This window comes from Limimaricola hongkongensis DSM 17492 (genome assembly GCF_000600975.2).
In the GTDB taxonomy this organism is placed as follows: Bacteria; Pseudomonadota; Alphaproteobacteria; order Rhodobacterales; family Rhodobacteraceae; genus Limimaricola; species Limimaricola hongkongensis.
Window position 1 is genome coordinate 286062 of sequence record NZ_KK088653.1, and the last position, 734815, is coordinate 1020876.

Sequence of the window (734815 nt, forward strand, 5' to 3'; positions counted from 1 at the left end):
TCGCCGCCGGCAACGCGGTGCTGGCCAAACCCGCCGAATCGACGCCGCTGGTCGCGGCGCTGGGCACGCGGCTGCTGCACGAGGCGGGGGTCCCGCGCGAGGCGCTGCAGCTCTTGCCGGGCGAAGGTCGCAAGGTCGGCGCGGCGATCACCTCGGATGCGCGCATCTCCGGCGTCTGCTTCACCGGCTCGACCGAAACCGCGATCGGCATCGACCGCGCCATGGCCGCCAACATGGACCCGACCGCGCCGTTGATCGCCGAAACCGGCGGTCTGAACGCGATGATCGTGGACAGCACCGCGCTGCCCGAGCAGGCGGTGCGCGACATCGTCAACTCGGCGTTCCAGTCGGCGGGCCAGCGCTGTTCGGCGCTGCGCATGCTCTACGTGCAGGAGGACGTGGCCGACCGGTTCCTCGACATGCTCAAGGGCGCGACCGAGGAAATGGGCATCGGCGATCCGTGGCAGCACGCCACCGATGTCGGCCCGGTCATCGACGCCCGCGCCGAGAAGGGCATCATGGACCATGTCGAGAAGGCCCGGCGCGAAGGCCGCCTCGTCTGGCAGCTCGGCACGCCCGAAAAGGGCCATTATGTCGGCCCGGCGCTGATCAAGCTGAACGGCATCGAGGAGCTGGAGCGCGAGGTGTTCGGCCCGGTGCTGCATGTCGCCACCTTCAGGGCGGGCGAGATCGACGAGGTGATCGACGCGGTCAACGCCACCGGCTACGGGCTCACCTTCGGGCTGCACACCCGCATCGACGAGCGGGTCGAGCAGGTGACGCAGCGCGTAAAGGTCGGCAACCTCTACGTCAACCGCAACCAGATCGGCGCCATCGTGGGCTCGCAGCCCTTCGGCGGTGAAGGGCTGTCGGGCACCGGGCCCAAGGCCGGCGGCCCGAACTACGTCGCGCGCTTCACCGAACCGCCGCGCATCCCGTCGCTCGCGGCCAATGGCCCCGAAGTGCCGAGCGAAAAGGTGCAGGCGCTGCTCGACCAGGCGATGCCCGATCCCGATCGCAGGGACACCGTCACCCTGCCGGGGCCGACCGGTGAATCGAACCGGCTGTCGGTCGTGCCGCGCGGCACCGTGCTCTGCCTCGGCCCCTCGGTCGAGGAGGCGCAGGCGCAGATGGAGGCGGCGCGCGCCGCTGGCAACGCGGCCATCGGCATCGCGCCGGGGCTGGAGGGCGAGAACACGCTCGACGGCACGCTCGATCCGGCGGCGCTGGAAAAGCTCGACGGCTTCGACGCGGTGGCGCTGCGCGGCGGCACCGAGGCCCTGCGCCCGTTCCGCGCGGCACTCGCCACGCGCGACGGGCGGCGCATTCCGCTGCTGGCCGAGGAGGACATCGAGATGCGCCTGCATCTCGAACGCCATGTCTGCGTAGACACCACCGCGGCAGGGGGCAATGCCAGCCTGCTCGCCAGCGTCGGCTAGAACCTGGCGGGGCCGCGACAGGCCCCGCCCACCGGATCGGCCCGGGCGGCGGATCGGCGTATTTATGGAATGGTGAAGGGAAACGGCGCGCGCCAATCGGCGTGACGCCGTTTTCTTTTGCGCCGGATATGCGTGACGCTGTCACGGCGAAGTGTCGAGGAGTGGCAAAAAACAGGGACCGCGTTTCGCGCGATCCGGTCTAGGATTCGATCGTCATTAGCCAGGGGAGGGGCGCATGACGATGCAGATGTCGCTCGACGACAAGTACACGGCCGAAACCGGCCACGTCTTTCTGACCGGAATCCAGGCGCTCGTGCGCCTGCCGATGACCCAGATGCGGCGCGACCGCGCCGCCGGGCTCAATACCGGCACCTTCATCTCGGGATATCGCGGCTCGCCGCTGGGCGGCTACGACCAGCAGTTGATGGCCGCGCGCAAGCATCTCGACCCGCTCGACATCCATTTCCAGCCCGGCGTCAACGAAGACCTCGCCGCCACCGCCGTCTGGGGCAGCCAGCAGCTCGGCCTGTCCGAAGGCGCCCGCAAGGACGGCCTTCTGGGGCTGTGGTACGGCAAGGGGCCGGGCGTCGACCGCTCCGGCGACGTGCTCAAACACGCCAACGCCGCCGGCACCGCGGCGCGTGGCGGCGTGCTGGCCTTCGCGGGCGACGACCACACCTGCAAATCCTCCTCGATCCCGCACCAGTCGGACCATGCCTTCATCTCGGCGCTGATGCCGATGCTCTATCCGTCCTCGGTGCACGAGTTTCTTGAACTCGGTCTCCTCGGGATCGCGATGTCGCGCTATTCGGGCTGCTGGGTCGGCTACAAGGTGATCTCGGAGACGGTCGAAACCTCCACCGTCGTCGATCTTGGGCAGGAACGGCGGCAGTTCCTGCTGCCGCAGGATTTCGACATGCCCGAAGGCGGGCTCAACCTGCGCTGGCCCGACGCGCCGCTGGTGCAGGACGAGCGGCTGCAGGAGCACAAGGGCTTCGCCGCGCTCGCCTTTGCCCGCGCCAACCGGGTCGATCAGGTGACCATCGACACGCCCGATGCCCGCTTCGGCATCGTCGCCTCGGGCAAGGCCTACGAGGATGTGCGCCAGGCGCTGGCCGAAATGGGGCTGGGGCCGGATGAATGGAAGGCGATCGGCCTGCGGCTTTACAAGGTGCGCATGCCCTGGCCGCTGGAGCCCGAGGGCATTCGCCATTTCTCCGAAGGGCTCGACGAGGTGCTGATCGTCGAGGAGCGCCGCGAGATCATCGAGAACCAGATCAAGCAGCAGCTGTTCAACTGGCGCGCCGACGTGCGCCCGCGCATCATCGGCAAGCACGACGAAAAGGACCGGCCCTTCCTGTCGCTTTCCCAAGGGCTGACCGTGGGATCGGTCGGCCGCGCCATCGCCGACCGGCTGTTGCATATCGACCTGCCCGAAGGGTTGCACGACCGGATCGAGGCCGAACTGCGCCGTCTGGAGGCGGGCCATGCCCGTGGCGCCGCGCATGAGGCGCCGATCACCCGCCTGCCGCATTACTGCCCCGGCTGTCCGCACAACACCTCGACCAAGGTGCCCGAGGGCTCCAAGGCGATGGCGGGAATTGGCTGCCACTACATGGTGCAGTGGATGGACCGCAACACCGAGACCTTCACCCATATGGGTGCCGAGGGCGTGCCATGGACCTCGATCGGGCTGTTCACCGACGAAAAGCATCGCTTCGTGAACCTCGGTGACGGCACCTTCTTTCATTCCGGCCACCTCGCGATCCGCCAGTCGGTCGCGGCCAAGGCCAACATCACCTACAAGATCCTCTACAACGACGCCGTCGCCATGACCGGCGGCCAGAAGGTCGACGGGCCGCTTTCGCCCGAGCAGGTGACGCATCAGGTCGCGCATGAGAACGTGGCCAAGATCGTGCTGCTCTCGGATCACCCGGAGAATTACGACCGGGTCGATCTCGCGCCCGGCACCGAGATCCGGCACCGAGACGACGTCGACGCGGTGATGAAGGAGCTGCGCGAGATCGAGGGCGTGACCATCATGGTCTATGTCCAGACCTGCGCCGCCGAGCTGCGCCGCCGCCGCAAGCGCGGCAAGGCCGACGATCCCGACATGCGCGTGCATATCGACCCGGCGGTCTGCGAAGGCTGCGGCGATTGCTCGGTGCAGTCGAATTGCATCGCGGTCGAGCCGCTGGAAACCGAGCTGGGCCGCAAGCGCCAGATCAACCAGTCTGCCTGCAACAAGGATTTCTCCTGCCTCAAGGGCTTCTGCCCGAGCTTCGTCACCCTGCGCGGCGCCAAGCCGCACAAGCGCCCGGCCGCCCAAGGCCCCGACGTCTCAGGCCTGCCCGAGCCGGTGCTGCCCGAGATCACCCGGCCATGGAACGTGGCCGTGACCGGGGTGGGGGGCACCGGCGTGCTGACCATCGGCGCGCTCCTGGGCGTCGCGGCGCACATGGAGGGTCTCTCGCCGATGATCCTCGACATGGCGGGTCTGGCGCAGAAGGGCGGCGCGGTGCTGAGCCATATCCGCATCTCCACCCATGAGCGGCCCGCCACCGCGCCGCGCATCGCGACCGGCACCGCCGACCTGCTGCTCGCCGCCGACAGCGTCGTCGCGGCCTCCAAGGACGGGGTGACGCTGTGCGACCCCGAGCGGACCCACGCGGTGATGAGCACCAAGCTCTCGCCAACTTCGGATTTCGTGCGCCAGCGCGATTTCGACTTCCGCTCGGCGGGCGTGATGCGGGCGGTGGAAAAGACGGTGCGCTCTTCCGCGCATTTCCACGACTTCGCCCATGTCGCGCGCGAACTCTGCGGCGACGAGATCGCGGTCAACATCATGATGCTCGGCTATGCTTGGCAGCAGGGCTTCATCCCGGTGGGCCGCGAGGCGATCGCCGAGGCCGTGCGGCTCAACGGCGTGGCGGTGCAGTCGAACCTTGACGCCTTCGACTGGGGCCGCGTCATGGCGGCCGAACCCGAACGCGTGATCCGCGAGATGGGCGAGACCGACGAGCCGCCGCATATCCCGCAGGCGCAGATGTCGCTCGACCAGCTCGTCGCGCATCGCACCGGCCACCTGACCGACTATCAGGACGCCAAGCTCGCCCGCCGTTACACCGACCGCGTGGCGCAGGTCCGCGCCGCGGTCGAGGGCCACGCGCAGGCCGACAAGATCACCCGCGCGGTCGCGCAGAACTATGCCAAGCTCCTGTCCTACAAGGACGAATATGAGGTGGCGCGGCTCTTCACCCGGCCCGAGTTCTCGGAAAACCTGAAAAAGCAGTTCGACGGCGACTACAAGATCGCCTTCAACCTCGCGCCTCCGGGCCTGCCGGGCACGGATGCCGAAGGCCGCCCGAAAAAGCGCGAGTTCGGGCCTTGGATCCTCAAGGCGTTCGGGCTTCTGGCGCAGGGCAAACGCCTGCGCGGCACCGCGTTCGACGTCTTTGGCCGCACCGAGGAGCGCCGCGCCGAGCGCGCGTTGATCGGCGCCTATGAGGACGACATGGATCTGGCGCTGTCGAAGCTCGGGCAGGGGCACGACGCCGAGATCCTCAAGCTTCTGGAACTGCCCGATCAGATCCGCGGCTTCGGGCCGGTGAAACTGGCGGCGATGGAGCAGGCGGCGCCCCGGCGCGACGCGCTCCGCGCCGCGATCATGAACGATGCGCCGCAGCAAGTCGCGGCGGAATGAGGGGATGGCAATGTTCGATCACGCGATGAAGTTCGATCTGGGTGAAGATGGCGAGGCGCTGCGCGAGACGGTGCATCGCTGGGCGCAGGAGCGGCTGAAGCCCCGCGCCGCCGAGATCGACAAATCCAACCTGTTCCCCGCCGATCTGTGGCGCGAAATGGGCGATCTGGGGCTGCTCGGCATCACGGTGCCCGAGGAATATGGCGGCGCGGGCATGGGCTATCTGGCGCATGTCATCGCGGTCGAGGAAATCGCGCGGGCCTCCGCCAGCGTCTCGCTCAGCTACGGCGCGCATTCGAACCTCTGCGTGAACCAGATCGTGCTCAACGGCAACGACGCGCAAAAAGCAAAGTACCTGCCTAAGCTGGTCTCTGGCGAACATGTCGGCGCGCTGGCCATGTCCGAGGCGGGGGCGGGCTCCGACGTGGTGTCGATGAGCCTGCGGGCCGACCGCGTCGATGGCGGCTGGAAGCTCAACGGTACGAAATACTGGATCACCAACGGCCCCGACGCCGAAACGCTCGTCGTCTATGCCAAGACCGACCCTGAGGCCGGCTCCAAGGGCATCACCGCCTTCATGATCGAGCGCGGCATGGCGGGCTTCTCGACCTCCGAGCATTTCGACAAGCTCGGCATGCGTGGCTCCAACACCGCCGAGCTGGTGTTCGAGAATGTCGAGGTGCCGGACGAGAATGTGCTGGGCGCGGTCGGCGGCGGCGTGAAGGTGCTGATGTCGGGGCTCGATTACGAGCGCGTGGTGCTCTCGGGCATCGGCACCGGCATCATGGCGGCCTGTCTCGACGAGATCATGCCCTATCTCGCCGAGCGCAAGCAGTTCGGCAAACCCATCGGGGATTTCCAGCTGATGCAGGGCAAGGTGGCCGACATCTATACCAAGCTCGGCTCGGCCCGCGCCTATGTCTATGCCGTGGCGCGCGCCTGCGATGCGGGCCGCGTCACCCGCGCCGATGCCGCCGCCTGCGTGCTCTATGCCTCCGAGGAGGCGATGGTCGTCGCGCATCAGGCGGTGCAGGCGATGGGCGGCACAGGCTTCATGAACGAAAGCGCGGTGAGCCGGATCTTCCGCGATGCCAAGCTGATGGAGATCGGTGCGGGCACGAGCGAAATCCGCCGCATGCTGATCGGGCGCGAGCTGATGGCAAAGGTGCGCTGATGGGCCTGCTGCGATCGGCGTTGTCCCCGTCTTCGGAATCGTTTCGCGAGAACCGCGAAGCGCAGCTTGCGGCGATGGAGACCGTGCGCGAGGCCGTCGAGGCGGCGCGCGCGGGTGGCGGCGAGAGAGCGCGCGACCGGCATGTCTCGCGCGGCAAGCTTCTGCCGCGCGACCGGGTCACGCGGCTACTCGATCCGGGCAGCCCGTTTCTCGAAGTCGGCGCCACGGCGGCGCATGGCCTCTATGACGGGGCCGCCCCCGGCGCGGGCATGATCGCGGGCGTGGGCCGGATCGAGGGCCAGGAGGTCATGGTGCTGTGCAACGACGCCACCGTGAAGGGCGGCACCTATTACCCGATGACCGTGAAGAAACACCTGCGCGCGCAGGAAATCGCCGAGGCGAACCACCTGCCTTGCGTCTATCTCGTCGATTCCGGCGGCGCCAACCTGCCCAACCAGGACGAGGTGTTTCCCGACCGCGATCATTTCGGGCGGATCTTCTACAACCAGGCCCGGATGAGCGGGCAGGGCATCCCGCAGATCGCCGTGGTCATGGGGTCGTGCACCGCGGGCGGCGCCTATGTGCCCGCGATGTCGGACGTGACCATCATCGTGAAGGAACAGGGCACCATCTTCCTCGCCGGCCCGCCCTTGGTGAAGGCCGCGACGGGCGAGGTCGTCTCTGCCGAGGACCTTGGCGGCGGCGACGTGCACACGCGGCTGTCGGGCGTGGCCGATTACCTCGCCGATGACGACGCGCATGCCTTGGCACTGGCGCGGCAGGCTGTGGCCGGGCTCAACCGGCGCAAGCCCGAGACGGTGGTGACGCAAGCGGTCGAGGCGCCGCTCTACGACGCCGAGGAAATCCTCGGCGTGGTGCCCGCCGATCCGCGCAAGCCCTATGACATCCGCGAGCTTCTGGCCCGCGTGCTCGACGGCTCGCGCCTCGACGAGTTCAAGCCGCGCTACGGCGAAACGCTGGTGACGGGCTTTGGTCACATCATGGGCATGCCGGTGGGGATCATCGCCAACAACGGCGTGCTGTTCTCCGAGGCAGCATTGAAGGGTGCGCATTTCGTCGAGCTGTGCTCGCAGCGCAAGATCCCTCTGGTGTTTTTGCAGAACATCACCGGCTTCATGGTGGGGCGCAAATACGAGGCGGGCGGCATCGCCAAGGACGGGGCGAAACTGGTGACGGCGGTGGCCTCCACCGAGGTGCCCAAGGTGACGATGATCGTCGGCGGCTCTTACGGTGCGGGCAATTACGGCATGTGCGGGCGGGCCTATTCGCCCCGTTTCCTGTGGACATGGCCCGCGAGCCGGATCGGCGTGATGGGCGGCGAGCAGGCGGCGGGCGTCATGGCGCAGGTGCGCGGCGAGGCGCTGTCGCGGCAGGGCAAGCCGTGGACCGAGGAAGAGGAAAGCGCCTTCAAGCAGCCGCTGCGCGACCGGTTCGAGGAGCAGGCGCATCCGCTCTATGCGAGCGCGCGGCTCTGGGATGACGGCATCGTCGACCCGCGCCGCACCCGCGAGGTGCTGGCCCTGTCGCTTTCGGCGGCGCTGAACGCGCCGATCCCCGACACGCGCTTCGGCGTCTTCAGGATGTGAGGCGGGCATGGTGAGTTTGGATGATCTCAAGGCCCGGTACCCGGATCTCGAAAGCTTCCGCTTCGGCGATGGCCCGCAGATGTGCGCCGAGCTGCTCGCGCTGGTCCGTTCCGGTGCCAAGACCGCAACCTGCGGCGCGCTGCGTGATTTCGAGGCGGGCGAGCCGATGCCGAAGGTCGGCCGCCGCGACGTGGCGCTGAACTGGGATGGTTCCCCGGCGCTGATGATCGAGACGATCGAGGTGACACAGCGCCGCTTTTGCGACGTGGACGCCGATTTCGCGCTGGCCGAGGGCGAGAACGAAACGCTGGAGGGCTGGCAGGCGGACCACCGCCGCTACTTCGAGCGCAACGGGGGCTGGTCCCCTGAGATGATGCTGGTCTGCGAGAGATTCCGGCTGGTGGAGGATTTCGCCTGATGTTCGACAAGATCCTGATCGCGAACCGCGGCGAGATCGCCGCGCGGGTCATCACCACCGCGCGAGCCATGGGGCTCAGGACCGTTGCTGTGCATTCCGACGCCGATGCCGACGCGGTGCATGTGCGGCTCGCCGACGAGGCGGTGCGCATCGGCCCGGCGCCGGTGGGCGAGAGCTACCTGAGAACCGAGGCGATCCTCGAGGCCGCGCGCGTCACCGGGGCGGGCGCGATCCACCCGGGCTACGGCTTTCTCTCCGAGAACCCCGAATTCGTCGAGGCGGTCGAGGCGGCGGGGCTGGTCTTCATGGGCCCGCCCGCCAGCGCCATCCGCGCCATGGGCCTCAAGGACGCCGCCAAGAAGCGGATGGAGGAGGCCGGGGTGCCGGTCGTGCCGGGCTATCACGGCGAGGGGCAGGACGCGGCGATGCTGGCCGAGGAGGCCGGGCGCATCGGCTACCCGGTGCTGATCAAGGCCCGCGCCGGTGGCGGCGGCAAGGGGATGCGGCTCGTGGAGCGGGCCGAGGACTTCGCCGACGCGCTCGAAGGTGCGCAGGCCGAGGGTCGGGCGAGCTTCGGCGACGCCGCCGTTCTCGTCGAGAAATTCATCACCTCGCCGCGCCACGTGGAGATCCAGGTCTTCGCCGACGCGCATGGCAACGTCGTGCACCTGTTCGAGCGCGACTGCTCGCTGCAGCGCCGCCACCAGAAGGTGATTGAGGAGGCCCCCGCACCGGGCATGCCCGAACATGTCCGCGCCGCCATGGGCGCCGCCGCCGTCGAGGCGGCGCGCGCCATCGGCTATGTCGGCGCGGGCACGATCGAGTTCATCGCCGACGGCTCAAAAGGGCTGCGCGAGGACGGGTTCTGGTTCATGGAAATGAACACAAGGTTGCAGGTCGAGCATCCCGTGACCGAGGCGATCACCGGGCTCGATCTCGTCGAATGGCAGATCCGGGTGGCACGCGGTGAAACCCTGCCGCTGTCGCAGGACGAGCTGACGATCAACGGCCACGCGGTCGAGGCGCGGCTCTATGCCGAGGATGCCGATCGCGGCTTTCTGCCTGCCACCGGCCGGCTGGAGCGGCTGCGCTTTCCCGAGGCGGCGCGGTTCGCGCGCGGCGCGCTGCGCGTCGATGCCGGTGTCGTCGAGGGCGACGCGATCACCCCGCATTACGACCCGATGATCGCCAAGGTCATCGCCCATGGCGCCACCCGCGAAGAGGCGCTGTCGCGGCTGCACGCGGCGCTGGAGGCCACGCAGGTCGGCGGGACGGTGACCAATCTCGCATTTCTCGCGGCGCTTCTGCGACACGAGGGATTCGTCGCGGGCGATCTCGACACCGGGCTGATCGGTCGCGATCTCGACGCGCTGACCGCGAAGCCGCCGATGCCAGATCACGTGCCGGTGCTGGCCGCGCTCGCCGCCGCCGGGCTCGATCATCCGCCCGCCGGGGACGGTCCCTGGGATGCGCTCAGGGGGTTTCGCAACTGGGGCGCCTCCGAGGTGCATGTCGTGCTGGAGCACGAGGGCGAGGCGCTTGATGTCGCGCTGCGCCGTGACGGGCCGGGGCATTGGCACCGCGCCGGCACCGGGATCGGCGTTTCACGTGACACCGGCGGGCTTGTCGTCACCGTGGCGGGTCGGCGCTTTCGGGCCGAGGCCGCGCGGCATGGCAACCGGGTCACCGTCTGGGATGCGGGGCGGGCCTTCGGCTTTGCCATCCCCGATCCGCTCGCCGCCGCCGATGCGGCGGGCGCGGGCGGCGATGCCATCGCCGCGCCGATGCCGGGGCTGGTCAAACGGATGCGCGCCGAGGCCGGGCAGAAGGTCGAGAAGGGCCAGCCGCTCGCCATCTTGGAGGCGATGAAGATGGAGCACACGCTCACCGCGCCGCGCGACGGTGTGGTGGCCGAGGTGCTGGCGCAGGAGGGGGCGCAGATTTCCGACGGCGATCTGCTGCTGACATTGGAGCCCGAAGATGAGTGAGCGCGCCGAGATCGTCGAGGTCGGCCCCCGCGACGGGCTGCAGAACGAAAAACGGATCATCCCCGCCGAAACCAAGATCGCGCTGGTCGACAGGCTGAGCGCCTGCGGTTTCGGGCGGATCGAGGTGACGAGCTTCGTGAACCCCAAGCGAGTGCCGCAGATGGCCGACGCGGTCGAAGTGTTGGCGGGGATCGCGCGTGACCCGTCGATCCGCTACGCGGCGCTGACCCCGAACCTGCGCGGCTTCGAAGCGGCGCGCGAGGCGAAAGCCGAGGAGGTCGCGATCTTCGCTTCCGCCTCGGAGGGCTTCAGCCAGGCCAATATCGGCTGCTCCATCGCCGAGAGCATGGAGCGTTTCGCGCCGGTCATGGAGGCCGCACGAGCCGCCGGGCTGCCGGTGCGCGGCTATGTCTCCTGCGTCACCCATTGCCCCTATGACGGCAAGGTCGCGCCCGAAGCGGTGGCCGATGTCGCGGCGCGGCTGCTCGACATGGGCTGCTACGAGATCAGCTTGGGCGAAACACTGGGCCGGGCGCTGCCCGAGGACACGGGCGCGATGCTCGATGCCGTGCTCGCGCGTGTGCCTGCCGAACGGCTCGCCGGGCATTTTCATGACACCTCGGGCCGCGCGCTCGACAACGTCGCCGTCTGCCTCGACCGTGGGCTGCGGGTGTTCGACGCCAGCATCGGCGGGCTTGGCGGCTGCCCCTTCGCGCCCGGCGCGGCGGGCAATGTCGCGACCGAGGCGCTGGCGCTGATGCTGGAGGAGCGGGGCTTCGAGACGGGACTGGATGCCAAGCGGCTGGCCGAGACGGCGGCCTTCGCAAAGGAGTTGCGGGCATGAGCTACGAGACGCTGGACCTCGAGGCCGACGATCGCGGCGTGCTCACCGTGACGCTGAACGCGCCCGAGCGGCGCAACGCGCTCTCGGCGAAGATGATGGACGAGCTGACGGCGCTGTCGCGGGCCGAGGGGGCAAAGGCGCGTGCCGTGGTGCTGCGCGGTGCGGGCGAGGTGTTCTGCGCGGGCGGAGATCTTACCTGGATGCAGGCGCAGATCCGCGCCGACCGCGACGGGCGCCGGGCCGAGGCGCGGCGCCTTGCGGGGATGCTCGACGCGCTCAACACCATGCCCAGCCCGCTGATTGGCCGGGTGCATGGCGGTGCCTATGGCGGTGGCGTCGGCCTCGCCTGCATCTGCGACGTGGTGGTGGCCGAGGAGGCCACCCGCTTCGGCTTCACCGAGACCAGGCTCGGGATCATCCCGGCGACGATTTCGCCCTACGTGCTGGCGCGGATGGGCGAGGGACGGGCGCGGCAGGTCTTCATGTCGGCGCGGATCTTCGGCGCGGAGGAGGCGGTGCGGCTCGGCATCGCAACGCGCGCGGTGCCGGAGGCGGATATCGACGCCGCTGTCGAGGCCGAGGTCGCGCCCTATCTGAAGATCGCGCGCGGGGCTGCGGCGCGGGCCAAGGCGCTGGCCCGCAGCCTTGGTCCGCGCATCGACGAGGCGGTGATCGAGGCGACGATCGACCGTCTGGTCGAGGCGTGGGAAAGCCCGGAGGCCGAGGAGGGGATCGCGGCGTTCTTGGAAAAACGCCCGGCGCGCTGGGCATGAACGGCGCGCCCATTGACGCCACCCCCGCCGGACGAGAGGATCGCCGCCGGGGATGGGGCATGATGGGCGACACGATCACATTGGACGACACCGACCGGCGGCTTTTGCGGCTGTTGCAAGCCGAGCCGGAGCTGACGCTGCGCGAGGTCGGCGAGCGGCTCGGCCTGTCGCATACGCCGTGCTGGCGCAGGCTGGCGCGGATGCGCGAGGCGGGCGTGATCGAGGAAAAGCGCCATATCATCGACCCGGTGGCGGCCGGGTTCGACATCACCGTGTTCTGCGCAGTGCGGATGAACGGCCATTCGCGCGGGCATCTCGAGGAATTCGAGGCCGCCGTGGCGGGCATCGCCGAAGTGGTGCAGTGCTACTCGGTCTCAGGCGATCACGATTACCTGCTGCGGGTGCTGGCCCGGTCGATCCGGCACTATGAAAGCACGGTGAAGAACGCGCTGGTGCAACTGCCGCACGTGCTGTCGATCTCCACGAGCGTGACGCTGCGCGAGATCAAGAACACCACCGACGTGCCGCTCTAGGGGCAGCTCTCGCCTCTGTTTGCCTCGACCGGCCCCTTCGAGGCGTTCGGCGATCGCATTTTTCTCTTTGCCGCGGCCATGCGCCGCGCCCGCGGAACCCCGCGATCCGCGCCCCGGTTGGATCGACAAAAGGAGATCCTGCATGACCGAACCCCGCCACCAGACCACCCGCGCGGCGGGGATGCCGTCCAACGACGTGCCGATCCGCGATCTCGGCGTGGTGGGCGACCGCCGCACCGCCGCCGTGATCGACCGGATGGGGCGGGTGCTGTGGTATTGCCCCTGCCGCTTCGACGGGCCGAGCCTGCTGGCGGGGCTGCTCGACCCGCAGGGCGGCGAATGGCGGATCGAGATGGAGGGGGCGGCGCCGGGACCGCGCCGGTATCTCGATGGCAGCGGCATGCTGGAGACGGTCCTGACCGCGCCCGCGGGCGATCTCGTCGTGCTGGACTGGATGACCTCCGGCCCGCAGGCGCCGAGCGGCGTGCTCGTGCGTGAATTCGGCCCCGCGCCTGCCGGTGTGCGGATCGTGCTCGATGCGCGGCCCGGCTATGGCCACCGGGCCGCTAAACTGGCGGTGACGGAAAATGGCGTCTCGGTCGAAGCACTGGGCCTGCACGGCTCGCACCCCTTGCGGATCGAGGGCGAGACGGTGGTGATGGAGCTGCCCGCCGGGGCGCGCGGCTGGATGCTGCTTTCGGACACGCCGCTTGCGCGGATCGATCACGAAACGCTCGACAACTGGCGCGGCCACACGCTGGGCCATTGGCGCGCGCTCGACGAGGCGGTGAATTACGGTGGCGTCTTTGCCGACGAAGTTCGGCAATCGCTGCGTGCGATCCGCCTGTGCACCCACGAGCAAAGCGGCGCGACCGTCGCCGCCGTCACCACCTCGCTGCCCGAAATCGTGGGGGGCGGGCGCAATTACGACTACCGCTACGTCTGGCTGCGCGACGCGGGCATGATCGTCTCGGCGCTTTTGCGGCTGTGCCGCGAAGACAGCGAGGGCGAGGAATACCTGCAATTCATCTGCCGCGGCACCGGCACGTCGGAACGCTATCCGATGGCGGTCTTCACCGATCTCGACTGCGAAACCGCCCCGACCGAAACCGAGCTGCCGCTCGAAGGCTGGCGTGGATCGCGCCCCGTGCGCATCGGCAACGGCGCCGCCGACCAGCTGCAGCTCGACGCCTATGCCAACGTGGTGCTGGCCGCCAAGCTGCTCTACCGCGAAGGCAGCTCGGAGGAGCGCGCGCATTGGGACGTGGTGTCCGACATTTGCGACTTTCTCTCGGAGTGCTGGCGCGAGCCCGATCACGGGATCTGGGAGGAAACGCCCCCCAAACCCTATGTGTCGGGCAAGGTCGTGGCGGCCTGCGCGCTGGAATCGGCGGCCGAGTTCGGCAGCGCTTCGGAGGCCGACCTCTGGCGCGAAGCGGCGGCAGAGATCCGCGACTGGGTGGCGCAAAACGGGCTGACCTCGGAGGGGGCCTATGCCGTCTACCCCGGGTCCGAGGAGGTCGACGTGACCGCCGCGTTGTTTCCGGTCTGGGATTACTGCGCCGCCGACACGCCGGAAATGATCGCCACCATGGCGGCGCTGGAGCGCGACTGGAGCCCGGATGGAAAGCTGTTCCACCGCCGGCTCGAATGCGACGACGGCACGCGCGAGGGCGTCTTCATCGCCGCCGGGTTCTGGGTCGCGCAATACTGGGTGATGCGCGGCGAGCTGGAGCGCGCGCAGCAGGTCATCGCGGCGAATATCGCGCAGGCCAACGATCTCGGTCTTCTGTCCGAAGAGGCGCACCCGCGCTCGGGCGAGATGTTGGGCAACATTCCGCAGGCCTTTGCCCATGCCGGGCTGATCGGGGCGGTGATCGATCTCAACCGCGCGCTCGATGCGCGCGCGGCGCAAGAGAAATCGAACGGCTGAGGCTTTCGCGTGTTGAGCCTGCGACAGTAGCCACACCAGTTGCGGAGACGCCCCATGACATCGACCAGCGACTACGTTTACGATCACGTCGAGGCCAGCACCCTGCACAAGGACATGGCCTTCCGGCCCGGCACGCCGGGGCCGGGCGACCGGCTGCCGGTCTTCGACCTGCCCGCCGCCACCGGCGGCCGCATCCGCAGCAATGCCATCACCGGGCACAAGCCGATGCTGCTTGTCTGCGGGTCCTACACCTGCCCGATGACGGCGGCCTCGAACCCGGCGCTCAAGCGGCTGCACCGCCGCTATGGCGGGCAGGTGGTCTTCGTCATGCTGCATGTGCGCGAGGCGCATCCCGGCGAGCGCTTCGACCAGCCGCACGACATGGATACCAAGATCCGCAACGCCCGCATCCTGAAGGAGCGCGACAGCCTGCCATGGGCGGTGGCGGTGGATGACACCCAAGGCACGCTGCACCAGCAGCTCGACGAGAAACCCAACGCCGTCTGGCTCACCGATCGGGAGGGCACGGTGGTCTACCGCGCCCTGTGGGCCGGCGATGACGAAAGCCTCGGCGACGCGCTCGAGGCGGTGTCGCGCGGACGGCTGCCGAAAAAGCGCGAGAGCACGGCCCGGCTAAAGCCGATGGCCGCCGGAATCGGGGTGATGCGCGAGGTCACGCAGCGCTCCGGCAAACGGGCCGAGGCCGACCTGTGGAAGGCGGCGCCGCCGGTCGCCGCATTGGCGCGGATCGCCGATTTCTACCGCCCGCTGCCGCCGCATTGGCGCACCGCCGCCGCCGCCGCGACCATCGGGCTTGGCGTGACGGCGCTGGTGGGGGCGCTGACATCGGCGCGCCGCTCCACCCGCCGCAGGTAAGGCGGGGCACCGCGTCCATGCGGTCCCATCCCCGCCCGGCGATCCGTCGCTGGGCGGGGTGGCGCTTTGCCATGCGCCATGCATTATGCGCCTCGACCGGCCCGCCGGGCAGAAGCGGGCCACCTTAACGGGAGGCACCACATGAAGATCGCGATCCTCGGCGGCGACGGTTTCGTCGGCTGGCCGACCTGCCTGCACCTGTCCGAGCAGGGCCACGAGATCCACATTCTCGACAATCTCAGCCGCCGCTGGATCGACACCGAGCTGGGCGTGCAGTCGCTCACCCCGATGGATTCCATTCAGGAGCGCTGCCGGATCTGGCACGAGGTGACGGGACGGCGGCTCAATTTCCACCTGATCGATCTCGCCAAGGAATACGAGCGGCTGAAATCCTGGCTGGCCGAGGAAAAGCCCGACGCCGTCATCCATTTCGCCGAGCAGCGCGCGGCGCCCTATTCGATGAAATCCGACCGCCACAAGGTCTACACGGTCAACAACAACACGGGCGCCACGCACAACCTGCTGGCCGCCCTAGTCGAGACCGGCATCGACGCGCATCTCGTGCATCTGGGCACCATGGGCGTCTATGGCTATTCCAGCGTCGGTGCGGCGATCCCCGAAGGCTATCTCGATGTCGATGTCGAGACGCTTTCGGGCGACAAGGCCAGCCAGGAGATCCTGTATCCGACCAAGCCGGGCTCGGTCTATCACATGACCAAGAGCCTCGATCAGATCCTGTTCCAGTTCTATGCCCAGAATGACGGGCTTCGGATCACCGACCTGCATCAGGGCATCGTCTGGGGCACCCATACCGACCAGACGCGGCGCCATGAACAGCTCATCAACCGTTTCGATTACGACGGCGATTACGGCACCGTGCTCAACCGCTTTCTCATTCAGGCGGCGATCGGCCATCCGCTCACGGTGCATGGCACGGGCGGTCAGACGCGGGCCTTCATCCATATCCAGGATTCGGTGCGCTGCATCGAGCTGGCGCTGCAGGACGCGCCGAAATCGGGCGAGCGGGTGCGGATCTTCAACCAGATGACCGAAACGCACCGCGTGCGCGATCTCGCCGAGATGGTGGCGAAGAAGACCGGGGCGAAGCTGTCCTTCCTGCCCAACCCGCGCAAGGAGGCCGAGGAGAACGACCTCGTCGTGAAGAACGACAAGTTCCTCGCGCTCGGCCTCGACCCGATCACGCTGCAGGAGGGGCTTCTGGACGAGGTGGTCGAGGTGGCGAAGAAATACGCGCACCGGATCGACCGCAGCCGCGTACCGGCTGTCTCCGCCTGGACCCGCGATCTCGGGGCCCGCGTCGAGCGCGACCCCGAGGGGCGGGCGCTGCGCACCGTCTCGTGAGCGAGGGGCTCGGACCCGAAGGCCCGGCGCAGAGCCGCCGGGCCTTCGTCACGCTGGTCACCAACGCCGATTTCGCGCTGGGGGCCAAGGCGCTGCTGCGCTCGCTGCGGCTGAGCGGGACGCAGGCCGATCTCGTGGTGCTGCATACCGGCGGCGTGACGGAGGCCAATCTCGCGCCGCTGCGCGCGCGTGGGGCGCGGCTGGTGGCGACGGATCTTCTGCCGACCTCCGCCGCCTTCGACGCCGCCCATGCGCGCGAGGCGCTGCACGGGGCCGCGCCCTTCACCAAGGGCGAGAAGCCCGCCTTTCACACGCCCTTGGACAATTTCGCCAAGCTCAGGCTCTGGCAGCTCGACTATGAACGCGTCGTGTTCCTCGACGCCGACACGCTGGTGCTGCGCAACATCGATGCGCTGTTCGACTATCCCGAGTTCTGCGCCGCGCCGAATGTCTATGAAAGCCTCGCGGATTTTCACCGCATGAATTCCGGCGTGTTCACCGCGCGGCCATCGCGCGCCACCTATGACGCGATGCTGTCGCGGCTCGACGCGCCCGGCGCGTTCTGGCGGCGCACCGACCAGACCTTCCTGCAGGAATTCTTTCCCGACTGGCACGGGCTGCCGGTGACCTTCAACACGTTGCAATATGTCTGGTTCAACCTGCCGGAGCTGTGGCGCTGGGATCAGATCAAGGTGCTGCATTTCCAGTATGAGAAGCCGTGGCAGGACCATGCCAAGGCCGACCGGCTGCGGCCCCTGATCGATCTGTGGCGCGCCCATGCGGGCGAGGGGCCGGTGCCCGATCTCGCAAGCCTGCCGAACCCGTCGTGAGGATTGCGCTGACCGGGGCCTCGGGACTGGTCGGGCGGTTCCTGCTGCGCGGTCTCACGGCGCGCGGTCACGAGGTGGTGACGCTCGGGCGGCGACCGGTCGAAGGCGCGGAGCACCGGCCATGGGCGCTCGGTGAAGCGGCGCCGCTGTCGGGCTGCGACGCGCTGGTTCACGCGGGGTTTTCCCACGTCGCCGGGCGCTACCGCGGCGGCGAGGGGGATGATCCCGAGGGTTTTGTCGCGGCGAACCGCGATGGATCATTGCGCCTGTTCGAGGCGGCGCGCGAGGCGGGGATATCCCGCGCGATCTTCCTGTCGAGCCGCGCAGTTCATGATGGCTACCCGCCCGGCACCAAACTGGCCGAGGATCTCCTCCCGCGCCCCGACACGCTTTATGGCGCGGTGAAATGGGCGGCGGAGCAGGGGCTCGCGGCGCTGGCCGGGCCGGGGTTCGCCACCGCGAGCCTGCGCGCGACCGGGATCTACGGGCCGGGGCCGGTGCATAAATGGCGTGGGCTGTTCGACGCCTTCGTGGCGGGCGAGGCGATCGCGCCGCGCGTGGCGACCGAGCTGCATGGCGACGACCTGACGGCGGCGGTGGCGCTGCTGCTCAAGGCGCCGGAGGCGGCGCTCGCACCACGCAGCTTCAATGCCTCGGACATCCTGCTCGACCGGCGCGACCTGCTGGATCGGGTGGCGCGGATCACTGGGCGGGGCGGGGCGCTGCCCGAGCGCGCCGATGCCGCCCATGTCAGCGTCCTGCGTTGTGATCGGTTGCACGGCCTCGGCTGGCGGCCGCGCGGCATCGAAGGGCTCGACGCCGCGCTGCGCGAGATGCTCTAGCGGGCCGGGCCGGTCAGCCGGTTGACATGGCCCATCTTGCGGCCGGGCCGGGCCTCGGCCTTGCCATAGAGATGGATCGCGGCCTGCGTGGCGGCGATCTGCGGGATGCGGTCGACATCGTCGCCGATCAGGTTCTCCATCACCACGTCCGAATGCCGCGCCCCGTCGCCCAGCGGCCAGCCCGCGACGGCGCGGATGTGCTGCTCGAACTGGTCGATCAGGCAGCCATCCTGCGTCCAGTGACCGGAATTATGGACCCGCGGCGCGATTTCGTTGACCACGAGGCCTTGGTGCGTGACGAACAGCTCCACGCCCAGCACGCCGACATAGTCGAGCTCGGTCAGGATCTTCGCCGCCAGCAGCACCGCGTCGGTGCGCTGCGACGCCGAAAGCCGCGCCGGCACGGTGGTCTCGCGCAGGATGCCGTCCTCGTGCCGGTTCTCGCCGGGATCGAAGCAGGCGACCGCGCCGTCGAGCCCCCGCGCGCCGATCACGCTGACCTCGTGGTTGAACGCGACGAAGCCTTCGAGGATCGACGCCGCGCCGTTCATCGCCGCCAGCGCGGAGGCGGCATCGCCCGCCGCCATGATCCGCGCCTGTCCCTTGCCGTCATAGCCGAAGCGGCGGGTCTTGAGGATCGCGGGCGCGCCGATCCGGGCCAGTGCCGCGTCGAGGCTTTCGGCATCGTCGACGGTGGCGTAGGGCGCGGTAGCAAGGCCGAGATCGCGCAGAAAATCCTTTTCGTCGAGCCGGTCCTGCGACACCGCGAGCGCGCGGCGGTTCGGGCGGATCGGCACGATCGATTCGATCAGGTCGAGCGAGGCGGCGGGCACGTTCTCGAATTCGTAGGTGACGACGTCGACGGTTTCGGCGAAGGCGCGCAAAGCCGCCTCGTCATCCCATGCGGCGGTGGTCGCGCGCGCCGCGACCTCGGCGGCCGGGCCGCCCTCGGCGGGGTCGTAGACGTGGCAGTGCAGCCCGAGGCGCGAGGCCGCGACGGCCAGCATGCGGCCCAGCTGGCCGCCGCCGAGGATGCCGATGGTCTGGCCGGGGCGGAGCGCGTCAGTCATCGGTCGGCTCCTCGGGGATGGAGGCGGAGAGCGCGGCGCGCCAGTCGTCGAGCCGCTGCGCGAGACCTTCGTCCTGCAGCGCGAGAATGCCCGCGGCCATCAGCCCGGCATTGGCCGCGCCCGCGGGTCCGATCGCCATGGTGGCGACGGGAAAGCCGCGCGGCATCTGCAGGATGGAATAGAGCGAATCGACACCCGAGAGCGCCTTGGTCTGCACCGGCACGCCGATCACCGGCACCCGCGTCTTCGACGCCATCATGCCCGGCAGATGCGCGGCGCCGCCCGCGCCCGCGATGATGACCTGAAGCCCGCGCGCCACGGTTGATTTGCCGTATTCCCAAAGCCGATCCGGCGTGCGGTGCGCCGAGACGATCCGGGTTTCATAGGCAACGCCCAGCTCGTCGAGCATCATTGCCGCCTCGCGCATCGTGGCCCAGTCCGACTGGCTGCCCATGATGATGCCGATCTTCGCGCCCATCCGCTGTCCCCTTCGCTGCCGATGGGGCGGGGTTACACCGGGACGCGACGTGGCGGCAAGCGGATCGCGGGGCCGGGCCCGGCCTCAGGCGATGATGTCGGGAAAAATGCGGTCCTCGATCCGGGCGATCCGGTCCTTGAGCTGCAGCTTCTGCTTCTTGAGCCGCCGCAGCCGCAGCATGTCGGTGCCGCCGCGCTCCTCGAGCGCCGCGATCGCCTCGTCGAGGTCGCGATGCTCGTGCTTGAGCACCTCCAGCTCCACCCGGAGCACCTCGATTTCTTCCATCTTCGCCGACTTGTTCATGCAGGTGTCCCACGTCTTTCGGGCATCATAGAGGGTGTGACCGGACCCGCCTAGCCCCGCACCTTGCAAGGCGGAATTCCGCTTCCCATATTGAACGCAGGCGGCTGCCGATGTCGGGGCCGCTGATGGACGGTCGCTTGGCTTGAGGACGTGTCGCATGACGAAGCTCACATTGGGGACGCACCCCTTCCTTCTGGGGTTCGAACAGCTCGAACGGCTGGTCGAACGTACCGCGAAGGCGTCGGGAGACGGATATCCGCCCTACAACATCGAGCAGACCTCGGAGCGGTCCTACCGGATCACGCTCGCCGTGGCTGGCTTTGCCGAGGCCGACCTGTCGATCACCGTGGAGAACAACCAGCTCGTGGTGCGCGGACGCCAGTCCGACAGCGGCGACGAGCGGGTGTTCCTGCACCGCGGCATCGCCGCGCGCCAGTTCCAGCGCAGCTTCGTGCTCGCCGATGGCGTCGAGGTGGGCGAGGCGGTGATCGAGAACGGCCTGCTGCATATCGACCTGTCCCGTCAGCCCGCCGACAGCGTCGTGCAGACGATCCGCATCAAGAGGAGTGGAAAATGAACACCCAGTTCCGCCATCACAAGCTCTCCGCCGATGACGAGAGCAAGCTCGTCTACGTCAAGCCGGTGCCCGTGGCCGACCTTCCCGAAGAGGTGCGCGAACAGGCCGAGGGGCTCGACGTGCTGTTCGCCGTTCATGACAGCGACGGCCAGCAGCTCGCGCTCGTGGCCGATCGCGGGCTGGCCTTCACGCTGGCGCGCCAGCACGACATGCAGCCCGTGACACTGCACTGAACGCGCCGCGGATCATCTGAACGAAAAAGGCGCGCCCCGCGGGGCGCGCCTTTCTTTTTGCGGACAGGTCGCGATCAGCCCGCGATCAGGCCCATCTGTTCGAGCTTCAGGATCACCTGATGCGCGCAGTTGTCGACATCGGTGCCCTCGGTCTCGACCCGAAGCTCGGGCGTCTGGGGCACGTCATAGGGGTCACTGATGCCGGTGAACTCCTTGATCTTGCCTTCGCGGGCGAGCTTGTAGAGCCCCTTGCGGTCGCGGCGCTCGCATTCCTCGATCGAGGTGGCGACATGCACCTCGACGAAGGCGCCGAAATTCTCGACATCCTCGCGCACGGCGCGACGGGTCGCGGCATAGGGCGCGATCGGCGCGCAGATCGCGATGCCGCCGTTCTTGGTGATCTCGCTCGCCACATAGCCGATGCGACGGATGTTGAGGTCGCGGTGCTCCTTGGAGAAGCCCAGCTCGGAAGACAGGTTCTTGCGCACGATGTCGCCGTCGAGCAGCGTCACCGGGCGACCGCCCATCTCCATCAGCTTGACCATCAGCGCGTTGGCGATGGTCGATTTGCCCGAGCCCGAGAAACCGGTGAAGAACACGGTGAAGCCCTGCTTGGCGCGCGGCGGCTTGGTGCGACGCAGCTCCTTGACCACCTCGGGGAAGGAGAACCACTCGGGGATCTCCAGGCCCTCGGACAGGCGGCGGCGCAGTTCGGTGCCCGAGATGTTCAGGACCGTGGAGCCCTCGGGCACCTCGTCGATCGGGTAGTACTGCGCCTTTTCCTGCACATAGACCATGTGCTTGAAGTCGACCATCTCGATGCCGACTTCTTCCTGGTGCTGGCGCACCAGCTCCTGCGCGTCATAGGGGCCGTAGAAATCCTCGCCTTCGGAGTTCTTGCCCGGGCCGGCATGGTCGCGACCGACGATGAAGTGGGTCAGGCCGTGATTCTTGCGGATGATCGCGTGCCACAGCGCCTCGCGCGGGCCGCCCATGCGCATGGCCAGGTTCAGCAGCGACAGGTGGGTGGTCGAGGAGGGGTACTTGTCGAGCACCGCCTCGTAGCAGCGCACGCGGGTGAAGTGATCGACATCGCCCGGCTTGGTCATGCCGACCACCGGGTGGATCAGCAGGTTGGCCTGCGCTTCCTTGGCGGCGCGGAAGGTCAGTTCCTGATGCGCGCGGTGCAGCGGGTTGCGGGTCTGGAAGGCGACGATCTTGCGCCAACCCATCTTGCGGAAATAGGCGCGCAGCTCGTTGGGCGTGTCGCGCCGCGCCTTGAAGTCGTAATGCACCGGCTGCTGGATGCCCGTGACCGGGCCGCCGAGATAGACCTTGCCGGCGTGGTTGTGCAGGTAGTTCACCGCCGGGTGCGCGCTGTCATCGGCGCCGAACACCTTCTCGGCTTCGCGCGACTTGTTGGGGACCCACTTGTCGGTGACGGTCATGGTGGCGAGAATCACGCCTTCCTGGTCGCGCAGGGCGATGTCCTGGTCGAGCTCGACCTTCTCGGCGAACTCCTCCGAGACATCGAGCGTCACCGGCATCGGCCACAGCGCGCCGTCCTTGGTGCGCATGGTCTCGACGACGCTGTCGTAATCCTCTTGGGTCAGGAAGCCCTTGAGCGGGTTGAACCCGCCATTCATCAGGAGTTCGAGATCGCAGATCTGGCGCGGGGTCAGATCGTGGGAGACGAGAGAGCCGGCTTCGACCTTCAGCTTCTGGGCGGACTCGTACGAGACATAGAGTTCGGGGATCGGGGCGAGGTTCGAGGCCATCAAAACGGTTCTCCAGGGCCGGGGGGCAATTGCGCCGCTCCTAGACCGGGGGTCGGCTGCTGTTCAAGTGCGCGGTGCCGCGAAACGGACCGATTTCTGCCGATGGCGGGGATCGGGGAACAGGCGGATGCGGCGCGGCGCGGGCGGCGAACAGCGCGTCTCGGGATCAGGCGCGCGGCAGGCGCCATGCCCGCGGCGGGCCCGCGCAACGCAGCCCCGTCGCGGCGAACAGCACGAGATGCGCATGCTCGGGCGATTTGCGAGAGGGGTAGATGGCCCCGGTCGCGCCCAGATCGCGCAGCCGGTCGGAGGCGCGCCAGCTGCGTGCCGGGCGCCCCGCCGCCCGGTCCATGGCCCGGCGCGCCACGAGGTCGTCGGGATCGATGCCCAGGCCCGTACAGATGCGGGCGCGGCGCAGATCGGCCAGCGCCGTGGTCGCCAGGTCGAGCGGCCAGACAAGACGCGGCGGATCTTCCGGCGTCACGTAACTGGCCAGCGCCACGCCCGCGCCCTCGGGGCTGAGCGAGGCATAAAGCGCGGGCTGGCCATCATGGTGGAACCGCCCCTCGGGGGAGGTGACGGTGGACAGCGGGTCGATCCCTTCGACGCAGATGCGCCAGAACCGACCCGCGAAGGGGCGGAGAAACTCCGCCCGCCGCGTCACTTCGCGCCGACGGATTCGGGCGCGCCGTAGCCCAGGGGCAGGGTCTCGTCCTTGGTATGGCCGTCGACCTCGGCGGCACCGCCATGCTCGGCGAGGAACTTCTCGGCATCCAGCGCCGCCATGCAGCCCATCCCGGCGGAGGTCACCGCCTGGCGATAGACATGGTCGGTCAGGTCGCCCGCGGCAAAGACCCCCGGCACGGAAGCGCGGGTCGTGCCCGGCTCGACCTTCACATAGCCGCCGTGATGCGTCTCGAGCTGATCCTTGACCAGTTCGGAGGCGGGAGCGTGGCCGATGGCGATGAACACGCCCTTGGCCGGGATCTCGGTGATCTCGCCGGTTTCGACATGCCTGGCGCGGACCCCGGTGACGCCCTTGGGATTGTCCTCGCCCACGACCTCCTCGATCTGGTGGTGCCAGAGCGTTTCGATCTTGGGGTGATCGAACAGCCGCTTTTGCAGCACCATCTCGGCGCGCAGCTCGTCGCGGCGGTGGATCAGCGTGACCTTGGAGGCGAAGTTGGTCAGGAACAGCGCCTCCTCGACGGCGGTGTTGCCGCCGCCGACCACGACGATCTCCTGCCCGCGGTAGAAAAAGCCGTCGCAGGTCGCGCAGGCCGAAACGCCAAAGCCCTTGAACGCCTCTTCGGAAGGCAAGCCGAGCCATTTCGCGCGCGCGCCGGTGGCGAGGATCACCGCCTCGGCGACGTATTCGGTGCCGCTGTCGCCGCGGGCCACGAAGGGCCGCTTCGACAGGTCGAGATCGGTGATGATGTCGGTGATCACCTCGGCGCCCATCTCGCGGGCATGGCCCTCCATCCGCACCATCAGGTCGGGGCCCTGCACGGTGGCGTCGCCGGGCCAGTTCTCGACATCGGTGGTGGTGGTGAGCTGGCCGCCCGGTTCCAGCCCCTGCACGAGGATCGGGTTGAGCATGGCGCGGCTGGCATAGACCGCGGCGGTGTATCCGGCGGGGCCCGAGCCGATGATGAGAACCCTGGTGTCGCGGCGCGTGGTCATGGGACATCCCCTTGCAAGCCTGAAGTCGGCTGCATATAGCCGCTGTCCCTGCCGGTGCAAACCCCGGGCCGCGTTCGGCCCGACCGCCCGCGGCAGTCGGACCATGCGTTGGGTCACGATGTTGCGCGAATGCGCAATATTCTTGCGGTTCTTGCGCCCATCGCATAGGTCATGAGCAACATTCACGGAGACGACGATGCCCGGGGCAAAACTCGACGAGATCGACAGGATGATCCTGGCCGAGCTTCAGGCCGATGGCCGGATGACAAATGTGGAGCTGGCGCGCCGCGTCGGCATCTCGGCGCCGCCCTGCCTGCGCCGGGTGCGCACGCTCGAGGAGCAGGGCTATATCCGTGGCTACCACGCCGATGTCGACCCGCGCGAGCTGGGCTTCGACGTGTCGGTCTTTGCCATGGTGCGGCTGGTGAGCCAGTCCGAGGCCGAGCTGTCGGCCTTCGAGGCGCGCTGCGGGGGCTGGCCGCTCGTGCGCGAGTGCCACATGCTCAACGGCGAGGTGGATTTCGTCCTGAAATGCGTGGCACCCGACCTGCGCAGTTTCCAGGCCTTCCTGACCGGGGAGCTGACGGCGGCCCCCAACGTGGCGAGCGTCAAGACATCATTGGTGATCCGCAACGCCAAGGCCGAGCCGGGCGTGCCGTTCGACGTGCTGGAGGCCCGGCTGGCGCGCAAGGCCTGAACCGGGCGGCGCGGCGCTTCAGGCGGCGAGATCCAGTTCCGCCAGCCGCAGCCGGGGCAGGGTGGGAGGGCCGAAATCCTCGATCCGCTCCAGATGCGGAAAACATGACAGGAACAGCCCGCGCTGCTCGGGCGCGAGCCGGGCCAGCTGCGCCGGGCCGGGATGGTAGCTTTCGATCTCGACCCCATTGGCCAGGATGCGCTCGTGCCGCTCGAAGCCCAGGTGGAACACCTGCACCGCCGAAGGCGGGGTCAGTTCGACCACCCCGATGCCGTCGATCAGGTCGCGTGCCGGGATGGCGGCGGCGCGCCGCCCGGTGAGCCGCTCGATCGCCGCACCCTGCCGCACCAGATGCGCCATCGGCCCGAGCACGAGGTCGTGCATGGGCCGCGCGATGCCCAGCGCGTCGGCAGAGATCCGGGTCAGGCGGCCCATCTCCGGCGATTGGCCGGGCACGCCGGCCACCAGCGTCGTGGCCCCGCGCCACAGCAGCGTCCGAAACCCCCGGTCGACGGTCTTGACCCGGTCGCCTGGCAGCAGGTCTTCTACCGCGACGAGGCCGCGCTCGGTCGGGATCTGGGCGCCATGGGCCAGCGCCGCGACCGCCTGTTCGAAAATCGGGGCGGCAGGCACGCGCCGCGTCGTCTCGACGATGTCGCTGCCGTGATGCGGACACAGGGTGAGAATCTCGATGCGCCGCATCAGGGAAGCGGGCGGCGGCGCGGCGGGCGCCAAAGTGGTCCGGGAGGGCAGGGGCAATGCCATGCGAGCACCTTTCGGTCATCACATCGGCTGTCGGCCCCCACCGACAACACCCGAAGCTGTTGTGTTCGCCGCGACAATGCGCCGAGCCGGACCTGCTTGTCAAAGAGGGGCCGTGAAACGCACTGTTTCAGGGGGCTTGTGGAACCGGTCGAAAATCGCCCGCCCCGGCGGTCAAAGCCGGATCGCGGCGATCAGCCGGCCGTAATCGGCCTCGCGCGCATGGGTCGAACGGCGGTAGCTGAAAAAACGCGCCGGGTCCGAATAGGTGCAGTGGCGGGTCCATTCGGCCGAGGCGATCCCCGCCTTGCGCAGCCGCCGCAGCCCGAAGCCCGGCAGGTCGAACAAGAGCCGGTCGCCTTCGCCTTGGGCGAAGTGCCGCGCCGCCTCCGGGTCCTCGGTGAGAAAGGCGTCGAGCAATTCGGGGCCGACCTCGTAGCGGCGCTGGCTGATCGAGGGGCCGATCACCGCGTGGATGCGCTCGCGCCGGGCGCCCGCCGCCACCATCGCCTCGACCGTGGCTTCGAGCACGCCTGCCAGCGCGCCCTTCCACCCGGCATGGGCGGCGCCGATCACGCCGCCTTCGGCATCCGCGAACAGCACGGGCTGGCAATCGGCGGTGAGAATGGTGAGCGCGAGGCCCGGCGTCGCGGTGACCAGCGCGTCGGCGCGGTGCCGCTCCGGCGACGGGGCGTCGATGGTGACGACATCGGCGGAATGCACCTGGTGCACGCCGATCAGCGCCTCGGGCGCCACCTCCATCGCCTGCGCCACCTTGTTGCGGTTGATTCGCACCGCCTCGTGCTGGTCCGAGCTGCCGGGCCCGCAATTGAGCCCGGCGAACACGCCCGACGAGGCCCCGCCGGCGCGGCCGAAAAAGCCGTGGCGCAGCGATGCGAGGCTGTCTGCGGTGATGATGTCGAGCGGTGTTGCGGCGTTCACGTCTCGGTTCCGGGTGGGGGCGGTGCGGTGCGTGGATGGAGGGCGGCTACCTTGAACAGGTCGCCCATTTCTTCGGGGTGGGTCAAGCGGCGATGCGCGGCGACATGGGCATCGAGCGCGGCGCCGTTCAGCCGGGCCGCCAGCGCCTGTGCCCGCGCGGTGATGCCGAGCCGTTCGAGAAACACCCCCTGCGGCACCGGCCCGGCACAGGCGGCGGGATGGGCCGCGCGCGCCAGCGCGTCGAAATCCACATGCGCGGTGAGATCGGCCTGACCGGGATCCGAAAGCGGGTCGACCTTCTCGTGGCCGCGCACCGCCTGAAAGCTGTCGCCGGTCGTGCCGCGCCCGCCGTAATCGACGATGAGCGCCGCGCCGCCATTGCGCGCGATGCGCCCGCCGATCTCGCCCGCCAGGGCGGGCAGGGCGGGCGAGGTCTCGACCATGTCGCCGTCGCGCGTGTCACCGAGCCGGGGCTCCAGCTCCGCCAGCGGCACCGGCGCGGTCAGGCCAAGCACCAGCCGGTCTTCTTCGCGGCCCACCACCCGCTCGCGCCAGCCCACGCCGTCGCGGACGAACTGCCGGATCGGCAGCGCGTCGAAGAACTCGTTGGCCACGAGAAAGAACGGCAGGTCGTCGGGGACCTGGTCGAGCCGGTCGTGCCACGTGGCTTCGGGCAGGCGCGCGGCCTGCGCCGCGCGCAAAGCGGGCGATGCCTCGACGAGATGCAGCCGCGCGGCATCGTGGAAACCCGGCACGCGGGCGGTGGCGCGCAGCATGTCGGCCATCAGCGTGCCGCGTCCCGGCCCCGGCTCGGCGAGGATGAAGGGGGCGGGCGCGCCCTGGTCGAGCCAAGCCTGCGCGAGCGCAAGGCCCATCAGCTCGCCGAACATCTGGCTGATCTCGGGCGCGGTGGTGAAATCGCCGCCCGCGCCGAGCGGGTCGCGGGTGGTGTAGTAGCCATGCTCGGGGTGGAGCAGACATTCGGTCATGTAGTCGGCGATGCTGATCGGGCCGGTGGCCGCGATGCGCCGCAGCAGGATTCCCTTCAGCGCCGTCATGCCGGAGCCGTGCGGCGGCGGCGCGCATAAGCGATCACCGCCACCCCGGCGAAGATCATCGGCAGCGACAGGATCTGTCCCATGGTCAGCCCCCAGCCATCGACATGCAGCGCGAGCCCGAGCGGGTTGCCGGGCGTCACGAATTGCGCGTCGGGCTGGCGCACGAACTCCACGAGGAAGCGGCCGATGCCATAGACCAGGAAAAAGGTGCCCGAGAGCAGCCAGGGCCGTTTCAGCGCGCCCCGGCGAAACGCCATGACGATGAACAGAACCAGCAGAAACAGCCCCTCGATCGCGGCCTCGTAGAGCTGCGAGGGGTGGCGCGCGCAGGCGCCGACGATGCCCGCGCAATCCTGCGCCGCCGCGCCCGGAAAGATCACGCCCCATGGCAGGTCGGTCGGGCGGCCCCAGAGCTCGGCGTTGATGAAGTTGGCGAGACGGCCCAGCAGGATCGCGGGCGGGGTGGCGAGCGCGATGGTGTCGGCCACCCCGCCCAGCGGCAGTCGATGACGGCGCGCGAAGATCGCAATCGCGAGGATCACGCCGATGAAGCCGCCATGGAACGACATGCCGCCCTGCCACAGGAACGGGATCTCCCAGGGGTGCGACAGGTAGTAGCCGGGCTGGTAGATCAGCGCGTAGCCGAGCCGCCCGCCGCCGATGATGCCGAGGATGATCCAGCTCAGCAGGTTCTCGAGCTGCGGCGGCGTCATCGCCGGGTGGCCTTCGGGCCACAATTGCGGTCGCCTGAGCGCCGCGACGGCGAGCCGCCAGCCCAGCACGATGCCGACGATATAGGCCAGCGCGTACCAGCGCAGCGCGAAGTCGAACCCGCCGAGCGAGATCGAGAAGATCTCGGGCGAGATCTCGGGGAAGGGGATGCCATTCATGGCGCGATACCTGCGGCGTGGTGCCGGGGCTTGTCAATCCGGGCGCCCGCGCGGCGAAGGCGGCGGCCTGCCGATCCCTGGGCGGGCAGGGTCTGCTTGTCGCACGCGCCCCGACCGCCCATATAGAGGGCCAGTCCAAACAGCGGAGACCCGCCATGCAATCGAGAAACAAGATCTTCGACGATCTGTCGCAGCTGATGACCAACGCGATGGGCGTGGCGCAAGGCGCGAAGGACGAGGCCAACAACGCCATGAAGTCGATGCTCGACCGCTGGCTGGCCGAACGCGATCTGGTCACGCGCGAGGAATTCGACGCGGTGCGCATGATGGCGCAGAAGGCGCGCGAGGAGAACGAGGCGCTCAAGGCGCGGATCGCGGCGCTGGAGACCAAGACCTCGAATTGATCGCGGATCCGGTCACGCCACGGATCAAACCGATGTGAAAGGGGCGGCCCGTCGGGCCGCCCCTTCGCGTGTCGGGCGCGGCTTAGCCCTCGAAGCTTGCGAGATAGGCGCTCAGGATGTCGCGCGCGGCTTCGAGGTCGGCGCGGTCGACCATCTCGGTCACGGTGTGGATGTAGCGGGTGCCGACCACCACGCCCACGGCGCGCGCGCCCGCCGCCGCCTGCTGCGCCGCGGCCCCGTCCTGACCGCCCGCGGCCAGCATGGTGCGCTGGAACGGGATGTCGCGGTCGCTGGCGAGCTTTTCGAGATCGGCGACGAGACCGCGATCGGCGATGAAGCTGCTGTCGCGCACATGCAGGCCGAAACCCTTGCCCTGCACCGTGGTGCGGTCCTTGTCGGGCACGCCGGGCGTGTCGCAGGCGATCGTGGTGTCGACGCCGATGCCGATATCGGGGCGCACCTTGTAGGCCGCGGTGCGCGCGCCGCGCAGGCCGACCTCTTCTTGCGTGGTGAACACGACGTGGATCTCGGCGCCGCGCCCCTTGTCGGCCAGCTGGCGGATCGCCTCGATGCCGAGCCAGCAGGCGACGCGGTTGTCGAGCGCCTTGGACACGAACTTGTCGCCCATCTCGAGGAAGGGTTCGTCCATCACCACCATGTCGCCGATCTTCACCTTGTCGGCGGCGGCCTTGCCGAGCCCGGTGTCGACGAAGAACTCGCCCACGTCGGGCACCTTCTTGCGATCCTCGGGCTTGGAGATGTGCAGAGGCTTGCCGCCGGGGTTCATCACGCCCTTGATGTCGCCGTCATCGGTGCAGACCAGCACCCGGCGCGAGAACAGGTTGCGCGGATCGAAACCGCCGACCGGCTGCAGCCAAAGAAACCCCTTCTCGTCGATGTGGCTGACGAGAAAGCCGATCTCGTCCATGTGGCACAGCAGCATGATCTTCGGCGCGGCTTCGGCGCGCGCGTCGCGGCGGCAATGCAGGCTGCCCATCGCGTCGGTCTCGACATGATCGAACAGGTCGCCGATCTCGGCGGTGATCAGGTCGCGGACCCGGTGTTCGTGGCCCGGCACGCCGGGGGTTTCGCACAGGCGCTTCAAGAGGTCGGTGTTCATGGATGTCTCCCGTTTTGCCGCGAAGGCTGACGCAGGCGGGGTGCGGGTGCAACGCCCGTCGCGACGGCAGCATGCCGCCAAGGCAGCGCCACGGGGCGATTCGGTTATCCACAAGAAATGTCGGGAGTGATTCTCGAATCGACCGAATCGGGAAGATTATCCCCAAGAAACGGCTTTACAGCGACTCGGTCGAGACTCACCATATACACCCGAAGCGCGGTGGGCGAAAGCACCTCGGCTACCGCATCTCAGATGGGCGCTTGCGCGCCCCTCGCCGCAAAGAAAAGAGGCCGTCATGGCGCTGTCAGAGTCCTATCTCGACGACGAGATCCACCCGATCGACCTGGTCGAGCAGGTCGCGGACCTGCACGAATGGGCGGTCGAACGGGTGGCCGAGGACCAGATCGCCATGACGCTTTCGGGCCAGTGGCGCGACTATACCGTCACGCTGGCCTGGCAGCCGGCGGACGAAACCCTTCGGCTGGCCTGCATGTTCGAGATGGAGCCGCCCGCGCCGCGGCTGCCGCAGATCTACGATCTCATGAACCGCATCAACGACCGCTGCTGGGCCGGCGGGTTCAGCTGGTGGGGCGATCAGGGGATGATGGCCTATCGCTACGGGCTGGTGCTGTCGGGCGGGCAGATCGCGGGGTCCGAACAGGTGGACACCATGATCCACACCGCCTTCAACGCCTGCGAACGCTTCTACCCGGCGTTCCAGCTCGTCTCCTGGGCGCACCGCGACCCGGCGGCGGCGATGCAAATCGCGATCGCCGAGGCCTACGGGCGGGCCTGATCGCTCAGAACCATTGCCCCGGCTCGATCAGCCCCAGGTCGAGCAGCTGCCGCGAGCGCCATTCGAACCGCACCGAACCGGGCCAGTCGAACCCCTCGATTGCCTCGCGCGTGGCGGGGTTGCGGCGCAGTGCCTTGGCGGTGCGAAACGACATCGTCGCCGCCATGGGCGAGCGGTGCCACGGGCCCTGCAGCGTGTTGTATTCCTCGCGGTTGAACCGGTGATCGGGCCCGAGCCGCAGCCCGGATGCCGCGCGAAACAGCGCGATGCGCAGGATCTGGCGCCGCGCCTCGGGGATGTGCTCCTCAAGCCGCCAGCGCAGCCCGCCATGGATCTCCTGTTGCCGGTCGAGCGCGCGGCCCCGCGCGTCGAAGCGATCCCGCGCGGCGTAGCCGATCCGGTCGAGATGCGCGCCTTTGCGCGAGACCCCGTCGGGGTGCGCCCGCAGGTCGGTGGCATAGAGATCCACCGTCACGCAGGGCACGGTGTCGCGCCGCTCCTCGGCGACGAAGGCGCAAAGATCGGCGATGCCGCGATCTTCGCCGAAGGGAAAGAACAGGTATTCGGCGTTGTAGCCATAAAACAGCCACTGCCCCGGCGCGGCGGCGGCGATCACCGCGTTGACGATGTCGAGCCCGGACTGCGGTCCCCGGGTTTCGGCGCGCAGAACGTCGAGGCGCGGCGCCTCGAAGCCGGGGCGCGGCAGGTCGTCGGGTATCACCGCCACCACCCGCGAGAAGCCGAGGTCGAGGTGGTGGCGCAGCGTGCTGTCGAGCTCGACCGCGTCTTCGACCAGCACGAGGGCGATGGGGCCCTGCGGGGTGCCGCGCGTCCGGCGCAGCATGCGCGTGAACCGCTCGATCCCATCATGCTTCATCGCCGTCTCCCGTCGTTTCGTCACAGGGATGGCCGGGCGGGGACGACATTGCAAGATGCGGGGCTTTGGCTTAGAGCGGGCCCCTGATCTCGCAAAGGATGGACGCGATGGACCAGGCGCCCAAGAAGCTCTTCATCAAGACCTATGGCTGTCAGATGAACGTCTATGACAGCGAGCGCATGGCCGAGGCGCTCGGCGCGTCGGGCTATGTCACCACCGAGGTGCAGGACGAGGCGGACATGGTGCTGCTCAATACCTGCCATATCCGCGAGAAGGCGGCGGAAAAGGTTTATTCCGATCTCGGGCGGCTGCGCCCGCTCAAGGAGGCCAAGCCGGACCTCAAGATCGGCGTCGCGGGCTGCGTGGCGCAGGCCGAGGGCGAGGAGATCCTGACGCGGATGCCGCTCGTGGATCTGGTGGTCGGGCCGCAGAGCTATCACCGCCTGCCCGAGATGGAGGCCCGCGTCGGGCAGGGCGGCCGCGCCGTCGACACCGATTTTCCCGAGGACGACAAGTTCGAGGCGCTGAAGACCCGCCCCAAGGCCAAGCGCGGGCCGACCGCGTTTTTGACCGTGCAGGAGGGCTGCGACAAGTTCTGCGCCTTTTGCGTGGTGCCCTATACCCGTGGCGCCGAGGTCAGCCGCCCCGCCGCGCGGATCGTCTCGGAGGCACGCGGGCTCGTGGAGGCGGGCGTGCGCGAGATCACGCTGCTGGGCCAGAACGTCAACGCCTGGCACGGCGATCTGGAGGGCGCGGAGGGCGGCCTCGCGGCTCTGGTGGGGCAGCTGGCGCGGATCGACGGGCTGGAGCGGATCCGCTACACCACCTCGCACCCCAACGACATGGACGAAGGCCTGATCGCCGCGCATGGCCACGAGGCCAAGCTGATGCCCTATCTGCACCTGCCGGTGCAGTCGGGCTCGGACCGCATTCTCAAGGCGATGAACCGCAAGCACACCGCCGAGCAGTACCTCCGGCTGATCGAGCGCATCCGCGCCGCGCGGCCCGACATCCTGCTCACTTCGGATTTCATCGTGGGCTTTCCCGGCGAGACCGACGCCGATTTCGAGGCGACGATGGATCTGGTGCGCGAGGTCCGCTACGGCTCGGCCTATTCGTTCAAGTATTCGCCGCGCCCCGGCACCCCCGCCGCCGAGCGCAAGACGCAGGTCGAGCCGTCGGTGATGGACGACCGGCTGCAACGGCTTCAGAAGCTCCTGGGCGATCAGCAGCGCGCCGCGCAGGAGGCGATGGTGGGCCGCGAGACCACCGTGCTGTTCGAAAAGCCGGGGCGGCTTCCGGGGCAGATGGTCGGCAAGTCCGAGCATCTCTTCGCGGTGCATGTCGCCGCCCCCGAAAGCCTGCGCGGCGAAATCGCCCGCGTCCGCATCACCGCATCGGGGCCGAATTCGCTGGCGGGCGAACTGGCGGGGTAGACAGGCGCAGAATCGTTCCGGCGCGCCTCTCGGAATGCGGCAATATCAGGGCGCAATCGGCGTGGCCTGGCGGCGTCTGGCGCGATCATGTCGCCGTGACGCCGACAATCCCCGCCCCTGCGCGGGCACTGTTGCGCCGCGCCGCGGCAAAATCCCGTCGGGGCCTTTCCAAGGACATGATTGCCATTAACACTCTGTCGGCAAAGCATTCGTCCGGCTGCCATGGGCGGGTGCCATCGCGACAAGCGTTCGGGAAGGATCAGAACAAGTGGCCTCATTCATGACAGACAAGTTGCGCGCCGCGGCCGGGGGGATCGTGGCGCTCGGGCTGGCGATTGGCGCGGCGGGCGCCCCGGCGATGGCGCAGGACACCCGCATCGTCGACGCCGAGCGGTACAGCCCGAGCATCTGGATCGACCCGGATGGCTGCGAGCACTGGGCCATGGATGACGGGGCCGAAGGCTACATGGGGCCGCGCCGCCGCCGCGACGGCTCGCCGGTCTGCCACCGTTCCGAGATCTGCGGCGTGGTGCCGACCGACACGCTGTTCGCCACCGACCGTTTCAACATCTCCACCGCGGGCCGCGACCGGCTGCGCGAATTCTTCACGCAGGCCGATGCCTTCGGCTTCCTGATCTATGGTCATACCGACAGCCGGGCCAGCGACGAATACAACATCACCCTGTCGGATAACCGCGCCCGCGCGGTGGCGCAGGTGGCGCAAGGGATCGGCGCCCGCGTGGTCGATGTGCGCGGCTTCGGGGAGCGCAGGCCAAAGGCGTCGAACGCGACCGCCGCGGGCATGCAGGCGAATCGCCGCGTCGAAATCTACTGCCTGCGCTGAGGAGCGACATCATGACCATTCTCAAGAGCTTCGCGATCCTCGGCCTGCTGGGCCCGGTGGCGGCCTGCACCTCGATCAGCTCGAACAAGACGGTCGATCGCGGCATCAATTCGCACGATCTGAGCACCTTGGTCGCCGGGATCTGGGTCGATCCGGACGGCTGCGACCACTGGATCATCGATGACGGGGTCGAGGGCTACATGAGCGAGCGGCTGACGCCGGACGGGCGACCGGTCTGTTCGGGCGTGGCGCAGCCGGGCGTGGCGGTCGGCCCGTTCAAGGACGGCTCGCCCGTTCCCGACATCCTCTGATCCGGAAGACGTGATGTCTGAACGGGGCCGTCCCTCGGCGCGGCCCCGTTCACGTGTCCGGGATCGGGGCGGTGCGGTGCCGCACGCGCTCGCGAACACGCCTTGCGGTTTTTCTGTCAGCGCCCATGTCATGCGCTTGCGCGGCCTGCCGCGAATTGCGACCATCGGGTTGCCCATCGGCACCACCCGGCATGAGGAGTTCTGCTTGTCCATCGCCACCCCGACCGAGACCGTTCTCGAGTTTCCGAACAATTTCCTTCTGATAGATCTGTGTGGCGAGCATGATCGCCACATCGCGGCCATCGAGGAGCGGCTGGGGGTGCAGATTCTGCGGCGCGGCAACCGCCTGTCGGTGATCGGTGACGACGAGGCGGGGGCCGATGCGGCGCGGGTGCTGAACGCGCTTTATGCCCGGCTCGAAGCCGGGCGCCCGGTGGAGCCGGGCGACGTGGACCGCGAACTGCGCATGGGCAGCCTCGAGCCTTCGGGCACCAGCGAGGCCGATCAGATCGACCTGTTCAAATCCGACCCGACCGCCGAGCGGATCGAGATCAAGACCCGCCGCAAGCTCGTCGAGCCGCGCACCGAGGCGCAGAAGGCCTATGTGCGGTCGCTGTTCGACAACGAACTGTGCTTCGGCATCGGCCCGGCGGGCACCGGCAAGACCTATCTCGCGGTCGCGGTCGGCGTGTCGATGTTCCTGCAGGGCCATGTCGACAAGATCATCCTGAGCCGCCCGGCGGTCGAGGCGGGCGAAAAGCTCGGCTACCTGCCCGGCGACATGAAGGAGAAGGTCGACCCCTACATGCAGCCGCTCTACGACGCGCTGAACGATTTCCTGCCGGGCAAGCAGGCCGCCAAGATGATGGAAGAGAAGGTGATCGAGATCGCGCCGCTCGCCTTCATGCGCGGCCGCACGCTCAGCCGCGCCTTCGTCGTGCTCGACGAGGCGCAGAACGCCACGACCATGCAGATGAAGATGTTCCTGACCCGTCTGGGCGAGGGCTCGCGCATGGTCGTCACGGGCGACCGCTCACAGGTCGACCTGCCGCGCGGCGTCACCTCGGGGCTGCACGATGCCGAACGGCTTTTGAAGAACATTCCCAAGATCAGCTTCAACTACTTCACCTCCAGGGACGTGGTGCGCCACCCGCTGGTCGCCGCGATCATCGACGCCTACGAAGCCGATGGCGCAGCGTAGCCCCGCCCGACCGCCGCTGGTCGATTGCCTGATCGAGGATCACCGCTGGGAGAGCGTCGGTCTCGAAGAGCTGGCCGAGGCGGCCTGCGTCGCTGCGCTCGGAGGGCTGGGGCTGGACCCCGGCCATTACGAGATCAGCCTTCTGGGCTGCTCGGATGCGCGGATCGCCGACCTCAACGCCGATTTCCGTGGCAAGCCCAAGCCCACCAACGTTCTGAGCTGGCCCTCCGAGGAGCGCGGCGCGGCGCGTCCGGGCGCGCGCCCCGCGCCGCCGCGGCGTGACCCGATGGGGCCGACCGAGCTGGGCGATATCGCCATCGCCTATGAGACCTGCGCCCGCGAAGCGCGGGAGGCCGGGCGGACAACCGCCGATCACGTGACGCATCTGATGGTGCACGGGACCCTGCATCTTATGGGGTTCGACCACGAAACCGACCCGGACGCCGCGCTGATGGAAGGGTTGGAGACGGAAATACTTGGCAAGATGGGGGTAGCGGACCCATATGCCGCAGAAGCCACAGCAGCACCGGAAGGAGACGATGGGCGACGCGTTTGACACGGCCGCCGCGGGAAGCCCCCGCGACGCCGACGGAGACGGCCCCGAGGGGTCAAGTAGCGCCACCGCCGAGAACGGGGGAGGGCGCGGTTTCTTCAGCCGCATCATCGGGGTTCTGAACCCCGCGGAGTCGGACCTGCCCGCGGTCGAGGTGCCGCGCGGCTTTGCGCCCGTGCTGCCGATGCCGGGCATGCTCAACCTGCGCCGGATGCGGGTCGAGGACGTGATGGTGCCGAAAGCCGACATCACGGCGGTGCCGGTGTCGATCCCGATGGACGAGCTGATCGAGGTGTTCCGCGACAGCGGCCTCACCCGCATCCCGGTCTTCGACGGCACGCTCGACACGCCGATCGGGCTCGTGAACCTCAAGGATTTCGCGCTGAGATATTGCTTCGTGCCCGAGCGGCCCGATTTCAGCTTGCGCGACATGCTGCGCTCATTGCTTTACGTGCCACCCTCGATGCCGCTGGGCGTGCTGTTGCAGAAGATGCAGACCGAGCGGATCCACATGGCGCTCGTCATCGACGAGTATGGTGGCACCGACGGGCTCGTGACGATCGAGGACCTGATCGAAACCGTCGTGGGCGAGATCGAGGACGAGCACGACGTCGACGAAGCGCAGAGTTTCCTGCGCGAAAAGCCCGGCGTCTGGCTGGCGCTGGCGCGCACGCCGCTCGAAACCTTCGAGCGGGCGATCGGCATGGACCTCACCGATCACGAGGAGATCGACGAGGAAGAGATCGACAGCCTCGGCGGTCTCGTCTCGATGCTGGCGGGTCACGTGCCCGCGCGCGGCGAGGTGATCGAGCATCCCGCGGGCATCGAGTTCGAGGTGATCGACGCCGATCCGCGCCGGATCAAGCGGCTGCGCATCCGTCTCCCCGAGAGCCGGGACGTCTGAGGCCCATGCGCATCGGCGCGCTGCGGGCCGCGGCCCGCCCCGCCGCGTGGCGGCTTGCCGCGCGGCCCTGGCCCCGCGCCGGGCTGGCCGGGTTCGCGGGGGCGGTCGCGGCGCTGGGGCTCGCGCCTTGGGGCCTGTGGTGGCTGACGCTTCCGACCGTCGCCCTGGCGCTGGTGCTGCGCGATCACGCCGCAACGCGGGGCGGGGCGTTCCTCACCGGCTGGGGCTTTGGCGCGGGCTGGTTCGGGCTCGGGCTGTCCTGGATCGTCGAGCCGTTCTTCGTCGATGCCGCGCGCCATGGCTGGATGGCGCCCTTTGCGGTCCTGCTGCTTTGCGGCGGGCTGGCGCTGTTCTGGGGTGCGGCCTTCGCGCTGGCGCATCGGCGGGGTGGGGCGTTGCTCGTGGCGCTCTGGGTGGCGGTCGAAATGGCCCGTGGCGTGGTCTTCACCGGCTTTCCATGGGCGATGCCCGGCCACGTCTTCATCGACACGCCGGTGGCGCAGCTGGCCGCCTTGGGTGGCGCGCCGCTTCTGACGCTGATCGCGCTGGGGCTTCCGGCGGCGGCGCTGGCGATTGGCCGCAGCCTCTGGCTCGCCATTCCGGCGCTGGCCTGCGCGGGCGCGTGGGTCGCGCTCGATCCCGGCCCCGCGCCCGCGCCGGACGCAGGCGCGCCACTGGTGCGGCTGGTGCAGCCAAACGCGGTGCAGGCCCTGAAATGGGATCCCGAGTGGCAGCCGGTGTTCCACGAACGCCTGATGCGGCTGACCGGGCAGGGGGCGGTGCCGGATCTCGTGGTCTGGCCCGAAACCGCGTTGCCATGGCTTCTGGATCAATCCGGCGATGCGCTGGCGCAGGGCGTGGCGGCGGCGCGCGGCGCGCCCCTGGCGCTCGGCATCCAGCGGCGCGAGGCTGCGCGCTACTACAATTCGGCCATCGTGGTCGACGCGGCGGGCGAGATCGTCTCGCTTTATGACAAGACGCATCTGGTGCCGTTCGGCGAATACATTCCCTTCGGCGAGATCGCGGCCCGGTTCGGCATCCATGGGCTGGCGGCGAGCGAGGGCGGCGGTTACACGCCCGGCCCCGGCCTGCACCCGGTTTCGGTGCCGGGCCTCGGCCTCGCGCTGCCGCTGATCTGCTACGAGGGCATCTTCGCGCGCGAGATCAACGCCGCCGCCGCGCCGGGGGCATTGCGCCCGCGGCTGATGCTCTTGATGACCAATGATGCGTGGTTCGGCACCGTCTCCGGGCCCTACCAGCATTTCGCGCAGGCCCGGCTGCGCGCTATCGAACAGCGGATGCCGATGGCGCGGGTGGCCAATACCGGTGTGACGGGCATGATCGATGCGCAGGGCCGGGTGACGGCGCGGATCGGTTTGGGAGAAACCGGGGCGGTGGATGCCCCCCTGCCGCCGCGTGGGGCCGCGCCGGGCTATGCGCGCTGGGGCGATGGACCGATGCTGGTAATGCTGCTGGCGCTGGGACTGGCGGGTATGCGCCGAAATCGGCTTGACCGGGAACGGGCCGGGGCGTAGCGAAGCCGGATTCCCGGCACAACGGCTTCCTGGCGTGCCGGGCGATTTTCAATGGAGCACCTCCCCATGTCCCGCCAGAACTACATCTTTACCTCCGAATCGGTGTCCGAGGGTCATCCCGACAAGGTCTGCGACCGGATCTCCGACGCGGTGCTCGACGCGCTGCTGGCCGAGGAGCCCGAGGCGCGTGTCGCCTGTGAAACCTTTGCCACCACCAATCGCGTCATTGTCGGCGGAGAGATCGGCCTGAAGGATCAGAACCGTCTCGCGGACGTGCTCGGCGGGGTCGAGGGCATCGTGCGCGACTGCATCCGCGACATCGGCTACGAGCAGGACGCCTTCCACCACCGCGATGTCGAGGTGACGAACCTTCTGCACGCGCAGTCGGCGCATATTGCCCAAGGCGTGGACGCCGCCGAGGACAAGGAAGAGGGCGCGGGCGATCAGGGCATCATGTTCGGCTATGCCTGCTGCGAGACGCCCGAGCTGATGCCCGCGCCGATCCATTACGCGCACCGGGTGCTCAAGCGGCTGGCCGAGGCCCGCAAATCCGGCGCCGAGCCGACCCTGCGCCCCGACGCCAAGAGCCAGATCTCGCTGCGCTACGAAAACGGCATGCCGGTCGAGGCGACCGGGATCGTGCTGTCGACACAGCATTCGGACGAGGGCCAGACCAGCGCCGACATCCGCGCCATCGTCGAGCCCTATGTGCGCGAGGTGCTGCCCGAAAGCTGGATCACCGACAGGACCGAATGGTGGGTGAACCCGACCGGCAAGTTCGTGATCGGCGGCCCCGATGGCGATGCGGGCCTGACGGGGCGCAAGATCATCGTCGACACCTATGGCGGCGCGGCCCCGCATGGCGGCGGCGCGTTTTCGGGCAAGGATCCGACCAAGGTCGACCGTTCCGCCGCCTATGCCGCGCGCTACCTCGCCAAGAACGTCGTCGCCGCCGGTCTGGCCGAACGCTGCACGATCCAGCTTTCCTATGCGATCGGCGTTGCCCGGCCGCTGTCGATCTATGCCGACACGCATGGCACCGGCGAGGTCGCGAATGCCGAGATCGAGCGCGCCATCGCGCAGGCGATGGACCTCACGCCGCGCGGCATCCGCACGCATCTCGGGCTGAACCGTCCGATCTATGCCCGCACCGCCGCCTACGGCCATTTCGGTCGCGCGCCGGAAGAGGATGGCGGCTTTTCGTGGGAGCGTACGGACCTGGCCGCGGCGCTCAAGCGCGGGTTTTGAGGCGCGGCGCGACAGGCTGGATGCCGCGCCGGCCCCAATGGCGGGATTGCGTATTTGGAGAATGGTGAAAGGTCAGGGCGCGCCTTGCCTTTCACCATTCCATAAATACGCATGGCGACCGGCCGGACGGCTGTGCGCCGATGGAGATGTTGCGCAGATGTGCTGCCCGCGCTAACCCGCGCGCCATGACAAAAGGCTCGCACACCCCCGGCGCCCCGTGGCGCAACTTTTATGGCCGCATTCACGGCAAGACCCTGCGCCCGACGCAGAAGGATCACCTCGAACACGATCTCGACGCGCTGTCGCCGGGGCCCGTGGGCTGGGACGTGAACCCCGCGCGTGAAAAGCTCGATCTCGACGCGCGTTTCGGCGGCAAGCCGGTCTGGCTCGAGGTGGGGTTCGGCGGCGGCGAGCATCTCGTGCACATGGCCAAGAGCAATCCCGACATCGCGATCATCGGGGCCGAGCCCTATATCAACGGCGTCGCGATGCTCTTGGGCAAGATCCGCGATGCGGGCGTCGACAACATCGCCGTGCATCCCGGCGACGTGCGCGACCTGTTCGACGTGCTGCCCGATGGCAGCGTCGAGAAGGCGTTTCTCAACTACCCCGACCCGTGGCCCAAGGCGCGTCATCACCGGCGGCGCTTCGTGACGCAGGAGCATCTGGAACCGCTCTTGCGGGTGATGGCGCCGGGCGCCGAGTTCCGGGTCGCGACGGATATCGAGGATTACGTGCGCCAGACGCTCGAAGAGGTCCCCGCCGCGGGATTCGGGCGGATCGATCACCCGGATGATGCCGCCTGGGCCGACTGGCCCTCCACCCGCTATGAGCAGAAAGCCCTGCGCGAGGGGCGGCGGCCGCATTACCTGACTTTCCGCCGACCGTGAGGCGACAGCCGGTCGTCTTGCGTATTTGGGGAACAAAGTAACCATGGGCGTGGACCATGGCCCGGCGGCGGTCTAGGAACGCAGGCGACCAACAGACGAGGTGCCCCGATGTCCGGCCATGGCGATCCGATCCCGATGATGTCCCAGCGCGGCCCCGGCCTCGCGGGCGAAGCGCATGTGCCCGGCGACAAGTCGATCAGCCACCGCAGCCTGATCCTCGGCGCGATGGCGGTGGGCGAAACGGTGATCGAAGGCCTGCTCGAAGGGCAGGACGTGCTCGACACCGCCAAGGCGATGCGCGCCTTCGGGGCCGATGTGACCGACCATGGCGGGGGCCGCTGGTCGGTGCATGGCGTCGGCGTCGGCGGTTTTGCCGAGCCGGATGGTGTCATCGATTGCGGCAATTCCGGCACCGGTGTGCGGCTGATCATGGGGGCGATGGCGACGTCGCCGATCGCCGTGACCTTCACCGGAGACGCCTCGCTCTGCTCCCGGCCCATGGGACGCGTCACCGATCCGCTGGCGCTGTTCGGTGCGCGCGCCGAAGGCCGCGAGGGCGGGCGGCTGCCGATGACCATCACCGGCGCGACCGACCCGATGCCAGTGCGCTACACCGTGCCCGTGCCCTCGGCGCAGGTGAAATCGGCGGTGCTGCTGGCGGGGCTCAATGCGCCGGGCAAGACCGTGGTGATCGAGCAGGAGGCCACGCGCGACCACACCGAGCGGATGCTCGCGGGCTTCGGGGCCGAGATCGTGGTCGAGGAAACCGCCGAGGGGCGGGTCATCACGTTGACCGGGCAACCGGAGCTGGCGCCGCAGCACATCACCGTGCCGCGCGATCCGTCTTCGGCGGCCTTCCCGGTCTGCGCCGCGCTGATCGCCGAAGGTTCGGACGTGCTGGTGCCCAATATCGGGCTCAACCCGACCCGTGCCGGGCTGTTCGAGACGCTGCGCGAGATGGGCGCGGACCTCACCTACGAGAACCCGCGCGAGGAGGGGGGCGAGCCGGTGGCCGACCTGCGGGCGCGGTATTCGCCCGACATGAAGGGGATCGAGGTGCCGCCCGCGCGCGCCGCGTCGATGATCGACGAATACCCGGTGCTGTCGGTGGTCGCGGCCTTTGCCGACGGCCCGACGGTGATGCGCGGGGTCAAGGAGCTGCGCGTCAAGGAAAGCGATCGGATCGATGCCATGGCGCAGGGGCTGCGCGCCGCGGGCGTCGAGGTCGAGGAGGGCGAGGACTGGTGGATCGTCCACGGGCGCGGGCAGGGCAACGTGCCCGGCGGCGCCACGGTGGAAAGCCGTCTCGACCACCGTATCGCCATGTCCTTCCTCGTCATGGGGCTGGCCACGAACGCGGCCATGCGCGTCGATGATGGCGGGCCGATCGCGACCTCCTTCCCGGTGTTCGAGCCGTTGATGACGGGGCTCGGGGCATCGGTGGCGCGGGCATGATCTTCACCGTCGCCATCGACGGCCCCGCCGCCGCGGGCAAGGGCACCGTGGGCCGCGCGGTCGCCGCGCGTTTCGGCTTTGCCCATCTCGACACCGGGCTTTTGTACCGCGCCGTCGGCGCGCTGGTGCTCAAGGGCGCCGACCCGGTCGCGGCGGCGCGCGGGCTGGTGCCCGAGGCGCTGGAGCAGCCCGGCCTGCGCGGCCCCGACGTGGCGCAGGCCGCCAGCGAGGTCGCGGCGATCCCCGAGGTGCGCGCGGCGCTGCTGGCGTTCCAGCGCGGTTTTGCCCGGCGCGAGGGCGGCGCGGTGCTCGACGGGCGCGATATCGGCACGGTGATCTGCCCGGGCGCCGAGGTGAAGCTCTTCGTCACCGCCAGCGCCGAGGCGCGGGCGGGGCGGCGGCTGGCCGAATTGGTCGAGGCCGGTCACGAGGTCAGCTTCGACAGCGTGCTGGCGGATGTGAAGGCCCGCGACGCCCGCGATTCCGAGCGCGCCGAGGCGCCGCTCAAGCCCGCCGGGGATGCGCACCTGCTCGACACCTCGGAGCTCGATGTCGATCAGGCCGTGGCCGCCGCCGTGGCGCAGGTCGCGGCGGCGCTGGGCCGCTAGCCGAGCGCCACGTCGCGCAGCACCGCGAGCAGGTTGCGGGTCGAGGTGAACATCGTGCCGAGCTGGTGCGTCACGAGAAACATCAGCGGGTAGCTGAAGCCGGGCCGCGCTTCGAGCCAGTCCAGCAGCCCGGTGCCGAGCAGAATCCGGCGCAGCAGCGGGACCGCGACGAGCGCCAGCGCCGCGCCGATCAGCCCGCCGACGAGGATGTCGCTCGGCCAGTGAAAGCCGAGGATCACGCGCGGCGCGGCGATCACGAACAGCGCATGCGCCAGCGCCACCGCGCCCCAGCGCCGGTCCACCAGCGCGATCCCGGTGGCCAGCGCGAAGAACAGCACCGCGTGGTCGCTCGGCATCGAGGACCAGCCCCCCAGCGTGTCCTGGCTGATCGTGTCGGCCATCCGCAGCGGCACGTCCGGGTCGTGGATCGGCCGGGCCCGGTAGGGCAGGCCGAGCGACATCAGCCGCCCCGCCACCAGCGCCAGCACCGCGACCACCAGCGTCGCCGCAAGCCCCGCACGGCGGCGCGCCGGTCGCGCCTGCGGCAGCATCCACAATCCCCAGACCAGCATCATCAGGGGCAGGCCCTTGAAGATCGGGCTCGCGGAAATCTGCACGGTCAGCGCGTCGAGCGCGGTGTCGCGTCCGGCGAGCCGGTTCAGGGCAAGAAGAATGTCGAGATCCACCGGGCCTCCCTCGTCGATCCGCCCATAGGGACGACCCCGGCGGCGAAGGGCAATGGCCGGTGACGACGCCGACCCGCAGGTGTGGCCGCGCTGCTTGATCCGCAGGGCGGATCACACTATAGACGCAGGCGTCGGGAGAGCGACGCGCAGCTTGCGCGTGAGCAGGACAAGACAAGGGTCGGCTTCACCGGCCCTCGTGGCGTTGGTCCGCTCTTTCCGGCAAGCCGTAATCCAAAGACCGGCGGAGACAACCGCCTGGCCCGTATAGCGACTTACAAAGGAAAAACTGACCGCATGTGCGCTAAAGCATCCATGGAGGAATTCGAAGCCCTCCTGAACGAAAGCTTCGAAATCGACACGCCGTCCGAAGGCAGCGTCGTCAAGGGCCGCGTTCTCGCCATCGAGGCGGGCCAGGCCATCATCGATGTCGGCTACAAGATGGAAGGCCGCATCGATCTCAAGGAATTCGCCAACCCCGGCGAGCAGGCCGATCTCAAGCCCGGCGACACGGTCGAGGTCTTCCTCCGCCAGGTCGAGAACGCCCGCGGCGAAGCCGTCATCTCCCGTGAGATGGCCCGCCGCGAAGAGGCGTGGGACCGTCTCGAGAAGGCCTATGCCGACGAAGAGCGCGTCGAAGGCGCCATCTTCGGCCGCGTCAAGGGTGGCTTCACCGTCGATCTCGGCGGCGCCGTGGCCTTCCTGCCGGGCTCCCAGGTCGACGTGCGCCCCGTGCGCGACGCCGGCCCGCTCATGGGTCTCAAGCAGCCGTTCCAGATCCTCAAGATGGATCGCCGCCGCGGCAACATCGTGGTCTCGCGCCGCGCGATCCTCGAAGAGAGCCGCGCCGAGCAGCGCGCCGAGGTCATCGCCAACCTGCACGAAGGCCAGACGGTCGACGGCGTGGTCAAGAACATCACCGAATACGGCGCCTTCGTCGATCTCGGCGGTGTTGACGGCCTGCTGCACGTCACCGACATGGCGTGGCGCCGCGTGAACCACCCGAGCGAGATCCTGTCGATCGGCGAGACCGTCAAGGTCCAGGTCATCAAGATCAACAAGGAAACCCATCGCATCAGCCTCGGCATGAAGCAGCTGCAGGACGATCCGTGGGATTCGGTGGAAGCCAAGTTCCCGATCGAGTCGACCCATACCGGCCGCGTGACCAACATCACCGACTACGGCGCCTTCGTGGAGCTGGAGCCGGGCGTCGAGGGTCTGGTCCACGTCTCCGAGATGAGCTGGACCAAGAAGAACGTGCACCCCGGCAAGATCGTCTCCACTTCGCAGGAAGTGGAAGTGATGGTGCTCGAGATCGACAGCGCCAAGCGCCGCGTCTCGCTCGGCCTGAAGCAGACCCAGCGCAACCCGTGGGAAGTCTTCGCCGAGACCCACCCCGAGGGCACCGAGGTCGAGGGCGAGGTGAAGAACATCACCGAGTTCGGCCTGTTCGTCGGCCTGCCGGGCGACATCGACGGCATGGTCCACCTGTCCGACCTGACCTGGGAAGGTCGTGGCGAGGACGTGATCGGCGACTTCCGCAAGGGCGACGTCGTGAAGGCCAAGGTCACCGAGGTCGACATCGAGAAGGAGCGCATCTCGCTCTCGATCAAGGCGATGGACGGCGACCCGTTCGCGGATGCCATCGGCGGCGTGAAGCGCGGCTCGATCATCACCGTCGAGGTGACCAAGATCGAGGATGGCGGCATCGAGGTGACCTATGAGGGCATGAAGTCCTTCATCCGTCGCTCCGACCTGTCGCGCGACCGTGCCGAGCAGCGCCCCGAGCGTTTCGGCGTCGGCGACAAGATCGACGTGCGCGTGACCAACGTCGACAGCAAGACCCGCAAGCTGGGCCTGTCGATCAAGGCGCGCGAGATCGCCGAAGAGAAGGAAGCGGTCGAGCAGTACGGCTCCTCCGATTCGGGCGCCTCGCTGGGCGACATCCTCGGCGCCGCCCTCAAGGGCGACCGCTGAACCGTGCCGGGGCCCCGCGGGGCCCCGGTCGAGCCTGGACCCCGTCGCCCTTGCCGGGCGGCGGGGTCTTTTCGTGAACGTTTCCCCAAAACTGCGCCGTTGATTTGTCTGCACTATTTATTGGAACCCGCGGAGCGCCTATAGTCTTGATGTCACAGCCCCGTGACGCGCCGCACCGGCGGTGCGCGACGGGCAGGGAGGTCCGCTCATGATTCGATCCGAACTGATCCAGAAGATCGCGGATGAGAACCCGCATCTCTATCAACGCGATGTCGAGAAGATCGTGAACACGATCTTCGACCGGATCACCCAGGCCATGGCCGATGGCAACCGGGTCGAGCTGCGCGGCTTCGGGGCCTTTTCGGTCAAGAAGCGCGACCAGCGCCTTGGCCGCAACCCCCGCACCGGAGAGGCGGTCGAGGTCGAGGAAAAGCACGTCCCCTTCTTCAAGACCGGCAAGCTCTTGCGCGACCGGCTAAACGGGAAATAAAACACCGACATGAGAGCACTCCGCATCGCCTTTTGGGGCATCGTCGCCATCTGTCTCGTCATTCTCGGCCTTGCCAATCGCGGCATGGTCACGCTGCGGCTGTTGCCGGAGGGGCTGAGCGGGTTGTTCGGCATCACGCCGGACATCACCATGCCGCTTTATGCCGTGGTGCTGATCGGCGTGGCGCTGGGGCTGCTGATCGGCTTCGTCTGGGAATGGCTGCGCGAATACCGGCACCGCTCCGTGGCGCGCAAGCGCGCCCGCGAGGTGAACCGGCTGGAGCGCGAGGTCGACCGGCTGCGCCACGAAAAGCATGAAGGACAGGACGACGTGCTCGCGCTCGTTGATCGTCCGGCCACGCCCGCGCGCAGCTGATGCCGGTTTCGGTGAAGATCTGCGGCCTGTCCGACAGGGCGGGGCTCGATGCCGCCGTGGCGGCGGGCGCGCGTTACGTGGGTTTCGTGTTCTTCGCGAAATCGCCGCGCGCGGTGAGCGTCGAGACGGCCGCCGCGCTTGCCGTCGAGGTGCCGCCCGGCATCGCCAAGGTGGCGCTGGTGGTCGATGCGGACGACACCACGCTCGACGAGATCGTGGCGCGGGTGCCGCTCGACATGCTGCAGCTGCACGGGCGCGAGACGCCCGCGCGCGTGGCCGAGATCCGCGCGCGCCATGGGCTGCCGGTGATGAAGGCGGTGGGCGTGGCCTCCGAGGCCGACCTGCCCATGCTCGACGCCTATGCCGCGGTGGCCGACCAGATCCTCGTCGATGCCAAGCCCCCCGCGGGCGCGGCGCTGCCGGGCGGCAACGGGCTGGCTTTCGACTGGCGGCTGATCGCGGGGCGGCGCTGGAGCGTGCCGTGGATGCTTGCGGGCGGGCTCACGCCGGAAAACCTCGCCGAAGCCGTGGCCCGCACCGGCGCCCGGCAGGTGGACGTTTCCTCCGGCGTCGAGAGCGCGCCGGGGATCAAGGACGCGGTCCGCATCGGCGCTTTCCTGACGGCGGCGCATGGCTGATCCGCGCGCGATTGCGCCCGGCCCCCGGCTCCCCTACATGCGATCCATGAGCAGACCCGTCGATCACGAACGCGAGAAGGCCCGGCTGCGCCGGCAGATGCGGGCCATGACGGGGAGCTCGCCGAAGCTGCACGGCCTGACCGAACGGCTGATGGCCGACCGGGCGCGCTGGCTGCGGATTCCGGCCGGGCTTTTGCTGATCCTGGGCGGTTTTGCCGCGATCCTGCCGGTATTCGGGCTGTGGATGCTGCCGATCGGGGTCGCGCTGCTCGCGGTGGACCTGCCGATGCTGCGTCCGGGCGTCAACTCCACCCTGATCCGCGGCCGCCGCTGGAGCGACGGCATGCTGCGCCGCTGGCGCGACCGGCGCGACGACCGGGGCTGACGCCTTGGCCCTTTACCCCCGCGCGGGGCAGGGGTAGTCCGGGAGCCGAACGCGAGGAGGCCCAGCACATGGCGGACGATCTCATCAACAGCTTCATGGCCGGACCCGACGAGGGTGGCCGGTTCGGCGAATTCGGCGGGCGCTTCGTCTCCGAGACGCTGATGCCGCTGATCCTGTCGCTCGAGGCCGAATACGACAAGGCCAAGACCGACGACAGCTTCTGGGCCGAGATGAACGATCTGTGGACCCATTACGTCGGCCGTCCGAGCCCGCTCTACTTCGCCGAAAGGCTGACCGAGCACCTGGGCGGCGCGAAGATCTATCTCAAGCGCGACGAGCTGAACCACACCGGCGCGCACAAGATCAACAACGTGCTGGGGCAGATCATCCTCGCCCGCCGCATGGGCAAGACCCGCATCATCGCCGAGACCGGTGCCGGGCAGCACGGCGTTGCCACCGCGACCGTCTGCGCCAAGTTCGGCCTGAAATGCGTGGTCTACATGGGCGCGCATGACGTGGAGCGTCAGGCGCCCAACGTGTTCCGCATGCGGCTTCTGGGCGCCGAGGTTGTGCCGGTGACCTCCGGTCGCGGCACGCTCAAGGACGCGATGAACGATGCGCTGCGCGACTGGGTCACCAATGTGCGCGATACCTTCTATTGCATCGGCACCGTGGCCGGCCCGCATCCCTACCCGGCGATGGTCCGCGACTTTCAGTCGATCATCGGCAAGGAGGTGCGCGACCAGATGCACGACGCCGAGGGCCGTCTGCCCGACACGCTGATCGCCGCCATCGGCGGTGGCTCCAACGCGATGGGGCTGTTCTTTCCGTTCCTCGACGACCGCGACGTGAACATCATCGGCGTCGAGGCGGGCGGCAAGGGCGTCTCCGACAAGATGGAGCATTGCGCCTCGCTGATCGGGGGGCGTCCCGGCGTGCTGCACGGCAACAAGACCTACCTGCTGCAGGACGATGACGGGCAGATCCTCGAAGGCCATTCGATCTCGGCGGGTCTCGATTATCCCGGCATCGGCCCCGAGCACGCCTGGCTGCACGAGATCGGCCGCGCGAAATACGTCTCGATCACCGACATGGAGGCGCTTGAGGCGTTCAAACTGTCCTGCGCGCTCGAAGGCATCATCCCGGCGCTGGAGCCGTCCCACGCCCTGGCGCATGTGATGAAGATCGCGCCCGAGCTGCCCGCGGATCACCTGCTGGTGATGAACATGTGCGGGCGCGGCGACAAGGACATCTTCACCGTGGCCAGGCATCTCGGCGTCGACATCACGACCTGATCGTCTTGTCCTCACGTTTATGTGATCGCTTGCCCCTGAACAGAGTTGTCAGGCGGCACGTTGGATGGCGAACTCACAATTCGAGAGGACACGACATGCTGAACAAAATGACCGCGACCCTCGCCACCACCGCCTTCGTTCTCGGTGCCTCGACCGCCGTGGCCCAGAGCATTCCCTTTGCCGAGGTCGACACCGACAGCGACATGATGCTCTCCAACGAAGAGCTGGTCGCGGCCTTCGGTGAAGACGGCGCCGCGATCCTGATGGCGGATGATGCGGATGGCGACGGCATGTTGAGCGTTCAGGAAATCCGCGTGGCGACCGACATGGGCGCATCGGACATGGACGAGACGCTGGACCCCGAGGACCGCGCCGAATCCGATGACAGCGACGACCCGGATTACCGCGACGAGGACGAGGATCCGATCCAGCCCAACGACACCGAGACCGAGGGCTTCCTCGAGGAAGGTGAAGACACGATGGGCGAAGGCGACGAGGATGACGGCCAGTAAGGGTCAGTAAGACCCTTTCCTGATCATGGCGAAGGGCCGGTCGGACAGATGTCCGGCCGGCCCTTTTCGCGTCTGCGGGTCGGGGGCGGGCCGATAACGACGCTCACACGTCCATGTGTTGAAGTGTAACGAACCTGAATGATGTCCGCGTGTTGCCCTCCCGAACTCATATCGGAGACTGACATGCTGAAGAGCTTTACCACTGCTGCCGCCCTGACCGCTCTCATGGCCGGTGGCGCCATGGCGCAGGACGAGATGATGATCGACGCCGATGACACCGCGATGCGCATGGCCGTGGCGGAGGGCCAGACCACCGTGACCTTCCCGCGCATCGCAACCCGCCAGAACGGCTATATCGTGCTGCATGAAGTGGCTGACGGCGCGCCGGTCGTGCCCGAATCGATCGGCCACGCGATGGTCATGGCGGGCGAGAACACCGATGTCACCGTGACGATCCCCGAGGCGCTGCCGGCTGGGACCGAGCTGGTCGCGATGCTGCACACCGAGAGCAACGGCAACGGCATCTATGATTTCGGGCCCGGCATGACCGATGTCGATACGCCGGTTCTGGCCAATGGCGCACCGGTGACGGCGATGTTCACGGTGCCCGAGGGGCTGATGGTGCAGACCGCCGAGGCGACGTCGCCCGCGGTGGCCGATCCCGAGGCACGGGCGGAATCGGATGATGATGACGATCCCGATTACCGTGACGACAACGAAGACCCGATCCAGCCCAACGACCTCGATACCGAGGGCTTCCTCGAGGAAGGTGAGGACACCGGTGGCGCTGGCGACGAGGATGACGGCCAGTAAGCGATCCTTGCATGACCCGTTTTCGGCCCCGGTCGGTTTCGCACCGCCCGGGGCCGTTTCGTGTCAGCGATGCGCATGCGCTTCGAGAACCTCGAGCGGAACGATGTCGAGCGCGCGGGCATGCGTCGCATCCAGATGCACCCGCGGCGCGCAGCCTTCGTCATGCGCCTGCAGGAACCGGCCCGCGCACAGGCACCAGCGATCCCCCGGTTTCAGCCCGGCAAAGCCGAATTCCGGGCGCGGCGTGCTCAGATCGTTGCCGACATATTTCGAATAGGCGAGAAACTCCGCCGTCATCACCGCGCAGACGGTATGGCTGCCCGCATCCTCGGCGCAGGTGTTGCAATGCCCGTCGCGAAAGAACCCGGTCAGCGGTTCGGTCGAGCAGGACGCGAGATCGCCGCCCAGAACGTTGCGTTTGTCATCCATCTCCATGCCGTTCTCCGTCGGTTGTCGCGCAGCGCTCGGTCTGCCGGTCAGGTCAGGCGGTCGGGGCCGGTCCAGCGCAGCCAGCGGCCGTGAAAATCGATCCGGCCAAGCGTGAGGTCAAGATCCCCGGGCCAGAGTCGCAACCCGATCCGTGCGCCGGGCGTGCCGGAATCGGCCTCCATCGACAGCCATGCGAGCGGCGCGTCCTCGCTTGCGCGCGCCCCGGCGGCTTCGATCAGGGCGCGGCCGCGCGACTGGCTTTCGGGCGGAAAATACTGCCAGGCGATCGAATGGAACAGAAGGTGCAGATGGCCGGGCAGGGGCGTGGCAAGGCGGGCTTCGAGCCAGTCGATCGCATCGCCCCGGTCGACGATGCCCGGCGCGCGCAGCGCCATCGCGGCGCGGGTGCGCGCGATGCGGTCTGGCTGATCGGGCCAGAGATAGGCGGTGAGGCGCAGCGCATCTTCGGCCCGCGCGGGGTCGAGCGGTGCCAGATCGACGCCACGCCGCTCCGCGACGGTGATGTCGGCTGCGGGCGGGCAGGCCCCCTCCCAGTCCGGGCGCAGCGGAACGCCGCTGTCGGCCGGGCCGTAACTGTGCCCGCAGGCCTGCAGGGCGAAATTGTCGAAGCCGAGGTTCAGCCCGCCGCTCGCGCCCAGTTCCGACAGGCGGATCGGCAGGCCGAACCGCTGCACGACCAGATGCGCCCCGGCGATGAGCGCCGCGGCGCGCCGCACCTCGTTTGTCTGCGGCGGGCTTTGGATCCAGTCGAGCAGGAACGTCTCGTGCCGCGAAACCGCTGCTTGGACCGCGCCGAGCAGGTCGGTATCGGAGACCGTGCGGGGCGGGTAGGCGGCGGCGAGATCCGCATCCCGTTCCTGCAGCACCAGCGCGTGCAACCCGCCCGCGAAACGCAGTGGCAGGGCCGCGCCGCGCGGTCCGATATCGCCGGGCCATTCGTCGAGACGGCGCGCCACGGCGCCTCTGAGCGGCCAGTGCGCGGCCATGATCGCCATCAGCCGCGCCATGAAGGGCGAGCCCAGCGCCGCGCAATGCCGTGACTGGTCGGCCAGCGCCGCGCGCATCCGGTTCACCTGAAGCGGTCCGCGAGCTTTTGCAGGGGCGAGCGGTCGTCGGTGGGCGCCGGTTCGGAAGCGGCGGGCGCGGGTTTCGCCGGTGCGGGGGCGGGCCGGGCCGTGGCGCCATCGCCGCCCTTGCTGCCGCCGCCCGAGCGGGGCGGGGTCAGCCGGAGCGCCACGGCATTGAGAAAGCGCGCCGCATCGCCCGCCGCCAGCGCCGCCGCGCCGTCGGACACGCCGCGCAGCATGTCGTCGAGCCAGGCCTCGTCGGCCTTCGGAAAATCCTTGAGCACATAGCCCGGCACCGCGTCCTTGTGGCCCGGATGGCCCACGCCCATGCGCACCCGGTCGTAATGCGGTCCCAGATGCTGGTGGATCGAGCGCAGCCCGTTATGGCCCGCATGCCCGCCGCCGGCCTTGGTCTTGATCCGGCCCGGCGCGAGATCGATCTCGTCGTGAAAGACGGTGATGTCGGTGCTGTCGATCTTGTGAAAGCGCGCGGCCTCGCCGACCGACTGGCCCGACAGGTTCATGAAGGTGGCCGGTTTCAGGAGCAGCACCTTTTCGGTGCCGAGCCGGCCTTCGGCGACCTCGCCCTGAAACTTCGCGCGCCATGGCGAGAACCCGTGATCGGCAGCGATCCGGTCCACGGCCATGAAGCCGATATTGTGACGGTTCTGGGCGTATTTGCCGCCCGGGTTTCCAAGTCCGACGAAGAGTTTCATGACGCGCAGCCTAGCGCGCGGCCCCGGTGGGGGCCAGTGGCGCAAACGCAAAACGGGGCCCCGAAGGGCCCCGTTTCACCGTCCGGTCGCAATGGCGATCAGCCGTCGTTCTGCTCGGTCGCCTCGACCTCGTCGGCGGCGGCCTCATCGGCCTCCTCGGCGGCGGCGGCCAGCTTCGAGGGCGCCGAGATGTTGGCGATCACGAAGTTGCGGTCGATGGTCGGCTTGGCGCCCTTGGGCAGCTCGACGTCGTTGATGTGGATCACGTCGCCGATTTCCTTGCCGGTCAGGTCGACGACGATCTGCTCGGGGATCTCGCCGGCGAGCACGTTCAGCTCGACCTCGGGGCGCACCACGGTGAGCACGCCGCCCTTCTTGATGCCGGGCGCTTCCTTGTGGTTCTCGAACTCGACATGGATGAACAGGCTGATCCGCGTGGTGCGGCGCAGGCGCAGCAGGTCCACATGGGTCGGCAGGTCCTTGACCACGTCGCGCTGCACCGAGCGGGCGATGACGCGGACGTCGTCCTGGCCTTCGACCTTGAGGTTGAACAGCGTCGACAGGAAACGGCCCGCCTTCAGCTTCTTGATCAGCGCGTTGTAGGGCAGGTTGATGGGGAGCGGATCGGCGCCGCCGCCATACACGATGCCCGGAACGAGGTTCTCGCGACGTGCCTGACGAGCGGCCCCCTTGCCTGTCCCCGTGCGTGCCGTGGCGACGAGATCCGGAATCTCTTTGGCCATTGGTAAGTCCTTTCAGGTGATGGGCCATCCTCCAAGGGTGTATGGCCCGATTCAGAACCTGTGCCCTTAGCGCCGAATCCCCCGTTTGGAAAGGCCGCATGGGCAGAAAATGGCGCATCGGCGGCACGCCTGCGGGCCGTGTCTCTGGACTGTGCGCGCGGGGCGTGTCACGCCCTTGGTCCATGTCCATTCGTTCCGCCATCGCCCTGACCCGCGCGCCGGGAGCCGCCTTCGTCGTGATGGGGCTCTACTGGGGTGTCTTCGCGGCGCATGTGCCGGTGTTCCGCGCCCGGCTCGGCGTCGATGACGCGCTGTTCGGCACGCTGCTTCTGGGCTCCTCGCTCGGGCTTCTGACCACGATGTGGCTGGCGCCGCGCCTGGACCGCGCGCTTGGCCGGGCGGCGCTGCCGGTGGCGGCGGGGCTTCTGGCGCTGGCCTGGATCGCGCCGGCGCTGGCAACGGCGCCCATCGCCTTCGCGATCGGCATGGTCGGGGTCGGCATGGCGTCGGGGATCTGCGACGTGGTGATGAACGCGCGGGTCAGCCAGATCGAGGCGCAGTCGGGCCGCTCCTTGATGAATGCCAATCACGGGCTGTTCTCGCTGGCCTACGGCCTCGCCGCGCTGGCCTCTGGCATAACCCGCGAGGCGGGGCTGCCGATGGTGATGGTGTTCGGCGCGATGGGCGTGCTGACATCGATGTTGATACCGCTCCTGTCGCGCGCCCCGGCCCCGGTCGAGGCGCCGGACGAGACCACGGCGGCCCGGCGGTTGCCGCTCTGGCCGGTGGTGCTGTGCGGCGTGGTGGTGATGATCGCCTTTCTGAGCGAGGCCACGGTCGAAAGCTGGTCGGCGCTGCATATCGAACGGACGCTGGGCGGCGGGGCGGCGCAGGGCGCGCTGGGCCCGGCGCTGCTGGGAGTGACGATGACGCTGGGCCGTTTCGGCGGTCAGGCGATCTCCGAGCGGTTCAGCGAGACGGCGGTGATCCGCATGGCGGCGATGGTGTCGGCGTTGGGGACGGCGATCGCGGCGATGGCGCCGGTGCCGATGGTGGCCTATCTGGGTTTCGCGATCACCGGGCTCGGCATTTCGGTGATCGGTCCCATGGGGCTGGCGCTGGCGGGCCGGATGGTCGCGCCGCACCAGCGGTCGCAGGCGATCGCCCGGGTCGCGGTCATCGCCTTTTGCGCCTTTCTCGTGGCGCCGGTGCTGATGGGGGGGCTGTCAGAGGTCTTCGGATTGCGCGCGGCCTTCGGCGCCGTTGCGGCGCTCTTGCTGCTGATCCTGCCGCCGGTCATGGCGCTGCGCCGCCGTGCCGCCGCCCCGGCCGCCGTTCCGGCCTGATCCCCTTCACCATTCCCCAAATACGCATGCGCCCGGCCCATTGCGGGGGCGACATGCGACAAGGCGGCGTGACCGCGTTGCTTGTGGTGCCGGGATGCGGGGTCTAGACAGCCTTGGCAACGATCCAAGCGAGGCGCGCGATGGCCCGATCCCCCAAGACCAGTGACGAGGAGCGCGCGGGGTCGCGCGATATCGGGGCGCTGCGCGCGCTCTGGCCGTTCCTCGTGCCGTACAAGGGCATCATGACGCTGGCCGTCGCGGCGCTGGTGCTGACCGCCTGCGTGAGCCTCGTGCTGCCGCTCGCGGTGCGCCGGGTGGTCGACAATTTCGAGGTCGATGCGGGCGCGCTGCTCGATCGGTATTTCGTCGCGGCACTGGCGATCGCGGCGCTCTTGGCGCTGGGCACGGCGGCGCGTTACTATCTCGTCACCCGGCTCGGCGAGCGGGTGGTCACGGATATCCGCAAGGCCGTCTTCGCGCGCATGGTGGCGATGAGCCCGGCCTTCTACGAGCGGATCATGACCGGCGAGGTGCTGAGCCGGATCACCACCGACACCACCCTGATCCTGAGCGTCATCGGTTCATCGGCTTCCGTGGCGCTGCGCAATTTGCTGATTCTCGTGGGCGGCCTCGTGCTGCTGTTGCTGACATCGGCCAAGCTGACCGGTCTGGTGCTGTTGATCGTGCCCGCGATCATCGTGCCGATCGTGGTGCTGGGCCGGCGTCTGCGGGTGCTGTCGCGCCAGAACCAGGACTGGATCGCGGCCTCGTCTGGCAATGCGTCCGAGACGCTGTTGTCGGTGCAGACGGTGCAGGCCTACAGCCACGAGGCGCGCAGCCGCGCGCGGTTCGACGAGGTCACCGAGAAGAGCTTTGCCGCCGCGCGCCAGCGGATCGGCACGCGGGCGGTGATGACGGCGATCGTCATCTTCCTCATCTTCGCGGGCATCGTCGGGGTGCTGTGGATCGGCGCGCGCGACGTCAATGCGGGCGCGATGACGGTCGGTGCGCTGGTGCAGTTCGTCATCTACGCGGTGATGGTGGCGGGTGCCGTGGGCGCGCTGACCGAGATCTGGGGCGAGCTGCAGCGCGCGGCCGGCGCCACCGAGCGGCTGGTCGAGCTTCTGAACGCCGAAGACAGCCTGCGCGAACCCGGCGCGCCGCGTCTCGCGCCACAGGCGCGCGGCGAGATCACGTTCGAGGACGTCTCCTTTTCCTACCCGTCGCGGCCCGACGTCTCCGCGCTCGATCATGTCGGCGTCACCATCCGCCCCGGCGAGACGGTGGCGCTGGTCGGCCCTTCGGGGGCGGGCAAGACGACGATGATCCAGCTTCTGCTGCGCTTTTGGGATCCGGCGACGGGGCGCGTCCTGCTCGACGGGATCGATCTGCGCGACATGGCGCGGCCCGATTTCCGCCGCCAGATGGCGCTGGTGCCGCAGGACCCGGTGATCTTCGCCGACACGGCGCGCGAGAACATCCGCTTCGGGCGGCCCGACGCCAGCGACGCGGAGGTCGAGGCCGCGGCGCGCGCCGCGGCGGCGCATGACTTCCTGATGGCGCTGCCGCAAGGCTATGACAGCCAGGTTGGCGAGCGCGGCGTGATGCTGTCTGGCGGTCAGAAACAGCGCATCGCCATCGCCCGCGCGATTTTGCGCGATGCGCCGGTGCTGCTTCTGGACGAGGCGACGAGCGCGCTCGACGCCGAGAGCGAGCGGCTGGTGCAGCGCGCGGTCGACCGGCTGGCGAGGGGGCGCACGACGCTGATCGTGGCGCACCGGCTGGCCACGGTGAAGAAGGCCGACCGCATTCTCGTCTTCGATGGCGGGCGGATCGTGGCGCAGGGCAGCCATGACGATCTCGTGGCCGAGGACGGGCTTTATGCCCGGCTGGCGCGGCTGCAATTCACCGACGGGATGGTTCAGGCGGCGGAGTAGCCGCGCCGGCCGGGAAAATCCTTGCGCCGGGCGGAGCTTTCGCGGCGTCATGCTTGCGTGACGCGAAGGTCAGGCCCGATGCTCGTGTCAGGGATGGAGCCGCTTGGCGGCGGAAGATCGAAACCGACAGGGGAGGAACGGGAATGGGCTTTGCGGGCATGGTCGATCGCGCGGCGATCGAGGCCGAGGGCAATTGGGAGGCGCAGGGCCAGCCCCAGACGACCCATGGCCTGCTGGAGCGCACGGCGAAGGCCTTTCCAGAGCGCGCCGCGCTGAGCTTTCAGCTCTTGTCCGATCCCAAGGCCCCCGCCGAAACGCTCAGCTGGAGCGAGCTGCACGCGAAATCGGCGCAGACCGCGAACCTGCTGCGCGAGCTGGGCGTGGGCGAAACCGACGTGGTGGCGTTTTTGCTGCCGAACTGCTCCGAGGTGATCCTGAGCTATCTCGGCGGCCAGATCGCAGGCGTGGTCAACCCGATCAACCCGCTGCTGGATGCGGGCCAGATCGGCGCGATCCTGCGCCAGACCGGCGCCAAGGTGCTGATCACGCTCAAGGCGTTTCCCAAGACCGACGTGGCGCAGAAGGCTGCCGAGGCGGTGGCGCTCGCCCCCAATGTCGAAACGGTGCTCGAGGTCGACCTGCACCGCTACCTCACCGGCGTCAAAAGGCTGATCGTGCCGCTGATCCGGCCCAAGGTCGAGGTTCGCCACAAGGCCCGCGTGCTCGATTTCAACCGCGAGATCGCCAAGCGCCCGACCACGCTGGCCTTTGCCGACAGCCCCGGCGACCGCGTCGCAGCGCAATTTCACACCGGCGGCACCACCGGCATGCCCAAGGTGGCGCAGCACCGCTATTCGGGCATCGTCTACAATGGCTGGCTCGGCGCGCGGCTGATGTTCACGGACCGCGACAACATCATCTGCCCGCTGCCGATGTTCCACGTCTTTGCCGCCATCGTCATCATGGGCTCGTCCCTGGCGTCGGGCGCGCATGTGATTCTGCCGACGCCCGCCGGCTATCGCGGCGACGGGGTGTTCGACAATTTCTGGAAGCTGGTGGAGCGCTGGAACGTCACCTTCATGATCACGGTGCCGACCGCGATCTCGGCGCTGATGCAGCGCCCGGTCAATGCCGACATCTCGTCTCTCAGCCTTGCCTTCTCGGGCTCGGCGCCGCTGCCCGTGGAGCTGTACAAGCGCTTCGAGGAGGCGGCGGGCGTCACCATCTGCGAAGGCTACGGCCTGACCGAGGCGACCTGCCTGGTGTCGATCAACCCGCCCGAGGGCGAGAAGAAGGTGGGCTCGGTCGGCGTGCCGTTTCCCTATACGCAGGTGCGGATCATCCACCCCGACACCGGCGAGGATTGCGCCCCCGACACGGTGGGCGAGATCTGCGTGTCGAGCCCCGGCGTGTCGCGCGGGCAGACCTATACCGACACGGCCAAGAATGACGGGCTCTACTGGCCCGGCCCCGAGGATGAACGGCAGTTCCTGCGCACCGGCGATCTGGGCCGGATCGACGCGGATGGCTATGTCTGGATCACCGGGCGGGCCAAGGACCTGATCATCCGCGGCGGCCACAACATCGACCCCGCCGAAATCGAGGAGGCGCTGGCCGCGCATCCCGCCATCGCCTTTGCCGGCGCCATCGGTCAGCCCGATGCCCATGCGGGCGAGGTGCCTTGCGTCTATGTCGAGCTGGTCGAGGGGGCCGAGACGACCCGCGAGGCGCTGCTCGACTTCGCGCGCGACCACGTGCCCGAGCGCGCGGCGCGGCCGCGCCATCTCGAGATCCTGCCCGAGCTGCCGAAGACGGCGGTGGGCAAGATCTTCAAGCCGGCGCTGCGCAAGCTGGCGATCGCGCGCATCTATGACGAGGCGCTGGCGACGGCGGGGGTGGGGGCCGAGGTGGCCGAGGTGGTCGAGGACAGCCGCCGCGGACTGGTCGCCAAGATCCGTCGCACCGGCACCGCGACCGAGACCGATGTCGCCCGTGCGCTGAACGCCTTTACCCGGCCATGGGACTGGATCGGCGATTCCGAAGGCGCCTGAGAGGCAGGACGGTCCTGTCACCCTTCAGGGACCGCGCATGGCCGGTGCACGGCATCGGCCATGCGCGGTCCGGCCGCACGGTGCGGCGCGCCACCGCAAGCGCCGCGCGCCCGAACAGCAGGTCGGCGCGCGTCATCCCGCGAAAGCGGTCATGCAAGGCCGGATCCCTGCGGTTTGCGGTGATTGAAAGGGGTAAGATGGTGCTGCAGGAGAGGATTGAACTCTCGACCTCACCCTTACCAAGGGTGTGCTCTACCACTGAGCTACTGCAGCATCTCGTCTGGGCGGGCTTTTACCTGCCATGGCGGCGAGCGCAAGAGCTTTTTGCCGAGGTTGACGCTGCGGCGGGCAATCTCGGTGCGAAGACGCGTGTCCGGGGCGCGGGCCGGGCAAGGAACTGGACGGATCGGGGGGAGGACGCTATCTGCGAACCTCATGAAAACACCCCGTCAGGAGCCGCCCCGCGCGGCCGATCGCAACGACCGGCTCAAGGCCGCTCTCAAGGCCAACATCGCCCGCCGCAAGGCGCAGGCGCAGGCGCAGGCGCGCGCCGCCGACCCGCGGCCCGACGACGAACAAGAGAAAGAGTAGCAGGCATGGATTCGATCATCGTACGTGGCGGCGCCGAGCTGCGCGGACAGATTCCGATCGCGGGCGCCAAGAACGCCTGCCTCGCGCTGATGCCGGCCACGCTGCTGTCGGAGGAGCCGCTGACGCTCACCAACGCGCCGCGGCTGTCGGACATCCGCACCATGACGCAGCTTCTGGAATCGCTCGGGGCCGAGGTCTCGTCGATGCAGGGCGGCAAGGTGATCGCCATGTCGACCCATGACCTCGCCTCGACCCGCGCCGATTACGAGATCGTCCGCAAGATGCGCGCCTCCAACCTCGTGCTCGGCCCGCTGCTGGCGCGCGCCCACGAGGCGGAGGTGTCGCTGCCCGGCGGCTGCGCCATCGGCGCGCGCCCCATGGACATCCATATCGAGGCGCTGACCGCGCTGGGCGCCGAGATCGAGCTGCGCGACGGCTACCTGCACGCGGTGGCGCGCGGCGGGCTCAGGGGCGGACGCGTGGCGCTGCGCTTTGCCTCGGTGGGCGCGACCGAGAACGTGCTGATGGCCGCGACGCTGGCCAAGGGCAGCACGGTGATCGAGAACGCCGCGCGCGAGCCCGAGATCGTCGATCTCGCCCGCTGCCTGCGGGCGATGGGCGCGCAGATCGAGGGCGAGGGGACATCGACCATCGAGGTGCAAGGCGTGGACCGGCTCGGGGCGGCGACGCACCGCGTCGTCACCGACCGGATCGAGCTTGGCACCTACATGCTCGCCCCCGCCTTCACCGGCGGCGAGGTGGAGTGCCTGGGCGGCAAGCTGGAGCTGGTCGGCGCCTTCGTCGAAAAGCTGGATGCGGCGGGCATCGACGTGAGCGAGACCGAGGCCGGTCTGAAGGTCAAGCTGCGCGGCGAGCGGCCGCGCGCCATCGACGTGACGACCGAGCCGTTCCCCGGCTTTCCCACCGATCTTCAGGCGCAGATGATGGCGATGCTGTGCACCGCGCAGGGCACCTCGCGGCTGGAGGAGAAGATCTTCGAGAATCGCTTCATGCACGCGCCCGAGCTGGTGCGCATGGGGGCGCGGATCGAGGTGCAGGGCGGCCATGCCACGGTCACCGGCGTCGACAAGCTCAAGGGCGCGCAGGTGATGGCGACCGACCTGCGGGCTTCCGTGTCGCTGATCCTCGCCGGTCTCGCGGCCGAGGGCGAGACGGTGGTGAACCGGGTCTATCATCTCGACCGCGGTTACGAGCATGTCGAGGACAAGCTCGGCGCGGTCGGCGCAAAGATCGAGAGGGTGACGGCATGAGCGAGACGCGCGACGCGACATTCGAGGAGGGCGTGCAGCGCCCGCTGCGGCTCAAGGCGCTCGATGGTGACGACGTGCAGGTGATCTCGGCGCTGGTGCAGGATTCGGTCCTGCCCGCCTCCGAGATGACCTGGAAGAAAAGCGACCGGCGTTTCGCGATGCTGCTCAACCGCTTTCGCTGGGAAGACCCTGCCACCACGCGCGAAGCCGAACGCGTGCAGGCGGTGCTGTGCATCGAGAACGTGATGGCGGTGCGCAGCCAGGGGCTCGATCCGCGCGAGCGTGACACCGTGTTGTCGGTCCTCGCGATGGTCTTTTCGCCCGGCGAGGACGGGGCCGGGACGCTGCGGCTCATTCTTGCCGGGGATGGCGAGATCGAGATCGAGATCGAGGCGCTGGAAGTGATCCTGCGCGACGTGACGCGGCCTTACGGTGCGCCGTCGGGCAAGGCGCCGAAGCACCCCGAATGACGATCCGCCCGCTCGGTCCCGATGATCTCGCCGCCTGGCGCGCGATCCGGGCCGAGGGGCTCGGGCTGTTTCCCGAGGCCTATCTGACCACGCTCGAAGAGGAGCTGCGTCAGAGCGATGCCGAGGTCGCGCAGAGGCTGGAGCAGCGGCTGCTTCTGGGGGCGTTCGATGCGGATCGGCTGGTCGGGACCGCCGGGCTCGATCCGGTCGGGCAACAGGCCGCGGTGGCGCACCGCGTCGCGCTCACCGCGTTCTATGTCAGCCCCGATCACCACGGCACCGGCACCGCCGCGCGGCTGATGCGCGCCGCGATCGCGAAGGCCACGCAGGCGGGTTTCCTGCAGGCCGAACTCTACGTCGCCGCCGACAACCCGCGCGCCATCCGTTTCTATGAACGCGAAGGCTTCGTGCGTCATGGCGTGTCGCCGCGCGCGGCGCGGGTGGCGGGGCGTTTCATGGATGACCTGTTCTACGTGCGGCAACTGGACGGTTGAGCAGGGGGGCGGGCAGGGCTATGCCCATGAGCCGAAGGAGACCGCCATGCCGCACCGCCTGTCCAGCACCGAGTCCGATTTCGAGGCCCGCTTTTCCGCGCTTTTGACCATGAAGCGCGAGGACAGCCCCGACGTGGACGACACCGTGGCCGCGATCATCGCCGATGTGCGCGCGCGCGGCGATCTCGCGCTGGCCGATTACACCGCGCGCTTCGACCGGCTGCAACTGCCGCCCGAGCGGCTGCGTTTTTCGCCCGAGGAGATCGAGGCCGAATGCGCCAAGGTCTCGGAAGAGGACCGCGCCGCGCTGGAGCTGGCCGCCGCGCGCATCCGCGCCTACCACGCGCGCCAGCTGCCCCGAGACGAGAGCTGGACCGACGAGACCGGCGCGATGCTCGGCTGGCGCTGGACACCGGTCTCGGCGGCGGGGCTCTACGTGCCCGGCGGGCTCGCCTCCTATCCCTCGTCGGTGCTGATGAACGCGGTCCCCGCCAAGGTCGCCGGGGTCGAGCGGCTCGCCGTGGTGGTGCCGACGCCGGACGGGATCGCCAACCCGCTGGTGCTGATGGCCTGCCGCATCGCGGGTGTGGACGAGATCTACCGCGTGGGCGGCGCACAGGCGATCGCGGCGCTGGCCTATGGCACCGAGACCATCGCGCCGGTGGACAAGATCACCGGGCCGGGCAACGCCTTCGTCGCCGCGGCCAAGCGCCGGGTCTTCGGTCGGGTCGGGATCGACATGATCGCCGGGCCGTCGGAAATTCTCGTGATCGCGGATGCCGACAACGATCCCGACTGGATCGCGCTCGACCTGATGAGCCAGGCCGAGCATGACGAAAGCGCGCAGTCGATCCTGATCACCGACGATGCCGCCTTTGGCGAGAGGGTCGCCGCCGCCGTCGAGGCGCGGCTGCAGACGCTGGAACGGCGCGCCATCGCCGGGGCGAGCTGGCGCGATTTCGGCGCCATCGTCACGGTGCGCGACATGGACGAAGCCGCCCGGCTGGCCGACCGGATCGCGCCCGAGCATCTCGAGCTGTGCGTGGCCGATCCCGAGGCGCTCTCTGCCAAGATCACCCATGCGGGCGCCATTTTCCTCGGGCACTGGACGCCGGAGGCGATCGGCGACTACATTTCGGGACCGAACCACGTCCTGCCCACGGCACGTTCGGCGCGGTTCTCCTCTGGGCTGTCGGTGATGGATTTCGTGAAACGCACCACTCTCGCCAAGATGACCCCCGCCTCGCTGGCCGCGATCGGCCCGGCGGGCGCGCGGCTGGCCCGGGCCGAGAGCCTCGAGGCGCACGGGCTGTCGCTGACGGCGCGGCTCGAAAAGCTGAACCGGGGCGAGCCGTGACCCGCATCGCCGAGATCCGGCTCGACGATGCGGGCCAGCCCGCGCCGACGCCCGAGATCGAGCAGGAGCGCCGGGTCGCCGTGTTCGATCTGCTGGAGGACAACAGCTTCTGCCTGCCGGGGCGCGAGGCGGGGCCCTATCACCTCGGTCTCGCGATCCGCGAAAAGCGGCTGGTCTTCGACGTGGCGAGCACCACGGGCGAACCGGCGGCGGAGTTCCATCTGTCGCTCGGGCCGTTCCGGCAGGTGGTGAAGGATTATTTCCAGATCTGCGAAAGTTATTACGACGCGGTCAAGACCATGCCGCCGAGCCAGATCGAAACCATCGACATGGCGCGGCGCGGCATCCACAACGAAGGCGCGCGGGTGCTGCAGGAGCGGCTCGAAGGCAAGGCCGAGGTCGATGTCGACACCGCCCGGCGGCTCTTCACCCTCATCTGCGTGCTGCATTTCGGGGCCTGAGATGGAGCTGGCCGCAACATCGCAGCCGCTCCCGCAATCGGTCCTGTTCTGCTGCGACCACAACGCCGTCCGCTCGCCCATGGCCGAGGGGATCATGAAGAAGTTCTACGGCACCGACTGCTACATCCAGTCGGTCGGCGTGAAGAACGATCTCGAGATCGACGGCTTCGCCATCGCGGTCTGCGCGGAAATCGGCGTGGAGCTGCACCGGCACCGTTCGCGCAGCTTCGACGAGATGCATGACTGGGGGGATGATCTGTCCTCCTTCGACCTGGTGCTGGCGCTGTCGCCCGCCAGCCAGCGCCGCGCGCTCGACCTGACGAGCGTCTATCACCTCGATGTGGAGTACTGGCCGGTGCTCGATCCGACCGGGCTGGGGGAGGGGCGCGAGGACCGGCTGCGCAGCTACCGCCAGACCCGCGACATGATCATCGAGCGGCTGATCGGCCGTTGGGGCCCGCCGCGCGGCTGAACCTGCGGTTCGTTCGCAGGTGCTTCGGGCACGGCGCAGACGAAAAAGGCCGCCCCGAGGGGCGGCCTTCTCGTTCAGGTCGGGACGGAGCTTACTGCTCGACTTCCTGCATCGATTCGAGCTCTTCCTCGGTAGCTTCGATGAAGACGCGCACTTCACCGGCGTCCGAGCGCAGAACGCTCATCTGGTCGAAGGGGATCGCGACCGGCTTTTCGCCGATGCCGAGGAAGCCGCCGACTTCGACGATCACTTCCTGGATCTGGCCGTTGTCGTCGACCATGATCTCGCCGATGTCGCCGATCCGCTCGTCATTGATGCCATAGACGGTCGAACCCTCGATGTCGGTCAGGGCGATCTCGTTGGCCGGGATCATCGCGAAGCCTTCACGCTCGACGGTCGGGCCGGCGCTTTCGATCATGGCTTCGTCGGCCATCTCGGCGGTTTCGGCCTCGACGTTCTCGATCTCGGCTTCGGCCTCTTCGACGGCGTTCTCGGTCGCGACCTCGGCTTCGGCGACTTCGCCTTCGATCTCGGCCTCGGCTTCGGCCATCTCGGATTCGACCTCTTCGACGGCGCCCTCGACGGCGGCTTCACCCTCGGCCATCTCGGATTCGATCTCGGCTTCCATCGCCTCGTCGGTGTCGATGGCGGCTTCGCTTTCCATCTCGGCTTCGGCTTCGGTGTTGTCCATCGCCGGGGCGGCTTCGCCTTCGCCCGCCTCGTTGAAGGTCACCACCGGCTCGCCGGTCTGCACCATTTCGATCTGCGGCTCACCGGCCTGGGTGAACTCGATCACCGGCTCGGCGCTCTCAAAACGGATGTTCGGCTGGGCGCGCTGGACCGAGACATTGGCGTTCTGGCCGTCGCGGGTCTCTTCGTAGGTCACGGTCGGTTCGACCGTGGTGAGCTGCACCTCGGCGTCTTCGACGGTGCGCGGCTCGCCCACCGCTTCGCCGGTGGCATAGGTTTCGCCGGTGGCGCGGTCGGTCACCTGCACGCCGCCCTCGGAGCCTTCGGGCGCCCGCTGCAGCTCAAGATCCACCTTGGGACGCGACTGGGTCACCGACACGATCGGATCGGCCTGGCGCACTTCGACCTGCGGCTGGGTGTTGGCCACGTCGACGCCCGGCTCGGGCATGGTGATGATGATCTCGGGCGCCGGTTGCTCGATGCGGATCGTCGGCTGCGGCATGTCCATGGAAATGGTCGCCGGGGCCTGACGGATCACGATCTCGGCCTGGCCTTCGTTCACGGTCACGTCAGGCTGCGCGTTGGAAACCATCACGTCGGTCTGGCCGCTTTCGACGGCGACCGTCGGCTTTTCCTGCTCGAGGAACACCATGCCCTCGATCACCACCTCGTCCTCGAGCCGCACGGTCGCGGTCTCGGTCTCCGCCAGCTCGGCCTCTGCCTCGGCATCGGCTTCGGCGGTTTCGCCGTCCACCGCGACGAGCTTTTCCAGCTCGACGAAGACGACGGCGCATTCCGCGTCGTTTTCGGCTGCGACCAGGGTGTTGATCTCGTCGGCGTTCATGCCGGCCTCGGCGGGCACGCCGTCGGCCATCTGCTCGGTGAGCAGCAGTTCGAGGTCGGAGCAGGTGGCATCGGTCGTCTGCGCCTGGGCGCCCGCTGCCAGCGGCAGGGTCAGCGCCGTGGAAAGCAGCAGCTGTTTCATCCGCATGGTCATGGAATGTCTCCCGTGGTTGTGCTTCGCTTTGGCCACACAACGGCGTGCCCGCCGGGTCGTTCCCCTGCTTCGGCACGAAATTTTGATTGCGCCCGCCGCCATCCCGCGAGAAGATCGGGCCAAAGCCGCACGGCCAAGGCCGGATCGCGGCTTGTTTGCACTTGAAACTCGGGGCCTGAAAGCGCATCTACTCCGCATGGCCCGCGAGTTTCGCGGGTACCACTGGACGGAGAGACCATGGCCAAGGAAGAACTGCTCGAATTTCCCGGTGTCGTGAAGGAACTCCTGCCGAATGCGACGTTCAGGGTCGAGCTGGAAAACGGCCATGAGATCATCGCGCACACGGCGGGCAAACTTCGCAAGAACCGGATCCGCGTCCTCGCCGGCGACAAGGTGCAGGTCGAGATGACGCCCTATGATCTGACCAAGGGTCGGATCAACTACCGCTTCCGCTGATTCCAGCGATGAGCGCGCTGCCGCCCGAGACCGGGCTGAGGCTGATCCTCGGCTCGGCCTCGCCGCGCCGCCGCGACCTGTTGGCGCAGATCGGCCTCGTGCCCTCCGACACCCGCCCCCCCGACATCGACGAGACGCCCGCCCGCGGAGAGCTGCCGCGCGCCTATGCGCGCCGCATCGCCGACCAGAAGGCGCGCGCCGTGCCGCTGGACGAGGGCGAGGTGCTGCTTTGCGCCGACACCACTGTCGCGCTTGGGCGCCGCATCATGGGCAAGCCCGTGGACGCCGCCGAGGCCGCGCGGTTCCTGCATCTGCTGTCGGGGCGGCGTCACACCGTCATCACCGCCGTCGCGGTGCGGCGGGGCGACCGGATCTGGGCCCGCGAGGTCGAAACGGCGGTCAGGATGAAGCGGCTGTCGAACCCCGAGGTCAACGCCTATCTCGCCACAGGCGATTGGCAGGGCAAGGCCGGGGGATACGCCATCCAGGGGCCTGCCGGGGCTTTCATCCCATGGATCAACGGCTCGTTCACCGGTGTCGTCGGCCTGCCTTTGTCGGAGACCGCCGGGCTGCTGACGGCGGCCGGATATCCCGTGCATGGAGAAATGCAATGAAGGGACGCCGCATCGTCCTCGACCACATCGGCCACCGCGAGGCCGCCGCGCTCATGGTCGACGGACAGCTCGATGACCTGCTGATCGAGGAGGGTGACGCGCCGCGTCCTGGCGCGATCTACCGCGCGATCTGCGACCGGCCCCTGAAGGGGCAGGGCGGCATGATGGTGCGCCTGCCCGAAGGCGGTACCGGGTTCTTGCGTCAGGGCAAGGGGCTGCGCCCCGGACAGCCGCTGCTGACGCAGGTCACCGGCATCGCCGAGGACGGCAAGGCCGTGCCGCTGACCGACCGGGTGCTGTTCAAGAGCCGCTACGCCATCGTCACGCCGGGCGCGCCGGGGCTCAACGTGTCACGCCGCATCGCCGAGGAAGAGGAGCGCGCCCGCCTGCGCATTCTCGCCGAGGAGGGCATGGAGGGCGCGCCCGAGGGATTCGGCCTGATCCTGCGCTCGGTCTGCGAGGGCGCCTCCGAGGACGACATCGTCGAGGACATCGCCGCGATGCGGGCGCTGGCCGAGGCGGTGCACGAGGATGCCGATGGCACGGAGCCCGAGGCGTTGACCGAAGGCGACGGGCCGCATCTTCTGGCATGGCGCGACTGGAGCGCCGATGACGTCGTGACCGAACCCGGCGGTTTCGAGCGCGAGGGCGTGCTCGACCAGGTCGAAGCGCTCAAGAGCGCGCGCGTCGCGACCGGCGAAGGGTCGATCTTTGTCGAACCCACCCGTGCGCTGGTCGCCATCGACGTCAACACCGGCGGCGACACCACGCCCGCCGCCGCGCTCAAGGCCAATCTCGCCGCCGCCCGCGCGCTGCCGCGTGCGCTGCGCCTGCGGGGCCTGGGCGGGCAGGTCGTGGTCGATTTCGCGCCGATGTCCAAGGCGCATCGCAAGCAATTGGAGCAATCCCTGCGCGCCTCGTTCCGCAACGATCCGGTCGAGACCTCGCTCGTCGGCTGGAGCCAGATGGGGCTGTTCGAGCTGCAGCGCAAGCGCGAGCGCCCCGGTCTTGTGCGGCTTCTGGGGCGGCTGTGATGGCCTGCCCGATCTGCGGCAAGGAGACGGTGCAGGCCTATCGCCCGTTCTGTTCCAAGCGCTGCGCCGATGTCGATCTCGCGCGCTGGCTGGGCGGCGGCTATGCCGTGCCGTCGCAGGACCCCGACGATGCCGAAGAGGCGCGCGAAGCGGCCGCGAAGGCGGCCGAAAAGGGGGTGCCCCGGCGGCATTGAGGCAGGTTGGATTTTTCCTGCGAAATCCTCTGGACACCCCCCCGCGCCTCGCCTAGAAGGCCCACACCCGATGAGGGCGACGCCTTCATCCCCGTGCCCGGGTAGCTCAGGGGTAGAGCAGTGGATTGAAAATCCTCGTGTCGGTGGTTCGATTCCGCCCCCGGGCACCATTAGATTCCATGCGTTCAAACCGTGACAGCGAAGACGTCTTGTGGACGCGCCGCGATGCTACCGATGGGGTCCGCTGACACTTGTGTTTGCAGCTCGGCGAGCATTCTTGATGTGGGGTCCGATGCCGTCTGGCGGGTAAGCTCAAGCCAAGATCGGTCTCGTAAAGTGTTTGGCTGAGCGAATATCCGTCGTAGGGTCAACCGCATGAACGATTCTGCGATCTTTGACGAGATGTGGGGCCACGGCGAGACCCCGCGCGCGCCATATGCCGACATCGACGGCTGGTTCAACCAAGAAGACCCGGCGCGGCTGCGCCGCAAGGCGCGCGAGGCCGAGGCGCTGTTCCGGCTGACCGGCATCACCTTCAACGTCTATGGCGACAAGGCCGCGGGCGAGCGGCTGATCCCCTTCGACATCGTGCCGCGGGTGATCGCCGGGCGTGAATGGGAACGGCTCTCACGCGGCATCGAGCAGCGGGTCCGGGCGATCAACGCCTTTTTGCACGACATCTACCACCGGCAGGAGATCCTGCGCGCGGGCCGCGTGCCTGTCGAGGCGATCGCCCGCAACGCCGCCTTCCTGCCCGAGATGATCGGCGTCGACCCGCCCGGTGGCGTCTATACCCACATCGTGGGCACCGACCTCGTGCGCACCGGCGAGGACGAGTTCTACGTGCTCGAGGACAATGCCCGCACGCCCTCGGGCGTGAGCTACATGCTCGAGAACCGCGAGACCATGCTCGCCATGTTCCCCGAGCTCTTCATGAAGACCCGGGTGCGGCAGGTGTCGTCCTACCCAGCGATGCTGCACCGCTCGCTCTGCGCCTCGGCGCCGACCCATGCCAACGGCAAGCCGGTGGTCGCGGTGCTGACGCCGGGCAGCTACAACTCGGCCTATTACGAGCACAGCTTTCTCGCTGACAAGATGGGGGTGCAGCTCGTCGAAGGCCACGACCTGCGCGTGGTGGACGGGCGCGTGGCCATGCGAACGACGCAGGGCTACCAGCCGATCGACGTGCTCTACCGCCGGGTCGACGACGACTGGATCGACCCGCTCAACTTCAACCCCGACAGCGCGCTCGGCGTACCCGGGATCATGGATGTCTACCGCGCCGGCGGGCTGACCTTGGCCAACGCCCCCGGCACCGGCATCGCCGACGACAAGGCGATCTATTCCTACATGCCCGAGATCGTCGAGTTCTATACCGGCGAGAAGGCGATCCTGAAGAACGTTCCTACATGGCGCTGCGCCGAGCGCGAGGCGCTGGCCTACGTTCTCGACAACCTGCCCGAGCTGGTGGTCAAGGAGGTGCACGGCTCGGGCGGCTACGGCATGCTGATCGGGCCAACCGCCTCCAAGAAGGAACTCGCCGCCTTCCGCCAGAAGCTCAAGGCGCGGCCCGGCAATTACATCGCCCAGCCGACGCTGTCGCTCTCGACCGTGCCGATCTTCACCCGCGCCGGTCTCGCGCCGCGCCATGTCGACCTGAGGCCCTTCGTGCTGGTTTCGCCCGAGGGGGTGACGATCACCCCGGGCGGGCTGACACGGGTGGCGCTGAAGAAGGGGTCTTTGGTGGTCAATTCCAGCCAGGGCGGCGGCACCAAGGACACCTGGGTGCTCGAGGAATGACGACGCTGGGCAAGACCGCGGGCGGGCTCTACTGGATGTTCCGCTACCTCGAGCGTTCGGAGAACACCGCGCGGATGGTGGATGTGGGCCAGCGCATCGCGCTGACCCGCTCGTCGGATGACGACGAATGGGCCAGCGTGCTGCAGGCCGCCGGCACCTATGAGGGCTACCTCGCCAAGCACGGCGAGGTCACCCGCGACCACGCGATCGACTGGATGCTGCGCGACGCCGACAACCCTTCCTCGGTGCTGTCGGTGGTTTCGACCGCGCGCGACAACGCGCGGGTGGTGCGCACCGCGCTGACCCGCGAGGTCTGGGAGGCGGTGAACGAGGCCTACATCACGCTGAAGGGGGCCATGGCGCGGCGGATCGGCGACCGCGAACTGCAGGACGTGCTGCGACTGGTGCGCCAGCGCGCCGCCTTCGTCCGCGGCGCGACCCACGGCACCATGCTGCGCAACGACGTCTACGACTTCTGCCGGCTCGGTATGTTCACCGAGCGCGCCGACTGCACGGCGCGGATCCTCGACGTGAAGTATTTCGTGCTGCTGCCCGCGGCCGCGGCGGTGGGCTCGCGGCTCGACGACATTCAGTGGGAGACGATCCTGCGCTCGGTCTCGGGCGTCGGCGCCTACCGCATGCGCTTTGGCCAGCAGCTGCGCCCGCGCGAGGTTGCCGACTTTCTGATCCACGATCGCACCATGCCGCGCAGCCTTGCCTTCTGCGCCCGCAAGCTGCGCGAGAACCTCGACTATCTCGCCGAGGATTACGGCGCGCGGATGCATTCGCACGAGGTGGTCGCCGACATGAATGACAAGAAGCTGGCGCAGCCGATCGACGAGATCTTCCAGTCCGGGCTGCACGAGTTCCTGGTCGATTTCCAAGGATGCATCGCATCGCTCAGCAGCCAGATCGAGATCGACTACAGGTTCTACCGCTGATGCCCGCGATCGCCGACATGCCGAGAGGAGCCAAGGGATGCGCCTGAGCATTTCCCACCGCACCGTCTACAGCTACGACGCGCCGGTCGAATACGCGCTGCAACAGCTGCGGCTGACGCCGAAATCCACCGGCGGTCAGAGGGTGCTGAACTGGCACACCAGCGTCACCGGCGGCCGGCGCGAGGTGAGCTTCGAGGATCACCACGCCAACACGGTGGAGCTGGTCTCGGTCGAGCCCGGCGCCACCGAGATCGCGATCCTGTCCAAGGGCGAGCTGGAAATCGAGAACCGCCACGGCGTGCACGGGCCGCATGCGGGCTTCATGCCGTTGTGGCTGTTCGAAAGGCCGACCAGGCTGACGAAATGCGGTGCGCGCTGCCGCAGGTTGGCGCATGGCATCGACGAGAAGCTTTCGCCGCTCGACCGGCTGCACGCGCTCTCTGCCGCCATCTCCGAGGCGGTCACCTATCGCACCGGCAGTTCCGAGGTCGGCACCACCGCCGAGGACGCGCTCGAGATTGGGGCCGGGGTCTGCCAGGACCACGCGCATGTCTTCATCGCCTGCGCCCGCGCGATGGGCATTCCGGCGCGCTATGTGTCCGGCTATTTGATGATGAACGACCGGGTGGCGCAGGAGGCGACCCATGCCTGGGCCGAGGCCTGCGTCCCGGATCTCGGCTGGGTCGGATTCGACGTCTCGAACGGCATCTCGCCGGATGAACGTTACGTCCGGATCGCGACGGGGCTGGACTATGCCGAAGCCGCACCGATAAATGGCTTTCGCCTCGGTGCCGCGCGTGAGGATCTCTCGGTGGCGGTCGAGGTGCGCCAGGACTGATTGGATCCGTCATGACCTATTGCGTCGGCCTCCGTCTCGATCGCGGCTTGGTCTTCATGTCCGACACCCGCACCAATGCCGGCGTCGACAACGTCGCGAGCTGTCGCAAGATGTTCAGCTGGGCCGATGACGACTCCGTGGTGACATTGCTCACGGCGGGCAACCTCGCGACCACCCAGGCGGTAGTCAGCCTGATCGACGAGCGGTTGAAATCGCCCGGCGACCGCAGCCCGTCCATCCTCGGGCAGCCCTCCATGTTCGCGGTGGCGCGGATGGTCGGCGACCTGCTCAAGCAGGAGATCGCGCGCGCCGGCAGCGGCCAGATGAGCGCCGACGCGGGCACCTTTGCCGCGACGCTGATCCTGGGCGGGCAGGTGCGCGGCAGCGCGCCGCGGCTGTTCCTGATCTATCCCGAGGGCAACTTCATCGAGGCGGGCGACGACATGCCCTGGTTCCAGAGCGGCGAGACCAAATATGGCCGCCCGATCCTGGTGCGCGCCTTCGATCCCGCCATGAACTTCGAGGCCGCGGCCAAGCTTCTGATGGTGAGCTACGATTCCACCATCAAAGCCAACCTTTCGGTGGGCCTGCCGCTGGATCTGCAGATCTATGAAACGGACAGCCTGCAGACCGGCAGGACCCTGCGGATTGAGGCAGACGACCCGCAATACCGCGCGATTTCGGATGGCTGGAGCGACGCGTTGCGTAGCGCCTTCGACGCGCTGCCACAGGTCCGCCTCTGAAACGCGACCCACTAAACGTTTTGGATGGGTGGAAGGTTGTCGATGGCGTCCCTTCAAGCGCGAGGGGAGGACGGAGCGCGGCACGGGCTTCGTGACAGGCAAATCATCTTCCATGACCTGACCTGGTGCTGTGGACGGCCTCTGCACCACCGTGGTGTGCGATGATTTGGCCGTTGAGCCAAGTGTGGACGGCCTCTGCGGTGCAAGGGATTTCAATGGCAATGCGCACCAGTCGGGTGCATCCATGTGTTCGGCCTGTTTGCGCAGGTTGAATAGCCCCGCGTTTTTGAATAGCCCCGCGTTTCTTAGACGCCTTCGTGCCTCAGTTTCTGCTGCCGCTCGAACTCGAGGGGCGACAGCATTCCGTTTCGCGCGTGCTTGCGCTTCGGGTTGTAGAACATCTCGATGTAGTCGAACACATCCCGTCGGGCTTCCTCGCGCGTGCGATAGCTCCGGCGCCTGATCCGTTCGCGCTTGAGCAGGTTGAAGAAGCTCTCAGCGACGGCATTGTCATGGCAGTTGCCTCGCCGGCTCATGGAGTGCTCGAGATCGTGGGCCTTCAGGAAAGCGGCTCAGTCCATGCTGGTGAACTGGCTACCTTGATCCGAGTGGATCAGCACTTTGGCCTTCGGCTTCCGGCGCCAGACAGCCATCAGCAATGCTTGCAAGACGACGTCGGTCGTTTGGCGGTTCTGCATCGACCAGCCGACCACGCGGCGTGAAAAGAGATCGATGACGACGGTCAGGTAGGCGAAGCCTTCCTGCGTCCGGATATAGGTGATGTCGGTCACCCAAACCCGGTCTGGAGCTTCCACGTCGAACTGTCGATTCAGGGTGTTGTCGACGACGATCGACGGCTTGCCGCCATACTTGCTGGGGCGGCGCTTGTAGCCGATCTGCGCCTTGATGCCAGCCAGCTTGGTCAGGCGCGCAACACGGTTCAGGCAGACGTTTTCGCCCTGCTCGAGAAGATCGTCGTGCAGCTTCCGCTGCCCATAGACCTTGCCGCTTTCGACCCAGGCCTCCTGCAGCAACTCGGTCTGGCGGCGGTCTTCTTGGGCACGCTTGCTTAACGGCGCCTGCAGCCACGCATAGAAGCCGCTTGGCTGGATGCTCAGGCACCGGCACATCGCCCGGACGGAGAACTGCCCGCGATGCTCGGCCACGAACGCGTATCTCACTTTGCATCCCTGGCGAAATACGCGTCGCCATTGTCGCTCGGACCATTTATGGATGGCTCCCGCGTGGCAAGGGCTTTCATGGCGTTCCGGCGACTGGTCGGTTGCGGCCATTTATTCGGCGTCGGGATTGCAGCTCGAAGGCTGCGCGCCCTGATGAAACTCCGCGTCTCGCCTTGGGTCCCGATCAATGGCACGCGCTCGATGGCGCTCCGGTCCGAACTGGGTGTCCCGGCGATCTGTCCGTCAGTTGGCCATCATGCCACCTTGCACCTCACCATTTCGTCCGAGGCAAAAGGCCTCGTAGCTCTCAGGCTGCGCGCGCGGCCTCGTATTCCGTTCCGTTTCTCAAGAGCGCCCAGACGATCCGGGCCATGCGGTTGGCCAAGGCAATGGCGGCCTGCTTCGCGGTCTTCCGCTGTAGGATCCGCCACAACCAGTCCTCGCCGGGCTGCCCGCGCCGGCGGGAGGTGATGACACCCATGGCGCCGAGATACAGCAGACGGCGCAGGTAGCGGTTGCCCATCTTCGAAATGCGTCCTAGCCGTTCCTTGCCGCCGCTCGAATGCGGCTTTGGCGTCAGGCCAAGCCAGGCAGACAGATCGCGCGAGGTCCGGAAGCCCATCACATCCGGCAGGGTCGCCACCAGCGCGGTTGCGGTGATCAGGCCGACGCCGGGGATGGTCTGTAGTCTCTTGGCCGGCGCGCTGGCCTCAGCCTCCCGGCGGATCTCCCGGGTCAGCTCGCCGATCTTCTCCTGGGTCTGAAAGAACTGCTCGGCCAGCAGGCGGAGCGGTTGTCGCGCAGAAGCCGGAAGATCGGCGCGGTCTCCGGCCTCCAGCAGCCTGCCGATGTTGTGGACGCCCTTGGCCACGACGATGCCGAACTCGCCCAGATGGGCCCGGATGGCATTGGTGACCTGCGTGAGCTGACGGACCAGGAACTCGCGAGCTTTGTGGCAGAGCAGCAGCGCCTGCGTCTCCTCGCTTTTCACCGGAACGAAGCGCATCGAAGGACGTGTGACCGCCTCGCAGATCGCAACCGCGTCGGCCCGGTCCGTCTTGCCGCGCCGGACATACGGCTTGACGTAGGACGGTGGCATCAGGCGAACATCATGCCCGAACCGGCCAAGGGCGCGGGCCCAGTGATGGGACCCGGCGCAGGCTTCCATGCCGACGAGGCAGGGTGGCAGGTTCTGGAAAAACGCGAGCACTTGGCTGCGCCGCAACTGTCGCCTGAGAACGACCGCGCCCTCGGCATCGACGCCGTGAAGCTGGAAGACCGATTTGGCGAGATCGACACCGACCGTGATAGGCTGTTCCATGGATGGCTCCCTTCATGGGTTCAGCATGACAGCACCCAATGTGGCACATTGCGATGCCGGGAGCGGGAGCCATCCACTCCATCAATGGCGCCCCAATGGCGACCCTTTTTTAGGATGTCGCGCTCCTCCGAAACCCGCGCCAGCTCCTTCTTCAGGCGCCGAATCTCGGTGTCCTTCTCCACCTCGCCCGAAGAGTTCTTCGCGAACTTCTTCTTCCAAGCGTAGAGCGAATACGGGCGTAAGCGGCTCCTGCGCCCCACTCGGGATCAGCTTGACGGGTTGAAGTTCCAAGGGAGGAGCTCTTCGATCCGGCCTTGCGGATGGCCGGCGGCGATGGCTTCGAGTGTTGCCTTGAGGTAGGCGAACGGCTCGACGCCGTTGATCTTCGCGGTCTCGATAAGAGAGGCGATGCGGCCCCATGCCTTTCCACCTTCATCATGGCCGGCAAAGAGCGCGTTTTTTCTGTTCAGAGCAATCGGACGCATGAGGTTTTCGACGCAATTGGAGTCGATCTCGACGCGCCCGTCATGAAGGAAGGTCTGTAGCCCGTCCCAGTGGCGGTGGATGTAGGCGAGCTTCTCGCCAAGGCGCGATTTGGCGGAGATGCGCAAGCGCTGCTCTTGCAGCCATTCGCCAAAGGCGGCGACAAGCGGTGCTGTTCGCGCCTGCCGAGCCGAGAGCCGCAGCTCCGGCACCATGCCGCGGATGTCAGTTTCGATCTTGTAGAACTCGGCAATGCGGCGCAGCCCTTCGGCCGCGATCTCCGAGCCGTCGCGGTCGAACACTTCCTTCAGTTTGCGCCGGGCATGTGCCCAGCAATACGCCATGCGGATCGGCTCACCGCCCTTGCGGGAAGGGCGGGCCAGGCGGTTGTAGCCTGTGTATCCATCGACCTGCAGGATGCCGTCGAAGCCGGCCAGGAACGTCTCTGCATTCTCCCCGCCCCGGCCTGGGGCGTAGAAGTAGACCACGCCGGGTGGATCGTCGCCGCTCCAGGCGCGATCATCCCGGGCCAGGGCCCAAAGGAAGCCGGTCTTGGTTCGGCCGCGTCCGGGGTCAAGCACCGGTGCCGTGGTTTCGTCCATGAACAGCTTGGTCGAGGTCTTCAGGTGTTCTGCCAGCCGGTCCACCACCGGCCCCAGATTGAATGCCGCGACGCCGACCCAATCGGCCAAGGTGCTGCGATGGATGTCGATGCCGGAACGGGCGAGGATCTGGCTCTGGCGGTATAACGGGAGGTGGTCCGCGTATTTGCCGACCAGCACATGGGCGATGGCCCCCTCGGTCGGCAGGCCGCCCTCGATCAGGGCGGCGGGTGCCGAAGCCTGACGCACGCCATCGGTGCAGGCACGACAGGCGTATTTGGGGCGAACCGTGACGATCACCCGCAGTTGGGCGGGCACGATGTCCAGCCGCTCGGTGCGATCCTCGCCGATCTTGTGCATCTGCCCACAGCCGCAGGGACATTGCAGGCTGTCGGGCTCGATCACGCGCTCGATGCGAGGCAGGTCCCGGGGCAGGTTACCGCGATTGCGTTTGGCCGCACCTCGAGGCCGGGGATCGGAAGGCGCCTGCGCTTCCTTTTGCTCATTGGCTTCGGCGACCGCTGCCTCAAGATCCTCAAAGGCCAACTGTCGTTCATCTTCGCTGAGCTTCTCGGACCGCTTGCCATGGATGAGATGGTTGAACTCGGCCACCAGGTGCTCGAGGCGCTTGATGATCTCCCTGAGACCGGCCGTTTCGCTCTTGAGGCTTGCCGTTTCGTCCTTCAGCTCACCTCGCTCACGCAGCAGCGCGGCGACAGCTTCACGCTGGTCCTCGGGGATGGCCGACAGGTTTATTTCCATAGCGGAAGGCATGCTTAAAACATACTATAAGCCGCTGGAATTGCACCTTAATTCTTCTGCCGCATCACTCTGCGGCAGCGGGTCGGCGCGCCTCCAGTGCCCGGACCTTCCGCCAGTCCAAGCCGGAAAAAAGAGCCTCGAACTGCACCCGGTTCAACGTCATCACGCCGTCCCGAACCGCCGGCCAAGTGAAGGTGGTTTCCTCCAGCCGCTTGTAGGCCATCACCAGTCCGCTCCCGTCCCAGAACAGGATCTTCAATCGGTCGGCCCGCTTCGCCCGAAACACGAACACGGTGCCGGTGAACGGATCTTCCTTCAGGACCGACTGCACCAGCGCAGCCAAGCCGTCATGGCCCTTCCTGAAGTCCACAGGCTGCGTGGCCACCAGAATACGGACGGTATGGGATGGCATCATCGCGATGACGCCCCGAGCGCGTGGACGATCTCGGCAATGCGCTTCGCCCCGGTGTCGGCGGCGAGTTCGATCGTCACATCGCCGAAGACGAGGCGCAGCCTGTCGGCGGACTGACCCGAGGGCTGCGATGGCTGCGGCGGCCCCGCCTCGCACAGGACGAGCGGTGCGAAGGCCATCGGCTCATCCGGCATCTCGGCGGCGGGCAGGACAAGCTTCCCCTGCTTGGCCAGGCATCGCCATGCCGACAGTTGGTTCGGCTTCACCCCGTAACGCGCGGCGACAGCGTTCACTGTCGCGCCCGGCTCCAGCGTTTCCGCCACCGCCTGGGCCTTCACCGCATCCGGCCACCGCCGATGCCCACTCTCAAAGACCTCGACGCCGAGCGATCTGAGAAACGCAGTTGTAGCTCCCATTGCAAAACGCACTCCCACCTTGCGATGAGTATCACCTCGCAAGCCGGGCGAAGCGCTACAACGTGCCGCTCAAACACCGCTTACATACGGGCTGACCCCAAGCCGCTGCGACACCTCCCTGACCGGGTAGCCTCGCTCGGTGATCTGCGCGACCGCGTCCCGCTTGAACTCGTCGCTGAACTTGCTGCTGCTCATCATGGCCTCCTTGCCTCAAAATTAGCGAAGAAGGCGTCCACAAGACACGGGGCTATTCAATTCGAACTTTGTCTTCCCGCCTGTCGATCTCTGTCGCGGCACGAGGCCCAGCTAGGCCGCGAAGTTGCGCCCGGTGTCGAAGGTGTCGAGATCTGGCGCAAAGGCCGCGACGGCGCCCGCGGTCACCGGCCCGATCCCAGGAATGGTGCACAGCCGGCGCAACTTCTCATCGGTCTTCGTCGCCGCCTCCAGTTCGGCCGCGAGCCGCTCGATCACCTCCGTGAGGTTCGCGATCTGCTCAAGGTAGACCGTCCCCATCTTGCGGACCGGATCGGGCAGGTCCGTGGTCTCGTCGTCGAGGGCGTTCTCCAGCAGCTTCAGGCTCGCCGGTCCCTTGGGCGCCACGAGGCCGAACTCCGTCAAGTGCCCCCGCAACGCGTTGATCAACTGCGTGCGCTGCCGGACCAGACACTGGTGGGTGCGAAACGCGACCGCCCGAGCCTGCGTCTCTGCGCTTTTCACCGCCACAAACCGCATCGTCGGGCGCATGGCCGCCTCCGCGATGGCCTCTGCGTCAGCGCGATCGTTCTTCTGCCGCTTTACGAATGGCTTTACGTAAGCCGCCGGCACGATCCGAACCTCGTGGCCATGCGCTCGCGCGATCCGCCCCCAGTGATGCGAGGTCGCGCAGGCTTCCATCGCCACCATGCACACTGGCTGCTCGGCGAGCAGCGACGCCAGCCGCGTCCTCAACATGGCCCGGTTGGAGAGGACCGCCCCGTTTGACCCAACGGCGCAGGCTTGGCAGCTACCCTTCGCGAGGTCGATCGCCAGCATGCTGATCTTCGTCTTCGTCATCGGTGTACCCTCCACATGGTTCTATAGAACCGTCATGGCATACGAGACGCCGTCCGGCTCCAGGGGCATCCGCTGCATCAGTTCACTGGAACGGCCGTAACCGCGTAGCAAACAAGAGCTAGGCCAGCTCACCGTAGAAGATAGTTGACCCGCCCCACATACCTCTTAAGTTGATTTGCACTGCTATAATGTTGGGGGTGAAGCTAAAATGGCTAAACTATATGCACAATATAGTATAGATATAAATTTTCCTGATTTGAACTGGTATCAAGACTACTGGTGGGACAGTTATTTCTATAATGACTCATACGGCAGCCTCTATGGCTCAACCTACGAAGACCTTTACATAATAAACGGATTTGACGCTTATAACAATTTCGATTTTGGATTGGCTATAACTGGCCGAAATATTGGGGTTAACTATTATTCCGACATTATTGACGGTACAATAACTGGCATCGGAGAGTACTTTTGGGACGACGATGACATATGGTTTATACAAGGAATTTCACTCCCTGCGGTAGAAGTCTACCAAGCGTCACTGACAACAAGTAATGCTGATGATGTGAGGCTGTTGGCTTCCGCACTTTCAGGCAATGATCAATTCTATCTATCAGACTATGATGACGTTATGTCAGGCTTCGAAGGCAACGATATGCTGGACGGCGGCGGTGGTAACGATAAGCTGATTGGTGGAAGCGGCCGCGATGTCCTCGATGGTGGTAATGCGAACGACAGGCTGATTGGTGGTGGTGGGAACGACCGGCTTGAAGGCGGAGCCGGTAACGACAAGCTGAGTGGCGGAAGCGGCCGCGATGTCCTCGATGGCGGTAACGGGAACGATAGGCTGATTGGTGGTGGCGGAAACGACCGACTCGAAGGTGGGGCCGGTAACGATAAGATAAAAGGTGGCGGTGGGACCGATACGTTTATCTTCGACAAAGGCAGCGACAAGCTAGTGGGCGGCGGTGGCCGCGATACGGTCGAGTTCGACGGTGCGTTCGAGGACTACGGCGTGATCTTCGGCAAGAAGGTGATCGTGACATTTGAGGACAACCGCGACGTGCTCATTGGCATGGAGCGGCTCGAGTTTGACGATGTCACCTATGCGCGTCAGAGCGGCGAATGGGTTGAGGTCGGCTAACCCGTATAAAACATGCTGGGCGGAACGAGTGCGTTCCGCCCCGCCATACGATACGCGACTTGCCTGTCGTAGCTTCTATCAGGCGGGCCGTCCAATGACTGCTTCTAACATCTCTTCAGAGACCAGCGGGCTAGGGCGCATCAAGGTCTTCGCCCCGCATGAGATATAAGGTTGGTTGCCTCATCGGACTTGGCTGACTGCAACACCTCGATATACGAACTTACTTTTTCTAGGACTTCGCGTTCTTGCACCTCGCCACGTTCGGGGCAGGGCGCGGGTCTAGAGCCACTGATGAGCTGTCAGGTTTTGGTAGCGGGACTTTTGCTCAAAACATTGAAATGGCTAGGCGCCCGCCACATCTGCCCAACTGACAATGGTTGAAGGGAGGCGGCATGCTGGATTACCACGAACGATCGTATCACGCGGAGAAAGAAGGCCTGCGCGAGTTCGTTGGCCGGGTCCCATGGACCCATTTCGTGACACTGGCCTTCAACGATCCGACCGTCAGTATCGACCAAATGCACGAGCGCCTCAAAAACTGGGATCAGCGGGTCAATCGTCGCATGCTGGGGTCGGCATATAGGCGGAAGCCGCATGAGCGGGTGCTGTGGATGGCCTTCCTCGAAAAGCCAAGGTCAAATCCGCATTGGCACCTCGTGCTGGAACTGACTGAGGAGCAGCTCGCCCGCGAAAACATCGTCGCCAAACGTTCATTCTCTCCTGCTGCCACTCGCGCATGGAGGATCCTGATGCCCAGCGGAACAATTGATATCCAGCGCGTTGAAGACGTCGGCGTGAATGCCTATGTCACCAAGGCGGCAGCATCTGGCATTAGCTTCGAGAACTTCGTTCACTCGCGGCAAATGCTGAAACTCTGATCGACAGCATGTACGCCTAGGTGACGCCTTAGCGTGACAGCAACTGATCGGTTCTGGTCTCGATCATGCGGCTTGGATTTCCAGGCAGCAATTTGAGGCTATGGGGAAAGGCAAAGTCGCCGTGACATCGCGGCATAGCTATCTACCTTCTACTTCTTCTGTCTTATCCGCCGACGAAGTCGGCACGCGCCCGAAGGGCGCCCCCGCCGAAGGCGGGGTATGCAGATCACAAAGGCCCAATGCCGCCATTTCTGGCTCAGATGTCGTCTAGCAGCCGATCCAAGTCATCCTGCTTCTCCTCTTCAATCTGGAAGTGATCGGCAAGCTTGGATAGCTCAACGATGATCGAGGCAAGCGACCGCTTCTGAGGGCGGAAAGGGGCTTTGGTGCTCGCATGCCCCGTGAGGTAGCGCCACCCTTCGACAAGCTTCTCTTCATCCTCGGTCAGGTTGGCCCCGAACTCCGTCTCCAGCATGTGCCAGATCTCAGAGTGGTACTCGGTCATGGCGATGCGAATGAAGCTGGCGGCATCGACCCCGCAGGCCTTAGCCAGCGCCGGGATGCGGTTCAGCGGCACCTTGGTCTCGCCGGTCTTCATCATCGACAGCACGTTCGGCTTGGGCAACCCGGCCTGCTGGGCGATCTCGCGCTGGGTCAGCTCGCTGTTGGCGATGGCGAGCTTCAGGAAAGCGGCGGTGGGGCTGGTGGTCATGGGCATCTCCTTGGTGTTGGCGGCGTTCGACGTCGCCGTGATGCCTTGTGTTAGTCAGCCGGGCTGTGACCGTGCTTTGGACAGTGGCCACGATGCCAGAGTTGGCTGGATATGGCCGGGCTTGGTGGCCCCACCAATACATTCTTGTCGCGCTCTCCAGCTTGCCTTGGATGTGCTATCGTCTCCAAGAGCGAGAGGTTGTCGGGAGGGCTTGTGATGGACGAGGCCGCCACTAGAGACGCGTTGCTTGCAGCTGTCGAAGATGGCGCTGGGCGGCACAGCTCGCTCATAGTGCTCGATGCAGCCCCGCTTCACAGCCTCTGGATCGCCCGCCATCTGCATCTGCTCTTGGAACTGGATCTGACCGTTGCCATTCCCGAGGCAGTCCGAGGGATCTTCGCGGCACATCAGGACTGCCGAAAGGGGCGGGAGGTGATCGCTTTTCTTGATCGAAATACGCCGCCGTTGGAGATCCGCCAGATCGCCCTACATGAATTCTATGGTCATTTTGGCCCCCCGACAGACGCGGCTGAGCCAGTCCCTGTCTTCGCACTTGTTGAAGCCCCGCCTGTTTGGCGGTGCGCAAAGGCACTGCAGCATGTTCAGTTCGTCGATGTCCGCGATCTGGCTTGGGTGGCGGAGGAAGCCGGGCTGCTAGAGAGTGTTCATGAGATTGCCCATGCAATCGAACTTCCAGGCGAAGTCCACGCATGGCGCTGATTGCATCCAAAAGTCATCGCAGGTGAGGCCAAGGTGCCCTGTGCGATCGGAGGCGTCGCGCTGATAAACCCACGGGCGGTGTAAACGTGGAAGGGCGACAAAGTCCGCCGGAGCATTGAATGTTGAGCTTTGACCCGACAATCCTGCTCTTATGCCTCGGGGGTGCCTGCCTGAAGTCGCTCGCCTGTTCGGTGCCAGGCGATCGCCGTGCTAGAGACCCTCAAGCGGGAAAGGTGGCGCAGGTAGGTCAGAGAAGCTCAGAACGCGACGGAGGGCGCCAACTCGGGTTTCTAGGCCGCGGGGCTGGTGATGACAAGATGGCGCTCTATACAACGCTCAGAGCCATTTTGATCTTGGATAGAGTGGCGCGGCGTTGTTGCAGAACTCGGGCTTAAGTCGTATTTGCCCTTTTCCCCAATGAGGTCATCCCACGCGAACGATCTTGGCAGTGCCGAGGGCTGAGAAGCGGTTCATGAGGGCGATGCGGATGTGGACTTCGGCGGTCTGGCGTTCGGGGTCTCTTGCGGCGATGCGCTCCCCGAACGCCTTGAGGCATCGCATCTTGGCCTCGACGCGGCTTCGGACATGGTAGCCGGCCCAGCGTTTCCAGAACGCTCGACCAAAGTGTCGTGTGGCCCGGAGGATGTCGTTGCGGGCGGCAGCTGCCGGCCCATCCTCTTTCCAGGGTCGTCCATTCTTGCGGACCGGGATGATCGCCGTTGCCTGGCGTTCGATGATCGCGATGTGGCAGCGACGCGTGTCGTAGGCGCCATCGGCGGTCACGGTGGCGATTGGCTCATCGTCGGGGATCTGGTCGAGCAGGTCTGGAAGGACCGGGCTATCGCCGTCGCGGCTGGGTGTGAACTCCACGGCGCGGATATCAGACGTGGCCGGGTCCATCGCCAAATGGATCTTCCGCCACTGGCGACGGCCCTGCGGCCCATGCTTGCGGGCCTGCCATTCGCCATCGCCCAGGAATTTGACCCCGGTGCTGTCGACGAGCAGGTTGAGCGGGCCGCCGGCCCGCCGATACGGGACTTGGACGGCTAGGGTCTTCTGCCTCCGGCACAGCGTCGAGTAGTCCGGCACCGGCCAGTCCAGACCCGCCATCCGCAACAGGCTGGCCACCATCCCGGCCGTCTGCCTCAGCGGCAGCTTGAACAGAATCTTGATCGACAAGCAGAACTGGATGGCTCCATCGGAGAAGACCGGCGGACGTCCCGGCCGTCCCTCATGCGGCGCGAGCCACGTCATCTCCCGATCCAGCCAGATCAGCAGGGAGCCTCGCTTTCGCAGCGCGGCGTTGTAAGCGGACCAGTTCGTCGTGCGGTAGCGGGCAGGCATGGGCTTCGTCATGCCGCCCACCTAAGCGGCTGATCCGCTGTGTGAACCGTCAGGCGGGGAGTTCTGCAACAACGCCGAGTGGCGCCTCGCGGTGATGGGGAGAGAGCTGGGAAAGTGTCTGGTGGCGAGACCATCGTTTGATCCGCATTCCCCTTATCCATGCCCGGGCTTGATGACCACCTTGCCGATCCGATGCATGTGCTGATGGCGCCGAGCAGCTAGGCCCACCATCGGTCGTCCCGGCTTGGCCTCCGATCCGGCGGGTTTTGATCTGCTTGGCACGATTTCAGCCCCGACAAAGGCGCGCGGAGTAAGTCTAGAGGTGCGTGAGCGCCGCGTAGGTCGCGATACGATCGAGAGCGGCCATCAAGCCAAGGCGCGCCCCCAATGGCGCTCTTTCGCGAGCTCCCAGCTGGCGGTCGGCAGGCTAGACGGCTCTTGGCGCGCTCGGTTATTTGGAGCGCCGTGCCTGCTAGCCTGCGGCTCTAAGTGCCACTTGCAGACGCAGCCCGCCTGAGGCCTTCATGCCGACTGTCTTCATCGAAGTACCAGGCTGCGCGATGTCCCCCGCGTTTCGCCTGGCTGCCCTCGTCCTGCATCGCCCGCAATGGTTGCGGACAAATGGGTCTTTTGCACTAATTCTTAAGTATAGTTTCATAGATTACTTGATTTGCATGAGGTCAATACTTGTCGGCAGTAAGTCTTCCTATGGAAAAGTGGGAAATGACTTTCGACCGAGCTGCTCTCGCTCAAGAGAGATGCCGTTGGACGAAGAAACGGCCGGGGCGGACCCCGGCCGAGTAGCGCGAATTCTTACAGGCAAAAGGTTCAGTACATACAGGCAAAGGGCATTCGCGTAGTTCATCGTACTCCATGTTGCCACGTCGACTGTTGATGATTTCACAGTTGGCCGGCGATTTTACGTAGCGTAAGTAAGTCGCAATGCGAAGGAAGGACGGTGCTTGTACCGATAGTTGAGGGGCCACCCGGTCGAAGCTGAAAACGGGAGGCCCCGCAACAAAGTATCTTTGGCTATTGCGGTCAGGACGCTACCACCAAGTCGGCGGCTGGCCGAAGATGCGCAGAGGGCGCGAGAGAGCGGCATAGGGCGCGATGGTGCCAAAATATGAGCTGGAGTGGCCGCGGGGCCGGGAGGCGCACCTACGGCGCTCCCTCACGCTTATCTGCATTTGCTTTGATGGCTGTCCTATCGCCGGCCCAAGTCGCTGATGTCTTCGGGCACCGTCTAATAGGTGCAGGATCAGCTCTTCTGTCTCGGTGAAATTGCCTACTTGGTGCTTGGTGCTGATCGTTGCCATCGTGACTGACCTCTTGCGGCGGCGCGGGGTATAGGCCGCCGAATTCGGCCAGCAGCTTTGCGATACTTTCGCGGCGATCTGGTCCATTTGGTAACTCGCAGAGCCGATCTACGAGCTCGGCATGGCGTTCGGCCGCAATGTGGTGAACCGGGGTAGGCGTCTGCATGTCTGACATCCTGACCTTGCCAACCGCACCCGATGTTCGCTGCGCTGTCGCGTGGGTGAACCCCTAACGCTCGCGCGGGGTCGGGCCAAGTGTGGTATTCGAACGTGATCAGGTCTGAAGGTGTACGGGGCGGCGCGCGAACTGGCCGCAATCGGCTGTCTGGCGTGGCGCATATGGTCAGCTGTCGCTAGAACCGTGGCGTTACCCACTCCCATATGCCTCGTAGGTCGCCAAAGCGCGCCATAGGTGGCGATGGTGCCGAAATGTGGGTTTGGGTAGCCGCCGAGGCGGGACGCGCACCTATGGCGCGCCCTGAAGGCGCCGCAAAGTTCGGCCGACGGTCGAGGCCGTCCAAGGCTTGTTGCGCGTGGTGAGCAGGCCGCGACGGTTTGCTTCGCTCGCCAAGGCGGTGTGGTTGGGTGCGATGCCATTGGTCGCCGCGATCTTGGCGCGCAGCTCCTGCAGTTCTCGCGCCTTGCCGTCGGCCTGCGCGCTGCGGGCACGTCGAGAAGCTGCGGCCGCTTCTGCTGTGTGATCGGACGTGGCCAGGTGAGGCCGTGAGCGCCGCGGGACAGGGTTGCTCTGGGTATCGCGCAGTGCGCCGTGTTGGATGATAGCGCGGACCATGGCGGGCGGCATCGCGGACAGTAATGCCTGACGGCTCACATCGATGATCCGTTCGGCATGCTCATGGAGGGCATCTGCCAGAGTGAGGCGGCCCTCGGGCGTCGCATGCTTGAACAGCAGCGAAAGGTCCGACACGAGCAGTGATGTGGGCATGCCGGGCGAACCTAGGTGCTCTAGCGTGCGCTTGAGCACAGGGAGATCCTCGAGGCCACGAGCACGGCGTGCATAGTCTGAGCACCATATCAGCTGCGTGCCTTTTGGTGGGAATGCCCTGATGTGGCGGCCTTGGACTTGCGCGGCTGGATGGCTGCTGAGCTCGATGCCATGCCGGGGGCCATATGTCAGCAAGATGTAGGCGAACGGCATGTGTAGCTCCGTGCATTTACGTATTTTCGGTAAGTGCATGAATCTGTCTCGTCAACCGTCGCGAATGGTCGATCCCACATGGGGGTGCTGAGGGGATGCTGCGGGGTTCAGTCATCTCGAATCGAAAAAACGGAATTTGAGCCCGTTATGCTGCGCGAAAAAACCCCTTAGGAGCATGGGTTTAGGCCCGACGGGCCTCTCCACGTCTCGTATAATGGCGTCAGATGCAGCAACGAAAGATCTGGCCCATGCCGACCGCCCCCAAGACCGTCAATGACGCCTGCCTGAGCTGGCTCAAGACCTGCGAACGCAACCAATTGGAGCGCGCCACGCTCAAGGCGTACCGCAGTCATGCCAACATTCACATCGTCCCGAAGATTGGTGATCTCTACCTGTGCGATCTGTCGCGCAGCCAGGTGCGCGACTTCATGCATGACCTGCTCGATGCGGGCGTGTCGCGCGCGCAGGTTAAGAAGGTGATGATCAGCCTGCGCTCGATCCTCTCCGAGGCGATGGAGCGCGAGTGGATGGAGCACAACGTCGCCACCGACGTGAAGCTCAAGCGTCAGTCGCGTGTGGCCGGTGATGGCAAGGTGATCCCGACCAAGGACGAGATCCGGCTGATCATCGACAAGGCCCCGGCCTCGCACCGCGTCATGCTGATCACCGCCATCTTCACCGGCATGCGGATCTCGGAGTTGCGCGGGCTGAGTTGGACAGGCGTTGACTTCGATCGGCGGGTGATCTGCATCACCCAGCGCGCCGACGAGTTCCAGCAGATCGGCGCGCCGAAGAGCAGGGCAGGGCGACGCGAGATCCCGATGGCGCCGATGGTGCATGACGCGCTGCTGGCGTGGCGCAACGAGGTTGTCGAAGGCGAGCTGAGTCTGGTCTTCCCAAACTCGAAAGGCAACGTGCAGAGCTACTCGAACATCAACAACCGCGTCTACCGGCCGATGATGCGCGAACTCGGCCTTGTCGATGAGGCAGGCAGGCCGCGCTTCGGCTTCCACTCGCTACGCCACGCGGCCGCGTCGCTGTTCATCGAGCAGGGCTGGAACCCCAAGAAGATCCAGACGATCATCGGCCACGCCTCGATCACCATGACGATGGACACCTACGGGCATCTCTTCGAAAGCGCCGATAACGACGTCGCCCTGTTCGAAAAGATGGAGCGCGACTTGATGGCGGCGTGAGAAGCTTGCGGCCGAATGGCCTTGCACCCTATGGGTGAGAGATGACTCCACGCCCGCACTTCTTCGGCTATGGCAGCCTCGTGAACCGCAGCACGCATGACTTCGTCGAGGCCCACCCGGCCCAGGCGCGAGGCTGGCGCCGGACATGGTGCCTGACTGGGCACCGCGACCATGCCTTTCTGAGCGTGGTGCGCGACGCGGCGACCACGATCGATGGCCTGATGGCGCATGTGCCGGGTGGCAACTGGGCTGCGCTCGACGCCCGTGAAGCAGGCTATGCCCGTGTGCGCGCCTGTGACGATGTCGACCACGCTGTTGCTGACCCAGTCGAGGTGGCGATCTACTCAGTCGTGCCGGGCCGCTGGCCTATGAAGGAGCGCATGCCAATCTTGCTGAGCTACCTCGATGTCGTGGTGCAAGGCTTCTTGCATGAGTTCGGCGAGGCCGGGGCGCAGCGCTTCTTCGAGACGACGGACGGCTGGGGGGTCGGCATCGTGAATGATCGTGCCACGCCACTCTATCCGCGGCACCGCGTGTTGACCGCCGAAGAAGGCGCTTTCGTTGACGGCGCGATCGCCATGCGCGGCCTTCAGGTCGAAGCCTTATAGCAGTGGCTCAAGGCCGCGAAGCTGGTCGTGCCTGTAGTTGAAACCGACACCAGATGTTTTCGACCGAGATGCCTGGTAATGCTTTAGTGAAAATCCCGGCTCGGAAACAGCTGCTTCGCCTGATCGCGCGGGTGGTGGATGCGGGGGGCATGCCGCGCGGGTCGGGGCGTGTCGTCGGCCTGCGGCTGGGTGATGCCGATCATCTCGCCCAAGGGGTGACCCAGATCGGAGAGGCGTGGGGAGAGGTCCTCGATCTGCTCGGCGATCAGATGCACGACGATGCCCTCGCGCTGCAAATACCCGGTGACGCGCAACAGCCGCCCGCCCATCACCGCGTGGCGGAAGCGGTCGTAGGTCTTGGGCCAGACCACCACGTTCGAAATGCCGGTCTCGTCCTCGAGCGTCAGGAACACCACGCCCGAGGCGGTGCCGGGGCGCTGGCGGGTGATGACGACGCCGCAGACGGTGAGGCGATGCAGCCGGGTCGTGGCAAGATCGGCATGCGGGGTGAGGCCGGGCAGGCCGGGGCGCAGAAGCTCCATCGGATGCGCGCGCAGGCTGAGCCGCATCGAGACGTAATCCTCGACCACCTCCTCGCCCAGATGCATCGGCGGCAGGTCGACCTGCGGCTCGGCCAGCCCCTCGCCGTCGAGCGGGTCGGCAAAGAGCGGCAGCGGCGCGGGCGCGCGCAGGCCGCGCACCTGCCACAGCGCGTCGCGCCGGGTCAGACCCATCGCGGCGAAGGCGTCGGCCTCGGCGAGCCGCTCCAGCGCGGCGGAGGCGAGCGCGGTGCGCAGCCACAGGCTTTCGGGGTCAGGATAGCCGTTGCGGCGCGCCGCCGCGATGCGGGCCGCGTCGTCCTGACGAAAGCCGCGGATCTGGCGAAACCCGAGGCGCAGCGCCAGCTGCCCGTCGGTGCGCCGCTCCAGCGTGTTGTCCCACGCGCTGGCATTGACGCAGACGGGCCGGATCTCGACCCCGTGCTCGCGCGCATCGCGCACGATCTGGGCGGGGGCGTAGAAGCCCATCGGCTGCGCGTTCAGCAGCGCGCAGGTGAAGATCGCCGGGTGGTGGCATTTCAGCCATGAAGAAACATAGGTGAGCAGCGCGAAGGCGGCGGCGTGGCTCTCGGGAAAGCCGTAATCGGCAAAGCCCTCGATCTGCGCAAAGCAGCGCGCGGCGAAATCGGGCGCGTAGCCATTGGCCAGCATGCCGGAGACGAACTTCTCGCGAAAGGCACCGATCGTGCCCATGCGGCGGAAGGCGGCCAGTGCGCGGCGCAGACGGTCGGCCTCTTCGGGCGTGAAGCCCGCCGCGACCACGGCGATCTGCATCGCCTGTTCCTGAAACAGCGGCACGCCGAGCGTCTTGCCGAGCACGCCCTCCAGCGCCTTTGAAGGAAAGCTCACCCTCTCGATCCCCTGCCGGCGGCGGATATAGGGCTGCACCATGCCGCCCTGGATCGGGCCGGGGCGAACGATGGCGACCTGTATGACCAGATCGTAGAAGGCCTGCGGCCGCATCCGGGGCAAGGAGTTCATCTGCGCCCGGCTCTCGACCTGGAACACGCCGACCGCATCGGCGCGGCACAGCATGTCGAAGGTGGCGCGGTCCTCGGACGGGACGCTGTCGAGCCGCGGGCGGTGCCCCTCGTGCCGCTCCATCAGGTCGAAGGCCTTGCGGATGCAGGTCAGCATGCCGAGCGCGAGGATGTCGACCTTGAGAATGCCGAGCGCGTCGATGTCGTCCTTGTCCCATTCGATGGTGGTGCGTGCCTCCATCGCGGCATTCTCGATCGGGCAGAGCGCGTCGAGACGGCCGCGGGTGATGACGAAGCCGCCGGTGTGCTGCGACAGGTGACGCGGAAAGCCGATGATCTCGCCGATCAGCCGCACCGTCTGGGCCAGCCGCCGGTCCTCGGGGTCGAGGCCCAGCTCGCGCAGGCGCTCGGGGTCGGCGCCGCCATTCGACAGGCCCCAGATCTGCGAGGACAGCCCGGCGGTCAGGTCCTGGCTCAGCCCCATCACCTTGCCGACCTCGCGGATCGCGGCGCGCGAGCGGAAGTGGATCACCGTGGCGCAAAGCCCGGCGCGGTGACGGCCATAGCGGGTATAGATCCACTGGATCACCTCCTCGCGCCGCTCATGTTCGAAATCGACATCGATATCGGGCGGCTCGCCGCGATGGCGAGAGACGAAGCGCTCGAACACCATGCCGATCAGGTCGGGGCTGACATCGGTGATGCCGAGCGCCCAGCACAGGATCGAATTGGCCGCCGAGCCGCGCCCCTGGCACAGGATGCCGATGGAGCGGGCATAGGCCACGATGTCATGCACCGTCAGGAAATAGGCGGCGAAGCCCAGCTCGCCCACGAGCCGCAGCTCGCGATCCGCCATGGCGTGGTAGCGCGCCGGGACGCCATCGGGGCAGCGCCGGGCCAAGCCTTCCTGCGCCAGCCGCGCCAGCCGGTTCTGCGACGGCTCGCCCTCCGCGACCTCGTCGGGATACTCGTAACTCAGCTCCGACAGGCAGAAACTGCAGCGCCCCGCGATTTCCAGCGTGCGGCGGATCGCGGCGGGGTGATTGCGAAACAACCGTGCCATGTCGGGCGCGCCCTTGAGCCGGCGCTCGGCATTGGGCAGGGCACGGGTGCCGATGGCGTCGATGACGCAGCCCTCGCGCAGGCAGGTCAGCACATCGGCGAGCTGGCGCCGCGCGGCGGTGTGCATCAGCACGTCGCCCACCGCGACCATCGGCGCGCCCGTGGCCAGAGCCAGCCGCGCGCAGGCGTCGAACCAGTCCTGATCCGAGCCGTCATAGCGCGGCACGGCGCCCAGAAAGACGTGGCGTGGAAACCGGCGTTGCAGCCGCCGCATCGGCGCCATGGCGCGACCAAGATCGGCGGGGGGGAGCGCGATCAGGATCATGCTCTCGCAGCCCTCGGCCAGATCCTCGAGATCGAGATGGCATTCGCCCTTGCGGGCGCGGCGCTTGCCGAGCGTCAGGAGGCGGCTCAGCCGCTCATAGGCGGCGCGGTCGATGGGCAGCGCGATCCAGTCGGTGTCGCTGTCGCGCAGCACGAGACGCGCGCCGACGATCAGCCGGGGCAAGGTGCCGGTGACCGGGCGCGGCAGGGCGGCGGGCGCGCCTATCGGCTGGCGCGAGGAGGCGTCGGTGCGGTGCTGCGAGCGAATGCGCAGGCCCTCCTCGACCTCGCGCCGCAGCTCCTTGAGCGCGGAATAGGCGCGCACCACCCCGGCGAGCGAATTGCGATCGGTGATGGCGATGGCCGAGAGTCCCAGCTCGGCGGCGCGCAGCACCAGCTCCTCGGGATGCGACGCGCCGGTGAGAAAGGTGAAGTTGGAGGTGACGCCAAGCTCGGCATAACCGGCGGGCTGGGGTGCGGATGTCATGCGAATTCTCCATGCACGAACCAGCCCGGCTGCTGCGGCGTGTAGAACAGCCAGAGCCTGCGCCCCTGCCGGGTCTCGATGCGCCAGTAATCGCGCAGGCCCGAACGCCACGCCGCGTCCTCGTGCCACCATTCCGGCGCGATGCGCTCCGGCCCGATGGCGCGGGCCACGTCGAGCGTCATGCGCCGCCAGCGCAGCCGGTCCGGCGGACGCGGGCCGGTGCCGGGGATCGGCTCGGGCGAAAACAGGCGCAGCGGGCGGGGTGGATGGCCGGACCAGCCGCCGCTGCACGGCGCGCTGCCGGCGGCGGGCACGCGGCGAAAGCTGCGCTCGGGGATGTGACTATCGACCGGCACGAAGCGTTGCACGTTCTCGATCCCGATCCGGGCGCCGATCCGGGTGATCAGGTCGTCGAGCCGCGCCGTGTCGCGCCCCGCCGTGGCGGTGCCGAGCTGCTGCACCGGCAGCTTCTCCACCTGCACCGCCTCGAGCCGCATCCGGTCGATGCCGAACCCCGCATCGACACCCGCGACGCCGCGCTCGAACAGCGGCAGGATGCGGGCGGGATCGCGCATGGCCCGCGCGAGACGCAGCGTGACCTGCTCGGCGCCGCGATCGACCCGGCGCAGCGACAGCTGCAGCGCCCGCGCCCCCGCCTCCTGCGCCGCGAGCCGCGCGCAGAGCCGGTCGAGCAGGCGCTCGACCCCGGCCATCACGTCCGCGGTCAACCCGATCGGATCGGGCAGGCTCAGGCTCACGGCATAGCTCGGCGGGTCGGGCTCGGGCTCGATCGCCTCCGGCTGATCGCCGAGCGCCTGGTCGAGCCGCAAAAGCAGGCCGGGGCCGAAGCGCCGCGCCAGCGGCGGGCGCGCCGTCTCGGCCAGATCGCGGACGCGGCGCAGCCCGAGCCGCTGCAGACGGGTGACCATGTCCTCGTCGAGCCGCAGCGCCGCGACCGGCAGCGGCCCGATGGCCTCCAGCGCCGCGCCGGGCGGGGCGATGCCTTCGCCATGATGCGCCAATGCCCAAGCTGCGCCACGCGTGTCGCCCAAACCCAGCCGCACCGACAGCCCGGCCCGGTCGAGCCGGTCGCGCATGTCGTCGAGCATCTCCGCCTCGCCGCCCCACAGATGCGCCGCACCGGTCACGTCGAGCACCAGCCCGTCGCGCCCCTCGGGGCCGACCCAAGGCGCATAGCGCGTGGCCCAGCGGCGCAGCGCCGTCAGGAACCGCGCGTCCAGATCGGGGCGCGCCGGGGCGCTTTGCAGATCGGCGCAAAAGCCGCGCGCCTCGGTGAACCGCATGCCGCGCCGCAGCCCCGCCGCCTCGGCCCGCGCGTTCAGGCAATAGACCCGCTCGGTGTTGTCGGTCTTGAGCGTCAGCGCGAAGGGCGCCTCAACCGGGCACGCCCGCAGAACCCGGTCGCTCGCCAACCGGGGATACCACATCGAGACGACGCGCCGCGTGATCCCACCGAACATTCCAGGCCCCTTCTGTTCCTGATTTGTTCTTAATAAGAGTCCAGCGCATCAAAGTCGAGTTGGCGCTTTGCGCATCATGCAGCGGCGCGACATGCCAGCGCGTCTCGGCGGCGAGACTGCCGCCGCCCTCCGGCGTCAGGCACAGCCCCGTCGACCCGCCCGCCTTGGCCGCGAGTTGCAGCCGCCGTCCCAGCCGCAGATCGAGCGGCCGGCTGATCTCGATCACCACCAGCGACACCGCCCCGTCGCGCAGCGCCTCCTCGGCGACGGCGAGAAGATCGGCCGGATCGTCGGCGACGGCGCAGAGCAGGTTTGCGGGATCGAAGAACCGGCTCAGCCCGGCGGGGTTGATTGCGGAGGCATGCCAGCGCTCATGCACCCATAGCACATCGCCACCGGCCTGCGCGCAGGCTGCGACAGCGAAGCCGGTCGCATCGGGGCCGGAGGCGTCATGCACTCGGGTTGGGCGCAGGGGGAAGCTGTCGAGCGAACGGGTCATCACAGGTAGGATCTATACCACATTGGAATTTTAGCAGAATAACTGTCCTAGACAGATTCTTGAAATATAGCCGGATGACCATCTCCTGGAACCTGTAAGAGCTCTGCTGACATCTTTTGCAACGATTTGGCTACGTAAATGCACATGCTGCGCCATGTGACGACCTGAGCCTAATGGATTGAAAATCCTCGTGTCGGTGGTTCGATTCCGCCCCCGGGCACCATTCTCTCGGTTTAGCAAGATGCTGGGTTCTGACGCGGGTTGGGGCCTCGACCTTCCCGACATGGTCGGCGCGTCTCGAATGGGATGAACGCCCCGCGAAACCCGCTGCCTCGTGACCCCCTCGCCGCGACATCTCGCGCTGTCATTCGTGGCGCCGGGTGCCGTCGCATTCCTGCGGGATTCCTGCGCATTGCCTGAGCCCCGTATGACGCCACCGGCCCCCTTGATGGATGACCTGGAGGCGCAACTTATATGCCACCCTGTTTCCTGCACCGCTGGCCCGGCGCCGCGGCTGAAAACGGGTCATTCACTAGATTTCAGGAGCGCGGCCCCAAGCAGGCCCCTCCGGACCGAAAGCGAATGATACATGATCCATTCGACCACTTCCCACTACGATAGCCTCACCATCTCGCGCAGCATTGCCGATGTGGTGCCGTGCTGTCGCTGTTGTGCCATCAGGCCGACACGCTGCGTGTGCGCCATGCGCTCGATACAACGGCGCGGACGATTGACACCAGCAGCCAGCAAGCGATCGGTTCGTTGGCGCAGGCACGAACGGCACTGGCGCATGTGGAGCGCGCGGCATTGCGCGACGGGGACAGCTCTGATGGTGGATGGTGCGCTGGCGCGCGGGTTACAGATGCTGCGAAAGAGCGTACGACTGCTTCGCAGTGAGGCCGCTGTTGGCGTGGCAGAAGCCTGCCCTCCCTCTCCCGGAGGGCCAGCGCTATGGGGCTACACCCAACCATGCGCGGCTGACACGATATCTTTTGGCGTGAGGCGGACGGGGAATGCCGGGGGGGGCAGCGTCCCACCAGCGGTTCCCCGGTCCCGAGGCAACTCCAAGGGGCATCCGCAAACCATGTCGATCCCACGCGACGGAATCATTAATCGGCCACCTGTAGGGCGGGTGTAAGGAGGGTTTATTTCAGCTCGGGATTGAAAGGGGGCTTATTTCTCGGGTCGTCTGCTGCACAGGGAGAGATATCTCGGGAGGAGGTCCACATGAGCCGCATTCTGGCGACAGGCGCAGCCGCGCCACTGCTTGCAACTCCCGCCATGGCCGACATCACAGTTGAGCTCCGGCTAGCATGTTGGATTCTCAAAATGAATTCCGTCAGTCCGTTTGCGCAGCCGAGCACTTCTAGACCCAATCACCAAAAAACGATAAAATTAGAATGTGCATCACATCAGCAAGATTCGCGGCTCTTGCTCGCGGAATAACTACGGTAGCCAATTTTAACTAGTAATCGCATTCAAGGAGGTGGTTTTTTCCCCCCTTATTCTTGGTGTTTTTGAGGATTTGATATGCTGGGCCACCCATTCGGCGCCTGGCTCGTGCACAGCGCGCGGAATGCCGGCCGGCAGGTCAGCGGTGGGCTGGCGGAGCGCGTCTTTCTTGCGCTCCTCGCGTTCTTCACAGCCTTCACTTTGCAGGCACAACTCCTCAGCCTGCTCGACGCGCCGTTCGCGTTTCTCTACGCGGCGCTCATTCTGGCCATCGGCGCCGCATTGCTTGGGGCCTTTCTTGCGCCAGCCTTGACGTTGCGGCTGCGCGGCGGCGCGTTCGCGCTCCCCCCAATAACGCGCGAGGCGTTCGCGCTTGGCCAGCCGAACCGCGCCATCTGCGCCGCCGGCGGGCTCGCTCTCGCGCTCGCTTTGCTCGCCGCTATCGCTTTGCAGAAAGCGGATGCCTTCACGCCGTTCTGGGCCGCCATCCTCGCCTCTTCCTTGTTGGGCGCCTCTCAGGCTGGGCGGCTCACCGAGCCGCCCGCCACCCTACATCCGCCGGCTGCCACGCCGGTGGAACCGCCCTCCGGTCTCGGCTTTCTCGCCGTCCTGCTGGCAGCGCTGCTGCTCTACAGCGTGACGCTCGTGCCGAACGTCGACGACGCGCTGTTTCTCAGCCTCGCCGCAGGCGCGAAGGATGCGCCCGGCGGGATCATGGAATTTGATACCATGCTCGGCGTGCCGGGCATCGGTGTAATCAAGTCGACCTACCAGATCGAATCCTACCTGCTCCTGTCATCGGTCCTGTCGAAGCTCTTCGGGTTGGAGACGATCTTCGTCGCCCACGCAGTCGTTCCGGCGCTATCCATCGCATTCGGCGTCAGCGTGCTGGCCATCATCTTCTCCACGCTGTTCGGCCGGCACTGGATGGTCTGCATGGGCTTCTACCTCGCCATCTTCGTCCTGCTGAACGGGGAGATGCGGAGCTTCGGCAATTTCGGTCTGTTCCGCATGTTTCAGGGCAAGGCCGTGCTGGTGATGGTGATGATCCCCGCGATCATCGCCGCCACGATCTGCACGATCCGCCAAGGCGGCGCGTTCTGGCTGGCGATAACCGGCGCGCTCATGGTCACTGCCGTCGGCTTCTCGGCCAACGCGCTTTATATCGGCCCGCTCGCGGCGGGGCTCGTCGCCCTCGTCGCGCTCATCAACGGCGGCACGGCGGAGCGGATACGCGCGCTTAGCCTGGCCGCTGCGGTGCTCTATCCGCTGGCGCTCGCCCTCTACCTGCTCGCCTTTGACCCGCCCGGCCCGTCGGAATACGCGGATGCCAGCGCCCCGGCCGCCGTGATGTGGCGGCTCTTGGGCGAGCCCTACCTGCATGCGGCCTTTCTCGTCGTACTGATCGCGGCCGCGCTGTCGGGCCTCGTACTGCGGCCTCTCAGGGCGGTCTCGCTCTATGTCGGGCTGTTCTTTCTTGTCGTGTTCAACCCGTTCCTGTGGGAACTCTACGGGGCGTCGGTCACGGGCAATGTCAACGAGCGCCTGCTCTGGGCGGTCCCCGTGCCGCTCATCGCCGCGACCGCGCTCGGGCTCGCCTGGGTCAGCCTCCGCGCGCCCCTCGCTCGGGCCGCGCTCGGCCTCGCCGTTCTCGCCACGACCGCGCTGCCTGGCTCGCTGCTGCTGCAGCAGGAGCGGTTTGCCTGGCGCGTCTCTCCCATCAAGGTCATGCAACCCGCCTACGACACCGCGCGCGAGGTTAACGGCGTGCTGCGCGACGATCAGGTGGCGCTCCTGCCCGAGCCGCTCGCGATCTGGGTTGTCACCCTCGATGACGCGCGGCCGGTGGTGGAGGCGCGGGCGATCTACACGCCCCAGCGCCGCCATCTGCTGCCCGACAACCACCTGCAGACGCGCCGGGCGCTGTTCGACTGGGTGTCGTGCCGCGGCGAGGGCGCGATCTCGGAGCGCGCGCTCAGCGAGATCGGCGTCGGCCTCGTTGTCATCCCCACAGGCGCCTGCGGCCCGGACCTCGCCGCAACGCTCGATACCATCGCCACGCTCCGCCCAGTGGGCGAGTTGGGCAATTTCCGCCTCTATCACCGCGCGCCCGATGCCGGCGCGGCCCTCGACGCGGCGCACGGCTCCCTCGAAAGCGCCGCCGGCGCACCGATTTTCAGCACGCACAGGATTCCCGGACATGCAGACGATAGAAATTCCGCAGGACAATGACTGCCTTCTGCCGGCGAACCTAGAAATCGCCGTCATCATCCCCTGCTACAACGAGGCCGTCTCCATCGGGAAGGTCGTTCGCGATTTCCGCGCCGCGCTCCCGCAGGCGACGATCTACGTCTATGACAACAATTCCAGCGATGACACGGTGGGCGTGGCCAGCCAGGCCGGCGCGGTGGTCCGGCGGGAGACGCGTCAGGGCAAGGGTTTCGTCGTGCGCCGCATGTTCGCGGATGTCGAGGCCGACATCTACGTGATGATCGACGGCGACAACACCTACGACGCCAGCGCCGCGCCGCGGCTCGTGGGCCGATTGGTCTCCGAAGGGCTCGACGTGGTCAACGGCGCCCGCGTCGAGACCGAAGCCGTGAGCACCGCTTACCGGCCTGGCCACGCCTTCGGCAACGCCATGCTTTCGGGCTGCGTGCGCACCATCTTTGGCACCGGCTTCGATGACATGCTGTCGGGTTACCGTGTGTTCTCGCGCCGCTTCGTGAAATCCTTCCCCGCCGTCTCCACCGGCTTCGAGATCGAAACCGAGATAACCGTGCATTCGCTAGAGATGCAGATGCCTGCGGCCGAGATGGGCGTGCCCTTCCGTGACCGCGAGGCCGGCTCGGAGAGCAAGCTGCGCACCATCTCCGACGGCATCCGCATCCTCTGGGCCATCGCCAAGCTGCTCAAGCGCGAGCGCCCGGTGATGTTGTTCGGCGCCGTTGGCCTGCTCTTCGTTGCCGCCGCCCTTGCGCTGGTGCTGCCGGTCCTCGCGGAATATTTCGAGACCGGCCTCGTGCCTCGGGTGCCCAGCCTGATCGTAGGCGGCAGTTTCGGCATCATCGCGTTGCTCTGCCTGTTCTGCGGCATCATCCTCGACACCGTCACCATGGGCCGCAAGGAGGCCAAGCGCATCGTTTACCTTGCCGTGCCCGGCGTGCTGGAGGCCATTGCGATGCGGCAGCGCTCCGGAACCTTCCGGGAGAACGCCTGATATGCGCATCGCCAAGTTCGCTGCGGTCGGCGGCATCGGCTTTCTCATCGATGCCGGCATCGCCCAAGCCCTCGTTGCAGCGACCGAGATCGGCCCCTACCTGACGCGAATCATCAGCTTTCCCGCCGCGCTGACGGTCACCTGGTATCTCAACCGCGTCTGGACCTTCTCGGCCACCGGCGTGGGACGCGGCCGGCAATACGGCCGCTATGTAGCGGTGCAGGTGCTCGGCAACGGCGTGAACCTCGCCGTCTACGCACTGGCAATCCGCCTGGGGCCCGACTGGTTCGCAACCTACGTGATCGCACCGCTGGCCATCGCTTCGGGCGTGGCGATGGTCGCCAACTATCTGGGCGCGCGGCATTGGGCCTATGCGAAACCCGCGCCCTGCAGCGCAACCCGTGCCTGTCGGCGGCACAGCGTCGAATAGTCCGGAACCGGCCAGTCGAGTCCCGCCATCTGGATCAGGCTCTCGACCAGCCCGACCGTCTGCCGAAGCGGAAGGCCGCAGAGTATTTTCAGGGTGAGGCATATCAAGATCGCAGCGCCCGAGAAGGTCTCGGGCCGCCCGCGCGTCGCAGTCTTGCCGGCGTGCCAGACCATCTCGGGATCGAACCAGACCGATAGCGAGCCTCGCTTGCGCAGCGCTGCATTGTGGTCGGATCAGTTCGTGGTGCGATAGCGGGTCGGGGAAGGCTTCGGCATCCCCTCGAGCTAACCCTCAGGACGCGCTCAGTGAATCCCCCTCACTGATATGTGCAACAATACCGAGTCGGCTTATTAGGCATCCTGCTAAAGCCCGAGAACCGTCTTGGCGTATGAGCCAAAAGTGCGGACATCATTAAACATCGATCCCATTTGAAATATGTAGAGGAAGGCAAGGGTCCAGAGTAAAGGCACCCACTTTTCGTTGACGGCAAGAGTAACTCTGCGAGAGGCTGTACGAAGAATTATTGGAGATGCGCCGAAGGTGCAGAACAATCCGATTAATGCACCGCCTATGAGGTCGCTTGGGTAGTGCAGCCCTGCATAAGCGCGCGGAAAGGCGACCACCACAACTACCCATGAAAAGGCTGCGACACCCAATCTTTTAGAGGCCAAGAAAATTCCTGCAGCAATCGCAAAGGCGAGCGCGCTGGTGTCGCTTGGGAAAGAGCTCCACCCCTCAAGGGCGGATGTTCCGATGCCGTACGGCAGCTCGTACGCAAGATCAGAATTGTGAAGGGGGCGTGGCCGATATGCAGAAAAATTCTGAAGCACTCGAGACAAGATCATCGCAAGAGTTGAGCCCAAAAGTAGTTGGCCGAAGAAAGAAATGCTCCGTCCTTGCCGCTTTAATTCAAATACAAGCCAGACTATACAGGCGAGTAATGGCGCGATCTTGAAGGTGTTCGTTGTGAATATTTGAACGGCCATGGTGTCGAACGCCCAAGACTGTTGGGTTATGCTGCCGAAGGCGAGAAAGAAACGGTAGTCCATGGCGATGATCCAAGGACTTTGAGGCCATCTTGTGAGGAGATATGTAAAAATAATTGCGCAAACAAGAGATATAATAATCTCTTTCCAGAGGCCATTATTGCGGTGCGGCTTTTCAGTCGTTTGCTTGAACTTGAGCGTCACCAAACTCATCCTCGTTTTGCTATCATTTTTTTACAAAAACGCCACGTAAAGCAAGGGACTCGTTAGATAGCTGTCACATCCCTGCAGGTATTATGTCTGTTTCTTGACCAGCTTCGTGGTTTGCCCCCAATGAAGTGCTCCGCCCACTGAGATGGATTTATCTCGCCAGAAGGAGGGCGAAGCTGAACTGCCTCACCTGAGTGCTCCAGATTAATTGTTAGTGCATGGTCGGCCTTCGGTCGACGGGCACGACGCTTTCCGGCGCCGGCGGGCGGTATCCCAAGGCGCTGTGCGGTCGTTCGTTGTTGTAGAGCCTTCGCCATCGCTTGATCAGGATCTGGGCCTCGCGCAGCGTGTAGAATATCTCTCCGTCGAGCAGCTCGTTGCGGGATGACCATGTCGCGCCATGGGTCCGAGCGACCATGGCGAATGCGTTGAAGCCCAGTGGTCATGTCCCGTGGCGTGGTGTAGCTGAGGCGGCCATCGGGTTCCAATCGCTGCTGCTTGTCAACGGACATTCAATGCATGTCATGGGCCGTTTTGACGGCTGAACCCGTCGCCCGAAGAAGACGATACGCGGCCGGATCTCTCAGAGAGGCAAGGTTGCTCAGCGAGGCAGCCGGCCGCGTATCATTTCAGGGTCAGTCGGACAGAGCCGCCTGCAAGGCAAAGTAGGAGCCCTTGGGCGTCCGCTCCAGCGTTTCGAAATCCACATGGATCAGGCCGAAACGCTTTTCGTACCCCCAGGCCCATTCGTAGTTGTCCAGAAGCGACCAATAGAAGAAGCCCTGCACATTGGCGCCATGCTCGATGGCATCGAGTGCCGCGTCGAAATGCCCGGCGATGTAGTTCGTGCGCTCGGTGTCGGGCACGGCACCGTCGACGATCTCATCGGCCCAGGCCATGCCGTTCTCGGTCACATAGATCGGAAGATCCCCAACGTAGTCGCGCGCCATCCGGGCCAGCAGGTTGCTCAGACCCTCAGGGTAGATCTCCCAGCCCATCTGCGTCTTCGGCAGCGGGCCTTCATGCCCCTTGGTGGACGGCCACGGCGCGCCGGGGTCGGCGGAGACGATGCCGCGCGAGTAGTAGTTCACGCCGAGCCAGTCGATCGGCGTGGAGATCGTCGCCATGTCGTCCTGCCAGTTTTCCGGCAGGTGCGGCTCGAGCCCTTCGAGCGCGGCTTCGGGGTAGGTGCCCTTGGCGACGGACTCGATGAAGAAGCCGTTGTTGATGGCATCCGCCGTCGCCACGGCCTTTTCGTCGCCCTCGCCGAACGGCAGGATGTCGGCGAAGTTCAGCACGATGCCGAGGTTATCGTGGCCGAGGCCGCGCAGACGCTCGACGCCGAGACCATGCGCCAGCTGGATGTGGTGCATGGCGCGGGCGGCGGCGCGGATGTCGCGCAGGCCCGGCGCCTGTTCGCCCAGGTAGTGCGACAGCCAGCTGACGCACCACGGCTCGTTGATCGTCGCGGTGCGCTCGACCCGGTCGCCGATCCGCGCCATCACCGTTTCGGCGAAATCGGCGAACCGCAGCGCGGTGTCGCGGTTCATCCAGCCACCGTGATCGGCGAGAGCCGAGGGCAGGTCCCAGTGGTACAGCGTCAGGAACGGCCGCAGCCCGCGCGCGCCCATGCCGTCGACGAGGCGGTCGTAGAAATCGAGCCCCTCCGGGTTGACGGTGCGGCCATCGGGCATCACCCGCGCCCAGCTGGTCGAGAAGCGGTAGGCGTCGAAGCCGCCGTCGCGGATCAGGTCGAGATCGGCCTCCCAGCGGTGGTAGTGGTCGCAGGCCAGCGCGCCGTCCTCGCGGTTCACCACGTTGCCGGGCGTCGCGGCAAAGCTGTCCCAATGCGACGAGCCGGCGCCGCCGAACTTGTGGCCTTCGATCTGGTAGGCAGCGGTCGCCGCGCCGAAGGTGAAGCCCTCGGGAAAGCTGGAGCGGCGGGGGATCGTCATGCTCCGCGCGCCGGGGCGCTCAATAGAGATGGCATCTGACATAGTGGTCCTCTTGAAGTTGGGTGATGGGCGGCATGTCGGCATGGCACCGGTCCATGACTTTCAGGCAGCGCCCGGCAAACGGGCAGCCCCGGCTTTCGGGGGTGCGCATCGGAATTTCAGCCTTCTTGGCCTTGCGCTCGCGGGTCTTTCTGATGCCGGCCTCCGGGACCGCGCTGATCAAAAGCTGAGTGTAGGGGTGGCGCGGCGACTGGGTGACGCTGTCGCTCTCGCCCCATTCGACCATGTGGCCGACATACATGACCGCCGTGCGCTCGGCGAAGTAGCGCGCCGTGGCGATGTCGTGGGTGATGTACATGAAACCGATGCCGTCGCGCTTCATGTCGTCCATCAGGTTCAGGATGCCGAGCCGGATCGAGACGTCGAGCATCGAGATCGGCTCGTCCGCGAGGATGAACCGCGCCCCCACCGCCAGCGCCCGGGCGATCGCGACCCGCTGCCTCTGGCCGCCCGACAGCTCGTAGGGGAACTTGTCGGCGGTCTGGGCGGCGGGCGACAGGCCGACCCGCTCCAGCGTCGCGATGATCCGCTCGTCCACCTCCGTAGAGCTCAGCTTTGGCGCATGGATGCGGATCGGCCGTGCCAGATGATGGCGGATCGTGTGCACCGGGTTCAGCGAGCCGAACGGGTCCTGGAAGATCATCTGGACCTTGGCGGCATAGTCGCGCTGGCTCTGACGGAAGCCGGGATCGGTGATCTCGGCGCCGTCGACGCGGATCGTGCCGCTGGTGGGCATGTTGATCCGGGCGATGGCGCGGGCGCAGGTGCTCTTGCCGCTGCCGCTTTCGCCGACGATGGCCAGCGCCTCGCCGGCGCGCAGCGTCAGGCTGACGCCGTTGGCGGCGCGCAGGTACTGCTTGCGGAATAGGCCGCCGCCGACGGGGAAGTCGATGACCATGTCCTCGACGGTGATTTCGGCGATGTCGCTCATGCCGTGGCCTCCGCGTCGGTGTCCACCAGGTGGCAGGCGGCGAAATGCGGCGGCTGCTCCGCCACCTTCTCGAGCGCCGGCTCGGTTGTCGTGCAGGGCGCAAAGCACGAGGTGCAGCGCGCCTGAAAGTTGCAGCCCTTTGGCAGCTCGAGCAGGTTCACCGGGCTGCCGGGGATACCGTGCAGGCGTTTCTTCGGGCCGTGGATGGTCGGGAAGGAGCCGACGAGCCCCTTGGTGTAGGGGTGCCGGGGCCGCTCGAGCACCTGCTCGGCGACGCCCATCTCCACGAGGTTGCCGGCATACATGATGCCGATCCGGTCGCAGATCTCGCCCATCAGGCCGAGGTCGTGCGAGATGAACAGGATCGCGAAGCCGTAGCGGTCCTTGAGGTCCTGCAGCTCGTCCATGATCTCGCGTTCGACCACCACGTCGAGCGCGGTCGTCGGCTCGTCCATGACGATCAGCTTGGGGCGCAGCACCAGGGCGATGGCGATCACCACCCGCTGCCGCATGCCGCCCGAAAGCTGGTGCGCGTAGGAGGTCATGCGCGACTTAGAGATGCCCACGGTCTCCAGCAGCTCCTCGCCGCGCGCCCATGCGGCGTCGCGGCTGACGTCCTGATGCGCGAGGATCACGTCGATCAGCTGCTCGCCGATGGTGATCACCGGGTTGAGCGCGTTCATCGCGCTCTGGAACACCATCGCCGTTTCCTTCCAGCGGAACGCCCGTAATTCCCGGTCGGACATCTTCAAAACGTCGCGGCCCTCGAACAGGATCTCGCCTTCGGAGATCAGCGCGGGCGCGTTGTGCATCCGGGTGATGGCGAAGGCGAAGGTCGACTTGCCGCAGCCGGATTCGCCCGCGAGGCCCACGGTCTCGCCGGGGTGGATGTCGAGCGTGATCCGGTTGCAGGCCCGGGCGCCGCGCTGGCCGACGACGTAGTCGACAGAGACGCCGCGACAGCTCAGCAGCGGCTGGGTGAGGGGGGGCGGGTTGCCATCCATGGGGTCAGGCCTCCTGTCGCTTGGCTTCGACCTCGGCGTTCAGCTTGCGCCAGGTCCTGAGGTAGGAGCCGGTCTTCAGCTTCGGGTTCGAGATCTGGTCGATCGAGATGTTGATCAGCGCCAGCCCGCCGCCGACCAGCGCGATGAAGGTGCCGGGCACGATGAAGTCCCACCACGCGCCGACGAAGAAGGCGGCGGAGGATTGCGCCCAGTAGAGCATGGTGCCCCAGCTGGTCACCGTCGGGTCGCCGAGGCCGAGAAATTCGAGCCCCGCCTGCGCGCCGATGGCGTAAAGCGCGGTGCCCACGAACATGCCCGCCGCGAGGCTGATGAGGTTCGGCATGATCTCGATGACGATGATGCGCCACTTGGCCTCGCCCATGATCTCCGCGGCGGTGATGAACTCCTTCTTGCGGATCGCGAGGGTCTGCGAGCGCATCACCCGCGCGCCCCAGGGCCACGAGGTGAGCCCGAGGATCAGCGCGATGATGAATGGCCCGACATTGCCGAGAAAGGCCGCGAGGATGATCAGCAATGGCAGCTGTGGAAACACCAGCATCACGTTGGTGACGGCCATCATGATCTCGTCGGTGCGGCCGCCGAAATAGCCCGAGGAGACGCCGACGGCGAGCGCGATGATCGAGGTCACGGTCGCGGCGGCAAAGGCCACCATCAGCGACACCCGGCCGCCGTAGAGCGCCTGCGACCAGATGTCCTTGCCGGCGCGGGTCGTGCCCATGACGTGCTCGGCGCTGGGCGGCTGGTGGCCGCGGGCCACGCGCTTGTCCGGGTCGTACCCGGTCAGCGCCGGGGCGGCGAGGCACATGGCAAGGATCAGCGCCACCAAGGTCGAGCCGACGATGCCGGCGGTGTTGCCGCGATAGAACCCGGCGATGCCGCCCAGAAGGGAGAGAAGTCGTGTCATGTCGGCCTCACTTGCGCAGTCGGGGATCGAGCCAGACGTAGAGGATGTCGGCGATGAAATTGGCCACCAGCACGCAGATCACGATGAGCAGGAAGCAGGCCTGCATCAGCGGGTAGTCGCGCGCCGCCACGGCCTTGATGATCAGCTGGCCGATGCCGGGGTAGTTGAACACGGTCTCGATGAAGACCTGTCCCGCCACCGCGAAGCCGAGCGCCATGGAGACCGCCGTGACCACCGGCAGGATCGCGTTGCGGGCGGCGTAATGGCTCATGATCCGGCGCGAGGACAGGCCCTTGGCCTTGGCCATGGCGATGTAATCCTCGCCCAGCACGTTCACCATCGCGTTGCGCATGGTGAACACCCATGTCGCGATCATCGACAGCATCAGCGTCACCAGCGGCAGCACCGCGTGATAGGCGACATTGGCCAGGAACCCCGGTCGCAGGCCCGGCTCGAGGTCCGGATCGAAGCCGAAGCCCAGGGGAAACCAGCTCAGGGTCAGGGCGAAGATGAAGAAGATCATCAGCGCCGTCACCGCTTGCGGCATCGAGGCGATGAACTGCCAGAACACCGGCATGAAGCGGTCGACGAAACCGCCGCGGTTGTAGGAGGCGTAAAGCCCGATGAAGCAGCCGATCAGGATCGACAGGATCGTCGCGATCCCGGCCAGGAACACCGTCCAGGGCAGGGTGTTCGACAGAACCTCGGTCACCGGCGTCGGGAACAGCATGATCGACGGGCCGAGATCGAAGGTGACGACGCTCTGCAGATACTGGAGATATTGCTGCCACAAGGGCGCGTCGACGAAGCCGAGCATCTCCTTGTAGGCGGCGATCGTCTCGGGCGGCATCTTGCCCCCCGCGGCGGCGAACATGGCGGCGACGGGATCGCCGGGCATCAGCCGTGGCAGCACGAAGTTGAAGCTGATCGCGACGAAGATCGCCACGCAGTAGAACACCAGTCGTCTGAGGATGAAGGCCATTCGGGGGCTCCTCCGGGCAAGGGGCGGGCGCAGGCGACCGGGCCGCCGGCGGCATCGCCGGGGCCGGTCGTCGGAGCGGAACCGCGGCGCGGTTCTTGCGTCACGGGCCGGGCGGGCGACCGCAGGGCCGCCCGCCCGCGGGCTCATTTCTGGTAGAGACCTTCGAAGACGATCAGCTTGCGGCCGCTCGAGTAGAAGACCGGCTGCACGGTCGGGTTCTCGGCCGAGGGCCAGCCGCCGATCCGGCTGGCGTTGTACTGATACCAGGTCGGGTTCGAGAACAGCGGGATGAAAGGCATGGTCTCACCGGTGTAGGTCATCAGCTCGCCGAGGATCTCGTCGCGGCGCGCCGTATCGGTGGTCTCGCCGTATTCGTCGATCAGCGCCCCCATCTCCTCGGACGCCTTGCCGTGGTTGGCGTGCCAGCTCTGGCCGACCCGGTCGGGGTGGAAGTAGTCGTTGTAGGCCTGGATCGGGTCGACGTTGGCGACCGACCAGTTCATCGAGGCCTCGTAGGTGCCGTCCTTCAACGCGGTGTCGTAAACCGACCAGTCGACCGTCTCGGTGCTGGCCTTGATGCCCACCTCGGCGAGGTACTCCGCGACCATCTGCGCCGACTGCACCCAGTCGGTCCAGCCGTTCACGACCTGGATGCCGAAGTCGATCGGCGCGCCGTCGGGGGTTTCGCGGAAGCCGTCGCCATCGACATCGACATAGCCGGCTTCCTCCAGAAGCGCGATCGCGGCGTCGGGATCATAGGCGACGTATTGGTCGTACCCGGCGTCGATCTCTTCGTCGAAGCTGGCCGCGTAGTATTCCCCAAGGCCCGTCGCGTGTGTGGCGACGGTCGGGTAGCCGTAGGCCGCCAGATCGACGATCGTCTCGCGGTCGAGCGACATCGACATCGCCCGGCGGAAGTCGATGTCGTCGAACGGCGCCTCGCGGGTGTTGAGATAGAGGTGCACGAGGTCGTTGGCCGGGTACCAGAAACCGTGGTTCTCGGGATCGCGCGCGACGAAGGTGCTCTCGATGTCGGCGACGAAGTTCGAGCCCCAGTCGATCTCGCCGGCCATCAGCGCCGGCTGGATCTGCGAGTTGTCGGAGTACTGCCGGAACTTGATGCAGTCGAGGAAGGGCAGGCCGTCATCGGCCTTGTAGTAATGCGGGTTGCGGCAGATCTCGACCTGGTTGTCACGCATCGTCGTGACTTCGGTGATCGGGCCGGAGCCGACCGGATCGGCGTTCTTGAAGGTGATCTTGTCCTCGACGTCGCGCCAGACGTGCTCGGGCACGATGTAGGCCTGCTCGACATACCAGTCGAAGGTGGAATCGGGGCGGTTGAACGTCACCCGTACCGTCGTCGGATCGACCGCCTCGACCGAGGCGAGCAGCCCGTCGGCCCATTTGCCGGTCTTGTCGAGTGTCGCGTCCTCGTGGCCCAGCGCCAGCGAGTAGGCCACGTCCTCGGCGTCGAGCACCTCGCCGTCCGACCAGGTCAGGTCGTCGCGCAGGGTGATGGTCATCGACATCAGGTCGTCGGCGTAGGCGAAGCTCTCCGCGAGGCGATAGTCGATTTCGCCCTTCATCACGTTGTGCGCCCAAAGCGGCTCGAACATCGTGCCGCGGACCAGATCCTCCTGCGCGTTCGAGAACGGGTTGAAGTCCTCGACGAAGGTCGCGGTGATGATCGGCACCGTCAGGGTGCCGCCCTGGGGATGCGCGCCTTGCGCGTTCACGGTGGCGGCCGTGGTTGCCAACAATACCGACATGATCAGGCTCGAACGCTTCATGATGCTCCTCCCAGCGTCGTCTGTAACGTTACAGTTAGATCTATATCGTTACAGATTGGCAAATCAAGCTCTATTGAGGCAAACTTTCCTTTCGGGTAGCAACGCGGAACCGAGCCGGAGGCCGTCATGAACGATATCAATGGCCAAGCCCGCGCCGGGCGCGAGCGGCCGACCCTCAAGACGATCGCGCAGCTGAGCGGTCTGGCCGTGACCACGGTGTCGCGGGCGCTGGGCGATGCCCCCGACATCAGTGCCGAAACCAAGAGGAAGGTGCGCGAGATCGCCGATTCGGTCGGATATACGCCGAACCGGGCCGGGGTCCGGCTGCGCACCGGCCGGACCAACGTGATCGCCCTTGTCCTCGAGGCCGAGCCGGACGGGCTGAACATGACCTCGCGCATGATCGCCTCGATCGCACGCGCGCTCGCGGGCACGCCCTACCATCTGGTGATGACGCCGGAGATGCCGGGCCGGACGCCGCTCGACGCGGTGCGCTACATCGTCGAGACCCGCTCGGCCGATGCGGTCATCATCAACCGGATCCAGCCCGAGGACACGCGGGTCGCGTATCTGCGCAAGCAGCGGTTTCCCTTTGTCACCCACGGCCGGACGATCTGGGCCGCGGAGCACGCCCATTTCGATTACGACAACCATGCCTTCGGGCGCATCGCCGTCGAAACGCTGGCGCGCCACGGCCGCAGCGACCTGCTGCTGCTGGCGCCACCGCAGGACCAGAGCTACGCCAATGACATGATCGACGGGGCTTTCGCGGCGGCGGGGGATTTCGGCGTGCGCGTGACCCTTGCCGAGCAGATGACCAGCGACAGCGGCGAAAGCGAGATCCGGCATGGCATCGCCAGAAGCATCGCCGCGCATCCGAAGCTCGATGCCCTCGTATCGGCCTCCCCGAACGGCGCCATGGTCGCCACCGCCAGCCTGGAGGCCACAGGCCGGGTCATCGGCAAGGATTTCGATGTTTTCTCGAAAGAGACCATACCGTTTCTGAAGCTGTTCCGCCCACAGATACTGACCCTGGTCGAGGACATCCAAAAGGCTGGCGAGTTCCTGGCCAAGGCAGCGGTCCATGAAATCGCGACGCTGGGCAAGGATCACATGCAGATGCTCGATTGCCCGACTGGTTGCGCAACCGGGACTTCACGGATCTGAGGCCAAAGCACCGATGGACGCCCTTCTGTTTGTCGAGCCGCGATGCCGGTGGTGTTGATCTGTTTCTGATGCTGCATGGTGACGCCGTAGGTCTCGCGAGCGATGTCGCGCTTCAGGGCGCGGATCGCTTCGAGCTTGGAATGGCACTCGGCAACGCAGCGCGCGACTTGGGCCTTGGTCCGGTCATCCGTCTTCAGGCGCCCAGATGCAGGTGATGTCACTCGGCCATTGCTCTTGAACCGATGGCAAACATGGCCTCGTCCCAGACCTTATCCGAAGCCTCGACATCGAATGGCCGATCCGGGATGTTGTCGGCCACGATCGACGGCTTGCCGGCATGCTTGCCGGGATGGCGCTTGTAGCCGATCTGCGCCGTGATCCCGGAAAATCTGAGACCTTGCACCGCAAGAATAGCCTCCCTCCAACAGAAAGAGGCCGCCCAGGGGGGCAGCCTCAATCGCGTTCGTGCCGGTTCGATCAGATCAGGAAATCGTCGCGATCGATTGCGCCTGCATCGATCCCGAGAAGCGTGATCTGCGAGTCGCCATATCTGATCACGGCATCGTCGCCCTGGCTCTCGATGGTCAGATCATTGAACTCCAGCGACGTCCTGGTGAAATCGAACAGGTCCGACCCATCTTCGAAATCGGTTACGACATCGTCGCCATCCTTCTGGCTGCGGAAGGCGAAGATGTCCGCCCCGTCGCCCCCGGTGAGCATGTCGTTGTGCCGACCGCCGTTCAGAGTATCAGCACCATCGCCGCCGTTGAGCGCATCGCGTCCTAGATTGCCAAGAAGGCGATCATCGCCCGAACCGCCGTCTAGAAGGTCACGCCGTTGGTTGCCAATGAGAACATCTGTGCCGGCCTTGCCCTGCAACGTGTCGTGGCCCTGACCGCCGGCAAGAACGTCCGCACCGGCGCCACCGGCCAGAAGGTCGTCCCCGGTGCCGCCATCCAGGCGGTCATCACCGGCAAAGCCGCGCAGCACGTCGTTGTCGGCGCCGCCATCGAGCACGTCGTTGCCCTTGAAACCCTTCACGACATCGTCGCCGACACCGGCCGCGAAGACATCGTCACCCGCACTCAGCCTGAAATTGCCGCTGGCAGACGCGCGCTGTCCGCCGAGAAGGTCGAGGGCCTGTTCGAGATCGATCTTCATGATCTCGCCCGAAGCAACAGGCAGGATGCCGACATAGCCATTCTGCTCGCCGTTGATCTCGCCGTCGGTGCCTTCGCCATAGCCGCCATCGACGTTCTGCCCGTGCAGCACGATCTCGCGCAGCACCAGCGGCATCAGGTCTTCCATGTCATACTGGTTGCCGGTGACCGGACTCATCAAGTTGTCCATGTCGGTCAGATCGAAGCTCTGGATATAGGAGAGCTGACCTTGGAAATCCGCCATCGGGCTCATGCCGTCGGCACCGGTCAGCGACAGCAGGATATCGCCATAGGCCGGCACGCCCTCGAGCACTTCGACGAAGCCGTCGCCATCGGCATCGTCCGGCAGTGTCGGGGTGCGTGAATTCGCAGGGTTGCCGTCATCGTCGAACACGCCGTGAATGTGCTGGGCATGGGCCATGTCGGGCGTCAGGTTTTCGGCCAGGATCGCCACGTTGATGTAAGGCGTATTCTCGGCTTGGCCGAGCGAAACGATGGCGCTGCCATAAACGCCCGAATTGTTCAGTGCCGTCAGATCGACGGCCCAAGTTCCTTCGGAACCTTTCAGGAATGTTTCGAAGGATCCATAAGAACTATCAAGATGAGCCACGAGCTCTCCTCCCTATCGATTTTTGCGATAGCTTTCGCCACCAGAAGTTGACCTCGAATACACGTTGAGCAGTGTCGGGAGTTTCATCACGAGCCCGTGTCCTCGGTCGGCCGAAGCTATTTTGCGGGCGCTTGAGCGCCGCGTGGGGCGCGGTGGTGCCAGGATATGAGATGGGGTGACTACCGATGCGGGGCGCGCACCTACGGCGCTCCCTCTGGGTGGCGCAACGTGCGGCCGACAATGGAGGCGGTCCATGGCTTGTTGCGCGTGGTCAGCAGGTCGCGGCGGTTTGCTTCGCCCGCCAATGCGGTGCGGTTGGGTGCGATGCCATCGGTCGCCGCGAAGCTCCTGCAGTTCTCGCGTCTTGCCGTCGGCCTGCGCGCTGCGGGCATGTCAGGTTTTTATTCCGCGCGCCGGGTGGAACGCCTGTGCAACTTGCGGGCTTGATCCAAGGATGATGTTCCATCTGAGGCTCTCATGGAAAACAGAAATCCGGTTTCCATGATCCGGCGCAGGAACCGCCGCTTGAACTCGGCCGGAACCTTCCAGATCTAGGTGGTATCCCCTGAACCGAAAGGCCGGTCCGATGAACAGGTTTGTCCAAGTCGCGGTCGCCGCGACCCTTCTCTCCAGCCCCGCCCTTGCGCAGGAAGTAGATGGCTTCGGGCCGCTGGTGTCCGCCGAGGAACTGGCCGGGCTGCTCGATACGGCGGCACCGCTGGTGCTCGACATCCGTGGTGACGCTTATGCCGAAGGCCATGTCGAAGGCGCCGTCTCCGCGCCCTACGGGCTGTTTCGCGGGCCCGCCGAGAACCCCGGGCAGGTGCCCTCCGACGATGCGCTGACCCAGGTGCTGCGCGATCTCGGCGTCACCGCCGACCGCCCCGTGGTCATCACCCATCAGGGCCGCGACGAGACCGATTTCGGCGCCGCCGCGCGGGTCTACTGGACCTTGAAGTCGAGCGGCGTCAGCGATCTCGCGATCCTCAATGGCGGCGTCGGCGCGTGGCAGGCTGCCGGGAACGCCCTGTCGACCGAGCCGGTCGACCCCGAGGAGAGCGCGATCACCGTCAGCTTCTCGGACCAATGGCTCGCCACCCAAGACGACGTGCTGCAGGTGGTCGAGGGCGATGCGCAGGCGACGCTGGTCGATGCGCGGCCCGAAAGCTTCTGGGCCGGCGAAGACGCGCACCCGGCCGCGGCGCGGCCCGGCACTCTGCCGCAATCGGAGTATTTCACCCATTCGAACTGGTTCTCCGACGACCCGACGCTGATCGACGCGGTGGCGGCGCGGGCGCTGGCCGAAGAGGGCGGTTTCGCCGATGACGACACGCTGATCTCGTTTTGCAACACCGGCCACTGGGCCGCGACCAACTGGTTCGCGCTGAGCGAGCTGGCCGGGCTCGACGACGTGAAGCTCTACCCGGAATCGATGGTCGGCTGGTCGCATGCCGGTCTGCCGATGCAGAACACGCCGGGCGTGATCGAAAACCTCTGGAACCAGATCACCAACGCGCTCTGAGGAGGGCCACATGGCCGAAACAAGCATGGCCGCGACGGGCGGCGGATCCGACATGGCCCGGCGCGGCCTGCTGGTCGGCGGGGTGCTGATCGCGGCGCTCGCGGTCGCGGCGCTGGCGGGGGCGCGCTACGGCGCGCTGCTGCTGGTGGGGCTCGGCTTCGGCATCGCGCTCGAAGGGCTGCGCTTCGGCTTCGCGGGGCCGTGGCGCGCGATGATCCTGCGGCGCGACCCGGCGGGGCTTCTGGCGCAGCTCGTCTCGATCGGTCTCGTGGCGCTGGCGGCGTTTCCACTGCTGGCCAGCAATGGCGAGGAGCTGTTCGGCGCGCATGCCCCGATCGGGGTCGCCATGGTCGGCGGCGCCTTTGTCTTCGGCGCCGCGATGCAGCTGGTGATGGGCTGCGGGTCGGGCACGCTGGTCAATGCCGGAAGCGGCAATGTCGTCGGCGCGGTGGCGCTGCCCTTCTTCGCGCTGGGCAGCTTCGCGGGGGCCTACAACCTCGATTGGTGGATCTCGCTCGGGACGGCGCCGGTGGTGGTGCTGGACGGCACCGACGGGCTCATCGCGACGCTGGCGGGGCTGGCGGCGGTGGCGGCTGTGGTGCTCTGGCTCGCGCCCAAGGAAGCGCGGCGGATTCCCCGCAGGCTCTGGGTCGCCGCGGCGGTGATCGCCGCTCTGGCGATTTTGAACCTCGTCATCGCGGGCCAGCCTTGGGGCATCGTTTATGGTCTCGGGCTCTGGGCCGCCAAGGGCGCGCAGGCGGTCGGCGCGGATCTGTCCGGCTCGGCCTTCTGGACCGCGCCCACCAATGCCGAGCGGCTGCAGCAGAGCATCCTCACCGATGTCACCTCGCTCACCAATATCGGCCTGATCGGCGGTGCGTTCCTGGCGAGCGTCTGGCGCCGGGGGCTGGGCAAGGGCCTGCCGAAGCTTTCGGCGCTGGCCTGGGCTTCGACCATCGTGGCGGGGTTCCTGCTGGGCTATTCATCGCGGCTCGCCTTCGGCTGCAATGTCGGCGCGTTCTTTTCGGGCGTCTCGACCGGCAGCCTGCATGGCTGGGCGTGGTTCGCCGCCGCGTTCTTCGGGGCCTATTGGGGCGTGAAGCTGCGCCCGAAACTCGGATTGGAGGTGTAACCATGACGCGGACACCCGTCGCGCTTGCGGTCATGGGGCTGGTGGTGGCGCTTGTTGCCGCGGACCTCGCGGGCAGTGCGCCGCTCAACCCCTATCAGGCGCCGCCCATGCTGGCGCTGGGCTCCGGTCTTGCCGCGACCGGTGCGCATTGCGCGGCCCCCGTGGTCGATTGACCAAGGCAGGCGCGGCGGGGGCCGAGGCTTCGCCGCGCCGCATCCGGTGGTGACACGGCGGGCGCTGGCCTGCCGTCGTCACCCCAGATCGCGCTGCGTCCGCTCAGGTGGTGAGCAGCTTGCGGTACATCTCCAGCAGGAAAGCCTCGGCATCGGCGAAGCGGTCCTTGGCCTTGTCCGGCGCGATCTCCTCGATCTGCACGTCGAAATCGGCGTAATGCTGCGTCGTGGCCCAGATCGAATAGAGCAGGTGGTGCGGATCGACGGGCGCGATGCGGCCCGCGCGGATCCACTCCTCCAGCACCGCGATCTTGGCGTTGTAGAGCTCCTTGAGCGGCTCGAAGATCTCGCTCTTGGACTGCGGCAGCCCGCTCAGGATCTCGTTGGCGAAGAACTTGCTTTCCTTGGGAAAGTTCTTGGAGATGTCGAGCTTGCGGCGAATGTATTCGCAGATTTCGTCAACCGGCTCGCCATTGGGGCTGAGCATGTTCAAAGGCGCCATCCACAGCTGCAGCGTCCGGGCCAGCAGCTCGCGCCGGATCGCGTCCTTGCTCTCGAAATAATAGAGCAGGTTCGGCGTGGTCAGCCCCGCCGCCTTGGCGATCAGGTTGATCGAGGCGCCGGACGAGCCGTGCTGGGCAAAGGCGTCGAGCGCCGCGCCGAGGATCTGTTCGGTGTTCTTGCGCTGGATCCGGGTCCGGGGCTTGGTGCCCGCCATGCGTGCCATGAGCCGTCCAAGCCCCTCATACAGGTCAATGCCTGTGCCCTATCGCACACCTCCCGCGGCAAGACCAGCGGTCCCGCGCACGGGGGCGGTGTCGTTCCGGCGGGCAGGGCGGGCTGCCCGCCGGTCGGCGTCCGTGTCAGGGGGGCTTAGGACACGGCCTTCAGCTTGGTGACGTTGTTCGCTTCCTTGCGGAAGGCGGGGATCACCGTGTCGCCGTAATCGGCGATGATCTTCTCCTCGTCGCCGCTGTCGAGATAGATGTTGAACTGCGTGGTGCCCGCCTCTTCGAGTTCGCGGATCTTGGTGATGTGCTCCTCGGGCGTGCCCAGCACGCAGAAGCTCTTGATGATGTCCTCGGTGATGAAGTCGAGATACGGGTTATCGCTCTGGCCGTGCTTGGAGTAGTCGTAGCCCTTGCGGTTCTCGATATAGGAGGTGAGCGAGGAGGGCACCTGGTCGCTGTCGGCGCCGTATTTCTCGACGATGTCGGCGACGTGATTGCCGACCATGGCGGGGAACCATTTCACCTTCTCGATTGCCTCGTCGATCGGCCCGGTATGGGCGGGGGCGGCGGCCATGACCTTGTAACCCGACATGTCGAGCCCGGCCTCGGTCCCGGCGGTCTTGGCCTGGTCGGCCAGCCACTTGACGATCTTGGGCTCGGCGATCTGCAGCACCACGCCGTCGCCGACGCGGCCCGCGGAGGCCAGCGCCTTGGGGCCGTAGGCGCCGATCCAGACGGGCAGCTCGTAGCCGTCGGCCCAGGGGAACTTCACCGGCTCGGGGCATTCGCCGTACTGCACCTCCTCGCCGCGGATCAGCGCCTTCACCACATGGGTGAACTCCTCGAGACGCTTGAGCGTCGAGGGCTTTTTGCCCATGACGCGCACCGCGCTGTCGCCGCGCCCGAGGCCGATGTCGAAGCGGCCATTCGACTGCTTGGCGAGCGAGCCGAACAGCGAGGCCGCGACCGACCATTCGCGCGAGTTGGGGTTGGTCACAAGCGGGCCGAAGCGCATGCGTGTGGTGTGCTCCATGCACATCGCCATGGCGACGAAACTCTCGCGCCACAGGATGTGGCTGTCGTAGAACCAGCAATAGTCGAAGCCCGCGTTCTCGGCCTGGCGGACGAGAGCCTTGGCGCGTTCGGGCTCGACGAAGCCCTTGAAGCAGATGCCGAATTCCATGTGATTTCTCCTCCCTAGAGAATGGATGGTGTTGTTTTTGGTCAGTGATCGGGCGGGCAGATGCGGATGCCCGCATGGCTGAAGGGCACGGCCTTCGAGATGTTCAGCCGGATCAGGATCGGGGTGATCGCCTCGATGCAGCGCGCGGACTGCGCGTCGCCCGCGTTGTAGGCCTCGACGCCGAGCTTGCGGACCAGCTCGATCACCTTCTTGCGGGCGTCGAGGCTGTTGCCGCAGACGAGGATGTCGCAGTTGATCGTCTGATCGAGCGCCTTCAGTGTCACCGCCGAGACGTTGTGCAGCGCGCCGATCACCGGGATCTCGTCGCCAAGGAGCGCCTGCGCAGCCTCGGTGGCCGAGCCCTCGGGCGGCATGGCGACTTTCTTGGGGTCGCCCTCGGCCAGCGGGACCACGATGTCGACGAGGATCTTTCCGGCGAGGGCGGGTTTCAGCGCTTGAAGCGTCGCGTTGTGGGCCGAGAAGGGGACGGCAAGGATCACCATTTCCTCGGCGGCGGCGGTGGCGCCCTCGTTGTCGAGGCCGCGGATCTTCGCGGCATCTGTGGGCAGCTGCGCCTGCAGTTCCTCGGCGATGGCGGCGGCGCGCACGCCGTCCCGCCCACCCAGCACCACCTCGACGCCGGCGCGCGCGAAGCGCAGGGCGAGGCCCTGTCCCTGCGGCCCGGTGCCGCCAATGATCGCGATTGTCATCTGAACATGTCCTCTTGTTTCTGGCGGAGTATGTCGGCTCCGCGGCTCTCGGCGGGCGTCCAGTCGAGGCCGCGCAGCAGCACCGCGGGGGTCTTGCCGTCCTTGCGCACCACCAGCCCCGAGGCGGCGGCGATCTCGTCGGCCAGCGCCGGTTCGGTGACCTGCAGCGGGCGGCCCCAGGCGTCGGTGTTGCCCTGCTCGCGGATCGTGGCGGGGACCTTCGACAGGCCGATCGCGACATTGACCTGACCGAGCCGCCAGGGCCGGCCGAAGGTGTCGGTCATCACCACGCCGATCCGCGCGCCGAAGCGTTCGGCCAGCGCCTCGTGCAGCGCAGCGCAGCTGGCATCCGGGTCGGGCGGCAGCACCATGACGGCGCTCTCCTCGCTGAAATTCGACTCGTCCACCGCGGCGTTGGCCGAGATGAAGCCGAGCCGATGCTCGCAGATCATCGTGCCCTCGTTCTGGTCGGGGCGGCGGAACGAGCGCACCACGCGGGTGCTTTCGCGCAGCACCACCTCGACCTTGCGGGGGTCCTTGTTGAGCTCATTGGCGTAGCGCAGCGCCTCGTCGGAGGGCGTCACCGTGTCGAGCGGAATGATGCAGCCCTCGGCCTTGGAGAACACCTTCTGCGCGACGCAGAGGATGTCGCCGTGGCGCAGGCCGAGATCAGCCGCGTCGAGCCGGTCGCCGATGATCGCGGCGAGGTCGTCGCCATGGCCGATGTCGGGGATGCCGGGGATGGCGGTGAGAGAGACCGACAGGCTCATTGTGCATTCTCCCGGCGGGGGCGGCGCAGATGGTCCGCGGGCAGGTGGTCGAGATCGGCCACCGTGTCGATATCGATGCGCAGGCTGCCCAGCGGCATCATCACCGGCGTCAGCCCGGCACCTTCGGCGGCATGGCGGTGCCGGATCGTCGATCTGGTGCCATAGGCAAAGGCAAAGGGGCAGGGCAGCGGCACCATCAGCGCGTTGGTGCCGAGATCCTTGGCCGGGCAGATCACCGCCGTGCCGCCATCGAGCGGATGATCCAGCAACCGCGCGAGATCGACCGGATCGGGATCGGCGATATCGCCGGGCAGGACGCAAAGCGCGTCGTATCCCTGCCCGGTCGCCCAGTGGGCCGCGGCCTCGACCGCCAGCGACAGCGAGGGCGCGCCGCCATCGTCGATCACGGTCAGGCCGAGCGTCTCGGCCACGTCGCGAATGATCGGGCTGCCGCTGACCACGGCGAGGTCGACTTGGGCGTCGAGATCCTCCACCGCCTCGCGCAGCCGGGCGACCGTCGCCCGGAACAGGCGCAGCGCCAGCTTCCCGCGCTGGTCGGGCGTCAGCGCGAGGCCGAGCCGGGTCTTGGCATCGCGCGGATCCTTCATCGGGATCGCGACGAGGCGTTTGCCCGCGCCGCTCATGCCACCGCCTCCACGGGCGCGAAGGCGAGATCGAGGATCTCGCGCGCCAGCCGCGCCTTGTCGGCCTGTGTCTTCATCAGGATATCGCTGCACTGCGGGGCGGGGCCCTCGGCGGCGATCTCGGCGCCAAGCGCGGCGTCGGCATGGTCGATGACCAGCCGGTCGGCCAGCGCGCGATAGCGCCGCGCCACGCCAAGCGCGTCGGCGCGCAGCCCCAGCGCCGCCATCATCCGGTCGGCGGGCCCCTTGACCACCTTTCCTGCGATGAAGGGGCTGACCGCGATCTTGGGCGCGTCGGCGGCGCGCAGCGCCTCGCCAATGCCGGGAATGCCGAGGATCGGGGCGATGCTTACCAGCGGGTTCGACGGCGCGATGACGATCAGGTCGGCCCCGGCGATGGCGGTCAGCGCCTCGGGCGTAGGCCGCGCCATGTCCATGCCGGAAAAGGCGATCTCGCGGATTTCGGGCGCGCAGCGCTCGCGCACGAAATATTCCTGAAAGCTCAGCCAGCGCCCGTCGGTCGTGCGCAGCCGGGTCTGCACCACGTCGTCGGTGGGCAACAGGATCGCAGGTTTCACGCCAAAGGCGCGGGCCACGTCGCGGGCGATGTCCGAGGGCCGGTCGCCGCGTCCGCGCCGCATCGTGCGGTGGATGTGCAGGCCGAAATCGCGGTCGCCCAGCGACATCCAGGTCTCCGCGCCGAGAAGATCGAGCGTCTCCAGCGCCCGGTGCCCTTCATCGGCGACGCCCCAGCCCTGCGCGCGGTCGATCCGCCCGGCGAGGCTGTAGGTCAGCGTGTCGATGTCAGGCGAGACCCAGAGCCCGTGAAAGCTGTCGTCGTCGGCGACGTTGCCGATCACCGACAGCGCCACGTCGTCATGGGCGGCAAGCCCCTCGGCCATCTTGGCGCCGCCGACACCGCCGGCGAGCAGGCAGACCTTGCGCGGGCTCATCGGGCTACCTCGACCGCGGCGGGGGCTTCGGGGAACATCTCCATGAAGGCCAGCGGGTCGCGGCCCTTGCGGTCCACCAGCGGCGCCAGCTCTTCGGGGTCGTGATGCTCGAATACCTCGCGCACGTCATAGACGGTGTTGCGGCGCACCGGCACGCGGCCTGCCGCGCGGATCATCCGCACCAGTTCCTTCGCGGTGATCTCCTGACCGTGGTTCGATCCGGCCGCGCGCGAGATGCTCTCGTTCATCAGCGTGCCGCCCAGATCGTTGACCCCGCGCGACAGCATCTGTTGGGCCCGCGCCGCGCCGAGCTTGGTCCAGCTCACCTGGATGTTGTCGATCCAGCCATGCAGCATGATCCGCGACACCGCGTGCATCAGGTCGACCTCCTGCGCCGTCGGGCCGGGGCGGACCTTGTCGGGGTTCTGGGCGTAGAGCGGCGAATCGGTGTGCACGAAGGACAGCGGCACCAGCTCGGTAAAGCCGCGGGTGTCCTTCTGGATGTCGCGCAACAGCGCGATATGCGCGGCCCAGTGCTCGGGCGCGTCGACATGGCCATACATGATCGTCGCGGTGGTGGGGATGCCGACCTCGTGGGCGGTGCGGATGATCTCGACCCAGCGCTCGGCCGAAAGCTTGTTGGTGGTGAGCTGCATCCGGACCTCGGTGTCGAGGATCTCGGCCGCGGTGCCGGGCATCGAATCGAGACCGGCCTCCTTCAGATCGGTCAGGAAGTCGCGATAGGACATCCTGGTCTTGGACGCGCCGTACCAGATCTCGAAGGGCGAGAAGGCGTGGATGTGCATGCCGGGCAGGGCGGCTTTGATCGCACGGATGATGTCGCGATAATAGGTGCCCTCCATGCGGGGGTGCAGCCCGCCCTGGATGCAGACCTCGGTCGCGCCGCGATCCCAGGCCTGCTGCGCGCGCTCGACGATCTGCTCGGGCTCCAGCCACTCGGCGGATTTGTCCTCGCTCCGCTTGGCAAAGCCGCAGAATTTGCAGCCCATGTAGCAGATATTGGTGAAGTTGATGTTGCGGTTGACGACGAAGCTGACCCGGTCGCCATTGGCACGGCGACGCAGCGTGTCGGCAGTGCGAAAGACGGCGTCGATATCCGCCCCTTCGGCCCGGAACAGCGCGACGCCTTCCTCCACGCTCACCTCGCCGCCAGAGAGCGATTTTTCGAGAATCGCGCGGATGGCCGGCGAGGCGCCGCCCACGGCGGCGGGATCGCAGGCGAACTGCCGGGTCTTCGACTGGTAGGTCATGCTGTCTCTCCGATGTGCCGCTGTTCGCGCGCCAGCCCGGTATTGCCGGCCATGCCGAGCGCCCGGGCCCGCACGGAGGCGTTGATGAAGCCCGCATCCCCGGTGAGGTATCGCGGGTAGACGGTGAGCCTTTCGCGCAGCTCGAAACCGGCCTCGTCGCAGGACCGCGCGAGGCTGCGGATCTCGGGCCAGTCGTGCTGCGGGTTGATGAAGTCGATGGTGACGGGCGAGATGCCGCCCCAATCGTTGATGCCCGCGTCGAGATAGGCGATGTGACGCGCGCTCAGGTTCGGGGGCGCCTGCAAGCTGATCTCGGGCGACAGGATGATCCGCGCCGCAGCGATGGTGCGCAGCATGTCTTCGAGCCCCGGCTCGGGGTGGTTGGCCATCTCGATGTCGGGCTTGCGCTGGAAATTCTGGATGATGACCTCCTGCACGTGGCCGTGCCGCGCATGGGCGGCGTTGATCGCCTGCAGCGCCTCGATCCGTTCCTCCCATGTCTCGCCGATGCCGATCAGCAACCCGGTGGTGAAGGGCACGCGCTTTTGCCCCGCGCGCTCCAGCGTGCGCAGCCGCTGCACCGGCGTCTTGTCGGGGCAGGCGTGGTGCGGCTGGCCCTTGCGGGTCAGGCGGCGGCTGACGGTCTCCAGCATCATGCCCATCGAGGCCGAGACCGGTTTCAACAGGTCGATCTCGTCATCGGTGAGCGTGCCGGCATTGACATGCGGCAAGAGGCTGGTCTCGCGCAGCACCAGCGCGCACATGTCGCGCAAATAGTCGGTGAGCTTCGAATACCCCAGCCGTTCCAGCCCCTTGCGCGCCGCTTCGTAGCGCAGCTCGGGCTTTTCCCCGAGACTGAACAGAAGCTCCTTGCAGCCCTCGCGCTCGCCGCGCAGCGCCTCGGAGAGCACCTGTTCGGGCGTCATGATCCGCGCCTCGGGCGAGGAAGGGTGCTTGACGAAGGTGCAGTAGCCGCAGGTGTCGCGGCACATGTTGGTGAGCGGCACGAAGGCCTTGCGCGAATAGGTGACCCGGCGGCCCCAGGCCGCGTCGCGGATCTGGCGGGCCTGGGCCATCAGGGCGTCGAGATCCCCGGTTTCGGCAAGCGGCGCGCCGCTGCTGGGCAAGTGGCTGGTCATGATCTCCTCCTGCCCTCAAGGCTGAGCGATCTCGACGCGACTTGTCAAAACTATTTTTAGCAACAAGTCAAAAAACAGATTAATCAAAATTAATATTGTTTCTTATCAGTGGCATATGTCTTGCTCATGTCTTCTGATCATCAAAATAATTGACTACTAGATAAAACAACGCGGATAGTCCGGGGGAGCTTCACGCGGCGCTTGGGAGGGCGCCCGGAGGCAATGGGAGGGCAAGGCCGTGATGATGGAAGCGCCAGAAGCGCTGGCTGCCGGCTGGCCGGTGGCCGCCCGCCGGGCAGGCCCGGCGGGCCATTGCCATGCGGCATGGTCACGGTGCCGGAGGCTTCCGGCCACGGGGCCACGCCCTTTTTCGCGACCACCCCGCGCGCGGCGCCGCCCGCAGGCCGCGAGACGGGCTGCCCGCCCGATCGCCCGAGGAGACCATCGTTCAAGGGAATGACGAGATGAACGCAGAAACCAGGATCCGCAACGACCTCGGCGCCTACTGGATGCCCTTTACCGCCAACCGGCAGTTCAAGGACAACCCGCGCATGATCGCCAGCGCCGAGGGCATGTATTACACCACCACCGACGGGCGACGCGTCATGGACGGCACCGCCGGGCTGTGGTGCGTCAATGCCGGCCACCGCGCGCCGCGCATCACCGAGGCCGTGCAGCGGCAGGTCGAGGAGCTCGACTACGCGCCCGCCTTCCAGATGGGCCATCCCAAGGCTTTCGAACTGGCCTCGCGGCTCGCCGATCTGGCGCCGGGCAAGCTCAACCACGTCTTCTTTACCAATTCCGGCTCGGAGTCGGTCGAGACCGCGCTGAAGATCGCGCTGGCCTATCACAAGGCGCGGGGCGAGGCCGGACGCACCCGCCTGATCGGCCGCGACAAGGGGTATCACGGTGTCAATTTCGGCGGCATCTCGGTGGGCGGCATGGTCAACAACCGCCGCGCCTTCGGCACGCTTCTGGGCGGCGTCGACCACCTGCCGCACACGCATGACATCGCGCGCAACGGTTTCACCCGCGGCCAGCCCGCGCATGGCGCGGAGCTCGCCGACGATCTGGAGCGGATGGTGGCGCTGCACGGCGCGGAGACCATCGCCGCGGTGATCGTCGAGCCGATGGCCGGCTCGGCCGGGGTGATCCTGCCGCCCAAGGGCTACCTGCAAAAGCTGCGCGAGATCACCCGCAGGCACGGCATCCTGCTCATTTTCGACGAGGTGATCACCGCCTATGGCCGGCTCGGCCGGGCCTTCGGCGCGGATTACTACGGCGTCGAGCCGGACATGATCACCACCGCCAAGGGGCTGACCAACGGCGTCATCCCGATGGGCGCGGTGCTGGCCAGCGAGGCGATCCACGACGCCTTCATGACCGGGCCCGACCACATGATCGAGCTGTTCCACGGCTACACCTATTCGGGCAACCCGATGGCCTGCGCCGCCGCACTCGCCACGCTCGACACCTACCGCGAGGAGGCGCTGTTCGAGCGCGCCGCGAGCTTGGAGGATTACTGGGCCGAGGCGCTGTTCAGCCTGAAGGACAAGCCCGGCGTGATCGACATTCGCGCCGTCGGCCTCGTCGGGGCGGTGGAACTCGAGCCCTTCGCGGACCAGCCCACCAAGCGGGCCTTCGACACCTATCTGCGCGCCTGGGACAAGGGCGTGCACCTGCGCACCACCGGCGACACCATCGCCATGTCGCCGCCGCTCATCATTGAGAAATCCGAGATCGACCAGCTGGTCGGCACGCTCGGCGCGGCGCTCGACGCCTGATCATGGCCGGGGCGCGGTGGCCGGGAGGGCCGCCGCGCTTCGGTCCGTAACGGGAGGACCTATGAAAGACATCCAGACCAACACCCGGATCGACGGGGCCCGGCTGTGGGACTCGCTGATGGAGATGGCCAGGATCGGCCCCGGCCTGCGCGGCGGCAACAACCGCCAGACGCTGACCGATGCCGACCGCGAGGGGCGCGATTTGTTCAAGCGCTGGTGCGAGGAGGCCGGCATGCGCGTCGGCGTCGACAGCATGGGCAACATGTTCGCCCGGCTCGAAGGGGCGGAGCCCGATCTCGACCCGGTGATGATGGGCAGCCATCTCGACACCCAGCCCACGGGCGGCAAGTATGACGGCGTGCTGGGCGTTCTGGCCGGGCTCGAGGTCGTCCGCTCGATCCGTGACCGGGGCCTCACCCCGCGCCGCCCCATCGTCGTGGTCAACTGGACCAACGAAGAAGGGACGCGCTTCGCCCCCGCCATGCTGTCGAGCGGCGTTTTCGCGGGCGTGCATACGCAGGACTGGGCCTATGCGCGCGAGGATGCCGACGGCAAGCGCTTCGGCGACGAGCTGGCCCGCATCGGCTATGTCGGTGACGAGCCGGTGGGCCAGCGCAAGATGCACGCGATGTTCGAGCTGCATATCGAGCAGGGCCCGATCCTCGAGGCCGAGGGCCGCGATATCGGCGTCGTCACCCACGGGCAGGGGCTGAGCTGGACCGAAGTGACCGTCACCGGCAAGGAGAGCCACACCGGCTCCACCCCGATGCCGATGCGCCGCAACGCGGGCCTCGGCATGGCGCGCATCCTCGAGAAGGTCGACGAGATCGCGTGGAGCCACAAGCCGCACGCGGTGGGCGCCGCCGGTCACATCGAGGTCTTCCCGAATTCGCGCAACGTGATCCCCGGCAAGGCGGTCTTCACCGTCGATTTCCGCTCGCCGGAGCTTTCGGTGATCGAGGACATGGAGGCGCGGCTGCGCGTCGAGGGGCAGCGTATCGCGGACGAGATGGAGCTGGAGATCGCCTTCGAGAAGGTCGGCGGCTTCGACCCCGTCCCCTTCGACAAAAGCTGCGTCGATGCGGTGCGCCGCGCCGCCGAGAAGCTGGGCTTCTCGCATCGCGAGATCATCTCGGGCGCGGGTCACGACGCCTGCTGGATCGCCCGCGTGGCGCCCACCGCGATGATCATGTGCCCCTGCGTGGACGGGCTGAGCCACAACGAGGACGAGGAGATCAGCCGCGACTGGGCCGCCGCCGGCTGCGACGTGCTGCTGCACGCCGTTCTCGAAACCGCCGAAATCGTGGAGTGAAGACATGAGCAAGAGAACCGTGATCAAGGGCGGCACCATCGTCGCCGCCGACCGCAGCTTTGAGGCCGACATCGCCATCGAGGGCGAGACCATCGTGCAGATCGGCGCCGATCTTTCCGGCGACGAGGTGATCGACGCCACCGGCTGCTACGTGATGCCCGGCGGGATTGACCCGCATGTGCATCTGAAGATGCCCTTCATGGGCACCCATTCGGCCGATGATTTCGAAAGCGGCACCCGCGCGGGCCTCGCCGGCGGCACCACGATGGTGGTCGATTTCTGCCTGCCCAGCCCCGGCCAGTCGCTTCTCGAGGCGCTGGAGGGCTGGCACGCCAAGTCGCAGCGCGCCTGCGGCGATTATTCGTTCCACATGGCGGTGACATGGTGGGGCGAGCAGGTGTTCGAGGAGATGCAACAGGTCGTCGATCTGGGCATCAACTCCTTCAAGCACTTCATGGCCTACAAGGGCGCGCTGATGGTCGATGACGACGAGCTGTTCGACAGCTTCCAGCGCTGCGCCGCGATCGGCGCGATGCCGATGGTGCATGCCGAGAACGGCGATGTCGTCGCCACCATGCAGCAAAAGCTGCTCGGGCAGGGCATTCGCGGGCCGGAAGGCCACGCCATGTCGCGGCCGCCCGAGGTCGAGGGCGAGGCCACGAACCGCGCCATCATGATCGCCGACATGGCGGGCGTGCCGCTCTATGTCGTCCACACCTCCTGCGAACAGGCGCATGAAGCGATCCGGCGCGCGCGGCAAAAGGGCATGCGGGTCTATGGCGAGCCGCTGATCCAGCACCTCGTGCTCGACGACAGCGAGTATCGCAACCCCGACTGGGACCACGCCGCCCAGCGCGTCATGTCGCCGCCCTTCCGCGACAAGTCGAACCAGGACAGCCTCTGGGCCGGGCTGCAGGCGGGCTCGCTGCAGGTGGTGGCGACCGATCACTGCGCCTTCACCATCGACCAGAAGCGCACCGGCATCGACGATTTCACCAAGATCCCGAACGGCACCGGCGGGCTGGAGGACCGGATGCCGGTCCTCTGGACCGAAGGGGTGAACACCGGGCGGCTGACCAAGAACGAGTTCGTCGCCGTCACCTCGACCAACATCGCCAAGATCCTCAACATCTACCCGCAGAAGGGCGCGATCCTCGAGGGCTCGGATGCCGACATCGTGGTCTGGGATCCGAAGAAGTCGAAGGTAATTTCGCCCGAGACCCAGCAATCGGTCGTGGAATACAACGTCTTCGCCGGGCGCGAGGTCACCGGCCTGCCGCGCCACGTGCTGAGCCGTGGCACGCTCGCGGTCGATGACGGGAAGGTCTGCGCCACGCCCGGCCATGGCCGCTTCGTCAAGCGCCCCGCCTTCCCGGAGGTGAACAAGGCGCTGTCGAAGTGGAAGGAGGTGACCGCGCCGCGCAAGGTGGAGCGGCGCCCGGAGAACATGCCGGCCTGCGTCTGACACGAAATGCCCCCATTGCTTTTGGGGGCATTTTCTTTTCCGGCAAGAAAAATAAAAGACGCCGGAAGACCAACAACAAGGAGGAGACGGAAATGACGGATATCACTGCCGGGATCGCCGCGGCACGGGCGGGGGCGCAGGCGCGCCACGATACCGCCGGCATGGACCCGAGGCTCTATAACGAGGACCAGCTGCCGACCACGGCGGCCGAACGGACATGGAACTGGCTCGCCATCGCCGCGCTCTGGGTCGGCATGGTGGTCTGCATCCCGACCTATCTTCTGGCCTCCTACCTGATCAATTCCGGCATGAGCTGGGACCAGGCGGTGCTGACCATCCTCGCGGCCAACGCGATCGTGCTGATCCCGATGGTTCTTCTGGGCCATGCCGGGACGAAATACGGCATCCCGTTCCCGGTGCTGCTGCGCTCCTCCTTCGGTCCCACCGGCGCCAAGATCCCGGCCGTGGCGCGCGGCATCGTCGCCTGCGGCTGGTTCGGCATCCAGACATGGGTCGGCGGCTCGGCGATCTTCGTGATCCTCAACACGCTCACCGGGGGCGCTCTGGCCGGCGAGGCGCTGGCCTTTCTCGGGATCAGCCTCGGCGAATTCGTCTGCTTCCTCGCCTTCTGGGGCCTGCATCTCTACTTCATCACCCACGGCACGGAATCGATCCGCTGGCTTGAAACCTATGCCGCGCCGTTCCTCCTGGCGATGGGTCTCGCGCTTCTGGCATGGGCCTGGTTCGCCGCCGGTGGTTTCGGCCCGATGCTCTCCACGCCCAGCGCCTTCGACCCCGGTCAGCCCCGCGAGGGCGAGTTCTGGATGGCGTTCTGGCCGGGGCTTACGGGCATGATCGGCTACTGGGCGACGCTGGCGCTCAACATCCCCGACTTCACCCGCCACGCCAAGAGCCAGAAGGACCAGTTCCTCGGCCAGCTGATCGGCCTGCCGATCCCGATGGCGCTGTTCGCCTTCATCGCCTCGGCGGTGACCTCGGCGACGATCGTGATCTATGGCGAGGCGATCTGGGACCCGATCCAGCTGGCCGAGCGGATGGGCGGCGTCTCGATCGTCATCGCGCTCTTCGCGCTGATCGTGGCGACGCTGACCACCAACCTCGCGGCCAATGTCGTGGCCCCCTCGCACGGTTTCTCGAACCTCGCGCCGAGCAGGATCAACCTCAAGCGCGGCGGCTATATCACCGCCGGGATCGGGATCGCGATGTTCCCGTGGATCCTCGTCGACCATATCGGCGGCTGGCTGATCGCCTATTCGGCGCTTCTGGGTCCGATCGGCGGCGTGATGCTGGCGGACTACTACCTGCTGCGGAAAACCAGGCTGGAGGTGGCCGAGCTGTTCCGCATGGATGGCATCTATGCGGGCCGGGGCGGTGTCAACTGGGCCGGGATCGGCGCTCTGGTGATCGGCATCCTGCCGAACCTGCCGGGCTTTCTCGCGGGTGTCGGGCTGACGGCGGGCACCGCGCCGGTCTTCGCCACGATCTACACCTATGCGTGGTTCGTCGGGCTGTTCGTGGCGGGCGCGGCCTATCTCGTGCTCTCGAAGATCCTCAACAAGTGACGCGATGCGCGTGACGGGCCGGGGCGGCGGGTGTCGCCCCGGCCTTTTCATGTCCAGATGACGGAGACGACGACATGCCCAAGGCCTATTGGATCGCCCATGTGACGGTCACCGATCCCGATCCCTACAAACTTTACGCGACAGGCGCGACGCAGGCGTTCCGCGACCACGGCGCGCGGGTGCTGGCGCGCGGCGGCCGGATCGAGGCGCTGGAGGGCGAAAGCCACCCGCGCAACGTGGTGATCGAGTTCGATACGATGGAGGCCGCGCTCGCCTGCTACAACTCCGACGCCTATCAGGCGACCAAGCGCCACCGCGAAGGGGCGGGTATCGCCAACATCATGATCCTCGAAGGCGCGCCGGACTGATCCCTGCCACGGGCGCGGTCACTCCAGCCGGTAGGGGAGATCCTGCCGCAGATCCGCGTCCACCTTCAGCCGCCCCTCGAGCGGCGGCACCGCGCGCTGGTGGCAATTCGTGCGCTCGCAGATCCGGCAGGAGATGCCGACCGGCTCGAAGGCCTGCGCCGAATCGAGGTCCATGTGATCGGCATAGACCAGCTCGCGCGCGTGTCGCACCTCGCAGCCCAACCCGATCGCGAAGCGCCGCACCGGCGCGCCCCAGGCGCCGCCGCCGCCGCTGATGTCGCGCGCCAGCGAAAGATACCGCACCCCGTCCGGCGTCTCGGCCAGCTGGCGCAGCCAGCGGGTCGGTGTCTCGAAGGCCTGGTGCACGTTCCACAAGGGGCAGGCGCCGCCGTAGCGGGCGAATTGCAGCTGCGTAGCCGAATGGCGCTTGGTCACGGTCCCGGCCTGATCGACCCGCACGAACCAGAACGGCACGCCGCGCGCACCGGGGCGCTGCAGGGTGGAGAGACGGTGCGCCACCTGCTCGAGGCTGGCGCCAAAGCGTTCGGCCAGAAGCTCCAGATCGTGGCGCGTCTCCTGCGCGGCGGCGAGAAACGGGCCATAGGGCAGGAGCGCCGCCCCGGCGAAATAATTGGCCAGACCGATCCGGGCGATGTCGCGCGCAGGCCCCGGTTCGAAACGGCCCAGATCGAGCGTGGCCTCAATCAGATCCCGGTGCTCGATCAGCGCGAGCTGTACCAGAAGCTGGAACCGCCGCGTCGGGCGCGGCGCGCGCGACGACAGGGCGAGGGTCCGGCTCTCGGCGTCATAGCGGCGCAGCGGCCCCTCGGCCTGCTCGGTCAAGGTGATGCCGCGCGCTTCGAGCGCGCGCACCGCCGCCTCGGGCGCGTCGTGCCCCTCGCTGGCCGCGCGCCGGGCGAACTGCTCGGCGGCGCGGTCGATCGCGTCGATGTAGTTGTCGCAGTAATGGAAGAAGTCGCGCACCTCTTCCCATGGCGAGGCGGCGGTGCCCGCCCGGCCCAGCGCCTCGTCGAAGGAGGCGAGCCGGTCCTGCGCGCGGCGATAGGCGGCGTGCAGGTCCAGCAGCGCGCGCGCGACCGACGGCGCGTTGCCCGCCACAAGCCGCAGATCCGCCACCGTGGGCTGCGAGCCGCTGAGCACCGGGTCGGCCAGCGCCTCGCGCATGTCGGAGGCGAGCCGGATCTCCTCGCCCGAGGTCAGCTCGGTCACGTCGAAACCGAACTCGCGCGCCAGCGCCAGCACCACCCCCGCCGAGACAGGGCGGTTGTTGTTCTCCATCTGGTTCAGATAGGGCAGGGAGACCCCGAGCCGCTCGGCAAAGAGCTTCTGGGTCAGGCCGAGCCTGCCGCGCAATTCGCGCAGCTGCGTGCCCGCGTAATGCTTCTGAACCGCCATCGCGCCCCGCTTTGCTGATTTGCATAAACCTTGCTCTGCATAATGCCGAGTTTGCAAATTCGCGCAATCGCGCTGGGAAGGCGGAGGGTGTTTTCCCTAGTCTGGCGTCCGAAGGAGGACGCCGATGCAAGAGATTTTGCGCGAGCTCGAAGAGCGCCGCGCCTCGGCCCGACAGGGCGGTGGCGAAAAGCGCATCAAAGCGCAGCACGCCAAGGGCAAGCTGACCGCGCGCGAGCGGATCGAGCTGCTGCTCGACGAGGGCAGCTTCGAGGAATACGACATGTTCGTCGCCCACCGCTGCACCGATTTCGGTATGCAGGACAGCCGCCCCGCGGGCGACGGCGTTGTCACCGGCTGGGGCACGGTCAATGGCCGGATGATCTATGTCTTCAGCCAGGACTTCACCGTCTTCGGCGGATCGCTGTCGGAAACCCACGCCCAGAAGATCTGCAAGATCATGGATATGGCAATGCGCAACGGCGCGCCGGTCGTGGGCATCAACGATTCCGGCGGCGCCCGCATCCAGGAAGGCGTGGCGTCCCTGGGCGGCTATGCCGAGGTGTTCCAGCGCAACGTGCTGGCCTCGGGCGTGGTGCCGCAGATCTCGTTGATCATGGGCCCCTGCGCCGGCGGCGCGGTCTATTCGCCCGCCATGACCGACTTCATCTACATGGTGAAGGACTCGTCCTACATGTTCGTCACCGGCCCCGACGTGGTGAAGACGGTGACCGGCGAGGTCGTCACCGCCGAGGAGTTGGGCGGCGCGCTGACCCATGCGCGCAAGTCGAGCGTCGCCGACGCGGCCTTCGAGAACGACGTCGAGGCGCTTCTTGAGGCGCGACGGCTGATCGATTTCCTGCCGCTCAACAACCGCGAGAAGGCGCCGAAACGCCCCTTCTTCGACGATCCCGCGCGCGAGGAGCCGAGCCTCGACAGTCTGATCCCGGCCAACCCCAACCAGCCCTACGACATGCACGAGCTGGTCACCAAGATCGCCGACGAGGGCGATTTCCTCGAGATGCAGGCCGAGTTCGCCAAGAACATCCTCACCGGTTTCATCCGGCTCGAGGGCCAGACCGTCGGCGTCGTCGCCAACCAGCCGATGGTGCTGGCGGGCTGCCTCGATATCGACAGCAGCCGCAAGGCCGCGCGCTTCGTGCGCTTCTGCGACGCCTTCGAGATCCCGATCCTGACGCTGGTGGACGTGCCGGGTTTCCTGCCGGGCACCGGTCAGGAATATGGCGGTGTGATCAAGCACGGCGCCAAGCTCTTGTTCGCCTATGGCGAGGCGACGGTTCCGAAGGTCACCGTCATCACCCGCAAGGCTTACGGCGGCGCCTATGACGTCATGGCCTCCAAGCACCTGCGCGGCGACGTGAACTATGCCTGGCCCACCGCGCAGATCGCGGTGATGGGCGCCAAGGGCGCGACCGAGATCCTCTATCGCTCCGAGCTCGGCGACCCCGACAAGATCGCGCAGCGTACCAAGGAGTACGAGGATCGCTTCGCCAACCCCTTCGTCGCGGCCGAACGCGGTTTCATCGACGAGGTGATCATGCCGCGCGCCACCCGCCGCCGCGCCGCCCGCGCCTTTGCCGCCCTGCGGAACAAGAGCCTCGAGAACCCGTGGAGGAAGCATGACAACATCCCGCTCTGAGGCCCGCGCGCCGTTCCGCAGCCTGCTCGTCGCCAATCGCGGCGAGATCGCCTGCCGGGTGATCCGCTCTGCCCGCGCGATGGGGATCGAGACCATCGCGATCCACTCCGAGGCCGACCGCGACGCGGTGCATGTCGCCATGGCCGACCGCGCGGTCGAGATCGGGCCCGCGCCAGCGGCGCAGTCCTATATCGACATGGAGCGCGTGCTGCGGGCGATCGAAGACACCGGCGCCGAGGCCGTGCATCCGGGCTATGGCTTTCTTTCCGAGAACCCGAAATTCGCCCGCGCGCTGGCCAAGCGGGGCGTGGTCTTCGTCGGCCCGCCGGCGGGCGCCATCGACAAGATGGGCGACAAGATCGCCTCCAAGAAGATCGCCGCCGAGGCGGGTGTGTCGACCGTGCCGGGCCATATGGGGCTGATCGAGGACGCCGAAGAGGCGGTGAAGATTGCCCGCGAGATCGGCTACCCGGTGATGATCAAGGCCAGCGCCGGCGGCGGCGGCAAGGGCATGCGGATCGCGCATGACGACGACCAAGCGCGCGAGGGCTTCGAGGCGTCGAAGCGCGAGGCGGCCTCCTCCTTCGGCGACGACCGGATCTTCATCGAGAAGTTCGTGGTCGGGCCACGGCATATCGAGATCCAGGTGCTGGCCGACCGGCATGGCAACTGCGTCTATCTGGGCGAGCGTGAATGCTCGATCCAGCGCCGCAATCAGAAGGTCGTCGAAGAGGCGCCGTCGCCCTTTCTCGACGAGGCGACCCGCACCGCCATGGGGGAGCAGGCCTGCGCTCTGGCCCGCGCCGTGGGTTACGAAAGCGCGGGCACGGTCGAGTTCATCGTCGACGCGGAGCGCAATTTCTACTTTCTCGAGATGAACACGCGGCTGCAGGTCGAGCATCCGGTGACCGAGCTGATCACCGGCATCGATCTCGTCGAGCAGATGATCCGCGTGGCCGCCCAAGAGCCGCTGCCCTTCGCGCAGCAGGACATCAAGCTCAATGGCTGGGCGATCGAGAGCCGGCTCTATGCCGAGGATCCGTATCGCGGTTTCCTGCCGTCGATCGGGCGGCTGACCCGCTATCGCCCGCCGCAGGAGTTCGTCTCGGACGCGGAGGTCGTGCGCAACGACACCGGCGTCGCCGAGGGCGGCGAGATCTCGATGCATTACGACCCGATGATCGCCAAGCTGTGCACATGGGCGCCCGATCGCGCCCGCGCCATTGACGCGATGGAGCGCGCGCTCGACGGCTTCGAGCTGGAGGGCATCGGCCACAACCTGCCGTTCCTCTCGGCGGTGATGGCGCATCCCAAGTTCCGCTCGGGCGACATCCACACCGGCTTCATCGCCGAGGAGTGGCCCGAGGGCTTCGACGGCGTGGCGCTGCCCGGCGAGACGCTGCGCCGGATCGCCGCCGCCTGCGCCACGCTGCAGCGGATCGAGGAGATCCGTCGCGCCCGCATCTCGGGCCGGATCGACCACCACGAGCGCCGCGTGGGCAAGGCCTTCGTCGTGCAGGTCGCGGGCGAAAGCCATGCCGTGACGCTCAAGGCCGGAACGGGCGCCACGGATGTGCGCTTCGAGGACGGCACGGTGATGCGGGTCGAGGGCGACTGGAGGCCGGGCATGCGGCTGGCGCGGCTGGTGATCGACGGGGTGCCGACGGTGCTCAAGGTCGCGCCGCGCATCGCGGGCTTCCGCCTGCGCCATCGCGGCGCCGATCTCGACGTGAAGGTCTGGACCGCGCGGCAGGCCGAACTGGCCGCGTTGATGCCCGAGAAACAGGGCGCCGACACCTCGAAGCTGCTGCTCTGCCCGATGCCGGGCGTGGTGGTGCATGTCGATGTGGTGGAGGGGCAGGAGGTCGAGGAGGGCCAGCCGCTCTGCACCGTCGAGGCGATGAAGATGGAGAACGTGCTGCGCGCCGAGCGCAAGCTCAGGGTCGCCAAGCTGCACGCGGCGGCGGGCGACAGCCTGTCGGTCGACCAGACCATCATGGAGTTCGAATGACACTCGGGAGGAGCGCGAGATGACCGGCCACAACGACCGCCGCGCCGCATGGGCCGCGCGCGCGCAAAAGGAGCTCAAGGGCCGCGACCCCGAGGCGTTGCGCCGTGACACGCTGGAGGGGATCGGCGTGAAGCCGGTCTACGACGCGGGCGACCTCGAAGGGCTGAGCTTTCTTGACGCCATGCCGGGCGAGGCACCCTATGCGCGCGGCGTCCGCTCCACCATGTATGCGGGCCGCCCCTGGACGATCCGGCAATATGCCGGGTTCTCCACCGCCGAGGAATCGAACGCCTTCTATCGCCGGGCGCTGTCAGGCGGACAGCAGGGCGTCTCGGTCGCCTTCGATCTCGCCACCCATCGCGGCTATGACAGCGACCACCCGCGCGTCGAGGGCGATGTCGGCAAGGCGGGTGTCGCCATCGACAGCGTCGAGGACATGAAGATCCTGTTCGACGGCATCCCGCTGGGCGAGGTATCGGTCTCGATGACGATGAACGGCGCGGTGATCCCGATCCTCGCCAATTTCATCGTCGCGGGCGAGGAGCAGGGCGTGCCGCCGGAGAAGCTGTCGGGCACGATCCAGAACGACATCCTCAAGGAGTTCATGGTCCGCAACACCTATGTCTATCCGCCCGAGCCCTCGATGCGGATCGTGGCGGACATCATCGAATACACCGCCGATCATATGCCGAAGTTCAACTCGGTTTCGATCTCCGGTTACCACATGCAGGAGGCGGGGGCGGACCTCGTGCAGGAGTTGGCCTTCACGCTGGCCGACGGGCGCGAATATGTCCGCGCCGCGATCGCGCGCGGCATGGACGTGGACCGCTTCGCCGGACGGCTGTCGTTCTTCTTCGCGATCGGCATGAACTTCTTCATGGAGGCCGCGAAGCTGCGCGCGGCGCGGCTGTTGTGGCACAGGATCATGGAGGAGTTCGCGCCGAAGGACCCCAAATCCCTGATGCTGCGCACCCATTGCCAGACCTCGGGCGTGTCGCTTCAGGCGCAGGACCCCTACAACAACGTCGTGCGCACCGCCTACGAGGCGCTCTCGGCGGTCTTGGGTGGCACGCAGTCGCTGCACACCAACGCGCTCGACGAGGCGATCGCCCTGCCGACCGACTTCTCGGCCCGCATCGCGCGCAACACCCAGCTGATCCTGCAGGAAGAGACCGGCATCACCGATGTCGTCGATCCGCTGGCGGGGTCGTATTACGTCGAGAGCCTGACCAATGAGCTGGCCGAGAAGGCCTGGGCGCTGATCGAGGAGGTCGAGGGCCTGGGCGGCATGACCAAGGCGGTGGCGTCGGGCATGCCCAAGCTTCGGATCGAGGAGACGGCGGCCAAGCGGCAGGCGCTGATCGACCGGGGCGAACAGGTGATCGTCGGCGTCAACAAGTACCGCAAGGAGCGCGAGGACCCGATCGACATCCTCGACATCGACAACGTCAAAGTGCGCGAGGGGCAGGTGGCGCGGCTGGAGAAGATCCGGACGACCCGCGACCAGGCGGCCTGCGACGCGGCGTTGGCCGGGCTGGAGCAGGCGGCGCGCGAGGGCGGCAACCTGCTCGGCGCGGCGGTCGAGGCGGCACGCGCCCGTGCCACGGTGGGAGAGATCAGCATGGCGATGGAAAAGGTCTTCGGGCGGCACCGGGCCGAGGTGAAGACGCTCGCGGGCGTCTATGGCAAGGCCTATGAGGGCGATGCGGGCTTCGAGAAGATCCGCGCCGAGATCGACGCCTTTGCGGAGGAAGAGGGCCGCCGCCCGCGCATGCTGGTGGTCAAGATGGGGCAGGACGGGCATGACCGCGGCGCCAAGGTGATCGCCACCGCCTTTGCCGATCTGGGTTTCGACGTCGACATGGGGCCGTTGTTCCAGACGCCCGAGGAGGCGGCGCAGGACGCGCTCGACAACGACGTGCACGTGGTCGGCATCTCCAGCCAGGCGGCGGGGCACCGCACGCTCGCGCCCAAGCTGGTGGCGGCGCTGCGCGAACAGGGCGCGGGCGAGATCCTCGTGGTCTGCGGCGGGGTCATTCCCGACCAGGACCACGCGATGCTGAAAGAGGCGGGCGTGGCCGCGATCTTCGGGCCGGGGACGAACATCCCCGAAGCGGCGTCCGAGGTTCTGGCGATGATCCGCAAGGGCGCGGCCGCGCGCGGCTGATGACACCGGGGCCGGGCTGGTCCGTATTTTCGAACAGGGGCGGCGCCGTGCCGCCCCTGTTCGCCATTGGCCATGTCGTCCGGCGACATGGACATGAGAGCTGCTCGCGCGTATAAACGAAGGCCCGGACGCGCCGTCAGAGATGATGCGCCGCGCCGGAGCCGATGACAGGGCGATGCTGGATCGCCGCCCCTTCCGCAGCCAGAGCCGCGCCCCGTTTCGGCCGGGTGGTCCCGACATCCGGTCGGGAGAACAGCTCGGAGAATGTCATGAAGACAAGACACACGCTTATCGAAAGACTGGACGAGGTCGGCCACAAGATCGATGCCGCCGAACGCGCGCTCAAGGACCGCGCCGAATGGACCCATGGCAACGTGCTGACCCAAAAGGAGCTTCTGGCCCGCTACGCGGTGATCAAACGCAGGCTGAACAGCGAAATCGAGGATCTCGAAGCGCATGGCCACCATGTGACGGCGCTTGAGGCGTCGCTGCGCGAATGGTGGCTGTCGATGAACCTGTCGATGAAATGAAGCGCCGCGCCCGCCGGTGATCACGCCGACCCGGTCGCCAAGTCTCGAAGGAGCTTGGTTCGTCCGCCGTTCCGCGCGGCGGGGCGCGTCTCCCGAGGGTGCTCCGTGTCGTGGCTTGACAAGGCGGGCCGGCGCGGCCCGAAAGGAGGTCGCGCGGCGCGGACATGCCGCAAGGTGGTCCGTGTTTGCCCTGTGCAAGGACGCGTCTTGGTGAAATGACCGGGGCGATATTCGGCACAGGACAGCGAGGACACAGGTGATGAATGACGGCTACGGCTACCGGCTGTTCGGCAGGGGCGATCTGGGGGCCTTCTGGGCGCTGTTCACGGACAATCTGGTCAACCTGATCATCCTGTCGGGCATCTGCCAGTTCGTGTTCCAGATGCCGGCGGAGATCGTCTTCGGGCGGATCGTGCCGGGGGCGGCGGTGGCGATCGTGGCGGGCGTTGCGGTCTATACCTTCCTAGCCCGGCGCACGGCGCAGCGGCTGGGCCGCGACGTGACGGCGATGCCCTACGGGCTCTCGACACCGGTGATGTTCGTCTATCTCTTCGGGGTGATCGGGCCGGTCTACTGGACCACGGGCGATCCGCTGGTGGCATGGCAGGTCGGCATCGCCGCGGGTCTTCTGGGCGGCGCGGTCGCGATGGCGGGCGCTCTGGTCGGCCCGTGGCTCAAGCGGGTGACGCCGCGCGCGGGCATGCTCGGCACGCTGTGCGGCATCGCGCTCGTCTTCATCGGTACCGTGCCGCTCGCCACCATCTTCGAAAGCCCCTATGTCGGCTTCGTCTCGATGGTGGTGGTGCTGTGCGGCCTTCTGGGCCGGGTGCGGCTGCCATTCGATCTTCCGGCGGGCCTGCTGGCGCTGATCCTCGGCACCGGGGTCGCGCTCGCGATCGGCGAGGCGCGGGTCTCGGTCGAGGGGGTGGGGTTCTACCCGCCGGTGCCCTATTTCGGCGACATGGCGGCGGGGCTCGCCCATCTCTTCGCCAACCCCGAACTGTTCCTCGTGCTGATCCCGGTGCAGATCTACAACTTCATCGAGACCATGAACAACGTCGAGAGCGCCGAAGCCGCGGGCGATCCCTATCCGGTCGCGGTCTGTCAGGTGACCGACGGGGCGGGAACGATGATCGGCGCGCTGTTCGGCTCGCCCTTTCCGACCACGGCCTATATCGGCCACCCGGCCTACAAGGCGATGGGCGCGCATGCGGGCTACGTGGCGGGCGTCGGGCTCGTCTTCGCGGCGGCGGCCTTTCTCGGTTTCCTGGCCTTTCTCAACAACCTCGTGCCCGTCGCCGCCGCGGCGCCGGTGCTGGTCTTCGTGGCGCTCAGCCTGATCACCAACACCGCCGCCTCGCTCAGGCCCACCCACATGGCGGCGGTGACGATCGCGATGATCCCGCATGTCTCGGCGCTGTTGGTGACCAAGTGGGGCTCGATGATGTCGGCGCTCGCCGATAGCGGGGCCGAGGCGCTGCCGCGCTTGGGAGATGCCGCGCTCACGGCCGCGATGCTGCAGCAGGGCGCGCATTACGAGGGGCATCTCGCGCTCAGCCAGGGCGCGATCCTGACCGGGCTGATCTGGGGCGCCGCGGTGGCGAACATCATCGACAACCGTTTCCGCGCGGCTGCGGCCTTCATGGGGGCGGCGGCGGTGATGTCGCTGTTCGGGGTGATCCACGCCGCCCGGCTGCACTGGCCGGAGCTGTCGCCGGTGACGACGGGGTATTTCGTCATGGCGCTGTTCCTCTATGCCTACCCGTTCCTGCAGCGCGACGATCGGGCCGGGACCGTTTGCTCCGCTCCTTCTTCCGCTCCGGCCGAATGAAGGCGATACGACGCCCGCGTCATGCATGACACCCATGTCGCGAGGCGGGCGGTCGGCGGGCGGCGCTGTCGGTGGCGCGCCGTCAGCTGTTGGCGGCGGGCCGCACGTCGCAGGGCATGGCAAGCATGTCGGGCGCGGGCGGCCACGAGGTGACGAGCGCCTCGCCCGCCTGCAGGAAATCCTTCAGCTCCTCGACCCGGCCAGCCTGCACCATTGCCACCGGGGTCAGCCCTCCGAAACGGGCCAGGCGCTTGCCGTGATACCACGACCATGTGTCCGAGGCGGATCTCGCCCAGGGGCGGACGATGCTGATGATGCTGTAGGTTTCGCGCAGCCGCGCCTGATCCGGCGCGGCCTGCCGCAATTCCGAAATGTCGATCCCGAGCGCCCGGGCCATGATCCGCGCGTTGATCGAGCCGTCCGGCTCGGTGCAGTGGTCCAATAGCAATCCGTGTTCCATGTTCATGCTCCGCCTTCGTCGGCGCTAGGCGCCGATGCTGGGTTCGAAAAAGGGTCGCACTGGCATCGAGACCTGCAGCCGCGCCCCGCCGGGGAACCGCCCTGCGGGTTGCTCCACCGGGCTTGCGCCGCCTGTTGGCGAGGCCAGTTGGCGCGGGTTTCCGCAGGGTCAATGATTGCAGGGCATTTTGCTGCCCTTGGTTGCCGGGGCGATTCCCGGTTTCAAGCGCAGTGCGTTCCGAGGGCGGAACAAAACCGCAACAAGTCCCGCGCCGTCCGCGACCGCCGTCCGCCGGGGGCATGCCTCGCGGCACGGGGTGGGGCCGCTCCGTGAGGCGGCACCTCGCGCTCCCTTGACCCTGCAGGGCGCGGCCCCATCTGTCCGGGATGGAAGCGGCGCGCCCCCGGCGCGCCGGCACGACCCGTGCCGACCGAAATCATGCGATGGGGAGACCCGGAAATGCTGCAGGTTTTGGGGGGCGTCTGGGCGCTTCTGCTCGGCATGGTGCTGATCATGATCGGCAACGGCATGCAGTCGACGCTGATGGGCGTGCGCGGCGGGATCGAGGGGTTCTCGACCTTCGAGCTGTCGGTCATCACCTCGGGATATTTCGTGGGATTTCTCGCCGGGTCGCGCATCGCGCCGCGGCTGATCCGCCATGTCGGCCATGTCAGGGTCTTCGCGGCGCTGGGCTCTTTCATGTCGGCGGGGCTTCTGGTGTTCCCGCTGATCGTCGAGCCGTGGCTGTGGACGCTTTTGCGCGTCGGGCTCGGCTTTTGTCTGTCGGGGGTCTACGTCACCGCCGAGAGCTGGCTTAACAACGCCGCGACCAACCGCACCCGCGGCACGGTGCTTTCGGCCTACATGATCGCGCAGACGCTGGGCATGATCGCGGCGCAGGGCGCGCTCAACCTCGCCGATGCCGGGGGCTTCGTGCTGTTCATCCTGTCCTCGGTGCTGGTTTCGCTGTCCTTCGCGCCGATCCTGCTGTCGGCCCAGCCGATGCCACCGACGCAGATTTCCAAGCCGATGTCGCTGCGCCAGCTCTATGACCGCTCGCCGCTCGGCACGGTGGGGACGTTCCTGCTTGGCGGGGTCTTTGCCGCGCAGCTCGGCATGGCGGCGGTCTACGGCACGGCGGCGGGCTTCGGCGTGCGCGAGGTGTCCACCTTCGTGGCGGCGATCTTCGCGGGCTCGATGCTGCTGCAGCTGCCGATCGGCTGGTTGTCGGATCGGATCGACCGGCGGCTGCTGATCCTGTCGGTGAGCGCGATCGGCGCGCTCACCTGCGGCGCGGGGTTCTGGGTGGGCGAAGGCGCGTTCGGGCTGCTGCTGGCGGCGGGTTTCGTGATGGGCGGCATGGCGAGCCCGCTCTATTCGCTGCTGATCGCCTATACCAACGATTATCTGGAGGTCGAGGACATGCCCGCGGCCTCTGGCGGTCTCGTCTTCATCTACGGGCTCGGTGCGATCGTCGGGCCTCTGGCCACCGGCCAGATCATGCAGGCGGCGGGCCCGGCCGGGTTCTGGGCCTTTCTCGGCGTGGTCTTCGCGGCCATCGCGGTCTACGCGGCATGGCGCATGCTGCGCAGGCCGGTCACCTCGGACGAGGCGCGCGCCTATCTCGGCGTGCTGCCCACCGCATCGCCCGTGGCGGTCGAGGCTGCGCAGGAATGGTATGCCGAAGAGGCCGAGCGCGAGGCCGAAGACGCCGCCGCCTCCTGACGGCGCCCGGTGCGGGCATGTCTCGTACCGCCCGCCGGAGAGGAGACCCCCGCGAAAGGAAAGCGGCTTTGCCCGGCCGCGCGCGGGGGCTGTCAAAGGCGCTGGCATGGCTCTGGGGCGCGCCGCCGATCGCCCCCGCGCCGCGCCGGGGCATTGCGCCGGGCAGGAGGGCTGGCTAGCGTCGCCGCAGATCAGGATGACGAGGGGAATTCCGATGACCGAACAGCGCAAGCTTGGCTTCGACACGCTGCAGATTCACGCGGGCGCCGCACCCGATCCGGCGACGGGCGCGCGGCAGGTGCCGATCTACCAGTCGACCTCCTACGTCTTCAAGGATGCCGACCACGCCGCCCGGCTCTTCGGGCTCGAGGAGGTGGGCTACATCTATTCGCGCCTGACCAACCCGACCGTCTCGGCGCTCGCGGACCGGCTTTGCGCGCTCGAGGGTGGGGCGGGGGCGGTGTGCTGCTCCTCGGGCCATGCCGCGCAGATCATGGCGCTCTTTCCGCTGATGGGGCCGGGCTGCAACGTCGTGGTCTCGACCCGGCTTTATGGCGGCTCGGTCACGCAGTTCAGCCAGACCATCAAGCGTTTCGGCTGGTCGGCCCGCTTCGTCGATTTCGATGATCTCGACGCCATCGCGGCGGCGGTGGACGACGACACCCGCGCCATCTTCTGCGAGTCGATCTCGAACCCCGGCGGCTACATCACCGATCTGCCGGAGGTGGCCAAGCTTGCCGACCGGGTCGGCCTGCCGCTGATCGTCGACAACACGCTGGCCACGCCGTATCTGTGCAACCCGATCGCCCAGGGCGCCACGCTGGTCGTGCATTCGACCACGAAATACCTGACCGGAAACGGCACCGTGACCGGCGGCGCGGTGATCGACAGCGGCAAGTTCGACTGGTCCGCCTCGGGCAAGTTTCCCTCGCTCGCCGCGCCCGAGCCCGCCTATCACGGGCTCAATTTCCACGAGGCGCTGGGCGCGATGGCCTTCACCTTCCATTCCATCGCGGTGGGTCTGCGCGATCTCGGCATGACGATGAACCCGCAGGCCGCGCATTACACGCTGATGGGGGTCGAGACGCTCAGCCTGCGCATGGCGCGGCACGTCGCCAACACCGAGAAGGTCGCCAGCTGGCTCGAGGCGGACCCGCGCATCGACCGGGTGACATGGGCCGGCCTGCCGTCGTCGCCGTGGCACCACCGGGTGGCCAAGGTCACGCCCAAGGGGGCGGGCGCGCTGTTCACCGTGGGCGTGAAAGGCGGCTACGACGCCTGCGTGAAGCTCGTCGACAGCCTGCAGCTCTTCAGCCACGTCGCCAATCTGGGCGACACGCGTTCGCTGATCATCCACCCCGCCTCGACCACGCATCGCCAGCTCACCGCCGACCAGCAGATGGCCGCCGGGGCGGAGGCCGACCTCGTGCGGCTGTCGATCGGCATCGAGGATCCCGAGGATCTGATCGCCGATCTCGACCGCGCGCTCGACATCGCGACGGCGGGCTAGCCCGCTTCGGGCGCGGCCGGCCTCGCCCGCCCGCCGCGTCTCGATCGCCGCCCCTATCGGGGCGCGCGGTGCCGCGGGCACGCAGCGGCGATAAAAACATTCGCGCCGCGCCGCGCTGCGCCGGGCCCGGCTCGACTTTCCGGCAGGCGGGCCCCGAAGATGTCGCTTCTGACGCCGTTGGCACGGTGCGCGTCCTTGTGGGTGACGCCGGTCGCGACATGCTCCAGAGCCATGGATCCGCGCCGCGCATAGAACCGCGCCGCCATGCGCTGCCAGCCCGGCGCCCGGCCCGGCGCTGGGTGAACCGGCGTGGCGCGAAGCCAGCCCTTGCGGACCGCATCGTCCGCGTCCGCGACCGGGGCAGGGGACGCGCGGCGGTTCGGCCACAGCTCATTCGATATTTCGCGACAAAGGCGGCGATGACATCCCGTTGTGCATGATGCGTCAACTTTCCGCCCCATTGCTCGTCACAAGTTAACCAATGCGCCGACTGCTGGCGTCGGCGGGCCATGCGGCGGGCCGATACGGGTGGCCCGGCGCGCGACCATGCCTCTTCAAGCGAACGGATCTCTCATGCGGACAATGCTCTATGCCTCGCTCCTGACCCTTGCCGCCGCCCCCGCCTTGGCGGGCATGCCGTGCGGCAGCGGGGCTGGCGGGGACTGGATGCGCCGCGAGGCCGTGGAGCGGCTGGTACAGGAAATCGGCTATGACATCGAAGAATTCATGTTGGTGGTCGAGGATGGCTGCCTCGAAGCCCGGCTGATCCATGAAGGCGCGCGCATCGAAATCCGTTTCGAACCGGTGACGGGCGAAATCATGCAGATCAAGCAGGGCTGAGCCGGGCCGTCATTGACCGATCCAAGGAGCGTCGATCCCATGATCTTCGGTATCACGTCGAATGTCTTTCATTCGCTGCGGTTCAGGGTGCTCGCGGCCCTGATGCTGGGGCTCGGCCTGTCGTTCGGCCTGATGATCCTGCATCTCAGCTCGACCAAGCTCGACGCGGTGACCGAGCTGGCCGAGACCGCCAGCCGCCACCAGACGATGCTTGCGGCGGGACAGGCGCGCGCCGGGATCGAGACCCGCGACGAAGCCTATCTCGAGAACATCTATTTCGACCTCGTCTTCGGGCGGGAAACCGACGAGGGCGACTCGCCGCGGGTCCAGACCCTGCGCGTGATCGACCGCGACGGGCGCAGGCTCAAAAGCTACGAGACGCTCGAAGGTCCGCATGTCGCGCCGGGCCGGATCGAGAAAATGGCCGGCCTGGCGATGGAGGGCGGCGCGGTGCAGCAGCATCATCAGGGCGACCTGCTTGTCGTCTCGGCGCCGGTGTTCGACCAGATGGGCCGCGAGGTGATCGGCGCCATCAGCATCGCCTGGGATCACGGGCACCTGCATGACAGCGTGGTCAACGCCACCCTCAAATCGGCCTTCATCGGCCTTGCCGCGGCGCTGGCGATGATGCTGGCCATCGGCTCGGTCATGCAGCGGCTGGTGCTGCGCCCGATCGGCCGGCTGGCCCGCGCCGTGGAACGCATCCAGGAAAGCGGCGACCTGTCGCGGATGCCCTCGGCGGTGCTGGACCGCCGGGACGAGATCGGCAGCCTCGCCAACCGGTTCCAATCGCTGCTGTCGCAGTCGAACGCGCAGATCATGACCCGCCGCAAGCAGCTCGACACCGCGCTCGAATGCATGGCGCAGGGGCTGTGCCTGTTCGATGGCGCGCACCGGCTGGTGATGAGCAACCCGCGGGTCGAAGAGATCTACGGGCTTCCCGAAGGGGCGTTGCGGCCGGGCATGCATATCCGGGCGGTGCTCGAAGCCTGCCGCGACGCCGGCAGCTACCCGGCCAGCCGGATCGCCGATATCGAGAAGACGCTCGTGCGCCCGGCGCGCTCGCGGCGCCCGCTGACCTATCTCGAAACGCTCGGAAACGGCACGATCATCGCGGTGGTGCGCGTGCCGATGCCCGATGGCGGCTGGGTCGCCACCTTCGAGGACGTCACCGAGCGCAAGCGCACCGAGGCCAAGGTCGAGCACATGGCGCTGCATGACGCGCTGACCGGCCTGCCCAACCGGCTGAGCTTTCGCGGCAAGCTGGAGGAGGCGCTGCGGCAGACCGGGCGCGACCAGCAGCTCGCGGTGCTGTGCCTCGATCTCGATCACTTCAAGGCGGTCAACGACACGCTGGGCCACCCGGTGGGCGACGCGCTGCTCAAGCAGGTCGGCCAGCGCCTGCAGCGCAACCTGCGCCAGTCGAGCGTCGTGGCCCGGCTGAGCGGCGACGAGTTCGCCATCGTCGAGAAGAACGTCGCCACGGTCGCGCAGACCGGCCAGCTCGCCGAACGCCTGGTCCATGCGCTGAGCGAACCGTTCGAGATCGACGGCCACCACATCGTCATCGGCAGCTGCATCGGCATCGCCCTGGCGCCCACCGACGGGACCGATGCCAACCGGCTGGTCAAGGCCGCCGATCTCGCGCTCTACCGTGCCAAGTCGGAGGGCCGCGGCACCTATCGCTTCTTCGAGGCGGGGATGGATGCGCGGATGCAGGAGCGCCGGGCGCTCGAACTGGACCTGCGCGCGGCCTTCGCGCGGGAGGAGCTGGAGCTGCATTACCAGCCGATCGTCAACCTCGAAACCGGCACGGTCAGCTGCTTCGAGGCGCTGTTGCGCTGGACCCATGAAAGCCGCGGCGCGGTGTCCCCGGCGGAATTCGTGCCGCTGGCCGAGGAGATCGGCCTGATCACCCAGCTTGGCGCATGGGTGCTGCGCGAGGCCTGCCAGATGGCGGCGCAATGGCCCGGCGACGTGCGCGTGGCGGTGAACCTGTCGCCGGTGCAGTTCCGGTCGCTGGCGCTGATCACCGAGGTCGAGACCGCGCTCGAAGCGTCCGGTCTCGCGCCGGGCCGGCTGGAGCTGGAGATCACCGAAACCGTGCTGCTGCGCCAGACCGAGCTGACGCTGTCGATCCTGCAGCGGCTGCGCATGCTCGGGGTGCGGATCTCGATGGATGATTTCGGCACCGGTTACAGCTCGCTGAGCTACCTGCGCACCTTTCCCTTCGACAAGATCAAGATCGACCGCTCCTTCATCAAGGACGTGGTTCATCACGGCGACGCCGAGGCCATCGTGCGGGCGATCTCCAGCATGGGGGCCAGCCTCGGCATGGTCACCACCGCCGAGGGCGTCGAGACGCTGGACCAGCTCGAGAAGCTGCGCCGCGAGGGCTGCACGGAGGTGCAGGGCTATTACTTCAGCCCCGCCGTGCATGTCGACGAGGTGCTGACCCTGCTCGGGCGGATCGGCGCGGCGACCGCCCCCGAGCCCCGTCTTCCTTGCCCGGCCCATGCCGGGACCGACCAGCCGCAATTTCTACCGGAGATCCGCCATGCGCTTCCGTGATCATCGCTTTCCGACCGACCGAGAAGTGCGCGTGGCGCATGGCCGCGAGGTCCAGCGCGCCCGCCTCTCCAATATCAGCGCCACCGGCGCGAGGCTGTGGCAGCTTTCGCCGCTGACGCCGGGGGGGCTGGTGATCCTGTGCCAGCTGGACATGAAGATCCCCGCCAAGGTGGTCTGGTCCAACGAGCGCCAGACCGGCGTGACCTTTCTGAAACCGCTCAAGCCCGCCGATCTGCAGGCGTTGGCCGGCACGGTCGGGCAGGCCGCGCCCCCCGCTGGTGGCTGGCGGCATCACGGCTTTCGCGAGATCAGCTGAGGCGGGCCAGGCGGATTGCCCGCCCGGCGTCCCGAGGGCGCGGCGCAGTCCGGTTCGGCCGAAGCCCCGCCCCGTCGCGGTTCGCGGGGTGGGATCGTTGACCAGGCAATATTTCACCATCTGCAGGGCGACATGCCGAATCGGCTTGCCATGGCGACGGCGCGGCCCCATGTAGGGCATGCGAACGTTATTCCATCGACCACTGTTCTCCATCACCGGCTGCAGTTCCCCTCGTTGCGACACTGACCAAGCCGAGCTGCCGCATTTTCGCGGGCAGCGATTGATAGGAGATCACACGATGGCCACCGGCACCGTGAAATGGTTCAACACCACCAAAGGCTTCGGCTTCATTGCTCCCGATGGCGGCAGCAAGGACGTTTTCGTCCACATCTCCGCCGTCGAGCGCTCGGGCCTGACCGGCCTGCGCGACGACCAGAAGGTCAGCTTCGACATCGAAGCCGGCCGTGACGGCCGCGAGTCGGCCGTGAACCTGGCTCTCGCCTGATTTGGCTGCGGCGCTTCGGCGCCGCACCCTGCAAACGCCCCCTGCGCTGCCGCGCGGGGGGCGTTTCGCGTTTCAGGATCGCTTTTGCCGGTCGCCCGCGGCCCGGCGCACCCGCGCGCCCCCTTTATGTCGCCGCCGCATGTCTTCATACCTTCGGCACGCGCAAGAGGGGGAGACAGGCCGATGGCCGCACGGATTTTCATTCTCAACGGGCCGAACCTGAACCTTCTGGGGCAGCGGCAACCCGAGATCTACGGCCACGAGACCCTGGACGACGTGGCGCGCGACTGCGCGGCGCTGGCGGCCCAGCTCGGGTTGGAGACGGAACTGTTCCAGTCCAACCACGAGGGCGAGATCATCGACCAGATCCACCGCGCCCGCGCGGCGGCGGCGGGGATCATCATCAACCCGGCCGCCTATACCCACACCTCCGTCGCCATCCTCGACGCGCTCAACGCTTTCGAGGGGCCGGTGCTGGAGGTGCATATCTCCAACGTCCACAAGCGCGAGAGCTTCCGCCACCATTCCTATGTCTCGCTGCGCGCCGACGGGGTGATCGCGGGGTTCGGCGTGCAGGGCTACGCGCTGGCGCTGCGCCGCATGGCCGTGCTCTTGGGCTGATGCCCGTGCCCCGGCCCCCCGGGCAGGGGGGCCGGGGCGCCGCCTCATGCCGGGGCGGCGAGGGCCGCTTCCCGCGCCCGGCGTTCGCCGCGCGAGAAGAACAGGTCGTAGAACACCGGCGCCGCGATCAGGGTCAGCACGCTGGCAAAGGCCAGGCCGCCCATGATCGTGACCGCCATCGACACGAAGAACGCATCCCCCAGAAGCGGCAGCATCCCGAGGATCGTCGTCGCCGCCGCCAGCACCACGGGCCGCAGGCGCGACACGCTGGCGGTGACGATCGCCTCGCGCAGCGCCACGCCCTCGGCCCGGACGAGGTCGATCTCCTCGACCAGAACGATGCCGTTCTTGATCAGCATGCCCGACAGCGACAACAGGCCCAGAAGCGCCGTGAAGGTGAAGGGCAGCCCGGTGCCCAAGAGCCCCAGCGCCACGCCGTTGACCGACATCGGCACCAGCAGCCAGATGATCACCGGCTGGCGCACCGCGTTGAACAGCAGCACCGAGATCAGCACCATCACCAGAAGCGACAGCGGCAGCTGTTGCCCGAGGCTTTCCTGCGCCTCGGCGGAGTTCTCGAACTCGCCGCCCCAGTCGAGCGAATAGCCCGGCGGCACCTCGACGGCCTCGACCGCGTCGCGCACCTGCACGAACACCTCCGCCGCGGTGCGTTCGGGCGGGATGTCGGCGCCGACGGTGAGCGTGGGCACCCGGTCGCGGCGATGCACCAGCGTGTTGCGCACCTCGTGGCCCAGCTCGTCGATCACCTGCTCGATCGGCAGGAAATGCTGCCCGGTTTCGGACCAGACCGGTTGATCGCGCAACCCGGTCCCGGCGTCGCGCGGCTGGCGCACCACGATCGGGATCAGCCTCTCGCCTTCGCGGTAGAGTCCGCCCGCGATGCCGTCGGTGGCAAAGCGCAGCGCGGTGGCCACGTCGTCGCGGTCGACCCCGGCGCTCTGGGCGCGCTCGGTGGCATAGTCGGGCCGGATCACCAGTTCGGGCTCGCGCCAGTTGGTGCGCGCGTCGAGGATGTCGGGCGAAGCGCCTTCCATCACCTCGATCACCCGGTCGCCGATCTCGCGCAGCACTTCCGGGTCGGGGCCCGAGACGCGCATTTCGATCGGGTCGCCGCCGCCCGGCCCGAAGACCAGCCGCCGGGTGCGGAACTCGCCCGCGGGCAGCGCCTCGCGGCCGAATTCCTCGAGCGCGGCGGCCAGCGCCGGGATTTCCTCGATGCCCTCGGTGCGGATGATCATGTGCCCGTAGCTCGGGTTCGGCTTCTCGGCCGAGTAGGTGAGCATGAAGCGGGTCGCGCCGCCGCCGGCATAGGTCGTGTAGGAGACGACCTCGTCGCGCGCCGAAAGCCAGTCCTCGACCCGCGCGAGATCGCGCGCGGTCTCCTGCACGGTGCTGCCCTGCGGCAGCTTGTAATGCACGAAGAACAGCGGCGTGTTGGAATTGGGGAAGAACTGCTGCCGGACCTGTCCGAAGCCGGCAAAGCAGACCACGGTGATCCCCACCAGCGCCGCCACCACCAGCCAGCGCGCGCGCAGCGCACCGCGCAAGGTCGCGGCATAGGCCCGGAACAGCGCGCCGTCATAGGCGCCCGCGCCGCCCGCCGCGCCGCGCTTGAAGAAGTAATGCCCCAGCAGCGGCGTCACCGTGATCGCCAGCACCCAGCTCAGCAGCAGCGAAATGCCGATCACGGCAAAGAGCGAGAACATGAATTCGCCCGTGGCGTCCGGGCTCAGCCCGATGCCGGCAAAGGCCATGATGCCGATCACCGTCGCCCCCAGAAGCGGGATCTGTGTCTTGCCTGCGGTCTCGGTCGCCGCCTCGCGCGAGGATTTGCCGCCCAGCATCGCGATCTGCATGCCCTCGGCCACGACGATGGCGTTGTCGACCAGCATGCCCATCGCGATGATCAGCGCGCCGAGCGAGATGCGTTCCATCTCGATCGCGAAGATCGCCATGAAGAACAGCGTGCCGACCACGGTCAGCAGCAAGGTCGCGCCGACCACCACCGAGGCGCGCCAGCCCATGAACAGCGCCAGCACCGCCACCACGATGCCGACCGACATGGCGAGGTTGACGAGAAAGGCGTTCGACGCCTCCTCGACCACCTCGTGCTGCTGGTAGATCGGGTTCAGTTCGACGCCAGACGGCATGTCGGCGAACAGCGTCGCGAGCCGCGCATCGACCCGCTTGCCGACCTCGACGATGTTCTCGGTCGACAGCCCCGCGACGCCGAAAGTGAAGGCCTCCGTGCCGTCATGGCGCACGATCAGCGACGGCTGCTCGACCCGGCCGCGCTGCACCCGCGCCACGTCGTAGAGGTTGAGCACCTCGCCGCCGACGCCGACCGACAGGCCGGAGATGTCCGACACGCTGTCCGAGCCTTCGGGCGCCTCGATCACGGTGCGCTGGCCCTGGGCCTCGATCGAGCCCGCGGGCACGACCTCGTCGGCCTCGGAAATCGCGCCGACCACCGCCTGTATCGGCAGGTTCTGCGCCACCGTGAGCGCCAGCTCCGGCTCCACGAAGATCGCCTCCTCGGGCAGCCCGGCGAGATCGACATCGGCCACGCCGTCCACCGCCAGAAGCTCGCGCCGCAGATAGGTGGCGAGACGATGGATCTCGGCATCCTCGAAACCCGGCGCGGTGACGGCGTAGTACAGGCCGAACACGTCGCCGAAGCTGTCATTGACCAAGGGCTCGCGCGTGCCGGGTGGCAGGTCGCGCGCCGCGTCGCGCACCCGCGCGCGCAGCTTGGTCCAGATGCCGGGCAGCTCGGTGCTGTCATAGGTCGATTTCATCTCGACCTCGATCAGCGACCGGCCCGGCTGGTTGACCGAGGTGATGCGGTCGACCTCGCCCATCTTCTGGATCGCGGATTCGAGCGGCTCGGACACCTCGCGCGCGACCTGTTCGGCCGAGGCGCCGGGATAGCCGGTGGAGATCACGGCGGCCTTGATGGTGAAGGCGGGGTCTTCGAGACGACCCAGCGTGGCAAAGCCCCACAGCCCGCCCAGAAGGCAGCCGAGGATCAGAAGCCATGTCAGGATCGGTTTCTCGATCGAGGCGCGTGCGATGTTCATGCCGTCCCCTCCTATTGCGGAAAGCCGGTGAAGCGGCGCACCGCCTCGCCGTCTTCGAGCCGGGACGCCCCCGCGGCGACGATTTCCTCGCCGCCCGAAAGACCGTCGGTGACGACGAAACCGCCATCCGCGCCCGGTTCGACCTCGACCGGGTGGGCGATGACGCGCGCGCCGTTTTCATCCTCCTGAAACAGCATGACCGACACGCTGCCATCGGCGGCGGGAACCAGCGCGGTCGTCGGCACCGGCAGCCCGGCCGCCCCGCCCGCGAGCTTTGCCGTCACCGTGACGGAGGAGCCCGGAAGCACCTGCGGTGCCGCGGCGGCGTCGAAGGAGAGCGTCAGGCGGAAGGTCTGGCCCACGGCGGTGGATTGCGAGGTGACCTCGGCGAGGCTCAGCGGATAGCTGTCGCTTCCGCCGGGAAACCGGGCGCTGAGCGCCATGTCGGGGTCGCGCCCGGCGCGCTGGAACAGGATCTCGGGCACTTCGATCTCGACCTGAAGCTCGGACATGTCGTGCAACCGCGCGACCGGCGTGCCCGCCGCGACAGTGGTGAAATTGGCCACGAGCCGTTCGGCCAGAAGCGCCTCGAACGGCGCCTGAAGACGCGCCTTTTCGCGCGCCCGCTCGGCGTCGCGCAGCTCCACCTGCGCCAGCGACGCGGCGGTGCGTGCGTCCTGCAGCGCCGCCTCGCTCACCGTGGAGCGGCTGAGCTGGCTCAGCCGCTCCAGGTCGCGATCGGCCTGATCCTTGCGCAGCTTGGCCTGCTCATGGGCCAGCTCGAACGGCTCGGGGTCGAGTGCGGCGACAAGGCCGCCATCGGCGACGGTTTCGCCTTCGAGCACCGGGTACTCGACGATCTGTCCGCCAACCTGGAAGGCGAGATCGACGGTCTGGCGCGCGGCGATGCGGCCAAAGAACTGGCGGCTGAGCCCGCCGGTCTCGGGCGACACCGTCACCAGCTTGACCGGACGGGGCGCGTCCTGTGCGACAGCCTGCCCCGCGCCGAGCGCGACGGTCAGGGCGGTGAGAAGAATGCGGATCATAGCGAAAATTCCTTCGGCAGGCCGGTGGCCCTGATGTGGTCGCGGCTCTTGAGAAGCAGCATGCCCAGCGTGTCGAGTTCGGTCTCGTCGAGGCCGGTGACCTCGCGCGAGACCCGGTCGAGCTGCTCGATCATCTCGCGCCGCGCGGCGCGGCCGGCAGGCGCGAGTTCGAGCAACCAGGCGCGCCGGTCCTCGGGGTCGCGGCGCCGCGCGACCATGCCGCGCGCCTCCAGCCCGTCGGCCAGCGCCGTGACGCTCGATGGCAGGGCCTGCATCTCGCGGGCGAGATGCCCCATGCGGCACGGTGCGCCGAGCTTGAGCAGCAGAATACGCTCCTGGTTCGACAGGTCGGCCAGGGGGCAGGCGAGACGCTCATGCAGCGCGCAATAGAGCAGCATGAGGGTGAGAAGCATCTCACCCCGCGCCGAATCGTCGGTGTCGTTCGCCACGCTGTCATCTCCTGAAAACTGAACCGAACGGTATAGTTCATGATTTGAAACGTTCAAGCCGGGAAATGATCGCCTTGTCGTGATCGCGACCCGGCGCGGCCTAGCTCCGCCTTGCCGCGCCCCGGCGCATGGCGGCAAGGACGAACAGCGCCGCCAGCCCGGCTCCGGTCAGCCCGGCATAGACGGGCAGGGCGCCCCAGAAGCCGCCGGGCAGCCCCGCCACGACCGGCGCCGCGCCGATCAGCGGGGGCCCGAGCAGCACCGCGAACAGCGCGGCACAAAGCCCCGCGCCGAGCCACCCGGCCCACAGCCCCCGGCGCAGCAGCCGCCGCGCCGACCGGATCATGCGCCCGATATCGGCACCGATCACCACCAGCGCCGGCACCACGAACAGCACCAGCACGAAGCCGAAGCCGAGACCGTAGACCAGCGTCACCACCGTCGGCTTGAGAAATTGCGCCTGCGCCGAGCCTTCATAGAGCAGCGGGCTCAGCCCCAGCACCGTGGTCGCGGTGGTGAGAAACACCGGGCGCAGCCGTTCGCAGGTGCCGTCGATCACCGACGGCACGAGACCGCGGTCGCGGGCATGTTCGTCGATCGTGGTGACCAGGACGATGGAGTCGTTGATGACGATCCCCACCATGCCGATCAGCCCGACCACCGAGAACATCGACAGCGGGATGCCCCACCACGCATGGCCCCAGATCGCCCCGACCAGGCCGAAGGGCACGATCGACATGACGACGAGAGGCCGGCTCCAGCTGCCGAAGATCCAGGCCAGCACGAGATAGATCCCCGTCAGGCACAGGATCAGCGCGACCTGCGCATCGCCGAGGAATTCGTCCTCCTGCTCGCTCAGCCCCGACAGCGCCGTCTGGACGCCGAAGCGGGCCTCGATGCCGGGCAGGATCTCGTCCTCGATCGCGGTCATGACCGCCGTCGCGCGGTCGGGGTCCGCATCATCGAGCCCGCCATTCACCGACACCAGCAGCACGCCGTTCTCGCGTCGGAGCGTCGAGAAGCCGTCGCGCCGTTCGACCGTGACGATGTCGGCCAGCGGCAGCCAGTCGCCCGCGGCGCTGCGCAGCAGGGTCCGGTCGAGAAAATCGGCGGCGATCTCGTCCTCGGGCAGCTCGACCCGGATCGTCGCCTCCCGCGCGCCCACCGGGTAGCTCGCCGCTTCGATGCCGCCCAGCCGGTCGCGCAGCTCGGCCCCCAGCGCATCGATGTCGAAACCAAGCGCCCGCCCGCGCGCGGTGAGCGTCAGCCCGATCTCTTCCTTGTCCCAAGGCAGCGAATCCTCGAGCCCCGAAACCTCCGGGTAGGTCGCGAGCCTTGCCTTCAGCGCCTCGGCGGCGCGCTTGAGCGTTTCAGCCTGAGCCCCCGACAGCTGGATGTCGATGGCGTCGCCGCCGGGGCCGGACCCCCAGCTGCGAAAGCTGATGGTTTCGGCCGAGGGCAGGGTGACGATCTCGGATTGCAGCGCGGCGAGAAATTCGCCGCTGGAGACCGGGCGCAGGTCCGCCTCGATCAGCTCGACCGACAGCCCGCCGATCTGCCACGGCTCCCGGTCCTCGATGCCCGACAGGCCGCGCCCGGCATTGCCGCCGATCTGGCCCAGCACGCTCGACACCGGGTTCACGCCGGTCTCGGCCTCGATCCGCGCGGCGACGGCATCGGCGGCGCGCTGCATCTCGCGCAGCTGCGCCATGCCGTCGGCGCGCGTCGCACTCGGCAGCATCGCGAAATTGCCGGTGACCGAGCCGCGCTCGGGCGCGGAGAAGAACCGCCATTGCACATCGCCCGAAACCACCAGCGCCACCTGGCTCGACAGCGCGAGGATCGCGCCCGCGACGACCGCGTAGCGGGCGCGGATCGCGAAGGTCATCAGGGGCCGGAAGCCGCGCTCGCGGATGAGCCGAAAGCCGCGATCCACCTGCCGCGAGGGCCAGTCGTACCAGCGCCGCCGCGCGGCCCCCGCCGCCGCGTGCGACAAGTGGTTCGGCAGCACGACGAAGCATTCGACGAGGCTTGCGGCCAGCACGAGGATGACGGTGACGGGGATGTCGCGGATCAGGTCGCCGAACCGCCCGCCGATCAGCACCAGCCCCCAGAATGCGATGATCGTGGTCAGCGTCGCGCAGAACACCGGCAGGAACATCCGCCGCGCCGCGCGTTCGGCGGCGGTGGCGGGATCTTCGCCAAGGCGCCGCGCGCGCCAGTCGGCGTGTTCGCCCACCACGATGGCGTCGTCGACCACGATGCCGAGCGTCAGGATCAGTGCAAAGAGCGAGATCATGTTGAGCGTCAGGCCAAAGGCCTGCATCAGCGCCAGCGCCGCGAACATCGACACCGGCAGGCCCAGCGCCACCCAGATCGCCGTGCGCGCGTTGAGAAACAAAAACAACAGCGCCAGCACCAGCGCCAGCCCGGTCAGCCCGTTGTCGAGCAGCAGCGCGAGGCGCCCCGAGATCCGCTCGGCCTGGCTGTTGGTAAGCTGCAAGGTGACGCCCTCGGGCAGGCCCGCGCGCATTTCGCGCGCCACCGTTTCGACCTCGCGCTGCAACCCGATCGCATCGCCCGCCGCCGAGCGGTCGACCCGGATCAGCAGCGCGGCGTCGTCGCCGACGAAATAGGCGCGGTCGCGCTCCGGCCCGAGCGGACGGATCGCCGCCACCTCGCCCAGTCGCAGGCTGCCGCCATCGGCCTCTTGGCGCAGCACGATGGCGGCGATTTCCTCGGGGTCGCGGGCCGGTTGGCCGGTGCGCAGCCGCGCGGCGCCCGACACCTCGCCCGCCGGATCGGCGCGCGCCTCGCGCGCCACAGCGGCGGCGATCTGCGACAGCGAAAGGTCGTGGCGGATCAACGACAGGGTCGGCACCTCGACCAGCGTCTGCGGCGCGGCAAAGCCCTGCACCGTGGCCTGCGTCACCCCCGCCGCGAACAGCTGCGCCACGGTTTCATCCGCGATCCGCCCGAGCCGGTCGAGCGGCACCGGGCCGGTCAGCACCAGATCGGTGACCCGGTCGCTCCAGCTCGCGCGGCGCAAGTCGGGCGTCTCGACCCCGTCGGGCAGGCCGGTGACGCCGTCGATGGCCGCGGCGACGTCCTTTTCGGCGCGGTCCATGTCATGGCCGGGCGCGAAATCGAGGCTGACCGAGGCGCGTCCCTCCGCCGCCGTGGCCTCCGAGCCGGTGACGCCGTCGACCGCGCGCAGCGCCGGCTCCAGCACCTGCACGATGCCGGTGTCGACATCCTCCGCGCCCGCGCCCTCCCATTGCGCCGAAACCGAAATCCGGTCGATCACGATGTCGGGGAAATACTGCGCCCGCATGTTCGGAAAGGCGAGCACGCCCGCCACGATCATCAGCGCCAGAACGAGGTTCGCCGCGGTCGGGTGACGGGTGAAATAGGACAGGATGCCGCCCGCCGGACCCGCGCCCCCGGCCATCAGCCGCCCATCCTCTGTTCCAGCCGTGCCACCAGCGCCGCCGGTACACGTTCGGCTTCGATCTGGTCGAGCAGCGCGGCGCGCCGGGCCTCCGGCAGCGCCGCGTCATCGCGCAGAAAGCTGCGCAGCCGCGCCCGCCGCGCGGCGTCGAGCGCGATCATTTCCTCGGTTTCCCGTGTCTCCGCCGCGCCGCGTCCGCTTGCCTGTGCGCCGTCGCGGCCAGCGGGCGGCGCGGCGTCCGGCGCGTCCGAGGCCGACCTCGCCTTGACGCCATCGCCCAGAAGCGGCGTGCGGGTCGCGACCACCTCGGCGCCATCGAGCCCCTCCGCGCGCAGCAGCACCTCGTGGCCCTGCCTTCGCAAGAGCGCCACCGGCACCGCCCGCAATTGCCCCTCGCGCAGCACCAGCACCGTGCCATCCGCGCCCAGCGCCGTCGCCGGAAGCCGGGCCACGCCGGTGAGCGGCGGCTCCTCGATCTCGACGGTGACGAAATCGCCCGGGCGCAGCTGCGGCGCCGCGTCGAGCCGGGCGAAGAGCAGGCGCCCGGTCTGCCCTTCGGCCACCGCGGCGCCTTCGCGCACGATCCGCCCCGGCACCCGGAGCGTGCCGGGACCGGTGTCGAGCATCACCGACAAAGGCGCGCCGACAGGGCTGTCATCACCGGCGGCGAGCCGGGCATATTGCGTGGTCGACAGCCGCAGCGCCAGTTCGAGCCGCGCCGGGTCTATCAGCTCGGCGACCTGTTCATTGGCGGTGACCCGCGCGCCTTCGCGCGCCGACACCCCCGCCAGAACGCCGTCGAACGGGGCCTGGAGCACCGTGCTGTCGCGCAGCCGCCGGGCTTCGTCGCGGGCGATCGAGGCGCGGCGGCGCGCGGTCGCGGTCTGGTCGATCCGCGCCTCGGCGGCGCGCACCGCCTCGCGCGCCGACAGCACCGCGCTTGCCGCCGAGGACGCCGCGAGACCGGCGGTTTCGAGATCCGAGGCGGTGGCGATGCCGCGGCTTTCGAGATCGCGCTGCCGCGTCAGCGCCGCCTCGCGCAGCGCCGCCTGCGCCTTTGCCTGCGCCAGCGTGTCGCGCGCCAGGTCCAGCGCCCGCGCGGCGTCGCGCTCCGCGGCCTCGGCCTCGGACAGATCGGCCTCGGCGCGCTCCAGCGCCGCCTGCGGTTCCACCGGGTCGATGACGAGCAGCGTCTCACCCGCCGCGACAGCGCCGCCCTCGATCATGGTCGCGCCGGTTTCGGCCACGATGCCGCCCAGCGGCGCGCGCAGCGCCAGCCGCCGCACCGCCCGCAATTCGCCGTAGGCGGTCATCACCGGGACGACCTCGCGCGGAAGGAAAGGAAGCGTCTCGACGATCTGGGCGCGCTCCTCGCGGGTGAAACCGCGCGGCTCGGACGACATGGCGTCGGTGACGGCGAGATAGAGCTGACGCCCTGCCTGCCCGAGCAGGGCCGCCGTCAGGGCCATCAGGAACAGCCCTGCAAGCCCCCGCTGCAGAAATCGCATCGGCTCTTCCTCCCAAAGCTGTCGCGGGTGCCGTCACGGGGCGCCGGATGCCGCGCGAAAGACCGGCCCGCCCTCTGAAATAGCAGGTTTCGCGGCCCCGGCCATGCACGTGGATGCGAGGCGCGCGCGGATCAGCCCGTCGCGGGGCGCGGCGCCACCGACGCCGCGACGATATCGGCCAGAACCGACACGGCAAGCACCTTTGGATCGCGGGTGCCCTTGATGAGTCCGATCGGCCCGCGCAGCCGCGACAGCGCCGCTTCGTCCCAGCCCCCGGCGCGCAACAGGTCGAGCCGCGCGGCCTGCGCGGTGCGGCTGCCCTGCGCGCCGATCCAGAAGGCGGGGCTGCGCAGCGCCGTGTTCAGGATCTCTGGCTCGCGCTCGTGATCGTGAAAGAACAGCACCACCGCCGTCTCGGCGTCGATATCGGCGGCATTGGCTCGGTCGGGCCGGGCGACCGGATAGCCCGCCGCCTCCGCGAGCCGGGCGAAACAATCGGCTTCGGGGCCGGTGCCGAACACCGCCATCTTCGGATCGGGGCGGATCGCCAGCGGCGGCAGGCCGGGCAGGGCCAGCACCGTGGCGCGGCGACCGGCGATGTCGTCCAGCACCGGGGCGATCCCGTCGCCGCCGGGCACGCGCACCAGCGTCACGTCGATGCCGCTGCCGCAGGGCAGCCGGATGTCCACGAAGGGCGAGCCCCGGCCATAGCGCAGGCGGCGCGGCTGGCCCGAGGCGCGCGTTTCGGCGGCATGGATGGCGAGATCGCCCTCGATGCAGCCCGAGGACAGCCGCCCGACCGGGTCGGCGCCGTCGGGAAAGCTCATCACCGCCCCGAGCGGGCGGTAGAAGGCGCCGTCGATGCCGGTGAGCATGGCCAGAACGCCGCCGCGTGGCGCCAGCGCGGCCAGTTCCGGCGCGACCTCGGCGGCGGCGAGGCACGGAAGCGGCGCTGCCGCGCCGTGATCGTCGTGGCTATGTGGCGCGGGGTTGTCGAGCATTCTGCGATCCCTTTCGAGGCGGGCGGGGGCGCGCCCCCGCGGGATGCCGGGGCCCGGCAGGAAGGGGCCGCGGTCGATGCCGCGGCCCGGACCGGGTCAGTTGGCGCTGCCGGCCTCTTCGTCCATGGCCTCGTCTTCCATTGCCGCGTCGCCTTCCATGGCGGCGCCCGGAAGCTCGAAATCGGGGCTGAAGGTCGCGAGATAGGCCTGGATGTCGACCGCCGCCTGCGCATCGCGCACCTTGTAGGCCATCTTGGAACGGGCGCGCGGATCGTCGAGCGCGTCGCGCAGGAACGCGGTCGGATCCTCGAGATAGGCGATGGTGTTGTCCTTGCCCCAGACCACGGTGTCGAAATCGTCGCCCTGCGGCGCGGCGCCGGTCTTGTCATCTGCCGGGGCCAGTTCGCCATAGGCGACGATCGCATCGCTGTAGCGGAAATCCTCGACCGCGCCGGGCTGGCGGCCGATCACCCCGTGCAGGTTCGGGCCGATGCGCCCGGCGCGCCCGGCAAGCACTTCGCCCGACTCGTCGGCGATGACGTGGCAGCTCACGCATTGGCGCGCGAATTCGGATTCGCCATTGGCGACATCGGCTTCCATCGCTTGGGCGAAAGCCGGGGCGGTGAGCAGCGTGGTCGTGGTTGCAAGGGCGGTGAACAGTCTCATGGTGGGTCCTCTCGGCCGGAATTGCCTGATCCGCGGCGCCCGCCATTGGCGCACCACCGCTGGTCCCAATTCCCGCGAGGCGCCGCAGGTTCCGTGTCGCCGTTCGGGCAACCCTGCGTCAAGTGACGAAAATATTCCATTGTGACTGGACGGACCCGATCCGCGGACCAGTTGTCGCGGGCAATGACACGCGGTCGGCCGCGCGCCGGACCGGGACCTGTGACAAAGGAGAACACCGGGATGGTCAAGCTAGTCATCAATGGCGAGGAGCGCCAGTTCGACGGCGATCAGGACACGCCCCTGCTGTGGGTCCTGCGCGACGAGATGGGCCTGACGGGCACCAAGTTCGGCTGCGGCATCGCCGCCTGCGGCGCCTGCACCGTGCATATCGACGGCGCGCCGTCCTTTGCCTGCGTGACGCCGGTGGGCGTGCTCGAAGGCGCGAAGATCACCACCATCGAGGGGCTGTCCGAGAACGGCGACCACCCGGTGCAGGAGGCATGGCGCGATCTCAACGTCGCGCAATGCGGTTATTGTCAGGCCGGGCAGGTCATGCAGGCCGCCGCCCTCGTCGACCAGTACGACACCGTCACCGATGAAGACATCGACGCGGTGATGAGCGCGAACCTGTGCCGTTGCGGCACCTATCCGCGGATCCGCGCGGCGGTGAAGCAGGCCGCGGCCGCGAAGTCCGGCACCAAGGAAGCGGAGGCCCAGTGATGCGCAATTCCTCGATCACCAATGTCAGCCGCCGCGGTCTTCTGGGCGGCATGGGCGCGGGCGCCTTCGTGCTCGCCGTGGGCCTGCCGCGTCCGGGCCGGGCGCAGGAAGAAGAGCCGGAGTTCGGTCGCGACGCCATGCCCAATGGCTGGCGCGACGACCCGAAGATCTTCATCGCCATCGCCGAGGACGGCACCGTCACCGTGACCTGCCACCGGCAGGAAATGGGGCAGGGCGTGCGCACCTCGATCGCCATGGTCGTCGCCGACGAGCTGGGCGCCGAATGGGACAATGTCCGCGTCACCCAGGCGCCCGGCGACGAAGAGAAATACGGCAACCAGGACACCGACGGCTCGCGCAGCCTGCGGCATCATTTCATGCCGCTGCGCCGCGCCGGTGCGGCCGCGCGCACCATGCTGGAGCAGGCCGCCGCCGCGCAGTGGGGCGTCGACGTCGCGGAAGTGAAGGCCGACGGCCACAAGGTGAGCCATGCGGGCTCGGGCAAATCGCTGGGCTATGGCGAACTGGCCGCCGCCGCGATGGATCTCGAGGTGCCGGCGCGCGACAGCCTGACCCTCAAGGACCCGTCCGAGTTCCGCTATATCGGCAAGAATTCGATCGGTCTCGTCGACAACATGGACATCACCACCGGCAACACGACCTACGGGATCGACGTGCGGCGCGAGGGGATGCTCTATGCCGTGGTCGCGCGCCCGCCGGTCTATGGCGGCAAGGTGGCCTCGCTCGATGACAGCGCGGCGCTTGCTATCGACGGCGTCGAGAAGGTGGTGCAGATCGACCCGGCGGAGTTCCCGACCGAATTCGCGCCCTTGGGTGGCGTCGCGGTGATCGCGAAGAACACCTATCTCGCGATGAAAGGGCGCGATGCGCTCCAGATCGAATGGGAAGACGGCCCCAACGCCGAGTATGACAGCGAAGCCTACCGCGAAAGCCTGTCGCAGGCGGCGAACTCGGATGGCGGCAAGGTGATCCGCGACGAGGGCGATTACGACGCGGCGGCGGCGGGCGCCGCGCAGACCGTCGAGGCGGAATACTACATCCCGCATCTTGCGCAGGCGCCGATGGAGCCGCCCGCGGCGGTGGTCGAGATCAAGGACGGCAAGGCCGAGGCCTGGGCCTGCGTGCAGGCGCCGCAGGTGACGCGCCTGCGGCTGGCCGAACGGCTCGGGCTGTCCGAGGACGCGGTCAAGGTCAACGTGACGCTGCTCGGTGGCGGCTTCGGGCGCAAGTCCAAGCCCGATTTCGTGCTCGAGGCGGGCATCCTCAGCCAGGCGATGGACGGCGCGCCGGTAAAGCTCACCTGGTCGCGCGAGGACGATATCCGCCACGGCTACTACCACACCGTCTCGGTCGAGAAGATGACCGCCGGTCTCGACGCGGATGGCAAGACGATCGCATGGCGGCACCGCACCGCGGCGCCGACCATCGGGTCGATCTTCGCGCCGGACCCGGCGCAGAAGCTGCCCTTCGAGCTCGGGATGGGGCTTCTCAACATGCCGCTGGCGATCGAGAACATCCGTGCCGAGAACCCGCAGGCGCAGGCCCATGTGCGGATCGGCTGGTACCGCGCGGTGTCGAACATCCCGCACGCCTTCGCGATCCAGTCCTTTGCCGCCGAACTGGCCAATGCGGCCGGGCGCGACCAGAAGGATTACCTGCTGGAGCTGATCGGGCCCGCGCGCCAGATCGACCCGACCAACCAGGGCGACGTGTGGAACTACGGCGAGAACCCCGATGTCTACCCGGTCGACACCGGCCGCATGGCGGCGGTGGTCGAGGCGGCCGCCGACGGCATCGAATGGGGCCGCGAGATGCCCGAGGGGCGGGGCCTCGGCATCGCCGGGCATTACAGCTTCGTCTCCTATGTCGCGGTGGCCGCCGAGGTCGAGGTGGTCGATGGCGAGGTGATGGTGCCGCGCGTGTCGATCGCGATCGACTGCGGCGCGCATGTGAACCCCGATCGCATCCGCAGCCAGATGGAGGGCGCGGTGATCATGGGCGTCGGGCAGGCGCTGATGACCGAGGTGAACTTTGCCGAAGGCCGGGCGCAGCAGGGCAATTTCGACAGCTACCTGATCCCGCGCATGGACCGCGCGCCCAAGCGGATCGACGTGCATCTCGTGGGTGACGATGCGGCCTATGACCGTCCGCTCGGCGGCGTCGGCGAGCCGGGGCTGCCGCCCGTCGTGCCCGCGATCACCAACGCGGTCTTCGCGGCCACCAAGAAACGCATCCGTCGGCTTCCGATCGCCGACCAACTGCGCAGCTGAAGGGAAAGCCATCGTGATGAAGTTCAAATCGACACTGGCGGCGGCCACCGCCGCGACCCTGCTCGCGGGGCCTGCGCTCGCGCATGACTGCGCCGGGCGGATCGGCGATTTCGAGCGGTTGCTCGATCTTGCTGCCGAGCAGGCGATTTCGGCCTCGTCGAGCGGCCAGGCCGTGGCCGGCGCGCGCGAGGCGCAGGCGGTGCAGGGCACCGGCGCCGTTTCGGACGACGCCGCCACCGGCACCGCACCCGAGTCCGATGACGAAGAACCGGTAGTTCCCGTTCAGGAGGAGGTCGAAGAGGCCGCCGCGATCGAGGAGGCCGAAGAGGCGGGCAATGCCGGAGAGAACGTCATCGACGCCCGCACCGCGCTGCAAGAGGCGCGCGAGATGGCCAAGGCCGGCGACGAGGCGGCCTGCACCGAGGCGCTCGACGAGGTCATCGTCCGGGTCATTTCGAACTGATCCCTTGCCCGCATCCCCGTCCGGGGGTGCGGGCCGGTCTGCGGGGCCATGCCGGGAACAGGGATGGCCCCCGTTGTCGCCCTGCCGGGGGCAGCCTAGAATGACGGGGAACGCGCGCGGCCATGCCCGCCGGAACGCGCGGGAGAGCGCCCATGCCCAGCCCTTCTTGCCCGGAAGACCGCATCCCGGAGCTGTCGGCGCAGGATGATTTCGAAGAAATCGCCTGTTTGCTGACCACTTGTGCCTTTGCGTGGGACATCGAACGCGCGCTCGAATTCGCGCTGTTCCGCACCTATGCCATCCCGTCGATCTCGGGGCTTCTGGCCCGCACCGGCGAATTCGAGCGCCGGGCCGAAAAGCGCTACGACGACACCGAGCTTTTGCTGTCCGCGCCGATGGAGAACGGGCTCGACAGCGCGTTTGGCCGTGCCGCGATCGGGCGGATCAACGAGATGCATGACTGCTACCGCATCGCCAATGACGACATGCTCTACGTGCTGGGCAGTTTCGTGCTGGAGCCGATCCGCTGGCTCGACCGGTTCGGACGGCGTCCGATGACGGCGCATGAAAAGGTGGCATGGACCAATTACTATCGCGGCCTTGGCGCGCGCATGGGGATCGCGGAGATTCCAGACGATCTGGCGGGCTTTGCCGCGATGAGCGCCGCCTATGAACGACAGCACATGCGCTTTGCCCCGAGCAACCGCGCGGTGGGGAAGGCGACGCTCGACCTGCTCTTGGGGTTCTACCTGCCGAGATGGCTGTTCGGCCTCGGGCGGCCCGTGGCGCTGTCGCTGATGGATGCGCCGCTGCTCGACGCGATGGGCTTTGCGCCGCCGCCCGGCTGGCTGCGGCGGGGCGTCATCGGCGCGATGCGGCTGCGGGCCCATGCGCTGCGCCTGTTGCCGCGCCGCCGTCGCCCCCGCCTGATCTCCGCGCGGCCCCGCCGGGGCTATCCGCAAGGCTACGAGATCGCCGGGCTGGGTGTCTGGCCACGGGCGCGGGGCCGTGCGCGAGACGCCGCGAAAGGTTAGCGTGCCGCCGCATCGGTCATGTTGACGACGCACCATTCATGGCGCTACTTCTCCGGCGTGACGGCGCGAGGCCCGTCACCCCGCGGGCCGGGCGATTCCTTGACAGCATGGTGGGGCACGCAACCCATGCGCATATCGAGGAGGACCACATGGGACCGTTTCCGCATGATGCGCCGAAAGCCAAGATCGACGCGCTGAACAAGGCCGGGACCGACGGCTTCGAGTTCGTCGAATTCGCGCATCCCGAACCCGGCAAGCTCGAGGCGCTGTTCGAAAGCATGGGCTATGTCGAGGTCGCGCGGCACAAGTCCAAGGACGTCTCGCTCTATCGGCAGGGCAACATCAACTACCTCGTCAACCGCGAGCCGGGCAGCCACGCCGCGCGCTTCGTCGAGGATCACGGCCCCTGCGCCCCCGCCATGGCGTGGCGCGTGGTCGATGCGCAGCACGCGCTGAAATGCGCGCTCGATTACGGCGCCGAGGAATATACCGGCCCGGGCAAATCGCTCGACGTGCCCGCCGTGATCGGCATCGGCGGCTCGCTTTTGTACTTCGTCGACACCTATGGCGAGGACGGCTCGTGCTACGAGGCGGAGTTCGACTGGCTGGGCGAGGCCGATCCCAAGCCCGAGGGGGCGGGGTTCTACTATCTCGACCACCTGACCCACAACGTCGAGCGCGGCAACATGTCGACCTGGTATGATTTCTACGCCAAGGCGTTCAATTTCCGCGAGATCCGCTTCTTCGACATCAAGGGCAAGCAGACCGGCCTGACCAGCCGGGCGCTGACCTCGCCCGACGGCAAGATCCGCATCCCGATCAATGAGAGCGCCGACGAGAACAGCCAGATCGAGGAATACCTGCGCGAATACAAGGGCGAGGGCATCCAGCACATCGCCGTCGGCACCGAGGACATCTATGCCGCGACCGATCGGATTTCCGAGAAGGGCATCGCGTTCATGCCGCCGCCGCCCGCGACCTATTACGACATGAGCCACGACCGGGTGACCGGCCACGAGGAGCCGATCGAGAAGCTCAAGACACACGGCATCCTGATCGACGGCGAAGGCGTGGTCGATGGCGGCCACACCCGCATCCTGCTGCAGATCTTCTCCAAGACGGTGATCGGGCCGATCTTCTTCGAGTTCATCCAGCGCAAGGGCGATGACGGCTTTGGCGAAGGCAACTTCAAGGCGCTGTTCGAATCGATCGAGGCCGACCAGATCCAGCGCGGCGTGCTCAAGGCCGGGGCCTGATCGGTGGGCGCGCGCGACTGGCGCGACCTGCCGCGCGCGCCCGCTCCCGGCACCCCGGTCTGCGCCGCCGACGCGCTGGCGGGGCCCGGCACGCTCGGGGTCGAGATCGGGGGCTTTCCGCTGCTTCTGGTGCGGACGCCCGCCGGGCTGTTCGGCTATTTCAACGCCTGCCCGCACCAGCATCTGCCGCTCGACTGGCGCGGCGGGCAAATACTGTCGGAGGACGGGCGCCGCCTGCGCTGCTCCAACCACGCGGCGGGGTTCGACGCCGCGACGGGGCAGGGGGTCGAGGGCTTCGGCGAAGGCTGCGCGCTGATCGCGGTGCCGGTCGAGACGGCAGGCGGGCAGGTCCGCGTGGGGACGGTCTAGCGGGGTGCTCCGCCCGCCGTCCGCCCCGAGACGGGCGCGGCGTCGGGCGTCTCCAGCGTCTCGGCGAGGTGGCGGGTGATCTTGTCCACCGCCGCGTTGAGCCCGCGCAGCTCGTCCTCGTCGAGCAGCTCCTCGAACACCTTCTGCCGCTCCAGCAGCCCCGGCTCGAACGTGCCCAGCGCCGCTTCGCCCGCCGCCGTGAGCCGCAGAAGCTTGCGGCGGCGATTGGCGCCGTCGGGGCGCTGCTCCAGCAGGCCCTGACCCAGCAGGTCCGACACGGAGCGGCTGATCTGGGCCCGGTCGATCACCATCAACCGGCTCAGATCCGCCGCCGTGGTTTCATGAAAGATGCCGAGCACCATCAGGATGCGGTAGGAGGTGAGCCCGGTGCCATGCACCGCCAGCTGCCGCGCGGCATGGGTGTCGAGCAGCTTCGACAGCCGGCTGATCCGGAACGACAGCCGCTGTTCCAGTTCGGCCAGGGCCCTGAGCCGGTCGGCCATGCGCTGCGGGTCGTCGATCAGGGCCATGTCGCATCCTTTGCCTGCCATGCGCGCCGGGTCGGCCCGCCACCGATACCAGAGCCCCCCCGGCCCGACAATCGGCACCCCGCCGGGATCCCGACGGCGCCGGACAGCGTTCCGCAGATGGCCGGGCGGACAAGACAATGTTTCGAAGGCGTGGCCCCGGGGCGAACGCCCGGTTCTTATTGCGCGAACTTATTGATCCTTCCCCATCCGGCGCATTACCTCCGCCGTTCCAACCGAAAGGACGCCCCATGCTGAAACAGATCGCCTTCGCCGCCGCCGCCACGTCGCTTGCCTCCATGGCCGCCGCCCAGTCCGAGAGCGAGGGCACGCTGCGGGTCGGCATGTCGGGCGGCTATTTCCCCTTCACCTTCGTCGAGCAGGACGTGCTGCAGGGCTTCGAGGTCGACGTGATGGACGCGGTGGCCGAGGAGACCGGGCTTGAGGTCGAATACGTCACCATGTCCTTCTCGGGGCTGATCGGCGCGCTGGATTCGAACCGCATCGACACCATCGCCAACCAGATCACCATCACGCCCGAGCGCGAGGAGAAGTTCGCCTTCACGCAGCCTTATGTCTTCGACGGCGCGCAGGTCGTGGTGAAGGCCGGCAACGAGGACGAGATCACCGGCCCCGAAAGCCTCAAGGGCCGTTCGGTCGCGGTCAATCTCGGCTCCAATTTCGAGCAGCTTCTCAACGAGCTGCCCTATGCCGACGAGATCGACATCCGCACCTATGAAAGCAACATCGAGCAGGACACCGCGCTGGGCCGGGTCGATGCCTTCGTGATGGACCGCGTCTCCTCGGCGCAGGTGATCAAGGAAAGCCCGCTGCCGCTGGCGCTTGCCGGTCAGCCGTTTTCGGAGATCCGCAACGCGCTGCCGTTCCGTGACGACGAGGCGGGCCGCGCGCTGCGCGACCGGGTCGACGCGGCGCTGAACGACCTGCGCGAAGACGGCACGCTGGCCGAGATCTCGCAGAAATGGTTCGACGCCGACATCACCGCGGTGGAGTGACACCATGCGGGCGCTCGACATCGACTACATGCTGGGTCTGGTGCCCGTTCTTCTGGGCTACGTGCCTTTGACGCTCGCCATGGCGGCCGCCGCCATGGTGCTGGCGCTGGTGCTGGCCTCCTTGATGGCGGTGGAGCGGGTGGTGAAGATCCCCGTGCTCGACAGCTTCGTGAAGCTGTTCATCAGCTTTTTCCGCGGCACGCCGCTCTTGGTGCAGCTGTTCCTGTTCTATTACGGGCTGCCGCAGGTGGTCTCGGCGCTGTCGCAGATCAACGGCGTCACCGCCGCGATCATGGGGCTGACGCTGCATTTCTCGGCCTACATGGCCGAAAGCATCCGCGCCGCGATCCTGGGCGTCGACCGCAGCCAGTGGGAGGCGAGCCAGGCGGTGGGCATGACCCAGGGCCAGATGATGGCCCGGATCGTGTTGCCGCAGGCGGCGCGCGTCGCCGCGCCCACGCTGGTCAATTACTTCATCGACATGATCAAGGGCACCTCCCTGGCCTTCACGCTCGGCGTCACCGAGATGATGGGCGCGACCCAGAAGGAGGCCGCGGGCTCGTTCCTCTATTTCGAGGCGTTCCTCGTGGTGGCGGTGCTCTACTGGATCATCGTCGAGGCGCTGTCGCTTGTGCAGCGCGGTGTCGAAACCCGTCTCGGAAAGGCCTTCGCGCGATGATCGAGATCACCGGACTGACCAAGAGCTTCGGCGGGGCGAAGGTGCTCGCCGGGATCGACCTGTCGATCGCGCCGGGCGAGCGGATCGTCATCATCGGCCCCTCGGGCACCGGCAAGTCGACGCTGCTGCGCTGCCTCAATTTCCTCGACCGGCCCGAGGCGGGCACGATCCGCGTGGGCGACATGACGGTGGATGCGGGCGGGGCCAGCAAGGCCGAGATCCTCGCGCTGCGCCGCCGCACCGCCTTCGTGTTCCAGAACTACGCGCTGTTTGCCAACAAGACCGCGCGGCAGAACATCACCGAGGCGCTGGTGACGGTGCAGAAGAAACCCCGCGCCGAGGCCGAGGCCCGCGCCGATGCGATCCTGCGCGAGATCGGGCTTGCGGAAAAGGCCGGCAGCTACCCGGCGGCGCTCTCGGGCGGTCAGCAGCAGCGGGTCGGCATCGGCCGGGCGATGGCGCTCGACGCCGAGCTGATGCTGTTCGACGAGCCGACCTCGGCGCTCGACCCCGAATGGGTGGGCGAGGTGCTCGACCTGATGCGCCGTGTCGCGCAGGAGCGCCAGACCATGCTGATCGTCACCCACGAGATGCAATTCGCCCGCGAGATCGCCGACCGGGTGATCTTCATGGAAGGCGGGCGGATCGTCGAGCAGGGACCGCCGGCGCAGATCTTCGACGCGCCGCGGGATGCGCGCACCCGCGATTTCCTGCGCAGGGTGGGCTAGGGGCGGTCGGGCGTCAGACCATTTCCTGGTCGCGCGCCATCATCGCCGCCTGGGTGCGGTTCTTGGCGCCCATCTTGCGGCACAGCGTCTTGACGTGCAGCTTGACCGTGACCTCCTGGATGTCGTGGTCGAGCGCGATCTCCTTGTTGGACTGACCCTTCTTGATGCCTTCGAGCACCTGCTTCTCGCGCGGGGTGAGATGCGCGAGCGCCGGGTTCTCGACCTCCTTGGCGGTCATGAAGTCGACCGGCACGAAGGTTTCGCCCATGGTCATGAAGCGCACCGCGTTGGTCATCGAGCGGGCCGACATGGTCTTGGGCAGGAAACCCGCGGCCCCGGCGGCCAGCGCCTCTTCGGCCACGCTCTTGTCGGCGCTGCCCGAGATCAGCGCCACCGGGTTGCCGCCCGAGGCCTTGAGCGCGTCGCGCAGCCCGTCGAGCCCGCGCATCCCCGGCATCCGGTAATCGAGCAGCACCAGCTCGAACGGGCCGCTGCGGGCGATCTCGGCCATCGCGTCGTCATAGCTCGAACTCTGTACCACCTTCATGCCGCAGTCGCGTTCGAGATAGGCGGCCATCATTTCGCGTACCAGGTCATGGTCATCTGCGATCAGGATACGCATGTTCCGTCCTCTCGATATGTTTTTGCAGGCTGGCCGGGATGGGCGAGACGGCGGTCAAACCAGGATACTGGGAATAGATACGCCTTGAAACGGGCGAATCCGAGGCCGATGGCCGGATTTCCTCACGGCACTTCGAAATGGGTCCTTGTTGCCACGGCAGGCGGTCGATGGGACGATTGGGAATCGCAAATTCCGCGCGGATCGCGCATTCTGCGGGAAATGCGACGGGACAGTTAGGGACAGCTTCGCGAATGAGGCCGACATGCACATAGCCAGCAAGAGCGCCATCGCCGCCTGGATCATCGCCGCCACCATGAGCGGCCCCGCCGCCGCCGAGTTCAGCATTCCGATCGTGATCGAGCCGAACGTGCTGCAGGTCGGGCGGGAAGGCGAGGAGACGACGAGCTTCGATCTTCAGGCGCTCGACGCGCTGCCGCAGGTGCGTTTCGAAACCAGCACGATCTGGACCGACATGGTCAACACCTATTCCGGGGTGCCGGTGGCGGTGCTGCTCGAGGAGGCCGGGCTGGGCGACAGCCTGTCGCAGGACGACGCCATGCTGGAGCTGGTCGCGCTCAACGATTACCGGGTTCGGATTCCGCTCGCGGATATCGAGGACGACCTGCCGATCATCGCGACGCGGGTCGATGGCCGGACCTTCTCGATCCGCGACAGGGGGCCGTACTGGCTCGTCTACCCCTATGACCGCGCCCCCGAATACCGCACCGAGGACACCTACAAGCGTAGCATCTGGCAACTGACGCAGATGGTCGTGCTGGAGTGAGCGGGCCGCGCCTGTGAGCATCGAGCCTCCCTTTCCGACGCGCCGCCGGCGGCGCTTCAACGTCCGCACCGGGCTCGGGATCGCCGCGGCGATCGTCCTGACCATGGTCCTGTCGCTGGGCTGGATGCTCGGGCGGCAGATCCGGGAGCTCGAAAGCGCGGGCGTCGACAACACCAAGTGGACGCTGGCGCAGCTCGAGCTTGAAACGGCGATCTTCGCCCGCGACGTGATCGCCATCGCGGATGGCGGGGCGGTCGACAATATCGGCGGGTTGCAGCTGCGTTTCGACATCCTGATGAGCCGGCTCGGGCTGGTGCGCCACGGCGAGATCGGGCGCTCGTTGCTTGAATACCCGCAAGTGCCGAGGCTGCTGGACCAGATCGACAGCTATGCCGCGCGGATCGACAGCCTGTTCATGGGGCCGGTCGGGCACGACATGCTGGTCGAGATCTACGAGGAAACGCGCGCGGTGCAGCCCGTGATGCGTGAGCTGTCGCTCAACGGGCTCGACATCCTCGCCGCGGATGCCGAGGCTTATCGGCACCAGGTGCGCCGGCAGGCGGAGCTGACGGCGCTGGCGGGCGGGCTGCTGCTGGTGCTGCTGGGCGCGTTGTTGCGGCTGATCGATGTGCAGCGCCGCCGGGTGATGGAGCGCGACCGGGTGCTGTCGCGCACCGCGGAGCGGCTCAACTCGGTGATCGGCTCGTCGCTCGACGCGATCGTGGTGACCGATCGCGACGGCAGCATCACCGATTTCAACCCCGCCGCCGAGGCGATCTTCGGCTGGAACAAGGACGAGATCCTGCATCGGCCGGTTTATGAAACCATCGTGCCGGAAGCCCGGCGCGAAGGGTTCAAGGCGCGGCTCGGCCGGTTCCACGACACCGGCATGGGGCAGCTCGTCGGCGCCGGGCGGATGGAGCTGGCGGCCCAGCGCAGGACCGGGGAGGTGTTCCCGATCGAAGCCGTGATCACCAGCGTCGAAGGGCCGAGGGGGCCGGTCTTCATCGGCTATCTGCGCGACATCACCGATCTCAAGGCGGCGCAGGCCCGGCTGATCGACGCGCGCGATGCCGCCGAGCGGGCCGATCGCGCCAAGTCGCGGTTCCTGTCAGTCATGAGCCACGAGATGCGCACGCCGCTCAACGGCATCATGGGGGTGCTCGACCTGCTAAGCACCTCGCCGATGACGTCCGAGCAACGCCGACAGGTGGGCATTGCCCTCGCCTCGGCCGAAATCCTGCTGCAGCTGGTCAACGAATCGCTCGACATCACCCGGATCGAGACCGGCGAGGAGACGATCGAGGCGGTGCCCTTCACCCCCGTCCCGATGCTGGAGCGGCTGATGTCGGTGCTGCGTCCGCTGGCCGCCGAAAAGGATCTGCCGCTCGAACTGGAAACCGACGAGGCGGATCACGGCATCTGGTACGAGGGCGATCCGAACCGCGTGGCGCAGATCGTCACCAACCTGATCGGAAACGCGGTGAAGTTCACCGAGCATGGCGGGATCACCGTGATCCTGCGGCTCGAAGCGGCGGCGATCGAGATCGCGGTGCGCGACACCGGCATCGGCATCGCGCCCGAGGATGTGGAAAACGTCTTTGCCGAATTCGTCACCCGCGCCCGCCCCGAGGGGCGCCAGGGCCGGTCCGACGGGCTCGGTCTCGCGATTTCGCGGCGGCTGGCGCGGATGATGTCGGGCGACATCACCGTGTGCAGCACGCCCGGACGCGGCAGCACCTTCCGGCTGCGGCTGCCGTTGCAGCGGGTCGCGCCGCCGGTCGATGCGCCCGAACCCGAAATCCTGACCGCCGCGGCGCCCGGCACCGGCCTGTCGGTGCTGGTGGTCGAGGACAACGCGGTGAACCGCATGGTGCTGCGCGGCATGTTGCAACAGCTTGGCCACGAGGTCAGCGAGGAGCAGAACGGCGCCAAGGGGCTCGCGCGGTTGCGCGATGAGACGTTCGACCTCGTGCTGATGGATTTCGAGATGCCGGTGATGGGCGGGATCGACGCGATGCGGATCTTTCGCGACAGCGCCCCCGCCCAAGCGCGCCCGCCGGTGATCGGCCTGACCGCGCATGGCTCGGCCGAGGCGCGGACGGCCGGGCTTCGGGCCGGGATGTCCGAGGTCTATGCCAAGCCGCTGCGCCTGCCTGTGCTGCGGCGGATTCTCGATGACATGGCCGCTGCGCCCGCCGCATCTGCCGTCTTGCCGGACACCGCGCCCGAGACCGATCCCGATCCCGATCCCGAGACCGGCCCCGACACCGCGTCGGAAGAGGGCGCGGCGATCGATGTCGATGATTTCGACGACATGCTCGGCATGCTCGGGGCCGAAAGGCTGACCCGCGCGCTCGATGGCTTCGAGGCGGAATGGCACGAAGCGGTACCGGGACTGACCGGGCAGGTCGACACCGCGGGCGGCGTCGCGGCGCTGGCGCACAAGCTGCGCGGCGGCGCGGCGATGCTTGGCCTGACCGGACCGGTTATCACGCTGGGCGAGATGGAGACCCGCGCGCCCGAACGCTATGGCACCGACGAGATCGCGGCGCTGGGCCGACAGGTGGCCGCCGCGCTTTCGACGGCCCGTGCCCGGATCGAGACACAGGCCGGGGCGGAGGCCGAGGCCTGAGCCTCGGCCCGTGCGGCCGGGTCAGCCTTCGATGCGGGCGGCCATCAGCGCGATTGCCTTCTGGTAGACGCCCGCCGCGTTCCATTCCTGGATCACGCGGAAATTGGGCTGCCCCTCCTGGTAGCCCGCGCCGGGCTGCCAGCCCTTCTGGCGCAGGTAGTTGGCGGTCGAGGCCATGGCATCGGTCAGGTTGGTGAGATCGACCCGGCCATTGCCGTCTCCGTCCACGCCGTAGCGCAGGATGTTGCCCGGCAGGAACTGGGTATGGCCCAGCTCGCCATGCATCGCGCCGATCGAACCGGGTGACACCGCGCCGCGATCCACCAGCTGTAGCGCCGCCAGCGCGTGGCGCGAGAAGAACTCGGAGCGGCGGCAGTCGTAGGCCAGCGTCGTGATTGCCGAGAGCACGTTGGAATCGCCCATGAAATTGCCAAAGCCGGTTTCCATGCCATGGATCGCGATCAGCACGCCGGAGGGCACGCCGTACTGGCTTTCGAGGCTTTGCCAGAAGCCGGGATTGGCGGCGAGCTTGTCGCGGCCCTGCGCCACGATGGTGTCGGCGCCGCGCACCTGCATGAACTTGTCGAGCGAATAGTCGAAGCTTTTCTGGTTGCGGTCGGCATTGATGGTCCGCTGCGCGTAGCTGGTCTGCGCCAGCGCGTTGAGCCCGGACTGTCCGACGCCCTGCGCCGCCGCCTCGGCGGCGAATTCCTGTTTCCAGCGTTCGAAGCCGGAGGCGTCGTTGCCGCAGGTGGCGGCGGCGGCGGCCCCCGCGCCCAGGCCGAGAACCACGAGGGTGGAAAGCACGTGTCGCAAAGGATAACTCCCGTGAAATTGGCATCGGCCACTTGGCGGCCGGGATCATCGCTCCAGCTAGCACGGGCCGCTGGAGCGGCAATGTGGAACGAGGGAGCGATCATGCGTGCCAGCCTTGCCGGGGCCATTCTGGTCCTGATGCTCATCGCGGCCTTCTTTGCCGGGCGCTTCGCGGGCAGCCCCGAGCCGCCGCCCGCGCCGTTGCCGCCCGCCTCGGCCGCGCTGGAAACCGCCGAGCAGCGCACCATCGCGGTGTTCAAGAGCGCCCGCGACAGCGTCGTGGCGATCACCACCTCGGCCCGCACCGTCGATCCCTTCACCCGCCGGACGGGCGAGGCGCCGCTTGGTTCGGGGTCGGGTTTCCTGTGGGACGCGACGGGCCATGTCGTCACCAACGACCACGTGATCCAGCGGGCCAGCGGCGCGACGGTGCAGCTTGCCGACGGGCGGTCGCTTGCGGCGCGGGTGGTCGGGCGCGCCCCGGGCCACGATCTTGCTGTGCTGCGGATCGAGGGGCGCGCGCTGCCCGCGCCGCTGCCGCGCCCCGAAATTGGGGAGGGGGCGCTGGAGGTCGGCCAGTCGGTGCTGGCGATCGGCAACCCGTTCGGGCTCGACTGGACGCTCACCACCGGGATCGTCTCGGCGCTGGAGCGGGACCTGCCGGGCGAAGCGGGGCGCACGATCCGCGGGCTGATCCAGACCGACGCCGCGATCAATCCGGGCAATTCCGGCGGCCCGCTGCTCGATGCGCGCGGCCGTCTTGTCGGGGTCAACACCGCGATCTTCAGCCCCTCCGGCGCCAGCGCCGGGATCGGGTTCGCGGTGCCGGTCTCGACCGTGGCGCGGGTCGTGCCGCAGCTGATCGAGACGGGGCGCTACACGCCGCCCACTCTCGGTCTCGGCTTCGACGCGCGGCTCAACGCCGCGGTGAACCGGCAGGGGCTTTCGGGCGTGGTCGTTTTCGAAGTGGCGCGCGGCTCCGAGGCAGCGCGCGCCGGCATCGAGCCCGCCCGGCTCGGCCGGGGGCGGCTGTTGCCGGGCGACGTGATCGTGGGCATTGGCGGCACGCCGGTTTCGACTCTCGAAGACCTGCTCGCCGAGATCGACCGCCGCCGTGTCGGCGAGACGGTGGTGGTCACGCTGGAAAATGACGGCGATCGGCGCGAGGTCGAGCTGACGCTGCAAGCCGGGCGCTGAGGCGGACTTTGTTCCCCAAATACGCCGAGGCGTCGCGCCAGCGGCGGGGGCGGAGCCCCCTTGCGCGCTTTCGGCCCGACCGCACACAGGCCGAGTGCCGCGCCACCGATACCCCAAGGGACCGGTGGCGCGGGAAGAGTCTTAGCCCCGCGTGCCGGCGAAGCGCGCCTGCCAGTCCTCGCGCTCCTCGTCGGTGATCTTGCGGAAGGTCACGTCCGGCACGGTAAAGCCATGCCCCACCGGCAACACCGACAGCGCCCCGGTCACGTCGCCGGGCCACGCGTCGTCCTCGGTGTTCATCGCCGTCATGAGCTGCGCGCTCGCATCGGGGATGAACGGCGCCGACAGCACCGCGTAGAGCCGGATCAGGTTGAGCGCGAGGCGGATCTGCATCGCCGCCGCTTCCGGGTCGGTCTTGAAGGTGGCCCAAGGCGCGGCGTCCTGCAGGTATTCGTTGCCCGCCACCCAGATGCCGCGCAGCTCCATCGCCGCCTTGCGCACCTCGATCGCGTCCATGTGGCCCTCATAGGCGCGCAGGCGGCGCTCCAGATCGGCGATGAGCTGCTCTTCACGTTCGCCATGAGCGCCGCCGGCGGGCACCTCCTCGCCGAACTTGGAGCGGCAGAACTTGGTGACGCGGCTGACGAAGTTGCCCAGCACGTCGGCGAGATCCTTGTTCACCGATTGCTGGAAGTTCTCCCACGTGAACTCGGCATCCGAGCTTTCGGGCGCATGGGACAAAAGCCACCAGCGCCAGTAATCGGCGGGCAGCACCTCCAGCGCCTGATCCATGAACACGCCGCGCCCGCGCGAGGTCGAGAACTGGCCGCCGTCGTAGTTCAGGTAGTTGAACGACTTGATGTAATCGACGAGCTTCCACGGCTCGCCCGAGCCGAGGATGGTGGCGGGGAAGGACAGGGTGTGGAAGGGCACGTTGTCCTTGCCCATGAACTGGGTGTAGCGCACGTCGTCGGCGCCGCGATCGGTGCGCCACCAGCGCTCCCAGTCGTCCCCCTTGCCCGCATCGACCCATTCCTGCGCGCAGGCGATGTATTCGATCGGCGCGTCGAACCAGACATAGAAGACCTTGCCCTCCATGCCGGGCCAGTCGGCCTCGCCTTTCTTGACCGGGATGCCCCAGTCGAGATCACGGGTGATGCCGCGATCCTGAAGCCCGTCGCCGTCATTGAGCCATTTGCGGGCGATCGAGGTGGTCAGCACCGGCCAGTCGGCCTTCGAGTCGATCCAGTCCGACAGCTCGCCGCGCATCTTCGACTGGCGCAAATAGAGATGCTTGGTCTCGCGCGGCTCGAGATCGGTGGAGCCCGAGATCACCGAGCGCGGCTCGATCAGGTCGACCGGGTCGAGCTGCTTGGTGCAGTTGTCGCACTGGTCGCCGCGCGCGCTCTCGAAGCCGCAATTGGGGCAGGTGCCCTCGATGTAGCGGTCGGGCAGGTAGCGGCCATCGGCCTTGGAGTAGATCTGCGTCTCGACCCGCTCCTCGATCAGCCCGGCTTCGTCGAGCCGGGCGGCGAAGGCTTGGGTCAGCCTGTGGTTCTGCGGGCTCGACGAGCGGCCGAAATGGTCGAAGGAGAGCCGGAAGCCGCGCGCGATCTCGGCCTGCGTCTCGTGCATCTCGGCGCAGTATTCGGCCACCGGCTTTCCGGCCTTGGCGGCGGCGAGCTCGGCGGGGGTGCCGTGTTCGTCGGTGGCGCAGAGATAGAGCACCTCGTGGCCGCGCCCGCGCTGGTAGCGCGCGAAGAGGTCGGCCGGCAGCTGGCTGCCCACCAGGTTGCCCAGATGCTTGATCCCGTTGATGTAGGGGATGGCCGAGGTGATGAGATGCCGTGCCATGCTGCTGGTGTCCTTCGCTGCGTCCGGGGCCCCGTTTAGCGATCCCGCCCGCCCAAGACCAGTGGGCGTGACCGCTTGCCGATCCGCCCGCCACGCCCTACCTCTGCGCTTCGCAGCCGGGCCGTGCGCCCGGCCCGAGGACAGGAAGGCCCCGACATGAAGAAGATCCCCCTTGGCCGCAGCGGCATCGAGGTCAGCGAATGGTGCCTTGGCACCATGACCTATGGCAGCCAGACGCCCGAAGACGACGCGCATCGCCAGCTCGACATGGCGCTCGATGCCGGCATCGATTTCCTCGACGCCGCCGAGATGTACCCGGTGAACCCGGTCAAGGCCGAGACCGTGGGCCGCACCGAGGAGATCATCGGCAACTGGATCGAGAAGACCGGCCGCCGCGACGCCTACAAGATCGCCACCAAGGCCTCGGGCCCGAACCCGGGCTTCGTGCGCGATGGCGGCGGCTATGATGGCAGCAACATCCGCGAGATCGTCGAAGGCTCGCTCCGCCGCCTCAAGACCGACGTGATCGACCTCTACCAGCTGCACTGGCCCGAGCGCGGCTCGTATCATTTCCGCCAGTACTGGTCCTATGACCCGTCGGGCCAGAACCCGGCCCGCACCCGCGACCACATGGACGGCGTGCTGGCGACGCTCAAGGATCTGGTCGCGGAGGGCAAGATCCGCGCCTTCGGCCTGTCGAACGAAAGTGCATGGGGCACCACCCGCTGGATCGACCGGGCCGAGGCGTCGGGCGCCCCGCGCGTGGCGAGCATCCAGAACGAATACTCGCTGCTGTCGCGGCTCTACGACACCGACATGGCCGAGATGGCGGTGAACGAGGACGTGCTGCTGCTGGCCTATTCGCCGCTGGCCTGCGGTTATCTCACCGGCAAGTACCAGGACGGCATCCCCGAAGGTTCGCGGCTCGCGATCAACGGCGATCTGGGCGGGCGCAAGACCGACCGGGTGCTGGCGGCGACACAGGCCTATCTCGACATCGCCGACCGCCACGGTCTCGACCCGGTGCACATGGCGCTGGCGTGGCAGCGCACGCGGCCCTTCGCGGTCTGCCCGATCTTCGGCGCGAGCAACACGGACCAGCTGGCACGCATCCTCGCGGGCCGTGACGTGGTGCTGTCGGACGAGGTCACGGCCGAGATCGACGCCGCCCACAAGCAGCACCCGATGCCCTATTGAGTGAGGCGTGGCGCCCGTGCAAGGCTCGGGCGCCGCAACCGTCCGCGCCGCCACTGCCCGCAAGGAGAAAACGCGATGCCGCCGAGCATGACCCGCGAGGTTGCCGTCATCGGAGCGCGGAAAGCAGCGCCATGCCCGGCGCGCGCGGGCAGAGCCGTGACGCGGGTGGCGGCGCTTTCGGCGCTGGCGTTGCTCGCGGCCTGCGGCGCGGTCGAGGCACCCGATCCGGCGCCGGTCTTCCGCGCCGCCGACACGCCCATCGCGTCGAGCCTGCGCGGCGCCGCCGATGACCTTGGCGGCGACTGGGTCGTCACCGCCGCCTATCCCGGTGGTCCGGTTGCACCTGGCGACCGCGTGACGCTGCAGCTCGACGCGGCAGGGGCTGGCGTCGCCCGTCTTGTCGGGGCGGATGCGGCACGGCTCGTGCCGGTGACGGCGCAGGGGCGTGGCCGGTTCGAGATCGGCGGGCAGCCATGGTGGCTGCTCTGGGCCGATGACGATTTCCGCACCGCGGTGATCGGCGCGCCGGGCGGGGCATATGGCTGGATCATGGACCGGCCCGGACAGGCCGGGGCCGACCGGGCCCGGGCGGCGCGCGAAATGCTCGATTTCAACAGTTACGACACGGATGCGCTGACGACCGCGCGGGAGGGCTGAGACATGGTGGCATCCGGTGCGCGCAAGGCGGCGATCATCGGCGGCGGGGTGATCGGCGGCGGCTGGGCCGCGCGCTTTGCGCTGATGGGGTGGAACGTGCGCATCCACGACACCGACCGCGACGCCGAACGCAGGATCAACGCCATCCTCGGCCGTGCCCGGGCGTCGATGCCGGGGCTGTGGGACGTGGCGTTGCCCGATGAGGGCAAAATCAGCTTTCACGACGACCTCGCCGAGGCGGTCGAGGGCGCCGAATGGATCCAGGAAAGCGTGCCGGAACGGCTCGACCTCAAGCACGAGGTCTATGCCGCGATCCAGTCGGCCTGCACCGAGACCGCAATCATCGGCTCCTCAAGCTCGGGGTTTCGCCCCTCGGAGCTGGCCGAGGGCGCGGCCCGGCCCGGCCAGATCGTCGTGGCGCACCCGTTCAACCCGGTCTACCTGATCCCGCTGGTCGAGATCGTCACCGGCCCCGGCACCGGCGAGGCGCGGATCGAGCGGATCCGTTCGACCTTGCGCGACATCGGCGCGCATCCGCTGTTTTTGCGCCGCGAGATCGACGCGCATATCGCCGACCGGCTGCTCGCGGCGGTCTGGCGCGAGGCGCTGTGGCTGGTCTCCGACGGCGTGGCCGACACCGCCGAGATCGACGACGCGATCCGCTATGGCTTCGGCCTGCGCTGGGCGCAGATGGGGCTGTTCGAAACCTATCGCATCGCTGGCGGAGAGGCCGGGATGCGCCAGCTTTTGACCCGGCTTGGCGCCTCGCCGAACCTGCCATGGAGCAAGCTCACCGACATGCCCGAGCTGACCGACGAGCTGGTCGAGACGATCGCCAGCCAGTCCGACGCCCAGTCGGGCCGCCATTCGACCGCCGAGCTGGAGCAGATCCGCGACGCCAACCTCGTGTCGATCCTGCGCGGGCTCAAGACGCGCGACTGGGGCGCGGGACGCCTGTTGAACGCGACCGATCGGCGCATCGACGGGGCGCCGAAGGGGCTCGATGCGTTGTCGCTGACGGGGCCGTTGCCCACCGGCGCGCGGGCCGTGCCGCTCGACTGGAGCGATATCAACGGGCACATGACCGAACACCGGTACCTGCAGGCCTTCGGTGACGCCACGGACCGGTTTCTCGGGCTGGTGGGCTGCGACGCCGAGTATATCGCCTGCGGTCACAGCTATTTCACCGCCGAGACGCATATCCGGCACCTTGCCGAGATCCGGGCCGGGGCGCTCATCGAGATCGACACGCAGCTGCTTCTGGCCGAGGGGCGCCGGATGCAGGTCTTTCACCGGATGTGGGAAAGCTCGCGGCTGGTGGCCACGGCCGAGCACATGCTGGTGCATGTCGACCTTGGCAGCCGCCGCGCCGTGGCGCCGCCCGCCGACCTGAAAGAGCGTCTCGACAAGGTCGCGGCGGCGCATGCGCATCTGCCCCGGCCCGAAGGCGCTGGGGCGGCGGTGGGCCGCCCGCTCGAGCGCAAGGCCGAAACCGACGCCGGGCCGGAGGCCGGTTAGCCGCGCATCGCCCGCGCCTCCATCGTGCCGTGAAAGAACGGCACGGGCCGCGCCGCGCCGGGATCGTCGAGCCGGGCCTGTAACTCGCGCAGGGCCAGCCGCGTGATGTCGGGCAGATCGAGCGTGCCGGTGCGACACAGCGGCACCCAGTGCAGATGCGCCAGCTCGTCCTCGGCGCCCGAGAAATCGTCGGGATCGCTGGCCAGCGCCTCGGCGCGGGCGACGAAGAAGCGCGCGTCGAAGCGGCGCGACTGCCCCGGCGGCGTTACCGCGCGAAACACCGGTGTCAGCGCGCCCGCATCCGGGCGGTGGCCCGAGCGGGCAAAGCCGCGCCAGCCCGGCGGCGCATCGGGCCAGTCGCCGGGCCGTCCGAGGATCTGCCCGGTTTCCTCCCACAGCTCGCGGATCGCGCAGGCGGCCAGCGCGTCCGCCTGCGGGCCGATCGCGTCGACATGGGACGGACCGAGCGGGGCGGCAAAGCGCACCTGCGCATCCGCCGCGTCGAGCGCGCCGCCCGGAAACACGTATTTCGACGGCATGAAGGCCGCGCGCGTGCCGCGCCGCCCCATCAGCACCGAGGGGCCGTGGGCCATGTCGCGCAGCAGCAGGATCGTCGCCGCGTCACGCACCGGCACGGCGCCGGGCATCAATGCGCCTTGCCGAAGCCATGCATCCGCCGCGCCCACTGGATGCCGACCACCAGCCCCTTGAGCCGCGGCAGCAGGTAAAGCGACAGCGCCACGGCCAGCACGGTCAACACCGTCGCCATCACCAAGGGTTCGGGGCGGAAATGGGTGAAGCCGACATGGATCACCGGCGCCAGCAGGTGCCCGACGATCAGGATGGTGAGATAGGCCGGTCCGTCATCGGCGCGGTGATGGTGCAGCTCCTCGCGGCAGACCGGGCAGCGGTCCACCACTTTGAGATAGCCCTGGAACAGCCCGCCCTCGCCGCAATTCGGGCAGCGCCTGCGAAAGCCGCGCAGCAGCGCGGGCTTGGTCTGGCGTTCCTCCTGGGCGGTGTCGGGCTGGTCGGGATGCTCGCTCATCCGGGGCTCCTCGGGCGTAGGCTGTCCCCCTCACATGCGCTCTTCGGGCCGCATTTGAAAGACCGGGCGGCCCGGTTGCGGCGCCATGCCGCGTGCGCGGGGGCGAAAGGAACGCGCGAAAAGGCCCGCCGCGGAGGGGCGCGGCGGGCCGTCATCATCATGGCAGGGACCGGAACGGCCCCGAAATCCGGGCGTTACTCGACAGCGGGCAGAAGCACCGTGTCGATCACGTGGATCACGCCGTTCGACTGCTTCACGTCGGCGATGGTCACGTTTGCGGTGCGGTCCTGGCCATCGGTGATCATGATGGTGCCGTCATCGCCCTCGGACACGGTGAAGGTGCAGCCGCCCACGGTCTCGACATCATGCATGCCGCCATCATCGGCGATCATCCCCGAAATCGCGTCCGACATCGCGTTGGCCGCGACGACGTGGCAGGTCAGGACCTCGGTCAGGCGGTCCTTGTTCTCGGGCTTGAGCAGCGCCTCGACCGACCCTTCGGGCAGCGCCTCGAAGGCGGCGTTGGTCGGTGCGAACACCGTGAAGGGGCCTTCGCCCGACAGCGTCTCGGCGAGACCGGCGGCCTGCACGGCGGCGACGAGCGTGGTGTGATCGGCCGAGTTCACGGCGTTCTCGACGATGTTCTTCTCGGGGAACATGGCGGCTCCGCCGACCATCGGGTTGCCGGTCTCGGCATGGGATTCGGCCAGCGCCATGGTCGAGGTGAGGGCGATGGCGGTGCCGGCGAGAAAGGTCTTGAAGGTCATGTTGTCGTCTCCCTGACGTTGCGAGGCGGCGGTGATGCCCCTCGTGACGCCAGCAGACACGATGGCGCGAAAGGAGAGGTTGCGCGCGTCGTGATCACGCTTTCGTGATGTTGCGCGCGTCCAGCCAGCCGGACAGCGCGCCGATATCGGGCAGCACGATATCGGCATGCGGCTCAAGCGCCGCGCGCGGCGCCATGCCGGTCAGCACCCCGATGGCGATCATCCCGGCGGCGCGCGCCGCGTGCAGGTCGTGCAGGCTGTCGCCGATCATCGCGCAGTCGCCGGGCGCGAGCCGCATGGCCCGCGCGCAGGCCAGAAGCTGGCCGGGCGCGGGTTTGGCGCCAAAGCCGCTATCGGCGCCCGCGACAAAGCCGAAGGCCGCGGCAACGCCCGCCTCGCCGAGATGGGCGCGGGCGGGGGCTTCGGAATCATTGGTCACGAGACCGAGCGCCAGGCCGCGCGCCGCGAGATCCGCAAACAGCGGGGCGAGCGGCACGGCGGGCACCTGCGGCGCCTCGGCCGCCCGCGCGTTCATCCGCGCGATCAGCGCCGCGCGGTCCTGGCCGGGCAGATGCGGCAGCATCGCGTCGGCGATCTCGCCCGCGGTCGAGGCGATCACGAGGCTGTCGGCCGCGAAGCGCCCCGCGTCGAGATCATAGCCGAGCGCAGCGGCGATGGCCTGGGCGCGCATCGCGTCGCCATCGGCCTCGGCCTCGATCAGCCCGCGCGACCACCCGCCCCATGTGGCATGGAAATCAAAGAGCGTGCCGTCCTTGTCGAAGATCAGCCCGCGCGGGGTCATGTCCAGTTCATCCGCGACGGCCCCGCCAGCACCAGCATCGCGGTGTGCGGCTCGTCATAGGCATAGCCCGCCTTGTCGCAGAATTCGGTCACCCAGTCGTCGTCCATGGTGAGAAACTCCAGCACAGAGGCCTGGAAATCGGGCTCTGGCGCGCGGTCGCGCAGGTCTTCGGCGGCGGCACCCGTGGCCCCGAGAAACACCGGCCACAGCGCGTCATGCCCCGCCAGCCACCCCAGCGCACCCAGCGCGATCACCTCGGCACGTTCCTGCTTCATGACGTCCTCCGGGCTGTCTCATGCAAGCATTTGTTAACCATTCTTGCCGACCCTTGAAAGCGGGAGTGGGCGCAGGCCCGAGAAGGGGCGGCGGGCCCGAACAAGGACATGTGCATGTCGGGTCGTATCCTGGTCATCGACAAAACAGCGCCGGATGCGGGGGCGCGGGCCGGAGCCCTGAGGGAGGCCGGGTTCGAATGCATCCACTGCGACAGCTTCGAGTCGGTGCTGGCGCGGCTGCCCGACCCGGCGGTCGATCTGCTTCTTGCCATTCTTCCGGTCGACGCGGCGGCGCATCGCGAGGCGATGGGCTTTCTGCGCGGGCTTCGGGGCCGGCCGGGCTGCGATCGGCTGCCGGTGGTGGTGCCGGGCGGCTGGCACGATGCCGCGGCGCGGCTGGCTCTGCTCGAGGCGGGGGCTTGCGAGGTGACGGATGCGCCGATGCCCGCAGAGCTGCTGCAGGCGCGGATCCGCAACCTGTTGCGCGCCCGCGACACCAGGGACGAGCTGGCCCGGCGCGAAGCGACGCACCGGATGCTGGGGTTTTCCGAGGCGTCCGCCAGCTTTGCGCCGCGACAGCGCATCACGGTCATCGCACCGGACCCGCCGGAAGACGGGTTCGCCGACTGGGGTCTGCCGGGGCCGTTGCACAGGGTGGGTCCGCATCGGCCCTTTGCCGCGGAGGGGCGCGGCGCGGACCTGTTCGTGATCGACGGCGCGGCGCTCTGCGCGCGCGGCCATGCCCGAAACGACTTGTTTCGCATCGTCGCCGAGCTGCGCAGCCGCTCGGCCACCCGGCGCGCCGCGCAGCTGGTGCTGCTGCCCGATCAAAGCAGGGAGGCGGCGATGCTGCTTGACCTCGGGGCTGACGACATCGTGCCCGGCGGCGTGCTGCCCGAGGAAATCGCGTATCGCGGCCGCCGCCTGCTGCGGCGCAAGCTGCTCGCCGACCGGCTGCGTGCGACCGAACGAAACGGGTTGCAGGCGGCACTGACCGACCCGCTCACCGGCCTGTGGAACCGGCGCTACGCGCTGCCGCATCTGGCACGGCTGATTGCGGGCGCGCAGGCGCGGCGCCGCCCGGTCGGTGTGATGCTGCTCGACATCGATCTGTTCAAGGCGGTCAACGACACCCATGGTCATGCCGCCGGGGACGAGGTGTTGCGGCAGGTGGCGGCGCGGCTGCGCGACGGGCTGCGCCCGGCCGACCTGCTCGCGCGCATCGGCGGGGAGGAGTTTCTCGTGGCGATGCCCGACACCAGTCTCGATCAGGCGCGCAGCGCCGCCGAGCGGCTGCGTCACCGTATCCGCGAGGCGCCGTTCCGTATCTCCGAGACCCGCGGGAGCTGCCGGGTCACCGTTTCGGTCGGCGTGGCGCTCGGCCCGCGCGGGACCGATCCCGAGACCGAGGCCGAGGCGCTGATGAGCCGCGCCGACGCGGCGCTCTACGCGGCCAAGACGACCGGCCGCAACCGTGTCACCGTCAGTCTCGGCGCGGCCTGACTGGAGACTTTCCCGGCCTGCGCCGGGCAGGGATCCGGCCGCGATGCGCCGGGCTGGCCGCGGCGGTCCCGGTGCCTTCGCGCAGCCGCGCCAGAGGGGGCGGGTGCTGCCGTGATGCGGGGCGCGTCGCTCCGGTCCCGATCGCCTGCATCGCCGTGACGCAGGTCACCGGCTGCTTGCCGCCCAGAAGGTCTGGGGCGCGCGCGGATGGCCGCTCAAAAGCGGGCAGGGCCTCCGCCCGCCTTGTCCGCATCACATTCGATCTGCGAATGGGCGCAAAACCGTTCGAGGACAGCCGATGAAACGACACATGATGGCCGCGGCGCTTGCCGCGCTGCCCGCCTTGGGCCTTGCGCCCGCGATCACCGGTCTTGCCGCCGGTTCCGCCACCGCGGCGACGGGGGGCTGCGCGCTCCCTTCGGATGCCAATGACAAGGCCACGCGCGTGGCCTCCGGTCTCAACGCGTTTCGCGCAAACCAGGGGCTGGGCCGGGTCACGCATGACCGCGAATTGTCCCGGGCCGCACAGGTGCAGGCCTGCGATCTTGCCCGAACCGGCCAGTTCGGCCACCGGGGCAGCGACGGCTCGAACCACCGGGTCCGGGTGGAGCGCACGGGGTATTGCGCCGGGGTCAGCGCCGAGAACCTCGCCTGGGGCTACCCGGACCCCGCGCAGATCATCACCGGCTGGCAGGGGTCGCCCGGCCACCGGCAGGTGATGGCGCTCGACCGGGCCGAGGAGTTCGGCGTCGGCATCGCGCAGGGCGCCAAAGGCCCGGTTTGGGTGCTGGTGATGGCGCAGCCCTGCTGAGACGGTCTAGCCGGTGATCTCCAGCGGGATGGTCACCGGCCCGTCATTGACCAGCGCCACCTTCATGTCGGCGCCGAAGCGCCCGGTCTCGACCGGCACGCCGAGCATCGCCAGCTCCTCGGCCAGCGCGAGGTAGAGCCGCTCGCCGATCTCGGGCGGCGCGGCGTAGGAAAAGCCGGGCCGGTTGCCGGTGCGGGTGTCGGCGGCCAGCGTGAACTGGCTCACCACGAGGGCGCCGCCGCCGGTGTCGATGAGCGAGCGGTTCATGCGGCCTTCGTCATCGCGAAAAATGCGGAGCTTGGCGATCTTGGCGGCCAGTTTGGCGGGCAGGGCGGTGCTGTCGCCCTGCATCGCGCAGGCCAGCACCAGAAGCCCCGGCCCGCAGCGGCCGATCACCTCGCCATCGACCGTGACGCTGGCTTCGGAAACCCGCTGGACCAGCGCCTTCAAAGCTCGTGGTCCCAGGGCGGGTTGGCGCCAGCGCGGCTCACCGTGACCGCGGCGGCCTGCGCACCCAGCGCCAGCGCATCGCGGATCTCGTCTTCGTCGAGCGTGGCGATGTCGGCCTTGTTGAGCAGGTCGGCCTTGTGCAGGCTTGCCAGCACGCCGGCGTTGAAGGTGTCGCCCGCGCCCACGGTGTCGGCCACCGTGACCTTGGGGGCGGGCACATGGACGCTGTGCTCGGCGGTATAGCCGGTCGCGCCCTTCGAGCCTTCGGTGATGCAGACCAGCTTGGGGCCCTTGGCGAGCATGGCGCGCGCGAGATCGGCGGTCTCGCCCTTGCCCTCGAGCCAGTGCAGATCCTCGTCCGAGACCTTCACGATGTCGGCGCGCGCGATCATCCGTTCGATCCGGGCGCGGTAGGACGCCTCGTCGCGGATGAAGCTCGGGCGGATGTTGGGGTCGATCATGGTGACGCGGGCTTCGCTCTCGCGCGCCTGAAGCGCTTCGTAGGCGCTCGCGCAGGGCTCCACCACGAGGGAGATGCCGCCGAAGAACAGCGCCTCGGCGCCCGGTCCGGGCAGGTCGGCCTCTGTCAGCATCCGCCCGGCGGTGTTCTCGTCGTAGAAGTCATAGGTGGCATGGCCGTCGACGAGTCGCACGAAGGCCAGCGTCGTGGGCCGGTCCGAGATATGCGCCGGAAAGCTGTCCACGCGCGAGGCTTCGAGCGTCTCGCGCAGGAGGTCGCCGAACATGTCCGAGGAAATGCCCGAGAAGAACCCCACCGGCGCGCCGAGGCGGCCCATGGCGATGGCCGTATTGAACACCGCGCCGCCCGCATAGGGCGCAAAGGCGGTCTCGCCGTCTTCGGTACGACGGGGCAGCATGTCGATCAGGGCTTCGCCGCAGGCGAGGATCATGGCGGGTTCCTTCCGGGGTTCGGGCGCTTGGGATCGGCGCGGACAATGAAGGCTGACGCGAGGTCGCGCAAGCAAGCTTACTGGCCGAGATAGCCGAAAATACCGAGAATCGCCGCCACGATCAGGGCCAGCACCACCGCGACCGCGATCTTCCACTTGGAATAGGGCCGCGCGCCCTGCACCTTGCCCGAGCGGGCATTGACCACGAAGGCATAGCTTTCGCCGCGGTAGCGGTAGGCGGCGGTCCAGACCGGCAGCAACACGTGTTTGAAGGTGACGTCGCGCAGGCGGGTCTCGGTCGCGTCGATCCGCTGCTGATCGCCGCCGATGTCGCGGCGCACATCGGCGCGGATCACGTCCTCCATGATCTCGCGCGCCTCCGTGTAGGCCTCGTCGAGCTCGACCTGGTAGCCTTCGGCCATGAAACCGGCCACGTATTCGGGCCGGTAGGGGGTCAGCGCCGGAAGATCCCACGGCCCGAGCTTGTCGGTATGCGCCTTGGGCAGCGATTTCGAGCCGAGCACGAGGATGTCGTCGAAGAACCGCGCCACCCGGCCACGCACCCGGCGCCAGCGGATGCGCGGCTCGCTCACCTGCGTCGGCTTGCCATCGCGCATCACCGTGCGGGTGACGTAATAGGTGTCGCCGCGCTGGCCGCGATAATCGGTCTCGGTTTGCGCATCGAAGGTCCAGAACGGTACGTAGATGCCGTTCATGCGCCGCCCCTTGCGGGCATAGTCCTTGAGCCCGTTCGGCGCGAACCACAGGCTGCCGAGCCACGCGGTCAGCGCGTCATGCGCGCGCGCCTCGTCGATCTCGAACGGCAGCAGCGCGCGCGGCTTGATGTGGCGATGCGTGCCGGTATCGGCCACCACCGCCGTGTCGCAATAGGGGCAGCGCGTGGCATGGGTGCCGGAGGCGAACTCGACCTGCGCGCCGCAATTGGGGCAGCCGGCGGTGCGGGTCTCCTCGATCTCGGAGAGCGGCACGTCGCCGCGCCGGGCGCTTTCGAAATCGATCTCGCGCGTGGCGTCGGGGTCGCGGCGCGCCGCGATCGTCTCGCGGTGGCCGCAATGGCCGCAGGCCAGCGCGTCGGTACCCGGCGCATAGCCCATGTCGCTGCCGCAGACCGGGCAGGGAAAGCGATGCTCCTCGATCACGCCCGCGGGCGCGGGGGCGGCCAGATCCGTCATGCCCGGCTCACGGGGCGGGCGGCGGGGGCGGCGGCATCACGGTGAAGAGCTGCGCCAGCTCGTCCACCTCCTCGGCGCGTTTCCAGCCATCCTGCCCGGCGGTCCAGACATGGGTGTCGCGGGTAAAGCCGCCCTCGGTCACCATGCGCCCCAGCCGCGCCTTGGAGAACGGCCCCGAGGTCTGCCCGTCCTTGGCGAGATGCCAGACATGCTCGGCCGGTGGCGGTGGTGGGGGCGGCGGTGCCGCCTGCGGGGCTTGCGATGCCTGCGCGCCCGGCATCGGCCCCCACGGCCCCTGTCCGGCGACCATGCCCATGCCGAATCCCATGCCCGCGCCCATCGTGCCCGACGGGTTGGCGGCGGCGGTGGTCATCGCCTCGGCCTGTGAATACTGGCCAAAGCGGTTCAGGTCGCCGACGATCCCCATCGAGGTCCGCTTGTCGAGCGCCTTTTCCACCGCCGCGGGCAGCGAGATGTTCTCGACGTAGAATTCGGGGATCTCCAGCCCGTATTGCGCGATCACCGGCGCGATCGCATCGCGCACGACCTTGCCGAGATCGCCGGTGTTGGCCGCCATGTCGAGCACCGGGATGCCCGAGCCCGCCAGCACCCGGCTCGCCTCCTGCACCATGATGTTGCGGATCTGGTAGGAAATCTCGTCGGTGGTGAACTCGCCATCCGTGCCGACGATCTCGCGCAGGAACAGCGCCGGGTCCGACACCCGCATCGCGTAGGAGCCGAAGGCGCGCAGGCGGACCGGGCCGAATTCGGGGTCGCGGCACATCACCGGGTTCTTGGTGCCCCATTTGCGGTTGGTGATCCGGGTCGTGTTGACGAAGTAGACCTCGGATTTGAACGGCGAGCGGAAGCCGTGATCCCAGTGCTGCAACGAGGTCATGATCGGCATGTTGTTGGTCTCGAGCATGTAGAGACCGGGCTTGAACACATCCGCCAGCTGGCCTTCGTGGACGAACACCGCCGCCTGTCCCTCGCGCACCGTGAGCTTGGCGCCGTACTTGATCTCGTGGCCCTCGCGTTCGAACCGCCAGACCATGGTGTCGCGGCTGTCATCGGTCCAGTGGATGACGTCGATGAACTGGCCGGAGAGGAAATCGAGAATGCCCATGGGTCGTCTCCCGTGTTGCGGTCAGGCGTTGCCGCCGACCAGTTCCGCCGCGATCCGCCGCGCGATCGGCGCGGCCTCGACGGCGTTCATGCCGGGCCTGAGCCGCGGATCGTAGAGCATCTTCAACAGAAGCTCGTCATGCCGGGTCAGCAGGCCGAACTCCTCGTCGTCATTGAAGATCGAGGGCCGTGCCTGCGGGCTGTCATTGGCCAGCCCCATGCCCTGCGCCAGCTCCTCGTGGATGCAGGCGAGGCGCAGCATGTCGGGATGCTCGGCCCGGATCAGCGCCACGGCGCGGCTGTAGGTGTTTCCGCCATCGTCGGAAAACGCGATCACGAGGCACAGCGTCGAGCGCGGCGGGTTGAGAAAGGCGCGCATCGAGCTTTCGGCGATGCCCGGCACCATTTGCCGCAGCCGGTCCTCGAAGCCGCGCCGGTCATCCTCGCCCAGAAACAGCACCGAGAAGTTGCCTTCATCGGCGGTCTGGCGGATCGGCACGCCGGTCAGGCGCGACAGGCGCGCGCCATAGGCGGCGACGGCGTTGCGGTCGCGCACGCGCTGCTTGGCGGGCACGGAGGCGCCGAACTGCACATCCATGCGGATCGGCGTTTCCCAGCGGCGCAGCCGGCTCATCGTCGCCTCGGCGCGCAGGTTGACGCCATCGGCCACGTATTCGTCATAAAGCGCGATGCGGGTGAAATTGCGCGCCAGCATCGTGTCGGTAAAGGGCGTGTCCGGCCCGCCGCCATCGCCGCGCAGCAACCCTTGGGTCACGAGATCGGCCTGCAGCCGGGCGTAATGCTGTGACAGGGCCCGGCTCGCGGCCGAGCGGACCGGGTCGGGCGCAGCGGCGGGCCGGGCGGGCGGCGCGGGGGCCGTGGCGGCGGGCGGTGTCGGCTGCTTGGCCACCGGCTGGTTGCGCGGCGGCGTCACCGGTACGAGCTCGACCTCCGGCGCGCAGGCGGCCGCGACGGCAAGAGCCAAGAGCCCCGTGAACAGCCTGACCGACCGCATCGCCATCTCCGGCTTACCCGCGGGCGGGCGCTTGGGTCGCGGCCCGGCCACGCGCCGCGCCGAGCGCCGATTTCAGCTCGCTTTCCATGCGCTGCAGTTCGGCCTCGGCCTCGGCGCGGCGGCGCTTGCCCTCGTCGGCGATGTTCAGGCTTTCGTCGATGGTGGCGATCAGGTCGGCATTCGCCGCCTTCACCGCTTCGATGTCGAACACGCCGCGCTCCATCTCGGTGCGGATCGACCTGTTGGCCGAGCGCAGGTTCTCGGCGTTCGAGCGCAGCAGGTCGTTGGTGAGATCATTGGCCTCGCGCACGGCGCCCGCCGCCGCGGCGCCACGCTGGATCGTCACCGCCTGCGCCAGCTGCGTTTCCCACAAGGGCACGGTGTTCACGAGGGTCGAATTGATCTTGGTGACGAGGCTCTTGTCGTTTTCCTGCACCAGCCGGATCGAGGGCAGCGACTGCATCGTCACCTGCCGGGTCAGTTTCAGGTCGTGCACCCGGCGTTCGAGATCGTCGCGCGCGGCGCGCATGTCGCGCAGCTCCTGCGCGGCCATGACCTGGCGCTCTTCCGAGGCGGCCTCCATCCGGGCCTGCTGCGCGGGGATCTCGGTGCCGTCGATCTCCTTCAGCCGGGCTTCGCCCGCGGCGATATAGAGCGCCAGCTCGTCGTAGAAGGCGAGCGTCTTGTCGTAGAGCACGTCGAGGCTCTCGATGTCCTTCATCAGCGCGTGTTCGTGGCGCAGAAGCTCGTCGGTGATGCGGTCGATCTGGCTTTGCACCTCGCGGTAGCGCTCGGTGAACTTGGCCAGCGGCTTGGCGCGACCCATCAGCCTGTCCCAGAGCGAACGCTTGCGGTTCGGGTCGAGCTCGCCCACGTCAAAGCCGCGGATCGTGGCGACGATGTCGCGCAGGCTGTCGCCCGCCGGGCCGACATCCTTGTTCTGCACGCCCTGCAGCATCGACTGGCTGATCTGCTGCAGCTCGGTCTGCGCGCCGGAGCCGAAGCGGACGATGGAGTTGGTATCGGTCAGATCGACCTCGGCCATGCGGCGGCGAATCTCGGCGCTCTGCTCGGGCGCGGCCTCCTCGAGGGTCAGCTCGGGCGCGGGGTCGGGCAGCCGCACGTCGCGCAGCACTTCGATCTCGGCCATGCGGGCGGCCGCCGCGTCGCGGGTCTTGTCGGACATCACTGGTTCCCTTCTTCAGACTGCGCCACAACGCCCTCGCGCGCCAGGCGATCCCGCAACACCCGGATCTCGATATCCATGTCGGTCCGGTCCGAGAGCAGCATCGTCTCGGTCCGGGCCGCGAAGTTGGCGTCGAGATCCGTCAAAAGCGATTCATACTCTGCCCGCGCGGCGCTGTCGCGGTCCCGCGACCACAGCTCGGCGAATTTCGTCGAGGCGTCGCGCGCGCCCATCAGGTAGACGCCGAGATAGCGCCGCGCCTGCGTGAGATCGCGCGGATCGCGTTCGACGCTGCGGATCATGTCGCGGGCCCGGGCCTGGAACGCGGCGACCCGCTCGTCGAGACGCCGGTCGCGCAGCGCGCCGATCGTCTCGCGCATCTGCGCGAGATAGCTTTCGGCCTCGTCCACCACCTTGGCCACGCGGTCCTGCTGGTGGTCGTCCACCCCTTCGATCCGCTTGTCTGACATCGGGTCGATCCCGAAGGCTGCGACATGCAGCCCGGCGGCGGCGATCCCGTAGAGCGCGGCGCCGATGACGCCGCCATCGCCCGACCACGCGGCCAGCGCCACGCCCGCGCCGGTCAGCCCGGAGGCCATCATCTTGCGCGGCCAGGCCGGGCGCCGCGCCACCGTGCGGGCACGCCATTCGGCCTCGGCCCGAAGCCCGTCGCGCAACAGGAACGCCGCCGCCGCGAGCGCGCCCGCGCCCAACAGCCCGGCCACGAGACCGGCCGGACCCGCCCCGAGCGAAAACACCGCGAGAAGGGCGGGCGGTACGAACAGAAGGTTCACCCGCGCGCCCGCCGGATCGATGCGCGCCGCATCACGCGGATGCGGGGGCGGGGCGGGGGGCGCGGTCGTCCTGAGCCTGTCCGGGGCTGTAGCGCCCGCCAAAGCGCCGCGCCATCAGCCGGCCCCCAGAAGGCCGGTGGCGGTCCCGGCCATCAGCGCCAGAAGCACGATATAGGCGATCGTCCGAAACGGGGCAGGCATGGCATCCTCCTGTGGGGCGGGCGGCGCCGCGCGCCGCCGCGTCAGATCGCGCAGCGCCCCGAAGGCCTGGCTTCCGGCGAACACCAGCGCGGAGGCGATGAGCAGCAGCAGGACAAGTCGCGTCATGGCCCGTAAATTCCCTGGTCAACTTCCCCTAGATAATAGGAGCCATGCCGCGCGTTTTCGAGAGGCGCGTCAGCGTTTGGGTGGTTTCGGGCCCCGCCCGCCCGAAGCGCCGCCGCGGCCCGGCTGCGCCGGTTTCGCCCCCGGCCGGCCCGCGCCACCGGGTACCTTGGCGCCGAACACGCGGCCCCCGGCGGGCCGTTTCTGATCGCCTGTCGTCTCGGCATTCCGGCTCTGCTTGGGCTTGCCGCCGCGCTGCGCCTCGGCCGCCGCCTTGCGCGCGCCGCCCGGGCCTTTGGGCGCCCCGCCGCGCAGGCCGGGCTTGGCGCCGGGGCTGCCGTCGGGACGGCGGCGCTGGACCTTGGGGCCATCGCCGTCGCCAAGCTGGTCGCGCAGCACCTTGGGGCGGATCTCCTCGACTTCGCCGGGTTCGAGATTGCCGATCTGGAACGGACCATAGCTGATGCGGATCAGGCGGTTCACCGTCACCTCCAGCGCCGCCATGGCGCGGCGGATCTCGCGGTTCTTGCCTTCGCGCAGCCCGATCGTCAGCCAGGCGTTCGCGCCCTGCTGCCGGTCGAAGGTCACCTGCATCGGTTGGTAGTCGACGCCCTCGACATGGATGCCATTGCGCAGCCGGTCGAGCTTCTCCTCGCTGACCGAGCCGTTGATCCGCACCCGGTAGCGGCGCAGCCAGCCGGTCGAGGGCAGCTCCAGCCGCCGCTTCAGCTCGCCGTCATTGGTGAGCAGCAGCAGCCCCTCGGAGTTGAGGTCGAGGCGGCCCACGCTCATCACCCGCGGCAGATCCTCGGGCAGCGCGTCAAAGACGGTTCGGCGGCCTTTTTCATCCGAGGCGGACGTCACCAGCCCGGCAGGCTTGTGATACAGCCATAGCCGCGCCGGTTCGGGCGCGGCAAGGGCCGCGCCGTCGACGGTGATGCGGTCCTTGGCGGTGACGTTCAGCGCCGGGCTGAAGATCCGCGTGCCGTTCACCTTGACGCGGCCATCCTCGATCATGCGCTCCGCCTCGCGCCGCGAGGCGACGCCGGCGCGCGCGAGAACCTTGGCGATCCGGTCGCCCTCGGGGGTGTCGTTCTTATCCATGCCCTTGCCATACCCGCTCGCGCGCCCCCTTGCCAGAGCGCAGGCGGGCAGGGCATCTGGCGTCATGAAGTTTCGTTCCCACATGGATCTCGCGCTGGCCGAGGCGCGCGCCGCCGCCCATCGCGGCGAGGTGCCGGTGGGCGCGGTGGTGGCGGATGCCTCGGGCCGGGTGATCGGGCAGGCGGGCAACCGCACGCGCGAGCTGAACGATCCCGGCGCCCATGCCGAGATGCTGGCGATCCGGCAGGCCTGCGCCGCCCTGCGCTCGGAACGGCTCACCGGTTGCGCGCTATGGGTGACGCTGGAGCCCTGTCCGATGTGCGCCGCCGCCATTTCGTTCGCCCGCATCGCGCGGCTGCATTACGGCGCGGCGGACCCCAAATCGGGCGGCGTGGCGCAGGGGCCGCGCATCTTCTCGCATCCGCAATGCCATCACCGGCCCGAGATTTTCGACGGCATCGCGGCGACCGAGGCCGAGGCGCTTCTGACCCGGTTCTTCGCGGAACTCCGCAAGAGGTGAGCGGTCTCTCGCGGCCGGTGTCGCGCCATGCGTATTTGCGGAATGGTGAAAAACAAGGGCGCGCCCCATGTTTCACCATTCCGCAAATACGCAAATCCCGAAGGGTCCGACACGGTGCGGCGGCGGGGTGGCGCGGGTGCTGGTCGACAGGGTCCGGGCGCGAGAATTGATCGGCCTGACCCGGCGCGGGTTCTGGACTTGGCCAGCGCCCGGCCCGATATTGTGCGCATGAGTCTGCCCCCCGGTTTCCTCGATGAATTGCGCACCCGTCTGAGCCTCGGCCAAGTGGTCGGGCGCAAGGTCGCGTGGGACATGAAGAAGTCGAACCAGTCCAAGGGCGACTTCTGGGCGCCGTGCCCGTTCCACCAGGAAAAATCGGCGAGCTTCCACGTCGATGACCGCAAGGGATTCTACTACTGCTTCGGCTGCCACGCGAAGGGCGATGCGATCTCCTTCGTGCGCGAGACCGAGAATGTCGATTTCATCGAGGCGGTGAAGATCCTCGCGGGCGAGGCCGGGATGGCCATGCCCGAACGCGACCCGCAGGCGCAAAAGAAGGCCGATCGGCGTTCCGAGCTTGTCGAGGTCATGGAACAGGCGGTGCAGTGGTTTCGCATGCAGCTGCGCACCAACGCCGCGAGTGCGGCGCGCGACTACCTCGCCGGGCGCGGGCTCGACGATGGGGCGCAGGCGCGATGGGAGCTTGGTTTTGCGCCCGACGACCGCGCCGCGCTCACCCGCGCGCTCAAGGCCAAGGGCATCGCCGAAGACATGATCGTCGCCGCCGGTCTGGCGGCCAAGCCCGATGGCGGCGGCGCGCTTTATGACCGGTTTCGCGGACGCATCATCTTTCCGATCCGCGACGGGCGCGGACGCGCCATCGCGCTGGGCGGACGGGCGATGGACCCCAATGCGCGGGCGAAATACCTCAATTCGCCCGAGACCGAACTTTTCGACAAGGGCCGCAACCTCTACAACCTCGCCCCCGCCCGCGAGGCGGCGGGCAAGGGCGAGCCGCTGGTGGTGGCCGAAGGCTACATGGACGTGATCGCGCTGTCCGAAGCCGGGCTGCGCGCCGCCGTGGCGCCACTGGGCACCGCCGTCACCGAAAGCCAGCTGCAATTGATGTGGCGCGTGCACCCCGAGCCGGTGATCGCGCTCGATGGCGACGCGGCCGGTTTGCGCGCCGGGCGCCGGGTGGTCGATCTCGCGCTGCCGCTGATCGGTGCGGGGCAGGGGCTGCGCTTTGCGCTGATGCCCGAAGGGCTCGATCCGGACGACCTGATCCGGTCCAAGGGGGCGGGCGCCATGCGCGAGGTGGTGGCGCAGGCGCAGCCGATGGTGCAGCTGCTGTGGCGGCGCGAAACCGAAGGCCATGATTTCGACAGCCCCGAGCGGCGCGCAGCACTCGACAAGCGGTTGCGGGACGCCGTGGCGCAGATCCGCGAGCCGGACCTGCGCGGCCATTACGAGGCCGAGCTGAAGCGTCTCAAATGGGAGCTGTTCAACCCGCGCAGGCAGGGCAGCCCGACCCGGATCGACCGGGGCGCCAAGGGCGGGTTCTTCAAGCCCGGCCAGCTGCCGCTGGCGCCCAGCCCTTCGGCCCGCGCCTCGATGCTCGCCACCGGCGGGGTGGTGGAGGATCACCTGCGCGAGGCGGTGATTCTCGCCACGCTGATCGCCACGCCCGAGGTGCTGCATGAATTCGAACCGGCACTGGAGCGGATGGACTGCCGCGACCCCGATCACGCGGCGCTGGTGCATGGTATTCTCGCCTGTCACCACGAGACCGACCTGCGCGGCGCGCTCGCGGCGCGGCTCGGTGCCGAGGCTCTTGAAACCCTGTTCTCCCAGCGCCATGTGGCGATCAGCCCGGGCGTCCGCAAACCCGGCGATACCGAGATGGCGCGCATGTGCCTCGCGGAAGAGCTGGCCAAGCTCGACGCGCGGCGCGGCCATGCGAGGGAACTCGCCGAAGCGGTCGAGGACCTGTCGGGGCTGAGCGACGAGGGGCTGACATGGCGTCTGTCGCGCGCCGCCGAGGCGCTCGACAAGGCGGGCCGCGGCGACGGAGAGGACACGACCGAATACGAGTACGGGACCAACGGCGCGCCGATGCGGCGCGACGAAAGATCCGAGCTCGACGCCCTTCTTGGAACCATTGCCTTCGGCAAGAGCGGGTCCAAGGACGGCTGAACCGCAAACCGCCGCGCCCGATTCGGCGGCGGACGCTGCGAAAGCACGAAAGAATCGGGCGCCGGGAGGTTGCGAATCGCGGCCCTTACGGGTTGATTCGGGCAGTCCGAATCACTGCCCGGCGCTGGACAGGACGTTCACCGAACGAGGAGCCCTTCATGGCCGCGAAAGACACCGACGACCGCAAGGACGACGACCAGGACGGGGCGATGACGCTCGACATGAGCCAGGCGGCGGTCAAGAAGATGATCTCCGAGGCGCGCGAGCGCGGCTACATCACCTATGACCAGCTCAACCAGGTCCTGCCGCCGGACCAGGTCTCCTCGGACCAGATCGAGGACGTCATGTCGATGCTCTCGGAAATGGGCATCCAGGTGACCGAGGCCGAGGAGAGCGAGGAGGCCGATGACGGCGGTTCGCGCGAGATCGCTACGGTGGGCGGCGGCAACCGCGACGTGGCGCTGTCGGGCGCCGAGGCCGAGAAGCTCGACCGCACCGACGATCCCGTCCGCATGTATCTGCGCGAGATGGGTTCGGTCGAATTGCTGTCGCGCGAAGGCGAGATCGCCATCGCCAAGCGGATCGAGGCCGGTCGCAACACGATGATCGCGGGGCTGTGCGAAAGCCCGCTGACCTTCCAGGCGATCACGATCTGGCGCGACGAGCTTTTGTCCGAGGACATCCTGCTGCGCGACGTGATCGATCTCGAGACCACCTTTTCGGGCCAGATGGGCGAGGAGGAGGGTGACGAACCCGTGGTCGAGGCCGCCGCCGGCGCCGCCCCCGCGGACAAGCCCGAGCGGAGCGCGAACGACAAGCCCGAATACGACGCCGACGGCAACCCGATCCGCAACAATGACGACGATGACGAGGATGACGAGCAGCACAACATGTCGCTCGCCGCGATGGAGGCCGCGCTCAAGCCGCGCGTGCTCGAGACGCTCGACACCATCGCCGAGAACTTCGATCGTCTTTCGGCGATGCAGGACGCGCGCATGTCCGCGACCCTCAACGAGGATGCGAGCTTTTCCAAGGCCAACGAGGCCGATTATCAGGCGCTGCGCTCCGAGCTGGTGATCCTCGTCAACTCGCTGCACCTGCACAACAACCGCATCGAGGCGCTGATCGACCAGCTTTACGGCATCAACCGCCGGATCATGTCGATCGACAGCTCGATGGTGAAGCTGGCCGACCAGGCCCGCATCAACCGCCGCGAGTTCATCGACGCCTATCGCGGCGCCGAGCTCGATCCCTCGTGGATGGACCGCATGGCCGAAAAGCCGGGCCGCGGCTGGCAGGCGCTGTTCGAACGCTCCTCGGGCAAGGTCGAGGAGCTGCGCGGCGAGATGGCGCAGGTCGGTCAGTATGTCGGCGTCGACATCGGCGAGTTCCGTCGCATCGTTCAGCAGGTCCAGAAGGGCGAGAAGGAGGCCCGCGCCGCCAAGAAGGAGATGGTCGAGGCCAACCTGCGCCTCGTGATCTCGATTGCCAAGAAATATACCAACCGCGGACTGCAGTTCCTCGACCTGATCCAGGAAGGCAACATCGGCCTGATGAAGGCCGTCGACAAGTTCGAGTATCGCCGCGGCTACAAGTTCTCCACCTACGCGACATGGTGGATCCGGCAGGCGATCACCCGCTCGATCGCCGATCAGGCGCGCACCATCCGCATCCCGGTGCACATGATCGAGACGATCAACAAGCTGGTGCGCACCGGGCGCCAGATGCTGCACGAGATCGGCCGCGAGCCGACGCCCGAGGAGCTGGCCGAAAAGCTGCAGATGCCGCTCGAGAAGGTCCGCAAGGTGATGAAGATCGCCAAGGAGCCGATCAGCCTCGAGACGCCGATCGGCGACGAGGAGGACAGCCAGCTTGGCGACTTCATCGAGGACAAAAACGCGATACTGCCGCTCGACAGTGCCATTCAGGAGAACCTGAAAGAGACGACGACGCGGGTTCTGGCCTCGCTCACCCCGCGCGAGGAGCGGGTTCTGCGGATGCGTTTCGGCATCGGCATGAACACCGATCACACGCTCGAAGAGGTCGGCCAGCAGTTCAGCGTGACCCGCGAGCGGATCCGCCAGATCGAGGCCAAGGCGCTGCGCAAGCTCAAGCACCCCTCGCGCAGCCGCAAGCTGCGCAGCTTCCTCGACCAGTAAGCGCAGACAGGACCACATGAAACGGCGGCAGGACATCCTGCCGCCGTTTCTCGTTTCCGCCAGAGTCACAACGCCGGGTTGACGGATCGGGGCCGAACCGTGAACATCGGCGCAGTTCCAGACAGGATGCCGTCATGCCAACCGATCCTCTCACCATCGCCGGCCTCGGCGCGGCGCTTGTCCTGCTTCTTGCGCTTGTCGCGGCGCTGACCGGGCTCAGGGGCGCGCGCGCCACCTTGGCTGCGCTGCGCGCCGATCTCGAGGCCGGGCGCCGCGATCTCGAGGACAGCCGGGCGCAGTCCCAAGGGCAGGGCACACGGCTGCAGGAGCGCGAACGCGAGCTTTCGGCGCTCAAGGAGGAGCTGAAGGCGGCCCGCAAGGCGCAGTTCGAAAGCGACGCCGCGCATGGCGAGACCCGGTCTGCCAAGGCGGCGCTCGAAGAGGCCAAGCGCGGTCTGGAGCAGGCCCGCGACGAGTTGAAGACGCAGCTGTCGGGTCTCACCGCCGAGATGCGCGAATTGCAGGCGCGCCATGCGCAGCTGCAATCCGATCACGCGACCTTGCAGGCGCGCAGCACGGGCGAGATCGAGGCCGCCGAACAGCGCATCACCGAGCTCAAGGAGCTGCGCGAGGAGATGTCGCGCCGCTTCGAGGAGCTGGCGACCAAGACGCTGCGCCAGACCGGCGAGGATTTCTCCAAGGCCAACACCCAAAAGCTCACCGAGCTTCTGACCCCGTTCCGTGACCACGTCTCGCGCTTCGAGACCGAGCTGCGGCAGGTGCATGGCAAGGCCGACGAGGAGCGCGCCCGGCTCGGCCAGCAGATCGAGATGCTGACCACGCAGTCCGAGACCATCCGCTCGGAGGCCGCGGCGCTGACCCGCGCGCTCAAGGGCGACAAGCAGAAACAGGGCGCCTGGGGCGAGATGATCCTCGAACGCATCCTTGAAAGCTCGGGGCTGGAGCGCGGCACGCATTACGTCGTGCAGGAAAGCCGCACCGACGAGGAGGGCGCGCGCTGGCGGCCCGACGTGGTGGTCAGGATGCCGCGCGGCAAGAGCCTCGTGGTCGACAGCAAGGTCAGCCTCGTGGCCTACGAGGCCGCCGTGAACGCCGAGACCGAGGAGGAGCGCGCGCGGCATCTGCGCGAGCACGTCGCTTCGGTGCGCCGCCACATCGACCAGCTTGCGGCCAAGGGCTATCACGCCATGCAGGACGGTTCGGTCGATTACGTGCTGATGTTCATGCCGATCGAGGGCGCGTTGTCGGCGGCGCTGTCGCAGTCGGGCGATCTTACCGCCTACGCGGTGTCCAAAGGGGTCGGCGTGATGACGCCCGCGACGTTGATGGTGACGCTGCGCACGGTCGATCACATCTGGACCGTCGAGCGGCGCGAGAGCAACGCCGAGGATATCGCGAAGCGCGCGGGGCTGCTCTATGACAAGGTCGCGGGCTTCGTCGGCAACATGGAGCAGGTGGGCCGGGCGCTGGGGCAGGCGGCGCGGGCGCATGAAGACGCGATGGGGCAGCTGTCCTCGGGGCGCGGCAACGTGCTGGGCCAGATCGAAAAGCTCAAATCCATGGGCGCGCGGACCCAGAAAAGCCTTGGCGTCGCGTTCGACGAGGCCGACGATGACGCGCCCGCCCCGCAGGCTGTCGAGGCGCACGAACCGGCCGAATGAGGAGGGCGATCCGCGCCGGTGGGGCGGGTGTTGCCGCTTGGCCACTGGCCGGGCGCGGTTCGTGAACCGGTTGGAAACCTCCTGCGTGATCATGTGTTGAACAGGCATGATCAAGACGGGAGACACCGCCATGAAAACACCGATCGCCATCGCCCTCGCCGCCGCGCTGACCATGCCGCTGATGGGTATCGCGCCGGTCCTGTCCTCGGCCGCGGGTTTCATGGACGTGACCGAACCCGCCGGGCGCTATGATCTCGACGGCACGATCGAGATCCCCGTCACCGCCGCCGAGCTGTCCGATTGCCGCGCCACGCTCGAACAGGTCTTCGTCGGTGGCGAGGCGGGGGCCGCGGGCGGCCCCTCGGTGCGCTGCGTCGTCACGGGCTGAACCTTGTACCGGCGCTTTGAGATCGAGACACGCGGCCCCGGCCTGACCGAGATCACCCGCGAGGTTGCGGATTGGGTCATGCAGGAGACTCCGGACGAGGCGCTCCTGACACTCTTCGTGCGCCATACGTCCTGTTCGTTGCTGATTCAGGAGAATGCCGATCCCGAGGTGCAGACCGATCTCGCGGCGTTCTTTCACAGGTTGGTGCCGCCGAGCGACGATCCTTCGATGGCCTATCTCACACACACCTATGAGGGACCGGACGACATGCCTGGCCACATCAAGTCGGCGCTCTTGCCGAGCGCGTTGCAGATCCCGGTGATCGATGGGCGCATGATGCTTGGCACATGGCAGGGGATCTACCTGTTCGAGCATCGCGCAAGGCCGCACCGGCGCGAAGTCGTGGCTTTGCTGCGCTAAGGAAGTGTGGCTTTGCTGCGCTGATGGTCTTTGCCGTGCCGAGCGCGGTGCCGCGTCATCTGGTGGGTCCGCCGCGACCCCTACCCAATTCTTGGGCGTCCCCCTATACTGGCTGTGGACCATGGGCACAGGCCCCCCAAGAGACCGACGAGGATCCAGATGCGCTGCCCGTTTTGCGGAAATGTCGACACACAGGTGAAGGATTCGCGTCCCGCCGAAGATCATGCCGCGATCCGTCGCCGCCGTTTCTGCCCCTCCTGCGGCGGGCGTTTCACGACCTATGAGCGGGTGCAGCTGCGCGATCTCGTCGTCATCAAGTCGAGCGGACGCCGCGAGGAGTTCGACCGCGACAAGCTGGAGCGGTCGATCCGCATCGCGCTTCAGAAGCGGCCCGTGGAGCCCGAGCGCGTGGACCAGATGATCTCGGGCATCGTGCGGCGGCTTGAAAGCCTCGGCGACACCGACATCCCGTCTTCGAAGATCGGCGAAATCGTGATGGAATCGCTCGCCCGGATCGACACCGTCGCCTATGTGCGCTTTGCCAGCGTTTACATGAACTTCCAGGCCGTGGGCGATTTCGACCGGTTCATGTCCGAGCTGCGTCCCAACCCGGCCTCGAAGTGAGCGCGGCGCGCGACCGGCGCTTCATGGCGCTGGCCTTGTCGCTGGGACGGCGCGGTCTGGGCCGGGTCTGGCCCAATCCCAATGTCGGCTGCGTCATCGTGCAGGGCGACCGCATCGTCGGGCGGGGCCGCACCGCGGATGGTGGGCGGCCCCACGCCGAAACGCAGGCGCTCGCGCAGGCAGGCGAGGCGGCGCGCGGTGCCACCGCCTATGTCACTCTGGAACCTTGCGCCCATCACGGCCAGACGCCGCCCTGCGCCGAGGCGCTGGTGGCCGCCGGCGTGGCGCGGGTGGTCGTGGCGGCGCAGGACCCCGATCCGCGCGTTGCCGGGCGCGGTCTCGCGCGGCTGCGCGACGCGGGCATCGCGGTGGACACCGGGGTGATGGCGCAGGAGGCCCGCCACGATCTCGCCGGGTTCCTCAGCCGGATCGAACGCGGACGGCCCTTCGTGACGCTCAAGCTCGCCACGAGCCTCGACGGGCGCATCGCCACGGGCACCGGCGAGAGCCGCTGGATCACAGGGCCCGGCGCGCGGGCGCGGGTGCACATGATGCGCGCCCGGCACGACGCGGTGATGGTCGGCGGCGGCACCGCGCGGGTGGACGACCCGATGCTCAACGTGCGCGGTCTCGGGATCGACCGGCAACCTGTGCGGGTGGTGCTGTCGCGCAGGCTCGACCTGCCGCAGGACGGCGCGCTGGCCCGCAGCGCCCGCGACGTGCTGCTGTGGCTGTGCCACGCGGAGGCGGCGCCGACCGATCCATGGGTTGCGCTCGGGGCAGTGAGCCTGCCCTGCGCGGTGGAGGGCGGTCAGCTCGATGCCGCGGACGTGCTGGCGCGGCTGGGTCAGGCCGGGCTGACGCGGGTGTTCTGCGAAGGGGGCGCGGGGCTCGCCGCATCGCTTCTGGGCGCGGGGCTGGTGGACGAGCTGGTGATGTTCACCGCCGGATGCGCGATCGGGGCCGAGGGCACGCCGGCGCTGTCGGCGATGGGGATCGGGGCGCTATCCGATGCGCCCCGGCTGCGGCTCGCGGCGCAGGAACGCGTGGGCGCGGATCTGATGAGCGTCTGGCGCCCGCAATAGGGCTGACATGCGAACGGCCACCCTCCGGCGGGGAGGGTGGCCGCGCAGCTTCATGACGATGGATCAGTTGTCGTCGGAGACCTCGTCCTCGTCATTCTCCAGCTCGTTGTCTCCGAGCTCGCCGAACTCGTCGTCAGAGTCGTCATCCTCGATCTCTTCGTCGCCCTCCGGCCTGTCGAGCCCGCCGAACTCGTCCTCTTCGACGTCGTCCTCGCCATCCGGGTCGCCCTCGCCGACGCGGCCGTTTTCCAGCACCTCGTCGACATTGGAGCGCACGTCGCCTTCCTCTTCGACGATGTCGTCGTTGCGGGCCTCGATCTCCTCGGCCGTCAGGCGGCCATCGCCGTCCAGGTCATAACGCAGCAGCGTCAGCCCGACCTCGCCGAAGGCGCTCGTCAGCTCGGCTTCACTCAGGTAGCCATCGGTGTCGGTGTCGACCATCCCGAATGTCGCCTCCTGCGCCTGCGCGCCCGTGGCCGCGATCCCGGTGACGAGGGCGATGGCGGTGAGGCTCTTGGTCGTGAGGGTCATGCAATGTCCTTTCCATGTCTCGACCGGCAGGCCCGGCGGGGCCGCCATGGTCGTATTGCGGGGCCAACGGCGCGGGCTGCGCGCCGTTCCATGACCGGCGGGCGGGTCGGTGGCATTCCGCCGAGACCCGATCAGCGGCGCCAGAGCGGGGCGGTGGAGGCGAAGACGCCCTGAAGCCTTGCCAGAATGCGCAGCCCCGCCCGGCGCGGCACGGTGCCCTGCGCCAGCCGGTCGAGCGCGAGTTCGGGTGGGCAGGGGCGGCCCGTGAGGGGGTCGAAGTAGCGCGGCCAGCCGATCAACGCCGCATGGGCGAGGCTGTGGAGATCGGGCCGGGCGTGGCGGCGCGCGCAGGCCGGGCCGAGATCGCGCGTCAGCCCCCAGCCCGCATAGAAAGGCGTGCCGAGACAGGTGACGGGCACGCCGCGCAAGAGCGCCTCGAAACCCAGCCCCGAGGTGATGGTCCAGACCTCGTCGGCCACGCCGAGCGCGGCCAGCGGATCGACACCGGCCAGCACTATATCCGCGACATCCTTTGCGCCCTTCACCGCGCCGGGCCGCAGGCCGGCCTCCACGTCGGGGTGGGGTTTGTAGAGGATCACCGCCTCGGGCCGGGCAGCACGGACGGCCCGCAACAGCGCGAGATTTGTCCTGATATCGCCCGCGCCGCGCCGGATCGCGGCGTCGTCCTCGACCTGGCCGGGCACGAGGATGCGGTGGCCTTGGGGCATGTCCGGCAGCGGCGCACCCGCGAGGTTGTATTTCGAAAGCCCCGCCGCCACGAGCCGCGCCACCAGCCGCGCGGCGCGCCGGCGCGCATGGTCGGGCAAGGCGGGCGAGGCGGCGATGAGCCGCTCCAGCCGGCTTTCGCTGGCGGGATCATAATGCAGGCCGAGATCGTCAAGCGCGAGGCTCGCGGGTGGCACCAGCGCCGCACCGAGCCCCCGCGAACGCAAAAACCCGTCCTCGACGCGCAGCGCGCCCTTTGGCGCCGCGCGGTCGCCCCATACCATGAGCCGGCGCCCGGCGGCCGTGGCCCGCGCCGCCGCGCGCGCGGGCGGATCGGCGAAGATCACGGGCCGGACGCCGCCGAATCCCGCCTGCAAATGCCGCCGCTTCCAAAGCCGCATGCCCGTCGCGACCCAGCCCATCCGGTCTTCGCGCCAGGCCCGCGTTTCGGCTTCGAAGGTGTCGAGCGCCTCTTCGAAGCCGCAGGCGCGGTTGCGGTGCGGGTCGTGCCAATGCGGATACAGGATCATCGCGGCGGCAAAGAGCTGCGCCCGGGTCAACCGCCGCTGCCGCCGCCAGACCGGATCGCGGTCTTCTGTGAGACCCCACCCCGCATAGAAGGGCTGTCCATGGATCACCGGCCTGTGCCCGGCGAGGATCGCCTCGAAGCCCATCTGCGAGCTGAACGCATGCACCGCAACCGCCCCTTCGAGCAGCCGCCATGGCGAGACGGGGGTGTCGCAGAACGCCATGCCGGGGCCGAGATCGGCGTCGCGGAAATGGCCTGCGCGAAAGCCCTGCTGCGTCTCCGGGTGGGTCTTGATGACGATGCGGGCGTGGGGATGCGCCTCGCGCGCCTCGAACAGCATTTCGAGAAATCGGTTGCGGTCGCCGCGGCTCGCGCGCACCGCCGCATCGCCCGCGGTCTGGTCGATGACGAGCACATAGCCCGGCTCGGGCAGGGGGGCCTCGGGGTCGAAGCCCGAATATTTCGACAGATCGGCGTCGCGCAGCCGGGCGATGCCGTCGCGGGCGCGGTCGAGGAGCGCCGTGTCGTCGAGCGGGTGGGTCGCGAGCAGCGTTTCGAGATCCGACACGGTGGCGGGGTCGAAATGCACGCCCGCCTGGTCGATCAAGAGCCCCAGCGGCGGCGCCCCGGCCCGGCCCGGAAGGACCGAGCGCAGGAACGCGTCCTCGATCCGCACCAGCGCCGCGCCGCGGCGGGCGGCGATGGCTTCGCCGCGCGGCGCGGTCGGGCTCTGGCCCCAGACGCCGACAAGGCCGCCGGGCCTTGGCAGTCCGAGCCGCGGCGCATAGCCCGCCGCCCGCAGCCGTGCCCGCATCGGCGCGGCGAGAAGCCCGCCGTTATAGACGTAAAGCCGGCGCGGCCCGGTCGCGCCGGGCAAGGTCAGCGCACGGCGTCGACGGCGCCGCGCGTCGAGGTCAGCGTGCCGGTCAGCCCGCCGATCACCCGGCCGAACTCGACGATCGGTGCCTCGGTCACATAGACCGTGTCGTCGTCGCGGATCGCGAAGTCGCGGGCGATGAACATGCCGTTGGGACGGGTGAGATCGAGCACGTAAACAAGACGCTGCGTGCCGACGAGATCGTCAATGCCGGTGATCTGGCTGGCGATCACCGCGGGCTCGTTGCGGAACACGAAGACGCCGGTCGGATCGGCCAGTGTCGGGTTGAGGCCGCCGACCCGCGCGATCGCCTCGATCGCCGAGATGTTGCGGCTGTCGAAGGGCACCAGCTCCTGCGTGCCGGTGGCGCCCAGCGCGGTGTAGTCGCGCGTGTCGGCCTCGACGAGGATGCGGTCGCCGCCGCGCAGCGCGATGTCGGCGCGCGGCTCTTCGAAGAGATCCTGGAACCAGACCTCGCTCGTGGTGCTGCCGCGCGTCACCGTGACCTGTGCCACTTCGGGCCGCACCGACACGCCGCCCGCCGCCGCGAGCATGGCCGACAGCGTGCGCGTCGGGCGTTCGATCGGATAGACGCCCTGTGCGCCGACATCGCCGACCACCGAAACGGTGGAGCCGTCGCCCGCGACGCGGCGCACCTGCACCTGCGGGTCGGGGGTCTGGGCTTCGAGCTTGTCGGTGATGATGCGGCGGATCGCCTCGGGCGAATTGCCCGCGGCGCGAATCCGGCCCGCATAGGGCACGAAGATGAAGCCGGAGCCATCGACCTGCACCTCTTCGAGCACGGTGGCGTTCTGCCCGGTGGGTACCACCAGCCCGTCATCAACGTTTTCCCAGATCGTCAGCCCGAGCACGTCACCCGGCTGGATCGTGTCCGACCCCAGAAGCCCGGCCTGCGCGAAGCTGGCAGCAAAGCCCAGCGCCGGGGTGACGCCGGCGATGCGGTTCACCCGGTCGTCCACCGCCACCACGAAGGCGTCGCCTTCGCGCAGCACCGAGCCTGCGAAGATCTCGCGCTTGTTGGGGCCTGAGCGCGGGGTGATCCCGCAGCCGGCGACGAGAGCGAGCGCGACCGCGATGGCCACGCCGCGGGCGAGGCGGTGGGGGAGGGGTGTCACTGCGCGGTCTCCTCGACCTGTTCCTGTCTGCCTGCGGCCCCGTGCCGGGGCCGATCTGCCTGTGCCCCCGTCGCGAGGGCGATCCGTCATCTGGCCCGTTATGCCCGGACCTTGGGCCTGTCGATCGGGGGCAACGCTCTGCCCGTTGCGGGCGAGGCTAACGCGCGCGGCCGTGCGTGACCAGTTGCCGCGCGCGGAGCCGGGCGGCGCAGGCGGCGCGGTGTGGCTTGCGCGCCGCGCCGGTCAGGGCAGCGCGCGCAGCGGCGGGCGCGGCGCGACCCGGCCCGTGTGCAGCGCCTCATAAGGATCTTCGACCGCGAGCATCATGTCCACGACCTGCCGCAACAGCCGCCGGCGCCCCCGCACCGAGTAGAACCCGCCCGAGACCTGGCTCGTTTCCAGCAGGAAGCGGCGATAATCGCGATAGGCGCGCCGGTCGGGGCGCAGCGGCTGGGCAAAGAATTCGGCCAGCGGCTGGGGCGAGGCGAGGTCGGGCTTGGAATAGACGGCGCGGCCAAAGGCCTTGAGCGGGATGCCGCGCCAGAGCACCTGCTGGGCGGCGGTGGAGTTGACGGTGACGGCGGTGCGCGCCGCATCCAGAAGCCGCGCCAGCTTGCCGCCGCGCAGGTAATGCACGCGGCCCTCCAGCCCGTGCGCGCGGGCGAGATCGCGGATGATCCGCTTGAGCGGGGCCTGCCCGTTCTCCAGAGGATGCGCCTTGAAGACGAGATGGTGATGGCGCGGCGCACCGCGGGCAAAGCCCTCGATCACCAGTTCGAGGAAATCGGACATCCGGTCAAAGGGCGAATGCGCCCGAAAGCTCGCATCATGTTCGAGCTGCAGGAGCGCGAGGTGGTAAGGATAGCCGCCCCGCCGGATGCGGGCCGTCGCGACGATCCGGTCGAGCGCGATGAAGGGCATCAGCAGCAGCCGCGTGGTATAGAGCCGCGCCTCGGTGGCGAGCGGCAGCTCGCGATGGGCGCGAAAGCCCGCATAGGTCCGGTTCCGGAACAGCACGAACCAGTGGTAGAGCGCGCCATAGAAGACGTGCTGTCGCATGTCGCCCCAATGCGCGGGCGCTTCCGTGATCTCGGGGTCCGAGCGTTCCAGCGCCGCGCGCATTTCGTCGATGCCGATCTGCATGAGCCGCGAATGCCCGTTTGTGCCGCCGCGCTCATAGGTGACCCACCATGGCCGAAGATAGCCTTCCTCGAACACGTGCACGCAGATCCCGCGCGCGCGGGCCCGTGCCACCGCCGTGGCGTGGACGGGCCGCGTGTCGCCATAAAGCACGATGTCGGTGATGCCGTGCTCTTCGATCAGCGCGTCGAAGGCGACGGGCCAATCCTCGGCGGAGCCGCGATAGGGGATGTAGCTTGCCCGGTCGCGCCAGAAAGCCGCGTCGCCCGCGTTGAACCCCGCCCGCCAGCAGTGCGCCCCGGCGGCGCGCAGCATGGCCGCGAGCCGGTCGAAGAAGGGCCCGTGCGGGCCTTGCAGGAACAGGAAACGGCGATCGGCGGGATCGGTCATGTAAGAGGCCATGGTAACGGAACGATCCCTTTGGTGTCGCAGCGGCTGGGGGCTCTTTTAAGGCGCGCGGATGGCGCGGAAAAGCGCCTGCCCTTGTGCGGGCGCGGCGGCGTCTCTAGGTCTTGGGGCGCAAGACAGGAGCGCGCGCATGTTCACAGGCATCATCACCGATATCGGCGAGGTTCTCGACGTGGTGCAGGAGGGCGACCTGCGCGCCCGTATCGCCACCAGCTACGATCCCGACAGCATCGATATCGGCGCCTCGATCGCCTGCGACGGGGTCTGCCTGACCGTGGTCGCGCTGGGCCGGAGCCCGCGCAACTGGTTCGACGTGCAGATCTCGGCCGAAACCGTGAACCTTACCAATATCGGCCGCGATGGCTGGCGCGCGGGCAAACGGCTCAACCTCGAACGCGCGCTGAAGGTCGGGGACGAGCTGGGCGGGCATATCGTGTCGGGCCATGTCGACGGCGTGGCCGAGGTGGTGGGCCTGCGCGACGAGGGCGACAGCCTGCGGGTGCGCTTTCGCGCGCCCGACGCGCTGGCCAAGTTCATCGCGCCGAAAGGGTCGGTCGCGCTCAACGGCACCTCGCTGACGGTCAACGAGGTCGAAGGGGCGGAATTCGGCATCAACCTGATTCCGCACACCCGCGAAGTGACCAACTGGGGCGACCTGGTGGAGGGGCAGTCGATCAACCTCGAGATCGACACCATGGCGCGTTACGTCGCCCGGCTGCGCGACTGGGACAGCTGACCATCCTGCGCGGGCGCCCGGCTGACGGGTGTCGCGCGTGCGGCCAGCGTCGTGTCGTGCGTATTTGGGGAACAAAGTAGCCAGGCGCGCTTGGCCACTTTGTTCCCCAAATACGCAAATTCCGACCCATCGGCCCGCGCCGCCTTCAGCAATTGGGCAGGTTCACCGCCAGCCCACCCTGCGAGGTTTCCTTGTACTTGTCGCTCATGTCGCGCCCGGTTTGGCGCATCGTCTCGATCGCCACGTCGAGCGGCACGAGATGCGCGCCGTCGCCCCTGAGCGCGAGGCTCGCCGCCGCCACCGCCTTGACCGCGCCCATGCCGTTCCTTTCGATGCAAGGGACCTGAACGAGCCCCGCGACCGGGTCGCAGGTCATGCCGAGATGGTGTTCGAGCGCGATTTCGGCGGCGTTCTCGACCTGGCCCGGCGTGCCGCCCAGCACCGCCGCGAGCCCTGCGGCGGCCATCGCGGCGGCGGAGCCGACCTCGGCCTGACAGCCGCATTCGGCGCCCGAGATCGAGGCGTTCTCCTTGATCAGCCCGCCGACCGCAGCGGCGGTCAGCAGGAATTCGGGCACCCGGTCGCTGCTGGCACCGGGCACGTGATCGAGCCAGTAGCGAATGACGGCGGGCACCACGCCCGCCGCGCCGTTGGTGGGCGCCGTGACGACCTGTCCGCCGGCGGCGTTTTCCTCGTTCACCGCCATGGCATAGGCCGAGATCCAGTCGGTCACGAGATGCGGCGCCGCCATGTTGCCGCCGCGTTCGGCGCGCAGCGAGGCATGGATCGCCGCCGCCCGGCGGCGCACGCCAAGCCCGCCGGGCAAGGTGCCCTCGGCGTGCAGCCCGCGATCGATGCAATCGGACATGACGCGCCAGATCTTCTGAACGTCACCGTTCAGGTCGGTGCGCGGGCGGCGCGCTTTCTCGTTGGCGCGCTTCATCGCCGCGATCGACAGCCCGCTTTCGGTGGCCATGCGCAGCATGCCGGTCGCGCTGGCGAAGGGGTAGGGGACGGGCGGGCCGGTGTCCGGGGCGGGACCGGCCTCAAGCTCCTCGGCGGTGCGCACGAAACCGCCGCCGATCGAATAATAGGTCATCTCCGTCACCACGTCGCCCTGCGCATCATGGCCGCGCAGCACCAGCCCGTTCGCGTGGCCGGGCAGCGGCGGGCCGTAATCGAAGACGAGATCCGCCTGCGGATCGAAGCGCAGCGCGGCAAGCCCCTCAGGGTGCAGCACTTTTTCGGCGCGCAGCCGTGCAAGCTCGGCCTCGGCGGCTTCGGCGTCGTAACCCGCCACCGTGATCCCGGCGAGGCCGAGCATCACCGCCCGGTCGGTGGCGTGGCCCGCCCCGGTGAAGGCGAGCGAGCCGTGCAGCCGTGCCGAGACGCCCGCGACCTTGAAGGGCTGCGCGCGCAGATGGCCTAGAAACCGTTCGGCCGCGACCATCGGGCCGATGGTGTGCGACGAGGACGGGCCGATGCCGATCTTGAAGATGTCGAAGACGGAGAGAAACATCAGGTGGCATATCCTTCGGGCGGATGCGGGGGGTGTGGATCGGTGAAGGGGCGCGGCCCGAGCCCCTCGGCCTCGATCGCGGCCCGGACCGAGGGCCGCGTTTCGAACCGCTCCAGAGATGCGCGCAGGCCGGGCCAGCGGGCAAGGTCGAACCAGCCGGTGCCGCTTTCGGGATAGAGCGCGCACCAGCGCAGCATCGGCGCGAGATAGCAGTCGAGCGCCGAAGGCTGATCCGCGCCGAGCCAGCCGCCCAGGCTGGGCGTTGCCGCCTCCAGCCGGTCGAGCATTTCCAGCGTGCGCTGCGCGGTGCGTTCGTGCAGCGCGAAGACCTGTTCGGGCGCGATGTGCTCGCCGCCGTAGAACAGCATCCGAAGCGCCGGGTGCAGCGTGTTCGACAGCCAGAACAGCCAGGCCAGCGCCATGCCGCGCTCGGGCGCGTCGGGGGCGGGCATCAGCACCGCGTGGCGGCGATGCCGGTCCGACAGCCACAACAGGATCGCCGCGGTCTCGAAGATCGGACCTTCATCGGTTTCGAGCACCGGGATCATGCCATGCGGGTTGAGCGCGAGATAGCCCGGCGCCCGCTGCGCGCCCGCCCGACGGTCCACCAGCGCGGCGTGATAGTCGAGCCGCAGCTCCTCGAGCGCGAGCCGCACGCAAAGCGAGGCATTGTCGGGGGCGTAGTGCAGGCGCAGGGTCATGGGGCATCCTCCGGGGCACGGGCGCGGATCTCTGGCCCTGATGCGACCATTCGCGCGCGGTTCGCGCAAGGGGAATGCCCGGACAGCGGCAAAGTTGCGCGACGATTGCCCCTCGCAGGCGGACGCCATCTTTCCTATAACCGGGTCGGACCCGCGAAGAGAGGCAGCATGGCCAAAGACCTGTCACCCGTTGAAAAGGCGAAGTTCGTCGCCGCCAAGCAGGCGAGCCGCATGATCGAGGACGGCATGCGCGTCGGCCTCGGCACCGGATCGACCGCCGAATGGCTGGTGCGCTGCATCGGCGAAATGGTCCGCGACGAGGGGCTCGCGATCCGCGCGGTGCCGACCTCGCGCCGCACCGCCGACCTCGCCCGCGAGCTCGGGATCGAGGTGGTGACGCTCGAGGAGGCGGGCTGGCTCGACCTGACCATCGACGGCGCCGACGAGGTCGATGGCGCGCTGAACCTGATCAAGGGCGGCGGCGCCGCGCTCTTGCACGAAAAGATCGTGGCCACGGCCTCGGACCGGATGGTGGTGATCGCCGATGCGACCAAGCGGGTCGAGACGCTCGGGGCGTTTCCGCTGCCGGTCGAGATCATCCCCTTCGGCTGGCAGGCGACCAAGGTGCTCGTGGAGGAAACGCTGGTCGGGCTCGACGTGCTGGGCCGCGAGGTCGAGCTGCGCATGAAGGATGGCGAAGCCGTGCGCACCGATGAGGGCAACCACATCCTCGACCTGCATCTCAACCGGATCGGCAATGCGCGCCAGCTCGGGCTCGCGCTCAACCAGATCGCGGGCGTGGTCGAAAACGGGCTATTCGTCGATATCTGTGACGCGCTCGTGATCGGGCATGGCGATGGGCGGGTCGAGAGCTACGATCTGCACGGCGAGGCGGAAGAGACGCAGTTCGACTTTCTCGCCACCGACAACATCTTCACCGATATTTCCGACTAGGACAGACCGACTTATGGCATTCGACTATGATCTCTTCGTGATCGGCGGCGGCTCGGGCGGGGTGCGTGCCGCGCGCACCGCCGCCGCCACCGGGGCAAGCGTGGCGCTGGCCGAGGAAAGCCGCATGGGCGGCACCTGCGTGATCCGCGGCTGCGTCCCGAAAAAGCTCATGGTCTATGCCTCGGGCTATGGCGAGGTGCTCGACGAGGCGCGCGCCTATGGCTGGGAAATCGGCGAGGGCCGGTTCGACTGGCGGCCCTTCCGCGAGAAGCTGCATGCCGAGCTGGACCGGCTCGAGGGCGTCTATCGCCGCCTGCTCGACGGCTCTGGCGTCGAGATGCACGACCAGCGCGCGCGCATTGCCGATCCGCACACGGTCGAGCTGGCAGACGGCACCCGCAAGACCGCCAAGCACATCCTCGTGGCGACCGGCGGGCGCCCGGTGCGCCCCGACATGAAGAACGCGCATCTGGGCATGGTTTCGGACGACATCTTCGATCTCGAAACCTTGCCGAAATCTGTGCTGATCGTCGGTGGCGGCTACATCGCCTGCGAATTCGCCTGCATCCTGCACGGGCTGGGCGTGAAGGTGACGCAGTTCTATCGCGGCGCGCAGATCCTGCGCGGCTTCGACGACGAGGCGCGTGGCCTGATCGCGGATTCGATGCGCGAGCGCGGCATCGACCTGCATCTGGGCACCAACGTGGTCGAGATGTGCCCCGAGAGCGAGGCATCCGATCCGGCGCATCACGGCGGCACCGGCTCGGACGCGGCGGGCGGCAACGGCGTGGCCGAGGCCGCGCCCGGCACCAAGGGACCGGTCTGGGTCAAGGCCACGAATGGCGACGAGCGGGTCTATGACGCGGTGCTCTTCGCGACCGGGCGCAAGCCCAACACCGACGGGCTCGGGCTCGAAGAGGCGGGGGTCGAACTGGCGCGTGGCGGCGCGATCGAGGTCGATGACTACAGCCAGACCGGCTGCCCGTCGATCTACGCCATCGGCGACGTCACCGACCGGGTGAATCTGACGCCGGTGGCGATCCGCGAGGGCATGCAGTTCGTCGAGACCGTGTTCAAGGGCAACCCGACGCCGGTCGATCACGCGCTGATCCCCTCGGCGGTGTTCACCCAGCCCGAGCTCGGCACCATCGGCCTGACCGAAGAGGCGGCGCGCGAGATCGAGCCGGTCGAGGTCTATTGCTCGTCCTTCAAGCCGATGCAGTCGGCCTTCGCGGGATCGAGCGACCGGGTGCTGATGAAGCTCGTGGTGTCGGTCGAAACCCGCAAGATCCTGGGCTGTCATATCGTCGCACCCGAGGCGGGCGAACTGATCCAGCTTGCCGGGATCGCGGTCAAGATGGGCGCGACCAAGGAGGATTTCGACCGGACCGTGGCGGTGCACCCGACCATGGCCGAGGAGATCGTCACCATGCGCGAGCCGGTGCGGCGTTCTTGAATACCGCCCCTGAGGGCACACATGCAAAGCGTGCCGGGTGAAACCGGCACGGGGGAAACCAACAAGGGAACAGAGGCTTCATGGCTGGAAACAACGGCGGCCCCTGGGGCGGCGGCGGCGGTGGGCGCGGCCCCACCGGCGGCGGGGATGACGACAGGCGGCCCGGTGGGCCGCAGCGACCGCGCCGCCCCGGCGAGGGCCCGCAGATCGACGACCTGATGAACAAGGGCCGCGAGCAGCTGCGCGTGCTGATGGGCGGCGGCGGCAATCGCGGCACCGGCTCGGGCGGTGGCAATGGCGGCCCCGGATTCCAGATGTCGCGCGGCACCATCGGCCTCGCCGCTGTCGGTGCGCTGGTGCTGTGGGGCGTGATGTCGTTTTATACCGTGCGCCCCGAAGAACAGTCGGTCGAGCTGTTTCTCGGCTCGTATTCCTCGACCGGCAGCCCCGGTCTGAACTTTGCACCGTGGCCGCTGGTCACGCATGAGGTCGTCAACGTCACCTCCGAGCGGACCGAGAACATCGGCATCGGGCGCGACAATAACGGGCTGATGCTGACCACCGACGCCAATATCGTCGATATCGGTTTTCAGGTGGTGTGGAACGTCTCCGATCCGGCGAAATTCCTGTTCAACATCCGCGACCCGCAGCTCACCGTACAGGCGGTGTCCGAATCCGTGATGCGCGAGATCATCGCCGCGTCGAACCTCGCGCCGATCCTCAACCGCGACCGCGGCCTGATCGCCGACACCGCGATGGAATCGATCCAGGCGACGCTCGACGCCTATGACAGCGGCATCAACGTGGTCCGGGTCAACCTCGACCGCGCCGACCCGCCCTCGGAGGTGATCGACGCCTTCCGCGACGTGCAGGCCGCCGAGCAGGAGCGCGACCGGCTGCAGCGTCAGGCCGACGCCTATGCCAACCGGGTGCTCGCCGAGGCGCGCGGTGAAGCGGCTCAGACCATCGAGCAGGCCGAAGGCTACCGCGCCCAGACCATCAACGACGCTCTGGGTCAGGCCAGCCGCTTCTCGGCGGTGCAGGACGAATACGCGCAGGCGCCGCAGGTCACGCGTCGCCGCCTCTATCTCGAATCGATGGAGCGGGTGCTGGGCGATGTCGACAAGATGGTGCTCGACCCGTCGATCACCGGCGGCGAAGGCGGCGGTACCGGCATCGTGCCGTTCCTGCCGCTGAACGAGCTGGGCCAGCGTTCGGACCGCCAGAACCAGCAGGGCGCGGCCGCGTCTTCCAACGGCCAGGGGAACTGAGATGAAGAAGACCGCATTCCTGCTTCCCGCTCTCGTCATCGCCGTCGCGGCGATCCTGTCGTCGATCTACGTCGTGGACGAACGCGAAAAGGCGCTGGTGCTGCAATTCGGCCAGATCCGCCAGGTCAAGGAAGAGCCCGGTCTCGGGCTCAAGGTGCCGCTGATCCAGGAGGTCGTGACCTATGACGACCGGATCCTGTCGCTCGACACCGACACGATCGAGGTGACGCCGTCGGATGACCGCCGTCTCGTGGTCGACGCCTTCGCGCGCTACCGCATCTCCGACGTGGTGCAATTCCGTCAGGCCGTCGGCGTCGGCGGCGTGCGCGCCGCCGAGGACCGGCTGTCGTCGATCCTCAACGCGCAGATCCGCGAGGTGCTCGGCGCCGATCAGGTGACCTCGGACACGATCCTCTCCTCGGATCGCCGCGGCCTGATGAACCGGATCCGCGAACAGGCGCAGCGCTCGGCGCAGGGCCTCGGCATCGACGTGGTCGACGTGCGGCTCAAGCAGACCAACCTGCCGAGCCAGAACCTCGACGCGACCTTCGCCCGGATGCGGGCCGAGCGCGAGCGCGAGGCCGCCGACGAGATCGCGCGCGGCAACGAGGCCGCGCAGCGGGTGCGCGCGCTGGCCGACCGGACCGTGATCGAAACCATGTCGGAAGCCGAGCGCGAAGCGCAGGTGACCCGAGGCGAGGCCGACGCCGAGGCCAACGCGATCTTCGCGAGCGCCTACAACGCCGACCCGGAGTTCTTTGACTTCTACCGCTCGCTTCAGGCCTATGAACGCGCGCTGCAGGGCTCGAACTCGCAGCTGGTTCTGACGCCCGACAGCGCCTTCTTCGATTACCTCTACAACGACGACCTGCCCGAGGGCGTGACCCCCGCCCCGGCGCGGGCGCGTGGGGCGTTCGACGGCGGCATCGAGGAAGAGCCCGGCTCGGGCGGGACCGGGGCCGGGGTGATCCGGCTCGACAGCCTGCAGGTCACCCAAGGCGAGGACGGCGCGGTCGTCTTCTCGACCCAAGAGGGCGAGATCGACGCGCAGGCCGATGCCGACGCCGCCGCCGAAGGCCAGGCCGAAACGCTGCGGCCGCGGGTGATCCTGCCCGAAGACGATACGGCGACCGCGCAGTGACGCCGATCCTGCTGGGCCTCGGCCTGGTGCTCGTGGTGGAGGGGCTGGCCTGGGCGCTGGCCCCTTCTCTGATTCTGAGGATGCTCGAAACGCTGCGCGACATGCCGCCCGAGCAGCGCCGCGTGGCCGGGCTGGTGACGCTGGCGCTCGGGGTGGGGCTTTTGTGGATCGCGCGGCAGACCACGCTCTGATGGCGCGCGCGCGAAGGTTTCAACCTTTCACACCGCTTTGACACGCCGCGACGGGGGCTTGAGTTGCCACGCCGCGATCTTAGGTTGATGGTCAGCCCCGACCGGAGCCGCGCTTCGCATCGCGCTCCGACGCACAGGACGAAACAGGAGTGTGCCCGTGAACGCCAAGACCAGATCGACGTCCCCCGTCACCCTCGTACGTGCCGTTTCGGTGCTGGCCCTGGGCGCGGCGCTGGGGCTGGGGCAGGTGGCCCCGCTTGCCGCGCAGGATACCGCCGTGACGCCCGAGGTCGACGCGCCGACCACCGCCGATGCGCCCGATGCGACCCGTCCGCTCACCTTTGCCGATCTGGCCGAGCAGGTCAGCCCGGCGGTGGTCAACATCACCACCTCGACCATGGTCTCGGCGCCTGCCGGTCCGCAGGGCATGGTGCCCGAAGGCTCGCCCTTCGAGGAGTTCTTCCGCGATTTCCAAAATCGCGGCGACGACGCGCCGCGCCGCTCCTCGGCGCTCGGGTCGGGCTTCGTGATTTCGGATGATGGCTATGTGGTCACCAACAACCACGTCATCGACGGCGCCGACGAGATCAATATCGAGTTCTTCTCGGGCAAGACGCTGGTGGCCGAGGTGGTGGGCACCGATGCCTCCACGGATATCGCGCTTTTGAAGGTCGAGGCCGAGGATCTGCCGCATGTCGAATTCGGCGACAGCACCGCCGAGGGCGCGCGCGTCGGCGACTGGGTGATGGCGATGGGCAACCCGCTGGGCCAGGGATTTTCGGTTTCGGCCGGTATCGTCTCGGCCCGTGGACGGGCGCTGTCGGGCACCTATGACGACTACATCCAGACCGACGCCGCGATCAATCGCGGCAATTCGGGCGGCCCGCTGTTCAACATGTCGGGCGAGGTGATCGGCGTGAACACCGCGATCCTGTCGCCCAATGGCGGCTCGATCGGCATCGGTTTCGCCATGTCCTCGGACGTGGTGACCGAGGTGGTCGCGCAGCTTCAGGAATTCGGCGAAACCCGCCGTGGCTGGCTCGGCGTGCGGATCCAGGACGTGACCCCGGACATGGTCGAGGCGATCGAGGGGCTCGACGGGACTCGTGGCGCGCTGGTCACCGATGTGCCCGAAGGCCCGGCGATGGAAGCCGGCATGGAAGCGGGCGACGTGATCCTGAGCTTTGACGGCAGGGCGGTTCCCGACACCCGCGAGCTGGTGCGCATGGTCGGCCGCGCCCCGGTCGGCGAAGAGGTCCCGGTCGAGGTGCTGCGCGAGGGCGAGATGGTCGAGCTTGCTGTGAAGCTTGGCCGCCGCGAAGAGGCCGAGAGCGCCGTGCCCGCTTCGGCCCAAGGGTCGGGTGACGGCGCCGAGACCGAGATGTTCGGCCTGTCGCTGTCGGAGATGACGCCGGAGCTGCGCGAGCAGCTGGAGCTGCCCGAAGACGCCGAAGGCCTCGTCGTGACGGATGTGGACCCGGCCTCGGACGCCGCCGAAAAGGGGCTCGCCGCCGGTGACGTGATCACCGAAGCCGGGCAGCAGCCGGTTGCCTCCGTGGCCGATTTCGACTCCCGCATCGAGGCCGCACGCGAGGCCGGGCGCAAATCCCTGCTGCTGCTGGTGCGCCGCGCGGGCGATCCGCGCTTCGTGGCGCTGGGGCTCGAAGAGGCGGAGTGATCCGCTGCGCAGAACCGGAACGGGGCGCCTTCGGGCGCCCTTTTTTGTGGCTCAGCGGCGGTTCATGAGGTCGAGCTGCGCGGGCGTCAGCGCCGTGATCCCGAGCCGCTGGGCCGAGGCCAGCGACAGCACCGGGCTGTCGGGGCCGCCGCTGCTGCGCTGGAAGGTCTGCACCGCGTCGAGCGTAACGGTGTCGAGCTGGCCCGTCACCGGGCCGGGGTGAAAGCCGCGCGTCACCAACGCGCGTTGCAGCGTTTCGACGAAGGCGGGGGTGAATGCGGGCGGGCAGAGCGTTTCGAACAGCACCGCGCGCCGTTCGCGCAGGATGCTCTGGCGGGTCACGCTGCGATACCGCGCGGGGCCCTCGCCCGGCTCGCGCACCTGTTCGCGCACCGTCTCTATCACCGCCGGGGTGATGTCGCGGCCATAACAGCGTCCGTCCGGCCCGGTTTCGATCCGCGCCGCCATGAAGGCGGGCAGGTCGGGCGGCGCGGCCATGCAGGCGGCGAGCGGCAGGACGAGGAGCAGGCGGAACATCGGTCACCGAAGGATCGTTACCGGGCAGAGACTAGACCGCCGGGCCGCGCGCCGAAAGCGGTGCGGCATCGCCGGGCGGGGGCGTGGCCCGCGCGCCGCAACACAACCGCCTGCGCCCCGCGCCGTGGCACTGGCGGGCAGGCCGCGGCTCGCCTAGACAGGGCGGCGCAACGCGACAGAGGAGCCTGACATGGCGAAGATCACCTATATCGAGCACGACGGCACCGAGCATGTCGTCGACGTGGCCAACGGCCTCACCGTCATGGAGGGCGCGCGCGACAATGGCGTGCCGGGCATCGAGGCCGATTGCGGCGGCGCCTGCGCCTGCTCGACCTGCCATGTCTACGTGGACGAAGCCTGGGTCGCCAAGCTGCCCGAAAAGGACCCGATGGAAGAGGACATGCTGGAATTCGCCTATGAGCCCGACGAGACCCGCTCGCGGCTCACCTGCCAGCTCAAGGTGTCCGACGCGCTCGACGGGCTCGTGGTGAAGATGCCCGAACGACAGATCTGATACGGCTGGCCCTGATTCTCGCGGCGCCTGCCGGGCTGGCGGCCCGATTTGAAGGCGGCAGGCTTCAAGCGCGCGACATCGGGACGCCGGGGACCGGGCGCCGGGGGCTTCGGCCCGGCGCTCGGCTGCGCGGAGGGCTAGACCAGCGCCGCCAGCACCAAAAGCGCGGCCATTTCCGCCATTTGCTGCGTGCCGCCGAGAATGTCGCCGGTCTGCCCGCCGATCTTGGCGCGGGCGATGCAGGTGCCGCACAGGGCGGCGAGCGCCACCGCCGGGAGCAGCAGCAGCAGGCTCCAGCCCGCCAGTGGCAGGGCGATGAGCGTCGCGACGCCACCGGCCAGCGCCGCCGCCCGCCCCGAGGGCCGCCCGGCGAGCCGTGCCAGCCCGTCCTCGCGCGCATGCGGCAACCGCGCCATCGGCCAGACCATCGCGGCCCGGCTCAGCACCGCCGCGATCACCAGCGCCACCGGCCCGCCCACGGCCAGCGCCGACCAGCGGATCAGCAGCGTCGCGCCGATCGCCAGCACGCCGTAGCTGCCGACCCGGCTATCGCGCATGATCTCGAGCCGGCCGGCGCGCTCGAACCCGCCCCACAGCCCGTCGGCGCAATCGGCGAGCCCGTCCTCGTGCAGCCCACCGGTGATCAGGATCTGCGCAAACAGCGCCACCGCCGCCGCCGGGCCGGAGGGCAGGCCCAGCGCCAGCGCGGCCCAGAAGACGAACCCCGCGATGATCCCCACCGCGAGACCGGCGAGCGGAAAGGCCCAGACGCCCTCCGGCAGCACCGGGGCCGGGCGGACGGGCAGGCGGGTCAGCAGCCCGAAGGCCGCGCGAATGGGCAGGAGCATCAGGGCCTCTTTTCAAAGCGTGTCTCCTACGGTTAGGCAGGCAAGGCCCGCGATGCAACGAGGACCCCACATGACCATCCCCTTCGACGATCTTGCGGGCTTGCGCGCCGTTCTCTCCGACCTGCCCGGCCCCGACCGCGCCGCGGCGGAAAAAGCCCAGTCCCGCAACGCCCAGCTGACCAAGCCCGCGGGCTCGCTGGGGCGGCTCGAAGAGCTGGCCACCTGGTATGCGGGCTGGCGCGGCACGGCGCGGCCCGTGCTCGCAAGGCCGCAGGTGGCGATCTTCGCGGCCAATCACGGCGTCGTGGCGCGGGGCGTGTCCGCGTTTCCGGCAGCGGTGACGGCGCAGATGGTCGGCAATTTCGAAGCCGGTGGCGCGGCGGTGAACCAGCTGGCGCAGACGTTCGGCGCGAGGCTGACCGTGCATGCGCTCGATCTCGACCGGCCCACGCGCGATTTCGTCGACACCGCCGCGATGAGCGAGGCCGAGCTCGTCGCCGCGATGGCGGCGGGCTGGGCGGCGGTCGACCCCGAGGCCGACCTGCTGGTGGCGGGCGAAATGGGCATCGGCAACACCTGCTCGGCCTCGGCCATCGCGCTGGCGCTCGAAGGGGGAGAGGCGCAGGACTGGACCGGTCGCGGCACCGGGGTCGATGACGCCGGTCTCGCGCGCAAGGCCGAGGCCGTGGCCCAAGGTATCGCCCGGATCGAAGGCACGCGCGATCCGCTCGAGGTGCTGCGTCAGCTTGGCGGGCGCGAGATCGCGGCGATGGCGGGCGCTGTTCTCGCGGCGCGCCGGCACCGTATCCCGGTCATCCTCGACGGGTTCATCTGCTGCGCGGCGGCGCTGGTGCTGCACCGCGCGGCGCCCGGCGCGCTCGATCACGCCGTGGCCGGGCATCAGGGCGCCGAGGGCGGCCATGCGCGCCTGCTCGAACGGCTGGGCAAGGCGCCGCTGCTGTCGCTCGGGCTTCGGCTTGGCGAGGGCTCGGGCGGGGTGCTGGCGATCGGCGTGCTCAGGGGCGCGCTGGCCTGCCATTCGGGCATGGCGACCTTTGCCGAAGCCGGGGTCAGCGACGGCTGACCCCTCAGCCGCGATCCTTGCTGCGGTAGCCCACCTCGCTCTCGGCGGCCTCGGCCTCGTCGGGGTCGCCCTGCGGGTGCAGCCGCTCAAGGATCGTGGTTTCGAGATCCTTGTTCAGCTCGCGCGCGCGGGCCACGTATTCGGGGTTCTGCGACACCGGCACGCCGGGCTTCCAAAGCTGCGCCAGCTCGCGCACCACCGCCCGGTCGCTGTGGTAATAGGCCATCTCGACCTCCGAGGCCTCGAACTTCGACAGGCCCATGTTCTCCAGCACGTAGCGCCCGGCGCGCAGGCTCGAATCGAACAGCTCGCGCACGATGTCGTTCGCCCCCGCCTGGAACAGCTGGTAGACATGCTCGCGGTCATAGGCGCGCGCCACGATGTGCAGGTCGGGCCGCTGTGCGCGGGCATGGCGCACCAGCTTGAGCGCGGCGTTGCGGTCGTCGAGCGCGACCACCAGCACCTTGGCCGTCTCCAGCCCCGCGGCATGCAGGATGTCGGGCCGGGTCGGATCGCCGAAGAATCCCGAAAAGCCGAAACGGCGCATGGTTTCGACCATCTCCATGTCGTGGTCGAGCACGACGGTGTCGAGACCCGCGCCTTGGACGAGACGGCTCACCACCTGGCCGAAACGGCCGATTCCGGCGATGATGATCGGCGCCTGGTGATCGATCTCGTCGGGGTCGGGATCGGGCGCTTTTTCGGCGCGCTTCACGAGCTGTTCGTAGAGGATGAACAGCAGCGGCGTCACCAGCATCGACAGCGCGATCACGAGGCGGATCATCTCGGCATCGCCCTGCGCCAGCACGCCCTGCTGCAGCGAGAAGGACGACAGCACGAAGCCGAATTCGCCCGCCTGCGCCAGCGCCAGCGTGAACAGCCAGCGGTCGCGGGTGTGCATCTTGGCCAGCCGCGCGAGCAAGTAGAGCACGCCGCCCTTGATGACGATCACCCCGAGCGTCAGCGCCACGATCTGCAACGGGCTGCGCAACAGCACGCCGAAATCGATGCCCGCGCCCACGGTGATGAAGAACAGCCCCAGCAAAAGCCCCTTGAAGGGTTCGAGGTCGCTCTCCAGCTCGTGTCGGAATTCGGAGTTGGCGAGCACCACGCCCGCCAGAAAGGTGCCGAGCGCGGGCGACAGGCCCACGAGCTCCATCAGCACCGCGATCGAGACCACCATCAGCAGGCCGAGCGCGGTGTAAAGCTCGCGCAGCCGCGCATGGTGGATGTAGCGAAACACCGGCCGCGTCAGGTAGATGCCCGCCAGCACCACCACCGCCACCGCGCCCAGCGTCACCAGCGTGACGGCCCAGCCGGGCAGGTTCTCGATCAGGGTGCGCGCGGCCTCGACCTCGCGGGCGCCGGGGGCGTCGGGATTGGCCGGGGCCTCATGCGCGGAACCGCCGCCATGCCCCGACACCGCCAGAAGCGGCAGCAGCGCCAGCATCGGGATCACCGCGATGTCCTGCGTCAGCAGCACCGAAAACACCGAGCGCCCGCCTTGGGTCTGCATCAGCCCCTTTTCCGACAGGGTCTGCAGCACGATGGCGGTCGAGGACAGCGCAAAGATCAACCCGGTGGCCAGCGCCACCCGCGGATCGAGCCCGAGCAGGCTTCCGGCGCCGAAGATCAGGCCGGTGGTCAGCACGACCTGCACGCCGCCCAGCCCGATCAATCGTTGTCGCATGTTCCAAAGCGCGCGCGGCTCCAGTTCGAGACCGATCAGGAACAGCATCATCACCACGCCGAACTCGGCGAAATGCTGAAGATCCTCGGTCTCCGAACCGACCAGCCCGGTGGCGGGCCCGATGATGATCCCGGCGGCGAGATAGCCCAGAACCGAACCGAGCCCGAGACGGGCGGCGAGCGGCACCGCGATCACCGCGGCGCCGAGATAGATCGTGGCTTGTAAAAGAAATCCCTGCATGTCTCAGCTATCGCCTCTGGTCGCGGCAAAGGCAACGCGGCGATGGGGACAACCGGTTCAGTCGGGGATCTTCAGGACCTGCGTGCGGCCGCGCCGGACATAGTTCAGCACGTCGTCGCCGATCGCCGTGACGCGGCCGCCGTCGAGGCTGTCGCCGATGCCGACGCGCAGGTAGCGGCCGTTTTGCATGCGGATCAGGGCCCGGCGCGCGCCGGGCTTTCCATAGACGCCGATGAGGTTGATGTCGCTCAGGTTGATGGCGTTGTTGCTGGTCGAGGCGCGGGCGACGCTGCCGGGCACCGGGCCATCGGGTGCGACGGTGGCGTTGGCGACCGGCTGCGCTTCGCCGCCTCCGCCGCCGCTTGGGGGGGCGGTGGCGCGGCTGCGGGCCACCACGCGGTCGAAATTGCGCGGCCTCTGATCGGGGCGGCGCGCGGTCGGCACAGCCTGCGGCGTGGCATTGGCGAGCGGATCCGGCGCATCGGCCATCAGCGAGGCCAGCGCGTCGGCCACGCTGGCGCGCACCGGCGGGGCGTCGGGGGCCGCGCCTACCGCCTGCGCCAGCGCGGCGGCCTGCGCATCTGCGGCCTGGGTCACCTGCGGTTCGGCATCCGGGACCAACCCTTCGGGCCGCAGCGGCGGGCGCGGGCCTTCATAGGCGGCAAGCGGTTCGGGCGCGGCCTCCTCGGGGCGACGGGCGGGCCGCAGCGCATCAAGCGCAACGCCGCCGGGGGTCACGGCCCCGGCGGCGTCCGCCTGCGCGTCGGTCTCCACGGTGTCCGGCCGGGTGGGCGGCACCACGGGAGGGGCGGCGGGTTGCGCCTCGGAGGCGTCGTCCCCGCTGCCGGGCACGACAATCGTGACCGGCTCACCCGAAGGGGCATCTTCCGGGGTCGCTTCGGCGTCGGCCTGTTGCTCGGGCGGCGGAGCCACCGTGCCGGGCCGGGTCGGCGGCACCGCGTCGGGCCGGCCTTCATAGATGACGAGCCCCTGTGGCGTCACCGTGCCTTCGGCGGTCGCGGCGATGAAGCCGCGCGCATCGCGGGCAAAGACGCTGCCCGCGGGCGGCGGGTCGGCCTGCATCGGCAGACCGCCATCGGGCGCTGCCGCCGCGAGACGCGTCCCGCCCGCCGTGGCGGAAACCGGTTCGAGCGCGACCGAAAGCGGCGTGCCGAACGGCTCCGCACGCGGCGTCAGCGGCAGGCGGGGCGCGCGCAGCCAGACGCCCGTGGCGGCATAGATGCGCTCGGCCTCGGCGGGGCTGACCGCCGCCGTGGGACCGGGATCGGGGGCCGGGTAGTCGTCGTAATCGGGCTGCGGCGCGGGCGTGGCTGTCGCGACGGGGTCGGAGGCGGGGTCTTGCGGTGCGGCGGCTGCGACGTCTTCGGCGGCCGGGGCGGCCGTCGGCGCTGCATCGCGCAACAGCCCGGCCTGCGGCTCTTCCTCGCCGCTGCCCAGCCACAGGCTGGCGAGCAGCGCCAGCACCGCGATCGCCACCACCGCCGCGATCAGGGCGACCCGGCCGGGGTGGCGTTCCGGCGCTGTGCTCCGCGCGCCGAATACGGTCATGCGCTCGCGTTCGCTGGCGCGATCATGGGCCTTTCGCGGGGTCGGGAGCGGGCGGCCGGCAGGCGTGTCGGCGGCAGGCGAGACAAGGGCCGCTCCTGCGGCAAGCGCCGCCGTTTCGGCATCGGCTCCTTGATCTGCCACGTCGTCCTTTTCGGGCATCGCGGGCATTGCGGCGGGCGGCGCGCCGGGCCGGGGCATGGCGGGCGGCATGATGCGGCGCGCGGACCCGTCCGGGCCGGGGGCGGGGGCGGGCTGCGCGGTGTCGCCGCGCGGCGGCAGCGGCGTGTCGGCGGGGGGCGTCACCGGGCGCGGCGGCGTCGGCGGCGTATCGAGGGCCGCGTCATCCTGCGCATCGGCGTGCTGCGCATCGTCGCCCTGCACGGGGTCGTCCTCCCCGGGACCGCGCGCCTCGGGCTCCACCGGCGGCGCGACCTGCGGCCGGGGTTCGGGCGTTCGGGCAGGAGGCGTGATGGCGAGCAGGTCGTCATCCTCGTCCATCTCCTGCGGCGCAGCCGCGCGGCTGCTGGCGGGGGCGGACGCGTCAGCCGCGGGCTCCGGCCGGGGCGGCTCGGCCATGGCGGCGCCGGGGGCGTCGGTGTCTTCCTCCGCCGGGCCGGGAGGCAGCGGTGCCGATGTTTCCGACGACGCGCCGACATCTTCGTGTGCCGCGGTGTCCGCGGCGTCGAGGGGTGGTTGCTGGGGACGGGGCAGGGCCGGGTCGGCCAGCGCGTCGGGAAGGGGGCCATCCGTCTCCGGCGGCGGAATGTCGTCCACCTCCGGCGGCAGGGTGTCGTCCACCTCCGGCGTCAGGGACGCGTCTTCTGCAAGGGGGACGGGCACGGGCTCCGACGGAACCTCGTGCACGGGATCGTCGTCGCGCGCCACGGCGGCACCGAGCCCGGGCACCGGGCCGAACAGCACCTCGCCCGGGAAATCGTCGGGCGCCGGCACGGCGGCGAAGGCCACCGGCTCCAGCGCATGTTCGCGCGCGAAGCTCTCGGCTTCCTCCAGCGTCTCGCGCGCCACCGCTGCGACATGGGTGCGCCCGGCCTCGACCACGAAATCGATCACCAGCTCGTCCACGGCGTAGGGCGTCGTGCCTTCGAGCGCGGTGGCCACCGCGTCCGCATCGCGCGCCCCGTCGAGCACGAGATAGCGGATCTGGTCGTTGGGAATGAGCAGCTTGGTGCGCAGCCCCTCGGGCGCATGGGCGAGCGCTGCCGCGCGCAACCGCGCGAGATCGCCCGAAAGGTCGGCGCTGTCGAGCGCCACCTCGCCGATGCGGGTCCATCCCGCGGTGCCGCGGTGCAGCAGTCTCAGGCCCTCGAGCGAGAGCGACAGGGCGAAGTTGGGTATCATGCGGCAGGCCTTAGCATCACTGGCGGGGTCCGGGAACAGACGCGCCAGACCGGCGGCATTTTGCAGGCAGCTTTCCGCGCGCGCAACCCGCCCGCGGCGGTTGTGATCGCACGGCTCTTGCGTCGCGCCGCGTCGCGGCGTTCGATGCGGCGAAAATCAGGAGGATACCATGAAACACGCCCCTCTCGCCGCGCTCGTCCTCATGGCCGGGCTGGCTACGGCTGCGACCGCCCAGCCGGTCGATCCCGCCCCCGCGCCCCCGCGCAGCATCACCGTCATCGGCGAGGGCCATGTCCGCGCCGTCCCGGAGCTGGCGCGGGTCCGGCTCGGGGTGAGCGAGACCGCCGACACCGCGCGCGCCGCGCTCGACGCGATGAACGCCGCGATGGGCCGGGTGCTCGCGCGGATCGAAGAGGCCGGAATCGCGCCCGAGAACGTCCAGACCGGTCAGCTCAGCCTCGGGCGCGATTATGCCCGCCCGCGCGACGGGGCGCGCGAGCCCGAAGGGTTCGTCGCCAGCACCATGGTTGAGATGCGCGTGACCGATCTTGATTCGCTGGGCGCGGTGCTCGACGCGGCGGTGGGCGAAGGCGCGAACCGGCTCGAGGGGATCGAATTCGCGCTGGCCGACCGTGCCGGTGCCCATGACGAGGCGCGCCGCGCCGCCGTGGCCGATGCCCGCGCCCGCGCAGAGCTCTATGCCGAGGCCGCCGGGGTAAAGCTGGGCCCGCTTCTGTCGCTGTCGGAATCGGGGGGCGGTCACGGGCCGCGTCCGATGATGGAGATGCGCATGGCCGCCGATGGGGGCGTCCCGATCGCGCAGGGCGAAGTCGAGATCTCGGCCGGGGTCAGCCTCGTCTACGGGATCGAGTGACCGCATCAGCCCCGCCTTGGCAGGTCGGCGCTGGCGAACTCCGCCGCGCCGCCGCCAGCGGGCTTGGGAATCACGCTGAAGGCGCCGTCGCTTTCGATTACCACGGCGGCGACCTCGTCGGCCGCGGCGCTGCCATTGCTGCGGATGATCGACAACAGCTCCTCTTCGGTCACCCGTTCGCGGCGCAGCGCGTCGTGCAGGATCTCGCCCTTGTGCATCAAGAGCCGCGGCTCGGAGCGCACCAGCCGCGCAAATCGCCCCGAGGCGACCGAGCCGCGCGCCACGGCGTATTGCAGCCCGATCAGCATGGCGAAGGCGGTCAGCCCCTCGGCCAGCGCCACGCTTTCCGACAAAAGGATCGTCGCCAGCGTCGAGCCGAGCGAGACGGTCACCACGAGATCGAAGGCGTTGAGCTTGGCCAGCGTCCGCTTGCCCGAGATGCGCAGGAAGGCGATGAGCCCGACATAGGCCAGCGCGCCGACGAGCACCGTGCGGATGATCCCGCTCCAGCCCTGAAACAGCATCTCCTCGATCATCGCGGCCTCCTGTGATGCGGTGTCACCTCATCCAGAACCCGTGGGCGCGCAGGATGGTTCGGATCTGCTTTTCCTGCGCGGGCAGGGCGGCGCGGTCGAACAGCGCGCGCGCCTTGGCCCCGCGCCCCTGATAGACCATGCGGCGCAGCGGCGCGTGCCGTTTCAGGAGCGTCTTGAGCCGGTTCGGCGCGGCCACGCGTTCGAGCGCCGCGACGACGGCATCGCTTTCGCGGGCATAGAGCAGCGGAAAGCTGCGGTAGTGGCAGGTGATCGCCCCGTCGAGCCCGTCGAGATCGTGACCGGGGCGGCCGCCGCCAAGGGAATGGATCACCAAGGGCAGCGCCACTTGGTCGAGCCACGGGGTAAAGGGCTGCTGCGCCACCTGCGCGGGCGGGTCGTCGCGGATCGCGACCGCGAACGCGCGAAACCGCGCCCCGAAGGCCTGCGCGTCGGGGCCGCAGAACCAGCCCGCGTTGAAATAGAGATGACGTTTCCAGCATTCCTCGGGCTGCGACGGATCGAGCGAGCTTTCGAAATCGAGCCCGAACCGGTCGTAGAGCGACCGCCAGCTTTCGCTATACCCGAGCCAGCCAGGGGTCGGGACCGGCCATGTGCCCTCGCGCCGCATCGAGGCGGCGGGGGCCACGCTGTTGATCGGCAGCGCGCCGATATCGCCCAGGATCAGCGTGTCGCTGTCGAGAAACAAAAACGGCGCGGCGGGCAGGGCGGCGAGCGCCTCGATCTTGTTGCCATGCGGGTAGGCGCTGCCGAAATGCCGGTTCTCGAAGGGCAGGATCTCGGCGCCCAGATCGCGCAGCATGGCGCGGGTTTGCGCGCTCATGCGTGGATCTTCGTGCCAGAGCGGTCCGGGCTGCGGTTCGGCCACGATCAGGCGGCCCGCGAATCCCGGCGCATGGGCGCGCAAGGAGGCCGCGAGCAATAGCGCCTCGGTCTCGATCCGGCCCGACTGGCCGATGATGACGATGTCGAACTGACCCATGCGCGTTCCCCCGCGCGACCCTATGAAGGGTCACGGGGTCGGTCAAACCACCATCTCGCGCAAAGGGGGGGAGTGGTGGGCGACCCTGGAATCGAACCAGGCGTGGGTCTCCCCGGCGGAGTTACAGTCCGCTGCCGCACCTTGCAGCTCGTCGCCCGCAGCCGGGTCTCGACCCGGTGCGAGAGCGGGAATACGCGTGAGGCCGGGGGGCGTCAACCTCAAAATCCGGCTTCCCCGACGGCGGGTCACGCGCGCCGCTTCGGCTGGACTTCGCGGGCCCGAGCGCGCAATCAGGCGGGGCCTGAGCACAGCGGAGAACGCCATGAAGAAGCCGAAATGGGTGATCGAGAAGGAACAGTCCAAACGCGCCTCGGCCGCCGAGACGGTCTGGCTTTTCGGGCTGCACGCGGTGCGCGATGCGCTGATGAACCCCCGGCGTGAACGGCTGCGGCTCGTCGTGACGCTGAACGCGCAGGCCAAGCTGGCCGACGCCATCGCCGAAAGCGGCATGGAGCCGGAGATTTCGGATGCGCGCAAGTTCGCGGCGCCGATCGATGCCGATTCCGTGCATCAGGGCGCCGCGCTCGAAGTCAAACCGCTCGACTGGGGCTCGCTCGACGATATCGCGCTGGGCGGGGAGCGGACGGGGCCGCCGCGGCTCCTGCTGCTCGACCGGGTGACCGATCCGCACAATGTGGGCGCGATCCTGCGTTCGGCGGAGGTGTTCGGCGCGCGCGCGGTGATCGGCGTGCAGCGCCATTCGGCGCCCGAAACCGGGGCGCTGGCCAAGACCGCCTCGGGCGCGCTCGAACGTCAGCCCTATCTGCGGGTGCGCAACCTCGCCGACACGATGGGGCGGCTGAAGGAAATGGGCTATCTGGTGCTGGGCCTCGCGGGCGAGGCGGAGCAGAGCATCGAGCAGGCGATCGAAGGCAAGCGCGACCGCCCCGTGGCGCTGGTGCTCGGCGCCGAAGGGCCGGGGCTCAGGGAGCGCACGCGCGAAACCTGCGACGCGCTGGTGCGGATCGACGCGGCGGGGGGCTTTGGCTCACTCAACGTGTCGAACGCCGCTGCCGTGGCGCTCTATGCGGCACGGGCCACAACCTCCACGTGATCCGCCGCGGCGCGGCGGTCGCGTTCACAAGTTGGGGATGGGTTCTATTCGTGGAACCTTTTGCCGGGTAGGATGTTACCCATGAGCGCGTATCTGGAACATATGCGTTTCATTTCACTGTCCCTCGTTCCACACCTCTGAGCCCGGGCCGATGCCCGGGCTTTTTTTCTATTCGGGCCGGGCCGCCTTTTCGGCGATCCCCGACCGTCCCTCGCGGCGCGCCAGCTCGGTTTCGATGTCATCGAGGCTCACATCGCGCGCGGCGCACATCACCAGCAGGTGATACAGCGCATCGGCGGCCTCTGATGTGAGCTTCTCGCGGTCGCCCTTCACCGCTTCGATGATCGCCTCGACCGCCTCCTCGCCGAACTTCTCGGCGCATTTCTCGGGGCCCTTGGCCAGAAGCTTCGCGGTCCAGCTGGTGTCCGGGTCGGCGCCGCGGCGCGAAAGAATCGTCGCGGCGAGATCATGCAGGCTCATGCCATCCTCATCGGAATGCCGGCCGCGGCCATGTGTGCCTTGGCTTCGGCGATGGAATACGTGCCGAAATGGAAGATCGAAGCCGCCAGAACGGCGCTCGCGCCACCCTCGGTGACCCCTTCGACGAGATGGTCGAGCGTGCCGACGCCGCCCGAGGCGATCACGGGGATGTCGACCGCGTCGGAGATCGCGCGGGTCAGGGCCAGGTTGAAGCCCTGGCGCGTGCCGTCGCGATCCATCGAGGTCAGCAGGATCTCTCCCGCGCCGCGCGCCTCCATGTCGCGCGCGAATTCGACCGCGTCGATGCCGGTGGGCTTGCGGCCGCCATGGGTGAAAATCTCCCAGCGGCCCGGCTCCACCGTCTTGGCGTCGATCGCCACCACGATGCATTGCGCGCCGAAGCGCTGCGCGGCCTCGGTGACCACCGTGCGGTCGGCCACGGCGGCCGAGTTGAAGCTCACCTTGTCGGCACCCGCGAGTAGCAGCGCGCGCACGTCGTGATGGCTGCGCACACCGCCGCCCACGGTGAGCGGGATATAGCAGCTTTCGGCGGTGCGGCGCACGAGATCGAACATCGTGCCGCGATTCTCGTGCGTGGCGTGAATGTCGAGAAAGCACAGCTCGTCGGCGCCCGCGGCGTCATAGGCGCGCGCGGCATCCACCGGGTCGCCCGCATCGCGCAGGTCGACGAAATTGACGCCCTTCACCACGCGGCCATCGGCCACGTCGAGACAGGGGATGATGCGGGTCTTGAGCATGGGCGGCCTCCGGGCTGTCGCGGTCCTTCTAGCGCCCAAGGCGGGCCGGGGCCAGTGCCGGAACGGAACGCCGGGTTTCTCGTTGGGCGGCAGCACAATGGGAGCATTTCACATGAAACGCACGATCCTCGCAGGCTTTGCCGCCGCCACTCTCGCAGCCCCTGCCATGGCCGACACCGAAACCATGCAGGCCACCGGCTCCGTCGCCGAGGTCATGGACCGGCTCGAAGCGGCCGTGACCGAGGCGGGCGCCACCGTCTTTGCGCGCGTCGATCACGGCGCCGGGGCCGAAAAGGCGGGCATGACGCTGGCCGACAGCCAGCTGCTGATCTTCGGCAACCCGCAGCTCGGGACGCCGGTGATGCAGGAGGACCCGCTCGCCGGTCTCTACCTGCCGCTCAAGATCCTCGCCTATGATGACGGGTCGGGGCAGGTCTTCGTCGCCTATGAGGAGCCGGAGGAGAGCTTTGACGATCTCGCGGTCGATGATGACCTCGAGGCGATCGAAAAGATGGAGAATGCCCTGGAGAAATTCGCCAAGGCGGCGGCGGGCAGCTGACCGTCGCGGGCGCGCCGGTCGGAAATGGCGGGCCATGCGTATTTGGAGAATGGTGAAAGGGGCACCGCGCGAGGGATCGGGCGGTGCCTCTCGGCATCAGCCCTGCAGGAGCGCCAGCGCTTCGGCGAGGTCGATCGCGCCGTCATAAAGCGCGCGGCCCGAAATCGCGCCGGCGATCACGCCGGTCCGTTGCAGCGATTTGAGATCGTCGAGCGAGGAGACGCCGCCCGAGGCGATCACCGGGATCGACACGGCGCGGGCGAGATCCTCGGTCGCCGCCACGTTCGGACCCGCCATCGCGCCGTCGCGGGCGATGTCGGTGTAGATGATCGCCGCGACCCCGGCATCCTGGAAGCTCTTCGCCAGGTCGGTGACCATCACGTCGGTCTCCTCGGCCCAGCCGCGCGTGGCCACGCGGCCATCGCGCGCGTCGAGCCCGACCGCGACCTTGCCCGGAAAGGCGCGGGCCGCCTCGCGCACGAGGTCGGGGTTTTCGACCGCCACCGTGCCGAGAATGACGCGGGCGAGACCCTTGTCGATCCATGTCTCGATCGTCTTCATGTCGCGGATGCCGCCGCCGAGCTGCGCAGGGGTTCCGGGGCAGGCCGCGAGAATAGCCTCCACCGCCGCGCCGTTGACCGGCTCACCCGCGAAGGCGCCGTTGAGATCGACGAGATGCAGCCACTCGGTGCCCGCCTCCACGAAGGCACGCGCCTGCGCCGCCGGATCGTCGTTGAACACCGTGGCCTTGTCCATCTCGCCGCGCAGCAGGCGTACGGCCTGGCCGTCCTTGAGGTCGATGGCGGGGTAGAGGATCATGGCAATGTCTCCGCAGGCAGGTGATGCGCCCGCGCTGTGGCATGCGGGGCCGCCGGATGCAACGCCACGTCAGCCTTGCCAGCCGGGGTGACGTTCGGGTCAGCTTCGCCTCATGATTGAGGAGGAGACGATCATGAAGAAACTGGCATGGGCCGCATGCGCGCTCGTGGCGCTGGCGGGGGCGGCCGCGGCCGAACCGCTCGTGGGGACCTGGCGCACCGCGCCGGACGACAACGGCAACAGCGGGCTTGTGCAGGTCGCACCCTGCGGCGCGCAGCTTTGCGGCCAGCTCGTGAAAGCCTTCGGGCCGGGTGGCGCCGAGATCGCCTCGCCCAATCTGGGGCGCAACATCATCTCCGAAACGGTGGCCAAGGGCGGCGGTGAGTATCGCGGCAAGGTCTTCGCCCCCGACAGCGGCAAGACCTACAACTCCAAGCTGATGCTGAGCGGCTCCAGCCTCTCGGTTTCGGGCTGCGTGCTGGGCTTCTGCCGCGAAGGCGGCGTCTGGCAGAAGGTGCAATAGATCCCGGAACAGCGCGGGGGGTGCCGGGGTTTTTCCGGCGACACGACCAAGGGAAGGACATCGCATGCCCCTCGTCACCACCAAGGACCAGACCCAGCTCTACGTGAAGGATTGGGGGGAAGGCCGCCCCGTGGTGCTGATCCATGGCTGGCCGCTCAACTCCGACAGCTGGGAATATCAGGCGGTGCGGCTGGCCGAGGCGGGCCACCGGGTCGTGGCCTATGACCGGCGCGGCTTCGGCCGCTCGGGCCAGCCCTTCGCGGGTTATGATTACGACACCATGGCCGACGATCTCGACACGGTGATCCGTGAGCTCGATCTCAAGGACACCGCCATCGTCGGCTTTTCCATGGGGGGCGGCGAGGTGGCGCGCTACATGTCGCGCCACGAGGGACGCAATCTCCGCGCCGCAGGGCTGATCGCCTCGGTCGCGCCGGGGATGCTGAAATCCGGCGACAATCCCGATGGCGTCACGCCCGACGTGTTCGAAGGCATGAAGGCGGGGTTGCGCAAGGATCGGCCCGAATTCCTGCGCGAGTTCTTCAAGAGCTTCTATGGCAACAAGGTCAGCGATGGCGTGCTGCACTGGTCGCTGATGATGGCGATGCAGGCCAGCCCCAAGGCCACGCTCGATTGCGTCGACGCCTTCGGCACGACCGACTTCACCGGGGACATGAAGGCCTTTGATGTGCCGACATTGGTGGTGCATGGCGCCAAGGACGAAACCGTGCCCGCAGATCCGTCGGGCCGCCGCGCGGCCAAGCTGATCGGGGACAAGGCCACGCTCAAGGAATACGACGACGCGCCGCACGGGCTCACCGCGACCCATGCCGACAGGCTCTACGAAGATCTCGCCGCTTTCCTGAAGTGACGGGTCTGCCCGCGACACGAAAAGGCCCGCGTCTCGCGCGGGCCTTTTGCCGTCAGGGGGTCCAGTTCAAAAAGTTGGCGATGAGCCGCAGCCCCGCTGCCTGGCTCTTCTCGGGGTGGAACTGCGCGCCCACCACGTTGCCGCGCCCCACCACCGCCGTCACCGGCCCGCCGTAATCGACATGGGCGAGCAGCGTGTCGGGATCGGTCGGGCGGAATTGCCAGCTATGCACGAAATAGGCGTGATCGCCGGTCGAGATGCCTGCCAGCACCGGGTGGGGGCGATCGATGACGAGGTCGTTCCAGCCCATATGCGGCACCTTGAGCGCGGCATCGCCGGGCTCGATCTTCACGATCTCGCCGGGAATCCAGCCCAAACCCTCGGTACGCTCGTATTCATGGCCTGTCTCGGCCAGAAGCTGCATGCCGACGCAGATGCCGAGAAAGGGGCGGCCTTTCTTTTCCACCGCCTCGACCAATGCATCAAGCAGGCCGGGCTGGGCCGAAAGCGCGTTCCGGCAATGCGGAAACGCGCCGTCGCCGGGAAGCACGATCCGATCGGCGCGGGCCACGTCCTCGGGGCGCGAAGTGACGATCACCTCGCCCGCATCGCCCTCGCGCGCCATGCGCTCGAACGCCTTCTGGGCCGAGTGCAGGTTGCCGCTTTCATAGTCGATCAGCGCGGTAAGGCTCATAGCGCCCCCTTGGTCGATGGAATGGCATCCGCGCGCCGCGGATCGGGTTCGACCGCCTCGCGCAGCGCGCGGGCGACGGCCTTGAAGGCGGCTTCGGCGACGTGGTGGGTGTTGTGGCCATGCAGCCGGTCGATATGCAGCGTGATGCCGCCATGGGTGGCCAGCGCCTGAAAGAATTCCTGCACCAGCTCGGTGTCGAAGCTGCCGATCTTGGCGGCGCGGAAGTCGAGATTGCAGATCAGGAAGGGCCGGGCCGACAGGTCGAGCGCGCAGCGCACCTGCGCGTCGTCCATCGCGAGATGGCACGACCCGTAACGGCGGATGCCCGTCTTGTCGCCCAGCGCCTGTTTCAGCGCCTGTCCCAGCGCGATACCGGTGTCCTCGACCGTGTGGTGATCGTCGATATGCAGGTCGCCCTCGGCGCGGATCCGCATGTCGATCAGCGCATGGCGCGACAGCTGGTCGAGCATGTGGTCGAAAAAGCCGACGCCGGTCTTGTTGTCGTAGACGCCGGTGCCGTCGAGATCGATCTCGACCTCGATCGATGTCTCGGCGGTGCTGCGGGTGATCTTGGCGGTGCGCATCGCATCCCTCATTGACGTGTCGGTGCCGTCTATAGGGCGGGCCGGGGCCGGGGCCAAGGCGCTGTCTGCGATGTCGGGAAGATCGAAACTGGAGCGGGTGATGAGATTCGAACTCACGACCCTTACCTTGGCAAGGTAATGCTCTACCCCTGAGCTACACCCGCTTCCGTTTCGTGTGGCGGATGTAGCCAAGGCAGCCGGGGGGTGCAAGCGGAAAAACGACGGTTCGGGGCGGAAATTTTCGGCCCGTCCGGGCGGGGGCGAACACGGCGCGCGGCATTCGGTGGCGCGCGCCGTGTTCTGGTTGACCGGCGCCCTCGGATCAGGCCGGGTGCGCCGGTTCGATCAGGTCCCAGCGGTTGCCCCACGCATCGCGAAACACCGCCACGATGCCATAGGGCTCGTGGCGCGGTTCTTCCTCGAACACCACGCCGGCGCTGCGCATCCGCGCGTGTTCGCGGGCGAAATCGTCGGTTTCGAGATACAGCCAGACCCGGCCGCCGCCCTGCGCGCCGATGGCGGCACGCTGCGCGGGGCCGTCGGCGCGGGCAAGGATGAGCCCGGCGCCGCCCGAAGACGGCACCACCCGGACCCAACGCTTGTCGCCCATGTCCACGTCCTCGGCGAGCACGAAGCCCATCGGGCCGGTGAAGAAGGCGATCGCCTCGTCGTAATCGGGCACGACGAGGCTGACCGCGCCGATCCGGCTCATTCCAGCTCCACCAGCAGGTCCTTGGCGTCGATCTGCGCGCCGGGGGTGACATGCACCGCCTTGATGGCGCCGTCGCGCTCGGCATGCAGGCCGGTTTCCATCTTCATCGCCTCGATGGTCAAGAGCAGGTCGCCCTGCTTCACCTTGCGGCCGGGCTGGGCGACCACGGTGGAAACCACGCCGGGCATCGGCGCGCCGACATGGGCGGGATTGCCGATCTCGGCCTTGGGGCGCTTTTGCGCCTTGGCCGCGACCTTGCGGTTGGGCACGCGCACCGTGCGCGGCTGGCCGTTGAGTTCGAAGAACACCCGCACCTCGCCGTCATCGCCGGTCTCGCCCACCGCCTGCAGCCGGATTTCCAGCGTCTTGCCGGGGTCGATCTCGGCCGAGACCTCTTCGCCTGGCTCCATGCCGTAAAAGAAGTTGCGGGTGGGCAGGGTGCGCACGGGGCCGTATTGCGCGTGGCGCTTGGCGTAATCGGTGAAGACCTTGGGATACATCAGGTAGCCCTGCAGATCCTCGTCATCGATCTCCATGCCGCCGCAGGCCTGCGCGGCCTCGGCGCGGGCGGCCTCGAAATCGACGGGCTTGAGATGCTTGCCCGGCCGGTCCTTGAGCGGCTTTTCGCCCTTCAGCACCTTCTTTTGCAGCGCCGCGGGCCAGCCGCCCGGCGGTTGGCCGAGATTGCCCTTCATCATGTCGATCACGCTGTCGGGGAAGGACACGTCGTATGACGGGTCCTCGACCTGCTGGCGGGTCAGCCCCTGGCTCACCATCATCAGCGCCATGTCGCCCACCACCTTCGAGGACGGCGTGACCTTCACGATATCGCCGAACATCATGTTCACCTCGGCATAAGTCTTGGCGACCTCGTGCCAGCGCTCCTCGAGCCCGAGCGAACGCGCCTGCGCCTTGAGGTTGGTGAACTGCCCGCCGGGCATCTCGTGCAGATAGACCTCGGAGGCCGGGGCCTGCAGGCCGGATTCGAACGCCGCGTAATGGGCGCGCACCGTCTCGAAGTAGTTCGAGATCTCGCGGATCGCGTCGATGTCGAGCCCGGTGTCGCGCTCGGTGCCCGACAGCGCCTCGACGATCGAGCCCAGGGTGGGTTGCGAGGTGTTGCCCGAAAAGCTGTCCATCGCCGCGTCGATCGCGTCGACCCCCGCCGCCGCCGCCGCCATCACGGTCGAAATCGCAGCCCCCGAGGTGTCATGCGTGTGGAAGTGGATCGGCAGCCCGACCTCTTCCTTCAGCGCGGTGAAGAGACGGGTGGCCGCCGGGGCCTTCAAGAGACCGGCCATGTCCTTGAGGCCGAGCACATGCGCGCCCGCCTTTTCGAGATCCTTGGCCATGGCGACGTAGTATTTCAGGTCATACTTGTCGCGCGCCGGGTCGAGCAGGTTGCCGGTGTAGCAGATCGTGCCTTCGCAGACCTTGCCGGCATCGATCACCGCGTCCATCGCGACGCGCATGTTCTCGGTCCAGTTCAGGCTGTCGAAGACGCGGAACAGGTCGACGCCGCTGGCGGCGGCCTGCTTCACGAAGCCCTGCACCACGTTGTCGGGATAGTTGGTGTAGCCGACACCGTTCGAGGCGCGCAGCAGCATCTGCGTCATGATGTTGGGCATGTTGGCGCGGATGTCGCGCAGCCGCTGCCACGGGCATTCCTGCAAGAAGCGGTAGGCCACGTCGAAGGTCGCCCCGCCCCAGCATTCGACCGAGAACAGTTCCGGCAGGTTGGCGGCATAGGAGGGGGCCACGCGCACCATGTCGATCGACCGCATCCGGGTCGCCAGCAGCGACTGGTGACCGTCGCGCATGGTGGTGTCGGTGATCAAAAGCCGCTCTTGCGCCTTCATCCAGTCAGCGACGGCCTGGGGCCCCTGTTCGTCGAGGATCTGCCGGGTGCCGGCGAGCGGCTGCTCGACGCGCTGGGCGGGGGCGCGCGGCGCGCGGGCCTCGGCGCCGGGACGGGCGCGGCCCTCGGTTTCGGGGTGACCGTTCACGGTGATGTCGGCGACATAGCTCAGAAGCCGGGTGGCGCGGTCGCGGCGGCTGGCGAACTCGAACAGGCCGGGCGTCGTGTCGATGAACTTGGTGGTGTATTCGTTCGACAGGAAGGTCGGGTGCTTGAGCAGGTTGATGACGAAGTCGATGTTGGTCGAGACGCCGCGGATGCGGAATTCGCGCAGGGCGCGGTCCATCCGCGCGATTGCCATCTCGGGCGTCGGCGCGCGCGCCGTCACCTTGGTCAGCAGCGAATCGTAGAACCGGGTGATCACCGCGCCGGAATAGGCGGTGCCGCCGTCGAGCCGGATGCCCGGGCCGGTGGCCGAGCGGTAGGTCTGGATGCGGCCGTAATCGGGGATGAAGCTGTTCTGCGGATCCTCGGTGGTGACCCGGCATTGCAGCGCATGGCCGTCGAGCTTCACGTCATACTGGCTGGCGCAGCCCGTGGCCTCGACGATCGAGCGGCCTTCGGCGATCATGATCTGCGCGCGCACGATGTCGATGCCGGTGACTTCTTCGGTCACCGTGTGCTCGACCTGCACGCGGGGGTTCACCTCGATGAAGTAGAATTCGCCCGAATCCATGTCCATCAGGAATTCGACCGTGCCGGCGCATTCGTAGTTCACGTGCTGGCAGATCTTCTTGCCAAGATTGCACAGCTGTTCGCGCTGGGTGTGCGACAGGTAGGGGGCGGGGGCACGTTCGACGACCTTCTGGTTGCGGCGCTGCACCGAGCAGTCGCGCTCCCACAGGTGGTAGATCTGGCCATGCTGGTCGCCGAGGATCTGCACCTCGACATGGCGGGCGCGCAGGATCATCTTTTCGAGATAACCCTCGCCATTGCCGAAGGCGGCCTCGGCCTCGCGGCGGCCCTCGCGCACCTTCTCCTCCAGCTCGCTCTCATCCATGATCGGCCGCATGCCGCGGCCGCCGCCACCCCAGCTCGCCTTGAGCATGAGCGGGTAGCCGACCTCGGCGGCCTCCTTGCGGATCGCGTCTATGTCCTCGCCCAGCACTTCGGTGGCCGGGATCACCGGCACCTCGGCCTCGATGGCGACGCGGCGCGCGCTGGCCTTGTCGCCGAGCTTGCGCATCGTCTCGGCCTTGGGGCCGATGAAGGCGATGCCCTCGGCTTCGCAGGCATCGACGAATTCGGGGTTCTCGGAAAGCAGGCCATAGCCCGGATGGATCGCGTCGGCGCCCGACATCTTGGCGACGCGGATGATTTCGGGGATCGAAAGATAGGCCTGCACCGGCCCCAGCCCCTCGCCGATGCGGTACGCTTCGTCCGCCTTGAAGCGATGCAGGCCGAGCTTGTCCTCCTCGGCATAGACCGCGACGGTCTTCTTGCCCATTTCGTTCGCCGCGCGCATCACGCGGATCGCGATCTCGCCTCGATTGGCGATGAGGATCTTTTCGAACTCGGCCATGTCCACCCTTTCCGTTTGGTCAGGGCGCAGTCTAGGGTTTTCTGCAGTGCAGTATAGCCCCGACATGATGTGTCCGAACGCACCCGCCATGCTACTGATAGCGCTAACGGCGGGTCGGGCCCGCCTTGCCAGGCGCTCGGCTTCTCGGGCCGGGTGAGGAGGGTAACAGCCATTCAGCCTGGGCGTGTCGGCGCCGTTTCATGGCAAAGCCCTGCCGCGAAACGAGATTCGCATGGGCGCGGCGGCGGTTTGCCGGGACCGGGCGCGCCGGTCAGCTGGCCCCGTCAACTGGCCTTGCCGATCTGGACGGGCTCTTGCGGGGGGGCGGTGGCATCGGCGCCGGCCGTCTCCTCGCCCGCGATCGCCACCTGGTTGCGGCCGCGCGCCTTGGCGTCATAGAGCGCGTCATCGGCCGCCTTCATGAGCTGCTGCGGCATGGCGCCGTCATCGGGATGCATGGCAAGCCCGATCGAAACGGTGACGCGGGGCAGGGTCTTTTCGCCATAACGCACGCTGATGTGTTCGACCGCGTGGCGCAGCGCCTCGGCGCGCAGTGCCGCCGCCTCCGGGCCCAGGTCGGGCAGCAGCAGCATGAACTCCTCGCCGCCCATGCGGCAGGCGGTCTCGTCGCCGTCGCAGGCCTGTTCGAGCACCTTGCCCACCGCCCGCAGCACCATGTCGCCCGCGTCATGGCCATGCGTGTCGTTGAAGCGCTTGAAGTGATCTACGTCGATCGAAAGAATCGACAGGGGCCGGTCCTCGCGCCCGGACCGTTCAAGAAGACGGCGCAGCGTGTCGGTCAGGTGGCGGCGGTTGTAGAGCCCGGTCAGCGGATCGCGAATCGAACGGTCATGCAGCTGGTCGCGCATCTGCACGTTGGCGATGGCGAGGCTGATCTGTTCGGCGCACATCTGCGCGAGTTTCTGGCTGGCGCGGAAGTCCTCGACGCCAAGCCCCGGCCTGGCCTTGAGATGCAGCAGCCCCACCGTTTCGCCATGCGCGAGCACCGGAAAGCAGAAGGAGGGCCGGTCGTCCTGCGCCTCTGAATGGCCACAGGGGAAATCCACCTCGGAGGCGCCGAAGCTGTAGGTGCGCCCCCGGCGCAGGCCCCAGCAATCCTCGGCCCGGATGTGGTCGCAGTGATGCCCGCCATTCCAGCTTGCCGCGCCCATCAGCACGTCGCGTGAATTGGAGTAGACATAGACGCTTCCCTCGCAGTCGGGGAGGATGTGGCTCATGAAACGGCCGACCATCTCGAACAGCTCGCCCAGCGAGCGCGAGGATTGCAGCCATTCGTTCAACTCTCCCAGAAGCCGCACCTCGCGTGCAAGCCGCATCTGGTCGTCCATCATCTCGCGTTCCTTGAGCGCGCGCTGGCGCAGCATGCGGACCTGCGTGCGTCCGGCGTGGCGGATCACCACGCTGGTCAACAACAGCAGCAGCAGCGAGATGCTCGACAGCGCGAGAAAGATGTTGCGCAGCCGCTCGGTGAAGATGTGTCCCATTTCGGTGATGTCGGTATAGAACTCGATCGCGCCGACGAAGCGGCCATCATGCATCACCGGGGTATAGATCTCGGCCACGCAGAGCGTTTCGCCGGGCAGGTGGTGGTCATGTTCGGTGTGCAGGTGGCTGTCGACCTCCTCCATCGGCTTCATCTCGGCCTTGTAGTATTTCCGGCCGCGCGCCACGACGTCCTGAAAATAGGGTTTCTCGTTGACCGTGCCGACGTCCGAGGGGCGCGAGGACCAGAAGACGCGGCCATCGGCGGTGAACAGCTTGAAGCGGTAGATGTCCGACAAGGTCGTCACCTCGTCGAGCCATTCGGCGTCGGCGGCGGTGAGCTGGCCGCGTTCGAAGGTGAGGCTGCCGCCTTCGAGCGCGTACAGCACCCGTGTCCGCCAGTTCTCGGCTTCGTGGCTGATATCCTCGCGCATCATGCGATCGACCAGCGGTGTCGGCAGGTAGACCACCGACAGCCACGCGCTCGCCGTGGCCAGCCCGAGAAAGAGCACGAGCAGCATGTTGAGCCGCGGACGTCGGAAAAGGCGGGCATCGGTCATGAAATCCGTCCTGTGATTGCCGCGCCAGAATGGCCGCGCAGCCCTGCGGAGCGGTTAACGCGGGGGGCGCCACGGCGCTGCGCGGTGGCACAAACTGCCGAAGGTCCAAGGCAAAGACCCGGTTTGCGCCGCATTTCGAACATACAGGGAACGCTGCTTTTCTTCGCAGGGCAGGAGCGCTAGATTGGCGCCATGAGCAGCTTTTCCGATGACGAGGCCTTCGAGGCCGCCGCGCAACCCCTGTCACGCCGCGCCATGGCGCAGCCCGGCGGGGGCGCCCCCTATCTCGACGGGCTGAACCCGGCGCAGCGGCTCGCGGTCGAGACGATGGACGGCCCGGTGCTGATGCTGGCGGGCGCGGGCACCGGCAAGACCCGCGCGCTGACCGCGCGCATCGTGCACCTGATGCGCACGGGACGCGCGCGGCCCAACGAGATCCTCGCCGTGACCTTCACCAACAAGGCCGCGCGCGAGATGAAGGAGCGCATCGGCAAGATGCTCGGCGAAACGGTCGAGGGCCTGCCATGGCTCGGGACCTTTCACGCGATCTGCGTCAAGCTCTTGCGCCGCCATGCCGAGCTGGTGGGGCTGAAATCGAACTTCACGATTCTCGACACCGACGACCAGATCCGGCTTTTGAAGCAGCTGGTCGCCGCAGAGAACATCGACGACAAGCGCTGGCCCGCGCGGATGCTGGCGGGGATCATCGACGATTGGAAGAACCGCGCGCTGACGCCCGAGAACGTGCCCTCCGCCGACGCCTCGGCCTATGACGGTAAGGGCGCGAAGCTCTATGCCGCCTACCAGGCGCGGCTCAAGGAGCTGAACGCGGTCGATTTCGGCGACCTGCTGTTGCACATGGTCACGATCTTCCAAAGCCGCGAGGACGTGCTCGACCAGTATCGTCGCTGGTTCAAATACATCCTCGTGGACGAGTATCAGGACACCAACGCGGCGCAATATCTGTGGCTCAGGCTGCTGGCGGGCGGGCACAAGAACATCTGCTGCGTCGGTGATGACGACCAGTCGATCTATGGCTGGCGCGGCGCCGAGGTCGGCAACATCCTGCGCTTCGAAAAGGACTTCCCGGGCGCGGAGGTGATCCGGCTGGAGCAGAACTACCGCTCGACGCCGCATATCCTCGGCGCGGCCTCTGGCCTCATCACCGCCAACAAGGGACGCCTGGGCAAGACGCTCTGGACCGAGGCCGAGGAGGGCGAGAAGCTCCGCCTGATCGGCCATTGGGACGGCGACGAAGAGGCGCGCTGGGTCGGCGAGGAGATCGAGGCGGCGCAGCGCGGCACCCGCGGCATGGCGCCCATCGGGCTCGATTCCATGGCGATCCTGGTGCGCGCGTCGCACCAGATGCGCGCCTTCGAGGACCGGTTCCTGACCATCGGGCTGCCTTACCGCGTGATCGGCGGCCCGCGCTTTTACGAGCGTTTGGAGATCCGCGACGCGATGGCCTATTTCCGTCTCGCGGTGTCTCTCGACGACGACCTCGCCTTCGAGCGCATCGTCAACACGCCAAAGCGGGGCCTTGGCAACAAGGCGGTGCAGACGATCCAGATGACGGCCCGGTCGAACGGCGTCAGCCTCGTCGAGGGCGCGCGCATCGTGGTGCAGTCGAAGCTTCTGGGCGGCAAGGGGCTCAAGGAGCTGACCATCCTCGTCGATGCGCTCGACCGCTGGCACGGGCAGGTGGTGAACGAGAGCGACACCCATGTCGAGCTGGCCGAGATGATCCTCGACGAGAGTGGCTATACCGGCATGTGGCAGAACGACAAGACGCCCGAGGCGCCGGGTCGGCTCGAAAACCTCAAGGAGCTGGTCAAGGCGCTCGAAGGTTTCGACAGCCTGCAGGGCTTTCTCGAACATGTCGCGCTGATCATGGATCACGCGCAGGACGATGCGGGCGAAAAGGTGTCGATCATGACGTTGCACGGCGCCAAGGGGCTCGAGTTCCCGATGGTGTTCCTGCCGGGCTGGGAGGACGGGCTGTTCCCGTCGCAACGCTCGATGGACGAAAGCGGGCTGCGCGGATTGGAGGAGGAGCGGCGGCTGGCCTATGTCGGCATCACCCGCGCCGAACAGGTCTGCACGATCTCCTTTGCCGCCAACCGCCGCGTCTATGGCCAGTGGCAAAGCCAGCTGCCGTCGCGCTTCATCGACGAATTGCCCGAGACCCATGTCGAGGTGCTGACCCCGCCGGGGCTTTATGGCGGCAGCTATGGTGCCGCGGGCATGTCGTCGCAGGCCTCGCCGGCGATCAACGCGGCGCAGGGATCGCGCCTGCACGACAACGCGGCCAAGGCCGATGTCTACAACTCCCCCGGCTGGAAACGGCTGCAGGCGCGCGGCCAGCAGCGGCAGATGCGCCAGCCCGCCGAGACCCGCAACATCACCATCGACATGACGGCGGTGTCCTCCTTCACCGCTGGAGACCGGGTGTTTCACCAGAAATTCGGCTATGGCGAGGTGACGGGGGTAGAGGGTGACAAGCTCGACATTGCCTTCGACAAGGCCGGGCAGAAGAAGGTGGTGGCGCGTTTCGTCGTCGCCTCGGACCAGGCCGACGACGTGCCGTTCTGAGATTGCGGGGGCGGGGGGCTGCCGCTAAGGCAGGCGCATGGATGCCGGTTTCCTTTCCGCCTTTGCTGCCGGGCTCGCGCTCGGGCTGTCGCTGATCCTCGCGATCGGGGCGCAGAACGCCTTCGTCCTGCGGCAGGGGCTGCGCGGCGATCACGTGTTCGCCGTCGTGATGACCTGCGCGCTGTCGGACGCGGTGCTGATCACGGCGGGCGTGTCGGGCTTTGCCGCGCTGGCCGAGGCCGCGCCATGGATCGCGCCGCTGCTGCGCTGGGGTGGGGCGGCGTTCCTGATCGTGTATGGCGCGCGGGCCGCCTTGGCCGCATGGCGCGGCGGCGAAGCATTGCGCGCGGCCGATGACGGCGCGGCGGGGCTACGCCGGGCGGTGCTGACCTGCCTCGCGCTGACATGGCTCAACCCGCATGTCTATCTCGACACTCTGGTGCTTTTGGGCTCGATCGCCTCGCGCTTCGAGGGGCAGATCTGGGCCTTTGGCAGCGGCGCGGTCGTGGCATCGTTCCTGTTCTTCTTCGCGCTGGGCTTTGGTGCGCGGCTGTTGCGCCCGGTCTTTGCCCGGCCTGCCGCGTGGCGCGTGCTCGACGCCATCATCGCGCTGGTGATGTGGAGCATCGCCGCCGGGCTGGTCTGGGGCGGCTGAGGGCCACTTCGTTCCGCAAATACGCATGACCCGGCATCGGCCCGCGCCAAGGCCCGGGCTTGCATCCCGACCGGCTTTGGCTTCATGTGGCGCGAGGAGAATTGCATGACGACAGCATCCATTTCGCGCACCGAAAGCTCGCCCGTCGCCGGGATCGGCTGGATGCTGGCGGCCGGGTTGTGCTTTGTCGGCATGACGGTGCTGATCAAGTCGGTGGGCTCGGCCTTGCCCGCGGCGCAGACGGCGCTGCTGCGCTTCGCGCTCGGGCTGCCCTTCCTGCTGCCGATGCTGCCGGCGCTGCGCCGGGCGCGGATCACGCCCCGGCTCTGGCGGCTTCTGGGCCTGCGGGCGGTGCTGCACAGCTGCGGCGTGGGGCTTTGGTTCTTTGCCATCGCGCGTATTCCCTTGGGCGAGGTGACGGCGATCAATTACCTCAACCCGATCTGGGTGACGTTGGGGGCGGCGCTCCTGATGGGCGAACGCCTGCCGCCGCGCCGCGTCATGGCGGTGGCGGCGGCCTTTGTCGGGGCCTTCGTGGTGCTGCGGCCGGGATTTCGCGAGATCGATCCGGGCCACATCGCGATGATGGGCACGGCGATGCTGATCGCCTCGGGCTATCTCGTGGTGAAACGGCTGTCCGAGGAGCTGCCCGCGGAGGCGATCGTGGCGATGCTGTCGCTGATGGTGCCGCTGGGGCTGTTGCCCTTTGCGCTGCCGGTCTGGCAGGCGCCGGGGGCCGGGGCGCTGGCCTATCTTTTCGGCGCGGCGGGGCTCGGCACCATGGGGCATTACGCGATGACGCGCGCCTTTGCCGTGGCGCCGCTCACGGTCACGCAGCCGGTGACGTTCTTGCAGCTGGTCTGGGCGGTGGCGATCGGCGCGGTGCTGTTCGGCGAACCGGTGGACCCGTTCACCATCCTGGGCGGCGCGATCATCATGGGCGCGGTGCTGTTCATCACCTGGCGCGAGGCACGGGCGCGACGGGCGGCCACCGCCGCCGCGCCCGATGCCATGCCGGTCAGTCGGTCGGAAGTTCGCCCAGCCGTTCGAGGATCGAACCGGGGCTGACCTGACCGATGACGCGGCCGTTCTCGGTCACGTCGAGCGGGGCGGGCGTGGCGTGGATCAGCGCCATCACCTCGAGGATCGGCGTCGTCGCCTCGACCTGACCCTCGGCGGCGAGCGTCGCATCCGGGTCCATCACGTCGCGGGCGCAGAGCACGCCGAGCGGGTTCATGTGGGCGACGAAGTCGCGCACGTAGCCGTTCGCCGGGTTGGTGAAGATCTCGCGCGGGGTGCCCGACTGGACGATCCGCCCGCCCTCCATGATGGCGATGCGGTTGCCGAGCTTGAACGCTTCGTCGAGATCGTGGCTGACGAAGATGATGGTGCGCTTCTTGCGCGCCTGAAGGTCGAGAAGCTCGTCCTGCAGCCGGGCGCGGATCAGCGGGTCGAGCGCCGAGAAGGGTTCGTCCATCAGAAGGATCGGCGCGTCGGTGGCAAAGGCGCGGGCAAGGCCCACGCGCTGCTGCATGCCGCCCGACAATTCGCCCACCAGCGCGTCGGCGCGGTCGCCCAAGCCCACCATCTCCAGCTCGGTCTCGACCCGGTCGCGGCGCTCGGCCCGGCTCATGCCGCCCAGCTCCAGCCCGAGGCCGACATTGTCGCGTACCGTGCGCCACGGCAGCAGGCCGAACTGCTGGAACACCATGGCGACGTGATGCAGCCGGATCTCGCGCAGAGTCTTCTTGTTGGCCTGCGTGACAGAGGCCATCTCGCCGTTCATGCGCACGCGCACGTCGCCGCGCACCACCGGGTTGAGCCCGTTGACGGCGCGCAGAAGCGTCGACTTGCCCGAGCCCGACAGGCCCATGAGCACGAGGATCTCGCCCTCGGGGACGTCGAGCGTGCAGTCATGCACGCCGAGCACCTGGTCGGTCCGATCCGAGATCTCGGGGCGTTCGAGCCCCTCGTCCATCAGCGGCAGGGCGGTCTCGGGCTTGTCGCCGAAGACGATGTTGACGCCGTCGAACTCGACGGCGTTGCGGGGGGAGGTGTCGCTCATGAAATTACCCTCGCTTCACGCGCAGCGCGCGGTCGAGCATGATCGCGACCACGACGATGACGAAGCCGCTCTCGAAGCCGAGCGCGGTGTTGACCGAATTGAGCGCGCGCACCACCGGCACGCCGAGCCCGTCGGCGCCGACAAGGGCGGCGATCACCACCATCGACAGCGACAGCATGATGGTCTGGTTCAGGCCGGTCATGATCTGCGGAAAGGCCGAAGGCAGCTCGACCTTCCACAGCAACTGCCGCGGCGTCGCGCCAAAGGCCTGCGCGGCCTCGACGAGCGCGGTCGGCGTGTTGGAGATGCCGAGCTGCGTCAGGCGGATCGGCGCGGGCAGCACGAAGATCACCGTGGCGATCAGGCCCGGCACCATGCCGATGCCGAAGAAGACGATGGCCGGAATGAGATAGACGAAGGTCGGCAGCGTCTGCATCAGGTCGAGCACGGGGGCGACCCAGGCATAGAGCTTGGGCCGATGCGCCACGGCGATGCCGATCGGCACGCCGACGCCCATGCAGACCACGCAGGCCGACAGCACCAGCGTCAGGCTTTCGGTCGTTTCCTCCCAGTAGCCCTGGTTGAGCACGAAGAGAAAGCCCAGCGCCACGAGCAGCGCGGGCTGCCAGCGCCGTTGCAGCGCGTAGGTGAGACCCACGAACACGGCGATGACCAGAAGTTCGGGCGGCGTCTGCAACAGCCACAAAATGCCGTCGATCATGCCTTCGAGCAGCCATGACAGCGTGTCGAACACGATGGCGAGGTTGGTTTCCAACCAGTCGAAGGCATCGGCGGCCCATTTGCCCACGGGCAGCTTGGGGATGGTCATCTCCATGGGGCGGCGCCTTGGTTCGGTCGGGTCATCGGGGTCTCCGTATCGGGGAATGCGGCGGGGCGCGCCGCGGGTCGAATGGGCGGGGGCCGCGCAGACCGGAAGGCGCGCGACCGAAATCCGTGTCCCGGCCCGATCGGGCCGGGAGAAGGGCGCGCGCGGCGGTGTCGCGGCGCGTCGCCGGTACGGGCGATCAGCCCTCGATCAGGCTCGTGACGGCGGGCAGGGCCTCGGAGCCGTCAAGCGTGGTCACGCCGTCGAGCCAGGGCTCGACCGCCCCGGGGTTGGCGGCGAGCCAGGCCTGCGCGGCGTCGCGCGGGTCCATCCCGTCATTGAGGATCGAGCCCATGATCTCGTTTTCCATCTCGAGCGAGAATTCGAGGTTCTGCAGCAGCGCCCCGAGATTGGGGCATTCTTCCACGAGCCCCTTGCGGGTCACGGTATAGACCTCGGCGCCGCCCAGGTTCGGGCCGAACCAGTCATCGCCGCCGGTCAGGTAGGTCATGTCGTAATTGGCGTTCATCGGGTGGGGTTCCCAGCCGAGGAAGATCACCGGCTCGTCACGCTTGCTCGCGCGGTCGACCTGCGCCAGCATGCCCTGCTCGGAGCTTTCCTTGACCTCGAAATCCGACAGGCCGAAGGCGTCGGTCTCGATCATTTCGAGGATCAGCTGGTTGCCGTCATTGCCCGGCTCGATGCCGTAGATGGTGCTGTCGAGCGCGTCGGCATGCGCGGCGATGTCGGCGTAATCGGCGATGCCCAGTGCCGCGCCCGCGGCGTTGGTGGCCAGCGTGTATTTGGCGCCGGTCAGGTTCTTGTGCACCGTCTCGATGCTGCCATCCTCGGCATAGGGGGCGATTTCGGACGACTGCGTGGGCATCCAGTTGCCCAAGAACACGTCGATGTCGCCATCCGACATCGAGGTGAAGGTCACCGGCACCGAGAGCACCTTGATCTCGGGCTCGTAGCCAAGGCCCTCGAGCACGATGGCGGTGGTGGCGGTGGTCGCGGTGATGTCGGTCCAGCCGACATCCGACAGCGTGACCTCGCCGCACTGCGCGGCGTCTTGGGCATGGGCGCCGGTGGCGGCCGCTACGAGCGCCAGCGCGCTGATCGTGGAGCGAAGCATCATGGAAATCGTCCTCTCTGTGGGTTCTGGTTCTTGATTGACGCGTCAATAAAAAGCCGATTAGGGTCGCCGTTGCAACCCGGTCGTTGGGCCGGGGCAGACCGGAGATTCTTCGATGCCCAAGCTCGGGATGGAACCTATACGGCGCGCCGCGCTGGTCAAAGCGACGATCGAGGAGATCGGCGCGCAGGGCTCGCTCGACGTGACGGTGGCGCAGATCGCGCGGCGCGCCGGCATGTCCTCGGCGCTGGCGCATCACTATTTCGGCAACAAGGAGAGGATCTTCCTCGCCGCGATGCGCCATCTTCTGGCCGAATATTCGGGCGAGGTGCGCGACGCGCTGATCGCTGCGAAGGGCGACCCGCGCGCCCGGGTCGCGGCAATCCTGCGGGCCAATTTCGGCCCCTCGAATTTCCGGCCCGAAGTGATCGCCGCATGGCTGAATTTCTATGTCCTCGCCCGGACCTCCGCGCCCGCCGCGCGGTTGTTGCGAATCTATCACCGCCGCCTGCGCTCGAACCTCGCCCATGATCTGCGCGCGCTTCTGGGGCCGGGGGCGGGGGATGCCGCCGAACGTCTCGCGGCGCTGATCGACGGAATGTACCTCAAGCAGGGGCTCGCGGGCGGTCCCGCCGACGGCCCCGCCGCCACGCGCCAACTGCTTGCCGCGCTCGAACTGGAGCTGAAATGACCTCGACCCCGAACATTCTCATCGTCATGGCCGACCAGCTGAACGGGACGCTGTTTCCCGACGGGCCGGTCGACTGGCTGCACGCGCCCCATCTCAAGGCGCTGGCCGCGCGCTCGACCCGCTTTGCCAACGCCTATACCGGCAGCCCGCTCTGCGCGCCGGGCCGGGCGGCGTTCATGTCGGGCCAGCTGCCCTACCGCACCGGCGTCTACGACAACGCCGCCGAGTTTCCCTCTGACGTGCCGACCTTCGCGCATCACCTGCGCCGCGCCGGCTGGCAGACCTGCCTGTCGGGCAAGATGCATTTCGTCGGCCCCGACCAGCTGCACGGTTTCGAAGAGCGGCTCACGACCGACATCTACCCCGCCGATTTCGGCTGGACCCCCGACTGGCGCAAGCCCGATGAGCGGATCGACTGGTGGTATCACAACCTCGGCAGCGTCACCGGCGCGGGCGTGGCCGAGATCAGCAACCAGCTCGAATATGACGACGACGTCGCGCACCAGGCCAAGACCAAGCTTTATGACCTCGCGCGCGGTCACGACGCCCGGCCCTGGTGCCTGACGGTGAGCTTCACCCATCCGCACGACCCCTATGTGGCGCGCCGGAAATACTGGGATCTCTACAACGACTGCGATCATCTCGACCCCGAGAGCGATCCGATCCCCTACGAAGATCAGGACCCGCATTCGAAACGCCTGCTCGACGCCGCCGATGCCGCCAAGTTCGACATCACGCCCGAGATGATCCGCCGCGCGCGTCAGGGCTATTTCGCCAATATCAGCTATATCGACGATAAGCTGGGCGAGATCCTGCAGGTGCTTCAGGACACGCGGCAAGAAGCGATCGTGGTCTTCGTCTCGGACCATGGCGACATGCTCGGCGAGCGGGGGCTGTGGTTCAAGATGAGCTTCTTCGAGGGCTCCTCGCGGGTGCCTTTGATGATCGCCGCCCCCGGCATGGAGCCGGGCCTCGTCACCGCGCCGGTCTCGGCGATCGACGTGACACCGACGCTGTGCGATCTCGCCGGTGTCGACATGTCGGAGGTCATGCCCTGGACTGATGGCGAAAGCCTGAAGCCGCTGGGGCAGGGCGAGACTCGCACCAGCCCCGTGGCGATCGAATACGCCGCCGAAGGCTCGATCGCGCCGATGGTCTGCCTGCGCGAAGGCCGGTTCAAATACACGGCCTGCCCGGTCGATCCCGAGCAGCTTTTCGATCTCGAGGCCGACCCGTCCGAGCGCACCAATCTCGCCCAAGACCCCGCCCATGCCGATACGCTGGCGCATTTCCGCGCCATCGCGGCGGAGCGCTGGAACCTCGACCTGGCCGACGCGCAGGTCCGCGCGAGCCAGGCCCGGCGCTGGGTTGTCTACGAGGCGCTGCGGCAGGGCGGCTATTACCCGTGGGACTACCAGCCGCTGCGCGCCGCCTCGGAACGCTACATGCGCAATCACATGGATCTCAACATTCTCGAGGAGAGCCAGCGCTATCCGCGCGGAGAGTGAGGCCTCCCATTCACCATTCCGAAAGTACGCAATCATGACCTATGCCACGCAGCCCGAGGCCAGCCATTTCATCGACGGCGCGTATGTCGAGGATGACAGCGGCGCGGCCCTGCCGGTCATCTACCCGGCCACCGGCGAGACCATCGCCAACCTGCACGCTGCGACCCCGGCGCTCGTCGACCGGGCGATCGCGGCGGCGCAGCGCGCGCAGCCCGCATGGGCCGCGCTCACCGGCACCGAGCGCGGCCGCATCCTGCGCCGCGCCGCCGACATCATCCGCGCGCGCAACCGCGAGCTGTCGGAGCTGGAAACGAAGGACACCGGCAAGCCGCTGCAGGAAACGCTGGTGGCCGATGCGACGTCGGGTGCCGACGCGCTCGAATATTTCGGCGGCCTTGCCGCGACGCTTTCGGGCGAGCACATCCAGATGGGCGACGACTTCATCTACACCCGGCGCGAGCCGCTGGGCGTGACGGTCGGCATCGGGGCGTGGAACTACCCGACCCAGATCGCCTGCTGGAAGGCCGCCCCGGCGCTGGCCTGCGGCAACACCATGGTGTTCAAGCCCTCCGAGACGACGCCGCTCTCGGCGCTCAAGGTGGCCGAGATCCTGATCGAGGCGGGCGCGCCGCCGGGCGTGTTCAACGTGGTGCAGGGCTATGGCGAGGTCGGCGCCGGTCTGGTCGATGACGACCGCGTGGCGAAGGTGTCGCTCACCGGCTCCGTGCCGACGGGCCGCAAGGTCTATGCCAGCGCCGCGTCGGGCATGAAGGCGGTGACGATGGAGCTTGGCGGCAAGTCGCCCCTGGTGATCTTCGACGATGCCAGCCTCGAGGACGCGGTGTCGGCGGCGATCAACGCCAATTTCTATTCGACCGGGCAGATCTGTTCGAACGGCACCCGCGTCTTCGTGCAGGACGGCATCCGCGAGGCGTTTCTCGACCGGCTGGCCGAGCGTCTGAAGGGCGTGAAAATGGGCGACCCGCTCGACGAGGCCACCAATTTCGGCCCGATGGTCTCCGCGCGCCAGCGCGAGATCGTCGAGGGCTTCATCAGCCAGGGCGTGGCCGAAGGCGCGCGCCTCGTGACGGGCGGCGGTCGCCCCGAGGGGGAAGGCTACTGGATCGAGCCCACGGTCTTTGCCGATGTGCGCGACGACATGACCATCGCGCGCGAGGAGATCTTCGGCCCCGTGATGTCGGTGTTCGGCTTTTCGACCGAGGAAGAGGCGCTCGAGCGTGCCAACGCCACGGTCTATGGCCTCTCGGCCGGGGTGTTCACCCGCGATCTGGCGCGCGCGCATCGCTTCGTGGGCCGTCTGCAGGCCGGGTCGTGCTGGATCAACACCTACAACCTGACGCCCGTGGAGGCGCCGTTCGGCGGCATGAAGATGTCGGGCGTGGGCCGCGAGAACGGCCAGGTGGCGATCGAGCACTGGAGCCAGCTCAAGACCGTCTATGTCGCGATGGGCGAGGTCGAGGCGCCCTACTGAGCCCTGCGAGGGGCGATTGGAAACGACCGGGCGCGGCCATGAATGGCCGCGCCCCCATGAATGCGGGATGCGTGTGATGGAAGCGGACTACGTGATCGTCGGGGCCGGCAGCGCCGGTTGTACCATGGCCTACCGCCTGTCGGAGGCGGGCAAGAGCGTCATCGTGATCGAGCATGGCGGCTCGGATGCGGGGCCGTTCATCCAGATGCCCGGAGCGCTGAGCTACCCGATGAACATGTCGCGCTATGACTGGGGCTACAAGTCCGAGCCCGAGCCTCACTTGGGCGGCCGCCGTCTGGCGACGCCGCGCGGCAAGGTGATCGGCGGCTCGTCCTCGATCAACGGCATGGTCTATGTGCGCGGCCATGCGCGCGATTTCGACACATGGTCGGAAATGGGGGCGACCGGCTGGGATTACGCGGGCGTGCTGCCCTATTTCAAGCGGATGGAGAACTGGCACGACAGCGGCCATGGCGGCGATCCGGCCCGCCGGGGCCATGACGGCCCGCTCCATGTCACGCGCGGCCCGCGCGACAACCCGCTGACCCGCGCCTTCGTCGAGGCGGGCGGGCAGGCGGGCTACCAGCTCACCGACGACTACAATGGCGCGCAGCAGGAGGGCTTCGGCCCGATGGAGGCGACGATCTGGCAGGGCACCCGCTGGTCGGCGGCCAACGCCTATCTGCGCCCCGCGCTCAAGCGCGAGAACTGCACGCTGATCCGCGGTCTCGCCCACAAGGTCGTCATCGAGGACGGCCGCGCCACGGGGGTGGAGCTTTCGCGCGGGGGCCGGGCCGAGGTGATCCGCGCCCGGGCCGAGGTGATCATCGCCGCCTCCTCGATCAACTCGCCCAAGCTTCTGATGCTGTCTGGCATCGGCCCGGCGGCGCATCTGGCCGAGCATGGCATCGATGTGGTCGCCGATCGCGCGGGGGTGGGCCAGAACCTGCAGGACCATCTGGAGATGTACATCCAGATGGCCGCGACGCAGCCCGTCTCGCTCTATGCGCATTGGAATCTCTGGGGCAAGGGCAAGGCGGGCACGCAATGGATGCTGTCGCGCACCGGCCTCGGCGCGTCGAACCAGTTCGAGAGCGCGGGCTTCATCCGGTCGCGCGCGGGCGTCGAATATCCCGACATCCAGTATCACTTCCTGCCGATGGCGGTGCGCTATGACGGCAAGGCCCCGGCCGAGGGGCACGGATTCCAGGCGCATGTCGGGCCGATGCGCTCGGGCTCGCGCGGGCATGTGACGCTGGCCTCGAGAAACCCCGAGGACGCGCCGAAGATCCTGTTCAACTACATGTCGACCGAGCAGGACTGGGCCGATTTCCGCACCTGCATCCGGCTCACCCGCGAGATCTTCGGCCAACGCGCCTTTGCGCCCTATCGCGGCCACGAGATCCAGCCGGGCGATCACGCGCAGACCGACGAGGAGCTGAACGAAGCGATCCGCGAGCATGTCGAGAGCGCCTATCACCCCTGCGGCACCTGCAAGATGGGCGCCAAGGACGATCCTTCGGCGGTGGTCGATCCCGAATGCCGGGTGATCGGGGTCGAGGGGCTTCGGGTGGCGGACAGCTCGATCTTTCCGCGCATCACCAACGGCAATCTCAACGCGCCGTCGATCATGGTGGGGGAGAAGGCGTCCGACCATATCCTTGGCCGCAGGCTCGATCCGCTGGATGAAAAGCCGTGGATTCACCCCGCATGGCGTGTGGCGCAGCGTTGAAGATCGCGCCTAGCGCGCAAATCTTAACTTTAAGTTAACGAAACACTTGCCGGGGGCATCGAAAGCGCCGACATCCCCGGCATGGCCTGTTTCGCGATCCTTGCCCTGTTGGGTCTGTGCTCGACCGAGCCCGCGGCGGCAGCCGGTCCCTCCGGCATGGTCGCGGTGATCGATGGCGACACGCTCGACGTGGGCGGCGCGCGGGTGCGATTGCATGGCGTCGACGCGCCTGAGAACGCCCAGAGCTGCGGCACCGGGTCGGGCGCGGTCTGGGCCTGCGGTGACTGGGTCACGCAGGAGACTTCGCTGCGCTTCGCGGGCCGCGAGGCGGTCTGCGAGACCGTCGATATCGACCGCTATGACCGGATCGTCGCCCGTTGCGCCGTTGATGGCGCGGATATCGGCGCGGCGCTGGTTTCAAACGGGCTCGCGCTGGCCTATGTCGAATACTCCAGGGATTACGCCGAGACCGAGGCGGCCGCCCGCGCCGCCGGGCGCGGCATCTGGCGTGGCGAGGTCGAGGCCCCCCTGGGACTGGCGGCGCGCCAAGCGGGCCGGTCGCTCCACCTCCGAGGCCGCGCCCGAGCGCGTCGAGGCGGGCGGCTGCGCGATCAAGGGCAACGTGTCGGGGGGCGGCCGGATTTATCACATGCCGGGCGATCCGTTCTACGGGCGCACCAAGATCGACACCGGCGCGGGAGAGCGCTGGTTCTGCAGCGAGGCCGAGGCGCGCCGCGCCGGGTGGCGGCACGCCGGAAGCTAGGTCTCCGAACGCCTCTCCGCATCGCTTGAACGGGGGCGCTGCCTCGCTTTGCAAGGAGGGCGAGGCCAGCCTTGCCGTGGCGCATGTTGTTTCTGAAGAGACGCCCCTCCGCGTTCCTGCATCCGCGAGGCCGTGCGGGATGGCGTGCGCCCGCGTGGCGGTCTATCAAGCGGACTGCCGCAGATCGCGCGGCGCAGCCCGAGGACAAGATTGACATGGAAAAGCACCGCGGATTTCCCGGCCGGCTGCCCGGCACCGATTTCCAGTTCACCATTCGCCGCGCCGCCAAGGACGGTCCGACCAAGATCATCCGGCGCGAGCGGTTCCGCGACCGCCGCCCGCCCGACCGCCGCGCCGATGAAGGCTTCATGGCCGCGCTCTGGGCGCAGTTCGGCGAGGAGCCCTTCGTGCGCGGCAATCTCGATGCCGCGCGGCTGAGCTGGCTGTTCGGCCGCGAGGTGGTGCCTGCCGAGGACCCGTTCGATCCGCAGGATTACGACGCGCTCTTGCGCATCGACGTGGCGCAGGCGCGCCACGCCTTCCCGGATGTCTTCGGTGAAACCGGTTCCGAGGCGGATGAGGACGACGACGAGGATTGGTGATCGCCGACAGGCGCGGCGCGGGGCGTGGTACCCGGCATGACGCCCGGAGCAGGTGGCGACATGCCGCCTATGCTTGGTCGTGGGGCGAAGGGTACAACCGGGGCGAGGCCCGGCCTCCCTTGCGCCGCGCTGCGTGACATGGCACTGACATCTTCATCTGGGGCATAATCGTTCATTTTCGGAGACCAAGAATGGCATCCATGTTCAAACTCTTCGGCGCGCTCGGCGTTGCCGCGACCCTCGCTGCCTGCGGCGCGACCCCTGGTGAGCGTGCCGCGACCGGCGCTCTCGCCGGCGCTGCCGCCGCCGAAGTCACCGGTGAAGACGCCATCACCGGCGCGCTCGTCGGTGGTGCGATCGGTGGCATCGCGCCCTGCGTCGCCAACCCGAACGCCCGCGGCTGCTACTGAGCGGGCCGCACCCCGGCGCTGGCCGTGGGTGAATGACATTTCGGGCCGCCGGGGGAAATCCCGGCGGCCCTTTTCGTGACCCGGGAACGAAGCGTTGACCGGCGCGGGCCGAACCCGCCAATGGCTTGCGGATCGGGCGCTGCCGAATGTCAGGGCTGGCCGGCCCGCGCCGCCCTCATTCTGTGCGGCTGAACGGCATCGCCTGCGCGCCCGGCCGGTCGAAGGGGCGGTTGGCGTCGCGGATCTCCTGCTGGCGCAGCGGCAGCTTGTCGATCGCGTGAATCAGCTCGCGCCCGGTGAAAGGCGCGGGCTTGCGCTGCGCGATGCGCCCGTCCTTGCCGATCAGGATCACGGCGAAGCCGCGCGGACGCAGCGCCCGGCGGATCGGGCTGCGGGCGTCCGGATCGGTGTCGATGAGCACGATCACGTCGCGTGCCGTCAGCTCGTCGATCCGCTCTGCGAGAAAGGCGACCTGCCGTTCGAACTGCGGATCGCCGGGGCCGTCGGCAAACACCACGATCGGTCTCGCGCGGAATTCGAAATCCTCCAGTTCCGCCTCGCCCACGGGATAGGCCGCGCGCGGCTCCTCGACCCATCGGGACAGAAGATCCGGCGCCTCCTGCGCGGCGACGAGCGGGGCGGCCCAGAACAGGGCGATGAGCGCGGCGAGGGGGCGAAACCATGTCATGCCCTCAACATAGGCGCGAATGATGCCCGCGCGAAGGGTGCTGCGACATTCAGGCCGCGGCTTTGACGCCCCGTCGCGGTTTCGCTGTGATCCGGCGCGCCCGCGTCCCGAACGGGGCCGGGGCGTTCCGGTGTCCCGCCGCACGGGCCGGGCATCGAAAGGGCTCTTGCGGGAAGGGGCGCAACGCGACATCACGGGCGCCGACATTGCCCGCCCCAGGAGCCCCGCGAAATGATCCGCACCGCCACGCCAGACGACGCGCCCGCCCTGTCCGCCATCTGGAACGGGGTGATCCGCGAGACCAGCTCGATCTTCAACGCGACAGAGCGCAGCGAGGCCGAGATCGCCGAGATCACGCAATCGGGCGACCCCTTTTTCGTCTGGGACGAAGGCGGCGTGCAGGGCTTTGCCCGCTGGTTCCCGTTTCGCGGCACCGACGGCTACCGCCATACCGTGGAACACACGATCCTGCTCGCGCCGTCGCTGCATGGGCGCGGCGCGGGCCGGTTGATGATGGAGCGCCTGTTCGAGACGGCCCGCGCCGCCGACAAGCATGTCATGGTGGCCTGCGTCACGGCCGAGAACACCGCCGGCATCGCCTTTCACGAGCGGATGGGATTCGTGCGCACCGGCACCATGCCCGAGGTGGGGCGCAAGTTCGGCCGTTGGCTCGATCTTGCCATCCTGCAGAAACGACTCTGACAATGCCGCAACGCGGCGCTAAGGTGAGCCCATGTCGATCTGGACCCGCATAGCCGAGATCCTCTCCGCCCTCCGGCAGGGCGAGAGTCTCGCCTCGATCTTCGACCGGCTGCGCACGCCGCCCGAACGCTCGGTGGCCTTCGCCATCGCGGTGATCGCGCTGGGCGCCAAGATGGCCAAGGCCGACGGGCAGGTCACGCGCGGCGAGGTCGCGGCCTTCCGCGAGGTGTTCACCATCCCGCCCGAGGAAGAGGCCAATGCCGCGCGCGTCTTTAACATGGCGCGCACCGACGTGGCGGGGTTCGAGGATTACGCGGCCAAGATCGCCGACATGTTCGGCGACGAAAAGGGCCCCTTGTGCGACCTGATGGAAGGATTGTTCCACATCGCGCTGGCGGATGGCGACTATCACCCCGCCGAGAACGCCTTTTTGCAGCGCGTGGCCGAGATCTTCGAGATCGACCCGCGCAGCTTCGCGCGGCTGCGTGCGCGCTTCGTCCCCGAAGCCGAGGCTGATCCTTATGACGTGCTGGGCGTGGCGCCCGGTGACGATATGGGCGAGATCCGCGCCGCATGGCGCGCCATCGTGCGCGAGACCCATCCCGACCGGCTCGCCGCGCGCGGCCTGCCCGAAGAGGCGATGAAGATGGCCGAGAGCCGCCTGATCGACGCCAACCGCGCCTGGGAGCGGATTTCCCAAGGCCAAGGCACGGGTCCGGTCGTCACCGCCGCGCCGGATGGCGGGGCGGGCCGCGCCTGATGCGTCTGGCGACGTGGAACGTCGCCTGGTTCGACCGGCTGTTCGACGATGCGGGCCAGCCCCTGCACGTTGCGGGCGAGTCCGCTCGCTACGGCATCACCCGCGCGGCCCGGCTCGACGGCATCGCGCGGGTGATGCGCGCGCTCGACGCCGACGGGATCGTGGTGGTCGAGGCCCCCCGACACGGGTGGCCGGCGCGACGGGGTCCGGGCGTTGGAGCGCTTTGCCGCCGAAACCGGGCTCAGGGCGCGCGAGGCGATGATCGGCTATCCCAGCCACACCCAGCAGGAAATCGCCTTTCTCTTCGATCCCGACCGCATCTCGGCCCGCCACGATCCCCGCGACAGCGCCCGTGCGCCGCGTTTCGATCTGCATGCCGGGCAGGGCGAGACGCGGATCACGTGGTCGAAACCGCCGCTGGAGCTTGCCATCGAGACCGAGGGCGCCGTGCTGCGGCTGATCGGGGTGCATGCCAAGTCCAAGGCGCCGCACGGGGCCGACGACCCCGAGGAGATGCGCCGCATCGCGGTGGAGAACCGGCGCAAGCAGATCGCGCAATGCGGCTGGCTGCGGGGCCGGGTCGAGGATCACCTCGACGCGGGCGACAGCCTCGTGGTGATGGGGGATTTCAACGACGGCCCCGGTCTCGACGCGCAGGAACGGCTGTTCGGCCGCTCGGGCGTCGAGATCGTGCTGGGCGAGGAAGCGGCACCCGGACGGCGTCTTTACGATCCGCATGCCCGCCTCGCGCTGGCGCATCCGGTGGCGGCCCAGCCCGCCACCGCGCGCTTCGCCGTGCCGCCCGACTGGCGCATTCTCTCGGCGCTTCTCGACTACGCGATGGTTTCGCCCGACCTGTGCGCGCGTCATCCGCGCTGGCGGATCTGGCACCCGTTCGACGACCCGGACATCTACGCCGATGCCGATCTGCGCGCGGCGCTGCTCGTGGCGTCGGACCATTTCCCGGTCACGCTCGATCTCGACCTGGCTGGAAAGACGCGCGCCACCGCCTAGGTCTGGGGCATGAGACAGATCGCCCATGCCGCCATCGCCGCCGCGCTCATCGCCGGCCCCGCCACCGCCCAGCTGGAGACGGCCCCCGCCGAGGAGGAGGAGGGATTCAGCCTGATGCAGGAGGGGGCGGAACTGTTCTTCGAGGGCATCATGGGAGAAATGGAGCCCGCCATCGAGGATTTCCGCGGCTTTGCGCGGATGGCCGAGCCGCATCTGCGCGCGCTCTTGTCAGAAATGGGACCGGCGCTGATGCAGGTGCTCGACCGGATCGATGACATCGCCAATTACGAGGCGCCCGAGATCCTCGACAATGGTGACATCATCATCCGCCGCAAGCGCGAGGCCCCCGAATTCGTCCCCGATCCCGATGCGCCCGAATACGATATCTGAGCGCTTGTCTCCCCGGCGCCGCCGGGCGTAATCTTGACCCGAACGGCAGGAAAGGACGGCTATGGGGCAAGCAGCGCAGAGCGATCGTCGCGCCATTGTCTTCGATCTCGACGGCACCCTGATCGACAGCGCCCCCGGCATCGCCGCCGCCGTCAACCGGACCTTTGCCGCGCATGGGCTCGAACCGACGCCGCCCGACCTGATCGCCGGGCTGATCGGGCACGGGGCCTACCGGCTCGTGGCGGACCTGCTGGCGCGGCAGTTCATCCCCGCCGCCCCCGACGACATCGCCTTCCTGACCAAGGCCTATCTCGACAGCTATGCCGAGGCGCCGCTGGAGGGCACCACCGTCTATCCGCATGTCGCCGAGGATCTCGCGGCGCTGTCGGAGGCGGGCTGGCGGCTTGGTCTGTGCACCAACAAGCCGCAGGCGCTGGCGGTCTCGGTGCTCGAAGGGCTCGGGTTCGACCATCTGTTCGACGCGGTGCGCGGCGCCGACGCCGTCTGCGCGCGCAAGCCCGATCCGGGCCACCTGCACGCCGTGATCGCGGCGCTGGAGGTGGAGACGGCGATCTATGTCGGTGACACCGAGGTCGACGAGGCGACGGCGCAGGCGGCGGGTGTTGCGTTTCGCGGTGTCGGCTGGGCCGCGCCGGGACGGCTTTCGGCGCCCGAGACCGCACGGCTGTCGCGGCTGTCGGATCTCATGGCCTGCTAGGCGCGGAGCTAGTCGCGGATCCGTACTTCACCGGTGGCGTCGAGCGTCGAGACCAGAGACTTGAACCGCTGTTCGGCCACTTCGCCGAACAGCGACCGTGCCCGCGGATCGAGATCGAGCGTCAGCGTCCGGTCCACCGCGTTCCAGGCGAGGTTGCCCGGCACCGTCTCGGCCCCGAGCCACATCATCGCGCCCAGACGCATCGCCTTGCCCAGCACCATCGCCTCGCGCTGGTCCTCCTCGGAGACGAGCGTGAACATCTGCTTGTAGCGGGCGCCCTCGCGCTTGTTGGAATAGCGGTGCATCAGCGCCAGCCCGAGAAAGACCCGTTCCGAATGCTTGAGCCCGCCCAGATTGGCGCGGGTGGCGTTGTCGAAACAGACCTGCGGGCGGTAATCGGGATGGGCGCGCCAGCTGACATCGTGCAACAGGCAGGCGGCCTTGATGATCCGCTTGCGCTGCCAGTCGGCATGCGGGAACAGCGGACGGACGAAATCGAACAGGATCGGCCCGAAGCCGGGCATGCGCGCGTCCTTGGCCTCGGCAAAGCGGCAGGCTTCGATCAGGGGATCGCGGTCGCGCAGGGCGGGGGGCATCTGCTCGTAGAGCATGCCCTCGCGGATGCCGTAGGAGGAAATGGTGATGTCCTTGGGCTGGAACACCTGCACCAGCCGGTCGAGCACCCGGATCGCCAGCGGCACCAGCGCCATCCGGTCCGACGACACGCCCGCGCGGCCGCGCAGGGCCTCCGCGTCCTCGGCCTCGATGTATTTGCGGGTCTCGGCCACGGACTCGGTCGTCATGCGGTATTCGTGCAGCACGGTGAGCGGGTAGTCGCGCCGCGTCATGTCGCAGCGTGCGATCGCCCGCCACGAGCCACCGACGAGAAACAGCCGCATGCCGGTCTCGCCCTTCATCTCGGCGTGGATCTCGTCGATCGTGGTCTTGATGTATGCCTCGAGACCCGCATCGCCGCCCTTCACTTCCTTGAGCTTGAGCGGGCCGAGCGCCGAGGTCAGGCGACGGCCGACGCGGCCATCGTCGATATCGGCCAGTTCCATCGAGGAGCCGCCGATGTCGCAGACCATGCCATACGAGCCGGGCCAGCCCAGAAGCACGCCCTGCGCCGACAGCCGGGCTTCCTCGTCGCCCTCGATCACGTGGATCTCGATCCCGGTCTCGCGCAGCACCTCTTCGCAGAACTCGGGCCCGTCCTCGGCCTCGCGCACGGCTGCCGTGGCGACGGCGGTGAGCGGGGTGATGTTCATGCCTACGGCCAGCGTGGCAAACCGCTTGAGCGCCTTGAGCGCCCGCTCGCGCCCCTTGGGCGACAGGCGGCCGGTCTCGGACAGGCCCTCGCCCAGCGCGCACATGATCTTTTCGTTGTAGAAATAGGCCGGAGAGCGCGCCGCGCCGTCGAACACGACGAGCCGGACCGAGTTCGACCCCACATCAACCACGCCGACCCGGCTCAGCGCCCGGGTTTCGGGATCGTTGAAAAGCGGTCGCCCGAAAGGCCCCCAGTCGCCGCTCTGCGCGTCGCTGTGTTCGTTCATGAAGCCCCCATGATCCTGCCGCAGCATGTGGCCCGGCGTTTCACGGAGTCAACGCCCCGCATCGGGCGGGGTCTTAACGGCCTGCCCGGCGAGGGCAAAGGAAAAATGGCCACGACCCTGAAACCGCTACGAAAGGGTAGGGCGGCGTTCAATCATGGGCATGGGTGAGCTGTGGCACATCACCGGCCCCGGCGGTGCCGCGGCCCGACAGAGACGGGTTTTCCATGAAGAAGCGGTGACAGGAGAATGCCCGCCCGTCCTCGGGCCAGTCGGCGCGCGAGAACCGCCCATCCGGCCCCATCACCCAGCTTTGCGCCACGTCGGCGAGATTGGCAGCCATGATCTGGTCTGTGATCTGCGCCTTGACCGTGGGGTTGGTGATCTCGGCGAGGATCTCCACCCGGCGGTTGAGGTTGCGGCCCATCCAGTCGGCGGACGAAATGAACACCCGCGCCTTCTTGGAGGGCAGGCCGCGCCCGGCGCCGAAACAGACGATGCGGCTGTGTTCGAGAAAGCGCCCGACGATGGATTTCACGCGGATGTTCTCTGACAGCCCGGCGATGCCGGGGCGCAGCCCGCAGATGCCGCGGATCACCAGCGAGATCTTCACGCCCGCGCGGCTCGCGTCATAGAGCGCGTCGATCACCTCGGCCTCGACGAGGCTGTTGAGCTTGGCCCAGATTTCGGCCGGGCGGCCGGCGCGGGCGTGTTCGGCCTCGGCGGCGATCATCTCCAGAAGCCGGGGCTTCAGCGTCAGCGGCGAGATGGCGAGGTTTTCCAGCTCGCGCGGCTCGGCCGAGCCGCCGATATAGTTGAACACCTTGGTCGCATCGCGCCCCAGCCCGGCATCGCAGGTGAAAAAGCTCAGATCGGTATAGATCCGCGCGGTGATCGGGTGGTAGTTGCCGGTGCCGAAATGGGTATAGGTCACGAGGCTGTCGCCCTCGCGCCGCACCACGGTCGAGACCTTGGCATGGGTCTTGTACTGGGTGAAGCCGTAGACGACATGCGCGCCCGCACGCTCCAGCCGGCGGCTTTGCCGGATATTGGCGGCCTCGTCGAAGCGGGCCTTGAGCTCGACCAGCGCGGTGACGGATTTGCCGTCCTCGGCGGCCTCGCACAGCGCCTCGACGATGGGCGAGTTGCGCGAGGTACGATAGAGCGTCTGTTTGATCGCCACCACGTCGGGGTCGGTCGCCGCCTGCTGCAGGAAGCGGTTGACCATGTCGAAGGTCTCGTAGGGGTGGTGCAGCAGCATGTCCTTCTGCCGGATCGCGGCGAACATGTCGCCGTCATGATCCTGCACCCGCTCGGGCACGCGCGGGGTGAAGGGCGGCCAGAGCAGGTCGGGGCGGGCATCCGTCACCAGCTCCTTGAGATTGCCGATGCCGATCAGCCCCTCCACCTCGACCACCTCGGCGTCGCGGATGTGCAGCTCCTCCATGATCGTGGATTTGAGCGCGGCCGGCGCGCCGGCCGAGAGCTTCATGCGCACCACCTCGCCGCGGCGGCGGCGCTTGAGCGCGACCTCGAATTCGCGCACCAGATCCTCGGCCTCCTCCTCGACCTCCAGATCGCTGTCGCGCAGCACCCGGAAGGTGCAGTGCCCCTTCATCCGGTAACCGGGAAACAGCTGGTCGAGATTGAGCAGCAACAGCTCTTCGAGCGGCAGGAAACGCTGGCCTTCCTCGGACGGCAGCTGCACGAAGCGGTCGATCTGGGCGGGCACCGGCAACAGCGCGCGCAGCGGTTTCTTGTCGGAGGCGCGTTCGAGCGAAAGCGCCAGCGCCAGGCCTTCGTTGGGGATGAAGGGGAACGGGTGCGCGGGGTCGATCGCCAGCGGCGAGAGCACGGGAAAGACCCGGTTGAGAAAGGCGTCCGACAGGAAGGCGAGATCCTTCTTGGTGACGTCGTCGCGGCCCAGGATGGAGATGCCCTGTGCGGCCATCTCGTCGCAGAGCGCGGCGAAGGTTTCCTGCTGGCGCGCCATCAGCGCGCGGGCTTCGCGGTCGATCTGGCGCAGCTGTTCGGCCGGGGTCAGACCGTCGGCGGCGGGGGTGGTGTTGCCCGCCTGCGCCAGCTCGCGCAGGCCCGCCACGCGCACCGTGTAGAATTCATCGAGATTGGTGGCCGAGATCGACAGGAAGCGCAGCCGCTCCAGGAGCGGCACGCGGCTGTTCTCGGCCTCTTCGAGCACCCGGAAATTGAAGCCGAGCCAGCTCAGCTCCCGGTTGACGAAGCGTGCGGGCCCGGTGAGGTCGGCATCGAGCGTGGTGGGCTCGGGAAAGCCCGCGGCAAGGAAATCGGCCTGTGTCATGGGAGCTGTCTGGCGCATCTTTGCAACGTTCAGGTGACGGGTCGCCCCACTATCGCGCCCGCCCGCCCTGATTGTCCAGCAAGCAGGCGCACCACCGGTTCACCTGTGCGCGCCAAGCGCCTGCCGCGCCAGCGCGCGGTTCACCGGCCGGGCCTCGGCCAGCGCCATCCGGTCGAGCCGTTCGACCACGGCGGCGGCGCTCGCAAAGCTGCGTTCGATCCGCGCGGCGAGATAGGGGATCACGCCGGCGGCGGGCACCAGCTGCCGGTCGGCGAAATGCTTGGCCAGCACCGCGCCCAAAAGCCGGTCGTCGGGGTCGTCGATCCGCGCCACCGCCGTCGCCTGCAGCCGCGAGGCGAGATCGGGCAGCGCGATGTCGAGCCGCGCGGGCGGGAGGTCGGCGGTCATCAACAGCCGCCCGCCCGAGGCCGCGAGCCGGTTGTGCAGGTGAAACAGCGTCACTTCGGCCTCGCGCGGCAGCCGGTCGATATCCTCGACCACGATGGCGGCGCCGGGGGCGGGGGGCGGCAGGCTGGGGCCGAGATCCTGCGCGCGCAGGATCATCGCTTCGCTCGTGACCTGCCAGAGGCGGGCGAGATGGCTCTTGCCCGAGCCGGGCGGGCCGATCAGCGCCAGCTTGCCTTCGGGCCAGCCCATCGCCGTGACCATGCCATGCGCGGCGCGGTTGGCGTCCGACAGGATGAAATCATCGGGCCCCAGCGCCACCGCCAGCGGCAGATCGAGGCTCAGTTGCCACGCCATGCGGGCTCCGGCGGGGGCGTCTCGGCGGGGGCTCCGGCGGGCGGCGAAACCGGTGGCGGCATCGCCGCTGCGCTGCCGCGATACAGCGCGCTGCCCTGATAGCGCGCGATGGCGAAGCGGGCAAAGACCCCGAGGCTCGCGGCAAAGGGCACCGCCACCAGCATGCCGACAAAGCCGAACAGCGTGCCGAACACCGCCAGCGCGAACAACAGCCAGACCGGGTGCAGCCCGACCGATCCGCCGACAAGTCGCGGCGTCAGGATGTTGCCCTCGATCATCTGGCCGGTGACGAAGATCCCCGCCACCGCGCCGATCCAGACCCAGTCGCCCCAGAACTGGAACAGCGCCAGCCCGATCGCCAGAACCCCGCCGACCAGCGCGCCGACGTAGGGGATGAAGGTGACGAGCCCCGCGATCGCCCCGACCACGAGCCCGAAATTCAGCCCCACCAGCGCCAGCGCCACCGCGTAATACGTGCCGAGGATCAGGCAGACGAGACCCTGGCCCCGCACGAAGGAGGCCAGCGTCCGGTCGACCTCGCGCGCGAGGCTTCGGATCGTCGGCGCGTGCTCGCGCGGCAAAAGCTCGTCGATCCGCGCCACCATGCGGTCCCAATCCACCAGCAGGTAGACCGCGACCACCGGCACCACCACGAACAGCACCAGCAGGTTGATCACCCCCATCGCCGAGGTCAGCACGCTGTTGAGGATCTCGCCGCCGCGCGCCTGCACGCCCGCACCGATCGCGTCGAGCTGGCCGCGGATGGTGGAGCTTTCGTCCATCAGATCGGGGAAGCGCGCGGCCAGCCCGTCGCGCAGCCCCGAGAACAGCTCGGGCGCGGTCTGCACTAGCTGGCTGGTCTGCCGGATCAGCGTCGGGATCAGCAACAGCACCGCCGCCACGAAAACGAGCACCACCCCCAGCGCGATCACCGCCACCGACCATGTCCGGCTCAGCCCGAGCCGCTCCAGCCGGTCGGCCACGGGGTCGAGCAGATAGGCCAGCGCCCCGCCCAGCAGAAAAGGCAGGATCACGTCACCCAGGAGCCACAGCAGCACGAAGGTCAGGGCGGCGATGGCGGCCCAGATGCGCGCCTGCTGCTGGATCGGAAGTGCCACGGAATTCGCTCCTTGCGCGGGTCTCCCACCTATGTCGCCGTCGGGACGCGGGCGTGCAAGCCCCTTGGCCTCGGCAGGGGCGGGGGCGGGACGGCGCTTGTCAGGTGCGCGGCTCTCGCCTACAGGGGAATTCGTCCGCTCCCCGGCTGACCCGGCTCTCTGACATAGGATTCCTCGATGCGCCTGACCCGCTATTTCCTGCCCGTGCTCAAGGAAACGCCCGCCGAGGCGCAGATCGTCAGCCACCGCTACATGCTGCGCGCCGGCCTGATCAAGCAGGCGGCGGTCGGGATCTATTCGTGGCTGCCGCTGGGTCTCAAGGTGCTGCGCAACATCGAACGCATCGTCGACGAGGAGCAGCAGAAGGCCGGGCACATCCCGCTTTTGATGCCGACGCTGCAATCGGCCGACCTGTGGCGCGAGAGCGGGCGATACGAGGCGTATGGCGAGGAGATGCTGCGGATCAAGGACCGGCACGGGCGCGACCTGCTCTATGGTCCCACCAACGAGGAGATGATCACCGACATCTTCCGCAGCTTCGTGTCGAGCTATCGCGACCTGCCCAAGACGCTCTACCACATCCAGTGGAAGTTCCGCGACGAGATGCGCCCGCGCTTCGGCGTGATGCGCGGCCGCGAATTCCTGATGAAGGACGGCTACAATTTCGACGTCGACCGTGACGCCGCGCTGGAGGCCTATGACCGCCACATGGTGAGCTATCTGCGCACCTTCGAGCGGATGGGGCTCAAGGCGATTCCGATGCGCGCGGATTCCGGGCCCATCGGCGGTGAGAACACGCATGAGTTCCTCGTGCTGGCCGAGACCGGCGAGAGCGAGGTGTTTTACGACAGCGAGATCCTCGATCTCGAACTGTCGGACCGGATGGTGAATTACGAGGATCCCGACCAGCTCAAGGAGATCGTCTCGGAATGGACCACGCCCTATGCGCGGACCGACGAGACGCATGATCCGGCGCTGTTCGACAAGGTGCCCGAAGAGCGCCGCCGCTCCTCGCGCGGGATCGAGGTCGGCCAGATTTTCTATTTCGGTACCAAGTATTCCGAGGCGCTGGGCGCGACCGTGACCAATGCCGATGGCCAGCGCGTGCCGGTCGAGATGGGCAGCCACGGCATCGGCGTCAGCCGCCTCGTCGGCGCGATCATCGAGGCCAGCCACGACGAGAAGGGCATCATCTGGCCCGAGGGCGTGACGCCGTTCCATGTCGGCATCGTCAACCTGCGTCAGGGCGACGCCGAGACCGACGCGGCCTGCGCCGGGATCTATGCCGGTCTGCGCACGCTCGGGCTCGACCCGCTCTATGACGACCGCAACGAGCGGGCGGGCGCGAAATTCGCCACCATGGACCTGATCGGCTTGCCGTGGCGGATCACCGTCGGGCCCAAGGGGCTGAAGAACGGCGTGGTCGAGCTGGTCTCGCGCCGCACCGGCGAAAGCGAGGAGCTGCCGCCCGAGCAGGCGGTCGAGAAGATCGCGCGGATCTACGCCTATCTCTGACGGTCAGATATCGTCGGGCAACAGCACCACGGCGCCGCGCTTGCGGCCCGTGGCCACCCGGTCATAGGCGCGCGCGATTTCGGTGAAGGGGTAGCGGCTGTCGATCACCGCGCGCAGGTCGCCCGCCTCGATCAGCCGGGCGATCTCCTCCATGTCGGCGCGGCTTTCATGCGCGATGCCGCCGCGCGCCCGCCGCCCGCCACGCCCCGCAAAGCGCGACGCGATTTCGGTGCCGATTCCCGCATAGACCAGAAGCAGCCGCCCGCGGCGGCGCAAGGCCCGCATCCGCGGCTTCAGCGGCGCCCGGCCCACGGCATCGAGGATCACGTCGAAGCGATTTTCTTGGGCAAAGGGATCCTCCCCCTCGTCATGGGCGATCACCTCGCGGGCGCCGAGATCGCGCACGAGATCGGCATTGGCCGCCGAGCAGACGGCGGTCACATGCGCGCCCATTGCCCGGCCGATCTGCACCGCCGCCGTCCCCACCGCGCCGGAGGCGCCCACGACGCACAGCCGCTCCTTCGCCCGAAGCCGTCCGCGATCGCGCAGGAATTGCAGCGCGGTCGTCGCGCCGAAGGGCAGGGCGGCGGCCTGGCTGTGGATCACCGCATGGGGCTTGTGGACCACCGGGCCGTCTTCGGGGACCACGACCGCCTCGGCATGGGCGCCCATCTTCATGCCGGTGGAGCCGAACACCTCGTCGCCCGGCCCGAACCGCGTCACGCCCTCTCCCACGGCTTCGACCACGCCGGAAAACGCCGTGCCCAGCACCGGCTGGCGCGGGCCGGTCCAGCCCATGGCGGCGCGCAGCACCAGCCCGTAACCGGGCGGCACGGTGAGCGACCGGATGCGCCAGTCGGCCACGCTCACCGTGCCGGCGCACAGCCCGACGCGGATCTCGCCCGGCCCCGGCTCGGGCAGGGCCCGGTCGACGATTTCCAGATGCTCGGTGCCGCCATAGGCGCGGCAGATCACGGCCCGCATCGGCGCTTCTCCCCCCAATCGCGCCATGCGGGCGCGCCGCGCCTGTCATGACATCCCCCGGCGCCAAGCTGACCCGGCCCCGGCCCGCGCGTCAAGCACCGTGGCGTGAGGCGGCCGCGTCGCGGCTTGACCCCGCCCGCGCCCGCCCCCAAGGTCCGCGCGCATTTGACAGGACCCGCCCATGGCCAATCGCACCGCCCCGTTTTCCGCCTTCGAGTGGATGATCGCCTGGCGCTATATCCGCGCCCGCCGCGCCGAGGGCGGGGTCAGCGTCATGACATGGATCAGCCTCGTGGGTATCACGCTGGCGGTGTTTGCGCTGATCGCGACGCTGTCGGTGCGCGCGGGCTTCCGCGAAGAGTTCATCGACACGATTCTCGGCGCCAACGCCCATGTCACCGTCTACCAGGACAGCGTGATCGAAGGCACCGACATCACCCGCCGGGTGATCGAGGATTACGAGGGGCTGTCCGAGCGGCTCTTGCGGATCGACGGCGTCACCCGCGCCGCGCCGGTGGTGCGCGGTCAGGTGATGGCAAGCTTCGATGGCGGCAATGCGGGCGTCGAGGTCTTTGGCATCCGGGCCGGGGATCTCGGCTCGCTGCCGCGCATCGCCGATCCCGAGACCGGCATCGGCGACATCGCCCGCTTCGACGAGGGCATCGCGCTCGGTTCGGGCCTGGCGCGCGAGCTGGGCGCGGTGATCGGCGACAAGGTGCGGATCCTGTCACCCAACGGCGCGCAGACCCCGATGGGGCAAAGCCCGCGGGTATCGGCCTATGAGGTCACCTACATCTTCACCGCCGGGCGCTACGACATCGACCGCACGCGGGCCTACCTGCCGCTTTCGGAGGCGCAGCTCTTCTTCAACCGCGACGGGGTCGCGGGCGAGATCGAGGTGATGGTCGAGGACCCCGACAACGTGCAGGAGATCGTGCCCGAGATCATGGCGGCGGCGGGGCCGACCGCGTTCCTGTGGACATGGCGCGACAGCGCAGGGTCTTTCCTGCGCGCGCTCACGGTCGAGGACAACGTGATGTTCGTGATCCTGTCGATCCTCGTGCTGATCGCGTCGATGAACATCATCTCGGGGCTGATCATGCTGGTGAAGAACAAGGGCCGCGACATCGGCATCCTGCGCACCATGGGGCTGACCGAAGGCTCGGTGCTCAGGGTGTTCTTCATCTGCGGCGCGGGGATCGGCACGATCGGCACGCTCTTGGGGGTGATCCTCGGCTGTGCCTTCGCGATCTGGATCGACCCGATCTTCGCCACCGTGAACTACCTGTCGGGCGGCGATGTCTGGGATCCGTCGATCCGCGGCATCTATGCGCTGCCCGCCAAGCTGGAGCTGGGCGACGTGCTGTCGGCCGTGGCCCTGTCGCTGACCCTGTCATGGGTCATCACGCTGTTTCCCGCCCGCCGCGCGGCGCGGATGAACCCGGTCGAGGCGCTGCGCTATGAGTGATCCGATCCTGAAACTGAGCGGTCTCACCAAGACCTACAACCGCGGCAAGCCGTCCGAGGTGCAGGTGTTGCGTGGCGCGGATCTGGAGATCCGGCCGGGCGAGGTCGTGGCCCTCGTCGCACCCTCCGGCGCGGGCAAGTCGACGCTGTTGCACATCGCGGGACTTCTCGACACGCCCGATGCGGGCCATGTGGCCATCGGCGGGCAGGAGATGACCGCTCTGTCGGATCGCCGCCGCACGCAGGTGCGCCGCGCCGATGTCGGCTTCATCTACCAGTTTCACCACCTGCTGCCCGAGTTCACGGCGCTGGAGAACATCGTTCTGCCGCAGCTTGCCGCCGGTGTCGCGCGCCGCGAGGCCGAGGAACGGGCGCGCGAGCTTTTGGCGCAGGTGGGCGTCGAGCCGCGCGCCGATCACCGCCCGGCGGCGCTGTCTGGCGGCGAGCAGCAGCGCGTGGCCTTCTGCCGGTCGCTGGCCAACGCGCCGCGGCTCTTGTTGGCGGACGAGCCCACGGGCAACCTCGATCCCGATACATCCGACCGGGTGTTCGACGCGCTGATGGCGCTGGTGCGGGGGACGGGGCTATCGGCGCTGATCGCGACGCATAATCTGGAGTTGGCGAGCCGGATGGACCGGGTGGTGCGAATGGATCACGGGGTGGTGGCGTAGTAGTTTTGTTCTTTTGTGCCCTTTAGTTGTAAAAATGCTTTCCTTTGCATCAATAAGGCGACTGGCCAATTGCGCTTGAAAGGATAGGGTGATGAATGTCCGGCGGGTACCCCTTTTCTAGGGTTCCCGTACACGGAGAAGAAAATGTTTAATAAAATTGCGGGCTTCCTTGTCGTCAGCGTGGCTATGACAGCTGGCACGGCTTCGGCTGAATTGCGTAGTGCTGAGATTGGCCTATCCTCGCAGGGCACAAGCGGCGACAGCGGCGACATCGGCACAGGGACTTTTTTCGGTAACGTCGATCTCGCTTTTGCGGACAGCTATGGCCTGCAGGTTGCGCTACAGTCCAGCCATTCCGAAGATCAGAATTCTTTCTACGAGGCAGACACTGCCGCGATTGTTACCTTTGGTTACAGCGATTTTGGATTTGGGCGTTTCGGTGCAGTGCTGGGACGCACGGAAACCGATATCGTGGATGGAGGCGCTTCGATCTATGGCCTCGGCCTCCAGTTTGGACAATCAGGTGATTCACTGCACACCAGCCATGTATTCGCGATCGCCGACGTTGATGATGTTTCCGACGAGACGGTTCTGTTGTCCTCGCTTTCGGCAGCCTCGGTTGTCAGCGAACGCGTCGCTATTACCGGCGACTTCGATTACAGCTACATCGAAGTGCTCGGTTACGATGTAAATGCGATCAGCTACAGCATTGGCTTGGAGTTCTATGCAACGCCTCGCGTTCAGCTGGGGGCTGCGCTTGGTGGTGCCTATGCGGATGACGGCAACTACAGCGCCAGCGATGCGACCGCCGCGCTCAGTGTGAGCTATCTGTTCGGAAATGATGTCGGCGTACGCCGACAGCGCAATCTAACTGCAATGAACTTCGGATTCTAAGCCGGAACGAGCAGTAAAACGGGTACTTTCCTTTGAGGCGGCGGTCTTCTGCCGCCTTTTCCAGATCTGCGACCGGCAGCGGGCACCCTCTTAAGGGCGCTGCGCCGAAGGCAGGGGAAAATTTTCAAGGGTAAAGCTAGGCAAGTGCCGCGAAGGCTGAAGTGCCGCTCGTGTCACACATCCAATTCCTCAACAAACCGTGCATTCTCCTGAATGTACTGAAACCGCAGCTCCGGCTTCTTGCCCATCAGCCGCTCCACCAGATCTGCCGTCTCGCCCGGCTCGTCATCGCTGATCGACACACGGATCAGCTTGCGCGAGTTCGGGTCCATCGTCGTTTCCTTCAGGTCCTTGGCGTCCATCTCGCCCAGACCCTTGAAGCGTTGCACGTCAATTTTGCCTTTGCCGCCAAGGCCCTTGGCCATCATCAGGTCCTTCTCCGCGTCGTCGGAAACGTAGAGACGCTTGGGCCCCTGCGTCAGCCGGTAGAGCGGCGGGCAGGCGAGGTAGAGGTGGCCGTGGTCGATCATCGGGCGCATCTGGCTGAAGAAGAAGGTCATCAAGAGCGCCGCGATATGCGCGCCGTCGACATCGGCGTCGGTCATGATGATGATCTTGTCATAGCGCAGGTCGTCGACGTTGAACTTGGGACCCAGCCCCACGCCCAGCGCCTGCGTGAGATCGTTGATCTCCTGATTGGAGCCGAGCTTCGACGACGCCGCACCCAGCACGTTGAGGATCTTGCCCCGGAGCGGCAAGAGCGCCTGCGTCTTGCGATCGCGCGCCATCTTGGCCGAACCGCCCGCGCTGTCGCCCTCGACGATGAACAGCTCGGTGCCGGAGCGGTTCACGGCGGAGCAATCGACCAGCTTGCCGGGCAGGCGCAGCTTCTTGGTGGCCGATTTGCGCGCCGTTTCCTTCTCCTGCTTGCGCCGCAGCCGCTCCTCGGCGCGCAGCACGAGGAAATCGAGGATGGCGCCTGCGGACTTGGTGTCGGAGGCCAGCCAGTTGTCGAAATGGTCGCGCACCGAGTTCTCGACCAGGCGCTGCGCCTCGGTGGTGGCGAGCCGGTCCTTGGTCTGGCCCACGAATTCCGGCTCGCGGATGAAGCATGACACCAGCGCGCAGCCGCCCGTGGTCAGGTCCTCGCGGGTGATCTGGCCGGCCTTCTTGTTGTTGACCAGCTCGCCGTAAGCGCGGATGCCCTTGAGGATCGCGGCCCAGAACCCGGCCTCGTGGGTGCCGCCCTCTGGCGTGGGCACGGTGTTGCAGTAGGACTGCGTGAACCCATCGCGCGACGGCGTCCAGTTCACCGCCCATTCGACCTTGCCGGGCACGTTGAACTTCTCGGAGAACTCGACCGTGCCGGCAAAGGGCTTGTCGGCATAGGTCGAGGATTTGCCCAAGGTTTCGGCGAGGTAATCGGCAAGGCCGCCGGGGAAGTGGAAGGTGGCCTCGGCCGGGGTCTCGCCGTCGTCGATCTCGGATTTCCAGCGGATTTCGACGCCGGAGAAGAGATAGGCCTTGGAGCGGACCATCTTCATCAGCCGGGCGGGCTTGAAGCGGTGATGGCCGAAGATCTCCTCGTCGGCGTGGAAGGTGACGGTGGTGCCGCGCCGGTTCGGGGCGGCGCCGATCTTGGCCACCGGGCCCTCGGGCTTGCCGCGCGAAAAGCGCTGTTCGTAAAGCTCGCGGTTGCGCGCGACCTGCACGACCATGGTGTCGGAGAGCGCGTTGACGACGCTCGCGCCGACGCCGTGCAGACCGCCCGAGGTCTGGTAGGCCTTGCCCGAGAACTTGCCGCCCGCATGCAGCGTGCAGAGGATCACCTCGAGCGCCGATTTGCCGGGGAACTTGGGGTGCGGGTCGATCGGGATGCCGCGGCCATTGTCGCGGATCACGACGGAGTGGTCGGCCAGAAGCTCGACCTCGATCCTGTTGGCATGGCCCGCGACCGCCTCGTCCATGGAGTTGTCGAGCACCTCGGCCACGAGATGATGCAGCGCGCGCTCATCCGTGCCGCCGATATACATGCCCGGCCGCTTGCGGACCGGTTCCAGCCCTTCGAGGACTTCGATGGAGGAGGCGTCGTAGGCGGGCTCGGCGCCGGAGAGGAGATCGTCGGGCATGGGCACTGCTCTTGTTCTGGGGTGCCGGCCATATAACCCGGAGGCGGGGCCGGGGGCAACGCCGTGCTGCGGTGCCCATGTTCATATTTCGTACCTTCGGTCGACGACGGCCGCCGCAGTGCCGCCGGCGCGTCCGGGGTACAATCGCGATCTGGACGGGGGTGGCGCGGGCAGCGTAGTCAGGCCGCATGACGCAGGCAGACATCTCCGCCGCCCCGGCGAAACCCTTCGAGGCCCTCACCCGTGCCCAGCACGGGCGGCGGCTGCTTGTTCTCGCGCTGCCGCTGATCGGCTCGAACCTCGCGCAGATGGCGATGAACGTCACCGACACGGTGATGCTCGGCTGGTACGACGTGACGGCGCTGGCGGCGGCGACGCTGGCGACCTCGCTCTATTTCCTGATCTTCATCGTCGGCTCCGGCTTTGCCTGGGCGGTGATGCCGGTGGTGGCGACCGCGGCCGAGGCCGGCGACGCGGTGCTGGTGCGCCGGGTCACGCGGATGGGGATCTGGGTCGGCACGATCTATGCGGCGGTCTTCGTGCCGCCCTTGATGTGGGCCGAGGAGCTGTTTCTCGCGCTCGGGCAGGAGCCGCAGGTCGCGGCAGAAGGCGAGGCCTATCTGCGGATCGCGGCCTGGGCCATGGTGCCGGGGCTGCTGGCGATGGTGATGCGGTCGTTCTTGTCGGCGCTCGAACACACCGGCGTGCTGTTGTGGTCGACGCTTGGCATGGCGGTGTGCAACGCGGCGCTGAACTACGCGCTGATCTTCGGCAATTGGGGCGCGCCGGAGCTGGGCATTCGCGGCGCGGCCATCGCCACGCTGTCGATGGCCACGCTGCAGGCGCTTGTGCTGGTGGGCTACGCGCTGCGGCGGCTGCCGGAATACGACCTGATGCGGCGGATCTGGCGGCCCGATCTCGACGTGCTGGGCCGGGTGGTGCGCTTGGGCGCGCCGATCGGGCTGACCAGCCTCGCCGAAGGCGGGCTGTTCGTGGCCACCGGCGTCATGGTCGGCTGGATCGGCGCGGTGCCGCTGGCGGCGCATGGCATCGCGCTGCAGGTGACGTCGGTGGCCTTCATGATCCAGGTCGGGCTGAGCCAGGCCGCGACGGTGCGCGCGGGCCGGGCGCTGGGCCGTAATGACGAGGCGGCGCTGCGGATGATCGGCCAGTCCGGCGTGGCGCTGTCGGTGGTCTCGGCGGGGCTGGTCGGGCTGGTCTTCGTCACGATGCCCGAACCCTTCGTCGCGGCCTTCGTCGATCCCGGCGATCCCGACCGCGACGCGGTGGTCGCGACCGGCATCACGCTGCTGATGCTGGCGGCGCTGTTCCAGGTCGTCGACGCGTTGCAGGTCATGGCGCTGGGCCTGTTGCGCGGGGTGCAGGACACCGGCGTGCCGATGGTGCTCGCCGCGATCAGCTACTGGGTCATCGGCATGCCGGTGGGGTACGTTCTGGGCTTTCCGGCCGGGCTCGGCGCGGCGGGGGTGTGGCTCGGTCTCGTGGTCGGGCTCGGTCTGGCGGCGGTGATGCTGCTGTGGCGGTTCTGGACCCGGTCGGTGCGGATCGGCGCGGCCTAGGAACCTCCGCTCCGCCCGCGAGTTGGCGAGGCATGTTCGATTTCATCACCACCTGGATCGCCGCTGGGGGGGCGTTCGCCGTCGCGGCTCTCATGTTCATCGAGAACGTCTTTCCTCCCATCCCGTCCGAACTGGTGATGCCGCTTGCGGGCTACAACGCCGCGCGGGGGCTCTCGAGCCCGCTGCTGATCTTTCTGGGCGGTGTCGTGGGGTCGGTCGCGGGGGCGTGGCTGTGGTACGAGATCGGCCGCCGTCTCGGGCCCGAGCGGCTGACGGAGTGGGTCGACCGGCATGGCCGCTGGCTCACCCTCGATCGGCACAGCATCGAACAGGCGCTGGACTGGTTCGATCGGCATGGCGCCGCGGCGGTGTTCTTTGGCCGGATGATCCCCACCATCCGCACCCTGATCTCGGTGCCGGCGGGATTGCAGGGCATGCCGCTGGGCCGGTTCCTGATCTACACCACCGCCGGCAGCATGATCTGGGTCGGCGCGCTGTTTGGCGCGGGCTACCTGCTGGAATCGCAATACGAGCGGGTGCAGAGCTGGCTCAACCCCGTGACCAACGGTATCATCGTGGCGATCGTCGGCCTTTACCTGTGGCGGGTCTTTCGCGGCAAGGGGCGCAGAAAGCGGACGGGCTGACGGTTCAGCCCGGCGCGTCCGTCCCGGTTCGCGCCGCCTCGACCCGGTCGGCCTTCCTGCGTACGAGAATGCTGCGCAGGTCGTGCATCGCCAGCAGCAGCGGATCGGTCACGGCCTCCAGCTCGTCCGGGCTGGCTTGGCTCTGCACCCATTGCGCCGTGAGGTTCATGTGGTCGATGGCGCGGTGGATGTCGTCGATCCGCCGCGCGGCCAGCAATGCGCGCCGCTCGGTCAGCCAGGTTTCGGCAGCGACCCGGTCCTCGGGCGCGAGGGGGCGGTTGCCCGATCCACGGATTTCGCCATTGCGGGTGTTGATCACTGCCACCTGTTCGAGATCGACCCGGCGGTGCCGGGTCTCGTCGCCGATGCGGTACATGGTGCCGCCGTTCTCGCGCACCCTGAAATAATAGCCGGGCAGGTCGGTCATGCGGTCCCCTCGTTCAGCGCAGCCCCTCGCAAAAGCGGCGGATGCGGGCGCAGGCTTCGCTCAGCGCCGCGTCCGAGGTAGCGTAGCTGACGCGGAAATTCGGCGAAAGACCGAAGGCCGCGCCGAACACCACCGCCACGCCTTCCTCTTCCAGAAGCGCGGTCGCGAAAGCCTCGTCATCGGTGATCGCCGCGCCGCCGGCGCTGGTCTTGCCAATGCAGCCCGAGATGTCGGGATAGACGTAGAAGGCGCCGTCGGGCACCGGGCAGGTGATGCCCGCACAGTCGTTGAGCGCCGCCACCACGAGATCGCGACGGCGTTCGAACACGGCGTTGTTGGCGGCGATGAAGTCCTGCGGCCCCGTGAGCGCCTCGACGGCGGCCCACTGGCTTATCGATGAGGGATTCGAGGTGGATTGCGACTGCAGCTTGGCCATCGCGCGGATCAGCTTTTCGGGGCCCGCGGCATAGCCGATCCGCCAGCCGGTCATCGCATAGGCCTTGGAGACGCCGTTGACGGTGAGCGTGCGCTCCTTGAGCGCGGGTTCGACCTGCGCGGGCGTGGTGAAACGGAAATCGCCGAAGGTCAGGTGCTCGTACATGTCGTCGGTCATCACCCAGACATGGGGGTGGCGCAGCAGCACCTGCGCGAGCGCCTTCAGCTCGTCTTGTGAATACCCCGCCCCGGTGGGGTTGGAGGGCGAGTTGAACAGGAACCACTTGGTCGAAGGCGTAATCGCCGCCTCGAGCTGGTCCGGCGTGATCCTGAAGCCGGTCTCGATCCCGCAGGCCACGGTGACCGGCGTGCCGCCCGCGAGCAGCACCATGTCGGGATAGCTGACCCAGTAGGGGGCGGGGATGATCACCTCGTCGCCGGGGTTCAGCGTCGCCATCAGCGCGTTGTAGAGCACCTGCTTGCCGCCCGTGCCGACGCTGACCTCGCCAGGCGCGTAGTTGAGACCGTTGTCGCGTTTGAACTTGGCGCAGATCGCGCGCTTGAGCTCGGGGATGCCGTCCACGGCGGTATAGCGCGTCCTGCCCTCGGCGATGGCGCGGCGTCCGGCCTCGGCGATGTTGGCGGGGGTATCGAAATCGGGTTCTCCCGCCGACAGCCCGATGATGTCGCGCCCCTGCGCGCGCAACTCGGCCGCCTTGTTGGTCATCGCCATGGTGGGAGAGGGTTTGACCCGCGAAAGGGTCTCGGAAAGGAAGGGCATGGCGGGCCTCGCGATGTCGCTGGTCAGGTGTGACAGGTCGCGCCCGTGACTGGAAACCGCGCCCCCGCGGTGTCATATGGCGGGGACAGGCCGCCATCAAGCGGCCAGGACAGGGCGCCGCCCGCGCGGCACGGTACGGCAGGAGGATTGCGCGATGCATGACCAGGGCTATTACAGCGAAACGGCCGCCACGTTCGGCGACAGGCTGGCAGGCGCGCGCGAGGGCGCCGGTCTGAGCCAGGAAGCCCTGGCGACGCGGCTCGGGGTGGAGATCGCCACGCTGCAGGCCTGGGAAGACGACATGGACGAGCCGCGCGCGAACCGGTTGCAGATGCTCGCGGGCATGCTCAACGTGTCGCTGAGCTGGCTCTTGACCGGGCGCGGCGACGGGCCGGAGGCGCCGGGCGAGACCGCGACGCCGGCGCTGTCGGAGATCCTGTCGGAAATGCGGGTGCTGCGTGCCGAGATGATGCAGTCGGTCGAACGGTTGGCGATGCTGGAAAAGCGGCTCAAACGCAGCGCCGAGACCGGCTCGTGAGCGCGCTGCCGATCGAGCCCGCCGCCCCCGAGGACGAGCCGCGCGACACCCGCGAGCGGCGGCTGCGAATGCGGTCGATGCGGCGCGGGATCAAGGAGATGGACCTGATCCTGCAGGATTTCGCGACCCGCCGGCTCAACGTGATGAGCGATGGCGATCTCGCGCTCTATGACCGGCTCTTGTCCGAGAACGACCACGACATCTATGCGTGGGTCGCGGGCGCGAAGCCCGCGCCGGAGCGCTATGCCGCGCTGGTCGAAGAGATCGCGCAAGGCGCGCGCGGCGTGACCCGGCCGCGCTGAGACGCCGCGCAATTTAACCGTTTCTTCGTCATTCTCCCGCATTTCTGCCTTCGGGCGGGCAGAACGGAGATTTGACGATGAGCGTGCATTCCAATTTGGCACCGGTGCTGCGCGACCCGCGCGACACCGCCTTCATGACCAGCTACCTCGACAGCCTGACGCTGGTGGAGCGCCTGCACCGGCTGTTGCTCGACGTGATCAAGGACGAGTTCGAGCGCGTCGGCGTGATCGAGATCAACGCCGTGCAGGCGCTGTTGCTGTTCAATGTGGGCGAGAACGAGGTGACGGCGGGCGAGCTGAAATCGCGCGGCTATTACCAGGGCAGCAATGTCAGCTACAACCTCAAGAAGCTGGTCGAGGCGGGCTACATGCATCACAAGCGCTGTCAGATCGACCGCCGCTCGGTACGCGTGCGGCTCACCGACAAGGGCCGCCGCATCCGCGATATCGTCGACAAGCTGTTTTCCAGCCATGCCGCGGGCATGCTGTCGCGCGGGGTGCTCGACCAGTCCGGGATCGACGACATCACCATGTCGCTGCGGCGGATCGAGCGATACTGGACCGACCAGATCCGCTATATCTACTGACCCCGCCGTCGGGGCGGCGGCGGGGCCGGTCGCCTCTTACCAGTGGCCGGTGTTGCCCATGCTGGACCATGGCTCCTGCGGCGGCAGCGCGTCACCGGCCTGCAAAAGCTCGACCGACACGTTGTCGGGCGAGCGGACGAAGGCCATGTGGCCGTCGCGCGGCGGGCGGTTGATGGTCACGCCGTTCTCCTGAAGGTGGCGGCAGGTCTCGTAGATGTCGTCCACGCGGTAGGCGAGGTGGCCGAAATGGCGGCTGTCGGAGGGCAGCGCGTCGTCGCCGTCCCAGTTCCAGGTCAGCTCGACCGGGCATTCCTCCTGTCCGGGAGGCGCCATGAAGACAAGCGTGAAGCGCCCGCCCTCGCTCTCCTTGCGGCTGGTCTCCCTGAGCCCGAGCAGCTCGTAGAAGGCCATGCTCTTCTCGAGATCCTTCACGCGGACCATGGTGTGCAGATATGTCAATGCCATCGCATCTTGCCTTCCGTTGCGGTTCGCAGCGGAGACTAGCATTCCTGCGGCCCGGGACCAGCCGATCAGAAGCTCGACACCACGCCCAGGTCGAATTGCAGGACCCGTTCGTCGTAGAGATCGGCGTTCGACCAGTTGCGACCGGCCTCGAGGCCAAGCTCGGGGTGAAATCCCCATGCGCCGGTCGCGGGCAGCCCGATCCGGGCGGTGACGGTGCCGCGCCGATCCCGCCGTTCGCCCGCGACGTAATTGCTGCTGTCGAAATCGCGCCACTCGACCGAAGCGCCGAGGCCAAGCTCGGCAGGGCCGACGCTGTCCCCGAAATCGTAGTCAAAGCCAAGCGTCAGGCTTTCATGGCCGAGATCGGGGCGATCGGTTCGGGCCTCGCGCCAGTCGAACGAGACCGTCGCCCGGTCGCGGCCCAACCGGCGCGCGATATCGACGCCGATCCCCGGCGCCCACCAGCCATCGTCGAGATCGACCCGCTCGATCCGCGTCGTTTCTGCCGTCAGGCGCAGATCCGTCTCCGCGCCGATTCCGAAGTTCCGCCGCGCGGCAAGACGCAGCCGGTCGGAGAGCGGCGCGTCGTCATAGGCGTTGCGTGTCGCGTGCAGGGAAATTTCCGCCGGGCCGCTCCAGCTCTCGGGCCGCCACGCATGCACCAGCCCCAGCCCGAAGCTGGCCTGCGCATAATCGCTGCCCCGCGCCTCGGGCGCCTGCCGTCGCGCCGTCGCGCTCAGCGCATGGGTCTGACCCGAAAGCCGCAGTTCTGCCGAGGTCGCCGACCGGGCATCGGCCCGCAGCCTGTAGCGCAGCGCGGTATGGGCGGAGAAGGTGACGCCCGACAGGGCGCGCGCATCGCCCGAGAGGTCGAATTCAAAGGGCAGGCCGGGCAGGCGGAGGCTGTCGTTCTCGCTGCCGCCATTGACGTTTGAGGAAGGCGCCGCGCCGAAGCCGAGCTGCACCGAAAGCGGGTTGCGCGCGCGCAAAGCGCGGTAATCGCGCGCGACGGCGGCCCGGGCGGCAGCGCCGGGCGCGTCGGGCAGGGCGCGCCGAAGCCAGATCTGCGCGCGGGTGAACGCACCGGCCTGCGTATGGCCCAACGCGACGATGCGCGCGGCGCGGAACCGGGCGGGGCCTTCGACCAACGGATAGGCGCGCGCGGCCCGAAGGCGCGCTTCATCGAACGCGTCGTCCAGCAGCGCTGCTTCGGCCGCGATCATCAGAGCCGTGGGCTCATCGGGGTCGGCTTCCAGCATCAGACCGGTCAGCGCTGCGGCCTGCTCCATGCGCCCCTCAGCCATTGCTGTCACCGCCATGCCGCGCAGCTGCGCGAGCGAGGCAGACGAAGCCGGTGCTGCAAGCACAGCAGTGGGTGGCGCCAGCCACAGCGCCGCCGCGAGAAGCATCCGAAGGCGGGGCATCAATCGCGGTAAGCCGTGAAACCGCCCGTTTCCTGTGCGGTGACGCCTTCAAAACGCGGATCATCCGATTCCATGACGAGGACACCCGTCACTTCGCCACCCCGCCCGAGATCGCCGCTGAGAACGCCGTAATATTCGCCGGATTCGTAGTCCTCCGCCCTGCCATCGACGAGGACGGAACTGGTCAGGGTGCCGATGATCTCGCCATTCGGCGTCGAGGCAGCGTTCGAGAGGACGAAGCGCGCTGTCGGCAGGTCGAGAATGGCGCGGTCCGACAGATCGGTCTGGCGGGTGCCGTCGGTGGTCACCTCGATCTCGCGCCCATTCGCGTAAAAGGCCCGGCGGTTGGACAGGGTGCCGCGGACGCCGTCGGAGGCATTGAAATCGGCGAAATCGACGAGGATCTCCATATCGCCGGTGGTCAATTCCTGTCCGCCGATGCCGTCGAATACCCGAAGCCCCGCGTAATCGCCGCGAAACGCGGCCTGACCGGTCTCGGGGATCTCGACTCCGCCATTGCGCTCGTAGAGGAACCCGCCAAAGCCGTAGCCTCTGAAATCGGCGCTGCGCACGATCGTGAACCGGGTCTGGGGCAGCCGCTCGCCCGCCACGCGCACGGTGTTGCGGCTTTCGCCATAGATCGCGCGATAGTCGATCTGGTCGATATCCGACCCGGTGGCGCTATCATCCACCGAATTGGCGCTCTGGAACACGGCGAACCCATTCAACGTCGATGGACCCCGGCGGGCGGGGTCGTAGGGTTCGGTTCCGTCGAAGGCGAGATTGTCGACCTCAAGGCGCCCGGATCGCAGGGCAACGCGGCGCACGAAACCGCCCGCATCCTCGCTTTCGGGCTCGAACCGGACAATCGACCGGTCGGGTTCGGGGTCGGGGGTGCCGGGCAGCAACCGTTCGCTACTGCCGAAGCCATCGCCGGGATCGACGCCATCATCGCCGTCGCCGTCATTGCCCCCGTTACTGCCGCCGCCATCGGTCACGGCGGTGTCTTCGAACTCGAAGGGTTGCCCGTCGCCGCAGGCGGCAAGCAGCGCAAGCAGCGCGGTGGCGGAGAGAAGGCGGATCATGGCGGGTCCTCGGGGGTGTGGGCGTGGTCTCGACCCTCCGGGAGGGCCGGGGGCAAGTCAACGCGCGGGGTGCAACCTGCGGGGCGGGGGGCGGGGATTGTTCCCTTGCCGCCACGCCTCGTCTAAGAGGGGGCTGCAGCCGATCCAGAGGAGACCCCCCATGCCGCTGACGCCCGAGCAGGACGCCGAGATTGCCGATCTGCGCGCCACCCCCCGACCGACCCTGCGCGCCGTCTCCGAAGGGGCCGAGGCGCATCTCTACGTCCCCAAGCCGGTGCTCGACCACGGCTTCGTGCGGATGATCGACTACATGGGCGACGACGCCGCGATCTGCCAGGCGGCGCGCGTCAGCTACGGGCGCGGCACCAAGTCGGTGCAGAACGACGAAGGGCTGATCCGCTACCTGATGCGGCACTGGCACTCGACCCCGTTCGAGATGTGCGAGCTGAAGCTGCACGTGAAGCTGCCCGTCTTCGTCGCGCGCCAGTGGATCCGCCACCGCATGGCCAACGTCAACGAATACTCCGCCCGCTACTCGATCCTCGACCGGGAGTTCTACATCCCGCGCGCCGAAGACCTCGCCGCGCAGTCGCGCCAGAACAACCAGGGCCGGGGCGATGTGCTGGGCGCGGAAGAATCGGCCCGCGTGCTCGACTGGCTGCGCGAGGACGCGCACCGGGCCTATGACCACTACGAGGCGATGATCTCCGATGACGGCCAGCAGGGCGTGGCGCGCGAACTCGCTCGGATGAACCTCCCCGCCAACATCTACACGCAGTGGTACTGGAAGGTGGATCTGCACAACCTGTTCCACTTCCTGCGGCTCAGGGCGGACAGCCACGCGCAATACGAGATCCGGGTCTATGCGGACGCGATCTGCGAGATGGTCAAGGACTGGGTGCCCGCCGCCTACCGCGCCTTCGAGGAGTATCGCCTCGGGGGGGTGACGCTTTCAGCTTCCGGTGTAGAGTGCCTGCGTCGGATGCTCGCTGGGGAGGAGGTGACTCAGGAGACGTCCGGGATGAGTGGTAGGGAGTGGCGGGAGTTTATGGAAATTGTGGAATGACTAACTCAATACTTGCGGCTGAAATTGAGAAAGCAAGTCGATCTGTATCTACAGATTCGTTTGATATGACCTTGGGTGAAGTTGTTAATCTGTATAGAGATGGGGATCTTGTAATCAATCCCGATTTCCAGAGGTTTTTTCGATGGGATATTGGTAGAAAGTCGAGACTCATCGAGTCCCTCCTTGTTCGGATACCTCTCCCACCAATATTTGTTTTCGAACTGGAGAATAGCAGGTATGAAGTTATTGACGGCCTGCAAAGGCTGTCGACTATATTGGAGTTTATGGGTGAACTAAAGGACCCCGAGACAAACCTTCCTAGGCAACCAATGCCTCTAGTCGGCACCCAGTATTTGGAAGCGCTTTCTGGGGCTTTTTGGTCGGAAGATCTATTGAAGGCATACCAGAGCACAAGGGAAGTAGACGGCGAAATAGATTTTAAGCCGTATTTCTTTGATAGTGACTTGCAGAGGTCAATCAAGAGAACGAAAATAGGCCTTCAAGTCCTCGAGAAAAAGAGTGACCATAAAAGTAAGTACGACCTATTTCAGAGGCTTAATAGTGGAGGGCTGTCAGCGAATGCACAGGAGCTTCGGAACTGCACTGTAATAATGAGTAGTCCTGAGTTCTATGCTAGAATGCAGGCCTTGACGAGGAATCAAGATTTTATTGATATGATTCCGATGGAGGAAGCTTCTCGTCTGAAATCGAACGATTACGAGCAGATTTCGAGAATAATTTCTTTCGGCTTTATAGACTATACGCCGGGCACTGATATAGAAGATTTTGTAAATAAGAGCTTGGTGTCAATCGCTGTAGACGAAACGTCGGAGCGGCAGGCGGAAATTGAGGCTAAAGTCGTAAATACCTTTTCGCTTATCAGGGGAGCTATTGGGAAAGACGGCCTTCGTCCATTCGACGGCGAGGAGTTTCGTGGTCGCATTGGGCGTACATCTATTGAAATAATCTTCCTGGGAGTTTTGTACAACTTGGAAAAAATATCTTCTCTAGGCGATCCAGAAGGCTTCGTTGTTGAAAAGGCCAAGATGTTCTGGATGTCTGGGGAGGCGACTACATTTACGGCCGCAGGAGTTAGTGGAACGGACCGGGTGGCTAGGACAATTCCCTATGGGAGGAAGATGTTTGACCCAGAGGGATGAGTTCTTTCTAAGTAAGCTTTCTACTAGATTGCAGGAGGAAATCAATTGGAGGGTCATTGAGTGCTCGCAGTATATACGAAGCTTGGACTTAGTCGACGCCTCTAAAAAAGCCCCGCTGTTGAGGGCGGGGGTACCGTTTTTTTATGCCCACTGGGAGGGTTACTTTGTATTTGCGGCAAATAGCTATTTAGACTACATTTCTAATCTAAAGATGCCGCTGTCGTCTTTGCGGGATAACTTTTGGGCCCTTCAAATGATGAAGGGCAACGATCATCGAAGTATCAATTCGGAAACCCAGCTCTACAAGTTTTTGGAAAGGATGAGGCAAGAGCCGGATTCGTCTTTTCGCGCTGGCAGATTTGAAAAGATCAAAGGAAGGTCCAACCTTAGATATGAAGTCGTAGAGTATTCATGCATGGTCATGGGGGTGGACGGATCTTCATATAGACCTTATTCAAGTTTCATAGACGAAGATCTCTGCGATGTCCGAAACAGTATCGCCCATGGATCTGCCTTAAAGGTAAAAGAGGAAGACGTGATTTCAGTTCGGGATAAAGTCCTCGAACTAATGCGCGTCTCCCTCAATGAGTTCGAAAATGCTGCAATTGAAGGAAGGTTCAAGAAACTCTCTCCTGTTACCTAAACCTTCTTCAAATTCCCCGCCATCTCGCGCCCGTCGCGCCCCTCGATCAGATCGAACTCCACCGGCTCGTCATCGGCCAACCCGGTAAGCCCCGACCGCTCGACCGCCGAGATGTGGACGAAGATGTCCTTGCCGCCATCCTCCGGCGCGATGAATCCATAGCCCTTGGTGGTGTTGAACCATTTCACGGTGCCCTTCGGCATGGCACGTTCTCCCGTCACTTTCAGTCCGACCGCACGCCTTGCGGTTGACACGGACTCTAGGGCGCGACACCGAAAGGCAAATCACGATTGGAGAAAAACATGCGGGTTCTGGGCCTGAAGAACTGTGACAAGACGCGCGCCGCGATGAAGGCGCTCAAGGCACAGGGGCACGATCCGGTGCTGGTCGACGTGCGGGCCGAGCCGCTGGCGGCAGAGGAACGCGAGGCGATCGTCGCGGCCTTTGGCGACCGCGCGATCAACCGGTCCTCGACCACGTGGCGCGGGCTGTCGGATGACGAAAAAGCCCGGCCAGTGGCCGGGCTTCTGGAGGATCACCCGGCGCTTCTGAAGCGCCCGGTGATCGAAGAGGGCGGGGTCTACCGCCAGGGTCTCTAGGCGTCGCGGCGCAGGTCCGGCGCGGTCGCCTCGTCCTTGAGCTGAGCCAGAACCGCGTCCAGGCTGAGCACCTCGGAGCGGTTCTCGCCCAGACGGCGCAGGCTGACGGTGCGCTCCTCGACCTCGCGGCCACCGATGGCGAGGATCACCGGCACCTTGCCGACCGAATGCTCGCGGACCTTGTAGTTGATCTTTTCGTTGCGGGTGTCGGCCTCGGCGCGGATGCCCGCCTTCTTCAGCGCCGCGACCACCTCGTGCACATAGTCATCGGCATCCGAAACGATGGAGGCGACGACCACCTGACGCGGTGCCAGCCAGAGCGGCAGGCGCCCGGCGTGGTTCTCGATCAGGATGCCCAAGAAACGCTCGAACGAGCCGAGGATCGCGCGGTGCAGCATGACGGGCCGCGCCTTGTCGCCCTTTTCATTGACGAACTCCGCATCGAGCCGGTCGGGCAGGTTGAAATCGGCCTGAAAGGTGCCGCACTGCCATTCGCGCCCGATGGCATCCGTCAGCTTGAAGTCGAGCTTGGGGCCATAGAACGCGCCTTCGCCCGGATCGACGGTGTAATCCGCCCCGGCCTTCTTGATCGCGCCTTCAAGCGCGCTCTCGGCCTTGTCCCAGATGTCGTCGCTGCCCACGCGGGTTTCGGGCCTCGTCGAGAGCTTGATGTCGAACTTCTCGAAGCCGAGATCGGTGTAGACCGAGGCCAGAAGCTCGATGAAATCCGCGCATTCCTGCTCCAGCTGGTCCTCGGTGCAGAAGATATGCGCGTCATCCTGCACGAAGCCGCGCACCCGCATCAGCCCGTGCATCGAGCCCGAGGATTCGTAGCGGTGGCAGGAGCCGAACTCCGCGAGGCGCAGCGGCAGGTCGCGGTAGGATTTGAGGCCCTGGTTGTACACCTGCACGTGGCAGGGGCAGTTCATGGGTTTCAGCGCATTGGTGCGCTTTTCCTTCGCGCCTTCCTCGTCCACCTCAACGATGAACATGTTCTCGCGATAGGCCTCCCAGTGGCCCGAGCGTTCCCACAGCACGCGGTCGACGACCTGCGGCGTGCGAATCTCGCGGTAGCCGGCGGCGTTCTGGCGGCGGCGCATGTAGTCTTCGAGCGCGCGGTAGACGGTCCAGCCATTGGGGTGCCAGAACACCATGCCCGGCGCTTCCTCCTGCAGGTGATACAGGTCCATCTCGCGGCCCAGCTTGCGGTGGTCGCGCTTGGCGGCCTCCTCCAGCATGGTCAGATGCGCCTTGAGCTCATTGCGGTTGCGGAAACCGACGCCCGAAATGCGCTGCAGCTGCGGGCGCGACACGTCGCCGAACCAATAGGCGCCCGAGACGCCCATCAGCTTGAACGCGTCGGCGGGCAGCTGGCCCATATGCTGCAGATGGGGCCCCCGGCACAGATCCTGCCAGTCGCCATGCCAGTACATGCGGATCGGCGAATCCTCGGGGATGCGGTCGAGAAGCTCGATCTTGAAGGTCTCGCCGCGCTCCTGGTAATAGGCGCGCGCCTGCGCCCGGTCCCACACCTCGTTGCGGATCGGCTCGGACTTGGCGATGATTTCCTTCATCTTCTTTTCGATCGCGCCGAGATCCTCCGGCGTGAAGGGCTCGGAGCGGTCGAAATCGTAGAACCAGCCGTTCTCGGTCACAGGGCCGATGGTGACCTTCACGTCGGGCCAGATCTCCTGCACGGCGCGCGCCATCACATGCGCGAAGGCGTGACGGATCAGCTCGAGCGAGGGGGCCTCGTCCTTGGTCGAGTGAATGGCGATCTTCGAATCCTGCTGGATCGGCCAGCTGAGATCCCAATGCGTGCCGTCGAGATCGGCGGAAATGGCCTTCTTGGCGAGGCTGGGCGAAATGGACTGCGCCACCTCGGCGGCGGTCACCCCGGCGGGGTACTCGCGGCTGTTGCCATCGGGAAAGGTGAGGGAGATCTGGGCCATGTCGGCCTCCTCGTCGGTTTGGCGCCCACGGAACGCCCGGTTGCGGGTTATGTGTGTCGGGGCTTGATGATCGGGCAGGGCGGGCGTGTCAAGCGCGGGGCTTGTCATTGGCGGTCCGCGCTTCGATGCTGCGCGCCGACCAAGGACGGAGACGACCATGCCCGATTTCACCAGCCCTCAGGGCCGCCGCATCGCCTATGACCTCACGCCGGGGGAGGGGCCGGGCGTGGTGTTCCTCGGCGGCTTTCGCTCCGACAAGGAGGGGACCAAGGCGCTCCATCTCGAAGACTGGGCAAAAAAAGCGGGCCGCGCCTTCCTGCGCTTCGACTATTCCGGCCATGGCACGAGCGGCGGCAGCTTCGAAGACGGGGTGATCGGCGACTGGGCCGAGGATGCCATGGCGGCGCTGTCGTTGACGCAGGGGCCGCAGATCCTCGTGGGCTCGTCGATGGGGGGCTGGATCTCGCTTCTGCTGGCGCGGGCGATGCCAAAGAAAGTGGCGGGGCTCGTCACCATCGCCGCCGCGCCGGATTTCACCGAGGATGGCTTCTGGGCCGGGATGACCGGCGAGATGCGCGACCGCTTCGCGGCGCAGGGCCATCTCGATTACCCTTCGGATTATGGCGAGCCGCTCAGGATCACCCGGCGGCTGATCGAGGAAGGGCGGGCGCAGCTCGTGTTGCGCACGCCCCTGCGGCTGCCGTTCCCGGTGCGGTTCCTGCAGGGCACGGCGGACGAGGACGTCTCGGTCGCCACCGCGCTGCGGCTTCTGGAGCATGCCGAGGGGGACGACATGCGCCTGACGCTGGTGGATGGGGCCGATCACCGGTTTTCGACGCCCGACGCGCTCGACCTGATCCTGCGCAGCGTCGAGGAAGTGACGGCACGGGCCTAGCGCCGGACCCGCCGGGCGATCGGCCGCGCGATGCGGTCGAAGCCCAGCGCGCCGAGCGTCACACCGACCCAGCCCCAGATCGCGGCGATGGTGAGCAGGCCCATGAACACGAGCACGCCGAGCGTGGTCAGGAAGGCGGTGGTGTAATCCGGGGCGGGCTGTCGCATCGGGGTCTCCTCGACCCCCTGCGATCTAGGTCGCGGCGCGGGCCTCTTCCAATGCTTCGGGTAACGCTTGCGCGAAGGCGTCGAGATCGGCCTCGGTTCCGGCGCTGACCCGGATGCAGCGGTCGAGCGGCGCAACGCCGGGCATCCGCACGAACACGCCGCGCGCGGCGAGGCCGGTCATCACCCGCCGGGCCAGCCCGCCATCGCCGCCGCAGTCGATGGCGACGAAGTTGGTGGCCGAGGGCAGCGGCGCGAGCCCGTTCTCATGCGCGATGGCGGCAATGCGGGCGCGGGCGCTGGCGACATGTTCCAGCCCCTGCGCGAGCCAGTCGCGATCCTTCAGCGCCGCGAGCGCGCCCGCCTGCGCCATCCGCGTGAGACCGAAGTGATTGCGCACCCGGTCGAAGGCCGCGATCAGCGGCGCGGAGCCGATGGCATAGCCCACCCGCGCCCCGGCCAGGCCATGCGCCTTGGAGAAGGTGCGAAAGCGGATCACGCGGTCATCGGTCGGGTCGATCTCGGGAGCGGTGCCATCGGGGGCAAACTCGACATAGGCCTCGTCGAGCACCAGAAGCGCCCCTGCGGGCAGGTTGTCGATCATCTCGCGGATCGTGTCGGCGCCATGCACCCCGCCCATCGGGTTGTCGGGGTTGGCGATGTAGACCAGCTTGGCGCCGAGCGCCGTGGCGCGATCCATCAGCCCCGCCGCATCGACCCGGTCGCCGTCATAGGGCACCTGTTCGATCCGCCCCCCGAATCCCGTGACGTGAAATTCGAAGGTCGGGTAGCCCCCCAGCGAGGTGATGGCCCAGTCGCCCGCCCCGATGGTCAGCCGCACCAGCAGCCCGAGCAGCCCGTCGATGCCTTCGCCGACGCGGATATGCGCGGGCTTTACCCCGTGATGCGCCGCGATGGCCTGGCGCAGCTCGTGCGATTCGGGATCGCCATACATCCAGGCCTGCGCGGCGGCCGCGCGCATCGCCTCGATCGCGCGGGGAGAAGGGCCGAACGGGTTTTCATTGGCGCCGAGCCGGGCCCGGAAGGGCCGGCCCATGGCGCGCTCCTGCGTTTCCGGGCCGATGAAGGGCACGGTGTCGGGAAGCGAAGCGGCAAGCGGGGTGAGGCGCGGATCGGTCATGCGCAGCAGGATGCCGCGCGGCCGAAGCAGGGACAAGCGGCAAACGCTTGCTTGCTGCCAAGCTCTGGCATAGCCTTCGGAAACAACCAGAGAGTGATAATGATTCAACTGTTTAAAAGACGGGGTCGGGCGCTGTTGACCGCCTTTGCCCCGACCGAGGGCGAAGAGCGTTCCGGCTTCGAATTCGTCTGGGTGATCCTGTTGCTCACGGGGGGCGCGATCGTCGTGACCCTTCTCGTCAGGATCCTGTTCATGGACGTGACCTGATCGCGGGCCATTCCCGCACAGATGCAAGAGGGGCGGACCATGCCGCCCCTTTTGAATTTTCGGACCGCCGGTTTCAGGCGATCTCGGCCAACCGGTCGAGCGCAGCGGCAAGCTGCGCGGCCTCGGCCTCGCGCGCGGCGAGGTTCTGACGGGTCTCCTCGACCACCTCCTCGGGCGCGCTTTCGGCGAATTTCGGGTTCTTCAACCGCCCCTTGAGCCCGCCGATCTCCTTTTCCAGCTTGCCCATGGTCTTCGACAGCCGCGCCTTTTCGGCCGAGACGTCGATGATGTCGGCCAGCGGCAGCGCCAGCGTCGCGCCGGTCAGCGGCACGCTGATCGCGCCCTTGGGTGCCTCGTCGGCCTCGGTCAGCGTGTCGATCCGCGCCAGTCGCGAGATCATCGCGGCGTTGCGGTCCCATGCCGTGCGCACGGCGTCTTCCGCACCGACCAGCACAACCGGAACTTGCAGTCCGGCGGGGACGTTCATCTGCGCCCGCGCCGAGCGCACCCCTTCGACCATGGCGATGGCGATGTCCATTTCGGCCTCGGCCTCGGGGTCCGCCAGCTCGGCGGTGGTGTAGTCGGGCCATTCGGCATGGATGAGCATGCCGTCGCGCTGCGCGGTGTTGCCCCACAGCTCTTCGGTGATGAAGGGCATGATCGGGTGCAGCAGCAGCATGCACTGGTCGAGCACCCAGGCCATCACCGCCTGCGTTTCGGCGCGGGCGGCGTCGTCGTCGCCCTGCAGCAGCGGCTTGGAAAACTCGACATACCAGTCGCAGACCTTGCCCCAGACAAAGGCATAAAGCCCGTTCGCCGCATCGTTGAAGCGGTAGGCCGAAAGCGCCGCGTCGGTTTCCTCGCGGATCTTTGCCGTCTCGGCGACGATCCAGCGGTTGACGGTCGCGGTCGCCTTGGGCGGCACCGCCGGGGCGGCGTGGCGCTCGGGCGCGAGCGCGCCGTTCATCTCGGCAAATCGGCAGGCGTTCCACAGCTTGGTGGTGAAGTTGCGGTAGCCCGCGATGCGCTGGGTCGAGAGCTTCAGGTCGCGCCCCATCGCGGCCATGGCGGTGAGGGTGAAGCGCACCGCATCGGCGCCGTATTCGTCGATCAGGTCGAGCGGGTCGAGCACGTTGCCAAGCGACTTCGACATCTTCTTGCCCTTCTCGTCGCGGACGAGGGCATGGACATAGACGGTGTCGAACGGCTTCTGATCGACCACGGCGTATTGCATCATCATCATCCGGGCGACCCAGAAGAAGATGATGTCGAAGCCGGTGACGAGGGTGGAGGTCGGGAAGTACTTCTCCAGCTCCGGCGTCTGCTCGGGCCAGCCCAGCGTGCCGATCGGCCACAGGCCCGACGAGAACCAGGTGTCGAGCACGTCGGGATCGCGCCAGACCGGGATCGCGGTGGGCGCCTGCGGCGAACGGATCGCGCCTTCGTCGGTGGTGTTGCCCACCGCCGCCTCGAACAGCGCCAGCGCCTCGCCGCGATCCGCGACGAAGCGGATTTCGTCATGGCCGTAATACGCCGCCATCTTCGCCAGCGCCTCGTCGCGCGTGGCGGCGCAGAACGGGGTCCAGTCGGCGTCGAGATCGACATGGCCGTCGGTCAGCGTCGGCCCGTACCAGACCGGGATCTGGTGGCCCCACCACAGCTGGCGCGAGATGCACCACGGCTCGATGTTCTCGAGCCAGTGGAAATAGACCTTGGCGTCGCGCTCGGGCAGGATCTTGGTCTCGCCCGACCGCACCGCGTCCAGCGCCGGGCCCACGATCTTCGAGGTGTCGACGAACCACTGGTCGGTCAGCATCGGCTCGATCACCACCTTCGAGCGGTCGCCGAAGGGCTGCATGATCGGCTTGTGCTCCACGAGCGGCACCAGACGGGTTTCGGGCGGCGCGGCGCCCTCCTCGGCGGCCTCGCGCTTGGCGGCCTTGGGGCCAAGCCGCGGGTCGTGCTCCGGCACCATCACGGCGAGGCCCTCGGCGGAGATGTCCTCCACCACCGCGGCGCGGGCCTCGAAACGGTCCATGCCGCGATATTTTTCGGGCACCAGGTTGAGCGCGTCGGCCTCCATGACCGAGATCTCGGCCCCCTTGGCCACCTCCTGCGCCCGCGTCGCGGCCTCCGCATAGGGCGCACCATCGGCGCGCATCGCGCCCTTGGTGTCCATCAGGCGATACATCGGGATGCCGCCGCGCTTGGCGACCTCGTAGTCGTTGAAATCATGCGCGCCCGTGATCTTCACCGCGCCCGAGCCGAAATCCATCTCCGGATATTCGTCGGTGATGATCGGGATCAGGCGGCGATGCTCCTTCGGACCCACCGGGATCTCGCAGAGCTTGCCGACGATGGGGGCGTAGCGTTCGTCATCGGGATGCACGGCCACCGCGCCGTCGCCGAGCATGGTCTCGGGGCGGGTGGTGGCGATGGCGATGTAGTCGCGCTCCTCCTCGAAGACGATTTTCCCGTCCTCGTCGCGCTCGACATAGGTGTAGGTCTCGCCGCCGGCGAGCGGGTACTTGAAGTGCCACATGTTGCCGGGCTGCTCGATGTTCTCGACCTCGAGATCCGAGATCGCCGTCTCGAAATGCGGGTCCCAGTTCACCAGCCGCTTGCCGCGATAGATCAGGCCCTTCTCGTACATGTCGACGAAGACCTTGATCACGGCGTCGTGGAAATTGCCCTGCTCGCTCTCGGGCGCACCGGGCGCGCCGGACATGGTGAAGGCGTTGCGCTCCCAGTCGAGCGAGGCGCCCAAGCGTTTCAGCTGTCCGACGATCTGTCCGCCCGACTGCGCCTTCCACTCCCAGACCTTCTCGAGGAATTTCTCGCGGCCCATCTCGCGGCGGCTCTCATTGCCCGCCTTGGCCATCTCGCGCTCGACGACCATCTGCGTGGCGATGCCCGCATGGTCCTGACCGGGCTGCCACAGCGTGTCGAAGCCGCGCATCCGGTGCCAGCGCACGAGGATGTCCTGCAGCGTGTTGTTGAAGGCGTGGCCCATGTGCAAGGAGCCCGTGACGTTGGGCGGCGGGATCATCATCGAGAAGGTTTCGGCCCGCCGGGCACCGGCGCCAGCGCGGAACGCGCCTGCCTTTTCCCAAGCCTCGTAGAGCCGGGCCTCGGCCCCGGCCGCGTCGAACGTCTTTTCCATCGCCATGTCCCGGGCTCCTCGGTGAGATCGGCCTTGTCTCTAGCGCGGCGGGCAGGGGAGGAAAAGGGATCAGCCCCGGTCGATGCGGGTGCTCAGGTGAATGAGCGCCTCGGTCGCCTTCACCCCGTCGAGCGCGCCGATCCGGTCGAGCGCCGCGTCGAGCGCCTCGGTGGTCTCCGCGCGCAGACGGCAGGCAAGATCGAAGCGCCCCGAGGTGGTGTGCACCGTCTCGACCTCGGCGATTCGCCCGAGCCCGGCCAGCACCGCCGCTTGCCGCGCCGGGACCATCTGCACCAGCACCGTGGCGCAGATGCCGCCCCGCGCCCGCTCCGACAGCCGCAGCGTATAGCCCGCGACCACGCCCGACCGCTCCAGCCGGTCGAGCCGCGCCTGCACCGTGGAACGCGCGAGCCCGAGCCGTTGCGCCAGCTGCGCGACGGGGGCACGGGCGTTTTCGGTCAACAGCGCGATCAGGCGGGCATCTGTGGCATCGGTCATATCGTCGATCCTGACGGCGATCTGCCGAAAGGGCGAGACAAATCGTTCGTATCGCCGCTTCGAACCGGCGGCGGTGTGGCGCAGCATGGAAGGAAGGAGGACCATCATGCTGCAAGCCCCGATCGACTGCGCCCGCGCCGAGACCCCCGAGGACTGGCTCACCCGCCATGGCGGCGAGGCGCCGGTGCTGCTTTATTGCCCGGCGGCGCTCATGGCGCGCCACGACCGGTTCCGGCGCGGCTTTCCCGGCGCGGTGACCTACGCGGTCAAGGCCAACCCCGACCCGGCGGTGATTGCGGCGCTGGTGCAGGGCGGCATGACCGCCTTCGACGTGGCCTCGCCCGCCGAGATGGCGCTGGTGCGCGCGATCAGCGCCGAGGCGGTGCTGCATTACCACAACCCGGTGCGTTCGCGCGGCGAGATCGCCGCCGGGATCGCGGCGGGGGTGGCTTCGTGGTCGGTCGACGATGCGGGTGAACTCGACAAGCTGGTCGCCTGCGGCGTCGCGCCGGGCACCGAGATCGCGGTGCGGCTCAAGCTGCCGGTGGCTGGCGCCGCCTATGATTTCGGGGCCAAGTTCGGCGCTGATCCGGCGCTTGCGCAGCAGCTTCTGACGCGCGCCGCCAAAGCCGGGTTCAAGGTCTCCATGACCTTTCATGTCGGCACGCAATGCACCGATCCGGGCGCTTGGGTTGCCTATATGCAGGCCTGCGCGCGCGTTGCGCGCGCGGCGGGGGTGCGGCTGGCGCGGCTCAATGTCGGCGGCGGGTTTCCATCGGGCCGCGACGGGGGCGCGCCCGCGCTGGAGCCGATCTTCGCGGCGATCGCGGCGGGGCGCGACGCATTCGACACGCCCTCCGAACTGGCCTGCGAGCCGGGCCGCGCGCTGGTGGCCGACGCGATGGCCTATGCGGTGCGCGTCAAGGCGCGGCGCGGTGCGGCGCTCTATCTGGGCGACGGCATCTATGGCGGGCTGTCGGAATGCCCGTCGATCGGGGTGCCGCGGGTCGATCTCGTCGCCGATGATCGCCGCGCCGCCGCCGCGCCGCGCGCCTTCGCGCTCTGGGGGCCGACCTGCGACAGCCTGGATCGGCTGCCCGGCGAAACCGCGCTGCCGGGGAATGTGGCGGAGGGGGACTGGCTGCTGTTCCGCTCGGCCGGGGCCTATCTCGTCGGGGTCACGACCTGTTTCAACGGATATGGCACATATGATCGCGCGGAGGTGGAGCGGCTCTGGACAGACCCGTCGCGCTCCCTAGGGTAAAGGATGACGGTAAAGGGGTGACGATGCGGCGGACGGGCAGGGCGCAGGCGCGGATGAGAGGCCCGGATGGGCGTTCGTGACTGGCTGCTCGGGCTGTTCGGACGCCGGCCGCGGCAGGCCGAGGGCCAGCCGCGCATGCGCGGCCCCGCCACCCATGTCATCATTCTCGACGGCACCATGTCGACGCTGCGGCGCGGGCACGAAACCAATGCCGGGCTGACCTACAAGCTGCTGCGCGAAAGCGGGCGGCAGGCCAACCTGACGGTGCATTACGAGGCGGGCATCCAGTGGACCTCGTGGTCCGAGACGCTCGACGTGATGATGGGGCGCGGCATCAACCGGCTGATCCAGCGCGCCTACGGCGTGCTCGCCTCGCGGTTCCGGCCCGGCGACACCATCATCCTCGTGGGCTATTCGCGCGGTGCCTATGCCGTGCGCTCGCTGGCGGGGGTGATCAGCCGCGTCGGGCTGTTGCGGGCCGAGGAGGCGACCGAGCGCAACGTGCGCGACGCCTACCGCCATTACCGCCACCGCAGCCCCGCGCCAAGCGAGGCGGCCCGCGCCTTCGCGCGGCTGCATTGCCACGACCGGGTGGAGATCGAGGCCGTCGCGGTGTGGGACACGGTGGCCTCGCTGGGGTTGCGCCTGCCGCTGTTGTGGCGGCTGTCCGAGCCCAACCACATGTTCCATGATCACCGGCTCGGGGGGCACGTGCTGCACGGGTTTCACGCGTTGGCGCTGGATGAGACGCGCAACGCCTATGCGCCGGTGCTGTGGACCACGCCGCTGGGCTTTGCCGGGCATGTCGAGCAGGTCTGGTTCCGCGGCACCCATGGCGACATCGGCGGCCAGCTCGGCGGCAGGCTGGAAAGCCGCAGCCTGGCAAACATCCCGCTGGTCTGGATGCTGGAGCGGCTGGAGGCCTGCGACCTGCCGTTGCCGCCAGATTGGCGCGCGCGGTTTCCCTGCGACCCCGGCGCGCCCTCGGTGGGCACGTGGCGCGGCTGGAACAAGCTGTTTCTGTCGCGCGGGCGGCGCATGGTTGGGCGCGATCCGTCAGAGCGGCTGCATGACACGGTGGCGGGCGGGCACCCCGCCCGGGCGCGGCTGGCCGGTGGCCGCGCAGAGACCCCGCCGGTCGGACAACTCGGCGTGGCGGAGTAGCGCCGGGCTCAGCCGAAATGCGCGGCGATGCGGTCGAGGCGCGCGCCCCGCGTCGCGGCATCCTCGATCAGAAGCTCGTGCCGTCCGCCTTCGACGATCTCGAATTCCGCACCGGGCCAGCGCCGCATCCGGTCGCGCACGCGGGCCGAATCGACGACCCATTCCTCGTCGCCGAGCAGGGTCAGGCAGGGGATGTCGGGCGAGGGCAGACGCGCCAGAGCCCGGGTTTCGCGCAGCGCCTCGTGCAGCCAGTGCAGCGACGGCGCGGCAAGGCCCAGCTCGGGATGCGCCGCGACCTGCGCGCGCACCCAGTCGAAGCTTTCCGCATCGCGGGTCAGCATGTTGGCCTCGGCCGCCTCGGCCGCCTCCTCCAGCGTGGCCGAGCGCCCCGGCGAGGGCAGGTGCGACAGCCCGACGAGCCGCGAGGCGCTGCTCAGCCCCCAGGCGGCGGCGCGCAGGGTGGGACGCATCAGCACCCCCCACATCGGCGCGGTGAAGCAGGCGGTGGCAAAGGGGGTACGACGCATCAGCGCCCTGAGCCCGATGCAGCCGCCCATCGAATGCGCCAGCATGTGATAGGGTTCGGGCAGTCCCAGCCCGCGGACATGCGCCAGCAGCGCGTCGAGATCGGCCTGGTAATCGGAAAAGCTGTCGACATGGCCGCGCGCCGCGTTGTCATGGGAGCGGTCCGACAGGCCCTGGCCGCGCCAGTCGAGCGTGGCACAGCCATAGCCGCGCGCCACGAGATCGGTCGCGATGCGGCCGTATTTCTCGGCATATTCGGTCCGGCCCGTCAGGATCAGCACCGTGCCGCGTGGGGCGGGGCCGGTGCATGGGGCGGGATCGGTGCGCGTCTGCGGGCCGGGCCAGTGCACCGCCCGCAGACGCGGCCCGTCGGCGGCGGCGATCCAATGCGCCACCGCCGGGCCGCCGGCCACATCCGCAAAGAACGGCGCGGCCGAACGGCCCGCGCCGTCAGCCAAGGACCGCCGCCAGCTTCATGGCGAGCCCCATGTCGCCATCGATCGAAAGCTTGCCCTGCATGAAGGCGGCGGTCGGGTCGAGATCGCCTTCGAGAATCGACTGGAACGTCTCGGCACCGGCGGTGAGCGTCACCTCGGCCTCCTCGTCGCCCGCCCGTGCGCCGGCCTCGTCGATCATGATCGCGCCCTCGTCCGAGATCACGAACTTGGCCGGGCCGCCCTCGAGACCGTCGCCGTCCATCTTGGCGTTGAGCGCCGTCACCGCCTGGCTCACCAGTTCACTCATCGTGTCGTCCTTCGCGTTGGCGACGACCGGGATGGCCGCCGATCTGGTCGTTGTGATGGGGGTGCCTCTGGTCTCGGCCCGGACGCGCCCCTACACTAGGGACTATGGGTGCAAGAATTCTTCCCTTCAAACCTGTCCTCGCGGCATTGGCGATCGGCCTCGCGGTTGTGTCCCCCGTGCAGGCGCAGGAGGATGACGGCGTGGCCGGTTTGTTCGAACGATTGCAGGCCGCCAGCCCCGAGCAAACGCCCGAACTGGCGGCCGAGATCCGCGCCGCGTGGTCGCGCAGCGGCTCGGCGGCGATCGACCTTCTGGTGGAGCGCGGGCGCGAGGCGCTGGGCGCGGGCGACCGGCAGGCCGCGATCGAGCATCTGACCGCCGCGCTCGACCATGCGCCGGGCTTCGCCGAGGCGCATGTGCTGCGCGCCAACGCCTATTATCTCGCCGGTCTCACCGGCCCCGCCATCGACGATCTGCGCCGCGCGCTCGACAGCGAGCCGCGCCATTTCGGCGCGCTGCAGGGCTTTGCCGCGCTGCTCGAGGAGATCGGCCGCCCCGAGGATGCCCGCGAGGTCTGGGGCCGGGTGCTGGCGCTCATGCCGCAGGATGCCCGGGCCATCGAGGCCGCGCGCCGCCTCGACATCATGCTCGGCGGCCGCACGCTCTGATCTTTTCCGCCCCGTTTTCGGGCGATCACAGGACTTTTCATGACCCCCTCCCGTATCGGTGCCGTGCTCGGCCCCACCAATACCGGCAAGACGCATTACGCGATCGAGCGGATGCTAGCCTATCGCTCGGGCATCATCGGCCTGCCGCTGCGGCTTCTGGCCCGCGAGGTCTATGACCGCATCGTCAAGGCGCGCGGCCCTTCGGTCGTGGCGCTGGTGACGGGCGAGGAGCGGATCGTGCCGCCGCGCGCCGCCTACTGGGTCTGCACCGTCGAGGCGATGCCCGAAATGGATGCCGATTTTCTTGCCATCGACGAAATCCAGCTTTGCGCCGATCCCGAGCGCGGCCATGTCTTCACCGACCGGCTGCTGCGCGCGCGCGGCCGCTACGAGACGCTGTTTCTCGGCTCCGAAACCATGGGCCCGGCGATTCGCAGCCTCGTGCCCGAGGCCGAGACGATGCGCCGCGACCGGCTCTCGACGCTGAGCTATGCGGGCTCGAAGAAGCTCAGCCGGATGCCCGAGCGCTCGGCCATCGTCGGGTTTTCGGTCGACAGCGTCTATGCCATCGCCGAGCTGATCCGCCGCCAGAAGGGCGGGGCGGCGGTGGTGATGGGCGCCTTGTCACCGCGCACCCGCAACGCGCAGGTGGAGATGTACCAGAATGGCGATGTCGACTACCTCGTCGCCACCGACGCGATCGGCATGGGGCTCAATCTCGATATCGGCCACGTGGCGTTCTCGTCGCTGGTCAAGTTCGACGGCCACAAGATGCGCCATCTCGCCCCCGACGAGCTGGCGCAGATCGCGGGCCGGGCCGGGCGGCACCGCACCAATGGCAGCTTCGGCGTCACCGGCGAGGCGCCGCCCCTGGACGAAGAGGTGATCGAGGCGATCGAGAACCACCAGTTCCGGCCCGTCACCCGGCTGTTCTGGCGCAATTCGGACCTGCAGTTCGGCTCGCTCAAGCGGCTGATCCAGACGCTGGAAAGCCGCACCAACAACCCGTGGCTGGGCCGGGTGCGCGAAAGCGACGATCTCGCGGCGCTCAAATCGCTCGCCGCCGACCCGGTGATGCAAAGCCGCGCGCATGACGGCTCCTCGGTGCGGCTGTTGTGGGATGTCTGCCGCCTGCCGGACTTTCGCGGCATCGGGCGGGGCGAACATGCCGACATGGTCGGCCAGATCTTCGCGCATCTGCAGGATCGGGGGCGCATCCCCGACGACTGGTTCGCCAAGCGGATCGAGCGGATCGACCGCACCGATGGCGACATCGACGCGTTGTCGAAACGGCTGGCCTATATCCGCACATGGACCTATGTGGCCCAGCGCCGCGGCTGGGTCGGGGACGAAAGCCATTGGCGCGAGATCACGCGCGGAGTAGAAGATCGCCTGTCGGATGCGCTGCATGGCGCTCTGACGCAAAGATTCGTGGATCGGCGGACCAGCGTTCTGGCCCGGCGGCTCAAGCAGAAGGAGGTCATGGTGGCCGAAGTGACAGACAACGGCGACGTGACGGTCGAGGGCGAATTCGTCGGACGGCTGGAAGGATTCCGGTTCCGCGCCGACAAGGCGAACGGCCCGGACGAAGCGAAAACGCTGCGGCAGGCGGCGGACAAGGCGCTCGCGCCGCAGTTCCACCTGCGGGCGGACCGCTTCTACAACGCGCCCGACACCGAGATCGACGTGACCGAACAGGGCGGCCTGATGTGGGGCGCCTCGGCCGTGGGCAAGCTGGTGTCCGGCGCGGACCCGTTCAAGCCGCAGGTCGTGGCCTATGTCGACGAGGAAGCCGGCACCGAGATCACCGACAAGGTGAAGCGGCGTCTGCAGCATTTCATCGACCGCAAGATCGCCGCGACGCAGGAGCCCCTGCTGGCGTTGGGCGCGGACGAGGCGCTGACCGGGCAGGCCAAGGGCTTTGCCTATCGCATGGTCGAGAATTTCGGCATCATCCCGCGCGGCGAGGTCGCCGACGAGGTGCGCGCGCTCGACCAGGAGGCACGCGGCGCTCTGCGCAAGCACGGCATCCGTTTCGGCCAGTTCACCGTGTTCATGCCGGCGCTCTTGAAGCCCGCGCCGACGCGCATCCGCCTCGTGCTCTGGGCGCTGTCGAAGGGGCTGCAGGAGTTTCCCGAAACGCCGCCGCCGGGGCTCGTCACCGTGCCCGCCACGCGCGGTGCCGCGCCGGGTTACTATGCCATGGCGGGCTACCGCGCCGCCGGTGAACGGGCGATCCGCATCGACATGCTGGAGCGTCTGGCCGACATGCTGCGCGACCGCGACAGCAAGGGCGGCTTCGAGGCGGTGCCCGACATGCTGTCGATCACCGGCCTGACGCTGGAGCAGTTCGCCGAGCTGATGTCGGGGCTGGGCTACCGCGCCGAAAAGGGCGAACGGCCCAAGGCCAAGCCCGCCAAGGCCGCCGCCGCGCCGCAGGAGGACGTGCCGGGCGAGACCCCCGACACCACGCCGCCCGCGCCCGAGGGGCCGGACGTGCCGGGCAACACCCCGCCCGAGACGCCGGACCAACCCGAGACGCCGGGTATCACGCCGCCCGACGCGCCCGAGCAGCCGGACCTGCCGAACGAGACGCCGGAGGCGCCCCGCGCAGCCGGACAATGCCCCCGCCAGCCCCACGGACGTGCCGGGCACCGAGCCCGATCCCGCGCCCGCCGAAGTGCCCGGCGGCACGCCCGATCGCGGCCCCGCGCCCGCGCCCGACGAGATGCCCGACAGCGACCCGCCCGCGGGCATCCCGGCCGGCACCCCGACGGAAATCCCGCCGGGCACCATCGCCGTGGGCGAGACCGCGCCTGCGACGCCCGAGGAGACCGCCGCGGCCGAGGCGGCCGAGATGGAGACCTTCTATACCTTCACATGGGCCGGGCGCGGGCAGCGCCGGGGCGGTGAGGGCGGCAAGGGCCGCCGCCATGGCGGCAAGCCCGACGGCGCGCGCAAGGAGGGCGGCGCGCCGCGCGGTGCCAAGGGCAAGCCGAACGGCAAGGGCGAGGGGCGCGGCGACGGCAAGCGCCGCGGTCCCAAGGGCGATCGCGACGACCAGCGTCCGCGCAACTTCTCCTCGCAGCCCGCGCGCGAGAAGAAGATCGACCCCGACAACCCCTTCGCCGCCGCGCTCGCGGGCTTCAAGCGCGATTGAGCCGGGGCGAGGCGAACCCTGCCGAGGCGCGGCGCGAGACGCTGCGCCTCGACAAATGGCTCTGGCAGGCCCGGTTCTTCAAGACCCGGAGCCTTGCCGCCGCGCTCGTCTCCAAGGGGCGGGTGCGGGTCAACGGACAGCCCGCCGCGCGCCCCTCGCGCGGGGTGGGGACGGGCGACGTTCTGACCTTTCCGCAGGGCCGGGCGATCCGCGTGGTGCGCATCCTCGCGCTCGGGGAACGGCGCGGCCCGGCCAGCGAGGCGCAGGGTCTTTACGACGATCTCGACCCGCCCGGTCACGGTGATGGCCATGAGGCGCCGGCGGCGCTTGAATGACCCCGCGCTCTGCTCTAGCTAGGCCGCAACAAGCATCGAGGGCCCGCCAATGACCTACGTCGTCAAGGACAACTGCATCGCCTGCAAGTACACGGATTGCGTCGAGGTCTGCCCCGTCGACTGCTTCTACGAAGGCGAGAACATGCTCGTCATCCATCCCGACGAATGCATCGATTGTGGCGTCTGCGAGCCCGAATGCCCGGCCGACGCGATCCGGCCCGACACCGAGCCGGATGTCGAGAAATGGGTCGAGTTCAACCGCAAATACTCCGAGATCTGGCCCGTCATCGTCACCAAGAAGGATCCGCTGCCCGGCGCCGAGGAAATGGACGGCAAAGAGGGCAAGATGGAGATGTTCTCGGAGAAGCCCGGCGAGGGCGGCTGACGCCGCCGCCCGGCATTCGCACGGCGCCTGCGCGTCCCCGCTTTCGCCGGGGGCGTTTTTGTGGTATGCTGTTTCGGTAATGCTGCTGAAAACCTGATCCCATCTGGCCGTAGCTGCGCCTGACGGACCTTACGGTTCGCCGGGCTCTTTTCGTGTCGAACGTCCGGTGAGGATCTCCCAGGAAGGACATCATGAGCAAGAAGAAGAACGAATTCCGTCCCGATGATTTCGTCGTCTACCCCGCGCATGGCGTCGGCAAGATCGTCTCGATCGAGGAGCAGGAAGTGGCAGGCATGTCGCTCGAGCTTTTCGTGATCTCCTTCGAAAAGGACAAGATGACGCTGCGCGTGCCGACCCACAAGGCCACCGAGGCCGGTCTGCGCTCGCTGTCCTCGCCCGACGTCGTGGCCCATGCGCTCAAGACCCTCAAGGGCAAGGCCAAGGTCAAGAAGGCGATGTGGTCGCGCCGCGCGCAGGAATACGAGCAGAAGATCAATTCCGGCGACCTGATCGCCATCGCCGAAGTGGTGCGCGACCTGCACCGCGCCGACGACCAGCGCGAGCAGTCCTATTCCGAGCGCCAGCTCTACGAGGCCGCGCTCGAGCGGCTGATCCGCGAGATCGCCGCCGTCTCGGGCAATGACGAGACCGCCGCCGCCCGCGAGATCGACGGCGTGCTGGTCAACCGCGCCGCCGCCGCCTGATTCCCGAAGCGTCGGGAAAGAGAGGGCCGTGCCGAAAGGCGCGGCCCTTTGTCGTGGCACGTGACCGCACCGGGGCGCCGGCGTATTTTCGGAATGGTGAAGCCGGAGCGTCCCGCTCCCCTTTCACCATTCCTCAAATACGCGAATGCCGGGCGGCGGCCCGGTGCGCTCCGCTCAGGCGTCCTGCGGCAAGGCCCGCCAGCCGATGTCGCGGCGGCAGAATCCCTCTGGCCAGTCGATCGCATCGACCATCCGGTAGGCCGCGTCGCGCGCCTGCGCCAGCGTCTCGCCTCGCGCCGTGACGTTGAGCACGCGGCCGCCATTGGCGGTGATCCGGCCCTCCCGCGCGGCCGTGCCCGCATGGAACACCATGGCCGAGGCGCTTTCTTCCTGCGCGTCGAGACCTCGGATCTCGGAGCCCTTGTCATAGCTGCCGGGATAGCCCTTGGCCGCCAGCACCACGGTGAGCGCGTGATCCTCGGCCCATTGCGCCTCGACCGCGTCGAGCCGCCCCTCGGCGCAGGCCTGGATCAGGTCGAGCGCCTGGCCCCCGAGCCGCATCATCAGCACCTGGCATTCGGGATCGCCGAAGCGGACATTGTATTCGACGAGCCGCGGCTGCCCGTCCTCGATCATCAGCCCGGCATACAGCACGCCTTGATAGGGCGTGCCGCGCCGCGCCATTTCGTGCATGGTCGGGCGGATGATCTCGTCGAGCGCCTTCTGCGCCACTGCCGCATCGAGGATCGGGGCGGGGGAATAGGCGCCCATGCCGCCGGTGTTGGGGCCGGTGTCACCATCGCCCACGCGCTTGTGATCCTGCGCCGTGCCGATCGGCAGCACCGTTTCGCCATCGACCAGCACGAAGAAGCTGGCCTCTTCGCCCTCCATGAATTCCTCGATCACCACCTCTGAGCCTGCCGCGCCGAATTCGCCGCCGAACATGTGATCGAGCGCCGAGGCCGCCGCGTCGCGTTCGGTCGCGACCACGACGCCCTTGCCGGCGGCCAGCCCGTCGGCCTTGATGACGATCGGCATCTTCTGCTTGGCGAGGTAGCCGCGCGCCGCCTCGAGATCGGTGAAATGCGCATAGGCGGCCGTCGGCGCATGCGCCGCGTCGCAGATCGCCTTGGTGAAGCTCTTGGAGCTTTCGAGCCGGGCCGCCGCCGCCGAGGGGCCGAACACCTTGAGCCCGGCGGCGCGGCAGGCATCCGCCACCCCGGCGGCCAGCGGCGCCTCGGGACCGATGATGACGAGATCGACCGAGTTGTCGGAGGCAAAGCCCGCCACCGCGTCGCCGTCGAGGATGTCGATCGCGGCGCATTCGGCGATCTGCGCGATCCCGGCATTGCCGGGGGCGACGATCAGCCGGTCGCATTTGGGGTTTTGCAGCACCGCCCAGGCGATCGCATGTTCGCGTCCGCCGGACCCGAGGATGAGAATGTTCATGATCGCGTCTCCTGCGCCGCTTGTCGTCAGGGCCGCTTCTATGCGCGTGGTGCCGCAGGGGCAATGACATGGCCGACCGGCCGGTTCGAGCCGATTGTCGAAAAAATGCTTGGCCTTGGCGTCTGCTCGGTGGCATGCAGCGCACGAACAATTCAGGTGAATGGTTGATGTTTGGTCGAAATCTTGTGATCTCCCTGGTCGCCGCCATGGTCGTTTCTGTCTCCGGCGTTCGGGCGGATCACGCCTCGCTTTCGGACATCTTCATGCACCTGCCTCCTGCCGAGCGGCGCGTGGTGCAGGTGGAGTTGATGCGGGGCGGTTTCTATGAAGGCCCGCTCGACGCCGCCTGGAGCGATGCGACCTCGCTTGCGCTGTTCGGTGCCGCGGATTTCCTGTCAACGCAGGCCCGCGTCGACGCCCGGCCCGACATGAGCTCGCCCGAGGGAATCGCGGCCTTTCTGTCCGCCTTGTCGCAGCGGGCCTATGCGGACCGGCTCTATGGGGAGAAACGCGGCGCGACGGGGTTCTAGCCCCGTTGCCCCCTGCGCCGGGCTGGTGCAGACAGGTCGCATGGATCTGTTCGAGGACAATGCCCCCGACACGGGGGGCAACGCGCATGAGTTCACCGTCTCCGAGATTTCGGGGGCGGTAAAGAAGACCATCGAAGGCGAATTCGGCCATGTCCGGGTGCGCGGCGAGGTGGGCCGCGTCACGATCGCACGCACCGGCCACATGTATTTCGATCTCAAGGACGACCGCTCGGTGCTGGCCTCGGTCAGCTGGAAGGGGCAGGTCGCCAAGCTGACGCATCGCCCCGAGGAGGGCATGGAGGTCATCGCCACCGGGCGCATGACGACATTCGGCCCGCAGTCGCGCTACCAGCTCAATGTCGAGGAGGTGGTGCCGGCGGGGGCGGGCGCGCTGATGGCGATGCTGGAGAAACGCCGGCAGGCGCTCGCCGCCGAGGGGCTCTTCGACGAGGGGCGCAAGCGACCGATCCCCTACCTGCCCGAGATCATCGGCGTCGTCACATCGCCCACCGGCGCGGTGATCCGCGACATCCTGCACCGGTTGCGCGACCGCTTTCCGCGCAAGGTGCTGGTCTGGCCCGTGGCGGTGCAGGGCAAATCCTCCGCCGCCGAGGTGGCCGCCGCGATCCGCGGTTTCAACGCCATGACACCGGGCGGCGCGCTGCCGCGCCCCGACCTCTTGATCGTCGCGCGCGGCGGCGGCTCGATCGAGGATCTGTGGGGCTTCAACGAGGAAATCGTCGTGCGCGCCGCCGCCGAAAGCGCGATCCCGCTGATTTCGGCGGTGGGCCACGAGACCGACACGACGCTGATCGACCACGCCAGCGATCGCCGCGCGCCGACGCCGACGGCGGCCGCCGAGATCGCGGTGCCGGTGCGGGCCGAATTGCAGGCCGATCTCGCGCAGCTCGGGGCGCGGCTCGAACAGACGCTGCATGGCGGGATCGACCGCCGGGCCGAACGTCTGCGCGACCTGTCGCGCGCGCTGCCGCGGCCCGAGGCGCTGCTGATGGGACCGGCGCAGCGGCTCGACGCGCTCGACACCCGGCTGCCGGGCGCGCTGCGCGCCGCCATCGCCAGAAAACGGATCGAGCTGTCGGATCATCCGCTGCGGCCCGGTCTCGCCACCCGCGCGGTCGAGCGGGGCCGCGACCGGCTCGGCGCGGTCGCGGGGCGGTTGCCGGGCGCGCATCGCGCCGGGCTGGCGCAAAAGCGGATCAGGCTTCAGGGGCTGCGGTTGAGCCCCGAGGCGCTTGGCCGGACCATCACGCAGGAGCGGCGCGGCCTGCACCAGATCGCCGCGCGGCTGCGCCCCGATCTGGTGCAGGCGCCGCTCGCCCAGCAGCGCGACCGTCTTACGGCGCTGGCGCGGCTGCTCGACACGCTAAGCTACAAGTCGACCCTCGCGCGCGGTTACGCCGTGGTGCGCGGCGATGGGCAGGTCGTCACCACCCTCGCTGCGGCGCAGGCGGCCACGACGCTGGAGATCGAGTTCCGCGATGGCCGGATGCAGACCGGCGCGGGGGCCAAGCCCAAGCGCGCGGCCAAGCCCGCAGCCTCCCCGCCCGAACAGGGCACGCTGCTCTAGACCCCGGCCTCGGGTTGGCAAAAGAGCGGCGTGTCGCTGTCTTGGGTCTCATAGAGCTGCGGCACCTCGGGGTCGTTGACGAAGGCGGCGCTGAGCCGTCCGCCCTCCTCGTAGAAATGCCAGCATTCCGGCCCGGTGCCATCTTCATAGGCAAAGCAGATCGCGCCCGCATTGGGATACCATTCGCCGTCGAGGCAGCGCCCGTCGAGAAAGGACCACGTCACCTGGCGGTCGGGGCCGTAGCGTTCCTTGCCGTAAGGGGCGCCGCCGCTCTGGTAGGTCAGGGTGCGGCCCTGCACCCGTGCGGCGAACTCCTCCGCGCTGAGCGGCACAGAGGCGGTATCCGGCGCCTGCGCCGCAGCGGCAAGGGCGCAAAGCGCGAGCAGGGCCGAAAGGGCGATCGGTCGAAGCGGCATCATGCGCCCAAGGCTCTCACTCCGCCGCCGCCGCGGCCAGCCCTTTCGTGGCGGCTGCGCGCCAATCCGCCATGCGGCGCCCGGGGGCGGGGTGGCGGCGAGGATGGCCACGGCGATGGAGATCCCGGGGGCCGCGCGGGGGCGCTCCCTTTCCAAGCCCCCCTGCAAGGGTTAGGTGAGAGAGGTAACAGCAAAGACAGCAGGACCGGGCGGCGCATGTCCTTTTTCGGAAAACTCAAAGACCGGCTCTTTACCTCTTCCTCCAAGCTCGATCGCGGGCTCGAGGAAATCGTCGAAGAGGGCGCGCAGACCACCGACGCGCCGCAGGAAGCCGACCCCGATGGTGCCGAGGCCAGCCCGGCGCCCGGGCCGGACCATGCGCCCACGCCGCAGCCCGAGCCCGAGCCCGAAGCGCAGCCCGAGCCCAGCGCCCCCGCCGGGCCGCGCCCGGCCACGCCCGATGCCGAGCCGCCCGTCGCCCCGCCGGTCACCCCCGGCATGCCCGCCGCCCCGGTGACGCCGCCCGCGCCGCCGGTCTCCACCCCGCGCGCGCCAGAGCCCGAAGCCGCGCCCGAAGCCACCGCTGCGCCCGCGCCGACGCCGGAAAAGCCCGGCCTGCTGGGCCGCCTGTTCGGCAAGAGCACCGCCGCCGCGCCGCGCCGCGAGCTTGACGATGCGATGCTAGAGCGGCTCGAGGAATTGCTGATCCAGTCGGACATGGGCGTCGAGACGGCGCTGCGCGTCACCGCCAACATCGCCGAAGGGCGGATGGGCCGGAAGCTGTCGGTCCCGGAGATCAAGGACCTGCTGGCGGGCGAGATCTCCCGTATCATGGAGCCGGTCGCCCGCCCCATGCCGATCTACGCCAAGACACCGCAGGTGGTGCTCGTGGTCGGCGTCAACGGCTCGGGCAAGACCACCACCATCGGCAAGCTCGCCTCCCAGTTCCGCGATGCCGGGAAATCGGTGGTGATCGCCGCGGGCGACACCTTTCGCGCCGCCGCCGTCGAACAGCTGCAGATCTGGGGCGACCGCGCCGGCGTGCCGGTGATGACCGCGCCGCAGGGCACCGATCCCGCCAGCCTCGCCTATGACGCGATGGCAAAGGCGCAGGCCGATGGCGCCGATCTTCTGCTGATCGACACGGCGGGGCGGCTGCAGAACCGCGCCGACCTGATGGAGGAGCTGTCGAAGATCGTCCGCGTGATCCGCAAGAGGGACCCGGAGGCGCCGCACAACACGCTTCTGGTGCTCGACGCCACCACCGGTCAGAACGCGCTGAGCCAGGTCGAGATCTTCCGCAACATCGCCGACGTGTCCGGTCTCGTGATGACCAAGCTCGACGGCACCGCGCGCGGCGGCGTGCTGGTCGCGCTTGCCGACCGCTTCGGCCTGCCGATCCACGCGATCGGCGTGGGCGAGCAGATCGACGATCTTGCCCCCTTCGACCCCGAGGAGTTCGCCCGCGCGCTCACCGGCGCGGAGGGCGACCTGGCCTGATCCTCAGTCATGCCAGCCGAGGACCCGCTCGACCTCGCGCAGCAGCATCAGCACCACGACCACCATCACGCTCGCCATCGCGGCGAGCGGGATCTGCCCCGCGCCGCAGCCCAGCCCCACGGCCCCGGCAAGCCACAGCGATGCCCCGGTTGTAATGTTGCGCACCTCGCCCTTGGCGGTGAAGATGATCCCCGCGGCAAGAAAGGCCACGCCCGAGGTCACCGCCTCGATCAGGCGCAGCGGGTCGATGCGCCGGTCATCCGTGCCGCCGAAATCGAGCTGCGTGACTTCCTGGCCCAGCATCACGAACAGCGCCGCCGCCAGCCCCACGAGGATATGGGTGCGCAGGCCTGCGGGCTTGCCGCGCCATTCGCGCTCGATCCCGATGAGACCGGTAAGGAGAATCGCCGAGAACAGCCGCACCGCCGCCACGAAGGGCGACGTCGCGCGAAAGCCGGTGGTGAGGTCGGTGAGAAGCGCCTCGATCATTGCCCCTGGTCCCTTCTGGCGTTGTCCCTTCTGGCGTTTTTCTGACAACGGGGCAGCCGCGGCGCGGTTCCGGCACCGCCTTGGGCGGGTGCGGCCCGCCGGCTCTGGCCGAAACGGGCCGCAGCGCATATGTCTGCCGCGCAGCTGACAAGGAGACCGACCGAGCATGGCGCAACGCAACATCAGCCCCTGGCTCAAGCAGGCGCTGGAGCTGGGCCCGACATTGGCCTTCTTCCTCGTCTATCTGCGGCTCAAGGAGGACAGCTTCGTGATCGCGGGCACCGAGTATTCGGGCTTCATCCTCGCCACGCTGATCTTCATCCCGATCCTGCTCGCCGCGATGGGCGCGCTCTGGGCGCTGACCGGGCGCTTGAGCCGGATGCAGGTCTTCACCGCCTTCATGGTGATCTTCTTCGGCGGGCTGACCGCGTGGTTCAACGACGAGCGGTTCTTCATGATGAAGACCACCATCGTCTACGGCCTCTTTGCCGCGATCCTCGCCACCGGGCTGGTGCTGCGCCGCAGCTGGCTCGAATGGGTGATGGGCGAGGCGCTGCCGATGCAGCACGAAGGCTGGATGCTGCTCACCCGGCGGCTCATCGCGGTATTCACCGCGCTCGCCATCGCCAACGAAATCGTCTGGCGCACCCAGAGCGAGGAGCTTTGGGTCAAGATCGAGACCTTCGCCTTCCCGGCGGTGCTGTTCGTGTTCCTGTGGCTGCAGATCGCGGCGCTGCAGCGCTACATGATCGAACCGGAGAAATAGCCGCTGCGGCGGGGGTTGCGTATTTGGGGAACAAAGTTGCCGCCGGGCGCCGAAAGGCCCCGGCGGTGTCGCGTTCAGCGGGGGCCGAACATGTGCTTTTGCTGGTCGCGATCCGCCGTGCCCTGCCGCTTGTCGAGATGCAGCGCCACGCCCCGCGCGGTGGCGGGCCGCGCCTCCAGCCCGTCGAGCCAGCGTTTCATGTGCGGGAAGCTTTCGATGCCCTGGTCCTGGCGTTGCCACAGCCGTGCCCAGGGAAAGATCGCCATGTCGGCGATCGTGAAATCGGGACCGGCGACGTATTCGCTTTGGGCAAGCTGCCGGTCGAGCACGCCGTAGAGCCGGGCCACCTCGGTTCTGTAGCGGTCCTTGGCGTAGGGGATGTCCTGCGGCGGATCGAGATCGGGCGCGTAGCGCAGGAAATGATGCGCCTGTCCGGCCATCGGACCGAGCCCGCCCATCTGCCACATCAGCCACTGGTCCACGGCGATGCGCGCGCGCTCCGTTTCGCCGCAGAAGCGGCCGGTCTTGCGCGCGAGGTATTGCAGGATCGCGCCGCTTTCGAAGATCGAGATCGATGCGCCGTCGGGGCCCTCGGGATCGGTGATCGCGGGCATCCTGCCATTGGGCGACAGCGCGAGGAATTCGGGACTGCGCTGCGCGCCGACGCCGATGTCGACGAGGCGGACGACATGCGGCAGGCCCATTTCCTCGAGCGCGATGGAGACCTTCCAGCCGTTCGGCGTGGGCCAGTAATACAACTCGATGGGGGCGGGCATGGGGCAGGTCTCCTGTTGCGGCGGGCCGAGACTGGCATGGCCTGCCGGGGATGCAAGGGGCGGTGGCAGGGCGGGGCCGCGTGCTTGACCGGGCCGGGGCCGGGGGCTATCGCGACGTCAGACGACGGCGCCCGGATCGGGGCAGGGCCATGCGCCGTGCCGCGCGCCCCGCGCCGCACCGGAACACCCGAAGGCCCGGAGGCCCTGACATGACCGACTACCGCAAGCGCACCCGCGCCGTTCACGCCGGCACCCGCCGCAGCCAGTATGGCGAGGTGAGCGAGGCGATCTTCATGACGCAGGGCTTCGTTTATGACAGCGCCAAGGCCGCCGAGCAGCGCTTCGTCAAGATCGAGGGCGACGAGTTCATCTATGCCCGCTACGGCAACCCGACCGTGGCGATGTTCGAGGACCGGCTCGCCAGCCTCGAAGGCGCCGAGGCCGCCTTTGCCTGCGCGAGCGGCATGGCCGCCGTCAACGGCGCGCTGACCTCGATGCTCAAGGCGGGCGATCACGTCGTCTCCAGCCGGGCGCTGTTCGGCTCCTGCCTCTATATCCTCGAGGAGATCCTGCCGCGCTACGGCGTCGAGGTGAGCTTCGTCGACGGCAAGAACATCGACGAGTGGAAGGCGGCGATCCGTCCCGACACGGCGGCGGTGTTCTTCGAAAGCGTCTCGAACCCGGCGCTCGAGGTGGTCGACATCGCCGCCGTGGCCGAGCTGGCCCATGCCGTCGGCGCCAAGGTGGTCTGCGACAACGTCTTTGCCACCCCGGTCTATTCCGACGCGATCGCCCAAGGGGCGGACGTGGTGGTCTATTCCGCGACCAAGCATATCGACGGGCAGGGCCGGGCGCTGGGCGGGGTCATCCTCGGCACCGAGGAACACATCCGCGGCGTGGTCGAACCCTACATGAAGCACACCGGCGGATCGCTGTCGCCGTTCAGCGCCTGGATGATGCTCAAGGGGCTGGAGACGATCGAGCTGCGAGTGAAGGCGCAGACCCAGAGCGCGCAGCGCATCGCCGAGGCCCTGTCGCAGGAAGGCAAGCTCGCGAAGGTGCTCTATCCGGGGCTGCCCGCGCATCCGCAGCACGACCTCGCGATGCGCCAGATGGGCGCCGGCGGCACCGTGGTGGTGTTCGACGCAGGCTCGCGCGAGGCGGCCTTCGCCATCTTGAACGCGCTCGACATCGTGATCATTTCCAATAATCTCGGCGACGCCAAGTCGATCGCCACGCATCCCGCCTCGACCACGCATCAGCGCCTGCCCGAGGCGCAGAAGGCCGCGCTCGGCATCACGCCGGGGCTGATCCGGCTTTCGGTCGGGCTCGAAGATGCCGAGGATCTGGTCGAAGATCTGTCGCGCGCCATCGCCAACCTGTGATCTTACGGAAAACATGGCAGAAAAATGGCCAGGTGGACGTCGCGTCAAGCGTGAATGTCTGGTAACGGATTCTATACTAAAGTAGTTGAATATCCGGAGGAGCCCGTATCGTGACCCAAGCCACCCGTGAGCTGCACCGTGCGGCGCCGCCCGCCACCGCCAAGGCAGGCGGCCCCGGTCGCGACGATGCCGCCGCCGCCCTCAAGCTGCTGCGCGACTGGGCGGCTGCGGCCACGCCCGAAGAGGTCGCCACGCTCGATCCGCTGGTCGGGCGGCTGGTGCCGGGCCGCGAGCTGCCGAACTACCCGGCGCTGGCGCGCGCTTACCCGGAGGATTTCGTCGTCGACGAGGCCTATCGCGACATGCTGCCCGACCTGCAGAACGGGCCGTCGAGCCTGATTCGCGGCGCCGCGCGGGCGATCCAGCATGTCGGTATCTCGAATTTCCGTCTGCCGATCCGGTTTCACACCCGCGATGGCGAGGACATCGCGCTTGAGGCCAGCGTGACCGGCACGGTCAGCCTCGAGGCCGAGAAGAAGGGCATCAACATGTCGCGCATCATGCGGTCCTTCTACCGCCATGCCGACAAGACCTTCTCCTTCGAGGTGATCGAGGCGGCGCTGGCCGACTACATCGCCGATCTCAAGAGCTTCGACGCGCGCATCCAGATGCGGGTGCGTTTCCCGATGCTGCGCCCGTCGCTGCGCTCGGGCCTGTCGGGCTACCAGTATTACGACCTGACGCTGGAGCTGATCGAGCAGAAGGGCGTGGCCAAGCGGATCGTGCATCTCGACTACGTCTATTCCTCGACCTGCCCGTGCTCGCTGGAGCTGTCCGAGCATGCCCGCCAGTTCCGCGGCCAGCTCGCCACGCCGCATTCGCAGCGTTCGGTGGCGCGGCTCTCGGTGGTGGCCGAGCCGGGCCCGGTGCTGTGGTTCGAGGATCTCGTCGAAATGGCGCGCCGTGCCGTGCCGACCGAGACGCAGGTGATGGTCAAGCGCGAGGACGAGCAGGCCTTTGCCGAGCTCAACGCCGCCAACCCGATCTTCGTCGAGGACGCGGCCCGGCTGTTCGCCGAGCAGCTCATGGCCGATCCGCGCGTGGGCGATTTCCGGGTCATGGCCAGCCACCAGGAGAGCCTGCACAGCCACGACGCGGTGAGCCTGCTCACCGAAGGGCCGACCTTCGCCGCCGAGAGCCTCGACCCCAAGCTTTTCGCCAGCCTGCTGCACGCGGGCTGACGGTGGCGCAGGGGCGCGGCGCGGCGCGCGGGCCACGCCGGCCCGTGCGCCGTCTCACGGCTTGTTGACAGGGCCAAGAGGGTGGGCCAACGCTCCCTCATGATCGACCTGCGCCCCGTCGGATACGTCAATGGCCTGCTCCTGTCGGTGCTCGGGCTCACCATGCTCGGCCCGATGCTGGCCGACATTGCCGCGCAGAACGGCCATTGGCCGGTGTTTCTCGAAAGCGCGGTGCTGACGCTGCTCACCGGCATCCTGATGGCGCTGTCGTGCCAGAACGGCGTGAAGCCGAAGCTGACGCTGCGCCAGACCTTTCTGCTGACCTCGTCGGTCTGGATCGCGCTGCCGTTCTTCGGCGCGTTGCCCTTCATGCTGGGCGCTTCCGGCAGCGGTCTCACCGACGCGGTATTCGAGGCGATGTCTGGGATCACCACCACCGGCGCCACGGTGCTGTCGGGGATCGAGGAGCTGCCGCGCGGGCTTCTGCTGTGGCGCGGTATCCTGCAATGGCTCGGCGGCATCGGCATCATCGTCGTGGCCATGGTGTTCCTGCCCGAGCTGAAGGTCGGCGGCATGCAGGTGTTCCGCTCCGAGGCCTTCGAGACGATGGGCAAGATCCTGCCCCGCGCCGCCGAGATCGCGAGCGGCATCGCGGTGATCTATGTCGGGCTGACGCTGGCCTGCGCGCTGGCCTACATCACCACCGGCATGGAGCCCTTCGACGCCGTGGTCCACGCCATGACCACCATCGCCACCGGCGGCTTCGCCAATTCCGATGCCTCCTTCGCCGGCTACGGGGCGGGGGTGCATTACGTCGGCGCGGTGTTCATGTTTCTCGCGGCGCTGCCCTTCGTGCGTTACGTCCAGCTTGCTGCGGGGCAGGCGCGGCCCTTGCTGCGCGATACCCAGGTGCGCGACTTCTTCCTGACGATCATGGTCTGCGTGCTGCTGATCTCGCTGTCGCTGGCCACCTACACGCATGGCTTCACCGAGCGGGCGTTTCGCGAATCCCTGTTCAACGTGGTGTCGATCATGTCGGGCACCGGCTATGCCAGCGCCGATTACATGGGCTGGGGCCCGTTCCCGGTGGCGATGTTCTTCTTCATCGGGCTGATCGGCGGCTGCGCCGGTTCGACCGCCTGCTCGGTCAAGATCTTCCGCTACCAGATCCTGTTCGCCTCGATCGGCGCGCAGATCCGCAAGATCCACCAGCCGCACGGCATCTTCACCCCGCGCTATGACGGGCGGCCGGTGCCGTCGGACGTGCTGTCCTCGGTGATGTCGTTCTTCGTCGTGTTCATCGTCTCGATCGGCATCACCTCGGTGCTGCTGTCGCTGACCGGGCTCGACTTCATCACCTCCGTCTCCGGCGCGGCCACGTCGATCGCCAATGTCGGTCCCGGCCTCGGCCCGATCATCGGCCCCGCCGGCAACTTCCAGCCTCTGCCCGAGGCGTCGAAATGGATACTCATCATGGCCATGTTCATCGGGCGGCTCGAACTTCTCGTCGTGCTTGTCGTCGTCACCCGCGAGTTCTGGCGGTCATGAGCGGGGCAGGGACCGAGGCGCGCCCCTTTGGCGTTCGGATCGCGGCGGCGCTCGCGGATCGCGGCGTCGAGGTGGTGTTCGGCATTCCGGGTGTCCACAATCAGGAAATCTATCGCGGCATCGATGCGGCCGGGCTGCGTCACGTGCTGGCGCGGCACGAACAGGGCGCGGGCTTCATGGCCGACGGCTATGCCCGCGCCACCGGCAAACCGGGCGTTGCCTGCGTGATCTCGGGGCCGGGGCTGTGCAACCTGATGACGCCGCTGGGCCAGAGCTGGTCCGACAGTGTCGCGGTGCTGGCGCTGTCGTCATGCCTGCCGAATGGCGGCCCGCCCGATCACCGGCTGCACGAGATGCGCGACCAGCGCGGCGCCGCCGCCACCGTGACGGCCTGGTCCGAGGAAGCGCGCGACGCCGATCACGCCTATGCGCTGCTTGACCGGGCCTTCGCGGGCTTCGCCGCCCGGCGCGCGCGGCCCGTGCACCTGCAACTGCCGATCCCGCTTCTTGAGGCGGGCGCCGCGCCGCCGCCGCCCGCGGTTCGGCCGCGCGGCCCCGAGGCGCCCGACCCCAACCTCGTGACCCGTGCCGCGCGGTTGCTCGCCGAGGCGCGCCGTCCGCTCCTGATTCTCGGCGGCGGGGCGGCTGGGGCCGCGCCGCAGGCCCGCGCTCTGGCCGCGCGTCTCGGTGCCGCGAGCTTCACCAGCACCGCCGGGCGCGGCGTCATCGCGCCGGGCGATCCGCTGCATTACGGCAGCTTTCTAGCGCGGCCCGGCAGCGCCCGCGAGATCGCCCGCGCCGACGTGGTGCTGGTGGCGGGCTGCGCGCTGTCGGAGACCGATCTGTGGCGTCCGAATCCGGGCTTCGACCCGGCGGCGCGGGTGATCCGGCTCGATCTCGACCCCGCGATCCTTGCTGCCGATGCGCGCTCCGAATTGCGGCTGGCGGGCGATGCGGGGGCGGGCATGGCGATGATCGCGGCGGCGCTGGGGCCGGGGGCCGCGCATGCGGAGTGGCAACCCGACCGGATCGACGCCGCGCGCCGCCGCTGGTTTGCTGAGATCGATGCCGAACGGCCGGGGCTTCTGCCGGTGATCGACGCGCTGCGCGCGGCGCTGCCGCCGAACGCGATGGTGTTTTCTGACATGACCCAGATCGCCTATGCCGCGGTCGAGGCCTGGCCCGCGCCCGGTCCGGGGCTGTGGCATCACCCGTCGGGTTTCGGCACGCTGGGCTATGCGCTGCCCGCCGCGATCGGCGCGGCGGTGGGGCGACCGGACGCGCCGGTCGTGGCGCTGGCGGGGGATTACGGGCTGCAATACACGATCCCCGAACTGGGCACGGCGGTCGAGCTGGGCCTGCCGCTGCCGGTCGTGGTCTGGGACAATGGCCGCCTGGGCGAAATCGAGGCCAGCATGCGCGCGGCCCAGATCGCGCCGCATGCGGTGCACCAGCGCAACCCGGATTTCTGCGCTCTGGCCCGCGCATGGGGCGCGCTGACCGAGGCGCCAGAAAGCCTCGACGCGATCGCCCCGGCGCTGGAGCGGGCGCTGGAGGCACAGGGGCCGACGCTGATCCGGCTCACCCCCGATATCGTCTGAGCCTACTCCCAGCAGCTCACGAGGGCGGTCATCTCCCCCGCGCGGCGGGCCACCGCCTGAACGGTGCCGTCGATGCGCGCCTCGGTGCGCCGGGCCTCGATCCCGGCGGCGCCGAGCGCCTCCAGAACCGTGTCGCTGTCGAGCGCCAGCGCCACGCCCTCGGGCAGCACCCGGCCCGGCTGCCGGTCGCCATCGAGCAGAAGTCCCAGCACCGCGCCACCCATGTCGAGCACCGGCCCGCCCGCATCGCCGGGCTGGGCGGTCAGGTCGAGCCGCTTGAGATCCTCTTCGCCGCCGGGGCCGCGAATGTCGGCCAGCCGCCCGAAGGTCGCCGCCGCCATCGACAGCGCGCCGCCATAGGGAAAGCCCGCGACCGCCACCTTGTCGCCGATCCGCGGCACGCCGGTCTGGAAGGTGGCGACCCCGCGTGGCGCGATCGGCGCCGCCGGGCGCAAGAGCGCCAGCCCCGAGGCCGCGTCCTGCATGACCACCTGCGCGCCGCGCAGCCCGTCGATCGCCACGTCGCCGCAGTCTGCCACCGCTTGGGCGGTGGTGGCGACGGTGCCGCCGTCATCGACGAAGACGCCCGCCCGCTCGCGCAGCGGCGTGCGGATCTGCAGCCCCGAGACGAGATCGATCGCCTGCTCCTCGTCGGCGGGCGCGTCGGCGCGGCTCAGGACGCCGGGCAGCACCTTGAAGCTCGATTGCATCTCGGAAAGCAGCCGCGCGCGGCGGGTCTCGTCGCCCGCGGGCCAGACCAGCGCGAATCCCTTGATCGCACCATCCGACAGCTGCGCCTCGACATGGGTGACACGGTCGTCATTCGCGCCCTCGATGACGAAGCTTGTCCGGTCGAGCCCGCGCGGCCCCTCCGGCGGCACGATCTCCAGCGTCTGCAGGATCTCGTAGAGACCGGCGAGCCGGCGCGCATCGCCCGGCTGGGAAATCAGCAGCACCCGCGCCTGCGTCTCGCCGGTCGCGTCGTAATGCACGAAGGGCGGTTTGACCGGGCCGCGCGCGACCAGCGCGGTGGGCAGCGCGATCTCGATCCCCGCCTGCGCGTCCGTGACGGGGTCGAGCCCGAGCCCGTCGAGCACCGCGTCATAGGCCGCGAGAAGCGCCGCGCGCTGGGTCGTGGTCAGCACGCCGGTGTCGGTATAGCCGTTCTGCCGCTGCCACTCGGCCATGGCCGCGCGGGTGCCCGCACCAAAAGCGCCGTCGATGCCCGCCGCATAGACCCCGGCCCAGCGCAGCGCCACCTGCAGCCGCTCGCGCGCGGGCCGGTCGAGCGCGGCCTCCGAGGCGCGGGCCTCGGCCAGCGTCTCGCGCGGGGCGGTGGTGCCGGTTTCGGCGGGGGCAGACTGCTGCGGGGCGGGGGTGTCGGAGACCGGTTCGGGGGCCGTTTCGGGGGTGCGGGCGGCGGGCGCATCGCCGCGCGCGCCCACGGGCCAGAAGCGCGCGCGGAATTGCGCGCCATCGGCCAGGAAGGCGTCGCCCGGGATCGCGCCCGCCGATTTCAGCTCGCCCAGAAGCCGCCGCGCCTCGGTCGTGTCATAGGGGCCCAGCGCGATGCCGTACCAGCCGGTGCCGAGCGCATAGCCCGACACCGCGTCGAACCGGCCCGCATAGGCCCGCGCGCGCGCTTCGGCGCGGCTCAGCGTCGGCAGCGCCTCGACCTGCAGCCACACGCCGCCGTCCTGCGCCCAGCCGGGGCTCGAGAAAAAGCCGGTGGCGAGCAGGGCTGCAAGCAGTCGTTTCATGTGAATAGCGCGTCCCGTTGTGCTGGATCTGGCCGCTGACAATAGCACTCCCCGGCCCGGGGGCCATGGCAAAGCGCCGCGTGGGCCGGGCCTGTTGCGCCCGCGCGCCATGATTGACCCTCTGGGCGGCGCGCCGTAAGCAGGCCCGCGATCCGTGACCCCGCGAGAGGCCCCCAAGATGACCGACGCTCCCCGCTCCTTTCAGGAGATCATCCTGCGGCTCCAGTCCTACTGGGCTTCCAAGGGCTGCGCCGTGCTGCAGCCTTACGACATGGAAGTGGGGGCGGGCACCTTCCACCCGGCCACGACGCTGCGCGCGCTCGGCTCGAACCACTGGGCCGCGGCCTATGTGCAGCCCTCGCGCCGCCCGACCGACGGGCGCTATGGCGAAAACCCGAACAGGCTGCAGCACTATTACCAGTACCAGGTGATCATCAAGCCGAGCCCGCCGGACCTGCAGGAGCTCTATCTCGGCTCGCTGCGCGCGATCGGCATCGACCCGACCCTGCACGACATCCGCTTTGTCGAAGATGACTGGGAAAGCCCGACGCTGGGTGCGTGGGGGCTTGGCTGGGAGGTCTGGTGCGACGGCATGGAGGTGTCGCAGTTCACCTACTTCCAGCAGGTCGGCGGGCATGACTGTCGCCCCGTTTCGGGCGAGCTGACCTATGGTCTGGAGCGGCTCGCGATGTATGTGCTCGGCGTCGATCACGTCATGGAGATGCCGTTCAACGACCCCGACGCGCCGATCGCGCTCAAATACGGCGACGTGTTCCGCCAGACCGAGGAGGAATATTCGCGCCACAACTTCGACACCGCCACCACCGAGATGCTGCTGCGGCATTTCGAGGATGCCGAGGCCGAATGCGCGAAGATCCTGTCGGCCCCCGCCGAAGACCCGCGCACGGGCAAGCGCATCGTCATGGCGCACCCGGCCTATGATCAGGCGATCAAGGCGTCGCATTTGTTCAACCTGCTCGACGCGCGCGGCGTGATCTCGGTCACCGAACGGCAGGCCTATATCGGCCGCGTTCGCGCGCTGGCCAAGGCCTGCGCCGATGCCTTCGTGACCACCGAAGCGGGCGGCGCGGCCGCATGATCACCCGCATCGTCATCTCGGTGCTGCTGGCCTTCGCGCTCCTGTCGGGCGTGCTGATGTGGTACCTGCAGGTCTATGCCTATTACGACGAGCTGACGCCCGCGCAGGTGGGCGAGGTCGTGGTGCTCGACGACCGCGCCAGCCCGGTGCCGGTCGCCGTGTCGAACCTGCGCGCGATCGACAGCGACAGCTCGCCGATCCGTTTCCGCGCCTGCATGGATGTCGAGGACAGCGCACCCTTCGAACACGCCGTCGCGCATGAGCGGGCCGAGCCGCTGGTGGCGCCGGGCTGGTTCGACTGCTTCGACGCGCGCGAGGTGGGCGAAGCGCTCGAGAGCGGGCAGGCCACCGCCTATGTGTGGAAGCTCAACGAACCTTATGGCATCGACCGCGTCCTCGCCGTGATGCCCGACGGGCGCGCGCTCGCCTGGAACCAGATCAACGTCTGCGGCGAAGTCGTCTTCGACGGCGACCCGGCGCCCGCCGGCTGCCCGACCCCACCCGAAGGGACCAATTGATGCCCGACCTGCTGATCGAACTGTTTTCCGAGGAAATCCCCGCGCGCATGCAGGCGCGCGCCGCCCAGGACCTCAAGCGCATGGTGACCGACGGCCTCGTCGAGGCGGGCCTGACCTATGCCTCCGCCGGGGCGTTCCACACGCCGCGCCGTCTTGCGCTTTCGGTCGAGGGGCTCTCCGAGGCCAGCCGCGACACCGTCGAGGAGCGCAAGGGCCCGCGCACCGATGCGCCGGAAAAGGCGCTCGAAGGCTTCCTGCGCTCCACCGGCCTGACGAAGGATCAACTCGAGATCCGCGACGAGAAGAAGGGCCAGGCCTATTTCGCGCGGATCACCCATGAAGGGCGTCCCGCCGAAACGATCGTGGCCGAGGTGCTGACGGCGGCGATCCGCAACTTCCCGTGGCCCAAGTCGATGCGCTGGGGCGCGGGCGATCTGCGCTGGGTGCGGCCGCTGCACTCGATCCTGTGCATCCTGTCGGACGAGCAGGGCGCGCGGGTGGTGCCGATGGAGGTCGACGGCATCGCGGCGGGCGATTCCACGCGCGGCCACCGCTTCATGGGGCCCGACGCGTTTTCCGTCACCTCCTTCGAGGATTACGAGGCCAAGCTGAAGCGCGGCTGCGTGCTGTTGCGCGCCGATGAGCGGGCGGAGACGATCTGGTCCGAGGCCTCGTCGCAGGCCTTTGCCCAGGGGCTGGAACTGGTCGAGGATCGCGGGCTTCTCGACGAGGTCGCGGGTCTCGTCGAATGGCCCGTGGTGCTGATGGGCGAAATCGGCGCGGACTTTCTCGACCTGCCGCCCGAAGTGCTGCAGACTTCGATGAAGGAGCACCAGAAGTTCTTTTCGGTGCGCGATCCGAAATCGGGCAAGATCACCCGCTTCGTGACCGTCGCCAATATCGAGACGCGCGATCACGGCGCGACCATTCTCGCGGGCAACGGCAAGGTGCTGTCGGCCCGTCTCGCCGATGCCAAGTTCTTCTGGGAGAACGATCTGCGCGAGGTGCGCGAGCACGGGCTCGAAGGCATGGCCGCGGGGCTCTCCAACGTGACCTTCCACAACAGGCTCGGCAGCCAGTCCGACCGCATCGCCCGCATCGCGGCGCTGGCGCGCGAGATCGCGCCGCAGGTTTCGGCCGATGCCGACGACGCCGAGCAGGCCGCGAAGGTGGCCAAGGCCGACCTGCGCTCGGAAATGGTCGGTGAATTCCCTGAGCTTCAGGGCCTGATGGGGCGCTATTACGCCCAGGCGCAGGGGTTGAAGCCCGAGATCGCCGCCGCCGCGCAGGAGCATTACCAGCCGCTCGGCCCCTCGGACGCCGTGCCCGCCGCCCCGGTCTCGGTCGCCGTGGCGCTGGCCGACAAACTCGACACGCTGGCGGGCTTCTGGGCGATCGATGAAAAGCCGACCGGCTCCAAGGATCCCTTCGCGCTGCGCCGCGCGGCGCTGGGCGTGATCCGTCTGGTGCTGTCGAACGGGCTGCGGCTGAAGCTGCGGGATCTGATCGCCGCCGCCGATGACCGCGCCAGCGCCGACGACCTGCTGTCGTTCTTCCACGACCGTCTCAAAGTGCATCTGCGCGCCGAGGGCATCCCGCATGACGTCATCGACGCCTGCATCGCCATGCCCGGCAATGACGACCTGACGCTTCTGGTTGCCCGCGCCGAGGCGCTGGCCGCCTTCCTCAAGACCGAGGATGGCGAGAACCTGACGCAGGGCTTCAAGCGCGCCAACAACATCCTGACGCAGGCCGAGACCAAGGACGGGGTCGAGTACTCCTACGGCGCCGACGCGAAATTCGCCGAAAGCGCCGAGGAAAAGGCGCTGTTCTTCGCGCTCGACGGCGCGCAGCCGAAAATCGACGCCGCCATGGCGTCCGAGGATTTCGGCGCCGCGATGGGGGCGATGGCGAGCTTGCGCGCGCCGATCGACGCCTTCTTCGAGGCGGTGCAGGTCAATGCCGACAACCAGCTTTTGCGCCGCAACCGGCTCAACCTGCTGTCGCGCATCCGCACCACCTGCGGCGCGGTGGCGGACCTGACGAAGATCGAAGGCTGAGGCCTGCCGGAAAGGCCGTGCTTGGCGGATCGCCTCGCACGGCCTATCTTGCGGCCAAGAGGAGCGCCGCAGTGCAGCATATACCGCCCAACCCGAAGATCCTGCTGATCACCCCGGAGGCCGACATGTCGGCCTCGCGCCATGGCGGGCGGGCGAAATGCCTGCAAAGGCTGGTGCGCATGGGCCTGCCCCTGCCGACCACGGTGGCGCTGTCCTTTTCCTGCGTGCATGCCGTCGCGCAGGGGCGGGCGCCCGACATGGACGAGATCATGCGCCATTTCGACGAGGCGCCGCTTTTGTCGGTGCGCCCGTCGAGCCAGGATCCCGATTGGGGCGGGCCGGGCGCGATTCTCAATATCGGCATGACCGACCTGCGCCATGCCCGGATGTGCGACGAGGTGGGCGAAGAAGCCGCGACCTCGCTGTACCTGCGCTTCATCCAATCCTGGGCCGTGCATGTCGCCCGGCTCGATCCCGACAGCTTCGACATCCCCGACCATCCGAGTCCCGAAACCCTGCGCGCCGCGCTTGCCGCCTATGAGGTCGAGGCCGAGGAGCCGTTCCCGCAGGACCCGGCGGTGCAGCTATGCGAGGTGCTGCGCTCCATGGCCCGCGCGTGGGAGGGCACCACCGCCCGGCTGTTGCGGCAGGCCAAGGGGGCGCCTGCCGATGCCGGGCTCGGCCTCGTGGTGCAGCAGATGGCGCTTGGTGTGGGGCAGGGGGAATGCGGCTCGGGCGTGATCCAGTTCGTCGACAGCCTGACCGGCCTGCCGCAGGTCACGGGGCGCTATCTCAGCCAGAGCCAGGGGCGCGACGCGCTCAAGGCAGGGGCGGGGGCGATCTATCTCACCCGCGACGATCGCGGCGCCTCCTTCGAGGAAATCTGCCCCGAGGCCTTTGCCCGGCTGTTGCGCATGGGCGAGCTGTGCCGCGAACGCCTGCGCGAGGAAATGCAGATCGAATTCACGCTGCAGGAGGGCCGCCTGCACGTGCTCGACGCGGTGCGGGTGCAGCGATCCTCGCGCGCCAGCGTGCGGATCGCGGTGGCGCTGGCCGAGGATGGGATGATTCCGCGCGAAGAGGCGGTGCTCAGGGTCGAGCCGCAGGCGTTGTCGGAGCTGTTGCACCGGCATGTCGATCCTTCGGCCCCGCGCGACCTGATCGTGTCGGGTATCGCCGCTTCGCCGGGTGCGGCCACGGGGCGGATCGTGTTTTCGGCCAATGCCGCGCAGGCCTCGGCCGCGCGCGGCGAGCCGTGCATCCTCGTGCGGCGCGAAACCACGCCCGAGGACATCCGCGGCATGCATGCGGCCGAGGGCGTGCTGACGATCCGCGGCGGCATCACCAGCCATGCCGCCGTCATCGGTCGCGGCCTCGGCCTGCCCTGCGTCGTGGGGGCGTCGGACCTGACCTTCGACCCCAAGCGGCGCCAGATGGTCGCGCCGGGCGGGCGCCGCCTGTCCGAGGGCGATGTCATCACGCTCGACGGCACCTCGGGCGAGGTGTTGGCGGGCGAACCCGCGATGTTCGAAGCGGTGCTCGACGGAGCGTTCCGGCGGCTTCTGGACTGGGCCGATGATTTCCGCGACATCGGCGTGCGCGCCAATGCCGACACCCCCGCCGACGCGCAGACCGCGCGCAATTTCGCCGCACAGGGCATCGGGTTGTGCCGGACCGAGCACATGTTCTTCGAAGAGGGGCGCATCGGCATGATGCGCGAGATGATCTTTGCCAAGGACGAGGGCGCGCGCCGGGCGGTGCTCGAACGGCTGTTGCCGATGCAGCGCGCCGATTTCGCGCGGCTGTTCGAGATCATGCAGGGCCAGCCAGTCTGCATCCGCCTGTTCGACCCGCCGCTGCACGAATTCCTGCCCTCGGACCGCGCGGGCATGCGCGATCTCGCCGACGGGCTCGCCGTGTCGCTGTCGGATGTGGAGGCCCGTGTCTCGGCGCTGACCGAATACAACCCGATGCTCGGCATGCGCGGCGTGCGGCTCGGCATCACCGTGCCCGAGATCTACGAGATGCAGGCCCGTGCCATCTTCGAGGCCACCGTGCAGGCCAGCCGCGACGGCGAGGCGGTGGTGCCCGAGGTGATGATCCCGCTGGTCTCGGCGATGCGCGAGGTGGAGCTGGTCAAGGCCCGGATCGACGCGGTGGCCGCGCAGGTGCGGACCCATTCGGGAGTGGAGTTCGACTACCGGCTCGGGGTGATGGTGGAGACGCCGCGCGCGGCGCTGCGCGCCTATGACATCGCCCAGCATTCGGCGTTTTTGTCCTTCGGCACCAACGACCTGACGCAGATGACCTACGGGCTGTCGCGCGACGATGCGGGGCGGTTCATGTCGATCTACGTCAAGAACGGCGTCTACGAGGAGGACCCGTTCCACAGCCTCGATCTCGAAGGGGTGGGGGAATTGCTGCGGATCGGCGCCGAGCGGGGCCGGGCCGGGCGGCCCGATGTCACGCTGTCGATCTGCGGCGAGCATGGCGGCTCGCGCAGCGCCATCGAGTTCTGTCGCAAGCAGGGGTTCGATTACGTGTCCTGCTCGCCCTTCCGGGTGCCTGTGGCGCGGTTGAGCGCGGCGCAGCTAGCGCTTCTCGAACGGGTGGCAAGCGACGAAAAAGCCACGATCGGCAGAAATTTCTGAGCCAAAGGCGGGTTTCTGCTTGCCTGTGTGGCAGGGAATCGCCGGTTCCATGCCCTAGCGTGACGTATAGGTAGACAGTTCCGGGACGATCCCATAGGTCCCCCCTGCCAGCGCGGGGCTTGCCGCGAGGAGCCGGGGATACTGCAATGAAGCGATTGACCTTTTTGCGCCTTCCGATGTTCGGTGCGTCTGCTTGTCTTGCCATGGCCGCATCCACGGAGGGAGCCGGCGCGAGCGAGGGTGGCCTCGTCGCGGCGCAGAAAGCGGATCTGATCGCCGCCGTTGCTCCGGCAGCCGAAACCCGTCTTTCGCTTCTTCTGGGCGACCAACGCGATGGTGGCGAGATTGTTCCCGCCGTGGCGGCCGGCGAGCTCGAGCCGCTGCCCGCCGCCGAGGAGCGGGGCCTGAAGGTCGCGTCGACCACCGGTCAGGATTACGACACGCTGCTGGCCGCGACACCCGCCACCAAGGGCGACGCGCAGTGGGAGTGCCTGACCGAGGCGCTTTACTTCGAGGCGCGCGGCGAATCCCTCAAGGGCCAGTTCGCGGTGGCCGAGGTGATCCTCAACCGTGTCGACAGCCCCGACTATCCCGACAGCATCTGCGGCGTGGTCAATCAGGGCACCGGCCGCAAATATGCCTGTCAGTTCTCCTATACCTGCGACGGGTTGTCGGACAAGGTTCATGACCGTCGCTCCTGGAGCAAGCTGGGCCGGATCGCCGAGGTCATGATCGAGGACGGCCCGCGCGAGCTGACCGCCGGGGCGACCCATTACCACACCACCGCCGTGAACCCGTCCTGGGCCGGGCGCATCCCGCGCACCGCCGCGATCGGCGCGCACCTGTTCTACCGCGAAGCCACCCGCACCGCGGCGAACTGAGCCCCGGCGCATCGCGCCAAGTGCTTGCCGGGCGGGCAGGGGACGGTTAGATGCCCCATGCCCGCAAGCCCGGAGTGGCCCGATGACCGATGAAACCCGTCACGCCTTTGCGCATCCGCAGGCCCGCGCGGCGGCGACCGCCGACACCCCCCGAGACCGGATCCTGCTCGACGATCACGTCGTCGAGGTCGAGATCGGCGCGTTCCGGGCCGAGCGCGGCGCCACGCAGCGGCTGGCTTTCGATATCGTGGCCGAGTTGCGTCCCGCGCCGCCCGCGGGTGACGACGTGGACCGCATCCTGTCCTATGACCGGCTGACCGAGGCGGTGGCCGACGCGCTCGCGCATGAGCGGCTCGACCTGCTCGAAACGCTCGCCGAACGCATCGCCGACCGCATTCTCGCCGAGCCGCAGGCCGAGCGGGTCTTCGTGCGCATCCGCAAGCTCGACCGTGGCCCCGGCGCGCTGGGCGTGGAGATCGTCCGCGCCGGCCCGAGCAGCGTGGCGCCTTCGGCGGCGCCGCGTCCGGTCGTGGCGCTGATCTCGGCCGCCGCCGCGGCACGGCCCCTGGACTGGCGCGAGGCGCTGTGCGCGCAGCCCGGCCCGTTGATCCTCTGCGTCGAGGCGGCGCCGACCGAGACGGACCTGCCGGACACCGCCGCCCGCGACCGGATCGCGCTGCTGGCGCTGGACCAGGCGGCGTGGCGGCTGTCGGCGGCGCTGCCGGAGATCGAGGTGCGCGACAACCGGACCGAGATCGACTGGGCCCAGCGCAAGGGCGCGACCAGCATCTGGGCGCCCGCGCGCATGGCGGTGTCTGCCGTCGCCGGACCCGAAAGCACGCGCGGCGCCGACCTCGCGGTCTGGCTGGCCGAAACTCTCGATGCGACCGAAATCCTCCTCGTCGGCGCGCAGGCCCCGGTGACGGATCGCCCGCTGCGCCGCCTCGATGCGGGGCCGGAGGCATGAGCCGCCCGATGCCCGTCCCCCTCTGGCCGATCGGGCCCGAACGGGGCCTGCCGCTGGCCGGCATGGCGGGGCTGCGCTTCGAGCGGGCGATAGACGCCGATGGCCGCGATGTGGCGGCCGAGACGCTCGACCCGACGTTGCGCGAACGGCTCTGCGCGCCGCGCCCGCAGCTCTGCGGTCTTGCCCTCGACCAGCCGCGGCTGATGGGCATTCTCAACGTCACGCCCGACAGCTTTTCGGATGGCGGCGATCACGCCACGCGCGCGGCGGCGGTGACGCGGGCGCGCGGGCTGGTGGCCGAAGGGGCGGAAATCCTCGATATCGGCGGCGAATCGACCCGGCCCGGCGCCGAAACGGTGCCAGTGGCCGAGGAAATCGCCCGCGTCGTGCCGGTCGTGGCCGAACTGCGCGCCGCCGGTATCACCACGCCGATCTCGGTCGACACCCGCAATGCCGCCACGGCGCGGACGGCGCTGGCCGAGGGCGCGAACATGATCAACGACGTTTCGGCGCTGGGCCATGATCCCGACATGGCGGGCGTGGTGGCCGGGGCGGATGTGCCGCTTTGCCTGATGCACGCGCAGGGCATGCCGCAGGAGATGCAGCGCGCGCCGCGCTACGACGACGTGGTGGCAGAGGTTCATGACGCGCTTGCCGCGCGGATCGAGGCCGCCTGTGCGGCGGGCATTTCGCGCGACCGGTTGCTGGTCGATCCGGGCATCGGCTTCGGTAAGGACCTGCAACACAATTTGACCCTGCTGCGCGCCCTGCCGGTGTATCACGCCTTTGGATTGCCGCTGCTCATGGGTGTATCGCGCAAGCGGTTCATCGGCACGGTTTCCGGGGCGGAGGCGCCGAAGGACCGGATGCCGGGATCGGTCGCGGTGGCGCTGTTGGCGGCGCAACAGGGCGCGCATGTGTTACGCGTGCATGATGTGAAGGAAACCAGACAGGCGTTGCGCCTGCACCGGGCAGTGATGGGAACGGACGCATGACGAGCAAGCTTTTTGGCACCGACGGGGTGCGCGGCACTGCGAACACATGGCCGATGACGGCGGAGATCGCGCTCAAGATCGGTTCCGCCGCGGGACGGTATTTCCGCAATGACGGCTCGAATGGCCACCGCGTGGTGATCGGCAAGGACACGCGGCTGTCGGGCTACATGTTCGAGAATGCGCTGACCGCCGGTCTGACCTCGACCGGCATGAACGCGCTGCTGCTCGGCCCGGTGCCGACGCCCGCCGTGGGGCTTTTGACGCATTCGATGCGCGCCGATGTGGGCATCATGATTTCGGCCAGCCACAACCCGCACCACGACAACGGGATCAAGTTCTTCGGACCCGACGGCTTCAAGCTTTCGGACGAGGCCGAGGCCGAGATCGAGGCGATGGTGGCCGGAGAGGTCGAGCCCGCCAAGGCCGTGAACATCGGCCGCGCCAAGCGCGTCGATGATGGTCGCTTCCGCTATGCGGAGCGGGTGAAGTCGACCTTTCCGCAAGGTCGTCGCCTCGACGGGCTCAAGGTCGTGATCGATTGCGCCCACGGGGCCGCCTACAAGGTGGCGCCCGAGGTGCTGTGGGAGCTGGGTGCCACGGTGATCCCGGTGGGGGTCGAGCCCGATGGCACCAACATCAACAAGAACTGCGGCTCGACCGCGCCGCGCCACGCCGCGGCACGGGTGCTCGAAGAGGGGGCCGATCTCGGGATCTGTCTCGATGGCGATGCCGACCGGGTGATCATCATCGACGAGACCGGCCAGATCGCCGATGGCGACCAGCTGATGGCGCTGATGGCGGGCCGCTGGGCCGAATCCGGCCGTCTGCAGGGCGGTACGCTGGTGGCGACGGTGATGTCGAATCTCGGGCTGGAGCGGTTCATGACCGCGCGCGGCCTGACGCTCGAACGCACCAAGGTCGGGGATCGCTACGTGGTCGAGGCGATGCGGCGCGGCGGCTGGAATCTCGGCGGCGAACAATCGGGCCATATCGTCATGACCGACTACGCCACCACCGGTGACGGCCTGCTCGCGGGGTTGCAATTTCTCGCCGCGATGATCGAGACGGGCAAGCCTGCCAGCACGCTGCTGCGCCAGTTCGACCGGGTGCCGCAGCTTTTGAAGAACGTGCGGTATGCGCCCGGTCAGGACCCGCTCGACACCGCCGCGGTCAAGGCCGCGATCAGCCAGGCCGAGGGCCAGCTCGACGGCAAGGGCCGGTTGCTGATCCGCAAATCAGGGACCGAGCCGCTGATCCGCGTCATGGCGGAATGCGAGGATGACGGGCTGCTGAGCCAGGTGGTCGAGGGCATCGTCGCCGAGGTGAAATCGATCGCCTGATCTCATTTCGCCGGGGCCGCGCGCGCGAACAGCGCGCGCAGGTTCCGGCCCTGGCCGATGCCGAGGCCCAACAGGATCAGCGCCAGCGCCACGAAGAACCGCCATGGCAGCGCCTCGTTCAGCGCCAGCGCGCCGATCGCCATCGACCAGACCGGCACCTGGTAGTTCACCAACGTCATGAAGACCGACCCGGCCGAGCGGATTACCGTGACCCGGATCAGCGCCGCCAGCGCGGTCGGCAGCAGCCCGAGAAACAAAAGCGCCACGCCCGGCACCGCCCCGGTCCAGCCCGGCACCCCCTCGGTGGCGAGCATGACCGGCACGAGAATCATCGCGCCCACCGTCAGGCTGAGCGCCGTCAGCACCACGCCGTCCACCGGCGGGCAGCGCCGGGTCAGGATCGAGGCCACCGCATAGGACAGCGCGGCGGCGAGGCAGGCCAGCTGCCCCCAGGCCGACAGCCCGGCTCCCGGCGCCAGCACGCCCGGTCCGATCAGCACCAGCGCGCCCGCGAACCCCACCCCCACGCCGGTCGCCGCACGCCAGTGGAACGGCTCGTCCGAAAATACCGCGGCCAGCGGCAGCACGAAGAGCGGCAGCGCCGCCATCGAGATCCCCGCGAAGGCCGAGGGCACGTATTGCTGGCCCCATGACAGCAGCAGGAAAGGCAGCGCCGTCGACAGCGCGCCGATCGCCACGAGATATCCCGCGAGCCGTGGGGTCAGCCGCGGCACCCGCCGTCCCATCGCCCGCATCAGCCCGAGCATCGCCGCGGCACCAAGCGTGGTGCGGGCGCAGGCCACCGTCACCGGCCCGTAGCCGTCGAGCGCCAGCCGGACCACCGCGAACGTGCCGCCCCAGATCAGCCCGAGCAGCAGGATGGAGAGCCAATCGGCGGTGGTGGGGCTTCGGGTCATGCGAGCGGTTCAGCACGTCGCTGCCGCGATGTCCATGCCGACATCATGCATCCGCCCTCAGAAGCGAGTCGGCGTCGGAAAGGTCGCGCTTGCCGGTCTGCCGTGTCACCGGGTTCACGCATTGCGGAACCGCCCTGATAGAAATGTCGTGAAGCTCACGAACACTTCACGGTTTCGTGCGCGAACGGCTTTGGACGTGAGGGGGCCGCAGGTTGAGTTCTGTGCGGTCGGGACCCCGCCTTCGTCAATTCCTGCCGGTCGGGAAGGGCCGGTGCGCACAGCGGGGAATTCAAGTGGGAAAGCCGCTCACGATGGCGGATCCGTCTTGTGATGTTACAGCACTCGCGCCGTGATCGAGGGTGGCGCAGCGTAAGGGGGCAGGTCGCGGTTTCGCGGTCCAAGCGAACAAACAGGAAGGTTCAAGCCATGTACGGGAAACTCCTTGCCGCAGCGCTGCTTGTCACGACGTCCAGCGGAGCGCAGGCGATGATCGGCGACAACGCGTTCACCTCGCTCACTCGGATCCGGGAGCAAAGTTCGCTGATCGATGTCGGCCGGGTTCGAGCCGAGGATGCGGGACAGGTCGAACTTTACGCGATGGGCCCGGGCGGAACCCGGACCCTGCTTGGCAGCCAGCCGGTGCATGCCGGCGCGAACAACAATGTCCGGGTGCATATCGGTCACCCGGTGCGGCGTGACATCGTCGCGGTGCTCAGGGTCGATGGACGGGTCGTCGCGACGCGCGACTTCGATGTGATCGACCGCTGAGGAAGCATCATCCAAGACATGCACGGGGCCGGCCATGCAGCCGGCCCCGTTCTTGCGAGGCACCTCAGGCGCGCAGTTCGGCCATGGCGCGGGCCGGGGTCTGAGGCGTGTTGGCCGCGGCGTATCTGGCGGCGGCCGCCGTCTCCGTGGGTTTGGCCTCGACCGGGGCCAGCTTGGGGGCGTCCGTCTTTTGCTCGGAGATGGACGCGACGAGCGTATCCTGCCGCATCTGGCCCTGAGCGGCGATCGCCTCCGCGCGCGAGCGGTTGAGATCGCCCGCCTCCGCGACCTTCTCGGCCGCCGGTGCGGCTGCCGCGACCGGTTCAGACGCGGGAGCGGTTTCGGCGGGGCGGCTCTGGCTGCTGCCCGCCGTGCCGTTGGCGTTGTCAGCGCTGGCGGTCGAGGCGGAGGAGGAGGGCGAAGACGATGCGGGGGCCGTGTCGTCGCCGTTGGATGCGGCCTCGGTCTCGACGGCCTGAGCGCCGGTCACCGAAAGGCTTGAATTGGTGTTGGCGGCGGTGGCTTCGGCCTGACCGGCTCCGGCAGCCGGGCCTTCGACGGCGTCATCATCACCGGCGGCTTCGATATCTTCGACGTCGCTGTCGTCATCCTTGTTCGCGGTGAAGGCGCTGTAAGCTTCCTGCAAGCTCGACAGCAGGTTCGACCCGATACTTCCGAAACCCATGATCACGATCCTTTTCAAATGAGATGCGACCACCCGTGCCCGCACATTGCGGCCAAATTGCCGAAAAGCCGGGGCAAGGAACGCACTTTGCCGGGGCAGGAACGGGTCCGATGCAAAAAGGGCGCCCCGCGGGGCGCCCTTTCCATGTCACGAAGGACCTTGATCAGTTGCGGGCGCGGTCGACCATCTTGCCTTTGGAGATCCAGGGCATCATGGCGCGCAGCTTCTCGCCGACCTGCTCGATCTGGTGCTCGTCGTTCAGACGACGGGTCGCCTTGAACGAGGGCTGGCCCACGGCGTTTTCCTGCATGAAATCGCGCACGAACTTGCCGTTCTGGATGTCGGTGAGTACGTCCTTCATGCGCTTCTTGGTTTCCTCGTAGGGGAGGATGCGCGGGCCCGAGACATATTCGCCGTATTCGGCGGTGTTCGAGATCGAGTAGTTCATGTTGGCGATGCCGCCTTCGTAGATCAGGTCCACGATCAGCTTCACCTCGTGCAGGCACTCAAAATAGGCCATTTCAGGCTCGTAGCCGGCCTCGACCAGCGTCTCGAAGCCCATGCGGATCAGCTCGACGAGGCCACCGCACAGAACCGCCTGCTCGCCGAACAGGTCGGTTTCGCATTCCTGGCGGAAGTTGGTCTCGATGATGCCCGAGCGGCCGCCGCCGATGGCGGAGCAGTAGGACAGGCCGATTTCCATCGCCTTGCCCGAGGCGTCCTGATGCACGGCCACGAGGCAGGGCACGCCGCCGCCCTTGACGTATTCGCCGCGCACGGTGTGGCCGGGGCCCTTGGGCGCCATCATGATGACGTCGACGCCGGCTTTCGGCTCGATCAGGCCGAAATGCACGTTGAGACCATGCGCGAAGGCGATGGCGGAGCCTTCCTTCAGGTGGTCATGCACGTGCTTCTTGTAGGTCTCGGCCTGCAGCTCGTCGGGCATGGTGAACATGATCACGTCGCACCAGGCGGCGGCTTCCTCGATGCCCATGACCTGTAGACCTTCGCCTTCGGCCTTGGCGCGCGAGGGCGAGCCGTCGCGCAGCGCCACGACGAGGTTCTTGGCGCCCGAATCGCGCAGGTTCAGCGCGTGGGCGTGGCCCTGGCTGCCATAGCCGAGGATCGCGACCTTCTTGTCCTTGATGAGGTTCACGTCGCAATCGCGGTCGTAATACACGCGCATGATCTGGTCCTTTCGGGAACTTCCTGATGTCGTCTTGGGCAACACCATACGGAACGGATCGGGGGATGCGAGGAGAGAGAGACATGAAAATCACGTTTATTTTGCCATAGTCATTCGTGTATCAAGTGAATATCGTGATTTTCATGCAGGACGATACCGACCGCCGTCTTTTGCGCCTCCTTCAGGAGACGCCGGACCTCTCCACCGCCGAGCTGGCCGACCGGGCCGGGCTCACCGCCATGCGCTGCGCGCGCCGCCTCGCCCGGCTCGAAGAGTCCGGCGTGCTGCGCGGCAGCCGCGCCGTGATCGACTGGAAGGCGCTGGGCTTCGCCGTCGCGGTCAGCCTGCGGGTGACGCTCGACAAGACCCAGCCGCGCGCCTTCGACGAATTTCTCGCCCGTGCCCGCGAGGTGGCGGAGGTGATCGAGATCCAGACCTTTCTCGGGCGGGTCGACGTGCGGCTGCAGATCGTCGCGCGCGATCTCGGGCATTACCGCGACCTTTATCGCGACAAGATCCTGCGCCTGCCGCATATCGCCGATATCGAAAGCCTGATGACCGTGAGCGTGGTGAAATCCGACGAGGCGCTGCCGCTGTGACCGAACTCGACGACATCGACCGCCGCCTGCTGCGCGCGCTCAGCCTCGATGCCACGCGGCCCGCCGCCGATCTGGGGCGCGAGCTGGAGCTGTCGCAGCCCGCCACGTGGCGGCGTATTCGGCGGCTGCGCGAGATCGGTGCGATCAAGGGCCGCCGTCTCGATCTCGACGCGGCGGCGCTGGGCTTTGGCGTCACGGTGTTTCTTGGGGTGAAGCTCGCCAGCCGCGGCCGCGCCGGTCTCGAGGATTTCGAACGCGCGGTCTGCGCCATCCGCGAGGTGCAGACGGTCGAGCATGTGCTCGGGCTCTACGATTACCGGCTTCGCGTCGTGGCCCGCGATCTCGAGGATTTCGAACGCGTGCTGCGCCGTCGCATCATGACGTTGCCCGGCATCGGCCCGGTCGAGGCCAATGTGCTGTTGTCCGAGGAGCGCCTTCCGGGGCCGCTCTAGCGTCCGGCGCCAAGACCGAGCCGCATCAGCCCGCGCCGGAGCGCGGGCAGATCATGCATCACGCCAAGCCCCAGCCCGCGCACCCCCTGCGCCAGCGGCCCGCCCGCCATGGCCAGCCGGTTCAGCGCATCGATCCCGTGCTCGCGCAGCGCGATGTCGCCCGCGCGGCGGCTTGCATAGGCGTCGAGCATCGCCGCATCGCCTAGGTTTTCGGGCCGACTGGCCGCGAGATCGGCGAGACAGGCGATATCCGCCAGTGAGGTGTTGAGCCCCTGCGCGCCGATGGGCGGCATCACATGCGCGGCCTCGGCCACCAGCGCCACCCGCCGCGCGGTGAGCGCGCGCGCCGTCTGCATGATGATCGGCCAAGCCTGCCGCCCGGTCACGAGATGCAGCCGCCCCAGCACCCGCTCGGAGCGGGCCGTGGCCTCGATGTCGAAATCCGAGACGGGCAGCGCCGCCAGCCGTGCCGCTTCGCGCCCCGGCTCCATCCAGATCACCGCCGAGGAGGGCTGCCCCTCGTGATCGGGCAGCGGCACGAGGGTGAACGGCCCGCCGGAGCGGTGCACCTCGGTCGAGACGTTGTCATGCGGGCGTTCATGCGTGACCGCGAAGGCCAGCGCCTTTTGCCCGTAGCGCCGGGTGCGCACGCCGATGCCGCAGGCTTCGCGCACCGGGCTGTTGCGCCCGTCGGCGGCCACCACCAGCTTGGCGGCGACGCAATCGCCATCCGTGAGCCGCACCAATGCCCGGTCCTCGCGCGTGGTGATCCCGGCGAAGCCGGTGCCGGCGCGGAACTCGACCCGCGCCATCTCGGCGATCCGGGCCGCCATTTCGCGCCGCAGCAGCCAGTTGGGCAGGTTCCACCCAAAGGGCAGGGGGCCGAGATCGGCGGCGTCGAAATCACGGGTGACGGGCGCGCCGCGTCCCGCCTCGACGATGCGCATCACCTGCAGCGGCGTGGCGTGCGGCGCCAGCCGCGTCCACAGCCCCGCCGCTTCCAGAAGCGCGCGCGCGGGCTGCAGGAAAGCGGTGGAGCGCAGGTCGGCGCCTTCGTCCTCCATGACCGTCACGGGCGGCGCCGGATCGACGCAAAGCACCGAAAAACCGCGCGCGCCAAAGGCGGCCGCGGCCGAAAGCCCGGCGATGCCGCCGCCGGAGACGAGAATGTCGATCTGCCGTGTCATGCGTCCGAGATAGGCCGCCGGCGCCGGGTGGGAAAGCCTATCGCGACAGCTGCGACACAAAGCCCGCCAGATCGTCGGTATGGTGGTGGATATGGTCGGCAAGGGTGACATTGGGCGGGCCGACGAGAACGGTGCGCATCCCCATCGCGTGCGGCACGGCGAGGTTGCGCGGATCATCCTCGAACATCGCGCCCTGTTCCGGCGCCAGCCCGTCGAGCGCGAACACCGCCTCGAAGGCGGCGCGCTGCGGCTTGGGCACGAGGCCCGCATGTTCGACGCCGTACACCGCGTCGAACACGCCCGACAGCCCGCGCGCGGCCAGCACCCGGCGCGCATAGGGCTCCGAGCCGTTGGTGTAGACGATGCGCCGCCCCGGCAGCGCCGTGATCGCACGGGCCAGCGCCGGGGCGGCGGCGAGATGGCTCAGGTCGATGTCGTGCACGTCGACGAGAAAATCATCCGCCGGCAGGCCATGCTCGGCCATCAAACCGGCCAGCGTCGTGCCATGCTGTTCCCAGTATGCGGCGCGCAGCCGGTCGGCCTCGGCGGCGTCGACATCGAGCGCGGCCATCATCCAGGCCCGCATCCGCGCCTCGATCTGGTCGAACAGCCGCGCCTGCGGCGGGTAGAGCGTGTTGTCGAGGTCGAAGACCCAGGCCCGTACATGGGCGAAATCCTCGGCGATGTCGGTGAGCAGGCTTGTCATGCGCGCGACCCTAAGGGCGCGGGCGCGGTGCCACAAGCGGTCGCGGGTTGCGGCCCCGCGCCCGTCAAGGCTATCGTCGTCCGACCCAAGAGAAGGCCGGGGATGCAGGACACCAGACCCTCGCAGAAGGACGCCTACGGGCTGATCCTCGAATCGATCGACAGCGGCGCCTACCGCCCCGGCGACAGGCTCGTCGAAAGCGAGCTGGCCGATCGGTTCGGCGTGTCGCGCACGCCGGTGCGCGAGGCGCTTCAGCGGCTCGAGACCCAAGGCATGCTGAGCCGCGATGGCCGGTCGCTGATCGTGGCCTCGCTCGATCACACGCAGCTGGCGGAGCTCTACGTGGTGCGCGGCGAGCTGGAGGGGCTGGCAGCACGCCTCGCCGCGCGCCACGCCGCGCCCGAGGAGGTGCGGGTGCTGCGCGACATGCTGGAGGCGGACCAGGCGCTGGTCGACGATCCGGCGGCGCTGGCCCGCGCCAACCGGCGCTTTCACAAGCAGATCCACCTTGCCAGCCACAACCGGTTCCTGGTGCGGCAGCTCGATCTCGTGCACCGGTCCATGGCGCTTCTCGCCTCCACCTCGCTGGCCGCCGAAGGGTCGCGGGCGTGGCGCGCTCGAGGAGCACGCGGCGATCGTGGCGGCGATCGAGGCGGGCGATGGCGATGCCGCCGACCGGGCGCTGCGCGACCATATCAGCCACGCCTTCGTCACCCGGTTGAAGCTGGACGCGGCAAAGGTGGAGGCGGCGCGCTGATCGGTGAGGTCGGGGCGAAGACGCCATGCCGGGTCTTTTCCCAGTGGAACGGGCGGCGCAGCACCTGCCACAGCGCCCGCCAGACCGCCACGGTGGCGAGCGGAAAGTAGACTTGCAGCACCGGCGCCCAGAGCGCCAGCTTCGGTCGGCCCGCCCGTCGCGCCGCCAGCGCCGCGACCGCACAGGTCACGCATTCCGACAGCACGAACACCAGCGCCAGCCCAATCAGCTCGGGCCGGTCGAGCCATGGCGCCATCGGGTGCGGCAGCCCGAAGATCACAAGCCAGAACGACCACAGCACCGGCGCCAGCGTGAACTGCGCCAGCGTGCCGAGAAACAGCGCCTGCACCCCCATGAATCGCCATGCGCCCAGTTCGCGCCAGAGCCGTTCGGGATCGTGCATCGCCACGCCCCAGCTCATCGCGTAGCCCTTGAGCCAGCGCGAGCGCTGCTTGATCCAGGGCCAGGGGCGGGCATTGGCCTCCTCCAGCGTGACGCTGTCGATCAGTTCGGTGCGAAAGCCGCGCCGCGCCAGACGGAGGCCGAGATCGGCGTCCTCGGTCACGTTATGCGCGTCCCATCCGCCGACCGCCTCGATCGCGTGGCGGCGCAGGAACAGCGTCGTCCCGCCCAATGGCACCACGAGGCCGAGCCGGTCGAGACCGGGCAGCACCACCCGGAACCAGCTTGCGTATTCGAGCGTGAAGCAGCGCGCGATCCAGTTGGAGCGGGCGTTGTAATAATCGAGCACGCCTTGCAGGCAGCCGATCTTCGGGCCGCTCGCGGCAAAGCGCGCCGCGACCCGCAGCAGTTGATCCGGGGCGGGCGCGTCCTCGGCGTCGTAGATGCCGATGAGGCTGCCGCGGGCAAAGAACATCGCGTAGTTGAGCGCGCGCGGCTTGGTGCGGATGCGGCCCGTGGGGACGACCACCAGCCGGGCCCAGGCGGGCAACGCGATCCGTGACAGCGCGGCGCGGGTCTCGTGGTCGTCGGCTTCGACGATCAGGCACAGGTCGAGCCTGTCGCGCGGATAGTCGAGACGTCCCAGCCGGTCGAGCAGCGGCGCCAGCATCCGCGCCTCGTGAAACAGCGGCACGAGAAGCGAGATCACCGGCAGCCTTTCGGCCGAAGGCGGGGCGGGGGGGGGGGGCGCGGGGGGGCGGCCCAGCGTGGCGAGCGTGGCGGCGATCTTGAGCGCGCTGTTGACGCACAGCGTCAGGGCGCAGAGCGCGCAGACCAGCGCCAGCGCGGCTGCCGGCGCCACGGCGAATGACAGCGCGCTGCCAAGGCCGAGCGCGATGGCGAGCATGCAAAGCGGCCTGCGCCCGACGCCGCGGCAGCTCTGGTCCAGCGGCACCCGCGCCTCGGCCCGCAGCAGCAAGACCGGCTCGGCCAGGGGCAGCAGCACGTCATGCAGCGCGCCGGGGGCGCAGCGCCTGTAGCGCAGCCGGCTGAAACCGACGCGCTCGAGCGCGGCGCGGGTGCCGGGCGAGGGGGGCTGCGCGAACAGCACCACGGTGCGGCCACCGATCCGACGCCATGGCAGCACCCCGTGACGCAGCGCCCGGATCACGCCGAACCGATACAGCAGGCGGGGGTCGGGCGGCTGCGCGACGGGGTCGATGAACGCGCGCCGGTCGGGCGGCGCGTCGCGGGGCGCGGAGACGATCGCCCGGCGGGACGGGGAAAGGGCGGTCATCGGGCTCGCTTTCATGACGAAAGAATGCCCGATGGTCGATCGCCATGGTTAAGCGGAGGTTAACCCCTCAGCCGCGCCGCGCCTCCATTGCCTCGGCGAAGCGTTCGAACAGGTAGTAGCTGTCCTGCGGGCCGGGGCTGGCCTCGGGGTGGTATTGCACCGAGAAGACCGGCCTGTCGGCCATGCGGATGCCGCAGTTCGACCCGTCGAACAGCGAGACATGGGTTTCGAGCACGCCTTCGGGCAGCGACTGGCTGTCGACGGTGAAGCCATGGTTCATCGAGGTGATCTCGACCTTGCCGGTCTCGCGGTCCTTCACGGGGTGGTTGGCGCCGTGATGGCCATGGTTCATCTTCACCGTCTGGGCGCCGAGCGCGCGGGCGAGCATCTGGTGGCCAAGGCAGATCCCGAAGACCGGGATCTCGGAGCGTTCCAGCACCGCCTTGATCGCCGGCACGGCATAGACGCCGGTGGCCGCCGGGTCGCCCGGCCCGTTCGACAAAAACAGCCCGTCGGGCTCGAGCGCGAGGATGTCGTCGGCCGTGGCCGTGGCGGGCAGCACCGTCACCTCGCAGCCCGACGAGGCGAGGCTGCGCAGGATGTTGCGCTTGGCGCCGTAATCGATGGCCACGACCTTGTGGCGCGGGCTTTCCTGCCGCTTGAACCCGTCGGGCCAGGCCCAGCGCATCTCGTCCCAGCGGTAGGACTGCACGCAGCTCACCTCCTTGGCGAGGTCGAGCCCGACGAGACCTTCGAAGGCGCGCGCCTGCGCGACCAGCGCCTCGATGTCGAACTCGCCGTCGGGGTTGTGCGCGATCGCGACATGCGGCGCGCCCTGCTGGCGGATCGCGCGGGTCAGGCGGCGGGTGTCGATGCCGCCCATGCCGATCCGGCCGCGCTTGGCCAGCCAGTCCGACAGCGTCTCGGTGGCGCGCCAGTTCGACGGTTCGGTCGGGCTCCATTTGACGATCATCGCCGCCGCCACCGGGTCGGCGGCCTCGTCATCCTCGTCGGTGGTGCCGGTGTTGCCGACATGGGGGAAGGTGAAGGTCACGGCCTGCCCGGCATAGGAAGGGTCGGTCATGATCTCCTGGTAGCCGGTCATCGCGGTGTTGAAGCACAGCTCGGCGACGATACGGCCTCGAGCGCCGAAGCCCTGCCCGTAGAAAACGGTCCCGTCCGCGAGCGCGAGGCAGGCGGTCGGCTTGCCGGAATCGGAATGCGGCATGGCGTCGTTGCTCCTGTTTTGAAACCCGCCGCTACGTAGAGGCAGGCCGCGAAAGAATCAAGACGCGGCGGCACCCGGCGGCGCTTGTTGTCAGGGGGCGGCGAAACGGCTAGCTTGCCCGCTTGTGTCTGAAACAATCCGGAACGGACCAGATGACTTTGCGCGACAAGATCAACGCCGCTCTCAAGGGCGCGATGAAGGCCAAGGAAACCGACCGGTTGTCCACGCTGCGTCTCATCAACGCCGCCATCAAGGACCGCGATATCGCGGCGCGCGGCGCCGGCGAGGAGGGGCTCGTGCCCGACGAGATCGTGCTCGCGATCCTGGGCAAGATGGTCAAGCAGCGCCAGGAAAGCGCGCGCGCCTATGACGAGGCGGGGCGGATCGAGCTGGCCGAGAAGGAGCGCGCCGAGATCGCGGTAATTGAGGAGTTCCTGCCGCGCCAGCTGAACGAGGCCGAAACCGAGGCCGCGGTGAGCCAGGCCATCGCCGAAACCGGGGCCGCCTCGATCCGCGACATGGGCCGGGTCATGGCGGCGCTCAAGGCGCGCTATACCGGCCGGATGGATTTCGGCCGGGTCGGGCCATTGGTGCGCGACCGGCTCGGCTGAGCGGGAACGGGGCGCGGGGCTTGCGCGTTTCGCGGTCATCCCGAACGAGGAGGACCGAGATGCCGGCACAGTCCAAGGCGCAGCAAAAGGCGGCGGGCGCCGCGCTCTCCGCCAAGCGGGGCGACACCAAGGTCAAGGACCTGCAGGGCGCGTCCAAGGAAATGTACGACGAGATGAGCGAATCCGAGCTCGAGGACATCGCCGCGACCAAGCGCGAGGAGCTGCCCGACAGGAAGGGCTGAGACCGCGCCTGACATGAAAAGGGCGGCTCCCGCGCGGGGGCCGCCCTTTTTCCTGCGCGACCGGGCCGCGTGTCAGCGGCGCGGTGGCCGGGAGACGGGAATCGGGATGGGCCGGTGCTGTGGGCGCGGCTGAGGGACGAGCGCGCCGGCCAGCTCCCCGAGGATGGCGCGGCCGGCTTCGGCCAGCTTGCGGATCGTCTGCTTCGGTGCGGTGTGCTTGGACATGGCGAATCCTCCGTTGTGATGAAAATGCCGAACTTGCGGGGGGAGTTCCATGGGGAGATGTCACGAGGCCGTAACGTCGTGGCGGATCATTGCCGCCCCGACCGCGCCAGCAAGCGCTGCAGCTCCTCCGCGATGGCTCGGCGCTCCTCTTCCGGCAGGAAGGCGCCAAGCTCCACCTCGCGCCCCGCGCCGCGCAGCGTGAGATAGCCGGGCACGGGGCGTTCACCCTCGTGCAGATGCAGTTCGACCCAGAACGGGTTGGCCTCCCAGACCCGGTCGGGGCGGCCCCGCTCGCGCCGCGTCAGCCGAAGCCGCTCCGGCGAAATTTCCAGCCGCTCCAGCACCTCGCCATCGCGGTAGCTGCGCGCCAGCGCCCACCAGATCGCGGCCACCGCCGCCGCGAGAAACGGCAGCAGCACCCACATCACCGGCGTGCCGAGCATCACCAGAAGCGGCAGCGCGATCAGCGCCGCGGTGCCGCCGACAAAGCCCGCGAAGCCGCGCTTCGGGAGCGAACGATAGGGCCAGAGCTGCAACTCGGCGTGCAGGGGGCCAGCCTCGGCCGGGCGTCTGGTCCATTCATGCGGCATCGCTTGTCTCGAACTTGCGGATCGAAAAAGGGCCCGGCGTTGCCGCCGGGCCCTGTTCATCTGTCGCGCGGGCCGGTCTCAGTGAGAGTGGCCGCGGTCCCAGTCGCTCTGCTTGGGCAGCGTCTCGAAGGTGTGCTCCGGCGGCGGCGAGGGCAGGGTCCACTCCAGCGTGTCCGCATACTCGTTCCAGGGGTTCGCGGCGTTGATCCGCTTGCCCTTGGCGAGGGTGTAGAACAGCACCACGATGAAGAACACGAACGAGGCAAAGGCGATGAAGGCGCCGATCGAGGAGACCATGTTCCAGGTGGCGAAGGCCTCCGGGTAGTCGATGTAGCGGCGCGGCATGCCCTGACGGCCCAGGAAGTGCTGCGGGAAGAAGGTGATGTTCGCACCGATGAACATCGCCCAGAAGTGGATCTTGCCCGCCAGCTCAGGCAGCATCTTGCCGGTCATCTTGGGGAAGTAGAAATAGATCCCCGCGAAGATGCCGAACACGGCGCCGAGCGACATCACGTAGTGGAAGTGCGCCACGACGTAGTAGGTGTCGTGATAGGCGCGGTCGATGCCGGCCTGGCTCAGCACGATGCCGGTCACGCCGCCCACGGTGAACAGGAACAGGAAGCCGAAGGCCCAGAGCATCGGCGTCTTGAACTCGACCGAGCCGCCCCACATCGTCGCGATCCAAGAGAAGATCTTCACGCCGGTCGGCACCGCGATGACCATGGTGGCCATCATGAAGTAGGACTGCTGCGTCAGCGACATGCCCACGGTGTACATGTGGTGCGCCCAGACGACGAAGCCGAGCACGCCGATCGCCACCATCGCGTAGACCATCGGCAGGTAGCCGAAGATCGGCTTCTTGGAGAAGGTCGCGATCACGTGGCTGATGATGCCGAAGGCGGGGATGATGATGATGTAGACTTCCGGGTGGCCGAAGAACCACAGGATGTGCTGGTAGAGCACCGGGTCGCCGCCGCCCGCGGGCTGGAAGAACGAGGTGCCGAAGTTGCGGTCGGTCAGCAGCATGGTGATCGCGCCGGCCAGCACCGGCAGGGCCAGAAGGATCAGCCAGGCGGTCACGAAGATCGACCAGGCGAAGAGCGGCACCTTGTGCAGCGTCATGCCCGGCGTGCGCATGTTGAGGAAGGTGGTGATGATGTTGATTGCGCCGAGGATCGAGGACGCGCCCGAGACGTGCACCGCGAAGATCGCGAGATCCATCGACATGCCCGGCTCGGAGGTCGAGAGCGGCGGGTAGAGCACCCAGCCCACGCCCGAGCCCGCCTGGCCGTTGCCGCCCGGCGAGAACAGCGAGGCGACGCCGAGCGCGACGCCGGCGATGAACATCCAGAAGGAGAGGTTGTTCATGCGCGGGAAGGCCATGTCCGGCGCGCCGATCTGCAGCGGCATGAAATAGTTGCCGAAACCGCCGAACAGCGCGGGGATGACGACGAAGAACATCATCAGCACGCCGTGATAGGTGATCGCGACGTTCCACATGTGCCCGTTCGGGGTGCAGGCCTCGGTGGCCGTCGGCACCCAGGAGCGCAGCACGGTGGCGATCGGGTTGCCGCCGACATTCTCGGCGCACATGAACTGCACGCCCGGCTGCATCAGCTCGAGCCGCATGTGGATGGTCAGCATCACCGACAGCAGGCCCACGAAGCCCGCCGCGAAAAGGTAAAGGATCCCGATGTCCTTGTGGTTGGTCGACATGAACCAGCGGGTGAAGAACCCTCTCTGGTCGTCATGCCCGTGGCCGTGGATGGCGGCGTCTGCCATGTGGCTCTCCCGAGTTTGGTTGCCTGACGGGCCCGCACGCAGACTCGCGCAGGCAATTGGCGTCCTTCTAGAAGGAGATGCCGGGCAGGGCAACGGTCACGGTGCCGCAGGAGCGCCCCCTGCGACAGGGCGACACGGTCCCGCCACGGGGTGTGGGGCTCACATCGCGCCGACCCGGCTGAGATCGCCTTCGAACCGCGCCGCAAAGCAGCGTTCCAGCGCGGTGTCGAGATCGGCCATGGTGACCGGCAGGCCGAGGTCGACGAGGCTGGTCACGCCGTGTTCGGCGATGCCGCAGGGCACGATGCCGCCGAAATGCGCCAGCTCCGGCTCCACGTTGATCGCCAGCCCGTGAAAGCTGACCCATTTGTGCAGCCGGATGCCCAGCGCCGCGATCTTGTCCTCGGCCACCGCGCCCGAGGCCGTCAATGGTCGGTCGGGGCGCTGGACCCAGACGCCGACCCGGCCCTCGCGCAGCTCGCCGGTGACGTTGAATTCGGCCAGCGTGTCGATGATCCAGCCTTCGAGCGCCTTGACGAAGGCGCGCACGTCGCGCCCGCGCCTTCCGACATCGAGCATGACATAGACGACGCGCTGGCCGGGGCCGTGATAGGTGTACTGCCCGCCGCGCCGCGTCTCGAACACCGGGAAGCGGTCGGGGTCGGTCAGGTCGGCGGGCTTGGCGGAGGTGCCGGCGGTATAGAGCGGCGGATGCTCGACCAGCCAGATCGCCTCTTCCGCATCGCCCGTGGCGATTGCCCTGGCGCGGGCCTCCATGGCGGCCACCGCGTCCTCATAGGGCGTCAGCCCGTCGCTCACGATCCAGTCCACCATCACTCATGCCCCGCTTCGATCCTGGTTGCAGATGGGGTGGCGCGGGGCGGTGGAAAAGTCAAAATCCGAAGGGCATGACGTTTTTCGTCCGGTTGACGCCGGGTCCGGCAAATTTCGCTCTTGCGCTCCCCCGAGCCCCAAGGCTATGAGGCCGCCATCCTACCTGATCACGTGCGGTCGTGGCGGAATTGGTAGACGCGCAGCGTTGAGGTCGCTGTGGGGTAACACCCGTGGAAGTTCGAGTCTTCTCGACCGCACCATTCAGGCAGGCTCGCCGGCAAGGCGGGCCGCCGGATCTTCAGAAGAGAACGACAGCATCGCTGAACAGGGCCGCGGAAACGCAGGCCCTTTTTCGTGTTTGCGCCGCGCGGCGCCGCGCGGGAGTTGGGGCACGATGTACCGCTTCGATGCGCCTCGGCGCGGTGTCGCTTTTTGGCATCGGAATGTCTTCGCGAGACACGTCGATCATCCTTTTGGAGAAAAATAAAATAATAGTTCACCTTAGAATTGTGGTGAATCCGACTGATTTCGGCTGCGTCATCTGACCGCGTTGCAGTCCGCCGGAGGTCAAGATTGCAGGCGCATCGCCCGTCTTGGATCTTCGAATGACCCTGCGTCATATGCGCCGGTTGGCAATTCGGTTGCAATGCGGGGGGCAGCTTGTTTTAGTCTTGCTCGACAAGCGCGGAAAAAACCGCCGGCACAACAACGGGGAGCAAGGCTTGGCCAACGGCTCGAGTTCGGAGGCGTTCGTGGAATTCGAACGCGTGCAGAAAAGCTATGACGGCGAGAAGCTCGTCGTGAAAGATCTCAACCTGTCTTTGCCGAAAGGCGAGTTCCTGACCATGCTGGGGCCATCCGGCTCGGGCAAGACCACCTGCCTGATGATGCTCGCGGGCTTTGAGACCGCCACCCATGGCGAGATCCGTCTCGACGGCAAGTCGATCAACAACATCCCGCCGCACAAGCGTGGCATCGGCATGGTGTTCCAGAACTACGCGCTGTTTCCGCACATGACGGTGGGGGAGAATCTCTCCTTTCCGCTCGAAGTGCGCAAGCTCGGCAAGTCCGAGCGCGAGAAGAAGATCACCCGCGCGCTCGACATGGTGCAGATGGGCGACTTCAAGAATCGTCGCCCGACCCAGCTTTCGGGCGGCCAGCAGCAGCGGATCGCGCTCGCCCGCGCGCTGGTGTTCGAGCCCGAGCTGGTGCTGATGGACGAGCCTCTGGGCGCGCTCGACAAGCAGCTGCGCGAAACGCTGCAGTTCGAGATCACCGACCTGGCGCACCGGCTCGGCATCACCGTGGTCTACGTCACCCATGACCAGACCGAGGCGCTGACCATGTCGGATCGCGTCGCGGTGTTCGACGATGGCCGGATCCAGCAGCTCGCCCCGCCCGACGAGCTTTACGAAAAGCCGCAGAACAGCTTCGTCGCCCAGTTCATCGGCGAGAACAACACGCTCGAAGGCGTGGTCGAGAAGATAGACGGGCGCTCCTGCCTGGTGCGTCTCGACGATGGGGAACTGATCGACGCGCTGCCGGTCAACGTCCAGGAGGTGGGCCAGCGCACCCGCGTCTCGATCCGCCCCGAGCGGGTCGAATCCAACCTCGAACGCCTGCACCCGGACGCGCACACGCTGCCCGCGACGGTGGAGGAGTTCATCTACATGGGCGACACCTTCCGCACGCGGCTCAAGGTGGCGGGGCGCGACGACTTCATCATGAAGACGCGCAACGCCCCCGACCAGCCGCGTCTGAAACCCGGCGAGCAGATCCGCATCGGCTGGCTCGCCGAGGATTGCCGCGCGCTCGACGCCTGACGTCGCACGCGCCACCGCGCATCCCGGACCACCGGGGGCGCGGCCAATGCGGGGCGCCGTCGCCCGGACAGCGTCCCCTGTGAACCAAAACCGGGTATCAACGGGAGTTCTACATGAACATCACACGTCTTCTGACCGCCAGCACCGCGCTCGTCGCCACGGCGACCATCGCCACGGCGGAAAGCCACGCGGAAATGGCCGATGAGATGACCATCGTCAGCTGGGGCGGCGCCTATCAGGAAAGCCAGCTCAAGGCTTACGTCGAGCCCTATCTCGCCAACAATCCCGGCGTCACCGTCACCTGGGACGAAAGCTCGGCCGAGGCCGTGGCCAAGCTGCGCGCCCAGAACGAGGCCGGCAACGTCACCTGGGACCTCGTCGACGCCACCGCGGCCGACGCGATGCGCCTGTGCGACGAAGGTCTCGCGATGGAGATCGACGCCGACGAGGATCTCGCCCCGGCGCCCGACGGCACCCCCGCCTCCGAGGATTTCGGCGAGGAGATGCTGGTCTCCGACTGCTTCATCCCGCAGATCGCCTATTCCTACACCTTCGGCTATCGCAACGACGTCGCCGAGTGGAACGGCGAGCAGCCCGACGAGATCTGCGACGTCTTCGACCTGGAGACCTTCCCGGGCCAGCGCAGCCTTGAGAAGCGGCCGCACAACAACCTCGAATGGGCGCTGATCTGCGACGGCGTGCCCTATGAGGAGGTCTATGACGTGCTCGAGACCGAGGAAGGGCAGGACCGCGCCTTCGCCAAGCTCGACACCATCAAGGACGAGACCATCTGGTGGTCCTCGGGCGCCGACACGCCGCAGCTGCTCGCCGATGGCGAGGTGGTGTTCGGTTCGACCTATAACGGCCGCCTGTTCAGCCTGATCGTCGAGCAGGACCAGCCCGTCAACATGATGTGGGACACCCAGTCCTACGATCTCGACGGCTGGATCATCCCCGAGGGTCTCGACGAGGCGTCGCTCGCCCGCGTCAAGGATTTCCTCTACTTCGCGACCGACACCCAGCGTCTCGCGGATCAGGCGAAATACATCTCCTACGGCCCGGCCCGCAAATCCTCCGCGCCGCTGGTGGGTCAGCACGAGGAGCTCGGCATCGACATGGCGCCGCACATGCCGACCAACCCCGAGAACGCCACCAACGCCTTCGTGCAGAACTACGAATGGTGGGCCGACTACCGTGACGACCTGGACAGCAAGTTCCAGGCCTGGCTGGCCCAGTAACGTCGCGCGCATGAGCGCATGAGGGGGCGGGGCCGCCATGGCCCCGTCCCACCCCCAAACCCGGAGGCATGATGACCGACAGCGCGACGACACCCCCGAGACAGCCGATGGCGGCGCTTCCGGGCGGCGAGGTGACCGAAGACGGCCCGATGCTGGCCGCCGACGGCAAACCCCTCAAGCACAGCCTGAACCGCGCGCTCAGGCGCGAGAAGCTGCGCGCCTTTCTTCTGGTCTCGCCGCTGCTGATCTTCATCCTCGTGGCCTTCGTGGCGCCGATCGCGGACATGCTGTTCCGCTCGGTCGAAAACCAGATCGTCTCGGAGACGCTGCCGCGCACGGTCGTGGCGCTGCGCGAGGACCAGAACCTGCCCGAGGCCGCCCCCGGCGAGCCGGTCTACGAGGCGCTCTACACCGATCTCTTCATCGCCGCCGAATACAAGTCGCACACCCGTCTCGGCAGCCGTCTCAACTATGAGATGACCGGCCTCAGCTCGCTGTTCCGCGGCACCGGGCGCGATGTCGGGCGGTTCGACACCGATATCTATACCGACCAGTTCATCGAGGCCGCGCCCGCGCTCGAAGACCCGGTCGCCTGGTCCAACTGGATGGCGCAGGACGAGATCCGCGCCGCGCTGCCCTTCACCGCCGATGCCTGGGACGCCTGGACCACGCTCACGGTCGAGGCCAACGAGGACGACCCGCTCGAGGAGGATGTCGAGGATTTCGTCTATACCGCGCTCTACCGCGATCTCGCCAACGGCGCCGCGCCCGCGAACTTCCCCGATGTCGACGTCTCGACCTTCGAGACCGTTTCGATCAAGGCGCTGTTCGAGGACAGCGACGAGGACTGGGTCGATCCCGAGGTCTGGCAGGTCATCAAGACCTACAGCCCGGCCTATACCGACGGCTATTTCCTGAACTCGGTCGACATGATGAACGGCCCCGGCGGCGACGCCGAATGGCGCCCGGCGGACGAGCAGATCTATCTCAAGCTGTTCTGGCGCACCATGTGGATGTCGCTGGCGATCACCTTCTCCTGCATCCTGCTGGGCTACCCGATCGCCTATCTGCTTTCGACGCTGCCGCTGCGCTCGGCCAACGTGCTGATGATCCTCGTGCTGCTGCCGTTCTGGACATCGCTGCTGGTGCGGACCTCCGCGTGGAAGGTGCTGCTGCAACAGCAGGGCGTGATCAACGACACGCTGGTCTGGATCGGGCTGGTGTCGGACACCAACCGCCTGGCGCTGATCAACAACGCCACCGGCACGGTGATTGCGATGACGCATATCCTGCTGCCATTCATGATCCTGCCGCTCTACTCGGTGATGAAAACGATCCCGCCGAGCTACATGCGCGCGGCGAAATCGATGGGCGCAAATGACTGGACCGCGTTCTGGCGGGTGTGGTTCCCGCTGTCGGTGCCGGGCATCGGCGCGGGCTCGATCCTCGCCTTCATCCTGTCGATCGGCTACTACATCACCCCCGAGATCGTCGGCGGCACCGAGGGCGTGTTCATCTCGAACCGGATCGCCTACCACATCTCGTCCTCGCTGAACTGGGGCCTCGCGGCCGCGCTCGGCTCGATCCTGCTGGCGCTCGTGCTCACGCTCTACTGGGTCTACGACCGCATCGTCGGCATCGACAACGTCAAGCTGGGAGGCTGAGAGAATGGCTGCACTTCCCCCCTATGCCTCCACCGGTCAGAAGGTCTGGCATTATGCCTACCGGGTGATCTGCGCGGCGATCTTCTTTTTCCTGATCGCGCCGATCCTGATCATCATCCCGCTGTCGTTCAACGCCGAGAACTTCTTCACCTTCACGCCCGAGATGCTGGCGCTCGACCCCGCGGGCTACTCGACCAAGCATTACGAGGACTTCTTCACCAACCCCGACTGGCAGGTGCCCTTGTGGAATTCGCTGAAGATCGCGCCTGTCGCGACCTTCCTGTCGGTGGCGCTCGGCACGCTGGCCGCGATCGGCCTGAGCCAGCCGCATGTGCCGTTCCGCCGGGCGATCATGGCGATCCTGATCTCGCCGATGATCGTGCCGCTGATCATCTCGGCCGCCGGCATGTATTTCTTCTACAGCCGGATCGGCCTGCAGGGCACCTATTGGGGCGTGGTCCTCGCCCACGCGGCGCTGGGCATTCCCTTCGTGATCATCACCGTGACCGCGACGCTGGTGGGCTTCGATCGCTCGCTCACCCGCGCGGCGGCCAATCTCGGCGCGGGGCCGGTGCGCACCTTCTTCAGGGTGCAGATGCCGCTGATCCTGCCGGGCGTGGTCTCGGGCGGGCTGTTCGCCTTCATCACGTCGTTCGACGAGGTGGTGGTGGTGCTGTTCGTGGGCTCGGCCGGGCAGAAGACGCTGCCCTGGCAGATGTTCACCGGCCTGCGCGAGCAGATCTCGCCCACCATCCTCGCCGCCGCGACGGTGCTGATCTCGATCTCGGTGGTGCTGCTGGTCACGCTCGAGGTGCTGCGCCGCCGTTCCGAGCGGCTGCGCGGCATGAGCCCGGGCTGATAAGCGCAGCGAAGACGATCTTCGAGACGCCCCGCCATCAAGCGGGGCGTTTCACGTTTGACAGAGATGCTTGCAAGGATCTCGGCAAAACCCTTGCAAGGGTTCTAGTTCAGGGCAACAGCGCCAGCCAGACCGTCGCGGTGACCACCGAGGCCGCGGTGCCGATCAGGACCGCCGAGGCCGCGACCCGCTTGGCCCGGCCATAGATCGAGGCGAAGAGATAGGCGTTCACCCCCGGCGCCATCGCCGCCGTGATGATCGCGGAACGGAAGGCCGGCACCTTCAGGTCGAACAGCGTGCCAAGGCCCCAGACCACCGCCGGATGCAGCACCAGCGACACCGCGACGATGTAGAGGATCACCCGCATGTCGCCCTCCGGGCGGTAGCGGTGCAGGATGCCGCCCAGGCCGAACAGCGCCGCCGGCAGCGCCGCGCGCGCCATCAGCTCCAGCGCCTCGACCAGCACGCCCGGCATCGGCATGCCCGACAGGTTCACCAGCGCACCGAGCCCGATCCCGAGGATCAGCGCGTTGCGCCCCATGCTCTTGAGCACCTTGCCGGGCAATTCCAGCAAGGAGCCGCCGCTGGCGCGGGCCAGCTCCATGGCGGTGATGCCGATGGCGTAGCAGACTGGCGAGTGCAGCGCGATGATCGCGAAGTTGGCCTGCAGCGCCTCGGCGCCATAGGCGCGCTCGGTGATCGGCAGGCCCAGAAGCAGCGAGTTCGAGAACAGCCCCACGAAACCGATCGCGACCGCATCCTCCCAGGAACGGCCGAACAATAGACGCGCGCCGAAGAGACCGGCGAAAAAGCCGGTGATGGCGCCCGCGTAAAAGCTGCCCAGAAGCGCGAGGTTGAACTCCTGCGCCAGATCGAGCCGGGCGATGGCGAGAAACAGCAGGCAGGGGATCGCGAAGCCCTGTGAGAACTTCATCAGCCCGTCGATCGCCGCCTCGTTGATCCAGCCGCGCCACGAAGCGAGATAGCCAAAGCCTAGAACGAGAAAGACCGGCAAGGTGACGGTGAGCAGCAGGATCATCTTTCGGCCCTTGTGCGGGGCCAATGCGCGGGCCGCTCCGCGGGTTTGCGTAATTGGAGAATGGTGAAGGGGAGAGACCCTTCCCCTAGATGTCGAAGCAGAGCGTCATGCCGTCATATGCCGGATCGACATGGGCAGGCGTTTCGGCGGCGATGCTGCGGTAGTCGAGGTCGAAATGCATGTTGGTCAGCACCGCCCGCTTCGGGTCGGCGCGCGCGATCCAGTCAAGCGTCAGCGCCAGATGCGCGTGGCTCGGATGCGGCTTGCGGCGCAGCGCGTCGACGATCAGGCAATCGAGCCCGCCAAGATGCGGCCAGGCGGCGGCGGGGATCTCGTTCACGTCGGGAAGATAGGCCAGCGGTCCGCAGCGCAGGCCGAGCGCGGTGATGTTGCCATGCACGAGATCGAATGGCGTAAGGCGGATCTCGCCGCCCGCGCCGTCGACGACCACCTCGTCCCCGATCGGGTGCAGATCGCAGATCGGCGGATAATCCGATCCCGCCGGGGTCACGAAGGCATAGCCGAACCGCGCCATCAGCGCTTCGGTCGTGGGCGCATCGGCCCAGCATTGCAGCCGCGCGCGCATGTTGAAGGCGATCATCCGCAGATCGTCGATGCCATGCACGTGATCGGCATGCGCATGGGTCCAGATCACGCCGTCGAGCGCGCCGACTTCCGCCGCGAGCATCTGCGCGCGCAGGTCGGGCGAGGTGTCGATCAGCACCCGTGTGATGCCGCCCGGGCCGTGCCGGGTCAGCAGCAGCGAACAGCGGGTGCGCGCGTTGCGCGGCTCATCTGGGTCGCAATCGCCCCAGCGATTGCCGAGCCGCGGCACGCCCCCGGAGGAGCCGCAGCCGAGAATGCGCGCCTCCAGCCGGTCGCTCATGCGGCGCTCCAACGCGCGGCCTTGGCAAAGAGCCGGTCGAAATTGGCGGTGGTCCGCGCCGCGAAATCGGGCAGGGAGAGATCGAACAACTCGGCGCCCACCTTCGCGGTATGCGCGGTGTAGGCCGGTTCGTTGCGGCGCCCGCGATGCGGCGGCGGCGCGAGATAGGGGCTGTCGGTCTCGACGAGAACCCGGTCGAGCGGGGCGGCGGCAAAGATCTCGCGCAGCTCCTTCGAACGCGGAAAGGCGGCGATGCCCGACATCGACAGGTAAAACCCGAGATCGAGCGCCGCGCGACCCAGGGCGGCCGAGGAGGAAAAGCAGTGCATCATGCAGTCGTAGGCGCCCGCCGCGTGCTCCTGCGACAGGATGCGCGCCATGTCGTCATCCGCGTCGCGCGCATGGATGATCAGCGGCAGCCCGGTGCGCCGTGCCGCCTCGATATGGATGCGCAGGCTTTCTTGCTGAATGCCCTTGCTTTCGGCGGTGTAGTGGTAGTCGAGCCCGGTTTCGCCGATGCCGACCATCTTGGGGTGCTCGGCCAGCGCCACCAGATCCTCGACCGAGACGAGCGGCTCGTCGGCGGCGCTCATCGGGTGGGTGCCCGCGGCCCAGAACACCGGGTCATGCGCCTCCGAAATGGCGCGCACGGAGTCCGCGTTCCTCAGCTTCGTGCAGATCGTGACCATCCGGGTCACGCCGGCATCGAGGGCGCGCGCGATCACCGCCTCCCGTTCCTCGGCGAAATCGGGAAAGTCGAGATGGCAATGCGCGTCAACGAGTTGGAAATCTTGGGGTATCATCTGGCCTCAGGCTGCGGCGGATCCGGTCGCGGTGGCTTCGATCCTCAGCAGCATATCTAGAAGCAGCGCCGAAGGGTCAAGGTTGACCGCCCGCCCGTGCCGGGCGCGGGCCGACAGCTCCTGGCTCAGCTCGGCGATGCGCCGCGCGGCGCGGGCGTCCGGGGCGAGCGTCATCAAAAGCCGCGCCTCGCCGGGCGCGCCCTGCAGTTCCGGCTCGCCCATCAGCCCGGCCCCGCGCGGCGCGGGTGAGCAGGAGATCGATCAGGTCGAGCATCAGCGGAAACCGCACCTCCGCGCCCTTGCCGGCACAGGCATCGGCCATGGCGATGGCGCGGGGCCGGTCGATATGCGGCAGCCCCGAAAACAGCGTCACGAGATCGGCGTAAAGCGCGCGCCCATCGGCCTGCGCGACCCGCGCCGCCCCGCCGACCGACCCCGCCGCCAGCACCGAAAGCGCCTCTGGCGCCTCGCCGGTCACGCCCGCCTGCGCCAGCGCCTCGGTCAGCGGCTCCGGGTCGAGCGGGCGCAGCCGCAAGACCCGGCAGCGCGAGCGGATGGTGGGCAGGAGCCCCGAGGGTTGGTGCGCGATCAGCAAAAGCGTGGTGTTGGCGGGCGGCTCCTCCAGCTCCTTCAGGAGTGCGTTGGCCGCCGAGACGTTCATTTCGTCGGCGGCGTCGACGATCACCGCGCGGTGGCCGCCATCGGCGGAGCTGAGATGGAAGAAGCTCTTGAGCTTGCGCATCTCCTCGACCCGGATCTGCGCCGACAGCTTGTCGCCCTTGTCGTTGGGGCCGCGCTTGAGCACGAAAAGCCGCGGATGCGACCCCGCGCGGATGCGGCGCAGGTCGGGATCGTCTTCGGGCATGTCGAGCCCGTCGGCGGCGTCGCGCCCGGCCAGAAGATGCGCCGCGATGCGGTAGGCGAGCGTCGCCTTGCCCACCCCCATCGGCCCGGCCAGAAGCCAGCCTGAATGCAGCCGCCCGCCCGCCTGGGCTGAAAGGAATTCCGCCTCGGCGGCCGTCTGCCCGATCAGCCGCCGGGTTTCGCGCGGATGCGGCAAACCGGGCAGGCCGGTCGGATCGGGGAGCCCGTCGCTCATGAGGGCAGGCCCGCGCGGGGCAGGGCGATGGCGGCGATCTCGGCGGCCACGGCCTCGGGGGCGCGGTCGCCGTCGATCACGCGAAACCGGTCGGGCGCGGCGGCGGCGAGATCGAGAAAGCCCGCGCGCAGCGTCTGTTGAAACCCGAGACCCATATCCTCGAACCGGTCCTCGCCCGAGCCGCGCGCGAGCCCGCGTGCGAGCGCCGTGGCAGGGTCCATGTCGATCAGGAAGGTGAGGTCGGGCTCGGCGCCGATCATCAGCGCGTGCAGCCGGTCGACCGTGTCGCGCAGATCGCCGCGCGTGGCGCCCTGGTAGACGCGGGTGCTGTCGGCGAAGCGGTCGGTGATGACGGTCCGGCCTTCGGCCAGCGCCGGGCGGATGGTGCGTTCCAGGTGGTCGCGCCGCGCGGCGGTGAAGAGAAGAAGCTCGGTCTCGGCCGACCAGCGCCCCGAATCGCCTGTCAGCACGAGGCTGCGGATTTCCTCCGCGCCGGGACTGCCGCCGGGCTCGCGGGTGAGCAGCGCCTCGTGGCCCGCCTGTCGCAGCGCCTCGGCCAGAAGCCGCGCCTGCGTCGATTTGCCGGAGCCGTCGATGCCCTCGAAGCTGATGAAAAGCCCGGTCGCCACGGGCTCAGCTATCGCCTTCGGCGGCGGGCGCGGGGGCGTCGGTCATCGGCAGCAGACCGGGCAGGGCCACGCCCTCGGGACCGAAGCGGTCGAACAGCACCGTGGCCGCCACCTTGAGCCGCGGCATGAAGCCGCCGCGCGCCACCGCCGTCTCCGCCACCAGCGGCACCCGCGTCTCGGGCAGGCCCTCGCGCGCGATGACCAGCTCGGCCAGCTCCTGGCCCGCTTCGATCGGCGCCTCGATCGGGCCCTGATAGACCACCTCGGCGGAGAGATCTTCACTCGACATCACCGGCAGCAGCACCGAGACATCCTCGGCCAGCGCCAGCCCGACGCGGCCTTGCTCGCCCATCCAGACCTCGGCCTCGGAGATCCGCGTGCCCGCTTCGCCGATGTCGCGCTGCGCGAACTGGCGGAACGACCAGTTGACGATGCGCTCGGCCTCGACCCGGCGCGCCTCGGTGCTGTCGAGCCCGGTGATGACGAAGATCACCCGGCGGTCGCCCTGCTTGGCCGACCCGACCAGACCGTAGCCCGCCTCGGAAGTATGACCGGTCTTGAGCCCGTCGGCGCCGATGCCGAGCCCGAGGATCGGGTTGCGGTTCTGGCTGTTCGACGGCACCCGGCCGTCGAAGGCGAATTCCTGCTCGGCGAAGATCGGATAGAAGGTCGGGAAATCCTGGATCAGGGCGCTGGCAAGAATGCCCAGATCGCGCATCGACATGCGCTGGCGCGGATCGGGCCAGCCATTGGAGTTGGCGAAGGTCGAATTCTCCATTCCCATCTCGCGCGCCCGTTCGGTCATCAGCCGCGCGAAGCCCGCTTCGGTCCCGTCGGGCGAGAGCGCCTCGGCGAGAACGGCGGAGGCGTCGTTGCCCGACAGCACGATCACGCCGCGCAGCAGGTCCTCAACCCGCACCCGGTCGGTGGTATCGAGAAACATCGAGGAGCCGCCATAGGAGGCGGCGTGCTCGGAGACGGGCAGGCGCTGGTCGATCGACAGGCGCCCCGAGGCCACCGCCTCGAACGCCATGTAGAGCGTCATCAGCTTGGACATCGAGGCCGGCGGCAGCGGCTCGTTCGCGTTCTTGGCCAGTAGCTCGGTCCCGGTGGTGTGGTCGAGCACATAGGCGGCGCGGGCCGGTGTGTCGAAGCTCTGGGCGCGGGCCAGCGGCGCAAGAGCCAAGAGCGTCGCGGCGGCGATAAAGACGGCACGGATCATCTGGGGTCGCTCCGGTCGGTTGGCGGGCCGCGTCCTTTGCGGCCGCGCGGAAGGGTCTGGCCCGGGCCGCGCGCGGCCCGGGGGCGGGTTCAGTTTCGCACGAAATAGGCGTCTGTGAAGCCCAGCGCCTTGACGCGGAACAGCGTCGCGTCGCGCGCGGCCGCATCGCTGGCGGGGCCGACGACGACGCGCCAGTAATCCGCGCCCTGGATCTCGGAGGTGACGACCCGCGCCTCCAGCCCCTCGACCTCCATCGCGGTGGCGGTGTTGCGGGCATTGGCCTCGACCGAGAAGATGCCGATCTGGATGAAGGGCCGGTCGAGATCGCTCGTGGTCGCGGCCGGGGCGGGACGGGCGGGGGCCTGCGGCGCGGCTGCGGGAGCCGGATCACCGGCGTCGGGCAGCGGCACGGCGGCGATCGGGGTGGGATCGTCGAAATCGGTGGTCGCGCCCGGCGCCGACGGGGCCGCCGCGTCATCCCGGCGCAGCGCGGTGACATTGAGCTTGGCCGGCGCGCCGGCGAGCATCCCGAGCGCCTCGGCGGCCTCCGAGCTGACCTGCAGTGCCGGTCCCGGCGCTTCGCGCTCGCGCCGGAACAGCGCGCCGATCACGAAGCGGCCATTGGCCTCGTTGCGGATCACCACCTGGCCGATCTGTTCGACATCGACCTCGGGGTAGGCGACCCAGACGCCGCCGAGCGAGGGCCGCCCGTCCCACAGCCCGTCCTCGGTGACCTGGAAGATCCCGGGCGCCTCGACGTCGCGTGACACGATTTCGGTGCGGTTGGTGTCAACGGGGGATGGCGCGGTCCCGGTTTCGCCGCAGGCGCCGAGCAGCAGCGCGCCGAGCAGCATGGCGCCCGGCCGCACGGATTTGGTGGCTGGCATATGACATCCCTCGATTGCCCCGCACGGACCGTTGGCCGGCCCGCTCTTGTCTGGGCGGCACCGCCGGGAGCCCCGCGCCGCGCCGCGGGGCGAACATATCGGGGGGCGCGCGTCATGAAAAGCCGGTAGCACGGCGCGGCGCGGAAAATCGCGTGATCCGCGCCCCCTTCCCGAATCGCGCGCCAGTGCTTAGGCGAGACGCGCCGGAGGAGTGGCAGAGTGGTCGATTGCAGCGGTCTTGAAAACCGCCGTGCGTGAGAGCGTACCGTGGGTTCGAATCCCACCTCCTCCGCCAGGTTGAAAACTGTCAATCGAGCCATCGTTTCCGCTCCTTGTCTGCGGCGCTTGCGCTGGCGTTCGCATGGTCCCTGCGTCAATCCCGTACGGTTGCCGCGCCTGACATTACGTCGGTTCAATCGCTCGGCGTCGCTCCATGGGCGCGGCGCGGGTCCGTTGGCGTGGTCGTCCGAATGCCCCCTCCGCCTGAGACGCCATGCGCGGTGGACAACGGTCGCCCCGCCGGGTCAGTCTGCGGGGCGCGAAAACGGATGAGGGCGGGACATGGCCAAGGCGGGCAGGAGCGGCGATGCGCTCGGGCTGTTGCGGGTCGAGGTGCTCGCGGCGCGGATCGAGGCCTTTGGCCGCGCCGACCCCGATGCGGGCAACCTGTGGCGGTCGGAAATGGCGGTGGCCGAGGCGGTGGCCTCGGTCGCGCTCGAAGGACGCAGGGTCTCGGAGGCCGACCTGTTGCCACGGGTGGCCGGCGGGGCCGGGCGGGGGGACCCGGTCGCGGGCGAGCTGGCGCTCGGGCTGGTCCGCGCGCTCAAGACGCCGGGCGACCCGGTTGCCGACCCCGCCGCGGCGGTCGCCCGGCTCGAACGGCTCGTGGGCGGGCGCGCCGGGGCCGGGCAGGCGGAGCCGCACCCCGCCTCCCGGGCCGCGGCCGAGGCATTCGCGGTGTTGCGGCCCGACGATCCGCCGATCCTCGCGGCGCTGCGGGTCAGCGCGGTCTATGGCGTGGCCTCCGAGCGGGCGCATCCGGTGGTGGAGCGGGCGCTGTTCATGGCGGTCGAGGGGGCGCTGCGCCGCCGCGCGCCCGGACCCGGCGGCGCGGTGGCCTTCGAGGAGGACCCGATGCGCGGCCTGTCGGGACGGGTCGATGCCGATTGGGTCGCGACCCCGGCGCTGGCGCTGTCGGCGGGGCGCTACAGGCCATGGTCGCCGGGCAGCGCCGCGGGGCGCGCCGACCTGCTCGACGGGCTCGGCACGGTGCTGGGCATGGAGATCGGCCGGATCGGCCGGGCCCGCGACTGGCTGCGGCGGGCCCGCGCCTGCGGCGAGGGACGGCATGGCCGCTCGCGGCTGGGCGACGCGGCGCAGGCTTTCGTCTCGGCCCCCTGTCTCACCTCGGGATTGCTGGCCGAACGCATCGGCGTGACCCCGCGCGGTGCGACAAACCTGATCGACGAGCTGGTCGATCTCGGTCTTCTGCGCGAGATCACGCGGCGGCGCACGGCGCGGATCTGGTCGGTGCCGGGGCTGGCCGAGCGGCTGGCGGCGCGGCCCCGGCGGCCGGGCCGTACCGCACCCGCCGCGCCGCAGGACCGCGCGGCGCTGGGCCGGGCCTTTGCCGATCTGGACGCGGCGCTGGGCCGGGCCGATGCGCTGCTGGGGCGGCCGCGCCGGAGCTGAGACCCGCCGCTTCCCGTCAAGTGAGGCGGCACAAGGCTTTTCTTCCCCGCCCTTGCATCATATCCGTAGGCAGCCGTGACCAGTTAGGACCAACCATGACCGCTGCGCCGACCACCGAAGTAAGCCGCCTCCTGAGCGAGGATTTCGACGGCGTCCTCGACGCCTGGTTCGCCACGCAGAAGCGCGACGGCGTGCGGCGCCCCGACCTGTTCTCCGACCGTGAAAGCCGGCGCCAGCTCTCCGAGCTTCTGCGGACCTTTTCCGAGGCGCTGGGCCGGATCGACATCAGCGAGCCGGTCGACATCGATACGGAGGCCTGGTCCGAGCTGCGCATGGCGCTGTCCGAGATCACGCTGGTGCGCACCGAGCGCGGCGTCGCGCCGTGGGAAATGACCGCCTTCATGCTGGCGCTCAAGCAGCCGGTCTTCGAAAAGCTGAGCGAGGGGCTGGCTAACACGCCCGAGCGGCTGCTCGCCGAGGCGTCGGATTTCGGCCGCGTCGTCGATGCCTTCGCGATGCATATCAACGAGCATTTCATCGCCGAGCGCGACGAGATCATAGAGCGCCAGCGCGCCGAGATGATGGAGCTGTCGACCCCGGTGGTGCAGCTGTGGGAGCGGGTGCTGACCATCCCGCTGATCGGCACGCTGGATTCGATGCGCGCCCAGGAGGTGATGGAAAACCTGCTGAACTCGATCGTCGAGCATTCCGCCGAGGTGGTGATCGTCGACATCACCGGCGTGCGGGTGGTCGACACGCAGGTCGCCCAGCACCTGTTGCGCACCGCCGCCGCGGTGCGGCTGATGGGGGCCGAGGCGATCATCTCGGGCATTTCGCCCAAGATCGCCCAGACCATGGTCGAGCTGGGCGTCGACGTGGGCGAGGTGACGACGCGCCCGTCGATCCGGGCCGCGCTCGACGAGGCGTTCCGCCGGGTCGGCTTCCGGATCAGCCGCGTCGAGGACACCCGTGTCTGAGGCGGCGTCGGTCTACAGCGTCGACAAGGTGCTGCTGGTCGCGATCCGCGACAACATCACCGATACCGACATCATCAACCTGCAGGAGGATCTCTCCGAGCGGATCGTCAACGAGGCGGCGCGCGGGGTGGTGATCGACATCGCCGCGCTGGAAATCGTCGACACCTTCGTCGGGCGGATTCTCGCGCAGCTTTCCTCGATCTCGCGGCTGCTGGCGGCCGAGACCTATATCGTCGGCATGCGCCCGGCGGTGGCGATGACGCTGGTGGAGCTCGGCATGGACCTGCCCGGCTCGAAAACGGCGCTGTCGCTCAGTCACGCGCTGCGGGCGCTGAAGGCCAAGGGTCTGGCGTGAACGGCGCGCCGGCGCAGCCGGCGGCGCGGGTGGAGCTGCGCCGGGAGCGCGATGTCGCTGCCGCGCGGCTAGCGGTTTCCAGAGCGATGGACGCGCTGGGCGCGCGGGCGCTGCGCAAGACTCGTTTCATCACCGCGGTGAGCGAAATCGCCCGCAACGCGCTTGAACACGGGGGCGGCGGGGTGATGGAGATCTACAACCTCGAACGCCCGCGCCGGATCATGATCCGCTGTCGCGACGAGGGTCCGGGCATCGCCGATATCGACCAGGCGATGGTCGACGGGTTCTCGACCGCGCGCAGCATGGGCAAGGGGCTTGGCGGGGCGCGGCGGCTGGTCGCCGCCTTCCGCATCGAAAGCCGCCCCGGCGCGGGCACCACGATCGAGATGGAGGCCGATCCATGAGACATGTCGTCGACATTTCCGACCCCAGCGCCGTCGCCGAGGCGCGGCGGCTCGCGCGCGGGCTGGCCGATGCCGCCGGGCTTGCGACAGACCGGGCCGAGGCGATGGCGATCGTCGTCACCGAGATGGCCACCAACCTGCTGCGTCACGCCCGATCGGGTCAGCTGCTGCTGCAGGTCCAGCCCGCCGCCGGGCCGCGGGTCGCGGTGGCCGCGATCGACGCGGGCCCCGGCATTCCCGACATCGACCGCGCCCTCGCGGACGGCTACTCGACGGGATCGAGCGCGGGCGGCGGGCTCGGCGCGATGCGGCGGCTGGCCGACAGCTTCGATATCCGTTCGGCGCCCGAACGCGGCACGGTGACGGTCTGCGGCTTTGGCGCGGCACCGGTGCTGGCCGGGGTGGAGATCGGCGGCTTCCTGATGAACTATCCGGGCGACCGGGCCTGCGGCGACGGGTGCGTCGCGCGCGAGGTCGGGGGGCGGGTCGATCTCTTCGCGGTCGACGGGCTTGGCCATGGCCCGCGCGCCGAGACCGCCGCCGAGGAGGCGATCGCGGGGCTCGGCGCGCTGCGCGGCGACGACCCGGCGCAGGTGCTGTCGGAGCTGTCGGCCCGGCTGGCCGGCAGCCGCGGTTCGGTCGCGGCGCTGGCGCAGATCGAGGCGGCGGACGGCCGGTTGCGGCTGGCCGGGATCGGCAACATCGCGGCGCTGCTGGTGCATCCGAACGGGCAGGTGCGGCGGTTGATCAGCCGCGAGGGGCGGCTTGGCGGCGCGGTGCGCATGCCGCCGGTCGAAACCGCGACGATGCGGCCGGGTGACGTGCTGATCCTGCACAGCGACGGGTTGTCGACGCTGCGCAGCCATGCCGAGCTGCCGCCCCTGGCGGGGATGAGCTGCGAGATGATCGCAGCACAGCTGATGCACGACCGCAACAAGGGACGGGACGATTGCTGCGCGCTGGTCGCCCGGCTGGCCGGAGAGGACGGGGCATGAGGCTGACCACGCTGAAGATCGAGGCCGATCAGGACATCGTGCGGCTGCGCATGGCCGGGCAGGAGGTGGCGCGGCATTGCGGTTTTGCCAAGTTCGCCGAGACGCGGATCGTCACCGCGCTGCTGGAGCTGGGGCGCAACATCGTCCAGCATGGCGGCGGCGGGCGGATGACGCTGGCGCTGGAGCCGCAGGCGGGCTTGCTCGATCTTGTCGTCGAGGCGCTCGATCAGGGGCCCGGCATCCCGGATGTGGAAGCGCGGCTGGCCGGTGCGGACCCGCTGCCGGGCAAGGCCGAGGGCCTGGGGCTCGGGCTGCGCGGGGTGCAGCGCATCGCCGATGGGCTGGAGATCGACAGCGGCGCCGAAGGCACCCGGATCCGGGCGCGCTTTGCAACGCGCCGCGCCGCGACCGAGGCCGCCGATATCGGCAAGCGGGTCGGGTCGGCGCTCACCGCGATGCGGCAGGCGGACCCGGCGGCGATGCTGGCGCAGCAGAACCGGGAGCTGCTCGACGCGATCGAGGAGCGCGACATGCTGATGGCCGAGGTGCATCACCGCACCAAGAACAACCTCGCGCTGGTCACCGGGCTGATGCGGCTCAGCCGCGCCGCGTCGCAAAACGAGGAAACCCGCCAGGTGCTGCGCGACCTGGAGCTGCGGGTGAAGGCGATCACCGCGATCCACGAGCGGCTGCAGCGCGCCGCCAGCGCCGACAGCACGCCGCTGCTGCCATTGCTGCGCGACGTGGCCGACCAGACGCGGCAGGCCTTCTCCACGCCGGATCAGGAAATCGCCGTGGCGGTCACGGGCGAGCCGCTGAGCCTGTCGGGCAATGCCGCGACCGATCTCGCGCTTGCGGCGGGAGAGCTGATGACCAACGCCTGCAAGCATGCCTTTGCCGGTCGCGAAAAGGGGCGGCTGCACGTCGCGTTGTCGCATGAGGCTGGCATGCTCAAGCTGACGGTGTCCGATGACGGGCACGGGCTGGCACCCGACATGGAGCGCCCCGAGCGATCGGAGTCGCTGGGCTGGCGGATGATCCGCACCATGACGCAAAAGCATGGCGGCTTCGTGCGCACATCGAGCGGAAACGGCGGTCTGACGGTGGAGCTGGGGTTCGGCGATGCGCAGCTCGGTCTGGAGCCGGTCGCCTGAAGACACACATTTGGCGGCGGTTTCCGGGGAGGAGGGAGGAAGCCGCCGCCATGTCGTGCAAGACGGCCGGGAAGGAGCAGCACGTCTTGCATCGGTAACACCGGGGGCGCCGAAAAGGTTCGCGCGCCCCGGTGAATTTTTTGTCAGGCGCGGCGCGCGGCCTGGGCCGAGATATCCTCGATCATCCCGCGGGTGATCCCGAGATCGGCCAGCTCGCGCTCGGTGAGCGCCGACAGTTCGCGGCGGGTGACGCGGTAGGCCTGCGCCTGCTGCTGGCGCTCGACGAGGCGAGCGATCAGGCGGCCGAAGAAGGAAGCGGGGCGGGCGGTCTGGTTGGTGCTGATGCTGGTCATGATCTGCGGTCCTTGGTCGTGGGGCTCGGCCTGTCGGGGCCCTCGTGTCGGGGAAGCGCCGTCCTTGGCGCTGATGGCCCCCATCTGGACCCTCAAGGGCCGCTCCACCACGTCCAAGCGCGCCGCAGCGGCTTGCAGCGGTTGCATGGCGCGGATCCGGTCCGAACCGTTTCGGGGCGCGCCTGTCAGCCGGGCGGGGCGACCGATCCCGCCTCGACGATCTCGAAGCCGCCGACCTGTTGCAGCTGCGTGACCGGGCGCCCTTCGATCGCGCCGATCAGCGCGTCGGCCAACGGCTCCCAGCTTTGCTCCAGCGCCGCGCGCGTGCCCGAGGTCGGCGGCAGCGACATCAGGTCCTCGCCGGGCAGCATGTCGTCATGCGCCACCACCGACACGTCGCCGGGCACCTTGAGCCCGAGCATCGCCAGGGCGCTGTAGATTCCCTTGGCCAGCAACATGTTGCCGGCGATCAGCGCGGTCGGGCGCGGCCCGTCCCCGCCCATCATCCGCAGCGTTGCCAGCGCCCCCACGCTTTCCGTCATCTGTCCGTGTTCGTGCAGGGCCGGGTCCACCGCCAGCCCGGCCACGCGCAGCGCGGTGTCCCAGCCCTCGCGCCGATGCGCGGCATAGCAGGTGCTGGCGATGCCGTTGACGAAGCCGATCCGCTCGTGCCCGGCGCGCAGCAGTATCGCGGTCAGCTCGCGCCCCACGGCGACGTTGTCGATGTCGAAGAACGGGTAATCGGGCCGCGGCGCGCCCCGGCCATGCATCACCAGCGGCACGCCGCGCTTTTGCAGGTAGGCCACGCGCGGGTCGCCATGCTCGGGTTCGATCAGCACGAAACCGTCGAGCGAGCCGCCATCGATCAGCCGCTGGTGCACCGACACCATGTCCTCGCCATCCTCGGCGGCGTGCAGCACGAACAGCCGCCCGCGCCGCGAAAAGGCGCCCGACAGCCCGCGCACCATCTGCACGAACATGCTGTCGCGCGGCGTGCGGTCCTGTGGCGGCAGCACCAGCCCGACGATGCCGGAGCGTCCCGAGGCGAGCCGGCGCGCCGACAGGTTCGGCCTGTAATTCAAGGCCCGCGCCGCTTCCCGCGCGCGGATCTTCGTCTCGACGCTGACGTCGTCATGGTCGTTGAGCGCGCGGCTCACCTGCGTGACCGACAGCCCCGTGGCCGCCGCGATGTCCCTGAGCGTCGCCGACATGAATTTCCTCTCGATGCTGCGCGGCACCTTGCCAAACCGAAACGCTTCGGGCAAGCCTGCCAGCAACCCGATGGCACCCCGAGGGACGAAAGGATACGAGATGAGCAAGGCGAATTGGTGGAAGGGCGCGGTGATCTACCAGATCTACCCGCGCTCCTATCAGGACGGCAATGACGACGGCATCGGCGATCTCAAGGGAATCACCGAGCGGCTGCCGCATATCGCCGAGCTCGGCGCCGACGCGATCTGGCTGTCGCCGATCTTCACCTCGCCCATGGCCGACATGGGCTACGACGTGTCGAACTACACCGACATCGACCCGACCTTCGGCACGCTGGCGGATTTCGACGCCATGGTCGCGCGCGCCCACGAGCTGGGCCTCAAGGTGATGATCGACCAAGTGCTGTCGCACTCCTCCGACCAGCACCCCTTCTTCGAGGAAAGCCGCCAGAGCCGCGACAATCCCAAGGCCGACTGGTATGTCTGGGCCGACCCCAAGCATGACGGCTCGGCGCCCAACAACTGGCAGGCCATCTTCGGCGGCATCGCCTGGGAATGGGAGCCGCGGCGCCGGCAGTACTATTTCCACAACTTCCTGAAGGAGCAGCCCGACTTCAACTTCCACAACCCGGAAGTGCAGGACTGGCTGCTCTCGACTATGCGGTTCTGGCTTGATCGCGGCGTCGACGGCTTCCGGCTCGACACGGTGAACTTCTATTTCCACGACAAGCATCTGCGCGACGATCCGGCGGATTTCCGGCTCGACGGCACGCAGGCGATCAAGCCCTACGAGATGCAGTACCACATCTTCTCGAAGAACCAGCCCGACAACATCGGCTTCCTCGAAAAGATGCGCAAGCTGATGGACGAGTATGACGACCGCACGCTGGTCGGCGAGGTCGGCGAAAGCCACCACCCGATCGAGATCATGGGCGAATACACCTCGGCCAATCGGCTGCACATGGCCTACAGCTTCGAGATGCTGAGCGCGAAGTTCACCGCCGAGCATTTCCGCCACCAGATCGACCAGTTCTTCAAGCTGGCGCCCAAGGGTTGGCCCTGCTGGGCGATGTCGAACCACGACGTGCCGCGGCACGTGTCGCGCTGGGCCGGGCATGGCGATCAGGACGCGGTCTCCAAGCTCGCCGCGGCGATGCTTCTGTCGATGGAGGGCTCGATCTGCCTCTATCAGGGCGAAGAGCTGGGCCAGACCGAGACCGATCTGGAATTTGCAGAGCTGACCGACCCGCAGGGCATCAACTTCTGGCCCGAGGACAAGGGCCGCGATGGTTGCCGCACGCCGATGGTGTGGGAAAAGGACGCGCCGAATGCCGGTTTCGGCGGGGTCGAGCCGTGGCTTCCGGTCAAGGCGCCGCAGGCGGCGCGGGCCGTCGACACCCAACAGGGCGTCGAGGGGTCGGTGCTCGAAACCTACCGCGCCCTTCTGAAGCTGCGCCGCGAGACGCCCGACCTGCGCGAAGGCCGCACCATGTTCGCCGAGACCGATGAGCCGGTGCTGGCCTTCCATCGCGGCGACAAGACGGTCTGCGCCTTCAACCTGTCGGCCACGCCGCAGCAGATCGAGATCGATGGCATCGAGGAAACGCTGTTCGCGCTCGATGCCGAGGTTGCCGATGGCAAGGTCTGGCTCGGGGCCAATGGCGCGCTGATCGCGCGGCTGGGCTGAGCTGCCGGCGGCGCGGCGTCCTTCGGGGTGTCGCGCCGCGATCCCGCACCGTGCCGTTTCCAGGCATCTTCGGCCCGTCCGGCGCACCCGCCTGGCGGGTCTTGGCGGTGAATGGGCGGAAATCCTGCCCGGATCGGTGTTCCGGGGCCAGCCGCGTCGGACGCGCCCTGAGCCACGACCGGCTGCGGCGCATCATATCAACACCTTGCCGCCCGTGGCGGTGCTCGGCAATCTCGACCGGTTGCCTCCTGCATCGCCGATGGCATCGCGCCTTCCGGCGTCTCGTCGCGGTGCCCATGGCCTGCGTTCGCTCTTTGTGCTAGAGATCGGAAAAAACCTGACAGAACAAGGCCGGGGCGGGAGCAGCCGCGACCGGCGGATGGGGGCACATGCGAGTCATCGGTATCGATCCGGGTCTGCGAAATCTCGGCTGGGGCGTGATCGAGAGCACGGGCGCCCGGCTGCGCCACGTCGCCAACGGCACCTGCCACTCCGAGGGCGACGATCTCGCCGAGCGGCTCTTGTCGCTGGCTCACCAGCTGCGCGCGGTGATCGCCGAACATGCCCCCGAAGCGGCGGCGGTCGAGCATGTCTTCGTCAATTCCGACGGGGCGGGCACGCTCAAGCTCGGGCAGGCGCGCGGCATCGCGCTGATGATCCCCGCCGAGGCGGGGCTGGCGGTGGGCGAATACATGCCCTCGACCATCAAGAAGGCCGTGGTCGGCAATGGCGCCGCCGCCAAGGCGCAGGTGCAGCACATGGTGAAGCTGCAGCTGCCCGGCGTGACGCTCGACAGCGCCGATGCCGCCGACGCGCTCGCCATCGCCATCTGCCACGCGCATCACCTGCAATCGGCGGGCCATTTCGCCGCCGCCGTGGCGCGGGCCGAAGCGGGGAGGGCGCGGGCGTGATCGGCCGTATCGCCGGACGGCTGGAATACCGCGCGGCCGATCACATTCTGGTCGACGTGCGCGGCGTGGGTTACGTGATCTATGTCTCCGATCGGGTACTCGCGCAGCTGCCCGGACCCGGAGAGGCGGTGGCGCTCTATACCGAGCTTCTGGTGCGCGAGGATATCCTGCAGCTCTTCGGTTTCCCGACGCTCGTGGAAAAGGAATGGCACCGGCTGCTGCTCACGGTGCAGGGAATCGGCGCCAAGGCCTCTCTTGCCATCCTTGGCGCGCTGGGCGCCGACGGTCTGAGCCGCGCCATCGCGATCTCCGACTGGTCGGCGGTGGCCCGCGCCAAGGGCGTCGGCCCCAAAACCGCGCAGCGCGTGGTCAACGAATTGAAGGACAAGGCGCCGACGATCATGGCGATGGGCGCGCAGGCCCCCGCGATGCCGGGCGGTGAAGCCGATGCGGTGATCGACGATGCGCCGACCGAGGCGCCCAAGCCCGCGAAGAAACCGGCGAAGAAGAAGGATACCGGCAACGCCGCAGCGCAGGCCGAGGCGCTCTCGGCGCTGGGCAATCTGGGCTACGGCCTGTCCGAGGCCGCCGCCGCCGTGGCCGAGACCGCGCATGAGGCGCCCGAGGCCGACACAGCGATGCTGATCCGCGCGGCGCTGCGCAAGCTCGCGCCCAAGGATCGCTAGCATGCCGCGCCCCATTCCACAGCACCGCATGGCGCATAGGACCGAAACATGACCGACGCCCCCGATCCCGCGCTGCGCCCCGACCGGCTGCCGGAGGACCACGACCGCGCGCTGCGGCCGCAGGGCCTGAACGAATTCATCGGCCAGGCCGAGGCGCGCGCCAATCTGCGCGTCTTCATCGAAAGCGCGCGCAAGCGCGGCGAGGCGATGGACCACACGCTGTTTCACGGCCCGCCTGGTCTGGGCAAGACGACGCTGGCGCAGATCATCTCGCGCGAGCTCGGCGTGGGCTTTCGCATGACCTCCGGCCCGGTGCTGGCGAAGGCGGGCGACCTCGCGGCGATCCTGACCAATCTCGAACCGCGCGACGTGTTGTTCATCGATGAAATCCACCGGCTGAATCCCGCGGTCGAGGAAGTACTGTACCCGGCGCTCGAAGACTACGCGCTGGATCTGGTGATCGGCGAGGGCCCGGCGGCGCGCACCGTGCGGATCGAATTGCAGCCCTTCACGCTGGTCGGGGCCACGACACGGCTCGGCCTGCTGACGACGCCGCTGCGCGACCGCTTCGGCATCCCGACCCGGCTGCAATTCTACACCGTCGACGAGCTGCACGAGATCGTCACCCGCAACGCCCGGCTGCTGGGCACGCCCGCCGATGATGCGGGCGCGCGCGAAATCGCGCGACGCGCCCGCGGCACGCCGCGCATCGCCGGGCGCCTGTTGCGCCGGGTCGTCGATTTCGCGGTGGTCGAGGGCGACGGGCGGGTGACGCAGGAGCTGGCCGACAGCGCGCTCACCCGGCTCGGCGTCGACGATCTCGGTCTCGACGGGGCCGACCGGCGCTACCTGCGGCTCATCGCCGAGGCCTATGGCGGCGGCCCGGTCGGGATCGAAACGCTGTCGGCGGCGCTGTCGGAGAGCCGCGATGCGCTGGAGGAAGTGATCGAACCTTTCCTGCTGCAACAGGGGCTGATCCAGCGCACGCCGCGCGGCCGGATGCTGGCCCATGCCGCGTGGCGGCATCTGGGGCTCGCGGTGCCGCGCGGGCCGGGCGAGGGGCAGGGCGTGCTGTTCGACTGAGGCGGCGCATGCTGGACGCGCCGGGCCGGGCCGCGTATCCCGACACCTTGAAACAGGAGGACCGGCGATGATGGATGCGAAGGCAGTCGAGGCGATGTTCACCCGTGGCGATGGCAGCTACATGTGCGCCCGCTGGGGCCGGCCCATCGCGCCGGTGGTGTTCGGGGTCGAGGACGAAACCCTCTCGGTGATGAAATCGGCGCTGCAGGCGCTGTGCAAGCTGGCCGATCACGACATGGCCGAGACCGACCCCGAGCTGGGCGTGAACCTGCTCGTCTTCTTCTGCCGCGAATGGGACGAGCTGTCGGCGGTGCCCGATCTCGACAAGCTGGTGCCGGGGCTGCCGGATCTTCTGGCCAAGCTGGAGGCCGGGGACGCCAGCCAGTACCGCGCCTTTCGGTTCGAGCCCGACGGCGCGATCCGCGCGGGCATCGTGTTCTTGCGCATGAAGGGCGAGGCGCTCGATACCCCCGCCGACGTGCTCGCGCTCAGCCAGGCGGTGCTGTCGATGCTGACATGGTCGGAGACTGCCTTCGACGAGACCTCGCCGCTGGCTTCAGCGCCCGATGGCACGGTGGTGCTGAAGCCCGAGATCGCGGCGCTGATCAAGGCGGCCTACGACCCGGTCATCCCCGCCGCCACCGACGATCCGGCCACGGCGCTGCGCCTTGCCGCGCGGATGAACCAGTGAGCCACCGCTTCGAGACCCGGGTCTATTACGAGGACACCGACCTTGCGGGAATCGTCTACTACGCCAACTACCTGAAGTTCATCGAGCGGGCCCGCACCGAATGGGTGCGGGGGCTCGGCGTCGATCAGGCCCGTCTCAAATCCGAGCAGGGTCTCGTCTTTGCGGTGCGCCGCATCGAGGCGGATTACCTGACGCCCGCCCGCTTCGACGACCTGCTCGTGATCGAGACCCGGCCCGAGGAGATCGGCGGCGCGCGGATCACGCTGTCGCAGGAGGTCCGGCGCGGGGAAACCTCTTGTTTCAAGGCTCTCGTGCAGCTCGTGGCGCTGTCCGACACGGGGCGCCCCTTGCGACTTCCGCCCGATCTGCGCGCTGCGCTCGCGGCCCGCTGACGGGTGCGGCGGCTGCGCGAAGTTCCGCCTAAACCGGCCATGCCGGGCGGCAGGGGGCTGTCGGGGGTCACGTGGCCGTGCGAAGCGCAAAGTGGATTTCGCCCCGCGGATCGGTTACAGGCGCTTGGGACGGCCCGCGAGAGGCCGCATGCGACACAAAGAGCAGGCAGATGGATCAGGTAGTAGACTTCTCGATGTGGGGGCTCTTCGCCCGCGCGACGATCACCGTCAAGTTCGTCATGATCGCGCTGATCCTGGCCTCGATCTGGTGCTGGGCCGTGATCGTGGACAAGCTGATCCAGTACCGCGCCGCCCGCACCGAGGCCGCGCGTTTCGATCGCGCCTTCTGGTCCGGCGAGCCGCTCGACCAGCTCTTCGATGAGATCGGCGCCGACCCGCGCGGTGCTTCGCAGCGGATCTTCTCCGCCGGCATGACCGAATGGCGCCGCTCGCATCGCCAGGATGGCGGGCTGATCGCGGGCGCGCAGGCGCGCATCGATCGCGGCATGGACGTGGCCATCGCCAAGGAGGCCGGACGCCTGCAGCGCGGCCTGCCGGTGCTGGCGACGACCGGCTCCACCGCGCCCTTCGTCGGCCTGTTCGGCACGGTCTTCGGCATCATGAACGCCTTCATCGAGATCGCCGAGGCGCAGAACACCAACCTCGCCGTCGTCGCACCCGGCATCGCCGAGGCGCTGCTCGCCACCGGTCTGGGCCTGATGGCCGCGATCCCGGCGGTGATCTTCTACAACAAACTCTCGGCCGACAGCGACCGGCTGGTCGGCGGCTACGAGGCCTTTGCCGACGAATTCTCGACCATCCTGTCGCGCCAGCTGGACAGCTGAGATGGGCGCGGGGGTCATGAAACCGGGCGGTGGCGGCAACCGGCGGGGGCGCCGCCGGAGCCGGGCGCAGCCGATGGCCGAAATCAACATCACGCCCTTCGTGGACGTGATGCTGGTGCTCTTGATCATCTTCATGGTGGCCGCGCCGCTGATGACCGTGGGCGTGCCGGTGGAGCTGCCGCAGACCGCCGCCTCGGCGCTGCCTTCGGACGAGGAGGAGCCGCTGACGGTGACCGTCACCGCCGAGGGCGCATTGCTGATCCAGACCACCGAGGTGCCGCAGGGCGAGCTGATCACCCGGCTGCAGGCGATCGCCGCCGAGCGGACCGGCAACCGCATCTTCCTGCGCGCCGACGGCGCCAATGCGTGGAACCGCGTGGCCGAGGTGATGGGCGCGCTCAACGCCGGGGGCTTTTCCAACATCGGTCTCGTGACCGATGTGGGCGGCTCGGATTTCGGGGCGGGCGCGCCGACCGCGCTGCCCTCGGGCGGCTGAGGTCCTGATGCCATGAGCGCGGGAGGCTACATCTCGGGCATCGGTCACACCGGCCTGCTCATCTGGCTCGTCATGGGTTGGGGGTTCGACAGCGAGCCTCTGGAATTCGACGTGGCCCCCGTGTCCGTCGTCTCGGGCGAGGAATACGCGGCGCTCGTCGCCGCCACCTCGCCGCAGCCGCAGACTGAACAGCCGCCCGCGCCCGAGAGCCCGGCGGTCGAAGACACCCCGCCCGCACCCGAAGCGCCCGAAACCCCGCCCGCCGAGGCCGCGCCACCGCCGCCCCCGCCCGAGGCCCCGGCGGATGAGACGCCGCCGCCGCCCGCGCCCGAGCCGCTGCCCGAGCCGCCCGCCGAGGCGGCCGAGGACATCGCGCCACCGCCGCCACCCCCCGCCGCCGCGCCGCCGCCCAGCCCGTTGCCGGACGTCGCCGAACGCCCCGTGCCGCGCCCCGCGCCGCGCGTCGCACCCACGCCCGCGGCCCCGCCGCCGCCCGACGCACAGGTGGCCGACACGGTGCGCGAGGCCGCGACGCCGGAGGCCGAAAGCCCGGAGGTGGCCGAGGTCGAGGAGCAGGCCACCGCGCCCGAGGAGGCCACGACCGAGATCGTGACCGAGGCCGAGGAACCCGCCGCCGCGCCGGAGACGCCGCCCGCGCCGCAGGTGGCCGCGCTGGCGCCACCATCGGCACCGCGCCCGCCATCGCGGCCCGCGCGCCCCGAACCCGCCCCCGAGACCGAGCCGCGCACCGAGACCGCCGTGTCGCAGAACGCGGAGCCCGAGCCCGATCCCGCGCCCAGCAGCGATACGAGCGACGCCGTGGCCGACGCGCTCGCCGCCGCGTTGGCGAGCACGCCGACACCCGCCGCGCCCGCCGCCAATCCCGGCCCTCCGATGACCGGGGCCGAGCAATCGGCCTTCCGCGTCGCGGTGCAGCAATGCTGGAACGTTGATGTCGGCTCGGAGGCCGCGCGGGTCACGCTCACCGTCGCCTTCGATCTCGACCCGCAGGGCCGGGTGCAGGGCGATGTGCGCCGCGTTGCCGGTCAGGGCGGCAGCGACATGGCGGTCGAGGCGGCGTTCCAGTCGGCGCGCCGCGCCATCCTGCGCTGCCAGGGGGACGGCTACGTGCTGCCCGCCGACAAGTACGAGCAATGGAAGGAGGTCGAGATGACCTTCGACCCGTCGGGCATGAGGATGCGTTGATGCGCCCTTTTGCCTGCACACCCCCGAGCCCCGGTGCCCGAAGGGGCGCCTTTCTACCACATGCCGCTGCGCAGCAAGGGGCGACAGATCCCCGCGGCCTGACGGAACGAGGACATTGATGCTGACCAGAACCATCGCGCTTCTGCTGGCGCCGCTCGTCGCGGCCACGGCCCTTCCCGCGCCCGCCCTCGCGCAGGGCGGCCCGCTTCAGATCACCATTTCCGAAGGCGTGATCGAACCGCTCCCCTTCGCGGTCCCGATGTTTCAGGCCGAAACGGCGGGGGCCGAGCAGGTCGCCGCCGACATCACCCGCGTGGTGGCGCAGGATCTGATCGGCACCGGATTGTTCCGGGAGATCCCCTCGACCTCGTTCATCTCGACGCCCGCGAGCTTTGCCAGCCCCGTGGCCTATCCCGACTGGCGCGCGATCAACGCGCAGGCGTTGATCACCGGCGCGGTGGCGGTCAATGGCGACCAGCTCACCGTGAAGTTCCGCCTCTACGACGTGTTCACCGGCGCCGAGCTGGGCGAGGGGCTGCAATTCACCGGCACGACGGGCGGCTGGCGCCGCATGGGCCACAAGGTGGCCGACGCGGTCTATTCGCGCATCACCGGCGAGAGCGGCTATTTCGACAGCCGTGTCGTCTTCGTCTCCGAAAGCGGCCCCAAGGACGACCGCGCCCGCCGGCTCGGGATTATGGATTACGACGGCGAGAACCGACAGTTCCTGACCGACAGCAACAGCCTCGTGCTGGCGCCGCGCTTTTCGCCGGGCGGCGACCGCGTGCTCTATACCAGCTACGAGAGCGGCTTCCCCCGGATCAACCTTCTGGACGTGGCCAGCGTCGGCCGCCGGCAGATCACGACCGTCGAGGGCGAGATGGCCTTCAGCCCGCGCTTTACCAAGGACGGGCAATCGGTGATCTATTCGGTCTCCACGGGTGGCAACACCGACATCTACCGCACCGATCTCGGTTCGGGCGCGCATAGCCGCCTGACCTCGGCGCCGTCGATCGAAACCTCGCCCTCGCTGTCGCCCGACGGCAGCCGGATCGTGTTCGAAAGCGACCGCTCGGGCACGCAGCAGCTTTATGTCATGCCGGTCTCGGGCGGCGAGCCGCAGCGCATTTCCTTTGGCGAGGGGCGCTATGGCTCGCCCGTCTGGAGCCCGCGCGGCGATCTCATCGCCTTCACGAAACAGAATGCGGGCCGGTTTCATATCGGCGTGATGCGCACCGACGGCTCCGAGGAGCGGCTTTTGACCTCGTCCTTCCTCGACGAAAGCCCGACCTGGGCGCCGAACGGGCGGGTTTTGATGTTCACCCGCGAGACACAGGGCGCTTCGGGCGGCCCGCAGGTGCATTCGGTCGACATCTCGGGCCGCAACCTCAAGCAGGTGCCGACGGGCGGCTTTTCTTCCGACCCGTCATGGGGCCCGCTGCAGCAATGATGCGCCGTTTGCACGCGACCGGTCGCGTGCTAGGCATTCGGACAAACACTCCTCCAGGGGCAGGACGAACCACATGAACAAGTATCTTACCGCTTCCATCCTCGTCGGTGCGCTGGCGCTGTCGGCCTGCACCCGTCCCGACCGCTTCGGCGGCGGCGCCGATGGCATGGCCGGTGGCGCCGGTGCCGGTGCCAATGCGGGCGCCGGCTTCGACCAGTCGGGCGCGATCGGCCAGAGCGGTCTGGGCAATCCCGACAGCCCCGAATATTTCGCCCAGAGCATCGGCGACCGGGTGCTGTTCCAGGTCGACCAGTCGACCCTGACCTCCGAGGCGATGGCGACGCTGGACGGGCAGGCGCAGTGGTTGATGACCAATTCCGACTACCTTGCCGTGATCGAGGGCCATGCCGACGAGCAGGGCACGCGCGAATACAACGTGGCGCTGGGCGCCCGGCGCGCCAACGCGGCGCGCGAATACCTGATCTCGCGCGGGGTGCCGTCGTCGCGGCTGCGCACCATCTCCTACGGCAAGGAACGGCCCGTCGCGACCTGCTCGGACCCGAGCTGCTACGCGCAGAACCGCCGCGCCGTCACCGTCATCGCCGCCGGGGCGCTGAGCTGATGCAAGGTTTCCTGCGCCCGCTCGCGCTCCTGTGTGCCCTCGCGGCCCCGGCCGCCGGCATGGCGCAGGAGCAGGACAAGACCCTCGCCGACATCCGGCAGGAGCTGTCGGTGCTCTATGGCGACATCCAGTCGCTCAAGAGCGAGCTGAACACCACCGATGCCACGCCGCAGGCGGTGGGCGGCAATTCGGCGCTGGAACGGCTCAACGCGATCGAGGCGCAGCTGCAGGGGCTGACCTCGAAGACCGAGGAGCTGGAGTTCCGCATCAACCGGATCACCACCGACGGCACGAACCGGGTCGGCGATCTCGAATTCCGGATCTGCGAGCTGGAGAGCGACTGCGATCTCGGCCAGCTGGGCGAAACGCCGTCCCTGGGCGGCGTCGATAGCGCCTCGAACGTGCCGACCCCGGCGGCCCCCGCCGCTCCCGGTTCGGGGCCCGCGCTCGCCATCGGCGAGAAGGCGGATTTCGAGCGGGCCTCGGATGCGCTCGACGAGGGCGATTTCCAGACCGCCGCCGACCTGTTCTCGGCCTATCTGCAGACCTATCCGGGCGGAGCGCTGAGCGCCGAGGCGCTTTACAAGCGGGGCGAGGCCCTGGGTGGGCTGGGCGATGACGCGGCCGCGGCGCGCGCCTATCTCGACAGCTTTTCGGGCGATCCCGACGGCACCGTCTCGGCGCAGGCGCTGCTCCGGCTCGGGCAGTCGTTGGCGGCGCTCGGCCAGGTGTCCGATGCCTGCGTGACGCTGGGCGAGGTCGGCACCCGCTTTGCCGGCACCGCCGCCGCGAACGAGGCGCAGGACGAGATGCGGAGCCTGTCCTGTCAATGAGCCTGGGCCAATGAGCGCGGCCCCGTGACGCCGCCGGACGCGCTCCTCTGGGTCGCGACCCGGTGCTTCGAGACCGGGCCCCGAAAGGGGCTCGGTCTCGCCGTGTCGGGGGGCGGGGATTCGATGGCGCTGTTGCACATGCTCGGGCCCGAGGCGCGGGCGCGCGGGCTGCGCTGCCGCGTGGCGACCGTGGATCACGGGCTGCGCCCCGAGGCACGCGCCGAGGCCGCGCGCGTGGCCGCGGCCTGCGCCCGGCTCGGGCTTTCGCACGAGATCCTCGACTGGCGCGGCTGGGACGGGCAGGGCAACCTGCAGGATGCCGCACGCCGCGCCCGCATGACGCTTCTGGCAGGGTGGGCCGAACGCCACGACCTCGACGCCGTGGCGCTGGGCCATACGCGCGACGATCAGGCCGAAACGGTGCTGATGCGTCTTGGGCGGGGGTCCGGCGTCGACGGGCTTTCGGGAATGGCGAAGGCACGCGGGGCGGGGGGGCTGACCTGGCTCAGGCCGCTTTTGGAGCTGCGCCGCGACGATCTGCGGCGCTGGCTCGAGGAGCGGGGTCTCGGCTGGGATGACGACCCCTCCAACACCGATCCGCGGTTTCTCAGGGTGCGGGCGCGCGCCGCGCTCAAGGCCATTGAACCGGTGGGGGTGACGCCGGACGGGCTCGTCGCGACCGCCGAGCGGATGGCACTCGCGCGCGAGGCGCTCGAACATCTTGCCGACGATCTTTCATCCCGGGCAACGCGGCTGGCCTGCGGCGCGGTGGCGATCAAGGCGGAGGCGCTCGCCCGCGCGCCCGCGGAGACGCGGCTGCGGCTCGTCTCTGCGGCGCTGCGCTGGATCGGCGGGTCGGTCTACCGGCCCCGGCTCGGGGCGTTGCGCGCGGCGCTCGATGGCGCGGCCACCGCGCGGCGGACCTTGGGCGGCGTGGTGCTTGAGCCGTGGCGCGGCGCACTGTGGTTGAGCCGCGAGATCGCCGCCACCGGGCCCGCCGCCGAGATCGGCGCGCCGTGGGACGGACGCTGGATCGTGACCGGACCGGTGCTTCCGGGGGCGCGCATCGCGGCGCTGGGGCCGGCGGGATTGCCGCAATGCCCGGGCTGGCGCGAGCTTGGCGTTGCGCGCGCGGCGCTGCTCGCCAGCCCGGCGGTCTGGCAGGGCGAAACGCTCATCGCCGCGCCTTGCGCGGGGCGGGGCGGCGCGTGGTCGGCGCGGATTGTCGCGGGTTTCCCTTATCGGGTGCTTCCGCATTGAAGATGACGCTGCAATCTCTATCTTGATTTCGTGGCCCGCGCGCCGATAAGCGCGGCCAAACCTATTTTTCGGAGGAAATCCCTTGGGCAACGCGCGCAACATCGCCTTCTGGGTCGTGCTTTTCTTGCTGATCCTGGCGCTGTTCAACCTGTTCAGCGGTGGGCAGTCCACGCTCCAGTCGAATTCCCGCAACTATTCCGACTTCGTCGAAGCGGTGGAGACCGGCAACGTATCGCAGGTCACGCTGGACGGCGAAGAGGTGCGCTATCGCGGCACCGACGGGCGTGACTATGTCACCATCAAGCCCGAGGATGCCGAAGTTACGCAGCTGCTGATCGATCAGGACATCCCGGTGAACGCGCGCAGCCAGGAACAGTCCGGTTTCACCACCTTCCTGCTGTCGCTTCTGCCCTTCCTGCTGCTGATCGGCGTCTGGATCTACTTCATGAACCGGATGCAGGGCGGCGGCAAAGGCGGGGCCATGGGCTTTGGCAAGAGCCGCGCCAAGCTGCTCACCGAAAAGCATGGCCGCGTCACCTTCGACGACGTCGCGGGCATCGACGAGGCCAAGGACGAGCTCGAGGAGATCGTCGAATTCCTGCGCAACCCGCAGAAGTTCTCGCGCCTTGGCGGCAAGATCCCGAAAGGCGCGCTGCTGGTGGGCCCTCCGGGCACCGGTAAGACGCTTCTGGCGCGCGCCATCGCGGGCGAGGCGGGCGTGCCGTTCTTCACCATCTCCGGCTCCGACTTCGTCGAGATGTTCGTGGGCGTCGGCGCCAGCCGCGTGCGCGACATGTTCGAGCAGGCCAAGAAGAACGCGCCCTGCATCGTCTTCATCGACGAGATCGACGCCGTGGGCCGGTCGCGTGGCGTCGGCTATGGCGGCGGCAACGACGAGCGCGAGCAGACGCTGAACCAGCTTCTGGTCGAGATGGACGGCTTCGAGGCCAATGAAGGCATCATCATCGTCGCGGCCACCAACCGCCCCGACGTACTCGACCCGGCGCTGCTGCGCCCGGGCCGCTTCGACCGCCAAGTGCAGGTGCCGAACCCCGACATCAAGGGCCGCGAGAAAATCCTCGGCGTGCATGCCCGCAAGGTGCCTCTGGGACCGGATGTCGACCTGCGCATCATCGCCCGCGGCACGCCCGGCTTCTCGGGCGCGGACCTCGCCAACCTCGTCAACGAGGCGGCGCTGATGGCCGCGCGCGTCGGTCGGCGCTTTGTCACGATGATCGATTTCGAGAACGCCAAGGACAAGGTCATGATGGGCTCGGAGCGCCGCTCCATGGTCATGACCGAAGACGAGAAGAAGCTGACCGCCTATCACGAGGCCGGTCATGCCATCGTCGGCCTCAACGTCCCGCAGCACGACCCGATCCACAAGGCGACGATCATCCCGCGTGGCCGGGCGCTCGGCCTCGTCCTCTCGCTGCCCGAGCGGGACCAGCTGTCGGTGACCTACACCAAGTATACCTCCAAAATCGCCATGGCGATGGGCGGCAAGGTGGCCGAGGAGCTGATCTTCGGCAAGGAGAACGTCACCTCCGGCGCCACCTCGGACATCCAGCAGGTCAGCAAGATCGCCCGCGCGATGGTCACGCAGTTCGGCTTTTCCGACAAGATCGGCCATATCGACTATGCCAACGAGCAGCAGAGCTATCTCGGCTCTTACTCGGGCGGCACCGGTCATTCCGCCGAGACCCAGAAGACCATCGACGAAGAGGTCCGCCGGATCATCGACGAGGGCTACGACACCGCCAAGCGCATCCTGACCGAGCGCCACGAGGATCTGGAGCGGCTGGCGCAGGGCCTGCTCGAATACGAGACCCTGACCGGCAGCGAGATCACCCGCGTGATCGCCGGCGAGCCGTTGAACCGTGGCGATGACGACGACAGCCAGAAGCCCGAGCAGGGCGGCGGCGCGTCGGTCACGGCGATCCCCAAGACCCGCAAGCCCAAATCGACCGAGGGCGGCATGGAGCCCGAGCCGAGCGCCTGACGCCCCGGCCCCCGACCGATCGAAGCCCCGGCCCCGCAAGGTGCCGGGGCTTTTTCATGCGCGCACCTTGCCATGGCCATGGCTGGCCGCGCTTGTGACGCGGCATGGGCGCTGGCATTGAAGGGGCGGAGTTATCGAGGACAGCCCATGCCCGCACTTGCCCCCACCGATTTTCATGGCCGCGTCACCTGGCTTGGCCGCGTGCCGCATCGCGATGCGGCCCCCATCGCGGGCGAGCCGCTCGACGAGATGACGCTCGGTTTCGGCGGGCTTTCGGGTGAGATCCATGCCGGAACGACCCGGCCTTCATGTTCGCGGGTGACGGCGCAGCACCCCAAGGGGACCGAGATCGCCAACACCCGGCAGCTCAGCCTCGTCGGGGCCGAGGAGCTGGCGCGTATTGCCGAAACCCTCGGGCTCGACGCGATCGACCCGGTCTGGCTCGGGGCGTCGGTGGTCGTCGCGGGGCTGCCCGATTTCAGCCATTTGCCGCCTTCGGCGCGGCTGCAGGGGCCGGATGGCTGCACGCTGGTGGTCGACATGCAGAACCGGCCCTGCCAGTTCCCGGCGATGACCATCGAGGCGGCGCATCCGGGCCATGGCCGCGCCTTCAAGTCGGCGTCAAAGGGTCTGCGCGGCCTCACCGCATGGGTCGAGCGCCCCGGCACGCTGCGGCCGGGGGACGCGCTGCGGCTGCACCTGCCGGATCAGAGAGCGTGGCGTCCCGACACGCCGCAGGACGCATAAGCGCATCGAAAGGTCGCGCGCGCGCGGGACAATCCGGGCCGGGTCGCAACGCTGGAACGGCACAGGGGAGGCCGGGACATGGCGCAAAAGACCGACATCGAGATCGCCCGCGCGGCGGACAAGCTGCCGATCCGCGAAATCGGCGCGAGGCTCGGCATCGACGAGGCCGACCTGCTGCCCTATGGCCATGACAAGGCCAAGATTTCGCAGCGCTTCATCGACAGCCTCAAGGGCCGCCCCGATGGCAAGCTGATCCTCGTCACCGCGATCAACCCGACGCCCGCGGGCGAGGGCAAGACCACCACCACCGTCGGGCTTGGCGACGCGATCAACCGGATCGGCCGCCGCGCCGCGATCTGCATCCGCGAAGCTTCGCTCGGGCCGAATTTCGGCATGAAGGGCGGGGCGGCGGGCGGCGGCTATGCGCAGATCGTGCCGATGGAGGACATGAACCTTCATTTCACCGGCGATTTCCACGCGATCACGGCGGCGCACAACCTGCTCGCGGCGATGATCGACAACCACATCTACTGGGGCAACGCGCTGGAGATCGACACGCGCCGCATCGTCTGGCGCCGGGTGATGGACATGAACGACCGGGCGCTGCGGCAGATCACGGCAAGCCTTGGCGGCGTCATGAACGGCTTTCCGCGCGAGGCGGGCTTCGACATCACCGTGGCGTCCGAGGTCATGGCGATCCTGTGCCTCGCCACCGACCTGACCGATCTGCAAAACCGGCTCGGCGACATGATCGTGGCCTACAGGCGCGACAAGACGCCGGTCTTCGCGCGTGATCTCGACGCCGATGGGGCGATGACGGTGCTGTTGCGCGACGCGATGCAGCCCAATCTCGTGCAGACGCTGGAGAACAATCCCGCCTTCGTGCATGGCGGACCGTTTGCCAACATCGCGCATGGCTGCAATTCGGTGATCGCGACGCGGACGGCGCTCAAGCTGGCCGATTTCGTGGTGACGGAGGCCGGATTCGGCGCCGATCTCGGGGCCGAGAAGTTCTTCGACATCAAGTGCCGCAAGGCCGGGCTGCATCCCGACGCGGTGGTGTTGGTGGCGACGATCCGGGCGCTCAAGATGAATGGCGGCGTGGCCAAGGAGGATCTGGCCCGCGCCGATCCCGAGGCCGTGGCGCGCGGCTGCGCCAATCTCGGGCGGCATCTTTCCAATCTCAAGGGGTTCGGCGTGCCGGTGGTCGTTGCCATCAACCATTTCGAGGGCGATGGCGATGCCGAGACCGCGGTTGTCACGGATTACGTCCGGCAACACGGCGCCGAGGCGGTGCTGTGCCGTCACTGGGCCGAGGGCGGCAAGGGGGCCGAGGCGCTGGCCGAGCGGGTCGTGGCGCTCGCCGAAAGCGGCGCGTCGTCTTTCGCGCCGCTTTACGAGGAGCAGATGGGGCTGTTCGACAAGATCGACACCATCGCGCGGCGCATCTACCATGCCGATCAGGCCATCGCCGATGCGAAGATCCGCGACCAGCTCCACGCCTGGGAGGCGCAGGGCTATGGCCACCTGCCGGTCTGCATGGCCAAGACGCAGTATTCCTTCACCACCGACCCGACCCGGCGCGGCGCGCCGACAGGGCATGACGTGCCGGTGCGCGAGGTGCGGCTGTCGGCGGGGGCGGGCTTCGTCGTCGCGGTCTGCGGCGAGATCATGACCATGCCCGGCCTGCCGAGCCGCCCCGCCGCCGAGAAGATCCGCCTGAGCGAGACCGGCCATGTGGAGGGCCTGTTCTAGCCCGCCATCCTGTGGGAAAAGGCTTTCGAAAAGCTTTCGGAGGACTTCGGATGACGGCAGCGGCCGAAATCGGTGACATGACGGCGCTCAGGCGCGAGATCGACGCGATCGACGCGGACCTGGTGCGGCTCCTGGCCCGGCGCGCCTCGATGATCGAACGCGCGATCGAGCTGAAGCCGGGCGAGGGGATGCCCGCGCGGATCGAGACTCGGGTGCGGGACGTGCTCGACAAGGTGATCGCCCGCGCCCATGCCGAGGGGCTCGACCCCGGTCTCGCCGAGCGGCTGTGGCGTGAGATGATGGAGCATTTCATCGCGCGCGAAGAAGAGGTTCTGGGCAAGGGAGACGTGGCATGAGCGCGACGATCATCGACGGCAAGGCGTTTTCCGCCAAGATCCGGGGCCGCGTGGCCGAAGAGGTCGCGGCGCTGAAGCGCGACCACGGCCTCGTCCCCGGTCTTGCCGTGGTGCTGGTCGGGGCCGATCCGGCCTCCGAGGTCTATGTGCGCTCCAAGGGCCGCAAGACGGTCGAGGCGGGAATGGAGAGTTTCGAGCATCGCCTGCCCGCCGAGACGACAGAGGCCGATCTGCTGGCGCTGGTCGAAAAGCTCAACACCGATCCTGCGGTGCACGGCATCCTCGTGCAGCTGCCGCTGCCGAAACACATGAATGCCGACGCGGTCATCAACGCCATCGACCCGGCCAAGGACGTGGACGGGTTTCACATCTCGAATGTCGGCCTGCTGGGCACCGGGCAGAAGGCGATGGTGCCCTGCACGCCGCTGGGCTGCCTGATGATGCTGCGCGACCATCTGGGCGACATGTCCGGCAAGGAGGCGGTGGTGATCGGCCGCTCCAACATCGTGGGCAAGCCAATGGCGCACCTGCTCCTGGGCGAAAGCTGCACGGTGAGCATCGCGCATAGCCGCACCAAGGACATCGAAGAGGTGGTGCGCCGCGCCGACATCGTGATCGCGGCGGTGGGGCGGCCCGGCATGGTCAAGGGGGCGTGGATCAAGCCCGGCGCCACGGTGATCGACGTGGGCATCAACCGGATCGATGCGGGCGACGGCAAGACGCGGCTGGTCGGCGACGTCGATTTCGACGAGGCGCGCGAGGTCGCGGGCGCGATCACGCCGGTGCCGGGCGGCGTCGGGCCGATGACCATCGCCTGCCTTCTGGCCAACACGGTGACCGCTGCCTGCCGGGCCAACGGGCTGCCCGAGCCCGAGGGGCTCACGGTCTAGAACCGCTTGCGGCCCCGCCCCGCGCCGCCGCGCGCGGGGTAGGGGACGAGCAGCGGCTTCGTCCCCGTCAGTACCGCGAAGGCCGGGCTGCCGATCAGCGCGCGCAGTTCCGGCGCGGTGGCAGGCATGCCGCCGGTATAGGCGCCATAGGCGGGCAGGATCATCCGGTCGGTGTCGAACAGAAGGCAGGGTGTGGTGCCGCGGCCTTGCAGGCCGAGCTTGGGGTGATAATGACCCGACAGCTCGCCGCGCGCGCCCGGAGCCGCGATGTGGCGAAAGGTCAGGGGGCCGATTTTCAGCTCGGCGTGATGCTCGCCGGGCAGCCCCGCAGGGCCGGGATCGTGGTTGCCTTCGACCCAGTGCCAGCCGCGCGCTTCGATCAACGATACGAGCCGCGCGCGATCCTGCGCGCAGAGCCCCGCCGCCGCATCCAGATCGTCGAAGCTGTCGCCCAAGCACAGCACGGAGCCCGCGCCGGTCGCGTCGAGATCCGCGGCCAGCCGCTCCAGCGTCGCGCGGGTTTCATAGGGCGGCAGCATGGCGCCCTGCCTGCGCGCGATGCGCTCGGATTTGCCCAAATGCAGGTCCGACACGATCAACAGGTCGCGCGCAGGCCAGTGCAACGCGCCGGAGCCCAGCGCGCAGAGCGTTTCGCCTCGGAAGGGGATGTCGAGTCCGTTCATGGAACGGTCCCATGCCCGCGCGACACGGCACGCGCAAGCGTCCCGGCGCTCACACCCCTGCGACGGTCGGCGCGCCAAAGGCCGCGAGGCCCGATTCCGTCAGCAGCCGCGCCGCTTCCTGCTCGGCCAGCCTTTCGCGCCCGGCACCCGCCACCGGCACCCGGTCGCGCTCCAGCAGCATCGCGGCGGCGAGCGGGGTGGGACGCGTGGCGCGCACCAGATCGACCCGGCCCTTGGTGCGCTCCAGCATCTCCTCGACACGAGCGAAATCCACCAGCCCACGCATCGCCTGTTCGCGCGTCACCCGCAGGATCAGGTGATCGGGGTCGTATTTCGCCAGCGTGTCGTAGAGGATGTCCGACGAAAAGGTCGCCTGCCGGCCGGTCTTGCGCATCTGCGGCAGGTTCTTTTCGATCAGCCCGGCGATGCTCGCCACACCCCGAAAGCTCCGCTTCATCACCGCGTTGGAGGTGAGCCAGCCCTCCAGCCCGTCGCGCAGCTCGTCCGCCTCGAACAGCGGCGCAGGATCGCTCAGCTCGTCGAGCCCCCAGATCAGCGTCGCGTAATCGGTGGCGACGAAGCCCAGCGGGTGCAGGCCCAGCACCTCCATCCGCCGGGTCAGCAACAGGCCCAGCGTCTGCTGCGCGTTGCGGCCCGCGAAGGTGTGAAAGCAGGCGTGGTGCCGGTCGTCATGCGCAAAGGTCTCGACGAGGATGCGGCCGCGTTCGGGCATTTTCGACACCTCGCGCTGAAGATGCAGCCAATCGCGCGTGTGGCGCGGCAGCTCGGGCCAATCCGGGCGTTGCAGATCGTCGAGAATGCGTTCGGCGAGCCGGGCCGAGGTCGGCATCTTCGCCCCGGCATAGGTGGCGATGCGCGGCACCCGGTCGGGGCGGGGGCTGACCTCCACCGTCATTTCGCGCAAAGATTCGTAGCGCACCACCTGTCCGCCGATCAGGAACGTGTCGCCCGGCGTCAGCGATGCGGCAAAGCCCTCCTCGACCTCGCCCAAAGACCGCCCGCCGCGTCCGCGCATCCGCACCTTGAGCATGTCGGCGTCCTGGATCGTGCCGATATTCATGCGGATGCGTAAGCTGGAGCGCGGATCGCGCAGCTGCCACAGCCCGTCGGGGCGTTTCAGCAGGCGTTTCCACTTGTCATAGGCCCTGAGCGCGTAGCCGCCCGTCGCCACGAAATCGAGGCAATCGTCGAACTGCGCCCGGCTGATCCCGGCATAGGCGCCGACGCCTCGAACCTCCGAAAACAGCGCGTCCTCGTCGAAGGGCCCGGCGCAGGCGGTGATCATGATGTGCTGGCACAGCACGTCGAGCGGGCCGGGGCCCTTGGGGGTGCCGTCCAGCTCATGCGCGCGCGCGGCCTCCAGAGCGGCCATGCATTCGACCACCTCGAAGCGGTTGGCGGGGACCAGCAGCGCCTTGGAGGGCGCGTTGTAGCGGTGATTGGCCCGGCCGATGCGCTGCACGAGGCGTTTGACGTTCTTGGGTGCGCCGATCTGGATCACGAGGTCGACGTCGCCCCAGTCTATGCCGAGATCGAGGCTGCCGGTGCAGACGATGGCGCGCAGATCGCCCGCGACCATCGCCGCCTCGACATTGGCGCGCACCTCGCGCGACAGGCTGCCGTGATGGATGCCGATCGGCAGGTCGTCGTCGTTTGCGAGCCACAGCTTGTGAAAGAAGATCTCGGCCTGCGCGCGGGTGTTGTGAAAGATCAGCGTGGTCTTGTGCCGCTTCACCTGATCGAGCACCTCGCGCACGGCATAGCCACCACCCGCGCCCGCCCATGGTGGCGGGGCTTGGGTGTGCAGCATCGAGATGTCGGGATCGGGGCCGGGATCGGCCTCGATGATCTCGCAGGGCTCGGGGTGTTTCGCGAGCTGCGCGGCGAGCGCCGCGGGGTCATCCACCGTGGCCGAAAGCCCGACCCGGCGCAGACCGGGCGCGAGCCGCTCCAGCCGCCCGAGCGTCAGCATCAGCTGGTCGCCGCGCTTGCCTTCGGCCAGCGCGTGGATCTCGTCGACCACGATGCGCTTCAGCCCCGCGAAGATGCGCGGCGCGTCTTCGTAGGAGATCATCAAGGCGAGGCTTTCGGGCGTGGTCAGCAGGATATGCGGCGGGTCGGCGCGCTGGCGCTTCTTGGCGGTCTGCCTGGTGTCGCCGGTGCGGTCCTCGATGCGGATCGGCAGGCCCATCTCCTCGACCGGGATGGTGAGGTTGCGCCGGATGTCGGTGGCCAGCGCCTTGAGCGGTGAAACATAGAGCGTGTGCAGCCCCTCATGCGCCCCGTCGGCCAGCTCCGCGAGGCTGGGCAGGAACCCGGCCAGCGTCTTGCCGCCGCCGGTGGGCGCGATGAGCATGAGCGCGGGCGCGCCCGAGCGGGTCAGCATCTCGCGCTGATGCGGGTGGATGCGCCAGCCGCGCGTGGCGAACCAGTCTTCGAAGGCGGGGGGCAGGGCGGTCATCCGTTCCATCTAGGGCGGGCGCGCCCCGCTTTCAAAGCGCGGCGAGCGTCTGCGCCAGATCGTCGCGCAGATCGGCGATGCGATCGCCGAGATCCTCCTCGTCGCGCGTGGCGCCGCTTTCCGACCAATGCGAGAACCGCTCCAGAAGCGGCAGCAGCGTTTCACGCTCCTCGGAGGTCCAGTCCGACAGGAAACCGCCCAGAAGCAGGAACTTGTAGCGCCGCACCGCTTCGACGATGGCGCGACCGCTGGCGGTCAGCGCGACGATGGTGCGCCGGGCATCCGACTGGCTCGCCGCGCGTTCGGCAAAGCCGCGCGCGATCAGGTCCGACACGATGCGGCTGGCGCGCGACGGATCGATGTTGAGCCGCTGCGCCACGGTCGAAACCATGGTCTCGTCCTCGGGGTCGTCGCCGAATTCGTTGGCCGGCGCACGGATCGCGATCATCACGTCGAGCTGTGCAAGATCGAGCGGCAGGCCCAGCTCGGCCAGCGCCCGGTGCCCCAGCTCGCGGGTGCGCACCCGCCTGCGCCAGCGCTGCAGCACCGCGTCGAAGGCCAGCGCCGCGCGCGTGACCTCCGGGTCGATCCCCGCCCGCGCCATGTCCCCGATCAGTTTCTCGTCGCGTTCGGCCATTCCCTGCCCTTCCGATCCGGGTGCCGTCCGCGGGCATCCGTCGTCATCAATCCATCCGGGTGCCTTTTGCGCCCGTCATGACCTGATAACCCGGAGCCGCGTCAAACCGCCACCACCGATGGGCGGATGGCTGGGAATCAGTGCGCGACCACGCCGTCGCGCACGAACATGTTGTCCCATGCCCGGTCGATCAGCTCAGGCGTCATCTGGTAGGGAATGCCCTCGAATTCGCAGATCGAGATGACCTGGTCGATCAGGAACACCGGCTGGTAGTTGGCATAGACGTTGCCGATGGTCGGATACTTGACCCTGAGCAGGTGAAGCAGCGCCGCCTGATCGAGCGGCATCTTCCTCTTGCGCGCCACCAGCGCGAAGATCTTGAGGAAATCGTCCTGGTTCGGGCCATCGATGCGGATCTTGTAGAAGATCCGCCTCAGCGCCGCCTGGTCGAAGATCTCGTTGGGGTGGAAGTTGGTGGAGAAGATCACCAGCGTGTCGAAGGGCACCTCGAACTTCTCGCCCGATTGCAGCGCGAGGATGTCGCGGTCCTCCTCCAGCGGCACGATCCAGCGGTTCACGAGCTTTTGCGGCGGCTCGGCCTGCCGCCCGAGATCGTCGACGATGAAGATGCCGCCCGTCGCCTTGAGCTGCAGCGGCGCCTGATAGGTGCGCGCGACGGGGTTGTAGACGAGATCGAGCATGTCGAGCGACAGCTCGCCGCCGGTGACGACGGTGGGGCGTTCGCAGCGCACGTAGCGGGCGTCGAAGCGCGTGGCCGAGCGGCGCAGCGCGCCGGGGTCCTCGGGCGCGTCCTCGATGCTGGCATGGATGACCGGGTCGTAGACGGTGATGACCTGACCGCCATATTCGAGCGCGCGCGGCACGTAGACCAGGTCGCCCAGCGCGTCGCGGATGCCGTTGGAGATCGAGGATTTGCCGTTGCCGGGCGGGCCGTACATCAGGATCGAGCGGCCCGCGCCGATGGCGGGGCCGAGCTGACCCAGAAGCCGCGGCGGCAGCACCAGATGCCCCATCGCCGCCTGCAGCCGGTCGCGCGTCAGGGTCAGGTTGCGCACCGATTGCCGTGCCACCTGTTCGCGGTAGGCCGCGAGCGGCACCGGCATGGCGCCGAAATATTCCGACTGCGCCAGCGCGTCGAGCGCCCGCGCCCGGCCCGCATCGGTCAGCTGGTAGGGCATCTCCGCCGCGCCGCCGCCCGCCGAATTCAGCGTGCCCATCGCCTCGATCAGCTTCTGGCCGCGCAAGAGGTCGACCAGCTCCTGCGTGACGTTGATCGGCAGGCAGACCGCCTGCGCGATTTCGCTCACGAAGCGGGCGTTCATGCGAAAGATCGTCTTGAGCGCGATGTCGCGCATCATCACCGGGGGCAGACCCGTCGCATCGAGGCCGCGCGGCACCTGCGGCGCCGCCGCGCCGATCTGCATGTTCATGGATAACGCCCCCGCCATTGCCGCCGGTCGCCCGGCCCCGTCGGGCCAGGGTGGCGCGCGATTGTGGCAGCAGCGGGGAAGCTCTCCGGCGCGAGTTGGCCCTCTGTCGGCCGGTTCAGGCCGAAAGCGCGCGCAGCGCGCGGGCGGCTTCCTCGAAATGCTGCGGATGGGTGTCGACCGCGTCGCGCAAAAGCCCTTCGCCGATCTTCACGTCGCTTTGCTTGATCGCGGTGAGCGCCAGCGTGTAGAGCAGTTTCGCCCGCTCTGTCTGGGTCAATGGCAGGACCGGCAGGTCGTAATTGCGCTGCGCCCCGCGCGCCAGAACGAGGTTGTTCTTGGCGGTGAACAGCCCCGGCTCCTGCCGAAGCGCATCGGTGAACAGCCGCTCGGCGGCGCGGTAATCGCCGCGGGTCAGCTTGGAATAGCCCCAGTTGTTGAGCACGCCCGCAGGCGTCGTGGTCAGCCCCGCGGCGGTTTCGTAAAAACTGTCGGCGCGGGTCCATTCCTCGTTGCTGTCGGCGACCATCGCCTCGAGACGGTAGCGCTGGAACGTCTCGAAGGTCGGCGGGATGGCATCGAGTACGCGCTCGGCCTCGTCCCAGTCATTGGTGCGGATCAGCGCATCGGCCAGCTCCACCCGGTCGGCGGGGCCCGCCTCGGGATGCGCCGTCACCTCGCGCCAGGCCGCGACGCCTTCCGCGCCGCGCTTGGCGCGCACCAGCGATGTGGCAAGCCCGCGCTTGGGCGCGATGGCGCCCGGCTCGGCGGTGGCGAGGCGCTGGAAATAGGCGATGCTCTCGCCGGGCTCGGCCACGGTGAGCATGATCTGGTTGAGATCGGCATCGCGCGCCTCGCGCAGATCCTCGACCGCGCGCGACACCTGCCCGTCGGACGCGCCGCAGCCCGCGAGGGCCAGCGCCGCGAGCAGCGCGCAACAGCGGAGGGGAAGGCGCATAAGCGCGTCCTTTCTGCTCGATATCCTCACAGCGCGGACAGGATCGCGTATTGGCCCGATCCGCGCCGCACCAGCTGGAACTCTTGGGTTTCCTGATCGGGACCATAAAGCGCGCCGTCGCGCTTGGCGAGGGCACGGCGCAGGTTGTCGCGCACCATGGCATCGCTGCCATTCACCAGCGCAAAGGCGCGGCGAAAGCTTTCGGCCGCCTCGGCGGTGCGGCCGGTTTCCATCAGCACCACGCCGAGATTGTTCCACGCCGGGGCAAAGCTTTCGTCCGCCTCGATGGCGCGGCGCAAAAGCCGTTCCGCCTGACCCAGACGGCCCAGCCGCAGATTGGCCGATCCCATGGCCGACAGCGTGTCGATATCGGGCCCCCTGAGGCCCGCCGCACGGCCATAGGCGGCCAGCGCCAGCTCGGGCTGGTTCGCGGCCATCAACCGGTGACCGACGATCAGCCCGTCGACATCCGGCGCACCGGACGGGCCGGGCGCATAGACCCCGCCCGCGGGCGCGGACAGCCCGCCCGCATCCGAGCAGGCGGCCAGAAGGGCGATCAGGGCAAGGCAGGCCGTCGGTCTCATGCGTGCAGGATCAGTTCCCCGATGCCCCGCCGCCAAGGGTCACGTAGATGTCGTAGAGCGACGGCCCGATCAGGATGATGAGCAGCGGCGGAACCGTCAACATCATCGTCGCCAGCGTCATCTTGGTGGGCAGGGTGTTGGCCTTTTCCTCGGCCCGCATCACCCGCTTGTCGCGCATCTCGGCCGAGAACACCCGCAGCGCGTCGGCGATCGAGGTGCCGAATTGCTGGCTTTGCACCAGCACGGTGACGAAGCTGGAGATGTCGACCACGTCGCAGCGCTCCGCCAGGTCGCGCAGCACCAGCGTCTTGTCCTTGCCCGCCTTCATCTCGTGCGCCACCTGGCTGTATTCGAAGGCGAGATCGGGATAACCCGCGCGCAGCTCGTGGCTGACGCGGATGATCGACTGGTCGAGCGACTGGCCCGCCTCGACGCAGACCAGCATCATGTCGAGGCTGTCGGGAAAGCCGTCGGTGATCTGCTGGCGGCGCGCCTCGCGGCGCCGCGTCACCCAGTATTTCGGCCCCATGTAACCGATCGCCGCGGGGATCAGCGTCGCGGTGATCATGTCCTGCGTGCTGGCCTCGCCCCGGCTCAGCGCCCAGACGAGGCCGCCGAGCAGCGCCGCGATGCCGAGCGCGAACTGCGTGAAGTGATAGATCCGCACCGCGTTGCGCGAACGGTAGCCCGCCTGCATCAGCCGCAGCCGCACGGCGGAGTATTCCTCGGCATTCTGCGGCTCGAGGAAGGTGGCGTAGCGTTGCAGCTTGTCGGCGCCGGAGGGCGCGGCGCGCAGCCGGTCGGTCGTGGCGTCGGGGGTTTCGCCGCGGGTCTCGCGGGCGTTCTGCGCCTTGAGCCGGTCGAGCGGGTCGTCACGCTGGCGCAGCAGCGCCGGCAGCGTGACGAGGATCATCGCCAGCCCGAGACCGCCGATCACGAGAAGCGGGCCCATCGGGCCGAGCTGCGCGACGAGGAAGGTTTGGATCTGCTGGATGAGGGACATCGGCTCAGACCTTGATGTTGACGAGGGCGCGCATGACGATGACGTTCACGATCAGAAAGCCCGCGACGACGAAACAGGCCGGGACGAACACCGCCGTGCCGCTGACCTTGGCATAGTAGTCGGGCTCCATCAGGTTGATCCCGGCCAGCGCGGCGAGCGGAAAGCCCGACAGGAACATGCCCGACCACTTCGCCTCGGCGGTGATCGCCTTGACCCTTCGGAACAGCCTGAACCGGGCGCGCACCACCTTGGCGAGACCGTCGAGGATCTCGGCGAGATTGCCGCCCGCCTGCCGCTGGATCGTCACCGCCACCGCGAGAAAGCGCAGATCTTGCATGTCGAGCCGCTCGGCCATGATCTTGAGGCTTTCGCTCATGTCGCGGCCATAGGCGGCCTCGTCGGCGATCATGCCCATCTCCGAGCCGAGCGGATCGGGCACCTCGCGCGCGACGATGCCGATGGCCGATGAAAACGGATGGCCCACGCGCAGCGAACGCACCATCAGCTCGATCGCCTCGGGCAGCTGCGCCTCGATCATGTCGATCCGCTTCTTGGCCTTGTGGTTGACCCAGACATAGACGCCGCCCACCCCCATCGCCGCGCCGACCGCGATGCGGATCGGCAGGCTGGCCGCCGTGCCGAAGGACAGGCCGACGAAGGCCACCAGCCCCAGACCGGCCATGAGCATCACCAGCTGGTGCGGCGTGAAGGCGATGTTGGCGCGCTGCGCCTTGTGCGCGAGGATCGAGTAGAGCGGCACGCGGCGCGACTTGAGATGCTGGTTCATCTCCTTGCGCAGCTGGTCGAGCACCTCTTCGCGGCGCCCGCCCTTTTCCAGAAGAGTCAGCCGCCGGTTGACCCGGTTGTTGAGGCTGATCGAGCGGCCGAAGACGGTGAGGTACAGCCCCTCGACCAGCACGAGGACGGCGATGAAGACGAGGCCGTAGATGATCGGTTCCGCGCTCAGGTTCATGGTGTCACTCCGCCGCCATGGGTTCGAAGATCTTCGCCGGCAGGTCGTAGCCCCAGAGCCGGAACCGTTCGGAGAAGTGCGAGCGCACGCCGGTCGCGGTGAAATGCCCGATGATCTTGTTGTCGGGGGTGAGCCCGACGCGGCGGTAGCGGAACACCTCCTGCATGGAGATCACGTCGCCCTCCATGCCGGTGATCTCGGTGATCGAGGTCATCCGGCGCGAGCCGTCCTGCAGGCGCGAGGCCTGCACGATCAGATTGACCGCGCTCGAGATCTGGCTGCGCACCGCCTTGATCGGCATCTCGATCCCGGCCATGGCGATCATGTTCTCGAGACGCGAGATGCCGTCGCGGGCCGAGTTGGCGTGGATCGTGGTCATCGAGCCGTCATGGCCGGTGTTCATCGCCTGCAGCATGTCGATCACCTCCTCGCCGCGCGTTTCGCCGACGATGATCCGGTCGGGCCGCATCCGCAGCGCGTTCTTGAGACAGTCGCGCTGGCTGACCGCGCCGCGGCCCTCGACATTGGCGGGGCGGCTTTCCATCCGGCCCACATGGGTCTGCTGCAGCTGAAGCTCCGCCGTGTCCTCGATCGTCAGGATGCGTTCGTTGTCGTCGATGAAGGATGACAGCGCGTTGAGCGTCGTGGTCTTGCCCGAGCCTGTGCCGCCCGAGACGATGATGTTGAGCCGGGTCGCCACCGCCGCTTCGAGATAGGCGGCCATTTCCTCGGTCATCGCCCCGAAACGGATCAGGTCCTCGATGCCGAGCTTGTCCTTCTTGAACTTGCGGATCGACACGAGGCTGCCATCCACCGCGATCGGCCCGACCATGGCGTTGAAGCGCGAGCCGTCGGCGAGACGGGCGTCCACGTATGGGTTTGATTCGTCGACGCGGCGGCCCACGGCGGAGACGATCTTGTCGATGATCCTGAGCAGGTGACGCTCGTCCTTGAAGGTGATGTCGGTGAGCTGCAGCCGGCCATCGCGCTCCACGAAGATCTGGTGCGGGCCGTTGACGAGGATGTCGTTGACGCTGTCATCCTTGAGCAGCGTTTCCAGCGGGCCGAGGCCGGTGACCTCGAAATAGAGATCCTGGTTGAGCGCGGCCCGTTCGTCGCGGTTGAGCGCAAGGCCCATGGTTTCCAGCGTTTCGCCCGCGATGGCGTTGATCTCGTTGCGCAGCTCCTGCTCGCTGGCCTTTTCGAGCGCGGCGAGGTTGAGCGTGTCGAGCAGCGCCTTGTGAACCTCGAGCTTGATCTCGGCGAGCCGTTCCTTGCGGCGGCGTTCCTTGTCGGCGGGGGTCGCTTCGGCGGCGCGGCGCAACGGTTCGCCGGGCGCGGCGCGCCGCTTGGCCGGGCCGGCAGCGCGGCGGCCGGACGCGCGGATTGCGGGGCCGCGGGGGCGGCGGTCTGGCCGGGCTCGGTCTTCCTGAACTTCGAGAACATGGCGCGTTTTCTCCTGCGGCTCAGGCCTTGGCCTTGGCGTCGGCGGTGTTGACCTTGTGGACCGAGCGGGCGAGCTTCGCGATCTCGCGGCGCAGCGGGCTCTTGGCCGCGCCTTCGGCCAGCGGCGTGCCGTGATCGGCGCTCTGCGTCACCGCGCGGCCGCCATCGGGCAGCTGGATCTCGATCGAGATACCGAGCGAATCGGCCAGGCGCCGGGCCCGGCTCTTGCCCGAAAGATCGGTGAAACCCGGCGCGCGGTTGAGCACGAAGCGCAGCTTTTCGAAGGGCAGCTCCTCGGATTGCAGCGCCCGCTTGAGCCGCATCGTGTTCTGCGCGGAACGCATGTCCAGTTCGAGCGTGGCAAGATAGACATGCGCGGCCTGCAGCACCGTTTCCGACCAGTCGACCATGTTCGAGGGCATGTCGATGACCACGTAGTCGAAATTGACCCGCGCCATCTCGATCAACCGCGCCACGTCATCGGGACCGACGAGGTCGAGCGGCACCAGTTCGGCGGGCGAGGTCAGCACATGCAGCCGCTCCTTGTGCAGCATCATCGCGGCGAGCAGGCTTTCGCTGTCGGCGCTGGCGGTGTCGCTCAGGATTTCCAGCACCGCCTCGCGGCGGGGCAGGTCGAGATAGGTCGCGGTCGAGCCGAATTGCAGGTCGAGATCGATCAGGCAGACCCGCGGCGGCGCCTTGCGGTCGATATTGGCCAGCTCCCAGGCGAGGTTGACCGCGAGCGTCGTGGCGCCGCTCCCTCCCGCGAGGCCCTGCACGGGGATCACCACGCCGGAGCGGTCGTTGGCGGCGCGCGGGGCGGCGGGTTCGGCCTCGGCTTCAGGCAGGATCGGGCCGCCTCCGGCGCGCAGCCGTGCGATCGCCTGTGCCAGCTCGCCCTCGGGCAGCGGGTAGGGCACGAATTCGTCGCCGCCCTCGCGCAGAAGCTGGTGCAGCGCCGCGGGGCTCACCTCGTCGGCGATCAGCACCACCTTGATGTCGCGCCGCTTGGCATGGGCGATGATGTCGGCGATCAGCGGCAGCTGCGGTTCGTCTTCCTTGCTCAGCGCGACGGCGACGAATTCCAGGTCGTCGGCCTCGGGCTGTTCGAGAAAGGCCAGGGCGTCGGCAAAGCCGAGATCGCCCCAGTTCTCGCCCATCGCGGCCTCCATGTCCTCGATCAGCAAATCGAACAGCTGCACATCGCGGCTGATCGTGCAGGCCGTGATCGGCTGAGGTTCGGGTTGCAGAGGGGCCGAGCTGCTCATTCCGTCGTATCCTTCGTCGCTGCGGGAGGGGCCGCCGGGGCAAGCGGCACGGGCCGGGACACGACCCGGATGCCACCACCCCCTTGGTAGCAGTCATGCGTGGCAATGATGGCTGCAATGGGGCTGAAAAACTGTAATTGTTGGAGCAGCGGCAACGATCCCGTGTCGGGTTTGGTCGCCATGGCCGCCGTCAGGGCGTGGCCGCCGCCGCCCCGTCGCCGCCCGAACCGCCCTGCGCGAAGGTGGAGGGCACGGCGGCGCTTTCCACGTATCCCTCGAACACCACGGCGGCGTATTTGCCGTTGAGCAGGTTGGGATGGCCGCGCACGAAGCCCGACACCTCGGTCACGGTGCGTCGGTTGGCGCGTTCGGGCCCGCCCGTGGCGACCAGCGGCCGGGTTTCGCCAAAGGAGGCCACCGCTTCGAGCCGCGCGGCATCGAGCCCCTGCGACACGAGATAGGCCACCGCGGCGCGGGCGCGGCGCAGGCCGAGCGCCTCGTTATAGGCGGGCGGCCCCACGAGATCGGTGTGGCCGTAGACCCGGAACCGCAACTCGGGACGGCGCCGGATCCAGTCGGCCTGCCGGTGCAGCGTGGCGCGCGCGGCGGCGTCGAGCACGGCGGAATCGAAGGCGAAGTTGATCGTGGTGTCGACCTCGGCGGCAAAGCGGCGCGCGAGGTCCACGCGCAGCCCCTCGGCGGCGCGGCTATGGGCGATCATGTTGGCGCTCGTGGCGGCGCCAAAGCCCGCCCCGGCGCGGCCCGCCTCTTCATCGAAGCCCGGCGGCGCGGTGCAGGCCGCGAGGGAAAGGGCACAGCCAAAGGCGGTCAGGACGCGGCGCATCGCGGGTCTCCGTTCAGTCAAGCACATAGCCGTAGGAGCCCGAGAAATCCTGCCGCGCGACTTCGCTGGCGCCGCCGGTCTGCGGCGCGCGGTCGGCGGCGACGCGACCGAACAGGAACAATTCGCGCTCGGAGGGCGGGCGCACGCGGTCGGTCGGCAGGGCCAGCGTTTCGCCGCGCGTCGGCGTGACCAGATGCGGCGTGATGATGATCACCAGCTCGGTCTGTTCGCGGCTGTATTCGGCCGAGCGGAACAGCGCGCCCAGCACCGGGATGTCGCCAAGCCACGGCACCTGCCCGCTGAGATCGCGGAAATCATCCGAGAGAAGCCCCGCGATGGCAAAGCTTTCGCCGTCGCGCATTTCCACGGTGGTGGAGGTTTCGCGGCGGCGGAAGGCGTCGATGGTGAAGCCGTTCGAGGTAAAGCCGTTGGTCGAGTCGATCGAGCTGACCGCGGCCTTGAGTTCGAGATTCACGAGATCGCCCTCGATCACGCGCGGGATGAAGTTCATCTCCACGCCGAAGGGCTTGTACTCGACGGTGATGGTGCCGTCGTCCTGGTTCACCGGAACGGGATATTCGCCCCCGGCAAGGAAATTCGCTTCCTGTCCCGACAGGGCGGTGAGGTTGGGCTCGGCCAGCGTGCGCACCACGCCGCGGCTTTCCAGCGCCTCGAGCAGCAGCCCGACCTCGACCCCGCCGGCGTTGAAGCCGAACAGCGTCGAGGCGTTGGAGGTGCTGGTGGAGGGCAGCGCGCCGCCCAGCGCCGCGCCGAGCGCGCCGGCGTTGTTCAGCGCGTTGGTCCCGATCGAAAGACCGAGATCCTCGCCCAGCGCGGTGCCGCGCGCGCCCAGAGAGGCCGAAAGCGATTTGCTGACCGATCGCTGCATTTCGGCGAAGCGGACCTTGAGCATCACCTGCTGGGTGCCGCCGACGCTCATCAGGTTCGAGATGCGGTCGGGGGCATAGCGCTGCGCCAGCTCCATCGCGCGGTCGAGCTTGGCGATCGAACTGACAACGCCGGACAGGACGATGCCATCATTGGCGGTGCGCACCTCGATCGGCTCGCCGGGCAGGATCTGTTCGAGCCGCTCCTTGAACTCGGCGATGTCGGGGGTGACATGCACCTCGACATTGGTGATGAGCCGCCCGTTTTCGCCCAGCACGGTAAGCGTGGTGCGGCCCGGCGCCTTGCCCAGCACATAGATGGTGCGATCGGTGAGCGAGGAGATGTCGGCGATGCCGGGATTGGCGATCGACAATTCGGTGAAGGCGACGTCGCTTTCGACCACCACGGCGCGGTTCATCGGCACCTGAAGCGCCCGCGTGGGCGATCCGGCCCGCACCTGCAGCACTTCGGCCTGCGCGCCGCCCGGCAGGGCGAGCCCGGCCATGCTCAGCGCGAGACCGGCCATGCCGGCTCGAAGGGTGTGTCGGATGCTCATCTGGCCGCCTCGCTGCAGGTCGTGCATCGGGGTCTTGGTCGCGCCCCGTCCGCGCCGAGCCTGCCCGAGGGGGGGCGGCATTGCAACGCGCGCCACCCGGCCCGCGCGGTGCTGTGGGCGCCCGGCCACAGGCCGGACGCGCCACCCGTCGCTGGATCAATTGGTGCAGGGAATCGCGATCTCGACCACCTCGGCGCCGCGGCGGGTGCGCACGGTGCAGACCTCGGGGGCCGGGGCAGGAGCTTGCGCGACCTGCGGCACGGCCTCTTCCTCGACGATGCCGAGCAGGCCGCGCTGGTCGATCTCGACCGTTTCGGCGACGATGTCGTCGCGCAGCCCGACCAGCGACAGCGCCAGCGTGCCGGTGGATTGCGCCTGCGCCAGCTTGGCGACCTGCTGCGGCGTGGCCTGCACGGTGACGGTGCGGGCGATCATGGCTTCGGTCCGGCCCTTGTCGGCGGTCTGGTCGACGCCGACCAGTTCCAGCCCGGTCTCGATCAGCTTGGTGACCTCGCGCCCGTCACCGCCCGACCCGGTCGAACCGGTCCAGTAGACATCCACCCGGTCGCCCGGCCGCAGGAAGCCCGAGACACCGCTGGAGGCGTTGACGTTGATGGCGAAGGCGCGCATCCCGGCATCGAGCCGGCTGCTGATGCCCGCATCGCCGCCCGGCGCGGTGATCTTCGCGGCCAGGACCGGCTCGTTGGGTTCCATCTGGCGCAGCACGATGCGCGGCACGTCCTCGCCTTCGGGGAATAAAGCGGCGAGATCGGGGAAGGTGCCCTCGGGCAGGAACGCCTCGGCGTACTGGATCGGCTTGAGATCGTCGCGGGTGATGATGGCGCCGTAAGGCAGGGCGGTCTTCACGCCGACCACCTCGACCGTCGGCATGCGCTGCGACGCCGCCGCGCGTTCGGCGGCGAGCGCGGCCTCCTGCTGGTCGAAATACCCCTTGACCATGTAGACCGCGAAACCCGCCAGCCCGAGGCCCATCGCGAGGACCAGTCCGAATACCGCTCTCATTTCCAGTCTCCTTCCGGGGCAGGGCGCATGGCCGCTAGTTCAGTGTGCCGACAAAGGTCACGGCCGCGTTCATGTTGGTGTGATAGGCTTCTTCCGGCGTGCCAGCGGCCGAGACGAACAGCGCCATGGCCGAAATCGTGAGCCCGACAAGCGCGGCGGTTAGCACCACCCAGTCGATGGTGACGGCCCCTTCGTCTTCATTTGCGAAAGCTTTGAAAAAAATGCTCATATCCGTGCCACCCGGTGTTCAGGAGCCCTGCCGTCCCGATCGACGCAAGGCCGAGAATGGCCAGGGATTGTGGCGGCCCGATGGGCATTCGGGGGTGCTGGCGGGGCAACGTCCCCGGCCTTGGGCGCGTGCGAAGGGGCCGCACCACGGATGCGACCCCTTGCGCCTGTCACACCCGGCCAGCGCGGCCGGGATGGGCATCAGTAACCGGTCGATTGGTTGGTGATCTGGGTGTCGAGGTTGGTGTTGATGCCCTCGGCCAGCGTCTTGGCTTCGCCGGTAACCTGCGCCAGGATCGCGACGCCGAGGCCGACGATGGCGGCGGTCAGGACGACCCAGTCCACGGTGACCGCACCAGCTTCGTCATTGGCGAATTTCTTGAAGAAGTTGAGCATGTGAGATCCCTCCTCGGGGCAATGGCTACATTCTTTACCCGTGCGGATCGTCTCGTGTCGGTCAGGCTCGGACCCGATCACCGCAGTGGATGACCCTATATGGCCTTTGGATTGGGGCGGGAATTTGGCTCTCTTGGCGCCTTTTCACAGCATGGCGGGACGGGAACTATACGAAAGGTCGTGTCCAATTTTCATCAAGCGCGAAATCCCTGTTCTTTCCGGGCATCGTTGCCGGTTTCGGAACGCTAGGCTGGCGCGGGAATCACGGCACCACGGGGCGCGGCAGATGCGGGTTGGCAAAAGGTTACTTCCGGTCGCCGTCATGGCCGGGCTGGGATTCGCGGCGGCGGGCCCGGTGCCGGCCGAGACCGCGGAGGCCGATTTCACCTTTCGCCGCATCGCCGTGCCCAAGCCCGGCGAACGCCGGATCACGGTGCAGATCGCGCCGCTCGCAGCGGGCCTGCCGGGCAAGCCCGCCGCCGCGGCATCCGGCCATGGAGGTGATTCCGGGCCGCGGAGCATATCGGAAGCGGCATGGTTCTGGGGCGCCGTGTCGCCCCGGCTGGACGCGGCGTTGCCCGGACGGCTGGAGCCGGCGCTGGCGGCGCTGCGCGATGCGCCGCCGGGCGCGCTGCGCACGCCGCGCCTGCAGCTGATGCAGGACATTGCCCGGCGACACGGGCCCGACATCATGCGCGCCACCATCGGCACGCGGGTGTCGCCCGCGCTGGCGCTGGCGGTGATCTCGGTGGAAAGCGCGGGCCGCGCCGACGCGGTCAGCTCGGCGGGGGCGCAGGGGCTGATGCAGCTGATGCCCGCCACGGCGGCGCGGTTCGGCGTGCGCGACCGCAGCCTCGCGCCGGACAATATCCGCGGCGGCATCGCCTATCTCGACTGGTTGCTGGGGCATTTCGACCGCGACCCGATCCTCGCGCTCGCGGGCTACAACGCGGGCGAGGGATCGGTGCGCGATCATGCGGGCGTGCCGCCCTATACCGAGACGCGCGCCTATGTGCCCAAGGTGCTTCTCGCCTGGACCGTGGCGCGCGGGTTGTGCCTGACGCCGCCGGTGCTGGTCAGCGATGGCTGCGCGTTTTCGGTCGGCCGCCTCTGATCAGGCGAAATGCGTGGCCGTGCCGGGATGCCGCCGCGCCCAGACCGCGACATAGGAGCAGGCGGGCACGATGCGAAAACCTTCGGCCTTCGCATCCTCGACCATCGCGGCCACGAGGGCGCTCGCATGGCCGCGCCCCTCATGCGCGCGTGGCACGCCGGTATGGGTGGCGACGCGGGTGTCGCCTTGCGCCACCCATGTCAGCTCGGCCTGTGCGCCGTCGCCGAGATCGAGAACATAGCGGCCCCGGTCGGGGCCGCCTTCGCGCGTCACCTCAGACAATCGTGGCCTCCGTCGCGGCGCGGATCTCGTCCTCGGTCACGCCCGGAGCGCATTCGACGATCCGAAGCCCGCCCTCGACCACGTCGAGCACGCCGAGCCCGGTGATCACCCGGTCGACCACGCCCGTGCCGGTCAATGGCAGCGTGCAGGATTTCAGCAGCTTCGATTCGCCCGCCTTGTTGGTGTGATCCATCACCACCACCACGCGGCCCACGCCCGCGACGAGGTCCATCGCGCCGCCCATCCCCTTCACGAGCTTGCCGGGGATCATCCAGTTCGCCAGATCGCCGTTCTCGGCCACCTCCATCGCGCCCAGGATCGCCATGGCGATCTTGCCGCCGCGGATCATGCCGAACGAGGTCGCGCTGTCGAAATAGGCGGTGTGCGGCAGCTCGGTGATGGTCTGCTTGCCGGCGTTGATGAGATCAGGGTCGATCTCCTCCTCGGTCGGGAAGGGGCCCATGCCGAGCATGCCGTTCTCGGACTGGAGCGTCACGTGCACGCCGTCGGGGATGTAGTTCGGCACGAGCGTCGGAATGCCGATGCCGAGATTGACATAGGTGCCGTCCTCGAGCTCCTGCGCGGCGCGCGCCGCCATCTGCTTGCGGTCCCACGCCATGATCAAGCCTCCCTGATGGTGCGCTGTTCGATGCGCTTTTCGTGTTCGCCCTTGATCAGCCTGTGCACGTAGATGCCGGGCAGGTGGATGTGATCGGGATCGAGCGTGCCGGCCGGCACGATTTCCTCGACCTCGGCGACGCAGATCCGGCCGGCCATCGCGGCGGGCGGGTTGAAGTTGCGCGCGGTCTTGCGGAAGATCAGGTTGCCGGTCTCGTCGGCCTTCCATGCCTTGACGATCGACAGATCGGCGACGATGCCTCGTTCGAGGATGTAGGTCTCGCCGTCGAAAACCTTCTCTTCCTTGCCCTCGGCCACTTTCGTGCCGACGCCGGTCTTGGTGTAGAAGCCCGGAATGCCCGATCCGCCGGCGCGCATCCGCTCGGCGAGCGTGCCCTGCGGCGCGAATTCAAGTTCCAGCTCGCCAGAGAGATACTGGCGCATGAATTCGGCGTTCTCGCCCACATAGGACGAGATCATCTTCCTCACCTGCCGGGTCTGCAGAAGCTGGCCGAGCCCGAAATCATCGACGCCGGCATTGTTCGAGGCGAAGGTGAGATCCTTGACGCCCGCATCGCGGATGGCGGCGATCAGCAGCTCGGGAATGCCGCAAAGGCCAAAGCCCCCGGCGGCAATCAGCATCCCGTCGGACAAAAGCCCGTCGAGCGCGGCGTCCGCGTCCGGATAGATCTTTTTCATGCGTCTCCCCCTGTTGTCTCGGGGGCGAGACTTGCGCCGGGCGGGCGCGAAGTCAATGCGGATGCCGCGCCGCAGCGGGCGGCGCGGCGTCCTGCTTACTCCGCGGCCTCGTCGGGCGCCTCGGCCTTCTTCGCCGCCGTCTTCTTCGCGGGGGCTTTCTTGGCGGTCGTGGCCTTCTTGGTCGCGGTCTTCTTCGCGGCGGTCGTCTTGGTGGCGGTGGCCTTTTTCGCAGCGGGCTTCTTCGCCGCCGCCTTCTTGGCCGGGGCCTTCTTCTTGCCGCCCTTGGCCGCCTTTTCATCCACGAGCGCGATCGCCTGCTCGAGCGTCACCGCCTCGGGCTCCACGTCCTTGGGCAGGGTCGCGTTGACCTTTTCCCACTTCACGTAAGGCCCGTAGCGCCCCGGCATCACCGAGATCGCACCGCCCGAGGGATGCTCGCCCAGCTCCTTGAGCGCCTTCGCCGCCGCTCCGCGCCCGGCGCGGCCCGCGGCCTTTTGCGCCAGCACTTCGACGGCGCGGTTCATGCCGATCTCGAAGACCTCGTCGACCTCCTTGAGGTTGGCATAGAGCTTGCCGTGCTTGACGAAGGGGCCGAAGCGGCCCAGCCCGGCCTCGACCGGCTCGCCATCCTCGGGGTGATTGCCGACGAAGCGCGGCAACGACAGCAGCGTCAGTGCCTTGTCGAGATCCATGGCATCCATCTGCCAGCCCTTGGGCAGCGAGGCGCGCGGCGGCTTGGGCGCGTCCTCGGTCGGCTCGCCGCGCTGCACATAAGGGCCAAAGCGCCCGGTCTTGAGCCAGATGTCGTCGCCGCCATCCTCGCCAAGCACCTTGTCGGCGCCGGTCTCGGCACCGTCGCCGCCGATGGGCCGCGTGTAGCGGCATTCGGGATAGTTGCCACAGCCGACGAAGCCGCCGGTGCGCGAGGTCTTCAGATGCAGCTGGCCGGTGCCGCATTGCGGGCACTGGCGCGGATCGGTGCCATCCTCGCGCGGCGGGTAGAGCTGCGGTGCCAGCGCCTCGTCGAGCACGTCGAGCACCTCGGTGATCCGAAGCTCGGAGGTTTCGGCGATGGCGGCCGAGAAATCGCGCCAGAACCGCGCGAGCAGCTCCTTGTAATCGGCCTTGCCCGCCGAGACGTCGTCGAGCTGCTCTTCGAGCCCGGCGGTGAAGTCGTACTCCACGTAGCGCTTGAAGAAGTTGAGCAGGAAGATCGTGACGATCCGGCCCTTGTCCTGCGGGATCAGCCGGTTCTTGTCCTTGGCGACGTAGTCGCGGTCCTGGATCGTGCCGATGACGCTGGCATAGGTCGAGGGGCGGCCGATGCCGAGCTCTTCCATCCGTTTCACCAGCGTGGCTTCGGTATAGCGCGGCGGCGGCTGGGTGTGGTGCTGGAGCGCCAGCACGGCCTCGGGTCCGCCGAGCACGGCGGCGTCCTTGTTTTCCTCGGTCGCCTTGGCGAAGGCGCCTTTCAGCGCGCCGCCTGCGAATTTCGCGGGCTCGCCCTGATGGATCTGCGGCAGGCGGCGGTCGTCGTCGCTTTCGACGTCGTCGCGGCCCTCTTCATAAACCTTGAGAAAACCGTCGAAGAGCACGACCTGGCCGGTGGCGCGCAGCACGACCTGTTCGTCGCGGCTGGCGATGTCGACGGTGGTGCGCTCCATCCGCGCGGCTTCCATCTGGCAGGCCAGCGTGCGCTTCCAGATCAGGTCGTAGAGCTTGCGCTGCTCGGGCTCCAACCGCGCCAGCTTGCCCGCATCGCGCGACATGTCGGTGGGCCGGATGCACTCGTGCGCTTCCTGCGCGTTCTTGGCCTTGTTCTTGTACATGCGCGGCGATTTCGGGACGTAGTCCTCGCCGTAGCGCGACTTGATCTCGTCGCGCGCGGCCATCACCGCCTCGGGCGCCATGTCGATGCCGTCGGTTCGCATGTAGGTGATGTGACCCGCCTCGTAGAGCCGCTGTGCCGCCGACATGGTGGCGCGCGCGCCCATGCCGAACTTGCGGCTGGCCTCCTGCTGCAGGGTCGAGGTCATGAACGGAGCCGAAGGGTTGCGGCTCGCGGGCTTGGCCTCGACCGAGGCGACTGAGAGATCGCGCGCGGCCACGGCCTGCACCGCCATCTCGGCCTGGGTGCGGTCGGACAAATCGAAACGGTCGAGCTTCTTGCCCGCGAGCACGGTGAGCCGTGCCTCGAACTCCTGCCCGCGCGGGGTGGTGAGCTGTGCCTTCACGCTCCAGTATTCGCGCGGATCGAAGGCCTCGATTTCCATCTCGCGCTCGACGATGAGCCGCAGGCAGACGGATTGCACACGACCCGCCGATTTCGCGCCGGGCAGCTTGCGCCACAGCACGGGCGAGAGGTTGAAGCCCACGAGGTAGTCGAGCGCGCGGCGGGCCAGATAGGCATGGACCAGCGGCGCGTCGACCTCGCGCGGGTTCTGCATCGCTTCGGTCACGGCCTTCTTGGTGATGGCGTTGAACACGACGCGGGAGACGGGCGTGTCCTTCTTGAGCACGCGGCGCTTGGTCAGCGCCTCCTGAAGGTGCCACGAGATCGCCTCGCCCTCGCGATCGGGGTCGGTGGCGAGGATCAGGTTCGGGTCGTCCTTGAGCGCGTCGGCGATGGCTTTGACGTGCTTGCGCGAATCCGTACCGACCTCCCAGCGCATCTCGAAATCGTTCTCGGTATCGACCGACCCGTCCTTGGGCGGCAGGTCGCGCACGTGGCCATAGGAGGCGAGGACGGTGTAGCCCGACCCGAGATAAGTATTGATCGTCTTGGCCTTGGCCGGAGATTCGACGACGACGACGGGCATGGGGAATCCTCGGGACAGGGGAGTGGCGCTTTGGGCGGGCAACATGTGGCGGCGCCTGCTGCAATGTCAATGCGCCCTCTGCCGCCCCGCCCGGTTCCGGGCCGGATCAGTGCGGCGCCCGCTCCATGTCGCACCGCACCAAAAGCCCGCCGGGCTGCCGCCCGACCCGGCCGTCGAGTTCGAGATCCACCAGCGCCTGCGCCACCTGCGCCGCCGGATGCCCGAGATCGCGGACAAGCTGGTCTTCGGCCACGGGTGCGGCGGACAGGGCGGCGAGGATGCGGCCCGAAAGCCCGTCGTCCGCCGCCGGGGGCGTGGCGGCCCGGGGCGGCGGCGCATCGGTCGCGGTCCCGCCGATCAGGTCGAGCACGTCGGACGCGCCACGCACCAGCGCCGCGCCGTCGCGGATCAGCATGTTGCAGCCGCCCGCGCGGGCATCGAACGGGTGGCCCGGCACCGCCATCACCTCGCGCCCCGCTTCGAGCCCGGCGCGGGCCGTGATCAGGCTGCCCGACCGCGCTGCCGCCTCGACCACGAGCACCGCGCGCGACAATCCCGCCACGATGCGGTTGCGGGCGGGGAAATGGCGGCCCTGCGGCGCGAGCCCCACGGGCTGTTCGGACAGGATCAGCCCGTCGCGGGCGATCCGCGCCGCCAGATCGGCGTTTTCGGGCGGGTAGGGGATGTCGACGCCACCCGCCGTCACCGCGATGGTGCCGCCGCCAAGCGCGGCCTCATGCGCCTGCGTGTCGATGCCGCGCGCGAGCCCCGACACGATCACCCAGCCTGCATCGGACAGGTCCGCCGATAGCCTGCGCGCCATGCGACGCCCCAGAGAGGACGCGTTGCGCGCGCCCACCATGGCGAGCATCGGGCGGCGCAGATGCGCCGTGCGCCCGCGCAGCCACAAGAGCGGCGGCGCGTCGGGCAGGGCGGCGAGATCGGCAGGATAGAGCGGGTCGCCATGCGCCAGGAGCCGCGCGCCCACGGCGCGGGCGGCGTCCATTTCCGCAAGCGCCGTCTCGGGCGGGCAGGGGGCGTAATCGGCGACCCCCGCGGCGCGGGCGATGTCGGGCAGCGCATCGAGCGCGGCCCGGGCCGAGCCATGTTCGGCCATCAGCCGCCAGTAGGTGACGATGCCGACCCGGCGCGAGCGCAACAGGCGCAGGCGGGACAGCGTGTCTTCTTCCGAGGTGGGTGGGAGTGGGGGGTGAGCGGAAGAAGTCGGGTTATGGGCCATCCGCGCCTCGCCTGTTGCCCGATCAGGTCTAGGGCGACTCGGTTAACAGCGCGTAAACCATGGCGGGTGGCGTCAGCTGCCCGATCCGCCCACCGTCAGCCCGCCGATCATCAGCGAAGGCTGGCCCACGCCGACCGGCACCCATTGCCCGGCCTTGCCGCAATTGCCGATACCGGGATCGAGCGCGAGATCGTTGCCGATGCCGCGGATCTTCTGCAGCGCGGTCGCGCCGTCGCCGATCAGCGTCGCGCCCTTGACCGGCGCGCCGATCTTGCCGTTCTTCACGCGGTAGGCCTCGGTGCAGGAGAACACGAACTTGCCGGAGGTGATGTCGACCTGCCCGCCGCCGAATCCCACGGCCCAGATCCCGTCCTTCAGATCGGCGACCATCGCCTCGGGATCGTCATTGCCCGCGAGCATGTAGGTATTGGTCATGCGCGGCATCGGCGTGTGTGCAAAGCTCTCGCGGCGGCCATTGCCGGTGGGGGTTACGCCCATCAGCCGCGCGTTCTGCCGGTCCTGCATGTAGCCCACCAGCTTGCCGTCCTCGATCAGCGTGGTGCGGTTCGACGGCGTGCCTTCGTCGTCGAAGGTAAGAGAGCCGCGCCGGTCGGGAATCGTGCCGTCATCGAGCACGGTGACGCCACGGGCCGCGACCTGGCTGCCCATCAGCCCGGAAAAGGCCGAGGATCCCTTGCGGTTGAAATCGCCTTCGAGCCCGTGCCCCACCGCCTCGTGCAGCAGGATGCCAGGCCAGCCCGGCCCCAGCACCACGTCCATGACACCTGCGGGCGCGGCTTCGGCGTCGAGGTTCACCAGCGCGATGCGCAGCGCCTCGCGCGCCACCGGCTCCCAGTGGTCGCGCGCCATCAGCCCGTCGAGCCCGAAGCGCCCGCCGCCGCCCATGTGGCCGCTTTCGCGGCGGCCGTCCTTTTCGACGATGACGCCGATCGAGATCCGCGCCATGGGCCGGATGTCGGTATAAAGCGCATCCTCGGGCCGCAGGATCGCCACCTCCTGATGCGAGGCGGCGAGGCTGGCGGTGACCTGCACCACCTTGGGATCGAGCGCGCGGGCGAAAGCGTCGATCTCGCGCAGCAGGTCGACCTTCACCCCGAAGGCCGCGCCCGCGATCGGATCGGCGTCGGTGTAAAGGTGGCGATTGGTGCGGGCGGGCGCGTCGGCGAGACTGCCGCCGCCATCGCCCACGGCGAGGCGCGCGGTGGCCACGGCGCGCCTCAGCGCCGCCTCGTCGATCGTGGTCGAATGCGCATAGCCCGAGGTTTCGCCGCGCACGGCGCGCAGGCCGAAACCTTCGGCGGCGTCGAAATTGGCGTGCTTCAGCCGCCCGTCGTCGAATCCGAGCACTTCAGAGCGGCGGCGCTCGATGAACAGCTCGCCGTCATCGGCCCCCGCCACCGCCTCGCGCAGCTGCCGCAACGCGCCCGCGCGGTCGAGATGGGTTGCAAAGGGATCGAAAGCGGGCTCAGCCTGCGATGAGGACATGCGATGTTCCTTGGATGCCGCGCCGCCGGTGGGCGTCCGTTTGCCGCAACCCGACAGCTTGTTCTGCGCGGCAGTTTATGGGAATAGAGCCGCGGACGACAGGGGATTCCGCCCGTGCGGGGGCCTCGGGGCGCCGACTTACGCCACACACGCAAGGTAGAGACATGCACCTCACAAAGCCCCTCGCCATGCTCGGGACCATCGCCGCCACCCTGACGGCGGGCGCGGTCTCGGCACAGGAGACGATCGCCGAGCTGCCGATCATCGGCACACCGGTGGACGGGGCCGTGGGCTGGCAGCCCGCCGCGACCAAGCTGGCGCGCGACATCCACTGGCTCGACGGGATGCTGCTCGTCATCATCACCGCCATCACGCTTTTCGTCACCGGCCTGCTGGCCTTCGTGATCCTGCGCTACAACAAGCGCGCGAACCCGAAGCCGGCGGTGTTCACCCACAACTCGCCGCTCGAGATCGCATGGACCGTGGTGCCGATCGTGATCCTGATCTTCATCGGCGCCTTCTCCCTGCCGGTGCTGTTCGACCAGCAGGAGATCCCCGAGGGCGACGTGCACATCAAGGTCACCGGCTACCAGTGGTACTGGGGCTACGAGTACCCCGATGAAGAGGTGGCCTTCGAAAGCTTCATGATCGGCGCCGGCATGGGCAACCTCAACGAGGAGATCCTGGCCGAGCTGAACGAGGCCGGCTACGGTGCCGACGAGTTCAAGCTGGCGACCGACACCGCCGTGGTGGTGCCCGTGGGCGCGACCGTGGTGATGGATGTCACCGGCGCTGACGTGATCCATTCCTGGACCATCCCGGCCTTCGGCGTGAAGCAGGACGCGGTGCCGGGCCGGATTGCCCAGCTGTGGTTCGAGGCCGAGCAGGAAGGCGTCTATTTCGGCCAGTGCTCGGAGCTGTGCGGCAAGGACCACGCCTACATGCCGATCACCGTCAAAGTGGTGAGCCCCGAGGCCTATGAGCAGTGGCTCGCGGGCGCCAAGGAAGAGTTCCCGGCCTGAGCCGGAAGCGCAATGACGGGGCCGGGCGCATGAGCGCCCGCCCGACGGGGCGGCCCAGCCGCCAGCCGACATGACGACCGGCCGGGACCGCCCGGCCGCGCCGGCGGGGCAGGGCCCCGCCACCGCGCCACCAGCGACGGCGGAGACAGACCGCCGGACCGGAGCCCGCATGACCGATGCCAGCATGACCAATCTGAGCCGTCCCGGCGCCCCCGAAGCGTCCTTTGGCGATTACTTCGCGCTTCTCAAGCCGCGCGTGATGTCGCTCGTGGTGTTCACCGCGCTGGTGGGCCTCGTGGTGGCGCCGGTGCCGGTGCACCCCTTTCTCGGCTTCGTCGCGATCCTGTGCATCGCGGTGGGTGGCGGGGCGTCCGGGGCGCTCAACATGTGGTGGGACGCCGATATCGACGCGATCATGCGCCGCACCAAGTCGCGTCCGATCCCGTCGGGCAAGACAAGCCCTGGCGACGCGCTGGCGCTGGGGCTCGCGCTGTCGGGCTTTTCGGTCGCGGTGCTGTTTCTGGCCGCCGGGCCGCTGGCGGCGGGGCTTTTGGCCTTCACCATTTTCTTCTACGCCGTGATCTACACGATGTGGCTCAAGCGCTCGACGCCGCAGAACATCGTCATCGGCGGCGCCGCGGGTGCCTTTCCCCCGATGATCGGCTGGGCCGCCGCGACCGGCGACATCGCGATCGAGAGCGTGCTGATGTTCGCGCTGACCTTCATGTGGACGCCGCCGCATTTCTGGGCGCTGGCGCTGTTCGTGAAGACGGATTACGGCGATGCGGGCGTGCCGATGCTGACCGAAACGCATGGCCGCCGCTCCACCCGCCGCCACATCCTCGCCTATACCGTGCTGCTGGTGCCCGTGGCGCTGGGCCTCGGCTTCACCTCGATCGGCGGGCCGGTCTATCTCGCCATCGCGGCGGTGCTGAACCTGCAATTCCTCGCGGGCGCATGGCAGCTGTTCCGGCGGAGCGAGGAACAGGCCGAGGCCGATGGCTACGCCGCCGAGAAGAAGGTCTTCAAGATCTCGCTCGGTTATCTTTTCCTGCATTTCGGCGCGCTCCTGATCGAAGCGGCGCTGCGTCCCTGGGGCGGCTCCTGGCAGATCCTGTCGGGCCTGTTCGGGGCATAAGGAGACATGTCCATGCGTGTCGAACATGAACTGCACCACCGGCGCCGCGGCCGCAATCTCGGTGTCGGCCTGCTGCTGGTGGCCTTTGTCGGGCTGATCTTCGGCCTGACCGTGGTCAAGACGCTGAGCCTTGGCAGCATCGTCGAGCTGGAGAGGTTCGACCATGTCGCGCGGCCGCAGCTGGTGCCGCAAGCCAAGGAGGCCGGGCAATGAGCGCTGAACGGGACAGAAACATCCGTCGCACCGCGCTTCAGACCGTGGGCGTGGTGCTGGTGATGGGCGGACTGGCCTGGGCGTCGGTGCCGTTCTACGACTGGTTCTGCCGCGTCACCGGGTTCGGCGGCGCCACCTCCGTGGCCGAGGCCGGGTCGGACACGGTGCTCGACCAGACCATCACCGTGCGCTTCGACGCCTCGCTCGAACGCGACATGCCGTGGGAGTTCAAGCCGGTCGAGCGCGAGATGGAAATCCGCATCGGCGAGACCGGGCTGGCCTTCTACGAGGCGCACAACCCGACCGACCGTCCGGTGGCGGGGCAGGCGGCCTACAACGTCGCCCCCTATGCGGCGGGCGGCTATTTCGAGAAGATCGAATGCTTCTGCTTCACCGAGCAGGTGCTGCAGCCCGGCGAGACGGTGATGATGCCGGTCAGCTTCTTCGTCGATCCCGAGATCGTCGAGGATCGCGAGGCCAAGTATGTGCACGAGATCACGCTGAGCTATACCTTCTACGAGATCGACCTCCCCGAGGACACGCAGACCGCCGCTCTGGCGCCGGGCAACGAGTCTTTGACACCACCCGCCGGTCAGGCGATAGAAACGAACTGAACGAAAGGCCCGAGGGACCGACGCAATGGCGCATGAGAAGAACCACGATTATCACATTCTGGCCCCGTCCATCTGGCCGTTCATTTCCTCTGTTGGCGCCTTCGCCATGCTGTTCGGCGCGGTCGTCTGGATGCATGGCTCGGGGCCCTGGCTGTTCCTGATCGGCCTCGCGGCCGTGCTTTACACCATGTATGGCTGGTGGGCCGACGTGGTGGGCGAAAGCCGGGTGGGCGATCACACCCCGGTGGTGCGGATCGGCCTGCGCTATGGCTTCATCATGTTCATCATGTCCGAGGTCATGTTCTTCGTGGCGTGGTTCTGGGCCTTCTTCAAGAACGCGCTCTATCCCATGGGGCCGCAAAGCCCGATGGTCGACGGCGTCTGGCCGCCCGAGGGCATCACCACCTTCGACCCGTGGCACCTGCCGCTGATCAACACGCTGATCCTGCTGTGCTCGGGCGCCGCCGCCACTTGGGCGCACCACGCGCTGGTGCACGAGAACAACCGCAAGGACATGCGCAACGGCCTGCTGCTGGCGATCTGTCTCGGCGTGATCTTCACCGGTTTCCAGGCCCTGGAATACTGGGAAGCGCCCTTCACCTTCGGCGGCAACGTCTATGGCGGCGTGTTCTTCATGTCGACGGGCTTTCACGGCGCGCATGTGATCATCGGCACGATCTTCCTCGCGGTCTGCCTGATCCGCCTGCAGCGCGGCGACTTCACCCCCGAGAAGCATGTCGGCTTCGAGGCGGCGGCCTGGTACTGGCACTTCGTCGACGTGGTCTGGCTGTTCCTGTTCTTCTCGATCTACGTCTGGGGCAGCTGACCGGGCGGGGCGGACGCCCCATCCACACAGCCCACCGAACACGGACGCGCGGGCCCTCTCGCGCGTCCGTCTCGTTTCCGGAGACACGATGCGCCGCACCATCCTTCCCTTGTTCATGGGCCTTCTGGGCTGCGCGATCCTGATCGGTCTCGGGGTCTGGCAGGTGCAGCGCCTGTCGTGGAAAAGCGCGATCCTCGCCGATCTCGACGCGCGCATCCTTGCCGCCCCGGTGCCGCTGTCGGGGCTGGGCACCGCCGATCCGCAGGCGCAGCGCTATTTGCCCGTGATCGCCGAAGGCCGCCTGACCGGCGACGAGATCCACGTGCTCTCCGCCGCCGACGGACCCGGCTACAGGGTGATCGGCGTGCTCGACACCGGCGGGCGCCGGGTCATGGTCGACCTGGGCTTCGTGCCGCTGGCGGCCAAGGCGCGGGGCCGCGCCGCGCTCGACGTGATGGTCACCGGCAACCTGCACTGGCCGCAGGAGGTGGATGACTGGACGCCCGCGCCGGACACCGCCGACAATATCTGGTACGCCCGCGATGTCGGCCCGATGGCCGCGGCGCTGGGCACCAAGCCGCTGCTGATCGTGGCACGGCGGGTCACGCCGGAGCTGGGCACATGGCCCATGCCGCTTGACAGCGACGCCGTGCCGAACGACCACCTCGGTTACGCGATCACCTGGTTCTCGCTGGCCGCCGTCTGGGCGGTGATGACCGGCATCTTTTTGTGGCGCGGCCGCCGCGCCGCATCCTGAATTCGAAGGACAGACCCATGCGCTACGTCTCGACCCGCGGCCAGGCTCCGAGCCTCTCCTTCGAGGAGGCCATGCTGACCGGTCTCGCCCGCGATGGCGGGCTTTACGTCCCCGAGACGGTGCCGATGTTCGACCGCGGCCAGATCGCGGCGATGGCGGGCCAGCCCTATGAGGAGGTGGCCTTCCGCGTCATGCGCCCCTTCATCGGCGATGCCTTCTCCGAAGCCGAATTCCGCGACCTTATCGCCAAGGCCTATGCCAGCTTCGCGCATCCCGCCCGCGCGCCGCTCAAGCAACTCGGCCCGAACCATCACCTGCTGGAGCTGTTCCACGGGCCGACGCTGGCCTTCAAGGATTTCGCCATGCAGCTGATCGGCCAGCTGTTCCAGGCCTCGCTCGAACGCTCGGGCGAGCGGATCACCATCGTCGGCGCGACCTCCGGCGACACCGGTTCGGCGGCGATCGAGGCGTTCCGGGGGCTCGCCAATGTCGACGTGGTGATCCTCTATCCGCATGAGCGGATCTCCGAGGTGCAGCGCCGCCAGATGACGACCCCGTCCGAGGACAACGTCCACACGCTCGCGGTGACCGGCGATTTCGACGATTGCCAGGCCGCGCTCAAGGACATGTTCAACGATTTCGCCTTTCGCGACGAGGTGCGGCTCGCGGGCGTGAACTCGATCAACTGGGGTCGGGTGCTGGCGCAGGTGGTCTATTACTTCACCGCCGCCACCAGCCTCGGCGCGCCGCATCGCGAGGTGGACTTCACCGTTCCCACCGGCAATTTCGGCGACATCTACGCGGGCGACATCGCGCGCCGCATGGGGCTCTCGATCGGTCGGCTGGTGATCGCCACCAACCGCAACGACATCCTGCACCGCACCATCGAAAGCGGCGAGCACCGCAAGTCCGGCGTCACGCCGACCATCAGCCCGTCGATGGACATCCAGGTCTCGTCGAATTTCGAGCGCGCGCTGTGGGATGCTTACGGCCGCGACGGCGCGGCGGTCGCCCAGCTGATGGACGAGCTGAAGACAAAGGGCGGTTTCGCGGTGAGCCAAGGCGCCATCGGGCGGCTGCGCGACGGCTTTGCTTCGGGCCGCGCCTCCGAGGAGGAGACCCGCGAGACGATCCGCCGCATCCATGCGCAGACCGGCGAGCTTTTGTGCCCGCATTCGGCGGTCGGCGTGCATGTCGCCGAAGCCCATATGGGCGCGAACCCGATGGTGACGCTCGCCACCGCGCATCCCGCGAAGTTCCCCGACGCGGTCGAGGCCGCCACGACGATCCGTCCGCCCCTTCCAACCCGCATGGCGGGGCTGTATGACCGGCCCGAGCGGGTGACGCGCGTGGAAAACGATCTCGCCGCCCTGCAATCCGTCATTCGGGAGAAAATCGCGCGGTGAGTGTAAGGCTTCACACCCTGTCCAACGGTTTCCGCATCGCCACCGAGCGGATGCCGGGGCTGCAATCGGCCTCGATCGGCATCTGGGTGCTGGCCGGTGGCCGCCACGAGACCGCGGACCAGAACGGCATCGCGCATTTCCTCGAACACATGGCGTTCAAGGGCACGAAGACGCGCTCCGCGCTCGCCATCGCCGAGGCGATCGAGGATGTGGGCGGCTACATCAACGCCTATACCTCGCGCGAGATGACGGCCTATTACGCCCGCGTGCTGGGGCAGGACGTGCCGCTGGCGCTCGACGTGATCTCGGACATCCTTCTGAACCCGGTCTTTTCCGAAGACGAGATCGAGGTCGAACGCGGCGTGATCCTGCAGGAGATCGGCCAGGCGCTCGACACGCCCGACGACATCATCTTCGACTGGCTCCAGGAAGAGGCCTATCCCGATCAGCCGCTGGGCCGCACCATCCTCGGCCCGGCCGAGCGGGTGTCGCAGTTCAGCCGCGCCGATCTTCAGGATTTCACCCGGTCGCATTACGGGCCCGGCCAGCTGATCCTGTCGGCGGCGGGCGATGTCGACCATGACGAGATCGTTGCCGCCGCCGAAAAGCTGTTTGGCGGTCTGGCGCCGCGCGTCACCGCGCCGATCCAGCCCGCAGCTAGGTTCATGGGCGGCGAACGCCGCGTCATCAAGCCGCTGGAGCAGGTGCATTTCGCGATGGCGCTCGAAGGGCCGGATTACCGCGACCCGGCGATCTATACCGCGCAGATCTATGCGACCGCCTTGGGCGGCGGCATGTCGTCGCGGCTGTTCCAGAAGGTCCGCGAGGATCGCGGCCTGTGCTACACCATCTTCGCGCAGGCCGGGGCCTATGAGGACACCGGCATGACCACGATCTATGCGGGCACATCGGCCGAGGAGATCGGTGATCTGGCGCGGATCACCATGGACGAGATGAAGCGCGCCGCCGAGGACATGTCAGAGGCCGAGGTGGCCCGCGCCCGCGCCCAGATGAAGGCCGGGATGCTGATGGGGCTCGAAAGCCCGTCGAACCGGGCCGAGCGGCTGGCCCGGATGCTGGCGATCTGGGGCCGGGTGCCCGGCGTCGAGGAGGCGGTCGAGAAGATCGACGCCGTCACCGTCGAGGCGGTGCGCGACTTCGCCGCCCATGCGGCGGGCGGCGCGGGCAGCGCGCTGGCGCTTTATGGCCCTGCCGAAAAGGCCCCGCATCTGTCGGAGCTGAAGGAAAGGCTCGCCGCCTGATGCTCGGCCAGCGTCGGCGGGTCCAGATCGAGACCGAGCGGCTGACGCTGCGCCCGCCCGCGCATGGCGATTTCCGGGCCTGGGCGGCGCTGCGCGAGGATTCGGCGGCCTTTCTCACCCGGTGGGAGCCGACATGGGCCGCCGATCACCTGACCCGGCGCGCCTTTACCAACCGCGTCTACTGGGCCCAGCGTTCGATCAGCCAGAACACGGCGCTGCCGCTGTTCCTCATCCGGCGCGCCGACGACATGCTGCTCGGGGCGATCACGCTCGACAACATCCGCCGCGGCCCGGCGCAAGCGGGCACCACCGGCTACTGGATCGGCGCGCCCTTCGCGCGCGAGGGCTACATGCGCGAAGCGGTGCAGGCGGTGGTGCATCACGCCTTCACGGCGATGGATCTCAGCCGGATCGAGGCGGGCTGCCTGCCCGAGAACACGCCGTCCCGGCGGCTTCTGGAAAGCTGCGGCTACAAGTATGAGGGCGTGGCCCAGAGCTATCTTCAGATCGACGGGCGCTGGCGCAATCACGTGCTCTACGCCAATCTGCGCGCCGACAGGCGCGGCCGCACCGAGACCGGCTGACCCGAGACGCCCCAAGGAGACCGCCATGCTGAATCCCGCCACGCCCGCGTTTCTCGACACCCTGCGCGACCGGCTGCCCGACGCGGTCTTCCGCACGGCGGGGCCCGAGCATCTGGAGGAGCCGCGCGGGCGCTATCGCGGCGCGGGGCTCTTGCTCGCGCCGGGCAGCACGCAGGAGGTCGCCACGATCATGCAGGCCTGCCACGCGGCGCGCATCGGCGTGGTGCCGCATGGCGGCGGCACCGGTCTGGTGGGCGGGCAGGTGATGCAGGAAGGCGCGGCGCCGGTGATCCTGTCTCTGGCGCGGATGGATGCGATCCGCGAAGTCTACGCTTCCGAGAACGTGCTCGTGGCCGAAGGGGGCGCGATCCTGTCGGACGTGCAGGCGGCGGCGCGCGAGGCGGGGCGGCTGTTCCCGTTGTCGCTCGCCTCCGAAGGCTCGGCCCGGATCGGCGGGCTGCTCGCGACCAACGCCGGCGGGCTCAACGTGCTGCGCTATGGCAATGCGCGCGCGCAATGCCTCGGGCTGGAGGTGGTGACGGCGCAGGGCGAGATCTGGCACGGGCTGACGCGGCTTTACAAGGACAACACCGGCTACGATCTGCGCGACCTGATGATCGGCGCCGAGGGCAGCCTCGGCATCATCACCGCCGCCGCGCTGAAGCTGGCGCCGGTTCCGGCGGCCTCCGGCACGGCGCTGTTTCAAGTGGCCTCGCCGCGCGCCGCGCTCGATCTGCTGGCGCTGGCGCGCGACCGGGTCGGCGACAACGTCACCGCCTTCGAGCTGATGCACCGGCAGGGGCCGGAGTTCCTGATCGAAGCCGGGCTCGACGCGCGGGTGCCGCTCGACCCTGTACCCGAATGGATGGTGCTGGTGGAGCTGGGCCTGCCCGAGGGGCTCGCCCCCGAGGACAGTCTCGCCGCGATCTTCGAGGCGGCGGTTGAGGCGGGTATCAGCCAAGACGGCGTCATCGCCTCGTCCGAGGCGCAGTCCGAGGCGCTCTGGGCGATCCGCGAGACGATCCCCGAGGCCAATCGCCGGATCGGCTCGATCTCGTCGCACGACATCTCGGTGCCGCTCTCGGCGCTGCCCGATTTCATCGATCAGGGCGGCCCGGCGCTGCGGGCGCTTGGCGACGTGCGGATCAACTGCTTTGGCCATCTCGGCGACGGCAATCTGCACTACAACGTCTTTCCGCCCAAGGGCCGGGACCGGAACGACTTCGAGAAGATCCGCCCGAAGGTGAAGGAACTGGTCCACGATCTCGCCCATGCCTTCGGCGGGTCGGTCAGCGCCGAACACGGGATCGGGCGGCTCAAGGTCGGGGATCTGGAGCGCTATGGCGATCCGGTGAAGCTCGCCATGATGCGGGCCATCAAGACGGCGCTCGACCCGAACGGCATCCTCAACCCCGGCGCCGTTCTGCGCGGTTGATGCCGGATCTGCGTATTTTCGGAATGGTGAAGGTCAAGCCGCGCGCGCCCCTTTCACCATTCCTCAAATACGCAAATTCCGACGCTGGCTTCAGTCGCCCTCATAGGCGCAGAGCGCCTCGACCCGGTGCCCGAGCCCTTCGAGCAGCTCGCGACCGCCGAGATCCTTGAGATCGATGACGAAGGCGCAGGCCACCACCTCGGCGCCCAGCCGCTCGATCAGCTTGATCCCGGCTTCGGCGGTGCCGCCCGTGGCCAGCAGGTCGTCGACCAGAAGCACCTTCTGGCCCTGATGCAGCGCGTCGTCATGCAGCTCGACCTCGGCCTCGCCATATTCGAGCTTGTAGCTCTGGCTGATGGTGCGGCCCGGCAGCTTGCCCTTCTTGCGGATCGGCACGAAGCCGGTGCCCAGCCGGTCGGCCAGCGCGCCGCCGAGGATGAAGCCGCGCGCCTCCAGTCCCGCGACCGTGTCGATCTGCAGCCCCTCGCAGGCCTCGACCAGCCCCTCGATGGCGAGCCGCAGCCCGTCGCGATCGGCGAACAGCGTCGTCACGTCCCGGAACATGATGCCTTCATGCGGAAAATCGGGGATGGTGCGGATGTAGTCGGTCACATGGGCCATGACGGCTCCTGTCTGGGGGGCGGGCGGGGCCCGCTTCGGATTTCGGCCCCCGGATGGGGGCGGCGCGTTCATAAAGCGCGCGGGCCGCGTTGCGAAGCCCGATTCGGGGAAACGGCGCGTTTGCGGGTTCCGTCGTGGCGCGGTGTGGGATATGCCCGCCCCGCAGCCCGAATGACCAGCAAGCGAAAGTGAGCCGATGAGCCGATCTCCCCTGGCCGTGGTGGCCAATGCCGTTTCCTCGGAAAACGCCCCCGCCCTGCCAAGCTCCCCCGCCGACTACAAGACCGAGATCCTGTCGGGGCTGACCGTGGCGCTGGCGCTGGTGCCCGAGGCGGTGGCCTTTGCCTTCGTCGCCGGGGTGAACCCGCTGGTGGGCCTCTACGCGGCGTTTCTCGTCGGGTTGATCACGGCGCTGATCGGCGGCCGCCCGGGGATGATCTCCGGCGCCACCGGAGCGCTCGCGGTCGTCATGGTCAGCCTCGTGGCCGAGCACGGGGTGGAGTATCTCTTTGCCACCGTGGTTCTGATGGGCATCCTTCAGGTCGCGGCGGGCATCTTCAAGCTCGGCAAGTTCATGCGCCTCGTGCCGCACCCGGTGATGCTCGGCTTCGTCAACGGGTTGGCCATCGTCATCGGCCTGTCGCAGCTCGAACAGTTCCACGATCCCGCCTCGGGCGGTTTCCTGTCGGGCTTTCCGCTGGTGCTGATGCTGGGGCTCGTGGCGCTCACCATGTTCATCATCTGGATCATGCCGCGCCTGACCCGCGCGATCCCTGCGCCGCTTGCGGCCATCGGCATCGTCGCCGCGATCGTCATCGGTCTCGGCCTGCCGGTGCCGCGCGTGGGCGATCTGGCGCAGATCTCGGGCGGGCTGCCCGAATTCTCCGTGCCGCTGGTGCCGCTGAACTTCGAGACGCTGGGCATCATCCTGCCCTATGCGCTGATCCTCGCCGCGATCGGCCTGATCGAAAGCCTGCTGACGCTCAACCTCGTGAGCGAGATCACCGGCAAGCGCGGCGGCGCGAGCCAGGAATGCGTGGCCCAGGGCATCGCCAACGTCGTCACCGGTTTCTTCGGCGGCATGGGCGGCTGCGCGATGATCGGCCAGTCGATGATCAACGTCTCCTCGGGCGGGCGCACGCGCCTTGCCGCCGCCTCGGCCGCGATCTTCCTTCTGTGCTTCATCCTCTTCGCCGCGCCGGTGATCGAGCAGATCCCGCTCGCAGCCCTTGTCGGCGTGATGTTCATGGTCGTCATCGGCACCTTCGCGTGGAACACCTTCCGCGTGATGCGCCGCGTGCCGCGGGTCGACAGCGTGGTGATCGTGCTGGTGACGGTGATCACCGTGCTGACCGACCTCGCCACCGCCGTGGTCGCGGGCGTGATCGTCTCGGCGCTGGCCTATGCGTGGCAGAACGCCACCCGGATCGGCGCGCGCACCTTCCGCACCGAGGACGGGGCCAAGGTGTACAAGGTGCAGGGGCCGCTGTTCTTCGGCTCTGCCGACGGCTTTGCCGAGCTGTTCCAGGTGGAAACCGACCCCGAGCATGTCGTCGTCGATTTCGAGCACAGCCGCGTGGCGGACCAGTCGGCGCTGGCCGCGATCGAGACGATGGCCGACCGCTATACCAAGGCGGGCAAGCGACTGGTGCTGCGGCACCTGTCGCCCGACTGCCACGCATTGCTGCGCCGCTCGGGCCAGCTCGTGGTCGAAAGCGATGACGATCCGGCCTATGGCGTCGCGGTGGATTACGACGTGCAGCCCGGCGCGCTGGGCGGCGGGCACTAAAAGGCCCGGCGCGGCGCAGGGCCCGGACGTCGGGCCTTGCGTATTTTCGGAACAAAGTTGCCAAGGGGCGGTCCGAATGGGCCGCCCTTTGGCCGTCATGAGCCGGGGCGATCCAGGCTGAACAGCTCGGTCACGCGGGCATAGTCGCGATAGCCCAGCCGCGAAAGCGGCTGAAAGGCGGTCACGTCGAAGCGGCCGTCGCGGATGCAGTCGTCGCGCATGTGCACGCCCGTCACCTCGCCGATGGCCATGAAGTTATGCGCGCCTTCCAGCGCGACGATCTTGACGAGGCGGCATTCGAGCGAGGCGGGGGGCGTTCGCCACGCGCGAGCAGGCGATGGTGTCGCATTCCGCGCGTTCGATGCCCGCGAGGGCGAATTCGTCATCCTCCTTGGGCCAGGGGCCAGAGGTCGCGTTCATCGCGTCGCGCATCGCGTATTCGACGATGTTGACGCAGAACTGCCCGGTTTCGCGGATGTTGAACATGGTGTCCTTGGACCAGGGCCGGTCGCCCTTGGCCGAGGTCGAGGCGAACATCACCTGCGGCGGCACATAGGCCACGGCATTGAAGAACGAGTAGGGCGCGAGGTTCTCGCTCCCGTCCGGGCCGCGCGTCGACACCCAGGCGATGGGGCGGGGCGTGACGATGGCGTTGAACGGGTTGTGCGGCAGACCGTGGCCGTCCTCGGGGCGGTAGAACATCGCGAATTCCTTTCCTGTCGCGCCAAGAGGTAGCGGTGCGGCGAGCCCCGGTCCAGCGGTGCGAGCAGTTTGCACCGCCCCCGTGCCATGCTAGGGCGCGCGCGCGGCGCGCATCGCCGCCGAGGGCGGGGGAGACGGATGGCGGAGATCGCGCAAGAGGGGGCCGGGGATTACCACGAGGTCGAGGCGCTGTATGACCTGTGTTTCGCGCCGGGGCGCGAGGCGCTGTCCTCCTACAGGCTGCGCGACGGCGTGGCGCCGCAGGCCGGTCTGTGCCTGATCGCGCGGGGCCGCGCCGGAGAGGTGGCGGGCGCGATCCGGACATGGCCGGTGCGTCTCGGCCGCCATGGCGCGCTTTTGCTCGGGCCCGTCGCCGTCCACCCGACCCGGCAGGGCGAGGGGCTGGGCGGATTGCTGATCTTCGAGGTGATTGCGCGTGCCCGCGCCGCCGGGCATCCGCGCATGATGCTGGTGGGCGATGCGCCCTATTACTCCCGCTTCGGTTTTGCGCGGCTCGATGGCGTGATCATGCCACCGCCGACCAACCCCGAACGGGTGCTGGGCATCGCGCTTGTCCCCGGTGCATGGGACGGGCTGCGCGGCGAAATCGCGCGCGCGGCAGATGACGGCCGCACGATGACGGATTGAAAATCGGCCCGGTCATCCCAAGTATCGGCGCATGAGCCCCCGCATGCGCGAAATCAATCCCGACCCGCCGCCACAGCCCTTCGACGACAGCGTCCGGGCCGAGATTTCGGGGCTGGCTGCACGGCAGGCGCGCGCGGGCCGGGGGCTGATGCGGATCGTCAATCTCGCGGGCGACCGGGTCGAGGATGGCATGCGGTTGTTGCCGAAGCCTGCCCGCGCCCGGATCGAAACGGCAGCCCGGGCCGCGCTGGCGCGCAGCTATGATCTCGCCGCGCGCACGCGGGGCGGCGGCACCTCCGGGACGGCGGCGCTGGAGGCCGCTCTGGGCACCGACGGCGCCGCGCGCGTCATGGCGACGCTGTCGGGGGCGCTGGGCGGGCTGGGCGGTCTGACCACCGCGCTGGCGGAACTGCCGGTCGCCACGACGATGATCTTTCGCGCCGTGCAGCGCGTGGCCGAGGCCAATGGCGAGGATCCCGCCAGTGCGGAAACCCGCACCGAATGCCTGCGCGTCTTTGGCGCGGGCGGGCCGGGGGCGGGCGATGATGGGATCGACACCGCCTTTCTGGGGGCGCGGCTGGGGCTGTCGGGCGTGGCGGTGAACCGGCTGATCGCGCGGATCGCGCCGCGCTTTGCCACCGTGCTGGGCCAGAAGCTCGCCGGGCAGGCGGTGCCGATCCTCGGCGCCGCCGCCGGGGCGGGCACGAATTATGCCTTCATCGACTATTATGTCGAAGTGGCGCACGTGCATTTCGGCCTGCGGCGGCTGGCGCGGCTGCATGGCGAGGAACAGGTGCTCGACGCGTTCCACGCAGCACTCGAACGCCACCGCATGCCGACGCGCCGGGGCTAGATCTTCGCGGTATTGACCCGCTTGGACAGGGCCTCTGGGCTTTCCAGCCGCTCGGAGTAGCGATCGGTGAGGGTGGGCCGACCGCGCGTCATCAGCGTGAACTTCACCAGCTCCTCCATCACGTCGACGATGCGGTTGTAATAGGGCGAAGGCTTCATGCGCCCGGCCTCGTCGAATTCGTCCCATGCCTTGGCGACCGAGGACTGGTTCGGGATCGTCACCATCCGCATCCAACGCCCCAGCACCCGCATCTGGTTGAGCGCGTTGAAGCTCTGCGAGCCGCCGCAGACCTGACACAGGGCGAGCGTCTTGCCCTGCGTGGGGCGCACGCTGCCCACGGAAAGCGGAATCCAGTCGATCTGCGCCTTGAGGATGCCGGTCATCGCGCCGTGCCGCTCGGGGCTCGACCAGACCATGCCCTCGGACCATTCAGCCAGACCGCGCAGCTCGGCCACCTTAGGGTGATCGGCGGGCGCGCCATCTGGAAGGGGAAGGCCGGCGGGGTCGAAGATCCGCACCTCGGCACCCAGATGTTCGAGCAGCCGCGCCGCCTCCTCGGCCACGAAGCGCGAAAAGGAGCGTTCCCGCAGGCTGCCATACAGGATGAGGATGCGCGGCGCATGACCCGGATCGCCGGGTGCGGCGTAAAGCGCGGGATCGATCGGCGCCAAGAGGGCGGTGTCGAGTTGTGGCAGATCGGGCATGAGGAACTCCGGCGTTTCATTTCCAATATTCTGGATATATGGAAATGAGCTGCTGGATCAAGCCCTACATCAGCCAGCCCTGCGAGGTCAGCCAGCGGGTCACGGCGGGCCGGACCGAGGCGTTTTCGCTGCCGCGCGCCTCGTCGATCACTTCGCGCAGCGCCTTGAGGTTGCAGTGCCGGATCAGGTGCTTGACCGGGCCGACCGAGGCGGGGCGCATTGACAGCATCGGAAATCCAAGCGCCGCGAGACACAGCGCCTCCATCGGCCGCCCGGCATCCTCGCCGCAAAACGAGATCGGCGTGCCGGCCGCCTTGGCGCGGCCGAGGATGTGGTCGAGAAAGCCGAGAAAGCTCACATCGAGCGTGTCGTAGCGGCGGCGCACCCGTTCGTTTTCTCGGTCGGCGGCAAAGAAGAACTGCTTGAGATCATTGCCGCCCACCGACAGGAAATCGACATCGCGAAAGAAGCTTTCGGGCGCATAGGCGAGGCTGGGTGTCTCCAGCATCGCGCCGACTTCGACGCTTTCGGGCAGCGGGTGGCCGAGGATGCGCTCGCGCTCCATCGCCTTTTCGAACTCCTCGCGCGCGGCGTAGAACTCCGCCGGCAGCGCGATGAAGGGAAACATCACCGCGAGCGGGCGGCCATTGGCCGCGCGGATCAACGCCTGAAGCTGCATCCTGAGCACGCCCGGCTTGTCGAGCCCGACCCGGATCGCGCGCCAGCCCATCGCCGGGTTCGGCTCGTCATTGGGCTTCATGTAGCTCAGCACCTTGTCCGAGCCGATGTCGAGCGTGCGAAAGGCGACGCGCTTGCCGTTGGCCGAATCCATGACCCGCGCATAGAGCGCCGACAGCTCGGCCCGCTTAGGCATCTTGTTGCGGATCAGGAATTGCAGCTCGGTGCGAAACAGCCCCACGCCCTCGGCGCCCGATCCCTTGAGCGAGGGCAGGTCGGCCATCAGGCCCGCGTTCATGTGCAGCGACACGGTGGTGCCGCACAGCGCCGTGGCCTTCAGGTCGCGGATCGAGGCATAGCGTTCGAGCGCCCGTGCCTGCATCGCGATCTTGTCGCGAAAGGCGGTCTTGATGGTTTCCTCGGGGCGCAGATGCGCGACACCCTGATCGCCGTCGACGAGGATCACGTCGCCGTTCAGCGCCTCTTGCGTGACGTTCTTGGCATGGATCACCAGCGGGATCGCCCAGGCCCGCGCCACGATCGCGGCGTGGGAGCCGACCGAGCCATCCTCCAGCACGATGCCCTTGAGCTTCTTGCCGTATTCCAGAAGCTCGCCGGGGCCGATATTGCGCGCCACCAGCACCGGGTCGTCGGGCATCTCGGCGCCGGTGTCGCGGCCCTGTCCGGTGAGAATGCGCAAGAGCCGGTTCGACAGATCGTCGAGATCCGACAGCCGTTCGCGCATGTAGTGATCGCCCGACCGGTTCATCCGCGAGCGTGCGAGCGACTGTTCCTTTTCGACCGCGGCCTCGGCCGAAAGGCCGCTTTCGATGTCCTCCTCCATGCGCCGCATCCAGCTGCGCGAATTGGCGAACATGCGATAGGTTTCCAGGATCTGCACCTGGTCGGGATTGGTCTTGGTGGCGCCCGACAGCATTTCGTCCACCGTCACCCGCAGCTCGTCCACCGCGTCGCGCAGCCGCGCCAGCTCGGCGGCCGGGTCCTCGGCGATCGGGTTCGTGACGACGACGCGCGGCTCGTGCAGCCAGACGCGCCCCTCGGCCGCGCCCTCCTGCCCGGAGGTGCCGCGAAACAGCACCGCCTGCTGGTGGCGCGCCGAGAGCGCGGCGCCGGTGTCGACGAAGGCGCCAAGCTCGGTCATCTCGGCCAGTACCATGGCGACCACCTCCAGCGCGTAGATCTCGTCGGGGGTGAATTCACGGGCGTTCTTGGATTGGACGACAAGCACGCCCAAGGGTTCGCCCAGTCGCTGGATCGGCACGCCGCAAAAGCTCGAATACCGCTCCTCGCCGGTTTCGGGCATGTAGCGAAAGCCGTGTTCAGAGGGCGCGTCGGCGGTGTTGACCACCTGCCGCGTGCGGGCGGTGCGGCCCACCAGGCCTTCGCCCAGCCGCATCCGCGTCTGGTGCACGGATTCGGCCATCAGCCCTTCGGTGGCGCACAGCTCCAGCGTTTCGGCGTCGCGAAACAGGTAGATCGAGCAGACCTCCGTCTTCATCGACGAGGCGATCAGCCCGACGATGCGATCGAGCCGCGCCTGGCCCGCCCCGCCTTCGGCCATCACGGCCGAAAGCCGACCAAGGAGCTTGCGGCTTTCGGTTTCTACCAGTCGATCGACCATCGCCGCCCTCTCACCGCCATGCCCGGGGGGAGTGGTCCCGGTCAGGCGGCCTTGTCCAGCCCGAAGGCATCATGCAGGGCCTGCACCGCGAGTTCCATGTATTTCCGGTCGATCAGAACGGAAATCTTGATCTCGGAGGTGGTGATGACCTTGATGTTGATCCCCTCGGCGGCGAGCGCCTTGAACATGTCGGCGGCGACGCCGGTATGGCTGCGCATGCCGATGCCGACGACCGACACCTTGGCGACGCCGGTGTCGGTGACGAGATCGTTGAAGCGGATGTCGCCGCGCTCGCGCGCCGCCTCGACCGCCTTTTCGGCGCGCATCACCTGGTCGTTGGGGCAGGAGAAGGTCATGTCGGTGCGACCTTCTTCGGAGATGTTCTGGACGATCATGTCCACGTTCACGCCCGCATCGGCGAGCGCGCCGAAGATCGCCGAGGCGATGCCGGGCCGGTCGGCCACGGAGATGAGCGTCATCTTGGCCTCGTCGCGCGAATAGGCGACACCGGCGACCACGTTGCTTTCCATGATTTCCTCCTCGTCGCAGACGAGCGTTCCGGCCTCGTCGGACTGTTCCTCGAAGCTCGACAGCACGCGCAGCTTCACCTTGTAGCGCATCGCCAGCTCGACCGAGCGGGTCTGCAGCACCTTGGCCCCGAGCGAGGCCAGCTCCAGCATTTCCTCAAAGGCGATCCGGTCGAGCTTGCGCGCCTTTTCGCAGATCCGCGGGTCGGTGGTGTAGATCCCGTCCACGTCGGTGTAGATGTCACAGCGCTCGGCCTCGAAGGCGGCGGCGAAGGCCACGGCGGTCGTGTCCGACCCGCCGCGCCCCAGCGTGGTGATCCGGCCTTCAGGGCTCACGCCCTGAAATCCCGCGATCACCGCGACCTTCATGCCTTCGGCGAACTTGGCGCGGATATTGGCGGGCGGGATGTCCTCGATCCGCGCGGCGCCATGGGCGCTCGTTGTCTGCACCGGCACCTGCCAGCCCTGCCAGCTGCGCGCCGGAACATCCATTTCCTGCAACCGCAGCGCCATCAGCCCGGCGGTCACGTTCTCGCCCGAGGAGGTGACGGCGTCGTATTCGCGTGCGTCGTACATCGGCGAGGTCTCGTTCACCCAGCCGACCAGCTCGTTGGTCTTGCCCGCCATCGCCGAGACGATCACGATCACCTCGTGCCCCTTGGCCACCTCGACGGCCACGCGTTTCGCGGCCCGGTGGATCCGGTCGAGCGTGGCGACGGAGGTGCCGCCGAATTTCATCACCAGGACCGACATGTCTCTCCCCGCGCAGATTCCGGCGCCTGCATAGCGGCGGGGCAACGCGAGGGCAATGCGCGATGGCGGGCTAGTTGGTCCGGCGCTTCGGCGCGAAGGGCAGGGGCGCCACGGAGATGCCGTCCTCGATCAACCGACGCGCCTCCTCGGGGCGGGCCTCGCCGTGGATCGCGCGTTCGGGGCTCTTGCCCTCGTGCATGTCACGGGCCTCGCGCGCGAAGGCATCGCCGACATAGTCGGAGCTCGCCTCCACCTTGCGGCGCAGCTCGGCCATCGCCTTTTCGAGCGGGTTGCCCGGCTCGGAAAGCCCGCGCCTCGCGGATCGGCCGCTTTCGCTCACCGAAGGGGCCATCAGCGCCTTGCTCACGCGGCTATCGCCGCAGACCGCGCAGGAAAGCTGCCCCGCGCGCTCCAGCGCGTCATAAGCGTTGGCGGAGGCGAACCAGCTGTCGAAGGCGTGGCCGTTCTTGCAGGTGAGGTCGTAACGGATCATCGGCGCATGTCCCGGTGGCGGATAGGCTTCAGATAGGCGTTCGGGCGTGGCTGTGCAAAGCACGGCGCTTCACGAGCGCGCGGAAGGCGGGCAAAGCTGCCTCAGCCGGGCGCTGCCATGCCGGAAACCAAACCGAGCACCATCTGCCGCAGCTCCGGCGCGTCGAGCTTGGCCGCGGCGCGGGCGGGGGTGAACCATTTGCGCCGCCGCTCCGCGCGTTCGGGCCAGTCGTCGAGCGTCCGCGTGACCTGCAGCGGAAAGACCATCGCGAAATGCGGAATGCCGGATTTCGTGTAGGTCCAGATGCCAAGGCAGCGATCCTCGGGCTGGCCCAGCAGGCCGGCCTCCTCGCGCGCCTCGATGGCGGCGGCCTCGGCGGGCGTGGTGCGATCCATCGGCCAGCCCTTGGGCAAGATCCAGCGGCCCCGTCCGCGGCTGGTGACAAGGCAGATCTCGATTCCGTCCGCGGCATCGCGCCACGGCAGCGCCGCGAACTGCGTGCGCCCGAGGCGCTGGTGCTGCTTGGCGATGCGGAGCGGAAGCTGGATCATGAGGTCTCCGAAAAAGGGCACGCGACGTCGCGGCAGGTTTCACGAGCGGGCCGGGGCTTGCAAGATCGTCGCGCGTGCTATCTGCGCCATGGTGCAAAGGGGCCGCGCCCACCCGGAGGCGCGCGCGGCACGACGGGAGAGGCATGGCCGCATCGGCGCGTTTCATCGGATCGGAGATCTATCGCGGGTCGAGCTATGGCGATTGGCACCCGCTGCGGGTGCCGCGGGTCTCGACCGTCATGGATCTAGGCCGGGCGCTGGGCTGGCTGCCGCCGGAGATCTACATCCGCAGTCCTCGCGCGCGCCCGGCGGCTCTGCACGCCTTTCACACGCCGGACTACGTCTCGGCCCTGCTGGCGGCGGAGGAGACGCAGGCGGTCGATGCGCGGACCCGCGCGCGGCATCATCTCGGCAGCCCGGCGAACCCGGTCTTTCCCGAAATGTACCGCCGCCCGGCCACGGGGGTCGGTGGTGCGCTGCTGGCGGGGGAGCTGCTGCGCGCGGGCGGGCGGCTGCACCTGCCGGGGGGCGGCACGCATCACGGCCTGCCGGACCGGGCGAACGGGTTTTGCTATCTCAACGACCCGGTCTTCGCGATCCTGTCGCTCAAGGCGCATGGCGCGCGGCGTGTCGCCTATGTCGATATCGACGCGCATCATTGCGACGGCGTCGAGGCGGGCTTTGCCAAGGACCCCGACACGCTGCTCGTTTCCACCCATGAAGAGAACCGCTGGCCGCGCACCGGCGCGGTGACGGATGAAGGCGCGGGGCAGGTGTTCAACCTGCCGATCCCCTCGGGCGCGGCGGACGACGCGATGGCGCTGGCGCGCGACCGGGTGATCGTTCCCGCCGTCGCGGCCTTTCGGCCCGATGCGATCGTGCTGCAATGCGGGGCCGACGCGCTGCTCGAAGACCCGCAGTCGCGGCTGGCGATGTCGGGGCATGCGCATCTGGCTGTATTGCGAGCGCTGCTGCCGCTGGCGCCGCGCTTCCTGCTGATGGGCGGCGGCGGCTACAACCCGTGGAGCGTCGGGCGGCTCTGGACCGCCGCATGGGCCGTGCTGTCGGAGCGCGAGATCCCCGAACGGTTGCCCGCCGCCGCGCAGGCGGTGTTGCGGGCGCTGGTCTGGCGGGGGCAAAAACGGGTCGCGACACCGCCCGAGGCATGGCTCACGACGCTGATCGATCTTCCGCGCCCCGGCGAGATCCCGCAGCCGCTGCGCGACCGGGTCGCGGCGCTGGAGTCACGGCTGCTCGCCTGGGTATAGGGGCGGTCTTGCGGGGCAGGGCCGGGGGATGCGACAGGGGCGCGTGAAACGAGGTGACCGATGCACGTGAAACCCCTTCTCGCGGCGCTGGCGCTGGCGCTGCCCGGCGCGGCGCGGGCCGACATCCTGACCTTTGCGGCGGCCAGCTTGGGCGGCCCGCTCGACCGCGTCGTCGCCGCATGGGAAGCGCAGGGCGGCGAGGCGGTGACGGTCTCCTATGCCGGAAGCTCGGCGCTGGCGCGGCAGATCGCGGCGGGGGCTCCGGCGGAGCTGTTCATCTCGGCGAACCCGGACTGGATGGACGCCGTGGCCGAGGAGGGGTTGCTCGTGGACGAGAGCCGCCGCGACCTGTTGGGCAACACGCTGGTGCTCATCGCCGCCGATGCGCAGGCCGCGCCGGTCGAGATCGGCCCTGATCTCGACTTGGGGGCGATGCTGGGCTCGGGGCGCCTCGCGATGGCGCTGGTCGATGCGGTGCCCGCGGGCCAGTATGGCCGCGCGGCGCTGCGGCATCTGGGGCTGTGGGACGCTGTCGCACCGCATGTCGCGCAGGCCGAGAACGTGCGCGCGGCGCTGGCGCTCGTGGCCAGCGGGGCCGCGCCCCTTGGCATAGGCTATGCGACCGACGCCGCCGAGGAGCCGCGCGTCGGTGTCATCGGGACGTTTCCGAAAAACAGCCACGCGCCGATCCGCTACCCGGCGGCGCTGATCGACGGGGCGAGCGAGGGCGCGGTGGATTTCCTCGACTTCCTGTCGGGCCCCGAGGCGACGGCGATCTTCGCCGAGGCCGGGTTCGAGGTGTCGCGATGATCGACTGGCTCGGTCCCGAGGAATGGCAGGCGGTGCGGCTGTCGCTCAAGGTGTCGGCGACAGCCGTCGCCGCGAGCCTGCCGCTGGGCCTTCTGTGCGCGCTGGCGCTGGCCAAGGGGCGGTTTCCGGGGCGGCAGTTGCTCAACGGGCTGGTGCACCTGCCGCTGATCCTGCCGCCGGTGGTCACGGGCTACCTGCTGCTCGTCGCGTTCTCGCGGCAGGGTCCGCTCGGCTCGGTTCTCGAACCACTGGGCATCTCGTTTGCCTTTCGCTGGACCGGGGCGGCACTGGCGGCGGCGATCATGGCGTTTCCGCTGATGGTGCGCCCCATGCGGCTTGCGTTCGAGGCGGTGCCGCCCGCCTTGGAACAGGCGGCGGCGACGCTGGGGGCGTCGCGGTTGCGGGTGTTCGCCACGGTGACGTTGCCGCTGGCGCTGCCGGGGGTGGTCGCGGGTGCGATCCTCGCCTTCGCCAAGGCGATGGGAGAGTTTGGCGCGACGATCACCTTCGTGTCGAACATCCCCGGTGAAACCCGCACCGTGCCGACCGCGATCTATGCCTTCCTGCAGATGCCGGGCGGCGAGGGCGCGGCGCTGCGGCTGGTGGCGGTCTCGGTGGTGCTGGCCATGGGGGCGCTTCTGGTTTCGGAATGGCTGTCGCGCCGCATCGCAAGACGGGTCGCGGCATGATCGCGGTCGCGGCGAAAAAGCGGCTCGGCGCCTTCGATCTCGACGCGGCGTTCGAGGCGCCGCCGGGCGTCACCGCGCTGTTCGGCAAATCGGGTTCGGGCAAGACCAGCCTGATCAACGCCGTAGCCGGGCTGATGCGTCCCGATGCGGGGCGGATCGAGATCGACGGCGCGGTGCTGTTCGATAGTTCAGCGCGGATCGACGTACCCGTGCATCGCCGCCGCGTCGGCTATGTGTTTCAGGATGCGCGGCTGTTTCCGCATATGAACGTCGCGAAGAACCTTGCCTATGGCGGCCGGCACGACCGCGACCGGGTGATCGATCTGCTGGGGCTCGACGGCCTGCTCGACCGGCGCCCCGCCGCGCTGTCGGGCGGTGAGCGGCAGCGCGTGGCGATCGGGCGGGCGCTGATGTCGGACCCGCGCATCCTGTTGATGGACGAGCCGCTTTCGGCGCTCGACGCCGAGCGCAAATCCGAGATCCTGCCCTGGCTGGAGCGGCTGCGCGACGAGGCCGGTCTGCCGATCCTCTATGTCAGCCATGCCGCCTCGGAGGTCGCGCGTCTGGCCACCACGGTCGTCGTGATGGAGGCGGGCGGCGTGAAGCGCGCGGGCGCGGTGGCCGAGGTGCTGTCGGACCCGGCGGCGGTGGGCATGATCGGCGCGCAGGAGGCGGGCGCGGTGGTGCGGGCGCGGATCGCCGGGCTCGACCGGATCGACGGGCTGACCGAGCTTGCGCTCGCGGGCGGACGGATCGTTCTGCCGGGGCGGCTGGGCGGAATCGGCACGCATCTGCGGCTGCGGATCTCGGCGCAGGACGTGATCCTGAGCCGCGACAAGCCGCAGGGGCTGAGCGCGCTCAACATCCTGTCGGCCAAGGTGACGGCGATCGACGAGGGCCCCGAAGGGGTCGCGGTGGGGCTGCTTTGCGGCGCCGACCGGCTTCTTGCCCGTGTCACCCGTCGCTCGGCGCGGGCATTGCGGCTGGAGCCGGGCCAGCAGGTCTGGGCCATCGTCAAGGCCAGCGCCGTGGCCCCCGACGACGTGAGCGGCGCGACTTGAGCGCAGGCCGCATAGCGCGCCTTTCGTCATTCCTCAAATACGCAAGAACCGCCGCCGGCGATCAGCGCAGCTGGCTGTCCTTGGAGCCGCGCCGGTTGAACCCGCCGCGGGCCTGTGGCCGGGCATCGCGCCCCTGCTGGCAGTCGACGCAGAGCTTGACCCCCGGGATCGCCGCGCGGCGCCTTTCGGGGATCTCCTCGTCGCATTCGGCGCAATGGGTGCGGCTTTCGCCGGTGGGTCCGCGCCGCGCCTGCATGCGTTTCAGTTCGTCATTGATCGAGGCTTCGATCTGTTCTTCCACCGCGCCGTCGCGGGCCCATCCACCGGCCATGTGATGTCCTCTCTGGTCCAGTCCCCCCTTCGACATAGGCAGGTGCTGCCATGATCCAACCCCCGGAACGCGAAACGCCCCGCCGGTGCGGCGGGGCGTTCCAAGCCGTGCGGCGGGTCGGATCAGACCGGCATGGCTTCCTTGGAGGGGCCGGGATCGCCGAGGTGATCATGGTCCGACAGGTCCATGATGTCCTCGTTGTCATTGGCCCAGTTGGCGCGGTCCTTTTCGGAGGCCTTGGGCGAGAACAGGCCGGTGATGGCATAGAACACGCCGATGACCGGTGCCGTCCAGCAGGCGAAGGCCAGCGGGATGTAGAGCAGGTTCTCCATGTTGCCGTCCATGATGCCGAGCCCCAGCGCGGTGATCACGAAGGCGCCGCCGGCGTTCCACGGGATCAGCGGGCTCATCAGCGTGCCGCCTTCCTCGACGGCGCGGCTGAGGTTGAGCGTGGAGTAGCCCATGCCGCGATAGAGCGGTGCGTACATCCGGCCCGGCAGCGCGATCGAGATGTAAGGATCGCCCGCCACCACGTTGGTCGCAAAGGCCGTGAAGATGGCCGAGGACTGCACCGCGGTGAAGCTCTTCACCTTGTTGACGATCGACAGGATGATCGATTCGAGGCAGCCGGTGCGCTCCAGCGCGCCGCCAAAGCCCAGCGCGATCAGCATGAGCGAGATCGTCCACATCATCGACTGGATGCCGCCCTTGTTCAGCAGGGCGTCGATATCGGCGATGCCGGTATCGATCGAGTACCCCGACTGCGCGAAGGTGAACACGTCATGCAGGCCCACGCCCTGCTGGAAAATCGCGATCACGCCACCGAGCAGCACGCCCGCGAAAAGCGACGGAAGCGGCGGCTGGCGGAACAGCGCGAGGCCGATGACCAGCAGCGCAGGCGTCAGCGGGATCAGCCCGAGGGCAAAGTCCTGTTCGAGCCGCGCGGTGATCTGTGTGATCGCCTCGAGCGAGGTGTCGGCCGGTTCGATCAGCCCGTAACCCGCGACGATATAGACGCCGAGCGCGATCAGCATGGCCGGCACGGTGGTCGGCAGCATGTTCTGGATGTGATCGAAGATGTTCACGCCGGTCACGGCGGGCGCGAGGTTGGTGGTGTCGGACAGCGGCGAGATCTTGTCGCCGAAGAAGGCGCCCGAGACAATCGCGCCAGCGGTCCAGTACATCGGGATGCCGAAGCCCGCGCCGATGCCCATCAGCGCGACGCCGATGGTGCCGACGGTGCCCCAGGACGTGCCCAGCGACAGCGAGACGACCGCACAGAGGATCATCGCCGCGGCAAGGAAGATCGAGGGGTTCAGAAGCGTCAGGCCGTAATAGATCAGTGTCGGCACGGTGCCCGAGGCGATCCAGACGCCGATGATCATGCCGACCACGATCAGCACCGACAGCGACGGCAGGGAGACGTGGATGACGTGGAACACGCCTTCGCGGATATCGGTCCATTTCTGGCCGCGCATCACGCCCAGAAGACCGGTGATGGCAAGGCCGATCACCAGCGGGATATGCGGCGTGAAGTCGCCGAAATAGAACAGCTGCAAGGCCAGAAGGCCCAGCGTCAGCACGACCGGCAGCAGGGCCAGTCCGAGGGAAGGCAGGTTTCTATCGGTCACGTGGGAGCGTTCTCCTGGCTGTTTCAAAGAGAGCCTTATGGGGGAACTAGCGGAGAATTGCTACCGGGGTAGGGGAATTTCGTCTGAAAATATGCGCATTCGAAGGCCAAATGATCGGCAAACTTGCATTATTTCAGCCAGATCGGTTTGTCGTGCGAAAGGGCGCAGGTGTTTGTGCAGGAGGGCGCCCTAGACGCGGCGGGTGCGGGCCCACATCTGTTGTCGTCGACCGGACAACTGATTGACGAGGACGACCGCGATGAAGGATCTCAACGACTACACCCCGCCCAAGGTCTGGCGCTGGAACGCCGAGAACGGCGGTCAGTTCTCCAAGACCAACCGCCCCACCGCCGGGGCCACGCATGAGGCGGCGCTGCCCGAGGGCAAGCATCCGTTCCAGCTCTATTCCATGGCCACGCCCAATGGCGTGAAGGTCACGGTGCTGTTCGAGGAGCTTCTGGAGGCGGGGCACACGGGCGCCGAATACGATGCCTGGCTCATCAAGATCGGGGATGGCGACCAGTTCGGCTCGGGCTTCGTGGAGTTGAACCCGAATTCCAAGATCCCGGCGCTTCTGGACCGCTCCGGCGAAAAACCGCAGCGCGTGTTCGAATCCGGCGCGATCCTTCTGCATCTCGCGGAGACGTTCGGCGCCTTCCTGCCCAAGGATCCGGGTCAGCGTACCGAGGCATTGAACTGGCTGTTCTGGCAGATGGGCAGCGCGCCCTATCTGGGCGGCGGCTTTGGCCATTTCTATGCCTATGCGCCCGAGAAGTTCGAATACCCGATCGACCGGTTCAGCATGGAGGCCAAGCGCCAGCTCGACGTGCTCGACCGTCACCTGGCCGAGAACGACTATATGGCCGGTGAGTATTCGATCGCCGATATCGCGATCTGGTCGTGGTACGGCCAGCTGGTTCTGGGGCGTCTTTACGACGCGGCCGAATTCCTCGACGTGGAAAGCTACAGCCACGTGATGCGCTGGGCCAAGGCGATCGACGCCCGCCCCGCGGTGCAGCGCGGCCGCATGGTCAACCGCCCCTTCGGCGACCCGGCCATGCAGCTGCACGAGCGGCACTCGGCCGAGGATTTCGAAACCAAGACACAAGACAAGATCGGCGGCTGATCGCGGATCCTTGCAAGACGGGAGGCCGGTATCGAAAGATGCCGGCCTTTTTCTATTCAAGAGCAGCGATTTGAGTGGCTGGCTTCATGCGGCTCACGCGCGTCTGCCCCCGCCTTCCTGCGCGCCTTTTCCTATCGGTGTCCTGTCGCGAAACCCGGCAATGCGCGACGCGCGGGCCAAGAGCTGCGGGAGGAAGGGTCAACTGGCCCAGGAGGACGCGGTGCTTTCGGGGTCGAGCAGATCGGTCTCGGCCAGCTCGTATTCCTCGATCTCGGGAAAATCGGGCGCCTCGAAGGGCACGAGGCTGCGTCCCTCGCCTCTGAGCGCGTCGATTGCCGCGATCAGGGAGCCGCGCTTGTCGATCTCCGTCTCGACCGTCTCGTTCGATCGGCCCAGATGTTCGGCCAGCAGGTCGTTGCGCAGGCCCATGATCCTGTCGCGCAGCTCGGGCGCTGTCCCGTCATGTGCTTCGATCGAGACGTCGCATTCGGTGTCGAAGCCCATCGAGCGGTTGTTCATATTGGACGACCCCACCCGCAACAGCCGGTCATCCATGATGACCACCTTGGCATGGACATAGATATGGGTGCCGCCTTCCGAGACCGGCGTATAGAGCCGGAATCGGTCCTGCGCATCGGCGCCGCGCACCATGCGCAAGAGCCGGGCGCGGGCGGTGCCCATGGCCTTTTCCTCGAGCCAGCCCTGCGCGGTGTGCGGATTGACCACCACGATCTCGGGGCCGTCCGGTTCACGCAGCCGCGCCGCCATCGCCTCGGCGATGCGGCGCGAGGCGAAATACTGGCTTTCGATATAGAGCGTTCTTTCGGCCCGGCCGATGGCCTCGAGATAGAGCGCCTCGATCTCGCGCACCTCCTCGCGGTCCTTGTATGTGGGCAGGGTGCGCGAGATGGCGGCGGGATGGCCCGAGGCGATGGGATGCAGCCCCGAGGGCCAGATCGGCGCCTGTTCGCCCGGCGCCTCCAGCCTTTCGCCGGTCGCGTCGAACCAGCGCTGCCGCGCCAGATCGCCGAGCGCGCGCGCCGCCTCGCCGCTCACGGCGGTGGTGATGTCATGCCACGGCCCGTAATGGCGTCCCGAGGTGGGCCGCTTGCGGCGCGGATCCTCGTCGGGATGGTCGCGGGTGTCCCAGCGCGTGGCGGTGATGTCGATGCCGCCGCAAAAGGCGAGAACGTCGTCGATCACCACGATCTTCTGGTGGTGCGCGGCGCCCGAAGGGTGGGCGTGGTCGAGCTTCATGTGGATGCGCTCATTGGTGAGCCAGTCGGCCAGCACGAGCGGCGTCGAGCCGCGCGACAGGGTTTCGAGAATGCCGAGATCCCATTTGAGCATGTGCACCTGCAGGTCGGGATTCTGATCGACCACCCATTCGAGATAGGCGCCCAGCGTGTTGGGCACGCCGTCCTCGCCGGCATCGGGCTCCAGCTCGATCCGCGTGTCGAAATCCCAGCCGATGAACAGCACGCTGCGCTTGGCGTGGCGCACCACCTCGCGGATCGTGGCGAAGTAATCGGCGGCGTCGATGATCACCGCCAGACGGTCGGCCCGCGCGATCTGCCAGCAGGTCTCGCCGGGCCTCAGGATCGGTCGTTTCGCATCGGGGGCGTTCATCGGAAAGCTCCTGCCTTTTCGGTCAGAACGGAAACGGGCGGGACGGTGCCGCGTTCCGCATCGATTTCCGCCGCCCGGCGTGCCTCGGCTCAGCGCGCCAACGCGCCGCGCATCGCGGTGTCGGGAAAACAGGTGGCCGGTCGGCCACTGGCCTGCTGCCAGCGGCCGATCGAGCGGCGCGTCTTGTAGCCGGCCAGACCGTCGGCGCCACCGACATCGTGCCCCATCGCCTCCAGCGCGCGCTGCATGGCCGCCACGTCCGAGCGCATCAGCCCGCCGACGCGGCCCCAGCCGGCTTCGAAATCGCCCATGCCATAGGCGATCCGGTCACCGACATGACCGACGAACAGCGCGTAGAGATCGCTCATGTTGTAGCTTTTCAGCGCATAGAAGTTCGGCGTCACAATGAAGGCGGGCCCGTGCCGCCCGGCGGGCATCAGCAGGTATCCCTCGCGCGCCGCCTCGTGATCGGGAAAGGGTTTGCCGGAAACGCGGCTGATCCCCATCGCGGCCCAGTCCCGGATCAAGCGGCCCTGATCGGGGCCTTCGAGCGCGCAGGAGACGTCCGCGGGCACCCGGACCTCGAACCCCCAGTCGCGCCCGGCGACCCAGCCATGCCGGGCGAGGTAGTTGCCGATCGAGGCCAGCGTGTCGGCCTCCGAGCGCCAGATATCGGCGCGCCCGTCGCCATCGCCGTCTGCGGCGTATTTCAGAAAGCTCGACGGCATGAATTGCGGCTGACCCAGCGCCCCCGCCCAGCTCGATTTCATGGCTCGGCTCGGGGCGTGACCGGCCTGCGCGATGCGCAGCGCGGCGACGAGCTCGTCGGTGAAATAGGCCTCGCGGCGTCCCATGAATCCCTTGGTGGCAAGCACGCGGAAGGCGTCATGCGGGATCGCGGCGCGGCCATATCCGCTTTCCCGGCCCCAGATCGCGAGGAGGATGCGCGACGGCACCCCGGTGGCCCGTTCGACCGCGCGCAGCGTTTCCGCATGGCGCGCGGCCATCTGCCGCCCGACCGATGTGGCGCCATCGACTGCACCGCGCCTGAAATAGCGGTCCGGGCTGCCAAACTCGGCCTGCCGCTGCGCCTGGCGCGGCTGCGCTGGCGCGCCGGGCGGCACGAGATCCGGCAGCGCCCAGTCGAGCGTGACGCCCGACAGCGCCGTCTCGAAGGTGCCGCGCGCCACCCCTGCGCCGCGCGCACGGGGCCACACGGTCTGTTCGAGCCAGCCCCGGAACTGCTTTTCGGTCGCCGCGCGGTCCTGCGCGGCAAGCGGGGCGGGCACCAGGGCGATAAGCAGGATCAGGAAGCGCAGCATGGCGGGGGTCTCCGTTGCCGAAAGGGTGGGGTGGGGCGCTTTGGAGGCAAGGGTGGGGTGGGGCGCTTTGGAGGCGCAGCCTAGGCGGCGCTGCTCCGGCTGTCACGAAGCTGCGGAGGTCGCGGCCATGCGCGGGCGCCTTCCTGCCGGTCACGCCGGCATTTTTCCTTGCCGGCGGCGCAACGGGGCGCAGTTTGTCCCGGCGACTGGAGAGGTTTGGAGCGGATGCAGGACGAGGCGTTCTTTGGGTTGAACCGCTATCACATCGCGTTGGCGGTGGTCGGCATCGTCGTCATCCTCGCGCGCTGGCTGCCGCGGCTGATCTCGAAGCGCGAGCCGGCATCGGCGCCGCTGATGATCCTGTTCGGGGCCGGCGTCGCGGTCTGGCTGCCCGATCTCGCGACGTTGCCCGATCCGCGCGAGACGCCGCTGCCATGGGAGCTGGTGAGCGAACTGACGGTGATCGTGGCGCTGTTCGGCTCGGGGATGCGGCTCGACGAGCTGCGCCCCTGGTCGCGCTGGGGGCCGACCTTCCGGATGCTGGGCATCGCCATGCCGCTGACCATCCTGGCGGTGGCGATTCTCGGTGTCGGGATCGAGGGAATGACCGTGGCCGGGGCGATCCTGCTGGGCGCGGTGCTGGCGCCGACCGATCCGGTGCTGGCCGCCGACGTGCAGGTCGGGCCGCCGCAGGAGGGAGCCGAGCACCCGGTGCGCTTCACCCTCACCACCGAGGCCGCGCTCAATGACGGGCTGGCCTTTCCCTTCGTCTATCTCGGGCTGATCATCGCCGCCGAGGGGCTCAACCCCGGCGGTTGGGCGCTCGACTGGCTGTGGCGCGACGTGCTCTACCGGATCGCGCTGGGCACGGTGATGGGCTGGCTTGGCGGCAAGGCGCTGGGCTATGTCCTGTTCCGGTTGCCGCGGGATGCGGCGTTGGCAGAGACCGGCTCGGGGGTGATCGCGCTGGCGGGGATCCTGCTGTGCTACGGCTCGACCGAGCTGATCGAGGGCTATGGTTTCATCTCGGTCGCGGTGCTGGGGCTGACTTTGCGCCGGGTCCGGCAGGAGCATCATTTTCACCGCCGCCTGCACGATTTCTCCGAATCGATCGAACATGCCCTGACGGCGGGGCTTCTGGTGGCGCTGGGCACGGTGCTGCCGCTTTTGTTTCGCGACCTGACCTGGACTCAGGTCGGCATCGCCGCGGTGCTGCTTCTGCTGGTGCGCCCGCTTTCTGGCTGGCTGGCGCTGTCGGGGGCCGGGCTCGGGCGGCGCGACCGGGCGATCGTGGCGGTTTACGGCGTGCGCGGTATCGGGTCGATCTATTACCTGTGCTACGCGGGCAGCCACATGGAGTTCATCGACGAGGCCGCCTTGTGGTCCCTCGTGGCGCTGGTGATCCTCGCCTCGACCTTTCTGCATGGTTTCAGCGTCGGCTGGGCGATGGAGCGGTCGACCGAAGGCCGCGCAAGGCAAGGCCGCTGAGGGATCGCGGCTGGCCGGCTCCTGCGGCAGGGCGCTGGCCTGCCGGGTGCGGAGATATGCAGGGAGAAATGGAGGCGGGTACCGGAATCGAACCGGTCTACACGGATTTGCAATCCGCTGCGTAACCTCTCCGCCAACCCGCCTCGGTGGGCGTTTCACTAGGCCCTGCCGGATGACGCGTCAAGCGGTTATCGGGCAGGATTGCGCATCGGCTGCCCGCCTCGCGCCAAAGAAATCCGAGGCGGGTGTGATCCGGGCGGCACGTCCGGGCCGGGCCGGGCGGAGCTGGCCGCTCTGCAGTTGCCGCCTGCCGGCAGTTGTGGCATCACGGCCATGGCGAAACTGAACGAAAGAGCCCGGTCCGTGGTTGATTATGCGACCCGCCGCGTCTTCATGGTCGACACGCAGGTGCGACCCTCGGACGTGACGAAATTCCCGATCATCGACGCAATGCTCGATGTGCCACGCGAAGCCTACGTGCCCGCAGGGCGGCGCGAGGCGGCCTATGTCGGCGAGAATCTCCCGCTTGGCGGCGACCGGGTGGTGCTGGAGCCGCGCACGCTGGCCAAGATGCTCGACGGGCTGGAGATCGATCCGCAGGACGCGGTGCTCGATCTGGGGTGCGGGCTGGGCTATTCGACCGCGCTGCTGGCGCGGCTGGCGGGGTTCGTCGCCGCGGTCGAGGATGATGAGCCGCGCGCAACCGAGGCGCAGTCGATCCTGTCCGAGCACGGCGTCGACAACGCCGCGGTGGTCTGCGGCCCGCTGGCCGAGGGCGCGCCCAAGAGCGGCCCCTACGACGTGATCATGATCGAGGGCGCGATCGAGCGGTTCCCCGACGCGCTGGCCGAACAGCTGCGCGAAGGTGGTCGGGTCGCGGCGATCTTTGCCGAAGGTGCGCTGGGCGTGGTTCGGATCGGCTACAAGATCGATGGCCGGATCTCGTGGCGCTTTGCCTTCAACGCGGGTGCGCCGCTGTTGCAGGGCTTCGAAGCGGCACAGGACTTCGTGTTGTAAGCACAAGACAATAAGAAAGAGCAGGGGCGGTATGCGGCGAATTGTTGGACGTTTGATTCTCGGCGCTGGCCTTGCGGTTGCCGCCATGGGCCCCGCGCGGGCCGACACGCTCGCCTCGGCGCTGGCGCATGGCTATGAGAACAGCGGTCTGCTCGATCGGAACCGGGGCCTGCTGCGCGCCGCCGACGAGGACGTGGCGCAGGCGCTCGCGATCCTGCGACCGATCATCAACTGGTCGGCGGAAACCGCCATCGCGAGCAGCAGCGGGCTGCGCGATGCGCCTCCGGGCTCCGGTGTCGACAGCTACGACGTCTCGGCTTCGGCCACGCTTACCGCGTCCTTGCTGCTCTATGATGGCGGTCAGAGCCGCTATGCCATCGATTCGCAAAAGGCGCTCGTTCTGTCCACCCGCGAAGGGCTGCGGCAGGTTGAACAGCAGGTGCTGCAACGGGTCGTCGAAGCCTATATGGAGGTGCGCCGCGCCAACGCCTTCGTCGATCTGCGCCGCAACAACCTGCGGCTGATCACGCAGGAGTTGCGCGCCGCGCAGGACCGGTTCGAGGTTGGCGAAGTCACCCGGACGGACGTGTCTCTGGCCGAGGCGGCGCTGGCCTCCGCGCGCAGTCTGCTGGCCACCGACGAGGGTCGGCTGACGCAGGCCATGGCCGAATTCCAGGCCGCCGTCGGGCGTGCGCCGGGCGATCTGGCCGCGGCACCGGATGCCCGCATTCCCGGCAGCCTCTCCGAAGCGCAGGCGATCGCCCGGCGGGAGCACCCCTCCATTCGCGAGGCGCAGCACGCCGTCACGGTGAACGAGCTGAACATCGCGCAGGCCGAGGCGGCAAAGCGCCCGCAGCTGTCGCTGAACGGTCGCGTTTCGGTCGATGACGACTTCGATGATACCGAGCAGGTCGGGATCGCCCTCAGCCAGCCGCTCTATACCGGTGGCCGGATCTCCAGCCAGGTGCGGCAGGCCAAGGCCCGCCGCGATGCGTCCCGCGGAGCGCTGATCAATGTCAGCCGCACGGTCGAGCGTTCCGTGGCGAACGCCTATTCGCGGCTCGCCGTCGCCCGCGCCAGCATCGAGGCCTCGGGGCGCGAGGTCCGCGCCGCGCAGGTTGCTTTCGACGGGTTGCGCGAGGAGGCCCGCCTCGGCGCGCGCACCACGCTCGACGTGCTCAATGCCGAGCAGGACCTGCTCGATGCCCGCGCCACGCTGGTGTCGGCCCAGATCGACGAAACGCTGGCCAGCTACGTGGTGCTGGCCGCCATCGGACGGCTGACCGCCGATCAGCTCGGCCTGCCGGTGCAGGTCTACGATCCGGCTGCTTATTACAACCTCGTGCGCAACGCGCCTTCCTCGACCTCCGAGCAGGGCCGCGCGCTCGACCGGGTGCTCGAGGCCATTGGCCGCTGAGGCGGGGTCCGGCATGATTCTTGCCGTGCGCGACGGGCTTCGCTAGATTTCTCCCGAGGCAAGCAGGGTAGATCATGTCCGATCCGGTCAAGAACGTCGAAATAGAGGACGTGCTCTCCTCCATCCGCAGATTGCTCGCGGATGGCGAAGGGCAGGGAGAGGGCCGTCCCGCCACCGCGCCGCAGCCGGTCGAGGCCGGGCCGCGTGCGGTCGTGGCGCCGTCACGGGTTCGCCCAGAGCGCCGGGGCGATGCGCCCTTGGTGCTGACGCCGGCGCTGCGCGTGGCCGGGCGCCCGGAAAAACCGGCCGAGCCGGCGCCGCTCCGCGAAGCGCAGGCTGGCCCGGCCGCGGCCGACGATGATTTCGAGGCCCCCGATCTGCCCGATGCGCCCGGCGCAACGCTCCGCTCCCGGCTCAAGGAAACGATCGCCGAGCTCGAGGCGGCGATCACCCATCAGGCCGATGACTGGGAGCCCGATGGCAGCGAGGCCGCGCCGGTGATGGATTGGCACGGCACCCGGCCCGAGGACACGCCGTTCCTGAGCCGCCGTCATGCCGGACAGGCGGAACCCGAGCGGCCCGCGCCGGGCGCGCCGTCCTTCGCCGCAGAGGCGGGGCCGGGGGCAGCGACCGGGACGGATGACCGGTTGACCGAAAATTCCGCGTTCGACGCGCCGCGTGCCGACACTCTCCCGGAGCAGCCCGATCAGGCCATGGCGGCACCGCCCGCACCCGATCCGCAGGCCGATACCCGCGAAACCGATGACGCGTCCGACATGCAGGCGTCCGAACCGCCCCGGACCGAGATCGACGAGGAGATGCTGCGCCGCCTGATCGTCGAGGTGCTGCGCGAGGAGTTGCGCGGTCCGCTCGGCGACCGGATCACCGGCAACCTGCGCAAGCTGGTCCGGCGCGAAATCTTCCGGGCGCTGGCCAGCGGAGAGTTCGACTAGCCGTTCAGACCGGCGCCGCTAGCGAGAGCAACCGGTCGATGTCGAGATGGCGTTCCAGATGCGCGGCCAGCGCGTCGAGCACCGCGTCGACGCCGTCCTCGTAGCCCGGCTGCGATCGCCCGCCCAGCTCCGCGAGAAAGCGCGCGCGGAACCCGTCATCCGAAAACAGCCCGTGCAGATAGCAGCCGCGCACGCGCCCGTCGGGGCTGGCCGCGCCCTCGGCCTTCCCGTCGATCTCGATCCAGGCGCGCGCCGCGTGATCTGGTCCTTCGGTCTGGCCGATATGGATTTCGTAGCCCGTGACCGTTCCGCCGCCATCGCGTAGCCGGCCTTGCACCAGCCCGAGCCGCTTTTCGGGGCGCATCACCGTCTCCACGTCCAGCAGCCCGAGCCCCTCGACCGTGCCGGGCGGTCCCTCGATGCCCTCGGGGTCGGCAATGCTGCGGCCCAGCATCTGGTAGCCGCCGCAGATCCCCATGATCCGGCCACCGCGCCGCGCATGCGCCGCGAGATCGATGTCCCAGCCTGCGGCACGAAAGGCGGCCAGATCGGCGATGGTGGATTTCGTGCCCGGAATCAGCACGAGATCGGCATCGCCGGGCAGGGGGCGGCCCGGCGGGATCAGCTCGACGCTGACCTCGGGCTCCGCCGAAAGCGGGTCGAGATCGTCGAAATTGGCGATGCGGCCAAGGCGCGGCACGGCGATCTTCACCGGCCCGCCGGGCCGCGAGACGATCTCGGCGGCATCCTCTGCGGGCAGGCGCCACGCCTCCGTGAAATGCGGCACGATGCCCAGGGGCGCCCAGCCGGTGCGCGCGGCGATGAAGTCCATACCATCGGCAAAGAGGCTGGCATCGCCGCGGAACTTGTTGACCGCAAAGCCGCGGATCAGCCGCGCATCCGCGGGGTCGAGCACCGCGTGGCTGCCCACCAGCTGCGCGATGACGCCGCCGCGGTCGATGTCGCCCAAGAGCACGACCGGCACGCCCGCGGCCTGCGCAAAGCCCATATTCGCGATGTCGCCCGCCCGTAGGTTGACCTCCGCCGGGCTGCCGGCGCCTTCGATCACGACGATGTCATGCGCCGCGGCCAGCCGGTGAAAGCTGTCGAGCACGCGCGGCAGCAGCGTCGGCTTGAGCGCGGCGTAATCGCGGGCCCGCGCGGTGGTGAGCCTGCGGCCCTGCACCACGACCTGCGCGCCGGTCTCGCTTTCGGGTTTGAGCAGCACCGGGTTCATGTCGATCGCGGGCGCGAGCCCGGCGGCGCGGGCCTGCAGCGCCTGCGCCCGGCCGATTTCGCCGCCATCGGCGGTGACGGCGGCGTTGTTGGACATGTTCTGCGGCTTGAACGGCGCGACCGACAGGCCGCGCCGCCGCAGGGCCCGCGCCAGCCCCGCGACGATCATCGATTTGCCGACATTCGAGCCCGCGCCCTGGATCATGATCGCTTGTGCCATGCGCACCCCCGCTGTTGTTGCCCGCCGCCCTGCGTTAGCTGTCTAGGGACGGGGCCGCGGAAGGGAAAGTGCATGAACACGCCGGCGCATCTGATCTTTGGCGCGGCGGCCTTCGGGCGGCCCGGACATGCGGGCGTCACCGCGGCGGCGCTGTTGGGCGCGCTTGCGCCCGACCTGTCGCTCTATCTCATGGTGGCATGGGCGCGCTTCGTCGCTGAAGTGCCCGCCCGCGTCATCTTCGGCGACTATTATTTCTCGGACGCGTGGATGGCGGTCTTTGCCATCGACAACTCGTTTCCGCTGTGGGGCGCGCTGCTGGCGCTCGCGCTGTGGCGGCGCTGGCCGGTGCTGGTGGCCTTTGCCGGGGCGGGGCTGCTGCACCTCGCCTTCGATCTGCCGCTGCACGGCGCCGATGCGCGGCCGATGTTCTGGCCATTCAGCGACTGGCGTTTCGATTCACCGTTCAGCTACTGGGACAACAGCCATCATGCGGGGATCGTCGGTCCGATCGAGGCCGGACTGTCGATCGCGCTCACCGGTTTCATGCTCTGGCGTTTCGAAAGCCTTGCGCTGCGAGCGGGCTTCGTCCTGCTGCTGCTGGCCGAGCTGGGCTCTTCCGGGATCTGGCGTTTCGTCTTCTGACAAAGAAAAACGCGGCTCCCGGAGGAGCCGCGCTTTTTCCATGCCCTCGGGCCGCGATCAGGCGGCGCGGGACTCCAGCTCGGCGGCGTGACGGCGCTCGCTTTCCTCGCGCGACAGCGCGACCGAGGTGCGCACACCCTTGCCCACGAATTCCATCAGCCCGGCGACGACGCGCTCATTGGGGTCGATCCCGGCGCAGGACAGCACCTCGCGGCCATCGCGCGAGCGCGCCCAACGGGCGATCTGCTCGGGGCCGTTGCCATATTTCTTGTCGTCGGCGATCGCATCGTCCAGAGCGGCAAGGACGACGGCCGCGAAGAGCTTGCGGGCGCGGTTGCCCTGCTCGTTGTTGTAGGCGGTGCCGTCAACGAAATCCTTCATCATGCTTCCTTACGTTCTTTTTGCTCTTGTCGCCACTGCGTCCGAGTGACTATCCCGATTTCGCCCCGATTCGGGTCGTTGATTTCGGAATGCCAGTCATGCGTATGGTGCATGGCTCGAAACGCTGCGACCTTGCGGGGCGGGCTCAGCTTGCCTTGGGGCGGCCCGCGAGATATAGGCGGGGGCCAATCTCGATCAACCCATCGCCACAATTCCGTCACATGGACCGACATGCCCAAGATCAACGGTAACGAAATCCGCCCCGGCAACATTCTCGAGCACAATGGCGGCCTCTGGGCTGCCGTGAAGGTCGATCACGTGAAGCCCGGCAAGGGCGGCGCCTTCGCGCAGGTCGAGCTGAAGAACCTGCGCAACGGCTCCAAGCTCAACGAGCGGTTCCGCTCCGCCGACAAGGTCGAGCGCGTGCGTCTCGAGCAGCGCGACCAGCAATTCCTGTTCGAAACCGACGGCATGCTGACTTTCATGGACAGCGAGACCTATGACCAGATCGCGCTGCCCGCCGATCTTCTGGGCGAGCGCCGGCCCTTCCTGCAGGACGGCATGACCGTGCAGATCGAGTATTACGGCGAAGAGGCGCTCAACGTGTCGCTGCCGCAGAAGGTCACCTGCAAGATCGTCGAGACCGAGCCGGTCGTGAAGGGCCAGACCGCGGCCAACAGCTTCAAGCCCGCCACGCTCGACAACGGCGTGCGCGTGATGGTGCCGCCCTTCGTCGGGCAGGACGAGGACATCGTCGTCAACACCGAGACCATGGAATATTCCGAGCGCGCATGATCGCGCTCCCGGTCTTGGGGCCGGCGAGCGACAGGTTGCGCCATGATGGATGGGGCGGCTCCTTCGGGAGCCGCCCTTTTTCTTCGCGACCGGAGCCGCCGCGTCGCCATGCCGTCCGGCGCGACATGTAGCAAACGCGAGCTTCGTCCGAAGACGGTCGTTCCATTGACCGAAAAGTGATAATCTGTGTCTAGTTCATGATGCGGCGATCACTCGCCGCCATCTCCAGCTCCATTTTTCCAGTGCCGTTGTTTGGGAGAGCGTGTCATGGCTCGTATTAAGTTTTTTCCCGCCGCTGCGTGGATCTACCGGTATAGTTCATTCGAAGATGCCGAAGTTGTCTCTCTGAACAGCCAGAAGATGGTCCTGAGTTATCTCGGCGACGGTTTCGAGCCGGATCAAAGCCCGGCCAGGGCGGTCATTTCCTTCAAGGAGGCCAGCCTGTTTACCCCGTCTCAGGGTCGCGAGGCCGGTCAGGACCTTTTTCTGGATGGGCTGGTCGACAAGATCGTCTGGTTCAACGAAGCCGGTGCGCGGCTGATGGTTCTCGATCAAGTGGATTTGGATGCGGGGCTGTTTCACCATTACCTTCGGAACGAACCCTGGCAGGCCTATGATCTGCTGGTCTCGGGCGGTTCGCGCTTCATCAGCAATGCGCCCGATCGGGACGGCAATGACATCACGACCGGGGTCGGTGACGATATCGTACGGATCGTGAAGGGCGGCTCCTATATCAAGGATACGGGCGGGTCCGACAGTTACGAAGGTCACGCCGATGGCCATGATGCCGTCACATATGATCACTGGAATTTCGGCGGGCGGCTGCCCGAGCGAGGGATCGACGCCAATCTCGAAAAGGGCCGCATTCTGGGGCCGGATGGGGAAATCGACCGAATTTCATCGGTCGAGGAGGTTCGCGGCACGAATCTGGCCGACGTGTTTCGGGGAAACGGGCAGGACAACACGTTCCACGGGTTTCGTGGCAATGACCTGATGATCGGCGGCGGTGGTTTCGATATCGTGTCCTACAGGCGTGACGACGAGTCCGGCGGTGATGACGCGGTGAGCGTGAATCTCGCGCGCGGGCGGGCGCGTGACGGCTTCGGCACGACGGATCGTCTCAGGTCGATAGAAGGCGCCGAAGGCTCCGATCAGGATGACCTGTTCAGAGACGACAGGGGCGACAACTATTTCAACGGGCATGACGGTGATGACCGCTTTTTTCTCAAGGTCGGCAATGACGTCGTCTTTGGCGATGACGGCGCCGATACGTTCATTTTCCTCAGCCGAAAGTTCGGATCCGACAGGATCGGTGATTTCAATCCCGACGAAGGTGACAGGATCGACATTCGGGCCGCGGCCTCGATCGACGATGTCAGCATTTTCACGGACATGAACGGCACCGGCATCGAGCTCAACGGCAAGAGCAGTGTATTCCTCGAAGACTATTTCGGCGCGGTCGAGCCTTACCTTCTGCTCTAGTCGGCGCGCGTGACCCTTGCTTCGCCCGCGTGCATCTCGCCCTGTGCCCGGTCGAAGCGCAGCCATGCGATGGCTTCGTCGCCGGCGCGGCTGTGCAGCGTGCCAACGGCTTTGTCGCCCGACATGATCGAGGTGCCCGGATCGGCGGCGCCGTCGATCGCGACGCGGGCAAAGCCCTTGCGCAGCTCGGTCTTGTGTTTCATCCGCGCCGTGACCTCCTGGCCGACATAGCAGCCTTTCTTGAAGTCGACGCCGCCCATCCGCTCGAAGCCGGCCTCGAGGATATAGCTCTCCGGGCCGAGCTCGCTGCCCCATTCGGGGATCAGCTTCGCGACCCGGATCGCGGTCCAGTCCGTGCCGTCATCGCCCGACGCGGCGCCATAAAGTCGCCAGCCCAGATCGGGATGGCGCGGGTCGGGCAGGGCGCCCTCGGGCGCCGGGCCGGTGCCGCGCGAGACCTTCACATCCGCCTCGGCCAGCGCGACGTCGGCGCGCAGCTTGTACATGGAAAGACGCTGGAACAGCTGCGGCGCAACGCCCGCGTCGACGTCGATCAGGAAGCGCGCATCCTCTCCCTTGAGGAAGAAATCCGCGATGAGCTTGCCCTGCGGCGTCAGCAGGGCGGCATAGGCCAGCTTGTCCTTCGCGCGCGCGATGTCATTGGTGACGAGCCCCTGAAGGAACTCCTCTCGGTCGGCGCCGGTGACGGCGATGATGGTGCGGTCCTGTGTCATGGCCCCTACATAGGGGCGCGCGCGGCCCGCGTCAGCCCGTCTCGGCGTCGCGGAACTGCAGCGCGTGCAGATCGGCATAGATGCCGCCGCGCGCCAGAAGCTCGGCATGGCTGCCTTGGTCGACGACCTCGCCGTGATCCATCACCACGATGCTGTCGGCGCTCTGCACGGTCGAAAGGCGGTGCGCGATCACCAGCGTCGTGCGCCCCTCAGACAGCCGCTCCAGCGCCTGCTGCACCACCGCTTCGGATTTCGTGTCGAGCGCGCTGGTCGCCTCGTCGAGCAGCAGCACCGGCGTGTCTCGCAGAAGCGCGCGTGCGATCGCGACGCGCTGGCGCTGGCCGCCAGACAGCGACGAGCCGCGCGGGCCCGCCGGGCTGTCGAGCCCGTTGGGCAGGCGCGGCAGGAAATCCGAGACATGGGCCGCGTCGAGCACCTCGCGCAGCCGCGTTTCGCTGACATCGGTGCGGCCCAGCAGGATGTTGTCGCGGATCGTCTCGTCGAACAAAAGCGCATCCTGCGTGACCACGGAAATGAGCCCGCGCAGCTCCTCGATCTTCAATGCCCGCGTCGGAACGCCGCCGATGCTGATCTCGCCCGATTGCGGATCGACGAGCCGGGCCAGCAGGTTGAACACGGTGCTCTTGCCCGCGCCCGAGGCGCCGACCAGCGCGGTGGTGCGGCCCGGCTTGGCGGTGAAGCTCGCGCCGCGCAGCACCGGCAGGTCGCCATAGGCCAGCCGCACGTCGTCGAGCCGGATTTCCGGCGCGCCGCCGGGGGCGGGGCGGGGGCTTTGGGGCGATACGAGAGAGGGCTTGGCATCGAAGATCGCGCGCATCCGCTCGATGCTGGCGGCGGCGGTCTGCCATTGGCCCGAGATGTTGCCCAGGCGGCGCAGCGGCTCGAAGGCGAGGCTCATGGCGGTGAAGAAGGCCATGAACTGGCCCACCGACTTGTCGCCCGCGATGATCTCGGCGCCGCCATAGAACAGCACGCCGAGAAACCCGAGACCGGTCATGATGTCGATCATCGACGGGATCGCGGCCTGCCCGGAGGCGGCGCGGATCTCGGCGTGCAGGCGCTGGTCGATCAGCTTGCCATAGCGGTCGGACTGGTAGCTTTCGAGCCCGTTGAGCTTGATCGGCGCGATGCCATGGAACACCTCGTCGAGCCGGGTCGACATGCGCGCCGCGATCTCGCGCGAGACGCGCGAGCGGCGGCGCACGTATTTCTGCGCGATCAGCGAGGGCAGCACGAGCACGGGAATGCCGATCAGCGCCACCAGCGTCCAGCGCCAGTCGACCGACAGCGCCACCGCGAATAGCGCAACCACCGAAGTGAGGTCGCGCCCAGCGCCGGTGACGAGCGTGGCCCAGACCCGGTTGATCGAACCGACATCGCCCTGCACCCGCTCGATCAGGTAACCCGGCGGATGCGCCTGGTGCCAGCCGCCATCGAGCCGCATCAGATGCGACAGCAGGTCGGAGCGCAGATCGGCGGCGCTGCGTTCGCGGATCATCGTCATGATCACCCGCTGGCTCATCGAGGTGACGGCGCGCACCACGAAGATGCCCATGACGACGACGCCGACGATCCACAGCGCATCGGTGCGCCCGGCGACGAAGACCTCGTCGAACATCGGCCGCATCATCGAAGCGAAGAGCCCCAGCGAGCCGCCCTCGATCGCCATCAGCACCATCGCGACGACGAGCCAGCGCCAATGCTTGGCGAGATAGCCGCGCCACAACCACAAAAACAGCCCGCGCGGATCGGGATGCGGGGTGCCGGGATCGGCGTCGGCGGGCGGGCGCAGCGCCGTGGTCACGGCTTGGCCCGCCCGGCGTCAAAACCGCGCTGCGCGGCCTCGGCGTCGTATTCGGTGGCGATCCATTCCTCGATGCCGATCGGGCCCTGTTCCTGCCGCGCGGCGTAGAGATCGAGGATGTGGTCGAGAATGCCGGTGCGCGAGCGCCGGAAATGCAGGAAACGCGGATGCAGCTGGCGGCGCGCCGCCTCGATGCCATGCCCTTCGGCCAGAAGGTGCAGCGCCGAGGCGAAACCGGCGCGGTCGGCGCCGGATTTGCAATGCATCACCACCGGGCGCTCGGCCTCGCGCAAAAGCGCGAACAGCCGCAGAATCTGGTCGCGGGGGGCGGCGCGGCGGGCCGAAAGCTGGGTCGACACCAGCCGCAGCCCGAGCGCGCGGCAGCTTTCGGCCTCGAACAGGTAGCGCGGATGCGCGCCCTCGCCGCGCAGGTTGATGACCGTGCGGATGCCGATCTTGGCCATTTTGCCGAAGCGGCCATGCGTCGGCTGGTTGGAGCGGAACACGCCGGGGCTCACGAGATGGAAATTGGTCCACCAGTAGCGCAGGATCGCGTGGTCGAGGATCAGGTAGCTCGCCAGCGCCCGGCGCCGTGCGCCCGGGTCGCCCAGATGATGATGGTGCCCCGTGCGGGCGCGCCGCTCCCAGGCCTTCAGATTGTCGAGAAGCTTCATCGCCAGTCCCATCACACGCATCCGGCCTTCCATAAGCCGCCACGCCCCCCCTCGCAAGGCAGCGGGGTTTGACGGGGGCGCGGCGGCGGCCTAGGGCAAGAGGGGTCAGGGCAGATCGGACGGGAGAGGCGGGCCATGGTTGAGGCAAGGGTCGAGGTGATCGACAGGGTGCGGCTCTGGCCGAGCCACGCCATGGTCTCTGGCCGCCCGGCCCGCGTCAAATGGGGCGCCTGGGCGGTTTACCTGCCGGGGCCGCAGATCAAGCTCATGCACGCGGTGGCGGGGCAACAGCATTGCATCTACCACAAGGCGCCCAAGCGCGAAGAGGTGCTCGGCGGTTTTGATACGCGAAACGGGGCCGAGGATTGGGCCCGCGCCTTTTCGACGCCCGTGCTGCGCCGGGTGGCCGAGAACTGGGTGATGTTCACGCGGCTGCACGCCGCGGGGCTGGGGCCCGAGCCGATGGGGCTCGTGGTGGTGCGCGACTATCGCAGCTTCTTTTCGCGCGGGCGCTCGATCACGGCGGGGCTCAGGCTCGCCGATCTGACGAAGTATCCCGAGAAGACCCCCGCCACCGAAGGCGAATTGCGCGCCGCCGGCATCCTGCCCGATCGCAGCCGCGCTTCGCTGCGCGAGCAGATCCGCGGCTATGTGAGCGATCTCAACAACCTGCACGGCGCGATGCCCGAAGGTGGCGATGCCGAGGTCGCGCGGGTCGAGGCGGCGTTGTCGCAGGCCTTGGGGCGCTGAAGGACCGTTGACGCCGGGGGCGGGGGGCGCGAGGCTGCGCGCGGTCCATCCTTGCGCGAGGCTTTCGCATGACGCTCTCCCACGGCCGTCCCTATCTTGCCATCCCCGGCCCCTCGGTCATGCCCGACCGGGTGATCGCCGCGATGCAGCGCCCGGCCCCCAACATCTATACCGGCGCGCTGCACGAGATGACCGCCACGCTGTTGCCGGACCTGAAGCGGATCGCGGGCACCGCGCATCACGCGGCGATCTACATCGCCAACGGCCACGGCATGTGGGAGGCGGCGCTCTTGAACGTGCTGGCGCGCGGCGACCGGGTGCTGGCGCTGGTATCGGGGCATTTCGGGCAGGGCTGGGCCGCGACCGCCCGCGCGCTGGGCGCGCAGGTCGAGGTGATCGAAAGCGACGGAACCGGTCCGGTCGATCCGGCGCGGCTCGAAGCCTATCTGCGGGCCGATCGCGGTCATGACATCCGCGCCGTCATCGCCTGCCATGTCGATACCGCGACCGGGGTGCGCACCGACATGGCGGCCTGCCGGGCGGCGATGGATGCCGCCGGGCATCCGGCGCTGCTGATGGCCGATTGCATCGCCTCGCTGGGCTGCGACCGCTTCGAGATGGATGCTTGGGGCGTCGATGTCGCCATCACGGCCAGCCAGAAGGGGCTGATGACGCCGCCGGGGCTCGGCTTTGTTTTCTTCAACGACCGCGCCGCCGCGGCCCGCGACCGGGCCGACATGGTCACGCCCTATTGGGACTGGCGGCCACGCGCCGCGCCCGAGCTCTATTACCAGTACTTCGCGGGCACCGCGCCGACGCATCATCTCTATGCGCTGCGCGCCGCGCTCGACCTGATCGGCGAGGAGGGGATCGAAGCGGTCTGGACGCGCCATGCGCGGCTGGCCGACGCGATCTGGGCCGCGGTCGAAAGCTGGGGGCGGGCTGGCGAGATGCGGCTTGGCGTCGGCGACCGGTCGGCACGCAGCCATGCCGTGACCTCGATTTCGCTCACCGCGCCAGATGCCGACCGGCTGCGGGCGTGGTGCGAGACCGAGATGGGGGTGACATTGGGGATCGGGCTGGGGCGGGTGCCGCCCGAGGGCTGGTTCCGCATCGGCCATATGGGCCATGTCAACGCGCATATGGTGCTGGGTGCGCTCGGCGCGATCGAGGCGGGGCTTTGCGCGCTGCGTATTCCGCATGGCGCAGGCGGTGTGGCGGCGGCCGCGCAAAGGCTGGCCGCCGCCTGAGACGTCAACCCTTGTCGGAGCGGCTCTGCTGCCCGGTCTGCGTGGGGGCGGCGGCGTTGGCCTCCGGCTTGGGCGTGTCCGACTTGGGGGTGTCGGCTTTCGGCTGACCGGCACTGGCGGGCTGATCCGCGGCGGGCGCCGAGCTTTGCGCCGGGGCAGGGGTGTTCGAGGCGACAAGCGTGGGCTTGGACGCCGCGGGCCGTTCAGGCGCGGCTCCCGGTGCGTTCGTCTCCGCTGCCTCGGCCTGCACTGGCGCGGTCTCCGGTGCCTTGGGCTCGGATTTCGGCGCGGCGGGTTTCGTGGGCGCGGCTTCCTGCGCTTTCGCTTCCGTCGCCTTGGCCTGCGCTGGCACGGCCTGTGGTGCTTCGGGCTCGGATTTTGGCGCGGCGGGTTTCGCGGCAACCGGCTCCGGGGCTTTCGCCTGCGGCGCCGTTGCCTGCGCTTTCGTCGTGTCCGGCGTTTTGGGCGCAGCCGCTTCCTTGGCCTTTGCCTCGGGCGCCTTCGCCTCGGTCTTGGCCGGAGCGGGCTTGGCGGCGGCGCGCGGCTTCGTGCCCGCTTTCGGGGCGGACGCGGCCTTGCGCTTGGCGGCGGGCGCGGACTCCTTCGCCGTTACCTTGGCCGTGTGCGCCGTCGGCGCGTCGGAATTGGCGTCGATGAATTCGAGCACCAGCGGGCGGATGTTGTTGCGCCAGCTCGATCCGGCGAAGATGCCGTAATGCCCGGCGCCCGGCTCCAGATGCGCGGCCTTCTTGTCGCTAGAGAGACCGGTCAGCAGGTCGAGCGCGGCGAGGCACTGGCCCGGCGCCGAGATGTCGTCCTTTTCACCTTCGACGATCTTGACCGCGACGGAGGTGATCTTGCCGAGATCGAGCCTGCGCCCATCGACGCTGAAGGCGTTGCGGGCGATGTCGCGGCTCTTGAAGACGCGCTCCACGGTCGAAAGGTAGAACTCGGCCGACATGTCCATCACGGCGAGGTATTCGTCGTAGAACTGGTTGTGCTTGTCGTGCTCGGAGGCCTTGCCATGCGCGGCGCGGAAGATCTGGTCGGTGAAGGCCTGCGCGTGGGTCGAGGCGTTCATCGTGATGAAGGAACCGAGCTGCAGCAGGCCGGGATAGACCTGCCGTCCCACGCCCTTGTACTTGAAGCCGACGCGCTGGATCATCGAATGTTCGAGCTGGCCCATCGTCACCCGGCGGCCGAAATCGGTCACGTCGGTGGCGGCGGCGTCGGGATCGACCGGCCCGCCGATCAGGGTGAGCGAGCGCGGCTGCGCCGTGGGATCGTCCTCGGCCAGCATCGCGGTCGCCGCCAGCGTCAGCGGCACCGGCTGGCAGACCGCGATCACGTGCAGGTCGGGCCCGAGATGGCGCATGAACTCGGCGACGTATTTGGTGTAATCCTCGACGTCGAATTTCCCCTTGCTCACGGGGATGTCGCGGGCGTTGTGCCAATCGGTGATGTGCACGTCGCAATCGGGCAGCAGGCTGATCACCGTCTTGCGCAGCAGCGTGGCGTAATGGCCCGACATCGGCGCTACCAGAAGAACGCGGCGCTTGGGTGATTTTCTGCCGGGGGTTGTGAAGTGGATCAGGTCGCCGAAAGGGCGCTCCAGAAGCGTCTCGACCCGGACGACGTGATCCTTGCCGTCGGGGCCGGTGACGGTGGGGATGCCCCAGTCGGGCTTGGCCACCATGCGCTCGAAGCTGCGTTCGGTCACTTCGCCCCAGGCTTTGAGAAGCTGCATGGCGGGGTTGGCGGTCATCGCCATCGCCGGGTGGTCGCCCATGGCACGCGCGGTCGCACCCAACCACTGGTTGGTGTTGCGCATGCTTTCCATCAGGTCGTAGGTCGGCATATACTTCATGTTACTGCTCCAGGCAGGGATCCGTGGTCAACCGGGGCCGGGTCCCGCCTCGGCGGCACGCGGGGCGCGCGCAGGCCTGTCGCGGCAGGCCTCATGCTGCACCTGCAAACTAGGGCGCAGGAGGGCGTATGACAACTGACGATCAGGGCAGGGGCACGGATCAGGGCGGCGGTGGTGACGCGCCGGCCACGGATGCGAAGGAGCGGCTCGAGGCCAATCTCGCCCGGATCGAGGCGCTGACCCAGAGGCTTGTCGGCGCGATGGGGCAGGGCCGGCAGGTCCGGCCCGCGCTGCAGGGGCCGAGCCATGATCTCTACATGAAGGCCGCCGGGGCCTACTGGTCCGAGGTGATGCGCGACCCCGCCCGGCTGATGGAGCATCAGCTCGGCTACTGGGGCAAGACGCTGAAGCATTACGTCGAGGCGCAGCAGCAGGCCATGCAGGGCGCGGTGCCCGAAAGCGAGGCCCCCAAGGATCGCCGCTTTGCCAACCCGCTGTGGGACACGCATCCTTGGTTCGCCTATATCAAGCAGCAATACCTGACCAATGCCGAGGCCGTGCAAAGGGCGGTCGATTCGATCGAGGGGCTGGACCCGCGCGAAAAGAAGCGGCTCGATTATTTCGCGGGCCAGATCGTCGACATGTTCAGCCCGACCAATTTCTTCGCCACCAATCCCGACGCGCTGCAAAAGGCGCTGGAGACCGAAGGGCAGAGCCTGATCGACGGGCTCGAGAACCTCGTGCGCGATCTTGAGGCCAATGGCGGCGATCTCGTGGTGACGCTGGCCGATGCCGACGCGTTCCGGGTGGGCGAGAATCTCGCCACCACGCCCGGCGAAGTGGTGTTTCGCAACCATTTGTTCGAGCTGATCCAGTACGCGCCCCAGACCGAGGACGTGCACGAGACGCCCATCGTGCTGTTCCCGCCATGGATCAACAAGTACTACATCCTCGACCTGAAACCGCAGAACAGCCTGATCCGCCACGTCGTGGAGCAGGGCCATACCCTGTTCGTGGTGAGCTGGATCAACCCCGATGCGAGCTATGCCGAGATCGGCATGACCGATTACGTCGAGGATGGCTTCATCCAGGCGATCGAGACCGCCAAGGAGATCTGCGGGACCAAGAAGGTCAACGCCGTGGGTTACTGCATCGCCGGGACGACGCTGGCGATCACGCTGTCGGTGCTCAAGGCCCGCAAGGACAAGTCGGTCAAATCGGCCACCTTCTTCACCACGCTCACCGATTTCTCCGACCAGGGCGAGGTCGGCGTGTTTCTCGACGATGATTTCGTCGACGGGATAGAGGCCGAGGCGCGCGCGGCGGGGGTGCTCGACAAATTCTACATGTCGCGCACCTTCTCGTTCCTGCGCGCCCGCGACCTGATCTACCAGCCGGCGATCCGCAGCTACATGATGGGCGAGGCACCACCCGCCTTCGACCTGCTCTACTGGAATGGCGACGGCACCAACCTGCCGGCGCGGATGGCGGTCGAATACCTGCGCGGGCTGTGCCAGGAAGACCGCTTTGCAAGGGATGGTTTCACCGTGGCCGGGCACACGGCCCGGATCGGCGAGGTGACGGTGCCGGTCTTTGCCGTGGGCTGCGAAAGCGACCACATCGCGGCCTGGGATTCGAGCTGGCGCGGCGTCGATCAAATGGGTGCGAAGGACAAGACCTTCGTGCTGTCGGGCTCGGGCCATATCGCGGGCATCGTGAACCCGCCCGCCAAGAAGAAATACGGCTACTGGACCAACGACGCGCCCGCCAAGAACCCCGAGGAATGGCGCGCGGGCGCGACCAGGCACGAAGGGTCGTGGTGGCCCGCCTGGATGGGCTGGCTGAAACCCCGTGCGGGCGAGATGGTGCCCGCGCGCCAGCCCGGCTCCAAGGCGCATCCCGCGCTTGGCCCGGCGCCGGGGCGCTACGTGACGGGCGGGCGACTCGCCGCGGAATAAGGAGAATCTGCCCTAGGGGAAGTTTTTTGCTGCACCGCAGAAAAAGATCTTGAAATGCTGCGGTGCAGCACGCATATTCGGCTCATGAGTGATCAAGCGGGGCCGCCGAGCTGCCGCACCAGCGACCAGAAAGGGTATTCTCATGGCCAACACGCAAGACTTCACCGCGATCTTCAAGGACATGATGGGGTCGTTCCCCGTCGACACCAAGAACATGGAAGAGACCTTCCGCAACCAGTCGGCTCTGGCCGAGAAGCTGTCGGCTGCCAATCTCGAAGCCGCGCAGAAATCGACCGAGCTGTCGGCCAAGTGGGCCCAGGACACGCTCGCCAAGTTCGGCGAAGTGACCCGCGCCAAGTCCGACCCGGCCGACTATGCCAAGTCGATGGGCGATTTCGCCTCGGCCTCGGCCGAAGCCGCTTCCGAGCACATGGCCGCCTTTGCCGAGATCGCCAAGAAGCTTCAGACCGAGACGCTCGAGCTGATGCTGTCGGCCGGCAAGGACATGAGCGACGACATGACCGCCGCCGCCAAGAAGGCCGGCTCGGACGCGCAGGCCGCGACCCGCAAGGCCGCCGCGACCACCGGCTCCAAGTAAGCCGCATTGCGGCGATCCTCCCCGCCGCAACCGGGCGGGCTGCCACGCGCAGCCCGCCCTTTCTTTTTGTGAAACACGGGCCTAGGCTTTCGCTGCAGCGCATCATGTCCAGGGGGGAACCGAGATGGCCGAGACCACGAAACCGCTTTTGATCAAGCGATATGCCAGCCGCCGCCTCTACAACACCGAAACCAGCGATTACGTCACGCTCGAGGACATCGCGGGCTTCATCCGCGCGGGCCGCGAGGTGCAGATCGTCGATCTGAAATCCGGCGACGACCTGACCCGGCAATACCTGCTGCAGATCATCGCCGAACATGAAAGCCGCGGCGAAAGCGTGCTGCCCGTCGACGTGCTGACCGACCTGGTGCGCAGCTATACCAGCCAGGCCAGCTCGGTCGTGCCGCAGTTCCTCGCCGCCTCCTTCGAGATGCTGCGCGACGGGCAGTCGAAGATGATGGAGAACATGACCAAGGTGTCGCCGATGGCGCAGATGCCCGGCTTCGACGCCATGCGCGCGCAGCAGCAGGCCTTTCTCAAGGCGATGAGCGGTGGCATGATGGGGGCGACCGGCCCCGCTTCGGAAAAATCCTCGGACGACAATCTCGACGATATCAAGAAGCAGCTCGCCGAGCTGCAGTCGAAGCTGTCGAAGATGGGGAAGTGACGATCCGATCCTGCCGCGCCGGGCCTCGCGAGGGGCGGGCGCGACAGGGTGCGGCGCGGCGCGCCCGCACTTCATGACCCCGTAGGCCATCATGGCCGACAGTGTTCGGCGCGACGAGGGCGCGGGCACATTCCGAATAGGACCGATCCCGCCCGCCAGGCGTCGCCGCGCTCAAAGCGCCCGCTTCGGGGCAGCGCGGCGGGACCAATCGTGCTACGCTGAATCGTGGGACATTGGGGGAGAGGTTGTCATGGAACAGACCGTTTCGCGGCGCGACGCCGAGGCCTACGAGCTGTTCATGGGGCGCTGGAGCCGTCCCGTCGCCGACCGCTTTCTCGACTGGCTCCGCGCGCCCACGGGGGCCGACTGGGTCGATGTCGGCTCTGGCACCGGGGTGCTCGTCGCGGCGATCCTCGACCGGTCGGCGCCGCGCGACCTGCTGGCGGTCGATGCCTCCGACGCCTTTACCGACTATGCCCGCCACCGGTTCTCGGATCCGCGCCTGCGCATCGAGCAGGGGGACGCGCTGCAGCTGCCTCTGGCCCCGCAAAGCCGCGACGTGGCGGTGTCGGGGCTGTTCGTGAACACCGTCACGCCGATGCAGAACCTGCTGTCGGAGATGCGGCGCGTGCTGCGGCCCGGTGGGCTTTTGGGATTTTACGTCTGGGACTACCCGTCGGGGGGCATGGGCATGCTCGATGCCTTCTGGCAGGCCGCCGGTGGGATCGATGCCGGGGCCGTGGAGCTGTCGGAGCGGCACCGCTTTGCCGAGTGCGATTTCGCCGGGCTGGACCGGGCCTGTCGCGCCGCGGGTCTGGAGCCGGCGATCGGGCTGATCGACACGGTGAGTGAGCACGAGGATTTCGAAGCCTACTGGCGGCCCTTTACCCAGGCCGAGAGCCCGGCGAAGCGCTATCTCGACGGGCTCGACCCGGCGGGGCGGGCCGAGCTGCGCGGCGCGCTGGCGCAGCGTCTCGACCATGGCGGGCCGATCCGGCTGCCCGCGCGCGCGTGGTGCGTGAAGGCGGTCCTGCCGCAGGGCTGAGCCGGCTGCCGTGCAGGGCATGAGCGGCCCCCGCCGCGCCAGTGCCAAGAGAGCGGAGATCGGGAAACGGCTTCTCCGCGGCATCGATCTTGGGCGAAATTCGATGGCTGCGCGCCTGCTTTCTGAATAGCCTGCGGCGATGACAGCTACACCTCCTCTCGAAATCCGCGCAGCCGAACCGGCTGACGCATGCGCGCTCACGGCGATGGTCAATTTGCCGGGTGTGCGGCACGGCACGCTGCAATTGCCATACGCCCCCCGGGCCAGGCTTGAGCATCGCCTTGTCGCCGCGTCCGACGAGCATTTTCTCGTCGGTGAAATCGTGGATGCGGATGGCGTCCGAAGGATCGTCGCGCATGGCGGGCTCTTGCCCCGCAAGAGGCGCCGCGCGCATGTGGGCGAGGTGGTCCTGATCGTCCATGACGATCATGTCGGCAGGGGCTATGGCGCGTCGGTCCTCCGGGCGCTTCTTGATCTGGCGGACAACTGGTTGGGGTTGCGCCGTCTGGAGCTTGAAGTGAACGCCGACAACCTCTTTGCGATCCGCCTTTACGAGCGGCATGGCTTCGTGGTGGAGGGCACCAAGCGGGGCGACGTGCTCCGGGCGGGCGAGCTGATCGATTCGCATGTCATGGGGCGCCTGCGCGACACGCCGCAGAGAAAAACGGTTCAGCCGGGCGAGACAGGCTGAGCCACGAAGCGCCATCCAGCCCATATAGCAAAGGGGCCGGCGATGTCGCCGGCCCCTCTCGTGTCATCGCTGTGCCAGTGGCTTATTCGCGATTGCCGAACAGCTGCAGCAGGAACATGAACATATTGATGAAGTCGAGATAGAGACGCAGCGCGCCCATGATCGCCGACTTGCCGAGCCACTCGCTGTCGCCATGATGCGCATGCTCGACATACTCGGTCTTGATCTGTTGCGTGTCATAGGCCGTCAGGCCCGCGAAGATCAGCACGCCGAGCACCGAGATCGCGAAGGCCACCGCCGAGGAGGCGAGGAAGATGTTCACGATCGAGGCGACGATCAGGCCGATCACGCCCATGATCAGGAAGGTGCCGAAGCCCGACAGGTCCTTTTTGGTGGTGTAGCCGTAAAGCGACAGCCCCGCGAAGGCGATGGCGGTGATCAGGAACACCTGGATGATCGACATGCCGGTGAAGACGAGGAAGATCGAGCTGAGCGACAGGCCCATCACGGCGGCGAAGGCATAGAACACGACCTGCGCGGTCGCGGCCGACATGCGGTTGATGCCCGCCGAGAAGCCGAACACGAACAGCAGCGGCGCGAACATGATCAGCCAGCGCAGCGGCGAGGTGTAGATCGCCGCGCCGAACTCGGTCAGGTACTTGCCGGTGCCGATCTGCGCGGCGGCCATGCCGGGATCGGTCGTCACCGCGAGGCCCGAGATGGCCCATGCGGCGGCGGCCGTGATCAACATGCCGACGGCCATCGTGCCGTAGACCTTGTTCATGTGGGCGCGGAGCCCTTCGTCGATCCGAGCGGAGCGGGCCCCGGCCGTCGCGCGGATCGTATTGAATTCAGCCATTGAGACCTCCGATCAGAGTGTAAACTGCTCGGGTCTGATATTGGCGATCGGCGTTCGGTTTTCAAGACGCATGCCCCGCGGGTGCCGCGCGCCCGCGCGTCTTCGGTCAAAGGGGGCGTGGCGGCCGGATGAGGCGAGTGACGCGAAGCAGGGGCGGGGGGGCGTTCAGCCATGTTCCGCCAAATGAAACATCGACTTGTGAGCCGGGCCTGACCTTCGGGACAGGTCCCGGTGCCCATATGACCCCATTCATGACCAAAAAGCCATGATGACCGATGCAACCGATGCGTGTCTAAATAGGTATATACTGATGGGCGATTATACCCAGAACACATTTTAGCAGGATGAGCTCCGGGTCTTGGACCATTTGAGGGGCCGAGAAAGAAGAAGGACAGGCGATGAAGCACCCCGTTGACGTCCATGTCGGCAAGCGCATCCGCCATCGGCGGTGGATGAACGGCACGACGCAGCAGCAGCTGGCCGAAAAGGTCGGCATCAAGTTTCAGCAGATCCAGAAATACGAAACCGGGATGAACCGGGTCAGCGCTTCGCGCCTGTGGGACATCGCCCACGCGCTCGGCGTGCCGGTCTCGTTCTTCTTCGAAGGCATGGACATGGCCGAACCCGAGGCCAAGCCCGGCGACATGCCCGGTGACGTCATGGCCGACCGCGAGGCGCTGGAACTGCTGCGCTCCTACTACGCGATTCCCGAACAGCAGCGCCGCCGCCTGTTCGATCTCGCCCGCGTGCTGAGCGACGCCGCCTGAAAGCCCCCGTCAGGGGACGGCCCCCCGGCTTGACCGGGGCGCCGCCCGCGCGCTACCGCCCGACCGGGGCGGGTGGTCCGTCCGATCAGGATGGACGCTTCATGACCGGTACACTCCCCGATGATCTCGTGCAGGATCTCGTCGCCACCGCCCATGCGCTGGCCGACGCCGCCCGGCCCGAAACGCTGCGCCATTTCCGCCGCGACATCGCGACCGACGACAAGACCGGCGACGAGGCGGGCTTCGATCCCGTGACCGAAGCCGACCGCGCCGCCGAGCGGGCGATGCGCGCCGTGCTCGCCGCGCGCCGCCCCGAAGACGCGATCCTGGGCGAGGAATACGGGCACAGCCCCGGCACCAGCAGCCTGACATGGGTGCTCGACCCGATCGACGGCACCCGCGCCTATATCGCGGGCGCGCCCACCTGGGGCGTGCTGGTGTCGGTGCGCGACGCCGATGGCCCGGTCTTCGGCCTGATCGACCAGCCCCATATCAATGAGCGCTTCGAAGGCGGCTTCGGCGTGGCCCGGCTCGCGGGGCCGCGAGGAGAGAGCGATCTCAGGACCCGTGCCGCGCGCCCGCTTTCCGAGGCGATCTTGATGACGACCTTTCCCGAGGTCGGCAGCCCGGCCGAACGCGCCGGGTTCGAGGCGGTCAGCCAGGCCGCGAAGCTCACCCGTTACGGCATGGATTGCTACGCCTACGCGCTCGTGGCGCTGGGGCAGGTCGATCTGGTGATCGAGGCGGGGCTGAACAGCTACGACATCTGCGCCCCGATCGCGGTGATCGAAGCCGCGGGCGGGCGCGTCACCGATTGGGAGGGCGGCCCCGCCCATGAGGGGGGGCGCGTCATCGCCGCCGCCAACCCCCAGATCCATGCCGAGGCGCTGGCAATGCTGCGCGGGCGCTAGCCCTTCATTTGCCGGCCGGCCACGTAGGTCTTCGCGATCGCCCGGTCGTCGCCCATCATGATCGTCGGGAACAGCGCCTCCCAGATGTCGGAAGCCAGCGCCGAACGCTGCGCGATGGCGGGCGTCGAGGCGAGGTCGAGCACGATCATGTCGGCGGCCGACCCCGGCGCGAGACGGCCGATCTCGCCTTGCGCATGCAGCACCCGCGCCGAACCTTCGGTGGCGAGCCACAGCAGCTGCGCCGGGTGGATCGGGTTGCGCTTCAGCTGGCCGATCTCGTAGGCCGCGCCCATCACCCGCAGCATCGAGAAGGACGAGCCGCCGCCGGTGTCGGAGGCGAGCCCGATCCGCTGCCCCTCGGCCACCCTTGCGGCCATGTCGAACAGCCCCGAGCCGATGAAGGTGTTCGAGGTCGGGCAATGCACCAGTCCCGCGCCCACTTCGCGCAGCCGGTCGGCCTCGCGTGGTTCCAGATGGATCGCGTGCCCATAGAGACCGCGTTCGCCCAGCAGGCCGTGTGCTTCGTAGGTGTCGAGATAGTCGCGCGCCTGCGGGTAGAGCCCCTTGACCCAGTCGATCTCGTCGACCTGTTCCGACAGGTGCGTCTGCATCAGGCAGGTGGGGTTCGCGACCCAGAGCGCGCCCAGCGCGCCGAGCTGCTCGGGGCTGGAGGTGGGCGAAAAGCGTGGCGTGATGACATAGGTGGCGCGGCCCTTGCCGTGCCAGCGTTCGATCAGCGTCTTGCTGTCATCATGCGCGCTCTGCGCCGTGTCGCTCAGGTAATCGGGCGCGTTGCGGTCCATGCAGGTCTTGCCGGCGAAACCCGCCATGCCGCGCGCCTCGGCCGCCGCGAAGAAGGCGTCGACGCTGCCGGGATGGATCGTGCAGAAGCTGGTAAGCGCGGTGGTGCCATTGGCGATGGCCAGATCGAGCGTGCGGGCCGCGATTTCGTCGGCATAGGCGCGATCGGCGAACTTGCCTTCCTCGGGAAAGGTATAGCTGTTGAGCCAGTCGATCAGCCGCTTGCCCCAGCTCGCGATCATCGCGGTCTGCGGGTAGTGCATATGTGCATCGACGAAGCCCGGCAGGATCAGCCCGTCGCCGTGATCCCGCACATCCGCCTGCGGATGGGCGGCGCGCAGGGCGTCGGCCTCGCCGGTCTCGATGACGCGGCCTCCTTCGACCAGCACCGCGCCGCGGCTTGAATGGGTGGTGGCGGACGGCCCCTCGCGGAAAGGGTCGCCGGTGAAGGTCAGGGTCTGGCCCAGATGCAACGTCATCATCATGCGCGCGACCATATGAGCGGCGCAGGCCAAGGTAAATCTCCTCTGAAACGTGGCCCCGGCTTGTCGTCGGGCGTGCATGGATTATGGTCCGCCCCAAGCAAGCGGGGGCGCCATGAACGACCAGACCGAGATCGACACGCCCGAGGACGAAGATGATTTCGGCCTGCCCGCACGGCTCTTCGACGAAGTGCTCGACGCGGTCGAGGAGGGCGATGCCGACCGGCTCGAGGCGCTGCTCGATCCGCTGCACCCCGCCGACATCGCCGACCTTCTCGAACAGATCGACGCGCGCGACCGCCGGGCGCTTCTGGCCCTGTGGAAGGGTGGCATGGATGGCGAGATCCTTTCGGAGCTCGACGACAACCTGCGCGAGGAGATCATCCAGAGCCTGGCGCCGACCGAGCTCGCGGAGGCGGTGCGCGAGCTCGAATCCGACGACGTGGTCGACCTCGTCGAGTATCTCGACGAGGACCAGCAGAGCGCCGTTCTGGATGCGCTTGCCGCGACCGACCGGATCGCGGTGGAAAAGGCGCTCGCCTACCCGGAGGAATCCGCGGGCCGCCTGATGCAGGTCGAGGTGGTGCGCGCGCCAGAGCACTGGACCGTCGGCGAGGCGATCGATTTCCTGCGCCGGGCCGAGACGCTGCCCGATCAGTTCTACCACGTGATGCTGGTCGATCCACGCATGAAGCCGGTGGGCTACGTGCAGATCGGCAGGCTGTTGTCCAAGCCGCGCGCGACGCCGCTGCGCGACATCACCGAAGAGAGCTTTCGCACGTTTCACGTGGAGGATGACGAGGGCGCGGTGGCCTATGCCTTCAACCAGTATCACCTGATCTCCGCCCCGGTGGTGGATGACGACGACCGGCTGGTCGGCGTGATCACCATCGACGACGCGATGAACGTGCTCGACGAGGAGCACGAGGAGGACATCCTGCGGCTTGCCGGCGTCGGCGGCGAAAGCGAGCTGTCGGATTCGGTGCGCGAGACGACCAAGCAGCGGCTGCCTTGGCTCGCCGTCAATCTCGGCACCGCGATCATCGCTTCGCTTGTCATCTCGCTCTTCGAGGAGACCATCGCGGGGCTGGTGGCGCTCGCGGTGCTGATGCCGATCGTCGCTTCGATGGGCGGCAATGCCGGGACGCAATCTCTCACCGTCGCGGTGCGCGCCATCGCCACGCGCGACCTCACCACGTCGAATGTCTGGCGCGTGATCCGGCGCGAGGTGGCGGTGGGTCTGGTCAATGGCATCGCCTTCGCGGTGGTGATGGGGATCGTCGGGCTCGTCTGGTTCGGCTCGCCGATGCTGGGGGCGGTGATCGCGGTGGCGATGGTCATCAACCTCGTCGTCGCGGGGCTGTCGGGGGTGGTGGTGCCGGTGGTACTCGACCGGTTCGGGGTCGACCCGGCGCTGGCATCGGGCACCTTCGTCACCACGGTGACCGACGTGGTCGGCTTTTTCGCCTTTCTCGGTCTCGCCTCGGTGGTCCTGCTGTGACGGAGCATACCGGTCTTGCCGCGCGCAAGAAGGCGGCCCGCGAGGCGGCGTTCCTGCGCCGCGAACTGGCGCATCGCTCGGCGGGCGCGCAGGCAGCGCATCTGACGCGCTGGATCGCGGAGCATCCGGGCCGCGCCGTCGCGGGCTACATGCCGATGCGCAGCGAGATCGATCCGCTGCCCGCCATGACGGCGGCGGCGGCGACCGCCCGGGTCGGCGTGCCGGTGATCGAAGCGGCGGGGCAGCCGCTGCGGTTTCGCGAATGGAGGCCGGGCTGCGCGCTCAAGCGCGGGCATTTCGGCGCCGACATCCCGGTGTCGGGCGACTGGATCACGCCCGGGATCGTCATCGTGCCGCTGGTGGCCTTCGACCGGCACGGGCACCGGCTCGGCTATGGCGGCGGGTTCTACGACCGGACGCTGGAGCGGCTGCGTGCTGCGGGTCCGGTCACGGCGGTGGGGTTCGCCTTTGCCGCGCAGGAAGCCGAAGAGATTCCCATCGAACCGACCGACCAGCCGCTGGACCTCGTCATCACCGAATCCGGGATCGTGGTTCCGACTTGAATGGGCGGGCGCGAACGCGCGTTTCGGGGTTCGCCGGGCTGCCGGACCGGGCGGTCCGCTAGACGTCGCGGCGTGACGGGGCCGCGCCGTAACGCTGTGCTTGCCCTTTGGAAATGGCGGCCCTAACACCGGTGAAATGAGAATTCTGTTTCTGGGCGACGTGATGGGTCGCGGGGGCCGGCAGGCCGTGGCGGAGCGGCTTCCCGGCCTGCGCCGTGACTGGCGGCTCGATTTCGTGGTGGTCAACGGCGAGAACGCCACCGGTGGGCGCGGGCTTTCGACCGAGCATGCCAAGGGCATTCTCGAAGCGGGGGCCGACGTGATCACGCTGGGCGATCACGCCTTCGACCAAAAGGACATGATGCGGTTCTGCGAGGCCGAGTCGCGCATCATCCGGCCACTCAACTACTCCAAATCCGCCCCCGGCACCGGCGCGCGCGTGTTCGAGGCGACGCGTGGCCGCAAGGTGCTCGTGGCGCAGGTGCTGGGGCAGGTCTTCATGAGCCGCCCCTATGACGACCCGTTCTCGGCGCTGGAGCCGGTGCTCAAGGCGCACCCGCCGGGCGGCGCGGTCGCGGCGAGCCTGATCGACATCCATTGCGAGGCGACGAGCGAAAAGATGGGCGTCGGCCATTTTTGCGACGGCCGCGCCAGCATCGTGGTCGGCACCCACACCCATGTCCCCACGGCGGATGCGACGATCCTGCCGCGCGGCACCGCGTTCCAGTCGGATGCCGGCATGTGCGGCGATTACGACAGCGTCATCGGCATGCAGAAAGACGAACCGCTCCGGCGATTCATCACCGGCATGCCGGGCGGGCGGTTCACCCCCGCGATGGAGGATGTCACGCTGTCGGGGCTCTACGTGGAAACCGACGACCGCACCGGGCTCGCCACGCGGGTGGAGATGGTGCGCAAGGGCGGCAGGCTGTCGCAATGCGGTCCTGCGTGAGATGCGGGCCTCTGGCCGAGTACAAGTCCCGACCGTGATCCGCGGTCATACCTGAAGGGTCTGACGATGTTCGGCATTTCCCTGTCGCCCGATGTCCAGGCGGTCGCCGCCATGATGATCGTGCTGGCGATGTTCCTGGCCTTCCTGAGAGAGGCCTACCCGGTCGAGGTGGTGGCGATCACCGGCGCGGTGGTGATGCTGGTGCTCGGCATCCTGCCCGAGGACGCCGCCATCGGCGTCTTTGCCAACCCCGCCCCCTGGACCATCGCGGCGTTGTTCGTGGTGGTCGGCGCGCTGGTGCGCACCGGCGCGCTCGACTGGATTTCGGCGCAGGCCGCGCGGCATGTGGAGCGACGCCCCAAGACGACGCTGATCACCCTGACCTTCACGGTGCTGGCGATGTCGGCGGTCATCAACAACACGCCGATCGTGGTGGTGATGATCCCGATCTTCGTGCGGCTTTCGGCGCAGATGGGGCATCAGCCCTCCAAGCTGCTGATCCCGCTGAGCTACTTTGCGATCTTCGGCGGCATGCTGACGCTGATCGGCACTTCGACCAACCTGCTCGTGGACGGCGTGGTGCAGGCGGCGGGCATGCAGCCCTTCGGGATTTTCGAGATCACCGGCGCGGGGCTGCTGCTGGCCGGCGTGGCGGTGGCCTATCTCGGGCTGATCGGGCGCAAGCTGCTGCCCGACCGCGATTCCATGGCCGGTCTGCTGTCCGGCAAATCCAAGATGCGCTTCTTCACCGAGGCCGTGATCCCGCCCGACAGCAACCTGATCGGCCGCGAGGTCACCGATGTGCAGCTGTTCAAGCGCGACGGCGTGCGGCTGATCGACGTGGTGCGCGGCGACGATTCGCTGCGACGCAATCTCACCGGCGTCACGCTTCAGGTCGGCGACCGTGTCGTGCTCAGGACCGCGATGGCCGAGCTTCTGTCGCTGCAGGCCAACAAGAGCCTGCGCCGCGTCGACCAGGTTTCGGCAGTGGAGACCACGACGGTCGAGGTGCTGATCTCGCCCGATTGCCGGATGGTCGGCCGCAAGCTGGGCGACTTGCGGCTGCGCCGCCGCTACGGCGTCTATACCCTCGCGGTGCATCGCCGCGACAAGAACATCGGCCGCCAGATCGACGATCTGGTGGTGCGCGTCGGCGACACGCTGCTGCTCGAGGGCGGCGTCGCCGACATCCAACGCCTCGCCGTCGACATGAACCTCGTCAACGTCGCGCAACCCGCCGAGCGGGCCTATCGCCGCAGCCATGCGCCGATCGTGATCGCGGTGCTGGTGGCCATCGTCGGGCTGTCGGCCATCGGTCTGGCCAATATCGCGGTGATGAGCTTCATCGGCGTGGCGGTGGTGCTTCTGACGCGCTGCATCGACGCCGACGAGGCGTTCGGTTTCATCGACGGGCGATTGCTGGCGCTGATCTTCGGCATGCTGGCGGTCGGGGCGGGGCTCGACCATTCCGGGGCGGTGTCGCTGCTGGTCGACTGGCTGACGCCCACGCTCATGCATTTGCCGAACTGGGCGCTGGTGCTGGTGGTCTACCTGCTGGCCTCGGTGCTGACCGAGATCGTGTCGAACAACGCCGTGGCGGTGATCCTGACCCCGGTGGCCATCGGTCTGGCGCAGGCGCTCGGCGTCGATCCGCGCCCGCTGGTGGTGGCGGTGATGTTCGGCGCCTCGGCCGCCTTCGCCACGCCGATCGGCTACCAGACCAACACGCTGGTCTATGGTCCCGGCGGCTACAAGTTCGTCGACTTCCTGAAGATCGGCGTGCCGCTCAACGCGCTGACCGCGCTGACCGCCTCCGTGGTGATCCCGATGTTCTTCCCGCTTTGACAGCCCGCTTGCCCCCTTTGCGGGGGCTGGCTTATAGAGATCCGGATTTTCGCACACCACGACAGGAGCCCCGCCATGGCCGGCCATTCCAAATGGGCCAACATCCAGCATCGCAAGGGGCGGCAGGACGCCGCGCGCTCCAAGCTGTTCTCGAAGCTCTCCAAGGAGATCACCGTCGCCGCCAAGATGGGCGACCCCGATCCCGAGAAGAACCCCCGCCTGCGCATGGCGGTGAAGGAGGCCAAGTCGGTCTCGGTCCCCAAGGACGTGATCGACCGCGCCATCAAGAAGAGCCAGGGCGGCGACGCCGAGAGCTATGACGAGATCCGCTACGAGGGTTACGGCCCGAACGGCGTCGCTGTGATCGTCGAGGCGATGACCGACAACCGCAACCGCACCGCCTCCAACGTGCGCTCCACCTTCGGCAAGAGCGGCGGCAATCTGGGCGAGACCGGCTCGGTGTCGTTCATGTTCGACCGCAAGGGCGAGATCATGTACCCGGCCAGCGTCGGCGATGCCGACACGGTGATGATGGCCGCGATCGAGGCCGGGGCCGACGATGTCGAGAGCGACGAGGACGGCCACTGGATCTATTGCGCCGACACCGATCTCAACGAGGTGGCGACCGCGCTGGAGGCCAGCTTGGGCGAGAGCGAGACCACCAAGCTGATCTGGAAGCCGCAGACCCGCACGCCGCTCGATCTCGAAGGCGTGCAGAAGCTGATGAAGCTCGTGGAGACGCTCGAGGACGATGACGACGTGCAGAACGTCACGACGAATTTCGAGGCTTCCGACGAGGTGATGCAGGCCTATTCGGAGAGCTGATCCGCTTCACCACTCCACAAATACGCAGATCCGACGCCGGGGGCCCTGACAGGTCTTCGGCGTTTCGCGTCACAGCGCCGCGAGAATCGGCCAGAGCGTGGCCACGAGCAGCAGCGCCATGACGATATTGAACGCCCTGAGCCGCCGCGGCTCGGACAAAAGCCGCCGCAGGCCTTGGCCCAGCACCGTCCACAGCCCTGCCGACAGCGTGCCCATCGCCGCGAAGACCGTCACCACGACCGCCACTCCGAGGATACCGGCATCGCCGACATAGGCGCTGGTCGCGGTCACCGCCATCGCCCAGGCCTTGGGGTTGACCCATTGGAACGCGGCCGCCTGCAGGAAGGTGAGCGGCGTGCCTTTGGTTTCGGGCGCGTCGGCGGCGCGGGGGGCCGCGGTGGCGATCTTCCATGCCAGCCATAATAAAAACAGGATCGAGACCCCGCGCAGCACCACGGTCAGCGCGGGCCAGATGTCGAACACCTGCGCCAGCCCCAGCCCGACCAGCCCCGCCATGCCCGCGAATCCCAGCGCCACCCCCGCCATGTGCGGCACCGATCGGCGCAACCCGAAATTGGCCCCCGATGCCATCAGCATCAGGTTGTTGGGCCCCGGTGTGAACAGGGTGACGAGGGCGAAGCCCATCAGGGCGGGCAGGAGCGAAAACACGGTCATGGCGCCAATCTGCACCGCCGGGCGGAAATGAAAAGTCCCAAAAACGAGAAACGGCGACGCCCAGGGAGGAGGAGGGGCGCCGCCGCTGTGTTCCGAACCGCGGATCCTCAGGGAGGAGGAGGAGAACCCGTGGTCGTCTCGGTCGACCGGCTTGGCCAGGGAGGAGGAGGGCCCGGCCGGTCCATGCAACGGATGCCTGATTGGGAGGAGAGCATCCGTATTCTGTGCGACCGGCAGGGTCAGGGAGGAGGAGGACCCTGCCGGTCTGATGCGCGCCGTTCCAGGGAGGAGGAGGGAACGGCCCGTATTCGAATTCCTGCGAGCGACGGGGCAGGGAGGAGGAGGCCCCGTCGCTCTGTGGTCCGCGTGCGCTCCAAGGGAGGAGGAGAAGCGCCCGTGGCATGCGACCGGCAGGGTCAGGGAGGAGGAGGACCCTGCCGGTCTGATCTACGCGCGCGCCCCAGGGAGGAGGAGAGGGCGGCCCGTATCTCGGGAAACTATCAAAGCGACGGCATCAGGGAGGAGGAAGATGCCGTCGCCTTGTTGCGGGCCGCCCAGGGAGGAGGAGGGGCGGGACCGCGGCTCGCGATCGGTTCAGGGAGGAGGAGGAACCGGTCGGGATGCGGGAAACTTACTTGGCTTCGCTGGCCTCGATCGCGATCCGCTTGATCATCGAGCGGCTGATGCCGAGATCGGCGAGGTCGCGGTCGGTCAGCGCCTGCAGCTCGTTGAAGGTCGTGCGGTAGATCTTGCTCTTCGCGACCCGGTCGGCCAGGCTGGCACGAAGGGCGGCGATGCGCTGGCCGAGGCCGGCGCTGCGGGTGTCGGTGGTGTATGCCATGGTGCATACCTCTTTCATTCGGGGCCCCAGTCGGGGGGCCGGCTCTGCTGATCTGGTCGATCCCAGACTGCGGGACCGGACGTCGTCGAAGCCGCCGTATTGCGTCTTCGAGATCCAAAATAGGCTTGTGCCGCAGATGCACAATCCCTCGGATCGGCAATGCTGCTATGCAGCAAACGCATGGTAAAAGTTTCATGAAAACACAGTCTTACCTAGGGTAATCCAAGTTTTCGCGGGCCGCTTGCGCTTTGGGCGACAAAGCGCGACCCTTGCGCGGAATTCGGGCGGGACGTGAAGCGAGGCCCGAAAAAGAGACCAGGAAACGGACCCCAGATGACCCTGACGCGCGACCATATTCTCGACGAACTGCGCCGTATCGGGCTGCCAGATGGCGGCGATCTTGTCTCGCGCGACATGATCCGCGCGCTGGGCCTTGAAGGCGACAAGGTGCGGTTCGTCATCGAGGCGCCCGATGCCGATACCGCCCGCAGGATGGAGCCGGTGCGTCGCGCCGCAGAGGCCGCGGTGGCAGCGTTGCCGGGAGTCGCGTCGGTCAGCGTGGTGCTGACCGCGCATGGGCCGGCGAGCCCGGCGGCGAAAAAGGCGCCCGAGGGCGAGGCGCCCTCGCTCAAGATCGGCCGCCACCCGACGCCGCAGGCTCCGGGCCAGACCGGGCCGCAGCGCGTGGCCGGGATCGACCGCATTCTCGCGGTCGGGTCGGGCAAGGGCGGCGTCGGCAAATCCACGGTCGCCTCGAACCTCGCCGTGGCGCTGGCGCGCGAGGGGCGGCGCGTGGGGCTGCTCGATGCCGATATCTACGGCCCCTCGCAGCCGCGCATGATGGGGGTGAGCAAGCGCCCCGGATCGCCCGACGGCAAGACGATCGAACCGCTCAAGGCGCATGGCGTCACGATGATGTCGATCGGGTTGATGATGGACCCCGACAAGGCGGTGGTCTGGCGCGGCCCGATGCTGATGGGGGCGTTGCAGCAGCTGATCGGCCAGGTGGCCTGGGGCGAACTCGACGTGTTGATCGTGGACCTGCCTCCCGGCACGGGCGACGTGCAGCTGACGTTGTGCCAGCGCACGCATCTGACCGGCGCGATCGTGGTGTCGACCCCGCAGGATGTGGCGCTGCTCGACGCGCGCAAGGCGATCGACATGTTCCACACGCTCAAGACCCCGGTTCTGGGGCTGATCGAGAACATGTCTCTTTATGTCTGCCCCGAATGCGGGCACGAGGCGCATATCTTCGGACATGGCGGCGTCAGCGCCGAGGCCGAGCGCCTCAAGGCGCCGCTGCTGGGCAGCCTGCCGATCGATCTCGACACGCGGCTCGGTGGCGATGCCGGCACGCCGATCGCGGCGGGCGAAGGCGTGATGTCCGATGCCTATCGCCAGATCGCGCGCGGGCTGGTCGCGGGCGGTATGGCCTGACCGGTCATTCCGGCCCGGGATCTCATGGCACCCGGGCCGGGAACTCATGGCACATTTCGGAAGTTGATCGAATCGAACCCGTCGATTCGAGCTGCATCGCAGCTTATCCTCGTCCTTATCCACAGCTTAGAGCCTGTTTCGAAGATTCCGGGCTTTTCCGCTTCCTGCTTCGGCGGAGCTCCGCCGAAGCCGGGCCTGCCCGGCGCGTCGGCGGTTGGGTTTTTACGCCACATCACCATCGCACCATATATTGATTAAAATTCAAAGAACAATCTACATGATGTGTTTTTCTCGCTCTGGTGGAGTGGTTCTCCCGTGGCGCTGGGAAAACACACTCTGCCGAAGCGTCATTTCGAGCCTAAAATTTGTTGCCTCCCATGAATTCCCATGGCATCCCTGTGGCCAAGGAAACGGTGGACAGACGGACTAGGGGCACCAAGACCCCATCGGCAAAATATAGCAGGTTCATACAGGCAACCCGCTGTTTTCTAATTAGAGATCCGGCGCGCGAGCGAGCAGACATCCCCCCAGGTGGCGCGCGCGATCGGACATCCCGGAAACGGGACGATGCGGCGGATCGAGCAGTGGCAGCAGCTCGGTCCGCCGTTTTCGTATCATGAGGTCTGAGGACCTGGGCGGGCATGGGCAAGGGTCGCGAACGGCGTGCTGGGGTTTACCGGAGAGTATCCGCAGAAGATCGACGGGAAAGGACGCATGTCCATTCCGGCAGACTTCCGCCGCGTGCTCGAAGCCGGTGACCCGGACTGGACCGAAGGGCTTTCTCCCAAGCTTTACCTGCAGTTCGGCGACCATCTTAAAGACAATCTGCGGGTCTATTCGGTCGAGGAATTCGACCGCATCGCCGCCCAGATCCGCGCCATGCCCGCCGGCTCCAAGCAAAAGCAGATGGTGAGCCGGCTCTATCTCGGGCAATCGATGAAGCTCGAGATCGACCGCGACGGCCGCATCGTCATGCCGATCCGCCAGCGCCGCAAGCTCGGGCTGGAACAGGGCGAGGTGCTGTTCATGGGCGTCGGCGACTATTTCGAGATCTGGAAGGCCGATACCTTCGAGACCACCGTGGGCCAGGAGGTCACCGACTGGCTCGAGGAGCAGCCCGAGGGCTTCGACCCGCTCAGCCTCGTGGAAGGGCTCTGATCCATGACAGACGCACCCCATGTTCCCGTCCTGCTGCGGCCCCTGATCGCGGCGCTGGCCCCGATCGAGGGCATCTGGCTCGACGGCACCTTCGGCGCGGGCGGCTATACGCGCGCCTTGCTCGACGCCGGCGCGGACAAGGTCTTCGCGGTGGACCGCGACCCTTCGACCCATCAGATGGCGCAGGCCTGGGCCGGGCAATACGGTGACCGGCTGCAAATGCGCGAGGGCCGGTTTTCGCAGCTCGACACGCTCGCGGGCGAAATGCTCGACGGGGTCGTGCTCGATCTCGGCGTCTCCTCGATGCAGATCGACCAGGCCGAGCGCGGGTTCTCTTTCCAGAAGGACGGCCCGCTCGACATGCGCATGGGCACGACCGGTCCCTCCGCCGCCGACATCGTCAACGAGGCCGAGGAGTCGCATCTGGCGCGGATCCTGTTCCTGTACGGCGAAGAACGGCAAAGCCGCCGCATCGCCCGCGCCATCGTCGCCGCGCGGCCCGTCACCACGACGCTGCAGCTCGCGGAGATCATCGCGCGTTGCCTGCCGCGGCCCAAGCCGGGCCAGTCGAACCCCGCCACCCGCAGCTTTCAGGCGCTGCGCATCGCGGTGAACGAGGAATATGACGAGCTCTACGAAGGTCTCGCCGCGGCAGAGCGCGCGCTCAAGCCGGGCGGGCTCTTGGGCGTCGTGACCTTCCACTCGGTCGAGGACCGGATGGTCAAGCGTTTCATGCAGCTGCGCGCCGGTGCCACCGGCAACGCCAACCGCTTCGCGCCCGAAATCGAGGGGCCGCCGCCTGCCTTCGAGCTCAAGGGGCGCAAGGCCGTGGGCCCCGATGACGAAGAGCTCGCCGCCAATCCGCGCGCCCGCTCGGCGCGGCTTCGGGTGGCGCGGCGCACCGACGCCCCGGCGGGGCGGGCCGATCCGGCCGCGCTGGGCATGCCTATTCTGAACAAGGGGGAGACACGGCGATGAAGGGCGTGATCTACGTGCTGTCGGCGCTGGCCGTCGTGGGTCTGGGCTTCTGGGCCTATCAGGAGAACTACGCCACGCAGCAATCCTTGCGCGAGGTGCGCCAACTTTATGCGCGGATCGGCGCGGCGCATGCCCGGCTCGGCATGCTCAACGCCGAATGGGCCTATCTCAACCGCCCCGACCGGCTGCGCGATCTCGCCGATCTGAACTTCGACCGGCTCGGTCTGCTGCCGCTGCGCCCCGAGGCCTTCGGCCGGATCGAACAGGTCGGGTTTCCGCCCGAAATGCTGCCGCCGATCATGAACCCGGTCGAGGTGTCGTCGGCCTTCATGAACACCGACGAGGAACCCCTGTGATCCGACGGCCGCTGCGTCCGCTGGCGCGAATCCTCAAGGCGCGCGAGCGCGGCGAGAACCCCGATGCGATCGAACGCGAAAACCTGCGGCTGCGCCACGAGGAGAGCCGCGACCGCGCCCGCAGCCGCGCCGAGGGGCGGCTTCTGGTGCTGGGCGGCTTCTTCTTTCTCGCCTTCATCACGATCGGGCTGAAGATGGGCAGCATGGCGGGCGCCCCCGCCGAAGAGCCGCGCGCCTCCGCCTCGGGCAACCCGATCATCGCCCAGCGCGCCGATATCACCGACCGGCAGGGCCGGATTCTCGCCACCAATCTCGACACCTACGCGCTGTATGCGCAGCCGCCGCAGATGATCGACCCCGCCCGCTCGGCCGCCGAGCTGGTGCGGATCTTCCCCGAGCTCGACGCGCAGGAGCTGCTTGCCGATTTCACCGGCCCGCGCAAATTCCTGTGGATCCGCAAGCAGATCAGCCCCGAGCAGCGGCAGGCCGTGCACGACATCGGCGATCCGGGGCTGCTGTTCGGCCCGCGCGAGATGCGGATCTATCCCAACGGCCCCGTCGCCGCGCACATCCTCGGCGGCGCGAGCTATGGCCGCGAGGGCGTCTCCTCGGCCGAGGTGATCGGCGTGGCCGGGGTGGAGCGGCGGTTCGACGCCTATCTGCGCGATCCGGCCAATGAAGGCGCGCCGCTGAAGCTGTCGCTCGACCTGACCGTGCAGTCGGCGGTCGAGGAGGTGCTGGCGGGCGGCATGAACCTGCTCAACGCGCGCGGTGCCGCGGCGGTGCTGATGGAGGCCAAGACCGGCGAGATCGTCGCCATGGCCAGCCTGCCGGATTTCGACCCCAATAACCGGCCCCGGCCGCTGCTGACCGGATCGCCCGGCGACAGCCCGCTTTTCAACCGCATGGTGCAGGGCGTCTACGAGCTCGGTTCGGTGTTCAAGATTTTCACGGTGGCGCAGGCGCTCGACATGGGGCTGGTGCAGCCTTCCACCATGGTCGAGACTAAGGGCCCGTTGACATGGGGCCGGTTCCGCATCCGCGATTTCCACAATTACGGCCCCGAGCTGTCGGTCACCGACGTGATCGTCGAATCCTCGAACATCGGCACCTCGCGCATGGCGATGATGATCGGCGCCGAGAAGCAGCGCGAGTTTCTGGGCCAGCTCGGCATGTTCGAGCCGACCGAGGTCGAGATGGTCGAGGCGCCGACAGGGCGCCCCTTGCTGCCGGCGCAATGGTCCGAGATCTCGACCATGACGATTTCCTACGGGCACGGTCTGTCGGTCTCGCCGCTGCATCTCGCCGCCGGGTACGCGATGCTGGCCAATGGCGGGCGCAAGGTCGCGCCGACCTTGCTGCACAAGGGCGCACGCGCGCCCGGTGAGCGTATCGTCAGCGAACAGACCGCCGCCGCGACCCGCGCCATGCTGCGCGCCGTGGTCAGCCGCGGTACCGCCAGCCTCGGCGATGTCGAAGGCTACGAGGTGGGTGGCAAGACCGGCACCGCCGACAAGCCGCGCGAGAATGGCGGCGGCTATTATGACGACAAGGTGATCGCCACCTTCGCCGGCATGTTCCCGGCGACCGATCCCGAATACGTGATCATCGTCACGCTCGACGAGCCGGTGGAAACCACGGGCTCGCGGCCCCGCCGCACCGCCGGCTGGACCGCTGTTCCGGTGGCCGCCGAGATGATCCGGCGCGCGGCGCCGCTGCTCGGCCTCAGACCGCAGGTTGAAGGCGCGCCCTTCGAGGGTATATCGCTGGCCGCGAACTGAGGGCGGCGAGGGGCTGACATGGACGGCAAACAGGCCACGCTGGCCGAACTGGGGCTGACGGCGCAGGGCGGTCGCGACACGCGGATCACGGGGCTTTCGGTGGACAGCCGCGACGTGCGCGAGGGCCATCTCTTCGCGGCGCTGCCCGGCAGCGTCGCGCATGGCGCGGGCTTTGTCGAGTTGGCGCTCGAGGCTGGCGCCGCGGCGATTCTCACCGATGCGGAGGGCGCGCGCATCGTCGCGCCCGCGCTGGCGGGCCGCGCGGCGGCGCTCGTCGTGGCCGAAGAGCCGCGGCAGGCGCTGGCGCGCGCCGCGGCGCTGTGGTTCGGGCCCGCCCCGGAAACGGTGGTCGCCGTCACCGGCACCAACGGCAAGACCTCCGTGTCGACCTTCGCGCGCCAGATCTGGACCGCGATGGGGCGGCGCGCGGTCAATCTCGGCACCACCGGGGTCGAGGGCGCATGGACCTATCCGCTGCGCCACACCACGCCCGAGCCGATCACCCTGCACCGGGCGCTGGCCTTGGCCGCGCGCGAAGGTGTCACGCATGTGGCGATGGAGGCCTCGTCGCACGGGCTCGACCAGCACCGGCTCGACGGGGTGATCCCGGCGGCGGCGGGCTTCACCAATTTCAGCCAGGATCATCTCGACTACCACGAAAGCTTCGAGGCCTATTTCGAGGCCAAGCTGGCGCTGTTCGACCGGGTGCTGCCCGAGGAAGGCGTGGTCGCTACCAATCTCGACGATCCCAAGGGCGCCGAGATCGCCCGCCGCTGTGCCGCGCGCGGGCAGGAGGTGATCGGCGTGGGCCGGGCCGACGGCGCGCGGCTGCGGCTGCTGGCGCAGCGCTTCGACGCCACCGGGCAGGAGCTGCGATTCGCGTGGCAGGGCACGGCGCGGATGTGCCGGCTCGATCTCGTCGGCGGGTTTCAGGCCGAAAACGTGCTTCTGGCGGCGGCGCTGGTGATCGGCGCGGGCGAGGACCCCGACGAGGTGTTCCGCGCGCTGCCCGAGCTGACCACCGTGCGGGGCCGGATGCAGCTTGCGGCGCGGCGTGGCCATGGCGCGACGGTCTTCGTCGATTACGCCCACACCCCGGACGCGGTGGAGACGGCGCTGAAGGCGCTGCGCCCGCATGTGATGGGGCGCATCGTCGCCCTTGTCGGCGCGGGCGGCGACCGCGATCGCTCCAAGCGGCCGCTGATGGGGGCTGCGGCGGCGCATAACGCCGACGCGGTGATCGTGACCGACGACAACCCCCGCACCGAGGATCCCGCCGCGATCCGCGCCGCCGTGCTCGACGGCGCGCGCGGCGTCGTCGGCGGGGCCGAGAGCGTGATCGAGACCGGCGACCGGGCCGAGGCGATCCTGCGCGGAGTCGACGCGCTGGGGCCGGGGGATGCGCTGCTGATCTGCGGCAAGGGCCACGAGACCGGCCAGATCGTGGGCCATGACGTGCTGCCCTTCGACGATGCCGAGCAGGCCTCGGTCGCCGTGGCGGCGCTGGAGGGGCAGGCATGACGCTCTGGACCGCACAGGACGCCGCCGCCGCGACCGGCGGGCGCGCCACGCGCGACTGGGCCGCCACCGGCGTTTCCATCGACACGCGCACGATCCGGCCCGGCGATCTCTTCGTGGCGCTCGAAGCGGCGCGCGACGGGCATGACTTCGTGGCGCAGGCGCTTGAAAAGGGCGCCGCCGCCGCGATGGTGACCCGCATCCCCGCGGGCGTCCCGGACGATGCGCCGCTGCTGCTGGTCGACGCGGTGCTTCCGGCGCTGGAGCGGCTGGGCCGCGCCGGGCGCGCGCGCAGCAAGGCCCGCGTCGCCGCGATCACCGGCTCGGTCGGCAAGACGTCGACCAAGGAAATGCTGCGCGCCGCGCTCGAAGGGCAGGGCCGCGTCCACGCCGCCGAGGCAAGCTACAACAACCATTGGGGCGTGCCGCTCACATTGGCCCGGATGCCCGCCGACACCGATTTCGCGGTGATCGAGATCGGCATGAACCATCCCGGCGAAATCGCGCCGCTGGCGCGCATGGCCCGCCCGCATGTGGCAATGATCACCACGGTGGCGGCGGTGCATCTGGAGGCCTTCGAGAGTGTCGAGGGCATCGCGCATGAAAAGGCGTCGATCTTCGAGGGGCTGGAGCCCGGTGGCTGCGCGGTGGTCAATGGTGATCTCGCGGTCAGCCCGATCCTCCGCGCCGCGGCCCGCGCGGCGGGCGCGAAGATCATCGGCTTCGGCAATGGGATCAGCAATCACCACCGGCTGCGCGAGGCGCATCTGCGCGGCGGCGCGACCGTGGGCAAGGCGCGGCTGTGGCGTACCGAGGTGATGCTCAAGGTCGCGACCGAAGGCCGGCATTTCATGGTCAACGCGCTGGGCGTGATCGCCGTGGCGCAGGCCATGGGCGCCGACCGGGCGCGGGCGATCTGCAACCTCTCCGCATGGGCACCGCCCGCCGGGCGCGGCACGCGCGAGACGGTGGTGATCGACCCCGCCCGCGACGGCGACACGCTCGAGCTGATCGATGACAGCTTCAACGCCAACCCCACCTCGCTTTCGGCGTCGCTCGCGGTGCTGGCCGCCGCGCCGACCCGCGACGGGGTGGGCCGGGTGCATCGCGGCCGCCGCATCGCGATCCTTGGCGACATGCTGGAGCTGGGCCCGCGCGAGCGCGAGATGCATGCCGAGATGGCCGAAGACCCCGCGATGCCGGCGATCGGATGCGTGCATTGCGTGGGCCCGCGGATGCGGGCGCTGCACGACGCGCTGCCGCCCGAGCGGCGCGGCCGCTGGGTCGAAAAGGTCGAGGATCTGATCCCCGACACGGCCCGGATCGTCGATTCCGGCGATGTTGTGCTGGTCAAGGGCTCGAAAGGCAGCCATGTGAGCCGCCTCGTTGACGCGATCCGCAAACTGGGGCAACGGACCCCCTCCGGCGACAAGGAGGCCTGAGGCCCATGCTCTATCTGCTGACGCTGCTGTCCGACGGCGGCGACCTGTTCAACCTGTTCCGCTACATCACCTTCCGCGCGGGCGGGGCCTTCCTGACGTCGCTGCTGTTCGGTTTCCTGTTCGGGCCGCCGCTGATCAACGTGCTGCGCCGCACCCAGGGGAAAGGCCAGCCGATCCGCGCCGACGGCCCCGAGGGGCACATCGCCAAGGCGGGTACGCCGACCATGGGCGGGCTGTTGATCGTCGGCGCGGTGGTCACCTCGACGGTGCTCTGGGCGCGGCTCGACAATCCCTACGTGCTGATGGTGCTGTTCGTGACGCTGGGCTTCGCGCTGATCGGCTTTGCCGACGACTATGCCAAGGTCCGCAAGCAGAACACCGACGGCGTGTCGGGCAAGCTGCGTCTTGCGATCGGCTTTTCGATCGCCGCGCTCGCGGGCTGGTGGGCGGCGATGTACCACCCCGACAACCTGACCAACCAACTGGCCTTTCCGGTCTATAACGAGATGCTGCTCAACCTCGGCATCCTGTTCGTGCCCTTTGCGATGATCGTCATCGTCGGCGCGGCCAACGCGGTGAACCTGACCGACGGTCTCGACGGGCTGGCCATCATGCCGGTGATGATCGCCGCGGGCGCCTTCGGCATCATCGCCTATGCGGTGGGCCGCACCGATTTCACCGAGTATCTCGGCGTGCACTACGTTCCCGACACCGGCGAGATCCTCATTTTCACCATGGGGCTGATCGGCGGGGGCCTCGGGTTCCTGTGGTACAACGCCCCGCCCGCCGCCGTCTTCATGGGCGACACCGGCTCCCTCGCGCTTGGCGGCGGTCTCGGCGCCATCGCTGTCGCCACCAAGCACGAGATCGTGCTGTCGATCGTCGGCGGGCTGTTCGTGGTCGAGGCGCTTTCGGTGATCGTGCAGGTGCTCTACTTCAAGCGCACCGGGCGCCGCGTCTTCTTGATGGCGCCGATCCATCACCACTATGAGAAGAAGGGCTGGTCCGAGCCACAGATCGTCATCCGCTTCTGGATCATCTCGCTGATCCTCGCGATGATCGGGCTGGCCACGCTCAAGCTGCGCTGAGTTTCACGGAGAGAGATTATGATCCCGGTTCGCGGACATGAGGGCCAGACCGTCGCCGTTCTCGGCCTTGGCCGCTCGGGCCGGGCCACGGCGGCGGCGCTCAAGGCGGGCGGTGCGCAGGTCATCGCATGGGATGATGGCCCCTCGGGCCGCGAGGCGGCCGAGGCCGAGGGCATCGAGCTGCGCGACCTGACGCGGGCCTCGGCCTATGAGGGCGTGTCGCTGCTCGTCACCTCGCCAGGCATCCCGCATCTCTACCCGGCGCCGCATGCCGCCATTCAGGCGGCATGGGAGGCCGGGGTGCCGGTCGACAACGATATCGGCCTGTTCTTTCGCAGCTTCGCGACCGAAGGGTTCGACCAGTTCGACACGCTGCCGCGCATCGTCGCCGTGACCGGCTCGAATGGCAAATCGACCACCTCGGCGCTGATCCACCACATCCTGACCGAGAACGGGCGCGCGGCGCAGCTTGCGGGCAATATCGGCCGTGGCGTGCTCGATCTCGAACCGCCGCATGACGGCGAGGTCGTGGTGCTGGAGCTGTCGAGCTACCAGACGGAGCTTGCGCGCGCGCTGACACCCGACATCGCGGTGCTGACCAACCTGTCGCCCGACCATCTCGACCGACATGCCGGGCCGGGCGGCTATTTCGCGGCCAAGCGGCGGCTGTTTTCCGAAGGCGGGCCGGACCGCGCCGTGATCGGCGTCGACGAGAACGAAGGCCGCTACCTCGCCAACCAGCTTGCCACCGCGGCCGCCGACGACCGGGTCATCGCCATCTCCTCGGGCCGCAAGCTCACCGGGCCGGGCTGGAACGTCTTTGCCCGCAAGGGCTTTCTCGCCGAATACCGCAAGGGCCGTCAGGTCGCCTCGGTCGATCTGCGCGACATCCCCGGCCTGCCGGGCGCGCACAACCACCAGAATGCCTGCGCCGCATGGGCGACCGCGCGGGCGCTGGGCCTCGGGCCGCGCGGCATCGAGGCGGCGCTGCGCTCCTATCCCGGCCTGCCGCATCGTTCGCAGCGCGTGGCCGAAAAAGGACGGCGTGGCCTTCGTCAACGACAGCAAGGCCACCAATGTCGACGCCGCCGCCAAGGCGCTCGCGGCCTTTCCGCGTATCCGCTGGATCTGCGGCGGGCTGGAGAAGGAAGGCGGGGTCTCGGGGCTCGGCGCGGGGTTGGAACATGTGGCCAAGGCCTATGTGATCGGGCGCGAGGCCGAGGCCTTCGCGGTGAAGCTGCCGGGCGTCGAGGCCGAGGTTTGCGGCACTATGGCCCGCGCCGTGGAGCGGGCCATGGCCGAGGCGGAGCCGGGCGACACGGTGCTTCTGGCGCCGGCGGCGGCGAGCTTCGATCAATACGACAATTTCGAGAAGCGCGGCGATGATTTCGTGGCCCAGGTGCGCGACCGGCTTTGAAGAGGTGCGGGGCGGTCAGCCGCCCTGCGCGATCGCCGTGCCTGCGGCAAAGCCCGACGCCCATGCCCATTGGAAATTGTAGCCGCCGAGCCAGCCGGTCACGTCGACGCATTCGCCGATGAAATGCAGCCCCGGCACCGATTTCGCCGCCATCGTCTTGGACGACAGCGCGTCGGTCGACACGCCGCCCAGCGTCACCTCCGCCGTGCGGTAGCCTTCGGTCCCCGACGGTGTCAGCCGCCAGTCGCGCAAGGCGCCGCACAGCGCGTCGATGGCGCGATCGGACTGGTCGGCCATGTTGCCCGGCATCGGGTGGTCTTCGGCCCATGCCTCGACCAGCCGCGCGGGCAGGTGCTGCGCCAGGACCGTCTTGACCGCCTTCTTGCCATCGCTGCGCCGCGCCACCCGTAGCGCCTCTGCAAGCTGCCCGCCGGGGGCGAGATCGAGCCGGATTTCCCCGCCCTCGCGCCAATAGGACGAGGCCTGCAGGATCGCCGGACCCGACAGCCCGCGATGCGTGAACAAAAGCGCCTCCTCGAAGGCCGGGCCGTCCGCCTGCGCGCGGACGGGGAGCGCCACGCCCGACAGGCCCGAGAACCGGTCGGGAAAGGTCAGCGGCACGAGGCCGGGACGGGTGTCGGTGACGGCGATGCCGAACTGCTCGGCGATGCGGTAGGCGAGGCCGGTCGCGCCCATTTTCGGGATCGACTTGCCGCCTGTGGCCACGACGACATGGGCGGCGCGGATCGTCTCGCGTCGGCCCGACCGTTCGATCACCGCGCGAAAGCCTCTGTCGTCGCGCGCGATCTCGACCAGCGCGGTGTCCAGCGCCACCTGCGCCCCGGCATCGCGCGCCTCCTCCATCAACATGGCGACGATCTGCGTGGCCTTGCCGTCGCAGAACAGCTGGCCCAGCGTCTTTTCGTGCCAGGCGATGCCGTGTTTCTTCACGAGGTCGAGAAAATCCCATGGGGTGTAGCGCGCCAGCGCCGATTTGTGGAAATGGGGATTCGCGCCGAGGAAGCATTCGGGCCCGGTGCGGATATTCGTGAAGTTGCATCGCCCGCCACCAGAGATGCGAATCTTCTCGCCGGGGTTGCGCGCGTGGTCGATCACCAGCGTGTCGCCCCCCGCATGCATGGCCGCGAAAAGCCCCGCGGCGCCGGCGCCGAGGACCAGTGTGTTGATATGCCGGGTGTTGTTCATGCCCGCGACCTGCCGCTTTTCTGCCACGGGCTCAAGCCTTGTTGACGCCGGGACTGGACGTTATTTTCATGGTCAATCTACTACTTTCGCGCTAGTATCTCCCACAGACCCGCACAAAGCGGGCAGGGCAGAGACAATCAGGCAGCAAGTTCATGACCGAAATGGTGCATGGAGCGGTCCCGGTTCGGACCGTCGATCCAATTCTCCCGCGCTGGTGGCGCACCATCGATGTCTGGACCATGTCCTGCATCCTGCTGCTGTTCGCGATCGGCATCCTGCTGGGTCTCGCGGCCTCGCCGCCGCTAGCGGCGCGCAACGGGCTCGACCCGTTCTACTATGTCAGCCGCCAGGCGTTTTTCGGCCTCTTGTCGCTCGGCGTGATGATGGGTGTGTCGATGATGACGCCGCAGCTTGTGCGCCGTCTCGCGGTGCTGGGCTTTGCGGGCGCCTTCGTGGCGCTGGCGCTGCTGCCGGTCTTCGGCACCGATTTCGGCAAGGGCGCGGTGCGCTGGTATTCTTTCGGCTTCGCAAGCGTGCAGCCCTCCGAGTTCCTCAAGCCCGGCTTCGTCGTCGTGGCGGCGTGGTTCATGGCGGCGGGGATGGAGCCCTCCGGTCCTCCGGGACGGATCTGGTCCTTCGCGCTGGCTTTCACCATCGTCATGTTCCTCGCGCTGCAGCCCGATTTCGGCCAGGCGGCGCTGGTGCTGTTTTCCTGGGGCGTGATGTATTTCGTCGGCGGCGCGCCGATGGTGCTGCTTCTGGGGCTCGCGGGCGTGGTCGTGCTGGCCGGCACCTTCGCCTATAACAACTCCGAACACTTCGCGCGGCGCATCGACGGCTTTCTCTCCGCCGAGGTCGATCCCACCACCCAGCTCGGCTACGCCACCAACGCGATCCGCGAAGGCGGCTTCTTCGGCGTCGGCGTCGGCGAGGGGCAGGTGAAATGGTCGCTGCCCGACGCGCATACCGATTTCATCATCGCGGTGGCGGCCGAGGAATACGGGCTGGTCTGCGTCATGGTGATCATCGCGCTCTACGCCACGATCGTGGTGCGGTCGCTGCTGCGGCTGATGCGCGAGCGCGACACCTTCATCCGGCTGGCGGGCACCGGTCTCGCCTGCGCCTTCGGCGTGCAGGCGATGATCAACATGGGCGTCGCGGTGCGGCTGCTGCCCGCCAAGGGCATGACGCTGCCCTTCGTGAGCTATGGTGGCTCATCGGTGATCGCGAGCGGAATCGCGCTCGGCATGCTGCTGGCCTTCACCCGCACCCGTCCGCAGGGCGGCATCGGCGACATCCTGCTGCGGCGGGGCCGCTGATGGCCGCGCCGCTTCTCGTCATCGCCGCCGGGGGCACCGGCGGGCACATGTTCCCGGCGCAGGCGCTGGCCGAGCTGATGCTGACCCGTGGCTGGCGGGTGAAGCTGTCCACGGATGCGCGCGGCGCGCGCTACACGCAGAATTTCCCTCGCGAGGTCGAAATCGAACAGGTCGGTTCGGGCACCTTCGCGCGGGGCGGTCTGTCGGCGCGGGCGCTGGCGCCGGCGCGGATCGGCTGCGGCATCGTGGCGGCGGTGACGCGGATGATGCGCGACCGGCCCGCCGTGGTGGTGGGGTTCGGCGGCTACCCGTCGATCCCGGCACTGGCCGCGGCGACGATCCTCAAGCTGCCGCGCATGATCCACGAGCAGAACGGCGTTCTGGGCCGGGTCAACGCGCTGTTCGCGCGCCGCGTCCACGCGGTGGCCTGCGGCACATGGCCGACCGAGCTGCCCTCGGGCGTCGAGGCGATCCACACCGGCAACCCGGTGCGCCGCTCGGTGCTGGACCGCTCCGGCGCGGCCTATATCCCGCCGGGCGACTACCCGATGTCGGTTCTGGTGATCGGCGGCAGCCAGGGCGCGCGCATTCTCAGCGACGTGGTGCCGCCCGCGATCGCGGGGCTGCCCGCCGCGCTGCGCCGCCAGGTCCGGGTCAGCCACCAGGCCCGTGAGGAGGACGTGCAGCGCGTCTCCACCTATTACTCCGACGAAGGCATCGACGCCGACGTGCAGACCTTCTTTGCCGACCTGCCGACCCGGATGAGCGAGGCGCAGCTGGTGATCTGCCGCTCGGGCGCCTCGACCATCGCGGATCTGAGCGTGATCGGCCGGCCCTCGGTGCTCGTGCCCTTTGCCGCCGCCGCCGCCGATCACCAGACCGCCAATGCGCGCGGTCTTGTCGGGGCCGGGGCCGCGATCATGTTCCCCGAAAGCCGGTTCCACGTGGAGACACTCACCGAGCAGGTGGCGCTGGTGCTGGGCAACAGCGACGGCGCGATGCGCATGGCGCATGCCGCGCGCGGCGCGGGCGTGCCCGACGCGGCGGAGAGGCTTGCGGGGGTTGTCGAACGCCTCGCGGAAGGACAGAAGGAGCCGGATTCTTGATGGACGGGACGCAAACCATGAACGCCGCCACGAAACTGCCGCTCGATGTCGGACCTATTCATTTCGTGGGGATCGGCGGCATCGGGATGTCCGGTATCGCCGAGGTGCTGCTCAATCTGGGCTATACCGTCCAGGGGTCGGACCTGAAGGGCTCCAGGATCACCGCCCGGCTCGAAGAGCTGGGCGCGCGCATCTTCGTCGGCCAGTCGGGCGAGAACCTCGACGGCGCGCAGGTCGTGGTGATCTCCACCGCCATCAAGCCGGGCAATCCCGAGCTCGACGAGGCGCGCAGGCGGGGCCTGCCGGTGGTGCGCCGGGCCGAAATGCTGGCCGAGCTGATGCGGCTGCGCTCGAACGTCGCGGTGGGCGGCACGCATGGCAAGACCACCACCACGACCATGGTGGCGACGCTGCTCGATGCGGGGCATTTCGACCCGACCGTGATCAATGGCGGCATCATCCATGCCTATGGCTCGAACGCCCGGATGGGGCAGGGCGAATGGATGGTGGTCGAGGCCGACGAAAGCGACGGCACCTTCAACCGGCTGCCCGCGACCATCGCCATCGTCACCAATATCGACCCCGAGCACATGGATCACTGGGGCTCGATCGAGGGGCTCAGGAAGGGCTTTCTCGATTTCGTGTCGAACATCCCGTTCTATGGCCTCGCCGTGTGCTGCACCGACCACCCCGAGGTGCAGGCGCTGGTGGGCCGGGTCACCGACCGTCGGGTCACCACCTTCGGCTTCAACGCGCAGGCCGATGTGCGTGCCGCCAACCTGACCTACAAGGGCGGCATCGCGCATTTCGACATCGTGCTCAGGGCCGAGGACGCGGTGATCGAAGGTTGCACCCTGCCGATGCCAGGCGACCACAATGTCTCCAACGCGCTGGCCGCCGTGGCCGTGGCGCGTCACTTGGGCATGAAGCGCGACGAAATCCGCGCCGCGCTGGCCGCTTTCGGCGGCGTCAACCGGCGCTTCACCAAGGTCGGCGAATGGAACGGCGTCACGGTGATCGACGATTACGGCCACCACCCGGTCGAGATCGCCGCCGTGTTGCGCGCCGCGCGGCAGGCAAGCGAGGGCCGCGTGATCGCGGTGCACCAGCCGCATCGCTACACGCGCCTCGCCTCGCTGTTCGAGGATTTCTGCACCTGTTTCAACGACGCCGACGTGGTCGGCATTTCCGACATCTACGCCGCTGGCGAAGAGCCGATCGCGGGCGCGGGCCGGGACGATCTGGTGGCCGGGCTGATCCGCCACGGCCATCGCCAGGCCCATGCCGTGGACTCCGAGGAGGCGCTGACCGAGCTGGTGCGTCACGAGGCGAAGCCCGGCGACATCGTGGTCTGTCTCGGCGCCGGCACGATCAGCGCCTGGGCCGGGGCGCTGCCCGCGCGGCTGGAGCAGGGCGGATGAGCGCGCAGCAGCTTTTGCCGATTGCCGCCGCCTGCCTGTGGCTGGTCGCGGCGAACCTCGTCGTGATGCTGCCGTCGCGCGACAATCATCGCAGCTGCGCCACGATCCTCGTGGTGATCGGCGTGCCGCTGCTGGGCTGGGTCACCTTCGCTTTCGGCCCGGTGGCCGGGGTGGTGCTGATGGCCGCCGGCGTATCGGTGCTGCGTTGGCCGCTGATGCTTCTGGGGCGGCTGCGGCGGCCATGGGGGTGAGCGCGATGACCGATCTTCCGCAGGTGCGCGGCCGGCTGACGCCGGACCGCCCGCTCTCCGATCTGACATGGCTGCGCGTGGGCGGCCCGGCCCAATGGTTGTTCCAGCCCGCCGACCGCGAGGATCTGGCGGCATTCCTGCGCGATCTCGATCCGTCGGTGCCGGTGTTTCCGATGGGCGTCGGCTCCAACCTGATCGTGCGCGACGGCGGCGTGCGCGGCGTGGTGATCCGGCTGGGACGCGGCTTCAACGGCATCGAGATCGCCGAAGATGGCCGCGTGACGGCGGGCGCCGCCGCGCTCGACGCGCATGTCGCGCGTAAGGCGGCGCAGGCAGGGCGCGACCTGACCTTCCTGCGCACCATTCCCGGCGCGATCGGCGGGGCGGTGCGGATGAATGCCGGCTGCTATGGCTCTTATGTCGCCGACGCGCTGCGCGAGGTCACGGTGATCCACCGCGACGGCCGGACCGTGACGCTGCCCGCCTCAGCGCTGGAGCTGGCCTACCGCTCCAGCCGCCTGCCCGAGGGCGCGGTGATCGTGGAGGCGGTGTTCGACGCCCCCGAAGGCGATCCGGCGGCGCTCGAGGCGCGCATGGCCGAGCAGATCGAGAAGCGCGACGCCAGCCAGCCGACCAAGGACCGGACGGCGGGATCGACCTTCCGCAACCCGGCCGGGTTCTCCTCGACCGGGCGCGCCGATGACAGCCACGAGTTGAAGGCCTGGAAGGTGATCGAGGAGGCGGGGATGCGCGGCGCCCGGCTCGGCGGCGCGGTGATGAACGAAAAGCACCCGAATTTCCTCACCAATGCCGGCGAAGCCAGCGCCGCCGACCTCGAAGCGCTGGGCGAGAAGGTCCGGAAAAGGGTTTACGAGCATTCGGGCCTGACGCTAGAATGGGAAATCATGCGGGTCGGACAGCCGGACGCCTGACAAGCGGAAAATTAGATCTTCGCAAAGCGGAGAAAGCCCGAAACGGGCTATAACAATGACGCGCCGTCCAGCGGCGCGCGAATGAGGCAGTGCGGGAATGTCGAGCGGGACACATCCCAAGGTTGTCGTGGTGATGGGCGGACCCTCGGCCGAGCGCGAGGTCTCGCTCTCCACGGGGCGCGAATGCGCGGCGGCCTTGCGGCAGGCGGGATTTGAGGCGATCGAGGTCGATGCCGGCCCCGACCTGATCGACCGACTGCGCACGCACGCCCCCGACGTGGTCTTCAACGCCCTGCACGGCCCCCGCGGCGAGGATGGTTGCATCCAAGGCCTGCTGGAATGGCTGCGCATCCCCTACACCCATTCGGGCGTGCTCGCCTCGGCTCTCGCGATGGACAAGGAGGCGACCAAGGCGGTGTTTCGCGCCGAAGCGCTGCCTGTGGCCGACAGCCGTCTCGCCACGAAGGCCGAGGTCATGGCCGGTCACGTCATGCCGCCGCCCTATGTGGTGAAGCCCTACAACGAAGGGTCGAGCGTCGGCGTCTATATCGTGCCAGAGGGCGCGGAGGCGCCGCCGCAGCTGGCGGAGGACATGCCCGAGACGGTGATGGTCGAAGCCTACCTGCCGGGGCGCGAGCTGACCACCACGGTGCTGGGCGACCGCGCGCTTACCGTGACCGACATCGTCACGAGCGGCTGGTACGACTACGACGCCAAGTACAAGACCGGCGGCTCGCGTCACGTGGTGCCGGCCGATATTCCGCAGGAGATCTTCGAGGCCTGCCTAGATTACGCGCTGCGCGCCCATCGCGTGCTGGGCTGCCGCGGCCTGACCCGCACCGATTTTCGCTGGGACGAGGCCAAGGGGCTCGGCGGTCTGGTGCTGCTCGAAACCAACACCCAGCCGGGCATGACCCCGACCTCGCTCGCGCCCGAGCAGGCGGCCTCGGTCGGGATTTCCTTTCCCGAGCTGTGCGGCTGGCTGGTGGAGGACGCGTCATGCGATCGCTGAAATCGCTTTTGCGGCGCGAGCCGCAATACGGCATGCGCCGCGATCCCGCGCCGACGCGCTGGGGCTACCGCTACCAGCGGCTGATGCTCACGCCCGCCTTCAGGATCGGCATGCGGTTCGGGTTGCCGGTGCTGGGCGTGGCGCTGGTCGGCGGGATCTGGTTCGGGCAGGCCGACAACCGCGCCGCCTTTGCCGCGCAGCTGGACCGCATCAAGGCGACGATCCAGCAGCGCCCCGAATTCATGGTCGGCGCGGTCGAGATCGACGGCGCCGAGCCCGCGCTCGCCGCCGCGATCAAGTCGTTCCTGCCCGAAACCATGCCGATCTCCTCCTTCGATCTGGACCTGCCCGAGATCCGCACCCGGATCCGCGAGCTGACGGCGGTGGCCGACGCCACCGTGCGGGTGCAGCCCGGCGGCACGCTGGAGATCGCGGTGACGCAGCGCGTGCCGGTGGCGGTCTGGCGTTATGTCGACGGGCTGCGGCTAGTCGATGCCAAGGGGGTGATGACCGGCATGATCGGGCAGCGTTCCGACCGCGCCGACCTGCCGCTGATCGCGGGCGACGGCGCGCGCGAGAAGATCGACGAGGCGCTGGCGTTGTTCGCCGCCGCCGCGCCGGTGGCCGATCGGGTGCGCGGGCTGGTGCGGATGGGCGAACGGCGCTGGGATCTGGTGCTCGACCGCGACCAGCGCATCCTCTTGCCCGCCGCGAACCCGGTGCCGGCGCTTGAACGGGTGATGGCGCTCGACGGGGCCGAGGACATGCTGGCGCGCGACATCGCGGCGGTGGACATCAGGAACGAGGATCGGCCGACCATAAGGCTGACCGAGCAGGCACTGGTGCGGCTTCGCCGTGTCAGCGACAACAACTAAAAAACGGGAGCGGGACGGAAAATGGGGCAGCTCTACCAGACCCAGCGGGCGATGCGCCACATGCGCAAGGCGGCGATGCAGCGTGGCGTGATCGCCATTCTCGATGTCGGCACCTCGAAGATCGCCTGCCTGGTGCTGCGCTTCGACGGCGACGCGCCCGCGCTCGAAGGCGTGGGCTCGATGGCCGGGCAGTCCAATTTCCGCATCATCGGCGCCGCCACCACCCGCTCGCGCGGGGTCTCCTTCGGCGAGGTCGCGGCCATGGCCGAGACCGAGCGCGCGATCCGCACCGCGGTGCAGGCGGCGCAGAAGATGGCCGGCGTCCGGGTCGACCACGTGATCGCCACGCTATCGGGCGCGCGCCCGCGCAGCTACGGGCTCGACGGCGAGGTCGAGGTCGAGGCGGGGCAGGTCACGGGCGGCGATATCGGCCGCGTGCTCGCGGCCTGCGAGATGCCCGATTACGGCGATGGCCGCGAGGTGCTGCACGCCCAACCGGTGAACTTCGCGCTCGATCACCGTTCCGGTCTCGCCGATCCGCGCGGCCAGATCGGCCAGCGGCTGACCACCGACATGCACCTGCTCACCGTCGATGCCACCGCGATCGAGAACCTGCTCTATTGCATCAAGCGCTGCGATCTCGAGGTCGCGGGGCTGGCGTCGTCGGCCTATGTGTCGGGCGTCTCGTCGTTGGTGGAGGACGAGCAGGAGCTGGGCGCGGCCTGCATCGACATGGGCGGCGGCTCGACCGGCATCTCGGTCTTCATCCGCAAGCACATGATCTATGCCGACAGCGTCCGCATGGGCGGCGATCACGTCACCTCGGACATCTCGATGGGGCTGCAGGTGCCGATGGCCACGGCCGAGCGGATCAAGACCTTCTATGGCGGCGTCGTCGCCACCGGCATGGACGACCGCGAGATGATCGAGATCGGCGGCGACACCGGCGACTGGGAGCACGACCGCCGCACCGTCAGCCGGGCCGAGCTGATCGGCATCATGCGCCCGCGGGTCGAGGAGATCCTCGAGGAGGTGCGCCAGCGGCTCGACGCGGCGGGGTTCGAGCATCTGCCATCCCAGCAGATCGTGCTCACCGGCGGCGGCAGCCAGATCCCCGGCCTCGACGGGCTGGCGACGCGGATTCTCGGCCAACAGGTGCGTCTGGGCCGCCCGCTCCGGGTGCAGGGGCTGCCGCAGGCGGCCACGGGGCCGGCTTTTGCCGGGTCGGTGGGATTGTGTCTGTTCGCGGCACACCCGCAGGATGAATGGTGGGATTTCGATGTCCCGGCAGAGAAGTATCCGGCCCGGTCGTTCAAGCGGGCCTTCAAGTGGTTCAAGGACAACTGGTGATACGCAAGATATCGCTTACCGCGACGTCGGCGGGCGATTTTCCAGTGCGAATCCGGCGAAAATAAGTACGAACGCCCGAGTTTCCCCGTGACGATGCGGACGCGCGCGGATAGTTTGGCCAGATAATGGCAAATACGCCCGGCGGGACGGGCCAGATTCAGGACAGGCAGACAGCGATGGCACTCAACCTCTCTCTGCCGGGGCAGGAAGATCTCAAGCCCCGGATCACCGTCTTCGGCGTGGGCGGCGCTGGTGGCAACGCGGTCAACAACATGATCGAGAAGGAACTCGACGGAGTCGAGTTCGTGGTTGCCAACACCGATGCGCAGGCGCTGCAGCAGTCGCGCGCGCAGGCCAAGATCCAGATGGGCGTGAAGGTCACCGAAGGCCTGGGCGCTGGCGCCCGCGCCACCGTCGGTGCCGCCGCGGCCGAGGAATCGATCGAGGAGATCGTCGATCACCTCGCTGGCGCGCATATGTGCTTCATCACCGCCGGCATGGGCGGCGGCACCGGCACCGGCGCCGCGCCGATCATCGCCCAGGCGGCCCGTGAACTCGGCGTGCTGACCGTCGGCGTCGTCACCAAGCCGTTCCAGTTCGAGGGCGGCAAGCGCATGAAGCAGGCCGAGGCCGGCGTCGAGGCGCTGCAGAAGGTGGTCGACACCCTCATCATCATCCCGAACCAGAACCTGTTCCGCCTCGCCAACGAGAACACCACCTTCACCGAAGCCTTCGCGCTCGCCGACGACGTGCTCTATCAGGGCGTGAAGGGCGTGACCGACCTGATGGTGCGCCCCGGCCTGATCAACCTCGACTTCGCCGACGTGCGCGCGGTGATGGACGAGATGGGCAAGGCGATGATGGGCACCGGCGAAGCCGATGGCGAGGATCGCGCCGTGCAGGCCGCCGAGAAGGCGATAGCGAACCCGCTGCTCGACGAGATCAGCCTCGAGGGCGCCAAGGGCGTGCTGATCAACATCACCGGCGGCTACGACCTGACGCTGTTCGAGCTCGACGAAGCCGCGAACAAGATCCGCGAGAAGGTCGATCCCGAAGCCAACATCATCGTCGGCTCGACGCTCGACACCGGCATGGAAGGCCGGATGCGCGTCTCCGTCGTCGCCACCGGCATCGACGCGGTCGCCAAGATCGAGGACACCCCAGTGCCGCGCCGCAAGATGAGCGAGCCGCTGCGCGAGCGCGTCTCGGCCGAGGACGAGGCGCCCGCCGCCCCGGTGCCGCCGCGCCGCGAGGCGCCCCAGCAGCAGCCTGCCCGCGCCCAGGCCCCGGCCGCCCCGCGTCGCGAGGCGCCGCAGGCCCGTCCCGAGCCCGAGCAGCCCGCCTATGAGGACGACTTCGCGGGCGGTTTCGACACCCGCCGCACCGCCCCGCGCGAAGAGCCGCAGCAGCGGTTCCAGCCGCAGCAGGACGACGACCTGCCGCCGCCCGCCTACGAGCCGCGCCGCGAGGCGCCGCAGGCCGAATCCGCGCCCGAAAGCTTCGTGGCGCCCGCGCCGCGCGCCGGTGGCGAACGGTCGCCCGAGCAGATGGCACGCCTGCGCGCCGCGGCCCAGAACCAGCCGCGCCAGCAGCAGCCCGAGCGCGCCGAGATGCCGCGCGCCGAGCCGCGCAGCCCCGCCGCACCGACCCGTGGCGCCGAAGCCGACCGCCAGCAGCCGCGCTTCGGCATCAATTCGCTCATCAACCGGATGACCGGTCAGGGCGAACAGCCGGCCAGCCCGGCGGCGCAGCCGCGCCAGCAACCGCAGGCCCAGCGTCCGCAGCCGCAGCAGCCCAGCGGCCCGCGTCAGGCGCCCAACTGGTCCGATGACGGCGAGACCGATCCCGAGCAGGAGCGCATCGAGATCCCCGCCTTCCTGCGGCGTCAGGCCAACTGATCGATCCCCGCACAACAGCTGTGCGAAAAGGGCCGCCCTTCGGGTGGCCCTTTGTTTTTCAAAGCCAATTCACCGCCGATGCGTGTCCGGGGCCACATGTTTCACGCTGTCGCAAAGAGTGAATTGTGACCCGGCGGCCAAGCTCCTAGGTCACTGGGTAACAAATTCATAACGCATTCGGGCGAAGAGACGTGCAGACAACCGTGTTCACAAAAGTCGGCTTCAGCGGCATCGGGCTTCATACGGGGCGGCCGGTCCGGCTGACCCTGCGCCCGGCGTCGGCCGGACACGGCATCGTTTTCCGCCGCACCGACGTGGTCGGCATCGACGCCCGCGTGCCTGCCCGCTGGGATCTCGTGCAGATCTCGCCGCTCAACACCCGCATCGTCAATGCCGCCGGTGTCACGGTCTCGACCATCGAACACCTGATGGCCGCTCTGGCGGGCTGTGGCGTTCACAATGTTCTGGTCGAGATCGACGGGCCGGAGGTGCCGATCCTCGATGGCAGCGCCGCGGGTTTCGCACGGGCCATTCTCGGCGTCGGGCTGCGGCGGCTCGATGCGCCTCTGCGCGCGATCGAGGTGCTGGCCCCGGTCGAGGTGGCGCAGAATGGGGCCGTGGCGCGGCTGCGTCCGCAGCAGGAGGGCGAGCCGCGCGGTCTGCGCATCGATTTCGGGATCGACTTCCCCGATCCGGCGATCGGGCGCCAGCACCGCGTGCTCGACATGGCCAACGGCGCCTTCCTGCGCGAGCTGTGCGACAGCCGCACCTTCTGCCGCCTGTCCGACGTGGAGGCGATGCAGAGCCAGGGTCTTGCCCTGGGCGGCACCTACGAGAACGCGGTGGTGATCGACGGCGACCGGGTGCTGAGCCCGGGCGGACTGCGCCATGCCGATGAGGCGGTGCGCCACAAGATGCTCGACGCGCTTGGCGACCTCACCACCGCGGGCCTGCCGATTCTCGGCGTCTACGAGGGGCGGCGCGCGGGTCATGCAATGACCAACCACCTGCTGCGCGCGCTGTTCGCGCAGCCCGACGCGTGGCGCATCGTGGAGTGCGACGCGGCGCTCGCCGCGCGCCTGCCCGGCGGGCGCCTGAAGCCCGCGGATCTTGCCGCCGTCGCCTGACCCCCGCCGCGTAGCCGGCCCGGCGAAGGCTCCGGGAAAAGCCGTTTTGCCCCCGATTTTTTCATGCTAGACCGAAGCCCGAGCGGCCCCGGTGCGGGGCGTGAACGGGGCGTTGACCCCGGGATGGGCAGATGACCGACAGGATGCAGGACGCGCGGATGGCAGGCAGCGGAACACGGGTCAGCTTGGGCCTGATACTGGCCCTGGGGCTTCTCGGGGCCTGCGGGGCCACCAGCAACCGTCTGGCGCCCGCCGCGCTCGAAGAGCTGAGCGCCGCGCAGATCTACGATCAGGGCGAGACCAGCCTCGATGGTGGCAACGCCGAGGACGCGGCCTTCTATTTCGGCGAAATCGAACGTCTTTACCCCTATTCCGAATGGGCCAAGCGCGGCCTGATCATGCAGGCCTTCGCCCATCACAAGGGCCGCGCCTATGACGAAAGCCGCGCCAGCGCGCAGCGCTATCTCGATTTCTACCCCGCCGATCAGGATGCGGCCTATGCGCAGTACCTGCTGGCGCTGAGCTATTACGACCAGATCGACGACATCGGTCGCGATCAGGGGCTCACCTTTCAGGCGCTGCAATCGCTGCGCGCCGTGATCGAGCAATATCCCGACAGCAGCTATGCCGCCGAGGCCAAGCTGAAATTCGACCTCGCCTTCGACCACCTCGCGGGCAAGGAAATGGAGATCGGGCGCTATTACCTCAAGCGCGGCCATTACGCCGCCGCCGCCCGGCGCTTCCGCGTCGTTGTCGAGGAATTCCAGACCACGACCCACACCGCCGAGGCGCTGCACCGGCTGGTCGAATCCTATCTCTCGCTCGGCCTCGTCGACGAGGCGCAAACCGCTGGCGCGATCCTGGGCTACAACTACCGCGGCACGGATTGGTACGAGGACAGCTACAAGCTGCTGACCGGGCGCGGGCTGGAGCTGGCCGCCGCGGGCGACAACTGGCTGGCCGCGATCTATCGCCAGCTGGTGCGCGGCGAGTGGATCTGATGTGGTCGCGCTGACGTTCCGCTCCGGGGGATAGACCTATGCTGCGCGCGCTCGACATCCGGGACATGCTGATCATCGACAGGCTGGAGTTGGACTTCCAGCCCGGTCTCAACGTGCTGACCGGCGAAACCGGGGCGGGCAAGTCGATCCTGCTCGATTCGCTGGGCTTCGTGCTGGGCTGGCGCGGCCGGGCCGAGCTGGTGCGCGCGGGCGCGCGCCAGGGCGAGGTGACGGCGGTGTTCGAGCTGGCGCCGGATCATCCGGCCCGCCGGGTGCTGGCCGAGGCCGGGATCGAGGCGGAGGCCGAGCTGATCCTGCGCCGCGTCAACACCGAAAGCGGACGCAAGACAGCTTGGGTCAACGATCGCCGCGTCTCGGGTGAGGTGCTGCGCGCGCTGTCCGACGAGCTTCTCGAGCTGCATGGCCAGCATGACGATCGCGGCCTGCTCGATCCGCGCGGTCACCGGCTGATGCTCGACGAGTTCGCGCAGGCGGGCCCGGCCATCGCCCGGACCCGCGCCGCGTGGGCCGCGCGCCGCGAGGCGCGCAAGGCGCTTGGCGTGGCGCAGGAGCAGATCGCGGCGCTTCGGGCGGAGGAGGACTACCTGCGCCATGCGGTGGCCGAGCTCGACGGGCTCGACCCGCAGCCCGGCGAGGAGGCCGAGCTCGACGCGACCCGGCGCCGGATGCAGGGCGCCGAGCGGGTGCGCGGCGACATCGCGCGGGCGCATCAGGTGATCTCGGGGGGAGGGGGCCGAGGGGCTCGTCGCCGATGCCATGCGCTGGCTCGACGGCGCGGTCGAGGCGGCGGAAGGCCGGCTCGATCCGGTGATGGAGGCGCTGACCCGCGCGCTCGACGCGCTGGGCGAAGCCGAAGGCGGTGTGCGCGATGCGCTCGACGCCATGGAGGTCGACCCCCGTGCGCTCGAAGCGGCGGAAGAGCGGCTCTTTGCCCTGCGCGGTCTCGCGCGCAAGCACGACGTGATGGTCGACGAGCTGGCCGAGTTCGCCGATCGGCTGCGGCTTCGGCTGCGGGCGCTCGATGCCTCAGAGGGCGACATGGCCGATCTCGAGGCGGCGGTGCGGCAGGCGGATGCCGCCTATGACGCGGCGGCCGAAACGCTGAGCGCGCTGCGCGCCGAGGCGGGAGGGGCGGCTCTCGACCGCGATGGCCGCCGAGCTGGCGCCGCTCAAGCTCGACCGCGCAGTGTTCGAGGTGGCGCTCGCCCCCGCCGATCCCGGCCCCGAGGGGCGCGACGAGGTCATGCTTTCGCGTGGCCACCAACCCCGGCGCGCCCTCGGGGCCGCTGTCGCGGATCGCCTCGGGGGGCGAGCTGTCGCGCTTTCTGCTCGCGCTCAAGGTCTGCCTGACCGGCGACAATGCCGGCAAGACGCTGATCTTCGACGAGATCGACCGCGGCCTCGGCGGCGCCACGGCGAACGCGGTGGGGCGGCGCCTGTCGCGCCTCGCCTCGGGCGCGCAGGTGCTCGTGGTGACCCATTCGCCGCAGGTCGCGGCACTCGGGGCGCATCACTGGCGGGTCGAGAAATCGGTGAGCGCCGGGCCTTCGGGCGAGGTCACGACCTCGCGCGTGGTGCCGCTCGGGGCGTCCGACCGGATCGACGAGATCGCGCGCATGCTGGCGGGTGACACCGTCACAGAGGCCGCGCGCGGCGCGGCGCGCGTGCTGCTCGAGGGTGCCGACGCGGCCTGAGACAGCGCGGCGTCGGTCGAACCCGCAAAAGAAAAGGGCGATGCGAGACCCTGGAACTTCCAAGGCAACGCACCGCCGCAGTTCGGCATTGCCCGGCCGGTCGGGTCGTCAAATGTATCATGCCTCCGGCGGCCACTCACCTCCGCCATCGGCCCAAGATCCATACCGCGTCGTGATGCGGTGAATATCTCTGGACAATAACTCACACTACCGCAACGGGCATTGTCACGTCATACCTCATTTGAGGTATGCGGTCACGGCAAAGTGCAATCATGCGTATAGGTCGAGAAAGTCCAGCGCATCCCGCCACTTGTCGTAAAACAGCAGCTGCCCGGCATCGGGATAACGGCGCAGCTTGATCCATGGATGATCGCGCTGATGCTCGTCGAGGGTTGCGGGCGGCATCTGTGGATCCTGCGTCCCGGAGAGAAAATGCGCCGGGATGCTGCGCAGCGCCGCGAGCGAGGGCCGCCAATCCATCACCGACCGGCGGGTCAGTTCCTGCGACAGCCCCGCCGTCGTGCTGGCCTGCCGGGCCAGCAACAGCCCCCTGATCTCCGGGTCTTCGAGCAGCGCGAGATCCGCCGGGCTGTCGGCATAGACCTCGCGCAAGAGCCGCGCACCGTCGCTGCCGTTCAGCCGCGCCATCCCCGCCTCGATCAGAACCGGCAGCAATTGCGGCGTGTAGCGCGCCGCGCCGAGCATGGCGCGGTGCCATTTGTGCATCCGCTCGATCTGCTCGGGCCGGGTGACCGGCAGCGTCCCGGCGCAGGCGACCAGCGCGCTGACCCGGCGCGGATGCGCCCGGTGCAGTCCCATGGCGACGAGGCTCTCTCCCCCGAGGCTGAGCACCGGCACCGGGTCGCGCACGAGATGATCGAGCAGCGCCGCGACATCGTGGATGAACTGGCGCACCGGGTCGGCATAGGGCGGCGGCGGCGCCGTGCCGCCCTGACCGGGCCGAAGCGGCACGATGACGCACAGGCCCTTGTGGCTTGCCGCCGCCTCGACCGCGGCGGGCCAGCGGGCCGGGCCGTAGAGCGGCGGCAGGAACAGGCAGGGGCGGCCCGTCGGGGCGCCGAGCAGGTGATAATCGAGCCGCCGCCCGTCGGGCAGCCGCATCCGCCGCAGAACGACGTCAGGCGCGGGCGGCGCGGGGGCGGGCGTCGCCGGGTCCGCCGGGACCATGTCGAACATCGACAGCACGAGCCGGACAAGCTCGGGCTGGCTGCGGGTGTCGGTCTTGCCCATGATCGATTTGAGCTGCGCGCGCACCGTGTCGAGGCTGCGTCCGCGGCTGCTGGCGATCGCCGGCAAGGCCGCGCCGCGCGCCAGCTCGCGCAGCACCCCGATCTCCGCCGGCGTCAGCCCGAACGCCGCGCGCAGCATCTCCGGCAGGGCGACGGGCCAACCTGTTTCGGACGTGATCACCACGATCTGCGGCGCCGGGCCGCCGGACAAAAGCCGCAGCGACAGCAAAAGCGCCCGCGTCCCGTCGCGTGTCCTGCCGTGCAGCGTGACGGTCGGGGCCGTGCCGGCGTCGAACATGGCCCGCGCCCGCGCCACGAGGGCCGCGCTCTCCGCCGGGCCAAAGCGCAGCCGCTCTAGGCCGTCCCCCGGCGTCAGCCCCAGGCTGCGGGTGGCGGCAGCGTTGACAGCCGTCACGATGAGGTCCGGCCCGATCACGAAGGCGGCGGCGCGCTCGATTCCGGCCAACGCGGCGGGCGCGACCGGTCGGGCCGCGCCGTCGAGCAGCCGCCTGAGCCGCACCACGTGCCGGTCGAAGGGGTGCAGCCCCCGCCTGTCGCCGGCGTGCACCGCGCGGCGCAGCGGCGCCATCACCGGCTCCCACCGATCGATCAGCGCACCGAGCCGGTCCGGCTCCACCGCCGCGTCATACAGCAGGTCGATCAGCGCCTCGACCTCGGCCGGTGGCGGCGCGGCGGTCGGGACATGTCGCACGTGATCGGCCATGCCGTGCCTCCGCCCTTGGTCTCGCCTCGATTGTACCCGCCCGCGTCCCGCATGGCGAGGCACCGCGCCCGTCCGCATGGCTTCAACCGGGCAGGATTCTTCCCTAGAACGAATGCAGGCGGGGATGGAGCACGACAGGAGCGATGAGCGGCACCGAACAGCAGCAGGCCAAGACCCCCTGGCATGGCCGGGTCCGGGCCGCGTGGCGCGAAGGTTGGGCCCTGATCCGCAGCCATGGGCCGAGCCAGGTCCAGTTCTGGTTCATCGCGCTGGCGCTGGGCAGCGCGGCGGGGATCGCGGCGATCGGCTTTCGTGCCGGGATCGAGCTGTTGCAGGCCATGCTCTATGGCACCGACGACGTGGCGATGCTGCACAGCTTCGCGGCCTCGCTGCCGTGGTACTGGCTGCTGGGCCTGCCGGTGGCGGGCGGGCTCGTGGTCGGGCTGCTGCTCGACCGGTTCACCGAGGATGCGCGCGTGCGCTCCGTGGCCGAGGTGATCGAGGGCGCGGCGCTGCGCGAGGGCCGGGTGGAGCGCAAGCGCGGGCTGGTCTCGGCGCTGGCCTCGATGATCACCCTGTCGACCGGCGGCTCCACGGGGCGCGAGGGGCCGGTGGTGCATCTCGCCTCGGTCTTCGCCACCTATGTGTCGAGCTGGATTCGCGCCGACGGCATCACCGGTCGCGATCTTCTGGGCTGCGCCGTCGCCGCCGCCGTGTCGGCCAGCTTCAACGCGCCGATCGCGGGCGCGCTCTTCGCGCTGGAGGTGGTGCTGCGGCATTTCGCGGTGCATGCGTTTGCCCCCATCGCCATCGCCAGCGTGGCGGGCACGGTGCTGGGCCGGCTGGTCTGGGGCGACGTGACCGAGTTCACCCTGCCCGACAAGAACGCCCTGGCTTTCTATGTCGAGCTGCCCGCCTTCGTGCTGCTGGGCCTTTTGTGCGGTGTCGTGGCGGTGGTGCTGATGCGCGCGATCTTCTGGACCGACGACCTGGCCAATCGGATGCAGGCGCGGTTCGGTGGGCCGCGCTGGCTCAGGCCCACCGCCACGGGGCTGATCCTCGGCGTGATCGCAATCTTCTTTCCGCACATCATCGGCGTGGGATACGAGACCACCTCGGCGGCGCTTCAGGGCAGCCTCGCCTTCGATCTCGCGGTGATCTTCGTGGTGGTCAAGGTGGCGGCGGTGGCGATCACCATGGCGGGCCGGATGGGCGGCGGCGTCTTTTCGCCCTCGCTGATGGTCGGCGCTCTGACCGGACTCGCCTTCGGCACGGTCGCCACCGGCATCGCGCCGGAGTTTTCGGGCGAGGGCACGCTTTATGCGCTGGCGGGCATGGGGGCGGTGGCGGCCGCCGTGCTGGGCGCGCCGATCTCGACCACGCTGATCGTGTTCGAGCTGACCGGGGACTGGCAGACCGGGCTCGCGGTGATGGTGGCGGTCTCGCTCGCCTCGGCGGTGGCGTCGCGGCTGGTACAGCGGTCCTTCTTTTTGACGCAGCTGGCCCGGCGCGGCGTGCATCTCGCCGCCGGGCCGCAGGCCTGGCTGTCGGGCACGATCCGGGTCGAGACGGTGATGCGCGCGATCGGCGCGCCGCGCGCGGCCCCCCGAAGAGGCGCTTCGGCAGATGATGAAGGAGGGGGTGTTCCTGCAGTCGGGCGCGACGCTGGAAGAGGCGATGCCACTTTTCGAGGCGACGGGATCGAGCTTCATCCCGGTGGTGCGCTTTGGCCGCGACGATGCGGGGCCGGAGCTGTGGGGAGCGCTGTTCCAGGTGGACAGCCTGCGCGCGCTCAATCGTGCGCTGACGCGGATGGCGGCCGAGGAGCATTCCTAGGCCGCCATGAGAGGCGGTCAGACCTGTTCGACCGCGACCTTGTTCTTGTAGAAGGCGAGACAGCCCTTGATCTGCTCCATGCCTTCCTTGGGGTCTTCGTAGGACCAGACCGCGTCCTCGATCGCGCCGCTCTTGGCGATGATGTGGTAGTAGTGCGCATCGCCCTTCCAAGGGCAGTGCGAGCGGGTCTTGGACGCATCGAGAAAGGCCATCGCGATGTCCTCGCGCGGGAAGTAGATCACCGGGGGGTAATCGCCCTCGACCAGCTCCAGCGCGCGGCTGCTCTCGCCCAGGACCGCTCCGCCGGCGCGCACCACCCAGGTGCCCTCGGCGGGGCGGATCGTGATGTGATCGCTCATTCAGTTCTGCTCCCTGTGAGTGGACCCCACCATCAAAGCGGCGCGCAGGCGGCCTTCAGCCAATCTCGCGCCGCACCGTCGAGATGCGGGGTAATCGTGTCGAGTGTAGTCGCGTGATAGGCATCGATCCAGTCCCGCTCGACCGCGGAGAGCATTGACGCGACGATCAGTCGCCGCTCCAGCGGCACGTAGGTCAGGGTTTCGAAATCATACATCTCGCGGTCGTCGGCGCCGGGCAGGGCCGGGGCCTCGCGGGTGACGATCAGGTTCTCGATCCGGATGCCGAAATGCCCCTCGCGGTAATAGCCCGGCTCGTTCGACAGGATCATGCCCGGCTCGATCCGTGTCTCGGAGCCCTTGGAGATCCGCTGCGGCCCTTCATGCACCGACAGGTAGGCGCCGACCCCGTGGCCGGTGCCATGGTCGTAATCGAGCCCGGCGGTCCAGAGCGGGAACCGCGCCAGCGCGTCGAGATCGCGCCCCGCCAGCCCCTTCGGGAAACGCGCGCGGCTCAGCGCGATCATCCCCTGCAGCACGCGGGTGTAGCATTCGGCGGCGTCTTCGGGCGGCGTGCCGATGGCGATGGTGCGGGTGATGTCGGTGGTACCGTCGAGATACTGTCCGCCCGAATCGACGAGCAGCAGCTCACCGGGGCGCACCGCGCGGTCGGTGTTCTCGGTGACGCGGTAATGGGTGATCGCGCCATGCTCGCCCGCGCCGGCGATGGTCTCGAAACTGATGCCGCGCAGCTCGCCGGTCTCGCGGCGGAACCCTTCGAGCGCGGTGACGACGCCGATCTCGGTCAGGCCGTGGCCGGGATCCCCGGCCAGCATCTCGGCCTCTTCGTCGAGCCAGTGCAGAAAGCGGCAGACGGCGGTGGCATCGCGCAGATGCGCGGCCCGCGCGCCCGCGATCTCGGCGTCGTTCTTGCGCGCCTTGGGCAGGATGCAGGGGTCTTCGGCCTCGGCGATCCGGATGTCCCAGTCGCGCAGCGTCGTCTCGACGATCGAGGGGGCGGATTTGGGATCGATCCGCACCGGCCCCGACAGCTGGCCCAGCGCGCCGAGAAAGGCGTCGATCTCGAGCAGGTCGACATCCGCGCCGAGGTGATCACGCAGATCATCGGCCTTGCCCTTCGGACAGAACAGCTCGCAGCGCCCGGTGTCGTCGATGATCGCGAAGCTCAGCGGCACCGGGGTCGAGGGCACGTCGTCGCCACGGATGTTGAGCAGCCACGCGATGGAATCGGGCAGGGTGAGGACGGCGCAGCGCTGGCCCGCCTCGCGCAGCAGCGCCGCGATCTCGGCCCGCTTCTCGGCATGGGTCCGGCCCGCATAGGTCTCGGGCCAGACGATGAAGGGCGCGGGCGGCGGGGCGGGGCGGTCCTCCCAGATGGCGTCGACGAGATTGTCGCAGGGCTTCAGCCCGATGCCCTTGGGCTGAAGTTTTTCCTTCAGCTCGCGGATCTCTTCGGGCGTGTGCAGCCATGCGTCATAGCCCACCGTGCCGCCTTCGGGCAGCTCGGCGATCAGCCAGTCGGCCAGCTTGGTGCCGGGCCAGTCGACGGGGGTGAAGTCGGAGGCGACCTCGGACTTGATCTGGATCTTGTAGCGGCCGTCGATGAACACGCCCGCCTTGTGATCGAGGATCGCGGCGAAGCCCGCCGAGCCGGTGAACCCGGTGAGCCAGGCCAGCCGCTCGTCGCGAGCACGCACGTTTTCGCCGCGCCACGTGTCGCCGCGCGGCACGATCCAGCCATCGAGGCTCTCGGCCTTCATGATTTCGCGCAGCTTGGCGAGCCGGGGCGGCCCCTGTTCGGGGGAGGCGGTGGAGACGAAATTCTGGTACATCAGGCGACCCTGTTCATTCCGAGGACGCGGGCCCGCTTGCGCGGATCGGCGTCGAAAAGTGAGGCGAGCTGCTCGGTCATCGCGCCCGCCAGCTGATCCACGTCGGTGATCGTCACCGCGCGGTCGTAATAGCGCGTCACGTCATGGCCGATGCCGATCGCGGCAAGCTCGACGGCGCGGCGCTTTTCGACCATGGCGATCACGTCGCGCAGGTGTTTTTCGAGGTAGTTGGCCGGGTTCACCGACAGCGTGCTGTCATCGACCGGCGCACCGTCGGAAATCACCATCAGCACCTTGCGTGCTTCGCGCCGCGCCATGAGTCTGCGGTGCGCCCATTCGAGCGCCTCGCCGTCGATGTTCTCCTTCAGCAGGCCTTCCTTCATCATCAGCCCGAGATTGTCGCGGGTGCGCCGCCACGGCGCGTCGGCCCGCTTGTAGATGATGTGACGCAGGTCGTTGAGCCGTCCGGGCCCCGCCGGGCGACCGGCGGCGAGCCAATCCTCGCGGCTCTGCCCGCCCTTCCACGCCCGCGTGGTAAAGCCGAGAATCTCGACCTTGACCGAGCAGCGCTCCAGCGTGCGGGCCAGCACGTCGGCGCAGATCGCGGCGATCGAGATCGGCCGCCCGCGCATCGAGCCGGAATTGTCCAGAAGCAGCGTCACGACCGTGTCGCGGAACTCGGTGTCCTTCTCGACCTTGAACGACAGCGGCGTGGTCGGGTTTGCCACCACGCGGGCGAGGCGGCCCGCATCGAGGATGCCTTCCTCGCGGTCGAACTCCCACGAGCGGTTCTGCTGCGCCTGCAGACGGCGCTGCAGCTTGTTGGCAAGGCGGCTGACCGCGCCCTTCAGGGGGTCGAGCTGCTGGTCGAGATAGGCGCGCAGCCGCTCCAGCTCGGCCGGGTCGGCCAGCTCCTCGGCCCCGATCTCCTCGTCATGCTTGGTGTCGAAGACGAGATAGTTCGGATCGGCATCCGAGGCGGCGGGCGGGGGCGGGTCTTGCGGCGCCTCGCCCTCGGGCATGTCCTGCTCCTCGGCGTCCTCGGCCTCGGCCTGCTCGTCCATCGAGACCTGCGCCTGGCTCTGGTCCTGTTGCTGGTCCTGGCTCTGCTCGGGCGAGCTGTCCTGCTCTTCGTCCTCCTGGTCGTCCTCGCCGGTCGAATCCGGCTCCTGGTCGTCCTCTTCCTCGGAGGCCTCGTCCTCCTGGTCGGGGTCTTCCATGTCCGGGTCGTCGCCGAGCTGGTCGCCATAGCCCAGATCGCGGATCAGTTCGCGCGCGAAGCGGGCAAAGCTCTTCTGGTCGTGCAGCGCCTGCGACAGCTCCTCGAGCCGTTCGCCGCCCATCTCCTCGATGAAGCCGCGCCACAGCTCGAGAACGTTGTCGGCCCCCTGCGGCAGGTCGCGCCCGGTGGCGAGGTGACGGATCAGGTAGCCCGCGGCGACGGAGAGCGGCGCGTCGGCCTTGTCGCGGATCTGGTCATACCCCTTGCGCCGGGCCTCGGCGCCGATCTTGGCGTCGATGTTGCTGGCGGTGCCGGGCATGTATTTCGCCCCCACCGCTTCAATGCGCGCGCCCTCCATCGCGTCGTAAAGATCGCGGGCGATCCCTGCCTGCGGCTGGTAGCGCGCGTTGACGCCCGCGTCGTGGTAGCGGTGCCGCAGCGCCAGCGCGTCGGCGGTGCCGCGCGCGAGCAGCACCTCTTCGCGGGTCATGCGGCGGCTGACCTGTGGCAGGCGCACATTGTCGTGGCTGAGACCCGGCGGATCGACCGAGAAGCTGACATTGAGCTCGCGGTCATCGGCCATGACGCGGGTGGCCTCGGTCAGGGCCTTCTTGAACGGGTCGGCGGGGTTGTCGGAGTTGGGGCTCATAAGAAATGTATCCCACTGGCGGCAGGGGGCGGCAAGGGCATGCCGGAAAACGAAAGGCCCGGCTCTTTCGATCCGGGCCTTCGCGCGACGTCCAATGGGCTCAGCGCCCGGCGGTGCTCACCGCGCTTTCGGGCAGCTCCTCGTCGAAGCAGCGCTGGTAGAACTCGGCCACGGTCTGGCGCTCCAGCTCGTCGCACTTGTTGAGGAACGACAGCCGGAAGGCATAGCCCACGTCGCGGAAGATCTCGGCGTTCTGGGCCCAGTTGATCACCGTGCGCGGGCTCATCACCGTCGACAGGTCGCCGTTCATGAAGGCGGTGCGGGTGAGATCGGCCACCGCGACCATCTGGCTCACCTGCTGGCGGCCCTCGGCGGTGTTGTAATGCGGCGCCTTCGACAGCACGATCGCGGCCTCGGCGTCATGGCTGAGATAGTTCAGCGTTGCGACGAGCGACCAGCGGTCCATCTGCGCCTGGTTGATCTGCTGGGTGCCGTGATAAAGCCCGGTGGTGTCGCCCAGGCCCACCGTGTTGGCGGTGGCGAAGAGCCGGAAATAGGGGTTCGGCGTCAGCACCTGGTTCTGGTCCATCAGGGTGAGCTTGCCGTCGGTCTCCAGCACCCTCTGGATCACGAACATCACGTCGGCCCGGCCCGCATCGTATTCGTCGAACACGATGGCGCAGGGGTGGCGCAGCGCCCAGGGCAGGATGCCTTCGGCGAACTCGGTCACCTGCTTGCCGTCTTTCAGCTTGATCGCGTCCTTGCCGATCAGGTCGATGCGGGAGATGTGGCTGTCGAGGTTGACGCGCACGCAGGGCCAGTTGAGCCGGGCCGCGACCTGTTCGATATGGGTCGACTTGCCGGTGCCGTGATAGCCCTGCACCATGACCCGGCGATTGGCCGAGAAGCCCGCGAGAATGGCGCGGGTGGTGTCGGGGTCGAACTTGTAGGTCGGGTCGATGTCGGGCACCCGGTCGGAGCGGTCGGCAAAGCCCTTGACCTTCATGGCGCTGTCGAAGCCGAAGGTCTCGCGGATGTCGATTTCCTCGGTCGGGCGGGCGTTGAGGTCGGTCTGGGCGTTGGCCATGGTGATCCTTTCGCGTGCGGGCGAGAAGCCCTCATTTGCGGTCGCGCCAAGTGATGGAGCATCGCGCGGCGGGGTTCAAGGGCCACGCGGCGCGGGCATCGGCCGGGGCCCGCTTGCCTTTTCGCGCGCGGGCGTCATTGTCCGGCCATGCCCATGCCACAGGACACCGCATCACCATGTCGCGCCTGACCGAGATCGAAACGATGATCGGCCGGGTCGCGCTGGGCGACCGGGCGGCCTTCGGCGCGCTTTACGACGCGACCTCGGCGAAACTCTTCGGGATCTGCCTGCGTGTCTTGGACAACCGCGCAGAAGCGGAGGACGCGCTGCAGGAGGTGTTCGTGAAAGTGTGGCACAATGCCGGGCGTTATCAGGTCAACGGGCTGAGCCCGATGACATGGCTCATCACCATCGCCCGCAACCATGCCATCGACCGGTTGCGGATGCGGCGCAAGTCCGAGCGGCGCGCGGGCGGCGACATGAACGCGGTGGCCGAGATGGCGGATTCCGCACCCGGCCCCGAAGCGCGCGCCGTCGCGGCCTCCGAGAACGCCCGGATCGGGCGTTGCCTGACCGAGCTCGACCCCGACCGGGCGGAAGCGGTGCGCGGTGCCTATCTGGCAGGCGAAAGCTATGCCGAGCTGGCGACGCGGTTCGGCGTGCCGCTCAACACCATGCGGACATGGCTGCGGCGCAGCCTGATGCGGCTTAAGGAGTGCCTGACGCGATGACCGGGGCCGGCGATCACCATGACGACGACAGCGCCCTGGCCGCCGAGCACGTGCTCGGGCTTCTGGAAGGCGATGAGCTGGCGCGGGCCGAAAAACGGCTGGAAAGCGACACGGCCTACCGCGCGCTTCATGCCGACTGGACCGAGGAGCTGAGCGCGATCGCGGACGGCATCGCCCCCGAAACACCGCCCGCACGGGTCAGGCGCGCGATCGACAGGCGCCTGTTCGGCGCCCGGCGCGAGGGGCTGTTGCGCCGGCTCGGGCTGTGGCCCGCGCTGGGGGCGGCGGCGCTGGCGGCGGGGAGCTACGCGGTGGTCACCAATCTCGACATGCTGCGTCCCGACCCCGCCGGGCCGGGGCTTCGGGCCGAGATCGCGGCCGAGGATCGCAGTCTCGTGGTGCAGGTGGCCTATGATCCGGCCGCGCCCGACGCGCTGCGCGTCTCGCGGCCCAGCGGCGAGGCGGCGCCGGGCCGGTCCTTGGAGCTGTGGCTGATCGCGGGCGAGGCGGCGCCGATTTCGCTCGGCCTGCTGCCCGACGACCGCGAGGGCCGCCTGACCGTGCCCGAAGAGCTGCGCCCGCTCTTGCCGCAGGCGGTGCTCGCGGTGTCCGACGAGCCGGCGGGCGGCTCGCCCGAGGCGGGGCCCACCGGCCCGGTGGTGGCGGCGGGACCGGTCACGACCCTCTGACCGGCTGCCGGGGGCGCGCCGCCTCCCTTCACCATTCCCCAAATACGCAAATCCCCCCGGCGGCCGCCACGCGCGGCGCCGGGCCTTCTCGCGCGATCAGTCCTTGTCGCGGAAGGACTTGCTGTCCTTGATCTGGTCCCAGGCCCAGACCACCTCGGAGAGCTGCTCCTCCTGGCTGCGATCGCCGCCGTTCATGTCGGGGTGCAGCACCTTGATCAGCGCCTTGTAGGATTTGCGGATCTCGGCCTTGGACCAGCTGTCCTTGGCGTCGAGCACCTCGAGTGCGCGGCGTTCGGTCGCGGGCAGACGGCGGGTATGACCGCCCTGCTGGGCGGCGTTGCGGCCGGGGTTGCGGGTGGCGTTCTCGCCCAGCACCTGGTGCGGGTCGTCGACGCCTAGGCGCGCCCATGCCCGCTGTTCCTCGCTGCGCTTGCCAAAGGGCTTGGTCGAGCGGCCCCAGACCCGGTCGGTGTCGACCTGCTCGGCATATTCCGCTTCGGTCGAGCCGTCGAAGAAATTCCACTTCAGATTGTATTCGCGCACGTGGTCTTTGCAGAACCAGAAATAGTCGTCGAGGATGTCGGGCGATTTCGGGGCGCGGTACTTGCCCGCCTCTTCGCAACCGGGGTGGTCGCAGACCCGTGTCGAGGTCTCGAAGGCGCCGGACATCCCGCGTCTGCCGCGCGGGTTTTTCTTCTTCGATGCCGATACCGACATATCGAAACCGAAGGGGTCGTTCTTTGCCATGCTCTGCCTCATCCTTTCGAGTCGGACGCGGCAGTTTAGTCCAAAGCGCCGGAGATTGAAGGGGCGGAGGGCATTTTGTGCCTCTTCGGCGCCGCCCCGCCGGGGTCAGTCGCCGCTTTTGGCGGTGACCTGCGGCGCGGGACGATCGGGGATGTCCTGCGCCTCTCGGGCGCTGGGCACGGCGCGCGAGGCGGCGGGCATTTCGTCGCGGCTGGCGCTCAGCCCCTGCTTGCCTTGCGGGGTGGCCATGGGTTCTGCGGCGACGGGCGTGGCGGGGGCCGCCTGCGCCGTGGCGCGGCGGAACACCAGCACCGAATGGTGGACGATGCTGCGCCCGCGCAGCCCGTGCCGCTCTTCGCACGGCAGGGTTTCGGCGCGCAGGTATTCCCAGCCCTTGGCGCCCAGCTCGTTGATCGTACCTTGCAGCGCGTGGGCGTAGCGGTCCTCGGGCGTCTTGAGGCCGCGTTCCTTCTGGCCGCGCCTTGGGGCGGGGACGACGCGGTATTCAAAGGCGGTCATGGCGCTCTCCTGTGGCCGGGCTCAGAGCCCGAGCTTCTGGGTGACGATCTGGTTGACGGCGGCGGGGTTGGCCTTGCCGCCGGTGGATTTCATCACCTGGCCGACGAACCAGCCCGCGAGCTTGGGGTTCTGCTTGGCCTTTTCGACCTGCGCGGGGTTCTGGGCGATGATCTCGTCGACCGCCGCCTCGATGGCGCCGGTATCGGTGACCTGCTTCATGCCGCGTTCCTCGACGATCTTCGCCGGCTCGCCGCCTTCGGTATAGACGATCTCGAACAGGTCCTTGGCGATCTTGCCCGAAATGTCGCCCTTGGCGATGAGCGCCACGATATCGCCGAGCTGGCCGGGGCTGACCGGGCTCGCTTCGATGCCCAGATCGTCCTTCTTGAGCCGTCCGAACAGCTCGTTGATGACCCAGTTGGCGGCCAGCTTGCCATCCTTGGCGCTGTCGAGATGGTTCACCACCGCCTCGAAATAGACGGCGTTGGCGAGTTCCGCCGTCAGCACGCCCGCGTCGTAATCCGACAGGCCCATATCGGCCATGAAGCGCGCCTTCTTGGCGTCGGGCAGCTCGGGCAGGTGGGCGGCGATGTCGTCGACCCAGGACTGCTCGATCTCGAGCGGCAGCAGGTCGGGATCGGGGAAGTAGCGGTAGTCATGCGCCTCTTCCTTGGAGCGCATGGAGCGGGTCTCGTTCTTGTCCGGGTCGTAAAGCCGGGTTTCCTGGACGACCTCGCCGCCATCTTCGAGGATGGCGATCTGGCGCCGCGCCTCGAAATCGATCGCGGCCTGGATGAAGCGCATGGAGTTCATGTTCTTGATCTCGCAGCGCGTGCCGAGATGGTCGAAATCCTGCGTCTCCTGATACTTCTCGTAATCGCCCGGACGGCAGACCGAGACGTTGACGTCGGCGCGCAGGTTGCCGTTCTGCATGTTGCCATCGCAGGTCCCGAGGTAGCGCAGGATCTGGCGCAGCTTGCCGACATAGGCCGCCGCCTCCTCGGGGCCGCGGATGTCGGGGCGCGAGACGATCTCCATCAGCGCCACGCCGGTGCGGTTGAGATCGACGAAGGACATGTTGGGGTCCATGTCGTGGATCGACTTGCCCGCGTCCTGCTCGAGGTGGATGCGCTCGATGCGGACCTTGCGGGCCACGCCCGCCCCCATCTCGACGATCACCTCGCCCTCGCCGACGATCGGGTGGTAGAGCTGGCTGATCTGGTAGCCCTGCGGCAGGTCCGGGTAGAAGTAGTTCTTGCGGTCGAAGGCCGAGCGCAGGTTGATTTCGGCCTTCAGGCCCAGACCGGTGCGCACGGCCTGCGCCACGCAGCCCTCGTTGATCACCGGCAGCATGCCGGGCATGCCCGCGTCGATGAAAGACACGTTGGAGTTCGGCTCGGCGCCAAATTCGGTCGAGGCGCCGGAGAACAGCTTGGCGCGGGTTGCGACCTGCGCATGCACCTCGAGGCCGATCACCAGCTCCCAGTCGCCCTGCGCGCCCGCGATCACCTTGGGGGCGGGGGCCTCGTATGTCAGGTCCAGCATGGGAGCCTCTCCTTGCAGGTTTGTCGGCATATTGTCGCGGCCTGATTAGGCGCGAACGGGCCGGTCTTCAAGGGTCGGGAAGCGGGGGCAGGGATCGGCATCCTCGCGGCATGACTGCGCGGCAACCCGCCCAAATCCGGGGTATCGCGTCCGGCGGACTCGACACGAGGCCGCCCGCGAAGGCAGACAAAGCGCAGTTGCTGCCACAACGGACCAAAACCCGACATGTTCCCGACAATCGTTTCCGCGCGCCTGCGCCGTCTCCTGCCGATCGCTCTGCTCAGCCTCGGCGCCGCCTGCGCGCAGGTTCCCGAACCCGAAGCCCGTGTCGCCACGCCCGCCGCGCTGCCGGTGATGGCCTGGGACCACCGCCCCGAAAGCGCCGAATGGACCGACGCGACGCTCGCCGCGCTCAAATCACATGGCGCGCCGCTGCTGAGCCAGGTGCCCGGCGACATCGACACCTGGTGCCCCGGCTATGCCGAGGCCAGCGAGGACGAGCGCGCCGCCTTCTGGGCGGGGATGCTGTCGGCGTTGGCCAAGCATGAAAGCACCTGGAACCCGGCGGCGGTCGGCGGCGGCGGCAAATGGTTCGGCCTCGTGCAGATCGCGCCCGCCACCGCGCGCGGCTATGGCTGTGCCGCGGGCAGCGGCTCGGCGCTCAAGGACGGGGTGGCCAACCTGTCCTGCGCGGTGCGGATCGCCGCGCGCACGGTGCGCCGCGACGGTGTCGTCTCGGCGGGCATGCGGGGCCTCGCGGCGGATTGGGGCCCGTTCCACAGCGCCCGCAAGCGGTCCGAGATGGTGAACTGGACCCGCAGCCAGAGCTATTGCCAGCCGCGCCAGGCCGCGTCGGACGACCCGGCCAGATCGGCGGGTTGATCCCGATGCCTGTCGCCGCCGCGACACAGGGGCGGGGTCACGACGGCCAAGCGCGCGGCGATACGCCATTTTCGCGTTGCATCGTGTCTTTGCGACGGTGCAGTTATCCCCCTATGCTCGTGGCTTTGACGTTCCTGGGGGGATCGATGGCCGTGATGCCGGGTTCGATGGTCCACGCCGAGCCGTCGGACCCGGCCGAATTTTCCGTCTCGACCGACACGGCCCCATCCACGCCCACGCCGCCCTTCATGGGGCCAAGCGCGCCTCGGATCGTGGTGCCGCCATCGCCCGCGCCGAAGCTTCAGATCGACCCGCGCCCCGTCGCCGGATTGCGTCCCATGCCGCGCCCCGCGACACTGGCGGCGGCGCCGGTTTCGCCGCGATCCGGCCTGCGCCCGGCCGCGCGCGATCCTTTCCTTCCCTCCGCCCGCTGGGACGGCAAGCCCGGCACCGGGATCTGGACCCGCGGGCTGATGGCGGCGCTGCGCGGCCCGGCCTCGGATCTGGCCGGGGTCGTGCCCGGCGACATCGCGACATGGTGCCCGGCCTATGCGCAGAACCCGCCCGAGCTGCGCCGCGCCTTCTGGGTCGGGGTGATGTCGGCGCTGTCGCGTCTTGAGAGCCGTCACCGGGCGGACGCGGTGGGCGGCGGCGGTCTCTATCACGGGCTGTTGCAGATCCTGCCCGGCACGGCGCGCGGCTATGGCTGCGTGGCGCGGAACGGGACGATGCTGCGCGATCCGGTCCGCAACCTGAGCTGTGCCGCGCGGATCATGGCGCGCACGGTCAAGCGCGATCGCGCCGTCGCGCTGAAAGATGGTCGGCGGGCCGGGATCGCCGCCGATTGGGGCCCGATGACCAAGCCCGCGATGCGCGCCGAGATGGCGGCCTGGACCCGCGAGCAGAGCTATTGCCGCCCCACGGCGCAGCTGTCGGTGCCGCGCCCCAAGGCCCGACCCGCCGCGGGCTGAGACGTCAGACCTTGGGGCGCAGCGGCGACCGTGTGGAGCGCACGAGGCTGACCGTCGGCGCGTCGCGGCCGCCCAGCGCCAGCGTGGCGCGGCGCAGCATCTCGATCCCGCCCTCGGAACTCGTGGGCAGCGAGGCGGGCGAGATCTCCTCGCCCACGGTCACCACATAAGGCTGGCGATCCTTGTTCAGCATCTCGTGGAACAGGGTGATGTCGCGCAGCGTCGGATGGATCAGGTCGAACAGGTAGAACAGCGCCGAGTTGCGGGCACGGATGTTCACCGGGATCACCGGCAGGTCGAACTTGCGCGCTAGCATCGCCGCCGAGGGCATCCAAGGGCGTTCATGCAGCTGCAGGCCGCGCCGCTTGGCAAGCCGGCCCGAGGGGAAGATGACGCCGAGCCGCCCGTCCTTCACCGCCTGCCGGGTCAGGTCCATCGTCACCTTGGTCTTGGCGTGGCTGCGCTTTTCCTTGCGCCATTCCACCGGCAGGATCAGGTCCTCCATCTGCGGCAGCACCCGCAGGATGTCGCCATTGGCATAGATGAAGAGGTCGGGCCGGATCGTCTTGAGCGCGTGGTAGAGCATGATCCCGTCGGCGATGCCGGTGGGGTGATTGGCGACGATGAGCGCCGGGCCGTGGCGCGGCACGTTGTCGAGACCGGTCACCGTGAGATGCTTGGCCAGCATGTCGCCCATGTCGCCCATGATCCGCGCGGTCGGCTCGTCGCGCAGCTCGGTGCCGATGGCGACGGTGCGGTCATAGGACAGGGCAAGGTGCAAAAGACCGCGCAACGGCCTCACGAGAGGCGATTGCCGGAACATCCAGGGCGCACGTTCGGCAATCAGCGGGTCAATGCGGTCTTTCATGAAGCTTCAATAACCATTGCCACGAGACAGTTCCGTGACATTTGCGGGATCGGCGGGCATTTGGCAATGGTTGCACCCACCCGAGGGGCCGTGCAGCGGCGGGGCGCTGCAACCCTGAATGGGCGCGGCGGAGAGCCGCCGCACCCTCGGGGTGTCGCTCAGGCCGCCTTGCGCGGGTGTTTTCCTTCGCGCACCTCTTCGATGATCTTGGCCACGAAGGCATCGAGATCGTCGGGATTGCGGCTGGTGATGATGCCTTGATCGGTCGCGACCTCGCGGTCGACCACGCGGGCGCCTGCGTTCTTCAGGTCCGTACGGATCGAGGGATAGGAGGTCATCTCGCGATCGCGCACGACATCGGCCTCGATCAGCATCCATGGCCCGTGGCAGATCGCGGCGACGATCTTGCCCGCGGCGGTGAAGTCCTTCACCAGCTGCACCGCCTCGGGCTTGGTGCGCAGGATGTCGGGGTTGATCTGGCCACCCGGCAGAACGATCGCGTGGTAATCCTCGACCCGTGCCTCCGAGATCTTCAGATCGACATCGGCCTTGGGGCCCCAGTCGGTTTCGTCCCAGCTTTTGATGGGTTCGCCGTCGGGGCTTGCCACATGCACGGTGGCGCCGGCCTCGCGCAGCTTGTCGCGCGGCACCTCCAGCTCGACCCTTTCGAAGCCGTCGGTGGAAATGATCAGGATCTTCGCGTCGGTGATGTCGGTCATGTCCGTCTCCTTGCGGTTCGGGTGTTCGATGCCCAAACCGCAAGGAGGGGGGAGGTGTTCCGCGACGCGGTGTCGCGGGGCAGGTCAGTCGGCCAGCATCCGCCCGACCATCTCGGAGGTGTCGCGGCTCAACCCGTCGGTGCCCGCGATCCGCTCCAGCTCCGCCCGGATCAGCCCGCGACGGTCTTCGTCATAGCGCTTCCAGGTCGAGAAGGCCTGCGTCATCCGCGCCGTGGTCTGCGGGTTCAGCGGATCGAGCTTCAAAAGCCAGTCGGCGAGCAGCCGGTAGCCCGCGCCGGAGGGGTGATGAAAGCCCGCCGCGTTGCCCGAAAGCGCGCCGAAGACGGCCCGGAAGCGGTTGGGGTTCTTCCAGTCGAAGGCGGGATGCCGGGTCAGCCTCTCGGCGGTCTCGGCGGCGTCGTCGGGCTGGGCCGCGCCGACCTGCAGTCCGAACCACTTGTTCATCACCAGCCGCTCGTGGCTCCACTGATCCTCGAAGGCTTTCAGCTCGGCCGCGCCTTCGCCGATCTTCAAAAGCGCGCCCAGCGCCGCGATCTGCTGGGTCATGTTGTCGGCGGCGCGGAACTGGTTGCGGGCCCGGTTGCCGCCCTCGGTCAGCGACAGCAGCGACAGCGCGGCATTGGTGAGCGACCGGCGGCCCGCATCCCCGGCCTTCGGGCTGTAGGCGCCGGTGACCTGATGCGTGTCGTAAAGGCGCGACAGCAGGTCGCCCAACCGGTCCGCGATGGCGTGGCGCAGCCCCTCGCGGGCCTCGTGGATCGCCGAGGGGTCGGGGGCCTGGCCGGTCTCGAAGATCGCCTGCGCCAGCTCGTCCTCGCCGGGCAGTGCCAGAAGCTGCGCCCGGAAAGCCGGGTCGAGGCTCTCATCCGCGATGCCGCGGCCCAGCGCGTCGATGTAGCCCGCATGCGGGCCGTCGCCGCTCTGGATCATCGCCAGAAGTCCGGTCCGGGCGAGGTCGCGTCCGGCTTCCCATTTGTTGAACGGATCGGTGTCATGGGCGAGCAGGAAGGCGCGGGTCTCGTCGGTCTGCTCCTGCTTGAGGATCACCGGTGCCGAGAAACCGCGAAGGATCGAGGGCACCGGCCTGGCCGACAGCCCGTCGAAGGCAAAGCTCTGCTCGGTCTCTGTCAGCTCAAGCACCTTCGTCGGCAGCACCTCGTCGCCATTGGGGTTCAGAAGACCCACGGCGACGGGGATCACCACCGGCTGCTTGTCGCTCTGGCCGGGCGTGGCGGGCGTTTCCTGCCGGAGCGTCAGGGTATAGCGCCCGTCGGTCCAGTCCTCGGCGACATGGACGCGCGGGGTTCCGGCCTGATGATACCAACGGGCGAACTGACCCAGATCGCGGCCCGTCGCCTCCTCGAACACCTTCAGCCAGTCCTCGATCGTCACGGCCTGCCCGTCATGGCGTTCGAAATAGAGGTCGAGCGCCTTGCGGTAGCCTTTGTCGCCGACAAGCCGCTTCAGCATGCCGACGATCTCGGCGCCCTTCTCATAGACGGTGACGGTGTAGAAATTGTTGATCTCGACGAAGCTTTCGGGCCGCACGGGGTGCGCGAGCGGGCCGTTGTCCTCGCGGAACTGCGCCGCGCGCAACAGCATCGCGTCGTCGATCCGCTTGACCGCGTGGGACCGCATGTCGCCGGTAAACTGCTGGTCGCGGAACACCGTGAGGCCCTCCTTGAGGCACAGCTGGAACCAGTCGCGGCAGGTGACGCGGTTGCCGGTCCAGTTGTGGAAGTATTCATGCGCGATGATCGCCTCGATCCGCTCGAAATCGGCGTCGGTCGCGGTGGCGGGGGAGGCCAGCACGGCGGAGGAGTTGAAGATGTTCAGCCCCTTGTTCTCCATCGCGCCCATGTTGAAATCATCGACCGCGACGATGTTGAACACGTCGAGGTCGTATTCGCGCCCATAGGTCCGTTCGTCCCAGGTCATCGACTTCTTCAGCGCCTCCATCCCGAAGGCGCATTTGTCGATATCGGCCTCGCGCACCCACAGGTTCAGCGCGACCTCGCGGCCCGACATGGTGGTGAAGCTGTCGGAATGCGCGACCAGATCGCCCGCGACGAGCGCGAAAAGATAGGCCGGCTTGGGCCAGGGGTCGTTCCATTCGGCAAAGCCCGGCCCCGAGGCGCCGGGGTTGCCGTTCGACAACAGCACCGGCTCGTCGCTTTCGATGCGCACGTGGAACGGCGCCATGACATCGGGCCGGTCGGGATAGAAGGTGATCTTGCGAAAGCCCTCGGCCTCGCATTGCGTGCAATACATGCCGCCCGAACGGTAGAGCCCCTCGAGCGCGGTGTTGTGCTCGGGGTCGATCTCGACCTCGGCTTCGAAGGTGAAGGGCGCGTCGGGCGCCTCGAGCCTGAGCCCGCCCTCGACCAGCACGGGCTGCACGGCCTTGCCGTCGACATGCGCGGAGATCAGCTTCAGCTGTTCGCCATGCAAGAAGAAGTCGCGGCTCGCGGCGTCGGGGTTGGGGCGGAACCGGATCTCGGAGAGCACCCGCGTGGCCTCGGGGGCGAGGCGGAAGGTCAGGCGCACCTCGTCGACGAGATAGGCGGGCGGCGTGTAGTCCTTCAGATAGACGGTGCGGGGGTCGTGCTGTGTCATGTCCGTGGACCTTTCGCTGAACCTTCGGGGCGCGCCGAACGTTAGGGCCGCAAGAGGGGGCCTTCAAGCGCGCCCCCGACCGCGACCGCCAGTTCCGGCGCGGCAACCTCGCGAGGAGAAGTGACATGTCCGCCCCACAAACAGACGTCGAGAAACAGGAAAAACGCCACAAGGGTCCGCTGACCGGGATGGCCGTCGTGGCCGGGTTCGGCGTGCTGCTGATCCTGTTTCTCGTGTTCATCGGCTTTGGCCAGGGCAACGAGCCCGAAGCCGAAAGCACCGTCGAGGCCGTCGGCAGCGACGAGGCCGAGACGACCGACGATGCCGGGATCGTCGCGGCGCCCGAGCAGATCAACGACGAGGCCGGCGCCGTCGTGCAGCAGTGACACCGCCACCGGTGGTGGCGGAGAGGGGCGCGGATCGCGGGATCCGCGCCCCTCGTGCAATCCGCCCGGATCGAGTTGCCGCCCCTGCCGGGATGGATTAGCCATTTGCCAACGGAATTCGAGGAGGAGAAGACGGATGGCCGACAGGATCGACAAGCATGGGCTGCTGGTGGCGCCCGAGCTGGCAGGCTTCATCGAGAACGAGGCGCTTCCGGGGACGGGGATCGACGCCGCCGCCTTCTGGAAAGGCTTCGCGGGGCTGGAGGCCGAGTTCGGACCGCGCATCCGCGATGCGCTGGCGCAGCGCGCATCCATGCAAGAGCAGATCGACGCCTGGCATGTGGAGCGCAAGGGCCAGCAGATCGACGCCGCCGCCTATCGCGAGATGCTCACGGAGATCGGCTACCTCGTGGCCGAAGGCGATGACTTCGAGATCGGCACCGAGAACACCGACCCCGAGATCGCGACCACGCCGGGCCCGCAGCTCGTCGTGCCGATCACCAATGCGCGCTTCGCGCTCAACGCCGCGAACGCGCGCTGGGGCAGCCTTTATGACGCGCTTTACGGCACCGACGCGCTGGGCAGCCTGCCGCAAGGCAAGGGCTATGACGAGGCGCGCGGCGCGCAGGTGATCGCGCGGGGCCGCGCGCATCTCGACGCGGTCGCGCCGCTCGACGGCGCCTCCTGGGCCGAGATCGACCGGATCGAGATCAAGGGCGGCACGCTCGTCGCGTGCAAGGCCGATGCCGAGCATGGCCTGCGCGAGCCCGAGCAGTTCGCGGGCTCCACCACCGCCGGCGATGCCGACCTGCAGGTGCTTTTGGAAAAGAACGGCCTGCTGATCGAGATCGTGGTCGACCCGTCGAGCCGGATCGGCGGCACCGACCGCGCCGGCATCTCCGACATCCGTCTCGAAAGCGCCGTCTCGACCATCATGGATTGCGAGGATTCCGTCGCCGCGGTGGATGCCGAGGACAAGGTGCTCGCCTATCGCAACTGGCTTGGCCTGATGCAGGGGTCGCTTTCGGCCACCTTCCGCAAGGGTGGCGAGGAGATGACCCGCCGCATGGAGGGCGACCGCGCCTTTACCGCGCCCGACGGGTCCACCAGGACCGTCAAGGGCCGCTCGCTCATGCTGGTGCGCAATGTCGGCCACCTGATGACCAACCCCGCGATCATCGGAAAGGCGGACGATCACGAGATCTCCGAAGGGCTGATGGACGCGGCGATCACCGTGCTGATCGCGATGCACGACCTGAAGAAGACCAAAGGGCCGCGCAACTCGGTGCATGGCTCGGTCTACGTGGTGAAGCCCAAGATGCACGGCCCCGACGAGGTGAAGCTCTCCGACGAGATGTTCTCGGCGGTCGAAGAGATGCTCGGCCTGCCGCAATACACCGTCAAGCTCGGCATCATGGACGAGGAGCGCCGCACCTCCGCCAACCTCAAGGAGTGCATCCGCGCCGCGAAGAACCGGGTCGCCTTCATCAACACCGGCTTCCTCGACCGCACCGGCGACGAGATCCACACCTCGATGGAAGCCGGCCCGATGATCCCCAAGGGCGAGATGAAATCCTCGGCCTGGATCCAGTCCTACGAGGATCGCAACGTCGATATCGGGCTTGCCTGCGGTCTCAAGGGCAAGGCCCAGATCGGCAAGGGGATGTGGGCCATGCCCGACCGGATGGCCGACATGCTGGAGGCCAAGATCGGCCACCCGAAATCTGGCGCCACCTGCGCCTGGGTGCCGTCGCCGACCGCCGCGACGCTGCACGCGACGCATTACCACCAGGTCGACGTGATGGCGCGGCAGGAGGAGATCGCCAAGGGCGGGGCGCGCGGCACGCTCGAGGATCTGCTGACGATCCCGCTGGCGACGGGCCGCAATTTCGACGCGGCCGAGGTCACGCGCGAAATCGAGAACAACGCGCAGGGCATCCTCGGCTATGTCGTGCGCTGGATCGATCAGGGCGTCGGCTGTTCCAAGGTGCCCGACATCAACGATGTCGGCCTGATGGAGGATCGCGCGACCTGCCGGATCAGCTCGCAGGCGCTGGCCAACTGGCTGCATCATGGCGTCGTGTCCCGCGATCAGGTCATGGCGGCGATGAAGAAGATGGCCGAAGTGGTGGATCGCCAGAACGACGGTGATGCCACCTACACGCCGATGGCGCCGAATTTCGACGGGCTCGCCTTCAAGGCGGCCTGCGATCTCGTCTTCGAGGGCCGCCAGCAGCCCTCGGGCTACACCGAACCGGTGCTGCACCGGCGCCGCCTCGAACTGAAGAACATGGAGACCGCATGATGTCCAAGCTTACCATCGATGCCGCCCGCACCATCATCCGCGAAACGCTCGCCAAGGCGCATGACATGGGGCTCAAGCCGATGTCGGTGATCGTGCTCGACGCGGGCGGCCACCCGCTCGCCTTCGAGCGCGAGGACGGCGCGGCCCCGGGCCGCTACGCCATCGCCGAGGGCAAGGCCTACGGCGCCGTGATGCTGGGCATGCCCGGCTCGGCGCAAATGGCCCGCGCCGAGGCGCAGCATTACTTCATGACGGCGGCCAACGGCGCCTTCGGCGGCAAGGTCGTGCCGGTGCCGGGCGGCGTGATCCTGCGCGGCGATGATGGCGAGATCCTCGGCGGCGTCGGCGTCACCGGCGACACCTCCGACAACGACGCCGAGGCGGCGCTGGCGGGGATCGCGGCGGCGGGGCTCAAGGGCGACGCCTGACCCCGATAACCGGGGGCATCCGTCACGGGCGCCCCCGATGTGCCCCCATCGAGGGGTACATGTGCGCGCGGCCCGGAGCTTCCGGGCCGCGCGGCGCTTTTCAGGAGGCTGCCGGCCCTATATCTGTAGAGAGCAGCAACCGGAGCGATCATGACCCGTCCCGTCATCGGCATCATCGGCAACAACCACGTCATCGACGGCCATTACGTCACCCATGGAGGCGGCGCGATGAACTCCTCGGCGGTGTCGCAGGTCTCGGGCGGCCTGCCGCTGGTGATTCCCGCCGACCCCAAACTCGTCTCGGTCGAGGAGCTTCTGGAGGCCTGCGACGGCTTCCTGCTCACCGGGGGGCGCCCGAATGTCCATCCCGACGAATACGGCGAAGCCGAGACCCCGGCGCATGGGGCGTTCGACCGGTCGCGCGATGCGATCACCCTGCCGCTGGTGCGTGCCTGCGTCGAGCGCGGCCAGCCCTTCATGGGCATCTGCCGCGGCTTTCAGGAGGTGAACGTGGCGATGGGCGGCACGCTCCACCCGGAGATCCGTGACCTGCCGGGGCGGACCAACCACCGGATGCCGCCCGATGGCACGCTCGAGGAGAAGTTCGCGCTGCGCCATGTCGTGACGCTCTCCGAGGATGGCCCGTTCCACCGGCTGTTCGGCGCGCGCGAGGTGATGACCAACACGCTGCACGGGCAGGGGGTCAAGACGCCGGGCCGCCGCATCGTGATCGATGGCCACGCTCCCGACGGCACGCCCGAGGCGCTCTATGTCAAGGACGCGCCGGGCTTCACCCTGTCGGTGCAGTGGCATCCCGAATGGAACGCGGGCGCCGACCCGGTGTCGCGACCGCTGTTCGAGGCCTTTGGCGAGGCCGCCCGGACATGGGCCGCCAAGTCGCAGCCGCTCGCGCAGGCGCGCCGCAGCGCCTGACCCCCTGCCGCCCGTCCTGCCCGCGCGGCGGGATGAAAGTTGCACTGCGCGCGGCGCTGCGGCACCTTTGCGGCCGAAAGCAGAGGGAGCGCCATGCGACAGATCGTGATCCGCCTTGCCGCGATGGCCGTCATCTGCTGGCCGGGCATCAGCCCGGCGCAAAACCTGCCCGCGCCGCTGGATGATGCGGCATGGCCGCCGGTCGATCCCGCCGAGGCGGCGCTGGGGCAATTGCTGTTCTACGACCCGATCCTGTCGGGCAACCGCGAGGTCGCCTGCGCGACCTGCCATCACCCGGCCTTCGGCACCTCCGACGGGCTGTCGCTGTCGCTTGGGGATGGCGGCCATGGGCTCGGGCCCGCGCGCAGGGTCGACCCCGGCAATCCGCCCGAACAGCGCGTCCCGCGCAACAGCCCGGCGCTGTGGAATGTCGGCGCGGTCGAATATGTCTCGATGTTCCATGACGGCCGGATCGAGCTGGACGCCTCCGCCCCGGGCGGCATGCGCACGCCGCTCGATGCCGACATGGTCGCGGGGTTTGCCTCCATGCTGTCGGCGCAGACCATGTTCCCGGTGCTCAGCCCCGACGAGATGGCGGGCCATTACAGCGAGAACGAGGTGGCGCAGGCGGTGCGGCAGGGGCGGCTGACCGGGCCGGGCGGCGCGTGGGATCTGATCGCGCGGCGCGTGGCGCAGGTCCCGGCCTATGCCGCGCGCTTCGAGGCGGTGCGCGGGCTTGCGCCCGGCGAGATCGGCTTTACCGACATCTCCGACGCCATCGCCGCCTTCATGACCTTCGAGTTTCGCTCCGACACCAGCCCGTTCGATGCGCGGTTGCGGCAGGGCACGCTCCTCTCCCCCGAGGCCGAGGCCGGGCTGGCGCTGTTTTACGGCGCGGCGGGCTGTTCGGACTGCCATTCCGGGCCGTTCCAGACCGATCACGGATTCCATGCCATGGGGGTGCCGCAGATCGGCCCCGGCAAGGCGGCGCGGTTCGAAAGCCACGCCCGCGACGAGGGACGGTTTCGCGTCACCGGGCGGGCCGAGGATCTTCACGCCTTTCGCACGCCGTCCTTGCGCAACGTGGCGCTGACCGCGCCATATGGCCATGCCGGCAGCCATGCGACGCTGCGCGGCTTCGTGGCCGACCACCTCGACCCGGCGGCGGGCTGGCAAAGCTATGACCGGACGCAGGCGGTGCTGCCCGAGATGCCGGTGGCGGACTGGCGCATCCTCGACGACCCGGCCCAGAGCGCCGCCATCGCGGCGGCGGTGACGCGGCCGTCTGTGGCGCTTTTCCCCGAGGAGATCGACGCGCTGGTGGCGTTTCTTGCCGCGCTGACCGACCCGGTGGCGCGCGACGGGCGGCTCGGGGTGCCGGACACGGTGCCCAGCGGGCTGCCGGTGCCGCAGCCCTGAGCCGCCCATGGCTCGCCGTTCAGGTCACGGCGGCGCGGGCGTGGAATTCGGGACGGTCCCAGCTTTTGTCGCGCAGGATCGCGGCGAGGACGTCGACCGCGCGGTCGATGTCGCCTTCGGAGAGATAGAGCGGCGTGATGCCGAAGCGCAGGATGTCGGGCGCGCGGAAATCGCCGATGACGCCCTGCGCGATCAGCGCCTGCATCACGGCATAGCCCTGCGGATGGCGGAACGAGACCTGGCTGCCGCGCTGCGCGTGTTCACGCGGCGTGGCCAGCTCCAGCTCGGGGCAGGCGGCCTCGACGCCCGCGATGAACCGGTCGCCCAGCGCCAATGACGCGGCGCGCAGGTCGGTCATGTCGACGCCGTCCCAGATGTCGAGCGCCGTCTCCAGCGCCGCCATCGCCAGAACGGGCGGCGTGCCGACCCGCATCCGCGCGATGGCGGGGCCGGGGCGGTAGCCCGGCTCGAAGGCGAAGGGATCGGCATGGCCGAGCCAGCCCGACAGCGCGGGCTGCACCTCGTCGATCAGCCGCGGCGCGACATGGATGAAGGCGGGCGCGCCGGGGCCGCCATTGAGAAACTTGTAGGTGCAGCCCACCGCGAAATCGGTGTCGGCGGCGGCCACGTCGACATCCACCGCTCCCGCAGAATGCGCGAGATCCCAGATCGCGAGCGCGCCCGCCGCATGGGCCTTTGCGATCAGCGCGGGCATGTCGTGGCGCCGACCGGTGCGGTAATCGACCTCGGTGATCATCGTCACGGCGACGTCTTCGTCGATCGCCGCCTCGACCTCCTCTGGCGCCACGACGCGCAGCTCATGGCCGCGCCCGAGCTGCTCGACCAGCCCCTGCGCCATGTAGAGATCCGAAGGGAAATTGCCGCTGTCGCTGAGGATCACCCGGCGCTCGGGGCGCAGCGCCAGTGCCGCGGCGAGCGCCTGGTGCACCTTGATCGACAGCGTGTCGCCGAGCACGGTGGTGCCCTCCGGCGCGCCGATCAGCCTGCCGATCCGGTCGCCGAGCCGCGCGGGCTGATCCATCCAGCCGGCCTTGTTCCAACCGGTGATCAGCATCTCGCCCCATTCGCCGCGCATCGCGCGCGCCATGCGTTCGGGGGCGGCGGCGGGCAGGGGGCCGAGCGAGTTGCCGTCGAGATAGGTGACGCCGTCGGGCAGGTCGAACATCGCCCTCGTGGCTTGGAAATCGGTCATCTCGGCGCTCCTCCTCGCGTTCCTCCGCGACGTTGTGGCAGCAAGGCTGTCCTTGCGCAACTGCGCGCGACGGGGGCGTGACAGCGCGGCGCGGGCGGGGCAGAGATGGGGACATGACCCGGATCGACCTGCCCCCCGTCTGGACCGCCCTCGGCCTTGCCGCCGCTTGGGTATTGTCGCGCATCGAGCCGGAATGGTTCGGTTTCGGGGACTGGCACGCGGTGCCGGGATGGGGCGCGGTCGCGGCGGGGCTCGGGCTGATGATCTGGGCCGTGATCGCGATGCTGGGTGCGCGTACCCAGGTCATGCCGCGCCGCGATGCGGCGGCGCTGGTGACGCAGGGCCCGTTCCGTTTTTCGCGCAACCCGATCTATCTGGGCGACCTTCTGTTGCTGGCGGGCGGCGCCGCGCTGTTCGACGCTCCCTCGGCGCTTCTGCTGGTGCCGGTGCTGGCCGCGATCCTGCAACGCCGCTTCATCCTGGGCGAGGAAGCGATGCTGCGCGCGCGTTTCGGAGCGGATTTCGAGCGATGGTCGAACCGGGTGCGGCGCTGGATTTGAGGCCCGTATAACCCAGCGGCAGCAAAGCTCCCTGCTGCCCTTGTGAAACATTCTTTCCCTCGATACTGATTTGCGGACGCAGAATGACCGGAGGGAACGTGGCGTGAGGATAGGGGCACCAAAGGAACTCCATGGGGGGGAAGCGCGGGTCGCGATGACCCCGACTTCGGCGAAGGATTTGCAGAAACTGGGCCATGACTGCCTGATCGAGGCGGGGGCCGGCCTGGCCGCGGGCTTTACCGACGCGGCCTATGAGGCGGCGGGCGTGACCGTCGTGCCGGATGCCGACACGCTGTGGCGCGAGGCGCAGATCGTCACCAAGGTGCGCCCGCCGCTGCCCGAGGAAAGCGCGCGGCTGCGCGACGGGCAAACGCTCATTTCGATGGTCTACCCTGGCCAGAACGCCGAGTTGCTGGACACCGCCAAGCAGGCGGGCGCGACCGTGGTCGCGATGGACATGGTGCCGCGCATTTCGCGCGCCCAGAAGATGGACGCGCTGTCGTCGATGGCCAATATCGCGGGCTACCGCGCGGTGATCGAGGCGGGTTCCAATTTCGGCCGCTTCTTCACCGGGCAGGTGACCGCCGCCGGCAAGGTGCCGCCCGCCCGCGTGCTGGTGATCGGCGCGGGTGTCGCCGGTCTCGCCGCGATCGGCACCGCGACCTCGCTGGGGGCCGTGACGCTCGCGTTCGACGTGCGTCCCGAGGTGGCCGAGCAGATCGAGAGCATGGGCGCGGAGTTCGTCTTTCTCGATTTCGAGGACAGCCAGGACAGTTCCGCCACCGGCGGCTATGCCGCCCCTTCCAGCCCCGAATTTCGCGAAAAGCAGCTCGCCAAGTTCCGCGAACTGGCGCCCGACATCGACATCGTCATTTCCACCGCGCTGATCCCGGGCCGCGACGCGCCCGTGCTGTGGACAGCTGACATGGTCGAGGCGATGAAGCCCGGCTCGGTGATCGTCGATCTCGCCGCCGAGCGGGGCGGCAATTGCGAGCTGACGGTGCCCGAGGAGAAGATCGTCACCGACAACGGCGTCACCATCGTCGGCTATACCGATTTCCCGAGCCGCATGGCGACGCAGTCCTCGACGCTCTACGCCACCAATATCCGCCACATGCTGGCCGATCTGACGCCTGCCAAGGACGGCGTGATCGATCACGACATGGAGGACGACGTGATCCGCGGCGCCACGGCGACGCATGGCGGTGAGATCACCTTCCCGCCGCCCAAGCCCAAGACCGCCGCCATCGCCGCCGCCCCCAAGAAGGAGAAGGCGCGCGAGCTGACGGTCGAGGAAAAGCGCGGACAGGAGATCGCCGCCTTCAAGAAGCAGACCAAGGATCAGGTTGGTCTTCTGGCGGCGGGTGCTTTGGTGATGCTGCTGATCGGTGCGGTGGCGCCAGCAAGTTTCATGAGCCATTTCATCGTCTTCGCGCTGGCCTGCTTCGTCGGCTTCCAGGTGATCTGGGGCGTGAGCCACAGCCTGCACACGCCCTTGATGGCGGTGACCAACGCGATCTCTGGCATCGTGATCCTGGGCGCGCTGTTGCAGATCGGCTCGGGCAACTGGCTCGTCGTGTTCCTGTCCTTCATCGCGGTGCTGATCGCTTCGATCAACGTCGTCGGCGGTTTTCTGGTCACGCGCCGGATGCTCGCCATGTTCCGCAAGTCGTAAGGGGGCCGGATCATGAGCATCGGCATCGTTTCGGCCGCCTATATCGTCGCGGCCATTCTCTTCATCCTGTCGCTCGGGGGCCTGTCGAACCAGGAAAGCGCCAAGCGCGCGGTCTGGTACGGCATCGCGGGCATGGCGGTGGCGGTCTTCGTCACCGTGTTCGGCCCCGGCGTGCACAATCTCTTTCTCATCCTGATCGCCATCGCGGCGGGCGGCTTTGCCGGCTATGTCGTCGCGGGCCGGGTGCAGATGACCGAAATGCCGCAGCTGGTCGCGGCGCTGCACAGCTTCGTGGGCCTCGCCGCGGTGTTCATCGGTCTCAACGCCGACATCATGCTGCACGACATCAACGGCGTGCTGGCGGCCAACGGCCTTGATCGCGCGGGACTGGCGCTGCTGGACCCGACCGAGCTGTCCGTGGCGGGCGGCGGATTTTTCGGCGAACTGACCGGTTTCGGCAAGAAGCTCGCGCTCAAGGATGCGACCGAGATCGGCATTCTCAAGGTCGAGGTGTTCTTGGGCATCTTCATCGGCGCGGTGACCTTCACCGGTTCGGTCGTGGCCTTCGGCAAGCTTGCCGGCAAGGTGGATGGCAAGCCCAAGAAGCTGCCGGGCGGCCACATGCTCAACGCCGCGGCGTTGGCGCTGTGTCTCGCGCTGGGTCTTCTCTACCTGACCGGGTCGGGCATCTGGACCATGGTGCTGGTGACGCTGATCGCGGGCTTCATCGGCTGGCACCTGATCATGGGCATCGGCGGCGCCGACATGCCGGTGGTGGTGTCGATGCTGAACTCCTATTCGGGCTGGGCCGCCGCGGCGATCGGCTTCACGCTGGGCAACGACCTTCTGATCGTGACCGGCGCGCTGGTCGGCTCCTCGGGTGCGATCCTGTCCTACATCATGTGCAAGGCGATGAACCGCAAGTTCGTGAGCGTGATCTTGGGCGGCTTCGGCGGCAGTTCGGGCCCGGCGATGGAGGTCGAAGGCGAGCAGGTGGCGATCGACGCCGACGGCGTGGCGCAGGCGCTCGACGATGCCGACAGCGTGGTGATCATCCCCGGCTACGGCATGGCGGTGGCGCAGGCGCAGCAATCGGTGTCCGAGCTGACCCGGCGGCTGCGCGCGCAGGGCAAGTCCGTGCGTTTCGCGATCCACCCGGTGGCGGGGCGTCTGCCCGGCCACATGAACGTGCTTCTGGCCGAGGCGCGGGTGCCGTATGACATCGTGCTGGAGATGGACGAGATCAACGACGACTTCCCCGAAACGGATGTCGCCATCGTCATCGGGTCGAACGACATCGTGAACCCGGCGGCGCAGGACGACCCGAATTCACCCATCGCCGGGATGCCGGTGCTCGAGGTGTGGAAGGCCAAGCAGGTCTTCGTGTCCAAACGCGGGCAGGGCACCGGCTATTCGGGCATCGAGAACCCGCTGTTCTTCAAGGACAACACGCGGATGTTCTACGGCGACGCCAAGAAGTCGCTCGACGATCTGCTCGCCAAGATCGCCTGATCGCGCCGACAGTTCCGAAAGGCCCCGCCCGTGTGCGGGGCCTTTTGCGTTGCGGGACCGTGATCCATGGGCGAGGGTCGCGGCATGACGTCCCGCACCCCCCTGACCGGCATCGGGCTGAGGCTTCTGGCCGCGTGTCTCATCACCGCGATGTCGGCGATGGTGGCGGTGGCGACGCGCGAGGTCGGGCTGGGGCAGATCGTGTTCTGGCGTTCTGCCGTCGCGCTGGTCCCGATCTGCGCCTACATGGCGCTGTGCCGCGAATTTCCCGCCGCGATCGCCACGCGCCGCCCCGGCCTGCACCTGACGCGCAGCCTGTTCGGGGCGCTGTCGATGGCGTTGTCCTTCCTGTCGCTCGCCTACCTGCCGGTCGCGAACGCGCAGGCTCTGGGCTATCTCGCCCCGGTGCTGACGCTGCCGCTGGCGGCATGGCTATTGGGAGAGCGGATCGGCCCCGCCGTCTGGGGTGCCGCGGCGCTGGGCTTCGCGGGCGTGGCGCTGATGCTCGGCGCCGCGCTGGAGGCACCGGGGCAGGGGGCGTTGATCGGTGTCGCGGCGGGGCTTGGCTATGCCATCACGATGGCCTTCGTGCGGGTGCATATCAAATCGATGACGACAAGCGAGCGGCCCGCGACCATCGCCTTCTGGTTCGCTGCCGTCTCGGCTCTCGCGGGGCTGGCGACGCTGCCTTTCGGCTGGAACGCCCCCTCTGGCGAGATGATGATCTGGCTGATCGGCGCGGGGCTTACCGGCGGTCTTGCGCATGTCGCGGCGACCGAGGCGGTGGCGCGCGCGCCGGTCGCGGTGCTGGCGCCGTTCGACTTCACCGGGCTGGTCTGGGCGCTTGGCTTCGACGCGGTGCTGTTCGGGGTGATGCCGGACGAGCTTGGCCTCGCGGGGGTGGCGGCGATCACGGGGGCGGCGCTTATGGTGACCTTCGCCACGTGGCGGCCGGGCCCGCGCGGGGCGCCGTCGCGCTGAGAATGTGCTAGGATTCTTGTGACAGCGAAAGGGTCACGAGATGGAAAAGGCGACCGGCATCGGCGGCATGTTCTTTCGGGCGCGCGATCCCGAAGCGCTGGCGAAATGGTATCTCGATCACCTGGGGATCGAGGGCCCCGGCCCGTCGATCTGGCGGCAGGAAGCGGGGCCGACGGTATTGATGCCGTTCGACCGCGACACCGACTACTTCGGCCGCCCCGAACAGCAATGGATGATCAATTTCCGCGTCGCCGATCTCGACGCGATGGTGGCGCAGCTCACGGCGGCGGGCATCGCGGTGGAGCGCCGTGACGAATGGGACAGCGCGGTCGGCCGCTTCGCGCGCATCCACGATCCCGAGGGCAACCCGATCGAGCTGTGGCAGCCCGCCGGGTGATCCCCTTTCACCATTCTCCAAATACGCAGATCCGACGCCAGCCGTACGCGGTTCAGACGACGATCTCGCGCCATTCCCCCGGTGCCAGCCCGTCGAGCGCCCAGTCGCCGATGCGCCAGCGCACCAGCCTGAGCGTGGGAAACCCGGCGGCGGCGGTCATCCGGCGCACCTGCCTGTTTCGCCCCTCGCGGATCGAGATTTCGATCCACGCGTCGGGCACCGATTTGCGAAACCGCACCGGCGGGTCGCGCTCCCAAAGCTCGGGCGCATCGATCAGCCGGGCACGGGCGGGTTTGGTCGGCCCATCCTTGAGCGTGAGCCCTTGGCGCAACGGCTCCAGCTCGGCCTCGGTCGGCGCGCCTTCGACCTGCACGAGATAGGTCTTTTCCATCTTGTGCCTAGGATCGGCGATCCGCGCCTGCAGCCGCCCGTCATCGGTGAGCAGCATCAGCCCTTCGCTGTCGCGATCGAGACGCCCCGCGGGATAGACGCCGGGCCGGTCGATGAAGTCCGACAGCGTGGCGCGCGGCGAGGGGCTTTTCGCATCGGTGAACTGCGACAACACGTTCATCGGCTTGTTGAACAGGACAAGACGCGGCATGGGGGTCCTCTGGGATTGCGATGAACCCCTATAGAACAAGGGGGATCGGGGTGCAAAACGCGGGCGGGAAAAAATCTCGATTTATCGGAGATTTCCTCTTGATCCGACTCGGACTTTGCCCCAAATGCCCCCTCAAGACGCCAACGCACGCGCCTCTGGCCACGCCTGGACGCACGCCTCTTCCGAGGGGCCTACGCACAGACCCAGCACGCGTTTATGCAGCGACGGTAACGTCTCCCTTGGAACCGCCGGCCCTCTCCGGGCCCCCGTCAGTCTATCGGAGATGCACATGACTGCATATTTTGCGGGCGCCAGCGCCCCCTCTTTCGCCGTCGATTCCCGTCTGGAGGCCTATGCCGCCACCGCCGAGTTCGACCGGCCGACGCTGGTGATCGACGTGGACCGGGTCGAGACGCAGTTCGAGGCGCTTCGCGCCGGTCTCGGTCGCGCCGACATCCATTATGCCGTGAAGGCCAACCCGCATCCCGCGATCATCGAGCGTCTCGTGCAGCTCGGTTCGCATTTCGACGCCGCTTCGCGCGCCGAGATCGAGCTGTGCCTGTCCCAGGGCGCGCGGCCCGAGCATGTCTCCTTCGGCAACACCATCAAGCGCGTCTCCGACATCGCCTTTGCGCACAACGCGGGCATCCGCATGTTCGCGGTCGATGCCGAGGAGGAGCTGGAGAAGATCGCCGAGCACGCGCCGGGCGCGCAGGTCTATGTCCGGCTGATCGTCGAGACCTCGACCGCCGACTGGCCGCTCACCCGCAAGTTCGGCTGCGACCGCGACATGGCGCTCAAGCTGCTGGATCGCGCGACCGAGCTGGGGCTGGAGCCGCTGGGCTTTTCGTTCCATGTCGGCTCGCAGACGCGGCACGCCGAAATGTGGGCGCCGGTGCTCGACGAGCTGTCGCGCATCTGGGCGGCGGCCAAGGCGGCCGGTCACGACCTCGAGCTTCTGAACATCGGCGGCGGTTTCCCGGCCTTCTACGGCGAGGAAATCCAGGCGCCCACCGACTACGCCGCCGCCGTCATGGAGCTGGTCGAGGACCGTTTCCCGGGCGCGCGTCGCGTCATGGCCGAGCCGGGCCGCGGCATGGTCGCCGAGGCCGGTGTCATCGCCTGCGAGGTGATGCTCACCTCGCGCAAGTCCGAGCGCGACATGCACCGCTGGGTGTACCTGTCGATCGGCCGCTTTTCGGGGCTGGCCGAGACCGAGGGCGAGGCGATCCGCTACCAGTTCGTGACCCCGCATGACGGCGAGACCACCGGCCCGTGCATTCTTGCCGGTCCGTCCTGCGACAGCGCCGACGTGCTCTATGAAAAGCGCCCGATGAACCTGCCGCTCAGCCTCAAATCGGGCGACCGGGTGCTGATCCGCAACACCGGGGCCTATACCTCGACCTATTCCTCGGTCTGCTTCAACGGCTTCCCGCCGCTGGACGTCGTGGTCATCTGATCGTTTCCGGGCGGCCCGTCGCCGCCCGGATCGAAAACGCGCCCGCCTTGGTTCAGGCCAGGGCGGGCGTTTTCATGTCCGACAGCACCTCCGCGCCGATCTCGAAGCTGCGCTTGCGCGCCTGTGCATCGTACATCATGCCGGTAAGCATCAGCTCGTCGGGCTGGTAGCGGTCGATCAGCTCGCGCAGCTGGCGGCGTACCGTATCGGGGCCGCCCGTGGCCGAGACCGACATCGCCGCTTCGGCGCCCGCGATGGCGCTGGCGGGCACGTGGTCGGCGACGTTCTCGACGGGGCGCGACAGGCGGCCCGGCGTGCCGGTGCGCAGCCGCGCAAAGGACAGGATCTGCGAGGAGCGGTGATACTGCGCCTCTGCGTCTGTGTCGGCGGCGTGCAGCCCGGCGGCCATCATGAAATGGGGCTTGTCCAACCGTTCCGACGGGCGGAACCCGTCGCGATAGGCCTTGATCGCAGGTTCCAGCATCTGCGGCGCGAAATGCGAGGCAAAGGCGTAGGGCAGGCCCAGATAGGCCGCAAGCTGCGCGCCGAAGGTCGAAGAGCCCAGAATCCAGACCGGCAGATGGGATCCCATGCCGGGCACGGCGCGCACCGGGCCACGGCCCTCGTCATCGTCGAGATAGCCGATCAGCTCCACCACGTCCTGCGGAAAGGCGTCCGCCGATTGATTGTAGCGGCGCAGCGCCTGTGCCGTGGCACCGTCGGTGCCGGGCGCGCGTCCGAGCCCGAGGTCGATGCGCCCCGGATGCAGCGCGTCAAGCGTGCCGAATTGCTCGGCCACGACCAGCGGCGCGTGGTTGGGCAACATGATGCCGCCCGCGCCGACGCGGATGGTGCGCGTCGCCTGCGCGACATGGCCGATCGCCACGGCGGTCGCGGCCGAGGCGATGCCGGGCATGCTGTGATGCTCGGCCAGCCAGTAGCGGTGATAGCCCAGATCTTCGGCGTGCCGCGCGAGATCGGTGGCATGGGCGAGCGCCTGCGCGGGTGTTTCGTCTTCGGTCACCGGGGCGAGGTCGAGTAGGGAGTAGTTCTGCATGTCGGGCTCCTGGCGTTCGACCCCCGATATGGGGCGTGGGTGCAAAGACGAAAACCGCCCCGCCCGCACAGCCCCGTCGCGGTATGCGAACTCATGCGCCAACATGGTGTCATCGTGGAATTTTCGGGTGTTTACAGGGAGCTTGGCTCCGGTCATCCTGCCGCAACGTCAGTCGCCCGGAGCCGCCATGAGCCTTGTCGATCACCCGCTGCGCCAGGAGCTGGCCAACGAGCTGCACGCGCGGCCCTTTCCGCGGCTGGGCGCGCCGGGGCAGGCGGCCTTTCTCGCGATCGGGCCGGTGCCGGGCACGCCCCGCGATGCAGAGGCCGAGCGGGCGCATCTCGTGGCGCTGCTCGACTGGTTCGGTGCCCCGCATCCGCAGCCCGGCGCCACGCATTGGTCGGGACAGATAGGGCGGTACCGGCTGAAATGGGAGAGCCATACCGAGTTTGCCAGCTACATGCTGCTCAGCGACGGCGCCTCCGAGCCGCCGTTCCGCGAGGGGCTTTCGGGCTTTCCCGCCGAATGGCTCGACGCGATGCCGGGCCAGAGGCTCACCTCGGCGCTGATCCGGGTCGAACTGGCGGCGGGCGAGGAGGAAATCGCGCGTCGGGCAGGGGCGTGGTTCGTGGCCGAAAGCATGGCGGTGAGCCGCGTGCTCGACGACCAGTTGATCGTCGCGGGCGATTTCCGCATCGATCCGGCAGGGCACATGCGCTTTGCCGTCTTTGCCCGCCCCGGCACCGGGGAACGGCGGATCGGCCGGGTGGTACAGCGGCTGTGCGAGATCGAGACCTACAAGACCATGGCGATGCTCGGCCTGTCGCAGGCGCGGAGCATGGGGCCGCGCATCGGCGCGCTGGAGGCACGCGTGTCGGATCTCGTGGCCGAGATGGCGGCGGGGCCGGGCGATGCGGCGGCAACGCTGGCGGGGCTGCTCGAGGTATCGGCGGAGCTGGAGAAGCTGCGTGCGCAATCGGGGTTCCGCAGCGGCGCCACGCGCGCCTATGAGACGCTGGTGAACCAGCGCATCGGCATCCTGCGCGAGACCCGCTTTGGCGGGCGGCAGAGTTTTGCCGAGTTCATGATGCGCCGCTTCGATCCGGCGATGCGCACGGTCGAATCGACCGACCGGCGCCTGTCTTCGGTGTCCGACCGCGCGGCGCGGGCGGGCGACCTGCTGCGCACCCGCGTCGATGTCGAACGCTCGGCCCAGAACCAGGCGCTGCTGGCGTCGATGGACCGGCGCGCCGATGCGCAGCTTCGCCTGCAGCACACGGTCGAGGGGCTGAGCGTCGTGGCGATCAGCTATTACGCGGTGAGCCTTGCCACCTACCTGTTCGGCCCGGTGGCCTATCCGCTGGGCATCGACAAGACGGCGCTGACGGCGGCGCTGGTGCTGCCGGTCGTGGCGTTGGTCTGGCTGATGCTGCGCCGGATCAGGAAGCGTCTCCACTAGGGTCGCGCTCGCCCGCCGTGATGGCGGCCTCAACCCGGTTTTCCGGAGGCGCCAGCGGACAGACCCAGTCGGGGCTCCAGGCGCAGGAGGGGGTGTAGGCGAAGTTGAAATCGAGGATCAGCCGGCCCGACGCCGCGAGGCCGAGATCCGAGGATTTGATCGCGTCGATCGCATAGCGCCCGCCGCCATAGCTCCCCGCGCCGCAGGTCGCGTCGCGAAACGGCAGGAACAGCCCGCCGCCATAGCCACCGATCCACCAGAGCGTCAGCTCCGCGCCGAGTCCTTGCTTCAGCCCGTCGGTGCGTGCCACGGGGCGGGCGCGCATCGTGCCATCCGTGCCCAGTTCGAAATCGATGGTCGGGCCCTGTTGCGCCACGAGATCCACCTCGAAGCGCAAGGCGGGGTCGTAAGGCCAGACGGTGATGGCGTCGAAACAGGCTTTTTGCGTTTCGGAAAGCGGCGAGGCGGGGTGGTCGCGAAACAGGCGCGAGCGGGTTTTGTGCCAGAGCCGCCAGCCGGTTTCGGGATTCGGCTCGGCGCGGATTGCGGCATAGAGATCGGCGATGCGGCGGCGCCAGTCGGCGGTGGCATAGGGGGCGGGGATCGGGGGGAGGTTATCCATGCCGGGCGATCTAGGCCGGGTGCGCCCGCCGCCCAGCGCGTGGCTGGCCGCGCCGGGCCTGCCGCGCTAGATAGGCGCAGCATGACGAAAGGGCGTAGGCGATGATCAAGCAGGTGATCTGCATCAACTGGGGCACCAAATACGGCGCGCCCTTCATCAATCGCCTTTACGGCATGGTGGCGCGCAACATCACGCCGCCCTTCAGCTTAACCTGCTTCACCGACAACCGCGACGGCATCCGGCCGGAGGTGCAGTGCGAGGATCTGCCGCCGATCAATGTCGAGATGCCGAAGAACTCCAAGGGCATCTGGCCCAAGTCACGGCTCTGGGGGCCGAAGCTCGGCAACCTCACGGGGCCGGTGCTGTTCATGGATCTCGACCTCGTCGTGACCGGTTCGCTCGACGATTTCTTCACTTACGGCGACCCCGACGACGTGATCCTGTCGCGCAACCCGAACACGCCGCTCGAAAAGCTCGGCCAGACCTCGGTGTTCCGTTTTCCGGTAGGCAAGCTGGTGCCATTGCAGGAGCGGTTTCGCGCCGATCCGCAGGGCATCGCCGACGAATTCCGGTTCGAGCAGCGCTATGTCACCCGCAACGCGCCGGGCGGGGCCAAGCTGTTTCCGAAGCCTTGGGTCCGGCATTTTCGCATGCATTGCCGCCGCCCGTTTCCTCTCAACTACCTGGCCGCGCCAAGGCTGCCCGAAGATGCTCGCATCGTGATCTTTCCGGGCGGGCTGCACCCGACCCATGCGATCGAGGGGCATTACCCGCCCTATGCGCCCGAAAGCGCCGGGGCGCATCTGCGCGGGTTGTTCTCGGACAGCCGGCAGGACGGGCCGCTGCGCTATCTGCGCCATTACATCCGGCCCACGCCGTGGGTGGCCGAGCACTGGCGCCCCTGACCGCGCGGCAGGGCCGCGCCCGGCTTGCACCCGGCGCCGCTTGGGCGCAGTCTCGCGCCCGCATCCGACATTCCGTTTCCCCAAAGGTTTCACCATGCCGATCAAGAACCGCTTCGCCGAGCTGCTCCCCGAGATCACCGAATGGCGGCGCGACCTGCACGAGAACCCCGAGATCCTCTACGAGACGCACCGCACCTCCGGGATCGTGGCGGAAAAGCTGCGCGCCTTCGGCTGTGACGACGTGGTCGAGGGGCTGGGGCGCACCGGTGTCGTGGGCGTGATCCGCGGCAAGCAGACCGCCTCCGGCAAGGTGATCGGCCTGCGCGCCGACATGGACGCGCTGCCGATCCACGAGCAGACCGGCAAGGAATACGCCTCCAAGACGGATGGCGCGATGCATGCCTGCGGCCATGATGGCCACACCGCGATGCTCTTGGGCGCCGCGAAGTACCTCTCCGAGACGCGCAACTTCGACGGCACGGTCGTGGTGATCTTCCAACCCGCCGAAGAGGGCGGCGGCGGCGGCCGCGAAATGTGCGCCGACGGGCTGATGGAGCGTTTCGGCATCCAGGAGGTCTACGGCATGCACAACTGGCCCGGCATCCCTCTGGGGCAGTTCGCGATCCGCCCCGGTGCCTTCTTCGCCTCCACCGATCAGTTCGAGATCACCATCGAGGGCCGCGGCGGCCACGCCGCGAAGCCGCACGAGACGGTGGATTCGACGCTGGTGGCGAGCCACGTGGTGCTGGCGCTGCAATCGATCGCCAGCCGCAACGCCGACCCGACCGAGCAGATCGTGGTTTCCGTCACCTCGTTTGAAACCTCGTCCAAGGCGTTCAACGTGATCGCCCAGCGGGTGCAGATGAAGGGCACTGTGCGCACCATGTCGCCGGAGCTGCGCAAGCTGGGGCAGGAGCGTCTGACCGCCATAGCCGAAACCACGGCACAGGCTTATGGCGCCACGGCCAAGGTCAACTACATCAAGGGCTACCCGGTGATGATCAACCACGGCGCGGAGACCGAGTTCGCCGCCGAGGTCGCGCGCGAGATTTCGGGCGATTGCGCCGAGGCGCCGCTGATCATGGGCGGCGAGGATTTCGCCTACATGCTCGAAGAGCGGCCCGGCGCCTATATTCTTGTCGGCAATGGCGACACGGCCTCGGTCCACCACCCGGAATATGATTTCTCCGACGAGGCGATCCCGACGGGCTGCTCGTGGTGGGCAGGCGTCGTTGAACGCCGGATGCCGGCGGCCTGACGGCTCAGGCAATCGAAAAGCGCGGGTCCGCGGCCATGAGTGCCGCGACCCGGTCGCGCTCGGCGTCGAAGTCATGCGGCACATCGGCGGCGCCGCGTCCGCCCGACAGCGATTTCGACGCAAAGAAATCAAAGCCGTAGAGCCGCGCCGAGGCGAGCTCAGAGCGCGCCAGAAGGTCGATGGCGAGCATGCCGGTGGTGGGCCGCGCGCCCAGACGCTCGCGCAGCGCCGCCGCCCGTGCCGCTGGAAGCAGGGCAAATCCCGGCAGCCGGGCAACGCGCCAAGGCAGGCGCTTGCGCTTGGGCGTCATCCACAACAGCAGATCGGGCGCCCGCGCCGCGATCACCGGTGCGGGCACCGGGATCGACATGGCGAGCCAGTCGGTGCGGCTGCCATGCGATGCCGCGGAGGGCAGTGGCGCGGCGTTCAGCCGGATCACCAGATCGGCGGCGTCGATCTCTTCGCCCAGTGCCTTCTCCGACAACGACCGCGCATTGCCGATCAAGGCCACGCGGCGATTTTCGAGCCGCGCCAATAGCCCGGTTTCCGGCAGGCCCAGCCGCGCCAGCCGCGTCTCGTCGGCACGGCGCTTGGCGATCTCGAAGCCGATCCTGTTCATGCCGGCCCTTTCGCAAGCGCCGCGATGTCGGCGAATAATGTTTCCGCCCGCCGCTGCGCCATATCGCAAAATCCGCGGATCGCGGACAGCTCCGCCTCGCTGAACGGGGCGGCATCGGGCGGCGGCGAGAACGCCTCTGCCCGCACCAGCCGTTCCGGGTCGAGCCCGGCATCGGCGAGCAGGCGTTCGATCTTCGAGGCGTTGGAGCCGAGCGCGAGGAACGGCGTTTCGGTCAGCATCGACAGGCAGACCGCGTGAAAGCGCCCGGTCAGATGCAGCCGCGCCCGCGCGATCCGGTTCAGATACGCGGTCTCGTCGGCGGGCATCTCCAAAGCGGGCAGGCCGAGCGCCCCGTACCACGCCGCCGCCAGCGCGGCGCGGGCGGGCCCAAGGCGCCAGATGCCGCCGGTCAGCGTCTTGGTCGGCACCAGCGCCGCATTCCCGAGCGTTGCGGCGGCGCGCCCCAGCACCCGGCGCGGGGCGGGCTTCACGCTGTCGCCGACGATCACGCCGTCACGGGGAAGCGATGCGGTGAGGGCCGGAGCCGAGAGCGACAAATCCGGCAGCCAGCGGATCTCGCGCCCGACGGCCTGTGCCATGGTATCGGCGCTGGCGCTGTCGCGGGCCGCGATCAGATCGATGCGCGAGAGCGGTTCGGACCATTCGGCGGGGTTGTCCTGCCACAGCGCGTTGACCAGCGCGATCGGCGTCGTCCCGCGCGCCTCGTGTTCCGCTACCTCAAGCAGCCGCGCCCCGGCGGGGCGGCCATGATGCAGCGTGCCTTCGCCGTTGATGACGATCACGTCCGCCGCGCGCATCGCGTCGAGAAACGACCCGTCCCGCGCCCAGTCATGCCGGGCCGGGCTGCGGGCGGTGATGGTAAGCCCGTGCCGCCCCAGCCCCTCGGTCAGCAGCCGCATCACCCGCGAGCATCCGTGGTGATACCGGGTCGAGGTGTCGTTGAGGATGACGGCGCGCAAGGTCATGGCGCTGCCTTAGAGAATATGTGGCCGGGTTCAAGCCGCGTGGCCATCAGCGCCTGCAACGCGCGCAGTGTCTGCGGGCGCGCCTGGCCGATATCGGCCATGACCCGCTTTGCCGCCGCGCGCATCGCGTCGAGATCTCGCGTGCCGATCAGCCCGCCCACCGCCGCGCCGAGCGCCGCGCCATCCGCCACCATGCGCGCCGCACCCGCCGCGTCGAGCGTGGCATGGGCGGCGGCGGCATGGGGCACCTGCGGGCCGTGCAAAAGCGCCGCGCCAAGCGCCGCCGCCTCCCACGGGTTGTGCCCGCCTTGCGGGCCGAACGAGCCACCGAGAAACACCAGCGGCGCGAGACGGTAGATCAGCCCGGTTTCGCCCAGCCGGTCGATCAACCAGATTTCGGCCTCGCCGGGCATGTCACCGCGCTGCGCCTCCAGCCCCGCCGCCGCGAGCGCCCGCGCCACCGCCGCGCCGCGATCGGGGTGGCGGGGCGCGAGGATCATGCGCAGGCCGGGATGGCGCTTGCGCGCCTCCAGATGTGCCGCGATCACCGCGCCTTCGTCTTCGGCATGGGTCGAAACGGCGGGCCCAGAGCGGCGCGCCCCCAAACGCGGATCGAAGGTCGGCAAGGCGGTCCGTGTCGGCGGATGGAGGGGCGGCCGCGGCCTTGAGATCGCCGGGCGCGAGAACGCGGGCAGGGTCCACGCCGAGATGGGTGATTTCCGCGCGCACCGCCTCGCTTTGTGTGGTCACGAGGTCAAATCGCGACAGAAGTGCCGCGCTGATCCGGGGCGCCCGCATCCGCGAGCGAGAGGGGCGGGCGTTGAGCAGCGCCATCGGCACGCTTCGCGCGGCGGTCTCGTGCAGCAGGCGCGGCCAGAGGTCGCCCTCGACGAAACAGGCAAGCGCGGGCCGCCAGTGATCGAGAAACCGGCGCGTCGCCCGCGCCGTGTCGAGCGGCTGGTACTGATGCAGCGCGCCATCGATCCGCCGGGCACGTGCTCCGCCGGTGGTCGTCGTGGTGGTGATCAGCACGGGATGCCCCGCCGCCATCAGGTCGCGCGCGAGATCGGCCATCGAAGCCACCTCGCCGACGGAGGCCGCGTTGATCCAGACGAGACTGCCCTCGGGCCGCGGCAGCGTCGCCCGGCCCAACCGTTCGCCCAGCCGGGCCGGGTCCGAGGACTGACCGCGATGCACGCGCCGTGCCAGCGTGAACTCGGCCAGCCGCGGCAAGGCCCGCGACCCGCCAAGCCAGAGCCGCAACAGCCATGGCGCCCCGCTCATCCCCCGGTGTGGCTCATGTGGCGGCTGACCCGGCCCGAAACCTCCTGCCGGTCATAATCGAAATCATGCCCCTTGGGCTTGAGCGCGATCGCCGCGTGGATCGCGCGCTCCAGCCCCGCATCGCCCTCGCTTTCACGCAAGGGGCCGCGCAGGTCGGAATGGCCCTCCTGCCCGAGACAGGTATAGATCTCGCCGGTGCAGGTCACGCGCACCCGATTGCAGCTTTCGCAGAAATTATGGCTCATCGGGGTGATGAAGCCGACCCGCTGGCGGGTTTCGCCAAGACGGACATAGCGCGCGGGTCCGCCGGTGCGGTCGGGCAGGTCGTGCAGCGAATAGCGGGTGCCGAGCGTGTGGCGCAGCTCGGCGAGGTTCCAGTACTGGCCGATCCGGTCCTCATTGCCGATATCGCCCATCGGCATGACCTCGATGAAGGTCAGATCCATGCCGCGCGCGGCGCAGAACTCGGTCAGCGTGAACAGCTCGTCCTCGTTGAAGCCCTTGAGCGCGACGGTGTTGATCTTGACCTGAAGCCCGGCGGCGCGGGCCGCGTCGATCCCGTCGAGCACCTGCGGCAGGCGGCCCCAGCGGGTCACGCGGGCGAATTTCTCCTCGTCGAGCGTGTCGAGAGAGACGTTCACCCGGCGGACCCCGGCGGCGTAGAGCTCTTCGGCGTATTTGCCAAGCTGGCTGCCATTGGTGGTCAGCGTCAGCTCCTTGAGCGCGCCGCTGTCGAGATGCCGCGTCATCGCGCGGAAGAATTCCATGATATTACGCCGCACCAGCGGCTCACCGCCGGTGATGCGCAGTTTTTCGACCCCGAGCCGGATGAAAGCCGAACAGAGCCGGTCGAGCTCCTCCAGCGTCAGAAGCTCCTTCTTGGGCAGGAACTGCATCTTCTCGGACATGCAGTAGACGCAGCGAAAATCGCAGCGGTCGGTGACCGAAACGCGCAGGTAGCGGATCGCCCGGGCAAAGGGGTCGATCAGGGGCGCGGCGGGGGGCGGAAGGGGGGCTGCGGTCATGACGCAAAGGTAGGGTCGGGGCGGTGGGATGGCAAGCGATGCCGGGCACTTGTCGCAAAGGCACAGGCCGCTATCCTCCGGGCCATGACACGCCTCATGATCCCCACCGCCCTCACCGCGCTCGGCCTGCTTTCGGCCTGCGCCGAACTGCAGCAGGCCAGCGCCCCGAGCAGGGCTCCGGCCCCATCCGCGCCCGCCGCCGCACCCCAGCAGGCCGCCCGGCCCGCGCCGCCGCCCGCCGGCGCGAGCGCCGAGGCGCTCGACACCACGACGCCCGAGCAGCGCGCCGCCGCCACGCAGGCGCCGGAACCCGCGGGCGAGCAGCGGCTCGGTACCACCATCGCCTCGCTCGGCGCGCCCGCCGACCCGGGGCTGTGGATCGAAACGCCGCTGGTGAACAGCGTGACCCAAGGCCGGGTCGAGACGGCGAGCGGAAAATCGGTGAAGCTGGAGCTGCGGCCATCGGGCGGAGCGGCGGGCTCGGGCAGCGAGATCAGCCTGCCCGCGATGCGGCTGCTCGGGGTGGCGCTGACGGACCTGCCCGAGCTGACGGTCTATCGCGGCTGACGGCGTGCCCGGTGGAAACTTCGGGATCTGCGTATTTTCCGGAATGGTGAAAGGGGGGCGTCGCGCCCCCCTTTTTCGTATCACTCGACGGTGACGGATTTGGCGAGGTTTCGGGGCTGGTCGACATCGGTGCCCTTGGCGACGGCGGTGTGGTAGGCCAGCAGCTGCGCGGGCAGGGCATAGAGGATCGGGGCCCAGAGGGGAGCGATCTCGGGGAGGGTGATCACCTCCCAGACGCCATCGCCGGCGATGCGCGCGCCCTTGGCATCGGTGATCAGAAGCACCTTGCCGCCGCGGGCCATCACCTCCTGCATGTTCGACACGGTCTTGTCGAACAGCTCGTCATGCGGCGCCATGACGATCACCGGCACATGCTCGTCGACCAGCGCGATGGGGCCGTGCTTGAGCTCGCCCGATGCGTAGGCTTCGGCGTGGATATAGCTGATTTCCTTGAGCTTCAGCGCGCCTTCGAGGGCGAGCGGGAACATCCGGCCGCGGCCGAGGAACAGGATGTCGCGCGCCTCGGCGAGACCGCGCGAGACGCGCTGGCACTCGGCCTCGATGCTCAGCCCCTGGTCGACCAGGCCGGGCAGCTGGCGCAGCGCCTGCAGATGCGCGGCCAGCGCCGCGTCGTCGATGGTGCCGCGCTGACGCGCCGCCTCGAGCGCCAGCGCGCCGAGCACCAGAAGCTGGCAGGTGAAGGCCTTGGTCGAAGCGACGCCGATCTCGGCACCCGCGAGGATCGGCAGCGCGATGTCGCTGTCGCGCGCGATCGAGCTTTCGGTGACGTTGACCACCGACAGGATGCGCGCGTCCTGGCTCTTGGCATAGCGCAATGCGGCCAGCGTGTCGGCGGTCTCGCCCGACTGGCTGACGAAGAGCGCGGCGGAGCGGGCCGGGATCGGGGGCTCGCGGTAGCGGAACTCCGAGGCGACGTCGATTTCCACCGGCAGGCGTGCGACCTGCTCGAACCAGTATTTCGCGACGTAGCAGGCATAGGAGGCGGTGCCGCAGGCCACCAGCGTCAGCCGCTCGACCGAGGCAAAGTCGATGCCCGGTTCGGGCAGGGCGATTGCACCTTCGGGGGTCAGGTAATGCCCCAGCGCCGCGGCCAGCACGCGCGGCTGCTCGGCGATCTCCTTGGCCATGAAGTGCTTGTGTCCCGCCTTGTCGACCTGCGCCGCGGCCTTTGCGATGCGCTTCTCGGGACGGCTGACCTCGCGGTTCGCGGCGTCGAAGATCACCACGCCCGCGCGGGTGACCTCGGCGCGGTCGCCCTCCTCGAGATAGGTGATCCGGTCGGTCAGGTTGCCGAGCGCGATCGCGTCCGAGCCGACGAACATCTCGCCCTCGCCATGGCCGATGGCCAGCGGGCTGCCCTTGCGCGCGGCGATCAACAGGTCGGTCTCGTCCTCGAACAGGAAACACAGCGCGTAGGCGCCGTCCAGCCGGGCAATGGTCGCGGCGGCGGCCTCGCGCGGCGGCAGGCCGCGGTCGAGATGCAGCTGGCACAACAGCGCCACCGTCTCTGTGTCGGTGTCGGTCCGGGTGCCGATGCCCGCCTCGGAGAGCTCCGCGCGCAGCGCGCGGTAGTTCTCGATGATGCCGTTATGGACGACGGCGACACGGGCCCCGGCATGCGGGTGCGCGTTGGCCTCGGTCGGGGCGCCATGGGTGGCCCAGCGGGTGTGGCCGATGCCCGAATGGCCGCGCAGCGGCTCGTGCACCAGCCGGTCCGACAGGTTCACCAGCTTGCCCACCGCACGGCGGCGACCGAGGCGGCCCTCGTCCAGCGTGGCGATGCCGGCGCTGTCATAGCCGCGATATTCGAGCCGGCCGAGCGCCTCGACCAGCAGCGGGGCGGCTTGATGATTGCCTAGGACACCAACGATTCCGCACATGTCACTCGCCTTTCGATTTCGCGGCCTTGGCGGCGCGCAGCTTGTCGAAGAACCGGGTCGCGAAACCCGGCTTGTTGGCCTGGCGCGCCCGGCCCACGGCCATGTCGCCGGCGGGCACGTTGTGGGTCACCACTGTGCCGGTCGCGGTCATCGCCCCGTCGCCGAGCGTCACCGGCGCCACCAGCATGGTGTTGGAGCCGATGAACGCATCGCGGCCCACCGTGGTCCGGTGCTTGAACACGCCGTCATAGTTGCAGGTGATGGTGCCCGCGCCGACATTGGTGCCCGCGCCGATATCGGCATCGCCGATATAGGTCAGGTGGTTGACCTTGGCGCCGGTGCCGAGCTGGGCGTTCTTGATCTCGACGAAATTGCCGACATGCACGTCCTCGGCCAGCTCGGCGCCGGGACGCAGCCGGGCAAAGGGGCCGACCGTGGCGCCGCGCGAAACGTGGCAGCCTTCGAGATGGCTGAACGCCCGGATCCTTGCGCCGCTCTCGATCGTGACGCCGGGGCCGAATACCGTATGGGGCTCGATCACCGTGTCGCGGCCGACCACCGTGTCGCGCGCGAAGATGACCGTTTCGGGCGCGAGCAGCGTCACGCCGTCTTCCATCGCCTCGGTGCGGCGGCGGGCCTGAAACGCGGCCTCGGCGGCGGCCAGCTCGGCGCGGGTGTTGATGCCCAGCGTCTCGGCCTCGTCGCAGCGCACCACCTCGGCCGAAAGCCCGGCCTCGCGGGCCAGCCCGACGATGTCGGTCAGGTAGTATTCGCCCGAGGCGTTGTCGTTCCCGACGCGGTCGAGCAGCTCGAACAGCGTCCGGCAATCCGCGGCGATGACGCCGGAATTGCACAGGGTGATGGCGCGGGTGGCGTCGTCGGCATCCTTGAACTCGACGATCCGATCGAGGCTGTCGCCGGTGGTCACGAGACGGCCGTAACGGCCCGGATCGGCGGCCTCGAAGCCCAGTACCACCACATCGGCCCGGGCGCGGGCGGCCAGCATCGCTTTGAGCGTTTCGGGCCGGATGAAGGGCGTGTCGCCATAAAGCACGATCGCGTCGCCCGCGAACCCGTCGAGCGCCGCGCGCGCTTGGCTCACGGCGTGGCCGGTGCCCTCCTGGCTGTCCTGCCGGACCGTGACGATGCCTTCGTCGAAGGCCGTCACGGATTTCTCCACCGCCGCGGCGCCGTGCCCTGCGACCACGATCATCCGCGACGGTTCAAGCGCCATGCCCGCCGCCATCGCATGGTGCAGCAGCGGCGCGCTCCCGATCTCGTGCAGAACCTTCGGCAGGTCCGAGTTCATCCGCGTGCCCCGGCCCGCGGCCAAAACGATCAGTGCCGTGCTCATTGCTGCCCCTCTTGTTGCTTGATCCGGCTTCTACTAGCCGCATCTATGGGCACAAGCCCGAGGGCCTGTTGACGGGATCACTTCCCGCTACGCATCATTACAGGAAACAATGCTCATGCGCGCTGTGATTTTCGACCTCGACGGGACGCTCGCCGAAACCAGCGGTGACCTGATCGCCGCCGCCAACCGCTGTTTCGCGGATCTCGGATTGGGAGCGCTGCTGGACCCGCAAGAGGACGCGGCAACCGCCATGCATGGCGCGCGCGCCATGCTGCGCCTGGGATTGTCCCGCGTGGGCGAGGTCGACGAGGCCGATGTCGATCGGCAATACCCCCGGCTGCTCGCCTATTACGAGGAAGAAATCGACCGGCATTCGACGCTGTTTCCCGGCGCGATGGAGGCCGTGGCCGAGCTCAGGCGGCTCGGTCACCCGGTCGCGATCTGCACCAACAAGCCCGAGGCGCTGGCCGAAAAACTGCTCGACCGGCTCGGTGTGCGCGGCGATTTCGCCTGTCTCATCGGTGCGGACACGCTGGCGATGCGCAAGCCCGATCCCGAATGCCTGCGCGAGACCGTGCGGCGCGCCGGAGGCGATCCGGCGCATTGCGTGCTTGTGGGTGACACCGAAACCGACCGGATCACCGCCCGCGCCGCGGGCGTGCCCTCCATTCTGGTGCGGTTCGGGCCGAATGGCCATCGCACCGCCGACCTGCATCCCGAAGCGCTGATCGGTCATTACGATGAGCTGGTGGCTGCGGTGCAGGCGCTGGGCTGACGAAGGTCTTGGGAGCGGGCCGCAGGATTTGCGTATTTGGAGAGTGATGAAAGGCAGCGCACGTCCCGGATACGGGTGCGATCCGCATTTCACCATTCCTCAAATACGCAGATCTCCACGTTAGCGGCACAAGGCGGCGCAGGCTCAGCGCGCCGCGTCGGTCTCATAAAGCGGGATTGTCGAGATCGACATCTTGGCCGAGCCTTGGGTCAGCTCGCTGCCATGCGCGAGATAGATCAGCACCTGGTTTTCCTCGTCATAGATCCGGCTGATGCGGATCGTCTTGAGGATGATCGAGCGGCTTTCGCGGAACACCTGCTCGCCCCCGCGTGAGCGGTCGATGTCGCCCAACGTGATCGGCCCGGTCTGGCGGCAGTCGATCGAGGCGTTCGACGGGTCTTCGAACCAGTTGCCCTGGCTCAGCCGGTCGATCACCGAGCGTTCGAAATAGGCGATATGGCAGGTCACGCCTTCAACCTCGGGGTCGGGAATCGCCTCGACGATGACGTCGTTGCCGACCCAGTCGACGCCGACCTTGCCGACGACCTCCGAATGAGCCGCGGCGGGAAGAAGGGCGAGGGCGAGCGCGATCGGGCGAAGAGCGTGTGTCATGGGCGGCCAACGCAGGGCAGGGCCGGGGGTTCCGCCGGTTGACCGCGCCGCGCTGCGATCCACAGTAAGGCCGGGACGCAGCAGGGCGGGAGAGGCGCGATGGGATCGATCTGGGAATTCGGCTCGGAAGGCGGCGTGTTGCACCATCATCTCGGCTGGCTGGTGCTGGGGCTCGAATGGGTCGCGGCGATCATCGATCTCTTCGCCATCGCGCTGCTGCTGATCGGGGCGGCGCGCTTCATCCTCGGCGTGAGCCGGGCCGAGATACGGCGCGACGACGCGGCGCGGGTGCAGGCCACCAACCGCGAGCGGATCGAACTGGGGCGCTACATCCTCGCGGGGCTCGAGCTGTTCATCGTGTCCGACATCATCCACACCGCGCTCAGCCTCGCGCTGGCCGATCTGGTGTTCCTCGGGCTTCTGGTCATCATCCGGTCTCTGATCTCCTTCTTTCTCGACCGGGAGCTGGAGCAGGTGAAGACCGAGCTGCGCGAGGCTCCGTAGCGGAGGCGAAAGGGAGCGGCGCGCGCATCGGACGCAGCTCGGGGGCGTCGGGCTCGGTTGACCCTTGCCGGACCGGGGTTTATGGATCGCGAAATCGACCGACAGCTCCCGCGTGAAAGGACCCGACGTGGAACTGCTTCTTGCGGAATACCTTCCGATCCTGATCTTCCTCGGCCTGGCCATCGCGCTTGGCGCGATCCTGATCCTCGCCGCCGTGGTGCTCGCCGTGCGCCGGCCCGACCCCGAAAAGGTCTCGGCCTACGAATGCGGCTTCAACGCCTTCGACGACGCGCGGATGAAATTCGACGTGCGGTTCTACCTCGTTTCGATCCTGTTCATCATCTTCGACCTCGAAGTGGCGTTCCTCTTCCCGTGGGCCGTGGCCTTCGGCGAGGTGTCGATGATGGCCTTCTGGTCGATGATGGTGTTCCTCGGCGTGCTGACCATCGGCTTCGCCTATGAATGGAAGAAGGGGGCACTCGAATGGGAGTGATGACCGGCGCCAACACCGCGGGGGCCGACCGCGAGGTCGCCACGCAAAGTCTCAACCGCGAGCTGACCGACAAGGGATTCCTCGTCACCTCGACCGCGGACATGATCAACTGGGCGCGCACCGGCAGCTTGCACTGGATGACCTTCGGTCTGGCCTGCTGTGCCGTGGAGATGATGCACTCCTCGATGCCGCGCTATGATCTGGAGCGGTTCGGCACCGCGCCGCGCGCCTCTCCGCGCCAGTCCGACCTGATGATCGTCGCGGGCACGCTGACCAATAAGATGGCCCCGGCGCTGCGCAAGGTCTATGACCAGATGCCCGAGCCGCGCTACGTGATCTCGATGGGCTCCTGCGCCAATGGCGGCGGCTACTACCACTACAGCTATTCGGTGGTGCGTGGCTGCGACCGGATCGTGCCCGTGGACGTCTATGTCCCCGGCTGCCCGCCGACCGCCGAGGCGCTGCTTTACGGAATCCTGCAGCTCCAGCGCAAGATCCGCCGCACCGGCACGATCGTCCGCTGACACCCCGCGGGCGCGACCACGCGCCCGCCAAGACCATATTTCTCCGGGGGAATCGCCATGAGCGAGGCACTGAACGACCTGGGCGCGCATCTCGAATCCAAGCGCCCCGACTGCGTGACCGGCTGGGAGGTCGCCTTCGGCGAGCTTACCGTCACCGTGACGCCCGAAGCGATCCCTGGTGTCGTCGAGCTTCTCAAGACCGACCCGACCTGCCGCTTCTCGACGCTGATCGACATCACGGCGGTGGATTATCCCGGGCGCGAAAAGCGCTTCGACATGGTCTATCACTTCCTGTCGATGTACCAAAACCAGCGCATCCGCATCCGCGCGGAGGTCCGCGAGGACGAGATGGTGCCCTCGATCATCGAGATCCATCCCTCGTCCAACTGGTTCGAGCGCGAGGTGTTCGACATGTTCGGCATCATCTTCACCGGTCACCCGGACCTGCGCCGCATCCTCACCGATTACGGCTTCCGCGGCTTTCCGCTGCGCAAGGATTTCCCGACCACGGGCTACACCGAGGTGCGCTTCGACGAGGTGCAAAAGCGGGTGGTCTACGAGCCGGTGAAGCTCGTGCAGGAATACCGGCAGTTCGATTTCATGAGCCCCTGGGAAGGGGCGCAATACGTGCTTCCCGGCGACGACAAGGCCGGCGACGCGGGCGCGAAAGGGTAAGCCATGGACGGCACGACCATCAACGCCAAGGGCTTCGAGGACACGAAGACCGGCGAGCAGAAGATCCGCAACTTCAACATCAACTTCGGGCCGCAGCACCCGGCGGCGCACGGCGTGCTGCGGCTGGTTCTGGAGCTCGACGGCGAAATCGTCGAGCGCTGCGATCCGCATATCGGCCTGCTGCATCGCGGCACCGAAAAGCTGATGGAAAGCCGGACCTACCTGCAGAACCTGCCCTATTTCGACCGGCTCGACTATGTGGCGCCGATGAACCAGGAACATGCCTGGTGCCTCGCGATCGAACGGCTGACCGGAACGGAGGTGCCGCGCCGCGCCTCGTTGATCCGCGTGCTCTATTCCGAGATCGGCCGCATCCTGTCGCATCTTCTCAATGTCACCACGCAGGCGATGGACGTCGGCGCGCTGACCCCGCCGCTGTGGGGCTTTGAAGAGCGCGAAAAGCTCATGGTGTTCTACGAGCGGGCCTGCGGCGCGCGGCTGCACGCGGCCTATTTCCGGCCCGGCGGCGTGCATCAGGACCTGCCGCCCGAGCTGATCGACGATATCGAAGCGTGGTCGCATGAATTCCCCAACGTGCTCGACGACATCGACGGGCTGTTGACCGAAAACCGGATCTTCAAGCAGCGCAACGCCGATATCGGCGTCGTCACCGAGGAGGAGATCCAGGATTGGGGCTTCTCGGGCGTGATGGTGCGCGGCTCGGGCCTTGCGTGGGACCTGCGCCGCGCCCAGCCCTACGAGTGCTACGACGAGTTCGAATTCCAGATCCCGGTCGGCAAGAACGGCGACTGCTACGACCGTTACCTCGTGCGGATGGCCGAAATGCGCGAGAGCGTGAAGATCATCCGTCAGGCGATCGAGAAGCTGCGCGCCGAGCCGGGCGACATTCTTGCCCGCGGCAAGGTCACGCCGCCGACGCGTTCGGACATGAAGACCTCGATGGAAGCGCTGATCCATCACTTCAAGCTCTATACCGAGGGCTTCCACGTGCCCGCGGGCGAGGTCTATGCCGCCGTCGAGGCGCCCAAGGGCGAATTCGGCGTCTATCTCGTGGCCGACGGGTCGAACAAACCCTACCGTGCCAAGCTGCGTGCGCCGGGGTATCTGCACCTGCAGGCGATGGACCACGTGGCCTCTGGCCACCAGCTTGCGGACGTGGCGGCGATCATCGGCACCATGGACATCGTGTTCGGCGAGGTCGACCGCTGAGGCGGCGGCCCTGAGGCAACCGGCCGGGGGCGCAATGCCACCGGCTTTCGACAGGACGGGGACGGTTCGAGATGACGGCGATGCGGATGACGATGGCGCTCATGGGGCTCGCGGCGCTCGGGGCCTGCACGGCAGGGGCGCAGATCGGGAATTACGGCGCGCAAGGGCGCGTCGGCAGCGTCGGTCAAGCCTCGGCCCGCACCGAGACGCCCGCGCCGATGACCCCCGACGACCGGCTCGTCGCCGCGATCGAGGCGCAGGGCTGCGCCATCACCTCCGACAACGTGGCGCAGGTGCTGCTCAAGGCGAACCTGACCCAGCAACAGCTCCTGGAGCTTGGACCCCAGCTGACCGCGCAGGGCCGCGCCGAGGTCACCGATGATGGCACCATCCGGGTGCTGACCTCCAACTGCATCTGAGGGCGTTTGCCCTCCTGACATGATCCGCGCCGCCCGACGGGAGGCGCCCAGAACACCGGAACGAGCGAATGCTGCGCAGACTTCACCCCGAACAGCCCGAGAGCTTCGCCTTCACCCCGGCCAACCAGGCCTGGGCCGAGGCGCAGATCACGAAGTATCCCGAGGGACGGCAGGCCAGCGCGATCATTCCGCTTCTGTGGCGCGCGCAGGAGCAGGAAGGCTGGCTGTCGCGTCCCGCCATCGAGGAAGTCGCGCGGATGCTCGATCTTGCCTATATCCGGGCGCTCGAGGTCGCGACCTTCTATTTCATGTTCCAGCTGCAGCCCGTGGGCTCGGTGGCGCATATCCAGGTCTGCGGCACGCTGTCTTGCATGCTGTGCGGCTCCGAGGACCTGATGAAGGTCTGCCAGGAGAAGATCGCCAAGAAACCGCACGAGCTGTCGGCGGATGGCAAGTTCTCGTGGGAGGAGGTCGAGTGTCTCGGCGCCTGCGCCAACGCGCCGATGGCGCAGATCGGCAAGGATTACTACGAGGATCTGACGACCGAGCGCCTGTCGGAGATCATCGACGAGATGGCCGCCAGCAACGTGCCGGTGCCGGGCCCGCAGAATGGCCGCTATGCCTCCGAGCCGATCGACAACCTGACCTCGCTGGCCGAGGGCGCCGAGGATCGCAACCCGCACAACGCCGCCGTGGCGCTGGCGGTGGAGCTCCAAGACACGATCAAGCGGATCGACGGCACCGAGGTGCCGCTGACCACGCCGTGGCAGCGTCAGGACGATCACGAGGCCGAGGGCCAGCCCGACCCGGTCGAGCCCGAGCCCGCCAAGGGCCGCAGCGCCGACGCCTCCGGCGTGACCGAACAGGAAGCCCCCGCGTCGAGCGCGGCCAAGCCCGTCTCGGCCGATTTCCCCGCCGAAGAGCCGCGTGACGCGGTCGATGGCGATGAGGCCCCCGAAGGCGGCAAGCCGGTCGCACCCTCCGGCGAGGCCGCGCCCGCGACCGATGCGGATGACGCGACGGGGGACAAGACCGGCACCGCCGATCCGGCGGCGCCGGGCGGTGTCTACAACGCGCCCCGGACCCAGACGCCCGGCGATGCCGCCAAGGATGGCGACACGCCGAAGACCTCGAAAGACAAGTGATGCCGGGGCGCGCTGCCGGATACGGGCGGGGGCGACGCGGGCCGGTTCGGCCCGCGCATCCGTTTGATTCGGCGGCGTTGCGTCCTAAGACGAAGGGCGGGACGATCCGTCCCGGCCATTCGGAGGATGCGGCATGAACGGTATTGGAAGCTGCCGGACCATCACCATCGGCGCCGCCGCTCTGGGCGGCGTGCTGCTGTGGATCCTGCTCGCGCTTGGTGCGCGAGGCTGGTTTTCCTCGCTGCTGATCGCGGCGCTTCTGGCCGCCGCGGCGGCGGCTCTGGTGCTGGCGCTGGTCTGCCCCGGCGAAGAGACGCAGGACGCAGAGACGGCGCCCGCGAAAGACGATGTCCCGGCGAGGCCGCAAGATCTTGAACGGCACGACACCGTCGCGCCTTTGCCGACCGACGCGACCGGCACTGCCGCCGATACCGGCGGACGCCAGGCCGAAAGCGTCCGTCCCGCCAGCAGGGTGGAAGAGACCGGGGCGTCGCGCGTGAACGACGTGTCGGTTCTGGACGACGCCGGCGCCGATGATCTGGGCGACGAGGTGTCGCGGGTCCAGGCGCAGGACGCCGAGGCCGCGACACCGCCCGCGCCGGAGATGCCTGATGGCGTCGCCGCCGAAATGCGGCAGGAGCCCGAGCTTCTGGACGCCCCGCGCGGACAGGCCGACGATCTCAAGCGGCTGCGGGGCGTGGGCCCCAAGCTCGAGGAGCAGCTCAACCGGCTCGGCGTGTGGCACCTGCGCCAGATCGCGGCGTGGAGCGAGGGCGAGGCGGCATGGATCGACGATCATCTCGAGGGGTTCAGGGGCCGGATCCAGCGCGACGACTGGATCGGCCAGGCCCGCGAGATGACGAAGGACGACGCATGAGCGGCGCGGCGGGCCGCCGGGCCGCGCTGGTTCTCGCGGGGACCGGTGCCTTCTGGGTGATCGCGGTCTTCGCGGGCAACGCGCTCGGCCTGCCGCAGCGCTGGCGCGGATTGTTCGACCTGATGGCCCTTGCCGGGTTCGTCATGGGATTGTGGATGACATATCAAACCTGGCGTGCGCGCCGGGACGACGAAAGGTGAGCCGATGCTCAAGGATCAGGACCGCATTTTCACCAACATCTACGGGATGCATGACCGCTCGCTGAAGGGCGCGCAGTCCCGTGGTCATTGGGACGGCACCGGCGACATCATCAAGAAGGGCCGCGACTGGATCGTTGAGCAGATGAAGGCCTCCGGCCTGCGCGGTCGCGGCGGCGCCGGCTTCCCGACCGGCCTGAAATGGTCCTTCATGCCCAAGGAAAGCGACGGGCGGCCCGCCTATCTCGTCGTCAACGCCGACGAATCCGAGCCGGGCACCTGCAAGGACCGGGAGATCATGCGCCACGATCCGCACACGCTGATCGAAGGTTGCCTGATCGCGTCGTTCGCGATGAACGCGCATGTCAGCTACATCTACCTGCGCGGCGAATACATCCGCGAGCGCGAGGCGCTGCAGCAGGCGATCGACGAATGCTACGATGCCGGGCTTCTGGGCCGCAACGCCGCCGGATCGGGCTGGGATTTCGACCTCTACCTGCATCACGGCGCGGGTGCCTATATCTGCGGCGAGGAAACCGCGCTGCTCGAGTCGCTCGAAGGCAAGAAGGGCATGCCGCGCATGAAGCCGCCCTTCCCGGCGGGCGCGGGCCTCTATGGCTGCCCGACCACGGTAAACAACGTCGAATCCATCGCCGTCGCGCCGACCATCCTGCGCCGCGGGCCGGAATGGTTCGCGGGCTTTGGCCGCCCCAACAACACCGGCACGAAGCTGTTCGCGATCTCGGGCCACGTCAACAAGCCCTGCGTCGTCGAGGAGGAGATGTCGATCTCCTTCAAGGAGTTGATCGACAAGCATTGCGGCGGCATCCGCGGCGGCTGGAAGAACCTCAAGGGCGTCATTCCGGGCGGTTCCTCGGTGCCGGTGCTGCGCGCCGAGACCATGGAAGACGCGATCATGGATTTCGACTGGCTGCGCGAACAGCGGTCGGGCCTCGGCACGGCGGCCGTCATCGTGATGGATCAGTCCACCGACATGGTGAAGGCGATCTGGCGGCTGTCTAAATTCTACAAGCACGAAAGCTGCGGCCAGTGCACGCCGTGCCGCGAGGGCACCGGCTGGATGATGCGGGTGCTGGAGCGGATGGTGCGCGGCGATGCGGCGGTCGAGGAGATCGAGATGCTGCTCGACGTGACCAAGCAGGTCGAGGGCCACACGATCTGCGCGCTGGGTGACGCCGCCGCATGGCCGATCCAGGGCCTGATCCGCAACTTCCGCGACGAGATCGAGGATCGCATCAAGGGGCGCGGCGTGGCGGCGGCAGTCGCCGCGCAGTGAATTTGCGCGGCGATCATCGCCGCGCCATGACATGGCGGGACCAGGCGCTGAAGAATTTCGGCGTCTGGCTCGCGGTCTACCCTTCGGTTCTGCTGTTCAGCTACGGTTTTCAATGGCTCGGCATCGAGGTGCCCCTGTGGCTGGAAATCCTGATCTCCACCGCCTTCACCGTGCCGCTCATTTCCCATGTCGCGGTGCCGTGGGTCGAAAAGCGTCTCGCCCACGCCAAGGGCGAAACCCAAGCCGAACTCAAGCGCGACGAGGCCGATATGGTCGAGGATGACGGCGACAGCTGACGCCCGGCCTTTCGTCCGAGCGCGGCCATCCGCCGGTCGCTACCGCCCCTCCATAGCGTGATATTGAATATCGCCCTTTCCGGGCCAAGGTCTCGTCGAGAAGCGCCGCACGGGGGAACGAGCAGGCCCCCGGCAGCGGCCCGACAGGAGACATCACGCATGACCATCCCCCATATCGCGCGCAGCGCCGCGCTGATCCTCGGCTTCACGATCGCGGCGGGCGCGACCGCCGCGCTGCCCGCGCTGCGCGACAACGCCAAGATCCGCGACGGGCTGATCTCGACCGCGATCGCCTACGAGATCGGCCGCAAATGCGAGAGCCTCGACTCGCGCTGGTTCACCGGCATCACCTATCTCAATTCGCTCAGAAGCCATGCGCTGGAGCTGGGCTACAGCCGGGCGCAGGTCTCCGCCTTCATCGACGACAAGGCCGAAAAGAAGAAGCTCGAAGCCGAGGCCCGCGCCTTGCTGCGCCAGAAAGGTGGCGTCGAGGGCGACTGGGAGACCTATTGCGCCGTGGGTCGGGCCGAGATGGCGGCGGGCAGCCGCATCGGCACGCTGCTCAAGTGAGCTGAACCAAGGGGCTGCGCGCGCGTGCCGCAGCCCTTTTGCGCGGCGGGGGCCGAATTTTCCCCGATCCGGCGCATGGATGCGTCTGGCATCACCGGGCGAGCCGCGCTAGAACCCCCCTCGATCGCAGCCCCCGATCCGGGGGCATGCGTCCGACGCGAGGAAAGGGGCGGCCTGCCATGTCCGATTTGCGCAAAGTCAGCATCGACGGAAAGGTCATCGAGGTGCCGGGGGCGATGACGCTCATCCAGGCCTGCGAGACCGTGGGGATCGAAATCCCCCGTTTCTGCTATCACGAGCGACTGAGCATCGCCGGCAATTGCCGCATGTGCCTCGTCGAGGTGGTGGGCGGTCCGCCGAAACCCGCGGCCTCCTGCGCCATGCAGGTCAAGGATCTGCGGCCCGGACCCGAAGGCGCGCCGCCGCAGGTGCGGACCAATTCGCCGATGGTCAAGAAGGCCCGCGAAGGGGTGATGGAGTTCCTGCTCATCAACCATCCCCTCGATTGCCCGATCTGCGATCAGGGTGGCGAATGCGACCTGCAGGACCAGGCGATGGCCTACGGCGTCGATTTCTCGCGCTTCCGCGAGCCCAAGCGGGCGACCGAGGATCTCGATCTCGGCCCGCTGGTCGAGACGCACATGACGCGCTGCATCTCCTGCACCCGCTGCGTGCGCTTTACCACCGAGGTGGCCGGGATCAGCCAGATGGGCCAGACCGGGCGCGGCGAGGATGCGGAGATCACCTCCTATCTCGGCCAGACGCTGGATTCGAACCTGCAGGGCAACATCATCGACCTGTGCCCCGTGGGCGCGCTTGTCTCCAAGCCCTACGCCTTCAATGCCCGGCCCTGGGAGCTGACCAAGACCGAGACCATCGACGTGATGGATGCGCTCGGCTCGTCGATCCGGGTCGACACCAAGGGCCGCAAGGTGATGCGCATCCTGCCGCGCAACCATGACGGCATCAACGAAGAGTGGCTGTCGGACAAGGCGCGCTTCGTCTGGGACGGGCTGTCGCGCCAGCGGCTCGACACGCCCTATATCCGCGAGAACGGCAAGCTGCGCCGCGCCGAGTGGCCCGAAGCCCTGGCCGCCGCCGCGGCCGCGATGAAGGGCAAGAAGGTCGTCGGTCTCGTCGGCGATCTCGCCCCGACCGAAGCCGCTTTCGCGCTCAAGACCCTGATCGAGGGGCAGGGCGGGACCGTCGAGTGCCGCACCGATGGTGCGAAGCTGCCCGCGGGCAATCGTTCGGCCTATGTCGGCACGGCGAAGATCGAGGATCTCGACGCCGCCAAGCACATCATGCTGGTCGGCACCAACCCCGCCATCGAGGCGCCGGTGCTCAACGCCCGCATCCGCAAGGCATGGCTCGCCGGCGCCAATGTCGGCCATGTCGGCACGGCAGCCGAGCTGACCTATGACGCGCATCACGCGGGCACGGGCCGCAAGGCGCTCTCCGATCTGCTCGGTCACGAGTTCGGCGCCGTGCTGGAGGAGCCGTCGGTCGTCGTGGTGGGGCAGGGCGCTCTGACCGGCGCCGATGGCGAGGCGGTTCTCGCCCACGCCATGGAACTGGCGACCCGCACCAAGAGCAAGCTCATGGTGCTGCATTCGGCGGCCTCTCGTGTCGGCGCGATGGATGTCGGCGCGGTGTCCGAGGGGGGCGTCGAAGCCGCGCTCGAAGGCGCCGAGGTGGTCTACAACATGGGCGCCGACGAGATCGCGCTGCCCGATGCGGCCTTCGTCATCTACCAGGGCAGCCATGGCGACCGGGGCGCGCATCGCGCGGACCTGATCCTGCCGGCGGCGGCCTGGGTCGAGGAGCAGGGGCTCTTCGTCAACACCGAAGGCCGTCCGCAGCTGGCGCTGCGCGCCGGTTTCGCGCCGGGGCAGGCCAAGGAGAACTGGGCCATCCTGCGGGCGCTGTCGGCCGAGCTGGACGCGGTGCAGCCGTGGAACAGCCTCGCGCAGCTGCGCCAGAAGCTGGTCGAGGCGCATCCGCATCTGCAGCGCATCGACGAGGTCGCCGAAAACGAATGGCAACCTCTGGCGCTCGGGTCGATGGATGAGAGCCTCGGTGATTTCGAAAGCATCGTCGCCGAGCATTACCTGACCAACCCCGTCGCCCGCGCCAGCGAGCTGATGGGCGAGCTTGCGGGCAATGCCCGCGCCCGGCGGCAGCAGAAAATCGCAGCCGAGTGAGAATGCGCGGCGCGCTTCTCCTGCCGCTGGCGGCCCTGGCCGCCGGCTGCGGCCCGCAAGCCGAGGCTTCGCGGGGCACGGCGCCGTCCGCTCTTTCGCATGACGGCGTGGAGACGCGGCTGCTCGACGGGGATCTCGTCAACTTCCATGTCGCGATGAGCGGCGGCGCCGAGGCGGGGGATGTGATCGCCTATGCCGAGTGCGCCGCCGCCCAATACGCCCTGATCCGGGGCTACGGATTTGCCCGGCACGTACGGACCCAGCTCGATGAATCGGCTGGAAACTGGCGCGCCGATGCTGTTTACACCATCTCGCCGGCCCTGCCTGAGGGGCTACGCACGATCGATGCCGAAGTCACCGTCCAGAACTGCGGACTGAACGGCATCCCGACGGTCTGAGGGAAGCACCATGGTCGAATTCTTCACCGAAACCAGCATCGGAGCCGTGCTGCTGATCCTCGGTCAGTCTCTGCTTTTGATCGTACCGCTGCTGGTCGCGCTCGCCTTTCTGCTGCTGGTGGACCGCAAGGTCTGGGCCGCGGTCCAGATGCGCCGCGGCCCCAACGTGGTCGGCCCCTTCGGCCTGCTGCAGAGCTTTGCGGACTTTCTGAAATACATTCTCAAGGAAGTGGTCGTGCCCGCCGGCGCCGATCGCCCGGTGTTCTTCCTCGCGCCGATGATCTCCTTTGTCATGGCGGTGATCGCCTGGGCGGTGATCCCCTTTGCCGATGGCTGGGTGCTCGCGGAGCTGAACGTGGCGCTGCTCTACGTCTTCGCCGTCTCCTCGCTCGAGGTCTACGGCGTGATCATGGGCGGCTGGGCCTCGAACTCGAAATATCCGTTCCTGGGCAGCTTGCGCTCGGCCGCGCAGATGATCTCCTACGAGGTGTCGATCGGCCTGATCATCGTCGGCATCATTATTTCGACCGGCAGCCTCAACTTCGGTGACATCGTGGCGGCGCAGGATGGCGACTGGGGCCTGCTCAACTGGTACTGGATCCCGCATTTCCCGATGCTGTTCCTGTTCCTGATCTCGGCCATGGCCGAAACCAACCGCCCGCCCTTTGACCTGCCCGAAGCCGAATCCGAGCTCGTTGCCGGTTATCAGGTGGAATATTCCTCGACCCCGTTCCTGCTGTTCATGATCGGCGAATACGTCGCCATCGTGCTGATGTGCGCTCTGGTGTCGCTGATGTTCTTCGGTGGCTGGCTGTCGCCGATCCCCGGCCTGCCCGACGGCGTGCTGTGGATGGCGCTCAAGATGATCTTCGTTTTCTTCATCTTCGCGATGGTGAAGGCGATCACCCCGCGCTACCGCTACGACCAGCTGATGCGCCTTGGCTGGAAGGTCTTCCTGCCGCTGTCGCTCGCCTGGGTCGTGATCGTGGCCTTCCTCGCGAAATTCGAGGTCCTGGGCGGGTTCTGGGCCCGCTGGACCCTGGGAGTCTGAGCATGACGCAAATCGACTACACCCGCGCCGCCAAGTATTTCCTGCTGCAGGATTTCGCCAAGGGCATGAAGCTCGGGCTGAAATACTTCTTCGGCTCCAAGGCGACCGTGAACTACCCGCACGAAAAGGGCCCGCTTTCGGTCCGCTTCCGCGGCGAACACGCGCTGCGGCGGTATCCTTCGGGCGAAGAGCGCTGCATTGCCTGCAAGCTGTGCGAGGCGGTCTGCCCCGCGCAGGCGATCACCATCGATGCCGAACCGCGCGAGGACGGCTCGCGCCGGACCACGCGCTACGACATCGACATGACGAAATGCATCTATTGCGGCTTCTGCCAGGAGGCCTGCCCGGTGGATGCGATCGTCGAGGGGCCGAACTTCGAGTATTCGACCGAGACCCGCGAGGAGCTCTACTACGACAAGGACAAGCTGCTCGCGAATGGCGACCGCTGGGAAGCCGAAATCGCGCGCAATCTCGAGCTTGACGCGCCGTACCGCTGAGGATCACGCCGTGACCGATCAGAACCCCTTCGCGCAGATGATGAAGATGGGCCAGGACTGGGCCCGTCAGATGAATCCCGCGCTCGAGAGCTTCACGCCGAAGGGCTTCGAGCAGCTCTGGCCGACGATGCCCAAGGAGATGATGGAGGCGTTCATGGGACGCACCCTCAACCCCGAGGGGCTCGACGCCAAGACCCGGCTGCTGCTGACGCTGACCGGTCTGACCATCCTCGGCGCGCAGGCCGAAAGCCAGGTCCGTCTCACCGTGCGCCACGCGCGCGAGGCGGGCGCCACCAAACAGGAGATCGCCGAGACCATCGCCCAGGCGGGGATGTTCGGCGGCGTGCCCGCGATGACCCGCGCGATGGAGATCGCCACCGAGGTCATGGACGAGGACACCGGAAAGGACACCGCACGATGACCGCCGTCGCCATCATCTTCTACCTCTTCGCGCTGTCGACGATCGTCGGCGGGCTGTTCACCGTGATCGCCCGCAACCCGGTGCATTCGGTGCTGTGGCTGATCCTCGCCTTTCTCAGCTCGGCGGGGCTGTTCATTCTCGTCGGCGCCGAATTCGTGGCGCTGCTTCTGGTGATCGTCTATGTCGGCGCCGTCGCGGTGCTGTTCCTCTTCGTGGTGATGATGCTCGACGTCGATTTCGCCGAGCTGAAGGCGGAGATGGCGAAATACATGCCGCTGGCGCTGCTGATCGGCGTCGTGCTGCTGATGCAGCTGGCGCTGGCATTCGGCGTCTGGGATTACTCCGAAGGGTATGACGAGCGTCTCGCGGCACCTTTCGTGATCGACGTGGAGAACACCCAAGGTCTCGGCCTGCTGATCTACGATCAGTACATCCTGCTGTTCCAGCTCGCGGGCCTCGTGCTGCTCGTGGCGATGATCGGCGCGATCGTGCTGACCATGCGGCACCGCAAGGACGTGAAGCGTCAGGACATTCTGGCGCAGATGTACCGCGATCCGGCCAAGGCGCTGGAAATGAAGGACGTGAAGCCCGGCCAGGGGCTTTGAGGACGAACCGCGGCGCGCGCGCCGCGGTCGCGATCGGCATCGCCCCGGCGGGGCCGGTGGCCAATGGATACTTCAACGGGTAGGCAACGCCCGGAGGGACAAAGATGGAAGTCGTACTTGCCGAAAGCCCGATCGGGCTGGAGCATTATCTCACCGTCGCGGCGGCGCTGTTCGTCATCGGCATCTTCGGGCTGTTCCTGAACCGCAAGAACGTCATCATCATCCTGATGTCGATCGAGCTGATGCTGCTGGCGGTGAACATCAACTTCGTCGCCTTCTCGGCCTATCTGGGCGATCTGGTGGGGCAGGTCTTCACGCTCTTCGTGCTGACCGTCGCGGCCGCGGAGGCCGCGATCGGTCTCGCCATCCTCGTCTGCTTCTTCCGGATCCGCGGCTCGATCGAAGTCGAAGACGTCAACGTGATGAAAGGCTGAGGAGACCATGGAAACGATCATCCTCTTCGCGCCGCTGGTCGGCGCGCTCATCGCGGGCTTCGGCTGGCGGCTGATCACCGAGGCAGGCGCGCAATGGGTCGCCACCTCGTTGGTCGGGCTGTCCTGCCTTCTCTCGTGGATCGTGTTCCTCGGCCATGACGGCCAGATGGAGCAGATCCAGATCTTGCGCTGGATCGAAAGCGGCAGCCTCGCCACCGACTGGGCGATCCGGCTCGACCGGCTGACCGCGATCATGCTGGTCGTGATCAACTCGGTCTCCTTCCTCGTGCATCTCTACAGCTTCGGCTACATGGCGCATGACGAGAACTTCCGCCCCGGCGAAAGCTACCGGCCGCGTTTCTTCGCCTATCTGTCCTTCTTCACCTTCGCGATGCTGTCGCTGGTGACGGCCGACAACCTCGTGCAGATGTTCTTCGGCTGGGAAGGCGTGGGCGTCGCCTCCTACCTGCTGATCGGTTTCTATTTCCGCAAACCGTCCGCCAACGCCGCGGCGATGAAGGCCTTCGTGGTCAACCGGGTCGGCGATTTCGGCTTCCTGCTGGGCATCTTCGGCCTGTTCTTCCTCGCGGATTCGATCCAGCTGTCGGACATCTTCGCCGCCGCGCCCGAGATGTCGCGGATGGAGCTGAACTTCCTCGGCGTGGATTTCCAGGCGCTGGAGATCATCGGTCTGTTGCTGTTCGTCGGCGCGATGGGCAAATCGGCGCAGCTGTTGCTGCACACTTGGTTGCCCGACGCGATGGAAGGCCCGACCCCGGTGTCGGCACTGATCCATGCCGCGACCATGGTGACGGCGGGCGTGTTCCTCGTCTGCCGCATGTCGCCGCTTCTCGAATTCGCGCCCGACGCCAAGTCGATCATCGTCTTCGTCGGCGCCACCACCGCCTTCTTCGCCGCGACCGTGGGTCTGGTGCAGAACGACATCAAGCGCGTGATCGCCTATTCGACCTGTTCGCAGCTGGGCTACATGTTCGTGGCGGCGGGCTCGGGCGTCTATTCGGCGGCGATGTTCCACCTGTTCACCCACGCCTTCTTCAAGGCGCTTTTGTTCCTCGGGGCCGGCTCGGTGATCCACGCGATGCACCACGAGCAGGACATGCGCAACTATGGCGGTCTTCGCAAGAAGATCCCCTATACCTACTGGGCGATGATGATCGGCACGCTGGCGATCACCGGCGTCGGCATTCCGCTCACCCATATCGGTTTCGCGGGCTTCCTGTCGAAGGACGCCATCATCGAGAGCGCCTTCGCGGGCGGCGGCGCCTATGCCTTCTGGCTTCTGGTGGTCGCGGCGGCGATGACGAGCTTCTACTCGTGGCGCCTGATCTTCCTCACCTTCCACGGCAAGCCGCGCGGCAACCAGCACACGCACGACCATGCGCATGAAAGCCCGAGCGTCATGCTCGTGCCGCTCGGCGTGCTGTCTCTCGGTGCGGTTCTCGCCGGCATGATCTGGTACGCGCCGTTCTTCGGCGACCATGCCCGCGTGACGCAGTATTTCGGCATCCCGTCGGCGCATGAAAGCGTCGAGGGCGGTGACGGGCACGGCGAGGGCGTCGTGGCGGCCACCGAGGAGCTGGCCGAGGGCGATGTCGATCACGCCGCCGACGCGGTGACCGAGGATGTCGCGCATGCGGCGGATGCCGATCATGGCACCACCGCCAGCATCGCGGCGCCGGGGCAGGGGGCGATCTACATGGCGCCCGAGAACCACGTGCTCGACGAGGCGCACCATTCGCCCACATGGGTCAAGGTGAGCCCCTTCGTGGCGATGCTGCTCGGCCTCGGGCTGGCTTACATCATGTATATCCGCCAGCCGGACCTGCCCGCGCGGCTCGCGCGCAACCAGCGCCCGCTTTACAACTTCCTGCTCAACAAGTGGTACTTCGACGAGCTTTACGACCACGTGTTCGTGCGCCCCGCGCAGGCCATCGGCCGGTTCCTGTGGACCCGCGGCGACGGCAACGTCATCGATGGCGGCATCAACGGCGTGGCGATGGGCATCGTGCCCTTCTTCACCCGCCTCGCGGGCCGCGCGCAGAACGGATACGTCTTTACCTACGCCTTCGCGATGGTTCTGGGCCTCGCCCTGATCCTGACCTGGATGACCTTGGCCGGGGGGGCCGAATAACAGATGGGCAACCTTCTCTCTCTGACCACCTTCATCCCGCTTCTGGGCGCGGGCATCCTCGCGCTGTTTTTGCGCGGCGATGACGCGGCGGCGCAGCGCAACGCCAAATGGGTGGCGCTGGCGACGACCGTGTTCACCTTCGTGGTGTCGATCTTCATCCTCGCGGGCTTCGACCCCGAGGCGCCCGGCTTCCAGTTCGTCGAGGACCGCCAATGGCTCCTGGGCATGCGTTACAAGCTCGGCGTCGACGGCATCTCGCTTCTGTTCGTGATGCTGACCACCTTCCTGATGCCGCTCGTCATCGCCGCCTGCTGGGACGTGACGCACCGGGTCAAGGAATACATGATCGCCTTCCTCGTGCTCGAGACGCTGATGATCGGCGTGTTCGTGGCATTGGATCTCGTGCTGTTCTACCTGTTCTTCGAGGCCGGCCTGATCCCGATGTTCCTGATCATCGGCATCTGGGGCGGCAAGAACCGGATCTATGCCTCGTTCAAGTTCTTCCTCTATACCTTCCTCGGCTCGGTGCTGATGCTGGTGGCGATGGTGGCGATGTTCGCGCAGGCGGGCACGACCGACATCCCGACGCTGATGAGCTACAACTTCGCGTCCGAGACCTTCCCGATCCTCGGGGTGCAGATCGTCGGCGGCGTGCAGACGCTGCTGTGGTTCGCCTTCTTCGCCTCCTTCGCGGTGAAGATGCCGATGTGGCCGGTGCACACATGGCTGCCCGACGCGCACGTGCAGGCGCCGACCGCCGGTTCGGTCGTGCTGGCCGCGATCCTGCTGAAGATGGGCGGCTACGGTTTCCTGCGCTTTTCGCTGCCGATGTTCCCGGTCGCCTCCGACATCTGGGCACCGCTGGTGCTGTGGCTGTCGGCCATCGCGATCGTCTACACCTCGCTCGTGGCGCTGGTGCAAAAGGATATCAAGAAGCTGATCGCCTACTCCTCGGTCGCCCACATGGGCTTCGTCACCGCCGGCATCTTCGCGCTGAACCAGCAGGGTCTCGACGGGGCGGTGTTCCAGATGATCAGCCACGGCTTCATCTCGGGCGCGCTCTTTCTTGGCGTCGGCGTGATCTATGACCGGATGCACACCCGCGACATCGAGGCTTACGGCGGCCTCGTGAACCGGATGCCGGCCTATGCGGCGGTGTTCCTTCTGTTCACCATGGCCAATGTCGGCCTGCCGGGCACCTCCGGCTTCGTCGGCGAATTCCTGACGCTGATGGGCATGTTCCAGGCCAACACCTGGGTCGCCTTCGTCGCCACCACAGGTGTCATCTTCTCGGCGGGCTACGCGCTCTGGCTCTATCGCCGGGTGGTGATGGGCGACCTGATCAAGGAAAGCCTGAAGTCGATCACCGACATGACCGCCCGCGAAAAGTGGATCTTCGCGCCGCTGGTGGTCATGACGATCCTGCTCGGCGTCTATCCGAGCCTCGTCACCGACATCACCGGCCCGAGCGTCGCGGCGCTCGTGGACCAGGTCGAGGTCGCGGTCGCGGCGCATGGCTCCGAGAGCGCCGTCGCCTCGGCGGCCCCGGCACAGCACTAAGGACCAGGACACATGTTCTCACTCGATCTCCAGACCGTCCTGCCCGAGGTGATCCTCTCGGTCTACGCGATGGCAGCGCTCATGGCGGGCGTCTACACCACCAAGGACAAGTCCGCCGGCATCCTGATCTGGGCGACGGCGGCGATGTTCGCTCTGGTCGCCTTTCTCATCGCCACGCGCGAAGGCACCGACCCGGCCTTCGCGGGCAGCTTCATCGATGACGGCTTCGCCCGCTTCTCCAAGATCACGATCCTGCTTTCGGCGGCTGTCGTGCTGGTGATGAGCCAGGAATACCTCGCGCGGCGCAACCTTCTGCGCTTCGAATACCCGGTGCTTGTCGCGCTCGCGGTGGTCGGCATGATGGTGATGGTCTCGGCGGGCGACCTGATGGTGCTCTACATGGGCATCGAGCTGCAGTCGCTGGCCATGTATGTCGTCGCCTCTCTGCGCCGCGACAGCGAAAAGTCGACCGAGGCCGGTCTCAAGTACTTCGTGCTCGGCGCGCTGTCGTCGGGCCTGATGCTCTACGGCGCCTCGCTGGTCTACGGCTTTGCCGGCACGACCCAGTTCGAAGGCATCTTCCTCGCCACCTCGCTCGGCGCGCCGCTGGGTCTGATCTTCGGTCTCGTCTTCCTGATGGTCGGCTTCGCCTTCAAGGTGTCGGCCGCGCCGTTCCACATGTGGACGCCCGACGTCTATGAAGGCGCGCCGACGCCCGTGACCGCCTTCATGGCGACCGCGCCCAAGGTCGCGGCCATCGCGCTCTTCGCCCGCGTCGTCTTCGACGGCTTTGGCGGCGTGGTCGGCGACTGGCAGCAGATCGTGGCCTTCTTGTCGGTGGTCTCGGTGTTCTGGGGCGGCATCGCCGCCATCGGCCAGACCAACATCAAGCGGCTGATGGCCTATTCCTCGATCGCCCATATGGGTTTCGCGCTGATGGGCCTCGCCTCGGGCACCGCCTTCGGCGTGCAGGCGATGCTGATCTACATGGCGATCTACGTCACCATGAACATCGGCACCTTCGCCTTCATCCTGTCGATGGAGCGCGATGGCCGCCCTGTGACCGACATCAACGCGCTGCACATGTATTCGCGCTATGCGCCGATGCGGGCGCTGGCGATGCTGGTGCTGCTGTTTTCGCTCGCGGGCGTGCCGCCGATGGTTGGCTTCTTCGGCAAGCTCTACGTTCTGCGCGCCGCCTATGAGGGTGGCCTGACATGGCTCGCCGTGCTGGGTGTGATCGCGAGCGTGATCGGCGCGTTCTACTACCTGCGCATCGTCTACTACATGTATTTCGGCGAGGAGCGCGAGGAGCGCGAGGCGCTCGACACCGGCACCTCGCCGCTGTTGTGGGGCGTGCTGATGGCGTCGGCCGCGGTGATGGTGGTGGGTGTGATCAACCTGTTCGGCATCGAGCCGCTGGCCGCGGCCGCGGCGGCGACCCTTGTCAACTGATCCGACCTCCCGCGGGCTCTGGCCCGAGGGGTGGGAGCGGGTCGTGCTCGACACCGTCGACAGCACCATGGCGGAGGCCGCGCGACGCGCGGCCTCCGGTCTTGCCGGGCCCACATGGATCATGGCGCATGAGCAGACCTCGGGCCGTGGCCGCCGCGGGCGCGATTGGACCAGCGAACAGGGCAACCTTGCCGCGACGCTGGTTTACCGCCCCGAAGCCACGCCCGCCGAAGCCGCGCGGCGCAGCTTTCTCGCTTCCGTCGCGCTGTTCGAGGCGCTGGCGATCCATGTCGACCGCACCCGGCTGTCGCTCAAATGGCCCAACGACGTGCTGCTCGATGGCGGCAAGGTCGCGGGCATCCTGCTGGAGAGCGCCGGGCAGGGCCCCTTTGTCGACTGGCTCGCCATCGGCATCGGCGTGAACCTCGCGGTGCGGCCCGACGGCGTGCGCGATGCCGCGTTCCCGCCCATAGCTGTCGCCGACAATGGCGGGCCTCTGGTCGATCCCGAGGAATTCCTGACCCATCTCGCCGACGCCTTTGCCACCGAAGAAGGCAAGCTCGACGCCTTCGGCTTTGGCCGCATCCGCGAGGACTGGTTGCGCCACGCCGCCCGGCTGGGCGAGGTGATCACCGCGCGCACCGGATCGGAAGAGGTCACCGGCGTGTTCGAGACGGTCGACGAGGCGGGCAACCTGATGCTCAAGACCCCCAAGGGCCTGCGCGCGATCAGCGCCGCCGACGTGTTTTTCTGAGGGGGCTTGGATGCTTCTCGCCATCGATTGCGGCAACACCAACACCGTGTTCTCGATCTGGGACGGGGAATGCTTCGTCGCGACCTGGCGCACCTCGACCGAGTGGCAGCGCACGGCGGACCAGTATTACGTCTGGCTTTCGACCCTGATGAAGATGCAGGGCATCGAGGCCCGGATCGACGCGATGATCGTGTCATCGACCGTGCCGCGCGTGGTGTTCAACCTGCGCGTTCTCGCGGATCGCTACTTCAACTGCCGACCGCTCGTGGTCGGCAAGCCCGACTGCCGCCTGCCGGTGGCGCCGCGCGTCGATGCGGGCACGCAGGTCGGACCCGATCGGCTCGTCAACACGGTGGGCGCATGGGACCGCCATGGCGGTGACCTGGTGGTGGTCGATTTCGGCACCGCGACGACCTTCGACGTGGTAGGGCATGACGGCGCCTATGTCGGCGGCGTCATCTCGCCGGGCGTGAATCTGAGCCTCGAAGCGCTGCATCAGGCGGCGGCGGCCCTGCCGCATGTCGATGTGAGCAAACCCGAGAAAGTGATCGGCACCAACACCGTTGCCTGCATGCAATCGGGCATCTTCTGGGGCTATGTGGGCCTCGTTCGCGGCATATGCGACCGCATTCGGACGGAGCGCGACCGGCCGATGCGGATCATCGGAACCGGGGGGCTTGCGCCCCTGTTCGCGCAGGGCGACATGCTCTTTGACGACATCGAAGAAGACCTCACGATGCACGGGCTGACCGTCATCCACAGATACAACAAGGAGACCGCATGAGCGGCGAAAGACTGATCTACCTTCCTCTCGGCGGCGCCGGCGAGATCGGCATGAACGCCTATGTCTACGGCTACGGCAAACCGGGTCAGGAACGGCTGATCGTCGTCGATCTCGGCGTGACCTTCCCCGACATGGACACGACGCCCGGCGTCGACCTGATCCTGCCCGACATCTCGTGGCTCGAGGCCCGCAAGGATCGCATCGAGGCGATCTTCGTGACCCACGCCCACGAGGACCATGTCGGCGCGGTCGGCCATTTCTGGAAGCGCCTCGGCGCCACCATCCATGCCCGCAAGTTCACCGCCGCGATCGCGCGCCACAAGCTCGACGAGCACGGCGCGCCCGACAGCATCCTCAACGTGGTCGAGCCCTGGCCCGCCGTGGTCGAGGCCGGCCCCTTCAAGGTCGGCTTCGTGCCGATCAGCCACTCGATCCCCGAAAGCTCGGGCCTCGTGATCGACAGCCCCGAGGGCCGGGTGCTGCATTCGGGCGACTTCAAGGTCGACCATACCCCCGTCGTGGGCGAGCCGTTCAACCCCGATCTCTGGGCCGAGGTGTCCAAGGACGGCGTCAAGGCGCTGGTCTGCGATTCGACCAACGTGTTCTCGCCGCAGCCGGGCCGCTCGGAGGCGACGCTGGCGCCCGAGATCGAAAAGCTGATCGCGGCGCAGCCGGGCATGGTGGTGGCCACGACCTTTGCCTCGAACGTGGCGCGGCTCAAGACCATCGCCATCGCCGCCGACCGGGCCGGGCGCACCGTCTGTCTTCTGGGCCGGGCCATGCGCCGCATGGTCGAAACCGCGACCGACACCGGTCTGCTCACCGGCTTTCCCAAGACGGTCGGCCCGGAAGAGGCCGCCTCGATCCCGCGCGAGAAGCTGCTGCTGCTCGTCACCGGCAGCCAGGGCGAGCGCCGCGCCGCAAGCGCCCAGCTGGCGCAGGGCTCCTATCTGGGGCTGAAGCTGCAGGAGGGCGACAGCTTCCTGTTCTCCTCGCGCACCATTCCGGGCAACGAGCGCGGCGTGATCAAGATCATGAACCAGCTCTCGGAAAAGGGCGTGGACGTGATCGAGGACACGCATGGGCTGTTCCATGTCTCGGGCCACGCCAACCGGCCCGATCTGCAACTCCTGCACGACATCGTGCGCCCGCAATTCCTGATCCCGATGCATGGCGAACACCGCCACCTGCGCGAGCATGTGAAGCTGGGGCTGGAGCGGGGCCTGTCCGGGATCGTCGCGGTCAACGGCATGATGCTCGACCTGTCGGGCAACGCGCCCAAGGTGGCCGAATACATCGATACGGGCCGCTCCTATCTCGATGGCTCGGTGATGATCGGCGCGCTCGACGGCGTGGTCCGCGACCGGATCCGCATGGCGCTCAACGGCCATGTCACGGTGACGATGATCGTCGACGAGAACGACGAGCCGCTGGGCGATCCGTGGTGCGAGATCATGGGCCTGCCCGAAAAGGGGCGCTCCAACGCCGCGCTGGTCGAGACGCTTGAAGGCGATCTCGCGCAGTTCGTGAACAAGGCGGGTCGCAAGATGCTGCGCGACGAGGACAAGCTCGACCGCGAACTCAAGCGCATCGCCCGTTCGACCACGCAGGCCGAGACCGGCAAGAAGCCCGAGGTCAATGTCGTGGTCAGCCGTCTGAGCTGATCGCGCGTGCCGACTGGGGCGGGGGCTTCGCGCCCCCGCACCCCCGCGGCGTATTTTCGGAATGGTGAAAGGGAAGCCGCGCGCTTCCCTTTCGTCGTTTCGGGACAGGGGCGTCGCCAAACAGCCCAAAGGCCGGGCGATGCGCACGACATGCCCGTTCACCATTCCAAAAATACGCAAATTCCGCCCTGAACGCCTCTCGCGCCCGTCAGCCGCTGCAGACATAGACGGCACTGCCCACCACCACGACGGAGGCCGCGGCCGCGCCGATGGCCACCGGTCCAGTGAGCGCCGCCGTGACGCCCGGCGCCGCCGTGCCGATGCTCGTGGCGAGCCATTCGGCCGTGCCCTTAAGCACCAGCGCGCCGGAGCTGTGCAGCAGGCGCTCGGGCGCGGCCACGGCTTCGGCGGGGGTCGGCGGCGGGGTGAGCAGAAGACCGGCAAGGGCGGCGCCGGTGTCGATGGCGCTGTCGGTGGCGGCGTTCACCCGGTCGCAGGTCGTGACGCTGCATTGCGCGGTGTCGCCGCGTTCGCCGGGCACCAGAAGCCAGCCCTCGTCGTCGGGATCGGACTGCAGGCAATACCCTTCGGTGTCCTCGGGCGGAAGCTCGACCGAAAGATAGGTGAACAATACCCGGCTGTCGCAGGCGGGCGGGGAACCCCATGCCTTGTTCCAGACCGCGCGGGGCCAGCGTGAAAGCGTTTCGCGCGTGCCCAGCTCGGTCTGAAAATCGATCGCGTCGTCATAAGTCACGACGGTCTCGCGCCCGTTGACAGTGGCGGTGCAGTGCTGTTCCCCGGCCTGTACGGGCAGGGCCGGAAGCCACAGCGCGACCGAGAGCGTCAGTGCAAACCGCATCGCCGGCGGTGGCGCGCCTTAACCGGCGCGCCGCTCTTCGAAGCTTTTGAGGATGAAGGCGGGGGTATCTTCACCCATGCCGACGATGTCCTCTTCGCGGGTGTCGCTTTTGCGCCGGTCGCGGCCACCACGGCCCCGATCGTTTCCGCCACGCGACTCCGGGTGCCGCGTCTCCGAAGCCGCCGCGGGTTGTCGGGTCGGGTTTCGGCTCTGCCTTCGGCTCGGGCTTGGTTTCGGTTGCCGGAGCCGGCTTGGCCTCGGCCTTGGGCGCGGCTTCGGCCTTGGGCGCGGTGGTCTCCTGCGCTTCGGCCTTCACGGCGGGCTTGGCCTCGTCTCGCGTGCGCGAGCGGCTGCGCGTCCGGGTCCGGCGCGGACGCTCCTCCTCGTTCGCGGCCTCGGCAGCGGGGGCCTCGGCGGGGGCTGCGTTGGCGCCCTTGGGGTCGTCGAGACGCGGGATCGGATTCTGCACCAGACGCTCGACGTCCTCGAGGTTCTTCTCGTCGCGCGGGTTGCAGATCATGATCGCGGTGCCCTTGCGGCCCGCACGCCCGGTGCGGCCGATCCGGTGCACGTAATCCTCGGCATGGCTGGGCACGTCGAAGTTGAACACGTGGCTGACCGCCGGCACGTCGAGACCGCGCGCCGCCACGTCGGAGGCCACGAGGATCTTCACGTCGCCGGCGCGAAAGCCGTCGAGCGTGCGTGTGCGCTGGCTCTGGTCGAGATCGCCATGGATCGGCTCGGCGTCATAGCCGTGCTTCTTGAGGCTCTTGGCGACCACGTCCACGTCCATCTTGCGATTGCAGAAGATGATCGCGTTGGTGCAGGTGTCGCCCTCGGCGTCGATCAGGCGGCGCAGCAGGTCGCGCTTTTCGCCCGCCTCGCGGTCCTTGCGGCTGGCGCGGAACATGACCACGCCCTGCTTGATGTTCTCGCCCGTCGTGGCGGCGCGGGCCACCTCGATCTTCTCGGGGTTCGACAGGAAGGTGTTGGTGATCCGCTCGATCTCGGGCGCCATGGTGGCCGAGAAGAACAGCGTCTGCCGGGTGAAGGGCGTCAGGCCGAAGATCCGCTCGATGTCGGGGATGAAGCCCATGTCGAGCATCCGGTCGGCTTCGTCGACGACCATGATCTGCACGCCGGTGAGCAGGAGCTTGCCGCGCTCGAAATGGTCGAGCAGGCGGCCCGGCGTGGCGATCAGCACGTCGACGCCCTTGTCGATCAGCGCGTCCTGCTCCTTGAAGGAGACCCCGCCGATCAGCAGCGCCTTGGTGAGCTTGGTGTGCTTGGCATAGGTGTCGAAGTTCTCGGCCACCTGCGCCGCAAGCTCGCGGGTCGGGCAGAGCACGAGGCTGCGCGGCATCCGTGCGCGGGCGCGGCCCCGGCCCAGAAGCGTGATCATCGGCAGCGTGAAGGACGCTGTCTTGCCGGTGCCGGTCTGGGCGATGCCCAGCACGTCGCGGCCTTCGAGCGCGGGCGGAATGGCGCCCGCCTGGATCGGGGTCGGCGTCTCATAGCCGGCCTCGGCGATGGCCTTGAGCACCTTGGGATCGAGGTTGAGATCGTTGAACTGGGTCATGTGAGCCTTTCGAGACTGCGGCACCGATTGGCCGCAGGAGCAGGCGCGGCCCGCCCGGCCGGATTGCCGGGTCGTTCGACTTGGTCCGCCCCATAGGCCGAAACGCGTCCGAGGTCAAGAAATGCCCGGAACGCGGCGGGCGGTCGGGGCGTTTTGACCGGAACCCGAAAAAGGAGGGATGCGGCATGATCAACAAGCACGGAACCGCGAAATGGAGCGGCGGGCTGAAAACCGGGCAGGGGCACGTTTCGACCGAGACCGGCGTGCTGTCGGACCAGCCCTATGGCTTCAACACCCGCTTCGAGGGCAAGCCCGGCACCAACCCCGAGGAGCTGATCGGCGCGGCGCATGCCAGCTGCTACGCCATGGCGCTCAGCCTCAACCTCGGCGAAGACGAGCTGACCGCCGATGACATCCAGGTGAAATCCACCGTGTCGCTCGAAGAGCAGGACGACGGCTTTGCCATCACCAAGGTGCATCTCGACGTGACCGCGAAGGTGGCGGGCGCCTCGGAGGAACAGTTCCGCAAGGCGGCCGAAGCCACCAAGACCGGCTGCCCGGTGTCGAAGCTTCTGAACGCCGAAGTGACGATGGACGCCAAGCTGGTCGGCTGAGCGTCTGTCTCGTCTGCATGATGGAAAAAGGCGGCCCCATAAAGGGCCGCCTTCTTCACGTCTCGACCCTGCCGGGCGGGATCAGACCATCATTTCCTTGGTCGCGGTCAGGCGGATTTCGGGGTGGTCGCGTTCGACCCGGTCGATGTCCCACTGCATCCGCGTGAGGTAGACGAGGTCGCCGTCATTGTCGGTGGCCACGTGTTGCTTGTTCTTGGCGGCAAAGGCGTCGACCGCGGCCTTGTCGCCCGCCATCCAGCGCGCCGAGGTGAACTGCGACGGCTCGAAGCGCACCGGAAGCCCGTATTCCATTTCGATCCGGCTCGCGAGCACCTCGAACTGCAGCGCGCCGACGACGCCGACGATGAAGCCCGAGCCGAAGGTCGGCTTGAACACCTTCGCCGCGCCTTCCTCGGCGAACTGCGAGAGCGCCTTGTCGAGATGCTTGGCCTTCATCGGGTCGCCCGCGCGGCAGGTCTGGAGCAATTCGGGCGCGAAGGAGGGGATGCCCGCGACGCGCAGCAGCTCGCCCTCGGTCAGCGTGTCGCCAATCCGAAGCTGGCCGTGGTTCGGGATGCCGATGATGTCGCCGGCCCATGCTTCGTCCGCCAATTCGCGGTCAGAGGCGAGGAACAGCACCGGGTTCGAGATCGCCATGGTTTTCTTGGTGCGCACATGGGTGAGCTTCATGCCGCGCTCGAAATGCCCCGAGGCCATGCGCACGAAGGCGACGCGGTCGCGGTGCTTGGGGTCCATGTTGGCCTGCACCTTGAACACGAAGCCCGCGACCTTGCCTTCTTCGGGCGCGATCTCGCGCGGCTGCGCCTTTTGCACCTGCGGCTCGGGGCCATAGGTGCCGATGCCCTCCATCAGCTCGCGCACGCCAAAGCTGTTGATGGCCGAGCCGAACCAGATCGGGGTCATGTGCCCTTCGAGCACGGCCTGCGGGTCGAGCGCGGGCAGAAGCTCGCGCGCCATCTCGACCTCCTCGCGCAGCTTTTCAAGCAGGTGCGGCGGCACATGCTCGGCGATCTTGGGGTCGTCGAGCCCGTCGATGGCGATGCTCTCGGCGACGCGGTTGCGGTCGGCCCGGTCGATCAGCTCGAGCCGGTCGCGCAAGAGGTCGTAGCAGCCCAGGAATTCGCGCCCGACGCCGATCGGCCAGGAGGCGGGCGTCACGTCGATGGCGAGGTTTTCCTGAATTTCGTCGATGATCTCGAAGGTATCGCGGCTCTCGCGGTCCATCTTGTTGCAGAAGGTCAGGATCGGCAGGTCGCGCAGGCGGCAGACCTCGAACAGCTTGCGGGTCTGGCTCTCGACGCCCTTGGCGCCGTCGATCACCATCACCGCGGCGTCCACCGCCGTCAGGGTGCGGTAGGTGTCCTCGGAGAAATCCGAGTGGCCGGGCGTGTCGACGAGATTGAAGCGGAAATTCTTGAAGTCGAAGGACATCGCCGAGGCCGAGACCGAGATGCCGCGGTCCTTCTCCATCTGCATGAAGTCCGAACGCGTGCGCCGCGCCTCGACCTTGGCGCGGACCTGTCCGGCCATCTGGATCGCGCCGCCGAACAGCAGGAACTTTTCGGTCAGCGTCGTCTTGCCCGCGTCCGGGTGCGAGATGATCGCAAAGGTCCGGCGGCGGGCGATTTCGGGCGGGAGGGCGGGGCGGTTGTCCATGCGCGCGCTATAGAGAATGCGCAAGGACAGGGCAATCGCCCCGGCGGCCTAGAGCGCCGAGGCACGCCGCAGCAAGGCCACGCTTTCAGGGCCCGAAACGAGCGTCTGCGACACCTCGTAGTCGAGATGGCGCGGCGTTGCGTGGGGCGCCATGCCGGCGGGGAGGGCGTCCGCGCTGCGATGGTCGATCATCTGCGATTCGGCGGCGATGCCCTCGGCATAGACGATCTGGTGATCGTCGAAGACCAGCTGAAAATAGTCCACGAACCCGCCCTCGCGCCGCACCACGCTGTCGCCATTGACGAGGTGGCGCACCTTGACCATCAGCTCGGCCCGCCCGGCGCCAAGCCGGTCCTCGCGCTGCCAGATGAAAACGCGGTGGTCGGGGCTGAGCCACAAATCGCGCGCGTTGTGCAGCGCGCCCTTTCGGATCAGCACCGGCGCAAAGCGCCCCGTGGCGCGCAGCGTGGTTCGGCCGATCCAGCGCAGCGGCTGCGCGCCGTTGTCGCGGGTGAGGATGCGATCGCCGGGGGCGAGATCCTCGACCAGCACCTGTGCGCCGCCGGCGCGCGCGACATGCGTGCCGCGCGGAAAGGAGGCGCAGGCCAACTGCGCGAGCCGTGCGGTCCCGGCATGGCGGTCGATGCCGACAAGCCGGTAGTCGTCGCCCTGTGCGAGACGACCCAGCGGCAACAGGTAGACCGCGATGGCCGCGGCGTCCTCGACCTCGACCAGCACGACCGCCTCCTCGGCCGTGCCATCCTGTGCCATCAGCGTCAGGCAGCTGTCGACATGCAGCACCCGGCCCGCATGCCCGTCCGCAGCGCCCCCGGTGATCCGCAACCTCCCATCGGGTTCCGCGCTCAGGTCCAGACAGCGGCTCGGGGCGTCGGGGCCGAGACGATAGGCGTCGCCGGGCACCAGCTCGTCGGCAAAGCTCAGCGGATCGCCATGCGCCACGCCCTGCACCACGCGGACATCCCCGGCATCGAAGACGCGCAGTTGCCGAAGCTGTTCGTCTTTCATCGTCGTTCTGCCCATGGGTCTTGCGGTCCGGCGGCATGATTGCCCGGGGCCCGGACCGATGCTAGTCCATGAACGCAAACAAGGAGGTAGCTGATGGATCTGGGCATCAGGGGCAAACGGGCGCTGGTCTGCGCGTCGTCCAAGGGGTTGGGGCGCGGCTGCGCCGAGGCATTGGCCGAGGCGGGCGTCGATCTGGTGATGAACGCGCGCGGAAGCGAGGCGCTCGAACAGGCGGCGCAGGAGATTCGCGACCGCTTCGGCGTCACGGTGACGGCGGTGGCCTGCGACGTGACCACGCCCGAGGGGCAGGCCGAACTGATCGAGGCGGCGCAGGGCGTCGATATCCTCGTCACCAACGCCGGTGGCCCGCCGCCGGGCATGTGGACCGACTGGGACCGCGAGGATTTCATCCGCGCGCTCGACGCCAACATGCTGAGCCCGATCGCGCTGATGAAGGCGCTCGTGCCGGGCATGATGGAGCGGGGATGGGGGCGGGTGGTCAACATCACCTCGCAATCGGTGAAATCGCCGATCCCGCAGCTCGGCCTGTCGAATGCGGCACGCGCGGGACTGACGGGGTATGTCGCGGGCACCTCGCGGCAGGTCGCGCCCTCGGGGGTGACGATCAACAACCTGCTGCCGGGCATCCACGACACCGACCGCGCCGCCTCGCTCGATGATGGCGCGTCCAAGAAGGACGGAATCCCGGTCGAGGAAGCGCGCGCCCGGCGCGAGGCAAGCATCCCGGCGGGGCGCTACGGCACCGCGGCCGAATTCGGCGCGACCTGTGCTTTCATGTGCTCGCAACACGCGGGCTTCATGGTCGGGCAGAACGTGCTTCTGGATGGCGGCGTCGGCAACCAGACCATGTGAGCTTGCGGGCGCGGAGCGGGATTGCTAGGGCAACCCGACGCATTTGATCGGGATTTCGCCCTTGTTCGAGACCGCCCCGCCGCCCCGCACGCCGCAACAGACCGTTCCCGCGCCGCGGCTTGAAATCCGCGACCTGACCCGTGCCTTTGCGGGGCGCGGCGTGGTCTCCGGCGTGTCGCTCAAGGTGATGCCCGGGCAGGTGACCTGCCTGCTCGGGCCTTCGGGCTGCGGCAAGTCGACCACGCTTCGGATCATCGCGGGCGTCGACCGGCAGGATGCGGGCGGCGTCTATGTGGATGGCGCGCCGATTTCCGAAGCCGGGCTGCACATGCCGCCCGAAGAGCGTGGCATCGGGCTGATGTTCCAGGATTTCGCGCTGTTTCCGCATCTCGACGTGGCGCGCAATGTCGGCTTCGGCCTGAAGGGGCCCAAAGCCGAGATCCGCGCCCGCGTCGAAAGCCTGCTCGACAAGGTCGGCATGCGCCGCCACATCGACCGCTATCCGCACGAGCTGTCGGGGGGCGAGCAGCAACGCGTGGCATTGGCGCGCGCGCTGGCGCCCAGCCCGCGCATCCTGCTGATGGATGAGCCGTTCTCCGGCCTCGACGACCGGCTCCGCGACGACATCCGCGACGAGACGCTCGCCGTGCTCAAGGCCGAAGGGACGGCGGTGCTTCTGGTCACGCACGAGCCCGCCGAGGCGATGCGCATGGCCGACGAGATCGCGCTGATGCGCGACGGGCGCGTGGTTCAGTACGGCGCGCCTTACAACATCTACAACGCGCCCACCGACCGCGAGGCGGCGGCCTTCTTCTCGGACATCAACGTCATCGAGGGCACCGTTCAGGGGGCGCTGTGCGACACGCCCTTCGGAGATTTCCTGACGCCCGGCCTGCCGGACGGCACCGAGGTCGAGATCGTGATCCGGCCGCAGCACCTGAAGATCGATTTCGACCGGCAGGGGCGCGGTCCCAACCCGACCACGCGCGAAGGCACGCCCGCCGCCGGCACGGTCGAACGGGCGCGGTTTCTGGGCGCATCGAGCCTCGTGGAGTTCCGCATGGATCATGACGGCGAAATCCTGCGCGCCTCCGTGCCGTCGGTGTTCTTGCCCAAGCCGGGCACAAGGCTCTGGCTGATGATGCGGCGGGATCGCTGCTTCGTGTTTCCCAAGCGGCGCGCGGGCTGAACCGGCGGAATTTGCGTATTTGCGGAATGGTGAAGGACAAGGGCGCGCCCCCCTTTCACCATTCCCCAAATACGCGGACGCTACGCCGATGACCCGCGCCCGGCCTCCAGGTCCGAGAGCATCCGCCCCGGCTCGTCCACGAAAAGCTGCGGCAGCACCCGCAGGGTGACGATTCGATCGACCCTGAGCTCGGCGAAGCCCTGCGTCGTCTCGTTCCAGCCCGCCAGCGTCCAGACCCGGCCCCAGTAATCGAGCCTGAGCGGGCGCAGCACCTGTGTTTCCGGCGCGTCGCGCAGCGTGAACTGGAGCTTCTGCCGGGCCCGGATCGCGGCGCGCAGACTGGCCATGTGGCGAAACCCCGCCACTGCGTCGCCCAGCGGCGGCGTGGCAAAGCTCCAGCCGACGGCGCGGTCGCGATCCTCGGGCAGCACCGCGTCGACCCGTGCCGACAGCGAGCGCGCGGCCTCGCGCAGTTCCGCATCCTCGGCCTGCGCCACCGCCGCGAGACCCAGATGCAGCGCCTCCAGCTCGGTCATGGTGAGGTTGAGCGGCGGCAGCGTCACCGCCGCCGTGGCGCGGTAGCCCAGGCCCCGGCGCCCCTCGATCGGCACGCCCGAGGCGATGAGCCGGTCCATGTCGCGGTAGATCGTCCTGAGCGAGGTGCCCAGCCGCGCCGCCAGATCCTCGGCGCGGTGCAGCCGCCCGTCGCGCAGGATGCGGATCATTTCGACGAGTCGGTCGGTGCGGGGCATGCGGGATCCTTTCTTCCTGCCATGAAAGTGACAACTGACAGCTTTGTGTCAAGAAAAGCGGCGGCCTGACGCCGGATTGGGGCTTCCGGTCTTTCGTCCGGTCGGCGGCGGGCGTATCTGGGGACCACGAGACAAGGTGCGGCCCCCCGCGGGGCCGCCGGGATGGGAGACACGCCATGCTCAACAATATCGGCCTTCCGGGCCTCCTTCTGATCGCCGTCGTGGTGCTGGTGCTGTTCGGCCGCGGCAAGATTTCCTCGCTGATGGGCGAAGTCGGCAAAGGCATCACCGCCTTCAAGCGCGGCGTCGATGACGGCAAGAAGGAAATCGACGACCAGTCCAAGACCGTGAACGAGGCGGGCACCGTGCACGAGCCCGAGGCCCAGCCGCACGCCTCCGAGACCAAGGACCGGGTGTAACCCCGAGACAGGATAGACCGACATGTTCGATCTGGGCTGGAGCGAGCTTCTGCTGATCGGGATCGTGGCGCTGATCGTGGTCGGCCCCAAGGACCTGCCCGGCATGTTCCGCACCATCGGCCGGTTCACCGGCAAGGCCAAGGCGATGGCGCGCGAGTTTTCACGCGCGATGGAGGATGCCGCCGACGAAAGCGGCATGCGCGACATCCAGAAGACCATCAAGGCCGCCGCCGACCCCAAGGGCTTTGGCACCGACACGCTGAAGAAGGGCTTCAAGCCGGGCGGCGAAACCGAGAAGCTTTCGCAAGAACGCGCCGAGGCGCGGCGCAAGGTCGAGGAGTCCACCGCAAGGGCCGCGACGGAGCGGCAGGCGCGCGAGGCGGCGGAACCGACGCCCGAAGAGCTGGCCGACATGGAGCCGGAGGCCGCGCCCGAACCCAAGCCGGAACCGATCAGCGCCCCGGCGGAGCCGCTGGAGACCGCCGAGGCGGCGCCCGCGCGCAAGAAGACCGGACCCGCGCCCGCGCAAGAGGATGACACGACATCATGACCCCCGTTGACGAGATCGAGGACAGCTCGGCGCCGCTGATCGAGCATCTCGCCGAGCTGCGCACGCGTCTGATCCGCTCGGTGCTCGCCTTCATCGCGGGCATGGTGGTGTGCTTCACCGTCTGGAACCCGATCTTCGATTTCCTGACGCGGCCCTTGTGCTCGGCCATGGCGGCGCGCGGGCAGGAGGATTGCGGGCTGATCCTGATCGCGCTGCAGGAGGGATTCTTCGTCGCGGTGTCGATCTCGATGCTGGGCGGGTTGGTGCTCGCCTTTCCGGTCATCTCGCACCAGATGTGGCGCTTCGTGGCGCCGGGGCTCTACAAATCCGAGAAGGGCGCCTTCCTGCCCTTCATGATCGCCTCGCCCTTCATGTTCTTTCTCGGCGCGGCCTTCGCCTATTACATCGTCACGCCGCTGGCCTTCGACTTCTTCCTTGGCTTCCAGCAACCCGGCAGCCTCGTCGAGGGGCCCGAATCCGAGACGGCGGCGGCGGGTATCGCGTTCCAAGGTTCCGCGCAGGCCTATCTGGCGCTGACCATCAAGTTCATCGTGGCCTTCGGGCTGTGCTTCCAGCTGCCTGTTCTGCTGACGCTGATGGGCAAGGCGGGGCTCGTTTCGGCCAAGGGGCTCGCGGGCGTGCGCAAATACGCGATGGTGGCGATCCTGCTGCTCGCGGCGGTGGCGACGCCGCCGGACGTGGTGAGCCAGGTGATCCTGTTCACCGTGGTCTACGGCCTTTACGAGGTGTCCATCCTGCTCGTCGCGCGGGTCGAGAAAAAGCGCGAAGCGCATCTGCGGGCCGAAGGCCTGTGGGTCGAGGATGAGGACGAGGATGACGAGGCGGCGCGATGAATTCGGACGCTCTTGACCGGATCGCCGCGGCGCTGGAACGGATCAGCCCGGCGCCACGGCCCGCGCCCGCGCTGGATGCGGCGCCCGCCTATATGTGGCAACCCGATCCCGACCGGCTGTCGCCCGTCGCATCGGTAAGCCGGGTGGATCTCGGCCTGCTTTTGGGGATCGAGCGGGCGCGCGACACGCTGCTTGCCAACACCCGGCGCTTTGCGCAGGGGCTGCCCGCGAACAACGCGCTCTTGTGGGGCGCGCGCGGCATGGGAAAATCGAGCCTCGTCAAGGCGGTGCATGGCGCCCTTGAGGCGGAGTTTCCCGACCTCAAGATCGTCGAGGTGCAGCGCGAGGATCTCGCTTCCATAGACCGTTGCCTGTCATTGCTGCGCGATGCGCCGCAGCGGTTCATCCTGTTTTGCGACGATCTGTCGTTCAGCCATGACGACGCGCATTACAAATCGCTCAAGGCGGTGCTCGATGGCGGCATCGAGGGGCGGCCCGAGAATGTCGTGCTCTATGCCACCTCGAACCGGCGCCACCTGATGCCGCGCGACATGATCGAGAACGAACGCTCCACCGCGATCAGCCCGTCCGAGGCGGTCGAGGAAAAGGTCTCGCTGTCGGACCGCTTCGGGCTGTGGCTGGGCTTTCACCCCTGCGATCAGGATGCGTTCCTGTCGATGATCCGGGGCTATTGCGAGGCCTTCGACCTGAAGATCGACGACGACCGCCTGCGGGCAGAGGCGATCGAGTGGCAAGCCACCCGTGGCGGCCGTTCGGGCCGCGTCGCATGGCAGTTCTTCACCGATCTCGCGGGGCGCGAAGGCATCAGGATCGGCTGACACATCTTTGCTTTGAAACCGAAAAGGGCCGCCCCGTGGGGCGGCCCTTTCTGCATGGCGCAGGTCGCGGATCACGGCAGGTAGTTGGTGGGATCCTGGCTTTCCATGCCCTTGCGCACCTCGAAGTGCAGCAGGCTCGGGCTGCCGGCCTTCACCTTGCCGATGGTCTGGCCCTTGGAGACGCTGGCGCCGCGCTCGACCGTGAGATCGACGACATGGGTATAGACCGTGAGCAGCTCGTCGGGATGGCGGATCACGAGGATCTGGATGCCTTCGGTGTTGGTGGTGATCGCGGCGACGGTACCGGCGGCGGCGGCCTTCACGGCGCTGCCGGCGGGGGCGCCGATGTCGATGCCGTCATTGCGTCCCTTGGCATAGGCCCGGATGATGCGGCCCTGCGCGGGCATCGCCATGGCCGCGTCCCTCGGCTTGGCCTGTTCGGCGACGGGCTGCGGCGCGGGGGTGGGCGCTGCTTCGGGCTCGGGTTCGGGAGCCGAGGCGACGGGGGGTTCGTTCACCTCGGGCAGGGGCGCTGCGGCGGAGGGCGGCGTCGGTGTCGGGCTGCCTGCACCGGGTTGCGCCACCGGGGTCGGGGCGGGCGCGGAGGCCGGGGCGGCCCCGGCGGGCGGGATCAGCAGGAACTGCCCCTCGCGCACCGCGAGGTTCGAGCCGAGCCCGTTCCACTCCGCGAGGCTGCGCACCGGCACGTTGTAGAGCCGCGAGATCGAATAGGCGGTCTCGCCCCGGCTGACCTGGTGGCGCACCGGCTCCTGCCCGCTGGGCTGGCTGCGCGCGGGCGTCGACGGCACCGAACTGGCGGTGTTGCTGATGGCGGGGGTGCGTGGCGCGGGCGTGCCCGATTGCGGCGCGGCGCGGTCGATCGCGGCCCCGGCCAGCGTGGTGACGTCGATGCGGCCCGTGGCGGTCGACGGCGCGCCGGGGTTCGACGGGGTGATCGGCCCGGTGGTCGTGGCGCCGGTGGCGGGCGATGGCTCGGAGACCCGGCTGGGCAGGGCGACCACCTCGCCGCCGCGCAGGGCGGCATCGGGCGACACGCCGTTATAGCGCGCCACGGCGCCCGCCTCGAGCCCGAGCCGCGAGGCCAGGGAGGCGACCGTGTCGCTCTCGCGCGCGACCGCGACCTGGTAGTTGGGATAGGAGATCACGCCGCGGTCGTCGGGGCGCGGGCGCGGCGCCGGGTTGAGCGCGGCGGCCGAGGTGTCGAACCCATTGCCCATGTCGCGCAGGTCAGGGTCGAACGGCTCGGCGCAGGCTGCGAGCAGCGCGAGCGCGGTGGAGCAAGACAGCAGGCGCCACGCGCGGCGAAGAGGGGTGTTCTGCATCGATCTGTCCTCGTATCCCTTCGGTCCCCCGTGTGGTCCGGGGGTTCTCTCATGTGCCGGGCGCATGCATGCGCGCGCGCCCCGTGTCAGTCCTGTCCCAACCCCTCGACGAGCGGCACGAAGCGCACCGCGCGCAGCTCTTCGTAGTCGAAGCCGGTTTCTTCCCGCCGCACCCGGATCAGGCTTTGCACCGTATCCGACTGCCCCACGGGAAGCACCATGATACCCCCCACCCGAAGCTGGGCCAAGAGCGGGCCGGGCGGATCCTCGGCGGCCGCCGTCACGATGATCCGGTCGAACGGTGCTTGTTCGGGCAACCCGTGCGAGCCGTCGGCGGTGATCGCGGTGATGTTGGGCAGGTCCATCCCGGCAAAGGTCGCGCGGGCTTCGGCCACGAGGCTGCGGAACCGGTCGATGGTGTAGATGCGCCGTCCCAGCAGGCTCAGGATCGCGGCCTGGTAGCCCGAGCCGCAGCCCACCTCGAGCACCTTGTCGCGCGGCTGCACGTCAAGCGCCTGCGTCATCAGCGCCACCACCGAGGGCTGGCTGATGGTCTGGCCGCAGGCGATGGGCAGCGGCATGTCGGCATAGGCGCGCTCGGCGAAGAGCCCCTTCACGAAACGCGCGCGGTCGATCTTTTCCATCGCGTCGAGCACCCGCGCATCCGTCACCCCGTGCGAGCGCAGCGCATAGAGGAACTTCATCTTGGCGTCGGCGTCGAAGCTCATTCCACGGCATCTCCCAATGCGGCGGTGACGGCATCGAGCGCATCATGCGCAGTCAGGTCCGCGCGCATCGGCACGACCGAGATATAACCGTCGAGATTGTCCTGCGCATCGGTGCCGGGCCCGGTGGGAATGTCCTGCCGCCCGCCTTTCACCCAAAGGAACCGCCGCCCCGAGGGCGAGACATGCGGCTCGACCCCGAACGAGGTTTCGCGCCGGAAGCCCTGCCGCCCGACCCGGAGCCCGCGCACCTCCGCGCCCGGCAGCGCGGGGAAATTGACGTTGTAGAACAGCCGGTAATCGGCCTCGCTGTCCCAGATCCCGTGATCGAGCAGCCGCCGCACCGTGGCCGCGCCATGAACCCGCGCCGCCTCGAACGGATCCTCGGCGCGGACATTGCCCGGCCCGTAGAACTGCGACAGCGCGATCGCGGGCAGCCCGTGCAGCGCCGCCTCCATCGCGCCGCCGATGGTGCCCGAATACATGGCGTTCTCGGCGGCGTTGTTGCCGCGATTGACGCCCGAGAGCACAAGGTCGGGCCGCCCGTCGGCCAGCACGTCGTGCAGCCCCGCCATGACGCAATCGGCCGGGCTTCCCTCGGCGGCGAAGCGGCGCGGGCCCAGCTCGGCGATCATGGTGGGGTGGGTGTAGGAGATGCAGTGCGCGACGCCGGATTGCTCGAAGGCGGGCGCCACGATCCAGACCTCCCCCGAGGGGCCGGCGATCTCGGCGGCGATTTCCTCGAGCACCTGTAGCCCGGGTGCGTTGATGCCGTCGTCATTGGTGATGAGAATGCGCATTCGGGCCCCCTTTGGCTCCTTGTTACGGGAGCGGCTGGGGGGCGGCAAGCATTCCGGGAGAGGCGGGCCGGTCCTGACGCGCCGCCCCGTTCACCATTCTCCAAATACGCCCGAGACCGGCCCCGGCTGGGATCGCCACTCAGGCCTTGAGGATCTCAGGCAGCAGCCGCGCCGCTTCGTCGCGGATATCGGCCAGCGTGGCGCGATCCTCGCCGGGGAAGAACCGGGCGCGGGTCGAGGTGGGCATGGGGCGCGGCGCGAGAATGCGCACCTCGGGCCCGGTCCTGGCGCTTTCGGCCTGCCACGACCGCACGAGCGCCATCTGTGCCGCCTTGGTGCTGCCGTAATGGCCAAAGAACTTTTCGCCCCCCTGCGGGTCGTCGAAGAACACCGCGCGGCCCGTCTGGCCCAGAAGCGGCGCGACATAGGACACGAGCCGGGCCGTCGCGCGCAGGTTCACCGCGATGGAGCGGTCGAGATCCTTGTCCGCGAGATGCGGCGCGGGCGCGAGCGGGCCCGCGTGGATCGCGGTGTGGACCCACATATCGATGCCGCCCCACCGGTCGTGAATCGACCGGCAGAGCTGCTGCATCGCCTCGGGCACGGTGATGTCCATGGGCGCCAGCGTGGCCTGGCCGCCCGCGGCGCGGATCCGGTCGTCGAGCTCTTCGAGCGCGCCGGTGGTGCGGCCCACGGCAATGACGTGGCGGCCGGGCGCCAGCGCTTCGGCCAGCGCGGCGCCGAGGCCGCGGCTGGCGCCGGTGATCAGGACGAGCTTTGCGGTGTCGGTCATGCCGGGTGGTCTCCTTGGGTCGCGTTGTGGCGGCGCGTCAGCTCGGCGCGGGCGGCGCCGAGATCGCCGGTCGCGCCGATCCAGTCGCAAAAGCGGTCGAAATCCGTTTCGATCTCCTCGATCCGCATGCGCATCACGTGACGGCGCGTGCCGAGAAACGCCTCGATATTGGCGGTGACGGTGTCGACATGGTCGCGGCACTGCTCGATCAGCGGGGATTTGGGCTGGCGCCAGCGGGTGTGGGTCAGGATGTCCTGCCGGTAGGCCCGCAGGATGCCCTGATTGGCGCGCCGCGCAAAGCTCTGCGCGACGGCCTCCGGGTCGCGGCTCAGATGCACATAGGCGGCAGTGTCGCCGATGTCGCGCGCGAGCCGGCCCAGGAACCAGCTCAGCCGGTTGTCGACCTCGATATGGCGGGCCGGGTAGTCGAGCCGCGCCGGGCCGGTCAGATGCGTGCGGCTTTCATGCGCCGCGGTCCAGCCGTCGAGATACGAGCAGGCGCGCGCCAGCGTGGTCGAGCCACAGCGCCCGGTGCACAGAACGATGACGCGATCGGGGCGCGTGGACGCATGGGGAAAGATCGAATGCTCGGTCATTTGGCTTGGCATTTGCAGCATATTCCTTGGCCCGGCAAGGGGGCGGCCCGCGGCGATGCGACGGCTGAACTTCGCTGGCGCCGGGCCGACGGTCTCCAAGCATGATTGAGCCGCATCTGCGCGCGCGATACCCTTCGCGTGGGGGAGGGCGTGCGGATGCAGCAGGCGCAACAGCGGATCTGTCTTTGGTTCTACACCCAAGGCGAGGAGGCCGCCCGGTTCTACGTCTCCCTGCTGCCGGACAGCCGGGTCGAGCGAGTTCTGCGCGACCCCGACGGGACGACGGTGAACGTCGTCGAGTTCCGTCTCGGGGGCACCGGTTATGTCGCGATCAATGGCGGCCCGCATCTGCGCCTGACCGAGGCGGTGCCGATTTCGGTGATGACCGTCGACCAGGCCGAGACCGACCGCCTCTGGGCGGCGCTGACGGCGGATGGCGGCGAGGGCGGGCGTTGTGGCTGGTTGCGCGACCGGTTCGGCCTGTCGTGGCAGGTGCTGCCCGAGGCGCTGCCGCAACTGATGGCGCGGGCCGATCGCGACGCGGCGGGCCGCGTCGCGCAAAGCCTGATGGAAATGGGCCGGATCGACATCGCACGGCTCGAAGCCGCGTTCGACGACAGGGCCGGGACCACCCCCTGCTGAGGGTCCCGGCGCGCCGGTGTCACTCCGCCGCGGGCTTGAGCTGGAAACCCTTGTCGACCATGTCGGCGGGGACCACCGGGTAATCGCCAGAGAAGCAGGCATCGCAATAGCGCGGCGCCTTGGGATCGCGGCCTTCGTTCACGCCGACGGCACGATACAGGCCGTCGAGCGAAATGAACTTCAGGCTGTCGACATCGAGATGGCGACGCATCTCCTCCTCGCTCATGTGCGAGGCGAGCAGTTTTTCACGCTCGGGCGTGTCGACGCCGTAAAAGCAGGGCCACGCGGTCGGCGGCGAGGCGATGCGGAAATGCACCTCCGCGGCGCCCGCGTCGAGGATCATTTCCTTTATCTTGCGCGAGGTGGTGCCGCGCACCACCGAATCGTCAACGAGGATCACCCGCTTGCCGCGGATCAGCGCGCGGTTGACGTTGAGCTTGAGCCGCACGCCCATGTTGCGGATCTGCTCGGAGGGTTCGATGAAGGTCCGGCCCATGTACTGGTTGCGGATGATGCCCATGCCATAGGGAATGCCGCTCTCATGGCTGAAGCCGATCGCCGCGGGGGTGCCCGAATCCGGCACCGGGCAGACGAGATCGGCCTCCACGGGCGCCTCGCGCGCCAGCTCGACGCCGATCTGGCGGCGGGTTTCATAGACCGAACGCCCGCCGAGGATGCTGTCGGGGCGCGAGAAGTAGACATGCTCGAACAGGCAGAAGCGCGACGAGCGGTTCTTGAACGGGAAATTGCTCTCGACGCCGTTGGCGGTGATCACCACCATTTCGCCCGGCTCGATCTCGCGCACGAACTCGGCGCCGACGATGTCGAGCGCGCAGGTCTCCGACGACAGCACCCAGCCATCACCCAGGCGGCCCAGCACCAGCGGGCGCACGCCCAGCGCATCGCGGCAGCCGATCAGCTTGGTGCGGGTCATCGCGACGATCGAGAAGGCGCCTTCGCATTTGCGCAGCGCCTCTTCCATGCGGTCGGGAATCGACCGGCCCATCGAACGCGCCATCAGGTGGATGATGCATTCGGTGTCCGACGAGGATTGAAAGATCGAGCCGCGCTCGATCAGCTCGCGGCGCAGCGTCGCGGCGTTGGTCAGGTTGCCGTTATGGGCGACCGCCGCGCCGCCCATCGAGAACTCCCCGAAGAACGGCTGCACGTCGCGGATCGCGGTCTGGCCCTTGTGACCGGCGGTCGAGTAGCGGACATGACCGATCCCGAGCGTGCCGGGCAGCGTGGCGAGCACCTCGTGCGAGGTGAAGTTGTCGCGCACATAGCCCATGCGGCGGGCCGAGCAGAACCCGGTCTCGGCGTCGTGGGTGACCATGCCGGCGGCTTCCTGTCCGCGGTGCTGCAGGGCGTGCAGCCCGAGCGCGAGGAAGTTCGCGGCGTCCGAGACGCCGATGACGCCGAATACGCCGCATTCCTCCTTGAGCTTGTCGTCATCGAAGGGGTGGGCGGGAAAATCGCGCATCTGGCTGGCTCCGAATACGGTGCGTTGCGAGGACCGTTTACGGCCTTCGCGTCCGACTGTCACGAAAGGATCGTATCATCCTTTCCGTCGGGTCGCCCAATGCCCAATCCGGCGGCGCGGCGCAACCCGTACAACACGTCGTAGGGTCACGATGCCGCGTTGCCCCGGCGGACGTGGCGCTTAAGTCAGGTGCAGACAACAGGAAGATGCGCAGATGGACACTTTCCTCGGTTTCGACGCGGTCATGCTGGCCCGGATGCAATTCGGCTTCACGGTGGCCTTTCACTTCATCTTTCCGGCGATCTCGATCGGTCTGGCGAGCTTTCTGGCGGTGCTCAACGCGCTGTACCTGTGGACGCGCGACGAGGCTTACCTGCGGCTGTTCAAGTACTGGCTCAAGATCTTCGCGATCTCGTTCGCGATGGGCGTCGTGTCGGGCATCGTCATGTCCTACCAGTTCGGCACCAACTGGTCTGTGTTCTCCGACCTTGCCGGGCCGGTGATCGGGCCGCTCATGGCCTATGAGGTGCTGACCGCTTTCTTCCTCGAAGCCGGGTTCCTCGGCATCATGATCTTCGGGCGCGACAAGGTGGGGCCGGGCCTGCACATGTTCGCCTGCCTGATGGTGGCCGTCGGCACCGCGATCTCGGCCACGTGGATCCTGTCGGTGAATTCGTGGATGCAGACGCCGCAGGGCTTTTCCATCGCCGAGAACGGGCAGTTCGTGCCCGAGGACTGGTGGGCGATCATCTTCAACCCGTCCTTCCCCTACCGGCTCGCGCACACGCTGACGGCGGCCTATCTCACCACCGCCTTCATCGTCGGCGGGGTCGGGGCGTGGCACCTGCTCAGGGGGCGGCGCGAGAATCCCGGCGTGCGCACCATGTTCTCCATGGCGATGTGGATGGCCGCGCTGGTCGCGCCCTTGCAGATCTTTCTGGGCGACATGCACGGGATCAACACGCTGGAACACCAGCCTGCCAAGGTCATGGCGATGGAGGGCCATTTCGACAGCCACCCCGATGGCGCGCCGCTGATCCTGTTCGGCCTGCCGGACCAGGAGGCGGGCGAGGTGCGCTATTCGATCGAGATCCCCAAGCTGTCCTCGTTGATCCTCAAGCACGACCTGAACGCGCCGCTCGCCGGGCTCGACACCATCCCCGACGACGAGGAGCCGCCCGTCGCGGTGGTGTTCTGGAGCTTCCGGGTGATGGTGGGGCTGGGCTTCGCGATGTTGGGCGTCGGGCTGTGGTCGCTCTGGGCGCGGTTCCGCGGCCGGTTGTTCGACGCGCCCTGGCTGCACCGCGCGGCGCTGGTGATGGGGCCGTCCGGGCTCGTCGCGGTGATCGCCGGCTGGATCACCACCGAAGTCGGGCGCCAGCCCTACGTGGTCTATGGCGCGCTCCGCACCGCCGAGTCGCATTCGCCATTGGGCGCCAGCGCGGTGGGCGTGTCACTGATCGCCTTCGTGGTGATCTATTTCGTGATCTTCGGCGCGGGCATCGCCTATATTCTCAAGCTGATGCGCCATGCGCCCGAACGCGGTGAGCGCGGCGTGCGGGTCGAGCCGGGTCCGATCCGCACCACCGGCATCACGCCGCAGCAGCAGATGCGCGAGGATGGGCACGACATGGCCAAGGAGGGCGCGTGATGTTCTATTCGATCGACCTGACGGTGGCCTGGGCGCTGCTTCTGGCCTTTGCGGTCTTCGTCTATGTCGTGCTCGACGGCTTCGATCTCGGGATCGGCATCCTCTACCCGTTCTTTCGCAAGAAAGAGGACCGGGACCTGATGATGAACTCGGTCGCCCCGGTCTGGGACGGCAACGAGACATGGCTGGTGCTGGGCGGCGGCGGGCTCTTCGCGGCCTTTCCCATGGCCTACGCGATCCTGATGCCGGCGGTCTATCCGCCGATCATCGCGATGCTACTGGCGCTGATCTTTCGCGGCGTCGCCTTCGAGTATCGCTGGCGGGCCGGTTCGTGGCTGTCGAAGAAATCCTGGGACGCGGCCTTCATCGCCGGTTCGGTCGTCGCGGCGTTGAGCCAGGGCATCATCCTCGGCGCGTTCCTGCAGGGCATCGAGGTCGAGGGGCGCGCCTATGCGGGCGGCTGGTGGGACTGGCTCACGCCGTTTTCGGTGATCTGCGGGTTGGCCGTGGTGGCGGGCTACGGCTTCTTGGGCGCCTGCTGGCTCAACATGAAGCTCGAAGGCGACATCCAGCACCGGGTGCGGCTGATGGCGCGCGGGTTCTTCGTGGCGACGTTGGTCGGCATCGTCGCGGTCAGCGTGGCCACGTGGCTTTTGCAGGTCGGTCTCGCCGCGCGCTGGTTCGTCTGGCCGCTGGTGCTGCTGACGGGGCTGGTGCCGGTGCTGCTGGCGCTCATCGCGCTGGCGCTGTCGCGGTCGCTTTTCGCCGATGGGCGCGACCGGATGCCGTTTCTGCTGGGGCTGGCGCTGTTCGCGCTGTGCTTTCTGGGTCTTGGCCTGTCGGTCTGGCCCAACGCGATCCCGCACGAGGTGACGCTGTGGGAGGCCGCGGCCCCGGCCAAGAGCCAGCTCTTCATGTTCGTGGGCGCGATCGTGCTGGTGCCGATCATCCTCGCCTATACCGCCTACGCCTACTGGGTGTTTCGCGGCAAGCTCGACCCGAACAAGGGGTATCACTGATGTTGCGGCGGGTCGTCTGGTTCGTGGCGATCTGGGCCATGGGCGTCGCCACGGTCGGCGCGGTGGCCTATGCCATCCGCGCCGTGCTCTTGTAGGTTCAGGCCGGGGCGGCGCAAAGGCCGACCAGCTGCTCGTATTGCAGCGTGACCCAGGCGAGCGCCGCCTGCGGTTCCTCGGTCGTGAAGCCTTGGGTGATCTGGCCGAAAACGGCGGCGGCGCGGCTGTTCTCGACCATCGGGATCGACTGGGCCGAAAGCACCACCTCGTAGACGAAGAAGCCGACCGCCACGAGCAGGATGCCGCGCGCCACCCCGAACAGGAAGCCGAGGCCCTGATCGATGCCGCCCAGCGCCGAGCGCTGCACCGCGCCCGAGAAGACCGGCGTGAAGATCGAGAACAGCACCAGAGCGATGGCAAAGACCACCGCAAAGGCGGCGATGATCGACAATTCGCAGCTGTCTCCGATGAAATCGCCCACCACCGGGATCTGGCGCACCAGCGGCCGCACCTGGTCGGCGAAGATGAAGGCGAGGATGGTCGCGCCGATCCAGCCCGCGATGGCGAGCGCCTCGCGCACGAGGCCGCGCGAATAGGCCAGCAATGCGGACACCACGACGATGAGCGCGACGATGCCGTCGATGATCGTGAAACTTTCCATGAGAACCCTTATTCCCGTTCGCCCGGCGCCAGTCCGAACACCGTGTCGACGAAACCGGGCAGATCGCGCATCTCGCGCAGGTCGAGCCCGGCCGCCATGTCCGCCCCGGCGCGGCGCTTGGGGCGCTGTGGCAGGATGGCCTGCGTGAAACCAAGTTTCGCGGCTTCTTTCAACCTGTTTTCCATCTGCGCCACCGGCCGCACCGCCCCGGAAAGAGAAATCTCGCCGAAGATCGCGCAGTCGACCGGCAATGCGCTGTCCTCGCGCGCGCTGATCAGCGCCGCCGCCACCGCGAGATCGGCTGCGGGTTCGCCGATGCGCAGGCCGCCCGCGACGTTGAGGTAGACGTCGAGACCGGCGAACGAGACGCCGCAGCGCGCCTCCAGCACCGCGAGGATCATCGCCAGCCGCCCGCCATCCCAGCCGACGACCGAGCGCCGGGTCTGGCCCGGCTGGGCGGGGGAGACGAGCGCCTGAATTTCGCACAGGATGGGGCGCGTGCCTTCGATCCCGGCAAAGACCACCGATCCGGGCGAGGCGGTGTCGCGCTCGGACAAAAACAGCGCCGAGGGGTTCTTGACCTCGGCGAGCCCCTTGCCGGTCATTTCGAACACGCCGATCTCGTCGGCGGGGCCGAAACGGTTCTTGTGGGCGCGCAGGATGCGGAACTGGTGGCCGCGTTCGCCTTCGAAATAGAGCACGCAATCGACCATGTGCTCGACCACGCGCGGGCCCGCGAGCGTGCCTTCCTTGGTGACGTGGCCGACCATGATGACCGCGATGCCGCGCGTTTTCGCGAAACTGGTCAGCTCATGCGCCGCCGTCCGCACCTGGCTGACCGATCCGGGCGCGGCCTCGACCTTGTCGGACCACATGGTCTGGATCGAGTCGATGATCACGAGATCGGGGCGCTCGGCGTCGAGCGTGGTCAGGATGTCGCGCAGGTTGGTTTCCGCGGCGAGGGTGACGGGGCTTTCGGTCAGGCCGAGGCGCTGGGCGCGCATCTGCACCTGCGCCGCCGATTCCTCGCCGGTGACGTAGATGACCTTGAGCCCGCCGCGTGCGAAGCGGGCGGCGGCCTGCAAGAGCAGCGTCGATTTGCCGATGCCGGGATCGCCGCCGACGAGCAGGGCGGAGGCCGCGACGAGACCGCCGCCAAGCACCCGGTCGAGCTCGGCCACGCCCGAGACGGTGCGCGGCGGCGCTTCGGGCGTGGAGGCAAGATCGGTCAGCACCAGCTTGCGCCCGCGCTGCGCGCCGAGCGCCTTGGCGCCGGGGCCGGAGGTCAGCGGCGCCTCCTCCTGGATGGTGTTCCACGCGCCGCAGGCGTCGCAGCGCCCCGACCATTTCGAATGGGTCGCGCCGCATTCGGTGCAAACGTAATTGAGATCCTTGGCCATCCGCTCTTTTCACCCATCACGGGCGCACGGGCAATGGCCCGGCGCATCGCGCGGGGCCATGGATGTTCACCTTGCGTTGACGGGGGCGTCGACTGGGCGTCGCACCGCGCCGATCACTCGGCGGCGGGCTTCATGTTCACGACCTTGGGAAGATCATCGACAGCATCCTCGTCGCCCTGTGCGGGCTTCGGCGTCTCGTAGCCGAGATCGGGCAGGATGCCGCGCAGCTGGTCGTCGAGCTGCGCAAGCTGGCTCGCCACCACGCTTTCCTCAAGCTCGACCTGGTCGGACCAGCGTTTCATCTCGCGGCAGACATGCAGCGCCTCGACGATGCGCTCCTGCTGGCGCTCGGCGTCCTCCTGCCGCTGGGCGAGGAACTTCTTGGCGCGGGCGAGTTTTTCGTCGGAGTAGATGTCCGCGAGATCGCGTGCCTGTTCGCCCATCTGCGCGGCGATTTCCATCACGTCGTGCTCCAGATGGCCCAGATCGGGGTGATCGCGCAAAAAGGCGAGCCGCTCGCGCACCGCGTCGAATTCCGACGACATGGTGAAGACCCCGGCGCGGTCGGCTGTGTGCGCCACGTGATAGGCGCGGGCCACGTCGTCCATCGAGATGCGGAAGTCGCGGTGGCTCTTTTCCAGCGCCAGTACCCGGCTTGAGGAGGGCAGGAAGAACACCAAGGTCACGAGCAGGCCGGTGAGAAAGATCTGCAGCGCCATCCCGGCCCAGGGCAGGGCGGTCTCACCGAAGCGGGCACCGATTTCGAGCCAGGGCAAATAGCCCAGCGTCGCGGCAACGGTCGCGGCGACCGCGGCGGCGGCGGCGAGCGCCAGCACTGTCATGGCAATCATCTGAAGGGCACGGGTGGCAAAAGCGGCAGGGCTGGACTGGGTCACGAGCGGTCTCCGGCACGGATGTGTCAGTTTCCACTCTAACCTCGGCGGGTCTTTGCCGGTTCCAGAATGCGCCTGTTCACCAAGAATTGTGATGCGATTGTCGCCAAACGTGAACCGGACCGGTCCCGCGCCGCAGGATCAGCCCGAAATATCGAGCCGCGCATAGCGCGATCCGAGCGATGTCAGGATCTCGTAGCCGATCGTTCCGGCCGCCTGGGCCAGCGAATCGACGCCCTGATGCGGGCCGACCAGCGTGAGATAGACCGGGTCTTCGCCAAGATCGGTGATGTCGACGGTGAGCAGGTCCATCGAGACCCGGCCCACCAGCGGGCAGGGGGTGTCGCCATGCCACAGCGTCGCGCGGCCCGACATGGCCCGGATCAGACCGTCGGCATAGCCGCCCGAGATCGTGGCGATGCGGCTTGGCCGTTCCGCCTGCCACGAATTGCCATAGCCAACGACCTCGCCCGCGACGAGATCGCGGCATTGCACCACCGGCAGGTCGAGCCGTACCACCGGCTGCGCCGCCTCGAAGGGCAGCCCGCCATAAAGGCCGATGCCGGGGCGGGTCAGGTCGAAATGATAATCGGGGCCAAGCAGGATGCCGCCCGTCGCCGACAGCGAACGCGGCACGCCCAGCCCGTCGGTCATCTGCCGGAAGATATCGAGCTGGTAGGGATTCATCTCGTGATCGGCCTCGTCGGCACAGGCGAGATGGCTGGTCAGCCACAGCGGGTTGTGGTCGAGCGCGATCGCCGCGGCCTCGGCCCAGTCGGACCACTCAAAGCCGAGCCGGTTCATGCCGGTGTCGAGCTGAATGCCGAAAGGGTGGTCGGGCAGGGCTTCGAGATGCCGCGCGAGCTGGTCGATCGAATTCAGCATCGGGATCAGCTCGGCCGCGGCCAGACGGCGCGTGTCGCCCTCCATGTGGCCCGAAAACACGTAGATCTCGGGCACCGGGCCAAGCGCCTTGCGCAGCGCGGCCCCTTCTTCGGCCACCGCCACGAAAAACCGCCGCGCGCCTTCATGGGCGAGCCTGCGCGCCACGCGGCCCGCGCCGAGGCCGTAGCCGTCGGCCTTGACCACCGCGCCGGTTTCGCTGGCGGTCATGGCATCAAGCGCGCGCCAGTTGGCGGCGAGCGCGTCGAGGTCGATGGAAAGGGCGCCTGTGCTCATGGCCCGCCTTGTGACAGGCGGGGGCGCGGCGTCAAGAGGGACGCGATGGCGTGGGGGTGCAACCGGCAGGATCGGGCGCGCGCGGCGAATTTCGGGCCGGGCGGTTCCCTGGACGGCGGCGCATGGGCCATGGGCCGTGACGGTGCCGTTCGGAGCCGCTCAGAGGCATGCTGACCGGCCAATGCCGTCAAACAGGGCCCGGCTCGAAACGTGATCGGTCGAATGCAGCAAGCTGCCTTTCGGATAAGGGCCCGGAAAGAAAAGTTAACAGCGCCTTGATCATGCGCGCGGCGCAATGCCGCCATGCGCCGCTATTGACACGACTCACTTTTCGAATGAGTATTTGCCCATCGGCTAGGCAAATGCCCTGGCAGTGTTTGGGAGGAGAGACATGACCAAGACCACCCGCGCCCTGATGGGGGCGACCGCGTTGTGCGGCATGGCCGCGCTGGCGCAGGCCGAGACGCTCACCATCGCCACCGTGAACAACGGCGACATGATCCGCATGCAGGAGCTGTCTTCGGCCTTCACCGAGATGCACCCGGAGATCGAGCTCGACTGGGTCACGCTGGAAGAGAACGTGCTGCGCCAGCGCGTCACCACCGACATCGCCACCCGCGGCGGCCAGTACGACGTGCTGACCATCGGCACCTACGAGGTGCCGATCTGGGCCAATCAGGGCTGGCTCGTGGCGCTCGACGATCTGCCGGAGGACTACGACGTCGACGACCTGCTGCCTTCGATCCGCGCGGGCCTCTCGGTTGACGGCACGCTCTACGCGGTGCCGTTCTACGGTGAGAGCTCGATGGTGATGTATCGCACCGATCTGGCCGAAGCGGCCGGGATCGAGTTTCCCGAGGCGCCGACCTGGGATTTCATCAAGGAAGCCGCCGCGGCGATGACCGACAAGGAGAACGAGGTCTACGGCGTCTGCATGCGCGGCAAGGCCGGCTGGGGCGAGAACACCGCCTTCATCACCTCGATGGCCAACAGCTACGGTGCGCGCTGGTTCGACGAGAACTGGATGCCGCAATTCGACAGCGAGGCGTGGCAGACCGCCTTCAGCGACTACCTGATGCTGCAGAACGAGTACGGCGCGCCGGGCTCGGCCAATAACGGCTTCAACGAGAACCTCGCGCTGTTCCAGCAGGGCAAGTGCGGCATGTGGATCGACGCCACCGTCGCCGCCTCCTTCGTGACCAACCCCGACGATTCCACCGTCGCCGACAAGGTCGGCTTCGCGCTGGCGCCCGACAATGGTCTGGGCAAGCGCGGCAACTGGCTCTGGGCCTGGTCGCTTGGCATTCCCGCCGGCACCGATGCCGAGGATGCCGCCAAGACCTTCGTGGCCTGGGCGACCTCCAAGGAGTACGCCGAGCTGGTGGCCGAGAACGAAGGCTGGGCCAACGTGCCGCCGGGCACCCGCACCTCGCTCTACGAGAACCCCGCCTATCTCGAAGCGGCCGATTTCGCGGAGATGACGCTGGAAAGCATCAACGCGGCCGACCCGCAGAACCCGACCGTCGATCCGGTGCCCTATACCGGCATCCAGTTCGTCGCGATCCCCGAGTTCCAAGGCATCGGCACCGCGGTCGGCCAGCAATTCGCCGCAGCACTCGCCGGCCAGAAATCGGCCGAAGAGGCGCTTCAGGCCGCGCAGGACCTGACCATGCAGGAGATGAAGGCCGGCGGCTACATCCAGTAAGCCGCGCCTCATGACAGGCGGGGCCGGACCCTCCCGGCCGGCCCCGCCGCCCCGCCGACCATTTCGTCACCGCCACGGGCTGCCGCCCGCCATCCCCTCCGGCCGCTGTCGCGACCGGGCAAAGGGATCGCGCGCCGCCGCCCGTCCCGAGACCCGGAGGACCACCGATGGCCACCCAACATTCCCGATCCGCCGCCCGGATCATGATCTCACCCGCCGTGCTGCTGCTGCTGGCGTGGATGATCGTGCCGCTGGCGCTCACGATCTACTTCTCGCTTCTGCGCTACAACCTGCTGATGCCCGGCACCGAACGTTTCGTGGGCTTTCTCAATTACCGGCTGTTCTACGAAAACCCGGCCTTCTGGACCGCGATGCTGAACACGCTGCTGCTGGTCGGCGGGGTGCTGATCGTCACGGTGGTGGGCGGTATCCTGCTGGCGATCCTGCTCGATCAGCCGATCTGGGGGCAGGGGATCGTGCGCATCCTCGTGATCGCGCCGTTCTTCGTGATGCCCACCGTGTCGGCGCTGGTCTGGAAGAACATGTTCATGAACCCGGTTTCGGGGCTCTTTGCGGAGTTTTCCAAGGCGGTCGGGTTGCAACCCTTCGACTTCCTGACCCACGCGCCGCTGGCCTCGATCATCGGCATCGTGTCGTGGCAATGGCTGCCCTTCGCGACGCTGATCCTGCTCACCGCGATCCAGTCGCTCGACTCTGAGCAGATGGAAGCCGCCGAGATGGACGGGGCCTCGCCGCTGTCGCGCTTTTGGTACATCACCCTGCCGCATCTGAGCCGGGCGATCACCGTGGTGATCCTGATCCAGACGATCTTCCTGCTGTCGGTCTTCGCCGAGATCCTCGTGACCACCAATGGCGGGCCGGGCGTGGCCTCCACCAACCTGACCTATCTCGTCTACGCCCGCAGCTTGCTGAACTTCGACGTGGGCGGCGGCTCGGCAGGCGGCGTGGTCGCCATCATCCTCGCCAACATCGTCGCGATCTTCCTGATGCGGATGATCGGAAAGAACCTCGATGCCTGAGCACATCATCATCGCCGCGCGGGGCCTGACCCCGCGCCAACCCCGCCCTTCGCACAGCACACCGAACAGAGGGAGTGCCTGACATGGCCCGCGCCGTCTCCACCCGCCGCAAGGCCGGCTACACCATCGCCGCCTGGATCATCGGTCTCGCGATCTTCTTCCCGATCCTTTGGACCATCGTCACCAGCTTCAAGACCGAAGCCGAGGCGATTTCCTCGCCGCCCTCGTTCATGTTCTTCCAGTGGACCACCGAGAACTACTCCACCGTCATGGAGCGCTCGAACTACTTCCGGCACTTCTGGAACTCGGTGGTGATCTCGCTGGGCTCGACCGTGCTGGGGCTGATCATCGCGATCCCCGCCGCCTGGTCGATGGCCTTCGTGCCGGCCAAGCACACCAAGAACGTGCTGATGTGGATGCTGTCGACCAAGATGCTGCCCCCCGTCGGCGTGCTGATCCCGATCTACCTGATCTTCCGCGACGTGGGTCTTCTCGACACCAAGACCGGCCTGGTCATCGTGCTGACCCTGATCAACCTGCCGATCATCGTCTGGATGCTCTACACCTACTTCAAGGAAATTCCCGGCGAGATCCTCGAAGCCTCCCGCATGGATGGCGCCAGCCTGCGCGACGAGATCATCTACGTGCTGACGCCGATGGCGGTGCCCGGGATCGCCTCGACGCTGCTTCTCAACGTCATCCTCGCCTGGAACGAGGCGTTCTGGACGCTCAACCTGACGGCGGCCAAGGCCGCACCCCTCACCGCCTTCATCGCCAGCTATTCGAGCCCCGAAGGCCTGTTCTACGCCAAGCTCTCGGCCGCCTCGACCATGGCCATCGCGCCGATCCTCATCCTCGGCTGGTTCAGCCAGAAGCAGCTCGTCCGCGGGCTCACCTTCGGCGCAGTGAAATAAGGAATAGACCAATGGGACGCATCACGCTCGACAAGGTGACCAAGAAATTCGGCGACGTGGAGGTCATCCCGCCGCTCGACCTGACGATCAATGACGGAGAGTTCGTCGTCTTCGTCGGCCCCTCCGGCTGCGGCAAGTCCACGCTTCTGCGGCTGATCGCCGGGCTCGAGGACGTCACCGATGGTGAGATCCGCATCGACGGCAAGCCCGCCACCGACCTGCCGCCCGCCAAGCGCGGCCTCGCCATGGTGTTCCAGAGCTACGCGCTCTACCCGCACATGTCGGTGCGCAAGAACATCGCCTTCCCGATGAAGATGGCGGGCATGCCCGAGGACGAGCAGAAGCGCCGGATCGAGAACGCGGCGCGCGCGCTCAACCTCACCGATTATCTCGACCGCCGCCCCGGCCAGCTGTCGGGCGGCCAGCGCCAGCGGGTCGCGATCGGCCGCGCCATCGTGCGCGAACCGGCGGCCTTCCTGTTCGACGAGCCGCTGTCGAACCTCGACGCGGCGCTGCGCGTCGGCATGCGGATGGAAATCTCCGAGCTGCACAAGAAGCTCGACACCACGATGATCTACGTCACCCACGACCAGGTCGAGGCGATGACCATGGCCGACAAGATCGTCGTGCTGCGCGCGGGCAACATCGAGCAGGTCGGCTCGCCGCTGGAGCTGTATCGCAACCCGCGCAACACCTTCGTCGCGGGTTTCATCGGCTCGCCCAAGATGAACCTGATCGAGGGAGCGGAGGCCAAGAAGCACGACGCCGCCACAATCGGCGTGCGGCCCGAGCATATCGACGTCTCGGCCAGCGAAGGCGCGTGGAAAGGTCGGATCGGCGTGGCCGAGCATCTCGGCTCGGACACCTTCTTTCACGTGCACGACACCGGTCTGGCCGAAACGCTGACCATCCGCGCGGGCGGCGAGGTCGACCTGCATCACGGCGATACCGTGTTTCTCACGCCGCAGGCCGACAAGATCCATCGCTTCGACGGGCAGGGGCTGCGCATCTCATGACCCGGCTGGCTGGAAAATCCGCGCTGATCACCGGCGCCGGTCGCGGCATCGGCAGGGCCTTCGCCGAAGCCTATGTCCGCGAGGGAGCGCAGGTCGCCATCGCCGATATCGATCTCGGGGCGGCGCAGGAGGCCGCCGCCGCGATCGGCGCGGGGGCCTATGCCGTCCGGATCGACGTGACCCGGCAGGGCAGCATCGACGCCGCCATTGCGACGGTGGTCGAGAAGACCGGCAAGATCGACATTCTCGTCAACAACGCAGCCCTGTTCGACGCCGCCGAGACGGTCAACATCACCCGCGAGAGCTATGAGCGGCTCTACGCCGTCAACGTCGCGGGCACGCTGTTCACCATGCAGGCGGCGGCGCGGCAGATGGTCGCCCAAGGTCACGGCGGCAAGATCATCAACATGGCGAGCCAAGCCGGGCGCCGGGGCGAACCTCTCGTGCTGGTCTATTGCTCGACCAAGGCCGCCGTCATTTCGATGACGCAGTCGGCGGGGCTCAACCTCATCAGGCACGGCATCAACGTCAACGCCATCGCGCCCGGCGTCGTCGACGGTGCGCATTGGGAGCATGTCGACAGCATGTTCGCCAAGCTCGAAGGCAAGGCGCCCGGGCAGAAGAAGGCCGAGGTCGCCGCCGGCGTGCCGGCAGGCCGCTTTGCGACACCGGGGGATCTCACCGGCATGGCCGTGTTCCTCGCTTCGCCAGAGGCCGACTACATCGTGTCGCAGACTTACAACGTCGATGGCGGCCAGTGGATGAGCTGATGGCTCATCCCGTATCTACAGGAGGCTGACAATGGCCATTGATCTCAAAGCCGCCGCTCTCGATCTCCTTCCCGAAGGGGTCGAGGGGCCGGGTTACGACCGCGTCGGTCTCTCGGCGGGCATCGTGCATATCGGCGTCGGCAATTTTCACCGAGCCCACATGGCGGTCTATCTCGACCGGCTGTTCGAAACCGGGACGGATCACGACTGGGCCATCTGCGGCGCAGGCGTGCGGCCCGGCGACGCGAAGATGCGCGACGCGCTCGCCGCGCAGGACTGGCTCACAACGGTGGTCGAGCTGGACCCGGCCGGGCTTTCGGCGCGCGTGACCGGCGCGATGATCGATTTCGCCGAGATCGACGCCGCCAGTCTCGTCGCCCGGATGAGCGATCCGGCGATCCGCATCGTCTCGCTCACCGTCACCGAAGGCGGCTGGTTCGTCGATGCCCGCAGCGGCGGGTTCGACGACAGCCACGCCGACATCTGCCACGACGCGCAGGCTCCCGATGCGCCAAGAACCGCCTTCGGGATGATCCTCGCCGCGCTGAAGCGCCGCCGCGACGCGGGCCTCGCGCCCTTCACGGTGATGTCTTGCGACAACCTGCCCGAGAACGGGCACGTGGCGAAACAGACAATCGTCGGGCTGGCGGCGCTGTCGGATGCGGGCTTTGCCGACTGGATCGCGGCCAATGTCGCGTTCCCCAACACCATGGTCGATTGCATCACGCCGGCGACTTCGGACCGGGAACGCGCCATCGTGCGCGACCGCTTCGGGCTGAACGACGCGGTGCCGGTCGCCTGCGAGCCGTTCCGGCAATGGGTGCTCGAGGACAACTTCCCGCAAGGCCGCCCGCGGCTCGAACGGGTCGGGGCCGAATTCGTGACCGATGTCGCACCCTTCGAGCTGATGAAGCTGCGTATTCTCAATGGCGGTCATGCCGCCATCGCCTATGCGTCGGCATTGCTCGGGCATCATTTCGTGCATGACGCCATGGCCGATCCGCGCATCGTGTCCTGGCTCGCCGCGCTCGAGACGCGCGAGATCATCCCGACGCTCGCGCCGATCGACGGCGTCGATTTCGAGGCCTATCGCCGCAAGGTGGCCGAGCGTTTCGCCAATCCCGAGATCGGCGACACCATCCCGCGGCTGTGTTTCGACGGCACGAACCGGCAGCCGAAATTCATCCTGCCGGTGGTCCGCGACGCGCTGGCGGCGGGGCGGCCGGTCGATGGGCTGGCGCTGGAGGTGGCGATGTGGTGCCGCTACTGCGCGGGCACCGACGAGGCAGGGGCCGAGATCGCCCCCAATGACGACAATGCCGACGACCTCAAGCGCCGGGCGATGGCCACGAAGGACGACCCGAAGGCGTTCTTGTCCAACGCGGCGGTGTTCGGTGATCTGGGCGATGATCCGACCTTCGCCGGCGCCTTCGCGCGGCAGATCGGCGCGATCTGGTCCGATGGCGTGGCGGCCACGCTCGACCGCTACGCCAAGGGGTAGCGCCCGAGGCCGGGCGGCTACCGCTTCAGGAGCCGCTCGGCGGTCGCCTCGTCGGTGATCAACCCGTCGATCAGCCGCCCCCTGAGAGCGGCGCGGATCGCGTCCGCCTTGCCGGGCCCGGCGGCGAGCCCCACCACGGGCCCGCCACCGCGCACCGGCAGCGGCGCGGAGGCGACGCGGCGGTTGAACGCATTGTCCAGAACCCGGCCTTCGGCGTCATAGACCCAGCTCGTGATTTCGCCCACCACGCCCTGAGCGATCAGGTCGTCCATCCCTTGCTGGTCGAGAAAGCCATCGAGATGGATCGGTGCGTTCGCCCCGACCTGTCCCACGCCGACCAGCGTGAAATCGGCACGCGCGCAAAGCTCCATCGTGTGACGCACCGGTTCCTGGCTGTGCATCACCCGCAGCTCTTCCTCGTCGCGTGCGCGCACCGGCAACGGGTAGGGGTAGTGCTTGGCGCCGACCCGCTCGGCCATGCGGATGACGGCGTTGTAGGGCGTGGCCGAGCCGTCCGACATCATGTTGCCCAGTCGGCTGACGATGCGATGCTGGGGGCAATCCATGCGCGGAAGCTGTTCGACGCAGGCCCGAAGCGCGCGGCCGGTGCCCAACGCGATGATTTTTTCCTCGGGGCTTTTGAGCAGCTTTTCCAGCTCGGCGGCGGCGGCGATGGCGATGCCGGTCATCAGCTCTGGCGCGGTGGGGTCCGACGGGACCACCTCGGCCACCCGCAGGTTGTAGCGTTCGGCCAAGGCGCCGGACAGGTCCATGCAGCGGGCGATCGGATGGTCGAGCCGCACCTTGACCAGCTTTTCGGACACCGCGAGAGACACCAGCCGCTGCGCCGATTGCCGCGACACGCCGAGCTTCCTGGCGATTTCGTCCTGGGTGTTGCCCGCGACATAGTAAAGCCAGCCCGCGCGGGCGGCATCGTCGAGCCGGGCGGTTTCGGGGGTGAAGCGTGACTGGCTCATGCCACGGCCTCCGGGCGCAGCCGGTCCAGCAGGGCGGGAAATTCGGCCCAGTCCCGCAGCAGCGGCACCGCCGGATCATGGCGCAGCGTGGCCCCCGCGAGGTGACCGCCGCCGATGAAGCGTACCGCGATCATGCCCGCCGCCGCCGCCGCCTCCAGCCCGGGCAGGCTGTCCTCGATCACCAGCGTGCGGGCGGGTTCTGCGCCCATTTCCTTGGCGGCCAGCAGGAACAGATCCGGCGCGGGCTTGCCGCGGGCCACCTGGCTTGCGGTAAAGACATGCCGCAACGCCGGGGCCAGCCCGGCGATGTCAAGAGACCGCGACACTCGCGGCGGCGAGGAGGAGGTGGCCACGCAGACCGGCACGCCGCGTGCCGCGGTCAACGCCAGCGCCGGCGCGATGCCCGGCATCGGTTTCAATTCGGTCTCGAACCGCGCGAGCAGCCGGGTGCGGTAAAGCTGTTCGAAATCGGGGGCGAGATCATGACCCAGATCCTCGCGGATATGCTTTGCCACGGTCGCGAAGCTGCGCCCGAGGAAATTGCGCCGCACATGGTCAAAGCCGATGTCGACGCCGGCCTCGGCCAGAAGCTCGATCAGCACCTCGGCGCTCAGCAATTCGCTGTCGATCAGCACACCGTCGCAATCGAAGATGATCAGGTCCCAGTCATGCGTCATGCCGTTCTCCATGCGGTGTTCTGTCCCGTAGGCCCCTGGCTGGCAGAGTGCCATAGCTGCGGGCATTTGCCCATAGGCTGGGCTTATGCGTGAATCCGCGCGACGGCTTGACCACCGGCGGAGGAATGCGCACCCCTTGGCAAATCGCAACACGAGAGGGCAGGGGCAATGAGCGTTTGGGATTTCTGGGTCGATCGTGGCGGCACCTTTACCGACGTCGTCGGTCGCGATCCAGAGGGCGCCCTGCATCCGTTGAAGCTGTTGTCGGAAAACCCCGAGGCCTATGAGGACGCGGCGATCGAAGGGATCCGCCGGCTTCTGGGCGGTGCGATCGAACCCGCGCGCATCGGCACGGTCAAGATGGGCACCACGGTCGCCACCAATGCGCTTTTGGAGCGCAAGGGCGACCGGACGGCATTGTTGATCACGCGCGGCTTTCGCGACGCGCTCAGGATCGCCTATCAGGGGCGCCCCGACATCTTCGCCAAGGAGATCGCGCTGCCCGAACAGCTCTATGACCGGGTGATCGAGGTAGACGAGCGCATCCGCGCCGATGGCCGGGTCGAGACGCCGCTCGATGCCGACGCGCTGCGCCCCGAGCTGGAGACGCTGCGCGCCGAGGGCATCGACGCGGTGGCCATCGTGCTGATGCATGCGTGGAACGCGCCCGCGCACGAGGCGGCGCTGGCCGAGGCGGTGCGCGGCATGGGCTTCGGGCAGGTATCGGTCAGCCACGAGGTGTCGCCGCTCCTGAAGCTCGTCGGGCGGGGCGACACCACCGTGGTTGATGCCTATCTCTCGCCGATCCTGCGCCGCTACGTGGCGCGGGTCTCCGGTGCGCTGGGCGCCACGCCGCCGGGCGAGCCGGGCCCGACGCTGCAATTCATGATGTCCTCGGGCGGCATGACCGCGGCCGAGGCGTTTCAGGGCAAGGACGCGATCCTGTCGGGCCCGGCGGGCGGCGTGGTCGGCATGGTCGAAACGGCGCGCGCCGCGGGCTGGGACCGGGTGATCGGTTTCGACATGGGCGGCACATCGACGGATGTGGCGCATTGCGCGGGCGAATACGAGCGGGCCTTCGATACCGAGGTGGCGGGCGTGCGCATCCGCGCCCCGATGATGCGCATCCACACGGTCGCGGCGGGCGGCGGGTCGGTGTTGCATGCGGACACCAACCGCTTTCGCGTCGGCCCCGACAGCGCCGGGGCCGATCCGGGACCGCTTTGCTACCGGCGCGGCGGTCCGCTCACGGTGACGGATGCCAATGTCATGCTGGGCAAGCTCGACCCCGATCTCTTTCCGGCGATCTTCGGCCCCGGTCAGGATCAGCCGCTCGACCGCGACGGTGTGCGGGCGGGTTTCGCGGCGGTGGCGGGCGAGCGCAGCCCCGAGGAGGCCGCCGAGGGCTTCGTGCGCATCGCGGTGGAAAACATGGCCAACGCGATCAAGAAAATCTCCGTGCAGCGCGGCCATGACGTGACGCGCTATTTGCTCAATTCCTTCGGGGGCGCGGGTGGGCAGCATGCCTGTCTCGTTGCCGACGCGCTGGGCATGGAGGCGGTGCTGGTCCACCCGCTCTCCGGCCTGCTTTCGGCCTATGGCATCGGCCTTGCCACCGTTTCGGCCAGCCGCCAGCAGGGATTGGTGCAGCCATTGAAAGAGGGCACGCGGCCCGCGCTCGACGCGGTGATCGCCGAGCTGACCGCGCAGGTCGGCGCCGAGCTGGCCGGTCAGGGCGTGTCGGGCGAAAGCTATGCCACGCGGCTGCATTTGCGCTACGAGGGCACGGATACGGCGCTGCAGGTCGCATATGCGGACGACATGGCGGCGGCGCGCGCGGCGTTCGAGGCGGCGCACGAGGCGCAGTTCGGCTTTCTCAGCCCCGAGCGGATGCTGGTGATCGAGGCGGTCGAGGTCGAGGGCACCGAGCCGGCGCATGCGCTGGCCGAGACGGGAGGCATGGCGCCCGAGCGCGGTGTCGCGCAGGCGGAGGAGACCGCGCGCTTCTTCTCGGGCGGCGCATGGCACGAGGCGCGGGTGCATCGCCGCGCCGATATCGCGCCGGGCCACGAGATGCGCGGGCCCGCGCTGATCATCGAGCCGAACCAGACCATCGTGGTCGAGCCGGGCTGGACCGCGCGGCTGACGGGCCGCGACGACATCCTGCTCACCCGCCACGAGGCCGCGCCGCGCGCCCTGGCTGCCGGGACCGAGGCCGACCCGATCCTGCTCGAAGTGTTCAACAACCTGTTCATGAACATCGCCGAGCAGATGGGCGTGGCGCTGCAGAACACCGCCCAGTCGGTCAACATCAAGGAACGGCTCGATTTCTCCTGCGCGGTGTTCGACCGCGACGGGGCGCTGGTCGCCAACGCGCCGCACATGCCGGTGCATCTGGGAAGCATGGACCGTTCGGTCGAGGCGGTGATCCGGCAGAACCCGGTGATCCACCCCGGCGACGTCTTCGCGCTCAACGCGCCGTATAACGGCGGCACGCATCTGCCCGACATCACCGTGGTGTCGCCGGTCTTCGACGATGCGGGCGCAGACATCCTGTTCTGGACCGCCAGCCGCGGTCACCATGCCGATGTCGGCGGCACCGCGCCGGGATCCATGACGCCGCTGGCCACGACCGTGGACGAGGAAGGCGTGCTGATCGACAATTTCCAGCTCGTGGATCGGGGCCGCTTCCGCGAGTCGGCGCTGCAGGAGCTTCTGACCGACCACCCCTATCCTTGCCGCAATCCCGGCCAGAACATCGCGGATCTCAAGGCGCAGGTCGCCGCCAATGCCCGCGGCGCGGCGGAACTGCGGCGCATGGTCTCCGAGTTCGGCCTCGACGTGGTGCGCGCCTATATGGGCCATGTGCAGGACAACGCCGCCGAAGAGGTGGCGCGGCTGATCGGGCGGCTGTCGGATTGCGAATGCGCCTACGAGACCGATACGGGCCAGACGATCCGGGTGCACATCACCGTCGACCGCGCCGCCCGGCGCGCAAAGGTCGATTTCACCGGCACATCTGAGGCGCGCGAGAACAATTTCAACGCGCCCGAGCCGGTGGCCCGCGCCGCCGTGCTCTATGTGTTCAGGGTGATGTGCGAACAACCCATCCCGATGAACGCGGGCTGCCTGCGGCCGATCGAGATCGTGATCCCCGAAGGCTCGATGCTGCGGCCCGCCTATCCGCGCGCCGTGGTGGCGGGCAATGTCGAAACCTCGCAGCACGTGACCAACGCGCTGTTCCAGGCGCTTGGCGCGCTGGCCAATGCGCAGGGGACGATGAACAATCTCACCTTCGGCAATGACGCGCACCAGTATTACGAGACGATCTGTTCGGGCAGCCCGGCGGGGCGGATGAATGACGGGCGCGGCTTTGCCGGGACGGCGGGCGTGCACACCCACATGACCAATTCGCGGCTGACCGACCCGGAGGTGCTGGAAACCCGCTTCCCGGTGCTGCTCGAAGAGTTCGCGCTACGGCCCGGATCGGGCGGGGCGGGCGCGTTCCCCGGCGGTGACGGCACGCGGCGCAGGCTGCGGTTTCTTCAGGAGATGGACCTGTCGATCCTGTCCTCGCACCGGCACCGCCCGCCCGAAGGGCTCGATGGCGGCCGCGCGGGCGAGGTCGGGCGCACCGAGGTGCGGCGGCATGACGGGTCCACCGAAACGCTCGCCGCCTGCGCGCAGACCCGGCTTGGCGCGGGCGAGACGGTGACGGTGATCACGCCGACGCCGGGCGGGGTCGGGCACAAGGAATGAGGAGCGGGCGCGGGCGGTGGCGTCGGGATTTGCGTATTTGGAGAATGGTGAAAGGGCCGGAGAAACCCGCGCGCGCCGCTCCCGACCCCCCGGCCTTCGTTTTCTTTTTCCCTTCCCTTTCCATGCGTGTCGGCAGGCGCAGCGCTTGGAGACGGCGCGATCCCATTCACCATTCCCCAAATACGCGAAAAGCCGACGCTTCGGCCCCGGCCGCATCGCATGGTCATAGGCGCCGCCCCGTGGTCATTCCCCGCCCGCGCGCCTATCATGCGGCGTGACTGATCTCACGGACGGACCCCCATGCACAGCACTGACATCGCGCAGGTCGATCCCGGCGAGCTCATCGCCTGTCCGCAATGCGACGCGCTGTACCGCGCGCGGATGCCGGGGCATGGCGAACGCGCGACCTGCGCGCGTTGTCACACGGTGCTGATCGCCCCGCGAAAGCGCGCGGGCATGATCATCATCGCGCTGGCGGCGGCGCAGCTGATCCTCGTGCTCGGCGCGGTCTGGTTTCCGTTCCTGAAGATCAGCCGGCAGGGCTTCGTCAACAATGCGACGCTGCTCGACGCGGCGCTGAGCTTTACAGGCGGGCCACTGCTGGTGCTGTCGCTCGCGGTGACGGCGTTGATCGTGCTGGTGCCGCTGGCGCGGGCGATCCTCACCATCTACGTGCTCGGCCCCTTGGTGTTCGACCGGCCCGCGCCGCCCGGCGCGCTGCGGCTCTTTGCCATGTCCGAAGAGATGCGCCCATGGTCGATGGCCGAGATCTTCGCGCTGGGCTGCGCGGTGGCGCTGGTCAAGGTCGCCGATCTCGCGCATCTGAGCTTCGGCCCGGCCTTCTGGATGTTCGCGGGGCTGGTGTTTCTCACGGTGATCCATGACCGCTGGATGTGCCGCTGGTCGGTGTGGCAGGCGCTCGAACACGGCTACGGCGCGCGCCGTGACAAGGCCACGGCATGAGCGGGCCGGTCACCGCGCGCGCGGCGGGGTTCGTCGCCTGCACCCGCTGCACCCGCGTCTGGCCCGGCGGCACCGCGCAATGCGGCCGCTGCGGCAAGCCGCTCGTGTCGCGCGACACCCATAGCCTGAGCCGGGTCTGGGCGTGGTGGGTGGCGGGGCTGTTGTGCTACATCCCGGCCAATCTCTACCCGATGCTGCGCACGCGGGTGCTGTTCACCACCTCCGAGGACACCATCGTCGGCGGCGCGGTGGAACTGGCGCTGCATGGCGCGCCTTTCGTGGCGCTGATCATCCTGGTTGCCTCCGTGGCGATCCCGATCGGCAAGTTCGTGGCCATTGCGTGGCTGGCCGTCTCGGTGCGGCGCGGCAGCCGCACGACACCGCATTCGCGCCACAGAATGTATGAAATCGTCGAGTATATCGGCCGCTGGTCGATGATCGACGTCTTCGTGGTTGCGATCCTGACGGCGCTGGTGCAGTTGAATCTGGCCGCCTCGATCAAGCCGGGCCCGGCGGCGCTCGCCTTCGCACTCTCGGTGATCTTCACGATGCTCTCCGCCCAAGCCTTCGACCCGCGCCTGATCTGGGATCGCGCGGAAGACGACACCGACGCCGGGCCCCGCGCGTGAGCGCAGAGCTGCCCGAGGTCCCGGTGTCCGGCCCGAAACGTTCGCTGCGCAGCCGTGTCTCCGTGGTCTGGCTGGTGCCGGTGGGGGCGCTTGCCGTGGCGCTGGGCATCGGCTGGCAAAGCTGGAACGACCAGGGCCCGCTGATCGAGGTGACCTTCGAGGATGCGGGCGGCGTGCTGGCGGGCGAGACCGAGCTGCGCTTTCGCGACGTGGCCGTGGGCGTGGTCGAGGAGGTGGGCTTTACCGACGGGCTCGACCGGGTCCGCATCGCGATCCGCCTCGACAAGGACGTGGCGCGCTATGTCGATGCCGGCTCCGATTTCTGGATCGTCCGGCCCGAGGTCACGACCGAAGGCGTCTCGGGGCTCGATACGGTGCTGTCGGGCGTCTATATCCGCGGCCAGTGGGATGGCCGGGCCGGATCGGAGGAGACCAGCTTCGAGGGGCTGGAGCGCCCGCCGCTGCTCGGCCCCGACCAGCAGGGCATCGAGATCACGTTGCGCGCCACCGAAGGCGTGCTCTCCGGCAACAGCCCGATCCTCTACAAGGGGGTCGAGGCGGGCCGGATCGGCGAGGCGGGGGTCTCGACCGACGGGTTCTACGTCGAGGCGCCGGGGGTGATCTACGCCCCCTATGACAACCTCGTCACCGAAACCACGCGGTTCTGGGACACCTCCGGCTTTTCGGTCAAGATCGGCACCGGCGGCGCCGAGATCGATTTCGACAGCGTCGCGGCGCTGCTCGCGGGCGGGCTGGCTTTCGACACCTTCGTGTCCGGCGCGACACTGGCCGAGGACGGCCAGACCTTCGAGGTCTACGACGCCGAGGAAACGGCGCGCAATTCGGTGTTCAACACCCCCGACGGGCCGTCGCTCAACCTCGTGGCGGTGTTCGACGGCAATGTCTCGGGGCTCGCCGTCGGCGCGCCGGTCGAGCTTGACGGGGTGCGCATCGGCTCGGTTTCGGGGCTCAACGGGCTGGTCGACGAGGAGCGGTTCGGTGATCGCGGCGTGCGGTTGCAGACCGTGCTCAACATCCTGCCCTCGCGGCTTGGCATGGCCACCGATGGCGGCGTCGAGCAGGCGCTCGAATATTTCGTGGACGAGGTGGCAGAAGGACTGCGCGCGCGGCTCGTCACCGGCTCGATCCTGACCGGCGGGCTCAAGGTGCAGCTGATCGACGTGCCCGGCGCGCGGGCCGCAACGCTCGATGTCAATGCGCTGCCCTATCCCTCCGTCCCGGTCACCCAAAGCGAGATCTCGGACGTGCAGGCGACGGCGCAGGGCACGCTCGACCGGATCAACAACCTGCCGATCGAGGAGCTGCTCGCCTCCGCCACCAGCTTTCTCGAAAACTCGGCCCGGCTGATCGGCTCCGAAGACCTGCAACAGACGCCGGGCGACGTGCGCGCGCTTCTGGGCGACATCCGCGGTCTCGTCGGCTCCGAGGAGGTGCAGGCGGTGCCCGGCCAGATCGGTGGCGTCATGGAGGAGATCGAACTGGTCGTCTCGGATGTCCGGCTGATCCTCGACGAGGTGCGCGCCGCCGAAGCCGTGCGCCGCGTGCTCGAGGCGGTCGACAGCGCCGCCGCCGTGACCGCCGATCTCGACACCGCGCTCGACGGGGTGCCGGAGCTGGTCGGGAACCTCAACCGTGTGGCGGAGAACGCCGCCGACCTGCCGCTCGACCGGCTTCTGGCCGAGGTGTCGGGGCTGGCCGAGGAGGCGCGCGCGCTGGTCGGCGCCGAAGAGACGCAGGCCATGCCGGGACGCATCAACGCGCTTCTGGCCGAGCTCGAAGCCGGCACCGCCGAGGCGCGCGGCCTAGTCGCCACCCTCGACGAGGAGCAGGGCATCGCCCGGCTGCTCGACACGGTGGACGCGGCGGGCGCGGCGGCGGCATCGCTCGATGCCTCGCTCGCGGGGGTGCCGCAGCTGGTGGAGCGGATCGACGCGGTGGCGGCGACGGCGCAGGATCTGCCCGTCGAGGCGCTGCTCGATCAGGTGTCGGGATTGGCGCGCGATGCCCGGGCATTGATCGGTACCGATGCGGCGCGCGCGCTGCCGGGACAGATCGGCACGCTGGCGGGCGAGCTGGAACTCGGCGTGACCGAGGCCCGCGCGCTGCTGGCCGAGGTCAATGCAGGGGGCGGCGGCGAAAGCCTCGTCGCCGCGATCGACAGCGCCGCCCGCGCCGCCGACAGCCTCGACCGGTCGCTTGCCGGTGCGCCGCAGCTGATCGACAGCCTCAACGCCGTGGCGGGCAAGGCCGCCGACCTGCCGCTCGAGGTGCTCGTCGCCGAAGCGAACAGCCTGATCAACTCCGCCGACCGCATCCTGTCGCAGGACACGGCGCGAGCGTTGCCGGGCGAGCTGAACGGCGCGCTCGACGAGCTGCGGCAGATCCTGGGCCAGGTGCGCGAGGGCGGGGTGGTCGAGAACGCCAACGCCACCTTCGCCTCCGCCGCCAATGCCGCCGACCGGCTGGCCGAGGCGGCGCAGACGCTGCCCTCGCTGGTCAGCCGCGCCGAGGCGTTGCTGGTCACCTCGAACGGCACGGTGGGGGTGATCGGCGATGCGACGGAACCGGCGCTGCGCGACCTGCGCTCGGCGCTGCGCGACGTCTCCAAGGCCGCCGAGGCGGTGGGATCGCTCGCCCGTGCCATCGAACGCCGCCCCAATTCGCTTCTGACAGGACGCTAGGCCATGATGAACCGTACTCTCACCGCCATGGCGCTCGTCGCGGGTCTCGCGGCCTGCGGCGGCCCGGAACTGCGCTACGCGGTGCCGCAGGTCGCGCCCGCCGAGAAGATGGCGATCGCCTTTCGCTCGGTCGAGCTGCGAGAGATCACCCTGCCGACCTATGCCGCGCTCGAAGACATCTATGTCGAAACGCCCGAAGGGGTGATCACACCGGCCAAGGATCTGCTCTGGGCCGACGACCCGGTGCGCGCGGCGACGCTGGAGCTGTCGCGGGCGCTGCGCCTGTCGACCGGCGCGCGCGTCGCCTCCGAGCCGTGGCCGTTCGACGATTTCGCCGAGGCGCGGGTCGAGGTCCGGCTGGAGGAATTCCTCGCCGATGCGCAGGGGCGGTTCCGGGTGGCGGGGCAGTATTTCGTGGCGACGCGCGACGCGCTGGGCCGCGACCGCGCCGAAACCTTCGAGATCGCCGTGCCGATCCCGCAGGCCGAGGGCGCCACGGGGCTGGCCGCGGCGCGGGCCGCGGCGATGACGCGTCTGGCCGAAATCATTGCAAGGGACGGGTTGCGCTGAGCAAAACCGGGCCGTGCGAAGGAAACCGGCCTGTTCTTTCGGTGTGGGGGCGGCGCGGTCCTCTTGCGAGGACAGGCGCCTGCGCGCCATGATGATGGCATGACACCGCGAGGAGACCCATGGGCAAGCTGTTCGACATCCAGAGCCCGTTTTTCATTCCGCCATGGCGGCGGGTGCTGGTGGTGGTCCTGACGCTGGGCTGGGCCGGGGTCGAGCTTTGGCGTGGCGCGCCCGGCTGGGCGGCCCTGTTCGGCGCGGCGGGGCTCTGGTGCGCCTACCAGTTCTTCGTGGTCTTCGATCCGCCGCGCGAGGACGCCGGAGAAGACTGAGCGCTGACCGGTCTGCCGCATCGGAAAGGCCGCGGTTTTCATCGCAACCGACCAAGGCAGGTCTGGACGGCGGCCATGGCGCGCTAGCTCCTTGTTTCGACACATGGAACGAGGAGACGCCGATGCTGTCCGCCTATCTTCCCGCCGAAAACGGCCTTGCGCCGCTCGGGGCAGAGCGCGATCTCGGGGAGGCGCTCTGGATCGATCTGTGCGGCCCGGACGCGGAAGAGACGGCGCGAGTCGAATCCTTCGGGATCGGGGTGCCGACGCTCGAGGACATGGAGGAGATCGAAATCTCCAACCGGCTGCACCGCGAGGGCGATTGCCAAGTGATGACGGTGATGCTGCCGGGGCGCGACGCCGAGGACCGGCAGTTCTCGGCTCCCGTGACCTTCCTGTTGACGCCCGACCGGCTGGTGACGGTACGCCATCACACGCCGCGCCCCTTCGCGACCTTTGCCACGCGGGCCGAGCGGTCGAGTGCCGGCTCGGGCACGCCGGTGCGGATCTTTCTGGGGCTGGTCGAGGAGATCATCGCGCGGCAGGCGGATCTGCTGGAGGCCGCGGGCCGCGTGCTCGACCGGGTGGCCAGCGATGTCTATGGCGAGGAAATGAACGACGTCGAGGGGTTGCGTCTGGCGCTGCGCGACATCGGCCAGCAGGGCGAATTGACCGCCAAGGTGCGGCTGGCGCTGTTCACCATGGAGCGGATGTTGTCGACCTTCATGGTCTGGAACGGCACCATGAAGCACCGCGATCCGCAGATCGCGACGCTGGCCAAGGCACAGATGCGCGACATCAACGCGCTCGAGGTGCATCTCGATTTTCTCAACAGCCGCGTGGCGCTGGCGACCGACGCGACGCTGGGCATGATCAATCTCGACGAGAACGCGGTGGTGCGTACGCTGTCGGTGGTGGCGGCGCTGTTCCTGCCGCCGACGTTGATCGCGTCCATCTACGGGATGAACTTTGCCAACATGCCCGAACTCGACGAACCCTTTGCCTATTACATCGCGCTCGGCGCGATGGTGGCGTCGGCGGCGGGCACGTGGATCTGGTTCAAGGCCAAGGGCTGGCTGTAAGGCCCCGCCGCGCGGGCGGCGGGGCCGGGGCGTGTCAGGTGATCACGTTCGGCGCGTCGCGGTCGGTGTGGGACTTGATGCCCGCGATCTCGTCGGCGGCGGCGATGATCGGTTTCAGCGCCTCCTGCGGGTCGCGGTCGCATTTCGCGGGGTCGGTCTCCAGCGCTTCGAGATAGACCCGCAAGGTCGCGCCGACCGTGCCGGTGCCCGACAGGCGAAAGACGACGCGGCTGCCGTCCTCGAAACCCACCCGCAGGCCCTGCGCCGTGGCGCGGGAGCCGTCGACCGGGTCGTCATAGGAGAACTCGTCGGCGGTCTTGACGGTCAGCCCGGCAAAGCTCTGCCCCGGCAGGCTCCCGAGCTTGCCGCGAAGCGCGTCCATCAGGGCGCTGGCCTTGGCGCTCTCCACGTCCTCGTAATCATGGCGCGAGTAATAATTGCGCCCGTATTCGGCGTAATGCTCGGAGAGCAGCTCCTTCACGCTCTTGCCGGTCTCGGCGAGGATGTTGAGCCACAAGAGCACCGCCCAGAGGCCGTCCTTTTCGCGCACGTGGTCCGATCCGGTCCCGGCGCTCTCCTCGCCGCACAGCGTCGCCTTTCCAGCGTCGAGCAGATTGCCAAAAAATTTCCATCCCGTCGGCGTCTCGTAGCAGGCGATGCCCTTCTTCTCGGCCACGCGGTCGACGGCGGCCGAGGTGGGCATGGAGCGGGCCACGCCCTTCAGCCCGCGCTTGTAGGCCGGCGCCAGATGGGCATGGGCCGCCAGCAGCGCGAGGCTGTCGGAGGGGGTGACATAGACGCCGCGCCCCATGATCATGTTGCGGTCGCCATCGCCATCCGAGGCCGCGCCGAAATCGGGCGCGTCGTCGGACATCATCGCCGCGACCAGATCGCTAGCCCAGATCGGGTTCGGATCGGGATGGCCGCCGCCGAAATCGGGCGAGGGCACGGCATTGACCACCGAACCCGACGCCGCGCCGAGGCGGTTTTCTAGGATCTCGACCGCGTAGGGGCCGGTGACGGCGTGCATCGCGTCGAAGCGCAGCCGGAAGCCGTTCGAAAGCAGGGCCCGGATCGCGTCGAAATCGAAGATCTCCTCCATCAGCATCGCGTAATCGGCCACCGGGTCGACCACCTCGACCTGCATCTGCCCGAGCGCCGTCACGCCGGGGGTGGAAAGGTCGATGTCCTGTGTCTCCGTGATGCGGTAGCGGGTCAGCCCCTGCGTCGCGGCATAGATCTTGTCGGTGATGCTCTCGGGGGCTGGGCCGCCATTGGCGGCGTTGTATTTCAGGCCGAAATCGGCGTCGGGGCCGCCGGGATTGTGGCTGGCCGAGAGGATCAGCCCGCCATCGGTGCCGCGCTTGCGGATCAGGTGCGACGCGGCAGGGGTGGACAGGATCGCGTCCTGCCCGACGATCACGCGCGCCGCGCCATTGGCCGCCGCCATGCGCAGGATCACTTGGCTCGCGCGGTCGTTGAAATAGCGCCCGTCGCCGCCAAGCACGAGCGTCTTGCCCTCGATGCCGCCGATGCCGTCGAAGATCGACTGCACGTAGTTCTCGAGGAAATGCGGCTCCTTGAAGGTGCGGGTCTTCTTACGCAGCCCGCTGGTGCCGGGCTTCTGGCCCTGAATGGGCTTAGTGTTCACCGTGATCTGTTCCACTGGTTCAATCTCCTCGGCTTGCGGGATCGGCGGGATCCGTTTGTGACGGCTCCAGCACCATGACGACAACCGAGCGGCCGCGAATGCGGGTCCGGCTGCCATGCGGCTTGGGCGATGCGTCCGGGCGGGCACTGTCGACGTGGCGCACCCAGACATAACCTTCGGGCGGGAAAGGCAGGGTGACAAGGCAGGGGCCGCCATTGTTGACCACGGCAAAGAGCGCGTATTCGAGCGCGGCGTAGTCCGGCGTGCCCGACGCGGTGCGCATCTCGAAGGCCAGAAGCCGACGCTCGGGGTCGCTCCAGTCGGCCTCGGTCATCAGCCGGCCATCGGCGCGGCGCCAGAACAGGTCGGTGCGGTTGTCCTTGCGGCTCTGGGCGTGCAGGAACCGCTTCTGGCGCAGGATCGGATGCGCGCGCCGGAACGCCACCAGCTTGCGCACGAAGCCCAGAAAGCCCGGATCGGTGCCCTCCCAGTTGACCCAGCCGATCTCGTTGTTCTGGCAATAGGCATTGTTGTTGCCCATCTGGCTGTTGCCCAGCTCGTCGCCCGCCAGCAGCATCGGCGTGCCCTGCGACAGCATCAGGGTCGCGAGCATGTTGCGCCGCCGGCGCGCCCGCGCGGCGTTGATCGAGGCGTCCCCGGTCGGGCCTTCGTGCCCCATGTTGTCGGAGTGGTTGGCGGAATGGCCGTCGCGGTTGCCCTCGCCATTGGCCTCGTTGTGCTTCTCGTCATAGGACACCACGTCCATCAGCGTGAAGCCGTCATGCGCGGTCAGGAAATTGACCGAAGCGGTGGCGGGGCGGTTGTCGTGATCGAACTGCTGCGCCGAGCCCGACAGCCGGGCGGCCAGCTTGCCGACCATCGAAGGCGTGCCGCGCCAGAAATCGCGCACCTCGTCGCGGAACTTGTCGTTCCATTCCGCGAACGGCGCGGGATAGGCGCCGAGCTGGTAGCCGCCCGGCCCGATGTCCCACGGCTCGGCGATGAGCTTGGCGCGACCCAGCACCGGGTCCTGCCGCAGCGCCTGAAAGAAGGGCGCGTTGCGGTCGAAACCCTCGGCGCGGCGGCCCAGCGTGGTGCACAGGTCGAAGCGGAACCCGTCCACCCCCATCACCTCGACCCAGTAGCGTAGGCTGTCCATCACCATGCGCAGCACCATCGGATGCTCGATGTTGAGCGTGTTGCCGGTGCCGGTGTCGTCGATGTGGTGGCGCCGGTTCTCGGCGAGGCGATAATAGCTGGCGTTGTCGAGGCCCCGGAACGACAGGGTTGGGCCGAGCTGGTTGCCTTCGCCGGTGTGGTTGTAGACCACGTCGAGGATCACCTCGATCCCCGCGGCATGGAACCGGTCGACCATGGCGCGGAACTCGGCGATGTCATGATTGGCGAGATAGCGCGGCTCGGGGGCGAAAAAGCCGATCGACTGGTAGCCCCAGTAATTCGTCAGCCCCTTTTCGACCAGAAACCGGTCATTGAGAAAGGCGTGGACCGGCAAAAGCTCGACCGCCGTGACGCCGAGACGACCCAGATGGTCGAGGATCTTGTCCGAGGCCAGCCCCTGGAACCGGCCCCGCCCGGCGATGTCGGGCCGGTCGGCGGTGAGCCCGGCGACATGTGCTTCGTAGATCACGGTGTCGGCCATGGGCCGGTCGGGATGCTTGGCGGGCAGCAGGCGCGAGGTGTCGCAGACCACGGCGCGCGGCATGTAGGGCGCGCTGTCGCGGGTGTCGTAGCTCAGATCACCGAGCTTCGAGCGGGTGTCGTAGCCATGCAGCGCATCGTGCCAGATCGGGTGGCCGCTGATCTGGCGCGCGTAAGGATCCAGCAGCAGCTTGTTGGGATTGAAGCGGTGGCCCTCGCCGGGGCGATAGGGCCCGTGCGCGCGAAAGCCGTAATGCTGACCGGGCCGGAGCCCGTGGATATAGCCGTGCCAGACATGGCCTTCGCGTTCGGGCAGGTCGATCCGCGCGGTTTCGCGGCCGAACCGTTCGAACAGGCACAGCTGCATGCGGGTGGCGTTCTGGGAAAAGACGGCGAAGTTGACGCCGCCCGCGTCTGGCGTGGCGCCCAAGGGGTGGGGACGACCGGCGCTGATCCGGGTTCTGGTGCTCATGCGGTGGCGATAGCATCCCGGTACAGCGCCGCATAGGCCCGTGCCGAGCTGGCCCAGCCGACAGGCTGACGCATCGCGTTGGCCTGCATCTGCGCCCAGATCTCGGGCTGGGCGTGCAGATCGCACAGCCGGTCGATCGCGACGGCCAGCGGATCGGCGCTGACGGGATGAAACTGCAGCCCCGTGGCGACACCGCGGTCGATGGCGGCCGGCGAGGCATTGATGACGGTGTCGGCGAGACCACCGGTGAGCGCCACGAGCGGAATGGTGCCATAGCGCAGCCCGTAAAGCTGCGTCAGCCCGCAGGGCTCGAACCGCGACGGCACGAGGATCGCGTCGGCCCCGGCGATGAGCCGGTGCGACAGCGCCTCGTCATAGCCGATGCGCACCGCGACCCCATCCTCGCGCGCGGCCTCGCGGAAGGCCGCCTCGAGGCCCGGGTCGCCCGACCCCAGAAGCGCGAGCTGGCCGCCGCGCTCCAGAAGCGCGGGCAGCGCCGCGAGCAGCAGGTCGAGCCCCTTCTGTTCGGTCAGCCGCGAGACGACGCAGCAAAGCGGTCCCGTGGTTTCGGGCAGGCCCATCTCGGCGCGCAGCGCCTCGCGGTTCGCGGCCTTGCCCGCCGGGTGGCGGTAGGTCTCGGCGATCGCCGGGTCGGTCGCGGGGTTCCAGACGCTTTCGTCGATACCGTTGAGAATGCCCGACAGGTCGCGCCGGCGCGCCCGCATCACCCCGTCGAGCCCCATGCCGAAGTCCGGCTGCATCAGTTCGGCGGCATAGGTCGGCGAAACGGTGGTGAGCCGGTCGGCGCGCATCAGCCCGGCCTTGAGCGCCGAGAGCTTGCCGTAATATTCGAAGCCGTCGGGGTGAAAGCGCGATCGGGGCAGGCGCAGCCTTTCGATCATGTGGTGGCCGGTCAGCCCCTGGAAGGCGATGTTGTGGATCGTCAGCACCGTCGCGCATTGGCCGCCGAACTGGTCGAGGTAATCGGGCACCAACCCTGCCTGCCAGTCATGGCAATGCACCAGATCGGGGCGCCAATCCTGACCGTCGAGCGCCACGCCTTCGGCGCCGATCCGCGCGGCCATCAGGCTCAGCGCGGCAAAGCGTTCGGGGTTGTCGGGCCAGTCCTGCCCGTCGGGGCCGAGATAGATCGATCCCTCGCGCATGTAGAGGTGCGGCGCGTCGATCACGAACAGATCGAGCCCGCCCGCGCGCCCCGCGAGCAGCCGGGCCGAGCCGCCGAACAGGTCGGCCTCGGACATGACCTGTGCCGCACCCGGATCGAGCGCGGCCATCACCGCCGGGTAGCCCGGCAGGATGGTCCGCATCTCGATGTTCTCGGCCCTGAGCGCGCCGGGCAGGGCGCCCGCCACGTCGGCGAGACCGCCGGTCTTGACCAGCGGCACGCATTCGGAGGCGACGGAGAGCGCCCGCATCAGAGCGCCGCGGCCCGTTTGTCGAGCATGGCCTGCGTGATCAGCGTCACGCCGCCATCGGAGACGCGGAAATGCTTGGCGTCCTCTTCGGGATCCTCGCCCACGACGAGCCCTTCGGGAATGTGCACGCCCGCATCGATCACCGCGTTCTTGAGCCGCGCATGACGCGCGACGGTGGCGTAGGGCAACACCACGGTATGATCGAGCACCGAGTAGGAATTGGTGTGGACCTGCGTGAACAGCAGCGAATTGCGCACCTCGGTACCAGAGATGATGCATCCGCCCGAGACCATGGAGGACACCGCCGAGCCGCGCCGGTCCTTTTCGTCATGGATGAACTTGGCCGGCGGCACGCTTTCGGAATAGGTCCAGATCGGCCAGTCTCGGTCCCACAGGTTCAGCTCGGGGTCGAAATTGGTCATGTCGATATTGGCCTGCCAGAAGGCATCGACCGTGCCGACGTCGCGCCAATAGGCCTCGCGCCCCTCGTCGCGGACGCAGCTGTCGTCGAAGCGATGCGCGACCGCCTTGCCGTTCTTGACGATGTCGGGGATCAGGTCGGTGCCGAAATCATGGCTGGAATTTTCGTCCTCGGCGTCGCGCATCAGCAGATCGCGCAGAAAGGGCCACGAAAAGACATAGATGCCCATCGAGGCCAGCGCCTTGTCGGGCTGGCCGGGAATCGAAGGCGGATCCTTCGGCTTTTCGAGAAACGAGGTGATGCGGCTGTTCTCGTCGACATGCATCACGCCGAAGGCGGTGGCCTCCATGCGGGGCACGGTCAGGCAGCCGACGGTGACATCGGCGCCGGAGGACACATGCTGTTCCAGCATCGCCTCGTAATCCATCTTGTAGATGTGGTCGCCCGCGAGGACGACGATGTAGTCGACGTCATAGCCGTCGACGATGTCGACGTTCTGGGTGACGGCATCGGCGGTGCCGCGGTACCACCAGCTTTCGCTCATCCGCTGAGAGGCGGGCAGGATGTCGAGAAACTCGTTGCGCTCGGCGCGAAAGAAATTCCAGCCGCGCTGGCAATGGCGGATCAGGCTGTGCGCCTTGTACTGCGTCGCCACCGCGATCTTGCGAATGCCGGAGTTCATGGCGTTGGAGAGGGCGAAATCGATGATCCGCGCCTTGCCGCCGAAATAGACGGCCGGTTTCACGCGGCGATCGGTGAGTTCGCGCAATCGGGAGCCGCGCCCGCCCGCCAGCACGAAGGCCATGGAGCGTTGGGATAATCTGCGGTGGGTCTGTGTCATGTCGACGGGCCTCCCTGTCCCTTGTCCTCATTGGGCGAAGCGCTGGCCATGTCGGCACGCTGCGCTTCACCTGGATGTGAGCATAGGGCGGAATCGGCATGCAGCAACGCCCAAAATTCCGGCAGAAAATGCGGAAAACCCACATGTTTTCCAAGAATTCAGTGGGCTCGCCTTATCCCGTGCCGGGATGGCGCAGCACCAGATCGGCGGGCAGCACGTGATCGATCACCCGCTGGGCGTTGGGCACGTCGTTGTGCATCGCGCGCTGCGTCGCGGCGGCGCGGCTCAGCCCGTGGCCGAGCCAGCGCGCGATCAGCCGCGCCCGCAGCTCGGGCAGCGGCACGTCGAGATAGGCGGAAATGTCCCAGAGCTTTGCCAGTTCGGACCAGGGCGCTTCGTCGAACAGCAGGTAATTGCCCTCGACGATCACCACCTGCGCGTCGGCCTCGACGAGCTGCGCGCCGGCGATGGCGATGTCGCGGGCGCGGTCGAACACCGGGGCGAACACCTCCTCGCCCCGCGCCAGCCGCTTGACGAGCAAGAGGAAGCCGCGCGCATCGAAGGTCTCGGGCGCGCCTTTCCGGGTTCTGAGCCCCCACAGGTCGAGCACGGTGTTGTCAAGATGAAACCCGTCCATCGGCACGGTGCGCGAGACCAGCTTCTGGCGTTGCAGCCGCTTGGCCAGTTCCTCCGCAAGCGTCGACTTGCCGCTTCCGGGCGCGCCGGCCACGCCGACGATCACCCGGGATTTGCGGCTGGCCAGATCGTGCACCCGATCGGCCAGCGCGTTGATGTGCAGTGTCGTGTCGAGCAACCGCGCCTCTTGTTCCTTGGGGGCCGTCACGCGGCCTCGAACTCGGTCTCGGGAACCTTTGCCCCAGTCATATAGGCCACCGCGTCCGACATCGAATGATTTTTCGGGTCGATGACACAAAGCCGCCTGCCGAGCCGGTGCACGTGGATGCGGTCGGCCAGCTCGAACACATGCGGCATGTTGTGGCTGATCAGGATGATCGGGATGCCGCGCGAGCGCACGTCGAGGATCAGTTCCAGCACCCGGCGGCTTTCCTTGACGCCGAGCGCGGCGGTGGGCTCGTCGAGGATGATGACCTTGGAGCCGAAGGCCGCCGCGCGCGCCACGGCCACGCCCTGGCGCTGGCCGCCCGACAGCGTCTCGACCGCCTGGTTGATGTTCTGGATCGTCATCAGCCCGAGGTCGTTGAGCTTTTCGCGCGCGAACTTCTCCATCGCCGGGCGGTCGAGCTGGCGCAGCCATTTGCCGCGCAGGCCCGGCTTTCGCATTTCGCGCCCCATGAACATGTTGTCGGTGATCGACAGGGCGGGCGACATCGCGAGCGTCTGGTAGACCGTCTCGATGCCGGCGTGGCGCGCGTCGTTGGGCGAGTGGAAGTTGACCTTCCGCCCCTCCAGCGTCACCTCGCCATCCTCGGGGATGACCGCGCCCGACAGCGCCTTGATCAGCGTCGACTTCCCGGCGCCGTTGTCGCCGATCACGGCGAGGATCTCGCCCGGGTAGAGGTCGAAGTCGCAATGGTCGAGCGCCACCACCTTGCCGTAGCGCTTGACGAGATTGCGGCCCTTGAGAATGGGTTCGCGGGTTTGATCGATGCTCATGCCGACACCTTCCTGATCCACTGGTCCACGGCCACGGCGGCGATGATCAGCACACCGATGAAGAAATAGGTCCATTGCGCGTCCGCACCCAGAAGGCGCAGGCCAAGAGAGAACACGCCGACGATCAGCGCGCCGAACAGCGACCCCATGATCGAGCCGCGCCCGCCGAAGAGGGAGATGCCGCCGATCACCACGGCGGTGATGCTCTCGATGTTGGCGTCGTAGCCGGAGGTGGGCGAAACCGAGCCGATCCGCCCGATCAGGGCCCAGCCGGCAAAGGCGCAGATCAGCCCCGACAGCATGTAGACCGAGATCAGCGTGCGCTTGACGTTGACGCCCGACAACTGCGCGGCCTCGGCGTCGTCGCCCACCGCATAGACATGCCGGCCCCATGCGGTCTGGCGCAACACCCAGCCCAGCACCACGATCAGCGCGATCATGAACACCACGCCGACGGTGAACACCGCGCCGCCGATCTCGAACTTGGCGCCGAACAGCTGCAGGATCGGCGCGTTCGCCTCGATCTCCTGCGCGCGGATCGTCTCGTTGGCGGAATAGAGATAGTTGGTGGCGAGAAAGATCTGCCAGCTGCCCAGAGTCACGATGAAGGGCGGCAGCCGCATCACCGAGACCAGCCAGCCATTGACGAAGCCGCAGGCGGTGCCGACCGTCAGGCCGCACAGCACGGCGATCGGTGCGGGGATGCCGTATCGGAAGGTGAACTGTCCCATCACCACCGAGGAGAGCACCATGATCGCGCCGACGCTGAGGTCGATGCCCGCGGTCAGGATCACCAGGCTCTGTGCCGCGGCGACGATGCCGACGATCTGCACCTGTTGCAGGATCAACGTCAGCGCGAAGGGCGAGAAGAAACGCGAGCCCAGAAGCAGGCCGAAGATGACGATCGAGGCGATCAGCACGATCAGCGGCACCAGCGCCGGGGTCACGTGCAGCGCGTGCTGGACCCGGCTCATCACGCCTTTCGAATGGCTCTCGAACTCGGCCACCTTTTCGGCGCGTTTCTCGCGGACCGAGGATTCATAGTGATCGGTGTCTGTCATGAGGCGCCCCTCCCGTGGCGTGTGGCATGGTCCGCGGCGACGCCGCGTGGCCCGCCGTGATCGGGGTGGGGACGCATCCCGCCCCGATCGCGGCCGTTCCGCGCCCCCGCGAGGGCCCGGAACAATTCAATCGTGCCGCGGCCTCAGCCCCAGCAGAGGTTCTGGCCTTCCTCGACCGAGACCGACTCGACGCCGTCGACCGGCTTGTCGGTGACCAGCTTCACGCCGGTGTCGTAGAAATCCTTGCCTTCGGTGTTCTCGGGCAGGGTGCCGTCCTCGGCATACTGGGCGATCGCCTCGACGCCGAGCCGCGCCATGTCGAGCGGGTATTGCTGCGAGGTGGCGCCGATGATGCCGTCGGCGACATTGGCCACGCCGGGGCAGCCGCCATCGATCGACACGATCAGAACGTCATTCTCGCGGCCGATCGCCTTGAGCGCCTCATAGGCGCCGGCGGCGGCGGGCTCGTTGATGGTGTAGACGACGTTGATCTCGGGGTCCTTGGCGAGCAGGTTCTCCATCGCCGTGCGGCCGCCTTCCTCGTTGCCCGCCGTCACGTCGTTGCCGACGATGCGCGGATCGTCCTCGTCGCCCCACTTGTTGGGATCTTTCACGTCGATGCCAAAGCCGGTCAGGAAGCCCTGGTCGCGCAGCACGTCGACCGAGGGCTGGCTCACGCCGAGATCGAGCATCGCGATCTTGGCGTTCTCGGCCTCGTCGCCGAGCTGGGCACGGGCCCATTGGCCGATCAGCTCACCGGCCTTGAAGTTGTCGGTGGCAAAGGTCGCGTCGGCCGCGTCGATCGGGTTGAGCGGCGTGTCGAGCGCGATCACCAGAAGTCCCGCGTCGCGTGCCTGCTCGACCGCCGAGACGATGGCCGAGGTGTCCGAGGCGGTGATCAGGATGCCCGAGGCGCCGTTGGCGATGCAGGTCTCTATCGCGTCGACCTGGGTTTCGTGGTCGCCATCGACGGTGCCGGCATAGGCGTTGAGCGAGATTCCCAGCTCGTCGGCGGCCTGCTGCGCGCCTTCGCGCATCTTCACGAAGAAGGGGTTGGTGTCGGTCTTGGTGATCAGGCAGGCCGAAACGTCCTGCATGTGGCTTTCGGCCTGTGCGCCGCCGGCGGCCGCGACGAGGGCGAGCGCGGTTCCCGCGAGAAGTGTCTTCATGTCCGTAATCCTCCCAGATGTCGCCCCGGGGCTCCTCCACCGCCGGGATCGCGGCCAGATGACACCGATTCCAGAGCGTCGGTCAATAAATAAATCCTGTTGATTTATTAATTGTGGGCGCGTCATGCTGTAGCCGGGAGGACGTCCCATGGACATATCCGAAGTGCGCAGCCTCGCGGGCGGGGCGAACCAGCGCGGGCTGCGCGACCACAACGCGCGTCTGCTGCTGACCTTGCTGCAGCGGCACGGGCCGATGCCGGGCAGCGATCTGGCGCGGCTGTCGGGGCTGTCGCCGCAGACGGTCTCGGTGATCCTGCGCCGTCTCGACGCAGATGGCATGGTGCTGCGCGGCGCGCCGCAGCGCGGCCGCGTCGGCAAGCCGCGCGTGCCGGTGGGGCTGAACCCAGACGGTGCCTTTTCGATCGGGCTCAAGGTCGGTCGGCGCAGCGCCGACCTGATGCTGGTCGATCTGCACGGGCAGGTGCGCGGGCAGCTGCACGACACGTATCGCTATCCCGATCCCGACGGGATCTTGCGGTTTTTGCAGGAAGGACTCGCAAAGCTCGCGGCCTGCCTTCCATCGGCGCTGCGCGACCGGATCGTCGGGATCGGCGTGGCGCGTCCGGGCGAGCTGTGGGTCTGGCAGGAGACGGTGGGCGGGCCGCCCGCGGCACTCGATGGCTGGCGCGGCTTTGATTTCGCCGCCGAGGTCGCGCGGTTTTCGGACTTGCCGGTCTATGTCGAGAACGACGCCACCGCCGCCTGCCGCGCCGAGCACGTGTTCGGCCGTGGCCGGGCGTTCCGCGATTATGCTTATTTCTTCATGGGCTCTTTCATCGGGGGCGGCATCGTTCTCAACCATTCCGTGTTCGGTGGCGCGCAGGGCAATGCGGGCGCGATGGGGCCGTTGCCCACGCATGATGCCCAGGGGCGCCCGGCGCAGCTGCTCGACACGGCCTCGCTGCACATTCTCGAAAAGCGTCTCGTGGCGGCGGGGCACGATCCGTCGCGGCTGTGGATGTTGCCGCAGGACTGGTCGGGGCTCGACGCGGTGGTCGACCCATGGCTCGACGCGGTCGGCGAAGAGCTGGCCCGTGCCGCGGCCACGGTCTGCGCGGTGATCGATTTCGAGGCCGTGCTGTTCGATGGCGGCTTTCCCGAAGCGGTCCGTATGGCTCTCGTGGAGCGGATTCGCGCCGCCATGGGGCGGATCGACCTGCGCGGCCTGGTGCCGCCCCGGATCGAGGCGGGCACGGTCGGGGGGAATGCGCGCGGGCTCGGGGCCGCCTGCGCGCCGATCTTCGCGCAGTTCCTGCTCGACACCCATTCGGGCTTCGCCGCGGCCTGAACGATGGCCCGCGCTGGGCGGAGACGGCGCTTGTCAAGCGATGCGCCATGCCCGACAAATGAAAGGCGGCCTGCCGCGACGGCAGGCCGGGGAAGACCGCCGAACGGGAACCCGCGCCACCGCGCATGGTTGTATCCAAAAGCCACCTTCGCGTCTGCGATCCGGGTGGCTGCGGGCCGTTGGCCGCCAGTTGGAGACAGGGAATGTATTACGAGATGATCGGATTTCACGGTGAGCACCAAAGCGAGCACACGGTCGACGGTGTGCCCGAGCCAAAGCTGGATCGATCGACCCTGTTTCTCGATTTCGACGGCACGCTGGTCGAACTTGCCGATCGCCCCGACGCGATCGAGGTCGATGCCGGCATGGGCGACCTTCTGCGCGCCTTGTCGGCCAAGACCGATGGCCGGGTGGTGATCATCACCGGGCGCGCGATCGAGGATGTGCAGCAATATCTGCAGGGGTTCGACGGCCCGATCATCGGCGGTCATGGCGCGCAGGAGCGCCAGGCGGGCGAGATCCGCAACCACGAGCTGGCCGACCCCGCGACCGTCGGCCATCTGGGAACGATGACCGCGGCCTTCGCCGCCACCCATGAGGGGCTGATCTGCGAGCAGAAGCCGACCGGCGTGGTGCTGCATTTCCGCCAGAACGAGGATCTCGCATCGCAGGCCTACGCCTTCCTTCGGGCGCTTTCCGAAACCCATGACGGTTTCGATCTGCACCACTCCAAGATGGCCTACGAGCTGCGCCCCGCCGGCATCGGCAAGGATGTCTCGATGCGCCGTATGATGGAGAGCGGCGCCTTCGCGGGCACCATGCCGATCTTCTTCGGCGACGACGTCACGGATGAGCCGGCGCTGCACTGGGTGGCCGAGCAGGGCGGCATCGCCGTCAAGGTGGGCGAGGGCGAGACCGCCGCGGGCTGCCGCCTGAAGAATCCCGAGGCCGCCCGGAGGACGTTGCGCCGCTGGGCCGAGGCGTAACCATGTCCGAAGGTCGCCTCATCGTCGTTTCCAACCGCATCCCCACGGAGGCCGCCCCATCGGGCGGCCTGGTGGTGGCGCTGCATGACGCGCTCAAGGAGCGCGGCGGCGTCTGGATCGGAAATTCGGGCAAGCGGGTCGCACCCGAAGAGGCCGCGAAGGGGCTGACCCGGATCGCCGCGGACCCCTATGAGCGCTACAGCTTCGATCTGACCGAGGAGGAGCATGATGGCTTCTATCTCGGCTACGCCAACGCCACGCTCTGGCCGCTTTTCCATCATCGGACCGACCTGCTCGAAGTCGATCCCGACCAGGCCCGGGTCTACCGCGAGGTCAATGAGCGCGTGGCGGGGCTGATCGCCGAGGTGGTGCGGCCCGGAGACGTGATCTGGGTGCATGATTACCATTTCCTGCCTCTGGCCGAGGCGCTGCGCCGTCGCGGCGTGGCGAACCGCGTCGGGTATTTCCTGCACATCCCGTTCCCGAACCCTTCCGACATGCCCGCACTGCCGGAACGCAAGCTGATGCCCGGATGGCTGTCGTCCTTCGATCTGATCGGGCTGCAGACCAAGCGCGACGTGTCGAACGCGCTCGATTTCCTGCGCGACAACGGGGCCGAGATCCTGCTGCGGGGCAGGCTCAAGCTCGATGACCGGCAGTTCGAGGTGGCGAGCTTTCCGATCGGCATCGATGTCGACGGTTTCATCGAAGCCGCCGAGAAGAACGCCGATGCGGGCGAGCATCTGCGCCTGTCGCCGGGCGAGAGGCTGGTGCTCGGGGTCGACCGGCTGGATTACTCCAAGGGCCTGCCGCAGCGCTTCGCGGCCTTTGGCGAATACCTGTCGCACCGGCCCGACCCGCAGGTGCGCGCCACGCTTTTGCAGATCGCGCCGCCTTCGCGCGAGAATGTCGAGGCCTACAAGGACATCCGTCAGGAGCTCGAAACCATCACCGGCCGGGTCAATGGCGAAATGGCCGAGCTCGACTGGACGCCGATCCGCTACATTCGCCGCAATATCGAGCGCGATGTGCTGGCGGGGCTCTACCGGCGCGGCGACGCCTGTCTCGTGACGCCGTTGGCCGACGGGATGAACCTCGTCGCAAAGGAATTCGTGGCCGCGCAGGACGGGGCCGATCCGGGCGTGCTGATCCTGTCGCATTTCGCGGGCGCGGCCGAGCAGATGGACGCGGCGCTGATGGTCAACCCATATGATCCGGGGGAAACCGCCAAGGCGATCGACCAGGCGCTGTCAATGCCGCTGCACGAGCGGCAGGCCCGCCATCTGAGCCTGATGCAGTCGATCCGCGAGACCGATATCGACTGGTGGACCCGGACCTATCTCGCGGCGCTGCAAAAGCCGATCGCGCCTGTCGGAAACTAAATCGAACCGCGTCGATTTTTCTGGGGAACCAAGTGCCGCGCCGCCGGTTTGGTGGATGAAGAGGCGCCGTTCCCTCGCCTCTCTCATTCCCCAAGGCCGGCGGCGGACCTTCCTGATCATTCCCTCGGGGAAGATCCACCGCCGGCCACCCCCATGTTTCCCGTGCCCTTCACAACCTCCGGTCCGCATGCAATCCTGCATGTGAGCGAGCATCCGCTCATGTTATGGCGGAGTGCAGCTGTTGTCCCGATCGACCCGTTTTTTCACCCTGCCGCGCCTGCTGTGGCGGTTGCTGATCGGGCTGTGGACCCTGTCGGGCGAGGTGCAGCTCGGGCTGGTCGCGGCGGGGGTGGCCTTTTACTCGGTCTTCGCGATCTTTCCCGCCATCGCCGCGCTGATCGCGATCTTCGGCCTCGTCGCCGATCCCGAGGTGATCAAGGCGCAGCTCGAACTGATGCGCGAGATCATCCCGGTCGAGGCCTACGGGCTATTGACCGAGCAGTTGAACCTGATGGTGTCGACCCGGCCTGAAACCTTGGGTTTCGCGACGGTCATGTCGACCTTCGTGGCGCTGTTCTCGGCCCGCAATGGGGTCGCCTCGCTGATCCTCGGGCTCAACCAGATCTATGGCCGTCCCAATCGCAACGGCGTGTGGCAACTGCTCGTGGCGATGCTGCTGACCTTTTCGCTGATCGCGATCGCGGTGCTGGCGATGCTGGTGGTGGTGGTCGCGCCGATCCTGCTGGCGGTGCTGCCGCTGGGCAGCGGCACGGGCTGGGCGCTCGAGGCGGTGCGATGGATCGCGGCCTTCGGCATCGTACTGGCGGGGCTCGGGGTGCTCTACCGGTTCGGGCCCAACATGCGCGGCGCGCGTGGGCGCTGGATCACGCCGGGGGCCTTTCTGGTGATCCTGTTCTGGCTGCTCGCCTCTGCCGGGTTCTCGTATTACCTGTCGAATTTCGGCAATTACAACGAGGTCTACGGCTCGATCGGCGCGGTCGTGGCGCTGCTGATGTGGCTGTTCATCTCGGCATGGCTGGTGCTGCTTGGGGCTGCGATCAACGTGGTCTGGGCCCGGATCGTCCGGTCGGGCACCGGCATTTCGCAGGGCGCCATTCATCCCGGCCCGCGGCCAAGAGAGATCGGTTAGGCCGATGCGCGGCGGCAGGTCGCCCGGCCTTTGGGGCCGGGCGAGGGGAGCGTCAGCCGTGCAGGGGGCCCGTCGAGGAAAAGAACATCGCCTGGCTCACCGCCGAGCGCACCTGCTCTTCGCCGTAAGGCTTGGAGATCAAGAAGGCGGGCTCGGGACGCTCGCCGGTCAGCAGCCGCTCGGGGAAGGCGGTGATGAAGATCACCGGCAGGTTGCCATGCGCCTCGAGAATGTCGCGCACGGCGTCGATGCCCGAGGAGTTGTCGGCGAGCTGGATGTCGGCCAGCACGAGGTCGGGCTTTTCCTGCTGCGCCAGCTTGACCGCGTCGTCGCGGGTGCGCGCGACGCCAGTGATGGCGTGGCCCATGTCCGAGACGATGGATTGCAGGTCCATGGCGATGATCGCCTCGTCCTCGATCACGAGGATACGGCCCGAGATGCTGTCTTCCATCTCCTGGCGCGCGATCTTGACGAGATGCGCGACCTCGTCCTCGTCGGTCTGCATGATCTCGGCGATCTCGGCGGTCGAGAAATCCTCGATCGTGTTGAGCAGCAGCGCCTCGCGGGTGTTGGGGGTCAGCTTGGCGAGATGCGCCTGCGCCGCGGCGGCAAGGCCGCTTTCGTCGCCGGAGACGGGCGCGCCGGAGCTTTGCCAGATCAGGTGGAACACGCGAAACAGCGCCGTGCGCGGCGAAGCGTCGGTGTCGAAGACCGAGCGATCCTCGAGAATGGCCTCGAGCGTGGCTGCGGCATAGGTGTCACCGCTGTCCTGGCTTCCTGTCAGCGCCCGCGCATAGCGGCGCAGATAGGGCAGCTCGTGCCCGATCACCGTGGCGAGGTCGGGTGCGGTGGTGGTTGTCGTCATCGGCTGAGAGTCCCCAAATTCATTTTTTCTGGAACCGAACGCGGCCATTGGCATTGTGGTTCCATGATGCGGTCATGCTATGCGAGGCTGCCGACAATGACGAGGGTATAAGCGGGAATGACACAGAGGGACCAGGGGAGCGCGCGTGGAGACATCGACGCCCATCTTAAGCGCGCCTTCCAGCAGCTCACCGACGAGGCTTTGCCAGACCGGTTCACCGATCTGCTGGCGCGGCTGAAGGCCGGTGAGGATGCGGATGACGCATCGTCCGAGGCCGACCAGACGCATTCGGACCGGGAAACGGCGGACGCATCCAAGGTGGGCAGGGGCTAGAATGAGCCAACAGGATCCGAAAGAAGAGCTGGTCGAACACCTCCCGGCCATGCGGGCCTTTGCGCTGTCGCTGACGCGCAACGGCGCCCAGGCCGACGATCTCGTGCAGGACACGGTGGTCAAGGCATGGACCAATTTCGACAAGTTCAAACCGGGCACCAACCTGCGTGCGTGGCTGTTCACCATCCTGCGCAACACGTTCTATTCGGGCCGCCGCAAGGCGCAGCGCGAGGTGGCCGATGTCGACGGCGTGTTCACCGCGTCGCTGGCCGAGAAGCCGGCGCATGACGGGCGGCTTCAGATGAACGATTTCCTGCGGGCTTTCGCGCAATTGCCCGACGAACAGCGCGAGGCGCTGGCCCTGGTCGGGGCATCGGGCTTTTCCTACGAGGAAGCGGCTGGAATGTGCGGTGTCGCGATCGGCACCATCAAGAGCCGCGCCAACCGCGCACGGGTGCGGCTGGCCGAGCTGCTCGAGCTCGAGGATCAGGACGGGCTCGGCATGACCGACGAGGCAACGATGGCCGTTCTGGCGGCCAGTGGTGGGTCTCACTTGTGACGGACGCCACCGGCGAACGGGCCCGGCCGGCGAAGGGCGGCGGCTGGTTCAACGCGCATGGGCTGGTCTTGCGCGTGGTCGCCTTCCTGACCATCGCGCTGATGCCCATCGGCCTGATCGCGATCTACCAGACCGCCGAGTTTCAACGCGAAACGCTGCGGCGGTCCGAGCTTTCCCTGCTTGCGCTGACGGCGCAGGCGGGGGCGCCGGTGGAGCAGACCATCGAACGCGCCTTCGGCGTGGCCGAAGCGCTGGGCGTCGTGATCGACGAGCTCGACGATCCGGCCAGTTGTTCGAGCTATCTCGACCGCTATATCGAGGGGCGCAGGCTCTATGCGCTGATCGGTCTGGTCGATCCCGACGGGATCATGCGCTGTTCTTCGCATGACGTGCCGCTCGACATGCGCGACACTCGCATCTGGGAACAGATGTCGCTGTCGCCCGATGCCATCGTCACGCTGAACCAGCGTGACGAGGTGGCCGACGAACCGGTGATCAACGTCGCCAGCCCGATCGAGCGGGACGGCGAGTTCCGGGGCTATGTCCAGCTCGCGATTCCGCAGCGCCGTATCGCCGCACCGGTCGGCCCCGCAGAGGCCGACCGCAAGCCGGTCCAGCTCGTGACCTACAACGAATTGGGCGAGGTGCTCACCTTGCAGAACCCCGACCGGCCGCTCGAGACGCTGTTGCCCGAAGGGTTCGACCTGCGCGAGAAGACCGGCCTGCGCGCCGTCGCCGCGTCCGGCCGTTCGCCCGAAGGCGAGCAGCTCGTCTATGCCGTGACGCCGCTGGTTACGGGGACGGTGTTCGAGCTGGGCATCTGGCCCGCCTCGGGGGCCTTCGCCTCGCCGCTCCTGCCGAGCCTGTTTCCGATCCTGATGTGGGCGGCGAGCCTGCTCGTGGCCTATTACGCGATCCACCGGCTGGTGATCCGCCATGTCCGGCGGCTGGGCCGGTCGATGCGCCGTTTCGGCACGAGCCGCCAGCTGCCGCAGCAGGGCAGCACCGGCGACATGTCGCGCGAGCTGCGCGAGATCGAGGGCGAATTCGTGCAGATGGCCGGCAACATCCTGCAGGACGAGGCCCGGCTCGAAGACCAGCTGCGCGAGCGCGGCATCCTGCTCAAGGAGGTGCATCACCGGGTGAAGAACAACCTGCAGCTCATCTCCTCGATCATGTCGATGCAGATGCGCCGCACCCCCGACGCCACCACGCGCGAGATCCTGAGCCGGCTGCAGGACCGGGTGCTCGGCCTCGCCACGATCCACCGCACGCTCTACGAGAGCCAGGATGTCGGCCGGGTCAATGCGGCCCGGCTCTTGCGCGAGATCGTGGCCCAGCAATCGGGCGCGTCGAGCCCGCGCCCCGAGATGACCACGCGGCTCGATCTCGAGGATCTCGAACTGCTGCCCGATCAGGCGGTGCCGCTGTCGCTGCTGACCTCCGAGGCGCTGGCCAACGCGCTGGCCAATGCCGCGCCGGATGCCGAAGGGGCGGTCTGGGTGTCGGTGTCGATGCGCGCGGAGGCCGGCGGCATGGTGCGGATCGAAATCGCCAACTCGGCCGGGGCGGCGCCGCAGGGCCATGAAGAGGCCTCCGGCAAGGGGCCGCGCGCGCAGGGTCTGGGCATGAACCTCATCCAGGCCTTCGCGGCGCAGCTCGGTGGTCCGAGCGAAACCCTGCACGAAGGCAATGTCTACCGCCTCTCGACCGCCTTCCCGGTGCGCGAGATGCAATATGATCCGCAGGACTACTGATGTCGCGCGCCGCGGATGAAGGCGCGGGCTCTTCCTCTCGCGCGCCCCGCGGCACCGGTGGTCGCGACAGCGATCCGGCCCATGCCCGCTGGGCGCGCGAGACGCTCCCCGATCCCGACCTGCCAAGGGATCCGCAGATCCCGATGCCGTTGATCACCGCCGAGCAGGCCTACCCGGTGTTCGAGCGCTGCTTCCTGGAGGCCCGCTCGCGGGTGCGCATGTCGTTTCGGGTGTTCGACCCCTTCACCCGCCTGCATTCGGCCTCGGCCCGCGAAATCGGCACCACATGGTTCGATCTGATCGTGCACAAGCTGCGCGCCGGGCTTCGGATCGAAATCGCGATCACCGATTTCGATCCGATCGCCGTCACCGCGATGCATGCGATGACATGGCAGTCGATTGAGGGGCTGATCGCGGCCGGAGAGGCCTCGGGCCATCCCGATCGCCTGGTGCTGCGCGCGGCGATGCATCCCGCCCGGGTCGGCGCGGTGCCGCGGACGCTGTTGTGGTACAAAAGCTGGAGCGAACTGCGCCGCGTCGCCCGCAGGCTCGGCGGCCTGCCGCCGGAGGAACGCACCCGGATGCTGCGGCTGCGGCGGGGCCTGGCCGGACATATCGGCGAACGGCGGGGCAGGCCGGTCGCCAAGATCTGGCCGATCCCCGAGCTTCACCTCGCGACGCATCACCAGAAGCTCGCCGTGTTCGACGATGATTGGCTCTATATCGGCGGTCTCGATCTAGATGATCGCCGTTACGACACGCTGCGCCATGACCGCCCCGCGCAGGAGACATGGCACGACGTGCAGCTGTTGATGGGCGGCACGGCCGTCGCCGATGCGCATCGCCATCTCGACAGCTATCTTTCCATCAACGAGGGGGTCGACCCGGTGCCGACGGGGCGGATCCTGCGCACGCTTTCGGCGCGGCGCAGCCCCGCGATCTGGCGGATGTCGCCCAAGCGCCAGGTCGAGGAGCTTTACGAGGCGCATCGCGATCTCTTCGCCGGGGCGCGCGACCTGATCTATGTCGAAACCCAGTTCATGCGCGACCGCGACATCGCGCGCAGCCTCGCGCGGGCGGGCCGCGCCAATCCGGGGCTGGGGCTTGTCATGGTGCTCCCGGCGGCACCCGAGGACGCGGCGTTCGACACCGCGCGCATGGATGCGCGCTACGGCGATTACCTGCAGGCGCGCTGCATCAACAAGATCCGCCGTGCCTTTGGCGACAGGGCGCTGATCGTCTCGCCCGCGGTGCCGCGCCGGGCGCGCCCGGCGGATGTCGGGCCGCGCGCCCGGATGTGGCGCGCGCCGATCATCTATGTCCACGCCAAGGTCGCCATCGCCGACGGGACCGCCGCCATCGTGTCCTCGGCCAATCTCAACGGGCGCTCGATGCATTGGGACACCGAGGCCGGGGTGCGGCTCGACGGGGCGGAGTCGGTCGAACGGCTGCGCGAGGCCTGCATGCGGCACTGGATGGGCGCGGAGGGGCTGCCGCGACCGGGCGAGGGCGGCGCGGCGCTGGTGGCGCGCTGGCGCGGCATGGTCGAGGCGGATCGCGCGCGGGTGCCAGAGCTGCGCGCGCACATGCTGCTGCCATATCCGCTGCGTCCGGCCTGGCGACTGGGGCGCAATCTTCCGGGCATTCCCGAGGCGATGGTCTGACAGCGGCGCGCCGTGCCGGGGCGGAACCTCCCGCTGCGGCCCGCGTTGCGCCAGACACGACCAGGAGGACGCCATGACCATCGCCATGATGGTGGCCGCCCTTGCGGGTCTGGTGGTGGTAGCGTTCCTGATCTTCCTGCTGACCGGCGGAGACGACTGACCAAAGACTGGAACCGCGCCATGGCCGTTTCGCTGCCGGACGGTCGCCGGGCCGGCCCGTCACGCCCGTTCTGCCCGGGCGGGACAGGCCGGCCTTACCCCCGCGTCGTCGTCCGGGCTGCAGTTGAAACCCCTCCGGCAGACCACTAAGACTCTGTGAGGACAAGATCCGCATGAGACGCAAGCGTTCCCGAAAAGGCAGAGCAGATGCACGATCCCGTTGAGACCTACATGAACCTCGTCCCGATGGTGGTCGAACAGACCAGCCGCGGCGAGCGCGCCTACGACATCTTCTCGCGCCTCCTGAAGGAACGCGTGATCTTCGTGAACGGCCCGGTGCATGACGGCATGAGCCAGCTCATCGTCGCGCAGCTGCTGCACCTCGAGGCCGAGAATCCGAAAAAGGAAATCTCGATGTACATCAACAGCCCCGGCGGTGTCGTCACCTCGGGCCTGTCGATCTACGACACCATGCAGTACATCCGGCCCAAGGTCTCGACGCTGGTGATCGGCCAGGCGGCCTCGATGGGCTCGCTGCTGCTGACCGCGGGCGAAAAGGGCATGCGCTTCTCGCTGCCGAACTCCCGCGTCATGGTGCACCAGCCCTCGGGCGGCTACCAGGGGCAGGCGACGGACATCATGATCCACGCCGCCGAAACCCAGAAGCTCAAGACCCGGCTGAACGAGATCTATGTTCACCACACCGGCCAGCCGCTGGAAAAGGTCGAAGCGGCGCTGGAGCGCGACAACTTCATGTCGCCGACCGAAGCCCGCGACTGGGGCCTGATCGACGAGATCCTGACCAGCCGCGCGCAGGGCGAGGACAAGACGCCCAACACCGCGGGTTGATCAGGCTGCGCGATCACTCCGCCGATGCGGGGGATCGCGCTTCCGGCGCCGGGATTTTGGCGTTGTGGCCGCGAAATGGCTGCCCTATCGTCTCAGGAAGGGCAGTCCGAGAGAGATAAAGCAGGGCCGATGGCCCGGGGGTTCGATATGGCAAGCACGTCCGGCGGCGACAGCAAGAACACACTCTACTGCAGCTTCTGCGGCAAGAGTCAGCACGAGGTGCGCAAGCTCATCGCGGGGCCGACCGTGTTCATCTGCGACGAATGCGTCGAGCTGTGCATGGACATCATCCGCGAAGAGACCAAGGGCTCCGGCCTGAAATCCTCCGAAGGCGTCCCGGCGCCGCGCGAGATCTGCGACGTGCTCGACGATTACGTGATCGGCCAGATGCATGCCAAGCGCGTGCTCTCGGTCGCGGTCCACAACCACTACAAGCGGCTCAACCACGCGGCCAAATCCTCCGAGATCGAGCTGTCGAAATCCAACATCATGCTGATTGGCCCGACCGGCTGCGGCAAGACGCTGCTGGCGCAGACGCTGGCGCGGATCCTCGACGTGCCGTTCACCATGGCGGATGCGACGACGCTGACCGAGGCCGGTTACGTCGGCGAGGATGTCGAGAACATCATCCTCAAGCTGCTGCAGGCCAGCGAGTACAACGTCGAGCGGGCGCAGCGCGGCATCGTTTATATCGACGAGGTCGACAAGATCACCCGCAAGTCGGACAACCCCTCGATTACACGCGACGTGTCGGGCGAAGGGGTGCAGCAGGCATTGCTGAAGATCATGGAAGGCACCGTGGCCTCCGTGCCGCCGCAGGGCGGGCGCAAGCATCCGCAGCAGGAGTTCCTGCAGGTCGACACCACCAACATCCTGTTCATCTGCGGCGGCGCCTTTGCCGGTCTCGACAAGATCATCGCGCAGCGCGGCAAGGGCTCGGCCATGGGCTTTGGCGCCGACGTCCGGTCGGATGACGATCGCGGCATCGGCGAGATCTTCGGCGACCTGGAGCCCGAGGATTTGCTGAAATTCGGCCTGATCCCGGAATTCGTCGGTCGTCTGCCGGTGATCGCGACGCTGACCGATCTCGACGAAGAGGCGCTGGTCACCATCCTCACGCAGCCCAAGAACGCGCTCGTCAAGCAGTACCAGCGCCTGTTCGACATCGAGGACACCAAGCTGACCTTCACCGACGACGCGCTGATGGCGATCGCCCGCAAGGCGATCGAGCGCAAGACCGGTGCGCGTGGCCTGCGCTCGATCATGGAGGGCATCCTGCTCGACACCATGTTCGAGCTGCCGAGCCTCGACAGCGTCACCGAGGTGGTCGTCAACGAAGAGGCGGTGGGCGAGGGCAAGCCTTTGATGATCCACGCCGACGGCGCCAAGAAAGAGACCGCTTCGGCTGGCTGAAGCCGTGCAGCGGTTCAGCTCGGGATCGGAATTCGAGGGACGGATCGGCTACAGCCGGTCCGTCCTTTGCGATGGGTGGGTCTTCGTGTCGGGCACCACCGGCTATGATTACGAGACGATGACCCTGCCCGACGGGATCGAGGCGCAGTGCCAAGCCGCGCTCGACAATCTGGCCCGCGCGCTGGAAGCGGCCGGCTCCGGCATGGACCGGGTCGCGCGCGTCACCTACATGCTGCCCGACCGCGCCGATTTCCCGGCCTGCTGGCCGCTGTTGCGGGCGGCGTGGGGCGCGTCGGCCCCGGCGGCGACGATGATCGAATGCGGCCTGATGGAGCCCGCGATGCGGATCGAGATCGAGGTGACCGCGCGGCTGCGCGAAGGGCGCTGACCACTGGACCTCGGGGGCGCTTTGCGGCATGACGGGGCGCAGGACAGGAGACCCGTCATGAGCCTCGGCAGCATTCTCAAGCGCACCTTCACCTGGTGGAACGGTCAGACCTTCGGCACCCAGCTCTTCACCTGGCGCAAGGGCCAGAAGGTGGGCGAGGACCGGCAGGGCAACATCTTCTACCGCAACGCCGACGATTCGAAGCGCTGGGTCATTTATAACGGCGAGGTCGAGGCGAGCCGCATCGACCCCGAATGGCATGGCTGGCTGCATCGGATCTGGAACGAGACGCCGGTCGAGCGTCCGATGCCGCACCGGGCTTGGGAAAAAGAGCATGAGCCCAACCATACCGGCACCGCGATGGCCTATGCGCCCAAGGGCTCGATCCGCCGCGCCGCCCCGGCGCTCGACAAGGATTACGACGCGTGGCAGCCCGAGTGATCCGCCTGGGCGCGCTGCTGGCCCTGGGCCTGTCCGCGCTGCCCTTGGCCGCGCAGGAGGCGGCCGTGGCGCCGGGCGGCGTGCTGCGCGTGCTCGACAAGATCACCGGCATCAGCACCGATCTCGACCTCGCTTCCGGCGAGACGGGCCGCGTCGGGCATCTGTCAATCATGCTCGACGAGTGCCGCTACCCCGCCGACAACCCGTCCGGCGATGCCTATGAGCGGCTGATCGTGCGCTATCAGGCCATCGAGGAGCCGGTATTCCAAGGCTGGATGATTGCTTCGGCGCCGGCGCTCAACGCCATGGATCACCCGCGCTACGACGTCTGGGCGTTGCGCTGCAAGACGTCCTGAGCGGGCGCGGGGGCGCCCGGCGCATCGAAATCGCCGCGCTGTTCGAGCGCTGTGGCCAGAGCCGCGCGGTAGCGCGCGCGCGGCACTTCCTCAAAACCGAGACTGGCGAGATGCGGCGTCAAGAATTGTGCGTCGAACAGCGCGAAGCCGCCCAGCCGTAGCCGGTCGACCAGCCAGGCCATCGCCAGCTTGGAGGCATCCGTGCGGCGCGAGAACATGCTTTCGCCGAAGAACGCGGCCCCCAGCGTCACGCCATAGATCCCGCCGGTCAGTTCGCCGTCATGGCGCACCTCGACGGAATGGGCAAAGCCCATCCGGTGCAGCGCGGTGTAGAGATCGAAGATTTCGGCGTTGATCCATGTCTCGGACCGGTCGGCGCAGCCACTGAGCACGCCGGTGAAATCGCGGTTCACCGCGATCTCGAAGCCGCCGCGTCGCATCCGCCGCGCGAGGCTGCGCGAAATGCGCAGGCCACCGAGCGGCAGCACGCCGCGTTGGCGCGGATCGACCCAGAAGATCTCCGGGTCGTCGCGGCTTTCGGCCATGGGAAACACGCCCTGCGCGTAGCCGTGCAGCAGCAGCTCGGGCGTGAGCCGGGGTTGGGGCCGCAAGGACATGCGCGGCCCCCGCCTTACCCTTGGAGCGTCTGCTCGAGCCAATGCTCGAGCCAGTGGATGTTGTAGTCGCCCGACTGGATGTCGGGCTCGCCCAGAAGCGCGTGATGCAGCGGCACGGTGGTATCGATGCCGTCCACGATCAGCTCGCCCAGCGCCCGGTTGAGCCGCGCCAGCGCCTCGGCCCGGTCCTGGCCGTGCACGATCAGCTTGGCGATCAGGCTGTCGTAATAGGGCGGGATGCGGTAGCCGTCATAGAGCGCGCTGTCCATCCGCACGCCGAGCCCGCCGGGGGCGTGATACTGCGTGATCCGGCCCGGGCAGGGCGCGAAATTTGGCAGCTTTTCGGCGTTGATCCGCACCTCGATGGCGTGGCCGCGGATCTTGAGGTCGTCCTGCGTGAAGGACATCGGCAGGCCGGAGGCCACGCGGATCTGCTCGCGCACGAGATCGACGCCGAAGATCGCCTCGGTCACCGGATGCTCCACCTGAAGACGGGTGTTCATCTCGATGAAGTAGAACTCGTCATTCTCGAACAGGAACTCGATCGTGCCGGCGCCGGCATAGTTGATCTTGGCCACGGCGTCGGCGCAGACCTTGCCGATGCGGTCGCGCAGCTCTTGCGTGATGGCCGGGCCGGGGGCCTCCTCGAAGACCTTCTGGTGGCGGCGCTGCAGCGAACAGTCGCGCTCGCCCAGATGCACCGCGCCGCCCTTGCCATCGCCGAAGACCTGGATCTCGATATGGCGCGGCGTGGTGAGGTACTTCTCGATGTAGACCTCGTCATTGCCGAAGGCCGCCTTCGATTCCGAGCGCGCGGTCTGGAAGGCGCGCTCCATCTCGGCCTCGGTCTTCGCGACCTTCATGCCGCGCCCGCCGCCGCCGGCGGTGGCCTTGACGATGACCGGGTAGCCGATCTCCTTGCCGATCTTCTTGGCCGCCTCGACGGTGGGCACGCCGCCGTCGGAGCCGGGCACGCAAGGCACGCCCAGCGCCTTCATCGTGTCCTTGGCGGTGATCTTGTCGCCCATGACACGGATATGTTCGGCGGTGGGGCCGATGAAGGTCAGGCCGTGATCCTCGACCGCCTGCACGAAGGCGGCGTTCTCGGACAGAAAGCCGTAACCGGGATGGATCGCCTGCGCGCCGGTGATCTCGCAGGCCGAGAGGATCGCCGGAAAGGACAGGTAGGATTGGCCGGAGGGCGGCGGGCCGATGCAGATCGCCTCGTCGGCCATGCGCACATGCATGGCGTCCGAATCGGCGGTGGAATGCACGGCGACGCTCTTGATGCCCAATCTCGCGCGCGGCGCGCACGACCCGGAGCGCGATCTCGCCGCGATTGGCGATGAGGATCTTGTCGAACATGGGACTCACTCGATGATCATCAGGGGCGCGCCGAACTCGACCGGGCTGCCATCCTCGACGAGGATGCGCTTGACCGTGCCGGAGCGGGGCGCGGGGATCTGGTTCATGGTCTTCATCGCCTCGATGATGAGGACGGTGTCGCCCTCCTTCACCTGCGCGCCTTGGGTCACGAAGGCGGGCGAGCCGGGTTCGGCCTGCAGGTAGGCGGTGCCGACCATGGGCGAGGTGACGGCGCCCGGATGGCTGGCCGGATCCTCGGACACGGCGGCAGCGGGTGCCGGGGCGGCGCTCGGCGCGGCGGCGGGCGCCGGGGCCGGGGCGGCGGCGGGCTGCTGCATCGCGACCTGCTGGACCACTTCGCGGGCGCGGCTGACGCGGACGTTCAGGCTGTCATTCTCGCCGTAGTCGCGCTTTACCTGAAGCTCGGTCAGGTCGTTCTCGTGCAGCAATTCCGCGAGCGCGCGGATGAAGCTGACATCGCTGTCGTGGCTGGTCTTGTCGCTCATAGCTCTGGGCCCCTCGTATCGCGCCCGTCCGGGCTGCAGTTCCGGGGGCTTATACGCCGGTTCGCGGGGCGAGGAAAGCAGCCCGGCGCAGCAAGCGCCGGGGCGGCGGGATGAATATCGGTTCAGCCGGGGGGCGGCGCGCTTTCGTCGGGGGCCGGTGGCGGGGCGGGGGCCGTCGCGTCGGGTGCCGCGCGGGCGGGAAACAGGCGCGTCGGCACCGGCTCTGCCGGGGGGGTGGTCGCGATGGGCCGGGTGTCGGCGCCGGCTGCTTCGTGTCCGTCGGGGGCCGGGGCGGCGGGTGCCGATGCCGGCAGGGCGCGGGTCTGCTCCGCGACGGCGTCGGCCTGTTTCGCGCGGCGTTCCTCCGCGCGTTCGCTGTCGGGAAGCATCGCAACGCCCCAGGGTTTGAGAACGCGTTCGGGCGCGTGGTCGCGGACCGGAGCGGGGCCGGCCAGCAGGCCGGCCTGCACGAGGCCGAGCCGCATCTGGTCGGGCGGGCGCGGCGCGGCGGGGGCGGGACCTTCGCCGCGTGCCACGGGCGGCACGTCCGGCCGCGGCGCAGAGGCCGGCGCGTCGTCGGGCGGCACAACCGGCCCGATCCCGTTGGCCGGGCTGAGAACCGGCGACATCGGTCTGACAATTTCCATCTCATGCTCCCGAATCAGGAGCCCCCACGAGCGACAGGCTGTCAGGCGAACATGTGCAAATCGTGAAGGCGCCGGGACGAGACCCGCCCCGGCGCCGCGGTTTCAGCCGCGGTTCATGCGGTTCTCGATCAGTTCCTCGACCACCTGCGGCTCGGCCAGCGTCGAGGTGTCGCCGAGACTGCCGTAGTCGTTTTCGGCGATCTTGCGCAGGATGCGGCGCATGATCTTGCCCGAGCGGGTCTTGGGCAGGCCGGGCGCCCACTGGATGCAGTCGGGCTTGGCGATCGGGCCGATCTCCTGGCGCACCCAGGCCTCCAATTCATTGCGCAGCGCCTCGGTTGCCTCGACCCCCTCCATGAGCGTGACATAGGCATAGATGCCCTGTCCCTTGATCTCGTGCGGATATCCGACCACCGCCGCCTCGGAGACGGCCTTGTGCGCGACCAGCGCGCTTTCGACCTCGGCCGTGCCCATGCGGTGGCCCGAGACGTTGATCACATCGTCCACGCGCCCGGTGATCCAGTAATAGCCGTCGCCGTCGCGGCGGCAGCCATCGCCCGAGAAGTAGTACCCCTTGTATTGCGAAAAATAGGTCTGCTCGAAACGGTCGTGATCGCCCCAGATGGTGCGCATCTGCCCCGGCCAGCTATCGGCGATGGCGAGCACGCCCTCGGCCTCCGTCTTCTCGATCACCGCGCCCGATTGCGGGTCGAGCACGACCGGCTGCACGCCGAAGAAGGGCAGGGTGGCCGAGCCCGGCTTGGTGGCGATGGCGCCGGGCAGGGAGGTGATCATGTGGCCGCCGGTCTCGGTCTGCCACCATGTGTCGACGATCGGCACGCGGCCCTTGCCGATGACACGGTCGTACCATTCCCAGGCCTCGGGGTTGATCGGCTCGCCCACCGTGCCCAGCACCTTGAGCGTCGACAGATCCGCCCCTTCGGCCCAGTGATCGCCCTTGCCCATCAGCGCCCGGATCGCGGTGGGGGCGGTGTAGAACTGGTTCACCTTGTGCTTCTCGCAGACCTGCCAGAAGCGCGAGGCGTCGGGCCAGGTCGGCACGCCTTCGAACATCACCGTGGTCGCGCCATTGGCGAGGGGCCCGTAGACGATGTAGCTGTGGCCCGTGACCCAGCCGACATCCGCGGTGCACCAGAACACGTCGCCATCATGGTAGTCGAAGGTGTATTGATGCGTCATCGCGGCATAGGCGAGATAACCGCCGGTCGTGTGCACGACGCCCTTGGGCTGGCCGGTGGAGCCGGAGGTGTAGAGGATGAAGAGCGGATCTTCGGCGCCCATCTCCTCGGCCGGGCAGTCGTCCGAGATGCCGTCCTCCATCTCATGGAGCCAGTGGTCGCGGCCCTCCACCATCTCGACCGCGCCGCCGGAACGCCTGACGACCAGCATCTGCGTGCCTTCGGGGCATTTCTCGAAGGCCTTGTCGGCATTGCTCTTGAGCGGGGTGTTCCTGCCGCCGCGCGGCGCTTCGTCGGCGGTGATCACCAGCTTGGCATCGCAGCCCGTCACCCGCGCCGATAGCGCGTCGGGCGAAAAGCCCGCGAAGACCACCGAATGGATCGCGCCGATCCGGGCGCAGGCCAGCATCGCATAGGCCGCCTGCGGGATCATCGGCATGTAGATGACGACGCGGTCGCCCTTTTCCACGCCCATCTTCTTCAGCACATTGGCGAATTTGCCGACATGCGAATGCAGCTGCCGGTAGCTGACATGCTGCGCCTCGGCCTTTGGGTCGTCCGGCTCCCAGATGATCGCGGTCTGATCGCCGCGCGTGGCGAGATGTCGGTCGATGCAGTTCTGCGCGACGTTGAGCGTGCCGTCCTCGAACCACTTGATCGAGACGCGGCCAAGGTCGAAATTCGTGTCCTTCACCTTGCTGAAGGGGGTGATCCAGTCGAGCCGCTGGCCCTGTTCGGACCAGAAGCCTTCGGGGTCCTGCACCGATTGCGCGTACATCCGGTCATAGGCGGCGCGGTCGGCATGGGCGCGCGCGCGCGTCTCCTCGCTCGGCTCGTGAAGCTGCGGTGTCATGAGCTGATCCTTCATTCTCTCTCCCTCGTGCTCAGATCGCGAGGTAGCGCTGGCGCAACGCCTCGTCCTCGAGCACCTCCTGTGCCGATCCGTCATAGACGACCGAGCCGGTGTCAAGGATCACCGCCCGGTCCGCGAGCTTGAGCGCGGCCACGGCGTTCTGCTCGACGATGATCGTGGTGATGCCCTGATCGCGGATGATGTTCAGCGTCTTGGCGATCTCCTGCACGATCACCGGGGCCAGTCCTTCGTAGGGCTCGTCGAGCAAGAGCACCTTGATGTCGCGGGCCAGAGCGCGGGCGATGGCGAGCATCTGCTGCTCGCCGCCCGACAAGGTCACGCCCTCTTGGCGGCGGCGCTCCTTGAGCCGCGGGAAAAGACCGTAGATCCGTTCCAGGGACCAGCCCACGGGCGGCGCGATCTGCGCCAGCTGCAGGTTCTCTTCGACCGTGAGACCGGGGATGATGCGCCGGTCCTCGGGCACCAGCGCGATGCCGCTGGCCGCCGCCTCATGCGCCTTCATCTTGTGCAGCGGCTTGTGGTCGAGCCAGATCTCGCCATGTCGGAGCGCCGGATCGTCGAGCCGGGCGATGGTGCGCAGGGTCGATGTCTTGCCCGCGCCGTTGCGGCCCAGAAGTGCCAGGATCTCGCCCTCGTGGATGTCGAAGCTGACACCCTGGACGATGTAGCTTTCGCCGTAATAGGCTTGGATGTCCCAGATGGAGAGGAACTTGGGATGGGTCGCGGCGCTGCTGCGATCGCGGTCGAATGTCGCTGTCTCGGTCATGTCGTCTCTCCCGCGTTCAGACCTGCGCTTCGCCCAGATAGGCTTCGCGCACCTTGGGGTGGCCCTTGATGTTCTCGGGCGTCTCCTCGACCAGCGGCGTGCCCTGCGCGAGCACGGTGATCCGCTCGGCCAAGGAGAACACCACGTGCATGTCGTGCTCGATGATGCACATCGTGATGTCGCGCTTGGCCTTGATCTCCTTGAGCAATTCGATGGTGTTGTTGGTGTCGGCCCGCGCCATGCCCGCGGTTGGCTCGTCGAGCAGCAGGAGCTTGGGCGTCTGCACGAGGCACATCGCCATCTCCAACCGCCGCTTGTCGCCGCGCGACAGGCTCGCGGCGGTCATGTGCCGCTTGTCGGCCATGTTGACGTCCGCCAGCATCGCTTCGGCCTGCTCGCGGATGCCCGCCTCGCGGCGCACCGTTTCGTAGGCATGCAGCCGGAACGCCCCGTCGCGCCGCGCGAAGCAGGGGATCATCACGTTTTCCAGAACGCTGAGATCGGCGAAGATCTCGGGCGTCTGGAACACGCGGGAGATGCCCATCTGGTTGATCTCGTGCGGCTTGCGCCCGAGCACCGACTGGCCGTCGAACATCACGCTGCCCGAATCCGGGATCAGCTTGCCGACGAGGCAGTTCAGGAGCGTCGACTTGCCCGCGCCGTTGGGTCCGATGATGGCGTGGACCGTGTTCTCCTTGACCGAGAGATTGACGTCGCCCAGCGCCTGCAGCCCGCCGAAGCGCTTGTTGACGCCCTTGACTTCGAGAATGCCCATGACGGCCTCCTTATTCCGCGGCGGCGCGCTGGCGCGCGGCGTCGGATTCGACGTGATCTGCGTTGCGGTCGCGGCGGCGGAACAGCCGGCCCGTGCGCTGCGCCCCCTCGACCAGACCGCCGGGCAGGAAGATGACGACCAGCATGAACATGATGCCCAGCGTCAGGTGCCAGCCCTTGCCGATGAAGGGGTGGATGACGGCGACCATGACGTTCTCCAGCCCGTCGGGCATGAAGGCGAACCACTGGTGCAGGATGCCGTCGTTGATCTTCGAGAAGATGTTCTCGAAATACTTGATGAAGCCCGCGCCCAGCACCGGCCCGATCAGGGTTCCGGCACCGCCGAGGATGGTCATCAGCACCACCTCTCCGCTCGCCGTCCATTGCATCCGGTCGGCGCCCGCCAGCGGGTCCATCGCCGCCAAGAGCCCGCCCGCGAGCCCCGCATACATGCCCGAGATCACGAAGGCCGCGAGCGTGTAGGGGCGGGTGTTCAGGCCGGTGTAGTTCATCCGCTGCTGGTTCGACTTCACCGCCCGCAGCATCATGCCGAAGGGCGAACGGAAGATGCGCACCGACAGGTAGAAGGCCACGAGCATCAGCGCCGCGCTGAAGTAATACCCGACCGAGAAGTCCCAGGACCACGGGCCCACGAACAGCGTGGTGGTGTCGCGCATCTCGGCCCCGAACAGCGAGGTGACGGGCAGCCCGCCGGTGGAGGCGCCGTCGAGGATGCGCGGGTCCGACAGGGTGAGTTGCAGCCCGGTTTCGCCGTTGGTGACGGGGGTCAGCACCGAATAGGCGAGGTTGTAGCTCATCTGCGCGAAGGCCAGCGTCAGGATCGAGAAATAGATGCCCGAGCGGCGCAAGGAGACAAAGCCGATCACGAGGGCGAAGAGCCCGGCCATGACGATCGACAGGATGATCGCCGGGATGACGTTCATCGACAGAAGCTTGAACATCCACACGGCGGAATAGGAGCCGATCCCGAGAAACGCCGCGTGGCCGAAGGACAGGTAGCCGGTCAGGCCGAACAGGATGTTGAAGCCGATGGCGAAGATCCCGAAGATCACGAAGCGCTGCATCAGGTCGGGATAGCCCGCGTTGAACTGCGCCAGAGCCGAGCCCGCCGGAAAGGGGTTGAGGATGATCGGGGCGAACAGGGTGATCGCCGCCACCACGATCAGCAGAAGGGTGTCTTTGCGTTCAAGTCCGAGCATGGCTTATTCCTCCATCACGCCGCGACGGCCCATCAGGCCGCGCGGGCGGGTCAGCAGAATGACGATGGCGACGAGGTAGATGATGATCTGGTCGATGCCGGGCAGCAGCGACTTCACCTCGTTCATCGAGGCGAAGCTCTGCAGGATGCCCAATAGGAACCCCGCCAGAACGGCGCCGGGCAGGGAGCCCATGCCGCCCACGACCACCACCACGAAGCTCAGCACCAGGAAATCCATGCCCATGTGGTAGTTCGGGCTCAGGATCGGCGTGTACATGACACCCGCGAGACCGGCGACGGCCGCCGCGAGGCCGAACATCAGCGTGAAGCGGCGGTCGATGTCGATGCCCAGCAAGCCCACCGTTTCTCGGTCGGCCATGCCGGCGCGGACCACCATGCCGAAGGTGGTGAATTGCAGGAAGGCGAAGACGCCCGCGATGATGATGCCCGCGAAGAAGAAATAGACCAGCCGCCAGTAGGGGTAGATGATCGAATAGGGATCGAAGCCGAGCCAGACGCCGATGTCGAGGCTGCCGGTGAAAGCCTGCGGCGCGGGCGTCGGGATCGGATTGGCGCCGTAGAAATACTTGATGATCTCCTGCAGCACGATGGCGAGGCCGAAGGTCACGAGGATCTGGTCGGCATGCGGGCGCTTGTAGAAATGCTTGATTAGCCCGCGCTCCATCACGAAGCCCACCAGCACCATCACCGGGATCGCCAGCAGGATCGCCAAGGGCACGGCCCAGTCGACGATTGCGGCGCCGATTTCGGGACCGAACCAGTTTTCCACATAGGGGGTCTTCACCTTGAGCGGATTGCCGAGGAAATCGGTGCGCTCGGGGTCGATGGTGGTGACGCTGATGGTCAGGATCTTCTGCAGGGTGACCGCGCAGAACGCGCCGATCATGAACAGCGCGCCATGGGCGAAATTCACCACGCCGAGCGTGCCGAAGATGAGCGTGAGCCCGAGCGCGATCAGCGCGTAGGCCGATCCCTTGTCGAGCCCGTTCAGAATCTGGATGAGTATGGCGTCCATGGTCCCCCTCCTTGCTGAGGCTGGCCGTGTTGTGATGGGTCAAGCCGCCCCCGGTCGCGCACCCCGTCAGGGCGCGCGTCGGGAGGGGCCGGTCGCGGGGGCCGCGACCGGCAATGTCGGGTGGGGCGTCAGGCGCCCGGGTTGCACTCGCCCAGCGCGCCGCCCGCGAACATCGGGTGGTCATGCGCATAGGTGACCTGCGCGGTCGGCGTGACCTCGACGATCTCCACGAGGTGGAACTCGTCCTGCGGGTTCTCGGCCCCCTTCACGACGACCACGTCCTTGAAGCACTGGTGGTCTTCGGCGCGGTACAGCGTCGGGCCGTTGCCCATGCCGTCGAACTCGAAGCCCTCCAGCGCCTCGACCACGGCGCAGGGGTTGAAGTCATTCGCCCGCGTGACGGCGTCGGCATAGAGCAGCGCCTGCACGTAGCAGGTATGCGCGGCCTGCGACGGCGGGAAGCCGTATTTCTCGCCAAAGCTCTTCACGAAGGCCTTGGTGCCCTCGTCTTCGAGCTTCCAGTCCCAGTTCTGCGAGCCGGGAATGCCGGCGATGGCCGAGCCCGCGCCGCGCGCCATCAGCTCGGAATAAAGCGGCACGACGATCTGGAAGTCCTGGCCGTTGGCCTGCCGTTCGCGCAGTCCGAACTGCACCGCCTGGGTCAGCGAGTTCACCATGTCCCCGCCGTAGTGGTTGAGCACGAGCACATCGGCGCCCGAGTTCAGCACCGGCGCGATATAGGAGGAGAAGTCGCCCGCGCCGAGCGGCGTGCGCACCTTTTCGGCGGTCTGCCAGCCCATTGCCTCGGTCGCGGCGGCGATCGATTCCTCCTGGGTCCAGCCCCAGGTGTAGTCGGCGGTCAGGTGATAGGCCTTTCGCTCGGTGCCATAGAGGTTTTGCAGTACCGGCGCGAGGGCGGCGGCCGACATGTAGGCGTTGAAGAAATGCCGGAAGCCGTTGGCCTTGCGGTCCTTGCCCGTGGTGTCGTTGGAATGGGTGAGACCGGCCATGAAGATCACGCCCGCCTCCTGGCACAGCCCCTGCACGGCGACCGCGACGCCCGAGGAGGAGCCGCCCGAGATCATCACGGCGCCGTCCTTCTGGATCATCGATTGCGCTGCGGCGCGGGCGGCGTCGGACTTGGTCTGGGTATCGCCGGTGACGAACTCGACCTTCTTGCCGAGGATGCCGGTGCCGTCGAGCGCCTTCGACGAGAAGGTGTTGAGCATCCCCCCGTCGCCTTCGCCGTTCAGGTGCTCGACCGCGAGTTGGAAGGCGCGCAATTCGTCGGCGCCCTCGTCGGCATAGGCGCCGGTCTGCGGCACGTTGAAGCCGAGCGTCACCGAAGAGCCGGTCGGCGCGTTGGTGAAGGCCGATGCGCTCGAGGTGAAGATCGTCGGCAGCGCGAGCCCCGCGCTACCCACCGCGCCGGTCTTCAGCAACCCGCGCCGCGAGAAGTTCTGTCGTCTCATGTGGTCTCCTCCCTGATTTGCGGTCGGCGCACCGGAAACCTCCTCCGTTCCCGGCGCGCCGCCACACCGTTCGGTGCAGGTCGATTATCGGGTCCGAACTGAAAATCAGGCAATAAAGGCTTGGAGGTGGGCGGCTTTTCTGTAAATTTGTGAACATGCCTGTCCGAAAATCTGTCAATTGCTTTTCTCGCAACCGCAGCAAGCCCTTGATCGGGCGGGGCGGGCATGGCGGTTGATCCGGGCAGACGCAGGCTCGCGGGGGGGCGGATCCGGGCGCGGCGGCTCGATGCGGGGCTGGCGCAGGCTGATCTGGCGCGCCGGGTCGGGATCTCGCCGTCCTATCTCAACCTCATCGAGCATGATCGCCGTCGGATCGGCGGGCGGCTTCTCATCGCCATCGCGCAGGCGCTCGGTCTCGAACCGGCACAGATCGCCGAAGGGGCCGGGGATGCCCTGATCGACCGGCTGGGCGCGGCGGCGGCGGCGCGGGGGCACGGGGCCGAGGATGCCGAGGCTTTCGCGGGGCGGTTTCCGGACTGGGCCGGGCTGGTCGAGGCGCAGGCCGCGCGGATCGAGGCGCTGGAGGCGCAGGTGGCCGGGCTGAACGACCGGCTGGCCCACGACCCCGAGCTGTCGGCTTCGCTGCACCAGGTGATCACCGCCGCCACCGCGATCCGGTCCACCGCCTCGATCCTGGTCGAAGGAGAGGCGCTCGACCGCGACTGGCAGGCCCGCTTTCACAACAACATCCACGCCGACAGCCTGCGGCTGGCTGAAAGCAGCCGCAGGCTCGCGGGCTATCTCGAAGCGCCCGGCGAGGCGGCGGGCTCCGGCGCGCTGTCACCGCTCGACCGGGTCGAGGCGGCGCTCGACCGGTTGGGGCACCATGTCCCGGCGCTGGAGGGCGAGAGCCCCTCGCTGCGCCCCGCCGAGGTCGCCGCGGGCGTGCCGGGGCTCGATGCCTCGGCGCGGCAGATCCTGAACGGCTGGTGCGACACCTACCGCGCCGACGCGGTCGCGCTGCCGCTCGACACCATGGCGCGCGGCTGGCGCGAGACGCCCGAGCCGCTGGCGCTGGCCGCGCGGCTTGGTTGCACGCTGCCACGGCTCTTGCGGCGGCTGGCATCGCTGCCGCCCGGCATCGGCCCGACTCGGGCCGGGCTCGTCACCTGCGACGCGGGCGGCGCGCTTGGCCCGCGCCGGGCGCTGGACGGGCTGACGCTGCCGCGCGGGGGCGCCGCCTGTCCGCTCTGGCCGCTGTTCGAGGCGCTGTCGCAACCCGGCCGCCCGCTGCGGGCGCTGGCCGCGATGCCGGGTGAGACGGCGCCCGAAGTGCTTTGCATCGCCGTCTCGACGGTGGAGACCGGCCCCGACTGGGCCGCGCCGCCGCGCGCGGGTGCCGTGATGCTGATGCTGCCGCGCGATGCCTTGCCCGAGGCCGCGCCCCGGTTGCGGCGCGCGGTCGGCCCCGGTTGCAGGCTCTGCCCGCGCGACGGCTGCCCCGCACGGCGCGAGCCCTCCTTGTTGCCCGCATCGCCCCGGCCGCTTTGACAGCGCGGCACGGCATGGTGATAGTATCGCTCGGGGCCGCGCAGCCGGGGAGGGATGCGCGCCGAGGGGGGGCTACATGGCCAGACGCGTTCTGTTGATCGAGGATGAGCCGAACATCATCGAGGCGGTCAGCTTCATCCTGTCGCGGGATGGCTGGACCGTGCACACCCATTCCGACGGCGCCAGCGCGGTGGCCCGGGTGCATGCGCATCCGCCCGATCTCGTGATCCTGGACGCGATGCTGCCGGGACGGTCGGGCTATGACATCCTGCAGGAGCTGCGCGGCGCCGAGGCCACGCGTCACCTGCCGGTGATGATGCTCACCGCGCGCGGGCAGGCCCGCGACCGCGAGTTGGCGTTGAAGCTCGGGGCCACGCATTTCATGACCAAGCCTTTCTCCAACGCCGAAGTGCTCGACCGGGTGCGCGCCCTTGCCGGGGGGTGAGACCCCGCGCAGGGGCGGTCGGCCGGTCTTTCTCGCCCGGGCCTCCTACCGCCGCCGCCGCCTGCATGACGCGGCACGGCTCGCACCGCTGGCGGCGGGCTTTCTGTGGACGCTGCCGTTGCTGTGGCCGCGCGGGAGCACCCCGGTGTCGACGGTGCTGGTCTATCTTTTCGCGACTTGGGGCGTGAGCGTGCTGGTCTCGGTGCTGCTGGCGCGCGCGTTGCGCCGGGCGGACGCCGAAGCCGGGGTGCAGGAGGAAGGCTGAGATGCTCGGCTTCAACGCGCTTGTCGGCATCGCGCTTTTCTACGTGGCCTTCCTGTTCGGCGTTGCCTTCGCGGCCGAGCGCCGCGCCGCGCAGGGGCATGACAGCTGGCTCAGGAGCCCGTGGATCTACACGTTGTCGCTGTCGATCTACTGCACCGCGTGGACCTTTTATGGCGCGGTCGGCTACGCGGCGCGCTCGGGGCTCGAATACCTGACGATCTATCTCGGTCCGAGCCTCGTCATGCTTGGCTGGTGGTGGCTGTTGCGCAAGCTGGTGCGAGTCGGGCGGGCGCAGCGCATCACCTCGATCGCCGACCTGATCTCCTCGCGCTATGGCAAATCGACCCTGCTTGGGGTCATCGTGACGCTGCTCGCGGTGATCGGCGTGACGCCCTACATCGCGCTGCAGCTGCAATCCATCGCCCAATCGCTCGACGTCTTCGCCGGGCCGGAGGACGCGGCTCTGGGCGGAAGCTCGGTGGCGCTGTGGTCGGCGATCGGGCTGGCGCTGTTCACCATCCTGTTCGGCACTCGCAACCTCGATGCCAATGAACGCCACCACGGCATCGTCATGGCGATCGCGGTCGAGGCGGTGGTCAAGCTCGGCGCGCTTCTGGCGGTGGGCGTCTTCGTGGTCTGGGATCTGGGCGGTGGGCCCGCGCAGATGCTGGCGCGGATCGACGCCTCGCCGATCGCGGCATGGGATCAGCAGAGCGGTCGCTGGATTGGCTTTACGCTGTTGTCGGCGGCGGCGCTTTTGTGCCTGCCGCGCATGTTCCAGGTGCTTGTGGTCGAGAACGCCGACGAGGCGCATCTGGGCACCGCGAGCTGGGCGTTTCCGCTCTACCTTGCGCTGATGAGCCTGTTCGTGGTGCCGATCGCGGTGATGGGGCTGGAGCGGCTGCCCGAGGCGAACCCGGACATGTTCGTGCTGACGCTGCCGCTCGACGCGGGCCGCGACGGGTTGGCGGCCTGGGCGTTTCTGGGCGGCTTTTCCTCGGCGGCGTCGATGGTGATGGTGGCGACGATCGCGCTGGCCACCATGGTGTCGAACCACATCGTCGTGCCTCTGTGGTTGCATGCGCGCAGCCAGGGCGCGGTGATGTCGGGCGATGTGCGCGCCATGGTGCTGACCTCGCGGCGGCTGTCGATCCTGGGGGTGCTGGGGCTGGGCTATCTCTATTTTCACCTGTCGGGCGGCGGCGCCGCGTTGGCCTCGATTGGTCTGGTGGCCTTTGTCGGCGTGGTGCAAGTGCTGCCCGCCATGCTGGGCGGGCTGTTCTGGCGTGGCGCCACGCGCGGCGGCGCGGCGGCGGGGCTGGTGCTGGGCTTTGCGGTCTGGCTCTGGGCGATGTTCCTGCCGAGCGTCGGCGACGGCACAGCGATCCCGGCTTCGGTGATGGCGCAGGGGCCCTTCGGGCTGGGCTGGCTCAGGCCGCAGGCGCTGTTCGGGACAGGCGGGCTCGACCCGGTGCTGCATGCCGCGATGTGGTCTCTCACGCTCAATGCCGCGGCCTTCGTGGCGGTGTCTCTGGCGAGCTTTCCGGGGCCGGTGGAGCGATTGCAGGGCGCGCAGTTCGTCGGCGTCTTCGATGTGTCCGGCGGGCCGGGCGGCTGGTCGCGGGGCGCGGCGGATGCCGAAACGCTTCTGGTCATGGCGCAGCGCATCATCGGCGCCGCGCAGGCGCAGGCGCTGTTCGCCCGCGCCGCCGCCGCCCAGGGGCGGGCGGGCGCACTGCCCGAGGTGACGCCGAATTTCATCCGCGCGCTCGAACGCGATCTGGCGGGATCGGTCGGCGCGGCCACGGCGCATGCGATGATCGGCCAGATGACCGAAGGCGCTAGCGTCACCGTCGAGGACCTGATCGCCGTGGCCGACGAGACCGCGCAGATCGTGGAGTATTCGGGACGGCTGGAACAGAAATCTGCCGAGCTGGAGCGCACCGCAGGCGCGCTGCGCGAGGCCAATGCCAAGCTCACCGCGCTCTCGGTGCAAAAGGACGGGTTTCTCAGCCAGGTCAGCCACGAGCTGCGCACGCCGATGACCTCGATCCGGGCCTTTGCCGAAATTCTGCGCGAAGGTGGTCTGGAGCCGCGTGACCAGGCGCGTTTCGCGGCGATCATAGGCGACGAGGCGGGGCGGCTGACGCGGCTGCTCGACGATTTGCTCGACCTGTCGGTGCTGGAAGCCGGGCAGGGACGGCTCGACCTGCGGCGGGTGCGGCTTGGGGAGGTGATCGACCGTGCGGTCGCCGCGGCGCTGCCCGATCCCGGCGGGCTGCGGCTGCTGCGCGATCCGCAGGCCGAGACGGTGCAGATCGAGACCGATCCCGACCGGCTGGCGCAGGTCTTCATCAATCTGATCGCCAATGCCCGCAAATATTGCGATGCCGGGCGTCCCGAGCTGCGCATCGTCTGGCACCCGGCGCTGGGCGCGGTGGATTTCATCGACAACGGCCCGGGGATTCCGGCGGATCATGGCCGGGTGATCTTTGAAAAGTTTTCGCGGCTGGGCGATCCGGGGCGGGCCGGAGGTGCGGGGCTGGGGCTGGCGATCTGCCGCGAGATCATGACCCGGCTCGGCGGCGCGGTCCGTTTCCTGCCGGGGCCGGGCGGCGCGACCTTCCGCGTGGAGCTGCCGCGGGCGGTCTCGCCATTAGCGATTGATCAACCCGAGGCGGTGTAGATCTGGAAAGCCGGGGGCTTCATCGCGCGCCGCCGTCGCCAGACAGGATGGCCGAGATGACCATGGAAAGCGTGCTGCGCCGGTTGATCGGCGGCCACGAAACGCCCGCCACCGGGTCCGCCAACGGCGGCGGGGCGGGGCTGGCGCTGGCGCGCGCGGCGCAGGACACGATCGGGCTGCCGCTCGTGGTGCGCGGGGTCGCGCGCGACCGGGTGGCGCGTGATGCGCTCGGGGAGATGCTCGGCCCCGAGATGCTGTTGATCGGGCTTGGCGCGGACGGGGCGATCACCGGGCTGGCGGCGGTGGAGGCGCAGCTGCGTTGCGCCGTGGTCGAGGTGCAGACCCTGGGCGTCCCACGTGCGCAGCCAGTGCCCGCAGGGCCGGTCACCGGCACCGAGGCCGCGATGATGGCGCCACTGCTGTCGGGCCTGCTGGATCGGCTTGCGTCCGTCGATGATCCTGACCTGCAGTCTGTGGCGGGGCTGCGGCCCGGAGTGCGGCTGGAGGATGCGCGCGCCGCCGGGCTGATCCTGCCGGAGGCGCGCTACGAGCTGCTGCGTTTCGAGGTCGAGATCGGCCCGGGAAGCGGCCGCGGCGGCGTCTTGGTGCTGGCGCTTCCCGGCCGGGCCGATGCGTCCTGCAAAACGCCGCCCGCTGCGGCATGGGAGACCGCGCTGCGCGACAGCGTGCTGCAAGCCCCGGCAGAGCTGGAGGCGGTGCTGCACAGGATGCGGCTGCCCGCGCGCGACATCGAAGCGCTTGCTTCGGGCGATCTGCTGATGCTGCCGGGGGTGGATCTGACCGCCATCCGTCTCGAAGACGGGCGGGGGCGGCAGGTCGCCACCGTCAGGCTGGGCCAGCGGGCGGGCCTGCGGGCGGTGCGACTTGCGCCGCCCGAGGCCCCGCCGGACTTGCCGCTCGATATCCCGCCCCGGCTGCCGGAGTGAGCGGCGGGTCAGTCCTTGTCGGAAGCGCCGTCCGCGTCGCCGCTATCCTCGCGCAGCGCGTCGAGCTGCGGGCGAAGGCGATCGAGGTCGTAGCCGGCCTTGGTGGTGGCGGCGATGATCTCGTCGGTCTCCATCCGGCCCACCTGTCCCAGAGACCAGACGATGGAGGAGCGGGTGCCGGAGGCGCAATAGGCCAGCACCGGCCCGTCCGAGCTGTCGAGCACCTGCATCTGCCGGTCGACGGTCTCGCGGTTCAACCCCTGATGGGTCACCGGGTTGGTGGCAAAGCGCAGACCGGCGGCCTCGGCGGCGATGCGCAGCGCCTCGGCCTGAAGCTCGGCGGGCACCTCGTCATCGGGGCGGTTGCAGAGCACCGTGGCAAAGCCGGCCTCGGCAATGGCGGGAATGTCCTCCGGCTCGATCTGCGGGCTGACGGCGTAGTCGGGGCTGATGCGGCGAATATCCATGCGGGATGATTACAGCGCCCTCCGCCGCGCGTCCAGCGGCGTTGCGTTGCGGTCATGCGCCGCCTCCGCCGATGGCACGGGGCCTTGCGCATGCGGGGTGGGCCGCCGATCATGCGCCAGGATGGGGCAGCGGGGGGACGGCCATGGAGGGCGCGCCGGTCACGACACGGCTTATCGACCGGATCGTCGAAGTGACGATCGATCTCGCGCCGGGTAACCCGCTCGGTGCCGCGACACGGCGTGGCCTGGGAGCCGCGCTTGACGAGATCGAGGCGGCGCTCGGTGATGATGCGCCACCGTGTGGGGTGGTGCTGCGGGGCGCCAACGCCGTCTTTTCGGTCGGGTTGGACCTGCGCGAGATCGGGGTGTCCGACGCCCCCGACACGCCGCCGCTGCACCGGCTCTGCCGCCGGATCGAGCAATTGCCGGTGCCGGTGGTCGCTGCGCTGTCGGGCAGCGCAATCGGTGGCGGCGCCGAGCTGGCGCTGGCCGCGCATTACCGGCTCGCGGCACCGGGCGCGCGGATCGGCCTGCCCGATATCGTGCTCGGCCTGCCGCCCGGCGCGGGCGGTGGTCAGAGGCTTGCCGCGCTCTGCGGTGCCGAGGCGGCGCTCGACATGCTGCTCTTGGGCCGATTGGCCCCCGCACAGGTGGCGCGGCAGGCCGGAGTGATCGACGGTGTGGTCGAGGAGGGGCTCGGCGCGGCGGCCCGCGATCTCGTCACGCAGCTTGCCGCGGCGGGGTTTCGGCCTCGGCCCGTGGCCGGGCGGCGCGAGAGGATGGCCGATGGTGCCGCCTGGCTCGCCGCCACCCGTCGGCGCCGACAGGTGGTTCAGGAGACCCCGCTGCGCAGCGCCGGGCGGGTGGTCGATTGCGTCGAGGCGGCCGTGTTGCTGCCGGCGGCCGCGGCGTTGCGGTTCGAACGGACGGCGCATCGCGACGCGCTTGGGGACCCGCAATTCGCGGCGCTGCGCCATCTTTACTTCGCGGAGCGACGGATCTCGTCGCAACTGCTCGACCGGGAGGGGGACGATCCCCGGCCGACCGCGCAGGGGCGCGGGCTGCTCGCGGCGCTGGTTCGCGGCAGCGAGGGGCAGGAGGGCTTACGGCGGCTCGCCGCGACGGTGGCGCAGGGGGCGCGGCTTCTGGCGGCGGGGCGGGTGGCGCATAGCGCCGATCTCGACGCGCTGGCGGTGCATGGTCTTGGCTGGGCGCGGCTGTCGGGCGGACCGTTCCATGCCGCGCGCGAGATCGGCATGGCCGAGCTCGTCGGACAAATGCAGGGCTGGAGCGGCGAGGACCCGGTGTTCGAGGTGCCGCCGCTCATGCGCGCCGCTCTGGAGACCGATGGCGATCTCGATGCGGCGCTGCGGCGCGGCCGGAGCGCCGAGATCAGGACAGGATGATGCCGACCACGACCATCATCAGGCCCAGCATCGACAGCATCAGTGCCCCGATATTGAGCGGCACGATCCGGGCCAGCCGCGTCCGCATCTGTGCGTCGTCGAGCCCCTGACGCCGCAGGCGCAGCACCGCCAGCAGGCTCCACAGGATGGCGGCGAAGCCCACCAGCGTGATCGCCGCGCCGATCCAGATGATGATGTCCATGCCCGGTCTCCCGCCCGTGTTCGCTGCCGTGCCGGACTAGCGCCCCCCGCCGGGCGGCACAAGACCGCGCGCCGGTGGCGGCAGCCGCTTGATGCCGCGCGGGCCCGGCGCTAGGGAGAGGGTCCGTTATCGGCCCATCAGGAGATCCCCATGAGCGACGCATCCGTGATCGACGAGCAGAGCAACGCGGCAGGCGAGGAGCTGCGCCAGTTCATCGAACGCGTCGAGCATCTCGAGGCCGAGAAGAAGGACATCGCCGAGCAGATCAAGGAAGTGATGGCCGAGGCCAAGGGCCGCGGCTACGACACCAAGATCCTGCGCAAGGTCATCGCGCTCAGGAAGCGCGATGCCGACGACATCGCCGAGGAAGAGGCGGTGCTCGACATGTACAAGGCCGCGCTCGGCATGAGCTGAGCCGGATGGCGGGGCGCGCAGGCGCCCCGCCGCCATCCGGCTCAGGCCCTGAGCAGGCGCACGCCGTCCATCGCGGCGATCCGCTCCAGATCGGTCTCGTAGATCGCCGTCAGTTCGGCGACGAGAGCCGCGTTCCATCCGGGCATGTCGATCTCGGTCTCGACCGCCTCCGCGCGGGCGTATTTGTCGAGAAAGGCCGAGACGACCCGGCGGTGCTGCGCTGCCGTCGCGGGCGGGTGCGCCGCGAGATAGGCGCGCAGCCGCGCCGTACCCTCGGGACGCATGATCTCGTTCACGAGATCCTGACCGCCCTCGACCGGCGCGTCCTCTGCCATCCCCGCCAGCGCCCGCACGAGATCGGGCCAGAGCAGGGCCGAATCCTCGTCGCACCAGACCGTCAGGCGGATATCCGGCGCCGCCTCGCGCAGCCGCGCCACCACGTCCGACCACAGGATCCCGCGCGGGTCCGTCCCGGCCATGAAGGCGTCGACGCCGCGGCCGCGTGCCTGATCCCAGCAGGCGGGCACGAAGGCGGCCGGGTTGCGGATGCCGAGAAACATCTCGATCCGGTCGTCGGGAAACAGCGCCCGCAGCGAGCGCGCCTTGAAGCCCGCCAGATCGTGAAAGCGGCCCGCGTCGAAGATCCGCGCCGGGGTGCAGATGAAGGCCGGGTTGCCCAGCACCAGCCGCTCGGTCGTTTCGCCATGCTCGAGGATCGCGTCGATCAGCACGTCGCGCGTGCCCGGTTCGGGGGCCTCGCCGCGCAGGTGCTGGATCGCTTCGCGCAGCAGCCTGCGATAGCGCGCGGGGTTGGGCGCGCGGATGCCTTGCTCCGCAAGGCCCGGCAGGTTCCTGGTCACGGATTTCAGCAACCGGTCGTCATCGGTGCAGTTCGCGCCGATGTGAAAGGCGATTTCCATGCGTCTGCCGTCCCTCTGCCCGCTTGCCGCGGGTCCTCGTGGTGCCGGGCCCGATGGGGCGCCCGGGCCGTATCCCGCCCAATATAAGGAGTTATCTGGACAGCGAAACCGCTTTGAGCTACCGCGGGGCCCATGTCCGATAAAACCAGTCAGACAAGCGTCCCCGGCGGCGCAGGACGCGGAATCGACCCGTGGTCGGCAGGCGCGGTGGCGATTGCCGCGCTGGTGCTGTTGCCGGTGGTGTCGGTGATCTGGTTCGCTTTCAACCCCGAGGACAACATCTGGCCGCACCTGCTGTCGACGACGCTGCCGCGCTATCTCGGCAACACGGTGCTGTTGATGCTTTCGGTCGGCGCGATCACCGCCGCCGTCGGGGCGGGCGCGGCCTGGCTGGTGGTGATGTACCGCTTTCCGGGGCATTCATGGCTGCAATGGGCGCTGCTGCTGCCGCTCGCGGTGCCTGCCTATGTGGGCGCCTATGCGCTGGTCGATTTTCTCGAATATGCCGGGCCGGTGCAGACCGGCCTGCGCGGGCTCATGGGCTGGCAGGACGCGCGCGATTACGCCTTTCCGCAGATCCGGTCGCGGGGGGCGGCGATCCTCGTGCTGTCGGCGGCGCTTTACCCCTATGTCTATCTGCTGGCCCGCGCGGCGCTGCGCGAGCAATCGGGGGCGGGGTTCGAAGTGGCCCGCGCGCTCGGCGTCGGGCCATGGGGGCGATTCTTTCGGGTCGGGCTGCCGCTGATCCGCCCCGCCATCGCCGCGGGGGTCGCGGTGGTGATGATGGAGACGGTCAACGATTTCGGCGTGGTCGACTATTTCGCGGTGCAGACGCTGACCACCGGCATCTTCACGGTCTGGCTGCAGGCGGGCAACCTGGGCGGCGCGGCGCAGATCGCGACGCTGGTTCTGGCGATGATCGTGTTCCTCGTGACGCTGGAAAAGCTGAGCCGTCGCCGTTCGCGCTTTTTCGGCTCGGCCCGACAGCCGCGCCCGGTGACGCCGATGCGGCTGTCGGGCGGGCAGGGCGCGCTGGCCTGTTTCGCCTGCCTTCTGCCGTTCCTTGCAGGGTTCGTGCTGCCGGTGGCGGTGTTGTCCGGCCACGCGCTCGACGCCGGTGAATGGGCGGCGCCGGGGCTGATCCGGGCGCTGGTGCACACTCTGGCCACCGGTGGGGCGGCGGCGTTTGTCACGGTGCTGGCGGGGCTGTTCATGGTCTATGGCACGCGGCTGTCGGGTCGCCGCCTTCCGGTGCTGCTGCTGCCGATCACGGCGATCGGTTACGCCGCGCCGGGCGCGGTGTTGGGCATCGGTATCCTGATCCCGCTGGCGCAGTTCGACAACGCGCTGGCGGATGCGGTGCTCGCGCTGACCGGGCGCGATCCGGGGCTCATCTTCACCGGCACGGCGGCGGCGCTGGTTCTGGTGTATTGCGTGCGGTTCTTCGCGATCGCGCAGGGCACCGCCGATGCGGCGCTGGGCCGGGTGTCGCCGAGCCTGCCGATGGCGGCGCGTTCGCTGGGCCAGAGCGCGGGCGGTACGCTGCGCCGCGTTCATGTGCCGCTGATCCGGGCCAGCGTCGGTTCGGCGCTGCTTCTGGTCTTCGTCGATTGCATGAAGGAGCTGCCCGCGACGCTGCTGCTGCGCCCCTTTGGCTATGATACGCTGGCGACGCGGGTGCATGCCAAGGCCAGCCTCGAGAACATCGCCGAAGCCGCGCCCGCCGCGCTGATGATCACCGCCGTCGGGCTGATCGCGGTTGGGCTTCTGGCGCGCGCCAACCGCTGAGATATCGTGATTGATGGTGCCGGCTGAGGGACTCGAACCCCCGACCCCCTGATTACAAATCAGACGCTCTACCAGCTGAGCTAAGCCGGCCCCGACGTCGATGTATCCAGACCGCGGCGGGGTGGCAAGCGGGTTGGCGCTCTTCGTGTTACATCCGGCGACAAAACTCCGCGCCGAAGAGGACGGGCCGTGCTGGCATACCGGCCTGACTACCCCCTAGAAAGGGGGCCGAGACCCGCAGGAGGCCGCCCATGACCGATACCGCCGAGCAGATTCTCGTCGTCGACGATGCGCGCGACATTCGCGAACCGCTTGGGCAGTACCTCAAGAAACAGGGGTTCCGGGTGCGTCTGGCCGCCAACGCCGCCGAAGCGCGCAGCATCGTGGAAACGGCGCGGATCGGTCTGGTCGTGCTCGACGTCATGATGCCGGGCGAGGACGGGCTGAGCCTGTGCCGCTGGCTGGTGGCGCGCGGCGGGCCGCCGGTGATCCTGCTGACGGCGATGGCGGACGAGACCGACCGCATCGTCGGGCTGGAGCTGGGGGCCGATGACTACGTGACCAAGCCGTTCAACCCGCGCGAGCTTCTGGCGCGGGTCCGGGCGGTGCTGCGCCGCGCGCCGCCGCCGCCGCCCGCCTTTGACGCGACGCGCCGCCGCTTTGCGGGCTGGACCCATGATCCCACCGCGCGGAAGTTGCACCATGATGACGGGCGCGTGGCCGGGCTGACCTCGGGCGAAAGCCGCCTTCTGGCGCTGTTTCTCGACGCGCCGCGCACCGTGCTCGACCGCGCGCGGCTGCTCGATCTCGTGGCCGGGCGAGAGGCCAAGGCCTATGACCGCGCCATCGACAACCAGATCAGCCGCCTGCGCCGCAAGATCGAGGACGACCCGAAACATCCGAGGCTGATCCTCACCGAATGGGGCGGCGGCTACCTGCTGGCCGCCGATGTGGAGGTGGCGCCGTGATCTCGCGGTTGCTGCCGCGGGGCATGGCGGCGCGCTTTGCGCTGTTGCTCGCCGCGGCCTTGCTGGTGGCCAACCTCGTGGCGCTGGGATTGCTGTCGTTTGAGCGCAACCGGCTCGACCGCGAGGCGGGCGCCGCGCGCGAAGTGGAGCGGATCGTGGCCTTGGTGCCCGCCATGGAGGCGTTGCGCCCCGTGGCCCGCGAACGGCTGGCGCGCCGGGCCTCGACCCGGCTGGCGCGGATCGATGTCGGGCCGGTGCCGATCGTGTCGTCGGCGGCGACCGGGGATCGCGCCCGCGCGCTGGAGGCGCGGCTGGCCGCGGCGCTTGGCGACCGCGAGGTGCGGGTGACGACCGTCGAGAGGGGGCGCCTCGCCGGTGCGGATCGCGGCGGGCCGGAAGGCGGGCGCGGCGAGGTCATCGTCGTGTCGATCGCGCTCGACCCGGCGGGGGCGGGCGGCTGGCTCAATGTCGCGGCGGCGCAGTTGCGCCCGCCGGGCGGCGCGCGGCACGAGGTGTTCTGGCTGGGCCTCGGGCTGTCGCTTCTGTCGGTGCTTGGGGTGGGACTTTGGTTCGTGCGCCAGCTCACGCGGCCCCTGGGGGCGCTGGCGGCGGCGGCACGCGCCGCCGGGCGCGGCGATCGCAGCATCCGCGTGGCCGAGACCGGCGCGCGTGAAATGCGCGACGCGGCGGCGGCCTTCAACGACATGCAGGCCCGGATCGCCCGGTTCGAAGCCGAACGCACGCGAACGCTCGCCGCCGTGGGGCACGATTTGCGCACGCCGATCACCAGCCTGCGCATCCGTGCGGAAATGCTCGACGACGAGGATGGCGCACCGATGATCCGCACGCTCGACGAAATGGCGGTGATGGCCGAGGGGTTGGTCAGCTTCGCGAGGGAAGGCAACGAGGCGGAGCCTGTGGGCGAGATCGATCTCGCCGCGCTGCTGGTGCGGCTTTGCGCCGAAGGAGGCGCGGTTTTCGAAGGTGGGACGGCCATGGTCACGGGGCGTCCGGTGGCGCTTGGCCGGGCCTGCGGCAACCTCATCGACAACGCGATCCGCATGGGCGGGCGCGGCGCGGGTGCGGCTTGAGCAGGCGCGGCGGCGGGCTGTGGTGAGCATTCTCGATGACGGCCCCGGCATCCCCGAGGCGCAGCTCGGCGCGATGTTCGACCCCTTCATGCGCGGCGACAACAGCCGCAGCCTCGACACCGGCGGCGCCGGGCTCGGGGCTGTCGATCGCGCGCGGCATCATCCGCGCCCCATGGCGGCGAGATCGCGCTGTCGAACCGCGCCGAAGGCGGGCTCGCGGCGCGGGTGACCCTGCCGCTGGCCTAGATCGGCAGCGGCGGCGTCTCGCCGCTTTCCTCGAGGTGCCAGGTGGCGGTCCAGTCGCCCGCGCGCCGGTCCAGCACGAGGAAATTGCGTTCGGCCACGTAGCGCCGTCGCTTGCCCGGCAGGGGCAGGATGCGGATCTTGTGCCCGTCCAGCGGCCCTTCTCCAAGCTGCCCGAGCCAGCCCAGCCCCCGCGCATAGCCCTTGGGCGGGGCGCGATGCGCGATGCCCGATGCCACGAGCTGGTGCACCGGGCCGGGCGCGGCGGCCATCTCGGCGCGGGTGGCCAAGTGGATCTCGCCCGACAAAAGCGTCACCGGGCCTTTCGCGCGCAGCGCCAGCATCGCGCGCAGTGCCCGTTTCCAATCCTCGCGATGCGCCCGGCTCTGCCACTGGTCGCGCAGGTCATCCTCGTATTTCTGCATGCCGGGCCAGACCCACATCACCGCCTCGACCAATGACAGGCGCGGGCCGAGCATCGGCACCGACGAGACGATCATCGTGCGCTCGGGCTCGGGCGAGGGGCGCTCGATCAGCCGCCAGCCCGCATCGCCCATGACGCGCCTGCGGCCGCGTTCGGAGCGCAGGTCCGGCGTGGTGATCGTCAGTCCCGGCAGGGTGCGCTGCCAGCCGAGATGCGCGCCGCTCGGATCCGCGAAGACCTCGGGAATGTCGGTTTCCACCGCGCCGTGCTGGAACAGCAGGTACATCTCGCGCGCCACCGCGAACAGCGTGCGGCCCACATCGCTCTCGGTGGCCACGACCGGCAGCGACCCCCAGCCGTCGCAGATGTCGTGATCGTCCCATACCGCGAGCGTCGGCACCCGCGCCACGACGGCCTTGACCTCGGGCGAGGCCAGCCCGCGCATGTAGCGCGCGACGAAGCCGCGCCGCAGATGCGCGGCGAGATCCGCGAGATCGGCCTCGCTGGCGGCGCTGGGGATATCCTCGGGCCAGCCCTCGCTCAGCCTGTGGCCTTGGGTGACCTCGTCGGCATAGATCTGGTCGCCGCCCTGAAGCAGCGCGGCGAAGGGCCGGTCTTCATGCGCGGCGCGCAGCCGGCCCCACATCGCGTCGCGCTCCGCGGGGTCGCGATCCATGTCGCCGTTCTCTTCGCCGTTGCACGACACGAAGGCGAGGCGCAGGTCGCCCGACAGCTTCGTGCAGACCTCGAAACGCCTGCCCTCGAACTCGTAGCCGCCATCCTCGGGGCCGAGCACGACATCGAAGCGCCAGAACGTCAGCCCCTCCAGATCGGCGAGCCTTTTCGGCGCATGGTCCGCACCCGCCGCGCGCAGCGTTCCGCAGGGGACGCCCGCCTTGCGGATCACCACGGCGGCGAGGCGCAGCCCCTCCGGCCCATGTCCCCGCAGGTGCAGGATCGGTCCGGCATCGCATGTGTCGGTGGTCAGGCTCACGGCACGCTCCCCGGCCCGGATGGCCGGGCGCGTTACTTTTCGCTGTGGGTCGCCCAGCCTTCTTCGGCGGGCGGCGGCGGCAGGTCATTGTCGTCGCGTTGACGGTGCAGATGCACCTTGGCGATGAAATTTCCAGTGATCGGCGCGGTGACGAAGAGGAAAGCCAACACCAGCAGCTCGTGCAGCGAGCCGTCACCGGTGGCGAAGGTGTCGACCATCGACGCCATCAGCAGCGAGCCCACCCCGAGGGTCGAGGCCTTGGTCGGCGCGTGCAGCCTTTTCATCGGCTGATCGAGCTTCAACAGCCCGTAGGATCCCACCAGCATGAACCCCGCGCCGGCGATCAGCAGCAGCGTCACGAGAAGATCGAGCAACATCATGCCCCCGGTCATTCGATGATGTCCCCGCGCAGCACGAAGCGCGCCAGCGCCACGGTCGAGACGAAGCCGAGCATCGCGAAGATCATCGCGCTTTCGAAATAGATATGCGTGCCCCAGCGCAGCCCGAGCAGGATGATCAGGCCGATGGCGTTGATCACCATGGTGTCGAGCGCGAGGATCCGGTCGCCGGTATGCGGCCCGAGGATCAGCCGGACCATGGCCAGGAGCTGCGCCAGCCCGACCGCGCCGATGGCAATGGAAAGTGCGGTGTCGATCATTCGAAGATCTCCTTGAGCCGGCGTTCGTAGCGCGTCTTGATCTCGTCGCGCACGGCGTCGGGATCGGGCGCGTCGAGCGCGTGGACCAGCAGCGCCGCACCATCGGCCGACAGGTCGGCGCTGACGGTGCCGGGGGTCAGGGTGATGGTGCCCGCGAGCATGGTGATCGCCTCGGGCGTGCGCAGTTCGAGCGGGATCACGACCCAGTTGGGCGCCATGTCCGCGTTGCGCTTGAACAGCACGATCATTGCCACCTGCACATTGGCGACGACGATGTCCCAGATCACGATCCCCATGTAGGACACGAGCCGCCAGGGCCGGGTGATCTTCGGCCGGTCGGGCCAGTAGGCGGCGGTGGAGATCGGGATCAGCAGGCCGAGGATCGCGCCGAAGACGACGGTGCCGAGGCTGAGATGGTTGATCAGCAGGCACCACACCACCACCAGCATCGTCGACAGCATGGGGTGCGGCAGCAGCTTGCGGGCCAGGCGTTGCGACATCAGTGATCCTCCCCGGCTTCGGCGCCGTCATGATCCGCCGCATCGGCGTGGTCGTCCGCCGCGCCGTGCGAGTCGTTCTTGATCTTCTTGCCGGGCGTTTCGAGCACCAGCCCGATATAGGGTTCGGGCGCGAAGAGCTGCGCCGCCGTGGCGGTCAGCGCGCGGTTGACCGGCCCGGCAAACACGGTGAGCGCGATCAGCATCGCGACGAGGCCGCCGATGGCGATCATCGGCAGCACCGGGCGCGGCGCGACCGGACCCTTGGTCGATCCCGGCTGCGCGGTGTCGTCCTCGACTTCGGGCGCGGTCTCGGGGTCGATGGGGTCGGTGTCGGGGCCGGTCTGATGGGCCTTCCAGAAGATCAGCGACCCGGCGCGCGAAAAGCCCACCACCGCCACCAGCGATCCGGTCAGCACCACCGCCCAGACCCACCACATGAGCGGGCTCGCACCCGCCGCGTCGAGGATCAGAAGCTTGCCGAGGAACCCCGACAGCGGCGGCAGGCCGGTCATGGCGATGGCCGCGACGAAGAACATGCCCGCCAGCAGCGCTCCGCCCTCGATCGGGCGGCCCTGCACGAGAAACGGCCCCGCCGCGCCGCGCCGGTCGCGGATCTGGTCGACCAGCAGGAACAGCGCCGCCGTCGCGAAGGTCGAATGGATGGCATAGTAGAGCGCCGCGGCGATGCCGTCGGGGGTGAAAACCGAGACCGCGCTGAGCAAAAGACCCATCGAACCGATCACCGAAAAGGCCACCAGCCGGTCGATCCGCCCCGCACCCAGCACGCCGATCATGCCCAGCCCCAGCGTCAGCAGGGCCGCGGGCATGAGCCATGTGTCGAACAGACCCTGGGTGATCTCGAGATCGGGCGGAAAGACCAGCGTGTAGACGCGGATGATGCCGTAAGCGCCGACCTTGGTCATGATCGCGAACAACGCGGCCACGGGGGCGGGGGCATGGGCATAGCTGTCGGGCAGCCAGAAATGCAGCGGCAGCACCGCGGCCTTGATCGCGAACACCATCAGCAACAGCACCGCCGCGACCCGGATGCCGGCGCTGGCACCGGGATCGAGCGCGGCCACGCGCCCGGCGAGATCGGCCATGTTGAGCGTGCCTGTCTGGGCGTAGATCGTGCCGAGCGCGATCAGGAACAGGGTCGAGCCGAGCAGGTTGTAGAGCACGTATTGCGTGCCCGCGCGCAGCCGGTCCTTGCCGCCCGAATGGATCATAAGGCCGTAGGAGGCGATCAGCAGCACCTCGAAGAACACGAAGAGGTTGAAGGCATCGCCGGTGAGGAACGCGCCGAGGATGCCCATCAGCTGAAACTGGAACAGCGGGTGGAAATGCCGCCCCCGCGCGTCCCAGCCCGAGCCCATGGCATAGAGCAGCACAAGCGGCGCGAGCAGCGTCGTCAGCAAGAGCATCAGCGTCGACAGCCGGTCGGCCACCAGCACGATGCCGAACGGCGCGGGCCAGTTGCCGAGCTGGTAGAGCGTGATGGTGCCGTCGGAGGCCTGCCAGAACAGGCCGATCGAAATCGCGGTCAGCGCCAGCGCGCCCGCCATCGACAGCGCGCGCTGCACCACGATGTGTTCGCGCACCATCAGCACGAGGATCGCGGCCAGCATCGCGGGCAGCACGACGGGGGTGATGATCCAGTGGCTCATCATGCGTCTCCTTCGGGCAGGGAGGGACGGCGCGCGTCGCTTTCCGGGACGGCGGGCCGGTCGACGAGATCGTCATCCGCCGACAGCCAGCTGCCCAGCGCGATCATCACCACCACCGCCGTCATCCCGAAGGAGATGACGATGGCCGTCAGCACGAGCGCCTGCGGCAGCGGGTCGGTGTAGCGTTCGGCACCGTCGCGCAGCACCGGCGGCGCGTTGAGCGCCAGCCGCCCCGAGGCAAAGAGGAACACGTTGACGGCATAGCTCAGAAGCGAGGTGCCGATGATGACGGGAAAGGTCCGCAGGCGCAGCACAAGGTAGATGCCCGCGGCGGTCAGGGCGCCGACGGCGGTTGCGATCAGGAATTCCATCTCAGATTACCTTGCCTTGTGCACCCACGGTCGGAGTGAGCTCCTCGTCGCGCGAAGGGTCGATGTCCATCGCGTGATCGGAGGTCTCCGTGCCCGCCCTGTACCCCAGCCGCGAGAAACTTTCGAGTGACAGCATCACCGCGCCGACCACGGCGAGGAACACGCCCAGGTCGAAGCCCATGGCGGTGGCCAGTTCGAACTCCTCCATCGGCGGGATGCGGAAATAGCCGAAGGCCGAAGTCAGGAAGGGCTGCCCCGCGAACCATGCGCCGATCCCGGTGAGGCCCGCCACGAAGACGCCCGCGCCGATGATGCCGTGATAGGGGTAGCGCTGCCGCCGCGCGGCCCAGGCAAAGCCCGAGGCCATGTACTGCGTCACCACCGCGATGGCCACGACGAGACCCGCGACGAAGCCGCCGCCGGGATCGTTGTGCCCGCGCAGGAAGATATAGACGCCGACCATGAGGATCACCGGCATCATCACCCGCGTCAGCACCACCATCATCAAGGGATGCGCGTCGCCGGCCTGCGCCTCTTCGAAGCCGCGATTGAGCAGGCGGCGGCGCACCGGACCCGAGAGCAGCGCCTCGGTCAGCGCATAGATCACGAGCGCGGCGATGCCGAGCACGATGATCTCGCCAAAGGTGTCGAAGCCGCGGAAGTCGACGAGGATCACGTTGACCACGTTGTCGCCGCCGCCGCCCTTGTAGGAATTGGCGAGATGATAATCCGAGATCGGCGCGATCGGAAACTCGGTCGACAGGATGGTCCAGCACAGCGCCGTGGCCGCGGCCCCGCCCGCGAGCGCGATGACCGCGTCGCGTGCCCGCCGCAGCGCGCCGGATTCGACAGGGGTGCGGTTGGGCAGGAAGTTGAGCGCGAGCAGCAGCAGGATGATCGTCACCACCTCGACCGAGATCTGCGTCAGCGCGAGATCGGGGGCCGAGAAATGGTTGAAGCCGACCGAAACCATCAGGCCGATGATGCCCATCAGGATCAGCACCGCGAGCCGGTTGCGATGCACCGCGACGAGAAAGCCGGCCGCGATGATCAGCATCGCCCATGCCGCGATGGCGATCGGCGTGACCGGAAGCAGCGGCCGCCGGATCTCGGCGCCGGTGGTGCCGGAGAACCACGCATGCGCGCCGATCGCGACGACCGTCACCACCATGATCGCGGCATAGCGGGTGAAGGAGCCGTCATGCAGGCCGCGGGCAAACAGCCGCGCGCCGCGCACGCAGGCCGCGATGAGCCTGTCGAAGATGTCCTTGGCCTCTGGCCGCGGGGCCGCCTCCCAGATCCGCGACAGCGGCGCGAACAGCGCCAGCAGCACCGCGCCGCCGAGCACCGCGATGGCCGACATGAAGAGCGGCAGGTTCAGCCCGTGCCAGATCTTCAGATGCGCGTCGGGCATCTCGGCGGCGGAGCCGATCACCGCGCCGGTGACCAGCTTCACGAAGGGCTCGGCCAGCGCCGGGAACAGGCCGATCACCACCACCGGGATGATCAGCAGGGCGGGCGGCAGCCACATGCCCGGGTTCGGATCATGCGGATGCGCCGGGTACTCGTCGCGCTCGGGGCCGAAGAAGGTATGCGCGATCAGCCGGAAGGAATAGGCCGCCGAGAACAGCGCGCCCACGGTCGCGACCACCGTCACCAGCATCGGCGCGCCGAACAGCGTGGTGTGCGTGGCCTCTTCGAGCATCATCTCCTTGGAGATGAAACCGTTCAGCAGCGGGATGCCCGCCATGGACAGGCCTGCGAGCAGCACGATCACGAAGGTGACCGGCATCAGCTTGCGCAGGCCGCCAAGGCGCCGCATGTCGCGGGTATGCGCCTCGTGGTCGACGATGCCCGCGCTCATGAAGAGCGCGGCCTTGAAGCTTGCGTGGTTGAGGATGTGGAACACCGCGGCCATCGCGCCAAAGGCGGTGCCGGTGCCCAGAAGGAAGGTGATCAGGCCCAGATGCGAGACGGTCGAGAAGGCGAGCAGCGCCTTCAGGTCGTGCTTGAAGATCGCGATGAAGGCGCCGATCACCATGGTCAGCAGGCCCGCCGAGGAGACGATGTAGATCCATTCCGGCGTGCCCGACAGCACCGGCCAGAGCCGCGCCATCAGGAACAGCCCGGCCTTCACCATCGTCGCCGAATGCAGGTAGGCCGAGACCGGCGTCGGCGCCGCCATGGCGTGCGGCAGCCAGAAGTGGAACGGGAACTGCGCCGACTTGGTGAAGCAGCCCAGAAGGATCAGCAGAAGCGCGGGCACGTAGAGCGGCGAGGCCTGCACCACGTCGCGGTTCTCGAGGATGACGGTCAGGTCGTAACTGCCGACGATATTGCCCAAAAGCAGCATGCCGCCGATCAGCGCGAGCCCGCCCATGCCGGTCACCGCGAGCGCCATGCGCGCGCCCTGACGGCCCTCGGGCAGGTGCTTCCAGAAGCCGATCAGCAGGAAGGAGGAGAGCGAGGTCAGCTCCCAGAAGATGAGCAGCAGCAGGATGTTGTCCGACAGCACGATGCCGACCATCGCGCCCTGGAACAGCAGCAGGTAGCTGAAGAACTCGCCCATGTTGTCGTCGCGCGACAGGTAGTGGCGCGCATAGGCGATGATCAGCAGGCCGATCCCGAGGATCAGCGCCGCGAACATGAATCCCAGCGGGTCGAGAAACAGGTTCACGTTGAGCCCCAGCCCCGGCATCCAGTCGAGCCGGGCCGAGATCGTCTCGCCGCGCAATATGGCGGGCAGGTGCGTGAGCAGCCCGACCGACGCGAGCGCCGTGACGAGGAAGGTGGCGGTGAAGCAGGCCTGCCGACCGGCCCGGATCATCAGACCGGGCAGCAGCGCGCCGAGGAACGGGAGGAGGGCGATGATGAAAAGCGACATGGCGCGCACTATCGCTAAGTCCGGCGGCGGCGACCAGACGTGCCGGGACATTTCCCGCCCGATCAGCCGCTTCTTTCGGCCGTCAGCGCCGGTTGCAGGCCCGGCAACCCTCGCTTTGCGCCGCGCGGCGCTGCGCGGATGCCGGTCGAGCCGGGCATTGCGGCCCGGTCGCCGCGAATCAAGACGCGGGATCGGCGTTTGCCCCGGAGGCCCCGGAAGGGGTAAGGCTCGGTCATCCATCGCCCCCGATCAGGACCGCGTTTCACCATGAGCTATCTCGGCATCGACCTTGGCACCTCCGGGCTGCGCGCCCTTCTTCTGGACGAGAGCGGCGCGCCGATCGGCGCCGCCGAGCGCCATTACGCCGCCGACCATCCGCATCCGGGCTGGAGCGAACAGGACCCGGCCGACTGGATCGCGGCGCTCGAGGCGGCGGTTGCCGAGCTGCGCGAGAGCTGCCCTGAATTCGCCGGGCTCAAGGGTATCGGCGTGGCGGGCCACATGCATGGCGCGACGCTGCTCGACGCCGGGGACCGGGTGATCCGCCCCTGCATCCTGTGGAACGACACCCGCGCCCATGCCGAGGCCGCGCGGCTCGACGCGATGGAGGGCGTGCGCGCCACCTCCGGCAACATCGTCTTTCCGGGCTTTACCGCGCCCAAGCTCGAATGGGTCCGCGCCCACGAGCCCGACGCTCATGCCCGCATCTCCAAGGTGCTGCTGCCTGCGGCCTATCTGAACCTCTATCTGACCGGCGAGCACGTGGCCGACATGTCCGACAGCGCCGGGACCGCATGGCTCGATGTCGGCGCGCGCGACTGGTCGGAGGCGCTGCTCGATGCCGGGCACATGCGGCGCGCGCAGATGCCGCGGCTGGTCGAAGGCTGCGACAGGGCGGGCACGCTGCGCCCGGATCTGGCCGCCGCATGGGGCCTGTCGGGGTCGGTCGCCGTCGCCGGGGGCGCGGGCGACAACGCCGCCGCCGCCTGCGGCATCGGCGCGCTGAACGAGGGCGAGGGGTTCTTGTCGCTCGGCACCTCGGGGGTGCTTCTGGCCGCGCGCGACGGGTACCGCCCGGCGCCCGAAACGGCGCTGCACAGCTTTTGCCACGCGGTGCCGGGGCGCTGGTACCAGATGGGGGTCATGCTTTCGGCCGCCGATAGCCTGACATGGCTGTCATCGATCACCGGCATGGGGGCGGCCGAGCTGACCGGCGCGCTGGGCGACGAGATCGGGGCGCCGGGGCGGGTGCGGTTCCTGCCTTATCTCTCGGGCGAGCGGACGCCGCACAACGATGCCGAAATCAGGGGCAGCTTTACCGGGATCGGCGCCGAGACCACGCGCGACGACCTGACCCGTGCGGTGCTCGAAGGCGTGGCCTACGGGCTGCGCGATTCGCTGGAGGCGCTGAAGGCGGCGGGGGCGGAGGTCGACCGGCTGATCGCGATCGGCGGCGGCAGCCGGTCGCGCTACTGGCTGCGGCTGATCGCGACGGTGCTGGACGTGCCGCTCGACCTGCCCAAGGACGGGGAGTTCGGCGCGGCGCTCGGGGCGGCGCGGCTCGGGCTCGTGGCGGCGACCGGGGCGGCGCCCGAACATGTCATGACCGCCCCGGCCATCGGCGAACGCATCGCGCCGGTCGCCGGGCTGCGCGAGGCGCATGATGCGGGCTACGCGGCGTTTCGGCGCGCCTATCCGGCGATCCGCGAAATCCAGTGACGCATCGGGCCGCGCGGGTATCGGCGCGGCGAAAACCGGCCAAACGGCCCCGTGCCTGCAGGCAGGCCCATTCGCCCCGTCCCGGCCGCTCCGCACCGTCGCGGGCGGCAGGCGGGGCTATTTCAGGTTCTCGATCGACTGACGGACGGCCCGGCCCATTTCCTCGTAGAACCGTGCATAGTCCTGCACCCTGCGCCGGATCTCGGGCCGGGTGTCGGGCACAAGCGCGAGGGTTTCGCCGATCTCGGCCCGCGCGCGGTCGAGATTGCCGGCCACGGCGCCAAGCATGTTTTCATAGGGGTTGTCCGCGAGGCGAAAGAAATCCTGCCGCTGCCCCGGCTTTCCCAGCCGCTTGATGAGCCCGCGATCCTCGAGCAGGCGGGTGGCGGAGCTGATGCTGCCGCGGCTGACCTCCAGATGCCGGGTGATGTCGCCAAAGGACAGCACGTCGCCATCGAAGACGAGCAGGGCAAAAACCCGCCCCGCGATTCTTGGCAGACCCTCGTTCTGCGCGATCAGCCCGACCTTCTCGATGAACTCGCTTCGAACCTGCGCGAGCGTATCGGTCTCGGTGTCGGTCATGGGGCACTCCTTTGGCCGCAATGTATGATCGTCCCTTCAGATCGTCCAGTTCGTTCACTTTGACATGACGACAAGGGACCTGTGGCAGCCATGTGGATCGTTCAGTAAATTCTGAAACATCTGGACAGGGTGCCGGCCGCTTCCTATATGCGCGGCATCCGTTCCGAAAGGCGCCTTGCATGACCGGCTCGACACAGGATCTGACCGCGCTGCGCCGCGATTTCGTCGAACGCCTCGGGGTGCTGGCCCAGGCCGAAGGCGCATCCCGTACCGCCGGGCGATTGTTTGCAATTCTGGCGTTCGAAGGCCGGGCCTTGAGTTTCGGGGAACTTGCCGAAGCCCTTTGCCTGGGACGCAGCAGCATCAGCGTCGCCGCCCGCGATCTCGAGGCGAAAGGCATGGTCCGGCGCGTTGCGCGCAAGGGCGACCGGCAGGAGTATATCGAGCTGTCGCCCGCCGTTCTGCCGGCGCTGCGCGATTGGCTCAGCGCCCGCCGGGCCGCCGCCAGCCGCGAATTCGAAGCGGTTCTTTCGGCGCTGCCGGAAAGGGCCGGCGCCCGGCGCGCGCGGCTTGGTTCCCTCGCGGCCTTTCACCGCGATGTCGCGACCGCGATCGCCTCTGCGCAGGCGTACGGATCCGACGATTGACACGCGGCCGCCGCCGCCCAACTCAATGCGACCGTTCCGTTTCGGAACGGCACCCGGAGATCTCATCATGACCACCTCTCCCGAAGAGGGCCCCGCGCCTCTCACCTTCGACAGCGATGTCGGCTCCTACCGGTCCAAGCTCGTGGCGGGCGGCCTCGTTCTGGCGCTCGTCGGCTGGATGGGCAGCGGTTTCGTCCTGCCCTCCGAGCCGGGGGACGAGGCGGTCGCGGCCGAGCACGCAAGCAGCGCCTCGCACCGTGTGGCTGTCGCCGTGCAGGAGTCGACCGCCCGAACCGTGGCGCAGGTCTTTGCCGCCGAAGGACAGGCGCTGGCCGAGCGCGATACGCAGATCCTTGCCGAGACCGGCGGCCAGATCTCGGGGGTGCCGCTCCGGCGCGGAGACGAGGTCAAGGCAGGCGACGTGATCGCGCGGTTCGAGACGGCACGGGGCGACGCCGACCTCAAGCGGGCGCAGGAAGAACGCAACCGCGCCCAGCGCGAGTTCGACAACGCGCAGACGCTGCTGGAACGGGGCACCTCGACGGTGGATCGCGTGGCACAGGCCCGCTCGACGCTCGCGGCCGCCGAGGCCGCCGTGACGGCGGCCGAGGAGGCGCTCGCCGACACCATCGTGCGCGCGCCCTTCGACGGGCGGATCGAGGCGCTGGAGGTCGAGCAGGGCGAGTTCGTCAACGCGGGCGCGCAGGTGGCGCGCATCGTCGACAACACGCCGCTCAGGATCGCGATCCAGATCCCGCAGCAGCAGCTGTCGCAGATCGAGGCCGGGCAGGTGGCGCAGGTCGCGTTCATCACCGGGGAGACGGCGGAGGGCGAGGTCCGCTTCGTCGGGCGCAGCGCCGACGCGCAGACCCGCACCTTCACCGCCGAGATCGAGGTGCCCAACGCCGATGGCGCGATCCCGGCCGGGATCAGCGCGCAGGTCCGCATCGCCACCGGCGAACAGGTCGCGCATTTCGTCTCGCCCGCGATCCTGTCGCTCGGCACCGACGGCACGCTCGGCATCAAGACGGTCGACGACGAGGACCGGGTGGCCTTCCGGGAAATCGAGATCATACGGGCGCAGACCGACGGCATCTGGATCGGCGGGCTGCCCGAGACGGCGCGGATCATCAGCGTCGGCCAGGGCTTCGTCAATGATGGCGAGCTGGTCGATGCGCGCGCCGACGAAGAGGCGGCGCCGCAGGCCGGTCCCGCGCCCGTGGTGCTTGGGGCCTCCGAGGCTCCCGCGGAAGGCGGGATCCAATGAACGGGCTGATCGACGCGGCCTTCAGCCGCACCCGCACCGTCATTCTCGCGCTGATCGCGATCCTGAGCGTCGGCGCGCTGTCCTATGTCTCGATCCCCAAGGAAAGCTCGCCCGAGATCCCGATCCCGGTGGTCTATGTCTTCACCACGCTCGAAGGCATCTCGCCGCAGGATGCCGAGCGGCTGCTGGTCGAACCGATGGAGACCGAGTTCGGGGCGCTGACGGGGCTCAAGAAAATGGAAGCCTCGGCGCGCGAGGGCCACGCCTCGGTGATGCTGGAGTTCGAACCGGGCTTCGACGCCGACGAGGCGCTCGATAGCGTGCGCGAGGCCGCCGACCGCGCCTCGGGCGAGCTGCCCGATGACGCGAGCGACATCACGGTGACCGAGACCAACACCGCGCTGTTTCCGATCCTCACCGCGATCCTGTCGGGCCCGGTGCCCGAGCGGACGCTGAACCAGCTTGCCGAAGACCTTCAGGACCGGATCGAGGGCCTGGGCGGCGTGCTCGAGGTCGATGTCGCCGGCTCGCGCACCGAGCTTCTGGAGGTGCTGATCGATCCGACGATCTTCGAGACCTACAACCTGTCCTTCGAAGAGCTGATCGGCCAGATCAGCCGCAACAACCGCCTGATCGCCGCCGGCGCCATCGAGAACGGCGCGGGCCGCATCGTGCTCAAGGTGCCGGGGCTGATCTCGGACATCGAGGATGTCATGGCGCTGCCCGTGAAGGTGCGCGGCGACACCGTCGTCACCTTCGGCGACGTCGCCACGATCCGCCGCACCTTTGCCGACCCGTCGGGCTTTGCCCGGATCGACGGCCAGCCTGCGCTGGCGCTCGAGGTCAAGAAACGGACTGGCTCGAACGTCATCGACACCGTGGCGCAGGTGAAGCAGGTCGTCGCCGAGGCGCGGGCCGGCTGGCCCGACAGCGTCGACATCAACTACATGCAGGACGAGAGCAAGCAGGTGAAGACCATGCTCTCGGATCTCGAGGCCAACGTCATCGCCGCCGTGATCCTGGTGATGATCGTCATCGTCTGGGCGCTGGGCATCCGCTCGGCGCTGCTCGTTGGCCTGTCGATCCCCGGCGCGTTCCTCGCGGGGGTCACGGCCCTGATGGTCATGGGGTTCACCATGAACCTCGTGGTGCTGTTCTCGCTCATCCTCGTGGTCGGCATGCTGGTCGACGGGGCCATCGTCACGACCGAGCTGGCCGACCGCCAGCTGCAGGAGGGCGCCGCGCCGAAACAGGCCTATGCCTTCGCGGCCAAGCGCATGGCCTGGCCGATCATCGCCTCGACCGCCACCACGCTGTCGGTGTTCTTCCCGCTGCTGTTCTGGTCCGGCACGGTGGGCGAATTCATGAAATTCCTGCCGATCACGGTGATCCTGACATTGGCGGCATCGCTGTTCATGGCGTTGATCTTCATTCCCGTCATGGGCGGGATCATCGGCAAGCGGCCGCCGCAATCGGCCGCCGACAAGGCCACGTTGCACGCCGCCGAAACGGGCGATCCGCGCCGTCTCAGGGGGCTCACCGGCGGCTATGTCCGTCTGCTGGAAAAGGCGATCCTGCGGCCCTGGGCCACGCTGATGTTCGCCTTTGCCTTCCTGCTCGCGGGCTTTGGCGCCTATGGCCAGTTCGGCAATGGCGTCAGCTTCTTTCCCTCGGTCGAGCCCGACTTCATGCAGGTGCAGGTGCGCGCCCGCGACAATTTCTCGATCTTCGAGCGTGACCAGCTGGTGCGCCGGGTCGAGGAGCGGCTGATCGACAAGCCCGGTATCGCCTCGGTCTATGCCCGCTCCACCGCCGGGTCGGGGCAGGGCGACGAGGAGACCATCGGCACGATCCAGCTCGAGCTGACCGAGTGGGACACGCGCCGCAGCGCCGAGCTGATCGGCGAGGAGATCCGCGGCGAGATGGCCGACATCGCGGGCATCGACGTGCAGGTGCAGACCGCGTCGAGCGGGCCTTCGGCGGGCAAGCCCGTCAACATCAAGCTGCGCAGCGCCGACCCCGAGGCGCAGGCCGCGGCGGTCGAGACGATCCGCGCCGAGATGGACCGCATCGGCGGCTTTACCGACGTCACCGACACGCGCCCCTTGCCGGGCGTCGAATGGAGCATCCGCGTCAACCGCTCCGAGGCCGCGCGCTTTGGCGCCGACGTGTCGCTCCTGGGACAGGCGGTGCAGCTTTTGACCCAAGGCATCACCGTGGCCGATTACCGCCCCTCGGACGCCGACGGCTCGGTCGATATCCGGGTGCGCTTTCCCTCTGGCGAGCGCACGCTCGAAGAGCTGCAATCGCTGCGCGTGCCGACCAATGCCGGTTTGGTGCCGATCTCGAACTTCGTGACCTTCGAGCCGAGCCCGCGCACCGGCACCATCAAGCGCATCGACCAGCGCCGCGTGGTGTCGATCGAAGCCAATGTCGCGCCGGGCGTGCTGGTCAACGACCAAATCATCGCGCTGCGCGGCGCGATCGAGGGCGCGGATCTGCCAGAGACGGTCGACTGGTCGTTCGGTGGCGAGGCGCAGGATCAGGCGGACGCGATGACCTTTCTCGTCGGCGCCTTCATATCCGCGATCATCCTGATGTTCGCGATCCTGGTGACGCAGTTCAACAGCTTCTACCAGAGCTTCGTGGTGATGTCGGCGATCGTCTTTTCGGTGGCGGGGGTGCTGTTCGGCCTGCTCGTCACGGGTCGCCCCTTCGGCGTCGTCATGGGCGGCATCGGGGTGATCGCGCTGGCGGGGATCGTGGTGAACAACAACATCGTGCTGATCGACACCTATAACGACCTGAAAAAGACCGGCATGTCGCCCTACGAGGCGGCGATCCGCACCGGCGCGCAGCGCCTGCGGCCGGTGGTGCTCACCTCGGTCACCACGGCGCTGGGCCTGATGCCGATGGTGATCGGCCTGAACATCAACTTCTTCACCCGCGAGATCGTCTACGGCGCGCCGTCGACCCAGTGGTGGACCGAGCTGTCATCGGCCATCGCAGGCGGTCTCGTGGTCGCGACGGTGCTGACGCTTGTGGTGACGCCCGCCATGTTGATGCTTGGTGAAAAGAAGGGACGGCGGCACCTGCCCGCCACGCCGGTCGACGGCGGCGGCATGGCATCGGCGCGGGGATGACCCGAGCCGCGCCGGGCCGAAGCCTTGGTCCGGCGCGGCAGAACGGTCTGCGTGCAATGCGAAACGGTCGGCGGCTCATGTCGGAGGCTTGGCCGGTCGGCTCTGAGACGTTTCGTCGATGGTCTCGCCGGGACCATCGGCGATGCGCCCGGCGGCGTCGGCGCTACAACGCTGCCCTTGATGTCCGCCCCATGGCAGAAAACGCAGGTCTCGCCGCGATGGCCCGAAGTTCGCTGTCGAACACCGGAAGGGCCCAAGTGACCCAAGCCGCCCGCCTCTCCGTCGCGCCCATGATGGGCTGGAACGTTTGAGGCAGGTATGGCCGGGAAAACATGGGCTTAGGGTGCGTCGCGGCTTTCCTGGAGACAAATGGGGGTGGATCGGGGCGTCCTCACTTGAGGAAGCCCATCGAGAAGATTGGCGCGAAACTCAGGATCAGCACGTTCACGAAGACGATCACCACGAAGGGCAGGATGCGCCGGGTCATCTGCGTGACGTTCGATCCCGAGATCTGCGAGGCGACGAAGAGGTTGAGGCCCACTGGTGGCGTGAACATCCCCATGGCGAGATTGACCACCATGATGATGCCGAAGTGGATCGGATCGAAACCGAACTTGATCGCGATCGGAAGCAGGATCGGCGTGAAGATCAGGATCGCGGCCGCCGCTTCGAGGAACATGCCCACGACGAGCAGCAACAGGTTCACCAGAACGATGAACACCACCCAGCTCTCGATCGTCCCGATGGTGAACTCGGAGAGCCTCAGCGGGATCTGCAGTGACAGGATGACCCGCCCGTAGAGCCCCGCCGCCGCGATGATGCTGAGCACGACCGCCGAGGTGATGGCAGAATCCCTGAAGATCTTCGGAAGTTCGGTCACGCCCAGCTCGCGATACACGATCACGCCGACCACGAAGGCGTAGACCACGGCGACGACGGCGGCTTCGGTCGGGGTGAAGACCCCGCCATAGATCCCGCCCAGCACGAGGATCGGCATCAGGATCGCCAGCAGGCCACGTCGCAGCGCCAGCAGCAGGTCGCCACGGCCGACCGTTTCGGTCTGCACATGCGGATGGCTGCGCGCGTAGAAATAGGCGTAGATCAGCAGGGATATGGTCACGACGATGCCCGGCATGATGCCGGCGATGAACATGTCGCCCACCGACTGGTTCGCGGCGACCGCGTAAAGAATGAGCGGGATGCTGGGCGGTATGATCACGCCCAGAGCGCCCGAAGCGGCCTGGTTCGAGGCGGCGTATGGCCGGTCATATCCCTTGGCGACCATTGCCGGGATCAGGATCGAACCGACAGCGGCGGTCGTTGCCGTGCCAGAGCCGGAGATGGCCGCGAAGAACAGCGAGGTAACGATGGCCACCATCGCAAGACCGCCGGTCATCTGGCCGACCAGCGCGTTGGACAGGTCGACGAGACGGCGCGAGATGCCGCCCTGCTGCATGAGAAAGCCGGCCAGGATGAAGAAGGGGATCGCTAGCAGCGGGAACGAATTTGTCGCGCGGATCATCTCCTGGGGGACGATCAGCAGGGGCATCAGGTCGCCCTGCCAGATCGTGGCGACGGCCGCGAGGCCGAGGGCGAAGGTCACCGGGACGCCGATGACAAGGAAGATCATGAGGGTTCCGAACAGCAGGGCGGTCATGCGTCAGCCTCCTTCAGCGACGGGCGCGGGGCCAGCGGCGCGCGCAGGGCGTCCAATGCCACGGCAACCGCGTTGAGCGCGATCAAGGCAGCGCCTGCCGGCATGGCCGCATAGAGCCAGGCCATGGACACCCGTGTGCTGGGGGCGGTCTGTCCGGCCACTCTGAGTGTGATCGAGAAGCCCTCGGTCAGAAGCACGTAGGCGAAGACGAAGGAGATGATCGCGATCACCACCTTCAGGATCCGCGTGGCGCGCGGGCCGGCGATGTCGGTGAACACGTCGACCGAGATCAGCGTGCCATGGCGGTACGCATACGCGGCGCCGAGCATGGTCATCCAGATCATGGCAAAGCGCGCAACCTCCTCGGAGAAGGTGAGCGGGCTGCCCATCACGAAGCGCGCGAAAACCTGCCAGGTGATCAGCACCGTCATGACGAGCAGCAAGGCCGCAAGGAGCCAGCCGGTCCATCGGTTGATCGTATCGATCGTCCCGATCAGGGCGTTGAGGACGGTCTTCATGAAATGGGCCTCGGAAACGGGAAGGGACTCCGAGCGCGGATGCGCTCGGAGTGGCAGTGAGAGGGCTCAGTTCTGGAAGGACTGGGCTGCTTTGACGAGCTCCTCGCCGACCGTCGGGGTCCACTTCTGGATGACCGGCTGCACCTTCTCGCGGAACGGCGCGAGGTCGGGCTTGGTCACGGTCATGCCCAGTTTCTCGAGCTCCGTCATGTATTTGGCTTCGAGGTCCTGGGAGGCCTGGCGCTGAACCGGCAGCGCCACCTGCGCCGCATCGAGCAGCAGCTGCTGGTCATCCTCGGAAAGACTGTCGAACAGGCTGCCGCTCATCATGAGGGGAGCTGGCGAATAGACGTGCTGCGTGATGTTCAGATAGTCCTGCACATCGTAGAATTTGACGTCGTAGATCGTGGCCAGCGGGTTCTCCTGACTGTCCATCACGCCCTGCTGCAGCGCCGTGAACACTTCGGTCCAGGCCATCGGCGACGGGTTGACTCCGAGCGCATCCCAGGTCTCGACCTGCACCCGGCTCTCCTGCGTGCGGTGATCGATCCCCTCCAGGTCAGCGGGGGAATTGAGCGGGCGAACATTGTTCGTGTTGTGACGGAAGCCGTTCTCCATCCAGGCCAGGATCTTGACGTTGGCATTCGCCTTGAGTTCGTCGGCCAGCTTCTGGCCATGCTCGCTGTCCAGAAACCCGTGGGCGTGCTCGTAGCCGGTGAACACGTAAGGCAGATCGAACAGCATGAAGCTGTCGACGAAGCCGCCCATCGGGCCCGTCGAGGTGATACCGGCGTCGATGATGCCGAAGCTCATGCCTTCGACCACCTCGCGCTCGGCGCCCAGCGCGTTGTCGTAATGCGGACGGATCAGCAACCGGCAGTTCGAGGTTGCCGCGAGTTCCTCGCCGAATTTCAGGACGCCGATACCCTGCTGGGACTTGGCACCAAGCGGCAGGCTGACATCGAAGACCCGCTCGGCCTGATCGGGGTCGCAACCCGTCTCGCCGACATGGGTCTGCTGTGCCTGAACGCCACTGGCGAGCGCCAGGGCCGTGCTGCCTGCAAGGGCGAAAATCTTGTAGCGCATTCTCGGTTCTCCTCCCGACCCCATGGGTCTTTGCTTCATCCGGTTCGACCGGCCTCCTCCGAGCGCATCAAACCGTGATCTCACTTTTGGACGTTAGGTAACAGTCCGCTTTGCTGTCAATACGCCTTTCGACGATATCAGGGCTGGATTTGTGCCGATTTGCGTGCAAGCCTCCATGGTGAAGTCCGAAAAGTGAGATCACACTTTGCAAGAATTTTTCGCCAGCACCCCTGATGAGAGCGCGTCCCGTTCGCCGTTCAGGCCGATCGCCCTCGAAGAGGGAACGACGACGCAGGCGCAGGTCTATGCCGAGTTCCGGCGGGTTTTGATGAGCGGCTCGCTGCGCCCCGGCGAAGAGCTGAGCCTGCGCCAGCTCGCGGCGACGTTGGGAATCAGCACGACCCCGATCCGCGAGGCGCTGCGGCAGCTCGAGACCGAGGGCGGTCTCGAGATCCATGGTGGCAACCGCGTCTACCGCGTGCCGATGATCAGCTCCGCGGAGCTGGCCGAGATCCGCGACATCCGGATCAAGCTCGAGGGGATGGCGGCCGAGATGGCCGCCGAGCTGATCCGCCCGGCCCAGATGCGTCTGGTTGCCAACGCCTTCGATCTCATGCGCCGGGCGGTCGAGGCCAGGGATGCTGATCTCTATCTCGAGAACAACTGGCGTTTCCATTCGCTGATCTACCAGTCGGCCCAGCGCCCGACGCTGCTGGGAATCATCGAACGGCTCTGGCTCAGGACCGGTCCGCTGGTGCGACTGGCGATCGGGAAGGCCGGGCATCTCGACCAATCAATGGATTGCCATGAAGCGGCGCTCCGCGCCCTGCGCGACCACGATGCCGACGCGGCCCGCGAAGCGGTGGCGCGCGACATTCGCGAGGCTGCCCGCGATCTCGACGGCATTCTGGACAACACGAACACAAAAACGGGGAGGAATTGAGCATGAATTGCGTGGACAGTCTGAGACCCAGATCGGGCCTTCGGGTCATCATTACCGCCGGGGCGAACGGCATCGGCCGTTGCATCGGCGAGGCCTTCGCGGAGGCGGGGGCCCGCGTCCATATCTGCGACATCGACGGCAAAGCCCTGGATGGGGCCAGCTACGCCGAAGGCCGCAGCCTGTGCGACGTACGAGACCACGACGCCGCTGGCGCGTTCGTCTCCGGGGCGGCCGAGGCCATGGGTGGTCTGGACGTCGTGGTGAACAATGCCGGCATTGCCGGGCCGACGGCTGCGATCGACCAGATCGATTCCGATGCCTGGAAGCAGACCATCGATATCAACCTGAACGGCCAATACCACATTGCCCATCACGCCATGCCGCATCTGCGCGAGAGCCAGGGCGCGATGATCAACCTGGCCTCGGTGGCCGGTCGCCTGGCCTTCGCCTACCGCACGCCTTACGCGGCCAGCAAATGGGCGGTGGTCGGCCTGACCAAGAGCCTCGCCGCCGAGCTGGGGCCGGATGGCGTTCGGGTCAACGCTATACTGCCGGGCATCGTGCGCGGAGCTCGGATCGAGGGGGTCATTCGCGATCGCGCGGACGCGCTGGGCATCAGCTACCAGGAAATGGAGCGGCGCAACCTGGAGAAGATATCGCTGCGGCGGATGGTCGATCCCGATGAAATCGCCGCAACGGCGCTGTTTCTCTGCGCACCCGGCGGGCGCAGCATCACGGGTCAGGCGATCAGCGTCTGCGGCAACGTGGAGTCGCTGTAGCTCATGCCCAAACCAGAACGCATCGCCATCGTCGGTGCCGGTCTGATCGGTCGGGCGTGGGCCACCGTCTTCGCGCGGGCGGGGCTGGACGTGACGATCACCGACATCGACGCCGCGAGCCTCGCGGCAAGCCGGGAGCGAATCCGGGCGACGCTCGAAGATCTCCGGGACGCCGGTCTCGTCGGTGATCCCGCTGCGGTTCTTTCACGCATCCGCTGCGCGGGAGATCTCGGCGAGGCGGTGGAAACGGCCAGCTACGTGCAGGAGTGCGGCCCCGAGGACGCGGAGCTCAAGAGCCGTCTCTTTGCCGAGCTGGAGGCCAGGACCGGCCCGGACACGATCCTCGCCTCGTCGACCTCGGGCATCGTCGCCTCGAAGTTCAACGGGCAGATGCAGGACCGGTCCCGGGCCATCGTGGCGCACCCGGTCAATCCGCCCTCGCTGATCCCGCTGGTGGAGGTCGCACCGTCTCCCGACACTGCCGCCGGGATCGTCGACCGCACCATGGCCCTGATGGAACAGGTGGGGCAGTCGCCGATCCTCGTGCGCCGGGAGGTCGAGGGCTTCGTCCTTAACCGGTTGCAGGGGGCGCTGCTCAACGAGGCGCTGCGCCTGTTGCGCGATGGCGTCGCTTCGGCTGCCGACATCGACCGCACGATGCGTGACGGACTCGGTCGCCGCTGGGCCTTCATGGGCCCGTTCGAGACGATCGATCTCAACGCACCAAATGGCGCTGGCGATTATGCCCGGCGCTATGGGCCGATCTACCGCCGTCTCGACGAAGCGCGTGATGCGCAGCCCTGGACGGCGGAGGTCATCGACAGGCTGGTGGACCAGTTGCGCAGCGCCGATCCGATCGATGCGCACGAGGCACGTTGCGACCGGCGCGATCGCAGGCTGATGGCGCTGACCGCGCATCTGCAGCACGCCAGCGACCAAGACTGACAGGCAAAAGGGAGGACACCATGCCCGCGAAGAACAAGGTCATCATCACCTGCGCCGTGACCGGCGCGATTCACACCCCGTCGATGTCGAAACATCTGCCGGTGACGGCCGAGGAAATCATCGAGGCGTCGATCGCGGCTGCCGAGGCCGGTGCCTCGGTGCTGCACCTGCACGCGCGCGATCCCGAGACCGGCCGCCCGACACAGGACCCGCGCGCCTTCGAGCCGTTCCTGTCGCGGATCAAGCAGGCGACCGGCGCGGTCATCAACATCACCACGGGCGGCAGCCCGCACATGACCGTGGAAGAGCGCATGCAACCGGCGCTGACCTTCCAGCCCGAGCTGGCGTCGCTCAACATGGGGTCGATGAATTTCGGCCTTTACCCGATGCTCGACCGCTTCAAGGAATTCGCGCATGATTGGGAGCGCCAGCATCTCGAGAACAGCCGGGATCTGGTGTTCAAGAACACCTTCAGCGACATCGAGACCATCCTTGAACTCGGCAATGCCAACGGCACCCGCTTCGAGTTCGAATGCTATGACATCAGTCACCTCTACAACCTGAAACACTTCGTGGACCGTGGCATCGCCAAAGGCCCGCTCTTCGTGCAGAGCGTCTTCGGCCTTTTGGGCGGTATCGGACCGCACCCCGAGGACGTGATGCATATGCGGCGTACCGCGAACCGGCTCTTTGGTGACGATTATTGCTGGTCGGTGCTGGGGGCGGGGTCAAACCAGATGCGCATCGCCGCGCAGGCCGCGACTCTTGGCGGCAACGTTCGGGTCGGCCTGGAGGATTCGTTGTGGATCGGGCCGAAAATGCTGGCGGAATCCAACGCGCAGCAGGTGAGTAAGGCCAAGGAAATGCTGGAGAGCCTGTCGCTCGCCCCGGCAACGCCTGACGAGGCGCGCGAGATGCTTCAGCTCAAAGGCCCTGACCGCGTCGCGTTCTGATTGGCCCCATGAAGCGCCTCGTGCCTTGTGGATCAGCCCGGCGCTGTTGGGCCGCCTGCTCCAAAGGATCGAGGACGAAGCTCGTATGGGTCGTGCGGCTCATGCGCCAGCCGACGATCCGCTTGGCATAGGCGCCGATGACAAAAGCTAAGGGCCTGCCCGCCATCGGTTCCAGGGCATGGCCCGAACGAAACGAAGCCCTGCCAGGTCGCGACACAGGTGACATCGCTTACCCATAGCCGGTTGGACGCCGGCGCAGGGAACCGGCGGGTCACCTTGTCGCGCGGGCAAGGGGTGGCCTTGTCCGACCGGGTCGTCCTGATCGGCCTGACGCGAAAGGCGCCCCGTAGCCCCATCGACTTCATCAGTCGCGCCACCCGTGCATCGCGCCACGTCGAAGCCTTCCCGCTCCAGCTGGCGTCATGCCTTGCAGGCGCCGTAGACGCGGAAACCGGCATCGAACACGCGCGCAATTCGGTCTCTACTTGCGGTGCCCGGGAGATTGGGTCCGACCGACATTCCGGGGGCGGGTTTTGTTTGAATCGCCGCAGCACGGAGCAGCGCGTGGCGAAGCAGCATGCTCGAAGCGGGGGAATGGAAAGGGATATCCGCCGGAGCGGCGAACGACTGGCACGCGGGGGCAAAAAAGTGCTACACGCCGCTTTCGGTGCTACATCATGTGGCACTCGCGCGGAAACCAGCCTGAATCCGCGCGAATTCGGCGAAACACCACGAGCAAGCGATATGGAAAGCCACGTGAAATCAGATACCTCTGAGGTCATCCGGGCAGCGCGCCTGAGCGTGGCGCCGATGATGGATCGGTGAGACGTTATTTTATTCATTATATTTCAAGTGCTTAGTTTTGTTCCGCGAGCTATGTAGCACGCTTGTAGCAATGTGAGGCGATCGCAGGTCAAGAATATGCCGCCTTGCGGGGTTCCAGGACTATCACTGGCCATCCTGTCTCCGGCGATTGAGGCAGAAAAGACCATTAACCTATCGAAAATGTAAGAAAGTTGCCTTTGGGCGCGGCCAGACTCCGCGTGTAGCAGTAACTGTGTTGCGGTTGTGACCATCTTGGCAAGGGTTTTGTGCGGGGCACATGGTTCATTGGATGTTACCGGGAGAAGCGACAAATCCTCGCTGTCTCCCCGCCAGCTGCCGCTCGGACCCAATAAGCTCGGGAGCTCAAATGGTCTTCGAGCTCGCCTCGCACTCGGGCGAGACGAGCAAGGCCAGTGACTACGACCTGAGTTCAGCGACCAGTTCTTCAGCTCGAAGCAAGTTCTTCACTTCGCCGAGGCAGTGGGCCAGATCATTCAGGCGAGCTCGCAGTGCGATCAGGGTGAAGCCGTCGTTCGTGACAACCTCCTCTTCATGCCCTCCAGACATATCGCATTCATCATGAACGAAGTAGGTCGAGGTCGCTCGCTTGATACTATCTTCGAGGCTCGCCGCGAGGCCCCGAACAGCGGTGATGTCACATGTGACGATGAGTAGCCCATTCTCGATTCTTGATCGTAGGCCATGAGCCTGCCGCGACTGCTCCGCATCCAGAGCCTCGCATTCGTCAGCTTCATCGAGCATGAGTAGGGCTCCATCTCCAGCGCCGAGCGCTCTAAATATCGCTGCCTGGAGGGGGTCTGTCGGCATGGTGAGGTCATCCATTGCGGCATTCCTCGAACCGGGCGGGACACGGCATTTCCTCCGCCGATCCAGCGTCTTGGAGGGCATGCTCCAACCCCTCAACCAACAGGCAGATATCTTCGACGTAAGGCGCCGAAGGATCGAGCATGGCGAAGTAGGCAGCTTCCGGGCGCTCCATGTCGTGCACATGCTCCAGAGTAAGCAGCTCGTATAGTGCGAGGACTTCGCGCCGAAGCTTGTTGCTGAACGACGCGTCGAACCGAAGTTCGTCAATCAGCGCCTGGACCCGGCGGAGCCAGGGACGGCCGCCCAGCAGGAGGGCCGCATTCTGCAGTGCCTCGTTATTAGTTTCGATGAATTGGTGAAGGGCCGTCGAGGCCGTGGGAATATCGAACACGATGTTCTCCCGTTGAGCCCTCAGCTGGATGCCTCGGGTGACAAGTGCAGGCGCCTCCTTCCTTCTTGTGTGCGTATCTGAATCCTCACCTGGCTCTCTTTCAGGTGGTCTCCGTGCTTTGTCGGCGCTCTCGTCCAGAAGAGCGTCGAAAAGCAGGAGACCTGCCTGTATTGAAGTTGATTGTTTCGCTCGGGTCCGGGTCAGATGTTGTAGGAGATGGGCTCCATGCAACAATCGCATCCAGCTCGGACCAGTTTGCCTGGTCAGAACCCCCAGAAAGGAGCTTGATCTGAGGCGCATTCTATACCGGTCAAGGCCTTACCACGGCACGCCCCTTTGGCGAAAGTTTGAGAACAGATGGCAGTCCCGCGCCACCACAGTTGGTGCGGAAAAAGTTTCTTACCGCAAGATCTTCCGTTTCGTAGGGGTGGAATCTATCTTTGGTATGGGCGCGCTGTAGAACAGTGCGACGCGGCGGCCATGATAAGGAAGATAGGTATGGCAGACCATGAATATTCCGTTGTGGGCCATAGTCGCGCGAGAATTGGAATGTTCATCGCCGCTGTTGCAGGCGCCGTCTCAGGCGTCTTTGCTACTCTTGCTGGCCTAACGGCGACATACCTATCCAACCAACAAGTCGAGGTGCCTGACCTCATCCTCTGGCCGCTTACTGGCTCCTTCATATTTAGTGTGCTTTTTCTGATCTTTAATAAGTATATTTGGAGGGTGGTGCGACTAAGGGGCCTTGTAGGCGTGCCTGACTTTGAAGGTAGTTGGAAGGTTGTTGGGCAGTCTTATGATCCAGAGGACAACCCGAAATACGACTGGAGCGGCGTGATCGATATCACACAATGCTACGAGAAAATCACAGTTCACCTTCGGACTGAGCAGAGTTCATCGAAGAGCATTTCCGCAGCCGTAGTGAATGAGGGGCGAGCAGGGTATCGATTGATATATAGCTATGAAAATAAACCGGATGCGGGGCAGAAGGAGCTCATTTCGCACCTCGGGCACTGCGACTTTCTATTCGACGCAGATCTCAAGTCTGCAAGCGGCAACTACTTCAACGGCGGCGGACGCATGACCCACGGGAAGATGGTGCTTACCAAGGTGGCAGAATAATGGAATATAGCATTGAGGATCGACTGAAGCGCCTGAAGTCGCGCCGAATGGACGCCTCCAACGTTCCCCTTGTGAACCGAGGCTTCGTAGAGGAATATGACCGGCGCACGAACAACCAAGCTACGAGATATGCCTTGGGTGCGATGCAAGAGGTGGATTTCCGTTCGACGGAGATTTCGATTGAGGAGGCGCAAAAGGTCGAGAATGCCTTGACCGAACGGCTTTTGAAACACGGCTACCGGCCTCGGTTTCGGCTACAAGGCTCCGTGCCCATGAATACGCATATTCGCGGGGCGAGCGATGTAGATCTCCTGGAGATCCATGGAGAAACCATCACGTTCGCGGGTTCTGGCCCCAGCGCTTGCAACTATGTGGTTTCTACACGTCCAGGCACCATTGCGGATGAGGTTCTCGCAATGAGAACCGCGTCGGAGGAGGAGCTGACCACTCACTTCTGGGGGGCAAAAGTAGACAGGTCTAATGCCAAATCAATCCAGCTTTCGGAAGGTGGCTTCCGGCGTAAGGTGGATGTCGTTCCATCCCATTGGTTCGACAGTGTCGACTATCAAAGATACCAGAATGAGATTTTTCGCGGTGTCGGCGTCATAAACAAGGATACGAAAGAACGCCACCATAACTACCCTTTTCTGTTCCGGCATCACATCGACAAAAAGGGAAAGGACACCTACGGCGGTGCGAAAATGGCTATACGGTTGCTGAAGAGCCTTAGTGCAGATAGCAAAAAGGATCTAACAATCAGCAGCTACGATATTGCCAGCGTGGTGTTCCATTGCCCTTCGAATTCGATCATGCGCCATGTCGCGAGGGACTTGGCAATACTATCTGGGATCAGCGCCTTTCTCAACCAACTTGCTGTCAATCGTTCGCAAGCGGAAGCTCTTATGTCTCCAGATGGAACTCGGAAGATCTTCGACAAGAGTAAAAAATGGAATAGTTTTTTGACATTGGTCGCGAATACCTTTCAGCTCGCGCGCGAGGTAGAGCGGGAGCTTGTCGGGCCCTCTTTTCTCTTGGATCGTGATTTTAGTCAGGTTCTCAAGAGTCTGAACGAGAGTAAGATCCCCATCGTTCCTAACCACTGAACGGTCCACATAGCTGCTAAAGGTGATCACCCCCGGGAAACAATGTTTCTCGGGGGTGATGTTCCAAATCCCTGACGAGCCATGAGAATGGGGTGGGTCGGTGTGTTGGTCGTGCAATACACAGTCATCTCTCATCCATTTCATTCAGCCCGTCTGGGTAGGCGAGAGATGGAACTGAGCTGCCCCGTCTGAGTGCTCCAGGTTAATTGTTAGTGCATGGTCGATCTCCGGTCGACGGGCACGACGCTTTCCGGCGTCGGTGGGCGGTATCCCAAGGCGCTGTGGGGCCGGACAGTGTTGTAGTGCTTCCGCCATCGCTCGATCAGGATCTGGGCCTCGCGCAGCGTGTAGAAGATCTCTCCGTCGAGCAGCTCGCTGCGGAAGCGGGCATTGAAGCTCTCGCAGTAGCCGTTCTCCCATGGTGAGCCCGGTTCGATGAAGGCGGTCCTGGCACCGACGGCCTCGACCCAGTCCCGCACCTTCGCGGCCACGAATTCGGGCCCATTGTCGGAGCGAATGAATTCGGGCGGCCCGCGCAGGATGAACAGGTCCGTCAGGGCGTCCACCACGTCGGTGGAGTTGAGCTTCCTGTCGACACGGATCATCAGTGCCTCCTTCGTGAACTCGTCACTCGCCATTGTCCTCGGACCAATGGCGGTCAATGGCTCGTTGTTGAGGATGCGGTAAGCCCGGCCGTCATGTGTCCGGTCCTGGACGAAGTCGTAGGACCAGACGTGGTTCGATCGCTCCGGTCGCAGACGGACGCACGAGCCGTCGTTCAGCCAGAGCCGACTTCGCTTCTTCTGCTTCTGCGGGACTTTCAGCCCCTCGCGCCGCCAAATGCGCTCGACCCGCTTGAGGTTTACCCGCCAGCCGGACTGGTTCAGCAGCGCGGTGACGGAGCGGTAGCCGTAGCGGCCATACTGGCGCGCCAGCTCGATGATGTCCGCCGTCAGGCGCGCTTCGTCCGGCCGGCCGCGTGGCACCTTTCTCTGCGTGGAGCGGTGCTGGCCGAGTGTGCGGCAGGCGCGGCGCTCGGACACGCCCAGTTCCTGCCGCACATGGTCGATGCACTGGCGGCGGCGCGAAGGGCTCAGATGGGGTATTCGGGTCGCGTTACGCCGGCCGACCGACGGCATGATGGGGCTCGATCTGCAATCAGGAGCGAACTCATGTCCCAGCAGCACTTCGTCGGCCTCGATGTCTCCGTGAAGGAGACCGCCATCTGCGTCGTCGACCTCCGAGGCGAGGTCGTTCACTTTGCCTCTGTCGAAAGCCATCCTGTCGTGATCAGCGAGCACCTTCAGGGCCTCGGTATCGATTTTGGCAGGATCGGCCTTGAAGCAGGGCCGCTCTCGTCTTGGTTCTACGCGGGGCTGGTCGAAGCCGATCTTCCGGCGATCCTTGTCGAGACGCGCCACATGCACGCGGCTCTGTCCGCCCGGATCAACAAGACCGATCGCAACGATGCCCAGGGCATTGCGCAGATGATGCGCGTAGGCCTGTTCAAGGCCGTCCACGTCAAGACACCAGCCAGTCAGCAAAGAAGGTTGCTGCTGATCTCGCGCAAGCTGTTACAGCGCAAGGCCTATGACATTGAGAACGATCTACGCGGGCAATTGCGCACCTTCGGCCTGAAGGTTGGCACCGTCGGCACGGCACGCTTCGATGCCCGGGTTCGCGAACTCGTCGAGGACCACTCCGCGATTGCGGCCGTCGTCATCCCGCTGCTTCTGGCCCGCGATGCCTTACGAACGCAGCTTGCCAGATTGCACAAGCTGCTCCTCGAGGCGGTCCGCGTCGATCCCGTATGCCGCCTTCTGATGACGGCACCAGGCGTCGGCCCGGTGGTAGCGCTCACCTACCGCACCTGTGTCGATAACCCGGCTCGCTTCGGTCGCTCGAAGTGTGTGGGTGCGCATTATGGTCTGACGCCACGCCTTTACCAGTCGGGTGAGGTCAGCAGGACTGGCCGGGTTTCGCGATGTGGCGATGCCATGATGCGCACGGCCCTCTACGAAGCCGCGCTCGTGCTTTTGACCAGCCCGCGCGGTCGCTGGAGTTCCCTCAAGGCTTGGGGGATGGGCGTTGCGCGACGCCGGGGCGTCCAAAAGGCGATCGTCGCCGTGGCCCGCAAGCTGGCCATCGTTCTCCACCGCATGTGGAGAGACGGCACGCAGTTCCGCTGGAGTGCTGGGCAAACGGCTTAAAGGACCCGAAAGGAGAGATCGCCGAACAATCACCGAGCTCCTCCGGTCGGAGGGGGTCCCTGCGGGGACGAAGGGAGAGGGCGAGACCGTGGAAACTCGAGCGACAGCCCGACTGATCGCGCGGCTCAGATGGCTCCGCCCACTTCCTCTGATCCCATCATGAGGCGGCAAAACGCCGACCTCGGAGAGAAGCACAAGCTCCGCAGGTCCGACCTTATCTTCACCGACATGCAGGCTCAGACTGCGGAGTTGACCCATGACCCCCGAATAGAGAAGAAGTTTCCCCGCGCCGCCTCGGCCAGGATGAGCTTGTCGAGCGTCAGATCGGAGACCGCCTGGCGCAGGCGCTGGTTCTCCTTCTCGAGCTCCTCCAGCCGCTTCAGCTGGCTACGGTTCATACCACCGCATTGTCGCCGCCACCTGTAGTAGCTCTGCTGTGTGATCCCGACCTGGCGCACCGCATCGGCGACCGGCATGCCTTGCCCATGCAGCACCTCGATCTGCCGTAGCTTCAGCACGATGTCCTCGGGCTTCTCGCGCTTTCCACCCATCGCTTCGTCCTCCTTCTGGCGAGATAAATCTATCTCAGTAGGCGGAGCACTTCAGTGGGGGCAGACCAGGATCGAGAAGAACTTTGTTTGATAGGGTGGCGGCGATGAGTTGGCTGCCTCGGCGTAATGTCACGGAAGCGTGGGAGGCATAGGGTTGGGGGCGGGTGTGCGGTTACTAAAGCCTGAACCGAGGGCAATGTTGGCTTAGCGTCTTCTGCATCTCCCGTGTTACGGAAGATCCGGAGATGGGCAGAAATTGTTGAAAATGCCTCAACTTCACCCCGTGCGGGTGAATGCCAGCCGTTTTCAACACGCTTCGGAAATTGAGGAAATCGCAGCGAGGAGCGCTGATCGGCGGGTTCTCCTGCGAGCGGATTACAGCGCCAAGTCGGTCGAGGACCGGCGCTGGCTGTCGACGAGTTGTAGAAATTCCTGCGCAGCGGCAAGCCCCGTGGAGCGGTCGTAATGACGTTGGGTGGTGCCGAGACCCCGATGGCCCAGAAGAGCCGAAGACGCATGGGCGCCGCGCGCCAGTCGCTCGCTGGCCTCGGTTGCCACGTTGTCGCGCACCCGGTGGATCGAGACGCGCACGCCGAACGCTTCCTCAGTCAGGTTGCCCACCAGGCGACCAATCTGTGCCTCGCTGATCGCCGTATTGCGGGCCAGCATGGACGGAAACAGGTTGTTGCCCTCATCGAAGAGGGGACGATAGGCCGCCCGATACTCGCGCAGGGCCGCCGCGAGCTTTTCGCTCGAGAGGGTGCGCTCGAACGGCTCGCCGGACTTTCGATCCTCCGGCAGCTTCAACATGTGTGCCGGTATCCGGATATGGATCGCCGACCCGTCGGTCAGTTCCAGGGTTCGCCCAAATTTCAGTGATGAGAGCGCACGGCCTCTCTGGGGCAGGGCGGCCGCCATCGCCAGAAGCACCCCGTTGCGGAACTCCTTCGCCGCACGGATGCCACGAAGCTCCCGGGCTCTGGCCTTCGCCATGATCGCGAAGCCGAGGTCGTAGATCCGCGATGCCCCGACAAGCTGGGCACCGGTCTTCGTCGTGGCCCCTTGCGCTGCTGCGCGCTCCTCCCAGTCGGCGACCACGAATTCGCAAGCCAAGGAATTGAAGGCCGGTGCAACCACTGAGAGCCCTGAAAGGACGCGGCCGATATAGTCGGCCGCGGTTCGGTCGGTCGCATGGTGCGCCACGTCTTGGGCGTAGGCGTCGAGGGTTGTCCCGGTGGGCAGCAGGTCAAGTCCACGGGACCGGCAGTGCTCTGTCCATCGAATGAGGGCCCAGGCGACGTTCTTGGTGTGGTCGGCGCTCCATAGGGGACACCCCTTGGTGCGTCGTCCCGACTTCGACGCCCTGATCCGGTTCAGGATACTCGGCCGCCATGCCGTGGGCAGCCGTGCGGCCAGTGCTTCCGCCTTCGTCCATGATGACTTGCGCGGTGCCTTCGCCGTGACCCGCATCTGCCGGAGGATGCCGGCAAAATGCGCCGTTCTCTCAGCGCCCCAGATCTCGGCAGCGCATTTGTGGAGGTAGGCGAACTCCGCGAATGCGGCGTCGCCGACGGCCGTGATGCGCGTCTCCAGATGACGCGTCAGCCGAACACGCGAGGGTGCAGGAGTTTCGGGGGCCGCAGATCTGAACTCTGACAGCAGTTTCAGGTGGTTATTCATGATGTGTTCCTTGTCGGGGCGCCAGCTGCGCGCTCAGGCCGCCGACTTGCGGTCCAGGGTTTTCAGCCACTCTGCGGAGACGAGACTGTCATCGAGCTCGGCGTAGTGGTCGATCGTAGTCTGCAGCCTCTTATGGCCCAGCAGGCGTTGCACCTTCGGCAGGTTGTCGAGGCTCTCCCTGAGCCAGACCCATCCGATAAGATGACGATAGAGGTGCGGGTTGATCTGCACCCCGACCTTGCGGTGCAGAAGACGGGTGACGCGCTTGAGAAGGGAGCTGTAATAGCCGTGCAGGGTCTTGCCCTGAGCCGGGAAAAGATACGGGTTCTGCTGCGCCGACGGGTCGAGCAGGGCCGGCCGAACGACATCGAGATACTTCCTGAGCAGGCGGCTGGTGGCATCACCCAGTTGGACCACCAGATCGGCGTCGCCGTTGCTGCGCATCTTGACCTGGACGGCCGGGATAACGATCCGCGCTCGACCGTCTTGCCAGGCAATCCAGTCGAGCCGCGCCTGTAGCACGTTTTCGCTGCGTGGGGCCCGTGCGAGTAGGATGTCATGCGCCAGCGCCGACATGATGTCTCGGCCCAGTTCAGGATCAATGACTTCGATCGGCTTCGGCAGATGCCCATGCGCCTTGCGATGGGCCTTTCGTTTCCGATCGATGGTCAGGTTCACATCCGCCAGAATGTTGGCACTCAGGTCGATCGTCTTCTGGATGCGCTGGTCGTTGAACCTCCGCAGCTTGGCCTTGTTGCGCGGCGCGATGCCTGCATGGTCCGCCCTGTGCAGCGCTACGAGGTCGTCGATCTCTCTCAGATCCTCGGGTGAGCGGCACTGGAAATCGCGTGCGATCTTGCGGGCGCATTTAAGCACGCCTGCCACGTATCCACTGGGGAATTCCCCCTTGTTCGCCTCCTCCAGCGCTTCCGACGCGGCTTCGAGGAACTCGGGGTCGGTCAGTTCTTCGATGGTCTCGGGCACGACGTCGGCCGTAGCTGCGACCGCTTTTGCGAGCGAGACGACATAGCCGCGACGCGTGCACAGCGTCCGGTCGCTCCACCGATCCTTGCCGATCAGGAAGCCCGCCTGCCGCAAGCGCTCAGACTGGCTGTTCGCTACGGGCTTGGCCTGCTGCCCCGGTCGGGCGGACTTCGCCTCGCGCTTCGCGCGCAGACGTGCCTTCTTGTCCGAGACGGTGGTCGTCCTGTCCGTATCATCGAGCATTGCGATGAACGCTGCGCGCTCGAGGCCGTCGCGGGACCTCTGGCCTTGCGCCCATGGCGCCACCCGTCGGTCAAACTCCTCCATCACCGTCGCGATGGCCGCGTCCGAAACGCCGAACCTCTCGCGGCGATCCGAGAAGGGGTGGTCGGCAAGCGTGAAGCCGAAACGGTCGAAATCCGGCTCCGTTGCCAAACGCTTCATGAGGCCGGCCATCTCTCGGACATGCTTCTCGCACTTGGCCTCGCTCTTGGCCGAGTTGGCCACGCGGTGATTGAAGTAGGCGGCGAAGGTCTCGGTGGTGATTTCGCCGGGGGCCACGTCTTCGTCGTGCAGGAAGAGAAGGAAGGAGCCGGAGGCGAGCCTGACAGACTCCGGGAAACTGCCGCTGGTGATCGCCTGGTGCACGTCGGCGTAGATCCCGCCGATATCATCGATGCGGCGGCCGCGCGTGCGCGGCTGCATGTCGCCGACCGCCTTGATCAGCGCGGATCGATAGGTGGCATAGCTTCCGGCTGACAAATTGAAGCTCGCGGCTGTATGCCGGTCGAAGAAATCGATCACGTCCTGCTTGCAGACCGATTGCAGCTCCGGTGACCAGCCCGCATTGCGGCAAAGCCATCTCAACTTGGAGACGAGGCCGCCGTTTTCCCTCTCGCGGGTGGATGCGATCAGGTCCGCATACGAGCAGCGCGGACTCGCCTCGCAGCTGAAAAGGTCGAGGCCGGTTGCGTCAGAGAGAGCCCGCAGGGTTGCGTGGCGTGGCCGGAGCCCAGCTATGTTCAGGATGTCGGCGACTGCTTTCGGGTTCAGTCCGGCACGTAGCGAAAGGGCGCGCTTGGTTTCACCGGATTCTTCCAGATAGCCACGGAGCGTTTGGGCGAGGGTCATTGTTCTTCCTTGTCGAGGGTGACCGGTCATTCGAGATCGAGCTCCGGCCTTCCAGTCTCAGGCCGGACTCGAAGCTCGAAGACCGCGAGCCACTCGTCTTTGATCGTCCATGCCTTGCCGAGCTTCGCCGCCTGCAGCTTGACCAGCCCATGCGGCGTCGGGCAGCCGTGGTTGATCCAGTCCCGGATCGTGTGCGGATCCCGGTTGAAGATCTCCGCCACCTCGTTCGCTGTGTAGTATTTCGGTCGTTTCATGGGCCTGCTCCATTCGCCTATGGAGGAATTGGGTCCCATGGCGGAAATTCGGAAATTTCCGAGGTAAATAAATTGGAACCGCAGCCAAAGACGCGGATGGAATGGCGCGACCGGTCTCGCGGGTCCGACGAGAAAAGGTGTCGCGCCGCTAATAGGCTATCTATTACCGGGACGACCCCCTTTTTCCGGATCCAACTGATTTCTTCCGGGTCTTCCGAGCCGGTCCGATCTCCCCATCAGACCGATAGGGAGACTGAGGATGGCACTGGATCAGCGATTTGCAATCAAGCGGGACAGCAAGGGCCGGTTCTGTGGGGCTGGCGCATACCCCTCCGCGCACCCTGCATTGGAAACTGACTACACGTGCCTCTCAAAGGCTGCACAACGGCTGCAGAAGGCCTTGGAAACCGCAGAGCGTCAGCAGCGTGATGCGGAAGGCGCCGATGACGGCATTCCCACCGTCGTGGTGCGTGCGAGCCCCGGCGCAGGGAAAAGCACGGAGCAGCGCCGCCGCATGGCAGGGCGCGTGGAGGCCAGCGAAGAGGGGCGTGTCGTCTTCCACGTTCCGACGCTTGCCCTCGCCGAGGAAGCCGCCGGTGAGGCCGCGGCACTCGGTCTGAAGGCACAGGCGATCCGGGGCAGGGCGGCAGCACGGTCTGACGGGTCGGGTCCCATGTGCAAGAAGGTGGATGTCGTCGAGCGCGCCAGTCGCCTTGGGATCTCGGTGCGAGAGAACTTCTGCGAGCGAAAGGATGAGGACGGGACCATTCGCCGATGCCCGCATTTCGAAGGCTGCGCCTACCTCGCCCAGTTCCAGAGCGATGCCACGCATGCCTTCCTGGCATCGACCTATCTTCGACTGCCCGATCCGAGCGGCCAGGATTGCACGCAACGCATCGTCGACGAGTCATTCTGGCGGGAGCTCGTGTGGATCCGGGACATCGAGGTCGGAGAGTTCCTTGCCCCGCGGCCGTTTCTGTTCAAAACGAAAGCTGCTCAACACGCCGACCTGCTGATGGCCGCGGGGGAGGTGACAGCGGCTCTGATGGCCGGCGGGTCCCCGCTTTCGCTGCCCTATACGGCCGAGGACTTCGACGGTTTCGCCAAGCTTGAGAGAGAAGCCCGGCCGCCAGTCGCCGAGCTGGCGCCGGATCAGGACACCAAGAACCAGAAGGCAACATTGGTGAAAGCCGAGCTGGTTCACCGGCAGGTCTCGCTGTTCAGCGCGATATGGTCCGTGCTCGCTGATACGAAGCGGAACGGGCTCGTCCGATGCGAGCGGCTGAGGCATTACATGTTCGACGGCAAGCCTGTGCTGCGTGTCATACGAAAACGCACGATGCCGCATTCGGAGCCGATGCTCGTGTTGGATGCCGATGCGGACCGCGAGATCCTGACTGCAGTCGGCTGCAATGTGATCGCCGAGCACGAGCTAACGCTGCGGCCCAACGCGATCATTCAGCAGCTCCACGACAGGCGGATGTCGACCACCTCCTTGCTGGGAAGTGAGAAACTGCGGGAGGAGTGGCGGCGCATCATCGCCAGGGAGGTGTTGCGAGACCGCCTGGGGAACAATAGCGGCGTTCTGGTCGGGGCTACGAAGAAGGTGGTCCGCACCTTTTTCGAGGATGCCGGCCATGACTTTGGCAGCATGACCGAGGATGAGGTTTCTCAGTTCATGCTGAACACGCGCCTGCATGGCGCGCATTGGCTCTGGTTCGGTGGACGTGCTCTGGGCTCGAACCGCTACAAGACGTGCTCGAGTGTCATCGTCATTGGACGGGAGGAACTGCCGGTCTCCGCTCTGGAGGATCAAGGACGAGCGCTGTGGGGTGACACGCCGGGTCGGCCCCTTCGGCTAATCGAAGCTGATGAGAAGGGAAACCTCAGGCTGCCGGAGGAAGAGGTTCAATACGAGATGACTGACGGCTCGGCCATGGCAGTGCTGGTGCCCTGCCACCCCGATCCGCGCATCAGGCGGCTGCAGCTGCAGGCTCGTGAACTGGCGACGCGCCAGATGGTCGAGCGTCTTCGCCTCGCCCGCAGCGACCGCCCGAAGCGGGTCATCCTCGGCTGCAGTATTCCGATCCCCGGGCTTCCGGTTGATGCCTTGGTATCATGGGACGATCTGTGTCCCTGCCGGGTTCAAGCCGCGGTGATTACCGGGCTGGTTGAGAAGGGCGTCGTCCGTCTGTCGCACAAAGGTCTTTCTGCAGATGCACCGCAGGTCTTCAGGACAGAAAATGCTGTAAAATGTTTCTTGGGGAAAAATAAGAAATGTGCTGCGTTGCGGCGGCAACTTAAAGAATTTTCGAGAATGGAAGGTTGCGGACCGGCAGAATTGCAGAGCTCGGAATTGAATGCCAGGGTTCAACATCTCCTGTGGTAGGCGGCAATTATTTGGGCCCGAATAGTGACCTCCGATCCGCGCGCAAACTGCTCGCGCCGCGAAAGTATAGGCTTCCCCAGCCGCGGCATGAGCCGATGTGGTGCGATCGGCCTTTACCGGACTTGCGTCGTCGAGGTTCTCGCTTCCGCGCGGCTCCCTAAAGCGGTCACACCTGATGCCGCGTAGCATTTTATGGGCAGGCCGAGGTCCGCGGTGCGGGCCGCGCTGACCTGCGACCCGTCTTTCCTCCGGTTTGACGGAGAAACCGTGGGTGGTTTCTGAGGCTATGCGGCCTGCTGTTCCAGCGCTGTTTTCATGGCAAATTCGGCGGGTGGGATATTGCCCAAGGCTGAATCGGGGTGGTGCGGGTTGTAATCGAGCTGCCACGCCTGGACCTGACGTCGGGCATCGCCGAGCGTCGAGAACAGCACCTCGTTGAGATGGCGTAACCGGGGCTCAGTCTCCGGAATCGCCGGTAGTCTTCTTGCCGGTAAGTCCACAACCGGGAGAAGGACCATGACCAGTGTTTTATATGTGGGCCTCGATGTCTCACTCGAGATGACCAGCATCTGTGTTGTCGATGCCGAGGGCGGAATGATCCTTGAGGCAAAGGCGGTCTCGGACCCTGCCGACATTGGCGAAGTGCTGGCTGGTATTGGCGGCACCTTCGAGCGGGTTGGTTTCGAGGCCGGGCCATTGTCGAAGTGGCTTTACAATGGCCTGACAAGCGCCGGACTGCCCGCCGTCTGCATAGAAGCGCGGCACGCCAAGGCCGCGATGGTGGCCATGAATCGCAACAAGAACGACCGCAATGACGCCCGCTCTCTGGCGCAGCTTATCCGCTCAGGCTGGTTCAAGGCCGTCCACGTGAAGTCGACGGAAAGCCAGGAGATGCGCACGCTCCTGATGTCGCGCGAGTTCTTCGTCAATAAGCTGCGCAACCACGAGAACGAGATCCGCGGCTTGTTGCGTCCGTTCGGCCTGAAGGTCGGGCGCGTCGCCGCGCGAGACTTCGACACCCGGGTGCGCGAACTCATCGTGGGGTATCCGAACCTTGAACTCTGCATGTCCGCATTGCTTCGCGGGCGCGCCGAGATGCAGGCGCAACTGGCTGAACTCCATCGGGCCCTTCTGCGCCTCACGGCGAACGACGAACTCTGCCGTCGGTTCATGACCATTCCCGGCGTCGGGCCGGTCACGGCGCTGGCATCCAAGGCGACAATCGATGACCCGTGTCGCTTCCGCCGTTCGAGCGATGTCGGCGCGCATCTTGGTCTTACCCCACGACAATACCAGTCCGGTGAGACCGACGTGAGGGGTCGCATCAGCCGATCTGGCGATGCCTTTACGCGCACGGCGCTCTTCACGGCGGCCATGTCATGCTCACCCGTTCCCGGCAGTGGACCTCGATCCGAGCCTGGGGCTTGAGGATCGCAAAGCGGAGCAGCCTGAAGAAGGCGAAGATCGCCGTGGCCCGCAAGCTTGCCGTCGTGATGCATCGCATGTGGCGCGATGATGCCCCGTTCCATTGGGGAGCTGCTGCATGATCTGATCCCGAAGCCGGCACTCCCGCTCGCCAAGGCTTCGGAAAGGGTCCCGTCAGGGACGGGGATGAGGAAGGCCGCACGAGTGCCTGGTGCTGCTTCTGCGCGCAATCACGCAAGCCCGCCGTTTAGCATGGTCCGCCTCACCTTCGACCGCCAACATGCGGCGAGCCCTACAACGGACCGACTGCGGACAGAAGCATGACCCCATGACGGAAGCAGACCCGACCGCGCTTGACGAACACGCCCCGATTACAGAAGCAGCTCGTCGCGGAGCCGGCCGTTGAAGCTTTCGACGAAGCCGTGTCTCGCATCGGCTTGCCGGGCGCGATGTAATACCAGCCAACCGCTGTGCGCTGGCTGTAGGCCAAGATGGCCATGGAGGTGAACTCGGTCCCGTCGCCAATGGTCGCTTGGACCATTTATGGATGGCTCCCGCGTGGCAAGGGCTTTCGTGGCGTTCCGGCGACTGGTCGGTTGCGGCCATTTATTCGGCGTCGAGATTGCAGCTCGAAGGCTGCGCGCCTTGATGAAACTCCGCGTCTCGCCTTTGATCCCGATCAATGGCACGCGCTCGAAGGTGCTGCGATCCGAACAGGGTATTCCGGCGATATGTCCCTCAGTTGGCCATCATGCCACCTTGCACCTCACCATTTCGTCCGAGGCAAAGGGCGTCGTAGCTCTCAGGCTGCGCGCACGGCCTCGTATTCCGTCCCATTTCTCAGCAGTGCCCAGACGATCCTGGCCATGCGGTTGGCCAAGGCGATGGCGGCCTGCTTCGCGGTCTTCCGCTGCAAGATCCGCCACAACCAGTCCTCGCCAGGCTGCCCCCGTCGGCGAGACGTGATGACGCCCATGGCGCCAAGATACAGCAGGCGGCGCAGGTAGCGATTGCCCATCTTCGAGATGCGGCCCAGCCGTTCCTTGCCGCCGCTCGAATGCGGCTTTGGCGTCAAACCGAGCCAGGCGGACAGATCGCGCGAGGTCCGGAAGCCCGTCACATCCGGCAGGGTCGCCACCAGCGCGGTCGCGGTGATCGGGCCGACGCCGGGGATGGTCTGTAGTCTTCTGGCTGGTGCGCTGGCCTCAGCCTCCCGGCGGATCTCCCGGGTCAGTTCATCGATCTTCTCCTGGGTCTGAAAGAACTGCTCGGCCAGCAGGCGGAGCGGCTGTCGCGCAGAAGCCGGAAGATCTGCGCGGTCTCCGGCCTCCAGCAGCCTACCGATGTTGTGGACGCCCTTGGCCACGACGATGCCGAACTCGCCCAGATGGGCCCGGATGGCATTGGTGATCTGCGTGAGCTGACGGACCAGGAACTCGCGGGCCTTGTGGCCGAGCAGCAGCCCCTGCGTCTCCTCGCTCTTCACCGGAACGAAGCGCATCGAGGGCCGTGTGACCGCCTCGCAGATCGCGGCCGCGTCGGCCAGGTCCGTCTTGCCGCGCCGAACATACGGTTTGACGTAGAACGGGGGCATCAGGCGAACATCAATGGCCGAACCGGCCAAGGGCGCGGGCCCAGTGATGGGATCCGGCGCAGGCTTCCATGCCGACGAGGCAGGGTGGCAGGTTCTGGAAGAACTCGAGCATCTGGCTGCGCCGCAGCTGACGCCTGAGAACGACGGCGCCCTCGGCATCAACGCCGTGATGCTGGAAGACCGATTTGGCGAGATCGACGCCGATTGTGATAGGCTGTTCCATGGATGGCTCCCTTCATGGGTTCAGCATGACAGCACCCAACGTGGCACATTGCGATGCCGGGAGCGGGAGCCATCCACTCCATCAATGGCAGACAAGGCTCGCCCTCCAGCCCGCCGAAGCGCGCCATGGATTTGTAGCAAGTGGCCTGGCTGACGCCGTGATTGCGGCACACCTCGGCCGTCGATAGCCCGGCCTCCTGCTCCTTCAGCATCCCGATGATCTGTTCTTCATGAAACGCAATCGCTATGAAACGCAATCGCTCCATGTCCGTCTCTAAAGTTGGACGGACTCTACCTCAAACTGAAGGAGGAACAGGGTCTCAGGTTAATGCTACCTTTGTCTGACGGGCGGTAGGCCGACATTCGTGGCAACTGCCTCGAAGGTCTGCTACTTATCGCTTTCGTGGTCAGGCGTGCGAATGCAAATCAAGTGCTGCCGATCGATGTCATCGGGAAAGGTAGTAGATGGCCTTTGTCTTTCCCAGCCACGGCCGCGGTCGCGCGATCAGCCGCCGTCAGCTGCATTGGCGCTCGTCGCTTGCACTCGACCTGCCCGCTCGTGCTCTCGGCTTTCACCTTCAGGCTGAGGCGGCACTCTCGGACGGCGCAACTTCCCAAGTAGGCTGGCTGCATGGGCGCGTTTCAGCCTTCCCTCGCACGGCATCCACTCTTTCCTTCCGGGCCTCGCACCATTGTCGTAGAGTGGCCATGAGCTGGATGTGCGGAGGGCATCGTCTCCCATGCTGCTGAGGCAAATTGTCGGGCTGACCCTGTGCTGGCTTCTGCTTCTCGGGAGCCTGGGGGACGTTGCCGGCTCGGATCACGCGCATGCGGCGGACGGCCATGCGGAGCACGCATCCGTCGCGCCTGCCGCGGTCACCGGTCCAGTGCCCCAGTCCACGATCTGCCATCCGAGCATGCGGTGCATCGTGGTTCCTGCGGATGAGGGGGCGTTTCTAAGCCCGCCGCTGCGGCTGGCCGGACGGATGACCGTTAGCGTCGAAGGGGCGGAACCGCCGTCCCGGCAGCCCGACATCGCCCTGCCGCCTCCCCGTCGAAGGGTCTGATCTGAAAATCGGACTCATTCGACGAGGGCAGTATGACAAGCAAGAAGATGGCGATGGCCACGCTGGCGATCTGGACCGCCGCGGGGGCCGTGCTCGCGCATAACGGCGCGACGGGTGTGGTGCGCGAGCGCATGGAGGGAATGGTGGCGATGCGCGACGCCCTGCGCGATGTGACCCCGATGATGCGGGGCGAGGCCCCCTATGACGTGGCGCGCGTGGTCGAGGCCGGTCGCGCGATCGCGGCACATGCCGGGAGCGAGATGACACGGCTCTTTCCGGAGGGCAGCGGGGGCGGGGTATCCTACGCCAAGGAAGCGATATGGCAGGAGCGCGAGACGTTCGACGCTCTGGCCGACGAGCTGCGCCGCCATGCCGAGGGCCTTGCGAAGGCCGCCTCGAACGGGCTGACGGCGCCCGATCCTCATGCAGGCATGGCGATGGGCGGGTCCATGGCGGGGCACGAAGGCATGATGATGCCCGATGCCGCTCCGGCCCAAGCCGGGCCGGGCAGCGCATTCTCGGTGGCGCAGCTCCTGGGCGTCGAGCCCCGGCGAAGGGCGGAGCGGAAGGTGCTCGCCGCTGCATCCGCGGAGTCTGCGGGCGCTACTGGGCCCGACTACGCCACGCTCGCCGCGCCGGAGGTCTTCCGCCGGATCGGTGAGGCCTGCGCGGCCTGCCATGGCCGCTTCCGGGCGGGGAGCTGAGGATGAGGGGACTTCTCAGAAGCATCCTCCTAATGGGTGTGGTGACGGGTGGCGGGTATGCCGGGCTGCGGGCTTGGCCGATCGGCGAAGATGCGCCGCGGATCACGCTCGACGGCGACGTCCGGCGCGGCGCCTATTTGGCACGGGCGGCGGGCTGCGTAGCCTGTCATACCGACACGGCGGCCGATGGTCCGGCGCTGGCAGGCGGCGCGCCGCTGGATACGCCCTTCGGCAGCTTCGTGCCGCCGAACATCACCCCCGATTTCGAACACGGCATCGGAAGCTGGACGCCGGATGACCTCGCCCGGGCGCTGCGCGAGGGGGTCTCGCCCGAGGGCGAACCCTATTACCCGGCCTTCCCCTTTGAATTCTATGCCGGCTTCTCGGATCAGGACATCGCGGATCTCTGGGCGGCGCTGGCCACCGTGCCGGCGGTTGCCGAAACGCGGGCGGAAAGCAGCGTCGGATTTCCGTTCAGTATCCGCTCGGGCCTCAAGCCGTGGCGGGCCTCAGCGATGCGCGAAGCCGAGAGCCGGCCGGTGCTCGGTCGCTCGGATGAGTGGAACCGGGGGCGCGAGCTGGTGGAGGGGGCGGCGCATTGCGGCGCCTGCCATACCGGGCGAGGTCTCTTGGGTGGGCTCGATGCCGAGAGCTTTGGTGGCAATGACGATCTGCCGGGCGGTTCGGCCGCGCCGTCGATCCGCGCCGCCGATCTGACGGAAGGCGGCTGGACGGCGAGCGCGCTCGCCTATGCGCTTGAAACTGGGATCACGCCGTCAGGCGACGTGCTCGGTGGCTCCATGACCGAGGTGGTGGAGCAGGGCTCCAGCTTTCTCGACGAGAGCGACCGGCGCGCCATCGCGACCTATCTGCTTGATCCTGAAACCAAGCCTTCCAGCCTCAACGCGCTGGCACAGCTACGTTGAGCGCTCTTGACACAAATCCCGGCGCGGCAACCGCCGCGCCGGGGCCAATCCATTGGAAAGACGAACATATGAAGAAGACGATCATCCTCGGTGTCACTGGCCTCATCCTTGCGGGCGGCCTGCTCTGGGTTGCCTCGACGCCCAACCAGGGCGACATGGCGGGCCACTCCATGACCCCGCCCGACACCAGCGAGATCGCGCAGGGTGCGGCAATCGTGCAGGTGGCGCTGCCTGCCGAGCTTTCCGAGCAAGCGCAGATGGGCAAGCGCGCCTTCGAGGCGGTCTGCGCCGATTGCCACGGGGCGAACGCGGCCGGCCGGAACGGCGTGGCGCCACCCCTCATCCACAAGACCTACGAGCCCAGTCACCATGGCGACTACGCCTTCCTTGCCGCCGTGCGGAACGGCGTGCGGTCGCATCACTGGGACTTCGGGGACATGCCCCCGATCGAAGGCCTGACCGATGCGGATGTGGCGAACGTCGTTGCCTACGTGCGGGCCTTGCAGCGCGAGAACGGCATCGACTGATGGCCGGAAGGCGATCCTTGGGCGGCGAAGCGCCGCCGCGGTTCCGGCCCGGGTGCGAGCCACTTGTATCCGGGCCGGAACCTGCCATCTCTCCTTTCACGATGCGACGTCGACATGCGATTCTTCAGTTCTTGGTGGCCCTCTTCGGAGGGCTGTTGATGCTGTCCGTCGCGCTGTCTGGGGCAAGCGCCGCGACCGCACATGGTGAGGGCCAGGGGCATGGCGCGCATCATCTCGTTTCGATTGCCGAGCAAGGCGACCGTGCTCCCGAAGAGAACGCATCGGCCGAGTGTGCCCTGCTGTGTCTTGCCGAACGGCCGCGCCCCCTGCGACCCGAGGGCTATCGTGGCCTGACCGGCCGGGAGCCGGTCGAGACGGGTTTCGCCCCGATCCTAATGACGGGCCAACCGCCGATGCCCCCCTGGCATCCCCCGCAGAAGACCTGAGATCCCGCGTTAACGCCTCCGTCCGATCGGGGGTCCCCGCATCGCGGCCCGAGCGCCGCATGGATTTCAGACAGATGACCCATCACCTTTCCCGTCGTGGCTTTCTCGCCACCAGCGCGGCTGCAGCCGCATTCGCCACCATGCCCGTCTTCGCGCGCGCTCAGGCCGCGGAACCGCTGCTTCTGCGCGCGACGACGCGCACGCTCGACATCGACGGTCGTGCCGCCACCGTCATGGGGCTGATCGGCCCGGACGGCCGGCTCGGGCTCGCGCTCGATCCCGACCAGCGCTTCGCGGTGCGGCTCGAGAACCAGCTCGATGTCGAGACGCTGATCCACTGGCACGGGCAGATCCCACCCAACGCGCAGGACGGCATTCCGAATCTGCCGATGCCGCCATTGGCCGCTGGCGAGAGCCGCGACTACGATTTCGCGCCGCTCGCCGGCACGCATTGGATGCACAGCCACATCCCGACCCAGGAACTCGGCATGCTCGCCGCGCCGCTGATCGTGCGCCGCGCCGAGGACCTCGCGTCCGACCGGCAGGAGGTGGTGATGTTCCTGCACGATTTCTCCTTTACATCGCCCGAAGAAGTGATGGAGCAGATCACCTCCGGCATGGCTATGCAGGGGATGGACCACGGAGCAATGTCCGCCATGGGCGGGATGCGCATGGACGGCTCGATGTCGGGAATGGACCATGGCGCCATGGCGCAATCTGAGCCGATGACCGCCGACCTCAACGATTACAACTTCGACGCCTACCTGGCCAACGACCGCACTCTGACGGACCCCGAGGTGGTGCAGGTCGAGCCGGGCGGGCGGGTGCTGCTGCGGGTGATCAATGCCGCCGCCGCGACCACCTTTTGGATCGAAACCGGCACGGCCCCGGCGCGTCTGGTCGCCGTCGACGGTCATCCGGTGCAGCCTTTGCCAGGTCATCGCTTCGGCGCCGCCATGGCGCAGCGTCTCGATATCGAGATCGACTTGCCGGGCGGCGGCGCCTTCCCAGTCTTGGCGCTGCGTGAGGGCGCGGTCGAGCGGACCGGGATCGTGCTTGCAAGCAAGGGTGCGCAGGTCGAGATGCTCGCCGCCACCGCGCAGCGGGCCGCCCCGGCCTTCGATCTCAAGCTCGAGCAGGAGGGGCTACTGCGCGCAACCATGCCGCTCGCCGATCGCCCGGCGGACCGGAAGCAGATGGTAATGCTCGGCGGCCAGATGCAGCCCTATGTTTGGACTATCGACGGCCGGGTCTGGAGCGAGCATCAGCCGGTTCCGGCAGTCAGTGGCGAGCGAGTGGAACTGATGTTCCACAACATGTCTTCCATGGGCCACCCGATGCATCTGCACGGCCATGTGTTCCAGGTGGTAGAGATCAACGGGGTGCGCTTCGCGGGCGCGCTGCGCGACACGGTCTACGTTCCACCGATGGCGGCCGTTACCGTGGCGCTTGATGCCGGCGAAGCGGCGCGCTGGATGCTGCACTGCCACCAGATGCCTCATCTGGCCTCTGGGATGATGACCGAGTTCGCGGTCACCGTGGGCTGAGGTTTGCTCCGGCTGCTGCTCCAACGCAGCCGGAGTCCCGACCCTTGCTTAATGAAAATCCACGTGGCGACCGGCGGTCGCGCGTGAACCCGGCCTCGACATCGAGGCCGGAACAAAAAGTCGAACCCCACGCACAACGAAAGCGTCGAGCAGATGTCAGTAAATGCCCAGCCCCACGAAGTGACCTTCACCCCGCCCTGGGAGGTCTTCAAACCCTATTTTTCCTATCTCACCATGTTCCTCGGCATGGGCCTGATCTCGGGTTCCATTGTCCATGCCGCGCAGCCGGACATGCGTGTCTACGCCCTTGGACTGATGGCCATCGGGGCCGTGCTGTTCGCTTTCGGGTCCTATCTCAACGAGGTGCTCTTCAAGACCGGCATTCTCGGGGACAGCGTCGTGAAATACGTTTTGGTATCGCTTCTCCTCGCGGTGGGCATCGGTATGGTCTCCGGCGCGGCGCAGCACTTCAACGACACGCCAATCTTCGCCAGCTATAGCGCGCCGATCGGCATCTTCATCTCCTCGCTCGCCTTCGCGATTCGTCAGGGCTATGTCCTGCATCGGCAGAGCTGGTTCATGATGATCGTGGCGGGGCTCGCCTTCGCTGCCGTCTTTCACCTCGGCCTGCGCGCCTATGCGGAGAGCCTGCCGGTCAGCCAAGGCCATCATGGCCAATCCACCGCGATGGCACATGCCGGTGAAGGCCATGCCGGCCATGCGGACGCTCACGGCAGCACGACGCCTGAAGTCGGCAATGGCCATGGGAGCGAGATTGCCACGGATCTGGAGCACGCGGCGCCCGGTGCCGCGCATTGACTTGGCGGGGGGGCGTCGTCCCGTAGACGGAGCCCGCCGTGATATCGGGCGGATGATGGCCCGACGGCCGCCGCCAGAGCGGCCGTTTTTCTGCGAGCAGTTCCCTCGGGCCAAGGGATGCGAGGATTCTGCTGGGGTTGGGAGGTCCGCCGCGGCAGGTTAGGCGCCCAGCAGGCGCTTGCGCGAGGCGTATTCCTCGGTGTCGATCTCGCCCCGCGCAAGGCGTAGGTCGAGTTCGGCGAGCGCGCCGGATTTTCGGCCCGGCCCCGCACCCTCATCGAGCCGGCGGACGAGCCATATGACCCCCGCCACCACGAGGCCGAGCACGATCAGCCACAGCACAGGGCCGAAGATCATGCCGAAGCCGCCGCTGCCCCAGCCCATCATGTGGTCGTAATCGCCGGGATCGGCCCGGGCGGCGGTGGCGAACAGGCTCGGGAGCAAGCCAATTGCGAAGCGTTTCATAGCACTCTCCAAGGTCGGATGTCTCTTGTGACCATGGGGCGCCCGCGTCGGCGCCGCCTTGATCTCGATCAAGGCCTGCCGGGTGAGGCAGCGTCGTCCTGCGGCACCAGCCCGCCCGAGGCCTGCCGGGTGGCCATGGGGTTAGCCGGCCTCCAGCGCGACCTTGCCTTTCATGCCAGCTTCGAGATGGCCCGGCACGTTGCAGGCGTAGCCGACCTGACCATCCTCGGGGAAGGTCCAGACGATCTCGGCGCTCTCGCCTGGCTCGAGCAGCAGGCTGTTCGGATCGTCATGGGCCATGCCCATCTCCTGCATCTTCTCGTGATCGACGCGGCGCATGCTCATCATGCCCTCGCGCATCATCGCTTGCATCTCGTCTTCATGCGTGGCCCAGCTGTCGGGTGTGCCGAGGTTAAATTCGTGCACCAGCCGGCCCTCGTTGCTCACTACGAAACGGATCGTCTCTCCGGCCGCGACTTCCACCGACGCAGGCGAGTAGCTCATCTCGTCCATGGCAATCTCGACCACCCGGTCGACCTTTGCCGGATCTCCAGGTTCGCCAATGCCATGGGCAGCGCCGTGCCCCGGTCCGGCGAGGGCGCTGCTGGCAAAGGGAAGGAGGGCGAGGGCGGTGATCAGGCTCTTCATGGGCAATCCTTTCGTTCGAATGTCGGGAAAGCGCCGGACCCTGTCAGGCCCGGCGCGCTGGTGCAAACGGGGGACGCGGAGTTCTGCCGGTATCAGGCGGCGCAATCGAGGAAGCCGCGATAGCCCACCCGCAGGCCCTGCTCGAGATGGAAGGTCATCTCGGCCTCGGCGCGGCGCAGGCTGTCGTCGGTGTCGGTCCAGTCGGCGCCGGGGTCGGGCATCACGGTGATGTCGACATCCTCGGCGGCGAGCCGGATGCCGTCCTCCAGCGTCTCGACCGCGATCGGGCCACCGGCGGCGAGCGGGATCAGAACGCCTGACAGCTTGATCGCGCCGCTCTCATTCGCCATGGCGAGCACCGGTTCGCCCTCGTTGGTGCGGCGGAATTCGCAGGTCGCGTCGCTCTCCAGTGTGGTCTCGATCTCCTCGGGGGTCAGCCCCGCAGGGTCGAGGCTGGCCAGTTGCGCGGAGCTTAGCGCCTCCTCGACCGTGCCTTCCTCGGCGGGGGCTTCGGATTCGCCGAGCGCCGGGTCGGTGGCGATGCCGTTCTCCTCGATGTCGGCGATCAGGTGACGCATCTCGCCGATCTCCTTGCGCTGCGCGGCGATGATCTCGTCGGCGAGCTTGCGCACGCGCGGGTCCTCGATCTGCGCGCGCTCGGAGGTCATGATCGCGATGGAATGGTGCGGGATCATCGCTGCCATGTAGCTGGTATCGTCCACCGTCTCCTGGCTGCGAATCAGCCAGAGCGTCACGCCGAAGACCACGACGGCGCCGGCATAGATCGCGATGTTGATAAACTTGCTGGCATACATCGACAGCATGAAGCTCAGCATGATCACCGCCATCGCCGCGCCCATCAGCAGCGCCATGTAGGTCCGGGTCTCGCTGAAGAAGATGTGCTCGAAGGCGTAGGTATTGAGATACATGAGCCCGAACATCACCACCGTCGAGGTCGCGATCATCGCGGCGAAGCGCCAGTAGGACATGAAAACTCTCCTTTCACTGTCGGACCTGGGAGGGCCCGCTTGCATGCAAAGAGGCGCCGCCGGACCGATGGCCTGGCGGCACCTCCGTCAGTTCAGTTCGCCTCGAAACCGACCCGTGCGGCGCGCAGGCGCAGCGCGTTGCCAATCACCGAGACCGAGGACAGACTCATCGCCGCCGCCGCAATGATTGGCGAGAGCAGCAACCCGGTGAACGGGTAGAGCAGGCCGGCCGCGACCGGCACGCCGAGGCCATTGTAGAGGAAGGCGAAGAGCAGGTTCTGCTTGATGTTGCGGACCGTCGCACGGCTGAGCCGGCGGGCGGTCACCAGCGCCGTCAGGTCGCCTCGGACCAACGTGATGCCGGCGCTCTCGACCGCGACGTCGGCACCGGTGCCCATGGCGATGCCGACATCGGCGGCCGCCAGTGCGGGCGCGTCGTTCACCCCGTCCCCGGCCATCGCCACGGTGTGGCCCTCCGATTGCAGCCGCCGGATCGCCGCCTGCTTGTCGGCGGGCAGCACCTCGGCGATGACCTCGTCGATGCCGAGATCGGAGGCCACGGCGCGGGCGGTGACCGCGTTGTCGCCGGTCAGCATGACGATCCTGAGGCCTTCGTCGTGCAGCGCTGCGATGGCGCGGGGCGTCGTTTCCTTGATCCGGTCGGCCACGGCCACCAGTCCGGCGGCGCGGCCGTCGACGGCCACGAGGATCGCCGTCTGGCCCTTGCGGCGCGCGGCGTCGGCGCGCTCCGAGAGCGCGGCGGTGTCCGCGCCCACGTCACGCATCATCGCGACGTTGCCAATCGCGACATGGCGACCCGCGACGTGGCCCGAGATGCCCTTGCCGGTGGTGCTGTCGAAGCTCTCGACTTCGGACAGGGCGATGCCGCGCGCCGCAGCACCTTCCACGATGGCGCGGGCGAGCGGGTGCTCGGACTGCGCCTCGAGCGCCGCGACGAGGCCCAACAGTTCGTCCTCGGCCATACCCTCGGCCACCACCTCGACCAGAGCCGGGCGGCCCTCGGTCAGCGTGCCGGTCTTGTCCACCACCAGCGTGTCGACCGCGGCGAAGCGTTCCAGCGCGGCGGCGTTCTTGATCAGCACGCCGTGGCCCGCACCCTTGCCGACGCCGACCATGATCGACATCGGCGTCGCGAGGCCGAGCGCACAGGGACAGGCGATGATCAACACAGAGACCGCCGAAACCAAAGCAAAGGCCATGGCCGGGTCTGGGCCGAAGAGGCTCCAGACCACGAAGGCGAGGATCGCCACGCCGACCACGGCGGGGACGAAGTAGCCCGAAACCCTGTCGGCGAGCTTCTGGATCGGTGCCTGGCTGCGCTGCGCCTCGGCGACCATGGCGACGATGCGGCTCAGCATCGTCTCGGCGCCGACCTTCTCGGCCCGCATCACGAAGCTGCCGGTCTGGTTCAGCGACCCACCGGTGACTGGATCGCCCTCGGCCTTCTCGACCGGGATCGGCTCACCGGTGATCATGCTCTCGTCGATCGTCGAACGCCCCTCGACCACCACGCCGTCGACCGGCACGCTCTCGCCCGGCCGCACCCTGAGCCGGTCGCCGGTGCGAACCATGTCGAGCGGCACGTCGCGTTCGCCGCGGTCATCCACCAGCCGCGCCGTCTTGGGCGCGAGGTCCAGAAGCGCGCGGATCGCGCCGCCGGTGCGCTCGCGGGCGCGCAACTCCAGCAGTTGGCCCAACAGCACCAGCGTGACGATCACCGCCGCCGCCTCGAAATAGACGCCGACCTCGCCCTCGTGGCCGCGGAACTGCGGCGGGAAGAGCTGCGGCGCGACGGTGGCGACGACCGAGTAGGCATAGGCCACGCCGACGCCGAGCGCGATCAGTGTGAACATGTTGAGGCTGCGACGGACGATCGACGCCCAACCGCGTTCGAAGAAGGGCAGCGCCGCCCAGAGCACCACCGGCGTGGCGAGGATCAGCTCGATCCAGTCGAGCATCGGTGCGGAGATGATGGCGAAGGCGTGCGGTGCGAAGTGCCGGCCCATGGCGATGATCGCCAGCGGCACGGTCAGCGCCGCGCCCAGAACGAAGCGGCGGCGGAAGTCGAGATATTCCTCGCTCGGCCCCTCGGTCATCGGGATGCCCTTTGGCTCCAGCGCCATGCCGCAGATCGGGCAGGAGCCGGGGCCGACCTGCTCGATCTCGGGATGCATCGGGCAAGTGTAGATGACGTCCTCGCGCTCGGGCGGCGCGGCCTTCAGCGCCGGGTCGAGGAAGATCTCGGGCCGGGTGTCGAACTTCTCGCGGCACTTGGCCGAGCAGAAGTAGAAGGTCTCGCCCTTGTGCTCGGCCACATGCTTCGCGGTCTCGACATCGACCGACATGCCGCAGACCGGATCGGTCGCGATGCGGTCGGCGGGCAGATCGTGATTATGCGCATGCGCATGGCAGCTGTGGTCCATGGCGCGTCCTCCTGTGCTCCTGAGGCACCGACTCGGCGCCTCAATGCCCGAATATACCCCCATGGGGTATATGCCGTCGAGATACCCATATAGGGTATGTCCGGAACAGACCGGATGGCGTATGGTTCCAAGAGCCGGAGGCGTCAGGCCCGGCTGGAGGCGACAAACATGCAGGAAAAGCAGAACAAGGCGGCGATCCAGAAGCGGCTGGCGCGGCTCGAGGGCCAGATCCGGGGGATCTCGCGTATGGTCGCGGAGGATCGCTACTGCGTCGACGTGCTGGCCCAGACCGCGGCGGTGCGCTCGGCGCTGAAGGCGGTCGAACGGCTATTGATCGAGGATCACACCAATCACTGCCTCGAGGCCGCGATCCTTTCGGGCGATCCGGACGAGCAGCGCACCAAGTTCCGGGAGATGGTCGCGCTGCTCGAGAAGGCGCGTGACTGATCGGCGAAACGATCCGGTGACCCATGCTGTTGGGTCCGCATGATCCTGGCCATCCTCATATCCGCCGTCGTCGTGGCGCTGTGCAGCGCCATTCACTATGTCATGCTGAAACGCGTCTCGGATGCGATCGCGTGCGGTCCGGCCAGTGCCCGGGGCCGTCATCTGTCCATGACGATCGGCGCGATCACCGTGGCGCATGTGATCGAGGCGCTGATATACACCTTTGCCTTCGTCTGGGCGGTGCGGGGATTGCAGATCGGCGACCTGAGGCCTTCCGGACCCGGCACGCCTGACCCGACGCTCATGGACTACTTCTATTTTTCGCTGGTCAATTTCACCACGTTGGGCCGCGGCGATCTGAACCCGGACGGTCACCTGCGCTTCATCACCGGGATCGAGGCGTTCCATGGTTTCCTGATGATCACCGCCTCCGGCTCTTTCATGCTCCAGGTGATGGGGGGGAAGGCGCCTTTGTCCGATACCGGCTGACCCGTTCGTGTCTGGTCTCGGGGCCGGAGTTCCCATCATATTGACCATATTGAATGGAATGAACTGACAGAGCCGGACGGTCGTTGGGCTGCCGCAACCGGCCAAACATGAGGCGAATGGCATGCAGAGAAGGCAATTTCTGACACGAATGGCCGGGCTCGGGCTGGCTGGAGCCGGGCTGCCGGGCTTGGTGCAGGCGCATGAAGGGGGCGCGCTGCCCGAGCGGTTCCTGCCGCGTGAGGTTGATATCGCGCCGAGCATTCCCGCGGGCGAGATCCACGTGATGCCGGACGAGTTCGCTCTCTACTGGACCCTGCCCGAAGGCCGGGCGATCCGCTACAGCGTCGGCGTCGGACGCGCGGACCTCTATCATGCGGGCAGCTATGTCGTGCGGATGAAGAAGGAATGGCCGAGCTGGAAGCCGACCCCGGCCATGGTGCGGCGCGAGCCCGAGAAATATGAGCAATACGCCGAGGACGGCATGCCCGGGGGCCTCGACAACCCACTCGGGGCCCGGGCGCTCTACCTCTTCGTCGACGGTCGGGACACCTATCTGCGCATCCACGGCACGAACCAGCCCTCGACGATCGGACGGGCGGTCTCGAACGGCTGCGCGCGGCTGGTGAACGACCACATCATCGAACTCTACGAGAAGGTCCCCACGGGCACCAAGGTCTATCTCTATCCGAAGGCAGGCAACCCCTACAGCCCGGACGAGCACGGGATGGACCACCACACCTGAACACGGCCCCCGGCCGACGCCCGCAGCGAAGCAAGCCGGGGGGTATGGTCAGCCGCCGGCGGTCTCGTCGGCCGCCGTGACGCGCTGCTGATGCGTGCGTTCGCGCTCGGGCCATTCCGACTTCAGGTAGTCGAGGATCGCTTCGACCTCGGCCTCGGTGAGAAGACCCTCGAAACCCGGCATGTCGCTCTCGTAGCCGTTGCCGACCACCGCCTCGGTGCCACGCAGGATGATCTCGCGCAGCACCCGGTCGGGGTGGTGCCAGGTGTGGCCTGTCGCGTCATGCGGCGGGGCGGGCAGGCGGCCGGAGGGCAAGGGCCGGCGCCAGTCGGGCTGGCCCTCGAGCTCGGCGCCGTGGCAGGCCGCGCAGTTGTCGAGGTAGAGCTGGCGGCCGTGTTCGGTCGCGTCACCGGCCGAGGGCCAGAGCGCGACCGCGCCGGCGCCCAGCAGCAGTGCGGCTCCAGAGGCGGCCACGAAAACCGCTGCTCCCCGTCTTGCCATGGCTATCCTCCCGGGCTGCGAAGATACTTGATCAGCGCCGCCGCGGCGAGCAGCAGCACCAGCACGGCCAGCAGGCAGACCGCGCCCATGCCGAGCATCATCCATCCGCCCATGGCGGTCATCATCTCGGGTCCCATCATACGGGTCTCCAATCATCGGGAAACGGCAGGCGCGGGGATGCGCCGGCCGGAAGGGCATCACTCGGCCGGATAGGGCAGCGCCGTGCCCTCGGCGTCGATCATCACGACGTCGAGTTCGGCCTCCGGGTCGTCGCCCATGCCGGGCGCGCCCATCGGCATGCCGGGCAGGCTGAGGCCGATCGCCTCGGGCCTCTCGGAAAGAAAGCGCGACAGGATGTCGGCGGGCACGTGGCCGCTGATCGCGTAGCCGTCGATCAGCGCGGTGTGGCAGCCCTGCTGGCCGATCGGGATGCCTGCCTCCTTGTTGACGGTGGCGAGGTCGTAGGTCTCGACGATCTCCACCTCGTAGCCGTTCTCGCGCAGGTGTTCGGCATGCGCCGCGCAGCAGCCGCAGTTCGGGTCCTTGTAGAGCGTCATCGCGTCGGCCAGCACCGGAAGGCCGGTGAGGCCGAAGAGGGTCGCAGTGGCGAGGGTCCTGAGGGTCTTCATGCGGGGTTTCCTTTCCATGGTTCAGGCCGCGTCGACGACGCGGACCAGCGCCGCCATGCCGGCAGCCTGGTGGGCGAGGACGTGGCAGTGCAGCATCCAGTCGCCGGGGTTGTCGGCCCGGAACGCGATCTCGACGCGCTCCTCGGGGGCCATGAGAACGGTGTCGCGCCATTCGCGGTGCACGGTCGGCCGGCCATCGCGCGAAACGATGCGGAAGACGTGGCCGTGCAGGTGGATCGGGTGCCACCAGCCGGTGCGGTTCTCCATCGCGATCAGCTGCGTGCTGCCGCGTTCGGCCACGATCAGGGGCGGGTCGTCATGGCCCTGCGCTGCGCGGCCGTTGACGAACCACATCCGGCCCTGCCGCATCTGGTCGATCATCGCGGGCGCATCCGCGCCCATCATCATCTGCCCCATCATCCCGCCGTGGAACACGATGTCGTGGCGCGTCGCGGCGGCAAGGTCGGGCTCGGGTAGCGGGTTGGGGGGCAGCGCCATGTCCCAGTCCGGCGCGCGGGTGCGCAGAGGCGTATCGCCATGCACCAGCGTGGCGACCTCGTAGGCGCCGTCGGGCCGGAACAGGTCGCGCACTGGCGCTTCCGTGCCGGCCCCGCCGCTGGCGTCGAGCGCGATGTCGGCGCGCATGCCCGGCCCGATCAGCACCGCGCCGCCCTCGGGCGCATGCGGCGCAACCGGCTGGCCGTCGAGCGCGACGACGACCGGCGCGAGCGCCCCGAAGTCGAGCGCGAAGATCCGCGCCGTGGCGGCGTTGACGATCCTGAGCCGCAGGCGCTCGTTCGGGGCGACCGCGATGCGGGGGCCGGGCCGGCCGTTCAGCGTCACGCGGTTGCCGATCCGGCCGCCATGCATCGCGTCATGCATGCCGTCGAAGCCGGGCGCGATCGCGCCATCCGGTTCGAGCCGCCAGTCCTGCAGCATCCATACGAGGTCGCGATCGACGCGGATCGGCGTCTCTTCCTCAACCACCAGCGCGCCCGCGAGGCCGCGCCCCAGCTGTTCGGCGCCGCCCATATGCGGGTGATACCAGTAGGTCCCGGCATCGGGCAGGTCGAACTCGTAGTGAAAGTCTCCGCCCGGCGGGATCGGCGGCTGGGTGAGATGCGCGACGCCGTCCATGGCGTTGGGCACGCGCAGACCGTGCCAGTGTATGCTGGTCGGCGTGTCGAGGTCGTTTCGGGCGCGCAGGCTGAGGCGGTCGCCTTGCCGGAAGCGGAGTTCCGGGCCCGGAAGGGCACCGCCATAGCTCCAGACCGGCGTCGCCGGGCGCGGCGGGGCAAGGAGTTGCGCCTGCGTGCGCATGGCGGTCAGCTCTAACTGCGGTCCGGATGCGGCGGCGTTCGGCAGGAACGAAGCGCCACCCAGCGCCGCGGCGCCAGAGAGGAAGCCTCTGCGAGAGAGGCCCGTGAAATGGGTCATCTGGATAATCCTGATCGGAAGGTGCCGCGCGAAAGGCGCGGCGTTGGCCCGCCTTCGAGCGGACGGACGGCTTCAGATCAGGTAGCGGGGTGGCTCCAGAAGCGGAGCCGGGCTGGCTCCGCCCGGCGCAGCGTAGCCGAACACGCGCTGGACTTCCCGGATGGCAGAAAAGAAGGGCCAGTCTGGGGACATCAGGTCGAGTGCAACCGCGCCGGACGCGCAAGCGCCTACGTCCTGGCAGACATCGCCGCCGGGCATCGCTTCCTCGGGACAATTGGCGCAATCGGTCATAGCGACCACGGCCGGACTCTCGTGCATCGCTGGCATCGCCTCGGCGGCGATGGGCACGGATTGAGCCAGCAGCCCGATCAGGAACAGGCAGAGTGCAAGGAGGCGAGCCATCGGGCGCATATGGTCAGCAACTGAATACCTGTGCAAGTCCAAGCACTGCCCCTTCACTACGCTGTCATCAATGAGCAGCTATCTGACGACTTTCGCTGCGCAGTGCCTGAGAGTCTGCTTTGAGTCAGGAACGTTCGTAGCATGAAGGGCGGATACCGGCCTTTCGCTGCACTTCGCATGAACAGCAGCTAATCGGATGCGCTCTCTACACGTTCCGACTTAATCTGCCCTTCATTGAGAACGTCGAGCAACGGGCAGTCGGGAGTGTCAGACCCAGTGCAGCGTGCGATAGTGCCGTCCAGAACGGATTCAATCGCCTGAAGGTCGCGGATCTTAGAGCGGACCACGTCGAGATGGTGGCGCCCCCTTCGTTCGACTTCCGCGCAGGTATGGCTGCCGCGGTCGACGAGGGCCAGCAGGCCGCGGATCTCTTCCATGGTGAAGCCGAGATCCCGGGCCCGCATGACGAAGTTCAGCCGCTCCACGTGCGCCGAGCCGTAGCGGCGGTGACCCCAAGAGGTGCGCGGCGGATCGGGCATCAGGCCGACGCTCTCGTAGTAGCGGATCGTCTCGAGATTGCAGCCGGTCATTCGGGCGAGATCGGAGCGTTTCAGGTCGTTCGCGGGGGCGTGATCGTCCGGAATCGGATTTCTCCTTGATCCTGTAGCTACTACAGACCCTATCTTGCCTGTCATCGAGCGACAACGGGGCAACGCGATGACGGCGGAGACGATCGACACCGAACGACGGACAGGTGAACGGCCAGACAAGACCGGGTGGGCCGCGACCGGCGCCGGGGTGCTTGGCGCGCTGGCGCTGACGTCGTGCTGCATCCTGCCGCTGGTCTTGGTCAGCCTCGGCGTTACCGGCGTCTTCATCGGCCAGCTCACCGCGCTCTACGCCTACAAGTGGGTGACCTTTTCCTTCGCGGCGGCGGCGCTCGGCTATGGCTTCTGGAAGGCCTACCGACCGGTGCCCGCCAAAGATTGCGGCACCGGGGCCTGCGCGCGCCCCGTGGATCGCAGCCTGATGCGGGGGCTTCTCTGGGGCGCCCTCGCCGTGGTGCTGCTGGCCCTCGCTTTCCCCTATGCCGCGCCCCTCATCCTGACCTTCTGATACGGAGCCCCCAGCCGATGAAACATCTCCTGCTCGCCGCATCGCTCGGTCTCGCACCGGTCGCGCTCCAGGCCGATGAAGCCGAGACCCGTCTTCACGTCACCGGCCTGACCTGCCCGTCGTGCAGCTACATCGTCGGCACCACACTCAAGCGCGTCGACACGGTTGAGATCGCCGAGTTCACCGAAGGCGAAGCCGAGGATGGCATCTACGTCCTGCGCTACGACGAAGCCGTCACCGATCCCGAGGCGCTGATCGCCGCCGTCACCGGCGTCGGCTACGGCGCGGCGCTCGCCGCCGGGAGCGGGTCGTGACCCGGCCCGAGACATCCCCCGACAAGAACGATCGCCTGCTGAAATACGGGCTGATCGGCACCGTCGTCGTGGCGCTGTGCTGCTTCACCCCGATCCTGGTGGTCCTGTTGGGTGCGGTCGGACTCTCCGTCCTGTTGGGCTGGCTCGACATCGTTTTGCTGCCAACGCTCGCGATATTCCTCGGCATCACCCTCTATGCCCTCTGGCGGCGCCAACGCATCAGCTAAGAGAGACTGACATGAAAGATTGCTGCACCCCCAAGGGCGGCGCCTACGACCTTGCCGTCATCGGCGCCGGCTCGGCCGGGTTCTCGGCCGCCATCACCGCCGCCGAAACCGGCGCACGGGTCGCCCTGATCGGCGAAGGGACCATTGGCGGCACATGCGTCAACGTTGGTTGCGTGCCCTCCAAGGCGCTGATCCGCGCCGTGGAGGGCCTGCACCATGCGCGCGCTGCGAACCGGTTCGACGGCATTGAGGCCGGGGCCGGCGTTACCGAATGGGCCGCGACGGTGGCGCAGAAGCAGGCGCTGGTGGAGGAGCTGCGCGCGGCCAAATATTCCGATGTGCTGCCCCGGCACGACAACATCGACTACGTCGAGGGCCGCGCCCGGTTCGACGACGAGGGGCGGCTCACCGTGGACGGCGATGCCTTTCCGGCGGCGAAGATCGTCGTCGCCACCGGCGCCCGCCCGCATGTGCCGGCGATCCCCGGCATCAAGACCGTGGATGCGCTCGATAGCACCTCGGCGCTGGAGCTGACCACGCTGCCTGACTCCATGCTGGTCCTCGGCGCGGGTTATATCGGGGTGGAACTGGCGCAGCTCTTCGCCCGTGCGGGCGTTTTGGTCACGCTGGTCAGCCGTCGTGGCGTGCTGCCGGAGGCCGAACCGGAAATCTCCGAGGCGCTGGAAGGTTACCTGTCCGAGGAGGGCATCCGCCTGGCGCGGGTTACGGGCTACGAGAGCGTGGCACACGACGGCGGCAGCGTGCGCCTGACGACCACCGCTGGTGAGAGCTACGACGCCGCACGACTGCTGCTCGCCACCGGCCGGGTGCCGAACAGCGATCGTTTGAACCTCGGCGCGGCCGGGATAGAGACCGACGCGCGGGGCGGGATCGTCGTCGACGCGCAGATGCGCACCGCCAACCCGAACGTCTGGGCGGCGGGCGACGTCACCGGCAGCGACCAGTTCGTCTACATGGCGGCCTACGGCGCCAAGATCGCCACCCGGAACGCCGTGGCGGGCGAGGTGCGCAGCTATGACAACGGCACGATGCCCTGGGTGGTGTTCTCCGACCCGCAGGTGGCGGGCGTGGGGCTGAGCGAGGCACAGGCCCGGGCTGCCGGGCACGAGGTGGTCACCTCGGTTCTGCCGCTCGACGCCGTGCCGCGCGCGCTGGCCGCCCGCGACACGCGCGGGCTGATCAAGTTGGTGGCGGAGACGGACAGCAAGCGACTACTGGGCGCGCAGATCCTCGCTCCCGAAGGCGCGGACAGCATCCAGACGGCGGCGATGGCCCTCAAGGCGGGGCTCACTTACGAGGAGCTGGCCGACACGATCATGCCCTATCTCACCACGGTTGAGGGGCTGAAGCTCGCCGCCCAGACCTTCGAGAAGGACGTGGCCGCGCTCAGCTGCTGCGCAGGGTGACCCCATGAGCGGAGGATCGAAGCGCGACCTCCTCGGATCGACCCGCAGCGCCGTCCTTGCGTGGTGGCTGCCCATCGGCGCCATGCTCCTGACGATCCCGCTGCCCGATGGTCCCAAGACGGAGATCTGGCTGCTGGCGCTGTCATGGATGGGCGGGGCCTGCCTGCTCAATGCCCGACGCTGCGGCCGGGTGCATTGCCGCTACACTGGCCCCTTTCTGCTGGCGATGACCCTGCCGGTGCTGGGGCATGGCACCGGGCTGGTGCCGCTGGGCAAGGATGGTTGGCTCTGGCTCGGCCTCGCGACTGGCGGGGGCACAGCGGCGATCTGGGGACTGAGCGAGCGCATGATGGGCCGATACCGCTGAAGGCGGGAAGCGACTCCAATCCGACCAGAAGGAACGAGGAGCAGAGATGACCGAGACACTCGACCTGATCGTGATCGGCGCCGGCATGGCAGGTGTCAGCGCCGCGAAGAAGTGCGCCCGCGCTGGCTGGTCCGTCGCCATCGTCGACGAGTTGCCCTATGGCGGCACCTGCGCGCTCAGGGGTTGCGACCCGAAGAAGATGCTGCGCGCCGGTGCCGAGGCGGTCGACGCTGCGCGGCGGCTCACCGGCAAGGGCATCACGGGCGAGACCCGGATCGACTGGCCGGCGCTGATGAAGCATAAGGAGAGCTTCACCGACCCCGTGCCCGAGAGCATGGAGAGCGGGCTGAAGGACGCCGGGGTGCGGACGCTGCACGGTCGCGCCCGCTTCATCGCCAAGGACCGGATGGCGATCGACGGTCATGGCGAGATCGCCTTCCGCCACGCGCTGATCGCCACGGGTGCGAAGCCGCGCTCGCTGGAGTTTCCCGGCGCGGAGCGGCTGATCGACAGCACTGAGTTCCTGAACCTCGCAGAGCTGCCCCGCCGGATCGTCTTCGTCGGCGGCGGCTACGTCTCCTTCGAGTTCGCGCATATAGCGGCGCGGGCGGGAGCGCAGGTGACCATCCTCGATCGCGGCGCGCGGCAGTTGAAGAGGTTCGACCCCGACCTTGTCGACATGCTGCTGGACCGCAGTCGCGCCGCCGGGATCGAGGTCCTCGCCGAGGCGGTGATTGAGCGGGTCGAGGATAAGGGTGGAGCGCACCGCGTGGTCTTCCGGACGGCGGATGGGACCGACGCCGTGGAGGCCGATCTTGTCGTGCATGGCGCCGGGCGGGTGCCCGCCATCGACCATCTCGACCTCGCCGCCGCGGGCATCGAGACCGAACAAGGCGGGGTGAAGGTCACACCCTGGCTGCAATCGCCGTCGAACTCGCGCATCTTCGCGGCCGGCGACGCCGCCGCCTCGCCCGGCAAGCCGCTGACCCCGGTGGCGGTGTTCGAGGGCAAGATCGCCGCCTCGAACATGCTCAAGGACAAGCGGACCGAGCCCGACTACACCGGCATGCCGAGCGTCGTCTTCACCATTCCCGAACTGGCGCGGGTCGGCCTGCTCGAGGAGGAGGCACGAGAAAGGGCCGATGTCGAGGTGAGCTTCACCGATACCTCGGGCTGGTTCTCGCAGAAGCGGCTGGGAGAAAGCCATGCGGGCGCTAAGATCATCACGGCCGAGGACGGCAAGATCCTCGGCGCGCACATGTTCGGCCCGGACTATGCCGAGCTGATCAATGTCTTCTCCCTGGCGATCAAGCTGGGGCTGACGGCGGCGCAGGTGAAGGCCATGCCGGCAGCCTATCCGACTGGGGCATCGGACATCGGGTCAATGTTCTGACCGGCGGCCATCTGCCCGTATTGCCTGCACGTCGACCGAGAAGTTGAATAAGACGAGGGACATGGAGCTTACTGATCAATCGATCCTGCTTGCCCTTGGCCTCGGACTCCTCGGCTTCGTCGAACCCTGCACCATCGGAGCGCATATGCTGTTCCTCTCGGCCCAGCAGGGACGTAGGCTGCGACAGCGATTGAGCGCGGCATTGGTCTTCCTGCTGGCACGTCTCGTCGTCATGGGCGGGTTCGGTGGCCTGATCGTCGTTCTCGGCCAGCGTCTGATCGGCGTTCAGACCGGGATGTGGCTGGTCTTCGGGGCGATCTACCTTGGCCTCGGGATCGCGATCATTGCGGGCGGTGACAGGGGGCTTCGCCGGCGGGTCCGGGTCGCACCAGACTGCTGGAAGATCGCCGACGCGCCGCTCCTGCAAGGTGCAGCCTTCGGGTTGAACATTCCCGCCTGCGCCGCGCCGATCCTGTTCGGGCTGATCGGCACGGCGACCGCCAGTGGCTCGGCCGCGACCGGCGTGCTGATGATGTCTGTCTTCGCCTTGGCGCTTACGCTTCCGCTCATTCCCCTGTCCGTCGCGCCCGGCCTTGCAGGCGGGCTCGACCGGGTCGCGAACTGGTTGAAGCCGCGCCGTTGGCTGCTGGGGGCGATCTTCATCGGCCTCGGGTTGTGGTCGATCTGGTTCGGGCTGTTCGTCGAGCCGGCGGCTTGGAGCGGCAGGTGACCCCCGCCGCCGGTTCTGGCACGTCGCGGGTGCCAGCACCGCGTTCCAGGCTGGCTCGGCTGCGGTGGACAGCGCCACTGTGATATCGGCGCTGGTCTTCCAGCTGACCGGCAGCCCGGTGGCTGTCGGTGCCGTCTCGACGATCCTGCGGCTCGGCTGGCTCCTGCCGCAGCTCTTCGTGGGCTACCTCGCGGGGCGCAGCGGCGCATCAATGCCGTTCTACGTGCTTGGAGCTTTCGGGCGAACGGCGGCCATCGCCGCGCTCGCCGGCATCCTGTGGGCCGGTGCGGGCGCAGGTGGGAGTTCGGCGGCGCTCGGCGCGGCCACGCTCGGATTGTGGACCGTCTACGCCTGTCTCAGCGGCATTGTCGGCGTGGCTACAACGACATCGTGGCCCGGTCCGTGCCATCCAAGCAGCGAAGCAGGCTCCTCGCGATCCGCTTCTTCGGGGGTGGCCTTGTGGCCCTGCTTGTCGCCGCCATTGCAGACAGGCTGCTCCGGGCCCTCGAATTTCTGTGTCCTACGCGGCGGTTCTGGACGTCGCCACCGCGTTGATGCTGGTGTCGTCCATCGTCTTCACCGCGATGGGGAAACCTAAGAGAGCCGCCCCGCCGAAGGCGACCGCCAGTTTTGCAGCCTATCTGAAGGAGGGCGCCGCGACCTTCCGAAACGACGCCGTGTTCCGGCGCTTCGTCTTCGCGCAGTCGTGCGGCGGCGCCTTGCTCGCCGCAGTGCCCTTCTTCGTGGTCGCAGCGGACAAGTTGGGCATGAGCCTGCAAAACGTGGCGCTTCTGCTGGGAGCCCAGAAGGCGGGCGCCTTGCTCAGCAACCCGCTTCGGGGTTGGTGGGGCGACCGGTTGGGCAAGCTCAGCCTGATGCGCGTGATCGCGGCCGGCCGCATCGCGTCGCCGGTCGCGCTGCTGATGGTTCCTGCGTCACAGGCTGCGCTCATGCCGATGCTGCTGGCTGTCTTTCTGCTGCTCGGGGCCTTGGCGAATGGCCTGACCATCGCGGTCATAGGGCTGCTTATGGAGAGATCGCCGGAGGACCGCCGACCCGCCTACAGCAGCTATTTTGACGAGCTTACGGCGCCGGTCTTCGTGTTGCCATTCGTCGGCGGATTTGCTGTCGCTGCGCTGGATACCTGGATCGTCTTCCTCATCGCGCTTGCAGCCGCTCTCGAGCAAACACTTCTGCTCGCCCGCGTCGAAGCTGGACAGGACGTGGACGGGCATTGAATTCAAAGTTGGACAACCGAATAAGGCCCTTGTTGCAGTCGAGCGGGGTCAATACGTAGTGCGCTTTAAGAATGCCCATGCCGTTTCCCCATGCAGATGTCGCACGATACCACCGTAATCCGGTGCCTATCCGATCGCTCCCAAGGCCGGAAACGTCTCGAGCAACCAGTAGGAAAAGACGGTCAGCTGGCCGGTCATCATCGCGAGCCCCATCAGTATCATCACCGCCCCGGCGATCCTGTGCAGGCCGCGCCCCAAGCCACGGACCCTGCGCAGCCTCGTGCCGGCCTGCTGGATAAAGGCAGCGACCAAGACAAAGGGCACGCCGAGTCCGACGGAGTAGACCGCGAGGAGCGCCACTCCTTCGCCCATGGTCGTCTGCATGGCGCTCGCCGTGAGGATCGCGCCGAGGATCGGCCCGATGCATGGGGTCCAGCCGAAGCCGAAGGCGAGGCCGAGGACATAAGACGCCATGGGCTGCCCGCCGGGAATATCGAGATCGAAGCGCAGGTCGCGCTCCAGCGCACGAATACGGGCCGCGCCCAGCATGAACAGACCGAACAGCGCGACGATCGCCCCGCCGAGGATATTCAGCTCAAAGCGCCAGCGCAGCAGGGCCTGCCCGAGCGCGGTGGCGGAGGCGCCGAGCGCGATGAAGATCGTCGAGAATCCCAGCACGAAGCAGATGCTCAGCCAGATTATCGTGGCTCGGCTTGGCGCCTTGCCCGGTCCCGTGCGCCCGGCAATGTAGGAGACATAGCCGGGCACCAGCGGCAGGACGCAAGGCGACAGGAAGGATACCGTGCCGGCCAGAAGCGCGGCGAGAAGGCCGAGGGTCTGGATGTCAGGCATGGCTCATCTCCGCCACGCGCGCCGGGAGGTGGCGCCCATATAGGCCGCCGTGGGCACGACGAGCCATTGCAGGAACGGTGTCAGTCCCGCGTCGATGACCGGGATCACTGGCATGATGTCGCGATAGGCCCAGGCCTCCCGCACGACGATGTTCAGCCATTCGCTGAAGATGGTGTAGCCCACGCCCATCACCACAGCGGCCAAGAGCACCGGGACGGACCGCTGCCCCGGCCACTCTGACCGTCCGAACAGGAACAGTGCCAGGAGCAGGGTGCTGAAGGCGATCATCAGATCGCCGCCCGTGCAATGCACGATGGCGAAAACGATCTCGCCCGCGCTGCCCTCGGTCCAGATCGTGTAGAGCGGGATGTGGGCGACTTCCCAGAGCAGATGGCCGATGAGGGAGAACAGAAAATAGCGCCGTAGAACCCCCAGCCAGTCCGGGGTCGCCGCGACGCTTGCTGAATTTGTCACCGTCATTCGAACCACCCCAGCGCCCTGTCGAGAATGCCTTCGGGTTCCGGATGCGGATGCGCGTTGGTCAGCCCGTTGATATGCATGAGGAGATTGAGCGGCTCGAAATCGATCCCGTGAAAGATGCCGACATGGCGGCCCTGCCGGTCAAAAAGGTGGATCATCATCGCCTCGTCCGAGCGCTCTGAGACAGCAGCGAGCCGCGCCTCGAGCTCCTCAAGACCGCCCTGCGACCGCACCATCGACCAGTTCTCGGCGTCGAGCGTATCAATGTCCGCCGCATCCTCGACCACGGTCACGAAGCCGACCATCTCACGCATGGGGCTCGCATTAAGAGAGGTGACCGCTTTTGCCAACTGCTGGTGCTGCGCGTCGCAGGCCTCGGTGCAGGATGCCTGACGGAAATTGACCACGAGAATGCGCCCGGCGAAGTCTTCCAGGCTTGGTGTTTCCCCGTCCACGGTGACGAGGTCGAGATCGGGTCCGGGCCGGAAGATCGCCTCGAAGCCCGGTTCCTGTTCGGCCGTGACTTCGTTCAACCGCTCCCCGGGGTGATCGGCCGAGGCTGCCGAGCCAACCATGGCGGCTGTCATGGAGATGAGAATTGCCTGTCGCATCAACTGCGCCTCTCCTTGTCCAGTCGCATTTCGATTTCCTCGGCGAGATCCTCGGGCGGCTGATCCCCCTCGAGGAAGACGGCCTCGAACCGGCCATCAGGGCGCATCAGGTAGATGTGCCCGGCATGGGCCATGGTGTATCCGTCCTGCGCCTCCGCATCCGCCAAATGCTCGTGATATACCTTGAAGCTCTGCGCGGCCTCCGCGGCCTGGGCCGGGCTTCCCGTCAGCCCCACCAGCCGGGGATGAAAGTTCGCGACGTAATCTGCCATGACCTCGGGCGTGTCCCGTTCGGGGTCGACGGTGATGAAGAGCGGCGCGACCCGGTCCGCGTTCCCGCCCAGCAGGTCGAGGGTAGTGGCCATGTAGGCCAGGGTCGTCGGGCAGACGTCGGGGCAGTTGGTGAAGCCGAAGAACACGAGCTGCCAGCGGTCGGCATAGTCCGCCTCGGTGACCGGGCGCCCGGTATGATCGACGAGTTCGAAGTCGGACCGGATGTCCGCCTCGCCGCTATAGACGACCTGTGCGGGCTCGGCCTGATCTTGCAGGACCAGCAGCCCGGCAGTGGCAACGGTGAAGACGGCGGCTCCGCTCCAAAGGAGGAAGCGCAGCCGCTTGTGAAAGGTGTCGGGAGAGGAAATGGGCATCTGTCTGTCTTTCTGTTTGGCCGGCCCGGGCCGGAGCCCGGGCGGGCCTTCGATCAGCCCTGATCGGCTTGATCGGCCTGGTCGTGATGCTCCTGCATGTGGGTGTTCATCGTCTCCATCATCTCCATGCAGGCCTGCATGTGCTTCATCATCATCGGCATCATGCCTTCCATGCCTTCCATGCCTTCCATGCCTTCCATTCCGGCCATGCCCTGCATCCCCGTCATGTCGCCACCCATGTGGCCGCCTTCCTTCGTCTCCTCTGCGTCCGCCGGGGCGGTATCCTGCGCGTAGGCCACGGGCGCGAAGGCGAGCAGGGACAGGGCCACGGCGCTGCCGAACTTGGTAATGGTCTTCATGTTGTATCCTTTCGAGGTAGGGTTCAGTCTGTCGGGGTGTCCGGCTTGCCTGCCGGAGCGGTCTTGTTGGCGCAGGCGGACGAGCCCCCGCGCATGCAGAGCCCCAGCGCGCACATCGCGGCGCATGGGGCAAAGCTCAGGATCAGGGGGGCTGCCCCGATGGCGGTCAGCCATCCCCAGTTCAGGGCCATGCCGGTGCCGATGACGGCCAGCGCCACCAACATCCATCCACGCCTGCCCAGGCCGGGAAGCCGGTTTGCGGGGATCGCCCCGATCGCGTTCGTCGATCGCTCGCTCATGTCCTGTTCTCCGCTTGAAGCCGGCGCACGACCGGCAGGATTTCTTCTTCCAGCGAGCGGCGATCGAACGGACCGACATGCTTGTAGGCAACGCCGCCGTGTGCATCGATGACGAAGGTTTCTGGAAGCCCGTAGACCCCCCAGTCGAGCGAGGCGCGCCCGGAGCGGTCGGCGCCGATGCGGGTGTAGGGATCGCCCGTCTCGTCGAGAAAACGGAGCGCCGCATCCGGCGCATCCTTGTAGTTGATGCCGTGGATCGGGACCGTGTCCCGCGCGGCCAGCTCGACCAGGAGCGGCATCTCGACCCGGCACGGCACGCACCATGAGGCCCAGACATTGACGATCGACACCTCGCCTTGCAGGTCCGCCGTGGACAGGCCGTCGGCGCGGCCCTCGATGGGAGGCAGGTCGAACTCGGGAACCGCTTTGCCGGTCAGGGCCGAGGGCAGCCGGTCGTCGGAGTTCATGAGGCCCCAGTAGAACGCCGCCGCGAGTGTTGCGAACAGCGCTGCCGGAAGGAGCACTAATACCCGACCACGGGGCCGCTTGCGCGGTTCCTGTTCCGCCGCGCTCATGGCTTGCCCTCGGCACCGGCCGAGACCTCGGCCTGGAAGGCGCGTTCGCGTGTCGACCAGCTGGTCTTGATATAGGCCAGCACTGCCTTGATCTCGTCGTCGCTCAGCAGCCCTTCGAAGGCGGGCATATCGCTCTCGTAGCCCGGCACCACCGCGCCGACGCCATGCTTGGTGATCGTGAACAGGTCCCGATCGGCATGGTGCCAGGTGTGGCCGCTGTCGTCGTGCGGCGGCGCGGGCATGCGCCCGTCCTCGGTCCGGCGGCGCCAGTCCGGCTGACCCTCGAGTTTCGCGCCATGACAGGCGGCACAGCTCTCGGCATAGATCTCGCCACCTTGCTCGACCATGTCGCGGGTGACCGGCTCTCCGAGAACGGAGAGCCCTGCGATCTCCTGCGATTGCTCGGGCGCTTTTGCTTCCTCCTCCAGCAGGCCCTGCGCCACCGCCGCGATCGCGGCGGCGCCGGCCAAACCGGTAACGAGCCCCAGCGTCAGGCCGCGTCTCATCGCGGGCTCCTGAGGAACTTGACCAGCGCGATCAGGCTCAGGACCAGCACGGTCAGCACCAGCAGCAGGACCAGCCCGCCTCCGAGCATCATGGTGCCCATCATCGGGCTACCCATCATCGACATCATGCCCTCCATGCACTCATTCATCGGAGAACACCGTGATGTCGTCGCCCGAGAAGGCGTAGGTCTTGAGCGTGCCGCTCTTGCCGGCCATGCCCGGGGCATTCATCGGCATGCCGGGCAAGGTGATGCCGGTGATCTCGGGACGCTCCGTGGTCAGGCGCTCCACGATCTCGGCCGGGACCAGCCCGCTGACATAGTAGCCGTCCACCTGCGCGAGGTGGCAGCCAAGGCCCTGCTCGGGCACGCCCGCTTCGATCGAGCGCTTGTCGAAGTCCGGGTCGTCGATCCGCGTCACGTGATAGCCGTTCTCCTCCATGTAGTCGGCATAGGCGTCGCAGCAGCCGCAGTTCGGATCGCGCCAGATCGTCATCTGCTTTTCGGCCGGAACGGTGGCTTCGGCTGGAGCATCGGCGGCGCTGTCGGTTTCGGCGGTGGTGAGGGTCGCTACGCCGATGGCGGCGGCGGTGGCGAAGGCCGCGGCGGCGATGGTTAGAAGCTTGCGGTTCATGTCAGCTGTCCTGGGATTGATCGAAGGAAGTCCAGATGGTGCCGCCGTCACGCGAAGCGCGCAGTCCGGAGGGACCGGCCGCGATCACGTGGAGTGGATCGGCGGGATCGACGGCGAGCGCGGTGGCGGGATCGGGGGTGACCTGCGCCCAGTTCACCCCGGCATCCGTCGACAGCCACAGCCCGGAGGGCAGCGCGGCGAGGATGCGCTCGGGCGCGTCGGGCGCGAGAGCGAGGATCTCGACCGGCTCACCAGCGGGCAGCGCGGCGGCCTCGGTGGGTGCGTTGCCCGCGACCAATGCATCCATCGCATCGCCCGCGACGACATCCTGCCAACGGCAGAAGCAGTCTGGCACCCGCGTCAGCCCGGCTCGCGTTCCCGCATAGAGCCAGATGCCGCCCATCCCGGTCTCGTTGGCGACCGAGACAAGGCTGAGCACGTCATGCTCTGCGCCGTCGAGATAGGGACGGTCCATGACGAAATTCCACGTCTCGCCGTCATCCTCGCTGCGCCACAGCCCGTCGCCTTCGAGAGAAGCATAAAGGATGCCAGATGACTGCGCGGCCATGGTGAGGGACAGGATCGACGCACCGGGCAGTCCGGCATCCGCCGCGGTCCAGCTTTCGCCGCTGTCATCGCTGCGGCGCAGGCTGCCGTCCTGCCATCCGGCGTAGATAACACCAGGACGGGACGGGTGGGTCGAGAGAGTGTTGGGCGGCTCCACGTCGCCGAGCTTCGTCCAGCTTTCGCCGTCGTGCCGCAGTAACCCGTCGGGCGTGGCGGCAAGAATGGCGGAGCCGTCAAAGGCCAGGGCAAAGGCCGGGTCGAATGCCAGCGACGGGCCTGATCGGGCAAAGCCGGGGACAAGGATCGTCGCGCCCAGCACGGCGAGGCCGGAGGACAGGACGCTACGACGCGAAAGCGCGCGTGCGGTATGGGAAGTCATGGAAGGTATCCTGAGAAGGGATCGGTCGGTTCACGGCCTGCCTGTCCAAGTTGGACAGGCACGGCGATACCGGGCCGTCACCTATGCGGTGCGGCCGGTCAGCTCAGGATAGTGGTTCGTGGGGGCGCGGGATCGAAACCCGGGCGACGTGTTCGCAGCGCCGTATCATCCGGACGCGTCATGCTACGCGTGGCAACGGTCTGCGGTAGGATCTCAGATGCCCCCTCGGTCGACAGCAGGGGCGCGGTGCAGTCGAGATCGCACACCAGCTGCTCGTTCGCGTCCTGGTCGCAAGCAGGGCAGGGATCGTCCTGCGAGTCGGCAACGGCCGATGCGGCCATGTCGAACGACATCCGGGCGCCAGCCGCATCATGCATCATCACGCCGCCCAGAAGGGCAAGCGAGAGGCAGAGCGAGACAAGGCGGAGCCAGAGGCGCATGGCACAGATCTATGAACGGACGGGGCACCTGTCTACCGGGCCTGTGCGGAAATCTCTCACGAGACCGTCAACCCGCGGTTCGTCGCCGAAGCGGAGGCACCCACGGAACGTCGTCCCGGCCGTAGTGGTTTGTCCCGGCACTCAGCAGAGGAGCAAGACATGCAAGTTCAGGACATCATGACGAGCAACCCCACCTGCTGTGGGAGGGACACCACCATTCAAGAAGCGGCGAAGCTCATGGCCGAACAGTCTATCGGTGCATTGCCCGTGCTCAACGATGCGGGTGAACCGGTTGGGGTCGTCACGGATCGCGACATCTGCTGCGGGGCTGTTGCCGAAGGCAAATCCGGTGAGACCGCTGTTTCGGACGTCATGTCATCGGACGTGCTCACCACGTCGGCGGAAGAGGAGGTCTCATCTTGCTGCGATAAGATGGAGGAGCGCCAGGTGCGCCGCGCCGTCGTCACCGACGAGGCAGGCAAATGCTGCGGTATGGTCGCGCAGGCCGACGTCGCGCGTGAGGCACAAGGGACGGAAACCGCAGACCTCGTGCAGAAAGTCTCGCAGCCGGAAGGCCGCTCCGGTTGTTGCTGACAAAACGGGCGGAGCATCATCGCGGTGCTCCGCCCTTTGACTCGGCCTCAGGGCCATTGGACCAAGCCATCGTCCATGCCGGGGGTTAAAAAGGCCGAAGGTCCGCGCAAGTATTGACGCGGCCACAACACAGGAAGACGTAGATGATGGACGGCGGAATGATGTTCGGCATGGGGATCTGGGGTCTCCTGATCCTCCTGCTGGTGATCCTCGCGATCATGGCGCTGGTGAAATATCTGCGCAAATAGTGCGCCCATCTCTGGCTCCGCGTTCCACTTTCGGTGCGGCGCAATGATGAAAGTTTCATCCGCCCGTGCCGAAAGGCTGCACCCAGACCACCAGAAGAACAAGGTAGAGCGCGTAGACGACCGGCAAGGCGAGGACCTGCCAGAGTCGGAAGCCGTTACGTCCCCACCAGATGAACGCAGCGTAGAGGGCGGGCATTACGGCCACGAAGCTCAGCGTAATCCAGAATAGCTGAAAATCGTCGATCGTCATCCCGACGATCGTCAGCGGAATGAAGGCCAGGGTCATGGTCACGGCATGATCGCCGATGACGCTGGTGACGCCCGACGTGATCTGTCCGCTGCGGGCGACATACCAGGTCGCGAAGACCTCGGGCAGTGCGGCCATAGGAGCAGTGATGAAGAGACCGCCGATGATCTTGGATAGCCCGAGTGTGGCCACGATCTTCTCGGTCGAAAAGACGGTGAAGTAGGCCCCAATGGCCAAGGACGCAACACCGGCCGCTGCCAGCCGCTTTTCCTTTGAACTCCACTCGACTTCTTCGCCGTCACCGCGTCCGCGCAACAGGGCCTGTGTGACATAGGTAAGATAGCCCAACAGTAAAAGCCAACCGTCGAGGGGCTGGAGGCCACGCCAAGGTGCGGGCAGCGTCAGCATTGCGAAGAGCGCGATGATGCCGAGATATGGCAGGGCCTGCACCGTGACAGCCCGGCGATCGATCTCCAGGAAATGCGCCCGTCGGTGTTCTGCGTGGTCGTCGTGACCTTCGATGCGCTTCTTGCGAGTGGCGGCGTAGGCCGTCAGCACCATCAGAGGAATGGCGAGCACGTTCGATCCCAGAAGCGCGCCCAGACCGATATCGCCGACACCACGCAGAGCACTCGTGGTGTTGATCCCAATCTCCGGAGAGGCTGCGGCGAGGCCGATGAAGGCACCCCCGGCCGCCACCGAGAACCCCCATTGCTTGCGTAGCTTCTTCAGAGGCTCTGCCAGATGCTCCGCGCCCCAGTGGGCAGCCCAGACGGCGGCCAACAGCACCGGTATCCAGATCAGAAGACTACCACTCATACCACATTCCGCGCTTTCCGGGAGGCAACGCCCTCGGACCCGCGAGCAGTTCCGCCGGGCCGAGATATCGCCCGGTTGCGACAACCTCCGGCGGCGGTGTCATTGCTTGGCTGGAAGAACAGCAGCCGTAACGCGTTCAGTGTCACGAGCACGGTCGCGCCCGTATCGGCGAGAATGGCGATCCACAGACCGGTGATCCCGAAAATCGTGGTCACGAGAAAGACCATCTTCAGCCCGAGAGCGATGACGATGTTCTGCCGGATGTTCGACATGGTCGCGCGCGCGAGCTGGATCGTGCCCGGGACGTCCGTCACCCGGTCGCGCAGGATCGCGGCATCGGCAGTCTCGAGCGCCACGTCAGTGCCCGAGCCCATGGCGACGCCTACATGCGCGGCCGCCAGCGCCGGCGCGTCGTTGATGCCGTCGCCGACCATCATCACCCGTGCCTCGGAAGTCAGGCCGCGTATGGCGGCAACCTTGTCTTCGGGCATGAGGCCGGCCTGATGCGCAATGCCGAGCTGGCCCGCAATGGCCTGCGCAGTGCGGGGATTGTCACCCGTGAGCATGACCGGCTCGATCCCGAGCCCCTGGAGTTCGGCGACCGCCCGAGAGGCATCGGACCGCAGCTCGTCGCGCAAAGCAATGATCCCCAGCGGCGTCGTATCGCCAAGCACAAGCACCACCGTCTTGCCCTCGGCCTCAACGGTCGAGACCTGGTCGCGCACTGCGTCGGTCATCGCGCCCCGCTCTTCGGCCAGCCGGGGCGAGCCGACCGAGATTGTCCTTCCATCGACCGCGGCCTCGGCGCCCTTACCGGGAAGCGCCTTGGCGGCGCTGGTCAGTGCGGCGTCGATGCCTCGCTCCTCGGCCATGGCGCAGATCGCCCGGCCAAGCGGATGGCTGGCCCCGCTTTCGACGCCGGCCGCGCGCGCCAGCAATTCCGTCTCGCTCCCGGACAGGGCGATCACATCCGTCACGCGGGGCCGTCCTTGCGTAAGCGTGCCGGTCTTGTCGAAGGCGACATGCGTTGTGCGCGCCATCGCTTCGATAACGGTGCCGCCCTTCATCAACAGGCCCCGGCGGGCCCCTGTCGACAGGGCCGAGGATATCGAGGCTGGCACAGAGATTACCAGCGCGCAGGGGCAGCCAATGAGCAGCAGGGCAAGGGCACGATAGACCCAGTCCTGCCACGCCGCGCCGAAGGCGAGTGTCGGCACCAGGGCGACCAGAATTGCCGCGCCCACCACGGCGGGCATGTAAACCCGGCTGAAGCGGTCGATGAAACGCTCGGTCGGGGCCCGTGCGCTTTCGGCTTCCTCGACGAGACGCACGATGCGCGCAATGGTGTTGTCCTGGGCCGCCTTCGTCACCCGCACGCGCAAGGCCGCCTCGGTGTTGATCGATCCGGCAAAGACCGCCGCGCCTGGCTCCTTGAGGCGCGGCACGCTTTCGCCGGTTACGGGGCTTTCGTCGACCCCCGAGGTCCCCTCGATCACTTCGCCGTCGCAGGGGACGCGGTCTCCCGGGCGGACCAGCACGGTTTGGTCCACCCGAAGCGCCTGTGCCGGCACCTCCCGCATGCGCCCCTCGGTTTCGAGCAGTGCCACTTTCGGAACGAGCCGCGACAGCGCACGAATGCCTTCCCGCGCCTTGTTGGCGGAGAGACCTTCGAGCATCTCGCCCACTGCGAAGAGAAACACGACAAGCGCGGCCTCTTCCGCTTCGCCAATCACGAGGGCCCCCATGGAGGCGATCGTCATGAGCATTTCGATGGTAAAGGGCATGCCCGTCCGCAGCATGGCAACGGCCCGCCGCGTTATCGGGGCGAGGCCGATGAGCGTTGCGAGGATGAAGGCCCATTTGGAGATGTGGGCCGGCATGAACAGGTGCGAGGCCGCGGCGACAGCCAGCAGTCCGCCGGTGCCGATCACCAGCCGCCCCTTCGGCGTCTGATACCAGGATGAGCCGCCGGGCTCCGCGGGTTGCCCCACGGTCTCCTCGTGGACGTCATCCTCCTGCGTCATGTCGGGCAAAGCGCCATCTGGCAGGACGAAGCCGCCTTCGGGCCTCTCAGGCGCCGCGCCTTTGGGCGCGATCCCGAAACCGACGGCTCGCACCGCCTTCTCGACCTGCGTTGGCAGAGTCTCTCCCTCGTCGAGGGTCAATCGCAGTCGCTCGGCCATCAGAGCGATGTCGACATCTGACACGCCCGGAAGGCGCCCCACGGCCCCGCGCACCTTTGCGGCGCAGGAGCCGCAATCCATGCCCGTCACACGCCACTCGTGTTGTCGAAAATTGCCGTCCGCCAAGGCGTTCTCCCCGCCGTGATTCCCAGATTGCGTTCGGCATACGACCTACAGCGGCTGTAGCTTCAAGTCCCTCGGCACACATTCGTCAGCCAAGCCAGACATCGAGGAAGAGCATGAGGACAAGCCCGATCGACAAGCCGAATGTCGCCTTGTTCTGGTGCCCTCGGCGGTGGGTCTCGGGGATGATCTCGTGGCTGATGACATAGAGCATCGCGCCCGCCGCGAATGCCAGGCCCCAGGGAAGGAGCGGCTGGGCCAGCGAGACCACGCCCGCGCCGAGCGCACCACCGATCGGTTCCACGAGGCCGGTCAGCGCGGCGATGGTCCAGGCCCGGCCCTTGTCATACCCTTCGCCGAGAAGAGAGACCGCCACGGCAAGCCCTTCGGGGGCGTTCTGGAGGCCGATGCCCAAGGCGAGCGGCAGTCCTCCCGAGAGGCCATCGGCCCCGAAGCCCACGCCGACTGCGAGGCCTTCCGGGATATTGTGGATCGTGATCGCGAAGATGAAGAGCCAGACCCGCCTGAGGGACGCGGCTTCGGGACCCTCCCGTCCGCTGCTGAAATGTTCATGAGGCAAACGCTCGTTCATCCATGCCACGGCGCCGATACCCAGCAGGATCGCCACGCAGACGATAGCCGCCGGTGCCGCGCCGTTCTCGAAGCGGGGCTCGGCCGCATCAAGCGCCGGAATGATCAGCGAGAAGAACGATGCCGCGAGCATGACGCCTGCGGCGAAGCCGAGCGCAAGGTCGCGCATGGCGCGCGACGGGATCTGGCCCAGCAGCACAGGGCTTGCACCGACCGCGGTCATGGCGCCGGCCAGAAGACTGCCCACGACGCCAAGGGCGAGCGGGGACATCTGCTCCATCATCAAAGTCCTTGTCCGAGCGGGAATGGAGACGGTCAGAGGCTACCGGTCGCGACGTGTTAAAGCTCCTGCGACAGGCGGGCTTCGAGCCGGGACCGCGCATCCAGGAGGCGGGTCAGCGCCTCGCGAGCATCGGCGGCCTGATCGGTCGCTTGCGCCAAGCGCTCGTCCGACAGGGGATCTGTGGGACGGCCGTTCACACGCACTTCGTAATGCAGGTTCGGACCGGTCGCCGTGCCGGTGGCACCTACGAGGCCGATGGTATCGCCTGCGGCGACGCGCTGCCCTCGTGCCAACCCGTCCGGCACTCCGCTGAGATGGGCATAGCGGGTCAGGGTGTCCGAGCCATGCGCGATCTCGACGACCCGGCCATAGCCGCCGCGCCAGCCCACATAGGCGATGCGCCCGGGGGCCGTGGCATTCACGGGTGTCCCCCGAGCGGCGGCAAAGTCGACGCCGGTGTGCATGCGCACATTGCCATAGACCGGATGGGTGCGCTTTCCGAAGACGGAGGAAAGTCGCGCGCCTTGCACGGGCGGGGCGAAAACCCGCAGCACCTCTCCATCAAGATAAATGGTGGCACGGCCGCTTTCATCGTCGGGCCAGACCACCTCGTAGAGAGCGTCCCCGACATCCAGAGATGCGAAGGCCAACCGAGGTTCGCCGATAACAGCATCCTCCACCCTCATCTCCCGCCAAAGCAGGCGCAGGGTCTCGCCGCCACTGAGCTCACGGCGGAAATCCACCGTGCCGCCAAGTATCTGCGCGAGATCGACGGCAAAACGTGACGGGATGCCCGTCTCCGCAAGCGCCGAGGAAATCGAGGTCACGACTTCGGCTTGCCCGGCCACGATCTCGACCTCGGGCTCCGGTGAGACGACACGGGTGGCCAAGCGATCCCCGAAAATTGTCTCGATACGAGTGCCGTCATCGACCTCCAGCGTGACCCGCTGCGGGGCGCCATGATCGGTCGTAATGACGGAAACGACGTGACCGGGGCGGAGCTTGCGGAGATCGTATTCGACGCCGATCGCAAGAGCGACCTCCGCGCGATCCGCCGCTTTGAGGCCAGCGTCCATCAGAACCGTGTCCAGCGTCTCGCCCGCGGCAATCTCGCGCGACCATGCGGCAGGCGACGGCGCCATCACCGGCAGGGCAGTTGCGGTCACCAACACCTCGGGGAGAGCCAACGGCATGGCGAAGGGTGCAACATCTTGCTCCGCAGAGATTTCGATTGGGCTGTCCTGAGACAGCTGCGGTGACGCTATGGGGACGGGCGCCCAATCACCGATCGCATTCAGGGCCGGCGGCACCGTCTCCGTCGGAGCCAGGGTCGAGTAGAAAAGGATACCCACCGAAACACCGAACGCCGCACCCCCCGCGGTCCAATAGCGCAACCTCATGCTGGCTCCTGGATGGCAGAGTTAAAGGCCACAGGGTTGTTGGTCGCGTTGGGCTGCCCCGGCAGGGAATAGTGAGCACAATCGATAGAGGGGCTCGTCATCTCGGACAGGTCGTCATTCGCCAGATGGCTGGTCATATGTTGTCTTGTTCCTACGAAGGGCCAGTGCTTGGTGCTATCGGCCGTCAGAAGACCGATTCCGGAGTTCTCGGCGCACTGCTAAAACCTCGAGCCACTGGAGGTTCAACCCCTCTTTGCGTGAACTCTGCAAAGCAGTTTGTGATCTTGCGCCACCAGCTTGCCAAACCGCCGCTCCAAACCTACGGAGAGTTTAGGTTTGGAGTGCGACGATGCTGACGATTGGTAATCTGGCGAAGAGGACAGGCACGAAGGTTCAGACGATCCGCTATTACGAGCAGGTCGGCCTGATGCCCGAACCGGGGCGGACCGATGGCGGCCAGCGCCGCTATGGCGATGCCGAACTCGACCGCTTGTCCTTCATTCGTCACGCCCGGCAGCTTGGTTTCTCGCTCGATGCGATCCGCGAACTGCTCGACCTCAGCGATCATCCTGCCCGATCCTGCGAGGAAGCGGATGCCATCGCCAGACGCCAGCTCAAGCAGGTCAAGCAGCGCATGGCCCGTCTTGAGCTCCTGCGGGTGGAGCTGGAACGCATGATCGAGGAATGCAGCGGCGGGCAGGCGGCGGACTGCCGCGTGCTCGAAGTGCTGCGCGACCACGCCGAGTGCCTGACGGACCACGAGGGCATCGGCACTTGAGCGCCGCCATCGCCTATGCGCTGGCCGCCATTGCCGAGATCGCGGGATGCTTTGCCGTCTGGGCCTGGTGGCGGCTCGGCGCTTCGCCGCTTTGGCTCTTGCCCGGCATGGTCTCGTTGGCGCTATTCGGATGGTTGCTCGCACAGGTCGAGACGTCCACGGCGGGCCGTGCCTTCGCGGCCTATGGCGGCATCTACATCGCCGCATCGGTGCTCTGGATGTGGATGGCCGAGGGGAACCGTTCCGATCGGTGGGACCTCGTCGGGACGATGGTGAGCCTGACGGGCGCAATGATCATTCTTGCAGCGCCGCGCGCCACGTGAGCGAAAAAGCCTTGAAGCTACAGTCACTGTAGGGGCTACCTCTCTTCCCAACGATTCGTGGAGAGAGTTCGTGCAAAATGCCACCTGCCTGACGAAAACCACCTTAATGTTGGATTTCAAGGTGCCTGCCATTGCCGCCCTGATCGAGGAGCGGGGCTGGTCGCGTTTGCCGCAAACCGATCGGATCGGGGCCATCTACGATTTCGTGCGCGACGACATTCCCTTTGGCTACAATCGAGCAGATGACATCTCGGCCAGCAGCGTGCTGCGGGACGGCTACGGCCAGTGCAATACCAAGGCCACCTTGTTGATGGCGCTTCTACGCGGTGTGGGAGTGCCATGCAGGCTGCACGGGTTCACGATCCACAAGACGCTTCAGCGTGGCGTGGTGCCGGAGGCGGTCTATCCATGGGCTCCAGCAGAAATCCTTCATTCCTGGGTGGAGGTCGAACTGGATGGCGATTGGCTCAACCTCGAAGGGTTCATTCTCGACAGCCTGTATCTTCAGGCGATCCAAGCCGCTTTCCCGGATCAGGACAATCTGTGCGGCTATGGTGTCGGCACGGATCGCCTTTGCGCACCGCACGTCCAGTGGACCGGTAAGGATACCTACATCCAGAAAACAGGTATTGCCCGCGATCTCGGAACCTTCGCTTCACCCGACGTTTTCTTCGAGAACCGCAAGCAGGCGATCGGCAGCTTCAGAGAGAGGCTGTATCGCCATGCGATCCGCCATTGGATGAACGCGCGGGTGCGCAAGATCCGGAATGGTGATGTTCCCCTTGTGCCTGGAATAGGGGCCACGAAAAAAGGTTTGCCGAAGGAACATAGACATGCCGCATGACCACGGCCACGCGCATCTCGATCCCGAATCCGGGGACCGGCGTGTTTCCATAGCCATATGGGCCAATGCTCTGTTAACCGTGGCGCAGATCGTCGGCGGCATATTCGCTGGCAGTCTCGCGCTGATCGCGGATGCGCTGCACAACTTCTCGGACATGGCCTCGCTCGTCATCGCCTTCGTCGCCCGAAAGATCGCGCGTCGGCCAGCGGATTCGACGATGACCTTCGGCTATGGACGGATCGAGATCGTGGCCGCCCTCATCAACTACACAACTCTCATTCTCGTCGGTTTCTACCTGATCTACGAAGGCGGCATGCGGATGATCGATCCGCCCGAGGTGCGCGGCTGGACGGTCGTCATCCTCGGCGGAATCGCATTGATCATCGACGCCCTGACGGCGGGTCTCACCTACTCGATGCAGAAAGGCAGCGTGAACATCCGGGCGCTGTTTTTGCACAATCTTTCGGATGCGCTCGCCTCGGTGGCCGTCATCATCGGCGGCACGCTGATCCTCCTTTACGACCTTCGTTGGGTCGATCCTGCCATCACCATCGGCATCGCATTGTATATCCTTTATCTGGCACTGACCGAGATTGGCGGTCCGATCCGGACGCTGATGCTTGGCAGTCCCCCGGAGATTGACAGTGACGCTGTGGTCCAGGCGATGCGGGAAACCGAGGGCGTCAAAGATGTCCATCACGTGCATCTGTGGCAGATGCAGGAGCATGAGGTCGCTCTCGACTGTCATGTGGTTCTAAACGATTTGAGCTGGGAGGGCATCGAGGCCGTGAAAGCCGAAATCAAGCGCCGATTGAAGGACGACTTCGGCATTTCTCACTCAAGCCTTGAATTCGAGAATGAGAGAAATGCGCATGATAATGCCGAGTTGTATGGACATGGATGATCCATAGAGACTCAAACTGAAAGCCGGTTCCTGAATTTCATGTCAATGATGTTTAATACACGGATGTAGCCGCCCTCGCGGTGAGCCAATTGACGTTCCGGTCGGAAGAATGGCTCTGGCGGTCGAAGGGGTGAAGATTCTGAGTTGCGCAGGCCTTTCGGGTGTGCGTAGCTTCGACGCTCTCGAAGCTACGCCATAAGCCGGTCGAGCGAATATTGTTAGGCCGCCAAGGCCATGCATGGCGCAAGCTTTGTCGTGTTCCCGTCGTTTCCCGGACATCAGCACTTCTTTTCAAAGCGACTTGTCGCTCTTTCAAAGGCCTCAAGGGTGTTCTCGCTGACATGATGCTCGATCCCCTCGGCATCGCGTTCTGCGGTGTCCTCATCAATGCCAAGGCTGAGGAGAAACGCGACCACGATGCGGTGGCGTCTGCGGCAGGCTTCTGCCAGCTTCTGCCCTGCCGGCGTGAGAAAGATAGCTCGATACCGTTCGCGGGAAACGAGCCCCGCATCTTTCAGGCGCGAGATGTTCTTGGTGACCGTGGGCGGCTTCACTCCGAGGCGCTCAGCGATATCCACTGGTCTCGCCTCTCCCTGTAATTCGATCAGTTCGGCAATCAGTTCGACATAGTCCTCGGCCATTTCGCTCTCGTGGGCCTGACGCACGGTGGCGAAGCCTTCCGCTTGCGCTTTGGCGCCTCTGTCGGTGGCATCGGGCGTAACACGCCCATGTGTTGGCAACTTCTTCATCCTCCGACATTGCAGCGAGGAGGTGGCATTGACAACTTGTTAGCCGTCTACACCTATGTTAGCCTTGTCTAACTTTTAGGCTGGAGGCTTCCATGATCCCGAGACTCCTTCTCTCCCTGTTTGTCGCATTTGCAGGGGTATCCGGCTTGTCGGGGCCGGTTTCTGCAACCCCAGCGAAGGAAGCCCCCTGGCTCCCTGAGGCGGCCGCCTATCGGCTGACGCTTTTTCTGGGCAATCTCGAGCCGTTGCCATGGGAGGAGATAGAGGAAGCCTGGACCCAACCTTACCCCGGATCGGAGTTTCCAAGCGGGGCATTGGCGCGTCTGGACGACACAAGCGAGCTGGAGCCCGACCTCCTCATGGACGCGATTTCGCGCCAGGATCGGCACGCGGTCTTTGCCGAGGCGACACGGCTGATCGCGCGCCGGATCGACGAAGAGTTGGATCGGGCCATCAAGGCCGAAAGGCCGGTGACCGCCCAAGGGGCGGTGCGGGAGGCCCGCGAACTCTATCGGGCCTTCGCGGACGGCATTGCCGCGGCCGATCCCGAGGCTGCGAGACGTATCGGTCGCGCCTGGCTGGAACTTGCCAGCAGCGCGGGCTCGTCTGGCCTTCTTGGCACAGGTGCGAAACCCACACATACCGAAGCAATGGTAGCCGCGCGCTCCGTCATCTCGGATTATCTTGATGAGAACTACCTCGTTGACGCGTTCGTGGCACGGGATGCCCTGAGCGCTTTGCCAGAAACGGCGGCGATCAGTGGCAGATCGATCGATTTGCCGCCGAGCCTGCCGCCCGGCTCGGATATCTTCGATCAAGACCCTCTGCCGTTGCTTGTGCTCAACTTTGAAGAGCAGGGTATCGACGAAACGGACCTGCCGCTCGTTGCCTTCGGCGATATGCTGTTCGACAGTGCGCAGATCTTCGGCAGTCCTGCGCGTGATCTCGGGATTGCGTGCTCGACTTGTCACAATCGCTCCGATGTGAACCAGCGGCTCTTCATCCCCGGCGCCAGCCACCAGCCCGGTGCGATCGACGTGGATGGCGCTTTCTTCAATCCGATCTTCAACGACCGGCGCGACGACCCACTCGACATCCCGAGCCTGCGCGGCCTGCGCTTCACAGGACCTTACGGTCGCGATGGCCGCTTCGCATCCTTGCGTGACTTCAGCCGCAACGTGATCGTCAACGAGTTCGGTGGAGACGAGCCTACACCTTTCATGTTGGACGCGCTGGTCGCCTACATGCTCGAATTCGATTTCCTGCCCAACTCCATGCTCACATCCGAGGGCAGGTTGACCGCATCGGCCCCCGAAGCCGCCCAACGCGGGGAAGCGATCTTCAATCGACCCTTTGCGGGTCTTGGCGACCGATCATGCGCCAGCTGCCATGTTCCGGATGCGAACTTCTTGGACCGCCAGGCACATGACATAGGGTCGGTCTCGCCGGCTTACGAAGGCGCCCGCGCCGGTGCGTTGGATACCCCCACGCTGCTCGGCACCGTCTATACAGCGCCTTATTTCCACGATGGATCGCTGCCAACCTTGGCTGCTGTCGTGGACTGGTTCAACGAGGAGAAGTCGCTTCAGCTGACCATGGCGGAGCGTGCCGATCTGACCGCGTATCTCGAGGCAGTAGGGGCGGCGGACGAACCCTATGAGGCATTCGATACCGAGAACACTGCCTTCCGTCTGGCATTCTCCGAGCTCACGACGTTCGCCTCGACACTCGACATGCTGATCCCGCGGAGGGATGCAGAGCATATCCTGCTCCTCACTAACACTGTGGCCGCGGATCTCGCGGCGGACGCCAGCACCATGTCCAATCTTGCCGCCCGGCCGGATGTCTATGCTCTTGCCGAGAAACTGAATGAGGTCGGAACTGCCGTGCGAAGCGATAACTGGGAGGCTGCCGAAGCGAGCTGGGCGGCTTTCAAGTCGGATGCCAGTGCGATCGACGAAAGGGCCTTCTAATGACGACAGGAGTGAATCGAAGGACGTTTCTGGCTTTGGCTGGAGCGAGCAGCTTGTTCGTGGCGCCCCCCCTTGCCGCGCAGGATATGACGCTGCGCATTGCCTTCATCCCGCAGGAAAATCCGGAAAAGCTGCTTGGTGATATCGAAGCCATCACCGGCTGGCTGACCGAGCAGATCGGTGCACCCGTCGAGGGGTTCGTCACTATCGACCATGCCGCCGCTGTGGAGGCGTTGAGGAACGGCGATGCGGATATCTCCTTTATGGGGGCGCTCCCCTTCGTCCTGGCAGAGGCCGAGATCAACGCGATCCCACTTCTATCCGAGGTCTACCGCGGCGCTCCGAACTACACCGGACGTGTCTTCGTTCGGCGTGACGCCGGTATCAAATCGCTCGCCGACCTGCGTGGCAGGGACATCGCCTTCGCCGATCCGATATCGGAATCGGGCTATCTTTATCCGCTTTCCGAGTTCGAGCGCGCGGGGTTGATTGATCGCCCGGAAGCCGCCGACACATTCTTTGGACGAGTTTTCTTCGCGGGTGGTTATCAGCAGGCCATGCAGGCGATGGCCGAGGGGCTGGTCGATGCGGCGGGCGCCAGTCAATATGCCGACCTCCTTCTCACGCCAGAGCAACAGGCGCAGGTTACTTGGATCGCAGAGAGCGAAGCCATTCCCAGCCACGTGGTGATCGCTCGTCCGGGCCTGGATGCCGGCCTGCGAACGCGGTTCGTCGATGCCATGATGCTGTTGAACAAGCCTGAGCACCGCGACAAGCTACGGTTCCTCTACGGGCCCGATGGCTACGTCAGGGCCGATCCGGCCGCCTACGAAGGGGTGCGCGACTTGGCCAGGCAATACGGTCTGCTGAAATGAGCCTCGCCGTGCAGATAGAAGACCTGAACTTTGCCCATCCAGGTTCCGATTTCCCGGCTCTCGAGAGAATTTCCCTGGGCATCTCCATGGGGGAAAGCGTCGCTCTGCTTGGACCTTCCGGTGCAGGCAAGACGACGCTCCTCACGCTGCTCGACGGCAGGCTTCAAGGCTGGCGGGGGCGAGCCTCAGTGTTGGATGCGCCCCTTGATCCTGATCAACCACCGCACCGCGCACGTCGCCCCGATACTGGCTTCGTGTTTCAGGAGTATGCCCTCGTCGAACGGTCCAGCGTCTTGCGGAACGTTCTCAATGGCCGGTTGGGGCGCATGTCGACCTTGCGCGCATTGTTCGGCTCACCCGCTGCACATGATCTGAAGGCCGCGCTCGCCGCGCTTGCCGATTGCGGCATCGCCGATCTCGCCGAGCGCAGGGTTGACAGTCTCAGCGGCGGGCAGCGGCAGCGCGTCGCCATCGCACGGTGTCTGGCCCAGGAGCCTCGGCTTATCCTCGCTGACGAACCAGTCAGCAGCCTCGACCCCGCGCGGGCTGCCGAGGTTTTGGCGTTGCTGACCAATGCGGCGAGGGCGCGCGGGGCAACGGCGATGTTTTCGTCGCATCAGCCCAGTCTGGCGCGTCGCTTCGCACGACGCATCATCGGTATGAGCAGCGGACGGATCGTCTTCGACGTTCCCACCTCCGAGCTCAGTGAGGACGCGACCGAGGATCTCTACCGGGATACAGAGCCGATGCCGAATGTCGCTCTGCGAGCGGTCTCCTGATGCGGTCGCGCGGGTTCGGCGGCCTCGCGACCAGCGCGTTGGTCTCCGGTGCCATCGTGTGGTCTTTCATGACGACCGACGTCGAACTGTCGCGCCTCTTGTCGGCCGGGCCGCGAATAGCCGAATTCCTCGGTCGGATGTTCCCCCCAGATCCGACCGTGATGAAAGAAATCGTAAAGGGAAGCGCAGAAACGCTCAGAATTGCGATCTTGGGTTCCCTGGGGGCGGTGATCCTATCGGCCCCGCTCGGCATACTCGCGTCCGAAACGATGGTATCGCCTGTGCTCTATCGGCCGGTTAGGATGCTTCTCGCCTTCGTCAGAGCCATTCCGCTGATCCTTGTGGCAATGCTTATGGTCGGTGCCGTCGGCCTGGGTCCGCTGCCCGGAATCATCGCTGTGGCCTTTCATGCGACCGGCATGTTGGCCAAATTCTATGCCGAAGCGATCGACGGGGTGTCTCGCGCGCCCATCGCGGCGCTCGAAAGCGCGGGTGCCGGGCCGCTGGTGCGTCTCCGACATGCGGTCTGGCCACAAATGGCCCCCGTCGTCGTTCGAGACACGATTTTCCGCTTCGAGCTCAACCTTCGAGAGTCCCTGATCCTGGGCATTGTCGGAGCGGGCGGGATCGGCTTCTATATTCAGACTTACGTGCGCTCGTTCCAATACGACAAGGCGGCCAGTGTGACACTCGCAGTTGTCATCATGGTGGCTGCCATCGAAGCCATCAACGTCGCGTTGCGGCGTCGCTTTGTCTGATCATTAGGCGTAGACGTCGATGGGCGTGCCGTTCCGCACCATGGCATAGATTTCTTCGATTTGACGGTCCGACACGAAGATGCAGCCTGCCGTTCAGTCGCGAATATCCATGGGGTCGACCCCGGGTCTCGGGCCACCATGGATAGAGATGTCCTTTCCGGGAGGTCGGCCACGCGCCTCCGCAAAAGCGATGTCGGCATCATTAGGATAGGAAGTGCCAATGGAAAGGTGAAAGAGACCTTCCGGATTTCGCCGATCGATCAGATATGAGCCCTCCGGCGTCCGTCCATCCCCTTCGAACTGTTTAGGGTCCTCAGGTGCGAAACTCAAGTCGATGGGGTAGGTATTCAAGACACCATACGCACCGTCAAGCATCAGTAACCGCTGCCCCTCGAAAATTCGCAACTGGTCTTGCCCCCGTTTCACCGGACACTCAGGCGGTTGCGGTTTGAGCTGCGATGAATTCGCGTGGCGAGCGCATTTTCAACCCTGAGTGCGGATGATGGACGTTGTAGTCCTCGAACCAGCCGGCGAGCAACTCGAGGACGGTAGCGACATCCGGAAGCGGCGTGACGTGGACGTAGTCGCGCTTCAGCGTCTTCACGAAGGCCCCCGCGATGCCATTGCTCTGCGGGCTCTTCGCCGGCGTGTAGCAGGGCTTCAGGCCCAGCTGCCGGGCGAAGATGCGGGTGCTCTTGGCGACGTAGGCGAGCCGTTGTCGCTGAGCATCTCGACAGGATGCGGCGCCCGGTAGCCCCTGAAGCGGGTCTCGACGGCCTCCAGCTTCATGTCGCGGATGACCGAGCCGCTGATGCCGGCGTTCACCGCGGCCCGCCAGGCGATGATCTCCCGATCATGCGTGTCGATGATGAAGACCCCTCGGACGACATCGCCGTTCCAGCAGGTGAACTCGAAGCCTTCCGAGCACCAGCGAATGTTCGTGCGCATGATGATGACCTTGCCCTCATGCGTCTGCTCCGGCCTCTCAATGTATCTACGAGCCAGTAGGAGGTCGTGCGCCTTCATGATGCGGTAAACCCGTTTGTGGTTCACGGGTGCAGTGCCTTCGGCCCGGAGCCATCGGTTCAGCACCGCCGCGATGCGCCTGTAGCCGTAGGTCGGCCGCGCCGCCACGATCGCCGAGATCAGCGGAAGCACCACCGCGTCTTGCGCTTTGTTATAGCGCCGACGCGGCTTCGCACTCCCGTTCAGCCGGGCAATCAGGTTCGAGCGGGAGACGCCCAGCGTCTCGGCCACGGCATTCACTGGGAACCGCTCTTGGACTGCGACTGCGCGAGCCATATTGGTTTTTTAAGCGCGACTTGTCCAAGGCTTCCTTGAGGATCTCGACCTCGAGCGTCTTGCGCCCGAGTTGCCGCTCCAACTCGCGGATGCGCTCCTCCATCTGCCGCACAGCGCGGTTGCTGGTGACGTCGTCATCTCCGGACACGGCCACGGCTCCCCCATCCAGCATCAGGCGCCGCCAACGATACAACAGGTTTGCCGCCACGCCATTGCGGCGCGCTACCACCGAAATGCTGGCGCCATCCTCCAGCGTCTCTTCGACAATCCGAAGCTTCTCCGCCGAAGACCAGCGGCGCCTGCGGCCGCCATCGGTGATGATCTCGTAGTCAGACATAAGCACGTGCTTATGTCTGAGTGTCGGGTCGAAACGGGGGCCAGTTCAGCAACCGGGTTACAACGGCTCCGTTGTAAGATCGAAACTTTCCGGCACAGCCAGACAAAAAAAGCGGCCCGCCGCCCAACAACATGGCACGTGACCTGCCCCCCTGAGAGTCCTCGTTTATAGGTTAGCTCTGTTCAGGGTTTTGTCGTTTTCATTCCGGTGATGATACTCGCTGGGCGTCAACCCGTCGAGACTCGTATGAGGCCGATGGCGGTTGTAGTCGTGGCGCCAGGCGTCGATCCGCTGGCAGGCGTGGGCTTCGTCATGCCACCCACCTAAGCGGCTGCTTCGTTGTGTGAGCCGTATGGCCGGGAACTCTGCAAAAAGGCCCGACGGACACGACAAGGTGTCGCTGGAGACGCAAGTGTTCCTGTATCCCAAGGCGGGCATGGCCTGAGGTCCGCTTCTATTCGTCGAAGCGCTGCATTGATCAGCGGCTGGATGTCTGCTTGGGCCGAGAGCGGACGTCGGAAGCTGCCGCTTGGTTTTAGGCCTTGGCGCACATGATCTGGGACAAAAATGATCGGATGCCCGTTTCCGTTTCCAGCGAACGGTATGACCTTCTGATTACAAGAATGGAGACGGATATGAACTACGAGAACACTTTGAACACGAACGACGTCGAGTCGGCCCTCATTGAGTGGGCGGAAGCGAGGGAAGCAGGGGAAGAGAGGGAAGCGTGCCCCCCTTGCCTCATGAATTGGAGGTTGAACGCTGAGCAATTGGAATCGATCAAGGAGGCTTGTTTGATCCCTTGCGCAGCCGCCACCATTGCCAATGCGATGTGGTGCATCGCCGACGAAGAAGGGCTCGCAATGATCGCCCGGATTCTGAGGTATTACTGACGTCATTGAAGCCACTTGCAAGACGGCAGCCTTCATTGGAGGGCTTCCGTCGTTGGTTTCGATGAAAATACCGGTCGAACGAGATTGGTCCCTGTGGTGGTGATGGTCTTCCAGAGGCGTTGGCGGAAATAATGTGGCCTTGCCTTTCGGCCGCTGTTTATTCAGATTGTGCAGAGATCTCACGGTATGCGAAGCTCGGTGGTAGGTCATGTCGGAGCATTGGCCGCCGATCGTGAACATAACTCGGGCTGCACCCTTACGAAAACCTTATTGAGCTGATTCCTGTTCAGTGGGGAGCAAGCGGGAGGCATTGAAAGTAGGTTTATGGCGGCGATCAGGCCTCGTGTAAGCTGCAATCAAAAGGCGGCCAACAAGACCCCCAGGCTGACCCGCCAAGAATGTCGAAGATGGCGGGAGGGCGCGTAGATGTTCGCCGCGCCCACCCTCCCACTCAGGCAGCATCGAGTTCGGCCCACTGATCCTGAAACTTCGCAAGGGCCGCGGAATACTTGAGATCGATCAGGGCAGCGAGGTCCGTAAGCCGGACGAACCTGCGTGCTTTCTGACTGCCTTCGTCCAAGCTAAAGTATGGGATCCGAATATCGCCATCATCAATCTTTTGCTTCAAGGTATCCGGCTTGTAGTTCCAGTAGTTTGCTGCGATCTCGAGGGGGATCACCGGGTCTCCGCCGAAACGGGCAAGGAGAAGGTCGATCGTTTTCATGGTTTTCTCCACTTTCTCTTCATGTTCTGAAGAGGACCTCGGTTCGCGGCAATTTTTCAGAAGCTGGTTTGATCGCTGCCGCCGACAGGAGCGACATGTGGCGAGCGTCTACACGTGAAGTGCCCGGCATATCTCCAGCACACGGTCGAACCACGGCCAGTCCGCAAACTTGTCGCCAACTTCTTCAACATGCTCGTATCGGTAAAGGCAGCCACCGTTCTTGTGCCCCGAGATCTTAGCAACGAAAGAGGCAGACTTGCCAATCTCAAACTGGCGACTGATAGCCTCATGGCGGAAATCATGGAAGCGCAGATCCACGACTCCGACCTTGTCTCGATGACGGCGATAGGCCGTGCCGATGGACCTTTCTGAGAAGGGGAAAATATACTCGGAAGTGCGAGGCATTGCTTGGATGATCTCAAGCGCCTCCGGCGGCAGTTTGCACCAGACGTTGTTGCCCTTCTTCTTGCGCGGGTGCTTCATGTCGCGAACCAGGATCTGCCTCTTGTTGTCCTGCAGATCCTCCCAACGAAGCCGGCAAATCTCGCCCAGCCTGCGTCCCGAGTAGATGGCAAAAACTACGAGGACCGCGATGGGAAGCTTTTGGCGACGGTTGTTGGTGAGGGCGGTAAGGATCGCATTGAGTTCCGCAATTTGAGGCCGCCGCTTCCTTTCCTCGGACCGCGCCAGGACTTCGTCTTCCCAAAGGGTCTCCATCGCCAGTGACACCACCTCGATAGGAAGCAGGGTTCCGCGCCTGTGCGCCCATTTCAAAGTAGCGGCCAAATGCGTCATGTAACCCGCCACGGTTTGTGGAGTTCTATCGCTATCCGAGAGGTTTTCGGCAAAGGCATAGAGCTGCTGCTGCGTAAGCAGAGAGACCTTGGTCTGGCCGAATGGGTGATTCCGGATATACTCGACGTTTTGCAGGGCTGACTTGCCGATTTTTCTGCCGCGGTTCAGCCGATCGGAAATCACGTCCGCGATCGTTGTATCGGTTGTTACCTCAATCGGGAAACCGTGCAGCTGTAAGCGGCTCCTGCGCCCCACTCGGGATCAGCTTGACGGGTTGAAGTTCCAAGGGAGGAGCTCTTCGATCCGGCCTTGCGGATGGCCGGCGGCGATGGCTTCGAGTGTTGCCTTGAGGTAGGCGAACGGCTCGACGCCGTTGATCTTCGCGGTCTCGATAAGAGAGGCGATGCGGCCCCATGCCTTTCCACCTTCATCATGGCCGGCAAAGAGCGCGTTTTTTCTGTTCAGAGCAATCGGACGCATGAGGTTTTCGACGCAATTGGAGTCGATCTCGACGCGCCCGTCATGAAGGAAGGTCTGTAGCCCGTCCCAGTGGCGGTGGATGTAGGCGAGCTTCTCGCCAAGGCGCGATTTGGCGGAGATGCGCAAGCGCTGCTCTTGCAGCCATTCGCCAAAGGCGGCGACAAGCGGTGCTGTTCGCGCCTGCCGAGCCGAGAGCCGCAGCTCCGGCACCATGCCGCGGATGTCAGTTTCGATCTTGTAGAACTCGGCAATGCGGCGCAGCCCTTCGGCCGCGATCTCCGAGCCGTCGCGGTCGAACACTTCCTTCAGTTTGCGCCGGGCATGTGCCCAGCAATACGCCATGCGGATCGGCTCACCGCCCTTGCGGGAAGGGCGGGCCAGGCGGTTGTAGCCTGTGTATCCATCGACCTGCAGGATGCCGTCGAAGCCGGCCAGGAACGTCTCTGCATTCTCCCCGCCCCGGCCTGGGGCGTAGAAGTAGACCACGCCGGGTGGATCGTCGCCGCTCCAGGCGCGATCATCCCGGGCCAGGGCCCAAAGGAAGCCGGTCTTGGTTCGGCCGCGTCCGGGGTCAAGCACCGGTGCCGTGGTTTCGTCCATGAACAGCTTGGTCGAGGTCTTCAGGTGTTCTGCCAGCCGGTCCACCACCGGCCCCAGATTGAATGCCGCGACGCCGACCCAATCGGCCAAGGTGCTGCGATGGATGTCGATGCCGGAACGGGCGAGGATCTGGCTCTGGCGGTATAACGGGAGGTGGTCCGCGTATTTGCCGACCAGCACATGGGCGATGGCCCCCTCGGTCGGCAGGCCGCCCTCGATCAGGGCGGCGGGTGCCGAAGCCTGACGCACGCCATCGGTGCAGGCACGACAGGCGTATTTGGGGCGAACCGTGACGATCACCCGCAGTTGGGCGGGCACGATGTCCAGCCGCTCGGTGCGATCCTCGCCGATCTTGTGCATCTGCCCACAGCCGCAGGGACATTGCAGGCTGTCGGGCTCGATCACGCGCTCGATGCGAGGCAGGTCCCGGGGCAGGTTACCGCGATTGCGTTTGGCCGCACCTCGAGGCCGGGGATCGGAAGGCGCCTGCGCTTCCTTTTGCTCATTGGCTTCGGCGACCGCTGCCTCAAGATCCTCAAAGGCCAACTGTCGTTCATCTTCGCTGAGCTTCTCGGACCGCTTGCCATGGATGAGATGGTTGAACTCGGCCACCAGGTGCTCGAGGCGCTTGATGATCTCCCTGAGACCGGCCGTTTCGCTCTTGAGGCTTGCCGTTTCGTCCTTCAGCTCACCTCGCTCACGCAGCAGCGCGGCGACAGCTTCACGCTGGTCCTCGGGGATGGCCGACAGGTTTATTTCCATAGCGGAAGGCATGCTTAAAACATACTATAAGCCGCTGGAATTGCACCTTAATTCTTCTGCCGCATCACTCTGCGGCAGCGGGTCGGCGCGCCTCCAGTGCCCGGACCTTCCGCCAGTCCAAGCCGGAAAAAAGAGCCTCGAACTGCACCCGGTTCAACGTCATCACGCCGTCCCGAACCGCCGGCCAAGTGAAGGTGGTTTCCTCCAGCCGCTTGTAGGCCATCACCAGTCCGCTCCCGTCCCAGAACAGGATCTTCAATCGGTCGGCCCGCTTCGCCCGAAACACGAACACGGTGCCGGTGAACGGATCTTCCTTCAGGACCGACTGCACCAGCGCAGCCAAGCCGTCATGGCCCTTCCTGAAGTCCACAGGCTGCGTGGCCACCAGAATACGGACGGTATGGGATGGCATCATCGCGATGACGCCCCGAGCGCGTGGACGATCTCGGCAATGCGCTTCGCCCCGGTGTCGGCGGCGAGTTCGATCGTCACATCGCCGAAGACGAGGCGCAGCCTGTCGGCGGACTGACCCGAGGGCTGCGATGGCTGCGGCGGCCCCGCCTCGCACAGGACGAGCGGTGCGAAGGCCATCGGCTCATCCGGCATCTCGGCGGCGGGCAGGACAAGCTTCCCCTGCTTGGCCAGGCATCGCCATGCCGACAGTTGGTTCGGCTTCACCCCGTAACGCGCGGCGACAGCGT

Annotated in this window: 688 protein-coding genes, 8 tRNA genes, 30 pseudogenes and 1 riboswitch (1 of these 727 running past the window's edge); of the genes and pseudogenes, 410 read left to right on the forward strand and 316 right to left on the reverse strand. The window is 67.7% G+C overall.

All coding sequences use genetic code 11. The features are described from left to right. The 14 genes from putA to LOKHON_RS11915 all read left to right on the forward strand — a co-directional run. On the forward strand, positions 1–1439 hold the final stretch of the coding sequence (gene putA, locus LOKHON_RS11850; RefSeq protein ID WP_017929659.1) for a bifunctional proline dehydrogenase/L-glutamate gamma-semialdehyde dehydrogenase PutA. 2032 nt of this gene lie to the left of the window's left edge; the window shows 1439 of its 3471 coding nt (coding positions 2033–3471); the start codon falls outside the window, past its left edge; its stop codon occupies positions 1437–1439. A 235-nt stretch (positions 1440–1674) separates the two neighbouring features. Then, positions 1675–5142 carry an indolepyruvate ferredoxin oxidoreductase family protein gene (locus LOKHON_RS11855; RefSeq protein ID WP_017929660.1) on the forward strand — a complete coding sequence of 1156 codons (3468 nt, stop codon included), beginning with the start codon at positions 1675–1677 and terminating at the stop codon, positions 5140–5142. Between the two features lie 10 nt (positions 5143–5152). Continuing rightward, a complete protein-coding gene (locus LOKHON_RS11860; protein WP_017929661.1) occupies positions 5153–6316 on the forward strand; it encodes an isovaleryl-CoA dehydrogenase in 1164 nt (387 codons plus the stop codon). Then, positions 6316–7923 (forward strand): carboxyl transferase domain-containing protein, encoded by a 1608-nt coding sequence (locus tag LOKHON_RS11865; protein ID WP_017929662.1) that lies wholly within the window; start codon positions 6316–6318, stop codon positions 7921–7923. The genes LOKHON_RS11860 and LOKHON_RS11865 overlap by 1 nt, the downstream gene beginning before the upstream one ends. Positions 7924–7930: 7 nt before the next feature. After that, positions 7931–8341 carry an ASCH domain-containing protein gene (locus tag LOKHON_RS11870; protein WP_017929663.1) on the forward strand — a complete coding sequence of 137 codons (411 nt, stop codon included), beginning with the start codon at positions 7931–7933 and terminating at the stop codon, positions 8339–8341. Then, on the forward strand, positions 8341–10329 hold the full coding sequence (locus tag LOKHON_RS11875; RefSeq protein ID WP_017929664.1) for an acetyl/propionyl/methylcrotonyl-CoA carboxylase subunit alpha: 1989 nt from the start codon (positions 8341–8343) through the stop codon (positions 10327–10329). Before LOKHON_RS11870 ends, LOKHON_RS11875 begins: the two co-directional genes overlap by 1 nt. Continuing rightward, a complete protein-coding gene (locus LOKHON_RS11880) occupies positions 10322–11173 on the forward strand; it encodes a hydroxymethylglutaryl-CoA lyase (protein ID WP_017929665.1) in 852 nt (283 codons plus the stop codon). Before LOKHON_RS11875 ends, LOKHON_RS11880 begins: the two co-directional genes overlap by 8 nt. Beyond that, positions 11170–11946 (forward strand): crotonase/enoyl-CoA hydratase family protein, encoded by a 777-nt coding sequence (locus LOKHON_RS11885; protein WP_017929666.1) that lies wholly within the window; start codon positions 11170–11172, stop codon positions 11944–11946. The genes LOKHON_RS11880 and LOKHON_RS11885 overlap by 4 nt, the downstream gene beginning before the upstream one ends. A 62-nt stretch (positions 11947–12008) precedes the next feature. Further along, positions 12009–12479, forward strand: a complete 471-nt coding sequence (locus LOKHON_RS11890) for an Lrp/AsnC family transcriptional regulator (protein ID WP_026147616.1) — start codon at positions 12009–12011, stop codon at positions 12477–12479. Between the two features lie 142 nt (positions 12480–12621). Beyond that, complete coding sequence (locus LOKHON_RS11895; protein ID WP_017929668.1) at positions 12622–14412, forward strand: glycoside hydrolase family 15 protein; 1791 nt, start codon at positions 12622–12624, stop codon at positions 14410–14412. A gap of 54 nt (positions 14413–14466) precedes the next feature. Then, positions 14467–15288: a TlpA family protein disulfide reductase gene (locus tag LOKHON_RS11900; protein WP_017929669.1), complete on the forward strand. Its 822-nt coding sequence runs from the start codon at positions 14467–14469 to the stop codon at positions 15286–15288. 141 nt (positions 15289–15429) lie between these two features. Beyond that, the gene (locus LOKHON_RS11905; protein WP_017929670.1) at positions 15430–16650 is read left to right on the forward strand and encodes an NAD-dependent epimerase/dehydratase family protein; all 1221 of its coding nucleotides are present in this window, start codon (positions 15430–15432) and stop codon (positions 16648–16650) included. Then, positions 16647–17480: a glycosyltransferase gene (locus LOKHON_RS11910; RefSeq protein WP_017929671.1), complete on the forward strand. Its 834-nt coding sequence runs from the start codon at positions 16647–16649 to the stop codon at positions 17478–17480. Before LOKHON_RS11905 ends, LOKHON_RS11910 begins: the two co-directional genes overlap by 4 nt. Next, positions 17477–18322, forward strand: a complete 846-nt coding sequence (locus LOKHON_RS11915) for an NAD-dependent epimerase/dehydratase family protein (RefSeq protein ID WP_017929672.1) — start codon at positions 17477–17479, stop codon at positions 18320–18322. Before LOKHON_RS11910 ends, LOKHON_RS11915 begins: the two co-directional genes overlap by 4 nt. Here the strand turns inward: LOKHON_RS11915 and LOKHON_RS11920 are convergent. From LOKHON_RS11920 to LOKHON_RS11930, 3 genes are all read right to left on the reverse strand, one after another. Then, complete coding sequence (locus LOKHON_RS11920) at positions 18319–19392, reverse strand: 5-(carboxyamino)imidazole ribonucleotide synthase (RefSeq protein ID WP_017929673.1); 1074 nt, start codon at positions 19390–19392, stop codon at positions 18319–18321. The two genes, LOKHON_RS11915 and LOKHON_RS11920, sit on opposite strands and share 4 nt — an antisense overlap. Then, positions 19385–19870 (reverse strand): 5-(carboxyamino)imidazole ribonucleotide mutase, encoded by a 486-nt coding sequence (gene purE / locus LOKHON_RS11925; protein ID WP_017929674.1) that lies wholly within the window; start codon positions 19868–19870, stop codon positions 19385–19387. Before purE ends, LOKHON_RS11920 begins: the two co-directional genes overlap by 8 nt. An 84-nt stretch (positions 19871–19954) precedes the next feature. Beyond that, positions 19955–20173 carry a YdcH family protein gene (locus LOKHON_RS11930; RefSeq protein ID WP_017929675.1) on the reverse strand — a complete coding sequence of 73 codons (219 nt, stop codon included), beginning with the start codon at positions 20171–20173 and terminating at the stop codon, positions 19955–19957. A gap of 157 nt (positions 20174–20330) precedes the next feature. Here LOKHON_RS11930 and LOKHON_RS11935 point away from each other — a divergent pair, with 157 nt between their 5' ends. Continuing rightward, positions 20331–20750: an Hsp20 family protein gene (locus tag LOKHON_RS11935; protein ID WP_017929676.1), complete on the forward strand. Its 420-nt coding sequence runs from the start codon at positions 20331–20333 to the stop codon at positions 20748–20750. Beyond that, a complete protein-coding gene (locus LOKHON_RS11940; protein ID WP_017929677.1) occupies positions 20747–20983 on the forward strand; it encodes a DUF1150 family protein in 237 nt (78 codons plus the stop codon). The genes LOKHON_RS11935 and LOKHON_RS11940 overlap by 4 nt, the downstream gene beginning before the upstream one ends. Positions 20984–21057: 74 nt before the next feature. Here LOKHON_RS11940 and LOKHON_RS11945 read toward each other — a convergent pair whose 3' ends face one another. From LOKHON_RS11945 to trxB, 3 genes are all read right to left on the reverse strand, one after another. Next, entirely contained in the window at positions 21058–22761 is a 1704-nt protein-coding gene (locus LOKHON_RS11945; protein WP_017929678.1) for a bifunctional sulfate adenylyltransferase/adenylylsulfate kinase, read from the reverse strand. A 166-nt stretch (positions 22762–22927) separates the two neighbouring features. Beyond that, a complete protein-coding gene (locus LOKHON_RS11950; protein WP_017929679.1) occupies positions 22928–23425 on the reverse strand; it encodes an RES family NAD+ phosphorylase in 498 nt (165 codons plus the stop codon). After that, positions 23422–24444, reverse strand: coding sequence for a thioredoxin-disulfide reductase (gene trxB / locus LOKHON_RS11955; protein WP_017929680.1), 1023 nt, complete (start codon positions 24442–24444; stop codon positions 23422–23424). The genes LOKHON_RS11950 and trxB overlap by 4 nt, the downstream gene beginning before the upstream one ends. Positions 24445–24640: 196 nt before the next feature. On the opposite strand from trxB, the gene LOKHON_RS11960 reads away from it, so the two are divergent. After that, positions 24641–25141: an Lrp/AsnC family transcriptional regulator gene (locus tag LOKHON_RS11960; protein WP_017929681.1), complete on the forward strand. Its 501-nt coding sequence runs from the start codon at positions 24641–24643 to the stop codon at positions 25139–25141. An 18-nt stretch (positions 25142–25159) separates the two neighbouring features. Here LOKHON_RS11960 and LOKHON_RS11965 read toward each other — a convergent pair whose 3' ends face one another. The 4 genes from LOKHON_RS11965 to lgt form a co-directional block, all read right to left on the reverse strand. Then, positions 25160–25843 (reverse strand): Hint domain-containing protein, encoded by a 684-nt coding sequence (locus LOKHON_RS11965; protein WP_051059669.1) that lies wholly within the window; start codon positions 25841–25843, stop codon positions 25160–25162. A 234-nt stretch (positions 25844–26077) separates the two neighbouring features. Next, positions 26078–26845, reverse strand: coding sequence for a peptidoglycan editing factor PgeF (pgeF, locus tag LOKHON_RS11970; RefSeq protein ID WP_017929683.1), 768 nt, complete (start codon positions 26843–26845; stop codon positions 26078–26080). After that, a complete protein-coding gene (locus tag LOKHON_RS11975) occupies positions 26842–27903 on the reverse strand; it encodes a class I SAM-dependent methyltransferase (RefSeq protein WP_017929684.1) in 1062 nt (353 codons plus the stop codon). Before LOKHON_RS11975 ends, pgeF begins: the two co-directional genes overlap by 4 nt. Further along, positions 27900–28793, reverse strand: a complete 894-nt coding sequence (gene lgt / locus LOKHON_RS11980; RefSeq protein WP_017929685.1) for a prolipoprotein diacylglyceryl transferase — start codon at positions 28791–28793, stop codon at positions 27900–27902. The genes LOKHON_RS11975 and lgt overlap by 4 nt, the downstream gene beginning before the upstream one ends. A gap of 155 nt (positions 28794–28948) precedes the next feature. Here lgt and LOKHON_RS11985 point away from each other — a divergent pair, with 155 nt between their 5' ends. After that, complete coding sequence (locus tag LOKHON_RS11985) at positions 28949–29197, forward strand: accessory factor UbiK family protein (RefSeq protein ID WP_017929686.1); 249 nt, start codon at positions 28949–28951, stop codon at positions 29195–29197. A gap of 82 nt (positions 29198–29279) precedes the next feature. On the opposite strand, the gene LOKHON_RS11990 is transcribed toward LOKHON_RS11985, so the two are convergent. Further along, on the reverse strand, positions 29280–30317 hold the full coding sequence (locus LOKHON_RS11990; protein WP_017929687.1) for a M42 family metallopeptidase: 1038 nt from the start codon (positions 30315–30317) through the stop codon (positions 29280–29282). A 295-nt stretch (positions 30318–30612) separates the two neighbouring features. Between LOKHON_RS11990 and LOKHON_RS11995 the strand changes: the two genes are divergently transcribed. Next, entirely contained in the window at positions 30613–31113 is a 501-nt protein-coding gene (locus LOKHON_RS11995; RefSeq protein ID WP_017929688.1) for a type III secretion system chaperone family protein, read from the forward strand. 4 nt (positions 31114–31117) lie between these two features. On the opposite strand, the gene LOKHON_RS12000 is transcribed toward LOKHON_RS11995, so the two are convergent. Continuing rightward, positions 31118–31990, reverse strand: a complete 873-nt coding sequence (locus tag LOKHON_RS12000; protein ID WP_017929689.1) for a glycosyltransferase family 2 protein — start codon at positions 31988–31990, stop codon at positions 31118–31120. 107 nt (positions 31991–32097) lie between these two features. On the opposite strand from LOKHON_RS12000, the gene miaB reads away from it, so the two are divergent. From miaB to LOKHON_RS12055, 11 genes are all read left to right on the forward strand, one after another. Further along, positions 32098–33426 (forward strand): tRNA (N6-isopentenyl adenosine(37)-C2)-methylthiotransferase MiaB, encoded by a 1329-nt coding sequence (miaB, locus tag LOKHON_RS12005; protein WP_017929690.1) that lies wholly within the window; start codon positions 32098–32100, stop codon positions 33424–33426. Between the two features lie 280 nt (positions 33427–33706). Further along, the gene (locus tag LOKHON_RS12010; protein WP_033315684.1) at positions 33707–34270 is read left to right on the forward strand and encodes an OmpA family protein; all 564 of its coding nucleotides are present in this window, start codon (positions 33707–33709) and stop codon (positions 34268–34270) included. An 11-nt stretch (positions 34271–34281) separates the two neighbouring features. Further along, on the forward strand, positions 34282–34581 hold the full coding sequence (locus LOKHON_RS12015) for a hypothetical protein (RefSeq protein ID WP_017929692.1): 300 nt from the start codon (positions 34282–34284) through the stop codon (positions 34579–34581). A gap of 130 nt (positions 34582–34711) precedes the next feature. Beyond that, a complete protein-coding gene (locus LOKHON_RS12020; RefSeq protein WP_081610633.1) occupies positions 34712–35782 on the forward strand; it encodes a PhoH family protein in 1071 nt (356 codons plus the stop codon). Next, a complete protein-coding gene (gene ybeY, locus LOKHON_RS12025; protein WP_017929694.1) occupies positions 35769–36338 on the forward strand; it encodes an rRNA maturation RNase YbeY in 570 nt (189 codons plus the stop codon). Before LOKHON_RS12020 ends, ybeY begins: the two co-directional genes overlap by 14 nt. Continuing rightward, positions 36322–37239, forward strand: a complete 918-nt coding sequence (locus tag LOKHON_RS12030) for a transporter associated domain-containing protein (protein ID WP_017929695.1) — start codon at positions 36322–36324, stop codon at positions 37237–37239. Before ybeY ends, LOKHON_RS12030 begins: the two co-directional genes overlap by 17 nt. 5 nt (positions 37240–37244) lie before the next feature. Continuing rightward, positions 37245–38774: an apolipoprotein N-acyltransferase gene (gene lnt, locus LOKHON_RS12035; protein WP_017929696.1), complete on the forward strand. Its 1530-nt coding sequence runs from the start codon at positions 37245–37247 to the stop codon at positions 38772–38774. A gap of 10 nt (positions 38775–38784) precedes the next feature. Next, positions 38785–38833, forward strand: a riboswitch (SAM-SAH riboswitch). A gap of 7 nt (positions 38834–38840) precedes the next feature. Then, a complete protein-coding gene (metK, locus tag LOKHON_RS12040) occupies positions 38841–40022 on the forward strand; it encodes a methionine adenosyltransferase (protein WP_017929697.1) in 1182 nt (393 codons plus the stop codon). Between the two features lie 185 nt (positions 40023–40207). Continuing rightward, entirely contained in the window at positions 40208–40912 is a 705-nt protein-coding gene (trmB, locus tag LOKHON_RS12045; RefSeq protein ID WP_017929698.1) for a tRNA (guanine(46)-N(7))-methyltransferase TrmB, read from the forward strand. A gap of 108 nt (positions 40913–41020) precedes the next feature. Then, the gene (gene aroA / locus LOKHON_RS12050; RefSeq protein WP_017929699.1) at positions 41021–42367 is read left to right on the forward strand and encodes a 3-phosphoshikimate 1-carboxyvinyltransferase; all 1347 of its coding nucleotides are present in this window, start codon (positions 41021–41023) and stop codon (positions 42365–42367) included. After that, entirely contained in the window at positions 42364–42975 is a 612-nt protein-coding gene (locus LOKHON_RS12055) for a (d)CMP kinase (protein ID WP_017929700.1), read from the forward strand. The genes aroA and LOKHON_RS12055 overlap by 4 nt, the downstream gene beginning before the upstream one ends. Here LOKHON_RS12055 and LOKHON_RS12060 read toward each other — a convergent pair. Continuing rightward, on the reverse strand, positions 42972–43661 hold the full coding sequence (locus LOKHON_RS12060) for a phosphatase PAP2 family protein (RefSeq protein WP_017929701.1): 690 nt from the start codon (positions 43659–43661) through the stop codon (positions 42972–42974). The genes LOKHON_RS12055 and LOKHON_RS12060 overlap by 4 nt on opposite strands. A gap of 294 nt (positions 43662–43955) precedes the next feature. On the opposite strand from LOKHON_RS12060, the gene rpsA reads away from it, so the two are divergent. From rpsA to LOKHON_RS12100, 8 genes are all read left to right on the forward strand, one after another. Next, the gene (gene rpsA, locus LOKHON_RS12065; RefSeq protein WP_081610634.1) at positions 43956–45635 is read left to right on the forward strand and encodes a 30S ribosomal protein S1; all 1680 of its coding nucleotides are present in this window, start codon (positions 43956–43958) and stop codon (positions 45633–45635) included. 208 nt (positions 45636–45843) lie between these two features. After that, positions 45844–46125, forward strand: coding sequence for an integration host factor subunit beta (ihfB, locus tag LOKHON_RS12070; protein ID WP_026147620.1), 282 nt, complete (start codon positions 45844–45846; stop codon positions 46123–46125). A gap of 9 nt (positions 46126–46134) precedes the next feature. Then, entirely contained in the window at positions 46135–46500 is a 366-nt protein-coding gene (locus tag LOKHON_RS12075) for a lipopolysaccharide assembly protein LapA domain-containing protein (RefSeq protein WP_017929704.1), read from the forward strand. Next, positions 46500–47138 (forward strand): phosphoribosylanthranilate isomerase, encoded by a 639-nt coding sequence (locus LOKHON_RS12080; protein WP_017929705.1) that lies wholly within the window; start codon positions 46500–46502, stop codon positions 47136–47138. Before LOKHON_RS12075 ends, LOKHON_RS12080 begins: the two co-directional genes overlap by 1 nt. Before the next feature lie 46 nt (positions 47139–47184). Beyond that, entirely contained in the window at positions 47185–47523 is a 339-nt protein-coding gene (locus tag LOKHON_RS12085; protein ID WP_017929706.1) for a hypothetical protein, read from the forward strand. Positions 47524–47591: 68 nt separating this feature from the next. After that, a complete protein-coding gene (gene trpB / locus LOKHON_RS12090; RefSeq protein WP_017929707.1) occupies positions 47592–48818 on the forward strand; it encodes a tryptophan synthase subunit beta in 1227 nt (408 codons plus the stop codon). 95 nt (positions 48819–48913) lie between these two features. Beyond that, positions 48914–49330 carry a hypothetical protein gene (locus LOKHON_RS12095; protein WP_017929708.1) on the forward strand — a complete coding sequence of 139 codons (417 nt, stop codon included), beginning with the start codon at positions 48914–48916 and terminating at the stop codon, positions 49328–49330. Positions 49331–49513: 183 nt separating this feature from the next. Beyond that, entirely contained in the window at positions 49514–50143 is a 630-nt protein-coding gene (locus LOKHON_RS12100) for a DUF7282 domain-containing protein (protein ID WP_162561800.1), read from the forward strand. A gap of 63 nt (positions 50144–50206) precedes the next feature. On the opposite strand, the gene LOKHON_RS12105 is transcribed toward LOKHON_RS12100, so the two are convergent. The 4 genes from LOKHON_RS12105 to LOKHON_RS12120 form a co-directional block, all read right to left on the reverse strand. Beyond that, positions 50207–50578, reverse strand: coding sequence for a DUF2237 family protein (locus LOKHON_RS12105; RefSeq protein WP_017929710.1), 372 nt, complete (start codon positions 50576–50578; stop codon positions 50207–50209). A 41-nt stretch (positions 50579–50619) separates the two neighbouring features. Further along, entirely contained in the window at positions 50620–51666 is a 1047-nt protein-coding gene (locus LOKHON_RS12110) for a DUF2332 domain-containing protein (RefSeq protein ID WP_017929711.1), read from the reverse strand. After that, positions 51663–52376 carry an aminoacyl-tRNA hydrolase gene (pth, locus tag LOKHON_RS12115; protein WP_017929712.1) on the reverse strand — a complete coding sequence of 238 codons (714 nt, stop codon included), beginning with the start codon at positions 52374–52376 and terminating at the stop codon, positions 51663–51665. Before pth ends, LOKHON_RS12110 begins: the two co-directional genes overlap by 4 nt. A gap of 98 nt (positions 52377–52474) precedes the next feature. Continuing rightward, positions 52475–53119 (reverse strand): 50S ribosomal protein L25/general stress protein Ctc, encoded by a 645-nt coding sequence (locus LOKHON_RS12120; RefSeq protein WP_017929713.1) that lies wholly within the window; start codon positions 53117–53119, stop codon positions 52475–52477. Between the two features lie 182 nt (positions 53120–53301). Between LOKHON_RS12120 and LOKHON_RS12125 the strand changes: the two genes are divergently transcribed. From LOKHON_RS12125 to LOKHON_RS12135, 3 genes are all read left to right on the forward strand, one after another. Beyond that, positions 53302–54465, forward strand: a complete 1164-nt coding sequence (locus LOKHON_RS12125; protein ID WP_033315686.1) for an MFS transporter — start codon at positions 53302–53304, stop codon at positions 54463–54465. Between the two features lie 140 nt (positions 54466–54605). Then, positions 54606–56402 (forward strand): ABC transporter transmembrane domain-containing protein, encoded by a 1797-nt coding sequence (locus LOKHON_RS12130; protein WP_017929715.1) that lies wholly within the window; start codon positions 54606–54608, stop codon positions 56400–56402. Between the two features lie 143 nt (positions 56403–56545). Then, positions 56546–58453, forward strand: a complete 1908-nt coding sequence (locus tag LOKHON_RS12135; protein WP_017929716.1) for an acyl-CoA synthetase — start codon at positions 56546–56548, stop codon at positions 58451–58453. A 198-nt stretch (positions 58454–58651) separates the two neighbouring features. Here the strand turns inward: LOKHON_RS12135 and LOKHON_RS12140 are convergent. Then, positions 58652–58726, reverse strand: a tRNA-Thr gene (locus LOKHON_RS12140). Between the two features lie 162 nt (positions 58727–58888). Here LOKHON_RS12140 and LOKHON_RS16305 point away from each other — a divergent pair. The 7 genes from LOKHON_RS16305 to LOKHON_RS12170 are packed head-to-tail and all read left to right on the forward strand — an operon-like array spanning position 58889 to position 63569. Further along, positions 58889–59044, forward strand: a complete 156-nt coding sequence (locus LOKHON_RS16305; RefSeq protein WP_017929717.1) for a hypothetical protein — start codon at positions 58889–58891, stop codon at positions 59042–59044. A gap of 5 nt (positions 59045–59049) precedes the next feature. After that, positions 59050–60315 carry a UDP-N-acetylglucosamine 1-carboxyvinyltransferase gene (gene murA, locus LOKHON_RS12145; RefSeq protein WP_017929718.1) on the forward strand — a complete coding sequence of 422 codons (1266 nt, stop codon included), beginning with the start codon at positions 59050–59052 and terminating at the stop codon, positions 60313–60315. Next, positions 60312–60785 carry a DUF2948 family protein gene (locus tag LOKHON_RS12150; protein ID WP_017929719.1) on the forward strand — a complete coding sequence of 158 codons (474 nt, stop codon included), beginning with the start codon at positions 60312–60314 and terminating at the stop codon, positions 60783–60785. The genes murA and LOKHON_RS12150 overlap by 4 nt, the downstream gene beginning before the upstream one ends. Next, positions 60782–61279: a GNAT family N-acetyltransferase gene (locus tag LOKHON_RS12155; RefSeq protein WP_017929720.1), complete on the forward strand. Its 498-nt coding sequence runs from the start codon at positions 60782–60784 to the stop codon at positions 61277–61279. Before LOKHON_RS12150 ends, LOKHON_RS12155 begins: the two co-directional genes overlap by 4 nt. A gap of 46 nt (positions 61280–61325) precedes the next feature. Then, positions 61326–62636, forward strand: coding sequence for a histidinol dehydrogenase (gene hisD / locus LOKHON_RS12160; protein ID WP_017929721.1), 1311 nt, complete (start codon positions 61326–61328; stop codon positions 62634–62636). Beyond that, the gene (locus LOKHON_RS12165) at positions 62633–63097 is read left to right on the forward strand and encodes a UPF0262 family protein (RefSeq protein WP_017929722.1); all 465 of its coding nucleotides are present in this window, start codon (positions 62633–62635) and stop codon (positions 63095–63097) included. The genes hisD and LOKHON_RS12165 overlap by 4 nt, the downstream gene beginning before the upstream one ends. Position 63098: 1 nt before the next feature. Beyond that, positions 63099–63569, forward strand: a complete 471-nt coding sequence (locus LOKHON_RS12170) for an arsenate-mycothiol transferase ArsC (RefSeq protein ID WP_017929723.1) — start codon at positions 63099–63101, stop codon at positions 63567–63569. A 91-nt stretch (positions 63570–63660) separates the two neighbouring features. On the opposite strand, the gene LOKHON_RS16205 is transcribed toward LOKHON_RS12170, so the two are convergent. After that, complete coding sequence (locus LOKHON_RS16205; RefSeq protein WP_017929724.1) at positions 63661–65256, reverse strand: PRC-barrel domain-containing protein; 1596 nt, start codon at positions 65254–65256, stop codon at positions 63661–63663. Between the two features lie 237 nt (positions 65257–65493). On the opposite strand from LOKHON_RS16205, the gene infA reads away from it, so the two are divergent. The 9 genes from infA (at position 65494) to LOKHON_RS12220 (ending at position 71876) form a co-directional block, all read left to right on the forward strand. Continuing rightward, positions 65494–65712 carry a translation initiation factor IF-1 gene (gene infA / locus LOKHON_RS12180; protein WP_013384801.1) on the forward strand — a complete coding sequence of 73 codons (219 nt, stop codon included), beginning with the start codon at positions 65494–65496 and terminating at the stop codon, positions 65710–65712. Positions 65713–65720: 8 nt separating this feature from the next. Further along, positions 65721–66326 (forward strand): Maf family protein, encoded by a 606-nt coding sequence (locus LOKHON_RS12185; protein WP_017929725.1) that lies wholly within the window; start codon positions 65721–65723, stop codon positions 66324–66326. Then, positions 66323–67360 (forward strand): ribonuclease E/G, encoded by a 1038-nt coding sequence (locus tag LOKHON_RS12190; protein ID WP_017929726.1) that lies wholly within the window; start codon positions 66323–66325, stop codon positions 67358–67360. The genes LOKHON_RS12185 and LOKHON_RS12190 overlap by 4 nt, the downstream gene beginning before the upstream one ends. Beyond that, entirely contained in the window at positions 67360–67554 is a 195-nt protein-coding gene (locus LOKHON_RS12195) for a DNA gyrase inhibitor YacG (RefSeq protein ID WP_017929727.1), read from the forward strand. Before LOKHON_RS12190 ends, LOKHON_RS12195 begins: the two co-directional genes overlap by 1 nt. 95 nt (positions 67555–67649) lie before the next feature. Beyond that, positions 67650–67724 (forward strand) — tRNA-Phe (locus LOKHON_RS12200). Between the two features lie 205 nt (positions 67725–67929). Continuing rightward, the gene (locus LOKHON_RS12205; protein WP_017929728.1) at positions 67930–69354 is read left to right on the forward strand and encodes a circularly permuted type 2 ATP-grasp protein; all 1425 of its coding nucleotides are present in this window, start codon (positions 67930–67932) and stop codon (positions 69352–69354) included. Then, complete coding sequence (locus LOKHON_RS12210) at positions 69351–70295, forward strand: alpha-E domain-containing protein (RefSeq protein ID WP_017929729.1); 945 nt, start codon at positions 69351–69353, stop codon at positions 70293–70295. The genes LOKHON_RS12205 and LOKHON_RS12210 overlap by 4 nt, the downstream gene beginning before the upstream one ends. 37 nt (positions 70296–70332) lie before the next feature. Continuing rightward, positions 70333–71133, forward strand: a complete 801-nt coding sequence (locus LOKHON_RS12215; protein ID WP_017929730.1) for a transglutaminase family protein — start codon at positions 70333–70335, stop codon at positions 71131–71133. 11 nt (positions 71134–71144) lie between these two features. Next, positions 71145–71876: a proteasome-type protease gene (locus LOKHON_RS12220; RefSeq protein WP_017929731.1), complete on the forward strand. Its 732-nt coding sequence runs from the start codon at positions 71145–71147 to the stop codon at positions 71874–71876. Positions 71877–72181: 305 nt separating this feature from the next. Here LOKHON_RS12220 and LOKHON_RS12225 read toward each other — a convergent pair. The 8 genes and pseudogenes from LOKHON_RS12225 to LOKHON_RS12255 all read right to left on the reverse strand — a co-directional run. Beyond that, positions 72182–73084 (reverse strand): annotated as a pseudogene (locus tag LOKHON_RS12225) (IS3 family transposase); the annotation flags it as partial. A gap of 280 nt (positions 73085–73364) precedes the next feature. Then, positions 73365–74378, reverse strand: a complete 1014-nt coding sequence (locus LOKHON_RS12230; protein ID WP_017929732.1) for an IS110 family RNA-guided transposase — start codon at positions 74376–74378, stop codon at positions 73365–73367. 92 nt (positions 74379–74470) lie between these two features. Continuing rightward, positions 74471–74620: pseudogene (locus LOKHON_RS15950) on the reverse strand (IS3 family transposase); the annotation flags it as partial. A gap of 24 nt (positions 74621–74644) precedes the next feature. Further along, entirely contained in the window at positions 74645–76225 is a 1581-nt protein-coding gene (gene tnpC, locus LOKHON_RS12235) for an IS66 family transposase (RefSeq protein WP_110549166.1), read from the reverse strand. Positions 76226–76289: 64 nt separating this feature from the next. Then, entirely contained in the window at positions 76290–76610 is a 321-nt protein-coding gene (gene tnpB, locus LOKHON_RS12240; RefSeq protein WP_211205662.1) for an IS66 family insertion sequence element accessory protein TnpB, read from the reverse strand. A 26-nt stretch (positions 76611–76636) separates the two neighbouring features. Then, positions 76637–76960, reverse strand: a complete 324-nt coding sequence (locus LOKHON_RS16690; RefSeq protein ID WP_425412393.1) for a transposase — start codon at positions 76958–76960, stop codon at positions 76637–76639. 177 nt (positions 76961–77137) lie between these two features. Beyond that, a pseudogene (locus tag LOKHON_RS12250) lies at positions 77138–77251 on the reverse strand (transposase); the annotation flags it as partial. Positions 77252–77359: 108 nt separating this feature from the next. Next, positions 77360–78106 carry an IS110 family RNA-guided transposase gene (locus LOKHON_RS12255; protein ID WP_017926954.1) on the reverse strand — a complete coding sequence of 249 codons (747 nt, stop codon included), beginning with the start codon at positions 78104–78106 and terminating at the stop codon, positions 77360–77362. A gap of 208 nt (positions 78107–78314) precedes the next feature. Between LOKHON_RS12255 and LOKHON_RS15740 the strand changes: the two genes are divergently transcribed. Further along, positions 78315–79250, forward strand: coding sequence for a calcium-binding protein (locus tag LOKHON_RS15740; protein WP_081610529.1), 936 nt, complete (start codon positions 78315–78317; stop codon positions 79248–79250). Between the two features lie 392 nt (positions 79251–79642). Further along, positions 79643–80128: a hypothetical protein gene (locus LOKHON_RS12265; RefSeq protein ID WP_017926956.1), complete on the forward strand. Its 486-nt coding sequence runs from the start codon at positions 79643–79645 to the stop codon at positions 80126–80128. 256 nt (positions 80129–80384) lie between these two features. On the opposite strand, the gene LOKHON_RS12270 is transcribed toward LOKHON_RS12265, so the two are convergent. After that, positions 80385–80840, reverse strand: coding sequence for a helix-turn-helix domain-containing protein (locus LOKHON_RS12270; protein WP_017926957.1), 456 nt, complete (start codon positions 80838–80840; stop codon positions 80385–80387). Positions 80841–81056: 216 nt separating this feature from the next. Between LOKHON_RS12270 and LOKHON_RS12275 the strand changes: the two genes are divergently transcribed. Beyond that, positions 81057–81560 carry a hypothetical protein gene (locus LOKHON_RS12275; protein ID WP_017926958.1) on the forward strand — a complete coding sequence of 168 codons (504 nt, stop codon included), beginning with the start codon at positions 81057–81059 and terminating at the stop codon, positions 81558–81560. Positions 81561–81983: 423 nt separating this feature from the next. Here the strand turns inward: LOKHON_RS12275 and LOKHON_RS12280 are convergent, their stop codons facing one another. Together LOKHON_RS12280 and LOKHON_RS16210 are read right to left on the reverse strand one after the other, a co-directional pair. Beyond that, entirely contained in the window at positions 81984–82916 is a 933-nt protein-coding gene (locus tag LOKHON_RS12280) for an IS5 family transposase (RefSeq protein WP_026147292.1), read from the reverse strand. A 1773-nt stretch (positions 82917–84689) separates the two neighbouring features. Then, a complete protein-coding gene (locus LOKHON_RS16210) occupies positions 84690–85382 on the reverse strand; it encodes a hypothetical protein (RefSeq protein WP_162561801.1) in 693 nt (230 codons plus the stop codon). 248 nt (positions 85383–85630) lie between these two features. On the opposite strand from LOKHON_RS16210, the gene LOKHON_RS12285 reads away from it, so the two are divergent. Beyond that, positions 85631–86578: a tyrosine-type recombinase/integrase gene (locus LOKHON_RS12285; protein ID WP_017926960.1), complete on the forward strand. Its 948-nt coding sequence runs from the start codon at positions 85631–85633 to the stop codon at positions 86576–86578. A gap of 41 nt (positions 86579–86619) precedes the next feature. Next, complete coding sequence (locus tag LOKHON_RS12290) at positions 86620–87186, forward strand: gamma-glutamylcyclotransferase family protein (RefSeq protein ID WP_017926961.1); 567 nt, start codon at positions 86620–86622, stop codon at positions 87184–87186. An 83-nt stretch (positions 87187–87269) separates the two neighbouring features. Here LOKHON_RS12290 and LOKHON_RS12295 read toward each other — a convergent pair whose 3' ends face one another. From LOKHON_RS12295 to LOKHON_RS12305, 3 genes are read right to left on the reverse strand one after another with little or no spacing between them, the layout of a single operon-like run. Continuing rightward, positions 87270–90599 (reverse strand): error-prone DNA polymerase, encoded by a 3330-nt coding sequence (locus LOKHON_RS12295; protein ID WP_017926962.1) that lies wholly within the window; start codon positions 90597–90599, stop codon positions 87270–87272. Beyond that, positions 90596–92080, reverse strand: coding sequence for a Y-family DNA polymerase (locus LOKHON_RS12300; protein ID WP_017926963.1), 1485 nt, complete (start codon positions 92078–92080; stop codon positions 90596–90598). The genes LOKHON_RS12295 and LOKHON_RS12300 overlap by 4 nt, the downstream gene beginning before the upstream one ends. After that, the gene (locus LOKHON_RS12305) at positions 91995–92579 is read right to left on the reverse strand and encodes an ImuA family protein (protein WP_017926964.1); all 585 of its coding nucleotides are present in this window, start codon (positions 92577–92579) and stop codon (positions 91995–91997) included. Before LOKHON_RS12305 ends, LOKHON_RS12300 begins: the two co-directional genes overlap by 86 nt. A 1530-nt stretch (positions 92580–94109) precedes the next feature. Between LOKHON_RS12305 and LOKHON_RS12310 the strand changes: the two genes are divergently transcribed. The 3 genes from LOKHON_RS12310 to LOKHON_RS12320 are packed head-to-tail and all read left to right on the forward strand — an operon-like array spanning position 94110 to position 97681. Further along, positions 94110–96263 (forward strand): DUF6077 domain-containing protein, encoded by a 2154-nt coding sequence (locus tag LOKHON_RS12310; protein WP_017926965.1) that lies wholly within the window; start codon positions 94110–94112, stop codon positions 96261–96263. Beyond that, positions 96145–97251 carry a glycosyltransferase family 2 protein gene (locus tag LOKHON_RS12315; RefSeq protein WP_245631460.1) on the forward strand — a complete coding sequence of 369 codons (1107 nt, stop codon included), beginning with the start codon at positions 96145–96147 and terminating at the stop codon, positions 97249–97251. The genes LOKHON_RS12310 and LOKHON_RS12315 overlap by 119 nt, the downstream gene beginning before the upstream one ends. A 1-nt stretch (position 97252) precedes the next feature. Next, entirely contained in the window at positions 97253–97681 is a 429-nt protein-coding gene (locus tag LOKHON_RS12320; protein ID WP_017926967.1) for a GtrA family protein, read from the forward strand. On the opposite strand, the pseudogene LOKHON_RS15745 reads toward LOKHON_RS12320, so the two are convergent. The 9 genes and pseudogenes from LOKHON_RS15745 to LOKHON_RS12355 form a co-directional block, all read right to left on the reverse strand. After that, a pseudogene (locus tag LOKHON_RS15745) lies at positions 97639–97896 on the reverse strand (transposase); the annotation flags it as partial. The gene LOKHON_RS12320 and the pseudogene LOKHON_RS15745 sit on opposite strands and share 43 nt — an antisense overlap. A 147-nt stretch (positions 97897–98043) precedes the next feature. Continuing rightward, entirely contained in the window at positions 98044–98871 is an 828-nt protein-coding gene (locus LOKHON_RS15750; RefSeq protein ID WP_162561802.1) for a phosphatase PAP2 family protein, read from the reverse strand. Positions 98872–99088: 217 nt separating this feature from the next. After that, positions 99089–99259, reverse strand: a pseudogene (locus LOKHON_RS12325) (integrase core domain-containing protein); the annotation flags it as partial. 253 nt (positions 99260–99512) lie between these two features. Further along, positions 99513–100832, reverse strand: a complete 1320-nt coding sequence (locus LOKHON_RS12330; protein ID WP_017926969.1) for a GH1 family beta-glucosidase — start codon at positions 100830–100832, stop codon at positions 99513–99515. Positions 100833–100851: 19 nt separating this feature from the next. Next, positions 100852–101823, reverse strand: a complete 972-nt coding sequence (locus tag LOKHON_RS12335) for an ABC transporter ATP-binding protein (RefSeq protein WP_017926970.1) — start codon at positions 101821–101823, stop codon at positions 100852–100854. Next, positions 101820–102827, reverse strand: a complete 1008-nt coding sequence (locus tag LOKHON_RS12340) for an ABC transporter ATP-binding protein (RefSeq protein ID WP_017926971.1) — start codon at positions 102825–102827, stop codon at positions 101820–101822. Before LOKHON_RS12340 ends, LOKHON_RS12335 begins: the two co-directional genes overlap by 4 nt. 4 nt (positions 102828–102831) lie before the next feature. Continuing rightward, positions 102832–103752 (reverse strand): ABC transporter permease, encoded by a 921-nt coding sequence (locus LOKHON_RS12345; protein ID WP_017926972.1) that lies wholly within the window; start codon positions 103750–103752, stop codon positions 102832–102834. A gap of 7 nt (positions 103753–103759) precedes the next feature. Continuing rightward, positions 103760–104734, reverse strand: coding sequence for an ABC transporter permease (locus LOKHON_RS12350; RefSeq protein WP_017926973.1), 975 nt, complete (start codon positions 104732–104734; stop codon positions 103760–103762). Between the two features lie 143 nt (positions 104735–104877). Beyond that, positions 104878–106524 carry an ABC transporter substrate-binding protein gene (locus LOKHON_RS12355; protein ID WP_017926974.1) on the reverse strand — a complete coding sequence of 549 codons (1647 nt, stop codon included), beginning with the start codon at positions 106522–106524 and terminating at the stop codon, positions 104878–104880. Positions 106525–106650: 126 nt separating this feature from the next. Between LOKHON_RS12355 and LOKHON_RS12360 the strand changes: the two genes are divergently transcribed. Next, on the forward strand, positions 106651–107691 hold the full coding sequence (locus tag LOKHON_RS12360) for a LacI family transcriptional regulator (RefSeq protein ID WP_017926975.1): 1041 nt from the start codon (positions 106651–106653) through the stop codon (positions 107689–107691). Between the two features lie 35 nt (positions 107692–107726). Here the strand turns inward: LOKHON_RS12360 and LOKHON_RS16520 are convergent. The 3 genes and pseudogenes from LOKHON_RS16520 to LOKHON_RS12370 form a co-directional block, all read right to left on the reverse strand. Continuing rightward, positions 107727–107900: pseudogene (locus LOKHON_RS16520) on the reverse strand (IS110 family transposase); the annotation flags it as partial. A gap of 53 nt (positions 107901–107953) precedes the next feature. After that, positions 107954–108082, reverse strand: a pseudogene (locus LOKHON_RS12365) (IS3 family transposase); the annotation flags it as partial. Positions 108083–108168: 86 nt separating this feature from the next. Next, complete coding sequence (locus tag LOKHON_RS12370) at positions 108169–109461, reverse strand: calcium-binding protein (protein ID WP_017926977.1); 1293 nt, start codon at positions 109459–109461, stop codon at positions 108169–108171. 586 nt (positions 109462–110047) lie between these two features. Here LOKHON_RS12370 and LOKHON_RS12375 point away from each other — a divergent pair. Genes LOKHON_RS12375 through LOKHON_RS16310 form a run of 3 tightly spaced genes read left to right on the forward strand, consistent with a single transcriptional unit; the run spans position 110048 to position 112288 of the window. Next, positions 110048–110983 (forward strand): sulfurtransferase, encoded by a 936-nt coding sequence (locus tag LOKHON_RS12375; RefSeq protein WP_017926978.1) that lies wholly within the window; start codon positions 110048–110050, stop codon positions 110981–110983. Between the two features lie 10 nt (positions 110984–110993). Then, positions 110994–112115 (forward strand): YeeE/YedE thiosulfate transporter family protein, encoded by a 1122-nt coding sequence (locus LOKHON_RS12380; protein ID WP_017926979.1) that lies wholly within the window; start codon positions 110994–110996, stop codon positions 112113–112115. Positions 112116–112117: 2 nt separating this feature from the next. Further along, positions 112118–112288 (forward strand): hypothetical protein, encoded by a 171-nt coding sequence (locus LOKHON_RS16310; RefSeq protein WP_169333462.1) that lies wholly within the window; start codon positions 112118–112120, stop codon positions 112286–112288. A gap of 103 nt (positions 112289–112391) precedes the next feature. Here LOKHON_RS16310 and LOKHON_RS12385 read toward each other — a convergent pair whose 3' ends face one another. From LOKHON_RS12385 to cofG, 8 genes are all read right to left on the reverse strand, one after another. After that, the gene (locus LOKHON_RS12385; protein ID WP_017926981.1) at positions 112392–113015 is read right to left on the reverse strand and encodes a TetR family transcriptional regulator C-terminal domain-containing protein; all 624 of its coding nucleotides are present in this window, start codon (positions 113013–113015) and stop codon (positions 112392–112394) included. 146 nt (positions 113016–113161) lie between these two features. Then, a complete protein-coding gene (locus tag LOKHON_RS12390; protein WP_017926982.1) occupies positions 113162–114202 on the reverse strand; it encodes a TIGR03842 family LLM class F420-dependent oxidoreductase in 1041 nt (346 codons plus the stop codon). A 41-nt stretch (positions 114203–114243) separates the two neighbouring features. Continuing rightward, on the reverse strand, positions 114244–114912 hold the full coding sequence (gene npdG, locus LOKHON_RS12395; protein ID WP_017926983.1) for an NADPH-dependent F420 reductase: 669 nt from the start codon (positions 114910–114912) through the stop codon (positions 114244–114246). Next, positions 114909–115682 (reverse strand): coenzyme F420-0:L-glutamate ligase, encoded by a 774-nt coding sequence (cofE, locus tag LOKHON_RS12400; protein WP_017926984.1) that lies wholly within the window; start codon positions 115680–115682, stop codon positions 114909–114911. Before cofE ends, npdG begins: the two co-directional genes overlap by 4 nt. Then, positions 115679–116326 (reverse strand): 2-phospho-L-lactate guanylyltransferase, encoded by a 648-nt coding sequence (gene cofC, locus LOKHON_RS12405; protein ID WP_017926985.1) that lies wholly within the window; start codon positions 116324–116326, stop codon positions 115679–115681. The genes cofE and cofC overlap by 4 nt, the downstream gene beginning before the upstream one ends. Further along, complete coding sequence (cofD, locus tag LOKHON_RS12410; RefSeq protein ID WP_017926986.1) at positions 116323–117279, reverse strand: 2-phospho-L-lactate transferase; 957 nt, start codon at positions 117277–117279, stop codon at positions 116323–116325. The genes cofC and cofD overlap by 4 nt, the downstream gene beginning before the upstream one ends. After that, entirely contained in the window at positions 117276–118550 is a 1275-nt protein-coding gene (gene cofH / locus LOKHON_RS12415) for a 5-amino-6-(D-ribitylamino)uracil--L-tyrosine 4-hydroxyphenyl transferase CofH (protein WP_017926987.1), read from the reverse strand. Before cofH ends, cofD begins: the two co-directional genes overlap by 4 nt. Continuing rightward, positions 118547–119689 carry a 7,8-didemethyl-8-hydroxy-5-deazariboflavin synthase CofG gene (gene cofG / locus LOKHON_RS12420; protein ID WP_017926988.1) on the reverse strand — a complete coding sequence of 381 codons (1143 nt, stop codon included), beginning with the start codon at positions 119687–119689 and terminating at the stop codon, positions 118547–118549. Before cofG ends, cofH begins: the two co-directional genes overlap by 4 nt. A gap of 464 nt (positions 119690–120153) precedes the next feature. On the opposite strand from cofG, the gene aptA reads away from it, so the two are divergent. From aptA to LOKHON_RS12445, 5 genes are all read left to right on the forward strand, one after another. Continuing rightward, a complete protein-coding gene (gene aptA, locus LOKHON_RS12425; protein WP_017926989.1) occupies positions 120154–121473 on the forward strand; it encodes an omega-aminotransferase AptA in 1320 nt (439 codons plus the stop codon). A gap of 61 nt (positions 121474–121534) precedes the next feature. After that, entirely contained in the window at positions 121535–122785 is a 1251-nt protein-coding gene (locus LOKHON_RS12430) for a Zn-dependent hydrolase (protein ID WP_017926990.1), read from the forward strand. 4 nt (positions 122786–122789) lie between these two features. Continuing rightward, a complete protein-coding gene (gene hydA / locus LOKHON_RS12435) occupies positions 122790–124250 on the forward strand; it encodes a dihydropyrimidinase (protein ID WP_017926991.1) in 1461 nt (486 codons plus the stop codon). 92 nt (positions 124251–124342) lie between these two features. After that, on the forward strand, positions 124343–125833 hold the full coding sequence (locus LOKHON_RS12440; protein WP_017926992.1) for an NCS1 family nucleobase:cation symporter-1: 1491 nt from the start codon (positions 124343–124345) through the stop codon (positions 125831–125833). Positions 125834–125907: 74 nt separating this feature from the next. Next, positions 125908–126201 carry a DUF1330 domain-containing protein gene (locus LOKHON_RS12445; RefSeq protein ID WP_017926993.1) on the forward strand — a complete coding sequence of 98 codons (294 nt, stop codon included), beginning with the start codon at positions 125908–125910 and terminating at the stop codon, positions 126199–126201. An 18-nt stretch (positions 126202–126219) separates the two neighbouring features. Here the strand turns inward: LOKHON_RS12445 and LOKHON_RS12450 are convergent, their stop codons facing one another. Further along, positions 126220–127617 (reverse strand): helix-turn-helix domain-containing protein, encoded by a 1398-nt coding sequence (locus LOKHON_RS12450; RefSeq protein ID WP_017926994.1) that lies wholly within the window; start codon positions 127615–127617, stop codon positions 126220–126222. Between the two features lie 124 nt (positions 127618–127741). On the opposite strand from LOKHON_RS12450, the gene LOKHON_RS12455 reads away from it, so the two are divergent. From LOKHON_RS12455 to LOKHON_RS12475, 5 genes are all read left to right on the forward strand, one after another. Then, on the forward strand, positions 127742–129274 hold the full coding sequence (locus tag LOKHON_RS12455; RefSeq protein WP_017926995.1) for an acyl-CoA carboxylase subunit beta: 1533 nt from the start codon (positions 127742–127744) through the stop codon (positions 129272–129274). Further along, positions 129255–131285: an acetyl-CoA carboxylase biotin carboxylase subunit gene (locus tag LOKHON_RS12460; protein WP_017926996.1), complete on the forward strand. Its 2031-nt coding sequence runs from the start codon at positions 129255–129257 to the stop codon at positions 131283–131285. Before LOKHON_RS12455 ends, LOKHON_RS12460 begins: the two co-directional genes overlap by 20 nt. Positions 131286–131304: 19 nt before the next feature. Continuing rightward, positions 131305–133452 (forward strand): methylmalonyl-CoA mutase, encoded by a 2148-nt coding sequence (gene scpA, locus LOKHON_RS12465; protein WP_017926997.1) that lies wholly within the window; start codon positions 131305–131307, stop codon positions 133450–133452. A 269-nt stretch (positions 133453–133721) separates the two neighbouring features. Continuing rightward, the gene (locus LOKHON_RS12470; protein WP_017926998.1) at positions 133722–133982 is read left to right on the forward strand and encodes a hypothetical protein; all 261 of its coding nucleotides are present in this window, start codon (positions 133722–133724) and stop codon (positions 133980–133982) included. Between the two features lie 259 nt (positions 133983–134241). Next, the gene (locus tag LOKHON_RS12475; RefSeq protein WP_017926999.1) at positions 134242–135813 is read left to right on the forward strand and encodes a xanthine/uracil/vitamin C permease; all 1572 of its coding nucleotides are present in this window, start codon (positions 134242–134244) and stop codon (positions 135811–135813) included. Positions 135814–135895: 82 nt separating this feature from the next. On the opposite strand, the gene LOKHON_RS12480 is transcribed toward LOKHON_RS12475, so the two are convergent. Next, a complete protein-coding gene (locus LOKHON_RS12480) occupies positions 135896–136273 on the reverse strand; it encodes a hypothetical protein (RefSeq protein ID WP_162561803.1) in 378 nt (125 codons plus the stop codon). A gap of 459 nt (positions 136274–136732) precedes the next feature. On the opposite strand from LOKHON_RS12480, the gene LOKHON_RS12485 reads away from it, so the two are divergent. The 7 genes from LOKHON_RS12485 to aroQ all read left to right on the forward strand — a co-directional run bounded on the left by LOKHON_RS12485 (position 136733) and on the right by aroQ (position 144361). Then, complete coding sequence (locus tag LOKHON_RS12485; RefSeq protein WP_017927001.1) at positions 136733–137998, forward strand: MFS transporter; 1266 nt, start codon at positions 136733–136735, stop codon at positions 137996–137998. A gap of 214 nt (positions 137999–138212) precedes the next feature. Further along, the gene (locus tag LOKHON_RS12490; protein ID WP_017927002.1) at positions 138213–139508 is read left to right on the forward strand and encodes an O-acetylhomoserine aminocarboxypropyltransferase/cysteine synthase family protein; all 1296 of its coding nucleotides are present in this window, start codon (positions 138213–138215) and stop codon (positions 139506–139508) included. Between the two features lie 573 nt (positions 139509–140081). Next, a complete protein-coding gene (locus LOKHON_RS12495; protein ID WP_017927003.1) occupies positions 140082–140348 on the forward strand; it encodes a PepSY domain-containing protein in 267 nt (88 codons plus the stop codon). Positions 140349–140387: 39 nt separating this feature from the next. After that, a complete protein-coding gene (locus LOKHON_RS12500) occupies positions 140388–142919 on the forward strand; it encodes a putative bifunctional diguanylate cyclase/phosphodiesterase (protein WP_017927004.1) in 2532 nt (843 codons plus the stop codon). Next, entirely contained in the window at positions 142906–143235 is a 330-nt protein-coding gene (locus tag LOKHON_RS12505; RefSeq protein ID WP_017927005.1) for a PilZ domain-containing protein, read from the forward strand. Before LOKHON_RS12500 ends, LOKHON_RS12505 begins: the two co-directional genes overlap by 14 nt. 298 nt (positions 143236–143533) lie before the next feature. Continuing rightward, the gene (locus LOKHON_RS12510) at positions 143534–143740 is read left to right on the forward strand and encodes a cold-shock protein (RefSeq protein ID WP_017927006.1); all 207 of its coding nucleotides are present in this window, start codon (positions 143534–143536) and stop codon (positions 143738–143740) included. 183 nt (positions 143741–143923) lie between these two features. Then, the gene (gene aroQ / locus LOKHON_RS12515) at positions 143924–144361 is read left to right on the forward strand and encodes a type II 3-dehydroquinate dehydratase (protein WP_017927007.1); all 438 of its coding nucleotides are present in this window, start codon (positions 143924–143926) and stop codon (positions 144359–144361) included. Positions 144362–144405: 44 nt separating this feature from the next. Here the strand turns inward: aroQ and LOKHON_RS12520 are convergent, their stop codons facing one another. The 7 genes from LOKHON_RS12520 to LOKHON_RS12550 form a co-directional block, all read right to left on the reverse strand. Continuing rightward, positions 144406–147462 (reverse strand): efflux RND transporter permease subunit, encoded by a 3057-nt coding sequence (locus tag LOKHON_RS12520; RefSeq protein ID WP_017927008.1) that lies wholly within the window; start codon positions 147460–147462, stop codon positions 144406–144408. An 11-nt stretch (positions 147463–147473) separates the two neighbouring features. Beyond that, a complete protein-coding gene (locus LOKHON_RS12525; protein ID WP_017927009.1) occupies positions 147474–148508 on the reverse strand; it encodes an efflux RND transporter periplasmic adaptor subunit in 1035 nt (344 codons plus the stop codon). Further along, positions 148505–148957, reverse strand: a complete 453-nt coding sequence (locus tag LOKHON_RS12530; RefSeq protein WP_017927010.1) for a MarR family winged helix-turn-helix transcriptional regulator — start codon at positions 148955–148957, stop codon at positions 148505–148507. The genes LOKHON_RS12525 and LOKHON_RS12530 overlap by 4 nt, the downstream gene beginning before the upstream one ends. Before the next feature lie 100 nt (positions 148958–149057). Next, complete coding sequence (locus LOKHON_RS12535; RefSeq protein ID WP_017927011.1) at positions 149058–152408, reverse strand: efflux RND transporter permease subunit; 3351 nt, start codon at positions 152406–152408, stop codon at positions 149058–149060. Beyond that, the gene (locus LOKHON_RS12540; protein ID WP_017927012.1) at positions 152408–153916 is read right to left on the reverse strand and encodes an efflux RND transporter periplasmic adaptor subunit; all 1509 of its coding nucleotides are present in this window, start codon (positions 153914–153916) and stop codon (positions 152408–152410) included. The genes LOKHON_RS12535 and LOKHON_RS12540 overlap by 1 nt, the downstream gene beginning before the upstream one ends. A gap of 131 nt (positions 153917–154047) precedes the next feature. After that, the gene (locus LOKHON_RS12545; RefSeq protein WP_017927013.1) at positions 154048–154917 is read right to left on the reverse strand and encodes an XdhC family protein; all 870 of its coding nucleotides are present in this window, start codon (positions 154915–154917) and stop codon (positions 154048–154050) included. Positions 154918–155013: 96 nt separating this feature from the next. After that, positions 155014–155583 carry a c-type cytochrome gene (locus LOKHON_RS12550; protein ID WP_017927014.1) on the reverse strand — a complete coding sequence of 190 codons (570 nt, stop codon included), beginning with the start codon at positions 155581–155583 and terminating at the stop codon, positions 155014–155016. A 240-nt stretch (positions 155584–155823) separates the two neighbouring features. Between LOKHON_RS12550 and LOKHON_RS12555 the strand changes: the two genes are divergently transcribed. The 6 genes from LOKHON_RS12555 to LOKHON_RS12580 all read left to right on the forward strand — a co-directional run bounded on the left by LOKHON_RS12555 (position 155824) and on the right by LOKHON_RS12580 (position 161716). Beyond that, a complete protein-coding gene (locus tag LOKHON_RS12555) occupies positions 155824–156303 on the forward strand; it encodes a (2Fe-2S)-binding protein (protein WP_017927015.1) in 480 nt (159 codons plus the stop codon). Further along, entirely contained in the window at positions 156303–158594 is a 2292-nt protein-coding gene (locus LOKHON_RS12560) for a xanthine dehydrogenase family protein molybdopterin-binding subunit (RefSeq protein ID WP_017927016.1), read from the forward strand. Before LOKHON_RS12555 ends, LOKHON_RS12560 begins: the two co-directional genes overlap by 1 nt. A gap of 13 nt (positions 158595–158607) precedes the next feature. Then, positions 158608–159057 (forward strand): hypothetical protein, encoded by a 450-nt coding sequence (locus LOKHON_RS12565; RefSeq protein WP_162561804.1) that lies wholly within the window; start codon positions 158608–158610, stop codon positions 159055–159057. Between the two features lie 152 nt (positions 159058–159209). Further along, positions 159210–160091 carry an oxygenase MpaB family protein gene (locus LOKHON_RS12570; RefSeq protein ID WP_017927018.1) on the forward strand — a complete coding sequence of 294 codons (882 nt, stop codon included), beginning with the start codon at positions 159210–159212 and terminating at the stop codon, positions 160089–160091. A 149-nt stretch (positions 160092–160240) separates the two neighbouring features. Further along, positions 160241–161347: a 4-hydroxyphenylpyruvate dioxygenase gene (gene hppD / locus LOKHON_RS12575; protein WP_017927019.1), complete on the forward strand. Its 1107-nt coding sequence runs from the start codon at positions 160241–160243 to the stop codon at positions 161345–161347. Between the two features lie 3 nt (positions 161348–161350). Further along, entirely contained in the window at positions 161351–161716 is a 366-nt protein-coding gene (locus LOKHON_RS12580; RefSeq protein ID WP_017927020.1) for a Rieske (2Fe-2S) protein, read from the forward strand. On the opposite strand, the gene LOKHON_RS12585 is transcribed toward LOKHON_RS12580, so the two are convergent. Continuing rightward, positions 161713–162246 (reverse strand): MarR family winged helix-turn-helix transcriptional regulator, encoded by a 534-nt coding sequence (locus LOKHON_RS12585; protein WP_017927021.1) that lies wholly within the window; start codon positions 162244–162246, stop codon positions 161713–161715. The two genes, LOKHON_RS12580 and LOKHON_RS12585, sit on opposite strands and share 4 nt — an antisense overlap. Positions 162247–162494: 248 nt before the next feature. Here LOKHON_RS12585 and LOKHON_RS12590 point away from each other — a divergent pair, with 248 nt between their 5' ends. From LOKHON_RS12590 to LOKHON_RS12600, 3 genes are read left to right on the forward strand one after another with little or no spacing between them, the layout of a single operon-like run. After that, positions 162495–163259 (forward strand): amino acid ABC transporter substrate-binding protein, encoded by a 765-nt coding sequence (locus LOKHON_RS12590; protein ID WP_017927022.1) that lies wholly within the window; start codon positions 162495–162497, stop codon positions 163257–163259. A gap of 4 nt (positions 163260–163263) precedes the next feature. Then, complete coding sequence (locus tag LOKHON_RS12595) at positions 163264–163938, forward strand: amino acid ABC transporter permease (protein ID WP_017927023.1); 675 nt, start codon at positions 163264–163266, stop codon at positions 163936–163938. Continuing rightward, positions 163935–164666 (forward strand): amino acid ABC transporter ATP-binding protein, encoded by a 732-nt coding sequence (locus tag LOKHON_RS12600; RefSeq protein ID WP_017927024.1) that lies wholly within the window; start codon positions 163935–163937, stop codon positions 164664–164666. Before LOKHON_RS12595 ends, LOKHON_RS12600 begins: the two co-directional genes overlap by 4 nt. Positions 164667–164679: 13 nt before the next feature. On the opposite strand, the gene LOKHON_RS12605 is transcribed toward LOKHON_RS12600, so the two are convergent. After that, complete coding sequence (locus LOKHON_RS12605) at positions 164680–165288, reverse strand: response regulator transcription factor (protein ID WP_017927025.1); 609 nt, start codon at positions 165286–165288, stop codon at positions 164680–164682. A 262-nt stretch (positions 165289–165550) separates the two neighbouring features. Here LOKHON_RS12605 and LOKHON_RS12610 point away from each other — a divergent pair, with 262 nt between their 5' ends. Together LOKHON_RS12610 and LOKHON_RS12615 are read left to right on the forward strand one after the other, a co-directional pair. Continuing rightward, entirely contained in the window at positions 165551–166072 is a 522-nt protein-coding gene (locus LOKHON_RS12610; protein ID WP_017927026.1) for a putative pterin-binding protein, read from the forward strand. Between the two features lie 13 nt (positions 166073–166085). After that, positions 166086–168707, forward strand: a complete 2622-nt coding sequence (locus LOKHON_RS12615) for a hybrid sensor histidine kinase/response regulator (RefSeq protein WP_017927027.1) — start codon at positions 166086–166088, stop codon at positions 168705–168707. 21 nt (positions 168708–168728) lie between these two features. Here LOKHON_RS12615 and LOKHON_RS12620 read toward each other — a convergent pair whose 3' ends face one another. Further along, entirely contained in the window at positions 168729–169523 is a 795-nt protein-coding gene (locus LOKHON_RS12620; RefSeq protein WP_017927028.1) for a lytic murein transglycosylase, read from the reverse strand. 81 nt (positions 169524–169604) lie between these two features. Here LOKHON_RS12620 and LOKHON_RS12625 point away from each other — a divergent pair, with 81 nt between their 5' ends. Beyond that, complete coding sequence (locus LOKHON_RS12625; protein WP_017927029.1) at positions 169605–170720, forward strand: S1C family serine protease; 1116 nt, start codon at positions 169605–169607, stop codon at positions 170718–170720. 141 nt (positions 170721–170861) lie between these two features. On the opposite strand, the gene metG is transcribed toward LOKHON_RS12625, so the two are convergent. Then, entirely contained in the window at positions 170862–172574 is a 1713-nt protein-coding gene (gene metG, locus LOKHON_RS12630) for a methionine--tRNA ligase (RefSeq protein WP_017927030.1), read from the reverse strand. Between the two features lie 156 nt (positions 172575–172730). On the opposite strand from metG, the gene LOKHON_RS12635 reads away from it, so the two are divergent. The 3 genes from LOKHON_RS12635 (at position 172731) to LOKHON_RS12645 (ending at position 175946) form a co-directional block, all read left to right on the forward strand. After that, positions 172731–173771, forward strand: a complete 1041-nt coding sequence (locus LOKHON_RS12635; RefSeq protein ID WP_017927031.1) for an aldo/keto reductase — start codon at positions 172731–172733, stop codon at positions 173769–173771. 156 nt (positions 173772–173927) lie between these two features. Next, positions 173928–174428, forward strand: coding sequence for a lipocalin family protein (locus tag LOKHON_RS12640; RefSeq protein ID WP_026147297.1), 501 nt, complete (start codon positions 173928–173930; stop codon positions 174426–174428). 3 nt (positions 174429–174431) lie between these two features. Beyond that, positions 174432–175946, forward strand: a complete 1515-nt coding sequence (locus tag LOKHON_RS12645; RefSeq protein ID WP_017927033.1) for a carnitine 3-dehydrogenase — start codon at positions 174432–174434, stop codon at positions 175944–175946. Here LOKHON_RS12645 and LOKHON_RS12650 read toward each other — a convergent pair. The 5 genes from LOKHON_RS12650 to LOKHON_RS12670 all read right to left on the reverse strand — a co-directional run bounded on the left by LOKHON_RS12650 (position 175943) and on the right by LOKHON_RS12670 (position 178838). Then, a complete protein-coding gene (locus LOKHON_RS12650) occupies positions 175943–176593 on the reverse strand; it encodes an NUDIX hydrolase (RefSeq protein ID WP_017927034.1) in 651 nt (216 codons plus the stop codon). The two genes, LOKHON_RS12645 and LOKHON_RS12650, sit on opposite strands and share 4 nt — an antisense overlap. Next, positions 176593–176994, reverse strand: a complete 402-nt coding sequence (locus LOKHON_RS12655) for a DUF983 domain-containing protein (protein WP_017927035.1) — start codon at positions 176992–176994, stop codon at positions 176593–176595. Before LOKHON_RS12655 ends, LOKHON_RS12650 begins: the two co-directional genes overlap by 1 nt. Positions 176995–177188: 194 nt before the next feature. Then, a complete protein-coding gene (locus tag LOKHON_RS12660) occupies positions 177189–177761 on the reverse strand; it encodes a fasciclin domain-containing protein (RefSeq protein ID WP_017927036.1) in 573 nt (190 codons plus the stop codon). A 94-nt stretch (positions 177762–177855) separates the two neighbouring features. Then, a complete protein-coding gene (locus tag LOKHON_RS12665; RefSeq protein ID WP_017927037.1) occupies positions 177856–178563 on the reverse strand; it encodes an HAD family hydrolase in 708 nt (235 codons plus the stop codon). Further along, positions 178560–178838 (reverse strand): DUF3572 domain-containing protein, encoded by a 279-nt coding sequence (locus tag LOKHON_RS12670; RefSeq protein ID WP_017927038.1) that lies wholly within the window; start codon positions 178836–178838, stop codon positions 178560–178562. Before LOKHON_RS12670 ends, LOKHON_RS12665 begins: the two co-directional genes overlap by 4 nt. A 114-nt stretch (positions 178839–178952) precedes the next feature. Between LOKHON_RS12670 and LOKHON_RS12675 the strand changes: the two genes are divergently transcribed. Then, on the forward strand, positions 178953–180341 hold the full coding sequence (locus LOKHON_RS12675) for a diguanylate cyclase (RefSeq protein ID WP_017927039.1): 1389 nt from the start codon (positions 178953–178955) through the stop codon (positions 180339–180341). A 298-nt stretch (positions 180342–180639) separates the two neighbouring features. After that, positions 180640–181152, forward strand: coding sequence for a CAP domain-containing protein (locus LOKHON_RS12680; RefSeq protein WP_245631461.1), 513 nt, complete (start codon positions 180640–180642; stop codon positions 181150–181152). A 6-nt stretch (positions 181153–181158) separates the two neighbouring features. On the opposite strand, the gene dtd is transcribed toward LOKHON_RS12680, so the two are convergent. The 9 genes from dtd to LOKHON_RS16370 all read right to left on the reverse strand — a co-directional run bounded on the left by dtd (position 181159) and on the right by LOKHON_RS16370 (position 189254). Then, entirely contained in the window at positions 181159–181602 is a 444-nt protein-coding gene (gene dtd, locus LOKHON_RS12685) for a D-aminoacyl-tRNA deacylase (RefSeq protein WP_017927041.1), read from the reverse strand. Then, positions 181599–182513: a carbohydrate kinase family protein gene (locus LOKHON_RS12690; RefSeq protein WP_017927042.1), complete on the reverse strand. Its 915-nt coding sequence runs from the start codon at positions 182511–182513 to the stop codon at positions 181599–181601. The genes dtd and LOKHON_RS12690 overlap by 4 nt, the downstream gene beginning before the upstream one ends. Before the next feature lie 77 nt (positions 182514–182590). Next, a complete protein-coding gene (locus tag LOKHON_RS12695) occupies positions 182591–183706 on the reverse strand; it encodes a TFIIB-type zinc ribbon-containing protein (RefSeq protein WP_017927043.1) in 1116 nt (371 codons plus the stop codon). Between the two features lie 7 nt (positions 183707–183713). After that, positions 183714–184832, reverse strand: coding sequence for an SPFH domain-containing protein (locus LOKHON_RS12700; RefSeq protein WP_017927044.1), 1119 nt, complete (start codon positions 184830–184832; stop codon positions 183714–183716). A 21-nt stretch (positions 184833–184853) separates the two neighbouring features. Beyond that, positions 184854–185846 (reverse strand): DUF2927 domain-containing protein, encoded by a 993-nt coding sequence (locus tag LOKHON_RS12705; protein ID WP_017927045.1) that lies wholly within the window; start codon positions 185844–185846, stop codon positions 184854–184856. A 13-nt stretch (positions 185847–185859) separates the two neighbouring features. Then, complete coding sequence (locus LOKHON_RS12710) at positions 185860–187032, reverse strand: toxic anion resistance protein (protein ID WP_017927046.1); 1173 nt, start codon at positions 187030–187032, stop codon at positions 185860–185862. After that, positions 187032–187826 carry a 5-bromo-4-chloroindolyl phosphate hydrolysis family protein gene (locus tag LOKHON_RS16360; RefSeq protein ID WP_245631462.1) on the reverse strand — a complete coding sequence of 265 codons (795 nt, stop codon included), beginning with the start codon at positions 187824–187826 and terminating at the stop codon, positions 187032–187034. The genes LOKHON_RS12710 and LOKHON_RS16360 overlap by 1 nt, the downstream gene beginning before the upstream one ends. Positions 187827–187940: 114 nt before the next feature. After that, positions 187941–188153, reverse strand: coding sequence for a hypothetical protein (locus LOKHON_RS16365; RefSeq protein WP_017927048.1), 213 nt, complete (start codon positions 188151–188153; stop codon positions 187941–187943). 69 nt (positions 188154–188222) lie between these two features. Then, positions 188223–189254, reverse strand: coding sequence for a pseudouridine synthase (locus LOKHON_RS16370; protein WP_017927049.1), 1032 nt, complete (start codon positions 189252–189254; stop codon positions 188223–188225). A gap of 64 nt (positions 189255–189318) precedes the next feature. On the opposite strand from LOKHON_RS16370, the gene LOKHON_RS12730 reads away from it, so the two are divergent. The 8 genes from LOKHON_RS12730 (at position 189319) to ribD (ending at position 198328) form a co-directional block, all read left to right on the forward strand. Further along, complete coding sequence (locus tag LOKHON_RS12730; RefSeq protein ID WP_026147299.1) at positions 189319–189774, forward strand: nucleoside deaminase; 456 nt, start codon at positions 189319–189321, stop codon at positions 189772–189774. 228 nt (positions 189775–190002) lie between these two features. Continuing rightward, positions 190003–191970: a DNA primase gene (gene dnaG, locus LOKHON_RS12735; RefSeq protein ID WP_017927051.1), complete on the forward strand. Its 1968-nt coding sequence runs from the start codon at positions 190003–190005 to the stop codon at positions 191968–191970. A 158-nt stretch (positions 191971–192128) separates the two neighbouring features. Then, positions 192129–194129: an RNA polymerase sigma factor RpoD gene (gene rpoD / locus LOKHON_RS12740; protein WP_017927052.1), complete on the forward strand. Its 2001-nt coding sequence runs from the start codon at positions 192129–192131 to the stop codon at positions 194127–194129. 134 nt (positions 194130–194263) lie between these two features. Next, complete coding sequence (locus LOKHON_RS12745; protein ID WP_017927053.1) at positions 194264–195811, forward strand: DNA recombination protein RmuC; 1548 nt, start codon at positions 194264–194266, stop codon at positions 195809–195811. 106 nt (positions 195812–195917) lie between these two features. After that, a complete protein-coding gene (locus tag LOKHON_RS12750; protein WP_036082644.1) occupies positions 195918–196199 on the forward strand; it encodes a hypothetical protein in 282 nt (93 codons plus the stop codon). A gap of 3 nt (positions 196200–196202) precedes the next feature. Beyond that, entirely contained in the window at positions 196203–196619 is a 417-nt protein-coding gene (locus LOKHON_RS12755) for a secondary thiamine-phosphate synthase enzyme YjbQ (protein WP_017927055.1), read from the forward strand. A 159-nt stretch (positions 196620–196778) separates the two neighbouring features. Then, positions 196779–197243: a transcriptional regulator NrdR gene (nrdR, locus tag LOKHON_RS12760; protein WP_017927056.1), complete on the forward strand. Its 465-nt coding sequence runs from the start codon at positions 196779–196781 to the stop codon at positions 197241–197243. Then, positions 197240–198328: a bifunctional diaminohydroxyphosphoribosylaminopyrimidine deaminase/5-amino-6-(5-phosphoribosylamino)uracil reductase RibD gene (gene ribD, locus LOKHON_RS12765; protein WP_017927057.1), complete on the forward strand. Its 1089-nt coding sequence runs from the start codon at positions 197240–197242 to the stop codon at positions 198326–198328. Before nrdR ends, ribD begins: the two co-directional genes overlap by 4 nt. A gap of 63 nt (positions 198329–198391) precedes the next feature. On the opposite strand, the gene LOKHON_RS12770 is transcribed toward ribD, so the two are convergent. The 4 genes from LOKHON_RS12770 to LOKHON_RS12785 all read right to left on the reverse strand — a co-directional run bounded on the left by LOKHON_RS12770 (position 198392) and on the right by LOKHON_RS12785 (position 203657). Beyond that, a complete protein-coding gene (locus LOKHON_RS12770) occupies positions 198392–198859 on the reverse strand; it encodes an EF-hand domain-containing protein (protein ID WP_017927058.1) in 468 nt (155 codons plus the stop codon). A gap of 131 nt (positions 198860–198990) precedes the next feature. Beyond that, positions 198991–200991, reverse strand: a complete 2001-nt coding sequence (locus LOKHON_RS12775; protein ID WP_017927059.1) for a capsular polysaccharide biosynthesis protein — start codon at positions 200989–200991, stop codon at positions 198991–198993. Positions 200992–200993: 2 nt separating this feature from the next. Further along, positions 200994–202127 (reverse strand): polysaccharide biosynthesis/export family protein, encoded by a 1134-nt coding sequence (locus LOKHON_RS12780; protein ID WP_245631463.1) that lies wholly within the window; start codon positions 202125–202127, stop codon positions 200994–200996. A 243-nt stretch (positions 202128–202370) separates the two neighbouring features. Then, positions 202371–203657 (reverse strand): capsule biosynthesis protein, encoded by a 1287-nt coding sequence (locus LOKHON_RS12785; RefSeq protein ID WP_033315391.1) that lies wholly within the window; start codon positions 203655–203657, stop codon positions 202371–202373. A gap of 148 nt (positions 203658–203805) precedes the next feature. Here LOKHON_RS12785 and LOKHON_RS12790 point away from each other — a divergent pair, with 148 nt between their 5' ends. Then, positions 203806–204411 carry a riboflavin synthase gene (locus tag LOKHON_RS12790; protein ID WP_017927062.1) on the forward strand — a complete coding sequence of 202 codons (606 nt, stop codon included), beginning with the start codon at positions 203806–203808 and terminating at the stop codon, positions 204409–204411. A gap of 145 nt (positions 204412–204556) precedes the next feature. On the opposite strand, the gene LOKHON_RS12795 is transcribed toward LOKHON_RS12790, so the two are convergent. Together LOKHON_RS12795 and LOKHON_RS12800 are read right to left on the reverse strand one after the other, a co-directional pair. Beyond that, a complete protein-coding gene (locus LOKHON_RS12795; protein ID WP_017927063.1) occupies positions 204557–205930 on the reverse strand; it encodes an L-serine ammonia-lyase in 1374 nt (457 codons plus the stop codon). After that, complete coding sequence (locus tag LOKHON_RS12800) at positions 205930–206631, reverse strand: glutathione S-transferase family protein (protein ID WP_017927064.1); 702 nt, start codon at positions 206629–206631, stop codon at positions 205930–205932. Before LOKHON_RS12800 ends, LOKHON_RS12795 begins: the two co-directional genes overlap by 1 nt. A gap of 168 nt (positions 206632–206799) precedes the next feature. Between LOKHON_RS12800 and rpiA the strand changes: the two genes are divergently transcribed. The 6 genes from rpiA (at position 206800) to LOKHON_RS12830 (ending at position 213322) form a co-directional block, all read left to right on the forward strand. Then, positions 206800–207585, forward strand: a complete 786-nt coding sequence (rpiA, locus tag LOKHON_RS12805; RefSeq protein WP_017927065.1) for a ribose-5-phosphate isomerase RpiA — start codon at positions 206800–206802, stop codon at positions 207583–207585. 13 nt (positions 207586–207598) lie between these two features. After that, entirely contained in the window at positions 207599–209041 is a 1443-nt protein-coding gene (locus LOKHON_RS12810; protein ID WP_017927066.1) for an FAD-dependent oxidoreductase, read from the forward strand. An 80-nt stretch (positions 209042–209121) separates the two neighbouring features. Continuing rightward, positions 209122–210312: an FtsH protease activity modulator HflK gene (gene hflK / locus LOKHON_RS12815; RefSeq protein WP_017927067.1), complete on the forward strand. Its 1191-nt coding sequence runs from the start codon at positions 209122–209124 to the stop codon at positions 210310–210312. Position 210313: 1 nt separating this feature from the next. After that, positions 210314–211453, forward strand: coding sequence for a protease modulator HflC (hflC, locus tag LOKHON_RS12820; protein WP_017927068.1), 1140 nt, complete (start codon positions 210314–210316; stop codon positions 211451–211453). Further along, positions 211450–211644, forward strand: a complete 195-nt coding sequence (locus LOKHON_RS16650; RefSeq protein ID WP_017927069.1) for a DUF2065 family protein — start codon at positions 211450–211452, stop codon at positions 211642–211644. Before hflC ends, LOKHON_RS16650 begins: the two co-directional genes overlap by 4 nt. Positions 211645–211801: 157 nt before the next feature. Then, positions 211802–213322, forward strand: coding sequence for a Do family serine endopeptidase (locus LOKHON_RS12830; RefSeq protein ID WP_017927070.1), 1521 nt, complete (start codon positions 211802–211804; stop codon positions 213320–213322). Positions 213323–213373: 51 nt separating this feature from the next. Here the strand turns inward: LOKHON_RS12830 and LOKHON_RS12835 are convergent, their stop codons facing one another. Next, positions 213374–213859 (reverse strand): peptidoglycan-binding domain-containing protein, encoded by a 486-nt coding sequence (locus tag LOKHON_RS12835; RefSeq protein WP_017927071.1) that lies wholly within the window; start codon positions 213857–213859, stop codon positions 213374–213376. 190 nt (positions 213860–214049) lie between these two features. Here LOKHON_RS12835 and LOKHON_RS12840 point away from each other — a divergent pair, with 190 nt between their 5' ends. After that, complete coding sequence (locus LOKHON_RS12840; RefSeq protein ID WP_017927072.1) at positions 214050–214373, forward strand: 2Fe-2S iron-sulfur cluster-binding protein; 324 nt, start codon at positions 214050–214052, stop codon at positions 214371–214373. 137 nt (positions 214374–214510) lie between these two features. On the opposite strand, the gene LOKHON_RS12845 is transcribed toward LOKHON_RS12840, so the two are convergent. Continuing rightward, positions 214511–215221 carry an adenosylcobinamide-GDP ribazoletransferase gene (locus LOKHON_RS12845; protein WP_017927073.1) on the reverse strand — a complete coding sequence of 237 codons (711 nt, stop codon included), beginning with the start codon at positions 215219–215221 and terminating at the stop codon, positions 214511–214513. A 70-nt stretch (positions 215222–215291) separates the two neighbouring features. Here LOKHON_RS12845 and cobT (LOKHON_RS12850) point away from each other — a divergent pair, with 70 nt between their 5' ends. Further along, positions 215292–216305: a nicotinate-nucleotide--dimethylbenzimidazole phosphoribosyltransferase gene (gene cobT, locus LOKHON_RS12850; protein ID WP_017927074.1), complete on the forward strand. Its 1014-nt coding sequence runs from the start codon at positions 215292–215294 to the stop codon at positions 216303–216305. Between the two features lie 4 nt (positions 216306–216309). On the opposite strand, the gene LOKHON_RS12855 is transcribed toward cobT (LOKHON_RS12850), so the two are convergent. Then, positions 216310–218235, reverse strand: a complete 1926-nt coding sequence (locus tag LOKHON_RS12855) for a monovalent cation:proton antiporter-2 (CPA2) family protein (protein WP_017927075.1) — start codon at positions 218233–218235, stop codon at positions 216310–216312. A gap of 57 nt (positions 218236–218292) precedes the next feature. After that, a complete protein-coding gene (locus tag LOKHON_RS16220) occupies positions 218293–221163 on the reverse strand; it encodes a hypothetical protein (protein WP_017927076.1) in 2871 nt (956 codons plus the stop codon). Between the two features lie 169 nt (positions 221164–221332). Between LOKHON_RS16220 and LOKHON_RS12865 the strand changes: the two genes are divergently transcribed. Beyond that, positions 221333–222037, forward strand: coding sequence for an SIMPL domain-containing protein (locus LOKHON_RS12865; RefSeq protein ID WP_017927077.1), 705 nt, complete (start codon positions 221333–221335; stop codon positions 222035–222037). A gap of 5 nt (positions 222038–222042) precedes the next feature. On the opposite strand, the gene LOKHON_RS12870 is transcribed toward LOKHON_RS12865, so the two are convergent. The 3 genes from LOKHON_RS12870 to LOKHON_RS16225 form a co-directional block, all read right to left on the reverse strand. Then, positions 222043–222573: a DUF421 domain-containing protein gene (locus LOKHON_RS12870; protein WP_017927078.1), complete on the reverse strand. Its 531-nt coding sequence runs from the start codon at positions 222571–222573 to the stop codon at positions 222043–222045. Positions 222574–222595: 22 nt separating this feature from the next. Beyond that, positions 222596–223573 carry a hypothetical protein gene (locus LOKHON_RS12875; protein ID WP_017927079.1) on the reverse strand — a complete coding sequence of 326 codons (978 nt, stop codon included), beginning with the start codon at positions 223571–223573 and terminating at the stop codon, positions 222596–222598. Positions 223574–223646: 73 nt separating this feature from the next. After that, positions 223647–223730, reverse strand: a tRNA-Tyr gene (locus tag LOKHON_RS16225). A gap of 165 nt (positions 223731–223895) precedes the next feature. On the opposite strand from LOKHON_RS16225, the gene rlmB reads away from it, so the two are divergent. Beyond that, positions 223896–224687 carry a 23S rRNA (guanosine(2251)-2'-O)-methyltransferase RlmB gene (rlmB, locus tag LOKHON_RS12880; protein ID WP_017927080.1) on the forward strand — a complete coding sequence of 264 codons (792 nt, stop codon included), beginning with the start codon at positions 223896–223898 and terminating at the stop codon, positions 224685–224687. 168 nt (positions 224688–224855) lie between these two features. On the opposite strand, the gene LOKHON_RS12885 is transcribed toward rlmB, so the two are convergent. Beyond that, entirely contained in the window at positions 224856–225167 is a 312-nt protein-coding gene (locus LOKHON_RS12885) for a phosphoribosyl-ATP diphosphatase (RefSeq protein WP_017927081.1), read from the reverse strand. Next, positions 225164–225925, reverse strand: a complete 762-nt coding sequence (gene hisF / locus LOKHON_RS12890; RefSeq protein ID WP_017927082.1) for an imidazole glycerol phosphate synthase subunit HisF — start codon at positions 225923–225925, stop codon at positions 225164–225166. Before hisF ends, LOKHON_RS12885 begins: the two co-directional genes overlap by 4 nt. A 112-nt stretch (positions 225926–226037) precedes the next feature. Here hisF and LOKHON_RS12895 point away from each other — a divergent pair, with 112 nt between their 5' ends. Then, positions 226038–226484 (forward strand): DUF302 domain-containing protein, encoded by a 447-nt coding sequence (locus tag LOKHON_RS12895; RefSeq protein ID WP_026147366.1) that lies wholly within the window; start codon positions 226038–226040, stop codon positions 226482–226484. Positions 226485–226580: 96 nt separating this feature from the next. On the opposite strand, the gene hisA is transcribed toward LOKHON_RS12895, so the two are convergent. Beyond that, positions 226581–227303: a 1-(5-phosphoribosyl)-5-[(5-phosphoribosylamino)methylideneamino]imidazole-4-carboxamide isomerase gene (gene hisA / locus LOKHON_RS12900; protein ID WP_017927084.1), complete on the reverse strand. Its 723-nt coding sequence runs from the start codon at positions 227301–227303 to the stop codon at positions 226581–226583. Positions 227304–227436: 133 nt separating this feature from the next. Between hisA and LOKHON_RS12905 the strand changes: the two genes are divergently transcribed. Then, positions 227437–227826: a DUF2147 domain-containing protein gene (locus LOKHON_RS12905; RefSeq protein WP_017927085.1), complete on the forward strand. Its 390-nt coding sequence runs from the start codon at positions 227437–227439 to the stop codon at positions 227824–227826. A 64-nt stretch (positions 227827–227890) separates the two neighbouring features. After that, the gene (locus tag LOKHON_RS12910) at positions 227891–228697 is read left to right on the forward strand and encodes an alpha/beta fold hydrolase (protein WP_017927086.1); all 807 of its coding nucleotides are present in this window, start codon (positions 227891–227893) and stop codon (positions 228695–228697) included. Positions 228698–228749: 52 nt separating this feature from the next. Here LOKHON_RS12910 and hisH read toward each other — a convergent pair whose 3' ends face one another. From hisH to LOKHON_RS12940, 6 genes are all read right to left on the reverse strand, one after another. Then, positions 228750–229391, reverse strand: coding sequence for an imidazole glycerol phosphate synthase subunit HisH (gene hisH / locus LOKHON_RS12915; protein ID WP_017927087.1), 642 nt, complete (start codon positions 229389–229391; stop codon positions 228750–228752). Then, positions 229388–229975: an imidazoleglycerol-phosphate dehydratase HisB gene (hisB, locus tag LOKHON_RS12920; RefSeq protein ID WP_017927088.1), complete on the reverse strand. Its 588-nt coding sequence runs from the start codon at positions 229973–229975 to the stop codon at positions 229388–229390. The genes hisH and hisB overlap by 4 nt, the downstream gene beginning before the upstream one ends. Positions 229976–230064: 89 nt before the next feature. After that, a tRNA-Gly gene (locus tag LOKHON_RS12925) sits at positions 230065–230139 on the reverse strand. Between the two features lie 158 nt (positions 230140–230297). Next, the gene (locus LOKHON_RS12930; protein ID WP_017927090.1) at positions 230298–230687 is read right to left on the reverse strand and encodes a VOC family protein; all 390 of its coding nucleotides are present in this window, start codon (positions 230685–230687) and stop codon (positions 230298–230300) included. Then, positions 230684–234127, reverse strand: coding sequence for a pyruvate carboxylase (locus tag LOKHON_RS12935; protein WP_017927091.1), 3444 nt, complete (start codon positions 234125–234127; stop codon positions 230684–230686). The genes LOKHON_RS12930 and LOKHON_RS12935 overlap by 4 nt, the downstream gene beginning before the upstream one ends. Before the next feature lie 284 nt (positions 234128–234411). Continuing rightward, entirely contained in the window at positions 234412–236190 is a 1779-nt protein-coding gene (locus LOKHON_RS12940) for a sensor domain-containing diguanylate cyclase (protein ID WP_017927092.1), read from the reverse strand. 192 nt (positions 236191–236382) lie between these two features. Here LOKHON_RS12940 and LOKHON_RS12945 point away from each other — a divergent pair, with 192 nt between their 5' ends. From LOKHON_RS12945 to LOKHON_RS12955, 3 genes are all read left to right on the forward strand, one after another. Beyond that, complete coding sequence (locus tag LOKHON_RS12945; RefSeq protein WP_017927093.1) at positions 236383–238782, forward strand: ATP-dependent helicase; 2400 nt, start codon at positions 236383–236385, stop codon at positions 238780–238782. Between the two features lie 37 nt (positions 238783–238819). Next, positions 238820–239437 (forward strand): LysE/ArgO family amino acid transporter, encoded by a 618-nt coding sequence (locus LOKHON_RS12950; protein WP_017927094.1) that lies wholly within the window; start codon positions 238820–238822, stop codon positions 239435–239437. A gap of 105 nt (positions 239438–239542) precedes the next feature. Then, a complete protein-coding gene (locus LOKHON_RS12955; RefSeq protein ID WP_017927095.1) occupies positions 239543–240505 on the forward strand; it encodes a DMT family transporter in 963 nt (320 codons plus the stop codon). Here the strand turns inward: LOKHON_RS12955 and choV are convergent. The 3 genes from choV to choX form a co-directional block, all read right to left on the reverse strand. After that, positions 240456–241502 (reverse strand): choline ABC transporter ATP-binding protein, encoded by a 1047-nt coding sequence (gene choV, locus LOKHON_RS12960; protein WP_017927096.1) that lies wholly within the window; start codon positions 241500–241502, stop codon positions 240456–240458. The two genes, LOKHON_RS12955 and choV, sit on opposite strands and share 50 nt — an antisense overlap. A gap of 4 nt (positions 241503–241506) precedes the next feature. Beyond that, positions 241507–242337, reverse strand: coding sequence for a choline ABC transporter permease subunit (gene choW / locus LOKHON_RS12965; protein ID WP_017927097.1), 831 nt, complete (start codon positions 242335–242337; stop codon positions 241507–241509). Positions 242338–242527: 190 nt separating this feature from the next. Further along, positions 242528–243466, reverse strand: a complete 939-nt coding sequence (gene choX, locus LOKHON_RS12970; RefSeq protein ID WP_017927098.1) for a choline ABC transporter substrate-binding protein — start codon at positions 243464–243466, stop codon at positions 242528–242530. A 112-nt stretch (positions 243467–243578) separates the two neighbouring features. Here choX and betI point away from each other — a divergent pair, with 112 nt between their 5' ends. The 8 genes and pseudogenes from betI to LOKHON_RS13005 all read left to right on the forward strand — a co-directional run bounded on the left by betI (position 243579) and on the right by LOKHON_RS13005 (position 250661). After that, entirely contained in the window at positions 243579–244154 is a 576-nt protein-coding gene (betI, locus tag LOKHON_RS12975; protein ID WP_017927099.1) for a choline-binding transcriptional repressor BetI, read from the forward strand. Next, positions 244151–245662: a choline-sulfatase gene (gene betC / locus LOKHON_RS12980; protein WP_017927100.1), complete on the forward strand. Its 1512-nt coding sequence runs from the start codon at positions 244151–244153 to the stop codon at positions 245660–245662. The genes betI and betC overlap by 4 nt, the downstream gene beginning before the upstream one ends. Positions 245663–245696: 34 nt before the next feature. Beyond that, positions 245697–247154: a betaine-aldehyde dehydrogenase gene (betB, locus tag LOKHON_RS12985; RefSeq protein WP_017927101.1), complete on the forward strand. Its 1458-nt coding sequence runs from the start codon at positions 245697–245699 to the stop codon at positions 247152–247154. A gap of 76 nt (positions 247155–247230) precedes the next feature. Further along, positions 247231–248886, forward strand: coding sequence for a choline dehydrogenase (gene betA, locus LOKHON_RS12990; RefSeq protein ID WP_026147301.1), 1656 nt, complete (start codon positions 247231–247233; stop codon positions 248884–248886). Between the two features lie 156 nt (positions 248887–249042). After that, positions 249043–249336: pseudogene (locus tag LOKHON_RS16695) on the forward strand (thermonuclease family protein); the annotation flags it as partial. 199 nt (positions 249337–249535) lie between these two features. Continuing rightward, positions 249536–249649, forward strand: coding sequence for a sunset domain-containing protein (locus LOKHON_RS16700; RefSeq protein WP_483810260.1), 114 nt, complete (start codon positions 249536–249538; stop codon positions 249647–249649). A 215-nt stretch (positions 249650–249864) separates the two neighbouring features. Next, positions 249865–250251: a hypothetical protein gene (locus LOKHON_RS13000; RefSeq protein WP_017927104.1), complete on the forward strand. Its 387-nt coding sequence runs from the start codon at positions 249865–249867 to the stop codon at positions 250249–250251. 200 nt (positions 250252–250451) lie between these two features. Beyond that, positions 250452–250661: a hypothetical protein gene (locus LOKHON_RS13005; protein WP_017927105.1), complete on the forward strand. Its 210-nt coding sequence runs from the start codon at positions 250452–250454 to the stop codon at positions 250659–250661. 175 nt (positions 250662–250836) lie between these two features. Here the strand turns inward: LOKHON_RS13005 and LOKHON_RS13010 are convergent, their stop codons facing one another. Next, positions 250837–251349: a DUF4174 domain-containing protein gene (locus LOKHON_RS13010; RefSeq protein ID WP_017927106.1), complete on the reverse strand. Its 513-nt coding sequence runs from the start codon at positions 251347–251349 to the stop codon at positions 250837–250839. Between the two features lie 231 nt (positions 251350–251580). Here LOKHON_RS13010 and LOKHON_RS13015 point away from each other — a divergent pair, with 231 nt between their 5' ends. From LOKHON_RS13015 to LOKHON_RS13035, 5 genes and pseudogenes are all read left to right on the forward strand, one after another. Beyond that, entirely contained in the window at positions 251581–252051 is a 471-nt protein-coding gene (locus LOKHON_RS13015) for a GNAT family N-acetyltransferase (protein WP_017927107.1), read from the forward strand. A 31-nt stretch (positions 252052–252082) separates the two neighbouring features. After that, on the forward strand, positions 252083–252811 hold the full coding sequence (locus tag LOKHON_RS13020; RefSeq protein WP_017927108.1) for a molecular chaperone DjiA: 729 nt from the start codon (positions 252083–252085) through the stop codon (positions 252809–252811). Next, positions 252811–253825 (forward strand): annotated as a pseudogene (locus LOKHON_RS13025) (endonuclease/exonuclease/phosphatase family protein). Before LOKHON_RS13020 ends, LOKHON_RS13025 begins: the two are co-directional and overlap by 1 nt. Before the next feature lie 9 nt (positions 253826–253834). Then, complete coding sequence (locus LOKHON_RS13030) at positions 253835–254215, forward strand: hypothetical protein (RefSeq protein ID WP_017927110.1); 381 nt, start codon at positions 253835–253837, stop codon at positions 254213–254215. A gap of 61 nt (positions 254216–254276) precedes the next feature. Then, entirely contained in the window at positions 254277–254933 is a 657-nt protein-coding gene (locus LOKHON_RS13035; protein WP_017927111.1) for an HAD-IA family hydrolase, read from the forward strand. Positions 254934–254941: 8 nt separating this feature from the next. Here LOKHON_RS13035 and LOKHON_RS13040 read toward each other — a convergent pair whose 3' ends face one another. The 4 genes from LOKHON_RS13040 to LOKHON_RS13055 form a co-directional block, all read right to left on the reverse strand. Beyond that, positions 254942–256489, reverse strand: a complete 1548-nt coding sequence (locus tag LOKHON_RS13040) for a Ppx/GppA family phosphatase (RefSeq protein ID WP_026147303.1) — start codon at positions 256487–256489, stop codon at positions 254942–254944. Positions 256490–256637: 148 nt separating this feature from the next. After that, a complete protein-coding gene (locus LOKHON_RS13045) occupies positions 256638–258806 on the reverse strand; it encodes an RNA degradosome polyphosphate kinase (protein ID WP_017927113.1) in 2169 nt (722 codons plus the stop codon). Between the two features lie 99 nt (positions 258807–258905). Further along, entirely contained in the window at positions 258906–259568 is a 663-nt protein-coding gene (locus tag LOKHON_RS13050; RefSeq protein WP_017927114.1) for a P-loop NTPase family protein, read from the reverse strand. Next, complete coding sequence (locus LOKHON_RS13055; RefSeq protein WP_017927115.1) at positions 259553–260686, reverse strand: AI-2E family transporter; 1134 nt, start codon at positions 260684–260686, stop codon at positions 259553–259555. The genes LOKHON_RS13050 and LOKHON_RS13055 overlap by 16 nt, the downstream gene beginning before the upstream one ends. A gap of 177 nt (positions 260687–260863) precedes the next feature. Here LOKHON_RS13055 and proS point away from each other — a divergent pair, with 177 nt between their 5' ends. Beyond that, complete coding sequence (proS, locus tag LOKHON_RS13060; RefSeq protein ID WP_017927116.1) at positions 260864–262201, forward strand: proline--tRNA ligase; 1338 nt, start codon at positions 260864–260866, stop codon at positions 262199–262201. A gap of 3 nt (positions 262202–262204) precedes the next feature. On the opposite strand, the gene LOKHON_RS13065 is transcribed toward proS, so the two are convergent. Continuing rightward, positions 262205–263185 carry an NAD(P)-dependent alcohol dehydrogenase gene (locus tag LOKHON_RS13065; RefSeq protein WP_017927117.1) on the reverse strand — a complete coding sequence of 327 codons (981 nt, stop codon included), beginning with the start codon at positions 263183–263185 and terminating at the stop codon, positions 262205–262207. Between the two features lie 181 nt (positions 263186–263366). Here LOKHON_RS13065 and LOKHON_RS13070 point away from each other — a divergent pair, with 181 nt between their 5' ends. The 3 genes from LOKHON_RS13070 to LOKHON_RS13080 all read left to right on the forward strand — a co-directional run bounded on the left by LOKHON_RS13070 (position 263367) and on the right by LOKHON_RS13080 (position 266217). After that, positions 263367–264653: a lipoprotein-releasing ABC transporter permease subunit gene (locus LOKHON_RS13070; RefSeq protein WP_017927118.1), complete on the forward strand. Its 1287-nt coding sequence runs from the start codon at positions 263367–263369 to the stop codon at positions 264651–264653. Then, complete coding sequence (locus LOKHON_RS13075; protein ID WP_017927119.1) at positions 264646–265323, forward strand: ABC transporter ATP-binding protein; 678 nt, start codon at positions 264646–264648, stop codon at positions 265321–265323. The genes LOKHON_RS13070 and LOKHON_RS13075 overlap by 8 nt, the downstream gene beginning before the upstream one ends. A gap of 144 nt (positions 265324–265467) precedes the next feature. Then, positions 265468–266217 carry a hypothetical protein gene (locus LOKHON_RS13080; protein WP_017927120.1) on the forward strand — a complete coding sequence of 250 codons (750 nt, stop codon included), beginning with the start codon at positions 265468–265470 and terminating at the stop codon, positions 266215–266217. Positions 266218–266390: 173 nt separating this feature from the next. Here LOKHON_RS13080 and parE read toward each other — a convergent pair whose 3' ends face one another. Further along, positions 266391–268346: a DNA topoisomerase IV subunit B gene (parE, locus tag LOKHON_RS13085; protein WP_017927121.1), complete on the reverse strand. Its 1956-nt coding sequence runs from the start codon at positions 268344–268346 to the stop codon at positions 266391–266393. 188 nt (positions 268347–268534) lie between these two features. Between parE and LOKHON_RS13090 the strand changes: the two genes are divergently transcribed. Beyond that, positions 268535–269926, forward strand: coding sequence for an MATE family efflux transporter (locus LOKHON_RS13090; protein WP_017927122.1), 1392 nt, complete (start codon positions 268535–268537; stop codon positions 269924–269926). Positions 269927–269958: 32 nt separating this feature from the next. Next, positions 269959–270570 carry a DedA family protein gene (locus tag LOKHON_RS13095; RefSeq protein ID WP_017927123.1) on the forward strand — a complete coding sequence of 204 codons (612 nt, stop codon included), beginning with the start codon at positions 269959–269961 and terminating at the stop codon, positions 270568–270570. 4 nt (positions 270571–270574) lie between these two features. On the opposite strand, the gene LOKHON_RS13100 is transcribed toward LOKHON_RS13095, so the two are convergent. Together LOKHON_RS13100 and LOKHON_RS13105 are read right to left on the reverse strand one after the other, a co-directional pair. Beyond that, entirely contained in the window at positions 270575–270997 is a 423-nt protein-coding gene (locus LOKHON_RS13100) for a hypothetical protein (RefSeq protein ID WP_017927124.1), read from the reverse strand. A gap of 13 nt (positions 270998–271010) precedes the next feature. After that, positions 271011–272213, reverse strand: coding sequence for a pyridoxal phosphate-dependent aminotransferase (locus LOKHON_RS13105; RefSeq protein ID WP_017927125.1), 1203 nt, complete (start codon positions 272211–272213; stop codon positions 271011–271013). 154 nt (positions 272214–272367) lie between these two features. On the opposite strand from LOKHON_RS13105, the gene LOKHON_RS13110 reads away from it, so the two are divergent. The 3 genes from LOKHON_RS13110 to LOKHON_RS13120 all read left to right on the forward strand — a co-directional run bounded on the left by LOKHON_RS13110 (position 272368) and on the right by LOKHON_RS13120 (position 273640). Next, entirely contained in the window at positions 272368–272751 is a 384-nt protein-coding gene (locus LOKHON_RS13110) for a helix-turn-helix domain-containing protein (protein WP_017927126.1), read from the forward strand. Continuing rightward, the gene (locus LOKHON_RS13115; protein WP_017927127.1) at positions 272748–273053 is read left to right on the forward strand and encodes a succinate dehydrogenase assembly factor 2; all 306 of its coding nucleotides are present in this window, start codon (positions 272748–272750) and stop codon (positions 273051–273053) included. Before LOKHON_RS13110 ends, LOKHON_RS13115 begins: the two co-directional genes overlap by 4 nt. A 77-nt stretch (positions 273054–273130) precedes the next feature. Then, positions 273131–273640, forward strand: coding sequence for a MarR family winged helix-turn-helix transcriptional regulator (locus LOKHON_RS13120; protein ID WP_017927128.1), 510 nt, complete (start codon positions 273131–273133; stop codon positions 273638–273640). Between the two features lie 36 nt (positions 273641–273676). Here the strand turns inward: LOKHON_RS13120 and LOKHON_RS13125 are convergent, their stop codons facing one another. The 3 genes from LOKHON_RS13125 to LOKHON_RS13135 form a co-directional block, all read right to left on the reverse strand. Next, positions 273677–274105, reverse strand: a complete 429-nt coding sequence (locus LOKHON_RS13125) for a VOC family protein (protein WP_017927129.1) — start codon at positions 274103–274105, stop codon at positions 273677–273679. A 65-nt stretch (positions 274106–274170) separates the two neighbouring features. Next, positions 274171–275514 carry a hypothetical protein gene (locus LOKHON_RS13130; RefSeq protein WP_162561805.1) on the reverse strand — a complete coding sequence of 448 codons (1344 nt, stop codon included), beginning with the start codon at positions 275512–275514 and terminating at the stop codon, positions 274171–274173. Between the two features lie 14 nt (positions 275515–275528). Then, on the reverse strand, positions 275529–276614 hold the full coding sequence (locus LOKHON_RS13135) for a hypothetical protein (protein ID WP_017927131.1): 1086 nt from the start codon (positions 276612–276614) through the stop codon (positions 275529–275531). 160 nt (positions 276615–276774) lie between these two features. Here LOKHON_RS13135 and thyX point away from each other — a divergent pair, with 160 nt between their 5' ends. From thyX to LOKHON_RS16230, 3 genes are read left to right on the forward strand one after another with little or no spacing between them, the layout of a single operon-like run. Beyond that, complete coding sequence (gene thyX, locus LOKHON_RS13140; RefSeq protein ID WP_017927132.1) at positions 276775–277680, forward strand: FAD-dependent thymidylate synthase; 906 nt, start codon at positions 276775–276777, stop codon at positions 277678–277680. Next, positions 277677–278840 (forward strand): DUF262 domain-containing protein, encoded by a 1164-nt coding sequence (locus tag LOKHON_RS15755; protein ID WP_081610535.1) that lies wholly within the window; start codon positions 277677–277679, stop codon positions 278838–278840. Before thyX ends, LOKHON_RS15755 begins: the two co-directional genes overlap by 4 nt. Before the next feature lie 28 nt (positions 278841–278868). Further along, a complete protein-coding gene (locus LOKHON_RS16230; RefSeq protein WP_162561806.1) occupies positions 278869–279483 on the forward strand; it encodes an MAE_28990/MAE_18760 family HEPN-like nuclease in 615 nt (204 codons plus the stop codon). Here the strand turns inward: LOKHON_RS16230 and LOKHON_RS13145 are convergent. Continuing rightward, positions 279480–279686: a cold-shock protein gene (locus tag LOKHON_RS13145; protein WP_017927133.1), complete on the reverse strand. Its 207-nt coding sequence runs from the start codon at positions 279684–279686 to the stop codon at positions 279480–279482. The genes LOKHON_RS16230 and LOKHON_RS13145 overlap by 4 nt on opposite strands. 99 nt (positions 279687–279785) lie before the next feature. Between LOKHON_RS13145 and LOKHON_RS13150 the strand changes: the two genes are divergently transcribed. Further along, on the forward strand, positions 279786–280082 hold the full coding sequence (locus LOKHON_RS13150; RefSeq protein WP_026147305.1) for an arsenate reductase family protein: 297 nt from the start codon (positions 279786–279788) through the stop codon (positions 280080–280082). On the opposite strand, the gene thrS is transcribed toward LOKHON_RS13150, so the two are convergent. Next, positions 280079–282034 carry a threonine--tRNA ligase gene (thrS, locus tag LOKHON_RS13155; RefSeq protein WP_017927135.1) on the reverse strand — a complete coding sequence of 652 codons (1956 nt, stop codon included), beginning with the start codon at positions 282032–282034 and terminating at the stop codon, positions 280079–280081. The genes LOKHON_RS13150 and thrS overlap by 4 nt on opposite strands. Positions 282035–282191: 157 nt before the next feature. On the opposite strand from thrS, the gene LOKHON_RS13160 reads away from it, so the two are divergent. Next, positions 282192–282929, forward strand: a complete 738-nt coding sequence (locus tag LOKHON_RS13160) for an alpha/beta hydrolase (RefSeq protein WP_017927136.1) — start codon at positions 282192–282194, stop codon at positions 282927–282929. Here the strand turns inward: LOKHON_RS13160 and LOKHON_RS16235 are convergent. Together LOKHON_RS16235 and LOKHON_RS13165 are read right to left on the reverse strand one after the other, a co-directional pair. Beyond that, complete coding sequence (locus LOKHON_RS16235; protein ID WP_017927137.1) at positions 282926–283096, reverse strand: hypothetical protein; 171 nt, start codon at positions 283094–283096, stop codon at positions 282926–282928. The genes LOKHON_RS13160 and LOKHON_RS16235 overlap by 4 nt on opposite strands. 25 nt (positions 283097–283121) lie before the next feature. After that, positions 283122–284234, reverse strand: coding sequence for a pyridoxal phosphate-dependent aminotransferase (locus LOKHON_RS13165; protein WP_026147306.1), 1113 nt, complete (start codon positions 284232–284234; stop codon positions 283122–283124). A gap of 135 nt (positions 284235–284369) precedes the next feature. Between LOKHON_RS13165 and LOKHON_RS16605 the strand changes: the two genes are divergently transcribed. Beyond that, a complete protein-coding gene (locus LOKHON_RS16605) occupies positions 284370–284501 on the forward strand; it encodes a hypothetical protein (protein ID WP_017927139.1) in 132 nt (43 codons plus the stop codon). A gap of 73 nt (positions 284502–284574) precedes the next feature. Here LOKHON_RS16605 and LOKHON_RS13170 read toward each other — a convergent pair whose 3' ends face one another. Beyond that, positions 284575–287670: a valine--tRNA ligase gene (locus LOKHON_RS13170; RefSeq protein ID WP_017927140.1), complete on the reverse strand. Its 3096-nt coding sequence runs from the start codon at positions 287668–287670 to the stop codon at positions 284575–284577. Positions 287671–287733: 63 nt separating this feature from the next. Beyond that, a complete protein-coding gene (locus LOKHON_RS13175; RefSeq protein ID WP_026147307.1) occupies positions 287734–288162 on the reverse strand; it encodes an Lrp/AsnC family transcriptional regulator in 429 nt (142 codons plus the stop codon). Positions 288163–288268: 106 nt separating this feature from the next. On the opposite strand from LOKHON_RS13175, the gene LOKHON_RS13180 reads away from it, so the two are divergent. Beyond that, complete coding sequence (locus tag LOKHON_RS13180) at positions 288269–289426, forward strand: type III PLP-dependent enzyme domain-containing protein (RefSeq protein ID WP_017927142.1); 1158 nt, start codon at positions 288269–288271, stop codon at positions 289424–289426. Between the two features lie 66 nt (positions 289427–289492). Continuing rightward, positions 289493–290590: a DUF2235 domain-containing protein gene (locus LOKHON_RS13185; protein ID WP_017927143.1), complete on the forward strand. Its 1098-nt coding sequence runs from the start codon at positions 289493–289495 to the stop codon at positions 290588–290590. A gap of 8 nt (positions 290591–290598) precedes the next feature. Here the strand turns inward: LOKHON_RS13185 and LOKHON_RS13190 are convergent, their stop codons facing one another. Further along, positions 290599–291573 carry an alpha/beta fold hydrolase gene (locus tag LOKHON_RS13190; RefSeq protein ID WP_017927144.1) on the reverse strand — a complete coding sequence of 325 codons (975 nt, stop codon included), beginning with the start codon at positions 291571–291573 and terminating at the stop codon, positions 290599–290601. Next, complete coding sequence (locus LOKHON_RS13195) at positions 291566–291859, reverse strand: SCP2 sterol-binding domain-containing protein (protein WP_017927145.1); 294 nt, start codon at positions 291857–291859, stop codon at positions 291566–291568. Before LOKHON_RS13195 ends, LOKHON_RS13190 begins: the two co-directional genes overlap by 8 nt. Before the next feature lie 200 nt (positions 291860–292059). Here LOKHON_RS13195 and LOKHON_RS13200 point away from each other — a divergent pair, with 200 nt between their 5' ends. The 6 genes from LOKHON_RS13200 (at position 292060) to LOKHON_RS13220 (ending at position 297111) form a co-directional block, all read left to right on the forward strand. Then, the gene (locus tag LOKHON_RS13200) at positions 292060–292527 is read left to right on the forward strand and encodes a tetratricopeptide repeat protein (protein ID WP_245631464.1); all 468 of its coding nucleotides are present in this window, start codon (positions 292060–292062) and stop codon (positions 292525–292527) included. A gap of 39 nt (positions 292528–292566) precedes the next feature. Then, entirely contained in the window at positions 292567–295440 is a 2874-nt protein-coding gene (locus LOKHON_RS13205; protein WP_082471111.1) for a helicase-related protein, read from the forward strand. Then, on the forward strand, positions 295385–295687 hold the full coding sequence (locus tag LOKHON_RS16530; protein ID WP_162561807.1) for a hypothetical protein: 303 nt from the start codon (positions 295385–295387) through the stop codon (positions 295685–295687). The genes LOKHON_RS13205 and LOKHON_RS16530 overlap by 56 nt, the downstream gene beginning before the upstream one ends. After that, a complete protein-coding gene (locus tag LOKHON_RS13210) occupies positions 295684–296022 on the forward strand; it encodes an RNA-binding S4 domain-containing protein (protein ID WP_017927148.1) in 339 nt (112 codons plus the stop codon). Before LOKHON_RS16530 ends, LOKHON_RS13210 begins: the two co-directional genes overlap by 4 nt. A gap of 49 nt (positions 296023–296071) precedes the next feature. Beyond that, on the forward strand, positions 296072–296407 hold the full coding sequence (gene fdxA / locus LOKHON_RS13215; protein WP_017927149.1) for a ferredoxin FdxA: 336 nt from the start codon (positions 296072–296074) through the stop codon (positions 296405–296407). Positions 296408–296598: 191 nt separating this feature from the next. Further along, positions 296599–297111, forward strand: coding sequence for a CarD family transcriptional regulator (locus LOKHON_RS13220; RefSeq protein ID WP_017927150.1), 513 nt, complete (start codon positions 296599–296601; stop codon positions 297109–297111). 174 nt (positions 297112–297285) lie between these two features. Here the strand turns inward: LOKHON_RS13220 and purD are convergent, their stop codons facing one another. Beyond that, positions 297286–298560 (reverse strand): phosphoribosylamine--glycine ligase, encoded by a 1275-nt coding sequence (gene purD, locus LOKHON_RS13225; RefSeq protein ID WP_017927151.1) that lies wholly within the window; start codon positions 298558–298560, stop codon positions 297286–297288. A gap of 134 nt (positions 298561–298694) precedes the next feature. Here purD and LOKHON_RS13230 point away from each other — a divergent pair, with 134 nt between their 5' ends. Next, a complete protein-coding gene (locus LOKHON_RS13230; protein ID WP_162561808.1) occupies positions 298695–299090 on the forward strand; it encodes a hypothetical protein in 396 nt (131 codons plus the stop codon). Positions 299091–299130: 40 nt separating this feature from the next. Next, the gene (gene xseA, locus LOKHON_RS13235) at positions 299131–300678 is read left to right on the forward strand and encodes an exodeoxyribonuclease VII large subunit (RefSeq protein ID WP_017927153.1); all 1548 of its coding nucleotides are present in this window, start codon (positions 299131–299133) and stop codon (positions 300676–300678) included. On the opposite strand, the gene LOKHON_RS13240 is transcribed toward xseA, so the two are convergent. Then, a complete protein-coding gene (locus tag LOKHON_RS13240) occupies positions 300675–301097 on the reverse strand; it encodes a hypothetical protein (protein WP_017927154.1) in 423 nt (140 codons plus the stop codon). The two genes, xseA and LOKHON_RS13240, sit on opposite strands and share 4 nt — an antisense overlap. 213 nt (positions 301098–301310) lie before the next feature. Here LOKHON_RS13240 and ftsY point away from each other — a divergent pair, with 213 nt between their 5' ends. Further along, positions 301311–302594, forward strand: a complete 1284-nt coding sequence (gene ftsY, locus LOKHON_RS13245) for a signal recognition particle-docking protein FtsY (RefSeq protein WP_017927155.1) — start codon at positions 301311–301313, stop codon at positions 302592–302594. A gap of 3 nt (positions 302595–302597) precedes the next feature. Here the strand turns inward: ftsY and LOKHON_RS13250 are convergent, their stop codons facing one another. Continuing rightward, positions 302598–303083, reverse strand: coding sequence for an MgtC/SapB family protein (locus LOKHON_RS13250; protein ID WP_017927156.1), 486 nt, complete (start codon positions 303081–303083; stop codon positions 302598–302600). A 166-nt stretch (positions 303084–303249) separates the two neighbouring features. Here LOKHON_RS13250 and LOKHON_RS13255 point away from each other — a divergent pair, with 166 nt between their 5' ends. Continuing rightward, positions 303250–303849, forward strand: coding sequence for an inner membrane-spanning protein YciB (locus tag LOKHON_RS13255; protein ID WP_017927157.1), 600 nt, complete (start codon positions 303250–303252; stop codon positions 303847–303849). A gap of 74 nt (positions 303850–303923) precedes the next feature. On the opposite strand, the gene LOKHON_RS13260 is transcribed toward LOKHON_RS13255, so the two are convergent. Next, the gene (locus tag LOKHON_RS13260; protein ID WP_017927158.1) at positions 303924–304625 is read right to left on the reverse strand and encodes a glutathione S-transferase family protein; all 702 of its coding nucleotides are present in this window, start codon (positions 304623–304625) and stop codon (positions 303924–303926) included. A 209-nt stretch (positions 304626–304834) separates the two neighbouring features. Between LOKHON_RS13260 and metZ the strand changes: the two genes are divergently transcribed. From metZ to LOKHON_RS13280, 4 genes are all read left to right on the forward strand, one after another. Continuing rightward, on the forward strand, positions 304835–306010 hold the full coding sequence (metZ, locus tag LOKHON_RS13265) for an O-succinylhomoserine sulfhydrylase (protein WP_036082656.1): 1176 nt from the start codon (positions 304835–304837) through the stop codon (positions 306008–306010). A 131-nt stretch (positions 306011–306141) separates the two neighbouring features. Continuing rightward, the gene (gene folE2, locus LOKHON_RS13270; RefSeq protein WP_051059629.1) at positions 306142–307251 is read left to right on the forward strand and encodes a GTP cyclohydrolase FolE2; all 1110 of its coding nucleotides are present in this window, start codon (positions 306142–306144) and stop codon (positions 307249–307251) included. A gap of 99 nt (positions 307252–307350) precedes the next feature. Beyond that, a complete protein-coding gene (locus tag LOKHON_RS13275; RefSeq protein ID WP_017927161.1) occupies positions 307351–308799 on the forward strand; it encodes a TrkH family potassium uptake protein in 1449 nt (482 codons plus the stop codon). Further along, positions 308796–310400 (forward strand): thiamine pyrophosphate-binding protein, encoded by a 1605-nt coding sequence (locus tag LOKHON_RS13280; protein ID WP_017927162.1) that lies wholly within the window; start codon positions 308796–308798, stop codon positions 310398–310400. Before LOKHON_RS13275 ends, LOKHON_RS13280 begins: the two co-directional genes overlap by 4 nt. Before the next feature lie 2 nt (positions 310401–310402). Here the strand turns inward: LOKHON_RS13280 and LOKHON_RS13285 are convergent, their stop codons facing one another. Next, positions 310403–312160: a serine protease gene (locus tag LOKHON_RS13285; protein WP_017927163.1), complete on the reverse strand. Its 1758-nt coding sequence runs from the start codon at positions 312158–312160 to the stop codon at positions 310403–310405. A 178-nt stretch (positions 312161–312338) separates the two neighbouring features. Between LOKHON_RS13285 and LOKHON_RS13290 the strand changes: the two genes are divergently transcribed. From LOKHON_RS13290 to glmM, 8 genes are all read left to right on the forward strand, one after another. Continuing rightward, positions 312339–313259: a glycine--tRNA ligase subunit alpha gene (locus LOKHON_RS13290; protein ID WP_017927164.1), complete on the forward strand. Its 921-nt coding sequence runs from the start codon at positions 312339–312341 to the stop codon at positions 313257–313259. Next, complete coding sequence (locus LOKHON_RS13295; protein ID WP_017927165.1) at positions 313256–313777, forward strand: DUF6446 family protein; 522 nt, start codon at positions 313256–313258, stop codon at positions 313775–313777. Before LOKHON_RS13290 ends, LOKHON_RS13295 begins: the two co-directional genes overlap by 4 nt. Next, positions 313777–315837, forward strand: a complete 2061-nt coding sequence (glyS, locus tag LOKHON_RS13300) for a glycine--tRNA ligase subunit beta (protein ID WP_017927166.1) — start codon at positions 313777–313779, stop codon at positions 315835–315837. Before LOKHON_RS13295 ends, glyS begins: the two co-directional genes overlap by 1 nt. Before the next feature lie 71 nt (positions 315838–315908). After that, a complete protein-coding gene (locus LOKHON_RS13305) occupies positions 315909–318488 on the forward strand; it encodes a putative PEP-binding protein (protein ID WP_017927167.1) in 2580 nt (859 codons plus the stop codon). Positions 318489–318691: 203 nt separating this feature from the next. Continuing rightward, a complete protein-coding gene (locus LOKHON_RS13310) occupies positions 318692–319369 on the forward strand; it encodes a cell wall hydrolase (RefSeq protein WP_110549186.1) in 678 nt (225 codons plus the stop codon). A gap of 82 nt (positions 319370–319451) precedes the next feature. Then, positions 319452–320336, forward strand: a complete 885-nt coding sequence (locus LOKHON_RS13315) for a dihydroneopterin aldolase (protein ID WP_017927169.1) — start codon at positions 319452–319454, stop codon at positions 320334–320336. 8 nt (positions 320337–320344) lie between these two features. After that, entirely contained in the window at positions 320345–321331 is a 987-nt protein-coding gene (gene folP, locus LOKHON_RS13320; RefSeq protein WP_017927170.1) for a dihydropteroate synthase, read from the forward strand. Beyond that, complete coding sequence (gene glmM, locus LOKHON_RS13325) at positions 321328–322671, forward strand: phosphoglucosamine mutase (RefSeq protein WP_017927171.1); 1344 nt, start codon at positions 321328–321330, stop codon at positions 322669–322671. The genes folP and glmM overlap by 4 nt, the downstream gene beginning before the upstream one ends. A gap of 2 nt (positions 322672–322673) precedes the next feature. On the opposite strand, the gene LOKHON_RS13330 is transcribed toward glmM, so the two are convergent. Further along, positions 322674–323588, reverse strand: a complete 915-nt coding sequence (locus LOKHON_RS13330; protein WP_017927172.1) for a DMT family transporter — start codon at positions 323586–323588, stop codon at positions 322674–322676. 426 nt (positions 323589–324014) lie between these two features. On the opposite strand from LOKHON_RS13330, the gene LOKHON_RS13335 reads away from it, so the two are divergent. After that, positions 324015–324356, forward strand: coding sequence for a hypothetical protein (locus tag LOKHON_RS13335; protein ID WP_162561809.1), 342 nt, complete (start codon positions 324015–324017; stop codon positions 324354–324356). A gap of 64 nt (positions 324357–324420) precedes the next feature. Here the strand turns inward: LOKHON_RS13335 and LOKHON_RS13340 are convergent, their stop codons facing one another. Together LOKHON_RS13340 and ilvC are read right to left on the reverse strand one after the other, a co-directional pair. Then, positions 324421–325047 (reverse strand): hypothetical protein, encoded by a 627-nt coding sequence (locus tag LOKHON_RS13340; RefSeq protein ID WP_162561810.1) that lies wholly within the window; start codon positions 325045–325047, stop codon positions 324421–324423. Between the two features lie 157 nt (positions 325048–325204). Beyond that, positions 325205–326227 (reverse strand): ketol-acid reductoisomerase, encoded by a 1023-nt coding sequence (gene ilvC, locus LOKHON_RS13345; RefSeq protein ID WP_017927175.1) that lies wholly within the window; start codon positions 326225–326227, stop codon positions 325205–325207. A gap of 143 nt (positions 326228–326370) precedes the next feature. Here ilvC and LOKHON_RS13350 point away from each other — a divergent pair, with 143 nt between their 5' ends. Beyond that, the gene (locus tag LOKHON_RS13350; protein ID WP_026147312.1) at positions 326371–326826 is read left to right on the forward strand and encodes an Lrp/AsnC family transcriptional regulator; all 456 of its coding nucleotides are present in this window, start codon (positions 326371–326373) and stop codon (positions 326824–326826) included. After that, positions 326823–327278, forward strand: a complete 456-nt coding sequence (locus LOKHON_RS13355; RefSeq protein ID WP_017927177.1) for an Lrp/AsnC family transcriptional regulator — start codon at positions 326823–326825, stop codon at positions 327276–327278. The genes LOKHON_RS13350 and LOKHON_RS13355 overlap by 4 nt, the downstream gene beginning before the upstream one ends. Here LOKHON_RS13355 and LOKHON_RS13360 read toward each other — a convergent pair. Next, positions 327275–328465 carry a UbiH/UbiF family hydroxylase gene (locus LOKHON_RS13360; protein ID WP_017927178.1) on the reverse strand — a complete coding sequence of 397 codons (1191 nt, stop codon included), beginning with the start codon at positions 328463–328465 and terminating at the stop codon, positions 327275–327277. The genes LOKHON_RS13355 and LOKHON_RS13360 overlap by 4 nt on opposite strands. A 37-nt stretch (positions 328466–328502) precedes the next feature. Continuing rightward, positions 328503–329171 carry a pyrimidine 5'-nucleotidase gene (locus LOKHON_RS13365; RefSeq protein ID WP_017927179.1) on the reverse strand — a complete coding sequence of 223 codons (669 nt, stop codon included), beginning with the start codon at positions 329169–329171 and terminating at the stop codon, positions 328503–328505. A 102-nt stretch (positions 329172–329273) separates the two neighbouring features. Here LOKHON_RS13365 and LOKHON_RS15765 point away from each other — a divergent pair. Next, positions 329274–329928: pseudogene (locus LOKHON_RS15765) on the forward strand (GntR family transcriptional regulator). On the opposite strand, the gene LOKHON_RS13370 reads toward LOKHON_RS15765, so the two are convergent. After that, the gene (locus tag LOKHON_RS13370; protein ID WP_017927181.1) at positions 329882–331627 is read right to left on the reverse strand and encodes a glycosyltransferase; all 1746 of its coding nucleotides are present in this window, start codon (positions 331625–331627) and stop codon (positions 329882–329884) included. The pseudogene LOKHON_RS15765 and the gene LOKHON_RS13370 overlap by 47 nt on opposite strands. A 67-nt stretch (positions 331628–331694) precedes the next feature. Further along, on the reverse strand, positions 331695–332855 hold the full coding sequence (gene carA, locus LOKHON_RS13375; protein ID WP_017927182.1) for a glutamine-hydrolyzing carbamoyl-phosphate synthase small subunit: 1161 nt from the start codon (positions 332853–332855) through the stop codon (positions 331695–331697). 152 nt (positions 332856–333007) lie between these two features. Here carA and LOKHON_RS13380 point away from each other — a divergent pair, with 152 nt between their 5' ends. Together LOKHON_RS13380 and LOKHON_RS13385 are read left to right on the forward strand one after the other, a co-directional pair. After that, complete coding sequence (locus tag LOKHON_RS13380; RefSeq protein ID WP_017927183.1) at positions 333008–333466, forward strand: GatB/YqeY domain-containing protein; 459 nt, start codon at positions 333008–333010, stop codon at positions 333464–333466. Positions 333467–333525: 59 nt separating this feature from the next. Then, the gene (locus tag LOKHON_RS13385) at positions 333526–333708 is read left to right on the forward strand and encodes a DUF3008 family protein (RefSeq protein ID WP_017927184.1); all 183 of its coding nucleotides are present in this window, start codon (positions 333526–333528) and stop codon (positions 333706–333708) included. 72 nt (positions 333709–333780) lie between these two features. Here the strand turns inward: LOKHON_RS13385 and LOKHON_RS16245 are convergent, their stop codons facing one another. The 4 genes from LOKHON_RS16245 to lipB all read right to left on the reverse strand — a co-directional run bounded on the left by LOKHON_RS16245 (position 333781) and on the right by lipB (position 337139). Continuing rightward, positions 333781–333933: a hypothetical protein gene (locus LOKHON_RS16245; protein ID WP_017927185.1), complete on the reverse strand. Its 153-nt coding sequence runs from the start codon at positions 333931–333933 to the stop codon at positions 333781–333783. A gap of 86 nt (positions 333934–334019) precedes the next feature. Next, positions 334020–334523, reverse strand: coding sequence for a DUF2244 domain-containing protein (locus LOKHON_RS13390; protein WP_017927186.1), 504 nt, complete (start codon positions 334521–334523; stop codon positions 334020–334022). A gap of 78 nt (positions 334524–334601) precedes the next feature. Next, positions 334602–336305 carry a cytochrome c oxidase subunit I gene (gene ctaD, locus LOKHON_RS13395; RefSeq protein WP_017927187.1) on the reverse strand — a complete coding sequence of 568 codons (1704 nt, stop codon included), beginning with the start codon at positions 336303–336305 and terminating at the stop codon, positions 334602–334604. Positions 336306–336464: 159 nt separating this feature from the next. Further along, positions 336465–337139 carry a lipoyl(octanoyl) transferase LipB gene (lipB, locus tag LOKHON_RS13400; protein ID WP_017927188.1) on the reverse strand — a complete coding sequence of 225 codons (675 nt, stop codon included), beginning with the start codon at positions 337137–337139 and terminating at the stop codon, positions 336465–336467. Between the two features lie 173 nt (positions 337140–337312). Between lipB and LOKHON_RS13405 the strand changes: the two genes are divergently transcribed. The 5 genes and pseudogenes from LOKHON_RS13405 to LOKHON_RS13425 form a co-directional block, all read left to right on the forward strand. After that, a tRNA-Leu gene (locus tag LOKHON_RS13405) sits at positions 337313–337399 on the forward strand. A gap of 411 nt (positions 337400–337810) precedes the next feature. Continuing rightward, positions 337811–338962 carry an ABC transporter ATP-binding protein gene (locus LOKHON_RS13410; RefSeq protein ID WP_017927189.1) on the forward strand — a complete coding sequence of 384 codons (1152 nt, stop codon included), beginning with the start codon at positions 337811–337813 and terminating at the stop codon, positions 338960–338962. A gap of 113 nt (positions 338963–339075) precedes the next feature. Further along, positions 339076–340200 (forward strand): extracellular solute-binding protein, encoded by a 1125-nt coding sequence (locus tag LOKHON_RS13415; RefSeq protein WP_017927190.1) that lies wholly within the window; start codon positions 339076–339078, stop codon positions 340198–340200. Positions 340201–340307: 107 nt separating this feature from the next. Next, on the forward strand, positions 340308–341864 hold the full coding sequence (locus LOKHON_RS13420; RefSeq protein WP_017927191.1) for an ABC transporter permease: 1557 nt from the start codon (positions 340308–340310) through the stop codon (positions 341862–341864). A gap of 13 nt (positions 341865–341877) precedes the next feature. After that, positions 341878–342723: pseudogene (locus LOKHON_RS13425) on the forward strand (ABC transporter permease); the annotation flags it as partial. 109 nt (positions 342724–342832) lie between these two features. On the opposite strand, the gene LOKHON_RS13430 reads toward LOKHON_RS13425, so the two are convergent. The 7 genes and pseudogenes from LOKHON_RS13430 to LOKHON_RS13460 all read right to left on the reverse strand — a co-directional run bounded on the left by LOKHON_RS13430 (position 342833) and on the right by LOKHON_RS13460 (position 349288). After that, positions 342833–343762, reverse strand: a complete 930-nt coding sequence (locus LOKHON_RS13430) for an AEC family transporter (protein WP_017927193.1) — start codon at positions 343760–343762, stop codon at positions 342833–342835. A gap of 85 nt (positions 343763–343847) precedes the next feature. Further along, a complete protein-coding gene (locus tag LOKHON_RS13435; RefSeq protein WP_026147315.1) occupies positions 343848–344648 on the reverse strand; it encodes an MBL fold metallo-hydrolase in 801 nt (266 codons plus the stop codon). After that, complete coding sequence (locus LOKHON_RS13440; RefSeq protein WP_017927195.1) at positions 344645–345451, reverse strand: TatD family hydrolase; 807 nt, start codon at positions 345449–345451, stop codon at positions 344645–344647. The genes LOKHON_RS13435 and LOKHON_RS13440 overlap by 4 nt, the downstream gene beginning before the upstream one ends. Positions 345452–345457: 6 nt before the next feature. After that, positions 345458–346550, reverse strand: a pseudogene (locus tag LOKHON_RS13445) (DNA polymerase III subunit delta'). Continuing rightward, a complete protein-coding gene (gene tmk / locus LOKHON_RS13450) occupies positions 346547–347179 on the reverse strand; it encodes a dTMP kinase (RefSeq protein WP_017927197.1) in 633 nt (210 codons plus the stop codon). The pseudogene LOKHON_RS13445 and the gene tmk overlap by 4 nt, the downstream one beginning before the upstream one ends. Before the next feature lie 4 nt (positions 347180–347183). Continuing rightward, a complete protein-coding gene (locus tag LOKHON_RS13455; RefSeq protein WP_017927198.1) occupies positions 347184–348401 on the reverse strand; it encodes a D-alanyl-D-alanine carboxypeptidase family protein in 1218 nt (405 codons plus the stop codon). Between the two features lie 89 nt (positions 348402–348490). Beyond that, on the reverse strand, positions 348491–349288 hold the full coding sequence (locus LOKHON_RS13460; protein WP_017927199.1) for an SPOR domain-containing protein: 798 nt from the start codon (positions 349286–349288) through the stop codon (positions 348491–348493). Between the two features lie 205 nt (positions 349289–349493). On the opposite strand from LOKHON_RS13460, the gene LOKHON_RS13465 reads away from it, so the two are divergent. From LOKHON_RS13465 to LOKHON_RS13495, 7 genes are all read left to right on the forward strand, one after another. Next, positions 349494–349583: transfer RNA gene (locus LOKHON_RS13465), tRNA-Ser, on the forward strand. Positions 349584–349849: 266 nt separating this feature from the next. Then, the gene (locus LOKHON_RS16250) at positions 349850–350980 is read left to right on the forward strand and encodes a helix-turn-helix domain-containing protein (RefSeq protein WP_017927200.1); all 1131 of its coding nucleotides are present in this window, start codon (positions 349850–349852) and stop codon (positions 350978–350980) included. 95 nt (positions 350981–351075) lie between these two features. Further along, complete coding sequence (locus LOKHON_RS13475) at positions 351076–351957, forward strand: STAS domain-containing protein (RefSeq protein ID WP_017927201.1); 882 nt, start codon at positions 351076–351078, stop codon at positions 351955–351957. Beyond that, a complete protein-coding gene (locus LOKHON_RS13480) occupies positions 351950–352312 on the forward strand; it encodes an STAS domain-containing protein (protein ID WP_017927202.1) in 363 nt (120 codons plus the stop codon). The genes LOKHON_RS13475 and LOKHON_RS13480 overlap by 8 nt, the downstream gene beginning before the upstream one ends. Then, positions 352309–352716, forward strand: coding sequence for an ATP-binding protein (locus tag LOKHON_RS13485; protein ID WP_017927203.1), 408 nt, complete (start codon positions 352309–352311; stop codon positions 352714–352716). The genes LOKHON_RS13480 and LOKHON_RS13485 overlap by 4 nt, the downstream gene beginning before the upstream one ends. Beyond that, positions 352713–353711, forward strand: coding sequence for a SpoIIE family protein phosphatase (locus LOKHON_RS13490; RefSeq protein WP_017927204.1), 999 nt, complete (start codon positions 352713–352715; stop codon positions 353709–353711). The genes LOKHON_RS13485 and LOKHON_RS13490 overlap by 4 nt, the downstream gene beginning before the upstream one ends. Then, a complete protein-coding gene (locus LOKHON_RS13495) occupies positions 353708–354865 on the forward strand; it encodes a sensor histidine kinase (RefSeq protein WP_017927205.1) in 1158 nt (385 codons plus the stop codon). The genes LOKHON_RS13490 and LOKHON_RS13495 overlap by 4 nt, the downstream gene beginning before the upstream one ends. A gap of 143 nt (positions 354866–355008) precedes the next feature. On the opposite strand, the gene LOKHON_RS15965 is transcribed toward LOKHON_RS13495, so the two are convergent. Then, entirely contained in the window at positions 355009–355218 is a 210-nt protein-coding gene (locus tag LOKHON_RS15965; RefSeq protein ID WP_017927206.1) for a DUF1127 domain-containing protein, read from the reverse strand. Between the two features lie 185 nt (positions 355219–355403). Continuing rightward, complete coding sequence (locus LOKHON_RS13505; RefSeq protein WP_162561811.1) at positions 355404–356456, reverse strand: substrate-binding domain-containing protein; 1053 nt, start codon at positions 356454–356456, stop codon at positions 355404–355406. Between the two features lie 73 nt (positions 356457–356529). Here LOKHON_RS13505 and LOKHON_RS13510 point away from each other — a divergent pair, with 73 nt between their 5' ends. The 18 genes from LOKHON_RS13510 (at position 356530) to folD (ending at position 374341) form a co-directional block, all read left to right on the forward strand. Further along, entirely contained in the window at positions 356530–358116 is a 1587-nt protein-coding gene (locus tag LOKHON_RS13510; protein ID WP_017927208.1) for an alpha-amylase family glycosyl hydrolase, read from the forward strand. Between the two features lie 389 nt (positions 358117–358505). Beyond that, positions 358506–359027 carry a crossover junction endodeoxyribonuclease RuvC gene (gene ruvC / locus LOKHON_RS13515; RefSeq protein WP_017927209.1) on the forward strand — a complete coding sequence of 174 codons (522 nt, stop codon included), beginning with the start codon at positions 358506–358508 and terminating at the stop codon, positions 359025–359027. After that, a complete protein-coding gene (ruvA, locus tag LOKHON_RS13520) occupies positions 359024–359713 on the forward strand; it encodes a Holliday junction branch migration protein RuvA (RefSeq protein WP_017927210.1) in 690 nt (229 codons plus the stop codon). The genes ruvC and ruvA overlap by 4 nt, the downstream gene beginning before the upstream one ends. 48 nt (positions 359714–359761) lie before the next feature. Continuing rightward, positions 359762–360796 (forward strand): Holliday junction branch migration DNA helicase RuvB, encoded by a 1035-nt coding sequence (gene ruvB / locus LOKHON_RS13525; protein WP_017927211.1) that lies wholly within the window; start codon positions 359762–359764, stop codon positions 360794–360796. Positions 360797–360863: 67 nt separating this feature from the next. Next, positions 360864–361487 (forward strand): hypothetical protein, encoded by a 624-nt coding sequence (locus LOKHON_RS13530; RefSeq protein ID WP_017927212.1) that lies wholly within the window; start codon positions 360864–360866, stop codon positions 361485–361487. Further along, positions 361484–361879, forward strand: coding sequence for a tol-pal system-associated acyl-CoA thioesterase (gene ybgC / locus LOKHON_RS13535; RefSeq protein ID WP_017927213.1), 396 nt, complete (start codon positions 361484–361486; stop codon positions 361877–361879). The genes LOKHON_RS13530 and ybgC overlap by 4 nt, the downstream gene beginning before the upstream one ends. 170 nt (positions 361880–362049) lie before the next feature. Further along, on the forward strand, positions 362050–362724 hold the full coding sequence (tolQ, locus tag LOKHON_RS13540) for a protein TolQ (RefSeq protein ID WP_026147317.1): 675 nt from the start codon (positions 362050–362052) through the stop codon (positions 362722–362724). A gap of 1 nt (position 362725) precedes the next feature. Next, entirely contained in the window at positions 362726–363220 is a 495-nt protein-coding gene (locus LOKHON_RS13545) for an ExbD/TolR family protein (RefSeq protein WP_017927215.1), read from the forward strand. 12 nt (positions 363221–363232) lie between these two features. Continuing rightward, on the forward strand, positions 363233–364426 hold the full coding sequence (locus tag LOKHON_RS13550; protein WP_017927216.1) for a hypothetical protein: 1194 nt from the start codon (positions 363233–363235) through the stop codon (positions 364424–364426). Positions 364427–364544: 118 nt separating this feature from the next. Then, a complete protein-coding gene (tolB, locus tag LOKHON_RS13555) occupies positions 364545–365876 on the forward strand; it encodes a Tol-Pal system beta propeller repeat protein TolB (RefSeq protein WP_017927217.1) in 1332 nt (443 codons plus the stop codon). A gap of 73 nt (positions 365877–365949) precedes the next feature. Then, positions 365950–366498: a peptidoglycan-associated lipoprotein Pal gene (pal, locus tag LOKHON_RS13560; RefSeq protein ID WP_017927218.1), complete on the forward strand. Its 549-nt coding sequence runs from the start codon at positions 365950–365952 to the stop codon at positions 366496–366498. Next, positions 366498–367331, forward strand: a complete 834-nt coding sequence (ybgF, locus tag LOKHON_RS13565; protein WP_017927219.1) for a tol-pal system protein YbgF — start codon at positions 366498–366500, stop codon at positions 367329–367331. Before pal ends, ybgF begins: the two co-directional genes overlap by 1 nt. 24 nt (positions 367332–367355) lie before the next feature. Further along, positions 367356–368591 (forward strand): tRNA lysidine(34) synthetase TilS, encoded by a 1236-nt coding sequence (gene tilS, locus LOKHON_RS13570; protein ID WP_017927220.1) that lies wholly within the window; start codon positions 367356–367358, stop codon positions 368589–368591. Between the two features lie 82 nt (positions 368592–368673). Continuing rightward, the gene (gene ftsH, locus LOKHON_RS13575; protein ID WP_017927221.1) at positions 368674–370593 is read left to right on the forward strand and encodes an ATP-dependent zinc metalloprotease FtsH; all 1920 of its coding nucleotides are present in this window, start codon (positions 368674–368676) and stop codon (positions 370591–370593) included. Positions 370594–370740: 147 nt separating this feature from the next. Further along, entirely contained in the window at positions 370741–371340 is a 600-nt protein-coding gene (locus LOKHON_RS13580) for an MOSC domain-containing protein (protein WP_017927222.1), read from the forward strand. Positions 371341–371418: 78 nt separating this feature from the next. After that, positions 371419–373095, forward strand: a complete 1677-nt coding sequence (locus LOKHON_RS13585; protein ID WP_017927223.1) for a formate--tetrahydrofolate ligase — start codon at positions 371419–371421, stop codon at positions 373093–373095. A gap of 50 nt (positions 373096–373145) precedes the next feature. Further along, complete coding sequence (locus tag LOKHON_RS13590; protein ID WP_017927224.1) at positions 373146–373451, forward strand: chorismate mutase; 306 nt, start codon at positions 373146–373148, stop codon at positions 373449–373451. Beyond that, positions 373448–374341, forward strand: coding sequence for a bifunctional methylenetetrahydrofolate dehydrogenase/methenyltetrahydrofolate cyclohydrolase FolD (folD, locus tag LOKHON_RS13595; RefSeq protein WP_017927225.1), 894 nt, complete (start codon positions 373448–373450; stop codon positions 374339–374341). The genes LOKHON_RS13590 and folD overlap by 4 nt, the downstream gene beginning before the upstream one ends. Here folD and pdeM read toward each other — a convergent pair. From pdeM to LOKHON_RS13670, 15 genes and pseudogenes are all read right to left on the reverse strand, one after another. Further along, on the reverse strand, positions 374338–375024 hold the full coding sequence (pdeM, locus tag LOKHON_RS13600) for a ligase-associated DNA damage response endonuclease PdeM (RefSeq protein WP_017927226.1): 687 nt from the start codon (positions 375022–375024) through the stop codon (positions 374338–374340). The two genes, folD and pdeM, sit on opposite strands and share 4 nt — an antisense overlap. Before the next feature lie 49 nt (positions 375025–375073). Next, positions 375074–377506 carry a ligase-associated DNA damage response DEXH box helicase gene (locus LOKHON_RS13605; RefSeq protein ID WP_017927227.1) on the reverse strand — a complete coding sequence of 811 codons (2433 nt, stop codon included), beginning with the start codon at positions 377504–377506 and terminating at the stop codon, positions 375074–375076. A 31-nt stretch (positions 377507–377537) separates the two neighbouring features. Beyond that, complete coding sequence (locus tag LOKHON_RS13610) at positions 377538–378143, reverse strand: MarR family winged helix-turn-helix transcriptional regulator (RefSeq protein WP_017927228.1); 606 nt, start codon at positions 378141–378143, stop codon at positions 377538–377540. Between the two features lie 137 nt (positions 378144–378280). Beyond that, positions 378281–379594: a P-loop NTPase family protein gene (locus LOKHON_RS13615; protein ID WP_017927229.1), complete on the reverse strand. Its 1314-nt coding sequence runs from the start codon at positions 379592–379594 to the stop codon at positions 378281–378283. Positions 379595–379709: 115 nt separating this feature from the next. Continuing rightward, positions 379710–380549, reverse strand: a complete 840-nt coding sequence (locus LOKHON_RS13620; protein WP_017927230.1) for a tetratricopeptide repeat protein — start codon at positions 380547–380549, stop codon at positions 379710–379712. Positions 380550–380575: 26 nt separating this feature from the next. Then, a complete protein-coding gene (locus LOKHON_RS13625; RefSeq protein WP_017927231.1) occupies positions 380576–381133 on the reverse strand; it encodes a tetratricopeptide repeat protein in 558 nt (185 codons plus the stop codon). A gap of 10 nt (positions 381134–381143) precedes the next feature. Next, positions 381144–382136 (reverse strand): type II secretion system F family protein, encoded by a 993-nt coding sequence (locus LOKHON_RS13630; protein WP_017927232.1) that lies wholly within the window; start codon positions 382134–382136, stop codon positions 381144–381146. Positions 382137–382140: 4 nt separating this feature from the next. Beyond that, a complete protein-coding gene (locus LOKHON_RS13635; protein ID WP_017927233.1) occupies positions 382141–383109 on the reverse strand; it encodes a type II secretion system F family protein in 969 nt (322 codons plus the stop codon). Positions 383110–383113: 4 nt separating this feature from the next. Continuing rightward, positions 383114–384555 (reverse strand): annotated as a pseudogene (locus LOKHON_RS13640) (TadA family conjugal transfer-associated ATPase). A 20-nt stretch (positions 384556–384575) separates the two neighbouring features. Continuing rightward, positions 384576–385823: a CpaE/TadZ family protein gene (locus LOKHON_RS13645; RefSeq protein WP_017927235.1), complete on the reverse strand. Its 1248-nt coding sequence runs from the start codon at positions 385821–385823 to the stop codon at positions 384576–384578. A gap of 190 nt (positions 385824–386013) precedes the next feature. After that, on the reverse strand, positions 386014–386667 hold the full coding sequence (locus tag LOKHON_RS13650; protein ID WP_017927236.1) for an OmpA family protein: 654 nt from the start codon (positions 386665–386667) through the stop codon (positions 386014–386016). A gap of 13 nt (positions 386668–386680) precedes the next feature. After that, a complete protein-coding gene (locus LOKHON_RS13655) occupies positions 386681–388111 on the reverse strand; it encodes a type II and III secretion system protein family protein (protein WP_026147319.1) in 1431 nt (476 codons plus the stop codon). A gap of 156 nt (positions 388112–388267) precedes the next feature. Beyond that, positions 388268–389134, reverse strand: a complete 867-nt coding sequence (gene cpaB / locus LOKHON_RS13660; RefSeq protein WP_026147320.1) for a Flp pilus assembly protein CpaB — start codon at positions 389132–389134, stop codon at positions 388268–388270. 34 nt (positions 389135–389168) lie between these two features. Then, positions 389169–389363, reverse strand: a complete 195-nt coding sequence (locus LOKHON_RS13665) for a hypothetical protein (protein ID WP_017927239.1) — start codon at positions 389361–389363, stop codon at positions 389169–389171. Between the two features lie 200 nt (positions 389364–389563). Beyond that, the gene (locus LOKHON_RS13670; protein WP_017927240.1) at positions 389564–389758 is read right to left on the reverse strand and encodes a hypothetical protein; all 195 of its coding nucleotides are present in this window, start codon (positions 389756–389758) and stop codon (positions 389564–389566) included. 322 nt (positions 389759–390080) lie between these two features. On the opposite strand from LOKHON_RS13670, the gene LOKHON_RS13675 reads away from it, so the two are divergent. Next, on the forward strand, positions 390081–390872 hold the full coding sequence (locus tag LOKHON_RS13675; protein ID WP_017927241.1) for a lytic transglycosylase domain-containing protein: 792 nt from the start codon (positions 390081–390083) through the stop codon (positions 390870–390872). Here the strand turns inward: LOKHON_RS13675 and LOKHON_RS13680 are convergent, their stop codons facing one another. The 6 genes from LOKHON_RS13680 to tldD all read right to left on the reverse strand — a co-directional run bounded on the left by LOKHON_RS13680 (position 390873) and on the right by tldD (position 398036). Further along, complete coding sequence (locus LOKHON_RS13680) at positions 390873–391145, reverse strand: GNAT family N-acetyltransferase (RefSeq protein ID WP_245631480.1); 273 nt, start codon at positions 391143–391145, stop codon at positions 390873–390875. It lies immediately after the preceding gene. A gap of 1 nt (position 391146) precedes the next feature. Next, positions 391147–391773 carry a 3-oxoacid CoA-transferase subunit B gene (locus LOKHON_RS13685; RefSeq protein ID WP_017927243.1) on the reverse strand — a complete coding sequence of 209 codons (627 nt, stop codon included), beginning with the start codon at positions 391771–391773 and terminating at the stop codon, positions 391147–391149. Positions 391774–391775: 2 nt separating this feature from the next. Continuing rightward, positions 391776–392471: a CoA transferase subunit A gene (locus tag LOKHON_RS13690; RefSeq protein WP_017927244.1), complete on the reverse strand. Its 696-nt coding sequence runs from the start codon at positions 392469–392471 to the stop codon at positions 391776–391778. 95 nt (positions 392472–392566) lie between these two features. Beyond that, a complete protein-coding gene (gene topA / locus LOKHON_RS13695; protein WP_017927245.1) occupies positions 392567–395290 on the reverse strand; it encodes a type I DNA topoisomerase in 2724 nt (907 codons plus the stop codon). A 106-nt stretch (positions 395291–395396) separates the two neighbouring features. Beyond that, positions 395397–396530 (reverse strand): DNA-processing protein DprA, encoded by a 1134-nt coding sequence (gene dprA / locus LOKHON_RS13700; RefSeq protein WP_081610537.1) that lies wholly within the window; start codon positions 396528–396530, stop codon positions 395397–395399. A gap of 72 nt (positions 396531–396602) precedes the next feature. Continuing rightward, complete coding sequence (gene tldD / locus LOKHON_RS13705; RefSeq protein ID WP_017927247.1) at positions 396603–398036, reverse strand: metalloprotease TldD; 1434 nt, start codon at positions 398034–398036, stop codon at positions 396603–396605. Between the two features lie 164 nt (positions 398037–398200). On the opposite strand from tldD, the gene coxB reads away from it, so the two are divergent. The 10 genes from coxB (at position 398201) to LOKHON_RS13755 (ending at position 407293) form a co-directional block, all read left to right on the forward strand. Then, positions 398201–399058, forward strand: coding sequence for a cytochrome c oxidase subunit II (gene coxB / locus LOKHON_RS13710; RefSeq protein WP_051059620.1), 858 nt, complete (start codon positions 398201–398203; stop codon positions 399056–399058). A gap of 169 nt (positions 399059–399227) precedes the next feature. Next, entirely contained in the window at positions 399228–400196 is a 969-nt protein-coding gene (cyoE, locus tag LOKHON_RS13715; RefSeq protein ID WP_017927249.1) for a heme o synthase, read from the forward strand. A gap of 6 nt (positions 400197–400202) precedes the next feature. After that, on the forward strand, positions 400203–400409 hold the full coding sequence (locus LOKHON_RS13720) for a hypothetical protein (RefSeq protein WP_026147321.1): 207 nt from the start codon (positions 400203–400205) through the stop codon (positions 400407–400409). Next, complete coding sequence (locus LOKHON_RS13725; RefSeq protein ID WP_017927251.1) at positions 400406–401023, forward strand: cytochrome c oxidase assembly protein; 618 nt, start codon at positions 400406–400408, stop codon at positions 401021–401023. Before LOKHON_RS13720 ends, LOKHON_RS13725 begins: the two co-directional genes overlap by 4 nt. A 25-nt stretch (positions 401024–401048) precedes the next feature. Next, positions 401049–401849, forward strand: coding sequence for a cytochrome c oxidase subunit 3 (locus tag LOKHON_RS13730; protein WP_017927252.1), 801 nt, complete (start codon positions 401049–401051; stop codon positions 401847–401849). 88 nt (positions 401850–401937) lie between these two features. Further along, entirely contained in the window at positions 401938–402606 is a 669-nt protein-coding gene (locus LOKHON_RS13735; protein ID WP_017927253.1) for an SURF1 family protein, read from the forward strand. Between the two features lie 17 nt (positions 402607–402623). After that, positions 402624–404012 (forward strand): threonine synthase, encoded by a 1389-nt coding sequence (thrC, locus tag LOKHON_RS13740; protein ID WP_017927254.1) that lies wholly within the window; start codon positions 402624–402626, stop codon positions 404010–404012. Next, on the forward strand, positions 404009–405274 hold the full coding sequence (locus LOKHON_RS13745; RefSeq protein ID WP_026147322.1) for a M16 family metallopeptidase: 1266 nt from the start codon (positions 404009–404011) through the stop codon (positions 405272–405274). Before thrC ends, LOKHON_RS13745 begins: the two co-directional genes overlap by 4 nt. Further along, positions 405274–405858 (forward strand): GNAT family N-acetyltransferase, encoded by a 585-nt coding sequence (locus tag LOKHON_RS13750; RefSeq protein WP_017927256.1) that lies wholly within the window; start codon positions 405274–405276, stop codon positions 405856–405858. Before LOKHON_RS13745 ends, LOKHON_RS13750 begins: the two co-directional genes overlap by 1 nt. A 25-nt stretch (positions 405859–405883) precedes the next feature. Then, on the forward strand, positions 405884–407293 hold the full coding sequence (locus LOKHON_RS13755; protein WP_017927257.1) for an FAD-binding oxidoreductase: 1410 nt from the start codon (positions 405884–405886) through the stop codon (positions 407291–407293). Between the two features lie 90 nt (positions 407294–407383). Here the strand turns inward: LOKHON_RS13755 and LOKHON_RS13760 are convergent, their stop codons facing one another. After that, a complete protein-coding gene (locus LOKHON_RS13760) occupies positions 407384–407914 on the reverse strand; it encodes an adenine phosphoribosyltransferase (RefSeq protein WP_017927258.1) in 531 nt (176 codons plus the stop codon). Between the two features lie 196 nt (positions 407915–408110). On the opposite strand from LOKHON_RS13760, the gene LOKHON_RS13765 reads away from it, so the two are divergent. Beyond that, positions 408111–409703 (forward strand): SulP family inorganic anion transporter, encoded by a 1593-nt coding sequence (locus LOKHON_RS13765; protein ID WP_017927259.1) that lies wholly within the window; start codon positions 408111–408113, stop codon positions 409701–409703. Positions 409704–409798: 95 nt separating this feature from the next. On the opposite strand, the pseudogene LOKHON_RS13770 reads toward LOKHON_RS13765, so the two are convergent. Continuing rightward, a pseudogene (locus LOKHON_RS13770) lies at positions 409799–410405 on the reverse strand (flavin reductase family protein). A gap of 138 nt (positions 410406–410543) precedes the next feature. On the opposite strand from LOKHON_RS13770, the gene LOKHON_RS13775 reads away from it, so the two are divergent. Next, positions 410544–411053 carry a GNAT family N-acetyltransferase gene (locus LOKHON_RS13775; RefSeq protein WP_017927261.1) on the forward strand — a complete coding sequence of 170 codons (510 nt, stop codon included), beginning with the start codon at positions 410544–410546 and terminating at the stop codon, positions 411051–411053. Between the two features lie 31 nt (positions 411054–411084). Beyond that, on the forward strand, positions 411085–411906 hold the full coding sequence (locus LOKHON_RS13780) for an EcsC family protein (protein ID WP_245631465.1): 822 nt from the start codon (positions 411085–411087) through the stop codon (positions 411904–411906). On the opposite strand, the gene arsH is transcribed toward LOKHON_RS13780, so the two are convergent. From arsH to LOKHON_RS13805, 5 genes are all read right to left on the reverse strand, one after another. Continuing rightward, positions 411903–412610, reverse strand: coding sequence for an arsenical resistance protein ArsH (gene arsH / locus LOKHON_RS13785; protein WP_017927263.1), 708 nt, complete (start codon positions 412608–412610; stop codon positions 411903–411905). The genes LOKHON_RS13780 and arsH overlap by 4 nt on opposite strands. A 64-nt stretch (positions 412611–412674) precedes the next feature. Continuing rightward, entirely contained in the window at positions 412675–414930 is a 2256-nt protein-coding gene (locus LOKHON_RS13790) for a phosphoenolpyruvate--protein phosphotransferase (RefSeq protein WP_017927264.1), read from the reverse strand. A gap of 41 nt (positions 414931–414971) precedes the next feature. Next, complete coding sequence (locus LOKHON_RS13795) at positions 414972–416210, reverse strand: aspartate kinase (RefSeq protein ID WP_017927265.1); 1239 nt, start codon at positions 416208–416210, stop codon at positions 414972–414974. Positions 416211–416280: 70 nt separating this feature from the next. Next, complete coding sequence (locus tag LOKHON_RS13800) at positions 416281–416703, reverse strand: DUF1178 family protein (protein ID WP_017927266.1); 423 nt, start codon at positions 416701–416703, stop codon at positions 416281–416283. Between the two features lie 101 nt (positions 416704–416804). After that, positions 416805–417254 (reverse strand): NUDIX hydrolase, encoded by a 450-nt coding sequence (locus tag LOKHON_RS13805; RefSeq protein WP_017927267.1) that lies wholly within the window; start codon positions 417252–417254, stop codon positions 416805–416807. A gap of 143 nt (positions 417255–417397) precedes the next feature. Here LOKHON_RS13805 and LOKHON_RS13810 point away from each other — a divergent pair, with 143 nt between their 5' ends. The 4 genes from LOKHON_RS13810 to modC are packed head-to-tail and all read left to right on the forward strand — an operon-like array spanning position 417398 to position 421082. Further along, positions 417398–418522, forward strand: a complete 1125-nt coding sequence (locus tag LOKHON_RS13810) for an acetoin utilization protein AcuC (protein WP_017927268.1) — start codon at positions 417398–417400, stop codon at positions 418520–418522. A 60-nt stretch (positions 418523–418582) separates the two neighbouring features. Then, positions 418583–419332, forward strand: a complete 750-nt coding sequence (gene modA / locus LOKHON_RS13815; protein WP_017927269.1) for a molybdate ABC transporter substrate-binding protein — start codon at positions 418583–418585, stop codon at positions 419330–419332. After that, positions 419329–420021, forward strand: a complete 693-nt coding sequence (modB, locus tag LOKHON_RS13820) for a molybdate ABC transporter permease subunit (protein WP_017927270.1) — start codon at positions 419329–419331, stop codon at positions 420019–420021. Before modA ends, modB begins: the two co-directional genes overlap by 4 nt. Continuing rightward, complete coding sequence (modC, locus tag LOKHON_RS13825; protein ID WP_017927271.1) at positions 420018–421082, forward strand: molybdenum ABC transporter ATP-binding protein; 1065 nt, start codon at positions 420018–420020, stop codon at positions 421080–421082. Before modB ends, modC begins: the two co-directional genes overlap by 4 nt. Before the next feature lie 61 nt (positions 421083–421143). Here modC and LOKHON_RS13830 read toward each other — a convergent pair whose 3' ends face one another. Together LOKHON_RS13830 and nhaC are read right to left on the reverse strand one after the other, a co-directional pair. Continuing rightward, a complete protein-coding gene (locus LOKHON_RS13830) occupies positions 421144–421413 on the reverse strand; it encodes a DksA/TraR family C4-type zinc finger protein (RefSeq protein ID WP_017927272.1) in 270 nt (89 codons plus the stop codon). A 122-nt stretch (positions 421414–421535) separates the two neighbouring features. Further along, a complete protein-coding gene (gene nhaC, locus LOKHON_RS13835; protein ID WP_017927273.1) occupies positions 421536–423044 on the reverse strand; it encodes a Na+/H+ antiporter NhaC in 1509 nt (502 codons plus the stop codon). A gap of 259 nt (positions 423045–423303) precedes the next feature. On the opposite strand from nhaC, the gene yghU reads away from it, so the two are divergent. Next, positions 423304–424170, forward strand: coding sequence for a glutathione-dependent disulfide-bond oxidoreductase (yghU, locus tag LOKHON_RS13840; RefSeq protein ID WP_017927274.1), 867 nt, complete (start codon positions 423304–423306; stop codon positions 424168–424170). A gap of 198 nt (positions 424171–424368) precedes the next feature. Here yghU and LOKHON_RS13845 read toward each other — a convergent pair whose 3' ends face one another. Continuing rightward, positions 424369–425799 carry a phospholipase D-like domain-containing protein gene (locus tag LOKHON_RS13845; RefSeq protein WP_017927275.1) on the reverse strand — a complete coding sequence of 477 codons (1431 nt, stop codon included), beginning with the start codon at positions 425797–425799 and terminating at the stop codon, positions 424369–424371. An 89-nt stretch (positions 425800–425888) separates the two neighbouring features. Then, positions 425889–427121, reverse strand: a complete 1233-nt coding sequence (locus LOKHON_RS13850) for a lytic murein transglycosylase (protein ID WP_017927276.1) — start codon at positions 427119–427121, stop codon at positions 425889–425891. Between the two features lie 225 nt (positions 427122–427346). Between LOKHON_RS13850 and LOKHON_RS13855 the strand changes: the two genes are divergently transcribed. Continuing rightward, entirely contained in the window at positions 427347–428609 is a 1263-nt protein-coding gene (locus tag LOKHON_RS13855) for a cation:proton antiporter (RefSeq protein ID WP_017927277.1), read from the forward strand. 69 nt (positions 428610–428678) lie between these two features. Here LOKHON_RS13855 and LOKHON_RS13860 read toward each other — a convergent pair. Next, positions 428679–428752, reverse strand: a tRNA-Cys gene (locus tag LOKHON_RS13860). A gap of 220 nt (positions 428753–428972) precedes the next feature. Here LOKHON_RS13860 and LOKHON_RS13865 point away from each other — a divergent pair. From LOKHON_RS13865 to LOKHON_RS13875, 3 genes are all read left to right on the forward strand, one after another. Beyond that, positions 428973–429626 (forward strand): protein-L-isoaspartate O-methyltransferase family protein, encoded by a 654-nt coding sequence (locus LOKHON_RS13865; protein WP_017927278.1) that lies wholly within the window; start codon positions 428973–428975, stop codon positions 429624–429626. An 85-nt stretch (positions 429627–429711) separates the two neighbouring features. Next, positions 429712–431043 carry a TolC family outer membrane protein gene (locus LOKHON_RS13870; protein ID WP_245631466.1) on the forward strand — a complete coding sequence of 444 codons (1332 nt, stop codon included), beginning with the start codon at positions 429712–429714 and terminating at the stop codon, positions 431041–431043. Positions 431044–431117: 74 nt separating this feature from the next. Then, positions 431118–431996, forward strand: a complete 879-nt coding sequence (locus tag LOKHON_RS13875; protein ID WP_017927280.1) for a hypothetical protein — start codon at positions 431118–431120, stop codon at positions 431994–431996. A 4-nt stretch (positions 431997–432000) separates the two neighbouring features. Here LOKHON_RS13875 and LOKHON_RS13880 read toward each other — a convergent pair whose 3' ends face one another. Further along, on the reverse strand, positions 432001–433452 hold the full coding sequence (locus LOKHON_RS13880) for a cobyric acid synthase (protein WP_017927281.1): 1452 nt from the start codon (positions 433450–433452) through the stop codon (positions 432001–432003). Between the two features lie 72 nt (positions 433453–433524). Here LOKHON_RS13880 and LOKHON_RS13885 point away from each other — a divergent pair, with 72 nt between their 5' ends. Further along, entirely contained in the window at positions 433525–434094 is a 570-nt protein-coding gene (locus LOKHON_RS13885) for a hypothetical protein (protein ID WP_017927282.1), read from the forward strand. A 57-nt stretch (positions 434095–434151) separates the two neighbouring features. Here the strand turns inward: LOKHON_RS13885 and LOKHON_RS13890 are convergent, their stop codons facing one another. Continuing rightward, on the reverse strand, positions 434152–434475 hold the full coding sequence (locus tag LOKHON_RS13890; RefSeq protein WP_026147324.1) for a DUF6280 family protein: 324 nt from the start codon (positions 434473–434475) through the stop codon (positions 434152–434154). 231 nt (positions 434476–434706) lie between these two features. On the opposite strand from LOKHON_RS13890, the gene efp reads away from it, so the two are divergent. Together efp and LOKHON_RS13900 are read left to right on the forward strand one after the other, a co-directional pair. Continuing rightward, positions 434707–435270 (forward strand): elongation factor P, encoded by a 564-nt coding sequence (efp, locus tag LOKHON_RS13895; RefSeq protein WP_017927284.1) that lies wholly within the window; start codon positions 434707–434709, stop codon positions 435268–435270. Between the two features lie 267 nt (positions 435271–435537). Next, positions 435538–436752, forward strand: a complete 1215-nt coding sequence (locus tag LOKHON_RS13900; protein WP_162561812.1) for a calcium-binding protein — start codon at positions 435538–435540, stop codon at positions 436750–436752. Here LOKHON_RS13900 and ygfZ read toward each other — a convergent pair. From ygfZ to LOKHON_RS13915, 3 genes are read right to left on the reverse strand one after another with little or no spacing between them, the layout of a single operon-like run. Beyond that, complete coding sequence (ygfZ, locus tag LOKHON_RS13905) at positions 436749–437486, reverse strand: CAF17-like 4Fe-4S cluster assembly/insertion protein YgfZ (protein WP_017927286.1); 738 nt, start codon at positions 437484–437486, stop codon at positions 436749–436751. The two genes, LOKHON_RS13900 and ygfZ, sit on opposite strands and share 4 nt — an antisense overlap. 31 nt (positions 437487–437517) lie before the next feature. Further along, positions 437518–439311 (reverse strand): ABC transporter ATP-binding protein, encoded by a 1794-nt coding sequence (locus tag LOKHON_RS13910; RefSeq protein WP_017927287.1) that lies wholly within the window; start codon positions 439309–439311, stop codon positions 437518–437520. Next, entirely contained in the window at positions 439308–440006 is a 699-nt protein-coding gene (locus tag LOKHON_RS13915; RefSeq protein ID WP_245631467.1) for a tyrosine-protein phosphatase, read from the reverse strand. The genes LOKHON_RS13910 and LOKHON_RS13915 overlap by 4 nt, the downstream gene beginning before the upstream one ends. Before the next feature lie 114 nt (positions 440007–440120). Here LOKHON_RS13915 and LOKHON_RS13920 point away from each other — a divergent pair, with 114 nt between their 5' ends. Both LOKHON_RS13920 and LOKHON_RS13925 read left to right on the forward strand, forming a co-directional pair. Further along, positions 440121–440735: a hypothetical protein gene (locus tag LOKHON_RS13920; RefSeq protein ID WP_017927289.1), complete on the forward strand. Its 615-nt coding sequence runs from the start codon at positions 440121–440123 to the stop codon at positions 440733–440735. A 68-nt stretch (positions 440736–440803) separates the two neighbouring features. Continuing rightward, the gene (locus tag LOKHON_RS13925) at positions 440804–441985 is read left to right on the forward strand and encodes a pyridoxal-phosphate-dependent aminotransferase family protein (protein ID WP_017927290.1); all 1182 of its coding nucleotides are present in this window, start codon (positions 440804–440806) and stop codon (positions 441983–441985) included. 592 nt (positions 441986–442577) lie between these two features. On the opposite strand, the pseudogene phaZ reads toward LOKHON_RS13925, so the two are convergent. Beyond that, positions 442578–443852 (reverse strand): annotated as a pseudogene (gene phaZ, locus LOKHON_RS13930) (polyhydroxyalkanoate depolymerase); the annotation flags it as partial. Between the two features lie 128 nt (positions 443853–443980). On the opposite strand from phaZ, the gene LOKHON_RS13935 reads away from it, so the two are divergent. From LOKHON_RS13935 to LOKHON_RS13955, 5 genes are all read left to right on the forward strand, one after another. After that, entirely contained in the window at positions 443981–445810 is a 1830-nt protein-coding gene (locus LOKHON_RS13935; protein ID WP_017927292.1) for a PHA/PHB synthase family protein, read from the forward strand. A 142-nt stretch (positions 445811–445952) separates the two neighbouring features. Next, positions 445953–446408 (forward strand): phasin family protein, encoded by a 456-nt coding sequence (locus LOKHON_RS13940; RefSeq protein ID WP_017927293.1) that lies wholly within the window; start codon positions 445953–445955, stop codon positions 446406–446408. Between the two features lie 124 nt (positions 446409–446532). Further along, positions 446533–447075, forward strand: coding sequence for a polyhydroxyalkanoate synthesis repressor PhaR (phaR, locus tag LOKHON_RS13945; RefSeq protein ID WP_017927294.1), 543 nt, complete (start codon positions 446533–446535; stop codon positions 447073–447075). Positions 447076–447325: 250 nt separating this feature from the next. Then, entirely contained in the window at positions 447326–448120 is a 795-nt protein-coding gene (locus LOKHON_RS13950; RefSeq protein WP_017927295.1) for a class I SAM-dependent methyltransferase, read from the forward strand. Positions 448121–448259: 139 nt separating this feature from the next. Continuing rightward, the gene (locus tag LOKHON_RS13955) at positions 448260–448811 is read left to right on the forward strand and encodes a GNAT family N-acetyltransferase (RefSeq protein WP_026147325.1); all 552 of its coding nucleotides are present in this window, start codon (positions 448260–448262) and stop codon (positions 448809–448811) included. 82 nt (positions 448812–448893) lie between these two features. Here LOKHON_RS13955 and LOKHON_RS13960 read toward each other — a convergent pair whose 3' ends face one another. Further along, positions 448894–449670, reverse strand: coding sequence for a Bax inhibitor-1/YccA family protein (locus tag LOKHON_RS13960; RefSeq protein ID WP_017927297.1), 777 nt, complete (start codon positions 449668–449670; stop codon positions 448894–448896). A gap of 398 nt (positions 449671–450068) precedes the next feature. Between LOKHON_RS13960 and LOKHON_RS13965 the strand changes: the two genes are divergently transcribed. Then, positions 450069–450437, forward strand: a complete 369-nt coding sequence (locus LOKHON_RS13965; RefSeq protein ID WP_017927298.1) for a helix-turn-helix domain-containing protein — start codon at positions 450069–450071, stop codon at positions 450435–450437. Between the two features lie 101 nt (positions 450438–450538). Then, positions 450539–451348 (forward strand): histidinol-phosphatase, encoded by an 810-nt coding sequence (gene hisN, locus LOKHON_RS13970; RefSeq protein WP_017927299.1) that lies wholly within the window; start codon positions 450539–450541, stop codon positions 451346–451348. Here hisN and guaD read toward each other — a convergent pair. Beyond that, the gene (gene guaD / locus LOKHON_RS13975) at positions 451345–452634 is read right to left on the reverse strand and encodes a guanine deaminase (RefSeq protein WP_026147326.1); all 1290 of its coding nucleotides are present in this window, start codon (positions 452632–452634) and stop codon (positions 451345–451347) included. The two genes, hisN and guaD, sit on opposite strands and share 4 nt — an antisense overlap. 112 nt (positions 452635–452746) lie before the next feature. Between guaD and mgtE the strand changes: the two genes are divergently transcribed. The 5 genes from mgtE (at position 452747) to LOKHON_RS14000 (ending at position 458317) form a co-directional block, all read left to right on the forward strand. Beyond that, complete coding sequence (gene mgtE / locus LOKHON_RS13980; RefSeq protein WP_017927301.1) at positions 452747–454132, forward strand: magnesium transporter; 1386 nt, start codon at positions 452747–452749, stop codon at positions 454130–454132. Beyond that, the gene (locus tag LOKHON_RS13985) at positions 454129–454695 is read left to right on the forward strand and encodes a 5-formyltetrahydrofolate cyclo-ligase (RefSeq protein ID WP_017927302.1); all 567 of its coding nucleotides are present in this window, start codon (positions 454129–454131) and stop codon (positions 454693–454695) included. The genes mgtE and LOKHON_RS13985 overlap by 4 nt, the downstream gene beginning before the upstream one ends. A 136-nt stretch (positions 454696–454831) precedes the next feature. Beyond that, a complete protein-coding gene (locus LOKHON_RS13990) occupies positions 454832–455647 on the forward strand; it encodes a TIGR00282 family metallophosphoesterase (RefSeq protein WP_017927303.1) in 816 nt (271 codons plus the stop codon). A 66-nt stretch (positions 455648–455713) separates the two neighbouring features. Then, positions 455714–457492, forward strand: coding sequence for an SLC13 family permease (locus tag LOKHON_RS13995; protein ID WP_017927304.1), 1779 nt, complete (start codon positions 455714–455716; stop codon positions 457490–457492). A 75-nt stretch (positions 457493–457567) separates the two neighbouring features. Beyond that, positions 457568–458317, forward strand: coding sequence for a YebC/PmpR family DNA-binding transcriptional regulator (locus LOKHON_RS14000; RefSeq protein ID WP_017927305.1), 750 nt, complete (start codon positions 457568–457570; stop codon positions 458315–458317). Between the two features lie 69 nt (positions 458318–458386). Here the strand turns inward: LOKHON_RS14000 and LOKHON_RS14005 are convergent, their stop codons facing one another. Continuing rightward, the gene (locus tag LOKHON_RS14005; RefSeq protein WP_017927306.1) at positions 458387–458992 is read right to left on the reverse strand and encodes a LysE family translocator; all 606 of its coding nucleotides are present in this window, start codon (positions 458990–458992) and stop codon (positions 458387–458389) included. Positions 458993–459623: 631 nt separating this feature from the next. Beyond that, the gene (locus LOKHON_RS14010) at positions 459624–459833 is read right to left on the reverse strand and encodes a DUF1127 domain-containing protein (protein ID WP_017927307.1); all 210 of its coding nucleotides are present in this window, start codon (positions 459831–459833) and stop codon (positions 459624–459626) included. A 333-nt stretch (positions 459834–460166) separates the two neighbouring features. Between LOKHON_RS14010 and LOKHON_RS14015 the strand changes: the two genes are divergently transcribed. The 9 genes and pseudogenes from LOKHON_RS14015 (at position 460167) to murD (ending at position 471008) form a co-directional block, all read left to right on the forward strand. Beyond that, positions 460167–461270, forward strand: a complete 1104-nt coding sequence (locus LOKHON_RS14015) for an Mrp/NBP35 family ATP-binding protein (protein WP_017927308.1) — start codon at positions 460167–460169, stop codon at positions 461268–461270. Positions 461271–461933: 663 nt separating this feature from the next. Next, entirely contained in the window at positions 461934–462428 is a 495-nt protein-coding gene (locus LOKHON_RS14020) for a division/cell wall cluster transcriptional repressor MraZ (RefSeq protein WP_051059621.1), read from the forward strand. 3 nt (positions 462429–462431) lie between these two features. Continuing rightward, positions 462432–463406: a 16S rRNA (cytosine(1402)-N(4))-methyltransferase RsmH gene (gene rsmH / locus LOKHON_RS14025; RefSeq protein WP_017927310.1), complete on the forward strand. Its 975-nt coding sequence runs from the start codon at positions 462432–462434 to the stop codon at positions 463404–463406. Beyond that, positions 463403–463762 (forward strand): cell division protein FtsL, encoded by a 360-nt coding sequence (gene ftsL, locus LOKHON_RS14030; protein WP_017927311.1) that lies wholly within the window; start codon positions 463403–463405, stop codon positions 463760–463762. The genes rsmH and ftsL overlap by 4 nt, the downstream gene beginning before the upstream one ends. Then, positions 463759–465543: a peptidoglycan D,D-transpeptidase FtsI family protein gene (locus LOKHON_RS14035; protein ID WP_017927312.1), complete on the forward strand. Its 1785-nt coding sequence runs from the start codon at positions 463759–463761 to the stop codon at positions 465541–465543. Before ftsL ends, LOKHON_RS14035 begins: the two co-directional genes overlap by 4 nt. 18 nt (positions 465544–465561) lie before the next feature. Then, entirely contained in the window at positions 465562–467064 is a 1503-nt protein-coding gene (locus LOKHON_RS14040) for a UDP-N-acetylmuramoyl-L-alanyl-D-glutamate--2,6-diaminopimelate ligase (protein ID WP_017927313.1), read from the forward strand. Further along, positions 467061–468503, forward strand: coding sequence for a UDP-N-acetylmuramoyl-tripeptide--D-alanyl-D-alanine ligase (locus LOKHON_RS14045; RefSeq protein WP_017927314.1), 1443 nt, complete (start codon positions 467061–467063; stop codon positions 468501–468503). Before LOKHON_RS14040 ends, LOKHON_RS14045 begins: the two co-directional genes overlap by 4 nt. 5 nt (positions 468504–468508) lie before the next feature. Beyond that, positions 468509–469591: a phospho-N-acetylmuramoyl-pentapeptide-transferase gene (mraY, locus tag LOKHON_RS14050; RefSeq protein ID WP_017927315.1), complete on the forward strand. Its 1083-nt coding sequence runs from the start codon at positions 468509–468511 to the stop codon at positions 469589–469591. 18 nt (positions 469592–469609) lie between these two features. After that, positions 469610–471008: pseudogene (gene murD, locus LOKHON_RS14055) on the forward strand (UDP-N-acetylmuramoyl-L-alanine--D-glutamate ligase). A 15-nt stretch (positions 471009–471023) separates the two neighbouring features. Here the strand turns inward: murD and LOKHON_RS14060 are convergent. Further along, positions 471024–472214 carry a BaiN/RdsA family NAD(P)/FAD-dependent oxidoreductase gene (locus LOKHON_RS14060; protein WP_026147328.1) on the reverse strand — a complete coding sequence of 397 codons (1191 nt, stop codon included), beginning with the start codon at positions 472212–472214 and terminating at the stop codon, positions 471024–471026. A 152-nt stretch (positions 472215–472366) separates the two neighbouring features. Between LOKHON_RS14060 and LOKHON_RS14065 the strand changes: the two genes are divergently transcribed. From LOKHON_RS14065 to recN, 12 genes and pseudogenes are all read left to right on the forward strand, one after another. Then, positions 472367–473533, forward strand: a complete 1167-nt coding sequence (locus LOKHON_RS14065) for a peptidoglycan glycosyltransferase FtsW (RefSeq protein WP_017927318.1) — start codon at positions 472367–472369, stop codon at positions 473531–473533. Beyond that, complete coding sequence (locus tag LOKHON_RS14070; RefSeq protein WP_017927319.1) at positions 473533–474639, forward strand: UDP-N-acetylglucosamine--N-acetylmuramyl-(pentapeptide) pyrophosphoryl-undecaprenol N-acetylglucosamine transferase; 1107 nt, start codon at positions 473533–473535, stop codon at positions 474637–474639. The genes LOKHON_RS14065 and LOKHON_RS14070 overlap by 1 nt, the downstream gene beginning before the upstream one ends. A 17-nt stretch (positions 474640–474656) precedes the next feature. Then, complete coding sequence (murC, locus tag LOKHON_RS14075; protein WP_026147329.1) at positions 474657–476060, forward strand: UDP-N-acetylmuramate--L-alanine ligase; 1404 nt, start codon at positions 474657–474659, stop codon at positions 476058–476060. Next, positions 476057–476311, forward strand: a complete 255-nt coding sequence (locus LOKHON_RS14080) for a DUF2484 family protein (protein ID WP_017927321.1) — start codon at positions 476057–476059, stop codon at positions 476309–476311. The genes murC and LOKHON_RS14080 overlap by 4 nt, the downstream gene beginning before the upstream one ends. A gap of 5 nt (positions 476312–476316) precedes the next feature. Continuing rightward, positions 476317–477243, forward strand: coding sequence for a UDP-N-acetylmuramate dehydrogenase (gene murB / locus LOKHON_RS14085; protein WP_026147330.1), 927 nt, complete (start codon positions 476317–476319; stop codon positions 477241–477243). A 97-nt stretch (positions 477244–477340) separates the two neighbouring features. Next, positions 477341–478255, forward strand: coding sequence for a D-alanine--D-alanine ligase (locus LOKHON_RS14090; RefSeq protein WP_017927323.1), 915 nt, complete (start codon positions 477341–477343; stop codon positions 478253–478255). Continuing rightward, positions 478243–479130 carry a cell division protein FtsQ/DivIB gene (locus LOKHON_RS14095; RefSeq protein ID WP_017927324.1) on the forward strand — a complete coding sequence of 296 codons (888 nt, stop codon included), beginning with the start codon at positions 478243–478245 and terminating at the stop codon, positions 479128–479130. Before LOKHON_RS14090 ends, LOKHON_RS14095 begins: the two co-directional genes overlap by 13 nt. Before the next feature lie 21 nt (positions 479131–479151). Continuing rightward, on the forward strand, positions 479152–480480 hold the full coding sequence (gene ftsA / locus LOKHON_RS14100; RefSeq protein ID WP_017927325.1) for a cell division protein FtsA: 1329 nt from the start codon (positions 479152–479154) through the stop codon (positions 480478–480480). Positions 480481–480656: 176 nt separating this feature from the next. Further along, positions 480657–482378 carry a cell division protein FtsZ gene (gene ftsZ, locus LOKHON_RS14105; protein ID WP_017927326.1) on the forward strand — a complete coding sequence of 574 codons (1722 nt, stop codon included), beginning with the start codon at positions 480657–480659 and terminating at the stop codon, positions 482376–482378. Between the two features lie 191 nt (positions 482379–482569). After that, positions 482570–483505: a UDP-3-O-acyl-N-acetylglucosamine deacetylase gene (gene lpxC / locus LOKHON_RS14110; RefSeq protein WP_017927327.1), complete on the forward strand. Its 936-nt coding sequence runs from the start codon at positions 482570–482572 to the stop codon at positions 483503–483505. A 158-nt stretch (positions 483506–483663) separates the two neighbouring features. Then, the gene (locus LOKHON_RS14115) at positions 483664–484506 is read left to right on the forward strand and encodes an outer membrane protein assembly factor BamD (protein ID WP_026147332.1); all 843 of its coding nucleotides are present in this window, start codon (positions 483664–483666) and stop codon (positions 484504–484506) included. A gap of 38 nt (positions 484507–484544) precedes the next feature. Next, positions 484545–486221, forward strand: a pseudogene (gene recN, locus LOKHON_RS14120) (DNA repair protein RecN). A gap of 270 nt (positions 486222–486491) precedes the next feature. Here the strand turns inward: recN and LOKHON_RS14125 are convergent. After that, positions 486492–488195 carry an alpha/beta fold hydrolase gene (locus LOKHON_RS14125; protein WP_017927330.1) on the reverse strand — a complete coding sequence of 568 codons (1704 nt, stop codon included), beginning with the start codon at positions 488193–488195 and terminating at the stop codon, positions 486492–486494. A gap of 143 nt (positions 488196–488338) precedes the next feature. Between LOKHON_RS14125 and LOKHON_RS14130 the strand changes: the two are divergent. Then, positions 488339–490031: pseudogene (locus LOKHON_RS14130) on the forward strand (chloride channel protein). Between the two features lie 17 nt (positions 490032–490048). Here LOKHON_RS14130 and LOKHON_RS14135 read toward each other — a convergent pair. The 4 genes from LOKHON_RS14135 to cobS all read right to left on the reverse strand — a co-directional run bounded on the left by LOKHON_RS14135 (position 490049) and on the right by cobS (position 495198). Continuing rightward, a complete protein-coding gene (locus tag LOKHON_RS14135; RefSeq protein WP_017927332.1) occupies positions 490049–490390 on the reverse strand; it encodes a DUF427 domain-containing protein in 342 nt (113 codons plus the stop codon). 32 nt (positions 490391–490422) lie between these two features. Continuing rightward, positions 490423–492240 (reverse strand): aminopeptidase P family protein, encoded by a 1818-nt coding sequence (locus LOKHON_RS14140; protein WP_017927333.1) that lies wholly within the window; start codon positions 492238–492240, stop codon positions 490423–490425. Beyond that, positions 492240–494111, reverse strand: a complete 1872-nt coding sequence (cobT, locus tag LOKHON_RS14145; protein ID WP_017927334.1) for a cobaltochelatase subunit CobT — start codon at positions 494109–494111, stop codon at positions 492240–492242. Before cobT (LOKHON_RS14145) ends, LOKHON_RS14140 begins: the two co-directional genes overlap by 1 nt. A 100-nt stretch (positions 494112–494211) precedes the next feature. Next, positions 494212–495198, reverse strand: a complete 987-nt coding sequence (gene cobS / locus LOKHON_RS14150) for a cobaltochelatase subunit CobS (protein WP_017927335.1) — start codon at positions 495196–495198, stop codon at positions 494212–494214. 176 nt (positions 495199–495374) lie between these two features. On the opposite strand from cobS, the gene LOKHON_RS14155 reads away from it, so the two are divergent. Both LOKHON_RS14155 and LOKHON_RS14160 read left to right on the forward strand, forming a co-directional pair. After that, positions 495375–495929, forward strand: a complete 555-nt coding sequence (locus tag LOKHON_RS14155) for a sigma-70 family RNA polymerase sigma factor (RefSeq protein ID WP_017927336.1) — start codon at positions 495375–495377, stop codon at positions 495927–495929. Then, positions 495926–496618 (forward strand): anti-sigma factor, encoded by a 693-nt coding sequence (locus tag LOKHON_RS14160; RefSeq protein WP_017927337.1) that lies wholly within the window; start codon positions 495926–495928, stop codon positions 496616–496618. The genes LOKHON_RS14155 and LOKHON_RS14160 overlap by 4 nt, the downstream gene beginning before the upstream one ends. A 96-nt stretch (positions 496619–496714) precedes the next feature. Here the strand turns inward: LOKHON_RS14160 and LOKHON_RS14165 are convergent, their stop codons facing one another. From LOKHON_RS14165 to gatB, 3 genes are all read right to left on the reverse strand, one after another. Beyond that, positions 496715–497365: a J domain-containing protein gene (locus LOKHON_RS14165; protein WP_017927338.1), complete on the reverse strand. Its 651-nt coding sequence runs from the start codon at positions 497363–497365 to the stop codon at positions 496715–496717. A 105-nt stretch (positions 497366–497470) separates the two neighbouring features. After that, on the reverse strand, positions 497471–497884 hold the full coding sequence (locus LOKHON_RS14170; protein ID WP_017927339.1) for a DUF4177 domain-containing protein: 414 nt from the start codon (positions 497882–497884) through the stop codon (positions 497471–497473). Positions 497885–497905: 21 nt separating this feature from the next. After that, the gene (gene gatB, locus LOKHON_RS14175) at positions 497906–499429 is read right to left on the reverse strand and encodes an Asp-tRNA(Asn)/Glu-tRNA(Gln) amidotransferase subunit GatB (RefSeq protein WP_017927340.1); all 1524 of its coding nucleotides are present in this window, start codon (positions 499427–499429) and stop codon (positions 497906–497908) included. A gap of 225 nt (positions 499430–499654) precedes the next feature. On the opposite strand from gatB, the gene LOKHON_RS14180 reads away from it, so the two are divergent. Beyond that, positions 499655–500311 carry a lytic transglycosylase domain-containing protein gene (locus LOKHON_RS14180; protein ID WP_017927341.1) on the forward strand — a complete coding sequence of 219 codons (657 nt, stop codon included), beginning with the start codon at positions 499655–499657 and terminating at the stop codon, positions 500309–500311. A 155-nt stretch (positions 500312–500466) separates the two neighbouring features. After that, positions 500467–501282: a transglycosylase SLT domain-containing protein gene (locus LOKHON_RS14185; RefSeq protein ID WP_245631468.1), complete on the forward strand. Its 816-nt coding sequence runs from the start codon at positions 500467–500469 to the stop codon at positions 501280–501282. 4 nt (positions 501283–501286) lie between these two features. Here the strand turns inward: LOKHON_RS14185 and LOKHON_RS14190 are convergent, their stop codons facing one another. The 3 genes from LOKHON_RS14190 to pepN form a co-directional block, all read right to left on the reverse strand. Continuing rightward, positions 501287–502150 carry a lysophospholipid acyltransferase family protein gene (locus tag LOKHON_RS14190; protein WP_017927343.1) on the reverse strand — a complete coding sequence of 288 codons (864 nt, stop codon included), beginning with the start codon at positions 502148–502150 and terminating at the stop codon, positions 501287–501289. Positions 502151–502308: 158 nt separating this feature from the next. After that, positions 502309–502869: a type 1 glutamine amidotransferase domain-containing protein gene (locus LOKHON_RS14195; RefSeq protein ID WP_017927344.1), complete on the reverse strand. Its 561-nt coding sequence runs from the start codon at positions 502867–502869 to the stop codon at positions 502309–502311. A gap of 84 nt (positions 502870–502953) precedes the next feature. Beyond that, positions 502954–505506, reverse strand: a complete 2553-nt coding sequence (gene pepN, locus LOKHON_RS14200) for an aminopeptidase N (protein WP_017927345.1) — start codon at positions 505504–505506, stop codon at positions 502954–502956. 125 nt (positions 505507–505631) lie between these two features. On the opposite strand from pepN, the gene LOKHON_RS14205 reads away from it, so the two are divergent. The 5 genes from LOKHON_RS14205 (at position 505632) to LOKHON_RS14225 (ending at position 510977) form a co-directional block, all read left to right on the forward strand. Beyond that, positions 505632–505892, forward strand: a complete 261-nt coding sequence (locus LOKHON_RS14205) for an OadG family protein (protein WP_017927346.1) — start codon at positions 505632–505634, stop codon at positions 505890–505892. Positions 505893–506028: 136 nt separating this feature from the next. Next, complete coding sequence (locus LOKHON_RS14210) at positions 506029–508197, forward strand: malate synthase G (RefSeq protein ID WP_017927347.1); 2169 nt, start codon at positions 506029–506031, stop codon at positions 508195–508197. Then, the gene (locus tag LOKHON_RS14215) at positions 508194–508625 is read left to right on the forward strand and encodes a GlcG/HbpS family heme-binding protein (RefSeq protein WP_017927348.1); all 432 of its coding nucleotides are present in this window, start codon (positions 508194–508196) and stop codon (positions 508623–508625) included. The genes LOKHON_RS14210 and LOKHON_RS14215 overlap by 4 nt, the downstream gene beginning before the upstream one ends. 150 nt (positions 508626–508775) lie before the next feature. Next, positions 508776–509558, forward strand: a complete 783-nt coding sequence (locus LOKHON_RS14220; RefSeq protein WP_017927349.1) for a gamma-glutamyl-gamma-aminobutyrate hydrolase family protein — start codon at positions 508776–508778, stop codon at positions 509556–509558. A 93-nt stretch (positions 509559–509651) separates the two neighbouring features. After that, positions 509652–510977 (forward strand): cytochrome-c peroxidase, encoded by a 1326-nt coding sequence (locus LOKHON_RS14225; protein WP_017927350.1) that lies wholly within the window; start codon positions 509652–509654, stop codon positions 510975–510977. Between the two features lie 19 nt (positions 510978–510996). On the opposite strand, the gene kynU is transcribed toward LOKHON_RS14225, so the two are convergent. Beyond that, entirely contained in the window at positions 510997–512190 is a 1194-nt protein-coding gene (kynU, locus tag LOKHON_RS14230; protein WP_017927351.1) for a kynureninase, read from the reverse strand. 113 nt (positions 512191–512303) lie between these two features. Between kynU and LOKHON_RS14235 the strand changes: the two genes are divergently transcribed. The 5 genes from LOKHON_RS14235 to LOKHON_RS14255 all read left to right on the forward strand — a co-directional run bounded on the left by LOKHON_RS14235 (position 512304) and on the right by LOKHON_RS14255 (position 517315). Beyond that, the gene (locus tag LOKHON_RS14235; RefSeq protein WP_017927352.1) at positions 512304–512750 is read left to right on the forward strand and encodes a methyltransferase family protein; all 447 of its coding nucleotides are present in this window, start codon (positions 512304–512306) and stop codon (positions 512748–512750) included. Between the two features lie 103 nt (positions 512751–512853). Further along, complete coding sequence (locus LOKHON_RS14240; protein WP_026147335.1) at positions 512854–514425, forward strand: Re/Si-specific NAD(P)(+) transhydrogenase subunit alpha; 1572 nt, start codon at positions 512854–512856, stop codon at positions 514423–514425. 12 nt (positions 514426–514437) lie between these two features. Then, positions 514438–515937 (forward strand): NAD(P)(+) transhydrogenase (Re/Si-specific) subunit beta, encoded by a 1500-nt coding sequence (locus LOKHON_RS14245; protein WP_017927354.1) that lies wholly within the window; start codon positions 514438–514440, stop codon positions 515935–515937. Positions 515938–516021: 84 nt separating this feature from the next. Continuing rightward, positions 516022–516918 (forward strand): DMT family transporter, encoded by an 897-nt coding sequence (locus LOKHON_RS14250; RefSeq protein WP_033315411.1) that lies wholly within the window; start codon positions 516022–516024, stop codon positions 516916–516918. 40 nt (positions 516919–516958) lie between these two features. After that, complete coding sequence (locus LOKHON_RS14255; RefSeq protein ID WP_017927356.1) at positions 516959–517315, forward strand: VOC family protein; 357 nt, start codon at positions 516959–516961, stop codon at positions 517313–517315. Between the two features lie 52 nt (positions 517316–517367). On the opposite strand, the gene LOKHON_RS14260 is transcribed toward LOKHON_RS14255, so the two are convergent. Next, on the reverse strand, positions 517368–517916 hold the full coding sequence (locus LOKHON_RS14260) for a pseudouridine synthase (protein WP_017927357.1): 549 nt from the start codon (positions 517914–517916) through the stop codon (positions 517368–517370). Positions 517917–518205: 289 nt separating this feature from the next. Here LOKHON_RS14260 and LOKHON_RS14265 point away from each other — a divergent pair, with 289 nt between their 5' ends. After that, positions 518206–519375: a type III PLP-dependent enzyme gene (locus tag LOKHON_RS14265; protein WP_017927358.1), complete on the forward strand. Its 1170-nt coding sequence runs from the start codon at positions 518206–518208 to the stop codon at positions 519373–519375. A gap of 52 nt (positions 519376–519427) precedes the next feature. Here LOKHON_RS14265 and LOKHON_RS14270 read toward each other — a convergent pair whose 3' ends face one another. Next, a complete protein-coding gene (locus LOKHON_RS14270; protein ID WP_017927359.1) occupies positions 519428–520432 on the reverse strand; it encodes an LLM class flavin-dependent oxidoreductase in 1005 nt (334 codons plus the stop codon). Positions 520433–520619: 187 nt separating this feature from the next. On the opposite strand from LOKHON_RS14270, the gene LOKHON_RS14275 reads away from it, so the two are divergent. Then, positions 520620–521891, forward strand: coding sequence for a DUF3422 family protein (locus LOKHON_RS14275; protein ID WP_017927360.1), 1272 nt, complete (start codon positions 520620–520622; stop codon positions 521889–521891). Here the strand turns inward: LOKHON_RS14275 and LOKHON_RS14280 are convergent. Beyond that, positions 521872–522513 carry a DUF1684 domain-containing protein gene (locus LOKHON_RS14280; protein ID WP_017927361.1) on the reverse strand — a complete coding sequence of 214 codons (642 nt, stop codon included), beginning with the start codon at positions 522511–522513 and terminating at the stop codon, positions 521872–521874. The genes LOKHON_RS14275 and LOKHON_RS14280 overlap by 20 nt on opposite strands. A gap of 101 nt (positions 522514–522614) precedes the next feature. Between LOKHON_RS14280 and LOKHON_RS14285 the strand changes: the two genes are divergently transcribed. Beyond that, the gene (locus tag LOKHON_RS14285) at positions 522615–523418 is read left to right on the forward strand and encodes a hypothetical protein (RefSeq protein ID WP_017927362.1); all 804 of its coding nucleotides are present in this window, start codon (positions 522615–522617) and stop codon (positions 523416–523418) included. Positions 523419–523512: 94 nt separating this feature from the next. Next, complete coding sequence (locus LOKHON_RS14290; protein ID WP_017927363.1) at positions 523513–524676, forward strand: M20 aminoacylase family protein; 1164 nt, start codon at positions 523513–523515, stop codon at positions 524674–524676. Positions 524677–524680: 4 nt separating this feature from the next. Here LOKHON_RS14290 and LOKHON_RS14295 read toward each other — a convergent pair whose 3' ends face one another. From LOKHON_RS14295 to moaA, 5 genes are read right to left on the reverse strand one after another with little or no spacing between them, the layout of a single operon-like run. Next, positions 524681–525295, reverse strand: coding sequence for a glycosyltransferase family 29 protein (locus LOKHON_RS14295; protein WP_017927364.1), 615 nt, complete (start codon positions 525293–525295; stop codon positions 524681–524683). Beyond that, entirely contained in the window at positions 525292–526281 is a 990-nt protein-coding gene (locus LOKHON_RS14300; protein WP_017927365.1) for a polysaccharide pyruvyl transferase family protein, read from the reverse strand. Before LOKHON_RS14300 ends, LOKHON_RS14295 begins: the two co-directional genes overlap by 4 nt. Next, the gene (locus LOKHON_RS15775) at positions 526278–526781 is read right to left on the reverse strand and encodes a hypothetical protein (RefSeq protein WP_051585600.1); all 504 of its coding nucleotides are present in this window, start codon (positions 526779–526781) and stop codon (positions 526278–526280) included. The genes LOKHON_RS14300 and LOKHON_RS15775 overlap by 4 nt, the downstream gene beginning before the upstream one ends. Then, positions 526696–527565, reverse strand: coding sequence for a 3-deoxy-D-manno-octulosonic acid transferase (locus LOKHON_RS14310; protein ID WP_051585601.1), 870 nt, complete (start codon positions 527563–527565; stop codon positions 526696–526698). The genes LOKHON_RS15775 and LOKHON_RS14310 overlap by 86 nt, the downstream gene beginning before the upstream one ends. Continuing rightward, on the reverse strand, positions 527562–528590 hold the full coding sequence (gene moaA / locus LOKHON_RS14315) for a GTP 3',8-cyclase MoaA (RefSeq protein WP_017927367.1): 1029 nt from the start codon (positions 528588–528590) through the stop codon (positions 527562–527564). Before moaA ends, LOKHON_RS14310 begins: the two co-directional genes overlap by 4 nt. A gap of 96 nt (positions 528591–528686) precedes the next feature. Between moaA and LOKHON_RS14320 the strand changes: the two genes are divergently transcribed. After that, on the forward strand, positions 528687–529157 hold the full coding sequence (locus LOKHON_RS14320) for a hypothetical protein (protein WP_017927368.1): 471 nt from the start codon (positions 528687–528689) through the stop codon (positions 529155–529157). Between the two features lie 80 nt (positions 529158–529237). Here the strand turns inward: LOKHON_RS14320 and glmS are convergent, their stop codons facing one another. Next, entirely contained in the window at positions 529238–531058 is a 1821-nt protein-coding gene (glmS, locus tag LOKHON_RS14325; RefSeq protein WP_017927369.1) for a glutamine--fructose-6-phosphate transaminase (isomerizing), read from the reverse strand. Between the two features lies 1 nt (position 531059). Next, the gene (glmU, locus tag LOKHON_RS14330; RefSeq protein WP_017927370.1) at positions 531060–532412 is read right to left on the reverse strand and encodes a bifunctional UDP-N-acetylglucosamine diphosphorylase/glucosamine-1-phosphate N-acetyltransferase GlmU; all 1353 of its coding nucleotides are present in this window, start codon (positions 532410–532412) and stop codon (positions 531060–531062) included. A gap of 115 nt (positions 532413–532527) precedes the next feature. Here glmU and LOKHON_RS14335 point away from each other — a divergent pair, with 115 nt between their 5' ends. Further along, a complete protein-coding gene (locus tag LOKHON_RS14335) occupies positions 532528–533187 on the forward strand; it encodes an HAD-IA family hydrolase (protein ID WP_026147336.1) in 660 nt (219 codons plus the stop codon). A 144-nt stretch (positions 533188–533331) separates the two neighbouring features. Here LOKHON_RS14335 and LOKHON_RS14340 read toward each other — a convergent pair whose 3' ends face one another. Continuing rightward, complete coding sequence (locus LOKHON_RS14340) at positions 533332–533799, reverse strand: CreA family protein (RefSeq protein WP_017927372.1); 468 nt, start codon at positions 533797–533799, stop codon at positions 533332–533334. A 99-nt stretch (positions 533800–533898) separates the two neighbouring features. Here LOKHON_RS14340 and LOKHON_RS14345 point away from each other — a divergent pair, with 99 nt between their 5' ends. From LOKHON_RS14345 to LOKHON_RS14465, 25 genes are all read left to right on the forward strand, one after another. Beyond that, positions 533899–534303, forward strand: a complete 405-nt coding sequence (locus LOKHON_RS14345) for a DUF1622 domain-containing protein (RefSeq protein ID WP_017927373.1) — start codon at positions 533899–533901, stop codon at positions 534301–534303. A gap of 127 nt (positions 534304–534430) precedes the next feature. Then, entirely contained in the window at positions 534431–534796 is a 366-nt protein-coding gene (locus LOKHON_RS14350; RefSeq protein WP_017927374.1) for an NADH-quinone oxidoreductase subunit A, read from the forward strand. Beyond that, positions 534796–535320: a NuoB/complex I 20 kDa subunit family protein gene (locus tag LOKHON_RS14355; protein WP_017927375.1), complete on the forward strand. Its 525-nt coding sequence runs from the start codon at positions 534796–534798 to the stop codon at positions 535318–535320. The genes LOKHON_RS14350 and LOKHON_RS14355 overlap by 1 nt, the downstream gene beginning before the upstream one ends. A gap of 57 nt (positions 535321–535377) precedes the next feature. Beyond that, positions 535378–535995 carry an NADH-quinone oxidoreductase subunit C gene (locus LOKHON_RS14360; protein WP_017927376.1) on the forward strand — a complete coding sequence of 206 codons (618 nt, stop codon included), beginning with the start codon at positions 535378–535380 and terminating at the stop codon, positions 535993–535995. Positions 535996–535998: 3 nt separating this feature from the next. Beyond that, positions 535999–537225 carry an NADH-quinone oxidoreductase subunit D gene (locus LOKHON_RS14365; RefSeq protein WP_017927377.1) on the forward strand — a complete coding sequence of 409 codons (1227 nt, stop codon included), beginning with the start codon at positions 535999–536001 and terminating at the stop codon, positions 537223–537225. 80 nt (positions 537226–537305) lie between these two features. Beyond that, on the forward strand, positions 537306–537644 hold the full coding sequence (locus LOKHON_RS14370; protein WP_162561813.1) for a hypothetical protein: 339 nt from the start codon (positions 537306–537308) through the stop codon (positions 537642–537644). Between the two features lie 68 nt (positions 537645–537712). After that, positions 537713–538789 (forward strand): NADH-quinone oxidoreductase subunit NuoE, encoded by a 1077-nt coding sequence (gene nuoE / locus LOKHON_RS14375; RefSeq protein ID WP_017927379.1) that lies wholly within the window; start codon positions 537713–537715, stop codon positions 538787–538789. A gap of 133 nt (positions 538790–538922) precedes the next feature. Then, positions 538923–539666, forward strand: coding sequence for a hypothetical protein (locus LOKHON_RS14380; RefSeq protein ID WP_017927380.1), 744 nt, complete (start codon positions 538923–538925; stop codon positions 539664–539666). Continuing rightward, positions 539663–539866 (forward strand): DUF5337 domain-containing protein, encoded by a 204-nt coding sequence (locus LOKHON_RS14385; protein ID WP_017927381.1) that lies wholly within the window; start codon positions 539663–539665, stop codon positions 539864–539866. The genes LOKHON_RS14380 and LOKHON_RS14385 overlap by 4 nt, the downstream gene beginning before the upstream one ends. A 4-nt stretch (positions 539867–539870) precedes the next feature. Beyond that, positions 539871–541160 carry an NADH-quinone oxidoreductase subunit NuoF gene (gene nuoF / locus LOKHON_RS14390; RefSeq protein ID WP_017927382.1) on the forward strand — a complete coding sequence of 430 codons (1290 nt, stop codon included), beginning with the start codon at positions 539871–539873 and terminating at the stop codon, positions 541158–541160. 26 nt (positions 541161–541186) lie between these two features. Then, the gene (locus tag LOKHON_RS14395; protein WP_162561814.1) at positions 541187–541456 is read left to right on the forward strand and encodes a putative antibiotic biosynthesis monooxygenase; all 270 of its coding nucleotides are present in this window, start codon (positions 541187–541189) and stop codon (positions 541454–541456) included. Between the two features lie 159 nt (positions 541457–541615). Beyond that, positions 541616–542026: a DUF5333 domain-containing protein gene (locus LOKHON_RS14400; RefSeq protein ID WP_017927384.1), complete on the forward strand. Its 411-nt coding sequence runs from the start codon at positions 541616–541618 to the stop codon at positions 542024–542026. Between the two features lie 179 nt (positions 542027–542205). After that, positions 542206–544230, forward strand: a complete 2025-nt coding sequence (gene nuoG, locus LOKHON_RS14405) for an NADH-quinone oxidoreductase subunit NuoG (protein ID WP_017927385.1) — start codon at positions 542206–542208, stop codon at positions 544228–544230. Between the two features lie 2 nt (positions 544231–544232). Then, entirely contained in the window at positions 544233–544628 is a 396-nt protein-coding gene (locus LOKHON_RS14410) for a hypothetical protein (RefSeq protein ID WP_017927386.1), read from the forward strand. A 10-nt stretch (positions 544629–544638) separates the two neighbouring features. Continuing rightward, positions 544639–545679, forward strand: a complete 1041-nt coding sequence (gene nuoH, locus LOKHON_RS14415) for an NADH-quinone oxidoreductase subunit NuoH (protein WP_017927387.1) — start codon at positions 544639–544641, stop codon at positions 545677–545679. 2 nt (positions 545680–545681) lie between these two features. Beyond that, a complete protein-coding gene (nuoI, locus tag LOKHON_RS14420) occupies positions 545682–546176 on the forward strand; it encodes an NADH-quinone oxidoreductase subunit NuoI (protein ID WP_017927388.1) in 495 nt (164 codons plus the stop codon). 10 nt (positions 546177–546186) lie between these two features. Then, a complete protein-coding gene (locus LOKHON_RS14425; RefSeq protein ID WP_017927389.1) occupies positions 546187–546597 on the forward strand; it encodes a carboxymuconolactone decarboxylase family protein in 411 nt (136 codons plus the stop codon). After that, on the forward strand, positions 546594–547202 hold the full coding sequence (locus tag LOKHON_RS14430; protein ID WP_017927390.1) for an NADH-quinone oxidoreductase subunit J: 609 nt from the start codon (positions 546594–546596) through the stop codon (positions 547200–547202). The genes LOKHON_RS14425 and LOKHON_RS14430 overlap by 4 nt, the downstream gene beginning before the upstream one ends. 104 nt (positions 547203–547306) lie before the next feature. Continuing rightward, a complete protein-coding gene (gene nuoK / locus LOKHON_RS14435; protein WP_017927391.1) occupies positions 547307–547636 on the forward strand; it encodes an NADH-quinone oxidoreductase subunit NuoK in 330 nt (109 codons plus the stop codon). A gap of 7 nt (positions 547637–547643) precedes the next feature. Then, positions 547644–549788 carry an NADH-quinone oxidoreductase subunit L gene (gene nuoL, locus LOKHON_RS14440; RefSeq protein WP_017927392.1) on the forward strand — a complete coding sequence of 715 codons (2145 nt, stop codon included), beginning with the start codon at positions 547644–547646 and terminating at the stop codon, positions 549786–549788. 3 nt (positions 549789–549791) lie between these two features. Next, entirely contained in the window at positions 549792–551348 is a 1557-nt protein-coding gene (locus tag LOKHON_RS14445; protein WP_017927393.1) for an NADH-quinone oxidoreductase subunit M, read from the forward strand. Positions 551349–551360: 12 nt separating this feature from the next. Further along, on the forward strand, positions 551361–552803 hold the full coding sequence (gene nuoN / locus LOKHON_RS14450) for an NADH-quinone oxidoreductase subunit NuoN (protein WP_017927394.1): 1443 nt from the start codon (positions 551361–551363) through the stop codon (positions 552801–552803). Continuing rightward, entirely contained in the window at positions 552793–553557 is a 765-nt protein-coding gene (locus tag LOKHON_RS14455) for a biotin--[acetyl-CoA-carboxylase] ligase (RefSeq protein WP_026147337.1), read from the forward strand. The genes nuoN and LOKHON_RS14455 overlap by 11 nt, the downstream gene beginning before the upstream one ends. A 10-nt stretch (positions 553558–553567) precedes the next feature. Further along, positions 553568–554341: a type III pantothenate kinase gene (locus tag LOKHON_RS14460; protein ID WP_017927396.1), complete on the forward strand. Its 774-nt coding sequence runs from the start codon at positions 553568–553570 to the stop codon at positions 554339–554341. After that, positions 554338–556005: a ribonuclease J gene (locus tag LOKHON_RS14465; protein ID WP_017927397.1), complete on the forward strand. Its 1668-nt coding sequence runs from the start codon at positions 554338–554340 to the stop codon at positions 556003–556005. Before LOKHON_RS14460 ends, LOKHON_RS14465 begins: the two co-directional genes overlap by 4 nt. A gap of 208 nt (positions 556006–556213) precedes the next feature. Here LOKHON_RS14465 and LOKHON_RS14470 read toward each other — a convergent pair whose 3' ends face one another. After that, complete coding sequence (locus tag LOKHON_RS14470) at positions 556214–556864, reverse strand: hypothetical protein (protein ID WP_017927398.1); 651 nt, start codon at positions 556862–556864, stop codon at positions 556214–556216. An 18-nt stretch (positions 556865–556882) separates the two neighbouring features. After that, a pseudogene (locus tag LOKHON_RS14475) lies at positions 556883–558443 on the reverse strand (DEAD/DEAH box helicase). A 185-nt stretch (positions 558444–558628) separates the two neighbouring features. On the opposite strand from LOKHON_RS14475, the gene LOKHON_RS14480 reads away from it, so the two are divergent. Beyond that, positions 558629–559057 carry an OsmC family protein gene (locus LOKHON_RS14480; protein ID WP_017927400.1) on the forward strand — a complete coding sequence of 143 codons (429 nt, stop codon included), beginning with the start codon at positions 558629–558631 and terminating at the stop codon, positions 559055–559057. 81 nt (positions 559058–559138) lie between these two features. Here the strand turns inward: LOKHON_RS14480 and LOKHON_RS14485 are convergent, their stop codons facing one another. Continuing rightward, positions 559139–560734, reverse strand: coding sequence for a peptide chain release factor 3 (locus LOKHON_RS14485; RefSeq protein WP_017927401.1), 1596 nt, complete (start codon positions 560732–560734; stop codon positions 559139–559141). A 48-nt stretch (positions 560735–560782) separates the two neighbouring features. Beyond that, complete coding sequence (locus tag LOKHON_RS14490) at positions 560783–561775, reverse strand: Hint domain-containing protein (RefSeq protein WP_245631469.1); 993 nt, start codon at positions 561773–561775, stop codon at positions 560783–560785. Between the two features lie 78 nt (positions 561776–561853). Here LOKHON_RS14490 and LOKHON_RS14495 point away from each other — a divergent pair, with 78 nt between their 5' ends. Continuing rightward, positions 561854–562633: an SDR family oxidoreductase gene (locus LOKHON_RS14495; protein WP_017927403.1), complete on the forward strand. Its 780-nt coding sequence runs from the start codon at positions 561854–561856 to the stop codon at positions 562631–562633. 61 nt (positions 562634–562694) lie between these two features. Continuing rightward, entirely contained in the window at positions 562695–563822 is a 1128-nt protein-coding gene (locus LOKHON_RS14500) for an ABC transporter ATP-binding protein (RefSeq protein ID WP_017927404.1), read from the forward strand. Positions 563823–563902: 80 nt separating this feature from the next. Here the strand turns inward: LOKHON_RS14500 and LOKHON_RS14505 are convergent, their stop codons facing one another. Next, a complete protein-coding gene (locus LOKHON_RS14505) occupies positions 563903–564574 on the reverse strand; it encodes a helix-turn-helix transcriptional regulator (RefSeq protein WP_017927405.1) in 672 nt (223 codons plus the stop codon). Positions 564575–564750: 176 nt separating this feature from the next. Here LOKHON_RS14505 and LOKHON_RS14510 point away from each other — a divergent pair, with 176 nt between their 5' ends. From LOKHON_RS14510 to LOKHON_RS14525, 4 genes are read left to right on the forward strand one after another with little or no spacing between them, the layout of a single operon-like run. After that, positions 564751–564993, forward strand: coding sequence for a twin-arginine translocase TatA/TatE family subunit (locus LOKHON_RS14510; protein WP_017927406.1), 243 nt, complete (start codon positions 564751–564753; stop codon positions 564991–564993). A 22-nt stretch (positions 564994–565015) separates the two neighbouring features. Further along, positions 565016–565543 carry a Sec-independent protein translocase protein TatB gene (gene tatB / locus LOKHON_RS14515; RefSeq protein ID WP_017927407.1) on the forward strand — a complete coding sequence of 176 codons (528 nt, stop codon included), beginning with the start codon at positions 565016–565018 and terminating at the stop codon, positions 565541–565543. Then, positions 565540–566397 (forward strand): twin-arginine translocase subunit TatC, encoded by an 858-nt coding sequence (gene tatC / locus LOKHON_RS14520; protein ID WP_017927408.1) that lies wholly within the window; start codon positions 565540–565542, stop codon positions 566395–566397. Before tatB ends, tatC begins: the two co-directional genes overlap by 4 nt. After that, positions 566394–567236, forward strand: coding sequence for an ATP-binding protein (locus LOKHON_RS14525; protein WP_017927409.1), 843 nt, complete (start codon positions 566394–566396; stop codon positions 567234–567236). The genes tatC and LOKHON_RS14525 overlap by 4 nt, the downstream gene beginning before the upstream one ends. A 71-nt stretch (positions 567237–567307) precedes the next feature. On the opposite strand, the gene LOKHON_RS14530 is transcribed toward LOKHON_RS14525, so the two are convergent. The 5 genes from LOKHON_RS14530 to LOKHON_RS14550 all read right to left on the reverse strand — a co-directional run bounded on the left by LOKHON_RS14530 (position 567308) and on the right by LOKHON_RS14550 (position 571493). Then, complete coding sequence (locus LOKHON_RS14530) at positions 567308–568579, reverse strand: M23 family metallopeptidase (protein WP_017927410.1); 1272 nt, start codon at positions 568577–568579, stop codon at positions 567308–567310. An 86-nt stretch (positions 568580–568665) separates the two neighbouring features. Further along, positions 568666–569307, reverse strand: coding sequence for a protein-L-isoaspartate(D-aspartate) O-methyltransferase (locus LOKHON_RS14535; protein ID WP_017927411.1), 642 nt, complete (start codon positions 569305–569307; stop codon positions 568666–568668). Next, positions 569304–570104 carry a 5'/3'-nucleotidase SurE gene (gene surE / locus LOKHON_RS14540; protein ID WP_017927412.1) on the reverse strand — a complete coding sequence of 267 codons (801 nt, stop codon included), beginning with the start codon at positions 570102–570104 and terminating at the stop codon, positions 569304–569306. The genes LOKHON_RS14535 and surE overlap by 4 nt, the downstream gene beginning before the upstream one ends. Positions 570105–570243: 139 nt before the next feature. Next, the gene (locus tag LOKHON_RS14545; protein WP_017927413.1) at positions 570244–570897 is read right to left on the reverse strand and encodes an SDR family NAD(P)-dependent oxidoreductase; all 654 of its coding nucleotides are present in this window, start codon (positions 570895–570897) and stop codon (positions 570244–570246) included. Beyond that, positions 570894–571493 carry a hypothetical protein gene (locus tag LOKHON_RS14550; RefSeq protein WP_017927414.1) on the reverse strand — a complete coding sequence of 200 codons (600 nt, stop codon included), beginning with the start codon at positions 571491–571493 and terminating at the stop codon, positions 570894–570896. Before LOKHON_RS14550 ends, LOKHON_RS14545 begins: the two co-directional genes overlap by 4 nt. 156 nt (positions 571494–571649) lie before the next feature. Between LOKHON_RS14550 and LOKHON_RS14555 the strand changes: the two genes are divergently transcribed. Continuing rightward, the gene (locus LOKHON_RS14555; protein ID WP_017927415.1) at positions 571650–572135 is read left to right on the forward strand and encodes a VOC family protein; all 486 of its coding nucleotides are present in this window, start codon (positions 571650–571652) and stop codon (positions 572133–572135) included. A 19-nt stretch (positions 572136–572154) separates the two neighbouring features. Here the strand turns inward: LOKHON_RS14555 and purF are convergent, their stop codons facing one another. After that, entirely contained in the window at positions 572155–573618 is a 1464-nt protein-coding gene (gene purF, locus LOKHON_RS14560; protein WP_017927416.1) for an amidophosphoribosyltransferase, read from the reverse strand. Between the two features lie 214 nt (positions 573619–573832). Here purF and LOKHON_RS14565 point away from each other — a divergent pair, with 214 nt between their 5' ends. From LOKHON_RS14565 to LOKHON_RS14575, 3 genes are read left to right on the forward strand one after another with little or no spacing between them, the layout of a single operon-like run. Then, positions 573833–575269, forward strand: coding sequence for a cytochrome ubiquinol oxidase subunit I (locus tag LOKHON_RS14565; protein ID WP_017927417.1), 1437 nt, complete (start codon positions 573833–573835; stop codon positions 575267–575269). Further along, the gene (gene cydB, locus LOKHON_RS14570) at positions 575269–576288 is read left to right on the forward strand and encodes a cytochrome d ubiquinol oxidase subunit II (protein WP_017927418.1); all 1020 of its coding nucleotides are present in this window, start codon (positions 575269–575271) and stop codon (positions 576286–576288) included. The genes LOKHON_RS14565 and cydB overlap by 1 nt, the downstream gene beginning before the upstream one ends. After that, entirely contained in the window at positions 576288–576383 is a 96-nt protein-coding gene (locus LOKHON_RS14575) for a DUF2474 family protein (protein WP_017927419.1), read from the forward strand. The genes cydB and LOKHON_RS14575 overlap by 1 nt, the downstream gene beginning before the upstream one ends. Positions 576384–576385: 2 nt before the next feature. Here the strand turns inward: LOKHON_RS14575 and LOKHON_RS14580 are convergent, their stop codons facing one another. The 4 genes from LOKHON_RS14580 to alr form a co-directional block, all read right to left on the reverse strand. Then, entirely contained in the window at positions 576386–576946 is a 561-nt protein-coding gene (locus LOKHON_RS14580; protein WP_017927420.1) for a CvpA family protein, read from the reverse strand. A gap of 8 nt (positions 576947–576954) precedes the next feature. Next, entirely contained in the window at positions 576955–578346 is a 1392-nt protein-coding gene (radA, locus tag LOKHON_RS14585; protein WP_017927421.1) for a DNA repair protein RadA, read from the reverse strand. A 113-nt stretch (positions 578347–578459) separates the two neighbouring features. Beyond that, a complete protein-coding gene (locus LOKHON_RS14590; protein WP_017927422.1) occupies positions 578460–579188 on the reverse strand; it encodes a hypothetical protein in 729 nt (242 codons plus the stop codon). 192 nt (positions 579189–579380) lie between these two features. Beyond that, positions 579381–580418 (reverse strand): alanine racemase, encoded by a 1038-nt coding sequence (gene alr / locus LOKHON_RS14595; RefSeq protein ID WP_017927423.1) that lies wholly within the window; start codon positions 580416–580418, stop codon positions 579381–579383. Positions 580419–580809: 391 nt separating this feature from the next. Here alr and LOKHON_RS14600 point away from each other — a divergent pair, with 391 nt between their 5' ends. From LOKHON_RS14600 to LOKHON_RS14625, 6 genes are all read left to right on the forward strand, one after another. Next, the gene (locus tag LOKHON_RS14600; protein ID WP_017927424.1) at positions 580810–582123 is read left to right on the forward strand and encodes an ABC transporter substrate-binding protein; all 1314 of its coding nucleotides are present in this window, start codon (positions 580810–580812) and stop codon (positions 582121–582123) included. Positions 582124–582290: 167 nt separating this feature from the next. Next, entirely contained in the window at positions 582291–583163 is an 873-nt protein-coding gene (locus LOKHON_RS14605; RefSeq protein ID WP_017927425.1) for a carbohydrate ABC transporter permease, read from the forward strand. Between the two features lie 83 nt (positions 583164–583246). Then, on the forward strand, positions 583247–584077 hold the full coding sequence (locus LOKHON_RS14610) for a carbohydrate ABC transporter permease (protein ID WP_017927426.1): 831 nt from the start codon (positions 583247–583249) through the stop codon (positions 584075–584077). Between the two features lie 11 nt (positions 584078–584088). After that, the gene (locus LOKHON_RS14615; RefSeq protein WP_017927427.1) at positions 584089–585093 is read left to right on the forward strand and encodes an ABC transporter ATP-binding protein; all 1005 of its coding nucleotides are present in this window, start codon (positions 584089–584091) and stop codon (positions 585091–585093) included. Next, positions 585090–585863, forward strand: coding sequence for an L-iditol 2-dehydrogenase (locus LOKHON_RS14620; protein ID WP_017927428.1), 774 nt, complete (start codon positions 585090–585092; stop codon positions 585861–585863). Before LOKHON_RS14615 ends, LOKHON_RS14620 begins: the two co-directional genes overlap by 4 nt. Positions 585864–585894: 31 nt before the next feature. Further along, on the forward strand, positions 585895–587364 hold the full coding sequence (locus LOKHON_RS14625) for a mannitol dehydrogenase family protein (RefSeq protein ID WP_017927429.1): 1470 nt from the start codon (positions 585895–585897) through the stop codon (positions 587362–587364). Positions 587365–587381: 17 nt separating this feature from the next. On the opposite strand, the gene LOKHON_RS14630 is transcribed toward LOKHON_RS14625, so the two are convergent. Next, a complete protein-coding gene (locus tag LOKHON_RS14630; protein ID WP_017927430.1) occupies positions 587382–588341 on the reverse strand; it encodes a sugar-binding transcriptional regulator in 960 nt (319 codons plus the stop codon). After that, entirely contained in the window at positions 588338–589030 is a 693-nt protein-coding gene (locus tag LOKHON_RS14635; RefSeq protein ID WP_017927431.1) for an HAD family hydrolase, read from the reverse strand. The genes LOKHON_RS14630 and LOKHON_RS14635 overlap by 4 nt, the downstream gene beginning before the upstream one ends. Before the next feature lie 156 nt (positions 589031–589186). Here LOKHON_RS14635 and LOKHON_RS14640 point away from each other — a divergent pair, with 156 nt between their 5' ends. From LOKHON_RS14640 to LOKHON_RS14670, 7 genes are all read left to right on the forward strand, one after another. Continuing rightward, positions 589187–592777 (forward strand): hydantoinase B/oxoprolinase family protein, encoded by a 3591-nt coding sequence (locus LOKHON_RS14640; protein WP_017927432.1) that lies wholly within the window; start codon positions 589187–589189, stop codon positions 592775–592777. A gap of 300 nt (positions 592778–593077) precedes the next feature. After that, positions 593078–593740, forward strand: coding sequence for a paraquat-inducible protein A (locus tag LOKHON_RS14645; RefSeq protein WP_017927433.1), 663 nt, complete (start codon positions 593078–593080; stop codon positions 593738–593740). Further along, complete coding sequence (locus LOKHON_RS14650; RefSeq protein ID WP_017927434.1) at positions 593737–594369, forward strand: paraquat-inducible protein A; 633 nt, start codon at positions 593737–593739, stop codon at positions 594367–594369. The genes LOKHON_RS14645 and LOKHON_RS14650 overlap by 4 nt, the downstream gene beginning before the upstream one ends. After that, entirely contained in the window at positions 594366–597071 is a 2706-nt protein-coding gene (locus LOKHON_RS14655) for an MlaD family protein (RefSeq protein ID WP_017927435.1), read from the forward strand. The genes LOKHON_RS14650 and LOKHON_RS14655 overlap by 4 nt, the downstream gene beginning before the upstream one ends. A 3-nt stretch (positions 597072–597074) precedes the next feature. Beyond that, positions 597075–597641, forward strand: a complete 567-nt coding sequence (locus LOKHON_RS14660; protein ID WP_017927436.1) for a PqiC family protein — start codon at positions 597075–597077, stop codon at positions 597639–597641. A 119-nt stretch (positions 597642–597760) separates the two neighbouring features. Beyond that, complete coding sequence (locus LOKHON_RS14665) at positions 597761–597970, forward strand: hypothetical protein (protein ID WP_017927437.1); 210 nt, start codon at positions 597761–597763, stop codon at positions 597968–597970. A gap of 122 nt (positions 597971–598092) precedes the next feature. After that, positions 598093–599052: a magnesium transporter CorA family protein gene (locus LOKHON_RS14670; protein ID WP_017927438.1), complete on the forward strand. Its 960-nt coding sequence runs from the start codon at positions 598093–598095 to the stop codon at positions 599050–599052. A 34-nt stretch (positions 599053–599086) separates the two neighbouring features. Here the strand turns inward: LOKHON_RS14670 and LOKHON_RS14675 are convergent, their stop codons facing one another. The 8 genes from LOKHON_RS14675 to LOKHON_RS14710 all read right to left on the reverse strand — a co-directional run bounded on the left by LOKHON_RS14675 (position 599087) and on the right by LOKHON_RS14710 (position 609397). Next, positions 599087–600718 carry an alpha-D-glucose phosphate-specific phosphoglucomutase gene (locus LOKHON_RS14675; RefSeq protein ID WP_017927439.1) on the reverse strand — a complete coding sequence of 544 codons (1632 nt, stop codon included), beginning with the start codon at positions 600716–600718 and terminating at the stop codon, positions 599087–599089. A 4-nt stretch (positions 600719–600722) separates the two neighbouring features. Further along, the gene (glgX, locus tag LOKHON_RS14680; protein ID WP_033315376.1) at positions 600723–602834 is read right to left on the reverse strand and encodes a glycogen debranching protein GlgX; all 2112 of its coding nucleotides are present in this window, start codon (positions 602832–602834) and stop codon (positions 600723–600725) included. After that, entirely contained in the window at positions 602831–604270 is a 1440-nt protein-coding gene (gene glgA / locus LOKHON_RS14685; protein WP_017927441.1) for a glycogen synthase GlgA, read from the reverse strand. Before glgA ends, glgX begins: the two co-directional genes overlap by 4 nt. Then, on the reverse strand, positions 604270–605532 hold the full coding sequence (gene glgC, locus LOKHON_RS14690; protein WP_081610540.1) for a glucose-1-phosphate adenylyltransferase: 1263 nt from the start codon (positions 605530–605532) through the stop codon (positions 604270–604272). Before glgC ends, glgA begins: the two co-directional genes overlap by 1 nt. Before the next feature lie 172 nt (positions 605533–605704). Then, positions 605705–606346: a nucleoside/nucleotide kinase family protein gene (locus LOKHON_RS14695; RefSeq protein WP_017927443.1), complete on the reverse strand. Its 642-nt coding sequence runs from the start codon at positions 606344–606346 to the stop codon at positions 605705–605707. 26 nt (positions 606347–606372) lie between these two features. Beyond that, positions 606373–607167 carry an ATP-binding cassette domain-containing protein gene (locus tag LOKHON_RS14700; RefSeq protein ID WP_017927444.1) on the reverse strand — a complete coding sequence of 265 codons (795 nt, stop codon included), beginning with the start codon at positions 607165–607167 and terminating at the stop codon, positions 606373–606375. Further along, positions 607164–608228 (reverse strand): ABC transporter permease, encoded by a 1065-nt coding sequence (locus LOKHON_RS14705; RefSeq protein ID WP_017927445.1) that lies wholly within the window; start codon positions 608226–608228, stop codon positions 607164–607166. The genes LOKHON_RS14700 and LOKHON_RS14705 overlap by 4 nt, the downstream gene beginning before the upstream one ends. 143 nt (positions 608229–608371) lie before the next feature. Next, complete coding sequence (locus LOKHON_RS14710; RefSeq protein ID WP_017927446.1) at positions 608372–609397, reverse strand: sugar ABC transporter substrate-binding protein; 1026 nt, start codon at positions 609395–609397, stop codon at positions 608372–608374. Positions 609398–609545: 148 nt separating this feature from the next. On the opposite strand from LOKHON_RS14710, the gene LOKHON_RS14715 reads away from it, so the two are divergent. The 4 genes from LOKHON_RS14715 to LOKHON_RS14730 all read left to right on the forward strand — a co-directional run bounded on the left by LOKHON_RS14715 (position 609546) and on the right by LOKHON_RS14730 (position 614263). After that, entirely contained in the window at positions 609546–610745 is a 1200-nt protein-coding gene (locus tag LOKHON_RS14715) for an ROK family transcriptional regulator (protein WP_017927447.1), read from the forward strand. A 203-nt stretch (positions 610746–610948) separates the two neighbouring features. Then, positions 610949–611731, forward strand: a complete 783-nt coding sequence (otsB, locus tag LOKHON_RS14720; RefSeq protein ID WP_017927448.1) for a trehalose-phosphatase — start codon at positions 610949–610951, stop codon at positions 611729–611731. Between the two features lie 2 nt (positions 611732–611733). Beyond that, complete coding sequence (locus LOKHON_RS14725; protein WP_017927449.1) at positions 611734–613113, forward strand: alpha,alpha-trehalose-phosphate synthase (UDP-forming); 1380 nt, start codon at positions 611734–611736, stop codon at positions 613111–613113. A gap of 232 nt (positions 613114–613345) precedes the next feature. Beyond that, complete coding sequence (locus LOKHON_RS14730; RefSeq protein WP_425412394.1) at positions 613346–614263, forward strand: YihY/virulence factor BrkB family protein; 918 nt, start codon at positions 613346–613348, stop codon at positions 614261–614263. A 52-nt stretch (positions 614264–614315) separates the two neighbouring features. Here LOKHON_RS14730 and LOKHON_RS14735 read toward each other — a convergent pair whose 3' ends face one another. Beyond that, entirely contained in the window at positions 614316–615128 is an 813-nt protein-coding gene (locus tag LOKHON_RS14735) for a response regulator (protein WP_017927451.1), read from the reverse strand. A gap of 117 nt (positions 615129–615245) precedes the next feature. On the opposite strand from LOKHON_RS14735, the gene LOKHON_RS14740 reads away from it, so the two are divergent. The 9 genes from LOKHON_RS14740 (at position 615246) to LOKHON_RS14780 (ending at position 623047) form a co-directional block, all read left to right on the forward strand. Next, positions 615246–615461, forward strand: a complete 216-nt coding sequence (locus LOKHON_RS14740) for a NepR family anti-sigma factor (RefSeq protein ID WP_017927452.1) — start codon at positions 615246–615248, stop codon at positions 615459–615461. A gap of 1 nt (position 615462) precedes the next feature. Next, a complete protein-coding gene (locus LOKHON_RS14745) occupies positions 615463–616020 on the forward strand; it encodes an RNA polymerase sigma factor (protein WP_017927453.1) in 558 nt (185 codons plus the stop codon). Beyond that, the gene (locus LOKHON_RS14750) at positions 616017–617777 is read left to right on the forward strand and encodes a sensor histidine kinase (RefSeq protein ID WP_017927454.1); all 1761 of its coding nucleotides are present in this window, start codon (positions 616017–616019) and stop codon (positions 617775–617777) included. Before LOKHON_RS14745 ends, LOKHON_RS14750 begins: the two co-directional genes overlap by 4 nt. Further along, positions 617777–619441, forward strand: a complete 1665-nt coding sequence (locus LOKHON_RS14755) for a phospholipase D-like domain-containing protein (protein WP_017927455.1) — start codon at positions 617777–617779, stop codon at positions 619439–619441. Before LOKHON_RS14750 ends, LOKHON_RS14755 begins: the two co-directional genes overlap by 1 nt. Before the next feature lie 366 nt (positions 619442–619807). Beyond that, complete coding sequence (locus LOKHON_RS14760) at positions 619808–620449, forward strand: ATP-dependent Clp protease proteolytic subunit (protein WP_017927456.1); 642 nt, start codon at positions 619808–619810, stop codon at positions 620447–620449. A 147-nt stretch (positions 620450–620596) separates the two neighbouring features. After that, complete coding sequence (gene clpX / locus LOKHON_RS14765; RefSeq protein WP_026147344.1) at positions 620597–621862, forward strand: ATP-dependent Clp protease ATP-binding subunit ClpX; 1266 nt, start codon at positions 620597–620599, stop codon at positions 621860–621862. Between the two features lie 4 nt (positions 621863–621866). Next, positions 621867–622250, forward strand: a complete 384-nt coding sequence (locus LOKHON_RS14770) for a Rid family hydrolase (RefSeq protein WP_017927458.1) — start codon at positions 621867–621869, stop codon at positions 622248–622250. A 57-nt stretch (positions 622251–622307) separates the two neighbouring features. Continuing rightward, the gene (locus LOKHON_RS14775; protein ID WP_017927459.1) at positions 622308–622691 is read left to right on the forward strand and encodes an NADH:ubiquinone oxidoreductase subunit NDUFA12; all 384 of its coding nucleotides are present in this window, start codon (positions 622308–622310) and stop codon (positions 622689–622691) included. Beyond that, complete coding sequence (locus LOKHON_RS14780; protein WP_245631470.1) at positions 622676–623047, forward strand: DUF2155 domain-containing protein; 372 nt, start codon at positions 622676–622678, stop codon at positions 623045–623047. The genes LOKHON_RS14775 and LOKHON_RS14780 overlap by 16 nt, the downstream gene beginning before the upstream one ends. Here the strand turns inward: LOKHON_RS14780 and aat are convergent. From aat to LOKHON_RS14830, 10 genes and pseudogenes are all read right to left on the reverse strand, one after another. Continuing rightward, positions 623011–623664, reverse strand: a complete 654-nt coding sequence (gene aat / locus LOKHON_RS14785; protein WP_017927461.1) for a leucyl/phenylalanyl-tRNA--protein transferase — start codon at positions 623662–623664, stop codon at positions 623011–623013. The genes LOKHON_RS14780 and aat overlap by 37 nt on opposite strands. Positions 623665–623678: 14 nt before the next feature. Then, a pseudogene (gene accC / locus LOKHON_RS14790) lies at positions 623679–625029 on the reverse strand (acetyl-CoA carboxylase biotin carboxylase subunit). A 5-nt stretch (positions 625030–625034) separates the two neighbouring features. Further along, a complete protein-coding gene (gene accB, locus LOKHON_RS14795) occupies positions 625035–625535 on the reverse strand; it encodes an acetyl-CoA carboxylase biotin carboxyl carrier protein (protein WP_017927463.1) in 501 nt (166 codons plus the stop codon). A gap of 122 nt (positions 625536–625657) precedes the next feature. Further along, a complete protein-coding gene (locus LOKHON_RS14800) occupies positions 625658–626164 on the reverse strand; it encodes a hypothetical protein (protein ID WP_017927464.1) in 507 nt (168 codons plus the stop codon). Between the two features lie 120 nt (positions 626165–626284). Beyond that, a complete protein-coding gene (gene acs, locus LOKHON_RS14805) occupies positions 626285–628249 on the reverse strand; it encodes an acetate--CoA ligase (RefSeq protein ID WP_017927465.1) in 1965 nt (654 codons plus the stop codon). A 16-nt stretch (positions 628250–628265) separates the two neighbouring features. Continuing rightward, positions 628266–629021: an ABC transporter ATP-binding protein gene (locus LOKHON_RS14810; protein WP_017927466.1), complete on the reverse strand. Its 756-nt coding sequence runs from the start codon at positions 629019–629021 to the stop codon at positions 628266–628268. Between the two features lie 16 nt (positions 629022–629037). Further along, the gene (locus tag LOKHON_RS14815) at positions 629038–629796 is read right to left on the reverse strand and encodes an ABC transporter ATP-binding protein (RefSeq protein ID WP_017927467.1); all 759 of its coding nucleotides are present in this window, start codon (positions 629794–629796) and stop codon (positions 629038–629040) included. Between the two features lie 10 nt (positions 629797–629806). Further along, positions 629807–631015: a branched-chain amino acid ABC transporter permease gene (locus tag LOKHON_RS14820; protein ID WP_017927468.1), complete on the reverse strand. Its 1209-nt coding sequence runs from the start codon at positions 631013–631015 to the stop codon at positions 629807–629809. 3 nt (positions 631016–631018) lie between these two features. Then, positions 631019–632050, reverse strand: coding sequence for a branched-chain amino acid ABC transporter permease (locus tag LOKHON_RS14825; protein WP_017927469.1), 1032 nt, complete (start codon positions 632048–632050; stop codon positions 631019–631021). 128 nt (positions 632051–632178) lie between these two features. Continuing rightward, the gene (locus tag LOKHON_RS14830) at positions 632179–633522 is read right to left on the reverse strand and encodes a substrate-binding protein (protein ID WP_017927470.1); all 1344 of its coding nucleotides are present in this window, start codon (positions 633520–633522) and stop codon (positions 632179–632181) included. 225 nt (positions 633523–633747) lie between these two features. Between LOKHON_RS14830 and LOKHON_RS14835 the strand changes: the two genes are divergently transcribed. The 5 genes from LOKHON_RS14835 (at position 633748) to LOKHON_RS14855 (ending at position 639416) form a co-directional block, all read left to right on the forward strand. Next, a complete protein-coding gene (locus LOKHON_RS14835) occupies positions 633748–635073 on the forward strand; it encodes an XRE family transcriptional regulator (protein ID WP_017927471.1) in 1326 nt (441 codons plus the stop codon). A gap of 76 nt (positions 635074–635149) precedes the next feature. Beyond that, entirely contained in the window at positions 635150–635518 is a 369-nt protein-coding gene (locus tag LOKHON_RS14840) for a response regulator transcription factor (RefSeq protein ID WP_026147347.1), read from the forward strand. Continuing rightward, positions 635505–635783: a hypothetical protein gene (locus tag LOKHON_RS14845; RefSeq protein WP_017927473.1), complete on the forward strand. Its 279-nt coding sequence runs from the start codon at positions 635505–635507 to the stop codon at positions 635781–635783. Before LOKHON_RS14840 ends, LOKHON_RS14845 begins: the two co-directional genes overlap by 14 nt. Before the next feature lies 1 nt (position 635784). Further along, complete coding sequence (locus LOKHON_RS14850) at positions 635785–638469, forward strand: ATP-binding protein (protein ID WP_017927474.1); 2685 nt, start codon at positions 635785–635787, stop codon at positions 638467–638469. Between the two features lie 56 nt (positions 638470–638525). Further along, the gene (locus tag LOKHON_RS14855) at positions 638526–639416 is read left to right on the forward strand and encodes a FliM/FliN family flagellar motor switch protein (protein WP_017927475.1); all 891 of its coding nucleotides are present in this window, start codon (positions 638526–638528) and stop codon (positions 639414–639416) included. Positions 639417–639424: 8 nt separating this feature from the next. Here LOKHON_RS14855 and LOKHON_RS14860 read toward each other — a convergent pair whose 3' ends face one another. Then, on the reverse strand, positions 639425–639883 hold the full coding sequence (locus tag LOKHON_RS14860; RefSeq protein ID WP_017927476.1) for a protein tyrosine phosphatase family protein: 459 nt from the start codon (positions 639881–639883) through the stop codon (positions 639425–639427). Positions 639884–640026: 143 nt separating this feature from the next. Here LOKHON_RS14860 and LOKHON_RS16375 point away from each other — a divergent pair, with 143 nt between their 5' ends. After that, on the forward strand, positions 640027–641289 hold the full coding sequence (locus LOKHON_RS16375; protein ID WP_017927477.1) for an enoyl-CoA hydratase/isomerase family protein: 1263 nt from the start codon (positions 640027–640029) through the stop codon (positions 641287–641289). On the opposite strand, the gene LOKHON_RS14870 is transcribed toward LOKHON_RS16375, so the two are convergent. Further along, positions 641276–641491: a hypothetical protein gene (locus tag LOKHON_RS14870; RefSeq protein WP_017927478.1), complete on the reverse strand. Its 216-nt coding sequence runs from the start codon at positions 641489–641491 to the stop codon at positions 641276–641278. The two genes, LOKHON_RS16375 and LOKHON_RS14870, sit on opposite strands and share 14 nt — an antisense overlap. A gap of 150 nt (positions 641492–641641) precedes the next feature. On the opposite strand from LOKHON_RS14870, the gene LOKHON_RS14875 reads away from it, so the two are divergent. Further along, a complete protein-coding gene (locus LOKHON_RS14875) occupies positions 641642–641905 on the forward strand; it encodes a DUF2312 domain-containing protein (protein WP_017927479.1) in 264 nt (87 codons plus the stop codon). Positions 641906–641946: 41 nt separating this feature from the next. On the opposite strand, the gene LOKHON_RS14880 is transcribed toward LOKHON_RS14875, so the two are convergent. Then, positions 641947–642825: a hypothetical protein gene (locus LOKHON_RS14880; RefSeq protein ID WP_017927480.1), complete on the reverse strand. Its 879-nt coding sequence runs from the start codon at positions 642823–642825 to the stop codon at positions 641947–641949. A 132-nt stretch (positions 642826–642957) separates the two neighbouring features. Here LOKHON_RS14880 and LOKHON_RS14885 point away from each other — a divergent pair, with 132 nt between their 5' ends. Next, the gene (locus LOKHON_RS14885) at positions 642958–644613 is read left to right on the forward strand and encodes an ABC transporter permease (protein ID WP_026147348.1); all 1656 of its coding nucleotides are present in this window, start codon (positions 642958–642960) and stop codon (positions 644611–644613) included. 14 nt (positions 644614–644627) lie between these two features. Here LOKHON_RS14885 and LOKHON_RS14890 read toward each other — a convergent pair. Beyond that, positions 644628–644703, reverse strand: a tRNA-Thr gene (locus LOKHON_RS14890). A 161-nt stretch (positions 644704–644864) separates the two neighbouring features. On the opposite strand from LOKHON_RS14890, the gene LOKHON_RS14895 reads away from it, so the two are divergent. The 3 genes from LOKHON_RS14895 to LOKHON_RS16255 are packed head-to-tail and all read left to right on the forward strand — an operon-like array spanning position 644865 to position 646901. Next, positions 644865–645581, forward strand: a complete 717-nt coding sequence (locus LOKHON_RS14895; protein WP_017927482.1) for a response regulator — start codon at positions 644865–644867, stop codon at positions 645579–645581. Further along, positions 645578–646672: a HAMP domain-containing protein gene (locus LOKHON_RS14900; protein WP_051585602.1), complete on the forward strand. Its 1095-nt coding sequence runs from the start codon at positions 645578–645580 to the stop codon at positions 646670–646672. Before LOKHON_RS14895 ends, LOKHON_RS14900 begins: the two co-directional genes overlap by 4 nt. 22 nt (positions 646673–646694) lie before the next feature. Then, positions 646695–646901 carry an ATP-binding protein gene (locus LOKHON_RS16255; RefSeq protein ID WP_245631471.1) on the forward strand — a complete coding sequence of 69 codons (207 nt, stop codon included), beginning with the start codon at positions 646695–646697 and terminating at the stop codon, positions 646899–646901. Between the two features lie 13 nt (positions 646902–646914). Here the strand turns inward: LOKHON_RS16255 and LOKHON_RS14910 are convergent, their stop codons facing one another. The 7 genes from LOKHON_RS14910 to LOKHON_RS14940 are packed head-to-tail and all read right to left on the reverse strand — an operon-like array spanning position 646915 to position 654413. After that, the gene (locus tag LOKHON_RS14910; RefSeq protein WP_017927484.1) at positions 646915–648333 is read right to left on the reverse strand and encodes an alkaline phosphatase D family protein; all 1419 of its coding nucleotides are present in this window, start codon (positions 648331–648333) and stop codon (positions 646915–646917) included. Between the two features lie 32 nt (positions 648334–648365). Further along, positions 648366–648725 carry a Na+/H+ antiporter subunit G gene (locus LOKHON_RS14915; protein WP_026147350.1) on the reverse strand — a complete coding sequence of 120 codons (360 nt, stop codon included), beginning with the start codon at positions 648723–648725 and terminating at the stop codon, positions 648366–648368. Beyond that, positions 648722–648991: a K+/H+ antiporter subunit F gene (locus LOKHON_RS14920; RefSeq protein ID WP_017927486.1), complete on the reverse strand. Its 270-nt coding sequence runs from the start codon at positions 648989–648991 to the stop codon at positions 648722–648724. Before LOKHON_RS14920 ends, LOKHON_RS14915 begins: the two co-directional genes overlap by 4 nt. Further along, complete coding sequence (locus LOKHON_RS14925) at positions 648988–649491, reverse strand: Na+/H+ antiporter subunit E (protein WP_017927487.1); 504 nt, start codon at positions 649489–649491, stop codon at positions 648988–648990. Before LOKHON_RS14925 ends, LOKHON_RS14920 begins: the two co-directional genes overlap by 4 nt. Then, positions 649491–651158, reverse strand: coding sequence for a monovalent cation/H+ antiporter subunit D (locus tag LOKHON_RS14930; RefSeq protein ID WP_017927488.1), 1668 nt, complete (start codon positions 651156–651158; stop codon positions 649491–649493). Before LOKHON_RS14930 ends, LOKHON_RS14925 begins: the two co-directional genes overlap by 1 nt. Beyond that, positions 651158–651529, reverse strand: coding sequence for a Na+/H+ antiporter subunit C (locus LOKHON_RS14935; protein ID WP_017927489.1), 372 nt, complete (start codon positions 651527–651529; stop codon positions 651158–651160). The genes LOKHON_RS14930 and LOKHON_RS14935 overlap by 1 nt, the downstream gene beginning before the upstream one ends. 1 nt (position 651530) lies before the next feature. Then, positions 651531–654413: a monovalent cation/H+ antiporter subunit A gene (locus LOKHON_RS14940; RefSeq protein WP_026147352.1), complete on the reverse strand. Its 2883-nt coding sequence runs from the start codon at positions 654411–654413 to the stop codon at positions 651531–651533. A 267-nt stretch (positions 654414–654680) separates the two neighbouring features. Between LOKHON_RS14940 and xylB the strand changes: the two genes are divergently transcribed. Continuing rightward, entirely contained in the window at positions 654681–656132 is a 1452-nt protein-coding gene (gene xylB, locus LOKHON_RS14945) for a xylulokinase (protein ID WP_017927491.1), read from the forward strand. Positions 656133–656249: 117 nt separating this feature from the next. On the opposite strand, the gene LOKHON_RS14950 is transcribed toward xylB, so the two are convergent. Then, entirely contained in the window at positions 656250–656714 is a 465-nt protein-coding gene (locus LOKHON_RS14950; protein ID WP_017927492.1) for a GbsR/MarR family transcriptional regulator, read from the reverse strand. 179 nt (positions 656715–656893) lie between these two features. On the opposite strand from LOKHON_RS14950, the gene LOKHON_RS14955 reads away from it, so the two are divergent. The 3 genes from LOKHON_RS14955 (at position 656894) to LOKHON_RS14965 (ending at position 661771) form a co-directional block, all read left to right on the forward strand. Beyond that, positions 656894–657361 carry a GbsR/MarR family transcriptional regulator gene (locus LOKHON_RS14955; RefSeq protein ID WP_017927493.1) on the forward strand — a complete coding sequence of 156 codons (468 nt, stop codon included), beginning with the start codon at positions 656894–656896 and terminating at the stop codon, positions 657359–657361. A gap of 67 nt (positions 657362–657428) precedes the next feature. After that, positions 657429–658628, forward strand: coding sequence for an efflux RND transporter periplasmic adaptor subunit (locus LOKHON_RS14960; RefSeq protein WP_017927494.1), 1200 nt, complete (start codon positions 657429–657431; stop codon positions 658626–658628). After that, positions 658625–661771, forward strand: coding sequence for an efflux RND transporter permease subunit (locus LOKHON_RS14965; protein WP_017927495.1), 3147 nt, complete (start codon positions 658625–658627; stop codon positions 661769–661771). The genes LOKHON_RS14960 and LOKHON_RS14965 overlap by 4 nt, the downstream gene beginning before the upstream one ends. A gap of 391 nt (positions 661772–662162) precedes the next feature. Here LOKHON_RS14965 and LOKHON_RS14970 read toward each other — a convergent pair whose 3' ends face one another. From LOKHON_RS14970 to LOKHON_RS14980, 3 genes are all read right to left on the reverse strand, one after another. Further along, complete coding sequence (locus LOKHON_RS14970) at positions 662163–663428, reverse strand: TRAP transporter large permease (protein WP_017927496.1); 1266 nt, start codon at positions 663426–663428, stop codon at positions 662163–662165. Next, positions 663425–663946, reverse strand: a complete 522-nt coding sequence (locus tag LOKHON_RS14975) for a TRAP transporter small permease (protein ID WP_017927497.1) — start codon at positions 663944–663946, stop codon at positions 663425–663427. The genes LOKHON_RS14970 and LOKHON_RS14975 overlap by 4 nt, the downstream gene beginning before the upstream one ends. 66 nt (positions 663947–664012) lie before the next feature. Further along, positions 664013–665032: a DctP family TRAP transporter solute-binding subunit gene (locus tag LOKHON_RS14980; protein ID WP_017927498.1), complete on the reverse strand. Its 1020-nt coding sequence runs from the start codon at positions 665030–665032 to the stop codon at positions 664013–664015. A gap of 205 nt (positions 665033–665237) precedes the next feature. Between LOKHON_RS14980 and LOKHON_RS14985 the strand changes: the two genes are divergently transcribed. Genes LOKHON_RS14985 through kce form a run of 4 tightly spaced genes read left to right on the forward strand, consistent with a single transcriptional unit; the run spans position 665238 to position 668652 of the window. After that, positions 665238–665975 carry a GntR family transcriptional regulator gene (locus tag LOKHON_RS14985; RefSeq protein ID WP_017927499.1) on the forward strand — a complete coding sequence of 246 codons (738 nt, stop codon included), beginning with the start codon at positions 665238–665240 and terminating at the stop codon, positions 665973–665975. 2 nt (positions 665976–665977) lie between these two features. After that, positions 665978–666754: an SDR family oxidoreductase gene (locus LOKHON_RS14990; protein WP_017927500.1), complete on the forward strand. Its 777-nt coding sequence runs from the start codon at positions 665978–665980 to the stop codon at positions 666752–666754. Positions 666755–666757: 3 nt separating this feature from the next. Next, positions 666758–667699 (forward strand): 3-hydroxyacyl-CoA dehydrogenase, encoded by a 942-nt coding sequence (locus tag LOKHON_RS14995; protein WP_017927501.1) that lies wholly within the window; start codon positions 666758–666760, stop codon positions 667697–667699. Positions 667700–667719: 20 nt separating this feature from the next. After that, the gene (gene kce, locus LOKHON_RS15000; protein WP_017927502.1) at positions 667720–668652 is read left to right on the forward strand and encodes a 3,5-dioxohexanoate:acetyl-CoA acetone transferase; all 933 of its coding nucleotides are present in this window, start codon (positions 667720–667722) and stop codon (positions 668650–668652) included. Positions 668653–668683: 31 nt separating this feature from the next. Here kce and LOKHON_RS16535 read toward each other — a convergent pair. The 3 genes and pseudogenes from LOKHON_RS16535 to LOKHON_RS15010 all read right to left on the reverse strand — a co-directional run. After that, positions 668684–669135 (reverse strand): annotated as a pseudogene (locus LOKHON_RS16535) (IS3 family transposase); the annotation flags it as partial. A 759-nt stretch (positions 669136–669894) separates the two neighbouring features. Next, positions 669895–670320, reverse strand: a complete 426-nt coding sequence (locus LOKHON_RS15005) for a hypothetical protein (protein ID WP_017927503.1) — start codon at positions 670318–670320, stop codon at positions 669895–669897. Then, the gene (locus tag LOKHON_RS15010; RefSeq protein WP_017927504.1) at positions 670313–670696 is read right to left on the reverse strand and encodes a hypothetical protein; all 384 of its coding nucleotides are present in this window, start codon (positions 670694–670696) and stop codon (positions 670313–670315) included. Before LOKHON_RS15010 ends, LOKHON_RS15005 begins: the two co-directional genes overlap by 8 nt. 498 nt (positions 670697–671194) lie before the next feature. Between LOKHON_RS15010 and LOKHON_RS15015 the strand changes: the two genes are divergently transcribed. Both LOKHON_RS15015 and LOKHON_RS15020 read left to right on the forward strand, forming a co-directional pair. Further along, a complete protein-coding gene (locus LOKHON_RS15015; RefSeq protein ID WP_017927505.1) occupies positions 671195–671818 on the forward strand; it encodes a Cap15 family cyclic dinucleotide receptor domain-containing protein in 624 nt (207 codons plus the stop codon). Beyond that, complete coding sequence (locus LOKHON_RS15020) at positions 671818–672921, forward strand: nucleotidyltransferase-like protein (RefSeq protein ID WP_017927506.1); 1104 nt, start codon at positions 671818–671820, stop codon at positions 672919–672921. The genes LOKHON_RS15015 and LOKHON_RS15020 overlap by 1 nt, the downstream gene beginning before the upstream one ends. A gap of 209 nt (positions 672922–673130) precedes the next feature. Here the strand turns inward: LOKHON_RS15020 and LOKHON_RS15025 are convergent. Continuing rightward, positions 673131–674036: pseudogene (locus LOKHON_RS15025) on the reverse strand (IS3 family transposase); the annotation flags it as partial. Positions 674037–674093: 57 nt separating this feature from the next. Here LOKHON_RS15025 and LOKHON_RS15030 point away from each other — a divergent pair. Continuing rightward, entirely contained in the window at positions 674094–675131 is a 1038-nt protein-coding gene (locus tag LOKHON_RS15030; RefSeq protein WP_017927508.1) for an IS110 family RNA-guided transposase, read from the forward strand. Between the two features lie 269 nt (positions 675132–675400). Here the strand turns inward: LOKHON_RS15030 and LOKHON_RS15035 are convergent. The 4 genes and pseudogenes from LOKHON_RS15035 to LOKHON_RS15050 all read right to left on the reverse strand — a co-directional run. Next, positions 675401–675682, reverse strand: a pseudogene (locus tag LOKHON_RS15035) (transposase); the annotation flags it as partial. Between the two features lie 375 nt (positions 675683–676057). Continuing rightward, complete coding sequence (locus LOKHON_RS15040) at positions 676058–677362, reverse strand: site-specific integrase (RefSeq protein WP_017927510.1); 1305 nt, start codon at positions 677360–677362, stop codon at positions 676058–676060. A gap of 33 nt (positions 677363–677395) precedes the next feature. Next, the gene (locus LOKHON_RS15045; protein WP_017927511.1) at positions 677396–679477 is read right to left on the reverse strand and encodes a site-specific integrase; all 2082 of its coding nucleotides are present in this window, start codon (positions 679475–679477) and stop codon (positions 677396–677398) included. A gap of 26 nt (positions 679478–679503) precedes the next feature. Then, positions 679504–679731: a helix-turn-helix domain-containing protein gene (locus tag LOKHON_RS15050; protein ID WP_017927512.1), complete on the reverse strand. Its 228-nt coding sequence runs from the start codon at positions 679729–679731 to the stop codon at positions 679504–679506. A gap of 259 nt (positions 679732–679990) precedes the next feature. On the opposite strand from LOKHON_RS15050, the gene LOKHON_RS15055 reads away from it, so the two are divergent. Next, positions 679991–682120, forward strand: coding sequence for a hypothetical protein (locus LOKHON_RS15055; RefSeq protein WP_017927513.1), 2130 nt, complete (start codon positions 679991–679993; stop codon positions 682118–682120). Positions 682121–682404: 284 nt separating this feature from the next. On the opposite strand, the gene LOKHON_RS15785 is transcribed toward LOKHON_RS15055, so the two are convergent. Then, the gene (locus LOKHON_RS15785; RefSeq protein ID WP_162561817.1) at positions 682405–682638 is read right to left on the reverse strand and encodes an integrase core domain-containing protein; all 234 of its coding nucleotides are present in this window, start codon (positions 682636–682638) and stop codon (positions 682405–682407) included. On the opposite strand from LOKHON_RS15785, the pseudogene LOKHON_RS15060 reads away from it, so the two are divergent. After that, positions 682637–683667, forward strand: a pseudogene (locus LOKHON_RS15060) (IS110 family RNA-guided transposase). The gene LOKHON_RS15785 and the pseudogene LOKHON_RS15060 sit on opposite strands and share 2 nt — an antisense overlap. Positions 683668–683922: 255 nt before the next feature. Here LOKHON_RS15060 and LOKHON_RS15970 read toward each other — a convergent pair. The 3 pseudogenes from LOKHON_RS15970 to LOKHON_RS15975 form a co-directional block, all read right to left on the reverse strand. Then, positions 683923–684065 (reverse strand): annotated as a pseudogene (locus tag LOKHON_RS15970) (integrase core domain-containing protein); the annotation flags it as partial. A gap of 282 nt (positions 684066–684347) precedes the next feature. Beyond that, positions 684348–685362, reverse strand: a pseudogene (locus LOKHON_RS15070) (IS110 family RNA-guided transposase). A gap of 103 nt (positions 685363–685465) precedes the next feature. Then, positions 685466–685627: pseudogene (locus tag LOKHON_RS15975) on the reverse strand (transposase); the annotation flags it as partial. Between the two features lie 833 nt (positions 685628–686460). Between LOKHON_RS15975 and LOKHON_RS15080 the strand changes: the two are divergent. The 5 genes from LOKHON_RS15080 to LOKHON_RS15100 all read left to right on the forward strand — a co-directional run bounded on the left by LOKHON_RS15080 (position 686461) and on the right by LOKHON_RS15100 (position 691397). Next, positions 686461–687132, forward strand: coding sequence for a c-type cytochrome (locus LOKHON_RS15080; protein ID WP_081610543.1), 672 nt, complete (start codon positions 686461–686463; stop codon positions 687130–687132). Between the two features lie 2 nt (positions 687133–687134). Further along, positions 687135–688058, forward strand: coding sequence for a c-type cytochrome (locus LOKHON_RS15085; RefSeq protein ID WP_026147355.1), 924 nt, complete (start codon positions 687135–687137; stop codon positions 688056–688058). Between the two features lie 68 nt (positions 688059–688126). Continuing rightward, positions 688127–688585 carry a c-type cytochrome gene (locus tag LOKHON_RS15090; RefSeq protein ID WP_017927519.1) on the forward strand — a complete coding sequence of 153 codons (459 nt, stop codon included), beginning with the start codon at positions 688127–688129 and terminating at the stop codon, positions 688583–688585. Positions 688586–689090: 505 nt separating this feature from the next. Then, complete coding sequence (locus LOKHON_RS15095) at positions 689091–690578, forward strand: multicopper oxidase family protein (protein WP_017927520.1); 1488 nt, start codon at positions 689091–689093, stop codon at positions 690576–690578. A 180-nt stretch (positions 690579–690758) separates the two neighbouring features. Next, the gene (locus LOKHON_RS15100; protein WP_017927521.1) at positions 690759–691397 is read left to right on the forward strand and encodes a hypothetical protein; all 639 of its coding nucleotides are present in this window, start codon (positions 690759–690761) and stop codon (positions 691395–691397) included. 159 nt (positions 691398–691556) lie between these two features. Here LOKHON_RS15100 and LOKHON_RS15105 read toward each other — a convergent pair whose 3' ends face one another. The 4 genes from LOKHON_RS15105 to LOKHON_RS15120 form a co-directional block, all read right to left on the reverse strand. Beyond that, the gene (locus tag LOKHON_RS15105) at positions 691557–691862 is read right to left on the reverse strand and encodes an SHOCT domain-containing protein (protein WP_017927522.1); all 306 of its coding nucleotides are present in this window, start codon (positions 691860–691862) and stop codon (positions 691557–691559) included. 141 nt (positions 691863–692003) lie between these two features. Next, positions 692004–692510, reverse strand: a complete 507-nt coding sequence (locus LOKHON_RS15110) for a cupredoxin domain-containing protein (RefSeq protein WP_017927523.1) — start codon at positions 692508–692510, stop codon at positions 692004–692006. Positions 692511–692602: 92 nt separating this feature from the next. Then, positions 692603–693499 (reverse strand): DUF305 domain-containing protein, encoded by an 897-nt coding sequence (locus LOKHON_RS15115; protein WP_017927524.1) that lies wholly within the window; start codon positions 693497–693499, stop codon positions 692603–692605. Positions 693500–693591: 92 nt separating this feature from the next. Then, positions 693592–695943, reverse strand: a complete 2352-nt coding sequence (locus LOKHON_RS15120; protein WP_017927525.1) for a heavy metal translocating P-type ATPase — start codon at positions 695941–695943, stop codon at positions 693592–693594. A 168-nt stretch (positions 695944–696111) separates the two neighbouring features. On the opposite strand from LOKHON_RS15120, the gene LOKHON_RS15125 reads away from it, so the two are divergent. From LOKHON_RS15125 to LOKHON_RS15135, 3 genes are all read left to right on the forward strand, one after another. Continuing rightward, entirely contained in the window at positions 696112–696390 is a 279-nt protein-coding gene (locus tag LOKHON_RS15125; protein WP_017927526.1) for a metal-sensitive transcriptional regulator, read from the forward strand. Between the two features lie 39 nt (positions 696391–696429). Continuing rightward, positions 696430–696879, forward strand: coding sequence for an ion channel (locus LOKHON_RS15130; protein WP_017927527.1), 450 nt, complete (start codon positions 696430–696432; stop codon positions 696877–696879). Between the two features lie 121 nt (positions 696880–697000). Further along, positions 697001–697621: a L,D-transpeptidase gene (locus LOKHON_RS15135; RefSeq protein WP_051059623.1), complete on the forward strand. Its 621-nt coding sequence runs from the start codon at positions 697001–697003 to the stop codon at positions 697619–697621. A gap of 48 nt (positions 697622–697669) precedes the next feature. On the opposite strand, the gene LOKHON_RS15140 is transcribed toward LOKHON_RS15135, so the two are convergent. The 6 genes from LOKHON_RS15140 to LOKHON_RS15160 all read right to left on the reverse strand — a co-directional run bounded on the left by LOKHON_RS15140 (position 697670) and on the right by LOKHON_RS15160 (position 701234). Continuing rightward, a complete protein-coding gene (locus LOKHON_RS15140) occupies positions 697670–698122 on the reverse strand; it encodes a c-type cytochrome (RefSeq protein WP_026147358.1) in 453 nt (150 codons plus the stop codon). A 2-nt stretch (positions 698123–698124) separates the two neighbouring features. Further along, entirely contained in the window at positions 698125–698262 is a 138-nt protein-coding gene (locus LOKHON_RS16265) for a hypothetical protein (RefSeq protein ID WP_017927530.1), read from the reverse strand. A gap of 57 nt (positions 698263–698319) precedes the next feature. Then, positions 698320–698751, reverse strand: a complete 432-nt coding sequence (locus LOKHON_RS15145; RefSeq protein ID WP_017927531.1) for a DUF411 domain-containing protein — start codon at positions 698749–698751, stop codon at positions 698320–698322. 21 nt (positions 698752–698772) lie between these two features. After that, on the reverse strand, positions 698773–700188 hold the full coding sequence (locus LOKHON_RS15150; protein WP_211205664.1) for a multicopper oxidase family protein: 1416 nt from the start codon (positions 700186–700188) through the stop codon (positions 698773–698775). Positions 700189–700260: 72 nt separating this feature from the next. Beyond that, positions 700261–700590: a hypothetical protein gene (locus tag LOKHON_RS15155; protein WP_162561818.1), complete on the reverse strand. Its 330-nt coding sequence runs from the start codon at positions 700588–700590 to the stop codon at positions 700261–700263. Positions 700591–700778: 188 nt separating this feature from the next. After that, positions 700779–701234 carry a MerR family transcriptional regulator gene (locus LOKHON_RS15160; protein WP_026147360.1) on the reverse strand — a complete coding sequence of 152 codons (456 nt, stop codon included), beginning with the start codon at positions 701232–701234 and terminating at the stop codon, positions 700779–700781. Between the two features lie 73 nt (positions 701235–701307). Here LOKHON_RS15160 and LOKHON_RS15165 point away from each other — a divergent pair, with 73 nt between their 5' ends. The 8 genes from LOKHON_RS15165 (at position 701308) to LOKHON_RS15200 (ending at position 707402) form a co-directional block, all read left to right on the forward strand. Next, on the forward strand, positions 701308–701706 hold the full coding sequence (locus LOKHON_RS15165; RefSeq protein WP_017927535.1) for a mercuric transporter MerT family protein: 399 nt from the start codon (positions 701308–701310) through the stop codon (positions 701704–701706). A 17-nt stretch (positions 701707–701723) separates the two neighbouring features. Continuing rightward, entirely contained in the window at positions 701724–702020 is a 297-nt protein-coding gene (locus LOKHON_RS15170; protein WP_017927536.1) for a heavy-metal-associated domain-containing protein, read from the forward strand. After that, the gene (gene merF, locus LOKHON_RS15175) at positions 702017–702247 is read left to right on the forward strand and encodes a mercury resistance system transport protein MerF (RefSeq protein ID WP_017927537.1); all 231 of its coding nucleotides are present in this window, start codon (positions 702017–702019) and stop codon (positions 702245–702247) included. Before LOKHON_RS15170 ends, merF begins: the two co-directional genes overlap by 4 nt. An 11-nt stretch (positions 702248–702258) precedes the next feature. Beyond that, positions 702259–703674 carry a mercury(II) reductase gene (gene merA, locus LOKHON_RS15180; protein WP_017927538.1) on the forward strand — a complete coding sequence of 472 codons (1416 nt, stop codon included), beginning with the start codon at positions 702259–702261 and terminating at the stop codon, positions 703672–703674. 4 nt (positions 703675–703678) lie between these two features. After that, the gene (locus LOKHON_RS15185) at positions 703679–704041 is read left to right on the forward strand and encodes a hypothetical protein (RefSeq protein ID WP_017927539.1); all 363 of its coding nucleotides are present in this window, start codon (positions 703679–703681) and stop codon (positions 704039–704041) included. Between the two features lie 46 nt (positions 704042–704087). Next, on the forward strand, positions 704088–705434 hold the full coding sequence (locus tag LOKHON_RS15190) for a dihydrolipoyl dehydrogenase family protein (protein ID WP_017927540.1): 1347 nt from the start codon (positions 704088–704090) through the stop codon (positions 705432–705434). 61 nt (positions 705435–705495) lie between these two features. Beyond that, positions 705496–706164: a sulfite exporter TauE/SafE family protein gene (locus LOKHON_RS15195; protein ID WP_017927541.1), complete on the forward strand. Its 669-nt coding sequence runs from the start codon at positions 705496–705498 to the stop codon at positions 706162–706164. Between the two features lie 515 nt (positions 706165–706679). After that, complete coding sequence (locus LOKHON_RS15200) at positions 706680–707402, forward strand: MFS transporter (RefSeq protein ID WP_017927542.1); 723 nt, start codon at positions 706680–706682, stop codon at positions 707400–707402. Between the two features lie 126 nt (positions 707403–707528). On the opposite strand, the gene LOKHON_RS15205 is transcribed toward LOKHON_RS15200, so the two are convergent. The 12 genes from LOKHON_RS15205 to LOKHON_RS15255 all read right to left on the reverse strand — a co-directional run bounded on the left by LOKHON_RS15205 (position 707529) and on the right by LOKHON_RS15255 (position 713750). Next, positions 707529–708254, reverse strand: coding sequence for a cytochrome c biogenesis CcdA family protein (locus LOKHON_RS15205; RefSeq protein ID WP_017927543.1), 726 nt, complete (start codon positions 708252–708254; stop codon positions 707529–707531). A 3-nt stretch (positions 708255–708257) separates the two neighbouring features. Beyond that, entirely contained in the window at positions 708258–708734 is a 477-nt protein-coding gene (locus LOKHON_RS15210; RefSeq protein ID WP_017927544.1) for a hypothetical protein, read from the reverse strand. Then, positions 708731–709345 (reverse strand): SCO family protein, encoded by a 615-nt coding sequence (locus LOKHON_RS15215; protein ID WP_026147362.1) that lies wholly within the window; start codon positions 709343–709345, stop codon positions 708731–708733. The genes LOKHON_RS15210 and LOKHON_RS15215 overlap by 4 nt, the downstream gene beginning before the upstream one ends. Then, a complete protein-coding gene (locus LOKHON_RS15220; protein ID WP_017927546.1) occupies positions 709345–709992 on the reverse strand; it encodes an SCO family protein in 648 nt (215 codons plus the stop codon). The genes LOKHON_RS15215 and LOKHON_RS15220 overlap by 1 nt, the downstream gene beginning before the upstream one ends. Before the next feature lie 53 nt (positions 709993–710045). Further along, positions 710046–710351, reverse strand: coding sequence for a hypothetical protein (locus LOKHON_RS15225; RefSeq protein WP_017927547.1), 306 nt, complete (start codon positions 710349–710351; stop codon positions 710046–710048). A gap of 23 nt (positions 710352–710374) precedes the next feature. Continuing rightward, complete coding sequence (locus LOKHON_RS15230; RefSeq protein ID WP_017927548.1) at positions 710375–710650, reverse strand: hypothetical protein; 276 nt, start codon at positions 710648–710650, stop codon at positions 710375–710377. After that, on the reverse strand, positions 710647–711225 hold the full coding sequence (locus tag LOKHON_RS15235; protein WP_211205666.1) for a DsbE family thiol:disulfide interchange protein: 579 nt from the start codon (positions 711223–711225) through the stop codon (positions 710647–710649). Before LOKHON_RS15235 ends, LOKHON_RS15230 begins: the two co-directional genes overlap by 4 nt. Then, positions 711222–711731, reverse strand: a complete 510-nt coding sequence (locus tag LOKHON_RS15240) for a c-type cytochrome (RefSeq protein WP_017927550.1) — start codon at positions 711729–711731, stop codon at positions 711222–711224. The genes LOKHON_RS15235 and LOKHON_RS15240 overlap by 4 nt, the downstream gene beginning before the upstream one ends. Beyond that, positions 711728–711856 (reverse strand): hypothetical protein, encoded by a 129-nt coding sequence (locus LOKHON_RS16610; protein WP_281177663.1) that lies wholly within the window; start codon positions 711854–711856, stop codon positions 711728–711730. The genes LOKHON_RS15240 and LOKHON_RS16610 overlap by 4 nt, the downstream gene beginning before the upstream one ends. Before the next feature lie 16 nt (positions 711857–711872). Further along, on the reverse strand, positions 711873–712364 hold the full coding sequence (locus LOKHON_RS15245; RefSeq protein WP_017927551.1) for a DUF411 domain-containing protein: 492 nt from the start codon (positions 712362–712364) through the stop codon (positions 711873–711875). Position 712365: 1 nt separating this feature from the next. Next, positions 712366–713310 (reverse strand): beta propeller repeat protein, encoded by a 945-nt coding sequence (locus LOKHON_RS15250; protein WP_017927552.1) that lies wholly within the window; start codon positions 713308–713310, stop codon positions 712366–712368. 98 nt (positions 713311–713408) lie between these two features. After that, entirely contained in the window at positions 713409–713750 is a 342-nt protein-coding gene (locus LOKHON_RS15255) for a hypothetical protein (protein ID WP_017927553.1), read from the reverse strand. 159 nt (positions 713751–713909) lie between these two features. Between LOKHON_RS15255 and LOKHON_RS15260 the strand changes: the two genes are divergently transcribed. Continuing rightward, a complete protein-coding gene (locus tag LOKHON_RS15260) occupies positions 713910–714344 on the forward strand; it encodes a CBS domain-containing protein (protein ID WP_017927554.1) in 435 nt (144 codons plus the stop codon). 303 nt (positions 714345–714647) lie between these two features. Here the strand turns inward: LOKHON_RS15260 and LOKHON_RS15265 are convergent, their stop codons facing one another. From LOKHON_RS15265 to LOKHON_RS16270, 5 genes are all read right to left on the reverse strand, one after another. Then, a complete protein-coding gene (locus LOKHON_RS15265) occupies positions 714648–715658 on the reverse strand; it encodes a sodium:calcium antiporter (protein WP_017927556.1) in 1011 nt (336 codons plus the stop codon). Beyond that, a complete protein-coding gene (locus LOKHON_RS15270) occupies positions 715655–717922 on the reverse strand; it encodes a heavy metal translocating P-type ATPase (protein WP_081610544.1) in 2268 nt (755 codons plus the stop codon). Before LOKHON_RS15270 ends, LOKHON_RS15265 begins: the two co-directional genes overlap by 4 nt. A gap of 130 nt (positions 717923–718052) precedes the next feature. Continuing rightward, positions 718053–718835 (reverse strand): ZIP family metal transporter, encoded by a 783-nt coding sequence (locus LOKHON_RS15275; protein ID WP_017927559.1) that lies wholly within the window; start codon positions 718833–718835, stop codon positions 718053–718055. 59 nt (positions 718836–718894) lie between these two features. Next, positions 718895–720238, reverse strand: a complete 1344-nt coding sequence (locus LOKHON_RS15280; protein ID WP_017927560.1) for a M23 family metallopeptidase — start codon at positions 720236–720238, stop codon at positions 718895–718897. Next, positions 720235–720375, reverse strand: a complete 141-nt coding sequence (locus LOKHON_RS16270) for a hypothetical protein (protein WP_017927561.1) — start codon at positions 720373–720375, stop codon at positions 720235–720237. The genes LOKHON_RS15280 and LOKHON_RS16270 overlap by 4 nt, the downstream gene beginning before the upstream one ends. A 212-nt stretch (positions 720376–720587) precedes the next feature. On the opposite strand from LOKHON_RS16270, the gene LOKHON_RS15285 reads away from it, so the two are divergent. From LOKHON_RS15285 to LOKHON_RS15300, 4 genes are all read left to right on the forward strand, one after another. Continuing rightward, a complete protein-coding gene (locus tag LOKHON_RS15285) occupies positions 720588–721016 on the forward strand; it encodes a MerR family transcriptional regulator (protein WP_017927562.1) in 429 nt (142 codons plus the stop codon). Continuing rightward, the gene (locus tag LOKHON_RS15290) at positions 721013–721339 is read left to right on the forward strand and encodes a YnfA family protein (RefSeq protein WP_017927563.1); all 327 of its coding nucleotides are present in this window, start codon (positions 721013–721015) and stop codon (positions 721337–721339) included. Before LOKHON_RS15285 ends, LOKHON_RS15290 begins: the two co-directional genes overlap by 4 nt. A gap of 106 nt (positions 721340–721445) precedes the next feature. Continuing rightward, on the forward strand, positions 721446–722183 hold the full coding sequence (locus LOKHON_RS15295; protein ID WP_017927564.1) for a transglutaminase-like domain-containing protein: 738 nt from the start codon (positions 721446–721448) through the stop codon (positions 722181–722183). Then, positions 722173–723087 (forward strand): cation diffusion facilitator family transporter, encoded by a 915-nt coding sequence (locus tag LOKHON_RS15300; RefSeq protein WP_017927565.1) that lies wholly within the window; start codon positions 722173–722175, stop codon positions 723085–723087. Before LOKHON_RS15295 ends, LOKHON_RS15300 begins: the two co-directional genes overlap by 11 nt. A 278-nt stretch (positions 723088–723365) precedes the next feature. Here LOKHON_RS15300 and mntR read toward each other — a convergent pair whose 3' ends face one another. Then, positions 723366–723836: a manganese-binding transcriptional regulator MntR gene (mntR, locus tag LOKHON_RS15305; protein WP_026147364.1), complete on the reverse strand. Its 471-nt coding sequence runs from the start codon at positions 723834–723836 to the stop codon at positions 723366–723368. Positions 723837–723928: 92 nt separating this feature from the next. On the opposite strand from mntR, the gene LOKHON_RS15310 reads away from it, so the two are divergent. From LOKHON_RS15310 to phnE, 4 genes are read left to right on the forward strand one after another with little or no spacing between them, the layout of a single operon-like run. Further along, positions 723929–725809, forward strand: a complete 1881-nt coding sequence (locus LOKHON_RS15310; RefSeq protein ID WP_017927567.1) for a cytochrome c peroxidase — start codon at positions 723929–723931, stop codon at positions 725807–725809. After that, on the forward strand, positions 725809–726684 hold the full coding sequence (locus LOKHON_RS15315; protein WP_017927568.1) for a phosphate/phosphite/phosphonate ABC transporter substrate-binding protein: 876 nt from the start codon (positions 725809–725811) through the stop codon (positions 726682–726684). The genes LOKHON_RS15310 and LOKHON_RS15315 overlap by 1 nt, the downstream gene beginning before the upstream one ends. Then, positions 726681–727463: a phosphonate ABC transporter ATP-binding protein gene (locus LOKHON_RS15320; protein WP_026147365.1), complete on the forward strand. Its 783-nt coding sequence runs from the start codon at positions 726681–726683 to the stop codon at positions 727461–727463. The genes LOKHON_RS15315 and LOKHON_RS15320 overlap by 4 nt, the downstream gene beginning before the upstream one ends. Beyond that, entirely contained in the window at positions 727463–728221 is a 759-nt protein-coding gene (gene phnE, locus LOKHON_RS15325; RefSeq protein ID WP_017927570.1) for a phosphonate ABC transporter, permease protein PhnE, read from the forward strand. The genes LOKHON_RS15320 and phnE overlap by 1 nt, the downstream gene beginning before the upstream one ends. 3 nt (positions 728222–728224) lie before the next feature. On the opposite strand, the pseudogene LOKHON_RS16540 reads toward phnE, so the two are convergent. The 3 pseudogenes from LOKHON_RS16540 to LOKHON_RS15800 form a co-directional block, all read right to left on the reverse strand. After that, positions 728225–728647: pseudogene (locus LOKHON_RS16540) on the reverse strand (L,D-transpeptidase family protein). Positions 728648–728654: 7 nt separating this feature from the next. Then, positions 728655–729860, reverse strand: a pseudogene (locus LOKHON_RS15330) (IS3 family transposase). A gap of 165 nt (positions 729861–730025) precedes the next feature. Continuing rightward, a pseudogene (locus tag LOKHON_RS15800) lies at positions 730026–730163 on the reverse strand (integrase core domain-containing protein); the annotation flags it as partial. A gap of 248 nt (positions 730164–730411) precedes the next feature. Here LOKHON_RS15800 and LOKHON_RS15340 point away from each other — a divergent pair. Next, entirely contained in the window at positions 730412–730753 is a 342-nt protein-coding gene (locus tag LOKHON_RS15340) for a hypothetical protein (RefSeq protein ID WP_162561819.1), read from the forward strand. 451 nt (positions 730754–731204) lie between these two features. Here the strand turns inward: LOKHON_RS15340 and LOKHON_RS15345 are convergent, their stop codons facing one another. From LOKHON_RS15345 to LOKHON_RS15365, 5 genes are all read right to left on the reverse strand, one after another. Then, positions 731205–731477, reverse strand: a complete 273-nt coding sequence (locus tag LOKHON_RS15345) for a pyocin activator PrtN family protein (RefSeq protein ID WP_064483988.1) — start codon at positions 731475–731477, stop codon at positions 731205–731207. A gap of 108 nt (positions 731478–731585) precedes the next feature. Beyond that, complete coding sequence (locus LOKHON_RS15350; protein ID WP_017927574.1) at positions 731586–732527, reverse strand: tyrosine-type recombinase/integrase; 942 nt, start codon at positions 732525–732527, stop codon at positions 731586–731588. A 6-nt stretch (positions 732528–732533) separates the two neighbouring features. Further along, on the reverse strand, positions 732534–734114 hold the full coding sequence (tnpC, locus tag LOKHON_RS15355) for an IS66 family transposase (protein ID WP_110549166.1): 1581 nt from the start codon (positions 734112–734114) through the stop codon (positions 732534–732536). Positions 734115–734178: 64 nt separating this feature from the next. Then, positions 734179–734499, reverse strand: a complete 321-nt coding sequence (gene tnpB, locus LOKHON_RS15360) for an IS66 family insertion sequence element accessory protein TnpB (RefSeq protein ID WP_211205662.1) — start codon at positions 734497–734499, stop codon at positions 734179–734181. A 26-nt stretch (positions 734500–734525) separates the two neighbouring features. After that, the coding region (locus LOKHON_RS15365) for a transposase (RefSeq protein ID WP_036082703.1) at positions 734526–734815 on the reverse strand (290 nt) is incomplete at its 5' end.

Bases quoted from the DNA above. Each gene is read 5' to 3' on its own strand.
- LOKHON_RS11855 (WP_017929660.1), top strand. From the start codon at position 1,675: ATGACGATGCAGATGTCGCTCGACGACAAGTACACGGCCGAAACCGGC.
- LOKHON_RS11860 (WP_017929661.1), top strand. From the start codon at position 5,153: ATGTTCGATCACGCGATGAAGTTCGATCTGGGTGAAGATGGCGAGGCG.
- LOKHON_RS11865 (WP_017929662.1), top strand. From the start codon at position 6,316: ATGGGCCTGCTGCGATCGGCGTTGTCCCCGTCTTCGGAATCGTTTCGC.
- LOKHON_RS11870 (WP_017929663.1), top strand. From the start codon at position 7,931: ATGGTGAGTTTGGATGATCTCAAGGCCCGGTACCCGGATCTCGAAAGC.
- LOKHON_RS11875 (WP_017929664.1), top strand. From the start codon at position 8,341: ATGTTCGACAAGATCCTGATCGCGAACCGCGGCGAGATCGCCGCGCGG.
- LOKHON_RS11880 (WP_017929665.1), top strand. From the start codon at position 10,322: ATGAGTGAGCGCGCCGAGATCGTCGAGGTCGGCCCCCGCGACGGGCTG.
- LOKHON_RS11885 (WP_017929666.1), top strand. From the start codon at position 11,170: ATGAGCTACGAGACGCTGGACCTCGAGGCCGACGATCGCGGCGTGCTC.
- LOKHON_RS11890 (WP_026147616.1), top strand. From the start codon at position 12,009: ATGGGCGACACGATCACATTGGACGACACCGACCGGCGGCTTTTGCGG.
- LOKHON_RS11895 (WP_017929668.1), top strand. From the start codon at position 12,622: ATGACCGAACCCCGCCACCAGACCACCCGCGCGGCGGGGATGCCGTCC.
- LOKHON_RS11900 (WP_017929669.1), top strand. From the start codon at position 14,467: ATGACATCGACCAGCGACTACGTTTACGATCACGTCGAGGCCAGCACC.
- LOKHON_RS11905 (WP_017929670.1), top strand. From the start codon at position 15,430: ATGAAGATCGCGATCCTCGGCGGCGACGGTTTCGTCGGCTGGCCGACC.
- LOKHON_RS11920 (WP_017929673.1), bottom strand. From the start codon at position 19,392: ATGACTGACGCGCTCCGCCCCGGCCAGACCATCGGCATCCTCGGCGGC.
- purE (WP_017929674.1), bottom strand. From the start codon at position 19,870: ATGGGCGCGAAGATCGGCATCATCATGGGCAGCCAGTCGGACTGGGCC.
- LOKHON_RS11930 (WP_017929675.1), bottom strand. From the start codon at position 20,173: ATGAACAAGTCGGCGAAGATGGAAGAAATCGAGGTGCTCCGGGTGGAG.
- LOKHON_RS11935 (WP_017929676.1), top strand. From the start codon at position 20,331: ATGACGAAGCTCACATTGGGGACGCACCCCTTCCTTCTGGGGTTCGAA.
- LOKHON_RS11940 (WP_017929677.1), top strand. From the start codon at position 20,747: ATGAACACCCAGTTCCGCCATCACAAGCTCTCCGCCGATGACGAGAGC.
- LOKHON_RS11945 (WP_017929678.1), bottom strand. From the start codon at position 22,761: ATGGCCTCGAACCTCGCCCCGATCCCCGAACTCTATGTCTCGTACGAG.
- trxB (WP_017929680.1), bottom strand. From the start codon at position 24,444: ATGACCACGCGCCGCGACACCAGGGTTCTCATCATCGGCTCGGGCCCC.
- LOKHON_RS11960 (WP_017929681.1), top strand. From the start codon at position 24,641: ATGCCCGGGGCAAAACTCGACGAGATCGACAGGATGATCCTGGCCGAG.
- LOKHON_RS11965 (WP_051059669.1), bottom strand. From the start codon at position 25,843: ATGCGGCGCATCGAGATTCTCACCCTGTGTCCGCATCACGGCAGCGAC.
- LOKHON_RS11975 (WP_017929684.1), bottom strand. From the start codon at position 27,903: ATGACGGCGCTGAAGGGAATCCTGCTGCGGCGCATCGCGGCCACCGGC.
- lgt (WP_017929685.1), bottom strand. From the start codon at position 28,793: ATGAATGGCATCCCCTTCCCCGAGATCTCGCCCGAGATCTTCTCGATC.
- LOKHON_RS11985 (WP_017929686.1), top strand. From the start codon at position 28,949: ATGCAATCGAGAAACAAGATCTTCGACGATCTGTCGCAGCTGATGACC.
- LOKHON_RS11990 (WP_017929687.1), bottom strand. From the start codon at position 30,317: ATGAACACCGACCTCTTGAAGCGCCTGTGCGAAACCCCCGGCGTGCCG.
- LOKHON_RS11995 (WP_017929688.1), top strand. From the start codon at position 30,613: ATGGCGCTGTCAGAGTCCTATCTCGACGACGAGATCCACCCGATCGAC.
- LOKHON_RS12000 (WP_017929689.1), bottom strand. From the start codon at position 31,990: ATGAAGCATGATGGGATCGAGCGGTTCACGCGCATGCTGCGCCGGACG.
- miaB (WP_017929690.1), top strand. From the start codon at position 32,098: ATGGACCAGGCGCCCAAGAAGCTCTTCATCAAGACCTATGGCTGTCAG.
- LOKHON_RS12010 (WP_033315684.1), top strand. From the start codon at position 33,707: ATGACAGACAAGTTGCGCGCCGCGGCCGGGGGGATCGTGGCGCTCGGG.
- LOKHON_RS12015 (WP_017929692.1), top strand. From the start codon at position 34,282: ATGACCATTCTCAAGAGCTTCGCGATCCTCGGCCTGCTGGGCCCGGTG.
- LOKHON_RS12020 (WP_081610633.1), top strand. From the start codon at position 34,712: ATGCGCTTGCGCGGCCTGCCGCGAATTGCGACCATCGGGTTGCCCATC.
- ybeY (WP_017929694.1), top strand. From the start codon at position 35,769: ATGGCGCAGCGTAGCCCCGCCCGACCGCCGCTGGTCGATTGCCTGATC.
- LOKHON_RS12030 (WP_017929695.1), top strand. From the start codon at position 36,322: ATGGGCGACGCGTTTGACACGGCCGCCGCGGGAAGCCCCCGCGACGCC.
- lnt (WP_017929696.1), top strand. From the start codon at position 37,245: ATGCGCATCGGCGCGCTGCGGGCCGCGGCCCGCCCCGCCGCGTGGCGG.
- metK (WP_017929697.1), top strand. From the start codon at position 38,841: ATGTCCCGCCAGAACTACATCTTTACCTCCGAATCGGTGTCCGAGGGT.
- trmB (WP_017929698.1), top strand. From the start codon at position 40,208: ATGACAAAAGGCTCGCACACCCCCGGCGCCCCGTGGCGCAACTTTTAT.
- aroA (WP_017929699.1), top strand. From the start codon at position 41,021: ATGTCCGGCCATGGCGATCCGATCCCGATGATGTCCCAGCGCGGCCCC.
- LOKHON_RS12055 (WP_017929700.1), top strand. From the start codon at position 42,364: ATGATCTTCACCGTCGCCATCGACGGCCCCGCCGCCGCGGGCAAGGGC.
- rpsA (WP_081610634.1), top strand. From the start codon at position 43,956: ATGTGCGCTAAAGCATCCATGGAGGAATTCGAAGCCCTCCTGAACGAA.
- ihfB (WP_026147620.1), top strand. From the start codon at position 45,844: ATGATTCGATCCGAACTGATCCAGAAGATCGCGGATGAGAACCCGCAT.
- LOKHON_RS12075 (WP_017929704.1), top strand. From the start codon at position 46,135: ATGAGAGCACTCCGCATCGCCTTTTGGGGCATCGTCGCCATCTGTCTC.
- LOKHON_RS12080 (WP_017929705.1), top strand. From the start codon at position 46,500: ATGCCGGTTTCGGTGAAGATCTGCGGCCTGTCCGACAGGGCGGGGCTC.
- LOKHON_RS12085 (WP_017929706.1), top strand. From the start codon at position 47,185: ATGAGCAGACCCGTCGATCACGAACGCGAGAAGGCCCGGCTGCGCCGG.
- trpB (WP_017929707.1), top strand. From the start codon at position 47,592: ATGGCGGACGATCTCATCAACAGCTTCATGGCCGGACCCGACGAGGGT.
- LOKHON_RS12095 (WP_017929708.1), top strand. From the start codon at position 48,914: ATGCTGAACAAAATGACCGCGACCCTCGCCACCACCGCCTTCGTTCTC.
- LOKHON_RS12100 (WP_162561800.1), top strand. From the start codon at position 49,514: ATGCTGAAGAGCTTTACCACTGCTGCCGCCCTGACCGCTCTCATGGCC.
- LOKHON_RS12105 (WP_017929710.1), bottom strand. From the start codon at position 50,578: ATGGAGATGGATGACAAACGCAACGTTCTGGGCGGCGATCTCGCGTCC.
- pth (WP_017929712.1), bottom strand. From the start codon at position 52,376: ATGAAACTCTTCGTCGGACTTGGAAACCCGGGCGGCAAATACGCCCAG.
- LOKHON_RS12120 (WP_017929713.1), bottom strand. From the start codon at position 53,119: ATGGCCAAAGAGATTCCGGATCTCGTCGCCACGGCACGCACGGGGACA.
- LOKHON_RS12125 (WP_033315686.1), top strand. From the start codon at position 53,302: ATGTCCATTCGTTCCGCCATCGCCCTGACCCGCGCGCCGGGAGCCGCC.
- LOKHON_RS12130 (WP_017929715.1), top strand. From the start codon at position 54,606: ATGGCCCGATCCCCCAAGACCAGTGACGAGGAGCGCGCGGGGTCGCGC.
- LOKHON_RS12135 (WP_017929716.1), top strand. From the start codon at position 56,546: ATGGGCTTTGCGGGCATGGTCGATCGCGCGGCGATCGAGGCCGAGGGC.
- LOKHON_RS16305 (WP_017929717.1), top strand. From the start codon at position 58,889: ATGAAAACACCCCGTCAGGAGCCGCCCCGCGCGGCCGATCGCAACGAC.
- murA (WP_017929718.1), top strand. From the start codon at position 59,050: ATGGATTCGATCATCGTACGTGGCGGCGCCGAGCTGCGCGGACAGATT.
- LOKHON_RS12150 (WP_017929719.1), top strand. From the start codon at position 60,312: ATGAGCGAGACGCGCGACGCGACATTCGAGGAGGGCGTGCAGCGCCCG.
- LOKHON_RS12155 (WP_017929720.1), top strand. From the start codon at position 60,782: ATGACGATCCGCCCGCTCGGTCCCGATGATCTCGCCGCCTGGCGCGCG.
- hisD (WP_017929721.1), top strand. From the start codon at position 61,326: ATGCCGCACCGCCTGTCCAGCACCGAGTCCGATTTCGAGGCCCGCTTT.
- LOKHON_RS12170 (WP_017929723.1), top strand. From the start codon at position 63,099: ATGGAGCTGGCCGCAACATCGCAGCCGCTCCCGCAATCGGTCCTGTTC.
- LOKHON_RS16205 (WP_017929724.1), bottom strand. From the start codon at position 65,256: ATGACCATGCGGATGAAACAGCTGCTGCTTTCCACGGCGCTGACCCTG.
- infA (WP_013384801.1), top strand. From the start codon at position 65,494: ATGGCCAAGGAAGAACTGCTCGAATTTCCCGGTGTCGTGAAGGAACTC.
- LOKHON_RS12185 (WP_017929725.1), top strand. From the start codon at position 65,721: ATGAGCGCGCTGCCGCCCGAGACCGGGCTGAGGCTGATCCTCGGCTCG.
- LOKHON_RS12190 (WP_017929726.1), top strand. From the start codon at position 66,323: ATGAAGGGACGCCGCATCGTCCTCGACCACATCGGCCACCGCGAGGCC.
- LOKHON_RS12195 (WP_017929727.1), top strand. From the start codon at position 67,360: ATGGCCTGCCCGATCTGCGGCAAGGAGACGGTGCAGGCCTATCGCCCG.
- LOKHON_RS12205 (WP_017929728.1), top strand. From the start codon at position 67,930: ATGAACGATTCTGCGATCTTTGACGAGATGTGGGGCCACGGCGAGACC.
- LOKHON_RS12210 (WP_017929729.1), top strand. From the start codon at position 69,351: ATGACGACGCTGGGCAAGACCGCGGGCGGGCTCTACTGGATGTTCCGC.
- LOKHON_RS12215 (WP_017929730.1), top strand. From the start codon at position 70,333: ATGCGCCTGAGCATTTCCCACCGCACCGTCTACAGCTACGACGCGCCG.
- LOKHON_RS12220 (WP_017929731.1), top strand. From the start codon at position 71,145: ATGACCTATTGCGTCGGCCTCCGTCTCGATCGCGGCTTGGTCTTCATG.
- LOKHON_RS12230 (WP_017929732.1), bottom strand. From the start codon at position 74,378: ATGGAACAGCCTATCACGGTCGGTGTCGATCTCGCCAAATCGGTCTTC.
- tnpC (WP_110549166.1), bottom strand. From the start codon at position 76,225: ATGGAAATAAACCTGTCGGCCATCCCCGAGGACCAGCGTGAAGCTGTC.
- LOKHON_RS12255 (WP_017926954.1), bottom strand. From the start codon at position 78,106: ATGACGAAGACGAAGATCAGCATGCTGGCGATCGACCTCGCGAAGGGT.
- LOKHON_RS15740 (WP_081610529.1), top strand. From the start codon at position 78,315: ATGGCTAAACTATATGCACAATATAGTATAGATATAAATTTTCCTGAT.
- LOKHON_RS12265 (WP_017926956.1), top strand. From the start codon at position 79,643: ATGCTGGATTACCACGAACGATCGTATCACGCGGAGAAAGAAGGCCTG.
- LOKHON_RS12270 (WP_017926957.1), bottom strand. From the start codon at position 80,840: ATGACCACCAGCCCCACCGCCGCTTTCCTGAAGCTCGCCATCGCCAAC.
- LOKHON_RS12275 (WP_017926958.1), top strand. From the start codon at position 81,057: ATGGACGAGGCCGCCACTAGAGACGCGTTGCTTGCAGCTGTCGAAGAT.
- LOKHON_RS12280 (WP_026147292.1), bottom strand. From the start codon at position 82,916: ATGACGAAGCCCATGCCTGCCCGCTACCGCACGACGAACTGGTCCGCT.
- LOKHON_RS16210 (WP_162561801.1), bottom strand. From the start codon at position 85,382: ATGCCGTTCGCCTACATCTTGCTGACATATGGCCCCCGGCATGGCATC.
- LOKHON_RS12285 (WP_017926960.1), top strand. From the start codon at position 85,631: ATGCCGACCGCCCCCAAGACCGTCAATGACGCCTGCCTGAGCTGGCTC.
- LOKHON_RS12290 (WP_017926961.1), top strand. From the start codon at position 86,620: ATGACTCCACGCCCGCACTTCTTCGGCTATGGCAGCCTCGTGAACCGC.
- LOKHON_RS12295 (WP_017926962.1), bottom strand. From the start codon at position 90,599: ATGACATCCGCACCCCAGCCCGCCGGTTATGCCGAGCTTGGCGTCACC.
- LOKHON_RS12300 (WP_017926963.1), bottom strand. From the start codon at position 92,080: ATGTTCGGTGGGATCACGCGGCGCGTCGTCTCGATGTGGTATCCCCGG.
- LOKHON_RS12305 (WP_017926964.1), bottom strand. From the start codon at position 92,579: ATGACCCGTTCGCTCGACAGCTTCCCCCTGCGCCCAACCCGAGTGCAT.
- LOKHON_RS12310 (WP_017926965.1), top strand. From the start codon at position 94,110: ATGCTGGGCCACCCATTCGGCGCCTGGCTCGTGCACAGCGCGCGGAAT.
- LOKHON_RS12315 (WP_245631460.1), top strand. From the start codon at position 96,145: ATGCCGGCGCGGCCCTCGACGCGGCGCACGGCTCCCTCGAAAGCGCCG.
- LOKHON_RS12320 (WP_017926967.1), top strand. From the start codon at position 97,253: ATGCGCATCGCCAAGTTCGCTGCGGTCGGCGGCATCGGCTTTCTCATC.
- LOKHON_RS12330 (WP_017926969.1), bottom strand. From the start codon at position 100,832: ATGACGATCCCCCGCCGCTCCAGCTTTCCCGAGGGCTTCACCTTCGGC.
- LOKHON_RS12335 (WP_017926970.1), bottom strand. From the start codon at position 101,823: ATGAGCGACATCGCCGAAATCACCGTCGAGGACATGGTCATCGACTTC.
- LOKHON_RS12340 (WP_017926971.1), bottom strand. From the start codon at position 102,827: ATGGATGGCAACCCGCCCCCCCTCACCCAGCCGCTGCTGAGCTGTCGC.
- LOKHON_RS12345 (WP_017926972.1), bottom strand. From the start codon at position 103,752: ATGACACGACTTCTCTCCCTTCTGGGCGGCATCGCCGGGTTCTATCGC.
- LOKHON_RS12350 (WP_017926973.1), bottom strand. From the start codon at position 104,734: ATGGCCTTCATCCTCAGACGACTGGTGTTCTACTGCGTGGCGATCTTC.
- LOKHON_RS12355 (WP_017926974.1), bottom strand. From the start codon at position 106,524: ATGAAGCGTTCGAGCCTGATCATGTCGGTATTGTTGGCAACCACGGCC.
- LOKHON_RS12360 (WP_017926975.1), top strand. From the start codon at position 106,651: ATGAACGATATCAATGGCCAAGCCCGCGCCGGGCGCGAGCGGCCGACC.
- LOKHON_RS12375 (WP_017926978.1), top strand. From the start codon at position 110,048: ATGAACAGGTTTGTCCAAGTCGCGGTCGCCGCGACCCTTCTCTCCAGC.
- LOKHON_RS12380 (WP_017926979.1), top strand. From the start codon at position 110,994: ATGGCCGAAACAAGCATGGCCGCGACGGGCGGCGGATCCGACATGGCC.
- LOKHON_RS16310 (WP_169333462.1), top strand. From the start codon at position 112,118: ATGACGCGGACACCCGTCGCGCTTGCGGTCATGGGGCTGGTGGTGGCG.
- LOKHON_RS12385 (WP_017926981.1), bottom strand. From the start codon at position 113,015: ATGGCACGCATGGCGGGCACCAAGCCCCGGACCCGGATCCAGCGCAAG.
- LOKHON_RS12390 (WP_017926982.1), bottom strand. From the start codon at position 114,202: ATGGAATTCGGCATCTGCTTCAAGGGCTTCGTCGAGCCCGAACGCGCC.
- npdG (WP_017926983.1), bottom strand. From the start codon at position 114,912: ATGACAATCGCGATCATTGGCGGCACCGGGCCGCAGGGACAGGGCCTC.
- cofE (WP_017926984.1), bottom strand. From the start codon at position 115,682: ATGAGCCTGTCGGTCTCTCTCACCGCCATCCCCGGCATCCCCGACATC.
- cofC (WP_017926985.1), bottom strand. From the start codon at position 116,326: ATGAGCGGCGCGGGCAAACGCCTCGTCGCGATCCCGATGAAGGATCCG.
- cofD (WP_017926986.1), bottom strand. From the start codon at position 117,279: ATGAGCCCGCGCAAGGTCTGCCTGCTCGCCGGCGGTGTCGGCGGCGCC.
- cofH (WP_017926987.1), bottom strand. From the start codon at position 118,550: ATGACCTACCAGTCGAAGACCCGGCAGTTCGCCTGCGATCCCGCCGCC.
- cofG (WP_017926988.1), bottom strand. From the start codon at position 119,689: ATGACCAGCCACTTGCCCAGCAGCGGCGCGCCGCTTGCCGAAACCGGG.
- aptA (WP_017926989.1), top strand. From the start codon at position 120,154: ATGAACGCAGAAACCAGGATCCGCAACGACCTCGGCGCCTACTGGATG.
- LOKHON_RS12430 (WP_017926990.1), top strand. From the start codon at position 121,535: ATGAAAGACATCCAGACCAACACCCGGATCGACGGGGCCCGGCTGTGG.
- hydA (WP_017926991.1), top strand. From the start codon at position 122,790: ATGAGCAAGAGAACCGTGATCAAGGGCGGCACCATCGTCGCCGCCGAC.
- LOKHON_RS12440 (WP_017926992.1), top strand. From the start codon at position 124,343: ATGACGGATATCACTGCCGGGATCGCCGCGGCACGGGCGGGGGCGCAG.
- LOKHON_RS12445 (WP_017926993.1), top strand. From the start codon at position 125,908: ATGCCCAAGGCCTATTGGATCGCCCATGTGACGGTCACCGATCCCGAT.
- LOKHON_RS12450 (WP_017926994.1), bottom strand. From the start codon at position 127,617: ATGGCGGTTCAGAAGCATTACGCGGGCACGCAGCTGCGCGAATTGCGC.
- LOKHON_RS12455 (WP_017926995.1), top strand. From the start codon at position 127,742: ATGCAAGAGATTTTGCGCGAGCTCGAAGAGCGCCGCGCCTCGGCCCGA.
- LOKHON_RS12460 (WP_017926996.1), top strand. From the start codon at position 129,255: ATGACAACATCCCGCTCTGAGGCCCGCGCGCCGTTCCGCAGCCTGCTC.
- scpA (WP_017926997.1), top strand. From the start codon at position 131,305: ATGACCGGCCACAACGACCGCCGCGCCGCATGGGCCGCGCGCGCGCAA.
- LOKHON_RS12470 (WP_017926998.1), top strand. From the start codon at position 133,722: ATGAAGACAAGACACACGCTTATCGAAAGACTGGACGAGGTCGGCCAC.
- LOKHON_RS12475 (WP_017926999.1), top strand. From the start codon at position 134,242: ATGAATGACGGCTACGGCTACCGGCTGTTCGGCAGGGGCGATCTGGGG.
- LOKHON_RS12480 (WP_162561803.1), bottom strand. From the start codon at position 136,273: ATGGAACACGGATTGCTATTGGACCACTGCACCGAGCCGGACGGCTCG.
- LOKHON_RS12485 (WP_017927001.1), top strand. From the start codon at position 136,733: ATGCTGCAGGTTTTGGGGGGCGTCTGGGCGCTTCTGCTCGGCATGGTG.
- LOKHON_RS12490 (WP_017927002.1), top strand. From the start codon at position 138,213: ATGACCGAACAGCGCAAGCTTGGCTTCGACACGCTGCAGATTCACGCG.
- LOKHON_RS12495 (WP_017927003.1), top strand. From the start codon at position 140,082: ATGCGGACAATGCTCTATGCCTCGCTCCTGACCCTTGCCGCCGCCCCC.
- LOKHON_RS12500 (WP_017927004.1), top strand. From the start codon at position 140,388: ATGATCTTCGGTATCACGTCGAATGTCTTTCATTCGCTGCGGTTCAGG.
- LOKHON_RS12505 (WP_017927005.1), top strand. From the start codon at position 142,906: ATGCGCTTCCGTGATCATCGCTTTCCGACCGACCGAGAAGTGCGCGTG.
- LOKHON_RS12510 (WP_017927006.1), top strand. From the start codon at position 143,534: ATGGCCACCGGCACCGTGAAATGGTTCAACACCACCAAAGGCTTCGGC.
- aroQ (WP_017927007.1), top strand. From the start codon at position 143,924: ATGGCCGCACGGATTTTCATTCTCAACGGGCCGAACCTGAACCTTCTG.
- LOKHON_RS12520 (WP_017927008.1), bottom strand. From the start codon at position 147,462: ATGAACATCGCACGCGCCTCGATCGAGAAACCGATCCTGACATGGCTT.
- LOKHON_RS12525 (WP_017927009.1), bottom strand. From the start codon at position 148,508: ATGATCCGCATTCTTCTCACCGCCCTGACCGTCGCGCTCGGCGCGGGG.
- LOKHON_RS12535 (WP_017927011.1), bottom strand. From the start codon at position 152,408: ATGGCCGGGGGCGCGGGTCCGGCGGGCGGCATCCTGTCCTATTTCACC.
- LOKHON_RS12540 (WP_017927012.1), bottom strand. From the start codon at position 153,916: ATGCGATTTCTGCAGCGGGGGCTTGCAGGGCTGTTCCTGATGGCCCTG.
- LOKHON_RS12545 (WP_017927013.1), bottom strand. From the start codon at position 154,917: ATGCTCGACAACCCCGCGCCACATAGCCACGACGATCACGGCGCGGCA.
- LOKHON_RS12550 (WP_017927014.1), bottom strand. From the start codon at position 155,583: ATGAGACTGTTCACCGCCCTTGCAACCACGACCACGCTGCTCACCGCC.
- LOKHON_RS12555 (WP_017927015.1), top strand. From the start codon at position 155,824: ATGGTCAAGCTAGTCATCAATGGCGAGGAGCGCCAGTTCGACGGCGAT.
- LOKHON_RS12560 (WP_017927016.1), top strand. From the start codon at position 156,303: ATGCGCAATTCCTCGATCACCAATGTCAGCCGCCGCGGTCTTCTGGGC.
- LOKHON_RS12570 (WP_017927018.1), top strand. From the start codon at position 159,210: ATGCCCAGCCCTTCTTGCCCGGAAGACCGCATCCCGGAGCTGTCGGCG.
- hppD (WP_017927019.1), top strand. From the start codon at position 160,241: ATGGGACCGTTTCCGCATGATGCGCCGAAAGCCAAGATCGACGCGCTG.
- LOKHON_RS12585 (WP_017927021.1), bottom strand. From the start codon at position 162,246: ATGGCCCTGATCGACGACCCGCAGCGCATGGCCGACCGGCTCAGGGCC.
- LOKHON_RS12590 (WP_017927022.1), top strand. From the start codon at position 162,495: ATGCTGAAACAGATCGCCTTCGCCGCCGCCGCCACGTCGCTTGCCTCC.
- LOKHON_RS12595 (WP_017927023.1), top strand. From the start codon at position 163,264: ATGCGGGCGCTCGACATCGACTACATGCTGGGTCTGGTGCCCGTTCTT.
- LOKHON_RS12600 (WP_017927024.1), top strand. From the start codon at position 163,935: ATGATCGAGATCACCGGACTGACCAAGAGCTTCGGCGGGGCGAAGGTG.
- LOKHON_RS12605 (WP_017927025.1), bottom strand. From the start codon at position 165,288: ATGCGTATCCTGATCGCAGATGACCATGACCTGGTACGCGAAATGATG.
- LOKHON_RS12610 (WP_017927026.1), top strand. From the start codon at position 165,551: ATGCACATAGCCAGCAAGAGCGCCATCGCCGCCTGGATCATCGCCGCC.
- LOKHON_RS12625 (WP_017927029.1), top strand. From the start codon at position 169,605: ATGTGGAACGAGGGAGCGATCATGCGTGCCAGCCTTGCCGGGGCCATT.
- metG (WP_017927030.1), bottom strand. From the start codon at position 172,574: ATGGCACGGCATCTCATCACCTCGGCCATCCCCTACATCAACGGGATC.
- LOKHON_RS12635 (WP_017927031.1), top strand. From the start codon at position 172,731: ATGAAGAAGATCCCCCTTGGCCGCAGCGGCATCGAGGTCAGCGAATGG.
- LOKHON_RS12645 (WP_017927033.1), top strand. From the start codon at position 174,432: ATGGTGGCATCCGGTGCGCGCAAGGCGGCGATCATCGGCGGCGGGGTG.
- LOKHON_RS12650 (WP_017927034.1), bottom strand. From the start codon at position 176,593: ATGCCCGGCGCCGTGCCGGTGCGTGACGCGGCGACGATCCTGCTGCTG.
- LOKHON_RS12655 (WP_017927035.1), bottom strand. From the start codon at position 176,994: ATGAGCGAGCATCCCGACCAGCCCGACACCGCCCAGGAGGAACGCCAG.
- LOKHON_RS12660 (WP_017927036.1), bottom strand. From the start codon at position 177,761: ATGACCTTCAAGACCTTTCTCGCCGGCACCGCCATCGCCCTCACCTCG.
- LOKHON_RS12665 (WP_017927037.1), bottom strand. From the start codon at position 178,563: ATGACCCCGCGCGGGCTGATCTTCGACAAGGACGGCACGCTCTTTGAT.
- LOKHON_RS12670 (WP_017927038.1), bottom strand. From the start codon at position 178,838: ATGAAGCAGGAACGTGCCGAGGTGATCGCGCTGGGTGCGCTGGGGTGG.
- LOKHON_RS12675 (WP_017927039.1), top strand. From the start codon at position 178,953: ATGTCGGGTCGTATCCTGGTCATCGACAAAACAGCGCCGGATGCGGGG.
- LOKHON_RS12680 (WP_245631461.1), top strand. From the start codon at position 180,640: ATGAAACGACACATGATGGCCGCGGCGCTTGCCGCGCTGCCCGCCTTG.
- LOKHON_RS12690 (WP_017927042.1), bottom strand. From the start codon at position 182,513: ATGATCCTCGCCTGCGGCGAAGCCCTGATCGACATGCTGCCCCGTCGT.
- LOKHON_RS12695 (WP_017927043.1), bottom strand. From the start codon at position 183,706: ATGACGGATCTGGCCGCCCCCGCGCCCGCGGGCGTGATCGAGGAGCAT.
- LOKHON_RS12700 (WP_017927044.1), bottom strand. From the start codon at position 184,832: ATGGGCATTCTCGATTTCCTCTCCGGCCAGTTCATCGACGTCATCCAC.
- LOKHON_RS12705 (WP_017927045.1), bottom strand. From the start codon at position 185,846: ATGCGGTCGGTCAGGCTGTTCACGGGGCTCTTGGCTCTTGCCGTCGCG.
- LOKHON_RS12710 (WP_017927046.1), bottom strand. From the start codon at position 187,032: ATGTCCGACAAGACCCGCGACGCGGCGGCCGCCCGCATGGCCGAGATC.
- LOKHON_RS16365 (WP_017927048.1), bottom strand. From the start codon at position 188,153: ATGACGCGACTTGTCCTGCTGCTGCTCATCGCCTCCGCGCTGGTGTTC.
- LOKHON_RS16370 (WP_017927049.1), bottom strand. From the start codon at position 189,254: ATGGATAAGAACGACACCCCCGAGGGCGACCGGATCGCCAAGGTTCTC.
- LOKHON_RS12730 (WP_026147299.1), top strand. From the start codon at position 189,319: ATGAAGTTTCGTTCCCACATGGATCTCGCGCTGGCCGAGGCGCGCGCC.
- dnaG (WP_017927051.1), top strand. From the start codon at position 190,003: ATGAGTCTGCCCCCCGGTTTCCTCGATGAATTGCGCACCCGTCTGAGC.
- rpoD (WP_017927052.1), top strand. From the start codon at position 192,129: ATGGCCGCGAAAGACACCGACGACCGCAAGGACGACGACCAGGACGGG.
- LOKHON_RS12745 (WP_017927053.1), top strand. From the start codon at position 194,264: ATGCCAACCGATCCTCTCACCATCGCCGGCCTCGGCGCGGCGCTTGTC.
- LOKHON_RS12750 (WP_036082644.1), top strand. From the start codon at position 195,918: ATGATCAAGACGGGAGACACCGCCATGAAAACACCGATCGCCATCGCC.
- nrdR (WP_017927056.1), top strand. From the start codon at position 196,779: ATGCGCTGCCCGTTTTGCGGAAATGTCGACACACAGGTGAAGGATTCG.
- LOKHON_RS12770 (WP_017927058.1), bottom strand. From the start codon at position 198,859: ATGACCCTCACGACCAAGAGCCTCACCGCCATCGCCCTCGTCACCGGG.
- LOKHON_RS12785 (WP_033315391.1), bottom strand. From the start codon at position 203,657: ATGACCGATCCCGCCGATCGCCGTTTCCTGTTCCTGCAAGGCCCGCAC.
- LOKHON_RS12790 (WP_017927062.1), top strand. From the start codon at position 203,806: ATGTTCACAGGCATCATCACCGATATCGGCGAGGTTCTCGACGTGGTG.
- LOKHON_RS12795 (WP_017927063.1), bottom strand. From the start codon at position 205,930: ATGTTTCTCTCCGTCTTCGACATCTTCAAGATCGGCATCGGCCCGTCC.
- LOKHON_RS12800 (WP_017927064.1), bottom strand. From the start codon at position 206,631: ATGACCCTGCGCCTGCACTACGCCCCCGACAATGCCTCGCTTTGCGTG.
- rpiA (WP_017927065.1), top strand. From the start codon at position 206,800: ATGGCCAAAGACCTGTCACCCGTTGAAAAGGCGAAGTTCGTCGCCGCC.
- LOKHON_RS12810 (WP_017927066.1), top strand. From the start codon at position 207,599: ATGGCATTCGACTATGATCTCTTCGTGATCGGCGGCGGCTCGGGCGGG.
- hflK (WP_017927067.1), top strand. From the start codon at position 209,122: ATGGCTGGAAACAACGGCGGCCCCTGGGGCGGCGGCGGCGGTGGGCGC.
- hflC (WP_017927068.1), top strand. From the start codon at position 210,314: ATGAAGAAGACCGCATTCCTGCTTCCCGCTCTCGTCATCGCCGTCGCG.
- LOKHON_RS12835 (WP_017927071.1), bottom strand. From the start codon at position 213,859: ATGTTCCGCCTGCTCCTCGTCCTGCCGCTCGCCGCCTGCATGGCCGCG.
- LOKHON_RS12840 (WP_017927072.1), top strand. From the start codon at position 214,050: ATGGCGAAGATCACCTATATCGAGCACGACGGCACCGAGCATGTCGTC.
- LOKHON_RS12845 (WP_017927073.1), bottom strand. From the start codon at position 215,221: ATGCTCCTGCCCATTCGCGCGGCCTTCGGGCTGCTGACCCGCCTGCCC.
- cobT (WP_017927074.1), top strand. From the start codon at position 215,292: ATGACCATCCCCTTCGACGATCTTGCGGGCTTGCGCGCCGTTCTCTCC.
- LOKHON_RS12855 (WP_017927075.1), bottom strand. From the start codon at position 218,235: ATGCAGGGATTTCTTTTACAAGCCACGATCTATCTCGGCGCCGCGGTG.
- LOKHON_RS16220 (WP_017927076.1), bottom strand. From the start codon at position 221,163: ATGATACCCAACTTCGCCCTGTCGCTCTCGCTCGAGGGCCTGAGACTG.
- LOKHON_RS12865 (WP_017927077.1), top strand. From the start codon at position 221,333: ATGAAACACGCCCCTCTCGCCGCGCTCGTCCTCATGGCCGGGCTGGCT.
- LOKHON_RS12870 (WP_017927078.1), bottom strand. From the start codon at position 222,573: ATGATCGAGGAGATGCTGTTTCAGGGCTGGAGCGGGATCATCCGCACG.
- LOKHON_RS12875 (WP_017927079.1), bottom strand. From the start codon at position 223,573: ATGGGTCAGTTCGACATCGTCATCATCGGCCAGTCGGGCCGGATCGAG.
- rlmB (WP_017927080.1), top strand. From the start codon at position 223,896: ATGAAGAAGCCGAAATGGGTGATCGAGAAGGAACAGTCCAAACGCGCC.
- LOKHON_RS12885 (WP_017927081.1), bottom strand. From the start codon at position 225,167: ATGAGCCTGCATGATCTCGCCGCGACGATTCTTTCGCGCCGCGGCGCC.
- hisF (WP_017927082.1), bottom strand. From the start codon at position 225,925: ATGCTCAAGACCCGCATCATCCCCTGTCTCGACGTGGCCGATGGCCGC.
- LOKHON_RS12895 (WP_026147366.1), top strand. From the start codon at position 226,038: ATGAAACGCACGATCCTCGCAGGCTTTGCCGCCGCCACTCTCGCAGCC.
- hisA (WP_017927084.1), bottom strand. From the start codon at position 227,303: ATGATCCTCTACCCCGCCATCGACCTCAAGGACGGCCAGGCCGTACGC.
- LOKHON_RS12905 (WP_017927085.1), top strand. From the start codon at position 227,437: ATGAAGAAACTGGCATGGGCCGCATGCGCGCTCGTGGCGCTGGCGGGG.
- LOKHON_RS12910 (WP_017927086.1), top strand. From the start codon at position 227,891: ATGCCCCTCGTCACCACCAAGGACCAGACCCAGCTCTACGTGAAGGAT.
- hisH (WP_017927087.1), bottom strand. From the start codon at position 229,391: ATGAGCCTTACCGCGCTGATCGACTATGAAAGCGGCAACCTGCACTCG.
- hisB (WP_017927088.1), bottom strand. From the start codon at position 229,975: ATGCGCACCGCCAAGATCACCCGCAGCACCGCCGAGACATCGATCGAG.
- LOKHON_RS12930 (WP_017927090.1), bottom strand. From the start codon at position 230,687: ATGAGCCGGATCGGCGCGGTCAGCCTCGTCGTGCCCGATTACGACGAG.
- LOKHON_RS12935 (WP_017927091.1), bottom strand. From the start codon at position 234,127: ATGGCCGAGTTCGAAAAGATCCTCATCGCCAATCGAGGCGAGATCGCG.
- LOKHON_RS12940 (WP_017927092.1), bottom strand. From the start codon at position 236,190: ATGACCGATGCCCGCCTTTTCCGACGTCCGCGGCTCAACATGCTGCTC.
- LOKHON_RS12945 (WP_017927093.1), top strand. From the start codon at position 236,383: ATGAGCAGCTTTTCCGATGACGAGGCCTTCGAGGCCGCCGCGCAACCC.
- LOKHON_RS12950 (WP_017927094.1), top strand. From the start codon at position 238,820: ATGGATGCCGGTTTCCTTTCCGCCTTTGCTGCCGGGCTCGCGCTCGGG.
- LOKHON_RS12955 (WP_017927095.1), top strand. From the start codon at position 239,543: ATGACGACAGCATCCATTTCGCGCACCGAAAGCTCGCCCGTCGCCGGG.
- choV (WP_017927096.1), bottom strand. From the start codon at position 241,502: ATGAGCGACACCTCCCCCCGCAACGCCGTCGAGTTCGACGGCGTCAAC.
- choW (WP_017927097.1), bottom strand. From the start codon at position 242,337: ATGGAGATGACCATCCCCAAGCTGCCCGTGGGCAAATGGGCCGCCGAT.
- choX (WP_017927098.1), bottom strand. From the start codon at position 243,466: ATGATGCTTCGCTCCACGATCAGCGCGCTGGCGCTCGTAGCGGCCGCC.
- betI (WP_017927099.1), top strand. From the start codon at position 243,579: ATGCCCAAGCTCGGGATGGAACCTATACGGCGCGCCGCGCTGGTCAAA.
- betC (WP_017927100.1), top strand. From the start codon at position 244,151: ATGACCTCGACCCCGAACATTCTCATCGTCATGGCCGACCAGCTGAAC.
- betB (WP_017927101.1), top strand. From the start codon at position 245,697: ATGACCTATGCCACGCAGCCCGAGGCCAGCCATTTCATCGACGGCGCG.
- betA (WP_026147301.1), top strand. From the start codon at position 247,231: ATGGAAGCGGACTACGTGATCGTCGGGGCCGGCAGCGCCGGTTGTACC.
- LOKHON_RS16700 (WP_483810260.1), top strand. From the start codon at position 249,536: ATGCCGGGCGATCCGTTCTACGGGCGCACCAAGATCGACACCGGCGCG.
- LOKHON_RS13000 (WP_017927104.1), top strand. From the start codon at position 249,865: ATGGAAAAGCACCGCGGATTTCCCGGCCGGCTGCCCGGCACCGATTTC.
- LOKHON_RS13005 (WP_017927105.1), top strand. From the start codon at position 250,452: ATGTTCAAACTCTTCGGCGCGCTCGGCGTTGCCGCGACCCTCGCTGCC.
- LOKHON_RS13010 (WP_017927106.1), bottom strand. From the start codon at position 251,349: ATGACATGGTTTCGCCCCCTCGCCGCGCTCATCGCCCTGTTCTGGGCC.
- LOKHON_RS13015 (WP_017927107.1), top strand. From the start codon at position 251,581: ATGATCCGCACCGCCACGCCAGACGACGCGCCCGCCCTGTCCGCCATC.
- LOKHON_RS13020 (WP_017927108.1), top strand. From the start codon at position 252,083: ATGTCGATCTGGACCCGCATAGCCGAGATCCTCTCCGCCCTCCGGCAG.
- LOKHON_RS13030 (WP_017927110.1), top strand. From the start codon at position 253,835: ATGAGACAGATCGCCCATGCCGCCATCGCCGCCGCGCTCATCGCCGGC.
- LOKHON_RS13035 (WP_017927111.1), top strand. From the start codon at position 254,277: ATGGGGCAAGCAGCGCAGAGCGATCGTCGCGCCATTGTCTTCGATCTC.
- LOKHON_RS13040 (WP_026147303.1), bottom strand. From the start codon at position 256,489: ATGAACGAACACAGCGACGCGCAGAGCGGCGACTGGGGGCCTTTCGGG.
- LOKHON_RS13045 (WP_017927113.1), bottom strand. From the start codon at position 258,806: ATGACACAGGCCGATTTCCTTGCCGCGGGCTTTCCCGAGCCCACCACG.
- LOKHON_RS13050 (WP_017927114.1), bottom strand. From the start codon at position 259,568: ATGGCGTGGCAACTGAGCCTCGATCTGCCGCTGGCGGTGGCGCTGGGG.
- proS (WP_017927116.1), top strand. From the start codon at position 260,864: ATGCGCCTGACCCGCTATTTCCTGCCCGTGCTCAAGGAAACGCCCGCC.
- LOKHON_RS13065 (WP_017927117.1), bottom strand. From the start codon at position 263,185: ATGCGGGCCGTGATCTGCCGCGCCTATGGCGGCACCGAGCATCTGGAA.
- LOKHON_RS13070 (WP_017927118.1), top strand. From the start codon at position 263,367: ATGGCCAATCGCACCGCCCCGTTTTCCGCCTTCGAGTGGATGATCGCC.
- LOKHON_RS13075 (WP_017927119.1), top strand. From the start codon at position 264,646: ATGAGTGATCCGATCCTGAAACTGAGCGGTCTCACCAAGACCTACAAC.
- LOKHON_RS13080 (WP_017927120.1), top strand. From the start codon at position 265,468: ATGTTTAATAAAATTGCGGGCTTCCTTGTCGTCAGCGTGGCTATGACA.
- parE (WP_017927121.1), bottom strand. From the start codon at position 268,346: ATGCCCGACGATCTCCTCTCCGGCGCCGAGCCCGCCTACGACGCCTCC.
- LOKHON_RS13090 (WP_017927122.1), top strand. From the start codon at position 268,535: ATGACGCAGGCAGACATCTCCGCCGCCCCGGCGAAACCCTTCGAGGCC.
- LOKHON_RS13095 (WP_017927123.1), top strand. From the start codon at position 269,959: ATGTTCGATTTCATCACCACCTGGATCGCCGCTGGGGGGGCGTTCGCC.
- LOKHON_RS13100 (WP_017927124.1), bottom strand. From the start codon at position 270,997: ATGACCGACCTGCCCGGCTATTATTTCAGGGTGCGCGAGAACGGCGGC.
- LOKHON_RS13105 (WP_017927125.1), bottom strand. From the start codon at position 272,213: ATGCCCTTCCTTTCCGAGACCCTTTCGCGGGTCAAACCCTCTCCCACC.
- LOKHON_RS13110 (WP_017927126.1), top strand. From the start codon at position 272,368: ATGCATGACCAGGGCTATTACAGCGAAACGGCCGCCACGTTCGGCGAC.
- LOKHON_RS13120 (WP_017927128.1), top strand. From the start codon at position 273,131: ATGAGCGTGCATTCCAATTTGGCACCGGTGCTGCGCGACCCGCGCGAC.
- LOKHON_RS13125 (WP_017927129.1), bottom strand. From the start codon at position 274,105: ATGGCATTGACATATCTGCACACCATGGTCCGCGTGAAGGATCTCGAG.
- LOKHON_RS13130 (WP_162561805.1), bottom strand. From the start codon at position 275,514: ATGCTTCTCGCGGCGGCGCTGTGGCTGGCGCCACCCACTGCTGTGCTT.
- LOKHON_RS13135 (WP_017927131.1), bottom strand. From the start codon at position 276,614: ATGATCCGCCTTCTCTCCGCCACCGCGCTGCTTGCGCTGCTTGCCGCC.
- thyX (WP_017927132.1), top strand. From the start codon at position 276,775: ATGCCGCTGACGCCCGAGCAGGACGCCGAGATTGCCGATCTGCGCGCC.
- LOKHON_RS15755 (WP_081610535.1), top strand. From the start codon at position 277,677: ATGACTAACTCAATACTTGCGGCTGAAATTGAGAAAGCAAGTCGATCT.
- LOKHON_RS13145 (WP_017927133.1), bottom strand. From the start codon at position 279,686: ATGCCGAAGGGCACCGTGAAATGGTTCAACACCACCAAGGGCTATGGA.
- LOKHON_RS13150 (WP_026147305.1), top strand. From the start codon at position 279,786: ATGCGGGTTCTGGGCCTGAAGAACTGTGACAAGACGCGCGCCGCGATG.
- thrS (WP_017927135.1), bottom strand. From the start codon at position 282,034: ATGGCCCAGATCTCCCTCACCTTTCCCGATGGCAACAGCCGCGAGTAC.
- LOKHON_RS13160 (WP_017927136.1), top strand. From the start codon at position 282,192: ATGCCCGATTTCACCAGCCCTCAGGGCCGCCGCATCGCCTATGACCTC.
- LOKHON_RS16235 (WP_017927137.1), bottom strand. From the start codon at position 283,096: ATGCGACAGCCCGCCCCGGATTACACCACCGCCTTCCTGACCACGCTC.
- LOKHON_RS13165 (WP_026147306.1), bottom strand. From the start codon at position 284,234: ATGACCGATCCGCGCCTCACCCCGCTTGCCGCTTCGCTTCCCGACACC.
- LOKHON_RS13170 (WP_017927140.1), bottom strand. From the start codon at position 287,670: ATGGCGATGGAAAAGACGTTCGACGCGGCCGGGGCCGAGGCCCGGCTC.
- LOKHON_RS13175 (WP_026147307.1), bottom strand. From the start codon at position 288,162: ATGACCGATGCCACAGATGCCCGCCTGATCGCGCTGTTGACCGAAAAC.
- LOKHON_RS13180 (WP_017927142.1), top strand. From the start codon at position 288,269: ATGCTGCAAGCCCCGATCGACTGCGCCCGCGCCGAGACCCCCGAGGAC.
- LOKHON_RS13185 (WP_017927143.1), top strand. From the start codon at position 289,493: ATGGGCGTTCGTGACTGGCTGCTCGGGCTGTTCGGACGCCGGCCGCGG.
- LOKHON_RS13195 (WP_017927145.1), bottom strand. From the start codon at position 291,859: ATGAGTGAACTGGTGAGCCAGGCGGTGACGGCGCTCAACGCCAAGATG.
- LOKHON_RS13205 (WP_082471111.1), top strand. From the start codon at position 292,567: ATGACCCCCTCCCGTATCGGTGCCGTGCTCGGCCCCACCAATACCGGC.
- LOKHON_RS16530 (WP_162561807.1), top strand. From the start codon at position 295,385: ATGGAGACCTTCTATACCTTCACATGGGCCGGGCGCGGGCAGCGCCGG.
- fdxA (WP_017927149.1), top strand. From the start codon at position 296,072: ATGACCTACGTCGTCAAGGACAACTGCATCGCCTGCAAGTACACGGAT.
- LOKHON_RS13220 (WP_017927150.1), top strand. From the start codon at position 296,599: ATGAGCAAGAAGAAGAACGAATTCCGTCCCGATGATTTCGTCGTCTAC.
- purD (WP_017927151.1), bottom strand. From the start codon at position 298,560: ATGAACATTCTCATCCTCGGGTCCGGCGGACGCGAACATGCGATCGCC.
- LOKHON_RS13230 (WP_162561808.1), top strand. From the start codon at position 298,695: ATGCAGCGCACGAACAATTCAGGTGAATGGTTGATGTTTGGTCGAAAT.
- xseA (WP_017927153.1), top strand. From the start codon at position 299,131: ATGGATCTGTTCGAGGACAATGCCCCCGACACGGGGGGCAACGCGCAT.
- LOKHON_RS13240 (WP_017927154.1), bottom strand. From the start codon at position 301,097: ATGATGCCGCTTCGACCGATCGCCCTTTCGGCCCTGCTCGCGCTTTGC.
- ftsY (WP_017927155.1), top strand. From the start codon at position 301,311: ATGTCCTTTTTCGGAAAACTCAAAGACCGGCTCTTTACCTCTTCCTCC.
- LOKHON_RS13250 (WP_017927156.1), bottom strand. From the start codon at position 303,083: ATGATCGAGGCGCTTCTCACCGACCTCACCACCGGCTTTCGCGCGACG.
- LOKHON_RS13255 (WP_017927157.1), top strand. From the start codon at position 303,250: ATGGCGCAACGCAACATCAGCCCCTGGCTCAAGCAGGCGCTGGAGCTG.
- LOKHON_RS13260 (WP_017927158.1), bottom strand. From the start codon at position 304,625: ATGCCCGCCCCCATCGAGTTGTATTACTGGCCCACGCCGAACGGCTGG.
- metZ (WP_036082656.1), top strand. From the start codon at position 304,835: ATGACCGACTACCGCAAGCGCACCCGCGCCGTTCACGCCGGCACCCGC.
- LOKHON_RS13275 (WP_017927161.1), top strand. From the start codon at position 307,351: ATGATCGACCTGCGCCCCGTCGGATACGTCAATGGCCTGCTCCTGTCG.
- LOKHON_RS13280 (WP_017927162.1), top strand. From the start codon at position 308,796: ATGAGCGGGGCAGGGACCGAGGCGCGCCCCTTTGGCGTTCGGATCGCG.
- LOKHON_RS13285 (WP_017927163.1), bottom strand. From the start codon at position 312,160: ATGAAACGACTGCTTGCAGCCCTGCTCGCCACCGGCTTTTTCTCGAGC.
- LOKHON_RS13290 (WP_017927164.1), top strand. From the start codon at position 312,339: ATGACCGACGCTCCCCGCTCCTTTCAGGAGATCATCCTGCGGCTCCAG.
- LOKHON_RS13295 (WP_017927165.1), top strand. From the start codon at position 313,256: ATGATCACCCGCATCGTCATCTCGGTGCTGCTGGCCTTCGCGCTCCTG.
- glyS (WP_017927166.1), top strand. From the start codon at position 313,777: ATGCCCGACCTGCTGATCGAACTGTTTTCCGAGGAAATCCCCGCGCGC.
- LOKHON_RS13310 (WP_110549186.1), top strand. From the start codon at position 318,692: ATGGCCGCATCCACGGAGGGAGCCGGCGCGAGCGAGGGTGGCCTCGTC.
- LOKHON_RS13315 (WP_017927169.1), top strand. From the start codon at position 319,452: ATGACCGATGAAACCCGTCACGCCTTTGCGCATCCGCAGGCCCGCGCG.
- folP (WP_017927170.1), top strand. From the start codon at position 320,345: ATGCCCGTCCCCCTCTGGCCGATCGGGCCCGAACGGGGCCTGCCGCTG.
- glmM (WP_017927171.1), top strand. From the start codon at position 321,328: ATGACGAGCAAGCTTTTTGGCACCGACGGGGTGCGCGGCACTGCGAAC.
- LOKHON_RS13330 (WP_017927172.1), bottom strand. From the start codon at position 323,588: ATGACCCGAAGCCCCACCACCGCCGATTGGCTCTCCATCCTGCTGCTC.
- LOKHON_RS13335 (WP_162561809.1), top strand. From the start codon at position 324,015: ATGTACGGGAAACTCCTTGCCGCAGCGCTGCTTGTCACGACGTCCAGC.
- ilvC (WP_017927175.1), bottom strand. From the start codon at position 326,227: ATGCGCGTGTATTACGACCGCGATTGCGACGTGAACCTCATCAAGGAC.
- LOKHON_RS13350 (WP_026147312.1), top strand. From the start codon at position 326,371: ATGCAGGACGATACCGACCGCCGTCTTTTGCGCCTCCTTCAGGAGACG.
- LOKHON_RS13360 (WP_017927178.1), bottom strand. From the start codon at position 328,465: ATGACACGGCAGATCGACATTCTCGTCTCCGGCGGCGGCATCGCCGGG.
- LOKHON_RS13365 (WP_017927179.1), bottom strand. From the start codon at position 329,171: ATGACAAGCCTGCTCACCGACATCGCCGAGGATTTCGCCCATGTACGG.
- LOKHON_RS13370 (WP_017927181.1), bottom strand. From the start codon at position 331,627: ATGACCGCCCTTTCCCCGTCCCGCCGGGCGATCGTCTCCGCGCCCCGC.
- carA (WP_017927182.1), bottom strand. From the start codon at position 332,855: ATGCCGCATTCCGATTCCGGCAAGCCGACCGCCTGCCTCGCGCTCGCG.
- LOKHON_RS13380 (WP_017927183.1), top strand. From the start codon at position 333,008: ATGACTTTGCGCGACAAGATCAACGCCGCTCTCAAGGGCGCGATGAAG.
- LOKHON_RS13385 (WP_017927184.1), top strand. From the start codon at position 333,526: ATGCCGGCACAGTCCAAGGCGCAGCAAAAGGCGGCGGGCGCCGCGCTC.
- LOKHON_RS16245 (WP_017927185.1), bottom strand. From the start codon at position 333,933: ATGTCCAAGCACACCGCACCGAAGCAGACGATCCGCAAGCTGGCCGAA.
- LOKHON_RS13390 (WP_017927186.1), bottom strand. From the start codon at position 334,523: ATGCCGCATGAATGGACCAGACGCCCGGCCGAGGCTGGCCCCCTGCAC.
- ctaD (WP_017927187.1), bottom strand. From the start codon at position 336,305: ATGGCAGACGCCGCCATCCACGGCCACGGGCATGACGACCAGAGAGGG.
- lipB (WP_017927188.1), bottom strand. From the start codon at position 337,139: ATGGTGGACTGGATCGTGAGCGACGGGCTGACGCCCTATGAGGACGCG.
- LOKHON_RS13415 (WP_017927190.1), top strand. From the start codon at position 339,076: ATGAACATCACACGTCTTCTGACCGCCAGCACCGCGCTCGTCGCCACG.
- LOKHON_RS13420 (WP_017927191.1), top strand. From the start codon at position 340,308: ATGGCGGCGCTTCCGGGCGGCGAGGTGACCGAAGACGGCCCGATGCTG.
- LOKHON_RS13430 (WP_017927193.1), bottom strand. From the start codon at position 343,762: ATGATCCTGCTGCTCACCGTCACCTTGCCGGTCTTTCTCGTTCTAGGC.
- LOKHON_RS13435 (WP_026147315.1), bottom strand. From the start codon at position 344,648: ATGAGCGACCGGCTGGAGGCGCGCATTCTCGGCTGCGGCTCCTCCGGG.
- LOKHON_RS13440 (WP_017927195.1), bottom strand. From the start codon at position 345,451: ATGATACCCCAAGATTTCCAACTCGTTGACGCGCATTGCCATCTCGAC.
- LOKHON_RS13455 (WP_017927198.1), bottom strand. From the start codon at position 348,401: ATGATCCGTGCCGTCTTTATCGCCGCCGCGACGCTCTTGGCTCTTGCG.
- LOKHON_RS13460 (WP_017927199.1), bottom strand. From the start codon at position 349,288: ATGCCAGCCACCAAATCCGTGCGGCCGGGCGCCATGCTGCTCGGCGCG.
- LOKHON_RS16250 (WP_017927200.1), top strand. From the start codon at position 349,850: ATGGCCAAGGCGGGCAGGAGCGGCGATGCGCTCGGGCTGTTGCGGGTC.
- LOKHON_RS13475 (WP_017927201.1), top strand. From the start codon at position 351,076: ATGACCGCTGCGCCGACCACCGAAGTAAGCCGCCTCCTGAGCGAGGAT.
- LOKHON_RS13490 (WP_017927204.1), top strand. From the start codon at position 352,713: ATGAGACATGTCGTCGACATTTCCGACCCCAGCGCCGTCGCCGAGGCG.
- LOKHON_RS13495 (WP_017927205.1), top strand. From the start codon at position 353,708: ATGAGGCTGACCACGCTGAAGATCGAGGCCGATCAGGACATCGTGCGG.
- LOKHON_RS15965 (WP_017927206.1), bottom strand. From the start codon at position 355,218: ATGACCAGCATCAGCACCAACCAGACCGCCCGCCCCGCTTCCTTCTTC.
- LOKHON_RS13510 (WP_017927208.1), top strand. From the start codon at position 356,530: ATGAGCAAGGCGAATTGGTGGAAGGGCGCGGTGATCTACCAGATCTAC.
- ruvC (WP_017927209.1), top strand. From the start codon at position 358,506: ATGCGAGTCATCGGTATCGATCCGGGTCTGCGAAATCTCGGCTGGGGC.
- ruvB (WP_017927211.1), top strand. From the start codon at position 359,762: ATGACCGACGCCCCCGATCCCGCGCTGCGCCCCGACCGGCTGCCGGAG.
- LOKHON_RS13530 (WP_017927212.1), top strand. From the start codon at position 360,864: ATGATGGATGCGAAGGCAGTCGAGGCGATGTTCACCCGTGGCGATGGC.
- tolQ (WP_026147317.1), top strand. From the start codon at position 362,050: ATGGATCAGGTAGTAGACTTCTCGATGTGGGGGCTCTTCGCCCGCGCG.
- LOKHON_RS13545 (WP_017927215.1), top strand. From the start codon at position 362,726: ATGGGCGCGGGGGTCATGAAACCGGGCGGTGGCGGCAACCGGCGGGGG.
- LOKHON_RS13550 (WP_017927216.1), top strand. From the start codon at position 363,233: ATGAGCGCGGGAGGCTACATCTCGGGCATCGGTCACACCGGCCTGCTC.
- tolB (WP_017927217.1), top strand. From the start codon at position 364,545: ATGCTGACCAGAACCATCGCGCTTCTGCTGGCGCCGCTCGTCGCGGCC.
- pal (WP_017927218.1), top strand. From the start codon at position 365,950: ATGAACAAGTATCTTACCGCTTCCATCCTCGTCGGTGCGCTGGCGCTG.
- ybgF (WP_017927219.1), top strand. From the start codon at position 366,498: ATGCAAGGTTTCCTGCGCCCGCTCGCGCTCCTGTGTGCCCTCGCGGCC.
- LOKHON_RS13580 (WP_017927222.1), top strand. From the start codon at position 370,741: ATGCCCGCACTTGCCCCCACCGATTTTCATGGCCGCGTCACCTGGCTT.
- LOKHON_RS13585 (WP_017927223.1), top strand. From the start codon at position 371,419: ATGGCGCAAAAGACCGACATCGAGATCGCCCGCGCGGCGGACAAGCTG.
- LOKHON_RS13590 (WP_017927224.1), top strand. From the start codon at position 373,146: ATGACGGCAGCGGCCGAAATCGGTGACATGACGGCGCTCAGGCGCGAG.
- folD (WP_017927225.1), top strand. From the start codon at position 373,448: ATGAGCGCGACGATCATCGACGGCAAGGCGTTTTCCGCCAAGATCCGG.
- pdeM (WP_017927226.1), bottom strand. From the start codon at position 375,024: ATGAACGGACTCGACATCCCCTTCCGAGGCGAAACGCTCTGCGCGCTG.
- LOKHON_RS13605 (WP_017927227.1), bottom strand. From the start codon at position 377,506: ATGACCGCCCTGCCCCCCGCCTTCGAAGACTGGTTCGCCACGCGCGGC.
- LOKHON_RS13610 (WP_017927228.1), bottom strand. From the start codon at position 378,143: ATGGCCGAACGCGACGAGAAACTGATCGGGGACATGGCGCGGGCGGGG.
- LOKHON_RS13615 (WP_017927229.1), bottom strand. From the start codon at position 379,594: ATGAACATGCAGATCGGCGCGGCGGCGCCGCAGGTGCCGCGCGGCCTC.
- LOKHON_RS13620 (WP_017927230.1), bottom strand. From the start codon at position 380,549: ATGCGCCTTCCCCTCCGCTGTTGCGCGCTGCTCGCGGCGCTGGCCCTC.
- LOKHON_RS13625 (WP_017927231.1), bottom strand. From the start codon at position 381,133: ATGAGACCGACGGCCTGCCTTGCCCTGATCGCCCTTCTGGCCGCCTGC.
- LOKHON_RS13630 (WP_017927232.1), bottom strand. From the start codon at position 382,136: ATGTCCCTCATCCAGCAGATCCAAACCTTCCTCGTCGCGCAGCTCGGC.
- LOKHON_RS13635 (WP_017927233.1), bottom strand. From the start codon at position 383,109: ATGAACCTGAGCGCGGAACCGATCATCTACGGCCTCGTCTTCATCGCC.
- LOKHON_RS13645 (WP_017927235.1), bottom strand. From the start codon at position 385,823: ATGAGCAGCTCGGCCCCTCTGCAACCCGAACCTCAGCCGATCACGGCC.
- LOKHON_RS13650 (WP_017927236.1), bottom strand. From the start codon at position 386,667: ATGCGCCGCGTCCTGACCGCCTTTGGCTGTGCCCTTTCCCTCGCGGCC.
- LOKHON_RS13655 (WP_026147319.1), bottom strand. From the start codon at position 388,111: ATGAGCATCCGACACACCCTTCGAGCCGGCATGGCCGGTCTCGCGCTG.
- cpaB (WP_026147320.1), bottom strand. From the start codon at position 389,134: ATGAGAGCGGTATTCGGACTGGTCCTCGCGATGGGCCTCGGGCTGGCG.
- LOKHON_RS13665 (WP_017927239.1), bottom strand. From the start codon at position 389,363: ATGAGCATTTTTTTCAAAGCTTTCGCAAATGAAGACGAAGGGGCCGTC.
- LOKHON_RS13670 (WP_017927240.1), bottom strand. From the start codon at position 389,758: ATGCTCAACTTCTTCAAGAAATTCGCCAATGACGAAGCTGGTGCGGTC.
- LOKHON_RS13675 (WP_017927241.1), top strand. From the start codon at position 390,081: ATGGCCGGGCTGGGATTCGCGGCGGCGGGCCCGGTGCCGGCCGAGACC.
- LOKHON_RS13685 (WP_017927243.1), bottom strand. From the start codon at position 391,773: ATGGCGTGGGACCGCAAGCAGATGGCGGCGCGCGCCGCGCAGGAGCTC.
- LOKHON_RS13690 (WP_017927244.1), bottom strand. From the start codon at position 392,471: ATGAAAAAGATCTATCCGGACGCGGACGCCGCGCTCGACGGGCTTTTG.
- topA (WP_017927245.1), bottom strand. From the start codon at position 395,290: ATGCCCGTCGTCGTCGTCGAATCTCCGGCCAAGGCCAAGACGATCAAT.
- dprA (WP_081610537.1), bottom strand. From the start codon at position 396,530: ATGGCCCATAACCCGACTTCTTCCGCTCACCCCCCACTCCCACCCACC.
- tldD (WP_017927247.1), bottom strand. From the start codon at position 398,036: ATGTCCTCATCGCAGGCTGAGCCCGCTTTCGATCCCTTTGCAACCCAT.
- coxB (WP_051059620.1), top strand. From the start codon at position 398,201: ATGCACCTCACAAAGCCCCTCGCCATGCTCGGGACCATCGCCGCCACC.
- cyoE (WP_017927249.1), top strand. From the start codon at position 399,228: ATGACCGATGCCAGCATGACCAATCTGAGCCGTCCCGGCGCCCCCGAA.
- LOKHON_RS13720 (WP_026147321.1), top strand. From the start codon at position 400,203: ATGTCCATGCGTGTCGAACATGAACTGCACCACCGGCGCCGCGGCCGC.
- LOKHON_RS13725 (WP_017927251.1), top strand. From the start codon at position 400,406: ATGAGCGCTGAACGGGACAGAAACATCCGTCGCACCGCGCTTCAGACC.
- LOKHON_RS13730 (WP_017927252.1), top strand. From the start codon at position 401,049: ATGGCGCATGAGAAGAACCACGATTATCACATTCTGGCCCCGTCCATC.
- LOKHON_RS13735 (WP_017927253.1), top strand. From the start codon at position 401,938: ATGCGCCGCACCATCCTTCCCTTGTTCATGGGCCTTCTGGGCTGCGCG.
- thrC (WP_017927254.1), top strand. From the start codon at position 402,624: ATGCGCTACGTCTCGACCCGCGGCCAGGCTCCGAGCCTCTCCTTCGAG.
- LOKHON_RS13750 (WP_017927256.1), top strand. From the start codon at position 405,274: ATGCTCGGCCAGCGTCGGCGGGTCCAGATCGAGACCGAGCGGCTGACG.
- LOKHON_RS13755 (WP_017927257.1), top strand. From the start codon at position 405,884: ATGCTGAATCCCGCCACGCCCGCGTTTCTCGACACCCTGCGCGACCGG.
- LOKHON_RS13760 (WP_017927258.1), bottom strand. From the start codon at position 407,914: ATGGCCCATGTGACCGACTACATCCGCACCATCCCCGATTTTCCGCAT.
- LOKHON_RS13765 (WP_017927259.1), top strand. From the start codon at position 408,111: ATGAGCCGATCTCCCCTGGCCGTGGTGGCCAATGCCGTTTCCTCGGAA.
- LOKHON_RS13775 (WP_017927261.1), top strand. From the start codon at position 410,544: ATGGCGGAGATCGCGCAAGAGGGGGCCGGGGATTACCACGAGGTCGAG.
- LOKHON_RS13780 (WP_245631465.1), top strand. From the start codon at position 411,085: ATGAGCCCCCGCATGCGCGAAATCAATCCCGACCCGCCGCCACAGCCC.
- arsH (WP_017927263.1), bottom strand. From the start codon at position 412,610: ATGCCCGATCTGCCACAACTCGACACCGCCCTCTTGGCGCCGATCGAT.
- LOKHON_RS13790 (WP_017927264.1), bottom strand. From the start codon at position 414,930: ATGGTCGATCGACTGGTAGAAACCGAAAGCCGCAAGCTCCTTGGTCGG.
- LOKHON_RS13795 (WP_017927265.1), bottom strand. From the start codon at position 416,210: ATGTCGGTCCTGGTGATGAAATTCGGCGGCACCTCCGTCGCCACGCTC.
- LOKHON_RS13800 (WP_017927266.1), bottom strand. From the start codon at position 416,703: ATGATCCGTTACGACCTCACCTGCAAGAACGGCCACGCCTTCGACAGC.
- LOKHON_RS13805 (WP_017927267.1), bottom strand. From the start codon at position 417,254: ATGATCCAGCTTCCGCTCCGCATCGCCAAGCAGCACCAGCGCCTCGGG.
- LOKHON_RS13810 (WP_017927268.1), top strand. From the start codon at position 417,398: ATGGCCGCATCGGCGCGTTTCATCGGATCGGAGATCTATCGCGGGTCG.
- modA (WP_017927269.1), top strand. From the start codon at position 418,583: ATGCACGTGAAACCCCTTCTCGCGGCGCTGGCGCTGGCGCTGCCCGGC.
- modB (WP_017927270.1), top strand. From the start codon at position 419,329: ATGATCGACTGGCTCGGTCCCGAGGAATGGCAGGCGGTGCGGCTGTCG.
- modC (WP_017927271.1), top strand. From the start codon at position 420,018: ATGATCGCGGTCGCGGCGAAAAAGCGGCTCGGCGCCTTCGATCTCGAC.
- LOKHON_RS13830 (WP_017927272.1), bottom strand. From the start codon at position 421,413: ATGGCCGGTGGATGGGCCCGCGACGGCGCGGTGGAAGAACAGATCGAA.
- yghU (WP_017927274.1), top strand. From the start codon at position 423,304: ATGAAGGATCTCAACGACTACACCCCGCCCAAGGTCTGGCGCTGGAAC.
- LOKHON_RS13845 (WP_017927275.1), bottom strand. From the start codon at position 425,799: ATGAACGCCCCCGATGCGAAACGACCGATCCTGAGGCCCGGCGAGACC.
- LOKHON_RS13850 (WP_017927276.1), bottom strand. From the start codon at position 427,121: ATGCTGCGCTTCCTGATCCTGCTTATCGCCCTGGTGCCCGCCCCGCTT.
- LOKHON_RS13855 (WP_017927277.1), top strand. From the start codon at position 427,347: ATGCAGGACGAGGCGTTCTTTGGGTTGAACCGCTATCACATCGCGTTG.
- LOKHON_RS13870 (WP_245631466.1), top strand. From the start codon at position 429,712: ATGGGCCCCGCGCGGGCCGACACGCTCGCCTCGGCGCTGGCGCATGGC.
- LOKHON_RS13875 (WP_017927280.1), top strand. From the start codon at position 431,118: ATGTCCGATCCGGTCAAGAACGTCGAAATAGAGGACGTGCTCTCCTCC.
- LOKHON_RS13880 (WP_017927281.1), bottom strand. From the start codon at position 433,452: ATGGCACAAGCGATCATGATCCAGGGCGCGGGCTCGAATGTCGGCAAA.
- LOKHON_RS13885 (WP_017927282.1), top strand. From the start codon at position 433,525: ATGAACACGCCGGCGCATCTGATCTTTGGCGCGGCGGCCTTCGGGCGG.
- LOKHON_RS13890 (WP_026147324.1), bottom strand. From the start codon at position 434,475: ATGAAGGATTTCGTTGACGGCACCGCCTACAACAACGAGCAGGGCAAC.
- efp (WP_017927284.1), top strand. From the start codon at position 434,707: ATGCCCAAGATCAACGGTAACGAAATCCGCCCCGGCAACATTCTCGAG.
- LOKHON_RS13900 (WP_162561812.1), top strand. From the start codon at position 435,538: ATGGCTCGTATTAAGTTTTTTCCCGCCGCTGCGTGGATCTACCGGTAT.
- ygfZ (WP_017927286.1), bottom strand. From the start codon at position 437,486: ATGACACAGGACCGCACCATCATCGCCGTCACCGGCGCCGACCGAGAG.
- LOKHON_RS13915 (WP_245631467.1), bottom strand. From the start codon at position 440,006: ATGCGTGTGATGGGACTGGCGATGAAGCTTCTCGACAATCTGAAGGCC.
- LOKHON_RS13920 (WP_017927289.1), top strand. From the start codon at position 440,121: ATGGTTGAGGCAAGGGTCGAGGTGATCGACAGGGTGCGGCTCTGGCCG.
- LOKHON_RS13925 (WP_017927290.1), top strand. From the start codon at position 440,804: ATGACGCTCTCCCACGGCCGTCCCTATCTTGCCATCCCCGGCCCCTCG.
- LOKHON_RS13935 (WP_017927292.1), top strand. From the start codon at position 443,981: ATGACAACTGACGATCAGGGCAGGGGCACGGATCAGGGCGGCGGTGGT.
- LOKHON_RS13940 (WP_017927293.1), top strand. From the start codon at position 445,953: ATGGCCAACACGCAAGACTTCACCGCGATCTTCAAGGACATGATGGGG.
- phaR (WP_017927294.1), top strand. From the start codon at position 446,533: ATGGCCGAGACCACGAAACCGCTTTTGATCAAGCGATATGCCAGCCGC.
- LOKHON_RS13950 (WP_017927295.1), top strand. From the start codon at position 447,326: ATGGAACAGACCGTTTCGCGGCGCGACGCCGAGGCCTACGAGCTGTTC.
- LOKHON_RS13955 (WP_026147325.1), top strand. From the start codon at position 448,260: ATGACAGCTACACCTCCTCTCGAAATCCGCGCAGCCGAACCGGCTGAC.
- LOKHON_RS13960 (WP_017927297.1), bottom strand. From the start codon at position 449,670: ATGGCTGAATTCAATACGATCCGCGCGACGGCCGGGGCCCGCTCCGCT.
- LOKHON_RS13965 (WP_017927298.1), top strand. From the start codon at position 450,069: ATGAAGCACCCCGTTGACGTCCATGTCGGCAAGCGCATCCGCCATCGG.
- hisN (WP_017927299.1), top strand. From the start codon at position 450,539: ATGACCGGTACACTCCCCGATGATCTCGTGCAGGATCTCGTCGCCACC.
- guaD (WP_026147326.1), bottom strand. From the start codon at position 452,634: ATGATGATGACGTTGCATCTGGGCCAGACCCTGACCTTCACCGGCGAC.
- mgtE (WP_017927301.1), top strand. From the start codon at position 452,747: ATGAACGACCAGACCGAGATCGACACGCCCGAGGACGAAGATGATTTC.
- LOKHON_RS13990 (WP_017927303.1), top strand. From the start codon at position 454,832: ATGAGAATTCTGTTTCTGGGCGACGTGATGGGTCGCGGGGGCCGGCAG.
- LOKHON_RS13995 (WP_017927304.1), top strand. From the start codon at position 455,714: ATGTTCGGCATTTCCCTGTCGCCCGATGTCCAGGCGGTCGCCGCCATG.
- LOKHON_RS14000 (WP_017927305.1), top strand. From the start codon at position 457,568: ATGGCCGGCCATTCCAAATGGGCCAACATCCAGCATCGCAAGGGGCGG.
- LOKHON_RS14005 (WP_017927306.1), bottom strand. From the start codon at position 458,992: ATGACCGTGTTTTCGCTCCTGCCCGCCCTGATGGGCTTCGCCCTCGTC.
- LOKHON_RS14010 (WP_017927307.1), bottom strand. From the start codon at position 459,833: ATGGCATACACCACCGACACCCGCAGCGCCGGCCTCGGCCAGCGCATC.
- LOKHON_RS14015 (WP_017927308.1), top strand. From the start codon at position 460,167: ATGACCCTGACGCGCGACCATATTCTCGACGAACTGCGCCGTATCGGG.
- rsmH (WP_017927310.1), top strand. From the start codon at position 462,432: ATGACAGACGCACCCCATGTTCCCGTCCTGCTGCGGCCCCTGATCGCG.
- ftsL (WP_017927311.1), top strand. From the start codon at position 463,403: ATGAAGGGCGTGATCTACGTGCTGTCGGCGCTGGCCGTCGTGGGTCTG.
- LOKHON_RS14040 (WP_017927313.1), top strand. From the start codon at position 465,562: ATGGACGGCAAACAGGCCACGCTGGCCGAACTGGGGCTGACGGCGCAG.
- LOKHON_RS14045 (WP_017927314.1), top strand. From the start codon at position 467,061: ATGACGCTCTGGACCGCACAGGACGCCGCCGCCGCGACCGGCGGGCGC.
- mraY (WP_017927315.1), top strand. From the start codon at position 468,509: ATGCTCTATCTGCTGACGCTGCTGTCCGACGGCGGCGACCTGTTCAAC.
- LOKHON_RS14060 (WP_026147328.1), bottom strand. From the start codon at position 472,214: ATGAACAACACCCGGCATATCAACACACTGGTCCTCGGCGCCGGCGCC.
- LOKHON_RS14065 (WP_017927318.1), top strand. From the start codon at position 472,367: ATGACCGAAATGGTGCATGGAGCGGTCCCGGTTCGGACCGTCGATCCA.
- LOKHON_RS14070 (WP_017927319.1), top strand. From the start codon at position 473,533: ATGGCCGCGCCGCTTCTCGTCATCGCCGCCGGGGGCACCGGCGGGCAC.
- murC (WP_026147329.1), top strand. From the start codon at position 474,657: ATGAACGCCGCCACGAAACTGCCGCTCGATGTCGGACCTATTCATTTC.
- LOKHON_RS14080 (WP_017927321.1), top strand. From the start codon at position 476,057: ATGAGCGCGCAGCAGCTTTTGCCGATTGCCGCCGCCTGCCTGTGGCTG.
- murB (WP_026147330.1), top strand. From the start codon at position 476,317: ATGACCGATCTTCCGCAGGTGCGCGGCCGGCTGACGCCGGACCGCCCG.
- LOKHON_RS14090 (WP_017927323.1), top strand. From the start codon at position 477,341: ATGTCGAGCGGGACACATCCCAAGGTTGTCGTGGTGATGGGCGGACCC.
- LOKHON_RS14095 (WP_017927324.1), top strand. From the start codon at position 478,243: ATGCGATCGCTGAAATCGCTTTTGCGGCGCGAGCCGCAATACGGCATG.
- ftsA (WP_017927325.1), top strand. From the start codon at position 479,152: ATGGGGCAGCTCTACCAGACCCAGCGGGCGATGCGCCACATGCGCAAG.
- ftsZ (WP_017927326.1), top strand. From the start codon at position 480,657: ATGGCACTCAACCTCTCTCTGCCGGGGCAGGAAGATCTCAAGCCCCGG.
- LOKHON_RS14115 (WP_026147332.1), top strand. From the start codon at position 483,664: ATGGCAGGCAGCGGAACACGGGTCAGCTTGGGCCTGATACTGGCCCTG.
- LOKHON_RS14125 (WP_017927330.1), bottom strand. From the start codon at position 488,195: ATGGCCGATCACGTGCGACATGTCCCGACCGCCGCGCCGCCACCGGCC.
- LOKHON_RS14135 (WP_017927332.1), bottom strand. From the start codon at position 490,390: ATGAGCGATCACATCACGATCCGCCCCGCCGAGGGCACCTGGGTGGTG.
- LOKHON_RS14140 (WP_017927333.1), bottom strand. From the start codon at position 492,240: ATGTACCAGAATTTCGTCTCCACCGCCTCCCCCGAACAGGGGCCGCCC.
- cobT (WP_017927334.1), bottom strand. From the start codon at position 494,111: ATGAGCCCCAACTCCGACAACCCCGCCGACCCGTTCAAGAAGGCCCTG.
- cobS (WP_017927335.1), bottom strand. From the start codon at position 495,198: ATGGCCAACGCCCAGACCGACCTCAACGCCCGCCCGACCGAGGAAATC.
- LOKHON_RS14155 (WP_017927336.1), top strand. From the start codon at position 495,375: ATGTCGCGCCTGACCGAGATCGAAACGATGATCGGCCGGGTCGCGCTG.
- LOKHON_RS14160 (WP_017927337.1), top strand. From the start codon at position 495,926: ATGACCGGGGCCGGCGATCACCATGACGACGACAGCGCCCTGGCCGCC.
- LOKHON_RS14165 (WP_017927338.1), bottom strand. From the start codon at position 497,365: ATGGCAAAGAACGACCCCTTCGGTTTCGATATGTCGGTATCGGCATCG.
- LOKHON_RS14170 (WP_017927339.1), bottom strand. From the start codon at position 497,884: ATGACCGCCTTTGAATACCGCGTCGTCCCCGCCCCAAGGCGCGGCCAG.
- gatB (WP_017927340.1), bottom strand. From the start codon at position 499,429: ATGCTGGACCTGACATACGAGGCCCCCGCCCCCAAGGTGATCGCGGGC.
- LOKHON_RS14180 (WP_017927341.1), top strand. From the start codon at position 499,655: ATGTTCCCGACAATCGTTTCCGCGCGCCTGCGCCGTCTCCTGCCGATC.
- LOKHON_RS14185 (WP_245631468.1), top strand. From the start codon at position 500,467: ATGCCGGGTTCGATGGTCCACGCCGAGCCGTCGGACCCGGCCGAATTT.
- LOKHON_RS14190 (WP_017927343.1), bottom strand. From the start codon at position 502,150: ATGAAAGACCGCATTGACCCGCTGATTGCCGAACGTGCGCCCTGGATG.
- LOKHON_RS14195 (WP_017927344.1), bottom strand. From the start codon at position 502,869: ATGACCGACATCACCGACGCGAAGATCCTGATCATTTCCACCGACGGC.
- pepN (WP_017927345.1), bottom strand. From the start codon at position 505,506: ATGACACAGCACGACCCCCGCACCGTCTATCTGAAGGACTACACGCCG.
- LOKHON_RS14205 (WP_017927346.1), top strand. From the start codon at position 505,632: ATGTCCGCCCCACAAACAGACGTCGAGAAACAGGAAAAACGCCACAAG.
- LOKHON_RS14210 (WP_017927347.1), top strand. From the start codon at position 506,029: ATGGCCGACAGGATCGACAAGCATGGGCTGCTGGTGGCGCCCGAGCTG.
- LOKHON_RS14215 (WP_017927348.1), top strand. From the start codon at position 508,194: ATGATGTCCAAGCTTACCATCGATGCCGCCCGCACCATCATCCGCGAA.
- LOKHON_RS14220 (WP_017927349.1), top strand. From the start codon at position 508,776: ATGACCCGTCCCGTCATCGGCATCATCGGCAACAACCACGTCATCGAC.
- LOKHON_RS14225 (WP_017927350.1), top strand. From the start codon at position 509,652: ATGCGACAGATCGTGATCCGCCTTGCCGCGATGGCCGTCATCTGCTGG.
- kynU (WP_017927351.1), bottom strand. From the start codon at position 512,190: ATGACCGATTTCCAAGCCACGAGGGCGATGTTCGACCTGCCCGACGGC.
- LOKHON_RS14235 (WP_017927352.1), top strand. From the start codon at position 512,304: ATGACCCGGATCGACCTGCCCCCCGTCTGGACCGCCCTCGGCCTTGCC.
- LOKHON_RS14245 (WP_017927354.1), top strand. From the start codon at position 514,438: ATGAGCATCGGCATCGTTTCGGCCGCCTATATCGTCGCGGCCATTCTC.
- LOKHON_RS14250 (WP_033315411.1), top strand. From the start codon at position 516,022: ATGACGTCCCGCACCCCCCTGACCGGCATCGGGCTGAGGCTTCTGGCC.
- LOKHON_RS14255 (WP_017927356.1), top strand. From the start codon at position 516,959: ATGGAAAAGGCGACCGGCATCGGCGGCATGTTCTTTCGGGCGCGCGAT.
- LOKHON_RS14260 (WP_017927357.1), bottom strand. From the start codon at position 517,916: ATGCCGCGTCTTGTCCTGTTCAACAAGCCGATGAACGTGTTGTCGCAG.
- LOKHON_RS14265 (WP_017927358.1), top strand. From the start codon at position 518,206: ATGACTGCATATTTTGCGGGCGCCAGCGCCCCCTCTTTCGCCGTCGAT.
- LOKHON_RS14270 (WP_017927359.1), bottom strand. From the start codon at position 520,432: ATGCAGAACTACTCCCTACTCGACCTCGCCCCGGTGACCGAAGACGAA.
- LOKHON_RS14275 (WP_017927360.1), top strand. From the start codon at position 520,620: ATGAGCCTTGTCGATCACCCGCTGCGCCAGGAGCTGGCCAACGAGCTG.
- LOKHON_RS14280 (WP_017927361.1), bottom strand. From the start codon at position 522,513: ATGGATAACCTCCCCCCGATCCCCGCCCCCTATGCCACCGCCGACTGG.
- LOKHON_RS14285 (WP_017927362.1), top strand. From the start codon at position 522,615: ATGATCAAGCAGGTGATCTGCATCAACTGGGGCACCAAATACGGCGCG.
- LOKHON_RS14290 (WP_017927363.1), top strand. From the start codon at position 523,513: ATGCCGATCAAGAACCGCTTCGCCGAGCTGCTCCCCGAGATCACCGAA.
- LOKHON_RS14295 (WP_017927364.1), bottom strand. From the start codon at position 525,295: ATGAACAGGATCGGCTTCGAGATCGCCAAGCGCCGTGCCGACGAGACG.
- LOKHON_RS14300 (WP_017927365.1), bottom strand. From the start codon at position 526,281: ATGACCTTGCGCGCCGTCATCCTCAACGACACCTCGACCCGGTATCAC.
- LOKHON_RS15775 (WP_051585600.1), bottom strand. From the start codon at position 526,781: ATGATCCTCGCGCCCCGCCACCCCGATCGCGGCGCGGCGGTGGCGCGG.
- LOKHON_RS14310 (WP_051585601.1), bottom strand. From the start codon at position 527,565: ATGAGCGGGGCGCCATGGCTGTTGCGGCTCTGGCTTGGCGGGTCGCGG.
- moaA (WP_017927367.1), bottom strand. From the start codon at position 528,590: ATGACCGCAGCCCCCCTTCCGCCCCCCGCCGCGCCCCTGATCGACCCC.
- LOKHON_RS14320 (WP_017927368.1), top strand. From the start codon at position 528,687: ATGATCCCCACCGCCCTCACCGCGCTCGGCCTGCTTTCGGCCTGCGCC.
- glmS (WP_017927369.1), bottom strand. From the start codon at position 531,058: ATGTGCGGAATCGTTGGTGTCCTAGGCAATCATCAAGCCGCCCCGCTG.
- glmU (WP_017927370.1), bottom strand. From the start codon at position 532,412: ATGAGCACGGCACTGATCGTTTTGGCCGCGGGCCGGGGCACGCGGATG.
- LOKHON_RS14335 (WP_026147336.1), top strand. From the start codon at position 532,528: ATGCGCGCTGTGATTTTCGACCTCGACGGGACGCTCGCCGAAACCAGC.
- LOKHON_RS14340 (WP_017927372.1), bottom strand. From the start codon at position 533,799: ATGACACACGCTCTTCGCCCGATCGCGCTCGCCCTCGCCCTTCTTCCC.
- LOKHON_RS14345 (WP_017927373.1), top strand. From the start codon at position 533,899: ATGGGATCGATCTGGGAATTCGGCTCGGAAGGCGGCGTGTTGCACCAT.
- LOKHON_RS14355 (WP_017927375.1), top strand. From the start codon at position 534,796: ATGACCGGCGCCAACACCGCGGGGGCCGACCGCGAGGTCGCCACGCAA.
- LOKHON_RS14360 (WP_017927376.1), top strand. From the start codon at position 535,378: ATGAGCGAGGCACTGAACGACCTGGGCGCGCATCTCGAATCCAAGCGC.
- LOKHON_RS14365 (WP_017927377.1), top strand. From the start codon at position 535,999: ATGGACGGCACGACCATCAACGCCAAGGGCTTCGAGGACACGAAGACC.
- LOKHON_RS14370 (WP_162561813.1), top strand. From the start codon at position 537,306: ATGCGGATGACGATGGCGCTCATGGGGCTCGCGGCGCTCGGGGCCTGC.
- nuoE (WP_017927379.1), top strand. From the start codon at position 537,713: ATGCTGCGCAGACTTCACCCCGAACAGCCCGAGAGCTTCGCCTTCACC.
- LOKHON_RS14380 (WP_017927380.1), top strand. From the start codon at position 538,923: ATGAACGGTATTGGAAGCTGCCGGACCATCACCATCGGCGCCGCCGCT.
- LOKHON_RS14385 (WP_017927381.1), top strand. From the start codon at position 539,663: ATGAGCGGCGCGGCGGGCCGCCGGGCCGCGCTGGTTCTCGCGGGGACC.
- nuoF (WP_017927382.1), top strand. From the start codon at position 539,871: ATGCTCAAGGATCAGGACCGCATTTTCACCAACATCTACGGGATGCAT.
- LOKHON_RS14395 (WP_162561814.1), top strand. From the start codon at position 541,187: ATGACATGGCGGGACCAGGCGCTGAAGAATTTCGGCGTCTGGCTCGCG.
- LOKHON_RS14400 (WP_017927384.1), top strand. From the start codon at position 541,616: ATGACCATCCCCCATATCGCGCGCAGCGCCGCGCTGATCCTCGGCTTC.
- nuoG (WP_017927385.1), top strand. From the start codon at position 542,206: ATGTCCGATTTGCGCAAAGTCAGCATCGACGGAAAGGTCATCGAGGTG.
- LOKHON_RS14410 (WP_017927386.1), top strand. From the start codon at position 544,233: ATGCGCGGCGCGCTTCTCCTGCCGCTGGCGGCCCTGGCCGCCGGCTGC.
- nuoH (WP_017927387.1), top strand. From the start codon at position 544,639: ATGGTCGAATTCTTCACCGAAACCAGCATCGGAGCCGTGCTGCTGATC.
- nuoI (WP_017927388.1), top strand. From the start codon at position 545,682: ATGACGCAAATCGACTACACCCGCGCCGCCAAGTATTTCCTGCTGCAG.
- LOKHON_RS14430 (WP_017927390.1), top strand. From the start codon at position 546,594: ATGACCGCCGTCGCCATCATCTTCTACCTCTTCGCGCTGTCGACGATC.
- nuoK (WP_017927391.1), top strand. From the start codon at position 547,307: ATGGAAGTCGTACTTGCCGAAAGCCCGATCGGGCTGGAGCATTATCTC.
- nuoL (WP_017927392.1), top strand. From the start codon at position 547,644: ATGGAAACGATCATCCTCTTCGCGCCGCTGGTCGGCGCGCTCATCGCG.
- LOKHON_RS14445 (WP_017927393.1), top strand. From the start codon at position 549,792: ATGGGCAACCTTCTCTCTCTGACCACCTTCATCCCGCTTCTGGGCGCG.
- nuoN (WP_017927394.1), top strand. From the start codon at position 551,361: ATGTTCTCACTCGATCTCCAGACCGTCCTGCCCGAGGTGATCCTCTCG.
- LOKHON_RS14460 (WP_017927396.1), top strand. From the start codon at position 553,568: ATGCTTCTCGCCATCGATTGCGGCAACACCAACACCGTGTTCTCGATC.
- LOKHON_RS14465 (WP_017927397.1), top strand. From the start codon at position 554,338: ATGAGCGGCGAAAGACTGATCTACCTTCCTCTCGGCGGCGCCGGCGAG.
- LOKHON_RS14470 (WP_017927398.1), bottom strand. From the start codon at position 556,864: ATGCGGTTTGCACTGACGCTCTCGGTCGCGCTGTGGCTTCCGGCCCTG.
- LOKHON_RS14480 (WP_017927400.1), top strand. From the start codon at position 558,629: ATGATCAACAAGCACGGAACCGCGAAATGGAGCGGCGGGCTGAAAACC.
- LOKHON_RS14485 (WP_017927401.1), bottom strand. From the start codon at position 560,734: ATGGACAACCGCCCCGCCCTCCCGCCCGAAATCGCCCGCCGCCGGACC.
- LOKHON_RS14490 (WP_245631469.1), bottom strand. From the start codon at position 561,775: ATGGGCAGAACGACGATGAAAGACGAACAGCTTCGGCAACTGCGCGTC.
- LOKHON_RS14495 (WP_017927403.1), top strand. From the start codon at position 561,854: ATGGATCTGGGCATCAGGGGCAAACGGGCGCTGGTCTGCGCGTCGTCC.
- LOKHON_RS14505 (WP_017927405.1), bottom strand. From the start codon at position 564,574: ATGCCCCGCACCGACCGACTCGTCGAAATGATCCGCATCCTGCGCGAC.
- LOKHON_RS14510 (WP_017927406.1), top strand. From the start codon at position 564,751: ATGCTCAACAATATCGGCCTTCCGGGCCTCCTTCTGATCGCCGTCGTG.
- tatB (WP_017927407.1), top strand. From the start codon at position 565,016: ATGTTCGATCTGGGCTGGAGCGAGCTTCTGCTGATCGGGATCGTGGCG.
- tatC (WP_017927408.1), top strand. From the start codon at position 565,540: ATGACCCCCGTTGACGAGATCGAGGACAGCTCGGCGCCGCTGATCGAG.
- LOKHON_RS14525 (WP_017927409.1), top strand. From the start codon at position 566,394: ATGAATTCGGACGCTCTTGACCGGATCGCCGCGGCGCTGGAACGGATC.
- LOKHON_RS14530 (WP_017927410.1), bottom strand. From the start codon at position 568,579: ATGCAGAACACCCCTCTTCGCCGCGCGTGGCGCCTGCTGTCTTGCTCC.
- LOKHON_RS14535 (WP_017927411.1), bottom strand. From the start codon at position 569,307: ATGAGCTTCGACGCCGACGCCAAGATGAAGTTCCTCTATGCGCTGCGC.
- surE (WP_017927412.1), bottom strand. From the start codon at position 570,104: ATGCGCATTCTCATCACCAATGACGACGGCATCAACGCACCCGGGCTA.
- LOKHON_RS14545 (WP_017927413.1), bottom strand. From the start codon at position 570,897: ATGACCGACACCGCAAAGCTCGTCCTGATCACCGGCGCCAGCCGCGGC.
- LOKHON_RS14550 (WP_017927414.1), bottom strand. From the start codon at position 571,493: ATGACCGAGCATTCGATCTTTCCCCATGCGTCCACGCGCCCCGATCGC.
- LOKHON_RS14555 (WP_017927415.1), top strand. From the start codon at position 571,650: ATGCAGCAGGCGCAACAGCGGATCTGTCTTTGGTTCTACACCCAAGGC.
- purF (WP_017927416.1), bottom strand. From the start codon at position 573,618: ATGCGCGATTTTCCCGCCCACCCCTTCGATGACGACAAGCTCAAGGAG.
- LOKHON_RS14565 (WP_017927417.1), top strand. From the start codon at position 573,833: ATGGACACTTTCCTCGGTTTCGACGCGGTCATGCTGGCCCGGATGCAA.
- cydB (WP_017927418.1), top strand. From the start codon at position 575,269: ATGTTCTATTCGATCGACCTGACGGTGGCCTGGGCGCTGCTTCTGGCC.
- LOKHON_RS14575 (WP_017927419.1), top strand. From the start codon at position 576,288: ATGTTGCGGCGGGTCGTCTGGTTCGTGGCGATCTGGGCCATGGGCGTC.
- LOKHON_RS14580 (WP_017927420.1), bottom strand. From the start codon at position 576,946: ATGGAAAGTTTCACGATCATCGACGGCATCGTCGCGCTCATCGTCGTG.
- radA (WP_017927421.1), bottom strand. From the start codon at position 578,346: ATGGCCAAGGATCTCAATTACGTTTGCACCGAATGCGGCGCGACCCAT.
- LOKHON_RS14590 (WP_017927422.1), bottom strand. From the start codon at position 579,188: ATGACAGTGCTGGCGCTCGCCGCCGCCGCCGCGGTCGCCGCGACCGTT.
- alr (WP_017927423.1), bottom strand. From the start codon at position 580,418: ATGAGCACAGGCGCCCTTTCCATCGACCTCGACGCGCTCGCCGCCAAC.
- LOKHON_RS14600 (WP_017927424.1), top strand. From the start codon at position 580,810: ATGACCAAGACCACCCGCGCCCTGATGGGGGCGACCGCGTTGTGCGGC.
- LOKHON_RS14605 (WP_017927425.1), top strand. From the start codon at position 582,291: ATGGCCACCCAACATTCCCGATCCGCCGCCCGGATCATGATCTCACCC.
- LOKHON_RS14610 (WP_017927426.1), top strand. From the start codon at position 583,247: ATGGCCCGCGCCGTCTCCACCCGCCGCAAGGCCGGCTACACCATCGCC.
- LOKHON_RS14615 (WP_017927427.1), top strand. From the start codon at position 584,089: ATGGGACGCATCACGCTCGACAAGGTGACCAAGAAATTCGGCGACGTG.
- LOKHON_RS14620 (WP_017927428.1), top strand. From the start codon at position 585,090: ATGACCCGGCTGGCTGGAAAATCCGCGCTGATCACCGGCGCCGGTCGC.
- LOKHON_RS14625 (WP_017927429.1), top strand. From the start codon at position 585,895: ATGGCCATTGATCTCAAAGCCGCCGCTCTCGATCTCCTTCCCGAAGGG.
- LOKHON_RS14630 (WP_017927430.1), bottom strand. From the start codon at position 588,341: ATGAGCCAGTCACGCTTCACCCCCGAAACCGCCCGGCTCGACGATGCC.
- LOKHON_RS14635 (WP_017927431.1), bottom strand. From the start codon at position 589,030: ATGGAGAACGGCATGACGCATGACTGGGACCTGATCATCTTCGATTGC.
- LOKHON_RS14640 (WP_017927432.1), top strand. From the start codon at position 589,187: ATGAGCGTTTGGGATTTCTGGGTCGATCGTGGCGGCACCTTTACCGAC.
- LOKHON_RS14645 (WP_017927433.1), top strand. From the start codon at position 593,078: ATGCACAGCACTGACATCGCGCAGGTCGATCCCGGCGAGCTCATCGCC.
- LOKHON_RS14650 (WP_017927434.1), top strand. From the start codon at position 593,737: ATGAGCGGGCCGGTCACCGCGCGCGCGGCGGGGTTCGTCGCCTGCACC.
- LOKHON_RS14660 (WP_017927436.1), top strand. From the start codon at position 597,075: ATGATGAACCGTACTCTCACCGCCATGGCGCTCGTCGCGGGTCTCGCG.
- LOKHON_RS14665 (WP_017927437.1), top strand. From the start codon at position 597,761: ATGGGCAAGCTGTTCGACATCCAGAGCCCGTTTTTCATTCCGCCATGG.
- LOKHON_RS14670 (WP_017927438.1), top strand. From the start codon at position 598,093: ATGCTGTCCGCCTATCTTCCCGCCGAAAACGGCCTTGCGCCGCTCGGG.
- glgX (WP_033315376.1), bottom strand. From the start codon at position 602,834: ATGAGCACCAGAACCCGGATCAGCGCCGGTCGTCCCCACCCCTTGGGC.
- glgA (WP_017927441.1), bottom strand. From the start codon at position 604,270: ATGCGGGCGCTCTCCGTCGCCTCCGAATGCGTGCCGCTGGTCAAGACC.
- glgC (WP_081610540.1), bottom strand. From the start codon at position 605,532: ATGACACAGACCCACCGCAGATTATCCCAACGCTCCATGGCCTTCGTG.
- LOKHON_RS14700 (WP_017927444.1), bottom strand. From the start codon at position 607,167: ATGAGCATCGATCAAACCCGCGAACCCATTCTCAAGGGCCGCAATCTC.
- LOKHON_RS14705 (WP_017927445.1), bottom strand. From the start codon at position 608,228: ATGACAGACACCGATCACTATGAATCCTCGGTCCGCGAGAAACGCGCC.
- LOKHON_RS14710 (WP_017927446.1), bottom strand. From the start codon at position 609,397: ATGAAGACACTTCTCGCGGGAACCGCGCTCGCCCTCGTCGCGGCCGCC.
- LOKHON_RS14715 (WP_017927447.1), top strand. From the start codon at position 609,546: ATGGACATATCCGAAGTGCGCAGCCTCGCGGGCGGGGCGAACCAGCGC.
- otsB (WP_017927448.1), top strand. From the start codon at position 610,949: ATGTATTACGAGATGATCGGATTTCACGGTGAGCACCAAAGCGAGCAC.
- LOKHON_RS14725 (WP_017927449.1), top strand. From the start codon at position 611,734: ATGTCCGAAGGTCGCCTCATCGTCGTTTCCAACCGCATCCCCACGGAG.
- LOKHON_RS14735 (WP_017927451.1), bottom strand. From the start codon at position 615,128: ATGACGACAACCACCACCGCACCCGACCTCGCCACGGTGATCGGGCAC.
- LOKHON_RS14740 (WP_017927452.1), top strand. From the start codon at position 615,246: ATGACACAGAGGGACCAGGGGAGCGCGCGTGGAGACATCGACGCCCAT.
- LOKHON_RS14745 (WP_017927453.1), top strand. From the start codon at position 615,463: ATGAGCCAACAGGATCCGAAAGAAGAGCTGGTCGAACACCTCCCGGCC.
- LOKHON_RS14755 (WP_017927455.1), top strand. From the start codon at position 617,777: ATGTCGCGCGCCGCGGATGAAGGCGCGGGCTCTTCCTCTCGCGCGCCC.
- LOKHON_RS14760 (WP_017927456.1), top strand. From the start codon at position 619,808: ATGCACGATCCCGTTGAGACCTACATGAACCTCGTCCCGATGGTGGTC.
- clpX (WP_026147344.1), top strand. From the start codon at position 620,597: ATGGCAAGCACGTCCGGCGGCGACAGCAAGAACACACTCTACTGCAGC.
- LOKHON_RS14775 (WP_017927459.1), top strand. From the start codon at position 622,308: ATGAGCCTCGGCAGCATTCTCAAGCGCACCTTCACCTGGTGGAACGGT.
- aat (WP_017927461.1), bottom strand. From the start codon at position 623,664: ATGTCCTTGCGGCCCCAACCCCGGCTCACGCCCGAGCTGCTGCTGCAC.
- accB (WP_017927463.1), bottom strand. From the start codon at position 625,535: ATGAGCGACAAGACCAGCCACGACAGCGATGTCAGCTTCATCCGCGCG.
- LOKHON_RS14800 (WP_017927464.1), bottom strand. From the start codon at position 626,164: ATGTCGCCGGTTCTCAGCCCGGCCAACGGGATCGGGCCGGTTGTGCCG.
- acs (WP_017927465.1), bottom strand. From the start codon at position 628,249: ATGAAGGATCAGCTCATGACACCGCAGCTTCACGAGCCGAGCGAGGAG.
- LOKHON_RS14810 (WP_017927466.1), bottom strand. From the start codon at position 629,021: ATGACCGAGACAGCGACATTCGACCGCGATCGCAGCAGCGCCGCGACC.
- LOKHON_RS14815 (WP_017927467.1), bottom strand. From the start codon at position 629,796: ATGGGCATTCTCGAAGTCAAGGGCGTCAACAAGCGCTTCGGCGGGCTG.
- LOKHON_RS14820 (WP_017927468.1), bottom strand. From the start codon at position 631,015: ATGCTCGGACTTGAACGCAAAGACACCCTTCTGCTGATCGTGGTGGCG.
- LOKHON_RS14825 (WP_017927469.1), bottom strand. From the start codon at position 632,050: ATGGACGCCATACTCATCCAGATTCTGAACGGGCTCGACAAGGGATCG.
- LOKHON_RS14830 (WP_017927470.1), bottom strand. From the start codon at position 633,522: ATGAGACGACAGAACTTCTCGCGGCGCGGGTTGCTGAAGACCGGCGCG.
- LOKHON_RS14835 (WP_017927471.1), top strand. From the start codon at position 633,748: ATGGCGGTTGATCCGGGCAGACGCAGGCTCGCGGGGGGGCGGATCCGG.
- LOKHON_RS14840 (WP_026147347.1), top strand. From the start codon at position 635,150: ATGGCCAGACGCGTTCTGTTGATCGAGGATGAGCCGAACATCATCGAG.
- LOKHON_RS14850 (WP_017927474.1), top strand. From the start codon at position 635,785: ATGCTCGGCTTCAACGCGCTTGTCGGCATCGCGCTTTTCTACGTGGCC.
- LOKHON_RS14855 (WP_017927475.1), top strand. From the start codon at position 638,526: ATGACCATGGAAAGCGTGCTGCGCCGGTTGATCGGCGGCCACGAAACG.
- LOKHON_RS14860 (WP_017927476.1), bottom strand. From the start codon at position 639,883: ATGGATATTCGCCGCATCAGCCCCGACTACGCCGTCAGCCCGCAGATC.
- LOKHON_RS16375 (WP_017927477.1), top strand. From the start codon at position 640,027: ATGGAGGGCGCGCCGGTCACGACACGGCTTATCGACCGGATCGTCGAA.
- LOKHON_RS14870 (WP_017927478.1), bottom strand. From the start codon at position 641,491: ATGGACATCATCATCTGGATCGGCGCGGCGATCACGCTGGTGGGCTTC.
- LOKHON_RS14875 (WP_017927479.1), top strand. From the start codon at position 641,642: ATGAGCGACGCATCCGTGATCGACGAGCAGAGCAACGCGGCAGGCGAG.
- LOKHON_RS14880 (WP_017927480.1), bottom strand. From the start codon at position 642,825: ATGGAAATCGCCTTTCACATCGGCGCGAACTGCACCGATGACGACCGG.
- LOKHON_RS14885 (WP_026147348.1), top strand. From the start codon at position 642,958: ATGTCCGATAAAACCAGTCAGACAAGCGTCCCCGGCGGCGCAGGACGC.
- LOKHON_RS14895 (WP_017927482.1), top strand. From the start codon at position 644,865: ATGACCGATACCGCCGAGCAGATTCTCGTCGTCGACGATGCGCGCGAC.
- LOKHON_RS14915 (WP_026147350.1), bottom strand. From the start codon at position 648,725: ATGACCGGGGGCATGATGTTGCTCGATCTTCTCGTGACGCTGCTGCTG.
- LOKHON_RS14920 (WP_017927486.1), bottom strand. From the start codon at position 648,991: ATGATCGACACCGCACTTTCCATTGCCATCGGCGCGGTCGGGCTGGCG.
- LOKHON_RS14925 (WP_017927487.1), bottom strand. From the start codon at position 649,491: ATGTCGCAACGCCTGGCCCGCAAGCTGCTGCCGCACCCCATGCTGTCG.
- LOKHON_RS14930 (WP_017927488.1), bottom strand. From the start codon at position 651,158: ATGAGCCACTGGATCATCACCCCCGTCGTGCTGCCCGCGATGCTGGCC.
- LOKHON_RS14935 (WP_017927489.1), bottom strand. From the start codon at position 651,529: ATGGAATTCCTGATCGCAACCGCCGTCGGCGCCCTGACCGCCGCGGGC.
- LOKHON_RS14940 (WP_026147352.1), bottom strand. From the start codon at position 654,413: ATGTCGCTTTTCATCATCGCCCTCCTCCCGTTCCTCGGCGCGCTGCTG.
- xylB (WP_017927491.1), top strand. From the start codon at position 654,681: ATGAGCTATCTCGGCATCGACCTTGGCACCTCCGGGCTGCGCGCCCTT.
- LOKHON_RS14950 (WP_017927492.1), bottom strand. From the start codon at position 656,714: ATGACCGACACCGAGACCGATACGCTCGCGCAGGTTCGAAGCGAGTTC.
- LOKHON_RS14955 (WP_017927493.1), top strand. From the start codon at position 656,894: ATGACCGGCTCGACACAGGATCTGACCGCGCTGCGCCGCGATTTCGTC.
- LOKHON_RS14960 (WP_017927494.1), top strand. From the start codon at position 657,429: ATGACCACCTCTCCCGAAGAGGGCCCCGCGCCTCTCACCTTCGACAGC.
- LOKHON_RS14965 (WP_017927495.1), top strand. From the start codon at position 658,625: ATGAACGGGCTGATCGACGCGGCCTTCAGCCGCACCCGCACCGTCATT.
- LOKHON_RS14970 (WP_017927496.1), bottom strand. From the start codon at position 663,428: ATGACCGCCCTGCTGTTCGGAACCCTCATGATCTTCCTTGTCATCGGC.
- LOKHON_RS14975 (WP_017927497.1), bottom strand. From the start codon at position 663,946: ATGAAGACCGTCCTCAACGCCCTGATCGGGACGATCGATACGATCAAC.
- LOKHON_RS14980 (WP_017927498.1), bottom strand. From the start codon at position 665,032: ATGCGCTACAAGATTTTCGCCCTTGCAGGCAGCACGGCCCTGGCGCTC.
- LOKHON_RS14990 (WP_017927500.1), top strand. From the start codon at position 665,978: ATGAATTGCGTGGACAGTCTGAGACCCAGATCGGGCCTTCGGGTCATC.
- LOKHON_RS14995 (WP_017927501.1), top strand. From the start codon at position 666,758: ATGCCCAAACCAGAACGCATCGCCATCGTCGGTGCCGGTCTGATCGGT.
- kce (WP_017927502.1), top strand. From the start codon at position 667,720: ATGCCCGCGAAGAACAAGGTCATCATCACCTGCGCCGTGACCGGCGCG.
- LOKHON_RS15005 (WP_017927503.1), bottom strand. From the start codon at position 670,320: ATGGATGACCTCACCATGCCGACAGACCCCCTCCAGGCAGCGATATTT.
- LOKHON_RS15015 (WP_017927505.1), top strand. From the start codon at position 671,195: ATGGCAGACCATGAATATTCCGTTGTGGGCCATAGTCGCGCGAGAATT.
- LOKHON_RS15020 (WP_017927506.1), top strand. From the start codon at position 671,818: ATGGAATATAGCATTGAGGATCGACTGAAGCGCCTGAAGTCGCGCCGA.
- LOKHON_RS15030 (WP_017927508.1), top strand. From the start codon at position 674,094: ATGTCCCAGCAGCACTTCGTCGGCCTCGATGTCTCCGTGAAGGAGACC.
- LOKHON_RS15040 (WP_017927510.1), bottom strand. From the start codon at position 677,362: ATGAATAACCACCTGAAACTGCTGTCAGAGTTCAGATCTGCGGCCCCC.
- LOKHON_RS15045 (WP_017927511.1), bottom strand. From the start codon at position 679,477: ATGACCCTCGCCCAAACGCTCCGTGGCTATCTGGAAGAATCCGGTGAA.
- LOKHON_RS15050 (WP_017927512.1), bottom strand. From the start codon at position 679,731: ATGAAACGACCGAAATACTACACAGCGAACGAGGTGGCGGAGATCTTC.
- LOKHON_RS15055 (WP_017927513.1), top strand. From the start codon at position 679,991: ATGGCACTGGATCAGCGATTTGCAATCAAGCGGGACAGCAAGGGCCGG.
- LOKHON_RS15785 (WP_162561817.1), bottom strand. From the start codon at position 682,638: ATGGTCCTTCTCCCGGTTGTGGACTTACCGGCAAGAAGACTACCGGCG.
- LOKHON_RS15080 (WP_081610543.1), top strand. From the start codon at position 686,461: ATGACAAGCAAGAAGATGGCGATGGCCACGCTGGCGATCTGGACCGCC.
- LOKHON_RS15085 (WP_026147355.1), top strand. From the start codon at position 687,135: ATGAGGGGACTTCTCAGAAGCATCCTCCTAATGGGTGTGGTGACGGGT.
- LOKHON_RS15090 (WP_017927519.1), top strand. From the start codon at position 688,127: ATGAAGAAGACGATCATCCTCGGTGTCACTGGCCTCATCCTTGCGGGC.
- LOKHON_RS15095 (WP_017927520.1), top strand. From the start codon at position 689,091: ATGGATTTCAGACAGATGACCCATCACCTTTCCCGTCGTGGCTTTCTC.
- LOKHON_RS15105 (WP_017927522.1), bottom strand. From the start codon at position 691,862: ATGAAACGCTTCGCAATTGGCTTGCTCCCGAGCCTGTTCGCCACCGCC.
- LOKHON_RS15110 (WP_017927523.1), bottom strand. From the start codon at position 692,510: ATGAAGAGCCTGATCACCGCCCTCGCCCTCCTTCCCTTTGCCAGCAGC.
- LOKHON_RS15115 (WP_017927524.1), bottom strand. From the start codon at position 693,499: ATGTCCTACTGGCGCTTCGCCGCGATGATCGCGACCTCGACGGTGGTG.
- LOKHON_RS15120 (WP_017927525.1), bottom strand. From the start codon at position 695,943: ATGGACCACAGCTGCCATGCGCATGCGCATAATCACGATCTGCCCGCC.
- LOKHON_RS15125 (WP_017927526.1), top strand. From the start codon at position 696,112: ATGCAGGAAAAGCAGAACAAGGCGGCGATCCAGAAGCGGCTGGCGCGG.
- LOKHON_RS15130 (WP_017927527.1), top strand. From the start codon at position 696,430: ATGATCCTGGCCATCCTCATATCCGCCGTCGTCGTGGCGCTGTGCAGC.
- LOKHON_RS15135 (WP_051059623.1), top strand. From the start codon at position 697,001: ATGCAGAGAAGGCAATTTCTGACACGAATGGCCGGGCTCGGGCTGGCT.
- LOKHON_RS15140 (WP_026147358.1), bottom strand. From the start codon at position 698,122: ATGGCAAGACGGGGAGCAGCGGTTTTCGTGGCCGCCTCTGGAGCCGCA.
- LOKHON_RS16265 (WP_017927530.1), bottom strand. From the start codon at position 698,262: ATGATGGGACCCGAGATGATGACCGCCATGGGCGGATGGATGATGCTC.
- LOKHON_RS15145 (WP_017927531.1), bottom strand. From the start codon at position 698,751: ATGAAGACCCTCAGGACCCTCGCCACTGCGACCCTCTTCGGCCTCACC.
- LOKHON_RS15150 (WP_211205664.1), bottom strand. From the start codon at position 700,188: ATGACCCATTTCACGGGCCTCTCTCGCAGAGGCTTCCTCTCTGGCGCC.
- LOKHON_RS15155 (WP_162561818.1), bottom strand. From the start codon at position 700,590: ATGGCTCGCCTCCTTGCACTCTGCCTGTTCCTGATCGGGCTGCTGGCT.
- LOKHON_RS15165 (WP_017927535.1), top strand. From the start codon at position 701,308: ATGACGGCGGAGACGATCGACACCGAACGACGGACAGGTGAACGGCCA.
- LOKHON_RS15170 (WP_017927536.1), top strand. From the start codon at position 701,724: ATGAAACATCTCCTGCTCGCCGCATCGCTCGGTCTCGCACCGGTCGCG.
- merA (WP_017927538.1), top strand. From the start codon at position 702,259: ATGAAAGATTGCTGCACCCCCAAGGGCGGCGCCTACGACCTTGCCGTC.
- LOKHON_RS15185 (WP_017927539.1), top strand. From the start codon at position 703,679: ATGAGCGGAGGATCGAAGCGCGACCTCCTCGGATCGACCCGCAGCGCC.
- LOKHON_RS15190 (WP_017927540.1), top strand. From the start codon at position 704,088: ATGACCGAGACACTCGACCTGATCGTGATCGGCGCCGGCATGGCAGGT.
- LOKHON_RS15195 (WP_017927541.1), top strand. From the start codon at position 705,496: ATGGAGCTTACTGATCAATCGATCCTGCTTGCCCTTGGCCTCGGACTC.
- LOKHON_RS15205 (WP_017927543.1), bottom strand. From the start codon at position 708,254: ATGCCTGACATCCAGACCCTCGGCCTTCTCGCCGCGCTTCTGGCCGGC.
- LOKHON_RS15210 (WP_017927544.1), bottom strand. From the start codon at position 708,734: ATGACGGTGACAAATTCAGCAAGCGTCGCGGCGACCCCGGACTGGCTG.
- LOKHON_RS15215 (WP_026147362.1), bottom strand. From the start codon at position 709,345: ATGCGACAGGCAATTCTCATCTCCATGACAGCCGCCATGGTTGGCTCG.
- LOKHON_RS15220 (WP_017927546.1), bottom strand. From the start codon at position 709,992: ATGCCCATTTCCTCTCCCGACACCTTTCACAAGCGGCTGCGCTTCCTC.
- LOKHON_RS15225 (WP_017927547.1), bottom strand. From the start codon at position 710,351: ATGAAGACCATTACCAAGTTCGGCAGCGCCGTGGCCCTGTCCCTGCTC.
- LOKHON_RS15230 (WP_017927548.1), bottom strand. From the start codon at position 710,650: ATGAGCGAGCGATCGACGAACGCGATCGGGGCGATCCCCGCAAACCGG.
- LOKHON_RS15235 (WP_211205666.1), bottom strand. From the start codon at position 711,225: ATGAGCGCGGCGGAACAGGAACCGCGCAAGCGGCCCCGTGGTCGGGTA.
- LOKHON_RS15240 (WP_017927550.1), bottom strand. From the start codon at position 711,731: ATGAGACGCGGCCTGACGCTGGGGCTCGTTACCGGTTTGGCCGGCGCC.
- LOKHON_RS16610 (WP_281177663.1), bottom strand. From the start codon at position 711,856: ATGTCGATGATGGGTAGCCCGATGATGGGCACCATGATGCTCGGAGGC.
- LOKHON_RS15245 (WP_017927551.1), bottom strand. From the start codon at position 712,364: ATGAACCGCAAGCTTCTAACCATCGCCGCCGCGGCCTTCGCCACCGCC.
- LOKHON_RS15250 (WP_017927552.1), bottom strand. From the start codon at position 713,310: ATGACTTCCCATACCGCACGCGCGCTTTCGCGTCGTAGCGTCCTGTCC.
- LOKHON_RS15255 (WP_017927553.1), bottom strand. From the start codon at position 713,750: ATGCGCCTCTGGCTCCGCCTTGTCTCGCTCTGCCTCTCGCTTGCCCTT.
- LOKHON_RS15260 (WP_017927554.1), top strand. From the start codon at position 713,910: ATGCAAGTTCAGGACATCATGACGAGCAACCCCACCTGCTGTGGGAGG.
- LOKHON_RS15265 (WP_017927556.1), bottom strand. From the start codon at position 715,658: ATGAGTGGTAGTCTTCTGATCTGGATACCGGTGCTGTTGGCCGCCGTC.
- LOKHON_RS15270 (WP_081610544.1), bottom strand. From the start codon at position 717,922: ATGGATTGCGGCTCCTGCGCCGCAAAGGTGCGCGGGGCCGTGGGGCGC.
- LOKHON_RS15275 (WP_017927559.1), bottom strand. From the start codon at position 718,835: ATGGAGCAGATGTCCCCGCTCGCCCTTGGCGTCGTGGGCAGTCTTCTG.
- LOKHON_RS15280 (WP_017927560.1), bottom strand. From the start codon at position 720,238: ATGAGGTTGCGCTATTGGACCGCGGGGGGTGCGGCGTTCGGTGTTTCG.
- LOKHON_RS16270 (WP_017927561.1), bottom strand. From the start codon at position 720,375: ATGACCAGCCATCTGGCGAATGACGACCTGTCCGAGATGACGAGCCCC.
- LOKHON_RS15285 (WP_017927562.1), top strand. From the start codon at position 720,588: ATGCTGACGATTGGTAATCTGGCGAAGAGGACAGGCACGAAGGTTCAG.
- LOKHON_RS15295 (WP_017927564.1), top strand. From the start codon at position 721,446: ATGTTGGATTTCAAGGTGCCTGCCATTGCCGCCCTGATCGAGGAGCGG.
- LOKHON_RS15300 (WP_017927565.1), top strand. From the start codon at position 722,173: ATGCCGCATGACCACGGCCACGCGCATCTCGATCCCGAATCCGGGGAC.
- mntR (WP_026147364.1), bottom strand. From the start codon at position 723,836: ATGAAGAAGTTGCCAACACATGGGCGTGTTACGCCCGATGCCACCGAC.
- LOKHON_RS15310 (WP_017927567.1), top strand. From the start codon at position 723,929: ATGATCCCGAGACTCCTTCTCTCCCTGTTTGTCGCATTTGCAGGGGTA.
- LOKHON_RS15315 (WP_017927568.1), top strand. From the start codon at position 725,809: ATGACGACAGGAGTGAATCGAAGGACGTTTCTGGCTTTGGCTGGAGCG.
- LOKHON_RS15320 (WP_026147365.1), top strand. From the start codon at position 726,681: ATGAGCCTCGCCGTGCAGATAGAAGACCTGAACTTTGCCCATCCAGGT.
- phnE (WP_017927570.1), top strand. From the start codon at position 727,463: ATGCGGTCGCGCGGGTTCGGCGGCCTCGCGACCAGCGCGTTGGTCTCC.
- LOKHON_RS15340 (WP_162561819.1), top strand. From the start codon at position 730,412: ATGATCTGGGACAAAAATGATCGGATGCCCGTTTCCGTTTCCAGCGAA.
- LOKHON_RS15345 (WP_064483988.1), bottom strand. From the start codon at position 731,477: ATGAAAACGATCGACCTTCTCCTTGCCCGTTTCGGCGGAGACCCGGTG.
- tnpC (WP_110549166.1), bottom strand. From the start codon at position 734,114: ATGGAAATAAACCTGTCGGCCATCCCCGAGGACCAGCGTGAAGCTGTC.